Source organism: Venatoribacter cucullus, from assembly GCF_016132445.1.
Taxonomy (GTDB): Bacteria; Pseudomonadota; Gammaproteobacteria; order Pseudomonadales; family Oceanobacteraceae; genus Venatoribacter; species Venatoribacter cucullus.
Window position 1 is genome coordinate 1081304 of the sequence record NZ_CP046056.1, and the last position, 891197, is coordinate 1972500.

General features: G+C 56.1%; 801 protein-coding genes, 30 tRNA genes, 2 rRNA genes, 1 other RNA gene, 4 pseudogenes and 3 riboswitches (1 of these 841 cut by a window edge). Of the genes and pseudogenes, 384 read left to right on the forward strand and 454 right to left on the reverse strand.

Annotated features, from left to right (window positions below; all coding sequences use genetic code 11):
• The first annotated feature begins 5 nt into the window (after window positions 1-5).
• The 5 genes from GJQ55_RS05195 (at window position 6) to GJQ55_RS05215 (ending at window position 7704) form a co-directional block, all read left to right on the forward strand.
• On the forward strand, window positions 6-1487 hold the full coding sequence (locus GJQ55_RS05195; RefSeq protein ID WP_228346448.1) for an MFS transporter: 1482 nt from the start codon (window positions 6-8) through the stop codon (window positions 1485-1487).
• A 26-nt stretch (window positions 1488-1513) separates the two neighbouring features.
• Entirely contained in the window at window positions 1514-2698 is a 1185-nt protein-coding gene (locus GJQ55_RS05200) for an NnrS family protein (RefSeq protein ID WP_228346449.1), read from the forward strand.
• Between the two features lie 205 nt (window positions 2699-2903).
• Window positions 2904-3347: an anaerobic ribonucleoside-triphosphate reductase activating protein gene (gene nrdG, locus GJQ55_RS05205; RefSeq protein WP_228346450.1), complete on the forward strand. Its 444-nt coding sequence runs from the start codon at window positions 2904-2906 to the stop codon at window positions 3345-3347.
• Between the two features lie 19 nt (window positions 3348-3366).
• Window positions 3367-5190, forward strand: coding sequence for an anaerobic ribonucleoside-triphosphate reductase (nrdD, locus tag GJQ55_RS05210; protein WP_228346451.1), 1824 nt, complete (start codon window positions 3367-3369; stop codon window positions 5188-5190).
• A 93-nt stretch (window positions 5191-5283) separates the two neighbouring features.
• Window positions 5284-7704 (forward strand): phosphoketolase family protein, encoded by a 2421-nt coding sequence (locus GJQ55_RS05215; protein ID WP_228346452.1) that lies wholly within the window; start codon window positions 5284-5286, stop codon window positions 7702-7704.
• Window positions 7705-7796: 92 nt separating this feature from the next.
• Here GJQ55_RS05215 and moaE read toward each other — a convergent pair whose 3' ends face one another.
• The 6 genes from moaE to moaA form a co-directional block, all read right to left on the reverse strand.
• Window positions 7797-8258, reverse strand: coding sequence for a molybdopterin synthase catalytic subunit MoaE (moaE, locus tag GJQ55_RS05220; RefSeq protein ID WP_228346453.1), 462 nt, complete (start codon window positions 8256-8258; stop codon window positions 7797-7799).
• Between the two features lies 1 nt (window position 8259).
• On the reverse strand, window positions 8260-8505 hold the full coding sequence (gene moaD, locus GJQ55_RS05225; RefSeq protein ID WP_228346454.1) for a molybdopterin converting factor subunit 1: 246 nt from the start codon (window positions 8503-8505) through the stop codon (window positions 8260-8262).
• Entirely contained in the window at window positions 8498-8989 is a 492-nt protein-coding gene (moaC, locus tag GJQ55_RS05230) for a cyclic pyranopterin monophosphate synthase MoaC (protein WP_228346455.1), read from the reverse strand. Before moaC ends, moaD begins: the two co-directional genes overlap by 8 nt.
• A gap of 10 nt (window positions 8990-8999) precedes the next feature.
• On the reverse strand, window positions 9000-9536 hold the full coding sequence (moaB, locus tag GJQ55_RS05235; RefSeq protein WP_228346456.1) for a molybdenum cofactor biosynthesis protein B: 537 nt from the start codon (window positions 9534-9536) through the stop codon (window positions 9000-9002).
• Window positions 9533-10090 carry a molybdenum cofactor guanylyltransferase gene (mobA, locus tag GJQ55_RS05240; RefSeq protein ID WP_228346457.1) on the reverse strand — a complete coding sequence of 186 codons (558 nt, stop codon included), beginning with the start codon at window positions 10088-10090 and terminating at the stop codon, window positions 9533-9535. Before mobA ends, moaB begins: the two co-directional genes overlap by 4 nt.
• Window positions 10091-10092: 2 nt before the next feature.
• A complete protein-coding gene (moaA, locus tag GJQ55_RS05245; protein ID WP_228346458.1) occupies window positions 10093-11064 on the reverse strand; it encodes a GTP 3',8-cyclase MoaA in 972 nt (323 codons plus the stop codon).
• Window positions 11053-11188: riboswitch (molybdenum cofactor riboswitch) on the reverse strand. (Overlaps the previous gene by 12 nt.)
• Before the next feature lie 194 nt (window positions 11189-11382).
• Between moaA and narL the strand changes: the two genes are divergently transcribed.
• From narL to GJQ55_RS05260, 3 genes are read left to right on the forward strand one after another with little or no spacing between them, the layout of a single operon-like run.
• Entirely contained in the window at window positions 11383-12039 is a 657-nt protein-coding gene (gene narL / locus GJQ55_RS05250; protein ID WP_228346459.1) for a two-component system response regulator NarL, read from the forward strand.
• Complete coding sequence (moeA, locus tag GJQ55_RS05255) at window positions 12036-13259, forward strand: molybdopterin molybdotransferase MoeA (RefSeq protein ID WP_228346460.1); 1224 nt, start codon at window positions 12036-12038, stop codon at window positions 13257-13259. The genes narL and moeA overlap by 4 nt, the downstream gene beginning before the upstream one ends.
• A gap of 9 nt (window positions 13260-13268) precedes the next feature.
• On the forward strand, window positions 13269-14018 hold the full coding sequence (locus GJQ55_RS05260; protein ID WP_228346461.1) for a HesA/MoeB/ThiF family protein: 750 nt from the start codon (window positions 13269-13271) through the stop codon (window positions 14016-14018).
• Window position 14019: 1 nt separating this feature from the next.
• Here the strand turns inward: GJQ55_RS05260 and norR are convergent, their stop codons facing one another.
• Window positions 14020-15567: a nitric oxide reductase transcriptional regulator NorR gene (gene norR / locus GJQ55_RS05265; protein ID WP_228346462.1), complete on the reverse strand. Its 1548-nt coding sequence runs from the start codon at window positions 15565-15567 to the stop codon at window positions 14020-14022.
• A 185-nt stretch (window positions 15568-15752) separates the two neighbouring features.
• Between norR and ytfE the strand changes: the two genes are divergently transcribed.
• Window positions 15753-16433, forward strand: a complete 681-nt coding sequence (gene ytfE, locus GJQ55_RS05270) for an iron-sulfur cluster repair protein YtfE (RefSeq protein WP_228346463.1) — start codon at window positions 15753-15755, stop codon at window positions 16431-16433.
• 193 nt (window positions 16434-16626) lie between these two features.
• On the opposite strand, the gene nhaB is transcribed toward ytfE, so the two are convergent.
• Window positions 16627-18138 carry a sodium/proton antiporter NhaB gene (nhaB, locus tag GJQ55_RS05275; protein WP_228346464.1) on the reverse strand — a complete coding sequence of 504 codons (1512 nt, stop codon included), beginning with the start codon at window positions 18136-18138 and terminating at the stop codon, window positions 16627-16629.
• Window positions 18139-18303: 165 nt separating this feature from the next.
• Here nhaB and mog point away from each other — a divergent pair, with 165 nt between their 5' ends.
• On the forward strand, window positions 18304-18837 hold the full coding sequence (mog, locus tag GJQ55_RS05280) for a molybdopterin adenylyltransferase (RefSeq protein WP_228346465.1): 534 nt from the start codon (window positions 18304-18306) through the stop codon (window positions 18835-18837).
• A 10-nt stretch (window positions 18838-18847) separates the two neighbouring features.
• A complete protein-coding gene (locus GJQ55_RS05285) occupies window positions 18848-19411 on the forward strand; it encodes a DJ-1 family glyoxalase III (protein WP_228346466.1) in 564 nt (187 codons plus the stop codon).
• On the opposite strand, the gene GJQ55_RS05290 is transcribed toward GJQ55_RS05285, so the two are convergent.
• Window positions 19378-20277, reverse strand: a complete 900-nt coding sequence (locus GJQ55_RS05290) for a sterol desaturase family protein (RefSeq protein ID WP_228346467.1) — start codon at window positions 20275-20277, stop codon at window positions 19378-19380. The two genes, GJQ55_RS05285 and GJQ55_RS05290, sit on opposite strands and share 34 nt — an antisense overlap.
• Window positions 20278-20382: 105 nt before the next feature.
• Between GJQ55_RS05290 and GJQ55_RS05295 the strand changes: the two genes are divergently transcribed.
• The 10 genes from GJQ55_RS05295 to GJQ55_RS05340 all read left to right on the forward strand — a co-directional run bounded on the left by GJQ55_RS05295 (window position 20383) and on the right by GJQ55_RS05340 (window position 29028).
• The gene (locus GJQ55_RS05295; RefSeq protein ID WP_228346468.1) at window positions 20383-21384 is read left to right on the forward strand and encodes an AraC family transcriptional regulator; all 1002 of its coding nucleotides are present in this window, start codon (window positions 20383-20385) and stop codon (window positions 21382-21384) included.
• A gap of 100 nt (window positions 21385-21484) precedes the next feature.
• Entirely contained in the window at window positions 21485-23416 is a 1932-nt protein-coding gene (gene thrS / locus GJQ55_RS05300; RefSeq protein ID WP_228346469.1) for a threonine--tRNA ligase, read from the forward strand.
• Window positions 23417-23466: 50 nt separating this feature from the next.
• Window positions 23467-23961, forward strand: a complete 495-nt coding sequence (gene infC / locus GJQ55_RS05305; RefSeq protein ID WP_228346755.1) for a translation initiation factor IF-3 — start codon at window positions 23467-23469, stop codon at window positions 23959-23961.
• 129 nt (window positions 23962-24090) lie between these two features.
• Complete coding sequence (gene rpmI, locus GJQ55_RS05310; RefSeq protein ID WP_228346470.1) at window positions 24091-24285, forward strand: 50S ribosomal protein L35; 195 nt, start codon at window positions 24091-24093, stop codon at window positions 24283-24285.
• Between the two features lie 22 nt (window positions 24286-24307).
• A complete protein-coding gene (gene rplT / locus GJQ55_RS05315) occupies window positions 24308-24661 on the forward strand; it encodes a 50S ribosomal protein L20 (RefSeq protein WP_228346471.1) in 354 nt (117 codons plus the stop codon).
• Window positions 24662-24818: 157 nt separating this feature from the next.
• The gene (gene pheS / locus GJQ55_RS05320; protein WP_228346472.1) at window positions 24819-25823 is read left to right on the forward strand and encodes a phenylalanine--tRNA ligase subunit alpha; all 1005 of its coding nucleotides are present in this window, start codon (window positions 24819-24821) and stop codon (window positions 25821-25823) included.
• Between the two features lie 27 nt (window positions 25824-25850).
• Entirely contained in the window at window positions 25851-28241 is a 2391-nt protein-coding gene (pheT, locus tag GJQ55_RS05325) for a phenylalanine--tRNA ligase subunit beta (protein WP_228346473.1), read from the forward strand.
• Window position 28242: 1 nt separating this feature from the next.
• A complete protein-coding gene (gene ihfA / locus GJQ55_RS05330) occupies window positions 28243-28548 on the forward strand; it encodes an integration host factor subunit alpha (protein ID WP_228346474.1) in 306 nt (101 codons plus the stop codon).
• Complete coding sequence (locus GJQ55_RS05335) at window positions 28526-28885, forward strand: MerR family transcriptional regulator (protein ID WP_228346475.1); 360 nt, start codon at window positions 28526-28528, stop codon at window positions 28883-28885. Before ihfA ends, GJQ55_RS05335 begins: the two co-directional genes overlap by 23 nt.
• Before the next feature lie 66 nt (window positions 28886-28951).
• Window positions 28952-29028: transfer RNA gene (locus tag GJQ55_RS05340), tRNA-Pro, on the forward strand.
• Between the two features lie 62 nt (window positions 29029-29090).
• On the opposite strand, the gene GJQ55_RS05350 is transcribed toward GJQ55_RS05340, so the two are convergent.
• The 8 genes from GJQ55_RS05350 to purE form a co-directional block, all read right to left on the reverse strand.
• Complete coding sequence (locus GJQ55_RS05350) at window positions 29091-30854, reverse strand: PAS domain-containing methyl-accepting chemotaxis protein (RefSeq protein ID WP_275944433.1); 1764 nt, start codon at window positions 30852-30854, stop codon at window positions 29091-29093.
• Window positions 30855-30950: 96 nt separating this feature from the next.
• A complete protein-coding gene (locus tag GJQ55_RS05355; protein ID WP_228346476.1) occupies window positions 30951-32147 on the reverse strand; it encodes an ABC transporter permease in 1197 nt (398 codons plus the stop codon).
• Between the two features lie 9 nt (window positions 32148-32156).
• On the reverse strand, window positions 32157-33374 hold the full coding sequence (locus GJQ55_RS05360; RefSeq protein ID WP_228346477.1) for an ABC transporter permease: 1218 nt from the start codon (window positions 33372-33374) through the stop codon (window positions 32157-32159).
• A complete protein-coding gene (locus tag GJQ55_RS05365; RefSeq protein ID WP_228346478.1) occupies window positions 33371-34108 on the reverse strand; it encodes an ABC transporter ATP-binding protein in 738 nt (245 codons plus the stop codon). Before GJQ55_RS05365 ends, GJQ55_RS05360 begins: the two co-directional genes overlap by 4 nt.
• On the reverse strand, window positions 34105-35259 hold the full coding sequence (locus GJQ55_RS05370; protein ID WP_420907156.1) for an efflux RND transporter periplasmic adaptor subunit: 1155 nt from the start codon (window positions 35257-35259) through the stop codon (window positions 34105-34107). Before GJQ55_RS05370 ends, GJQ55_RS05365 begins: the two co-directional genes overlap by 4 nt.
• A 100-nt stretch (window positions 35260-35359) precedes the next feature.
• Entirely contained in the window at window positions 35360-35914 is a 555-nt protein-coding gene (locus GJQ55_RS05375; protein WP_228346480.1) for a DUF2058 domain-containing protein, read from the reverse strand.
• A gap of 7 nt (window positions 35915-35921) precedes the next feature.
• Window positions 35922-36998: a 5-(carboxyamino)imidazole ribonucleotide synthase gene (locus GJQ55_RS05380; RefSeq protein WP_228346481.1), complete on the reverse strand. Its 1077-nt coding sequence runs from the start codon at window positions 36996-36998 to the stop codon at window positions 35922-35924.
• Window positions 36999-37025: 27 nt separating this feature from the next.
• Complete coding sequence (gene purE, locus GJQ55_RS05385; protein WP_228346482.1) at window positions 37026-37520, reverse strand: 5-(carboxyamino)imidazole ribonucleotide mutase; 495 nt, start codon at window positions 37518-37520, stop codon at window positions 37026-37028.
• A gap of 366 nt (window positions 37521-37886) precedes the next feature.
• On the opposite strand from purE, the gene GJQ55_RS05390 reads away from it, so the two are divergent.
• Window positions 37887-38198, forward strand: coding sequence for a hypothetical protein (locus tag GJQ55_RS05390; protein WP_228346483.1), 312 nt, complete (start codon window positions 37887-37889; stop codon window positions 38196-38198).
• 351 nt (window positions 38199-38549) lie between these two features.
• Here GJQ55_RS05390 and GJQ55_RS05395 read toward each other — a convergent pair whose 3' ends face one another.
• From GJQ55_RS05395 to GJQ55_RS05410, 4 genes are all read right to left on the reverse strand, one after another.
• Window positions 38550-40388 (reverse strand): long-chain-acyl-CoA synthetase, encoded by a 1839-nt coding sequence (locus tag GJQ55_RS05395; RefSeq protein ID WP_228346484.1) that lies wholly within the window; start codon window positions 40386-40388, stop codon window positions 38550-38552.
• A gap of 32 nt (window positions 40389-40420) precedes the next feature.
• Complete coding sequence (locus GJQ55_RS05400) at window positions 40421-41629, reverse strand: acyl-CoA dehydrogenase family protein (protein WP_228346485.1); 1209 nt, start codon at window positions 41627-41629, stop codon at window positions 40421-40423.
• An 11-nt stretch (window positions 41630-41640) separates the two neighbouring features.
• Window positions 41641-42948, reverse strand: a complete 1308-nt coding sequence (locus GJQ55_RS05405; RefSeq protein WP_228346486.1) for an acyl-CoA dehydrogenase family protein — start codon at window positions 42946-42948, stop codon at window positions 41641-41643.
• A 96-nt stretch (window positions 42949-43044) separates the two neighbouring features.
• A complete protein-coding gene (locus GJQ55_RS05410; protein ID WP_228346487.1) occupies window positions 43045-43743 on the reverse strand; it encodes an adenosylcobinamide amidohydrolase in 699 nt (232 codons plus the stop codon).
• Window positions 43744-43779: 36 nt separating this feature from the next.
• On the opposite strand from GJQ55_RS05410, the gene yaaA reads away from it, so the two are divergent.
• Window positions 43780-44568, forward strand: coding sequence for a peroxide stress protein YaaA (gene yaaA, locus GJQ55_RS05415; RefSeq protein WP_228346488.1), 789 nt, complete (start codon window positions 43780-43782; stop codon window positions 44566-44568).
• Window positions 44561-45139, forward strand: coding sequence for a YajG family lipoprotein (locus tag GJQ55_RS05420; protein ID WP_228346489.1), 579 nt, complete (start codon window positions 44561-44563; stop codon window positions 45137-45139). Before yaaA ends, GJQ55_RS05420 begins: the two co-directional genes overlap by 8 nt.
• An 821-nt stretch (window positions 45140-45960) precedes the next feature.
• Here the strand turns inward: GJQ55_RS05420 and GJQ55_RS05425 are convergent.
• Window positions 45961-48480, reverse strand: a complete 2520-nt coding sequence (locus GJQ55_RS05425) for a DUF349 domain-containing protein (protein ID WP_228346490.1) — start codon at window positions 48478-48480, stop codon at window positions 45961-45963.
• Between the two features lie 194 nt (window positions 48481-48674).
• On the opposite strand from GJQ55_RS05425, the gene GJQ55_RS05430 reads away from it, so the two are divergent.
• From GJQ55_RS05430 to GJQ55_RS05440, 3 genes are all read left to right on the forward strand, one after another.
• Window positions 48675-49640: an alpha/beta fold hydrolase gene (locus GJQ55_RS05430; RefSeq protein WP_228346491.1), complete on the forward strand. Its 966-nt coding sequence runs from the start codon at window positions 48675-48677 to the stop codon at window positions 49638-49640.
• 38 nt (window positions 49641-49678) lie between these two features.
• The gene (gene sbcB, locus GJQ55_RS05435) at window positions 49679-51121 is read left to right on the forward strand and encodes an exodeoxyribonuclease I (protein WP_228346492.1); all 1443 of its coding nucleotides are present in this window, start codon (window positions 49679-49681) and stop codon (window positions 51119-51121) included.
• Between the two features lie 136 nt (window positions 51122-51257).
• The gene (locus GJQ55_RS05440; RefSeq protein WP_228346493.1) at window positions 51258-52664 is read left to right on the forward strand and encodes a solute carrier family 23 protein; all 1407 of its coding nucleotides are present in this window, start codon (window positions 51258-51260) and stop codon (window positions 52662-52664) included.
• 56 nt (window positions 52665-52720) lie between these two features.
• Here the strand turns inward: GJQ55_RS05440 and GJQ55_RS05445 are convergent, their stop codons facing one another.
• Complete coding sequence (locus GJQ55_RS05445; RefSeq protein WP_228346494.1) at window positions 52721-54007, reverse strand: MgtC/SapB family protein; 1287 nt, start codon at window positions 54005-54007, stop codon at window positions 52721-52723.
• A 91-nt stretch (window positions 54008-54098) separates the two neighbouring features.
• Here GJQ55_RS05445 and GJQ55_RS05450 point away from each other — a divergent pair, with 91 nt between their 5' ends.
• Both GJQ55_RS05450 and GJQ55_RS05460 read left to right on the forward strand, forming a co-directional pair.
• A complete protein-coding gene (locus tag GJQ55_RS05450; protein WP_420907157.1) occupies window positions 54099-54383 on the forward strand; it encodes a lipocalin family protein in 285 nt (94 codons plus the stop codon).
• 53 nt (window positions 54384-54436) lie between these two features.
• Window positions 54437-54640, forward strand: coding sequence for a hypothetical protein (locus GJQ55_RS05460; protein WP_228346495.1), 204 nt, complete (start codon window positions 54437-54439; stop codon window positions 54638-54640).
• Here GJQ55_RS05460 and GJQ55_RS05465 read toward each other — a convergent pair.
• Window positions 54628-55212, reverse strand: a complete 585-nt coding sequence (locus GJQ55_RS05465) for a hypothetical protein (RefSeq protein ID WP_228346496.1) — start codon at window positions 55210-55212, stop codon at window positions 54628-54630. The genes GJQ55_RS05460 and GJQ55_RS05465 overlap by 13 nt on opposite strands.
• A 5-nt stretch (window positions 55213-55217) precedes the next feature.
• Complete coding sequence (locus GJQ55_RS05470; protein ID WP_228346497.1) at window positions 55218-56471, reverse strand: mechanosensitive ion channel family protein; 1254 nt, start codon at window positions 56469-56471, stop codon at window positions 55218-55220.
• Between the two features lie 122 nt (window positions 56472-56593).
• Here GJQ55_RS05470 and GJQ55_RS05475 point away from each other — a divergent pair, with 122 nt between their 5' ends.
• Entirely contained in the window at window positions 56594-57349 is a 756-nt protein-coding gene (locus GJQ55_RS05475) for a TSUP family transporter (RefSeq protein ID WP_228346498.1), read from the forward strand.
• An 810-nt stretch (window positions 57350-58159) separates the two neighbouring features.
• Here the strand turns inward: GJQ55_RS05475 and dbpA are convergent.
• Both dbpA and trmA read right to left on the reverse strand, forming a co-directional pair.
• Window positions 58160-59539, reverse strand: a complete 1380-nt coding sequence (gene dbpA / locus GJQ55_RS05480) for an ATP-dependent RNA helicase DbpA (RefSeq protein ID WP_228346499.1) — start codon at window positions 59537-59539, stop codon at window positions 58160-58162.
• A complete protein-coding gene (trmA, locus tag GJQ55_RS05485) occupies window positions 59536-60663 on the reverse strand; it encodes a tRNA (uridine(54)-C5)-methyltransferase TrmA (protein ID WP_228346500.1) in 1128 nt (375 codons plus the stop codon). Before trmA ends, dbpA begins: the two co-directional genes overlap by 4 nt.
• 203 nt (window positions 60664-60866) lie before the next feature.
• Between trmA and GJQ55_RS05490 the strand changes: the two genes are divergently transcribed.
• On the forward strand, window positions 60867-61748 hold the full coding sequence (locus GJQ55_RS05490; protein WP_228346501.1) for an acyl-CoA thioesterase: 882 nt from the start codon (window positions 60867-60869) through the stop codon (window positions 61746-61748).
• Window positions 61745-62323, forward strand: a complete 579-nt coding sequence (locus GJQ55_RS05495) for an acyl-CoA thioesterase (protein WP_228346502.1) — start codon at window positions 61745-61747, stop codon at window positions 62321-62323. Before GJQ55_RS05490 ends, GJQ55_RS05495 begins: the two co-directional genes overlap by 4 nt.
• Window positions 62324-62341: 18 nt before the next feature.
• On the opposite strand, the gene GJQ55_RS05500 is transcribed toward GJQ55_RS05495, so the two are convergent.
• Genes GJQ55_RS05500 through xseA form a run of 4 tightly spaced genes read right to left on the reverse strand, consistent with a single transcriptional unit; the run spans window position 62342 to window position 65434 of the window.
• Entirely contained in the window at window positions 62342-63049 is a 708-nt protein-coding gene (locus tag GJQ55_RS05500) for an HD-GYP domain-containing protein (protein WP_479266823.1), read from the reverse strand.
• Window positions 62965-63168, reverse strand: coding sequence for a hypothetical protein (locus GJQ55_RS05505; RefSeq protein ID WP_228346504.1), 204 nt, complete (start codon window positions 63166-63168; stop codon window positions 62965-62967). Before GJQ55_RS05505 ends, GJQ55_RS05500 begins: the two co-directional genes overlap by 85 nt.
• A 13-nt stretch (window positions 63169-63181) precedes the next feature.
• Window positions 63182-64024: a M23 family metallopeptidase gene (locus GJQ55_RS05510; RefSeq protein ID WP_228346505.1), complete on the reverse strand. Its 843-nt coding sequence runs from the start codon at window positions 64022-64024 to the stop codon at window positions 63182-63184.
• Between the two features lie 3 nt (window positions 64025-64027).
• Window positions 64028-65434: an exodeoxyribonuclease VII large subunit gene (xseA, locus tag GJQ55_RS05515; RefSeq protein WP_228346506.1), complete on the reverse strand. Its 1407-nt coding sequence runs from the start codon at window positions 65432-65434 to the stop codon at window positions 64028-64030.
• A gap of 214 nt (window positions 65435-65648) precedes the next feature.
• On the opposite strand from xseA, the gene GJQ55_RS05520 reads away from it, so the two are divergent.
• The 5 genes from GJQ55_RS05520 (at window position 65649) to guaA (ending at window position 72250) form a co-directional block, all read left to right on the forward strand.
• Window positions 65649-66119, forward strand: coding sequence for a DUF3015 family protein (locus tag GJQ55_RS05520; protein ID WP_228346507.1), 471 nt, complete (start codon window positions 65649-65651; stop codon window positions 66117-66119).
• Between the two features lie 110 nt (window positions 66120-66229).
• Window positions 66230-68110, forward strand: coding sequence for an Lnb N-terminal periplasmic domain-containing protein (locus tag GJQ55_RS05525; RefSeq protein WP_228346508.1), 1881 nt, complete (start codon window positions 66230-66232; stop codon window positions 68108-68110).
• Entirely contained in the window at window positions 68111-68962 is an 852-nt protein-coding gene (locus tag GJQ55_RS05530; RefSeq protein ID WP_228346509.1) for an alpha/beta hydrolase, read from the forward strand.
• A 69-nt stretch (window positions 68963-69031) separates the two neighbouring features.
• The gene (guaB, locus tag GJQ55_RS05535; RefSeq protein WP_228346510.1) at window positions 69032-70516 is read left to right on the forward strand and encodes an IMP dehydrogenase; all 1485 of its coding nucleotides are present in this window, start codon (window positions 69032-69034) and stop codon (window positions 70514-70516) included.
• A 153-nt stretch (window positions 70517-70669) separates the two neighbouring features.
• Complete coding sequence (guaA, locus tag GJQ55_RS05540) at window positions 70670-72250, forward strand: glutamine-hydrolyzing GMP synthase (RefSeq protein ID WP_228346511.1); 1581 nt, start codon at window positions 70670-70672, stop codon at window positions 72248-72250.
• 203 nt (window positions 72251-72453) lie between these two features.
• Here the strand turns inward: guaA and GJQ55_RS05545 are convergent, their stop codons facing one another.
• Window positions 72454-72738, reverse strand: a complete 285-nt coding sequence (locus GJQ55_RS05545; RefSeq protein ID WP_338147392.1) for a HigA family addiction module antitoxin — start codon at window positions 72736-72738, stop codon at window positions 72454-72456.
• A 12-nt stretch (window positions 72739-72750) separates the two neighbouring features.
• Entirely contained in the window at window positions 72751-73029 is a 279-nt protein-coding gene (locus GJQ55_RS05550) for a type II toxin-antitoxin system RelE/ParE family toxin (RefSeq protein WP_228346512.1), read from the reverse strand.
• Between the two features lie 164 nt (window positions 73030-73193).
• Here GJQ55_RS05550 and GJQ55_RS05555 point away from each other — a divergent pair, with 164 nt between their 5' ends.
• From GJQ55_RS05555 to GJQ55_RS05570, 4 genes are all read left to right on the forward strand, one after another.
• On the forward strand, window positions 73194-74054 hold the full coding sequence (locus GJQ55_RS05555; protein ID WP_228346513.1) for a DMT family transporter: 861 nt from the start codon (window positions 73194-73196) through the stop codon (window positions 74052-74054).
• 15 nt (window positions 74055-74069) lie between these two features.
• Window positions 74070-74876: a DODA-type extradiol aromatic ring-opening family dioxygenase gene (locus GJQ55_RS05560; RefSeq protein WP_228346514.1), complete on the forward strand. Its 807-nt coding sequence runs from the start codon at window positions 74070-74072 to the stop codon at window positions 74874-74876.
• Between the two features lie 88 nt (window positions 74877-74964).
• Entirely contained in the window at window positions 74965-76089 is a 1125-nt protein-coding gene (locus tag GJQ55_RS05565; RefSeq protein WP_228346515.1) for an NAD(P)/FAD-dependent oxidoreductase, read from the forward strand.
• Between the two features lie 238 nt (window positions 76090-76327).
• Window positions 76328-76537 (forward strand): cold-shock protein, encoded by a 210-nt coding sequence (locus GJQ55_RS05570; RefSeq protein WP_228346516.1) that lies wholly within the window; start codon window positions 76328-76330, stop codon window positions 76535-76537.
• A 140-nt stretch (window positions 76538-76677) separates the two neighbouring features.
• Here GJQ55_RS05570 and GJQ55_RS05575 read toward each other — a convergent pair whose 3' ends face one another.
• Entirely contained in the window at window positions 76678-77538 is an 861-nt protein-coding gene (locus GJQ55_RS05575; RefSeq protein WP_228346517.1) for a PA4780 family RIO1-like protein kinase, read from the reverse strand.
• 4 nt (window positions 77539-77542) lie between these two features.
• On the reverse strand, window positions 77543-78814 hold the full coding sequence (locus GJQ55_RS05580) for a saccharopine dehydrogenase family protein (RefSeq protein WP_228346520.1): 1272 nt from the start codon (window positions 78812-78814) through the stop codon (window positions 77543-77545).
• A gap of 157 nt (window positions 78815-78971) precedes the next feature.
• Here GJQ55_RS05580 and GJQ55_RS05585 point away from each other — a divergent pair, with 157 nt between their 5' ends.
• Both GJQ55_RS05585 and GJQ55_RS05590 read left to right on the forward strand, forming a co-directional pair.
• Window positions 78972-79715, forward strand: a complete 744-nt coding sequence (locus GJQ55_RS05585; protein ID WP_228346521.1) for a DUF599 domain-containing protein — start codon at window positions 78972-78974, stop codon at window positions 79713-79715.
• A gap of 9 nt (window positions 79716-79724) precedes the next feature.
• Window positions 79725-80201: a BamJ family beta-barrel-assembly machinery protein gene (locus tag GJQ55_RS05590; protein WP_228346522.1), complete on the forward strand. Its 477-nt coding sequence runs from the start codon at window positions 79725-79727 to the stop codon at window positions 80199-80201.
• 22 nt (window positions 80202-80223) lie between these two features.
• On the opposite strand, the gene GJQ55_RS05595 is transcribed toward GJQ55_RS05590, so the two are convergent.
• A complete protein-coding gene (locus GJQ55_RS05595) occupies window positions 80224-80769 on the reverse strand; it encodes a YaeQ family protein (protein WP_228346523.1) in 546 nt (181 codons plus the stop codon).
• A 10-nt stretch (window positions 80770-80779) separates the two neighbouring features.
• Window positions 80780-81781 carry an oxygen-dependent tRNA uridine(34) hydroxylase TrhO gene (gene trhO, locus GJQ55_RS05600; protein WP_228346524.1) on the reverse strand — a complete coding sequence of 334 codons (1002 nt, stop codon included), beginning with the start codon at window positions 81779-81781 and terminating at the stop codon, window positions 80780-80782.
• 203 nt (window positions 81782-81984) lie between these two features.
• Here trhO and GJQ55_RS05605 point away from each other — a divergent pair, with 203 nt between their 5' ends.
• A complete protein-coding gene (locus GJQ55_RS05605; RefSeq protein WP_228346525.1) occupies window positions 81985-82704 on the forward strand; it encodes a hypothetical protein in 720 nt (239 codons plus the stop codon).
• Between the two features lie 255 nt (window positions 82705-82959).
• Window positions 82960-83235 (forward strand): hypothetical protein, encoded by a 276-nt coding sequence (locus GJQ55_RS05610; RefSeq protein ID WP_228346526.1) that lies wholly within the window; start codon window positions 82960-82962, stop codon window positions 83233-83235.
• A 320-nt stretch (window positions 83236-83555) separates the two neighbouring features.
• Here the strand turns inward: GJQ55_RS05610 and GJQ55_RS05615 are convergent, their stop codons facing one another.
• From GJQ55_RS05615 to rsxA, 6 genes are read right to left on the reverse strand one after another with little or no spacing between them, the layout of a single operon-like run.
• Entirely contained in the window at window positions 83556-84269 is a 714-nt protein-coding gene (locus tag GJQ55_RS05615; RefSeq protein ID WP_228346527.1) for an electron transport complex subunit E, read from the reverse strand.
• A gap of 2 nt (window positions 84270-84271) precedes the next feature.
• The gene (gene rsxG, locus GJQ55_RS05620) at window positions 84272-84940 is read right to left on the reverse strand and encodes an electron transport complex subunit RsxG (protein ID WP_228346529.1); all 669 of its coding nucleotides are present in this window, start codon (window positions 84938-84940) and stop codon (window positions 84272-84274) included.
• A 9-nt stretch (window positions 84941-84949) separates the two neighbouring features.
• A complete protein-coding gene (gene rsxD, locus GJQ55_RS05625; protein WP_228346531.1) occupies window positions 84950-85999 on the reverse strand; it encodes an electron transport complex subunit RsxD in 1050 nt (349 codons plus the stop codon).
• A 2-nt stretch (window positions 86000-86001) separates the two neighbouring features.
• Window positions 86002-88254, reverse strand: coding sequence for an electron transport complex subunit RsxC (rsxC, locus tag GJQ55_RS05630; protein ID WP_228346532.1), 2253 nt, complete (start codon window positions 88252-88254; stop codon window positions 86002-86004).
• Window positions 88251-88859, reverse strand: coding sequence for an electron transport complex subunit RsxB (gene rsxB / locus GJQ55_RS05635; protein ID WP_228346533.1), 609 nt, complete (start codon window positions 88857-88859; stop codon window positions 88251-88253). The genes rsxC and rsxB overlap by 4 nt, the downstream gene beginning before the upstream one ends.
• Before the next feature lie 8 nt (window positions 88860-88867).
• A complete protein-coding gene (gene rsxA / locus GJQ55_RS05640; protein ID WP_228346534.1) occupies window positions 88868-89449 on the reverse strand; it encodes an electron transport complex subunit RsxA in 582 nt (193 codons plus the stop codon).
• Between the two features lie 360 nt (window positions 89450-89809).
• Between rsxA and GJQ55_RS05645 the strand changes: the two genes are divergently transcribed.
• The 8 genes from GJQ55_RS05645 (at window position 89810) to GJQ55_RS05680 (ending at window position 101322) form a co-directional block, all read left to right on the forward strand.
• Entirely contained in the window at window positions 89810-92020 is a 2211-nt protein-coding gene (locus GJQ55_RS05645; RefSeq protein ID WP_228346535.1) for an ABC transporter substrate-binding protein, read from the forward strand.
• A gap of 9 nt (window positions 92021-92029) precedes the next feature.
• Window positions 92030-93007 carry an ABC transporter permease gene (locus tag GJQ55_RS05650; protein WP_228346536.1) on the forward strand — a complete coding sequence of 326 codons (978 nt, stop codon included), beginning with the start codon at window positions 92030-92032 and terminating at the stop codon, window positions 93005-93007.
• Window positions 93004-94386, forward strand: coding sequence for an ABC transporter permease (locus tag GJQ55_RS05655; RefSeq protein ID WP_228346537.1), 1383 nt, complete (start codon window positions 93004-93006; stop codon window positions 94384-94386). Before GJQ55_RS05650 ends, GJQ55_RS05655 begins: the two co-directional genes overlap by 4 nt.
• Before the next feature lie 8 nt (window positions 94387-94394).
• Window positions 94395-96026 (forward strand): ABC transporter ATP-binding protein, encoded by a 1632-nt coding sequence (locus tag GJQ55_RS05660; protein WP_228346538.1) that lies wholly within the window; start codon window positions 94395-94397, stop codon window positions 96024-96026.
• Between the two features lie 58 nt (window positions 96027-96084).
• A complete protein-coding gene (locus GJQ55_RS05665; RefSeq protein WP_228346541.1) occupies window positions 96085-97284 on the forward strand; it encodes a substrate-binding periplasmic protein in 1200 nt (399 codons plus the stop codon).
• Between the two features lie 102 nt (window positions 97285-97386).
• Window positions 97387-98481, forward strand: a complete 1095-nt coding sequence (apbC, locus tag GJQ55_RS05670; RefSeq protein ID WP_228346542.1) for an iron-sulfur cluster carrier protein ApbC — start codon at window positions 97387-97389, stop codon at window positions 98479-98481.
• Window positions 98482-98652: 171 nt separating this feature from the next.
• Complete coding sequence (locus tag GJQ55_RS05675) at window positions 98653-100695, forward strand: NADPH-dependent 2,4-dienoyl-CoA reductase (RefSeq protein WP_228346543.1); 2043 nt, start codon at window positions 98653-98655, stop codon at window positions 100693-100695.
• 357 nt (window positions 100696-101052) lie between these two features.
• Window positions 101053-101322 carry a hypothetical protein gene (locus GJQ55_RS05680; RefSeq protein WP_228346544.1) on the forward strand — a complete coding sequence of 90 codons (270 nt, stop codon included), beginning with the start codon at window positions 101053-101055 and terminating at the stop codon, window positions 101320-101322.
• Between the two features lie 29 nt (window positions 101323-101351).
• Here the strand turns inward: GJQ55_RS05680 and GJQ55_RS05685 are convergent, their stop codons facing one another.
• A complete protein-coding gene (locus GJQ55_RS05685; protein WP_228346545.1) occupies window positions 101352-103823 on the reverse strand; it encodes a 7TM diverse intracellular signaling domain-containing protein in 2472 nt (823 codons plus the stop codon).
• A gap of 47 nt (window positions 103824-103870) precedes the next feature.
• Window positions 103871-104479: a hypothetical protein gene (locus GJQ55_RS05690; protein ID WP_228346546.1), complete on the reverse strand. Its 609-nt coding sequence runs from the start codon at window positions 104477-104479 to the stop codon at window positions 103871-103873.
• A 59-nt stretch (window positions 104480-104538) separates the two neighbouring features.
• Between GJQ55_RS05690 and GJQ55_RS05695 the strand changes: the two genes are divergently transcribed.
• The 12 genes from GJQ55_RS05695 (at window position 104539) to GJQ55_RS05750 (ending at window position 122365) form a co-directional block, all read left to right on the forward strand.
• Entirely contained in the window at window positions 104539-106008 is a 1470-nt protein-coding gene (locus GJQ55_RS05695) for a Wadjet anti-phage system protein JetA family protein (RefSeq protein ID WP_228346547.1), read from the forward strand.
• A 2-nt stretch (window positions 106009-106010) separates the two neighbouring features.
• Window positions 106011-106874: a DUF4194 domain-containing protein gene (locus tag GJQ55_RS05700; protein ID WP_228346548.1), complete on the forward strand. Its 864-nt coding sequence runs from the start codon at window positions 106011-106013 to the stop codon at window positions 106872-106874.
• Window positions 106875-106880: 6 nt separating this feature from the next.
• Entirely contained in the window at window positions 106881-110522 is a 3642-nt protein-coding gene (locus tag GJQ55_RS05705) for an ATP-binding protein (RefSeq protein ID WP_228346549.1), read from the forward strand.
• Window positions 110519-110926, forward strand: a complete 408-nt coding sequence (locus GJQ55_RS05710; RefSeq protein WP_228346550.1) for a group II truncated hemoglobin — start codon at window positions 110519-110521, stop codon at window positions 110924-110926. Before GJQ55_RS05705 ends, GJQ55_RS05710 begins: the two co-directional genes overlap by 4 nt.
• The gene (locus tag GJQ55_RS05715; protein WP_228346551.1) at window positions 110919-111854 is read left to right on the forward strand and encodes a DUF4124 domain-containing protein; all 936 of its coding nucleotides are present in this window, start codon (window positions 110919-110921) and stop codon (window positions 111852-111854) included. The genes GJQ55_RS05710 and GJQ55_RS05715 overlap by 8 nt, the downstream gene beginning before the upstream one ends.
• Window positions 111855-111857: 3 nt before the next feature.
• Window positions 111858-113057 (forward strand): chromate efflux transporter, encoded by a 1200-nt coding sequence (chrA, locus tag GJQ55_RS05720; RefSeq protein WP_228346552.1) that lies wholly within the window; start codon window positions 111858-111860, stop codon window positions 113055-113057.
• A gap of 40 nt (window positions 113058-113097) precedes the next feature.
• Entirely contained in the window at window positions 113098-114453 is a 1356-nt protein-coding gene (locus GJQ55_RS05725) for a serine hydrolase domain-containing protein (RefSeq protein WP_228346553.1), read from the forward strand.
• Window positions 114454-114663: 210 nt separating this feature from the next.
• Complete coding sequence (locus GJQ55_RS05730; RefSeq protein ID WP_228346554.1) at window positions 114664-116433, forward strand: class I SAM-dependent DNA methyltransferase; 1770 nt, start codon at window positions 114664-114666, stop codon at window positions 116431-116433.
• On the forward strand, window positions 116423-117970 hold the full coding sequence (locus GJQ55_RS05735) for a restriction endonuclease subunit S (RefSeq protein WP_228346555.1): 1548 nt from the start codon (window positions 116423-116425) through the stop codon (window positions 117968-117970). The genes GJQ55_RS05730 and GJQ55_RS05735 overlap by 11 nt, the downstream gene beginning before the upstream one ends.
• Window positions 117963-118100, forward strand: a complete 138-nt coding sequence (locus GJQ55_RS05740; RefSeq protein WP_228346556.1) for a hypothetical protein — start codon at window positions 117963-117965, stop codon at window positions 118098-118100. Before GJQ55_RS05735 ends, GJQ55_RS05740 begins: the two co-directional genes overlap by 8 nt.
• Window positions 118101-118142: 42 nt before the next feature.
• Window positions 118143-119138, forward strand: a complete 996-nt coding sequence (locus tag GJQ55_RS05745) for a Fic family protein (RefSeq protein WP_228346557.1) — start codon at window positions 118143-118145, stop codon at window positions 119136-119138.
• Window positions 119139-119170: 32 nt separating this feature from the next.
• On the forward strand, window positions 119171-122365 hold the full coding sequence (locus GJQ55_RS05750; protein ID WP_228346558.1) for a type I restriction endonuclease subunit R: 3195 nt from the start codon (window positions 119171-119173) through the stop codon (window positions 122363-122365).
• Window positions 122366-122585: 220 nt separating this feature from the next.
• On the opposite strand, the gene GJQ55_RS05755 is transcribed toward GJQ55_RS05750, so the two are convergent.
• Both GJQ55_RS05755 and GJQ55_RS05760 read right to left on the reverse strand, forming a co-directional pair.
• Window positions 122586-123233: a lytic transglycosylase domain-containing protein gene (locus GJQ55_RS05755; RefSeq protein ID WP_228346559.1), complete on the reverse strand. Its 648-nt coding sequence runs from the start codon at window positions 123231-123233 to the stop codon at window positions 122586-122588.
• Entirely contained in the window at window positions 123227-124963 is a 1737-nt protein-coding gene (locus tag GJQ55_RS05760; RefSeq protein WP_228346560.1) for a proline--tRNA ligase, read from the reverse strand. Before GJQ55_RS05760 ends, GJQ55_RS05755 begins: the two co-directional genes overlap by 7 nt.
• Before the next feature lie 210 nt (window positions 124964-125173).
• Here GJQ55_RS05760 and GJQ55_RS05765 point away from each other — a divergent pair, with 210 nt between their 5' ends.
• Genes GJQ55_RS05765 through GJQ55_RS05780 form a run of 4 tightly spaced genes read left to right on the forward strand, consistent with a single transcriptional unit; the run spans window position 125174 to window position 127485 of the window.
• Window positions 125174-125827, forward strand: coding sequence for a DUF938 domain-containing protein (locus GJQ55_RS05765; protein WP_228346561.1), 654 nt, complete (start codon window positions 125174-125176; stop codon window positions 125825-125827).
• Window positions 125827-126399: a DNA-3-methyladenine glycosylase I gene (locus tag GJQ55_RS05770; RefSeq protein ID WP_228346562.1), complete on the forward strand. Its 573-nt coding sequence runs from the start codon at window positions 125827-125829 to the stop codon at window positions 126397-126399. Before GJQ55_RS05765 ends, GJQ55_RS05770 begins: the two co-directional genes overlap by 1 nt.
• Before the next feature lie 38 nt (window positions 126400-126437).
• Window positions 126438-127145: an SIMPL domain-containing protein gene (locus GJQ55_RS05775; RefSeq protein WP_228346563.1), complete on the forward strand. Its 708-nt coding sequence runs from the start codon at window positions 126438-126440 to the stop codon at window positions 127143-127145.
• 37 nt (window positions 127146-127182) lie between these two features.
• Entirely contained in the window at window positions 127183-127485 is a 303-nt protein-coding gene (locus GJQ55_RS05780; protein WP_228346564.1) for a phage terminase large subunit family protein, read from the forward strand.
• A 28-nt stretch (window positions 127486-127513) separates the two neighbouring features.
• Here GJQ55_RS05780 and GJQ55_RS05785 read toward each other — a convergent pair whose 3' ends face one another.
• The 4 genes from GJQ55_RS05785 to GJQ55_RS05800 form a co-directional block, all read right to left on the reverse strand.
• A complete protein-coding gene (locus GJQ55_RS05785) occupies window positions 127514-127795 on the reverse strand; it encodes a type II toxin-antitoxin system RelE/ParE family toxin (protein WP_228346565.1) in 282 nt (93 codons plus the stop codon).
• Entirely contained in the window at window positions 127792-128076 is a 285-nt protein-coding gene (locus tag GJQ55_RS05790; RefSeq protein ID WP_228346566.1) for a type II toxin-antitoxin system RelB/DinJ family antitoxin, read from the reverse strand. Before GJQ55_RS05790 ends, GJQ55_RS05785 begins: the two co-directional genes overlap by 4 nt.
• A 104-nt stretch (window positions 128077-128180) precedes the next feature.
• Window positions 128181-129008: a uroporphyrinogen-III C-methyltransferase gene (gene cobA, locus GJQ55_RS05795; protein ID WP_228346567.1), complete on the reverse strand. Its 828-nt coding sequence runs from the start codon at window positions 129006-129008 to the stop codon at window positions 128181-128183.
• Entirely contained in the window at window positions 129005-131707 is a 2703-nt protein-coding gene (locus GJQ55_RS05800; RefSeq protein ID WP_338149184.1) for a nitrate reductase, read from the reverse strand. The genes cobA and GJQ55_RS05800 overlap by 4 nt, the downstream gene beginning before the upstream one ends.
• Before the next feature lie 477 nt (window positions 131708-132184).
• On the opposite strand from GJQ55_RS05800, the gene nirB reads away from it, so the two are divergent.
• Both nirB and nirD read left to right on the forward strand, forming a co-directional pair.
• Complete coding sequence (gene nirB / locus GJQ55_RS05805; RefSeq protein ID WP_228346568.1) at window positions 132185-134767, forward strand: nitrite reductase large subunit NirB; 2583 nt, start codon at window positions 132185-132187, stop codon at window positions 134765-134767.
• A 2-nt stretch (window positions 134768-134769) separates the two neighbouring features.
• Entirely contained in the window at window positions 134770-135126 is a 357-nt protein-coding gene (gene nirD, locus GJQ55_RS05810; RefSeq protein WP_228346569.1) for a nitrite reductase small subunit NirD, read from the forward strand.
• An 87-nt stretch (window positions 135127-135213) separates the two neighbouring features.
• Here the strand turns inward: nirD and GJQ55_RS05815 are convergent, their stop codons facing one another.
• Window positions 135214-136458 carry an NAD(P)/FAD-dependent oxidoreductase gene (locus tag GJQ55_RS05815; protein WP_228346570.1) on the reverse strand — a complete coding sequence of 415 codons (1245 nt, stop codon included), beginning with the start codon at window positions 136456-136458 and terminating at the stop codon, window positions 135214-135216.
• Window positions 136459-136522: 64 nt separating this feature from the next.
• A complete protein-coding gene (locus tag GJQ55_RS05820; RefSeq protein ID WP_228346571.1) occupies window positions 136523-137683 on the reverse strand; it encodes an alginate export family protein in 1161 nt (386 codons plus the stop codon).
• Between GJQ55_RS05820 and GJQ55_RS05825 the strand changes: the two genes are divergently transcribed.
• Complete coding sequence (locus GJQ55_RS05825; RefSeq protein ID WP_228346572.1) at window positions 137682-137897, forward strand: hypothetical protein; 216 nt, start codon at window positions 137682-137684, stop codon at window positions 137895-137897. The two genes, GJQ55_RS05820 and GJQ55_RS05825, sit on opposite strands and share 2 nt — an antisense overlap.
• Before the next feature lie 158 nt (window positions 137898-138055).
• Here the strand turns inward: GJQ55_RS05825 and GJQ55_RS05830 are convergent, their stop codons facing one another.
• From GJQ55_RS05830 to GJQ55_RS05845, 4 genes are all read right to left on the reverse strand, one after another.
• The gene (locus GJQ55_RS05830) at window positions 138056-139342 is read right to left on the reverse strand and encodes a nitrate regulatory protein (protein ID WP_228346573.1); all 1287 of its coding nucleotides are present in this window, start codon (window positions 139340-139342) and stop codon (window positions 138056-138058) included.
• 142 nt (window positions 139343-139484) lie between these two features.
• Entirely contained in the window at window positions 139485-140333 is an 849-nt protein-coding gene (locus tag GJQ55_RS05835; protein ID WP_228346574.1) for an ABC transporter ATP-binding protein, read from the reverse strand.
• A 25-nt stretch (window positions 140334-140358) separates the two neighbouring features.
• Window positions 140359-141207, reverse strand: coding sequence for a nitrate ABC transporter permease (gene ntrB / locus GJQ55_RS05840; RefSeq protein ID WP_228346575.1), 849 nt, complete (start codon window positions 141205-141207; stop codon window positions 140359-140361).
• 20 nt (window positions 141208-141227) lie between these two features.
• Window positions 141228-142517: a CmpA/NrtA family ABC transporter substrate-binding protein gene (locus GJQ55_RS05845; RefSeq protein WP_228346576.1), complete on the reverse strand. Its 1290-nt coding sequence runs from the start codon at window positions 142515-142517 to the stop codon at window positions 141228-141230.
• Between the two features lie 447 nt (window positions 142518-142964).
• On the opposite strand from GJQ55_RS05845, the gene GJQ55_RS05850 reads away from it, so the two are divergent.
• Window positions 142965-145148, forward strand: a complete 2184-nt coding sequence (locus tag GJQ55_RS05850; RefSeq protein WP_228346577.1) for a YgiQ family radical SAM protein — start codon at window positions 142965-142967, stop codon at window positions 145146-145148.
• 188 nt (window positions 145149-145336) lie between these two features.
• On the opposite strand, the gene GJQ55_RS05855 is transcribed toward GJQ55_RS05850, so the two are convergent.
• A complete protein-coding gene (locus GJQ55_RS05855) occupies window positions 145337-145561 on the reverse strand; it encodes an addiction module protein (protein WP_228346578.1) in 225 nt (74 codons plus the stop codon).
• A 289-nt stretch (window positions 145562-145850) separates the two neighbouring features.
• Between GJQ55_RS05855 and GJQ55_RS05860 the strand changes: the two genes are divergently transcribed.
• Together GJQ55_RS05860 and GJQ55_RS05865 are read left to right on the forward strand one after the other, a co-directional pair.
• Window positions 145851-146123, forward strand: coding sequence for a type II toxin-antitoxin system TacA family antitoxin (locus tag GJQ55_RS05860; protein ID WP_228346579.1), 273 nt, complete (start codon window positions 145851-145853; stop codon window positions 146121-146123).
• A 121-nt stretch (window positions 146124-146244) separates the two neighbouring features.
• Window positions 146245-146619 (forward strand): annotated as a pseudogene (locus GJQ55_RS05865) (GNAT family N-acetyltransferase); the annotation flags it as partial.
• Window positions 146620-146780: 161 nt separating this feature from the next.
• Here the strand turns inward: GJQ55_RS05865 and GJQ55_RS05870 are convergent.
• The 3 genes from GJQ55_RS05870 to GJQ55_RS05880 form a co-directional block, all read right to left on the reverse strand.
• The gene (locus GJQ55_RS05870) at window positions 146781-147662 is read right to left on the reverse strand and encodes a S1 family peptidase (RefSeq protein ID WP_228346580.1); all 882 of its coding nucleotides are present in this window, start codon (window positions 147660-147662) and stop codon (window positions 146781-146783) included.
• Window positions 147663-147744: 82 nt separating this feature from the next.
• Window positions 147745-148899 carry a DUF3800 domain-containing protein gene (locus tag GJQ55_RS05875; protein WP_228346581.1) on the reverse strand — a complete coding sequence of 385 codons (1155 nt, stop codon included), beginning with the start codon at window positions 148897-148899 and terminating at the stop codon, window positions 147745-147747.
• Between the two features lie 228 nt (window positions 148900-149127).
• Window positions 149128-149406, reverse strand: coding sequence for a hypothetical protein (locus GJQ55_RS05880; protein WP_228346582.1), 279 nt, complete (start codon window positions 149404-149406; stop codon window positions 149128-149130).
• A 418-nt stretch (window positions 149407-149824) separates the two neighbouring features.
• On the opposite strand from GJQ55_RS05880, the gene ald reads away from it, so the two are divergent.
• From ald to GJQ55_RS05920, 8 genes are all read left to right on the forward strand, one after another.
• Window positions 149825-150943 carry an alanine dehydrogenase gene (gene ald, locus GJQ55_RS05885; protein WP_228346583.1) on the forward strand — a complete coding sequence of 373 codons (1119 nt, stop codon included), beginning with the start codon at window positions 149825-149827 and terminating at the stop codon, window positions 150941-150943.
• Window positions 150944-151086: 143 nt separating this feature from the next.
• Window positions 151087-154569: an exodeoxyribonuclease V subunit gamma gene (gene recC / locus GJQ55_RS05890; RefSeq protein WP_228346584.1), complete on the forward strand. Its 3483-nt coding sequence runs from the start codon at window positions 151087-151089 to the stop codon at window positions 154567-154569.
• Window positions 154566-158234, forward strand: a complete 3669-nt coding sequence (gene recB / locus GJQ55_RS05895) for an exodeoxyribonuclease V subunit beta (RefSeq protein WP_228346585.1) — start codon at window positions 154566-154568, stop codon at window positions 158232-158234. The genes recC and recB overlap by 4 nt, the downstream gene beginning before the upstream one ends.
• Window positions 158231-160150, forward strand: coding sequence for an exodeoxyribonuclease V subunit alpha (gene recD, locus GJQ55_RS05900; RefSeq protein WP_228346586.1), 1920 nt, complete (start codon window positions 158231-158233; stop codon window positions 160148-160150). The genes recB and recD overlap by 4 nt, the downstream gene beginning before the upstream one ends.
• Complete coding sequence (locus GJQ55_RS05905; RefSeq protein WP_228346587.1) at window positions 160147-162783, forward strand: DUF748 domain-containing protein; 2637 nt, start codon at window positions 160147-160149, stop codon at window positions 162781-162783. The genes recD and GJQ55_RS05905 overlap by 4 nt, the downstream gene beginning before the upstream one ends.
• Before the next feature lie 95 nt (window positions 162784-162878).
• Window positions 162879-163499, forward strand: a complete 621-nt coding sequence (locus GJQ55_RS05910; protein ID WP_228346588.1) for a hypothetical protein — start codon at window positions 162879-162881, stop codon at window positions 163497-163499.
• Between the two features lie 167 nt (window positions 163500-163666).
• Window positions 163667-164998, forward strand: coding sequence for a ferredoxin reductase family protein (locus tag GJQ55_RS05915; RefSeq protein ID WP_228346589.1), 1332 nt, complete (start codon window positions 163667-163669; stop codon window positions 164996-164998).
• 54 nt (window positions 164999-165052) lie between these two features.
• Window positions 165053-167257: an OsmC domain/YcaO domain-containing protein gene (locus GJQ55_RS05920; RefSeq protein ID WP_228346590.1), complete on the forward strand. Its 2205-nt coding sequence runs from the start codon at window positions 165053-165055 to the stop codon at window positions 167255-167257.
• Window positions 167258-167351: 94 nt separating this feature from the next.
• On the opposite strand, the gene GJQ55_RS05925 is transcribed toward GJQ55_RS05920, so the two are convergent.
• Window positions 167352-172259 (reverse strand): ATP-binding protein, encoded by a 4908-nt coding sequence (locus tag GJQ55_RS05925; RefSeq protein ID WP_228346591.1) that lies wholly within the window; start codon window positions 172257-172259, stop codon window positions 167352-167354.
• Window positions 172260-172430: 171 nt separating this feature from the next.
• On the reverse strand, window positions 172431-173642 hold the full coding sequence (fabB, locus tag GJQ55_RS05930) for a beta-ketoacyl-ACP synthase I (RefSeq protein WP_228346592.1): 1212 nt from the start codon (window positions 173640-173642) through the stop codon (window positions 172431-172433).
• A gap of 169 nt (window positions 173643-173811) precedes the next feature.
• Between fabB and GJQ55_RS05935 the strand changes: the two genes are divergently transcribed.
• The gene (locus GJQ55_RS05935; RefSeq protein ID WP_228346593.1) at window positions 173812-174063 is read left to right on the forward strand and encodes a hypothetical protein; all 252 of its coding nucleotides are present in this window, start codon (window positions 173812-173814) and stop codon (window positions 174061-174063) included.
• A gap of 41 nt (window positions 174064-174104) precedes the next feature.
• The gene (locus GJQ55_RS05940) at window positions 174105-175718 is read left to right on the forward strand and encodes a glycerol-3-phosphate dehydrogenase/oxidase (RefSeq protein WP_228346594.1); all 1614 of its coding nucleotides are present in this window, start codon (window positions 174105-174107) and stop codon (window positions 175716-175718) included.
• Here GJQ55_RS05940 and GJQ55_RS05945 read toward each other — a convergent pair.
• On the reverse strand, window positions 175715-176947 hold the full coding sequence (locus GJQ55_RS05945; protein ID WP_228346595.1) for an EAL and HDOD domain-containing protein: 1233 nt from the start codon (window positions 176945-176947) through the stop codon (window positions 175715-175717). The two genes, GJQ55_RS05940 and GJQ55_RS05945, sit on opposite strands and share 4 nt — an antisense overlap.
• Window positions 176948-177046: 99 nt before the next feature.
• Between GJQ55_RS05945 and GJQ55_RS05950 the strand changes: the two genes are divergently transcribed.
• Together GJQ55_RS05950 and GJQ55_RS05955 are read left to right on the forward strand one after the other, a co-directional pair.
• Window positions 177047-177997, forward strand: a complete 951-nt coding sequence (locus GJQ55_RS05950) for a chemotaxis protein CheV (protein WP_228346596.1) — start codon at window positions 177047-177049, stop codon at window positions 177995-177997.
• Window positions 177998-178095: 98 nt separating this feature from the next.
• Window positions 178096-178902: an MOSC domain-containing protein gene (locus GJQ55_RS05955; RefSeq protein WP_228346597.1), complete on the forward strand. Its 807-nt coding sequence runs from the start codon at window positions 178096-178098 to the stop codon at window positions 178900-178902.
• Window positions 178903-178907: 5 nt separating this feature from the next.
• Here GJQ55_RS05955 and GJQ55_RS05960 read toward each other — a convergent pair whose 3' ends face one another.
• On the reverse strand, window positions 178908-179777 hold the full coding sequence (locus GJQ55_RS05960; RefSeq protein WP_228346598.1) for an NAD(P)-dependent oxidoreductase: 870 nt from the start codon (window positions 179775-179777) through the stop codon (window positions 178908-178910).
• A gap of 78 nt (window positions 179778-179855) precedes the next feature.
• A complete protein-coding gene (gene gltA / locus GJQ55_RS05965; RefSeq protein ID WP_228346599.1) occupies window positions 179856-181136 on the reverse strand; it encodes a citrate synthase in 1281 nt (426 codons plus the stop codon).
• Window positions 181137-181486: 350 nt separating this feature from the next.
• Here gltA and sdhC point away from each other — a divergent pair, with 350 nt between their 5' ends.
• From sdhC to GJQ55_RS06015, 10 genes are all read left to right on the forward strand, one after another.
• Window positions 181487-181861 (forward strand): succinate dehydrogenase, cytochrome b556 subunit, encoded by a 375-nt coding sequence (sdhC, locus tag GJQ55_RS05970; protein ID WP_228346600.1) that lies wholly within the window; start codon window positions 181487-181489, stop codon window positions 181859-181861.
• Window positions 181855-182202, forward strand: a complete 348-nt coding sequence (gene sdhD / locus GJQ55_RS05975) for a succinate dehydrogenase, hydrophobic membrane anchor protein (RefSeq protein WP_228346601.1) — start codon at window positions 181855-181857, stop codon at window positions 182200-182202. The genes sdhC and sdhD overlap by 7 nt, the downstream gene beginning before the upstream one ends.
• A gap of 3 nt (window positions 182203-182205) precedes the next feature.
• Window positions 182206-183978 carry a succinate dehydrogenase flavoprotein subunit gene (gene sdhA, locus GJQ55_RS05980; protein WP_228346602.1) on the forward strand — a complete coding sequence of 591 codons (1773 nt, stop codon included), beginning with the start codon at window positions 182206-182208 and terminating at the stop codon, window positions 183976-183978.
• A 15-nt stretch (window positions 183979-183993) separates the two neighbouring features.
• On the forward strand, window positions 183994-184704 hold the full coding sequence (locus tag GJQ55_RS05985; RefSeq protein ID WP_228346603.1) for a succinate dehydrogenase iron-sulfur subunit: 711 nt from the start codon (window positions 183994-183996) through the stop codon (window positions 184702-184704).
• A 267-nt stretch (window positions 184705-184971) separates the two neighbouring features.
• A complete protein-coding gene (locus GJQ55_RS05990; protein WP_228346604.1) occupies window positions 184972-187827 on the forward strand; it encodes a 2-oxoglutarate dehydrogenase E1 component in 2856 nt (951 codons plus the stop codon).
• A 13-nt stretch (window positions 187828-187840) separates the two neighbouring features.
• A complete protein-coding gene (gene odhB, locus GJQ55_RS05995; RefSeq protein WP_228346605.1) occupies window positions 187841-189037 on the forward strand; it encodes a 2-oxoglutarate dehydrogenase complex dihydrolipoyllysine-residue succinyltransferase in 1197 nt (398 codons plus the stop codon).
• Between the two features lie 32 nt (window positions 189038-189069).
• Entirely contained in the window at window positions 189070-190512 is a 1443-nt protein-coding gene (gene lpdA, locus GJQ55_RS06000; RefSeq protein ID WP_228346606.1) for a dihydrolipoyl dehydrogenase, read from the forward strand.
• Window positions 190513-190650: 138 nt separating this feature from the next.
• Window positions 190651-191817, forward strand: coding sequence for an ADP-forming succinate--CoA ligase subunit beta (gene sucC, locus GJQ55_RS06005; protein ID WP_228346607.1), 1167 nt, complete (start codon window positions 190651-190653; stop codon window positions 191815-191817).
• 9 nt (window positions 191818-191826) lie between these two features.
• Window positions 191827-192699 carry a succinate--CoA ligase subunit alpha gene (sucD, locus tag GJQ55_RS06010; RefSeq protein WP_228346608.1) on the forward strand — a complete coding sequence of 291 codons (873 nt, stop codon included), beginning with the start codon at window positions 191827-191829 and terminating at the stop codon, window positions 192697-192699.
• A 199-nt stretch (window positions 192700-192898) separates the two neighbouring features.
• The gene (locus GJQ55_RS06015) at window positions 192899-194785 is read left to right on the forward strand and encodes a propionyl-CoA synthetase (protein WP_228346609.1); all 1887 of its coding nucleotides are present in this window, start codon (window positions 192899-192901) and stop codon (window positions 194783-194785) included.
• A gap of 51 nt (window positions 194786-194836) precedes the next feature.
• Here the strand turns inward: GJQ55_RS06015 and GJQ55_RS06020 are convergent, their stop codons facing one another.
• The gene (locus GJQ55_RS06020) at window positions 194837-195238 is read right to left on the reverse strand and encodes a PA2817 family protein (RefSeq protein WP_228346610.1); all 402 of its coding nucleotides are present in this window, start codon (window positions 195236-195238) and stop codon (window positions 194837-194839) included.
• Between the two features lie 22 nt (window positions 195239-195260).
• Between GJQ55_RS06020 and GJQ55_RS06025 the strand changes: the two genes are divergently transcribed.
• Genes GJQ55_RS06025 through queF form a run of 3 tightly spaced genes read left to right on the forward strand, consistent with a single transcriptional unit; the run spans window position 195261 to window position 197786 of the window.
• Window positions 195261-196184: an ABC transporter ATP-binding protein gene (locus tag GJQ55_RS06025; RefSeq protein WP_228346611.1), complete on the forward strand. Its 924-nt coding sequence runs from the start codon at window positions 195261-195263 to the stop codon at window positions 196182-196184.
• Window positions 196181-196957: an ABC transporter permease gene (locus GJQ55_RS06030; RefSeq protein ID WP_228346612.1), complete on the forward strand. Its 777-nt coding sequence runs from the start codon at window positions 196181-196183 to the stop codon at window positions 196955-196957. The genes GJQ55_RS06025 and GJQ55_RS06030 overlap by 4 nt, the downstream gene beginning before the upstream one ends.
• A gap of 7 nt (window positions 196958-196964) precedes the next feature.
• Window positions 196965-197786: an NADPH-dependent 7-cyano-7-deazaguanine reductase QueF gene (gene queF, locus GJQ55_RS06035; protein WP_228346613.1), complete on the forward strand. Its 822-nt coding sequence runs from the start codon at window positions 196965-196967 to the stop codon at window positions 197784-197786.
• 49 nt (window positions 197787-197835) lie between these two features.
• Here the strand turns inward: queF and GJQ55_RS06040 are convergent, their stop codons facing one another.
• On the reverse strand, window positions 197836-199230 hold the full coding sequence (locus GJQ55_RS06040) for an adenylate/guanylate cyclase domain-containing protein (protein WP_228346614.1): 1395 nt from the start codon (window positions 199228-199230) through the stop codon (window positions 197836-197838).
• 175 nt (window positions 199231-199405) lie between these two features.
• Between GJQ55_RS06040 and GJQ55_RS06045 the strand changes: the two genes are divergently transcribed.
• The 8 genes from GJQ55_RS06045 to kdsB all read left to right on the forward strand — a co-directional run bounded on the left by GJQ55_RS06045 (window position 199406) and on the right by kdsB (window position 204009).
• Window positions 199406-199972, forward strand: a complete 567-nt coding sequence (locus tag GJQ55_RS06045) for a nitroreductase family protein (protein ID WP_228346615.1) — start codon at window positions 199406-199408, stop codon at window positions 199970-199972.
• A gap of 81 nt (window positions 199973-200053) precedes the next feature.
• Window positions 200054-200143: transfer RNA gene (locus GJQ55_RS06050), tRNA-Ser, on the forward strand.
• A gap of 432 nt (window positions 200144-200575) precedes the next feature.
• Window positions 200576-202108: a glutamate--tRNA ligase gene (gene gltX / locus GJQ55_RS06055; RefSeq protein WP_228346616.1), complete on the forward strand. Its 1533-nt coding sequence runs from the start codon at window positions 200576-200578 to the stop codon at window positions 202106-202108.
• Window positions 202109-202240: 132 nt separating this feature from the next.
• Window positions 202241-202316 (forward strand) — tRNA-Ala (locus GJQ55_RS06060).
• A 21-nt stretch (window positions 202317-202337) separates the two neighbouring features.
• Window positions 202338-202413 (forward strand) — tRNA-Glu (locus tag GJQ55_RS06065).
• A 31-nt stretch (window positions 202414-202444) separates the two neighbouring features.
• Window positions 202445-202520, forward strand: a tRNA-Ala gene (locus tag GJQ55_RS06070).
• A gap of 135 nt (window positions 202521-202655) precedes the next feature.
• Window positions 202656-203216, forward strand: a complete 561-nt coding sequence (locus GJQ55_RS06075; RefSeq protein ID WP_228346617.1) for a KdsC family phosphatase — start codon at window positions 202656-202658, stop codon at window positions 203214-203216.
• Between the two features lie 22 nt (window positions 203217-203238).
• Entirely contained in the window at window positions 203239-204009 is a 771-nt protein-coding gene (gene kdsB, locus GJQ55_RS06080) for a 3-deoxy-manno-octulosonate cytidylyltransferase (RefSeq protein WP_228346618.1), read from the forward strand.
• A gap of 11 nt (window positions 204010-204020) precedes the next feature.
• Here the strand turns inward: kdsB and GJQ55_RS06085 are convergent, their stop codons facing one another.
• The 3 genes from GJQ55_RS06085 to purB form a co-directional block, all read right to left on the reverse strand.
• Entirely contained in the window at window positions 204021-204932 is a 912-nt protein-coding gene (locus GJQ55_RS06085) for a GNAT family N-acetyltransferase (RefSeq protein WP_228346619.1), read from the reverse strand.
• Window positions 204922-206097, reverse strand: a complete 1176-nt coding sequence (locus GJQ55_RS06090) for a cupin domain-containing protein (RefSeq protein WP_228346620.1) — start codon at window positions 206095-206097, stop codon at window positions 204922-204924. Before GJQ55_RS06090 ends, GJQ55_RS06085 begins: the two co-directional genes overlap by 11 nt.
• 195 nt (window positions 206098-206292) lie before the next feature.
• Entirely contained in the window at window positions 206293-207657 is a 1365-nt protein-coding gene (gene purB / locus GJQ55_RS06095) for an adenylosuccinate lyase (RefSeq protein WP_228346759.1), read from the reverse strand.
• A 153-nt stretch (window positions 207658-207810) separates the two neighbouring features.
• Here purB and GJQ55_RS06100 point away from each other — a divergent pair, with 153 nt between their 5' ends.
• On the forward strand, window positions 207811-208374 hold the full coding sequence (locus tag GJQ55_RS06100) for a DedA family protein (RefSeq protein WP_228346621.1): 564 nt from the start codon (window positions 207811-207813) through the stop codon (window positions 208372-208374).
• Window positions 208375-208398: 24 nt separating this feature from the next.
• Here the strand turns inward: GJQ55_RS06100 and GJQ55_RS06105 are convergent, their stop codons facing one another.
• A complete protein-coding gene (locus tag GJQ55_RS06105) occupies window positions 208399-209235 on the reverse strand; it encodes a 6-carboxytetrahydropterin synthase (RefSeq protein ID WP_228346622.1) in 837 nt (278 codons plus the stop codon).
• Between the two features lie 261 nt (window positions 209236-209496).
• On the opposite strand from GJQ55_RS06105, the gene GJQ55_RS06110 reads away from it, so the two are divergent.
• The 6 genes from GJQ55_RS06110 (at window position 209497) to dinG (ending at window position 220225) form a co-directional block, all read left to right on the forward strand.
• Window positions 209497-211674, forward strand: coding sequence for a malate synthase G (locus GJQ55_RS06110; RefSeq protein ID WP_228346623.1), 2178 nt, complete (start codon window positions 209497-209499; stop codon window positions 211672-211674).
• Window positions 211675-211823: 149 nt separating this feature from the next.
• Window positions 211824-214820, forward strand: a complete 2997-nt coding sequence (locus GJQ55_RS06115; RefSeq protein ID WP_228346624.1) for a hypothetical protein — start codon at window positions 211824-211826, stop codon at window positions 214818-214820.
• A gap of 36 nt (window positions 214821-214856) precedes the next feature.
• Window positions 214857-215870, forward strand: a complete 1014-nt coding sequence (locus GJQ55_RS06120; protein WP_228346625.1) for a hypothetical protein — start codon at window positions 214857-214859, stop codon at window positions 215868-215870.
• A gap of 57 nt (window positions 215871-215927) precedes the next feature.
• Window positions 215928-217427, forward strand: a complete 1500-nt coding sequence (locus tag GJQ55_RS06125) for an ExeA family protein (RefSeq protein WP_228346626.1) — start codon at window positions 215928-215930, stop codon at window positions 217425-217427.
• A 2-nt stretch (window positions 217428-217429) separates the two neighbouring features.
• A complete protein-coding gene (locus tag GJQ55_RS06130; protein WP_228346627.1) occupies window positions 217430-218119 on the forward strand; it encodes a general secretion pathway protein GspB in 690 nt (229 codons plus the stop codon).
• 12 nt (window positions 218120-218131) lie between these two features.
• Window positions 218132-220225: an ATP-dependent DNA helicase DinG gene (gene dinG / locus GJQ55_RS06135; RefSeq protein ID WP_228346628.1), complete on the forward strand. Its 2094-nt coding sequence runs from the start codon at window positions 218132-218134 to the stop codon at window positions 220223-220225.
• A 48-nt stretch (window positions 220226-220273) separates the two neighbouring features.
• Here the strand turns inward: dinG and GJQ55_RS06140 are convergent, their stop codons facing one another.
• Together GJQ55_RS06140 and GJQ55_RS06145 are read right to left on the reverse strand one after the other, a co-directional pair.
• Window positions 220274-221551 (reverse strand): alpha/beta fold hydrolase, encoded by a 1278-nt coding sequence (locus GJQ55_RS06140; RefSeq protein WP_228346629.1) that lies wholly within the window; start codon window positions 221549-221551, stop codon window positions 220274-220276.
• Window positions 221552-221725: 174 nt separating this feature from the next.
• Window positions 221726-222358: a hypothetical protein gene (locus GJQ55_RS06145; protein WP_228346630.1), complete on the reverse strand. Its 633-nt coding sequence runs from the start codon at window positions 222356-222358 to the stop codon at window positions 221726-221728.
• A gap of 182 nt (window positions 222359-222540) precedes the next feature.
• On the opposite strand from GJQ55_RS06145, the gene GJQ55_RS06150 reads away from it, so the two are divergent.
• Both GJQ55_RS06150 and GJQ55_RS06155 read left to right on the forward strand, forming a co-directional pair.
• Window positions 222541-223791 carry a lipoprotein-releasing ABC transporter permease subunit gene (locus GJQ55_RS06150; protein ID WP_228346631.1) on the forward strand — a complete coding sequence of 417 codons (1251 nt, stop codon included), beginning with the start codon at window positions 222541-222543 and terminating at the stop codon, window positions 223789-223791.
• Window positions 223784-224467: an ABC transporter ATP-binding protein gene (locus GJQ55_RS06155; RefSeq protein ID WP_228346632.1), complete on the forward strand. Its 684-nt coding sequence runs from the start codon at window positions 223784-223786 to the stop codon at window positions 224465-224467. The genes GJQ55_RS06150 and GJQ55_RS06155 overlap by 8 nt, the downstream gene beginning before the upstream one ends.
• A 21-nt stretch (window positions 224468-224488) precedes the next feature.
• On the opposite strand, the gene GJQ55_RS06160 is transcribed toward GJQ55_RS06155, so the two are convergent.
• Window positions 224489-225031: a DUF2062 domain-containing protein gene (locus tag GJQ55_RS06160; protein WP_228346633.1), complete on the reverse strand. Its 543-nt coding sequence runs from the start codon at window positions 225029-225031 to the stop codon at window positions 224489-224491.
• Between the two features lie 57 nt (window positions 225032-225088).
• Between GJQ55_RS06160 and GJQ55_RS06165 the strand changes: the two genes are divergently transcribed.
• From GJQ55_RS06165 to murB, 8 genes are all read left to right on the forward strand, one after another.
• Entirely contained in the window at window positions 225089-227362 is a 2274-nt protein-coding gene (locus GJQ55_RS06165; RefSeq protein WP_228346634.1) for a DNA internalization-related competence protein ComEC/Rec2, read from the forward strand.
• A gap of 103 nt (window positions 227363-227465) precedes the next feature.
• Window positions 227466-228098, forward strand: a complete 633-nt coding sequence (locus GJQ55_RS06170; protein WP_228346635.1) for a MotA/TolQ/ExbB proton channel family protein — start codon at window positions 227466-227468, stop codon at window positions 228096-228098.
• A complete protein-coding gene (locus GJQ55_RS06175) occupies window positions 228099-228521 on the forward strand; it encodes an ExbD/TolR family protein (RefSeq protein ID WP_228346636.1) in 423 nt (140 codons plus the stop codon).
• Window positions 228518-230266 (forward strand): lipid A export permease/ATP-binding protein MsbA, encoded by a 1749-nt coding sequence (gene msbA, locus GJQ55_RS06180; protein ID WP_228346637.1) that lies wholly within the window; start codon window positions 228518-228520, stop codon window positions 230264-230266. Before GJQ55_RS06175 ends, msbA begins: the two co-directional genes overlap by 4 nt.
• Window position 230267: 1 nt before the next feature.
• Complete coding sequence (lpxK, locus tag GJQ55_RS06185; RefSeq protein ID WP_228346760.1) at window positions 230268-231275, forward strand: tetraacyldisaccharide 4'-kinase; 1008 nt, start codon at window positions 230268-230270, stop codon at window positions 231273-231275.
• Window positions 231268-231477 (forward strand): Trm112 family protein, encoded by a 210-nt coding sequence (locus GJQ55_RS06190; protein WP_228346638.1) that lies wholly within the window; start codon window positions 231268-231270, stop codon window positions 231475-231477. Before lpxK ends, GJQ55_RS06190 begins: the two co-directional genes overlap by 8 nt.
• Window positions 231478-231480: 3 nt before the next feature.
• On the forward strand, window positions 231481-231960 hold the full coding sequence (locus GJQ55_RS06195) for a low molecular weight protein-tyrosine-phosphatase (protein ID WP_228346639.1): 480 nt from the start codon (window positions 231481-231483) through the stop codon (window positions 231958-231960).
• Entirely contained in the window at window positions 231957-232949 is a 993-nt protein-coding gene (gene murB / locus GJQ55_RS06200; protein WP_228346640.1) for a UDP-N-acetylmuramate dehydrogenase, read from the forward strand. Before GJQ55_RS06195 ends, murB begins: the two co-directional genes overlap by 4 nt.
• A gap of 150 nt (window positions 232950-233099) precedes the next feature.
• Here the strand turns inward: murB and GJQ55_RS06205 are convergent, their stop codons facing one another.
• Both GJQ55_RS06205 and GJQ55_RS06210 read right to left on the reverse strand, forming a co-directional pair.
• Window positions 233100-233825 carry a UDP-2,3-diacylglucosamine diphosphatase gene (locus GJQ55_RS06205; RefSeq protein ID WP_228346641.1) on the reverse strand — a complete coding sequence of 242 codons (726 nt, stop codon included), beginning with the start codon at window positions 233823-233825 and terminating at the stop codon, window positions 233100-233102.
• Window positions 233825-234319 carry a peptidylprolyl isomerase gene (locus tag GJQ55_RS06210; protein ID WP_228346642.1) on the reverse strand — a complete coding sequence of 165 codons (495 nt, stop codon included), beginning with the start codon at window positions 234317-234319 and terminating at the stop codon, window positions 233825-233827. Before GJQ55_RS06210 ends, GJQ55_RS06205 begins: the two co-directional genes overlap by 1 nt.
• A 138-nt stretch (window positions 234320-234457) precedes the next feature.
• Between GJQ55_RS06210 and GJQ55_RS06215 the strand changes: the two genes are divergently transcribed.
• Both GJQ55_RS06215 and cysS read left to right on the forward strand, forming a co-directional pair.
• Window positions 234458-236128 (forward strand): glutamine--tRNA ligase/YqeY domain fusion protein, encoded by a 1671-nt coding sequence (locus GJQ55_RS06215; RefSeq protein WP_228346643.1) that lies wholly within the window; start codon window positions 234458-234460, stop codon window positions 236126-236128.
• An 8-nt stretch (window positions 236129-236136) separates the two neighbouring features.
• Window positions 236137-237507, forward strand: a complete 1371-nt coding sequence (cysS, locus tag GJQ55_RS06220) for a cysteine--tRNA ligase (RefSeq protein ID WP_228346644.1) — start codon at window positions 236137-236139, stop codon at window positions 237505-237507.
• Window positions 237508-237611: 104 nt separating this feature from the next.
• Here the strand turns inward: cysS and folD are convergent, their stop codons facing one another.
• Window positions 237612-238466, reverse strand: coding sequence for a bifunctional methylenetetrahydrofolate dehydrogenase/methenyltetrahydrofolate cyclohydrolase FolD (gene folD / locus GJQ55_RS06225; RefSeq protein ID WP_228346645.1), 855 nt, complete (start codon window positions 238464-238466; stop codon window positions 237612-237614).
• 300 nt (window positions 238467-238766) lie between these two features.
• Here folD and GJQ55_RS06230 point away from each other — a divergent pair.
• The 7 genes and pseudogenes from GJQ55_RS06230 to clpX all read left to right on the forward strand — a co-directional run bounded on the left by GJQ55_RS06230 (window position 238767) and on the right by clpX (window position 243561).
• Window positions 238767-238843 (forward strand) — tRNA-Pro (locus GJQ55_RS06230).
• 25 nt (window positions 238844-238868) lie between these two features.
• Window positions 238869-238945, forward strand: a tRNA-Arg gene (locus GJQ55_RS06235).
• Between the two features lie 28 nt (window positions 238946-238973).
• Window positions 238974-239049 (forward strand) — tRNA-His (locus tag GJQ55_RS06240).
• 812 nt (window positions 239050-239861) lie between these two features.
• Window positions 239862-239987: pseudogene (locus GJQ55_RS06245) on the forward strand (transposase); the annotation flags it as partial.
• A gap of 156 nt (window positions 239988-240143) precedes the next feature.
• On the forward strand, window positions 240144-241454 hold the full coding sequence (tig, locus tag GJQ55_RS06250) for a trigger factor (protein ID WP_228346646.1): 1311 nt from the start codon (window positions 240144-240146) through the stop codon (window positions 241452-241454).
• Window positions 241455-241578: 124 nt separating this feature from the next.
• A complete protein-coding gene (gene clpP, locus GJQ55_RS06255) occupies window positions 241579-242193 on the forward strand; it encodes an ATP-dependent Clp endopeptidase proteolytic subunit ClpP (RefSeq protein WP_479266822.1) in 615 nt (204 codons plus the stop codon).
• A gap of 78 nt (window positions 242194-242271) precedes the next feature.
• Entirely contained in the window at window positions 242272-243561 is a 1290-nt protein-coding gene (clpX, locus tag GJQ55_RS06260; protein WP_228346648.1) for an ATP-dependent Clp protease ATP-binding subunit ClpX, read from the forward strand.
• Between the two features lie 123 nt (window positions 243562-243684).
• Here clpX and GJQ55_RS13380 read toward each other — a convergent pair whose 3' ends face one another.
• Window positions 243685-243813 (reverse strand): hypothetical protein, encoded by a 129-nt coding sequence (locus tag GJQ55_RS13380; RefSeq protein ID WP_267874250.1) that lies wholly within the window; start codon window positions 243811-243813, stop codon window positions 243685-243687.
• On the opposite strand from GJQ55_RS13380, the gene lon (GJQ55_RS06265) reads away from it, so the two are divergent.
• From lon (GJQ55_RS06265) to GJQ55_RS06275, 3 genes are all read left to right on the forward strand, one after another.
• A complete protein-coding gene (lon, locus tag GJQ55_RS06265) occupies window positions 243812-246202 on the forward strand; it encodes an endopeptidase La (RefSeq protein ID WP_228346649.1) in 2391 nt (796 codons plus the stop codon). The two genes, GJQ55_RS13380 and lon (GJQ55_RS06265), sit on opposite strands and share 2 nt — an antisense overlap.
• A 117-nt stretch (window positions 246203-246319) precedes the next feature.
• Complete coding sequence (locus tag GJQ55_RS06270; protein ID WP_228346650.1) at window positions 246320-246592, forward strand: HU family DNA-binding protein; 273 nt, start codon at window positions 246320-246322, stop codon at window positions 246590-246592.
• A gap of 165 nt (window positions 246593-246757) precedes the next feature.
• Window positions 246758-248581, forward strand: a complete 1824-nt coding sequence (locus tag GJQ55_RS06275; RefSeq protein ID WP_228346651.1) for a SurA N-terminal domain-containing protein — start codon at window positions 246758-246760, stop codon at window positions 248579-248581.
• Window positions 248582-248653: 72 nt separating this feature from the next.
• Here GJQ55_RS06275 and GJQ55_RS06280 read toward each other — a convergent pair whose 3' ends face one another.
• From GJQ55_RS06280 to GJQ55_RS06290, 3 genes are all read right to left on the reverse strand, one after another.
• The gene (locus tag GJQ55_RS06280) at window positions 248654-249460 is read right to left on the reverse strand and encodes an enoyl-ACP reductase FabI (protein WP_228346652.1); all 807 of its coding nucleotides are present in this window, start codon (window positions 249458-249460) and stop codon (window positions 248654-248656) included.
• A gap of 2 nt (window positions 249461-249462) precedes the next feature.
• Complete coding sequence (locus GJQ55_RS06285; RefSeq protein ID WP_228346653.1) at window positions 249463-250989, reverse strand: ABC transporter substrate-binding protein; 1527 nt, start codon at window positions 250987-250989, stop codon at window positions 249463-249465.
• Between the two features lie 80 nt (window positions 250990-251069).
• Window positions 251070-252635: a lytic transglycosylase gene (locus GJQ55_RS06290; protein WP_228346654.1), complete on the reverse strand. Its 1566-nt coding sequence runs from the start codon at window positions 252633-252635 to the stop codon at window positions 251070-251072.
• Window positions 252636-252707: 72 nt separating this feature from the next.
• On the opposite strand from GJQ55_RS06290, the gene GJQ55_RS06295 reads away from it, so the two are divergent.
• The 6 genes from GJQ55_RS06295 (at window position 252708) to GJQ55_RS06320 (ending at window position 257982) form a co-directional block, all read left to right on the forward strand.
• Window positions 252708-253481 (forward strand): class I SAM-dependent methyltransferase, encoded by a 774-nt coding sequence (locus GJQ55_RS06295; RefSeq protein ID WP_228346655.1) that lies wholly within the window; start codon window positions 252708-252710, stop codon window positions 253479-253481.
• Window positions 253478-253912 (forward strand): ribonuclease HI, encoded by a 435-nt coding sequence (gene rnhA / locus GJQ55_RS06300; protein ID WP_228346656.1) that lies wholly within the window; start codon window positions 253478-253480, stop codon window positions 253910-253912. The genes GJQ55_RS06295 and rnhA overlap by 4 nt, the downstream gene beginning before the upstream one ends.
• Window positions 253909-254604, forward strand: coding sequence for a DNA polymerase III subunit epsilon (dnaQ, locus tag GJQ55_RS06305; protein ID WP_228346657.1), 696 nt, complete (start codon window positions 253909-253911; stop codon window positions 254602-254604). The genes rnhA and dnaQ overlap by 4 nt, the downstream gene beginning before the upstream one ends.
• Window positions 254605-254722: 118 nt before the next feature.
• A complete protein-coding gene (locus tag GJQ55_RS06310; RefSeq protein ID WP_228346658.1) occupies window positions 254723-256366 on the forward strand; it encodes a FimL-related protein in 1644 nt (547 codons plus the stop codon).
• 1 nt (window position 256367) lies between these two features.
• Window positions 256368-257009 (forward strand): multidrug transporter, encoded by a 642-nt coding sequence (locus GJQ55_RS06315; protein ID WP_228346659.1) that lies wholly within the window; start codon window positions 256368-256370, stop codon window positions 257007-257009.
• A 43-nt stretch (window positions 257010-257052) separates the two neighbouring features.
• A complete protein-coding gene (locus GJQ55_RS06320; protein WP_228346660.1) occupies window positions 257053-257982 on the forward strand; it encodes a DUF4062 domain-containing protein in 930 nt (309 codons plus the stop codon).
• Between the two features lie 29 nt (window positions 257983-258011).
• On the opposite strand, the gene GJQ55_RS06325 is transcribed toward GJQ55_RS06320, so the two are convergent.
• Window positions 258012-258341, reverse strand: a complete 330-nt coding sequence (locus GJQ55_RS06325) for an ArsR/SmtB family transcription factor (RefSeq protein WP_228346661.1) — start codon at window positions 258339-258341, stop codon at window positions 258012-258014.
• A gap of 215 nt (window positions 258342-258556) precedes the next feature.
• Here GJQ55_RS06325 and GJQ55_RS06330 point away from each other — a divergent pair, with 215 nt between their 5' ends.
• The 3 genes from GJQ55_RS06330 to sthA all read left to right on the forward strand — a co-directional run bounded on the left by GJQ55_RS06330 (window position 258557) and on the right by sthA (window position 261307).
• Window positions 258557-259597, forward strand: a complete 1041-nt coding sequence (locus GJQ55_RS06330) for an FAD:protein FMN transferase (RefSeq protein ID WP_228346662.1) — start codon at window positions 258557-258559, stop codon at window positions 259595-259597.
• A complete protein-coding gene (gene nqrM, locus GJQ55_RS06335) occupies window positions 259597-259830 on the forward strand; it encodes a (Na+)-NQR maturation NqrM (protein ID WP_228346663.1) in 234 nt (77 codons plus the stop codon). Before GJQ55_RS06330 ends, nqrM begins: the two co-directional genes overlap by 1 nt.
• 85 nt (window positions 259831-259915) lie before the next feature.
• Entirely contained in the window at window positions 259916-261307 is a 1392-nt protein-coding gene (gene sthA / locus GJQ55_RS06340; protein ID WP_228346664.1) for a Si-specific NAD(P)(+) transhydrogenase, read from the forward strand.
• Window positions 261308-261388: 81 nt separating this feature from the next.
• Here the strand turns inward: sthA and GJQ55_RS06345 are convergent, their stop codons facing one another.
• The 8 genes from GJQ55_RS06345 to GJQ55_RS06380 all read right to left on the reverse strand — a co-directional run bounded on the left by GJQ55_RS06345 (window position 261389) and on the right by GJQ55_RS06380 (window position 267682).
• The gene (locus tag GJQ55_RS06345) at window positions 261389-262240 is read right to left on the reverse strand and encodes a DNA replication terminus site-binding protein (RefSeq protein ID WP_228346665.1); all 852 of its coding nucleotides are present in this window, start codon (window positions 262238-262240) and stop codon (window positions 261389-261391) included.
• Window positions 262237-262683: a tellurite resistance TerB family protein gene (locus GJQ55_RS06350; protein ID WP_228346666.1), complete on the reverse strand. Its 447-nt coding sequence runs from the start codon at window positions 262681-262683 to the stop codon at window positions 262237-262239. Before GJQ55_RS06350 ends, GJQ55_RS06345 begins: the two co-directional genes overlap by 4 nt.
• Window positions 262680-263627: a transaldolase gene (gene tal, locus GJQ55_RS06355; RefSeq protein ID WP_228346667.1), complete on the reverse strand. Its 948-nt coding sequence runs from the start codon at window positions 263625-263627 to the stop codon at window positions 262680-262682. Before tal ends, GJQ55_RS06350 begins: the two co-directional genes overlap by 4 nt.
• 171 nt (window positions 263628-263798) lie before the next feature.
• Complete coding sequence (gene dusA / locus GJQ55_RS06360) at window positions 263799-264776, reverse strand: tRNA dihydrouridine(20/20a) synthase DusA (RefSeq protein ID WP_228346668.1); 978 nt, start codon at window positions 264774-264776, stop codon at window positions 263799-263801.
• A 1-nt stretch (window position 264777) separates the two neighbouring features.
• Window positions 264778-265410 carry a high frequency lysogenization protein HflD gene (hflD, locus tag GJQ55_RS06365; RefSeq protein ID WP_228346669.1) on the reverse strand — a complete coding sequence of 211 codons (633 nt, stop codon included), beginning with the start codon at window positions 265408-265410 and terminating at the stop codon, window positions 264778-264780.
• Entirely contained in the window at window positions 265407-266525 is a 1119-nt protein-coding gene (gene mnmA, locus GJQ55_RS06370; RefSeq protein WP_420907160.1) for a tRNA 2-thiouridine(34) synthase MnmA, read from the reverse strand. Before mnmA ends, hflD begins: the two co-directional genes overlap by 4 nt.
• The gene (locus tag GJQ55_RS06375) at window positions 266525-266977 is read right to left on the reverse strand and encodes an NUDIX hydrolase (RefSeq protein ID WP_228346671.1); all 453 of its coding nucleotides are present in this window, start codon (window positions 266975-266977) and stop codon (window positions 266525-266527) included. Before GJQ55_RS06375 ends, mnmA begins: the two co-directional genes overlap by 1 nt.
• Window positions 266978-267037: 60 nt before the next feature.
• Window positions 267038-267682: a pseudouridine synthase gene (locus GJQ55_RS06380; RefSeq protein WP_228346672.1), complete on the reverse strand. Its 645-nt coding sequence runs from the start codon at window positions 267680-267682 to the stop codon at window positions 267038-267040.
• 271 nt (window positions 267683-267953) lie between these two features.
• Between GJQ55_RS06380 and GJQ55_RS06385 the strand changes: the two genes are divergently transcribed.
• Window positions 267954-270188 carry an NADP-dependent isocitrate dehydrogenase gene (locus GJQ55_RS06385; protein ID WP_228346673.1) on the forward strand — a complete coding sequence of 745 codons (2235 nt, stop codon included), beginning with the start codon at window positions 267954-267956 and terminating at the stop codon, window positions 270186-270188.
• A 97-nt stretch (window positions 270189-270285) separates the two neighbouring features.
• Here the strand turns inward: GJQ55_RS06385 and cspD are convergent, their stop codons facing one another.
• On the reverse strand, window positions 270286-270507 hold the full coding sequence (gene cspD / locus GJQ55_RS06390; protein ID WP_228346674.1) for a cold shock domain-containing protein CspD: 222 nt from the start codon (window positions 270505-270507) through the stop codon (window positions 270286-270288).
• A gap of 232 nt (window positions 270508-270739) precedes the next feature.
• Between cspD and clpS the strand changes: the two genes are divergently transcribed.
• Both clpS and clpA read left to right on the forward strand, forming a co-directional pair.
• Window positions 270740-271099, forward strand: coding sequence for an ATP-dependent Clp protease adapter ClpS (clpS, locus tag GJQ55_RS06395; RefSeq protein WP_228346675.1), 360 nt, complete (start codon window positions 270740-270742; stop codon window positions 271097-271099).
• Window positions 271100-271114: 15 nt separating this feature from the next.
• Window positions 271115-273373, forward strand: coding sequence for an ATP-dependent Clp protease ATP-binding subunit ClpA (gene clpA / locus GJQ55_RS06400; RefSeq protein WP_228346676.1), 2259 nt, complete (start codon window positions 271115-271117; stop codon window positions 273371-273373).
• A 28-nt stretch (window positions 273374-273401) separates the two neighbouring features.
• On the opposite strand, the gene infA is transcribed toward clpA, so the two are convergent.
• The 3 genes from infA to aat all read right to left on the reverse strand — a co-directional run bounded on the left by infA (window position 273402) and on the right by aat (window position 275100).
• The gene (gene infA, locus GJQ55_RS06405; protein WP_028292799.1) at window positions 273402-273620 is read right to left on the reverse strand and encodes a translation initiation factor IF-1; all 219 of its coding nucleotides are present in this window, start codon (window positions 273618-273620) and stop codon (window positions 273402-273404) included.
• 77 nt (window positions 273621-273697) lie between these two features.
• On the reverse strand, window positions 273698-274411 hold the full coding sequence (locus GJQ55_RS06410) for an arginyltransferase (protein WP_228346677.1): 714 nt from the start codon (window positions 274409-274411) through the stop codon (window positions 273698-273700).
• On the reverse strand, window positions 274411-275100 hold the full coding sequence (aat, locus tag GJQ55_RS06415) for a leucyl/phenylalanyl-tRNA--protein transferase (protein ID WP_228346678.1): 690 nt from the start codon (window positions 275098-275100) through the stop codon (window positions 274411-274413). The genes GJQ55_RS06410 and aat overlap by 1 nt, the downstream gene beginning before the upstream one ends.
• A 51-nt stretch (window positions 275101-275151) precedes the next feature.
• On the opposite strand from aat, the gene GJQ55_RS13415 reads away from it, so the two are divergent.
• Genes GJQ55_RS13415 through GJQ55_RS06455 form a run of 7 tightly spaced genes read left to right on the forward strand, consistent with a single transcriptional unit; the run spans window position 275152 to window position 284345 of the window.
• A complete protein-coding gene (locus tag GJQ55_RS13415; protein ID WP_338149185.1) occupies window positions 275152-277662 on the forward strand; it encodes a DNA translocase FtsK in 2511 nt (836 codons plus the stop codon).
• A gap of 15 nt (window positions 277663-277677) precedes the next feature.
• Window positions 277678-278319 carry an outer membrane lipoprotein periplasmic chaperone LolA gene (gene lolA / locus GJQ55_RS06430; protein ID WP_228346679.1) on the forward strand — a complete coding sequence of 214 codons (642 nt, stop codon included), beginning with the start codon at window positions 277678-277680 and terminating at the stop codon, window positions 278317-278319.
• Window positions 278309-279634 (forward strand): replication-associated recombination protein A, encoded by a 1326-nt coding sequence (locus GJQ55_RS06435; protein WP_228346680.1) that lies wholly within the window; start codon window positions 278309-278311, stop codon window positions 279632-279634. Before lolA ends, GJQ55_RS06435 begins: the two co-directional genes overlap by 11 nt.
• Window positions 279631-280005, forward strand: coding sequence for a fluoride efflux transporter CrcB (crcB, locus tag GJQ55_RS06440; protein WP_228346681.1), 375 nt, complete (start codon window positions 279631-279633; stop codon window positions 280003-280005). The genes GJQ55_RS06435 and crcB overlap by 4 nt, the downstream gene beginning before the upstream one ends.
• A gap of 18 nt (window positions 280006-280023) precedes the next feature.
• Window positions 280024-281307, forward strand: coding sequence for a serine--tRNA ligase (gene serS / locus GJQ55_RS06445; protein WP_228346682.1), 1284 nt, complete (start codon window positions 280024-280026; stop codon window positions 281305-281307).
• Window positions 281304-282668: a siroheme synthase CysG gene (gene cysG, locus GJQ55_RS06450; RefSeq protein ID WP_228346683.1), complete on the forward strand. Its 1365-nt coding sequence runs from the start codon at window positions 281304-281306 to the stop codon at window positions 282666-282668. The genes serS and cysG overlap by 4 nt, the downstream gene beginning before the upstream one ends.
• A gap of 57 nt (window positions 282669-282725) precedes the next feature.
• Window positions 282726-284345 carry a methyl-accepting chemotaxis protein gene (locus GJQ55_RS06455; RefSeq protein ID WP_228346684.1) on the forward strand — a complete coding sequence of 540 codons (1620 nt, stop codon included), beginning with the start codon at window positions 282726-282728 and terminating at the stop codon, window positions 284343-284345.
• 7 nt (window positions 284346-284352) lie between these two features.
• Here the strand turns inward: GJQ55_RS06455 and GJQ55_RS06460 are convergent, their stop codons facing one another.
• Genes GJQ55_RS06460 through tusD form a run of 5 tightly spaced genes read right to left on the reverse strand, consistent with a single transcriptional unit; the run spans window position 284353 to window position 286623 of the window.
• Entirely contained in the window at window positions 284353-285315 is a 963-nt protein-coding gene (locus GJQ55_RS06460) for a glycosyl transferase family protein (RefSeq protein WP_228346685.1), read from the reverse strand.
• Window positions 285312-285626, reverse strand: a complete 315-nt coding sequence (locus tag GJQ55_RS06465; RefSeq protein ID WP_228346686.1) for a TusE/DsrC/DsvC family sulfur relay protein — start codon at window positions 285624-285626, stop codon at window positions 285312-285314. The genes GJQ55_RS06460 and GJQ55_RS06465 overlap by 4 nt, the downstream gene beginning before the upstream one ends.
• A complete protein-coding gene (locus GJQ55_RS06470; RefSeq protein WP_228346687.1) occupies window positions 285626-285883 on the reverse strand; it encodes a DsrH/TusB family sulfur metabolism protein in 258 nt (85 codons plus the stop codon). Before GJQ55_RS06470 ends, GJQ55_RS06465 begins: the two co-directional genes overlap by 1 nt.
• Window positions 285884-285890: 7 nt before the next feature.
• Window positions 285891-286250 (reverse strand): DsrE family protein, encoded by a 360-nt coding sequence (locus GJQ55_RS06475; RefSeq protein ID WP_228346688.1) that lies wholly within the window; start codon window positions 286248-286250, stop codon window positions 285891-285893.
• A complete protein-coding gene (gene tusD / locus GJQ55_RS06480; protein WP_228346689.1) occupies window positions 286234-286623 on the reverse strand; it encodes a sulfurtransferase complex subunit TusD in 390 nt (129 codons plus the stop codon). The genes GJQ55_RS06475 and tusD overlap by 17 nt, the downstream gene beginning before the upstream one ends.
• A 143-nt stretch (window positions 286624-286766) precedes the next feature.
• On the opposite strand from tusD, the gene GJQ55_RS06485 reads away from it, so the two are divergent.
• Window positions 286767-286856: transfer RNA gene (locus GJQ55_RS06485), tRNA-Ser, on the forward strand.
• A gap of 321 nt (window positions 286857-287177) precedes the next feature.
• Here the strand turns inward: GJQ55_RS06485 and GJQ55_RS06490 are convergent.
• Window positions 287178-288104 (reverse strand): histone deacetylase family protein, encoded by a 927-nt coding sequence (locus GJQ55_RS06490; RefSeq protein WP_228346690.1) that lies wholly within the window; start codon window positions 288102-288104, stop codon window positions 287178-287180.
• Window positions 288105-288188: 84 nt separating this feature from the next.
• Between GJQ55_RS06490 and GJQ55_RS06495 the strand changes: the two genes are divergently transcribed.
• From GJQ55_RS06495 to GJQ55_RS06535, 9 genes are all read left to right on the forward strand, one after another.
• A complete protein-coding gene (locus GJQ55_RS06495; RefSeq protein WP_228346691.1) occupies window positions 288189-290903 on the forward strand; it encodes a bifunctional acetate--CoA ligase family protein/GNAT family N-acetyltransferase in 2715 nt (904 codons plus the stop codon).
• Window positions 290904-290966: 63 nt separating this feature from the next.
• Window positions 290967-291614 (forward strand): UvrY/SirA/GacA family response regulator transcription factor, encoded by a 648-nt coding sequence (gene uvrY, locus GJQ55_RS06500; RefSeq protein WP_228346692.1) that lies wholly within the window; start codon window positions 290967-290969, stop codon window positions 291612-291614.
• Complete coding sequence (gene uvrC / locus GJQ55_RS06505) at window positions 291614-293431, forward strand: excinuclease ABC subunit UvrC (RefSeq protein ID WP_228346693.1); 1818 nt, start codon at window positions 291614-291616, stop codon at window positions 293429-293431. Before uvrY ends, uvrC begins: the two co-directional genes overlap by 1 nt.
• A gap of 45 nt (window positions 293432-293476) precedes the next feature.
• A complete protein-coding gene (gene pgsA / locus GJQ55_RS06510) occupies window positions 293477-294034 on the forward strand; it encodes a CDP-diacylglycerol--glycerol-3-phosphate 3-phosphatidyltransferase (protein ID WP_228346694.1) in 558 nt (185 codons plus the stop codon).
• A 77-nt stretch (window positions 294035-294111) separates the two neighbouring features.
• Window positions 294112-294187: transfer RNA gene (locus GJQ55_RS06515), tRNA-Gly, on the forward strand.
• Window positions 294188-294213: 26 nt separating this feature from the next.
• Window positions 294214-294287, forward strand: a tRNA-Cys gene (locus GJQ55_RS06520).
• A gap of 43 nt (window positions 294288-294330) precedes the next feature.
• Window positions 294331-294417: transfer RNA gene (locus GJQ55_RS06525), tRNA-Leu, on the forward strand.
• Window positions 294418-294515: 98 nt separating this feature from the next.
• On the forward strand, window positions 294516-295403 hold the full coding sequence (locus tag GJQ55_RS06530) for a radical SAM protein (RefSeq protein ID WP_228346695.1): 888 nt from the start codon (window positions 294516-294518) through the stop codon (window positions 295401-295403).
• Window positions 295404-295431: 28 nt separating this feature from the next.
• Entirely contained in the window at window positions 295432-295950 is a 519-nt protein-coding gene (locus GJQ55_RS06535; RefSeq protein WP_228346696.1) for a DUF1285 domain-containing protein, read from the forward strand.
• Between the two features lie 21 nt (window positions 295951-295971).
• Here the strand turns inward: GJQ55_RS06535 and GJQ55_RS06540 are convergent, their stop codons facing one another.
• A complete protein-coding gene (locus tag GJQ55_RS06540; protein WP_228346697.1) occupies window positions 295972-296697 on the reverse strand; it encodes a phosphoadenylyl-sulfate reductase in 726 nt (241 codons plus the stop codon).
• A 202-nt stretch (window positions 296698-296899) separates the two neighbouring features.
• On the opposite strand from GJQ55_RS06540, the gene thrH reads away from it, so the two are divergent.
• Complete coding sequence (thrH, locus tag GJQ55_RS06545) at window positions 296900-297517, forward strand: bifunctional phosphoserine phosphatase/homoserine phosphotransferase ThrH (RefSeq protein ID WP_228346698.1); 618 nt, start codon at window positions 296900-296902, stop codon at window positions 297515-297517.
• A gap of 69 nt (window positions 297518-297586) precedes the next feature.
• On the opposite strand, the gene pabB is transcribed toward thrH, so the two are convergent.
• Entirely contained in the window at window positions 297587-298909 is a 1323-nt protein-coding gene (pabB, locus tag GJQ55_RS06550; RefSeq protein ID WP_228346699.1) for an aminodeoxychorismate synthase component I, read from the reverse strand.
• Window positions 298910-299246: 337 nt separating this feature from the next.
• Here pabB and GJQ55_RS06555 point away from each other — a divergent pair, with 337 nt between their 5' ends.
• The 6 genes from GJQ55_RS06555 (at window position 299247) to GJQ55_RS06580 (ending at window position 305677) form a co-directional block, all read left to right on the forward strand.
• Entirely contained in the window at window positions 299247-300059 is an 813-nt protein-coding gene (locus GJQ55_RS06555; protein ID WP_228346700.1) for a DUF6160 family protein, read from the forward strand.
• A 248-nt stretch (window positions 300060-300307) separates the two neighbouring features.
• Window positions 300308-301240: a C39 family peptidase gene (locus tag GJQ55_RS06560; protein ID WP_228346701.1), complete on the forward strand. Its 933-nt coding sequence runs from the start codon at window positions 300308-300310 to the stop codon at window positions 301238-301240.
• 27 nt (window positions 301241-301267) lie between these two features.
• Entirely contained in the window at window positions 301268-302326 is a 1059-nt protein-coding gene (locus GJQ55_RS06565; protein WP_228346702.1) for a transporter, read from the forward strand.
• 52 nt (window positions 302327-302378) lie between these two features.
• Window positions 302379-304016, forward strand: coding sequence for an OmpP1/FadL family transporter (locus GJQ55_RS06570; protein WP_228346703.1), 1638 nt, complete (start codon window positions 302379-302381; stop codon window positions 304014-304016).
• A gap of 2 nt (window positions 304017-304018) precedes the next feature.
• Entirely contained in the window at window positions 304019-304819 is an 801-nt protein-coding gene (locus GJQ55_RS06575) for a hypothetical protein (RefSeq protein WP_228346704.1), read from the forward strand.
• 18 nt (window positions 304820-304837) lie between these two features.
• The gene (locus GJQ55_RS06580) at window positions 304838-305677 is read left to right on the forward strand and encodes an alpha/beta fold hydrolase (RefSeq protein WP_228346705.1); all 840 of its coding nucleotides are present in this window, start codon (window positions 304838-304840) and stop codon (window positions 305675-305677) included.
• 9 nt (window positions 305678-305686) lie between these two features.
• Here GJQ55_RS06580 and ppsR read toward each other — a convergent pair whose 3' ends face one another.
• Window positions 305687-306508 (reverse strand): posphoenolpyruvate synthetase regulatory kinase/phosphorylase PpsR, encoded by an 822-nt coding sequence (ppsR, locus tag GJQ55_RS06585; protein ID WP_228346706.1) that lies wholly within the window; start codon window positions 306506-306508, stop codon window positions 305687-305689.
• 126 nt (window positions 306509-306634) lie between these two features.
• Between ppsR and ppsA the strand changes: the two genes are divergently transcribed.
• The 9 genes from ppsA to prpF all read left to right on the forward strand — a co-directional run bounded on the left by ppsA (window position 306635) and on the right by prpF (window position 317642).
• The gene (gene ppsA, locus GJQ55_RS06590; RefSeq protein WP_228346707.1) at window positions 306635-308998 is read left to right on the forward strand and encodes a phosphoenolpyruvate synthase; all 2364 of its coding nucleotides are present in this window, start codon (window positions 306635-306637) and stop codon (window positions 308996-308998) included.
• A gap of 4 nt (window positions 308999-309002) precedes the next feature.
• Window positions 309003-309962, forward strand: a complete 960-nt coding sequence (locus GJQ55_RS06595; protein WP_228346708.1) for an alpha/beta hydrolase — start codon at window positions 309003-309005, stop codon at window positions 309960-309962.
• 73 nt (window positions 309963-310035) lie between these two features.
• Window positions 310036-310527 (forward strand): ribonuclease E activity regulator RraA, encoded by a 492-nt coding sequence (gene rraA / locus GJQ55_RS06600; protein ID WP_228346709.1) that lies wholly within the window; start codon window positions 310036-310038, stop codon window positions 310525-310527.
• 204 nt (window positions 310528-310731) lie between these two features.
• Window positions 310732-311400, forward strand: a complete 669-nt coding sequence (locus tag GJQ55_RS06605) for a GntR family transcriptional regulator (RefSeq protein WP_228346710.1) — start codon at window positions 310732-310734, stop codon at window positions 311398-311400.
• Window positions 311397-312275, forward strand: coding sequence for a methylisocitrate lyase (prpB, locus tag GJQ55_RS06610; RefSeq protein WP_228346711.1), 879 nt, complete (start codon window positions 311397-311399; stop codon window positions 312273-312275). The genes GJQ55_RS06605 and prpB overlap by 4 nt, the downstream gene beginning before the upstream one ends.
• 106 nt (window positions 312276-312381) lie before the next feature.
• On the forward strand, window positions 312382-313509 hold the full coding sequence (prpC, locus tag GJQ55_RS06615; protein WP_228346712.1) for a bifunctional 2-methylcitrate synthase/citrate synthase: 1128 nt from the start codon (window positions 312382-312384) through the stop codon (window positions 313507-313509).
• A 46-nt stretch (window positions 313510-313555) separates the two neighbouring features.
• Window positions 313556-316153: a Fe/S-dependent 2-methylisocitrate dehydratase AcnD gene (gene acnD / locus GJQ55_RS06620; RefSeq protein ID WP_228346713.1), complete on the forward strand. Its 2598-nt coding sequence runs from the start codon at window positions 313556-313558 to the stop codon at window positions 316151-316153.
• A gap of 146 nt (window positions 316154-316299) precedes the next feature.
• On the forward strand, window positions 316300-316470 hold the full coding sequence (locus GJQ55_RS06625) for a hypothetical protein (protein WP_228346714.1): 171 nt from the start codon (window positions 316300-316302) through the stop codon (window positions 316468-316470).
• Window positions 316467-317642: a 2-methylaconitate cis-trans isomerase PrpF gene (gene prpF / locus GJQ55_RS06630; RefSeq protein ID WP_228346715.1), complete on the forward strand. Its 1176-nt coding sequence runs from the start codon at window positions 316467-316469 to the stop codon at window positions 317640-317642. Before GJQ55_RS06625 ends, prpF begins: the two co-directional genes overlap by 4 nt.
• A gap of 201 nt (window positions 317643-317843) precedes the next feature.
• Here prpF and GJQ55_RS06635 read toward each other — a convergent pair whose 3' ends face one another.
• The 3 genes from GJQ55_RS06635 to GJQ55_RS06645 all read right to left on the reverse strand — a co-directional run bounded on the left by GJQ55_RS06635 (window position 317844) and on the right by GJQ55_RS06645 (window position 323282).
• Window positions 317844-319673, reverse strand: coding sequence for a hypothetical protein (locus tag GJQ55_RS06635; RefSeq protein WP_228346716.1), 1830 nt, complete (start codon window positions 319671-319673; stop codon window positions 317844-317846).
• Window positions 319674-319777: 104 nt separating this feature from the next.
• Complete coding sequence (gene rne, locus GJQ55_RS06640; RefSeq protein ID WP_228346717.1) at window positions 319778-322942, reverse strand: ribonuclease E; 3165 nt, start codon at window positions 322940-322942, stop codon at window positions 319778-319780.
• Window positions 322923-323282, reverse strand: coding sequence for a hypothetical protein (locus GJQ55_RS06645; protein ID WP_228346718.1), 360 nt, complete (start codon window positions 323280-323282; stop codon window positions 322923-322925). Before GJQ55_RS06645 ends, rne begins: the two co-directional genes overlap by 20 nt.
• A gap of 117 nt (window positions 323283-323399) precedes the next feature.
• On the opposite strand from GJQ55_RS06645, the gene GJQ55_RS06650 reads away from it, so the two are divergent.
• The 15 genes from GJQ55_RS06650 (at window position 323400) to GJQ55_RS06720 (ending at window position 335057) form a co-directional block, all read left to right on the forward strand.
• Window positions 323400-324368, forward strand: coding sequence for an RluA family pseudouridine synthase (locus GJQ55_RS06650; RefSeq protein WP_228346719.1), 969 nt, complete (start codon window positions 323400-323402; stop codon window positions 324366-324368).
• Window positions 324355-325011 (forward strand): HAD-IA family hydrolase, encoded by a 657-nt coding sequence (locus tag GJQ55_RS06655; RefSeq protein WP_228346720.1) that lies wholly within the window; start codon window positions 324355-324357, stop codon window positions 325009-325011. Before GJQ55_RS06650 ends, GJQ55_RS06655 begins: the two co-directional genes overlap by 14 nt.
• A 16-nt stretch (window positions 325012-325027) precedes the next feature.
• Complete coding sequence (locus tag GJQ55_RS06660; RefSeq protein ID WP_228346721.1) at window positions 325028-325978, forward strand: S49 family peptidase; 951 nt, start codon at window positions 325028-325030, stop codon at window positions 325976-325978.
• A 33-nt stretch (window positions 325979-326011) separates the two neighbouring features.
• Window positions 326012-326545 (forward strand): YceD family protein, encoded by a 534-nt coding sequence (locus GJQ55_RS06665; RefSeq protein WP_228346722.1) that lies wholly within the window; start codon window positions 326012-326014, stop codon window positions 326543-326545.
• 21 nt (window positions 326546-326566) lie between these two features.
• On the forward strand, window positions 326567-326752 hold the full coding sequence (gene rpmF, locus GJQ55_RS06670) for a 50S ribosomal protein L32 (RefSeq protein ID WP_228346723.1): 186 nt from the start codon (window positions 326567-326569) through the stop codon (window positions 326750-326752).
• 1 nt (window position 326753) lies between these two features.
• Window positions 326754-327773: a phosphate acyltransferase PlsX gene (gene plsX / locus GJQ55_RS06675; protein WP_228346724.1), complete on the forward strand. Its 1020-nt coding sequence runs from the start codon at window positions 326754-326756 to the stop codon at window positions 327771-327773.
• Window positions 327774-327898: 125 nt separating this feature from the next.
• On the forward strand, window positions 327899-328837 hold the full coding sequence (gene fabD / locus GJQ55_RS06680; protein ID WP_228346725.1) for an ACP S-malonyltransferase: 939 nt from the start codon (window positions 327899-327901) through the stop codon (window positions 328835-328837).
• 1 nt (window position 328838) lies between these two features.
• Window positions 328839-329579 (forward strand): 3-oxoacyl-ACP reductase FabG, encoded by a 741-nt coding sequence (gene fabG / locus GJQ55_RS06685; RefSeq protein WP_228346726.1) that lies wholly within the window; start codon window positions 328839-328841, stop codon window positions 329577-329579.
• A gap of 45 nt (window positions 329580-329624) precedes the next feature.
• Window positions 329625-329858, forward strand: a complete 234-nt coding sequence (gene acpP / locus GJQ55_RS06690; protein ID WP_228346727.1) for an acyl carrier protein — start codon at window positions 329625-329627, stop codon at window positions 329856-329858.
• Between the two features lie 85 nt (window positions 329859-329943).
• A complete protein-coding gene (gene fabF / locus GJQ55_RS06695; protein WP_228346728.1) occupies window positions 329944-331185 on the forward strand; it encodes a beta-ketoacyl-ACP synthase II in 1242 nt (413 codons plus the stop codon).
• Complete coding sequence (gene pabC / locus GJQ55_RS06700; RefSeq protein ID WP_228346729.1) at window positions 331178-331999, forward strand: aminodeoxychorismate lyase; 822 nt, start codon at window positions 331178-331180, stop codon at window positions 331997-331999. The genes fabF and pabC overlap by 8 nt, the downstream gene beginning before the upstream one ends.
• Window positions 331993-333033, forward strand: a complete 1041-nt coding sequence (gene mltG / locus GJQ55_RS06705; RefSeq protein ID WP_228346730.1) for an endolytic transglycosylase MltG — start codon at window positions 331993-331995, stop codon at window positions 333031-333033. The genes pabC and mltG overlap by 7 nt, the downstream gene beginning before the upstream one ends.
• A gap of 6 nt (window positions 333034-333039) precedes the next feature.
• The gene (gene tmk, locus GJQ55_RS06710) at window positions 333040-333684 is read left to right on the forward strand and encodes a dTMP kinase (RefSeq protein ID WP_228344209.1); all 645 of its coding nucleotides are present in this window, start codon (window positions 333040-333042) and stop codon (window positions 333682-333684) included.
• Window positions 333681-334685 (forward strand): DNA polymerase III subunit delta', encoded by a 1005-nt coding sequence (locus GJQ55_RS06715; RefSeq protein ID WP_228344210.1) that lies wholly within the window; start codon window positions 333681-333683, stop codon window positions 334683-334685. Before tmk ends, GJQ55_RS06715 begins: the two co-directional genes overlap by 4 nt.
• 21 nt (window positions 334686-334706) lie before the next feature.
• Window positions 334707-335057: a PilZ domain-containing protein gene (locus tag GJQ55_RS06720; protein WP_420907161.1), complete on the forward strand. Its 351-nt coding sequence runs from the start codon at window positions 334707-334709 to the stop codon at window positions 335055-335057.
• A 76-nt stretch (window positions 335058-335133) separates the two neighbouring features.
• On the opposite strand, the gene GJQ55_RS06725 is transcribed toward GJQ55_RS06720, so the two are convergent.
• Window positions 335134-336279, reverse strand: coding sequence for an aminotransferase class V-fold PLP-dependent enzyme (locus tag GJQ55_RS06725; RefSeq protein ID WP_228344212.1), 1146 nt, complete (start codon window positions 336277-336279; stop codon window positions 335134-335136).
• Window positions 336280-336352: 73 nt separating this feature from the next.
• Here GJQ55_RS06725 and GJQ55_RS06730 point away from each other — a divergent pair, with 73 nt between their 5' ends.
• From GJQ55_RS06730 to GJQ55_RS06760, 7 genes are read left to right on the forward strand one after another with little or no spacing between them, the layout of a single operon-like run.
• Window positions 336353-339250: an insulinase family protein gene (locus tag GJQ55_RS06730; protein WP_228344213.1), complete on the forward strand. Its 2898-nt coding sequence runs from the start codon at window positions 336353-336355 to the stop codon at window positions 339248-339250.
• A gap of 60 nt (window positions 339251-339310) precedes the next feature.
• The gene (locus GJQ55_RS06735) at window positions 339311-340063 is read left to right on the forward strand and encodes a DUF3450 domain-containing protein (RefSeq protein ID WP_228344214.1); all 753 of its coding nucleotides are present in this window, start codon (window positions 339311-339313) and stop codon (window positions 340061-340063) included.
• Window positions 340063-341463, forward strand: coding sequence for a MotA/TolQ/ExbB proton channel family protein (locus GJQ55_RS06740; RefSeq protein WP_228344215.1), 1401 nt, complete (start codon window positions 340063-340065; stop codon window positions 341461-341463). The genes GJQ55_RS06735 and GJQ55_RS06740 overlap by 1 nt, the downstream gene beginning before the upstream one ends.
• A gap of 3 nt (window positions 341464-341466) precedes the next feature.
• The gene (locus GJQ55_RS06745; RefSeq protein WP_228344216.1) at window positions 341467-341970 is read left to right on the forward strand and encodes a MotA/TolQ/ExbB proton channel family protein; all 504 of its coding nucleotides are present in this window, start codon (window positions 341467-341469) and stop codon (window positions 341968-341970) included.
• 5 nt (window positions 341971-341975) lie between these two features.
• Window positions 341976-342383: an ExbD/TolR family protein gene (locus GJQ55_RS06750; RefSeq protein ID WP_228344217.1), complete on the forward strand. Its 408-nt coding sequence runs from the start codon at window positions 341976-341978 to the stop codon at window positions 342381-342383.
• A complete protein-coding gene (locus GJQ55_RS06755; protein WP_228344218.1) occupies window positions 342383-343003 on the forward strand; it encodes an energy transducer TonB in 621 nt (206 codons plus the stop codon). Before GJQ55_RS06750 ends, GJQ55_RS06755 begins: the two co-directional genes overlap by 1 nt.
• The gene (locus tag GJQ55_RS06760; RefSeq protein ID WP_228344219.1) at window positions 343003-344271 is read left to right on the forward strand and encodes a tetratricopeptide repeat protein; all 1269 of its coding nucleotides are present in this window, start codon (window positions 343003-343005) and stop codon (window positions 344269-344271) included. Before GJQ55_RS06755 ends, GJQ55_RS06760 begins: the two co-directional genes overlap by 1 nt.
• 89 nt (window positions 344272-344360) lie before the next feature.
• On the opposite strand, the gene xthA is transcribed toward GJQ55_RS06760, so the two are convergent.
• The gene (gene xthA / locus GJQ55_RS06765) at window positions 344361-345176 is read right to left on the reverse strand and encodes an exodeoxyribonuclease III (protein ID WP_228344220.1); all 816 of its coding nucleotides are present in this window, start codon (window positions 345174-345176) and stop codon (window positions 344361-344363) included.
• A 177-nt stretch (window positions 345177-345353) separates the two neighbouring features.
• Between xthA and GJQ55_RS06770 the strand changes: the two genes are divergently transcribed.
• On the forward strand, window positions 345354-347177 hold the full coding sequence (locus GJQ55_RS06770; RefSeq protein ID WP_228344221.1) for a TonB-dependent receptor plug domain-containing protein: 1824 nt from the start codon (window positions 345354-345356) through the stop codon (window positions 347175-347177).
• Between the two features lie 69 nt (window positions 347178-347246).
• Here the strand turns inward: GJQ55_RS06770 and thiI are convergent, their stop codons facing one another.
• From thiI to GJQ55_RS06785, 3 genes are all read right to left on the reverse strand, one after another.
• A complete protein-coding gene (gene thiI / locus GJQ55_RS06775; protein WP_228344222.1) occupies window positions 347247-348713 on the reverse strand; it encodes a tRNA uracil 4-sulfurtransferase ThiI in 1467 nt (488 codons plus the stop codon).
• 318 nt (window positions 348714-349031) lie between these two features.
• Window positions 349032-350279, reverse strand: a complete 1248-nt coding sequence (locus GJQ55_RS06780; protein ID WP_228344223.1) for a tyrosine-type recombinase/integrase — start codon at window positions 350277-350279, stop codon at window positions 349032-349034.
• Window positions 350280-351313: 1034 nt separating this feature from the next.
• Complete coding sequence (locus GJQ55_RS06785; RefSeq protein WP_228344224.1) at window positions 351314-352201, reverse strand: alpha/beta hydrolase; 888 nt, start codon at window positions 352199-352201, stop codon at window positions 351314-351316.
• 88 nt (window positions 352202-352289) lie between these two features.
• Between GJQ55_RS06785 and GJQ55_RS06790 the strand changes: the two genes are divergently transcribed.
• A complete protein-coding gene (locus GJQ55_RS06790) occupies window positions 352290-352838 on the forward strand; it encodes a TetR/AcrR family transcriptional regulator (RefSeq protein ID WP_228344225.1) in 549 nt (182 codons plus the stop codon).
• Between the two features lie 407 nt (window positions 352839-353245).
• On the opposite strand, the gene GJQ55_RS06795 is transcribed toward GJQ55_RS06790, so the two are convergent.
• The gene (locus GJQ55_RS06795; RefSeq protein ID WP_228344226.1) at window positions 353246-353587 is read right to left on the reverse strand and encodes a hypothetical protein; all 342 of its coding nucleotides are present in this window, start codon (window positions 353585-353587) and stop codon (window positions 353246-353248) included.
• 57 nt (window positions 353588-353644) lie between these two features.
• A complete protein-coding gene (locus GJQ55_RS06800) occupies window positions 353645-353920 on the reverse strand; it encodes a metal/formaldehyde-sensitive transcriptional repressor (protein WP_228344227.1) in 276 nt (91 codons plus the stop codon).
• Between the two features lie 71 nt (window positions 353921-353991).
• Between GJQ55_RS06800 and GJQ55_RS06805 the strand changes: the two genes are divergently transcribed.
• Window positions 353992-355011, forward strand: coding sequence for a cation diffusion facilitator family transporter (locus GJQ55_RS06805; protein ID WP_228344228.1), 1020 nt, complete (start codon window positions 353992-353994; stop codon window positions 355009-355011).
• On the opposite strand, the gene GJQ55_RS06810 is transcribed toward GJQ55_RS06805, so the two are convergent.
• A complete protein-coding gene (locus tag GJQ55_RS06810) occupies window positions 355005-356291 on the reverse strand; it encodes a YdgA family protein (RefSeq protein WP_228344229.1) in 1287 nt (428 codons plus the stop codon). The two genes, GJQ55_RS06805 and GJQ55_RS06810, sit on opposite strands and share 7 nt — an antisense overlap.
• A 205-nt stretch (window positions 356292-356496) precedes the next feature.
• Between GJQ55_RS06810 and rapA the strand changes: the two genes are divergently transcribed.
• The gene (rapA, locus tag GJQ55_RS06815) at window positions 356497-359259 is read left to right on the forward strand and encodes an RNA polymerase-associated protein RapA (RefSeq protein WP_228344230.1); all 2763 of its coding nucleotides are present in this window, start codon (window positions 356497-356499) and stop codon (window positions 359257-359259) included.
• An 86-nt stretch (window positions 359260-359345) separates the two neighbouring features.
• Here the strand turns inward: rapA and gorA are convergent, their stop codons facing one another.
• From gorA to GJQ55_RS06875, 12 genes are all read right to left on the reverse strand, one after another.
• Window positions 359346-360704 carry a glutathione-disulfide reductase gene (gorA, locus tag GJQ55_RS06820; protein WP_228344231.1) on the reverse strand — a complete coding sequence of 453 codons (1359 nt, stop codon included), beginning with the start codon at window positions 360702-360704 and terminating at the stop codon, window positions 359346-359348.
• Window positions 360705-360720: 16 nt separating this feature from the next.
• Window positions 360721-361245, reverse strand: a complete 525-nt coding sequence (gene gspM, locus GJQ55_RS06825; protein WP_228344232.1) for a type II secretion system protein GspM — start codon at window positions 361243-361245, stop codon at window positions 360721-360723.
• Window positions 361242-362432, reverse strand: a complete 1191-nt coding sequence (gene gspL / locus GJQ55_RS06830) for a type II secretion system protein GspL (RefSeq protein WP_228344233.1) — start codon at window positions 362430-362432, stop codon at window positions 361242-361244. The genes gspM and gspL overlap by 4 nt, the downstream gene beginning before the upstream one ends.
• A gap of 18 nt (window positions 362433-362450) precedes the next feature.
• The gene (gene gspK, locus GJQ55_RS06835; protein WP_228344234.1) at window positions 362451-363488 is read right to left on the reverse strand and encodes a type II secretion system minor pseudopilin GspK; all 1038 of its coding nucleotides are present in this window, start codon (window positions 363486-363488) and stop codon (window positions 362451-362453) included.
• Window positions 363485-364195 carry a type II secretion system minor pseudopilin GspJ gene (gene gspJ / locus GJQ55_RS06840; protein WP_228344235.1) on the reverse strand — a complete coding sequence of 237 codons (711 nt, stop codon included), beginning with the start codon at window positions 364193-364195 and terminating at the stop codon, window positions 363485-363487. Before gspJ ends, gspK begins: the two co-directional genes overlap by 4 nt.
• Window positions 364195-364566 carry a type II secretion system minor pseudopilin GspI gene (gspI, locus tag GJQ55_RS06845; protein ID WP_228344236.1) on the reverse strand — a complete coding sequence of 124 codons (372 nt, stop codon included), beginning with the start codon at window positions 364564-364566 and terminating at the stop codon, window positions 364195-364197. Before gspI ends, gspJ begins: the two co-directional genes overlap by 1 nt.
• A complete protein-coding gene (gspH, locus tag GJQ55_RS06850) occupies window positions 364556-365131 on the reverse strand; it encodes a type II secretion system minor pseudopilin GspH (RefSeq protein ID WP_228344237.1) in 576 nt (191 codons plus the stop codon). Before gspH ends, gspI begins: the two co-directional genes overlap by 11 nt.
• 5 nt (window positions 365132-365136) lie before the next feature.
• Window positions 365137-365577 carry a type II secretion system major pseudopilin GspG gene (gene gspG, locus GJQ55_RS06855; protein ID WP_228344238.1) on the reverse strand — a complete coding sequence of 147 codons (441 nt, stop codon included), beginning with the start codon at window positions 365575-365577 and terminating at the stop codon, window positions 365137-365139.
• Window positions 365578-365585: 8 nt separating this feature from the next.
• Complete coding sequence (gspF, locus tag GJQ55_RS06860; RefSeq protein ID WP_228344239.1) at window positions 365586-366797, reverse strand: type II secretion system inner membrane protein GspF; 1212 nt, start codon at window positions 366795-366797, stop codon at window positions 365586-365588.
• A 1-nt stretch (window position 366798) separates the two neighbouring features.
• Window positions 366799-368325, reverse strand: a complete 1527-nt coding sequence (gene gspE, locus GJQ55_RS06865; RefSeq protein WP_228344240.1) for a type II secretion system ATPase GspE — start codon at window positions 368323-368325, stop codon at window positions 366799-366801.
• A gap of 161 nt (window positions 368326-368486) precedes the next feature.
• Window positions 368487-369413, reverse strand: coding sequence for an FAD-binding protein (locus GJQ55_RS06870; RefSeq protein WP_228344241.1), 927 nt, complete (start codon window positions 369411-369413; stop codon window positions 368487-368489).
• A gap of 12 nt (window positions 369414-369425) precedes the next feature.
• Window positions 369426-370175 carry an electron transfer flavoprotein subunit beta/FixA family protein gene (locus GJQ55_RS06875; protein WP_228344242.1) on the reverse strand — a complete coding sequence of 250 codons (750 nt, stop codon included), beginning with the start codon at window positions 370173-370175 and terminating at the stop codon, window positions 369426-369428.
• A 347-nt stretch (window positions 370176-370522) separates the two neighbouring features.
• Here GJQ55_RS06875 and GJQ55_RS06880 point away from each other — a divergent pair, with 347 nt between their 5' ends.
• Window positions 370523-372166 carry an electron transfer flavoprotein-ubiquinone oxidoreductase gene (locus tag GJQ55_RS06880; RefSeq protein WP_228344243.1) on the forward strand — a complete coding sequence of 548 codons (1644 nt, stop codon included), beginning with the start codon at window positions 370523-370525 and terminating at the stop codon, window positions 372164-372166.
• A 143-nt stretch (window positions 372167-372309) separates the two neighbouring features.
• On the opposite strand, the gene nfuA is transcribed toward GJQ55_RS06880, so the two are convergent.
• Window positions 372310-372900 (reverse strand): Fe-S biogenesis protein NfuA, encoded by a 591-nt coding sequence (gene nfuA, locus GJQ55_RS06885; RefSeq protein ID WP_228344244.1) that lies wholly within the window; start codon window positions 372898-372900, stop codon window positions 372310-372312.
• Window positions 372901-373042: 142 nt separating this feature from the next.
• On the opposite strand from nfuA, the gene metH reads away from it, so the two are divergent.
• The 5 genes from metH to GJQ55_RS06910 all read left to right on the forward strand — a co-directional run bounded on the left by metH (window position 373043) and on the right by GJQ55_RS06910 (window position 381194).
• Window positions 373043-376753, forward strand: a complete 3711-nt coding sequence (gene metH, locus GJQ55_RS06890) for a methionine synthase (RefSeq protein WP_228344245.1) — start codon at window positions 373043-373045, stop codon at window positions 376751-376753.
• Window positions 376754-376756: 3 nt separating this feature from the next.
• Window positions 376757-378103, forward strand: coding sequence for an MATE family efflux transporter (locus tag GJQ55_RS06895; RefSeq protein WP_228344246.1), 1347 nt, complete (start codon window positions 376757-376759; stop codon window positions 378101-378103).
• Window positions 378104-378131: 28 nt separating this feature from the next.
• Window positions 378132-378923 carry a glycerophosphodiester phosphodiesterase family protein gene (locus GJQ55_RS06900; RefSeq protein WP_228344247.1) on the forward strand — a complete coding sequence of 264 codons (792 nt, stop codon included), beginning with the start codon at window positions 378132-378134 and terminating at the stop codon, window positions 378921-378923.
• 134 nt (window positions 378924-379057) lie between these two features.
• Entirely contained in the window at window positions 379058-380719 is a 1662-nt protein-coding gene (locus GJQ55_RS06905) for a nitrite/sulfite reductase (protein WP_228344248.1), read from the forward strand.
• Entirely contained in the window at window positions 380703-381194 is a 492-nt protein-coding gene (locus GJQ55_RS06910) for a DUF934 domain-containing protein (protein ID WP_228344249.1), read from the forward strand. The genes GJQ55_RS06905 and GJQ55_RS06910 overlap by 17 nt, the downstream gene beginning before the upstream one ends.
• A 71-nt stretch (window positions 381195-381265) precedes the next feature.
• Here GJQ55_RS06910 and sohB read toward each other — a convergent pair whose 3' ends face one another.
• Window positions 381266-382330: a protease SohB gene (gene sohB / locus GJQ55_RS06915; protein ID WP_228344250.1), complete on the reverse strand. Its 1065-nt coding sequence runs from the start codon at window positions 382328-382330 to the stop codon at window positions 381266-381268.
• 240 nt (window positions 382331-382570) lie between these two features.
• Between sohB and GJQ55_RS06920 the strand changes: the two genes are divergently transcribed.
• Window positions 382571-382885 carry an SCP2 sterol-binding domain-containing protein gene (locus GJQ55_RS06920; RefSeq protein ID WP_228344251.1) on the forward strand — a complete coding sequence of 105 codons (315 nt, stop codon included), beginning with the start codon at window positions 382571-382573 and terminating at the stop codon, window positions 382883-382885.
• Between the two features lie 77 nt (window positions 382886-382962).
• Here the strand turns inward: GJQ55_RS06920 and GJQ55_RS06925 are convergent, their stop codons facing one another.
• The 3 genes from GJQ55_RS06925 to GJQ55_RS06935 form a co-directional block, all read right to left on the reverse strand.
• Window positions 382963-383715 (reverse strand): MlaA family lipoprotein, encoded by a 753-nt coding sequence (locus GJQ55_RS06925; protein WP_228344252.1) that lies wholly within the window; start codon window positions 383713-383715, stop codon window positions 382963-382965.
• A 110-nt stretch (window positions 383716-383825) separates the two neighbouring features.
• Window positions 383826-387752: an ATP-dependent RNA helicase HrpA gene (gene hrpA, locus GJQ55_RS06930; RefSeq protein ID WP_420907136.1), complete on the reverse strand. Its 3927-nt coding sequence runs from the start codon at window positions 387750-387752 to the stop codon at window positions 383826-383828.
• An 80-nt stretch (window positions 387753-387832) separates the two neighbouring features.
• Window positions 387833-389512, reverse strand: coding sequence for an AMP-binding protein (locus GJQ55_RS06935; RefSeq protein ID WP_228344254.1), 1680 nt, complete (start codon window positions 389510-389512; stop codon window positions 387833-387835).
• Window positions 389513-389728: 216 nt separating this feature from the next.
• Between GJQ55_RS06935 and GJQ55_RS06940 the strand changes: the two genes are divergently transcribed.
• Window positions 389729-390628, forward strand: a complete 900-nt coding sequence (locus GJQ55_RS06940) for an alpha/beta fold hydrolase (protein ID WP_228344255.1) — start codon at window positions 389729-389731, stop codon at window positions 390626-390628.
• Between the two features lie 20 nt (window positions 390629-390648).
• Window positions 390649-391122 (forward strand): MaoC/PaaZ C-terminal domain-containing protein, encoded by a 474-nt coding sequence (locus GJQ55_RS06945; RefSeq protein ID WP_228344256.1) that lies wholly within the window; start codon window positions 390649-390651, stop codon window positions 391120-391122.
• A 32-nt stretch (window positions 391123-391154) separates the two neighbouring features.
• On the opposite strand, the gene GJQ55_RS06950 is transcribed toward GJQ55_RS06945, so the two are convergent.
• The 23 genes from GJQ55_RS06950 to ybfE form a co-directional block, all read right to left on the reverse strand.
• Entirely contained in the window at window positions 391155-392096 is a 942-nt protein-coding gene (locus tag GJQ55_RS06950) for an AgmX/PglI C-terminal domain-containing protein (RefSeq protein ID WP_228344257.1), read from the reverse strand.
• The gene (locus GJQ55_RS06955) at window positions 392093-392596 is read right to left on the reverse strand and encodes an ExbD/TolR family protein (RefSeq protein WP_228344258.1); all 504 of its coding nucleotides are present in this window, start codon (window positions 392594-392596) and stop codon (window positions 392093-392095) included. Before GJQ55_RS06955 ends, GJQ55_RS06950 begins: the two co-directional genes overlap by 4 nt.
• Window positions 392593-393105, reverse strand: a complete 513-nt coding sequence (locus GJQ55_RS06960) for an ExbD/TolR family protein (protein ID WP_338149175.1) — start codon at window positions 393103-393105, stop codon at window positions 392593-392595. The genes GJQ55_RS06955 and GJQ55_RS06960 overlap by 4 nt, the downstream gene beginning before the upstream one ends.
• 7 nt (window positions 393106-393112) lie before the next feature.
• The gene (locus GJQ55_RS06965) at window positions 393113-393760 is read right to left on the reverse strand and encodes a MotA/TolQ/ExbB proton channel family protein (protein ID WP_228344260.1); all 648 of its coding nucleotides are present in this window, start codon (window positions 393758-393760) and stop codon (window positions 393113-393115) included.
• A gap of 101 nt (window positions 393761-393861) precedes the next feature.
• Window positions 393862-394140: a hypothetical protein gene (locus GJQ55_RS06970; protein WP_228344261.1), complete on the reverse strand. Its 279-nt coding sequence runs from the start codon at window positions 394138-394140 to the stop codon at window positions 393862-393864.
• 2 nt (window positions 394141-394142) lie between these two features.
• On the reverse strand, window positions 394143-394748 hold the full coding sequence (locus GJQ55_RS06975) for a tetratricopeptide repeat protein (protein ID WP_228344262.1): 606 nt from the start codon (window positions 394746-394748) through the stop codon (window positions 394143-394145).
• Entirely contained in the window at window positions 394729-397572 is a 2844-nt protein-coding gene (locus GJQ55_RS06980; RefSeq protein ID WP_228344263.1) for a tetratricopeptide repeat protein, read from the reverse strand. Before GJQ55_RS06980 ends, GJQ55_RS06975 begins: the two co-directional genes overlap by 20 nt.
• Window positions 397569-399470 (reverse strand): hypothetical protein, encoded by a 1902-nt coding sequence (locus tag GJQ55_RS06985; protein WP_228344264.1) that lies wholly within the window; start codon window positions 399468-399470, stop codon window positions 397569-397571. The genes GJQ55_RS06980 and GJQ55_RS06985 overlap by 4 nt, the downstream gene beginning before the upstream one ends.
• 17 nt (window positions 399471-399487) lie before the next feature.
• Window positions 399488-399994, reverse strand: a complete 507-nt coding sequence (locus GJQ55_RS06990; RefSeq protein ID WP_228344265.1) for a hypothetical protein — start codon at window positions 399992-399994, stop codon at window positions 399488-399490.
• A gap of 8 nt (window positions 399995-400002) precedes the next feature.
• Complete coding sequence (locus GJQ55_RS06995) at window positions 400003-400521, reverse strand: peroxiredoxin family protein (RefSeq protein WP_228344266.1); 519 nt, start codon at window positions 400519-400521, stop codon at window positions 400003-400005.
• Window positions 400522-400629: 108 nt separating this feature from the next.
• Window positions 400630-401811, reverse strand: coding sequence for a vWA domain-containing protein (locus GJQ55_RS07000; RefSeq protein ID WP_228344267.1), 1182 nt, complete (start codon window positions 401809-401811; stop codon window positions 400630-400632).
• Window positions 401812-401815: 4 nt separating this feature from the next.
• Window positions 401816-402658, reverse strand: a complete 843-nt coding sequence (locus tag GJQ55_RS07005) for an AAA family ATPase (protein WP_228344268.1) — start codon at window positions 402656-402658, stop codon at window positions 401816-401818.
• Window positions 402659-402812: 154 nt separating this feature from the next.
• The gene (locus GJQ55_RS07010) at window positions 402813-405101 is read right to left on the reverse strand and encodes a VWA domain-containing protein (protein WP_228344269.1); all 2289 of its coding nucleotides are present in this window, start codon (window positions 405099-405101) and stop codon (window positions 402813-402815) included.
• A 24-nt stretch (window positions 405102-405125) separates the two neighbouring features.
• Complete coding sequence (locus GJQ55_RS07015) at window positions 405126-405797, reverse strand: YEATS-associated helix-containing protein (RefSeq protein ID WP_228344270.1); 672 nt, start codon at window positions 405795-405797, stop codon at window positions 405126-405128.
• A 234-nt stretch (window positions 405798-406031) separates the two neighbouring features.
• Window positions 406032-406403, reverse strand: coding sequence for a hypothetical protein (locus GJQ55_RS07020; RefSeq protein WP_228344271.1), 372 nt, complete (start codon window positions 406401-406403; stop codon window positions 406032-406034).
• Window positions 406391-406831, reverse strand: a complete 441-nt coding sequence (locus GJQ55_RS07025) for a YcgN family cysteine cluster protein (RefSeq protein WP_228344272.1) — start codon at window positions 406829-406831, stop codon at window positions 406391-406393. Before GJQ55_RS07025 ends, GJQ55_RS07020 begins: the two co-directional genes overlap by 13 nt.
• A complete protein-coding gene (locus GJQ55_RS07030; RefSeq protein WP_228344273.1) occupies window positions 406828-407112 on the reverse strand; it encodes a YcgL domain-containing protein in 285 nt (94 codons plus the stop codon). Before GJQ55_RS07030 ends, GJQ55_RS07025 begins: the two co-directional genes overlap by 4 nt.
• Window positions 407105-408274, reverse strand: coding sequence for a ribonuclease D (gene rnd, locus GJQ55_RS07035; RefSeq protein ID WP_228344274.1), 1170 nt, complete (start codon window positions 408272-408274; stop codon window positions 407105-407107). Before rnd ends, GJQ55_RS07030 begins: the two co-directional genes overlap by 8 nt.
• Window positions 408271-408813, reverse strand: a complete 543-nt coding sequence (locus GJQ55_RS07040; RefSeq protein ID WP_228344275.1) for a toprim domain-containing protein — start codon at window positions 408811-408813, stop codon at window positions 408271-408273. Before GJQ55_RS07040 ends, rnd begins: the two co-directional genes overlap by 4 nt.
• 1 nt (window position 408814) lies before the next feature.
• Window positions 408815-409141 carry a YbaB/EbfC family nucleoid-associated protein gene (locus tag GJQ55_RS07045; RefSeq protein ID WP_228344276.1) on the reverse strand — a complete coding sequence of 109 codons (327 nt, stop codon included), beginning with the start codon at window positions 409139-409141 and terminating at the stop codon, window positions 408815-408817.
• Window positions 409142-409164: 23 nt separating this feature from the next.
• Window positions 409165-411000, reverse strand: a complete 1836-nt coding sequence (gene dnaX / locus GJQ55_RS07050; RefSeq protein ID WP_228344277.1) for a DNA polymerase III subunit gamma/tau — start codon at window positions 410998-411000, stop codon at window positions 409165-409167.
• 82 nt (window positions 411001-411082) lie between these two features.
• An RNA gene (gene ffs, locus GJQ55_RS07055) (signal recognition particle sRNA small type) lies at window positions 411083-411179 on the reverse strand.
• Between the two features lie 90 nt (window positions 411180-411269).
• A complete protein-coding gene (gene ybfE, locus GJQ55_RS07060; RefSeq protein ID WP_228344278.1) occupies window positions 411270-411539 on the reverse strand; it encodes a LexA regulated protein in 270 nt (89 codons plus the stop codon).
• A gap of 132 nt (window positions 411540-411671) precedes the next feature.
• Between ybfE and GJQ55_RS07065 the strand changes: the two genes are divergently transcribed.
• Window positions 411672-414059 carry a Lon protease family protein gene (locus GJQ55_RS07065; RefSeq protein WP_228344279.1) on the forward strand — a complete coding sequence of 796 codons (2388 nt, stop codon included), beginning with the start codon at window positions 411672-411674 and terminating at the stop codon, window positions 414057-414059.
• Between the two features lie 8 nt (window positions 414060-414067).
• On the opposite strand, the gene GJQ55_RS07070 is transcribed toward GJQ55_RS07065, so the two are convergent.
• The 4 genes from GJQ55_RS07070 to GJQ55_RS07085 form a co-directional block, all read right to left on the reverse strand.
• Complete coding sequence (locus GJQ55_RS07070; protein WP_228344280.1) at window positions 414068-415729, reverse strand: response regulator; 1662 nt, start codon at window positions 415727-415729, stop codon at window positions 414068-414070.
• A 79-nt stretch (window positions 415730-415808) separates the two neighbouring features.
• Window positions 415809-416369, reverse strand: coding sequence for a chalcone isomerase family protein (locus GJQ55_RS07075; RefSeq protein ID WP_228344281.1), 561 nt, complete (start codon window positions 416367-416369; stop codon window positions 415809-415811).
• 158 nt (window positions 416370-416527) lie between these two features.
• Window positions 416528-416992, reverse strand: a complete 465-nt coding sequence (locus GJQ55_RS07080) for a DMP19 family protein (protein WP_228344282.1) — start codon at window positions 416990-416992, stop codon at window positions 416528-416530.
• Between the two features lie 67 nt (window positions 416993-417059).
• A complete protein-coding gene (locus GJQ55_RS07085; RefSeq protein WP_228344283.1) occupies window positions 417060-417944 on the reverse strand; it encodes an alpha/beta fold hydrolase in 885 nt (294 codons plus the stop codon).
• A gap of 222 nt (window positions 417945-418166) precedes the next feature.
• Here GJQ55_RS07085 and GJQ55_RS07090 point away from each other — a divergent pair, with 222 nt between their 5' ends.
• On the forward strand, window positions 418167-418343 hold the full coding sequence (locus tag GJQ55_RS07090) for a hypothetical protein (protein WP_228344284.1): 177 nt from the start codon (window positions 418167-418169) through the stop codon (window positions 418341-418343).
• Between the two features lie 39 nt (window positions 418344-418382).
• Here GJQ55_RS07090 and GJQ55_RS07095 read toward each other — a convergent pair whose 3' ends face one another.
• From GJQ55_RS07095 to GJQ55_RS07110, 4 genes are all read right to left on the reverse strand, one after another.
• On the reverse strand, window positions 418383-419000 hold the full coding sequence (locus GJQ55_RS07095) for a MiaE family protein (protein ID WP_228344285.1): 618 nt from the start codon (window positions 418998-419000) through the stop codon (window positions 418383-418385).
• On the reverse strand, window positions 418997-419413 hold the full coding sequence (locus tag GJQ55_RS07100; RefSeq protein ID WP_228344286.1) for an acyl-CoA thioesterase: 417 nt from the start codon (window positions 419411-419413) through the stop codon (window positions 418997-418999). The genes GJQ55_RS07095 and GJQ55_RS07100 overlap by 4 nt, the downstream gene beginning before the upstream one ends.
• Before the next feature lie 66 nt (window positions 419414-419479).
• Window positions 419480-420244 carry a flap endonuclease Xni gene (gene xni / locus GJQ55_RS07105; protein WP_228344287.1) on the reverse strand — a complete coding sequence of 255 codons (765 nt, stop codon included), beginning with the start codon at window positions 420242-420244 and terminating at the stop codon, window positions 419480-419482.
• Window positions 420241-422076 carry an ABCB family ABC transporter ATP-binding protein/permease gene (locus GJQ55_RS07110; protein ID WP_228344288.1) on the reverse strand — a complete coding sequence of 612 codons (1836 nt, stop codon included), beginning with the start codon at window positions 422074-422076 and terminating at the stop codon, window positions 420241-420243. Before GJQ55_RS07110 ends, xni begins: the two co-directional genes overlap by 4 nt.
• A 167-nt stretch (window positions 422077-422243) precedes the next feature.
• Here GJQ55_RS07110 and GJQ55_RS07115 point away from each other — a divergent pair, with 167 nt between their 5' ends.
• Window positions 422244-422954: a TorF family putative porin gene (locus tag GJQ55_RS07115; protein ID WP_228344289.1), complete on the forward strand. Its 711-nt coding sequence runs from the start codon at window positions 422244-422246 to the stop codon at window positions 422952-422954.
• On the opposite strand, the gene GJQ55_RS07120 is transcribed toward GJQ55_RS07115, so the two are convergent.
• A complete protein-coding gene (locus tag GJQ55_RS07120) occupies window positions 422941-423468 on the reverse strand; it encodes a hypothetical protein (RefSeq protein WP_228344290.1) in 528 nt (175 codons plus the stop codon). The two genes, GJQ55_RS07115 and GJQ55_RS07120, sit on opposite strands and share 14 nt — an antisense overlap.
• A 32-nt stretch (window positions 423469-423500) precedes the next feature.
• Window positions 423501-424880: an ATP-dependent RNA helicase RhlB gene (rhlB, locus tag GJQ55_RS07125; RefSeq protein WP_228344291.1), complete on the reverse strand. Its 1380-nt coding sequence runs from the start codon at window positions 424878-424880 to the stop codon at window positions 423501-423503.
• Window positions 424881-425170: 290 nt separating this feature from the next.
• Between rhlB and GJQ55_RS07130 the strand changes: the two genes are divergently transcribed.
• Together GJQ55_RS07130 and GJQ55_RS07135 are read left to right on the forward strand one after the other, a co-directional pair.
• Window positions 425171-426544: an MATE family efflux transporter gene (locus GJQ55_RS07130; RefSeq protein ID WP_228344292.1), complete on the forward strand. Its 1374-nt coding sequence runs from the start codon at window positions 425171-425173 to the stop codon at window positions 426542-426544.
• Window positions 426541-427827: a BaiN/RdsA family NAD(P)/FAD-dependent oxidoreductase gene (locus GJQ55_RS07135; RefSeq protein WP_228344293.1), complete on the forward strand. Its 1287-nt coding sequence runs from the start codon at window positions 426541-426543 to the stop codon at window positions 427825-427827. The genes GJQ55_RS07130 and GJQ55_RS07135 overlap by 4 nt, the downstream gene beginning before the upstream one ends.
• Here GJQ55_RS07135 and GJQ55_RS07140 read toward each other — a convergent pair.
• Both GJQ55_RS07140 and GJQ55_RS07145 read right to left on the reverse strand, forming a co-directional pair.
• A complete protein-coding gene (locus GJQ55_RS07140; RefSeq protein ID WP_228344294.1) occupies window positions 427806-428852 on the reverse strand; it encodes an NADP(H)-dependent aldo-keto reductase in 1047 nt (348 codons plus the stop codon). The two genes, GJQ55_RS07135 and GJQ55_RS07140, sit on opposite strands and share 22 nt — an antisense overlap.
• Window positions 428853-429061: 209 nt before the next feature.
• Entirely contained in the window at window positions 429062-429847 is a 786-nt protein-coding gene (locus GJQ55_RS07145; protein WP_228344295.1) for a thioredoxin family protein, read from the reverse strand.
• Window positions 429848-429923: 76 nt separating this feature from the next.
• Between GJQ55_RS07145 and GJQ55_RS07150 the strand changes: the two genes are divergently transcribed.
• Entirely contained in the window at window positions 429924-430574 is a 651-nt protein-coding gene (locus GJQ55_RS07150) for a DUF6436 domain-containing protein (RefSeq protein WP_228344296.1), read from the forward strand.
• Here GJQ55_RS07150 and GJQ55_RS07155 read toward each other — a convergent pair.
• The 17 genes from GJQ55_RS07155 to leuC form a co-directional block, all read right to left on the reverse strand.
• Window positions 430514-432619 carry a transglutaminase TgpA family protein gene (locus GJQ55_RS07155; RefSeq protein ID WP_228344297.1) on the reverse strand — a complete coding sequence of 702 codons (2106 nt, stop codon included), beginning with the start codon at window positions 432617-432619 and terminating at the stop codon, window positions 430514-430516. The genes GJQ55_RS07150 and GJQ55_RS07155 overlap by 61 nt on opposite strands.
• Window positions 432616-433590 (reverse strand): DUF58 domain-containing protein, encoded by a 975-nt coding sequence (locus GJQ55_RS07160; protein ID WP_228344298.1) that lies wholly within the window; start codon window positions 433588-433590, stop codon window positions 432616-432618. Before GJQ55_RS07160 ends, GJQ55_RS07155 begins: the two co-directional genes overlap by 4 nt.
• Window positions 433587-434513, reverse strand: a complete 927-nt coding sequence (locus GJQ55_RS07165; RefSeq protein ID WP_228344299.1) for an AAA family ATPase — start codon at window positions 434511-434513, stop codon at window positions 433587-433589. Before GJQ55_RS07165 ends, GJQ55_RS07160 begins: the two co-directional genes overlap by 4 nt.
• Before the next feature lie 243 nt (window positions 434514-434756).
• Entirely contained in the window at window positions 434757-435977 is a 1221-nt protein-coding gene (locus GJQ55_RS07170) for an O-succinylhomoserine sulfhydrylase (protein WP_228344300.1), read from the reverse strand.
• A 14-nt stretch (window positions 435978-435991) separates the two neighbouring features.
• Window positions 435992-437512: an amidophosphoribosyltransferase gene (gene purF, locus GJQ55_RS07175; RefSeq protein ID WP_228344301.1), complete on the reverse strand. Its 1521-nt coding sequence runs from the start codon at window positions 437510-437512 to the stop codon at window positions 435992-435994.
• A gap of 19 nt (window positions 437513-437531) precedes the next feature.
• On the reverse strand, window positions 437532-438026 hold the full coding sequence (locus tag GJQ55_RS07180; protein WP_228344302.1) for a CvpA family protein: 495 nt from the start codon (window positions 438024-438026) through the stop codon (window positions 437532-437534).
• Window positions 438027-438107: 81 nt separating this feature from the next.
• Window positions 438108-438662 (reverse strand): SPOR domain-containing protein, encoded by a 555-nt coding sequence (locus GJQ55_RS07185; protein ID WP_228344303.1) that lies wholly within the window; start codon window positions 438660-438662, stop codon window positions 438108-438110.
• The gene (gene folC / locus GJQ55_RS07190) at window positions 438647-439915 is read right to left on the reverse strand and encodes a bifunctional tetrahydrofolate synthase/dihydrofolate synthase (RefSeq protein ID WP_228344304.1); all 1269 of its coding nucleotides are present in this window, start codon (window positions 439913-439915) and stop codon (window positions 438647-438649) included. The genes GJQ55_RS07185 and folC overlap by 16 nt, the downstream gene beginning before the upstream one ends.
• A 6-nt stretch (window positions 439916-439921) precedes the next feature.
• Window positions 439922-440725 (reverse strand): tryptophan synthase subunit alpha, encoded by an 804-nt coding sequence (gene trpA, locus GJQ55_RS07195; protein WP_228344305.1) that lies wholly within the window; start codon window positions 440723-440725, stop codon window positions 439922-439924.
• Between the two features lie 276 nt (window positions 440726-441001).
• On the reverse strand, window positions 441002-442216 hold the full coding sequence (trpB, locus tag GJQ55_RS07200) for a tryptophan synthase subunit beta (RefSeq protein ID WP_267874224.1): 1215 nt from the start codon (window positions 442214-442216) through the stop codon (window positions 441002-441004).
• Window positions 442194-442841 (reverse strand): phosphoribosylanthranilate isomerase, encoded by a 648-nt coding sequence (locus GJQ55_RS07205; protein WP_228344306.1) that lies wholly within the window; start codon window positions 442839-442841, stop codon window positions 442194-442196. The genes trpB and GJQ55_RS07205 overlap by 23 nt, the downstream gene beginning before the upstream one ends.
• Window positions 442842-442895: 54 nt before the next feature.
• Window positions 442896-443714, reverse strand: coding sequence for a tRNA pseudouridine(38-40) synthase TruA (gene truA, locus GJQ55_RS07210; protein ID WP_228344307.1), 819 nt, complete (start codon window positions 443712-443714; stop codon window positions 442896-442898).
• 5 nt (window positions 443715-443719) lie between these two features.
• Entirely contained in the window at window positions 443720-446899 is a 3180-nt protein-coding gene (locus GJQ55_RS07215; protein WP_228344308.1) for a FimV/HubP family polar landmark protein, read from the reverse strand.
• 260 nt (window positions 446900-447159) lie between these two features.
• Entirely contained in the window at window positions 447160-448281 is a 1122-nt protein-coding gene (gene asd / locus GJQ55_RS07220; RefSeq protein WP_228344309.1) for an aspartate-semialdehyde dehydrogenase, read from the reverse strand.
• Between the two features lie 2 nt (window positions 448282-448283).
• Window positions 448284-449369: a 3-isopropylmalate dehydrogenase gene (leuB, locus tag GJQ55_RS07225; RefSeq protein WP_228344310.1), complete on the reverse strand. Its 1086-nt coding sequence runs from the start codon at window positions 449367-449369 to the stop codon at window positions 448284-448286.
• Between the two features lie 206 nt (window positions 449370-449575).
• Window positions 449576-450214 (reverse strand): 3-isopropylmalate dehydratase small subunit, encoded by a 639-nt coding sequence (gene leuD, locus GJQ55_RS07230; RefSeq protein ID WP_228344311.1) that lies wholly within the window; start codon window positions 450212-450214, stop codon window positions 449576-449578.
• An 11-nt stretch (window positions 450215-450225) separates the two neighbouring features.
• Window positions 450226-451644 carry a 3-isopropylmalate dehydratase large subunit gene (gene leuC / locus GJQ55_RS07235; RefSeq protein WP_228344312.1) on the reverse strand — a complete coding sequence of 473 codons (1419 nt, stop codon included), beginning with the start codon at window positions 451642-451644 and terminating at the stop codon, window positions 450226-450228.
• Between the two features lie 127 nt (window positions 451645-451771).
• On the opposite strand from leuC, the gene GJQ55_RS07240 reads away from it, so the two are divergent.
• The 6 genes from GJQ55_RS07240 to GJQ55_RS07265 all read left to right on the forward strand — a co-directional run bounded on the left by GJQ55_RS07240 (window position 451772) and on the right by GJQ55_RS07265 (window position 456597).
• A complete protein-coding gene (locus GJQ55_RS07240) occupies window positions 451772-452662 on the forward strand; it encodes a LysR family transcriptional regulator (RefSeq protein WP_228344313.1) in 891 nt (296 codons plus the stop codon).
• Window positions 452663-452733: 71 nt separating this feature from the next.
• Window positions 452734-453654, forward strand: coding sequence for a universal stress protein UspE (gene uspE, locus GJQ55_RS07245; protein WP_228344314.1), 921 nt, complete (start codon window positions 452734-452736; stop codon window positions 453652-453654).
• Between the two features lie 14 nt (window positions 453655-453668).
• Window positions 453669-454622, forward strand: a complete 954-nt coding sequence (locus GJQ55_RS07250; protein WP_228344315.1) for a bifunctional enoyl-CoA hydratase/phosphate acetyltransferase — start codon at window positions 453669-453671, stop codon at window positions 454620-454622.
• Entirely contained in the window at window positions 454619-455083 is a 465-nt protein-coding gene (locus GJQ55_RS07255) for a flavodoxin family protein (RefSeq protein WP_228344316.1), read from the forward strand. The genes GJQ55_RS07250 and GJQ55_RS07255 overlap by 4 nt, the downstream gene beginning before the upstream one ends.
• A gap of 69 nt (window positions 455084-455152) precedes the next feature.
• Entirely contained in the window at window positions 455153-455530 is a 378-nt protein-coding gene (locus tag GJQ55_RS07260; RefSeq protein ID WP_228344317.1) for a hypothetical protein, read from the forward strand.
• Window positions 455530-456597, forward strand: a complete 1068-nt coding sequence (locus tag GJQ55_RS07265) for a class I SAM-dependent methyltransferase (RefSeq protein WP_228344318.1) — start codon at window positions 455530-455532, stop codon at window positions 456595-456597. Before GJQ55_RS07260 ends, GJQ55_RS07265 begins: the two co-directional genes overlap by 1 nt.
• Window positions 456598-456599: 2 nt before the next feature.
• On the opposite strand, the gene GJQ55_RS07270 is transcribed toward GJQ55_RS07265, so the two are convergent.
• Complete coding sequence (locus GJQ55_RS07270) at window positions 456600-456956, reverse strand: hypothetical protein (RefSeq protein WP_228344319.1); 357 nt, start codon at window positions 456954-456956, stop codon at window positions 456600-456602.
• Between the two features lie 393 nt (window positions 456957-457349).
• On the opposite strand from GJQ55_RS07270, the gene GJQ55_RS07275 reads away from it, so the two are divergent.
• Genes GJQ55_RS07275 through GJQ55_RS07285 form a run of 3 tightly spaced genes read left to right on the forward strand, consistent with a single transcriptional unit; the run spans window position 457350 to window position 459878 of the window.
• The gene (locus GJQ55_RS07275) at window positions 457350-457865 is read left to right on the forward strand and encodes a hypothetical protein (RefSeq protein WP_228344320.1); all 516 of its coding nucleotides are present in this window, start codon (window positions 457350-457352) and stop codon (window positions 457863-457865) included.
• A 55-nt stretch (window positions 457866-457920) separates the two neighbouring features.
• Window positions 457921-459261, forward strand: a complete 1341-nt coding sequence (trhP, locus tag GJQ55_RS07280) for a prephenate-dependent tRNA uridine(34) hydroxylase TrhP (RefSeq protein WP_228344321.1) — start codon at window positions 457921-457923, stop codon at window positions 459259-459261.
• Window positions 459258-459878, forward strand: a complete 621-nt coding sequence (locus tag GJQ55_RS07285) for an RluA family pseudouridine synthase (protein ID WP_228344322.1) — start codon at window positions 459258-459260, stop codon at window positions 459876-459878. Before trhP ends, GJQ55_RS07285 begins: the two co-directional genes overlap by 4 nt.
• Window position 459879: 1 nt before the next feature.
• Here the strand turns inward: GJQ55_RS07285 and GJQ55_RS07290 are convergent, their stop codons facing one another.
• The 7 genes from GJQ55_RS07290 to GJQ55_RS07320 all read right to left on the reverse strand — a co-directional run bounded on the left by GJQ55_RS07290 (window position 459880) and on the right by GJQ55_RS07320 (window position 465014).
• A complete protein-coding gene (locus GJQ55_RS07290) occupies window positions 459880-460614 on the reverse strand; it encodes a lipoprotein intramolecular transacylase Lit (RefSeq protein ID WP_228344323.1) in 735 nt (244 codons plus the stop codon).
• Window positions 460607-461458: an alpha/beta fold hydrolase gene (locus GJQ55_RS07295; protein ID WP_228344324.1), complete on the reverse strand. Its 852-nt coding sequence runs from the start codon at window positions 461456-461458 to the stop codon at window positions 460607-460609. Before GJQ55_RS07295 ends, GJQ55_RS07290 begins: the two co-directional genes overlap by 8 nt.
• Before the next feature lie 67 nt (window positions 461459-461525).
• A complete protein-coding gene (sixA, locus tag GJQ55_RS07300; RefSeq protein WP_228344325.1) occupies window positions 461526-461990 on the reverse strand; it encodes a phosphohistidine phosphatase SixA in 465 nt (154 codons plus the stop codon).
• Entirely contained in the window at window positions 461987-462286 is a 300-nt protein-coding gene (locus GJQ55_RS07305; RefSeq protein ID WP_228344326.1) for a DUF4389 domain-containing protein, read from the reverse strand. The genes sixA and GJQ55_RS07305 overlap by 4 nt, the downstream gene beginning before the upstream one ends.
• 23 nt (window positions 462287-462309) lie before the next feature.
• Entirely contained in the window at window positions 462310-463335 is a 1026-nt protein-coding gene (locus tag GJQ55_RS07310; protein WP_228344327.1) for an NAD(P)H-dependent glycerol-3-phosphate dehydrogenase, read from the reverse strand.
• A gap of 24 nt (window positions 463336-463359) precedes the next feature.
• Complete coding sequence (locus tag GJQ55_RS07315; protein ID WP_228344328.1) at window positions 463360-463851, reverse strand: STAS domain-containing protein; 492 nt, start codon at window positions 463849-463851, stop codon at window positions 463360-463362.
• Entirely contained in the window at window positions 463848-465014 is a 1167-nt protein-coding gene (locus GJQ55_RS07320) for a SpoIIE family protein phosphatase (protein WP_228344329.1), read from the reverse strand. Before GJQ55_RS07320 ends, GJQ55_RS07315 begins: the two co-directional genes overlap by 4 nt.
• 282 nt (window positions 465015-465296) lie before the next feature.
• On the opposite strand from GJQ55_RS07320, the gene GJQ55_RS07325 reads away from it, so the two are divergent.
• Window positions 465297-465599: a PilZ domain-containing protein gene (locus GJQ55_RS07325; protein ID WP_228344330.1), complete on the forward strand. Its 303-nt coding sequence runs from the start codon at window positions 465297-465299 to the stop codon at window positions 465597-465599.
• A gap of 64 nt (window positions 465600-465663) precedes the next feature.
• On the opposite strand, the gene cysB is transcribed toward GJQ55_RS07325, so the two are convergent.
• On the reverse strand, window positions 465664-466638 hold the full coding sequence (cysB, locus tag GJQ55_RS07330; protein WP_228344331.1) for an HTH-type transcriptional regulator CysB: 975 nt from the start codon (window positions 466636-466638) through the stop codon (window positions 465664-465666).
• 308 nt (window positions 466639-466946) lie between these two features.
• Here cysB and GJQ55_RS07335 point away from each other — a divergent pair, with 308 nt between their 5' ends.
• The 3 genes from GJQ55_RS07335 to GJQ55_RS07345 all read left to right on the forward strand — a co-directional run bounded on the left by GJQ55_RS07335 (window position 466947) and on the right by GJQ55_RS07345 (window position 470910).
• Window positions 466947-468020, forward strand: coding sequence for a 3-deoxy-7-phosphoheptulonate synthase (locus tag GJQ55_RS07335; protein ID WP_228344332.1), 1074 nt, complete (start codon window positions 466947-466949; stop codon window positions 468018-468020).
• A gap of 130 nt (window positions 468021-468150) precedes the next feature.
• Window positions 468151-469878, forward strand: coding sequence for a potassium/proton antiporter (locus GJQ55_RS07340; protein ID WP_228344333.1), 1728 nt, complete (start codon window positions 468151-468153; stop codon window positions 469876-469878).
• Window positions 469879-469989: 111 nt separating this feature from the next.
• Complete coding sequence (locus GJQ55_RS07345; RefSeq protein ID WP_228344334.1) at window positions 469990-470910, forward strand: sensor domain-containing diguanylate cyclase; 921 nt, start codon at window positions 469990-469992, stop codon at window positions 470908-470910.
• Window positions 470911-471129: 219 nt separating this feature from the next.
• On the opposite strand, the gene GJQ55_RS07350 is transcribed toward GJQ55_RS07345, so the two are convergent.
• From GJQ55_RS07350 to GJQ55_RS07365, 4 genes are all read right to left on the reverse strand, one after another.
• Window positions 471130-471205: transfer RNA gene (locus GJQ55_RS07350), tRNA-Gly, on the reverse strand.
• Window positions 471206-471237: 32 nt separating this feature from the next.
• Window positions 471238-471313, reverse strand: a tRNA-Glu gene (locus GJQ55_RS07355).
• 88 nt (window positions 471314-471401) lie between these two features.
• Window positions 471402-471477, reverse strand: a tRNA-Gly gene (locus tag GJQ55_RS07360).
• A 38-nt stretch (window positions 471478-471515) separates the two neighbouring features.
• Window positions 471516-471591 (reverse strand) — tRNA-Glu (locus GJQ55_RS07365).
• A 186-nt stretch (window positions 471592-471777) separates the two neighbouring features.
• Here GJQ55_RS07365 and GJQ55_RS07370 point away from each other — a divergent pair.
• Window positions 471778-472524: a hypothetical protein gene (locus GJQ55_RS07370; RefSeq protein WP_228344335.1), complete on the forward strand. Its 747-nt coding sequence runs from the start codon at window positions 471778-471780 to the stop codon at window positions 472522-472524.
• A gap of 72 nt (window positions 472525-472596) precedes the next feature.
• On the forward strand, window positions 472597-474687 hold the full coding sequence (locus GJQ55_RS07375; protein WP_228344336.1) for a response regulator: 2091 nt from the start codon (window positions 472597-472599) through the stop codon (window positions 474685-474687).
• On the opposite strand, the gene GJQ55_RS07380 is transcribed toward GJQ55_RS07375, so the two are convergent.
• From GJQ55_RS07380 to msrB, 3 genes are all read right to left on the reverse strand, one after another.
• The gene (locus GJQ55_RS07380; RefSeq protein WP_228344337.1) at window positions 474617-475123 is read right to left on the reverse strand and encodes a MarR family winged helix-turn-helix transcriptional regulator; all 507 of its coding nucleotides are present in this window, start codon (window positions 475121-475123) and stop codon (window positions 474617-474619) included. The genes GJQ55_RS07375 and GJQ55_RS07380 overlap by 71 nt on opposite strands.
• Before the next feature lie 27 nt (window positions 475124-475150).
• Window positions 475151-475630, reverse strand: a complete 480-nt coding sequence (locus GJQ55_RS07385; RefSeq protein WP_228344338.1) for a glutathione peroxidase — start codon at window positions 475628-475630, stop codon at window positions 475151-475153.
• A 119-nt stretch (window positions 475631-475749) separates the two neighbouring features.
• Window positions 475750-476148 (reverse strand): peptide-methionine (R)-S-oxide reductase MsrB, encoded by a 399-nt coding sequence (gene msrB, locus GJQ55_RS07390; RefSeq protein ID WP_228344339.1) that lies wholly within the window; start codon window positions 476146-476148, stop codon window positions 475750-475752.
• 94 nt (window positions 476149-476242) lie between these two features.
• On the opposite strand from msrB, the gene GJQ55_RS07395 reads away from it, so the two are divergent.
• The 5 genes from GJQ55_RS07395 (at window position 476243) to GJQ55_RS07415 (ending at window position 481661) form a co-directional block, all read left to right on the forward strand.
• On the forward strand, window positions 476243-477460 hold the full coding sequence (locus GJQ55_RS07395; RefSeq protein WP_228344340.1) for a pyridoxal phosphate-dependent aminotransferase: 1218 nt from the start codon (window positions 476243-476245) through the stop codon (window positions 477458-477460).
• A gap of 5 nt (window positions 477461-477465) precedes the next feature.
• Window positions 477466-477894, forward strand: coding sequence for a hypothetical protein (locus GJQ55_RS07400; RefSeq protein WP_228344341.1), 429 nt, complete (start codon window positions 477466-477468; stop codon window positions 477892-477894).
• 107 nt (window positions 477895-478001) lie between these two features.
• Window positions 478002-479012: an extracellular solute-binding protein gene (locus GJQ55_RS07405; RefSeq protein WP_228344342.1), complete on the forward strand. Its 1011-nt coding sequence runs from the start codon at window positions 478002-478004 to the stop codon at window positions 479010-479012.
• Window positions 479002-480642 (forward strand): ABC transporter permease, encoded by a 1641-nt coding sequence (locus GJQ55_RS07410; RefSeq protein WP_228344343.1) that lies wholly within the window; start codon window positions 479002-479004, stop codon window positions 480640-480642. The genes GJQ55_RS07405 and GJQ55_RS07410 overlap by 11 nt, the downstream gene beginning before the upstream one ends.
• A 2-nt stretch (window positions 480643-480644) precedes the next feature.
• Window positions 480645-481661, forward strand: a complete 1017-nt coding sequence (locus GJQ55_RS07415) for an ABC transporter ATP-binding protein (RefSeq protein WP_228344344.1) — start codon at window positions 480645-480647, stop codon at window positions 481659-481661.
• Between the two features lie 18 nt (window positions 481662-481679).
• Here the strand turns inward: GJQ55_RS07415 and pdxB are convergent, their stop codons facing one another.
• On the reverse strand, window positions 481680-482888 hold the full coding sequence (gene pdxB / locus GJQ55_RS07420) for a 4-phosphoerythronate dehydrogenase PdxB (protein ID WP_228344345.1): 1209 nt from the start codon (window positions 482886-482888) through the stop codon (window positions 481680-481682).
• 11 nt (window positions 482889-482899) lie between these two features.
• Window positions 482900-485032 (reverse strand): molybdopterin oxidoreductase family protein, encoded by a 2133-nt coding sequence (locus GJQ55_RS07425; RefSeq protein ID WP_228344346.1) that lies wholly within the window; start codon window positions 485030-485032, stop codon window positions 482900-482902.
• A 476-nt stretch (window positions 485033-485508) separates the two neighbouring features.
• On the opposite strand from GJQ55_RS07425, the gene GJQ55_RS07430 reads away from it, so the two are divergent.
• The gene (locus tag GJQ55_RS07430) at window positions 485509-488301 is read left to right on the forward strand and encodes a bifunctional aconitate hydratase 2/2-methylisocitrate dehydratase (protein ID WP_228344347.1); all 2793 of its coding nucleotides are present in this window, start codon (window positions 485509-485511) and stop codon (window positions 488299-488301) included.
• Window positions 488302-488672: 371 nt separating this feature from the next.
• On the opposite strand, the gene GJQ55_RS07435 is transcribed toward GJQ55_RS07430, so the two are convergent.
• The 3 genes from GJQ55_RS07435 to GJQ55_RS07445 form a co-directional block, all read right to left on the reverse strand.
• Window positions 488673-489320 carry a hypothetical protein gene (locus GJQ55_RS07435; protein WP_228344348.1) on the reverse strand — a complete coding sequence of 216 codons (648 nt, stop codon included), beginning with the start codon at window positions 489318-489320 and terminating at the stop codon, window positions 488673-488675.
• Between the two features lie 600 nt (window positions 489321-489920).
• Window positions 489921-490475 (reverse strand): hypothetical protein, encoded by a 555-nt coding sequence (locus GJQ55_RS07440; protein WP_228344349.1) that lies wholly within the window; start codon window positions 490473-490475, stop codon window positions 489921-489923.
• A gap of 138 nt (window positions 490476-490613) precedes the next feature.
• Window positions 490614-491345, reverse strand: coding sequence for a DnaA ATPase domain-containing protein (locus tag GJQ55_RS07445; RefSeq protein WP_228344350.1), 732 nt, complete (start codon window positions 491343-491345; stop codon window positions 490614-490616).
• 285 nt (window positions 491346-491630) lie between these two features.
• Here GJQ55_RS07445 and acnA point away from each other — a divergent pair, with 285 nt between their 5' ends.
• From acnA to GJQ55_RS07460, 3 genes are all read left to right on the forward strand, one after another.
• Window positions 491631-494348, forward strand: a complete 2718-nt coding sequence (acnA, locus tag GJQ55_RS07450; protein WP_228344351.1) for an aconitate hydratase AcnA — start codon at window positions 491631-491633, stop codon at window positions 494346-494348.
• Window positions 494349-494570: 222 nt separating this feature from the next.
• Window positions 494571-497174, forward strand: a complete 2604-nt coding sequence (gene acnB, locus GJQ55_RS07455) for a bifunctional aconitate hydratase 2/2-methylisocitrate dehydratase (RefSeq protein ID WP_228344352.1) — start codon at window positions 494571-494573, stop codon at window positions 497172-497174.
• Between the two features lie 185 nt (window positions 497175-497359).
• Complete coding sequence (locus GJQ55_RS07460) at window positions 497360-498265, forward strand: acyltransferase (RefSeq protein WP_228344353.1); 906 nt, start codon at window positions 497360-497362, stop codon at window positions 498263-498265.
• Window positions 498266-498326: 61 nt separating this feature from the next.
• Here GJQ55_RS07460 and aspS read toward each other — a convergent pair whose 3' ends face one another.
• Window positions 498327-500108 carry an aspartate--tRNA ligase gene (gene aspS, locus GJQ55_RS07465; protein WP_228344354.1) on the reverse strand — a complete coding sequence of 594 codons (1782 nt, stop codon included), beginning with the start codon at window positions 500106-500108 and terminating at the stop codon, window positions 498327-498329.
• A 351-nt stretch (window positions 500109-500459) separates the two neighbouring features.
• Here aspS and GJQ55_RS13475 point away from each other — a divergent pair, with 351 nt between their 5' ends.
• A complete protein-coding gene (locus GJQ55_RS13475; RefSeq protein ID WP_228344355.1) occupies window positions 500460-500939 on the forward strand; it encodes an HU family DNA-binding protein in 480 nt (159 codons plus the stop codon).
• A gap of 63 nt (window positions 500940-501002) precedes the next feature.
• Here GJQ55_RS13475 and GJQ55_RS07475 read toward each other — a convergent pair whose 3' ends face one another.
• Window positions 501003-501791 carry a hydroxyacylglutathione hydrolase gene (locus tag GJQ55_RS07475; RefSeq protein WP_228344356.1) on the reverse strand — a complete coding sequence of 263 codons (789 nt, stop codon included), beginning with the start codon at window positions 501789-501791 and terminating at the stop codon, window positions 501003-501005.
• Between the two features lie 15 nt (window positions 501792-501806).
• Window positions 501807-502265 carry an HIT domain-containing protein gene (locus tag GJQ55_RS07480; protein WP_228344357.1) on the reverse strand — a complete coding sequence of 153 codons (459 nt, stop codon included), beginning with the start codon at window positions 502263-502265 and terminating at the stop codon, window positions 501807-501809.
• A gap of 83 nt (window positions 502266-502348) precedes the next feature.
• Here GJQ55_RS07480 and GJQ55_RS07485 point away from each other — a divergent pair, with 83 nt between their 5' ends.
• Window positions 502349-503521, forward strand: coding sequence for a GNAT family N-acetyltransferase (locus GJQ55_RS07485; protein ID WP_228344358.1), 1173 nt, complete (start codon window positions 502349-502351; stop codon window positions 503519-503521).
• A gap of 52 nt (window positions 503522-503573) precedes the next feature.
• A complete protein-coding gene (locus GJQ55_RS07490) occupies window positions 503574-503792 on the forward strand; it encodes a hypothetical protein (RefSeq protein WP_228344359.1) in 219 nt (72 codons plus the stop codon).
• Here GJQ55_RS07490 and GJQ55_RS07495 read toward each other — a convergent pair.
• Window positions 503781-504851, reverse strand: coding sequence for a GNAT family N-acetyltransferase/peptidase C39 family protein (locus GJQ55_RS07495; RefSeq protein WP_420907163.1), 1071 nt, complete (start codon window positions 504849-504851; stop codon window positions 503781-503783). The genes GJQ55_RS07490 and GJQ55_RS07495 overlap by 12 nt on opposite strands.
• Here GJQ55_RS07495 and GJQ55_RS13460 point away from each other — a divergent pair.
• Both GJQ55_RS13460 and GJQ55_RS07500 read left to right on the forward strand, forming a co-directional pair.
• Window positions 504786-504920: pseudogene (locus GJQ55_RS13460) on the forward strand (RimK-like ATPgrasp N-terminal domain-containing protein); the annotation flags it as partial. The gene GJQ55_RS07495 and the pseudogene GJQ55_RS13460 overlap by 66 nt on opposite strands.
• Before the next feature lie 280 nt (window positions 504921-505200).
• A complete protein-coding gene (locus GJQ55_RS07500) occupies window positions 505201-505929 on the forward strand; it encodes an ATP-grasp domain-containing protein (RefSeq protein ID WP_228344361.1) in 729 nt (242 codons plus the stop codon).
• 14 nt (window positions 505930-505943) lie between these two features.
• Here the strand turns inward: GJQ55_RS07500 and GJQ55_RS07505 are convergent, their stop codons facing one another.
• Window positions 505944-506981 (reverse strand): tRNA-queuosine alpha-mannosyltransferase domain-containing protein, encoded by a 1038-nt coding sequence (locus GJQ55_RS07505; RefSeq protein WP_228344362.1) that lies wholly within the window; start codon window positions 506979-506981, stop codon window positions 505944-505946.
• Window positions 506982-507134: 153 nt separating this feature from the next.
• The gene (gene rimO, locus GJQ55_RS07510) at window positions 507135-508475 is read right to left on the reverse strand and encodes a 30S ribosomal protein S12 methylthiotransferase RimO (protein ID WP_228344363.1); all 1341 of its coding nucleotides are present in this window, start codon (window positions 508473-508475) and stop codon (window positions 507135-507137) included.
• 157 nt (window positions 508476-508632) lie between these two features.
• On the opposite strand from rimO, the gene GJQ55_RS07515 reads away from it, so the two are divergent.
• Window positions 508633-509340, forward strand: coding sequence for a pseudouridine synthase (locus GJQ55_RS07515; RefSeq protein ID WP_228344364.1), 708 nt, complete (start codon window positions 508633-508635; stop codon window positions 509338-509340).
• A 788-nt stretch (window positions 509341-510128) separates the two neighbouring features.
• On the opposite strand, the gene GJQ55_RS07520 is transcribed toward GJQ55_RS07515, so the two are convergent.
• Window positions 510129-511490, reverse strand: a complete 1362-nt coding sequence (locus GJQ55_RS07520) for a TrpB-like pyridoxal phosphate-dependent enzyme (protein WP_228344365.1) — start codon at window positions 511488-511490, stop codon at window positions 510129-510131.
• Window positions 511491-511669: 179 nt separating this feature from the next.
• Between GJQ55_RS07520 and lon (GJQ55_RS07525) the strand changes: the two genes are divergently transcribed.
• Window positions 511670-514051 carry an endopeptidase La gene (gene lon / locus GJQ55_RS07525; RefSeq protein WP_228344366.1) on the forward strand — a complete coding sequence of 794 codons (2382 nt, stop codon included), beginning with the start codon at window positions 511670-511672 and terminating at the stop codon, window positions 514049-514051.
• A 48-nt stretch (window positions 514052-514099) separates the two neighbouring features.
• Here lon (GJQ55_RS07525) and GJQ55_RS07530 read toward each other — a convergent pair whose 3' ends face one another.
• From GJQ55_RS07530 to GJQ55_RS07545, 4 genes are all read right to left on the reverse strand, one after another.
• Entirely contained in the window at window positions 514100-514636 is a 537-nt protein-coding gene (locus tag GJQ55_RS07530) for a hydrolase (protein WP_228344367.1), read from the reverse strand.
• 76 nt (window positions 514637-514712) lie between these two features.
• Complete coding sequence (locus GJQ55_RS07535; protein WP_228344368.1) at window positions 514713-515639, reverse strand: Dyp-type peroxidase; 927 nt, start codon at window positions 515637-515639, stop codon at window positions 514713-514715.
• 44 nt (window positions 515640-515683) lie between these two features.
• Window positions 515684-516985 carry a 23S rRNA (adenine(1618)-N(6))-methyltransferase RlmF gene (rlmF, locus tag GJQ55_RS07540; RefSeq protein ID WP_228344369.1) on the reverse strand — a complete coding sequence of 434 codons (1302 nt, stop codon included), beginning with the start codon at window positions 516983-516985 and terminating at the stop codon, window positions 515684-515686.
• On the reverse strand, window positions 516982-517995 hold the full coding sequence (locus GJQ55_RS07545; RefSeq protein WP_228344370.1) for a GlxA family transcriptional regulator: 1014 nt from the start codon (window positions 517993-517995) through the stop codon (window positions 516982-516984). Before GJQ55_RS07545 ends, rlmF begins: the two co-directional genes overlap by 4 nt.
• 56 nt (window positions 517996-518051) lie before the next feature.
• Between GJQ55_RS07545 and GJQ55_RS07550 the strand changes: the two genes are divergently transcribed.
• Together GJQ55_RS07550 and GJQ55_RS07555 are read left to right on the forward strand one after the other, a co-directional pair.
• Window positions 518052-518879 carry a M90 family metallopeptidase gene (locus tag GJQ55_RS07550; protein WP_228344371.1) on the forward strand — a complete coding sequence of 276 codons (828 nt, stop codon included), beginning with the start codon at window positions 518052-518054 and terminating at the stop codon, window positions 518877-518879.
• 131 nt (window positions 518880-519010) lie between these two features.
• The gene (locus tag GJQ55_RS07555; protein ID WP_228344372.1) at window positions 519011-520732 is read left to right on the forward strand and encodes a beta-ketoacyl synthase; all 1722 of its coding nucleotides are present in this window, start codon (window positions 519011-519013) and stop codon (window positions 520730-520732) included.
• 12 nt (window positions 520733-520744) lie between these two features.
• Here the strand turns inward: GJQ55_RS07555 and GJQ55_RS07560 are convergent, their stop codons facing one another.
• The 16 genes and pseudogenes from GJQ55_RS07560 to GJQ55_RS07635 all read right to left on the reverse strand — a co-directional run bounded on the left by GJQ55_RS07560 (window position 520745) and on the right by GJQ55_RS07635 (window position 538739).
• On the reverse strand, window positions 520745-520984 hold the full coding sequence (locus tag GJQ55_RS07560; protein WP_228344373.1) for an NAD-dependent epimerase/dehydratase family protein: 240 nt from the start codon (window positions 520982-520984) through the stop codon (window positions 520745-520747).
• Between the two features lie 54 nt (window positions 520985-521038).
• A complete protein-coding gene (locus tag GJQ55_RS07565; RefSeq protein WP_228344374.1) occupies window positions 521039-521419 on the reverse strand; it encodes a DUF3127 domain-containing protein in 381 nt (126 codons plus the stop codon).
• Window positions 521420-521516: 97 nt separating this feature from the next.
• Window positions 521517-521930 carry a type II toxin-antitoxin system HicB family antitoxin gene (locus GJQ55_RS07570; RefSeq protein WP_228344375.1) on the reverse strand — a complete coding sequence of 138 codons (414 nt, stop codon included), beginning with the start codon at window positions 521928-521930 and terminating at the stop codon, window positions 521517-521519.
• A 14-nt stretch (window positions 521931-521944) separates the two neighbouring features.
• Window positions 521945-522124 (reverse strand): annotated as a pseudogene (locus GJQ55_RS07575) (type II toxin-antitoxin system HicA family toxin).
• 242 nt (window positions 522125-522366) lie between these two features.
• The gene (locus tag GJQ55_RS07580; protein ID WP_228344376.1) at window positions 522367-523080 is read right to left on the reverse strand and encodes a M48 family metallopeptidase; all 714 of its coding nucleotides are present in this window, start codon (window positions 523078-523080) and stop codon (window positions 522367-522369) included.
• Complete coding sequence (locus GJQ55_RS07585) at window positions 523080-526193, reverse strand: type I restriction endonuclease subunit R (protein ID WP_228344377.1); 3114 nt, start codon at window positions 526191-526193, stop codon at window positions 523080-523082. The genes GJQ55_RS07580 and GJQ55_RS07585 overlap by 1 nt, the downstream gene beginning before the upstream one ends.
• 160 nt (window positions 526194-526353) lie before the next feature.
• On the reverse strand, window positions 526354-527424 hold the full coding sequence (gene darG, locus GJQ55_RS07590; protein WP_228344378.1) for a type II toxin-antitoxin system antitoxin DNA ADP-ribosyl glycohydrolase DarG: 1071 nt from the start codon (window positions 527422-527424) through the stop codon (window positions 526354-526356).
• Complete coding sequence (gene darT / locus GJQ55_RS07595) at window positions 527424-528068, reverse strand: type II toxin-antitoxin system toxin DNA ADP-ribosyl transferase DarT (protein ID WP_228344379.1); 645 nt, start codon at window positions 528066-528068, stop codon at window positions 527424-527426. Before darT ends, darG begins: the two co-directional genes overlap by 1 nt.
• Before the next feature lie 4 nt (window positions 528069-528072).
• Window positions 528073-528663: a DUF4433 domain-containing protein gene (locus tag GJQ55_RS07600; protein ID WP_228344380.1), complete on the reverse strand. Its 591-nt coding sequence runs from the start codon at window positions 528661-528663 to the stop codon at window positions 528073-528075.
• Between the two features lie 9 nt (window positions 528664-528672).
• Complete coding sequence (locus GJQ55_RS07605) at window positions 528673-530169, reverse strand: restriction endonuclease subunit S (RefSeq protein ID WP_228344381.1); 1497 nt, start codon at window positions 530167-530169, stop codon at window positions 528673-528675.
• Window positions 530166-532682 carry a type I restriction-modification system subunit M gene (locus tag GJQ55_RS07610; protein ID WP_228344382.1) on the reverse strand — a complete coding sequence of 839 codons (2517 nt, stop codon included), beginning with the start codon at window positions 532680-532682 and terminating at the stop codon, window positions 530166-530168. The genes GJQ55_RS07605 and GJQ55_RS07610 overlap by 4 nt, the downstream gene beginning before the upstream one ends.
• A gap of 291 nt (window positions 532683-532973) precedes the next feature.
• Window positions 532974-534335: a flavodoxin domain-containing protein gene (locus GJQ55_RS07615; RefSeq protein WP_228344383.1), complete on the reverse strand. Its 1362-nt coding sequence runs from the start codon at window positions 534333-534335 to the stop codon at window positions 532974-532976.
• Window positions 534336-534352: 17 nt separating this feature from the next.
• Window positions 534353-535195, reverse strand: coding sequence for a DUF4198 domain-containing protein (locus GJQ55_RS07620; protein ID WP_228344384.1), 843 nt, complete (start codon window positions 535193-535195; stop codon window positions 534353-534355).
• Window positions 535196-535209: 14 nt separating this feature from the next.
• Window positions 535210-535725, reverse strand: coding sequence for a DUF2271 domain-containing protein (locus tag GJQ55_RS07625; RefSeq protein ID WP_228344385.1), 516 nt, complete (start codon window positions 535723-535725; stop codon window positions 535210-535212).
• Window positions 535726-535734: 9 nt separating this feature from the next.
• Window positions 535735-536355: a PepSY-associated TM helix domain-containing protein gene (locus GJQ55_RS07630; RefSeq protein ID WP_228344386.1), complete on the reverse strand. Its 621-nt coding sequence runs from the start codon at window positions 536353-536355 to the stop codon at window positions 535735-535737.
• A gap of 215 nt (window positions 536356-536570) precedes the next feature.
• Window positions 536571-538739, reverse strand: a complete 2169-nt coding sequence (locus tag GJQ55_RS07635) for a TonB-dependent receptor domain-containing protein (RefSeq protein ID WP_228344387.1) — start codon at window positions 538737-538739, stop codon at window positions 536571-536573.
• A 312-nt stretch (window positions 538740-539051) separates the two neighbouring features.
• Between GJQ55_RS07635 and GJQ55_RS07640 the strand changes: the two genes are divergently transcribed.
• From GJQ55_RS07640 to ttcA, 12 genes are all read left to right on the forward strand, one after another.
• On the forward strand, window positions 539052-539333 hold the full coding sequence (locus GJQ55_RS07640; protein ID WP_228344388.1) for an antibiotic biosynthesis monooxygenase family protein: 282 nt from the start codon (window positions 539052-539054) through the stop codon (window positions 539331-539333).
• Between the two features lie 449 nt (window positions 539334-539782).
• Entirely contained in the window at window positions 539783-541216 is a 1434-nt protein-coding gene (gene ccoN, locus GJQ55_RS07645; RefSeq protein WP_228344389.1) for a cytochrome-c oxidase, cbb3-type subunit I, read from the forward strand.
• Window positions 541217-541229: 13 nt separating this feature from the next.
• Window positions 541230-541838 (forward strand): cytochrome-c oxidase, cbb3-type subunit II, encoded by a 609-nt coding sequence (ccoO, locus tag GJQ55_RS07650; protein WP_420907137.1) that lies wholly within the window; start codon window positions 541230-541232, stop codon window positions 541836-541838.
• A 5-nt stretch (window positions 541839-541843) separates the two neighbouring features.
• Window positions 541844-542020: a cbb3-type cytochrome oxidase subunit 3 gene (locus tag GJQ55_RS07655; protein ID WP_228344390.1), complete on the forward strand. Its 177-nt coding sequence runs from the start codon at window positions 541844-541846 to the stop codon at window positions 542018-542020.
• A 3-nt stretch (window positions 542021-542023) separates the two neighbouring features.
• On the forward strand, window positions 542024-542959 hold the full coding sequence (gene ccoP / locus GJQ55_RS07660; RefSeq protein ID WP_228344391.1) for a cytochrome-c oxidase, cbb3-type subunit III: 936 nt from the start codon (window positions 542024-542026) through the stop codon (window positions 542957-542959).
• Window positions 542960-543178: 219 nt separating this feature from the next.
• Window positions 543179-544585 (forward strand): cytochrome c oxidase accessory protein CcoG, encoded by a 1407-nt coding sequence (gene ccoG, locus GJQ55_RS07665; protein ID WP_228344392.1) that lies wholly within the window; start codon window positions 543179-543181, stop codon window positions 544583-544585.
• Window positions 544586-544690: 105 nt separating this feature from the next.
• Window positions 544691-545197 carry a FixH family protein gene (locus tag GJQ55_RS07670; RefSeq protein ID WP_228344393.1) on the forward strand — a complete coding sequence of 169 codons (507 nt, stop codon included), beginning with the start codon at window positions 544691-544693 and terminating at the stop codon, window positions 545195-545197.
• Window positions 545194-547620 (forward strand): heavy metal translocating P-type ATPase, encoded by a 2427-nt coding sequence (locus GJQ55_RS07675; protein ID WP_228344394.1) that lies wholly within the window; start codon window positions 545194-545196, stop codon window positions 547618-547620. The genes GJQ55_RS07670 and GJQ55_RS07675 overlap by 4 nt, the downstream gene beginning before the upstream one ends.
• 2 nt (window positions 547621-547622) lie before the next feature.
• Window positions 547623-547829: a cbb3-type cytochrome oxidase assembly protein CcoS gene (gene ccoS / locus GJQ55_RS07680; protein WP_228344395.1), complete on the forward strand. Its 207-nt coding sequence runs from the start codon at window positions 547623-547625 to the stop codon at window positions 547827-547829.
• A complete protein-coding gene (locus tag GJQ55_RS07685) occupies window positions 547822-548484 on the forward strand; it encodes a sulfite exporter TauE/SafE family protein (protein WP_228344396.1) in 663 nt (220 codons plus the stop codon). The genes ccoS and GJQ55_RS07685 overlap by 8 nt, the downstream gene beginning before the upstream one ends.
• Window positions 548485-548556: 72 nt before the next feature.
• Entirely contained in the window at window positions 548557-549324 is a 768-nt protein-coding gene (gene fnr, locus GJQ55_RS07690) for a fumarate/nitrate reduction transcriptional regulator Fnr (RefSeq protein WP_228344397.1), read from the forward strand.
• A gap of 81 nt (window positions 549325-549405) precedes the next feature.
• Window positions 549406-550257, forward strand: a complete 852-nt coding sequence (gene ttcA / locus GJQ55_RS07695) for a tRNA 2-thiocytidine(32) synthetase TtcA (RefSeq protein ID WP_228344398.1) — start codon at window positions 549406-549408, stop codon at window positions 550255-550257.
• 25 nt (window positions 550258-550282) lie between these two features.
• Here the strand turns inward: ttcA and GJQ55_RS07700 are convergent, their stop codons facing one another.
• A complete protein-coding gene (locus tag GJQ55_RS07700; RefSeq protein ID WP_228344399.1) occupies window positions 550283-550741 on the reverse strand; it encodes a hypothetical protein in 459 nt (152 codons plus the stop codon).
• Between the two features lie 119 nt (window positions 550742-550860).
• Here GJQ55_RS07700 and greB point away from each other — a divergent pair, with 119 nt between their 5' ends.
• The 3 genes from greB to GJQ55_RS07715 are packed head-to-tail and all read left to right on the forward strand — an operon-like array spanning window position 550861 to window position 552967.
• The gene (gene greB / locus GJQ55_RS07705; protein WP_228344400.1) at window positions 550861-551343 is read left to right on the forward strand and encodes a transcription elongation factor GreB; all 483 of its coding nucleotides are present in this window, start codon (window positions 550861-550863) and stop codon (window positions 551341-551343) included.
• Window positions 551340-551924 (forward strand): DNA-J related domain-containing protein, encoded by a 585-nt coding sequence (locus tag GJQ55_RS07710; RefSeq protein ID WP_228344401.1) that lies wholly within the window; start codon window positions 551340-551342, stop codon window positions 551922-551924. The genes greB and GJQ55_RS07710 overlap by 4 nt, the downstream gene beginning before the upstream one ends.
• A complete protein-coding gene (locus GJQ55_RS07715; RefSeq protein WP_228344402.1) occupies window positions 551921-552967 on the forward strand; it encodes a polysaccharide deacetylase family protein in 1047 nt (348 codons plus the stop codon). Before GJQ55_RS07710 ends, GJQ55_RS07715 begins: the two co-directional genes overlap by 4 nt.
• Before the next feature lie 9 nt (window positions 552968-552976).
• Here GJQ55_RS07715 and GJQ55_RS07720 read toward each other — a convergent pair whose 3' ends face one another.
• On the reverse strand, window positions 552977-553678 hold the full coding sequence (locus tag GJQ55_RS07720; RefSeq protein ID WP_228344403.1) for a M48 family metallopeptidase: 702 nt from the start codon (window positions 553676-553678) through the stop codon (window positions 552977-552979).
• A gap of 38 nt (window positions 553679-553716) precedes the next feature.
• Here GJQ55_RS07720 and GJQ55_RS07725 point away from each other — a divergent pair, with 38 nt between their 5' ends.
• Window positions 553717-554289 (forward strand): YecA/YgfB family protein, encoded by a 573-nt coding sequence (locus tag GJQ55_RS07725; RefSeq protein ID WP_228344404.1) that lies wholly within the window; start codon window positions 553717-553719, stop codon window positions 554287-554289.
• A gap of 108 nt (window positions 554290-554397) precedes the next feature.
• On the opposite strand, the gene GJQ55_RS07730 is transcribed toward GJQ55_RS07725, so the two are convergent.
• From GJQ55_RS07730 to GJQ55_RS07740, 3 genes are all read right to left on the reverse strand, one after another.
• Window positions 554398-555807 carry a substrate-binding domain-containing protein gene (locus tag GJQ55_RS07730; RefSeq protein WP_228344405.1) on the reverse strand — a complete coding sequence of 470 codons (1410 nt, stop codon included), beginning with the start codon at window positions 555805-555807 and terminating at the stop codon, window positions 554398-554400.
• Window positions 555808-555870: 63 nt separating this feature from the next.
• Window positions 555871-556554 (reverse strand): START domain-containing protein, encoded by a 684-nt coding sequence (locus tag GJQ55_RS07735; protein ID WP_228344406.1) that lies wholly within the window; start codon window positions 556552-556554, stop codon window positions 555871-555873.
• A gap of 116 nt (window positions 556555-556670) precedes the next feature.
• Window positions 556671-556967, reverse strand: coding sequence for a BolA family protein (locus GJQ55_RS07740; protein WP_228344407.1), 297 nt, complete (start codon window positions 556965-556967; stop codon window positions 556671-556673).
• A 130-nt stretch (window positions 556968-557097) separates the two neighbouring features.
• Between GJQ55_RS07740 and GJQ55_RS07745 the strand changes: the two genes are divergently transcribed.
• Window positions 557098-557718, forward strand: coding sequence for a hypothetical protein (locus GJQ55_RS07745; protein WP_228344408.1), 621 nt, complete (start codon window positions 557098-557100; stop codon window positions 557716-557718).
• A gap of 55 nt (window positions 557719-557773) precedes the next feature.
• Here GJQ55_RS07745 and GJQ55_RS07750 read toward each other — a convergent pair whose 3' ends face one another.
• Window positions 557774-557965, reverse strand: coding sequence for a hypothetical protein (locus GJQ55_RS07750; protein ID WP_228344409.1), 192 nt, complete (start codon window positions 557963-557965; stop codon window positions 557774-557776).
• 192 nt (window positions 557966-558157) lie between these two features.
• Here GJQ55_RS07750 and ylqF point away from each other — a divergent pair, with 192 nt between their 5' ends.
• Window positions 558158-559075 (forward strand): ribosome biogenesis GTPase YlqF, encoded by a 918-nt coding sequence (gene ylqF / locus GJQ55_RS07755; protein WP_228344410.1) that lies wholly within the window; start codon window positions 558158-558160, stop codon window positions 559073-559075.
• On the opposite strand, the gene GJQ55_RS07760 is transcribed toward ylqF, so the two are convergent.
• Window positions 559038-559475, reverse strand: a complete 438-nt coding sequence (locus tag GJQ55_RS07760; protein WP_228344411.1) for a DUF695 domain-containing protein — start codon at window positions 559473-559475, stop codon at window positions 559038-559040. The two genes, ylqF and GJQ55_RS07760, sit on opposite strands and share 38 nt — an antisense overlap.
• 92 nt (window positions 559476-559567) lie before the next feature.
• Window positions 559568-560434: an MBL fold metallo-hydrolase gene (locus tag GJQ55_RS07765; RefSeq protein WP_228344412.1), complete on the reverse strand. Its 867-nt coding sequence runs from the start codon at window positions 560432-560434 to the stop codon at window positions 559568-559570.
• A gap of 107 nt (window positions 560435-560541) precedes the next feature.
• Here GJQ55_RS07765 and GJQ55_RS07770 point away from each other — a divergent pair, with 107 nt between their 5' ends.
• The 5 genes from GJQ55_RS07770 (at window position 560542) to GJQ55_RS07790 (ending at window position 563959) form a co-directional block, all read left to right on the forward strand.
• Complete coding sequence (locus tag GJQ55_RS07770; RefSeq protein ID WP_228344413.1) at window positions 560542-560901, forward strand: ArsR/SmtB family transcription factor; 360 nt, start codon at window positions 560542-560544, stop codon at window positions 560899-560901.
• Entirely contained in the window at window positions 560888-562570 is a 1683-nt protein-coding gene (locus GJQ55_RS07775) for a SulP family inorganic anion transporter (protein WP_228344414.1), read from the forward strand. The genes GJQ55_RS07770 and GJQ55_RS07775 overlap by 14 nt, the downstream gene beginning before the upstream one ends.
• Window positions 562570-562791, forward strand: coding sequence for a hypothetical protein (locus tag GJQ55_RS07780; RefSeq protein ID WP_228344415.1), 222 nt, complete (start codon window positions 562570-562572; stop codon window positions 562789-562791). Before GJQ55_RS07775 ends, GJQ55_RS07780 begins: the two co-directional genes overlap by 1 nt.
• A gap of 81 nt (window positions 562792-562872) precedes the next feature.
• The gene (locus tag GJQ55_RS07785; RefSeq protein ID WP_228344416.1) at window positions 562873-563358 is read left to right on the forward strand and encodes a DUF2489 domain-containing protein; all 486 of its coding nucleotides are present in this window, start codon (window positions 562873-562875) and stop codon (window positions 563356-563358) included.
• 28 nt (window positions 563359-563386) lie between these two features.
• Complete coding sequence (locus GJQ55_RS07790) at window positions 563387-563959, forward strand: YceI family protein (RefSeq protein ID WP_228344417.1); 573 nt, start codon at window positions 563387-563389, stop codon at window positions 563957-563959.
• A gap of 31 nt (window positions 563960-563990) precedes the next feature.
• Here the strand turns inward: GJQ55_RS07790 and GJQ55_RS07795 are convergent, their stop codons facing one another.
• Genes GJQ55_RS07795 through GJQ55_RS07805 form a run of 3 tightly spaced genes read right to left on the reverse strand, consistent with a single transcriptional unit; the run spans window position 563991 to window position 566075 of the window.
• On the reverse strand, window positions 563991-564212 hold the full coding sequence (locus GJQ55_RS07795) for a phosphatase (protein ID WP_228344418.1): 222 nt from the start codon (window positions 564210-564212) through the stop codon (window positions 563991-563993).
• A 9-nt stretch (window positions 564213-564221) separates the two neighbouring features.
• Window positions 564222-565052, reverse strand: coding sequence for a polyphosphate kinase 2 (gene ppk2 / locus GJQ55_RS07800; RefSeq protein ID WP_228344419.1), 831 nt, complete (start codon window positions 565050-565052; stop codon window positions 564222-564224).
• Window positions 565053-565073: 21 nt separating this feature from the next.
• Window positions 565074-566075: a sensor domain-containing diguanylate cyclase gene (locus GJQ55_RS07805; protein ID WP_228344420.1), complete on the reverse strand. Its 1002-nt coding sequence runs from the start codon at window positions 566073-566075 to the stop codon at window positions 565074-565076.
• 130 nt (window positions 566076-566205) lie between these two features.
• On the opposite strand from GJQ55_RS07805, the gene murI reads away from it, so the two are divergent.
• The 3 genes from murI (at window position 566206) to cls (ending at window position 569078) form a co-directional block, all read left to right on the forward strand.
• Entirely contained in the window at window positions 566206-567021 is an 816-nt protein-coding gene (gene murI / locus GJQ55_RS07810; protein ID WP_228344421.1) for a glutamate racemase, read from the forward strand.
• 67 nt (window positions 567022-567088) lie between these two features.
• A complete protein-coding gene (gene folE, locus GJQ55_RS07815; RefSeq protein ID WP_228344422.1) occupies window positions 567089-567640 on the forward strand; it encodes a GTP cyclohydrolase I FolE in 552 nt (183 codons plus the stop codon).
• 40 nt (window positions 567641-567680) lie between these two features.
• Entirely contained in the window at window positions 567681-569078 is a 1398-nt protein-coding gene (gene cls / locus GJQ55_RS07820) for a cardiolipin synthase (RefSeq protein WP_228344423.1), read from the forward strand.
• Window positions 569079-569297: 219 nt separating this feature from the next.
• Here the strand turns inward: cls and GJQ55_RS07825 are convergent, their stop codons facing one another.
• On the reverse strand, window positions 569298-569906 hold the full coding sequence (locus tag GJQ55_RS07825) for an OmpW/AlkL family protein (RefSeq protein WP_228344424.1): 609 nt from the start codon (window positions 569904-569906) through the stop codon (window positions 569298-569300).
• Window positions 569907-570158: 252 nt separating this feature from the next.
• On the opposite strand from GJQ55_RS07825, the gene GJQ55_RS07830 reads away from it, so the two are divergent.
• Entirely contained in the window at window positions 570159-571940 is a 1782-nt protein-coding gene (locus GJQ55_RS07830) for a HAMP domain-containing protein (protein ID WP_228344425.1), read from the forward strand.
• A gap of 1 nt (window position 571941) precedes the next feature.
• Here the strand turns inward: GJQ55_RS07830 and GJQ55_RS07835 are convergent, their stop codons facing one another.
• The 3 genes from GJQ55_RS07835 to GJQ55_RS07845 all read right to left on the reverse strand — a co-directional run bounded on the left by GJQ55_RS07835 (window position 571942) and on the right by GJQ55_RS07845 (window position 576098).
• Window positions 571942-573747, reverse strand: a complete 1806-nt coding sequence (locus tag GJQ55_RS07835; RefSeq protein ID WP_228344426.1) for an acyl-CoA dehydrogenase C-terminal domain-containing protein — start codon at window positions 573745-573747, stop codon at window positions 571942-571944.
• A gap of 189 nt (window positions 573748-573936) precedes the next feature.
• Window positions 573937-574242, reverse strand: a complete 306-nt coding sequence (locus GJQ55_RS07840; protein WP_228344427.1) for a monooxygenase — start codon at window positions 574240-574242, stop codon at window positions 573937-573939.
• 131 nt (window positions 574243-574373) lie between these two features.
• Window positions 574374-576098, reverse strand: a complete 1725-nt coding sequence (locus GJQ55_RS07845) for an AMP-binding protein (RefSeq protein ID WP_228344428.1) — start codon at window positions 576096-576098, stop codon at window positions 574374-574376.
• A gap of 266 nt (window positions 576099-576364) precedes the next feature.
• Between GJQ55_RS07845 and GJQ55_RS07850 the strand changes: the two genes are divergently transcribed.
• Window positions 576365-577462, forward strand: coding sequence for a fatty acid desaturase family protein (locus tag GJQ55_RS07850; RefSeq protein ID WP_228344429.1), 1098 nt, complete (start codon window positions 576365-576367; stop codon window positions 577460-577462).
• Window positions 577463-577492: 30 nt separating this feature from the next.
• Entirely contained in the window at window positions 577493-577954 is a 462-nt protein-coding gene (locus tag GJQ55_RS07855; protein WP_228344430.1) for a hypothetical protein, read from the forward strand.
• 183 nt (window positions 577955-578137) lie between these two features.
• Here GJQ55_RS07855 and metE read toward each other — a convergent pair whose 3' ends face one another.
• Window positions 578138-580456 carry a 5-methyltetrahydropteroyltriglutamate--homocysteine S-methyltransferase gene (gene metE / locus GJQ55_RS07860; RefSeq protein ID WP_228344431.1) on the reverse strand — a complete coding sequence of 773 codons (2319 nt, stop codon included), beginning with the start codon at window positions 580454-580456 and terminating at the stop codon, window positions 578138-578140.
• A 109-nt stretch (window positions 580457-580565) separates the two neighbouring features.
• Window positions 580566-581153: a DUF3833 domain-containing protein gene (locus GJQ55_RS07865; RefSeq protein ID WP_228344432.1), complete on the reverse strand. Its 588-nt coding sequence runs from the start codon at window positions 581151-581153 to the stop codon at window positions 580566-580568.
• A gap of 122 nt (window positions 581154-581275) precedes the next feature.
• Here GJQ55_RS07865 and GJQ55_RS07870 point away from each other — a divergent pair, with 122 nt between their 5' ends.
• Complete coding sequence (locus tag GJQ55_RS07870) at window positions 581276-581923, forward strand: class I SAM-dependent methyltransferase (protein WP_228346763.1); 648 nt, start codon at window positions 581276-581278, stop codon at window positions 581921-581923.
• 8 nt (window positions 581924-581931) lie between these two features.
• Here GJQ55_RS07870 and GJQ55_RS07875 read toward each other — a convergent pair whose 3' ends face one another.
• The gene (locus tag GJQ55_RS07875; RefSeq protein ID WP_228344433.1) at window positions 581932-583314 is read right to left on the reverse strand and encodes a permease; all 1383 of its coding nucleotides are present in this window, start codon (window positions 583312-583314) and stop codon (window positions 581932-581934) included.
• Window positions 583307-583738, reverse strand: coding sequence for a MerR family transcriptional regulator (locus tag GJQ55_RS07880; RefSeq protein WP_228344434.1), 432 nt, complete (start codon window positions 583736-583738; stop codon window positions 583307-583309). Before GJQ55_RS07880 ends, GJQ55_RS07875 begins: the two co-directional genes overlap by 8 nt.
• Before the next feature lie 309 nt (window positions 583739-584047).
• Here GJQ55_RS07880 and GJQ55_RS07885 point away from each other — a divergent pair, with 309 nt between their 5' ends.
• Window positions 584048-585643, forward strand: coding sequence for a sensor domain-containing diguanylate cyclase (locus tag GJQ55_RS07885; protein WP_228344435.1), 1596 nt, complete (start codon window positions 584048-584050; stop codon window positions 585641-585643).
• On the opposite strand, the gene purT is transcribed toward GJQ55_RS07885, so the two are convergent.
• The 5 genes from purT to GJQ55_RS07910 are packed head-to-tail and all read right to left on the reverse strand — an operon-like array spanning window position 585615 to window position 588530.
• Complete coding sequence (gene purT, locus GJQ55_RS07890) at window positions 585615-586820, reverse strand: formate-dependent phosphoribosylglycinamide formyltransferase (protein WP_228344436.1); 1206 nt, start codon at window positions 586818-586820, stop codon at window positions 585615-585617. The genes GJQ55_RS07885 and purT overlap by 29 nt on opposite strands.
• Window positions 586821-586833: 13 nt before the next feature.
• Window positions 586834-587046, reverse strand: coding sequence for a DUF1289 domain-containing protein (locus GJQ55_RS07895; protein ID WP_228344437.1), 213 nt, complete (start codon window positions 587044-587046; stop codon window positions 586834-586836).
• Window positions 587043-587567 carry a gamma carbonic anhydrase family protein gene (locus GJQ55_RS07900; protein ID WP_228344438.1) on the reverse strand — a complete coding sequence of 175 codons (525 nt, stop codon included), beginning with the start codon at window positions 587565-587567 and terminating at the stop codon, window positions 587043-587045. Before GJQ55_RS07900 ends, GJQ55_RS07895 begins: the two co-directional genes overlap by 4 nt.
• Window positions 587568-587588: 21 nt before the next feature.
• Complete coding sequence (locus tag GJQ55_RS07905; protein ID WP_228344439.1) at window positions 587589-588161, reverse strand: CoA pyrophosphatase; 573 nt, start codon at window positions 588159-588161, stop codon at window positions 587589-587591.
• 57 nt (window positions 588162-588218) lie between these two features.
• Entirely contained in the window at window positions 588219-588530 is a 312-nt protein-coding gene (locus GJQ55_RS07910; RefSeq protein ID WP_228344440.1) for a YqfO family protein, read from the reverse strand.
• 88 nt (window positions 588531-588618) lie between these two features.
• Here GJQ55_RS07910 and GJQ55_RS07915 point away from each other — a divergent pair, with 88 nt between their 5' ends.
• The gene (locus GJQ55_RS07915; protein ID WP_228344441.1) at window positions 588619-590226 is read left to right on the forward strand and encodes a methyl-accepting chemotaxis protein; all 1608 of its coding nucleotides are present in this window, start codon (window positions 588619-588621) and stop codon (window positions 590224-590226) included.
• Window positions 590227-590292: 66 nt separating this feature from the next.
• Here GJQ55_RS07915 and GJQ55_RS07920 read toward each other — a convergent pair whose 3' ends face one another.
• Together GJQ55_RS07920 and GJQ55_RS07925 are read right to left on the reverse strand one after the other, a co-directional pair.
• Complete coding sequence (locus GJQ55_RS07920; protein WP_228344442.1) at window positions 590293-590586, reverse strand: YkgJ family cysteine cluster protein; 294 nt, start codon at window positions 590584-590586, stop codon at window positions 590293-590295.
• Window positions 590564-590932, reverse strand: a complete 369-nt coding sequence (locus GJQ55_RS07925) for a hypothetical protein (RefSeq protein ID WP_228344443.1) — start codon at window positions 590930-590932, stop codon at window positions 590564-590566. The genes GJQ55_RS07920 and GJQ55_RS07925 overlap by 23 nt, the downstream gene beginning before the upstream one ends.
• 151 nt (window positions 590933-591083) lie before the next feature.
• Here GJQ55_RS07925 and GJQ55_RS07930 point away from each other — a divergent pair, with 151 nt between their 5' ends.
• From GJQ55_RS07930 to GJQ55_RS07950, 5 genes are all read left to right on the forward strand, one after another.
• On the forward strand, window positions 591084-591620 hold the full coding sequence (locus tag GJQ55_RS07930) for a hypothetical protein (protein ID WP_228344444.1): 537 nt from the start codon (window positions 591084-591086) through the stop codon (window positions 591618-591620).
• 11 nt (window positions 591621-591631) lie between these two features.
• Window positions 591632-592321: a pseudouridine synthase gene (locus tag GJQ55_RS07935; protein ID WP_228344445.1), complete on the forward strand. Its 690-nt coding sequence runs from the start codon at window positions 591632-591634 to the stop codon at window positions 592319-592321.
• Window positions 592322-592465: 144 nt separating this feature from the next.
• Window positions 592466-593512 (forward strand): efflux RND transporter periplasmic adaptor subunit, encoded by a 1047-nt coding sequence (locus GJQ55_RS07940; RefSeq protein ID WP_228344446.1) that lies wholly within the window; start codon window positions 592466-592468, stop codon window positions 593510-593512.
• A gap of 2 nt (window positions 593513-593514) precedes the next feature.
• The gene (locus GJQ55_RS07945) at window positions 593515-596703 is read left to right on the forward strand and encodes an efflux RND transporter permease subunit (RefSeq protein WP_228344447.1); all 3189 of its coding nucleotides are present in this window, start codon (window positions 593515-593517) and stop codon (window positions 596701-596703) included.
• A gap of 155 nt (window positions 596704-596858) precedes the next feature.
• A complete protein-coding gene (locus GJQ55_RS07950) occupies window positions 596859-598409 on the forward strand; it encodes a sensor histidine kinase (RefSeq protein WP_228344448.1) in 1551 nt (516 codons plus the stop codon).
• On the opposite strand, the gene GJQ55_RS07955 is transcribed toward GJQ55_RS07950, so the two are convergent.
• From GJQ55_RS07955 to GJQ55_RS07970, 4 genes are all read right to left on the reverse strand, one after another.
• A complete protein-coding gene (locus GJQ55_RS07955; RefSeq protein WP_228344449.1) occupies window positions 598394-601516 on the reverse strand; it encodes an efflux RND transporter permease subunit in 3123 nt (1040 codons plus the stop codon). The two genes, GJQ55_RS07950 and GJQ55_RS07955, sit on opposite strands and share 16 nt — an antisense overlap.
• Window positions 601513-602673 (reverse strand): efflux RND transporter periplasmic adaptor subunit, encoded by a 1161-nt coding sequence (locus tag GJQ55_RS07960; RefSeq protein WP_228344450.1) that lies wholly within the window; start codon window positions 602671-602673, stop codon window positions 601513-601515. Before GJQ55_RS07960 ends, GJQ55_RS07955 begins: the two co-directional genes overlap by 4 nt.
• Entirely contained in the window at window positions 602670-604061 is a 1392-nt protein-coding gene (locus GJQ55_RS07965) for an efflux transporter outer membrane subunit (RefSeq protein WP_228344451.1), read from the reverse strand. The genes GJQ55_RS07960 and GJQ55_RS07965 overlap by 4 nt, the downstream gene beginning before the upstream one ends.
• A 205-nt stretch (window positions 604062-604266) precedes the next feature.
• Window positions 604267-604830 (reverse strand): hypoxanthine-guanine phosphoribosyltransferase, encoded by a 564-nt coding sequence (locus GJQ55_RS07970; RefSeq protein WP_228344452.1) that lies wholly within the window; start codon window positions 604828-604830, stop codon window positions 604267-604269.
• A gap of 140 nt (window positions 604831-604970) precedes the next feature.
• On the opposite strand from GJQ55_RS07970, the gene dapE reads away from it, so the two are divergent.
• The 5 genes from dapE to GJQ55_RS07995 all read left to right on the forward strand — a co-directional run bounded on the left by dapE (window position 604971) and on the right by GJQ55_RS07995 (window position 611118).
• Complete coding sequence (gene dapE, locus GJQ55_RS07975; protein ID WP_228344453.1) at window positions 604971-606098, forward strand: succinyl-diaminopimelate desuccinylase; 1128 nt, start codon at window positions 604971-604973, stop codon at window positions 606096-606098.
• The gene (locus GJQ55_RS07980; protein ID WP_228344454.1) at window positions 606098-606961 is read left to right on the forward strand and encodes a putative RNA methyltransferase; all 864 of its coding nucleotides are present in this window, start codon (window positions 606098-606100) and stop codon (window positions 606959-606961) included. The genes dapE and GJQ55_RS07980 overlap by 1 nt, the downstream gene beginning before the upstream one ends.
• On the forward strand, window positions 606958-607398 hold the full coding sequence (locus tag GJQ55_RS07985; protein ID WP_228344455.1) for a DNA polymerase III subunit chi: 441 nt from the start codon (window positions 606958-606960) through the stop codon (window positions 607396-607398). Before GJQ55_RS07980 ends, GJQ55_RS07985 begins: the two co-directional genes overlap by 4 nt.
• Window positions 607398-608069, forward strand: coding sequence for a hypothetical protein (locus GJQ55_RS07990; protein ID WP_228344456.1), 672 nt, complete (start codon window positions 607398-607400; stop codon window positions 608067-608069). Before GJQ55_RS07985 ends, GJQ55_RS07990 begins: the two co-directional genes overlap by 1 nt.
• A 106-nt stretch (window positions 608070-608175) precedes the next feature.
• Window positions 608176-611118 (forward strand): valine--tRNA ligase, encoded by a 2943-nt coding sequence (locus tag GJQ55_RS07995; RefSeq protein WP_228344457.1) that lies wholly within the window; start codon window positions 608176-608178, stop codon window positions 611116-611118.
• A gap of 103 nt (window positions 611119-611221) precedes the next feature.
• On the opposite strand, the gene GJQ55_RS08000 is transcribed toward GJQ55_RS07995, so the two are convergent.
• From GJQ55_RS08000 to GJQ55_RS08115, 23 genes are all read right to left on the reverse strand, one after another.
• Complete coding sequence (locus tag GJQ55_RS08000; protein WP_228344458.1) at window positions 611222-611470, reverse strand: DUF3297 family protein; 249 nt, start codon at window positions 611468-611470, stop codon at window positions 611222-611224.
• A gap of 225 nt (window positions 611471-611695) precedes the next feature.
• Complete coding sequence (locus GJQ55_RS08005; protein ID WP_228344459.1) at window positions 611696-611998, reverse strand: type II toxin-antitoxin system RelE/ParE family toxin; 303 nt, start codon at window positions 611996-611998, stop codon at window positions 611696-611698.
• Window positions 611995-612276 carry a type II toxin-antitoxin system Phd/YefM family antitoxin gene (locus tag GJQ55_RS08010; RefSeq protein ID WP_228344460.1) on the reverse strand — a complete coding sequence of 94 codons (282 nt, stop codon included), beginning with the start codon at window positions 612274-612276 and terminating at the stop codon, window positions 611995-611997. Before GJQ55_RS08010 ends, GJQ55_RS08005 begins: the two co-directional genes overlap by 4 nt.
• Window positions 612277-612438: 162 nt before the next feature.
• A complete protein-coding gene (locus GJQ55_RS08015; RefSeq protein WP_228344461.1) occupies window positions 612439-612699 on the reverse strand; it encodes a DUF4282 domain-containing protein in 261 nt (86 codons plus the stop codon).
• A gap of 86 nt (window positions 612700-612785) precedes the next feature.
• Window positions 612786-613586 (reverse strand): DODA-type extradiol aromatic ring-opening family dioxygenase, encoded by an 801-nt coding sequence (locus GJQ55_RS08020; protein ID WP_086994183.1) that lies wholly within the window; start codon window positions 613584-613586, stop codon window positions 612786-612788.
• 95 nt (window positions 613587-613681) lie between these two features.
• Window positions 613682-614143 carry a methyltransferase family protein gene (locus GJQ55_RS08025; protein ID WP_228344462.1) on the reverse strand — a complete coding sequence of 154 codons (462 nt, stop codon included), beginning with the start codon at window positions 614141-614143 and terminating at the stop codon, window positions 613682-613684.
• A gap of 96 nt (window positions 614144-614239) precedes the next feature.
• Window positions 614240-614545 carry a chorismate mutase gene (locus tag GJQ55_RS08030; RefSeq protein ID WP_125867756.1) on the reverse strand — a complete coding sequence of 102 codons (306 nt, stop codon included), beginning with the start codon at window positions 614543-614545 and terminating at the stop codon, window positions 614240-614242.
• A gap of 94 nt (window positions 614546-614639) precedes the next feature.
• Window positions 614640-615101 (reverse strand): methyltransferase family protein, encoded by a 462-nt coding sequence (locus GJQ55_RS08035; protein WP_228344462.1) that lies wholly within the window; start codon window positions 615099-615101, stop codon window positions 614640-614642.
• A gap of 123 nt (window positions 615102-615224) precedes the next feature.
• Window positions 615225-615545: a DUF6966 domain-containing protein gene (locus GJQ55_RS08040; protein ID WP_228344463.1), complete on the reverse strand. Its 321-nt coding sequence runs from the start codon at window positions 615543-615545 to the stop codon at window positions 615225-615227.
• A 74-nt stretch (window positions 615546-615619) separates the two neighbouring features.
• Window positions 615620-616360, reverse strand: coding sequence for a hypothetical protein (locus GJQ55_RS08045; protein ID WP_228344464.1), 741 nt, complete (start codon window positions 616358-616360; stop codon window positions 615620-615622).
• Window positions 616350-617174, reverse strand: a complete 825-nt coding sequence (locus GJQ55_RS08050) for a hypothetical protein (RefSeq protein ID WP_228344465.1) — start codon at window positions 617172-617174, stop codon at window positions 616350-616352. Before GJQ55_RS08050 ends, GJQ55_RS08045 begins: the two co-directional genes overlap by 11 nt.
• Window positions 617175-617297: 123 nt before the next feature.
• A complete protein-coding gene (locus GJQ55_RS08055) occupies window positions 617298-617843 on the reverse strand; it encodes a hypothetical protein (RefSeq protein ID WP_228344466.1) in 546 nt (181 codons plus the stop codon).
• Between the two features lie 94 nt (window positions 617844-617937).
• On the reverse strand, window positions 617938-618249 hold the full coding sequence (locus GJQ55_RS08060) for a hypothetical protein (RefSeq protein ID WP_228344467.1): 312 nt from the start codon (window positions 618247-618249) through the stop codon (window positions 617938-617940).
• A 124-nt stretch (window positions 618250-618373) separates the two neighbouring features.
• Window positions 618374-618874 (reverse strand): SMI1/KNR4 family protein, encoded by a 501-nt coding sequence (locus GJQ55_RS08065; protein WP_228344468.1) that lies wholly within the window; start codon window positions 618872-618874, stop codon window positions 618374-618376.
• Between the two features lie 95 nt (window positions 618875-618969).
• Window positions 618970-619650 (reverse strand): DUF975 family protein, encoded by a 681-nt coding sequence (locus tag GJQ55_RS08070; protein WP_228344469.1) that lies wholly within the window; start codon window positions 619648-619650, stop codon window positions 618970-618972.
• A gap of 34 nt (window positions 619651-619684) precedes the next feature.
• The gene (locus tag GJQ55_RS08075) at window positions 619685-620101 is read right to left on the reverse strand and encodes a hypothetical protein (RefSeq protein ID WP_228344470.1); all 417 of its coding nucleotides are present in this window, start codon (window positions 620099-620101) and stop codon (window positions 619685-619687) included.
• Window positions 620102-620190: 89 nt separating this feature from the next.
• A complete protein-coding gene (locus tag GJQ55_RS08080) occupies window positions 620191-620598 on the reverse strand; it encodes a hypothetical protein (RefSeq protein WP_228344471.1) in 408 nt (135 codons plus the stop codon).
• Between the two features lie 60 nt (window positions 620599-620658).
• A complete protein-coding gene (locus GJQ55_RS08085; RefSeq protein ID WP_228344472.1) occupies window positions 620659-621909 on the reverse strand; it encodes a macrolide family glycosyltransferase in 1251 nt (416 codons plus the stop codon).
• Window positions 621910-622538: 629 nt separating this feature from the next.
• Window positions 622539-623114 carry an SLATT domain-containing protein gene (locus GJQ55_RS08095; RefSeq protein WP_228344473.1) on the reverse strand — a complete coding sequence of 192 codons (576 nt, stop codon included), beginning with the start codon at window positions 623112-623114 and terminating at the stop codon, window positions 622539-622541.
• On the reverse strand, window positions 623092-623973 hold the full coding sequence (locus GJQ55_RS08100) for an SMODS domain-containing nucleotidyltransferase (RefSeq protein ID WP_228344474.1): 882 nt from the start codon (window positions 623971-623973) through the stop codon (window positions 623092-623094). Before GJQ55_RS08100 ends, GJQ55_RS08095 begins: the two co-directional genes overlap by 23 nt.
• 94 nt (window positions 623974-624067) lie before the next feature.
• The gene (locus GJQ55_RS08105) at window positions 624068-624514 is read right to left on the reverse strand and encodes an Hsp70 family protein (protein ID WP_228344475.1); all 447 of its coding nucleotides are present in this window, start codon (window positions 624512-624514) and stop codon (window positions 624068-624070) included.
• Between the two features lie 74 nt (window positions 624515-624588).
• Window positions 624589-625404 (reverse strand): DUF4145 domain-containing protein, encoded by an 816-nt coding sequence (locus tag GJQ55_RS08110; RefSeq protein WP_228344476.1) that lies wholly within the window; start codon window positions 625402-625404, stop codon window positions 624589-624591.
• Window positions 625405-625512: 108 nt separating this feature from the next.
• Complete coding sequence (locus GJQ55_RS08115; RefSeq protein WP_228344477.1) at window positions 625513-626061, reverse strand: hypothetical protein; 549 nt, start codon at window positions 626059-626061, stop codon at window positions 625513-625515.
• Between the two features lie 801 nt (window positions 626062-626862).
• On the opposite strand from GJQ55_RS08115, the gene GJQ55_RS08120 reads away from it, so the two are divergent.
• The gene (locus GJQ55_RS08120) at window positions 626863-627831 is read left to right on the forward strand and encodes an integron integrase (RefSeq protein WP_228344478.1); all 969 of its coding nucleotides are present in this window, start codon (window positions 626863-626865) and stop codon (window positions 627829-627831) included.
• Between the two features lie 510 nt (window positions 627832-628341).
• Window positions 628342-628560: a hypothetical protein gene (locus tag GJQ55_RS08125; protein ID WP_228344479.1), complete on the forward strand. Its 219-nt coding sequence runs from the start codon at window positions 628342-628344 to the stop codon at window positions 628558-628560.
• 58 nt (window positions 628561-628618) lie between these two features.
• Here GJQ55_RS08125 and GJQ55_RS08130 read toward each other — a convergent pair whose 3' ends face one another.
• Window positions 628619-629305, reverse strand: a complete 687-nt coding sequence (locus tag GJQ55_RS08130) for a tRNA/rRNA methyltransferase (protein ID WP_228344480.1) — start codon at window positions 629303-629305, stop codon at window positions 628619-628621.
• Window positions 629306-629323: 18 nt separating this feature from the next.
• On the reverse strand, window positions 629324-630151 hold the full coding sequence (locus GJQ55_RS08135; RefSeq protein WP_228344481.1) for an HDOD domain-containing protein: 828 nt from the start codon (window positions 630149-630151) through the stop codon (window positions 629324-629326).
• A 207-nt stretch (window positions 630152-630358) separates the two neighbouring features.
• Between GJQ55_RS08135 and katG the strand changes: the two genes are divergently transcribed.
• Window positions 630359-632563: a catalase/peroxidase HPI gene (gene katG / locus GJQ55_RS08140; protein ID WP_228344482.1), complete on the forward strand. Its 2205-nt coding sequence runs from the start codon at window positions 630359-630361 to the stop codon at window positions 632561-632563.
• A 95-nt stretch (window positions 632564-632658) separates the two neighbouring features.
• On the opposite strand, the gene sugE is transcribed toward katG, so the two are convergent.
• From sugE to queA, 12 genes are all read right to left on the reverse strand, one after another.
• A complete protein-coding gene (gene sugE / locus GJQ55_RS08145; protein WP_228344483.1) occupies window positions 632659-632973 on the reverse strand; it encodes a quaternary ammonium compound efflux SMR transporter SugE in 315 nt (104 codons plus the stop codon).
• A 138-nt stretch (window positions 632974-633111) separates the two neighbouring features.
• Window positions 633112-633654: a glutathione peroxidase gene (locus GJQ55_RS08150; protein WP_228344484.1), complete on the reverse strand. Its 543-nt coding sequence runs from the start codon at window positions 633652-633654 to the stop codon at window positions 633112-633114.
• Between the two features lie 23 nt (window positions 633655-633677).
• Window positions 633678-634004, reverse strand: a complete 327-nt coding sequence (locus tag GJQ55_RS08155) for a DUF6482 family protein (protein WP_228344485.1) — start codon at window positions 634002-634004, stop codon at window positions 633678-633680.
• A gap of 63 nt (window positions 634005-634067) precedes the next feature.
• Window positions 634068-634352 carry a hypothetical protein gene (locus tag GJQ55_RS08160; RefSeq protein ID WP_228344486.1) on the reverse strand — a complete coding sequence of 95 codons (285 nt, stop codon included), beginning with the start codon at window positions 634350-634352 and terminating at the stop codon, window positions 634068-634070.
• 49 nt (window positions 634353-634401) lie between these two features.
• A complete protein-coding gene (locus GJQ55_RS08165; RefSeq protein WP_228344487.1) occupies window positions 634402-635133 on the reverse strand; it encodes a Bax inhibitor-1/YccA family protein in 732 nt (243 codons plus the stop codon).
• A 167-nt stretch (window positions 635134-635300) separates the two neighbouring features.
• Complete coding sequence (locus GJQ55_RS08170) at window positions 635301-636419, reverse strand: putative solute-binding protein (protein ID WP_228344488.1); 1119 nt, start codon at window positions 636417-636419, stop codon at window positions 635301-635303.
• Between the two features lie 171 nt (window positions 636420-636590).
• On the reverse strand, window positions 636591-637430 hold the full coding sequence (locus GJQ55_RS08175; RefSeq protein WP_228344489.1) for a 23S rRNA (adenine(2030)-N(6))-methyltransferase RlmJ: 840 nt from the start codon (window positions 637428-637430) through the stop codon (window positions 636591-636593).
• Window positions 637431-637522: 92 nt separating this feature from the next.
• Window positions 637523-638434, reverse strand: a complete 912-nt coding sequence (gene secF / locus GJQ55_RS08180) for a protein translocase subunit SecF (protein WP_228344490.1) — start codon at window positions 638432-638434, stop codon at window positions 637523-637525.
• Window positions 638431-640290 carry a protein translocase subunit SecD gene (secD, locus tag GJQ55_RS08185; protein ID WP_228344491.1) on the reverse strand — a complete coding sequence of 620 codons (1860 nt, stop codon included), beginning with the start codon at window positions 640288-640290 and terminating at the stop codon, window positions 638431-638433. Before secD ends, secF begins: the two co-directional genes overlap by 4 nt.
• Window positions 640291-640363: 73 nt before the next feature.
• Window positions 640364-640726 (reverse strand): preprotein translocase subunit YajC, encoded by a 363-nt coding sequence (yajC, locus tag GJQ55_RS08190; protein ID WP_228344492.1) that lies wholly within the window; start codon window positions 640724-640726, stop codon window positions 640364-640366.
• A 39-nt stretch (window positions 640727-640765) separates the two neighbouring features.
• Window positions 640766-641929: a tRNA guanosine(34) transglycosylase Tgt gene (gene tgt, locus GJQ55_RS08195; RefSeq protein WP_479266824.1), complete on the reverse strand. Its 1164-nt coding sequence runs from the start codon at window positions 641927-641929 to the stop codon at window positions 640766-640768.
• Between the two features lie 32 nt (window positions 641930-641961).
• Window positions 641962-642996, reverse strand: coding sequence for a tRNA preQ1(34) S-adenosylmethionine ribosyltransferase-isomerase QueA (gene queA, locus GJQ55_RS08200; RefSeq protein WP_228344494.1), 1035 nt, complete (start codon window positions 642994-642996; stop codon window positions 641962-641964).
• 166 nt (window positions 642997-643162) lie between these two features.
• Between queA and GJQ55_RS08205 the strand changes: the two genes are divergently transcribed.
• The 5 genes from GJQ55_RS08205 to GJQ55_RS08225 all read left to right on the forward strand — a co-directional run bounded on the left by GJQ55_RS08205 (window position 643163) and on the right by GJQ55_RS08225 (window position 645453).
• A tRNA-Leu gene (locus GJQ55_RS08205) sits at window positions 643163-643249 on the forward strand.
• A gap of 51 nt (window positions 643250-643300) precedes the next feature.
• Window positions 643301-643387, forward strand: a tRNA-Leu gene (locus GJQ55_RS08210).
• Between the two features lie 50 nt (window positions 643388-643437).
• Window positions 643438-643524: transfer RNA gene (locus GJQ55_RS08215), tRNA-Leu, on the forward strand.
• Window positions 643525-643582: 58 nt separating this feature from the next.
• Window positions 643583-643669 (forward strand) — tRNA-Leu (locus tag GJQ55_RS08220).
• Window positions 643670-643800: 131 nt separating this feature from the next.
• The gene (locus GJQ55_RS08225; protein ID WP_228344495.1) at window positions 643801-645453 is read left to right on the forward strand and encodes a methyl-accepting chemotaxis protein; all 1653 of its coding nucleotides are present in this window, start codon (window positions 643801-643803) and stop codon (window positions 645451-645453) included.
• On the opposite strand, the gene GJQ55_RS08230 is transcribed toward GJQ55_RS08225, so the two are convergent.
• On the reverse strand, window positions 645454-647325 hold the full coding sequence (locus GJQ55_RS08230) for a sensor domain-containing diguanylate cyclase (RefSeq protein WP_228344496.1): 1872 nt from the start codon (window positions 647323-647325) through the stop codon (window positions 645454-645456).
• Window positions 647326-647468: 143 nt separating this feature from the next.
• On the opposite strand from GJQ55_RS08230, the gene GJQ55_RS08235 reads away from it, so the two are divergent.
• Window positions 647469-647966 (forward strand): TlpA family protein disulfide reductase, encoded by a 498-nt coding sequence (locus tag GJQ55_RS08235; RefSeq protein ID WP_228344497.1) that lies wholly within the window; start codon window positions 647469-647471, stop codon window positions 647964-647966.
• 93 nt (window positions 647967-648059) lie between these two features.
• Window positions 648060-648893 (forward strand): SDR family oxidoreductase, encoded by an 834-nt coding sequence (locus tag GJQ55_RS08240; RefSeq protein WP_228344498.1) that lies wholly within the window; start codon window positions 648060-648062, stop codon window positions 648891-648893.
• Window positions 648894-648920: 27 nt separating this feature from the next.
• Here the strand turns inward: GJQ55_RS08240 and GJQ55_RS08245 are convergent, their stop codons facing one another.
• The 3 genes from GJQ55_RS08245 to GJQ55_RS08255 all read right to left on the reverse strand — a co-directional run bounded on the left by GJQ55_RS08245 (window position 648921) and on the right by GJQ55_RS08255 (window position 651529).
• Complete coding sequence (locus GJQ55_RS08245) at window positions 648921-649682, reverse strand: MBL fold metallo-hydrolase (RefSeq protein ID WP_228344499.1); 762 nt, start codon at window positions 649680-649682, stop codon at window positions 648921-648923.
• Between the two features lie 2 nt (window positions 649683-649684).
• Complete coding sequence (zapE, locus tag GJQ55_RS08250; protein WP_228344500.1) at window positions 649685-650800, reverse strand: cell division protein ZapE; 1116 nt, start codon at window positions 650798-650800, stop codon at window positions 649685-649687.
• 84 nt (window positions 650801-650884) lie between these two features.
• On the reverse strand, window positions 650885-651529 hold the full coding sequence (locus GJQ55_RS08255; RefSeq protein ID WP_228344501.1) for an alpha/beta hydrolase: 645 nt from the start codon (window positions 651527-651529) through the stop codon (window positions 650885-650887).
• A 154-nt stretch (window positions 651530-651683) separates the two neighbouring features.
• Here GJQ55_RS08255 and cysD point away from each other — a divergent pair, with 154 nt between their 5' ends.
• The 4 genes from cysD to GJQ55_RS08275 all read left to right on the forward strand — a co-directional run bounded on the left by cysD (window position 651684) and on the right by GJQ55_RS08275 (window position 655631).
• Window positions 651684-652592 carry a sulfate adenylyltransferase subunit CysD gene (gene cysD / locus GJQ55_RS08260; protein WP_228344502.1) on the forward strand — a complete coding sequence of 303 codons (909 nt, stop codon included), beginning with the start codon at window positions 651684-651686 and terminating at the stop codon, window positions 652590-652592.
• A gap of 1 nt (window position 652593) precedes the next feature.
• A complete protein-coding gene (gene cysN, locus GJQ55_RS08265) occupies window positions 652594-654201 on the forward strand; it encodes a sulfate adenylyltransferase subunit CysN (protein WP_228344503.1) in 1608 nt (535 codons plus the stop codon).
• Window positions 654202-654398: 197 nt separating this feature from the next.
• Window positions 654399-654475, forward strand: a tRNA-Met gene (locus tag GJQ55_RS08270).
• Between the two features lie 208 nt (window positions 654476-654683).
• Window positions 654684-655631, forward strand: a complete 948-nt coding sequence (locus GJQ55_RS08275; protein WP_228344504.1) for a fructosamine kinase family protein — start codon at window positions 654684-654686, stop codon at window positions 655629-655631.
• Window positions 655632-655901: 270 nt separating this feature from the next.
• Here GJQ55_RS08275 and pdxH read toward each other — a convergent pair whose 3' ends face one another.
• Complete coding sequence (gene pdxH / locus GJQ55_RS08280) at window positions 655902-656543, reverse strand: pyridoxamine 5'-phosphate oxidase (RefSeq protein WP_228344505.1); 642 nt, start codon at window positions 656541-656543, stop codon at window positions 655902-655904.
• Window positions 656544-656683: 140 nt separating this feature from the next.
• On the opposite strand from pdxH, the gene GJQ55_RS08285 reads away from it, so the two are divergent.
• Window positions 656684-657133, forward strand: a complete 450-nt coding sequence (locus GJQ55_RS08285; protein ID WP_228344506.1) for an RDD family protein — start codon at window positions 656684-656686, stop codon at window positions 657131-657133.
• Window positions 657134-657148: 15 nt separating this feature from the next.
• On the opposite strand, the gene lptG is transcribed toward GJQ55_RS08285, so the two are convergent.
• Both lptG and lptF read right to left on the reverse strand, forming a co-directional pair.
• The gene (gene lptG, locus GJQ55_RS08290) at window positions 657149-658213 is read right to left on the reverse strand and encodes an LPS export ABC transporter permease LptG (RefSeq protein ID WP_228344507.1); all 1065 of its coding nucleotides are present in this window, start codon (window positions 658211-658213) and stop codon (window positions 657149-657151) included.
• Window positions 658210-659286, reverse strand: coding sequence for an LPS export ABC transporter permease LptF (lptF, locus tag GJQ55_RS08295; RefSeq protein WP_228344508.1), 1077 nt, complete (start codon window positions 659284-659286; stop codon window positions 658210-658212). The genes lptG and lptF overlap by 4 nt, the downstream gene beginning before the upstream one ends.
• A 132-nt stretch (window positions 659287-659418) precedes the next feature.
• Here lptF and GJQ55_RS08300 point away from each other — a divergent pair, with 132 nt between their 5' ends.
• Both GJQ55_RS08300 and GJQ55_RS08305 read left to right on the forward strand, forming a co-directional pair.
• Complete coding sequence (locus GJQ55_RS08300) at window positions 659419-660891, forward strand: leucyl aminopeptidase (RefSeq protein WP_228344509.1); 1473 nt, start codon at window positions 659419-659421, stop codon at window positions 660889-660891.
• 106 nt (window positions 660892-660997) lie between these two features.
• Window positions 660998-661660, forward strand: a complete 663-nt coding sequence (locus tag GJQ55_RS08305) for a nitroreductase (RefSeq protein WP_228344510.1) — start codon at window positions 660998-661000, stop codon at window positions 661658-661660.
• Window positions 661661-661706: 46 nt separating this feature from the next.
• On the opposite strand, the gene GJQ55_RS08310 is transcribed toward GJQ55_RS08305, so the two are convergent.
• The 11 genes from GJQ55_RS08310 to GJQ55_RS08360 form a co-directional block, all read right to left on the reverse strand.
• The gene (locus GJQ55_RS08310; RefSeq protein ID WP_228344511.1) at window positions 661707-662624 is read right to left on the reverse strand and encodes a GGDEF domain-containing protein; all 918 of its coding nucleotides are present in this window, start codon (window positions 662622-662624) and stop codon (window positions 661707-661709) included.
• Between the two features lie 150 nt (window positions 662625-662774).
• On the reverse strand, window positions 662775-663134 hold the full coding sequence (locus tag GJQ55_RS08315) for a hypothetical protein (RefSeq protein ID WP_228344512.1): 360 nt from the start codon (window positions 663132-663134) through the stop codon (window positions 662775-662777).
• Window positions 663135-663177: 43 nt separating this feature from the next.
• On the reverse strand, window positions 663178-663849 hold the full coding sequence (locus tag GJQ55_RS08320; protein WP_228344513.1) for an SDR family oxidoreductase: 672 nt from the start codon (window positions 663847-663849) through the stop codon (window positions 663178-663180).
• A 217-nt stretch (window positions 663850-664066) separates the two neighbouring features.
• Window positions 664067-665206: an acyl-CoA desaturase gene (locus GJQ55_RS08325; protein ID WP_228344514.1), complete on the reverse strand. Its 1140-nt coding sequence runs from the start codon at window positions 665204-665206 to the stop codon at window positions 664067-664069.
• A gap of 262 nt (window positions 665207-665468) precedes the next feature.
• Window positions 665469-666692: an NADH:ubiquinone reductase (Na(+)-transporting) subunit F gene (gene nqrF, locus GJQ55_RS08330; protein ID WP_228344515.1), complete on the reverse strand. Its 1224-nt coding sequence runs from the start codon at window positions 666690-666692 to the stop codon at window positions 665469-665471.
• 12 nt (window positions 666693-666704) lie between these two features.
• Window positions 666705-667319 carry an NADH:ubiquinone reductase (Na(+)-transporting) subunit E gene (gene nqrE / locus GJQ55_RS08335; RefSeq protein WP_228344516.1) on the reverse strand — a complete coding sequence of 205 codons (615 nt, stop codon included), beginning with the start codon at window positions 667317-667319 and terminating at the stop codon, window positions 666705-666707.
• Window positions 667319-667981, reverse strand: a complete 663-nt coding sequence (locus tag GJQ55_RS08340; RefSeq protein ID WP_228344517.1) for an NADH:ubiquinone reductase (Na(+)-transporting) subunit D — start codon at window positions 667979-667981, stop codon at window positions 667319-667321. Before GJQ55_RS08340 ends, nqrE begins: the two co-directional genes overlap by 1 nt.
• 1 nt (window position 667982) lies before the next feature.
• Window positions 667983-668783: a Na(+)-translocating NADH-quinone reductase subunit C gene (locus GJQ55_RS08345; RefSeq protein ID WP_228344518.1), complete on the reverse strand. Its 801-nt coding sequence runs from the start codon at window positions 668781-668783 to the stop codon at window positions 667983-667985.
• Complete coding sequence (locus GJQ55_RS08350; protein WP_228344520.1) at window positions 668770-669984, reverse strand: NADH:ubiquinone reductase (Na(+)-transporting) subunit B; 1215 nt, start codon at window positions 669982-669984, stop codon at window positions 668770-668772. Before GJQ55_RS08350 ends, GJQ55_RS08345 begins: the two co-directional genes overlap by 14 nt.
• A gap of 2 nt (window positions 669985-669986) precedes the next feature.
• Window positions 669987-671321: a Na(+)-translocating NADH-quinone reductase subunit A gene (locus GJQ55_RS08355; RefSeq protein ID WP_228344521.1), complete on the reverse strand. Its 1335-nt coding sequence runs from the start codon at window positions 671319-671321 to the stop codon at window positions 669987-669989.
• A gap of 337 nt (window positions 671322-671658) precedes the next feature.
• Window positions 671659-673107 carry a glyceraldehyde-3-phosphate dehydrogenase gene (locus GJQ55_RS08360; RefSeq protein ID WP_228344522.1) on the reverse strand — a complete coding sequence of 483 codons (1449 nt, stop codon included), beginning with the start codon at window positions 673105-673107 and terminating at the stop codon, window positions 671659-671661.
• 225 nt (window positions 673108-673332) lie between these two features.
• On the opposite strand from GJQ55_RS08360, the gene mfd reads away from it, so the two are divergent.
• Both mfd and GJQ55_RS08370 read left to right on the forward strand, forming a co-directional pair.
• On the forward strand, window positions 673333-676797 hold the full coding sequence (mfd, locus tag GJQ55_RS08365; protein WP_228344523.1) for a transcription-repair coupling factor: 3465 nt from the start codon (window positions 673333-673335) through the stop codon (window positions 676795-676797).
• Window positions 676797-677567, forward strand: a complete 771-nt coding sequence (locus GJQ55_RS08370) for a CsiV family protein (protein WP_228344524.1) — start codon at window positions 676797-676799, stop codon at window positions 677565-677567. Before mfd ends, GJQ55_RS08370 begins: the two co-directional genes overlap by 1 nt.
• Before the next feature lie 30 nt (window positions 677568-677597).
• Here the strand turns inward: GJQ55_RS08370 and GJQ55_RS08375 are convergent, their stop codons facing one another.
• Genes GJQ55_RS08375 through GJQ55_RS08390 form a run of 4 tightly spaced genes read right to left on the reverse strand, consistent with a single transcriptional unit; the run spans window position 677598 to window position 680610 of the window.
• Window positions 677598-678344 (reverse strand): S-methyl-5'-thioinosine phosphorylase, encoded by a 747-nt coding sequence (locus GJQ55_RS08375; protein ID WP_228344525.1) that lies wholly within the window; start codon window positions 678342-678344, stop codon window positions 677598-677600.
• A gap of 21 nt (window positions 678345-678365) precedes the next feature.
• Window positions 678366-679400: a beta-N-acetylhexosaminidase gene (gene nagZ / locus GJQ55_RS08380; RefSeq protein WP_228344526.1), complete on the reverse strand. Its 1035-nt coding sequence runs from the start codon at window positions 679398-679400 to the stop codon at window positions 678366-678368.
• Window positions 679385-679927 carry a L,D-transpeptidase gene (locus GJQ55_RS08385; protein WP_228344527.1) on the reverse strand — a complete coding sequence of 181 codons (543 nt, stop codon included), beginning with the start codon at window positions 679925-679927 and terminating at the stop codon, window positions 679385-679387. The genes nagZ and GJQ55_RS08385 overlap by 16 nt, the downstream gene beginning before the upstream one ends.
• A 38-nt stretch (window positions 679928-679965) precedes the next feature.
• Window positions 679966-680610 (reverse strand): TetR/AcrR family transcriptional regulator, encoded by a 645-nt coding sequence (locus tag GJQ55_RS08390; RefSeq protein ID WP_228344528.1) that lies wholly within the window; start codon window positions 680608-680610, stop codon window positions 679966-679968.
• Window positions 680611-680870: 260 nt separating this feature from the next.
• Here GJQ55_RS08390 and lexA point away from each other — a divergent pair, with 260 nt between their 5' ends.
• A complete protein-coding gene (gene lexA, locus GJQ55_RS08395; RefSeq protein ID WP_228344530.1) occupies window positions 680871-681470 on the forward strand; it encodes a transcriptional repressor LexA in 600 nt (199 codons plus the stop codon).
• A 29-nt stretch (window positions 681471-681499) separates the two neighbouring features.
• Complete coding sequence (locus GJQ55_RS08400; protein WP_228344531.1) at window positions 681500-681934, forward strand: cell division inhibitor SulA; 435 nt, start codon at window positions 681500-681502, stop codon at window positions 681932-681934.
• A gap of 87 nt (window positions 681935-682021) precedes the next feature.
• On the opposite strand, the gene GJQ55_RS08405 is transcribed toward GJQ55_RS08400, so the two are convergent.
• From GJQ55_RS08405 to GJQ55_RS08455, 11 genes are all read right to left on the reverse strand, one after another.
• Window positions 682022-682273 (reverse strand): hypothetical protein, encoded by a 252-nt coding sequence (locus GJQ55_RS08405; RefSeq protein WP_228344532.1) that lies wholly within the window; start codon window positions 682271-682273, stop codon window positions 682022-682024.
• A gap of 159 nt (window positions 682274-682432) precedes the next feature.
• Window positions 682433-682990 carry a DUF6586 family protein gene (locus GJQ55_RS13385; protein WP_267874257.1) on the reverse strand — a complete coding sequence of 186 codons (558 nt, stop codon included), beginning with the start codon at window positions 682988-682990 and terminating at the stop codon, window positions 682433-682435.
• 11 nt (window positions 682991-683001) lie between these two features.
• Window positions 683002-683574 (reverse strand): YfaZ family outer membrane protein, encoded by a 573-nt coding sequence (locus GJQ55_RS08415; protein ID WP_228344533.1) that lies wholly within the window; start codon window positions 683572-683574, stop codon window positions 683002-683004.
• A 129-nt stretch (window positions 683575-683703) separates the two neighbouring features.
• On the reverse strand, window positions 683704-685605 hold the full coding sequence (gene htpG / locus GJQ55_RS08420; RefSeq protein WP_228344534.1) for a molecular chaperone HtpG: 1902 nt from the start codon (window positions 685603-685605) through the stop codon (window positions 683704-683706).
• Window positions 685606-685686: 81 nt separating this feature from the next.
• Window positions 685687-687216, reverse strand: coding sequence for a bifunctional hydroxymethylpyrimidine kinase/phosphomethylpyrimidine kinase (locus GJQ55_RS08425; RefSeq protein WP_228344535.1), 1530 nt, complete (start codon window positions 687214-687216; stop codon window positions 685687-685689).
• Entirely contained in the window at window positions 687213-688034 is an 822-nt protein-coding gene (locus GJQ55_RS08430; protein WP_228344536.1) for a thiazole synthase, read from the reverse strand. Before GJQ55_RS08430 ends, GJQ55_RS08425 begins: the two co-directional genes overlap by 4 nt.
• Window position 688035: 1 nt before the next feature.
• Window positions 688036-688260 (reverse strand): sulfur carrier protein ThiS, encoded by a 225-nt coding sequence (gene thiS / locus GJQ55_RS08435; protein ID WP_228344538.1) that lies wholly within the window; start codon window positions 688258-688260, stop codon window positions 688036-688038.
• Window positions 688251-689375: an FAD-dependent oxidoreductase gene (locus GJQ55_RS08440; RefSeq protein WP_228344539.1), complete on the reverse strand. Its 1125-nt coding sequence runs from the start codon at window positions 689373-689375 to the stop codon at window positions 688251-688253. Before GJQ55_RS08440 ends, thiS begins: the two co-directional genes overlap by 10 nt.
• The gene (gene thiC / locus GJQ55_RS08445; protein ID WP_275944418.1) at window positions 689372-691255 is read right to left on the reverse strand and encodes a phosphomethylpyrimidine synthase ThiC; all 1884 of its coding nucleotides are present in this window, start codon (window positions 691253-691255) and stop codon (window positions 689372-689374) included. The genes GJQ55_RS08440 and thiC overlap by 4 nt, the downstream gene beginning before the upstream one ends.
• 114 nt (window positions 691256-691369) lie before the next feature.
• Window positions 691370-691500, reverse strand: a riboswitch (TPP riboswitch).
• Window positions 691501-691575: 75 nt separating this feature from the next.
• Entirely contained in the window at window positions 691576-692010 is a 435-nt protein-coding gene (locus GJQ55_RS08450; RefSeq protein ID WP_228344540.1) for a PaaI family thioesterase, read from the reverse strand.
• Complete coding sequence (locus tag GJQ55_RS08455; RefSeq protein ID WP_228344542.1) at window positions 692007-692495, reverse strand: PaaI family thioesterase; 489 nt, start codon at window positions 692493-692495, stop codon at window positions 692007-692009. The genes GJQ55_RS08450 and GJQ55_RS08455 overlap by 4 nt, the downstream gene beginning before the upstream one ends.
• Window positions 692496-692770: 275 nt before the next feature.
• Between GJQ55_RS08455 and GJQ55_RS08460 the strand changes: the two genes are divergently transcribed.
• The 5 genes from GJQ55_RS08460 (at window position 692771) to GJQ55_RS08480 (ending at window position 696217) form a co-directional block, all read left to right on the forward strand.
• Complete coding sequence (locus GJQ55_RS08460) at window positions 692771-693574, forward strand: acyl-CoA thioesterase (RefSeq protein ID WP_228344543.1); 804 nt, start codon at window positions 692771-692773, stop codon at window positions 693572-693574.
• A gap of 88 nt (window positions 693575-693662) precedes the next feature.
• Window positions 693663-694037, forward strand: a complete 375-nt coding sequence (locus GJQ55_RS08465; RefSeq protein ID WP_228344544.1) for a response regulator — start codon at window positions 693663-693665, stop codon at window positions 694035-694037.
• 1 nt (window position 694038) lies between these two features.
• Window positions 694039-694656 (forward strand): histidine kinase, encoded by a 618-nt coding sequence (locus GJQ55_RS08470; RefSeq protein WP_228344545.1) that lies wholly within the window; start codon window positions 694039-694041, stop codon window positions 694654-694656.
• A gap of 3 nt (window positions 694657-694659) precedes the next feature.
• Complete coding sequence (locus GJQ55_RS08475) at window positions 694660-695100, forward strand: PAS domain-containing protein (RefSeq protein ID WP_228344546.1); 441 nt, start codon at window positions 694660-694662, stop codon at window positions 695098-695100.
• Window positions 695101-695209: 109 nt separating this feature from the next.
• Entirely contained in the window at window positions 695210-696217 is a 1008-nt protein-coding gene (locus tag GJQ55_RS08480; RefSeq protein WP_228344547.1) for an AraC family transcriptional regulator, read from the forward strand.
• Between the two features lie 6 nt (window positions 696218-696223).
• Here the strand turns inward: GJQ55_RS08480 and GJQ55_RS08485 are convergent, their stop codons facing one another.
• Genes GJQ55_RS08485 through zwf form a run of 4 tightly spaced genes read right to left on the reverse strand, consistent with a single transcriptional unit; the run spans window position 696224 to window position 700878 of the window.
• On the reverse strand, window positions 696224-696859 hold the full coding sequence (locus GJQ55_RS08485; protein ID WP_228344548.1) for a bifunctional 4-hydroxy-2-oxoglutarate aldolase/2-dehydro-3-deoxy-phosphogluconate aldolase: 636 nt from the start codon (window positions 696857-696859) through the stop codon (window positions 696224-696226).
• Complete coding sequence (gene edd / locus GJQ55_RS08490) at window positions 696856-698697, reverse strand: phosphogluconate dehydratase (RefSeq protein ID WP_228344549.1); 1842 nt, start codon at window positions 698695-698697, stop codon at window positions 696856-696858. The genes GJQ55_RS08485 and edd overlap by 4 nt, the downstream gene beginning before the upstream one ends.
• A complete protein-coding gene (pgl, locus tag GJQ55_RS08495) occupies window positions 698697-699404 on the reverse strand; it encodes a 6-phosphogluconolactonase (RefSeq protein WP_228344550.1) in 708 nt (235 codons plus the stop codon). The genes edd and pgl overlap by 1 nt, the downstream gene beginning before the upstream one ends.
• A 16-nt stretch (window positions 699405-699420) precedes the next feature.
• A complete protein-coding gene (gene zwf, locus GJQ55_RS08500) occupies window positions 699421-700878 on the reverse strand; it encodes a glucose-6-phosphate dehydrogenase (RefSeq protein ID WP_228344551.1) in 1458 nt (485 codons plus the stop codon).
• A 175-nt stretch (window positions 700879-701053) separates the two neighbouring features.
• On the opposite strand from zwf, the gene GJQ55_RS08505 reads away from it, so the two are divergent.
• Window positions 701054-701129 (forward strand) — tRNA-Asn (locus tag GJQ55_RS08505).
• A gap of 167 nt (window positions 701130-701296) precedes the next feature.
• Here GJQ55_RS08505 and GJQ55_RS08510 read toward each other — a convergent pair.
• Complete coding sequence (locus GJQ55_RS08510; protein WP_228344552.1) at window positions 701297-701914, reverse strand: BamJ family beta-barrel-assembly machinery protein; 618 nt, start codon at window positions 701912-701914, stop codon at window positions 701297-701299.
• 158 nt (window positions 701915-702072) lie between these two features.
• Window positions 702073-702294, reverse strand: a complete 222-nt coding sequence (locus GJQ55_RS08515) for a hypothetical protein (protein ID WP_228344553.1) — start codon at window positions 702292-702294, stop codon at window positions 702073-702075.
• Between the two features lie 132 nt (window positions 702295-702426).
• Between GJQ55_RS08515 and GJQ55_RS08520 the strand changes: the two genes are divergently transcribed.
• The gene (locus tag GJQ55_RS08520) at window positions 702427-703236 is read left to right on the forward strand and encodes a hypothetical protein (protein ID WP_228344554.1); all 810 of its coding nucleotides are present in this window, start codon (window positions 702427-702429) and stop codon (window positions 703234-703236) included.
• A gap of 95 nt (window positions 703237-703331) precedes the next feature.
• On the opposite strand, the gene GJQ55_RS08525 is transcribed toward GJQ55_RS08520, so the two are convergent.
• The 7 genes from GJQ55_RS08525 to GJQ55_RS08555 all read right to left on the reverse strand — a co-directional run bounded on the left by GJQ55_RS08525 (window position 703332) and on the right by GJQ55_RS08555 (window position 708699).
• A complete protein-coding gene (locus GJQ55_RS08525) occupies window positions 703332-704093 on the reverse strand; it encodes a TIGR04219 family outer membrane beta-barrel protein (RefSeq protein WP_228344555.1) in 762 nt (253 codons plus the stop codon).
• Window positions 704094-704262: 169 nt separating this feature from the next.
• Window positions 704263-704973, reverse strand: a complete 711-nt coding sequence (gene purC, locus GJQ55_RS08530; protein ID WP_228344556.1) for a phosphoribosylaminoimidazolesuccinocarboxamide synthase — start codon at window positions 704971-704973, stop codon at window positions 704263-704265.
• A gap of 36 nt (window positions 704974-705009) precedes the next feature.
• Entirely contained in the window at window positions 705010-705774 is a 765-nt protein-coding gene (locus GJQ55_RS08535; protein WP_228344557.1) for an MBL fold metallo-hydrolase, read from the reverse strand.
• The gene (bamC, locus tag GJQ55_RS08540) at window positions 705771-706409 is read right to left on the reverse strand and encodes an outer membrane protein assembly factor BamC (RefSeq protein ID WP_228346765.1); all 639 of its coding nucleotides are present in this window, start codon (window positions 706407-706409) and stop codon (window positions 705771-705773) included. Before bamC ends, GJQ55_RS08535 begins: the two co-directional genes overlap by 4 nt.
• Before the next feature lie 11 nt (window positions 706410-706420).
• The gene (gene dapA, locus GJQ55_RS08545) at window positions 706421-707296 is read right to left on the reverse strand and encodes a 4-hydroxy-tetrahydrodipicolinate synthase (RefSeq protein ID WP_228344558.1); all 876 of its coding nucleotides are present in this window, start codon (window positions 707294-707296) and stop codon (window positions 706421-706423) included.
• Window positions 707297-707380: 84 nt separating this feature from the next.
• Window positions 707381-708454 (reverse strand): AI-2E family transporter, encoded by a 1074-nt coding sequence (locus tag GJQ55_RS08550; RefSeq protein WP_228344559.1) that lies wholly within the window; start codon window positions 708452-708454, stop codon window positions 707381-707383.
• 2 nt (window positions 708455-708456) lie between these two features.
• Window positions 708457-708699, reverse strand: coding sequence for a sulfurtransferase TusA family protein (locus GJQ55_RS08555; protein WP_228344560.1), 243 nt, complete (start codon window positions 708697-708699; stop codon window positions 708457-708459).
• Between the two features lie 152 nt (window positions 708700-708851).
• Here GJQ55_RS08555 and GJQ55_RS08560 point away from each other — a divergent pair, with 152 nt between their 5' ends.
• Window positions 708852-710294 carry a M48 family metalloprotease gene (locus tag GJQ55_RS08560; protein ID WP_228344561.1) on the forward strand — a complete coding sequence of 481 codons (1443 nt, stop codon included), beginning with the start codon at window positions 708852-708854 and terminating at the stop codon, window positions 710292-710294.
• 18 nt (window positions 710295-710312) lie between these two features.
• Here the strand turns inward: GJQ55_RS08560 and nadA are convergent, their stop codons facing one another.
• From nadA to clpB, 15 genes are all read right to left on the reverse strand, one after another.
• Window positions 710313-711344, reverse strand: a complete 1032-nt coding sequence (gene nadA, locus GJQ55_RS08565; RefSeq protein ID WP_228346766.1) for a quinolinate synthase NadA — start codon at window positions 711342-711344, stop codon at window positions 710313-710315.
• 117 nt (window positions 711345-711461) lie between these two features.
• Window positions 711462-711537, reverse strand: a tRNA-Lys gene (locus tag GJQ55_RS08570).
• 32 nt (window positions 711538-711569) lie between these two features.
• Window positions 711570-711645: transfer RNA gene (locus GJQ55_RS08575), tRNA-Lys, on the reverse strand.
• A 188-nt stretch (window positions 711646-711833) separates the two neighbouring features.
• Window positions 711834-712625, reverse strand: coding sequence for a tol-pal system protein YbgF (gene ybgF / locus GJQ55_RS08580; RefSeq protein ID WP_228344562.1), 792 nt, complete (start codon window positions 712623-712625; stop codon window positions 711834-711836).
• A complete protein-coding gene (gene pal / locus GJQ55_RS08585; protein ID WP_228344563.1) occupies window positions 712625-713167 on the reverse strand; it encodes a peptidoglycan-associated lipoprotein Pal in 543 nt (180 codons plus the stop codon). The genes ybgF and pal overlap by 1 nt, the downstream gene beginning before the upstream one ends.
• Window positions 713168-713196: 29 nt before the next feature.
• Window positions 713197-714480: a Tol-Pal system beta propeller repeat protein TolB gene (gene tolB, locus GJQ55_RS08590; protein WP_228344564.1), complete on the reverse strand. Its 1284-nt coding sequence runs from the start codon at window positions 714478-714480 to the stop codon at window positions 713197-713199.
• Window positions 714474-715283: a cell envelope integrity protein TolA gene (tolA, locus tag GJQ55_RS08595; RefSeq protein ID WP_228344565.1), complete on the reverse strand. Its 810-nt coding sequence runs from the start codon at window positions 715281-715283 to the stop codon at window positions 714474-714476. Before tolA ends, tolB begins: the two co-directional genes overlap by 7 nt.
• Before the next feature lies 1 nt (window position 715284).
• Window positions 715285-715734, reverse strand: a complete 450-nt coding sequence (gene tolR, locus GJQ55_RS08600; RefSeq protein ID WP_228344566.1) for a protein TolR — start codon at window positions 715732-715734, stop codon at window positions 715285-715287.
• A 5-nt stretch (window positions 715735-715739) separates the two neighbouring features.
• Window positions 715740-716456, reverse strand: coding sequence for a protein TolQ (tolQ, locus tag GJQ55_RS08605; RefSeq protein ID WP_228344567.1), 717 nt, complete (start codon window positions 716454-716456; stop codon window positions 715740-715742).
• A 23-nt stretch (window positions 716457-716479) separates the two neighbouring features.
• Window positions 716480-716893, reverse strand: a complete 414-nt coding sequence (ybgC, locus tag GJQ55_RS08610) for a tol-pal system-associated acyl-CoA thioesterase (protein WP_228344568.1) — start codon at window positions 716891-716893, stop codon at window positions 716480-716482.
• Window positions 716886-717914 carry a Holliday junction branch migration DNA helicase RuvB gene (ruvB, locus tag GJQ55_RS08615; RefSeq protein ID WP_228344569.1) on the reverse strand — a complete coding sequence of 343 codons (1029 nt, stop codon included), beginning with the start codon at window positions 717912-717914 and terminating at the stop codon, window positions 716886-716888. Before ruvB ends, ybgC begins: the two co-directional genes overlap by 8 nt.
• Before the next feature lie 18 nt (window positions 717915-717932).
• Complete coding sequence (ruvA, locus tag GJQ55_RS08620; protein WP_228344570.1) at window positions 717933-718541, reverse strand: Holliday junction branch migration protein RuvA; 609 nt, start codon at window positions 718539-718541, stop codon at window positions 717933-717935.
• Window positions 718542-718598: 57 nt separating this feature from the next.
• Window positions 718599-719114 carry a crossover junction endodeoxyribonuclease RuvC gene (gene ruvC, locus GJQ55_RS08625; RefSeq protein ID WP_228344571.1) on the reverse strand — a complete coding sequence of 172 codons (516 nt, stop codon included), beginning with the start codon at window positions 719112-719114 and terminating at the stop codon, window positions 718599-718601.
• Window positions 719111-719551: a protease complex subunit PrcB family protein gene (locus tag GJQ55_RS08630; RefSeq protein ID WP_228344572.1), complete on the reverse strand. Its 441-nt coding sequence runs from the start codon at window positions 719549-719551 to the stop codon at window positions 719111-719113. The genes ruvC and GJQ55_RS08630 overlap by 4 nt, the downstream gene beginning before the upstream one ends.
• Window positions 719552-719610: 59 nt before the next feature.
• Window positions 719611-722214 carry an ATP-dependent chaperone ClpB gene (gene clpB / locus GJQ55_RS08635; RefSeq protein WP_228344573.1) on the reverse strand — a complete coding sequence of 868 codons (2604 nt, stop codon included), beginning with the start codon at window positions 722212-722214 and terminating at the stop codon, window positions 719611-719613.
• A 204-nt stretch (window positions 722215-722418) separates the two neighbouring features.
• Between clpB and GJQ55_RS08640 the strand changes: the two genes are divergently transcribed.
• Complete coding sequence (locus GJQ55_RS08640) at window positions 722419-723300, forward strand: DMT family transporter (protein WP_228344574.1); 882 nt, start codon at window positions 722419-722421, stop codon at window positions 723298-723300.
• A 122-nt stretch (window positions 723301-723422) separates the two neighbouring features.
• Entirely contained in the window at window positions 723423-724325 is a 903-nt protein-coding gene (locus GJQ55_RS08645; RefSeq protein ID WP_228344575.1) for a LysR family transcriptional regulator, read from the forward strand.
• A gap of 29 nt (window positions 724326-724354) precedes the next feature.
• Here GJQ55_RS08645 and GJQ55_RS08650 read toward each other — a convergent pair whose 3' ends face one another.
• Complete coding sequence (locus tag GJQ55_RS08650) at window positions 724355-724807, reverse strand: acyl-CoA thioesterase (RefSeq protein WP_228344576.1); 453 nt, start codon at window positions 724805-724807, stop codon at window positions 724355-724357.
• Window positions 724808-724993: 186 nt separating this feature from the next.
• On the opposite strand from GJQ55_RS08650, the gene GJQ55_RS08655 reads away from it, so the two are divergent.
• Window positions 724994-727159 (forward strand): carboxy terminal-processing peptidase, encoded by a 2166-nt coding sequence (locus GJQ55_RS08655; RefSeq protein WP_228344577.1) that lies wholly within the window; start codon window positions 724994-724996, stop codon window positions 727157-727159.
• A 103-nt stretch (window positions 727160-727262) separates the two neighbouring features.
• Here the strand turns inward: GJQ55_RS08655 and tusA are convergent, their stop codons facing one another.
• Together tusA and GJQ55_RS08665 are read right to left on the reverse strand one after the other, a co-directional pair.
• Window positions 727263-727685, reverse strand: a complete 423-nt coding sequence (gene tusA / locus GJQ55_RS13420; protein ID WP_338149176.1) for a sulfurtransferase TusA — start codon at window positions 727683-727685, stop codon at window positions 727263-727265.
• A 123-nt stretch (window positions 727686-727808) separates the two neighbouring features.
• Window positions 727809-729116 carry an acetyl-CoA C-acetyltransferase gene (locus GJQ55_RS08665; RefSeq protein ID WP_228344578.1) on the reverse strand — a complete coding sequence of 436 codons (1308 nt, stop codon included), beginning with the start codon at window positions 729114-729116 and terminating at the stop codon, window positions 727809-727811.
• Between the two features lie 225 nt (window positions 729117-729341).
• On the opposite strand from GJQ55_RS08665, the gene GJQ55_RS08670 reads away from it, so the two are divergent.
• Together GJQ55_RS08670 and GJQ55_RS08675 are read left to right on the forward strand one after the other, a co-directional pair.
• A complete protein-coding gene (locus GJQ55_RS08670) occupies window positions 729342-730757 on the forward strand; it encodes a 3-oxoacyl-ACP reductase (protein WP_228344579.1) in 1416 nt (471 codons plus the stop codon).
• A gap of 140 nt (window positions 730758-730897) precedes the next feature.
• The gene (locus GJQ55_RS08675) at window positions 730898-733159 is read left to right on the forward strand and encodes a putative bifunctional diguanylate cyclase/phosphodiesterase (protein ID WP_228344580.1); all 2262 of its coding nucleotides are present in this window, start codon (window positions 730898-730900) and stop codon (window positions 733157-733159) included.
• Here the strand turns inward: GJQ55_RS08675 and GJQ55_RS08680 are convergent.
• The 3 genes from GJQ55_RS08680 to GJQ55_RS08690 all read right to left on the reverse strand — a co-directional run bounded on the left by GJQ55_RS08680 (window position 733148) and on the right by GJQ55_RS08690 (window position 734012).
• Window positions 733148-733531 (reverse strand): DUF429 domain-containing protein, encoded by a 384-nt coding sequence (locus tag GJQ55_RS08680; protein ID WP_338149177.1) that lies wholly within the window; start codon window positions 733529-733531, stop codon window positions 733148-733150. The two genes, GJQ55_RS08675 and GJQ55_RS08680, sit on opposite strands and share 12 nt — an antisense overlap.
• Window positions 733500-733751 carry a DUF3429 domain-containing protein gene (locus GJQ55_RS08685; protein WP_228344582.1) on the reverse strand — a complete coding sequence of 84 codons (252 nt, stop codon included), beginning with the start codon at window positions 733749-733751 and terminating at the stop codon, window positions 733500-733502. Before GJQ55_RS08685 ends, GJQ55_RS08680 begins: the two co-directional genes overlap by 32 nt.
• Window positions 733752-733820: 69 nt before the next feature.
• Window positions 733821-734012 (reverse strand): tRNA (uracil-5-)-methyltransferase, encoded by a 192-nt coding sequence (locus GJQ55_RS08690; RefSeq protein WP_228344583.1) that lies wholly within the window; start codon window positions 734010-734012, stop codon window positions 733821-733823.
• A 152-nt stretch (window positions 734013-734164) separates the two neighbouring features.
• On the opposite strand from GJQ55_RS08690, the gene hrpB reads away from it, so the two are divergent.
• Window positions 734165-736633 carry an ATP-dependent helicase HrpB gene (gene hrpB, locus GJQ55_RS08695; RefSeq protein WP_228344584.1) on the forward strand — a complete coding sequence of 823 codons (2469 nt, stop codon included), beginning with the start codon at window positions 734165-734167 and terminating at the stop codon, window positions 736631-736633.
• 2 nt (window positions 736634-736635) lie between these two features.
• Here the strand turns inward: hrpB and GJQ55_RS08700 are convergent, their stop codons facing one another.
• Complete coding sequence (locus GJQ55_RS08700; RefSeq protein WP_228344585.1) at window positions 736636-737391, reverse strand: sulfite exporter TauE/SafE family protein; 756 nt, start codon at window positions 737389-737391, stop codon at window positions 736636-736638.
• A gap of 35 nt (window positions 737392-737426) precedes the next feature.
• Here GJQ55_RS08700 and GJQ55_RS08705 point away from each other — a divergent pair, with 35 nt between their 5' ends.
• On the forward strand, window positions 737427-737669 hold the full coding sequence (locus GJQ55_RS08705; RefSeq protein ID WP_228344586.1) for a glutaredoxin family protein: 243 nt from the start codon (window positions 737427-737429) through the stop codon (window positions 737667-737669).
• A gap of 44 nt (window positions 737670-737713) precedes the next feature.
• Here GJQ55_RS08705 and GJQ55_RS08710 read toward each other — a convergent pair whose 3' ends face one another.
• Window positions 737714-738343 (reverse strand): riboflavin synthase subunit alpha, encoded by a 630-nt coding sequence (locus GJQ55_RS08710; protein WP_228344587.1) that lies wholly within the window; start codon window positions 738341-738343, stop codon window positions 737714-737716.
• 73 nt (window positions 738344-738416) lie between these two features.
• On the opposite strand from GJQ55_RS08710, the gene GJQ55_RS08715 reads away from it, so the two are divergent.
• From GJQ55_RS08715 to GJQ55_RS08735, 5 genes are all read left to right on the forward strand, one after another.
• Entirely contained in the window at window positions 738417-739613 is a 1197-nt protein-coding gene (locus GJQ55_RS08715; protein ID WP_228344588.1) for a patatin-like phospholipase family protein, read from the forward strand.
• A gap of 104 nt (window positions 739614-739717) precedes the next feature.
• Window positions 739718-739873, forward strand: a complete 156-nt coding sequence (locus tag GJQ55_RS08720; RefSeq protein ID WP_228344589.1) for a hypothetical protein — start codon at window positions 739718-739720, stop codon at window positions 739871-739873.
• On the forward strand, window positions 739854-740513 hold the full coding sequence (locus GJQ55_RS08725; RefSeq protein WP_229367413.1) for an efflux RND transporter periplasmic adaptor subunit: 660 nt from the start codon (window positions 739854-739856) through the stop codon (window positions 740511-740513). The genes GJQ55_RS08720 and GJQ55_RS08725 overlap by 20 nt, the downstream gene beginning before the upstream one ends.
• A gap of 2 nt (window positions 740514-740515) precedes the next feature.
• Window positions 740516-740704, forward strand: coding sequence for a hypothetical protein (locus tag GJQ55_RS08730; protein ID WP_228344590.1), 189 nt, complete (start codon window positions 740516-740518; stop codon window positions 740702-740704).
• Entirely contained in the window at window positions 740662-742182 is a 1521-nt protein-coding gene (locus GJQ55_RS08735) for an efflux RND transporter permease subunit (protein ID WP_229367414.1), read from the forward strand. The genes GJQ55_RS08730 and GJQ55_RS08735 overlap by 43 nt, the downstream gene beginning before the upstream one ends.
• Here GJQ55_RS08735 and rlmKL read toward each other — a convergent pair.
• On the reverse strand, window positions 742109-744262 hold the full coding sequence (rlmKL, locus tag GJQ55_RS08740) for a bifunctional 23S rRNA (guanine(2069)-N(7))-methyltransferase RlmK/23S rRNA (guanine(2445)-N(2))-methyltransferase RlmL (RefSeq protein ID WP_338149178.1): 2154 nt from the start codon (window positions 744260-744262) through the stop codon (window positions 742109-742111). The two genes, GJQ55_RS08735 and rlmKL, sit on opposite strands and share 74 nt — an antisense overlap.
• A gap of 161 nt (window positions 744263-744423) precedes the next feature.
• Between rlmKL and rmf the strand changes: the two genes are divergently transcribed.
• The gene (gene rmf / locus GJQ55_RS08745; RefSeq protein WP_228344591.1) at window positions 744424-744621 is read left to right on the forward strand and encodes a ribosome modulation factor; all 198 of its coding nucleotides are present in this window, start codon (window positions 744424-744426) and stop codon (window positions 744619-744621) included.
• Window positions 744622-744713: 92 nt separating this feature from the next.
• Here rmf and GJQ55_RS08750 read toward each other — a convergent pair whose 3' ends face one another.
• The 3 genes from GJQ55_RS08750 to GJQ55_RS08760 form a co-directional block, all read right to left on the reverse strand.
• Window positions 744714-745751 (reverse strand): quinone-dependent dihydroorotate dehydrogenase, encoded by a 1038-nt coding sequence (locus GJQ55_RS08750; RefSeq protein ID WP_228344592.1) that lies wholly within the window; start codon window positions 745749-745751, stop codon window positions 744714-744716.
• A gap of 57 nt (window positions 745752-745808) precedes the next feature.
• On the reverse strand, window positions 745809-746033 hold the full coding sequence (locus GJQ55_RS08755; RefSeq protein ID WP_228344593.1) for a DUF2835 domain-containing protein: 225 nt from the start codon (window positions 746031-746033) through the stop codon (window positions 745809-745811).
• A gap of 149 nt (window positions 746034-746182) precedes the next feature.
• The gene (locus GJQ55_RS08760) at window positions 746183-751027 is read right to left on the reverse strand and encodes an NAD-glutamate dehydrogenase (protein ID WP_228344594.1); all 4845 of its coding nucleotides are present in this window, start codon (window positions 751025-751027) and stop codon (window positions 746183-746185) included.
• 202 nt (window positions 751028-751229) lie between these two features.
• On the opposite strand from GJQ55_RS08760, the gene GJQ55_RS08765 reads away from it, so the two are divergent.
• The 7 genes from GJQ55_RS08765 to GJQ55_RS08795 all read left to right on the forward strand — a co-directional run bounded on the left by GJQ55_RS08765 (window position 751230) and on the right by GJQ55_RS08795 (window position 759427).
• The gene (locus tag GJQ55_RS08765; protein WP_228344595.1) at window positions 751230-752189 is read left to right on the forward strand and encodes an AAA family ATPase; all 960 of its coding nucleotides are present in this window, start codon (window positions 751230-751232) and stop codon (window positions 752187-752189) included.
• On the forward strand, window positions 752189-753142 hold the full coding sequence (locus tag GJQ55_RS08770) for a DUF58 domain-containing protein (protein ID WP_228344596.1): 954 nt from the start codon (window positions 752189-752191) through the stop codon (window positions 753140-753142). The genes GJQ55_RS08765 and GJQ55_RS08770 overlap by 1 nt, the downstream gene beginning before the upstream one ends.
• Window positions 753142-753612 carry a DUF4381 domain-containing protein gene (locus tag GJQ55_RS08775; protein WP_228344597.1) on the forward strand — a complete coding sequence of 157 codons (471 nt, stop codon included), beginning with the start codon at window positions 753142-753144 and terminating at the stop codon, window positions 753610-753612. Before GJQ55_RS08770 ends, GJQ55_RS08775 begins: the two co-directional genes overlap by 1 nt.
• The gene (locus tag GJQ55_RS08780; protein WP_228344598.1) at window positions 753603-754616 is read left to right on the forward strand and encodes a vWA domain-containing protein; all 1014 of its coding nucleotides are present in this window, start codon (window positions 753603-753605) and stop codon (window positions 754614-754616) included. The genes GJQ55_RS08775 and GJQ55_RS08780 overlap by 10 nt, the downstream gene beginning before the upstream one ends.
• Window positions 754613-756613 (forward strand): vWA domain-containing protein, encoded by a 2001-nt coding sequence (locus GJQ55_RS08785; protein WP_228344599.1) that lies wholly within the window; start codon window positions 754613-754615, stop codon window positions 756611-756613. Before GJQ55_RS08780 ends, GJQ55_RS08785 begins: the two co-directional genes overlap by 4 nt.
• Window positions 756607-758271: a BatD family protein gene (locus GJQ55_RS08790; RefSeq protein ID WP_228344600.1), complete on the forward strand. Its 1665-nt coding sequence runs from the start codon at window positions 756607-756609 to the stop codon at window positions 758269-758271. Before GJQ55_RS08785 ends, GJQ55_RS08790 begins: the two co-directional genes overlap by 7 nt.
• A 148-nt stretch (window positions 758272-758419) precedes the next feature.
• A complete protein-coding gene (locus tag GJQ55_RS08795) occupies window positions 758420-759427 on the forward strand; it encodes a cytochrome-c peroxidase (protein ID WP_228344601.1) in 1008 nt (335 codons plus the stop codon).
• Window positions 759428-759548: 121 nt separating this feature from the next.
• Here GJQ55_RS08795 and ligA read toward each other — a convergent pair whose 3' ends face one another.
• From ligA to GJQ55_RS08815, 4 genes are all read right to left on the reverse strand, one after another.
• Window positions 759549-761639, reverse strand: a complete 2091-nt coding sequence (gene ligA / locus GJQ55_RS08800) for an NAD-dependent DNA ligase LigA (protein WP_228344602.1) — start codon at window positions 761637-761639, stop codon at window positions 759549-759551.
• Between the two features lie 269 nt (window positions 761640-761908).
• Window positions 761909-763222: a cell division protein ZipA gene (locus GJQ55_RS08805; RefSeq protein ID WP_228346771.1), complete on the reverse strand. Its 1314-nt coding sequence runs from the start codon at window positions 763220-763222 to the stop codon at window positions 761909-761911.
• A 175-nt stretch (window positions 763223-763397) separates the two neighbouring features.
• Complete coding sequence (smc, locus tag GJQ55_RS08810; protein ID WP_228344603.1) at window positions 763398-766904, reverse strand: chromosome segregation protein SMC; 3507 nt, start codon at window positions 766902-766904, stop codon at window positions 763398-763400.
• On the reverse strand, window positions 766894-767565 hold the full coding sequence (locus tag GJQ55_RS08815) for a GntR family transcriptional regulator (protein WP_228344604.1): 672 nt from the start codon (window positions 767563-767565) through the stop codon (window positions 766894-766896). Before GJQ55_RS08815 ends, smc begins: the two co-directional genes overlap by 11 nt.
• Window positions 767566-767725: 160 nt before the next feature.
• Here GJQ55_RS08815 and GJQ55_RS08820 point away from each other — a divergent pair, with 160 nt between their 5' ends.
• The gene (locus GJQ55_RS08820) at window positions 767726-768847 is read left to right on the forward strand and encodes an alkane 1-monooxygenase (protein ID WP_228344605.1); all 1122 of its coding nucleotides are present in this window, start codon (window positions 767726-767728) and stop codon (window positions 768845-768847) included.
• 29 nt (window positions 768848-768876) lie between these two features.
• On the opposite strand, the gene GJQ55_RS08825 is transcribed toward GJQ55_RS08820, so the two are convergent.
• The 6 genes from GJQ55_RS08825 to fadB form a co-directional block, all read right to left on the reverse strand.
• Window positions 768877-769497, reverse strand: a complete 621-nt coding sequence (locus tag GJQ55_RS08825; protein ID WP_228344606.1) for a trimeric intracellular cation channel family protein — start codon at window positions 769495-769497, stop codon at window positions 768877-768879.
• 22 nt (window positions 769498-769519) lie between these two features.
• Window positions 769520-769624: riboswitch (glycine riboswitch) on the reverse strand.
• A gap of 119 nt (window positions 769625-769743) precedes the next feature.
• Window positions 769744-771351: a methyl-accepting chemotaxis protein gene (locus tag GJQ55_RS08830; RefSeq protein WP_228344607.1), complete on the reverse strand. Its 1608-nt coding sequence runs from the start codon at window positions 771349-771351 to the stop codon at window positions 769744-769746.
• Window positions 771352-771618: 267 nt separating this feature from the next.
• Entirely contained in the window at window positions 771619-772464 is an 846-nt protein-coding gene (gene fghA, locus GJQ55_RS08835; RefSeq protein ID WP_228344608.1) for an S-formylglutathione hydrolase, read from the reverse strand.
• Between the two features lie 69 nt (window positions 772465-772533).
• Window positions 772534-773655, reverse strand: coding sequence for an S-(hydroxymethyl)glutathione dehydrogenase/class III alcohol dehydrogenase (locus tag GJQ55_RS08840; protein ID WP_338149179.1), 1122 nt, complete (start codon window positions 773653-773655; stop codon window positions 772534-772536).
• A gap of 302 nt (window positions 773656-773957) precedes the next feature.
• Window positions 773958-775133, reverse strand: coding sequence for an acetyl-CoA C-acyltransferase FadA (fadA, locus tag GJQ55_RS08845; protein ID WP_228344609.1), 1176 nt, complete (start codon window positions 775131-775133; stop codon window positions 773958-773960).
• Between the two features lie 24 nt (window positions 775134-775157).
• Window positions 775158-777305: a fatty acid oxidation complex subunit alpha FadB gene (fadB, locus tag GJQ55_RS08850; RefSeq protein WP_228344610.1), complete on the reverse strand. Its 2148-nt coding sequence runs from the start codon at window positions 777303-777305 to the stop codon at window positions 775158-775160.
• A 433-nt stretch (window positions 777306-777738) separates the two neighbouring features.
• Between fadB and GJQ55_RS08855 the strand changes: the two genes are divergently transcribed.
• Window positions 777739-778527 carry a hypothetical protein gene (locus GJQ55_RS08855; protein WP_228344611.1) on the forward strand — a complete coding sequence of 263 codons (789 nt, stop codon included), beginning with the start codon at window positions 777739-777741 and terminating at the stop codon, window positions 778525-778527.
• A gap of 19 nt (window positions 778528-778546) precedes the next feature.
• Here GJQ55_RS08855 and GJQ55_RS08860 read toward each other — a convergent pair whose 3' ends face one another.
• Window positions 778547-779017 (reverse strand): hypothetical protein, encoded by a 471-nt coding sequence (locus tag GJQ55_RS08860; protein ID WP_228344612.1) that lies wholly within the window; start codon window positions 779015-779017, stop codon window positions 778547-778549.
• Complete coding sequence (locus GJQ55_RS08865) at window positions 779014-780927, reverse strand: ATP-binding cassette domain-containing protein (protein WP_228344613.1); 1914 nt, start codon at window positions 780925-780927, stop codon at window positions 779014-779016. Before GJQ55_RS08865 ends, GJQ55_RS08860 begins: the two co-directional genes overlap by 4 nt.
• 197 nt (window positions 780928-781124) lie before the next feature.
• Between GJQ55_RS08865 and GJQ55_RS08870 the strand changes: the two genes are divergently transcribed.
• From GJQ55_RS08870 to GJQ55_RS08905, 8 genes are all read left to right on the forward strand, one after another.
• Window positions 781125-782267, forward strand: coding sequence for an efflux RND transporter periplasmic adaptor subunit (locus tag GJQ55_RS08870; RefSeq protein ID WP_228344614.1), 1143 nt, complete (start codon window positions 781125-781127; stop codon window positions 782265-782267).
• Window positions 782268-782270: 3 nt separating this feature from the next.
• A complete protein-coding gene (locus GJQ55_RS08875; protein ID WP_228344615.1) occupies window positions 782271-785411 on the forward strand; it encodes an efflux RND transporter permease subunit in 3141 nt (1046 codons plus the stop codon).
• Window positions 785412-785569: 158 nt separating this feature from the next.
• Window positions 785570-785645, forward strand: a tRNA-Val gene (locus GJQ55_RS08880).
• A 23-nt stretch (window positions 785646-785668) separates the two neighbouring features.
• Window positions 785669-785745: transfer RNA gene (locus GJQ55_RS08885), tRNA-Asp, on the forward strand.
• A 4-nt stretch (window positions 785746-785749) separates the two neighbouring features.
• A tRNA-Val gene (locus GJQ55_RS08890) sits at window positions 785750-785825 on the forward strand.
• 29 nt (window positions 785826-785854) lie between these two features.
• A tRNA-Asp gene (locus GJQ55_RS08895) sits at window positions 785855-785931 on the forward strand.
• A 155-nt stretch (window positions 785932-786086) separates the two neighbouring features.
• Window positions 786087-786162, forward strand: a tRNA-Val gene (locus GJQ55_RS08900).
• 27 nt (window positions 786163-786189) lie between these two features.
• A tRNA-Asp gene (locus GJQ55_RS08905) sits at window positions 786190-786266 on the forward strand.
• A gap of 276 nt (window positions 786267-786542) precedes the next feature.
• Here GJQ55_RS08905 and GJQ55_RS08910 read toward each other — a convergent pair.
• The 13 genes from GJQ55_RS08910 to GJQ55_RS08970 form a co-directional block, all read right to left on the reverse strand.
• Entirely contained in the window at window positions 786543-787595 is a 1053-nt protein-coding gene (locus tag GJQ55_RS08910; protein ID WP_228344616.1) for an AraC family transcriptional regulator, read from the reverse strand.
• 2 nt (window positions 787596-787597) lie between these two features.
• On the reverse strand, window positions 787598-788395 hold the full coding sequence (locus tag GJQ55_RS08915) for a hypothetical protein (RefSeq protein ID WP_228344617.1): 798 nt from the start codon (window positions 788393-788395) through the stop codon (window positions 787598-787600).
• Between the two features lie 102 nt (window positions 788396-788497).
• Window positions 788498-790987, reverse strand: coding sequence for an efflux RND transporter permease subunit (locus GJQ55_RS08920; protein WP_228344618.1), 2490 nt, complete (start codon window positions 790985-790987; stop codon window positions 788498-788500).
• Window positions 790988-790989: 2 nt separating this feature from the next.
• Window positions 790990-792207, reverse strand: a complete 1218-nt coding sequence (locus GJQ55_RS08925; RefSeq protein ID WP_228344619.1) for a YCF48-related protein — start codon at window positions 792205-792207, stop codon at window positions 790990-790992.
• A 177-nt stretch (window positions 792208-792384) separates the two neighbouring features.
• Window positions 792385-793752: a DUF1329 domain-containing protein gene (locus GJQ55_RS08930; protein WP_228344620.1), complete on the reverse strand. Its 1368-nt coding sequence runs from the start codon at window positions 793750-793752 to the stop codon at window positions 792385-792387.
• A 72-nt stretch (window positions 793753-793824) separates the two neighbouring features.
• On the reverse strand, window positions 793825-796449 hold the full coding sequence (pepN, locus tag GJQ55_RS08935) for an aminopeptidase N (RefSeq protein ID WP_228344621.1): 2625 nt from the start codon (window positions 796447-796449) through the stop codon (window positions 793825-793827).
• 29 nt (window positions 796450-796478) lie between these two features.
• Window positions 796479-797315 carry a DUF2797 domain-containing protein gene (locus tag GJQ55_RS08940; protein ID WP_228344622.1) on the reverse strand — a complete coding sequence of 279 codons (837 nt, stop codon included), beginning with the start codon at window positions 797313-797315 and terminating at the stop codon, window positions 796479-796481.
• 3 nt (window positions 797316-797318) lie between these two features.
• Window positions 797319-797585, reverse strand: a complete 267-nt coding sequence (locus tag GJQ55_RS08945; protein WP_228344623.1) for a YeaC family protein — start codon at window positions 797583-797585, stop codon at window positions 797319-797321.
• Window positions 797575-798432: a rhomboid family intramembrane serine protease gene (locus tag GJQ55_RS08950; RefSeq protein WP_228344624.1), complete on the reverse strand. Its 858-nt coding sequence runs from the start codon at window positions 798430-798432 to the stop codon at window positions 797575-797577. Before GJQ55_RS08950 ends, GJQ55_RS08945 begins: the two co-directional genes overlap by 11 nt.
• A 1-nt stretch (window position 798433) precedes the next feature.
• On the reverse strand, window positions 798434-799390 hold the full coding sequence (locus GJQ55_RS08955) for a metallophosphoesterase (protein ID WP_228344625.1): 957 nt from the start codon (window positions 799388-799390) through the stop codon (window positions 798434-798436).
• A gap of 2 nt (window positions 799391-799392) precedes the next feature.
• Complete coding sequence (locus tag GJQ55_RS08960) at window positions 799393-800277, reverse strand: NAD(+) kinase (protein WP_228344626.1); 885 nt, start codon at window positions 800275-800277, stop codon at window positions 799393-799395.
• Window positions 800278-800366: 89 nt separating this feature from the next.
• Window positions 800367-801266 (reverse strand): 1-aminocyclopropane-1-carboxylate deaminase/D-cysteine desulfhydrase, encoded by a 900-nt coding sequence (locus GJQ55_RS08965; RefSeq protein WP_228344627.1) that lies wholly within the window; start codon window positions 801264-801266, stop codon window positions 800367-800369.
• Window positions 801266-802039, reverse strand: coding sequence for a hypothetical protein (locus tag GJQ55_RS08970; protein WP_228344628.1), 774 nt, complete (start codon window positions 802037-802039; stop codon window positions 801266-801268). Before GJQ55_RS08970 ends, GJQ55_RS08965 begins: the two co-directional genes overlap by 1 nt.
• A 224-nt stretch (window positions 802040-802263) precedes the next feature.
• On the opposite strand from GJQ55_RS08970, the gene topA reads away from it, so the two are divergent.
• Both topA and GJQ55_RS08980 read left to right on the forward strand, forming a co-directional pair.
• Window positions 802264-804903 carry a type I DNA topoisomerase gene (gene topA / locus GJQ55_RS08975; protein WP_228344629.1) on the forward strand — a complete coding sequence of 880 codons (2640 nt, stop codon included), beginning with the start codon at window positions 802264-802266 and terminating at the stop codon, window positions 804901-804903.
• 206 nt (window positions 804904-805109) lie between these two features.
• On the forward strand, window positions 805110-805382 hold the full coding sequence (locus GJQ55_RS08980) for a ComEA family DNA-binding protein (RefSeq protein WP_228344630.1): 273 nt from the start codon (window positions 805110-805112) through the stop codon (window positions 805380-805382).
• Between the two features lie 74 nt (window positions 805383-805456).
• On the opposite strand, the gene GJQ55_RS08985 is transcribed toward GJQ55_RS08980, so the two are convergent.
• From GJQ55_RS08985 to GJQ55_RS09000, 4 genes are all read right to left on the reverse strand, one after another.
• Window positions 805457-806164, reverse strand: a complete 708-nt coding sequence (locus GJQ55_RS08985) for a hypothetical protein (RefSeq protein ID WP_228344631.1) — start codon at window positions 806162-806164, stop codon at window positions 805457-805459.
• 15 nt (window positions 806165-806179) lie between these two features.
• Entirely contained in the window at window positions 806180-806455 is a 276-nt protein-coding gene (locus GJQ55_RS08990) for a glutaredoxin family protein (RefSeq protein WP_228344632.1), read from the reverse strand.
• Between the two features lie 69 nt (window positions 806456-806524).
• A complete protein-coding gene (locus GJQ55_RS08995; RefSeq protein WP_228344633.1) occupies window positions 806525-807586 on the reverse strand; it encodes a DUF5610 domain-containing protein in 1062 nt (353 codons plus the stop codon).
• A 58-nt stretch (window positions 807587-807644) separates the two neighbouring features.
• Entirely contained in the window at window positions 807645-808784 is a 1140-nt protein-coding gene (locus GJQ55_RS09000; RefSeq protein ID WP_228344634.1) for an AraC family transcriptional regulator, read from the reverse strand.
• Window positions 808785-808857: 73 nt separating this feature from the next.
• Here GJQ55_RS09000 and GJQ55_RS09005 point away from each other — a divergent pair, with 73 nt between their 5' ends.
• The 3 genes from GJQ55_RS09005 (at window position 808858) to GJQ55_RS09015 (ending at window position 811749) form a co-directional block, all read left to right on the forward strand.
• The gene (locus GJQ55_RS09005; protein WP_228344635.1) at window positions 808858-809775 is read left to right on the forward strand and encodes a MaoC/PaaZ C-terminal domain-containing protein; all 918 of its coding nucleotides are present in this window, start codon (window positions 808858-808860) and stop codon (window positions 809773-809775) included.
• Between the two features lie 15 nt (window positions 809776-809790).
• Entirely contained in the window at window positions 809791-810399 is a 609-nt protein-coding gene (locus tag GJQ55_RS09010) for a porin family protein (RefSeq protein ID WP_228344636.1), read from the forward strand.
• 300 nt (window positions 810400-810699) lie between these two features.
• Window positions 810700-811749: an AraC family transcriptional regulator gene (locus GJQ55_RS09015; RefSeq protein ID WP_228344637.1), complete on the forward strand. Its 1050-nt coding sequence runs from the start codon at window positions 810700-810702 to the stop codon at window positions 811747-811749.
• On the opposite strand, the gene GJQ55_RS09020 is transcribed toward GJQ55_RS09015, so the two are convergent.
• The 6 genes from GJQ55_RS09020 to GJQ55_RS09045 all read right to left on the reverse strand — a co-directional run bounded on the left by GJQ55_RS09020 (window position 811722) and on the right by GJQ55_RS09045 (window position 816701).
• Window positions 811722-812756 carry a YheT family hydrolase gene (locus GJQ55_RS09020; RefSeq protein ID WP_228344638.1) on the reverse strand — a complete coding sequence of 345 codons (1035 nt, stop codon included), beginning with the start codon at window positions 812754-812756 and terminating at the stop codon, window positions 811722-811724. The two genes, GJQ55_RS09015 and GJQ55_RS09020, sit on opposite strands and share 28 nt — an antisense overlap.
• Before the next feature lie 50 nt (window positions 812757-812806).
• Complete coding sequence (locus GJQ55_RS09025; RefSeq protein ID WP_228344639.1) at window positions 812807-813163, reverse strand: glutaredoxin family protein; 357 nt, start codon at window positions 813161-813163, stop codon at window positions 812807-812809.
• A gap of 228 nt (window positions 813164-813391) precedes the next feature.
• Window positions 813392-814222: a signal peptidase I gene (lepB, locus tag GJQ55_RS09030; protein ID WP_228344640.1), complete on the reverse strand. Its 831-nt coding sequence runs from the start codon at window positions 814220-814222 to the stop codon at window positions 813392-813394.
• 67 nt (window positions 814223-814289) lie between these two features.
• Window positions 814290-814646, reverse strand: a complete 357-nt coding sequence (locus tag GJQ55_RS09035) for a DMT family protein (RefSeq protein WP_420907139.1) — start codon at window positions 814644-814646, stop codon at window positions 814290-814292.
• 9 nt (window positions 814647-814655) lie between these two features.
• Entirely contained in the window at window positions 814656-816005 is a 1350-nt protein-coding gene (locus GJQ55_RS09040) for a deoxyguanosinetriphosphate triphosphohydrolase (protein WP_228344641.1), read from the reverse strand.
• 51 nt (window positions 816006-816056) lie between these two features.
• Window positions 816057-816701 (reverse strand): MarC family protein, encoded by a 645-nt coding sequence (locus GJQ55_RS09045; protein WP_228344642.1) that lies wholly within the window; start codon window positions 816699-816701, stop codon window positions 816057-816059.
• A gap of 220 nt (window positions 816702-816921) precedes the next feature.
• Here GJQ55_RS09045 and GJQ55_RS09050 point away from each other — a divergent pair, with 220 nt between their 5' ends.
• The 4 genes from GJQ55_RS09050 to GJQ55_RS09065 all read left to right on the forward strand — a co-directional run bounded on the left by GJQ55_RS09050 (window position 816922) and on the right by GJQ55_RS09065 (window position 822153).
• Window positions 816922-819264 carry a hypothetical protein gene (locus GJQ55_RS09050; RefSeq protein ID WP_228344643.1) on the forward strand — a complete coding sequence of 781 codons (2343 nt, stop codon included), beginning with the start codon at window positions 816922-816924 and terminating at the stop codon, window positions 819262-819264.
• 251 nt (window positions 819265-819515) lie between these two features.
• Window positions 819516-819776 carry a DUF4212 domain-containing protein gene (locus tag GJQ55_RS09055; RefSeq protein WP_228344644.1) on the forward strand — a complete coding sequence of 87 codons (261 nt, stop codon included), beginning with the start codon at window positions 819516-819518 and terminating at the stop codon, window positions 819774-819776.
• A gap of 4 nt (window positions 819777-819780) precedes the next feature.
• Window positions 819781-821547, forward strand: coding sequence for a sodium:solute symporter family protein (locus GJQ55_RS09060; protein ID WP_228344645.1), 1767 nt, complete (start codon window positions 819781-819783; stop codon window positions 821545-821547).
• Window positions 821548-821640: 93 nt separating this feature from the next.
• On the forward strand, window positions 821641-822153 hold the full coding sequence (locus tag GJQ55_RS09065) for a hypothetical protein (RefSeq protein WP_228344646.1): 513 nt from the start codon (window positions 821641-821643) through the stop codon (window positions 822151-822153).
• A gap of 29 nt (window positions 822154-822182) precedes the next feature.
• On the opposite strand, the gene GJQ55_RS09070 is transcribed toward GJQ55_RS09065, so the two are convergent.
• Together GJQ55_RS09070 and GJQ55_RS09075 are read right to left on the reverse strand one after the other, a co-directional pair.
• Window positions 822183-822794, reverse strand: a complete 612-nt coding sequence (locus GJQ55_RS09070) for a 3'-5' exonuclease (protein ID WP_228344647.1) — start codon at window positions 822792-822794, stop codon at window positions 822183-822185.
• Complete coding sequence (locus tag GJQ55_RS09075) at window positions 822791-824599, reverse strand: DUF294 nucleotidyltransferase-like domain-containing protein (protein ID WP_228344648.1); 1809 nt, start codon at window positions 824597-824599, stop codon at window positions 822791-822793. Before GJQ55_RS09075 ends, GJQ55_RS09070 begins: the two co-directional genes overlap by 4 nt.
• 326 nt (window positions 824600-824925) lie before the next feature.
• Between GJQ55_RS09075 and GJQ55_RS09080 the strand changes: the two genes are divergently transcribed.
• Window positions 824926-828360, forward strand: coding sequence for a PAS domain-containing hybrid sensor histidine kinase/response regulator (locus GJQ55_RS09080; RefSeq protein ID WP_228344649.1), 3435 nt, complete (start codon window positions 824926-824928; stop codon window positions 828358-828360).
• Window positions 828361-828459: 99 nt separating this feature from the next.
• Here GJQ55_RS09080 and GJQ55_RS09085 read toward each other — a convergent pair whose 3' ends face one another.
• Complete coding sequence (locus GJQ55_RS09085) at window positions 828460-829137, reverse strand: response regulator (RefSeq protein ID WP_228344650.1); 678 nt, start codon at window positions 829135-829137, stop codon at window positions 828460-828462.
• Between the two features lie 143 nt (window positions 829138-829280).
• A complete protein-coding gene (acs, locus tag GJQ55_RS09090) occupies window positions 829281-831233 on the reverse strand; it encodes an acetate--CoA ligase (RefSeq protein WP_228344651.1) in 1953 nt (650 codons plus the stop codon).
• Between the two features lie 369 nt (window positions 831234-831602).
• On the opposite strand from acs, the gene GJQ55_RS09095 reads away from it, so the two are divergent.
• A complete protein-coding gene (locus GJQ55_RS09095; RefSeq protein ID WP_228344652.1) occupies window positions 831603-832730 on the forward strand; it encodes a DcaP family trimeric outer membrane transporter in 1128 nt (375 codons plus the stop codon).
• Between the two features lie 107 nt (window positions 832731-832837).
• A complete protein-coding gene (locus GJQ55_RS09100) occupies window positions 832838-833860 on the forward strand; it encodes a DUF2804 domain-containing protein (protein WP_228344653.1) in 1023 nt (340 codons plus the stop codon).
• 203 nt (window positions 833861-834063) lie between these two features.
• On the opposite strand, the gene ccmI is transcribed toward GJQ55_RS09100, so the two are convergent.
• From ccmI to ccmA, 9 genes are read right to left on the reverse strand one after another with little or no spacing between them, the layout of a single operon-like run.
• Window positions 834064-835281: a c-type cytochrome biogenesis protein CcmI gene (gene ccmI, locus GJQ55_RS09105; protein WP_228344654.1), complete on the reverse strand. Its 1218-nt coding sequence runs from the start codon at window positions 835279-835281 to the stop codon at window positions 834064-834066.
• Complete coding sequence (locus GJQ55_RS09110) at window positions 835278-835736, reverse strand: cytochrome c-type biogenesis protein (RefSeq protein ID WP_228344655.1); 459 nt, start codon at window positions 835734-835736, stop codon at window positions 835278-835280. The genes ccmI and GJQ55_RS09110 overlap by 4 nt, the downstream gene beginning before the upstream one ends.
• On the reverse strand, window positions 835733-836248 hold the full coding sequence (locus GJQ55_RS09115; protein WP_228344656.1) for a DsbE family thiol:disulfide interchange protein: 516 nt from the start codon (window positions 836246-836248) through the stop codon (window positions 835733-835735). Before GJQ55_RS09115 ends, GJQ55_RS09110 begins: the two co-directional genes overlap by 4 nt.
• The gene (locus tag GJQ55_RS09120; RefSeq protein WP_228346774.1) at window positions 836245-838194 is read right to left on the reverse strand and encodes a heme lyase CcmF/NrfE family subunit; all 1950 of its coding nucleotides are present in this window, start codon (window positions 838192-838194) and stop codon (window positions 836245-836247) included. The genes GJQ55_RS09115 and GJQ55_RS09120 overlap by 4 nt, the downstream gene beginning before the upstream one ends.
• A 10-nt stretch (window positions 838195-838204) precedes the next feature.
• A complete protein-coding gene (gene ccmE, locus GJQ55_RS09125) occupies window positions 838205-838666 on the reverse strand; it encodes a cytochrome c maturation protein CcmE (RefSeq protein WP_228344657.1) in 462 nt (153 codons plus the stop codon).
• A complete protein-coding gene (ccmD, locus tag GJQ55_RS09130; protein ID WP_228344658.1) occupies window positions 838650-838838 on the reverse strand; it encodes a heme exporter protein CcmD in 189 nt (62 codons plus the stop codon). The genes ccmE and ccmD overlap by 17 nt, the downstream gene beginning before the upstream one ends.
• On the reverse strand, window positions 838838-839584 hold the full coding sequence (locus tag GJQ55_RS09135; RefSeq protein ID WP_228344659.1) for a heme ABC transporter permease: 747 nt from the start codon (window positions 839582-839584) through the stop codon (window positions 838838-838840). The genes ccmD and GJQ55_RS09135 overlap by 1 nt, the downstream gene beginning before the upstream one ends.
• A gap of 7 nt (window positions 839585-839591) precedes the next feature.
• Entirely contained in the window at window positions 839592-840260 is a 669-nt protein-coding gene (gene ccmB, locus GJQ55_RS09140) for a heme exporter protein CcmB (RefSeq protein ID WP_228344660.1), read from the reverse strand.
• A complete protein-coding gene (ccmA, locus tag GJQ55_RS09145; protein WP_228344661.1) occupies window positions 840257-840904 on the reverse strand; it encodes a cytochrome c biogenesis heme-transporting ATPase CcmA in 648 nt (215 codons plus the stop codon). Before ccmA ends, ccmB begins: the two co-directional genes overlap by 4 nt.
• A gap of 153 nt (window positions 840905-841057) precedes the next feature.
• Here ccmA and fliK point away from each other — a divergent pair, with 153 nt between their 5' ends.
• Window positions 841058-842722 (forward strand): flagellar hook-length control protein FliK, encoded by a 1665-nt coding sequence (fliK, locus tag GJQ55_RS09150; RefSeq protein WP_228344662.1) that lies wholly within the window; start codon window positions 841058-841060, stop codon window positions 842720-842722.
• An 11-nt stretch (window positions 842723-842733) separates the two neighbouring features.
• On the forward strand, window positions 842734-843021 hold the full coding sequence (locus GJQ55_RS09155) for an EscU/YscU/HrcU family type III secretion system export apparatus switch protein (RefSeq protein ID WP_228344663.1): 288 nt from the start codon (window positions 842734-842736) through the stop codon (window positions 843019-843021).
• A 202-nt stretch (window positions 843022-843223) separates the two neighbouring features.
• Here the strand turns inward: GJQ55_RS09155 and GJQ55_RS09160 are convergent, their stop codons facing one another.
• Both GJQ55_RS09160 and GJQ55_RS09165 read right to left on the reverse strand, forming a co-directional pair.
• Window positions 843224-843889 (reverse strand): TetR/AcrR family transcriptional regulator, encoded by a 666-nt coding sequence (locus tag GJQ55_RS09160; protein WP_228344664.1) that lies wholly within the window; start codon window positions 843887-843889, stop codon window positions 843224-843226.
• Between the two features lie 152 nt (window positions 843890-844041).
• Window positions 844042-844521: an MgtC/SapB family protein gene (locus tag GJQ55_RS09165; protein ID WP_228344665.1), complete on the reverse strand. Its 480-nt coding sequence runs from the start codon at window positions 844519-844521 to the stop codon at window positions 844042-844044.
• 149 nt (window positions 844522-844670) lie between these two features.
• Between GJQ55_RS09165 and GJQ55_RS09170 the strand changes: the two genes are divergently transcribed.
• The 5 genes from GJQ55_RS09170 to GJQ55_RS09190 all read left to right on the forward strand — a co-directional run bounded on the left by GJQ55_RS09170 (window position 844671) and on the right by GJQ55_RS09190 (window position 849427).
• Window positions 844671-845981, forward strand: coding sequence for a TRZ/ATZ family hydrolase (locus GJQ55_RS09170; protein WP_228344666.1), 1311 nt, complete (start codon window positions 844671-844673; stop codon window positions 845979-845981).
• 30 nt (window positions 845982-846011) lie between these two features.
• The gene (gene ubiG / locus GJQ55_RS09175) at window positions 846012-846722 is read left to right on the forward strand and encodes a bifunctional 2-polyprenyl-6-hydroxyphenol methylase/3-demethylubiquinol 3-O-methyltransferase UbiG (protein ID WP_228344667.1); all 711 of its coding nucleotides are present in this window, start codon (window positions 846012-846014) and stop codon (window positions 846720-846722) included.
• Window positions 846719-847399, forward strand: a complete 681-nt coding sequence (gph, locus tag GJQ55_RS09180) for a phosphoglycolate phosphatase (RefSeq protein ID WP_228344668.1) — start codon at window positions 846719-846721, stop codon at window positions 847397-847399. The genes ubiG and gph overlap by 4 nt, the downstream gene beginning before the upstream one ends.
• 68 nt (window positions 847400-847467) lie before the next feature.
• Window positions 847468-848223 (forward strand): YciK family oxidoreductase, encoded by a 756-nt coding sequence (locus GJQ55_RS09185; RefSeq protein ID WP_228346775.1) that lies wholly within the window; start codon window positions 847468-847470, stop codon window positions 848221-848223.
• Between the two features lie 268 nt (window positions 848224-848491).
• Window positions 848492-849427: a GGDEF domain-containing protein gene (locus GJQ55_RS09190; RefSeq protein ID WP_228344669.1), complete on the forward strand. Its 936-nt coding sequence runs from the start codon at window positions 848492-848494 to the stop codon at window positions 849425-849427.
• A gap of 131 nt (window positions 849428-849558) precedes the next feature.
• Here the strand turns inward: GJQ55_RS09190 and rluB are convergent, their stop codons facing one another.
• The 6 genes from rluB to GJQ55_RS09220 all read right to left on the reverse strand — a co-directional run bounded on the left by rluB (window position 849559) and on the right by GJQ55_RS09220 (window position 854980).
• The gene (rluB, locus tag GJQ55_RS09195) at window positions 849559-850428 is read right to left on the reverse strand and encodes a 23S rRNA pseudouridine(2605) synthase RluB (RefSeq protein WP_228344670.1); all 870 of its coding nucleotides are present in this window, start codon (window positions 850426-850428) and stop codon (window positions 849559-849561) included.
• A 6-nt stretch (window positions 850429-850434) separates the two neighbouring features.
• Window positions 850435-851304: an SMC-Scp complex subunit ScpB gene (gene scpB, locus GJQ55_RS09200; RefSeq protein ID WP_228344671.1), complete on the reverse strand. Its 870-nt coding sequence runs from the start codon at window positions 851302-851304 to the stop codon at window positions 850435-850437.
• The gene (locus tag GJQ55_RS09205) at window positions 851301-852242 is read right to left on the reverse strand and encodes a segregation and condensation protein A (RefSeq protein WP_420907140.1); all 942 of its coding nucleotides are present in this window, start codon (window positions 852240-852242) and stop codon (window positions 851301-851303) included. Before GJQ55_RS09205 ends, scpB begins: the two co-directional genes overlap by 4 nt.
• A 6-nt stretch (window positions 852243-852248) precedes the next feature.
• The gene (gene trpS, locus GJQ55_RS09210) at window positions 852249-853265 is read right to left on the reverse strand and encodes a tryptophan--tRNA ligase (protein ID WP_228344672.1); all 1017 of its coding nucleotides are present in this window, start codon (window positions 853263-853265) and stop codon (window positions 852249-852251) included.
• Window positions 853266-853495: 230 nt separating this feature from the next.
• A complete protein-coding gene (locus GJQ55_RS09215) occupies window positions 853496-854116 on the reverse strand; it encodes an L-threonylcarbamoyladenylate synthase (RefSeq protein ID WP_228344673.1) in 621 nt (206 codons plus the stop codon).
• Between the two features lie 9 nt (window positions 854117-854125).
• Window positions 854126-854980 (reverse strand): PHP domain-containing protein, encoded by an 855-nt coding sequence (locus GJQ55_RS09220; RefSeq protein ID WP_228344674.1) that lies wholly within the window; start codon window positions 854978-854980, stop codon window positions 854126-854128.
• 122 nt (window positions 854981-855102) lie between these two features.
• On the opposite strand from GJQ55_RS09220, the gene GJQ55_RS09225 reads away from it, so the two are divergent.
• From GJQ55_RS09225 to GJQ55_RS09235, 3 genes are all read left to right on the forward strand, one after another.
• Window positions 855103-855402 (forward strand): YciI family protein, encoded by a 300-nt coding sequence (locus GJQ55_RS09225; protein ID WP_228344675.1) that lies wholly within the window; start codon window positions 855103-855105, stop codon window positions 855400-855402.
• A 26-nt stretch (window positions 855403-855428) separates the two neighbouring features.
• Window positions 855429-856091 carry a TIGR04211 family SH3 domain-containing protein gene (locus GJQ55_RS09230; RefSeq protein WP_228344676.1) on the forward strand — a complete coding sequence of 221 codons (663 nt, stop codon included), beginning with the start codon at window positions 855429-855431 and terminating at the stop codon, window positions 856089-856091.
• A gap of 109 nt (window positions 856092-856200) precedes the next feature.
• Window positions 856201-856797: a peptidylprolyl isomerase gene (locus tag GJQ55_RS09235; RefSeq protein WP_228344677.1), complete on the forward strand. Its 597-nt coding sequence runs from the start codon at window positions 856201-856203 to the stop codon at window positions 856795-856797.
• Window positions 856798-856803: 6 nt separating this feature from the next.
• On the opposite strand, the gene GJQ55_RS09240 is transcribed toward GJQ55_RS09235, so the two are convergent.
• Complete coding sequence (locus tag GJQ55_RS09240; protein ID WP_228344678.1) at window positions 856804-857685, reverse strand: AEC family transporter; 882 nt, start codon at window positions 857683-857685, stop codon at window positions 856804-856806.
• A 92-nt stretch (window positions 857686-857777) separates the two neighbouring features.
• Between GJQ55_RS09240 and mnmC the strand changes: the two genes are divergently transcribed.
• Window positions 857778-859844 carry a bifunctional tRNA (5-methylaminomethyl-2-thiouridine)(34)-methyltransferase MnmC2/FAD-dependent 5-carboxymethylaminomethyl-2-thiouridine(34) oxidoreductase MnmC1 gene (mnmC, locus tag GJQ55_RS09245; protein ID WP_228344679.1) on the forward strand — a complete coding sequence of 689 codons (2067 nt, stop codon included), beginning with the start codon at window positions 857778-857780 and terminating at the stop codon, window positions 859842-859844.
• A 10-nt stretch (window positions 859845-859854) separates the two neighbouring features.
• Here mnmC and GJQ55_RS09250 read toward each other — a convergent pair whose 3' ends face one another.
• The 7 genes from GJQ55_RS09250 to GJQ55_RS09280 all read right to left on the reverse strand — a co-directional run bounded on the left by GJQ55_RS09250 (window position 859855) and on the right by GJQ55_RS09280 (window position 867346).
• Window positions 859855-860073, reverse strand: a complete 219-nt coding sequence (locus GJQ55_RS09250) for a hypothetical protein (RefSeq protein WP_228344680.1) — start codon at window positions 860071-860073, stop codon at window positions 859855-859857.
• Window positions 860066-860362: a YheU family protein gene (locus GJQ55_RS09255; RefSeq protein WP_228344681.1), complete on the reverse strand. Its 297-nt coding sequence runs from the start codon at window positions 860360-860362 to the stop codon at window positions 860066-860068. Before GJQ55_RS09255 ends, GJQ55_RS09250 begins: the two co-directional genes overlap by 8 nt.
• Window positions 860352-860795, reverse strand: coding sequence for a hypothetical protein (locus GJQ55_RS09260; protein WP_228344682.1), 444 nt, complete (start codon window positions 860793-860795; stop codon window positions 860352-860354). The genes GJQ55_RS09255 and GJQ55_RS09260 overlap by 11 nt, the downstream gene beginning before the upstream one ends.
• A 145-nt stretch (window positions 860796-860940) precedes the next feature.
• The gene (locus GJQ55_RS09265) at window positions 860941-862038 is read right to left on the reverse strand and encodes a fatty acid desaturase family protein (RefSeq protein ID WP_228344683.1); all 1098 of its coding nucleotides are present in this window, start codon (window positions 862036-862038) and stop codon (window positions 860941-860943) included.
• Between the two features lie 10 nt (window positions 862039-862048).
• The gene (locus GJQ55_RS09270) at window positions 862049-863173 is read right to left on the reverse strand and encodes a ferredoxin reductase (RefSeq protein WP_228344684.1); all 1125 of its coding nucleotides are present in this window, start codon (window positions 863171-863173) and stop codon (window positions 862049-862051) included.
• Window positions 863174-864324: 1151 nt separating this feature from the next.
• A complete protein-coding gene (locus GJQ55_RS09275) occupies window positions 864325-865923 on the reverse strand; it encodes an isocitrate lyase (protein WP_228344685.1) in 1599 nt (532 codons plus the stop codon).
• A 229-nt stretch (window positions 865924-866152) separates the two neighbouring features.
• Window positions 866153-867346 carry a BaiN/RdsA family NAD(P)/FAD-dependent oxidoreductase gene (locus GJQ55_RS09280; RefSeq protein ID WP_228344686.1) on the reverse strand — a complete coding sequence of 398 codons (1194 nt, stop codon included), beginning with the start codon at window positions 867344-867346 and terminating at the stop codon, window positions 866153-866155.
• A gap of 77 nt (window positions 867347-867423) precedes the next feature.
• Here GJQ55_RS09280 and GJQ55_RS09285 point away from each other — a divergent pair, with 77 nt between their 5' ends.
• A complete protein-coding gene (locus GJQ55_RS09285; protein WP_228344687.1) occupies window positions 867424-868221 on the forward strand; it encodes a lysophospholipid acyltransferase family protein in 798 nt (265 codons plus the stop codon).
• Window positions 868222-868480: 259 nt separating this feature from the next.
• On the opposite strand, the gene rnhB is transcribed toward GJQ55_RS09285, so the two are convergent.
• From rnhB to rpsB, 15 genes are all read right to left on the reverse strand, one after another.
• Window positions 868481-869092 (reverse strand): ribonuclease HII, encoded by a 612-nt coding sequence (rnhB, locus tag GJQ55_RS09290; protein WP_228344688.1) that lies wholly within the window; start codon window positions 869090-869092, stop codon window positions 868481-868483.
• Window positions 869089-870222, reverse strand: a complete 1134-nt coding sequence (gene lpxB / locus GJQ55_RS09295; RefSeq protein WP_228344689.1) for a lipid-A-disaccharide synthase — start codon at window positions 870220-870222, stop codon at window positions 869089-869091. Before lpxB ends, rnhB begins: the two co-directional genes overlap by 4 nt.
• Window positions 870223-870993, reverse strand: a complete 771-nt coding sequence (gene lpxA / locus GJQ55_RS09300; protein ID WP_228344690.1) for an acyl-ACP--UDP-N-acetylglucosamine O-acyltransferase — start codon at window positions 870991-870993, stop codon at window positions 870223-870225.
• Window positions 870990-871454, reverse strand: coding sequence for a 3-hydroxyacyl-ACP dehydratase FabZ (gene fabZ / locus GJQ55_RS09305; RefSeq protein WP_228344691.1), 465 nt, complete (start codon window positions 871452-871454; stop codon window positions 870990-870992). Before fabZ ends, lpxA begins: the two co-directional genes overlap by 4 nt.
• On the reverse strand, window positions 871454-872476 hold the full coding sequence (gene lpxD, locus GJQ55_RS09310; protein WP_228344692.1) for a UDP-3-O-(3-hydroxymyristoyl)glucosamine N-acyltransferase: 1023 nt from the start codon (window positions 872474-872476) through the stop codon (window positions 871454-871456). Before lpxD ends, fabZ begins: the two co-directional genes overlap by 1 nt.
• 11 nt (window positions 872477-872487) lie before the next feature.
• A complete protein-coding gene (locus GJQ55_RS09315; protein ID WP_228344693.1) occupies window positions 872488-872985 on the reverse strand; it encodes an OmpH/Skp family outer membrane protein in 498 nt (165 codons plus the stop codon).
• A 44-nt stretch (window positions 872986-873029) separates the two neighbouring features.
• Window positions 873030-875414, reverse strand: coding sequence for an outer membrane protein assembly factor BamA (bamA, locus tag GJQ55_RS09320; RefSeq protein WP_228344694.1), 2385 nt, complete (start codon window positions 875412-875414; stop codon window positions 873030-873032).
• Window positions 875415-875439: 25 nt separating this feature from the next.
• The gene (rseP, locus tag GJQ55_RS09325) at window positions 875440-876783 is read right to left on the reverse strand and encodes an RIP metalloprotease RseP (RefSeq protein ID WP_228344695.1); all 1344 of its coding nucleotides are present in this window, start codon (window positions 876781-876783) and stop codon (window positions 875440-875442) included.
• On the reverse strand, window positions 876777-877985 hold the full coding sequence (gene ispC / locus GJQ55_RS09330; protein ID WP_228344696.1) for a 1-deoxy-D-xylulose-5-phosphate reductoisomerase: 1209 nt from the start codon (window positions 877983-877985) through the stop codon (window positions 876777-876779). Before ispC ends, rseP begins: the two co-directional genes overlap by 7 nt.
• Window positions 877982-878824, reverse strand: a complete 843-nt coding sequence (locus GJQ55_RS09335; RefSeq protein WP_228344697.1) for a phosphatidate cytidylyltransferase — start codon at window positions 878822-878824, stop codon at window positions 877982-877984. The genes ispC and GJQ55_RS09335 overlap by 4 nt, the downstream gene beginning before the upstream one ends.
• A gap of 1 nt (window position 878825) precedes the next feature.
• A complete protein-coding gene (uppS, locus tag GJQ55_RS09340; RefSeq protein ID WP_228344698.1) occupies window positions 878826-879584 on the reverse strand; it encodes a polyprenyl diphosphate synthase in 759 nt (252 codons plus the stop codon).
• 6 nt (window positions 879585-879590) lie between these two features.
• The gene (frr, locus tag GJQ55_RS09345; protein WP_228344699.1) at window positions 879591-880148 is read right to left on the reverse strand and encodes a ribosome recycling factor; all 558 of its coding nucleotides are present in this window, start codon (window positions 880146-880148) and stop codon (window positions 879591-879593) included.
• Window positions 880149-880150: 2 nt separating this feature from the next.
• The gene (gene pyrH / locus GJQ55_RS09350) at window positions 880151-880885 is read right to left on the reverse strand and encodes a UMP kinase (RefSeq protein ID WP_228344700.1); all 735 of its coding nucleotides are present in this window, start codon (window positions 880883-880885) and stop codon (window positions 880151-880153) included.
• Between the two features lie 161 nt (window positions 880886-881046).
• On the reverse strand, window positions 881047-881901 hold the full coding sequence (tsf, locus tag GJQ55_RS09355; protein WP_228344701.1) for a translation elongation factor Ts: 855 nt from the start codon (window positions 881899-881901) through the stop codon (window positions 881047-881049).
• A gap of 84 nt (window positions 881902-881985) precedes the next feature.
• Window positions 881986-882735, reverse strand: a complete 750-nt coding sequence (rpsB, locus tag GJQ55_RS09360; RefSeq protein WP_228344702.1) for a 30S ribosomal protein S2 — start codon at window positions 882733-882735, stop codon at window positions 881986-881988.
• Between the two features lie 334 nt (window positions 882736-883069).
• Between rpsB and map the strand changes: the two genes are divergently transcribed.
• From map to GJQ55_RS09375, 3 genes are all read left to right on the forward strand, one after another.
• Complete coding sequence (map, locus tag GJQ55_RS09365) at window positions 883070-883849, forward strand: type I methionyl aminopeptidase (RefSeq protein ID WP_228344703.1); 780 nt, start codon at window positions 883070-883072, stop codon at window positions 883847-883849.
• Window positions 883850-883852: 3 nt separating this feature from the next.
• On the forward strand, window positions 883853-886555 hold the full coding sequence (gene glnD / locus GJQ55_RS09370; RefSeq protein ID WP_228344704.1) for a [protein-PII] uridylyltransferase: 2703 nt from the start codon (window positions 883853-883855) through the stop codon (window positions 886553-886555).
• 101 nt (window positions 886556-886656) lie between these two features.
• Window positions 886657-887496, forward strand: a complete 840-nt coding sequence (locus GJQ55_RS09375; RefSeq protein ID WP_228344705.1) for a pirin family protein — start codon at window positions 886657-886659, stop codon at window positions 887494-887496.
• Window positions 887497-887598: 102 nt separating this feature from the next.
• Here GJQ55_RS09375 and GJQ55_RS09380 read toward each other — a convergent pair whose 3' ends face one another.
• The 3 genes from GJQ55_RS09380 to GJQ55_RS09390 all read right to left on the reverse strand — a co-directional run.
• A complete protein-coding gene (locus tag GJQ55_RS09380) occupies window positions 887599-888951 on the reverse strand; it encodes a DEAD/DEAH box helicase (protein WP_228344706.1) in 1353 nt (450 codons plus the stop codon).
• A 469-nt stretch (window positions 888952-889420) separates the two neighbouring features.
• A 5S ribosomal RNA gene (gene rrf, locus GJQ55_RS09385) occupies window positions 889421-889536 on the reverse strand.
• A 165-nt stretch (window positions 889537-889701) separates the two neighbouring features.
• Window positions 889702-891197 (reverse strand): 23S ribosomal RNA (locus tag GJQ55_RS09390) (it continues 1392 nt past the right edge of the window).

Sequence of the window (891197 nt, forward strand, 5' to 3'; positions counted from 1 at the left end):
TTATTATGCAAGTCGCTGCTGTGTTTAAATTTAAAAACCCGGAAATCAAAGCGCTGCACCTGACCTGGATTGCGTTTTTTATTACTTTCTATGTCTGGTTCAATATGGCACCGCTGGCTTCCAGTATGCTGAAAAGCGTGGACTGGCTGACCCCGGAAGATCTGAAATTATTTGCTATCTGTAACGTTGCCTTAACCATTCCGGCCCGTATTCTGGTGGGCATGGCGCTGGATCGCTTTGGCCCGCGCCGGGTATTTTCAGTGTTGCTGGTCACCATGGCCCTGCCAGCGCTGGCGTTTGCCTTTGGTGAAACCCGTACCCAGTTACTGGTCAGCCGGCTGGTGCTCAGCTCCATCGGTGCCAGCTTTGTGGTGGGCATCCACATGACCGCCATGTGGTTCAAACCCAAAGACATTGGTTTTGCTGAAGGCTTTTACGCCGGCTGGGGCAACTTTGGTTCCGCCGCTGCCGCCATGACCTTACCCACCATTGCGATTCACATGTACGGTGGTGACGACGGCTGGCGCTGGGCCATTGCCCAGAGTGCCTTTGTGATGGCTGCTTACGGCGTGTACTACTGGTTTGCGATTACCGATGGCCCGGTGGGCACGGTGCATCGTAAGCCGCGCAAGGCTTCGGCGCTGGAAGTCAGTAGCTGGGGTGACATGGTAAAACTGATTTTATGGACGATTCCGCTCTTTGGCATTCTGGCGGTTCTGGTCTGGCGTATTCAGGTACTGGGTTATCTGAACAGCAACGGCGCTGCCATTGCTTATGCCGTTATTGTGGCGGTGGTGATTTATCAGATCGTGCAGATTCTTCGGGTTAACGTCCCGATTCTGAAAAAGGGTGTGCCGGAAGACGATAAATACCCATTTAACAGCGTGGCTGCATTAAACAGTACCTATTTTGCTAACTTCGGTGCCGAGCTGGCGGTGGTATCCATGCTGCCGATGTTTTTTGAAAGTACCTGGAACCTGTCTGCCACCGCGGCCGGTTTAATTGCAGCCTCCTTTGCTTTTGTAAACCTGATTGCCCGGCCGATGGGTGGGCTGGTATCCGACCGCATGGGTAACCGCCGCTTTGTGATGCTGAGCTATATGTTTGGTATTGCCATTGGTTTTGCCCTGATGGGCTTACTGAATTCTTCCTGGCCACTGATTATTGCGGTAGCCATTACCGTGTTTACCTCGTTTTTTGTACAGGGCGCGGAGGGTGCTACTTTCGGTATTATTCCATCGATTAAGCGGCGTTTAACCGGTCAGATTTCCGGTATGGCCGGGGCTTACGGTAACGTTGGCGCCGTGTTTTATCTGACCATTTATACCTTTGTCGATGCCAACCAGTTTTTCTTTATTATCGCCGCCGGTGGATTTATCAGCTGGCTGATTTGTCTGGTCTGGCTGAAAGAACCTGAATCGGCTTTTTCTGACGAGTATTTTGTTTCCTCCGTTGACCGGCAGATAGAACAGGAACAACATTCCTGAACAAGTGGATTACTACAGGTAACATTATGAAGTTTCTGAATCCGGCGGCCCCATTCTGGGGCCAGGCATTCCGGCCGATGTTTTTACTGGCGGCCGGTTTCAGCAGTCTGGCGCTGGCGCTGTGGGGGCTGGCCTTGCAGGGGCAGCAGCTGCGCATCATGGAATTGGGCACGTTCTGGCACAGTCACGAAATGCTGTTTGGGTTTGCGGCGGCGGTGATTGCCGGGTTTTTACTGACCGCCGTACAAAACTGGACCGGCCGGCGCGCCACCAACGGGCTGCCTTTATTAATACTGACGCTGGTATGGCTGGCCGGACGGGGGCTGATGTTGTTTGCCCCGCTGGTGCCCTGGTGGTTTACCGCACTTGTGGATCTGGCTTTTTTACCTTTGGTGGCCTGGTTTTTCTGGCAATTACTGTACGCCGTGCGCCAGCAGCGTAATTATTTCTTTGTACCGGTGCTGGTCTTAATGACGGCGGTCAACGCCGCTATGCACTGGGGTAATGCGCATAACGATATGGCGCTGGTGCTGTGGGGCAGCCATGCCGTCAGCCTGATGGTGGTGTTATTAATTACCATCGTCGGTGGCCGGGTGATGCCGATGTTTACGGCCAACGGCACCATGACGCCGAAGGTGGACAGTCTGCCCTGGCTGGAAAAAGCCGTGTTGGGTGGTATGTGGCTGGTGGTGGCGATTTTTCTGACCACGCTGGACCAGTATTTACCGGCACCGGTGCTGGCGGTTTTACTGATACTGGTTGCTCTGGCCCAGGCGCTGCGCGTTGCCCGCTGGCGCATTCAGGTTACCTGGAAAGTACCGCTGTTGTGGTCATTGCATCTGGCTTACTGGTGCGTGCCGCTGGGCCTGTTGTTGCTGGCGCTGCATTATCTGGGTTTACCCATAACCTTCAGTACGGCTCTGCATGCGCTGACGGCCGGTGCCATTGGCGGCATGATTCTGGCCATGATTGCCCGCGTGTCGCTGGGGCATTCCGGTCGCCGGCTGGAACCACATCCACTGATGGCGGCCGGGTTTGCCCTGCTGTTGGCCGCGGCACTGGTGCGTACTCTGGCGGTGATTCTGTGGCCGGCACAGACCGCTGTGTTTTACAGTGTGTCGGCGCTGCTCTGGGTGCTGGCATTCGCCATCTTTGTTGCCCTGTACGCCCGCATTCTTACCAGCCCCCGTCCGGATGGCCGGCCGGGTTAAGTATTTTTCCTATGTTGTGCAGTATAAGCCCGGCTCTGATGCCGGGTTTTTTTATGGCCGACAGTCAGCGCTTTGCTGACCTACCCCTGAAGCGGTAGTGGCAGCAAAAAATTGATCCAGATCAATTTCTGTTTGTGTCCCTCAATTAGTCTTACCACCATATATAGTGTTTGTTGGTTCACCGAACACCAGATATGGGGTTTTTATGCGTTTCAGCCGTGAAGAGATCGTCTGGCAGGAAGTACCGGGTGAAGTGTCGCTGGCCTTCACCATCAGCGGTTGCCCATTAGCCTGCCGCGGTTGTCACAGTGCCGACACCTGGGCGCCGGGGCAGGGCAGTTTGCTCAGCCCGGCTTACCTGCAGCAGCGTCTGCAGCAGTACCGGGGGCTGATTACCTGTGTGCTGTTTATGGGCGGTGAATGGCAGCCGGATTTGCTCAGCGCGCGGCTGCAGCAGGTGCGCGAAGCCGGGTTGCAGACCTGTCTGTACACCGGTCTGGAGGATGTATCGCCGGCACTGAAACCCCTGCTGACCTATCTGAAAACCGGCCCCTGGCAAGCGGAGCTGGGCGGGCTGGACTCGCCGAACACCAACCAGCGGTTTGTTGATTTACGCACCAACCAATGCCTTAACCACCACTTTCAATAACATCCATAAGGAGACGGCCATGCTGAAACTGAGCGCGGAACACATTAACGACAAACTGGATTTTATTCAGCACTATCTGGCGGCAGAGAATGCCGCCGATGGATCGAAAATGGATGCCAACGCCAACGTGACTGAAAAAAACATCGCCACGCTGGAAGCGGAGATGATGAAAGACTACTTCGTGCAGATTAACCGGGCACAGGTATCGACAAAAATCCGTGAACTTTTTGGTGATGAACTGGCGCAAGAATACGTGCGCCAGATCGAAGACCATGAAATTTATGTGCACGACGAAACCAGCCTGAAGCCTTATTGTGTTTCCGTCACTATGTACCCGTTTTTACTGGAAGGGTTAACCAAACTGGGTGGGGAGTCGCAGGCGCCGAAGCACATTGAATCGTTTTGTGGTTCTTTTGTTAATTTTGTCTTTGCTGTCAGCAGCCAGTTTGCCGGTGCTGTGGCAACAGTCGAATTTTTAACCTACTTCGATTACTTTGCCCGCAAAGATTATGGTGATGATTACCTGAATACCCATCGCCAACAGATTGCCAACCATCTGCAGCATGTGGTGTACGCCATTAATCAGCCGGCGGCGGCCCGTGGCTACCAGAGTGTGTTCTGGAATATTTCCCTGTACGACAAATATTATTTTGACAGCATGTTCGGCGAATTTGTGTTTCCGGATTACAGCAAGCCGAAGTGGGAAACCCTGGAGAAACTGCAGAATTTCTTCCTCGACTGGTTCAATGACGAGCGCACTAAAAGCATCCTGACCTTCCCGGTGGTCACCGTGGCCATGCTGACCGGCGAAGGCCAGTGCAAAGATCAGGAATTTGCCCGCACTATGGCAGGCCACCTGAGCCGCGGCAGTTCATTTTTTGTGTATCAATCTGACAGCGCTGACAGCCTGGCGTCCTGCTGCCGCTTACGCAGTGAAATCAGCGACAATACCTTTTCTTATTCATTAGGTGCCGGTGGTGTTGCTACCGGGTCGATTAACGTCATCACCATCAATATGAACCGTCTGGTGCAGGATGGCCGCGATCTGGCGACCGAAATCAGCAAGATTCACCGCTATCAGGTGGCGTACCGAAAACTGATGGAAGAGTATCTGGCGGCGGGTATGTTAACCGTCTACAACGCCGGCTTTATTACCCTGGATAAGCAGTTTCTGACCATTGGCATTAACGGCATGGTGGAAGCCGCGGAATCGCAGGGCCTGGTGGCCAGCAATAATCAGGCCTACAAAGATTTTGTGCGGGAACATCTGCAGGTTATTTTTGAAGCGAATAAAGCAGCGAAACAAGAATACGGTTATATGTTCAATACTGAATTTGTCCCGGCGGAAAACCTGGGCGTTAAAAACGCTAAGTGGGACCGTGCCGATGGCTATGCGGTACCACGCGACTGCTACAACTCGTATTTCTATGTGGTGGAAGATGGCGAAACCAATGCGCTGGATAAATTCCAGTTGCACGGCAAAGAGCTGTTGGATTACCTCGACGGTGGCTCAGCACTGCACCTGAATCTGGAAGAAAAACTCAGTGAAGATGGCTACCTGTCGCTGCTGAATATTGCTGCCACCACCGGCTGTAATTATTTCTGCGTGAATGTGAAAATCACCATCTGTAACGAGTGTGAGCAAATCGACAAGCGCACGCTGGACTATTGCCCGTCCTGTGGCTCGGACGACATCGACTACGGTACCCGGGTGATCGGCTATCTGAAGCGGGTGTCGGCGTTCAGTTCTGCCCGCCGTAAAGAGCATAATCTGCGTCATTATCATCGTCACGGACGTACCGCAATCAGCGCCAGTGCTGATGAATTAAGCGTCGCTTCCTGATCTGCAGCAAGACGCGGGCTGATCTATCTCCGATGGGGTATGGTTCAGCCCGCCTGCACAGGGTTTCATTCCGCCTTACGCTGCGGAATTGTTATGACCCTGAATCTTTATCACCAGACCAGTTTTTCTCTGTCACCGGATTATATTGCCGACGAAGCCCAACAGCTGCGGCAACAGTCGCCGGAGCTGGCCCGCTGGGCCATGGGCGGCGGTGTTATTGTGCATCAGCCGGCCACACAAATTCAGGCCCATTTAATGGCAGAATCTTTGCTGCAGAAAGGCCTGATCCCCGATACCCGTTATTTTTTTCAGCGTCTGCAGGATCTGGATTGTCTGACGCAGCAGGCCATGTGGCTGGTGGTGCACATGACCTACGCCAACCGGGTGTATCTGGATGGCCGCGATCTGCCACCGGACGCGTTTAAAAGCCAGCCGCGTGGCCATACTGGCGGCGCGCTGAATATGGTGCCGGCCTATGCCGGGCTGTTGGCGCTGAACCATTTTACCCGCACGTCGCGTGACTGGATTATGGGGCAGGGCCATTGTGTGGCAGCCATTGATGCGCTGCAGTTATTAACCGGTACGGCCAGCCCGGAACGGCGTCAGCAATACCCATTAACAGAAGACGGCATCAGCCGCTTTGTGGCTGCTGCCGGTAATCATCGCATTGATGTGGGGGGCGTACGCGCCGGTACGCTCAGCGCCCATGTGAATGTGCACACGGCCGGGGCGCGGCTGGAGGGCGGTTATCTGGGTTTTGCCGGTATGCAGTATGCGCACATGCCGTTGCCGGGCGAGCGGCTGGTGGCGTTTTTAAGTGACGGCGCCTTTGAAGAACAGCGCGGCACCGACTGGGCGGCGCGCTGGTGGCGTGGTGAAGACACCGGGTTGGTATCACCGGTCATGATTGCCAACGGCCGCCGTATTGACCAGCGCACCACCATTGCCCAGCAGGGCGGTTGCAGCTGGTTTGTCAGCCATTTACGCAATCAGGGCTTTGCGCCCTTTGTCATTGATGGCCGTGATCCGGCGGCGTTTTTGTGCGCACTCTATTACATGGAAATTCAGCTGCAGCAGGCCTATGACCGTATCCGCGCCGGCGATGCCCGCTATCCGGTCGCCTTGCCGTATTGTATTGCCGAAACCGTAAAAGGTTTTGGTTTTCCCGGTGCCGGCACCGATGCCTCTTACAGCTTGCCCTTAGGGGCACAGCCACAGCGTAACCCGGAAGCTCTGGCCTTTTTTCATCAGGGCGCGCGGGCGTTATTTCATCCGCAGCCGCAATGGCAGCAGGCGGCCGAACGCTTGCAGCAACCTAAGCGTAAATTAACGCCCTTATTGGCGGTGAACTGCCCGGAGCCGGACTGGACTGACCGGCGGGAATCACCGATGACGGCGCTGGACCGCTATTTTATTGAATTAACCGAAGTGAATCCGCGCTTACGGGTACGCATTGGTAACCCGGATGAATTACGCTCCAATGGCATGAGCCAGACCCTCGATCAATTCCGCCACCGGGTGACCAGCCCGGAAATATCCGCTGCCGAAGCGGTGGATGGCTGTGTGATTACGGCACTTAATGAGGAAGCGGTGATCAGTGCCTGCCTGGCCAATCAGGCCGGTATTAATCTGGTGGTGGCCTATGAAGCGTTTTCTATAAAAATGCTGTGCGCGCTGCGCCAGACCATTATTTTTTCCCGCCAGCAAAAAGAAACCGGTGACACTGCCGGGTGGCTGGGATTTCCGGTAATTACCACATCATTGATCTGGGAAAACGGTAATAACGATCAGAGCCATCAGGATTCCAGCCTCAGCGAAAGTCTGATGATTAAAATGGCCGATATGGCGCGCGTGGTGTTTCCGGCCGATGCTAATTCGGCCATGGCCTGTCTGCGCGCCTGTTACGGGGATCTGGGCGTGGTGTGGAACCCGGTGGTACCGCGCTCGGTATTACCGGCTGTTTTTACCGGCCAGCAGGCCACCCAGCTGGTGCAGGATGGTGCTATCTGTGTACGCGGCCATTGTGGCGCTGAAATTCAGCTGGTGGCCTGCGGGGCGGTGCAATTACAGCAGGTGTTAAAAGCCTCTGATCGCCTGAAACAGCAACGGGTTGCCCATTCGGTGGTGTACTTGCTGGAGCCGGCGCGTTTCCGCCAGCCGCGTGACCGCTGGGAAGCTGCTGTCATGGCCGATGAGTCGGTGATTCAGGCGTTATTTCCGCAGCGGGTACAGTACCGGGTAATACTGGCGCATTGCCGGGCGGAATTATTACTGGCCACCTGCCGGCGGCTGGATAAAGGCCCGGAACATTGCCGGGCGCTGGGCTACATTAACCGTGGTGGCAGCCTGGGGCCGGAGGAATTATTGTTTGTGAACCGCAGTACCTGGGCGCATGTACTGGCTGAGCTGGCACAGCTTTGTGGCCAACAGCCTACCCTGTGGTTAACGGCAGAAGAATGGGCGGCGGTGGATGGTCGCGGTGATCCTTACCACGTTATCCGGGCGCTGGATTAGTCCGCGCTTTTTGATTTTTAAAGTTTAATTTTTAATGCTCAATTTTTAATGCATTAATTTTTGCAGAATTTCATTAATGGTTTGCTGATTCTTTACCAGCGTTGTCCGGCTTCTGCATCACTGGCTTTGGCGTCAACCCAGTGGTCTCCCTGGGCGGTGGTTTCTTTTTTCCAGAACGGCGCGCGGGTTTTCAGAAAATCCATAATAAATTCACAGGCAGAAAACGCCGCGGCACGATGCGCACTGCTGACCAGCACCAGCACAATCTGTTCACTTACCTGCAAAGTGCCGACCCGGTGAATAATAGTGACCTTACCCAACGGCCAGCGACTGCGCGCCTGTTCCACAATTTGTTGCAGAGCGTTTTCGGTCATACCCGGATAATGCTCCAGCGTCATGCTCAGCAAGGGCGCGGTGGCTAATTCCCGCACGCTGCCGGTAAAACTGACGATGGCACCACAGTCGGGTTGCTGTTGCAGGCGGGCGTATTCCTGCCCCAGATCAAAATCATCGGTTTGTACCAGAATGCGGGTTAAATCGGCAGCGCTGTGCATATCAGCCCCCGGTAACCGGTGGGAAAAAGGCAATTTCATCGCCGCTGCTGATGGCGTCATGCGGGCTGCAAAACGCCTGATTGCGGGCGCAGAGTAAATCGGGCCGGGCCAGCGCACTGGTCCAGGGTTCGCCCTGCTGCTGCAGTTGTTGCAGCAATTCTGCCACCGTGGCGGCACTGGCCGGCCAGTTCAGTTCGGCAGTGTTTAACTGATCGCGCAGGGCGGCAAAAAATAAAACCTTAAGCATGGGGAGTGCCTCCCTGACGTTGCCAGTGGCCACTTTTACCGCCTTCTTTTTCTTCCAGGCGGATATTGCTGATGATCATGTCGCGATCAACGGCTTTGCACATATCGTAAATGGTTAACGCGGCCACCGAGGCCGCGGTTAAGGCTTCCATTTCTACGCCAGTCTGGCCCTGCAGGCGGCACAGGGTATGAATTTCAATTTCACCACTGTCGTGCAGCAAAAAATCCACCGTCACTTTACTCAGTGCCAGCGGATGACAGAGGGGAATTAATTCACTGGTTTTTTTCGCCGCCATAATGCCGGCAATGCGGGCGGTAGCCAGCACATCGCCTTTTTTCATTTCCGCCTTGCGGATGCGTTCGACCACATCGGCCCGGGTAAATACCCGGGCACTGGCACAGGCGGTGCGCAGGCTGGATACTTTAGCGGAAACATCCACCATGTGGGCGTGGCCGTGCTGATCAATATGGGTTAATTCAGACATAGGGTATTCCTTAACGGCAGGACGGCTGCGGGCTGTTTTTAATATGGGCCACAAAATTACAGGGGCCGGTACGGCTGTCCAGCTGCGGGGCAATCAGTTGTTCCCAGGCTTGCCGGCAAGCACCACCGGAACCGGGAATGGCAAATAATAAGGTGCCGTTGGCCATGCCGGCCAGCGCCCGCGATTGCAGGCTGCTGCTGCCGATATCGGCATAACTCAGCTGGCGGAATAATTCCCCGAAACCTTCCACTTCGGTGTCGAATAACGGCCGGATAGCCTCCGGTGTGCAATTCCCGGCGGCAAAGCCGGTGCCGCCGTTCAGCACCACCACCTGAACCCTTTCACTGGCAATCCACTGGCTGACCAGCGCCCGGATGGCATAGCGGTTGTGCGACAGCAGGGCGCGTTCACACACGCGATGACCAGCGCTTTCGGCCAGTTGCTGCAAGGCATCACCACTGCTGTCGGTTGCTGCGGTACGGCTGTCGGAGAGCGTCAGAATGGCAAGGTTGAGTGGAAAAAACTCAGCCGGCTGGCGTTTGCTCATGGCAGTTTCTCGGCATCAGTGGGTGGGTTTATCTGCTGCCAGTCGTCCGGAGTATTGGTATTGATCAGGGTTTCCGGCCACGGGCATTCCAGACTGCTGGCTTCGCAAAAGGCCAGCAGGGATTTTACGGAACGCTGACCGCGTGGGTGCATTTGCCGGTTCAGATAACGGATTAATTCCGGCGTATTATGCAAGACACAGGGCAGGGCATTATGCTGAAAATGTGCGGGTTGCAGTTCGGCTTGTTGCAGCAGATAGCCGAGCACCGCCGGGGTCAGTAACGGCATATCCACCGGTAATACCAGGATATGGGCGTGCTGGCATAACGGCACCAGCGCCTGCAGGCCGGACAGCGGGCCAAAATCAGGGTGCTGGTCGGCAATACCCAGGTGCGGATGGCTGAGCAGAATATCGTCACAGCCCAGCTGTTTCAGCAGTTGTTGCTGATATTGCCATAATGGCAGGCCATGCCAGCGTAACAGGGCTTTATCACGCCCCATGCGGCTGGATTGGCCGCCGGCCAGAATAATGGCACTGAACGGAGAGGCACTCATGCTCAGCCACCAATCATGGCCAGATGCCGGGTCTGGCCGCTGTGTTGCTGGTGCAGGTAATGGGTTTCTTCTTTGCCCAGAATGGCACGTTGTAAAAAGGCCACCACCGGTGCCGGATCATCGCTTTGCAGTAAATCACGCAGGCTCTGATGCTGGTCGGCAAACAGGCATAAAAATAATTCCCCACGGCTGGACACCCGCAGGCGGTTACAGCTGCTGCAGAAATCTTTGCTGTACGGCATGATCAGACCGACCCGGCCGGCGTAATCGGGGTGGGCGTATTCCAGTGCGGGGCCATCGGTTTCTCCCTTGGGTTGCAGGCTCCAGCCGCTGTCCAGCAAGTGCTGGCGGATTACTTCACCGCTGAGATGCTGAGCCTGATAAAAATCCGTATTGTCGTTGGTGCGCATTAATTCAATAAAGCGTAATGCCACCGGTCGTTCCTGAATAAAGCGCAGAAAAGCCGGCAGGTCGGTGGCGTTGTGCTGACGCAGCAGCACGGTATTGAGTTTTACCTGACGCAGGGGCGATGCCAGCGCCTGATCAATACCGTCCAGAATATACTGCAGCCGGTCGGCGCCGGTGATCCGCGCAAAGGACGAAGCCTCCAGACTGTCAACGCTGACGTTCAGTGCATCCAGCCCGGCATCCAGCCAGTGCGGTAATTCCCGCTGCAGATTAAACCCGTTGGTGGTCAGGGCCACTTTCTCAATGCCGGGAATCTGTTTGCACAGGCTGATGACGTCAGTCAGGTCTTTACGCAGCGCTGGTTCACCACCGGTCAGGCGTACTTTGCGGGTTCCCAGCCGGGCAAAGGCGGTCAGCAAACGGCGGATTTCCGGCAAGCTGAGGTCGGCTTCATCGCTGCTGCAGTCGTTACCATCGGGCAGACAATAATTGCAGCGGAAATTGCAGCGTTCTGTGAGTGACAAACGCAAATAGGTAAAGCGCCGTTGAAAACGGTCGGTCAGCATAAAACACCTTTCCAGTTCGGGAGGAATAACGGTTTCCCCTTATTCCCGGTGGCTGAATTGCCACGGCTGCAGCACCCTATTTCGGCAGAAACTTAGGTGGGGCAGCTCGGCGTGCAGAGAAGAATGTACACAGATCTGTCAGGGCTGGCCACCGTGCGTATGGGTTAAATTTGTGCTCCTTTGTGGGTAGCTGATGTTGGCTCTTTTTGTCCTTTGGCGGTAGTTTTGTGGCCATTATTCCGCAATGTTGCCATTCAATTGACATTGACCGGTCCAGCTTTAGTATGGAGCGCAGTTAACTATTGATACGGTGAAAAAATGGACAGTAAAAAATCGACAATTATGCTGGTCGATGATCATCCGCTGCTGCGCAAAGGATTAAAACAATTACTGGCATTTGAAGACGATCTGGACGTTATTGCCGAAGCCAGCAATGGCGCGGATGCGCTGCTTATTGCGGAAGAGCAGGACCCTGATCTGATTATTCTGGACCTGCATATGCAGGGTATGGATGGTCTGGAAACCTTAACCAAACTGCGCGATGCCGGGGTCACCTCCCGTATTGTGATGCTGACGGTATCGGACTCTGATGAAGACGTACTGGCCGCCATCAGCCAGGGCGCCGATGGTTATCTGTTAAAAGACACCGACCCGGATCAGTTACTGGAACAGATTAAACTGGCCCTGAGCGGCAAAATGGTGCTCAGCGAAGCCGTTACTCAGGTATTGGCGGCAGCCATCCGGCGCCCGGCGGTACGACCAGCGTCCGAGCTGGATTCTTTAACCGGCCGTGAAGTGGAAATTCTGCAGTGCATCGCCAAAGGCATGAGCAATAAAGTGATTGCCCGCGAGCTGGATATTTCCGATGGCACGGTCAAAGTGCATGTTAAACATCTGCTGAAAAAACTGGGTTTGCGCTCCCGCGTGGAAGCGGCAGTGTGGATGGTCAACCAGCAAAGTGAGGGCAAGGCGTGAGTGCATTGCAGTCGGTTGCCGATGCCATTGCCCGCATGCTGGATGACGTTGGCACTGCCACGCTGAATACCGAAACGCTGCCGTTGGCGCAACTCGATGGTCGTATTCTGGCTGTAGATATTGTGTCGCCGATGACCGTACCGGCGTTCGATAATTCCGCCATGGACGGTTATGCCCTGCGTGCCGCCGATGCGGAATTATTGACGGGCGCTGGTTTAACGGTAATGGGTACCGCGCAGGCCGGGCATCCTTTTGCCGGCACACTGGCGGCGGGGCAGGCGGTGCGCATTATGACCGGTGCGGAATTACCCGCCGGTGCCGATACGGTGCTGATGCAGGAAGTGATTGAACGCAACGGCGATACCATTCGCAGCTCTGAACCGGTCAATATTGGTGTCAATGTGCGTTACGCCGGCGAAGACATCCGCAGCGGTGAATTATTACTGGCCCGGGGGCAGCGCTTAACGCCGCTGCACATTGGGTTGCTCGCCAGCGTTGGCCTGGCTGAAATCAGCGTGTATCGCCGCTTAAAAGTGGCGTTATTTTCCAGCGGCGATGAATTATGCCAGCCGGGGCAGCCACGCCGCGCCGAACAGATTTACGACAGCAACCGCTTTGCCCTGCGCGCCATGCTGGAACGGTTGCCGGTGGAGATTATCCGCTTTGAGTGGCTGCCGGATGATCTGGCCGCTATCCGCACGGCCTTAGGTGAAGCCGCTGCCCAGGCCGATGTATTGATTACCAGTGCCGGGGTGTCGGTCGGCGATGCTGATTTCACCAAACAGGTGATTGACGAACTGGGGCAGGTGAATTTCTGGAAAGTGGCGATGAAACCGGGCAAGCCTTTTGCTTTTGGTCGTCTGCAGAATTGCTGGTTTTTTGGTTTGCCGGGTAATCCGGTATCCGCACTGGTCACGCTGGATCAGCTGGCCCAGCCGGTATTACGGCGTTTAACCGGTGAGCGTGCAGAAGCGCCGTTATCCTTACCGGCTGTGGCAGCCACTGGTTTTCGCAAGCAACCGGGCCGGCAGGACTTTCAGCGCAGTCGTTTAAGCGTACAAAACGGCCAGTTGCAGGCCGAACCCTCTGGTAATCAGGGCTCGGGTTTATTGCGTGGTTTTGCCGAAGCCGATGGCTATACCGTGCTGGAAGCTGAACGCGGCCGGGTCAGTGCCGGTGAAACCGTCAGCGTACAGCTGTTCGGTCCGTTATTAAGGTAATCCGTCGTTATGAACGATGAGCAGTTACTGCGCTACAGTCGCCATATTTTTCTGCCTGATCTGGACCTCGATGGTCAGCTGAACCTGTGCCACAGCCATGTGCTGATCATCGGCCTGGGCGGGCTGGGTGCGGCTGCGCTGCCGTATCTGGCCGCCAGCGGTGTTGGTACGCTGACGCTGGTGGACGACGATGTGGTGGAAAGTAGCAATCTGCCGCGGCAGATTATTCATACCCCGCAGCGGGTGGGCTTGCCCAAGGTGGAATCGGCGCGCTTGTTGGTCGCCAGTCTGAATGCCGATGTGCAGGTGATTGCGGAACAGCGCCGCGCCGATGAGGGCTGGTTGTTGCAGGCCTTGCCGGGGGTCGATCTGGTGCTGGATTGCAGCGATAACCCGGAGGTGCGCTATGCCCTGAATCGGGCGGCGTTGCAGCATAAAACCCCCTGGGTCAGCGGGGCGGCGGTGGCCATGGATGGCCAGGTTACGCTGTTTGATCCGCGCCGGCCAGACAGCCCCTGTTACCGTTGTTTATACCCGCAGGTGCAGGCCGGGCAGCTGAATTGCAGCGAAAGCGGCGTGCTGTCGCCCTTGGTGGGCGTAATCGGTACCTTGCAGGCGGTGGAAGCCCTGAAATTACTGGCCCCTGCGGGCAATAGTTTGTGCGGGCGCTTACTCACCTTTGATGCCCGCAGTACGCAATTCCGTGAATGGAAAATCAGCCGCCGCGCCGATTGCCCGGATTGCAGCGGCCAACGCTGAGTCAGTGTTTCAGGCCCAGCTTCTGCGCCAGTTTATGCAGATTGCTGGGGTCTAAGCCAAAAGCGCGGGCGGTGGCGCTCCAGCTGCCGTTCTGTTGCTGTACTTCACGCACAATCAGGGCGCGCTGAAAGGTTTTTACCGCCTCTTTCATCGGCATTCCCTGTACCGTCTGCAATAAGCCACGGTCCTGACGGTTTTCTTCGTTCAGGCCAGCCTCGCCGTTATCCGGCACATCCAGATCCAGTAACCGGCTGTCGAGGGTAATAATGTCGTGGCGCTGGGCGCCACGGCTCAGTGCCTTGATGGCGGCACGGCTGATAACGTGCTCCAGCTCGCGGATATTGCCCGGCCAGGGATACGCCAGCAGTGCGGCTTCAGCATCGGGTGACAGGCGCAGGCTGCGCAACCCCAGCCGGGCGCGGTTCAGTTCCAGAAAGTGGCCGGCCAGCAGGGGAATGTCTTTATCCCGCTCGCGCAGGGGCGGAATCGGAATCGGGTAGACCGACAAACGATGGTACAGATCGGCACGGAAGGCGCCTTCGGTAATCTGTTCTTTCAGATTGCGGTTGGTGGCGGCAATCACCCGCACATCCACCCGTTTCGGTTGGTCACTGCCCAGCCGTTGTACTTCACCGTTCTGCAGCACGCGCAACAGTTTGGCCTGCACAGGCAGCGGTAATTCACCCACTTCATCGAGAAAAATAGTGCCCTGATCGGCGCTTTCAAAGCGGCCGGGGCGGTCGCTGGTGGCGCCGGAAAAAGCGCCTTTCAGGTGCCCGAATAATTCACTTTCAGCCAGGTTTTCCGGCAGTGCGGCGCAGTTCACATAAATCATCGGCCGGCTGGCACGCGGCGACTGGCGGTGCAGATAGTTGGCGAACACTTCCTTACCAACACCGGTTTCACCCAGCAGCAGTACCGGTAAATCGGATGCTGCCACCACATCCAGTTCTTTGCGGATCTGCCGGATGGCGTCACTGTGGCCAATGATGTCGCTGTTGTTATCCGGCCCGGCGCTGATTTCCGGGCTGGCACTGAGGCGGCCACGGCGCAGGCTGCGGATTTCTTCCTCCAGCATGCTGATGCGGATGGCCGCTTCCAGCTGCGGACGGCAGCTTTCCAGTTGTTGCAGTTTTTCGCCATCGAAGGTGCCGGGAGTAAGGGAATCGAGCGTCAGCGCACCCCAGCGTTCGCCGTTCAGCCACAGGCTGATCCCCATGCAGTCATGCACCGGCAAGGGTGCGCCGGGCTGACTGGCCAGCAGGCCGTCGTAAGGGTCGGGCAGCGGGCTGTCGGCCGGAAAGCGCAGGGCTTGTACGCTGGTCATAATGGCCGACAGGCGCGGATGCTGAGCCAGCCCGAATTTACGTCCGTGGGCTTCAGCGACCAGGCCACGAATGGCGACCGGATGCAGGTGTTCACGTTGCAGTCGCAGCAGTACCACGGCGCCACATTCAAAACGCTCATGCAGGCCCGTAACAATACGCTCAAACCGCTCGGCCGCCGGCATGTCGGTAATAAGATCTTGCAGCAGCTCAGGTCCGGACATGGCGTTTCTCGCAGGTTGGGTCATAAAAACCAGGGTGGTGAATTCTACAATAAAAATCAGTGTTCTTTATACCCATCTGTGTCAGGAACCCACAGTGGGTAAGGGCTGCAAACTGGCCCGGCTTTTGCTGAACAAAGAGACGTCTTGTTGATTATTTCTGTTTACCATTCCTGTCAGGAGCCTTTATGGAATTACTGGACCGTTCTTTAAGTGACATTGCTACCACGATTCCGGGCGCATCGGCGCTGCTGCGAAACCTTAAACTCAACTTCTGTTGCGATGGCACCACCACTCTGGGCACTGCTCTGGCGGGTAAAGGTCTGCCCAGTCACGACGTTGTCGATCAGCTGCTCAGCATGGCCAGCGATGCCGAGCCGGTGGACTGGAGCAAAGAACCCACCACCCGGCTGATCAGCCATATTCTGGAGCGTTACCATGCCCGCCACCGCGAACAACTGCCGGAGCTGATTTTCCTGGCCGCCAAAGTGGAGCGGGTGCATGCCAATGCGCCTGGTTGCCCCCTGGGTCTGGCGGATCTGCTGCGCAATATCAGCCATGAACTGGCCAGCCACATGCTCAAAGAAGAGCAGATTCTGTTTCCGATGCTGGGCGGTGGTATTTACCCGAACGGCCCCATTAACGTGATGCAGGATGAGCATGAAGAACATCTGCAGGCGGTTGAGCAGCTGCGTCAGCTGACCAACGACATTACGCTGCCGGCGGGTGCCTGTAACAGCTGGAAAGCCTTGTATCTGGGGCTGCAGACCTTTGTGGATGATCTGATGCAGCATATTACGCTCGAAAATTACTTCTTATTTGTGCCACCCAAAGCCACGTCTTCAAACTGTTGCGGCAGCTGCCAGTAACCACTCTCCGTCTCACCTGTAACGGGTGAGTTTCGGGCGCGCAAGCGCCCTTTTTTATGCCCCTGTTTTTATGCCCTGACTCTGTCGGTTTAAAGCAGCTGAATTCTGTCTGCGGTCTGGAATCCGGGCTCAGGAATCTGCACACAGGGCCATGGCAGGGATGTGCCACGGCCCTGTGTGCTGAGACGTTTTATTACAATAAATAAATAACACTGAGCAGTCCGGTCATGCTCAATACCAGGGTGTAAGGCAGCGCCATGATCACCATGCGGCCATAAGACAACCGCACCAATGGGGCAATGGCCGAGGTAAGCAGAAACAGAAAGGCGGCCTGGCCATTGGGGGTGGCGACGCTGGGCAGGTTGGTGCCGGTATTAATGGCAATGGCCAGACGGTCAAAATGTTCGCGGCTGATGTCGCCGGCAGCCAGTGACTGCTGAATTTCAGAGATATACACCGTGGCCACAAAGACGTTGTCGCTGATCATCGATAACACCCCGTTGGCAATAAAAAACATGCCGGGTTGTTGTTCGGTCGGCAAGCTCAGCACCCAGTTGATAACCGGACTGAACAGATGTTGCTGATGAATTACCGCCACCACCGCAAAGAACACCACCAGTAAGGCGGTAAAGGGCAGGGCTTCAGTAAAGGCTTTGCCAATCTGGTGTTCGTCGGTAACACCGTTCATGGCGGCAATCAGAATAATCACCAGCAGGCCGATCAGGCCGACCTCGGCAATATGAAACGCCAGCCCGAAAATCAGAATAACGGCAGCCAGCATCTGAATAACCAAAGCCATCTGTTGTGGTTTGTTGCGGCGGGCTTTTTCAGCATCGGCAAATTCTTTCAGTACCGCCAGTACCGGCTTCGGCAGTTTGGCGCCATAACCAAACCAGCGCAGTTTTTCCAGCAGTACGCAGGTTAATAAACCGGCGGCCAGCACCGGCATGGATACCGGCTTCATCAGGTGGAAAAAGGTCGCAAAATCCCAGCCGGCCACTTTGGCAATCAGCAGGTTCTGGGGTTCGCCCACCATAGTGCAGACGCCCCCCAGTGCCGTTCCTACGGCGCCGTGCATTAATAAGCTGCGCAAAAACGCACGGAAGGTATCCAGGTCTTGGCGGTGCAGTTCAATCACTTCGTGGTCGCTGCCGTGGTTATGGTCGCTCTGTTGATAACCTTTGCCCGATGCCACTTTGTGGTACACGGAATAAAAGCCTACCGCGACGCTGATGATGACCGCGGTTACGGTTAAGGCATCGAGAAATGCCGATAAAAAAGCCGCCGTCATCGAAAAGGTAAGAGCCAGCAGATATTTGGAGCGGATGCGTACCAGAATATTGGTGAAGGTAACCAGCAGCAGGTTTTTCATAAAATAAATGCCGGCCACCATAAACATCAGCAGCAGAATCACCGGCAGGTTGTGTTCCACCTCGGCGTATAACGCATCCGGTGTGGTCAGTCCCAGCAGCAGCGCCTCAATGGCCAGTAAACCACCGGGTAACAGGGGGTAGCACTTCAGCGCCATCGCCAGGGTAAAAATAAATTCAGCAATTAACAGCCAGCCGGTCAGTACCGGTCCGGCCAGCCACAGACAAAGCGGGTTCAGCAGCAGAAAAAACACAATACTTTGTTTGTACCAGGCCGGGGATTGGCCAAGAAAATTCTGCGCCAGGGCGCTGGCAAACGATGGTGCGGGTGACATACAAGGGTATCCGGACAGAGGGGGCAAGCTCTGATTGTCCGTACCGGGTCTGTGCCCGGCAATGCCACTGAAGGGATAGGGGATGTACCCCGGCCGGTTGCAGCGGTGGGCGCTGCGGTATGGCTGAGGTAAGATGCCGGCAATTCATTTTGTTAAGGACTGTTTATGACTCAGCCAGCCCGTATTGGCATTCTGACTGTCAGCGACCGTGCCAGCGCCGGTATTTATGAAGATATTTCCGGCAAAGCCATTGAGAGCACGTTAAACGATTACCTGACGTCGCCCTGGCAGCCGGTGTACCGGCTGGTGGCCGATGAGCAGGATCTGATTGAAGATACCCTGTGCCAGCTGGTGGATGATGAAGGCTGCTGTCTGGTCATCACCACCGGCGGTACCGGCCCGGCGCGTCGCGATGTTACCCCGGAAGCCACCGAAGCGGTGTGCGACCGCATGATGCCGGGTTTTGGTGAATTAATGCGCATGGAGTCGCTGAAATACGTGCCGACCGCTATTCTGTCACGGCAGACGGCCGGGTTACGCGGCAGCGCGTTAATTCTGAATCTGCCCGGTAAGCCAAAAGCCATCCGCCAGTGTCTGGATGCGGTTTTCCCTGCTATTCCGTATTGCATTGATTTGATGGAAGGCCCGTATCTGGAATGCAATGCGGACATTATTAAAGCCTTCCGCCCTGCCAGCTAAAGGATAGTGTATGAGCATTAAGGTAATGCTGGCCGTGGCCGACGGCAGTGAAGACATTGAAACCGTTACCGTCAGTGATGTGCTGCGTCGTGCCGGTATCGAAGTGGTATTGGTGTCGGTGATGCCGCAACGGCAGATTACCTGTGCCCGTGGCATTCAGTTGCGCGCTGATGCTCTGATGGCCGATGTGATGGAACAGCACTGGGATGCCATTGTGCTGCCGGGCGGTTTGCCGGGGGCAGAACATCTGGCCGATTGTGCCGCGCTGATTGCGTTGTTGCGCGAACAGCAGGCCGCCGGCCGTCTTATTGGTGCCATTTGTGCGGCGCCGGCGCTGGTACTGGCCCGCCATGGCCTGCTCAGGGGTTACAAAGCGACGGCTTTTCCCGGTTGTGAAGAGGCGTTGCGGCAAGGCGGCGCGCTGCAGGTACTGGGCGATGTGGTGACGGATCGACGTATGGTGACCAGCCGTGGTCCGGCCACCGCCATGGCGTTTGCGTTGCAGCTGGTGCGGTTGCTGGCCGGTGAACAGCGGGCCGATCAGGTGGGCAAGGCGCTGTTGTTTTTCCCCTGAGCCGCTGGGGGTGGGGTGCCGTAGCGTTCGGTTACCCAGTCCGGGTGCTTGTACAGAATGCGCAGGTCTTTATAGCGCCGGACATCCCGGAACATGGCGACCCAGTCGTGTACCTGTAAATGCCAGGGGTTATGAGGATGGTCCGGCATACGGGTCACACCGTATTGAATCTCTCCGGCATCGGCTTCCGCCCGGAACGTGCCGAATAATTTATCCCAGAGAATAAAAATACCGCCGAAATTGGTATCAATCTGTTTCGGGTTACGCCCGTGGTGTACGCGATGGTGTGACGGTGTATTAAAAATCTTTTCCAGCCAGCCCAGTGTGCGCACCTGTTCGGTATGCAGAAAAAACTGATACACCAGGTTGGCTTCAATGGCGATAAGTACCCAGTTTTTATCAAAGCCGAGCAGGGCGGCCGGAATCCACCACAGCAACCAGCTGCCGGACAGGGCGAAGGTGAAATTCTGCCGCAGGGCGGTGGAAAAATTCATGTGTTCGGAGGAGTGGTGGGTAACGTGCACATTCCAGAACCAGCGCACTTTGTGCATCAGCACATGGTTAAGGTAAAAGCAGAAATCAATAAACACCACCAGGGCCAGCACGCTCCAGAAGGATAATTCCGGGTTCCACTGCAGGCCACGGTCGTACACCCATAAATAAAAGGCCTGAATAAACAGCGCAATGGCAATGCCATCCACCACTTTGTAGGAAAACCCGGTGGTGATATTGGCCAGGGTTTCCGGCCACCGGTACAGCCCCGGCCGGCCATGCCGGCGAGCGTAAACGTTTTCGGCCACCATCACGGCCAGAAAAATCACCCCGAACAGGGCAATAAATAACAGGGCATGAAGTACGTCTTGCATGAGGGTTACCTTTTTTTTGTTATGCCGTTACTGTACGCCTGCAGGTCTGGTAAGAATTGACATTTAATGCCATTGTTTTGACTTACTCTGCCAACAGGTACCCCTATGAGTATGCTCGGCCCCTTACAGCTCAGCGGCGATCTGGCCGGCCTGGTGCGCTGCTATTTACAGCGACAGCAGGACACTCACTGTGATTTATATCGTTATCTTCTGACGCTGGCGCCGGATACCCGCATCACCTTCAGTGACTGGTGGGCCTGGCTGGAGCGTTTGCAGCAGCGCTACCCACAACGACTGGTCGGACTGGAGCTGGGGCAGCTGGTGCAGCCGGAATTCGTCGGCGTGCTCGGCTATTTGTTACTGGCCTGTGACACACTGGCCGATGCCCTGCAGGGCTTTGAACGCTACCAGCGCCTGTTACACGATGGCGATCGCGCCAGTGCGCAGCTGCAGGATGGTTTGTTGTGCCTGCGCTGGAGCAACGAGTACGGCCCGTCTTCGCGGTTGTCGGATGAAGTGCTGGTGGTGGGTATGCTCAGTTTTATCCGCCGCATGACCGGCCAGCAGCAACTGGCACCGCAGCGGGTGCATTTTACCTTCGCTGCCCCCGTTACCGGTGCCGTTGAGCATGAGCAGGCCTGTGGTTGCCCGGTGCGTTTTTCCCAGCCGGCCACCGCTATTTATTTTCGCCCGCAGGATCTGGCTTTGCCGGTCAGTCAGCAGGATGCCGGCCTGCGTCAGTTGCTGGAACAGCAGGCGCAGGCCTTGCTGGCGGTATTGCCCCAGAGTGGCGAGTTTGTGCAGCGCTTGCGCGAGGCGTTGCTGGTGGCGCTGCAGACGGGCCAGCCTGCTTCGGCCTTTGTTGCCCGACGGCTGCACTTATCGGAACGTACCTTATTCCGCCGGCTGGCGGAGCAGGGCTTAACCTTCCGTCATGTGCTAACCCAGATCCGCATGCAGCTGGCCCAGCAATATCTGCGCGAAGGGCGGCTGACCCACAGTGAAATTGCCCTGTTACTGGGCTATTCCGAGCACAGTGCCTTTTGCCGGGCGTTCCGCTCGGCCTGTGGTGAAACGCCGGGGCGCTGGCTGGCCAGCCGGCGCTGAGTTCGGCGGTTTACAGCGTGGCCGCCACTCTGTACAGTACGGCCCCTGTTTTTTTACTCATGTGGCCTGTCGTAGGGGCCACCACTGACAAGGATCTGATATGCCTGTTATTACCCTCCCGGACGGCTCCAAACGCGAATTCGATCAACCCGTTACCTTAATGCAGGTGGCGGAAAGTATTGGTCCGGGTCTGGCCAAAGCGACCGTTTGTGGCCGCATTAATGGTCAGCTGGTGGACGCCTGTGAACTGATCACCCATGACGCCGATGTGGTGCTGATTACCGGCCGCGATGCAGAAGGTCTGGATGTTATCCGCCACTCCTTTGCTCACCTGGTTGGCCATGCGGTAAAACAGCTGTATCCAACCGCCAAAATGGCCATTGGTCCGGTGATTGAAAACGGCTTTTATTACGATATTGACTACGAGCGGCCGTTTACCCCGGAAGACGTGGATGCCATTGAAAAGCGCATCGGCGAGCTGATCAAAAAAGATTACGAAGTCGTTAAGCAGATGACTCCGATCAAAGACGCCCGCCGGGTGTTTGTTGATCGTGGCGAAGACTACAAAGTCGAACTGATTGACGACTTAATCAGCAAAGGTGAGCAGGCGGTCGGTCTGTATCATCACGAAGAATACGTCGATATGTGCCGGGGCCCGCACGTGCCCAGCACCCGCGTGATGCGTATTTTCAAGCTGATGCGGGTATCCGGTGCTTACTGGCGTGGTGATTCACAGAACAAGCAGCTGCAGCGTATTTACGGCACCGCCTGGAACGACAAAAAAGATTTGAAAGATTATCTGCAGCGGCTGGAAGAAGCGGAAAAACGCGACCACCGTAAACTGGGTAAACAACTGAATCTGTTCCACGTGCAGGAAGAAGCGCCGGGTATGGTGTTCTGGCACCCGAATGGCTGGACCATGTACCAGGTACTGGAACAGTACATGCGCAGGGTGCAGCAGGATGCCGGTTATCAGGAAATCCGCACCCCGCAGGTGGTTGACCGTGTGCTGTGGGAGAAATCCGGCCACTGGGAACACTACGCCGAAAATATGTTCGTCACCGAATCGGAAAAACGCACCTATGCGGTAAAACCGATGAACTGCCCCTGTCATATTCAGGTGTTCAATCAGGGGCTGAAGAGCTACCGCGAACTGCCGCTGCGTCTGGCCGAGTTCGGTTCCTGTCACCGCAACGAGCCGTCCGGTGCGCTGCACGGCATTATGCGGGTGCGGGGCTTTACCCAGGATGACGCGCATATTTTTGCTACCGAGAAACAAATCCGCCAGGAAGCCTCTGATTTCATTAAGCTGACGCTGGATGTGTACCGTGATTTCGGTTTTGACGCGGTGGAAATGAAACTGTCGACCCGTCCGGAAGGCCGTATTGGCGATGATTCCCAATGGGATCTGGCTGAATCGGCACTGGAAGATGCACTCAATGCTGCTGGTCTGGCGTGGGAGCTGCAACCGGGTGAAGGGGCTTTCTACGGTCCGAAGATTGAATTTTCCCTGCGCGACTGTATCGGTCGGGTATGGCAATGCGGTACTCTGCAGCTCGACTTTATGCTGCCCGGCCGTTTAGGTGCCCAGTATGTGGATGAAGATGGCGAGCGCAAAACGCCGGTGATGCTGCACCGGGCGATTCTGGGCTCGTTTGAACGCTTTATCGGCATTCTGATTGAGCATTACGCCGGTTCCATGCCGCCCTGGCTGGCGCCGCAACAGGTGTCGGTGCTGAATATTACCGATAACCAGGCAGAATATTGCGAAAAACTGGCCAAAACCCTCAAATCAAAAGGGTTCCGGGCTGCGGCGGACTTGAGAAACGAGAAGATCGGCTTTAAAATCCGCGAGCACACTTTGCACAAGGTACCCTACTTGTTGGTTGTAGGGGATAAAGAAGTTGAAGCAAACACCGTCGCTGTGCGTACCCGTAAAGGTGAAGATCTCGGCGTAATGAGCCTGGATGCCTTTATCGGTATCCTTGAAGGCAGCATTGCCCAGCGCGGGCGGTTTGGAATGGAGAACTGATCATCAGACGCGATAACAGAAAGGGCGGCCGCCCAGATAACAGAGCCGCCATTAACGATAATATCCGTGCCACAGAGGTACGTCTTATCGGCGCCGATGGAAGCCAGGTTGGTGTTGTAAGTATTGAAGAAGCTCTGCGCATCGCCGAGGAAGCTGCACTGGATCTGGTACAGATTTCAGACGGTGACCCGATTGTGTGCAAGGTGATGGACTTCGGCAAAAAGCTTTACGAAGAGAAAAAGCAGAAAGCTGAGGCCAAAAAGCGTCAGCATCAGGTGCAGATTAAGGAAATGAAATTCCGTCCGGGCACTGATGATGGCGACTATCAGATTAAATTACGTAATCTGAAGCGATTCCTTGAGGACGGTGACAAAGCGAAAGTGTCATTACGCTTCCGCGGCCGCGAGATGGCTCACCAGCAGCTGGGTATGGAAATGATGAAACGCATCGAAGAGGACCTGAAGGAACTCGGCGTTGTGGAGCAGCATCCCAAGCTGGAAGGCCGTCAGATGGTGATGGTCATCGCCCCGGGTAAGAAGAAGTAGTCCGGTTTTCAAACGAACTGCCCAGTCCCGGCCTTAGTGCCGGGTTTGTGCATTCTACCGGCTGCTTAATATGGCAGACGTTATACAGGGTTCTTAGTTCTGTATGCGTCATCACTGTTGGAGTAAACCATGCCTAAAATGAAAACTAAGAGCGGCGCTGCCAAGCGCTTCAAGAAGACTGCTAACGGCTTCAAACACCGTAACGCTTTCCGCAGCCACATCCTGACCAAAAAGAGCACCAAGCGTAAACGCCATCTGCGCGGTAACGTTCTGGTACACCCGGCTGACGTCAAGTCTGTCGCGCGTATGCTGCCTAACCTTTAAGTTATTGCTCAGGAGATAAACTATGGCTCGTGTAAAACGTGGTGTGATCGCTCGTCGTCGTCACAAAAAAATTCTGAAGCAGGCTAAAGGTTACTACGGTGCTCGCAGCCGTGTATTCCGTGTTGCCAAGCAGGCCGTTATCAAAGCCGGTCAGTACGCTTACCGCGACCGTCGTCAGCGTAAGCGTCAGTTCCGTCAGCTGTGGATCGCGCGTATCAACGCCGGCGCACGTCTGAACGGTCTGTCTTACAGCAAGTTCATCAACGGCCTGAAAAAAGCCGCGGTTGAAATTGACCGTAAAGTACTGGCTGACCTGGCCGTGAATGAAAAAGCAGCGTTTGCGGCTCTGGTTGAAAAAGCCAAGTCCAGCCTGTAATTTCACCGCATAGCCGGTTAGGGGGCGGGGCGTAAGCCCAGCCTGCGAAATAGGGGATGAGCTTAGGTTAGGCTAGGTGATTCCCCTATTTTTTTGCTCCGAGATCCAGTCTGGCGGACAATGCCAACGCCCATTCAATCATTGACGGAAAGCTACAATGGAAAACCTTGAAGCCCTGACACAACAGGCCCTGGCCGCGGTCGGTGCAGCGCAGGATGTTGCCGCGCTGGATCAGGTACGGGTGCAGTTTCTGGGTAAAAAAGGGGAAATCACTTCCCTGATGAAAAACCTGGGCAGCGTTGCACCGGAAGATCGTCCGAAGATGGGCGCGGTGATTAACGCAGCCAAAGATCAGGTGGAAGATGCAATTTCTGCCCGTAAGCAGTTATTGGAAATCGCCGCACTGGATGCTCGTTTAGCGGCCGAAACCATTGATATTACCCTGCCGGGCCGCAGCCTGCAGGAAGGCAGCCTGCACCCGGTAACCCGTACGCTGGAGCGTATTGAGGCCCATTTTGCCGGTGCTGGTTACGACGTGGCCGAAGGCCCGGAAGTGGAAGACGATTTCCACAACTTTGAAGCCCTGAATATTCCGTCGCATCACCCGGCCCGGGCGATGCACGACACCTTCTATTTTGACGCCACCACCTTGCTGCGTACCCATACGTCGCCGGTGCAAGTGCGTACTATGGAAGCTCAGCAGCCACCGATCCGCATTATTTGCCCGGGTCGTGTGTACCGCTGCGATTACGATCAGACCCACTCACCCATGTTCCATCAGGTGGAAGGTCTGCTGGTCGATAAAAACATCAGTTTTGCCGATTTAAAAGGCACCATTCAGGAATTCCTCAGCGTATTTTTCGAGCGCGACCTGACCATCCGCCTGCGGCCGTCGTATTTTCCGTTTACTGAACCGTCGGCGGAAATTGATATTGAGTGGATCATCGAAACCCCGGAAGGCACTAAGCGGCGCTGGCTGGAAGTGGGTGGTTGCGGCATGGTGCACCCGGAAGTCTTCCGCCATGTGGGCATCGACCCGGAACAGTACAGCGGTTTTGCCTTTGGCATGGGCGTCGAGCGTCTGGCCATGCTGCGCTACGGCGTGAACGACCTGCGTCTGTTCTTCGAAAACGATCTGCGCTTCCTGCAGCAATTCCGTTAATGGCTCACAAGGTACAGGATTAAACACATGAAATTCAGCGAACAGTGGTTACGCGAATGGGTGCAGCCTGCGGTGAGCACCGATGAACTGGCAGCCCAGATCACCATGGCCGGCCTTGAAGTAGACGGCGTGGAATCGGTTGCCGGTCAGTTTTCCGGCGTGGTGGTTGGTCAGGTGATCAGCCGTGAACAACATCCGGATGCCGATAAACTCAGCCTTTGTCAGGTCACCGATGGCAACGAAACCTTTCAGGTCGTTTGTGGTGCCGCCAACGTGCGTGCCGGTCTGAAAATTCCGTTTGCCAAAATTGGCGCCCAGTTGCCGGGCGATTTCAAAATTAAAAAAGCCAAACTGCGTGGTGTCGAGTCGTTCGGTATGTTGTGTGCCGAAGCCGAACTGGGTCTGGCGGAAACCTCCGATGGCTTAATGGAACTGGCCGACGATGCGCCGGTGGGTGCCGATATTCGCCACTACCTGAATCTGGATGACCAGATCATCGAAGTGGATTTAACCCCGAACCGGGGTGACTGTTTAAGCATTGCCGGACTGGCCCGCGAAGTCGGCGTACTGAATCAGGCGTCGGTGCAGGGCCCGGCTATTGAGCCGGTGGCGGTCAGCATCAGTGACGTGCCGGCCATTGACGTGCTGGCGCCGAAGGCCTGCCCGCGTTACCTCGGTCGTATCGTTAAAGGCGTAAACGTGAAAGCGCCGACGCCGCTGTGGATGGTGGAAAAACTGCGTCGCAGCGGTATCCGCTCCATTGATGCGGTGGTGGATATCACCAACTATGTGCTGCTGGAACTGGGGCAGCCGATGCACGCCTTCGACCTGAACAAGGTTGAGGGTGGTATCCGCGTGCGCATGGCCGAGCAGGGCGAACAACTGACGCTGCTGGATGGCCAGGACATCAGCCTGAACGCCGATACCTTGGTGATTGCCGACCATAACAAAGCGCTGGCCATGGCCGGCATTATGGGCGGCGAGCATTCCGGTGTCAGCGACAGTACTCAGGATTTATTGCTGGAAGCGGCGTTTTTTGCGCAGCTGGCCGTTGCCGGCCGCGCCCGTCATTACGGATTGCACACCGATTCTTCCCATCGTTTTGAACGTGGCGTGGATTACAACCTGGCCCGCACTGCCATGGAACGGGCCACTGGCCTGCTGCTGGATCTGTGCGGTGGTGCCGCCGGCCCCATCGTGGAAGTCGCCAGTGACGTCGACCTGCCGAAAGTCGCCAGCATTCACCTGCGCAAAGCCCGTATCAGCCAGATGCTGGGGCTGGAGCTGGATTCCGCCATGGTGGAAGACATGCTCACCCGTCTGGGCATGCAGTTAACCGATACCGCCGATGGCTGGCAGGTACAGGCACCCAGCTATCGCTTTGATATGGCCATTGAAGCCGATTTAATCGAAGAACTGGCGCGTATTTATGGCTACAACCGTTTGCCGGTGCGCACTCCCGCCGCTGCCACACCGTTGCGCAAAGTGCCGGAAAACCGCCTCAGCATGCAGGACGTGCGCCGTCAGCTGATTGCCCGTGGTTATCAGGAAGCCATTACCTACAGCTTCGTGGAACCGTCATTGCAGAAAGCACTGGACCCTGAAGTGGAGCCGCTGCCACTGCTGAACCCGATTTCCGCCGATATGTCGGTCATGCGTACCAACTTATGGGCGGGTCTGGTGCAGGCAGCGGACTACAACCTGAAGCGTCAGCAGCCGCGCGTGCGTCTGTTTGAAACCGGTCTGCGTTTTGTGCCATCGGCCAGTGGCCTGCAGCAGATTCCGACGCTGGCTTTTGTGGCCACGGGTTCGCGTTTGCCGCAAGCCTGGTCGGATGCCGATGCAGCCGTCGATTTCTTTGATGTCAAAGGCGATCTGGAAACCCTGCTGGCCCGTGGTGGCAACCACGACCGTTACCGCTTTGTGGCGGTGCGGCATCCGGCTCTGCACCCAGGACAAAGCGCGCAGATTGAAAAAGCTGGCGCAGACGGCCAGTGGCATGCCGTTGGTCTGATCGGTGCGCTGCACCCCAGTGTGCAGAAGCAGCTGGGCATTCGTCAGCCGCTGTATCTGGTGCAGGTGGACCTGAATGCTGTGCGTGAGATTCGCGTGCCGCGCTTCCATGAATTGTCGAAGTTCCCGGAAATGCGCCGCGATCTGGCCTTGGTCGTCGCTCAGGATGTAGCGGTTGAACAGGTGCTTGCGGGTATCCGCAGTACCGCCGGCGAATTCCTGACCAAGCTCAACCTGTTTGACGTGTATGTGGGCAAAGGCATTGATCCGGATAGAAAAAGTCTGGCGCTGGGGTTGACCTGGCAGCATCCTTCGCGCACATTGACTGACGAAGAAATAAACGATTCTGTATCGTCAGTACTGGCTCATCTGCAAGAGAGCCTGGGAGCAACGCTGAGGGGTTAGCATGACCGCTTTGACCAAAGCAGAACTGGCTGAAAAACTGTTCGAGGATCTTGGTCTCAACAAGCGCGAAGCGAAGGACATGGTGGATCTGTTCTTTGACGAGATCCGCGAAAGCCTGAGCCGCAATGAGCAGGTGAAGTTGTCGGGATTCGGCAACTTCGACCTGCGCGACAAACGCCAACGTCCGGGCCGTAACCCGAAAACCGGTGAGGAAATCCCCATTTCCGCCCGCCGCGTGGTTACGTTCAAGCCCGGCCAGAAACTTAAGGTAAGGGTCGAGGCCTATGCTGGAACCCAGCCACAATAACGAACTGCCGCCCATACCGGCCAAGCGCTACTTTACCATCGGTGAAGTCAGTGAGCTGTGCGAGGTAAAACCGCACGTGCTGCGCTATTGGGAGCAGGAGTTTCCCCAGCTCAGCCCGGTAAAACGTCGCGGTAACCGCCGTTATTATCAGCGTCAGGATGTGATTCTGGTGCGTGAAATCCGTGCGTTGCTGTATCAGGAAGGCTACACCATTGGCGGTGCGCGTCAGCGTCTGAGCGAAGAGGGCAATTCCAACGCGGTGGCGATGGATCAGGCCTTAATCAAAAATATGATCAGCGAACTGAAAGAGTTGGCTGATCTTCTGACTCCGATCTAAAAAAACCTTTAACTTTTCAGTGGCTTAAGTATAATTCGCGGCTTCTGAAGCTTTTCAGAATTGTGTCGGGGCGTAGCGCAGCCTGGTAGCGCACTTGCATGGGGTGCAAGGGGTCGAGTGTTCGAATCACTCCGTCCCGACCAACTTAGAATTCATAAAAAAGGCCAGCGGTAACACGCTGGCCTTTTTTATTTTCTGCTCTTCTTCAGCCGTTGTTGCGCAAATTACGCAACGAATCACTCAGGCGTTCAATACGCTCATTCGATTCTTTAATCAGGCTGTTAATCTGGGCGGCTGAACTGGCCGATTGTTGCGCCAGTTTACGCACTTCATCCGCTACCACGGCAAAACCGCGGCCCTGATCACCGGCGCGGGCCGCCTCAATAGCGGCGTTCAGCGCCAGCAGGTTGGTTTTTTCGGTAATGCTGTTAATGGTACCGATAATATCGGCCACTTTGCGGCTGGAATCCTGCACCAGACCCATTTCCCGTTCGGTTACCAGGGCTGCTTCGTGCTGAGCGTGTTCATCGGTGCCGTAGCTGACAATCTGGCTGATATTTCCTTCGGCATCGGTAATGGGGCAGAGCGTACCTTTGAACTGCATCCGGGTGCCAGCACTGTTGGGCACCACAAAATTACCAACGTATTGTTCACCGTCCAATAACTGACGGAACACTTTGTCGCCCATCAGTTGTTGCAGGTTGTAATTTTTTTGCAGCAGGTCGGCTTCCTGATTAAAGCCCAGGTGTTGCAGCATATAGGCGTTGGCCTGCACCAGGCGGCCATCGGTGTTCCATTCCGCCACACCATTACTCACGCCAATGGCATCAAAGCGGCGCTCAGCATTCAGCGAACGTTGCTTGGTACTGGTAATGTTTGTCTGGATCGAAATGTAGTGGCTCAGTTGACCACGCTCATCAAAGACCGGGTTAATCGCCAGCGAAATCCAGTAAGGTTCACCCTGTTTGTTGTAGTTAAGAATTTCACTGTAAAACGGTTTTTTATTACGCAGATGGTAGCGGATGGCTTCTATGGTTTCTGAGTCGGTCGCTTTACCCTGCAGAATGGGGCCGGGTTTTTTACCGCGCATTTCTTCCAGGCTGTAACCGGTTAACGTGGTAAAGCCGGTGTTAACATACTGCACTCGGCCCTGCGGGTCGCTGATAATAATCGAGTTGCTGGTTTCATCGGCCACCAGCGACAGCAGTTCAAACTCCTGTTTACGTTCCACTTCGGCGGTAATGTCGTTGGCGAATTTAATCACTTTTACCACATTACCCAATCCATCCAGAATGGGGTTATAGGTGCCATGAATCCAGACCACGCGGCCACTTTTAGCAATGCGTGGATACTCTGCGGTTTGAAATTTTCCACGTTGCAGACTGGCCCAGAATTCGGCATAAGCGCTGGGTTTGGCTTCTTCTTCACGCACAAAAATCCGGTGATGCTGGCCCTTAATTTCTTCCAGCCGGTAGCCCATTAATTTCAGGAAATTGCTGTTGGCAGAACAGATCTGACCATCCGGGGTGAACTCAATAACGGCCATGGCACGGTGGATGGCATTAATCTGCGATTCCAGGTCGGCGCGCCAGTTAACCTTGTCGGTGACGTCAGTGGCGAATTTAATAATACGTACCACCCGGCCAGCGCGCTTAATCGGGGTATAAGTCGCATGTATCCAGATCTGCCGGCCGTCTTTGCTCAGTCGCATGAACGAACCGCTTTGTGCTTTACCAGCACGCAGGTCATTCCAGAAATGCCGGTAGTCCTGTCCTTCTGCCTGGGCCGGATCCATAAAGACACAGTGGTGTTTACCGATGACTTCGGCTGCCTGATAGCCCATCAGATCCAGGAAAATCTGGTTGGCTCTCAGAACGGTGCCATCCAGATCGAACTCGATCACCCCCTGGGTTTTATCAATGGCATGAAACACATCACCGGCACGGCGTAAAGCAGAGAGGCTGAACATGAGATACCTCGATAGGGTCAGGGGGGAGACGATTCTCCCTGTATCGGCCATTCTTGTACAATATTTATTTTTGTATAAGTTTTTGACGATTAATCGTCATTCATTCCGCAAAGCTTCAATCGGGCTGAGCAGGGAAGCCTGCCAGGCTGGCCCGAGACCAGCTATTAAGCCGATGAAAGCGGATACCAGTAACGATAGCAGCAAATAGAAGGGGCTGGGTTGCAGAGGTAAACCGGGCAACAGTAATGCCAGCCCAAACAGAATGGCCAGCGCCGCCAGCATGCCGGTAATGGCCCCCAGCAGGGATAGAATAACCGCTTCGCCGAGAAACAAACTCAGCAGCTGGCGGCGCGAACTGCCAATGGCGCGCAGCAGGCCGATTTCGGCGGTGCGTTCGCGGATATTGGTGGTCATGACGGTAAAAATACCCACCCCGCCGACCAGCAGCGAAATGCCACCCAGCGCCGCGACCCCCAGCGTTAATACCGACAGAATGTTATCCAGACTGCTGAGCATTTCATCCTGAGTAATAATGGTGAAATCTTCCTGGCCGTGGCGTTCGGTCAGATGGGTGCGGATGCGTTGCGCCATATCGGTGGCGTTGGTACCCGGGCCGAACACCAGATTAATTTCCATTAAGCCTTCGCGGTTAAACAGGCTTAAGGCGCGGTCGGCGGCAATGTAGACCATATCGTCCAGATCAAACCCGAGCATGGACCCCTTCGACTGCATGACGCCCACCACCCGGAAACGCTGACCACTGACGCGGATAAACTGCCCCAGTGCCTGCTGGCCCTGAAACAATTCCTGCCAGACGGTATGGCCCAGCACCACAAAAGCCGGGGAGGGGCCACCGCCGCTGTCGGGCAGAAAGCGGCCCTGCGCCAGCGGGAAACTCCAGGCGCGCGTGAAGTCGGCCGAGGTGCCATGTATTTCGGTGCTGCGGCTGCGCTCGCCATAGCGGATGCTGCCGCTGCCCTGCAGGCTGGGAATCACGTATTCCGCATGGGGCAGGCGCGCCAGGCTGTTGCGGTCGGCCATGGTCAGCAGTTGTACTGAACTTAAAATGGTGCCCATGCCGGCGGTGTCGCTGCGCCCTGGCGTAACGGAAATAATGCGCGTACCAAATTGCGAAAAATTGTCCACGACATAACCGCGTACCCCTTCACCGAGGGCGGTTAACAGGGTGACAGCAGCAATACCAATGGCAATGCCCAGGGCCGTCAGCAGGCTTTTCAGCGGGTTAAAACGCACCGACGATAACACCAGCACCAGCCAATCCTGTACGCGCATACTGGCCTCCTATTTTCCGCGTTGCTGCAGTAAGGCCGCGACCGGCGGTAAGCGGGCGGCTTTACTGGCCGGCAGCCAGGCAAACAACAGCCCGCACAGCGCCGCCATGGCCACCGCCGCCAGTGTTGCCCACCAGGGTGCGAACAGCGGTACGGCCGGCAGTTGCTGACGGCCAAACCACAGCAGCAGGTTGGCCAGCAGCACCCCCAGCACGGCGCCGGCCAGCGACAACAGCATGGCTTCCAGTATGAATATCTGCCGCACTTCGCGGGCCGAGGCCCCCAGTGCTTTCAGTAAACTGATTTCGGCGGTGCGCTGGGTGACGCTGATTAAGGTCATGTTCATCACCAGCACCCCGGCCACAATCAGGCTGATGGCGGCGATACCGGCAATGGCCAGGGTAATGACGCCGAGAATATTATCCAGTGCCTGCAGCAGCGAATCCGGTGTCATCAGGGTCACGTCCAGATGGCCGTCATGGCGTTGCTGCATCAGCTGTTCTGCGGCGCGGATAATACGTGGCATTTCGGCCGGATGACGGACATCGATCATCACCCGGAACACGCCTTCGGTGTTGTACAGCTGCATGGCGCTGGCCACCGGCAACAACAGGCTTTCACTGAAATCCATGCCCATGCCCACACCGCGTTCAGCCAGAATGCCGATCACCCGGCAGCGGTAATGATCAACCCGCAGCCATTGCCCCAGCGCCGGTTGGTTGGCAAATAATTCCTGCCGCAGGGTATTGCCGATTACACAGACCGGGCTGGCCTGAGTACGGGGAATATCCGGCAGCCCCTGGCCCCGGCTGAGCTGTAACTGGCGGATCTGAAAAAACAGATGGTCGGCGCCCAGTACCGGTGCGCTGCGGTTACGGCTGCCATACACCACGCGGGAATTGCCGGCGACCACCGCCGATACCTGTTCGACGCCAGGAATGCGCAGCAGGCTGTCGACATCGTCAAGGGTAATGGGGCGGGCACCTTCGCCGGTCATCGGCGGCATGCCGCCGGTGGTTTCTTTGCGCCCCGGCAGCATGGCCAGAATGTCTTTGCCCATGATGGCAAATTCCTGGTTGATGTAACGGCGGCCGCCTTCACCAATGCCGGTGAGTACCACCACCGCCAGCACGCCAATGCTCATGGCCAGCAGCTGCATAACGGTGCGGAAACGCTGGCGCAGCAGGGCGCGCAGGCTAAAACGCAGCAGATCAGCCGGGCGGATCATGCCCCGCTCCGGTGGTTGTTATCCGGGGTGCTGCTGCAGTCATCACTGACAATACGGCCATCCACCATGCGGACACGCCGGTGGGCGCGTTTGCCCAGCGCCGCATCGTGAGTGACCACAATCAGGGTAATGCCATCGGCGTTCAGCTCTTCCAGTAAGGCCACCACCTCGGCGCCGGACTGGCTGTCGAGGTTGCCGGTGGGTTCATCGGCCAGCAATAAATGCGGCCGCATAATAATGGCGCGGCCAATGGCTACCCGCTGGCGCTGACCACCGGATAATTGATTAGGTAAATGCCCGGCACGATCGGTCAGACCCAGCCGTTCCAGCACCGGTTGCAGGCGACGCTGGCGTTCGGCCGGCGCGATGCCGGCCAGAATCAGCGGTAATTCAATGTTTTCGGCGGCAGATAAGCGTGGAATCAGATGGTAGGACTGAAACACAAACCCGATTTCGTTGCGGCGGTACACAGCGCGCTGCTCTTCGCTTAACGGCACGGTATCGGTGCCGCTTAACCAGTATTTGCCTTTATCCGGCACGTCGAGCAGGCCGAGCATATTCAGCAGGGTGGATTTACCGGAACCGGACGGCCCCATCACCGACAGGTATTCGCCGGCGTTAATGCTCAGCTGAATATCGTTCAGCGCGTGTACCGGTTCGTCGCCGAGCAAAAAGGTTTTATGCACACCGCTGACGCGGATCAGGGGGTTGGCATCGGGTTGCTGGCTGCTCATGGTTGCTGGCCTGGTTCCGGCACCAGTGTTACCCGCGCGCCGGCCACGGCGGCCGGGTTATCCAGCCGGGTCAGAATCTTCTGGCCTTCTGCTAAGCCGGCCAGAATTTCCGTCCAGGTCCAGTTGCTCAGGCCAATGGTAACTGCCTGTTGTTGCAGGGTGGTGCCATCGGCACTGAGGGTAAGCACCTGGTTGCCTTCTAATAAGGCTTCGGTGGGAATGCGTACGGTGTTATCCCGGTGGTCGGTAATCACTTCAATATCGGCGCTGTAGCCGACCAGCAGCTGGACATCATCGGGCAGCTGGTCAAAGCGCACATCGACATCGACGGTACGCGCCTGCCGCTCCAGATCCTGCACATAGGGAGCAATACGGCTGACCGTGCCGGTAAAGGCGCGGTCGCGGAAAGCATCCAGGGTGACACGGGCCGGCATGCCGGTACGGATATTGGCGGCGTCGACTTCATCAATGGGGGCGCGCACGTACAGACAGACATCGTCGATTAAATCAATGGCGGGCGGGGTGGCCACCCCTGGCGGTGACGGGGTGGCGTATTCACCCACTTCGCCGTTCACTTCGGCCACCACGCCGGCAAAGGGCGCCCGCAGCTGGGTCTGATCCAGCCGCGCCCGTTGTACTAAGGCACTGGCGCGGGCCTGCGCGACCTGAGCATCGGCCTGCAGGCAATTCAGGCGGCTCATTTCGGCACTGGTTTCGATACGGTCGAGTTGTTCGGCCGAGGACAGCTCTTTACGGAATAATTCACGCTGGCGCTGCAGCTCCCGCGTATCGGCTTCGGCTTTGCGACAGGCGGAATCGCGGGTAAGGCTGGCAATACGGATCTGTGCCTGTGATTGCTGCAGTGAGGCTTTTAAATCCTCGTTCCACAGCTCCAGCAGCAGCGCACCGGCGGCGACTTTATCGCCCTGATCGACGTGCAGCTTGCTGACCTGACCACCCATGGCCAGGGATAACCGTGAACGGTTGCAGGCGCGTACTGTTCCCGAGCGGGTATTGGCCACCAGTGCTTCCACATTGCCGGTGCTGACGCTGGCCATGCTAATGTCTACCGGAGCCGGCGGGCGTAATACCCACCAGGCACTTAGGGCAGCGAATCCGGTTACAGCGAGCAGGGCTTTTTTCACGGTCATGTCCTTTGCTATTGATCGCCTTACCTTAGAGCTTTTGCCGCCAACAAAAAAGCCCGCACAGCGGGCTTTCAGCGAAACAAGACAGCGGACAGGAAATTCCTTACCACATCAGATCGTCGGGAATCTGATAAGCGGCGTACGGATCATCCTCTGCCATGGCGGCGGCGGTGCTTTCGGCAATATAAATAAAGTGGTTGTCTTTGCGCTGGCGGATTTTTTCAGCAATCTGCAGCGGCACCACTTCGTATTTTTTCTCGCCGGGTAAATCGAGTGCAATTACCGCCAGCTGACCGCGGCTTAAGCGGTCCCAGATGGCCTGGTCCACATACAGCTGTTTGATCTTTTTGCCATCCACAAACTGGTATTTGATATCACCACGTTCACTTTTAATGGCGTTGGTCAGCACCAGCTGAGTGACCTGCGCGGCAATGGCTTTTTTCTGCGCTTCCTGTTCTTTCTGCAGGTTCAGCAGGCGGTCGCGCTCGGCTTTTTCTTTGCGCGTGGCGTCGGCTTTGGCCTTGGCGGCATCAATTTCGTTGGCCTGGCCGGTGCGCTGCAGGTGATCCTGCATCTTCAGTTCTTTGGCCGCTTTTTTGGCTTTCTTTTTATCCACCAGGCCGGCGGCCAGCAGCTGTTCCTGTAATGACTTTGCCATGTGCGCCTCAGTGTTTGGGTGGCCACACGCCGGCCGGAATAAGATCTGCCAGCTGGTCGATGGTGGCGTCGCGTTCTTCAGTGCTGTCGGCAACCACGGTGACGTGACCCAGTTTACGCGCCGGACGCGCTTCTTTGCCGTAAGAATGGCGGAACGCATTAGCAATGGTTGCGGCTTGTTCGGCTGGCGTTTCATCGCCAATCACGTTCAGCATCGCCACGGCCGGGTATTTCGGCTCGGCCGCACCCAGTGCCAGGCCGGCAATGGCCAGCATGTGGTTGCGGAACTGGCTGGTGGTCGCGCCTTCAATCGACCAGTGGCCGGAGTTGTGCACGCGTGGTGCTACTTCGTTAGCCACTAAGCCTTCAGCCGTTTCAAACAATTCCAGCGTAATAGTGCCGACGTAATCCAGGCTGTAAGCCAGCTGACGGATATAGCGTTCGGCCAGAGCCACTTTATCGGCGCTGAGGTTGGCGGCCGGGTACAGGGAATAACGCAGAATGCCTTCGTGGTGGACGTTCTCGGTCATCGGGAACACTACGATATTGCCGTTCACATCGCGGCTGGCAATCACGGAGGTTTCGCGCTCGAATTCCACAAAGGCTTCGGCGATTAATTCGCGGTTGCCAATGGCACGCCAGGCCGGGCCGGCGTCGTCGCTGGTGCGCAGCACATACTGACCTTTGCCGTCGTAACCTTCGGTGGTGGTTTTCAGCACAATCGGCAGACCCAGGGTGCTGATGGCGGTTTGCAGATCGTCGAGAGAATTCACCGCACAGAAACGGGTGGTGGCAATGCCGGCATCACGCAGGGCATTTTTTTCCAGCAAACGGTTCTGGAAGGTTTTCAGGGCTTTCAGGCTGGGGTACACCTTGTCGGCGACGTTTTCCAGCCGGGCGACGATATTGGCCGCAATGTTTTCGGTTTCGTAGGACACGCGGTCAACTGAGGCCAGAAAAGCATCCAGCGCTTCATCGCTGTGCGCGCGGGTGTCGTACAGGCTGATCTCCAGTTCCGGCAGGTCGCGGACACTGTCCATCAGCATCTGGCCCAGCTGGCCATTCCCTAAAATACCAATTTTCATGCGGTCAATACTCTTCAGAGGCCTGCCTTACAGGGCAGTGCGCGGATCGGGTTCGGCCAGTACAGATTCGGTCTGAGCGGCGCGGAAAGCGTCGATTTTGGCCAGTAATTCATTGTCGCTGGTGGCCAGAATCTGAGCCGCCAGCAGGCCGGCGTTTTTCGCCCCGGCATCACCAATGGCCAGCGTGCCGACGGCCACGCCACCGGGCATCTGCACGATGGACAGCAGGGAATCCAGACCGCTTAAGGCGCGGGATTTAACCGGTACACCCAGCACCGGCAGCGAGGTTTGCGAGGCACACATACCGGGCAGGTGGGCAGCACCGCCGGCACCGGCGATGATGACTTTAATACCACGGGCCTGCGCGGTTTTGGCGTAGTCAAACAGCAGATCCGGGGTACGGTGGGCAGACACCACTTTCACTTCATAAGCCACGCCCAGCTTGTCGAGCATATCGGCAGCGTGTTGCATGGTGGGCCAGTCGCTCTTCGAGCCCATGATGATTCCAACCGGTACGGTCATTCTGCGTCCTCGTGCGGATTTGGCTGGTGGCAATGCCGCCAGCGGGAAAGCGGCGGATTTTACCACAAGGGTGGGGGAGAGACAGCCCTGGCTGATTTTCAGCCCGCCGGGCTGATACGGCCGCCGCTGCCGTGCTGGTTTAGCCGTCACTGCGTGACGGCTTTTTGCGGCTTGCAGCCGCTGGACAGGCCGCCGTTGGCGGCCTGATGCGGGGCTCCGCCCCTGCGCCCCAATGTAAGGGGATGAATCCCCTTACCAACCCCTCTGGCCCGCGTCCCAGCTGATCCTTGCTGAAAAAATCCGCTAACGCCCACGGATCGTAAGGTACATCCTGTACCACGATCCTTGCCCGGCATCCCGCCGGGCATGGCTACCGTCTTTTTTCATCGTCGGGCTGGCCCGAATGGGCCGGAAAAAACCGCAGCAAATTTAATATTTTCTAGCGGCCTGCGGCCGGAAGAATTTTCTTCTTTTGGCTTTTGGCTTTTGGCTTTTGGCTTTTGGCTTTTGGCTTTTGGCTTTTGGCTTTTGGCTTTTGGCTTTTGGCTTTTGGCTTTTGGTTTTTGGTTTTTGGTTTTTGGTTTTGCGCGCATAGCGCGCTCAATTAAACCCAGCCGGCGTAGCCGCTACTATTTTACGGCCCATTCGTTCCAGCCCGAAGTTTGGCAAAGCCAATAGCATCGTTTGGATGACTCCAAACGAGTGGCCAGGGGCATGGACAATTTTGTTGGAACAAAATTGAACAGCCGAAGGCTGGCCCGCAGGGCGAAAGGCAGGATGCCTGAAGTCTCCCCCTTGGCCGCGTATGCTTAATTGGCTTTGGTAAACGAGGAACCAGCTGGAACGCGGGCCAGAGGGGTTCGCAAGGGGATACCTCCCCTTGCAATACCAGCGGCCGAAGGCCGCAAAAAGCCGTCACGCAGTGACGGCTAAACCAGCTGCCATGCAATGGCAGCCAACCAGCCCAACGGGCTGGCGTACACAATGCAAAGCCAGCGCGCAGCGCGGAAAAAGCAAGCCAGTCTGGCGCTACAGACTGATCTCCCCAGCATTGATGGCGGCTTCCACCTCCGCCGTCAGCGCTTCGTAAGCCGCCTGCTTACCCACCAAAACCAGCACCGGCTCGCTGACTTTATCCAGATGGTAAGCCTCGTTTTTCAGCTCCACCTTGCGGTATTTGAAGGTGCCGGTCACTTCTTCCTGTTCGCGCAGGCGCAAAAACAGCGGAATGGCGTAGGCGGGTAATTTTTCGCGTAAATGGCGGGCCAGGGCACCCCAGTCCGGGCTGGCGCCGGGCTTCAGGGTAATGGCGGCCATGCCGGCGCGGCCATCGGTGTGGGGTATTTCCACGCCGTACACCACCGCGTGTTCGATATCGTCGAACTCCATCAGAATGGATTCCACTTCGGTGGTGGCGACGTTTTCACCTTTCCAGCGGAAGGTGTCCCCGAGGCGGTCGGCAAAGGCGACGTGCTTGAAGCCCTGGTTTAATACCAGATCCCCGGTGTTGAACCAGCAGTCGCCTTTTTTGAACACATTGCGGAATAATTTTTTCTGGCTGGCGTCTTCGTCGGTATAACCATCGAAGGGCTGTTTGTCGTTCACTTCGGTAATCAGCAGGCCGGTGCCGCCTTTTTTAACCGGCACCATAAAGCCTTTTTTATTGCGCAGCGGTTCGTCGTTTTCAATATCGTAGGCGACGATGTTGTACGACAGCGGGCAGATACCGGCGGTTTTATCCAGATTTAAGGCGTTGGTAAATACCAGGTTGCATTCGCTGGCGCCGTAAAATTCGTTGATGTGTTTAATACCAAAACGCTGTTTGAATTCCATCCAGATATCTGGCCGTAAGCCGTTGCCGATCATTACGCGGATTTTATGCTGGCGGTCGTTGTCGCTGGCCGGGGTATTCAGTAAATAACGGCACAGTTCACCGATGTAGCAAAAAGCGGTGGCGCCGTGGTCACGGATTTCATCCCAGAATTTCGACACACTGAATTTACGCGAAATGGCAATGCAGGCGCCGGCGCCCAGCACCGCGGCCATGGAAACCGTTAAGGCGTTGTTATGGTACAGCGGCAGGCTGACGTACAGCACATCGTCTTTGCGCAGTTTCATGGACGCCAGGCCCATACCGGCCATGGATTTAAACCAGCGGTAATGGGTCATTACTGAGGCTTTTGGCATGCCGGTGGTGCCGGAGGTAAAAATATAATAACAGGGCTGGTGCATCTGCACGGCCGCGGTGGTGCCGGGGTTGCTGTCGGGTTGTGGCGCGCAGGCAGCGTGCAGATCCTGATAATGCGCCGGACAGTCGCGCTGGCCGGTGTCTTTCACATAATAGAGTTGCGCTTTTAATGCGCGCGGCAGAGCGTGTTCGACGGTGGCCAGGTTATTCAGCATTTCTTCACCGATCAGCAACGCTTTCGGCTGAATCAGGTTGATGCTGTGTTCCAGCACTTCACCGCGCTGCGAGGTATTGATCATACCGGCAATGGCGCCCAGTTTTACAATGGCCATTACGGAAATCAGGCTTTCCGGGCGGTTTTCCAGCATTACCCCAACACTATCTCCGGCACCGATGCCCTGGCTGATTAATAAATGGGCAATGCGGTTGGCGGCTTCGTTCAGCTGCTGATACGACCAGGTAATATTCTGGTAGCGGATGGCAATATGGTCGGGCTGACTGGCGGCGTGTTTTTCCAGTAATAAACCAATGGATTTTTTCTTTTCCGGTTTGGTGGTCACCAGTGCCGCCACGCCTTTTAAGGTTACGCCCAGTTCGGGCAGGCCCTGTACGACACTGCCGAGAATATTCACCAGGCTGACATGACGGGGTTGTAACGGTGCCGGAGAGGTGGTGGTCATAAGCAATTTACCTTAATTTTTTATTGTTGGTTTCAGCGTAATTCAGCCGAGCTTTTACCCAGTAAACGGCGGGCAATAATCAGCTGCTGAATTTGTTGGGTGCCTTCAAAGATATCCAGAATTTTTGAGTCGCGTGCCCATTTTTCCAGTAATTCGTCTTCACTGTAGCCCAGCGCCCCCAGCAGCTCGACACAGCCCAGGGTAATGGCGTTGGCCGTGCGGCCGGCTTTGGCTTTGGCCATGGAGGCTTCTTTGGAGTTGGGCATGCCGTTGTCGGCCATCCAGGCGGCTTTTAAGGTCAGCAGGCGGGCGGCTTCCCAGTCGGCCTCAAAGCGGTACAGCTGGGCTTCCAGATGGCTGGTATTTTTCAGGTCATGACGGTACTGCGGTTGCAGGCCGTATTCCTTCAGAATGGCCCAGCTGCGGTCGAGGGCGGCTTTGGCGACGCCCACCGCCATGGCAGCGACCACCGGGCGGGTGTTGTCGAAGGTTTGCATTACGCCGGCGAACCCCTGTTCGGGGTTAATGTCGGGGCTGCCGAGCAGGTTGGTGGCAGGGACGCGGCAATCGGTAAAGGTAATGGCAGCGGTGTCGGAGGCTTTGATACCGAGTTTCTTTTCCAGCCGCACCACGTCCATGCCGGGGGTGCCTTTTTCCACCACAAAGGATTTGATGGCGGCGCGGCCGATACTGCGGTCGAGGCTGGCCCAGACCACCACTGCCTCGGCGCGCTCACCGGAGGTGACGTAAATTTTTTCGCCGTTCAGAACGTAATGGTCGCCGTCTTTAACGGCGGTGGTGCGGATGGCGGCGGAATCGGAACCGCAGCCCGGTTCAGTAATGGCCATGGCCGCCCATTTTTTACCAAAACGGGCGAATTGTTCGGCATCGGCCACGGCGGCAATGGCGGCGTTGCCCAGACCCTGACGGGGCAGGGTAAGGGATAAACCGACATCGCCCCAGCACAGTTCCTGCAGCCCCAGCACGGTCGACATATTGGTGCTGTTGACGATGCCATCGGCGTGCTTTTTATCCTGTTTTAATTTACCGGCGCCGGCGCCTTCTCCCATGGTGCCGTCGTTCATGCCATCCATTATGGCGGCCAGTATATCCAGCTCGACCGGGTAGGCGTGTTCGTTACGGTCGTATTTACGCGAAATAGGGCGGAATACGTTGTTGGCCACCTGCCGCGCCTGCTGCACCAGCGGGCGGAATTTTTTCGGAACTTCCAGATTCAGCATGAGTGTTCTCCTTACAGGTGCAAACCACTGTTGATGCAACCCAGCACGCGCAAATCGCGGTACCAGCGTTCGGCCGGATGTTCTTTGGTGAAACCGTGGCCACCCAGTAACTGCACGGCGTTGGTGCCGATTTCCATGGCTTTGTCGGCGCACAGAATATGCGCCAGATACGCTTCGCGGTGGAACGCTTTGCCCTGTTCGGCCAGTGCCGCCGCGCGCCAGGTGAGCAGGCGCATGGATTCCAGTTCGATGGCCATATTGGCCAGCATAAAGGCCACTGACTGCCGGTGGCTGATGGGTTCGCCAAAGGCTTCGCGTTCATTGCAGTAGGGAATCAGGTAATCCAGCGCGGCCTGGCAGGTGCCGGTGGCCAGCGCACACCAGTGCAGCTGACCCAGATCGAGAAAATCACGGTAGTGAAAATCGCTGTGCTCGCCGCCGAGCAGGGCGTTGTGGTCAAGTTTGACGTTGTCCAGAGTCAGGGTGCCGGTTGCTGCTGCACGCAGGCCCATGGCCGGTTGCGCTGCAAAGCTCAGGCCGGCGGTGTCGGCCGGTACAATAAACAGCCGTGGCTTGCCGTGGTAATGCGCCGCCACCAGATACAGCTGCGCCTTGCCGCCCAGCGGCACCAGGGTTTTTTCACCGTTCAGGGTAAAGCCTTTGCGCTGACTGGTAGCACTGCAGCGGAGTTTGTCGGCACTGAACAGCGGGTGTTGTTCCTGCACCGCAATGGCGGCCTGCACCGGTTGTTCGCCCAGCCATAACGGCAGCCAGCGTTGCTGCTGTTGCTGGGTGCCCCAGCGTACCAGCGCATTGGCCACCGCCACCGGGGCGAGGGTGGCAAACGCCAGGGATAAATCGCCCCAGGCCAGTTCTTCGGCAATGATGGCGCTGGTGGTCGGACTGTAACCACTGGCGGCACCGCCCATGGATTCGGGCACGGCAAACAGATTCAGCCCCAGTGCCATGGCGTCCTGCAGATAAGTGTCGGGCAGGGCACAGGCTTCGTTGGCGTCGTGAGCCAGCCCGCGCACGATATCGCTGGCGTAGGCGCGCACGCTGTCTTTAATCATCTGCTGTTCGTCGGTAAGGCTTAAATCAAACAGCTGTTTTTCGCGGCTGTTGGGCAGCCGTTCGCCGGGGGTGGGATCGGGTTGCTGGCGCTTTTGCAGCAATTTACCGGCGAAGCGGAAACCGGCGCGGGTGGATAAATAGGCGATGCGCTCAACCGGTTTGCGCAGACCGTATTTTTCTGCCCAGCGGCTGCCGGCGAAGCGGCTGGCCAGCCGTAAGCCGACGCCCTGAATGTCCTGTGCCATCAATACTGCCTCAGTCATTATTCTTATGCGCCGAGGTTGTCGGATTCAGAACTCAATAGCATTGGCAGCAGTGGCCAAGGCCGGTGGGCGGTTCGGTCAGTCGGCTACGCGCAGGCATTGCTGCAGACTGTGCCGGCAAGCCTGTAACACCGCCCGGCCAATGTGTTCACCGGCGCGGGTATGTTTGCCGCAGAACGCCAGCGCCGGAGTGTCAGCGCTGGCCGGTGGGCAGATCACGGCGTGGCTGTCGGTGCCGGTGCCGCTGGCGGGCAGGCCGGATACCGGGCTGAGTAAATTCAGATCACGGATGGCGGTGACCTTGGCTTCGGTCAGCTGAATTAAGGCTTCGGTCATGGCCGCCGGGGTTAACGGCTGGTGCAGCAGCAGCCAGATATTAATAGTACCCGCCCGCGGCGGTGCATCGGCCCGGTCGCCGGGGCGGCGCAGATTGGCCAGCCCGGCGGTAACCCAACATTCGGCGGTAAAATGCGTATCACCGCTGCGGGCATAACCCAGTGATTGCATGGAGGCGGCGGTCATCATACCGCAGCAGGGTGCGCTTAAATGCAGTTGCTGTGCCTGTTGCTGCAGCGTTTGGGCGGCCGGTGGCCAGGGTGGCGGGGCATTGGCATCGACGCGCAGATTCAGCAAACTGCGCGCGCTACTGAAACCGCCATTGAGTACGGCCGAGCTGAGAATTGGCCAGCGTTCAGGCAGATGCAGGACGATGTAATCAGGCTGATGCAAAAACTCTATGGCGTGGCAGTTGGGCGCCGGACGGTCTGTCGTTATCATAGGGGCTGTTTACCACGTCCCGTTACAGGAAACACCATGCTGACGTTATTGTCGCCGGCGAAAACGCTGGATTTTGACACGCCACCGGTTATCACAACAGCCACCCAGCCCGGATTTACCGATGATTCGGCGGCGCTGGTGGATATTCTGAAAGGCTACTCCCCGGATCAGCTGGGTGCGTTAATGAAACTCAGCCCGGCGCTGGCGCAACTGAATGTGCAGCGTTTTCACGACTGGCGTCTGCCGTTTACGGCGGAGAATGCCAAACAGGCCATTCTGGCCTTCAAGGGCGATGTGTATACCGGTCTGGATGCTGATACCTTAACCGCGCAGCAACTGGCATTTGCTCAGCAGCATGTGCGCATTTTAAGCGGTTTGTATGGGGTGCTGCGGCCGCTGGATTTAATGCAACCGTACCGGCTGGAAATGGGCACCAAACTGGCGAACCCGCAGGGGAAAGATTTATACGCCTTCTGGGGCGATAAAATCACCGCGGCGCTGAATGCCGAACTGGCGCAGCAGCAGGCTGACGTGGTGGTGAACCTGGCGTCGAACGAGTATTTTGGTGCGGTCAAACCAAAACAGCTGCAGGCGCGGCTGATTACCCCGGTGTTTAAAGATGAAAAAAATGGCCAGTACAAAATCATCAGTTTTTACGCCAAAAAAGCCCGTGGCCTGATGACCCGCTGGATCATTGAACAGCAGCTGGATTCACCGGTCTTATTGGCCGATTTTAACGTTGCCGGTTATCGCTTCAGTGAAGAAGATTCCCGTGGCGACACCCTGGTATTTAAACGAGCAGAGAAGGATATCCCTCATGCGTAAACTGATGTTGGTTGTAGCGGGTCTGGTTACCTTGTTATTAAGTGGTTGTGTGCTGGCGCCGCAAACCATTTCCCTGGCCGAACAGGCTGATATTCAGGGCATGACCTCACCGGGCCGTGAGGCGCTGGTGCGGGTGGTGGACGAACGCCAGGTTGGTTTTGATGTGCTGGGCCACCGCGGCGGCCGCGCACCGGAAAACTCGCCGTTACTGGCCGATAAACCCCTGACCCAGGCGTTAACCGCGCGCTTACAAAACAGCCTGGCGGCGTTGGGTTTTGGTGCGGCCAATGACCCGCAACCGCTGCGCGTACAGCTGACCGTGGAAGAGTTTCTGTACCAGTGCAACGAAGGCATTATCGTGAATGAATGCAGTATCTCGATGCGCTTTCAGGTAACCGTTATAGACGGTGAGAAAACCTTTACCAAGCCCTATGGCATTAATGAAATGCGGTCGCTGGCGACCTCGCCGGTGAAGGAATACAGCCAGCAGTGGGTGAATGATGCGCTCGGACGGCTGTGGTCTTATATGTTCAATGACGCTGAGCTGAAGCGTTCTTTAGGGGTTATTTAACCGGCAGCCTGCCGGGCTGGGTTTTCAGCCTTGCCGGCTGTCAGCCCTGTCGGGCTGGTTTAGCCGTCACTGCGTGACGGCTTTTTGCGGGCTGCGCCCGCTGGACAGGCTGCCATTGCATGGCAGCTTATGCGGGGCTCCGCCCCTGCGCCCCAGTGCAAGGGGAGGTATCCCCTTGCCAACCCCTCTGGCCCGCGTCCCAGCTGATCCTCGTTTACCAAAGCCAATTGAGCATACGCGGCCAAGGGGCATCCATGCCCCTGGCCACTCGTTTGGAGTCATCCAAACGATGCTATTGGCTTTGCCAAACTTCGGGCTGGAACGAATGGGCCGAAAAAACAGTAGCGGCTACGCCGGCTGGGTTTAATTGAGCGCGCTACGCGCGCACAGCCCAAAAGAAAAAAGAAAAATTCTTCCGGCCGAAGGCCGCAGAAAACTATTCGGGTTGCTGCGGTTTTTCCCGGCCCAATCGGGCCAGCCCGCCGCTGAAAAAAGCCGGTAGCCATGCCCGGCGGGATGCCGGGCAAGGATCGTGGTACAGGATGTACCTTACGATCCGTGGGCGTTAGCGGATTTTTTCAGCAAGGATCAGCTGGAACGCGGGCCAGAGGGGTTGGTAAGGGGATTCCTCCCCTTACATTGGGGCGCGGGGGCGGAGCCCCGCAATAGGCCAGTCGCGGCAGCGGCGGCCGTATCAGCCCATCGGGCTGACAGCCTGCAAGGCTGAAAACAGCCAGCGCGCAGCGCTGGTGTCACGGGCATGGCCCGTTCCCACAGAAGCCAACCAGCCCGGCAGGGCTGGCATACCGCATAACCAGCGCTCAGGCGCTGAGTTTCTCCAGCGCTTGAATAAAGCGCTCCTGCTGCTGTAAGTCAGCATTGACCTGCAGCCACCGCTGCAGCAATTGCTGCATTTCCTGCCGGGCATCTAACCCCTTGCCGAGGCCGTCGGCCAGCCGCTGTACCTGCAGTTCCATGCGGCGCGCTTTGGCGCTGTCGGGGCTGGGCTGGTCGGCCAGAATTTCCATCAGAATGCACAGGTCAGCAGCGGAAGCGCTGTTGTCCGGCTGCTGCGCGCGGGCTTGTTCAAACCATTCAGCCGCAATGCCCTCCGGCAGCGGCAGGGCGCAGGCTTGCTGCCATTGGGCGTCGTCACCGCGCAGGTGTTGCAGGCGGGCAAACAGGCCGGCGCGGCGTTGTTGTTGTTCTTGTTGCTGCTGCGCCTGCTGTTGTTGCTGGCGTTGTTGCTCGCTGTCCTGCAGTTGGCGTAGTAAGCGCTGCTGGGCGGATTTCGGCAGGTTCAGTTCCTGCAGCTGGCGGCGGGCGTCGTTGATGGCGTGGCGGGCGGCGTTGGCATCGTCCGGCAGTTCGTTCAGTACCGCAGCGACCTGTTGTTCGGCCTGGGCCACCACTTCGTTCAGTTCGGCTTTACGCGCTTCGCGCTGTTCGTCCATGCGGGCGAACACGGCGTCGCACTGTTTGCGGAATTGCTGCCACAGTTTCTGGTCGGGCTGGCGCGGTGTAACGCCCACGGCTTTCCATTGCGCCTGCAGTTGTTTGACCTGATCGGCGGCGCCGCGCAGGTCATCGCTGCTGGCCAGCTGTTCTGCTTGTTGCAGCAATGCCTGTTTGGCGGCCAGATTGCGGTCGTATTCCTGTTTCAGATGGCCGTAAATGCGGTCGCAGACGGCGTTGAAATTATCCTGGGTCGATTTGTGCAGATGACGTTCCACCGGGCCGTAAGTGCGGAACGCATCGCGGGCGGTATCCAGGGTTTTCTGCACGGTTTTCCAGTCGGCACTGGCCCAGTCCAGGGCTTGTTCGTAATGGTCCAGCTCCTGAATTAACTGCTGACGCAGCTGCACAAAGCGCTGTCGTTGTTCGGCCTGTTCGGTAAACCAGGCCCGGCAGGGTTCAAAGGCCTGATCGCCGGCCTGCTGAAAGCGTTCCCACAGGTCGTGGTCGGCCGCCAGTCCGGACAGGGCTTTCCATTCTTCCTGCAGGGCATGAATTTTATCGGCCAGCAGGGCCGGTGCCAGGTCGGCGCCGATTAAGGCTTCCATGGCTGCCAGCAGGCTTTCTTTTTTCGGGCGGGTGGCAAAGCCGGCCCAGTCGCGCATTTCCTGCAGGCGGGTATTCAGTGCCCGTAAACGACGCTGCAGCGGCGCAGCGCTTTGGTTATCTAGCTGTTTCAGCTGTCGCTGAATCTGTTGATTCAGTTTGCCGGCGTCTTTCACCTGGCCATTGTTCAGCGCCTGTTCCAGAGCCGTTAACTGCTCGGTGACCTGCTGCTGACGGGATTTCTGTTGCGCCTGCTGCTGATGCTCCTGCCCGCGTAATTCGTGCATACGCTGCAGCAGTTGCTGATACCAGCCGGGCTGAGCCACGCCGGCCGGCCAGCTCATGTTTTGTAACCACTGGCTGCCTTGTTGCAGTTGTTGCGCCAGACTGGCGGCATCGCTGTGGCTTTGGCTTAACCAGGAGCTTAAGTCCGCCGCCACGCTCTGATATTGCTGCAGGCTGTTAACAATGCTGCGCAGTTGCTGCAGTTGTTGTTCTACCTGCCGCCCGGTTTGCAGCTCTGGCTTGTGCTGACGCAGGCTGTTGTCCCACTGTTCCTGCAACGACGGCAGTTGGGTTTTTAAGGTTTCAGTATCGGTCTGAGCGGCATCCTGCAGCAGCTGGCTGAGTTGCTGCTGAATCTGCTGTTGTTGCTGAGCGGCGGCTTCGCGGGCGGCGGCTTCGGCCTGCCGGCGGGCTTCTTCGTCGGCGTGCTGTTGCAACAGCGCACTGGCGCTGGCCAGTTCGGCCTGCATCGCGCTGACGGTGGCGGCATCGGCGTCGGCCTGCAGCTCGGGCCATTCTTTCTGCAGCAGTTGCAGCTTGCCGTTAAATTCCGGGTGGTAGCCAATTTTGTTCAGGTAACGGGCCTGAGCCAGTAACTGTTCGATTCGTTGCTGGCGCGCTTGCTGTTCCTGCTCGCCGGCGCGCAGGGCGGCCAGGCGTTCTTTGCATAAGCGGAACACGGCTTTGTCTTTGCTTTTGGCATGCTGCTGCAGTTGTTGCAGTAAGTCGCGGTCGTGAATGCCTTCGGCTGCCGCCAGCCGCACCTGCGCCACACTGTGCTGCATGGCCAGGGGCAGGCGCTGTTGTGCAGTGCTCAGACGGGCCAGCCCCTGCAGGGCAACGCTGGCATCGGTAACGGTAAGAAGCCAGTCGGGCAGCTGGGCGGCCGGAATGCTGTCGGGGTTTGCCGGTACGGCGGCCGGAGCCGGGGTTTTGTCCTGGCGCGGTTCGTTTTTAGGTTGTTTTGCCCGGAAAATCTTACTGAAAAATGCCATGGTATCCGTCCAGCGATGGGAGAAAAAACGCGCCCCATTGTACCCACCAGCCCCGAATAAGGAAGGGGCAGGCCAATGATGGCGCAGGGCAGACGAATCCGCCGGGCTTATGGTAAAGTCTGGCGCAATTCTGTCGCGCAACGGTGGGCGGCGGGACACAACAATAAAAAATACTCACCATCGCGGGGATCCGTATGAACATTTTCCGACTCGGGCTGTTGTTCAGCTTTATCTGGCTTACTGGTTGTGCCTCCATGGGCATCGGTTCACGGTCTATGGACGAACTGACGCAGCATTACACCAATCAGCAGTCACGTTTTGTGAATATTGATGGCCTCAATATCCATTACCGGGATGAAGGGCAGGGCCCGGTGCTGGTGTTGCTGCATGGTGTGGCGTCGTCGCTGCACACCTGGGATGGCTGGGTAGAACAGCTGCAGCCGCACTACCGTATTATCCGTCTCGATTTACCCGGCCATGGGTTAACCGGGCCGGATCTGGCGCGTAAGCGTTACGACATTGGTTATATGGTGAAGACGCTGGATACCTTTTTAAGCCGGCTGAATATTGAAAAAGCCCATCTGGCCGGTAATTCGCTGGGCGGCTATATCAGCTGGAAGTATGCGGTGCAGCATCCGCAACGGGTTGACAAGCTGATTCTGGTCGATGCCGCCGGTTATCCGCAGGATATGCCCTTTATTATGAATCTGGCGTCCTTACCGGTAATTGGTGAAATGAGCCAGCTGATGATGCCGCGCTTTATGGTCGGTAATAATATTAAAGCGGCCTATGGCGACAGCGATAAAGTGAGCAGCCAGCTGGTGCGCCGTTACCACGATCTGACCTTGCGCCAAGGCAACCGTAAGGCACTGGTGCAGGTATTCCGCACCATGAAAGAACAAAGCCGCAACCCGCAGCTGGGGGATGAGGTAAAACAGGTGAAAGCCCCGACCCTGCTGATGTGGGGCGAAGAAGACAACTGGGTACCGCTGGATGTACTGGCACAGTTCCGCCGCGATTTACCGGTGGCCAGTGTGGTGACGTACGAAGGGGTTGGTCATTTGCCGATGGAAGAGCTGCCGGTACAGAGCGCCCGCGATGCGCATATTTTTCTGCAGACCGGGCAGTTTTTTTCCATGCCGGTGAGTATGGGTAATTAATAAAGCCTCTGCATGGGCGGGGGCCTGAGGAACAGCGTTTGAACAGTATTGTCTGGTACGACTACGAAACCTTTGGTGCTCAACCCGCCTGGGATCGCCCGGCGCAGTTTGCGGCGATCCGCACCGATGAACAGCTGAACGAAATTGCAGAACCGGTCGAAATTTTCTGCCGTCAGGCGGACGATTATTTGCCGCATCCGCAGGCGGTGCTGATTACCGGCATCGTGCCGCAGGATTGCCAGAGCAAGGGCGTGAACGAACACGAATTTATGCGTCGCATTAATGAGGTGTTCAGCGTGCCTGGTACCTGCAGCGCCGGCTATAACAGCATCCGCTTCGATGATGAATTTACCCGCTACGGCCTGTACCGCAATTTCTTTGACCCTTATGCGCGCGAGTGGCAGGGCGGTAATTCGCGCTGGGATCTGCTCGACGTGGCCCGCTGCGCCTATGCGCTGCGCCCGGACGGTATTGAATGGCCGCGCAATGAGCAGGGCCGTATCAGCTTTAAGCTGGAATTATTAACCGCCGCCAATGGCCTTGACCACGGCAAGGCCCACGACGCGGTGTCCGACGTGCGGGCCACCATTGCCCTGGCGCGGCTGCTGCGCGACCGCCAACCCAAACTGTTTCAGTATTTATATGGCCTGCGCCGTAAAGAGGCCGTAGCGGACCTGATTGATGTGAATAACCACAAACCGCTGGTGCATATTTCCGGTATGTACCCGGTGGAGCAGGGCTGCATGACCGTAGTGGTGCCGCTGTGCTGGCACCCCAGTAATAAAAATTCGGTGATTGTGTGGGATTTGCAGCACGACCCGGCTCAGCTGGTGGGGTTAAGCGCCGAGCAGATTCAGCAACGGTTGTTTGTGAAAAATGCCGATCTGGCCGAAGGCCAGAGCCGCTTACCGTTGAAAGAAATTCATATTAATAAATCACCGGTACTGGCACCGGCCAAAACCTTAACGCCGGAGCAGGCTGAACGCTGGGCCATCAGCGGTGATGTGTTACGCCAGCATTTAGCCAGCCTGAAAAACGGCCCGGATTTAACCGCTGTGTTGCAGCAGGTATTTTCCGGCCGGGAGTTTGCCCCGGCCACCGATGTCGACGTGCAGCTGTACGATGGGTTTTTCCCGCCCGCCGATAAACAGGCCATGCAGTCCGTGCATCAGCTGTCGCCCTGGGATCTGGCCGACTGGCCGGCGCCGTTTAAGGATAAGCGGGGAGAGGAAATGCTGTTCCGTTTCCGCGCCCGCAATTACCCCGATACCCTCAACGAAACCGAGCGTGAACGTTGGGAGCAACACCGGGTTGCCCGGCTACTGCATAATAACCCCGACTCGCCGCTGCTGAACTTTGAACGCTTTGCTCAGGAGTTGCAGCTGGCCGCCCAACAGGTAATGGATGACCCGGTTAAACTGCAGTGGGTGCAGGATTTACAGCTGTACGCAGAATCTATTTATCCCTTTGAGGCCTTTTAAGGCCTCGTCTAAGACATCTTTCCTACGACCTTAGTGGTGTTTTAAGACTAAGGTGTAGGGCGCTTTGCTCGCTTCATTCCTTGCTCTTCTTTACTGTGCGCAGCTTCTGAAATAACCCACAACAGGAAGCATATTCATGGCTATTGAACGTGAATACGGTGCCGAACAGCCTTACTGGCCGGCTGGTCCCTTCAAGATCCGTTTGCCCTTTATCCACTACCGCTGGGAATGGCCGGAAGCCATGCAGGCGATGGTTATGTTCGTGGTCAGCCTGGCCATGATTCCGCTGCTGGAAAAATATCTGGGTATGCCTTACGAAGCCGCACTGGCCTTTACCTTTATTGCCGGTATCGGTTACCTGTTGCCGGCGTTGCTGGGTGTACCGCTGGTGCCGGGCTGGATTACGCCAGCAATTCCGGTCGTGATACTGTTCCTCAGTGCCTTTGAACCGGGTCCTGAAGCCATTAAAGCCATGTTTGCTCTGCAAATTCTGGTTACCCTGATCTTCCTGATTCTCGGCCTGACTGGCTGGGGTGCCAAGCTGGTTAAGGTAATTCCGAACTCACTGAAGGCCGGTATTATTATCGGTGCCGGTATCGCTGCCATGATGGGCGAGCTGAAAGCCGGTGGTCGTGTGGATAACACCCCGATCTCATTGATCGTCGGCTCCGTATTATCTGCCTACATTCTGTTCTCCATGTCGTTTAAAAACATTCTGGAGCAGTCTGCTATCGCCCGTAAAATCGCCAACTTCGGTATGGTTCCGGGCATGATTCTGGCCATGATCGTGGGTTGGAGCGTGGGTGAATACCCGCTGCCGGATATCCAGTGGGGCATTACTCAGCCGGATTTCGGCCTGATGGCTCAATACCTGGTATTTAACCTGGGTTTCCCGGGCTGGGATGTATTCCTGCTGGCGATTCCGACCGCCCTGATCGCTTATGTTATAGCCTTTGGTGACATCATTGTGGGCTTCACCCTGTGTGAGCGTGTTGACCAGGTGCGTAAAGACGAAGTGATTGAAACCAACGTTAACCGCGTACACACAGTGACTGCGATCCGTAACGCCATCCATGCTTTCTTTGCGCCGTGGCCGGGTCTGGCGGGTCCGCTGTGGACAGCGGCACACGCGACGGTGGCTGAGCGTTATGCCATGGGCCGTAAAGCCATGGATTCCATCTACAGCGGCGGCGGTACTTTCTGGATTATGGGTATGATTGCGGTCTTTATTCTGCCGCTGGTCAGCATCTTCAAACCGGTACTGCCGATTGCCCTGTCACTGACTCTGATCCTGACGGCTTACATCTGTATTATGGTGGGCATGGAGCAGCTGAAAAACCCGGCTGAGCGTGGAGTAGCTGGTATTGTGGCAGTAACCCTGGCGATGCCGGATCCGAAATCCACTGTTTATGCCGTTATTATCGGTGTGGCACTGTACTTCCTGATCGAACGTCCGCGCCTGATGGGCAAACACAAAACCGAAGATGAGTTTATGTTTGCTGATCCGCAGGAATCGGAAGAAGAAAAAGCGGCTTCTAAATAAGTCGTGATGATAAAAAAACCGGGCAATGCCCGGTTTTTTTATGGCCGTTAAGGCGGTTATGACCAGAACAACAGGCCACCGCCCAGCAACAGTGCCAATAGCATGGCCCCGCCAACCTTAATACCCAGCGCCGCTTTACCAATGCTGAACGCCAGCAGGGTTTTGAACAGATTATTCATATTGGCGGCAATAAAAATGCCCACCACAATGGCTTCGGTATTGAAGGCATCGGTCAGTGACAGACGCGCCAGCGACAGGGTAATGGCATCAATATCGGTCACGCCCGATACCGCCGCCAATAAATACATACCCTGATCGCCCATGCCTTCGCGCAGCCATTCGGCCAGCAGCAGAATCATCACCACCAGTGCGCCTAAAATCATGGCCGAACGTAATTCCAGCGGGTTGCTGGCCAGCGCCGGATGCTCTACCGCCACGCCGCGGTAACGGTACAGCATTAAGGCGGCGGGCAGATACAAGGCCAGCATCATCACCAGCATCGGCCAGAGTAATAACGACAGCAGCGCCGGATTAATTAAATAGCCATACAGCAAGACCCGCGGAAACATGGTGCCACAGGCCAGTAAAATACCGGCGGCCAGCAGAGAAGAACTTTGCGGAACGCTGCGCGCCAGGCGGGAAAAGTGCAGGGTGGTGGCGGTGGATGAACTTAAACCGCCAAAAAAACCGGTAAATAACAGCCCTTTTTCCGGCCCGGCAATGCGCACCGAAAAATAGCCAATAAAGGACACCGAGGCGATTAACACCACCATCCACCAGATTTCATACAGGTTAATCACTTCCCCCGGGCCAATGCCCTGACGGGGCAGCAGCGGCAGCATTACTACTGAAATCAGCAGTAACTTCAGTGCCGCGTCCAGTTCGTGTTCCTGCAGTTTGCGCAGGGCGTTATGAATTTCCTGCTTGTTATCCAGAATCATGGTGGTCACCACCGCCGCCATTGCTGCGGTAACGGTTTCACCGGCCATCGCCAGCGCACCAAAGCAAAAGGTGAGCAGCAGGCCGACCATGCCGGTAATGCTGAAATTCTGCGTGCTGACCGCCTGCGCCCGGTAACCGGCAATGGCCATAGCCGCCACAATCAACAGAAATACCGGCAACAGCCAGATGGTTAACTGCATGGCCAGCAGGGTGGCAATACCACCGGTTAAGCCGGTTAACGCGTGGGTGCGGATGCCGGCCACCCGCGTTCCCGGCAGCTGTTCACGCACCACCCAGCCGCGCTGCAGCCCTACCAGCGCACCCAGTAACAAGGCCACCAGTAACTGCATCGCGGTTTCGGTATGGCCGCTCATTAAAACAGTCAGTTCGGTTTCGGGCATGGGCCTTCCTTATTGGTAATTCCGGGTAACCAACCCATAATCCGGCAAGCATTGGCAAAATGCCAGACTCTTGGTTTAGCGGGGAAATGTTATGAATAAAGTCATGATGGTGGTGCTGGCCATGCTGCTGGGCGGTTGCCTGGGCATGCCCAAAACCGAGCAGCCGGTGAACAACTTTGAACTCGGCAGGTACCTGGGCACCTGGTACGAAATAGCCCGCCTCGACCATTCCTTTGAACGTGGCTTAACCCGTATTCAGGCGGAATACAGCCTGCGCGACGATGGCGGCGTGCGCGTACTCCGCAAGTTGCTCCGGAAGTGCTGGACGCCTTTAAACAAGCCGCCCGCGAGCGCGGGTTTGATACCGAACAGCTGATTTACGTGGCGCATGAGTGATGTTCAACAGGAACCAGAAGGCGTAATAGAGCGATGAACGCCACATTCCCGCTGTTGTTATTAGCCGCGTCGCTGCTGCTGGGGTTTATGGCCGTGGTGCTTGGCTCGTCAGGCTTACTGATACTGGCTGCGTTGTTGTTCGGTGCTACCTGGCTGGCGTTGCTGCTGGGGTTCTGGAATGGGTTTTCTGGTTTGGTGCAAGCGGTTCGCCGCTGGGAAGACGATCAACAACCCTGATAACCCGGTCCCAGCCGCAGCAGGGGATTTTCACCATTAAAATCGGTCAGCAGCCAGATTTGTTCAAAATGATGCGGTGGTAAGACCAGGTGCCGTACGATGGGCAGAAAATCGTCATGTTGCCACAGCGGGCTGGCGTTGCGGATAACCAGCCATACCCGGTTGCTGTGGTAACGTTTGCGTGCCTTGCTGGTTAATATTCTCTGCAACGCGGTATGCAGTTTTCGACCGCTTTCCATACTGGCCAGGTCAGCCAAATAAGCCCAAAAATGCTCTTCGCCCTGATACTGGTCGGCCGCCGCAGGGGGCGGGTTGTCGCCGGCGGCAATGCGGGCTTCCTGCTCGCTGGCGTATAAATGAGCAATTTCCAGATCCAGTTCTTCACCGTTCAGAAAGCAGGAAATATCCGGCTTGGCCGGTTGGTTGTGCCAGATATGGCGCATGGGCTGATGAAATTGTTTTTCATAAGCGCGCATAAAAAACTTGGCGGCTTCGCGTTCCAGCCGCCGTTTTTCGCTCTCAGAATGACTGAGCGGTTTGCCCTGTTCATCGTGATGAATATCCGAGGTCATTGTGTTCAGCCCTGCAGCGACCGCAGGCCGTGCTGGATTTCCCGCACGTCCTGACCGCTGGGGTGCTGATACACGCGCAAGCCAAACTCCGGAATAATCGACAGTAAATGGTCGAAAATATCGGCCTGAATGCCTTCATAGGCTACCCAGGCCGTGGTGTTGGTAAAGCAGTATATTTCCAGAGGCAAACCATCGGCGGTTGGGGCCAGCTGACGTACCATCAAGGTCATGTTCTGATGGATACCGGCGTGGTTACGCAGGTAATGGTTCACATAGGCGCGGAAGGTGCCCAGGTTGGTAATGCGGCGGGTGTTCACCGGCTCTTTGCCCTGTTCCTGCAGCTGGGCATTCCACTCGTCTATTTCCTGCTGTTTTTCCTGCAGGTAGTCTTTTAATAAACGGAAGCGGCGCAAATGCTGTTTTTCGTCAGCGCTCAGAAAATGCACACTTTGCTGATCAATCATCAGGCTGCGCTTAATCCGCCGGCCGCCGGACTCCTGCATACCGCGCCAGTTTTTGAACGAATCGGTAATAAAGCGCTTGGTCGGAATGCTGGTAATGGTGTTATCCCAGTTGCGTACTTTGACCGTGTGCAGGGCAATATCGATAACATCGCCGTCGGCATTCAGTTGCGGCACTTCGATCCAGTCGCCCACCCGTACAATATCGTTGGAGGAAATTTGCACACTGGCAACCAGCGACAGCAGTGTGTCCTGAAAAATTAACATCAGCACCGCCGCCATGGCACCCAAACCAGACAACAGAATCAGCGGCGAACGGTCGATTAACAACGCAATCATCATGATGGTGGCGATGGCAAACACCACGATTTTCACCACCTGCAGATAGCCTTTAATGGGCTTATGCTGGGCATCGGGCCGGCGCTCGTACAGGGTATTCAGCAGGGTTAAAACATGGCTGATGGCCAGCGCCACGGTTAATACGGTAAAGGCCCGGGCGACGTTACTGACCACGGTGGTCAGAGCTTCCGGCAAGCCGGGGACAAACAGAATGCCTTCCGAAATAATCAGCGCCGGCACCACATTGGCGAGGCGGGCGATAAACTTCAGATTGCCGTCCTGTTCCAGCTGCCGCACCGGCGTCGAACGCAGAGCACGGAAAATAGCGCGCAGCAGAATGCGATTAACAATCCAGTTACCCAGCCAGGCCAGTACCAATAACCCACTCAGGGCTGCCAGGCTGTATAAAAACGGGTTGGCTGATAGTTGTTCGATAAAATCATTAAGTCCGGCAGGCATAAAAACTCCGTTACAGCGGGGGAATACGGCAACGCTAAGCCACCGCCGGCGCTGCGTCAAATGCGGCAGCGGCTTTATGGCCGATTTTCGTTAGAATGCACTTTTTCAGCGGGAGCAGCAGCGTGGCAGAACTGGCAGTGGAGTGGTTGGTGGTGTTGGCGTTGGTGGCCATGCTGGCCGGATTTATTGATGCCATTGCCGGCGGTGGCGGGCTGCTGACCATTCCGGCTTTGCTGCTGGCGGGGCTTAATCCGGTGCAGGCACTGGCCACCAATAAACTGCAGGCCAGTTTTGGCAGCTTTACCGCCACCCGCTTTTTTGTCCGCGCCGGGTTGGTTAAACCCTGGGCCGAGCGCTGGGCGGTGCTGGCCACCGGCATTGGCGCGGCCCTGGGGGCGCTGACGATTCAGTGGTTTGATACCGCTTTATTAATGCAGGCCATGCCTTTTGCGTTAATGGCCATTGCTCTGTACCTGTTGCTGGCCCGCAACGTGGGCCGCAGCATCAGCGAACCCCGGTTGAATAACGCCGCGTTTAACAGCAGCGCCGTACCGGCGGTGGGGTTTTACGATGGGTTTTTCGGCCCCGGTACCGGTACGTTTTTTACCCTAAGTTATTGCCAGCTGCGTGGCCTGAACATGGTGCAGGCCACAGCGCACGCCAAACTGCTGAATTTCACCACCAATATCGTGTCGCTGACGGTGTTTATTCTGTCGGGGCAGATCGTCTGGCTGGTGGGGCTGAGCATGGCCGTGGGGCAGGCCATTGGTGCCCGCCTGGGCGCGGCGACAGCGCTGAAACAGGGGGTGGGGTTTATCCGGTTGATGACCGTGGCTGTTTGTGTGGCCATTAGCATCAGCCTGTTGTTGAAAGGCTGACGCCTTTTATGATGTACGCCAGCCCTGCTGGGCTGGCTGATTCCAGCCTTGCAGGCTGTCAGCCCTATCGGGCTGATTGGCTGCCACTGCGTGGCAGCTTGTGCGGGGCTCCGCCCCCGCGCCCCGATTGCGAGGAACTTATCCTCGCGCTCCAGCTTTGCGCTGTATAGCACGTATTTCCTCATTCACCGTCATTGCCTGCGGCCACGGATCGTAAGGCGCGTCGTGCGCCACGATCCTCGCCCGGTCCATCCGGGCGGGCCTGTCAATGACGGTTCATTTCGGCGTGCTATAGGCGCGATTCAAACCCCAGCGGCTACGCCGGCAAAATTTAAGTGGGCGCGCTACGCGCGCAAAAAACGAAACCCAAAAATATCCGGCCGCAGGCCGCCAAAATTCTTTCACATTGCTGCGGTTATTCCCGGCCCATTCGTTCCAGCCCGCTGATGAAAAAAGCCGGTAGCCATGCCCGGCGGGATGCCGGGCAAGGATCGTGGTACAGGATGTACCTTACGATCCGTGGGCGTCAGCGGATTTTTTCAGCAAGGCAACGACCAGCGGGAGTAACAGCCGCAGGCTGGCCCGAAGGGCGAGCGAAGCGAGTAACAGCTGGGACGCGGGCCAGAGGGGTTCGCAAGGGGATACCTCCCCTTGCAATACCAGCGGCCGAAGGCCGCATAAGCTGCCGCGTAGCGGCAGCTTAAACAGCGGCTGTAAGCCGCAAAAGCCGTCACGCAGTGACGGCTAAACCAGCCCAACGGGCTGGCGTACAGCGTGGTCAGCCGGGCAGGCAGTAAAGGGCCAGGCGGGTTACACCCGCCGTACCCGTACCGCGCGGTTTTTAATCCGCGTCTGCTGCAAATGCGCCAACGCCACGTTGGCCACCGACCGCTCGATGGCCACATAGGCCACGTAATCGAGCACGTCGATTTTACCCACCGCTTTGCCATCGATGCCGCCTTTGCCGGTTAAGGCGCCGAGAATATCGCCGGGGCGCAGTTTGTCTTTGCGGCCGGCCGCCAGGCACAGGGTGACCATCGGCGGTTTGCAGATGTCGCTGCGGCCGGTTAATTCGTCAGCCGCCAGCAGCGGAATGTGCTGGCCCATCTGGTCGGCGATGGCGGCGCGTTTGTAGTCTTCTTTGTCGGTGGCCAGGCTCAGCGCCAAACCCTGTTTGCCGGCGCGGCCGGTGCGGCCGATACGGTGCACATACACTTCCGGATCGCGCGGTAATTCGTAGTTAATCACCGCCTGTAAATCATCCACGTCGAGGCCACGGGCGGCGACGTCGGTGGCGACCAGAAAGTGCGCGCTGTTTTGTTTGAAGCGGGCGTACACTTCGTCGCGGTCGCGTTGTTCTAAATCGCCGTGCAGCGCCAGGGCTAAATAGCCGAGGTTGCGCAGGCTGTGGGTGGTGTCTTCCACCGCTTGTTTGGTGTTGCAGAACACTACGGCCTGCTGAATATCAAAGTGCTGCAGGGCGCGCGCCATTACGGCGTCTTTGTTGCCACGCTCGCACAGAATCACGTGCTGTTCGATGCTGCTGGCCTGATGCACGCTTTCCACCGTAACGGCCACCGGGTTGCGCTGCAGGTTGCTGCTCAGTTGCTCGATATTGTCCGGGTAGGTGGCGGAAAACAGCAGGGTCTGGCGGCTTTTCGGGGTGAGCGCGGCAATATCCTGAATGGCGTCGGCAAAGCCCATGTCCAGCATTCGGTCGGCTTCGTCCAGCACCAGGGTTTCGACCTGATCAATGCGCAAGGTGTTTTTGCGCAGGTGGTCCTGAATGCGGCCGGGCGTGCCCACCACCACGTGCGCACCGTGTTCCAGTGAGGCGATTTGCGGGCCAATGGACACCCCGCCGCACAGCACCACCACTTTTAAATTGGCCTGAAAGCGCGCCAGTTTGCGCAGCTCTTCCGCCACCTGGGTGCTGAGTTCGCGGGTCGGGCACAGCACCAGCGCCTGCACACCAAAAAAGCGCGGGTTCAGTTTTTGTAATAACGGAATACCGAACGCGGCGGTTTTTCCGCTGCCGGTTTTGGCCTGCGCGCGGATATCGTTACCCGCCAGCGCCGCCGGTAAGGCTTGCTGCTGAATGGCGGTCATGCTGGTGTAACCCATGCGCTGCAGGTTTTCCAGCTGGGCGCTGTTCAGCGTGGCTAAGCTGGCAAAAGAAGTATCGGTCATGCGGATGTTTTCCGGGTTAATACCACACCGGTTTCGGCATGATCGGTGTAGGGGAACTGATCGAACAGCGTAAAAGCGGTTATTTCGTGGGTTTGGGTCAGTACCTGCAGGTTATTGAACAGGGTGTCCGGGTTGCAGGAAATATAAATAATGTTTTCGTACGCCTGTACCTGGCGCACCGACTCATCGTCGAGACCAGCGCGTGGCGGGTCAACCAGAATGGTGCGGAAATCGTACTGGTTTAAATCGACGTCGCGCAGGCGTTCAAACTCGCGTTCACCGCGCAGCGCCTGCACAAATTCTTCGCTGGATAAGCGCGCAATAATCAGATTATCCAACCCATTGTCGGCAATGTTGATTTGTGCCGATTGTACTGAGGGTTTGGCAATTTCGGTGGCCAGCACCTTGCGGAAGCAATCGGCCAGCGCCACGGAAAAATTACCGTTGCCGCAATAGAGTTCAACCAGATCATGCTCGCCTGCTTTGGCAATAATGGCTTTGGCTTGCTTGCGCGCCCAGCTGAGCATCTGCTGGTTTATGCCACCGTTGGGCTGAGTAAAGGCGCCTTCCATTTGCCGGTAGTGCAGGGCTTTGCCATCGACGTGCAGGGTTTCGTTTACCCAGTCACGCTGCAGCATAATTTTCTGTTTGCGTGAGCGGCCGATAATGGGAAAACCCAATTGCTGTTGCAGGGCTTCGGCGGCGGCAATCCAGTCGTCGTCCAGCGGCTTGTGATAAATAAGCGTAATTAAGGCATCGCCGCTGAGGGTGGTTAAAAACTCCACCTGAAATAATTTCTGCCGCAGCAGCTCATGCGGCTGAATGGCGTTCAGCAATTCTTTCATCAGCCGGTTGATCAGCTGGCTGGCGATGGGGAAATCCAGGACTTCGTAGGCTTTGCTTTTGTTGCCCGGCTCAAACATGGCGTAAAAGCAGCGCTCGCCTTCGTGCCACAGACGGAATTCGGCGCGCAGGCGGAAATGGCTGGGTTCACTGGCGTGTATCTGCAGAGCTGGCGGGTTGAACTCCGCAAACCGCTGGCGCAACCAGCCTGCTTTTTCGTCCAGCAGGCTCTGGTATTCGGCGGTGTTGACGTTATGTTGGTAAATCTCAAGCTGCTGCATGAACGGGCCGACCCGGAACTGAAAAATGGGCCGGTATTATACGGATTGCGGCAGTTTCTGCACCCGGTTGTGCATCTTTTAACCGGTCAGGCCGGGCGGTTAGGTAAGTTGTGGCAGCGGTTAACGTCATTTCGGCCAATGTTCCACGGCGTATTATCCGTATCGTGCGCGCTCTGCGCGTGTCTGTTTCAAACGAGGTAACCATGAGCGACGTATTACAGGAATTACTGTCTCTGCTGAAACTGGAGGCCATTGGCGTTAACCGCTTTCGCGGCCATAGCCAGGATCTGGGGTTCCGCAATCTGTTTGGTGGCCAGGTGCTGGGGCAGAGTTTGTCGGCCGCCATGGAAACCCTGCCGGATGAACAGTGGGTGCCACACTCGCTGCACGCTTATTTTCTGCGCCCGGGTACGGTGCAGGACAGCGTTGAATTTGAAGTGGAAATAGTCCGCGATGGCCGTACCTTCTGCACCCGCCAGGTAACCGCCAGCCAGAACGGTAAAGCCATTCTGACCATGCTGTGTTCGTTTCAGCAGCCGGAAGAGGGCTTTGAGCATATGGCGCCGATGCCGCAGGTTAAAGGCCCGGACGGAATACCCTCGCAGCTGGAACTGGCGCGGATGTTCCGGGATTATTTTCCTGAGCGCGTGCGCGATATTTATACCGCCGATAAACCCATTGAAATGCGCGTACTGGACCCGGTGAATATTTTTGCACCAACCAAAAAAGAGCCGCTGAAATATGTGTGGATGAAAGCCGATGCGCCGATGGGTGATAACCGCACCGAACACCAGACCATGCTGGCCTATGCCACCGATTTCAATTTAATTCCGACCGCGCTGCACCCGCATGCGGTATCGGTAACGCAAAAAGATATGCAGGTGGCCAGCCTCGATCACAGCATCTGGTTTCACCGGCCGTTCCGTATGGATGAATGGCTGCTGTACGCCATCGACAGCCCGGCGGCAGCCGGCGGCCGGGGTTTGTGCCGGGGGCAGATTTTTAATCAGGCCGGTGAACTGGTGGCTTCGGTGGCACAGGAAGGCTTAATCCGTAAAGTGCCGGCAGCCGGAAAGCCGGCATGATGCGGTCGTTATTGTTGTTGCTGGCGCGGCCGTGGCGCCGGCCGATGTCGGCGCTTAGTGTCACCCGTCATCGCTTCCGGGTAATGCCCTGGGATTGTGATCTGAATGTTCACTTAACCAATGGCCGCTATCCGCAATGGCTGGATCTGGCGCGCACAGAATTTTTTCTGCGCATTGGTGCCGGGCCTTTATTTGTGCGCTTTGGCTGGCGTTCGGTGCTGGCCAGCCAGACCCTCACCTTTGTGCGAGAAATCAAGCCGCTGGCGGCAGTGGATGTGGAAAGCCGGGTGCTGCACTGGGATAAAAAATACTTTTATATGGAGCACCGTTTTCTGGTGGACGGGCGTTTACACGCCAAGGCGCTGGCCCGTATTGCCATGCTGAAAGGCGGTAAAGTGCGGTCGTTCGGGGCGTTACAACAGGCCATTGCCCGCTATCAGCAGCTGCCCGGGATGGAACAACCGGAAACCCCGGTTGCACCTCTGGAAGTGCTGGCGAAAATTGAACTGCTGGGGGCCAAACGGCTGGCGGAAGAAGAGCGGGAAGCCCGGCATGCTGCCCGGCCGCAGGGGTAAGGGCTTATACGGCTGAAATCAGCCTAAAAAGTCATTCAGGCGGATATTCCATTTATCCGCATCCACCGCGCGCTCAATTTCGTCCTGCACGCTGGGTTTGCTCAGATCGATAATTTCCACCGGCAGGTAACGCTTACTGGTGGCGTGGTAAATCACTTTAACCACCGGCGAACGTTGATCGCTGTCAGAGTTTTCCAGCACCACCGCCAGCTTGCCGCTTTTCAGCTTAACCAGCGTGCCGACCGGATAAATACCCATTGAGCGGATAAACCGGTGCACCAGTTTTTCATCCAGATGGGTGCCGCTCCATTCCAGCAGTTTTTTCAGCGCCATGGTCGGCGGTAAACCCTTGTGATAGACGCGGTCGGCGGTAATGGCATCGTACACATCGGCAATGGCGCACATTTTCCCTTCGCGGCAGATATCGCAGTCGTGCAGGCCATCGGGGTAGCCCGAGCCATCAATGCGTTCATGGTGCTGGGCCGCCACTTTAATGGTGAGTTCACCCACGCCGGGGGTTTGTTTTAACAATTCGCGGCTTAACACCACGTGCTGACGCATAACGGCAAATTCATCGTCAGACAGTTTGTGCGCTTTGCGCAATTCTTCCTGCACGCTGGTGCGGGCCTGCTGGTCGGGCTTCAGTTGGGCGGCTTTTTCCAGCCGTTGCTGGCTGGTGATGGCTGGGGTTTTTCTGCAACAGATTCTTCCTGCGCTGGCAACAATGTGGCGGCGGCGGAAAAATCAAAACCGGTATCGGCGCCCAGCTCATCAAGGTCGGGGCGGATGCCGCAACCCGTGCCTTTTACCGGCATGCTGCCAGCGGTACCGGGGTGTTTTTTCATGGTTATGCTCCCGTTAAGGTTGGGCAACGGCCGGGCTGTGGGGCTGGTCGGTGGCCAGTAATAAACGCGGGTCAATGCGGGCGTTATTGAGGCTGACGGTCCAGTGCAGGTGCGGGCCGGTGGCGCGGCCGGTGGCACCGACGGTGCCAATAACATCGCCGGCCTGAAGTTCGCTTCCTTCTTTTACGTCAATGCTGTGCAGGTGGCAAAGCATGCTGATTAAGCCCTGGCCATGATCAATAAAAACGCTGTTGCCATTAAAAAAGAACTCGTCGGTTAATACCACGGTGCCGGCCGCCGGCGCCACAATGGGGGTGCCGGTAGGGGCGGCAATGTCCAGACCGCTGTGTGGGTTGCGTTCTTCGCCATTAAAAAACCGGCGCAAGCCAAAGGCGCTGCTTTCACGCCCATGTAGGGGCCAGATCATGGCCTGAAAATCCGGCGCCGGGCTGAAACTTTTATACACCTGCAGCATGCGCTGCATTTCCTCGCGGATACGGGCCAGCTGCTGCGGGTCGGGGTTAACGTGCTTCTTTTGTACGGTTAACCGCTGTTCCGGATAGGCGTGCGGCTGAATGTTGAGCGTATGGGGCTGGTCGCCCAGCTGCACCGTGGCCGGGCCGGGTTTCTGGCTGAGCGGAATGCCGGCCAGCGCCAGCGCCGGTTGTTGCGGACCGGGGCGGATGATCATCAGCGGCTGGTTATTGAAGCGTGCTTCGCCGCTGAAATTAGCCGGTAATTCCAGCACGGCCAAGCCACCGGGAATTAGCTGTTGCTGGGGCAGTGCCGAGGCCTGTACCAGAAAGGTCTGGCACAGCAGTGTTGTCAGGGCAATACGCAGAATGGTTAGGGTCATTATTTATTCCTCCGGGCTGGCCTGGCTGCGGGTAACCTCGGCGTCCAGCCAGCCATGTTGCAGGCGGGTGCGGATACGGTCGCCGGGTTGCACGTCGGCGGCATTATTGACCACCCGGCCATCACTGAACTGCGTAATAGAATAGCCGCGCGCCAGTACGTTCAGCGGGCTTAAGCTGTGCAGCAGTTTGGCTTGCGCTGCCAACTGTTGCTGCCACTGTTGTTGCTGCTGCTCCATGCTGTGCTGCAATCGTGCCGGTAACGGCTGCAGCTGTTGCTGGGCATGGCGCAGCTGTTGGCGCTGGGCTCGTAACAATTGCTGTTGCAGTTGCTGCAGGCGCAGCTGTTGTTGTTGCAGCTGCCGTTGCGGGTGTTGTTGTTTCAGCGCTTGCTGTACGGCCTTTACCCGGCTTTGCTGTTGTTGCAGCCGTTGGTGCAGGGCGCGCTGCAGGCGCAGTTCCAGCTGATCCAGCTGCTGGGTGCGTTGCTGCAGCAGCTGCCCCGGTGCCCGCAGCCGTTGTTGCCAGTAGTGCAGTTGTTGCTGCCAGCGGGGCAGCAGGCGTTGCAGGCTGTGGTTCAGCCGCTGCTGCAGCTGCTGCAGTTGTTGCAGGCGTTCGTTGCGGTCGGTGCTGACCAGTTCGGCGGCGGCCGACGGGGTGGGGGCGCGGGCATCGGCGACAAAATCGGCGATGGTAACGTCCACTTCATGGCCGACGGCGCTGATCATCGGCAGTTGTGACTGAAAAATGGCCCGGGCCACCGCTTCTTCGTTAAAGCACCACAGGTCTTCCAGCGAACCGCCGCCACGGCCGACAATTAAGGCATCGACACGCTGGTCACGGTTGGCCCGTTCAATGGCCGCCACAATCTGGGCCGTCGCTTCTTTGCCTTGCACGGCGGTGGGGTAAATATCCACTTCCAGTGACGGGTCGCGGCGGGCCAGAACGGTCAGAATGTCGTGAATGGCGGCGCCAGTCGGCGAGGTGATCACACCGATGCGGCGCACTGGCGGCAGGGGTTTTTTACAGGCCGGATCAAACAGACCTTCCAGCGCCAGCCGCTCTTTTAATTGCTGAAACGCCAGTAACAGCGCCCCTTCACCAGCCGGCTGCATGCTGTCGACAATTAACTGATAGTCGCCACGGTTTTCATAGAGGCTGACTTTGCCACGCAGCTCTATTTTATCGCCTTCTTTTGGCTGAAATCTGAGCAGCGCCGTGCGCGACCGGAACATGGCACAGCGGATCTGGGCGGCGCTGTCTTTGAGGGTGAAATACCAGTGCCCGGAGGAAGGACGGGACAGATTGGAAATTTCACCTTCCACCCGCACGCTGGCAAATGAAATCTCCAGCAACTGACGGGCGCGCTGATTCAGCTGACTGACGGTAAAAACGGCAGGAAGGGTGCTCACAACATTAATAATCCGGCGAAAACTGGGGTAAAGGGTGCCACGAAGCCGCTGTGGATGCCAGTTGCCGGGCAGAATCTGCATTGTGTCACAAAGAGTTTGATCAATAGTCTTACTGGCAGTATGGGGACGTAGACAGCCATAAAAAAAGATATTAGGGTGGCTCCATGTCAGCAGGTGCTGGCAGTTTAAAAAAGGCTTTTAAAGGATACAGCCCATGAAAAAAATTATTGCAGGTGTAGTTTTAGCTTCCGCTTCCACCATGGCTTTCGCTAACGGTCCGGCTGGTTGTGGTCTGGGTACTGCTGTTGTGTTCCCGGATGCCAACGAATGGTACGAGCACGTACTGGCAGCCACCACTAACGCTACTTCTGGCAACCAGACTTTCGGTATGACTTCCGGCACTCTGGGTTGTGAAGGTGCCAATGGCCCGCTGAAACTGGCTCAGGCCTTCATGGAAGACAACATGGACCAGCTGGCTGCTGACGTAGCTCGTGGCGAAGGCGAAACTCTGGCTGCTCTGGCTGAAGTGATCGGCGTAGAAGCTCAGGATACTGCTGCGTTCAATCGCACTCTGCAGTCTAACTTTGATAACCTGTTCAGCACCGAAGCCACTTCTGGCTCTGCTTATGAAGCCATGAAAGCCGCTATGGCGTCTGACGTTGCTCTGCAGAAATACCTGGGTTAATTTTTACCCGGTAGTAAAAAAGCGCGCTGCGGCGCGCTTTTTTATTGTCTTTATTTTGTCGTTTTATGCGCACATGATGATCGCCAGCTTGTAAACAGGGAGTCTTCCGCATGCGCGGTGCCGTGGTTCTGTTCTTATCTGTATTGTTACCCGCAGTTTCTTCGGTGGTGTCGGCCGCCATGCCAGATACCCAGCGTTTGCAGCAACTGGCCGACAGCCAGCAATGGCAGCATTTGCTGCATTATCGTTTGCACCCTTTTACCGACCGTACCATGAGCCAGAATGACAGCCCGGAATTTTTTCTGGCGGCCGATGGCAAGCGCAATCTGCTCAGCGAATTAACCACCGATTTACAGGCTTTTTTGCACACCGGACTGGCGGATAACGAATCGGCTCAGTGCCGCTTTCCGGCCCGCTATTTCTGGCTGAAACAACAGTTGCCGGAGGTGGCTTTTGTGGATCAGCCTTGTCCGGAATTTACCGCCTGGCGTGATGAGCTGGACGCGCATTATTTAACCCTTATTTTTCCTGCGTCGCATATTAATTCGCCATCTTCCATGTACGGTCACACGCTGGTGCGGCTGGACCGCGAAGATGAAAGCCGCAGCAAGTTGCTGGCCTACAGCGTGAACTTCGCCGCCAATGCCGATACCACCGATAATGAACTGGTGTTTACCTGGAAAGGCCTTACCGGTGGCTACCCGGGGGTGGTATCCGTAATGCCGTATTACGTGAAAACCAACGAATACCAGCACATGGAATACCGCGATGTGTGGGAGTACCGGCTGAATTTCAGCAAGGCGGAAGTCGATCAGTTTGTCCGCCATATCTGGGAAACGGATGACACCTTTTTTGATTATTTTTTCTTTGATGAAAACTGCTCGTACCGTTTGCTGGCGTTACTTGACGCCAGCTCTGAACGCGCGGATATGACCGATGATTTTGTGCTGACGGCGGTGCCGGTGGAAACCATCCGTGCGCTGCAGAAAAATAACCTGGTGGCTTACAGCGAATACCGTGCGTCAGCGGCCAGCGATATGGAACATAAAAGCAGCGAAGCCCCGGTAGCGGTGCTGAACACGGCCCGCGAACTGGTGGAATCCGGCCTTGCTATTGAAACCTTGCTGCAACCGCTGCCGCAACAGCAGCAGGTACAGGCGCTGGAGCTGGCACACGCCTATGCGCGCTACCTGGCGATTAAAAAGAAACAGGCGAATCCGGTATTGCGCGCCCGTACCATTGCCTTGTTGTCGGCCCGCGCCAAACGGCCGGTAACGGCTGGTTTCAGTGAGATACCGGTGCCGGCTTACCGCGATGATGAAGGCCATTTAAGCCGCCGGGCCGGTATCCGGGCCGGGGCTTTATCCGGTGATGATCAGGCTGAATTTGTCGACCTCCGCTTCCGGGCGGCCTACCACGACGTACTGGATCTGCCGCAGGGTTTTGTACCTGGTTCGCAGATTCAGATGGGTAAGCTGGATGTGCGGGTGTGGGATGACGGCGATGTGCAGGTACAGCATTTCACCGTGGTGGATGTGTTATCGCTGAGTCACCGGACGTTTTTTCAGCGGCCGGTCGCCTGGGGTGTCAGCGGTGGTCTGGATCGTTTTAATGGTCGGGAGGCTGAACTGCACGGCTTTATACATGTGGCTTTGGGTCGCGCCTGGCTGAACAGTGCCGGCCGTTTTTATGGGCTGGCCGAAACCCAGCTGCGCGCTGATAACCAGTTTGATAAGGGCTACCAGTGGAGCATTGGCCCGCGGCTGGGCTGGCTGTGGCAGGGCCGCCGTCTGCAGGCGCAGCTGGAAGCCAACTGGCAGCCGCTGAGCCTGGGTGACGATACCGACCGCACGCAGCTGAGCGCTCAGCTGGGCTGGCGTCTGGGCAATAATGTTCAGCTGCGCGCCGAAGCCAGCCGCCAGTGGTTTGAGCAGGACAGTGCAGAAACCGCGGTGAACGAAGTGTCGGCTGCTGTGCAGTGGTATTTTTAAATGCCTTGGCAGCAGGCTTTGTTGGTGCTGTTGCTGACGGCCTTGCTGAGCGCCTGCACGGCCACCACCGGGCTGTTTTTTTATCCGCAGACGGTCTGGATTGCCACCCCGGCCGACGCGGACTTGCACTATGAGGATGTGTGGCTGACCGCTGCTGACGGTACGCAGCTGCACAGTTGGTGGCTGCCGGCGCAATGGGATGAACCCGATACCGGTATGATGGTGCTGTACCTGCACGGCAACGCGGAAAACATCAGCAGCCACAGCCGCAGCATATATTGGTTGCCGGCCTCCGGGGTGAGTGTGCTGGCACTGGATTACCGTGGCTTTGGCGCCTCCGAAGGGCAGGCGCTGTTACCGGCCGTTCTGCAGGATGTGGAAGCCGCCGCCGCCTGGCTGCGCAGCCGCTTTCCGCACAAAAAACTCATCGTGTTGGGACAGAGCATGGGTACCGCGCTGGCAATTAATTTTGTGGCCGCGGCCGGCCCGCAGTATCAGGTGCAGGGGCTTATTCTGGATGCCTCGTTTACCGGCTTCGGGACGGTGGCCCGCGATGCCATGAGCAGCAGCTGGCTGGGTTGGCTGGTGTGGCCGTTCACCGTGCTGGTGCCCGCTGACTGGGATCCGCAGGATAAAACCCTGCCGGCGGATGTGCCGGTACTGATGCTGCACAGCCCCGACGATGCGGTGGTTCGTTATCAGCAGGGACGGCGGCTGTTTGAACACTGGCAGCAACAGCAACGCCGTGCGCCGCTGTGCTGGCTGGACAGCCAGGGGCCGCATATCGCCTCGTTCGCGTATCCGGAACTGCGCGCGGCGACGCTGGCGTTTATGCACAGTGGTGGTTGTTGAGCTTTCCGTTGCCTTAGCCTTTCGTTATAATGCGACGCCTTTCCCACCCCACGTTCTGGAAGGCACTTTATGTTGCGAATCGCTCAGGATGCACTCACCTTCGATGATGTGCTGTTGATTCCCGGTTATTCCGAAGTACTGCCCAATCAGGTCAGCCTGAAAACCCGCCTGACCAAGGGAATCGAGCTGAATATTCCGCTGATTTCTGCCGCCATGGATACCGTTACCGAAGCCCGTCTGGCCATTGCGCTGGCGCAGGAAGGCGGTTTGGGTATTGTGCATAAAAACCTCACCATCGAAGAACAGGCCACTGAAGTCCGCAAGGTCAAAAAGTTTGAAAGTGGCATGGTGAAAGATCCTATTACTGTGTCCAGCACCACCACCATCCGTGAAGTGCTGGAACTGACCCGCACCTACAATATTTCCGGTATGCCGGTCGTCGATGGCGACGAACTGGTGGGCATTGTGACCAGCCGTGACGTGCGTTTTGAGAAAAACCTCGGCGCCACCGTCGCCAGCGTGATGACCCCGAAACAGAAACTGGTCACCGTACCTGAAGGCACCAGCGCTGAAAAAGTGCAGGAGCTGCTGCACATCAACCGCATTGAAAAAATTCTGGTGCTGAACGCGCAGGGCAAACTGGTTGGCCTGATGACCGTTAAAGACATCGACAAAGCCCGCGCTTTCCCGAATGCCGCCAAAGACGATCAGGGTCGCCTGCGCGTCGGTGCTGCCGTCGGCACCGGTGCCGGTACCGAAGAGCGTGTTGAAGCACTGGTAAAAGCCGGTGTTGACGTGATTGTGGTGGACACCGCTCACGGCCATACCTCCAACCCATCCGGTACCGGTGTGATTGACCGTGTGCGCTGGGTGAAACAAAACTTCCCGCAGGTGCAGGTGATTGGCGGCAACATTGCCACCGCTGAAGCCGCCATCGCGCTGGCCGAAGCCGGTGCTGACGGTGTGAAAGTGGGTATTGGCCCGGGCTCTATCTGTACCACCCGTATCGTTGCCGGTGTCGGTGTGCCGCAGATTTCTGCGGTCGCCAACGTTGCCGCCGCGATGGAAAAATACGGTATTCCGGTGGTGGCTGACGGCGGCATCCGTTTCTCCGGCGACATCGCCAAAGCCATTGCTGCCGGTGCCAGTGTGGTGATGGTCGGCTCGATGCTGGCCGGTACTGATGAAGCGCCGGGCGAAGTGGAACTGTTCCAGGGCCGTGCTTATAAGTCTTACCGTGGTATGGGTTCACTGGGCGCCATGGGCCAGAGCCAGGGTTCTTCTGACCGCTACTTCCAGGACAAAAAAGCCGGCGTTGATAAGCTGGTGCCGGAAGGCATTGAAGGCCGTATCGCCGTTAAAGGCCCGCTGACCAACATTGTGCACCAGCTGATGGGTGGCGTGCGTGCCTCCATGGGTTACACCGGTTGCGGCACCATCGCAGACATGCGCACCAAACCGCAGTTTGTGCGTATTACCGCCGCCGGTATGAAAGAGTCTCACGTGCATGACGTGCAGATCACCAAAGAAGCGCCGAATTACCGTCTGGGTTAAGCGTTTCCGGTTTCCGTGTTAAGCGTTCTGAGTGTGCTGGTAGGGCTTACCTTACACCCGGAATGCTGAACGCCGAACCATTACAACAGGCAGTTTTTATCGGGGTGGCCAGGAGTCGCCCTTATTACTATTAAGTGCAGGAATTTTCCGCTTATGTCTCAAGACATTCACGCTCAACGTATCCTGATTCTGGATTTCGGTTCGCAATATACCCAGCTGATTGCCCGCCGCGTGCGCGAAATTGGCGTATTTTCTGAAATTCGTGCCTGGGATATGGACGAAGCGGAAATCCGTGACTACAACCCGACCGGTATTATTCTGGCCGGTGGCCCGGAATCGGTAACCGAAGCCGGTTCACCGCGCGCCCCGCAATGTGTGTTTGAACTGGGCCTGCCGGTACTGGGTATTTGTTATGGCATGCAGACCATGGCCGAACAGATGGGCGGCAAGGTAGAAAGCTCTACCATTCGTGAATTTGGCTACGCCCAGATTCAGGTGGAAGGCAACAGCCGTTTACTGCACGACATTAAAGACCATGTGGACGCGACCACCGGCAAAGCACTGCTGGATGTGTGGATGAGCCACGGCGACAAAGTGGTGCGCATGCCGGAAGGCTTCGAGCTGATGGCCTCGACGCCCAGCTGTCCGATTGCCGGTATGTACCATGCAGAGAAAAATTTCTTTGGTGTGCAGTTCCACCCGGAAGTAACCCATACCCTGCAGGGCCAGCGCCTGCTGGAGCATTTTGTGCTGGAAATCTGCGGCTGCGAAGCGCTGTGGACGCCGGCCAAAATTATTGAAGACCAGATTGAAAAAGTCCGCGCTCAGGTCGGTAAGCAGAAAGTATTGCTGGGCTTGTCGGGTGGGGTGGATTCCTCGGTAGTGGCGGCCCTGCTGCACAAAGCCATTGGTGATCAGCTGACCTGTGTGTTCGTGGACAACGGCCTGTTGCGCAAAAATGAAGGCGACATGGTGATGGACATGTTTGCCAAAAACATGGGCGTCAAAGTGATTCGCGCCGATGCCGAAGAACTGTTCCTGGGCGCGCTGGCCGGTGTAGCCGAGCCGGAAGCCAAGCGTAAAATTATTGGCGGTAAATTCATCGAAGTCTTCGATGCCGAAGCCACCAAACTGACCGACGTAAACTTCCTGGCGCAAGGCACCATTTACCCGGATGTGATCGAGTCGGCCGCTGCCAAAACCGGCAAAGCCCATGTGATTAAATCGCACCATAACGTCGGCGGTTTGCCGGACGATATGAAAATGGCGCTGGTCGAACCGCTGCGCGAACTGTTCAAAGACGAAGTGCGGAAAATCGGTCTGGAACTCGGTCTGCCCTACGACATGGTGTACCGCCATCCGTTCCCGGGCCCGGGCCTGGGCGTGCGCATTCTGGGCGAAGTGAAAAAAGAATACGCCGATATTCTGCGTGAAGCCGATGCCATCTTTATTGAAGAACTGCACAACGCTGGCTGGTACCACAAAACCTCGCAGGCCTTTGCGGTCTTTATTCCGCAGAAATCCGTCGGTGTGGTGGGTGATGCCCGTCGTTACGAATGGGTAATCGCGCTGCGTGCCGTGGAAACCATCGACTTTATGACGGCGCGCTGGGCGCACCTGCCGTACGAACTGCTGGAAAAAGTGTCGAACCGTATCATTAACGAGATTGAACACGTTTCCCGCGTTACGTACGACGTCTCCAGTAAGCCGCCAGCAACGATAGAGTGGGAATAAACCGCTAGGTTTATTCTCACTCGGTGACAAAACGTCAGGACAGACGTTCCGGCTCGCTCCCACGCTTCCGCCTCGCTCCCACGCTCTGCGTGGTAGCGCCTGCCTCTTTATCTCGATGGCTCGCTCCCACGCTCCGCGTGGTAATGCCTGCCTCTTTATCTCGATTAAACGTTCGCCCAGCAAAATCATGCCGGATTAAGGTATCAACCAGCTGGTTGTAGCGCCTTGACCGGTGGTTGTGGGTGCTGCCTGGCTTGGGCCAGATCATAGTTCACCTGCATGGCGAGCCATGCTCGGGCCGTGCTCACTCCTGCCATTTCAAGACGAAGAGCAAGATCAGGGCTGATCGCCGCCCGGCCATTCAATACACGGGACAGAGCGACACGGGACATACCCAGTCGCTCAGCCGTTTCCTTAACGGACAGGCCCAGTTCAGCAATAACGTCTTCGCGCAGCAATTCGCCAGGGTGCGGAGGGTTCATCATCATGGTTTATTCTCCTTAGTGGTAATCGACGTAATTGACCAATTCGACATCCACTCCAATGAATCGAAAGGTCACACGCCAGTTGCCGTTTACCCGAATTGACCAGTGCCCGTTCAGCTCACCTTTCAACTGATGCAGTCTGAACGAAGGAATGTTGAGGTCGTCCGGGCTGGCGGCAACGTCCAGTAACGCCAGGATACGACTTAGTTTGGCCGCATGTGCCGCCTGAATGCCTCGGGTCGTCCCAGTCTTGTAGAAGGCTTCAAGCCCTTTATGTTGGAATCCTGTGATCATGGCTGGAGTGTATCCCGTAGCGATACGCTTTACAAATATCCCGAGCCTGCGAGCATCATCAACCGATGGGGGCCCAGCTTAAAACCACCTTCGGGTGGTTTTTTTATTGGTTCGGCCATTGCCTGCTGTATTAATCTGTCTGCGCTACGCCAAGGAACACGTCCATGTCTGCTGCCCGTATTATTGTTTTAACAACCCTGGCCATGCTGGCCTTTGCCGGTAATTCGCTGCTGTGCCGGTTGGCGCTGCAGGATACCGCCATAGATGCCGCCAGCTTCACCAGCATTCGCTTAGTATCCGGAGCCATGGTGTTGTGTCTGATTGTTGCCGTGCGCCGCAATCTGCCGGCGGGCAAGGGCAACTGGCCGTCGGCGCTGGCGTTGTTTGCTTATGCGGTGGGCTTTTCCTTTGCCTACATCAGTTTGCCGGCCGCCACCGGGGCATTGCTGTTGTTCGGTGCTGTGCAGGCCACCATGATTGGTTTTGGTCTGTACGCGGGTGAGCGGTTGCAGAGTGCGCAGTGGCTGGGGTTGGTGCTGGCACTGGCCGGATTGGTGGGATTGTTGTTACCGGGCTTATCGGCACCGCCGCTGGCCGGCTCGCTGCTGATGCTGGGGGCTGGGGTAGCCTGGGGTATTTATTCGTTGCGCGGCAAAGGAGCGGGGGATCCGACCCGGGTCACCAGCGGCAATTTCCTGCGCAGCGTACCGCTGGCGTTGGTAATGAGCTTGCTGTTGCCCGATCAGGCCGTGTTTGATAGTGCGGGTTTCTGGTATGCCGTGGCCTCGGGGGCGCTGGCTTCTGGCATGGGGTATGCCATCTGGTACCGCGTATTGCCGGCGTTAAAAGCCACCAATGCCGCCACCCTGCAGCTGAGCGTGCCGGTGATCGCCGCCGTGGGCGGTGTGTTGCTGTTGGGCGAACCCATTACACCCAGGTTATTGCTGGCGTCGGTTGCCATTTTAGGTGGCATCGCACTGGTGATTCTGGGCAAAGAGCGTAGGCTTTCTGCTCTACGTGAATAATCTGAGGTTACGGCTATGAATACCCAGCGACAACCGGTGCTGTACATTCCCCACGGCGGCGGGCCGTGTTTTTTTATGGACTGGACACCGGCCGATACCTGGACGGGCATGGCTGCCTTCCTCAGCAACCTTGCTGCCACGCTGCCCGAACCACCGCAAGCCATTGTGATGGTGTCGGCGCACTGGCTGACGCCCCGGTTCAGTGTTACCGGCCACGCGCAGCCCGAACTGATTTACGATTATTACGGTTTTCCGGCTCACACTTACGACATTACCTACCCGGCCCCTGGTCAGCCGCCGCTGGCCGGGCGGGTTGCCGCCTTGCTGAGCGCTCAGGGCGAATCAGCAACCGTGGATGCCAGCCGTGGCTTTGACCACGGTATGTTTATTCCGCTGAAGCTGATGTTTCCGCACGCCAATATTCCGGTTGTTCAGCTGTCGTTACGGCAGGATCTTGACCCGCAGGCGCATATTCAGGCCGGTAAGGCACTGGCGCCGCTGCGCGATGAAGGGGTGCTGATTATTGGCAGCGGCATGAGTTTTCATAATATGCGCGCTTATGGCGACCGGCGTTTCTCACCCTTGTCCGATGAATTTGACCACTGGTTAACCGCCGCCGTGGCCAGCCCTGCTGCTGAACGTGAGCTCATGCTGCAACAGTGGGCGCAGGCTCCCCATGCTTACCAGTGCCACCCGCCGCAGCACGAAGAACATCTTATTCCCTTAATGGTGGCGGCCGGTGCCGGGCATGATGAGGTGGGCGAAAAGATTTATTCGCAGCGGGTGATGGAAACCACCATTTCCGCGTTCCGTTTCGGCTGATCTTTTCACCGCCACGACGGCTTCTATATTCTTGTTTGGTTATATTGGCTATAGTGCTGAACAACGAAACGGAACAATGGAGCAGCGTATGAACATCACCATTCTTGGCTCGGGCTTTGCCGCCCTGACCGCCGTTAAAGAGGTGCGTAAACAAGCCCCGCAGGCCGAGATTACGGTGGTATCGCCGCAAGCGGAGTTGATTTATCTGCCCAGTCTTATCTGGTTACCGTCCGGATTGCGTAAGGGCAGTGATCTGCGCATTCCATTACCGAATTTCTTCCGCCGTCAGCGCGTACAGCACCATGCCGCCACCGTACAGAGCATCAGCGCCGATGGCCGCACGGTACATACCGACGCCGGGGATATTGCCAACGATGGTCTGATTATCGCCAGTGGTGGCCGCTTTCTGAAAAAGCTGCCGGGCATTGAGCATGTGATTACCCCCTGTGAAGGCATTAAGGCCGGCGAGGCCATCCGTGACCGGCTGGCGGCCATGCCGGGCGGCACCATTGCCATTGGTTTTGCCGGTAATCCCAATGAGCCGGCGGCGATGCGCGGTGGCCCGATGTTCGAGTTTTTGTTTGGCATCGATACCTTGCTGCGCCGGCAAGGCCGCCGGCAGCGCTTTGAACTGGTGTTTTTTAATCCGGCTTTGCGCCCGGCGCAGCGCCTGGGGGATACGGTGCCGGAAGCGGTACTGAAGATGATGGCAGAGAAAGATATCCGCACGCATCTGGGTCATAAAATGCTGGGTTTTGCCGCGGATAAGGTGCTTACCGAAGGTGGTGAGATCAGCGCTGACCTGATTTTATTTATGCCGGGTATGACCGGCCCGGCCTGGGCGGCTGAGTCTGCCTTGCCAAAATCGCCGGGTGGTCTGATTCAAGCCGATGCCCATTGTCAGGTGGAAGGTTTGCCGGCGGTGTATGTGGCGGGTGACAGCGGCAGCTATCCCGGCCCCGACTGGCAGGCTAAACAGGCACACATGGCTGATCTGCAGGCGGTGGCGGCAGCGCGTAATCTGGTGGCTGAATTGCAGGGCCAGCCGGCCCGGGAAACCTTTAAACACGAATTGCTGTGCATTGTGGATACGCTGTCGCACGGCATGCTGATAAAACGCACGGAAGAAAAAAGCCTGATGCTGCCACCGTTACGGCTGCTGCATTTTGCCAAGCGCTTTTTTGAATACTGGTATTTACGCCAGTACCGCTGAACATGGGGTAGAAATAAAAACGCTGTTTAAAAAATAAACGTTGACAGGCTGGGGAATGGGTATAGACTGCCCCCAGCTTGTTAGTTCGACCTTTTATTTATGTTCATCTCCAGATGTCCTGCCAGTGGCTTAAGCCGTAAGCGTTTCATCCTGTTTTGTTTTCCATAAGTATTCAGACCGTCTTCCAGCATACCGGCCGTATGGCCACTACTTTTGAAAAAATACAGGAATACTGATTATGTCTAATCAAATCACCGGCACCGTAAAATGGTTCAACGAAGCAAAAGGTTTTGGTTTTATTGAGCGTGAAGGCGGCCCGGATGTGTTTGCACATTTCAAAGCCATCACCGGTACTGGTTTCAAAACTCTGACTGAAGGTCAGCGTGTAACCTTTACTGTTACTCAAGGCCAGAAAGGCCCGCAAGCTGAGAACATCGTTCCGGCTTAATCTTTCTGCCGCTGCACCTTGGTGCAGCTTCAGAACGAAGAAAAAGCGAACCGACGGGTTCGCTTTTTTTATGCCTGTCGTTCCGCCGGGGCAGCCATTCAGAAAGCCCGAAAGTAATACCATGACAGTACCGGGGCGGATTAATCGTCCGCCTCTTCCTGTTCCAGCAGCCGTTGCCGGCGCGCTTCTTCTTCAGCCAGTACGGCGCGTATTTCCTCCATCACACTGCCGACGTCGGCTTCGTGTTCGTCGGCCTCATGCTCACCGGTTAAGACGCTGTCGGCGGTTAATTCGCCGGCTTCATAGAGTGCCCACATTTCACCGGCATAGTCGGTCTGCAATAAATCCGGTGCGAACAGACCGTAGTATTCGGTCATATTACGCACGTCACGTTGCAGCATGCTTTTGGCGTGCATATTGGCAGCGGCATCCACCGCCTGCGGCAGGTCGATAATGACCGGGCCGTAATCGTCTACCAGCACGTTAAATTCGGATAAATCGCCGTGTACCAACCCTTCAACCAGCATCAGTTTGACGTATTCCATCACCTCGGCGTGGTCTTCCCGGGCTTGTTCAGCGGTCATGCTGACATCGTTCAGGCGCGGCGCAGCACGGCCCTGGTCATCGGTTATTAATTCCATCAGCAGTACGCCATCAAAGCAGCCGTAAGGCTGTGGCACCCGCACACCAGCGGCGGCCAGCCGGTACAGGGCTTCCACCTCGGCGTTATGCCAGGCGTCTTCCTGTTGTTTGCGGCCGAATTTTGAGCCTTTTTCCATCGCCCGCTGGCGCCGGCTGTTGCGGACTTTACGCCCCTCCTGATATTGCACGGCCTGTTTAAAACTGCGTTTATCGGCTTCTTTATAAATTTTGGCGGCGCGGATCTCATTACCGCAGCGCACCACAAATACCGCGGCTTCTTTGCCGCTCATCAGCGGGTGCAGCACTTCATCGATCAGACCATCGTCCACCAACGGCTGCAGACGTTTCGGAATTTTCATGCGTTCAGCTCAGTACCTCAAAAGTCAGGCCGGCATTGGCTTGCAGGCGGGTCAGGTAGCCTTCGCCCAGCGCTGAGGCCGGAGTCCAGAAACCACCTTCGCGGCCGGTTTTGTTGCCTTGCGGATCGTGCAGATCACAGGCCAGCGAAACAATGGCTTCGCCCAGCATTTTGGCGGTTGAGCCATAGCCCGGGTCTTTATCACCCTTTACCCGGGTAATCAGGGTTTCACGTTTGCTGGTGCGGCCAACAAAGCGCAGATCAAAAAAGCCCTGTTCCTGCGCCTGCGGGCTGGGGCCTTCGCCGGGTTTCGGCAGCAGGAATTTTTCCAGCAGCCAGCGGGTGGGCGGCAGTGCCGCGGCCAGCAGAAACAGGCTGATACCGCCGGTCATTACGGCTGCCCCCAGCCAGCCTTTAAAACCACGCCCGGTTAGTACCGCTTCATTGTAGGAAAAATCTTTGCCCCAGCTGCTGCCCAGTAAGGCGTTGGAGCGGTGCACAATGCGGGTGTTAATGGCAGCCATGATAAAGGGCGCGGTGTAGCTGAGCAGATCGGTGTCTTTACCAATGCCGCTCATTGGATTCTGGCGCCGGCTAAAGCCATGCTGGGGCGGGCACAGAGAGTAGGGATTGGCCAGTTCTTTGCGCAGCGCGGGGTTGGCCATCACTTCTTTGGTCAGTTGCAGCATGCTGGCGTAGGTGCCGCCCGACAAGCCGCCTTTACCGGCTTTAAAGCGCATCTGTACCTGGCTGGCCGGAGCGCCGAAACGCTGGCTGCATTGCTGTTGCAGAAACAGCACGCCAAGGTCAGAGGGCACGGAATCAAAGCCGCAGCAATGCACAATACGCGCGCCTGAGGTTTTTGCCGCGGCTTCGTAGCGGTTCAGCATCAGCCGTATCCACTGTGGCTCGCCGGTTAAATCGCAGTAATCGGTACCGCTTTCCGCACACACTTTAACCAGGGTTTCGCCGTACAGCGCGTAAGGGCCAACGGTGGAGACTACGGCGCGGGTTTGCGCGCACAGCGCCTGCAGTTGTTCTTCGTTGCCGGCATCGGCCAGCAGCACGGGCAGTGCAGCAGTTTTATCACCCAGCACGGGTTGCAGCGCGTCTTTTACCTGCTGCAGTTTGGCCTGTGAACGACCGGCAATGGCCCAGCGTAAATCACCATCAACACCATAGGTGGTGGCCAGATAACGGACCAGAATCTGACCAACAAAACTGGTGGCGCCGAACACAATCAGGTGGTAGCCGGAAGGGGAGCTGGGGTGGTTCATGAATCGACCTGTTTACTTATGCTTATGATGCGCTGACGTTACCCGTTATTGCCCCTGAATGTAAGGGTCTGATCGCTTGCGGACGTAGCGAATGGGGCAGCCGGCGTGTATTGTAAGTCTTTTTCGGGTTTATTTTCTGTGGCTGCGAGGTGATGGGTTGGACACACAGATCGGGTGGCTGAATTGGTTCAGTCTGGGCTGGTTTTTATTCTGCTGGGTCAGTTATTCATTATTTGCCCGGCGCATGGCGAAAAAGAGTGCTTGTCTGGCGTCGGTGATGCACGTACACCGTATTAACTGGATGCGCCGGTTATTACAGCGGGAAATGCGGGTAGGCGATGCGGCATTGCTGGCCAATATTGAACGTAATGTGAATTTTTTTGCCTCCTCCTGTGTGCTGATTCTGGCGGCTTTGGTCACGGCATTAACGGCGGTGGCTCAGCTTGAGGGGGTGCTCAGCAGCATTTCCTTTGCGATCAGCTCCAGTGTGCTGGAGCTGGAACTGAAGGTGATGACCCTGATCGTTATTTTTATTTATGCGTTTTTCACCTTTACCTGGTCGATGCGCCAGTTCGGCTTTGCCTCGGTGCTGGTGGGTGCTGCGCCCATTCCTGGCGATACCACGGTGACGGCAGCAGAACGGCGCAGCTTTGCGATTTATGCAGCCAAAGTGATTGATCAGGCCAGCCACAGTTATAACTTTGGCTTGCGCGCCTATTACTTTTCGCTGGCGGTGCTCAGTTGGTTTTTGCACCCGTTGTTGTTTATTGTTACATCGGCGCTGGTGGTGCTGGTACTGTACCGGCGCGAATTTCACTCTACGGTACTGGATGCTATGAAAAAAGTGGAAAATGTTGGCACTAAATTATTCGTAACCGATAAAGAATTATCCCGTTTTTAAGGAAGCACCATGACCAATCTTATTTTCTGGCTATTAGTCGCTGCGCTGGTTATTTATGCACTGTACCGGGCTGGTGTCGGCAGCAATAAAATCGCCGCCAGGCAGCGCAGCAAAGCGGCTGAATTTCTGGCCACTAACGGCCAGCGCGAGGGCGTAGTTACCACCGCATCGGGCTTGCAGTACGAAGTGCTGCAACCGGGCCAGGGGGAGGTGCATCCGAAGGCTACCGATACGGTGCTGGTGCATTACCACGGCACGTTAATGAGTGGCGAGGTATTCGACAGCTCGGTTGAGCGTAAAGAGCCTATCCGCTTTGCTCTGAACCAGGTGATTCCGGGCTGGACCGAAGGCCTGCAAACCATGGTGGAAGGGCAGAAAACCCGGCTGTTTATTCCGCCGGAGCTGGCTTACGGCAATCAGCGTGCCGGCAGTATTCCGCCCGGCTCGCTGCTGATTTTTGACGTGGAATTATTGCAGATCGACTGATCGGTAATCGCCGTGGCCCCGTTTATTCGGGGCGCTGCCGCACCTGCAGGTTCAGTTCCACACTGCTGTCGCTGTTACCCAGCCACAGGCTGCCATCCTGAATGCTGGCCTGCAGGCGCATGGTGCGGTCGCACAAAGCATTCAGCTGACTGATGGCGGTGGCATCAAATTCCAGCACGCTCAGGTTGCGGAAACGCCGGCAGGTGCTTTCCATTTGCTCCCACCAGATTTGCGCCGAGCGGCCGTGGTACAGGTAAATAATCACCTGTTTCGAGCGGTTGCAGGCTTTGCGGATGCGTTTTTCATCCGGCTGCCCCAGTTCAATCCACAGCTCAATTTCATCACTTAACGAATGCGTCCATAAATCCGGCTCATCGTCGGTGCTGATGCCCCGGGTAAATTCCAGTTGCTCGCTGGCATTGAAGGCAAAAGCCGCCAGCCGCACCATCATCCGTTCGGTGGTTTCCGACGGATGCTGGGCGATGGTGAGCGGGTAAGTGTGGTAATGGTGACGGTCCATATCGGAAACCGTCAGCTCTGCTTTGTAAACCGTGGCTTTCAGTGCCATTGCCGATTCCTTATGCGTCTTTTTGCTGGCGCTGCTTATTTTTAAACGCCAGTTTTTCCTGCCGGCGTTGCTCAATAATGCTGCTCAGGTCGTTGCCCAAATGCTGCTCGCCGCGTTCTCGCGCCAGTTGCATCTGGCGTTCGCGCTGACGGAAACGCTCGCGCTGTTCTTCGTCGTATTCATCAAAGCAATGGTGGCAGCTGACGCCCGGCACATAATGTTCGTGCGCTTTGTCGGCTTCGGTAATGGGCCGGCGGCAGGCGTGACACTGGTCATAATCGCCTTTCTGCAGCTGGTGATTCACCGTCACGCGGTTATCGAACACAAAGCATTCGCCTTCCCACAGGGATTCCTGCTGCGGAACCTCTTCCAGATACTTCAGAATGCCGCCTTCCAGGTGGTAAACCTCGTCAAAGCCCTGTTCTTTTAAATAAGCGGTGGATTTTTCACAGCGGATACCACCGGTGCAGAACATCGCTACTTTTTTATGTTTGGCCGGGTCGAGGTTTTCTTTTACATACTGCGGAAATTCGCGGAAGGTTTTGGTGCGCGGATCGAGCGCGCCCTTAAAGGTACCGATGTCCACTTCGTAATCGTTGCGGGTATCCACCAGCACCACCTCGGGGTCGGAAATCAGCGCGTTCCAGTCCTGCGGTTTGACGTAAGTACCCACCACCCGTTTGGGGTCGATGCCTTCTACGCCCATGGTGACGATTTCTTTTTTCAGCTTCACCTTGGTGCGGTAAAACGGCATCTCATCGTCGTAGGATTCTTTCCAGCTGATATCGGCCAGACGCTCATCCTGACGCAGCCAGTTCAGCAGCGCATCAATGCCTTCACGGCTGCCGGCAACGGTGCCGTTAATGCCTTCCACAGCCAGCAGCAATGTGCCTTTAACATCGAGTTTCAGCATTTCGTCCAGCAGCGGCTGGCGCAGTTGTTCAAAGTTGTCGAGGGTGGCGAATTTATACAGCGCGCACACCACGACCGGAGTCGGTTGGGTATTGCTCATACAGTCCTCAGCTGGCCGGAACGTAAATCCGGTGCGTTATGGCGTTAAATCAGGCCGCCGGTCGCGGCGGGCGCGGATTATAGCGAATTAATCCGACCGTCGCAGTCGGAATAGGGCAGCTGTCTGAATTGCCCGGTCTGCAGGTTGGACAAACCGGGTGAGGCTTTTAGCGTAGCGCTTCAGTGTTTTTACCGGGAGGCGTTATGCGCTGTTGGCTGGCCGTGGTGTTGGGGTGCTGGATATTGCATGGATGGTCGAACACCGTCAGCCTGACCTATTCCGGCGCCAGTCTGGTGGATGTGTGGCTGCAGCTGCCTGACGGCCGGATTTTACGCGCCACCCAACCCTATGCCGAAGACCTGCCGCTGTGGCTGGAATACCAGCCCGGCAGCACCCGTTTGCATATTGATGGGCCGTTACCAGCGGGTAACTACCGGCTGGGCGTGTCGCGCTGGTTTGCCGTGCAGCCACTGGACTACCGGCTGCAGCTGCCTGCCGGGGCCATTGTGGATGGGTTGCTGGATAACGATGCACAGGTAGTCGACTGGCTGGCCGAACTGTCCGCTGACGAATTATGGCCAGCAGCGCAGCCCGCACCGGATTATCAGCAGCGTGCGCAGTTGCGTGGCGATTGGGAGGTGATGACCGCTGCCGGTACCCTGCGGCTACAGCTGGATGCAGAGCAGTTACGGCTGTGGTGGCAGCCGGTGCATGAGCAGGACTGCATGGCGTATGAATTTAAACCCGGGCCGGGGTTGCCGGGTGGGCTGCGCTGGCGGGATGGTTTGCGGTTGCATCGGGGGTTGTTATTGGAAGTGGCGGAGGCGGAGGTTATTGCCAGCCTGCCGGAGTGGCTGCTGTTGCAGCCGGTTTCTAACGGCCTGCAGGCGCTTGGCTGTTGTGGGAACGGGCCATGCCCGTGACACCAGCGCTGCGCGCTGGCTGTTTCCAGCCTTGCAGGCTGTACGCCAGCCCGTTGGGCTGGTTTAGCCGTCACTGCGTGACGGCTTATGCGGCCTGCGGCCGCTGGACAGGCCGCCGTTGGCGGCCTGATGCGGGGCTCCGCCCCTGCGCCCCAGTGCAAGGGGAGGTATCCCCTTGCGAACCCCTCTGGCCCGCGTTCCAGCTTTATCCTCGTTTACCAAACCCAATTGAGCATACGCGGCCAAGGGGCATCCATGCCCCTGGCCACTCGTTTGGAGTCATCCAAACGATGCTATTGGCTTTGCCAAACTTCGGGCTGGAACGAATGGGCCGGAACAACCCTGGCGGCTACGCCGGCGTGGTCTTATTGGGCGCCCTGCGCGCGCAAAATTGAAAGCAAAAAGCAAAAAGCAAAAAGCAAAAATAAAAAAATAAAAAATTCTTCCGGCCTCAGGCCGCCAAAAGCGATTCAGGTTGCTGCGGTTTTCCCGGCCCATTCGGGCCAGCCCGCAGGTAAAAAAAGCCGGTAGCCATGCCCGGATGACTCCGGGTAAGGATCGTGGCACAGGACGTGCCTTACGATCCGTGGGCGTAAGCGGATTTTTTTAGCCAGGATCAGCTGGAACGCGGGCCAAGGGGTTCGCAAGGGGATTTTCCCCTTGCATCCGGGGCGCGGGGGCGGAGCCCCGCATAAGCTGCCATGCAATGGCAGCCAATCAGCCCTATAGGGCTGACAGCCTGCAAGGCCAGCGCGCAGCGCTGGTGTCACGGGCATGGCCCGTTCCCACAACAGCCAACCAGCCCGGCAGGGCTGGCGTGCAGCATTTAAGGCTTGAAAAGCCGGGAAAAATCAGCTGATTTTTCCGGTCACCCGCACACGCTTACTGCCCGCAGTCACCGGCTGCTGGCGCGCCAGCGCCCGCTGCTTCAGCTGATCATCGATGATATTTTTCAGCGCAATAATCAGCCCCATTGCCATAAAGGCCCCCGGCGGCAGAATAGCGAATAAGAAGTCGGGGTAGTCTTTCACCAGTTCGATTTTCCAGCTGGCGGCGGCCGGGCCGAACAGGAGTTGCATGTCGGAAAAAATCACGCCCTGACCGAGAATTTCGCGCATAGCACCCAGTAACACCAGTACCAGACCAAAGCCGAGTGCCATCATAAAACCATCGACCACCGACGGCAGAATCGGGTTTTTGCAGGCGAAGGCATCAGCACGACCAAGGATGATGCAGTTGGTAACGATCAGCGGAATAAAAATCCCCAGCACTTCGTACAGTTCGTAGGTGAAGGCCTGCATCACCAGTTCGGCGACGGTGACGAACGACGCAATAATCATCACAAACGCCGGCAGACGCACGGCATCGGGGACGTGGTTGCGGATTAACGACACCGAGAAGTTAGACCCTACCAGGACCAGCATGGTGGCCAGCCCCAGGCCCAGCGCATTCACCACCGAGCCGGTGACCGCCAGCAACGGACACAGGCCGAGCAGCTGCACCAGCGCGGGGTTGTTTTTCCACAGTCCATCGACGGTGATGTCGGTTAAGGATTTGCTCGACATGATTATTCTCCGGTGGCCGTGGCCGGTTGTTTGGCCACCTGCCGGTTAAGCAGAATATTCTGGTGCTGGCGGAAAAACAGCTGCGCGTGTTTAACCGCTTTCACCACCGCGCGTGGGGTGATGGTGGCGCCGGTAAACTGGTCGAAATCACCGCCGTCTTTTTTCACCGCCCAGCGTTCTTCGGCCGGATTGCTCAGGCTTTTGCCATTAAATTCCAGCACCCAGGGGGATTTTTTCAGGTCGATTTTATCGCCCAGTCCCGGGGTTTCCCGGTGTTCGGTAATGCGCACGCCGGCGATGCTGCCATCGGCATGAATGCCAACCAACAGGCGGATTTCCATGGTATAACCATCGGGTGCTACCACCGGCAGAATCACGGTGCTCACTTCGCCATCGCGGCGCGCCAGGTGGATTTTATCGCTGGCTTTTAACGGCCCTAATAATTGCTGATTAAAGCGCTGGTCGATGGCCAGAGTGTCGTTCAGCAGGTCGTTGTTGTAGCTGCCAACGGCGACAATTTCATTCAGCGCGCGGGCCTGGGCCATTTCAATGTTGCGCTCAATACGCTCTGAAGTGGCCACCTTGGCCACGGCAATGGCGCCGGCGGTCACCAGGGCAAATAAGCCCAGACCAATGGCATTGCGACGGATGGATTGCAGTAAGTCGTTCATACGGAATCCTCAGCGCGTCTTCGGCGGTAAACCGCGTTTGGCTTTGGCATGACCATAGCTGCGCGGTTGGGTGTAAGCGTCGATAAAGGGCGCGGCAAAGTTCATCAGCAGCACGGCGAAAGCCACGGCATCCGGGTAGGCGCCCCAGGTGCGGATCACATACAGCAGAATGCCGATGCCGGTGCCGTAAATCAGTTTGCCGCGTGGTGTGGTCGAGGCTGACACCGGGTCGGTGGCAATGAAAAACGCGCCCAGCATGGTGGCACCGCTCAGCAGATGCAGCGACAGCGGGGTGTACATGTCTTCGTCCCAGCCGAACAGCAGCGAACACAGGCTCAGCGCCAGCAGCATGGAGACCGGAATGTGCCAGCTGATGATGCGCCGCCACAGCAGGAACAGACCGCCGGCCAGAAACGCCAGATTCACCCATTCCCAGCCACCATTCAGCCAGCCATTAAAGGTGGCGGTAGCGCGTACGCTGTCGGCGGTACCGGTACCGATCAGATGTTTGTAAGCATCCAGCGGCGTGGCACCGCTGTAGCCATCGGCTACCGGTATGCCGGCAAAAATCACCTGCAATGTATCGGCGAAGCTCAGCAGCGGCTGGCCGCTCATTTGTACCGATAAGGCCCAGGTGGTGGTCATTTGCACCGGAAACGACACCAGCACCAGCGCATAGCCGACCATGGCCGGGTTAAACGGATTATTGCCGATGCCGCCGTACAGCTGCTTGGCAAAGACGATGGCAAAACTCACCGCCACAATAGTGACCCAGAAGGGGGTAAAGGGCGGCAGCGCCAGGCCCAGTAACACGCCGGTGAGCAGAGCGGTGTTGTCGCGCAGGAAAAAGCCCAGCGGGCGCTTACGCAGTTTTAAAATCAGCGCCTCGCTGGCGATGGCGGTGAGCGCTGCCAGCACTACGTTAATGAGTGTGCCCCAGCCGAACAGGCCGGTGAGTACCAGCAGGCCGGGCAGGGTAGCCAGCGTAACGGTCAGCATCAGCCGTGGGGTGCTGTTGCTGCCGTGGGTGTGGGGGGAAGACAGTGTCAGCAATGCCATGATCAGGCCTCATTCGCCGGTGTGGAACGGCCCGGTAAGGCGGCCAGTTCCTGTTGCAGTTGATGCAGTTTGTCCTGTTGCTTCTGCACGCCCAGCGCCAGTGCCTCGACCGTATCCAGCCCTTCGGCTTTGGCCATGTCGTGACGTTCCTGCATTTTGGTGACGCGATCCTGCTGCGCCAGAATTTTCTTCTGCAGAGCGTCGATGGCGTCCGCACTGGCCTGAGCCTGAGCGGCCGCATCCGGCGCGGCAGTAGCGGCTGGAGCCTCGCCATTCAGGGCGGCTTGCCAGGCGGCGTGCGCTTCGTTAACGCGCTCCTGCTGTTTGTCGATGCCCGCCTGCAGCGCGGCGATGGTATCCAGTCCTTGTGCCTGGGCTTCCGCCAGTCGTTGCAGGGCGGTATCCAGCCGGGCTTTGGCGGTTTCCCATTTGCGCTGCAAACGCTCGGGACTGTTCGGGTCGCCTTTATCGGTGGCGGTCAGGGCCGCATCCGCTGCAGGAGCCGCTGCCTCTGCGGCCTTGGCGGCTTTTTTCGCCGCGGCGATGTCTTTGGCCAGCGCTTTCAGTTTGTCCTGAGTTTTGGCCAGCGCTGCTTCCAGTACCGGTACTTTATCGGCCTGAGTCTCATCGGCGCGGGCGGCTTCCAGTTTTTCTTTGGTTTTGGCAATGGCGCTCTGGGTGGCGTCCAGTTGCTTCTGCAGCTTGTCCAGATCCGCACTGCTGCTGACGGCGGCGGCTGATGCAGCAGCGGTGTCGGCGACGGCGGGTTTTTCTGCCTGCGCTTTGGCTGCGGCTTCCGCGCGGGCTTTACGTTTGGCTTCTTTTTCGGCGGCTTCGCGTTCCTGCCGCGCCAGACGTTCTTCAAAACGCAGACGGGCGCGCTCGGCTTTGGCTTTGGCGGCACGGTCTTCGCGGATGGCACCTTTGGCGTAGCGGTAATACTGCACCAGCGGAATATGGCTTGGGCACACGTATGAACAGGCACCGCATTCAATGCAGTCGAAAATATTGTGCTGTTCGGCCTTCTCAAATTCCTGCGCCTTGCTGAACCAGTACAGCTGCTGCGGCAGCAGGTCGGCCGGGCAGGCATCAACGCACAGGCCGCAGCGGATACAGGCCATGGCGATGTCGTTAGGCGGCAGTTCCTGCTCGGTCGGCGCCAGCAGGCAGTTGCTGGTTTTGGTAATCGGCAGCTGCAGTTGTGGCAGGGCAAACCCCATCATCGGGCCGCCCATAATCACCCGCTCGCGCTTTTGGGCGCGGTAACCAGCCAGTTGCAGCAGGTGCGCCACCGGCGTGCCGATTAAGGCCTCAAAGTTGCCCGGTTGCTGCACCGCGTCACCGGTGACGGTGGTGATGCGGGAAATTAACGGCTCGCCGAATTGCACCGCGCGATACACAGCGGCGGCGGTGCCGACGTTCTGGCACACCAGCCCGAGGTTGGCGGGAATGCCACCGGCCGGAACTTCTTCGCCGGTTAAAATTTTAATCAGCTGCTTTTCGCCGCCGGACGGGTATTTGGTGGGAATGCTCACCACGTCGATATGATGCTGCTGGTCCAGCTGTACCAGCGCCTGTTCCAGCGCGGCCACGGCTTCGGGTTTGTTGTCTTCCACGCCGATTAAGCAGCGCTTGCTGCCGACAATGTGCTGCAGAATCAGCGCGCCCTGAATAATTTCGGCGGCGCGTTCGCGCATCAGCATGTCATCGGCGGTGATGTACGGCTCACATTCCGCGCCGTTCAGAATCAGGGTATGAATGGGGTTCTGACCGACGTTCAGTTTCACCGCGGTGGGGAAACCGGCGCCGCCCATGCCGGCGATACCGCTGTTGCGGATGTGCTCAACCAGCTGGCGCGGGCTGATGTCGGCCAGATGCTCAACGCCCAGCTGCGCATACAGGCTCTGGTGCTCCAGCCACTGGTCGCGGCCATCGGGACGGATCACGATGCACAATTCTTCCAGACCGGAGGCGTGCGGTACCGCGCGATCTTCCACGGCTACCACGGTGCCGGAGGTTGGCGCGTGCAGCGGCACCGAGACAAAGCCTTCCGCTTCGGCAATCCGCTGACCTTTCAATACGGTATCACCGGCCTGCACCAACGGGCGGGCTGCGGCACCAATGTGCTGATGCACCGGCAGAATCAGTTCGTCCGGCAGGCTGGCGACCCGGATCGGCGTTTGGGTGGACTGAGCTTTGTTCTCGGCCGGATGAATACCGCCATCAAAGCTGTGCAGACGGATCAGGTTGGTCATGCTGCGTCTCCGGCCTGGTGATGGTGACGGTCGGTGGCGATCAGTTCCACACCGCTGGTGGGCGCCTGCCAGTACCAGGTGGTGGTGTCCACGCCGACGGGAATCATGTCGATGCAATCCACCGGGCAGGGTTCTACGCACAGGTCGCAGCCAGTGCATTCCTCAGCAATTACGGTGTGCATTTGTTTGGCCGCGCCCAGAATGGCGTCGACCGGGCAGGCCTGAATGCACTTGGTGCAGCCAATGCACTCGTCTTCGCGGATAAAGGCGACGGTGGGCACGGCTTTTTCGGCGCCGTGTTCGGCGTCCAGTGGTTCCGGCTCAACGCCGAGCAGATCGGCCAGTGCTTCAATGGTGCTTTCGCCGCCGGGTGGGCATTTGTTGATTTTCTCGCCGTTGGCAATGGCTTCGGCGTAAGGCTTACAGCCCGGAAAGCCACACTGACCGCACTGGGTTTGCGGCAGCAGGTTGTTGATCTGGTCAACAATGGGGTTGCCTTCCACTTTGAAACGCACAGCGGCAAAGCCCAGCACGGCGCCAAAGATAATGGCCAGAATGGCCAGCACGCTGACCGCAATCACAATGGTCCAGAGAGCAGGTGTCATGGAATCTCCTAGATACTGACCAGACCGGTGAAACCGAGAAACGCCAGCGCCATCAGACCGGCAGTGAGCATGGCAATAGAAGAACCCTGGAAGGGTTTGGGCACATCGGCCACCGCCACCCGTTCACGCAGGGCGGCAAACAGCACCATCACCAGCGAGAAACCCACGGCGGCGCCAAAACCGTAGAGGATGGATTCGACAAAACTGTTATCGCGTTTGATGTTAAGCAAGGCTACGCCCAGTACCGCACAGTTGGTGGTAATCAGCGGCAGGAAAATCCCCAGTACCCGGTACAGCAGCGGGCTGGTTTTGCGGATGGCCAGTTCGGTAAAACCCACCACCACAGCAATCACCATAATAAAGCTGATGGTTTTCAGGTAGGCGAGGTCGAACGGCAGCAGAATGTAGGTGTACACCAGGTAGCTGCACAGCGACGCCAGCGTCAGCACGAAGGTAGTGGCGGCGCCCATGCCGATGGCGGTTTCCAGTTTGTTGGACACGCCCATAAAGGGGCACAGGCCAAGAAACTGCACCAGCACGAAATTGTTCACCAGAATGGTGCTTACCAGAATCAGCAGGTATTCGCTCATCAGGGGTTCCGCCAGTGTCCAGTCAGAATCGGGTGAATAAATGGGCGCGCATTATCCCAAAACTGTGTTATTTCATACAAGGAGGTTTTCTGCATTGCTTAATACTATTTGGAATAAGCTTAGCCGTTGTTACACCGGCAACCCCCGTTATGCCGCTCGCTGGCGCAGCATAGCGCGATTGGCCGGCGTTATGCTGATGCAGATCATCAATATAAATAGCCAGGCATATTGTATGGCCGCCGGAAAGGCTTGCAGGGACCGGAAATCTTGGCACACTCTGCGGTCATAACGACGCACTGGTCAGCGCTGCGGCGCCGGCCCAATAACAACAAGGATTCCCGTCGGGAACATCGGTACGTCATGACATTACGAGGCACATTGGGGCGCAGGGGCTGGCTGGCCATACTGGCGGCTGCTGCTTGGTTGCCGTTATCCGGTTGCAGTGAGCAGGCCTGGAATAACCCGCATCCACAGGCGGAAAGCGGCCAGAATATTCTCTATTCCAACTTTGCCGAGCGGCCCAAGCATCTGGACCCGGCACGTTCTTACAGTTCGGATGAATCGCGCTTTATCGATCAGATTTACGAGCCGCCGCTGGATTATCACTACCTGAAGCGGCCCTACGAGCTGATTCCCAATACCCTGACGGCGATGCCGGATATCCGCTACAGCGATGCCAATGGCAACGAGGTGGCGGCGGATTCGCCGGCGGTGGCCTTCAGCACCTATCACTTTGCCATTAAGCCCGGCATTGTGTACCAGCCGCATCCGGCCTTTGCCCGTAATGAAAAGGGCGAGCCGGTATACCGGTTTAACAGCGCCGCTGAAGCGCAGGCATTTTCCACCATCGCTGATTTTACCCACACCGGTACGCAGGAATTGCGCGCCGAGGATTACCTGTACCAGATCCGCCGCCTGGCTGACCCCAAATTACTGGCGCCATTGCGCGGTTTGCTGAGCGAATACATCGTTGGCATGAAAGAATTTTCCGGGCAGGTAACGACCGCGCGGGAGCAGCTGGAAGCGGAACAGGGCAAAGGCGCCTGGCTGGATTTACGCACCATTCCGTTTGCCGGGCTGGAACAGCAGGGGCCGTACGAATTCAGCATCCGCTTACGCGGCAAATACCCACAATTCAAATACTGGCTGGCGTTCCATTTCTTTGCCCCCATTCCGGTGGAAGTGGATATTTTTTATCACCAACCAGGGCTGGCGCAGCGCAATATTTCCCTCGACTGGTATCCGGTGGGTACCGGCCCGTTCATGATGACGCGCAACAACCCTAACGAAGTGATTATTCTGGAACGCAATCCGAATTTCCGCGCCGATTTTTATCCGTCCGGGGGCGCAGAAGGCGATGCAGAAGCGGGTTTATTGGCCGATGCCGGTAAACCCCTGCCACTGATCGACAAAGCGGTGTACCGGCTGGAAAAAGAAGCCATTCCGCTGTGGACCAAATTTATGCAGGGCTACTACGACCGTTCCGGTATCGGCAGCGACAGCTTCGATCAGGCGGTGCGTATCAGTGCCGATGGCATTGGCCTGAGCGACGATATGACCAGCCGCGGCGTAACGCTGGAAAAAGAAGTGGTGCTGGGCACCTATTATCTGGGCTTTAACATGCTCGATCCGGTGGTGGGCGATACCGGCACGACGGCTGAACGCGCGCGCAAACGCAAGCTGCGGCAGGCCATTGCCATTGCTTACGACCAGTACGAAATGATCTCGATTTTTGCCAATGGCCGTGGCGAAGTGGCACAGGGCCCGATTCCGCCGGGAATTTTCGGTTACCAGGAAGGTGAAGCCGGTATTAACCCGTACGTATTTGATTGGGTAAACGGCAAGCCGCAGCGGAAATCACTCGATGCTGCCAAACAACTGCTGGCCGAAGCCGGCTATCCGGGTGGCCGTCACGCCCGCACCGGTGAGCCGTTGGTGCTGAATCTGGACACCACCACCGGCGGCAGCACCGCCATCCAGAATTGGATGATCCGCCAGTTCCGTAAGCTGGGTATTCAGCTGAATATCCGGGGCACTGATTACAACCGCTTTAAAGAAAAAATGTCGGCGGGTAATGCGCAGCTGTTTCAGTGGGGCTGGCTGGCGGATTATCCGGATGCCGAGAATTTCCTGTTTTTATTACACGGCCCTAACAGCCAGGTAAAAACCGGCGGCAGCGGGGTGAACTCGGCCAACTACGATAACCCGGAATACAACCGTCTGTTCGATAAAATGCAGCTGATGGAAGACTCGCCGGAGCGTCTGCAGATTATCCGTCGCATGCTGGATATTGTGCAGCGCGATACACCCTGGGCGTCCAGCTGGCATCCGCATTCTTATGTGCTGAACAACCAATGGGTGCGCAATACCAAGCCCCATGGCATCAGCAAAAGTGTGCTGAAGTATTACGCCGTTGATCCGGATTTACGCCAGCAGAAACAGCAGCAATGGAACCAGCCGGTACTGTGGCCGCTGGGTCTGGTGCTGGTGGTGATATTGATTATTGTAGTGCCCGGTGTACTGGCCTGGCGTCGCCGTCAGCAACAACGTATTGCGGCCGCGCGCCACTGAGGATTTGTGATGCTTGCTTATATTATCCGCCGCCTGCTGTATGCCGTGCCGATTCTGATCGGGGTGAACCTGTTAACCTTCGCGTTGTTTTTTATGGTGAATACCCCCGACCAGATGGCGCGGGTGCAACTGGGTGACAAGCACGTTACCGAAGAAGCCATTCAGCAATGGAAAGCGCAGCGCGGTTACGACAAACCGCTGTTTCTGAATACCACCGAGGGCAGTCAGGGCGTTCTCACCGACACCATCTTTTTTGAAAAATCCGTGCGTTTGTTTGTGTTCGATTTTGGCCGCTCGGATGAAGGGCGCATGATCGGAGCGGATATTGCCCAGCGCATGTGGCCGAGCCTGGCACTGGCCATTCCGACCTTTATCATCGGCATTGCCGTGAACATTGTGTTTGCGCTGTTTGTGGTGATGTTCCGTGCCACCGCCATTGATACCGCCGCCATGGTGCTGTGCGTGGCGTTGCTGTCGATCTCCGGCATTTTCTACATTCTGGGTGGGCAATATTTCTTTGCCAAACTCTGGCATCTGGTGCCGATTTCCGGCTATCTGGCCGGGGCCGATGCCTGGCGTTTCCTGATTCTGCCGGTGCTGATCGGCGTGATTGCCGGTATCGGTGGCGGCACCCGCTTATACCGCACGTTATTTCTGGAAGAAGCCAGTAAAGATTATGTGCGTACTGCCCGTGCCAAAGGCATTTCCGAAACGGCGGTGTTGTTCCGCCATATTCTGCCCAACGGCCTGATTCCGATTTTAACCAGCGTGGTGGTGGTGATTCCGTCGCTGTTTATGGGCAGCCTGCTGATGGAGTCTTTCTTCGGTATTCCGGGGCTGGGCAGCTATACGCTGGACGCTATTCAATCGCAGGATTTTGCCATTGTGCGCAGCATGGTGTTCCTGGGTTCGGTGCTGTACATCCTGGGTCTGATTCTGACCGACATTTCCTACACATTGGCTGATCCACGGGTGCGACTGTCATGATCGAAAACTGGCTCTCCGTTAAACCCGTTCTGCTGTGGAGCGATGTGCTGATTGCGGTACTGGTGCTGAGCATCGGCTTGTTTTTCCGCCATTTGCGCAAAAATCCGTTAGCCCGGGCGCGCTGGCGCGCGGTGTTTGAATCCCGCGCCGGTATGGCCTCCTTTGTGGTGATTTTGTTTTATGTGCTGATTGCCTTGCTGGATTCCATTCATTACCGCGAACCCTTGCCGGCGGTGGATGAACAGGAAGGCGTGCATTACAGCCAGGATGTGCGCAGCGTACTGGATTGGGTGCTGCAGGATTTACGCCGCCACGATGAAAAAACCTACTCCGAACCGCTGTCGTTGTATTCCTTCGCCAAGGAAAACATGCAAACCGACGACGGTACGGTCTACCGCGATTTTCCGCGCCTGCGTCACGGCGGCCAGCATTTAAGTGACGATGCCGATAAGGCTGCCGATATTCTGTGGCGCAGCCTGCAGTCCATTGTGCTGGGTTTGCTGGGCAGTGCGGTGCTGATTGGCCTGCATATATTCTGGCGTCGGCGTTATCCGGACAGTGGCCGCACCTTACCCTGGTGGAGTGCCTATTTAACCATCACCTTACTGCTGGTGTGCAGCAGCTGGGTGCTGGGATTGGGTGGCTATTATCATCTGGCCGGTACCGATATTGTCGGCCACGATGTGCTGTATCAGAGCATCAAAGCCATCCGTACCGGCGTGTTGATCGGTACCTTAGCCACGCTGCTGACGCTGCCGCTGGCCATTGTGCTGGGAATTTCAGCCGGCTATTTCCGTGGCTGGGTGGATGATGTGGTGCAGTATATTTACACCACCTTAAGTTCCATTCCGGGCATCCTGTTAATTGCCGCCTCGGTGCTGTTAATCGATGTGTATATCGAAACCCACCCCGAGGAATTTAATTTAACGGCGGTGCGCGCCGATTTTAAATTCCTGGCCCTGTGTTTCATTCTGGGCTTAACCAGCTGGACCGGCTTGTGCCGGTTATTACGTGCCGAAACCTTAAAGGTCAGCCAGCTTGATTACGTGCAGGCGGCGCGGGCCTTTGGTGTCAGCCAACCGCGGATTATTTTCCGCCATATTCTGCCCAATACCATGCACATTGTGCTGATTGCGCTGGTGCTGGATTTCAGTGTGTTTGTTCTGGCGGAAGCGGTGCTGTCGTACATCGGCGTGGGCGTCGACCCGTCGATGGCCAGCTGGGGCAATATGATTAACGAAGCCCGGGCCGAATTGTCGCGTGAGCCGGTGGTGTGGTGGCCGGTGTTGTCGGCCTTTGTATTTATGTTTGTGCTGGTGCTGGCGGCGAATCTGTTTTCCGATCGCGTCCGCGATGCCTTCGACCCCCGTTCGCGCTGAGGTAAATCATGACGGAATCCAACGCATTACTGCAGGTTCAGGGGTTAAGTATTGAGGTGCTGCCGGGCAAGCATTCGGCACAGGCACAGCCTCTGGTACAGAATATTTCCTTCAGTCTGAAAGCCGGTGAAATTCTGGCTCTGGTGGGCGAGAGTGGGTCGGGTAAATCCATTACCTCACTGGCACTCATGCGCCTGTTACCGGATGTCTTAGCCATTCGTGCCGGTTCGGTCACCCTGGGCGATACCGATGTCTTTGCTCTCACCGAACGGCAGATGAACGATGTGCGCGGCCGCCAGGTAGCGATGGTGTTTCAGGAGCCGCAAAGCTCGCTGAACCCGGTGCAGACCATCGGCAAACAAATCGGCGAAGTGCTGCAGTGGCATCAGGGGTTAAGCGGTACTGAACTGCGCCAGCGCGTGACCGCGCTGTTGCAGGAAGTGGGAATTCCCGATCCGGCGCAGCGCATCGACTGGTATCCGCACCAGTTATCCGGCGGCCAGAAACAGCGGGTGATGATTGCCATGGCGCTGGCCTGTGAACCGCAGTTACTGATTGCCGATGAGCCGACCACCGCGCTGGATGTGACCATTCAGAAACAGATCCTGAGCCTGCTGAACGATATCCGCCGCCGGCGCCAGCTGGCCATTCTGCTGATTACCCACGACATGGGCGTGGTCGCAGAAATGGCCGACCATGTGGCGGTGATGCGTCATGGCCAGATTATTGAACAGGAACGTGCCACCGATTTTTTCCGCGCCCCGCAGCAGGAATACAGCCGTCAGTTATTGGCCGCGTTGCCGGATACCTCGCGGTTTTTAACCGCCGCTGACGATGAGCCGTTGCTGCGTTTGCAGAATGTCAAAGTCTGGTTTGCCCAGCGTGCCGGCATTCTGCAGCGGGTAAAAGATTACACCCGCGCCGTGGATGGCATCAGTCTGGATATCCGCCGCGGTGAAACGCTGGCGCTGGTGGGTGAGAGCGGTTCGGGAAAATCCACCGCCGGTCGGGCGATTCTGGCGCTGGAACCATTGGCGGGGGGTGACATTCATTTTGCCGGCCAGCGCATTGATACCCTGAGCAGCAAAGAATTTTTGCCACTACGCAAAAAAATTCAGGTGATTTTTCAGGACCCGTTTTCGTCCATGAATCCGCGCTTCAGTGTGCGCGATATTCTTACCGAAGGTATGCAGGCGCTGGGTGTTGGTAACGATGACGCCGACCGTGAACAGCGCGCCCGCACGCTGCTGGAAAAAGTAGGGTTATTACCCGAGCATTTAGACCGTTATCCGCATGAGTTTTCCGGCGGCCAGCGCCAGCGTCTGGCCATTGCCCGGGCGTTGGCGGTGGAGCCGGAGCTGATTATCTGCGATGAGCCGACCAGCGCGCTGGATGTGTCCATTCGCGGGCAGGTACTGGCGTTGCTGCAACAACTGCAGCAGGAACTGGGGCTGGCGTATCTGTTTATCACCCACGATCTGTCCATCATTCCGCAGATCGCTCATCGCGTGGCGGTGATGAAAGACGGCCGTATTGTCGAGCAGGGGCCGGCAGCAACTATTATGACCGCTGCTGAAAATACCTACACCCGTGAGCTGCTGGCCTCGGTACCCAGGCTGCTGGATCCTGCTAATGGCTGAGCAACAGGCCTGTTTCTGCCTGCTACCCTGAGGCAAGCGAAAACAGCCGGAGGCAGGTATGCGTTACGGATTACTCTTATTGCTGACAGTTTGCACGGTTAACGTGCAGGCCACAGAAACCATGCAACTGCGTACCACCCAATCCCCGCCTTATCAGTTTCTGGTCAATGGTGAATTGTCGGGCGTATCGGTGGATATTCTGCGTTGTGTGATGGGGCGGCTGGACTGGCCTTATGATATTCACCTGCTGCCCTGGGCCAGAGCGGTGGAAGACCTGCGCCAGCAAGCCTCGGACGGTATTTTTACCGCCACTCCCGAGCCGGCACTCGACCGGCTGGCCACCATGTCTGCGCCTTTTGCGCTGGAAAAATGGCACTGGTACCACCGCAGTGAGGGCATTTTTCAGCCACAGGGCAAAACCCTGGGGGTGATACGTTCCAGCAATGCGGCCAGCTGGTTAAAACGCCAGGGCCTGAATGCCGCGGTGGAAGTAAACTCCATGCAACAGCTTATTTATTTGCTGCAGCGTGGCCGTATTGATGCCTTTCTGGGCGATGAGCTGGTGGTGCAGGAACAACTGCACAGCATGAAACTGCCCGCCACTGAATTCCGCGCCGAATTTTCCCATTACATGCCCTTGGGTATTTATTTTTCCCATGATTTTCTTGGTCGCCATCCGCAATTCCTGGCCCAGTTTAATCACCAGCTAAAACGTTGCGCCCCGGCGGCACTGCAGCTCAGTGACACAGAGCAACAGCGCATTCGTCAGCAGCTGCAGGACACATTGCAGCCGCAGCTGCCGTCCAGCCGGCTGTTGCCGGCCCTGCAAGCGGAGAACAAACGCCTGGGAGTTCTGACCGTGGCAGCCAAAATGGCGCTGGATAAACAGTGGGTCGGTGAGACACAGCTCGGCAGCGGGCCTTTGCTGGAGCGGGTAGAGCAACAGCCGATATCGGCCTGGTTGCGGGAGTTGCAGCAGCAGTCTGAAGGGCTGATCCGGGAAATTTATATTACCGGTGCTCAGGGCATCAACCTGGCCCAGAGCCTGCCAACCAGTGATATTGACCAGTCGGATGAAGAGGCCTACCAGCAGCTGGTGGTGCAGCAGCAGCCGCTGTGGATTGGCCCGATTGAATACGATGAATCGGCCCGTTCGTTTCAGATCAAAGTTGCCTGGCCGGTGCCGGAACAAGGGCCGCGGCAAGGGATGGTGGTGCTGGGGCTGGATGCAGAGCACGCGCTGCGCCGCAGCCAATAGCCCTGCCATTGCTGGGGCTTTGTGGCGGTGGTAATTCCGCCGCTGCAGCGTACAATTCCGTCGTTTATGTTGTTGGCGGATGTATGCCGAGGAGTTTCTGTCGTGTCTGATCTTTCCCGTTCTCAGGTTGAAGCCGCACTGGCGGCTTACACCGATCCTTATCTGAATACCGATCTGGTCAGCGCTGGTTGCGTGCGCGATATCCGCATTACCGGCGCGCAGGTGGCGGTGGATATTCATCTGGATTATCCGTCTGAATTTCTCAAAGGCGGCGTGGCACAACTGCTGCAGACGGCGCTGGAAAATCTGGATGGTTGCCACACGGCGACCGTTAACATCCGCTGGGCCGTGCAGCCCAATAAGCGCCAGAACAGCGTGGAAGCCATTGCCAATGTGAAAAATATTGTTGCGGTGGCATCCGGTAAAGGCGGTGTGGGTAAATCCACCACCGCCGTGAACCTGGCCATTGCACTGGCCAAAGACGGTGCCAAAGTAGGCCTGCTGGATGCCGATATTTATGGCCCCAGCCAGGGCATTATGCTGGGCGTGGCCGATGGTACCCGCCCGCAAACCATCGACAATAAATGGTTTGTGCCGATTGAAGCGCACGGCGTAAAAAGCATGTCGATGGCCTACCTGATTACCGAAAGTACGCCGATGGTGTGGCGTGGCCCGATGGTGTCCGGTGCCTTAATGCAGATTCTCACCCAGACCCAGTGGGGCGAACTGGATTACCTGATTATTGATATGCCGCCGGGCACTGGTGATATTCAGCTGACGTTAAGCCAGAAATTCCCGGTGTCTGGCGCCGTTATTGTTACCACCCCGCAGGATATTGCCCTGGCCGATGCCAAAAAAGGCGTGGAAATGTTCCGCAAGGTGCATATTCCGGTGCTGGGCATGATCGAAAATATGAGCATGCACATTTGTTCCAACTGCGGGCATGCCGAGCATATTTTCGGCGAAGACGGCGCCGAGCGTTTGGCTGAAACCTACCACACCGAAGTACTGGGCTCGCTGCCGTTATCCAAATACATCCGTGTGCAGGCCGATGCCGGTACCCCGGTGGTGGCGGCTGATGACTGCTCGGAAGTGTCGATGATGTACCGCCACGCCGCCCGCCGGCTGGCCGTGGCACTGGCCCGGCAGGCAGCGCAAAGCGACGCCATACCCACCATTGAAGTCAGTGACGAGTAACGGAGAATCTGGTGCCCGTGTCACTGGCTTGTGTCACTAATAGTCATTACATTGCTAAGTACGATCATTTACCGGCCGGTCAGGCCGGGTAAACTGCAGGTCATTCGTAAAGGGCTGCGCTAACAGACAGCCCGCTATAACAACAGATAACCGACTGGTGAGAGCAACCTGATGAGCAAGTATCCCCACATTCTGCAGCCGCTGGATTTAGGCTTCACGACCTTAAAAAACCGCGTGATGATGGGTTCTATGCACACCGGCCTGGAAGACCGTCCGTGGCATTTTGACGAGCTGGCTGAATACTTTGCCGAACGCGCCCGCGGTGGTGTGGGCCTGCTGGTAACCGGCGGTTTCTCACCCAACCGTCGTGGCGATTTACTGCCATTCGGCTCGAAAATGATCAGCCGCTGGCAGGTGCCGTTTCACCGTAAAGTGACCAATGCCGTACACGAAAACGGCTCCAAAATTCTGCTGCAGATTCTGCACGCCGGCCGTTACGGCTACACCCCGTTCAACGTGGCGCCGTCAGCCATTCAGGCTCCGATCAACCCGTTTAAGCCGAAAGAGCTGAGCTCGCGCGATATTTATAAAACCATCGACCAGTACGTGCGCGCTGGTAAGCTGGCCCAGAAAGCCGGTTACGATGGCGTGGAAATTATGGGTTCAGAAGGCTATTTCATTACCCAGATGATTAACAAACGCACCAACCAGCGGTCTGACGAATGGGGTGGTTCGTACGAAAACCGCATCCGTTTCCCGCTGGAAATTGTGCGTAAAATGCGCGCTGAAGTGGGCGAAAAATTCATCATCATGTTCCGTCTGTCTATGCTGGATCTGGTGGAAGAAGCCTCCGATATGGAAGAAGTGCTGATTCTGGCCAAAGAGCTGGAAAAAGCCGGCGTTACCTTAATTAATACCGGTATCGGCTGGCACGAAGCCCGTGTGCCGACCATCGTTACCTCCGTACCGCGCGCCGCTTTTGCTGATGTTACTGCCAAAGTCAAAGCGGCTGTTAACGTGCCGGTAGTGGCCTCAAACCGCATTAATATGCCGGATACCGCTGAAGAGATTCTGTCTGCCGGCAAAGCCGACATGGTCTCCATGGCGCGGCCGCTGCTGGCTGACCCGTACTGGGTGAAAAAAGTGGCAGAAGGTCGTGAAAACGAAATCAATACCTGCATCGCCTGTAACCAGGCTTGTCTGGATCACACCTTTGAAAACAAACGTGCGTCCTGTCTGGTTAACCCGCGTGCCTGTCACGAAACCACACTGGTGTACAAGCCGGTAACCCAGGCGAAAAAAGTGGCGGTGGTGGGTGCTGGCCCGGCGGGCTTAGCCTGTGCCGTGGTAGCGGCTGAGCGTGGCCATAACGTGACTATTTTTGAAGGTCGTGGCGAGATTGGCGGCCAGTTCAACTACGCCTCGAAAATTCCGGGCAAAGAAGAATTCAAAGAAACCATCCGTTATTTCAACGCCATGATTGCCAAGCACGGCATCGACCTGAAGCTGAACCATCGCGTATCCGCCGATGAGCTGAAAGCCGGTGGTTTTGATGAAGTGGTTATTGCCACCGGTGTCGCCCCGCGTATGCCGAATATTCCGGGTATCGACAGCCCGAAAGTGCTGTCGTATCAGGAAGTGCTGGATAAAGAACTGCAGCTGGGCAAAACCGTCGCGGTAATGGGCGCCGGTGGTATCGGTTTTGATATCAGTGAATACCTGACCCACGAAGGTGAATCCACCACGCTGAATCTGGATGCCTGGATGAAAGAGTGGGGCGTGGATATTACCAACTCCACCCGCGGCGGTTTGATGAAGCCGGAAGTGGAAGCGTCACCGCGCAAAGTCATTATGATGCAGCGTAAAGCGTCATCACTGGGCAAAGGCCTGAATAAAACCACCGGCTGGGTACACCGTGCGGTGATGAAAATGAAAGGCGTGGAACAGATCGGCGGTGTGTCGTACGACAAAATCGACGAGCAGGGCCTGCACATCACCATTACCAAAGGTGAAGACAGCAGCCAGCGCGTACTGGATGTCGATAACATCGTGATTTGTGCCGGCCAGGTATCGGTTAACGAACTGCATGAAACCCTGAAAGCTGATGAGAGCAAAACCTTTGGTCTGCATCTGGTTGGTGGGGCAGAATTTGCCGGAGAACTGGATGCCAAGCGCGCCATTAAACTGGCCAGCGAATTAGCGGCCAGCTTGTAAAAAAAGCCGGACATTCTGCAAATAATTAAGGCCGTTTCCGGACAGAAACGGCCTTTTTTATGCTCCGGCAGAAACGGCACAGAAAAACGAAAATCAATAGGCCGGCGCAAAAAAATTTTCCCGCCAGAGCCCCTGTTTTTTCCTTCAGGGCAGGCATAGTATGGCTTCGCTGTCGGGCCCCCGGCAGCTCTTTCACCCGGTAATAGTCTGTATTCTGTGAACAAACAGGAGAATTTGCTACGCCTGTCACAGGGATAGCGGTTGCTGTCTGCGGCGGGCATGGTTACAGTCTGTTACAGGGTGCAGACCCCTGTGCCTGAATACTTTTTTCTTAATTATTTTCTTGTGGAGAAAACCATGCGTATTTTTGCTATTGCTGCCCTGACCCTGTCTTCCTTATTCCTGGTTGCCTGTGGCAACAACGAACAAGCCGCTCAGGTTTCTGAGAAAGCGGAAGCCGTTGTTACTGAAACCGCTGCTGTGGTTGAAGAAGCGGCTGCTGATGCTGCTGAAGCGGTGAGCGAAGTGGCTGCTGAAGCCTCTGAAACCGCCGAAGCGGCGGTTGAATCTGCTGAAGAAGCGATTGAAGCCGCGGCTGAAGAAACTGCGGTAACCACTGCAGAATAATTGCCGTTAAATAACCAACGGGCACCGCGTTATTCGCCGTGCCCGTTGTCGTTTTTGTCTTTATCGTTGGTAATCTGCTGAACCAGATCGGTAACCGGTTGTGGCTCCGCCGGGGTATTGCGTTCTGGCAGTGGCAGATTAAAACGCACCATCAGGGCAAACCCACCTTCTTCGGTATCCAGCCATTCCACATGGCCGTGTAATAACTCGGTCAGCAGATTATAGGTCTGGTACAGCCCCAGCCCCTTGTGGCGGGCAACGGTACGGCGAGTGGTATAGAAGGGCATAAAGATGGCATCACGCTGGTCTTTATCCACGCCCTTACCGTTATCGCGATAATGCAGTTCCAGGTAATCACCGCGCTCGCGGAATTCTACAGTCACTTTCAGCTTACCGGCTTCGTGCAGCTCCTGGTTGTGAATGCAGGAGTTTTCCAACAGCTGGTCGAGCACAATCTGTAAGGCTTCCGGGTAGGTTGGCCAGTCAACCAGATAGCTGTGAACGGCGGTACGCAACTGCAGTTTTTCATCCTGTTTCTGATGTTCCTGTTGCCAGTTCTGCAACCATGGGCGCAACAGCAACAGTTCGCCGGCGTACTGATTTTCCTGCACCACGGCACTTTTCATCAGCTGGTTCAGTTCATTCAGACGCTCGGTGCCGTTATGAATAAATTCCAGCCCCTGGCGCAGATGCTGCTGTTGTTCATCCAGTGTCCAGTGCTGGTTATTATCGTTCAGGAAGGTTTCCGCCATGCGGATATTGCCCAGCGGGGTGTTCATTTCATGGGCAATGCCCATCACCAGCTGGCGCAATGACTGGGTTTTTTCTTTCTGCAGCTGAATAAGCGCCTGTTCTTTCAGATAATCCTCGGTCACATCCTGGCCCGAGCCAAACAAGGCGGCATTTTCGGCATTGCTGCCTTTGCGCATGGTCAGCGACACCATAATGCGCTCTTCGGTTACCGGTTGGGTCATGCTGACGACATAGGCCTGTACCCGGCCATTTTCTTTCAGTTTTTTCCAGAAGGCTTTGCGCTCTGCCGCATCGGTAAACAGGCTGTTAAAGCGCGGATTATCGGCATTGAAGTAACGCTGCTCGGTATAGCCCAGCATGGTGCGCCAGGCCGGATTGGTTTTACTGAAATAACCCTCGCCGTCGAGCTGGAATTTGCCGGTTAAAGAATTCTGGTACAGATCTTCATAGTCACGCAGATACTGAATGGCATCTTCCTGGCTTTGCATTAACTCCTGACGTGCTTTCAGCTGATCTTTCTGCAGCTGCATAATGCGTTCGCCCAGCGCCAGTGACAGCAGAATCACCTCCATAAAGGAACCGATCTGGTAGGCATAGAGGGTGAAAACATTGGTTGGAATCAGCCCCAGGCTGCGACTGTTGGCCAGAATCAGGCCGGTAATCAGTACCGCCCAGGCAATGGTGAAATAGCGTGCCGCAGCATGGCCGCGGGCCCAGAAGCGGATGCCCACCACCAGCGCCGAAGCCGTGAGGGTAATGCTGAGCAGATTATGAATCTGCACCATAGCCTGGTAATGCAGCAGCGGCAGCATTAACACGCTGACCAGTATCAGCGCGCTGTAGACCCGGAATAAACGGAAGGCACCGGCGCTGTGCTGTTTAAGGGCCAGAAAATTCGGCACAAACAGGCTCATAATCAGCATGTTCAGGGCAAAAAATATCGGCAGGGCAAATTCGTTAATACGCGGGACATCGGGCCAGAAGAACTGGAACGCCGAGCCTTCGTACACCATGTGAAAGAGCAGGAACGACAACACAAAACCCGAGTAATACAGATAGCTGCGTTCACGGGTAGAAAAGAAAATAAACAGGTTATACAGCCCCATCACAATCATGGTGGCGTAATAGCCGCCACGCAGCAGGTTGCTGGTAAGGAGTTTGTCCTGCAGGGTATCGGCATCCATAAGATTGGCCGGAATCTGAAAGGTGCCCTGAGTTTTTATCCGTAACAGCAGTACATAAGATTGCTGGGGTTGCAGCAGCAACGGCAGGATGGTGTTGGGATGGTCAATGGCACGGTTGCTGCTGAACGGCTGCAGATCGCCGCTTTGCTGATAGTGGCACTGGCTTATGCCAGTAACCGGCTGCGGACACAGCCAGGCTTCGGTTAAATCCAGCAGCGAGTAATGAATCCACAGTGCCCAGTCGGGCTGGCTGGTCAGGTTCTGCAGCGGCAGTTGCAGCCAGAATACCGAATTGCTGAAACCAAAGTTCAGGCTGTCGCGGTCGCTGAGCTGCCAGCCGCTGGCGGCCATGGCCGTGCTGGCATCCAGTTCTGCTGCCGGATCTTCCAGCCACAGGCTGTGCAGGCCGGTGCTGTAGTCACCGGGGTTGTTCAGGGTTAGCAGGGGTGGTGCGGCGGGCACCGCTTCCTGTTCAGCGTCTGGTTCAGCAGTAAGGCCGGACGCCAGCAGCATGGGGCTGAGCAGCAATGTCAGCAGCAGAATAAAGCAGCGGTGCAAAGTCATAAGAAAGCGTGCCGGTCAGGAAAGGTTCAGGAAAGGTTCACGAGAGGTTAATGATAGGCCATAACCACAATCAGCAGGGTCAGCCAGCCTATCAAACCGGCGACAATGGCCGCCCAGTTCAGGCCCGACAGTTGCAGATTCAGGTTAAAAAAACGGATATGGCGGTCGTGAATGGCGTTAATGCTCATATTCACCAGCGCGTTAGGCAGCAGGGTGAGCAGGGATAACAGCCAGCCCCAGGGGTTTTCGTTCACCAGCATCCAGGCCGGAATAAGACTGAAGGCCATAAACAGCACATACAGACGCACTGGCGTCCAGCGCGGTACTTCGTTTTCCAGAATGGCGCGCTGATGCACACGGCGGTACAGATCGTACTGATACAGGGGCGATAACAGCGTGCGCAGCAGCGGATTTACGGCCTCACCGCGATGCTGCAGCACTTCCCAGTTACGGTAGGTCCAGTACAGGCTGTACAGGCCGAAGGTGCAGAGCGTCAGCTCAATAAATTTTTCCGTGCCGACCTGAAAAAAGGCCGCTTTCTCCTGCAATTCCACCTGTTCCTGCATGGCTGCATCCCCGCTTAAGTGTGCCGCAGTATACTCCGGAGTGCAGGGGTGTGAAACACGCCACAACGGCCAGGGATCAAGTCTGGTCATCGGCGCAGCCTTTCAGTAATCTAGCCCGTCACTCAGACCGGCCTAAGAATAATCAATGTATGTTTTTTGAACAGGAACGAGGGCACTTCTTTCGCCCGCTGACCGGTAAATACCGTGCTCAGGTCATGGAATGCCTGCGCGAGCTGTACCAGCGTCTGTACAGCTCCAGCAGTGCCGATTATGGCCAGGCGCTGGCCCGCGACACCATGCTGGAAATCTTTCAGGAAGCGCTGGTGCGCGCCCCGGCGCTGGCCGATGGCAGCGACGAAGACGACAGCGACGACCTTACCGAAGGCCGCTTCCGTACCAGCCGTGAACACTCGGTGTGGGTGCTGAACCAGCTGCAGGAACATGGCTGGATCGAAAAGCAGGTCGACCAGGCTACCCTGCAGAGCACCTTCGCGTTTACCCGCTATGGGCGGCTGTTTACCGAGCCCTTTGTGGCCGAAAGCCGCAGCATGGCGCGTACCCGTCACCGCAATACCCGCAATACCCGCAATGCGCTGGAGTCTTTTCTGGAGCGTGGCGATATTTACGACCTGCTCGATGCCTACGAATATTCCGAGCGCATTATCAGCGATTTCACCGACGTGATTGCCGAGCTGGAAGAACGTAAGCGCGATCTGGTGCGGGAAATGGAAGATCAGCTGCTGGTGCAGCGCGCCAGTGAAGCCTTCTTTGATTTTATGGAAAACCGTTTCCAGCCGGATTTGTCCGTGCGCTTATCGGCCGACAACGTGGAAAAGCACCGCGACCAGATCAGCCAGTTAATTGCCGGCATCCGCAAACGCGATAAAACCTTTAAAGCCAATGCCGAACGGCGGCTGCGCGAACTGCTGCCGGAACTGGCGCAGGAAGGTCAGTCGGTGCTGTGGAATATTCTCGATGGTATCGACCAGCGCCTGCGCAACGCCTCCGACATTATGTTGCCGGCGCTGCGCAAAGCGCTGCAAAGCTTTACCAAACGCGCCGACATTATTATCCGCCAGATGAGCTACCTGGCCTCGCAGCAGCACAACGACGTGCTGGCGGTGTGCAAGCATCTGGCCGGCTTGCCGGAAGCGCAACAGAATGCGCTGCTGGAGCAGGCCGGTGAACGCATGGCAGTGCCGGAAATTGCGCTGGTCGACCCGGCTCAGGTACGGCTGGCACCGCCACGGCAACGTTTTATTGCCAGTGCCGCGGTGGATGAAGGCAAGGGCGATGTTGATATGGACGCCCGCCGCGATATTTATATTCAGCAGGTGCTGGACCAGGCGTTTTTAATTAACCAGCAAGCGCTGAAACAGTATTTACGCCGCCATCTGGGTGCCGGTAATAAAGTCTCCAGCCGCGATCTGCCCATTGAAAATGCGCAGGATTTCCTCGCCGTGGCCCACGCCATTGGCCTGGGGGCTGCCGATGGCTTATCCAGCGAATTTACCATCCGCATCAGTTACGACCCGGGTGAACATAACAGCGGCGCGGCGGCCGAATATTTCACCCGTAAAGACCATTTTATTTTTGAGCTGGTAGAGAAAGAGTCCTGATTATGCTGACCACCATTGACAAAGAATTAGACCAGGAAGGCCTCAGCCAACGGGATTTTTCCGAACTGCTGGTACGGTTGCTGGATTACGGCGTGATCTGCCGTGATGAAAGCCAGATTGAACAACAGCTGTATGACCGCTATTTACGTCTGGAAGAACTGGTGGGCGATTATTTATCGCTGCTGGGCATCCGCATTCAGCACGACCGCCGCTTTCAGTTTGTGCGCCTGTATCCGCCGGGTGCGCAGGTGCCGGGCATGGTGGACGACGAAACCGCTCAGGCCACACCGGCCTTCCGCAGCCGCTTAAACCAGAACGAAGTGGCATTAATTCTGGTGCTGCGCGCCCAGTACGACAAAGCCCTGCGCGAAGGGCTGGTGGACGAGCAGGGCTGCGTGATGGTGTCACTGGAAGCGCTGAGCATTGCCATGAAAAACCTGCTCAAACGTACGCTGCCGGATAACCTGACCGAACGTAAAACCCTGTTCCGCCGCCTCAAACAACTGCGGCTGGTGCAGATCAGCAACGACGACGATTTAACCAACAGCGATATGTGGCTGCGGGTACGGCCGATGATTATGAGCTATGTCTCGGATCAGGTACTGGCCGAACTGCTGGAAGAAAAAAACCCGGCGGCAGACGAGCCAGTGGTGGCTGCTGAAGAGAATACGGCCGCTGCGGAAACAGATGCGGAATCTGCGCAAGAAGAATCTGCTGAAGAACCTACGGCAGAACAACCTGCAGCCGGAATAAGCGCAGAACAACCAGCAGAACAAGAACAACCAGAAGAACAACCAGAAGATAATAACGGGGCCGCCGCAGCGGATGCCGAGCCACACAAACCGGCCAGCCTGTTCGGGGAATAACACAGCATGTTTCTGAAAAAATTTATCTACGTTAACTGGGGCAATATTCCCGCCACCGAATTTGAATTCGGCCCCATTAATTTATTGTCCGGCGGTAACGGCTCGGGCAAAACCACCGCCGCCGACGCCATTCAGACCATTATGACGGCCGCCCACGACACGCTGTTTCATTACAACCCTGGTCAGGACGAAGCCACCCAGCGCGGCCGTGGCAAAAACGTACGTACGCTGGCCTCTTATGTGCTGGGCTGTGACGACGGCAGCTACGCCCGCCCCGGTGGCGCGGTGGGTTATTTAGCCGCGGTATTTCACCCCACCCAGGGCGAAAGCGGTGAACCCTTTACCGCCATTATCGGCGTCAGCGCCAGTATCGACCGCGCCGGCAGCACGCCGGTGGCGCGCCAGAACGACCTGCAGTTTTATATCGTTACCGAACAACTGACGCTGTCAGATTTTCTTAAGGACGATAAGCAGGGCCAGCGTAATGTGCTGGAACTGGGCAAGCTGGCTGGCCATTTAAAAGGCCGTATGGATGCTGCCGCCATTGAAAAATACGACACCAAAAAACAATACCTGCGCCGTTTATACGGTGCGCTGCGTGGCCGTCACGATGCGGTGAGCGAACGCGAAGCCATGAACGCCGCGCGCACCTTCTCGCGCTTTATGGCCTACAAACCGGTGAAAAGCATCAACGGCTTTGTGGCGCAGGAAATTCTGGAACAAAAAGATCTGGGCGATGCCATCCGCAGCGTTTCCGATCTGATGAAAACCATTTATGCGATGGAATCCGACGCCAATACCCTGGCGGAAACCATCAGCATTCTCAGTAATACCAAAGCCGCTTCGCAGCGTTATATCGACCAATGGATTGATTACAACGTACTGGAATACACCGCTGCCAAAAGCCGCTTTGTGCAGGATCAGCGCGCTTATTTAAGTGCCAAAGAAAAGCAGCAGGGCGTGCGTGAACGGCTGCACAAAGCGGAAAAAGAACGCGAAGTGGCGCAGGAGCGCCGTAAACAACTGCGCGAGCAGTTAATTGGTATGGAAGCCCGCCGCCGCGGTATCGACGCGCTGCAGGATAAAGACGCCGCCGAACAAGCCATTGCCGACGGCAAAAAGAAACTGCAACAACTGGCCATTCCGCTGCTGGAACAGGACCAGCTGCTGCAGGCCTCGCTGCGCGCTACCGAACTGGTACACGGCGCGCTGCAGAAAACCTCCATCGGGCTGGAAATTCCCACCCTGGGGCAGAAAAAAATCATCGATCAGGCCAAAGCGGTACTGGCCATTAAAGATCAGGGCGCGGTGGATTTCCGCAAACTGCTGGGCAAAGACTGGATCGATTTATCACCGCTGGAAGAGCATCTGGACGACGCCCGTCAGCAGCAATTACTGGTGAACCAATGGCGTGACCGCTTCCATTCCACCGAACTGGAAAGCAGCGGTATTTCGCTGCGCGACCAGGTCGCCAAACAGGTCGACCGGCGCGAACAGAAACTGCAGCAAATTCAGCAACGCATTGCGCAGAAACAGGCCGATATCGACAGCTTGGAAGCGCGCCAGCTGAATTACCCCGGCTTTGTGCGTCAGGCGCTGGAAGCCATTCGCCGCGAATGCCCGCAGGCCGATCCGCGCGTACTGGCCGACTATGTGGAAATTACCGACCCGCAGTGGCAAAGCGCCATTGAAGGCTACATTGGCGGTGCCCGTTTCAGCATTATTGTGGAACCGGCCTTTGAAGCCGAAGCCGCACACATTTTGCGCGCCATTCCCGGCGGCAGCCGGGCACGGGTAATTCAGGGCGAAAAAGCGAAAAAAGACTGTGAACGCATGAGCCTGAACGACAACTCGATTATGCATCTGATGTCGTTTGAACACGCCACCGCGCGCGCTTATTTGCAGGCCAGCTACGGCTCGGTTGAGCAGGTGGCCGACGCACAAACCCTGCGCATGACCCGCCGTGGTTTAACCAAAGAGGGCCTGGGTTCGGGCTCTTATTCGGTGTACCGCTGCGACCTTGACGACAGCGAACTGGTGTTTGGTTTAGGTGCCCGTGAACGCGCACTCGCGGCCAAACGTGCCGAACTGGATACCTTAACCGAACAAGCCAACGAGGCCGGCTTCCAACTGCGTCAGGTGCAACAATTACTGGACGCCATTAATCTGTTGCGTCATGTGTCGTTTGCTGACCAGATGCAGGCCATGCTGGACGTGCAATACCAGCTGAAACAGGCTGAAAATGCGCTGGGCAATGTCGATTTATCCGACTTCAGTGCCATCGAACACGAATTCGAGGCATTGAAAGAAAAAGCCGACGATCTGGATGCGCAAATCAAAGAACTGGACGGTGAGCTGGGCCGTTTACAGCAACAGCTGAACGACAGCGAAAAACAGTGCAAACAGCTCAGCGACCAACAGGAAGCCACTGCGCAAGTTGCCGACGACAAAGAAGAAGCCCTGCGCCATATCGTATCGGTATGGCCGGAGTTTGATACCGAAGCGCGCTTACAGGCCGCTGATGCCGAAGCCGCCGACAGCCCGGCCGAGGTGATTGAAAACCAGCGCAAGAGCATCAGCCAGGAACTCAATTCCACCGCTTATGAAATTGAGCGCAACATTGCCGAACACAATTTGCGCTGTCAGACCCTGGACGCCATTGTCTACACGCCGGATTACCGCCAGGAACACTCGGTCGGTTTTTTCAAAACCGTGTGCGGGCTGGAGCGTGAAGCCGAGCGCGTTTATAACCGCCTGAAAAATAATATTCTGGTGGAAAAACAAGACAAGCTGCACCAGCTGCGCGAAAGCTTTAACAACGCCTTCGTTACCAACCTGTGCCATTCCATTTATCAGGCCATTAACGATGGCAAACGCATTCTGGAAGAGCTGAACAAAGAACTGGCCCATCACCAGTTTGGTGCCGACCGCGAAACCTACTGGTTTGATTGGGAATGGGTGCCGGAATTTAAGGAATACTGGCAGTTCTTTGAAGAAATCATCAAAAACCCGTCGCTGGGCGATGGCGCCACGCTGTTCGATGCTGATCTGTCGAAAAACGCCAAGCGCGTACGCGACCAGTTAATGAGCATGCTGCTGGACGACGACGAGCAAAAAGCCATGCGCGAACTGGAGCGTATTTCGGATTACCGCAACTACCGCGCTTATGAAATTTACAAGCAGCCGGCCAACAAAGACCCGATTGCGCTCAGCCAGTACGGCACCGGCTCCGGCGGCCAGCTGGAAACACCGGCCTATATTATCCGTTCGGCGGCCATTACCTCGGCGTTCCGTTTCAACGAAGGCGATACCCACCTGCGCATGGTGCTGGTGGACGAAGCCTTCTCAAAAATGGACGAAACCCGCTCTAAAGAAGTGATCAATTACTTAACCGAAAGCCTTGGCCTGCAACTGCTGTTTATTATGCCGACCAGTAAATCCGGCCCCTTTATGGACCTGATTTCCAACCAGTTTGTGTTCTCCAAAGTACCGCTCACCGGCGGCCAGAAAAAAGGCGAACTGCAAACCCGTGTACTGGTAGACCGGCAGCAGTGCAACCAGGACAAGGTAAAAGAGCTGTGGGCCAACCACCGCCGTACCATCCGCCATCAGGCCGGGCTGGATTTTATGGAGGAGTTTTCCGCATGATCGAGGCGAAACGGCCGTACGGGCAGGGCGATAATTCTTACCAGTCGGCCGGCGGTTACGACGGCATTAAACAGCTGGTGGATGACTTTTACGCGGCTATGGATACCTTGCCGGAAGCGGCGCACATCCGCGCCATGCATCCGGACGATTTATCCACTGCCGCCGATAAACTCACGCGCTTTTTGTGCGGCTGGCTGGGCGGCCCGCGGCTGTTTTCGGAAAAATACGGCCCCATTGCCATTCCGGCGTTTCACCGCGCTTTTCCCATTGGCCCCAACGAGCGTGATGCCTGGCTGCTGTGCATGAAAACCGCCGCCGCTAAACAGCCCTTTGCTGACGACTTTAAACAGTATTTGCTGGAACAGCTGTATGTGCCGGCCGAACGCAGCCGCAGCCTTGATTAAGGCATTGCTGCTGTTGTTGGTAATACCGCTGGCCAGTGCCAGCGGTATTTACCGTTGGGTGGACGCTGACGGCCGGGTACATTTTTCCGACCGGCCTCTGCAGCAAAATGCCGAGACAATAACGCTTAAACATCAGGCCAGTGGCTGGCAACCCATGGCCATTCAGGTGACCACCGCCGGTAGTTTACAAAACCGCCCGGCACCGCTGGATATGGCGCGTATTCAGAGCGAAGTAAACGGCATTTACCGCTTTTACCAGCAAACCCTGTATTTCGATTTTTTACGCTCTGTGCCAGTGAATATTCAGCTGCTGGAAAACCGGGCCGAATACATTCGCCATGTCTGGGATACCGCGCAATGGGACGCCAGTAAAACCCTGGGCGTTTATATGCCCAAAACCCACAGCATTGTGCTGTATCTGCACGAGGAAAAAACCGGCGGCCTGGAAAGTACCTACGCCACTATTCGCCACGAAGTCAGTCACGCCATATTGCATTCGTTAACCGGGCGCCTGCCGGACTGGCTGAACGAAGGCATGGCCGAACAAATGGAAACCCTTGGTTTCAGCGGTAACGCCTTTACGATTACTGCCCATCCGCGCAATAAACGCGGCTTGCTTGCCCGCCGCCAACAGGCCATGCCGGTGCTGCAATTTGTCGAGCTGCGCAGCGACCACTGGCGTAAATCCAACCATCAGCACGGTATTAATCAGGAAATGGCCGGGCAGCTGGTGTACATGCTGCTGAGTACGGATTACGGCCGCAGCTTAATTACCCGCTTACTTCAGGATTACAAACGTGGCGTGAATATGCGCTCGTATTATTTGCTCGACCAGCACTATATCGGTGGCGCCAAAGCGCTGGAAATACACTGGAATAACTGGCTGGCCAGTAATATGGCAGCACCGGCGCAGATTGAAATGAGGTAACCCATGCTTGCCATCCGCCACACCCTGGAAGTTTTTTTCACCTTTTTATGGCTGGGTTGCATCAGCTTCGGTGGCCCGGCCGCGCATATTGGTATTTTTCAGCGCGAATTTGTGCAACGTCGGCAGTGGTTGGGCAATGATGACTTTTCCCGCCTGCTGGCACTGGTGCAGTTTCTGCCCGGGCCGGCCTCCAGCCAGCTGGGTTTTGCCATCGGCCGGGTACAGGCCGGGCTGCCCGGCGCTGTCGCTGCCTTTATTGGTTTTACCCTGCCTTCCGCCGCGCTGATGCTGGCCTTTGCACTGGGTATGCTGGCCGGACTTGGTGACCAATACAGCTGGCTGGCGGGTATTATGCTGGGGCTTAAATGGCTGGCCGTGGTGGTGGTGGCCGACGCCGTGCTGACCATGAACCGCAATTTCTGTACCGATGGTTTTACCCGCATTATCGCTGCGGCCATGGCCGCCTTAACCCTGGCCACCGGCTTTATGGCGCTGGGTGGTTTACTGCTGGCAGCGCTGGCCGGCGGCCTGTGGTGGAAACCCGCGCAACCTTCAACAGCCACACCAGCAACCCTGCCAAAACCCAACGGCCGCAGCCTGCTGTGGTTATTGCCTTTTGCCGCCTTACCGCTGTTGGCCGTTATAAGTTCCCCAGTCGTTGACCTTATTAACGGCTTTTTCTACAGCGGTACGCTGGTATTCGGCGGTGGCCATGTGGTGCTGCCCTTATTGCAGCAACAGTTTGAACAGCAATTAACGGCCGATGCCTTATTGGCCGGTTACGCACTGGCGCAAGCCATGCCGGGGCCATTATTTACTCTGGCAACCTATTTAGGTGCCATGCTCTTACCCACAGCACCGGTATCAGGGGCGCTGCTGGCCACGCTGGCGGTATTTTTACCCGGTTTTTTATTACTGCTGGCGGTGCAACCCTATTGGCATCTGCTTACCCGGTACCCGCGCATTCGTGCCGCCGTTGCGGCGGTAAATGCTGCCGTGGTGGGGCTGTTATTCGCCACCTTTATTAACCCGGTATTAACCAGTGCCGGTTTATGGCACTACAGCAGCTGGCAGATTGTAATGCCGGGCCTGGCCATGCTGGGCGGTGTAATGGCATTGCGCTGGCTGAAATTACCCGTCTGGGCATTGGTATTACTGATGATCGCCACCGGCCTTGTTTTTCAGGTCATCACCCATTCATAAAACCCCGTCAGACTGTGGTTTTTAAACAGGAGAATTGCGAGTGAAACGTCCGCTGCGCTGGTTATTTTCAATCATAATTGCCTTGCCGCTGTTACTGGTTACCGCCGCCTGGGCGGTGCTGGGCTATTCGCCGGTGTATTTATACAACGCGCCTTCGGTGGCGACCGGCATTGGCGCCAAGCTCGCCTGTTCCATGCGCTATGTAATGGCGCAAAACCCGCAGCAGGCCGCCGCTGATATTAAAATTTATTCGCCCATTCTGGCGCTGCTGGATTACCACTACGACGATGAACAGCGCCGTGTTCGCGCCTCGTTAGCCGGTTACGAACGCACGGCCAGCTGGCAGGAAGGTATTGGCTGTTATCTGGATTATGCCGGCTTTACCGAACGCCAGCGCCTGCATTGGCCACAGGCCGAAGCCGTTGTTGCCGACTGGCCGCAGGGCTATCAGGTGAATACGATTAAACCGGAGTTACAGTCAAAACTGGCGGCCATGCTGGCGGAAGACAATGCCCTGGGCCACGACACCCGCGCTTTATTAGTGGTGCATAAAGGCCAGGTTGTGGCCGAAGCCTACGCACCGGGTTATACCGAACGCAGCCTGTTTTTAGGCTGGTCGATGGCGAAAAGTATTACCGGTTTAATGATTGGTCAGCTGCAAATGCAGGGCAAACTGGAGGTAACCGAAACCGGTTTATTTCCACAATGGCAGGACGGGCGTAGCAGCATCAGCATTGAACAACTGCTGCACATGACCGACGGCTTAGCCTACGACGAAATTTACGACCCCGGCGCCACCGCACCGGCCATGTTATTTCAGCACCCCAGCGCAGCAGCCTACATGCTGAGCCTGCCGTTGCGTGACGAACCCGGCCGCCATTACCGTTATTCCTCCGGCAGCACCGTATTGCTGAACCAGCTGGTGCAACAACGCACCGCCGCCAACAATGCCGCAGCAGTAGAACATTTAGCCGAACATTTTTTCCGCCCGCTGGGCATGCAACGTATGGTGTACGAAACCGACGCCGCCGGTTTATTAATGGGCAGCTCGTATTTATACGCCACCGCCCGCGACTGGGCCAAAGTAGGGCAGTTAATGCTGAACGGCGGCGAAATTAACGGTACGCGCATCGTGACCGAAGGCTGGATACAACGCGCATTACAGCCTAACGGCTCGGACAATAAACGCGACTTCGGCTACCAGTGGTGGCTGAACAAAGCCACCGACAAACCACGCTGGCCCGACCTGCCAGGCAATGTGTTTGCCGCGCAGGGCAACCGCGAACAGCGCGTGTTGGTAATGCCCGACCAGAATATCGTCATCGTGCGGCTGGGCTGGTCACCGGATAAATACCGCGATAACAAAAATTTTGTGGAAATTGCCAGCTGGTTCTGAGCGCGCAGGGCAATGGCTCTATCCTTGTCACGATCTGGTAGTAGGAGCGGGCCATGCCCGCGAACCATCCAGCACCATCAGTAAGGCTATGCCTCAGCAGGAACGGGCCTGTGATCGGCGTTCCTGAAACTCGCCAAAACAAGGGCAGACACCAACAAAAAGCTCAGTATAATCGGGCACATTACCGATTCAGGAACAGGCCCAACGGACATGACCCACGCCGAAGAACAAAAATTCCTCAACGAGCTGGAAAAAAAGCTCTGGACCGCCGCCGACAAACTGCGCTCCACCCTCGATGCCGCCCAATACAAACACGCCGTACTCGGCATCATCTTTCTTAAATACGTATCCGACGCCTTCGACACCCGGCGCAACGAACTCAAAGCCGCCTTTTTAAACCCCAGCCACGAATACTTCCTCAACCCGGATGATTTCGGCGGCGCCGAAAGCCCCGAATACGCCGACGAAGTGGCCATCGAACTGGAACAGCGCGACTACTACCAGGAAACCAACGTCTTCTGGGTGCCGCAGGAAGCGCGCTGGCAATTCCTGCAAGCCAACAACAAAACCGTTATCGGCGGCGAGCTGGACGTAGATGGAAAACGCATCCGCAGCGTCGGCATGCTCATCGACAACGCGCTGGAAGCCATCGAACGCGATAACCCCAAACTCAAAGGCGTACTCAACAAACGCTACACCCAATTACAGATCGACCAGGCCAAACTGGCCGAACTTATCGACTTAGTTGCCACCATCCCATTCACAGGGGCAGGCTTAAACAGCAAAGATATTCTTGGCCATATCTACGAATACTTTTTAGGCCAGTTCGCCTTAGCCGAAGGCAAAAAAGGCGGCCAGTTCTACACGCCCAAATCTATTGTGAGTTTAATTGTTGAAATGCTCGAACCCTTTAAAGGCCGCGTGTACGACCCGGCCATGGGTTCCGGCGGATTTTTTGTACAATCCGAAAAATTCATCCGCGAACACGCCGGCAAAGTAGGCGATATCTCCATTTACGGGCAGGAATACAACCACACCACCTGGCAGCTGGCCGCCATGAACATGGCCATCCGTGGGCTGGATTTTAACTTCGGCAAAGAACCCGCCAGCACCTACACCAACGACCAGCATCCCGATTTACGCGCCGATTTCGTAATGGCCAACCCGCCATTCAATATGAAAGAGTGGGACGCAGGCGTAAGCGACCACGACCCGCGCTGGCAATACGGCCGCCCGCCCAGCGGCAACGCCAACTTCGCCTGGCTGCAACACATGCTCTGGCACTTGGCCCCTAACGGCAGCCTTGGCCTGTTACTCGCCAACGGCTCCATGAGCTCCAACACCAACAACGAAGGCGCGATACGCAAACGCTTAATTGAAGAAGACTTAGTGGAATGCATGGTGGCGCTGCCCGGCCAGTTATTCACCAACACCCAAATACCCGCCTGCATCTGGTTTTTAACCAAAAACAAACAGGCACGCGTATCCGCCTCTGGCCGCCCGTTACGCAAACGCGAAAACGAAGTGCTGTTTATTGATGCACGCAATTTAGGCTACATGAAAGACCGCGTACTGCGCGATTTTACGGCGGCGGATATTGCCAAAATTACCGACACCTTCCATGCGTGGCAGACCGTTGGCTTGCAAGACGCGGGACGGGAGACGGGAGACGCCATTAAGCCGGAAGCCGGAAGCTTGACGCCAGACGCACAAGCCTCAAGCGTCCAGCCTCAGGCGTCCAGCGTTTACCAGGATATTCCCGGCTTCTGCAAAGCGGTCAAACTCGATGAAATTCACAAGAACGGCTATGTGCTCACCCCTGGCCGTTACGTCGGTGCCGAAGAACAGGAAGACGACGGCGAACCCTTTGCCGATAAAATGGCGCGCTTAACTGAACAGCTCGGACAGCAGTTTGCTGAAAGCGCCCGCCTGGAAGCTGAGATTAAAAAGAATCTGGCGGGGTTGGGTTATGAGTGTTGATTCTAAAGTTGTTTGCTTTGAATACTTACTATCTGAAAAGCCACGTAATGGTCTTTACAAAAATAAAGATTTTCAGGGGCGTGGAAGCCGGTGGATAAAAATGAGTGATGTCTATGGAAAGGAATTCCTAGATAGTCAAGAAACTGAGCTTATAGAGGTTGATGAAGGTGAGATTGATAAATTTGGTTGTAAGGAAGGGGATCTTCTTTTTGGTAGGACCTCTTTAAACCTTGAGGGTATAGGTGATTGCATATTGGTAATGTATGTGGAGGATGTTCCTATATTTGAATCTAACCTTTTTAGAGTTAGATTTGATAGGAATAAAGCGTATCCATTGTTTTATTATTACTATTTCAAATCCAATTTTGGTCGGCAGGCCATTCAAGGAATAGCGAAGCAAACCGCTGCGACCAGTATTACTTCAAGTGATTTTGTGAAGTTGCAAGTTCCGTATGTTTCATTAGATTATCAAATAAAAGTCGCAGATATACTTTATCGATTTGATGAAAAAATCCAACTCAACCGCCAGATTAACCAAACCCTCGAACAGATGGCGCAGGCCATTTTCCAGTCGTGGTTTGTCGATTTCGAGCCGGTAAAAGCCAAGATCGCCACTAGACAAGACTGGCTGGCCCGGCAGGCAGCGCAAAGCGACGCGCACGACGATGCGCCGCAGTTTTCCTCACCGGTCTGTTACGCCCATGAGTTTGCCGACGCAGCCGCGCCAGCACCGGCCACGCAGGCCGACCTTGAAACCTTTATGAACCGCGCAGCTATGTGCGCCATCAGCGGCAAAACCGACGCCGACCTCGATGCCATGCCCGCCGCCGACTACCAGCGCCTGTACCACACCGCCAGCCTGTTCCCCGACGAACTGGTCGAATCCGAACTCGGTGAAATCCCGAAGGGGTGGGAGGTTGGTTCTTTAAAGAGCCTTTGTGTCCGAATTGAAAGTGGCGGAACGCCAAAGCGAACGGAACCAAATTATTGGGGCGGGGACGTAAAGTGGCTGACTTCTGGCGAGGTTAGAGAATCTCTTGTTTTTGATACAAAAGAGAAGATATCTCTGGATGGTTTGAGCAATAGCAGCGCTAAGTTATGGCCAAAATATACCACTGTTATTGCCATGTACGGTGCTACTGCTGGGCAGATATGTCTTTTACTTGAGGAAATGTCCGCTAATCAGGCTTGTTGTGGCTTAATTCCATATGAGTATTCTGAAAGTTTTTTATATCTAAATTCTCTTTCTGCTTCTTCAGATTTGGCATCTAAGGCATCTGGTTCAGCACAGCAAAACCTAAACAAGGGGTTAATTGAGAATCACAAGGTATTAAACCCGGACATTGCAGTGCTTTCCGTCTTTCAGGAAACAGTAGGTGTCTTTTTCTCTGAATCAGAAAGCATGGTGCGCAATATTCAGGTTCTATCAGATATCCGCGATTCACTCCTCCCCAAACTCCTCTCCGGCGAACTGGATATTTCTGCCTTAACCGATCTGTCGGATAACGCCGCCGAACCCGGTGCCGCCCATGACTAAAATCGACCGCAGCCAGAACCGTATTCAGCCTTTGCAGTCGCGTAAGTTCAGCGCGCTGAACCTTACCGAGCGTCTTCGCTTGCAGGAATGGCTGGCGCAGGCGTGGCAGCGCGTGCGTGCGGGTGGTTAAACTGTACCGGTATTTACAAATGCGCCAAGCAGAGAATGATCTATGGCTTATGAACCGCCTTTTACCCTGACCAGCGAGATTCTGTCCCGCGTGGCGGATATTGCCGAACAGGTCGGGCGTTTAACCGCGCAGCCGGAGCAGGGTATGGATTTGCGACTGCGCCGAGTAAACCGCATCCGTACCATTACCGGCTCGTTGGCCATTGAAGGTAATACCCTCAGCGAAGAGCAGATTACCGCCATTCTGAACGGTAAGCCGGTGCTGGCACCGCCGCGTGATGTGCAGGAGGCCCGTAATGCCTTGCTGGTATACGAGCAACTGCCCAACTGGCAGGCCAGCCACGAGGCGGATTTACTGGCCGCGCACAAATTGCTGATGACCGGCTTGCTGGATAACCCCGGCCAATACCGCAGCGGCGGTGTGGGGGTGATGCAGGGCGACAAGGTGCTGCACATGGCACCTCCGGCCAGCCGGGTGCGCGAGCTTATGCAGCAGTTATTCGCCTGGGTAAAACAGAGCAACGCGCATCCGCTGATTGTCAGCTCGGTGTTTCATTACGAGTTTGAGTTTATTCACCCCTTTGCCGACGGTAATGGCCGTATGGGTCGTTTATGGCAAACCTTGCTGTTGTCGCAGTGGCATCCGGCGCTGGCCTGGTTGCCGGTAGAAAGCATGGTGCATGAACATCAGGCGGCCTATTACGACGCCATTAATAACAGCAATAAGGCCAGCGATGCCGCGCCCTTTGTGCTGTTTATGCTGGGGTGTATTCAACAGGCGTTGGTGGCCGTGCTGGAGCAAAACGCCCCTGTAAACGCCTCTGTAAACGCCCCTGTAAATCTGAAAACGCCACAGGCCATTTTGCAGTTACTGGCCGACAATCCGGCCCTGACCCGGCAGCAACTGGCCGACAGGCTGGGCAAAGACCTGCGCACGATTGGCAGAGCTATCAAAAAGTTGCAGGATGTTGGGGCGTTGCAACGCCGGGGTTCCGATAAAGATGGCCACTGGCAGGTTATGAACGGGCAGGCAGAGTAAGCCTGTCAGTCACACACCAAAAGGATTGATCTGTGATTACCGAAGACCAACTGGAACAGCTGTGCCTCGACTGGTTTAAAGAAACCGGCTACGAGTACGCCTACGGGCTTAACATTGCCCCGGATGGCGACACGCCGGAACGGCGCGATTACCGCGGTGTGGTGCTGGAAGGGCGGTTATTGCAGCAGTTGCAGCGCATTAACCCGCACCTTCCGCTGGCCACGCTGGAGCAGGTAGTGGCGCAGGTCGCCAAACCCGACAGCCCGGTGCTGATTAACGCCAATAAAACCTTCCACCAGTATTTGCTGGAAGGCGTTAAGGTGGAATACCGCGACAACGGCGAAGAAAAGCACGATTACGCCCGTCTGATTGATTTTGGTTCGGTCACCAATAACCAGTTTCTGGTGGTGAACCAGTTTTCCATTATCGGCAGCAAGGGCCACCGTCGCCCGGATGTGGTGGTGTTTATCAACGGCCTGCCGCTGGCGGTAATTGAGCTTAAGAACCCGGCCGATAACCACGCCGATATTTTAAAAGCCTTCGATCAGCTGCAAACCTACAAAGACGAAATTCCCGATCTGTTTGCCTTTAACGAAGCGCTGGTGATTTCCGATGGCTGGGACGCCCGCATCGGCACCCTTACCGCCAGCCGCGAACGCTTTATGATCTGGCGTACGGTAAAAGACGAAAGCGATAAGCCCGCGTGGGAATACCAGCTGGAAACGCTGGTGAAGGGCTTTTTTAACCCGGAACTGCTGCTGGATTACCTGCGTTTTTTCCAGCTGTTTGAACAATCCGGCGACGTTACCATTAAAAAAATGGCCGGCTACCATCAGTTTCATGCGGTGCGGGCGGCGGTTCAGGCCACTTTAATTGCCGCCAATAAACGCGCTGCCGCCGCCGAAGAGCGCGCTGATTACCATAAACGGGTGGAGCCGGGCTCGGGTAAAGCCGGGGTGGTGTGGCATACCCAGGGCAGCGGTAAATCCATTTCTATGGTGTGCTACGCCGCCAAGCTGCTGGCGCAGCCGGAAATGAACAACCCTACGCTGGTGGTGGTCACCGACCGCAACGATCTGGACGGCCAGTTATTCAATACCTTCAGCATGGCCGCCGATACGCTGAAACAAACCCCGGTGCAGGCCGACAGCCGCGATGCGTTGCGTGAAATTCTGGCCAGCCGTCAGGCCGGTGGCATTGTGTTTACCACCATTCAGAAATTCGCTTTGCTGGGCGATGAAAATACCCACCCGGTGCTCAGCAGCCGCCACAACATTGTGGTGATCAGCGACGAAGCGCACCGCAGCCAGTATGGCGATAAGGCCAAATTCAACGAGAAATCCGGCCAGTTTACCTACGGCTATTCCAAGCACCTGCGCGATGCGTTGCCGCTGGCGTCGTTTATTGGTTTTACCGGCACGCCCATCGACAGCGCCGATAAAGATACCCGCGCGGTGTTCGGCGATTATGTGTCGGTGTACGACATTCAGGATGCGGTGGAAGACGGCGCGACGGTGCCGATTTATTACGAATCGCGCCTGGCCAAGCTGGATATTAACCAGCAGGACATTGAGCAGCTGAATGCCGAAGTGGACGAAGTGCTGGAAGACGCCGGCGACGATGACGAAGGCACCGCCGTGCGCGAAAAAACCAAATCGCAATGGGCTGCGCTGGAAAAACTGGTGGGCAGTAAGCCACGGGTAGAGCAAATAGCCGCTGATCTGGTGCAGCACTTTGAGGCGCGCACGGCCAGTATGCCGGGCAAAGGCATGATTGTGGCGATGAGCCGGGAAATCTGCGTCGATTTATACGATGCCATTGTGGCGTTAAGGCCCGATTGGCACGGCGCTCCATTAGGTGAAGCGGCAGATCCGCACAAAGGCGCGATCAAAATTGTAATGACGGGTTCCGCCGCCGATAAAGCCAAGCTGCAACCGCACATTTACAGCAAAGACATTAAAAAGCTGTTTGAAAAACGCTTTAAAGACGTGAACGACCCGCTGCAACTGGTGATTGTGCGCGATATGTGGCTGACCGGCTTCGACGCCCCAAATTGCCACACCATGTACATCGATAAGCCGATGAAAGGCCACAACCTGATGCAGGCCATTGCGCGGGTTAACCGCGTATTCAAAGACAAGCCGGGCGGTTTGGTGGTGGATTACATCGGCATCGCCAATGAATTAAAACAGGCGCTGAAAACCTACACCGATTCCAAAGGCCGGGGTAAACCGACGCTGGATACCGCCGAAGCGTTCGCGGTGTTTATGGAAGAGCTGGATAAACTGCACGGCCTGATGCACGGCTTCGACTATGCCCGCTTCAGCGAGGGCGGTACGGTGGCGGTGCGTTTATTGCCGGGGGTTATTAACCATTTGGCCGGGCTGACGGGGCCGGATAAAGACCGCGACGGCAAGCGTCGTTTTTTTGATGTGATGGCGCGCCTGGCCAAAGCCTTTGCCTTGTGCAGCACATTGGATGAAGCCTTGCCCCATAAAGCCGAAGTGGCGTTTTTTGCGGCGGTGAAAAAAGCCTGGATGAAGAACGCCAGCGTAGACCGCCGCATCAGCGACGATGAAAAGAACTCGGCCCTGCGCCAGATTATCGACAACGCCATTATTGCCGAAGGGGTGGACGATATTTTCGCCCTGGTGGGGCTGGATAAGCCGAACATCGGCTTGCTGTCGCCGGAGTTTCTGGAAGACGTGGCGCAGCTGGAGCAGAAAAACCTGGCGGTGGAACTGCTGGAGAAACTGCTGAAAGACGAAGTAAAAGCCCGCATGCGTACCGACAAGGTATCGGAAAAGAAATACTCCGACCGCATTATGGAAACCCTGCGCAAATACCATAACCGCGCTATTGAAACCGCTCAGGTACTGGAAGAGCTGATTCAGATGGCGCACGACATGGCCGCCGATGCTGAGCTGGCGGAAAAGTCGGGCCTGAATGCCGAAGAGATCGCCTTTTACCGGGCGTTAATTCAGAATCAGGCGGCGGTGCGGGAAATGGGCGACAACAACCTGCGTGAGCTGGCTAAGTTTGTAACCGCCGAGCTGCGTAAATCGGTAACGGTCGACTGGTACGAACGCGAAAGCGTGCGCGCACGGCTGCGCAACCTGGTACGCCGCGCCCTGCGCCGCTGGAAATACCCGCCGGATAAATCCGACGAAGCGGTAGACCTGTGCATACAACAGGCCGAAGCGCTGGCGGAAGAATGGGCGGTGTAGTTTTTTGCGGGCCGTTGGCTCGTTGCTAGGTGTTACCCTGAATAGGTGGATCAAACAGACCTGATAATTTTAAAAAGGCACCTACTGAAGCTGCTTGAGTTACGTGCTTCACCAGCAGGAAGCATGGTAACGGAGCGTCTGGCCGAACTACTGGCGGCGCTCAGTAGTTTGAGCTGACCATCAGTGATGAATCGCCGCTTATGCGGCGCTTTCTTAGCGCTTAATACTGCACAAACCAATGCCGCTCCCACGCCAGCAGCACTTTTTCCGGGTATTTGGTGCGGCCTAAGCTGCCGTTGTAGCGGGCGAGGCCACGAATAAAGTCGCCTTTTTCGCGGTCGAGGTAGTGTTTCAGAATGGTGCAGCCGTAACGCAGGTTGGTTTCGGCGTTCATCAGGTTGTCGTCGGGGCGTCCGATCTCATTTTTCCAGAACGGCATTACCTGCATATAGCCCTGGGCGCCAACGCGGGATATGGCAAAGCGGTCGAACGCGCTTTCTATTTGTATAACGGCCAGTACCAGCTCTGGTTGTAACCCGGCGCGGCTGGCTTCGCGGTGTACCAGGGTTAAAAAACGCAGGCGTTCCTGTTCGTTTTTTATGTAGCGCGTTAAGCGCGATGACATATCCAGCAACCATACCTGGGCGTCGTATTCATCAGCAAAGGATTCGCTGCTGTTTACGGCTTCGCGCAGGGCATTTCGCAGCTGGTTGTCGGCGCTCGGGCTGGCTGTGCTGTTAACTGAGGGGCTGGCTTGCTGGTTCGCCAGTGCCGGTGCCAGGCCGCCCAGAAGGCATAAAAAAACCAGAGCACGCGCTGGGCGTACTCCGGTTTTCAGCAGGCGTTTAACTGCAGCGCCGTTCAGCATTGCACCTGGCTTTGCAGGTGGGCAACGATGTCGGCCAGGGCAATTTCGTGCTTCACACCATCACGACGGGCCGCGTATTCCAGCTTGCCGGCTTCCAGGCCGCGGTCCGATACCACCACGCGGTGCGGAATACCAATCAGCTCCATGTCGGCGAATTTCACGCCGGGGCTGGTTTTCTTGTCGCGGTCGTCCAGGTACACCTCAAAACCGGCGGCGGTTAACTGCTCGTACAGTTCGTCGGTGGCTTTGGTAACGGCTTCCGATTTCTGGTAGCCCATCGGCACAATGCCGACCTGGAAGGGTGCAATGGCATCCGGCCAGATAATGCCGTTGTCGTCGTGGTTCTGTTCAATGGCGGCTGCCACCACACGGCTGACGCCGATGCCGTAGCAACCCATGATCATGGTGCGGGTTTTGCCGTTTTCATCCAGCACGGTGGCATTCATAGATTCTGAATACTTGGTGCCCAGCTGGAAAATATGGCCCACTTCAATGCCGCGTTTAATTTCCAGGGTGCCTTTACCGCAGGGGCTTGGGTCACCGGCTACGACATTGCGCAAATCACGAACTTCCGGCAGCGCGGCATCGCGTTCCCAGTTAAAGCCGCTGAAATGCGCGTCGGTATCGTTGGCACCACAGATAAAGTCGGCCATGTGCGCCGCGCTGCGGTCCACGTAGCATTTGGCTTGCAGGCCTTGCGGGCCGACAAAACCGGTTACGCCGCCAATGGCTTCGATTTCGGCATCGGAGGCAAACTGCAGCGGTGCCGCAACGCCCGGGATTTTTTCGGCTTTGATTTCGTTCAGTTCGTGGTCACCACGCAGGAACAGCACCACCGGTGCCGGTTCGCCTTCGGCTTTTTCATCGGTATGCGCGCCGCGCACCACAATGGCCTTGAGAACCTGGCTGGCATCCACTTTAAAGAAAGCGGCCACGTCGTCGATGCTGGTCGCGGCCGGGGTCGATACTTTGGTTAATACCGCAGTCGCTGCCGGGCGCTCGCCCGCCGGGGCGACGGCTTCGGCCAGTTCGACGTTGGCGGCGTAATCACTGTCGGTGGAGAAGGCGATGTCGTCTTCACCGGAAGAGGCCAGTACGTGGAATTCGTGCGATTTGGCACCACCAATAGAGCCGGTGTCGGCCAGTACCGGGCGGAAATCCAGACCTAAACGATTGAAGATGGCGGTGTAGGCCGCGTGCATCTTGTCGTAGGTTTGTTGCAGGCTTTCTTCGCTGGTGTGGAAGGAGTAGGCGTCTTTCATAATGAATTCACGCGCGCGCATCACACCGAAACGCGGACGGGTTTCATCACGGAATTTGGTCTGAATCTGGTACAGGTTCAGCGGCAGCTGACGGTAGCTGCTGATGTTGTTGCGGGCCAGGTCGGTAATTACTTCTTCGTGGGTCGGGCCAATGCAGAAATCGCGGTTGTGGCGGTCTTTTACGCGCAGCAGTTCGCCACCGTACTGGAACCAGCGACCGGTTTCTTCCCATAGTTCCGCCGGTTGCACGGCGGGCATCAGCACTTCCTGGGCGCCGGCTTTGTTCATTTCTTCGCGCACAATGGCTTCTACTTTGCGCAGGGTGCGCAGGCCAACCGGCATCCAGGTGTACAGGCCAGCGGCCAGTTTACGGATCATGCCGGAACGCATCATCAGCTGGTGGCTTACCACCACAGCATCGGCGGGGGTTTCTTTTTCGGTGGTTAACAGAAATTCGGTAGCGCGCATGGCTTGAGGCATCCCACGGGTGGATTGATTAAATTGGCAAAACAATGGCAGGGATTTTATAGGTTAGCGGCCGCTGCGGCAATTTGACTCTGTTCGCCAACTGCAACGCCAAGGCCGCCACTGCAACATAAATTTAACCTTGGTCGGCTTGTGCGCCGGTTTGGCTGTGCCATACTCGCCAACCTGCCTGCCAATGCGATGGTGACAGTGATGGCTACCAACGAACATTACGATCCGTCTTTATACCCCCATACCAGCCCGATTGAGGCCGATTTACCGGTATCGGAAGCTTGTGTGCGTAACCAGCAGCCCATTGCTGAGGTGCTGGCGCAAGAACTGCCCGCCGCCGGTGTGGTACTGGAACTGGGTAGCGGCACCGGCCAGCACGGTGCGTTTTTCAGCCGGCGCTTTCCGCGCCTGCAATGGCAGCCTTCTGAACTGGCCGACCGCATTGCCGGCATTAACGCCTGGCGTGCCAAAGCCCGCTGCCATAACTTTCTGCCGCCGCTGATTCTGGATGTGACACAGGATTTATGGCCAATAAAACAGGTGGATGCGGTGTTCAGCGCCAATCTGGTGCATTTTATTGGCTGGAATAAAGTGCGCAGTATGTTGGGTGGTGTGCGCAGGGTGCTGAAGAAGTCGGGGTTGGCGGTGTTTTACGGGCCGTTTAACTATGGCGGTAAGTTCACCAGCGACGGCAATCGCCGGCTGGACCAGTGGCTGAAACAGCGCGACCCGGAGTCCGGCATTAAACACGCCGAGCAATTTATTCTGGCCGCCCGCCGCGAAAAGCTGCGCCTGCTGAAAGACATTGCCATGCCGGCCAATAACCGTTTACTGATTCTGCAGAAATACCAGTAATGCCGTTATCACAGCAACAGCCTTGTCCCTGGGCCAAAGGGGACGATTACCTGCACTACCACGACACCGAATGGGGCGTACCCAGCCACGACCGTATCCGTCTGTTTGAAAAACTCTGTCTGGAAGGCCAGCAGGCCGGCTTAAGCTGGATTACCGTGCTGCGTAAACGCGAGCATTACCGCGCCTGTTTCCATCAGTTTGTGCCGGAAAAAATTGCCCGCATGACCGATGCCGAAATTGAACAGCTGCTGACCGACGCGGGCTTAATCCGCAACCGCCTGAAGTTATACGGTATCCGCAAAAATGCGCTGGCGTTACTGGCGCTGGAGCAGCAGGGCGTGGATTTTGCGGAATTTCTCTGGGGTTTTGTCGGCGGCAAAACCATGGTTAACCGGCTGGCCAGTATGGATGATGCGGTGGCGGAAACCGCCGAGGCCCGCGCCATGAGCAAAGCCCTGAAAAAAGCGGGTTTTACCTTTGTTGGCCCCACTATTTGTTACGCCTTTATGCAAAGCATGGGGCTAGTGAACGACCATCTGATCAGCTGTCCTCAGCATCCGGATAACCGCTGAATACGGATTCAGTCAAAACACACCTCAGGGAGAACCTTATGAATACCAAATCTGCATTCATTCTTGGCTTACTGATCTGCATTGGCCTGACCACTGCCGGCTGGCTGCTGGGAACCAGCGCCGTACGCATTAAAGAATATGAGCGCGTGGTATCGGTAAAAGGCCTGGCCGAGCGCGAAGTACCGGCCGATATCGCGGTGTGGCCCATCCGTTTTGCTGCCGGCGACAACAACCTGACCGCACTGTACGGCACTCTTGAGCGCAATACCGCCGAGATTCAGCGCTTTCTGACCGATGCCGGCTTCAGTGCCGATGAAATTACCACCGCTGCTGCCATTGTCACCGACAAACTGGCCGAGCGTTATGCCGACCAGAACGCCAGCCTGCGCTACACCGCCCAGCAAACCATTACCGTGTATTCCGGTAAGGTCGATCTGGTGCGGAAAAGTCAGGAAGGTTTAGCCGAACTGGGTAAAAAAGGCATCGCCTTTGGCGGCGACGAATACAGCCAGCGTATTACTTATCTGTTTACCCAACTGAACGACCTGAAACCCGCCATGGTTGAAGAAGCCACCCGCAATGCCCGTGCCGTGGCCGAGCAATTCGCGGCGGATTCCAACAGCCAACTGGGCAAATTAAAATCGGCGCGGCAGGGCCAGTTCAGCATTGAAGATCGCGACAACAATACGCCGTACCTGAAAAAAGTGCGGGTGGTTTCTACCGTGGATTACTACCTGGCGGATTAACGCGAAACTTCTTTTTCTATTCCGGAGAACAACAGGGATGTTGCTGAAAACCTGCCCCTACTGCACCAAGGTGCTGCCATTTTTTAACCTGATCTGGCAGCGCCTGAGCGCGTCCGAAAAAGACGGGCTGCATTGCCCGCACTGCCGCTCGGTCATCTCTATGCAAGGAAGTGCCAGTCTGGGCTTACCGCTAGGGCTGGGTGGTGCCAGCGGCTGGCTGATGGGAACGTGGCTGGGCTACAGTGATCTGAGTGTTAGCACCATTGCGATAAGTACCGGCGTATTTCTGCTGGTGTTTATCCTGGCGTCGTACTTCACGGCGCCGGTGCGGGATAGCTGAAAAACTGAATGGCAGGGGAGTTTTGTTGTCAGTTTGAGTGGGGATATTGCTGTTTCTGATGCAGAACACGAAGAATACGAATCGTGCTGCCATCAAAAAAATAAACAACCATCAGAGATACATCAGGAATAATTAACAATCGGCCACGAATTCCAACCCGTTCAACCCCCATAAGCGGTTGTGCAATCAGGGTTTCAACCTTTGCGACAATTAAGTCATCCGTTTTTTCCGCCGCGATAGGATTGAATTGGTATAAGTATTCGAAGATTTTTTCGCGGTCATTCAGCGATTCTTCTTCCCATGCAATCATTGGTTCAGGCGCTTACGAATTATTGCTTTACGCTCTTCCATTGCTGCTTGAGCGGCATTGTGTTCAACAAAAACAGCCTGACCGGAATCCAGTTTGGCAAAGGCCTGGGTCACTTGTTCGGTAAGCCAGGCATCATGTGATAACACCTTACGCTGTTGTTCGGCCATCTGTTCAGCCAGCTCACGGCAGGCATCGCTAAGAGTACGCCCCTGGCTTTCTGCCAGTTGCTGGGCCAGGCGTTTGGTGTCTTCGGCTATCCGGAACTGAATGCGGGTTTCCATCGTTGACTCCCGTTGGTTGTGTGCACAAATGTTAGCACTGACGTCTGCGGTGCAGCAAGTAACGGCAGGGGCTGGTTTTATATCCCGGACTTCCTCTATCGCACTCAGGCCACCGCACTGCTCGCGGCATTGGCAATCAATCCTTCCAGACTATCAATATCGCCATTCATACCGGCATTCACCTGTGCCATGGCGGCGACTTCTCCCACAATAATTAACCCCGGGCCTTTGCTGTCGTGCAGGCAGCGTTGGGCTAAATGCGGTAAATCCATCAGTACGCCTTTTAGCACGCGCTGGTCGGGCAATGTGCCGTTGACGATTAATGCGACCGGTGTGTCTTCGGCAATGCCGTCGTTCAGTAAGTGCCCGGTGATCTGGCCGGCCTGACGCAGGCCCATGTAAAACACGCGGGTGGGGCTGTGGCTGGCTGCAAAATCGCCGTACTGGCTGTGGCCGCTGTGCAGCATTAAGGCGTTGCCGTACTGGCGGTGCGTCAGCGGAATGTGTGCAGCAGCGGCGCAGCCGAGGGCGGCGGTTATGCCGGGAATAATCTGCACCGGAATATGACGCTGCTGCAGGTATTCCAGTTCTTCACCACCGCGGCCGAATAAAAACGGGTCGCCGCCTTTCAGGCGTACCACGCAGCGGTATTTTTGCGCGGAGGTGTGCAGGGCTTTATTGATATCGGGCTGGCCCATGCTGTGCGCGCCACAGCGTTTGCCGGTGTGCAGGCGTACGCAACGCTTGGGCAGCATGGCGAGTATGTCGTCGCTGATCAGGCTGTCGTACAGCACGATGTCGGCCTGGCTGATAATACGCAGCGCTTTCAGGGTTAATAATTCCGGGTCGCCGGGGCCGGCGCCAATCAGCCAGACGGTGCCGGGCTGGGTTTCTGAATGTGAAGGTTGTGGGTGGCGGGATGGAGTTTTCATAAGGCGACCTCGCAGCGTGCCTGTTGCAGCAATGCTTTTATTTCAGGAATGCAGGAACCGCAGTTGGTTCCGCAGCGTAACTGTTGGCCCAGCGCGGCGACGGTGCTGTGGCCAGCGTGCAGGGCGTGTTCTATTTGTTTACTGCCGACCTGGAAGCATGAGCACACCATATTGCCGGTGTCGACGTGCACAGCCGGGCGGCCGGCTAATAAGCTCATGCGGTCGGCGGCGCTGATTTCTGCATCGGCAAAACGCTCCTGCAGCCATTGGCGGTCTAAAAAACGTTCTTTGCGGTGCAGCATCATCACGCATTCCAGTTTGCCGGCCAGAAGTAAAACGCGGCGTTCGTGCTGTTGCGCAGGATCCGACAGCGTTTGCCATTGCCCGGCGGGTAATTGCGGTTGTATGTCTTTAACAAAATCGGCGGCGTCGTTATCGCCGGCGATTAAATAAAACCAGCCCTGTTCGGTGACACCGGCGGCCCAGTAGGTGCAGGGCAGTGGGTGCAGCGGCTGGCGGCTTAACAGCATGCCTTGCCAGCGGGTTGTGCAGGGGCTGGCCTGTACCGCGGTTATTTTGAATTCCGGCTGGCCAGAATGCGGGTCGCGGTCGTTATTAATTAAGGTGCCCATGCGCGCGTTACTGGCAAACAGGCTGGTCCAGTGCATGGGTACAAACATCTCACCACGACGCTGTTCGTTACTGAGGCTGGCACGCAGCAGTAATGTGCCGCGTTCATTGCGGATATGCACCAGTTGCCCAGCGTGGATACGGCGTGCCGCAGCATCGGCTGGGTGGAATACCGCATAGGGTTCGCTGCGGTGCTGAGCCAGCCGGGGGGCTTTGCCGGTTCGGGTCATGGTGTGCCAGTGGTCACGCACACGCCCGGTGTTCATCAGTAAATCGCCACCGCTGCGTGGGCGCGGCAGCTGTGCATTAACAGGAATAAATTGAGCGCGCTGGTTGTCGGTATAAAAACGGCCATCGTCGAAAAAGCGTGCGCGGCCGTGCGGATATTGGTCGCTTACCGGCCATTGCACGGGTTTCAGCGCATCGTATTGGTAACGGCTTAAGCCGATTAAACCGCTTAAATCAAAATCGCGCTGGCCATTATTTTCAAAGGCGGAAAGGCGGGCGTGTTCATCGAATATGTCTGCCGGATGCTGGTAAGCAAAATCCGGCGCAAAGCCTAAACGTTTAGCCACTTCGCAAATGGCCCACCAATCGGGCCTGGCTTCACCGGGCGGTGGTAAAAAGCCGCGCTGGCGGGAAATACGCCGTTCGGAATTGGTGACGGTGCCGTTTTTTTCGCCCCAGCTGGCCGCGGGTAATAACACCTGGGCGACGCGGGTGGTGTCGGTGTCGGCCATGCAGTCGGATACCACCACCAGTTCACACTGGGCCATAGCAGCTTTTACCGCATCGGCTTCGGGCATACTCACCACTGGATTGGTGGACATAATCCATAAAAATTTAATCTCGCCGCGGGCGCAGGCCTGAAATAAATCCACCGCTTTTAAGCCGGGGCGCTCGGCCAGTTTGGGCGCGTTCCAGAAGCGCCGTACACGGTCGCGTTCGGAGCCGGAAAAATCCATGTGCGCGGCCAGCTGATTAGCTAAGCCACCCACTTCGCGGCCACCCATGGCGTTGGGCTGGCCGGTAATGGAAAACGGGGTGGCGCCGGGTTTGCCAATGCGGCCGGTGGCCAGGTGCACATTAATAATGGCATTGCCTTTGTCGCTGCCGCTGGCACTTTGATTAATGCCCTGAGAAAACAGGGTGACGGTGCGCGGGGTGCGGGCAAACCAATCAAAAAATTGCAGCAACAACGCCGCGTCGGTATCCATTAAATCAGCACTGTGCTGCAGGCTCTGGCAGTCGTTACGGGCTTGTTCTAACGCCACATCGAAACCATTGGTGTGACGGGCAATAAAGTCTTCGTCCAGTTGTCCGCTGTCGGCTAAATACACCAGCAGCGCATTGAACAATACCGCGTCGGTACCTGGGCGGATGGCTAAATGCAGGTCGGCAATATCGCAGGTGGCGGTGCGGCGTGGGTCGATTACCACAATTTTCATATCCGGCCGCTGCTGTTTGGCGGCGGCAATGCGCTGATACAGCACCGGGTGCGCCCAGGCAGCGTTTGAGCCGGTAAAAATCAATAAATCGGCCAGTTCCAGGTCTTCGTAGCAACCGGGTACGGTATCGCTGCCAAAGGCGCGTTTGTGCGCCACCACGGCCGAGGCCATGCACAGGCGCGAATTGGTGTCGATGTTGGCGCTGCCAATAAAACCCTTCATGAGTTTATTGGCCACATAATAATCTTCGGTCAGCATCTGGCCAGCGCCGTAAAACGCAACGGCTTGCGGGCCGTGGGTGTGGATCACCTGCTGGATTTTGTCGGCAATAATATTCAGCGCATCGTCCCAGCTGGCGTGTTTACCGTTTAATTGCGGAAACACTAAACGCCCGTCGTGGCTCAGGGTTTCGTGCAGGGCCGACCCTTTTACGCACAGGCGGCCACTGTTGGCCGGGTGGGAAAGGCTGCCGCTAACCGGTAAAACCTGCTGGCCAGCATGTTGCACTGTTACGCCACAACCAACGCCGCAATAAGGGCAGGTGGTGTGCGTCTGGCTGGCAGTGGTGGGCTTGGAAGCCGGTGCGTTCATGGCGGTATTTCCCATAAAAAAAGCGCCCACAGGCAGAACCTGTGAGCGCCAATGCTCGGTGTTGCACAAACAACAATAAGGCATCTGCATTGATGCCAACGACACAACGGGAGGTTTTACCGGTTGGGGTAACGCAGTGTCTGCAGTGTTCTATTCAAAAGCGGTGCCAACTTTTTTGTTTTTATCTGCAGTCTGTTTATTACTGGTTTCTGGGCGGTATTTCCGGCGGCAACACATCAATGCAGCCATAAATATGCGCCATTCTGGTGCCGGCCTGCTGGGTTGTGTGCCGTTATTGCGCAATGCACAGCCGGTGTATTAACCGGTTTAAGCCGGTATTTCGCTTAAAACCCCGGCGGAACCGGGGTTCAGCCGGATTTATTGCGGGTTGGCATTGTGGTTGCAATACCTTGTTTGATATTCCACCGCGGTAACGGAGCCGCCGTGGAACAGCGCAACGAAGCATCGACAGGAGAATCGTGATGATGACCAAATAGAGAGCTTCCCATGAGCAAAAAACGCATTCTTGTCGTTGGCAACGGTATGGTAGGACACCAGTTTTTAACCACCTTCGCCAGCAGTGATATGGCCGGTCAGTGCGAGCTGATCACCTTCAGTGAAGAACCCCGTCTGGCTTACGACCGGGTACAACTCAGCAAATATTTCAGCGGCGCCAGCGCTGACGATCTGGCGTTGACCACCGCCGCTGACTATCAGCAGCAACAGATTCACTTCCATTTAAATGACCGCGTAACCGGCATTAATCCGCGCCAGAAAACCATTACCACCGCCAGTGGCCGCACCGAAGGCTATGACAAATTAATTCTGGCCACGGGTTCCTATCCCTTTGTGCCGCCGGTGCCGGGTAAAGACCAGCCGCATTGTCTGGTGTACCGCACCATTGAAGATCTGGAAGCCATTGCTGCCGCTGCCGCCGTGAGTAAAACCGGCGTGGTTATCGGTGGTGGTCTGCTGGGTCTGGAAGCCGCCAATGCGTTGAAACAAGCCGGGCTGGAAACCCATGTGGTGGAATTCGCCCCGCGTTTAATGGCGGTGCAGTTAGATGAAGGCGGCGGTCGCTTATTGCGCGAAAAAATTGAAGCGCTGGGCGTGCAGGTGCACACCGGCAAAAATACCCAGGAAATTGTCGCCGGTGAAGAATGTCGCTACCGCCTGAATTTTGCCGACGGTTCCTTTCTGGAAACCGATATGGTGCTGTTCTCGGCCGGTATTCGCCCGCAGGATGCACTAGCGCGTGACACCGGTTTAACCCTGGGTGAGCGCGGCGGTATCGTAATTAACGATTATTGCCAAACCTCCGACGACGATATTTACGCCATTGGCGAATGCGCGCTGTGGGATAACAAAATTTACGGTCTGGTGGCACCGGGTTATCAGATGGCGCGGGTGGCGGCCGGGCATATTGTCAGTCAGTTATTTACCCATGCTGAGCCGGCGCTGGTTTTTAACGGTGCCGATATGAGCACCAAGCTGAAATTACTGGGCGTGGAAGTCGGTTCGCTGGGCGATGCGCACGGCCATACCGCCGGGGCGCGCAGCTTTGTGTTCCATGACGAGCTGGAAGGCGTGTACAAACGCCTGAACGTATCGGCCGATGGGAAAAAACTGCTGGGTGCGGTGCTGGTGGGCGACACCTCGGCCTATGGCACTTTGCTGCAGTTAATGCTGAATAATATGGATATTCCCGGCAGCCCGGCCAGCCTGATTGTGCCGGCCTCCAATGGTGACGATGCCGGAATCGGTCTGGGGGTGGCGGCGTTGCCGGCCACCGCACAAATCTGTTCCTGCTACGACGTCAGCAAAGGCGCCATTGGCGAGGCGGTACGCAGTGGTTGCTGCAAAGTGGTGGATATTAAAGACGCCACCAAAGCCGCCACCGGCTGCGGCGGTTGTGCGGCGCTGGTGAAGCAGGTGATGGATGCCGAATTAACCGCGCTGGGCGTGGTAGTAACCAACCATATCTGTGAGCACTTTGCGTTCAGCCGTGCTGAGCTGGCCGATATTATTCGGGTGAAAGGTTATAAAACCTTCAGTGCGGTGCTGGAAGACCATGGCAGTGGCCATGGTTGTGAAATCTGCAAACCCACCATCGGCTCTATTCTGGCGTCGTATCACAATGATTATATTCTGCAGGATGACCACATCGGCCTGCAGGACACCAACGATATTTTCCTCGGCAATATGCAGAAAGACGGTACTTACTCCATTGTGCCGCGCGTAGCCGGCGGGGAAATTACCCCGGAAAAACTCATTGTGCTGGGTGAAATTGCCCGCGATTACGACCTGTACACCAAAATCACCGGCGGTCAGCGCATCGATTTATTCGGCGCGCAGTTGCATGAATTACCGGAAATCTGGCAGCGCCTGATTGATGCCGGTTTTGAAACCGGCCATGCCTACGGCAAATCCCTGCGTACGGTGAAATCCTGTGTCGGCAGCACCTGGTGCCGTTACGGCGTGCTCGACAGTGTGTCGATGGCGATTGCGCTGGAGAACCGCTACAAGGGCTTGCGTGCGCCGCACAAAATTAAATTCGGCGTATCGGGTTGTACGCGCGAATGTGCCGAAGCACAGAGCAAAGACATCGGCGTTATTGCCACCGAACAGGGCTGGAACCTGTATGTGTGCGGCAACGGCGGTATGCGTCCGCGCCACGCCGATTTATTCGCCACCGGCCTTAATAACGAGCAGCTGATTCAGGCCATCGACCGGGTGCTGATGTTTTATGTGCGCACCGCCGACCGCTTACAGCGTACTTCGGTATGGCTGGAAAATCTGGAAGGCGGCCTGCCGTATCTGCAAGACGTGGTGCTGAACGACCGCCTCGGCATTGCCAGCGAACTGGATAACGCCATGACGCATCTGGTGGCTACTTATCAGTGCGAATGGAAAACCACGCTGGCCACGCCGGAAAAATTACTGCGTTTCCGTCACTTTATTAACAGCGATGCTACCGACAGTCAGTTGCTGTATGTGCGTGAGCGTGGCCAGCGCCGGCCGGCTACCGAAGATGAACGTATTGAATTATTAAACCTGGATAACCAACCTGAAACTCAGGCAGGAGCATAACCATGAACTCAGCTGCATTACATCTCGTTGCGGTAACCACACCCTGGCAAGTGGTGTGTCGTTTAACTGATATCGCCCCGGACACCGGGGTGTGCGCCTGGCATAAAGGCGAACAGGTAGCGTTGTTCCGCCTGGGCCACAGCGAGCAGGTATTTGCTATCAGCAATTACGACCCGGTTGGCGGCGCCAATGTGCTGTCGCGCGGCATTGTCGGTTCCATTGGCGAGCGCCTGGTGGTGGCCTCACCGCTGTATAAACAGCATTACGATCTGCAGACCGGCGAATGTCTGGAAGATGATTCCGTAACGCTTAAGGTGTGGCCGGTGCGGGTAGAGCAGGGGGATATTTTGCTGGGGTAATAAGCGCCGCAAAAAAATAAACCGGGCTATGCCCGGTTTTTTTATAAAGACAATAAGCAAACAGCCATGTACTTCATTAAGCCGCTTTTAAGCCGCTTCAGGCCGCTGCTGTGGGCCAAATAACAGCGTCAGCCGTTGATCAGAAATATCCTCAGCCTGCATCAGTAAATCAAAATACCACTGGCTGTGACGCACATCGCCAACGCACAGCGCACCGATAATACGGTTATGGCGCAGCACCAGTTTTTTATACATGCCTGCTTCTTCGTCCAGCAAGGTCATCAGCTCGCAGCCATCGTCCGGGCCGGCGTGAATATCACCGATGCTGTGCATATCCAGCCCGGATACTTTTAATTTAGTAATCTGCGGTTGCTCGTAATAGGGCGACGCCGGTTGTTTTAATAACATCTGGCTGAGCACCTGCACCTGATGCCAGATAGGCGCGACCAGCCCATAGGTGGTGCCGGAAAACTCACAGCATTCTCCCAGGGCATAAATACCCGGCACCGAGGTTTGCAGGTACTCATTGACCTGTATGCCCTTATTGCAGGCAATGCCGGCCTGCGCTGCCAGTTCGGTATTAGGAATAATGCCGGTGGCGAAAATCACCAGATCGGTGGCTAAGGTCTGGCGGGTATCGCGGCCGCTTCTGTGCAACAGCAAGCGGTTTATTTCCTGGCCGTTATCACTGAGTAATTGTTCCGGCCCACAACCGGTGCGCACCTGAATACCGCGCTGGCGCAGGGCATTGTGTAATAACTGTGCGGCGGTGCTGTCCAGCTGGCGGTTCATTAATACCGGGTTGCGGTGCATTAAGGTGACCTGCAGCCCCTGAGCCTGCAAACCAACCGCGGCTTCCACGCCCAATAAACCGGCACCCACCACGGTGGCGTGGCGGCTATGTGGCAAGCGGGCCTGCATGTTTTGTACATCCTGCAGGGTGCGGAAACCTAGCACATTCCTGCAACCAGCGCCCGGAATCGACGGAATAAAACTGCGTGAGCCGGTGGCAAAAATCAGCTGCGTCCAGCTCAGGGTTAAGCCGCTGGCGCAGGTAATATTCCGTTGTTGGGTGTTTACGGCTACTGCGCTCTCACCATAAAAAATCTGTATGCGTCGTTTGCTGTACCAGTCGTCATCGTGCGGAGTAATAGCGGCCAGATCGGTTTCACCAGCCAGTAAAGGCGACAGCATAATGCGGTTGTAATGCCGGGCCGGCTCGTCACTGAGTACCAGAATGCGGGCAAAATGATGGTGGGTATCCAGCGTTTCCAACAGCCGGTTAGTGGCCATGCCATTGCCGATAATCAGCAAGACGGAATCGGTATTCATACGCTACTCCGTTCGGTATAAAAAAGCGGCAGCCACCGAAGTGACTGCCGCAACCTGTGAAATATCAGAATTTAGCTTCCAGCCACAGCCAGGCTTTGTCGGTATCGGCACCGGCATCGCCTTTGCTGTAGGCCGCGTATTTCAGCCCTGCGGTGTAATATTTACCAAAGCCTTTGGTCGCCTGAAAATTCACCTCGCTGCCTTTATCGGCACTGCCCTGGTCTGAACCGTAGTCGTGGTAAAACGCCAGCAGGTTTACGCCGGCTACGGCGGTGGTCACTTTTACGTAGGTGTCGGTTAAGCCGTCAGCAGGGGTTACCAGAAATTTATCGGCCCAGCCATTAAACGCGTGTTTGGTGGCCAGCGGGGTCTGGAAACCATAAGCGCCGCCGTCACTACCTAAGCTTTCAAAACCGGCGGCCAGCGTAATTCCCTGAACAACTACGCCGGCTTCCAGCGCCAGATAGCTGGCATCAAAATCATCGGTTTTCTGCAGTGCGTATTCGGCGGTGTACAGAAGTGATAAATCATTAACTGCCTGTTTGCCGGAAAAACGCGCACCGAAGGTATTGTTTTTGGCATCGGTGGCGTCGTCTTTCAGTAAGTAGGCATAGCCGGTCAGGCTGCCCGGTTTAAATCCGCTGTATTGAATATTCAGTAAATGATGGCTGACATCGGCCTCGGTAAAAGTGATGTCGTTGACCTGATCAATAAAGGCGTATTGCGCGTGATAATCCGCGGTTTTATAGCCCAGTTTGACGGCATCGTAGGTTTGTTCATTCTGACGCCAGCCCACGTTGCCGACAAAGCGGGTGTTATCCAGCAGGATACGCTGGCGGCCCAGAATGGCGGCAAATCCGGCGTTACTGTAGCTGATTTGGGCGCGGTTTATTTCGTTGTCCACCGGGTCGGCCACCACATCGTAAGCCGGGTCTTCAACACGGTATTCATCGACCAGAGCACGAATGTCTTCTACTTCGACCAGCACTTTAAAGCCATTTATGGCGCCGCTTTCGGCACCAAGGCGTGAGCGCAGAGTGAGAGCGGTGGCTTTCTCGGTAGCATCATCGGTGTCGTTACTTTCGTAGCGCAGGCGCAGGTCGGCCAGTAGTTTTCCGTCGCTGATGACCGTGGGCAAGGCCTGGGCGGTACCTGCCAGTGGTGCGGATAATGCGGTTATGGCTAAGGGCAGAATCAGACGGTTGGCGCTAACAAAATGCTTCATGGGCAGTTTCCTCTGGGCGAGCTGGTTTGGCTTGCTGGCGGGCAAAAAAAAAGCCGCAATTCCTGGGCAGGAATGCGGCGTCGTTGCCGGTACAGCAGAATTAACGGTTACCACCACACCGGCGTTGGTGTGGTTGGGCAGATTCAGTGCAGCGAGTTTTATGCCAGCTAAGAGAGTAACGGCGTTTATGCCGGGCAATGCGGACATTGGCTGAATTGGCTGCGGTTATTCCGGATTTTGCTGACGGTTTAACCCATATTTTTCTGTTTTATGACGGCGGTTACCCGGACATGGCATTAACCGCAGAACTGAAAACGTGCATGGCTTTGTTGCCATGCACTTTTAAAGAGCAGCAGATAAAGGGCAGCTGGTTCAGAGCAATTCGGTCATGTTCAGCACATTATTAGCCACATCCACCAAACGGCGGTTCTGGTTCATCGCCATGCGGCGTAAAAAGGCATAGGCCTCTTGTTCGGTCATTTGCCGGCGCTGCATTAATTCCCGTTTGGCGCGGTCGATCAGTTTGCGTTCGTGTAATTCGGTGCGCGCGGCATCCAGTTCGCCGTGCAGGCTTTTCAGTCGTTTACCCTGGGCTTCAATCAGCTCCACCACCGGTTTGCTGAGGTTGTGGGCCATATCATCATCGGGGCCGCTGAACGGATCATCGGTTTCTGAATGGCTGACGTAGAGAGCAAAGGTGGGCACATCATCAAAGGCCGCGCGTTGCAGGTCGTGGTTAAATTCCGGTTCAGCCGCACTGAGTTCACGGATTTGCAGCAATGCCTGCTGGGCCATTTGCAGCAGCCGGGTTTCCAGAATTTCTTCCACCTGTTTTAGGGCATCCAATCTTGCTGAGCAGCAGTGAAACCAGCGGATATCGTATTCTTCCACGGCCATGGACGCCGGGCTGGCGGTTAACACCAGCCGCCGCAGACGTTCAAATTCCAGCTGAAAATCACCCTGTAATACGCGCGCCCAGGCTTGTAAGGCTTCGTCGTTGGCGTAGTCGCAGAAAATATGAAAACAACGGTCCTGCCGGTCGATCAGCTGGGTTATGCGCTCGCGCAACGCCGGATCAAACTGGCGGGCGGCAAAACCGGCGGCACCGCAGGCACGTTCCTGACCGGCCAGTTCTTTGCCCTGCATCAGGTTGAACATGGCCACCAGAATGCGGGCCATTGCTTCGTTGCTGGTTTGGCTGGCGGTTTCAAAAATAACCGCCAGCAGGCTTTGCACCAGTTCGGAATAGGCTTTAATGGCAGCACTGGTGTGCAGCCGTTGCTGCTGAATATCGGCGCGTAATTGCGGCAGCCGTTCCAGGCTGTGCAGGGCATAGCCCAGCCGCCGTAACCAGCGCGCCGGTAAATGCTGTAAACCCTGTTCTGGCAGCAGGTTATTCAGGGCCTGTTGCAGTTGTTTTAGCTGGGTATCGCTGTTGCTCCATTGGTTTTGCAGTTCTTCCGTGCCGCGTACGCCCTGGCTGCCCAGAAACAGGTTGGATAAACCGCGTTCGTATTGCAGCTGATGCAGCAGGTTGCTGATGGCTATTACCAGCATACTGGTGCGTGAAAATTGCTCCAGCTCGCTCAGTTCCTGTTGGCGGCCGAGGGTTAAAAAATACGCAACGGCGTTACTGCGGTCAGACGGGGTGTTTAACATGGTTATCCTGCTCATTATGGCGCTGCTGAAAATTCAGCAGAATTTTAATCAATATCGCTTTTTGGTTAGCAAGATAAGTACCAGTTTTTATTCGACATAAAAAAACCGCCGGTTAAGGCGGTTCATACTGGGTTTAAGCAACTCAGCCGGCGGCAACGGCCGCTTTGGATTCGGCCGTTTTTACACTGGCAATGGGTTTTACTTTTTGCTGTTTTTCGTACAGGAAACGCAATACTTCGCCACGGTAGTGGTTGTACTGCGGATCATTGGCCAGCTCAATGCGGCTGCGCGGGCGCGGCAGGTCGATCTCAAGAATTTCACCAATGGTGGCTTTCGGACCGTTGGTCATCATCACGATTTTGTCCGACAGCAGTACCGCCTCGTCCACATCGTGGGTGATCATTAACACGGTGTTATTCAGTTCGGCCTGAATCCGCATCACTTCATCCTGCAGGTGGGCGCGGGTGAGGGCATCAAGGGCACCGAAGGGCTCGTCCAGCAGCAATAATTTCGGCTCCATGGCCAGGGCGCGGGCAATGCCCACCCGCTGTTTCATACCACCAGAAATTTCACCGGGGCGGCGCTCAATGGCGTGCGACATACCAACGAGGTTGAGGTTGTGCAGAATCCATTCGTGACGCTCTTTTTTGTTTTTGTGTTTGCACACTTTATTCACCGCCAGGGCGACGTTTTCGTACACCGTAAGCCAGGGCAGCAGCGAGTGGTTCTGAAATACCAGGCTGCGGTCGGGGCCGGGCTCGTTCACCTCTTTACCGTCCAGAATTACGTAGCCATCGGTGGCGGTGCTTAAACCGGCAACAATATTGAGCAGGGTAGATTTACCACAACCGGAGTGGCCGATAATGGAAATGTATTCGCCGCGTTTTACCGTAAGATTCACGTCGGCCAGCACCTGATTGCTGACGTTGTCGCGGGTAAATACTTTATTAACGTGCTGAACCTGCAGGTAACGTTCGTTGGCTGTTGTCATGGTTTTTTCCTCGTTCCGTGGGTCTTCAGGCACTGGTGCCGCGGGTAATTAAATTGCCGATGGCACCGACCATGCGGTCAAGGGCGAAGCCCACCAACCCCACAATCACCAGTGCCAGTACGATGTCGCTGAGACGGGAGGCGTTCCAGGCATCCCAGATAAAGAAGCCGATACCGACACCACCAATCAGCATTTCAGCCGCCACAATGGCCAGCCACGATAAGCCAACCCCAATACGCAACCCCGAGAAAATGTAGGGAGCAGCGGCGGGCAGGGTAATGCGCACGAAAAACTCCAGCGGGTTCAGGCGTAATACCTGCGCCACGTTGCGGTAATCCTGCGGAATATTGCGGATACCCACCGAGGTATTAATGATGATGGGCCAGATGGCGGTGATAAAAATCACGAAAATCGCCGAGGGTGCACTGGCCTGAAAAGCAGCCAGGGAAATCGGCAGCCAGGCCAGTGGCGGTACGGTACGCAGCACCTGAAAAATCGGGTCGAGGCCGCGCATGGCCCATTCGGAACTGCCCACCAGTACGCCTAAACCGATGCCGGCAATGACCGCCAGCGCGTAGCCATAGGCCACCCGTTCCAGGCTGGCGAGAATCTGCCAGCCCATGCCTTTGTCGTTACCGCCGTTGTCGTAAAAGGGTTCAATAATCAGCTCCCAGGTATCGGCAACCACCTGCGACGGAGCCGGCAGGCTGACACCGGGGCGGGAACACAGCAGTTCCCAGAAGCCGACCAGTACCACCAGTGTGAGCAGCGGTGGCAGGGCATGGTTAAGCAGCCAGTGGCCGCTGCGGCGCAGTTGTGCCGCCAGTTTGCCGTTGCCGTTCAGGCCCGGCAGAGCGAGGGTTCTTGAAGTCATCGTCAGTCTCCTCAGCAGCGTTATACGCGGCGGATCTTCAGTTGTTGCAGGTAGGCCTGCGGGTTGGCGGGGTCAAATTCCACGCCATCGAAAAAGCGTTCTTTGCCACGGGTTACGCCGGCGGGAATATCCGCTTTATCAATGCCCAGCGTGGCGGCGGCATCACGCCAGATATCTTCGCGGTTCACCTTGGCAATTAAGGCGTGCAGGTCGTAATCCAGCGGAATGGTGCCCCAGCGCTGGTTTTCCACCAGGAACCACAGGTCGTGGCTCTGGAAGGGGTAAGACGCCTGATGGCTCCAGTAACGCATCTGCTGCGGGTGGTTGTTAATGACTTTGCCGGTGCCGTAATCAAAGTTGCCTTTCATACGATCCACGATGTCGTTCACCGGGGCGTTGATCCAGCGGCGCTTGGCGCAGATGGCGGCGATTTCTTCTTTGTTTTCCGGCTGCTCGCAGAAAATCTGCGCTTCCATAATGGCCATCAGCAGGGCTTTGGCAGCATTCGGGTTGGCGGCCACATAGTCGGAACGCAGGGCAAAGGCTTTTTCCGGGTGGTCATTCCACAGCTCGCCGGTGGTGTTGGCGGTGTAGCCAATGCCCTGGTTAATGAGCTGGTGGTTCCAGGGTTCACACACACAGAACGTATCCATGCTGCCTACTTTCATATTGGCCACCATCTGCGCCGGTGGTACCACGATGGTGGAGATATTGCGGTCGGGGTCGATGCCGCCAGCGGCCAGCCAGTAGCGTATCCATAAGTCGTGGGTGCCGCCCGGGAAGGTCATGGCGGCGCGGATTTCTTTACCGGAGGCGCGTTTGGCCGCCAGTGCTTTGGCAAATTCGCTGGTGTCCACGCCCACGTTCAGGTCTTTGTATTCGTTGCCCACCGAAATGCACTGACCGTTCAGGTTCAGCCGCGCCAGAATGCTCATGGCCACCGGCTCGCTGTTAATGCCGGCGGTCATCAGGTAGGGCATGGGGGTAAGAATATGGCCGCCATCAATACCGCCACGGGCAGAGCCCAGCACCAGGTTGTCGCGGGTGGTGCCCCAGGACGATTGCTTCAGCACTTCCACTTCGGGCATGCCGTGCTTAGCGAACAAGCCCTTTTCCAGCGCCACAAACAACGGCGCGGCATCGGTTAAGGCAATAAAGCCCAGCTTGGCTTTGGTGGTTTCTGGTTTGCCGTTGCCGGCGTGGACACGGCTGGCGCTCAGCATTGCCGGCAGCATGCTGGTACCGGCAGCGGCGGCCATGCCTTTTAACAGCGTACGGCGACTGAGGTTGGCGTGGTTGTCTTGGCTCATGGTGGCTCTCCTGGCGTTACTGAATAGGTTCCGGCACCGGGGCATAAAAAAACCCACAGTCAGCTCCGGTGAAGGAACTGACGTGGGCTTCATTGCCGTGTCAGCAACCGGCATTGGTTGCTGACTGAAAGGTGCCTGAGTGGAATCTCCGGTCTTGTCACTGGGGTATTGCCAAAGTTGTGCCAGTTTTTGCCAGCAGGCGAAAAAGCCCCGTTATTACGGCGAGCAGCCGCTGTTGGCCGGAAAAAGACGGGCAGGTGCGGCGGTAAACGTGCCTTATTTGCGGCCATGACTGTCATTCGTTGCACCAGTGTGGTGCCACCGCGATGCCATTGTGGGTAACCCTTTTGCCTTACCCCGGTTTCTGGGACAATGCCCGACTAATTTGGTCAGCCGGGTTTTGCCTCCGTCTGGCCCCCTTGCACGACCAGCGATGAAGACAGCCTTATGAACCAGCCCGCCCAACGCCAAGCCGATGCTCCGCATCTGTTTTCTTATTACCCTTATTGGGCCGAGTGTTTCGGCACGGCGCCGTTTCTGCCCATGTCGCGGGCGGAAATGGAACAGCTGGGCTGGGACAGCTGCGATGTGATTCTTGTTACCGGCGACGCCTATGTAGACCACCCCAGCTTCGGCATGGCGGTGCTGGGGCGCTTGCTGGAAAAGCAGGGCTTCCGTGTGGGCATTATTGCGCAGCCAGACTGGAACAACCCTGAAGAGTTTAAAAAGCTGGGCAAGCCGAACCTGTATTTCGGCGTGACCGCTGGCAACATGGACTCGCTGATCAACAAATACACCGCCGACCTGAAAGTGCGCAGCGACGACGCCTACACGCCGAACGGCGAGCCGGGCAAGCGCCCCGACCGCGCCGTAATTGTGTATTCGCAAAAATGCCGCGAAGTGTACAAAGACGTGCCCATTGTCATTGGTGGTATTGAAGCCAGCCTGCGCCGTATTGCCCAGTACGATTACTGGAGCAACCAGCTGCGCCGCTCGGTGATTATTGATTCCGGCGCCGATGTTCTGTTGTACGGCAACGCCGAGCGGGCCTTGGTAGAACTGACCCACGCGCTGGCCGCTGGTAAAACCCTGGACGAGTTAAAAGACCTGCGCGGCACCACCATTGTGCGTGACGCCACCCCGGAAGGCTGGACGGAAATTGACTCCACCCGCATCGACTGGCCGGGGCGGCTGGATGAAATTCCCAACCCCTATGAGATGAAAGATACCGCCAGCATGAGCTGCAGCACCAATAACGATGCTGGCGAAGCCGATGACGTGATGCCGGTAAAAATTATTCCGCTGCCGCTGCAACGCAAAATCGACCACGACGAAAGCAAAACCGTTATCCGCCTGCCGTCGTTTGAAAAAGTGCGCAACGACAGCGCCCTGTATGCTCATGCCTCGCGCATTCTGCACCAGGAATCCAACCCCTATAACGCGCGGCCGTTAATTCAGAAACACGGCACCAAAGAAGTGTGGGTAAACCCGCCACCGATTCCGCTGGAAACCGACGAAATGGATTCGGTATTTGGCCTGTTTTATCAGCGCGTACCGCACCCAAGCTACGGCGATGCCAAAATTCCCGCCTACGATATGATCCGTTTTTCGGTGAATATTATGCGCGGCTGTTTCGGCGGCTGTACCTTCTGTTCCATTACCGAGCACGAAGGCCGGATTATTCAGAACCGTTCGCAGGAATCCATCCTCAACGAAATTGAAGACATCCGCGATAAAGTACCGGGCTTTACCGGCACAATTTCCGATTTGGGCGGCCCGACCGCCAATATGTATTTCCTGCGCTGTAAGAGTGACACCATTCTGCGCAGCTGCCGGCGGTTGTCGTGCGTGTTTCCGGGCATCTGTAAAAACCTGGAAACCAGCCACAAGCACACCACCGAACTGTACCGTGCGGCGCGCAAAATTCCGGGTATTAAGCGCATTGCCATTGCTTCCGGCCTGCGTTACGACCTGGCCGTACAAGACCCGGAATACGTACGCGAACTGGTTACCCACCATGTCGGCGGCCTGCTGAAAATTGCCCCCGAGCACACTGAAGAAAACGTGCTCAGCAAAATGATGAAACCGGGCATGGGTACTTACGATAACTTCAAGCGCATGTTTGATAAGTTCTCGAAAGAAGCGGGTAAAGAACAATACCTGGTGCCGTATTTTATTGCCGCCCACCCGGGTTCAGAAAACAAAGACATGATGAACCTGGCGCTGTGGCTGAAACGCCAGAAAATGCGCGTCGACCAGGTGCAGACGTTCTACCCGTCGCCGATGTCGCTGGCCACCGCCATGTACCATTCCGAGCGCGATCCGCTGCACCGCATGAGCTATAAATCCGACAAGATTTATATTCCGCGTGACCTGAACCAGCGCCGCGTACAAAAAGCCTTTTTGCGTTATCACGACGCCAAAAACTGGCCGTTACTGCGCGAAGAACTGAAAGCCATGGGCCGCACCGATTTGATCGGCAGCGGCCCTAACGCCCTGGTGCCGGCGGAAGAGACCGCCATGCTGAAAAACAGCAAACGGTCGGGCTTTAAGCCGGCTGGTAAGCCGGGTAGTAAACCCGTAGCGGCGCGCAAGCCGCAGCCACAAGGGTCAAAGCGCCCGAAGCGCTGAATGTGTGACAGGATGACGGGCATTGGTGCAGGCTATCCATGCTCGTTGTTCGATATGCAGGCTGGGATTCGTCAGCGCAGGGGCAGGCTCTCTTATTAAAGCCGACCCAGCCAATCCTGGAACTGCTGATTCGTAATAACCAACAGACTCCAGAAACTCGGCTTCCGCTGCCGGGTGAAAAGAGTAGTTCATTTGACCAGTGTCCTGGCTTTCCTCATGACATCTTCACCAGACACAGCCTGAACGGTGCCATTGTCGAGCTCTGCGGCTCTGCGTTTTGCTTCAAGCAACCAATCGGACTTGAGCTCCTCCTCTGACGGAGATTCCAGACTCAGGACCAGTCGCTGGATCAGGTGCGCTCTCTCTTCTTTGGGCAGATGAAGCACTTGATCTTCAATTTTCTGGAGATTCATAGACAAAACCTCTTGTTCATGTTTCGACCAATCCTGACACGGATGGGTATCAGGTACCACGTTTTGGATTATCTGCTTTAACGGTTTGTTGGCAGGCCTACCGATTCATAGAGCTGTGCTGCTTAAGCTTGAGGTCTAACCCGCCGTTGTCTGTTTAACCTAAGGGCCATATCAAACTTGGAGAGATTACACTGTATTGCTTGCGTGCAAACTGACATGGGAGGTGTTTGCTGAAACCTTTGAGGCCATAATGCCGGTGTGTTGGCTTAGCGTATTAGGAGATAACCGTATGGCAGCCACTTTGACCAGTATCACCATTAACGTTGATGCAGAAACTCAGGATCTGCTCACCAAGGCAGCCGCGTTGGCCGGTATGCCCAGCCTCAACTCATTTGTTCTGAATGCGGCCATCGAAAAGGCCAGGCAGGTCATTGAGCGTGAGCAGGTTCTGACACTCAGCCGGGCGGATGCGGTATTGCTGATGGACGCGCTCGATAATTCAACGACTGTGAATGCAAAACTCAAATCAGCGGCTGAGCGTTACGAGAACAAAACGCAATGATGCAAACGGTACTCCTCGACAAGGATAAGCACGACAGGAACCGTTTCAGTTGTGGCATCGAAGCGCTTAACAATTACTAAAGGTCATGGCGAGTCAGTAAGCCAAAAAAGACAACACACGAACGTTCGTTTTGAAAGATGATAACAACAACGCTCATATCATCGGCTTTTATACGCTGACGATGACCCCCATTGATTTAAAAGCCTTGCCTGAAAAACTACAGAAGAAACACCAATCTTCAACGTCAGGCGGGCTTATTGCCCGCTTAGCAATCGATGAACGATACAAAGGAAAAGGTTTTGGCGAATGGCTGTTGATTGATGCGCTTCGGAAACTGTTAGCCGCCAGCGACAGCGTAGCCTTTCCTGTTGTTATCGTTGATGCCAAGGACGGTGCAAAACACTTCTATGAACGATACGGATTCACAGCGTTCCAGGATTCTGACAACAAATTGTTCATTACCATCGCTGATATCAGAGCCAGCTTAGGCTTGTGATCCCCGGATAATTACCGTATCGGCCATCGGCGGTGTGGTGGCATAGCTGAGAGCGAAGTGGGGAGGGAGGCCGGCATTGAATCGCTTTATTATCGAATTTGGTGACCGCCTGAACGGTCACCTGTAATAGGGTGGGCAGTTACACAGATTTATTTACAGGCTCACTGCGTCGGCTGGATTGCCTTGTTAGCGTTCCTTTCGTTCTCGAGAATTCCTTCAAAAAAAGTTTCGAAAGCTTCTAGCTTGGATGCCTTGATCACCATTCCCAAGTTGTTAGGTATTGTGGATACCGCGATCGGCACGTTCTGGGTAGGTATCGTTATAACTCTAACTTCGCCACTAACTGTATGTTGTGGTCCAGCATATAAAACCCCCAGCAATTTAATTCTGCCTGGACCTATAGTCATTCCACCAGATTTTGTGGCGTACCCAACTTGATTGTACAAAAAAACTGGCGATCCGCTTGATCCAGGAAAGCAGGCTGCATCTATCAAAAACTCTGGTTTACCGTTGTAATCAAGGTTGGGGTGTGTGGCAGTGATTCCTCTACGGAAAATCGGCATGTTATTCACTTGATCCCATATTCCATTTGGATACCCAACCATTGTGATCTCTTCCATTAAGACCATGTCTTCTAACTCGGCGACACTAGGAGTTAAAGACTTGTCCAGTGACACATAAAATAGCTTTTTTGATTCCTTGTTTGCTGCTTCCAGAAGCGGTGCTATTGGCATCGCACAAAGGTCAACACTGCCTTCTGGATGGGGAATCCACATGTGCTCAAAATTATCAAAAATAAATGCGTGATGACTTTGCTGGATTGGATTTCCATCCCTATCAGATAAAGTCATTATAAAACGACCTTTTTTAGCGCCAGCTACTACGTGTTTGTTTGTGACAATAGCTGGGACATGTACACCTCCACTCTCTGCGAAGCGAAAGAAAAAACCAGTTCCCGTTCCAGATTGTCCATTCTGAAGCTCGCACTCAATTCTTACTGTGCTGTATGCGAGTTGTTCAGAAGGAGATAGCTTTGCTGCCATGGTTAATCCTTATTGACGCTAACGCCGCGCTCTGCGGCAAATTTGGAGCGCAGCGGAAAATTTGTCCGACAGCAGCGCCTTGTTATGTCTGTAGTTCAAGCGGAGTTTCTCTTAGCGCTATAGTGATAAATTGAATATATTCAGCAATATCTTCGGTTAGACTGATGCCATTTTTACTACGGTCTGCCAATTCTTGCAGCAAAACCGCATTTCTTTGAACCTCTAGCTTATTCAAATCCAGATGATCATAGTCAGGAAAAACACTACCGAAAATTACATGCTCTTCAATCATGGCGCGCCATTTTTCGGCGTACTCGTCTTGATTTTCCCTGTCGCAAGCATAGGCGAATGCACCTGCTATTGCGTCAGCAAGCTGAACTCCATGAATGATCTTAGAGTCAACTAAATTAAGCGGCTCTTTTAAGTTGAACGTTATAGGTGAATCAATCCCTGCAACATGCGTGAATTTTTTATCCTCTCGATTAATCATGACATTGAAGATTTCTTGATCTTCGCTCAATGGCTTAGATTGGTCACAGTAAGCAGTTAATTGATCATATTCCTGCCCCCATTCAGCCAAGAGGCTGAATAAAGCAGTGTTAGTCAAATCTAGAACCCATTTCCCTGCACCTTCACCAGCATAACCATCTAGCTCTTGCATCACGGAATCTTTATTGTGTATGGCAAAGTCACAAATTTGCTCTAAAACTGGAGATATTCCTTCATCTTTCGAAGTTGAAAAAAGCGCCTTTAACCCCTCAAAATCTCCCGTCCTCATCAGTTTTTCGAAATCTTCAAATATTTCTTCAGCCATTGCTCCTCTGACAGATAGTTCAACATGAAGCATGTTGCTAATGAAGCGATGAAAGTTAATGTTATAAAATATTGAATTGACGTTCGCGATTGCAGGCTCAAATATATACTCAAAAAACTTACCCGCTAACGCGTACTTTTTATCGGAAACTGAAACTTTGAATCGGCCTTTAAAATTTTGAATTATTTCATCAACAGCTCGCTTTCCGCGAGCCCCTTTTAATAATTTGCCGCCCTTGATTTCGCCGTTTTGAATTTTGTACTTACGAATGATGTGCTCAACGAAATCTTTTGCTTCATCATGAGGGCATTCTAAAGATGCATAACAAAATATTTTCTGTTGCTTGTGTAATAGATTATTACCGGTAAAGCCAGACTCATCGAAATGTAAAATTGCATGAGTTTTCAAGCTATTTTTATCCACACCTTTATTCCCTTCGCATCTTCCTCGTATCCGTCGACGCGCTTTTTCAGCGACAGCCCGATACGTGACTATGTCTGGATACCGTCTTCGGAGAGATCGATAGTTGATCAATTACCCAGTCCTCGGATGACATAACGCTGAGCTAAGCGGCCGGTTTGGAGTGCAACGGAAAACCGGTCCGGTGGAGGGCCGACGGCCCGGAGCGTACTTAAGCGACTGGTTATGTGGCTAGGCATAGAAAGCTATCCCCACTGCCGCAAAAACCACGATCTTAATGATTAACTCTCCGATCGAGCGATGCCATGTTGCCTTCGAACCCTCTGGGTTTGACCACTCACCTGGAGCGTCATCGTCCAAGGTAACCAAATGACCCAACGCAGCCCAACCAGAAAAAACTAGTGCAGGCGCAGCGATATACTTGGCTGGAGATTGATACCCCATAAACATCGCGACGGCAGCTGCCAAAAGCGAGGCGACAAAAATCCCTATAACAACTCGTTGCAGCATCCTCAATTACTCGCTGGTTCTGCCCACATAACAGTTTATTCGTAGGCATGCTCACTTGCACACCTGTGTCCTTGTTTAAGTCCCGAGTCTAACCCACTGTCACCGCAGCGAAAAGCGCCACTAATAACATTGCTATCAGGCTATAAACGCGCACGCACGCTATCACACCGTCATCGTCTTTACACTTTGCGCGTTTTCACTCCGAGTAATCTCGTAACCCATTGATTTTACAGGGTGCTTTCTTCGGCCTTGGCGGCAATTTGCGCATCGTCATTCTGACACTGGCGTGTAAACGCGCACGATTTCAGCCGTTTATCGTAATAATCTGCTGGTATATCCAGTGGTTGGTGCGGTATTCATTGCTGCGCCCAGCACATCCCCCCCAGCTACACTATCTCCATCCACTGCGGAGGTGCTTATGCGTATCGGTGTCCCCAAAGAAGTTAAGAATCACGAATACCGCGTCGGGCTGTCGCCCGCCAGTGTCGCAGTGCTGGTGCAGCAGGGTCATGATGTGTGGGTGCAGCAGCACGCCGGCACGGCCATTGGTTTCATCGATGACGATTATCGCGCCGCCGGTGCGCAGCTGGCGACCGATGCGGCGGCGGTGTTTCATGCCGCCGAACTCATTGTGAAGGTGAAAGAACCGCAGCCGCAGGAGCTGGCGTTTATTCAGCCGCAGCACACATTATTTACCTATCTGCATCTGGCACCCGACCCGCATTTAACCCAGGCATTATTGCGCAGCGGTTGCACGGCCATTGCCTACGAAACCGTGACCGATGCGCAGGGGCGTTTGCCGTTGCTGGCGCCCATGTCGGAAATTGCCGGGCGCATTGCGGTGCAGGCCGGTGCGCATTGTCTGGAAATGGCATCCGGTGGGCGCGGGGTGTTGCTGGCCGGTGCGCCGGGTGTGCCGGCGGCCGATGTATTGGTGCTGGGCGGCGGTGTGGTGGGGCGTAATGCGGCGGCCATTGCCGTGGGCATGGGCGCGCGCGTCACGGTGCTGGATACCAGCCTGAGCGCATTGCGTGAGCTGGATGCGCACTACGGCAATCGTATTCACACGCGGGTATCCACGCCGGCGGTGCTGGATGAACTGCTGCCGCAGTGCGATCTGCTGATTGGTGCGGTGCTGGTGCCGGGAGCGGCCGCGCCGAAACTGGTGCAGCGTGCGCATTTAGCGCGTATGCGCCGGGGCGCGGTGATTGTGGATGTGGCCATCGATCAGGGCGGCTGCGTGGAAAGTGCGCGGCCCACCTCGCACAGCGAGCCCACCTATGTGGAAGACGGTGTGGTGCATTATTGCGTCACCAATATGCCGGGCGCGGTGGCGCGCACCAGCACACTGGCGCTGAACAATGCCACCTTGCCGTTTGTGGAGCGTCTGGCCGGGCAGGGGATTGTGCCGGCGTTGCGCGAGCACGCGGGGTTACGCGCCGGGCTGAATATTGCACGCGGGCAGCTCACCAATGCGCAGGTTGCCAGCAGTCAGGGATTGCAGGCGGTGGATGGTCTGGCGTTGCTGAATCGCTGAGCGGCGTATTCATTTTCTGTTGTTCGCTGCCGCAGTCTGTCGGAATTTCCGACAGGTTTTTTTGTGCCCGGCGCGCATCACTGTTCAAGCCGCGTTTTGGCCGTTAACCTGTCGGCTTTCTCTGCTCCGTTACAAGGAAAGTCATGTTCCGGCTGTACCACTCCAACGATCTCGATGTGCTGAAAGGCATTCTGCTGAAACTGATGCAGGACAGCCCCGCCAGTCCCTTTGAGCAGGAAGCCATTCTGGTGCAGAGTCAGGGCATGGCGCACTGGCTGAAACTGCAGCTGGCCGATGGCCTGGGCGTAGCGGCGCAGGTGGATTTTCCGCTGCCGTCGAGTTTTGTCTGGCAGGTGTTTAACCACCTGCAACCGGAATTACCTAAGCGTTCGCATTTCGATAAACAGATTGTGGCGTGGAAATTACTGCGTTTATTGCCCGATCTTGTCAAACAACCAGAATGTGCGCCGGTGGCCGAGTATCTGCACAACGATGCCGATGGCTTAAAGGCGCATCAGCTGGCGCAAACCATTGCCGACGTGTTTGACCAGTATCTGGTGTACCGCCCCGACTGGCTGCTGAGCTGGGAGCAGGGCGTGGATGAGGTGGCCGATACCGATGTCAGCCTGCAGCCGTGGCAGCCGCATATATGGCGGGCCTTAGTGGCCGACAGTCACGAACTGGGGCATTCACTGGCGCACCGCGCCCGTTTGCTGGAGCAATTACCCGCATTGGTGGCGCAATATCCGCAGCGTTTGCAGGCACTGCCAAAACGCCTGTTTGTGTTTGGTATTGCGGCGCTGCCGGGCAGTTACTGGCAGGTGTTAAACGCCATCAGTGCGCACATTGATGTGCATTTCTTTTTGCTGAACCCGTGCCGTAATTTCTGGGGCGATATCAGCAGCGATAAGCAACGGCTGCGTATTCTGCAGCAACAGCCCAAGGCGGCGCATTTATTCGACCGTGGCAATCCGTTGCTGGCGTCCTGGGGGCGGTTAGGGCGCGATTTTTTATCGCTGGTGCATGAGGCTGAAGCCGAAGGCACGGTGCAGGATATTCAGGCCTGGGTCGAGCCACAGCCGCAGTCGCTGCTGCAGTATGTACAGCAGGATATTCTGGAACTGAACGACCGCCAGCAGGGTGCGTTTACCGCGCAAGCGCTGGAAAACAGCGAATTTAAACAGATAGTCAGCCCTGATGATGGCAGTGTGCGGGTGATCAGCGCGCACAGCCCGCTGCGCGAAGTGCAGCGCCTGTACGATCAGATTCTGTACTGGCTGGATAACGACCCGACCTTAAAACCGCGCGATATTGTGGTGATGGTGCCGGATATTGATGCCTACGCGCCCTATATCGACGCGGTATTTTCCAGCCATAAAGCCCATACTCACGACGGCGACAAACAGCACGGCGAATATCACATTCCCTGGGCCATTGCCGACCAGTCGATGGCGCAGGAAGATCCGCTGATCGACAGTTTTTTGCGCCTGCTGAATTTACCCGACTCGCGGTTACTCATTACCGATGTGCAGGACTGGCTGGACGTGCCGGCCATCCGTGCACGCTTTGATTTAAGCGAAGACGATTTACCCGTATTGCGCGATTGGTTAGGCCGCGCGCGTATTCGTTGGGGGCTGGATGCTCAGCACCGTGAACAGCTGGGCTTGCCGGCGTTTGAACAAAACAGCTGGCGCAAAGGGCTGCGGCAATTATTGCTGGGCCTGATGCTGCCCGATGGCGACAACGATTTTTGCGGCGATTTTCCGGTGCTGGCCGCCGAAGGCAACGAAGCCGAGCGGCTGGGCAAACTCATGGCCTTTATCGATACGCTGGAGCATTGGCAGCAACGCCTGAGTACGCCGCAGTTGAGCAGCCAGCACTGGCAGCAGATGCTGATTCAGATGCTCAGCGATCTGTATCTGGCCGATGGTGCCGAACAGCAATCGCTGCAGCACATCCGCGATACTCTGCAGCACTGGGCGGAAGAATTGCAGCTGGCGGCTTATACCGGCGCCTTGTCGGCCACCGTGGTGCGCAGCTGGTTTACCGAGCGGCTGGGGCAGCAGGGCGGCTGGCAGCGTTTCCTCGCCGGGCCGGTGAATTTCTGTACCTTAATGCCGATGCGTTCGGTGCCCTTTAAAGCCGTGTGTCTGCTCGGCATGAACGACGAGGATTATCCGCGCCGCGTTACGCCGGTGGGCTTCGATTTAATGGTGAGCGGAAAATCGCGCCGGGGCGATCGTTCGCGCCGCGAGGACGACCGTTATTTATTTCTGGAGGCGGTGTGCTCGGCGCAGCAGTACCTGTACCTCAGTTACCGTGGCCGCGATGTGCGCGAAAATGCCGAATTACAGCCGTCGGTGCTGGTGGCGGAATTACTGGATTATCTGCACGATGGTTTTTGCCTGCAGGGCGATGAAGCCTTGCCGCATCAGCACAGCCGCGCCCATTTCAGCGAATGGTTAGTGGAAGAATTACCGCTGCAACCCTATAACGCCGCGCAATTTCCGCAACAGAGTCATGGCCGCCAGGTGCCCGGTTATCAGCAGTTATGGGCCTCGGTGGCCGCCGCTGCGCTGGCTGGAACAGAGGAAGAATCCGGCTGGCAGGGCGTGCAATTACCCGAGCCGGCCGAGCTGAATAAAGAACAGGTGTTATGGCCGGATGTGATTCAGGCCTTAACCGATCCGCTGAAATTTTTTGTGCGCCGGCGCTTAAAAGCCAGCCTCGACAGCGACTGGGAACAACACGACACCAGCGAACCCTTTGCGCCTGCCGGGCTGGACGGGTATCAGCTGAAACACAGCTGGCTGCAACGCATGCTGGCCGAGCCGGAACGGCTGGATAATGCCGCCGCCGAAATTCAGCAATTTACCCGCCGCCAGCAGGCGCTGGGACAATTACCCGTGCATGCCATCGGCAAAGTCTGGAGCGATGATATTACCGCCGGTTTAATGCCGCTGGCGCAGAGCCTGCAGGTATTAACCCGGCAACCTATGGCGGCGCGTACGTTAACGGTGCAGTTAGATAACACCCGCATCGACGGCGAATTGCAGCAGGCCTTTGTGGACGATGCCAGCGACGACAGCGGTTATCTGGTATTCAGCCGTGCCGGCAGTATTCGTGGCCGCGATGTGTTGCAGGCCTGGCTGCAGCTGGTGCTGGCCAGCGCCGCCGAGCCGGGGTTAATTCACAGTGCGCAACTGTTGGGGACGGATAAAAAAGAACCGCTGCAGCGCATGATTCTGCGCGCGCCCACGCCCGCGGTGGCACAAGAACAATTAGATATGGCGCTGCGCTGGTACTGGCAATGCTGGCGCAAGCCGGTGTTGCATCTGCCCGATACCCTGTGGCAATTGCAGCAGGAATTGGAAAAAATTACCGCCAAAACCGAGCTGGAAGACGAGCAGAATGAGCTGCTGGATAAATGGTTACAGGAGCGGCTGGACAGTGAGTTTGGCGAACTGAATTCCGCCTATCTGCAGCGCTGCGCGCCGGAGTTTTTACAGCATTTAAATGCGAATGCTGCGCGTAAATGGCTGGCGGATTTCGGGGCATTGGTTCAGGCCGCCGCCGAACATCAGCACGTGGAAAACGGTGCCTCGGCAGGTGAGGGAACAGCATGAAAACACTCAACATTGCCGATTTTCCACTGCACGGTCAGCGCTTAATTGAAGCCAGCGCCGGCACCGGCAAAACCTTTACCATTGCCGGCTTGTATAACCGCTTATTGCTCGGTCATGGCCGGCGCAGTGACGCGCAACAACCGGCGCGGCTGGCCTGCGATCAGATTCTGGTGGTGACCTTTACGGTGGCTGCCACCGCGGAATTACGCGGCCGTATCCGTGCGCGACTGCGCAATACCTTTGAAGATTGTTTGCGGCTGGAAAATAACCAGCCCATGCAGGATCAGCAAACCTACCAATACCTGCTGGAGCTTGCGCAGCAACGTGGCCAGACGGAAGCGGAGCTTCACAGCAGTGTACAGGCCGAATTAAAACCCTGGCTGCAGGCCAACCTGGCGTTAATGGATGAAGCCTCCATTTACACCATTCACGGTTTTTGCCAGCGCATGCTGAAGCAGTTTGCCTTCGACAGCGGCGTGATGTTCAGCGCCGAAATGGTGCTGGATAGCGAGCGCTATTTGCTGCAGGCCTGCGAAGATATCTGGCGTCAGCACGCTTATCGCCTGAACGAACCGCAAAGCCGCTTTTTGCTCAGCCAGTACGCCGGCCCGCAAGCCTTAATGCAGACGGTGCGCTCGCGTCTGGCGCGCCCGGATATGACGATAATACCGGGCCTGCCAACGGCGGATTTTGAAAGTCTGTGGGCGCAAACGGAGGCGGCATTTCTGGCCTTACAGGCGCAGTGCCGCGATACCAGCGTGGCGGATTTAGCGCAGTTAATTGCCGATTCCGGGCTGGATAAACGCAGCTACAACAGCAAGCACACGCCGAACTGGCTGGGCCAACTTATGGCCTATGGGCTGGGGGATTTTTATCCACAGCCACCGGAGTGCAGCGAACGCTTTACTCAGGCGTTTATGAACGAAAAACTGAAAAGCGGCGAGCTGCCACAGCATCCGGTTTTCAGCGCGCTGGAAGCCTTGCTGCCGTCGGTGAATCAGCTTAACCGTCTGCTCGATCTGGCCTGGCAGGAACGCATTGCTGCGCGCTATTTCGAGTTACTGGAACAGGCCGGTGCGTTAACGCCGGACGATTTATTGCGCCTGCTGCAGGCGGCGTTGGCTGGCCCGCAGGGCGAACGCTTGGCCGCGCATATCCGCCGCTTATACCCGGTAGCGATGATCGACGAATTTCAGGATACCGACGCGCGCCAGTTTGATATTTTCAACCGCATTTATCCACCGGCAGAAGCCGGAGAAAACCCGGATGATCAGCACCACAGCCTGATTATGATCGGCGACCCCAAACAGGCCATTTACGCCTTCCGCGGTGCCGATATTTTTACCTACATTAAAGCGCGGCGGAATTTAACCGACGAGCAGCGCTTTACCCTGGACACCAACTGGCGCAGCCACAGCCAGTTAATTAAGGGCGTAAATCAATTATTTGCCGGCAATGCCTCGCCTTTTATTTTCGATCAGGACATCGAATTTATTCAGGTGAAGGCCGGTGGGCGCCACGACAACAACGGCTTTGCCGCCAACGGTCAGGCGCAGATTCCGCTGCAGCTGTGGCACGACGGCAAAGAATATTCCCGTCACGGTGCGCAACATGCCACTGCCAGCCAATGCGCCGAAAAAATTGCCGCGTTATTAAACGGCGCGGGCACACTGGCCGGGCAACCGGTACAGGCGCGCGATATCGCGGTGCTGGTGCGCAGCCGCAAACAGGCGGGCTGGATTCGGGATGCGCTGGCGCAGCAGAATATTGGCAGTGTGTTCTTAACCCGCGATTCGGTATTTGAGAGCCAGGAAGCGCTGGATGTCTTCCGCTGGCTGGAAGCCATTGCCCACCCCGGTGATGAGCGCATTGTGCGCTCGGCGCTGGCGACCGAAACTCAGGGCTACAGTGCCGAACGATTGCACCAATTACTGAACGATGAGAGCGAATGGGAAACGGTGCTGCAAACCCATCAGGATTATCACCAGTTGTGGAACCGGCGCGGCATTATGGCGGCGTTGCTGAAATGGCTGGAAAGTGACGGGCGCGCCCAGCGTTTGCGCTGTTTGCCGCAGGGCGAACGCCGCCTCACCAACCTGCTGCATCTGGGTGAATTATTGCAAAGCGCCAGCCGCCGGCTGCGTGGCCATGAGGCGTTATTGCGCTGGCTGGGCGAGCACGTTTTCAGCGAAGAAAGCAGCGGTGACGAAGCGCAGTTACGGCTGGAAAGCGACGCCAATCTGGTCAACATCGTCACCATTCATAAATCCAAAGGCCTGCAATACCCACTGGTATTTTTACCCTATTGCTGGGACGACAATTACCTGCCCAACGGCAAAGCCGACACCTGTTATTTCGACGATAAGCTCGGCATGGTGCTGAATCTGGACCCGGATGCCGATGCCAAAGACATGGCCATCCGCGATGCCTTAGCAGAAAGCCTGCGCCTGTTGTACGTGGCCTTAACCCGTGCCGAGCAGGGTTGTTTTGTGTGGCTGATGGATGCCGTGGATGGACGCAGTAAAAAAGAGAAAAAATCCACCATCGCCCATTCGGCGCTGGGGTACTTGCTGAATCTGCAACAGAACCCGGACTGGGCCGAACTGCATCAGCGGGCCAACGCGGATGTGTACATCGGTGATTTACCCAAATGGCCGGCGGCAGTTGCTTCACAATCAGACAGCGTCGCCGCAAACATTGCCGCCCGCACCATTCAGCCGCGCCGTTACGACAGCTGGCGCGTTACCAGTTACAGCCAGTTGGCCGATGGACATGCGCCGACCGAGGCAGCGGCCCTGCCACTGGCCGAAGCCACGCTGCGTGATGACGAATTTTCCACGGCCAATGAAAATGCACCAGAACAGGCAACCGTAACACCAGCAGAGCCGGGCAAGCCGCATCCGGTGTTTACCTTCGCCAAAGGCGCGAATGCCGGTACCTGCTTACACGCCATACTGGAAAAATGGGATTTTCACGACACGCAGGCGCTGAACACTCTGGTGATGCAACAACTGGCCCGTTACGGTTTGCTGGTGGCCGACGAGCAGGAGCAGGCTGAACAATGCCGTCAGGTGGCCGACTGGCTGCAGGCCATTGTGCAAAGCCCGCAGCAGGATCAGCAGGGCACTGTATTTTGTCTGGCCGATATTCAGCCGGGGCAGCGGCTGGATGAAATGGAATTTTATCTGCCCGTGGCGGGCTTAAAGCCTTATCAGGTGGATCAGCTGCTGCACAGTCAGAACCCCAGATTTCAGTTCCATGAGATCAGCGGTTATCTGAAAGGCTTTATCGACCTGATTTTCGCCCATAACGGCCGTTATTACGTGGCCGACTATAAATCCAACCATCTGGGTAACCGCCCGCAGGATTACCACCCGGAAGCGCTGCAGCAGGCCATGCAGGAACATCGTTACGATCTGCAGGCGTGGATTTACACACTGGCGCTCGATCAGCTGTTGCGTCAGCGACTGCCGGATTACGACCCGCAGCAGCATCTGGGCGGCGTGTTTTATTACTTCCTGCGCGGTATGCCGTTTGCGGCGGATGCTGCGGATGCCGCCGGTTTGGAAACGGCGCAACCCAGCGCCGGTATTTATTATTTGCCGCCGGATTGGCCGCAGCTGCAACGCTGGCAGCGGGTAGTGTGTCAGGGAGAGCCGGTATGAATCTGACCGTACAGAAGCCGTTGTTCAATCTGACCGCCTTGCCGGTGCGCGATCTCGACCGCCAGCTGGCGCGCCAGCTGCTGCATTACGAAACCCGCCTGCATGCCAGCTCTAATTCCAGTGCCAGTGCCGAACAATTGCAGGCGCTGCAACTGGCCGGGTTGATGGTGAGTGTGGCGCTGGGCAAAGGGCAGGTGTGCCTGCCGTTGTCGCAATGCTGGGTATCGGATCTGCAAGAGCCGTGGCATGGCATCGGCCCACAGCGGCTGCACTCGCTGCTGGCGGGCTGCGCCACCGTGTATGTGGCCGGCCGCGACAGCGCCTATGCCCAGCAGCCGCTGGTGCTGGCGGGCCAGCGTCTGTATCTGGCCCGGTATTATTTCTACGAGCAGGACGTACTGGCGCAGCTTGAGCAGCGTCTGGCGTCCCCTCTGCAGGTAGACGACTCAGCGTTGGCCGAGGTTCTGAATGCCCTGTTTCCAACCTTGCCAGCCGGGCAAACCGACTGGCAGAAAGTGGCCGCCGCCACGGCCTGTTTACAGCGCTTTACCGTGATTACCGGCGGCCCCGGCACCGGTAAAACCACCACGGTGACGCGCTTGCTCAGCGCCTTGCTGAGTACCCAGCCAGAGCTTTCCATTGCCCTGGCCGCGCCCACGGGTAAGGCGGCGGCGCGCATGACCGAATCCATCCGTAACGCCAAACTGAAGGGCGCGTTGCCCTATGCGGAACAGATTCCCGACGACAGCTTTACCCTGCATCGCTTGCTGGGCTGGACTCCCAACGGCTTCCGCTACGGCGCGCAGCGGCATTTACCCTTTGATTGCGTGGTGGTGGACGAAGCCTCGATGGTGGACTTGCCCATGATGCACCATCTGCTGATGGCGCTGGCGCCGCACACGCGGCTGATTCTGCTCGGCGACCGCGACCAGCTGGCATCGGTGGAAGCCGGCAGCGTACTGGCGGATTTATGCGATGCCGGCGTTGAACACGGCCCGGATACAGCTTTTGCCACCCGCCTGAGTGCGTTAACCGGCTATCCGTTGCAGCAGGTGGCCGAAGTGGCCTGCAGCCCCATGCAGAATGCACTGGCGCAGCTGCGGGTATCGCATCGTTTTGATGCCAGCAGCGGCATTGGCCAGCTGGCGGCGGCGGTGAATAACAGCGATATCAGGGCAGCGCAGCAGGCATTCCGTACCTTTGTTGAGCAGATACGTACTTATGAACTGGGGCAGCAGGATGCGCCGCCGTACTGGAACAACAACGACTGGCAGCAAAACGTACGCGCAGGGCTGCAGGGTTTTTGCCATGCCGTGACCGCACAACGCCCGGCCACCGAGGTGTTTGACGCCTTTGGCCAATACCGGCTGCTGGTGGCGCTGCGCAACGGCCAGAGTGGGGTAGAGGAGGTGAACCGGCAGGTGGAACAACTGCTGGTAAAACAGGGCTTATTACCGGGCCGCCCGGAAAAAGGTTTGTGGTATGCGGGGCGGCCGGTAATGATCAGCCGCAACGATTACGATCTGGGCCTGTTTAATGGCGATGTCGGCATTACCCTGTGGCATACCGACGGCAGCAAACCGCAACTGAAAGTGGCTTTCCCGGACAGCGACGGCGGTATCCGCTGGTTATTACCCAGCCGTTTGCCGGCGCATGAAACCGCCTTCGCCATGACCGTACACAAAAGCCAGGGTTCGGAATTTACCCGCGTGTGCCTGTTATTGCCGGAACAATGGCAGAACGTGATTACCCGCGAGCTGATCTACACCGCCATTACCCGCGCCCGCGAGCAGTTTGATGTGTTCAGCAGCAGCGACAGCTGGGAGCGTGGCGTACGCGCCCGGGTGCAGCGTGCCAGTGGTTTGCGCGAAGCATTATGGCCACAAGCGGCCAATGAGGTTGAGGAATTGTTATGAATAAACGTCGCACCCGGTTGGGTAAAAAACTCTGGATGTGGCTGGCACTGGTGCTGGCCATGTTGCTTGCTCTGTTGCTGGTGGTGTTGCACAGCCTGCCCGGGCTGGGCCTGCTGGCAGCATCACGCTGGTACGCTCAGCAAGGCGAAGGCTATGCCTTAAGCGCCCAGAACTGGCAGTTTGCGCCGTTTAAAACCCGGCTGGAGCTGCACGGAGTCGAGTTACAGCACCCCGGTGTTGGTGCGGACAGCACGCAGTTAAAGCGGCTGGTACTGCAATTCCGGCTGCGCGAACTGTTTAATCGGCGGCTGCTGGTGGAACAGGTGCAGGTGGATGGCCTGCACGGTCAGCTGGCCGTAAAGGAACAGGCTGACGGCCAGCATCTGCAGCTGGCGGGGCTGAGCTTTCCACTGGTGGCAGCACCCATGAGCGACCGTGAACCCCTGAGTGAGCAAGCGGCTGATGAGCCGGCGGTGGGCAATGCTGACGACGCTGCTCCGGGTACTGAGCCTGTGCAGGACAGCGGGCCGGAATCCGGCACCGAACCCTGGCGCTTTGCCCTTAATCAATTGCAGCTGAACGACGTGCAGTGGCAGTGGGATATTGCCCTGGCCGGGCTGCGTACTCAGGGCCAGCTGAATCTGCAGACCTTTCAGCTCAGCCAGTTTGACAGCCTTGGTGAGCAGCCGGTGAGGGCAGAGCTGACGCTGCAACTGGCGCGGCTGGCGGTACAGCAGCCGGCAATAACGGCCGGCGATACCGGTGATTTCAGCGACACGCTGGTGTTGCAGCAACCATTACAGCTGCAGCTGAATGGCCGCATCCACGACCTGCAGACCCAGCCGCGCTGGGAAGGTGAGGCTGGTCTGTACGATCTGCAGCTGGATATGCCGGGGCTGGTCCGGCTTAGCCTGGCTGAACTGTTGCTGGCAGGCATAAATGCCGATGCGGTGCAGCAACAACTGCACAGTCTGCAGCTTAATGGGGTGCTGATTGAGGACAATTCCGGTCGCAACCCGGCCGTACAGCTGGAACAGCTGCACCTGCAGGAGCTAAGTAATGATGGCCGGCTGCAGGCGGTACAACAGCTGCAGCTGCAGGGCTTACGGGTCGGTGATGCGGAACAGCCGCTGCTGTTGCTGCAGCATTACCAGCTGCAGGATATTCAATGGCAAAGCCTGGCCGGCGCTGAAGCGGCACAGAAAGGCCAGCGTCTGAGTGTTGGTGCACAGCAATATTACGGGCTGGAACTGGCGCTCCGCCGGGCCGCCGATGGCCAGATTCTGGGGCTGGCGGCAGCTGCTCCGAACGCGGTTACTGCAGAACAGACGGCTGATGCCGTTGCTGTCGAACCCGCGCCCGCCGCGGAGGAAGCGCCAGGCACAGCAGCCACAGCGTCACCGGCGCAGGCAGTATTAACACTACTGCTGGCCGGCCTGAGCCAGGCCGTGCCGGACCATGATGATGCCAGTGCCGCTGACAGTGCAGAAAACAGTGCAGAAAACAGTGCAGAAAACAGTGCAGAAAACAGTGCAGAAAACAGTGCAGAAAACAGTGCAGAAAACAGTGCAGAAAACAGTGCAGAAAACAGTGCAGAAAACAGTGCAGAAAGCAGTGCCGCTGACCGTGCTGAAAGTGCGGTGACCAGCGGCAGCACACTGATTATTGAAGACCGCAGCGTGAATCCACCGCTGCAAACCACCCTGGCCCTGCATGAGTTGCAGGTCGGCGCCGTAAACAGCCAGCTGGATGCACAGGGGTTTAACCTGCACAGCAGCGTACCGCTGCATCTGCTGCTGGGGCTGGACCGTTTTAACCGCATTACACTGGATGCCGAACTGGGCTTATTTCAGCGCGATAACCAGCTGTACCCGCAGGGGCCGCTGCAGGTAACGGTGCGGCAGCTGGATCTGGTGCCTTTCAACGGTTATCTGGCGGAGGCCCTGGGTTACCACGTCGACCGCGGCACGCTGGATGTGGACGCCAATATCCGCATCGACAAGGCGCAACTGCAGGGCGAAATCAAACTGCTGCTGCGCAATTCCCGCTTTGTCCCGGTGGATGAGGCGACCATTGACCGGGTCAGTAAACAGATTGCCATGCCGGTGGAAACCGCACTGGATTTATTGCGCGATGATAACGGCAACATCCGTTTAACCATTCCGGTCAGTGGTGATCTGGCCGATCCCGATGTGGGGCTGGGGGATATTACCCGCCAGCTCAGCCGGCTGGCGTTACAGCAAGGGGCGCTGTTTTATCTGCGCCAAAGCCTGCAGCCTTACAGCACCATGCTCAGCATTGCCTCGTACGCCGGCGACTACCTGTTTGCTATCCGGCTCGATTCACTCAGCTTTGCCGACCACAGCAGTGCTATTACCGATGAGCACCAGCAACACCTGCAGAAACTGATTGGGGTTATGCGGGATAAAAAGAACCTGGAAGTGCAGGCTTGTCCTTTTGTGAATGCCGCAGAAGCGGCGGCGCTGGGGGAAAACTGGCCGCAGCTGGCCCGGGCCCGGGGCGATAACCTGAAAGCGGCGGTGGCCGCCCTGGATGCACCACTGGCTGACCGTATTTCCGTGTGCCGGCCACAGCAGGGGAAACGGGCCGAAGTGATGCTGGGTGTGAACTGACTGTTGCAAACCTGACCGGGCCGGTGGGGTGCTGGACACCCGCCAGCCCCTTGCTGATAATGCCCGACTTACTTTAAACCTTGGTGTAACGTTCTATGGAAAAGCCGCAATCCATTATTCTGAAATCCCTCGCTGAATTTTTTCTGTTTGCTGTAATGGCCATTCTGCCGGCCTTGTTGTTGCGGTCCGATCTGGGTGCCGACTCAACCTGGGCCGGTGAATTTGCCGTAACCGAAATTCTGCAGGAAGTTTTATTGTTACTGAGCGCCGGTTTGTTCTGGTTGCTGGCGGTCAAAAAACCGGAAATCCGCGGGTTTGTGGTGTTGGTGGCCGGCTTTTTTACGGTCATGCTGATCCGTGAAATGGATGCTTTCCTGGATGATATCCGCCATGGTTTCTGGGTATATCCGGCCCTGTTGGTAGCCGTTGCCAGTATTGCCTGGGCCACCGTATTTAACCGTGCCACCATCGCTCAGCCGATGGCCGTGTTTTTTAATACCAAAGCGTATTTTCTGATGGCGATTGGCCTGGTAACCCTGCTGTTTTTCAGCCGTACTATTGGCAGCGGTAAAATGCTGTGGAGTGGTATGTTGGGTGATGCCTATTCCAATGATTTCAAAAATGCGCTGCAGGAAGGTATCGAACTGTACGGCTATATTCTTATCGGTTACAGCGCGGTGCTGTACAGCAAATTACAGCTGAGCCGCAGCCGCTGAGTAATGGCCGGTGCCGGTGGGTGGCAGAAATGTTCACCATCCACCGGGGCCGGTGCGGTATTTTTTCCCTTCTCTTGATCCGGGTCAGATCCCGGTAATCAGCGCCTTTTCTGATTGCCTGTTCAGGCATAGAGTACAGCCCTGCTGTTTTATCCGGAGGGCGGTGTATGGCCCATATCAAACGCGTTTTTCTGTTCCTTTCTGTGTTCTTCACGGTGCTGTGGTTACTGGCGGATACCTTATGGCCGCAACCGCTGACCTATTTTTCTTTCCGTAGCGTGTTTGTGCAGTTCAGCGGCTGGCTCGCCATGGCGGCCATGAGCCTGGCCATGCTGCTGGCGCTGCGGCCGCGCTGGCTGGAAGCGCCGCTGCACGGGCTGGATAAAATGTACCGGCTGCATAAGTGGCTGGGCATCAGCGCGCTGGTGCTGGGGTTGCTGCACTGGTGGTGGGCCAAAGGCACCAAGTGGATGGTGGGCTGGGGCTGGCTGGTTAAACCGCCACGGTCGGGGGCGGCGCCGGAATATACCGGGCTGGAAGCCTGGCTGCGTACTCAGCGTGGGCTGGCCGAAACCCTGGGCGAGTGGACCTTTTACATAGCGCTGGTGCTGCTGGTGCTGGCATTAGTCAAAGCCTTTCCTTATCGCTTATTCCGTAAAACCCATAAATTGCTGGCGCTGGTGTATCTGGTGCTGGTGTATCACAGCCTGGTGCTGTTTAAAGCAGAATACTGGGCGCAGCCGTTGGGCTGGGCGATGGCGGCGCTGTTGCTGGTGGGCACCGTGGCCGCCGTACTGGTGCTGACCGGCCAGGTGGGGCACAGCCGTAAGGTCGCCGGCACCATCTGCAGCCTGCATGCCTACCCGGGTGTGCAGGTGGTGGAGGGCTGCATTCAGTTACAGCCGGGCTGGCCGGGACATAAGCCGGGGCAATTTGTCTTTGTCACTTCCAGCCGCTCGGAAGGCGCGCACCCTTATACCATCGCTTCGGCCTGGGACCCGCAGCAGCAACAATTAACCTTTGTGATCAAGGCGCTGGGGGACTGGACCGGGCAGCTGCAGGATTATCTGCACGAAGGCTTGCCGGTGCAGGTGGAAGGGCCCTATGGCTGCTTTGATTTTAACGACCAGCAACCCCGCCAGATCTGGATTGGTGCTGGTATTGGCATTACGCCTTTTATTGCCAAGATGAAACACCGGCTCAGCCACCCGTCTACCCAGGTGATTGATCTGTTTCATGTGACGGCGGAACGGGATGATGAGGCGCTGCAACGGTTGCGTGCCGATGCCGCTGCCGCCGGGGTGAACCTGCATATCCGTCTCAGCCGCGAAGAGGGCCGGCTGACGGCTGAACAGATCCGCGCGGCGGTACCCGAGTGGCAACAGGCCAGCGTCTGGTTCTGCGGGCCGGCGGCGTTTGGCCAGACCTTGCAGCAGGATTTCCACCGCCATGGGCTGGCCGGTGGCCGTTTTCATCAGGAGTTGTTTAATATGCGCTGAAAAACCGGATAATAGCCGGCCATTCTTTTCGCCCGCTTATTCTGGTATTCCCGCATGGAAATTAAGGTTAATTTTCTCGACAACCTCCGGCTTGAAGCGAAGTTTGACGACTTCACCGTGATTGCCGACCAGCCCATCCGCTACAAAGGGGATGGGTCGGCGCCCGGTCCGTTTGATTACTTCCTCGCTTCATCGGCGCTCTGTGCGGCTTACTTTGTGAAGCTGTATTGCCAGACTCGCGATATTCCCACTGAGAATATCCGTCTGTCGCAAAACAACATCGTTGACCCGGAAAACCGCTACAACCAGATTTTTAAAATTCAGGTTGAGTTACCCGCGGATATTTCAGAAAAAGACCGCATTGGTATTCTGCGCTCCATTGACCGCTGCACCGTTAAAAAAGTAGTGCAGACCGGGCCCGAATTTGTCATTGAAGTGGTCGATAACCTTGATGCCGATGCCCAGGCGTTATTGCTGGCACCGCAGGCGCAGGGCGAAGGCACCCGCATCGAAGGCAAAGACCTGCCGCTGGAACAAACCATTGCCAATATGTCGGCCATTCTGGCCGGGCTGGGCATGAAAATTGAGATCGCTTCATGGCGCAATATTGTGCCCAATGTGTGGTCGCTGCATATCCGCGATGCCCATTCGCAGATGTGTTTTACCAACGGCAAAGGCTCCAGCAAAGAAAGCGCGCTGGCCTCGGCGCTGGGCGAATTTATTGAACGTCTGAACTGCAATTTCTTTTATAACGACCAGTTCTGGGGCGAAGAGATCGCCAATGCCGATTATGTGCATTACCCGGAAGAACGCTGGTTTCAGCCCGGCCCTAACGATGAACTGCCGGCGGACATTCTGGATGACTATTGTCTGGACATTTATAACCCGGACGGTGAGCTGCGCGGTTCGCATCTGTACGACACCAACTCGGGTAATACCAAGCGCGGTATTTGCTCGCTGCCGTTTGTGCGCCAGTCCGACGGCGAGGTGGTGTATTTCCCGTCCAACCTGATCGAAAACCTGTATTTAAGCAACGGCATGGCCGCCGGCAATACATTGGCGGAAGCGCAGGTGCAGTGTTTGTCGGAAATTTTTGAGCGCGCGGTAAAGCGCGAAATTCTTGAAAATGAACTGACGCTGCCGGATGTGCCGGAGCACGTACTGGCCAAATACCCTGGTATTGTCGCTGGTATTAAAGGCCTGGAAGAGCAGGGCTTTCCGGTGCTGGTAAAAGACGCTTCGCTGGGCGGCCAGTTCCCGGTGATGTGCGTCACCTTAATGAACCCGCGTACCGGTGGTGTGTTTGCCTCGTTCGGCGCCCATCCCAGTTTTCATGTGGCGCTGGAGCGCAGCCTCACCGAACTGCTGCAGGGCCGCAGTTTTGAAGGCCTGAACGACCTGCCACGGCCGACCTTTGAAAGCCATGCGGTGACCGAGCCGAACAATTTTGTCGAACACTTTATTGATTCCAGCGGCGTGGTGTCCTGGCGTTTCTTCAGTGCCCGTTCCGACTATGACTTTGTCGAATGGGATTTCACCTATCAGGGTGCCGACGCCAATACCCAGGAAGCCGCCACGCTGTTCGGCATTCTGGAAGACCTGGGCAAGGAAGTGTATATGGCGGTGTACCCGCATCTGGGCGCCAATGCCTGCCGTATTCTGGTACCGGATTATTCCGAGATTTATCCGCTCGATGACATCATCTGGGATAACACCAATAAAGCGCTGCTATTCCGCGAAGATATTCTTAACCTGCACCGCTTAACCGATAAGCAGCTGAAGGCGTTACTGAAACGTCTGGATGACAGCGAGCTGGATCATTACACCGATATCACCACCCTGATCGGCATTGAATTTGACGACAATACCGTCTGGGGTCAGCTGACCATTCTGGAACTGAAACTGCTGATCAGTCTGGCCCTGCAACGGCTGGAAGATGCTCAGGATCTGGTCGGAGAATTTCTGCAATTTAACGACAACACCGTTGAACGCGGGCTGTTTTATCAGGCCATGAATGCCGTGCTGGAAGTAACACTGGACGACGAGCTGGAACTGGCTGACTTTGAGCCCAATTTCCGCCGCATGTTCGGTAATGAACGTATGGATGCTGTGATTGGCTCAGTCGATGGTTCAGTGCGCTTCTATGGCTTAACGCCCACCAGTATGAAGCTGGAAGGGCTGGATAAGCACCTGCGCCTGATCGACAGCTATAAAAAGCTGCACGCCGCGCGGGGCAGGGCGGTTAATAATATTGGTTAAATTCTGGCAGTAACAATAAATGAACCTGGAATAAGCCAAAGAAAAAAAAGAGCCTCAATTGAGGCTCTTTTTTTAGTCCGGAACCGCGCTGAAATTATTCAGCCGCGACCGGTTTTACCACAAACAACAGATCGCCCTGGTTCACCTGCTGGCCATCGCTGTTCATGATGCGCGTCACCTTATACTTCTGCGACGCCGGGTACAGGTCAGTACCGGCACGGTTGAAGTGTTTCAGGCTCAGCGGCGTGAACATTTTCATCGCTTCCATCAGACACAGGGTCTGATCGATATTGATGATATCGCCTTCTTTCACGAACGGCGGTTCACTCGGTGAAGACGAGCCGTAGAAAATGCTGGTCGAGGGTGACAGCACTTTCAGTTCGTCGGAGCCTTCAATCTTCAGTGCAGCGGCGTCAACCGCGTTGGCACTCAGCTCGGCGGCGTCTTCAATATCCTGAATCAGGGCATCGGCATCAATGCGATCGAGGAATTGCGGCAGGTAAGTGGTGTCGTACACACCTTCCTGGAACACCTTATCGTCCAGCACGCGCTTCAGCAGCGGAATGTTGGTGCACACGCCGGTAATACGTACGCGCTCCAGGTATTCACGCAGCTTGGCGATGGTGTCGTTACGGTCTTTGCCGTAGCAAATAATCTGCACCACCATGCTGTCGTAGAAGGGCGATACTTTCTTGCCAGGCGCCGCCATGGCGATCAGCTCGATGTAATCTTCTTCCGGCAGCACACAGTCGCGGATCTGACCCGGGGTCGGCACAAACTCGATGTTGTCGTTTTTGCGCACGGCTTTTTCAGCGTTCACCCGCACTTCAATGGCGTAGCCTTTAGATACCGGTTTCAGGTCGGCAATGGATTCGCCTTCGGCAATTTTGAACTGCGTGCTGACGATATCAATGCCCGACACCAGTTCAGTAACCGGGTGCTCTACCTGCAAACGGGTATTCATTTCCATGAAATAAATGGTGTTGGCGGCCAGGTCGAAAATAAATTCAACCGTACCGGCACCCACGTATTTCACCGCATCGGCCAGCTTGGCGGCGTAGTCGTAAGCGGCTTGTTCCAGTTCACGCGGCAGCATGGTGGAACCGGACTCTTCAAAAATCTTCTGGTTATTACGTTGTACAGAACAGTCGCGCAGACCGAGGATTTTGGTGTTGCCATGGCTGTCACGCAGTACCTGCACTTCAATATGACGCAGTGAGGTCACGTATTTTTCCAGGTACACGTCGCCGTTACCGAAGGCGGCTTTGGCTTCCATGGAAATCTGCTGGAACAGGGCATGGATTTTATCGGCGGAATGCACCACCTGAATGCCCTTACCACCGCCACCGTGTACCGCTTTCAGCAGCACCGGGTAGCCGATTTCGTCAGCCACCGCGGCGGCATTGGCCGAGCTGGTTAAAATACCGTGCGAACCCGGTACCACCGGTACCTGTACGCGCATGGCGGTATTAATGGCGTTGGATTTGTTACCCATGGTTTCCATGGCGGAAACCGGCGGCCCAACAAAGTTAATGTCGTGGTTACCACACAGAGCGGCAAACTGGCTGCTTTCCGACAGGAAGCCGATACCCGGGTGCAGGGCGTCCACTTCTTCGTGGTGGGCGATACGCAGCACCGATTTGGCGTTCAGGTAACTTTCATCCGGGGTGTTACCACCGATACAGATCACGCGGTCCTGCGGGCCGAGCATATCGACCGGTACCGAATCCATATCCGGGTCGGACTGAATCAGCACCACCTGAATATTGTTTTCCTGCGCTTTGCGGATCAGCTTCACCGCGGTACAGCCACGGGCGTGAATCAGAACCTTGTCGATCTTGCCGAATTTTTTCAGCTTGCTGGCGTTTTCACCGGTATCCGGTGCCAGACGTTCCGCGGTCACGAAGCCCTGCAATACACGATCCAGTACGTCATCGACGCTGTAACGGGCCACCGGCATATCCGGGTCAATGGCGCGCAGACGTTCGTCCAGATCGTCAAAGAACGGGTGGCGTACCAGGCCGTCCATGGACTGCGGTGATACCGACAGATAGTTAGACAGCGTGCAGGTGCTGGGCAGGTAGCTGGGTACCACAATCTGGCCGGCGAACGGCATGTTGGTGCCGGAGAAATAATAGTTTTGCGCCAGCGGGTGCGTTACGAAGGATGCCTGCGCACCACCGGTACAGTCACCAAAGCCGAAAATCACAATCGGCAGGTCGTTATCACGCACAAAGCGGGTGATACGGTCGTTGACCACGGCCATAGAGAACAGAGCCGCAGCCCCTTCTTTGGTTTGCATGCCACCGGACGATACAAAGCACACAATCGGCAGGTTCAGGCGTGCACATTCCACCATCAGTTTGCAGAATTTCTCGGCGGCGGCCATATCGAAGGCGCCGGCCTGGAAGTCCAGGTTGGAGACCAGCGCGCCCACCTGCTGCTGACGGTCACCGATCTTGATGGTACCGATACCGGTAATCACACCGCAGGGTTTGATGTCTTTTTTCAGCGCTTCTTCGATGGAGCTGCGGAAGCCCGGGAAGGCCACCGGGTCGGCGGACATCAGGCTGGCGTTGGTTTCGGTGAAGTCACTGAAGAAACGCGCAACAATGGCCTTGGCCGAGGTTTTCTTCTGCCGCTTGGTGTCATCCAGAACCTGCTGAATCAGCAGGTCGTGGTAAGCCATGGTCAGGCGGTTCCAGAAGTCTTTACGGCGACCAATGGATACCGGGCTGATGCGGCCGTTGTAGGCTTTGCCATCCTGCTCAGCGGCATGATATTCCGGCAGCAGTTTTTCAAAGATAAAGGTGATTACCACAAACAATGTGTCGGACAGGCGCGGGAAGGCCAGTTTTTTCCACTCTTCCACTGACTTCAGGAAGTCACCACGCTGGCTGCTCTTAATGAAGTAGCTCAGCCAGTGGTTGAAGGATTCACGTTCCTGCGCGGTGTAGCTGTCGCCGGCGGTGGCTTCGGCCAGGGATTTTTCCAGCAGCACTTTCAGCGAGTCACGCGACAGCGCGCGGTGCTCGTTGGCTTCTTTGGCCACGTTCACCAGGTTGCCGATAAAGTTGTCGTACAGCTGACCGAATACCAGCATGTTCTGACACACATGGCTGAATTCATCGCGCAGTTCGTCGTGCAGAATGGCGTCCAGAATGGTGATATCCGGATGCGCCGGGTTCTGGATATTGTCCTGACGGAACTGAATATAGGGCGCCAGCGCTTCTTCCAGAATACGGCGGTTGGCTTCCACTTTGCTGCTGGCCAGACTGTTGGCCAGGGCTTCAGTACGGGTAGACAGTTTCAGCTGGGCGCGGATTTCATCGGGAATCAGATCATCCTGCAGAATGCTGTTCAGCGCCGTGGCCAGCGCTTGCTTCAGGGCGCCCCGGGATTTTTCTTTGGTTAAGCCCTGGGTCAGTTCCTGACGGGTTTCGTGCGGTAACTGTTCACGGATCCAGGTGGCCAGTGCGTGCGGATTTTTCTCAATAAATTCAGCAACTGCGGTGGCATCCAGAATATCGCCGGCACGCAGCATAAACTGGCTTTGTTTGTAGTCTTCCAGGTAATTCATCAGGCCGTCAAAGTTGACCGGCGCATCAGACTTCCAGCGGTTAAACAAATACAGGCCGAGGTTAAAGCACAGTTCCTGCTTGGCTTTCAGGTAATTGTTTTTCGGCTCACCCAGAAACAGCCGGGCAATGGTGCTGCGGCTTTCGTCACGGTCTTCGTATTTAGACCAGAAATTTTTCCAGCTTTTGTGCAGCAGGTCGTCGTAAACGATTTTTTCCGGTGCCTGCAGCCAGTTCTGGAATTTGCGCTTGGATTCACGCTGCAAACGCTGTTGCAGCTGACCTTCCGGTACCTCTTTATCCGCCAGGCGACCATAATTTTCCACGCTGGTGGAATGAATTCGGCGGCGCATGGTGAGGTAACGGGTATAGCGGTAGCTTAAGCCGAACAGGTTGATGTGCTCGGTCGGGTTCTGGGCGAGGAAGAAATTCGCGCCTTTTTCCAGTTTAACCAGCTTATCGGACGGCGACAGGAAACGGTCAATACTGCGCTTGTAGTGGTCCATCAGATACGGATTGGTGCGGGCAAATTCGGCCGCACTTTCTTCGATGGACTGAATGCCGGTGGTGATGGCCTGCAGCAGGTTGTAACGTTTTTCGTCGGCGTCGGACGGAGCGTAATCAATAATGCCGTCGATAATACCGGCGGCCCGCAGTTCGTAAGAAGATACGCCAACATACTTGGCGCATTCCTGCCACGACAGGTTGTATTTACGCGCAATACTGGCCAGACCCTGCGGCTGGATGGTGTTGAAAATACCATCACGTACGCTCAGCAGAATGTTGGTGGCGGCCAGCGGAATGGCACCACCGGAATAGCCAGCGCCCCAGATAATACCGACGGTCGGCACATCGTTGTTGGCCATTTCGGTGATCAGGTGGGAAATACTGTGAGCCTGGTTGGCGGCGTTAGCGGCCTCACCGGCATCGGCACCGGGGGTGTCGATAAAGGTCACAATCGGCATGGAACGACGGGCAAAAGCACGGGCAACCTGAGCAGCACGATTATGGTGTTGCGGGCCCCAGGCGCCATGGGCGTGTTCGCGGTTCTGACAGATAAAACCGACCCGGCGCTGATGGTCACCAAATTCGACATCGGCTTCGGCGCAATACAGCGGGCCGTCTTCGGTTTCGGTAATAATGCGGATAACCAGGTGCTTGATGATGTCTTTGGCACCCATGCGGTTACTGTTTTCGCTGGGCGCGACAGCCTGCTCAATGTAGCTGTCGATGTCCAGCTCGCGCAGGCGCTCCACTTCGGCGTTGCACCTGGCCGGCGAGATCAGGCCTTTAACGCGGTGGTCAACGGCGTTGTCTTCGTATTCCGGAAACAGGGAAAAGTCTGCCGACAGCTGCTCGGCTTCCTGGAACAGTTGGTCGACGCTGCGGTCGGTGGTGTCAAGCGGGTTGATTTTTTGTTTCATCGGTAATGTCCATGACGGTTCGGGAGTTACCAGACTGGCCTGTATCGGATGGCGCAAAACCAATCTGAGCACCCGGTGGCGAAATCGCCACCCTGAGTGCCTTAGTAAACCCCAAAAAGTGTTGCTTTAAAATCACTGATCGGCCTTAAAGACCGGGCATTATGTCACTAATTACAGAGACTGAAAAACCAGCGCCGCGTTGGTGCCACCAAAGCCAAAACTGTTCGACATAACGGTTTTCAGCTGGGCCGGGCGGTTTTCAGTCACAATCGGGAAGCTGGCCGCGCCTTCGTCCCGTTCGCTGATGTTGGCACTGCCGGTAATAAAACCGTGTTTCAGCATCAGCAGGCTGTAAATGGCTTCCTGCACACCGGCGGCACCCAATGAGTGACCGGTAAGGGATTTGGTGGAACTGATCGGCGGAATGGTATTGCCAAAGGCCTCTGCCACCGCTTTCAGCTCGGTGATGTCACCGGCTGGGGTGCTGGTGCCGTGAGTATTCAGATAATCAATGGTCGGGTTGCCGGCCATGGCCAGGGCATCACGCATACAGCGGATCGCGCCTTCACCGGACGGGGCGACCATATCGGCACCGTCGGAGGTGGCGGAGTAACCAATCAGTTCGGCATAAATAGTGGCACCACGTTTTACCGCGTGTTCGTATTCTTCCAGTACCAGCATGCCGCCGCCGCCGGCGATGACGAAGCCGTCACGGTTGGCATCGTAAGGGCGGGAAGCGCTTTCCGGGCTGTCGTTGTATTTGCTCGACAGGGCGCCCATGGCGTCAAACTGGGTGGTCAGGGACCAGTGTTCTTCTTCACCGCCACCGGCGAAGACGATGTCTTGCTTGCCCCACTGAATCAGCTCCATACCGTGGCCAATACAATGCGCACTGGTGGCGCAGGCGGAGGTCATGGAGTAGTTCACACCTTTAATAGAGAAAGGCGTGGCCAGGTTGGCAGAGACGGTGCTGCCCATGGTGCGGGTAACGCGGTAGGGGCCAACTTTGCGGACGCCTTTTTCGCGCAGAATATCGACGGATTCGACAATGTCGCTGGCGGAAGCGCCACCGGAACCGGCCACTAAGCCGGTACGCGGGTTACTGATCATCTCTTCGGTGAGGCCGGCATCGGCAATGGCTTCACGCATGGACAGATAGGCGTAAGCGGCCGAGTCACCCATAAAGCGTTTCAGTTTGCGGTCGATGACTTCGTCGAGGTCAATCTGCGGTTTGCCGGCCACATGGCTGCGCAAGCCCAGTTCGGCGTATTCCGGCATAAAGCGGATACCTGAACGCTGTGCCTGCAATGACGCCAGCACTTCCTCTTTGTTGTTACCAATGCAACCAACGATACCAATACCTGTAACCACAACTCGACGCATAACCACTCGACCTTTTCAGCAAAATACCATCTGCACAGTGTGTCAGATGAAGTTTGAGGTAGTATGACAACCTCTTTGGCGGGCTTCACTATATAGCAGTGAGGAAAAAGTCATAAAGAAAAATATTGTTAACTAATAGTTGGTAATTCTCTGCTTGAGGGGTTTATTAATGAAGACAGGGCAGGATATCCGTTGGCAGCGGGCGCAGGAGTTATTGCAGGAAAACGCGTTGGATATTGCCACGATGGCGGCTTGTCTGGGGCAGGATGAAACAAAACTTCAGGCGATGCTGAGCGCGCAGCCCAGCCGTAAAATACCGGATGCGCTGGCGGAACAGATGGAGCAGACCTTCTGCAAACCGCGCGGATGGCTCAGTCAGTCCGATGATGGCGGCATTTCCTTTGATCTGTTTGGTGCCTGACGCTCGCTGAATGCTTACTTTCTCTCCCACCGGAAGCACAGATGATAACCATGGATAATAAAAACTTAGCCAGCCGTAATGACCGGGCCAGCCAATGGCAGCAGCTGCAGCAGATGACAGAACCCTGGGATGTGCTGGTTGCTGGTGGCGGTATTACCGGTGCCGGTGTGGCCCGCGAAGCAGCCCGCCGGGGCTTGCGGGTACTGCTGGTGGAGCGGCAGGATTTTGCCTGGGGTACCTCCAGCCGCTCTTCCAAAATGGTACATGGTGGCCTGCGCTATATGGCCGCCGGTGATTTCCGCACCACCCGCCATTCGGTACAGGAGCGTGAACGGCTGCTGCGCGAGGCGCCGGGGCTGGTGGAATTAATGCCCTATGTGATGCCGCATTATCGTGGCCATTTTCCTGGTCCCTTCTTATTTAATGCGTTGTTGTGGCTGTACGACGCGTTTGCCGGTAAACGCTACCGGCGTTTTCACAAGGCGGCCTCGTTCCACGCTCAGGTACCGTTTTTGTATGACGATGGACTGACCGGGGCCACTGAGTTTGCCGATGCCGTGACTGATGATGCGCGGTTGGTGCTGCGGGTATTGCGGGAAGCCCAACAGGATGGCGCGCAGACCCTGAACTATGTCGGTGTGGAACAGCTGCTGCAGCAGAATGGGCGGGTGTGTGGGGCCGTATTAAAAGATGCGCTCAGCGGCCAGCAATGCGACGTACGGGCGCAGGTGGTGATCAACGCCACGGGTGCCTGGGTGGATGAATTGCGTGGCCAGTTGCAGCAGGCGCCGAAAATCCGGCCCGCCCGCGGCAGCCATATTGTGGTGGCCGCCGAGCGTTTGCCGGTGACCATGGCGTTTACCATTCTGCATCCGGATGATCAGCGCCCCATTTTTGTGTATCCCTGGGAAGGCCGTACCGTGATTGGCACCACCGATCTGGATCATCCGGGACTGGGTAATGAAGAAGTAGGCATCAGTCGGTCCGAGCTGGAGTATCTGCTGAAGCTGGCAGCGCATCGTTTTCCTGCTGCAGCAGTAACGGAACAGGATGTGATTGCCAGCTGGGCCGGCGTCCGGCCGCTGGTTTCATCCGGGGCCCTGAATCCGTCTAAAGAGAAGCGGGACCACAGTGTCTGGGATGATCAGGGATTGGTCAGCGTCAGCGGCGGTAAGCTGACCACCTTCCGGTTGATTGCTCTGGATGCGTTAAACGCGGCCCGCCGCTATCTGACTCATTGGCCGGCCGGGGATTTTCCGACGCAAATTTTCCGCCCGTACAAGCCGCAGCATCCTTCCTGGTCGGCCTTGCCAGCTGCCATCCAACAGCGTTTGCTGGGCTATTACGGTCAGGATACCGATGCACTATTGCAGCGGGCACAGTCCGGCGAGCTGACGGTGATTCCGGGTACCCATACGCTGTGGGCGGAGTTGCGCTTTGCCGCCGCTTGCGAAGCCGTGCAGCATTTGGATGATCTGTTATTGCGGCGTACCCGTATCGGTTTATTGCTGGAACAGGGCGGGATGTTGTGGGCAGAGAAGATACGCGCAGTCTGCCAGCCGGAGCTGGGCTGGAGTGATGAACATTGGGCGGCTGAGCAGCAGCGTTATGAGCAGATCTGGCAGCGCTATTACAGCCTGCCGGTGTCGGCTTAACCGCCGAGCTGACCGAACAGCTCGCGGGTGGTGTGGAGGGCATTCAGGTAATGCCGCTCCATATCGGCTGGTTCAAGACCCAGCCCTTGTAACAGCGGCCAGTCGATTTCTTCCCAGCGCCCCTTTTCCATGGCGACGGTGGTGGCCAGGATCAGGCCGTAATCGCCCTGATGCTGCAATAATGCCTGGGTCAGCGATTCCGGCAGGTGCAGCTGTTGGCAGATTTCAGTAAGCGGGTGATCAAAAAACGCATCCAGCAGTGAAAACAGTCCAAGCGTAAAGGCGGTGTCTTCATCCAGCCCGGGCCAGGCAAAAACCATGGCTTTGCATAAATGTGCCCGTACCACCGCTTGTTCCCGCAGGACATCAGGCTTGTGCTGCAGTTTGCCCAAGGCGATCAGGTTTGACCAGGAACGCAGCCGGTCAAGGCCAACCAGCATAATGGCGTGGGGGATAGAGGAAACCACGCTGACAAAGCCCATGGCGGCTGAGTTCACCAGTTTCAGCAGCTTATAGCTGAGCTGCGGATCGGTCTGCAGTACGCTGGCAACATCGTTAATACGCGCATCGGGCATATTCAGCACTTTCAGAATTTGCAGTACCGCCAGCTGGCTGTCGGGCAGGCGTTTGCCGTACACATTGGCCGGGTGGCTGAAAAAATAGCCCTGAAACAGATCGCAGCCGGCAGCCAGACAAAACTCAAATTCTTCCTGGGTTTCTACTTTTTCTGCCAGCCATTTCAGACCATGAGCTTTATGTTCTTCAATCAGCTGCGGCAGCATGGCCAGATCGGGCAGGCGGCGGATATCAACTTTGATAATATCGACCAGAGGAAACAGCGCCACTGGCGCTGCATCACCCTGATAGTCGTCCAGGGCAATGCGGTAGCCGAATTTGCGCAGGCTTTGCAGCGCCTGCAGATTCTCGGCATCCGGTTCAATGTATTCCAGCAGTTCGGCCACCAGACGATTGGACGGCAGCATCGGCGGGTTGTGCAGCCAGTGGCGGGTAAAATTAATAAAAGCTGGTAAGCCACCGGTGACCTGGTCAATGCCGATATCATTGAAGGCACTGATCAGAACTTCGCTGGTGGCATGGTCACCGAAAACATCCTGCCACTGGCGGGTGTCCTGGGGCACCGGGCGACACAGCAGTTCATAACCGACCACTTTCTGGCGGCGGTTAAGAATAGGCTGACGGGCAAGCAAGGGCAGTGACGTGTTATCCATATCGTTTCCTTGATAGTTGTGTCCATTGTAGCGGTAAAAATGCAGCGCATTCTGGTGAATTGTCTACACTTTACGAAATTAAAGTGATTGGAGTGTGGTATGAGCGGTGTGCTGAGTAGTGTTGATGCCCGCACAAAGCTGGTCGGGCAGAACCGGCTTGAGTTATTGCTGTTCAATTTAGGCGGTACCCAGCAGTTCGCCATTAACGTATTCAAGGTCCAGGAGGTGATGCGCCTGCCTCGCCTGACCCGTATTCCTGATCGTCATCCGGTGGTGCGTGGGGTAACGCACTTGCGTGGGCAAACGGTACCGGTGGTGGATTTACGCCATGCTATCCAGATGGGTCCGCTGAAGGTGAATGAAAGTGAAGCCACTATTATCGTTACCGAGTACAACCGCACGGTGCAGGCCTTTCTGGTTGGTGGCGTTGACCGCATCGTTAATATGAACTGGAATGAAATTCTGCCGCCACCCGGAGGCTCGGGCCGCCAGCATTACCTGACCGCCATCACCCGTATTGATGATCGCATTGTCGAGATTATTGACGTTGAAAAAGTGCTGGCTGAAATCGCACCGTATCAGCTTAATTTGTCGGAAGAAGCGTACGACAAAGAACTGATGGCCCGTATTAAGGGCAAGGATATTCTGATTGTTGACGATTCCCATGTGGCCATTCACCAGATGCGGCAGGTGCTGGAGCCGATGGGGATGAACATCATCGAAGCGCATAACGGTCTTGAAGCCTATCAGTTGCTGATGCACTGGAAGGAAGAGGGGCGTGATATTACCGACCGTTTGCTGATGATTATTACTGACGCAGAAATGCCGGAAATGGACGGTTATATGCTGACCACCGAAATCCGTCGTGATCCGGAATTGCAGTCATTAATGGTCATTCTGCATACTTCACTGTCGGGTAATTTTAATAAGGCGATGGTGGAAAAAGTCGGTTGTGATGGCTTTTTGTCGAAGTTTGCCCCGGAAGCGCTGGCCAAAGATGTGCAGCGTCTGTTGCGGCAAAAACTGAATATGCCGCCGCGCGAAGAATAACCTTATTGGTTTTTACCCCTCACTGAGTACGGCCAGCATTTTGCTGGCCGTTCTGTTTGGCCGCAGTACAATACCGGCAGCTGATCCGAGGTGCGCCGATGCTGCAGATTTCCCGCTTGTTTATGTATCCCATTAAGTCCTGTGCCGGTATGGAAGTATCCGAGCTGACGCTGGATGCCTGGGGCGCTGTGGGCGACCGGCGCTTTGTGCTGGCGGATGCGCAGGGGCAGTTTCTGACCCAGCGGCAATTACCTCAGATGCAGCGTATTCAGCCGCGCTGGCAGGGTGACGATTTGCAGGTTGTCTGTGCCGGCCATGCTGATTTGCTGGTACCCGCCGCGGCCGGAGCCGGGGAGTGTTTGGTGCAGGTGTGGAAAGATTCGGTTGCTGCTCAGGATTGTGGCGAGGCGGCGGCAGACTGGTTTAGCACTGTTTTGGGCGTTTCCTGCCGGTTGCTGCGGTTGCCGCAGCAGCGTTTTCCGGCCACGCAGCAACGCCGGGTAAATCCGAAATATACCGAACAGGATCACTGGCTGAGTTTTGCTGATGGTTTTCCGTTGCTGTTGGTGAATCAGTCCAGCCTGGATGCATTAGGGCAGACATTAGGGCGGCCACTGGATGTTATCCGCTTCCGGCCGAATGTGGTGCTGAGCGGTGCACAGGCCTGGCAGGAATTGCGCTGGAGCGAGTTACACAATGATGACGGCGGCACGCTGATGTGCTGCAAACCCTGCGAGCGTTGCGTAATTCCCACCCGTCATCCGCAGACACTGGCACGAGAGGCGGATGTGCTGGAAGCACTCAAAGCACAGTGTCGTATCGATGGGAAAATTATTTTCGGCCAGAACGCGCTCTTCCATGAGCTGACGGTGCTGCGCAGAGGCGATACGTTCCGCGCTGGCTGAAATTCTCAGCGGCTGCTCTTTGGCAGCCGCAGCAGCAGGGCTGAAGTATCCAGTTTTCCTGCCCCTTGCTGCTGCAATTCGCCATAAAACTGATCCACCAGTGCCGTTACCGGCAAACTGCTGCCATTGTGAAGGGCCTCCTGCAGGCAGATCTGCAGGTCTTTACGCATCCAGTCCACCGCAAAACCGTGGTCAAACTCGCCGTTCAGCATGGTTTGATGGCGGTTCTGTAATTGCCAGCTGCTGGCTGCGCCCTGACCGATCACCTTCATTACCTGCTCAGCGTCCAGACCGGCGTTACGGGCAAACTGCAGGCCTTCGGCCAGCGCCTGAATCAGGCCGGCCACGCAGATCTGATTCACCATTTTTGCTTTCTGACCACAGCCCGGGTTACCCAAGCGTTCAATCAGGCGGGTGTAGGGCGCGGTGATACGCACAATGTCGTCATAATCGGCGGCTGCGCAACCGGCCATCAGGCTCAGCTGGCCGTTGATGGCACCTTGCTGACCACCGGAAACCGGTACATCAGCAAAGCGTAAGCCCTGTTCGGCACAACGGGCGGCCAGTTCTTCCGCCAGCCGGGCCGAGGTGGTGGTGTGATCGATAAGCAGCGTCCCTGGTTGCAGCTGAGCCAGCAGCTGGTCATTTAACAGCTCGCGGACATCGGCATCACGGCCGACGCACAGAATAACGGCATCGGCATTGTGTGTTGTGGTTGCCGGTGTTGTGCAGGCGGTACCGGGAAATTCCTCCGCCCAGCGTTGCGCTTTGTTGTGAGTACGGTTGAAAACCCGCAGCTGGTGGCCGCTGTTGGCCAGATGCCCGGCCATGGGGTAACCCATATTACCGAGGCCTAAAAATGCGATGGTTGCCATGCTACTTCCTCTGTCGGGTAATGAATCAGCGCCCATAAAAAAGCCGCTCATGTGAGCGGCTTTGGTCAGCAAATTGAATTATTTGCTGGGGTAGTCACGCTTGGCGTGACCAGTGTACAGCTGACGCGGACGACCAATACGGTAGTCAGAGCTGATCATTTCGTTCCAGTGGGCAATCCAGCCCGGGGTACGGCCAGTGGCGAAGATGACGGTGAACATTTCAGTCGGAATGCCAATGGCTTTCAGGATGATGCCGGAGTAGAAGTCGACGTTCGGGTACAGACCGCGCTTCACGAAGTACTCGTCTTCGGTGGCGATTTTCTCCAGTTTCATGGCGATCTTCAGCAGCGGGTCATCCTGCATGCCCAGTTCAGACAGAACTTCATCGCAGGTTTGCTTCATCACTTTGGCGCGCGGGTCAAAGTTCTTATACACACGGTGGCCGAAGCCCATCAGACGGAACGGATCGTCTTTGTCTTTGGCTTTGGCAATAAAGGTATCGATGTTGGATTCGTCACCGATTTCGCTCAGCATGTTCAGAACCGCTTCGTTAGCACCACCGTGAGCAGGGCCCCACAGGGCTGCAATACCAGAAGCGATACAGGCGAACGGGTTGGCACCGGTAGAGCCGGCCAGACGCACAGTAGAAGTAGAAGCGTTCTGTTCGTGGTCAGCGTGCAGCAGGAAAATACGATCCATAGCACGGGCGATGACCGGGCTGATTTTCTTCTCTTCACAGGGGGTGTTGAACATCATGTGCAGGAAGTTTTCAGCGTAAGACAGCTCATTACGCGGGTATACGAACGGCTGACCGATGGAATATTTGTAAACCATGGCCGCCAATGTTGGCATTTTGGCGATCAGACGGTGAGCAGAAACCAGACGGTGATGGTCGTCATGGATATCCAGCGAGTCATGATAAAAAGCCGACAGGGCGCCGACAACGCCACACATAACGGCCATCGGGTGTGCATCACGACGGAAGCCATTAAAGAAGTGGCTTAACTGCTCATGCACCATGGTGTGGTTTTTGATGGTGTTAACGAAAGTTTCTTTTTCCTGAGCGTTCGGCAGCTCTCCGTGCAGCAGCAGGTAGCAGGTTTCGAGGTAATCAGATTTCTCGGCCAGTTGCTCAATCGGGTAGCCGCGGTGCAGCAGAACACCGGCAGCACCATCAATATAGGTGATCTTGGATTCGGTGGCGGCAGTGGACATAAAGCCGGGATCGTAGGTGAACAGACCCTTGCCAGAGAGGCTGCGAACGTCGACAACATCGGGCCCTATTGTGCCTTCATAGACCGGCAGTTCTAAGGTTTCTTCAATGCCATCAACTTTCAGTGTTGCTTTTTTGTCAGCCATGGATAGGCCTCCTGCTGTTCGGAATTAAGCCTTAAAAAAAGGCGTGATCTCAAAAGAAAGGGCACAACTATAGGTTCAGATGTTCGTTTGTCAATTACCCAGCAGTAGGGCAGAACAAGTTGCGCGGATGCATTATAGTCGCAGCCCGACGAAGCACTGCATGGTTTTTTTACTGACCGGTATCTCTTTAAGTACGGAATCCGCGTTTGTAAAAGCCGGGTGTGGTGACTATAATTTGTCGCAACCTGAAACTTGTGCAAGACTTGTACAAGCGTAGGGTGTCTTCCTGAGCCTGCGCTTAACCCCTGCCTCAGACAGGGTGGCTAAGCCCATAAGAGAGTGTAAGAGCCGTGAATAGCAAAAGACCTACCAATTTAGATCTGACTACCATTCAGCTCCCACTTCCCGCCAAGGCATCCATCATTCACCGTATTTCCGGTCTGATTCTGTTTTTCGCTGTGGCTTTTATGCTGTGCGCGTTGGCGGCATCGCTGGAGTCTGAACAGTCTTTTGCTGATCTGAAAGCGGGGTTTGATAACGGCCTGGTTAAGTTCATCACCTGGGGCATTTTATCTGCACTGGGTTACCACTTTGTGGCAGGTATCAAACACCTGTTGATGGACATGGGAATTGGTGAAAGCAAAGAAGGCGGTCGTACCGGTGCCATTATTACCTTAATTGGTGGCGCGATCGTAATCGTTCTGGCAGGAGTTTGGGTATGGTAAACAGTGTCACCAACTATGGCCGGAATGGCGTGCATGACTGGATTATTCAGCGTGCGAGCGCTGTGATTCTGGCTCTTTACACCCTGTTTCTGCTGGGCTTCGTCATCGCGACGCCGGATATGCAGTACGGACAATGGCAGGGTTTGTTCGCCCAGACCTGGATGAAAGTGTTCAGTCTGGCTGCCCTGGTCGCCATCTGTGCCCATGCCTGGGTCGGTATGTGGACAATTTCAACTGATTACCTCAAAGCAGCGGCTGTCCGTTTCGCTTTCCAGATGATGTGTGCAGGTTTCCTGTTCGTTTATCTGGTATGGGGTATCGCCATTCTGTGGAGTGTGTAAGTCATGGCAAAAATCAGAACCATGTCCTATGACGCCATCGTAATCGGTGGTGGTGGTGCTGGCATGCGTGCCGCGCTGCAGCTGACTGAAGCCGGCATCAAGACTGCGTGTATTACCAAAGTATTCCCGACCCGTTCGCATACGGTATCGGCGCAGGGTGGTATTACTTGTGCGATTGCTTCTGCCGACCCGAACGATGATTGGCGCTGGCACATGTACGATACCGTTAAAGGTTCCGACTATATCGGTGACCAGGACGCTATCGAATACATGTGTTCCGTAGGCCCGCAGGCGGTATTCGAGCTGGAGCATATGGGTCTGCCATTCTCCCGTACCGAAGAAGGCCGTATTTATCAGCGTCCTTTCGGTGGTCAGTCCAAGGGTCCGGATAACCCGACTCAGGCTGCCCGTACCTGTGCCGCCGCTGACCGTACCGGTCACGCGCTGCTGCACGCCCTGTATCAGGGTAACCTGAAAGGCGGTACCACCTTCCTGAACGAATGGTATGCCGTTGATCTGGTGAAAAACGCGAAAGGTCAGGTGGCGGGTGTTATCGCTATCTGTATCGAAAACGGTGAAACCGTTTACATCAAAGCCAAAGCCACTGTACTGGCGACCGGCGGTGCCGGCCGTATTTACCAGTCCACCACCAACGCCCTGATCAATACCGGTGACGGTGTTGGTATGGCTGTACGTGCTGGTGTGCCGCTGCAGGATATGGAAATGTGGCAGTTCCACCCGACCGGTATTGCCGGTGCCGGCGTTCTGGTAACAGAAGGCTGTCGTGGTGAAGGTGGTTACCTGATCAACTCGGAAGGTGAGCGCTTTATGGAGCGTTACGCTCCGAACGCCAAAGACCTGGCCGGCCGTGACGTTGTGGCCCGTTCCATGGTGCTGGAAATTCTGGAAGGCCGCGGCTGTGGTCCGAACAAAGATCATGTACTGCTGAAGCTGGATCACCTGGGTGAAGAAACCCTGAACCTGCGTCTGCCGGGTATCTGTGAGCTGTCCAAAACCTTCGCTGCTGTTGACCCGGTGAAAGAACCGGTACCGGTGGTTCCGACCTGTCACTATATGATGGGCGGTATTCCGACCAATATCGGTGGTCAGGCACTGGCGCAGGACGAAAACGGCAACGACGTAGTGGTTGAAGGCCTGTACGCCGCTGGCGAAATCGCTTGTGTATCTGTACACGGCGCTAACCGTCTGGGTGGCAACTCACTGCTGGATCTGGTGGTGTTTGGTCGCTCTGTGGGTCTGCAGGTTGAGAAAAACTTCCGCGAAGGTTTCGACTTTGTTGATCCGACCGATGCTGATATCGAACGTGCGATGGCCCGTCTGGATCGTCTGAATAACTCTACCTCTGGTGAGTCTGTAGCCGCCGTACGTGCGGATCTGCAGAAAACCATGCAGCTGTACTTCGGTGTATTCCGTGACGGCGAAGCCATGGCCAAAGGTCTGCAGTTGCTGAATGAAATCGGCGAGCGCATCAAAAATACCGTGCTGGAAGACAAGAGCGGCCCGTTCAACACCGCCCGTATTGAAGCACTGGAGCTGGATAACCTGTTTGAAACCGCTTATGCCACGGCTGTTGCGGCTATCGAGCGTAAAGAATCCCGCGGTGCGCATGCGCGTAACGACTTTACCGAACGTGATGACGAGAACTGGCTGTGCCACTCTCTGTACATTCCGCAAACCAAGACAATCGGCAAACGTGCAGTGAACTTCGCTCCGAAGACAGTTCCTGCCTTTGAACCGAAAGTCCGTACCTATTAATCCGGGAGTATCAGTATGTTAGTGAGTATCTATCGCTACAATCCGGAGAAGGACGCCGCTCCGTATATGCAGGACTACGAAATCACCATTCCGGGCGACCGCGATGTGATGATTCTGGACGTTCTGGCATTGGTGAAAGAACAGGATTCAACCCTGGCTTACCGTCGTTCCTGTCGTGAGGGTGTGTGTGGCTCTGACGGTATGAACATTAACGGTAAGAACGGTCTGGCCTGTATTACGCCGATTTCCGAAGCCACCAAAGGCAAGATGGACAAGCTGGTGCTGCGTCCGCTGCCGGGTCTGCCGGTTATCCGTGACCTGGTCATCGATATGACCCTGTTCTATAAGCAGTACGAAAAGATCAAACCGTTCCTGATGAATGACACTCCGGCTCCGGCCATTGAGCGTCTGCAGTCTCCGGAAGAGCGTGAGAAGCTGGATGGCCTGTACGAGTGTATTCTCTGTGCCTGCTGTTCAACGGCCTGTCCGTCGTTCTGGTGGAACCCCGACAAGTTCGTGGGCCCGTCTGGTCTGTTGCAGGCTTACCGCTTCCTGGCGGACAGCCGTGACACCCACACTGAAGAACGATTGGCCGCTTTGAGCGATCCGTTCAGTGTGTTCCGTTGCCGTGGCATCATGAACTGCGTTAACGTCTGCCCGAAAGGATTGAACCCGACCCGTGCGATCGGTCATATCCGTAATATGCTGCTGTCTCAACAGGTGTAATCGCTGAATACACTGTTTTAATGGTGGTATTAGACGTAAGTGGGCTGGACACACAGCCCTCTTACGTTAACAATTTCTCAAAAATAACGCTCACAAAGCGTTATTTTTAACTAAGCTTAAATTAGTTGAGGGAGCGGGGAATTCCCGGTTCACCTCAGAGGCCTAGCGACCTATCCGGTCGGCCCTCTATCTCGCAAGCGCTAGAGTCGGTGCACACACTCTGTGGGTGATTTCCCTCGTTTTGGACCTAAAACAGGGTGGTCGTACATGCACGAGCAGACAATGGAGCAACTCTGGAAAACCTCTCAGCTTGCTGGAGGCAACGTTGCTTATATCGAGGAGCTCTTTGAAACCTACCTAAGAGATCCCAACGAAGTGTCAGAAGAATGGCGTAACTACTTCGATCAGTTACCCCGTGTCGATGAAAATACTTCAACAGATACCCCGCATAAGCCCATCCGGGAGCAGTTTCTCCTCCTCTCTAAAAATCAGCGTCGTTCCCGTCCGGTAGCCCAGTCTGCGGTCTCCACGGATCACGAACGCAAGCAGGTTAAAGTACTGCAGCTGATCAATGCCTACCGTGGTCGTGGTCATCAGCATGCCAAGCTGGATCCGCTGAACCTGATGGAACGGCAGAAAGTACCTGATCTGGATCTCGCATTTCATGGGTTGTCCCGTGCCGATCTGGACGTTGTATTTCAAACCGGTTCGCTCTTCATCGGTCAGGAAGAAGCACCGCTGAAAGATATCATCAGTGCCCTCGAAACCACTTACTGTGGCACTGTGGGTGCTGAATACATGCACATTGTAAACACCGCCGAACAGCGCTGGTTCCAGCAGCGTCTGGAAAGTGTGCGTGCCCATCCGAAATACGGCAGTGAAGTAAAACTGCATCTGCTTGAGCGCCTGACTGCGGCTGAGGGGCTGGAAAAATACCTGGGTTCCCGTTACCCCGGTGTAAAACGCTTTGGTCTGGAAGGCGGCGAAAGCTTAATTCCGATGATGGACGAGCTGATCCAGCGCAGCGGTACCTATGGTGCCAAAGAAATCGTGATCGGTATGGCGCACCGCGGTCGTCTGAATACCCTGATCAACACATTGGGTAAAAAGACGTCCGATCTGTTCGATGAGTTTGACGGTAAAGTCCATTACGAATCTCACGGTGACGTGAAATACCACCAGGGCTTCTCGTCCAACGTGATGACCTCTGGCGGTGAAGTGCATCTGGCGCTGGCGTTTAACCCGTCGCATCTGGAAATTGTATCGCCGGTAGTGGAAGGTTCCGTACGTGCCCGCCAGGACCGCCGTAACGATAAAACCGGTGAGAAAGTGGTGCCGGTCAGCATTCATGGCGACTCTGCCTTTGCTGGTCAGGGCGTGGTGATGGAAACCTTCCAGATGTCACAGACCCGGGCTTACAAAACCGGTGGTACCGTTCACATCGTTATCAACAACCAGGTTGGCTTTACTACCAACAAACGCGAAGACGTGCGTTCAACCGAATACTGTACCGACGTTGCGAAAATGATCGAAGCGCCGATCCTGCACGTTAACGGTGATGACCCGGAAGCGGTTCTGTTTGTTACCCAGCTGGCGGTGGATTACCGTAATGAGTTCCACAAAGACGTGGTGCTGGATCTGGTTTGCTACCGTCGTCGTGGCCACAACGAAGCCGATGAGCCGTCTGGTACTCAGCCTCTGATGTACAGCAAAATCAAAGCACAGAAGAGCACCCGTGAACTGTACTCTGACAAGCTGATCACAGAAGGCGTGATTACCGCCGAAGCGTCAAAAGAACTGGAAGAAGAATACCGCAAGGCGCTGGATGAAGGTCGCCACGTGGTGAAGAGTCTGGTTAAAGAGCCGAACAAAGAACTCTTTGTTGACTGGACTCCGCACATTGGTCACGAGTGGACCACCAAAGCGGATACCACCTTCGATCTGAAACGTCTGCAGGAACTGTCCAACAAGTTGCTGGAAGTACCGGAAGGCTTCTCCGTGCAGCGTCAGGTTGGCAAAATTCTGGAAGACCGCGCCAAAATGGCCGCCGGTGCTATGCCAATCAACTGGGGCTTCGCCGAAACCATGGCTTACGCCACCTTGTTGGATCAGGGCTATCAGATTCGTATCACAGGTCAGGACGTTGGCCGTGGTACCTTCTCACATCGCCATGCGGTGCTGCACAACCAGAAAGATGGCTCGGCCTATGTTCCGCTGGCGAACCTCAGCCCGGCGCAGCCACCGATTGCTATTTACGACTCTTTGCTGTCTGAAGAAGCGGTACTGGCGTTCGAATACGGCTATTCCACCACCACGCCAAACGCGCTGGTGATATGGGAAGCGCAGTTCGGTGACTTTGCCAACGGTGCACAGGTTGTGTTTGACCAGTTTATTTCGTCCGGTGAGCACAAGTGGGGCCGTCTGTGTGGTTTAACCATGCTGCTGCCGCATGGCTATGAAGGGCAGGGGCCGGAACACTCATCCGCCCGTCTGGAGCGTTACCTGCAGCTGTGTGCCGAGCACAACGTACAGATTTGTGTACCGTCCACACCAGCACAGGTTTACCACATGCTGCGTCGTCAGGTGATCCGTCCGCTGCGTAAGCCGCTGGTGGTGATGTCACCGAAGAGTCTGCTGCGTCATAAATTGGCGACCAGCACGCTGGAAGAACTGTCCGGTGGTCGTTTCCGTACCGTTATTGATGAAATCGATCAGCTCGATGCGGCCAAAGTACGTCGTATTCTGCTGTGCTCCGGTAAGGTGTATTACGATCTGCTGGAACGTCGTCGTGCGGAAAATATCGATGATATTGCCATCGTGCGTATCGAACAGCTGTATCCGTTCCCGGCCAAGCAACTGGCTAAGATTTTGTCTAAATACGTTAACGTTCAGGAAGTATTCTGGACTCAGGAAGAGCCTATGAATATGGGCGCCTGGTACAGCAGTCAGCATCATATGCGTCGTGCTCTGCAGCAGCTGAACCCGGCTCTGCATCTGGAATACGCCGGTCGTAAAGCCTCGGCCTCTCCGGCGGCCGGCTATATGAAGCTGCACCTTGAACAGCAAGAACAATTAATCCGTGACGCTCTGGGTTTACAGAGCCAGGTAACTGCAGGAAACTAATAAGGAATAACTGATGAGCATCGAAATTAAGGCACCCACATTTCCTGAATCTGTCGCTGATGGCACGGTAGCTACCTGGCACAAAAAGCCGGGTGAGCCGGTACAGCGTGACGAACTGCTGGTCGACATTGAAACCGATAAAGTGGTTCTGGAAGTTGTCGCTCCTGCAGATGGCACCCTGAAAACCGTGTTCAAAAATGAAGGCGATGTGGTGTTAAGCGACGAAGTGCTGGCAGTATTTGTCGAAGGCGCTGTTGAAGCCGCCGCTCCGGCCGCTGCTGCTGCCGCTCCGGCTGCAGCGTCTGCCGACGTTATTCTGAGCCCGGCAGCGCGCAAAATTGCCGAAGAAAATAACGTTAATCCGGCCACCGTTGCGGCATCCGGAAAAGACGGTCGTGTTACCAAAGAAGATGTGGTTAACCACCTGAAATCCGCTCCGAAAGCGGCTCCGGCTGCTGCAGCACCGAAAGCGGCGGCAACGGCTCCGGTGGTTGGTCTGCCGGTCGGTGAGCGCATTGAGAAACGCGTTCCAATGACCCGTCTGCGTGCCACCATTGCCAAGCGTCTGGTGGAAGCTCAGCAGAGCGCGGCCATGCTCACAACGTACAACGAAGTGAACATGAAGCCGGTAATGGATCTGCGTGCCAAGTACAAAGATCAGTTTGAGAAAGTACACGGTGTGAAGATGGGCTTTATGTCGTTCTTCGTGAAAGCCGCTACTGAAGCACTGAAGCGTTTCCCGGCGGTTAACGCCTCAATCGATGGTAACGACATGGTGTACCACGGTTATCAGGATGTCGGCGTGGCCGTATCCACCGAACGCGGTCTGGTCGTGCCGGTACTGCGTGACACCGACAGCATGAGCCTGGCCGAAATTGAAAGCACCATTGGTGATTTCGCCAAGCGTGGCCGTGATGGCAAGCTGGGTATCGATGATATGCAGGGCGGTACCTTTACCATCACCAACGGTGGTATTTTCGGTTCTCTGATGTCTACTCCGATTCTGAACCCGCCACAAACCGCCATTCTGGGGATGCACAAAATTCAGGATCGTCCGATGGCCGTTAACGGTCAGGTCGTGATTCTGCCGATGATGTACCTGGCTCTGTCTTACGATCACCGCATGATCGATGGCAAAGAAGCTGTACAGTTCCTGGTGGCCATTAAAGACCTGCTGGAAGATCCGGCCCGTCTGCTGCTGGACATTTAATCCGCCCGAATCATCCGAGTAAGGAACCAAGAATGAGCAAGAAATTTGATGTGGTTGTTATCGGTGGTGGCCCGGCAGGTTATGTCGCCGCCATCCGTTGCGCCCAGCTGGGCCTGAACACTGCCTGTATCGACAAATGGCTGAACAAAGAAGGTAAAGCCGTGTTTGGCGGTACCTGTCTGAACGTCGGTTGTATTCCGTCCAAGGCGCTGCTGGATACTTCGCACAAGTACGAAGAAGCCAAAGACAAACTGGGCCTGCACGGTATCAGTGTGGGTGAAGTGAATATCGATGTGGCCGCTATGCTGAAACGCAAAGACCAGATCGTTAAAAACCTCACCATGGGTGTGGCGACGCTGTTTAAAGCCAACGGTGTTACCCCGCTGGAAGGCACCGGCAAGCTGCTGGCTGGTAAGAAAGTCGAATTTACCGGCCATGGCGGAACTGCTGAAATTATTGAAGCAGACAACGTGATTATTGCCACCGGTTCGGTACCGGTGAACATTCCGCCGGCGCCGCTGACGGAAGGTGTGATTGTGGATTCCACCGGCGCGCTGGAGTTTCCGGAAGTGCCGAAGCGTCTGGGTGTAATCGGTGCCGGTGTTATCGGCCTGGAACTGGGCAGCGTGTGGGGCCGTCTGGGTGCGGAAGTAGTGGTACTGGAAGCTCAGGATAAGTTCCTGCATCTGGTTGACCAGACCGTCGCCAAAGAAGCGCAGAAGCTGTTCACTAAGCAGGGTATGAGCATCCGTCTGGGTGCCCGCGTTACCGGCACCGAAGTGAAAGGTAAGCAGGTAACGGTTACCTTCCAGGACGCGGAAGGCGAGAAGCAGGAAGTCTTCGACAAACTGATCGTGGCCGTGGGCCGCCGTCCGTTTACCGAAAACCTGCTGTCTGGTGACTGTGGTGTGAATATGGACGAGCGTGGTTTTATCCATGTTGATGAAACCTGTCGTACCGATGCTCCGGGAATCTGGGCCATTGGTGACGTGGTACGCGGCCCGATGCTGGCCCATAAAGCGTCAGAAGAGGGCGTGATGGTTGCCGAGCGTATCGCCGGTCACAAAGCCCAGCTGAATTACGATGTGATTCCTTCTGTTATTTATACCCACCCGGAAATTGCCTGGGTGGGTAAAACAGAAGAGCAGGTGAAAGCAGAAGGTGAACCTTACAACGTGGGTATGTTCCCGTTTGCTGCCAATGGCCGGGCCATGGCATCCAACGATACCGACGGTTTCGTGAAGATCATCGCTCATGCTGAAACCGACCGCATTCTGGGTGCCAGCGTTATCGGCCCGAATGCCGGTGATCTGTGTCAGCAGATCGTGGTGGCAATGGAGTTCAGCTCCAGCGCGGAAGATGTGGGCATGATGGTGTTTGCACACCCGACTGTTTCTGAAGCCGTGCATGAAGCTGCTTTGGCGGTGAATAACCACGCGATTCACAAAGCGAATCGTAAAACCAAAGCGAAGTAACACGTTGGCCCGGATTTCCGGGCCTTCGCTTTATGGCCGGACGAAGGTTGTATTAACAACCGCCGACACAATCGGCTGTCCGGTTAACAACAGACTGTTGGGTACCCCCAACGCAAGAAGAGAGACAGGACAAAAGCGATGAACCTTCACGAATATCAGGGTAAACAGCTTTTTGCTCAGTACGGCCTGCCGGTTTCCAAAGGCGTGGCTGCGCAAACCGCGGAAGAAGCTGCCGCTGCAGCCGACACCATTGGCGGTAGCCGCTGGGTTGTTAAAGCACAGGTACATGCCGGTGGCCGTGGTAAGGCCGGTGGTGTGAAACTGGTATCTTCTAAAGAAGAAATCAAAGAATTCGCCAATAAGTGGCTGGGTAAAAACCTGGTGACTTATCAGACTGATGAGAAAGGTCAGCCGGTCAGCCGCATTCTGGTAGAAAGCTGCACCGACATCGCCAAGGAACTGTATCTGGGCGCGGTCGTTGACCGTTCCTCGCGTCGTATCGTCTTCATGGCCTCAACTGAGGGCGGCGTGGAAATTGAAAAAGTAGCGGAAGAAACGCCGGAAAAAATTCTCAAAGCCACTGTTGATCCGCTGGTTGGCGCTATGCCGTATCAGGGTCGCGAGCTGGCATTCCAGCTGGGCCTGGAAGGTGATCAGATCAAACAGTTCACCAACATTTTCCTGGGTCTGGCCAAGCTGTTCCAGGACAAAGACCTGGCGCTGCTGGAAATCAACCCGCTGGTGATCACCAACGAAGGCAACCTGCACTGTCTGGATGCCAAAATTGTGATCGACAGCAACGCTCTGTACCGTCACAAAGACCTGCAGGCCATGCGTGATCCGTCGCAGGAAGATCCGCGCGAAGCTCATGCTGCCGAGTGGGAACTGAACTACGTAGCACTGGATGGCAACATCGGCTGCATGGTAAACGGTGCCGGTCTGGCCATGGGTACCATGGACATCGTGAAGCTGCACGGCGGTAAGCCGGCTAACTTCCTCGATGTGGGCGGTGGTGCGACCAAAGAGCGTGTAGTTGAAGCGTTCAAGATCATCCTGTCTGACACCAACGTAAAAGCCGTATTTATCAATATCTTTGGTGGTATCGTGCGTTGCGACATGATTGCGGAAGGTGTAATCGGTGCTGTGAAAGAAGTTGGCGTTAAAGTACCTGTTGTGGTTCGTCTGCAGGGTAACAACGCTGAACTGGGCGCCAAAGTGCTGTCTGAAAGCGGCCTGAACATCATTGCAGATACCGACCTGACTGGCGCCGCCAAGCAAGTCGTGGCAGCAGCAGCTGGCAACTAAGGGGTAATCATGAGCATTTTAATCAACAAAGACACCAAAGTGATCTGCCAGGGCTTTACCGGCGCACAGGGTACTTTTCACTCTGAACAAGCCATTGCCTACGGCACCAAAATGGTTGGCGGTGTAACTCCGGGCAAGGGTGGTTCTACTCACCTGGGTCTGCCGGTGTTCAATACTGTTAAAGAAGCGGTAGAAGCCACCGGTGCAGAAGCCTCTGTTATCTACGTACCAGCCGCCTTCTGTAAAGATTCCATTCTGGAAGCAGCCAACGGCGGCATCAAGCTGATCGTCTGCATCACCGAAGGCATTCCGACGCTGGATATGCTGGATGCCAAAGTGAAGTGTGACGAGCTGGGCGTGCGCCTGATCGGCCCGAACTGCCCGGGCGTGATCACCCCCGGTGAATGCAAAATCGGCATTATGCCGGGCCACATTCACCTGCCGGGTAAAGTGGGTATCGTTTCCCGTTCCGGTACGCTGACCTATGAAGCCGTTAAACAGACCACTGATTACGGTTTTGGTCAGTCTACCTGTGTAGGTATTGGTGGTGACCCGATCCCGGGTTCCAACTTTATCGACATCCTGAAACTGTTCCAGGAAGACCCGAAAACCGAAGCCATCGTAATGATCGGTGAGATCGGTGGCAGCGCCGAAGAAGAAGCGGCGGCTTTCATCAAAGCCAACGTCACCAAGCCGGTGGTGTCTTACATTGCGGGTGTGACTGCACCGGCCGGTAAGCGCATGGGCCACGCTGGCGCCATCATTTCCGGTGGTAAAGGCACCGCAGCAGAGAAGTTTGCTGCCCTGGAAGACGCCGGTGTGAAAACCGTTAACAGCCTGGCCGATATCGGTGCAGCGCTGAAAGAACTGACTGGCTGGTAAGTTACCCGCTGTACGGTTCATAAAAACCCGCTCCGGCGGGTTTTTTTATGGCCGTTATTTGCCGCTGCGTCGCTGTTCTGGTCGCTTATTATCGCTGTCCTGATCAGTCTCTATACCTTGGTGTTATGACCCTTGGTCGAATGGCTGGCGCAGCCTCTGATCCCCTATGGTAGCTCTATTGTTATGCAGGGGAATCAGCATGAGTTATCAGCAGGAATATCGTTTATCCATCGAACAACCGGAACAGTTCTGGGCGAAGCAGGCCAAGAATATCCAGTGGTTTAAAGCGCCGCGGCGTATTCTGAGCAAAGACGAAAATGGCATTGACCGTTGGTTTGCCGACGGTGAGTTGAATACCGCCTTTCTGGCACTCGATTACCATGTGTTGCACGGTCGTGGTGAGCAGCTGGCGCTGATTTACGATTCGCCGGTTACCGGCCAGCGCAGCACCTATACCTACAACCAGCTGACCGAAGCGGTAGCGCGTTGTGCCGGGGCATTGCAGCAGCTGGGCGTGGGCAAGGGCGATCGCGTGGTGATCTATATGCCGATGATTCCCCAGGCCGCTATTGCCATGCTGGCCTGCGCGCGTCTGGGCGCGGTGCATTCAGTGGTCTTTGGCGGTTTTGCGCCGCACGAATTGGCCATTCGTATTGATGATGCCGAGCCCAAAGTGGTGATATCGGCTTCCTGCGGTATCGAAGTGGATCGCGTTATTGAATATAAGCCCATTCTGGACTCCGCCATCGCTATGGCCACGCACAAGCCGGAGTGGTGCCTGATTTATCAGCGTGAGCAGAAACCCTGCAACCTGATTGCCGGCCGCGATCTCGACTGGTCACAAACGGTTGCCCGGGCGCAACCGGCCGATTGCACTCCGGTACGGGGTGATGACCCGCTCTATGTACTCTACACCTCCGGCACCACCGGCAAGCCCAAAGGCGTTGTGCGTGATAACGGTGGCCATGCCGTGGCCATGCGTTACAGCATGAAAGTTATGTACGATATGCAGCCCGGTGACGTGTTCTGGGCCGCCTCGGATGTGGGCTGGGTGGTTGGCCACTCCTACATTGTTTATGCGCCGCTGATCGCCGGCTGCACCACCATTCTTTACGAAGGTAAACCGGTACGCACTCCGGATGCCGGTGCGTTCTGGCGCGTGTGTGCTGAGTATGGTGTGAAAGGACTGTTTGCCGCCCCGACTGCGTTCCGGGCTATCCGCAAAGAAGATCCGGAGTGCACTCAGGCAGGCAAATATGACCTGAGCAAGCTGAAAACCATTTTTATGGCCGGCGAACGGTTGGATCCGCCCACCTATGACTGGGTGGTTAAGCATCTGCAGCGCCCGGTGATTGATCACTGGTGGCAGACCGAAACCGGTTGGGCCATTGCCGGCAACCATGTTGGTCTGGATCCGGTGGCGGTGAAAGCCGGTTCAGTAACCCGGCCATCACCGGGCTATAACGTGCAGATTCTGGATGCCAAAGGCAAGCCGGTAGCCGCCGGCGAGCAGGGCATTATTGCCATTAAGCTGCCATTGCCACCGGGTTGTCTGCCGACCATCTGGGCGAATCATGAGCGCTTTGAGGCCGGGTATCTGAATGCCTTCAAAGGCTATTACATCACCGGTGACGGTGGTTATGTGGATGCCGACAACTACCTGTATGTGCTGGGCCGTACCGATGACATTATCAACGTCGCCGGTCACCGGTTATCCACCGGTGAAATGGAAGAGGTGGTGGCCGGACATGAAGCCGTAGCGGAATGTGCCGTGATTGGCCGCCACAGCGAGCTGAAAGGCGAAGAGCCATTAGGCCTGGTGCTGCTGAAAGACGGTGTGCAGATTGATGAAGAGCAGCTGCGTGCCGAGCTGGTGCAGCGCGTACGGGATCAGATTGGTGCGGTCGCCAGCTTCCGCGATGCCATTGTGGTGCAGCGCCTGCCAAAAACCCGGTCCGGTAAAATTCTGCGCAAAGTGCTGCGTAATATCGCCAACCACGAAGAGTATCAGGCGCCATCCACCATCGATGATCCGGCCTGTCTGGCCGAGATTGAGCAGATCCTGAAAAGCAAAGGCTTAAGCTGAGCCACAGGCTCCGGCTACTGGCCGGAGCCTTTCATCACGGCTGTTTTGCCTTCAGGCATTAAACCCGGAGCCGCCGGCCTGCAGTAGTTGTTTGGCTACCTGCCGGTCAAACACTGCGCCACGCTGGCGGTTTTCTTCTTCCAGTTCATCCAGTTGCTGGAACAGGCTGATTTCCTCATCGGTCAGGAAATGCAGGCATTCACCACCAAAAAACCACAGCAAATCCCGGTCAATGGCGGGGGTCAGCTGCGGTACATGGGTGAAAATATGCACCAGCCAATCGCCGCCACGGGCATAGGCTGAATCAGAATGTTCCTGCAGCAGGTCAATAACCTGCGCCAGCTGGTGTAGAATCTCGTCACTGATCAGTCCGCCGGCTTGTGGTTGGGCGTTGGTCAACCGTTCCTGAACGCGGTACAGCAGCTGGATGTGGTCATTCAGTCGTTCACTCATGTTTCACTCTTAAGGTTATTCAATGTCAGTTCCCGCGCTGGTGGTGCGAGACCTCACCAAAGTTTACAGCAATGGATTTCAGGCCCTGAAAGGCATCAGCCTGAGTGTGGAGCAGGGCGATTTCTTTGCGCTGCTCGGCCCCAATGGCGCCGGCAAGTCTACCACGCTTGGCATTCTGGCGGGGCTGGTGCAGAAAACCAGCGGCAGCGCTGAAGTGATGGGGTTCGACGTTAACCAGCAGGCTTTTTCGGCCCGTCGCTATCTGGGGGTGGTGCCACAGGAGTTCAACTTCAATCAGTTTGAAAAGGTGTATGACATCGTTATCACCCAGGCCGGGTATTTCGGTCTGACCGCCGAACAGGCGGCCCCGAACGCTGAAAAACTGCTGAAAGCCCTGGATTTATGGGATAAGCGCGACCAGCAGTCACGGATGCTCTCCGGTGGCATGAAGCGCCGCTTAATGATTGCCCGGGCGCTGGTGCACGAGCCCAAAGTGCTGATTCTGGATGAGCCAACCGCGGGGGTGGATATCGAGCTGCGGCGCTCTATGTGGGAATTTATGCAAACGCTTAACCGGCAGGGCATGACCATTATTTTAACCACCCATTATCTGGAAGAAGCGGAGCAGCTGTGCCGCAATATCGCCATCATCGATAAGGGTGAGATTATTCAGGCCACCAGTATCCGCAAATTGCTCAGTCAGCTCAGTACCGAAACCTTTATTGTTGACCTGAACTGCAGCATTGCCGATGACTTTGCTTTGCCAGGTTACGTCTGCCGGAAAATTGCTGACGATGGTTTTGAAATTACGGTGGAAAAAGGCCAGAGCATTAACCGGATTTTTGCTTTGCTGACCGAGCGCGGTATTGAGGTACGCAGCATGCGCACCAAGTCCAACCGTCTGGAAGAATTATTTGTGGGTCTGGTACGGGGAGGTAAAGCATGAGCGTATGGCGTATTCAGTGGGTTGCCTTCAACACCATTCTGGTAAGAGAAATCCGGCGTTTTATGCGCATCTGGCAGCAAACCCTGTTGCCCCCGGCCATTACCATGACGCTGTATTTTGTTATTTTCGGCCAGTTAATCGGCAGTAAAATCGGCCCGATGGATGGCGTCGATTACATGTCGTTTATTGTGCCGGGTCTGATCATGATGAGCGTAATCACCAATGCCTATGGCAACGTGTCGTCGTCTTTCTTCAGCAATAAGTTTCAGCGCAGCCTGGAAGAGCTGATGGTGGCACCGGTGCATCCGCTGACCTTGTTGCTGGGCTATGTAGCCGGGGGAGTGGCACGAGGGGTCGCCGTTGGTTTTATCGTAACGCTGTTGTCGCTGTATTTTACCGATCTGCAGATTCATAATCTGGCCGTCGTGGTCGGTGTTGTGCTGTTGTCTGCGGTGGTGTTCTCGCTGGGTGGTTTTATTAACGCGGTGTTTGCCACTAAATTTGATGATATTGCCATTATTCCGACCTTTATTATTACCCCCTTAACCTATCTGGGCGGGGTGTTTTATTCCATCAGTCTGTTGCCGGGGTTCTGGCAGCAAGTGTCTTTATTTAACCCAATTCTGTATATGGTAAACACCTTCCGCTACGGCATTCTCGGCATCAGCGATATTGATGTGCTGACCGCCATGCTGATGCTGGTAGTGTTTATTCTGTTGCTGGGTGGCTGGAGTATCTGGTTACTGCGGCGCGGTGTGGGGATGCGTCAGTGAGGTCGGTATGACATCGGTAACAAGTGAATTTAATCCACTGGGTAAAGTATCGGCCTATAAAGATCAGTACGATCCGTCGTTATTATTTCCTATTGAACGCAACGAAAGCTGGCAGGCGCAGGGGCTGGATCGCAGCGCGGTGGCTTTTTATGGCGAAGATATCTGGAATGGCTATGAAATTTCCTGGCTGAATGAGCGCGGTAAGCCGCTGGTGTGCATGGCGGAATTCCGCATCCCGGCCAGCAGCCGTTTTCTGATCGAATCCAAATCGTTCAAGCTGTACCTGAATTCGTTTAATCAGAGCCGTTTTGCTGATGCCGAAACCGTGCGCCGGTTAATGGTGCAGGATTTATCCGCGGCGGCGGGTGCGCCGGTAACTGTCGTGTTGCATGCGCTGGATGTGCAATTTCCACAGCCACCCGCAGCCCGTTGCATCGATGAGCTGGATATCGAGGTGCAGGCTTATCAACCGGATGCCGGTTTATTAAAACTGGCTGAGGGGCAGTTTGACGGCTGGCTGTGCAGCCATCTGCTGAAATCCAACTGCCCGGTTACCGGACAGCCGGATTGGGGTTCGCTGTATATTTATTACCGCGGACAGGCGTTGGATGAAGCAACCTTGCTGGCTTATGTTATTTCGCTGCGCCAGCATCAGGATTTTCATGAGCAGTGCGCTGAACGCACCTTTCACGATATCTGGCAGCGTTGTCAGCCAGAGGCGCTTACGGTATATGCGCGCTATGTGCGCCGGGGTGGGTTGGATATTAATCCGTTCCGCAGCTCAGACCAGCAGGCACAGGCCGAAAACTTCCGTACCAGTCGTCAGTAATCTGTGCTGATAACCCGTGGTGCCTCGTTAAACCGCTGAGCAGACAGGCTCAGCGGCTGACGTCGGCCACTTTGCCGCGCAGTTTATTAGCGGCTTTTTCCAGGGCATCAGCAACCCGTTCTTTTTCCTCTTCGCGGATTTTCTCCGACTCCAGATAGAGCGAGAAGCCTTCCGTTTCATGGTTAACGAAGCTGGGGTTCGAGCCCAGATCGCGGCGGTAATCCACCACCTGATACAGTGGCACCGGATCGCGGAAACCTTTCACCATGGCCGTACCACGCTGGCGACAGATAATTTTATCTTTTACCAGGGCAAAGGTTTCGTGGGAAATCAGAATCTCACCGGCATCGGCTTCGCTTTCCAGGCGGCTGGCAAGGTTCACTTCCTTACCGATGATGGTGTAATCCATACGGCTGTCAGTACCGAAGTTGCCCACCGTACAGTAACCGGTGTTAATACCCATGCGGATCTGCAGTGGGGCGGTCATACCGTGTTCGGCCCATTGTTTGCGCAGTTTCAGCATGTGGCGGCGCATCTCAATGGCCATGGATACGCAGGCCAGCGCATCACGTTTGGTGCCCTTACTGACCGGATCGCCGAAGAAAATCATAATGCCGTCACCGATGAACTTATCGATGGTGCCGCCGTATTTCAGCGCGATGCGGGACATATCAGTGAGGTATTGATTTAGTAAATCGGTGAAGGCCTCGGCCTCGATCTGCTCGGACAAGGATGAAAACCCAACGATGTCAGAGAAAAATACCACCAGTTTTTTGCGCTGGGTTTCCAGCCGTGCCTGACGGCGACCGGAAAAAATGGATTCCCACACCTGCGGCGCTACGTATTTGGACACCTGCTGCGATAAAGCCTGAAAACGCTCGACCTGGCCCTGAAACTTCTGCTTCAGGCGGATCAGGTCACGGGCCTGGCGGTTACTGTTAAAGGCAGTGACGGCCAGATGCATCCCCACGCCGAAAGCCGCCGTCATAAACAGAGCTGGCGGTGCCGCTGGGGCCGTATGAAAACCAAAAATCAGGATACCGGTAGATACGCCAGCCGCCAGAGATGTGACGCAAAATACCCAGGCGGTAATGCTGCCGACCACAATAAAGCTGGTGTTGATCATAATCAGAAACAAGCCGGCGATTTCCATCGGCAGGTGCAGAAAACCCAGAAAAATACCGAACAGAAAGGCGTCGATATTAATCAGAAACTTGCGGGTGGCACGCTTCTTTTTTTCAAACGGACGGCTGAGGATAAAAACCAGATGCGGGTACAGTAAGCTGACCAGAGCGACCGCAAATACACGCTGGTCGAAGTACTCCAGCAGGTAACCCACCATAACGGTAACCGCAGCCACCCCGTAGCCCAGCCCCCGGGCCATGTAATCCTGCCGTGGCAGGGTGGTTTCGGTAAAATGGGACGGATCATGCGGTCTGGACATGAGGCAGACTCAGCAGTTTTTTTCTTATAATAAAGGCCACGATGCTACCGGCTTTAATGATAGAGTTCATCTGTATACTCAGAATATGTCATGACAGCAAGTGCAGCCGTTTTGATTCAGTTGTGCTGCACTTTAAGGCAATACGGTTACTTTTTTATTGATATGGACAGCACCTATGCATGCCCTTGATGTTCTCACCCAGCGTGTTTCCATTGCTCAGCTCAGTGGACCGGATATTACCACTGACCAGCAGGAAATGCTGATCCGTGCTGCACTGCGCGCCGCCGACCATGCCTGGCTGCGTCCGAGCCGCTATCTGACCGTTCAGGGCGCCGCCCGTTCCCGTCTGGGGGAAATATTTTTACAGGCCACCCCCGATTGGCAGCAACTGCCGGCCGACAAGCAACAAAAACTGCTGAATGCTCCCTTACGTGCGCCACTGGTCATTGTTGCCATCTGCCGGGTGCAGGAGCATCCCAAAGTGCCGGCGCTGGAGCAGCTGCTGTCGACCGGGGCCGGCGTACAGAACATGCTCAATGCTGCCTGGGCGTTGGGGCTTGGTGCCATCTGGCGCAGTGGTGATGTTGCTCATAACCCGGCCGTCGCCGCAGCGCTGGGGTTGGCGGCCAATGAACAGATCGTGGGCTTTATCTATGTGGGCCATCCCAACACCACGCCTAAGGCCGTACCGGAACTGGAGGTTCGTGATTTTGTAACCGCCTGGGAAGCAAAAACGCTCTGAAAACAACGAATTGCATCACCGGGTGTTGACTGGCAGCAGGGCTGTGCGTATAGTTCGCGGCCTCTGAGCTAGCTCAGATCCGGTGAGGTGTCCGAGTGGTTGAAGGAGCACGCCTGGAAAGCGTGTATAGGTTTATCCCTATCGAGGGTTCGAATCCCTCCCTCACCGCCACGAATCAACATTAAAAAAGCCCCTGTCGCAAGACCGGGGCTTTTTTAATGTCTGAAATTCACGGTGATGGGCGGGTACGGAGAACCCTCGTGGGTTCGACCCGAGCGAGGTACGAGCGACAAACGTCAGCTTTGCTGACGGTCATCCCGACCTTGTAAAGCCCCTGTCGCAAGACCGGGGCTTTTTTAATGTCTGAAATTCACGGTGATGGGCGGGCACAGAGAACCCTCGTGGGTTCGTACCGAGCGAGGTACGAGCGACAAACGTCAGCTTTGCTGACGGTCATCCCGACCTTATGCAGCCCCTGTCGCAAGACCGGGGCTTTTTTAATGTCTGAAATCCGCGCACCACTCATTCCGCGGATCAGATGCAGCCAGCGCCTGAATTCTCTATAATCGCCGGCCTTGAATTACTTATTACCGGAAATCCGTTATGACCAAGGTCCGCACCCGTGTTGCGCCGTCGCCCACCGGCGATCCGCACGTAGGCACCGCCTACATTGCTTTGTTCAACCTGGCCTTTGCCCGTCAGCACGGCGGTGAATTTATCCTGCGTATTGAAGACACCGATCAGGTGCGCAGTACGCCGGAGTCGGAACAGGCGATTCTCGACAGTCTGCGCTGGCTGGGTATCGAATGGTCAGAAGGCCCGGATGTGGGTGGTCCGCACGGTCCATATCGTCAGAGCGAGCGTGGCTCGGTGTATGCCGAGCATGTGGAAAAACTGCTGGCTTCCGGTCATGCCTTTAAATGCTACCGTACTCCGGAAGAGCTGGATGCGATGCGCGCTGCCCGTCAGGCGTCTGACAGCAGCATGGCGTTGAAGCCGTCTGATTTATTGTTACCAGCTGATGAAGCTGCCCGCCGCGAAGCCGCTGGTGCCCCTTATGTGGTGCGTATGATGGTGCCGGAAGAGGGTGTGTGCGTGGTGAATGACCTGCTGCGCGGCCCGATTGAGCTGGACTGGTCGCAGGTGGATGCGCAGGTGCTGATGAAGTCGGATGGTATGCCGACCTACCATCTGGCGAACGTGGTGGACGATCATCTGATGGAAATCACCCACGTGATCCGTGGTGAAGAGTGGATCAGCTCGGCACCCAAGCACAAGCTGCTGTATGAATACTTTGGCTGGGATATGCCGCAGTTGTGCCATATGCCGCTGCTGCGTAACCCGGATAAGAGCAAACTGAGCAAGCGTAAAAACCCCACCTCCATTATGTTCTACGAGCGCATGGGCTTTATGCCGGAAGCGCTGTTGAACTACCTCGGCCGTATGGGCTGGTCGATGCCGGATGAGCGGGAGAAATTCACCCGTGAAGATATGTTCAGCCACTTCGATATCCACCGCGTATCCCTCGGTGGGCCGGTGTTTGATCTGGAAAAACTGCGCTGGCTGAACAGCCTGTGGCTGCGTGAGCTGGATGTTGAAACCTTTGCTCAGCGTTTTGCGCAATGGGGCCTGAAAGCCGAACGTGTCCTGCCGATTATTCCCCACGTGCAGCCGCGGGTTGAAACCTTCTCCGATGTGGTGCCGCTGGCCGGGCATTTCCTCGGTGGTTTAACGCAGCTGACACCGGCGCAGTTTGAACACAGAGCCTACGATGACGAGAAATTACTGACGCTGCTGCAATTTGGTTTATGGCAGCTGGAAAGCATTCGCCACTGGTCAAAGGAATCCATTGAACAGAGCCTGTTCCCGCTGGCGAAACAGCTGGATCTGAAAATCCGTGATTTCCTGTTCCCGTTCTTTATTGCCATTGCCGGCACCCCGGCCACCATTTCCGTACTCGACAGCATGGCATTGCTGGGGCCGGATATGAGCCGTGCGCGTCTGCGTCATGCGCTGAGTGTGGTGGTTGGTCCGGTGGAATTGGGTAAAAAACGCCTGAAGAAACTGGAAAAAGACTATCAGCAGATTCTGGCTGCCATCGCCGCTGAGGCCGCTGCGGTAACCACGGCTGAATAAGTGGTTAGTTTGTCGGGGCGGAGTAGCTTCTGCCCCGGCAAAACGCTCTAAGTTATTGTTTATGAAAATTTTTTGAATCTTATTGTTGACACCTTTGGGGGCCATCAGTAAGATTCGCCCACGTTTTGAGACGGGGCCTTAGCTCAGCTGGGAGAGCGCAACACTGGCAGTGTTGAGGTCAGCGGTTCGATCCCGCTAGGCTCCACCAAACTCTCAAAACAGTCCTTGTGTCCCCATCGTCTAGAGGCCTAGGACACCGCCCTTTCACGGCGGTAACAGGGGTTCGAATCCCCTTGGGGATGCCACTATTTACTGTCCCGCAGTAAATATTTTTTTGGGGCCTTAGCTCAGCTGGGAGAGCGCAACACTGGCAGTGTTGAGGTCAGCGGTTCGATCCCGCTAGGCTCCACCAAATTTCCTTTTTTGTTTATTTCTTTTTTACAATCGGCACCGGCTCCCGGTCTGGCTGATTTTCTCTGTATTCCGCCCATAACATCCGCGCGCTGAAACCGTTACAATGCCTGCCTCTCAGGCAGGATTAACGACCATGGTTCATTTACCCAATGTGATCAAAGAAAAAGCCCGCGCAGTGCGCCTGGTGGTATTCGATGTCGATGGCGTGTTAACCGACGGCACGCTGGTGTATGCCGCTGATGGTGAGCAGGTAAAACACTTTAACGTAAAAGACGGTGTCGGCATTAAACTGCTGAATACTTACGACATTCTCACTGCCGTTATTTCAGCAAAAGAATCAGCAGCACTGAGCCGGCGGGTAAAAGACCTGGGTATTCAGCATTTTTTTCCCGCCACCAAAGATAAGTGGGCGGTGTTATCCGCACTGATGGATGAATTGCTGATTGGCACCGAAGAAGTGTGCTTTGTCGGCGATGACGTTATAGACCTGAAAGTAATGAAAAAAATTGGCCTGAGCATTGCACCGAAAGATGCCTTCTGGATGGTAAAAGACCACGCCGATTTAATTACCGACAGCGAAGGTGGGCGTGGGGTGGCACGCGAGGTGGCTGATATTATTCTCGGCAGCCGGATGCCGTTAGAAGAAGCTTACATTAAGGCCATGCTGCCGGAATTTGAAAACGTTAAACAGTGATGCCTCAAGCGGATTAAAAGAGATGGCCGACTATAAAATTGTGATACCTGCCCGTTATGCCTCCAGTCGTTTACCGGGTAAACCGCTGCTGATGCTGGCCGGTAAGCCGATGATTCAGCATGTGTATGAGCGTGCTGTGGCCACCGGTGCGACCGATATTATTATTGCCACCGATGATGAGCGTATCCGCGACGTGGCTGCCGGGTTTGGCGCCGAGGTGGTAATGACGTCGCCGGATCATGAAAACGGCACCGAGCGTATCGCCGAAGTGGCCCGCATTAAACAGTGGCCGGCCGAGGCGGTGGTGGTGAACCTGCAGGGCGATGAGCCGTTAATTCCGCAAAGTCTGATTGCCTTAACGGCGCAGGGTTTAATTCAGCATCCGCAGGCGGGTATGAGTTCGGTCTGTACCGCGCTGAAACACGATGCCGATGCCTTTAACCCGAACGTCGTGAAAGTGGTGTTGGATCAGCAGCAATTTGCGTTGTATTTCAGTCGTGCATCGATTCCCTGGGATCGGGATGCGTACAAAAATGGCACGGGTATGATGACCACGAAAATACCTGTCTACCGTCATATTGGTATGTACGGTTATCGGGTGTCCTTTTTGCAGCAATACACCGCGATGCAACCCTGTGCGCTGGAAGGTACCGAAGCGCTGGAGCAATTACGCGCACTTTGGTACGGCGTAAAAATTCACATGGCCATTATTGATGAAGCGCCGGGGCATGGTGTGGATACGCCGGACGATGTCGCCCGGGTTGAAGCGATGTTGCAGGCGTTGAATACCTGATAAAACGGCGGCTACAACCGTAGCCGCCGTCCTTCTCTCAGCATCTGGCTGCTGCGCAAGAGTTCCTTAAACAGCTCCAGCTCTTTCGCTGCACGGGCACGGTCAGTGAAGCACGCAATGGTTTGGTCGCGCTGAATGTCGATATAGCCGTGCGGTTTCAGCACGATCAGATTCTGATTAACCGATGAATGCACTTGTATCTGCACGCGGCTGCTCAGCCGTTGTTGCCATTGCAGCAGCGGGTGGTCAGCGATGCCGGCGTATTCGGATGGAATAAGAATCTGCATTGTGCGCCGGCGTGAAGCGCGCAGCCAGGCGGTGAGGCGGGTGTAGGTGTCGCGGTCACGCCAGACCGGTAATTGCAGATCAGCGCAATGAACAGCAAGGCCAGCCACACTGAATTGGGTGGCAATCTGCAGCAGGCCGTTGGCGGCGCAGGGGCTGTTCAGAACATAGCGCTGGCTGTCTTTACCCGGAATAAATTGCTCGCTGGGGCTGAGGGTGCGCCCCAGCACTTTGCTCATACGGATATGGGTAATACCGGCATCCACATTAAAATCCGGCTCCGGTGAATAACCGTTTTGCCAGTAAAAATAATAGGCCTGGGTTTGTACGTTGGCACGCAGACTGCGGCCGCGCATCTCATTCAGATAATGCTGTTCAGCGCTGCGCAGCAGCTGGCTGCCAATGTGCTGACCACGGTATTCCGGCATCACCGCCATGCGGCCCAGCGTGCCATTGCTCAGCAGGCGCAGGCAGCCGGCCGGCCGTTTGCCGTCACGAGCCAGAAAATGCACGGCGCTGGCATCGTCACTGTCCCATTCCAGTGCTTCCGGTACGCCTTGTTCGTCAATAAAGACGCGCCGGCGCACCGCACGCAGCGCATCCTTATGGACGGTCCAGTTGGCCAGCTCAATCTGCAAATTCAATCTCCGGGCTGTACAGCAAGTGGCGTTGCCACAGTTGTACCAATAAGTTGCGCAACGGTTCACTGCCAGCCAAGGCCTGCAGCTGTTCTGATTGATAGTGGCTGTGGTTGGCCAGATACGCAACGCCGGCGCTGTCGCTGGCAGGCAATGCCCAGCTCATGCCCAGGGCAAAAAAGCGGCAGTTATCGCCGTGCTGGCTGTAGGCAAAACGCGCAAATTCGGAACGGCGCCATGGTTGGTATTCCTGCAGCTCTTCGTCCAGTTCTTCCCAGCTGGCGTCATCGCGCGGTTCGGGTAACTGTTCCGGGTATTTGGGTTCGCTCATCAGCTTACCCAGAATGGTTTGCAGACGTTCTTCGTCATCAAACGCGCTGATCAGCAGTTGTTTCAGGCGGGCGGTGGCATCGGCCCCGATGCGGCCCGGCTCAGCCTGAGGCTGTAAGTCGGCATCCGTGTAACGGCAGTCTTCACTGCTGCTGGCCAAAATATCGTCCAGCGCCGCTTGCGCCAGTTCCGCCTGGGACGGGGCGCGGAAGCCGATGCTGTAGGTCATGCACTCGCCTTGGGCGATGCCGTAATGCGCCAGTTGCGGCGGCAGGTAGAGCATGTCGCCGGGGTTCAGTACCCAGCGCTCGGTTTCGTCAAACTGTTCCAGTACACGGATTTTCGGGCCTTGCAGAATGGGCGATTGTTCGCTGCATATCTGACCGATACGCCATTCGCGCTGGCCTTCGGCTTGCAGCAGAAACACATCGTATTGGTCGTAATGCGGGCCTACCGAGCCGCCATCGACGGCGTAACTGATCATCAGGTCGTCGATGCGCCAGGACGGAATAAAACGGAAATGTTCCAGCAGGTCGGCGGCTTCGGGAATCCAGTGATCCACGGCCTGCACCAGCAGCGTCCATTTGTTTTCCGGCAGGCTGCGGTAGTCGTCTTCGGTGAAGGGGCCCTTGCGGATTGACCAGGGGCCGTCCTTGCCTTGCTCTTCGACGATGCGGGATTCGATTTCTTCTTCCAGACTGAGGCCGGCCAATTCCTGTGAGCTGAGCAGGGGAGTAAAGCCCGGCCAGGCATTACGGATGACTACCGGTTTTTTTTGCCAGTAGTCGCGCAGGAATTCTTCAACGCTTAAATGACCGAGGACGTGCATAGACATTACTCAACTCTGAAAATGAATGAACGGAAAATCAATAAAAAAGCCTCCCGCAGGAGGCTTATATCAGGTGCAGTTTCAGGTGCTGCTTGAGCAACCGTGTGCGCCACGGATGGCGCACTCGAGCCCCCAGGGATGGGTTTACGGCGAGTTGCACAAGCAGTGCCTGAAGCTAGCACTAGCTGAGATAAGCAGCGCTTAAACCGCTTTTGCCTGATCCGCGGCATTACCAATATAGGTCGCCGGGGTCAGAGCGTTCAGTTCATCTTTTACTGCCTGCGGCAGCTCCAGTGAAGCAATGAATTCCACCATAGCGTCCTGAGTAATGGCTTTACCGCGGGTGAATTCTTTCAGTTTCTCGTACGGCTGTTCAATGCCGTAACGGCGCATCACGGTCTGTATCGGCTCGGCCAGTACTTCCCAGGCGTTGTTCAGGTCGTCGGCTAAGCGCGCTTCGTTCACCTGCAGCTTACTGATGCCTTTCAGGGTGGCCTGGTAGGCGATCAGGCTGTAGCCCATGCCCACGCCCATGTTGCGCAGCACGGTAGAGTCGGTCAGGTCACGCTGCCAGCGGGAAATCGGCAGTTTTTGTGCCATGTGGGTCAGCACGGCGTTGGCTAAGCCGAGGTTGCCTTCGGAGTTTTCGAAGTCAATCGGGTTCACCTTGTGCGGCATGGTGGACGAGCCCACTTCACCGGCAATGGTGCGCTGCTTAAAGTAGCCGTTGGAAATGTAAGCCCAGATATCGCGATCGAAATCGATCAGGATGGTGTTGTAACGGGCGAAGGCATCGAACAGTTCGGCGATGTAATCGTGCGGTTCAATCTGGGTGGTGTAGGGGTTGAAGGTCAGACCCAGAGAGGTGACGAATTCCTGCGCGTTGGCGGCCCAGTCGATGGCCGGGTAAGCCGAGAGGTGGGCGTTGTAGTTGCCCACGGCGCCGTTGATTTTGCCCAGAATTTCCACCGCGTTGATCTGTTTGATCTGACGCTCAAGACGTGCCACCACGTTGGCCATTTCTTTGCCCAGCGTGGTCGGAGAGGCGGTCTGACCGTGGGTGCGTGACAGCATCGGCAGCGCCGCGTAATCGTGTGCCAGCTTGCGGATATCGTCGGCGATTTTCTGCATCACCGGCACCATCACGTCACGGCCGGCTTTCAGCATCAGCCCGTGGGACAGGTTGTTGATGTCTTCAGAGGTGCAGGCGAAGTGCACGAACTCGTTCACCGCCATCAGTTCGGCGTTGCCGGCGAACTTTTCTTTAATGAAGTATTCCACCGCTTTTACGTCGTGGTTGGTGGTGGCTTCAATCTTCTTAATGCGCAGGGCGTCTTCTTCGCTGAAGTTATCGACGATGGCGTTCAGGGCAGCATCGGCGGCGGTCGAGAAGGGCGGTACTTCATGAATAGCCGGGTGGGCGGCCAGACGCTGCAGCCAGCGGATTTCCACTTCCACCCGGGCGCGGATTAAACCGAACTCGGAAAAGACAGGGCGCAGATCGACGGTTTTGCTGCCATAGCGGCCATCAAGGGGTGAGATGGCGGTCAGGGCAGACAGCTCCATGGGTTTCTGAGTGGACATAGCGGCTCTCAACTGGCAAAGAATGTAAGAAAAGATAAGGCGCGCGATTCTAACGGATTTTTTCCCATAACTCAGCCCTTGGGTTGTTGTTGAGGTACAATGCCGGCCGGTTTTTTTGGCGGTACCGATGTTCCTATGCTGGATTCTTTACTGAGCTATTCCGACAGCCCCTATTGGCTGGTGCTGATTGTGATTATTTCCACCTTTATGCTGGAAGATCTGGCCATTATCGGCGCAGCTCTGCTGGCCGCCAGTGGCAAGATGATGCCCGAACTGGCCTTTGCGGCCACCTGTGTGGGCATGCTGATTGGCGATACGGCGCTGTATCTGCTGGGGCGGTTGGCGCATCGCTGGCCCTGGCTGGCGCATCATTGCCGCCATCCGTTAATCGACCGGCAGGTGCGGCCATTGCAGCAGGCGCCCTGGCATCAGCTGGCGTTAATCCGCTGTATGCCGGGCTTGCGGACCTTCGGTTATATCGCCTGTGGGGTGGCACGGGTGCCGGGCTGGACCTTTACCGTCGCGAATGTGATTTCCATTCTGCTGTGGGCTGCGGGTTTGTTTGGGGTGGCGTTCTGGCTGGGGCAGGCCTATGCCGAGCAGTTACAGGCCTGGTTATGGTGGTTGCTGCCGGTGGCGGTGGTGCTGTTTTTTCTGGGGCAGAAACGCCTGCGTGCGCGCCTCGAGGCTGAAGCCTGAGCAAGGTCTGTTATCTGCTCTGCCTCAGCGCAGAGCGATAGCGCCTTTATTAACCCCTTCAAAGGCCTTTACCTTCACATTGGCTTGTGGGTGTCCGGCTTTAATAACCGCCGCCAGATGGCTGGCAATGAATTCCACCGTGGTGTCGGTGTTCATCAGGTAGCAGCGTGACGCTGGCATGCTCAGGCGGAACTCGCCCTGGCGGGCGGTGTAGGCAAATTCATACTGGCCATCGTTCAGGGCGATGGTGTCTTCTTCGGTGGCCAGATAAATATCGGCCCAGCGTTCGGCCCATTCTTGTTCCAGTTCGGCGCTGCGCCGATCGTTCAGCCAGATCTGAATGCGCGAACGGTGTCCGTGGGCGATGCGCTGGCAGTTGCCGTTGTGTTTTTTCAGGCCGTGGCTGTAATGGTAAAACGCACCGTCGATGGCTTCCGGCTCAAAACTCAGACGCAGTTGTTCCACGTTCACAGGAAACTGTCCGCGCAGTTGTTCGCGACACCACTGGGCTACGGATTGGGCGGTGATGCTGGCGGCATCGACCAGTGCCACTGCCTCACGCGGGGCGTCCATCTTAATATGCTCACCGTTATCCAGTTGCCACTCTAACTGCACACGCTCGCCGTTGTTCTGCAAACGCAGCGCCGGTGATTGCACCGGTACCAGCAGGCGGTGGTCAACCTCAAGATCCAGCCAGTTGCGCAGGGTTTTCTTTACAATGCCGAAATCGCAGATCATGCCTTCGTCATCGAGCGCGCCATCCAGCAGGGCGGAGGCCCACCAGGTTTCCCCGACAATGCCGCGGTGGGCATCGAGGTAGCTGAAATCGACGTTGGTGAGTTGATCGACAAAAAGTTGCATGAGCATTCCGCAGCCGCTGGCTGAAACAGGGTGGTTAAACGCCGGCATTTTAGCCTAAAGGCGGGCGGGCGTCACAGGCTGGCTTTCTATGATTTATATACCGTTATCTTTCCAGGTGGCTGCGGGTGGTTAGCAGTCATCGGGCAGTTCCTGTATACTTCGGCGTCCTGATTTGCTCATTGCCACCTGTTCCGGGTCGGTAATGACAACTTTCCACATCCGGCATCAGCCGGTTGAGACTGCTACTTTTGAGGCTTAACAATGACTGGATACGTTCAGAAAGGTGGTATTCAGGTCGCACAGGCTCTGTACGACTTTGTGAATGAAAAAGCGATTCCGGGTACCGGTATCGATGCAGAAGCATTCTGGGCTGGTTTTGATGCCCTGGTGAATGATCTGGCGCCGAAAAACAAGGCATTGCTGGCCAAACGTGATGACCTGCAAGCCAAGATCGATGCTTACCACACTGAGCGCAAAGGTCAGCCGCACAACGCGGCCGAATACAAAGCGTTCCTGCAGGAAATCGGTTACCTGCTGCCGGAAGGCGAAGCCTTCGAAGCCACAACCGCCAACGTTGAGCCGGAAATCGCCACCATGGCAGGCCCGCAGCTGGTTGTACCGGTGATGAATGCCCGTTTCGCCCTGAATGCGGCCAACGCCCGTTGGGGGTCTCTGTACGATGCCTTGTACGGCACCGACGTCATTTCTGAAGAAGGCGGCGCGGAAAAAGGCACCGGTTACAACAAAGTCCGTGGCGACAAAGTGATTGCCTGGGCCCGTGCCTTCTTGGACACCGCTGCACCGCTGATGTCCGGCTCTCACGCTGACAGCACCAACTATGCCATTGAAGCTGGCAAGCTGGTTGTGACCCTGAAAGACGGTTCAACTACCAGTCTGAAAGTAAGCTCACAGCTGGTGGGTTATGTGGGTGAGTTCAAAGCCCCGACCGCCATCCTGCTGAAAAACAACGGCCTGCATTTTGAAATCCAGATCGATGCCACCTCTCCGGTCGGTTCGACCGATGCCGCTGGCGTTAAAGACATCCTGATGGAAGCGGCACTGACCACCATTATGGATTGTGAAGACTCGGTTGCTGCTGTAGATGCCGCTGACAAGGTTGTTACTTACAGCAACTGGCTGGGTCTGATGAAAGGTGACCTGGCTGAATCGGTAAGCAAAAACGGCAAAACCTTTACCCGTACCATGAACGGCGACCGCGAATACGTGGGTCTGAACGGCGAAACCATCCGCCTGAAAGGCCGCTCCATGCTGTTCATTCGTAACGTTGGCCATCTGATGACCAACCCGGCGATGCTGGATAAAAACGGCAACGAAGTACCGGAAGGCATTATGGATGCCATGGTAACTACTCTGGTTGCCATCCATGACCTGAAAGGCAACGCGCCGTTCCGCAACTCCACCACCGGTTCTGTGAACATCGTTAAGCCGAAAATGCACGGTCCGGAAGAAGTGGCGTTCGCCAACGAACTGTTTGGCCGCGTTGAAGACGCACTGGGTCTGCCACGTTTCACCATGAAAATGGGCATCATGGACGAAGAGCGTCGCACCACCGTCAACCTGAAAGAATGTATCCGTGCTGCCAAAGACCGCGTGGTGTTCATCAACACCGGCTTCCTGGACCGTACCGGTGACGAAATCCATACCTCTATGCTGGCCGGTGCTTTTGTACCCAAGTCACAGATGAAACAGCAGGTGTGGATCAACGCTTACGAAAACTGGAACGTCGACACCGGTCTGGAAACGGGCCTGCAGGGTCGCTCCCAGATTGGTAAGGGTATGTGGGCAATGCCGGACGAAATGGCTGGCATGATGGAACAGAAAATCGGTCACCCGAAAGCCGGTGCCAACACCGCCTGGGTTCCCTCCCCGACGGCGGCCACGCTGCACGCCACTCACTACCATCAGGTGAACGTGTTTGAAGTTCAGAACGAACTGAAAAACCGTGCCCATGCGTCTGTTGACGACATCCTGACCATCCCGCTGATGACTGCTGAGCAGGCCAAAGCACTGACCACTGAACAGATTCAGAAAGAACTGGACAACAACTGTCAGGGTATTCTGGGTTATGTGGTGCGCTGGATTGACCAGGGCGTTGGTTGCTCGAAAGTACCGGACATCAACAACATTGGCCTGATGGAAGACCGCGCGACTCTGCGTATTTCTTCTCAGCACGTTGCCAACTGGCTGGAGCACGGTATTTGTACCCGCGAACAGGTTGAAGACAGCCTGAAGCGCATGGCCGCTATCGTTGACCAGCAAAACGCCGGTGACCCGCTGTACATCAACATGGCTCCGGCCTTTGATGGCATTGCGTTCCAGGCCGCGTCTGACCTGATCTTCAAAGGTAAAGAGCAACCCAGTGGTTACACTGAGCCGCTGCTGCACGCTTACCGTCTGAAGTTCAAAGCCTCCCGCTAAGGCAGGTTGCTTAAAAAGAGCCCGGAACCTTCCGGGCTTTTTATTGCCTGTTGTTCATGTAAACAGGCAGTAAAACCGGCCGTGGGGCTGTTTAGGCCAGACGCCGGCAGGTACAATCCGTTGGCTTTCTTACAAACAGAATAATAATTATGAAACAGACCTCCCGACGTTCCGCCGTCTTTATGGCTGCAGTGTTTATGGCCGTTACGCTGGCTGGTTGCAGTGGTAACAGTTCATCTTCATCAGGCCGGCAACCCGTCACCCCGAATTATGTTAATGGCTACCTGGGTACGGCCAATATCCGCAATGCCACGGTGTATGCCGTGCCGGTTAACGTGCAGGGCCAGCCCGGTACTGAGCTGGATAAACTGAACCAACAGGTTTATCTGGGCGAAGTCACCAGCTCGGACGTGCAGGGTTATTACCGGGTGCGGGTTGCCCAGCAGGATATTGGCAAAGCCATGGTGCTGATTGTGCAGGGTAAAGACGCCGGCACCACCACGGCGGTATGTGAACTGACCCTGGGCTGTGCCGATGGCTGGGCCTACAAACAAGCCAAAGACGTCGCCAGCGATTTCAGCCTGACCGCGGCGGTCGGCAATGTGCAGAACAACACCCGCATTAACATCAACTGGCTGACGCATCTGGCCGCTGACCATGCCTACACCAGTTACATTGATGATGATGATGATGATGATAATGATAATGGTAATGGGCAAGCAACCACGCCCACTGAAGGCATGTTTACCCCGTTCACTATTGAGCGCGGCAATATCTGGTTAAGCCGTCAGTTTGGTCTGAGCGATGTGGTATCGGTACGTCCGATTGCACCATCGGAGATGCACAATGATCCAGGCCTTAGTGCTGTTATCCGCCAGGAAGGTATTCTGTACGGCTTACTTCTGGCTGCTGGTCAGCAATTGGCACTTGATGCTGACCAGAATGAGGTTGAGTGGTTGCGCGATGTGGTTGCTCAGCAGCGCCAGTTGGGCGGTCAATTATATCTGAACAATTCCAGCGGGTTTTCAATGGCAGCCCTTTATCAGGCTGCGCTGGGTATCGCCGAACAGCATCAGCAACGGTTGCAATCGTCTTCTCTGGCTGTACCGCCGCAGCTGCCTGCGGTGATTGAAATTCTGCGTAATCAAGCCAATCAGTTATCGGCTCTCGCTGAGGGTACTCGTTCTGACATCCGTGTTGATGCTGCAGAGATTAATAACTGGGTTGATCGTTTTAAGCAGGCCGAAGAGTTTTTGACCGATCTGAACCAGCGCTTGCTGAATTTCAGCGGCGATGACCCGAAAACCTGTGGCCTTTATACGGGTGATGATTGCGTTAACAGCTTTGTTGACCCGGCCTATGTGGAAAAAACCGTTGATTATTACGATGGCCTGGAAGCCCTGTACCGTAAGGTCGGGCCGGGGCTGGATATCGCTGTGGAAAGGCTGCGCGATCATGCGTTGGATTTTATCCGCTGCCTGAATGGCGCAACCTGTATCAGCGCGAATTTCAACGCCACCGCCAAAACCTACAGCGTCGATAGACTTACCCTGACGGTGAAAGGGGTGCTGGTGGGCCTGGATGGCGAAGTGGCCGGTAAATTTAACGCCTTTGATGTCGAGATTACCGGCACTCAGACGGTGAGCTATGTGAACGGGAATGGTGAGCGCCAAACCCTGTACGTGGCCTATCAACCCGTTAAAAATGCCGGCACCAATACAGAAAGCAAAGCCCGTTTGCGGCTGGTGTATAACAACGCTTTCACGCAGCCGCCGCTCACCGCAGTGGATGATGGCAGTGGCATCTTGCCATCCGGTTATACCGAAGCGCTGGGTTTTGATCTTGAGTGGCCGCTGGTGGAAATTACCTTTAATGGCGAACAGGAAACGCTGGATTTTTATCTGGCGGCCAAATTAATCGGCGTTAAAGACGCTCTCGAACCGACCAGCCTGTATCACTACAACCTCACCGAGCTGTCGCTGCGTACCCGGGTACAGGGCGAGCCGCTGGGTAGCTTTAATGAGCAGGGCGTCTCCGGTGATTTACGCAATCAGGCCGAGCTGACCTTCAGTCTGAAGCCTAATAACGCCGCCAACTATTATTCCCCCACGCCCTGGCCGCGCAGTGCCGATTATTTTCAGGCCCGCGAAGGGTTCGTGGCGGATGACACCACCCCGGTGCGGGAAACCGGTTTGTTCAGATATCGACTATTGGATAATCAGAGCATTGTGCTGAGCGCCACCGAAGCCGGCGTCGAAACCCGGGTAACAGCGAATTACCTGGAAATTGAAACCCCGGGGCTGGGTATTAACCGCTTTGAATTATTCACCACCGATGATCAGAAGATGCTGCGAAAATGTTCCATTGAACGCGATGAAGATGGCCGGTCACGGGAGCTGAAAAAAATCTGTACCTCGCCCAACAGCGTTGTGGACGATTTTGATCTGATCAAGGATCTGATTAACGGCGAAGAAGATTATCTGGGCCTGTTTGCTATTCCCGGTCGCGGGGCCTATAAGCCGGATTTTCCAGCAAGCATTGACTGGAGTGATGATGATGATGTCGTTATCGACGGTATTCTGCGCGCTTCCTTTGTGCAGGGGCTGGACCAGCTGAACTTGCGCGTGGCGCATGAGCTGGTGGATATGGTGAACAATGTAGCCACCCGCGCACCGCGCGCCATCGTCAATGTGCGGGTCAACCGGCCCACGGTCGATAACTGGGAAGTGGCCATTGCTGCTGGTTACGATTATGACTATCTGGTCGATGTGCTGCCCACCGGCACCCGGGCGCAAAGCTTGTATTTATCTTATCTGGTACGTGATCTGGGCGGGCAGGGCGATAAGCGTTTCTTTACCGAACTGGGCAGCCTGATCGTGTTCCGTGGCGGAGTTAAGCTGTTCACCAATGACGAAAAGGGCGAAAGCATTGGCGTCACGCTGGCTTCAAGGGTCGACTACGAACTGGGTGATGAAAGCACCCCCTGCGGTTATGCCAACCGTGATCAGTTGGTGGCGGTGGCCGGCAGCTGTGACGCCGTTGGCTATATTACTTTCCGCAATGCGCTGGTGGCGGTCATCCGCGAAGAACGGGGCGTGTACGTGGCCCGCTTCAGCGACGGCCGTTTTATTGTGCTGGGAGTCTGATCCGCTTTGTGGCATTACCGGTCACCTCTGGCCGTATTGACTGGCCTGTTAGTCACCGGCTGGCCGTCGGTGTCAGTGCAGGCCGCGGAGGTGTTTGCCAGCATCGGTCTGCACAGTTCTTCAGAGCCGGTGCCGGTGTACGACATGGTGCATGGCTGGGGTGATGACGTTCGCCGTGGCCGTTACGCCTGGGCGGATGGGCGGGTTCAGTCCGGTTTCCTGGCGCAGGGCTGGATGGTCGCCTGGGAGCGGCGCTGGCATTACGATTTCCGCTTTGGTGCAGAAACCGCCGAATTTTATGGCCGCCTTGAACAGGGGGATAACCGCCCGGGGGATTACCGGCTGCAACTGCAGGCTACGGCATTACAGATGCGTGGTGTGCGGGCCGGTTATGAGTTTGAATGGCAGCGTTTTCGTGTGCAGCCGGTGGTCAGCCTTTACCGGGTTGATCAATATCAGGCCGGCCATTTACAGGGCTTTGCTGATTCTGCTGCGCTGGAGTCCGCCTCGGTGCTGCTGGATTACCACTTTGATGACGACAAATTACTGGGTTGGCCAACCGCGCCGGAAGACGGGCACGGGGTCAGCGCCGATCTGAACCTGGCCTATAACGGCCTGCGCTGGCAGTTGGAACTGCAACTGCAGGATCTGTGGAGCCGTATGGAGTTGCCGGCTGCGGCCTTTACCCGCGGCTGTATCAATCTGGGCGGTGCGGAAAACCCGGTGTGCAGCAGCGGCAATGCGGTGGCTGGTAACTCCGGCTATGCCGATTACCGCACCGAACTGCACTACAGCGGCCAGTTGCGGGCTGCGGATACCGACCTCGGGTTGCAGTTTACGGCGTTCTGGCATGACCGTTACCAGCGCATCAGTGCACAGAAAAACTGGCGCACCAGAATTGGTGAGCTGGGGCTGTCGGCGCATTCCACGGCGCAGCTGGGGCTGCACTGGAGCAGTAACTGGCATCAGCTGGCGCTGGTTACTGACCAGGCCGACTGGCAACAAGCCCGGCATCTGCAGCTGCAGCTGGCGTTGCGGTATCCGTGGTAGAGGCCCGGCGCGCTGAAATCCGGTATCATCGGGCCTCTTTGATCAGCTGAATCCACCATGTACCTTGAGCACTTCGGCCTGCAGCGCCTGCCTTTTACCATTGCCCCGGACCCCGACCTGCTGTATCTGTCGCGCGGGCATCAGGAGGCGTTGGCGCATCTGCATTATGCCCTGACCGGGCATGGCGGGCTGGTGTGCTTAACCGGCGAGGTCGGTACCGGTAAAACCACGCTGTGCCGGGCGTTTCTGCATCAGTTACCGGCGCACGTGCGCAGTGCCTACCTGTTTAATCCGCAACTATCAGCCACCGAACTGCTGCACAGTCTGTGCGACGAGCTGGGCATTGTGGTGGCTGAACAGGCCAGCCCGCGCGAGCTGTTTAACCGCCTGAACCATGAGTTACTGCAGGGCTACGCCGCTGGTCAGCGCTTTATCTGCATTATTGATGAAGCCCAGAGCATGCCGGTGCCTTTGCTGGAGCAGGTGCGGTTATTAACCAATCTGGAAACCGATAAAGAAAAGCTGCTGACGGTTATTCTGGTGGGCCAGCCGGAGCTGCGTCAGCAGCTGGCGCGTTACGATTTACGCCAGCTTAGCCAGCGCATTACGGCCCGTTATCATCTGCAGCATCTGGGCTTCAGCGAAACCCGGGCGTATCTGCAGCATCGTTGCCGGCTGGCCGGCGCAGAACGTCCGCTGTTCAGTGTCGCTGCGCAATGGCAGTTATGGCGCGCCAGCGGGGGTATTCCACGGCTGTTAAACAGCCTGGCCGACCGTGCTTTGCTGGGGGCTTACGCCAATGGCAAGACGCTGGTAACGCCGCAATGGGTGCGCGGCGCGCAGCGGGAAATTTTGCCGGCGCGTGCTTACTTTTCCCCGCACGGCAAGTCCGGCTGGCGCCTTTCGCCGGGGTCGCTGGTGTTGTTATTGCTGATTCTGTTACCGGCGCTGTGGTGGTGGTTGCCCTCGCTGCCACGCACACTGGAAGCGGTAGTCTTATCCTCCGGGAGTAGCGGCCAGCATCTTGCGGCCACTGACCATGCCGCCGGCCCCGCGCTTAACCCGGTGCATTTGCTTGGCCGGGAACTGGGCTTGCCGGCCGTGCAGGATTGTTCGGCGCTACCGGCACAGGGGTGGCGTTGTCTGTGGCTGGAATGGCCACTGGAGTATTTGCAGCGTTTAGCGGTACCGGTGGCAGTACCGCAGGCCGGTACCAGCGGCACGGTCTGGCAGCTGGCTCAACATCTTGCCGCCGGGGCCCGGTTAAGTGGGCGTAGTCTGGTGTTGTGGCAACCGCCGGCCAGTTTTGACCGCAAACTAATCCGTCCGGGTAACCAGCACGATACGGTGCGCTGGGTGCGCCAGCGGTTAGGCGTTGCGGCACCCTCCGGCTGGCAGGTCATTGGTCCGCAAGGGCAGAGCAGTCAGCCGGATGATGGTTTTTACGATCCGTTACTGGCGCAGGCGGTGCTGGAATTTCAGCAGCAGCATGGGCTGAAAGCAGACCGTATTCTGGGGCCACAAACCCTGTTTATGCTGTGGCTGCAGGAGGGCTGAGCGTGTCGTACATTCTGGATGCCCTGAAAAAATCGGAACAACAGCGCGCCAGCGCCCAGCCGGTGCCGGCGGCGGTCAGCTTACCCGTTGCGACCGCACCAGCCCGGTCAGCCTTGCGCGGAGCCCTGGTGGTGCTGGCTTTGCTGCTGAGTCTGCTGTTGATCTGGTGGTGGCCGGAGTCAGCAACCGAACTTGCGCCGCAAACCGTAACGGCGACCCCGCCGGCGCCGGTAGCAGAGCCTCAGACGGTGCTTAACAGCGCTGAAGTGGCTGACATGCCGGAAACCCGCCTGCCGGAGGCGCCGCCGCCGGTTTGGGTAACGGCCGACCCGTCAGTAACAAACGAGCCAGCCGCTGTGCCTGAGTTGCAACCGGCATTACCCGCAGATTCCCGGCTTGCAGAATCACGGCCAGAAGAATCACGGCCAGTGGAAGCGCGCGTTGAAACCCGGCGCTTACCGCCGCTGCAGTCTTTGCGGCGTATTCCGGCGCTGATGATTAACAGCCATATTTACAGCCCGCTGCCGGAGAAACGCAGCGTTACCATTAATAACCGCGCCTGGCGCGAAGGCGAACCGCTGGCCGAGGGTATTTTCCTGCAGGAAATTACCCCGCAAGGCATTGTGCTGGATGTCGATGGCTGGCCGTTACCGGTCAGTCGTCAGCAAGGCTGGCAGCCTGTCCCTCAATAATGGAAGCGACTTATGCTCAGTAGTGAAACCAAAGAGCGCATTCAGTCGCTGTACCGCGAATGCATTAAAGCGCTGGATCTGAAACCGCGGCTGGGCCAGCGGGTGATGATTGCCGAAATCGCCAAAAGTCTGGCCGCCGTACACGAAGACGACAAAGGCCAGCGCGACAACGATGCCGGCATTGCCGTGGTGGAAGCCGGCACCGGTACCGGTAAAACGCTGGCGTATTTACTGGCGGCCTTGCCCATTGCCATTGAAAAAGAAAAAAAACTGCTGGTGTCTACCGCCACGGTGGCCCTGCAGGAGCAGATTCTGGATAAAGATTTACCCAATCTGCAGAACACCATTTCCATGCCCTTTAAATTTGCCCTGGCCAAAGGGCGCGGGCGTTACCTGTGCCTGCTGAAACTGGATAAATCACTGCAGCAATTATCCGGTTTATTGTCGACCGTGGATTTATTTGAACAAACTCCGGAAGAACAGGACCGCGAACTGTACGAAAAATTATTGCAGCAATACGGCAGTGGCCAGTGGGATGGCGACCGTGACCGTTTGCACGAAGAAATGGCCGATAAACAGTGGTCGCATTTAACCGCCACCCACCGCGAGTGCTCTAACCGCCGTTGTCCGCATTTTAACAATTGCGCGTTTTACAAGGCGCGCTCGGCTATGGAAGATGCCGATGTGATTGTTGCCAACCATGACCTGGTGCTGGCGGATATTTCTCTTGGTGGCGGGGCGGTATTACCGGCGCCGGAAAAAACCATTTATGTGTTCGACGAAGGCCACCATCTGGCGGATAAAGCGCTGAATCATTTCCGCCTGGAAGTGGGTGTGCGCGGACAGCGCCAGTGGTTGCAACAGCTGGAAAAGGGCATTGAGCAATTTGTCGCCGATGCCGGTATTCCGGTCAGCATGATGCATGCGTTAACCGAAGCACCGCAAAATATCCGCGAAATTCTGCAAAGTCTCGCCCTGGTGTGGCCGCTGCTGCAGGATATGCTGGGCGAACAGGAGCGGTTGCGTTTTGAGCAGGGCTTAATGCCGGAAAATCTGCGGCAGCTGTTAATTAATATTAAAGAACCCCTGCAGCCGTTATTGCTGTGCCTGGAAAAACTCAACGATTTATTGCAGAAATCCCTCGACCCGAAAGAAGACGGAGAATTCCGCCGTGACGTGGCGGAAAACTGGCAAACGCCGATGGGCGTGATGCTGGCCCGGGCCGAACAGCTGTCGGAAACCATCGGATTGCTCTGTGCGCAGGAAGCCGAAGGCGATTTACCCGTGGCGCGCTGGCTGGCCAAAATCCCCTTCGGTGACGGCTGGGATATCCGCTTAAGTGCTTCTCCCATTGCGGTCGCCGGTCAGTTACGCCGCGATTTATGGTGGCGTTGTTATGGTGCGGTGGTCACCTCGGCGACCCTGACGGCGTTAAACAGTTTTAATAAACTCAGCTGGGAAAGTGGCCTGCCGGACTGGGCCAATTATCAGCGCGTAACCAGCCCGTTTAATTACCCCGAGCTGGGTGAAATTCAGCCGGTGGCGCTGGGTTCTGATCCGAAAAGCCCGCAGTTTCAGGTGGATGTGGAAGACTGGCTGCGGGAGCAGGTCGACCTGAGCCGTGGCACGCTGGTGCTGTTCAGTTCGCGGGCGCAGCTGGAAGCCACGCGCGATACCTTTTTGCAGAATTGGTATGACCAGCTGTTATGTCAGGGTTTTTTACCCAAAGCCGAAATTGTTCGTCGCCACAAAGAACGTATTGATAACGGTGACGGCAGTATTATTTTCGGTCTGGCCAGTTTTGCTGAAGGCATCGACTTGCCGGGTGAGTACGTCACCCATGTGGTGATTGTGAAAATTCCTTTTGCCGTACCCGATGATCCGATTCAGGCGGCCATTTCAGAGTGGCTGGAAAGCCGTGGGCGTAACCCCTTTATGGAACTGACGTTGCCCGCAGCCTCCATTCGTCTGGTGCAGGCTTGTGGACGGTTAATCCGCACGGAAAGTGACCGGGGCCGTATCAGTATTCTGGATAAACGCCTGTTGTCGCAGCGTTATGGAAAATTACTGCTGGATTCCCTGCCACCGTTCCGGCGTATTTCCTGAGGTAAAAAAATGCCCGGAATATCCGGGCATTTTTTTACCTGCCGGGGTTCAGGCCGGCTGAACCTGCAGGCTGTCATCCGGCGTGTCGTGTACCATCAGCAGATGGGTCTGCAGATAATTCAGCAGGGCATCGGCCGCTTTTAAGTTGTGCTGAATAATTAAACAACGCAGGGTTTTACGCTGCCGTTCCAGAATGTGCACCGTATATTGATGCCCGGTTTCCGGTAATTCCAGCCGCAGGCCACTGGTGTTTTCTGTCAGGCTGAGATCCGCCTGGGTTAATTCCAGCTCGCAGCCGGCAAAATTAATATTCTGAATACGGACGATATGCTCTTTACCGGTATGGCAGTCGAGCAAACGGTAAGGTTGTTCCAGCGGCCGCTGGCGTCCCTGTAAGCGTTGTTCAACTCGAATATAACTGTGCGGATCAAATACCTGAGCACCGGCAACATGGTGCAGCGACTGGCCGCACATAAAGCGGTGAAACAGGCTGGTGGTGGTTTCTTTGCGCTCAAACTGCGACAGGTGGTCTGCATTGTTGATCACAGCAAAGGTGGCGTTGGCGCACTGGCTGGCCACGGCGGCGTTTTCAGTGGGCAGGGTAAAGTTGTCGTATTCGCCGGTGGCGATCAGGGTCGGGCATTGCGGGTAGGCGGTAAAGCCGGGGAAATCCAGCAAACGCTGGGTATTCTGCGCATAGCGCTGCCGCTCGTTGTCGCTCAGACGGGCAATCTGCCGGTACAGCAGACGGCGGTAAGTGGTGCTGACTTCGGTTTCCTGCAGGCGGCTGTGGTTGATCAGGTTGCACACCGCGGTGGTGGCGAAGGCGTTCATATCACCGGCTGCCAGCTGGGCTAACGAATCTTCCAGCAGGGTAATCAGGCTGTCGCGGCGGAAACAGGTAATGCCGGATAACAACAGACGCTCAACGTAGTCCGGATACGCCGCCGCAAACAAGGTGGCCATGGCTGAACCGTAGCTGATACCCAGCATCATCACTTTGGGCAGCTGTTGCGCGGTACAGAACAACTGAATCAGGCTGGCGTAATCGGGCAGGCTGAGCTCAGGTGCCAGCTGGTCGTTATTACCCTGCGAGGGGAAGTCGGCCAGGATAACCGGATGGGTACTCAGTACCTGTTCCACTTCGCTTTTGAATGAAACAAAGCTCTGAAACGCACCACCGAGAAACACCACCGGGGTTTTACCGAGGTTGGCAGGTTCGCAGAACGCCTGATATTCAACTTTGTAGGTCTGACCACGGAAATTCAGCAACTGAATATGCGGGGCATCCCGTAACGCATTGGCGGAGAAGGTAGAGAACTGCATGGCACTTGCTCTTTTTGTTCTTATAGTGCGCTGACTCTAACCCAGTTATAGACAGATTGCCATAGGTGTATGTTTTCTTTACGAAACCTTGATTGGGTTATAACGTGTTGATTTTTATGGTAAAAATAAAGCCCGCTGGAAAGGTGCGGGCTTTGGCAGGACAAATTGGCCCAATCAGCGCTGTGGCAGATTGATGGTAAAAATAATGTCTAAGGGCGTAACGTCCACTTTCATTTCCCCGCCCGGCGTCTGTTGAGTTAACGCCGGATGATCGTTGGTGTTGGGGATACGGATGCTGAACTGATCTGCTTTCAGTTCATAGCCGGTCAGGCCGGTAGGAACGGGGGGCAGCGTCGACGGCATGGGAAATTTCAGATTGTTGTAATCAATGGGTTGACCGGCTTTCAGCCCCAGCAGATCACGCAGGTAGGCTTCACGGGCAGCAATGTTGGCATCGGTGGGTTGTGGCTGGGTAATGCCCGGTTGCTGTTGTTGCTGCAGCTGCCGGTCGCGCTGTTCTGACAAATACTGTTCAGCGGCCGGGGTCAGGTCTGGCCGGGCGCTGCGGTCATCACCCGGGGTGGCCTGGTTGCTGCCGGGCAGATCTTCCAGCGGTGCCACTTTAACGGTGGCGGCGGTGGCGGAGGAATTCTGGTTTTGCTGCGGTACGACCACCGTGGTGTCACGGATATAGGCTTCGGTCATTTCTTCCGGCGGAATTTCCTGAATATCGGCAACCGCGGAAGCCGCCAGCAGGCAGGTGCTGCTGAATAAGGTTAACAAAAAGGTACGGTGAGTGGTGTTCATGCGGATCTTTCCCGTTAATTTTGTTGCCTATGCTAGAACGGGCGCCTGAAACAACAAGGACTGCAGGGGCCACTTTACAAGAGTTTTGCGCAGTTGCTGTGCTGCCTGCACCGAGGCCCCGGGCTTGTCGGGGTGCTCCGGCTGCGGCACTATGGCGCCTGATTTTTCCGGATGACCTTTGCATGTCTTTATTTATTCGTCAGCTGCCATTGTGGATTGGCTTGCGTTATCTGGCCGCCAAGCGGCGCAATCATTTTATTTCGTTTATTTCAGCGTCTTCGATGGTGGGGATGACCCTGGGCGTGGCGGTGCTGATTCTGGTGCTGTCGGTGATGAACGGATTTGACCGGGAATTGCGTGAGCGCATTCTTGGTATGGTGCCGCACGGCGTGTTGTATGAGCGTGGTGGTATTCAGGACTGGCAGGGGCTGGCCAGTCTGGCCGAACAGTTTCCCGGTGTGGCCGCTGCCGCACCCTTAACCAAACTGCAGGGAATGCTCGGTCAGGGTGGCCGGGTGCAGGGCGTAATGGTGACGGGTATTGATCCGCAGGCGGAAGCACGGGTTTCCATTTTGCCCAATCATATTAAAGACGGTCGGCTGGAAGACCTGCAGGCGGGTGAGTTCAACGTATTGCTGGGTGATTTATTGGCCCGTCAGCTGAATGTGATGGTGGGCGACAAAATTACCCTGATGCTGCCCGAAGCGACGTTGTCGCCGGCCGGTGTCTTGCCACGGGTAAAACGCCTGACCGTGGCGGGTATTTTTTCGGTGGGTGCCGAGCTGGATGCCAATCTGGCGGTCATTCATTTACAGGATGCTGCCAAACTGGCGCGGCTGAATGGCGAAGCGCAGGCGTTGCGTATCCGCTTCCATGATTTATTTCAGGCACCGCAGGGCATCTGGCGCATGGTGAACCAGCTGGAGGGGCAATATTCCGGCAGTGACTGGACCCGCACCCATGGCAATTTATTCCAGGCCATCCGGATGGAAAAAACCATGATCGGCTTGTTATTGCTGATTATTGTCGCAGTGGCGGCCTTTAATATTATTTCCACGCTGGTGATGGCGGTAACGGATAAGCAGGCCGATATCGCCATTCTTCGCACCATGGGCGCCAAACCACGCACCATTATGGGTATTTTTATGGTGCAGGGGCTGGCTATTGGTCTGGTGGGGGTGGTGCTGGGTACCGTGCTGGGTATTCTGGCGGCGCTGAGCATTTCTGATCTGGTGGCCTGGCTGGAACAATTATTCGGTTTCCAGATTCTGAACGCCGATGTGTATTTTATTTCTTATCTGCCCTCGCAGCTGTTATGGAGCGATGTGGCAGTGGTTACCGGAGCCTCGCTGATGCTGAGCTTTTTGGCCACACTGTACCCGTCGTGGCGGGCTTCCCGGGTTCAGCCGGCGGAGGCACTGCGTTATGAGTAATTGGGTATTGCAGGCGCAGGGGCTGCGCAAAACCTATGTCAGCGGTCCGCAACAGGTAACGGTCTGGCAGGATATTGATTTGCAGGTGGCTGCTGGCGAAACCCTGGCCATCGTTGGTGCTTCCGGCTCGGGTAAAACCACCTTGCTGAATGCGTTGGGCGGGCTCGATTCCGTCGATGCCGGACAGGTACTGATTAATGGGCAGGATATTCACCGCTTGCCGGAAAACGCCCGCACCCGGTTGCGTAACCAGCAAATCGGTTTCGTCTATCAGTTTCATCATCTGTTGCCGGAATTCAGCGCGCTGGAAAACGTCATGCTGCCGCAGTTGCTGGCCGGTGTGGCGCCTAAAGCCGCTGCGCAGCGGGCAACCGAATGCCTGCAGCAGCTGGGCCTGGGGCACCGTCTGGAGCATAAGCCGGCGGAATTATCGGGTGGTGAGCGTCAGCGTACCGCCATTGCCCGCGCGTTGGTGAACCGGCCGCGGCTGGTTCTGCTGGATGAGCCGACCGGTAACCTGGATGAGCAAACCGCGCATCAGGTGGAAGAAGCCATGCTGGAGTTAACCCGACAGGGTGAAACGGCTTTTATTATGGTGACTCATGATCGTGAGCTGGCGGGGCGGATGAACCGCTGTCTGCAACTGCGGGATCAGTCGCTGCGACCCTTGCTGTAAGGGAAGAGCAGAAGAGGGCGGTCAGAAACCTTCGTTTTCAGCCGCCCGCTTGATACGGTTCAGCCGGCGTTTTTTCAGATTGCGCAGAATGTGCGTTCGCCAGATGATGTGAATGCTGAAATAACCCACACAGGCAAAGAATACCGCAGCGACCAGGGACCCCAGAAATAATGGCTGCCAGATGGCATTCAGTTCATACAACAACCATTCAACCGACAACTCCACCTGAAAGGTGCGGGTGGGGGTGTCCAGTATCCAGGCCCCCAGACGATAAGTAGCGTAAAAGATTGGGGGCATGGTCAGTGGATTGGTAATCCAAACCAGCCCTACGGAAATGGGTAGGTTGGCATTGAGACTGAACGCCAGCAGGGCGGCAAAAAACATCTGAAAGGGGATAGGCAGAAACGCAAAGAACAGTCCGGCGACAAAGGCTCTGGCGACCGAATGACGATTGATGTGCCAAAGATTCGGGCGGGCAAACAGAGGATGCAGAAAGCGCAGGCCGGGGTTGGACCGTACCTGTTCCGGACTAGGAAAGTATTTCTGCAATAACTTTTTAGGCATGCACAACGCCGCTGAAAAAATGCGCGGCGATTATGCCGCTTACGCCAGGGAGTGGCAATGTATCTTTATCTGCTGTTGGTTACCATTGGATTACTGTCCGGAACCTTACTGACCTGGCCATTATGGCCGCTCTGGGTTGGCCTTGCTGTTAGCCTTTTGGCGCTGTGGCGCTGCCCCTTTTGGCGTACCCGGTCTCAGCCTTTATTGTGGTTGTTGTGCTGGCTGGCCGGTGCCAGCTGGTCGTCCTTATGGCTGGAAGAACGGCTGGCGCAACGCCTGCCGGCGGCACAGGACCGCAGCCTGGCCAGTCTGCAACTGGAACTCCTCAGTGCCGAACAGCGTGGCCAGGTCTGGCGCTTACAGGCCCGGGTGCTGACGCCTGCGGCAACACTGCAACAGCAAGGATTACCACCACTGCAGCAGCTGCAGCTGAACTGGTACCGCACCCCTCATACCCTGCAAGCCGGACAGCGCTGGCAAGCCGACGTGCTGCTGCGCAGTCCGCGCAATTTTCTGAATAACCTACCGTTTGATTACGAAGCCTTTCTGCTAAGCCGGGGCGTGGATGCCAGCGGTTACATCCGTGCTGCACAGTTACTGGATCAGGATGCCCGTCCACCAGGGATGCGTCAGCGCTGGTTAAGCTGGCAGCAACAGCATGTGGATGCCGACGCCTGGCCCTGGGTGGCCGGGCTGGTATTCGGTGAGCAGGCGGCTTTCAGTGCCGGGCAGTGGCAACTGGCGCAGCGTACCGGCACCCTGCATCTGCTGGTGGTCAGTGGCCTGCATGTCGGCCTGATGGTATTGCTGGCGCTGGGGGTGTGGTGGCTGCTGGCGCGCCTGCCTTTATTAAAGAATGGGCAGGGTATTTACGCGGTAACCCTGCCGGGGCTGCTGGTGGTGGTGGGAATAAGCGCCGCCTATGTGTGGCTGGCCGGGGCGGGTATTGCGCTGCAGCGGGCCTGGGTAATGCTGTTGGTGCTGGTTTGCCTGCAATACAGCCGCTGGCGCCTGCGCTGGCCACTGGCCTTGTTACTGGCGGTGGTGGTGGTGCTGATGGTGAATCCGCTGATCTGGACCCGGCCGGGGTTCGGCTTGTCCTTTGCCGCCGTGCTGGCCCTGCTGGCTTTTTTTCAGGGGCGGCGCAGTAACCGCCTGGAAGCACTGTGGCTGCCGCAGCTGGTGGTGTTTGTGGCGCTCTTGCCCTTGTTGTTGTGGTGGGGGCAGCCGGTCAGTTTGCTGCAGTGTCTGGCCAATTTAGTGGCCATTCCTCTGCTCAGTCTGTTGCTGTTGCCGCTGGCCCTGGCAACAGCATTGTTGCCCTTTGCCGGGTTGGATGCCTTGCTGGCCGTGGTGGGTGGCTGGTTTTGGGAGCTGCTGCATTGGCTTAGTAATATACCGTTACCTTATTTGCCCTGGATGCCATTGCCGCTGCTGCTGCTGTGGGTGGTTTGGCTGCTGCTGGTGCGCCGGGGCGTGTCTGCCATGGCGTTGTGGCCGGCGCTGGCCTTGCTGTTGTTGTGGTTTGTACGGGCACCGGTGCCGCAGCCTGGTGTCATGCTGATGGATGTCGGGCAGGGGCAGAGTATGGCCTTTATCAGCCCGCAGGCGACCTTGCTGTACGATTCCGGGCCGCGCTTCTCCGAACATTTTGATACCGGTGTAGCCATTGTGGTGCCGGTACTGCAGCGGCATGGGGTGCGGACAGTGACGGATATGATTGTCAGCCATGCCGACCTGGACCACGCCGGTGGAACCGCCGCCATACTGCAGGAATTGGGGGCGCAACGGCTGTGGGTAGGGGAGCCGTTGAGCGATTTGCCGGCCAGTGCGCCGCCGCCGCAGGATTGCCATCAGTCCGGAGACGAGTGGAAGGTTTTGTCTGAGGTGCTTTTATACCGTTTTCTTATATTGCCACCGGATGCCCGCGCCCAGGTGCGCGACAGCGGTAACAACCGTTCCTGTGTGGTGCAGGTGCAGTGGTATGACCAGCGCTTTTTGCTAACCGGCGATATCAGTGTGGACGTCGAACAGCAGTTGGTCCGCCGTTATGGCGATGAGCTTAAATCCGAGGTGTTGGTATTGGGCCATCACGGTAGCCAGACCAGTTCGGCGCTGGTATTTCTGCAAACCGTAGCACCCGCCGAAGTGTGGATCTCCGCCGGCTTTAATAACCGCTTCGGGCATCCGGCGCCGGTGGTGCTGGAGCGGCTGGCGCAGTTGCAGATTCCCTGGCGCAACACCGCTGCCGCCGGGGCGTTGACCCGGACAACGACAGGCAACAGCAGTGGTTTACGCGAGAGCTGGCAGCCGCCCTGGCGCCAGCCTTAGGAATCAACGGCTTATGTCTTTTACAGAGTGCGAAGCAGGTCTTATCCGTAACCGCGCCCTGTGCTAGAGTACGGCCGCAAATAACAGGCAGGAGTAGCTGACAATGCTGGAGATCATCCAGAGCGGTGGTTGGATGATGGTACCCATCATCATTTGTTCCATTCTGGCGGTGGCGATCACCTTTGAACGGTTCTGGACGTTGCGTGCGGCAAAAATTGCGCCGCCGGAATTGCTGGCCCGGGTCTGGGGTTGGATGAAAAACAACCAGTTGGACTCCACCCGTATCAAAGAGCTGCGCAGCACCAGCCCGCTGGGTCGTGTATTGGCGGCCGGCCTTATTAATTCCCGTCATGGTCGTCAGATCATGAAAGAAAGCATCGAAGAAGTGGCTTCCCACGAAATTCACCTGATGGAGCGTTATCTGAACGCCCTGGGTACCGTGGCCGCCGTGGCCCCTCTGATGGGTCTGCTGGGTACCGTATTCGGCATGATTCAGGTGTTCTCTGAAATCATGGCGCAGGGCACCGGGCAGGCCAACCTGCTGGCGGGCGGTATTTCCGAAGCTCTGGTCACCACCGCTGCCGGTCTGGTGGTGGGTATTCCGGCGTTAATTGCGCACCGTATGCTGCAGCGCCGGGTGGATGAAATTGTGGTCTTTATGGAGCAGGAAGCCATTAAGCTGGTGGACGTTCTGCACGGTGACCGCGAAGTGGCCGATTCCGCAGAGGCACGCTGAGTGAACTTCAAACGACAGAACCGGGAAGAGGTGGCGGTTAATTTAACCCCGCTGATTGATATCGTCTTTCTGTTGCTGATTTTCTTTATGGTGTCGACCACCTTCACCAAGGAAAATCACCTCAGTATTGATTTACCCGAAGCCAGTTCGGAACAGCGAACCGCGGCACCGCAGGCCATTGAAATTCTGATTTCGGCCAGTGGTGAATACAGCATTAATGATCAGGCGCTGATCAATCATCAGCTGGATACCCTGAAACGCGGTTTGCAAAAGGCGCTGGGCGACAACCGCACCGCGCCGGTGATTATTACCGCCGATGCCAGAACCCCGCATGAAGCGGTAGTACGGGCCATGGATGCCGCCGGCCAGCTGGGGCTGGTCAATCTGAGCATTACCACCCGTCAACCCGGCAAAAGCGAATGACCGATATGAGTTCTGAAGTATCCACCAGGCGTCTTTACGGACGCCTGTTAACCTATGTCTGGCCGCACAAATTTGCTTTTTTACTGGCCATCACCGGGTTTCTTATTTACGCCGCTTCCAACCCTTTGCTGGCGCACATGATGGGCCGGCTGGAAAAAACCCTTACCAATCCGGTGCAGTCGGAAATTTACTTACTGGTCGGCACACTGTTCGGTATTTTTTTATTCCGCGGTGTCGGTACTTTTTTAGGTAAGTTTTTTATTGCGGTGGTCGGGCGTAACGTGGTGCACGCCCTGCGTACTCAGCTGTTCAATAAAATGACCGTATTGCCCAGCGAGTATTACGATACCGAATCCAGCGGCCGCATGATTTCCCGCGTTACCTACGATGTAGAGCAGGTAACCGAAGCCTCAACCCGTTCATTAACCACCCTGATTCAGGAGGGGATGACGGTTATTCTGTTAATGGGCTATCTGGCTTATCTGGATCTGACATTAACCCTGGTGTTTCTCGCCATTACCCCGGTTATTGGTGTGGTGGTAGGTTCTGCCAGCCGTTTCTTCCGTCGTTATAGTCGGCGTATTCAGCAAGCGGTGGGTAACGTGACTCAGGTAACCAATGAAACCATTAATGGTTACCGCGAAGTGCGCACCTACGGAGCCGTGGGACTGGAACAAAAACGCTTTGAAAAGGCCAGCGATTACAACCGCCGTCAGGCGCTGAAATTCGGCCTGACCGATGCCATTAACGTACCGCTGAGCCAGCAGATTGTGGCGTTTGGTCTGGGCGTGATGATTTATATTATGTTCCAGCGGGTATCTGCCGGCACCATGGACAGTGCTCAGTTTCTGCAATTTATTACCGCCGCCGCGTTAATTGCCAAACCGCTGCGCAGCGTTACCGATGTGAACGGCATGATTCAGAAGGGCGTAGCGGCGGCCGGTTCAGTGTTCGGTGTTCTGGATATGCCGGCCGAGCAGGACACCGGCAGCCATGAACTGGAACAGGTAAAAGGGCGGGTTAGCTTTGACAATGTCCGTTTGCGTTACAGCAGCGCCGGACAAGACGCTTTGCGCGGTATCAGCCTGACCGTTGAACCCGGCACCTCGGTGGCACTGGTAGGCCGTTCCGGCAGCGGTAAAACCACCCTGGTCAGTTTATTGCCGCGTTTTTATGAGGTAACCAGTGGCCGCATTCTGCTGGACAATACGGATATCCGCGAGCTGACGCTGGAAAATCTGCGCGAGCAAATTGCCATTGTCAGTCAGCAGGTCACGTTGTTTAACGGCAGCATCCGCGACAATATTGCCTACGGTGCGCTGGCGACTAAAACCGATGCCGAAATTGAGCAGGCGGCCCGCGCTGCCCACGCCGATGAATTTATCCGTAAATTACCGGAAGGCTATAACACCCAGGTCGGCGAAGACGGTGTGATGCTGTCCGGTGGCCAGCGCCAGCGTATTGCTATTGCCCGCGCCATTCTGAAAAACGCGCCCATCCTTATTCTGGATGAAGCCACCTCGGCACTGGATACCGAATCGGAACGCCATATTCAGGCGGCCATGGAAGAAGTGATGAAAGGCCGTACCACCTTTATTATTGCTCACCGCCTCAGCACCATTGAAAGTGCCGACCGCATCGTGGTGATTGATGCTGGTGAAATCAAAGAAGATGGCACCCACGCTGAACTGATTGCCCGCCAGGGTATTTACGCTCAGCTGCATCAGATTCAGTTCAGTGTCTGATATGTCGGTGCTGCAACGGCTGGCAACACGCATAGAACATAACTGGTATCAGCCGGCATGGAAAAACGCCTGGCTGTTACCGTTATGGCTACTGGTAGCGCCGCTGGTGTGGTTTAAACGCCGCTGGTTTTTGCGCCAGCCGCCAGCGGCCAATACGGTGCCCGTGGTGGTGGTCGGCAATCTGACCGTTGGTGGCACTGGCAAAACACCCTTAATTACTTTATTGGTCGAACGCGCCCGCGCTCTGGGTTTAACACCGGCCATTATCAGCCGCGGCTACGGTGGCAAAGCGGCACAATATCCGCTGTTACTGACGGCAGAAACGCCGGTAAGCGCCAGCGGCGACGAGCCGGCGTTGTTATTCCGCCGCCTGCAGTGCCCGGTGGTGGTGGATCCGCAACGGGCCAGAGCCGCACAGGTTGCTGCCCGGCAGGCCGATATTATTTTCAGCGACGATGGGCTGCAGCATTACGCCCTGGCGCGGGATGCTGAGCTGGTGGTGGTGGATGGTCAGCGCAATTTTGGCAACGGCTGGTTATTACCGGTGGGGCCGCTGCGCGAATCGTTAAGCCGCTTACGCACGGTGGATCAGGTACTGGTTAACGGTGCGGATTTTAGCGTTGAGCCGGTGGCATTAATGAATGCCTGTACCGGTCAGTCGCTGCCATTAACCGCGTTGCAGGGACAAGTGGTGGATGCGGTGGCCGGTATTGGTAATCCGCAGCGTTTTTACCGCACCTTGCAGGGGCTGGGTGCGCAGGTAACTGAGCACAGTTTTGCCGATCATTATGCTTTTACGGCGCAGGATTTTGCCTTTGCACAGCCGCAGCGGATGCTGGTGATGACCGAGAAAGACTGGGTAAAATGCCGGGACTTTGCCGCTGATTACTGGTGGTACCTGCAGGTGGGGGCGATGGCAACACCGGCGGTACAACAGCAGTTGGACCAATTATTACTGCGTCTGGCATCGGGCCGGGCGCAACGCTCTTCGGGAGAACATCATGGATAAACAATTACTCAGCCTGCTGGTATGTCCGCTGTGCAAAGGCAAACTGAAATACGATGCCGAGGCCGCCGAATTACTCTGCACCTTTGATGGTCTGGCGTTCCCCGTGCGTGATGGTGTGCCGGTGATGCTGGAAGGTGAAGCCCGCCGCATGAGCGAAGAAGAAAAACTGGAAAAAGCCCAGAAAAAAACCACTGCCGAATAAACCATGATCCGGGTGTTATTTGTGTGTCTGGGCAATATCTGCCGTTCGCCCACCGCGCACGGCGTCTTGCAGCAGAAAATTACCCAGCGTGGCTGGCAGTATCAGGTGGAAGTGGATTCCGCCGGCACCGCGGCCTGGCATACCGGCAAAGCTCCCGACAGCCGTTCCACCGCGGCGGCTGCCCGCCGGGGTTATGATTTAAGCCCACTGCGCGCGCGCCAGGTAACGGCCGCTGATCTGGATTACTTTGATTACGTACTGGCCATGGACGACAGCAATTTATTTAACCTGCAGCAGCTGGGTGCAGCCCGGACTTCGCCGCAATTATTTTTGCAGCAGTTTGGTCAGCGTTTTACCGTGCGCGAAGTGCCGGACCCATACTACGGCGGTGATGCCGGTTTTGAGCAGGTGCTGGATTTAATCGAAGACGCCTGCGACGGGCTGCTGGCCGATATTGAACAACGCATGCAGGGCCAGCCATGATCATTAACGATCAGGATTTACGCACACTGAATACCTTGCAATTACCGGCGCAAGCCGAAGCCTTTGCGCGTTTTTCTTCGGTGTCTGAATTACTTTCCTTGCTGGACCGCGCCGCCGCCAATGGCTTGCCGCTGCGGGTATTGGGCGGCGGCAGCAATATTCTGCTGGCCAATAATGTGCCCGGGCTGGTGCTGCAGTCGGCCATGACCGGGGTGCAGGTATTAAGCCGTACCGCAGAGTATTGCCGTGTGGCGGTGGATGCTGGCATGAACTGGCATGAGTGGGTAGAGCAGAGCATTGCATACGGCCATGGGCTGGAAAATCTGGCGTTAATTCCCGGCACCGTGGGTGCTGCGCCGGTGCAGAATATCGGTGCTTACGGTGTCGAGGTGGCTGACTGTCTGGAAGCCGTTTATGGCCTTCAGCTCAGTACCCGCCAATGGCGCTGGTTCAGTGCTGCCGAGTGTCGTTTTGCTTACCGTGACTCGGTGTTTAAGCACGAATTAGCCGGCGATTTTATTATTACCAAAGTTGTATTTCGCTTAGCCCGGCGGTTTCGGCCGCAGTTGAATTATGGCCCGCTGGCGCAGTTGCAGCCGGCAACGCCACAAGGGTTAATTGATGCGGTCTGTGCTATCCGCCGCAGCAAATTACCTGACCCGGCGCTTATTCCCAATGCCGGCTCGTTCTTCAAAAATCCGCTGGTCAGTGCCGAACTGGCGCAGCAATTAACCGCGCAATATCCGGCGTTGCCGCGTTACCCGCAGGCCGATGGCCGCAGCAAACTGGCGGCGGGTTGGTTAATTGAACAGGCGGGTTGGAAAGGGCGTTGGCTGGGGCCAGTACGGATGCATGACCAGCAGGCGCTGGTGTTAACCACCAACGGCAACGCCAGCTATGCGGATGTAGCGGCACTGCGCGATGCGGTGGTGGCCAGCGTACAGCAGCAATTTGGCGTACTGCTGGAGCCGGAACCGCAGGTGTTCTGAGGTTGGGGGTTAAGCGTTGGGTGTTGGGAGTGCTTTGCGTTTTAATCCTGAATCGAATGACCATCAGGCACCGTTCAGAATATTCGCAAGCGTAGTCTTTTTCGCCGTGCACCCATAACCCTGAACGCTTAACCCTCAACAGCCAAAGACTCAGAACCCAAACTGCTCCAGCTTAAACCCGCGGTCGTTGCTCCAGCGAATCATCCAGCCGTTGTGGTCGTCCCAGTCGCCCAGCACCATGCGCCGGCGGGCCTGGCCATTATGCTGCCACTGGTGGTCAAACGGCCGGTGGGTATGGCCATGAATCAGCAGGGCAGTGCCGTGCTTATCCATTTCTGCGTCCACCTCGGCAGGTGTTACGTCCATAATCTCCGCGCTTTTCATCTGCTGGCCGCTCTGGCTTTCGCCGCGTACTTTGCGGGCAAAGGCGATGCGTTCTTCAATGCTCTGGCTCAGAATCTGCTGCTGCCAGGCGGCATTGCGGAACAGCGGGCGGATTTTCATATATTCGGTGTCTTGTGTGCACAGGCTGTCGCCGTGCATCAGTAATACCGGCTCGCCGCCCAGTTCGATAAGGGTTGGGTCGGTCAGCAATGTGGCGCCGGTTTGCGCGCAAAAAACCTCACCCAACAAAAAATCGCGGTTGCCGTGCATCAGAAACAGCTTAACGCCACGGTCGCTCAGTGCCCGCAACGCCTGTTTTACCTGGCTGACAAAGGGGTTGTCGAAATCGTCACCGATCCAGACTTCAAAAAAATCGCCCAGAATGTACAGCGCCTCGGCATCCTGCAGCTGGTTCAGGAAGCCGGCGAAGCCCTGCGCCAGAGCCGGACGTGCCGGCTCCAGATGCAGGTCGGAAATAAAATACACCGCCATTATGCGACGATTTCCGCTTTCAGAATAATCACGTCGTCTACCGGTACATCCTGGTGGCCCATACGGCTGGTAGTCGGTACGCCTTTGATGCGGTTCACCACATCCATGCCGTCAACCACTTTACCGAATACGGCATAGCCCCAGCCCTGGGTATTTTTACCGCTGTGGTTCAGGAAGCTGTTGTCGGACACGTTAATAAAGAACTGCGCGCTGGCAGAGTGCGGGTCCATGGTGCGGGCCATGGCCAGGGTGCCGACGTCGTTGGTTAAGCCGTTATCGGCTTCGTTTTCAATGGTGGCACGGGTTTCTTTCTGCTTCATGCCCGGCTCCATACCGCCGCCCTGAATCATAAAACCGTCGATCACGCGGTGAAAAATCACGCCGTCGTAGAAGCCTTCTTTAACGTACTGTTCAAAGTTGGCAGCGGTTTTCGGGGCTTTTTCGTGGTTCAGTTCCACTTTAATGTCACCGAAATTGGTTTTCAGCAGGATCATAGTAAACCTCTGTGTGTGCGTATCAGGAATGTTAAAGACTGCGTATAATAGCGCGTTTTGTGCCGCTCAGCAGCAGGGCGGCCGCATTGCCGGCTGGCGCATCCGCGCACACCAGCCTTTTAACAAGAACGGACGGCTATGACAGACACTATCTCCATCACTCATAATTTTATTGCCAAAATCATTCAGGACGATCTGGCCGCCGGCCGTGTATCCAGCGTGGTTACCCGTTTCCCGCCGGAGCCGAACGGCTACCTGCACGTTGGCCATGCCAAATCCATCTGTCTTAACTTCGGTGTGGCCGAGCAGTTTGGCGGTGTCTGCCATCTGCGTTTCGACGACACCAACCCGGAAAAAGAAAACCAGGAATTCATCGACGCCATTAAAGACGACGTGCAATGGCTGGGGTTCCGCTGGCATGGGGACGTGCGTTACGCCTCTGACTACTTTGACCAGCTGCACGCCTGGGCGGTCTACCTGATTGAACAGGGCAAAGCCTATGTGTGCGATTTAAGCCCTGATCAGGCCCGTGAATACCGTGGCACCTTAACCGAGCCGGGCAAAAACAGTCCGTTCCGTGACCGCAGTGTGGCCGAAAACCTCGACCTGTTTGCCCGTATGCGCGCCGGCGAGTTCGACGAAGGTGCCCGCGTACTGCGCGCCAAAATCGATATGGCGTCACCCAACATGAACCTGCGTGACCCCATTCTGTACCGCATCCGTAAAGCGCATCACCATCAGACCGGTGATAAGTGGTGTATTTACCCCACCTACGACTTTACCCACGGCCAGTCGGACGCCATCGAAGGCATTACGCACTCCGTATGTACGCTGGAATTTGAAGACCACAAGCCCTTGTACGACTGGTTTATCGACAACCTGCCGGTACCGGCGCGTCCGCGTCAGTACGAATTTGGTCGTCTGAATCTGGATTACACCGTTACCTCCAAGCGTAAGCTGAAGTTTCTGGTGGATGAAAAGGTCGTCGCTGGCTGGAACGATCCGCGTATGCCGACCATTTCCGGTATGCGTCGCCGTGGTTTTACCCCGCGTTCGGTGCGCAACTTCTGCGACATGATCGGCGTATCGCGCAGTGACGGCATGGTGGACGTGGCCATGCTGGAACACGCACTGCGTGACGACCTGAACAAAAACGCCCCGCGCGCTATGGCCGTGCTGCGGCCGCTGAAAGTGGTGATCGAAAACCTGCCGGAAGGCCATGTGGAAATGCTGCGCGCCGATTATCACCCGGAGCTGGATCTGGGCGCGCGCGATATGCCGTTTACCCGTGAACTCTTTATTGATCAGGACGATTTCAAAGAAGAGTACAGCAAGAAATTCAAGAAGAAATTTACCCCGGGTAACCGTATCCGCCTGCGTCATTCCTATGTGATTGAAGCCACCGGCTACGAAAAAGACGCCGATGGCAACGTGGTGCTGGTGACCGCCAAATTAATTGAAGGCACCCTGGGTACGGATCCGGCCGATGACATTAAACCGAAAGGCGTGGTGCATTGGGTGTCGGCGACCGAATGCAAAGAAGCCGAACTGCGTCTGTACGAGCGCCTGTTCACACACCAGACTCCGGACAAAACCGACGGTGATTTTATGGAATACGTTAACCGTGATTCCCTGAAAATTATTACCGCCTTTATCGAACCGGCTCTGGCCGAAGTGGCAGCGGAAAGTAATTTCCAGTTTGAACGCGAAGGCTATTACGTGGCTGATCGTTACGACCATGCGCCCGCCAAGCCGGTGTTTAACCTGACCATTGGTTTGCGTGAAGACAAATCCCTGGCACAGGAATAAGGAAGCTTATGAGCCTGCAGATTTTTAACAGCCTGACCCGGCAAAAAGAAACTTTCCAGCCGCTGGTGCCCGGTAAAGTCGGCATGTACGTGTGCGGCATGACGGTGTACGACTTCTGCCACCTGGGCCATGCCCGGGTGATGGTCGCCTTTGATGTGATTGCGCGTTATCTGCGTCATCGCGGTTACGAGGTGAATTACATCCGTAATATCACCGACATCGACGACAAAATTATTAAGCGTGCCAACGAAAACGGCGAAGCCTTTGATGCCTTAACCGAGCGTTTTATCGCCGAAATGCACAAAGACTCCGACCTGTTGGGCATTGAACGCCCAAGTGCAGAGCCCAAAGCGACAGCGCACATCGATGACATTATTGCTCTGAATGAAACCCTGATTAACAAGGGTTTTGCCTACGCAGCGGATAATGGTGATGTGTATTACGCGGTGCGTAAATTCGACGGTTACGGCAAATTATCCGGCAAAGTTATCGACGAGCTGGAAGCCGGCGCGCGGGTAGAAGTGGACGAGCACAAACGCGACCCGCTCGACTTTGTGTTGTGGAAAGCCGCTAAGCCGGAAGAGCCGCACTGGCAATCGCCCTGGGGCATTGGTCGCCCGGGTTGGCATATTGAATGTTCCGCCATGTCCAAATGCTGCCTGGGGGATACCTTTGATATTCACGGCGGTGGCCCGGACTTAAAATTTCCGCACCACGAAAACGAAATTGCCCAGTCGGAAGCGGCGAACGGCAAAAAATTTGTGAACACCTGGATGCACGCCGGTGCAGTGCGAGTGGATGGCGAAAAAATGTCCAAGTCTCTGGGCAACTTTTTTACCATCCGTGAAATTCTGGAAAAATACCCGGCCGAAGTGGTGCGCTTTTTCCTGCTGTCCAGCCAGTACCGCAGCGCCATTAATTATTCCGAAGACAGCCTGAAAGAAGCACAAACCAAGCTGGAGCGTTTTTATAACGCGCTATTGGGTGTGCAGGTGGGCGACGTAGCGGATATTGATAACGACTATTCGCAGCGTTTCCATGCGGCCATGGACGATGATTTTAATACACCGGAAGCCATTGCTGCTCTGTTTGATCTGGTGCGCGCAGTAAACAAAACCAGTGGGGCAGAGCAGGCAGCGTTAGCCGGCCAGCTGCGTTTCCTGGGTGGTGTGCTGGGTTGTCTGCAATCCGATCCGCAGGCATTTCTGCAATCTGGTGCCGGCGATGAAGCCGAATGGATTGAAAGCATGATTGTAAAACGTGCAGACGCCAAAAAAGCCAAAGACTTTGCCACCGCCGATGCGGTGCGCGATGAACTGCTGGCTAAAGGTATTGTGCTGCGCGATGGGCCGGAAGGCACCAGCTGGAGCAAGCAATAAACCGGGTTTTAAAAACCGGTAAGCAATAAAAAAGCGGGCCATGCCCGCTTTTTTATTGCCTGATTGGGAAACAAGGCGTCTCCCATTGTGCGTACCGCGTTTGCTCAGCTATGCAAGGTCTCACAGGCAAACAAGGTATTTTCCAGCAGCTTGGCGCGGGTCATTGGGCCAACACCACCCGGCACCGGGGTAATAAAGGAAGCGCGCGCAGCGGCTGCTTCAAAATCGACGTCACCAATCAGCTTGCCATCGGCCATACGGTTTATGCCCACATCAATGACGATGGCGCCTTCTTTAATCCATTCACCTTTCACAATACCCGGCTTACCCACGGCCACCACCACAATATCGGCCTGACGCACATGGCTGGCGGTATCGGCCGTGAAACGGTGGCAGGTGGTCACGGTGCAGCCTTTCAGCAGCAGTTCCAGCCCCATCGGGCGGCCGACAATGTTGGAAGCGCCCACGACCACAGCATGCTTGCCACGGATGTCTACGCCGGTACGTTCCAGCAAGTCAACAATGCCAAACGGCGTGCAGGGGCGCAGCATCGGCATACGCTGAGCCAGGCGACCGATGTTGAACGGGTGGAAACCGTCAACGTCTTTGGTGGGGTCAATGCGCTCCAGAATCTCGTCAGCTTTTAAGCCGGCGGGCAGGGGCAGCTGCACCAGAATGCCGTCTACCGCGCTGTCTTTATTCAGGGAATCAATCAGGTCCAGCAGTTCCTGCTGACCAGTGGTGGCGGGCAGGTCGTAGGCCTTGCTGATAATGCCGACCTGCTCGCAGTCTTTCCGCTTATGCGCCACATACACTTCCGAAGCCGGATCGTTGCCGACCAGAATCACCGCCAGACCCGGTGCGCGCAGCCCCTGATCCAGACGGGCCTGAACGCGGCCTTTAATAGTTTCACGAATCGCTTCGGCAGTGGCTTTGCCATCGATCAGTTGGGCGGTCATGGGCGCAATAAACCTGTAGCAGTTATCAAGGCGCGCGATTTTCGCACGCAACGCCGGTAAACACAAAGGCCGGCAAGCCCCGTTTGCCTTTCCTGTGTCCTTTCCTGAACAGGCTTATACAGAGAAAGAGCAGGGCAGCAGGTACCGCTATGGGAAGGGCAGGCTGCAGCACTGCCAGCAGCCCCAAAACCGGCAGAACCGATTGTTTTTATTAATTTTTTTAAAAAGGCATTGACGCTTTCGCGGTGCCTCTATATTATGCGCGGCACTTACAGGGAACACCCCTTGTAAGTGATCGTTCGGGGTATAGCGCAGTCCGGTAGCGCGCCTGGTTTGGGACCAGGATGTCGGGAGTTCGAATCTCTCTACCCCGACCATTTAATCCTTGCATTAAATGGACATGCGCCCGTAGCTCAATTGGATAGAGCATCGGCCTTCTAAGCCGAGGGTTGCAGGTTCAATCCCTGCCGGGTGCGCCACTCAAGTGGCAGCTCAGCAGATTATGTGGTGGCCGTAGCTCAGTTGGTAGAGTCCAGGATTGTGATTCCTGTTGTCGCGGGTTCGAGCCCCGTCGGCCACCCCACTTCCCACGCTGTTTCTCCGATATAAAACCTACTAAAAAATCCCTGTTTCGGAATGTATTTCCGGAATATATGGTCTGTAAATTTAACCAGCATTGCCTGTCAGCGCTGATCTTCTCTTGTTCCGTTGTCTCTCTCTTCTTTAATTTCAGATCACACAGCGCCATCACTCTGCACGTCTTATGGCCAAGGCCTGTACCGTCCGTCCCAATTTTTTCTTAACGTTATGGGTGCGAATGTAGGTGCTGCCAGTGGCGGCCCGCATTTCTCATGCACCAGCCGGCGCGACTCAGAATCCGGGGGCCTTTCGGTTGAGCAGCTTGAGCGGCTTTACCAGCACCTAGCGCAACAACTGAAGAATGCCCCGCCGCTTTCCGTAGTGCGGCTCCCAGTCGAACTTCCGTTCGAGGCCCCAGTCGATGCCAGATTTGTTTATTACCGGAGCCGGGGATGCCTTGTCGCTGCCAATATTACCCCGGCGCAAGATGCACGGAATGTTGTAGCTCATAAGGTGATAGGGCACCTCGTCCTGGCTGGGTGCTTCGGACGTGATTTGGACGCTGTTCGTGGTGTCATTCACGGTGCTAAGCCTCGCGTGCGGATTGTTAGCGTTGAAGTAGCGGCGCGGTAATGCTGATCTTGTGTTGCAAGTCTGTGTTTCATTCTCGGGTTATGGAACCGCTCTGTGTAGTCAAAAATATCTGATTTGCGGTTTGACCTTGCTGTTCTGGCGCTTTTTCGCATTTGGTAATCTCCCCCAGAAAACAACGGTGATCAACAGTAGAATTTTCCGTAAGCTACACGCAGGGAGATTCTGCAATGCAACGCAGTAACGCGCAGCGGTCAAAAATCACGTTTTCCCGACAACCAGGTCCTGTCAGTCCTCAAACAAGCTGAAAGTGGCATTCCGGTGCCAGAGCTGTGCCGTGAGCACGGGGTAGAGCCCAACCATCCGGCAAAACCTGCCACAGGTTTTCAGCCTCTGCCGGGTGGTTTATTCAGTCCCTTGCTTACGTTATACTCCGCGACTTTCTGAATTTGACGGCGTGCAGAATTGCTCTGTGCGTCACCTTTGAATCTGTATTGAGAGGCATCTATGCAAGTGTCCATTGAGACGACTTCCGGTCTTCAGCGCGTTATGACTATTGGTGTACCGGCTGCCGAGGTCGAGCAGAAGGTAACAACTGAACTGAAGAAGCTGGTGAAGGGTCGCCGTATCGATGGTTTCCGCCCGGGTAAGATTCCTCCGGCGACTGCCAAGAAGATGTTCGGTAAGCAAGCCCGTTACGAAGCTATCTACCAGCAGATGCAACAGTCTTTCTTCCAGGCCGTTCAGCAAGAGAATGTGAAGCTGGCTGGTATGCCGACGTTCGAGCCGACTGTCGATGAAGACGGTCAGGATCTGCAGTTCAAAGCCACTTTTGAAGTGTATCCGGAAATCACCTTAGCCGGTTTTGACAGCATCAGCGTTGAACAGAAAACCGCTGCTGTTACGGACGCCGATCTGGACAAAATGCTGGACACCCTGCGTAAGCAGAACGCTCAGTGGGAAGAGTCTGCCGAAGCCGCTGCTGATGGCGACCAGGTTGTGATTGATTTTGAAGGCTTTATTGATGGTGTTGCCTTTGAAGGCGGCGCTGCCAAAGGTTACAGCCTGACCCTGGGTTCCAACTCTATGATTCCGGGCTTCGAAGAAGGCCTGGCTGGCGCCAAAGCCGGTGAAGAGAAAACCCTGGATCTGGCGTTCCCGGCGGATTACCACAAAGATGATCTGAAAGGTAAAACCGCTCAGTTCAAAGTGACTGTGAACGCGGTTAAGAAAGCTCAGCTGCCGGAACTGAACGAAGAGTTCTTCAAGTCTTTCGGTGTTGAAGCGGCTGATCTGGACGCTTTCAAAGTAGAAATCCGTAAGAACATGGAACGCGAACTGGCCCGCGCTCTGCGTAATACCACCAAGCAACAGGTGGTTGATGGCCTGATCGCTGCCAACAGCATTGATGTTCCGTCGGCTCTGGTAGACCAGGAAATTGATCGTCTGCGTCGTCAGGCGGTTGAGCAATTCGGTGGCGCCCAATACATGGACCCGAACCGTCTGCCGGCTGAACTGTTCAAAGATCAGGCGCAGAAGCGTGTACTGATTGGTCTGCTGATGAACGCCATCATTGAAGCGAACGATCTGAAGCCGGCAGAAGACAAAGTGAACGCCCTGATCGAAGAAGTGGCCGAAACTTACCAGGACCCGCAGGAAGTGCGTGATTTCTACGCCAGCAACCCGCAGCAGAAGTCTCAGGTTGAAGCGCTGGCTCTGGAAGAACAAGTGGTAGAGAAAGTGCTGGCCGCGGCTAAGGTCAGCCAGGTTGAGTCTACCTATGAAGAAGTCATCCGTGCCGCTAATCAGCCGGCCTGATTTGTCATAAGTAACTGACACCAAGCCAATCTGTGGCTAAACTCGGAAACAGCCGCCTTTAGTGCGGCTGTTTTTGTAAACAAGCTCATAATGTCAGGGAGTACAGGGTCGAATGTTTGACTCCATGAAACAACAGTCCGAAATTATCCAGGCCAGCGGTCTTGTACCAATGGTGGTGGAGCAGTCAGCCCGTGGCGAACGTGCTTACGACATTTACTCGCGCCTGCTGAAAGAGCGTGTCATTTTTCTGGTTGGCCCGGTGGAAGACCACATGGCGAACCTGGTGGTAGCCCAGTTGCTGTTCCTGGAATCCGAAAATCCGGATAAAGACATCCACCTGTACATCAACTCACCTGGTGGTTCGGTGTCTGCCGGTTTGTCGATTTACGACACCATGCAGTTTATTAAACCGGACGTCAGCACCATGGTGATTGGTCAGGCCTGCAGCATGGGTGCTTTCCTGCTGGCGGCAGGTGCCAAGGGCAAGCGTTACAGTGTGCCGAACTCGCGTATTATGATTCACCAGCCCAGCGGCGGTGCGCAGGGTCAGGCAACGGATATTCAGATTCATGCCCGTAATATCCAGGACACCAAAGAGCGTCTTAACCGAATTTTGTCGCACCATACCGGTCAGAGCATTGAGCAGGTTACCGCCGATACCGAGCGCGATAACTTTATGGACCCGGAAGCTGCATTGGCTTACGGCCTGATCGACAAGGTTCTGGTTAACCGCGGTTGATGTACCCGGCCTGCGCTGCAGGCCTGAATTTTTACGACGGCAGGCCCGCGGGCCTGTCACTGATAATGAGGCAGTCGAATGTCCGACGATACAAAAGGCAAGAGCGACGATAACGGCAAACTGCTGTACTGCTCGTTCTGCGGTAAAAGTCAGCACGAAGTACGCAAGCTGATTGCCGGGCCATCGGTGTTCATCTGTGATGAATGTGTCGATCTGTGTAACGACATTATTCGCGAAGAAGTACAGGAAGCCGACAACAAAGGCTCGGGCGATAAGCTGCCGACGCCGCAGGAAATTAAAACCACCCTCGACGAGTACGTTATTGGCCAGGATAAAGCCAAGGTTGTGCTGGCGGTGGCGGTGTACAACCACTACAAGCGTCTGCAGAGCAGTGGCGGTAAGAAGGACGATGTCGAGCTGGCGAAAAGTAACATTCTGCTGATCGGCCCGACCGGTAGTGGCAAAACTTTGCTGGCCGAAACTCTGGCGCGCCTGTTGAATGTGCCTTTTACCATTGCCGATGCCACCACCCTGACCGAAGCCGGTTATGTGGGTGAAGACGTTGAAAATATCATTCAGAAACTGCTGCAGAAGTGCGATTACGATGTGGAAAAAGCCCAGCGTGGCATTGTTTACATCGACGAAATTGACAAGATTTCACGCAAGTCTGATAACCCGTCCATTACCCGCGACGTATCGGGTGAAGGCGTGCAGCAGGCGTTGCTGAAACTGATTGAAGGCACCGTCGCTTCGGTACCGCCGCAAGGTGGCCGTAAGCATCCGCAGCAGGAGTTTTTGCAGGTTGATACCAGCAATATTCTGTTTATCTGTGGTGGTGCCTTTGCCGGGCTGGACAACATTATCCGTGACCGTTCCGAGAAGAGCAGCATTGGTTTTGCCGCGACCGTAAAAGGTAAACAAGAGCAGAAAGCCATTGGTGATCTGCTGCGCGAAGTGGAACCGGCGGATCTGGTGAAATTCGGTCTGATTCCGGAGTTTATTGGTCGTCTGCCGATGATCGCTACCCTGGAAGAGCTGGATAAGCCGGCGCTGGTGCGTATTCTGACCGAGCCGCGCAACTCGCTGGTGCGTCAGTACCAGAAGCTGTTTGAAATGGAGCAGGTGGAACTGGAATTCCGCGAAGCAGCGTTGGACGCAGTGGCCACGCTGGCCATGGAGCGTAAAACCGGTGCCCGTGGTTTGCGTTCCATTCTGGAAGGTGCGCTGCTGGATACCATGTACCGCATTCCGTCCGAACAGCATGTTGCCAAAGTGGTGATTGAAGAAGGGGTTATTACCGGTGATACCGAACCTCTGATCATTTACGAAAATGCCGATCTGGATAAGGTTTCTCCGGATAATGCCTGAGCATTAATGGCGGAGTAAGCCGGTAAGTGTCGGTAAAAAGGGGCCTGTGGCCCCTTTTTCTTGCGCGTTTTCTGAGTTTTTTTGAATTATTAATTGGTTTTCTTCTGCTTTTTTGACGTTTTTTCAGCGTTTTTTCAATACGATGGGGCGGCTGACAGGTAAATCTTTTTCACTGCCTTGTAATTCTTGCTTCGCGCCCTTACTTCCTGACATATTGGCGTCAGACACGCAGTGACCAGGTATTTTATTCATGACACACGAAATTCTTCCCTTATTACCCCTGCGCGATGTAGTGGTTTTTCCGGCCATGGTCATCCCGCTGTTTGTGGGTCGGGAAAAGTCTATTCAGGCACTCGAAGAGGCCATGGCGCAGGACAAGCGCATTATGTTGGTGGCCCAGAAAGACGCCGCCGATGACGAGCCAGGCATGGACGGCATGCACAGCATCGGCACCGTTGCCAATGTATTGCAGTTGCTGAAGTTGCCCGATGGCACCGTGAAGGTGCTGGTCGAAGGTGACCAACGCGCCCGGCTGGATGAGCTGCTGGACGAAAATGAGCTGTTCCGCGGGGCTATCAGCCCGGTCGAGGTTGAGGAACCAACCGAGCGTGAAAACGAAGTGCTGGTGCGTTCGTTAACCGGCCATTTTGAACAATACGTACAGCTGTCGAAAAAAGTACCGACTGAGGTGCTGTCGACCATTTCCGGCATTGAAGATGCCTCTCGTCTGGCGGACACCATTGCCGCGCATATTTCCCTGAAGCTGGATGAAAAACAGCAGGTGCTGGAAATGATTGACCCGCGTGACCGGGTTGAGCACCTGATGGAGCTGATGGAATCCGAGATTGATCTGCTGAAAGTGGAAAAACGCATCCGTGGCCGGGTGAAAAAGCAGATGGAAAAAAGCCAGCGCGAGTACTACCTGAACGAACAGATGAAAGCCATTCAGAAAGAACTGGGCGATCTGGAAGACGGTAGTAACGAGTTTGATGAGCTGAACCACAAGATTGAACAGTCGGGCATGACCAAAGACGCCCGCGAAAAAGCCAATGCCGAGCTGAAAAAACTGCGCATGATGTCGCCGATGTCGGCAGAAGCCTCCGTGGTGCGCGGTTATCTGGATTGGCTGGTGAATCTGCCGTGGAAAAAACGCAGCCGCGTGAATCACGATCTGGTCAACGCCAAAGAGATTCTGGATGCCGACCACTTTGGTCTGGACGAAGTGAAAGAACGTATTCTGGAATACCTGGCGGTGCAGAACCGGGTTAAGAAAGTGAAAGGCGCCGTGCTGTGCCTGGTTGGTCCGCCGGGCGTGGGTAAAACCTCGCTGGGGCAGTCTGTTGCCCGGGCCACCAACCGTAAGTTTGTGCGTATGGCCTTGGGTGGTGTGCGTGATGAGGCGGAAATTCGTGGTCATCGCCGCACCTATATTGGTTCTATGCCGGGCAAACTGGTGCAGAAAATGTCGAAAGTGGGGGTTAAGAACCCGCTGTTCCTGCTCGATGAAATCGACAAAATGGGCATGGATCACCGTGGCGACCCCGCTTCTGCCTTGCTGGAAGTGCTGGACCCGGAGCAGAACTCCACCTTTGCCGACCATTATCTGGAGGTCGACTACGACCTGTCGGATGTGATGTTCGTCTGTACCGCCAACAGCATGGATATTCCCGGCCCGCTGCTGGACCGGATGGAAGTTATCCGTATTCCGGGTTACACCGAAGACGAAAAAGTCAGCATTGCCCGTCGTTATCTGCTGCCCAAACAGGTTAAGCAGAATGGCCTGCATGAGCGCGAGCTGGAAATCAGTGATGAGCACCTGCGCACCATTATCCGCCTGTACACCCGCGAAGCCGGTGTGCGGGGGCTGGAACGGCAGATGGCCAAGCTGTGTCGCCGGGTGGTGAAAGCCAATATGCTGGAAAGTAACCAGAAAACCCGGGTTATTGATGCCGGACTGATTGAAGAATACCTGGGCGTACCGAAGTTCCGATACGGCCTGGCCGGCGCAGAAAACCAGATTGGCCAGGTGACCGGTCTGGCCTGGACCTCGGTGGGTGGTGAATTGCTCACCCTGGAAGCCGCTGCAACACCCGGTAAGGGCCGCATTATAAAAACCGGCTCGCTGGGTGATGTGATGCAGGAATCCATTCAGGCAGCCTTTACCGTGGTGCGCAGCCGCGCCGTCGGTATGGGCGTGGCAGATGATTATTTCGAGAAGCACGATCTGCACGTGCACGTGCCGGAAGGGGCGACGCCGAAAGATGGCCCCAGCGCCGGTATCGGCATGGTAACGGCTCTGGCCTCGGTGTTAACCGGCATTCCGGTGCGCGCGGAGGTGGCGATGACCGGTGAAATTACCCTGCGCGGTAAGGTACTGGCCATTGGTGGTCTGAAAGAGAAGCTGCTGGCCGCCCATCGCGGTGGCATCAAAACCGTAATTATTCCGAAAGAGAACGAGAAAGACCTGCGTGAGATCCCGGCCAACATCATCGCTGACCTGAATGTGGTGGCCGTTGACTGGATCGACGAGGTACTGGACCTGGCGCTGGAAAGCCAGCCGCAACCGATTGTTGGTGAAATAATCAGCAAAGATGAGAACGGATCGAAAAAAGAAGAGGCTGGAAGGCCGAGTACGCATTAAGGCGGCTTGACGCTGCAGGGGGCGCTTGGTATAAATCGACGCTCAAATTTTTCCTGTAGCGATCACCCAGTCGCATAACAAGAATTCACAATTGCGCACAGAATAAAGGGGATTAGTGTGAACAAAACTGAATTGATTGATGCCATTGCCGCTCAGGCGGACATTCCTAAAGCGGCTGCTGGTCGTGCACTGGACGCCATGATCGACAGCATTGGCACTGCACTGAAAAGCGGTGATCAGGTTGCTCTGGTTGGTTTCGGTACTTTCCTGGTGAAAGAACGTGCTGCCCGTACCGGCCGTAACCCGCAGACTGGCGCTCCGATCGAAATCAAAGCCGCCAAGGTTCCTGGTTTCAAAGCTGGCAAAGCGCTGAAAGACGCTGTCAACTAAGTGATTAATGACCGGCAAGCAACCTTTAGTTCCGGGTTGCACTGTCGGGACGCAGGGCCTGGTCCCGGCCGGTCAGCCAGATAAAAAAGCGCATCCCGGATGCGCTTTTTTTATATTGGCGCTATCAATAATAATGAGTGGCGTGCAGTCACAGTTGGAGGAAGCATGTTACAGACGATGCGTGATAATGCGCAGGGGATGATTGCCAAGATCATTGTTGGTTTCATTATTGTCGTCTTTGCCTTATGGGGTGTGGAAAGTATCGTCAGCATTGGCTCTGGTACTTCTGCGACAGCCTCTGTAAACGGTGAAGATATTACCGAAGAAGATATTGTTCGTACGGTTGAGCAGCAGAAAGCGAATCTGCGCCGCCAGTTTGGTGATCAGTACGATGAAAATCTGTTTAACGAACAGTTCCTGCGCCAGTCGGCACTGGAGCAACTGATCGAGCAGAAAATTGCCCTGGTTCAGGCACAGGAACTGGGCCTGCGCGCATCACCGCGTTCCGTGGATGAAACCATCGTTACCATTCCGGCATTTCAGCTGGACGGCCGCTTTAACCGCGAGCAGTTCCAGAATGTGCTGCGTATTAACGGCATGACCCCGCTGATGTTCCGCGCCAGCCTGGCCGAAGACATCATCACCAATCAGGCGCGTGCGGCCTTTATTCTGAGCAGCCTGGAAACACCGTTTTCAGCCCGTTTAAGCGAAGCCCTGAACCAGGAAGAGCGTACTTTCCGCTTTACTGAAATCAATGCCCGGGCGCTGGAAGCGGAAGTGAATCTGAGCGAAGAAGAGATTCAGGCTGCCTATGAAGCCGACCGCGACCGTTATATGGCACCGGAACAGGCCAGCATCCGCTATGTGCAGCTGCGTCGTGACCGCCTGGTAGCCAGCCAGACTGTGTCTGAAGACGAGTTGCAGCAGGCCTACGATGAATATCTGTCCCGTGAAGCCGTTCGTGAGCAGCGTCAGGCCAGCCATATTCTGCTGGAAACCGCTGACCGCAGCCGTGATGAAGCGCTGGAACTGGCGGTTGATCTGCGCGCCCGTCTGGCCGCCGGTGAATCCTTTGCGGATCTGGCCAAAGAATACTCAGATGACTTTGCTACCCGCGATCAGGGTGGTGACTTGGGTCTGAGTGCCCGTGGTGCCTACGCGGATGCCTTTGATGCGGCGCTGTTTGAACTGGCCGAGGGTGAGATTTCAGCCCCGGTGGAAACTGAGTACGGTGTGCATCTGATTCAGGCGGTTAAGGTGGTGAAAGCGCCGGCCAAGTCACTGGCTGAGATGCGCAGCACCCTGGAAGATGAAATCCGTCAGGTAAAAGCTGAGCCGCTGTTCGCGGAACAGCTGCAGGAGCTGTCTAATCTGGCGTTTTCCGCCGAGTCGCTGGCCGATGTTGCCAATGCTCTGGGGCTGACCGTTGAGCAAAGTGCGGTATTTACCCGGGAACAGGGTGATGGCATTACCAGTAATACCGATGTGCGCCAGATGGCCTTCAGTGACAGCGTGTTGCTGGATAAAGAAATCAGTGCCGTGGTAGAGCTGAATGACAGCGCTCTGGTGATGGCGATTGCCTCTCATCAGGAAGCCGTGGTACGGCCGCTGGATGAAGTACGCGGCCAGGTGGTTGGTGCATTGCGTCGTGAGCGGGCACTGGAAATGGCGCGCAGCCGTGCCGAAGCCATTGTTGCCGGTACTGAAACCAGCAGTGACTGGAAAACCATTACCACCACCTTCGCTCAGCCTTCTGCTGCGCCACGTCAGGCTCAGCAGCGTGCTTTTGGCTTGCAGCCGGGTAAAACCGATATGGTCAGCTCAGCCGGTGGTTTTGCCGTGGTAACGCTGGACAGCATCAACAGCAAAAACTGGCAGGATGTGGCCGTTACTGAAGAGCTGACCGAAGCCGGTCGGGCGCAGAACAGCCGCGCGGATATGCTCAGTTATCAAACCTGGGCCCGTTCGGTCAGTGATATTGAAAACTGAGGTGCTGGCACCAGGGTTTTCAACCCATTAAAAAAGGGCCTGCGGGCCCTTTTTTAATGCTCTGTATCCTGCTTACTTGTCGTTCGGATCTTCCATCTCATCCACGCTCATGGCGCAGGAGTTAAAGCCGGCGTCGACGTAGATGTTCTGTGCAGTAATACCGGAGGCCATATCCGAGCACAGGAAAGCGGCTGTGTTACCCACTTCGTCAATGGTGATATTGCGGCCCAGCGGGGCGCGTTCGGCGTTTTTCTTCAGCATCCGGCGGAAGCTTTTGATACCGGCGGCGGCCAGGGTTTTGATCGGGCCGGCGGAAATGGCGTTCACGCGGATATTGTCTTTACCCAGGCTGCCGGCCATATAGCGTACGGCGGCTTCCAGAGCGGCTTTGGCCAGCCCCATCACGTTATAGTTGGGCAGGGTCTGGGTAGAGCCGTGGTAGGTGAGGGTGAGCATGGCGCCATTACGGCCCTGCATCAGCGGGCGTGCACCTTTGGCCAGTGCCACGAAGCTGTAGGCGCTGATGTCATGCGCAATGCGGAAGCCTTCCCGGGTGGTGACGCTCAGGTAGTCACCATCCAGTTCATGGCCCGGGGCAAAACCGACGGAGTGAATCAGGATATCCAGATGGCCCCAGCGTTTTTCCAGTTCGGTAAACACGGCGGCAATCTCTTCATCCGAGGCAACATCGCAGGGCAGACAGATATCAGAGCCCCATTCCGCGGCCATTTTTTCTACCCGCTCTTTCAGTTTGTCGCCCTGATAGGTAAAGGCCAGTTCCGCCCCTTCGCGGTGGAACGCATCGGCAATACCGTAGGCAATGGAGTGTTTGCTGGCCACGCCAACAATAAGTGCTTTTTTACCGGTTAACATTCCCATGATTAATCCTTGCTTGGCTGAATGGGTAAGGATAGCCCGGAAACCGTGGTTTCCGGTGCCAGTATGTGTCGGGTTGGTGTTTCACGGGTACTGCGCTGCGGGTTGGCCAGCACCTCCGTGCGTTGTTTGCGGTCAATGCTGAACAGGCCGCCGCTGACGGCATCGAAGGGATCAAATAAATCCCCCAGCCAGGGCAGCAGCGGGTTTTCCGGCAGATGCAGCCAGGGCCAGTGCAGGGTGTAGCGAACCGCGGGCGTCTGGCTGATGTGCAGCAGGCCTTGTTGCTGCAGGGCCGGCAGGTGGATGTCGCCGGGCCACTCTTGCAGCCAGTCGGCCAGCTGGGCCTCCAGCTGAGCCGGACTTAAGGGCCGCAAAAAGCGCAATTCAGCCAGGCTGAAGCGACCACTGCGGATGCGCTGCAGCAACACCTCAGCGTTAAGCTGCTGCGTGTGGATAGCGGCCGGCAGCCCGGCCGGCTGTCCGGGGGTATGAGTCAGCAGGGGTGGATATTCCGTTGCCGGAGCGGCGCCATTAAGCAGGCGCAGGCGTTGCTGTTTATCGGCGCTGAACGCCGGGTTCAGCAGCAGGATACGGCTGATAGCGTTGTGCTGCTGGTGCTGTTCTGTCAGCACCAGCCGTTGTTGCTGGTGCAGGCTCTGCAAGCCCGGTTGTTGCAGCAGGTCGTGACTGACCGGGAGCAGATCCAGTTCAGCCCGCTGCAGGTGCTCCAGCAGCTTTGCGGTGTCAGGAACGCTGAGCAGGGTGACGCGGGTAACATTAAAACGTCCCTGAAAATAACGCTCACTGGTGCCCCACCAGTTTTTCAGGCGCTCAAAGACCAGGCTGTGTGCATGTTTGATACGGCTTAACCGGTAGGGGCCGGTTACCGGTTCTGGCTGCCAGTTAACGTCCTGTGGCCATTGTTGCTGCGCATAAAAATGCGCGGCCAGTGGGCGCAGGGCGGCTATTTCTTCCACGGCCTGCTGAAAGGGTGGGTGCAGATGCAGGGCGACCTGATGGTCGTTAAAAAATTCAGCCCGCTGGATTCGCTGCTGTAAACGCTGGCGCTGCCAGTCAGCACCGTGTGCGGGATCGGTCAGAAAGCTGAGAGTAAAGGCAATATCACGGTTGGTAACCGGTTGACCATCCGACCAGCGGGCTGCCGGGTTGATTTGCAGGTACAGAATGCGGTGCCTTTCATCGGCAGCCCAGTGGCTGGCCAACATGGGCAGCCAGCTCTGGTCACGCGGATGGCGTGCCAGTAACGGCAGGTGCAGAGATTCCAGTATCGGGCTGCTGGTATGTGGAGTGTCCGGGCCGAAACGGCGTAAATGAGGCGGGAATTCCGGCAGGTACAGGTTCAGGTAGCCGCCCGGGTCTGCGGCGGCCGCCCAGGTCGGGCTGTTGCTGTTGGTTTGCCAGCGCACATCGGGCTGAATACCCACGCTGTGCCAGAGGGTGGGAATGGCCAGAGCGGGCTGAATGGACAGTGTCAGCAGCAACAGAAGCGGATGCAGAAGGTTCTTCATACCGGCATCTTAATCTGAGCGTTTGAGTGTGCCAATTCCTCATTCAGCCACATATTGTGTCTTAAATTTCACAACCGGCCTTAGCGCGTTACATCAACGTACAGGGTCAGCAGTTGGCCCGGTTGCAGGTATTTGTTTTTTACCTGGGCCTGATTCCAGCGTTTAACGTCGGAAACACGCACGTTGTAACGCTGGGAAATCCGCGCCAGTGAATCGCCTGAGCGTACCCGGTACTGAATTTTACGGATGACTTCACGCTGGGCCGGACTGGCGCTGTTTTTCTGGCTCCAGATCACCAGCTGCTGACCGGGGCGCAGCGGATCACGCGGGGCCATGCCATTCCAGCGGGCCAGGGCGGCAACCTGGACATCGTGGGCGCGGGCGATATCCCACAGGGTGTCACCGGAACGAACCTGATAACTGATGCGGCTGGTATTGGCCGGCTGGCGCTGGCTGACCAGGCGATTCAGACGTTGCTGCTGACTGTGGGAGTAGGTTTCCGGTGAGCGGAACGCCACCGGAATCAGCAGCTGTTCACCGGCACGGATAATATTGCCGCGGATATTGTTGGTGTCTTTCAGCGCATCCGGTGTGGTGTTGAACTGACGGGCGATGGTAATCAGGCTGTCGCCGGATTTCACGGCATAGCGCTGCCATTTGATGCGGGCGGAATCGGGCAGGGCGGCCAGCCGTTCGCTGAAGACATCCAGCTGAGCCACCGGAATCAGAATTTCATGCGGGCCGGCTGGTCGTGTAGCCCAGCGGTTATAGCTGGGATTCAGCCGGTAAATTTCTTCCAGTGAGGTATCGGCCAGTTCAGCGACCTGGGCCAGATCAATCTGGCCGCCGGTATTGGCGACGGCGAAGTACGGCTCGTCCGGTACCGGCAGCAATGTGACATTGTAGCGCTCCGGGTCCCGGATCAGTTTGGCCAGGGCAATCAGTTTAGGGACGTAATCGCGGGTTTCGCGGGGCAGATCAAGCGACCAGAAATCGGTCGGCAGGCCCCGCTCGCGGTTGCGGCGCATGGCCCGGCGTACGGTGCCGGCGCCGGAATTGTACGACGCCAGAGCCAGCATCCAGTCACCGTTAAATTCCCGTTGCAGGGCATCCAGATAAGTCAGGGCTGCTTCGGTGGAAGCGCGGATATCGCGCCGGCCGTCATGCCACCAGTCCTGTTGCAGACCAAAATCACGGCCGGTGGCCGGAATAAACTGCCACACCCCGGAGGCGCGGCCATGGGAATAGGCAAAAGGCTCGAAGGCGCTTTCCACAATGGGCAGTAAGGCCAGTTCACCGGGTACGCCGCGGGCTTCAATTTGTTCAGCAATAAAATGCAGATACCGCACACCGCGCTCGGCGACACGGTCAAGGTAATTCTGATGGGACTTATACCAGTTCAGTTGCGAGTCGATGCGTGGGTTGCTGCTGTTCAGATCCAGCTTGTAAGAAGCGATAATGCGCTGCCAGATATCCTCGTAAGCGGCCTGCGGCTGAGCTTCAGGTTGCCAGTCGTCAAGCAGAGTCAGGCTGTTTTCGGTACGGCGCTGTTCCTCGGCATGAGTATCGGGGCCGGGAATGCTGCTGCAGGCGCTCAGAAAAGCCAGCGGTGCTGCCGACAGGAGGAATAAAGTGATAACCTTCATAAAAATACTGCGTCGTCTGAATGTACAGGCAGTCTAATTAGGCTGGCCATCGCGGGCAAGTTAAGAGGTGTTATGTCGGTCACGGTCAGCCGCATCAAACCGGAAGAATTTCAGCGTTGGTTACAGCAACCGGCCACGCAGCGCTTATTGGCGTTGCAGGCCGGCTGGCTGCGTGACCGGGTGGCTGGGCTGCACGGCTGCCATTTGCTGTACTGCGGAATCGATCCGCAGCCGCGGTTTTTGCAGCGCGCCCGCATCCGTCACAGCTTCCGCCTGGGCTTACCCTGGTCGGCCGGCTGTGCCGAGGTTGATGCGCGTATTCAGGATGATGCCTGGCCTTTGCCTGATGAAAGTGTGGATGTGGTCATTCTGCAACACAGCCTGGACCTGAGCCGGCGGCCGCATCAGCTGATCCGCGAAGCGGTGCGCTGTCTGGTACCGGAAGGCTATTTGCTGATTACGGGGTTTAACCCCTACAGCCCCTGGGGGGCCTGGCGCTGGCTGCGTAATTTTTCCACCCGCCTGCCCTGGGTCAGTCGTCCGGTGGCGCCGGCCCGGTTGCAGGATTGGCTGACCTTGCTGGATTTGCGGCTGGAAGAGCAGTTTCCCTGTGCGCACTGGTGGCCGCTGAGCGCAGGCTCTGAGCAATTAAGCCGCCGTGTTGACCGGGTGCTGGCCGGCAGTCAGCTGTTGCCGGCGGCCTGTTATCTGATGGTGGCGCGTAAGACCGTGGCCGGGGTAACCCCCATTCGTCCGCGGCGCTGGTATTTTTCTGAACATCCTTTTGCTATGCCGGTGCCTGCTGCCTCCCGTTCAGCCACCGGCACGACCCGGGACATAACATGACGGTGCATTTGTTTACAGACGGAGCCTGCAAAGGCAACCCCGGCCCGGGCGGCTGGGGGGTATTAATGCGTTACGGCGCCCATGAAAAAGAATTGTGGGGCGGCGAAGGCCATACCACCAATAACCGCATGGAGCTAATGGCCGCCATTGAAGGCCTGAAGGCATTAACCCGCCCTTGCGAAGTGGTATTGACCACCGATTCCCAGTACGTGAAACAGGGTATTAACAGCTGGCTGGCCGGTTGGAAACGTAATGGTTGGCGCACGGCGGATAAAAAGCCGGTTAAAAATCAGGATTTATGGCAACAGCTGGATGAACAATGCCAGCGTCATCAGGTCGAATGGCACTGGGTAAAAGGGCATGCTGGCCACGCTGAAAATGAACGGGCTGATATTCTGGCCAACCGCGGTGCAGCAGAGGTAAGTGCATGAGACAGGTGGTATTGGATACTGAGACAACCGGTATCGGCGAAGGACACCGCATTATTGAAATTGGTTGCGTTGAGGTTATTGAACGTAAGCTGACCGGCCGCCAATACCATGTGTATATCGATCCGCAGCGCGATATTGATCCGGAAGCGGCCAATGTACACGGCATTACCAATGAGTGGCTGCAGGAACGCAACGCGCCGGTATTCGCCCGCGTTGCCGATGAGTTCCGCGAGTTTATTCAGGGTGCCGAACTGGTTATTCACAATGCGCCGTTCGATATCGGCATGATGGATGCGGAATTCCGCCGTCTGAATCTGAGCCTTACCCGTGAATTCTGCGGGGTGCTGGATACGCTGCTGCTGGCGCGGGAGATGCACCCCGGCGCCCGTAACAGTCTGGATGCGTTATGTAAGCGTTACGATGTTGACAATAGTCAGCGTGAGCTGCACGGTGCATTACTGGATGCGCAGATTCTGGCCGAAGTGTATCTGATGATGACCGGTGGCCAGACTGCGCTGGCGTTGCCGGATGAAGAGCAGGCTGAAGAAATTGTTGAAGTGGATCTTGGTGATCTGGATCTCAGTACGCTGGAATTGCGTGTGGTAAAAGCCAGTGCCGATGAGCTGGCCGCCCATGAAAAAATGCTCGACCTGCTGGATAAAAAAAGCGGTCAGGCGGTGTGGCGGCGCTGAAATGTCTTAAAAAGGGGAATGACTGACCGGGTCTGCCGGGCGGGCAATTAAAACGCTTCGCCCTTTGCCTTGTTAGTCGTTAGAATGAATTTCATCATAACAATGAATATTGCTGGACATGGCTGAATTATCTACAGGAAGTGAAACCTCTCAGTTTGCAGTGTCACTGCGACTGGTGAAAAACGAACTCGCCAATGCTCTGGACCAGGCTGCTACCCAGCTTGATGCCTACGCAGAACAGGGGAATGCCGAGCATTTGCGCGCCTTTCTGGAAGAGGTTCAGCAAATTCGTGGCACCTTTAAAATGCTGGATTTCCGGGCCGGTGAACGTCTGTGTGAAGAACTGGCGGAAACCGGGCGGGTGGTGCGCAATCAGGAAGTGACCGAATCGTCCCTGGGGGCGTTTACCCAGGCCATCGTATTCCTGAAGCGCTACGTCGATTTTGCCGTTAACGGCGAAGCCGTGGCCCCCAGTCTGCTGATTCCGACCATTAATCTGGTGCGGCGTGAACGCCGCGAAAAACCGCTGCCGGAAGCCTACTTCTTTCTGGTAAATCTGCGTCCGAAACTGGCGGCGCCACATGCTACCGGCAGCCTGCAGAATTTTCCATTCCGGCGCGCCCGCCAGCTGTACCAGCTGGGGCTGATTGGTCTTATCCGTGGTAATGGCCGGCGTGGTCCGGTGCAGGTTATGTTGCGGGCGGTGCGTCGCTTTGAACAGGCCAGCCGTGGCGGTGCCTCCTGGTCGTTCTGGAACGTGGTGGCCGGAGCGCTGGAAGCCTTGTCGCAGGATAACTTCGATATGACCCCGCAGCGCTTGTCGCTGCTGGGCGCACTCGACCGGCAGGTGCGTCGTATTCAGGACACCGAAGGTCGCTCTTTCAGTGAAAAAATCCCCGACTGGCTGCTGAAAGAATTTCTCTATCTGGTGGCACTGGCCGAACCGGAAACTCCCCATCTGCAAGCGTTGCACAGCCTTTATCATATTGGTCAGGAAGTGCGTGAAAAGCAGCTGGCCCTCACCCGTGGCCGCCTCAGCGGGCCGGATCAATCGGCGCTGAATTCACTGGCTGAAGCCCTGCAAGAAGAGCTGCAATCCGTAAAAGATCTGATCGATTTGTTTGAGCGTACGGACATCAGTGAACAGAATTTTGATGAACTGCTGGTATCGCTGAACCGTATTGCCGACACTCTGCAGATCGCCAACCTGGCGGATGCCGCTGCACGCACCCGCAGTCTGGAACAGCGCCTGCAACAAAGCGGGGCGCAGGGATTGCAGCGTGAACTGACTTATACCGCTGACGAAATTATCCACATTGAACAAGCCATGCGGGCGCTGACCCAGCACGGCCTCGACAGCGCGGCGCTGGTTGACCCGGTCAGCCTGAATGAAGCACGCATCGCGGTATTGTCAGAGTCTATGACGGCTTTGACCATGATTAAGCGGGCAATGGGATCCTATCTGGATTCCAATAACGATAAGCTGCATATCCGCAACGTTGGCAAGAGCCTGATTGATGTGGCCGGTGCCATGATGTTTCTGGAAAAAGAACCCGTGTATCAGATGCTGCTGCAGCTGGAGCAATTTATCCGTAAACAGGTGCTGGATACGGATATTCAGCCGCCGGCGGGGCGTATGGAAGCCTTTGCTGATGCCATTTCGGCCATTGAATACTACCTCGATTCCCTGAATGGCCAGTCGGCCGGCGCGGAAGAGGCCGTTCAGCTGGCTGCTGACAGCATTCGCCAATTGCGGGGTTGATATGCTGCAGATGAGTCTTTCAGCCACGCTGGTGCTGCTGCTGATCGTGGCAGTGGTGGTGATTGTGCTGCTGTGGTGGCGTCGTGGCTGGTTTATCCAATGGCTGAAAGGCACTGCGGGTATGCTGATGCTGGTGCTGGCCATTGTGCTGGCATTTTCACTGGCGGATTTGTGGAGTTACCGGCAGTTGCTGGAAGAAAAGCCGCTGGCCACCGTCAGTGTTTATGAACTGGGTCCACAGGAATACGACATTACGCTGGCGACCGGTGAAGGCAGCGAAGAGCGTTACAAAATACTGGGCGATCAGTGGCAGCTGGATGTGCGGCTAATGGTGTGGAAAGGCCCGTTCCTGAGTGCAGGTACCATGCCGCTGTACCGTCTTGATCGCCTGTCGGGGCGTTACTTGTCACTGGAACAGGAGCGCAACGCCGGCCGTACGGTGTACGCTTTGCAGGAGTCGCGCTGGTTTGATGTCTGGGATTGGCTGCATGGCCGTTCCTGGTGGCTGGAGGCGCAGTCAGGCAGCGCCGTGTATATGCCTCTGGCAAACGGGGCGGTGTTCAGTGTGCATCTGACGCCCAAAGGATTACTGGCCCGCCCGCTGAATGATGTGGCTGAACAGGTGCTGGAACGCCCCTGGTAAGTAATGTTGAATTTGACTCACTGGCTCTGAAGGATTATTTGCGTTGAGTAACCCACCTGCTGATAAGCGTTATCTGGTTTACCTGGCCTCCAATGCCAGTGGTCTGGATGTTGAACGCTATGAAGTGCAGCGGCTGATGGCCCGGCATGGCATGGTCAATGTTGGCTTGGCCTGCCGCGAGGATGCCGGCCCCTATGACTGGAATCTGGTGCGCAGCCAGATCGAAAGCGCTGATTTATTTATTTTGCTGCTGGGTGATGACTACGGCCCGATGGCGCCGACTGGTATCAGCTTTCTGCATCGTGAGTTTGTGCACGCCAAATCACTGAATAAGCCTACGCTGGCCTTTATCAAAAACAGTCTGCCTGAAAAAAATCATACCGAAGCGCAACGACGCCTGCTCGGGCTGCATCGTATTGTGGCGCAGCAATCCCCTTATAAACTCTGGCATCTGCGCGAAGAGCTGTTGTCACAGGTCCGGGCGGCATTATCCAGCAATCTACTGACCATTGGTCCGGGCTGGATTCCGGCTCAGTGCAGTGTTGCGCCGCCACCGGCAGTGGCAGTTCCTGCAGCCACAGAAGAACCCATGACTCCACGTCAGCGTCAGTCCCGCAGTCGTCAGATGCTCAATCTGCAGGTGACGGCCAAGGTGTACCAGGGCGGTAATTTGTCGCTGGAAGAAGTGCTGCTGCCGGCGCGGCTGGATAAATTGTTGAATCCGTTGCAGGGCTTGTTGCAGAAAGGTGCCAGTGAAGATCGTTTGCGCAGTCAGCTGGAAGGGCTGATTTCGCCCACGGTGCGTACGCAGCTGCTGGAGCGTAAGCCGAATGCTCATGCGGTGGATGATATCCGCATCAGTCGTACGCAGTTTCAGCAGATGTTACAAAACTGGAAAGTGCTGGGGTTAATCCGCAGCAATGGCGAAGCAGGCCGGGCAGTATGGCAGGCAACCGGTAACGTGATCGAATAACCGCATTCACAAAAGAAGTGGCAACCGGCTCAGACCGGCGTGCCAAAGCGCTCCAGCAAATGATGGCGCTGCTGCCATTCGTCCTTCATGCTGTCGCAGACGGTGTTGCAAACATCAAAAATAAACGTGGCACCGATGCTGAAATAAGCCATGTTGCCATCCTGACGCCGCTTCACCAGACCATGTGAACGCAGGGTAGACAGGTGTTTGGAGACATTGGGCTGAGAGGCGCCAGTCGCTGTTACCAGTTCGGTAACCGATTTCTCGCCATCCTGCAGCTGATGCAGAATTTTCAACCGCATAGGGTCCGACAACAGCCGGAAACGCTGGGCAATCAATTCAAGCATTTCTTCAGACATATTTTCCCGCATCGCTTACCTCCGCAAACTGGGTATTTTAAATCAAGCGGGCGCGCCGGAATATAACTATGTGCTTATTCAGATGAATAATTCGCTATATGCTTATAACTAAAAATAAGCATAAAGTCGTAGAGGCTGCTACTGACTCCGGGGCAGGGTTCATGCAATGGCGGCTGACAAAGAGTATACTCAGGCGGTTTTTAACCGGAGGTATCATGCGTCTGCCGCTTCTGTTGGGACTGATTCTGTCGTTACTGGCCTGTACACCGGCGCCGCAACCTGTGGTGCGTATCAGTGGCCCGACCATGGGCACCAGTTACCATATTGCCTGGGCTGGCAGTGAGCATGACCGCGAGACACTGCAGCAGCAGGTCGATGCCCGCCTGGTCGCCATCAACCGCAGTATGTCGACCTATGATCCGGAGTCCGAATTATCCCGCCTGAATCGTGGTCTGTTACCCACCGGAGCCGATGGCTGGGTCCGTCTTTCGGCCGATCTGACGGAGGTTCTGGCGCTGGCGCTGCAGGTGTGGCGTGACAGTGGCGGTGCTTTCGATGTCACCATCGGTCCGCTGGTCAATGCCTGGGGTTTTGGTCCGCAAGCCCGTCCAGAGCATATCCCGGATGCCGGTTTTATCCGCACAACCCTGGCGGCCATCGGCAGTGACGCCATTCGCCTGGATGCCAGGCAACAACGTCTGCAGCTGCAAAAACCCCTGTATATCGATTTGTCGGCCATTGCCAAAGGCTGGGCGGTCGATGAAATTGCGGCCATCCTGGAACAGCATGGCATCAGTGGTTATATGGTCGAAATTGGTGGTGAAATCCGTACGGCAGGCAGTAAGCCGGACGGACAGCCCTGGCGCATTGCCATTGAGCGTCCGCCGTTGCAGGACGACGGCCGGGAAGTTGCGTTGGTGATTACCCCTGCCAATACCGGTCTGGCAACCTCGGGTAATTACCGCAATTATTTTGAAGAAGAGGGTGTGCGTTACTCGCATACCATTGATCCGGCCAGCGGTTATCCGGTACAGCACAACCTGGCTTCGGTGTCGGTGCTGCATGAGTCAACGGCGCTGGCGGATGCCTGGGCCACGGCTTTCAGTGTGCTGGGGGCCGAGCGTTCCCTGCAGCTGGCTGAGCAGCACCGTCTGGCTGTCTTTCTGTTAACCAAAGAACCGGCAGGCTTTGTGCAGCGCACATCCAGCCGGTTTAACGCACTCTTTCCGCCCGTTGCGGAAGTACAGGAGAACTGATGAATACTCTGATTATCGTATTTGTGTTTATGTTGCTGGTGGTGGCTGCCATGGGCATCGGTATTCTGATGGGCCGTAAGCCGATCAGTGGTTCCTGCGGCGGCATGAGCGCTATTGGCATGGATGGCGCCTGTGATGTCTGCGGCGGCGACCGTAATAAATGCAAAGAAGAAAATGAAAAAGCGGCGGCAGGTTCTGCCGGTGCCGATTTTTATGATGCTACTAAGCGCTAATCGGCACTCTGATTTAACGGCCTACAATACAGTTGTCTGTTTTTATATACACGAATAATACCGATGGAATGATGGAGTAACACGCATGGCTGACTATCACTACGATGTCGTTGTAATTGGCGCCGGCCCGGCCGGTGAAGGGGCTGCGATGAACGCAGCCAAAAAAGGCAAGAAAGTAGCGGTAGTGGAAGACAAACCACTGCTGGGTGGCAACTGCACCCACTGGGGTACCATTCCGTCCAAGGCGTTGCGCCATGCGGTTAAGCAGATTATTCAGTTCAATACCAACCCGATGTTCCGGGATATCGGGGAGCCGCGCTGGTTTTCATTTCCCCGTGTGCTGCAGAACGCCGAGCGTGTCATTGCCAAGCAGGTAAAACTGCGCACTGAGTTTTACGGCCGTAACCGTATTAACGTGTACCAGGGTACGGCGAAGTTTGCTGATAACCACACCATCGATATTTTCAACGGTAATTCCAGCAATATCCGTCTGCACGCCCGGGAAATTGTGGTAGCGACCGGCTCCAGCCCGTGGCGTCCGGACAACATCGACTTTACTCATCCGCGTATTTACGACTCGGATACCATTCTGAAACTCAGCCACACGCCACGTACCATTATTATTTATGGTGCCGGTGTTATTGGTTGTGAGTACGCCTCTATTTTTTCCGGTCTGGGCGTTAAAGTTGACCTGATTCACCCCGGTGACCGTTTGCTGAATTTCCTCGATGACGAAATTTCAGATGCCCTCAGTTATCACCTGCGTGATAAAGGCGCATTAATCCGCCATAACGAGCAGTTTGATTCCGTGGAAGGTAACGACCGCTACGTCACCATGGTGATGGCATCGGGCAAAAAAGTGAAAGCGGATGCCTTTTTATGGGCGGCAGGACGCAGCGGCAATACCGCGCATCTGGCGCTGGAAAATATTGGCCTGAAACCGAACAGCCGTGGTCAGATTGAAGTGGATCACGAGTACCGTACCGCGGTAGAAAATGTGTATGCGGTTGGTGATGTTATCGGCTGGCCGTCGCTGGCGTCCGCTGCTTATGATCAGGGCCGGGCGGCCGCCGCCATTATTGCGGCACCGGAAGATTTCCGTCATGTGGATTCTGTGCCGACCGGTATTTATACCATTCCGGAAATTTCGTCCGTGGGTAAAACCGAACGTCAGTTAACGGAAGAAAAAATACCCTATGAAGTGGGGCAGGCATTTTTCAAAAATATTGCCCGCGCACAGATTACCGCTGAAGGGGTGGGCATGCTGAAAATCCTGTTCCACCGTCAGACGCTGGAGATTCTGGGTATTCACTGTTTTGGTGACCAGGCTGCCGAAATTGTGCACATTGGTCAGGCGATTATGGAGCAGAAAGGCGAAGGTAATTCACTGCGTTATTTTGTGAATACCACCTTTAACTACCCGACCATGGCCGAAGCCTACCGGGTGGCGGCACTGAATGGTCTGAACCGCTTGTAATTACGGCCTGTTGCAGTGCATAAAAAACCCGGCTTGCCGGGTTTTTTATTGTCTTTGCGCGCATTATTTTACGGTAATGATTTACCGGTACAGATGAATACGCAGACTGGGCAGAAACACCTCGCTGGCGATTTTCTGGTCGCTGCGCTCACGGCGGGTACGGCCCGGTGGCGGCAGTAAATCAATTTCATTAAAGGCTGGCAGACCGGCGCCGGTGTCGACAATAAACAGTGGCAGTGGCACGTTCATGGCTTTGCGTGGTTGCGGTGCGTCGTCAGCAAATACCATATTGGCGCGCACCACCGGTGCCAGCGTCTGAATCTGTGCCAGAGGGGTATGAGCCGCCAACTGGTGCAGTTTCTGTAATTGCACCTGAATATGGGGTTTGTCTTCGCCCAGCGCCAGCAGCGCCTGTTCGGCCTGCGCCACACTGAGCTTGCGGATGCTGCGGCCGTTCACATACCAACTGAAGCCGACTTTTACCGGCCGGTGTTCCAGTAGCGGCAAATGACGGTAGCACTGGCGCAGATGCACCCGGCTTAAACCGGCAAAATGCAGTGATTCGCGCAGGCCATCGGGCTGACCGAGGCGGCCGTATTCTTCCCGCCATTCCACCTCGCTGAGTTCCGCACGGGCTTTCAGTACCGCCTGTTTAAAGGCATCTTTGCACTGGTTGATGCGCCGGACATGTTCGGCAATGTCGGCAGTAATCATCACCAGTCCATGACGGCTGCGGGTTTCGCGGCCGTCCTGGCCATCTTCATACCAGAGGTCGGTAATTAACCCGGTAAGCACGGTCAGGCTGTCGCTGATCAGCTGTTCCTGCGCACTCAGCGGCAGCCAATGCGCTGGCCGCTGACGCAGCAGCTCCAGTTGCAGCTGCGAAAGTTCATCGGCAAGGCGGGCAAACGCCTCGTGCAGTTCGCGGATCATGGCTGCTGGTCCGGATTTTTTACACTTAATTTGGCGCGGATAAATTCGCTGTGCGGAATATGCAGCAGGTCACTGATACGGCGGATCATGTGTTCTTCGTAATGGTCCAGATGGGCATCACTGTATGCCACCTGCCATAAGCCCTGTAGCAGGCGGAATTTCTCCTCAGCCTGCCAGTGGCGGTTGATGACGTCGGTAAACTGGAATAAATCACTGGCGCCATGACTGTGCTGCAGGGCTTCCTGCATCAGCTCGGCGGTTTCCTGTTCGTTCAGATGAAACAGGCTGCGTAATGTCTGCTGGAGGCTGGCTTGCTCCTGCGCGTTCAGCTGGTGGTCGGCACGCATAATTTCCGTCAGCAGGGCGGCGCAGGCGAGGTCCAGTGTATGGCGGTCCGGCCGGGCCGCCGGTTGCGCAAAGAGCTGCAGCAGACGGGCGATCACAGCAAGGCCTGCAGGCGCTGTTCCAGCAGGCGCTGGTCGGCGGCAAAGCGGCGGATGCCATCGGCCAGTTTTTCGGTGGCCATGGCATCTTCATTCATATCCCAGCGGAAGCGTTGTTCGTTCACACTGAAGCGCTCAATGGCGCTGCTGCTGTGTGGCTGCAGTCGGCGCGGCAGTTCACCGGCGGTGCTTTCCAGCTCAGCCAGTAATTCCGGGCTGATGGTCAGCTTATCGCAGCCGGCCAGTGCTTCAATTTCACCACGGTTACGGAAGCTGGCGCCCATCACCACGGTCTGATAATCATGGGTTTTGTAGTGCTGGTAAATCTGGCTGACCGACTGTACACCCGGATCATTGTCGCCGCTGAAGTCTGCTGAGGGTTGCTGGGCTTTATGCCAGTCAAGAATACGGCCAACAAAGGGCGAAATCAGGGTGGCACCGGCTTCGGCGCAGGCCACTGCCTGGGTGAAGTTGAACAGCAGGGTCAGGTTGCAATGAATGCCTTCCTGCTCCAGCTGACGGGCAGCCTGAATGCCTTCCCAGGTGGAGGCGATTTTAATCAGAATGCGGTCACGCTGGATGCCTTCGGCCTCGTACAGGGCGATCAGTTTGCGCGCTTTGGCCAGGGTTGCTTCGGTGTTGTAAGACAGGCGGGCATCCACTTCGGTGGAAATCAGGCCTGGAATCACCTGCAGAATTTCGCAGCCGATGCTTACCGCCAGTTTATCGGCCGCGTTATCCACCAGGCTGTCGCTGTTACCGGCCTGTTGCGCCCAGTGCACGGCCTGCTGCAACAGCGGCTGATAAGCGGGCAGCTGAGCGGCTTTCAGAATTAATGAGGGGTTGGTGGTGGCATCCTGCGGGCGCAGGCGGCGGATGGCTTCCAGGTCGCCGGTATCGGCAACCACCACCGTCATGGAGCGTAAGGCATCCAGTTTGTTCATATCAGATCCGTTTGTATAAACCGCAGGGGCGGAGAGATTGTAATTGGCCACCTTGGCGGCCGGATGCTGCCTAGAGTGTCGCAAGCGGTGGCTCAGGTCAATCCGCGCAAAGGTTGAAAACTGAGGCAAGACAACGGCTTAAGCGCACAAGATAAGACGCGGCCTGAACGGTCAGGCCGGTACAGTAAGGCGGCTCAGTGCTTGTTCCAGCACGTCAGTACAGGCACCCTTGCGGGTGGCATGTTCGCTCAGATGGCGGCGGAACTGGCGGGCACCGGGCAGGCCGTTGAATAAGCCCAGGGTGTGGCGGGTAATATGGTGCAGGGTCGCGCCCTGGCTGAGCTGTTGCTCAATGTAGGGAAGCAGCGCGCGGAGGGCGTCTATCCGGTCGGTTACCGGGTTGGCCGCGGCGTTGAAGTAGCGCTGGTCGGCCTCGGCCAGAATCCAGGGGTTGTGGTAAGTCTCACGGCCCAGCATCACACCATCGAGATGCTGCAGATGTTCTGCGCATTGCTCATGGGTGGTGATGCCGCCGTTCAGGATGATTTCCAGCTGCGGAAAATCCCGTTTCAGCTGATACACCAGCTCGTATTTCAGTGGCGGAATCTCACGATTTTCCTTCGGCGATAAGCCCTGCAGAATGGCTTTGCGGGCATGCACAATAAAGGTGGTGCAGCCGCTTTGGGCCACGGTGCCGACAAAATCACACAGCTGGGCGTAGCTGTCCTGATCATCAATACCAATACGATGCTTCACCGTCACATCAATGCTGCAGGCATCGCGCATGGCTTTCAGACAGTCGGCCACCAGCTGCGGATGGGCCATTAAACAGGCGCCAATCATGTTGTTCTGCACCCGGTCGCTGGGGCAGCCGACGTTCAGATTCACTTCGTCGTAGTGCCATTGCTCAGCAAAGCGCGCGCACTCCGCCAGGGCTTTGGGATCGCTGCCGCCCAGTTGCAGGGCGATGGGGTGTTCTTCGTTGCTGTACTGCAGAAAACGCTCGCGCTGACCATGCAGCAGCGCGCCGGTGGTAACCATTTCACTGTACAGCAGCGTGTTCCTGGTTAACTGGCGCCAGAACATCCGGCAGTGGCGGTCAGACCAATCCATCATCGGCGCGGTCGAGAACGTACGGTTAACCGGCATCTCAGGCTTCCCGCTGCTGTTGCAGTAATTCACTGGCTTTCAGGCAGCTGCTGCGTTTGAACAGCAGATGCCAGCGCCGGCCACCGGCCTGACGCCATAAAATAGCGGCGCGGATCCCGGCCAGCAGCAGGGCACGGACACGATTAGCGGTATGGGGATTTTGCAGAAAAGACGGATTGCCGGTGACGTGAATACGGAAACTCAGGTTACTGAGAGTCTGTTTGTACAGATCCGCCAGTGCGGCGATGGTGTTTTCGTGGCTGACACCAAAGTGTTCAGACTGGCGGGCGGCGGTCTGAATGCCGCGTCCCAGCTCGGCCAGCATATCCGGGTTCTGGCGCAGTTTGCGTTCCAGATGCAGCAGGCTTAAGGCGTAGCGGGTAACGTCCGGGCTGATGCCGCGCCCCGGTTGCCCGAAAATGGTCTGCAGGTTGTTTAATCCACCGGCCAGCCGGGTGGATGCATCGCCATAAACATCTTCAAAACGATCGGGCGACTGTATAAACAACGCCTGCAGCAACGGTTCTGCTTCCGCCGCCGGAATATCACCGCTGCGGGCCAGCTGCTCAACCAGGGTGGCCGCCTGAATAACCGCCGCCAGTGCGGTTACCTGTTGCAGGGTTGCGGTATTCACTGCGTTTCTCCCGGTTGGTCGTCATTGCCGGTGTGTTCGATAACACCGCCTCCCAGGCATATATCATCCAGATAAAACACCACGGACTGACCGGGGGTAATGGCGCGTTGCGGCTGGTCAAAGGTAACCCGATAGCCGCCTTCAGGTAGGGCTTCGACCAGACAGGGCTGGTCATCCTGACGGTAACGGACTTTGGCGGTGCAGCGCAGCGGCAACGCCGGCTCGTCGTTGACCCAGAAAATCTGGCTGGCGGTCAGCCACTCTTTAAACAGCAGCGGGTGATTTTTGCCCTGTACGGCAATAAGAATATTGCGCTCCAGATCTTTGCCGGCGACAAACCAGGGGTTATCGGAATAACCGGATAAACCACCAATGCCCAGGCCTTGCCGTTGCCCCAGCGTGTGGTACATCAGGCCCTGATGCTCACCGATAACGTCACCGCTGTCGGTTTCAATTACACCGGGCTGGGCGGGCAGGTATTGCTTGAGGAAGTCACGGAAACGGCGCTCGCCGATAAAGCAAATACCGGTGGAGTCCTTTTTGGTGGCGGTGACCAGCCCTTGCTGTTCGGCGATGCGGCGCACTTCGGGCTTTTCAAGCTCACCGACCGGGAACAGGGTTTGGGCGATTTCGTTGCCACCCACGGCGTGCAGGAAGTAGCTTTGATCTTTGTTCGGATCCAGACCTTTCAGCAGCAGCGTCTGGCCATCGTTATCGCGGCGACGGACATAATGACCGGTGGCGATCAGGTCGGCCCCAAGCACTTTGGCGTATTCGAGGAAGGCTTTGAATTTGATTTCGCGGTTACACAGAATATCCGGGTTGGGCGTACGTCCGGCTTTGTATTCGGCCAGAAAGTATTCAAAGACGTTATCCCAGTATTCGGCCGCAAAGTTAGCCTGATGCAGTTTGATACCGAGCTTGTCGCACACCTGCTGAGCATCGGCCAGATCTTCCTTGGCGGTACAGTATTCCGTGCCGTCGTCTTCGTCCCAGTTCTTCATAAACAGGCCTTCGACCTGATAGCCCTGTTGCATTAACAGATAGGCCGATACGGAAGAATCGACGCCGCCGGACATGCCGACGATGACTTTGGTTTCAGCAGGGGTTTTCATCATGGGTGCTCAACAATAATGTCCAGCGGAAAGCGTTTGCCGGCCATGTAATCTTTAACACAGGTCAGCACCATCGGGCTGCGCAACTGTGTGCTTTGTTCCAGTTCGGTCAGGGTCATCCAGCGCGGGCCAATAATGCCATCATCCAGCGTGGCGTTGGCTATCTGGCGGATGGCACGGGCCTGCAGGCAATAACGGTGGTAGGTAACACCATTGGCCGGGGCGGTGTAGGTGTACAGGCCAACCAGTGCGACCGGTTCGACTTCCCAGCCGGTTTCTTCCAGCGTTTCACGGCGGGCGGCGTCAACAATGCTTTCGTTGGCTTCGATATGCCCGGCCGGCTGATTGAGCACCGGTGTGCTGCCATGAGCGAGTTCTTCGACCATCAGAAAACGGCCGTTGTGTTCAACCACGGTGGCGACGGTAGCATGGGGTGTCCAGCGTTCAGACATGACAGTTCCGGTGTAAGACGAAGGGCGTGAGTTTACCTGAAAGCAGGGCGTTGGCTCAAATTAACGCGACCGGCGGGAATGGCTGTGCCGGCCTTTGGTGTTGGTTTTGGCCGCCGTTTGGCGCGGGCGGCCGGGCAAGGCCTTCGGGCTTGCCGCCGGTATGTGAATTTCCAGCTGGCGATATTCACCCGGTTGCAGATTATCCAGCGTCCAGGGGCCTATCTGTGCCCGCACCAGCCGAAGGGTTGGATGGCCGATATGAGCGGTCATCCGGCGTACCTGCCGGTTACGGCCTTCTTTAATACGGATTTCCAGCCAGCTGGTGATGTCATTGTTGCGTTGACGGATCGGTGGGTTGCGTGGCCACAGACTGGGCTCCGGTTCCAGTCGGCGCACCTGGGCCGGTCGGGTCGGGCCATCATTTAAGGTAATACCGTCGCGCAGTGCCTGCAGAGCCGGCTCGTCCGGAATGCCTTCTACCTGAACCCAGTAGGTTTTTTCCATTTTATGCCGCGGGTCGGCGATCTGGGCTTGTAACCGGCCGTCATCGGTCAGCAGCAGCAATCCTTCTGAGTCATAGTCCAGCCGACCGGCCGGATAGACGCCAGGCAGGTCAATACAGGCCTTTAATGTGCAGCGTCCGGATGAGTCACTAAACTGTGACAAAACGTTAAAAGGTTTATTCAGCAGAATCAGCTTGGCCATGGATTTGGGCTGGATACTCCGGAGGAAAAAAACGGTTTTGTAAGAAAACTACTAATTCTTTTGTCTAGCTTGCTTTTTTTGTAGAAAAACTACAAATTACCGCCGCCAGCTCCAACAAGGGCGGCACCAGAATTGGCGGAGGCAACCTCCGCGCTGTACCGCAAAGCAGGTGCAGCACCCGACAGGCCGGTGAGTTTAGCGTAATCGGATGGCCACAAGCGATCCCTCTCACGGCCTTGCGCCACAGCAACCGAACGAATCAGGAGTCAGAATGTCCGACCTTACCCCCAAAATCATCTACACAGAGACTGACGAAGCGCCAGCACTGGCCACTTACTCTCTGTTGCCGATCATTCAGGCATTCGCTCAATCGGCAGGTATTGCTGTTGAAACCCGCGATATCTCTTTATCCGGCCGTATCCTGGCAGCGTTCCCGGAATACCTGAAAGATGATCAGCGCGTTGCCGATGCACTGGCCGAGCTGGGTGAGCTGGCTAATCAGCCGGAAGCCAACATTATAAAACTGCCGAATATCAGCGCGTCTGTACCGCAGATGAAAGCCGCTATTAAAGAATTGCAGGATAAAGGCTTTAACATTCCGCGTTACCTGGAAGAGCCGAAAACCGAAGAAGACCGTGAAGCCCGTCGCCGTTACGACAAAATCAAAGGCAGTGCGGTAAACCCGGTGCTGCGTGAAGGTAACTCTGACCGCCGCGCACCGGCCTCGGTTAAGCAATACGCCCGCAATAACCCGCACTCCATGGGTGAGTGGAGCAAAGATTCCAAATCCCACGTTGCGCACATGACCGAAGGTGACTTCTACGGCAGCGAAAAATCCGTCACTGTGCCGGCCGCTACTGCAGTCAGCATTGAGCTGTTTGATGCCGCCGGTCAGCGCACTGTACTGAAAGAAAAAACCAACCTGCTGGCGGGGGAAATCATCGATGCTTCGGTCATGAGCCGTAACGCGCTGCGCAAGTTCTTTGCCCAGGCGATGGATGATGCCAAAGCACAGGATGTACTGCTGTCGGTGCACCTGAAAGCCACCATGATGAAAGTGTCTGATCCGATTATTTTCGGTCATGCCGTATCGGTGTTCTTTGAGGATGTGTTTGCCAAGCACGCCGACAAAATCAAAATTATGAACTTCAAGCCTAATAACGGCATGGCGGATTTTTACACCCGCCTGGAACGGTTGTCGGCAGAAGATCGTCAGGCTCTGGAAGCTGATGTGGCTGCCTGCTTAGCCAAGCGTCCGGCGCTGGGCATGGTGAACTCTGATAAGGGTATTACCAACCTGCATTTCCCCAACGACGTAATTGTCGATGCGTCAATGCCGGCGGTGATTCGTGCGTCCGGTAAGTTCTGGGGCGCCGACGGTGGCCTGTACGACACCAAAGCCGTGATTCCGGATCGTTGCTACGCCGGCGTGTATCAGGAAACCATTCAGTTCTGTAAAGAACACGGTGCTTTCGATCCGCGCACCATGGGCAGCGTACCAAACGTAGGTCTGATGGCGCAGAAGGCCGAAGAATACGGTTCGCACGACAAAACCTTTGAGATTCCGGCTGCCGGTACCGTTAAGGTAATCGACGCCGGCGGCGCTGTGCTGCTTGAGCATGCCGTGGAAGAGGGTGATATCTGGCGTATGTGCCAGACCAAGGATGCCCCGGTACAGGATTGGGTGAAGCTGGCCGTAAACCGTGCCCGTCTGAGCAACACTCCGGCCGTATTCTGGCTGGATAAAAACCGCGCGCACGATGCCCAGGTGATCGCCAAGGTAGAAAAATATCTGCAGGATCATGACACCAGTGGTCTGGATATCCAGATTATGAGTCCGGAAGCGGCAACCCGCTTTACTCTGGAGCGTCTTAAAGATGGTAAAGACACCATCTCGGTAACCGGTAACGTACTGCGTGATTACCTGACCGACCTGTTCCCGATTCTGGAACTGGGCACCAGTGCCAAGATGCTGTCGATCGTACCGCTGATGGCCGGTGGTGGTCTGTTTGAAACCGGTGCGGGTGGTTCGGCGCCCAAGCACGTTCAGCAATTGCTGGAAGAAGATTTCCTGCGCTGGGATTCACTGGGTGAATACATGGCGTTGTCCGCTTCGCTGGAGCATTTGTCTCAGGTAACCAATAACACCCGTGCGCAGATTCTGGCCGAGACCCTGGATATTGCGACCGGTAAAGTGTTGGATAACAACAAATCACCTGGCCGTAAGCTGGGTGATCTGGATAACCGTGCTGGTCATTTCTATCTGGCGTTGTACTGGGCTGAAGCATTGGCAGCTCAGAACAAAGACGCTGGCTTGCAGGCTTGTTTTGCGCCGTTGGCCGCTGCGTTGCAACAGAATGAGCAGACAATTATTCAGGAGCTGATGGCCGCGCAGGGTCATGCGGTAGAGATCGGCGGCTATTACCGTCCGGATCCTGTCAAAGCGGCTGCTGTCATGCGTCCGAGCAATACACTGAATGGCCTGATTGATCAGCATCACTGCTGATTAACAGCGCGGAAAAAGCCCGGCAGGTGAATACTTGCCGGGCTTTTTTTGTTTTTTGCTTACTGCCTGCGTGAGCCTGGTCGGGTGACCTGCCTGCTCAGAGCTGCGGTGTGCTGTCCAGGGCGCGGATATTGACGGCATGAATACCTTTCTCGCCGGGCTTGGTTTCAAACTGTACGGTCTGGCCAGCCTTCAGGGTGCGGTAGCCATCCATCTGAATGGTGGAGTAGTGCGCGAATAAATCTTCATTACTGTCATCGGCCAGGATAAAACCGTAACCTTTGGCGTTGTTAAACCACTTTACTTTCCCTGTTTTCATACGGATAACCTCCATTAACTGCGTATCTGCATATCAGAGCGAACAGTTCGTCTCTGTGAACGGGTTAATCCGTAACCTACGCCCAGAAAAAGACAGCGTCAAGCACCCGGTTTTAATAATGGCGGATTCTGTCAATGGGTTTTTTGTAACGGTTTTGTCATCCGGGTTCAGGGTGGAGCCCCTGCGTGCTGGCGGGTATCATGCACACATCTTTTTATTCTGTTGGTTCCTTATGCCTCAGCACTCCAAAACTCAACTAGACTTACAAAACAGCGCCGAAGACAACGGACAGGATGGCGGGCTGGCACTGGATACCGCTAAGCCGGAATTAAAGCGTCCGTCCATGTACGCTGTGGTTATGCTGAATGATGACTATACGCCGATGGAGTTTGTGGTAGAGGTGTTACAGGGTTATTTCGCCAAGACTCCAGAGCAGGCCACCCGCATTATGCTGGCGGTGCATCACGAAGGCAGTGCCGTTTGTGCGGTATACACCCGCGATATTGCTGAAACTAAAGCAGCGCTGGTGAATCAATACGCGAGAGACTGTCAGCATCCGCTGACCTGTGAAATTGTTCCGTCCGAAGACTGAGGGTTAGGAGGCATTATGCTGAACCGCGAGTTAGAGCAGACCCTGAATGAAGCATTCCGTGATGCCCGCAGTAAGCGTCATGAGTTTATGACGGTTGAACATCTGCTGCTGGCCTTACTGGACAACCCTGCGGCAACTTCGGTATTGCATGCCTGTGGGGCGGATATCGAGCGCCTGCGCAAAGATCTGAAAGAATTTGTCGACTCCACCACACCGCTGATCCCGGAACATGACGGCGAGCGCGAAACCCAGCCGACGCTGGGCTTTCAGCGTGTGCTGCAGCGGGCAGTATTCCATGTGCAGTCGTCCGGCAAAGCGGAAGTAACCGGTGCCAACGTGCTGGTGGCGATTTTCTCTGAACAGGAAAGCCAGGCGGTTTACTTCCTGAAACAGCAGAACGTGGCCCGAATTGATGTTGTGAATTACATCTCACACGGTATTTCCAAGGTATCCGGCCCGGAAGAGTCCGCAGACTCCATGTCGGAACATTCTGACGATGAGGGCGGCAGCACTTCCCGCAGCGCCCTGGAAGGCTATGCCACCAACCTTAACCGGCTGGCGCGGGAAGGTAAGATTGACCCGCTGATTGGCCGTGATTATGAAGTCAGTCGCCTGGTGCAGACACTGGCGCGCCGGCGTAAAAATAACCCACTGCTGGTGGGCGATTCCGGTGTTGGCAAAACCGCCATTGTTGAAGGTCTGGCCAAGCGTATTGTGGACCACGACGTGCCGGAGGTTATTGCCGATGCGGTGGTGTACAGCCTGGATATGGGCGCACTGCTGGCCGGTACCAAATACCGGGGTGATTTTGAAAAACGCTTAAAAGCACTGCTGGCTGAGCTGAAAAAACAGCCGCACGGCATTCTGTTTATCGATGAGATTCACACCATTATCGGTGCCGGTGCCGCCTCCGGTGGGGTGATGGATGCCAGCAATCTGCTGAAGCCACTGCTCAGTTCCGGCGAAATCCGCTGCGTGGGTTCCACCACCTTTACTGAATATCGCGGTATTTTTGAAAAAGACAGCGCCTTAACCCGTCGTTTCCAGAAAATCGATGTGGCCCAGCCATCGGTGGAAGACACCTACAAAATCCTGAAAGGCCTGAAGTCACGCTTCGAAGAGCATCATGGTATCCGCTACACCGACAAAGCCCTGAAAGCGGCCGCCGAGTTATCTGAACGCTACATTACTGACCGTAACCTGCCCGATAAAGCCATTGATGTCATCGATGAAGTCGGTGCCATGCAGCATCTGTTGCCGGTTAACAAGCGTAAGAAAGTGATTAATGTGGCCGAAATTGAGCAGGTGGTGGCATCCATTGCCCGCATTCCGCCAAAAACCGTATCGGCTTCGGACAAAGAGTTGTTGTTTAAGCTGGAAGACAAATTATCCATGGTGGTGTTTGGTCAGGATGAAGCCATTCAGACGCTGTCCACCGCCATTAAAATGGCCCGTGCCGGGTTAACCTCACCGCAGAAACCCGTGGGTTCCTTCCTGTTTGCCGGCCCGACCGGGGTGGGTAAAACCGAAGTTTCCCGCCAGCTGGCGGCCGTGATGGGTATGGAACTGATCCGCTTTGATATGTCGGAATACATGGAGCGGCATACGGTATCGCGCTTAATCGGTGCGCCACCGGGCTATGTCGGTTTTGATCAGGGTGGTCTGCTGACCGAAGCGGTCAACAAAAATCCGCATTGCGTGTTGCTGTTGGATGAAATCGAAAAAGCGCATCCGGAAGTATTTAATATTCTGTTGCAGGTGATGGATCACGGTACGTTAACGGATAACAACGGCCGCAAAACCGACTTCCGTAATGTGATTCTGATTATGACCACCAACGCCGGTGCCGAGCAGATGAGTCGTGCCAGTATTGGCTTTACGCATCAGGATCACAGCAGCGATGGAGCAGAAGCGCTGAAGAAAATCTTTACGCCGGAGTTCCGCAACCGTATCGACAGCATTGTGCAGTTTGCGCCCTTGTCACGGGATACCATTCTGCACGTGGTGGATAAGTTCCTGGCCGAACTGCAGGGGCAGCTGGACGAAAAACGGGTGCTGCTGAACGTCAGTGAGGATGCACGCCGCTGGCTGGCCGAGCACGGCTATGACGAAAAAATGGGCGCTCGTCCCATGGCTCGTCTGGTACAGGATAAAATCAAAAAACCGCTGGCCGAAAAGATTCTGTTCGGCGAGCTCAGTCAGGGCGGGGAAGTGGATATTCTTGCGGAAGAGGGCGAGCTGGTGCTGGCGGTGCCCGAAGAAGTACCGGCCTGAGGTCGGTACCCATCCGGGCAGGCTGGCATCAGCGTGCCCGGTAAGTAATCCGGCCTTTGCTCAGGTCGTAGGGGGTTAATTCCACCTTAACCTTGTCGCCGGTCAGAATGCGGATGTAGTTCTTACGCATCTTGCCGGAAATATGAGCCGTTACTACGTGCCCATTTTCCAGTTTTACCCGGAACATCGTATTAGGAAGGGTATCAATTACCTCACCTTCCATTTCAATGTGATCATCTTTTGCCATTCGTCACCTGTGTAGACCTTGCACAATGCGCGCGCATTCTGCACTAATTCGACACAATAAGCAAAGCAGTGGGCTGTTCATTCCGTCAGTGGCTGCCAATAATGGCCGTTCCAGGCTTCCAGTGGGCTGAAATTCGCTTTGTAATCCATTTTGCGGCTGCCTTCTACGTAGTAACCCAGGTAGTTGTATGGCAACAACAAACCCTGGGCCAGCTGATTCAGGCAGAGAATCATAAAGGTGCCCAGTGAGCGTTTTTCCTCTTCCGGGGCATAAAAACAATAGACCGACGACACCCCGTCCAGTAGCAGATCAAACACCATGCAGGCCACCAGCTCGCCGTCACGATGCGCCAGCAGGAAGCGGCTGGTGCCAAAATCGCTGAGCAGGAAATCGGCAAACTGTTCACGGCTGGCCGGGTACATATCACCGTCGGCATGGCGGGTATTAATGTAGCGTTCAAATAAGGCGTAGCAGCCGGCTTCGGCTTGCATCGGTTTGGCCACGCTCAGGCGCAGATCCTGATTACGGCGCAGAATCCGGCGCTGGTTGCGGCTGGCTTTGAAATCACTCAGGCGCAGCCGTACCGACTGGCAGGCGCTGCAGCCGGGGCAATCGGGCCGGTACAGCAGGCGGCCGCTGCGGCGGAACCCATTCAGGCTGAGCAGGGTCAGAGACTGCTGATCCAGCTCTTCACCCGGATCCACATAAGTACTGCGGGCGTCACGATCATTCAGATAGCTGCAGGAATGGGTGTCGGTGGGCTGAAACAGCCGGAAGGTGCGGGAGTGCATTAACAGAATCCGGGCAGTGGGGGCAAAGTGGGTGTGTTGGTATGGTCCGTAAGATGCTGCTCAAAGGCGTCGCGGCCGAGTTCGATAATGCCAAAGCGGGCCAGGTGGTCGGTTTTCATCTGGCAATCAATCAGTTCGATACCCTGACCAAACAGCAACGGTGCAAGCCTTGCAAAGGCAAACTGTGAAGCCCCGGAACGATGTGAAAACATCGACTCGCCAAAGAAAACCGAACCAATCTGCAGGCCATAAAAACCGCCGCACAACTCGCCGTTTTCATCCCAGACTTCGGCACTTAATGCGCGGCCGGCATGATGCAGGCGGGTGTAGGCGCTGATCATCTGCGGGTTAATCCAGACCCCGTTGGTGGCGGAACGGGGGGCTGAACAGGCCCGCATCACCCGCTCAAAAGCCATATTGGTGGTCAGCTGCCAGGGATTTTTCAATAATTTGCGTACGGAGCGCGGAATACGGAAGCTGGCGGGGGTGATGACTGCTCTTGGTGCCGGCGACCACCACAGCCGCACATCGTCGGGATCGTGCCAGGGGAAAATACCCGCCCTATAAGCGGTGTCGAGCCAGAGCGGCGACATGCCGCCGCCGGCTGCCAGTAAACCATTGGGGTCGGACAGCGCTTTGCGCGGTGACGGGAACTCAGGAACGCCGTTTTCGTCAAGCCAATCAATCATGTAAAACCCGTGGTAGACTGCGCTATCCGGTCATATTTGCAGGAATAAGAGTTGTCAAAGGATACGTCTGAAGTGGATTTTCAGCCAGCAGGTCATGCCAGTGTTGCGTCCGGCAACAGCTGGAGCCGCCGCCATGATGCGGTATTTTTAGCGCTATTACTGGCCAGCTTATTGTTGTTGCTGGCCCTGTTCACCTATTCGCCGCTGGATCAGGCCTGGTCCGTCAGCGGCGATACGCCGGCCCGCAACGCTGCCGGCAAAGTCGGCGCTTTGCTGGCCGATGTTCTGTTTCATGCCTTTGGTTATCTGGCCTTTGCTATCCCGCTGCTGGTTATGACCAAGCTGGTGTTGTTGTTCCGCAAAACCGCGCCCACAGACGGCTGGTTCTGGCTGACCCGAAGCTTTGGTTTGCTGTTATCGCTGTCGATGCTCTGTGCGTTGGCTGAAATGAGTATCTGGCACGGTGAGCAACTGCCGGCCGGTGCCGGTGGCATTCTCGGACAGTCACTGGCGGCAGTGCTGTTGCCGCTGTTCAGCTTTGCCGGCACGGCGGTGGTGGTGGCGGCCTCCCTGGCGCTGGGGCTGATGCTGTATCTCGAATTTTCCTGGCTGCAACTGTTCGATCGTCTGGGCGGCTGGTTGCTGCAGCGCTTGCAGAAACAACCGCAGGCGGCAGCCGATAAACCGGCTGCAGCACCGGTAACCGGGGCTGAATATGATGAACCGGCGCAGCTGAGTGCTCTGGTGGTGGAAAAACCCGCCCGTACAGGCTTGTTCAGTCGTCGCACCAGTAGCCGTGCCGAACCTTCGTTGGGGGATGGCACTGCGGAGGAAGGGGGTAGCGAACCGCCGCTGCTGCTGGATACGCTGTCGGTGGATGATGATGATCGCAACGACAATGACGAACTGCTGCCCTGGGATGATGAACCGGTTGTCACACAGACCAGCAGAAAACCACGCGCAGCGGTTGCTGCCGAGCCGCTGGCGGTACCGATTCAGCCGCTGGAAAAACGCGAAAGTAAACCCAGCGAGCGGGCACAGCGGGATTTGCAGGGCAGTTTGTTTAAAGGTGATCAGCCGTTGCCTTCCATTGCGTTGCTGGATCCGCCACGTGCTGATCAGAAGGCCGGTTTTTCCGCTGAGCGCCTGCAGGAATTATCGCGTCTGCTGGTACAGAAACTGGCCGATTTCGGGGTCAAAATTGAAGTCACCGCCGTTGCCCCAGGCCCGGTAATCACCCGCTTTGAAATTCAGCCGGCGCCGGGGGTGAAAGCCAGCAAAATTTCCAATCTGGCCCGCGATCTGGCCCGTTCCATGGCCATGCTCAGCGTGCGCGTGGTGGAGGTTATTCCGGGTAAATCGGTGATGGGTATCGAAGTGCCGAACGAAGACCGTGCTGTTGTCTCGCTGTCGGAAGTGCTGGCCTCGGAAGAATATGATCGCTCCAAATCGCCGCTGACGCTGGCACTGGGGCACGATATCGGCGGCAATCCGGTGATTACCGATCTGGCCAAAATGCCGCACCTGCTGGTAGCCGGTACCACTGGCTCCGGTAAATCCGTGGGTGTAAACGCCATGCTGCTGAGCCTGTTGTTTAAATCCACACCGGATGAGCTGCGCCTGATTCTGGTCGACCCGAAAATGCTCGAACTTTCCGTTTATGAAGGCATTCCGCATCTGCTGACGCCGGTGGTTACCGACATGAAAGAAGCCAGCAATGCGCTGCGCTGGTCGGTAGCGGAAATGGAACGGCGCTATATGCTGATGGCGGCACTGGGCGTGCGCAACATTGCCGGCTACAACAAAAAAGTGCGCGATGCCATTGAGGCCGGTCAGCCCATTGTTGACCCGTTGTGGAAAATTGAGCAGTCCTTTGAAACCCAGCCGCCATTGCTGCAGCCGTTGCCTTATATCGTCATCGTTATCGATGAGTTTGCCGACATGATGATGATGGTGGGCAAAAAGGTAGAAGAGCTGATTGCCCGTATTGCCCAGAAGGCGCGGGCTTCCGGTATTCACATGATTCTGGCTACTCAGCGCCCCTCGGTGGATGTGATTACCGGTCTGATTAAAGCCAATATTCCGACCCGTATTTCGTTTCAGGTGTCGTCCAAAATTGACTCCCGCACCATTCTGGATCAGGGCGGTGCCGAGCAGCTGCTGGGCCACGGCGATATGCTCTATATGCCCCCTGGCCATGCCGTGCCTGAACGTGTACACGGTGCTTTTGTGGACGATGATGAAGTGCACCGCCTGGTAGCGGAATGGAAGCAGCGCGGGGCGCCGGACTACATTGAAGAAATTACCCGGCACGACGATGAAGGTGGCGGCGGTGCCGGCGGTGATCTGGGCGATGGTGAGCAGGATGAACTCTACGATCTGGCCGTGGCCTTTGTCACCGAAAGCGGTAAATGCTCCATTTCTTCCGTACAGCGCAAATTACGCATCGGCTATAATCGCGCCGCGCGACTGGTCGAAACCATGGAAGCCGCCGGTGTGGTTTCCTCCCCGGCGCACAATGGTTCCCGCGAAGTGCTGGCCGGCTCACCACCCGAATACTAAACAGAGGTTGTTATTGTGAAAATCCGCAGTCTGATGGTCCGTTTTGCCTTATTAACCGGACTGTTGAGTCTGGCCTTGTCAGCACAGGCTGATGCGCTGGCTAATTTTCTGGCCCGGCTGCAGCAATTGCAGTCACTGGAGGCTGACTTTACTCAGGTTACCCGTGACAACGCTGGCCGTACCCTGCAGCAGCTGAATGGCACCTTAACCGTGGCTAAGCCTGGCAAAATGCGCTGGCAAACGGCGGCTCCATATGAGCAGCTGGTGGTGTCGGACGGTGAACTGGTGTGGATTTACGATATGGATCTGGAGCAGGTCACCATCCGTAATATGGATCTGCGGGTACAGGAAACACCGGCGCTGCTGCTCAGTGGCGACAGTGCGCAGGTGGGGCAGAATTTTACCGTGGCCGAAAGCCTGCAGGGTGATTTCAGCCGTTATCAGTTAACCCCGAAAGACCGCAGCCAGTTGTTTGAAAAACTGGAATTTCAGTACCAGCAGCAACAGCTGGAAAGTATGCGTATTTACGATGCAGCCGGTCAGATTACGGAAATTGTGTTTGCCCGGATAAAAACCAATAAGCCCACCGATCATCAGGCCTTTATTTTTGATGTGCCGGAAGGCGTGGACGTGATCGACGGACGTCATGAACTCTGATTTGTTCGCCGCCGATTCCGCCTACGAACCACTGGCGGCGCGGCTGCGCCCACAAACACTGGATGATTATATCGGCCAGGAGCAGGTGATTGGCCCGGGCACGCCCTTGCGCCGGTCACTGGAAGCCGGGCATCTGCACTCGCTGATTTTCTGGGGGCCGCCGGGGGTTGGAAAAACCACCCTGGCGCGGCTGTTGGCCAATTATGTGGATGCCGCTTTTATTACCCTCAGTGCCGTGCTGGCTGGCGTTAAAGAAATCCGTGAAGCGGTGGTAAAAGCACAGCAATATCGTGCGCATGGTCGTAAGACAGTGTTGTTTATTGATGAAGTGCACCGCTTTAATAAATCCCAGCAGGATGCTTTTTTACCTTACGTGGAAGACGGCACTTTTATTTTTGTTGGCGCGACCACGGAAAATCCGTCGTTTGAACTGAATAACGCGCTGCTGTCGCGGGCGCAGGTGCTGGTATTAAAACGGCTGGAAGCTGAACAATTGTTGCAGCTGTTGCAGCGTGCGCTGCAGCGTTTGGAGCCGGTACCGGAGGTAACGCCCGAGGCGCTGCAATTGTTGGCAGTCGCCGCCGATGGCGATGGCCGGCGGGTACTGAACATGCTCGAAATCGGTTTGCAGTTGGCCAATCATGCGCCGCTGACCGAACCCATTGTGAAAGAATTACTGGGCAACCATGCGCGCCGCTTTGATAAAGGCGGCGATGTGTTTTACGACCAAATTTCCGCCCTGCACAAATCCGTGCGCGGCTCCGACCCGGACGCTGCCTTGTATTGGCTGGTGCGTATGCTGGATGGTGGCTGTGATCCGCTCTATGTAGCGCGCCGGGTGGTGCGCATGGCCAGTGAAGATATCGGTAATGCGGACCCGCGTGCGCTCAGCATCTGTACCGCGGCCTGGGATGTGCAGGAGCGGTTAGGCTCCCCCGAAGGCGAGCTGGCGCTGGCGCAGGCGGTGGTGTATCTGGCCTGTGCGCCGAAAAGCAACGCCGTCTACAGCGCTTATAAACAGATGCGCGCGCTGGTGGCGTCGGGACCTTCGTATGAAGTGCCGGTGCATTTGCGTAATGCACCGACCAAACTGATGAAATCACTGGATTACGGCGCCGAATATCGCTACGCCCACGACGAGCCGGATGCTTACGCGGCGGGTGAAAATTATTTCCCGCCGGAGCTGAAAGATACCCGATTGTATCAGCCGGTGCCGCGAGGGCTGGAAAGCAAAATTGCGGAGAAGTTAGCCTGGTTACGTCAGCTGGATCAGCAATCGCCACAGCAGCGTTATCCGGCAGGAGATGGCTCATGATCTGGTTGTGGATTGCACTGGGTGGCGCGTTGGGGGCAATGGCCCGTTACTGGCTGGCAGGCTGGGTATTCCGCCTGGCTGGCCAGCCGTTCCCCTATGGCACGCTGACAGTGAACCTGCTAGGCTCCTTCGCCATTGGTGTGGCCTGGGTCTGGCTGGTGCAGCAACAGTGGGGCAGTGAGCAGCACAAGCAGGTGCTGATGATCGGTTTTCTCGGTGCCTTCACAACGTTTTCGACCTTTTCTCTGGAAAGTATTGCCTTGCTGCAACAGGAGCGCTGGCTGGCCTTTGGTGGTTATGTCGGCCTCAGTGTAGTGGGGTGTTTGCTGGCCACGGCGGCCGGTATCTGGGTTTCAAAATCTTTGGTTTAAGCGCTGGTATTAATAGCAATGCTCGATATTAAATTTATTCGCGACAACATCGATCAGGTCAAATCGGCTCTGGGTAAAAAAGGCTTTCAGTTTAATGAGGCTGAATTTCAGGCATTGGACGAAGCGCGTAAAAGCGCCTTAACCCGCGCCCAGACGTTGCAGGCAGAAAAGAAAAAAGCCTCCAAACAAATCGGTGCCCTGATCGGTCAGGGCATGTCACCGGAAGATGCCAAAGCACAGGTGATGGGCAGCATTGATTCCGACATTACCGAAGCCGAACAGCAGGCCAAGCAGGCCGAGCAAAGCCTGCGTGATTTGCTGATGAGCATCCCCAACGTGCCGCAGGCAGCAGTGCCGTTCGGTGCCGATGAAAACGATAACCTTGAAGTGCTGGTATGGGGCGAACCCACAGCGTTCAGTTTTACCGCGAAAGACCATGTTGACCTGGGCGAGCCATTGGGCCTGAGTTTCGATCAGGGCGCGCTGGTAGCAGGTTCCCGCTTTGCCGCCATGAGCGGTGCCATGGCCAAACTGCACCGCGCACTGGCGCAATTTATGCTGGACGTACACAGTGAAGAACACGGTTACGAAGAAACCTATGTGCCGTATCTGGTGAACCGTCAGGCGCTGGAAGGCACCGGCCAGTTGCCTAAGTTTGAAGAAGACCTGTTCCGCATCCCGCAGGCACAGGGTGATAAAGATTTTTATCTGATCCCGACCGCTGAAGTGCCGGTAACCAACCTGATGCGTGATGCCGTTTATGACGGTCCGCTGCCGGTTAAAAAAGTGGCGCATACGCCGTGTTTCCGCAGCGAAGCCGGCAGCTATGGCCGTGATACCCGCGGCATGATCCGCCAGCATCAGTTCGACAAAGTGGAACTGGTGCAATTTGTCCGTGCCGAGCAGTCCGATGCCGCGCTGGAAGAATTAACCGGGCATGCCGAAACCATTCTGCAGAAACTGAAATTACCGTATCGCAAAGTGCTGCTGTGCGGTGGCGATCTCGGCTTCTCTGCAGCCCGCACTTACGATCTGGAAGTGTGGCTGCCCGGCCAACAGAAATACCGCGAAATTTCTTCCTGCAGCACCTTTGGTGATTATCAGGCTCGCCGTATGCAGGCCCGCTGGCGTAATCCGGAAACCGGTAAACCAGAGTTGCTGCACACCTTGAACGGCTCTGGTCTGGCGGTTGGCCGTACACTGGTCGCCGTACTGGAAAACTATCAGCAGGAAGACGGCAGCATCGTGGTGCCCGAAGTTCTGCGTCCTTATATGCGGGGGCTTGAGGTTATCCGTCCATGATGACCTTACCCCTCGTGCTGCGGGGGGATGCCCGTCCCTTTATCGTGGTTGGTGGCGGCGCCGTTGCCGCCCGTAAAGTCCGTACGCTGGTGCAGGCCGGGGCGGCGGTGCGCGTTATTGCCCCGCATTTGCACCGCGATATTCAGGCGCTGGCTACTCAGATTACGCTTGAACAACGTCCGGCTACGGCCGCAGAAGTCTTTGCTTCCGGCAGCCTGCTGGTACTGGCCACGGATAATCCACAGCTCAATGCAGCGCTGGCTGAGTCTGGTCGCCGTCAGGGCTGCCTGGTGTGTCGGGTGGATGATACCCGCGACAATGATTTTATTTTCCCCGCCGTTATCGACCGATCGCCCTTGCTGGTGAGTGTGTCGACTCAGGGCGCTTCACCGGCGTTAACCCGGCATGTTAAACAGCGCCTCGAAGCGTTTTTACCACAGGATTACCGCCAGCTCGGCAGCTATGTCGAGCAGCTGCGCGAGCGGATTAAAGCCTTGCTGAAACCGTCTGAACGGGCGGCGTTCTGGCGGAGCTGGATGAACAGCATGGCGCCCGAGCTGATTCTGGGGCGTCAGGCCGGCCGTGCGGCGGCAGTAACCGATGAACTACTGTCTGGCGATGATGCCGGCAAGGGTGAAGTCTGGCTGGTCGGTGCCGGTCCGGGAGATCCGGACCTGCTCACTTTCCGTGCGCTGCGTCTGATCCAGAGTGCCGAGGTGGTGTTCTACGACCGGCTGGTGAATCCGCTGATTCTCGATTTATTGCATCCGCAGGCTGAACGCTTTTATGTAGGCAAAGCCCGCAGTCAGCATGCCGTACCTCAGGACGGTATTAATCAGCTGCTGGTGGATGCCGCGCTGGCCGGCAAAAAAGTGCTGCGTCTTAAGGGCGGCGACCCCTTTATTTTTGGCCGTGGCGGTGAAGAGATTGAACAACTGGCGCAAGCCGGTATTCCCTTCCAGGTGGTGCCCGGTATAACCGCTGCCAGCGGTTGTGCAGCCTATGCCGGTATTCCGCTGACTCATCGTGACCATGCCCAGAGCGTGCGCTTTGTCACCGGACACCTCAAAGACGGTACCTGTGATCTGCCCTGGACCGAGCTGGTGCATCCGCAGCAGACCCTGGTGATTTATATGGGGCTGACCGGGTTGCCGCATATTTGCGCGCAATTAATGAAAAACGGTATGCCGGCCGATACCCCTATAGCCCTGATTGAAAAAGGCACATTGCCAGAGCAACAGGTGCATATCAGCACGCTGCAGGAAATGCCTGATTACGTTCGGGATCGGGACATCAGCGCTCCTACGCTGACCATTGTCGGGTCGGTGGTCAGCCTGCATAAAAAACTGCAGTGGCGCTGAGTATCGTTGTTGTTATGCGCTATTTTTAACTTATTGCAGTAACCCTCAGGCGGAAATATGAGTCTCTTCAGCTCTGTCAGTATCAAAGTGAAAATCCTCTCGCTGGCCGCCGTTGCCATTGTGGGGTTTGTAATCAGTCTGGTGATCAATTTCAATATAAATCAGGCCAACACTGGGCGCCTGCAGCAGATTCAGCAGGTGTTTTTCCCGGTGGTGGAAGAATCCAAAGCGAATCTGGTGCGGCTGGCCCGCATTGAAGAATTGTTTTCGACGGCGGTCAGCACCGGCGAAATGGACTTTATTACCACCGCCGATAAGTTGCGTGATGAGGTCAACCAGGGCATGCGTCAGTTGCAGCAATTATGGCCGCAGAAAAGCAGCGATGTGGCAGTGATGCAGCAGGATTTTGATGCCTACTTCAGCGTTGCCCGTGAGTTATCCGCCGGTATGGTGGACGGCAGTATCGATTTCTCCGGTATGGGCGCCATGATCGAGCGTATGAATACGGCGCTGGAGCGTGCCCGTGCCGATATGCAAGCCTACAGTGACAGCAGCCTGGCGGCATTTGATGACACCGTCTCACAATCCAATCAGGCCGGCCAGGAAGCTCAGTCACTGGGGCTGGTGGTGGCATTGGTTATTCTGGCGCTGATGATTATTGCCGCCTGGAGCACCAGCCGTTCCATTGATACCGCGCTGAAAAGTCTGTTGTCTTCCTTGCAGGATATTGCCTCTGGTGACGGTGATCTGACCCGCCGTATTGAAAAATCATCAGACGATGAAATCGGTGACGTGGTGCATTGGTTTAACCAGTTTATCGATAAGCTGCACCGCAGCATTGGCGAGCTGGTGAAAACCTCACAACCACTGACCGGCGTTGCCGATGATCTGCATCAGCTGACCAGCCGTACCACCCAGACCACCGAACAGCAGAACCGTGCCACCGAAGAGGTTTCGCTGGTGGTGGATGATATGGTCAGCAGCATGCAGGAAGTTTCCAGTCATGCCAGCTCAGCGGCCCAGGCCGCCCGCGAAGCGGATCAGGCGGCCAAGCAAGGTCGCGGTATTGTTAATGAAACCGTCAGTAGCATTAATTTACTGGCGACCGAAGTGGAGCGGGCCGGGGAGGTAATCCGCAAACTGGAAGCCGACACGGCCAATGTCGGTACCATTCTGGATGTTATCCGCGCTATTGCAGAGCAAACCAATTTACTGGCGCTGAATGCCGCCATTGAAGCTGCCCGGGCCGGTGAGCAGGGGCGGGGCTTTGCGGTGGTTGCCGATGAAGTCCGCACGCTGGCCAGCCGCACTCAGGATTCCACCAAAGAAATCCAGGCGGTGATCGAGCAGCTGCAAAGCGCCGCACAGTCGGCGGTAGGGGTGATGAACGAAAGCAAAGAGCGCGCCCGTACCAGTGTCAGCCATGCGGCAAAAACCGATGAAAGCCTGCAGGCCATTACCCAGCGGGTAGAGTCCATTGCCGCTATGAACAGCCAGATTGCCGGTGCTACCGACCGTCAGGAGCAGGCTGCACAGAGCATTAAACACAACGTGATGGGGATTAAATCAACCTCAGCAGAAGCCATGGCCGGTATGCAGGATGTGGAACAGGCCAGCCGTTCGCTGAAAGACATTGCCCGCACGCTGGGCAAGGTAACCGGCCAGTTCCGGGTTTAATTTACTGTCAGAAGCAGCGGGTATCCCGCTGCGCCCAGGCTTGCCGGCAATCGGCCAGCGCCAGCGATAAGTCGGCATTACCGCGGATGGCACAGAGCGCCAATGCGGCGGTGCCGATAATGGCTTCGGTGGCGTAAGCATGCTGTTCCTCGTTGCGCCATACCCTCTGCAGGGCGGCTAAGCCGGCCAGACCACCTTTGTCTTCATAATGAGATTGCTGATGCAGCAATTCCAGCTGCGCCGGCCCTTGCGGCAGCTGACAATAAGCCTCACAGCGCCGCTCCGGGTTCACTTCAAACTCACCGCCTTCGCCCTTGATAATCACTACCGTCTGGCCATTGATGGCAGCGGCCTGCTGATGCGCGGCAGCATAGTTGGGATGAAACACGCCCTGTACGCTGGCGATGCCGGGCGGAGCGATGGTTTTCAGTACGGTGTTAATGGGGGAGCGCACACCCAGAATACTTTTCAGCAGCAACCAGCGCTGCAGTTCCGGATGCAGTACGCGGCAGGGCAGGTAACGTAACGGCGCTGACTGTTGCAGCTCGTTCAGGTCGCGCACAACGGGCCATTGTAGTTCGCTGAACAGCTCATGCAGATACAGCCGGCCTTCGGTGTGGGCTTCGCTGCCATGAAACAGAATGCGGTACCCCATCTGACTGAGCAGCAGCGCCGATAACAGGCACCAGAAGGGCTGGCGGCGTTTGCCGGCATAGCTGGCCCAGATCAGATCGGCCTGTACGTCTGCGGGCCAGTATTCATTAATGGCGGCGGCAAAGCCGGCCACTTCTTCCGGGCTTTCTTCTTTTACCCGCAGCAACATCAGAATGGCGCCCAGCTGTTCGGGCAGATAGTCGCCGCGCAACATGCTCTGCATGGTAAAACGCGCTTCATCAAAGCTCATGCTGCGACTGGCATTTTTGCCCCGCGCCAGGATGCGTACATAATCAGCAAGCGGATGGTGGCTCACAGGCAATTCTCCGGCCGGGGCAGGCCGGCAATACGGGCGGCAACCTTGGCAGGGCTGCCGGGAAAGAGGGTTAGCAGGTAAATGCTGCTGGATTTTTCTGCGCCCAGTTTTTCCTTCAGATAACGGGTAAGGGGGCGCATAGCCGGTGACAGGTCAAACTCGGCGTAAAAATCGCGTAAGGCGTTCAAAATTTCCCAATGCGCAGGCGTCAGTGTGATGCTCTCCTGTGCGGCCAGCTGCTCCGCAACGGTCGGGTTCCAGTCATGCAGATTGGCCAGAAAACCGTCTTTATCCAGTGCAGGTAACGTCATCAGCTCCAGCTCACAACCGGTTGGTGGGTTAAGGTCAGGGCGACCCATTCTTCATCGCTGATGGTCTGGCCCGTGCTGGCCTGGATGCCGCGTTGCTGCAGATCCTGCTGACGCAGATACAGTTGGGCCCGACTTCTGAAGTGTGCTTGCAGATAGACGCCATCACCCAGCAGCAGTACAGCGTCGCCGTCGGCCAGAAGCGGTAGAATCTGTGGCGGCAGCTGTACTGAACCGGACAGCAGAATATGCATTGTCATACATGCCTCAAAAGGTGAAAACCTGGGTTGAATGCTGAAGTTGCCGGCCAATTTCCGCTGCTGACAACGGTGCGCTGTACTCAGGCAGTGTCGCTGTTTCCAGTCCCAGGGCCGATTGATCATCGCGACAATAAAACAGGGTTTCGACCCCGTATAGCGGAAAGGCGCTGAGCACCTTTAACGGCGCTTTGCCATTGGGTTTGCGCGCTTCCTGCGGCAGCAACCAGAACAAACCATTACCGGTAAAAAATACCTGCACGGGCAAATCAAAGGCGGCCAGTGCCAGAATCAGTTCGGCCGGTTCCAGATCGGCGCTGGGCGCGGTATGTATGACCACACTGATGCGGGGTTCAGAAGCGGATAACACGGTCACTCTCCTGGCAGGCGCTGGCCATTTCACCCAGCCCGGCTAATTCAAACCCACTCGCCAGCGTCTCTGCCGGCAGGTTGTAGCGTTGCTGTTCTGTGGTATCCACCACGCCGCGGCGCAGGGCATTGGCAATGCACAGCTGCAGCGGCACCTGATGGGTGGCAGCCAGTTCCTGCCACGCCTGCAGTAAGGGTTGCTGCCCCTGAATGGGGGTTTGGCCGTTCAGGCCCACATAAACGGCATCCTGATAAAAAAAGACCCGTTGCAATGAGTGTCCGGCGGCAAGCAGGGCCCGGGCAAAATCCAGCGCCAGATAATGCGAGCTGCCACTTAACGGGGATTGAGTCATTAACAGAGTGAAGGTTGCCATGGCCCTTGCCAGCTGAAAGATGTCGCTTATGGTAATGCCGGCACCGGCGGATGCAACTCTGTTGCCGGATAAACCCTGTAGTGTGTTGATTTATAAAAAAATTGTTGACGTAAAAAACGGCTTCGGTATCATACGCGGCCATTGGAGGGATGGCTGAGTGGTTGAAAGCACCGGTCTTGAAAACCGGCGACGGTTTACCCCGTTCTAGAGTTCGAATCTCTATCCCTCCGCCAAATTAATACAAAAAAGCCCGCAGCGATGCGGGCTTTTTTGTTATTGGCGTGCCGCTGAAAAATTATTCCAACATAAAAGCCAACAAAAATAACATCAAACTGCCAGCGCTCAGAACGCCTACTGCCAGCCATTCCAGCCGGTACACCCAGACGGGCCACGTGGTGGTCAGCATCATTTCACTGGGGGTTGGCTGCCCGGGTAAAGATTGTTTTCTGAACATAACCCATCTCCTGTTGGCTGATCACCAGCATGGCTCAGGAGACGGGTGGTGTGTGTTGGTATTCTGTGCGGATTATGTGTCTTTGAGTTACCGGCAGGGATTAATCCCTGCGCAGCATGGTGGCAATAAATTCGCTGACCGAGCGGCCCAGTGCATTCAGGTCATAGCCGCCTTCCAGAATGGCCAGCACCGGCAGATGGCGGGGGGCTGCGTAAGCACGGATCCAGTCACCCATCCAGCGGTAGTCATCATCCAGCAGGCACAGCTCGGCCATCGGGTCATCCCGGTGTGCATCAAAACCGGCGGAGACCAGAATCAGTTCCGGCGCAAACCCACGCAGAGCCGGCCCCCATAAATCATCAATTTTGCTGCGGAACTCCACGCTGCCCGAGCCGGCATCCAGGTGCACGTTAATCAGGTTGCTGTATTTGTTGTCCTGATAGTGGGTGTAGGGGAAGAACGGATGCTGAAAACTGGACAGCATCAGAAAACGCGGATCATTTTTCAGAATGTCGATGGTGCCATTGCCCTGATGGGCATCAAAATCAAGAATGGCGATGCGCTGCAGGTGATGCACTTCGGCCGCACGCAGGGCGGTGATGGCAATATTATTGAAAAAACAAAAGCCCATACTTTTACGGTGTTCAGCATGGTGGCCCGGTGGCCGTACGGCGACAAAGGCATTGTTGAATTCATTTTTCATCAGCTGATCGAGCGCCAGGGTGCAGGTGCCAACGGAATAACGAGCTGCGTCAAGGCTGCCGGCCGACATCGGTGTATCCTCGTCGACATAAATATGCCCCTGCTGCGGCTGGATCAGTTGCAGTTGCTCCACATACCCAGGGCTGTGAGCGCGCAGAATATCGGGCTCGTTGGCGGTCTGACCGTCACGGATATCGAGCTGCTCCCACAGGCCGCGCTTTTTCAGCTCTTGCTCGATGGCCAGAATGCGCATGGCGTGTTCCGGATGGTCGTCACCGGTATCGTGGGTAAAATGTTGCTGGAAGGAAAAGTAGGCCGTGGTCATAATCCGGTCATTACCGTTGCAGGTTGAATGTTCAGTGTATCCGGCGGTCAGGGTACCGCCAACTAAACTTAAGGATCAGTAGCCATGGGAACGCGCTCGCTCGAGTTGTTTTTTCAGCCGAAATCCATTGCCGTGATCGGTGCGTCGGAACGGCCCGGCAGTCTGGGTGGGGCCATTATGCGCAACCTGCAGGCGGGGGAGTTTCCGGGGCAGATTATCCCCATCAATACCCGTGGCTATGAAAATATTTACGGGCTGCCGGCGTTAAGCCGCATCAGTCAGCTGGAACATCCGGTCGATCTGGCCATTATCTGCACCCCGGCAGAGACCGTCCCCAAAATTATCAAACAGTTGCATGCCAAAGGGGTGGGGGCCGCGATGCTGCTGACCGGTGGTATTGCCCGTACCCGCTCCTGGCAGTTCCGGCCGTCTTCTGAACGCCTGAATCAGGTGGTGCAGCAAACCCGCATGCGGATTCTGGGGCCGGATTGTCTGGGGATGGTGATTCCCGGCCGGCGTCTGAACGCCAGCTTTTTGCACGTGCCGGTGCGCAGTGGTCATGTGGCTTATGTGGGGCAGTCAGGTACGCTGGCGTCCGGCGTGATGGATTGGGCTTACAGCCGCAATATTGGCTTTTCCCATGTGCTGACGCTGGGTAAAAGCCAGGACGTTACTTTGCCGGATCTGCTCGATTTTATTACCCAGGAACCGCAGGTACGCACGCTGCTGATTCAGCTGGATGAAATCGGTTCCGGTAAGGCGTTAATTCGCGCTTTGCGTGCAGCATCACGACACAAGCTGGTGCTGGCGGTGAAGAGTAACCGCTTTGCCGAAAGCCCGCTCAGCCGTATTCCGACCCCCAAAGGGTTACGCAGCCGCGATACGCTGGTCGATGAAGTGCTGGCCCGGGCCGGTGTGTTGCGGGTGTCGGCTACTGACGAATTGTTTGACTGCGTGGATGCCTTAAACAGCCGCCGGGAGCATTTCGGCCCGCGGCTGGCGATTATTTCCAATGGCCGCGGGCCGGCCATTCTGGCACTGGACCGGCTGCTGCATGATCGTGGCCAGCTGGCGGTGTTGTCGGAAGAAACCCGTACCCAGCTGCGCTCGTTGCTGCCGGAGTATGTAAAAACCGACAACCCGGTGCTGCTGAATCCGGAATTAAAACCGCAGCAGTTAACCGTGGTGGCCAATACACTGCTGCGCGATAAGCAAGTGGATGCGTTGCTGGTTATCTATATTCCCAGCCTCGGCTCTGACCCGCTGGAAAATGCCGAAGCGTTGGTGAAGGTCGCGGCGGCCAGCAATAAAACCGTGCTGACCAGCTGGGTGGGGGAATACTCGGTTGAGGCGGCGCGTGAATGCTTTGATAACAACAAGCTGCCGGCCTTTGAAACGCCGGATAACGCCATTAAATCCTATATGTACATGGTGCAGCACCAGCGCACCCAGGATCTGCTGCGGGAAACACCGGAAAGTCTCGAAATTCCGATCTCCTCGGCCTATCAGGAGGTGGATAAAGCCATTCTGGCGACTCATCGCCCCGGTGATTACCTGCTCCCTAATCATCTGTGGGACCTGCTGCATGCCTATGGTTTCTCCTGTGCCGACAACCGTTACCGCACCTCGTTATCCGAGCTGCTGAATGTGGCGGAAGAGGTTAAGGCGCCCTGGGTGTTGCGCGTGCATCACCGCGATTATCTGTACCCCTTTGCTTACGGTGACAACCCGCGTGAGCGTCTGCGCAGCGTGGTGCGCAACCTGAAAACCACCGAAGATCTGACCCGCGCCGCCGAAGAGCTGGAAGTGGCCATTGCTGAAGCCTTCCCGCGCAGCCCGGTATTGGGTTACACCGTACAAACCATGCACAGGGCATTGGATAACCTGCAGTTTTCCTTCGGTATTGGCCGCGATGAAGAAGTCGGCCCTTATCTGTTTTTTGGTGGTGGTGGTTCCACCGCCGATATTCTGGTCGACCGGCAGGTGGCCTTGCCGCCGCTGAACGCCACGCTGGCGGAAAAGCTGATTAAAAGCAGCCATTTTTATCAGGTATTGTCAGAGCGTTCCGACAATATTGAGCGCGAACTGGTGACGCTGGAGCGTTGGCTGGTGGCTCTGTCGCATCTGGCGCTGAACCATCCCTGGATTGCCGGGCTGGAGCTGAATGCTATCCGTCGCAAGGTGGGGCATTACATGGTGATTGGTGTGGCCGGTGAAGTCGGGCAGCCGGTCAAATCCGCCATTATGCCGTACCCCAACGAGCTAGAAACCCATTACGAAAGCCGCAACAGTCATCTGTATGATATCCGGCCGATTCGTGGTGAAGACGAGCCTTTGCTGGAAGATTTTTACCACCGTCTCAGTCCGGAATCGCTGCGGCTGCGCTTCTTCTCAGCGCGCCGGCAATTCGACCACCGCGAGCTGGCCCGTTTTACTCAGATTGATTATGACCGCGAAATGGCCTTTGTCGCCCTGCGTGAAGGCGTGCTGTACGGTGTGGTAAGGGTCTGGATTGATGCCGATGATGTGGGCGCCGAGTTCTCGGTGATTATTGATGATAACTGTCGTGGCGAGGGGTTAGGGCTGCGCCTGATGCAGGGCATTATTGATTATCTGACCAAGCGCGGCGTGCTGCAGATTTTTGGTACCGTACTGCCGCACAATACCGGCATGCTGAAACTCTCGGAGCGGCTGGGTTTTCACATGCGCCACAACATGGATGAAGGGGTGGTTGAAGTGGGTAAAAACCTGAACCCGATGAAGTACGCCTGGCAGAAAAAACGCATGTACCCGTTTTAACCTTTTGTTATATTTCGGAAATTCCGGCCGCAGGCCGGTTGTTCAGGCGAGTGGGGTGTTTTTTTGATCAGAGTGCTGGTGGTTGACGATCACGATCTGGTGCGTTCCGGGATTACCCGTCTGCTGTCTGATGCCAAAGGCATCAGCGTTATCGGTGAGGCCTGCAGTGGTGAGGAAGCCGTGGCCTTTGTGCGCGAGCATGAACCCGACATCGTTCTGATGGACATCCGCATGCCGGGCATCGGTGGGCTGGAAGCCACCAGCCGTATCAAACGCTATGCACCGGATATCCGTGTCATTGCGGTAACCGCCTGCGATGATAACCCCTTTGCCAACCGCCTGTTGCAGGCCGGTGCCTGTGGCTATCTCACCAAAGGTGCGGCGGCGGATGAAATGGTGCTGGCCATTCAGCGAGTATTCAGTGGCCAGAAATACATCAGTCCGGACATTGCCCAACGCATGGCGCTGCGCCCCTTTCAGCAGGATCAGGCTTCACCCTTTGAAAAACTCTCCGACCGGGAATTGCAGATTGCGATGATGATTGTCGGCTGCCAGAAGGTGAATGACATTGGTGAAAAACTTTTCCTCAGCCCGAAAACCGTGAACAGCTACCGTTACCGGATTTTTGAAAAACTGGGCATCGACAGCGATGTGGCGCTCACCCATATGGCGCTGCAATACGGGCTGGCAGACCCGGTGGTTGCCGGCTGATGGCCGGTTTCGATATCAAAGCATTCCTGCACACCCTGACCCAGCGTGCCGGGGTGTATCGTATGTTCGCCGCCGATAACGAGCTGCTGTACGTCGGCAAAGCCAAAAATCTTAAAAACCGCGTTTCCAGTTATTTCCGTGCCCGCGGTCTGAACAGCAAAACCGTGGCGCTGGTCAGCCGCATTGATCATATCGAGGTAACGGTTACCGCCAGCGAGGCCGAAGCGCTGCTGCTGGAGCAGACGCTGATTAAAGAGCACCGGCCGCCGTACAATATTCTGCTGAAAGACGATAAGTCTTACCCTTACCTGCACCTCAGCGAGCATGAGTTTCCCTTACTGGCTTACCGGCGTGGCAAAAAGAAACGCGACGGACGTTATTTTGGTCCGTATCCGAATAGTTACGCCGTGCGTGAAGCACTGAATCATCTGCAGAAACTGTTTCAGCTGCGCTCCTGCGAAGACAGTTACTTTGCCCACCGCAGCCGGCCCTGTTTACAGCACGAAATCCGCCGTTGCTCGGCACCGTGCGTAAATAAAATTTCTACGTCTGATTACGCGGTGAGTGTGCATCAGGCCCAGCTCTTTCTGCTGGGAAAAAATACCGAACTGCTGCAGGAATTGCAGCAGCAAATGCTGCAGGCCTCTGAACAGCTGGCGTTTGAACAGGCGGCCGAACTGCGTGACCGCATAGAACTGCTGCGGCAGACGCAGGAAAAACAACACGTCTACGGTATTGATAACAACAGTGATGCCTGGGCGCTGGCCGACTGGCAGGGCATTCTCTGTATTCACCGCCTGAGTTTCCGTCAGGGCCGGCTGTTGGGCAGTAAGCACTATTACCCCGACAATCTGGCTGGTGAAGATTACGAACAGCTGCTGGTGGATTTTGTCAGCCAGTTTTATCTCAGCGGACATGCGGCGGAAGGCTTGCCCGATGAGTTGGTATTGGATGTGCCGGCCGAGGCTGCGGAAGCTTTGCTGGAGGCGCTGAAGTTACAGCAGGGCAAGCGTTTGACACACAGTCGTGGTCAGCGTGGCCGGCCGGCGCAGTGGCTGCATATGGCGCAGGAAAATGCCCGCAGCGGTGCGCAGGCACGGTTGTCCGGTCATCAGGCGGCACGACAAAAGCTGGAAGCGGCGGCGGCGTTACTGAACCTGGCTGCGGCACCTAATCGCATCGAATGTTTTGATATCAGTCATGCCAAAGGCGAAGCGACCTACGCCTCCTGCGTGGTTTACGATCACGAAGGTCTGAACAAAAGCCGTTATCGCCGTTTCAGTATCCGAGATGTAACCGCCGGTGATGATTACGCCGCCCTTGAGCAAGCCGTGCGCCGGCATCTGACGCGCTGTGCCGAACAACAGGACTTGCCCGGTTTATTGCTGATCGATGGCGGCCAGGGACAGGTGGCGCGGGTACAGTCGGTGGTGGCGGAGCAGGGCGTGGCGGTTCGGGTGTTTGGTATATCGAAAGGCGAAACCCGTAAAAGTGGCTGGGAATTCCTGTGGGAAGCGGGCGAGAGCAAGCCTATAATCCCCGACGCGCACAACGAAGGCTTCCGGGTGTTGCAGCTGGTGCGCGATGAAGCACACCGGTTTGCCATTACCGGGCACCGTAAAGCCCGCGCCAAAAGCCGCAGTAGTTCAGGTATTGAAGGGCTGGCGGGCGTAGGGCCAAAGCGCCGCCGCGACTTGTTGCTGCACTTTGGCAGCCTCAGCAATATGCGCAGTGCGCCGCAGGAAGAATTGGAAAAAGTACCGGGAATCAGCCGCAAACTGGCGGCGGATATTTTCCGGCAATTACATGGTGAATAACCCGTTACGGCGTTACACCGGAGCAAACACTGGAGAGCAGTACCGATGAATGTGCCGAATATTCTCACCCTCAGCCGGATTATTATGATTCCCCTGATGGTGATCAGTTTTTACTGGTTCGGCCCGTTGGGAAAAGTCATTGCTGCGTTATTGTTTGGCCTGGCAGCGGTGACTGACTGGTTTGATGGCTACCTGGCGCGTAAATGGAATCAGGCGACCCCGCTGGGGGCGTTTCTGGACCCGGTCGCCGATAAGCTGATTGTGGCCGTGGCATTGGTGTTGCTGGTGGAGCAGTTTGCCAGCGTCTGGCTGACCATTCCGGCCAGCATTATTATTGGGCGTGAAATTGTTATTTCAGCGCTGCGCGAATGGATGGCCGAGTTAGGTAAACGGGCCAATATTGCCGTCAGCAACATTGGTAAGGTTAAAACCACCTTTCAGATGATCGCCATTGGCGTGCTGCTGGGTTCCGGTGTGCATCCCTGGTTGCTGTGGCTGGGCTATGCGGCGTTGTATGTTGCGGCGGTGCTGACCATCTGGTCGATGCTGGTGTATCTGAAAGCCGCCTGGCCGGAATTGCGCCCGGCGCCCGCAAACCGCTGAACGGCTATAAGTGCTTCAAAAGTAAGAAAAAACGCTTGACTCTGTAACCGCTGCGTTTAGAATGCGCAGCACTTAAAGCGGGAATAGCTCAGTTGGTAGAGCACGACCTTGCCAAGGTCGGGGTCGCGAGTTCGAGTCTCGTTTCCCGCTCCAGTTTTTCATTGTTCTTCAATGATTTCGGCGCGATAGCAAAGCGGTTATGCACTGGATTGCAAATCCACGTAGGCCGGTTCGACTCCGGCTCGCGCCTCCAAGATTTCGGTGATCCCACTCTGCGCCGAACTGCGTGGCAAGAAGCCCCGGTGGTGAAATTGGTAGACACAAGGGATTTAAAATCCCTCGGCCTTACGGCCGTGCCGGTTCGATTCCGGCCCGGGGCACCATTTAAAACTTCTGCTACACCTCTGCATGACATTCTCTCTCCCTGCGTTTAACCTTCAGAAACTATCTGATTGTTGTTGTTTTATTGTCAGGAAAAATCATGTTCCCGAACTATATCGAGCCGGTTTTCCGTCCGCCCAGTGAGGCGCGTTCCTTAATTCTTCAGGTCACCAACGGCTGTTCCTGGAATCAGTGCACTTTCTGCGATATGTACACCCAGCCGCAGAAAAAATTCCGTGCCCGCGACGAAGCCGAAGTGCTGGAAGAAATTCGTCAGGCGGCTGCTATTGGTCCGCGTTTTGAAAAAGTCTTTCTGGCCGATGGCGATGCCATGGTGCTGCCGACGCGCCGGCTGCTGAATATTCTGCAGGCCATCCGCACGCATTTACCCTGGGTAAAGCGGGTGGGTTCTTATTGTTTACCGCGCAATATCCGCAAAAAAACCGTGGCTGAACTGACCGAAATGCGTGAGTTGGGGCTGGGTATTTTGTATGTCGGTGCTGAAAGCGGCGACGATGAAGTTCTGGGCTTTATCAAAAAAGGTGAAACCTGGCAGAGCACGCTGGATGCCTTGTTAAAAATCAAACAGGCCGGCATTGCCTCGTCGGTGATGATTCTGAATGGCATGGGTGGGGTGGCGTACAGCGAGCAGCATGCACGTAATTCGGCGCTGTTGATGAACGAGGCGCAGCCAGAGTTTTTATCCACCTTAATCGTCAGTTACCCGCTGGGCGATCAGCGCGTGGTGGACGGTTTTAATGGCAACTATCAGCTGCCGTCGCAGCATGATTTGTTTGTCGAATTACGCTTGTTAATTGCAACGCTGGAGCTTACCAATACCGTGTTTCGCAGCGATCATGCGTCGAATTATCTGCCCTTAAAAGGCACGCTGGGGCAGGATAAAGCCGCCTTGCTGGCGCAACTGGATGCCGCCATTCATACCCCTGACCGCATTCATCTGCGGCAGGAGTGGCAGCGCGGTTTGTAACATTGCCTGGCTTAATCGGGAGACACTGATGGATCTGAATCTGCTGTTGCAGCAATTAGGCGATGACCGCCCCGGGCGTTTGCCGCCAGTGGAGAAATGGCAGCCGGAACTGTCGGGCGATATGGATATGGAAATCCGTAAAGACGGCAGCTGGTGGCATGAAGGTGCGCCGATTAAACGCGAAAAACTGGTGCGTTTATTTGCCAGTATTCTGCGCAAAGAGGGCGAGGAGTATTTTCTGCTCACGCCAGTGGAAAAGTGGCGTATCCGGGTAGAAGACCGGCCGTTATTAATCACCATGCTGGAGCGCCGGGGTGACATCATTAGCATGGTCACAGCGACGGGTGATTTGCTGGAGCTGGGGCCGCAGCATCCATTAGTAATGTCGGTACTGGATGGCACGCTGCTGGCGGAAGTTCATGTGCGACAAGAGTTATGGGCGCGTTTGTCGCGAAACGCCTGGTACGATTTGCTGGAGCTGGCGGAAGAAACCGCCGATGGAAAAGTGGTTGTGCGCAGTGCCGGTGCCAGCTTCGTTTTAAGCTGACACCGGGCTGTCTGAAGGCGATCAGCCTTTCTTAATGATATTGCCGGCGTGCAGGCCACACTCTTTATGGCCTGCGCCTTCCCACCACCAGCGGCCTTCGCGCTCGTGCTGATTCGGCAGCGTCGGGCGGGTGCATGGCTGACAGCCAATGCTGACAAAGCCGCGTTCATGCAGGCTGTTGTAAGGCACATCGAATACCTTGATGTATTCCCACACCTGGGCGGAGGTCCACAACGCCAGCGGGTTGTACTTGGTCAGCTCACCATTACGGCCTTTAAACGCCGTGTCGGCTTCAATCAGCTGCACGTCAGAGCGTGTGCCTGGGCTCTGGTCGCGGCGCTGGCCGGTAATCCAGGCATCCAGTGTGCTCAGCTTCTGACGCAGCGGGGCAATTTTACGCACGCCACAGCATTCCTGGTGGCCATCCTCATAAAAGCTGAATAAGCCTTTTTCATTCACAAAAGTCTGCAGTGCGGTTTGGTCCGGTGTGCGGATATCAATACGGATGCCGTAATGCTGGCGAACCTTCTCAATAAACTCATAGGTTTCCGCATGCAGGCGGCCGGTATCCAGGGTGAATACGTCCACATCCGGGCGGAGTTTAACGGCCATATCAATCAGCACCACGTCTTCGGCACCACTGAAAGAAAGGCCGATGGCATCGTGTTGTTCCAGTGCGTATTTCAGTAAATCTTTGGGGCGCTGGCTGGCAAATTGCTCATTCAGAGCAGACAGGGTCTGAGTCATGGTTCGCCTGATCGTTGGTTGCAAAACGGAAGTGTCGTTATAAAGAGGGCAGATTAGCACGGCTCTCTTAGTTCAAATAATAATAAAAAGTCATATTGTTATGGCTCTGGCGTTAATGCGACTGCTGTACAGTTGTCAAACCCCGCGCTTCTGCTAGAGTACGCGCCCATCTGCAACGTTCAATTCCAACTGTGGAGTATTCATGGAAATCGCGTGTCTTGACCTCGAAGGTGTACTGGTTCCGGAAATCTGGATTGAGTTCGCCAAAAAAACCGGTATCGAAGAGCTGAAAGCCACCACCCGCGATATTCCCGATTACGATGTATTAATGAAGCAGCGTCTGCGCATTCTCGACCAGCACGGCCTGAAGCTGAAAGACATTCAGGAAGTGATTGCCACCCTGAAGCCGCTGGACGGGGCCGTGGAATTTGTTGACTGGCTGCGTGAGCGCTTTCAGGTCATTATCCTGTCCGATACCTTCTATGAATTCTCGCAGCCACTGATGCGCCAGCTGGGCTTTCCGACCCTGTTCTGCCATCGTTTAATTACTGATGAAAACGACCGGGTAGTGGATTACAAACTGCGCCAGGCTGATCCTAAGCGGCAGTCAATTCGTGCGCTGCAAACCATTTATTACCGCACCATTGCAGCTGGTGATTCTTATAACGACACCACCATGCTGGCGGAAGCCGATGCCGGTATTCTGTTCCATGCGCCGCAAAACGTGATTGATGAGTTCCCGCAATTCCCGGCGGTGCATACTTATGAAGACCTGAAGAAAGAATTTATTAAGGCCAGTAATCGTAATCTGACCTTGTAAATTATCTTTCTGATTAAAAAATACCCGGTAAATCCGGGTATTTTTTTGCCTGTCAGGCAGACTCAAGTGTTACAGCGGCGTATCAAGAATACGCTGCACCTTGGTGTGAATTTCCTGCCATTCATCTTCCCAGGTGGAGTCCATTACCACACCGCCGCCACCCCAGCATTCTGCGCCCTGCGGCCGGGCCACAATGGTACGGATTAAAATATTAAAATCACTGTGGCCGGCATCATCAAAATACCCCAGCGAGCCGCAATAAGGCCCGCGTGGCTGCACTTCCAGTTCAGCGATTATTTCCATCGCCCGTAACTTGGGCGCACCGGTAATCGAGCCGCCGGGCAGGGCATCGATAATAATGTCTGCCGCACTGACGTCTGCCCGCTTAACGGCACTGATGGTACTGACCATGTGGTGCACATTGGCATGGGTTTCAATATGGAATAATTGATCGACCGTTACCGAAAAGGGCTCGGCATGGCGGCTTAAATCGTTGCGCAATAAATCCACAATCATCAGATTTTCAGCGCGGTTTTTCTCACTGGCAGCCAGCCATTGGCGGTGCTGTTCATCTTCGGCAGCATCGCGGCCCCGTTTAATGGTGCCTTTAATGGGGCGTGTTTCCAGCCGGTTGCCCTGAATACGGATAAAGCGCTCCGGGCTGACGCTGAATAACGTGGTTGTCCTGCTGTGGAAATAGGCACCGAACAAGGGCTGGAAGCGTTCAAACAACGGTACCGGGCTGGCGTTGGTTAAATCCGCATTGCAGGTAAATGGCATGGCCAGATTCACCTGGTAGCAATCCCCGGCCCGCAGATAGTGCCGGGTACGCTCAAACGCCTGCTGGTATTGCCCGGCATTCCAGGCGGGCTGCCAGTGCCGTGGCTGCGGAATATTATCCGGGCTGGCGATCTTATTCGTGCGTTGCTGCAGAGCCTGCTGCAGCTGTTGCAGCCAGTTCTCCAGTTCAGATCCGGGTAAATACTGCGGGTTGTGCAGGGTGCAGCGGTCGCTTTGCAGGCACAGTTCGACGGTAACCGGATAGTAAAAAAACTCAGCCAGCGGGGTTTGGTGGCTGCGGTTGCTGGTATGCAGGCTGGCCTCGTAGCTGAAATAACCCGCCCAGCCGCTGCGGAAACGGGGGGAGGGTGCGGCCGTGTCAGATATTGCAGTGGATTTCCTGGCAACTGATGGTGTGGCCTGAATACGTTCGGCCAGCTGCCGGATATCGCTACGGTTGTGGCAGGTCTGCTGCTGCCGGGGTGAAAAGGCCAGAATGGCGTAGCTGGACTCATGCGCCTGCGAGCCGCTGTACAGAACCACCGGATTGTCTAGAAGATGCACAATTTGCAGGATTTCTGTTGCCCGGAAAGGCAATAATTGATGTGTCATTCTGTGCCAGTTTCAGGGGTGGTTGATGATGGCTAACTTATTGATGAATAAAGAAAAATTCAACTACTTATGGCACCTTTCGCCGGCTGGTGTGAACAAACTGTGGTGTTCATGTAACGAAACGTAAAAAAAGGGCTGGACAACCCGGGGTACGGATAATAGATTGTTCAGCAATTCAGCAGGCTTGTGCCATAAGCTCAACTGCAGGAATAAGAATAAATAAAAGCAGAACGTTAACCAACACAAGATTCACGACCTCTGTGCAGAATCTGTCTGACACGGAAGTGTGATAGGACCGGCAGGTCCGAACCTAAGAAAAATAATCAGGAGTGTGCACATGAAATTCCTTAAGAAAGCTTCTCTCGCCGCGGCTATCGCAGCAGCTTCCATCTCTGCTCAGGCTGGCATGGTTGCTCTGGATGATGAAACTATGGCTGCAACCACTGGTCAGGCCGGTGTGACCATTGAATTGAATCTTCAGGCTGGTACTGGCGCCAATGCGGCCGTTAAAGTTGGCGGCATCGATTATACCGATGAAGGTCAGGTCCAGATTAATGATGTGTGGGTTGGTTCTGCTACTAGCATTACCATCAAGCAGGACATCGACGTTGAGGCGGATGGTCGTCTGAAGATTGTCGTTGATCCGGTGACTGGTCTGCAGGTGGGCGTTGGTTCTGTGCATCTGGCTAACGATGCTGGTGTTGCCCAGGGTGAGGCACTGGTCAGCAATGTAAGTCTGGGTGTTGATCTGGGTGAATCAACCACTCTGATTGGTTCACGTGACTCTTTTGCCGCTGCAGGTACTGATGTCAGTATGGTTGCTGCCGCTGCTGGTGATGCTGGTGTGGATGGCAATACCATGGTTATCGACTCTTCATCATCACTGAAAATCACCTCCGGCAGCCTGGATGCTCTGGGTGGTGGTGTTAAAATTGGTAGTCTGACTTTTGACGATAACGGCGGCAATGCTGTGATCAAACAGAAGATTTTTGCCAGCGACAAAGGTCTGAACATTGTCATGGAATCCATTCAGGGTGATCTACGTATTGGTGACATTACTCTGGGTAAAGCCAGCAATGCTTCCATTGGCAGTGTGACGGTGAGCGACATCGTTCTGGCGGGTGTAACCCAGACCATTTACGGTCACTGATCACTTAGCGCACGGCGCATAAAAAAAACCCGCTTCGGCGGGTTTTTTTATGCCGCTTTTCAGTGGGGTTTATTGAGCCTCTTTTGAACTGGTGTTTATACCCCTTTTATACCGTGAAAAAACCCGGTAAACGGCTTAAAAAAGCCTATTTTTCTGTTGGTCGTTTATGTGTTTTTATGTAACATGGCTTCAGACAGAAAATAACAATAACAACGAATACGCAACGGAGGGGCCTCAGGCCATCATCTGTGTTTATCATTCTCCTCGGCTCTATTATTGCCTTTGCCATGGTCAACGAAGTGGCCATTGTGCCAGACCGCAAACCGGGCGATACCGTTGTGCGGGTGGCGGTGCAAGAGCATTACCAGTACGACACAGTGGTGAATGTCGAGCCACTGGTGGTGCAGAAGTTCCGTAACGTAGTGCGCCAGCAATACGACTACTCCTGCGGTTCGGCGGCGTTAACAACCTTGCTCGATTTTTACCTGGGCCGTAACTTTCAGGAGCGGCAGGTAATGGAAGGCTTGCTGCGCTTTGGTGAAACCGAACGTATTGTGCAGCGCCGGGGTTTTTCCCTGCTGGATATGAAGCGTCTGGTTACGGCTCTGGGTCACCCGTCTGGTGGCTTTAAAGCCGAAGCCAAAGATCTGGTGGCGCTCGACCACCCGGCCATTGCGCCGATTGAATACGCCGGCTTCAAGCATTTTGTGGTTATCCGTTCCGTCCATGAAGGCCGGGTATATGTGGCGGATCCGGCGCTGGGTAACCTGAGCTTTACCCTCAATCGCTTTCTGGAAATCTGGGATAACAACGTACTCTTTATTGTGTTCCCGAACGGCCACAAACCGGCTAATGGTCTTGAATTACGCGAAGAAGATATGCGCTTCGTTGCGGACTATTTAATTGCCGAAAACAGTTTTCGTGAATTTCCGTTACTGGCGATGAGCTACGAAGATAAAATCGCTAATGCGGTAGCTGAATTGAATAATAATGCCCGTTCCAGTTACTCACCTCGCCTTGATGCCAGTGGTAATTATGTGAAAAACACCGATGGCCAGGTGGTGTATGACATCGAATTCGGCAAAGCTGAAGACGGTGTCAAACCGGAAGACTTTAATGTCCGGGCTGCTACAGATCCTACTGAACGCCTCGAGAAAGAGCTGCGCTTCAGAAGAAAATAATAACGATACAGGATTAAGGGAATTCTCATGTTTATTCGAACCACGCTTTTGTCTCTGCCAATTTTACTGGCTGTGATACCGGCTGCGTACGCCGATGAGCAGGATCTTTCCAAGGCTCGTGATGCGCTGCAAAAACAGGATAACGACGCCGATACCGAAAAAGCCCTCGAGCAGGTGTTTGAAGCGGCAGAAAAAAACTACTCGTTATTACGCAAGGGTGGTAAGTCACTTAATTATAATTTCGACTACAGCTATTACGGTGACCAGCGTATCGATCTGATTATTCAGCCCACCCTGGATTCTGAGGGCGTGCCATCAGGATCATCCACCATTCTGAACGCTGATGTGGCCCCGGTGGCCAGTCATACCTTTACCAACGCGTTTACTTTTGACTACGGTATTCTGAACAACCTGACCATCAGTGGCCGGTTACCCTTCGTTGCCAAGTACGATACCGAAGAAGATTTAACGGCCTACGGCTTAGGCGATATCAGTGGCTCACTGCGTTGGCAGCCGTTTGAATATGTGCCGGGCAAGGTCAGTCAGACTTACTTTGGCTCGCTTAAATTAAAGACCGGCGACAGTCCATACGAAATTGATATTGACCGCAACCTGTCCACCGGTTCCGGTTATTACAGCCTCAGCGGCGGTATCAGTGCCTCTAAGGTAATGGATCCGGTAGTGCTGTTCGGTTCCGTCAGTTATTCCTACAATTTTTCAGAAGAAAATCTGAATCAGCGTCGTGGTGGCACCATTCTGGATGAAGTGCATCCCGGACATGCGCTGTCATTCTCGATGGGTTTTGCCTATTCCTTGTCTTACGATGTTTCGCTCAGTGCCTCTTTCCAGGGTTCTTATAATGATGAAACCCGGTTTGTGGTTTTATCTGGTGGAGAAACAAATGAGTCGATTGCCGGCAGCCAGATGAGCGGCATTATGAATTTTGCGTTGGGTGTGCGGGTGTCGCCGAAAACCATCGCCAACGTTAACGTCGGCTTTGGTCTTACCGAGCTGTCGCCGGATATTATTCTTGGATTATCGTTACCCATTGATATCGAGGGTGTGAAACCTGCTTCAGGCAACTGATTAAGCTTTGGCTTGCTCAACGATAACAATAACAGGGTAGCGGCAAACGATTATGCGCATTCTCATTTTTTTGTTTCTGATGATACCGGGGCTGGCAACGGCTCAGCTGATTCAGAACATGTTCATCGATACCAAAGCGATGTCGCTGGGGAACGCGGTTACCGCAGATCCGACCGGCATTATGGATATTCACTTTAACCCGGCGGGCTTAACCAAGCTGGAAGGGCGGCAGATCCAGATCCAGCTGATGAATATTATGTTGTCAGCCGAGGCCAACTTCAGCTTGCCGGAAGACTACGACCCGGATGAAGCTGGCCTGGTGCCGATTCATGAAGATCCGATTCTCAACGATCCGAAAAGCAAGGCCATTGCGGCGGCGTATTTACCAGGCGTGGGCATTTTACCCATGCACTTGCCGGTGTTGACCTTACCAACCGGTGGCGTGTCCATCCAGCCGGCGGGTTCTAAATTCACCTTTGCCAATGCGGCTTATGCACCGATGGCCGCCGGTTTCGCCAAAGAAAGCGATGATGCTGGCCGTTATCAGGCCCGTGAAGTTGCCTTACAACGCTTTACCTATTTCTCGCCGTCCTTCGGGTACAAGGTCAACGACCAGTTGGCGTTGGGTGCCAGCTTCTTGTTTTCCCATCAGGCGGTTGCTGTTAATCAGGATGTGCGGGCGCCGAATATGCTGATTGGGGTACTGGAAGAACTGCAGGGTGCCTTTGGTTGTTTTGATGAAAACGGCAATTCCACTGGTAATGATCCGCTGGCGCCGATTATTACACTCTGTGGTGGCAGCGTCGGTCCGTTCAAGGATATCGGTGAGCTGCAGATTTTAACCGAAGAAACCCTGTCGCCATCCTACAACCTGGGCTTGTTGTGGGAACCGACCGATTGGTTTGCCCTGGGTCTGGGTTATCAGAGTGAAGCGAAAGCGCACCTGAAGGGCTCTTTTGAGCTGGAATATACCGACGAATTTGCCGATTTCTTCCGCACCTTTCGTTCTTCTATTGTGGGTGCCATTGGCGGTGCTATTTTCTCGCTGCCCACCGGGGTTAAGCGTGAGGCGGGGAATGTGTCGGTTCGTTTGACCTATCCGCAGCATTTTCAGGCCGGTATTAAATTACGCTTTCTGGAAAAATATCAGTTGAACGTGGATGCTGGCTGGACCGACTTTGACAAGTGGGATGCGCTGCGTTTTGAATTCGACCGTAACGTCAGCTTCCTGAGCATGGCCAAACTGCTGGCGCCGGACATTGTGACGGATAACAGCCTGACCATGCCGATGGGCTACGAAAGTGTCTGGAGCTTTGGTTTTGGCCTGCAGTATGACCTGAACTCGCGGATTAAACTGCGCATGGGTTATGAACCGCGTAAGTCTTCCATTCCGGATGATCGCCGCAGTGTGCAGGCGCCATTGGGTGATGCCAACCTGTACAGCGTCGGTATGGGTTATCAGTGGGATAAAGATACCGTGGTGGATTTATCCCTGAGTTTCATGCAGTCTGAAGAGGTTATTCTGGCTGACCCGCAAGGTGCGGATGCGACCGGTGAATATCCGAATTCCAGTGACTCCATTAACCGAAACTGTCTGACATGTACCGTGACCAACCCGTATCCAGGCCTGAACGTCGAAACCAAACTGACCATTGGCGCTGCAGGTATCAGTTTCCGCACCAAGTTCTGATTATGTTGTTCCTGTTTTGTCTGAGCGCTGGCAGTGCTCAGGCGGAACCGGAATATTTCACCTGGATCGACGCTGAAGGGCGTATCCATAACACGCTTAAATCGGACGCTGACCGTAAAAAAAATGACCGGTCAAAAGCCGGTGAAAACGAGCGGCCATCCTCATCATCGTCTGATGATAACTACCTGACTGAAGACGAATTCGCAGCCGAGCAGGAACGTCTGCAGCGCGAGCAGCCACCGTTTTACACCTGGATTGATGCCGAAGGGCGGCTGCGCTATGAAACCATTCCGCAACCCTCAGAAGAAGCCCAGGCCGCCGCAGCAGACGATGTACTGGTATCTGACCACACGCTGTTACCGGGCTGGCGGGTCAGCGATGCGGTACGGAATTCCGGGTGCTGCGGATTGTATCAGGCGTATTTTCAGGAAGAGTTAAAGCCTTTTAAACCGGTATTATTTTCCCGGGTGGATTTGTCGGCGCCTTTACGCACCCAGACCGGTGAGCGGCCGGCCTGGTATTTTCGGTTGCCTGAACTATCGCCTGATGCAGAGGACCCGGTACTGCGGCTGCGCCTGCGTGATACCGACGCGCCACTGGCGCTGATTGCGTTGGATGCACAACTGCAACCACTGCATTTTATCCCGCAGGTGGAGCGACAATTGACCGACGCGACCTGGAAGGCGGTGGCTTTTTACGAAAGCCTGATCAGTATTGCCGACAAGGATGTGCAGGCGTTTATTCTGTATTTCCCCGCCGGTGCGCCGGCACGCGCCAATCTTGAGGTAGAATACCGCCCTTAATCGTGCCGGAATTCTCCCATGGAAAAACACCCGCTTAATTTCCGCAGTGACCACTGCGATCAGCATGCTGTTGTCTTAACCAACCCTGCCGCTACCACAGAGCGGCGGCTGGTGTTGCTGCACGGTGCCGGCGTGGCTGGGGAATTAAGCTGGACCTATGTGGCTAATTATTTAACCGGCTGGCGCGAAATTCTGATTCCCGATCTGGCTGGTATGGGAAGGTCGCGTTTTTTATCGGCGCCGGCCGCGGGTGTTGCCCCTTATGCCCAACAGCTGGACGAGCTGACGGGTGCGCTAGACTGGCAGGAGTTCGATGTGGCCGGGTATTCCTTCGGCGGCATTGTGGCGGAGCACTGGCTGCGTTCACGGCCATTTAACGGCCTGTGTTTTTTACTTGAGCCGGCCATGCTCTATGCCGCAGATGCCTACGTACTGCTGAACAAAGCGCAGCTGTATCAGCAGGTGGCTGAGCAGATTGTGGTCAACCCGGCTGATTCTGTTCCCTATGTCCGTTTTCTGGATTCGGTGTCGCCGGCGCGCAATCGTCAGGATAAAACCGAACAGTTAACCATTGCCCGCCTGCAGGCTAATGCCCTGGGGTTTGCGCAGGCATTGGCGGCGGTCAGTACTGCGCTGCAGCAACAACCGGATTATTACCTGAACTGGGTATCGCCCTGGGCCGGGGCTGGTTTTGTCGGCAGCCTGAGCGAGCCGGCCATGCATGAACGGCACCGGCAACTGGCAGCGGCCAGCCGTAACTGGCAGTTTGAAGTGGTGGATGGGGCAGACCACAGCCTGGTGTTTACCCGGCCAAGAGCCATCGCTGCGGTGATGAACCGCTGCCTGGCAGAGCGCTGATCGAAAAAATCAGCTTTGCAGGCGCCGCTGCAAACCGGTTTCGGCCATGATGCGGGTCGAGATTTCTTCAATGGATTTGTTGGTGGTGCTCAGAAACGGGATGTTTTCCCGCTGATACATTTCTTCCACTTCATCCACTTCGTGATAGCACTGTTTTAATGAAGCGTAGCGGCTGTTGGCCCGGCGTTCGGTGCGGATAGCCGCCAGCCGCTCGGGATCAATGGTTAATCCAAACAGCTTGTGCCGGTATGGTTGCAGCGCCGCAGGCAGTTTCAGTTCTGCCATGTCTTCTTCGGTAATCGGATAGTTCGCCGTTTTAATACCGAACTGCATGGCCATGTACAAAGACGTCGGGGTTTTACCGCAACGGGACACGCCGATCAGAATAATATCGGCGTCGTTATAGTGGCGGGTGCGGGCACCATCATCGTTATCCAGTGCGAAGTTAACCGCATCAATGCGGGCCAGGTAATTCGGGCTGGTGGTCGGCGAATGGGACTTACCCACGGTGTAAGACGATTCCACCTGCAATTCGCTTTCCAGCGGCGCCAGAAACGCGGCAAAAATATCGATGTTCAGCGCGTTCGAGGCGTCGATTACTTTGCGGATGTTTTTATCGACGATGGTGTCGAAAATAATTGCAGCCTGGCCGGTTTCAGCCGCGATACGGTTAATTTTTTCAACCGCTTTCTCAGCTTTTTCCACGGAATCGACATAGGGCAGGGTAATCCGTTCAAATTCGATGCTTTCGAATTGTGCCAGCAGGCTGTTGCCCAGCGTTTCTGCGGTGATGCCGGTACCATCAGAGATAAAGAACGCGGTTCGCTTCATGTGGAAATTTGTTGCCTCTGCACTTAGTATTACGCAGCCCATCGCCGCAGCAGGCGATTTTAGGCGATTATCCCCGATGAGGCGAGCGCCCGCGGCGAACGTGGAAAAATACAGGAGAGCAGTGCGTTGACTGAATATGTACTCTGGTTTGATCAGGTATCCATGGGCGATGTTGAGCGGGTCGGTGGTAAAAACGCCTCGCTGGGGGAGATGATCAGTAATCTGGCGGGGGCTGGTGTATCCGTCCCCGGTGGCTTTGCTACTACTGCCGATGCTTATCGTGAGTTTCTGAGCTTTGAAGGGCTCGACACCCGTATCCAGCAGGCGCTGGATGCCCTGAATGTGGAAGATATCCGCGCGTTAACCGAAACCGGCGCCCGTATCCGCGGCTGGATTTACGAAGCGCCGCTGCCGCCGGCGCTGGAGCAGGCAGTACGCAAAGCGTTCGGTAAACTGCAGGCTGGTAATGAACGTATGGCCGTGGCCGTGCGCTCTTCCGCCACCGCCGAAGACCTGCCCGATGCTTCCTTTGCCGGCCAGCAGGAAACCCATCTGAATATTGTCGGCATCGACAACGTGCTGCACGCCATCCGCGATGTGTTCGCTTCTTTATTCAACGATCGCGCCATTGCGTACCGCAGCCATCAGGGCTTTGACCATCACAAGGTGGCCTTGTCGGCCGGTATTCAGCGCATGGTGCGTTCAGAAACCGCCTCCAGCGGTGTGATGTTTACTCTGGATACCGAGTCTGGTTTTGATCAGGTGGTGTTCGTTACTTCGTCGTATGGCCTGGGTGAAACCGTGGTGCAGGGTGCCGTAAACCCGGACGAATTTTACGTTCACAAAGGCAACCTTAAGGCCAACCGTCCCGCCATTCTGCGCCGCAACCTGGGCGCTAAAGCCATTAAGATGGTGTACAACAAAGACGCTGCCGTCGGCCGCTCGGTGGAAACCCAGCGCGTTGACCGCGAACTGCGTCAGGTATTTTCCCTGACCGATGCCGAAGTGGAGGCACTGGCGCGGCAGGCATTAATTATTGAACAGCACTACGGTCGTCCGATGGACATTGAATGGGCCAAAGATGGCGACGACCAGCAGCTGTACATCGTGCAGGCGCGGCCGGAAACGGTAAAAAGCCGCACCAATAAAAACGTGATGGAGCGTTACCTGCTGAAAGAAACCGGCACCGTGCTGGTAGAAGGCCGTTCTATTGGTCACCGTATTGGCAAAGGCCGGGTGCGGGTGGTTCACAGCGCCGAAGATATGGATCAGGTGCAGGAAGGCGATGTGCTGGTGGCGGATATGACCGACCCGGATTGGGAACCGGTGATGAAACGCTCGGCGGCCATTGTTACCAACCGCGGTGGCCGTACCTGTCACGCCGCCATTATTGCCCGCGAGCTGGGTATTCCGGCGGTGGTGGGCTGTGAAGACGCTACCGATAAACTGCGCGATGGTCAGGAAGTAACGGTTTCCTGTGCCGAAGGTGATACCGGTTTCGTCTATGAAGGCGCACTGGATTTCGATATCCGCACCAACAGCGTCGATCAGATGCCCGATCTGCCGTTCAAAATTATGATGAACGTCGGCAACCCCGACCGCGCCTTCGACTTCCAGGCGCTGCCGAACGAAGGCGTGGGGCTGGCGCGGCTGGAGTTTATTATTAACCGCATGATCGGTGTGCATCCGAAAGCGTTGCTGAACTTCAACAGCCTTCCGGAAGAAGTGAAACCGACCGTGCAGCGTCGCATTGCCGGCTACTCCGGTCCGGTTGATTTTTACGTCGATAAACTGGTGGAAGGTATTTCTACGCTGGCGGCCGCCTTCTGGCCCAAGCGCGTGATTGTGCGTCTGTCCGACTTCAAATCAAACGAGTACGCCAACCTGATTGGCGGACGCTTATACGAGCCGGAAGAAGAAAACCCGATGCTGGGCTTCCGCGGTGCGTCCCGTTATATCTCCAAAAACTTCCGCGATTGCTTCGAGCTGGAATGCCGGGCGATGAAAAAAGTCCGTAACGAAATGGGCTTTACCAACGTCGAGATTATGGTGCCGTTCGTGCGCACGGTCGGCGAAGCCGAGCAGGTGGTGAGCCTGCTGGCGGAAAATGGCCTGAAGCGCGGTGAAAACGATCTGAAGCTGATTATGATGTGCGAACTGCCGGCCAACGCCATTCTGGCCGAGCAATTCCTTGAGCACTTTGACGGCTTCTCAGTCGGTTCCAATGACCTCACACAGCTGACGCTGGGGCTGGATCGTGACTCCGGCATCATTGCCCACCTGTTTGATGAGCGTAATGAAGCCATTCTGGCGCTGCTGGAAAACGCCATTAACGCCTGTAAAAAAGCCGGTAAATACATTGGTATTTGCGGTCAGGGCCCATCCGATCACCCGGATTTCGCCCGCTGGCTGATGGATCATGGCATTGACAGTGTGTCGCTTAACCCCGACTCCGTGATGGATACCTGGTTCTTCCTGGCGGATAAATAACGCCATGAAAAGCAGCAGTGAGTTGTTTCCGGTCAGCTTGTTCAGGGCCGAAATCCTGGGTGAGCTGAGCGAAGATGTGTATCTGGTTAAGCACAATCGCGATCCGGACCGCAGCGTTCAGATCGCGGTGTCGCATCTGGGGTTAACCGGGCGCAAGCCCACCCGTGGTGCGGTGGTGTTACTGCACGGCAGCTTTACCAACCGGGGGTTCTGGTTATCCGGCAAAGGTGAGGGCATGGCCCGTTATCTGCTGGAACAGGGTTTTGATGTCTGGCTGATGGAACAGCGTGGCCATGGTTTATCGCCACGCAATCAGGATTACTGGCGCAACACCGCCGAGCGCTACGTGTTGCATGATATTCCCGCCATCAACGCCTTTGTGCAGGAGAAATCCGGCCATAAGCCGGTCTGGCTCGGGCACTCTCTGGGCGGAGTGCTGATCGCCAGTGCGGTGGCGGCCGGTGAACTGAACAAAGACAACTGCGCCGGCATGGCTTTGCTGGGCACCCAGGTGCTGCGCCGGCCCTGGTATCTGTGGATTCCGCTGGTTGGCATGGTGTTGCGGATGCTGGTGCACCGCCAGCGCGAACTCGATGGCCGGGCGCTGAAAATCGGCCCGGAAAATGAACCGGCGGGTCTGATCAATGAATACATTGCCAGTCATGGCTGGTTTGGCCGCTGGCGGCTGAAAACAGTGGGTAAGAAACTGCTGCCAGTCTGGAAGGCTTTTAATACGTTGCCGCTGCTGGCCGTGGCGGCGGCTGCCGACGAATCCGATCCGGCTAAATATTGCCTGCGCTTTGCCAGGCTCTACGGTGGTGGCAGCAAGGATGTGATCAAACTGGGCACTGCGGATGGTTTCAGTCGTGACTATGGCCATATCGACATGGTGGTCAGCAAAGACGCGGCCCGCGAAGTCTGGCCGCTGATCAGCACCTGGTTGTGCCAGCACGCCGGCTCATAAACAACACCTTATTCCTTGCTTAACCCATTGGTTTACAAGTTTTTTCAGACAAACAATCCAACAGGAGATTGCTATGACCCAGTATGTAACGCCAGATTTGTGTGATGCCTACCCGGAGCTGATTCAGGTCGTAGAGCCGATGTTCAGCAACTTTGGCGGCCGTGATTCTTTCGGTGGCGAAATCGTGACCGTGAAATGTTTTGAAGACAATTCCAAAGTGAAAGAACTGGTCGATACCGACGGTAAAGGCAAAGTCATGGTTGTCGACGGTGGTGGCTCTATGCGTCATGCGCTGCTGGGCGACATGCTGGCCGAGAAGGCCGCCAAAAATGGCTGGGAAGGCATCATTGTGTACGGCTGCATCCGCGATGTGGACGTCATTATGGAAACTGACCTGGGTGTGCAGGCGCTGGGTACCAACCCGCTGAAAACCGACAAGCGCAACATCGGTGATGTGAACGTGCAGGTTAAATTCGGCGGCGTGGTGTTTGTACCGGGCCAGTTTGTCTACGCCGACAATAACGGTGTGATTGTGTCGCCGCAGGCGCTGAGCATGCCGGAGTAAGGCAGTCCGACAACCGGAAAAGCCGCCTGTGGGCGGCTTTTTTGTATACCGCTTTGTATACCGATCCGGCCCTGATGGCCGGAAACTCCCTTCTAAAACGATCCTGACAGCTGGATTGTATACAATCTTAGTCGTAAAGCCCTTGAAATAGCCGGTTAAATCCGTATTCTTGCAGCACATTCAATGTGATTGTAGACAAGTTGCATGAGCGAACCCCAAACCCTGGCTGACAAAGTATTCTCGGAACTCACTACGGCGATTGTCCGTGGTGAGTTGCGTCCGGGTAGTAAATTGTCAGAACAGACACTGGTGGAGCGTTATGGCGGCAGCCGCGCGCCGATGCGCGAAGCCATTCAGAAGCTGGAAGCCCGTAACCTGGTTGTGCGTGTTCCCCATGCTGGGGCCCGGGTGGTGTCGCTGAGTTTGTCTGAGCTGCGCGATATCTATGAGGTGCGCCTCGAGCTGGAAAGCATGGCCTGTCGTCTGGCCGCCCAGCGCATGAGCGATGCCGAAATCGCCGAACTCTACGGCCTGCTGGCCGAGCATGAAGCCTCTATCGCCGCCGAACAGGGCCAGAGCTACTACCAGAAAGCCGGCGATCTCGATTTTCATTACCGCATTATCAAAGGCAGCCAGAACAGCCGCCTGCATCAGATGCTGTGCGGTGAGCTGTATCACCTGGTGCGCATGTACCGCTACCAGACCAGTACCAGCGCCAAGCGCCCGTTGCAGGCATTGCTGGAACACCAACGAATTGTGGAAGCCATTGCCGCACGCGATGCGGAACTGGCCGAACTGCTGATGCGCCGTCATATTCAGGCGTCGCTGACCAATCTGGAAACCCGATTAGCTGAAGAGGAGGGTCGTTTATGACTCCGGGTCAGAAATTCCGTAAAGCACTGGCGGACAACAAACCGCTGCAGATCGTCGGCACCATCAACGCCTACGCCGCCATGATGGCGGAGCGCATTGGTCATCAGGCCATTTACCTGTCCGGCGGTGGTGTAGCCAACGCATCCTATGGTCTGCCGGATCTGGGCATGACCTCATTGAATGACGTGCTGGAAGATGTACGCCGTATCACGTCAGCCTCCAGCCTGCCGTTGCTGGTCGACATTGATACCGGCTGGGGTGGCGCGTTCAACATTACCCGTACCATCCAGCAGATGGAAAAAGCCGGCGCGGCTGCTGTGCACATCGAAGACCAGGTAATGCAGAAGCGCTGCGGCCACCGTCCGAACAAAGAGATCGTCTCCAAAGGCGAAATGGTTGACCGTATCAAAGCCTGTGTGGATGCCCGTAACGACGAGAGCTTCTTCATCATGGCCCGTACTGATGCTTTCGCCCAGGAAGGTCTGGAAGCCGCCATTGAGCGCGCCCAGGCCTGTGTGGCAGCCGGTGCTGACGGCATCTTCGCCGAAGCGATCAAAACCGAAGAACATTACCGCGCCTTTGCCGACGCACTGGACGTACCGATTCTGGCCAACATCACCGAATTCGGTCAGACCGAACTGTGGAACCGTGAACAATTGGGCGAGTGGGGTGCGGCGATGGTCCTGTACCCACTGAGCGCCTTCCGTGCTATGAACAAAGCCGCGGAAACTGTGTACAAGAGCCTGCTGGAAGAAGGCGACCAGCGTAAAGTGGTCGATATCATGCAGACCCGGATGGAGCTGTACGATTACCTGAACTACCACAGCTTCGAGCAGAAGCTCGACTCGCTGTTTGCCGAAGGTAAAAACAAGTAATTCGTCCGGCGTTGGGCGTTCCGGGTTCAGCGGGCATTGTCGATATTACCGCCCGCGCAGAACGCTCAACATTGAACGCTTAACCGATAACAACGAGGAAATAACAATGGCAGCAGGAAAACAACTGAGCGGTGCGGGTCTGCGTGGTCAGGTCGCCGGTAAAACAGCTCTGTCGACCGTGGGTAAATCCGGTTCCGGTCTGACCTATCGTGGTTACGACGTCAAAGATCTGGCCGCTAATTGCCAGTTTGAAGAAGTGGCTTACCTGATTCTGAAAGGCGAACTGCCGAATCAGGCCGAGCTGGATGCCTACAAAGCCAAGCTCAAATCCATGCGGGCTCTGCCGCAGGCGTTAAAAGAAGTGCTGGAGCGTATTCCGGCCTCTGCGCATCCGATGGACGTGATGCGTACCGGCTGCTCCATGCTGGGCAACCTGGAAACCGAAGAAAGCTTCGGGCAGCAACAAGACGCCACCGACCGTATGCTGGCGCTGTTCCCGGGCCTGATCAACTACTGGTACAACTTTAGCCACAACGGTAAGCGCATTGAAGTGGAAACCGGTGCCGACTCCATTGCTGAACAGTTCCTGTGGACGCTGCACGGTGAAAAACCGTCCGAGCTGCACACCCAGGTAATGCAGGCTTCGCTGATTCTGTACGCCGAACACGAATTCAACGCCTCTACCTTCACCGCTCGTGTCTGCGCTTCCACTCTGAGCGATATGCACTCCTGCATCACCGGCGCCATCGGTTCTCTGCGTGGCCCGCTGCACGGCGGTGCTAACGAAGCAGCGATGGAACTGATTGAAGGCATGAACAATCCGGAACACGCCGAAGAAACCTTGCTGGGTATGCTGGCGCGCAAAGAGAAAATCATGGGCTTCGGTCATGCCATTTACTCTGAATCTGATCCGCGTAACGCCGTGATCAAAGAGTGGAGCGAAAAACTGGCCAAGGCCAACGGCGACACCAACCTGTACGACATTTCCGTACGTTGCGAAGCGGTGATGTGGCGCGAGAAGAAACTGTTCTGTAACGCCGACTTCTTCCACGCGTCGGCCTACAACTACATGGGCATTCCGACCAAACTGTTCACCCCGATTTTCGTCTGCTCCCGCCTGACTGGCTGGGCTGCGCATGTAATGGAACAACGCGCCGACAACCGCATTATCCGTCCGAGCGCGGATTACATCGGTGAAGCGCCGCGTGTTGTGGTAGCGATTGCTGATCGTTGATTTGTTCAGACCCCGTGCACGGGGTCTTTTTTGTTTGAGAGAGCCTATGAACACCCAATTCCGCAAAGCCCTGCCGGGCAGCAGCCTGAATTACTACGATACCCAGGCCGCGGTAGATGCCATCAAACCGGGCAGCTACGCCACTTTACCGTACACCTCACGCATTCTGGCCGAGCAGCTGGTACGCCGCAGCGAGCCGGAACTGCTGAACGATGCCTTAACCCAGCTGATCGAACGCAAGCGCGACCTGGATTTCCCCTGGTATCCGGCCCGTGTGGTGTGCCACGACATTCTGGGGCAGACCGCACTGGTCGATCTGGCCGGTCTGCGTGACGCCATCGCTGCCAAAGGCGGTGACCCGTCCAAGGTTAACCCGGTGGTACAAACCCAGCTGATCGTCGACCACTCGCTGGCCGTTGAATGCGGCGGTTTTGATCCGGATGCGTTCCAGAAAAACCGCGACATCGAAGAGCGTCGTAACGAAGACCGTTTTCACTTTATTAACTGGACCAAAACCGCATTCGACAACGTTGACGTGATCCCGGCCGGTAACGGCATCATGCACCAGATCAACCTGGAGAAAATGTCTCCGGTGGTGCAGGTAAAAGACGGTGTGGCCTATCCGGATACCTGCGTTGGTACCGATTCGCACACCCCGCACGTCGATGCCCTGGGCGTAATTTCAGTCGGCGTCGGCGGTCTGGAAGCGGAAACCGTGATGCTGGGCCATCCGTCCATGATGCGTCTGCCCGACATCGTTGGTGTCGAGCTGACCGGCAAGCGCCAGCCTGGCATTACCGCCACCGACATCGTACTGGCGCTGACCGAATTCCTGCGTAAAGAGCGGGTCGTGGGTGCCTATGTGGAGTTCTTCGGTGAAGGCGCGCGCAGCCTGTCCATCGGCGACCGTGCCACCATCTCCAACATGACACCCGAATATGGCGCCACCGCCGCCATGTTCTACATCGATGAACAAACCATCGACTACCTGAAACTGACTGGCCGTGAGCCGCAGCAGGTGGAACTGGTAGAGCAGTACGCTAAGCAAACCGGCCTGTGGGCCGATGCCCTGCAAACCGCGGAATACGAGCGCGTACTGAGCTTCGATCTGTCCAGCGTTGGCCGCAACATGGCTGGCCCGTCCAACCCGCACGCCCGCGTGGCCACCAAGGATCTGGCCGCCAAAGGCATCGCCGGTAATCTGGACGCCGCCAAAGCACAAGAAGCGGAAGGCCTGATGCCGGACGGCGCGGTGATCATCGCGGCGATTACCTCCTGCACCAACACCTCCAACCCGCGCAACGTGGTGGCGGCTGGTTTGCTGGCGAAAAAAGCCAACGAACTGGGCCTGATCCGCAAGCCCTGGGTGAAGTCTTCTTTCGCACCAGGCTCCAAAGTGGCCGAGCTGTACCTGAAAGAAGCCGGTCTGCTGCCGGAACTGGAAAAACTGGGCTTTGGTATTGTGGCCTTCGCCTGTACCACCTGTAATGGTATGTCCGGTGCGCTGGATCCGAAAATCCAGCAGGAAATCATCGACCGCGACCTGTACGCCACGGCGGTACTGTCCGGTAACCGTAACTTCGACGGCCGTATTCACCCCTACGCCAAACAGGCGTTCCTGGCGTCACCGCCGCTGGTGGTGGCCTACGCCATTGCCGGCACCATCCGTTTTGATATCGAAAACGATGTGCTGGGCGTGGTGAACGGCAAAGAAATCCGCCTGAAAGACATCTGGCCGTCGGATGAAGAAATCGACGCCATCGTGGCGGCTTCCGTTAAGCCGGAACAATTCCGTCAGATCTACATCCCGATGTTCGATCTGGGCGCCAAGGAAAAAGCCGCCAGCCCGCTGTACGACTGGCGTCCAATGAGTACCTACATCCGTCGTCCGCCGTACTGGGAAGGCGCACTGGCCGGTGAGCGTACGTTAAAAGGTATGCGTCCGCTGGCGCTGCTGCCGGACAACATCACCACCGACCACCTGTCACCGTCCAACGCCATCATGATGGACAGTGCCGCCGGTGAATACCTGCACAAAATGGGCCTGCCGGAAGAGGACTTCAACTCTTACGCGACCCACCGCGGTGACCACCTGACCGCACAGCGGGCAACCTTTGCCAACCCGAAACTGCTGAACGAAATGGTGCTGGATGACAACGGTAAGGTGAAACAGGGCTCTCTGGCCCGCGTTGAACCGGACGGCAAAGTGATGCGTATGTGGGAAGCCATTGAAACCTACATGAACCGCAAGCAGCCGCTGATCATTGTGGCCGGTGCCGACTACGGTCAGGGTTCTTCCCGTGACTGGGCCGCCAAAGGCGTGCGTCTGGCTGGTGTGGAAGCCATTGCCGCCGAAGGATTTGAGCGCATTCACCGTACCAACCTGATTGGTATGGGCGTACTGCCGCTGGAATTCAAAGCCGGCACCAACCGCAAGACCCTGGGTCTGGACGGTACTGAAATCTACGACGTGCAGGGCGACCTGAGCCCGCGTGGTGATGTGACTCTGGTCATTACTCGCGCCAATGGTGAGGTGGTGAAGGTGCCGATGACCTGTCGCCTGGACACCGCTGCGGAAGTGGAAGTGTATAAAGCGGGTGGGGTGCTGCAAAAATTCGCCCAGGACTTCCTGCAAGGCGAATAACGAAGCTGGCTGCGTTGCTGCAATAGCGTTGCGTCCTCGCTCGCCCCGTCGTCTACCGGTCGGTATGTCTCGGGGTCTCACTGCGGGGCGCCTTATTGCAGCGGCCTCGCCGACGCTTCTGAACCGTTGAATTATGGGCCGCTAATTTGAAAGACTTAGCGGCTTATTTGTTAGAGCGTTACGAGCGCATGAAGGGCAAGGCAAAAATTTCCGAGGAAGCGGAGTTTACTGGTGTAAATGAGCATTCTGAGGAAATTTTTAACGCCGCCATTCAAAGCGCAGTAGCTCTTGCTGAGTTTCTATGGAGAACTCTATGAATCAGGTGAAAATTCCGGCCACTTATATGCGTGGCGGTACCTCTAAAGGTGTATTTTTTTCTCTGACCGATTTGCCAGAGGCAGCACAGGTGCCGGGGGCAGCGCGTGACAGCATTCTGCTGCGCGTGATCGGCAGCCCGGATCCTTACGGTCAGCAGATCGACGGCATGGGTGGTGCGACTTCCAGCACCTCCAAAACCGTGATTCTGGCCAAAAGCGAACAGCCGGATCACGATGTCGACTACCTGTTCGGTCAGGTGGCCATCAACAAAGCCTTCGTCGATTGGTCGGGCAACTGCGGTAACTTAACCGCGGCAGTAGGCGCCTTTGCCATCAGCAAAGGGCTGGTGGACGCGGATCGTATCCCCCAGAACGGCATCTGCACCGTGCGTATCTGGCAGAAAAATATTCAGAAAACCATCATCGCCCATGTGCCCATCACAAATGGTGAAGTGCAGGAAACCGGCGATTTCGAGCTGGACGGCGTGACCTTTCCGGCTGCTGAAGTGGTGATTGAGTTTATGGACCCGGCCGACGGCGAAGGTTCCATGTTCCCAACCGGCAACGTGGTGGATGACCTGCACGTACCGGGCATCGGTGATTTCAAAGTCAGCATGATCAACTCCGGTATTCCGACCATTTTCTTCAATGCTGCTGATATCGGTTATACCGGTACCGAGCTGCAGAAAGACATTAACGGCGATGCCGACGCGCTGGCGCGCTTTGAAACCCTGCGCGCTTACGGCGCCGTCAAAATGGGCCTGATTAAAGACATCAGTGAAGCTGCTGAGCGTCAGCACACGCCGAAAATTGCCTTCGTGGCGCCACCGTCTGCCTACACCACCTCCAGTGGCAAGCAGGTAGCAGCCGGCGACATCGACCTGCACGTGCGCGCGTTGTCGATGGGCAAACTGCATCACGCCATGATGGGCACCGCGTCGGTCGCTATTGCTACCGCCGCTGCGGTGCCGGGTACACTGGTGAATCTGGCCGCCGGTGGCGGTGAGCGCGATGCCGTTACCTTTGGGCATGCCTCCGGCACTTTGCGGGTCGGCGCTTCTGCGGCACTGGAAAACGGTGAATGGACGGCCACCAAAGCTGTGATGAGCCGCAGTGCCCGGGTGCTGATGGAAGGCTGGGTGCGCATCCCGGCCGACAGTATCAGCGCCTGATAGCTTGCTGGATAGCATGAAAACAAAACGGGGCCGAATGGCCCCGTTTTTATTTTAATTTTACAAGGGTGATAGCTTTTATATGGTGTTCGGAGCGCAACGAGCAGACCGTATGCCGCAGGGATGCGGCATGCGAGCTCCCAAGGATGGGTTTACAGCGAGTCTGCGAAAGGTGCTCCGAAAAACCACCATAAACTGCTTCTACAGCGCCTTCTGATGCACCGCCAGCGCATCTTCCAGCGCAAATTGCATGTGCTGATCGGCAGGCTTAACGCTTTTCAGAAAACGCGCCAGCCGGTCATCAGCAGGCATGCCGGCAAAGGTTTTCAGCATGCGCCGTTGCACCAGCGTCGGCTGCTGTCCGAACAGCGTCGCCATCGGTACCACAGCGGTTTTGTGCAGCGCAATCAGTGCCGCAGCAGCATGATCCGGGATTTCATGGTCAAAATCGTTCAGAAAGCCTACCAGTAACGGAATGGCGCGGGCATCGGCAGGTTGCAGCTGCGGTAACAGCTGAATCAGATTGCGCTTAATCTGCGTACGCGCTGTACTGCTCTGGTCGATGCTGATGCGTTCCAGCTTGCGCAGAATATTATCGGCGGCCGGGCTGGCGCGCTCGCCGTAGGCCAGCAGATACTGGCTGGCCTGCTGAGCCGGCTGCGGATCGTCACTGAACAGCTGCTGCGCGCAATCAACCGGGCGGCAGGCCGGGGAGTCGGGCAGGTTATAGCGGATAAACCACAGATTTTTCTCCACCTCATTGACTGGCTGGGCCGCGATGATGGCCGCAAACAGTGTCGGGAAATCTGTTAGCAGTCTGTCCAGTGTCTGTTGCGCAATATCGCCCTCGGTACGCTGCAATCTGACCAGCAGATAATACAGTTCACGGCGGCTGTTATCGCTCAGCGGCTCGGTTGTCTGGCTCCGTTGCTGCAACTGTTGTAACAGGGTGCGGAAGGCCTGACCGGTCGCAGAATCCAGCGAATAGGGCTCCTGCTGACCACGCCAGATGCTCAGCAGTGGTTTCACCAGGCTGTCGACTTCCTCGAGATTTTCCGCTTCCCGGAGGAACAGGGCGGCGGCCAGCTCCGGCTGCCGGTACTGACCGGTGGTGATTAACTGTGCCGCCACCTGCGCGCGGCTCAGGGCCGGAGTGGCGATGTTTCCAGCGGTTGCCTGGGTAAGCAGCTGCTGCCACTGCTGCTCCAGCGTGCCTATTGGCTGGCGGAATACCTGCTCATTGCGGGCCGGCGCAATCGTGGCATCGCTTAACACCCGCAACACCGGCTGCACCCGGTCTGGTTCCATGCGCTGCAGACTGGACAGACTTTGCTGCCATTCTTCTTTGCTCAGTTCAGATTCCCGTAAGGCCAGTGCCATGGCAGCTGGCAGCAGGCGTGCGAGTTCATGAGGTTTGCCATCCTGCAGCTGCTGGAATACCCAGGCGCGGTAGCCGGGGGCCGGGTATCGGCTGCGGCTCAGGTTACTCAGCACGCTGTATTGCCAGTCATGGCAGTCACTGTCGATCGGAGCGCTGGCTGCCAGCTCAATCAGGGCGGTGTTTTTATCCGGGCTGGGGGTAAGGTTCAGCAGTTTTTGTGCCTGTTCGCGGCCCGCCAGACAAGGATCCGTAGCGGGCGGTTGCTGCAGACTGATCATTTGCTGGCTGATGCCATCCGGGTCAACTTCCACTTCTGCCTTAATGTAAAAATGTTCGCCATCCCAGCGTTCTTCAATAATTCGGGTGCGGGTTAAGGCCTGAGCGAAGGTTTGGTAATTGGCCTGCACCGTGCGGCTGAAGGCTTCTTTATCCAGGGTTTCGGTATTGCTGAAGGTGGATTGCACCTGAATGCCGACTTCTTCAATCAGCAGCACCTGCAGCTGTTGCAGAGCGGCTTTGCGGGCCGAGACTTTGGAGTCGGTTTCGCTGGCGTTGTAGGTGTACTCGCGGATCAGGGTTTGTACTTCCGCAGTGGCGGTCATGCCGGTTACCAGCAGTGCCAGCAGCAGGAGAGTGCGCAGGGGGAACATAGGCGTCCTTGTCAGATGGGTTGCAATTCAGGTCGGCATGATAAATCACAGGCATAAAAAAACCGCGAAAAAATCGCGGTTTTTTTATCGAGCTTCAGCCCGGATCAGGCATCGCTTTCACCACCGGAGGAATCAGCGGCTTCTGTCTGACGCTGATTGCGCGGGTCGTTCGGCGCCCGGTAACCCGGTTGACGACGACGGCTGCGGCGGGCATTGCGGTCGTTGCCGCGGGTCGCCGTTGCCACCGCTTCCTGCGACTCCTGAACCTGAGCGGTTGCAGCGTTGTCGTCGCGGTCTGTCGGTTCAGTTGTTGCCGGCTCAGTTGCTTCGGGCTCAGTTACTTCGGGCTCAGTTGCTGCCACAGAAGGCTCAGTGGTTGCTGTTGTTGCAGCCATAACCGGAGCGGTCTCTTCGGCGCTGCGCTCTTCGCTGGCAACATCCGACGCCTCAGCAGTGGCAGCGGATTCCGGCGCGGTGTCAGCTGCCGCGGACGCTACTTCTGCCGGTGTTTCGGCCACAGTGGCCGCTGCGTCAGTAGTGTCTGTTTCAGCATTAACAGCGGCTGGTGCCGTCACTGCCTGATCCTTACCGGCATCCTGTCTGGCTGTTTCTGCTTCAGCGGCATGTTCAGCGGCGGCGGCAAAGAACTCCGTCGTAGCTTCATTTACCGTGGTTTCAGCAGCAGCATCTGCGACCAGAGTCCCGGCGTCCACTGCTGCAGTGGTTTCAGCCACAGCGCTGTCCTGGCTGTCAGTATTGTCGCTGGCGGTCGTTTCTTCTGCCGGTGAGCGGCGCTCATCACGGCTGTTGCGGTTGCGGCGACGGCTGTTGCGGGTGCGGCGACCAGAACGCTCGTTGCCATCCGCTTCACTGTCTGCTGAGGCATCAATGATGGCGTCGGTTACGGCTTCATCATGGGCTGCCTGAGCTTCGTTCTGTTCAGCCACATCAGTATTAACGTCGGCATCAGCCACATCAGCCACATTAGCCACATCAGCCACCGTTGCAGCCTGAGCTTCATCATTATTGACTGCTGCGGTACCGGTGTTACGGCTGCGTTCGCTGCGCTCACCACGATTGCGACGGCCACGACGACCATCACGGGCCGGTTTGTCGCTGCTGTCGCTGCCGCTGGTTTCTGCTTCGGCTCCCGCTTCGGCAGCAGTCAGTGCGCTGTTTTTTTCCGCTTCCAGGTCAATGTTCAGCTCATTACGAACCGGACGATTGCTGCTGCGTTCACGACGCGGCGCGCGCGGTGCATCACTGGCGTTGTCGGTGATGTCGTTACGCTCCTGACGCTCGGCGCGGGCCGGACGTTCGCTGCGGTCGCTGCGGCGATCATTACGTTCACCGCCACGTTCAGTGCCGGATTCAGCACCGCGCTCGGTGTTGCGTTCGCTGCGTTCACCACGGTCACGGCCGTTACGGTCGCGGCCATTGCGATCACGGCTGTTGCGGTTGCGGTCACGACCATTACGGTTGCGTTCGCCATCGGCACTGCCGCTGCGCGAGCGTTCGGTACGGGCAGGGCGCTTGTCTTTGGTTTCAGCCGGCTTTTCTTCAATGGCAGGTTTGCTGTCAAAGAGTGAGCTGATTACTTTGGTCAGACGGCCAAACAATCCAGCCGTGGCCGGTGCAGCGGCAGTCGCCGCCGCCGGTGCTTCAACCGCCGTCGGACGCGGTACTGATTTAACCGCTGCCTGTTGTGCTTTAGGCACTTCACGGGTAACCGCTTCCATGCCGTAATCAACTTCGTCTTCTTCCAGCTTGTGCTCGTAGCTGACTTCGCCGACCAGGCTGTCATCCAGGCGCAGACGCATCACTTCGTAGTGCGGGGTTTCCATATTGGGGTTAGGAATAACCACCACTTTGGAGGTGTGGCGCGCTTCGATAGCGGCAATCAGATTGCGCTTTTCGTTCAGCAGGAAGGTGGCCACGGATACCGGCACCACAGCACGGATTTCACCGGTGTTTTCTTTCGCGGCTTCTTCTTCAATCAGGCGCAGAATGGACAGACCGGTGGACTGAATGTCACGTACCACGCCGGTGCCGTTACAGCGCGGGCAAACATGGCCGCTGGTTTCTTCCAGTGACGGACGCAGACGCTGACGCGACATTTCCATCAGGCCGAAACGGGAAATACGGCCCACCTGGATGCGGGCTCGGTCCATTTCCAGGGCTTTTTTCAGGCGGTTTTCCACTTCACGCTGGTTCTTCGGTGACAGCATGTCGATAAAGTCGATAACGACCAGGCCACCCATGTCGCGCAGACGCAGCTGACGGGCGATTTCATCGGAGGCTTCGAGGTTGGTGTTCAGCGCGGTTTCTTCAATATCGGCACCTTTGGTGGCGCGCGAGGAGTTGATGTCGATGGACACCAGTGCCTCAGTCGGATCAATCACAATAGAACCACCGGACGGCAGTTTTACTTCACGCTGGAAGGCGGATTCGATCTGACTTTCGATCTGATAGCGGTTGAACAGCGGAATGCTGTCGTTATAACGCTTGAATTTGTTCTGGAAGCTCGGCATCACCTGCTGCACAAAGGACAGCGCTTCTTCATAGGCTTCGTCGGTGTCGATCAGCACTTCGCCAATGTCGTGACGCAGGTAGTCGCGCACGGCACGGATAATGACGTTGGATTCCTGCAGCAGCAGGCAAGGGGCAGAGCGTTCTTCTGAGGCGCGCTGAATGGCATCCCACAGGCGTACCAGATAATCCAGGTCAGCCTGCAGTTCTTCGGCGCTGCGGCCAATACCGGCGGTGCGCACAATAACGCCCATTTTGTCCGGTACTTCCACGCCTTTCATGGCTTCGCGCAGTTCGGTACGTTCGTCACCTTCGATGCGGCGGGAAATGCCGCCGGCACGCGGGTTGTTGGGCATCAGCACCAGATAACGGCCAGCCAGAGACACCTGAGTGGTGAGGGCGGCGCCTTTGTTGCCACGTTCTTCTTTGTCGACCTGGATAATAACTTCCTGGCCTTCTTTCAGAACGTCTTTGATGTTGATGCGACCCGGACCCGGATCTTTAACAAAGTATTCGCGGTTGATTTCTTTCAGCGGCAGGAAGCCGTGACGATCCGCGCCAAAATCGACAAACGCCGCTTCCAGGCTGGGTTCGATACGGGTGATCTTGCCTTTGTAGATGTTGGATTTCTTTTGTTCGCGGGAACCCGATTCAATATCCAGGTCGTAAAGTTTCTGGCCATCGACCAGAGCTACACGCAACTCTTCAGGCTGAGTGGCGTTAATAAGCATTCTTTTCATGCTGTACGTTGTTCTCAAAAGGGGCAACGTACCGGCTGGCAATGCCGGAATTCCGGCCACTAGCAAAATATTTATGGGTGCTTTGCAGCAGTTGCCGGCGCTCTCTGGCGCCCGGCCTGTCTCGCAGTGGTGCCTCTGGTTTGTCGGGCACCGACACTGTCCATAATTTGTTAATGCGAGATTGCCCGCAGGTCGCTGCGTGGTTGATCTCACAAGTGCTTCCGGCAATTGGCCGGAATACACCGTATTTATTCATCAGGAAGAGTTTTAACGGTTCATCTTCTTCCTTATACTCTGCCGCCTCAGCGGCCTGACCCTGCCTTGCGGCGCGTTGTCGCACGGGCGGCGGGTGTCTCTTGCAGGCGCCAGCCCGGGGTCGGGGGCGAATATAGCAACATTGTTTATGCCCCGCAAATGCCGTACCACAAATAAATCCGCTATCGGGCTATCCGCTTCTATGTCTAATCACGAAATCGATACGGGTAAGGTGTCGTTGTTAACCGTTACCGAGGCCAATGCCGGGCAGCGGGTGGACAACTTCCTGCTGTCGGTACTCAAAGGGGTACCCAAGACACTGGTGTACCGCATTATCCGCAAGGGTGAAGTACGCGTTAATAAAGGACGGGTTAAAGCGGATTCGCGTCTGTGTGACGGGGATGTGGTGCGCGTGCCGCCACTGCGCTTGCCGGAAAAAGATGAAGAGCCGCCGGTATCGGCAGCGCTGTCGAACCGACTTGATGACGCCATTATCTATGAAGATGCCGGTCTGATTGCGGTGAATAAGCCTCATGGCCTGGCGGTGCATGGCGGCAGTGGTGTCAGTCTGGGGTTAATTGAAGCTCTGCGACAGATGCGTCCGGGGCACAGTTTTCTGGAGTTGGTGCATCGCCTCGACCGCGATACCTCCGGCCTTATTCTGGTGGCCAAGAAGCGCTCGGTACTGACCGCTCTGCAAAAAATGCTGGCCAATAAAGCGGGCATCAGCAAACGCTATCTGGCGCTGCTGCACGGTGCCTGGCCGGTATCGGTGACGGATGTGAAAGAACCCTTGCTGCGGGTCGAGCGCCAATCCGGTGAGCGGATGGTGATTGTCAGTGAAGAGGGCAAGGCGTCGCACACGCGCATGAAATTATTGGCCACCGGACCTGAGCATTCGTTAATTCAGGCGGAGCCCGTTACCGGCCGTACGCACCAGATTCGTGTGCACTGTCAGTATCAGGGGCACCCGATTGTCGCGGATGAAAAGTATTGCGATAAGTTGCAGCAGGATATTGACCGGCGGGCTGGTTACCGGCGCCTGTGTCTGCATGCTTATCAGCTGAGCTTTCGCCATCCGGCCACCGGCGAAGTACTGAACCTTACCGCACGGCCGGACAGTGAATTTATAGCCATGCTGGCTAAGGCAGGTTGCAGTGTTGAATTATAAGCTGGTGATTTTTGACTGGGACGGCACGCTGGTCGATTCCACCGGACGTATTGTCGACAGCATGCAGCGGGCCGCGCGGGAAGTGCAGCTGCCGGTTATTCCGGACGCTGCGGTGCAGAATATTATTGGCCTGGGCTTACCGGAGGCGCTGGAAACCCTGTGGCCCGGTATTGCTGGTGAGCAAATGGCCGTTATGACCAAAGCCTATGCCCGTTTCTTTGTTACCGACAGTCAGGTGGGTATGGGGTTTTTCCCGGGTGCTGTCGACTTCCTTGAAGGGCTGTTAAGGCAGGAGCGCCTGCTGGCGGTAGCGACCGGCAAAAGCCGGAAAGGGCTGGACCGGATGCTGCGCGATCTGCAGGTGGGGCATTTATTTGCCACCACCCGCTGCGCCGACGAAACCCGCTCCAAACCGCATCCGCTGATGCTGGAGCAGATTCTGGCTGAACTCAGTGTTGCGCCGCATGAGGCTTTGATGATTGGCGACACCACTTATGATCTGGATATGGCCAATGCCGCCGGCGTCGCTTCGGTTGCCATGGGGCATGGTGCGCATAACGAGGCGCAATTGCTGGCTTGCCGGCCGCTGGCGGTCTGTCATAGCATGCGCGAACTGAATGAATGGGTGCAGCAGAATGGATAACGAACAAGGGGACAATATGAATCGCCCGCACGATCAGAGCAAAGAATGGAAGCTGATCGAAAAAGTGGTTATGGAAATGCAGGGCGAACAAAAGCGTTCGCGCCGCTGGGGCATCTTCTTTAAATTGCTGACCTTTACCTATCTGATCGGCATCCTCATGCTGTTGCGGGTTCCCGGTGATGGTGTGCAGGTTAAGCCGGCGGGTGGTTACGCGGCAGTGGTTGAAGTGAATGGCGTGATCGCTGCCGATCAGGACGCCAGCGCCGACTTGCTTATTACCGCCATTCGGGATGCTTTTGCTGATGCTGATGCACTGGGTTTGATTCTGCGCATCAACAGTCCGGGTGGTAGTCCGGTGCAGTCTGGCTATGTATTTGATGAAATCCGCCGCTTAAAAGAAACCCGCGAAGGCTTCCCGGTGTATGCGGTCATTACCGACCTGGGTGCCTCCGGCGCCTATTATATTGCCGCCGCGGCGGATGAGATTTATGCCGACAAAGCCAGTCTGGTCGGCTCGATTGGTGTGGTGGGTTCAGGCTTTGGTTTTACCGGAGTTATGGAGAAGCTGGGCGTAGAGCGCCGTCAGTACACGGCGGGTGAGAACAAAGCCTTTCTGGACCCGTTTCAGCCGGAAAACCCCAAGCATAAAGCGTTTTGGGAAGAGGTTTTGAAGGTTACCCATCGTCAGTTTATTGAGCAGGTTAAGCTGGGGCGGGGCGACCGCCTGGCGGATCATCCTGAGCTGTTCAGCGGGTTGGTGTGGTCGGGCGAACAAGCGCTGGAGCTGGGCCTGATTGATGGCCTGGGTTCCAGCAGTCAGGTAGCCCGCGAGCAGCTGGGAACGGAAGAGCTGGTGAACTTCACCTATCAGCCATCCCCTTGGGATGAGCTGGTACGTAAGCTGGGTGCCAGCGTCGGGCAGGGGCTGGCAGCATCGCTGTTGCAGCAATCGCTGACGCTGCGTTAAATAATTTTGACACGGGGGCACTGCGTACCTATTATGTCGCGCACTATGGCAGAGGCTCAGCTACCTAAGCGTGTTGATGCGGTTAAATTAGTTGATAACAATCAACAACTTAACGCGGATATCGACAGCAAAAACTTAACCCGGTTGCTTGATGCAGTGGTTCACTGCAACGAACCTGTTCATTGCGAGATTCAGTTCGAGCGCGATCAGGATAAAAACCGACTGTTAACCGGTAGCTGCAATACCAATGTGGTCATGATCTGTCAGCGTTGTCTGGGCGAAGTTTCCTTACCCGTGACAAGCCGCTTTCAGCTCGGACTCGTATTCGATGACGATCAGGCCCGGCAGTTGCCGAAACGCCTGGAGCCGGTCGAACTTGATGAAAATGGTCAGCTGGACCTGTGGGTGGTGATGGAAGACGAGGTGCTGTTGGCACTGCCGGCCTTTCCGATGCATACCAACGGTGAATGCCAGCTGGAACAGACAGAGCCTGAGCCTGATTACACAGATTCAGACGAAAAGCGGCCCAATCCGTTTGACGTTTTAGCTAAGCTCAAACAGAAATAGCGACTAGTTAGGAGCCTTGAAATGGCAGTTCAACAAAACAAAGTTTCCCGTTCCAAGCGTGATATGCGTCGTTCGCACGATGCGCTGGATACTTCGGCAATCGCCCTGGCTACCGATCCGACCAGTGGTGAAACTCACCGTCGTCACCATGTGACTGCGGATGGTTTCTACCGTGGTAAGAAGGTCGTGGAAACCAGCAACGACTGATATGTTTACCCTTGCGGTAGATGTAATGGGCGGGGACTTAGGTCCCCGCGTTGCGTTACGGGCCTGTCGGAATTTATTGCGTCAGCGTTCGGATATTCGTTTGATTGTCGCTGTGACTGCGGTTGTTGCTGCAGAAGCAGGGCGCCTTCTGGGTCGCTCGGCCCGGGTTCAGTTATTGATCTGCAGCGATCAGGTCGACATGAATGATAAACCTTCGCGGGTTCTGCGCGGCGGTTTGAACTCCACCATGGCGGCAGCCATTAACGAAGTTCGTGAGCAACGTGCTCAGGCCGTGCTGTCGGTTGGCAATACCGGTGCGCTGATGGCGTTATCGCGACACCTGCTGGGCACCTTGCCCGGCATTGACCGGCCAGCCCTGGCCACTCTGCTGCCCACTCGCGGCAAGCCTTTATTAATGCTCGACCTGGGCGCCAATCTCAGTGTGTCCTCCGGACAACTGGTGCAGTTTGCGGCCCTGGGCTGGAGCTGGAGTCGCCTGCAGCGCGGCGGCAACCCGTCGGTGGGCTTGCTGAATGTTGGCCGTGAAGCCACCAAGGGCACTGATTGCGTGAGAAATGCCGACCAGCAGCTGCGAGCCTTGCTGGGTGATGATTATCATGGTTTTTGTGAAGGCGATGATCTTTACCGGGGCGAGCTGGATGTGCTGGTTACGGATGGTTTTGCCGGCAATATCGTCCTGAAAGCCAGTGAAGGCTTATCCGAATGGTTGCTGGAGTTGCTGCAGCAGGAATTCCGTCATCACTGGCTGCGGCGCTGGCTGGCGCCTTTGTGGCTATTGGCTATCCGGCGCATTGAGCAGCGCATCTCACCGGCCCGCCATGGTGGGGCGTTACTGCTGGGTGTGAATGGTGTGGTGATCAAAACCCACGGCAAGTCCGATGCGCGGGCATTCCGCCATGCTCTGCGTTATGTGCTGCAGCAGCTGGAGCAGCACAATGCTGCGGCATTAAGTGACTCCCTGCAGATGCTGCAATCGCGCCTGAATAGCGTCAATGAGTGAATCTGATTCAATAATCTTGTGCATTGTTGCCCATTTATTGTAACAATCTGACCCCATACTATGTGTCCTGTTTCCGGCACTGGTACAGCAACGGATAACAATGAATTTGACTACAGGATTCCTGAATGACGGATGTAATTGCTTTCTTCCCCGGCCAGGGTGCTCAGCAAGTGGGCATGTTGGCGGATATCGCTGCGGAATTCCCCCTGATTACCGAAACCTTTGCCGAAGCCAGTGATGCCATAGGTTTCGATCTCTGGGCCATGGTACAGAACGGCCCCGCGGATACCCTGAATCTTACCTTTAATACCCAGCCCGCGTTGCTGACCGCCAGTGTGGCGTTGTGGCGTACGGTTACAGCCCATTGCCCGGCACTGAATGTGGTCGCTGCCGCCGGTCACTCATTGGGTGAATATTCAGCGCTGGTTGCCGCTAATGCAGTCGATTTTGCCGATGCCGTACGGCTGGTGAAAAAACGTGGCGAGCTGATGGAAGCCGCCGTGCCGGCCGGGCAGGGTGGTATGGCCGCTGTGCTGGGTCTGGAAGAAGAGCAGATTCGCGCCGTTTGCGCCGAAGCGTCACAGGTGGCTGTGGTTGAACCAGCCAACTTTAACGCTCCGGGGCAGATCGTCATCGCCGGTGCCATGGCGGGTGTGGAAAAGGCTATTGAACTGGCTAAAGCAGCCGGTGCCAAGCGCGCTCTGCCGCTGGCCGTGAGTGGGCCGTTTCACTCCAGCCTGATGCAGGCCGCCGCGGAAGAGTTTGGTAAGGCGCTGGCCGCTGTTGCTTTCCGGGCGCCGGAGTTTGCGGTTTATCACAACGCCACCAACGCACCAGCCACGCTGGAAGAATTACCGCAGCGCTTGCTGGAACAGCTGTACAGCCCGGTTAACTGGACCGGTGCCGTACAGGCTACCCGTGCTGCCGCCGATCTGGCCGTTGAGTTTGGCCCCGGCAAGGTGCTGAATGGTCTGAATAAACGTATCGACAAGTCCCTGGAAACCCTGAATAGCGGTGATCTGGCGGCATTGCAGGCCTGCATGGCCCGCTTACAAGGAAACTGATATGAGCGAACAAAAACTGGCTCTGGTGACGGGTGCTTCCCGCGGCATCGGTCGTGCCATTGCCGAACGTCTGGTGCAGGAAGGCTTTCGTGTAGTAGGCACGGCCACCAGCGACAGCGGTGCTGCAGCCGTTCGTATGGCACTGCAGGCGCTGGGTGCTGAGCACGATGCACTGGTGCTGAATATCGCCGATCCGGTGCAAACCGAAGCCGCTCTGAAAGATTTTCTGACCCGCTTTGGTACCCCTTATGTGGTGGTTAACAATGCCGGGATCACCCGCGACAATCTGTTCCTGCGCATGAATGACGCTGAATGGGATGACGTAATCAATACCAACTTAAGTGGGGTTTTCCGCGTCTGCAAGGCAATGGTAAAACCCATGCTGAAGCAGAAGGATGGCGCCATTATTAACATCAGCTCCATCATTGGCACCACAGGTAATGCCGGTCAGGCCAACTATGCAGCAGCCAAGGCAGGCCTTGAGGGCTTTACCCGCTCACTGGCACAGGAAATCGCCAGCCGTAACATTACGGTCAATTGTGTAGCGCCAGGATTTATTCAGACAGATATGACGGATATCTTGCCTGAAACGCAAAAAGAAGCGATCCTAGCGACCATTCCGGGCAAGCGCTTTGGCCAGCCAGAAGAAATTGCAGGTGCGGTTGCCTTTTTAGCCGGCAACAACGCCAGATACATAACAGGCCAGACCATTCATGTGAATGGCGGCATGAATATGGGCTGAGGTCTTCCGAGGCCACAGGAAACTCTGAAACGGTAGGAAAAAACCATGAGCAATATCGAAGAACGCGTAAAAAAAATCGTCTGTGAACAACTGGGCGTAAAAGAAGAAGACGTTAAAGCTTCATCTTCTTTCGTAGACGATCTGGGCGCTGATTCCCTGGATACTGTAGAGCTGGTAATGGCTCTGGAAGAAGAATTCGAAACCGAAATTCCGGACGAAGCGGCAGAAAAACTGACCACCGTTCAGGAAGCTATCGATTACATCATCGCAAATCTCTGATTGGCGTGATGTACAGAAGGCCGCCTCTGTCACCGGATGCGGCTTTTTTTATGCCTGTAATTTTTACTGACAGAAGCGGACAGTTATGACAAAGCGACGGGTCGTAGTTACCGGAATGGGGACAGTTAACCCACTGGGGTTGAACCTGGCAGATACCTGGCAGGCCTTATTGCAGGGGCGCAGCGGTATCGGGCCGATCAGCAGTTTTGATGCCAGCGCCTACAGCACCCGCATTGGTGGTGCGGTTAAGAATTTTGATGTCACCAGCGTAATGAGTGAAAAGGACGCCCGCAAAATCGACCTTTTTATGCAGTACGCCATGGTTGCCGCAGAGCAGGCCGTTGCCGATGCCGCATTGCCGGAACAGCTGGATAAAGACCGTGTCGGCGTGGCCATCGGCTCCGGTATCGGTGGCATTGGCACCATTGAAGCCAACCACCAGCAGCTGCTGAACAGCGGTCCGCGGCGGGTATCACCCTTTCTGGTGCCCGGTTCCGTGATCAATATGGCATCCGGCAACATTGCCATCCGCTATGGTTTTCGCGGTCCCAACTTTGCCATTACCACCGCCTGTACCACTGGCACCCATAATATCGGCTATGCCGCACGCACCATCGCCTATGGCGATGCCGATGTCATGCTAGCCGGCGGTGCGGAAATGGCCGGCACGCCGCTGGGCATGGCGGGTTTTACCGCTGCCCGCGCCATGAGTACCCGTAATGACGAACCCGAAAAAGCCAGCCGCCCGTGGGATAAAGACCGGGATGGTTTTGTGCTGGGCGATGGTGCCGCGGTGCTGGTGCTGGAAGCACTGGAGCACGCCCAGGCACGTGGGGCGACCATTTATGCCGAATTGTCCGGGCTCGGCCTCAGTGATGATGCTCACCACATTACCAGTCCGCCGGAAGACGGCGCCGGTGCCCGTCTGGCCATGGCGGCCGCACTGAACGATGCCGGCCTGCAGCCGCAGGATATCGACTATATCAACGCTCACGGCACATCAACACTGGCGGGTGATATTGCCGAAACCAACGCCATTAAAGACCTGTTTGGCGAGCATGCTTACCGGCTGGCGGTCTCCTCGACCAAATCCATGACCGGGCATCTGCTCGGTGCCGCTGGCGCATTGGAAGCGCTGATTACGGTGCTGGCCATCCGCGATGGCGTGGCGCCGCCGACCATCAATCTGGATAACCCGGATGACGGCTGCGATCTGGATTATGTGCCGCATCAGGCGCGCAAAATGCCAATCCGGGCGGCCATTTCCAACTCCTTTGGCTTTGGTGGCACCAACGGCAGCCTGTTGTTCCGCCAGTATCATGACTGATCTGATCTGGGTTGAGGGCAGCTGGCAAGCGGCCAGCTGGGCTTGTGATGATCGCGCCCTGCATTATGGCGATGGCCTGTTTGAGACCATTCGCCTCAATGCACAGGGGGAGGCGCCCTTGTGGGCTTTTCACCGCCAGCGCCTGCAACAGGGCCTGACGGCGCTGCACTTTCCCGCCGGCAGTCTGGATACCATTGAACAGGCCTGGCAGGCGCTGCCGCTGGCAGCACGCCAGCCGGGTGCAGGAAAGTTACTGGTCAGTCGTGGTTCTGGCCCTCGAGGATACGCTATGCCGTCGGCGCCGGAGTTGCGGCTGTTATGGCAGTCGTTCACGCCACCGTCGTGGGCGTATCAGCGCTTTCCGCAGGGATTTGTCGCTGACCTTGGCCAGGTTGCGCTCAGCCGGCAGCCCTTGCTGGCGGGTTTTAAACACCTGAACCGGCTGGAGCAGGTACTGGCGCGTCAGTCTATGCCAGACCATTGCCAGGAGTTGGTGTTGTGCGATACCTCGGGGCAGGTCGTCGAGGGTTGTATGAGCAATCTGGTGGTGTGCTGGCAAGGCCACTGGCTGACGCCGCCGCTGACGCAAGCCGGAGTGAACGGCGTGGTACGGCGCTGGTTACTGCAGGAGCAGCTGGTTTCTGTGGCCGACATCACACCAGAAATGCTACTGACGGCGGAATCTGTGTTTTTCTGCAACACGCTCAACGGTATCATTGCCGTTCATCGTCTGGCGGACCGGGTTTTTCATCATAAAGACGGTCAGCACCATATTGATTATTTGCAGCAACGCCTGGAGGCACTATTTTGCTGAAACGGATTCTGACCGGCATGTCGCTGTTGCTGGTTCTGCTGTGTGGTTTGCTGCTGGCCAACTGGCTGGCGCCACTCAACAATACCGACACCGTTCGCGTTGATATCCGGCCCGGACAAACCCTGAGTGCCTTGTCACGGCAATGGCAAGCGGATGGCTGGTTGCCTTCGGCGCTGGTGTTGCGTATTCAGGCCCGCTTGCTGGGTTATGAGCGTTCATTGCGTACCGGCGAATACGACATTCCGCCCGGTTTAAATGGCACCGAACTGTTGGCGTTACTCGCCACTGCCACGCCGGTGTCGTACCGCATTGCCCTGATTGAAGGTCAGCCGTTGCGCGAAGCATTGCGCTTGCTGGCGGCAGAGACGCGCCTGCAACAAGATGTTGAACCTTTCAATGAAGAGCAGGTCGCCCGCTTGCTCGGCATTAACGGCAGTGCTGAAGGCTGGATTTACCCCGACACCTATGTATTCCAGCGCGGTGAAAAAGTATCGGTGTTGCTGCAGCAGGGCTATCAGCGGATGCAGCAGCAGTTGCAGCAGGCCTGGGAACAGCGCCAACCGGGGCTGCCCTATAAAACGCCCTATGATGCTTTAATCATGGCCTCGCTGGTGGAGAAGGAAACCGGCGTGGAGTATGAACGGGCGCAGATTGCCGGCGTGTTTGTACGCCGCTTGCAGAAAAAAATGCGCCTCGAGACTGACCCAACAGTGATTTACGGCTTAGGAGAAGCCTTCAGCGGCAATCTGCGCCGCAGCCATCTGCGCGATGCCGCCAATGTCTGGAATACCTACCGTCATCGCGGCTTGCCGCCCACACCCATTGCCCTGGCTGGTCGCAAAGCGCTGGAAGCGGCTCTGCATCCTGCAGAGGGCACAGAATTGTTTTTTGTCGCCCGTGGCGATGGTACCCATGTATTTTCCGATACGCTGGAGGCGCATAATCGCGCCGTCCGCGAATACCAGATCCGCAACCGCCGGACGGATTACCGTTCAGCACCGCCGCCGGCCAGCCCGGCATCCGCAGAGGAATAAGACTGCATGATACAGCCCGGACGTTTTATCACCTTTGAAGGCGGTGAGGGAGTCGGCAAAAGCACCAATATTCAGTTCTGTGCTGAGTGGCTGCGCAGCCACGGCGTTGAAGTACTTGTTACCCGTGAACCCGGTGGAACACCGGTGGCAGAAACCATCCGCAATCAACTATTGAAAGCCCATCACAGCGAACCGGTAGACCCCATGGCGGAGTTGCTGCTGGTGTTTGCTGCCCGCGCCCAGCACATCAACACCTTAATCAAGCCGGCCCTGATCGCCGGCAAGTGGGTGGTCTGTGATCGTTTCACCGACTCCACGGTGGCCTATCAGGGCTTTGGCCGCGGCCTGCCACAGGCCTGGATTGAAGAGCTTAAATTACTGGTGCAGCGTGGCCTGGAGCCGGATTGCACCTTTCTGCTGGATGCGCCGCTGGGTATCGGCATGGCCCGCGCCAGAGGCCGGGCCATCAGCAATGGTGACGTGATTGACCGGTTTGAGCAGGAACAGCAGGAATTCTTTGAGCGGGTGCAGCAGGGCTTTCACTGGCTGGCGCAACATAACCGGCGGATGCGGCGGATCGACGCCAGCCAGCCGCTGGACAATGTGCAGGCACAGATCGCCGCCGTGCTGCAGGAGTTAACCGGTTTATGAGTCTGCTTCCCTGGCAGGAGCCGGTGTGGCAGGAACTGTTGCAACGTCAGCGTGGCAACGGCCTGCCGCACGCAATGTTACTGACCGGCAATAAAGGCATTGGCAAACACGGGCTGGCGTTGCATACGGCCCAATGGTTGCTGTGTCAGAACCGCAGCGGGCAAGCCTGCGGCGAATGCCACAGCTGCAAACTCTGGGCGGCCGGATCGCATCCGGATTTTCTGCTCTGTGTGCCGGAAGAAGGCAGCCGCCAGATCCGTATTGATGCCATCCGCAAAGTGAATGAGTTTCTCGCCCAGACACCGCAAATCAGCCAGAGCCAGGTGGTTATTCTCAGCCCGGTCGAGGTAATGAACGCCAACGCTGCCAACGCCTTGCTGAAAACGCTGGAAGAACCCGCCGGTGAAAGTTATCTGCTGCTGGAGACTGAGCGCTTTGGTTCGGTGTTGCCGACCATCCGCAGCCGTTGTCAGCGTTTAACCTTAGCCACGCCGTCCGCTGCGCAGGCGTTAAGCTGGCTGCAGCAGCAGGGCATTGACAGCGAGCAGGCCAGTCTGGCTTTACGGCTGAACATGGGGGCGCCGCTGGCGGCACTGGCCTGGCTACAGCAGGAGCGTGGTCGTCAGCAGCAGCAATGGCAGCAGCAGCTGGGGCAGTGGAGTCGGGGAGAGCTGGCCTTACAGCCTCTGGCTGAAAGCTGGAGTAAAATCGAGATGTCTGATGTAACCTCTTGGTTTTACTTGGTTTTATCGGATTGTCTAAAGGCCCGCATGGGGGTGCCGGCAGCCCAACAGACGCTGGCGGGCGACGTGCAGGCGCTGTGTGACTGCGCTACCCTGGACCCGGCAAAGCTGCTAACCTTGCAGGCCAAAGTACAGGCTGTGCTGGGTCAGTTACTGTCTGGCCTGGGCAATTACAATAAACAATTACTGTGCGAATCCTTGCTGCTGCACTGGCAGGCCCTGATACAAAACGGCCAATCGCCCAGCGGTACTATCTGAGTTGTGGGAGACTTTATGAGCATGAATCCGGCTGCTGCCGCCCGCAGTGGTATTCTGTCGCTGACCATCAAAGACAAATCCGTGCTGTACGCGGCGTACATGCCTTTTATTAAAGAAGGTGGTTTGTTTATTCCTACCAGTAAGCAATATCAGATGGGCGATGAAGTTTTTATGTTGCTGAAACTGATGGATGAGCCGGAAAAAGTACCGGTGGCAGGGCGGGTTATCTGGATTACCCCGAAGGGCGCGCAGGGCAACAAAGTGGCGGGCATCGGCGTGCAGTTTACCGGTGATGAAAGCATGGCCCGCGACAAAATCGAAACCCTGCTGGCCGGCGCCCTGAAGTCTGACCGTGTGACCCATACGCTGTAAATCCGGCGTACTGCCATTCAATGGATAGCAAAACGGGAGACACTGCCTCCCGTTTTTTATGCCCGCTCAGCCATTCTTAAAGCGCTTCCAACAGGCATTCCAGTGCGTCCGCAGCGTCGTCGAGTACCTCGCGGGTGGTATGGAAGTGCGGCGACAGACGAATACCGCCGCCACGCTGGGTGCAGATGACGCCGGCTTCCATCAGCAATTTGTGCAACTGCGCGTTGTCTTTGCCCATAAAATTCACCGTCAGAATGCCGGACGGACGCTGATCCAGCAGCGGATTCAGACACACCGCGCCCATATCCTGCAGTAATTCCCGCAGATACAGCACATTGGTGACGGCCTGAGTCGCCACCCGTTCCATGCCCACCTCCAGCAATAATCCGGTGCTGGCATTCAGCGCCGCGGCCGCCAGCATATTGGGGCTACCACATTCGTAACGGCGCGCGTCCGGTGCCAGCGACCAGTCGCGGCGGTCGTAGTTGCCCACATCCGCCACCATGTGCCAGCCGAATTCCACCGGTTGCAGCTGTTCCATCATGTCTGGCCGTACATAAAAGAAGCCCAATCCTTCGGGCCCCAACAACCATTTATGACCATCGGCCATGGCAAAATCGGCCTGAATGGCGCGCACCGAGAAGGGCAGTACGCCCACCGCCTGAATGGCATCCACGCAGAACAGCACACCATTGGCACGGCAGGCCGCGCCGATACGCAGTAAATCCAGGGTCAGGCCGCTGGCGTACTGAACCGCCGAAACAGAGACCAGGCGCGGCTTTTGCGCAATGGCAGACAGCAAGGCCGCTTCCGGGTCATGCCAGGGCAGCGGTACTTCCACCACCTGCACACCCTTACTGCGCAGGGATTCCCACACAATGCGGTTGGACGGAAATTCCTGATCGCTGATCACCACCACATCGCCGGCTTGCCAGCTGAGGCCCGCGGCGACAAAGGACAGCGCTTCTGAGGTGTTTTTTACCAGCGCCACGCTGCCTTGCTCGGCATCCAGCAGGGTTTCCAGATTGCGCCGCAGGCTGTTTTCCGTGGTCAGCCAGTGCGGATAACGGCTGGCGCCCAGGGCGGTATTCTCGGCGGCAAAATCGGCTACCGCGATCCGTGCCCGCTCCGGCCAGGGGGCCACCGCGGCGTGGTTCAGGTACAGGCATTCATCGTTCACAGGGAACTCTGTGGTGTAGTCGGAAAGGCTTGGCGAGGTCATATCGTTCCTGTTGAGGGCGCAGCGAAGCTGCTACCATACCCAACTTTCATTATCAGGATAAGCAGAGAGCTGTATGTCACCATCCCCTGCGTTTCGCCATGTCGGCAGCACCCGCGTTGAATCACTGAATATTGAAATTCAGCATTACGAACACCTGGCCACCGGAGCCGTGCATTACCACCTGGCCACCGACCACGATGAGAACGTCTTTCTGGTCGCACTGCGGACCATGCCGCACGATTCCACCGGCGTGGCACACATTCTGGAACACACCGCCCTGTGCGGCAGTGAAAAATACCCGGTGCGTGACCCGTTTTTTATGATGACGCGCCGCTCGCTGAATACCTTTATGAACGCCATGACCAGCAGCGACTGGACGGCCTATCCCTTTGCCTCGCAGAACGACAAAGACTTTAACAACCTGCTCGATGTGTACCTGGATGCCGTGTTCTTTTCCCGTCTGCACGAGCTGGACTTTGCCCAGGAAGGCCATCGCGTTGAATTCAGTGAGCCGGGCAATCCCGAATCGCCGCTGGAATACAAAGGCGTGGTGTTCAATGAAATGAAAGGCGCCATGTCGTCGGCGGTCAGCCAGCTGTGGCAGGGCATCAGCAGCTATCTGTTTCCGACCACCACTTACCACTACAACAGCGGCGGTGAACCGGCGGCCATTACCGATTTAACCTACGAGCAGCTGCTGGATTTCTACCGCAGTCATTATCACCCCTCCAACGCCATCTTTATGACCTTCGGTAACCTGGATGTGACGGAGCTGCATCAGAAACTGGAAGCCCAGGCGCTGAGTCGCTTTGAGCGGCAGCACAAGCAATGGCGGGTGCCGGCGGAAAAACGCTATCCGGCGCCGGTGGCGGTGGAGCAGCGTTACGCCCTCGACAGTGACGATATGAACGCCGCCACCCATCATGTGGTGGGCTGGTTGCTGGGCAACTCCACCGATCTGGCCGATCAGCTGGAAGCGCATCTGGTCAGCCAGGTATTGCTCGATAACAGTGCCTCGCCGCTGCGCCGGGCGCTGGAAGAAACCGAACTGGGTGGTGCGCCGTCACCACTGTGTGGGCTGGAGGATTCCAACCGCGAAATGAGCTTTATGTGTGGCATTGAAGGCAGCGAGCCGGAGCATGCCGAAGCGGTCGAACAACTGATTCTCGCCACGCTGCAGCAGGTGGCCGACGAAGGCGTGCCGCAGGACATGATTGATGCCGCCCTGCATCAGCTGGAATTACACCAGCGTGAAATCGGTGGTGACCATTATCCCTACGGTCTGCAGCTGATGTTCAATGCCTTGCCGGCGGCAACCCATTACGGGGATCCGGCGGCGCTGCTGAATCTGGACCCGGCGCTGGAACAATTGCGCGCCAAAGCCAGCCAGCCGGGCTTTATGCAGGAAGCCGTGCAGCGACTGCTGCTGAATAACCGTCACCGCGTGCGCTTCACCCTGCGCCCCGATGCGGAGCTGTCAGAGGAAAGCAAACGGCTGGAGCAGGAGCAACTGGAAGCCATCCGCAGCTGCCTGACCGACGCCGATAAACAAGCCATTCTGGAACGTACTCAGGCACTGGAAGCGCGTCAGGCGCAGGAAGACGATGCCGGCATTCTGCCGCAGGTAACGCTGGCCGATGTGCGTCCGCAGGTCAGCTATATCGCCCCGGCCGCGCAACACCATCAGGGCCTGCCAGCCACCGAATATGTGGTTGGCACCAATGGCCTGCTGTATCAGCAGCTGCTTGCCGATCTGCCGGCGCTGAACCGCGAGCAGCTGACCTGGCTGCCGTTTTTTACCCAGGCCTGGACCGAAGTGGGTGCCGGTGGCAACGATTACCTGTTCCAGCAGCAGAAACAAACCGCCACCGTGGGCAGTCTGACTTCATACGCCAGCATCAAAGGCGCGGTGGATAACTGCAACGCATTGCAGGGTTATCTGGTGATGACCGGCAAGGCCTTAACGGCAAAAGCGGATGACTTCAGCACCCTGATGCAGGAAACCTGGAGCAGCGCCGATTTCAGTGAATCCGACCGGCTGGTGGATTTGTTAACCCAGGCGCGTTCCCGCCGCGAGCAGGGCATTACCGGTAATGGTCATGGTCTGGCCATGTCGCTGGCGGCGGCACCGCTGAATGCGGCGGCTGATATCGCTGACGAACTGGGCGGCATGCCGCAAATTAAGCGCCTGAAAGAACGGGTGCTGCTGGCGCAACAACAGGGCGGGGCGTTTTTAACGACGGCGCTGCAGGACCTGGCGGCGCAATTCAGTCTGCCACAGGAAGTTTTGCTGGTGCATGATGAGCAGGGCGCTCATGCTCACCGGCAGTCTGTGCAGCAATGCTGGCCGGCGGCGGGGGTTGCCCCGGCGCAGCCGGTCAGCTGGCAAAGCGGGCAGAATCCCAACTGGTGGATGGTGGACAGTCAGGTGAATTTCTGCGCCTGGGCGCTGCCGACCGTCACTATGGAGCACGCAGATGCGCCGGTACTGGCGGTGCTGGCCGGCGTCTTGCGCAATGCCTTCCTGCACACCGCTATCCGTGAAAAAGGAGGTGCCTATGGCGCCGGCGCCACCCAGGATTCAGCACTGGGCTGCTTTAAGTTCTATTCCTACCGCGATCCGCGGGTGGAAGGCACCTTTGCTGACTTTGCCGCTTCCATTGACTGGGTACTGCAGCGTCCGGCCGGCGAGGATCTGGTGGAACAATCCGTACTGGGCCTGATCGGCAGCATGGACCGTCCGGGTTCACCGGCCGGTGAAGCCAAGCAGTTCTTCCATCTGGATCGCAGCGGCCGCAGCCGCTTGCTGCGCCAGCAGTTCCGCGAAGGCTTGCTGCGCACCCGTTGGGCGGATGTGCAGCGGGTAGCGGCACAGTACCTGCGTGAGCAAACCGGTCAGCGTGCGGTATTGGCGCCGCGGGGCAGCGAAGCGCTGGCGGAAAAACTGGGATTTGTTGCGAACGATTATTGATTAACACCAAACAGGCCGGCATAATGCCGGCCTGCTTTCTGATACCGACAGGGAATCACTGTGACCATCAAGCATTTTGCTGTGGCCGGGCTGCTGTTCAGCCTTGGCGTACAGGCTGATCCACTCAATTCTGCCCAGCAACAGATCACCAACACCGACCAGAGCGGCCGGCAGTCCCAGCAAAAAGTCGAGCAACTGGACGATCAGGCCCAGCAACTGCTGAACGAATACCGGCAGCTGCGCGCGGAAGCGGATCAGCTGGCGCTGTACAACCGCCAGATGACATCCATCGTCAACAGCCAGGAAGAAGAGCTGGTATCGCTGGCCAAACAAATTCTCGAAATTGAACGCACCGAGCGGGGCATTCTGCCGCTGATGAGCCGTATGCTCGATTCCCTCGAGCAGTTTGTCGGGCTGGACACGCCGTTCCTGGCCCAGGAGCGCAGCGCCCGCCTGGCCTTGTTGCAGGACTTGCTGCTGCGTGCCGACGTGACAGTGTCGGAGAAATTCCGCCGCGTGCTCGAGGCCTACCAGATCGAAGTGGATTATGGCCGCAATATCGAAGCCTACCGCGCTCAGCTGGACGGCATCTCATACGATTTTCTGCGCATCGGCCGGCTGGCTCTGTACCGTATGAGCAACGACGGCACCCAGGCCTGGGTCTGGCACCCGCAACAACAATGGCTGGCGCTGGACAGCGGCTATCTGCGTGATCTGCGCAAAGCCCTGAAGGTTGCCCAGCAAACTGCCGCACCGGAAATGCTGGTGGTGCCGCTGCCGACGCCGGCGTCACTGCGCGGGGAGGCTTCCTGATGAACCTGTTTAAACACGCCCGCACCTTATTACTGAGCGTTGCGCTGGCCAGCCCGCTGGCACTGGCAGAAGACAATGCTCCGGCCGCCAAACCCGATCCGCTGGCCAATCTGCTGCAACAAATTGGCAGCTATCAGCGTGCTGAAAACAGCCAGAATAAAGCCCGTGAAGCGGCGTTCCTGGCCGATGTTGCCGAGCAGAATCGCCTGCTGAGTGAAGCTCGCGCGGCACTGAAACGCGAACAGCAACTGGCCGACAGCCTGAAAAAACGCTTCGACAACAACGAACAGGCCCTGACTGAGCGCGAAGAAGAGCTGCGCCTGCGGGTGGGCAACCTCGGTGAAATGTTTGGCGTGGTACGTCAGGTTGCCGGCGATCTGAACACCGTGCTGGCCGATAGCCTCACCCGCGTGGAGCTGCCGCAGCGCAAAGCGGATCTGGATAAATTGGCCGGCGCCAAAGAGCTGCCGACCATCGCCGAACTGGAAGACCTGTGGTTTACCCTGCAGCAGGAAATGAGCATCAACGGCGCCATCCGCCGCTTTGACGCACCCGTCATCAATACCGATGGCAGCAGCGCGCCGCGCAGCGTGGTCAGACTGGGCGTATTTAATGCGCTGGATGACGCCGGCTACCTGAGCTTTGATGCGGAACTGCAACAGCTGCGGGCGCTGGGGCGGCAACCGGCACAGGCGGGCCTGGCGCAGGATTATCTGACCAGCACCGACACCGTTGCCGCGGTTGCCATTGACCCCAGCCGGGGCGCGTTATTAACCCTGTCGCTGGAAAGCCCGGATCTGATTGAACGCATTCAGCAGGGCGCGCTGGTGGGTTACATCATTATCGCGCTGGGCCTTATCGGCCTGCTGATTGCGGCGGTACGGCTGATTACCCTGGAAGGCATTGCCGCCAAGGTCCGCCGGCAGCAGCAGGATATTACTCAGCCCACTGCTGATAATCCGCTGGGCCGCGTACTGCAGGTTTATCAGAATCTGCCGCGCCCGGTGGATATGGATACGCTGGAAGCGAAAATGGACGAGGCCGTACTGCACGAACTGCCGGCACTGGAACGCGGACAGGCCATTATCAAGCTGTTTGCTGGCATTGCGCCGCTGCTGGGGCTGCTGGGCACCGTCACCGGCATGATCGCCACCTTCCAGGCCATTACCAACTTTGGCACCGGCGATCCGAAACTGATGGCGGCGGGTATTTCTCAGGCGCTGGTCACCACCGTACTGGGCCTGCTGGCGGCCATTCCGCTGCTGCTGGCGCATAACTGGGTGGCCTCGCGCAGCAAGAATCTGGTGCAGCTGCTGGATGAACAGTCGGCCGGCCTGATGGCCACCGCTCTGGAGCAACAGCAGCAACAACAGCAGCAACAGCCGCAGGCAGGGCAGTAAGCCATGCAGTGGCTGCTGGACTTTATCGCCCAGGGCGGTCCGGTGCTGTACGGCATCTTATTGCTGTGCCTGCTGCTGTGGAGCCTGATTCTGGAGCGGTTATGGTTTTTTTACCGCGAGCTGCCGGCTCTGCGTGCGCAATTAACCGCGCACTGGCAACAGCGCCCGGAACACCGCAGCTGGATGGCGCGCAAAATCCGGCTCGGCCTGCTCAGTCAGCATAAACAGGCGACCCAGCAATACCTGTCAGCGGTCGGCATCCTGATTGCCATTTGTCCCTTAATGGGGCTGCTGGGTACGGTCACCGGCATGGTCAGCGTGTTTGATGTGCTGGCAGTGACCGGTACCGGCAATGCCCGCGCCATGGCCAACGGTATTTCGCAGGCCACCATTCCGACCATGGCCGGGCTGGTGGTGGCATTAACCGGGTTGTACTTCCGCACTCGTTTTAAACGTTTATCCGAGCGTGCCGTCCGCCGGCTCGCTGATTCCTTACCTACGGACTGAATCCTATGGCACGACGTCATACCGACAGCGACGCCGATGGCAACGATATCGACATCACGCCGATGCTCGATATCGTGTTTATCATGCTGATCTTTTTTATCGTCACCACGTCATTCGTTAAAGAAAGCGGGGTGACGGTCAATCGCCCCAGTGCCCAGACGGCGGAAGAAAAGAAAGGCAGCAATATTCTGGTGGCCATCCGCGCCAACGGTGAAATCTGGATCGACCGCCGTGCCATCGATGTGCGGGCGGTGCGCCCCAATATCGAGCGCATGAAGGCCGAAAACCCGGAAGGGGCCGTCATTATTCAGGCCGATGAGTTTTCGCCCACCGGCTTACTGGTGAAAGTAATGGACCAGATCCGGCTGGCCGGTATCACCAATATTTCCATTTCTGCTGAGGCCGCCAACTGATGAAGCGCATTGCTCTGGCGTTGCTGGCCTCGGCACTGTTTACGCTGGGGCTATTCTGGGTGATGCATCGCATGGTCTCCGGCCCGGCGGAATTGCAGCGCCCGGATCAGGATCGCGCCGTCGTCGACTTTATCCGCCTCAAGCAGGACAGTCAGACCGAGCTGAAAGAACGGCGCAAACCGGAACCACCGAAGCCGCAAAAGCCCAAACTGCCGCAGGAAAGCGTCAGCCAGCAGGATGTGCCGATGCAGCAGATTCCGTTCAAGGTGCCGCAGGTAACGCCGGATCTGTCGTTATCGCAGCAGTCATTATTGGGTGATGCGGTGGTCGGGCTGGGCTTTGGTGACAGCGATGTCATTCCGCTGGTGCGCATGAATGCGGTGTATCCTCAGCGGGCGCTGCGGCAAAAGATTGAAGGCTTTGTGACCGCCCGGTTACAGATCACGCCGGAAGGCACGGTCGAATCGGTGAATATTATTGAGGCGCAGCCACGCGGCGTCTTTGAACGCGAAGCCATTCGCGCCCTCTATAAATACAAGTTCAAACCCAAGATGGAAAACGGCCGCCCGGTGGCACAAACCGCGACCCAAACCATTGAGTTTAAGCTGGGGGACTCCTGATGCGCTTGATCCCGCTGTTGTTGTGCTGGTTGAGCCTGAGCCTGAATGTGGTGGCGCAGGACATGACCTTGTCGCCAGCCACCTACAACGCCCTGAATAAAATTCAGGAGCAACTGGGTGCCCAACAGCTGACTGAAGCAGAAGCCGGCCTGCACAAACTGGAAGAGCAGCTGGCACCGGGCTTTGGTCTGGCGCTGGTGCATCAGCTGCATGGCCAGCTGCACTTAATAAAAGAAGAGTCAGAACAGGCGCTGGAGCATTTCCGCCGGGCGCTGGCGCTGAATGTACTGTCGCCGGCGCAGGAATCGGCCATTGCCACCACCACCGCGCAGATTCTGCTGCAGCTGGAGCGCCCGGACGATGCTCTGGCCGAACTGGAGCCACGGCTGGAGCGCTTGCTGCAGCGCGAACAGGAAGACCGGAAAAAACGCCGTAAAGGCGAGGGCGATGTGCGTTATGTGCAGCCCATGAGCCTGATTACCGTCGGCACGGCCTACCAGATGCGGAAGAAATATCAGCCCTCTATCCGCTGGCTGAAAAAGGGCATTAAGCGCAGCGATTCGCCGCGCGAAAGCTGGCTGCTGATGCTGATGGTGGCGCTGTATCAGGAAAAACTGTACGCCGAAACCGCGCTGGTACTGGACGATCTGATCCGTCTGAACCCGGGTAAGGAAGATTACTGGCAGCAGCAGGCGTCGGTGTACCAGATTATGGAACAGCAGGCGCTGGCGTTGCGCACCCTGGAATTGGGGTATGCCGCCGGCCACATCAAAAAACCAGACAGTATTCTGCAGCTGGTGCAGCTGCTGATCAGCGAAAACCTGCCCGAGCGCGCCGGCCGCATTCTGCAACAGCACCTGAATAACAAAACCCTGGAATTAACCGAACGTAACTGGCGCTTGTTAGCGGCCGCCTGGCAGCAGGGGCGCGAGCGCAGCAAGGCGGTTGCCGCCATGCGCACCGCCAGCACCTTTATGCAGGATGGCAGTCTGTTGTATCGCGCAGCCCAGCTGCAGCTGCAGGATGCCGAATACCGGGGGGCGTTAACCGATGCGGAAGCGGCGTTAAAACAAGGCCTGCCGGAGCGTGACAAGGCCCGCACGCTGATGCTGGCGGCCAGCAGTGCCTACGAACTGCAGGATTTCAACACCGCCCGGCGCTACTTTCAGCAGGCCTTAACCTATGCCGATACCGCCGCCAATGCGCGCTCCTGGCTGGATTATCTGGCCATGCTGGAGCAATACCAGGAGGTTGCCGTCAGTTACTGACGCGCTCGCCTGAGAACATCGGCCAAAAAAAAACCGGGAGCGATCCCGGTTTTTTTATTTTCGCGGCTGACCTGCTGAAGCCGCTGGTATCAGGAAAAGGTCGCCCACACCGGCGCATGGTCAGACGGTTTTTCCATACCGCGCACCTCATAACCAATGCCCACCGCCGTGCATTCCGCTGCCACCGGCGCGGTAGCCAGAATATGGTCAATGCGCAGGCCGCGCTTGGGTTCGTCATCAAAGCCTTTGGAGCGGTAATCAAACCAGCTGAAGCGTTCCATGCTGTCGGGATGGTGCTTACGGTAGGTATCCTGCAGACCAAAGCCGAGCAGGCGCTGATACCACTCGCGCTCTTCCGGCAAAAAGCTGCACTTGCCGGTTTTCAGCCAGCGTACCCGGTTGGGCTCGCCAATGCCGATGTCGGTATCTTCCGGGGAGATATTCATATCGCCCATCACAATCACCCGATCGTCCGGGCTGAAGGTTTCCTGCAGATAACGGCTTAAATCGGCATAGAATTTTTCTTTGGCCGGGAACTTGGTTTCGTGTTTACGGCTTTCGCCCTGCGGGAAGTAGCCATTCAGCACGTTCCAGACCTTGCCGTTAATCACATAGCGGGCGTGGATCATACGCTTCTGAGCGTCTTCGTTGTCCCAGGGCCAGCCTTTCTGTACAAACTCTGGCGCCACCTTGCTTAACAGCGCTACGCCGTAATGGCCTTTCTGGCCAAAAAACTCCACATGAAAGCCCAGCGCCTGCACATCGGCTAACGGAAATTCGCTGTCCTGCACCTTGGTTTCTTGCAGGCCCAGAATGTCCGGGTCGTACTGCTCGCGAATCGCCTGCAGCTGATGAGGACGGGCGCGGATGCCATTGATATTGAAGCTGATAACGGTGGTGGTCATGGGCGTTCCTGTTCGGTTTTTCAAAGCCCGCCATCATACCAGCCGCCGGCCGCAGGGTCAGGATTTACCGCTGTATGCAAAATAACCGGCAGATTACCGGCATGTAACGCCATGGTTTACCAGCGCTGTGCTGCTCACCAGAATGCGCGCCATTGCCGATTTACCCAGGGAATTACCATGAAAGTATCCGCACCATCTTTGCTGACAGCCGCCATTCTGGCTGCGCCTTTTGCCATGGCGCAGACATCCCCCTTGCAGCTGGATACCCAGCAGGTCAGCGGCCAGCTGTTCAGCCACAACATTGCTGAACAAGCCTTTGCGGTTGAGGTGCTGGAGCGCAGCGATATTGCACGCCTGCCGGTCATGAACATTGCGGATGCGCTGGAGTGGGTCGGTGGGCTGGACGTGCGCCAGCGCGGCAGCGGCGGCACGCAGGTCGACCTGGGTATTCGCGGCGCCGGTTATGAGCAGACGCTGATTCTGCTGGATGGCGTGCGCATGAATGACCCGCAGACCGGCCATCACAATTTTGATTTGCCGGTGGTGCTGGAAGATATCGAACGCATTGAAATTGTCCGTGGCCCGGGTGCCGGGCAATACGGCCCCAACGGCAACGCCGGGGTGATTAATCTGGTGACGCGCAAGCGGGTGGATAGCGACAATGGCCGGGCAGCCGGCATTAAGGCGGAAGCGGGCCGTGATGATTTTCGTCGTGGTGTTATCAGTCTGGGCAAAACCAGCGGCAACTGGAGCCACTTTGTCGCCGGCCAGCAACAGCAGGCCGACAGCTATATCGCCGGCGCCGATCTGGGCTATAAAACCCGCCAGGGTAATTACCGCCTCAGCTACCAGGGGCAGCAGCACAGTACGGTTTTGGGGTTAGGCTATGTCGACAAAGCCTTTGGCGCGCAGGGGTTTTATGGCCCGGCCAGTGCCCGCGCCAATGAGCACACCATTCAGCGCCATGCCTACCTGACCCACGATATGCGCCTGAATGGCGGGCAGGGTGTGGACGTGGCACTGAACTACCGCCAGCACGACGACCGTTTCTACTACCTGAGTTATGCCCCCTCAGCGCATCAGACCAATGCCTTGCAGGCACGCCTGCGTTACCGTCTGAACAATCAGCTGGCGCTGGGTTATGAGCACAACCGGGAAGAGATCGACAGCACCTCGGTTACCGGCAATCAGCATCAGCGCAACTACGACAGCGCCTTTGTCTATGGCCACTACGACGCCGGCCCGGTCCAGCTGGCCGGCAGTTTGTCGTACCTGACCTATGACGATGGTGATTCGTACAGTTTGCCGGTGCTGGGGCTGACCCTGCCGTTAGGCGCCCATCAGTTGTACCTGAATGGCGGTAAAAGCGTGCGGGTGCCGACCCTGAATGACCTGTATCTGAATCAGGCTGCCAATAAGGGCAACCCGCTGGTTAAACCGGAACAGACCACCAGCGCCGAGCTGGGGGCGCGGCTGAATCTGGCCGGGGTGCAAACGCGGCTGGCGGTATTCACCCGCGATACGGAAAACGCCATTGACTACACCCGCTCGCAGCAGGATATCGACAGCAATATCAGCTACTACACCGCACGGAATGTCCGCGCCATTGATACCCGTGGCGCCGATATTGAACTGGACGCCAGTGCCTTGCTGGCGCAGCAGGGCTGGCAAAAAGTGTCGCTGAGCTACACCTGGCTGGATCAGGATTTCACCAATCAGTACCGCGAAGCCCGTTACACGCAGTCGCAGCTGCGCCACCAGGCCATTCTGGCGCTGGCTTACGAAGTGTTGCCGCAGCTGACCCTGACTTCGCTGTACAAGTACGAAGAACGCTACGATCAGGCCGGTTACCAGCTGTGGGATCTGGGTTTAAAGAAACACTATGACGGCTGGCACTGGGCGGTCGCCCTGAGCAATGCGCTGGATGAAGACTATATCGACAGCGGTTTTATCGCCGCGCCGGGGCGCAGCTTGCGCGTTGAACTCGCGGCCGGTTTCTGAGGCCCGGTTACAGAAAGATGGGAATAAAAAAGGGCCTTGCCGGCCCTTTTTTATGTTCAGGTTTTACGCTCAGGCTTCCATAAACACCGCAAAATCGCCGCGTTTTTCTTCGTTCAGGTGGTGCGCGTGGATTTTGCTCATGGTGCCTTTCTGGCAATAGAGCAGGATACGGCGGCCCGGGTGGTCGTTAACCAGGCCTTTAACACGCTGTTCCAGCTCATAGAAGGGCACCGTAATGACCGGATTATTGGTCAGCACCAGCGGTGCGTCGGCGGCTTCGGCCGGATGGCGGATGTCCACGATCACATCGGTTACCGACGGTGTGCTGATAATCTGCACATTCTCCAGGCCACTTTCCGTACCACTCAGTACGTCATCAATACGCTCAATGCGGGCCGCGGCAATCGCCGCTTCCAGTACCTCCATATTGAATTTGGCTTCGGCGTCTTCCACCTTGCGGCGGTCGCCGACGGTGGTGGGGTTAACCGAGATCACGCCGCAGTATTCCGGCATGCTGGCGGCGAAGCTTTCGGTGCCAATACGGCGGGCGATATCAATAATGTCCTGCTTATCCATGGCTGCCAGCGGGCGCAGCACCATGCGGTCGGCAATCTGATCAATCACGGCCAGGTTGGTAATGGTCTGGCTGGCCACCTGCGCCACCGCTTCGCCAGTGACCAACGCCGGAATATGCATGCTGTCAGCCACCCGACAGGCGGCGCGCAGCATCATCCGTTTCAGCACCACGCCCATCTGGCTGGTGTCGACGTGCTGCAGAATCTCGGCCACTACGGCCTCAAAGGGTACCGTGACGAATTTCACCCTATGGCTTTCGCTGTATTGGCTCCACAGGTAGTGCGACACCTGCTTAACGCCGATTTCATGGGCGCTGCCACCCAGGTTAAAAAAGCAGAAATGGGTTTTCAGGCCACGCCGGTTCATCAGGTAACTGGCCACAGTCGAGTCAAAACCACCGGAAATCAATGACAGCACTTCGCCCTGACTGCCCAGCGGGTAGCCGCCCAGCCCTTTGATGGTCTGCTTTACCACCTGCACCTTATCGTCGCGCAATTCGGCCAGTACGGTGACTTGCGGGTTGTGCAGATCCACTTTCAGCGCGCCGGTTTCTTTCAGAAAGCCGCCACCCATGTACTGCTCAGCCTGATGCGAAGTGAAATCATGGTTGCCGTTACGCTTGATGCGCACGCAAAAGGTTTTGCCTTCCACCTGTTCGCGGTAGGCATCCCGCACGCGCTGGTAGGCCTCATCCAGGGTGCTGAAATTGTATTCGCTGATCTCCAGCGCCCCGGCAATACCCGGCGTGTGTGACAGAATCTGAATGGCGCGGCGGCGGCTGGCGTCATCGGTGCGGTTCACAATCACAATCAGGCTGTCCCAGCGGTTCTGCACATCGGCCGAAATCTCATAGCGGCGGAACAGCGTACGCAGGTTCTGCTGCAGGATTTTGGTCATGTGCTTGCGCACACTCATGGATTTGATGGTGATTTCCGGGAACAGCTTGATAACGAACTTCATAAGGCAGGATGGCCAGCGGTAAAAAAAGGGCGCGAATTATAAAACAGATCGGCCGGCTGATCATCTTTAAGCCAATGGTGACTGCGGAAAAGCCGCAATGGCAGCTGGCTGACAGGGCAAAACGAGGCATTGGTAACCGGCAGTCCGGTGGTATTGGTACCGGAATCTGCCGGCAGTGCCATCAGCATGATCATGGATGTGCCGGTGGAGATCCGTAAAAACCATTCCGGTCGGACGCTTCGGTGAGCCGAGCTTTATCACCGGCGCTAACATCTCCGCCAATGGCGGGCAGTACATGCACTGAAACAAAAGCCGGCGTTACAGCTCTGGTTTCAGTTTCTTAAAGCGGGCACTGGCGTGGCGCTCGCGCATTTCGGTATCAATGTAGCGGTCGGTGGTGGCCATGCTGGCGTGGCCGGCATCTTCCTTAACGTGCTCTTTGGGGCGGAATTTCACGTCTTCAGAAATGCCGGTATGGCGCAGCCAGTGCACGGTCGCTACTTTCAGCTCCTGCGCTTCATCTTCCAGCCCGTTCGCCCGCATCCGTTCATAGGAAGCATCAAAGCAGCTCTGCACCAGATAGCGGATCTGGCGGGTGCTGGTCACCGGGCCGCGACCTTTGATTTTCGGCACCAGCGGGGTTTGTTCGCCGACGTAGGGCAGGTTGGACAGCCCCAGGTGGCGGCGATAGCGCCGCAGGGCATTCAGCATATCGTCCGATACCGTCACCAGCCGGGCTTTGTTGCCCTTGCCGACCACGCGCAGCCACCAGTGGCCGTCGGCATCGGTATGAAAATCGCCCATTACCGGCGTGGAGCGCTCATCGGCGACCAGCTCGGAAATACGCAGATACAGGCCAAACAGCAGCCGCATGACGAACAGCGAGCGTTCATGTTCGCCGGGATTCTCGCTGGCCATGGCTGCCACGGTTTCCAGCACGAAATCCCATTGCAGGTTGGAAATGCGCCGCACGGGCTCCTGATAGGCATGACGCTGCAGGAATTTGCTCTTCTGGCGGATCAGTGCCACCGGGTTGATGCGCAGGTAGTCTTCCTGCAGCAGGTAATTGAAGTAGGTCGACAACACCGCAAACAGTGCCTGCAGGCTCTTTTGTGACAGCACAAACCCGGCGCGGCTGTCGGGGTTATTCTTACTGGCCTGATTCACGAACGGCCGCCAGTCCGGATTGCGCACGCGCTCGCCTTGCTGGTTGCGGAAGCGGGCGACCTGTTTTTTACCGATCCAGGCGGCCGGCGGCGACTGGCAGAACTGCACATAGCTTTCCAGGTCCTGCCGGCGCAGCTGCTCCAGCGAACAGCCACGCACCAGCCAGCACCACTGCAGCAGGCGCTCCACTTCGCGCCGGTAGCTGTTAAAGGTGGCGGTGCTGCCGTTGTAGCTGACCAGAAAGCTCAGGCTGTGCACCAGATCTTCAAACACACCGGGCATGCCTTGCAGATCGGGCAGGCGGGTTAACACCTGGCGAGCGGTGGTGAGCGGATTGCCCAGGTGATCGATCTGGTCGATCAGCGGGGCTGGCGGGTTGTTCAGGCTGGCAAGGCTCATCATAATTCCGGATGTGTAAAATTATCGGAAATATGCCATTGGCTGAGTAAAAAAGCCAGTCAGCGCGGTGAAGAGCAGGGCGTACTTTATGAGCTGTCTACAGTGGTTGTTGAACAGGTTGTCTGCCTGCCCGTTTAACCGGATCTGGCTCAGGTGATGGTATGGCCTGGCAGAACAAACAGCCTGTACGCACTTGCGGCGCGGGGTTTTCAGTAGCAGGCCGGGCTGGTGCTTTCCCGATACCGCATCCATACTTATCCACAGCCGGAGCTTACCGGTTTATGCGTAATAAGCGACGTACTCAGGGGTGTCAAAAGTGCCACGGGCAGCATAAGCTCTTGTTTTGCAGCCAGTGTTGCTCCGTAAAAGAAACAATCTAATTGTGGATAAGTGGCGCTGCAGACTGCCTGTTATCGGCAATAGAATCTTCAGGCTGGGTTCCTATTGGCTTTAACAATTGATCATAACTAAATGATCTATAAGAATATTTAGCATCATTATGCGGATTTGTGGCTATCTCTGTGAATAACAAGGCAACTGAGCAATAAGGCATCAATCAGACCGCTGAAGCTGGATGTACTATTTTAAGGCAAGCCGACAGGCGTTTGCGTTGCGCTAACTGTGTGTGAACAATGGTACTGAGTTATGCACAGCAGATTTTGGGCGGATTTGAACGTCCGGAACCAGGTTTCAGCGTCAGAATAATTTCACCAACCAACCACCTGGTTCATATCCGGACAGAATCCGCCGGGGGTATCTTAAGGTGACCGGACATCATCGTGGGGGCCTGACCGAGGCTCAGGCACTGTGAAACGTAAAACCCGTTCGGTATCTGGTTGTGCCGGCTGGTAAGGCTGGTTTAAGGATTCAGTCTGTGGATTTCGGGTATTTCTGCAACTTCCGATAATATTAATTATCGGAAGTATTAGATGGTAATAGCTCAATCTTGCGCCGCCTAGCCAGTCATACCTGCTCAGTCAGCCGCGTGGCGTCTTTAATTAATACTGACACTGACGCCACATAATTCTTCCCCCTTAGCCAAGCACGCGTTTCAGAAACGCCAGTTGATTCGATACGTTCTCCTCAAACCACGGTTGCAGATATGGATCAAAGTGATTCCCCTCGATGGTAATAATTGTGAAGTTCTCTCCTGCCTTGCGGCGCACCTTCACCTCATCAAATGGAGCAACCGTATCGTGCAGCGCACCGACAATTAGCCCTGGGATTGTGATGCGCGACAGATTTCTGCCTGGCTGATAAGGCCCCATGGTCAATAATGACACAGCGGTAACACGGTTATCGTATTTGCCATTCAGCTCCTCATCGACCCAATCCCGAAGCCGTCCGGCGCCATCCCGATCCATGGTTGAATAACCTCCCTCGTCAGACACGATGGGAATGTAGCGTCGCTTGAACGGATTAATAAGATCCAGAGCGATATCCAGAGAGAATCTGAGCATTCGCATAAACGGAACCGCTGCTACTGCAGCCAATCCGTTCAACATAGGTACATGAGCCACAACCCCAGCCACTTCAGGATGCTCCGCCGCCAGATCAATCGCATGACCACCACCAAAGGACGTCCCCCAGATAACGATTCTGTCTTCGTCGATCCTGTCCATGGATTTCAGATGAGCCAGAGCGGCATCGGCGACTCTGACCCGCTCCCATGGATTGATTCTGTTTCTGGGAATTCCCGGACTGGCACCCCAGCCAGGGTAGTCAAAAGTCATGACGGCATATCCGGCATCATTGAATCGCCGGATAAAATCCTTAAAAAGAACGAGCTGCGTACCACCCCACCCATGGATCATGAGAATTGCCGGTGCTTGCCTGCCCTTATCATCAGCACCAAAGAGTGTTGCTGCGCACTCCATTCCCTCTGCTGTAAATGTCGACTTAACGCCATTGTTGAATGTCATTTTTCCTCCTCAATCAGTTAGCTCTTGAATTGGATTCAAGAAAACACGATGTTATCTTATCTGTCAATCAAGATAGGAATGATTCATCGTGCCCCGCAACAAACGCCATTTAAATCAGGAAGAAAAAAAGCGTGAGATTCTGAATGCCGCTTCAGCTTTGTTTGCAGAGAATGGATTTGATGGCACCTCCATGACCGCGATTGCCAGATCAGCAGGCATTACTCCCAATACGATTTACTGGTATTTCCCCGGCAAGGATGATGTGCTGATCGGTGTGCTTAACAATCTGACGGCAGGTGTGCTTACTGAAATGGCCACCATGACCGCCCTCCCCATCAGGGAGCGATTGCTCAACGCCATCACGATCTTTGAACGTCCGGAATCGCTGATGAATACAGTCCACTCGCGCATTACACAGTCAGAAGTAATTGCAGCCTGGCACTCACGTTTCCATATGTTGATCGAGCAGATTTTGGTTTACGAAATAATCAAAGCGGGGATTGCCAAAGAGCGGGCCGGAACCTTAGCCCGGCTTCTGGTGTATGTTATTGAAGGGCTCCTGTCACACCCTCTGCAGCAGAATGACAGGGAAAATATGGTAGATGCCATGCTGGAACTCGCCAATCTGCCGGCCTGAACCCCCTGTCCGGTCACCAGGGCTCACAAATACCCGGGTAACAACCCCCGAAAAACGTGCGCCGATGCGGGCAATTTGCTCTGGCGGTGTAATCAGTTTGCCGTGCAGCAGCAGGTCCGGCTCGATTGGGCGGCAGCCTGAAGCCGCCACTGCGCCGCGCGCAGCTGCGGGTGTTGCTGCAGGCTGAGCTGAATAGCCTGTGGTAAGGACAGTACCTCATTGGCCTGAACCGGCAATGCGACCAGCGGGCCAATCACCACTGAATAAAAGAACATGCGCCGGCAGGCCAGTGGCAGAAACCATAGCCATAGCGGCTGCGCAGGCCGCATAGCCTGCGCGCAAAACCAATCCTTCATGAACAGTAATCCTGTAACCGTTAACGGAATGTGTGAAACAAACGGGCAGGATCAGAGAATGGGCGGACGTTGGTCGGGCAATACCAGCGCCGACTGCGCAAATGGCTCGCGACTGTGCGGGATAACAGAAGAGAACGGCATCGCTGGTTTAGTACCGTCAATGCTGATAAAAATGTGCGTATGGCCATGGCAGTGGTCGCAACCGCTGTGGTCGCCGCTGGCACATTCGGGTGGCTGCGGTCCATCCGGCCAGGCATCGGCTGCAACCTGAGTATGCGACTCCGGCAGATGGATCATACCGGCAATTTCCAGTGCATCTGCAACCTGATGCAGCAGGGAAAACACCAGCAGAATCAATGCCACAAGGCGGTGCAGGGTCAGGGATTCAGGCAAAAGAGTCACGGTCCGGTTCGATGTTTACTCAGATTAATCGGCCATCAGGTTGAGAGCTTATTTCAGATAAGAACGAATAATGCCGGCCAGCTGCTCAACATCTTTGGCGCGCTGTGCGGCATCGGTAGCCTCCGGCCCCAGGTGCTCACGAATATGCCCATCCAGCACTTCCGCCATCAAGCCATTTACTGCGCCCCGGATGGCAGCAATTTGCTGCAGCGCATTGTTGCAATCTCCACCCTGGGTCAAGAGTTTTTCCAACCCCTCGGCCTGACCTTTGATTTTACGCACCCGGGTAACCAGCTTGGCCCGATTCTCAATGGTGTGACTCATGGCTTTTTCCTGATCAATTCAATTAATATACTGGGGTATAGTATATAAACAGACTACAGGATCAAGTTCAGATGCATAGCAATCCCGGGCAAGCTCACGACTTTTACGATGGTAACCCCTTGGCTGAGCGCAATACCCGCTGGGCGTTATTACTGACCGTGGTGATGATGGTGGCTGAAATCAGCGCTGGCTGGGTCTTCAACTCCATGGCATTGCTGGCCGATGGCTGGCATATGAGTTCTCATGCCCTGGCGCTGGGGTTGGCGCTGGCCGCCTACGCCGCTGCCCGCCGTTATGCCGGCCATCCGCGTTTTGCCTTCGGCACCTGGAAAATCGAAGTGTTGGGTGGTTACACCAGCGCCCTCTTCCTGCTCGCCATCGCCGGCCTGATGATGGTGGAGTCGGTTGAGCGTCTGCTGTCCCCGGCCGCCATTCAATACGATCAGGCCATTGGGGTGGCTGTATTGGGGCTGCTGGTCAATCTGGCCTGCGCCTGGCTGCTGAAAGATGACCATCACCATCATCATGGGCACAACGACCATGACCACGACCATGACCACGACCATGACCACGACCACGACCATGACCACGACCATGCTCATGCTCATGATCATGATCATGATCATGAGCATGAGCATGAGCATGAGCACCGCGACCTGAATCTGCGCGCCGCCTACATTCATGTGCTGACCGATGCCCTCACTTCGGTGCTGGCCATTATCGCCCTCACCGCTGGCAAACTTTGGGGTGTCGACTGGCTGGATCCGGTTATGGGTATTGTCGGTTCTGTACTGGTAACCGTCTGGGCGATTGGCTTATTGCGGGAAACCGGCCGCGTGTTGCTGGATGCCGAAATGGACAAACCCCTGAGCACGACTGTGCAGCAACGGCTGCAACAGCGCTTTCCGGAATTGCCGATCAGCGATTTTCATTTATGGCGGGTTGGCCGTAACCACTATGCCTGCATTGTGGCCGTGTCTGGCGGCACCACTCATACGCCAGCAGAGCTGAAAGACGTGCTGCTGGATATTGAAGGCATCAGCCACCTCACCATTGAAATCAACCCGGGCGTGCGCTCAGAAAATCAATGATCTTCTTCGTAAACCGGTGGGTTAAACAGTTGGGTAACCGCCCGGCCGTTGGCCAGTAACTGTCCCTGCTGCAAGGTAAGACGGGCCTGCAGCCGGTCATCCTGCGGGGCCAGCCAACCCTGATTCAGAAACTCCAGCATCAGCTCGGCCTGCGGTCCCAGCATCAGACTGCGGCTGACATTCAGCGTTAATTCTCCGCTCAGGCGTTGCGGCCATTGCTGCCAGACCTGGTCGGCCTTACCGGCGGCCATGGTCAGCTTGCCGCTGGCGCGCAGATCACCGGCACTGCCCAGCATGGCGGGCTCGCGGCTCTGATACACAAAACTGCTGTGCAGATCTTCCAGGGTCAGACTCATGCCTTTGGCCGCCACCGACTGCAACAGCACATCCGGGGTAATATCACCCTGCAGAAATAACCGGTACAGCGGCCAGCTGAAACCATCCAGATACAACTGCAAACCGCTGGGGTCAACGCGCAGGTCGTGCTCACCGGCGGACCAGCGCAAGGTATCGACCGCCACGCCACTGAGGCTGGCCAGTACATCGCCATCGACCAGGTTGGCCTGTTCTATCTGTAGATCGCGGAAGCCCAGCTGCAGCTGCCGGCTATGGAAGCTGAAACTGTCCAGCCGGTACCGCAGCCGTTCGGTAAAGCTCACCTGTTCACGCAGCAAACTGTTCAGGGTAATGTTCAGCCCGCGCAACTCCAGATCGCCCTGGCTGGCATCGGTCAGCAGCAGTGACGGCAGCTGTACGATCAGCTCGCTGCGGTAAGGCGCCTGAATGGCCAGTTGTCCCTGTACCTCTAATGGCTGCAGCTGTAAGCGGGTGCCGGGCATCAGCTTATGGTCCACGCTGCCACTGCGGTAACGGAAAGTGGCCTGCTGATCGCCGGCACGAATCCGCCAGCTACCCTGCTGGTCAGCCAGTAATTGCGGCACGGTCATAAAGACAATGGCGGCCGCGCCGCTGTCCGGCTGCACACCAAAACGGCCGCTAACCTGCCACGGCAGCGCCGTTACCTGATGCCAGCTGCCGGCCAGTGTTTGCCCGGCGCTGTCGGTTAGGGCGCACTGTTCAATTCGCTGCAGCAAAGGCATGGAATACTCGTAGCCGCACTGCACCTGCCAGCCACTGGCCTGCAGACTTTGATTCAGCCAGGCCAGCCCGGTCTGGTGCTGCTGCTGATATTGCTGCATGTTATGCCAGCTGAGCGCAGCCGCTCCTGTAGCCAAAGCAGCCACCGGCAATCCCAGCCCTAACAACCACGCTTTCCCCATGCTGTGTTTCTTCCTGTGCAGACAACAAGCCGCCGGAGCGGTCAAAAACGGCCATCTTACCCCATGACTTTGCTGGCGGCGACCGCTGCCGGCCAATGCAGCGGTGGGATTTAAGCCGCGCTTGCGCTAGACTCCGCGCCTGTTTTTTGGCCTGCCAACCCGATGGCGGCGCCCTCTTCCTTCCGTTATTCAGCAGGTTTGTTCTATGTATACAGTGGGTCAGCGTTGGATCAGTGAGGCCGAAACCGACCTCGGTCTGGGCCTTGTCCAGAGTGTCGATTTCCGTGTTGTCACGATTTATTTTCCGTCCATCGATGAAGAGCGCAGCTACTCACGCCAGAACGCCCCACTGACCCGCGTTATTTTCAAAGAAGACGATGTACTGCCTTTAATGGACGGCTCAGTACTCAAGGTCACCGATGTTGAAGAGATGGACGGTATCGTCTTTTACAGCGATGGCGAACGGCAGATTTCTGAAATTCACCTCAGTGGTCATATTCAGCTGAATCAGCCCACCGACCGGCTGTTTTCGGGCCAAATTGACAACAACAACCTGTTTGAACTGCGTCAGCTGGCGTTAAAACAACTGAGCAAGCTGCGCCAGCGGCCGTTTTACGGCCTGCTCGGTGCCCGCACCAGTCTGTTACCACACCAGCTCTACATTGCCGAGCAAGTGACTCAGGACGCTATTCCGCGCGTCTTGCTGGCTGATGAAGTGGGCTTGGGTAAAACCATTGAAGCCGGTCTGATTCTGCACCGTCTGTTGCTGCAGCAGCGCATTCAACGGGTGCTGGTGGTGGTGCCGGACCAGCTGCTGCATCAGTGGCTGGTAGAAATGGTGCGCCGCTTTAACCTGCGTTTCAGTCTGGTGGACCGCGACATGGTCGAAGACGGCGACGATATTTTTGCCTCCGGCCAGCTGTTCCTGTGCCCGCTGTCATTGGCGGTGCATGAGGATGTTGGCCAGCAAATCCGTGCATCTGATTGGGACATGCTGGTGGTTGACGAAGCGCACCATCTGCACTGGAGCGAAGACGGCGAACAGGATGCCGCCTATGAACTGGTGGAAGAACTGTCCCTGCGCACGGCCGGTCTGCTGCTGTTAACCGCTACGCCGGAACAGCTGGGTATTCAGGGCCACTTTGCCCGTCTGCGCCTGCTCGACCCGGAACGCTACCCGTCGCTGCCACAGTTTATGGCCGAACAGAAGGCCTATGCGCCGGTTGCGGATCTGGCTGGTGCGCTGGCGTCGGAGCAGCCGCTGAGCAACGAACAACTGGCAACCCTGCTGCAATTACTGCCGGAAGAGGCCGACGCCAGTACCCTGAACGACAGCAGCGTGCGCGGCAAATTGCTGGAAACGCTGATTGACCGTCACGGCCCCGGCCGGGCGCTGTACCGCAACACCCGCCACGGCGTGGCGGGTTTCCCCAAGCGCCTGCCGCAGATTACCGAACTGCCAGCGCCGGACTCCGATGACCTGAACACTGGCCTGGAAGCGCTGCATCCGGAACTCGGCTTGCACAACTGGTGCGACAACGACCCGCGTTGTGAATGGCTGCTGCAGGTGCTGGCCACGACCGGCAAAGACAAAATTGTCCTGATCTGCCACGCCGCCCAGACCGTACTGGACCTGGAACAGTGGCTGTGGGAAACCGCCGGTGTGCAGGTGGCCGTGTTCCATGAGCACATGGATCTGGTCGAGCGTGACCGCGCCGCCGCCTACTTTGCCGACCACGAACAGGGCGCGCGTATTCTGCTGTGCTCGGAAATCGGTTCCGAAGGCCGCAACTTCCAGTTTGCTCACGAACTGGTGCTGTTCGACCTGCCGTTTAACTGCGATTTAATCGAGCAGCGCATCGGCCGTCTGGATCGTATTGGCCAGAAACAGGACATCCGCATTCATATTCCCGCCTTTGCCGATCATGCCGCCGGGCGCTGGGCGCATATTCTGCACGACGGGCTGGATATTTTTACCCGCCCAAATCCGGCTGCCCAGCCGCTGCTGGAGCAGCACCGCGATGCCATTGAGCAGGCGCTGCTGAGTGGTGATGGTCTGGCGGAACTGATCGGCCTGCTGGCAACCGAACGCGAAACCCTGCTGGCACAACTGGAAGCCGGTCGCGACCGCCTGCTGGAATTGCATTCCTGCCATCCGCAGCGGGCGCGCAAGCTGGCCAAAGAGATGACCATTACCCATATCGAAGACGAAGCCGAGCTGAACGATTTCCTCGAACTGTTCGCCGACGCCTTTGGTCTGGAGCTGATTGATCTGGGCGGTGACTGCATCACCATCGCCCCCGGCGACCACATGCTGGTGCCCGACCTGCCGCATCTGCCGGAAGATGGCTTTATGGCCACTACCCGCCGTGATGTGGCGCTGGCCCGGGACGATGTGCAGTTTCTGAGCTGGGAACATCCCTTCGTCGATCAGGCGCTGGAGTTAATTACCAGCGGTCCGGCCGGCAACGCCGCCGCCGGCTACATTGATATGCACGATTTCCGCACTGGCGATTGCTACGTTGAGCTGCAGTTTGTGGCCCGCTGCCCGGCACCGAAAGCGCTGGCGGTCGAGCGCTACCTGCCGCCGAATGCCATGCATCTGATGATGACCCCGGCCGGTGATCTGAAAGTGAATGACGGCGAACTGCCGGCCTTTGTGTTGCCACTCAAGAAAGGCACCGCCCGTGGTCTGGTGGAACAGAAAGCCGCCACCACGCAGCCGCTGATCCATAAGCTGGAAAAACTGGGCAGCGCTCAGTTGGGCAAAATGGTCGAGCGTGCTTCGCATAAGGCCGAAGAAGCCTATGCCGAACGCCTGGCGCGCCTGCACGCCCTGAGCCAGCACAACCCGAAACTGTCACCCCTGCTGGTGGCTGAGGTGAAAGCTGAGCGCGACGCGGTGCTGGCGGCGATCAAAGAATCGCAACTGGTGCTGGACAGTGTGCGGCTGGTGTTCTGCGGCTAGTTGCCGCGCGGACAGCTTAACGGGAGACGGGAGACGCAAAACCAGCGTCCAGCGTCTCCCGTCCAGCGCAGCGAGCGTTTTTCAGCTCACCCCCTCGGCGTCCGCATGGTAACAAACTCTTCGGCGGCGGTTGGGTGAATACCAATGGTGCTGTCAAACACGGCTTTGGTGGCGCCGGCCTTAATGGCCACCGCCAGCCCCTGCACAATCTCCCCCGCTGCTTCGCCGACCATGTGTACGCCGAGCACTTTGTCGGTGCTGATCTGTACCACCAGTTTCATCAGCGTCCGTTCCGGCTGGCCGGTCATGGTGTGTTTCATTGGCCGGAAATCGCTGACGAACACCTGCAGATCATCGGCGCCAAAACGTTCCTGCGCCTGCGCTTCGGTTAAGCCCACCGTGGCGATATTGGGCTGGCAGAAAACCGCGGTGGGAATATTGTCGTAACTGAGCGGTTGCTGGTCACCATCAAACCAGTACGCCACCAGTTTCATCGCCTGCGCCAGCGCCACCGGGGTTAAAGCCGGCGTGCCGATCACATCGCCCAATGCGTAGATGCCAGGTGCCGTGGTGCGGAACAGATGATCGGTAACAATGGTGCCGTTGTCGCGTACCTGCACGCCGGCTGCGGCCAAACCCAGCCCATCGGTTAACGGCCGGCGGCCGGTGGCAAACATCACCGCATCGCAATGCAGCGCCTCTCCACTGGTTAAGGAGCAGGTCAGGCTGCCGTCGATGTGCCGTTCAATACTGCGGATATCGGTATGGGTGTGCAGCCGTACGCCCTTATGCACGATCTGGGCGGCGGCAAAATTGCGCACATCCTCATCAAAGCCGCGCAGCACCTGATCACCGCGATACAGCAAATGGGTTTCTGCACCCAGGCCATTGAAAATGCCGGCGAATTCGACGGCGATATAACCACCGCCAACCACCACTACCCGTTGCGGAAACTGCTCCAGATAAAAGGCTTCGTTGGAGGTAATGGCATGTTCTGCCCCGGGAATATCCGGTTTGAACGGCCAGCCACCGGTGGCCAGCACAATGCGCTCGGCCGTGATGGTCTGCTCACCGATGCGCACCTGATGCGGGCCGGCCAGAGCGGCCGTGCCGTGCAGAATGGTGACGCCGGAGTTCTCAAGTAAATTATTATAAATCGAGTTTAATCGTTTGATTTCATTGGTTTTATTGTCGCGAAGTGTGGGCCAATCAAAACCCTCGAAGTGTCCCTGTACGCCAAAGCCACGGGCATCGGCAAACGCCGCCGGATACTCCGAGGCATAGACAAACAGCTTCTTCGGCACGCAGCCCACATTCACACAGGTACCACCCAGATCGCGGTTTTCCACCACCGCCACTTTCCAGCCCCGGGCCGCCGCCATGCGGCTGCAACGCACACCGCCGGAACCGGCGCCGATCACCAGCAAATCGTAATCAAAACTCATAGTCTGCCCCTTATGGTTAGCGGGTCAGCGTGGCGCGGATATCCACCCGGCCACTGCTGTCGGTTTTATCCACGCTGATCTGGCTGGCGCGTACGCCTTGCTGCGCCTGCAGGCTTTCCAGCCAGCTGATGGCGTCATCAAACGGTGCCTTTTCCAGCCAGATACGCAAGGCCTGGCCATCCTGTTCATAACGGCTGAGGTTGACCCCGGCGCTGCGTGCCTGCTGCGTCACCACGGTCAGTAAGGGTGCCGTGCCGGTGGCTGCAACGGCATTGCCAAAGCGACCGGCGTTATCCGCCAGCTGCTGGTAGGTGGCGCGGTTACGTTCCAGTTGCGATTCGGCCATGGCTTTAGCGCGTACCAATGGCAGCAGAATCATACTGGCCAGCAAGGCCAGCACCAGTACGGCAGACACCAGCTTAACGATCAGCCGGTCGCGCTCAGGCAGCTGCTCGTACCATTTCCTGGCCATCTGTACGCTGCGTTGCTGCTGCACATTGGCCAGCCCCTGCTGCCAGCGCAGCATCAGTTGTTCTTTCATACCCGGCCTCCGATGCGGATGCGGCCTTTAACACCGTTATTGTCGTTGGTGGCAGAGGCGATTTCCGCACTTAAGCCCGCCTGCTCCAGTGCCTGACGCAGCACCTGCAGGTCATTCAGCCCCTTGGCCTGCACCTCCACCATCAGCTCCTGCAGCCGGTCATTAAAACGTAACGACGTCAGCTGCACCTGCTGTTGCAAGCCCTGCTGCTGATACACCTGCGCCAGCGTATGGGTGGCGCTGAGGAAGCCGGCATCACTGCCGCCGCTGTCACCACTGAGTTTTTCGCGGATCTGTCGCTCCAGCGCCCGCACCCGCTCACCGGGAAACAACTGCTGATACAGACTGATGGTTTGCTGGCGCACCTCGCCGGACTGCTGCTGCAGACGCTGAACATCCAGATACAGGGTCAGCGTCCAGAACAAGACCCAGGCGGCAGCCATACCCGCCAGTGCCTGCCACCAGGGGGCATGGCGGCGCTCGCGCTGCGGCCGCACCTGATACTGCCCGGTCAGCAGATTCACCGGCCGTGCCGGCAAGGTTGCGGCCGCGCCGCTATCAGGTTCGCTGTGGATGCTGCCGATCTGCCCGGCAAAACTGCTTTCCAGCGTGGTTTGCAGCAATTGCGCGGTGGCCAGCTGCGGCGCGCGCAGCGTGAGGCTGGCCAGTTGCGCCTCATCGGCAAATAAGGATTCCAGCACCGGGGTTAAGGCCGCATCGCCGACATAGCCTTCAAAGCGGCCCGGCAGAGACGCCAGCCAGCCGCCCTCAGTGCGCTGCAGCAACGGCTCATCACCCAGCAGCGAGGTTTCCGGAATCAGCTCCAGCACCCGCACATGGTGCATCTCACAGGCTTCCAGCAGGCGTTCAATCAGGTCATTGGCCACCACATAAGCCCGCACCTGTTTTTGCGCCGACCCGGCCGGCACAATCAGGTAATCCGCTATATCACCGATCAGGGATTCTTCCAGCGCAAAGGGCAACGCCCGTGGCAAATGCCGGCTGCTGACACCCGGCAGACTGAGCCAGTAACAGGCGTAGTTCTGCGCCGCCAGCACCAGCCGGACCTGGGTTAAATCCGGCAGTGCCTCCGCCCACTGAGTCAGGCGTTGCGGTGTGCTGTCTCGGCTTGCACTGATCAGCCACTCGCCCGTATGGGCCTGCCACTGAACCTTTACCGTTTCCATGTTGCTGTTTCCTGTCTGTTAACCGGCCGGAATGGCGCTGGCCGGCACATTGTTCGTCGTTCCGCCGGCGGGATCCGGGCGGGCTTCGCGGCGGGAATAATCCCGGTACAGCGTGGTCATTTTGCCACTGCCCTGATCGCGGCGGATCAGCACTTCGCTCGTAGCGATGCGCTGGTACAGATCCACCCGGATAAAGGCTTCAAAATACTCGGATTTTACACTGAAGTCGGTCTGCTCCCAGCGCGGTTTACGCTCAGCCGCCGGTACGCTGGCGTCTTCTTCCCGGGTAAAAGGCGTTACCTGGCTCAGCCCCCAGAATTCATCCAGCGAGGCAAAGCCTTTGTCGCCGCGCGCTGCCACGATGCTGTCGCCATCAGCCAGCGTCAGGCTGGCATCCAGCGCGGCCAGCACCGCCGCACTGGCGGTATTCACATTCAGTGCGGCCGTTAACGGCAGGCAGGCGATATAGGGCTCGAGGCGCCGGTAGCTTTCCAGTGTCATGCCTTCCAGCAGCAATATCTCTGAAGTGTGCCGGCAACTCTGATACGCCGCCCGATACGGCGGCTGCTGGCTTTGGTAGCGGGTGTCTTCCTGGCTGGTATCGTCCAGCCAGCCCAGCAACCGCTCAGCCAGTGCCGGATCCAGCGCCAGCAGATTGAGCAGATTAATAAAACGCTGATACTGCCGGTCACGGTTGGCCGCACCTTTGCTGAGTGTATTCAGATTAAAACGCCCCTGGGCATCGCGGATACGGATAAACACCGTGCCCGGTGATAATGGAAAACGCCGGTCAGTGGCCCATTCTTCCAGCGCATGATCACGCTCTTTGTCGTTATTCCAGTCCAGATACAGGCCGGTTTTTACCGCCTGCTCGGCGCCGATCACAAAGGCATTGGCCTGCTGCACCGCCAGCAGCGTGCCACTGCGCTGAATATCCGCTGCCTGGCGCTCGACCATGCTGATGCCCAGCACCGAGACGATGGCGAAGATCATCAGCACCGTAATCAGTGCCAGCCCGTGCTGGCGGGGTACAGAACAGCGCCGGCCATTATTCATACGTCTTCCGCCCAGGCCAGCAGCCACAGGCGTTCAATATCACCCAGCTGCGGTAGTGTGATGCGCCAGCGCAGCGCCAGCGGTGCCATCTGCGTGGTATCGGTCTGCAGTGGTGGCCAGCTGCTGTATTTGTCACGGGCCGGCGTGGATAAGCCATCACCGGCTCCGGCGGTGCCGGCCAGCACGTCGACTTCAAAACGGTCAACCTGCTCCAGAATCACCTGCGCCAGCGGCTCACTGGTGCTGGCGCGATCCAGCACCGGCCAGAAATAGCGCACCAGGCATTCGCCCTGCGCGTCCAGTACACCCCAGCTTTCCAGTCGCGCCCGGGCGCCAGCACAGACGTCACTGTCGAGACTTTCGGTCCGGTAGGCCACCCGTTGTAATTCCGAACGTGGTCGTTCCGCAAAGGGGGAATTGCGCCAGCCGCTGCGGGTAAACTCCAGCAGATAATCACCGTTGTTCAGCAGCAATGCTGGCTGCAGATCGCCATATTGATCACGGATACCACGGTTAATGATCTGTTCGATATCACGACTGACCACCATATTGAAGCGCTGCAGGCTGGCCAGTTGTTCGGCCCGGATGTCGGTAATGCGGCGGGAATCAATAATATTGGCCAGCAACTGCGCTGAGCCTACGCCAATCATGGCGGTAATGCCGACCGCAACCAGCACCTCCAGCAAGGTAAAACCGCGGGTGCGCATCAGTGCTTCCCCATAATGCTGGCCAGGGTGGCGACAATGGCGTCCTTGTTACTGGCATCAGCCACCTCGATGGTAACGCGATGGGTATCAGGGAATTCGGTTTTCTCGACCTTGCTGGTGATCAGCCAGTCGCGTCCGGCCATGCTGGTCTGATCGCTGCGCTCCCCTTGAGGCGGCAGGCCGTTCAGGCGCAGTTCGGCCATGCGGTTTTCGGCCACCATGGCGGCCAGGGTTTTGTCCTGCAGATGAATTAATGAGGACGCACTCTGGCTGGCGGTATCACTGATAACAATCGCTATCGCCGCAAAAATGGTCAGTGCAATCATCACCTCCAGTAAGGTGAAGCCCCGCAGACGTTGCTCAGCCTTCAAAGTGCTCAACCTCCAGCAACGGCAAACCAAACCCATCGCCGCGCAGGTGCACCGCAAAGCGCTCGTCGGCTTCGTGGGTAAAGGTCAGGTGGAACGGCGTGTACTCATCGGAGGATAAAAACAGCAATACCGGCTGCGGACCGAGATCCTCATCGGCCGGGGCATTAAGGTCGGCTTCGCGCCCTTCGATGCTCAGCCCGACGATAATTTCCGGCGCCAGCTCCAGCTCGGCAGATAAACTGCCCTCATAGGTTTGCCAGGGATTTTTGTTCAGCCGGTCCAGTTCTTCAGCGGTTTTGTTGGCACTGAATTCCTGGCTGCGCACATCCTGCAGGCTCAGCAGCAACAGGCTGCCGGACTGCATGGCCACGCCTAGGTCAATGTTCTGAAACACCGCTTCCTGCCGGTAAGCCATCAACCGGGCGCTGATCTGCTGGGCGGCGCGCCGGGTCTGGTCTTCGGCCTGCCGGTCACCGCCCGACAGCGATACCAAACCCAGTAAGCCACCGATAATGGCCAGTACGACCATCACCTCCAGCAGGGTAAAACCACGCCCGGCGTGCATCGGAATTACTTATCCAGACTGCTGATGTCAGCGGCTTCGCCCTCGCCGCCTTCCTGGGCATCGGCACCCAGTGAGACGATTTCGTAACGACCGCGATCCATAAAGTACAGGAATTCACTGCCCCAGGCGTCGGTCGGTACCGAGGTGCCTTTCAGGTAGCCATCGGCGCGCCAGTTACGCGGCTCCGGCGCGCTGGTCGGCTTTTGCACCAGCGCTTCCAGCCCCTGTTCGGTGGTCGGATAAGTGAAGTTATCCAGCTTGTACATATCCAGGGCATTTTCGATCAGCTTGATCTGGCTCTGGGTGGTTTTGACCCGTGCATCGCCGGCGGAACCGATAATATTGGTGGCGACCAGGGCCATAATGCCGCCGATAATGGCCAGCACCACCATTACTTCCAGCAGGGTAAAACCACGTTGCGCCTGTTTCAGGTTACTGCGTTGCATACTTGCTCCTATTGCACCATTTTCTGAAGTTCAAGAATCGGCATCATAATGGCCGCCACAATGGTGGCGACAATGCCGCCCATGACCAGCAGCATCATGGGCTCAAACACTTTGACCAGCGCCGACACGGTATTCTCCAGCGTGGCTTCCTGCTGGGCCGCCGTGCGCGCCAGCATGGAGTCCAGCTCGCCGCTGTTTTCGCCACTGGCAATCATGTGCAGCATAATGGGTGGGAAAAACCGGGCTTCGGCCAGCGATTTATGCAGGCTGCCACCTTCACTGACCTTCACCGTGGCCTGCGCCAGCCCCTGCTGAATGGGAATGTTGGTAATCACCTGACTGGCAATGCGCATGGCGTCCACCAGCGGCACACCACTGCTGGTCAGAATGGCCAGTGTGCTGCCAAAGCGGGCGGTATTGGCGTCTTTAACAAACCCGCCCAGTCCCGGCGTACGCAGCAACAGGGAATGCCAGCGGCGGCGAAAAGCAGCACCGCGCAAGGCCAGCCGGAACAGGGTCAGGCCCATCACCAGCAACACCAGCGTCAGCAAGCCCCAGTCGCGGATAAAATAACTCAGGTTCAGCATAAAGGCGGTTAAACCGGGCAATTCCTGACCATTCTTCAGAAACACCTCAACGATATCGGGCACCACATAGGTCAGCAGACCCACCACAATACCAATGGCCACGACCGACAGAATAATGGGGTACATGGCGGCTAATTTAATTTTCTGGTCGGACGCCTGACGGGCTTCGGTGTAGTCCGCCAGCCGGTTCAGCACACCATCCAGATGGCCGGCATGCTCACCGGCCGCCACGGTGGAACGGTACAGATGCGGAAAGGCGCGCGGGTATTCCGCCAGTGCTTTGGCCAGTGTATAGCCTTCCAGCACCTTGGCCCGAATAGCCAGAATCATGGCCTTAATGCGTTGTTTGCCGGTTTGCTCCGACAACGCGCGCAGGGATTCATCAATGGGCAGGCCAGCCTGAATCAACGTGGCCAGCTGACGGGTTATTAACGCCAGCTCGGGTACGGACAAGCCGGGTGAGCGACTGAGCAAGCCAGGGGTTTGTTCTTTACGGGTGGTCTGCTCCACGGACAGCGGCAGCCAGCCTTTGTCGCGCAGCTGCTGGCGCACCTGGCGGGCACTGTCGGCTTCCAGCACCCCTTTTTTGGCTTTGCCGCGCTCGTCCAGCGCCTGATAGACAAAGGCACCCATATCAGCCCTTCACCACCCGTAATAATTCTTCAATGGTGGTGCTGCCGGCCAGTACTTTGCGGATACCGTCCTGCTGAATGCCTGGCCCCAGCGTGCGCGCGTGACGCTCCAGCGCCTGTTCGCCAGCACGGTCATGGATCAGGGTTTTCATAGTTTCATCGACTTCAATGATTTCGTAGATACCCTGGCGACCGCGATAGCCCAGCTGGTTGCACTTATCACAACCGCGGGCGTGGAAAATCTGCGGTGGCTGCGCCGGATCAATGCCGAGAATGGTGCATTCGGCGGCATCGGCGGTGGCTTCTTCTTTGCATTCATTGCACAACACCCGCACCAGCCGCTGGGCGATTACACCGATAATACTGGACGACAGCAGAAAGGGCTCGACGCCCATATCTTGCAGTCGGGTTACCGCACCAATGGCGGTATTGGTGTGCAGCGTCGACAGCACCAGGTGACCGGTTAATGAGGCCTGAATGGCAATTTCAACGGTTTCAAGGTCGCGGATCTCACCGATCATCACCACATCCGGGTCCTGGCGCAGAATGGCGCGCAGGCCTTTGGCGAAGGTCATTTCAACTTTGGTGTTTACCTGGGTCTGGCCAATGCCGGGCAGGCTGTATTCGATCGGGTCTTCCACGGTCAGAATATTGCGGCTGGTATCGTTCAGGTCACTCAGCGCCCCATACAGCGTGGTGGTTTTACCCGAGCCGGTCGGACCGGTTACCAGAATAATGCCGTGGGGCTTGCTGATAATATTGCGCATGGTGGCCAGATCACGCGGCGCCATGCCCAGCTGCGACAGGCTCAGGCGGCCGGCTTGCTTATCCAGCAGACGCATTACCACCCGCTCGCCAAAACTGGACGGCATGGTCGACACCCGCACATCCACTTCACGACCACCGATGCGTAAGGCAATACGACCGTCCTGCGGCACGCGTTTTTCGGCAATATCCAGCCGCGCCATGACCTTAATACGGGAAATTAACAGCGCCGCCAGGGCGCGCTTGGGCTGCACCACTTCGCGCAGCACGCCATCGACGCGAAAGCGTACGACCAGGCGTTTTTCGTAGGTTTCGACGTGAATATCCGAGGCATTTTCTTTAACAGCTTCGGTCAGTAAGGCGTTGATCAGGCGGATAATGGGCGCATCGCCCTCCTGCTCGAGCAGGTCTTCGGTTTCCGGCACAGAATCAGCCAGGCTGGCGAGGTCCATTTCATCGCCCAGCCCTTCCACCATTTCCATGGTTTCGGAGGAATCACTCTGGTAGGCCAGCCCCATACGGCGTTCAAATTCATCGTTGCTGATGGCCTGCAACCGGAAAGGCGCACTCAGAAAGCGCTGCACTTCCATAATGACGCCAGCCTGCACCCCTTCACGGTGCAGCAGCAATAACTGGTCGGCCTTGCCTTCAATCAGCACGCCAAAGCGTTTGGCATAGCCAAAGGGTAACCGGGTATTAAGATTGGTCGATTGCACCTGACGGGAGAGGTCTTCTGCCGGTACGGCCAGATTGTCTGCGGTCATTCGATGCCCTGCTCGTTGGCAAAAATCGTCATCTGCATCATCCGCTGCAAAGGAAATCCCTCTTTGTTGTTATGCTCGGTACGTTACCTTATTACGGAAAAATGACAACTGCATGACATAAAAAAACCCGGCCTTGGCCGGGTTTTTCTAAGCATCTGATATTACAGAGCTTTTTCCAGTTCTGGTACGGCGTCAAACAGGTCTGCAACCAGACCGTAATCGGCTACCTGGAAGATCGGAGCTTCTTCGTCTTTGTTGATCGCAACAATGACTTTGGAGTCCTTCATACCAGCCAGATGCTGAATGGCACCAGAGATACCCACAGCAACGTACAGTTCCGGAGCAACGATCTTACCGGTCTGACCAACCTGCATGTCGTTCGGTACGAAACCGGCGTCAACCGCCGCACGGGATGCACCAACAGCGGCACCCAGTTTGTCGGCCACTTTGTACAGCATCTCGAAGTTGTCGCCGTTCTGCATACCACGACCACCAGAGATAACGATCTTGGCACCGGTCAGTTCCGGACGGTCAGACTTGGCCAGCTCTTCGCCAGCGAAAGCAGACAGACCAGCATCTTTAACCAGGTCGATGGCGGTTACGGCAGCAGCGCCGCCTTCAGCGGCCGCATCGAAACCGGTCGGGCGCACAGTCATCACTTTGATGCTGTCAGCTGATTTAACCGTCGCAATGGCGTTACCGGCGTAGATCGGACGAGTGAAGGTGTCGGCATCAACCACGCCAATCACTTCAGACAGCATGTTAACGTCCAGCAGCGCCGCAGCGCGTGGCAGGAAGTCTTTACCGGTAGTGGTGGCAGCGGCCAGGATGTGGCTGTAGCCCTTACCCAGTTCAGCAACCAGCTCGCCCATGTTCTCAGCCAGCTGATACTCGTAAGCCGCGTTATCGGCAACCAGTACTTTGGCTACGCCAGCGATTTTGGCAGCGGCTTCAGCAGCAGCGCCACAGTTGCTGCCGGCAACCAGCACGTCGACGTCGCCACCGATTTTGGCAGCAGCAGCCACAACGTTCAGAGTGGCTGCTTTCAGGGTCGCGTTATCGTGTTCAGCGATTACTAAAATAGACATGTAACAGACCTCTTACAGCACTTTGGCTTCGTTCTTCAGTTTGTCGACCAGCTGTTCAATGCTGGCAACCTTGATACCGGCCTTGCGCTGTGCCGGCGGAGTTACCTGAACCAGTGACAGGGTGGACTTAACTTCCACACCCAGGTCAGCCGGAGTGGTGACATCCAGAGGCTTACGTTTGGCTTTCATAATGTTCGGCAGAGACGCATAACGCGGCTCGTTCAGACGCAGGTCAGTGGTAACGATCGCCGGCAGTTTCAGAGCAACGGTACGCAGACCGCCGTCGATTTCACGGGTTACGTTCACTTTTTCGCCATCGATGGCCACTTCAGAAGCGAAGGTGCCTTGCGCCATACCCGTCAGTGCACCCAGCATCTGGCCAGTCTGATTGTTGTCGCTGTCGATGGTCTGCTTACCCAGCAGAACCAGTTGCGGCTGTTCTTTATCAACAACGGCTTTCAGCAGTTTGGCAACGCTCAGGGATTCCAGCTTCTCGTCGGTTTCGACCAGAATGCCACGGTCTGCACCCAGAGCCAGAGCGGTACGGATCTGTTCCTGAGCCACTTTAGGACCAATAGAAACCACCACCACTTCGCTGGCGATGCCCTTCTCTTTCAGGCGCACAGCTTCTTCCACGGCGATTTCGCAGAAGGGGTTCATAGCCATTTTAACGTTGGTCAGATCAACGTCTGAATTATCCGGCTTTACGCGTACCTTTACGTTGTAATCGATAACACGTTTAACAGCGACAAGAACCTTCATAGATTCCTCGTATTTATCTAGTGGATGAATAAAGGGCAAATACCACGCCGACAGGATGACACAGTCAATTTGAGACGCCCTTTCCAGCGCGCCACATTATTGGGATGTTTCTACCCAGCGTCAATAGTAAGGCCAGACCGTCGCGCCAAGCCTATGTTTTGCCGGCGTTTTTCAGTGGAAAGCAGTTGCCTGCGGATGCGCCCAACGTATAATGGCCGCCATTTTGCCTTTCAGGCAGGCGTTTTTGTGGCCGTTTGTGTGCAAAATAATGTTCCGTGTGCCTGACTATAAGGCTGTGAGAGAGTTCCGAAAGCCAACAGCTCCCAGCTCATACCGAGGAGAACAATATGCAACGTGATGTAATGGAATATGACGTAGTCATCGTCGGCGGCGGCCCTGCCGGCCTGTCGACTGCCTGTCGTCTCAAACAACTGGCTGAACAGGCCGGTCAGGAAATTTCTGTCTGCCTGGTTGAAAAAGGCTCCGAAGTCGGCGCCCATATTCTGTCCGGTGCCGTTATCGAAGACCGTGCCCTGGCTGAGTTGTTCCCGAACTGGAAAGAGCTGGGTGCCCCGCTCAATGTGCCGGTTAAAGGTGATGAAGTTTATTTCCTGACCAGCGCCGAAAAGTCGGTAAAAACTCCGAACTGGATGATCCCCAAGCCCATGCACAACGAGGGCAACTACATTGTTTCCCTGGGTAACGTCAGCCGCTGGCTGGGCGAGCAGGCCGAAGCACTGGGCGTAGAAATCTACCCGGGCTTCACCGCCGCTGAATACATCGTTGAAGACGGCGCTATTAAAGGCATCGTGACCGGCGACATGGGCGTGGACGCCAATGGCGAACCCAAAGCCGAATACACCCCGGGCATGGAATTGCGTGCCAAGTACACCGTCTTTGCCGAAGGCTGTCGCGGCCATCTGGGCAAGCGCCTGATCAGCGAGTTCAAGCTGGATGAAGGCAAAGATCCGCAACACTACGGCATTGGTATCAAAGAGCTGTGGGATATTGACCCGGCCAACCATAAAGAAGGCCTGGTACTGCACGGTGCCGGCTGGCCGCTGAGCGAATCCGGTTCTTCCGGTGGTTTCTTCCTTTACCACGCCGAAAACAACCAGGTAGTGGTTGGTCTGATCACTGACCTTTCGTACAGCAACCCGCACGTCAGCCCCTTTGATGAATTCCAGCGCATGAAACACCATCCGGTGGTGAAACAGTACCTGGAAGGCGGTAAGCGCGTATCTTACGGCGCCCGCGCCATCACCAAAGGCGGTCTGAACTGCCTGCCGAAGATGACTTTCCTGGGCGGTCTGGTGGTTGGCTGTGATGCCGGCACCCTGAACTTCGCCAAGATCAAAGGCACGCATACCGCCATGAAGAGCGGCCTGGTCGCTGCTGAAGAGCTGTTTAAAGCCATTCAGGCTGGCCGCGCCAATGACGAAGTGACTGAATTCACTACCGTCTTTGAAGCCTCATGGGCCTGGCAGGAACTGCACCGCAGCCGCAACTTCGGCCCGGCGATGCACAAGTTCGGTACTTTCCTGGGTGGTGCGTTTAACTACATCGACCAGAACATTGTGCCGATGCCGTTCACCCTGCACGACACCACTCCAGACTACGCGACCCTGAAGCCGGCCGCTGAGTGCGCGAAGATTAACTATCCGAAACCAGATGGCAAAATCTCCTTCGCCAAACTGGACTCTGTGTTTATCGGTAACGTAAACCACGCCGAAGACCAGCCTTGCCACCTGAAGCTGAAAGACGCTTCCATTCCGCTAAGCGTTAACCTGCCGAAGTGGGATGAACCGGCGCAGCGCTACTGCCCGGCTGGGGTGTACGAAATTGTTGAAACTGCAGAAGGCGAAAAGCGCTTCCAGATCAACTCGCAGAACTGCGTACACTGCAAGACCTGTGATATCAAAGACCCGTCACAGAACATCACCTGGGTTACTCCAGAGGGTGCCGGTGGTCCGAACTATCCGAATATGTAACATCAACAAGATGTTACAACCCATTGATTTTAATGGGGTTTAAAAACGGCCTTCGGGCCGTTTTTTATGCGCACCAATCGCACCAAAGACAAACAGCGGACACAAAAAAGCCGCCCGCAGGCGGCTGAAGTCTTACGAGAGTGTTACTTGAAATAGGCGTTCTCAGCCTGAGTGTGGTCGGTTACGTCCCGCACCCCTCTTACTTCTGGTACGCGCGAGGTCAGGGTCGCCTCCACACCATCTTTTAACGTCATATCCACCGCGCTGCAGCCCTGGCAGCCGCCGCCGAACTTCAGCACCGCAATGCCGTCTTCGGTCAGCTCTACCAGGCTCACTTCGCCGCCATGCGACGCCAGACCCGGGTTGATTTCGGTGTACAGCAGATAATTAATGCGCTCTTCCACCGGGCTGTCGGCGGTTACCTTGGGCATTTTGGCATTCGGCGCCTTAATGGTCAGCTGGCCGCCCATACGGTCTTTGGCGAAATCAATAAGGGATTCTTCCAGATACGGAACGCTCATCGCCTCGATATAGACGCGCAGCTTGTCCATCGGCTGAATCAGATCGGAGGCATTCACCTCTTCCGGGCGGCAGTACGCCAGGCAGGTTTCCGCATACTTGGTGCCGGGTTGGGTGATAAACACGCGCACCGCCATCCCTTCGATGTTCTGTTTCTCCAGCAGGCTTGCCAGATACTCTTCCGCATCAGGAGTGATGGTTACATAGGTTGTCATAGCCAGTACCTCAGTTAACTGGCGCCATTGTAACGAATGGCGGCCGGCGGCGAAATACCCAACTAAAACAGTTGGATAAGACAAGCGGTTCCCGCTCTGCTACAATCCGCGGCTATTTTTGGGTAGCAGCCTTAGTAATATTATGAGTCAGAACACCTCCCCCCTGTCCGATCTCCGCCAGCAACGTATCGCCCGTCTGAAAGCCAATCTGCAGCAGCGCATCCATATTCTGGATGGCGGCATGGGCACGCTGATTCAGTCCCATCAGCTGGATGAAAAAGACTACCGGGGCAGCCGTTTTGCTGACATCGCTCAGGATGTTAAAGGCAACAACGACCTGCTGGTACTGACCCAGCCTGAGATTATTGCCGGCATTCACCGCCAGTATTATCTGGCCGGCGCTGATATCGTTGAAACCAACACCTTCAACAGCACCCGGGTGTCGCAGGCCGATTACCAGATGGAAGACCTGGTACCGGAACTGAACCGCGAAGCGGCTGCCCTTGCCCGCCGCGTGGCCGATGAGGTGGAAGCCGAAACCGGTATTCCGCGCTACGTGGCCGGTGTACTGGGCCCGACCAGCAAAACCAGCTCCATCTCCCCGGATGTGAACGACCCCGGTTACCGCGCCATTACCTTCGACAAGCTGGTGGCGGAATACATTGAGGCCACCGAAGGCCTGATGGACGGCGGCGCCGACCTGATTCTGATTGAAACCATTTTCGACACTCTGAATGCCAAAGCAGCGATTTTTGCCGCTCAGGAAGTGTTTGAGCGCCGCGGTGAAGAGCTGCCGATTATGATTTCCGGCACCATCACCGACGCCTCTGGCCGTACCTTAACCGGCCAGACCGCCGAAGCCTTCTGGAACTCCGTCGCCCACGCCCGCCCGCTGTCGGTCGGCCTGAACTGCGCGCTGGGTGCTGAAGAGCTGCGTCCGCACATTGAAGAGCTGTCGAATAAGGTCAATACCTATATTTCCGCGCACCCGAACGCCGGTCTTCCGAATGAATTCGGTGAGTACGATCAGTCGGCCGCTGACATGGCGGTGATTGTGGAAGAATTTGCCGCCTCCGGTTTCCTGAACATTGTTGGCGGCTGCTGTGGCACCACTCCAGCGCACATCAAAGCCATTGCCGAAGCGGTACAGAAACATAAGCCGCGGGTTATTCCGGCTATTCGTCCGGCCTGTCGGCTGGCCGGTCTGGAGCCGTTTAACTTCGATGAAGACAGCCTGTTTGTTAACGTCGGTGAGCGTACCAACGTCACCGGCTCGGCCAAATTCAAGCGGCTGATTATTGAAGAAAACTACGATGAAGCGCTGAGTGTGGCGCGCCAGCAGGTCGAAAGCGGCGCCCAGATTATCGACATCAACATGGACGAAGGCATGCTGGATTCGCAGGCCGCCATGGTGCGCTTCCTGAATCTGATTGCCGCCGAGCCGGATATTGCCCGGGTGCCGATCATGGTCGACTCGTCCAAGTGGGACATCATCGAAGCCGGCCTGAAGTGCATTCAGGGCAAGGCCATTGTGAACTCCATTTCCCTGAAAGAAGGCGAAGAAGAGTTTATCGCCAAAGCCAAACGCTGCCTGCGTTATGGCGCGGCAGTGGTGGTGATGGCGTTCGACGAGCAAGGTCAGGCCGATACCGAAGCGCGCAAAAATGAAATCTGTGGGCGCTCCTACCGCGTGCTGGTCGATAAAGTCGGTTTCCCGCCGCAGGACATTATTTTCGACCCGAACATCTTTGCCGTGGCGACCGGTATTGAAGAACACAACAACTACGCGGTGGATTTCATCAACAGTTGTAAGTTCATTACCGACAACCTGCCCCACGCCAAGATTTCTGGTGGTGTGTCCAACGTATCGTTCTCCTTCCGCGGTAACGAGCCGGTGCGTGAAGCCATTCACTCGGTGTTCCTGTATCACGCCATTCAGAACGGCCTGAGCATGGGTATCGTCAACGCCGGCCAGCTGGCGGTGTATGACGACCTGCCGGCGGAGCTGAAAGAGCGCGTTGAAGATGTGATTCTGAACCGCCGCCCGGATGCCACCGACCGCATGCTGGAAATTGCCGAGAAATACCGTGGCGATGGCAGTGTGCAGGAAAAAGAAAACGAAGAATGGCGCAGCCTGCCGGTGCGTGAGCGTCTGACCCACGCGCTGGTCAAAGGCATTAACGCCTTCGTTGAAGAAGATACCGAAGAAGCGCGCCAGGGCTTTGCCCGCCCGATTGAAGTGATTGAAGGCCCGCTGATGGACGGCATGAACGTGGTCGGTGACCTGTTCGGTTCCGGCAAAATGTTCCTGCCGCAGGTGGTGAAAAGCGCCCGCGTAATGAAACAGGCGGTGGCTTATCTGCTGCCCTTTATCGAAGCCGAAAAAGACGGCAAATCGGAAACCCAGGGCAAGATCCTGATGGCGACCGTAAAAGGTGACGTCCACGACATCGGCAAAAACATCGTTGGCGTGGTGCTGCAGTGCAACAACTTCGAGGTGATTGACCTCGGTGTGATGGTGCCGGCGGAGAGAATCCTTAAAGTCGCCAAGGAAGAAAACGTCGATATCATCGGCCTGTCCGGCCTGATTACGCCGTCACTGGATGAAATGGTGCACGTGGCCCGTGAAATGCAGCGGCTGAATTACCATCTTCCGCTGATGATCGGCGGTGCCACCACCTCCAAAGCCCACACCGCGGTAAAAATTGAGCCGCAGTACAAGAATGACATTACCGTCTATGTCGCCGATGCTTCCCGTGCCGTGGGCGTGGCCCAGAAGCTGGTGACGCCGGAGGCTAAAGCCGCCTTTGTGGCCGAGCGCCGCGATGAATATCAGGCCGTGCGTGAACGCAACGCCAACCGCAAGGCCAAGGCATTGCTCAGCTATGACGCCGCTTGCGCCAATGCCTTCCGGCCGGATTTCAGCAACTACAAACCCGTAAAGCCCAACAAGCTGGGCGTTACGGTGTACGAAGCCTTCGACCTGGCTGAGCTGGCAGAATACATCGACTGGACCCCTTTCTTTATGTCGTGGGAGCTGGCCGGTAAATACCCGCGCATTCTGGAAGATGAAGTGGTCGGTGAAGCCGCCACTGCCCTGTTCAAAGATGCCCAGGCCATGCTGGCGCGCATCATCGATGAAAAACTCTTTACCGCCCGTGGTGTGGTCGGCCTGTGGCCGGCGCAACGCCGTGGTGAAGACGACATTGTGGTGTTCAGTGAAGACCGCAGTGCCGAACTGGCCGTGCTGCACCAGCTGCGCCAGCAAACCGATAAGCCCAACGATCAGCCCAACTATTCACTGGCCGACTTTGTCGCACCGGAAGGTTCGGTCGATGACTACGTCGGGGCTTTTGTGGTCACCGCCGGTATCGAAGCCGAGAAGCTGGCCCATTCTTATGATGCCAAACACGACGACTACAGCAGCATTCTGATCAAAGCATTGGCCGACCGCTTTGCCGAAGCCTTTGCCGAACGTCTGCATGAAATCGTGCGCAAGGAACTCTGGGGCTACGCCGCCGATGAGCAGCTCAGCAACGAAGAGCTGATCAAAGAAAACTACAAAGGCACCCGTCCGGCACCGGGTTATCCGGCCTGCCCGGATCACACCGAGAAAGCCACCCTGTTCCGCATTCTGAATGCCGAACAGGCGACCGGCGTTTCGCTGACCGAGAACTTCGCCATGACCCCGGCCGCCTCGGTCAGTGGCTGGTATTTCTCACATCCGGAGGCCAAATACTTCGGACTGGGCAAAATCGACCGTGACCAGGTCGAAGACATTGCCCGCCGCAAAGGCATGACCATGGACGAAATGGAGCGCTGGCTGGCGCCTAACCTGAGCTACGACCGCTAAGATATGAACGGGCTGCTGCTGGTCAGCCGCCTGCTTGGCATTGAGCCGCAGCGGCTGACCCGGATTCTCAGCATCGGCATCCCCATTATTGGCGGCATGCTGTCGCAGAGCCTGATTAACCTGGTCGATGCCGCCATGGTCGGCCGGCTGGGGGAAACCGCTCTGGCCGGGGTGGGCGTGGGCGGTTATACCACCTTTATTACCGTGTCCATGGTGATGGGTTTATCGGCCGGCGTGCAGGCACTGGTGGCCCGCCGTCACGGTGCCGGTGACACCTCCCTGCACGACCCGCTGACCGCCGGCCTGCTATTGGCCGTGGTGGTTGGCATTCCGCTCTCGCTGCTGTTTATCCTGATGGCTCCCTGGCTAATCTCTTTATTCAATTCTGATCCGCAAGTTCTTGATATTGCAGTACCTTATTTCGAATGGCGCACAGCAGCTACCGTTGCGGTAGCCATGAACTTTGTGTTCCGGGGGTACTGGAGCGGCATTGGTCAGGCGCGCATTTATCTGCATTCCCTGCTGCTGATGCACCTCGTTAATGTGGTGGTCAGCTATGTACTTATTTTTGGCATCGGCAGCTGGCAAGGTTATGGTGCCGTGGGTTCCGGCATGGGTACCAGCATTGCGCTGTTCTTTGGCGCCGGACTGTACAGCTGGCTTACTTTCCGCCGGCGCAGCGGCCGTTTCCGCTGGCCGCAACGTCACACCCTGCTGCAGGTGCTGCGACTGACGGTACCGAATTCCACCCAGCAAACCCTGTTTGCGCTGGGAGTCAGCGTGCTGTTCTGGATTATTGGCCAGGTCGGCACCCAGGAGCAGGCCATTGGCCATATTCTTATCAGCCTGGCACTGCTGCTGATTTTACCGGCGGTCGGGTTGGGCATTGCCTCCACCAGTCTGGTCGGCCATGCCCTGGGCCGTAACGATACCGCCGACGCCTACCGCTGGGGCTGGGAAGTGGTGCGGGTAGCCATACTGATGATGGCCCTGCTCGGTCTGCCGCTGTGGCTGTTTCCGCAGCATATTCTTGGTATTTTCACTCCCGATCAGCATCTGATTGAACTGGGCAGCTGGCCGTTGCGTATTACCGGCCTGAATATTGTGTTTGAAGTGACCGCCATGGTACTCACCCAGGCGCTGCTGGGCGCCGGCGCCAGCCATCAGGTGATGCGCATCAGCCTGAGCATGCAATGGGGGGTGCTGTTGCCGCTGGCCTATCTGGCCGGTCCGGTGGCCGGTTTCGGGCTGCTGGGAATCTGGTTGCTTCAGGGTCTGCAACGTATTACGTTGTCGCTGATTTACGCCCTGATCTGGCGCTCACGGCACTGGGCACGGATCACTCTCTGACTGTCTGATGTCCCCTTGCGGAGTTTTTATGCCCAGCCACAGCATGCCTTTTGCCAGCCCCGATGCGTATGAATACCTGCCGCCGGTTATTGCCCACCGCGGCGCCAGTGGTTCGGCCCCGGAAAATACCCGGGCCGCGATTGCGCTGGCCGCCCATCAGGGCGCGCGCTGGATTGAAGTGGACGTAACAATCTCCGCCGATGGCATTGCCGTAATCCACCATGATGCCGATCTGGCGCGTTGTTCCGACGGCAGCGGACTGGTGATTCAGAAGCGCCTGGCCGAGCTGAAGCAGTTAGACGCCGGCAGCTGGTATGCCGCTGAGTTCGCGCAGGAACGGATGCTGACCCTTACCGAGTTACTGGTGCTGGCCAACCAGCTGGAACTGGGGCTGAACCTGGAAATAAAACCCACCATTGGCCGCGAGCCGGAAACCGTCTGGGCCATGCACAAAGCCTTACAACAAGTGCCGTTTGAGCAGGCGCTGCTGTTCAGCAGTTTCAGCATTCATGCCCTGCAGGCCGCCCGCCGCCATTTGCCGCACGTAACCCGTGGTCTGAACGTTGAGGCGATTCCGGCCGACTGGCAGCACCGGCTGGAAGAAGCCGACTGCGCCGGCCTGCACTTTGCGCGCGAGTTTTTCGATGCCCAGGCGGTTAAAGCCATCCGGGCTGCCGGTTATCACTGCATGGTGTTTACCGTGAACGACCCGGATGACGCCCGCCAGTTATTACAGGCGGGTGTGGATGCGGTATTTACCGACTTCCCGCAACGTTTGCTGCAGCATTTGCAGGGGCGCGCACCACTGGGCAAACACTGAAAAACACGGCTTTCTTTAGAGCCTTCAGTTATTTTCATATAGATAAATAGTCATTTTAAGAATATAAGGCGTCTGCTATTGTTCGCCGCCATAACCATTCCTCTAACTAACGACAGGTTAGCAACCGGGTTACTATGTACGTTTACGATGAGTACGATCAGCAACTGCTGAATGAGCGCGTCGCCCAGTTCCGTGGGCAGATGGAGCGTTTTCTGGCCGGTAAAATTGCACCGGACGAGTTCCTGCCGCTGCGCTTGCAGAACGGCATTTATATTCAGCGCTACGCCCCGATGCTGCGTATCGCCATTCCTTACGGTGCCATCAGCTCGGTGCAGATGCGTAAGCTGGCCCATGTGGCGCGCACCTATGACAAAGGCTATGCCCACTTCACCACCCGTCAGAACCTGCAGCTGAACTGGCCGAAGCTGGAAGAATGCCCGCAGATTCTGGCCGAGCTGGCCGAAGTACAGATGCACGCCGTGCAGACCAGCGGCAACTGTATCCGCAACACCACCACCGACGAATACGCCGGGGTGATTGCCGAAGAAATTACCGACCCGCGCCCCTACTGCGAAATTATCCGCCAGTGGTCAACCTTCCACCCGGAATTCGCCTTCCTGCCGCGCAAGTTCAAAATTGCCGTCAACGCCGTCCCGGGTGCTGACCGCGCCGCCATTCAGATTCACGACATTGGTGTGAACCTGGTGCGCAATGACGCCGGTGCAATCGGTTACCGCATTCTGGTCGGCGGCGGTTTAGGCCGTACCCCGGTTATCGGTGAAGAGATCCGCAGCTTCCTGCCGGAAGAAGACCTGCTGACCTATCTGGATGCCATTATCCGCGTCTATAACCAGTTCGGTCGCCGCGATAACAAATACAAAGCCCGGATCAAGATTCTGACCAAAGCACTGGGTATTGAACGCATGCGCGAACTGGTGGAAGCCGAATGGGAACGTACCCGCCACAGTGACGGCAAACTGACCCAGGCTGAGCTGGATCGGGTGAAGAAACACTTTACCGACCCGGCCTATCGGGAGCTGGCCGACGAGCCGGCAGAACTGACCACTGCGCGCACAGAAAACGCTGCCTTCGCCCGCTGGCTGGGCCGCAACGTGCGCCAGCATAAAAAAGCCGGCTACGCCGTGGTTACCCTGACCCTGAAACAGAAAGGCACCCCGCCGGGTGACATTACGTCTGAACAGCTGGATCAGATTGCCGCCCTGGCCGATCAGTACAGTTTTGGTGAAATCCGCTCCACCCATCAGCAGAACCTGGTACTGGCCGATGTGGAACAGCGTGAACTGTTTAACCTGTGGCAACAGGCCAAAGCCCTGGGGCTGGCGACGCCGACTCTGGGCCTGCTGACCGATATGATCTGCTGCCCGGGCGGCGACTTCTGCGCCCTGGCCAACGCCAAATCCATTCCGGTGGCGGAAGCCATTCAGGTGCGCTTTGACGATCTGGATTATCTGTACGATCTGGGCGAAATCGACCTGAACATTTCCGGCTGCATGAACGCCTGTGGTCACCACCACGTCGGCAACATCGGCATTCTGGGCGTGGACAAAAAAGGCGAAGAATTCTTCCAGATTTCCCTGGGCGGCAACGCCGGTGAAGAATCGACCCTGGGTAAAATCCTCGGTCCCTCTTTTGCCCGCGACCAGATCCCGGACATCATCGCCAAAATTCTGGATTTCTACGTCGTCAAGCGTCAGGACGGCGAATCGTTCCTGGAAACCTACCGCCGTATTGGCCACGACCCGTTTAAGGAGGCGATCTATGGCCCAGCTCATTAAGAAAGGCCAGCTCGTCACCAGCGACGAGTGGCAGCGTCTGGACGATGAGGCCGTAATGGCCGATTACAGCCTGATCAGCCTGCAACGCTGGCAGGATAATGCCGAATCACTGGCGCCGCTGGCGCAGGCCGGTAAAATCGGCCTGTGGCTGAACAGCGAAGACACCGCCGACCGGCTCGGCGACGACTGCCGCCAGTTCAGCATCATTGCCATTGAGTTCCCGAAATTCAGCGACGGCCGTGGCTACAGCACTGCCCGCCTGCTGCGTGAACGTCATGGCTACCGGGGCGAACTGCGCTCGGTGGGCGATGTCCTGATCGACCAGCTGTTCTTTATGCAGCGCGTGGGCTTCGATGCCTTCGCCCTGCGCGATGATCAGGATCTGAACGACGCCCTGGCGGCCTTCGCCACCTTCAGCGTCTGCTATCAGAACGACGTGCACGACCCCCGCCCACTGTTCCGCCGTCGCGGCTGAACAGGAACGCCGGATACAAAAAAGCCGTCAGAGATGACGGCTTTTTTGTTGGCTCGCGGTTAACCCGGGGCTCAGCCCTTGGTTTGTTGCTGCCGCTGCAGCAGCGTAAACAGCCGCATCATCGCCCCTTCGGTACCTTTCTGTACCGCCAGCCCCAGCTTTTCCTGCAGTGACTTGCGGAACTCGTAGCGCACGCTGAACACATCGGCGTTGGCACAGGCATTCACCAGATAATCATCGCTGGTGCCAATACTGTCGATCAGCCCCTGCTCCAGCGCCTGCTGGCCGTACCAGATATCGCCATTGGCCACGGTTTCCACGGCCAGCTGCGGACGGAAGTGTTTAACGTGGTGCTTGAACAGTTCGTGGGTATCTTCCAGGTCAGACTGAAACTTCTCTTTGGCTTTGGCCGAGTTGTAGCCAAACATGGTCACAGTGCGCTTGTATTCGCCGGCGGTGAACAGCTCGAAGTCGATGTCGTGCTTTTTCAGCAGGCGGTTAAAGTTCGGCAGCTGCGCCACCACCCCGATGGAACCGATAATGGCAAAGGGTGCCGCCACAATACGGTTGGCGATGGCTGCCATCATATAACCACCACTGGCGGCCACCTGATCCACACAGACAGTCAGCGGTATACCGTGATCACGCACACGCTGCAGCTGTGAGGCGGCGTAGCCATAGCTGTGCACCATGCCGCCCGGGCTTTCCAGGCGGATAACCACTTCGTCCTGCTCCGGCACTGCCATGGTCAGTACGGCGGTAATTTCATGGCGCAGCAGCTCTGCTTCGCTGGCCTGAATGTCGCCGTTGAAATCCATCACGAACACGCGCTTGCGGGCGGTATCGTCCGGCTGGCCGTCTTTTACCCGTTTTTTATCGGCTTTTTCTTTTTCTTTGTCTTCTTTCTTACGGTCTTTATCGAGTTGCTTCAGTTCGGCTTCGCTGTACAGGGCAATTTCCAGATCCTGTTTGAAGTCTTCCAGCTCGTCGTTGATCTTTTTAACCACCAGTTCGCCTTCATTGCGACGTTTGTGGCGGCTGCCCAGCGACACCAGCGCGCCGGCAATCACAATAATGGCCACCACAATGGTGACCGCTTTCAGTAAAAATGAGCCATAGTCGGCAAGGAATTCCACAGACCAGTCCTTATTGGTTTAAACAGCCGGCAAGCATAACCGAATGGCGCGCCGGTACAAGCCACTGCAGGCTCCGGAAGGGGACTGGTTTCAAACAGACGTATGAATTTTCGTTGACACCTATCAGGCCAGCCCATAGAGTGATTGCCGTCTGAAAGACAAGCACAGACAGGTTGCTGATCACCGTAACATCCGATCCGCTGCGCCCCTGTCATTGGTAGCAATAATAAGGAACCTTTTATGGCAACTGTTGCACAAATCATCGAAACCATGAACAGCAAGTTCAACGCCGCTGCTGCTGCCGGCCTGGACCTGATTTTCCAATTCAATATCGAAGACGGTGAGACTTATCACCTGATCATCAAAGACGGCACCTGTGCCGTTGCTGAAGGCGCCAATGACGACGCCAACGTAACCCTGATCATGAATTCTGAAACTCTGGCGGGCATCGTTTCCGGTGACACCGACGGTATGATGGCATTCATGTCTGGTCAGCTGCGTGTTGAAGGCGACATGATGCTGGCAACCAAACTGGGCGAACTGTTCCCGGCGTAATCCGGCAACACTGGCTCAATAAAAAAGCGGCTCCGGCCGCTTTTTTATTGTCTGGTGTTTATGAGTGGCCGGCAGAATTACTCGTCTGAACCCTCGTTTTCCTGGCTTTCATCGTCCCAATTCTCTTCGTCTTCCCAACTGTCCCAGTCATCATCACCGAAGTCATCTTCCATCACGCCGTCATTAATCAGAAACTCCCGGCGCTGAAAATAAAAGCTGCGGATAAAGGTATAGCGGTCACCACTGATCAGGCTTTCAGATGCCAGCAGATCAGCACGCACGTCAGCCAGGTACAGGGCCGAGGCTCCCCAGCCCTGAGCGGTGGTACCCAGCTGCACATACGACAGATTGGCCGTGTATTCCACGCCCCGGCCGGTCAGGTCACGGACGTTGCTTGGCCCCAGTACCGGCAACACCAGATACGGGCCGCTGCCTACACCCCAATAGCCCAGCGTCTGGCCGAAATCTTCATTATGTTTAGGCAGGCCAATATGGCTGGCGACATCGAAAATACCGAAGAAGCCAACGGTACTGTTCACCAGCACCCGGGCGGTATCGGATAATGCCTGGCCAAATTTCAGCTGCGCCAGGTCGTTAACAATAACCACCACATCATTTAAATTGGCAAAGAAATGGGTTACCGAACGATCAACCGGTTCTGGTGTAACGGCCTGATACCCCTGCGCCAGCGGCTTGGCCACATAACGGTCAAGGCTTTCATTAAAGGCGAACATTTTCCGGTTAAAACCTTCCCAGGGATCCGGGTTGGTTTCTTCACTCTGTGCCGCTACCGGCAATATAACCAGCAGCAACAGGGTTAATACACGCATGGGTTCTCCCCGGCCGGCGCCGGAATTATTAAGCGGCCTATTAAATCAGCCCGGGTACCGGCACAACAACCCACCGTTGTTGCACAGTAACAACAATGCATACCAACGGCTTAGCGGGCGTCGGTGTTCACAATGTCCTGCCAGCGCTTTTCCAGTCGTTTTAATGACACCGGCTCGCGGGTACCCAGCGGCTGGGCAAATAAAGCCACCCGCCATTCTTCCAGTAACCAGCCGAATTCCTGCAGCAACGGCCCCGGGTAAGTGGTTTTTTTCCGGGCGGCCTGATACAGCTGCCACAACGAATCAAATTCAATCATCGACTGGCGGTCACGGGGCAAGTTGCCCTGCAGTTTATCCAGCCGGTATTCAATGGCTTTTAAATAACGGCTGTAACACTGCAGTTGCGCCCAGGGCTGGCTGAGCATAAAACCCCGTGCCATTAAGCGCTCCAGATGGGCCTTGGCATCGCTGCAGGCCAGCGCCCGGTCGAGGCTGACCGAACCGCTCATGGTTTTCAGAATTTTATGCCGCAGCTCCAGCCAGCCGGCGTATTCCTGCAGCAGTTTTTCCGCCTGTGGCATAAAGTCAGCGCGCCGCTGCAGGCGCTGGCGGAAGTCGGCTGCAGTTAATGGCAGGGCTTCATCCAGTGGCACAAACACCAGCTGAAAAGCGGCGTCAGTTAAATCGTTGGTAATGTCGGTCTGGTTGCTCAGGCCCTTGGCCAACAGCCAGCGATTACCCAGTACTTTCTGGATGCTTTGTTTAAATAACCGCTCCAGTTCCGGCAGGCTGGTGCGGATAAGGTGCAACACGCCCTGGCGGTGTGCCTGCTGGGCCGCCGCCTGACTGGCTTCCACCGTTAATTCCAGCTCGTTACCCTGACGGCGCAGGCAGGGAAATGCCCGCACGGGCAAGCCACCGGCATCGGTCTGGATGGATTCCGGTAAATCACCAAAATCCCATTGCTGAATACCGCTGCGCTGATACGCCTGATGAGTAAGCGTTTGTACCTGCTGCTGGCCGGCGGCGGCCCACTGTTGTTTCAATGCGGCCAGATCCCGCCCCTGCGCCAGCAATTTACCGTCCTGTAGTACGCGGATATTCATCTGTAGATGGGCGGGCAATTCAATCTCCAGCAAGGCGGATAATTCCAGTGACGGCCGTACCGTGCGGTTAATAAATTGCAGCAGCTGGGCGTACAGACTGCCCTGCTGCGGGCTGGCCTGACGCAAAAAGGCTTCCGCACTGTTCGGTACGGGTACAAAGAGTTTGCGCGTTGCTTTCGGCAAGCCCCGCAATACGGCGGCGACTTTTTCGCCAATAAAGCCGGGCACCAGCCATTCCACCTGCGCCTCCGGCACCTGCGCCAGCATCGCCGCCGGGACGCTCAGGCTGACGCCGTCATCAATACTGCCGGGGGCAAAGCTGTAACTGAGTGGAAAGGCCATGCCCTGCCATTCCAGCTCCGTGGGAAAATCATTGGCACCAATACCGGCCGCTGCCGGGCTGAGTAACGCTTCCCGGGTAAATTCCAGTGCTTTTTTCTCGGCGGCACTGGCTTTTTCATACCAGCGCTCCAGATGCTTCTGGGAAATAAATTCTGCCGGCAAGTGCCGGGCATAAAAATCGGCTTGCCATTGCTCGTCGATCACCAGATCGCGGCGGCGGCTTTTTTCTTCGTACTCGGTTACGTCTTTCAGCAGCTGAATATTGCGCCGGTAAAACGGCAGTTTGCTGTTAAATTGCTGCGCCACCAACGCTTCCTGAATAAACAGGCTGCGGGCAGTTTCCGGTTCAATGCTGGCAAAGTTTACCCGCTTACGCGGATTCACAATCAGGCCATACAGGGTGCTTTGCTCAAAGGCCACCACCTGCCCGCGCTGTTGTTCCCAGTGTGGTTCAAAGTACTGGTATTTCAGCAAGGGCTTAGCGATTTCTTCCAGCCATTGCGGTTCAATGCGGGCCACGGTGCGGGCAAATAACTTGCTGGTTTCCACCAATTCCGCCGCCATGATCCATTTGGGTTTCTTTTTGTACTGGCCGGAGGCCGGGAAAATAAACAGTTTGCGGTTGCGCGCGCCCAGATACTCCTGCCCTTCGGCTTTAAAACCAATCTGACTGAGCATGCCGGCCAGCAACGATTTATGCACGGCGTCATATCCGGCGGCTTCGTCCTGTTCCTGCAGGCCCAGTTCCTTGGCCATCAGGTGCAGCTGGCGGTGGGTGTCGCGCCATTCGCGCAGCCGCATAAAGGACAAAAAGTTTTTGCTGCACCATTTGCGCAGCTGCGCCTGGGTTAACGCCTGGCGCTGCTCTTCGTAGCCGGCCCAAAGATTGACCAGGGTTAAGAAATCCGACTCTTCGTGTTGCCACTGACGGTGTTTTTCATCGGCCGCCTGTTGTTTTTCCGGTGGCCGTTCGCGCACATCCTGGGCGCTGAGTGCGGCGGCAATAATCAGCACTTCGCGCAGCGCCTGACGCTGCTGCGCTTCCAGCAACATCCGGCCAATCCGCGGGTCGACCGGCAGGCGCGCCATTTTGCGGCCGAGTTCGGTCATGTCGCCGCGTTCGGTTACGGCTTCCAGCTCCTGCAGCAGGGTAAAACCGTCTTTAATAAAACGCTCGTCCGGCGCATCGATAAAGGGAAAATCCTGCAACCGCCCGAGTTTCAGCTGCAGCATCTGTAAAATAACGGCGGCTAAGTTGGTGCGCTGAATTTCCGGCTCGGTAAATGCCGGCCGGTTAAGGAAATCGCTTTCATCGTACAGGCGAATACAAATGCCCGGCGCGGTGCGGCCACAGCGACCGGCACGCTGGTTGGCGCTGGCCTGCGAGATAGCTTCCACCGGCAAGCGCTGCACTTTGCTGCGGTAACTGTAACGGGAAATGCGTGCCACGCCGGTATCCACCACATAACGGATACCCGGCACAGTTAAGGATGTTTCGGCGACGTTGGTGGCCAGCACCACCCGGCGGCCACCGTGCGGACGGAAAATCTTTTGCTGATCGCCGGCGCTTAAACGGGCATACAGCGGCAGAATTTCAGTGGCCGGCAATTGCGCACGACGTAAAAACTCGGCGCATTCACGGATTTCCCGTTCGACGGGTAAAAACACCAGCACATCACCATGCTGACCTTGTTTACGGTCTTCGTCGCGTAATTCCGCCAGCGCTTCGGCAATGCCGTCATAGAGACTGAGATCTTCTTCGTTGTCTTCGCTGCGCAATAACGAGCGGTAACGCATTTCCACCGGAAAAGTACGGCCGGACACTTCGATCACCGGCGCCGGGTTGCCGGCGGCATCGGCAAAATGACGGGCAAAGCGCTCTACATCAATGGTGGCCGAGGTGATCACAATTTTGAGGTCCGGGCGTTTCGGCAGCAGCTGTTTTAAATAGCCGAGCAGAAAATCGATGTTCAGGCTGCGCTCGTGCGCTTCGTCGATAATGATGCAGTCGTATTCGTTCAGAAAGCGGTCATGCTGGGTTTGTGCCAGCAGAATACCGTCGGTCATTAATTTAATGCGGGTATGGTCATCGCTGTGGTCGGTAAAGCGCACCTGATACCCCACCGCCTGCCCCAGCGGCGTTTGCAGCTCATCGGCGATGCGCTGAGCCACAGCGCGGGCCGCCAGCCGGCGCGGCTGGGTGTGGCCAATACGGCCCTGAATGCCCAGCCCGGCTTCGAGGCAGACTTTCGGTAACTGGGTGGTTTTACCCGAGCCGGTTTCACCGGCAACCACCACCACCTGATGCTGACGGATGGCGGCCAGAATTTCTTCACGCCGGCCGGCCACCGGTAATTCGTCCGGATAGCGGATGGTTAAAGGCGTCTGCCGTGCGGCCACAATCTGCTGGCTGCGGGTAATACGCTGAATTATTTTTTCCAGCAACGGCAAGGCATCCTGCTGCTGTTGCAGGCCCTGCAGCTGCTTCAGACTGCGACGTAACGGGTGCTGATCTTTCAGCAGGCACTGAGCAATGGCGCGCTGCAAGGCAGCCCGGTCGGCAGTAAAGCCTTCAGTGGTCACGCGCATCTCCTTGGTTTCTTTTATTGGTACCAATAAAAACGCCCCGTATTCTGCAATACAGGGCGCTTTATTAAACCAGCAACAACTTACTTGTGCTTGGCCAGTTCGGCATCACGCAGTTCGCGACGCAGAATTTTACCGACGTTGGTTTTCGGCAATTCATCGCGGAACTCAATCTGGCGCGGGATCTTGTACGCGGTCAGGCGTTCACGACACCAGGCGGTGATTTCAGCAGCGGTCAGATTTTCGTTTTTGGAAACGATAAATACTTTAACGGCTTCAGAGGTCTTCGGATCCGGAATACCAATGGCGGCCGCTTCCATTACATCCGGGTGGGATACGATGACGTCTTCCACTTCGTTCGGATAAACGTTGAAGCCGGAGACGATGATCATGTCTTTCTTACGATCAACAATCTTCATGTAACCGTCGTCGGTAATCACTGCCATATCGCCGGTTTTCAGCCAGCCATCGGCATCGATGGTTTCTGCTGTGGCTTCCGGACGCTGCCAGTAGCCTTTCATCACCTGCGGACCTTTAACACACAACTCGCCCGGCTCGCCCAGGGGCAGTTCGTTACCGGCATCGTCGATCACCTTACAGGCGGTGCCCGCCACCGGCATACCGATGGTGCCCAGCTTGATGTAACCCGGCGGGTTGAAAGAAACCACCGGAGAGGTTTCGGTCATGCCGAAACCTTCGGCAATTTCACAACCGGTAACCGCTTTCCACTGGTCTGCAGCGTCTTTGGTCAACGCCATGCCGCCGGAAATGGTCAGTTTCAGTTTGCTGAAGTTGATATTACGGAAGGCTTCCTGGTTGCACAGCGCCACAAACAAGGTGTTCAGGCCGACAAAGCCGCTGAACGGTGTGGACTGCAGCACTTTGATAAAGCCCGGAATATCACGCGGGTTCGGAATCAGGATGGAGTGGTTACCGGTTTCCAGCATCACCATGCAATGCACGGTAAAGGCGTAGATATGGTACAGCGGCAGCGGCGCCACCACGGATTCTTTGCCTTCCTGCAGCACCATATTGAACAGACCATGACACTGCATCATGTTCGCCATCAGGTTGCGGTGGGTCAGCATCGCGCCTTTGGCCACGCCAGTGGTGCCGCCGGTGTATTGCAGTACCGCCACGTCGTTACGGTCAACGTTGACCGGGCTGAACGACTTGCCAGCGCCTTGTTTCAGCGCGTCACGCAGGTTCACCGCACCAGCAATATTAAACGCCGGAACTTCTTTTTTAACGTGCTTGAGAACGGCATTGATCAGGGTGCGTTTTACCGCCCCGTGCATATCACCCACCTGAGTGACGATCACGTGCTTGATGCCGGTATTGGGCAGCACTTTCTCGGCCTTGGCGGCCATGTTGGCCAGCACCACCAGTGCTTTAGCGCCGGAATCGTTAAACTGGTGTTCCATTTCCCGTTCGGTGTACAGCGGGTTGGTATTCACCACCACCATACCGGCGCGCATGGCACCGAATACCACAATCGGATACTGCAGAACGTTCGGCAACTGTACGGCAATACGGTCACCGGCCTGCAGGCTGGTTTCATTTTGCAGATAGGCGGCAAAGGCTGCGGTTTGCTTATCCAGCTCAGCGTAAGTCAGGGTCTGACCCAGGCAGGTAAACGCCGGGTTGTTGGCAAAACGCTTGACGAAACCATCAAAAATTTCGACCAGCGAATTGTGTTTATCGGGATCAATCGTACGCGGATACCCTTCCGGATAACGCTCCTGAAAAAATTCTTCGTTCATACCGCCTCCTGAATCACCCTGGTTATCGTTATTGGCAGGGTTGTGTGAATTTCAATATGGCACCGACCGGCTCCCCACTGGTTTACCCGGGCCAAAAAGCAGCGCGAGTTTACCTGTTTTCTGCAGGTGCGGCAAAATACCCGCCGGCCGGGTTTACAAAATGACACAGCCCGCGGTATACCCTGCGGTTACCCCAATAATAAAAATGACTAATTTATGAACAAGATTGAAGTGCAGGCCGCCGATCAGCAGATTTTCTGCGTACGTCACTGGCCCCATCCGGCGCCCCGCGCCCGTCTGCAGATTCTGCACGGCATGGCCGAACACTGTGAGCGCTACCAGCCGCTGGCGGAGTTTCTGCACCAGCATGGCGTTGAAGTGATTGCGCATAATCACCGCGGCCATGGTGAACGCGGCCCGGCCGGGCATTTTGCAGATCAGGATGGCTGGAACAAGGTACTGGCCGATGTCAGCACAGCGCAGCAGGTCGGTAATCCGCAGGTACCGTTATTTTTACTCGGCCATTCCATGGGCTCTTTTATTGCCCGCAGCTGGGCAGCACGCCACGGTGAACGCTTACAGGGATTACTGTTATCGGGTTCCAATCAGCAGCCACCGGGGTTGTTTTATCTGGGCCGCTCGGTGGCCTGGTTACTGCAACGCCTGCAGGGTGGGCAGCATTTGTCCGGGGTCATGAACTGGCTGTCGTTTGCCGCCTTCAACAAGCCCTTTCAACCGGCCCGCACTGGCTTTGACTGGCTCAGCCGCAATCCGCGCGCTGTGGATCAGTATATGGGTGACCCTCAGTGCGGGCATTTATGCAGCCTGCAGCTGTGGCAGGATGTATTCGGTGGACTGATTGAAATAAGCCGCCCGGCCAGTGCCCGGCAAATTCCGGCAACGCTGCCGCTGTATCTGTTCGGTGGGGATATGGACCCGGTTGGCCGGCTGGGCCAGGGCTTGCCGGCGCTGGCACAACTGTTTGCACACACAGGTCATGACAAGGTCACACTGCGGCTGTACCCTGAAGGCCGGCATGAAATGCTGAACGAACAAAACGCTTCTGATGTTTTTAATGATTTGCTGCAATGGCTTAACCAGCAATTGCCAGCCTGACACCGACGAGAGCCCGCCGTATGGAAACTGTAACCAATCGTCCTTTTAATGAAATCAACACCGGCGATCGCTGCCAGCGCAGCCATACCGTAACCGAACAGGATCTGCAGTTATTTGCCGCCGTTTCCGGCGACCGCAATCCAGTGCATCTGGATGCCGACTACGCGGCTACCACGCCGTTCAAAGGCCAGATTGCCCACGGTATGTTTACCGGTGCCCTGATTTCCGCCGCGCTGGCCATGGACCTGCCCGGTCCCGGCACGGTGTATCTGGGCCAGAACCTGTCATTCCGCAAGCCGGTGATGATTGGCGATGAGCTGACCGTGATTCTGGAAGTGACCGCCAAACATGAAAGCAAACCCATTGTGACCCTGGGCTGCACCGTTACCAATCAGGACGGTAAAATTGTCGCCACCGGCGAAGCCACCGTGATGGCGCCGACTGAAAAAATGACCGTGCCGGTGCCGGCGCTGCCACCCATTCAGATCGGTTAAATAATAAAAAAGCGGGCCGATGCCCGCTTTTTTTATGGCACAAAACGGATCGGAAATTCCGTTACCGCCACCTCAACCGGCTTACTGCCGAAATCCATGCGCCGGCACTGCATCAGCAGTCGTTTATGCAGATCGTCATCCTTCAGCTCACTGCTGCTGACGGAACAGGACGATACTTTGCCATCCGGCTGAATTTCCGCTTTCAGAGTTACCGAACCGGCCAGCGCCGGGTTGCGCCGCAGGGCCATACGGAACTGGCGGTCGAAATGAATGCGGTGTTCTTCAATTACCGTACGCAATTCTTCCTGTGTCCGTACCCGGCTTTCCGCTACCGCCTGCTGTTGCTCGGCCGTCAGTTCCACTGCGGTCAGCTGACGATCCTGCAGCTGCTCCCCGACAGTCGCTTGCGTCAGTTGCGAGGTGTCCACCCCACCCGATGTCCGGGCAACCGCATTACGGTCCACCACCGAACCGACATCGGTCGCCTGCTGACCCGCGTTGGACAGGTTACGGCTGGCCGTATTCAGTTCCTGCACCGGTACCTTGCTGCGAAGACTTTGCAGAGCACTTAAGGCTTCGCCACCAAAACGCTCACGGGCTTTTTCCCGGGCCTGTTCGCGTTGTTCCTGCGTCGCCTGCACTTTGGGTTCCGCCTTTGGTTTGGGCTGCGGTTTCGGCGGCTCAGGTTTTACCTCCGGCACGGGTTTGGGCTCGGGTTCCGGCGCCGGTTTTTTCTCTTCCGGCGGCGGCGTCACGGGCTTGGGTGGTTCGGCTTTTTTACGCTCCAGCACCCGCGCCAGTTGCGGCGGTAATTTTTCCAGTTCCGCCCGATCCGGTTGCGGCAGACTGATGCGCGGGATAATCAAACCGGGTACCAGTACCAGAGCCAGCAGTAAAACCAGAATAACCCCGAAGCGGCGTTTATCGGCACTGTCACTCCAGGGCAGTTCCGGAGTGCGGTAATAGAGCGTCATCCGCCACCTCCGCCACCCGGTAAGGTTTGATTAACCGCCAGTGAAATATGATTGAATTGCGCTTTGGCGCAGGTATTCATCACTTTTTTCAGCAGCGTATAGGCGATGTCTTTGTCGCCCATAATGGTGACTGGCCGGCCTTGCTCACCGTCGGCCAGCGGTGAACGGGCAGCCAGATATTCCAGTTCTTTTTTCAGCTCGGGAATCTCTTCACCACTTGCCGCAGCGGCGGCACTGGACGACGTAATAACCCGGCCCTGCACCAGAATATCCTGCTGGCTGATCATAATGGTGACCTGCTCAGCCGGTTTGTTATCCGCTAATGACGCCGGTAACTGAATGGCATCATTATTCTGCACCTCGACTTCGGCCTGATTCACCATCAGGAAAAACACCAGAATGGTAAAAATATCCATCAGGGCAGTCAGGTTTAGGCCGGATTTATTGGCGTTGCGTTTATGATTGCGCTGCATCCGCAGCGCCCGGCGTGACATTTTCATGGCGTCACCTCCGGCGCATCACCGAGGGAAATATCCGGAAATAAGGTGGCGTCGACCAGCGAGGCAGCCACTACGGCCGGGTATACCCGCACCGTGTCCATTACCGTGACCAGGGTCTGGTAATCAATGTCCGGCGAGGACAACAGACTGATGTCTTTTTTGGCCGAAAACCCCGGGTTTTTCTTAATATCCTGCAGCGCTTGTGACAGCGCATTAAAATCAAACTGCGCACCGTTTTTCGGCAGCGTCAGTAACGATTCTGTCTGCTGCTGATACGTACGGGTTATTTCAAACCCCTGTGAGCGGATCACAACATTCAGCGTCACGTCTTCCGGATTAACCACCGACTCGGGCTGATCTCCCGAAGGCAGCCTGAGATCAAGCACCGCCAGTTGTGAGAACACCATGTTCATCAACAATACCGGCACCAGTACGATCATCAGGTTCATGAAAGATGTAACGTTGAGCTCCGCCTCTTCTTTAATTCGCTTGTGGCGTCTCATGGGCATTTACATCTCAGTTGCTGCTGGTGGTCTGGCCTGCTTTACGCTCAGTAATAATATTGAGGAATTTCACCCCGGCCATTTCAATGCTGTCGACAATTTCGCTGGTTTTGGACTGCAGATAGCTGTGCAGCAGAATCAGCGGAATAGCGGCCATCAGACCGAAGGCGGTGGTGTTCATGGCGACGGAAATACTCTGGGATAACAGCGCCGCTTTTTCCGCCGGCGCGGCGTTAGCCACTGCCGTAAAGGCGGCGATCAGGCCCATAATGGTGCCCAGCAGCCCCATCAGGGTGGCGATATTGGCGAGGGTGGCGACGTACTGGGTACGTTTTTCCAGTTGCGGAATGGCTTCCATCAGGCCTTCTTCCAGCGCGTATTCAATTTCTTCACGGCGCTGACTACCGGGAATACGGGCAATCGCGGCGGAGAAAATACGGCTGATTTTGCTGTCGGAATTATTGGCGTAGTTCAGAGCGGCGCGCATATCGCGTTTCTGCAGCATCGGCAGCATCTCATCAAAGGCGCGGCGGTTACTGGATTTTTCTTTCAGCAAAAATAACAAGCGTTCCAGCGCAATGGCCAGACCGATGGCCATCACAATGGCAATCGGATACATAAAGGCACCGCCTTCCTGAAAAAAGCGAATAATGGCGTCCATAATTTCCCCCGCAGTGGTGTAAGAATGTTTTATCGTTATTGGTGTTATTAATTTTTTTATAGCGTTATTTATGCCGGTTTTATTGCCTGCTGGCAAGGCTGTTAATCCGGCGTTGCCGGTTTCAGTGCCTGGCCGGCCTGCTGCATTTCCTGCTGCAGCCGTTCGGCACTGAGCGGCTGCAACCAATGCTGCTGATAGCGTTTAACCGGCGCCTGTAGACGGCCGGTGCCCGGTGCTTCGCGCCAGGGCGTAATGGTCATTACCCCCGGCTGTTCCTGATTGCCCTGAATGGAAATACCTTCCAGCCGGATAACCTGTTCCGGGCGCGCCCACAGCAACGCCGGCAGCAATAACAGTAACCCGGTTATTATGCTGCGCATCCTCAACCTCCCTCACCCGCTACCCGGCTGCTTTGGCGGCGCTGTAAATCGGTAATCCACATAGCCAGCGTGCTGTCATCCTCGCCAGCGAGCTGTTGGGCGCGCTGGTATTGTTGCAGGGCGTTGTCCAGATCCTGCAGATACAGGTCATAGAGAATACCCAGATTAAACGGAATATCGGCATCCTCCGGCGCGCAGTCTGCCGCCGTTAAATAGCTGCGTTCGGCGGCGCTGAAATCGCCATTATGGCGCTGCAGTAACGCCAGGGTTTTCCAGGCCGGGCAGTAATGCTCATCGAGCTGACGGGATTTTTCCGCCGCGGCCAGACCGGCGGCGTAATCCTGCTGTTGCAACTGCGCCAGCGCCAGATTGGTATAAATGCCGGCAAATTCAGCGCCCTGCTCCAGCATGGTCTGCCAGTGTGCAGTGGCGTCCGCCCAGGCATTCTGCTGCATCAGTGCCAGGCCCTGCTGATAACGCTGTTCAATCTCGGCGGTCAGCGGATCGATGACCTCCGGCACGGGTGCCGGCGCCGGTTGCAGCAGGCTGCAGCCACTCAGCCACAGCAGCAGCAATAACGCCGGTGCTTTAACGGATAGCGTCCACATACGCGGCTACCTTTTCCTGTTTGTTGTATTGCCCGGGCATCAGCCCGGACAAGGCGCTGAAACTTTCGCGCACCCAGTTATCGTACAGGCCATCGCGGGTACGGCCGGCGTTGGCCTGGTGAATTTCAATGGCCGCCTCATCCAGCGGAAAGGCCTGCTCTTCCAGCAGGTATTGGTATTCCTCCTGCTCCAGCTCGTCAAGGCCGGCCGGACGCTCGGAACTCATCAGCGCTTTGCTCATGCCGGCATACAGCTGCCCCAGCCGGAAGGTGGCGGCGGTGGTAAATTCCTGCACTTCCAGTTTGGCGGCCTGGGTATAGCGTTTCTGGGCAGCTTGCAGCGCTGCATTTTTACGCTGAATGCTGGCCGCCAGCGGCTGGCTCAGGCGGATTTTCTCGTACCGCAAACGCTCGGCTTCGCCCAGCTGAAAGGCGGCACTGGCGGCCAGATAGCGGGAACGATCCGTTTGTTCAGCACCGGCTTTGTTGTGCAGCACGATGATTTTATTCAGCCAGAATTGGCGCTTGTTCTCTTCACCAGCCGCAGCATAGAGCTGATCGAGCTGGTAATGCGCTTCCAGCGCTGCGTCCAGTGGTTGCGGAAACTGGTGTGCGTAATGGCGATACGCCAGCAGGGCCTTCGCATCATCGCCACCGCGCTGGTAATACTGCGCGGTCTGGTAACAGGCAATGCGTTGCTGCTGCGGATTGCTGTGGTGACGGCACAAATATTCCAGTTCAGCCGCGGCCGCCGCCCAGTCCTGCTGTTCTTCGTAGGCCACAATCAGCTTGCTGGGAATATCAGCCGTTAACGGGTGTTGCGGGTATTGCTGACGGAACTGCTGTAACACCTGCACCGCTTGCGGGTAATCGGGTATTGCCATCAGCAGGGTGGCGGCATCGTACTCGGCGGCGATACGGCTGCGGCTTTCCGGAATTACGCCGGCCAGCCGTAACCAGTGCTGCACCGCGGCCAGAGCATCGCCCTGCTCGCGGCTGTGCAGACCTTGCTGGTAAATACTGGCGGCAATTTTTTCGCGCAGCTCTTGCACCTGAGCCGGTTTAGCCTGTTGCTGCTGCAGGGCCAGCTGCAGCGCCTGTTCGGCTTCGGCAAACTGCCCCAGCGCGAAGCTGGCATGGCCGCGCACCAGCGCCGCGCCGTAACGGTAGCGGGGGGACAGATTTTGCTCAACCGTATCGGCCATGCGTGCCGTAGCCAGCGCCTGTTCGTATTGTTCGTCCTGCAGCAGCATTTCGGCGGTATTCACCAGCACCGTGCCACTGCGCGGGTCCTGCGCGAACTGCTGCACAAAACGCATGGCACTGGCGATGGTGGCCTGACGCCAGGCGGCCGCCTGGGGCGGCTCCGGACGGTGACGGTTATAGGCCAGAATGGCGGCATAACCGGCTTCGGCGGCCTGCTCATCGGCGGGATACTGATAGGCCACCGTTTCGTAATGATCGCGGGCGGCGACAAAATCCTGCAGCTCAAAGGCTACTTCGGCCAGCAGGAAATGGTCCCGGGCAATATCCTCAGCCTGAGGGAAGCTGCGCACGATTTCTTCATACCAGCGCCGTGCCGTCTGCAGTTCGCGGGTGCGTGTCCCGGCCTGCCTGCTCTGCTGCGCCAGGCCATGATGGAAACCGGCCAGATCATGCAGATAAGTGCTGAGGCTGCTGGTTAAGGCAGTGCGCATGGCCGCATCCGCGTGCTGCTGCCAGAACGCCGACCCTACGCCGAACAAGTCGTTGTAATAGGCTTTGTGACGACGGTTCAGGCTGGCATAACCGGCCTTGCGGTAACCTTCAATCAGGCGTTCGTAATACCCCGGAGCCCGCCGGTCGAGCGGATAGCGCAACACGTAGGCACGCAGGGTGGAGGCGGCACTGCGGTGAAAGCCGCGCTGGTAGTACAGGCTGGCCAGCCGGTCGTAGAGCCGATATTCGTAATGACGAACGCCGTGCTGATTATAAAAGCGGGCAATCATTTCCCAGTCACCCGCCTCCGTAACGATCAACGCCATGGCCCGCAGAATATCGTCACGCAGGGCCAGATCCCCGCCGCTGGCCGCTTCCAGCCGCGCGGCATCCGGAAATTCCTCATCCAGCACCCGGGTAAAGGCCAGCAGGCTGTCATCGTAATGCTGGTGACGGAATAAGGCCCAGCCGCGCAAATACCCGGCGCTGACGTAATAAGGGTTGCCGGCCCGTCCCGCCGCAACCACCTGCTGATAGGCCGCGGCCGCCAGCTCGTAATCGCCGCTGTTGTAATACAGCTGACCAAGCCGGAAATGGCTTTCGGTAACATAGGCGGATTGCGGATGCAGACGGATCAGGTCTTCCAGCGCCGCCATGGCTTTCTGCGGCTGGCCATTAAGCAGGCTGGCCCGCGCCAGCTGGTAACGCACGCTGTCGTTGTCGGCGCGTTCAGGAAACTGTTGCAGCAGGGCTTCGTAATCACGGATAGCCGCGGCCGGTTCCGGCTCCGCACGGGTTGTGGCGGATGGTGGCAGCAGGCCATCCTGCTGCAATTCCTGTTGTTGCAGCTTCAGGGCTGCCATCCGCTGATGCACCCGTACCCGTACTTCGGCATCGTCACTGATGCTTAAAAACCGCTCATAGGCCTGCAACACCTGCGCATGGCTGACGGCCATGGCTTCGTCCGGCCGGATACGAATGGCCGGCGCGGAATTTGACGCTGCATAGCCGGACTGGCCGTTGCTGAATGCGGCAGCCGGCCGGGATGACGACGGTTGTTTTTCCGCCGCACTGCAGCCCAGCAGCCACAGCGGCAGCAACAGAAGCAGCAGCGACTTATTCATCATGGCTGCGCCTCCGGGCTGGTCAGCGGCCGTTCTGCCGTGGCGGTAATGTGCTTCTGCAGCGCGTTGTCATACAGGCGGGCAATGGCCAGCCGGGCCTGGGCCTGATAATCCTGCAACTGAGCCTGTAATTGCTGCAGATGCCCTTGCAGCTGGGTGGTCAGCCGCGCTTGCTGTTGTTGCTGCAGTTGTTGCAACCGCTGCTGTGCCCCGGCGTAATGCTGCTGCAGCGTGGCAATGCGCGGGTCCAGCCCCTGCCCCCGGTTTTTTGACCACTGCAAGGCCAGCCGGCTGTTCTGCAGTTGCTCCTGCAACCGGGTGGCCTGTTGTTGCAATTGCCACCAGTGCTGGCGTACCTGATAACGACGTTGCGGCTGTTGTTCATACAGATTCCACAGCAGCACCCCGCGGCTGCGGCGCCAGCGTTGCTGGTAAGGGCGCAGATCACGGGTGGGCGTATTGATTCGCTGCAGTCCGCGGATGTGCGCCACCACCCGCTCCAGTGCCTGTACCTGGGCCGCTTCGTGGCCGCTGGCGTAGGCAAACAACTGCTGTTCTTCCGCGTCTAACCGCTGCTGCAGGCGTTCCATCTGCTGCTCGGCTTGCTGTAACTGCTGTTCGGCTTGCTGCAGACGTTTGGCACCATTGGCGCGAACAAACGCCGCGCGCCGGTATTGCAGTGCATCCTGCCACCACCGCAACCGTTGCTGGTGCTGGCGGATATCCTGCTGCAGGGTTTGCACTTCGCGCCATTGCTGCAGCTGATGACGGAACCCGGGCGTTGCCAGCAGACCACTTAAATGATGGTCCAGCGGTGTCAGCTCCGGCGCAGCCGTCAGCTGCCCTTGCAACCATTGCTGCAGCCGGGCCGGCTGCTGCCAGTGCTGCAGTTCATCGAGCATGCCCTGCAGATGCTGATCAACCCATTCATAGCCTTTCAGTGCCTGCGTATTGGCCTGCATCTGCTCCAGGGTGTAAGGCACGCCCAGTACCGATTCAATCACCGCCGGATGCCAGGGCTGAAACCTTTGCTGCAGTATCCGCCAAGGCTGCAGCGCCTGCTGGTACTGTTGTTGTTCCAGCCGTGCCCAGCCAAATTGCAGTAAGGCCGGGGCGCTGTAGACCGATTTCAGAGACACCGCCCGCAGCCAGGTTTCTGCCTCCGGATAACGGCCGCTTTCGAGGGCATGAATCCCGCCCAGTAACAGCATTTTGTCTTTTAACGCCTGGCCTTCAGCACTGGCCGGCAACAAAGGCAAACTGCTGGTGAGCAGCTGGCGGACTTCTGCCAGTGGCGCCTCATTGAGGATATAACTGAGCAGCAGATTATGCCGGGCCAGCCCGGCCCACAGATCATTGCCCTGCATCAGGGCCAATGTCCGTTGCGCGGAGATCTGCAGGCCTGCTTCCAGCTGACTGGAAACTTCCATAAACAGCGCTTCCTGGCGGTACGGTTCAGCCAGCGCCGGGCGGGACATTAACGCCTGGGTAACGGCTTCCGAGGCTTGCGGGTAAAATCCGGCGGCAAACCAGCTGCGGGCCAGATAAAACCAGCTTTGCGCCGGAGCGCTAAGGCCCTGTTGTTGCCAGCTCATATACAGCCGTTCAGCAGCTTCGTTCAGCCCCATCCCCAGCAGTAGACTGGTTTCCAGTAAGTCTGCATGGCCCTGCTGTTCGGCACTGAGCTGGGCGCGCAGCGGCGGCAGCACATTCAGCGCCGCCGCATAATCCTGATTCAGATAATGGTAAGTAAAGCTGCCCCACAATAAGCGCTGCTGCGGGGTTTGTGGTTGGATTTGCCACTGCCGCGCGGCCTCCGGCAATAACGGCCAGGCGTCATCCGCCTGCGCTACCGCCGCTCCACTCAGTAAGATCACCAACAGCCACAGGCTACGCATCATCTTGCTCCGCCCACCGCTTACCAGCGCTGCAGTTGCAGTTGAGCCCGGCGCTGTTGCGGGTTATCGGTCACCTGCAATTCCAGCAGCAGCGGGCCGGTGGTCTTTTCGACCACCGGATTCAGCTGCAGGGTTTGTGGCTGACCGCTGTTATCCAGCCCTTTCAGGGTAATCTGCAGGGCGTGCTGGCCAGGACCGGCATCCAGGCTAGCCAGTGGCTGTACGGCACCCATTTTCAGCGCCTGAATCTGGCGTTCGGTATAAATATGCAGCACCGGCGGCAGCGCCTCACTGCGGATTTCCAGCGCCAGCGGTTCAAAGTACTCGCCGCCCTGCAACGATAGATACAGCGCCAGGCGGGTAGTCGCGGGACTGAGCAGATCCTGCTCCAGCTGGTACAGCTCACGGTTCAGTTCCAGCACGCTTTGTTTAACCTGGCTGACGTCAGCCGCCAGCGCAGCCTCGCCGGCATGACCGGGCAATACGGACAGCAACAGAGAAACAGCAAGCAGAATCGGTGCTTTCATAATTAACCTCAGGCATCCGGGCCGGCGGTTGTTAAACCGTCGAGCCATTGGGTCAGAACAGGTTGAGTCAGGTCGGCCAGCTCACGCAGACGACCGGAAATATGGTGGGCCAGCGCGCCATCCGGGTTAATCAGCAATACCGCCGGGGTGCGGATGCTGGCCAGAGGATGGGGCCAGTCTGACGCTGGCCGCTGCAGAACCGGAATATGCAGTTGCGGTGGCCGATCGTTGTTGGCCGGCGTCCAGATAACCCAGCTGGTCAGGTGCTGTAAGGCAAAACCAGCCTGCAGGCGTTGCAGAGGCTGCAAGGCGGCAGCGCAGTCATTGCAGCGGCCGGGGAAAATCAACAGCAACGGCCGGCCGCGCTGCTCGCTCAGGCGCTGGCCGTAATCCGCCAGCGCCGATGGCAGGGTAAAATCGGGCAGCCGTTGCCTCACAACCAGAGATTGCGCATAAGCGCCGGAATTGAAACCAAGAATCAGGGCAGCGGCCAGCCAGAAGCTGGGAATGCCGGACAGAAACTGCATGAATGTCGTGCCTGTATGGTGATCTTTATTATTGTTATCCGGCTTCCGTGCCGGTTTACATTCTGCAACAAAAGGCGCCCCAGAAGCAATCGGGGCGCCGGGGTGTTGTTACTTACTGAGGTATTTCATGGCATCTTCCAGACCCTGCAGGGTCAGAGGATACATTTTGTCCTGCATAATCTCGCGGATCATTCCCAGTGAACCACCCTGCCCCCAGTAAGATTCCGGCGCCGGGTTCAGCCACACCACCTTGCTGAAATGGTCGGTCAGACGCTGCAGCCAGACCGCGCCGGCTTCATCGTTCCAGTGCTCGACACTGCCGCCGACATGGGACACTTCGTAAGGGGCCATCATGGCATCTCCAACAAAGATGACTTTGTAGTCCGGCCCGTATTTGCGCAGGATATCCCAGGTTTCAGTGCGCTGGTTCATGCGCCGGATATTGCTCTTCCACACCGACTCGTACAGGCAATTATGGAAATAAAAGGTTTCCATGTGCTTGAACTCCGTCTTGGTGGCCGAAAACAGCTCTTCACACACCCGCACGTGCGGGTCCATGGAGCCGCCGATATCAAAAAACAGCAGCACTTTTACCGCGTTGTGACGCTCGGGCACCATTTTGATATCCAGGAAACCGGCGTTACGGGCGGTCGAGGCGATGGTGTCGCCCAGATCCAGCTCGTCGGCGGCGCCCTGACGGGCAAACTTACGCAACCGCCGCAACGCCACTTTGATATTGCGGATACCCAACTGAATGTTGTCATCCAGGTCTTTGTAGTTGCGCTGCTCCCACACTTTTACCGCTTTTTTGTGCCGGGATTTACCCTGCTCAATGCGGATGCCTTCGGGGTTATAACCGTTGGCACCAAAGGCGGAGGTACCGCCGGTACCGATCATTTTATTACCGCCCTGATGGCGTTTGTGCTGTTCTTCCAGACGCTTTTTAAACTCGTCCAGCACCTTATCGAGGCCGCCCAGTGCTTCAATTTTGGCCATATCTTCCGGCGACATCAGGCGCTCAAATTCTTTGCGCATCCAGTCGGCCGGAATATCCGCCTCGGCCATGCCATCCGGCAGGGTTTCGAGACCGCGGAAGTAGCTGGCAAAGGCCTTGTCGAACTTGTCGTAATGACGCTCGTCTTTAACCAGGCACAGCCGAGCCAGGGCGTAAAACTCGTCCAGATCGGCAAAGGCCACATGGGCTTTCACCGCCTCGACCAGATCCAGATATTCCCGCACCGAGCACGGCACTTTGGCCTGGCGCACCGCCTGAAAGAAATCAATCAGCATGGCATCAGCCCTTGCGGCGACTCATAAAGGCCAGTTTTTCCAGCAGATGTACGTCCTGCTCGTTTTTCAGCAAGGCACCGTACAGCGGCGGAATGGCTTTGGTGGTGTCAGCGTTACGCAATACATCCGGGCCGATATCGTCGGCCATCAACAGTTTCAGCCAGTCGATCAGCTCTGACGTGGACGGTTTTTTCTTCAGCCCCGGTACTTTACGCACGTCAAAGAACACATCCATGGCTTCGCGTACCAGCTCGGCTTTGATATTGGGGTAATGCACATCGACGATGGCTTTCATGGTGTCGCGGTCGGGGAAGTCGATGTAATGGAAGAAGCAGCGGCGCAGGAATGCATCCGGCAGTTCTTTTTCGTTGTTACTGGTGATCAGGATAATGGGCCGGTGTTTGGCCACAATGCGCTCCTGGGTCTCGTAAACAAAAAACTCCATTTTGTCGATTTCCAGCAACAGGTCGTTGGGGAATTCGATATCGGCTTTGTCGATTTCATCGATCAGCAGCACCACCGGCTTGTCGGCGGTAAAGGCCTGCCACAGCTTGCCCTTCACAATGTAGTTGCTGATATCGTGGACGCGGTCAACGCCCAGCTGCGAGTCACGCAGACGGGAAACGGCATCGTATTCGTAAAGGCCCTGATGCGCCTTGGTGGTACTTTTGATGTGCCACTGAATCAGTTCAGTGCCGAGGGATTCCGCCAGCTGTTCCGCCAGCATGGTTTTACCGGTGCCCGGCTCCCCTTTCAGCAGCAGCGGACGCTGTAAGGCAATGGCGGCATTCACTGCCATCTGCAGTTCCGGTGTGGCGACGTATTGCTGGGTACCCTGAAACTTCATACTGACCTCTTATGCCAATCACTGAGACAAAACAGGCCGGGAGTATAAGGAGGGGCAAGGCCGCCAGCAAGCTGAGCTGCCAGCAAACGCTGCCAGCAAAAAAAGCAACGGCGGCTTACTAAGCCGCCGCTGGTTAACAAAAACCGCTGTCGGTTTAATCGGGTTTGCGGGGGGCTTCACCGGTGTCGGAGCCAGCGACTTTGTCGTCCCCGATATCGGTGTCAAATTCACCCCAGTCATCCACTTCATCGAGCGGATCAGGATCAATAGCGAAGTCATCAGCAAAGTCGGCCGCAATATCGGTATCGGCACCCATATCGGCAAGATTGGCCCGTGACGCCGGCGCTCCGGCTGCTGCTTTGGTTTCCGCCTCCAGCAGGGGGATTTCTTCCTCGGCTTCACCATCGAAGGCATCAAAATCGCCGTCAAAACCCTCATCACTGAGCTCTTCACGGATCAGATCATCCGGTACCGATTTCGCCGGCGCCTTGTCTTCGGTAACGGTTTGGCCGCGTTTGCGTAACCACCAGGCCGCAGCACCTCCGAATAAGGCCAGATTGCCGGCTCCCAGTAAGGCATACAGCCACCAGGCCAGCCCCTCCTCTGCGTCTTCAGCAACCGTTGCGGCAGCTTCCTGTTCGGCAAAACGGGACTGTAAATCGACCATGGGCGGTGCGGCTGCCGGCTCTTCTGCAGCGGATTGTGCGGCTGGGGATTGTTCGGCAGCCGGTTCAGCTTCTGCTGCGGGTTCCGGCAGGGGTTGTTCTGCTGCGCCCGGCTCTGCATTGTCAGCCGCAGCCACCGTTTCGGCAGCGGCCGGGGCACTGGCATCAGCAGCCAGAGGAGCCGCTTTTAATGGATGCTCAGGTTGTACCACCTGCGGCGAGGTAAGCGGGAACGTGACCCGGATATCATCGGGACGGGTGCGGAAATCAACACCACCGGCGGTAATGCCGCGTACATTCAGGGCAACCTCATACTGCCCGGCGCCTTTGTCACCATTCAGGCGCAGCTGCCACTCACCGGCTTCGGTGTTGTATTCCATGGAATTAATGACCGAACTGGTATCCGGTGCCACCACCCGGGCAATAATGCGTGACAGCGAAGTATCCGCATTATTCTGCGGAATCACCCGGATCAGCAGAGTTCCCTGCTCTTCTTCCCGTACGGTTTCAACCCGCAATGGCTCCTGCAACACGGCAGTCAGCTGCTGGCGGCGCTGGAACGTCCGCCCCACCGCCACCACTTCAAACTGATATTCGCCCTCAGCCGACAGGCGGCTGAGGGATTCATGAAACACGCCATCGGCTGGCAGGTTTTCAGGGTCTGACAACAACTTACTGCCGGAACGGCCATCCGGTGCCGTTACTTTCAGCGTAATATCGGTCAGTCGTAATAATGCCGGTTCGGTGATGGTCTGGCCTTTTTCCGTCAGGTCAATCGCCAGATCCAGCGGCACGCCGGAGAACAGGGCATCGGGCAGCCCCGCTACCCGCAAATTCAGATCTGACAGGATCTGCACGCGGTTATCCGGATCAAGATCGGCATCGGCCTGCCACTCTCCCACCGCCGGTGCGCTGACGGTAATCAGATCGAAGTTAACGTCCTGATGCCAACGCACCTGCTGCTCAGTCGCTGTGGCCGCGTCCAGAACAGTGCCATCGGGGGCAATCAGACGGGTTGGGCGGGCGCCGGCCTGGCGGAAAATCAGGGCGGTAAACTCCCGCACACTGGCATCAATGCTGAATTTATTATCCAGCAGCGGTACCTGCTCAGCCGGTACCGCCCGGTCAAAGGCTTTCAGGAAGGCTTTCAGTAATTGATCGGCGTTATCGGCGCGCAGATACAGACCACCGGTTTCCAGAGCAATTTGCTGCAGTAATTTCTGATCGGCGCCATCGGATAAGGCCAGGGTATGAATACGGGCACCGGCTTCCACATAGGCCGGAATCACCTCATTCAGCAAGCGTTGGCGTTGCTGTTCATCGGTATCGGCAGGGGCACCCGGCTCGCGCATATCAATACGGCCATCGGTCAGCAGAATCAGGCTGTGGCGATAACCGCTGTCGGCAGCCACTTTCCAGCGCGCCCGCTCCAGAGCTTCGGTCAGATTGGTATACAAGCCCACAGAATTGATCTGCCGGGCTTTGTCTTTGGCACTGGCGCGCCAGTCATCATCCACCGCTGCCAGCGGCACCAGCATGTTGACGTAACGGCCAAACGTCCAGATGCCGGCCTGCGACCCCTGCGGCAATAACTCAACCAGCAAATTAACGGCGGGAATGCGCAGATTGGCCGGGTCGGTTTCCTTCATGCTGCCGGAAATATCCACCAGAATGCGGACATCAGCAGGCAGTTCAGCCGGTTCCTGAGCCTGGGTAATGGAAAAACATGACAGGAGTGATAGCAGGATCACCCCCGACAGCCAACGATGCTTTAACATGATTGCTCCCGGGGGAAAGGCAGATTACAGATTGGATTCGAGTACTCGGCGACCTTTTTCGGTAATGTGCCAGCGCACACCATTCTTGCCGCTTACTTTGCCCGCCAGACTGCGGGTTACCAGTACGTGCAGGGTTTTAAGAATGGTGGATTCTTCTTCGTTGGCTTCGCGGCAGACGCCACCGAGCGAACGGAAAATAAAGCGACCACTGGACAGGATCTTCAGCACTTTGGCTGAGGTAACATCCAGGTCATCATTCAGATGGGTCAGCTCACCGCCTTCATCCTGCTCGCCGTCCTGTTCAGTTTCAGTATCGATCAGCGGCAGTAATTCGCTCTGCATAATACGCAGATTCTGCTGCACTTCTTCCGAACGGGCCTTGGCCACCTGAGCTTCGTTCAGGATACGGTCGGACAGGTTGTCGATAAAGAAGCGGCTGACCAGCGCTGAGATCAGACAGAAGCCGGTAAAAATCAGCAGACGTGACGGATCACCCTGGCTTTCCAGTACCAGTTCACTGTTGACCATGTCGAGAATAACCGGCACCAGAAACGATGCGCCCACACCCACCACCAGAAAACGCGGCAGACTTGCTGCATCCGGGTCTTTGTCACCGTACAGGTAATAATTCACCAGACCACCGAAAATGCCTGCCAGCAGCATTACCGTTGCCAGAATAAAGATATGATTTGCCATCTTGCCGAACCTCTTATCCATCAGATAGTCAGAAACTTCTGATCTGATTACTCCACGAAGGAATACCCCAATGTACCCCAGTTTCCCGGACGTTCTGCCGATTGCAGCAGACCCGGGCACTTCTGCATTAAAATTAGCAAACTTTTATGGGTTAGCCAGAAAAGTAATAAAAAAAGATAAATTTGTTCATTAATAGAAAAACGACTGTTCATTAAGTGGCCGTTTTCTGTTGTTTTACACCTCCTGTGCTGGCGTATCAGTGCCGGATTCCGGCTGCCGCCAGCGACGTATCGCCTGCCGGATCGCCTGCACCAACAAACCCAGACAAAAAGCCGCGAGCAGCCACAATAAAGCCGGCTCGGTAAGCACCGGTTGCCCTTCCAGTAAATTCAGCAACAACACAAATATGGCGGGCGCAATATGTGCAGAACCGGCGGCGGCCGGTGCCGGGGTAAATAAAATAACCGCCCCGGGAACACGTAAAAAACGCCGCCAGTTACTGTGCGCCGGCAACCAGAAAAACAGCTGATTCCAGCACCAGTAACCCACCAGTGCAAACGCCAGATACAACGCCCAGAACGGCGCGAAGGTGGTCAGGCTTTCCATATAATATGTTCCTCCCACTCCTCTTCCGGTACCTGATCGTCGGCAATGCCTTTGCCGCGCAGCGAGATATCGGCCGCATGCACCGATTCCGGATCACCGGATATCAGCGGGTGCCAGTCAAATAACGGCTTACCTTCCGCCAGCAAACGATAGGCACAGGTTTCCGGTAACCAGCGGAATTGTTCCGCCTGATCCGGTGTTAACCACACACAACTGGGCACTTTAATATGGCGGGTTTCGTAGACCGTACAACGGCAGCTGTCCTGATCCATATAACGGCAATGTACATCGGTGTAATACACATCACCGGTGTCTTCGTCTTCCAGTTTTTGCAGACAGCAGCGGGCACAGCCATCGCACAGGGATTCCCATTCAGCCGGGGTCATCTCACGCAGTGTTTTAACCTGCCAGAAAGGTTGGGCGCTCATTCTTTATCCATTTTGCAAAATAAATCCGGCAGGTTATTTTCCCGCGGCGGCGGTACCTGCAGGTAAAAGCCCTGTTCATCCATTTGCTGCAATACTTTGGCAGCGTCAGCACGGGCCAGCTTTTTATCGGCGCTGAGCATCAGCGTCATGGCCAGCTCAGGCTTACCGAAGGTTGTCAGCAAGGCTTCGGGAACCCGGCTCAGGGCATCTTTACGGCTGACATACAAATAGGCTTCATCCATTTTGCGGCTTTTATACACATCACACAGAACTTTAGTCATCAGCAGAATTTCTCAACACGGGCTGCTGCTGCAACTCCTGCAGGAGCTGCAGCAAATAATTTCCAATTTCGACCTGACGCCAGCCCCGCAACAGATCGGGCAGACGATAAGGGCCTTTCGGGTAGCCGGAGCGCAACAGGGCTTCCAGGGCTTTTTTATTGGCCAGTAACTCGGGCGGAATCTGTAAGGCCTCAGCTTTACTGGCTACGGCATCGCGCAAGACTTTAAACCACTGCCCCGCGTGCGGGCTCAATGGCCGGTCGAGCATTTTTGGCCAGAGCTTTTTATCCAGTGCCAGCACCTGATTCACAACGGCAATAATCTCTTTACCATCGTTACGGATGGCGCTGCCGTGCAGGGCGGCCCGGGCCAGCTGGTCATTATTTGCGGCTTTAAAGCGGGCAATATTCCACAGGGTATTATCGTCCACCACCTTACCGCGCGGCACATTGCGCTCACGCGCCTGCCGTTCGCGCCACAAAGACAGCTGCTGCAACAGCAGCAGTTCCTGCGGCCGCAGTTTCCAGGCCAGCTTAATGCGGCGGTAATAGGCGTTGTGCTGATCAGCCTGTTCAGACAACACCAGCAGACGCTCACACTCTTCACTTAACCAGTGCTGCCGACCCTGCTGTTTCAGCAGCGACATTAATTTCGGGTACAGCCGGTACAGATAATGCACGTCGGCCACCGCATAGCTTATCTGCTCATCCCGCAACGGCCGTTGCAACCAGTCGGAACGGGTTTCTTCTTTGGGCAGATTAATTTCCAGCACCTCGTTGACAACCCGCTGAAACCCCATCGAGCCACCCAGCCCAGCCAGCGCCGCGGCCAGCTGAGTATCGGCCAGCGGAGCCGGCATCACGCCGGTCAGACAACGGCACACTTCCAGGTCTTCGGCGCAGGCATGAAAGACTTTAACCACCAGGGGATGCGTCAGCAATTCCGCCAGCGGGCTCCAGTCGGTGATCAGCAACGGATCGATCAGAAAACAACCTTCCCGTCCGGCCACCTGCACCAACCCGGCCTGCGGGTAAAAAGTGCTGGTGCGCATAAATTCGGTATCCAGCGCCAGATAAGGCTCCTGCGACCATTGCTGGCACGCCGCGCGCAAGTCTGAGTCGGTGGTAATCCATACCGGTTCAGGGATTTTCAGTCGGATCATGCCTGCTCCTGCAGCGTCAGCCATTCAGTCCAGTCCTGCAGCACCAGTTCAACACCGGCCGCCGCCAGCATACTGGCGATAAAGGCAGCGGTGGCACAGCCTTCGGCGGTACTTTCCAGTGCCAGGGTAATCTGCAGCGGACGGGCCGCTGTCGCCACCCGTTGCTGTAACTGGTCGAGCCCCAGTTGATTCGGGCCCCGCCCGGACATCGGCGCCAACAGACCATGCAAAACAAAATACAGTCCCCGCCAACCGACCTGCTCAGCCTGTTGCAGTTCATCCACACCCGCCACCACCAGCCAGCGTGTGCGGTCGCGCTGCTCATTGCCGCATAGCCCGCATAAGTCGGCATTGCTGTAACAACGGCAGTGCCGGCACTGGGTTACTTCAGCACCGGCCCGTTGCAGGGCCTGCAGTAATGCGGCACCCGCATCGCTGTTCAGCAGATGCTGAGCCAGCCGGGCGGCGGCACGGGGGCCAACCGCAGGCAGCTGATCCAGGGCCTGCACCAGTTGCTGATATGCCGCCGGCAGCAGCATATCAGAACGGCATTTTCACGCCGGGTGGTAAACCCATACCGGCCGTGAGTTTGCCCATTTCTTCCTGATTGCGCTGCTCGATTTTGCGCACCGCATCGTTAACGGCTGCGGCCAGCAAATCTTCCAGCATTTCTTTGTCTTCGCTCATGATGGAATCGTCCAGCTCGACGCGCTTAACATCGTGACGACCATTCATGGTGACTTTAACCAGCCCGGCGCCGGACTCGCCGGTCACTTCCGCTTCAGCCAGCTGAGCCTGGGCGCGCTGCAGTTGCTCCTGCATCTTCTGCGCCTGTTTCATCAGATTACCCATGCCACCTTTCAGCATCGTTTTATCCTCTTGGTTTGGTATTAACTGACCGGACGAATACTGTCATCCGGTACGAAAGCATCAAATTCCTGCACGATACGCTGCACCAGCGCATCGCCGGTTATGGCTTGTTTGGCTCCAGCATGCGCCTCAGCCTGCTGCCGCTGGCGGCGTTGTTCCGGCGTTTCGCCACGGGGCAGCTGCAACTGCATCTGTACCTGCGCTGCCGGAATCAATGTGCGTAAGGCATCCTGAATTTTCTGCTGCTGCGCAGCATTGAACAAGGCACCCTGCACCGGATCAACATCAAACTCATAACGCTCATCCTGCACCTGTACCAGCGCACTGTTGCGGGCAATGGCCATGGTCAGGCCGGCCAGCGGCAAGCGCTCAACCCATTGCCACCAGGTGTGGGGTTGTAAGGTCTGTGCGGTCAGTTCAGGTGCGGGCGTGACAGAGACCGGCTCGGATACTGCGGCGGGCACTGGTTCTGCGGCCTGCTCTGGTTCTTCGGCAAGCGAAGGGGCTGCATCAGGCACGGGGTCGTCAGCAGGCCGTTCGGGCTCTGCCGCTGCATCTGGCTCTGCGTCCTCAGCGGTAGCGGCCGGCGCTGCAGACCGAGCTGCCGCTCCCGGGCTGGCAGCTTCCTGCGGCGAATCCGCCGCCATAACAGGGGCCGGAATCGGCGCAGGAGCAGGCACCGGAACGGCAGCAGCATCAGGCTCAGCGGCCTGACTCAGGGGCTTTTTTTTTTGCAGTGCGGTTTGCAGATCCAGTTCCACCGGCGCAGCCGGTGCCGGCCGGAAGGCCAGCATGCGCAGCAGCAACATTTCAAAGCCCTGGCGCGGATCAGGTGCTAAGGCCAGATCACGGCGGCCACTGACGCCAATCTGGTAATACAACTGCAGATCTTCTGGTTGCATGGCCATGGACAGTTGCAGAATGGCCTCGCGGTCGCCCTCGGCGTTATCAATAGCATCCGGTACCACCTGCCCGAGCGAGGCGCGGTGCCAGATGGTCAGCAATCCCTGCAGCACTTCGTCGTAATCGGGCGCATGTTCTGCGCTGGCGGCGACTTCCGCCATTACTTCACTGGCATCGGCACGAGCCAGCACTTCAGCCAGTTTAAACAGGCGACCACGATCCATGGTGCCGAGCATGGCATTGACCTGCTCTTCCCCAACCAGGCCTTCGCCGTAGGCAATGGCCTGATCGGTCAGACTGAGCGCATCGCGCATACTTCCCTGCGCGGCACGGCCTAACTGCCACAGCGCCGGTTCTTCGTACTGTACCTGTTCGGCTTCCAGCACTTTGCCCAGATACCCCACAATGCGTTCTGCCGTCATATTCTTCAGGCTGAATTGCAGACAACGGGACAGTACCGTAACCGGCAGTTTTTGCGGATCGGTGGTGGCCAGCAGAAATTTAACGTGGGCCGGCGGCTCTTCCAGGGTTTTCAGCAGAGCGTTAAAACTGTGTGCCGACAGCATGTGTACTTCGTCGATCAGGTAGACCTTAAAACGGCCCCGGGTCGGCGCGTACTGCACGTTATCGAGTAATTCGCGGGTGTCTTCTACTTTGGTGCGGGAAGCGGCATCGACTTCGATTAAATCAACAAAGCGGCCTTCGGCAATTTCCCGGCAGGCACTGCATTCACCACAGGGACGGGCGCTGATGCCCTGCTCGCAGTTCAGGCACTTGGCCAGAATCCGGGCGATGGTGGTTTTGCCGACACCGCGGGTGCCGGTAAACAGATAAGCGTGGTGTAAGCGCTGCTCATTAAGGGCATTAATCAGTGCCCGCAGGACATGCTCCTGCCCCACCATTTCATCAAAGAAACGGGGTCGCCATTTGCGCGCAAGTACTTGATAACTCATCTAATTTCCGACACCGGGGGTAAACAGTGACGGGCATAATAGCGCGTTGATGCGGGAAAGTCAGGAGGAAACTGGAGATGACCTCTGCCAGCCACACCCCGGCACACGAGTCGACTGCTACCGTTGCTCCCTTCCGGGCCTGGCGGGGTTCGCAGTGTATCGTTGCGAGGGGACCAACAGAGGCCACCATAACGTCCTAACGAGCGTCAGGAGGCGGCACATTAACCAAAAGCCCGTGTTATTTCAAGCAGTTATAGTACCGATACCCATTACAGGTGCAGCCAGTGGCGCAACGCCTGCTCAATCACATCGGCGCGGCTGAGGTTAAGCTGGTCAGCTACGTCATCCAGGCGCTCAATCATGGCGCTGTCCAGCTTCACTTCCAGCCGGTGCAGCCCCCGGGCTTTATCACGCAGCCGCTGTACCCGCTTGTTCATCCGCGTCTGCACCGGCCGGTCATAAGGGTTGCTGCGCGGCCGGCCCGGCCGGTTGGGCGCAAACATATCGATAGTGGTTCGGTCTTCAGGCTGGACAGACATGGGGATTCCGGGAAATTCAGGCGGCGCCATTATGCGCAGCTGGCACTAAAAGGCAACGCCGGCGCTTGCCAACGCAGCGGCCGCACCATTACTGTACAGCCCCTTATTTCTGACACACGATGACTCTGCTGCATGGCTAAAAAAACAACCGCAGTACCCGCTGCTGCGCTGACTCAGACAATCCCGGCCAAACTGCTTAATTTCCGCGACACCAGCGAGCTGGAAAGCTTCCATGGCGTCCTCGGCCAGGACCGTGCCGTGAACGCTATTCAGTTCGGTGTCGCCATGCAGCGCCCCGGTTACAACATCTTTGTGATGGGCGATACCGGTACCGGCCGCTCATCGTACGTGCGCGATTATCTGAAAAGCGAAGCCAAGCGCCAGAGCACCCCCAGTGTCTGGTGTTATGTGAATAATTTCCGCAACCCGCGCGAACCCCAGGCACTGGAATTACTACCACAGGATGCCAGCCGCTTCCGCCAGTTATTAAGCGACCTGATCGACCAGTTGCTGGCCACCTTTCCCGCCACCTTTGAACACCCGGCTTATCAGCAGAAAAAATCGGCCATCGATTATGTGTTCAACCGCCGCTACGACAAGGCCATTGAACTGGTGGAACGCGAAGCACTGAAACGCGGCGTGGCGGTGTACCGGGATGCCAGTGCCATCAGTTTTACCCCGATGCGCGATGGCAAGGCGCTGGATGAAACCGAATTTGCCCAGCTCAGCGAAGCCGAGCGGGAAACCTTTCACAGCGACATCGCCGAGCTGGAACAGCAACTCAGCGACCAGCTGTCAGAGCTGCCGCAATGGAAGCGCGAAAGCAGTAATGCCCTGCGCCAGCTGAACCACGACACCATCCGCGATGCCATTAACCCGCTGCTGCAACCGCTGCAGGAACAGTACGGCAGCCATGCGGACATTCTCAGCTATCTGGACGAGCTGCAGGAATTTCTGCCGCGGCTGGTGATGGAAGAACTGGTGGAAGAACGCCTGCTGGAACTGCGCGATGAATACGCCAAGCGCAGCATTCTGGAAGACACCCTGCTGCCCAATATCGTGACCCATCACGCCGAAGACAGCGGCGCGCCAGTTATTTACGAACCGCACCCGAGCTTTTCCAACCTGTTCGGCCGCATTGAATACACAAGCGACCAGGGCGCGCTGGTCACCAACTACCAGCGCATCTGTCCGGGGGCGCTGCACAAGGCCAATGGCGGCCACCTGATTCTGGATGCCGAGAAAGTGCTGGGTGAACCCATGGTCTGGGAAGCCCTGAAACGGGCGCTGCAGTCGCATCAGTTGAAAATGGAATCGCCCTATTCCGACCTTGGCTTAATCAATACCACCACGTTGCTGCCGGAAGTGATCCCGCTGCAATTCAAGCTGGTGTTAATCGGTTCACGGCAGGTGTACTACCTGCTGCAGGAATACGACGAAGACTTTAAACGCCTGTTCCGCGCTGTGGTCGATTTTGACAGCGACCTGCCGTTAACCGACGACCATGTGCTGGGCTATGCGCGACTGCTGAAAAACCGCGCTGACGAACAGGGCTACGCCCATTTAAGCCGTGCCGCCGTTGAGCGCATGGTGCGCTTCAGCGCCCGTCTGGCGGAGCAGCAGAATGTACTCAGTGCGCGTATTGGTGAACAGTTTGACCTGTTGGCCGAAGCGGATTTTATCCGCCGCCTGGCGGGTGACGAATTACTGGAAGCCGATCACATCGACCGCGCCCTGAGCGCCAAAACGGAACGCACCGGCCGGGTTTACGACAAGCTGTTTGAACAGATGCTGGAAGGCACCGTGCTGCTGGAAACCAGCGGCAGCGCCATCGGTAAAATCAACGGCTTAACCGTAATGTCGCTGGGCGATACCAGCTTTGGCTCTCCGGCCCGTATTACCGTGACCGCCTACCCGGGCAGCAAAGGTGTGGTGGATATTGAGCGCGAAGTCAGCCTCGGTCAGGCCATTCATTCTAAGGGCGTGATGATTATCAGTGGCTATCTGGGCAACCGCTACGCCCAGCAATTTCCGCTGGCCATTTCCGCCCACATCGCTATGGAACAATCCTACGGTTATATCGACGGCGACAGCGCCTCGCTGGCCGAGCTGGTGTGCCTGATTTCCGCCTTAATTAAAGCACCGGTGGCGCAAAGCTTTGCCGTTACCGGCTCGATGAACCAATACGGTGAAGTGCAGGCCATTGGCGGCGTGAATGAAAAAATTGAAGGCTTTTTCCGTCTCTGTCAGGCGCGCGGCTTAACCGGCCAGCAAGGGGTGATTATTCCGGAATCCAATCGCCGCAATCTGATTCTGAATGCCGATGTGGTCGCCGCGGTCGCCGCCGGCGAGTTTCATATCCATGCCGTCAGCCATGTCGATCAGGCCATGGAAATACTGCTGCAGCGCCGGGCCGGCAGCCAGAAGAAAGATGGCAGTTTTCCGGCTGGCAGCCTGAACGATGACATTATTAAACGGCTGCAGGCCATCGCCAGCATGGAGAAAGAGCAGCACAACTAACCCGCGGTTCAGGATGCCGGGGTATTCCGGCATTCCTGCAGCCAGTCAATCAGCAGCGACCACTCAACCGGCTTACTCATCACCCGATCCATACCGGCCGCCAGACAGTGCTGCCGCTCGTCTTCAGTCGCGGCCGCCGTAAGCGCCAGTAATGGGCCGCGAAAACCGGACTGGCGCAAGGCAGCGGCCGTGGTCAGTCCGTCCAGTACCGGCATATGGTAATCGAGAATAATGGCGTCACAGCTGGCAAAAGCGTCATCATCCAATAGTTGCTGACCGTTTTCATACAGCAAAACCCTGGCACCCTGACGTTCCAGCATGCGTTGCATCACCTTACGGCTGGTGGCGTCGTCTTCACACAACGCCAGCCGCATCCCCTGCAGGCGCGGCCCGGATTCAGCAGCCAGAACGGTCAGCGCGGGTTCCGGCGCACTGGCCAGCGGTAACGGCAGCTGTAACCAGAAACAACTGCCCTTGCCGGGTTCACTCTGCACGCCCACCTCGCCCTGCATCAGTTCCGCCAGACTGCGACACAGATTCAGCCCCAGCCCGGTACCGCCAAACTGCAGACTGGTGGCGGCACTTTCCTGCTCAAAAGCATTAAAGATATCCGGTAATCGCTGTGCACTGATACCCGGACCGGTATCGTCGACCTCGGCCCGCAAAACGCAGACCGGCCCTTCCGGCCGGCAACTGACCCGCAAGGTTACCCGCCCACCGGCCGGGGTAAACTTCAGTGCATTGCTCAGGTAATTGATCAGAATTTGTTGCAGCCGCTGACGGTCACCGTGCAGCCACAGGTCCGCGGTATCGGGCCAGTGCTGCTGAAAATCGATCTGCTTCAGCCGCATGGATGCGGAAAATACAGCCGCTACGGCACGCAGCAGATCGGCCAGAGAAAAGTCCTGCTGGTGCAGCTCCAGCTTACCGGCTTCAATTTTGGCCACGTCCAGCACATCGTTCACGACCCCCAGCATGGCTTCACTGGCGGCGCGTAAATCCATTACCAGCGAAGCCTGCTCAGAATCGAGAGCGGTCTGACTGAGCAATTCCACAATACCGGCAATGCCGTTCAGCGGCGTGCGGATTTCATGGCTCATGTGGGCCAGAAAGCGGGTTTTTGCCAGAGATGCCTGCTGCGCCTGCTGCTGTTGGCGCTGGGCATCACCCACCTGCCCGGCCAGCCATTCGGCGCGCAGAATATCGCTGTAACCGCGAATGGCCGTGGTCAGCGACAACCACAGCCGCGACTGCGTCACTTCCGATTTCAGCAGGTAGTCATTAATGTCGTAATCCTGCACCACCTGGCGTTCGGGTGCGTAACCCGCCTGGCCGGTGCGCAGCAGAATGCGCATACGGTGGTTGCCAAGCTGATGGCGGATATAGTCAACCAGCTGCAGGCCGGCATCATCGCTTTCCATCACCACATCCAGCAGCAACACGGCAATATCGGGGTATTCCTGCAAATAACGGCGGACTTCAGCCGCACTGCGGGCCTGCAGAATATCGAGCCGGCGGCCCTGATAACGGAAACGGGAGAGAATAAGCTGGGTAACCTGCAACACCGACTCATCATCGTCGGCTACCAGCAGGCGGATTACCGGAGGCAAAAACTGTGCGGGCTCAGGATGGGCGGTAACGGCTTCTGAAGCGGGAAATTCTGCTGTCATCATTACCTCCTCATACCCCGGCCCGGGATGAAGAATAAGGGCGGCGCTGCGCTACCCTGAGCATGCAGCACCGGGGCTTTCAGGAATTCACCAGCGCCTTGCGCAGGGAGCTCTGAATAGCATCCTCAGACAGCCAGATGCCAAATAAAGCCTGTTTGAAATGCAGGCCCTGCACCTGGGTTTTGGCTTCGCCATTGCGGTATACCGTCACACCGGCCGCTGGCTGATACACCATATCGAACACATCACCTTCTTTAACTTCTTCGGCAAAGGCGCTGATCAGAGTTTCGATTTCTTTTTCAATCGGCGCCGTGTTGCCACCGGTCGAACGGACAAAGCCATCCCGGGTGGATTCACTCATGCGCTTGGCGTTGATCATGCCGGACGTGATATGCAGACGAATGGCCATCGGCTCATCGGCGGCGACAATGCGATTGGCGTCCTGGTCGGCAGCCGGCAGATACAGCGCCGCGACGTAGGCATTAACAAAGAATTTACTGCGCACACCGGCGCCATTCAGCACCAGTTCCTGGTTGTTCAGCGTCAGGGTGTCAGCCACTTCGGTATCTTTCACTTTGAGTGCCTGAGCGGGCAATGCCACCACAACGGAAATCAGTACAGCAGAAAGCAGACGAATCATGAGAATGGTCCTTATTTAATTGTTATAGGTTGGGTGTACTTTTGTAACGGCAGCATCGGGGGAATGCAAGTGAAATCACCCGCCAGACAGCACAACAGGCCCACTGGGCCTGTTGCTGGTAAGGTGACCATTGTTTGCGGCAGACAGCAACAGCCGCGTCAGCGGAAATCTTTCAGATTTTTCTGCACGAAGCTCAGGGTCAGGGCAACCAGATTTTCACCGACGTCGTAGAAACGATCATCCAGCTCGGCAATCTCATCGGCGTGTTCGCTCTGAATATGATCGAAGACTTCAATCCGCTCATCTTCATCGGCCGGCACCTGACGCTCAGCGAATAAATCCAGCATACGGTCCATCAGCTCATAAGTGCCTTTGGCTTTGATGCGTTCGAGGGATTCCAGCGTATCTGCAGCCAGTGCGCCGACATCATGGTGGAAGAACTGTACAAAACCGCCGTTTTCCATTTCGCGTAATAAGCCATCAATGCAAAATACGGTTTTTTCGGATTCGGTCAGGGCATCGTAGCCCGCTTCTGATTCTTTGACGTAAATCACATCAGTGATTTGCAGAAATGAATCGGTTTCATCGGCAACGTCCAGCGCTGCCTGAATCTCCATGTTCATAAATCCTACTCGTTATTCTCTTGGGGAAGCCAATGGAAAAGTCACAATAGCCTACCGGTTATTGTTTTTAAAGCACCTTTTTCTGCAGTAATTCCTGCACCAGAGTCGCACAGAGTTGTGGTTGCTCCATTGGAAAGCAATGGCTGCCAGACACGCTCTGCCAGCGGATGTTCGGGTTAGCCGCAGCCGCCCGTTTCGCCGCCCGGGCAATAAAGGGATAGGAATCAGACGCCACCAAAATATCCACCGGCACCTGAATGCTGTGCACGGCATGCCAGAGACCACGGGGATAAGAACCAAAAATGGAGGCTTCCCAGGCCGGATCACAATTCAGCGCCAGTCCGCTGGCAGTGGTATGGGTACCACCGGCAATAAAAGCCTGCAGCGCTTCCGGCTGCCACTGGCGGTAAAGTTTTTTACGCTGCAGGTCGGCCATCATGCTGTCGGCATCCGGCCATTCACGGCGCCGGGCGGCCACATTTTTTACCAGCGCGGTGCGTTTCCATAACCCGCTTTTGCGCGCCAGTTGCTGAAATAACAGAATTTCCGGTGAAAACAATACCGGGTCCAGCAACACAATACGGCTGAATAACTGCGGCCGGGCGGCCGCCAATAACAGGGTTAATACGCCCCCCATCGAATGCCCAACGCCCAGTACCGGTTTTGGCCAGCGCCGCTCCAGGGCGTCACCAATGCGAGCCGCCATGGCCTGCCAGTCGGGCATTTTGTGGTCGGGCTGGGCAGAACCGCCGTGCCCCGGCACATCGGTCAAGAACAGATTCCAGTCCGCGGGTAATAATTGCGCCGCCGGCCACAGCGTACTGGCGCAGAAACCATTGCCGTGCAGAACATGCACGGCCGGCGCGGATTCTGCGCCGGGCCGCGTCCAGCCGGCCAGACCGGCATCCGACCAGGGCGTCAGCTGCGCAGACAAATCGTAAGGGGAATTCATAAAATGGCTCAGTTTGTCGGTTATTTTTCCTGGGGAGCCTCTGAGTAATTCGGTGCCCGCTCTGGATTGCAGAGTTATTCAGAGGCTTCCAGGTGAACCGTTATAGATAACTTTGAGCTACAGATAAAGCAGGCAACAGAACTTTTCCACCACCACTGCTTCAAACCACGCACAAGCCGCGGCACACTGTCGGACGGGATATTAACCACACAAGGAGTTTGTATGACTGCCCTTCACACCCTACGCGCACTGGACTCCAACCGGCGCTTTACCGAACGCAAAGAAGCCGAAGGCCGTATGGCGCAAGCGCGCCGGGATCTGGATGCTGGTGTTATTGATGCGGAAGAATACGCGTATATCTTCGAGCTGTGCCGCAAAATTATCCGTGCCGGCGGGTAACGCCGGCCACGCTATGCCGGCTATCTGTACAACAGCCGCTCAGGCGGCTACTGGTATGCCACTGTGAAAACGGAATTCGGGGTCGGGAGATTCAATCAATGAACGCTCCAGCGCACGGAATTCCGCGATCCGTTCAGTAATCGGTGTGCGCGAATATTGCGCCGCCAGACTTAAATAGTCCTGATAATGCCGGCCTTCGGAACGCAGCAGCGAACGATAGAATTTCGCCAGCTTGTCATCCAGAAACGGCGCCAGTCTGGCAAACCGTTCGCACGAACGTGCTTCAATAAACGCACCGATAATCAGCACATCAATCAGTTCTTCCGCCACCCCCTTCCGCACTTCATCACGCAGCGCCGCCGCATAACGTGATGACGATACGTGCCGGTACGTGATGCCGCGTTCTTTCATAATGGCGACCACCTGCTCGAAGTGCAGCAGTTCTTCCCGTGCCAGCTGGCTCATTTTTTTCAGCAGATCGTCGCGGTCAATGTGTTTGTAGAGCAGATTCATGGCGGTGGTGGCCGCTTTCTTTTCACAATTCGCGTGATCAATCAGCAGAGTTTCCTGATTATTCAGCGCTTCCTGTATCCAGGCATCCGGGGTCGGACAACCGAGAAATTCGTTAATTTCCTGCAGTACGGCATCCAGACTCATAAGCCCTCACTCAGCATACCTTCAAGAACCTGACGCACTTCACCTTCAATAGGTACCGATTTCTGCGTGGCCGAATCCATTAAACAGAAGGTAACGATGGCATCGGCAATTAACTGAGTGGTTGCACCCTGCTCCAGCAGCCAGACTTCCTGTTTCATCTGCGCGCTTTTATTGCCGATTTTTTCCATGCGTGTCACCACCCGGATAATTTCACCGGCATAGGCCGGACGGCGGTAACTGATGTTGATATTGGCGACTACAAAGGCCAGATTGCGCGATTCAAACAGCTCAATAAACCGGTGCTGGTCGAAGTAATCCCAACGACCTTCTTCCAGAAATTCCAGATAGCGGCCATTGTTTACATGGTGGTAAATATCGAGGTGATAACCCCGGACTTTGATATCAACAGACACAGCACACCCCATTCAGCAAAGGCGGCGATTTTAATCGAAAGCGCCCCGGGCAACCAGCCACACAGGTCAATGCGGCTGCCAGCGCAGTTCGTGCAGGTTAAAACCCAGCGGCACATCGGTGCGTAAACGAGCCAGTACCCGGGTCAGCAAGGCGTTTTGCCAGTGCTGCTGCAGCGCGTTCTGAACCCGGGTTTCGCATTGTTGATAGTGCACCAGCAGTACATCCAGCGAGCCATGGGTATCCAGTAAATGGCCGGCGGTTTTCGGGCCGATACCCGGCACGCCGGGCAGATGGTTGGTGGTATCCCCGGTTAAGGCCCAGAAATCACACAGCTGTGCGGGTTTCAGCCCAAACTTCTGCTCCACCATGGCTTCATCCCAGCTGAAACGGTCGAAATGATTGCGTACCGTCAGGCGCGGATTCACCAGCTGGCAGAAGCCTTTATCGGTGGACAGAATCGTGACCTGCAGGCCGGCAAAAGCGGCTTTAACGGCCAGACTAGCGACCACGTCATCCCCTTCCCAACCGCTCAATTCCAGGCAATACAGCCCGCACTGGCGGAAGTAGCGCTGCAGAGCTTCCAGATCATCCTGCAGCGGCTGCGGCATTGGTGGCCGCCCCAGCTTGTAATCCGGCCACAACTGATGGCGCCAGGTGATGCACTTCTGCTCAAACACCATGGCTACATGGGTGGCCTGACTCTGCTCGGCATTACGGGCAATGGCCGCCAGACAACGGCTGCGCGTGGCTTCCAGCGGCAGTTCAGCGTCTTCAGCGGCGGCGTAAATGCGCCGGATCAGGTTCATGGCATCGACAATCAGCAGTTTCATGCGTCTTTTGGCTCCCCGGTCACCGGCACCTGACGCTCAGACTGCTGCGCCTGCCACAGCTGCGCATAGCGGCCATGCGCGGCCAGTAATTCAGCGTGTGTACCCCGCTCAGTCACCTGCCCCTGTTCCATCACGGCGATGCAGTCGGCATCGACAATGGTGGAAAGCCGGTGAGCAATAATCAGCGCCGTGCGGCCGGCGGATACTTCACGAATGGCGGCCATAATGCCGCGTTCGGTGGTGGAATCGAGCGATGAGGTTGCTTCATCAAAGACCATAATGGCCGGTCGTTTCAGCAACATACGGGCAATGGCAATACGTTGTTTTTCGCCGCCGGATAATTTCAGCCCACGCTCACCCACCACGGTTTCCAGCCCGGCCGGATTTTGCTGCACCAGGGTTTCCAGATGCGCCATCCGCACCACCTGCTGCAATTCATCTTCGGTCGCATCCGGGCGGGCATAGAGCAGATTATTGCGCAAGGTGTCGTTAAACAGCACCGTGTCCTGCGGCACAATGCCCAGCGCCGCCCGCAACTGCTGTTGCGGTATGCTGCGGATATCCTGGCCATCAATATAAATTCCACCCTGTTGCGGATCGTAAAAACGAAACAGCAGCTTGGTCAGAGTCGATTTGCCAGCGCCACTGCTGCCGACAACCGCCAGGGTTTGGCCCGCCGGCAAGGTTAAATTCAGGTTATTCAACACCGTCCTTCCATTGGCATAAGCAAAACCGACCTCACGGAATTCCACCTCAGCCTGCTGAATATTCAGCGTATTATTTCCGTCATCCGGTACCGCTGGCTGCTCATCCAACAACTCAAACATGCGCTCAATATTGGCCATGGAGGCTTTGATTTCCCGATAAATAAAACCGAGAAAATTCAGCGGTAAAAACAGCTGAAACATAAAGGCATTCACCAGCGTGAAGTCACCCAGTGTCATGTCACCGCTCAGCACATAATAAGCCGCGAACAACAGCATAGCGGCCATAGCCAGGCTGATAATCAGGGCCTGACCACTATTCAGACTGAACAGGGAAAAACGGTTCATCCGCCGGGCGCTTTCCCACTGCGCCAGCGACTCATCATAAGCACCGGCCTCACGTTGTTCAGCGGTAAAATATTTTACCGTTTCATAATTCAGCAGACTGTCGAGGGCGCGGGCATGGGTGGTGGAATCGAGCCGGTTGGCTTCGCGTACATAACGGGTGCGCCACTCGGTTACCACCACGGAATAGGCTATGTAGGCCACCACGGCAACGGTGGTAATAATGGCAAAGACCGGCGGATAATTGGCCAGCAATAAACCAATGACGAGAAATAATTCGAGGAAGGTCGGGATAATATTAAAAATCATAAACCGCAGCAGGAAACCAATGCCGTTGGTGCCGCGTTCTATGTCGCGCTGCAACGCACCGGTCTGGCGGTTTAAATGAAATTCGAGGCTCAGCCGGTGCAGATGTTCAAACACCTGCAACGCCATGCGGCGCATGGCACGTTCCGTCACCCGACCGAACAGCAGGTCACGCACCTCACCGAGAAAAACGCTTAAAAACCGCACGCTGCCATAGGCCAGTAACAACCCCAGCGGAAACCACAACCACCAGTCGGCGGCCACCGCACCGGCCAGCCCGGCAGCACTGAGATGATCGACCTGATATTTGAGTAAAAACGGCATGCCGACGCTGGCCAGCTTGGCGGCCACCAAACACAACAATGCCGCCAGCACCCGGCCACGGTATTCCATTAAATAAGGCCACAGGGTTTTTACCCAGTGCCAGCCACGAAATTGCACCGGAATATTGTCCGGCAACGCAGAAGAATGTCGCATACAGAGCCTCAGAGTTTGGCCCGCAGCATAAAGACCCGCGCCGGCTGATTCAATGCCGGGGCTGAACCTGCCGGGTAAAAGCGGGTCTGTAATATCCGCGCATCACAAGCTGACCGAAACAGCGTATGATACGCGCCGGATTCATTGTTAACGGAACCTCATTACCCATGTCTGCCAAGCGTCTGCCTGTGGCCTCTGTCCCTGCCCTGTTTTGTTCAGCCCTGCTGTGCTCTGCCAGTTTGCCCGCCGTTGCCGGCATCAATGCCAACCTGGGGCTGACCAGCGAATACATCCGTGAAGGGATCAGTCAGACCGATGGCAACCCGACCTGGCAAACCGGCCTGACCTGGGAACACAACAGTGGTTTTTATCTGGGTGGCTGGGCCTCTGGTCTGGATCGCCGCTACGACAAAGCCAGTGCGGAAGCCGATATTTTTGCCGGCTTTTATCAGCCGCTGAGCGACTACACCGCCCTGTCCCTGACGGCTACACACTTTACTTTTTACGGCGACAACAGCGACGAGCAGAATTACACCGAACTGGGCGCCCGGTTACTGGTGGATGACAGCTGGGTATTCGGCTGGCGTCAGAGCGAAGAATATCTGGGGACCAACAGCGACCGCCGTGCTCTGGAAGCCAGCTATACCTTACAGACCGGTACCTTTGGTATTGAATTTTATGGTGCCCATTACCGCAATCTGGGTGATAAAGCCGATATGGGGTACAGCGATTATCTGCATTTCCGCATTGGTCTGGAACGCACCTGGAATCAGTGGGATTACCGCTTAACCGTAGAACGTACCAACCTCAGCAGCAGCCGGTTTGATGCTGGTACGCTGTTCCAGTTAGGCATCCACCGGTATTTTAATCTGTGGTAACCGCCTGCTCAGGCAAGTCAGCCGGGGCAACGACAGGGGCACTGGCTGGCCGGGCCGGTTGCCACGGAACACACTGCATCCGTTCTCCCAGCCCCTGACACAGAGGCTCGAATGTGTTCGGATCAGCGCTGATATTCCAGGCTCCGTTGCTGAACTCACCATGCGCCGCCACCCCTAGTGGAAAAACCACTTCACCATCGCCCTGAAGGGCGGAGGGAAAGGTCATTACCTGGGGAAAATACCCCAGTAATTGCCGCTGCTCGAACACCAACAGGGTATAAAACTGTTCATAGTTTTCACCCCGCACCCGTTCCATCCCCAACAGCGTACGCGCACCGATGCGGCCGAAATAATACATCGACAGCACATGGTCATTCTCGCTGTCTGCCAGCAGGTAGGAATGCTGTTGTTGCAGGTACTGCTCGGCCCACACCGGGGTCACCCCCAGCGGGTCGGCGACGGTATCCGCAGCCTGTGCCGTAACACTCAATAACCACAGCAGCATAATCCGCATGGGTGTCACCATTTGCTTAAAACCAGGCAGACTCAGGGCTGGGTTAATTCCAGCTTGGTGCCCAGGTATTTTTCCAGTGCCGGTAATTCAAACGCATCATCTTCTGACACAAAGCTGATGGACACCCCTTTGGCACCGGCACGGCCGGTACGGCCAATACGGTGTACGTAATCCTGCGGGTCTTCCGGCAAGGTGTAGTTGATAACGTGGCTGACACCATCAACGTGAATACCACGACCGGCCACATCGGTAGCCACCATAATATTCACCTGCCCGGCGCGGAAACGCTCCAGCGTTTTAATGCGTTTTTCCTGGCTGACCTCGCCCGATAACAGCACCGCTTTGTGGCCATGCTTCATCAGTTTGTCGCACAGATTGCGGGTTAAATCGCGGCGGTTGGCGAAAATAATACAAAGCTCGGGTTTTTCTTCCCGCAACACCCGCTCCAGCAAGCGGAATTTTTCCGTTGCCGCCACCAGATAAGCCCGTTGCTCAACCCGGTCGGTAGCGACCGATTCCGGTTCAATCACCACCGACAGCGGATCTTTGGTCCACTGATCAATCAGAATACGCACGTCGTAGTTAAAGGTGGCTGAGAACAGCAGCGTCTGGCGCTGATCTTTAGGCGGACAACCGCGCACAATGCGGCGCACATCGGGGATAAAGCCCATATCCAGCATGCGGTCGGCTTCGTCCAGCACCAGCACTTCCACCTGGTCGAGGAACACATCCTGGCTGCGCATAAAGTCAATCAGGCGGCCCGGTGTAGCAACCAGCACATCGACCACATGGTTACGCAGCTGGGCGCGCTGTTTTTCGTAATCCATACCACCGACGATGGTAACGATATTGAGGCCGGTGTATTTGGCCAGGCCTTCGGCGTCTTTGCCGATCTGCATCACCAGTTCCCGGGTCGGGGCAATCACCAGCGCGCGCGGCTCACTGGCGAAACGCTCGGCCGGCTGGTTGGTTAACAGACGGTTCAGAATGGTCAGCAAAAAGGCGGCTGATTTACCGGTACCGGTCTGCGCCTGACCAATGGCATCACGGCCACGCAGGGTAGCCGGCAGGGTTTCCGCCTGAATCGGCGTGGCGTAGCTGAAGCCCAGCTTATGAATACCGCGCATCACCGAATCGGGCAGGCCCAGATCGTGGAAACGGGTTTTACCGGCTTCCGGTTCCACTGCAAAATCACTGAGCGACCAGGGCGTTTCCGCTTCCGCCGCTCTGGATTTCTGGCTGTTGTTTTGTTCTTTATGCTGACGAACCGGTTTTTTGCCTTCCGGATTATGCGCAACATGCGCGGCTTTATGGGTATCCCGGGCGGGCTGATGGTCTTTTTTAGAGGTATTTTTCGTAGTTACCGGACTGTCTTTTTTACCGGTTACGGCCTGAATCAATTTTTTAAACAAGGGTTTCTCCACTCACCTGCAAATTCCGGCACATCGGTTTGCCGGCTGTAATATCCGGCACGTCAGGGTGCCGGTTATTGGTCCGGCGTTTCAGTATGCCGGTTGTAATCGCGCCCGATAATAAAGCAAGCGCCTGCTTTTTAATACGTTTGCCGTCGCTGCTAACCGGTTAAGCCCGTTTTCAGTTCCTTTTGGGCACCAACGAACAGTCTGTTACGGCGCAGGGCTGGCCCTGCCGGCGCCTTCGCGGCACAATACGCGCCCTCTCCCGTCCGGCATCCAGCCGGCGAATGAACAGCATTTTTAGCGGAACCACCGGCATGAACTTCAGCGCTCAGGAAATCCGGGCCTTAACCAAATTAACCCTGCCCATTCTGGCCACCCAGCTGGCGCAAATTGGCATGGGCACGGTCGATACCCTGATGTCCGGGCATGTCAGCACCCGTGATCTGGCCGCCGTCGCCATCGGCACCAGTTTGTGGCTGCCGGTGTGGTTGTTTCTGGCCGGCGTACTGGTCGCACTGTCGCCACTGGCGGCGGCGTTTAACTCCGGCCGCCGGCAACAGGAACTGCCGCAATTACTCAGTGCCGCGCTCTGGTGCGGCATCGCGCTGGGGTTGGTTTCAACCCTGTTATTAGTGGCCGGAGCGCTGTTGTTGCCGGTCTGGATTGATGACCCGGAAACCGGCCGTATTGCCAGCCAGTACACCTTAGCCATCGCCGCCGGCATGCCCGCGGCGGGTATTTTTCTGGCCTACCGGTTTTATGCCGAAGCCCTGAACCAGCCCGGCCACGTTACCCGCATTATGTTGTCCGGCCTGATCATGAATGTGCCGGTCAATATGATCTTTATCGATGGTCTGTTTGGGCTGCCGGCGCTGGGTGGTGTGGGCTGCGGCATTGGCAGCAGCATTGTCTTTACCGGCATGGCCATCGCCCTGGCCCGCAACACCCGCAAGCACCGTATTCCCGCCGGTTACAATATCTGGGCTGAGGTGCTGAAACCGCGTTTCCAGGCCATTAAAGACATTCTGCGTATTGGCATTCCCATCGGTATCGCCATTTTCTTTGAAGTCAGTCTGTTTACCGTGATCGCCCTGTTTCTGACCAGTCTGGGGCCGGTAATTGTGGCGGGACACCAGGTGGCCCTGAATCTGTCCTCCCTCACCTTTATGATTCCGCTCAGTCTCGGCATGGCCATGACGGTACGGGTCAGTCACCATCTGGGCAGCGGCAACGCCCTGTTGGCGCAACGCACGGCCTGGCTGGGGGTAAAGCTGAATCTGGGCGTGGCCCTGTTCAATGCCACCGCGATGGTGCTGCTGGCCGGCATCATTGCCCGCTTCTATTCCCCCGACCCGCAAGTGGTCGCGGTGGCGGCGGCGCTGCTGATGTATGCGGCCGTGTTTCAGTTATCCGATGCGGTCCAGATCGCCGCCGCCGGCGCCCTGCGCGCTTATCACGACACCTTTATGGTGATGGTGATTACCTTTATCGCCTACTGGCTGGTCGGCCTGGGCGTGGGCTACTGGCTGGCCTTTAAAGCGCCCACCCCTTATGGCGCCGAAGGATTCTGGACGGGCCTGATCCTGGGCTTAACCACCGCCGCCATTCTGCTGACCATTCGCCTGCGCCGGGTCGGCCGCACAGCGGTGGCGGCATGAGTGCGGTGATTGCGGTGATTGGTGCCGGCCCGGCCGGCCTGATGGCGGCCGAACGCATGGCCGCCGCCGGATACCGCGTTGAGGTATTCGATGCCATGCCCAGCGTGGCGCGTAAATTTCTGCTCGCCGGTATTGGCGGCATGAACATCACCCACAGCGAAGATTACCCGCTGTTTGTGCAGCGCTACCGTGAAGCCAGTTCACATTTGCAGCCGATGCTGGATGCCTTTCCGCCGGCGGCGCTGCGCGAATGGATTCATCAATTAGGCATCGACACCTTTGTTGGCAGCTCTGGCCGGGTGTTTCCCACCGATATGAAAGCCGCCCCGCTGCTGCGCCGCTGGCTGCAACGACTGCGCCAGCAAGGGGTTGTGTTTCACCCGCGCCAACGCTGGATTGGCTGGCAGCAGGATGAACAAGGACTGTGCTGGCAATTCCAGGGACCGGACGGCGAACATGAACAGCGTTTCAGCGCCGTGGTACTGGCGCTGGGCGGTGCCAGCTGGCCGAAACTCGGCTCCGATGGCCGCTGGGTGGATGTACTGCAGCAGGCCGGCGTGGCCGTCACGCCCCTGCAGGCCAGTAACTGTGGGTTTGATCTGCCCTGGAGTGACTACCTGCGCGAGCGTTTTGCCGGTACTCCGGTCAAGCATATCCGCCTCAGCGTAACCACCGCCGACGGCCGTACTGAAAGCAAAACCGGTGAGTTTGTTATCACCGGTTACGGTATTGAAGGCAGCCTGGTGTATGCCCTGAGCGCGCCCTTGCGCCAGCGATGGCAGCAGCAACCCGAGCAGGCCCGGCTGATACTGGACTGGCTGCCACACAGCAGTGCCGAGCAGATCAGTGCCAAACTGCAGCAACCGCGCAAAGGCATGAGTTTTGCCAATGTGTTGCGCAAAAAACTGCACCTGCCGCCGTTGGCGGGGGCGTTATTAAAAGAATGCTGTCCGCACCTGGACCCAAACGACTCCCAAGCGGTTGCCGCCGCTCTGAAAGCCATGCCACTGCCGGCCGTTACCGGTACCCGCCCCATCGCTGAAGCCATCAGCTGCGCCGGTGGCGTTCAGTTTACGGCGTTAACAGCGGATCTGATGCTGAAAGACCTGCCCGGGGTATTTGCCGCCGGAGAAATGCTCGACTGGGAAGCGCCAACCGGTGGCTACCTGCTGACCGCCTGCTTTGCCACCGGCCGTTACGCCGGTGACGCGCTGCTGCGCTATGTGCAGCAGCAGGACGTTACCCCGGACGCAGAGCCGGCTCAGGGACAGGGGTTGGAATAAACCTTGTGAATGGCATCAATACGCTGCAGCTGTTCCGGCGTCAGTTCCAGCGCCGCCGTGGCAATGTTTTCCTGCAGCTGCGCCATGCTGGTCGCGCCGATAATATTGGCCGTCACAAAGGATTGCTGCGTGACAAAGGCCAGCGCCAGCTGTGCCGGTGTTAAGCCAAATTCCTGTGCCAGCGCCACATACTCAGTTACCGCGGCTTCCGCCTGCGCGCCCTGATAACGACTGAAACGCTGATGCAAAGTAATACGAGCGCCGGCCGGTTGCTGACCATACAGGTATTTACCGGTCAGCACCCCGAACGCCAGTGGTGAATAAGCCAGCAGGCCGACGTTTTCCTGATGTGAAATTTCCGCCAGACCCACCTCATAACTGCGGTTCAGCAGGTTATAAGGATTCTGTACCGTTAATGGCCGTGGCCAGCCTTCGCGGTCGGCAATCTGCAGCACTTTCATGGTGCCCCAGGCGGTTTCATTAGACAGGCCGTAATGGCGGATTTTGCCTTCCTGCATTAATTCCATCAGCGCCAGCAGACTTTCTTCCAGTGGTGTGTGTTCGCCGGGCTGATGCACATAGCCCAGCTTGCCGAAGAAATTGGTCGGCCGCGCCGGCCAGTGCAGCTGGTACAGATCGATGTAATCGGTTTGCAGGCGCCGCAGACTGCCTTCGACCGCCTCGCGGATATGCGCCCGGGTTAATTGCGGCCCCTGGCGGATATGGGTCATCCAGTCACCCGGGCCGGTGACCTTGGAGGCCAGCACAATGCGTTCACGCTGACCACGGCTGGCCAGCCAGGTGCCGATGTATTGTTCCGTGCGGCCCTGGGTTTCACCTTGCGGCGGCACCGGATACATCTCGGCGGTATCGATAAAATTGATGCCCTGCGCCAGCGCGTAATCCAGCTGCTGATGAGCCTCGGCTTCGCTGTTCTGTTCGCCCCAGGTCATGGTGCCGAGGCAGATTTTACTGGCCCGTAAATCGCTGTTACCCAACGGACGGCGGTTGTTCACTAAGCTCATGGATGCTCCCTGGCGTTGTATTCAGATGGCATGATCGGACGGCATTATGGGGTTTCCGGTACGCAGAAAACAGCCAGCCAATCGCAACAGTGTTTGCAGTTTGACTATTCAAGGCCCAAGAAGGTAACGGTATATCTTTCAATACGGCACTGGATTCTCCGCCTATTCGCAAGCTATTCAGCTGGCGGCAGAAAAGATAACGGTATAGATCAGGCTAATAATGCAAACAACCGGCGCCGGTAGCCATTAGCGGCCTGACGATCCGGCAAGACGTTCAGCAACTCCACCAGCAGTGCCTGCAAATCAGAGCGTTGCACCAGCTGCGGAACCTGCAACAAGGTTTCCACGGCGGCATTGAAATGCCCATCAGCAACCTGCCGATGAGCAGCCACCCGCCACTCACAGCCGGCAGGTACTGGCCGCTCCAGCCAATGCAGTAACGATTGCAACCGCGCCAGCTCCGGGTCACGCAGCAGCTCGTCCGGCAATTGCTGCAAGCGCTGCCGGGCCTCCGCCAGCAGCGCTGGCCGATGGGCCTGTTGCAGCAAAGATTGAATAAGCGCTGCCTGCGCCGCCGCCTGCAAAGGGGCGTCAGCCGCCGCCCGGCGTAAGCCAGCGATATCCGCGCTGGCCGGAACCGGCAATGAATGGGCGTCCGGCTGAGGCATGAACGCCTGGAGGAAAGCATCCACCTGTCGCCGGGTTTGCAGCCCCTGCAGGCGTCCCCACAGCCGGGGGCCCTGAAACAACAACACCTGCGGTACTGAGCGCACCTGATACTGCTGCGCCAGTGGGGATAACTGCCCGGCATCCACCTGCAATAACGCTAACCGCTGATCACTGCTCTGCACGGTTTGCTCCAGCACCGGCAACAAAGCCCGGCACGGCGCACAGCCAGCCGTGGTAAACAGCAGCAAAAACCAGGGTTGGCCGGCACCCTGCTGCCACTGGCGCAGTTGCTCTGCATCAGTAATAACGATGGTCGGTGACGGCATGGGTGTTTTTGCTCCTCGGCTAATGGGCGGCCTGCAGTATAATGCCGGGCTTCTGATCTGCCGAACGGATAACACTGTGACCACACCTGCCAACCAACACTCACCCGCTGCCAGCGGACACCCGCACAAAGCCTTCTGGCTGAGTTTGTTGATTATTATCTGGCTGGCGGCCACGCTGGCGGGGCTGTGGTGGTTTCAGCAACAGAATGTACGGCCCTTTATCGGTGCCGACGATGATGCCCGCTTCTGGCAGGCGAGCCAGGCCGAACAATTGCTGCAACCCATTCTGGCGCCCCTGCCGGCCCCGGCCGCCGGCCAGGTGACCTTACTGCAGTTCTGGAACCCGGGCTGCCTGTGCAACCAGCTCAGCCAGCGCCATTTCGATGCCCTGCTGCACCAGTTCAAAGCGGATTCCCTCAGGGTGGTGGCGATCGCCCCGGCCAGTGCCAGCGACGAAGATCTGCAGTCTTTTCTGCGCCTTAACGGCGAACGGATGGACATTGTGCGCGCACCCGCCGGCTTTACCCTGCCGGCCAGCCCGGCGCTGGCGTTATTCGGCCCGGATAACCGGCTGGGCTATTTCGGTGCCTGGGGCTTTGGCGCCCTGTGCACTGTCGCCAACGACGACTTTTTCCCGGCCATGGTGCGCGCCTTACAGAATGAAGGTTACGGCCCCTTTGCCAATGTTGCCGGCGATGGTTGTTTCTGCGCCTGGCCGGGCAACTGACGCCGCACCCGGTGGAGCGCCCGGATCAACTGACGCAAGCGCTGCCGTTGCCGCGCCGTATCCGCCGCCGGCTGATACAGAACGGAATTAATTTCCTGCCCCAGCCACAGCAACAGCGAGCGCTGGGCCGGACAAGCCTGCGCCAGCCGCTGGCAGTACTGAGCGGCGGTTTCGCCCGGGTCCATTACTACCCCCAGGCGCTGACCACGCTGCTGCAAGCGCTGCCAGGCCCGCATAAAGGGACTGGGCGGCCGTGGCCGCAGACGCCACCACAACCACAGTGACGCCAGCGCAAAAAATGCCACAAAACTGCCCGCCAGCCAGTACAGCGCCTGCTGGTATTCACGCAAGCCCAGTAAGTTCTGCAATAAACCGCGCTGGCTCTCGCGGTCGTAAGACAACACCCAGCGCTGCCAGTAGTAATTGAGGCTGTCCAGTTCCAGCCGCAGCCGGTTCAGCCAGCCGATGCCCTTCAGCCTATGAGCAGAAAACAGCTGTTCCTGCAGAAAACTGCCCTCTTCTGCCACCGCCTGTTCCAGACCGTATTGAATACGATCCGGAGCCACGGCGGCGGTCGGGTCGGTCTGCACCCAACCCTCACCCGGCAGCCACACTTCGGCCCAGGCGTGGGCATCAAACTGGCGTACGGTCAGATATTGCTCGCTCTCATTCCATTCGCCGCCCTGATAACCGGTCACTACTCTCGCCGGAATACCGGCTGCGCGGGCGACAAACACCAGCGCGCCGGCGTAATGAGCGCAGAAACCGCGGCGGGCATTGAAGAGGAAATCGTCCACTTCATCGGTGGCCATCGCTGGCGGCTGCAGGGTGTAATAAAACGGCTGATCGCGGAAGTGCTGTAGCAATGCCGCCAGCAGCTGGCGGTCATCGCTATATTGGCGGCGCAACTGGCGGGCAAACTCCCGCGCCTGCGGGTTAAAATCCCCCGGCAGCTGCAGACTGTTCTGTTGTTCCTGGGCACTTAAACCGGCCGGGCTGAACCTGGCCTGTAAATACGAACGGGCCATATAACGCTGACGCTGAAACACCGGCCGCCGTGCCACCAGCCGGTTGTCACTGGTGTGCCCCGTCCCCCGTTCAGCCGCCTGAACCCCGGTTAATGCAAACAACCAGTTTTTATCGGTGGCTTCCTGCACAATTTCATATTCCAGCTGATTACTGGCTGCCGGCATGGGCGGATTGGCCGGGTTAAACCAGCTGACCTGCGGTGCACCGGATTGCCGTAACCAGCGCCGGCCATCGTAGTAATCGAGCACCAGTGCACGCCAGTACAGCTGCTCGCGCGCCGGTAGCTGGCCATTACTGAACGACACCCGAAAGGCCAGCTCATCCGACTGACTCAGATCGACGATATCGCCGGCGGCCATTTCTTCGCTGAGGCCGCTTTTGGCCTTGCCCGACTGCAGGGTAAAACTCCACAGCGGCCCCATGCGCGGAAACAGCAGATACAGCACCAGCATCATCGGCAGCGACACCAGCAATATGCCACCGGCCAGCCGGCCAGCCTGCACACTGCTGCGGCGCAGACTGTGGGTCTGACCGCTTGCCGCACTGCCTTGCCCGTGCAGCGTGACCAGCGCGGTGGTTAAACACCAGACCGCCAGCACGCCGTACAGACCGCTGAGAATGCCCTGATCAAACAGAAAACCAGTACCGAGGACAAAGAAACTCAGATACCCCACCACATAGCCATCGCGGCGGACTTTCATTTCCAGCAACTTCAGACTGCTGGCGGCAATTAAGAAGGCGCTGGCACTTTCCAGCGTCAGACGCCGTTCAAAGGCCATAAACACCGCCACACTGGCGGCGATCACCGCCAGGGTTTTAATGCGGCGGTCGGGATAAGAAACCCGGCCCAGATGGGTCAGCCAGCGCCAGCCAAGAACAAAAGCCACCACCGCCCAGAGCCACACGGGCAAATGCGTAGCGTGCAGCCACAGCGACAACAACTGGCTGCCCAACAACCACAGCACCGCTGTACGCGGAATCGGAACATCCACCGGCGACCGGGTACGCATACTCATAGCCCCTCCGGTGCGCTAAAACCATACAGCGCCAGCGCCTGTAAGCAGCGGTCGCGGTGCCCTTCACTGTTGTCCGGGCTGAATTCAGTGCCCGGCAGCCGCAAACCATAACGCCAGCCCTGCTGATGCGCCTGCAATACCCAGCCACACAGACGCGACAACCGGGTTTCCACTGGCAAGCCGGGCAACGCCTCCCAATCGAGCCAGCAGGTTGCGCCTTCATCATGGTCAAAATCCTTACTCACCAGTCCCTTACCGCGGGCCAGTTGCTTCCAGGCAACACGACGCATGGAATCGCCCTGACGGTACGGTCTCAGCCCCTGAAAATCCTGCTCACCGGATTGGGTTGAAGGGGCACCACTGAGCTGTTCGCCGCCATCACCGGCCAGAAACACAAAGGGCACGGTTTCCGGGCGCGGATACACCAGCCCGCGAAACTCCAGCCGCACCCAGCTCCAGGCATTGAACAAACCCAGCGGATAACGACTGTCGAGGCGCAGCCGGCCGGTTTGCAGCGGGCCGCGCTGATGGGCCGGCAAACTCAGGTGCAATGCCTGCCGCTCACCGGCGGCCACACTGGCCTGTTGCGTGGGCTGATCGGGGAAGCCCAGCAGCAAGGCCTGATGGCCACGCCGGTCGGCCTGCAGCCACAGCGGCAGCCGCAACCGCTCACCGGCAAAACAGGGCGCCGCGTGGCCGGCGATTAACGTCAGCCCGGACAGATTACGGAAAGTAAACAACATGGCCGCCAGACCAACGCTGAACAGCCAGAAGGTGAGCGCATAAATCAGACTGTTCTGGTAGTTGATGGCCGTAATCAGCAACAACAGCAACAGCAGGCCAAAGGTCAGCGCACTGCGGGTGGGCAGAATAAAAATGGACCGATGACTGAGGGTGACCTGGGCCGCCGGCGGAATGCGCCGGTCGAGCCAGGCCTGCCAGCGTTGTTGCCAGCGCGCCGGTAACGTCATACCAGGACCGGCACCTGTTGCAGAATGTGCGCCGACGGCTGCAATGCAGCAACCGGTGCTGCTGCTGCCAGCCGGTGATCGACCACCGCCGGCAGTACCGCCTGAATATCCTCCGGCAGCAGATGCTGGCGCCCGCCATCCACCAGCGCCCAGGCTTTGGCACTGCGCAACAGCGCCAGTGCGCCACGCGGCGATAAGCCATATTGATAGCCGCCGTCGTAGCGGGTGAAGGCGATGATGCGTTGCAGATAATCCAGCACACTGGCGGCAGCCTGCACGGCATCGACCTGCTGCTGTAATTGCTGTAAATCGGCGGTTTTCAGCACCGCCTGCAGTCCGGCGGCCATGGCCCGGCGATCACGACCTTCCAGTAACTCACGCTCGGCACGGGCATCCGGATAGCCCAGCTGAATGCACATCAGAAAACGGTCGAGCTGCGATTCCGGCAACGGAAAGGTACCGGATTGCGATACCGGGTTCTGGGTGGCAATAACAAAGAACGGCTGCGGCAGCGGCCGGGTTTCCCCTTCAATCGTTACCTGCCCCTCCTCCATGGCCTCCAGCAACGCACTTTGCGCCTTAGGCGTAGCGCGGTTAATTTCATCGGCCAGCACCAGCTGGCTGAACACCGGCCCCGGATGAAAGCGGAAACGGCCCAGATCCGAACCCGGTTCGCGCTCAAAAATACTGACGCCGAGGATATCGGCCGGCAACAGGTCGGAGGTGAACTGAATGCGGTTGTACTGCAACCCCAGTGCCCCGGCCAGAGCATGCGACAGCGTGGTTTTGCCCATACCGGGTAAATCTTCAATCAGCAAATGGCCACGCGCCAACAGACAACTGAGTGCCAGCCGCAGCTGTTCTTCTTTACCAAGAATCACCTGGCCAAGCTGTTCGAGTACGCGGGTAATGGGGGTGGTCATGAAGCAGTCCTGAAATAAAACGGACGCTCAGGATAAAGGAGTTGCTGAGAGGATTAAAAGCGAGTGTGACAAGGAGTGTAAAGATGACACTGGAAGCTGGAAGCTGGAAGCTGGACGCTGGACGCTGGACGCTGGACGCTGGACGCTGGACGCTGGACGCTGGACAATTTTTGGCGTCTCCCGTCTCCCGTCAAGCGCAGCGAGCGTTTTTTTGCTTTTGCCTCAAGCCTCAAGCCTCAGACTTCAGACTTTCAGTGCATCCAACCCACGGGCCAGGTCGCGCTGTATATCGGCCACACTTTCCAGCCCCACGGCGACGCGCAGTAGGCCATCGGCAATACCGGCGCGGGCGCGGTCGGCTTCACTCAGGCGGCCATGAGTAGTGGTGGCCGGATGGGTAATGGTGGTTTTGGTGTCACCGAGGTTGGCGGTAATGGAAATCATGCGGGTAGCGTCTACCACCTGCCAGGCTTCCTCGCGGCCGCCCTTTACTTCAAAGGACAGCACACCACCAAACAGCTTTTGTTGCTGCTGGGCCAGTTCGTACTGCGGGTGCGATGGCAGGCCGCAATAGTTCACTTTCACCACCGCCGGATGCTGTTCCAACCATTGCGCCAGTGCCAGCGCGTTGGCGCTGTGGGCCTGCATACGAATGGACAGGGTTTCCAGACCTTTCAGAAATACCCAGGCATTGAAGGGGCTCATGGTCGGGCCGGCGGAGCGTAATACGCCCACCACCTGCTCGATCAGTTCCTGCGAACCCACCACGGCGCCACCCAGACAACGGCCCTGACCGTCGATGTATTTGGTGGCTGAGTGGATCACCAGATCGGCACCCAGCGCCAGCGGCTGCTGGCTGGCCGGAGTGCAGAAACAGTTATCCACCGCAAACAAAGCGCCGGCCTGTTTCGCCAGTGCGGCAATGGCACGGATATCGGCCACTTCGTTGAGCGGATTGGACGGCGACTCCAGAAACAGGAGTTTGGTATTGGGCTGCAGTTTGGCTTGCCAGTCATCCAGATTCAGCAATTCAACGTAGGTAATTTCAACGCCGAATTTACGCAGGTATTTTTCAAACAATACCGTGGTGGCACCGAACACACTGCGCGAACACAGCATGTGGTCACCGGCCTTTAAAAAGGCAATAGCCACCGCGTAAATAGCCGCCATACCGGATGCGGTAGCCGCACAGGCTTCGCCGCCTTCCAGAGCCGCCAGCCGCTGCTCAAAGGTGCGCACTGTGGGGTTGGTGTAGCGCGAATACACGTTACCGGCACTGCTGCCGGAAAAACGCGCCGCCGCTTCGGCGGCCGAGCTGAACACATAGCTGCTGGTCGGAAAAATGGCCTCGCCGTGTTCGCACTCGACAGTACGCACCTGCCCGGCCCGCACGGCCAGCGTTTCAAACGAGCAGCCGTCCAGATCCGACTGGTAACGATCATTCAGCTCAGAAAATTCGTTCATCATCGCTCCGCAACTCAGGATTCGTGATCGTTGTGCAGATCAATCGCCACGTTTTCGACCGCATTGCGTTTGCCTTTGCTGGCGTCGTTACGCAGCTGCGACAAGCGGGCAAAATAGGCATCGTTGATATCGCCGGTTACGTATTCACCGGTGAATACCGAGCAGTCAAACTCGCGCGCTTCGGTTTTGCTGCCTTCCAGACAAGCCTGAATCAGATCGTCCAGGTCCTGATACACCAGCCAGTCGGCACCGATTTCAGCAGCAATTTCTTCCGTGCTGCGACCGTGGGCAATGAATTCTTCCTTGGCCGGCATATCAATGCCGTACACATTGGGATAACGCACCGCTGGCGCAGCTGAGGCGAAATACACTTTTTTGGCACCGGCTTCGCGGGCCATTTCAATGATCTGTTCGCAAGTCGTACCGCGCACGATGGAATCGTCCACCAGCAGGACGTTTTTACCGCGGAATTCCAGATCCAGCGCGTTCAGCTTTTGTTTAACCGATTTTTTCCGCTGCTGCTGACCGGGCATGATAAAGGTGCGACCGATGTAGCGGTTTTTCATAAAACCTTCGCGGTATTTCACGCCCAGCCGGTTGGCCAGTTCCAGCGCCGATGAACGGCTGGTATCGGGAATCGGAATCACCACATCAATATCGTGGTCCGGACGCTCGCGCATGATTTTATCGGCCAGCTTTTCACCCATGCGCAAACGCGCTTTGTAGACCGCGATGCCATCAATAATGGAATCCGGACGGGCAAAATACACATGCTCAAAAATACAGGGCGCCAGACGGGTATTTTCAGCGCACTGACGGGTAAACAATTCACCCTGTTCGGTAATCACAATGGCCTCGCCCGGGGCAATATCACGCTCCAGTTTAAAACCCAGTGCGTCCAGCGCTACCGACTCGGAAGCCACCATATATTCCGGGCCCTGGGCGGTGTCGCGACGGCCAAAAATCGCCGGGCGAATGCCGTTAGGATCACGGAAAGCGACAATGCCGTAACCGCTGATCAGCGCCACCACCGCGTAACCACCGCGCACCCGGGCATGTACCCGCTGCACCGCTTTGAAAATGACCTCTGGGGTTGGCTGCAGTTGCTTTTGTTCCTGCAGTTCGTGCGCAAAGACGTTCAGCAGTACTTCCGAATCGGAGGTGGTATTAATGTGGCGCAGGTCTTCGCGGTAAATATCATCGGCCAGCTGTTCGGTATTGGTCAGGTTACCGTTGTGCGCCAGGGTAATACCGTAGGGTGAATTCACATAAAACGGCTGTGCTTCCGCCGAGCTGGAGCTGCCGGCGGTCGGGTAACGGACATGACCAATACCCATTTTTCCGATCAGCCGCTGCATGTGCCGGGTACGGAACACATCGCTGACCAGACCGTTATCCTTACGCAGATAAAGTTTGTTCTGATCACTGGTAACAATGCCGGCAGCATCCTGACCACGGTGTTGCAGGACCGTCAGGGCATCATAAATGGCCTGATTGACATGGGTTTTGGCAACGATACCCACTATTCCGCACATGTGCGTATAACCTCGGAGACTATTGTGTAAGAGACATCATCTGCGCTGTGGCACCGGGCAGGGTTTTGCGTGCCCAGTCGGCCAGCGTAGATAAATACGGGATAAAACGGGATTCCTGCCACCAGGCGTCCTGGGGCAGCATGGTGAACTGCAGTCCGTAGACCACCGCCACCAGAATAATAAGACCACGGACCAGGCCAAATACCATACCAAAAATACGGTCGGTGCCACTGAGCCCGGTCACCCGCACCATTTCACTGAGCAGGTGGTTAACCATGGCACCAATAACAATGGTGCCGACAAATAAGATGGCGAAGGCAATAATCCAGCGCAGGGATTGGGTATCAACCGTGCCTTCCAGCAGGGTGGCCAGATTGCCACTGAACAGACGGGCAACAATAAAGGCGATAACCCAGGTTGCCAGCGATAACGCCTCACGGACAAAACCGCGTTTCAGGCTGATTAATGTGGATACGGCCAGTACCGCCACAACCACCCAATCAATTACCGCCATCATTCGCCCCGCAGCTGTATCGCAGAAAACGCGCAGTATACCAAAGCGCGTCGGTTAAGAAACATCAGAATCGCCGCTGTTTCAGCGACCGGGCTGATAGCGTTTGATATGGATATCGTTCTGCCCCAGCTCCTGCTGTAATTTTTTCTGCAGCGTTTCGATGGCCGCCCGCTGCAGCTCGGGACCGACGTAAACCCGGGTCAGATTGCCGTCAGGAAAAGCTTCGGTATAGGCTTTATAACCTTTGGCACGTAACTGATCGCGCAAGGCATTGGCATTATTCACATCGGAAAAGGCCCCCAGCTGCAAGGTCCAGGCATAGGGCACGCCCTGCTCATCCGGCATGGTACGGTCGCTCTGGCTGCGCGGCGGTACAGCAGCATCCTGACTGACCACTTCGGGCACGGCTTGCTGTAATGCCTGCTCGGCGTCGCCACTGGCCAGCTGCTGCAGTTCAATGCGCACCCGGCGTTCATCTTCCACCACCGCCCAGTCCGGTAATTCCGGCATAGGGGGCACATCTTGCAGCAGCGACTCGTTGTGACGGGAACCATCCAGCACCACCGGCAACACCAGTGCTACTGCGGTAACGGTCAGCAACGCGCCGACAATGCGTTTTTTCAGATGCAGTTCCACTGCCCTGTCTCCTCTTCAATGACCGCCAGGGCCGCCTCGACGGTATAAAAAGAACCGCACACCAGCCAATGACCATGGTCGGGTAACTGCTGCATGGCCGCTGCCACGGTTTCGGCCTGCGTCAGTAGTACGGCAGAACCGATACGCTCTGCCAGCTGCGCCGCACTCAGCCCCCGCGGGCAATCCAGACCAACCACCAGCAACTGCTCCGTTTGTGGCAAGGCTGCCAGCACCGCCGCGGGGTCTTTATCCGCCAGCATGCCCAGAATAATGCCATCCACCTGTCCTAACTGCTGGCCGATATAAGCCGCGGCCTGTTCGTTATGGGCCACATCCAGGGTTAACTGCAAACGCTGACCGTCGCTCTCGCGCACAAACTGCTGCAAGCGCCCGGCCACCCGTAGTTGCTGTACCACCGCAGCCACAGTGGCCTGGTCCGGCAAACGTTCCAGCAGTGCCAGCGTCTGAATAGCGGTAGCCACATTAGGGTAAGGGATATGCGCGGCCGGCAACTGCCACTGCTGTGTTTGGTTATGCTGACGGAAACGCACCTGTAACTGATTACCATCCGGCTGCACAAAGAAATCGTCATCCCGTCCGCACCAGTGCGCACCCAGTGTTTTCGCCGTAGCCCGGACCGTGGCCGGCGGCTGCGGCTGACCGCACACCAGCCAGCGTCCGGCCCGGGCAATACCGGCTTTTTCGTAGCCAATTTGCTCCACCGTATCGCCCAGCCAGGCCTGATGATCCAGGCCAATGCTGGTCACCACGGAGATGTCAGCATCAACAATATTCACCGCATCCAGACGGCCACCCAGGCCGATTTCCAGCACACAGGCATCCAGTTGCTGCTGCTTGAACCAGTGCAGCGCCGCTAATGTGCCGAATTCAAAATAGGTCAGACTGGTCTCACCCCGCGCTACTTCGACCGCCCGGAAACCGGCACACAAATCAGCATCGGAAACTTCCCGGCCATTCACCTGCACCCGCTCGTTATAGCGATGGATATGCGGTGAGCAATACAAACCGACCGTCAAACCCTGCGCCTGCAACAAAGCCGACAACAAGGCTGACGTGGTACCTTTGCCATTGGTACCACCAACCAGAATCACCAGCGGTGCCGGGCGCAGACAATCCAGCCGCTCCGCCACCCGACTGATACGCGCCAGACCGAGCTCAATTTCGGACGGATGCAACGCTTCCAGCCGCTGCAACCATTGCGCCAGACTGGCTTGTTGGGTATCGAAACTCATGCTGCCTCAGGCATCCAGTGCCCGGCGCATACTGCCGACCAGACCCGCAACCGCATGACGGGCGGCATCCGGTTGGGCCGCATTGGCCGCAATCAGGTTAATAATGGCAGAACCGACAATGACGCCATCGCATACGTTGCCAACGGCAGCGGCCGTTTCACCATTGCTGATACCGAAGCCGACACCAACCGGAATAGACACGTGCTGACGGATACGTTGCAGATTGCGCGCCACATCCGCTACGTCCAGCGTTGCCGAACCGGTTACCCCTTTCAGCGACACATAGTAGACATAGCCGCTGCCGGCTTTGCCAATGGCTTCTATACGGGCATCGGTGGTGGTCGGCGCAATCAGATAGATCATATCCAGATCGCGGGCGCGGAAAAATTCTGCCACATCCACCGCTTCTTCCGGCGGCAGATCCACCAGCAACACACCATCCACACCCGCTTCAACGGCGGCCGCGGCAAAGGTTTCATGACCCATGCGCTCAACCGGGTTCAGATAGCCCATTAACACCACCGGCGTGGTGGTGTTGGTTTGCCGGAACTCCACCACCATACTCAACACATCGTGCAGTGAGGTGTTGTGCGCCAGCGCCCGTTCACAGGCCAGCTGAATGGTCGGGCCGTCGGCCATGGGGTCGGAAAACGGCACGCCCAGCTCGATAATATCGGCACCGGCTTCCACCAGCGCATGCATCATCGGCACGGTCGCGTCTTTCTGCGGATCACCGGCGGTGATGTAAGGAATCAGCGCTTTTTTGCCCTGATCTTTCAGAGTCGCAAATGCTTGTTTAATACGGGACATCACAGTCTCCTGAATTCTGTTAAAAACCGTAGCCCTCTGGCTGCGGATTAAAATCTTTTGTGGCCTTTAAAGGTCGTTATGAGCCGACATTTGCCTCCCTGGGCGTCGCGCACACACCTTTGCGTTACGGAGCGTCGCGAGCGCCGGAAAGACAAGGCAAAAATCACTGAGGGAGCGCAGTTTATACGTCATAAATGAGCATCCCGAAGTGATTTTTAACGCCGTATTTCCAAGCGCAGCAGCCCCGAACGGCCGCGCGCAGCAGCTCCGAACAACTTAGGCTGTTACGCCGTCGAGAGCGGCAATGGTATGGATATCTTTATCGCCACGTCCTGACAGATTCACCACAATATGCTGATCCGGACGCATGGTCGCCGCCAGCTTCATGGCAAAGGCCACACCATGCGCCGACTCCAGCGCCGGCATAATGCCTTCCAGCTGCGTCAGCTTGTGGAACGCATCCAGCGCTTCGTCGTCCGTCGCGGCCACATAATTGGCACGACCGACGTCTTTCAGCCAGCTGTGTTCTGGGCCAACACCGGGGTAATCCAAACCGGCAGAGATGGAGTGCGTACCCATGATCTGGCCGTTTTCATCTTCCATCAGATAAGTCCGGTTGCCATGCAACACGCCCGGACGACCTTTGTTCAGCGGCGCAGCATGGTCGTTACCATCGAGTCCCAGACCACCGGCTTCCACGCCGTACATGGCGACCTCAGTGTCTTTAATGTAGGGATGGAACAGACCAATGGCATTGGAACCACCCCCCACACAGGCAACCAGTGCATCCGGCTGACGACCAAAATGCTCGACACTCTGACGCTTCACTTCACGGCCGATCACACTCTGGAAATCACGCACCAGCATCGGATATGGGTGCGGGCCGGCGGCAGTGCCAATGATGTAGAAGGTATCGTCCACATGCGTCACCCAGTGACGCATGGCTTCGTTCATGGCGTCTTTCAGGGTTTTGGTACCGGAGGTAACCGACTCGACTTCGGCACCCAGCAGCTTCATGCGGTACACATTAAGCTTCTGGCGCTCTACGTCGGTCGAGCCCATAAACACCTTACACTCCAGGCCAAAACGTGCAGCCACGGTAGCAGACGCCACACCGTGCTGACCGGCACCGGTTTCGGCGATCACTTTCTTTTTGCCCATAAATTTGGCCAGCAGCGCCTGACCAATGGTGTTATTCACTTTATGCGCACCGGTATGGTTCAGGTCTTCCCGCTTCAGCCAGATCTGTGCACCACCGCAGGCAGCGGTTAAGCGCTCAGCCAGATACAGCGGCGATGGCCGGCCTACATAATGAGCCAGGTCATGATCAAACTGGCGCTGGAAATCCGGGTCATGACGCAGTTTCTCATAGGTTGCGGTCAGCTCTTCCAGTGCTGCGGTCAGGGTTTCTGACACAAAGCGGCCACCGAAAATACCGAAATGGCCACGCGCATCCGGCAGTTCAACATCAAACGGATTCTTGATCGACACGATACACCTCGTCAGCAAATGCTGTGATTTTGCCGGGGTCTTTAATGCCCTTGTCCGCTTCCACGCCGCCACTGACGTCGACGGCAAAAGGCCGCACCTGACGTATCGCAGAGGCAAGGTTAGCGATGGTCAGACCACCGGCAAGAATAATGGGTTTGGGTAGTTCATCCGGCACCAGCGACCAGTCAAAGGTCTCGCCGGTACCACCGGGCACGCCCGGTTTATAGCTGTCTAGGAGAACTGCCAATGCGCCTGGGAAGCGCAGGCACGACGCCACCACATCCGACGCTTGCCGGACACGGATGGCTTTGATGTAGGGACGGTTGAACTGACTGCAGAAGTCATCTTCTTCATCACCGTGGAATTGGATCAGGTCGATTCTAACGCTATCCAGAACCTTTTGCACCTCGTCTGCAGTGGGATCCACAAACAGCGCCGTAACGGTCACAAAAGCCGGGACAACCGCCACCACCGCCTGCGCCATGGCAATATCCACTGCGCGCGGGCTGGGTGCATAAAAGACCAGGCCAATAGCATCGGCCCCTGCCTGCACCACGGCCAGCGCATCCTGCGGGCGGGTAATGCCACAGATTTTCAGTCGGGTACGGCGTTGCTTAACAGACATAAAAAATACCAGCAGATGATCATGCCGGCAGTTTAACAGGGGATGCAGTAAGGTTCAGCGGTTAAGCACCGGCTCCAGCAGTACCGGGCCATAGGGCTGACAGGGAATGGCCTGATACTGCTCCGGGTAATGCACACCGACAAAGTACAACCCTTCACCCGGGGCGGTAATACCGGCCTGCTTGCGGTCGCGGGTTTGCAGTACCTCGGTCATCCATTCGACCGGCTTATGCCCTTCCCCGATCGGCAGCAAAACGCCAACGATATTGCGCACCATGTGGTACAGAAAGGCACTGGCTTCCAGTTCCAGCATGACAATATTGCCCCAGCGCTTAACCTGAATATGACGCATGGTTTTGATGGGGGATTTAGCCTGACAGTCTTTGGCGCGGAACGCCGAAAAATCGTGCTCACCCAGCAGCAGCTGAGCTGCATCGTGCATACGCTGCTCATCCAGCGGATAACGCCACCAGGTCAGTTGATCGTGCTGCAGCGCCTGCTTGGCCGGGGCATTATTAATCAGATACCGATAACGGCGGGCCTGGGCGCGAAAGCGCGCATGAAATTCATTATCCACCGCACCAACCCACTGCAACGCCACACCAGCCGGCAGATTGGTATTAACACCCATCAGCCAGCCGTAATCACTGCGGCGGGCGCTGGTATCGAAGTGGATTACCTGCCGGGTAGCGTGCACACCGGCGTCGGTGCGCCCAGCGCAGACAATATCTACCGGGTGATTGGCGACCTGTGAAATGGCCGCTTCAAGAGCGGCCTGTACAGAGGGTTCATCGTGGTGTTTCTGGCGCTGCCAGCCGTGGAAACAAGCACCGTTGTATTCCACGACGGCAGCGTAGCGCTGCAGTTCGGCCATTCAAATCAGGCCATATTACTGAGCAAAGAACGGGCGTCGGTTTTCTGCTGGTCGCTGCCTTCCTGCATGACTTCCTGCAGCAGTTCACGCGCACCATCAAAATCTTCCATATCGATGTAGGCACGGGCCAGATCCAGCTTGGTGGCGCATTCATCGGTACCGGCGAGGAAATCAAACTCATCATCGGCTGCAGCCAGCTGATCCAGATCGATTTCACCCGCAGCTGTTGAGTCTGCCGCCGCCGGTGCCGGTGTCACGGCAGGCCCGGCAACATCCTCTGCAGTTTCAGTCAGAGCCGGTACATCATCAAAGCTGAAATCATCAGCGGCGGTAACGGCCTCCGGCTCTTCAGTGAGGGCCGGTACATCATCCAGACTGAATTCATCATCCAGCGAGAAAGCATCTTCCGCTTCAGCGTCTGATCCGGTTTCCAGATCATCAGACAATGCCGCCAGATCTGAACTCAGATCATCATCGGCATTCAGCGCGGCATCCAGTTCACTGTCCAAAGCAGCGAGGCCATCGGTGTCACTGGTTTCGGCGAAGCCGGCCGGCTCGTCCAAATCAAAAGACAGCTCACCCAGATCGGCATCACCTTCGGTTTCACCATCCAGCAAGGACTCCAGTGAATCCATCGCATCATCAGCCGTTGATTCAGCAGGCTCGGCCGCTGCATCAGCAACCGGCAGCTCGAAATCCAGCAGGTCATCAGCATCGTCTTCAACAGGTACTGCGGTTTCATCTGCGGTTTCTGTTACAGAAGCAGCGGAGTCATCCAGCGAACTGAGGTCAAATTCAAGCAGATCATCACTTTCCGCAACCACCGCCGCAACATCTTCCGCAACGTATTCCGCTGCCTCTGAGGCTGTTTCAGTATTGGCATCATCATCCATACCGAAATCGGAAATATCAAAATCCAGACCGGTATCAGCGTTGGTGGCGACAGGCTGCGGCTCTTCTGCCGACAGCGGTGCTTCATCACCACCAATATCAAAATCAAAGTCGAGTGCGTCATCCGCAACATCGTCCAGCCCGGCATCCAGCACCGGGACATCCGCCTCCGGGGCCGGTGAATTCAGGCTGACAACGTCTGCTGACTCATCGGCCATATCCAGTGCATCACCGAAATCCATACCATCAGCAAACTCATCACCCAGATCGGCATCGAGATCCGGAATATCATCATCCAGAGACAGCGCAGCCGCGGCAGCGCCACCGGTTACCGCACCGGCAATACCGGCTGCAGCAGGTTCCAGCGGTGATGACAGACGCTGGCGCATGTTACGGGCTTCTTCAACCGCAGCACGATCACCCAATGAGGCCAGCTCAGCTTCAGCATTGGCAAAAGCACGGGCATCATCCATTTCCACGTAGACTTCCAGCAGTTTCAGACGCAGATCGGTGCGGCTGGGCTCCTGCTCAATAGCCGACTGCAGCAGATCGACAGCTTGCTCAAACTTGCCGTAAGCGATGTAAATATCAGACTCACTGATGGCATCTTCGGTTTGGGCAACGGTTTCAAAATGTTCTTCGTGAATTTCGTCATCTGCAACCGGCGACGCCACCGCGGCGCTGCGGTTATCACGCAGATCGTCATCATCAAAATCAAATTCATCCAGCGCATCGTCAGCCAGATCTGCGGCACTGAATTCCGCCAGTTCCTGCTCATCAAAGCTGTCGTCTTCCGCCGCAGCTGCTTCTTTGCGCTTTTTCAGCACACGCACCAGCAGCAGTACCAGCAACAGCAGCAAGGCTGCCGCTGCGGCCGGAATCAGCGGGTTGGCCATCAGCTCGTCCAGCAAGGTCGGCTGCGGACGCTGCTGTTGTTCCTGTTCGGCAATCATGGCCGCAATGCGGTCGCGACGGGCTTTGGCTTCTGCTGCTTCACGGGCAGCAATGGCTTCTGCGCTTTCTTCTGTGGTCGCTGCGGTGCCATCTTCAACAGCACCTTCAGCAACAGCACCTTCAGCACCGGCTTCTGCCGCAGGAGCTGTGTAATTGAAATCAACCGCGGCCGGCTCAGCAGCACCCGCTTCGGTTTCTGTACCAGCGGCTTCGGTTTCGTTAACAGGCGCAGCGGCCTCAGCAGCTGCCTCCTGCTGCGGTACCTGCATACCCGCCAGCTGGTCATCTTTCAGGCTGATCAGACGCTGCAGGGTATTAATCTGTTCTTCCAGCGCTTCCAGACGTTTGCGCAGCTCTTCGTTTTCACGACGACCCTTGTCAACATTTTCCAACGCAATGGCGAGATCATTTTCCAGTGCCTGCTGACGATCAGAGCCCAGTCCACCAGCAATTTCACCGCCGGCAGCGGCTGATTCAGCTTCTTCGGCACCAGCAGACAGCAAGCGGACTTCACCACCCTCTTTGCCTGCTTTGGCAACCGGTGCATCAGCACCCCGGCCGGTTGCATCGACCTGGGCTACGCCCGGCTGCAACGCACGGTTCTGACGGGCAACTTCCGCTACCGCCTGAGTAAAAGCAACGGCACGAACGGCTTCTGCATCGGGAATGCGCAACACCTGATGGCTTTTCAGGCGGTTGATATTGCCACCGATAAAGGCATCGGGATTCTGTTGTTGCAGGGCGATCATCATTTGCTGCGCAGTAATGGCAGCAGATGGACGGGTCTGCAGTGCGATATCCCACAGGGTATCGTCTTTTTTCACTTTGTAGGTACCGGCAGCGGCCGGTTCTGAGTCCCAGCGATTCACCGCTGCCGGGGCTGACTGCACCGGTACATCGACCGTTTCAGTAACAGCGGCCGGGGCTTTTACCGCAGGCTGATAGCTGGTTTCTTCAAATACCGGAGGATCGAGCAGCACCGTGTATTCACGCAGTACACGGCCGGATGGCCAGTTCAGCTCAATCAGGAAATTCAGAAAGGGTTCGTTCACCGGCTCACGCGATGACAGAACAATACGGTTGTTTTCTACTTTGAAGGCGATGCTGGTCAGGAAAAATTCACGCTCAACGCCGGCCCGTTCAAAATCGGCCTGGCTGGCCAGGGCGGGTTTGATTTCCCACTCGGTTAAGCCTTTGCTGTCGACCAGTTCAATTTCTGCACGCAACGGCTGATTCAATGCCGATTGCAGTGTTAATTCACCCAGACCCAGCGCCAATAACTGAGAAGAGGCTGTCAATCCACCGGCTGCCACGAGGATATTAGCAATTAGGCGCTTCATTGATGCTTCCTTGTTGTCACGGCGATTCTTCGCCCCGTATTGTTTTTGAACAATGTCGTCGAGATATTCCTAACCCAGCTTACTTATAGATTCCGTTCATAAGCCGGCTAAGTATCAAATATAAAACTGCTTTGCGCAATGTTTTGCCCGGGGCAACCTTTATAAATGCGATACGAAAGAAAGAGTTAGGTCACATTTTGGAGAAGTTGAATGAAAAACGGGGCACAGCGCCCCGTTTTTGGTTACTGCAAAACCTGTAATCAGGCTGCCAGCAGGATGCGCAGCATACGGCGCAGCGGTTCGGCCGCGCCCCATAACAGCTGATCACCCACAGTAAACGCCGAGATGTATTCCGGGCCCATATTCAGCTTACGGATACGCCCCACCGGAATACTCAGGGTGCCGGTTACCTTGGCTGGCGTCAGCTCTTTCATGCTGGCATCACGCTCGTTCGGGATTACTTTCACCCAATCGTTATGGCCGGCAATAATGGCTTCGATTTCGGCCAGCGGCAGATCTTTATTCAGCTTGATGGTCAGCGCCTGGCTGTGACAACGCATAGCCCCGACACGCACACACAGACCGTCAATCGGAATCTGCTGGTCGCTGCGGCCCATAATCTTATTGGCTTCTACCTGCGCCTTCCACTCTTCACGGCTCTGACCCGAGGCCAGCTGCGAATCAATGTAAGGAATCAGGCTGCCGGCCAGCGGCACACCAAACTGTTCGGTCGGCATGGCGTCGCTGCGGATAAACTCTGCCACCTGACGATCGATATCCAGAATTGCTGAGGCCGGATTCTCCAGCTTGTCCTGCACATTGCCGTGTACCGCACCCATCTGCGCAATCAGTTCACGCATGTTCTGCGCACCGGCACCGGAAGCGGCCTGATACGTCTGCGGTGCAACCCACTCCACCAGACCTTTCTCAAACAGACCACCAATGGCCAGCAGCATCAGGCTGACCGTGCAGTTGCCACCAACATAGGTTTTAACGCCGTTGCTGATACCGTCTTTAATCACGTTCAGGTTGACCGGATCCAGGATGATGATGGCGTCATCGGCCATGCGCAGTGAAGACGCCGCGTCGATCCAGTAACCATTCCAGCCGGCTTCACGCAGCTTGGGATACACTTCTTTAGTGTAATCACCACCCTGACAGGTGATGATGATATCCAGTGCTTTCAGCGCATCGAGATCAAAGGCATCTTCCAGCAGACCACAGTCTTTGCCGCCGAACTGCGGTGCCGCCTTACCTTTCTGGGAGGTGGTAAAAAACACCGGCTGAATCAGGTCGAAGTCACGCTCTTCTTCCATACGCTGCATCAGCACGGAACCTACCATGCCGCGCCAGCCTACCAGACCCACTTTTTGCACAGACATAATCAAACCTCTTGCAGGGCAGCCAAAACCGCTGCACCCATTTCTTGTGTATTCACCCGGGTCATACCTTCAGACCAGATATCACCGGTACGCAGACCTTGATCCAGCACGTTGCTGACCGCGGCTTCAATGGCATCCGCAGCCGCTGCTGCATTCAGAGAATACCGCAGCATCATAGCCGCTGACAAAATCGTGGCCAGCGGGTTAGCGATGCCCTTGCCGGCGATATCCGGTGCAGAACCGTGACACGGCTCGTACATACCCTTGTTGTTCTTGTCCAGCGACGCTGACGGCAACATACCGATAGAACCGGTCAGCATGGCAGCAGCATCCGACAGAATATCGCCGAACAGGTTGCCGGTGACCATCACATCGAACTGCTTCGGCGCACGCACCAGCTGCATAGCGGCGTTATCAACGTACATGTGAGAAACCTCAACGTCCGGATAATCTTTGGCCACTTCGTTCACAATCTCACGCCACAGCACCGTCACTTCCAGCACGTTGGCTTTGTCGACTGAGCACAGCTTTTTACCGCGTTTCTGCGCGGCTTCAAATGCCACTTTAGCGATACGACGGATTTCGCTTTCGCTGTAGACGTCGGTGTTGTAACCCTGACGTTCGCCATTTTCCAGCGTGCGGATACCACGCGGCTGACCGAAATAAATACCACCGGTCAGTTCGCGCACAATCAGAATATCCAGACCAGAAACCACTTCAGGCTTCAGGGTAGAAGCGGCCGCCAGTTGCGGATACAGAATGGCCGGACGCAGGTTGGCAAACAGCTCCAGACCACCGCGCAGACCAAGCAGACCTTTTTCCGGGCGCAATTCACGATCCGGCAGCGTGTCCCACTTCGGACCACCCACCGCACCAAGCAGAATGGCGTCGGCCGCGCGGGCTTGTTCCATGGTCACTTCCGGCAGTGGTTTGCCGTGCACATCATACGCAGCGCCACCCAGCAGGCCTTCTTCCATGGCCAGACCCAGGCCGAATCTGGCGTTCACAACATCGAGAACCTTAACGGCTTCGGCAACGATTTCCGGGCCAATACCATCGCCCGGCAGAACCAGTACTTTCTTAGACATACTCAATCTCTTTTAAATCAGAATTAGGTTTCAGTGCCGTAAGGGCTATTGCCCGGAAGTTACCGCGCTGACTCGCCGTAAACCCATCCCTGGGGGCTCGAGTGCGCCATCCATGGCGCACACGGTCAGCACGACAATCTTCCGGGCCGCCCTACGTCAGCCGAAGTATTCGATACAGCGCTGCTTATTCGGGCAGCTCAATAAACTCAGGCAAACAACCAGGGAGCAACTGTTTTACGCTTCTCTTCATAAGCCCGGATCGCGTCCGCATCCTGCAAAGTCAGGCCGATATCATCGAGGCCATTCAGCAGGCAGTGCTTACGGAACGCATCCACTTCAAAGCCATATTCTTTGCCATCCGGTGTACGCACGACCTGCGCTTCCAAGTCCACGGTCAGCTGGTAGCCTTCGTTGGCTTCTACCGCCTTGAACAGCTCATCAACGCTCTTCTCATCCAACACGATCGGCAACAAGCCGTTCTTGAAGCTGTTATTGAAGAAAATGTCGGCGTAGCTTGGCGCGATAATGGCACGGAAACCGAAGTCTTCCAGCGCCCAGGGCGCGTGTTCACGGCTGGAGCCGCACCCAAAGTTTTCGCGCGCCAGCAGCACCGAGGCGCCCTGATAACGCGGCTTATTCAGTACAAAATCGGGGTTCAGCGGACGACCGGTGTTATCCGCGTCCGGCTGACCTTCGTCCAGGTAACGCAGTTCATCGAACAGGTTCGGGCCGAAGCCGGAACGCTTGATCGACTTCAGGAACTGCTTCGGAATGATCATATCGGTATCGATATTCGGGCGATCCATCGGAGCCACGATACCGGTGTGTACGGTAAATGCTTTCATGCTCTGCCCTCTCAAAATTCACGCACGTCAACAAAGTGACCGGCAATGGCTGCAGCCGCTGCCATCGCCGGGCTGACCAGGTGCGTACGGCCACCGTAGCCCTGACGGCCTTCGAAGTTACGGTTGGAGGTGGACGCGCAATGCTCACCGTTGCCCAGTTTGTCGGCGTTCATCGCCAGACACATGGAGCAACCCGGCTCACGCCATTCGAAACCGGCTTCAAGGAAAATCTTGTCCAGACCTTCTTGTTCCGCCTGTTCTTTCACCAGACCAGAACCCGGAACCACCAGCGCCTGCTTAATGGTGCCCGCCACCTTACGGCCTTTGGCCACTGCCGCAGCGGCGCGCAGGTCTTCGATACGGGAGTTGGTGCAGGAACCGATGAACACACGGTCCAGCTGAATGCTGGTCATTGGCTGACCGGCTTGCAGCCCCATGTACTCGTAGGCACGCTTGAACGCCGAGCGCTCCACGTCGTCTTTGGCATCGTCCAGCGTCGGTACGGTAGCGTCGACGGTGGTCACCATCTCGGGTGAGGTACCCCAGGTGACTTGTGGCTTGATGTCTTCGGCACGGATTTCGACGATCTTGTCGAATTTGGCATCGTCGTCAGACACCAGATCCTTCCACGCTTCCAGTGCCATCTCCCAGTGCGCGCCTTTCGGAGCGTACGGGCGGCCTTTCACGTACTCAGCGGTTTTTTCATCAAACGCCACCAGGCCGACACGGGCACCGGCTTCAATGGCCATGTTGCACATGGTCATACGGGCTTCCATGCTCAGCGAACGAATGGCAGAGCCACCAAATTCCATCGCCGTGCCGTTACCGCCGGCAGTACCGATCACACCAATGATGTGCAGCACCACGTCTTTACCGGTAATGCCTTTACCCAGCTCACCCTCAACACGGATCAGCAGGTTTTTCATCTTGCGCTGAATCAGACACTGAGTGGCCAGCACGTGCTCCACTTCAGACGTGCCGATACCGTGCGCCAGTGCCGCAAATGCGCCATGAGTCGCGGTATGGGAATCGCCACACACCACGGTCATACCCGGCAGAGTGGCGCCCTGCTCAGGTCCGACCACGTGCACAATGCCCTGACGCTTGTCGGCCATTTTGAATTCGGTAATGCCGAAGTAATCGCAGTTTTCATCCAGGGTTCTTACCTGAATACGGGAAACCGGGTCTTTGATGCCGTCAATGCCCGCTTCACGTTCGCCTTTATCGGTCGACACGTTATGGTCGGGAGTGGCCAGGTTGGCATCCAGACGCCACGGCTTACGGCCGGCAATGCGCAGACCTTCAAAGGCCTGCGGCGAGGTGACTTCGTGCAGCAACTGGCGGTCGATGTAAATGAGCGCCGTACCATCATCACGCTGTTTAACAACGTGCTGATCCCAGAGTTTGTCGTACAGGGTTTTCCCAGCCATCGGGATGTCCTCTTGTTCATCAGACTAACGGTTTTTGATTGCCTCAGAATACGCCATCTGCTAAACAACTCAAATTCATAATTTTCCTGATATTCATTCCATTCGGGAATCCAAATGGCAGTACACTATGGATACACAATCCTTACGGGCCTTTCTGGCCGTGGCCGAACACCAGTCGTTCTCGCAGGCGGCAGAACACTTGCATTTAACCCAGTCAGCGGTCAGCAAACGCATTCAGCAACTGGAGCAGCAGCTGAACACGCCGCTGTTTGACCGCCACAACCGCACCATCAGTCTGACGGAAGCCGGACATGCACTGCTCCCGCGCGCCCGGCAAATTCTGGACCTGGTCGCCGACACCGAGCAGGAACTGCACAGCTTCGACAGCGAAGTTACAGGCACCCTGTCGCTGGCCACCAGCCACCATATTGGCTTACACCGGCTGCCGCCGGTGCTGCGCGAATTCACCGCCCGCTATCCGGCCGCTCAGCTCAACCTCAGTTTTATGGGGTCGGAACGTGCCTATCAGGCCATCGCCCTGCGCCAGGTCGAACTGGCCCTGACCACACTGGATGAACAGCTGAATCAATCCCTGTCTGACAGCATTGAGGCGCTGCCACTCTGGCAGGACGATATGCTGTGCGTGTGTGCACCGGATCATCCCTTAACCCGCCGGCACAAAGTGACGTTGCAGGATCTGGCCGCGACCCCGGCGATTTTGCCGGAAGCCGACACCATTACCTTCCAGCTGGTCGAGCGGTTATTCCGTAACGCCGGGCTGATGCTGCACGCGCCGATGCCGACCAATTATCTGGAAACCATCAAAATGATGGTGTCGGTGGGCATGGGCTGGAGCGTACTGCCCCGCACCATGCTCGACAACAGCCTGCAGCCACTGCTCTGGCCCGGGCCGCCGCTGCAGCGTTCACTGGGGCTGATTCATCTGCGCGCCCGCACGCTCAGCAATGCAGCGCGGGCCTTTATGGCGATTTTGCAGCAGCAATGTCCGGGTGCTTGACACAAAACAACGCGGGTTCATCATCGGGTCGTTAAGGTACTGATATAAACAGGCCAAACAGGAGCAGGCTTATGCTGGATATCAATCATATTCTGGTCGTACTCGATCAGGACCACCCGGAACAAATCGCCCTTGACCGGGCCTTATGGCTGGCCCGCTCGCTGGATGCCGACCTCACGCTGCTGACCCGCACCTGGGATGCCTATTGCGAAGACAGCTCCACTCTGGATGCCGAAACCCGCAACAAGGTGAAACACGCCCTGCTGCAGAAATCAGAGCATTGGCTCGACAGCTTTACTGCCGAAGCCACCGACCTGACCATCCGCACCGAAGTGCACTGGCAGAAACACATACACGAAGCGGTTCTGGAATCACTGCGCCAGCAGGATTTTGATCTGGTCATCAAAGGCACTGGCCCGCACAACCTGCTCGACCGCATTTTCACCCATACCGACTGGAATCTGCTGCGCCACTGCCCGGCCCCGGTGATGCTGGTGAAATCGGCTCAGCCCTGGCGCCACAACCGCGTGCTGGCCTGTATTGATGCCACCTCACCGGATAAAGGCCACCAGCTGATCAACGACAATATTCTGTCCTACGCCGAACACCTGTCGGACCACTTTGAAACCGACCTGCATCTGGTCAACGCCTACCCGCTGGTGTCGGTAGCCTTTGCGATGGTGCCGGAAGTCAGTGCACCGGATGATATTCAGCACTATATCCACGAACAGCACGAAGACGCCTGCGAACAATGGGCGCGTAAATACAACATCAATGCCGACCATATTCATATCGGCGAAGGTGATCCGGAAAACGTCGTGGCCCGGGTGGCGGAAGAAACCGAAGCGGATCTGGTGGTGGTCGGCAGTATTGGCCGCACCGGTCTGGCCGGCGTCCTCATCGGCAACACCGCCGAGCAGCTGGTGGATAAAGTGAACTGCGACGTCATCGTTATCAAACCCTCAGACGGTGTCAGCCCGGACGCTGAATAAAAACAGGAGTTTCTATGGACACCCAGGCACTGCATCAGGAAATCCTGCAGAGCACCGCTGACCACCCGCACATGCGCCGCCTCTATGAGCAGGCGCTGTTGCGCCCCGCCATGCCCACAGCCGTCGTCCACCCAGCCAGCCCGGATTCCCTGGAAGGGGCCGTCGCGGCGCACCGGCTGGGCATGATACAGGCCATTCTGGTCGGCCCGAAACATAAAATCCGTGACTGTGCCAGCGCTGCCGGTGTGGATATCAGCGGCATTGAAATCCGCATCACCGAACACAGCCACCAGGCGGCGGAAACCGCCGTCGCCATGGTCCGCAGCGGCGAAGTCACCGCCCTGATGAAAGGCAGCATTGCCACCGATGAACTGCTCGGTGCCGTACTGGATAAAACCCGTGGCATCCGCACCGAGCGCCGCATCAGCCATGTGTTTTTTCTGGATGTGCCGTCCTACCCGAAACCGCTGTACATCACCGATGCCGCTATCAATATTCACCCCGATCTGCGCACCAAAAAAGACATCATCATCAATGCCGTGCAGCTGGCCCAAAGCATGGGCCTGAGCCTGCCCAAGGTGGCCATTCTCAGTGCCGTGGAAAAGGTGAAACCCGAGATTCCCAGCACCATCGATGCCGCGGCTCTGTGCAAGATGGCCGATCGCGGCCAGATTACCGGCGCCCTGCTGGATGGCCCGCTGGCCATCGACAACGCCATTAACCTGGAAGCCGCCAACAGTAAGGGCATTGCCTCGCCGGTGGCCGGTGATGCCGATATTCTGCTGGCACCCGACCTCGAAGCCGGCAACATTCTGGCCAAACAGCTTATTTATTTAGGCAATGCTCAGGCCGCCGGTTTATTGGTGGGTGCCCGGGTACCCATCATGCTGACCAGTCGCGCTGAAAAAATGGCCGGCCGTCTGCTGTCCTGCGCCCTGGCTCAGGCACTGGCACCCGTACCGCTATGAGCAAAACCCTGCTGGTCGTGGCCCATGCCCCTTCCGCCAATCTGCAGCGCTTGCTGGAAGCTGGCCGGCAGGGTTTTGCAGCTGCCGAAACCCACCACACCAAACTTTTGATCCGGGCTGCACTGGAAGCCAATGCCGAGGATACACTGGTGGCCTCAGCCATTGTGCTGCTGACGCCGGAAAACCTCGGTTATATGAGCGGTGCCCTGAAGGACTATTTCGACCGGGTTTACTATCCCTGTCTGGAGCACACCCAGGGCAAACCCTGTGCCGCCATCATCCGCGCCGGTCACGATGGCACCGGCACCCGGCGGGCACTGGAAACCATCACCACCGGCCTGCGCTGGCGCTGGGTTCAGGAGCCATTGATTCTGCGTGGCGACTGGCAGGACGATTTCCTGCAACAAAGTCAGGAGCTGATTCAGGCCATGGCCAGTGCGGTTGATACCGGCATTATCTGAAGCGGTATCACCACCGCCGGGGCTCAGGTAGAATAGCCGGCCAGATAAACCCCGCGAAGAACATTCATCATGACCCGCGTTAAAAAAAACCGCTCTCTCAAGCGTATCCACAGCGTTAAAACCGGCAGCATTTCCAAATTAAAAAGAGCCGCTGGTGTTGATCGCCAGGTCGGCAAACGAGTAAAAGGCCGCCGCACCCTGTCGGCTTACGAAAAGTTCCTGCTGGAAAATCCGGACGCCAGCGAAGCCGCTAAAGCAGCACAAAAAGCCGCTGAAAAAGCCGCTCTTGCCAAAGCCGAAGCGGCAGCAGAGGCCGCAGCTAAAGCAGAATCAGCCAGAACGGCCAAAACAGAGAAAGAAACGAGCAGCCAGGACAAGCAACGGGCCGAGCGGCCAAAGTCATTGCTGGATCAACTCGACAACAAAGATATCGGCGACATTTACTGATGCCGCACTGGGAAGCCACCGGCCTGCAGCTCGAATGTTGGCCGCCACTGCCGGAGCATATCGCCCGTCCCTGGGACGCTGGTGATGAACTGCTGGCAGCCACTGGCGAATCACCGGACTTACTGATCAACGACCGCTACGGAGCGCTGCAATGCGCCTTTCCACAGGCGGCCGTCTGGGCTGACAGTGCCTCGGCGCAAGCCGCCGCGCAGCGCAATCTGCAAGCCAACCAATGCTTACAGAGCGGTGCCGTCGTCTGGCAGGAAGGGGATTTACCAGCTGCCGCCACCCTGGTATTCATCAAGGTTCCCAAACAATTTGAACTGCTGCAGTTCTGGCTGCAGCAATGCCAGCAGCGCTTTGCCCCGCAGACCCGTTATGTGCTTGCCGGCATGGCCAAACACTGGCCGGTCAGCTGGTTACAGTGGCTGGAACAGCACGCCGGCAGCTACCGGCAAAGTCAGGTGCAGAAAAAAGCCCGGCTGGTAGAAATCACCCTGCCGCAGCCCTTACCGGCCCAACCTCTTTGGCGGGGTTATCACAGCCCTGACCAGCTGCAGTTTGAGGCACTGCCCGGGGTATTTGCCCGCGAGCAACTGGATATCGGCAGCCGCGTGTTATTGGACCTGCCCGATCCGGGCTACGGCGGTGTGCTCTGTGATCTGGGCTGTGGCAATGGCTTGCTGGGCCTGACGCTGGCGCACCGCTACCGGATTGAGCAGCTGATGTTAACCGACGATTCTTTTCTGGCCGTGCGTTCGGCCCGGCATAACGCGGCCCAGTTGGGCATTAACGCGGAGGTACGGCATGGGGATGGCCTGAGTGCTGTCAGTGAAACTCTGGACTGGGTAGTCTGTAATCCGCCCTTTCATGACGGCCACCGCCAACTGACCAATATTGCCGTAAGAATGTTCGAAGAAAGTCGCCAGCGCCTGGCAAAGGATGGGAAACTACTGGTGATCGCCAACCGGCACCTGCCGTATTTGCCGGTGCTGAATAAAGAGTTCCGACAGGTGCAATCATTGGGGTCAGATCCGCGCTTCAGTCTGTATCTGAGCCGGAAATAAGATCAGGCGCGGCGCTTATGCCGTGCCTGCTCCAAAGAAACCACGTCAACCGGGCTGAGATGCTCGGCAATCAGGCGATAAGCGTCTTGTTGCAGGTCAGCAAAGCGAGCCGTCAGCAGGCCTGTGTTCTGAGCAACACGGCGAACAGAGTAGACACTGGCAGAACCACAAACCGTCACCGCGCCTTTATGAGCCTGCAATTGCAATTCCATACCCAATATGCGGAAACGACCTGCAGCATCACGCAGGCTTGGAATAGCATCCAGAGAAATCTCACAATCAAAGCCAAGGGGGGTGATATTAACAGCCTCACCCTGCAGTAAAATCTGATCTTCTTCTTTTAATTTCACATTGGCCATGATGTTACCTGTCCTGGCAGCTGTATACAAAACGCACAATAACCCACCTTGAAGGGACTGCCAAGCCCGGTCAAGACTGCTTTAAACAAACGTTTGTTGGCCCCGCACCCTTGTGACAACTGGATTCCCTTGTAAGGCACGGTATCACTGACCAGTATGCACCAAAATGGTTCAAATCAAGCCAATCTAAACACTTACTCCTCCATAACTAAATGCTTATTCTGTGACTCCCGTCACAGAGCCGGAGCAGCCACGAGGATTCGCTCCCCAGTGGTACATGAATGCCCAAACAGCCCGCACAAGCGAACAGCAAAGAACCATGGTTCCATCCAACCAACAAAGGTTACAATCCGCCCCCGGTTACACCACTCTCTGCTCAGGATTCTTCTCACCGTGACTCAGTTCCAACGCATCGCATTCTGCACCAGTCTTGCTGTTATCAACGCCCCGCACGTCAGCTTCTGGGCCGAAACCCAGCACAGCAGTGCCGAGCCGTACCAGAAACTGCAGACCAAATTACTGGCCTGGTTACGCGGTGAGCTGAAATCCGAAGCCAATCTGCTGCGCTTCCACGAAGCCTTCTGTGACTGGCGGGATGCCCAGCCGGAAGACGACAGTCTGGCCTGGCGGTTATTGCAATTCTGCTGCGCCGCCCTGCACAGCGCCTGTGAAACCCTGTTTGATCCCGAATGTGACGACACTGAATTACTGCTCGGCAGCCTGGAAGCCCTCTGGGCCGAAATGGATGAGCTGGGGGCAGAAACGACGGAACTGCGCCAGTACTGGCACAGCCTGCAACAGGAATTACCGGACCTGATCAAAGACAACACCCGCCTGCCATTTCCCAAAGCCTGGTTTGTCTGGCTGCAGGAAGCCGATGTCAGCCTGTTCGGCCTCAGCAACGACTGATACCGCCCCGTGAAGCTGATATAATGCCGCCATTTTTCAGTGGGTAATCAGCTTCATGACTCCAGAATTACTTTCTCCGGCGGGCACCATCCGCAATATGGAATACGCCTTCGCTTACGGCGCCGATGCCGTTTATGCTGGTCAGCCGCGCTACAGCCTGCGCGTCCGCAATAACGACTTCACCCTCGATAATCTGGCCAACGGCATCGGTCGCGCCCATGAACTGGGCAAGAAGTTTTACGTCGCCAGTAACATTGCCCCGCACAACAGCAAAGTCGACACCTACATGCGCGACATCGAACCGGTGATCGCCATGCAGCCCGATGCCCTGATTATGTCCGATCCCGGCCTGATCATGCTGGTGAAGGACCGCTGGCCCGATCAGGTGGTGCATCTGTCGGTGCAGGCCAACGTGGTCAATTACGCGTCGGTGGAATTCTGGCGCCGTCAGGGCGTCAGCCGCATTATTCTGTCGCGCGAGTTATCACTGGATGAAATCGCCGAGATCCGCCAGCGTTGCCCGGAAATGGAAATCGAAGTGTTCGTGCATGGCGCACTCTGTATTGCCTACTCCGGCCGCTGTCTGCTGTCGGGCTATATGAATCACCGCGACCCGAATCAGGGCACCTGCACCAACGCCTGCCGCTGGAAATACGATGCCCATGAAGCAGAAGAAACCCTGTCCGGTGACGTCGTGCCGACCGGGGTGAACGAGTTCGATCCAACGCTGGGCGTGGGTAAACCCACCGATAAAATCTTCCTGCTGCAGGAAGGCAACCGCCCCAATGAATACATGCCGGCCTTTGAAGACGAGCACGGCACCTACATTATGAATTCGCGCGATCTGCGCGCCATTCAGCACATCGAGCAGCTGGTAAAACTGGGCGTGCATTCGCTGAAAATCGAAGGCCGTACCAAGTCACATTACTACGTCGCACGCACCGCTCAGGCCTACCGCAAAGCCATTGATGACGCCGTTGCCGGCCGTGGTTTTGATAAAAACCTGATGGATACGCTGGAGAATATGTCCAACCGCGGTTACACCGAAGGCTTCTTCCGCCGCCATGTGCACGATGAGTATCAGAATTACGAACGCGGCGTATCCACCAGCACCCACCAGCAGTTTGTCGCCGAAGTCATCGCCGATCAGGGCGATGCCTTGCTGCTGGACGTGAAAAACCGCTTTCAGGTGGGCGATTCGCTGGAACTGATGACCCCCGCCGGCAACCTCACCTTCACTCTCGATGCCTTAACCGATCAGCACGGTAAGCCGCGCAACGATGCACCGGGTTCCGGTTTTGTGGTGCGTCTGCAGAAACCCGCCGGCTGCCCCGGCGGCGACCTCAGCAAAGCCCTGCTGATCCGCAATCTGCCGGATGCCGGTGGCGAGGCATGAATCAGGTTCCGGATATTCTGCACATCGATGACCAGATTATTGTCATCAACAAACCGGCCGGGCTGCTGAGTGTACCCGGCTTATACAACAAAGACTGCGCCTATGCCCGCCTGCAGGCGGTGCATGGCGAGCTGCATATTATTCATCGGCTGGATATGGATACCTCTGGTATTCTGGTGTACGCCCGCAATAAAGCGGCGTTAACCGCTGTGCAGCAACAGTTTGAAAAGCAAACCACCCGCAAAGTGTATGAAGCACTGCTGATCGGCAAACTGAAGGGTAACCGGGGCTGTGTGAACCTGCCCATCTGTGTCGACTGGCCGAACCGGCCGCTGCAGAAAATCTGCCACGTCGACGGCCGCTATGCCTTAACCCGCTGGCAGCGGCTGGAACAGACCGAAGACTTCACCCGGGTAGAGCTGTATCCGCAAACCGGTCGTTCACACCAGTTACGGTTACACATGCTGAGCATCGGCCACCCGATTATCGGCGACCCCTTCTACGCGCCGGACAGCGCTAAAGAAAACCCGCGCCTGATGCTGCACGCCCGCGAACTGGATTTTAACCACCCCTCCAGCGGCGAACGGCTGGCCTTTGTGCTGCCGGCACCCTTTTGATTTAAGCCGAATGTGGCTGCTGCCCGGATACGCGGCGCAACAGCCACAACGCCAGCCCGAATAAGAATAAACCGCCGGCCACAATGGCCGCACCGATGCCACCAAACAGGTACGGCGCTTTCATCAAGGTACTCATCAGCGAATCCTGATAATAAAAGAACCACTGATTCCCTTCCGGAAAAATCCACACATGCAGCTGGTAAAACACCGCCTTCGGGCCGATAGCAAACACCAGCGCCAGCGTGACCAGAACAAGCCCTCCCAACCACACCGCCTGCGCGCGCCAGAGTGGCCGGCAGCCCTGCCGTAACAGCCACCACAGCAAGGCCAGCGTCAGCCAGGCTATCACCCAGGACGCCGTGCGCAGCGCATCAATTAAGTTGGCCACATCCTGCAGATGCACCACTTCGGCGTTATGCAGCAGCGGCTGTGAACGGCCACGCCAGTCAAAGCGGATATCCGCCAGGCCGTCACCCTGTTCGTGTACCGCCTGACTGATCGCATTGAACAGCCGCACATGCCCGGGCTTCTCCAGTGTCTCCAGCCCCTGAATATGACGGTTTTGCGGGCCGAAACGGTCAATATGAGCACGGATGTCATACACCTCATACCACAGACCATAACCGTAATGGGCCTGTGCCTGCAGCAACCAGCTAGCGGCCAGACAGCTGAGTAACAGCCCCAGCAGGGCGCTAAACCACAGCCCCTGCAGGTACTTTTCCAACGGTTCAGACATGAGTAAGAAACTCCTTTAAGGCCGTCGCCACTGCGGCACAGGTGGATGCTTCCAGATGAAAATGATGATGCCCGGGCAGGCTGATTAACTGCCCCTGCGGCAACCACGACAGGCGTTGCTGAAAAACAGACAACGGTATAATTCCTTGCTCAGCACGGATTACCAGCGCCGGCACCGGCAGCTGCTGAAAAAACGCCTGCAGCTGCTCGTCGGTTAACCGTACCGAAGACGGCAGCCGCAGCCGCGGATCCGTCGTCCACTGCACGTCGCCGCTATCCAGCGTGCGTAAATTACGCGCCACTACCGCGCCAATGCAATCGGCACTTAACTCCGGGTTATTGCGCAGCCGCGCCTGCAGCGCCGCTGCTGCCGAACGATAGCGCCGGGATTCTGCAGCTGGCTGCGTCAGCACCGCCTGGGCGAGTTGTTGCGGCGCCTGCGCCGGTGCGGTGGTTAACGGCCCCAGTGCATCCAGCGCCATATAAGATAACAGCCGCTCCGGTACCACCGCCGCCAGCAGTAATCCCGCCGCCGACCCCATAGAGTGACCCAGCAAATGGAAGGAACGACCGTGAAACAGCGGATGGGTATGAATTAAATCGGTCAGTGCCGGCAACGACGACCAGATAAGGTACTCGCCGCCCTCACCCAGCCAGTCAGAATGCCCGTGGCCGGGTAAATCAACTGCCACCACACAGTAATCTGCCAGCAATGGCGCCAGCCGGCTGAAGCTGGCAGCGTTATCCAGCCAGCCATGCAGGGCCAGTAAGAGGGGTTGATCAGGGTTACCGTAAACAACGCCACGCAACGTGCCGTAACGGCAGGCGCAGGACAGCTCAGTCATAAAGAATTCCGGCCAGACAGGTCAGCGGGCATTCTGCCGCAACCACGCCCGGCGCGGAACCCATCTTTCAGATTCCGGCCAGCACCGGATACCAGACGGCTTCGACGCTCATACAGCCCGCCGCGGCGATGTCGCCATGCAGTAACCAGCATTCGGCCGGTGACCAGGGTTGATCATAGATGCGGCCATCCACCAACAAAGCCGCTAAATGGCCCACCAACGGCAGATGCGAAACCAGAATCAGGTCACGCTGTTGTTGTGACAGCTCGTCTAACAGATGACGAACATCGGCTTCCGGCACCAGTGCCGGCGTTATTGATTCCGTAATACCGCGGGCTGCGGCAATGGCTGCGGCCGTTTGCCGGGTACGGCGGTAAGGGCTGCACAGCAACAGTGGGTTGTTGAGGTTTTGCTCTGCCAGCCATTGGCCGGCGGCCTGGGCCTGACGCTGGCCTTTTTCGGTTAATTCGCGGGTCTGGTCCTGTACGGCGCCACTGACAGCCGATCCATGGCGGACGATACAGACTTTCATTCGCCGCCGTCCGGATTGGTTGGCGGCAAGGCCGGCCAATCCTGAAACGGATAGGGTTTTTCTTCCGTGCGGCCGGCCAGATAATGCACGATCTGCTGCACATAAACGCCCAGAGCGGTGGCAAAAACCGCCAACTCAGCCTGTGGCTGGCCGGTAAACAGACGGAAAAACCACTGCACCACGGTCAGCAACAGCACCAGCAGGTCAATGACCCGGTAAACCAGGAAAAACGCCACCATATAAAGCGTCCGTAACCAGAAGGCATCGGACGTGACGTTGCTTTTAAATTCGCTCATAGAAGTTCCGGTTAAACGGTGAATCAGATTTCGCAGCGTGGTAATGCAAACTCAACATCCGAGGTGTGATCACCGGTCATCAGACCTTCAGCCACCCGGCGCGGATCGGCGCCGTTAAACAGCACTTCGTACGCCCCCATTACCAGTGGCATATAAATACTTAATTCCTGCGCTTTCGCCCTGACATAGCGCAAGGTATTCACACCTTCTGCCACTTCACCCAGTTCGGTAATGGCTTCGTCCAGACTTTTGCCCTGACCAATGGCGTAACCAACACGGTAGTTACGGCTTAACGGTGACATACAAGTAACCACCAGATCACCGACCCCGGCCAGGCCCAGGAAGGTGAGCGGATTAGCACCCAGCGCCACGGCAAAACGGCTCATTTCGGCCAGTGAGCGGGTAATGATCATGCTTTTGGTGTTCTCACCCATGCCCAGCGCGGCGACAAAACCCGACACAATGGCATAGATGTTTTTCAGCGCGCCGCTCAGCTCCACACCGTAAAGATCATTGGAAGCATAAACGCGGAAATAGGTACAGCTGAGCGCTTGCTGAACATTACGGCGCAAGTCACTGTCTTCGCTGGCAATCACGGTGGCGGCCAGTTCCCGGCGGCCAATTTCTTTGGCCAGATTAGGGCCACTGAGTACACCAATAGGATTGTGCGGACAAATCTCACGGATCACCTGGCTCATCAATAAGAAGCCTTCCGGCTCGATGCCCTTGGTGGTGCTGATCAGGGCCTGATCAGCACGCAGGTGAGGCGCGATGGCAGCCACCACTTCCCGGACGGATTGGCTGGGTACCGATACAAAAATGGCCTCGGCATCCTGTACCGCCGCCAGCAGATCGGTGCTGGCCCGCAGTGCCGGATTAAGGCTGACCCCGGGCAGATACACCGGGTTCTCGTGCTGATTATTAATGCTGGCGGCAACCTCTTCGTTGCGCATCCACTGTACGGTGGCGATATTATTGTCGGCCAGAATATTGGCCACCACAGTGCCAAAACTGCCGCCGCCAATCACGGCTGCTGTATGAATACTCACAGATCCCCCTGCGTGTTTTGTGCGTCAGTGCGGCCGGGCGGATTCAAGGGAATCCACCAGCTCGCGGAATGCATCTTTATTTTTATCGTTCAGACTCATCAGTACCCGGTGCGCGGAAATAACCTGCTCCCGGGCTTTGTCTTCATCAACGGCATCGGCGGCCCATTCGCGGAACTCAGCCTCATCCGTAAAGGGTTCCTGAATAATATGAAAAACCTGATCAAACCCCATGCTCAGCAAAATGCGGGTAATACCGCTGTTGGGGCTGGCAATGGTGGGCATAAACCCGAAGCGGTCGCGGCACAAAATAGAGATTTTAGCGATCTGTCCCAGCGTGGTGCTGTCGATGCCTTCCGTTTGCGACAGATCGATCAATACCTGCTTAAAGTCGGGCGCTTTAAGAATATCGTCCAGATAATGTTCCAGCGCCGAACACAGATTCAGCCGCACATCGCCGATCAGCCGAATAACATGCACGCCCTTACAAAAAGCAACCTGCACTTTACCTGATGTCATACCTTACTCCGGCCAATGGCCATCATGGCAATATCATCCGGAACTTCCGGTAACGCATCCAGCTGCAGCAATGCCGCCAGATGTCCGAGATCGCCAGCACTGATACGGACCATGTCCAGCAGGCTGGCTTCTTTTTCCTGCAGCGACGGCTGCGGAATAATTTCCAGAATACCGTCGGAAAACAACAGCAGCTGAAAATCCTGCTGCAACTGGTATTCATGGGTTTCGTACTTTGCCTCACGGAACAGACCGACCGGCATACCACGACCTTCCAGATACCGGGCCTGCCCCTGCTGCAGCAATACCGGCATCGGAAAATGTCCGCCGACGCTGTATTGCAGCTTCATCGTGGCCGGATCGATCACACCGTAAAACATGGTCAAGTGCTTATCCAGCTCGGAGGCCATCAACTCGGAATTAATCCGTTCCAGCACCAGATCCGGGTACAGCAGATCATCACTGGAACCACGTTTCAGGTTACGCCGTAAACGATAGGTCAGATTTTTCAGCAGCACCGTGACGAACGCTGATGAAGCACCATGGCCGGACACATCGGCCAGGTAAAAGACCAGGCGCTTATCGGGCAGTAAGAAATAATCGAGAAAGTCACCGCTGAGCAGCAGTGATGGCACCAGCCGATGGCTGCATTCAATGCCCTGCAGCTGCAACGGCTCCGGCAACATCCGCAGCTGGGCCTGACGGCCGGCCAGCTGGTCATTGCGCAGTTCTTCCAGATTACGGCGCAGCTCAGTGTTGGTTTTTTCCAGATAGTCACGGTACGCGTGATTTTCAGCGACCAGACGGGCACGGTCGAGGGCTTTGCGCAGCGAATGCAGCAGCACTTCCGGATCGGCAAGGGGGGTAATCAGGTAATCGTCAGCACCCAGGCGCAGAGCACGCAAGGCGTCATCCATCACACTGCCGGCGGCCAGCACAATAACAGGCAGTTCGGGGTAACCGGCTTTAACCTGTTCCAGCAATTCAAATCCGCGCTTGCGGTTAAGCGACAGATCGCAGATCAGGGCATCGGCACAGCTTTCCTGCAACTCTGACACGGCACCGGCGGCATCCGTGGTCAACACCCTGTAATCGTTGTTCTGCAGTAAAGCGACCAGATTGTTGCGATTGGCTGAATCATCGATGACCAGCACTGTTGCGGGCATTCCCCACTCCCAGCGACGATAATTGGGCGAACACTACCCCCAACTTCTGTCCCTTGCAATCCCTGTGTCATATTTCAGCAGAATTGGCATTGACTCCGCACCGGATCGCAGCAAACCGCCGCACAGCACGGCAGCATCAAGCCACCGGCATCAGGCCACTCTTTTATTGCACCGGCGTTTACTGTATGACTGTTCACAAATCAAAAAGCAGCGCTGATTCAGACTGTACAGAATTTCAACAGCGGTGCTAGGATCGGAACAACCAACAACAAGGAGTATGCCATGTCGGGTCTGGCCAGAAGCTACCATGAAAAACGTGACTTCATCCGTATGCAGGTTTCCGCACCTGCCACACTGACACTCAGCAACGGCAACCATTATCGCCTGATCTGCATCGATCTGAGCAGCAGCGGTGCCCAGTTACTGCACAGTGAAGCGTTACCGGAAGAGACAACCGGACGGCTGGTTATTTCCAGTGGTGGCGGTACGACCGCCCCCTTAGAAGCGGAGGTGAGCATTTGCCGGGTACAGGAATCCGGCCCCGGTGAATTCCGCATCGGCGTGAATATAGTGCGGTTTATCTGACCCAAAGCATTCAGGCGCCTACAGGCGCCTGAATGCTTTTTAACCCATGCGATAAGCCGCGGCGTCAGTGCTCCGGCAAGCTCACGCCACTGAACAAATCATCAATGTCCTGCTTGTTATGACATTGCACCGCTTTATCAACCAGTTCCCGGGTCAGGTGCGGCGCAAAAGCCTGAATAAAATCGTACATATAACCACGCAAAAAGGTTCCTTTACGGAAACCAATTTTGGTAATACTCGGCTCGAACAGATGGCTGGCATCCAGCGCCACCAGATCGTCATCCAGCTGTGGATCCAGCGCCATGCTCGCCACAATCCCCACCCCGACACCCAGCCGCACATAGGTTTTGATCACGTCAGCATCGGCAGCGGTAAAGGCCACCCGTGGCGTTAAACCGCGACTGCGGAAGGCTTCATCCAGACGCGAGCGACCGGTAAAACCAAACACATAGGTCACCAGCGGATAGGCGGCGATTTGCTCCAGTGTTGGCCGGCCGGTCTGCGCCAGCGGGTGACTGCGCGGTACCAGAATGCTGCGGTTCCAGCGATAACAGGGCATCATGATCAGATCACCGAATAACTCCATGGCTTCGGTGGCAATCGCAAAATCCGTGGTACCGTTGGCGGCCATTTCGGCAATCTGCATCGGCGTGCCCTGATGCATGTGCAGGGAAACATCCGGATAGTGCTGCATAAACCCACGAATCACCTGTGGCAGCGCATAGCGGGCCTGGGTATGGGTCGTGGCAATGGACAAACTGCCGCGGGCCTCATCGCTGAACTCCTGCGCGACCTGCTTAATGCTTTCTACCTTACGCAGAATCTCGCCGGCAATCTGCAGAATAGACTCGCCGGCTGGTGTAATACGGGTTAAATGCTTGCCGCTGCGGGCAAAAATCTCGACACCCAGTTCATCTTCCAGCAAACGGATCTGCTTACTGATACCAGGTTGCGAGGTGTAGAGAACCTGAGCGGTCGCCGAGACATTCAGGTCGTGATGTGCGACTTCCCAGATATACCGCAGTTGCTGCAACTTCATAAATCCTCCATACCGGCAGCAGCCAAAAGAGCTGTTATAAAAACCGGTTTTTTTATTTCATAAGTCTATTAAAGCAAAAACTGGCTGTTTAAAAAGCCTCTGTGCCATTCAGACTCAAAAAGAAGATTAGACCAGGTTGAGAGGACATTGGGTTATATCAGCAACACTAACACCAGGATCAGAGAGCTTCTGCCAATAGACTGACGCTATCGGAGCTATTTTAATGGCAGCAATGTGCAAGTGCGGCGGACTTTGTCATAATCCGGGCAACTTTAAGGCCGTCACCCGCCGGATCAGGAAAAATACGCATGACAGACAACCGTGTAGAAGATCTTAATATTGAATCCATTGTTCCGCTTATTTCACCGGAACAGCTGAAACAGGAAATGCCCATCAGTGAAGCGGCCGTGGCCAGCGTTCAGAAAGGCCGTCAGGTTATCCGTGACATTCTGGATCGCAAAGATCACCGCATCTTCGTGGTCATCGGCCCCTGCTCTATTCACGATGTCGAAGCCGCCAAAGATTACGCTCACCGCCTGAAAGAGCTGGCCGACCAGGTCAGCGACACCCTGTACCTGGTGATGCGGGTGTACTTCGAAAAGCCACGCACCACGGTAGGCTGGAAAGGCCTGATCAACGATCCGTACATGAACGACACCTTCAAAATCCAGGACGGTCTGCACATTGCCCGCCGGCTGCTGCTGGACCTGGCTGAACTGGGTCTGCCATTGTCGACCGAAGCACTGGATCCGATTTCACCGCAATACATTCAGGATCTGATCGCCTGGTCCGCCATTGGCGCCCGCACCACCGAATCCCAGACGCACCGCGAAATGGCTTCCGGCCTGTCATCCGCCGTAGGCTTTAAAAACGGCACCGATGGAAGCCTCACAGTGGCCACCAACGCCCTGATGTCCGTAGCCAATCCGCACCGCTTCCTCGGCATCAATGCCGATGGTCAGGTATCCATCGTCTCAACCCGTGGCAACCCTTATGCCCACGTGGTGTTACGCGGCGGCGGCGGCAAACCGAATTATGACTCAGTGAATGTGGCGCTGGCCGAAGAAGCACTGGCTAAGTCGGATCTGGCTGCCAACATCATGATCGATTGCAGCCATGAAAACTCGAACAAAAACCCGGCCCTGCAACCTCTGGTACTGGAGAATGTCACCAACCAGATTCTGGACGGCAACAAGTCCATTATCGGTCTGATGGTAGAATCCAACCTGAAACACGGCCGCCAGAATATCCCTGCCAATCTGGATGATCTGGAATACGGTTTATCGGTTACCGATGGCTGCATCAGCTGGGATGAGACCGCCGATGCCATTCTGAAAATGCGCGACAAGCTGAAAGATATTCTGCCAGCCCGCAATAACTGATCAGAACCTACAACAAAGAGGACAGCTCAGGCTGTCCTCTTTGCATTTCTGTTCACAAAAATTTTTTCTCCACCCCCACCAAACAATCCCTCTCTGATATTATCCCGCCACTAACCGATGGGAAGATCTCTTGGACGCGACAACAATCAATCACTTGCTACTAATCGGCGCTGTTCTGGTCGCCGCCAGCATTTTACTCAGCTCGTTTGCTAACCGTATCGGTGTTCCTATTCTGGTTATCTTTCTGGCCGTCGGAATGTTTGCCGGCGTTGATGGCCCGGGCGGTATTGTGTTTGAAAATTACTCCCTGGCGTACCTGGTCAGTAACCTGGCACTGGCGGTTATTTTGCTGGATGGCGGTATGCGCACCAAGGTCACAACCTTCCGCGTGGCCTTACGTCCGGCATTAACCCTGGCCACCGCCGGCGTGGTCATTACCGCGGGCCTGACGGGTATTGCCGCGGCCTGGCTGTTCAACCTGACCCTGCTCGAGGGACTGCTGATCGGCGCCATTGTCGGCTCCACCGATGCGGCCGTGGTTTTTAACCTGCTGAACGGCAAAGGTCTGAACGAACGGGTCGGCTCGACGTTGGAAATTGAATCCGGCAGCAACGATCCGATGGCCATGTTCCTGACCATCACCCTGATCTCCATGCTGCTGGCAGGCCAGACCGGTTTTCACTGGAGCGTTCTCACCAGCCTGATTCAGCAATTCGGCCTGGGTATTCTGCTGGGTCTGATCGGTGGCTGGCTCTTATTGCAACTTATTAACCGCATCCATATTACTGATGGACTGTATCCTTTACTGGCCGTCACCGGCGGCATTCTGCTCTATGCCCTGTCCAGCGCCATCGGCGGCAGTGGCATTCTGGCCGTCTATGTGTGCGGCTTACTGCTGGGCAACCGCCCGATCCGTAATCGCCACGGCATTCTGCACATGTTTGACGGGCTGGCCTGGATGAGCCAGATCGGCATGTTCCTGGTGCTGGGCTTATTGGTTACGCCAAGCGAACTGCTGCCCATTGCCGTGCCGGCACTGCTGTTATCCGTCTGGATGATTTTCTTTGCCCGGCCATTGGCCGTTATTATTGGCCTGCTGCCATTCCGTGGCTTTGACTGGAAAGAACGGGCCTTTATTTCCTGGGTGGGCCTGCGCGGTGCGGTGCCGGTTATTCTGGCTGTGTTTCCGCTGATGGCCGGGCTGGAAAACGCCCAGCTGTTCTTTAATGTCGCCTTTTTTATTGTGCTGGTATCTCTGCTGGTACAAGGCACCACGCTCTCACTGGCTGCCCGCAAAGCCGATGTTATTGTACCGGCGGCCCCCACACCGATTTCCCGGCTGGGGCTGGAAGTGCATCTGGCCAGCCAGTGGGAATTATTTATATACCGCCTGAATGCCAACCGCTGGTGCATTGGTGCCGAACTGCGCGAACTGCGAATGCCGGACAATACCCGTATTGTCGCGCTGTTCCGCGACAAACAGCTCCTACACCCCAGCGGCAGTACCCGGCTGCAGGCCCGGGATATTTTGTGCATCATCGGCCATGATCATGACCTGCCGGTGCTGGGCCGCATGTTCAGCGAATCCCCGACCCGCAATCAGGACCTCAGCTTCTTTGGTGACTTCCTGATTGATGGCAGCGCCCGCCTCGCTGATCTGGCGATGTTCTACCCGATTCCGGCCAGCGTTGAAGGCTTTGACACCATTGGCGAATTACTGACCCAGCGCCTTGGCGGCAAGCCGGTTGTCGGTGACAGCTGTGAATGGAGCGGCATGCGCTGGAATATTGCAGAAACCGATGGCGCCAGTATTGCCCGCATCGGGGTGAAGCCGGTGGAGAAACCCGCCATCGGATAACGGTTAAAATGACGCATTTTGACCATTTTTATTGCCGTTCAGGCTTTTAATGTCTAGGCTCACGGCTGTTTACAACTTAATGAACAGGCTTAACCCTGACGAACACCCCTCATGCCAGAATCTCCTCAAGACACTCACCAGCACGCCATGACCACCATCCTCGACAGCCTCGATGCACTGGTTTACGTGGCCGATATGGACACCCACGAACTGCTGTTTCTGAACGAATACGGCCGCAGCAAATGGGGTATGCCGGCCGGACGCCGCTGCTGGGAAGTTCTGCAAAAAAATCAGCAAGGCCCCTGCGCCTTCTGTACCAACCATCATTTACGTGATGCCGGCGGCAACAGCAGCGGCGTGCATGTGTGGGAATTTCAGAACACCGTCACCGGCCGCTGGTTTCAGTGCCGGGACCAGGCTATCCGCTGGGTGGATGGCCGATTGGTACGGCTGGAAATCGCGACCGATATTACCGACCGCAAGCAGACTGAGCAGGCGCTGGAAGAAGCCCGGATCAAGGCGCAGCAACTGGCCGATACCGATGTGCTTACCCACATAAATAACCGCCGGGCCTTTTTTAAACTGGGTGAGCAACTCTTGCTGCAGGCGCATCGCTTTGGCCAGCCGGCCAGCCTGATTATGTTTGATCTGGATTTTTTCAAGCAGATTAACGACAACCATGGCCATGCGGCCGGTGACGCCGTACTGGTGCAGATTGCGCAGTTATGCACCAGCAATATCCGCGACGCCGACATCGCTGCCCGCCTGGGTGGGGAAGAATTTGCCATTCTGCTGCCGCAAACCGATTACCCGCATGCGCTTAATCTGGCGACCCGCCTGCATAACGCCATTGCCAATAACCCCACCGCTTTTAATGGCCAGCAGCTGCCCTGTACCGCCAGCTTCGGGGTGACCTGTACCGACCACTGGGTGCAGGCCGGTAATTCAATGCCAGTGCTGGATGAGTTATTAAATGCCGCTGACCAACGGTTATTCAGTGTTAAACGTAACGGCCGTAACGGTATCGCCTGAAATTGACGACCTATGGACGGGACTGACCAACCGTTGAACGTGCAAAGAAAAAAGCCCGGCATAAAGCCGGGCTTTTTAGAATATGGAGCGGGACAAAAATGTCAGGAACATCTTTGTGTGAGCGCAGCGAATCCACAGGATCAGTCCCATGGATGGGACTGACAAACCGTTGAACGCGCAAAGAAAAAAGCCCGGCATAAAATCGGGCTTTTTAGAATATGGAGCGGGAAACGAGACTCGAACTCGCGACCCCGACCTTGGCAAGGTCGTGCTCTACCAACTGAGCTATTCCCGCAAATTGTTGTGCGTGCCACTTAAAAAATAAGTTGGCATCCCCAAGGGGATTCGAACCCCTGTTACCGCCGTGAAAGGGCGGTGTCCTAGGCCTCTAGACGATGGGGACATCGCAGAAAACGTTGTGCATTCTACTGCACTGCTGTTGAATTTCAAGAGTTTTTTCTTTCAAATCAACAACTTATTGATCAAGAGTCTGGAGCGGGAAACGAGACTCGAACTCGCGACCCCGACCTTGGCAAGGTCGTGCTCTACCAACTGAGCTATTCCCGCATTCCATAAATGCCACCTTTATAAAGCCTTATAAAAAGTGGCATCCCCAAGGGGATTCGAACCCCTGTTACCGCCGTGAAAGGGCGGTGTCCTAGGCCTCTAGACGATGGGGACGTCTCAATCAACGAGCGCGCATTCTAGTGATGCCGTTTTTAACCGTCAAGCCCTGAAAATAAGTTTTTTGCAGCTACACTCATATCTGCTGTTAAAGCATTAAGCACAGCCTGCAAGGGTAAAACAACAGACAGAATTGCAGGTAAGATACGCGGTTAACCATTTGCATAAGGAATTTCCCCTGTTATGCCGACCATGATTCTGGTCTTGCTGGCTGTCGGTGTTGCCATTCTGGCACTGGGCGCACTCTCTTATATCCGCTGGCGCGAGCAACAACGGTTGGCCCGGGCACGAGAAGCGGTCAAACAAGCCGATTTTGCCACCTCACTCAGCAGCACCGGAGAACTGCTGCGCCCGTGGCTATCGCCTGGCCTGATGAGCTTCATGGCCACCGCCATCCAGTTCCATGCCAATGCCCTGCGCCAGTTAGGCGTACCAGCCAACAAGGGCATCGCACTGGCGCTGGAAAATGCCCTGCTGTGGCAACAGAATCCACCCGGCGGCAAACAGAAATTACCCGGCAGCAGCCGCGAAGCCCAGCAATTACAACATGCTATCCGCCATTTACTCGGCTATCTGCGCGACGCCTACAAGGCCAGCCGGTTACAGGCCAGCGAAGTCCGCCGTTATCTGCAGGAAGCACGGCTGCTGAATCTTAAAATTTCTCTGGCCGTATTTGAGGACAAAGCCGGCGCCGCCAGCAAAATCAATAACCATCATCAGGCCATACATTTTTTACGCAAGGCCGAAACCCTGCTGACCCAGCAATCCGAGTTACCGGCAGAACTGGCACCGGTACTGGATGATATCCGTACCCGTCTGCAACACCATGAAGAACAGCGTCAGCGCAGCAATCAGGGCACCCGTCTGGAAGCCGGCACCGCCGCACTGAGTGCAGAAGAAGATTCATGGAAAAAGAAAAAATTTGATTAAGTACGAAAAAAGCATGATTAATGAGCGACCTGCTCATTAATCAACCAGCAGCAACCGGTCAAAGGGAATGTTATGACCATACCACTACCACGCACGCTGACGCTGCGACTGGCGTTTTTCTGTATCGCCATTGCGCTTATAGCCACGCTGCTGATTGGCGCCGGCAGCTACCAGGTACGCCATCAGCAACTGCAACAACTTCAGGACGAAGCGCTGTCCCATCTGCTGGACTCTACCCTGCCGGTATTACGCCAGTTACTGCATAACCAGCAGCCAGAATTAACACAGGGCTTAATCGCCGGGCTTACCCAGCACCCGGCCATAGCCTCGGTGGTGCTGCTGGATGAAACCGGCACCCTTCTGCAGCAAGCGGATCGCCTGCAACGGCATCGCTGTAACGAAGGCTTTACCGCCACATTATGGTCTGCCGACCCCGGTCTGAGTATTTACCCGCTGCAGCAGGACAACCACACTCTGGGCAAGCTGATACTGCAGCCCGACCGCTGCTATTTGCTGAATGCGCTGCATAACACGGTAGCCCGCCAGCTGGGTTACGCCCTGCTCAGCACCCTGCTTATCTGCAGCAGCCTTGGATTGCTGATCTTTTTCTTTTTTATCCGGCCGCTGCACCGCCTGCTGCAGCGCGCTACAGCCAAAACGCCGCTGCCGGCCATGACGACTGACAGCGGCAACGAGCTGGAGTATCTGGAACAGTTGCTGACCCACCTGCAGCACGAATTACAGAATCAGCAACAGCAGCAAAGCCAGGCCGAAAGCACCATTCTGGATTACTCCCGTAAACTCGAAGCCCTGGTCAGCAAACGTACCGATGCCCTGACCCTGCTGAACCGGCGTTTACACGAAAGCCGCCTGCATACCAGCCAACCGGCGTTGCAATTACGCCTGAACCAGCTGATGCAACTCCTGCAGGCGCCTCTGCAACAACTGACAGAGTGCCTCGACCAGCATCAGCCGGAAGCGGCCAGAGCTTTAACCGCGCAAATACGCCAGCTGACCACCGACTTAAACACGCTGCAGGAAAGCGGCTGGGTGCAGACCTCTGAAAGCATTAATCTGTGTGAACTGAGCGAAAACCTGCTGCAGCAATGTGACGCCGGCAACAGCGCCATCAGCCTTATCTGCGACCTGCACGAAGACATTCTGCTATCCCGTCCCTGCCTGTCCTTACTGCTGCAGGGCTTATTCAGCAATGCGCTGCTGCACCGTGGCCACAGCAGCCTGGTGCTGCACCTGCAACCGCTGCAGCAACAGCTGCAGATCAGTCTGTCCGGCAAACAGCTGCATATTCCGGCCGCCGGGATGCAGCGGGAATTACTGCCGCTCGATCCTGCCAATGCCCAGCTGCCCTCACTGCTGGGGCTGGGTTTGCTGCAGGAGCTGGTTACTCTGCTGGATGGTGAGTTGCGCCTCGAACCCTATGAGCTGCAAGGGCAAAGCCTGGTATGCATTCTGCCGCTGCGCCGCCGCAGCCATTTGCAAAGCACCTTACGGGGATATTTTTCAAAGCACCCGGTCAGCCTGCGCCTGAGCGATGACCAGCAGCGTCAGCGCATTCAGCAATGGCTGCAGAACTGGCAGATTCCGTTCACCACCCAGCCCCCGGAAAGCCATCAGATTCTGCTGACCGACCTGCATCGCCAGGAACATCAGAGCGAACTGACCCTGTCACTGCATAGTGACGATGAATGGTCAGAAAGCCGGCTGATGCTGGCGCTGGAAACACTGATGCGGCAGCAACCCGGAGCGGGCAGCCACGATCTGAACATTCTGGTGGTGGACGACAACAGCATCAACCGGCTGCTGTGCGAGCGCTATCTGCGCAATCTGAATGTCCAGCCCGATCTGGCGGAAAACGGTCTGCAAGCCGTTGAACTCGGCCACCGGCAACGCTACGACCTGATTTTAATGGATTGCCGGATGCCGGTTATGGATGGCCTGGATGCCACCCGCCAGCTACGTACCACCTCGCAGAACCGCGATACGCCCATTATCGCCCTGACCGGCCTGAGCGGTGATGACGAACGCCAGAACTGTCTGGCTGCCGGCATGAACGACTTTATCAGCAAGCCGTTTAATCAGGAGCAGATTCAGGCGGTATTGATGCAATGGGTGCCGGAGTACGACGCCCCAGCCAGCGACTGAGCAAAGCGCCCAGCCGCTGCTTCAGACTTTGCGCTTCGGTAATATCAACCCCGGTCGCACAGAGTATCTGTTGCGGAATGTGCTCAGCCTGCTGGCGTAAATCCAGCCCGGCGGCGGTCAGCGACACTTCCACGACCCGCTCATCGGCTGCCGCCCGGCGCCGTTGCAGCAGACCGGCGGCTTCCATGCGTTTCAGCAGCGGCGTCACCGTTCCGGTATCCAGCAGCAGGCGCTGACAGAGAAAACTCACCGTAAGTGCCGGCTGGTTTTCTTCCGCCGCCTGCCACAGCACCAGCAGCACCAGATATTGCGGATAGGTCAGCCCCAGCGGTTTCAGCAGCGGCTGATAGGCCTGAGTAATCAGCCGCGACAGGCTGTAAATACTGAAGCACAGCTGGTTATCCAGGTGCAGAAAAGGCTGAGGTTTAAGCATCATATTCTGTCCAACAGCAAAGAGCCGGCATTATGCCAGCAGTTGCTCGATGGCACTGGCCAGCTTTTCCGGCTTGGTGGTCGGGGCAAAGCGCTTAACCACTTCACCGTTGCGGTTAATCAGGAACTTGGTGAAGTTCCACTTAATGCCTTTGCTGCCCAATAAACCCGGAGCCGCCTGCTTCAGTTCGTTGTACAGCGGTGCCGCCTGGGCGCCGTTTACCTCAATCTTGCTGAACATCGGAAAGGTAACGCCGTAGTTTTTCTGGCAGAACGCACCGATGGCGGCGCTATCACCCTTCTCTTGCTGACCGAACTGGTTGCAGGGAAAACCCAGCACCACCAGCCCACGGTCTTTGTATTGCTGATGCAGTTTTTCCAGCCCTTCGTACTGGTAGGTAAAGCCGCATTCACTGGCAGTGTTCACCACCAGCACCACCTTTCCGGCAAATTCCTGCAGATCCTGTGGCTGGCCGTTCAGTAATGGCAAGGTATGGTTGAGTACAGTCATAGCGGGGACCTTATATTTTGTAAAATTGTATTGCACACAATATAGATGGCAGAAAAAAAGGCAACCTTCAGGCTGCCTTATTCACGGATCAAACCGGTCATCCCACCGGTAATCCCTGTTCAGCCGGCATCCGGCTCCAGTGTTAAGGAACGGGAATTAATGCAGTAACGCAAACCGGTCGGGGCCGGGCCATCGGGAAAGACATGACCAAGGTGGGCCTCACAGCGTTCACAACGCACTTCGGTACGCACCATAAAATGGCTGGTATCCAGCCGCTCTTCAATCACCTCATCGTGCAGTGGCAGCGAAAAACTCGGCCAGCCACAGCCGGAATCAAATTTTGCCGCGGAAGAGAACAATGGCTCACCGCAACACACACAGCGATACGTGCCGCTGATTTTGCAATCATTGTATTCACCGCTGAAGGGCGCTTCGGTGCCGGCTTCACGGGTAATATGATAGGTTTCCGGGTCCAGCTCCTGCTGCCATTGCTGCGGGGATTTAAGGATTTTTTTCATCACGCACTACCACCTTTCTTAGTCTTTCGGCATCGCCGGCACAGGAGTATGATGCCTGTTTCATTTTTCCTTTCAACAAAGGCAGTACGACTCCATGCACGAGATCCTCAAGTCCGACAAATTGGCTAATGTGTTTTACGATTTGCGTGGACCCGTGCTGCAGGCCGCCAAGCGTATGGAAGAAGAAGGCCACCGCATTCTGAAACTGAATATCGGCAACCCCAAGCCCTTTGGCCTGGACGCACCGGAAGAAATTATTCAGGACGTTATTTACAACCTGCCCGATTCTGAAGGTTATTCTGATTCCAAGGGCCTGTTCTCGGCGCGTAAAGCCATTATGCAATACGCCCAGCAGAAGAATATTGCCAACGTCGGCATCGAAGACATCATCGTTGGCAACGGTGTCAGCGAACTGATCGTACTCAGCCTGCAGGGCTTACTGAACAACGGCGACGAAGTGCTGGTGCCAGCGCCTGACTACCCGCTGTGGACCGGTGCTGTGGCGCTGTCGGGTGGCCGTGCCGTGCATTATATCTGTGACGAAGGCGCCGGCTGGATGCCCGATCTGGATGATATGCGCGCCAAAATCACGCCCAAAACCCGCGCCATGGTGCTGATTAACCCGAACAACCCGACCGGTGCGGTATACCCGAAAGAAGTGTTGCTGCAGATGCTGGAAATTGCCCGTCAGCACAACCTGATTGTGTTCTCGGACGAAATCTACGACAAAATTCTGTTTGATGAAGTCGAACACGTTTCCACCGCGTCACTGGCGGAAGACCTGCTGATCATTACCTTCAACGGTCTGTCAAAAAATTACCGGTTAGCGGGCTTCCGTTCCGGCTGGATGATTATCAGCGGCGCCAAGCACAAAGCGCGTGATTATATTCAGGGCCTGGAATTGCTGGCCTCCATGCGTATGTGTGCCAACGTGCCGGCCATGTTCGCCATTCAGACCGCGCTGGGCGGCTATCAGAGCATTAACGACCTGGTTGCTCCCGGCGGTCGTCTGCGCCAGCAACGGGATATTGCCTACGAACTGCTGAACCAGATTCCCGGCGTCAGCTGCGTTAAACCACAGGGGGCGCTGTATTGCTTCCCGAAAATGGACGCCAAAAAATTCAATATCCATAACGACGAACGCATGGTGCTGGATCTGCTCGAACAGCAGAAAATTCTGGTCGTGCACGGCACTGCCTTTAACTGGGCCCAGCCGGATCACTTCCGCGTAGTGTTCCTGCCGCGCCCGGAAGACATGACCACCGCGCTGTCCAAAATGCGTACCTTCTTTGAACAGTACCAACAGCTGTAACCGGCATGCTGGATGTTCATATTGATGAGTTCTGGAACGACTGCGCGGCCATTCTGCTGACCGGCATACGCAGCTTTCCGCGGCCGCAGACCCTGTTTATTGAGGATATCTGCGGCCCGGACAGCGTTGATGAATTCGGCCTGCACAGTGCCCGCCATTTAGCCGCACTGGGGGCAGTACAATGGCTGCAGGACGAAGGCTTTATCCGTTTCAGCACCCTCAACCGGCAGGAATCGGTCGACGATTTTGTGTTAACCGGGAAATCCTTCCGCCGTTTACTGACCATCGCCAACCCAGACTCATTAAAACGTGGCGCAGACCAACTCCAGCAAGCCGACAGCACGCCAGTATTTCAGGTACTGGAATTCGCCCGCCTGCAGGGTAACAGTGGCTGGTGTGGCGAATTATTGCAGCACTATTTACTGCAACCCTGACCCCAGCGACGGCTTGACACTTCTGCATAAAACCAAAGCGACATAAGAAACAGATGCATTTACAATAGCGTCCAATTCACATCCGCTTTCATGTTAAGGAATATGCCATGAATCTGTTACGCGCCCCGCTGGTTGCCCTGCTGTTATTAATAACCGCCACCGCCCAAGCCGACACCCTGCATATTTATTCTTTCCGCCAGCCCTTTCTGATTGAGCCCATTCTGGCCGAATTCAGCAAACAAAGCGGTATTGAAACCCGGGTGGTCTTTGCTCAGGAAGGCCTGCTGCAACGCCTGCAGCGCGAAGGCCACCTGTCACCGGCCGACGTGGTATTAACCAGTGATTTTTTCAACCTGCTGGAACTGGCCGAACTGGGCCTGACCCAGCCCTTTAAAGCAACTCCGGCCTTAACCGGCGCGGTACCGGCGCATCTGCGTGACGAAGCCAATCAATGGCTGGCGCTGACCATCCGCGCCCGCAGTATTTATGTGGCCAAAGACCGTCAACCGGCCATCAGCACCATCCGCTATGAAGATCTGGCCAAGCCGGAATACCGTGGCCGCATCTGTACCCGCAGTGGCAAGCACCCCTACAACCTGTCACTGGTGGCCTCATTAATCGTTCACCACGGTGAAGCTTGGACCGAACAATGGCTGCGCGATGTCAAAGCCAACCTGGCGCGTAAGCCACAGGGTAACGACCGCAACCAGATTGCCGCCATTCATCAGGGTCTGTGCGATGTGGCACTGGGCAACAGCTATTACCTGGGCAAAATGCTGGATGATCCGGCCATGCGCGAAGCGGCCGAGTCGGTACGCATTCTGTTCCCCAACAGCGATGATCGCGGTACTCACGTTAATCTGAGCGGCGCTGCCATTACCCGCCACGCTCCGAATGTCGCGCAGGCGCAGCAGTTACTGGAATTCCTGACCTCCCCCACCGCCCAGTCGCTGTACGCTGAGCTGAATATGGAATACCCGGTTAACCCACAGGTTAAGCCGTCTGCACTGTTGCAAAGCTGGGGCAGTTTCAACGCCGACCCGCACCCACTGGGCAATATCGCCCGCCACCACCGTGACGCCCTGCGCTTAATGGACAAGGTACGCTTTGACCTCTGAAACCGCTTCCCGCTCATCACGCTGGCTGATGCTGGCCGCCACCCTGGCGGCTTTGCTGATGGTACTGCCGGTGGCGGCCCTGGTATTGGAATCCATACAGGGCTGGTGGCGGGGCGAGCACAGCTCGCAGGACAGTGCCCTGCTGCTGACATACGCCGGTAACACCCTGCTGCTGGTGCTGCTGACCGTGGTTATCAGCCTGTTATTGGCGGTGCCCCTGGCCTGGGGCTTTTCCCACTACGAGTTACCCGGCCGCCGCTGGCTGCAGTGGTTACCGGTGTTACCGCTGGCACTGCCAGCCTATATCAGTGCCTACATCTATACCGATCTGCTCGATTACGCCGGCCCGCTGCAAAGCCTGCTGCGCCAGCTGATCGGCTGGAACAGCCCGGCCGACTACTGGTTTCCGCACATCCGCAGCCTGGGGGGTGCCAGCTTATTACTGGCTCTGAGCCTGTATCCTTATTTGTATTTACTGCTGCGCCAGGCCTTTGATCAGCGCCCCGCCAACCTGATTCAGGCCGCCCGCTTACTGGGCGCCAACCGGCGGCGGATTTTTACCAGTCTGGAATTACCCCTGGCACGCCCGGCGCTGGCCACCGGCGCCATCCTCATTGCCATGGAAACCCTGGCCGATTACGGCACGGTAAAACTCTTTGCCGTCAGCACCCTCACCACCGCGGTCTACGACAGCTGGCTGGTGTATGGCAGCCTTGCCAGCGCCGCCCAGATTGCATCCCTGCTGTTATTAATGGTGCTGCTGTTAACCGGTGCCGAACGGCTGCAACGCCAGCGCCAGCGTTTTTACGACAGCCGCTCAGCTGCGCCGGCGCGGCGCCAGCCAGCCAGCCGGCGGGTAAAAATTCTGTTACCCGGGCTGACGTTATTGGTGTTTTTGCTGGGTTTCCTGTTACCCGTACTGATGCTGGGCAGCTGGAGCCTGAGTTACAGCAGCGACAACCTGCGCCCGCAACTCTGGCCCACCATTCATACCAGCTTTATGCTGGCGCTGGCCGCGGCCCTGTTAACCGCCTCCATGGCCATTGTGCTCAACGCCCGTCTGCGTTTTACCAACAGCGCCACAGCGCGCAGCCAGCTGGCACTGGCCTCGCTGGGCTACGCCATTCCCGGTACCGTTCTGGCGATTGGATTATTGATTCCGTTCACCCAGCTGGATTATCTGCTGAACGATCTGCTGCTGTGGCTGGGGCTTGGTCAGGTCGGCCTGCTGTTATCCGGTACCGTCGCCGCGCTGGTGGTGGCCTATGTGATCCGCTTTGCAGCACTGGCCAACGGCACCCTGCATGCCGCCTGGCAAGGCATTCCGGAATCGCTGGATCAGGCCGCCCGCACACTGGGCGATGCGCCGCCGGCTATTTTCCGCCGCGTCCACTGGCCACAGCTGCGCCCGGCCGTTCTCACCGCGCTGTTGCTGGTATTTATTGAAAGTGTGAAGGAGCTGCCGGCGTCATTGCTGTTGCGGCCCTTCGGCCTGGAAACCCTGGCCACCTATGTGTTTCAGTTTGCCTCGGATGAGCACCTGCAGCATGCCGCCATGGCCGCGCTGCTGATCTGCGCGGTAGGATTGCTGCCGTTGTTACTGCTTAACCGTCATCACCGTCTGGAGTAACCATGCCAACCCCACTGCTGCAGATACAGCAATTATCCCTCAGCTATGGCCCGATGACGGTGTTGCAGGATTTCAGTTTAACGCTGCAACGCGGCGAAATTCTGTGTCTGCTCGGCCCCAGTGGCTGCGGCAAAACCAGTGTGCTGAAAAGCATTGCCGGGCTGACGCCGGGCGCCCGGGGGGATATCCGCATCGGCACTGACACCGTGTTATCAGCGCAGTATTCCATGCCTGCCGAAGAGCGCCGGGTGGGGTTTATTTTTCAGGATTACGCCCTGTTTCCGCACCTGACCGTGGCCGAAAACGTACGTTACGGCCTGCAGGATTTAACCGCCGCCGAACAACAGCAGCGCTGCCTGGAAGTGCTGCAACTGACCGAGCTGGACACACTCGCCGGCCGTTATCCGCATGAATTATCCGGTGGTCAGCAACAACGGCTGGCCCTGGCCCGGGCACTGGCGCCCCGGCCACGGCTGCTGTTAATGGACGAGCCGTTTTCCAACATCGATGCACTGGTAAAACAACGCATGATGTCCGACCTGCGCCAGCTGCTGCGCCAGCAGGATATCAGCGTTATTTTTGTTACCCACGCCAAGGACGAAGCCTTTGCCTTTGCCGACCGTATGGCCGTCATGCTGGATGGCCGCATCGCTCAGACCGGCACAGTGTTTGATGTGCGCAACCAGCCCGCCTCGGTGGCCGTAGCGCAGATTATGGAGAGCGGCAATCTGCTGCAGGCCAGCCAGGCCGCGCGTTACCTGCACAGCCCCCAGCTGCACAGCGATCGTGACGATGCCGTGTGGTTATTGCAACCGCACTGGTTATGGGCCGAAGCCGATGATCAGGGGCCGGCAGAATTGTTAGGCACCCAACTGACCCAACATCATATCCGGCTGGAATTACGCATGCCTGAGGGAGAAATCTGGTATGTCGATCAGCATGAGCTGCCAGACTGGCAACCCGGTCAGAAACTGCGGCTGCACTACCAGCAGCCGCCCTACCTTATCCCGCTTCACTAAGCCGGGATAACGGCCGCGTTACTTAAGCCGCACATCAAAACCGGCGGAGGTCAGCAGGTTCTGCAACTCCTGGCATTTGGCCGGTACGCCCACCCGCAGGGTGGGAATATCCCGGCGTAATGGGTAATTACTGCGCAGACGGTCAAAGGTTTCCCGCAGGTTATCGCTGCGGCGGATGGCACTGCGCATCACGCCATCGTCCACCCGAATTTCATACGCGGCACGGATGGCGGTCCGCAACGCCTGGTGCAGCGGCGCCTGATCGGAAAAATTCACCCGTTTTACGCCCGGCTCCGGCAGAAACTGCGCCAGTTTGCGCCGTACCGGCAAGCCAAAAAACTCACACAGCCCCTGATACACAAACTCGGTGCCGCGCATTTTGCCATCCAGCGAATAGCCGGCAATGTGCGGCGTGGCCAGCAGACAACGCTGTAACAGATCTACGTTCAGTTCCGGTTCGTTTTCCCACACATCCAGAATGGCTTCAAAGTCACGGTGCTTCTGCATGTGCGCCAGCAAGGCGGTGTTATCCACCACGGCGCCGCGACAGCTGTTGATTAAACAGGCATCGGGCTTCATCTGCGCCAGCCGCTCGGCATTGATCAGATGATAAGTGGCATGCTCGCCCTCACGGGTTAAAGGCGTATGCAGACTGACCACATCCGCTTGCAATACTTCGTCCAGGCTCACCTGCGGGCCGGTTTCTTCTTCGCTGCGCAGCGGGTCAACGGCCAGCACCGGCACCTTCATGGCTTCCAGGCGCTGGCGCAACAGCAGACCGACATTCCCTACCCCAACAATGCCGACACTTAAATCGGTAAACTGCAGTCCACGCTCATCCACCAGCACACTCAGGGCGCTGAGAACATAATCCACCACCGCCTGGGCGTTGCAGCCCGGCGCACTTTTGAAACCGATACCGGCCTGCTGCAGATACTCCAGATCAATGTGATCGGTGCCAATGGTGGCGGTGCCGACAAACTTCACCGGCGTACCGGCCAGCAAGGCCTCATCAACCCGGGTCACCGAACGCACCAGCAGAATATCGGCGGTGGCCAGATCAGCGGCGGTCATAGTACGGCCGGGCACACGGGTGATGGTGCCGATATCGGCAAAGAATTCGTTCAGCAGGGGAATGTTTTCGTCAGCAACAATGTGCACTGGACTGCGCTCATGTAATTCGGGACGGCCATTGTGGCAATTGTCACCGGCGATGACAATTGCCACAGGCCTCCGCGTCAGACAATGGCTTCTACACGGACCGGCACGCCATTTAACGCCGCATTACCGGTCAAGCGGTCGATGTGCTGATCATCCGTCAGCGCGTTACAGTTCACACCGGCAACCCGCTGCGCTTCCTGCATGCGGATACCCTGTGCATCATGCCCCCAGCCATGCGGCAGACTCACAACCCCCGGCATCAGTTCGTCAGTAATTTCTGCCGTCACCCGGCGCCGCCCCACCCGCGACTGCACCTGCACTTCGCCCCCATCGGCAATGCCCAGCCGCTCCGCATCCACCGGATTCAGCATCAGCGTACAACGCTGCGGGCCTTTAACCAGCCGGCGACTGTTGTGCAGCCAGGAATTATTCGAGCGGATATGCCGGCGGCCAATCAGCAGCAATTCGCCGGTTGCCAGCGGTTGCTGCAATTCCTCTGTGGCCTGCTGCAATGCCTGCACAAACACATCCGGGGTCAGATTCAGGCGTTTATTGCGGGTGAACAACCGCTGCGGCATACAGGGTTGCAACTCCCCCAGATCCAGCCCCTGCGGGTTCTGCTGCAGCTGTTTCAGCGACAGCTTGTAGGGGCCGGATTTCAGTAATCGGTTCAGAATGCCCTGCGGTTTCAGCCAGCCCATCACGTTCTGAACCAAGCCATCGGTCAGACGTTGCCGTAAGCCACCGCGGCGCAGGCGTTTGGCCAACTGCAGGAAAATCTCCCAGTCGTGATAACTGCCGGACGGTTTGCGGAATAACGGCGGCGAGTATTTAGCGACGTTACGCACCGCCAGCGCATTGAAAATAATGTCGTAGTGATCGCGCTCCAGCGGGCTGGCCGGCGGCAGAATCAAATCCGCATGGCGGGTCGTCTCATTCAGATAACTGTCGATCGACACCATAAATTCCAGCGAACCGAATGCCCGCTCCAGCTGATCACTGTTGGGCGTCGACAACAGCGGATTGCCGGCCACAGTCAGCATGGCGCGGATCTGCCCGTTGCCTGGCGTCAGAATTTCTTCCGCCAGCGCCGCCACCGGCAGCTCACCGCCAAACTCGGGCAAGCCGCGCACACGGCTGCGGTAACGGTCGTAATGGCCGCGTCCGCCCTGGGCCGCCGTTACCGCCACAATATCCACCGCCGGACGGGTAAACATGGCACCGCCCGCACGATCAAAATTACCGGTGATGATGTTCAGCACCTGAATCAGCCACTGACACAGGCCACCGTACTGCTGCACCGACACGCCCATACGGCCGTAGCAAACCGCCGACTGAGCCGCCAGCCACTGCGCCGCCAGCTCCCGTACCTGCGCCGGCTGAATACCGGTGCGGGCCGCGGTACTTTCCGGAGCATAGGCCGCGCTCAGGGACGCCAGATCGGCGCTGTCGATGTAATCCGGTAACGACGGCAGCTGGGCAGACAGTTCATGGGTAAAGACATGCAGCAACGACAGCAACAACAGAACATCCTGCCCCGGGCGGATAAACCAATGCTCGCCCGCCACCGCCGCGGTTTCGCTGCGCCGGGGGTCAATCAGCAGAATCTTTCCGCCACGGGCGCTGATGGCTTTCAGGCGGTTTTTGATATCGGGCGCCGTCATCAGACTGCCGTTAGAGGCCAGCGGGTTGCCGCCCAGAATGATCAGAAAGTCGGTGCGATCGATATCCGGGATCGGAATCTGCAACTGATGCCCGAACAGGTAGTAGCTGGTCATGTGGTGCGGCAGCTGATCGACCGAGGTCGCGGAAAACTTATTGCGGGTACCCAACAAGCGCAGCAGCGGCGGCCCGAATAACAGATTGCCGTAGTTGTGTACGTTCGGGTTGCCCAGATACGTGCCGACGGCGTCACGGCCGTGAGTGTGCTGAACCCGGCGCAAACCTGCAGCTGCCTCGTTCAGAGCCTGCGTCCAGCTGATTTCCTGCCAGCCGTCGGCGGTTTTCTTCAGTGGCTTACGCAAGCGGTCGGGATCGTTGTGCAAATCCTGCAAGGCCGTCGCCTTCGGGCAGATATAGCCACGGCTGAACGGGTCCTGCTTATCACCCTTAATGGTCAGAATCTCTTCGGTCGCGGGATTCAGCTCAATCTCGATGCCACAGGTAGCCTCACACAGGCTGCAGGTACGTTTATGCGTCTGAATGGTCATGCGGTTGTCCTGGGCCGGATAAGACCGGGCTTATTGTTTTACCCGACTATACCCGTTGCTCAATGGCTCGGAACAGGCCTGTTGTGCCAAAGTTCAGGACAACAAAACTCAGAACAAACAGTATTGCCTCAAGGTTCAGCGCGCCGCATTAACCCCTCTGATGTACCTATGATGACGTCAGAAAGCCCCCTGAAAACCATGACTGCCGCCGTCCGCCTGCGCTGATAAACCGGAAAAATATCAGGCCTGATAATCATCACTCCTATGAATAACGCACATCAGGGGGACTAATGCGCCTGACGCCATAATTCCGGTATACTCCGCGTCATTATAGAGGGGTAGTTTCCTGCAGAGGCTGATCGTCTATTCAGGCAACTGCCCTTCTTTCTTAATGGTACTTAGCCACAACGAACACTATCCCTCGTTGCTGACTAACGTGCTCAAACATTGCTACTGAGGCTTTGAGAGGGTCGCTAATGAGTCTGTATTCAGAATACCTGAAAGAAATTGAGGTTCGTAAGAACGAGCTGGGGTTACACCCTAAGCCGATCGACAGCGCAGAACTGCTGTCTGAAATCATTGCCCAGATCAAAGATACCGGCAATGCAGAGCGCGAAGCCTCTCTGAACTTCTTCATCTACAACACCCTGCCAGGTACTACCCCGGCCGCTGGTGTTAAAGCCAAGTTCCTGAAAGACATCGTCACCGGTGCAGAAACCGTTGCTGAAATCTCTCCGGCCTTTGCCTTAGAACAACTGTCGCACATGAAAGGCGGCCCTTCTGTTGAAGCCCTGCTGGACATCGCGCTGTCTGACGACGCCAACAACGCCGCCGCTGGCGAAGTTCTGAAGTCTCAGGTATTCCTGTACGAAGCCGACACCAGCCGTCTGGCTGACGCTTACAAAGCAGGCAACGCCATTGCTAAAGGCATTCTGGAAAGCTACGCCAAAGCAGAGTTCTTCACCAAGCTGGCCGACATCCCAGAAAAAATTAAAGTTATCACCTACGTTGCTGCTGAAGGTGATATCTCTACCGACCTGCTGTCTCCGGGCAACCAGTCTCACTCCCGTGCTGACCGTGAACTGCACGGCCTGTGCATGATTTCTCCTGCCGCTCAGCAAGAAATCAAAAAAATGGGTGAAGACAACCCAGACGCCAAAGTGATGCTGATCGCTGAAAAAGGCACCATGGGCGTGGGTTCTTCCCGTATGTCCGGTGTGAACAACGTGGCACTGTGGGCCGGTGAAAAAACCTCCCCGTACATCCCGTTCGTTAACAACCGTCCGGTGGTTGCTGGTACCAACGGTATCGCCCCAATCTTCCTGACCACCGTAGGTGTAACCGGCGGTATCGGTCTGGACCTGAAAAACTGGGTACAGAAAAAAGACGAAAACGGCAACATCGTCCGTGACGCCAATGGCGACGCAGTACTGGAAGAAAAGTACTCTGTTAAGACCGGCACCGTTCTGACCATCGACACCAAAGCCAAGAAGCTGCTCGACAGCCAAGGCAACGTGCTGGTTGACGTAGCCTCTGCTTTCACTCCACAAAAAGTGGAATTCATGAAAGCCGGTGGTTCTTACGCCGTAACTTTCGGTAAGAAAATCCAGACCTTCGCCGCTGAAACTCTGGGCATCGAAGCTCCGGTTGTTTACGCCTCTTCTAAAGAAATCTCTCACGAAGGCCAGGGCCTGACTGCTGTTGAGAAGATCTTCAACCGTAACGCCGTAGGCGTTAAGTCCAAGACTCCTCTGCACGCCGGTTCTGACGTTCGCGTTAAAGTGAACATCGTAGGTTCTCAGGACACCACTGGTCCGATGACCTGTCAGGAACTGGAATCCATGGCCGCTGCGACCATCTCTCCAAGCGTGGATGGTGCGTTCCAGTCTGGCTGTCACACTGCCTCTGTATGGGACAACAAAGCCAAGGCCAACACGCCTAAGCTGATGGCCTTCATGAACGCATTCGGTGTAATCACTGCCCGTGACCCGAAAGGCGTTTACCACTCCATGACCGACGTAATCCACAAAGTACTGAACGACATTACTGTGGACGACCGCGCGATCATCATCGGTGGTGACTCTCACACCCGTATGTCCAAAGGTGTGGCGTTCGGTGCTGACTCCGGTACCGTTGCTATCGCCCTGGCCACTGGTGAAGCGGCTATGCCGATCCCTGAGTCTGTGAAGGTAACCTTCAAAGGCAAGATGAAGCCGCACATGGACTTCCGTGACATCGTACACGCCACTCAGGCGCAGATGCTGAAGCAGTTCAACGGCGAAAACGTATTCCAGGGCCGTGTCATCGAAGTACAGATCGGCACCCTGCTGGCTGACCAGGCCTTCACCTTCACCGACTGGACTGCAGAAATGAAAGCGAAAGCTTCTATCTGTATTTCTACCGATGACACCCTGATCAAGTCTCTGGAACTGGCCAAGTCCCGTATCCAGATCATGATCAACAAAGGCATGGACAACGAAGCCGGCATGCTGAAAGGCCTGATCGCCCTGGCTGACAAGCGTATTGCTGGTATCCAGTCTGGTGAAGAACCAGCCCTGGCTCCGGACGACAACGCCAAGTACTACGCCGAAGTTGTGGTAGACCTGGACGTCATCGACGAACCGATGATTGCCGACCCGGACGTAAACAACGAAGACGTATCCAAGCGTTACACCCACGACGTGATCCGTCCGGCTTCTTACTACAATGGCCGTAAAGTGGATCTGGGCTTCGTTGGTTCTTGTATGGTTCACAAAGGCGACATGCAGATCATCGCTGCCATGCTGCGTAACCTGGAAAAGAACGGTCCTATCACCTTCAAAGCGCCGCTGGTTGTTGCACCACCGACGTACAACATCGTTGACGAGCTGAAAGCCGAAGGCGATTGGGACGTTCTGGCGAAATACGCTGGCTTCATCTTCGATGACAACAATCCGAAAGAGAAAGCCCGCACCAAGTACGAAAACCAACTGTACCTGGAGCGTCCTGGCTGTAACTTGTGCATGGGTAACCAGGAAAAAGCCGAAGCCGGTGACACCGTTCTGGCCACCTCTACCCGTCTGTTCCAGGGCCGTGTAGTAGAAGACAGCGCCGAGAAGAAAGGTGAGTCTCTGCTGGGTTCTACCCCAATGGTTGTTCTGTCTACTATTCTGGGTCGTTTCCCGACTCTGGAAGAGTACAAAGCAGCCGTTGACGGTATCAACCTGACTTCTTTCGCTCCGCCGTCTGCAGACCTGGCTCGTCCGTCTATCCCTCTGAAAGCTATTTAATGACGTACAGGATGTACTAATGCCGCGAAGGACAAGGATGTCCAAGAGCGGCGGCTTTTGAGGCGATTAGCCCACTGCCCTGACCTTCGAGTTCAGGCAGCGGGCTGAGCTCAGAACGAATGATTGGGTTTTGAGGTTCTGCAAAGAACGTGTTCAGACGCACAAAAGATCAATGACGAAGAGCGGATTTAGGCAGGTTTTAAACCGGCTTATGCAGCTCACTGAACGGATCGGCTTCTACTGAAAACAAAACGCGATCGAATAAAAAAACCGGCACTCGCAAGAGGGCCGGTTTTTTTAGATCAGCTGTTAGAAGAGCCACTACCTGCTCATCCAGCAAAGAATCCTGAGCCGCAAACATGAATTATTTGTTATGCAATACTTTGAATATAGTTAAGAAAGCATTCTTCCCAAGATTTCATTCGTATTGTTTTTGGGTGCGGAGCACGAATAGTTACCGTTGGTAGTCGAGAGTGAATCAACCTTGCAAAGTGCTTTTCTGGTAAACCGTCTACATCCTCAAAAACTAGCCCCTCATACATTTTACTAAGCCGACTATCATACTTATGATTAGTAAAGAGAATACATACATCGGGATTTAGTATATCGATCTCATCTCTGAGAATATCATCAAACTCGGCAACTTGATTGAGAACTTCTCCAACAGGAGCACCAACATTTTGATCAAAACGATTTAGGTTTGACCAAGCAATTGAGTATGGCGTAACACCAAGCGCGACTTCCACTTTTCGAATGATGTTCCAGAATGGTGTACTTTTATACTCAGAACCGAAGTTAAAGTCTTCATAGGTATTAAACTGATCAGTGATAGATAACGACTGCTCCCATCCATAAGTTTCTTGCCCTACAACCATTAATTTAAGGGGCTCTTGGGTATAGCCACCAACTTTTACCAGTAATGGGCCGTGTAAATTCTCGCCGGAAAACTTTTCAACAAACTTTGTTAGCTTAGGAAGGTAAGAAGAGTATAGATCTTCTAACTTTTTGTTTATGCTCATAACATTCCTTTTTTGCATAACGCTCACGTAATAGGCGCGAGCTTGTGATGGTTATATTATCCCAACAAAACGGACACGTTCATTTTCATGCCATTGTCCACTTGTACCTATTATAGAACAGCATCCTCTCTCGAATTCAACCGTTTCCAGCTTCAGTAATCGTTGACACATCTCCCCAGAGCATACTTCAAATCTTCTGCAGAATGAAATATCGCATTGCGAATCAGGTTAACTTTTATTGAACGAAAGAATGATGCCACATGTGCATTGTCAGTACATACACCCACCCCAATGATACACTGATTTCAAAGCTCTTTCTGATGCTCACTTCCCCTATATCCGACACCGCGCCTGCATTCAACACAAGACCTTCGGTAGCGCCACACTTACGTATCGCATTCATCAATGTTCTGCGAGTTACTTCTCGTTCATTTGATATCAAGGCTCAACCCAATGAGGGTTAGCACTCCAAACACATTCTTTTGTTTGATAACCATCTATTTTTCAAGGGGATTTTCTATCATAACAATCCGACTTGCCCTCTAATTATTCTTTAAAAAATGAGAAGTCAACGTCACTAACAGCCGAACCAGGCTTCTCTTAAGAATGCAATGCCAAATGCAACTTTAGCCAAGTGTCGTGCTCTTGGTCATCAAAAAAGAAGCAAGTATTGGGAATTATATCCACCTCAAAACCTTGAACTATGGAAACGTAAAGATCTATTTCATCAAGAGGTATTTCTTTCCCCATTATCGTTAAGATTACGCCTTTCACATAAAGCCCATGGCTCTTATAAGTATTGATAGTATTTTGCAATACCCCCCATAAATTGAAAGCCAATTCTTTATGACCACCTTGTATCGTCACCACCCTAAACTGACTACCATTACTCAGCCATGACTTAATATCTTGATCATCAATACAGACATACGAAAAACCACAACCAATATGCATATACGCATCAATCACCGATCTAGTGCTTTCGCTATCTCTTTGTGGTGATATTTCAATAAACCAGCATCCATCTGATTCTGATTGATATGATGTGGTATGCTCGCAATAACCATGAGGCCATATCTGTACAGCATCTTCTATGAGTTGCGCCACTGCTGAATCAGGTGAATAAAACCTTTTAATCAATTTACCATCATTCATTAAAATACTTTCCTTAATAAGATTTCCAATTAATGACAAGCAACAAAACCAACCAATTCTTGCACACCTCTACTTGTCACTATTACCAATCAAGCCTCATCATTATCAGAATTCAATACTTGATCAATTACACTACTCCTAAAAACACCAACCCGGAAACAGTACTCTCAAATCTGAAATTGTAATATCCACGCCACTCCCAATAGAGTAGTGAAAATTAATAGTATTCAAAACACCCATCAGCTCAAAGTAATTGTCATTAGTATTGTAATATATACAATTCAATGTCAACTCGTTCAACATCAATGATTGTTCTTTTGCATAGCCAACAATAAATTTCTTTTTTATATCACCGACTGGACCCATCAAGTGAACAAGCACACCCGAACACAACCTCGAAATTAGATGCTCATTAATAGCAGCAGTATCACATTGCTCAAGTGGATTGCTGCTCGATGTCACAATAATACTTATATTTAACCTTTTAGCTCTCTTTACGAACTGAAGGAATTCTTCTTGAGAACGGCTTTTATAAAAATAATACTGAATATCTTCTATTATCACATACTTGGCAGCATCAAATTCCACTTTGAATTCGCTCATACGATTACGTTTAAGGGCTGCCACCATCCTCCTAATCCATTCTTCTGCATCGATATGCACGATTTCATTTTCTAACACTCCTGATTCGAGCAACGCAACTTTAGTTAGTTCTATTAGATGTGTTTTACCAACCCCACAGGGACCATAGATACAAAGAACATTATCTTCAGATAATGCATTGATTAACTTTTCAATAGCCTGAACTGCATGTGGATTACCGATTGCTACGGTTGATAGATTTCCTATCGGCAGCCTAATTTTTTTCATGGGATACCTTATTGCCAGAGAGAAACGCTTACTGGTTGCAACACCTCATACCAGCATTCATACACATGGGGGTTAAACTTCTGGATCAGGCGCAACTTTTTTATCGCGAGTATGGCCCTGTAACCCTCCCCTACGGCGGTGATGATCTGCCTACGCCCGAGAAGCGCAGGATTGTATACAATCCGACTAAAGCGGCAGTCATAAACCTTGATTTACCCCCTCCTGCCGTTAAAATTGCCGACAATTCATACGCTTCGGCACATCCTTTTTCACCAGGAATCCAGCATGACATCAGCCACCCATTTCGACCCATCCAGCTCAATCAAGACTCTGCCAGGCACGTCTCATCGTTTTCACAGCCTGCCAGACACCGCAAAGCGCTTAGGCATTAATCTGGATGAACTGCCGTTTTCCCTGCGCCCTATCCTTGAAGGCATCGCGCGTAATGTCGGCAAAAACGGCATCACGGTTGAGCAGCTGCAGGCGCTGGGTAACTGGCCTGAGCATCAGGGTAAAGAGCCGGTAGAGATTCCGTTCACTGCCGGTCGGGTGATCATGCACGATCTGAGTGGTACACCCGCCATCGTCGATTTTGCTGCGATGCGTTCAGCGGTACAGCGCATGGGCCTGAACCCGGCCATTATTGAGCCGCTGGTGCGTGCGGATCTGGTGATCGACCATACGGTCACCATGGACAACACCGGCAGCCCGGCGTCGCTACGCATTAACAGCGAGCTGGAAGCGGCACGCAACAAAGAGCGTTATGCCTTCCTGAAATGGGGTGCGCAGGCGTTTAACACCATCCGCATTATTCCGCCGCAAACCGGCATCGTGCATCAGGTGAACCTGGAATATCTGGCGCAAGGTTATTTAGAACAAGACGACCTTATGATTCCGGATACCCTGATCGGTATGGACAGCCACACGCCCATGGCCAACGCGCTGGGTATTGTTGGCTGGGGCGTGGGCGGTATTGAGGCTGGTGCGTCTATGCTGGGCCAGCCGATGGAAATGCTGGCACCTGAGGTAATTGGTGTGGAGCTGACCGGCGCCCTGCGCGAAGGCGTGACCGCCACCGATCTGGTATTAACCATCACCGAAATGCTGCGCAAATACCCGGGCGGTGTGGTCGGTAAATTCGTGGAATACGTCGGCGAAGGCAGCGCGAATCTGTCGCTGCCAGACCGTGCGACTATCGCCAATATGTCGCCGGAATACGGCGCGACCATGGGCTTCTTCCCGTTTGATGAAATTGCCGCCGATTATATGAAAGCCACCGGCCGCGATGGCGACCTGCCACTGGCGTATTACCAGGCGCAGAACATGGCGTGGAAAGCCGGCCAGAAACTACCGCGCTACACCGACCTGCTGCACCTCGATTTATCGACCGTTGAACCATCCGTTGCCGGGCCGAAACGACCACAAGACCGTCTGCCGCTGGGCGATATCGGCAAGGTATTCCAGAAGGCTGCTACCGCAGGCTCTCGCGTGCCTGAAGTAGCCACCGTCACGCCGGTTAAGGCCGACGAAGCCGGTATCTTCCAGTCACTGCCTGAGCGCACCTTAAAAGACGGCGACATCGTAATTGCTGCGATTACCGCCTGCACCAACACCTCGAATCCGGGCCTGTTAATTGCCGCTGGTTTGCTGGCGAAAAAAGCCAACCAACTGGGCATGAAAGTGCCGGACGGCGTTAAGACCTCAATGGCTCCCGGCTCACCGGTAGCGACCGACTTCTTAACCAAAGCCGGCTTGCAGCAGCATCTGGATGCGCTGGGCTTTAATACCGCAGGCTACGGCTGTACCACCTGCGTTGGTAACTCTGGCCCACTGGCGCCGAGCATTGAAGCGGCGTTGCGCGACCACGACATTATTGTGTCGTCCGTGCTGTCGGGTAACCGTAACTTCGAAGGCCGTGTTCACCCGGATGTTGATACCAACTTCCTGATGTCGCCGCCGCTGGTTGTTGCGATGGCCATTGCCGGCAACGTGAATATCGACGTCACCAAAGAGCCACTGGGCAAAAACGCTCAGGGCAATGATGTGTTCCTGAAAGACATCTGGCCAAGCAACGCGGAAATTACCCAAACCATGCACGAGTGCATGGACCCGAAAGCCTTCCGCGCAACCTACGAAAACTCACTCGCTGGCCCGGAAACCTGGCAGAAGCTGGAATCACCGACTGGCCCTGTGTATCAGTGGGACGAGGAATCCAGCTACATTCAGGAAATCTCGTTCTTTGACGGTTTCTCACTGGAAACACCAAAGGATTCCCTCAACAACATCAGCAACGCACGCATGCTGGTGATGTGCGATGACAACACCACCACCGACCACATTTCGCCGGTAAGCCGTATCCGTCCGGATTCCGCACCGGGCCAGTACCTGATGTCGATCGGTGTCGATGCCAACGACCTGACCTCGCTGGGTGCGCGTCGTGGTAACCACCATGTGATGCTGCGCAGTATTTTCGGCAACGTAAAAGCCCGCAACCTGATGCTGCCGGGCACCACTGGTGCGGTGACGAATTACTACAACGCCAATGGCGACGCGGAAAAAATGTCGATTTACGATGCGGCATCACGCTACCAGCAGGAAGGCACGCCAACCGTGGTATTCGGCGGCAAGTTGTATGGCACTGGCTCATCACGGGACTGGGCGGCAAAAGGACCGGCGCTGCTGGGTGTGAAAGCCATCATCGCTGAAAGCTTTGAGCGTATTCACAAGTCCAACCTGGTGGGCATGGGCGTATTGCCTCTGCAACTGCCGGAAGGCGTGACGCTGGGTTCTCTGAACTTAGATGGCTCTGAAACCTTTGACCTGGCGGGTATTGATCGCCTTGCGCCACGCGGCTCAGTGACGCTGACGATTAAGCGCAAAGACGGATCATCGGAACAGCACAAGCTGCTGTCGCGGGTGGATACGTCATCGGAGCTTGAGCAGATCCGCCACAAAGGCATTCTGCCAATGGTATTGCGCGATATTATCGCGGCCAACCGTTAAGAAAGGCGCACCTGATAAAAAGACAAGGGCGACTGGAAATTATGCAGAAGCGGCGTATGTTTACCCCTGTGATGCAGTATCGCCGCGATCCACAGATTGTCGACCTTTGTCTCTGAGTATTGCTCTCAGCACTGGTGTTAGAATTTTGGGGCGAAGCTATAATTCGGCCCGACAAATGAACGGACCGTGAAGAGTCTACTTGTTAACGATGAGGAAACCGCTGTGTTAGAAGCCTACCGTGCTCATGTTGCCGAACGTGCTGCTCTGGGTATTCCGCCCAAGCCGCTGAACGCAGAACAAACTGCCGCTCTGGTCGATCTGCTGAAAAACCCACCGGCTGGCGAAGAAGCCACTCTGGTTGACCTGCTGGAAAACCGTATTCCGCCGGGCGTGGACGAAGCCGCTTATGTTAAAGCCAGCTTCCTGACCGCCATCGTTAAAGGCGAAGCCTCCTCTCCCCTGGTCAGCAAGCAGAAAGCGGTACAACTGCTGGGCATGATGCAGGGTGGTTACAACATCACCACGCTGATTGAGCTGCTGGACAATGCCGACCTGGCCGCTCTGGCGGCTGAAGAGCTGAAGCACACACTGCTGATGTTCGACAACTTCAACGACGTAAAAGACAAAGCCGCTGCCGGCAACGCGCACGCCAAAGCGGTGATGGAATCCTGGGCCAACGCTGAGTGGTTCACCAAGCGCAACAAGGTTGCCGACTCCATCAAAATGACCGTGTTCAAGGTCACCGGCGAAACCAACACCGACGACCTGTCTCCGGCTCCGGATGCCTGGTCACGTCCGGACATCCCGCTGCACGCCCGCGCTGCATACAAAATGACCCGCGATGGTCTGACGCCCGAAGAGCACGGCGTGACCGGCCCGATGAAGCAGATTGAAGCGATCAAAGCCAAAGGCCTGCCGGTTGCCTTCGTGGGTGACGTCGTCGGCACCGGTTCTTCCCGTAAATCCGCTACCAACTCCGTGCTGTGGTTCTTCGGTGATGACATCCCGGGCGTACCGAACAAGCGCGGCGGTGGTGTGTGTATCGGTTCCAAAGTCGCCCCGATCTTCTTCAATACCATGGAAGACGCCGGCGCTCTGGTATTCGAAGCACCGGTCGACAAGATGAACATGGGCGACGTGATCGAAATCCGTCCTTATGAAGGCAAAATCCTCAACGAAGCCGGTGAGGTGATCTCCGAGTTCGCGTTCAAATCCGACGTGATTCTGGACGAAGTACAGGCCGGTGGCCGTATTCCGCTGATCATCGGTCGTGGTCTGACCAACAAAGCCCGTGAAGCGCTGGGTCTGGGTCACTCCACCGCGTTCCGTCTGCCACAAGATCCGGAAGCCGGCACCAAAGGCTTCACCCTGGCGCAGAAAATGGTGGGTAAGGCCTGTGGCCTGCCGGAAGGCAAAGGCGTTCGTCCGGGCACTTACTGCGAACCGAAAATGACCACCGTTGGTTCTCAGGACACCACCGGTCCGATGACCCGTGATGAGCTGAAAGACCTGGCCTGTCTGGGCTTCTCGGCCGATCTGGTGATGCAGTCGTTCTGTCACACCGCTGCGTATCCGAAGCCGGTTGACGTCGAAATGCAACACACCCTGCCCGACTTCATCCGTACCCGTGGTGGTGTTGCGCTGCGTCCGGGCGACGGCATCATCCACTCCTGGCTGAACCGTATGCTGCTGCCGGATACTGTGGGTACCGGTGGTGACTCGCACACCCGTTTCCCGCTGGGTATCTCTTTCCCGGCCGGTTCTGGTCTGGTGGCCTTCGCGGCCGCGACCGGTGTTATGCCGCTGGATATGCCGGAGTCTGTTCTGGTTCGTTTTAAAGGCAAAATGCAGCCGGGTATCACATTGCGCGATCTGGTTCACGCCATTCCGCTGTACGGTATCAAGCAAGGCATTCTGACCGTTGAGAAGAAAGGCAAGGTCAACGAATTCTCGGGTCGTATCCTGGAAATTGAAGGCCTGGAAAACCTGACCGTCGAACAGGCATTCGAACTGTCTGATGCCTCTGCCGAGCGTTCTGCCGCCGGTTGTACCATCAACCTGTCAGAAGAATCCGTTGCCGAGTACCTGCGCTCCAACATCGTCATGCTGCGCTGGATGATCGCAGAAGGCTACGGCGATGCCCGTACTCTGGAGCGTCGTGCCAAAGCGATGGAAGCCTGGCTGGCGAACCCGAAACTGATGCGTGCCGACAAAGACGCTGAATACGCTCATGTGATCGAAATCGACCTGGCTGACATCAAAGAGCCGATCGTGTGCTGCCCGAACGACCCGGACGATGCCAAGTTCCTGTCTGAAGTAGCAGGCGACAAGGTTGACGAAGTGTTCATCGGTTCCTGCATGACCAACATCGGTCACTTCCGCGCTGCGGGTAAACTGCTGGCCCAGAACAAAGGCGCCCTGAAGACCCGTTTCTGGATGTCGCCGCCGACCAAGATGGACGAAGCCCAGCTGATGGAAGAAGGCTACTTCAACATCTACGGCACTGCCGGTGTGCGCACCGAAATGCCGGGCTGTTCACTGTGCATGGGTAACCAGGCGCGTGTGGCTCCGAACACCACCGTACTGTCTACTTCTACCCGTAACTTCCCGAACCGTCTGGGCGATGGTGCCAACGTGTACCTGACCTCGGCGGAACTGGCAGCAGTGGGTGCGATTCTGGGTAAACTGCCGACCACGGCAGAATACATGGAATACGCCAACAAACTGGACAGCATGTCTGCCGATATCTACAAGTACCTGAACTTCGACAAGATGGATCAGTACACTAAGAAAGCCGCGACTGCGGTGATCGCGACAGACAAGTAATTAACCGGACGGTGAATTGCTGAAAAACCCGGCTCCGGCCGGGTTTTTTATGTCTGCAACCTCTCCCCGCCTTCGATCCGGTTACCAAAAAACACAGAAATACCGAAACCAAATCAGCCGATAAATTGCCCGATTCCGGGCTTTTTACTACCATATCGCCGGTTTAACGCTTGCAGGAATCCCTTATGCAAACCTCTGCGGTCCGGCAAGGCTCTGTGCTGCTGGGCATGGTCAGCGCCTTAGCACTGCTGCTGAATACCCTGTTTCTGGGGGTGTTTTTATTCTTCTTTATCTTTCTGCGGATTATTCTGCCGGCGCGTCTGGCCCAGATTCTGGCCAATCCGGTTATTACCGCCATCGCCAGCCTCTGGGTTGCCTGCATTCTGTGGTGGATGAACCATGTTTATAAAGTGCAGTGGGATATTCAGGGCTTACAGCGTACCGGTAAACAGGAGTGGTTTTTAATCAACGCCAACCACCAGAGTTGGGTGGATATTTTTGTGCTGTACCAGATTTATCTGGGCAAAGTGCCGCTGCTGAAATTCTTTATTAAAAAAGAACTGGGCTATATTCCCATTGTGGGTCAGGCCTGGTGGGCGCTCGATTTTCCCTTTATGCGTCGCCACTCTAAGGCCTACCTGGCCAAACACCCGGAGCAAGCGGGCAAAGACCTGGAAGAAACCCGTAAAGCCTGCGAAAAATTCTCGCAAACGCCCACCAGCGTGATGAATTTTCTGGAAGGCACCCGCTTTACCGAATACAAACACCGCGACCAGCAATCGCCGTTTAAATACCTGCTGAAACCCAAGGCCGGCGGTCTGGCCTTTGCCATTCAGGCGCTGGGCGATAAATTCAGCGCCTTAACCAACGTGACCATTTATTACCCGGACGGTATCCCCACGTTCTGGGGCATGATGTGCGGAGCCTTTAAGCGCTGTGTGGTGCGCATCGACGAACACCCCATTCCGCCCCATTTCAGCCAGGGCGATTACGAAACCGACGGCGAACTGCGGCTGGAAATCCAGCAATGGGTCACACGCCTGTGGCAGGAAAAAGACGAATTATTAACGCAATTAAACAGCGACCAATAATTGATTGTTTTAGGCATAAAAAACGGGAGCCGAAGCTCCCGTTTTTTATGCGCTGCTGTTATTACTCAGCAGCCGCCGGCTTGGCTTTTTCACGCAGCTTAATGTGCAATTCACGCAGCTGGGTATTGCTCACCTCACCCGGCGCCTGAGTCATCACACAGGCTGCGGACTGAGTTTTCGGGAAGGCAATCACTTCACGGATAGACTGAGCGCCGGTCATCAGCATAATCAGACGATCCAGACCGAAAGCCAGACCACCGTGCGGCGGTGCACCGAACTTCAGCGCGTCGAGCAGGAAGCCGAATTTTTCGCGTTGTTCTTCTTCCGAAATACCCAGCGCACGGAATACTTCCTGCTGCATATCCTGATCGTGGATACGAATAGAGCCACCGCCCAATTCAGTACCGTTCAGAACCATATCGTAAGCACGGGACAGCGCGTTCAGCGGATCTTTGGCCATGGTTTCCGGTGAACCGATCGGCGCAGTGAACGGATGGTGCAGTGAGGTGATGCTGCCATCGTCGTTCTCTTCGAACATCGGGAAATCCACCACCCACAACGCGGCCCACTCGCTGGTGTACATGTTCAGATCGGCGGCTACTTTGCAGCGCAGTGCGCCCAGGGCATCGCAGACGATCTTGGTTTTGTCGGCACCGAAGAACACGATATCGCCATTCTTCGCACCCAGTTTTTCCATGATCTTCATGGTGTTGTCATCGCCGATGAACTTAATAATCGGCGACTGCAGGCCTTCCACGCCTTTTTCCAGCTCGTTGACTTTGATCCAGGCCAGACCTTTGGCACCGTAAATGGAAACAAAGTGGGTGTATTCGTCGATCTGCTTACGGGACAGTTCAGCACCGCCCGGTACTTTTAATGCAGCCACGCGGCACTTCGGATCTTTGGCCGGGCCGGAGAATACTTTGAAGTCGATGTCCTGCAGGAATTCGGCAACGTCGATAATTTCCATCGGAATACGCATATCCGGCTTGTCTGAACCGTAACGGTTCATAGCTTCGGCATACGGCATACGCGGGAAATCGCCCAGATCGACGTTCAGTTCCTGCTGGAAAATTTCTTTAATCATGCCCTGGGCGATACCCATGATGTCGTCTTCATTAATAAAAGACGCTTCGATATCGATCTGGGTAAATTCCGGCTGACGGTCAGCGCGCAGGTCTTCGTCACGGAAGCATTTGGCGATCTGATAGTAACGGTCAAAGCCTGATACCATCAGCAGCTGCTTGAACAGCTGCGGTGACTGCGGCAGCGCGAAGAAAGAACCTTCGTGGGTACGGCTCGGTACCAGATAATCACGCGCACCTTCCGGGGTGGCGCGGGTCAGGATCGGGGTTTCAAAATCCCAGAAACCGTTGGCTTCCAGGTAACGACGCACATGGGACGTTACCTTGGAACGGAAGCGCAACTTTTCCTGCATTTCCGGACGACGCAGATCCATAAAGCGGTATTTCAGACGCACGTCTTCGCCCACATCGGTGTACCCATCCAGCGGGAACGGCGGTGTGGCGGCCTTGTTCAGAATGCCGATTTCTTTACCCAGCACTTCGATCATGCCGGTTTTCATATTGGCGTTAGTGGTGCCGGCCGGACGGCCACGCACACGACCGGTAATCTGTACCACGTATTCAGAACGCACGCTGTCGGCGGTGGCGAACGCTTCCGGGGTATCCGGATCGAACACTACCTGCACCATGCCCTCACGGTCACGCACATCCAGGAAGATCACACCACCGTGATCGCGGCGACGGTGCACCCAGCCAGAGAAAGTTACGGTTTGGTCGATCAAGGTTTCGTTGATATCACCACAGTAATGTGTGCGCATCGCTTGGTCCTGCATCTGAATCGTCAATGAATGGTGCATCGGGCCGGCTGGCGGCTGAGCATAAATAATGGCGGGAGAGTATACCGGATATCCTTTGCCCTGACAGCGCCTGCGGCAAAATCGTCGTAAAAACACCGGCACCTTACCAGTGCGCAGCAGACAAAACCGCCAGAGCTTGATACGGCTCACATTCTGACGCAGAAAAACCCTTAAAAACCCGGGTAAAACGCTTGCCGCTGGCTTTTATTTGCATAAGAATCAGGAACGTAACCAGCGTCACAGGCGTTATAATCAGGCTTGTCAGGCGCCGGAAAATCCGCCCGCGGAAACAACAATCATAAGGATTACATCATGGCTGCACCTAAGAAACCGGCTGCCAAAGCCACTGCCACCAAAGCCCCGGCTGCCCGCAAGGCTCCGGCTGCCAAGACCACTGCAGCCAAACCGGCAGCAGCCCGTAAAGCTCCCGCAGCGAAAGCCGCGGCGGTAAAAACCCCGGCCAGCAAAACCACCGCCATCGCCACCAAATACAGCAAAACTCAGATGGTTGCAGAAATTGCCGAAGTGACCGGCCTGACCCGTAAAGATGTGAATGCCGTCATGGATGAGCTGTCGTCCATTATTGAACGCCACATTAAGAAGCGCGGCGTCGGTGAGTTCACCCTGCCCGGTCTGCTGAAAATCAAAACCGTGAAAAAACCGGCGCAGAAAGCCCGCAAAGGCGTACCCAACCCCTTCCGTCCGGGTGAAACTATGGACGTAGCGGCCAAGCCGGCCAGCACCAAAGTGAAAGTGCTGCCGCTGAAAAAACTGAAAGACATGGCGATGTAATCGGCATCGCTGCCATAAAAAACGGCCTGCATTGCAGGCCGTTTTTGTCTCTGTACCGGAATCTTACCAGTGGTCGCGCAACTGTCGTAACGCCCGGAATACATCGCGGTCGCCCTGCCCCAGCTGCGGAAATTTCTGTAATAACTGTTCGCGGATACGGCGCTCATGCAGCCGTAAAAACGGGTTGTATTCACGTTCCTGCCCCAGCGTCATCACCGGCATAGCATCCGGCTCCAGCGCCTGCACCTGATCAGCCCAGTAAGAAGCCATGGCATTACCCGGCTCGCGGTCGAGCGCAAAGGCCAGATTGGTTTTCATATAATCATGGCCCGGATACAGCAAGGTAGCATCCGGCAATGGCAGCAGCTGCGACACAAAGCTGTCGTACATATCATCCACGTTGCCGCCATTTTTACAGTTACCGGCGCAGGCGTTAAACAGCGTATCGCCGGAAAATAATACCGGCACCTCCTGCTGTGCCGAGGCCGGCGCCAGCAAACACAGATGCACCGGAGTATGGCCGGGGGTATGCAGGGCACGCAGCTGAATGCTGCCCAGATTAATCTCATCACCGGCTTTAATGCCGTGTGACTGCCCCGGCACCCGGGCATTCTCATGCGCCCACACCGGGGCGTTGGTTAAGGCCTGCAGTGCCAGGTTACCTTGCACATGGTCGTGGTGCTCATGGGTATTAATAATCAACCGGATCACCCAGCCCTGTTCAACGGCCATAGCCTGCATAATGTCGGCATCGAACGGGTCCAGCGCAATGGCCTGGCCGGATTCTTCACAGCCGATCAGGTAATTAAAATTACGCAACGGGTTATGCATATAGCGGCGAATAATCTGCATAAAAGTCCCCTCCGCTTACCAGTAAACGTAATTTTCAGCGTCGTCTTCGGCGTTCATATCGGCGACAAAATGACTTTCAAACAGGCTTTTCAGTTCATGCACCCGCTGCTCCAGCTGTGCCGGAGTATAGGGAACCGCCGGGCTGTGACCCCACACCGGGCCGGGCCAGGCCGGGTCATCGGTAAAGCGGGCAATATGATGCACATGCAGCTGCGCCACCACATTACCCAGCGCCGCGACATTCATGGATTTGGCGGCATAATGATCGGCCATTTTTTCCAGCACCCAGCTGGATTCTTTCGCCAGCTGCAGCCGGTCAGCTTCCGACAGATGATACATTTCAAACACATCGTTGCGCGCCGGCACCAGAATGACCCAGGGATAACGGCTGTCGTTCATCAGTAGCACCTGGCTGAGCGGTAAACGGCCAATAAAGGTGGTGTCGGATTGCAGGCGGGGATCAAGCTGGAACATACTTCACTCCATCAGGTGCAGGGCACGCTGTTGTTACTTCATTTCGTATCATCATAGGCACAAACGACAGACAGGTCACGGCCATGACAGAACTCCGGCTGCTCAGCAGCCTGCACGATATTCCCCGCCCGCACTGGCAGGCGCTGTACCAACAGGTGGCAGCGCAAGGCTACCCGTTTCTGCGTTATGAATTTCTGGCCGCGCTGGAAGACAGTGGCTGCATTGGCAGCAACGCCGATCACGACAGCGGCTGGCAGGCGGGGTATCTGGTGGCGGCCGAACCGGGGAAAACACCGACGCTGATTATTCCCTGCTTCGCCAAACAGCACAGCTATGGGGAATATGTATTCGACTGGCGCTGGGCCGAAGCCTATGAACAATACGGGCTGGATTATTACCCCAAACGCCTGTGTGCCATTCCCTTTACCCCGGCCACAGGCCCGCGCCTGCTGTACCGCGAACCCCGCGCCGTAACAGAGGCGGTGCAGGCACTGAACAGCCTGTGCGCGCAGGAACAGAGTTCCGGCTGGCATCTGAATTTTCCGGACGCGCCGTTACGCGCCGTGCTGCAACAGCAACCGGAACTGGTGCAACGGCAGCACTGCCAGTTTCACTGGTTTAATCGTGGCTATGAGGATTTCGAACATTTCCTCAGCCATTTCAGCAGCCGCAAACGCAAAAACGTGCGTAAAGAACGGCAGCGCGTGCAGCAACAGGGCATCCGCCTGGAACGGAAAACCGGCGCCAGTATCAGCAACGAGGATATTGCGTTTTTCTTTCGCTGCTACCAGATGACCTATGCGCGCCGGCGTTCCTGGCCCTATCTGAACGAAGCCTTTTTCCGCCAGCTGGTGCAGACCATGCCCGAGCAAATTCTGCTGGTGCTGGCCTGGCAAGACCAGCAACCGGTGGCCGCGGCCTGGTATTTCTTCGATGCCGATACCTTATACGGACGCTATTGGGGCGCGCTGGATGATATCGACTCCCTGCATTTTGAAGCCTGTTATTACCAGGGCATTGAATTTTGCCTGCAGCAGGGCTTACAGCGCTTTGACCCCGGCACCCAGGGCGAACACAAAATTGCCCGCGGCTTTGAGCCGATCACCACCTACAGCTACCACCAGCTGCTGCATCCCGGATTTCAGCAGGCCATTGGTCAGTTTGCCGCTGCTGAAGCGCAGCAGGTGGACCATTACCGGCACCAGGCGGCGGAATTATTACCGTTCAGCCATACCACCCAGCTGCCCGCCTCATGACCCACAACAGGAATTCTGGTATAAACCGCGGCCATTATTAAAGGAAAAAACCATGCTGCTGCAGGCCTATAAAGTCGAACATTTACTGGTATTTGCCTTTCGCGGCACCGAAGCCAAAGTGCTGGCCGCGCCGCAATTACGCCCGATGGAAGAATGGCGCGAAGACGTCGCCGCCTGGGTAGCCCTGCGCGCTGACCGCAGCCCGGAACTGGACCATCTGGTCGATCCGGCCCGCACCGAACCCTATATTCACGGCCCGTCAGCGCAGTAATACGGCGGCGGTATAACGACGGCTGCCGTACTGAATCATGGCTGCCAGGTTATCCAGACTCACCGGCACATAAATATTGTCCAGTGCCACCTGATCCAGCGCTTCGTCCACGTCCGGGTCGTTGATGTAGGCATAATCCTCGTCCATGGCCACCAGCCACACCCAGTGTGGCGCCTTATTACGGTTCAGCCGCCAGGTGCTGATCAGCAATAAAATCCGCTCGCCCTGCTGTAACGCCGCGCGCAAATCGGCCACGATAAAACCGCCCAGCCGCTGAGGTATTCCGGCAGAATTACAGCGCTGCTGAAAATCCTCACCCACCAGCTGCATTAATTCACGCTTATGAGAACTGCGCACGCCATCCAGAAACGGCACATCGGCCTGTGACAACCACAACTGCGGCGTTAAACCGCGCTGCCACGCCGCCAGTGCCAACCCCTGCGGCGACGTGCCGCCATGGCCGGTGGTTAAATAAATGGTGGTGGCTTCGCGCCAGATATTCAGTTCTTCCAGCCGGCTAACAGGCGCCTGTGGCTGCAGACTGCGCCAGGCCATTAACAAGGCCGACGGACCACAGGTAAAAGGCGTGGTCTGGGCGTAAAAAGGCAAGTTCGCCGATGGTGCCACCGCCCGGCGCAAATGTTTTTCCAGCCGCCAGCCGTCAGCACCATCGTCATAATAATGCTGTAACCGGCGCAGCTTGTGATAACCGCTGCGCTCGTATAATTGCAGTGCGGTGGCGTTATCCTGACGCACTTCTAAGCGCATAAACAACACATGGCGGGCCACCGCCTGCTGCTCAACATGGTCGAGCAAATGTTGCCCCAGGCCACGACCGCGTGCCGTCGGTGCTACCGCCAATGAATACAACCGCGCCAGTGAAGTGCCACGATGAAACAACACCAGCGCATAGCCCAGTAGCTGCCACTGCGCTACGGCCGCCAGCTGGATACCCTGTATAAACGCACGGTCAGCAGTGGCGAAACCGTTACCCTGAGGTTTTATTTCGGTCAGGCCGAACAGCCGGAACTGGCTTCGGTAGCGCGCCGAATCTTTGATACCTTCGCCTTCCCGGTGGTCGATATTACCCTCACCCGCCACCAGGCCAGCGTCTGGACCATCACGGCGGTACGCAGCCTGTCGCTGGATGATCTGGACGACACTGCGCAGACCCGTTTTGCCGATGCGCTGGATGCGTTCAGTCATAAAATCTGGCGCACCCGCCGCGCCAATAAAGGCTACAAATACGACGTAGCGATTCTGCACAACCCGGAAGAAGCGCTGCCACCGTCCAACAAAGGCGCGCTGAAATCCTTTGAAAAAGCCGGCAAAGAACTGGGCCTGAATGTCGAATTTATTACCTGGAAAGACGCCTCGCGCATTGGTGAATACGACGCGCTGTTTATCCGTGATAACCACCAAAGTGGATCACCACACCTACCAGATTGCCCAGAACGCCGAAAATATGGGCCTGCTGGTGATCGACAGCCCCACCGATATTATGCGCTGCTCCAACAAAGTGTATCTGCACGAACGGCTGCAGCGTTTCCAGGTCGATACGCCGAAAACCCTGCTGATTATGGGCAACCAACCCTACGATGTGGACGGCTTAATTCACCAGCTGGGCCTGCCCATTATTGTTAAAGTTCCGGACGGCTCGTTTTCCATTGGTGTGGAAAAAGCCAAAGACCGCGACCAACTGCAGGAAATCATTGCCCGCCTCAGCGAACGCTCGGCCATTCTGCTGCTGCAGGAATATATGCCCACCGATTACGACTGGCGCATTGGCATTATGAATAATCAGGTGTTGTACGCCTGCCGTTATTACATGGCCAAAAGCCACTGGCAGATTTACAACCACAGCGCCCGCTCGCATAAATCCGGCAACGCTGATGCCATGGCGGTAGAAAAAGTACCGAAAAAAGTGGTGAAAACCGCCTTAAAAGCCGCCAAAGCCATGGGTAATGGTTTTTATGGCGTGGATTTAAAAGAAAGCGGCGAGCGCGTGGTGATTATTGAGGTGAACGATAACCCCAGCATTGATATGGGCGTGGAAGACCTGCACGCCGGCCAGATGCTGTACCAGCAGATTATGAGCAGTATGCTGCGTCAGTTAGACGAGCTGAATGGCCGCTGACAGCGGCTGTTCAATCAGGCCTGTTCCAGCCAGCTTTTCCAGTCAGCACCGGCCTGCATAAACGCTGCCGGTGTGGCGACCGGCTGATACTGCTGTAACGCCGCAATAATCTGTGCCGCTGCTTGCTCCACCTGCCCCGGCGCATACCGGTTAGCCGCGGCGTATTGTTCGCGGTAACACAGATCATCCGGCACCACCGGCACCGCGCCGGCGCTGACCGCTTCCAATACCGATAAGCCCTGAAATTCATGAATGGCGGTACTCACCACCACCGGCGCCGCGCCCAGCCAATGTTCATACTCCGCCCGGCTGACCATGCCATCGGCGACAATGGCGGCGGCAAATTCGCTGCGTATCTGTTGCAGCACTGGCGGTGTTTTTTCCGCCCTCGGCCCCAGCAATGCCAGCTTAAAATTGACGTGTTTGCTGCTTAAACCGCGCAGAATGGTGAGAAAATCCTCCGGTTTTTTGTCGTATTCCCAGCGATGATTCCACAAAATTAACCCTGGTATTTTTTCACCGACGGCCAGCGGATTAACCGGCACCGGCAACACCCGGCACTTGGGCTGCAAACGCGCGCGTAAGTCAGCCGGTTTGCAATCCGGCAGTTTCTTTAATAAGGCATCCACACCGGCGAGAAAGGTATCGCGATTAAACTGCGAATTAAACAAACACTCATCGGCCGACAAGGCACCGTACAGCTGCACCATTTGTGGATCAACCGAATGGTGCTGCCCTTCGCCCTGCGGATAGGCAAACTGGTTTTCGTGGAAATAATAGCTGACCGGCACTGCGGCCAATTGCGGGAATAAGCCTTTAAGAGTGGCGATATCCACCATCGAGGTGGCCAGAATACGCTCGGGTTGCCAATCATTCAGCAGCGCCGGTAATTCATCCAGCCAGCTGAGCGGATTGCCGCGGATACGCCAGCGGTAATAGCGCCCCGGTAATTCCAGCACCCGCCAGTCGGCAGACAAATTTTGGGTCAGCCACTTTACCCAGCTGGCATGACTGTCGGATTTATAGGCAGAAAGCAGCAGTATTTTTTTCATAAGTTAAGCCGCCAATGCGCCGGAAATTTTTACGATAGAAGGTTATAGCCAACAAGCCATAGAGTTACTAAAAAGGAACGTTAAAAACCAAAAGGCAAAATAAAGTCCCAATTAAGGGACTTTAAAATACACTCAAGCCTCAAGCCTCAAGCCTCAAGCACCAGTAACCGGCGACGCCCACAGGTCGTATTCGTCGGCGTGTTCAATTTCCACTTCAACAAAATCGCCCGGCTGGCAGTCGAAGAAATCGTTCAGGTACACCATACCGTCGATGTTCGGTGCATCGGCAGCTGAACGGGCGACCGAACCCTCTTCATCCACTTCATCAATCAGCACGGTCATACGGGTGCCGATTTTGCGCTGCAGTTTACGTGCGCTGATGGCTTGCTGCGCCTGCATAAAGCGGTCGAAGCGCTCCTGCTGAATCTCTTCCGGTACATGGTCCGGCAGATCATTGGCTTTGGCGCCTTCCACCGGGCTGTATTTGAAACAGCCAACGCGGTCGAGTTCGGCCTCTTCCAGCCAGTCCAGCAGCAGCTGGAAATCTTCTTCGGTTTCACCGGGGAAGCCGACCACAAAGGTGGAACGGATCACCAGTTCCGGCACCAGTTCGCGCCATTTTTTAATCCGCTCCAGGGTGTTCTCGGCATGCGCCGGGCGCTTCATCAGCTTCAGAATGCGCGGGCTGGCGTGCTGGAACGGAATATCCAGATACGGCAGGATTTTGCCCTCGGCCATCAGCGGCAGAATGTCATCCACGCTCGGGTACGGGTACACATAATGCAGACGCACCCACACGCCCATATCGCCCAGTTCTTTGCACAGATCGTACAGCTTGGTTTTCACCGGCTTACCGTCCCAGAACCCGGTGCGGTATTTCATATCCACGCCGTAGGCAGACGTATCCTGAGAGATCACCAGCAGCTCTTTGGTGCCGGCAGCGACCAGACGCTTGGCTTCGTCCAGTACATCGCCAATCGGGCGGCTGACGTGCTTGCCGCGCATATCGGGAATAATGCAGAAGGTGCAGCTGTGGTTACAGCCTTCGGAAATTTTCAGGTAGGAATAATGGCGCGGGGTCAGCTTCACGCCCTCGGGCGGCACCGGCACCAGATCGATAAAGGGATTGTGTTCTTTATCCACCGGCGGCACCCATTCATGCACCGCGGTCATCACTTCTTCGTAGGCCTGCGGGCCGGTAATGGCCAGAATGCCGGGGTTCAGTTCTTTGATGGTTTCGGCGTCTTTGCCCTTGCCCATGCAGCCGGTAACGATCACTTTGCCGTTCTCGGTCATGGCTTCTTTAATGGCATCCAGCGATTCCTGTTTGGCGGCATCGATAAAGCCACAGGTATTCACCACCACCACATCGGCGTTGTCGTAACTATTTACCACCTCATAACCGTCGAGGCGCAGCTGAGTCAGAATTTTTTCTGAATCAACCAACGCTTTCGGGCAGCCGAGGCTGACAAAACCGACTTTACCACTGGACATACAAGAGCCTCACCGAAGAAAACAGCTGCCGGGCAGAAGCCGGCCAGCCTGAACACAGAATTGGGCGCGAATTGTACAGAGGCCGCTGCCCATGCGCCAGACGCACCGTGCGGCAATGTGCTACCATGCGCGGCTTTCCCAGCCGCCAGAACCTGCCATGCGTCTTGATAAATTTCTTGCTGACACCACCGACCTCACCCGCTCACTGGCCACCAAAGCCGTTAAACAAGGCCGGGTGCTGGTGAACGGTGACAAGCCCAAAAGTGCCGCCGTTAAAATTGCCGACACCGATCTGGTGACCTTCGATGGTGAAACCCTGACGCTGGAAAGCGGCTTCCGCTACATCATCATGAACAAACCGACCGGTTATGTGTGCACCCACCGCGACAGCACTCACCCGCTGGTGTTCGACCTGCTGGAAGGCATTATCAACCCACGCGACCTGCACACCGTCGGCCGCCTGGACGTCGACACCACCGGCCTGCTGCTGATCACCGACGACGGCCAGTGGTCGCACATTCTCACCTCGCCCAAACGCCACAAACCCAAGGTATACCGTGCCTGGCTGGCTGAAGACCTGTGCGACGAAGCCGAATTGCGTTTTGAGCGCGGCATTCTGCTGGAAGATGACGACACCCCCACCTTACCGGCGCAGCTGCAGCGCATTACCCCGCGCGAAGTGCTGGTGACCATCCACGAGGGTCGTTACCACCAGGTTAAGCGCATGTTTGCCGCGCTGAGCAATCATGTGGAAAAACTGCACCGCGAGAGTATGGGAGGGCTGGAGCTGCCCGCTGACCTGGCCGTGGGTGAGTACCGGCCGTTGACGGAAGAAGAAATAGCCCGGGCTATAGCCGTTGGCTGACGGCTGCCAGCCTTTTTGCCAGCCCGCTGGTACGGCCGCAGCTGACCTTGCATGCTGTACGCCAGCCCTGCCGGGCTGGTTTAGCTGCCGCTGCGCGGCAGCTTATGCGGCCTGCAGCCGCTGGACAGGCCGCCGTTGGCGGCCTGATGCGGGGCTCCGCCCCCGCGCCCCGATTGCGAGGAACTTATCCTCGCGCTCCAGCTTTGCGCTGTATAGCACGTATTCCCTCATTCACCGTCATTGCCTGCGGCCACGGATCGTAAGGCGCGTCGTGCGCCACGATCCTCGCCCGGTCCATCCGGGCGGGCCTGTCAATGACGCTTCATTTCGGCGTGCTATAGGCGCGGATAAAACCGCAGCAAATTTAAAATCATATATCGGCCTGCGGCCGGAAGAATTTTCGGTTTTCGGATTTTGCGTGCGTAGCACGCCCCAAAAAGCCTTTCCGGCGTAGCCGCTGGGGTTTGTTCCGGCCCATTCGTTCCAGCCCGAAGTTTGGCAAAGCCAATAGCATCGTTTGGATGACTCCAAACGAGCGGCCAGGGGCATGGATGCCCCTTGACCGCGTATGCGTTATTGGCTTTGGTAAACGAGGATCAGCTGGGACGCGGGCCAGAGGGGATTGTAAGGGGATTCCTCCCCTTACATTGGGGCGCAGGGGCGGAGCCCCGCATCAGGCCAGCCGCGGCAGCGGCGGCCGTACCAGTCTGCAAGGCTGGCCTGCAGCACAAACCGCAGTGATGGCCAAAGACACCCAGCCCAACGGGCTGGCAAAAAACCCCGCGCTGTTAAGCGCCCTTCACCTTCGGTAAACGCTCCAGCGCTGCATCAATTTCCGCCTGCGGGTACTCGTAGTCTTCCAGCTGGTTATTCAGATACTTGTCGTACGACACCATATCGAAATGACCATGACCGGAAAGGTTGAAGAACAGCGTCTTGGCCTCGCCAGTCTCCTTGCAACGCAGTGCTTCATCGATACAGGCACGAATGGCGTGGTTGGATTCCGGTGCCGGGATAATGCCTTCAGTGCGGGCAAACTGCACACCGGCCTGGAAGGTCGCGACCTGCGGTACCGCCACCGCTTCGATCAGTTTTTCGTGGTACATCTGCGATACCAGCGTAGAAGCACCGTGGTAACGCAAACCACCGGCGTGAATGCCCGGCGGCATAAAGTCGTGGCCAAGGGTGTATTGCAGCATCAGCGGGGTCAGGCCTTCGGTATCACCGAAATCGTAGGCGTAGTGACCACGGGTTAAGCTCGGGCAGGAGGTCGGTTCAACCGCCACCAGACGCACTTTTTTGCCACCGGCCGCTTCGTCGGCGTAGAACGGGAACGCCGCGCCACCAAAGTTAGAACCGCCACCACAAGGGGCAAAAATCATATCCGGGTAGTCACCCACCAGCGCAAATTGCTTTTTCGCTTCCAGGCCAATCACGGTCTGGTGCAGCAGCACGTGGTTCAGCACCGAACCCAGGGCGTATTTGGTGTCGGCGCGACTGGCGGCTTCTTCCACCGCTTCGGAAATGGCAATGCCCAGTGAGCCCTGGTTATTGGGGTCGGCGGCCAGAATCTTACGGCCGGCTTCGGTAAGATTACTCGGGCTGGCAATCACTTCCCCACCCCAGGTCTGCATCATCGAACGGCGGAACGGCTTCTGCTCAAAACTCACCTTCACCATGTACACACGCACATCAATGCCGAACATCTGGCCCGCCAGCGACAGCGACGAACCCCATTGGCCGGCGCCGGTTTCGGTGGTTAAGCGCGTAATACCGGCTTGTTTGTTGTAATAGGCCTGCGCAATGGCCGAGGTCAGTTTGTGCGAACCGGCGGCGCTGATGCCTTCGTACTTGTAGTAAATTTTGCACGGCGTTCCCAGCGCTTCTTCCAGGCGGTGGGCGCGGAACATCGGCGTCGGGCGCCATTGCTGGTAAATCTCACGCACCGGCTCCGGAATATCAATCCAGCGCTGCATCGAGACTTCCTGCTCAATGATATTGTCGGCAAAAATGGCCGACATCGCAGAACCATCCAGCGGCTTACCATCCGGGCCCAGTGACGGCGCCGGCGGGTTTTTCAGATCGGCCGCCACGTTGTACCACTGTTTCGGGATATCGGTTTCGGGCAGCAGGATTTTGGTTTGTTTCATGAAGGCGTTCCGCTTATACAGGTCATCGTAAAGGCGGGCAGTTTAAAAGATTTTGCCACCCTGAACCATGATGCAAGCCATTCTCTGCCCCACTCTGTTCCACCGCTGCAACAGCAACGCCTTGAAAAGCCGGCGGCACCGCCCTCATATAGCCAGCAATCCCTAATGGAACGTGAATCATGTCGGATCAGGAACACGAATACATCGGCCGTGAAGAAACCCCCTCCGGGGTGGCACTGGCCAACGAAATATTGCCCGGGCAGCTGAACATTCTGCCGGTGAATGGCCGGCCTTTTTTTCCGGCTCAGGTGCAGCCGGTGATTGTCGATGAAAAGCTCTGGGGCGAAACCCTGCGCCGGGTGGCTAAAACCGACCATAAACTGCTGGGGCTGGCCTTTGTTGACGATAAATTAACCGACGAAATCCCCACCATTGACCGTATTCCGTTAATGGGTTGCGTGGTGCGCATTCATCATGTGCAGGCTGAAGATGGCCGCATCCAGTTTATTGCCCAGGGCGTACGCCGCTACAAAGTGCTGGAATGGCTGAGTGAAAAAGCACCGCTGCTCGGCCGGGTACATTACCCGCGCCACAGCGGTGACTTTACCGACGAAATCAAGGCCTATGCCATGGCGGTAATCAACGCCATTAAAGAACTGGTGAGCATTAATCCGCTGTACTCTGAGGAACTGAAGCATTATTTAAACCGCTTCAGCCCCAACGACCCGTCGCCGTTAACCGATTTTGCCGCGGCCATTACCACTGCCGAAGGCCCGGCGCTGCAGGAAATTCTGGAAACCATTCCGCTGCAGAAGCGCATGGAAAAAGTTTTGCTGCTGCTGAAAAAAGAAGTGGAAGTGGCGCGCCTGCAGGTGGAAATCAACAAAACCGTTAACGACAACATTAACAAGCATCAGCGTGAGTTTTTCCTGAAGCAGCAGTTAAAAACCATTCAGAAAGAATTGGGCATATCCAAAGACGATAAAACCGCCGAAATCGACGAATTTATGCAGCGCCTGCAGGGTAAAACCTTGCCCAAAGCGGCGCAAAAACGCATTGATGAAGAACTGCATAAACTGCAGATGCTGGAAACCGGCTCGGCCGAATATGCCGTTACCCGTAATTATTTAGACTGGGCCACCAGCATTCCCTGGGGCATCTACTCCACCGATGCCTTTAATTTAGCGCAGGCACGCGAGGTGCTTAACGAACACCACGCCGGGCTGGACGACGTAAAAGACCGCATTCTGGAGTTTCTGGCCGTAGGCACCTTTAAGCAGGAAGTCTCTGGTTCCATCATGTTGCTGGTTGGCCCGCCTGGGGTGGGTAAAACCTCCATTGGCCGTTCCATTGCCGATGCGCTGGGGCGCAAATTTTACCGTTTCAGCGTTGGCGGTATGCGCGATGAAGCCGAAATTAAAGGCCACCGCCGTACTTATATTGGCGCCCTTCCCGGCAAGCTGATTCAGGCCTTAAAAGACGTGGAAGTGGCCAACCCGGTGATTATGCTGGATGAAATTGACAAACTCGGCTCGTCCTATCAGGGCGACCCGGCCTCAGCCTTGCTGGAAGTGCTGGACCCGGAACAGAACCGCGAATTTCTCGACCATTATCTGGATTTGCGCGTGGATTTATCCAAAGTGCTGTTTATCTGCACCGCCAACCAGCTCGACAGCATTCCGGCGCCATTGCTCGACCGCATGGATACCATCCGCCTGTCGGGCTACATCACCGAAGAAAAACTGGCCATTGCCAAAAGCCATTTATGGCCACGGGTATTGCAACGCCACGGGCTGAAAAAATCGCAGGTAAAAATTGCCGACAGCACCTTAAAAGCCATGATAGAAGGCTACGCGCGCGAGTCGGGCGTACGCCATCTGGAAAAACTGCTGCAGCAGATAGCCCGCAAAGCGGTGGTGAAATTACTGGACAACCCGACGCTGAAAATTACCGTAAGCCAGAAAGACCTGCAGGCTTATCTAGGTGCGCCGGTGTTCCGCGCGGAACGTATTTTACGCGGCGTCGGCGTAGTAACCGGACTGGCCTGGACCGCCATGGGCGGCGCCACATTACCCATTGAAGCGGCGGTGGTACACCAGCAAAACCGGGGCTTTAAACTCACCGGCAAGCTGGGCGAGGTGATGAAAGAATCGGCCGAAATTGCCTACAGTTTTGCCGCCGGCCACGCCCGGCAATTTGGCGGCGATGCGGCCTTTTTCGACCAGCGTTTTATTCACCTGCACGTCCCCGAAGGGGCCACTCCAAAAGATGGCCCCAGCGCCGGCGTCACCATGACCACCGCGCTGGTATCGTTGATGCTGAACAAACGCATTAAACGCCCGCTGGCCATGACCGGCGAACTCACCCTGACCGGGCAAGTATTACCGGTGGGCGGTATCCGCGAAAAGGTGATTGCCGCACGGCGTTCAAAAATTATGGAAGTGATTTTGCCAGAGGCGAACCGGCGTGATTACGACGAACTCCCCGACCATATCCGCAAAGGGATGACTGCGCATTTCGCCGAAAATTATCAGGATGTGTTTGATGTGGTGTTCGGCTGAACACCACTCAAATTTTGCAAAAAAAGGCAGAAAAAACCGCCGGAAAACTTACTTAATAATCTGAATCAGCTGTTTGAATTCCGGCCCTTCGGCGACCCGCTGCAATTCAAACAGTGCCAGCTCCATGCTGGTTAAATGCGCGCCCAGCTTTTCCATTTTACGGATGGCCAGCTCTTTGTTGGTCAGCACGCGGGAACTGACACAGTCTGTAACCAGATGCACTTCGTACTGGCTGCGCAGTAAATCGCACACCGTCTGGTACACGCACACATGGCTTTCCAGCCCGGCCACCAGCCATTGCTTACGGCGGGTATGCTGCACGGCTTTGGCAATCTCGGTGTTCTGCATGCCACTGAAGCTGTGTTTTTCGTACGGCTGGCCTGGCAGCAGCGCAGCAATTTCCGGGCGGGTTTTGCCCAGTTTGGACGGAATTTGCTCCATCCAGATTACCGGCAGGCCCAGCACTTCGGCGCCTTTAATCAGTTTTTGTACCTGGGTAAACATGGCCGCGCTGTCGTGCATCAGGTCGGACAACTTACCCTGAATATCCACAATCATCAGGCCGGTGGTGTCTTTGTTCAGCATACTGCCTCCGCTGTTTTTATAAGAACCGCAGCCACCAGCTTAGCCCTGTTCAGGCGCTGGCGGCAATGCGTGAATATCAGCGGGTAAGAATGGCTTCCAGATCGGCCTCCGCCGGCATAAACCAGTAAGCGCCGGTTTCGGCGGTGGAATAGCGCATTAAATGGTCGCTGTAGCCATCGTCGGTATTGCCCAGCATACGGTCCAGCTGAATGCGGATACGCTTCAGGTTGCAGGCGAAGGCAATAAAATACAGACCGTGGTCTTCCGCATTGCCATAAGGCGTACTGCGGCGCCAGATTTTCTGCCCAACGCCATCCACTGTTACATCGGTACGGCTGACGTGCGAGGTGGGCGGCATATCATCGCCTTCCAGCTCGATATTGTCGTGTTTGGTGCGGCCAATCACCTGCTCCTGCTCGTATTCACTGAGTTTATTAAAGGTATGCAGATGGTGGCTCCATTTCTGCGTCAGCACATAAGAACCACCAGCACCGGCTTCGCCCAGCGGAATTTGAGCGGCGGCCACGCGCTGTAATTCTTTCGGGTTGGCGGTGCCATCCACAAAGCCGGTTAAATCGCGTTCTTCACGGTTTTTAAAGCCGTTTAAATCCAGCTGGGCAATTAATACATCGCGCACGGCGGCATGCACCTGCAACACCGCGTCCATAACATCACCCTGATCATTACCGTGAATCCAGAACCAGATATCCGACTGCGTCGACGGCATGGCATAGCCGTTTTTACCTTCCAGACGGGGAAAAGGCTGCAACTGGACCGGGGTAAAAGACGGCTGAAAACGCTGCCAGGCAGCGGCCCCAAAGGCGATACCGATATACACACCCTCTCGTGGCTGTAAGGCCTTGCGTAAGGCTTTTTGCAGCGTCACCCGGGACACGGCGTGCGGCCACAGCATTTCCAGATAATGCGCGCTGCGGAATGGATCGTCGTACAGGCCCGGCTGAGCCATGGCCAGTAACGCGGTCAGGTTTTCGGTGCTATCCATACATCTTCCTGTTGCGATCTTTTTTATAACAATGCCGGTGAAAATTAAAAATGCCAGGCAATAAAGCGGCTGTTTTTCTGCCCTTGTGCCATGGGCACCACGGTTACACCCTGCGCGTCTACTGTACGCAATGTACGTTTTAACAGCGGAATATGATCCTGCTGCGATACCAGCGCAGTAAACCAGCCGACCTGCGCACCATACTGCACGCTTTCTTCGATCATACGGTTTAAAAACGCCAGTTCACCACCTTCGCACCACAGCTCGTTACTCTGCCCGCCAAAGTTACGTTTTACCGAGGCTTCTTCGCCTTTTAAATTACGCCATTTGCGCCTTGACTGGGCTTCGGCTTCTTGCTGCGATTTGAAAAACGGCGGATTACACAGGGTTAATTCAAAGTAATCATCAGCACCAATAATACCGCTGAAAAACTGCTGCGGATTGCGCTGCAGCAACAGCTGTACCGATTGCAGCGCCGGGTTGGCAGCAATAATGCGGTGGCCGTTGGTCACTGCCACACCGTCGGTATCAGTGGCGGTAAATTGCCAGCCAAAAGTGCGGGTGCCCAGAATGGGGTAAATCAGGTTGGCGCCGGTGCCGATGTCCAGCACCCGCGGCACCGGGTTTTTGGTCGCCCGCTCACCGCTGGCCAACAAATCATTTAAATACTGCAGATAGTCGGCCCGGCCCGGAATCGGTGGGCACAAATAGCCGGCCGGGATCTGCCATTGGGTAATGCCATAGTGATGCGCCAGAATGGCCTGATTCAGACACAACACCGCCTTCGGGTTGCTGAAATCAATGGTTTGTTCACCGCGCGGATTGGGCGCTAAGTATTTATCCAGCGCCGGCAACGCCGCCACCAGCGCCTCCATATCGTAACGGCCCTGATGCGGGTTGGACGGATGCAGGCCTTCGGCCTTTTTTTCACCGTACAGGGGCGACACCGGTTCGGTCGGCGCGGCCTGTTCGCGGCGCTGACCGTAAGGCGAACCGGAACGCGGTTTATCCGAGCGGGGTTTATCCGCACGCGGTTTGCCGGCGTAGGGACTGTCAGAACGCGGCTTATCTGAGCGCGGTTTGTTCGAGCCGGGCTTGTCCGAACGCGGTTTGCCCGCATAAGGGCTATCCGAGCGGGGTTTATCTGAACGAGGCTTATCCGTACGCGGTTTGCCAGCATAAGGACTGTCAGAGCGCGGCTTGTCAGAGCGTGGCTTGTCATTGCGCGGTTTATCGGAACGCGGTTGTTCGCCGTCGGTTTTTTTACGGGCTCCCCAGGGGGAAAACGGGGTGCTGTTATCGTCGCTCATGCCGGCTTCATCATCAGAATCAAAGGCCGGCATCATACCATGCCCGCCGGGCCGGAGCTGCTGCCACGGAAGAGTTTGGCGCGCACTTTTTTGCGGTATTCCCCCGGTGTTTGCCCCGCCAGGCGGCGGAAAATGCGGGTAAAGTAGCCGCCATCGCTGTAGCCCACTGCCGCGGCAATGTCGGCAATGCTCAGGTTGGAGTTCTGCAGCAAATCACGCGCCGCATCACAGCGCTGTTGCTGCAAATACTGACCCGGGGTTTGTCCGGTAACCGCCTGAAAACGCCGGTCAAACTGGCGTTTGCTTAACCCGGCGGCCTGCGCCAGCGCCGCCAAATCCAGCGGCCGCTGCAGATTCTGCTGCAGCCAGGTTTGCGCCAGGGCAATTTCCTCGTCCGGGTGCTGCTGCGCCTGGCCGGCATAAAACACCTTTTTCTCAAACGGATTACGCACCTCGGGCGAAAACTGCTGCTCAACTTTTAAGGCCAGTTCGCGGCCGTACTGCAGGCCGAGAAAATGCACCATTAAATCGGCACCAGAGTTCACACTGGCGGCACAATAAATGCGCCCGGCCTGGGTTAACAAATGCTGGCGCTGCAACTGCACGCGCGGGTAATCCCGGGCGAAGGCATCCAGATAATGCCAGTGGGTAGTGGCCGGTTTGCCATCCAGAATGCCGCTTTCCGCCAGCAGGCACACCCCGGTGCCCACGGCAATAATGCTGGCGCCAGCGCGATACTGGCGCGCCAGCCAGTCCACCGTACCGGCCAGCGCTGGCAACTGCCGGCGTGGGTTACGCCACAGCGCCGGCACCACAATTAAATCGGTTTGCACAATATCGGGCAGGGTTTTGGACGGGCGGATCTGAAAGCCACCCAGCATGGTTAGCGGCTGCAGCTCGGCCGCCACCACATCCACCTTAAAACCGGCGCGGGCATCGCGCTTTACCCGCAGCTGTGCCCGGGCCGCTTCCAGCATTTCCAGCGGAATGGCGACGCTGGAACTCAGCATCTGATCAATCGCCAGTAAAGTAATGTGTTTAATCATCGCCAGCCCCCGTTATTCCGTTATGATGCTGCCCAATCTTACCGTCCGGTGCTGTTATGCAACCCGTTACCCTGTTTTTAGTGTTCGCTGCCGTGGTACTGGCCGCGCTTATTTTCTGGCTGTTTTTTTACCGCAGCTGGCGGCGTCAGCGCGAACTGGACAGCCCGTTTCCACCGCGCTGGCGCCAACTGCTGCGCGAACAACTGCCCCACTACGCCCATCTGAACAGCAACCAGCAATACCGGCTGGAACAATGCGTACAGCTGTTTATGGCGGAAAAAACCTTCTACGGCTGCGATGGCTTTACCATCAACGACCGTGTGCGCATCACCATTGCCGGCCACGCCTGCCTGTTACTGCTGGGGCGCAGCTTTTCGCACTTTGACGACATCCGCAGCATTCTGGTGTACCCGGATGTTTACAAAGTACCCAACCGCCGTCAGGACGGGCTGGTGGTGCATCAGGGTAACGACGTGCGTGCCGGTGAAGCCTGGAGCGCCGGCCGCGTGGTACTGGCCTGGACCAGCTGCGAAGAAGCCAGCAAAGACCGGCATTTTCCGCACAACGTGGTACTGCACGAATTTGCTCACCAGCTGGACTACCTCGACGGCATGGCCGATGGCGCGCCACCGCTGAACAGCGAACTGAGCGACGACTGGCCGCGCATTATGACCGCCGCCTTCAACGACCTGCAGCAGGCCATGTACTACCAGCAACGCCCCTGGCTGGACCCCTATGGTGCCACCGAACCGGCCGAATTTTTTGCCGTACTGACCGAAACCTTTTACCAGCAGCCGCAACACCTGCAGCAACAGCAACCGCAGGTATTTGACCTGCTGTGCCGTTATTACCGGACAGACCCGCGCCAGTTCAGCACCCGCTAAGACACCCTTGCCTTGGTCGCAACAATTGCGACCTTATTGTCCTGCTTTATGACCAATCTATCCTAATAACCCTGCCGGTGCGCCCCCTACAATGGCCGCATTCCAAACAGGTACAGGGTTATTTCCGGGTTATGCGCAAACTTGCTGTTATTACCGCCTTCGGTGGCATCAATGCCGCCGGCCGCAGTTCCGGCCATCAGGCTTTCCGTCGTCTGGTGCTGGACAAACTTTCTGCCACCCAGCAACTGGAAACGCTGAACGCCTTAGCGCAGCTGATGGGCCTGCCGCAGCAAAGCGACATAACCGCCGCCTGGCGCGAGCAGATTATTAACGGCAGCCTGATCCGTGGCTGGGACAATATCGACTGGGACGCCGCCGCCGTACCCTTCCACCAGCCTTTTACCGATGCCGAAGGCACTCCCTGCTGGCGCTTAAGCCACAAACGGCTGGCGGTACAAAGCGCCGGCCAGACCCCCAAAGGCTTTGATCCGGCGTCGCTGTACCCGTCGCGTCATCATCCGCGTGGCTTGCAGATGGCGGTGTATGGCGTTTCCGATGCGCTGGGCCAGCTGGGGCTGGATTGGGAAGTGATCCGCCAGCACCTGCGCCCCGACCAGATTGCCGTGTACGCCGGTTCGGCCATGGGCCAGCAGGATGCCAATGGCCACGGCGGTATGCTGCAGTCGTTCCTGCAGGGCAAACGCACCAGCTCCAAACAGTGCGCGCTGGGGTTAAGTGAAATGCCGGCCGACTTTATTAACGCCTATGTGCTGGGCAACGTCGGCGCCACCGGCAGCATGACCGGCGCCTGCGCGACCTTTTTATACAACTTAAAAGTGGCGCTGGACGATATTCACAGCGGCCGCCGCCGGCTGGTGATTGTGGGCAACAGCGAAGCGCCATTAACCCCGGAAATTGTTGAAGGCTTCAGCGCCATGACGGCGCTGGTCACCGAACAAAAACTGCGCGATCTGGACGGCCTGGGCCGCGATGACACCCCGGATTTCCGCCGTGCCAGCCGCCCGTTTGGTGAAAACGGCGGCTTTACCATTGCCGAATCAGCGCAGTTTATTGTGCTGACCGACGACGCCTTAGCGCTGGAACTGGGCCTGAGCATTTATGGCAGTGTGGGCGATGTGTTTATTAATGCCGACGGCTATAAAAAATCCATCTCCAACCCGGGCGTTGGCAACTACTTAACCATGGGCAAAGCCATGGCCGAAGCGCGCCGCTGGCTGGGTGAGCTGGCGCTAAAACATGGCTCGTTCGTACATGCCCACGGCAGCAGCACGCCGGCCAACCGCACCACCGAATCGCATATTTTCAGCGAACTGGCCAAAGCCTTCCGCATTCCGGCCTGGGACATTACCGCCGTAAAAGCCCACGTTGGCCACTCTATTTCGGCCGCCAGCGCCGACCAGTTAATGGCCACGCTGGGCAGCTGGGCGCACGGCATTATTCCCGGCATTACCACCACCAGCGCGGTAGCCGCAGATGTGTACCAGAGCAACCTGAACATTCTGCTGCAACACAAAGAAATGGATGCCGAAAAAACTCCGCTGGCCTTTGTAAACTCCAAAGGGTTTGGCGGCAACAACGCCTCGGCGTTTTTTGTCAGCCCACACAAAACCCTGGAAATTCTGCAGCGTAAATACAGCGGCCAGGAATGGCACGACTATCACAATAAAAATGTCGATGTGCAGCAACGCAGCCAGCAATGGGATAAAGACACCAGCGCCGGTCTAACCAAACCGATTTATCGTTTTGGCGAGGCGGTACTGGAACCAGAAGACCTGGAATTAAGCGACCTGCGCATTCATATAAAAGGCTGGGATAACCCAGTAGAACTTTAAAACAGAAGAACGTTAAGACGGAATAACCGAACCGTCCCAATGCAGCAGTGCGCCGTGCTGCTGCGCCTGCTGTAAAAACGGCTGCACCAGCGGGATTGAAGTGGCTGCCGATAAATCGGCCACGCAATGGAAATCCGACGGCGCGCCGGAACGGCTGAGGGTAAACACCGTATAACCCGCTGCGCGCAGCTGGCGGGCCAGTTCGGCACCAATACCGCCAGAAGAACCGGCTACTAAAACGCGCTGGACCATAGGCTTACCCTCAGATCAGATTATTCAGACGGTACTTTCTTAGAAAGACCTTCCTCAGAACGGCACGTCGTCATCATAGGCCGGGGCATCGTAGTTTGGCATGGTTTGCGAAAACTCATCCGCACCACCACTGCCCGCCCCTTCAATGCGCCACGCCTGCAGGCTGGTGAAGCATTTTTCCGGGTTACCCGGTTTGGCCCACAGACGGCCCGACAGGTTGAAGGTCACTTTAATTTCATCGCCAATGCGGTAGTTATCCATCAACGCACATTTGTCTTTCAGCAACTCCAGCGCCACGTAATTCGGATACTCCGGCTTCTCGCCTTCGCCGGTGAGCTTGATCACAAACTCGCGTTTGGTGAAACCGTTGGCACCGTAGGAACGGGTTTCGTCGATGGAATGAATGGTGCCCTGCACCTCGAAGTTCTTGGCCATGAGAGAGTCCTGAGTATTGCTGGTATAAAAAGAAGTGCCGATGGTATCACCAAACGGCACATTATTATGGGTTGAACTGAGTGGTGAAGACTGAAATTCAGGAATGCAGGCTATTCAGTTCATCCAATGCTGCCTGAGCAAGGAAACCAGAACGGCTGCCATAACGGGGATTCGCCGACACAATGGCATCAATCCGTTTGATCAGACGATCAGGCAAGGTGACATTGATTTTCTGTGATTTACCCAGGTAAGGGGTGATATCAAAATCCACCAACGCCCAGATACGGTCGGTATACGCCGGGTTTTTACGGTGTTCTTCAATCAGGCCAGCCTGGGGAACCGGGTCACCTTCTTCAAACAGAAACTCCATATACCCTTCCAGCGCTTCGTAAGCATTAGCGATGGCCTCATCCAGGGTATCGCCAGCCGATACACAGCCCGGGATATCCGGAAACTCGACCCCGTAAGCCTGGGTTTCGTTGCCAAGTTCAATCGCAATAGGAAATTTCATAGACAACCCCTTAATTAAAGCTGTGCCTGTGTTCGTATGGCACGAACAGTACCGGGCGGCAGGTCTTTTTTAGGATGTGGCACCGTTACTTTGCCGGGTTAGGTTGGGTGCTTGTAATAGTGATGCGAGCCTCTGACATTCACCAGATACCAGCCATCCTCCTCGAGGTCTTTGATCAATGCCCGACTGTTCACAGAGCCTCCGTGCCCATAAGCGCACTTCAGTCGGAGTTACTATAACCCCGCCATCTGATTTGGGTCAACGCATGCCACGGGCAAAGCGAGCGCCCTCGCCAGCCCACTGCCGCGGTCAGCCAGTTCGGGGTTTAAAGGAGCGTTTACAGGGGCGTTTACAGGGGCGTTTACAGGGGCGTTTTTCCAACGCTGTTACCAACGCCTGGCGGATACATCTGAGAAAAAATCACGCACTGTGCTTATCAATACGCCCACGAATCATGCGCCAGCGGCGAACTGTTCAGCAGATTCCGGCGCTCGCGCCAGTCAGGCAGGTATTTATCCATCAGCGTCATAAAGCGCTCGTTATGATGCCGTTCATGCAGGTGTACCAGTTCATGCACCAGAATAAACTCCAGGCACTCGGGTGCTTTGCGGGCAAGGTCAAGGTTCAGCCAGATGCGTGCCGCTTTAATATTGCAGCTGCCCCATTTGGTTTTCATGCGCTTAACGCCCCAGCTATCGGCCTGCACGCCTATTAACGGCTGCCAGTATTCCAGCAACTGCGCCGTCGCCGTTTTCATCTGCGCGCGATAGTACTCATTCAACAGCGCCATACGGTTATCGCGATGGGTGCCAGGCTGAACGAACAGCGTGATTTTGGTTTTCGTAACCTTAACCTCGTGTTTGCCCGCGCGCTCACGCACATCCAGCCGTAACCGTTTGCCCCACAGGTAGTGAGTTTCGCCATTCACCATTTCACGCTCGGTCTGGCGTGGCTGGCTGGTAAAGCTTTTCTGCTGCTTACGAATCCAGGGAATACGCGAGATGACGGCCATACGAATGGCGGTATCGGTCATCTGCAGCGGTGCCGATACCCGCACCTTACCGTCAGGCGGTAACACGTTGATGTGCAGGTTTTTAATGGCTTTACGCTGCAGGACCAGTGTCAGCTCTCCAAAGCGGAGTTCTGCCATTATTCGTAGTCCTTCTGCGCTTTGACCAATTCCATCACCTGCTGAATATCCACCTCATAGCCCTTGGACTCATCTCGGATCGCATTAGCGATTTCCTTCTCTTTAATGCGATCACCGTTCCAGTCGGCTTTTTTGGTGTAACGAATGGCGGTATCAATACGGTTAGCCAGCACTTCATCACGGCCTAAGTTATCGTACAACGCGCGTTTAGCGCCGGTGTCGATGGTCGGCGGATAAGTAACCGCTGCAGTGTCTTCCGGGCGTTTTACCATCCGAGCCAATTTGGCAATTTCTTCCAGATATTTTTTATACTCAATCGCCTTTTCACGGCGCAGAGTAATCAGTTCATCCAACAACGCCGACATTTTTTCGTAGTAACGCGGGTTAACCGGGTTTTCGTCAATGATGGTTTTTCGCACGTTGTTTTCAATGGCTTCGGCCATGGCTTCGTCATTTTTGCGCAAAGATTCCGGCAGCTGTTCAAGCCCGTCTACGCCTTTCTGCACCACCAGTTCAATCAGCCCCAGCTCTTCAAAATCCATCAATTTTTCGCTGTCATCGGCGCGAATATACATATCCAGCAGATGACGCATAGCCGGCTCAAAGCGCTTCATATCCAGCGCATCACCGCTGGCAAGTTTGATTTCTTCGCGCAGTTTTTCGTAATGCGCCACTTCGGCACGAATAGCGTCTATCTGCTCGCGCGTATAACCCGCCTCCTGCATTTCGTTGGCGATATTGGCATAAGCACGAATCAACTTAGCCACTGACTGATACAGGTTTAAGCGCAAGGCTTCGCGCTCAGTTAATTCATCAGCATTGTTGCCCGACTCACCGCAAAAATAATGCTGATACTCAAGCTGACCACGGGGTGCCTTCACGTCTTCGCACAGGGCACGCACCACTTCCAGTGCGTTATCCAGGTCTTCTTTAGCCTGCACTAACCGGTCTTTCAGCAGGCCGGCAACGTCTTCCTGATCGTAGCCATCAAAGGCTCCGGCGGTGTAATCCTTAATGGCTTTATCCAACGAGCGGAACAGGTCTTTATAGTCGATGATGTAGCCGTATTCTTTATCGTCGCCATCCAGTCGGTTAACCCGGCAAATAGCCTGAAACAAATTGTGGTCGGCCATCTGTTTGTCGATATACAGATAGGTTGCCGAAGGCGCATCAAAGCCGGTCAGCAGTTTGTCTACCACAATCAGCAGCCGCATTTGTCCCGGTTCTTTGATAAAGCGTTTTTTAACGTCTATCTCAAACTCATCCACGCGGCTGGCCGCCTGTTCTTCGGTGGTTTCAAAATAGTCCGCCAACATACGGCGATAAATATCGTATTTGAACAGTTTTTCCGTCAGGCCTTCGCCGGTTTCTTCGCCTTTAATGCTGGCCGCCGTAGGCTGAAAGCTGGTAACAATAGCAACCTTACCGGCCAGATCGGTCTGGTTAAACATCTCGTAGGCTTTACACGCCTGATACACGCTGGCACACACCAACATGGCGTTGCCACGGCCATCCATTAAGCGTGGGCGGGTTTCCATATCCAGAAGAATATCGTTCACAATCTGCTGCAGGCGCGACTTGCTCGACAGCACCTTCTGCATGGTGCCCCATTTCTGCTTTAGCTGGGTTTTGGCCAGCCCGGACAGTTCGCGGGTTTTGGCCTCAAACCATTCGTCGATCTTTTTCTGCGAAGTAATGTGCTGGTCGATATCACGGGCTTCGTAGCGCAAATCCAGCACCACGCCATCGGCCACCGCCTGATCGAACTTATAGGTATGAATGAAAGGGCCGAACACTTCGATGGATTTTTTCTTGTCCTTCTTCATCAGCGGCGTGCCGGTAAAACCAATAAACATCGCCTGCGGCAGAATGGTTTTCATGGCGTCGTGCAACTTGCCCGACTGGGTTCGGTGGCATTCGTCCACAAACACAAACAGATTGCCCTTGGCCTGAAAGTTAGCCGGTAACGACGCCTTCAGCTCGGCGATAAAATCGGCCGCGTGTTGTTCGTTGTCATCATCGTCATCACCAAAACGGCCAAACTTATGCACCAGCGAACACACCAGCCAGGGGGTGGGTTTATTCAGGCTATCAATCAGGTCGGCACCGCTTTTCGTGCGATAAATCTGCTCCTGCACGCCACTGAATACTTTCTCGATCTGCTCATCCAGCTCGCTGCGGTCGGTAATAATCAACACGCGGGCATTGGGCTGATTTTCACGAATCCACTTGGCCAGCCACACCATGGTTAAACTTTTACCCGAACCCTGGGTGTGCCAGATAATGCCACCCTCACGGCGGGCAATGTGCTTTTTAGCCGCCTGAATACCGAAATACTGGTTGTGCCGGCAGGTTTTTTTAACCCCGGCGTCAAACACCATAAAATCGTGAATCACTTCCAGAAAGCGCGCTTTGTTGCACAGTCGGGTCAGGTGGTAATCCAGCAAGTTGCCTTCTGGCAGGGTTTCATCGTCTTTCCATTCCAGATAATGCTTTTCCGGGGTTTCGATGGTGCCGTAGCGCAAGCCCTGGGTATCGTTACCGGCCATCACCAACTGCATGGTGGTGAAGAAATTGCGGATAAAGTCTTTCTTCTGGTTATCCAGATTCTGGTGAATACCCTCGGTCACACTCACCGACGAACGCTTGAGTTCAATCACGCCCAGCGCAATGCCGTTTACATACAACACCAAATCCGGGCGCTTGGTTTTGGCCGATTGCGATGTGCCTTTTACCGTCACCTCTTCGGCAATGGCAAAGTCGTTGGCTTCGGGGTTTTTCCAGTCGATCAGCCATACCGTCTGATTCAGCTCGCCTGCACCTTCTTTGTCTTTCACGCCGTAACGCAGCAGGCTGTACACCTCCTGATTGGCGTAATACAGGGTTTTGCCTTCTCCCAGCGCAGCAGCGGTATCCAACTGACGCATCACACGCTTGATCAGCGCCTCGCTGATGCCGCGCTTCTGCAGCCAGGGCACCAGCAGGTCGGGCATCACATTGCGGTTATCGGGCCGGTCGCTCCAGTCGCCCAGATAGCGATAGCCCAGCTCGCTGCGGAATAACTCCACCACCCGGTTCTGTGTTGCGCGTTCGCGCTGGCCTACTACCGACATACCTTCAATCCCTTAAAAGCCCATTCCAGTTAGATGCCCATCAAACAACGATCAAACAAATCTGAACGCTGCTAACCCGCATGGATACAGGCATACGCCCGTTAATGGCAAGATTATTAACTATCAGGAACTGTAACTCATCAAACAACGATCAAACAAATCAGGCAGCCTGAAACCGAGCCAGACGCTCAATCGCAATGTGCAGGCTGTTGTCGTCGAACAACCGATTCTTACGCTGCGCCCAACGCGCCCCCGCTGGCCAGTGCTGCAATGCCGCGCGCACATCGGCCACATTGGCATTAACCCCCTCACGGGTTAACAGCCAATCGACGGTTGCCAGCAGCTCCATGCCATAGGGGCTTTCAAAGCCTTCAATCATGGCCGAGGCCATTTCCAGTGCAGGCACATAGTCTTTGGCGGCCGAATTCAGGTAGGCCTGCACCTTGTCGCGGGTTTCGTCACGAAACCAGATCACGTCCAGTGGGTCGCTGTCGGGAATACGCTTCTCGGCCTTCAGATAACTGCCATCCAGTGCATTCAGCAGATGATCAAGGTTATTGGCGTAGGGGCCGTAATTATTGGCAACAAAATTCAGCTGCAGCTTATCGGGCAGCCCCTGCAACTGAATGGCGCGCTGAAGGAACCAGGCCAGCTTCTGAATTTCCAGCAGGCTGCAATCAATACCCAGCAACCAGTAACGGCGCACCAGTTCGGCCACTAAGGCCCGTGCTTCGGTAAGATTCTGCACGCCATTACGCTTGGCCACGTTCTGGTAGGCAGCAGTTGGTTCGTACACCAGCACCTGCACACCGGGTATATCCCCCAGCGCGGCCTCGATACGGGGTTTTACATCCGCCCAGCTCAGGCCACCGTTCCCTGCTCCCAACGGCGGAATGGCAATCGACTGTACCTGCTGCTCGACAATAAAGCGCCGTAAATCCTGCAGGCCAGACTCTACCCACTCCATGCGGGAGTTGCCGCGCCAGTGCTGTTTGGTGGGAAAATTCACAATCCAGCGCGGGCCCATCAGTTCACCGGTTTCGGTAATGAACATATGCCCGGTCTGCACCTGCTGTTGCTTACAGGCCTGAGCATAGGCCTGCATATTGGCCGGGAAGCGCTCTTTGAACATCAATGCAATGCCCTTGCCCATCACACCCACGGTGTTAACGGTGTTTACCAGCGCCTCAACCGGCGCTTCCAGCAAGTTGCCCTGTGTGTATTCAATCATCAGAAGTACCATCCCGGCCGGGCTTCAACCTGAAGCCCCAGCCCTTGTGCTGTTACCTGAGCCTGAACATCGGCCCGGTCTGTGTCGTTATGGGTGATGATACCGATCAGCGCCGTAACAGGACAATGCTGATACACCAACGCCTCGGCTTGATAGCGTTCGATCTTGGCCGGATCATCGACACTGCGCGCAAAATCGCGCCGCTGCAGCAAAGGCCAGTCGATCTTATCCAGATGTGCAGCACAGGTGTAGAAATTCGCCCATTGGTAATAGGCATGGCTGTCGGTAAACACATAGGGCAAGCCCGCCTGCTCCAGCCGGTGAATGCTGGACACCAGAATCACGATCTCGTCATTGCTACGGCGGGTAATGCCGCCCCAGCCGGTCTGAATATTGCGCAACATGGGCGAAAACGGCGTGAAATAAAACGGCACATAATCATTCAGCACACCAAATGGCCGCACCGGCACCCGGTGGCTGCCGCGCTTAGTGATCAGCTCCGGGTTGCCAATGGATACCCAATTATCCGAGTGCTGCGCATGATTTCCCGCATACAGACCATTGGCCAGAATCCACGGCAGGTTATCCCGGTGCACAATACGCCAGATCAGGGCTTTTTGAGGATTCAGGCTGGTATAAAGCATGGCATCACCTTGCAAACATCCACGGCGCCACATTGACATGAAGCGTCAAACCGGCGGCTTTCAGATACGCCTGAACAGTCGCCCTATCTGCGTCAGTTTTTACATAGATGGAATGAAATTTCGCAGCATCAACGGTTACCGGTGACAGGCATTCCGCCATGCAAGTCTGCTTGTAGTCCTGATCAGTGGCGTAACTGTGCTCTTCGCTGTGCATTAAATCCCAGTTAATGGCATTAAAGCCCGCGTCATAATCCATAATGTCCGGGGCTGCACCGCACAGCGGATGGCTGGGTACAATCTTCCAGTTATTGGCCTTTGCCAACTCACGATGAACCGCTAAAACAACAAAGGGCGTCGCTGGATGTTTGTGCATAACTGCATAGTCAAACGGGGTGCGTGAGAAAAAGTGAAACGGCACATGCTCTTCCAACCCTTTGCTCTTACGTGACTCCAGAATGCTGTGATCCGCCACATCAGCAAAACCCGCACCCGACAATGCGGCACGTGACTGCAGCCCATTTTTCAAAATCGACGGCAGATTCTCCATTGCCGTGAGGTGATAGAGCAGTTTCTGATTTTTATAATTTTTTGCCATGTTATGTCCTTATACTAAACGGGTTTTTCCGGTCAGCAGTTCCTGCATCATGCCCTGTTTAATCTGGCGGGTTTTGTTGAGGCGTTGCTCCAGTGCCTGAATCTCGTTGTCCATATCGGAAAGGATGGTGGCGATGGCGGTTTGTTCTTCAGCATTCGGATAGCACACACTAATTCTCCCAAGTGCACTACGAGAAATTCTCTTATGTGTTGTACCACCAACCTGTTCGAGAACAGATTTAAACCAATCAGATGAAGAAAAATATTGATTGTAGAACTCCCGATTAGCCACTTCAGACGATGATCTAAATATTGTGACATCAACAGAAGTAATTACTTTATCTTCACCAATATCAGGAAGAATGCATGATCGTCCAGCAGGTTCTGCCAAACGACAAATCAGTAAATCACCTTTCCTTAATTCCTTACACTTTAATTTTTCAAAAGACTCTTCAAAAATGTACTTCTTCGCGTCTTTTTCAATATAACGACCAACACCTATATTTCCTGTTTGTATTAGCCTGACACCTTTATCTGTAATGTGTTCTGCTTCAATCCAGTCACCATCATCAAAAAGACTTTTTTGACAACCAGCCAGCTCAAAGACAGTTTTTAAATCCCAATCCTCCGGTATTTCCCCCAACTCACTGGGCTTGGTGCCTTTTGGCGTACCATCGTCGCGCAACGCAAATTGCGGCAGGCGGGTGCGGCCGGTGAGGAGTTGTTGCATGGTGGCGGTTTTAATCGCCTGTTTTTTGGCGATCAGTTTTTCCAGCTCGCTGACCAGGGCATCGACATCGGATAAGGCATTAGCGATGGCGGTTTGTTCTCGCTTACTACTGGGCAAAGGAACAAAGAAATTTTCCATCTCGCCTTTCTGGGTATGTACTAGCGCAGACGCACCATGTGCGGAATCTTCAATCTGCTTGGTTAATTGTTTCAGAATGTGGAAAAAATATCCTGAATCAACACCCTCGCCCCTAACTACCAATTTCCAAGTATGGTAATTGAGGAGCGCATCACCACCAAACCAGATATGAGGCCCGAATGAGGTGCCCCGACTGCCGGACCATGCAAAAAGAAGCTGTCCATCCTGCACAAATATTTTAGGGTCGTAGTATCCCTGATAGTGGTTAAACTCATCAGAACCATTAAGGTTTTGAATTCTTATAATAGGCAGGCCTTCTGTGCTCCATTCATAAGGCTTAAAGCCTCGCCCATTAATCAGAGTACAGATTTCACCAAATTTCGGCGTATTCCAATCCGCCGGAATCACTCCCACTTCCGTTTGTTTATAGCCCGGCGGGCACACCATTCCCACCTGCGCAGGATTCAGACCTGCGCTGGCAGAACGTGAAACATATCCGGCACTGGCCTCTGCCGTATACTTTGGACTTACTTCCGCTACTCCGCTGGTACGCCGGCTATCCATGCCTCCGCCCTGCGGGCCGCCGCAAGCGGCGTTCGCTGTTTGTGAAGAAATAGGTTCTCCCGAAAAACTTGTCATACCGTCCACTCCAGCCCCATGGCTCTTAAGTGACCAGCGACTTTGTCGCTTAACGCATCGACCGATTGGGTAATGGCCGGCAGTGGTTCGGCGTAGCGCTCCTCCAGCTCCTTAACGCGGTTAGCCAGTTGCTGAGTCATGCGCTCAATTTCGGCCTGCAGGCCGGCTTGTAATGTGGCCAGCCACTTATCGTCCACCACCAGCGCTTTGATGTCGTCTTCATCCAGTTTGCTGTATTGCTGGAATATGGCCAGGTCGAGTTCGTCCTGGGCTTCTTTTAAAGCTTTTTTGGCTTTTGTTTCTGCGTCCATCAGCTTGCTGCATTGCTGCAGGGCGTACCATTCCTCGTAGGCTTCGGGATGTTCTGCCTCATAGTTATCGTTTAACAACTCAGCACCACCCAAAGTAATGGCCAATGCTTTAATACGAGCCTTAACCGTCGCAGCGGTGACTTTGTCTTTATCGTTCAGGGCGTCGTTGAGCAGGCCGTCTTCACCGCTGTTTTCCTCGATGAAGCTTTCCAGTTCCTGCGCGGCGCTGTCGAGGTTGGCTTGCAGTTGCTCGATATGGCGTAACTGGCTGCTGAAAAAGCGCTCGGCTATTAATGCCGGCGGAATCAGCTCGGCTTTGTATTTGCTTTTGCCAATCACCAGATCGGGCTGTTCTTTGATTTTTTCCTGTTTGCTTTTATCGGCCACCAGCTCGCGCAGCTGGGCGGCGGCTTGCCAGCCGTCCTGGGTAATCAGGTACAGGTCGTCCTGCAATGTGTCGGCCCAGTAGTCCATTAAAATCTGGTACACATCGTATTTGCTCAGCAGTGGCACACTGCTGTAGCGGTTGAGCAGGTCTTCGGCAATACGGTGAATAATGTCTTTGGGCTTTTCGCCCAGGGTAATTTCATCCAGCGCGGCGGCGCTGGCCCAGTCGTTAAAGGGCTGGGTGCTGGCTGTAGCAAAAGCAGTAAATTCCGGGTGAGCCAGAATACTGGCTTTTACCACGGAGGCCTTCACCAGCGCGGTGCTGTAGCCGGGGCGGCCCGGTACAAACAGGCTGGCGCGGATGCTGGGGAATACCTGCCAGTAACGCTCTAAGGCGTCGATATCGCGGTTGGGAATGCCGCCCTGCAGGTGGGCGCTTAAATCGTGCAGGTCTTCGGCTTCGCTGCTGTCGATATAGCGCGGAATGTTCAGGTTGTAATCGTTGGCGGCGATTTCACTTAACGGCACCATGCGGCTGTAGCGCGGCAGTTGCAGTTGTTTGGTGAAGACATCGACGATTTTGTGAATGTCCTGCGAGCGCAGGCGGTTTTTATTGCCGTCTTTGGCGAAGCCTTTGCTGGCATCGACCATAAAAATGCCCTGTTTATCACTGGCTGCGCCAGTTGCGCTGAAGGCTCTCTGCGGCGCCTGCTCTTTGTCGATCACAATAATGCAGGCAGGAATGCCGGTGCCGTAAAACAGGTTGGCCGGCAGGCCGATAATGCCTTTGATGTAACCCTGTTTGATCAGGTTTTCGCGGATACGGGCTTCGGCATTACCCCGGAACAATACGCCGTGGGGCAGAATCACCGCGCCTTTGCCGGTGCTGTTCAGGCTTTTGAGAATGTGCAGCAGAAAGGCGTAGTCGCCGTTTTTTTCTGGCGGAATGCCCCAGCTGAAGCGGCCAAATTCGTCTTCTTGCGGGTTGATGCCGCTGGTCCAGTTTTTATTGGAAAACGGCGGGTTGGCCACGGCAAAGTCGAAGGTTTTCAGTTGGCCGTTAGAGTCTTTCCACTGCGGTGATGCCAGGGTGTTGCCCTTCCAGATTTTGGCGGTGGCGTTGTTATGCAGAATCATGTTCATACGTGCCAATGCACTGGTGGCGTTGTCCATTTCCTGGCCGAAAATCGACAAGCCACGCGGTGCTTCATCGCTGGCTTTTAACAACAGCGAGCCGGAACCACAGGTTGGGTCGTATACCGTAGCGTCTTGCGATGTATCACTGGTAATGCCCACCACTTTGGCGAGGATGCGCGACACTTCCGCCGGGGTATAAAACTGGCCTTTGCTTTTACCCGATTCGGTCGCGAAGTGGCGCATTAAGTATTCGTAAGCGTCGCCCAAAAGGTCGTCGCCGTCGGCGCGGTTGCCGGACAGATCGATGCCTTCAAAGATACCAATCAGATTGGTGAGGCGATCGACCATTTCTTTGCCTTTGCCGAGCTTGTCTTCGTCGTTGAAGTCGGCAACGTCGATCACGCCTTTCAGGTCGTTGGCTTCGGCCAGTGCGCCGATGATTTTGTTGATTTTGTCGCCGATTTCTTTGTCGTTTTTGGCGGCGATCATATCGTCAAAGCTGGCACCGTCGGGCACGTCGATCATGCCGTAGGGGTCGTCTTTGTATTTGTCAGAGACGTACTTCATAAACAACAGGGTGAGTACGTAATCTTTGTATTGCGAGGCATCCATACCGCCGCGCAGTTCGTCGCAGCTGGACCAGAGGGATGAATAAAGCTGGGTTTTCTTAATGGCCATGGTGTTCCTGGGAAATTAGAGGCAGCACAGAGGATGGCTGATGCCGTTAGCGGGGAATCCGGTATTAAGAATGCGGTGCAGGCCGGCTGGGGCGGGCCATGCACGGTGAGGCATATGCTGGTCTGGCATTCCTTGTCCTTCCTGGGCTACTGCTTTCTGGTGAATTGCCCTGATTATACTGACCTTTTTCTAAGTGTCTGCCCTTGGGGCGAAATCGGTTTTCTGGGCCGGGTGATCGCGCCAGAAATGGCGCTCCTACATCGTGATGGGTGACGCGACAACGATGACGGTTCAGTACACGTCGCGGCGGAAGCGGCCTTGTTCAATAAGCTGTTGCAGGCGGGTTGGGCCGAGTATGTCGCTGAGGGCTTGTTCGACGTCGGTGGCCATGCCGGCACGGCTGCCGCACAGGTAGATGGCGGCGCCCTGTTCTACCCAGTGGTGCAGTTCGCGGGCCTGGGTTTGCAGCACTTTTTGTACATAGCCGTGGTGTAGTTGGCCGCTGAGCAGTGGCCAGGGTTGGTCGGCGCAGTGGCGCGAGAAAGCTAAATCCAGTTGTTGCAGGTGGCCGCTGTGGTGCCAGAGTTGCAGTTCCTGTTGCCAGTGGCCGTCATGCAGCGGGCTGCGTTCGCCGTAAATTAACCAGTTGTGGCTGCTCCCCTGTTGCTGGCGCTGCTGCAGGTGCGCGCGCAGGCCGGCCAGGCCGGTGCCGTTACCAATTAAGATGAGTGGGCGTTCGGCCTCCGGGGCGTGAAACGATGGGTTGCTGCGCAAGCTGATGTGAGAAGCCTGCCCCGCTTCCAGCCCATGACACAACCAGCCAGACCCCAGCCCGGTTTGGCCGCTGGGGTGATGATGTTCGCGCACCAGCAGGCGCAGGCAGCCTTCAGCGGGCAAGCTGGCGATGGTGTAGTCGCGGGTTTGGTTATTTATGTGCAGGCGGGCGATGTCGCCGGCTTGCCACTGCAGGGGTTGTTGCGGCTGCAGGTCGATCTGGTAGACCGGGGCGCCGGGGCTGCCGGGGTTAAGCCAGTGGCGTTGCAGCAAGCTGCAGTTTATTGGTTCGTTCTCTGGCGTTGCGGCGGCGCTGCTGCCGGGCTGGCTGATAATGCCCTGCTTATGCAGTTGTTGTTGCCAGTGTTGCAGCGCCTGTGGGTCTTGCTGGTGCACGGTGATGGCATCAAACAGCGGCTGCGCGCCGGCTTGCTGCAGTTGTTGGTGCAGTTGCATACCGAAGGCGCAGAACTGGCTGTACTGCCGATCGCCCAGTGCCAATACGGCGTAGCGCAGTTGGGTTAAAGGTTGGGTTTGACGTAAGCGCGGCAGAAATAAACGGCCGTTATCGGGCGCTTCACCGTCGCCGTAGGTGCTGGCCACAATAAAGAGTTGCCGGCACTGCTGCAGCTGTTGCGGCTGCAGTTGGTTCAGCGGCAGGCAGGCAGAAGATTTGCCCTGCTGCTGCAGTTGTTGTTGCAGCTGGTTGGCTAACGCCGCCGCCGTTCCGCTTTCGCTGGCGTAGGCCACCAGCGTGGTGCAGGTGGCCGCTGTGCCCTGCCACCAGCGCTTTATGGGCTGACGGTAGCACCAGAATGTGAAGGCCAGCCAGGCCAGCAGAATAATGCTGGCCTGCAGGTAAGGAACGGCGCTTAGCATGGTTTCGTCCGCTTGGCTTAGTCCGGCAATACTTCCAGTACGGCAACGTAGGTACCGCTGCGTTCAGTGGCCGGTTTTTTGGCCTTGTTGTCTTTGTATTCCGCTTCCAGGAAGTAGCGACCAGCGCCGTTCCAGTTCACCGACACCAGGCCGTTGTTGTCGCTGGTAAGAGTGATTTCCTGCTGGCTGTTGCGGTAACGGGTGCCTTCACGAATCAGGGTTACTTCCACGCCCTGCACCGGTTCGCCGTCCATAACAAAACGGAATTCAGCCGCTTCGCCAGCGTATAAATCATTCGGGTGAGTTACCGGCACCAGCTCCAGGCCCTGGCCAGTAGGCTGCAGGGTTTTGTCGCTGGGCGCGCCCAGGGTAACGAAGGTTTCCATGCGGCGGGATGCCTGTGATACCACTAATTTTTCCGCGTTTTCCGGTACGGCTTTTTTGAAACCTTCTGCGCTGTATTGCTCACCACGGCCGGGGTACATACGGCGCTTGCCATCTTCTTCCCACATGGCGCGCAGGCCGCTGCTGGCGGTAAAAATGCGGTAAGTGCCTTCCTGTTTTAATTCCACATCAAAATTGGTGCGGTATTTCCCGGTATGCAGATTTTGGATGCCGGCTTCGCTGCCGTCGGGCTGCTGCACTTTAACGTCACTGAAACGGCCGGGATTGTAGTTGGCCAAGAATACGTCGTTGGAAACCGCGGCGTCAAAGCTGACCCAGCGGCCTTCGCCCGACAGTACGGTTTCCTGCGGCAGAATCCAGGCGCGGTGCGCTTGTACGGCCACGCTGCCCAGCACCAGTGCGGCGACTAACAAGGGTTTAAAGGCGGTTTTATTCAACATGGTTTTATTCAACATATTGGTGCTCCTGCTCAGGGTTTAATGCTGACGGCCACGGCACCCAGTTCGGTGCTGCCGGTGGCGTTAAAGGTTGCGGCTTTGGCTGGTGGCCATTGGAACGGAATGTCGACCACTTCGCGGCCGCCCACTTCGCGCGCGGCTTCAACGCGCAGGGTGTAATCGCCGGATTCCAGGTTATTTAATGGCGCTTTACCCACGGTAAAATTCAGCTGATGCTGGCCCGGACCCTGGGTGGCGCCGGTAATGCCATCGACTGGCATGGTTAAGGTGCGGCCGGTTTTACGCCACCACTGGCGCATGTCTTTCAGCCATTTTTCACCTTCGTTGTTTTTCATTTTAGCGTCGTACCAAACAGCCAAATTGCTGACCACTTGTTTGTTACTGTCTTCAATCCACACCGCCACATAGGGCTTGTGGTATTCGGCTACGGTGAGCTTGGGCAGCTGTACCGCTACGTTTAATTCTGCCGCCTGCACCGGCAGTGTGGCGGCCAGCAGCAGGGCTGCGGGCAGTAATGCGTTTTTCATAATCACTCCTTAATGCACGCTCAAAATAATAATTAACAGCGGAATCACAACACCCAGGGCCACCATCGGCCAGGTGCCGGGGCGTTGTTGGGCGTAACGCACCAGCAGCCATAAACCACTGAGGGAAAACACCAGACACAGCACGGAAAAAATATCGATAAACCAGCTCCAGGCGGTGCCGGTATTACGGCCTTTGTGCAGGTCGTTCAAATAGGAAATAACGCCACGCTCGGTGTTTTCGTAAATTAAATAACCACTGTCCAGTTCGATGCTCAGCCAGGCATCACCACCGGGTTTAGGCATGCCCAAATACAGTTCGCTGCCATCCCATTCGGCGGCGGTCGCCGGAGTATTAATGCCGTGCTCCTGCAGCAGCCATTGGCGCACCGCCAGCGGTAACGGGCCTTCGCTGCGGCTGTGCAGGGTTTTCAGCAAGCCTTCGGTTAATTCCACTTCCAGCGTGGTGGTAACGGGTTGGGCTTCAATATCACCAGCGTGGTTTAAGGTGATGCCGGTAAAGGCGAACAACACCATGCCGACCAGACACACCGCCGAGCTGACCCAGTGCCACTGGCGCAGGGTGCCGAATGACAGGCGATTAAAAATACGGGCTGGCGAAGATGTGTTCATGGGATGTTAAAACTCACCGGTAAGGCCGGAAGGTTGTGGTGTTTATCTGGGGCGAAAGTGTACCAGACGCTATGCAAATAAGAAGTGTTTTTATTAGCATCTTGTATTTTTATATACTGCTTTGGCTGAGTCTGCGGGGTTTTGGTACCTCATTATTGCAAGGCAGAAACGACAAAGCCGCACCATGGGGTGCGGCTTATTGGGTGAGGGAAAAGTCAGAAGCTCAGATTAGCGGATAACCAGAAAGTACGACCGGGCAAAGTTGTCCCCGCCACACTGGAAGAACTCTGGAAGTATTTGCTGGCATATGCATCGTTGATGCCATCGTTATCCGAATCGTAGCTGGCGTATTCAGTAAAATCCTTGTCCAGCAGGTTGGATACCGAGGCATTCAACGACAGGGTTTCTGAAACCTTATAAGAGCCACCTAATTCAAACAGGGTGTATCCTTTCAGGTCACCGACCGCATCGTAAATTTTACGATTGGCAGCGCTCAATTCGCTGACAGCACCAGAAAAACGATTGCTGTCGCTGCGATATTGACCACGCAACCACAGATTGGCCTGCTCGTTCAAGGTCCAGCGTAAGGTAGCATTAGCCATGTGTTCGGGGGTGTTACTGAGCTGGCCATTCTTTTTACCACCTTCAGTCACTTCGCTGTCAGTCCAGGTGTAATTAACATGCAATGCCAATACGTCCTCAACCAATGGCAACCCTAAGCCCAGTTCAACACCCCAGGTTTCAGCTTCATCAATGTTAATGCTGTAAGTAGCCGTGGAGTTAGCAGAACAGCTGGAAATAAACTGCTCGGTACAGCTGCCTTCGCTGGCAATTTTGTCGTCAATTTTATTGTGGAAAGCTGTTGCTGAACCGCTTAAACCACGCATATTGTCGAACAGAACTCCCAGTTCCGTAGTAGTGCTGATTTCTGGTTCTAAATTCGGGTTGCCAATCGAAATATTGGTACCCTGCCCGCTGATGCCACTGACACCATCAATTAACTGATCAATACGCGGGGTTTTAAAACCCTGACTAATACCACCCTTCACAGTTACTTGTTCAGAGGTATTCCAGACCAAATAAACGCGTGGGCTGACATGGCCACCAAAGGCATCATGGTCGTCGTAACGGGCACCGATGGTTGCAGCAATATTATCCAGAACGTGCCACTCATCTTCGGCAAACAATGACCACATAGTCTGTTCATGGGTATCTTGTGGAAGCAAGCCGTCGACCAATTCGGCATCCCAGTATTGGCCACCGATTGTAATACGATTGGACTGGCCAACAGGAGCTACGTACTTGGTATCAATAACGGTATTGGTGGTTTCTAACTCACGAGCCTTACCAATCGAAGGATCTCCTGCCGGTCTGGCCGCCGAGGGAATGGTGCGACCTTCGGTTTCGTTTACAGTCTGCATAATGCTGGATTCCAGCGTACCGGCAGAAAACCGGCCATTATGACCCAGCGCAATCTGGCTACGCTTAAAGCCCAGCTCGTCCTCATAGCCTCTGATGTTGGAGGGAGTATCCAGGGTACCTAAGCGGGAATCTTCGTTATTGTAACGAGTATCAACATAATCAACATCAAACCAGATATCGTGATTCTCTGTAGGTGTGACGGTCAGACGCGCCCCCACATTGTATTGATCGGATTCAGCCGGGGCGGGGTTGCGGCCAGAAGGCACCAGCCCAGGCGCAGCAATAAGATCAGACGCTTCACGGTCATACATTCCCGCCCGCACTGCCAAGCCGGCCAAGCCTTCCACCAGCGGCCCGGTGGCATAAACATCCACCTTGCGGCTTTGGCCCCAGGCGCTGTCTTCCGGAACACCGGCTTCGACCCGGATGTTACCGCCCCACTCGGTGGCCACCTTACGGGTAATAATGTTAATCACACCACCTAAAGCATCGGCGCCGTACAGAGTAGACATCGGGCCACGAATCACCTCAATGCGCTCAATGGCAGATAGCGGCGGCATAATGCTGTTTTGCGTATCACCAAAGCCGTTCGGCGTAGAGTTACCAGCCAAATTCTGACGACGACCATCCCACAAAATCAGAGTGTATTCGCTGCTCATGCCGCGAATACGGATATCCAGACCACCGGCTTTACCGGTACTGCCGAGCACATCAATACCTTCAACACCCGACAAAGCTTCAGCAAGATCGCGGTAACGCTTAGTTTCCAGTTCTTCACGATCAATAACCGTAATGCTGGCAGGTGCATCCATAACGGACTGTTCAAAACCCGCCGCTGAGACCACCATTTTGGAAAGTTGTACGGCATCGACCTGCTCCTGCGCCTGAACATTCAGGCTGACGGCGGCAATGGCCAGTGGCAGCAGCGCTTTGCGCATGGCGGTATTGGTGTGTTTCTTCATGATTGATCCTCTGTCGATGGCTGCCCCCAGCCACCTGCTGTTGTATCCGGACGACTCGTCTTGTTGCGGTCCTCCCCCGAAAGCCAGGGCATACTAACAAAGCCAATCTAAATGAGAAACGCTTTTATTAACTTTTGATATTGTTTTTTATTATCATAAGGGAACTTTTAATTGAGAATGATTAACATCTTACTTCTGCAGCCGCACCGCCTGACGATTGCATTCATCCGGCAGCGCCTCTAACGTATAGGCCTGAACTGCACCTCAGTCTTAACTGTCTTTAATCTGTTATTTGCTAATAAGGAAACACGTATGTTGAAGGTGATCATCGAGCGGGTTATCGCCGAAGGTATGGAGTCCACCTATGAAGCCACTATTAAAAGCATGCTGCGTACCATGCTGGAGGCGCCGGGCTATGTATCCGGGGTGAACTACAAAGATCTGAAAAACGCCAATCACCGGGTGATTATCACCAACTGGCAAAGTGAAGAAGCCTGGTACCAGTGGTCGCACTCTGAAGACCGTAAAAAGCTGATTGATGCGATTAAGCCGATTCTGCAGCAGGAAGAAAAAATTACGCTGTTGCAGGCATAAGGCGGAAACGCTGTCTGCAGGTTGCTCCGGAGCCGGTTGTGCGGCTCCGGAACATCAAAACCCTTAAAAAAAGAAACAATCCTGCTGTTTTCCCTCAGATTATCCCGTCAAGCAAAGCAATACCTGCCAGCCCCGCTCACGCCCTGTGACAGCACGGTTACCACCACCGGAACTTCTTGCGCTATATCAATGTGGGTAGCGGCGACTTGAATATGATCTGCTCATCCGTATTCCGACAGACCCGGAATCTGTATTGGTGTGCGGCAGGGTCCTTCCGGACTGCCTGAGAATAATTCTCATAAGGTGGCTGGATAGTACCGGAATCAGCAGTTTAACTTGCTGTAAAATCAGGTGTTTTTCCTGTGTTTGATTGCATTGGCGGCGGTCAAACACCATAATTACGCCGATTTTTTTAACCCTCAACCCTCGCTGTTAAATGGAATCCAATCATGAGCACAGCATTTGACCATCCCGAGTACAACTACAAGGTGGTAAGACAATTTGCCATCATGACCGTAGTTTGGGGCATTGTTGGTATGACAGTCGGTGTTCTCATCGCTGCTCAGCTGGCCTGGCCCGCACTGAACTTTGATCTGCCATGGCTGTCATTCGGTCGCTTGCGTCCGTTGCACACCAACGCGGTAATTTTTGCATTCGGCGGTTCTGCCCTGTTTGCAACCTCCTACTACATTGTGCAGCGCACCTGTCGCACCCGTCTGTTCTCAGACACGCTGGCAAGCTTCACGTTCTGGGGCTGGCAGGTTGTGATTCTTCTGGCCGCTATTACTCTGCCGCTGGGTATGACCACTACTAAAGAATACGCAGAGCTGGAATGGCCGATTGATATTCTGGTAGCGCTGGTGTGGGTGGCTTATGTGGTGAACTTCCTGGGCACCCTGGCGATCCGTAAAGAAAGCCATATCTATGTTGCCAACTGGTTCTTCGCTGCGTTCATGATCATGATCGCGATCCTGTACATCGGTAACAACCTGGCCGTACCGGTTTCCCTGACCAAGTCGTACTCTGTTTACGCCGGTACCATCGACGCCATGGTCCAGTGGTGGTGGGGCCATAACGCAGTAGGTTTCTTCCTGACTGCAGGCTTCTTAGGGATTATGTACTACTTCGTGCCGAAGCAGGCTGGCCGTCCGGTTTACTCTTACCGTCTGTCCATCGTGCACTTCTGGGCGCTGATCTCCATCTACGTTTGGGCCGGTGGTCACCACCTGCACTACTCCGCACTGCCGGACTGGGCTCAGACTGCCGGTATGGTTATGTCTCTGATCCTGCTGGCACCAAGCTGGGGCGGTATGATCAACGGTATGATGACGCTGTCTGGTGCCTGGCACAAACTGCGTAACGACCCGATCCTGCGCTTCCTGGTGGTGTCTCTGTCTTTCTACGGTATGTCTACCTTCGAAGGCCCGATGATGTCTATCAAGACTGTCAACGCGCTGTCTCACAACACTGACTGGACCATTGGCCACGTTCACTCCGGTGCTCTGGGCTGGGTTGCGATGGTGTCTATCGGTGCTCTGTACCACCTGATCCCGATTATGTTTGGTCGCAAAGCCGGTGAGATGCACTCTATCCCGCTGATCAACACCCACTTCTGGCTGTCCACCATCGGTACTGTGCTGTACATCGCTTCTATGTGGGTGAACGGCATTATGCAGGGTCTGATGTGGCGTGCAGTAAACGCCGACGGCACCCTGACTTACAGCTTCGTTGAATCGGTTGAAGCGTCTCACGGTGGTTACGTGGTGCGTGTAATCGGTGGCGCCCTGTTCCTGCTGGGTATGCTGATTATGGCGTACAACGTGTATATGACTGTCCGCGCTGCCAACAAAGAAGCTGGCAATGCTGCAGCAGCTCAGGCTTAAGGAGTAGTGAGACATGATTAAGCACGACAATATTGAGAAAAGCCTGCCGTTAATGGTGGTGATGATCGTGATCGCCCTGAGCTGGGGTGGTCTGGTCGAAATCGTTCCGCTGTTCTTCCATGAAGACACCACCAAGCCGGCTGAAGGTCTGAAGCCGCTGACGGCGGTGCAGCTGGAAGGCCGCGATATTTATATCCGTGAAGGTTGCCACGTATGTCACACCCAGATGGTACGTCCGTTCCGCGCTGAAACTGAGCGTTACGGCCCGTTCTCCACCGCCGGTGAGCACGTATATGAGCATCCGTTCCTGTGGGGCTCCAAGCGTACCGGTCCTGACCTGGCTCGCCTGGGTGGCCGTTACTCTGATGAATGGCACCGCGCGCACATGTACAACCCGCGCGACGTGGTACCTGAGTCCATCATGCCGTCTTACCCCTGGCTGTTCGAATACAAAGTCGATGGCCGTATGACTCCGAAGAAGATGGAAGCTCTGCGTATGGTCGGCGTACCGTATACAGATGACGATATCGAAGGGGCCAAAGACGCTGTTGATGGCATGCCTGAAATCGAAGCTCTGGTTGCGTATCTGCAGCAACTGGGCACTGTAACTACTAAACGGTAATCCCCATGGATATTAACGACGTGCGCGGCTTGGGCAGTATTTTTGCCCTCATCGCCTTCAGTGCAATCCTCTGGTGGGCTTATGGCTCAAGCCGGAAGAAAAGATTTGATGACGATGCGCAAATCCCGTTTCACGACAATAACGAGATGCCCGCGCACGACGATAACGATCGGAGTAAATAAGCTATGTTAAGCACTTTCTGGCAAGTGTGGGTCACCGTCATCGTACTGGGATCCATCATTGGTTGCGGTTTACTGATCCAGTACACCAGCCGCGGCCAGCGTAAACAAGAAACGGACCAGACCACTGGTCATGATTACGACGGTATTCAGGAACTGGATAACCCGCTGCCGCGCTGGTGGGTATTGATGTTCTGGGGCACCATCGTATTCGCTGTTGCCTATCTGGGCGTATACGGTCTGGGTAACTTCAAAGGCATCCTGACCGTTGAAGTGGATGGCGAACAGGTAAGCTGGTCGTCTGAAAACCAGTGGAAAGCTGAGGTTCAGGCCTTCGATAAAGACATTGCTCCGCTGTACGCTGAATACTCAGCCGTACCGGTAGAGCAACTGATCGCTAACGAAGATGCCCTGCAGTCTGGTCAGCGCCTGTTCAAGAGCAACTGCTCTGTGTGCCACGGCACCAACGCCAAAGGCGCGCTGGGTTTCCCGAACCTGACCGACGAAGACTGGCTGTACGGCGGTTCTCCGGAAGCCATCAAGCACACTCTGACCTACGGTCGTAAGGGCATCATGCCAGCCTGGGCAGCCAGCCTGGGTGAGCAGGGTACTCTGGATATGGTTCAGTACGTGCGCAGCCTGTCTGGTTTAAGCCACGATGAAGCCGCCGCCAAAAATGCTGTTCCGCAGTACCAGGCGTTCTGTTTGGCTTGTCACGGCGCGGACGGTAAAGGCAACCAGATGCTGGGTGCTCCGAACCTGACCGACGATGTATGGCTGTACGGTGGTTCTTCCAAGCAGATCGAATTCACTCTGCGTCATGGCCGTAATGGCAACATGCCGGCTCACCTGGAAATTCTGGGTAACAACGCAGAAGCGAAAATTCACCTGCTGGCCACTTACGTTTACTCGCTGTCCAACGAAGCTCCGGCACAGCAGTAAGGGTAAAAAAGCCTGCCGGTTAACCCGGCAGGCGTATGTCCGGAGGCCTTTGAGCCAGGACAAGAAAACATGAAAAAGGCGGCATTCTGCCGCTTTTTTCACTTTAGACCTGCCAAAAAACTATATAATCGTTTCGTTATATAGAAAGCGCTGTGGATCCCCTGCCCGGCTTCGGTTTCATAAAGCGCCGCATTGCATACAACCGAGGTGGTTTGCCCTATGAGTAATATTCCGGTTAAAAACGTTACCCCTGAAACCAAGAGCATGTACGAAAAGCGTAAGAAGATTTACGTACGTGAAATTGAAGGGATTTTTCAGAAGCTGCGCACCTGGACTCTGTGGGCATTAATGCTGGCGTACTTCGGTACCGCCTGGCTGAACTGGGAAGGCCGTCAGGCCGTCTGGTTTGATTTACCGGCGCGTCAATTCCATATTTTTGGCATTACCTTCTGGCCGCAGGATTTTATGCTGCTGTCCTGGCTGCTGATTATTTCTGCCTTTGCTCTGTTTACCATTACCAACCTTGCCGGTCGTATCTGGTGTGGTTATACCTGTCCGCAGTCGGCCTGGTCTTTTATTTTTATGTGGATCGAAGAGCGTGTGGAAGGCACCCGTAATGCCCGGATCAAGCTCGATAAAGAACCCATGAGCGCCACCAAAGCGCGCAAAAAAGCCCTTAAACATACCCTGTGGTTGCTGGTTGCCTTCTGGACCGGGGTAACCTTTGTCGGTTATTTCACCCCCATCCGCGATCTGGTGCCTAATATGCTGGGCCTCGACATTAACGGCTGGGCGTTTTTCTGGATTGCCTTTTTTACCGTCGCCACCTACATCAACGCCGGCTGGATGCGTGAGCAGGTGTGTATTTATATGTGTCCGTACGCCCGCTTCCAGTCGGTAATGTACGACCGCGACACCTTAGCCGTTTCCTACGATTACAACCGTGGCGAACCGCGCGGCAAGCGCAGCAAAAAAGAAGCCGACCAGGAAGCGCAGAAACAGCTGGGCGACTGTGTCGATTGCTCGCTGTGCGTGCAGGTGTGCCCGGTGGGTATCGATATCCGTGATGGCCTGCAATATCAGTGTATTGCCTGTGCGCTCTGTATCGACGCCTGTGACTCCATTATGGAAAAACTGGAACTGCCGAAAGGTTTAATCCGCTACACCACCGAAAACGAACTGGAAGGTGGTAAAACCCATATTATGCGTCCGCGTCTGCTCGGCTATGCCGTGGTGATGCTGGCCATGCTGACTGCGTTTTCTTATGTGCTGCTGACCCGTACCCCGTTCAAACTGGAAGTGGAACGTGGCCGTGGTGCGCTGTACCAGCAAACGGTGAATGACACCATTACCAACGGCTACACCCTGAAGCTGATTAACATGTCGCAGGCGCCGAAATCGTACACCCTGAGTGTGGAAGGCCTGGACGGCGCGACCATGGATGCTGCGGAAACCTACGATCTGCGGGTGAACGAGGTGCGCGAAGTGCTGCTGACGCTGGAAATTGATCCGGCCAGCGCCAAACTCACCAGCAGCCGCAACGAGGTGTATTTTGTGGTGCGTGAAGCCGATACCGGCGAAGTGGTTAAACGGGTGAAAAACACCTTTATTGCCCCGCTTAATTAAGCCGTGACGGTGCGGTTTTTTCAGGGTAATTCCTGACAAAACCGCACTGGTCTCCAGCGTACCCCATCAGTACACTTGGGCCATTTTTAACAGTGCAGAAGTCCTATGAAAGCCGAGCGTGAACCCGTAACTCCGTTTTATAAAGAACCCATGGTCTTGCTGGTAGCCGGTATTCCGCTGCTGGCCGTTATCTGGGGTTTTGTGATGCTGAACCTGGCCCTGGGCAGCAAAGATTCGCTGGTCTCCGACAGCTATTACAAAGACGGTGTCAGCTTTACCGAAAACGTGGAAGTGGACGCCAAAGCCACTGCCCTGAACATTCAGGCCGAGCTGACCTTTAACAGCAGCGATGCAGTGCTGCAGTTAAGCGGTGATTTCAGCGGCGAAGCCGAGCCGGCCTCACTGCAGCTGAAGCTGATTCACCCCACCCTGCAGGAGCAGGATCTGGATGTGTTTCTGCAACGCATCGGCCCCGGCCAGTACGCCGGGGTAAACGAACTGGTGTTGCCGCAGCGCCGCCATATCTGGCTGCAAAGCCCGGAACAAGGCTGGCGCGTACGCACCACCGATTTTATCCAGGCGAATAAGGCGGTTATTTTAAGCGCCCAATGAACACCTCTGCCAAGCCGTCGCAACCCTCCTGCTTTCACTGCGGCGAAGCCGTTACCGAAGGCGAACGCTGGACGGCCATCATTGATGGCCAGCCCCAGCCTATGTGTTGCCCGGGTTGTAAAGCCATTGCCGAAACCATTGTCGCCAGTGGTCTGAAAGACTATTACCGGCATCGTACTGAATTGCCGGATGTATCCCCGGCGGTGTTCGATAACAACAACGTCGAAGCCCGCGAAACCCTGCTGTTTTACGACAGCGACGCCCTGCAGAAACAATTTGTTGGCCGGGACGGCGATGCGGCCGAGGCCACCTTTATTATTGAGGGCATCAGCTGCGCCGCCTGCAGCTGGCTGATTGAACACCGCATGGCGCAGTTGCCGGGGGTGGAACAAGCCCTGCTCAACCTGTCCAGCCACCGCTTATTTCTGCGCTGGCGTCCGGCCGATATTAAAGTATCCAGCCTGATCGAAGCCTTATTGCGGCTGGGCTACAAAGCCACGCCCTTTTCGGCCACCTCGCAGGAAGAAAGCCGCCTGAAAGAAAACAAAGTGGCCATCCGCCGTATGGCGCTGGCCGGCTTTGGCATGATGCAGATTATGATGATGGCCATTCCCACCTACGCCGATATGACGGTGGAGGGGGAAATGTTTTTACGGCTGGCACAGATGATTCTGGCCATTCCGGTCATCCTCTACAGCGGCGCCCCCTTCTTCCGCGCGGCAGTGCGTGATATTCAGGCGCGCCACTTAACCATGGATGTGCCGGTATCGCTGGCCATTATGCTGGCGTTTCTGGCCAGTATCTGGAGTACCTTTAACCAGGGCGTGGAGGTGTACTACAGCGAAATCTGTATGTTTATCTTCTTCCTGCTGGTTGGCCGTTATTTTGAAATGCGCGCCCGCCACCGCATGAGCCGGGCCGGCAACAACCTGTTAACCCTGCTGCCCAACCTGGCCCTGCGGGTAGAAAACGGTGACGACGTCCTGATTGCCTCTACCGATATTAACGTCGGCGATATTCTGCGGGTAAAACCCGGCCAGGCCATTGCCGCTGACGGCATTGTGCTGGAAGGCCGCAGCTCGGTCGATGAAGCGGCCTTAACCGGTGAATACATGCCGGTGGGCAAAAAAGTGGGCGATACCTTAATCGGCGGCACCATGAACGTGGAAAGCCCGTTACTGATGCAGGTAACGGCTACCGGCGCCGATGCGCAGCTGTCGACCATTATGCGGCTGCTCGACCGCGCCCAGCAGGCCAAGCCGCGCGCGGCGCTCATTGCCGACCGGGTGGCCAGTTATTTCGTACTGGCGGTGTTGCTGGTATCGCTGGCGGTGTTTTTATTCTGGCTGCCGGATGGCGTTGAAAAAGCCTTTTTTATTGCCTTATCGGTACTGGTGGTTACCTGTCCCTGCGCGCTGGCGCTGGCCACCCCCACCGCCCTGACCGCAGCCACCGCCGCCATGCGCGAACGGGGTTTGTTAATCAGCAAAAGCCATGTACTGGAAACCCTGCCACAGATTAACCGGGTGGTGTTTGATAAAACCGGCACCTTAACCCAGGGCCGCCTAACGCTGGAGCGGGTCGTTCCCTTAGCCGACCTTTCCGAAACCGAACTGCTGAGCCTGGCCGCCGGACTGGAGAAATACAGCACCCACCCTATCGCCAGGGCCTTCAGTGGTATTGACGCTGCACAGGTCAGCCAGCCGGAGCAGATTTCCGGCCAGGGCATTCAGGGCCAGTGGCAGGGCCTTACCGTACGGCTGGGCCGTGCCGATTTTGCCTGGTCGCAACCCATCACGGCCCCGGATACCGCCGGCCAATGGTTACTGCTGGCCAGCGACCAGCAACCGCTGGGCTGGATTCAGCTGAACGACAGCCTGCGCCGCAGCGCCTTCACCGTGGTGAAAGGATTGCAGCAGCGCGGCATCGCTGTTTCGCTGCTGACCGGTGACCCGGGTGAATCCGGCCCCCGCGTTGCCGCCGAACTGGGCATCAGCGATGTTCGCGCCGGCATGACCCCGTCCGACAAACTGGCGGCTGTTAACACCTGGCAACAAGCCGGTGAAAAAGTAATGATGGTCGGCGATGGTATTAACGATGTACCGGTACTGGCGGGCGCCGATTTATCGCTGGCGGTCAACGAAGCCAGCGACCTGGCCAAAACCAATGCCGATACCCTGCTGACCAACGGCCAGCTGGAAGTATTACTGCAAAGTCTGGATACGGGCCGTAAAACCCGGCGTATTATTACCCAGAACCATGCCTGGGCCATCGGCTACAACCTGCTGGCATTGCCGGCTGCCGCGTCCGGGCTGGTAGAACCCTGGCAAGCTGCCATCGGGATGTCGTTAAGTTCGGTATTGGTGGTTGCCAATGCCATGCGTCTGTTATGGCTGCAGGCCATTCCGACCAAGGAGCATTAAATATGGACTTACTCTGGGCCATGGTGCCGCTGTCTTTTGTACTGCTCAGTATCGCCATCTGGGTCTTTTTCTGGGCCGTACGCCACGGTCAGTTCGATGATATGGACTCGCCGGCGCACCGTATTCTGTTCGATGACGATGAACACGCCCCCCAAAAACCCGATGCCGCCGCAGACACCGCCAACGAGCCACCAAAATCCCATGATTGAGCCGCTGTCGTTAGTAACTGCCCTGTTGCTGGGATTATTCGGTTCCAGCCATTGCCTGGTGATGTGCGGCGGTATTGCGGCGGCCATTGGCAGCCGGGCCGGCGAACGCCAGCTGCAAACACTGTTGCTGTTTAACGGCGGCCGTTTGCTCAGCTACACCCTGCTCGGTTTGCTGGTGGGCAGCGCCGGCTTATGGCTGGGCAGCCTGCACGACAGCCTGATGCTGGTGCTGCGCAGCATCGCCGCCGTCATGCTGATTCTGATGGGCTTGTATGTGGCACGCTGGTGGATGGTGCTGACCCGTTTTGAACAGCTGGGCAAACCGGTGTGGAATGCCCTGCAACCCATCACCCGCCGTTTTATCAGTTCTGCCCGGCCGCTCGACCAGCTGCGGCTGGGCATGCTGTGGGGGTTACTGCCCTGCGGCCTGATTTACAGCACCCTGGCCTGGGTTGCTGCGAACGGCTCACCGGCCATGGGCGCGGCGGCCATGCTGGCCTTTGGTATTGGCACCTTGCCAGCCCTGTTTGCCAGCACCTTAGCCGGCAGTGTGCTGGCGCCCTGGCTGAACCGCCCGGCAGTACGCCAGCTAGCAGCGCTGTTACTGATAGTCTTTGGTCTATGGACCGGGGCTGCCGTCTGGTTTCATTCTTGACATAGTGCAAGATAGTGCCGAACATACCCGCAGCCTTTTTTCCGCACCGCCGGATACCGATTGGACGACGCTATGAAACCTACTTCTGCTGTTCAAAGTCCGCTGCGTGGTACCCAACCACACTGCCAAACCTGCTCCCTGAATGCTTTGTGCCTGCCGCTGTCACTGAATGACTCTGACATGGAACGGCTGGATGACATTATTCGTCGTGGCCGCCCGATTCAGAAAGGTCAGTTATTGTTCCAGCAGGGTGAAACCTTCCAGTCCGTCTTTGCAGTGCGCACCGGTGCGCTGAAAACCTACACCCTGGCCAGCAATGGCGAAGAACAGATTACCGGTTTTCACCTGGCCTCCGAGCTGGTTGGCCTGTCCGGTTACGACAATGGCAGCTACCCGTTAACCGCCAAAGCACTGGAAACCACCACCGTGTGTGAAATTCCGCTGCCGCAGCTGGATACCCTGGCCGATGACCTGCCCGATCTGCGCAAACAATTAATGCGTACTATGGGTACCGAAATCCGCCACGACCAGAACATGATGCTGCTGCTCAGCAAAAAGAACGCGGAAGAGCGCGTAGCCTCCTTCCTGCTGGATATTTCCCAGCGTTATGCTCGTCGCGGTTTTTCTGCCAACCACTTCCGTCTGCCGATGTCGCGCGTCGATATCAGCAACTATCTGGGCCTGGCGGTGGAAACCATCAGCCGGGTGTTCACCCGCTTCCAGAAAAATGGCCTGATCGAAACCCAGGGCAAGGAAGTGATTCTGCAGGATCTGGATATGCTGCGGGAAATGGCTGGCCTGAACCCGGAAGCCGAATGCAAAGCGCACAGCGCTGAATAAACGGCCCTGACTCTTCTGCGGCGAAGGTTCCTTCGCCGCTCTTGTTCTGCTATAAAGCGGGCGCAATTCAGGGGGCCCGCCATGATCGAATCCATCACCGAACGCAAACAACAGCTCGAATTCAACAAACTGCAGAAACGCCTGCGCCGCAACGTCGGTAAAGCCATCGACGATTACCGTATGATCGAAGACGGTGACAAGGTCATGGTGTGTCTGTCGGGCGGTAAAGACTCCTACACCATGCTGGATATTCTGCTCAGCCTGCAGAAAAGCGCGCCCATTCACTTCGATATTGTGGCGGTGAATATGGACCAGAAACAGCCGGGTTTTCCTGAGCATATTCTGCCGGAATACCTGAGCACCCTGGGCATCGAATACCATATTGTCGAAAAAGACACCTACAGTGTGGTGAAGGAAATTATTCCGGAAGGCAAAACCACCTGCGGCCTGTGCTCGCGCCTGCGCCGTGGCACCCTGTACGGTTTTGCCGAAACCATTGGCGCCAATAAAATCGCCCTCGGCCACCACCGCGACGACATTATTGAAACCCTGTTTCTGAATATGTTTTATGGCGGCAAACTGAAAGCCATGCCGCCTAAGCTGTTAAGCGATGACCAGAAGCATGTGTTGATCCGCCCGCTGGCTTACTGCAAAGAAAGCGATATCGAGCGTTTTTCCGAAGCCAAAGGCTTCCCGATTATTCCCTGCAACCTGTGTGGTTCGCAGGAAAACCTGCAGCGTCAGAACATTAAAAACATGCTGGCGCAGTGGGAGCGTGAGCAGCCCGGCCGCAGTGAAAACATTTTTGCTGCTGTGTGCAATGTGGCACCGTCGCAACTGGGCGACCGCGAACTGTTTGATTTTGTCACCCTGCAGGATAAACAGGACAAGGGCCATCTGTTTACCCGTCTGGATGTGGTACAGATCGATTAATTAAGCAATCGGTTTAAACGGGCGATTACAGATCGCCCGGTAATTTTTCAATCACCATCAGCCGATATTCCCCCGGCCCTTTCAGACGCAGCTGCAGCTGATAGCGCCGCTCACTGTCCACATCTTCGGCGACCATATTCAACTCGCAATGATCCGGGTGTAACTGCGCCTGTGGCGGCTGTAAGCGCACCCTGTACAGCTGATCCAGCTCGTCAATAACACGGGTGGAAACTGCCTCATCGGGCTGTTCATTCATACTCTTGCGGATCCACTGCACCAACAGCCGGTGACGATCATCATCAAGGGTGCGCACCAGCCGCAAATAGCCCGTCTCCGTAGCCGACTTCCATGGGCAGAGCGAATCGGCCCATTCAATATCCGCCGGCATTTTATACACGGCACTAAAGGCCGGATCGGCCAACAGCTTACCGCTGCTGAGCATCAGCAACAGGCCCAGAAAGCCCATAAGCAGCGCTGATTTCATAAGATTCTCCTGCGTTCCAGACCAGACAGCATAGCAAAGGGGCGGCGGGCATTCCCGTTTCCGCGCCGGCAATGTTACCCTTGCCGCATTCATTGTTCAGCGTCACAAAGGTTATCGGCATGGCGACCAAACTCATTACCCGCGAAGGCTTTAACCGGCTGCAGCAAGAGCTGGATGAGCTGTGGCGGGTGGAACGCCCGGAGGTAACCCGCAAAGTGGCCTGGGCCGCCAGTCTGGGCGATCGCAGTGAGAATGCAGACTACCAGTACAACAAGAAAAGACTGCGCGAAATTGACCGCCGTGTGCGCTACTTACGCAAAGCGCTGGAAGACCACAAGGTGGTGGATTACAGCCCGCAGCAGGATGGCCGGGTATTTTTCGGCGCCTGGGTGGAAGTGGAAAACGACGCCGGCGACAGCCTGCGTTTCCGCATCGTTGGCTACGACGAAATTTTCGGCCGCAACGATTATATTTCCATCGACTCCCCCATGGCCCGCGCGCTGCTGAAAGCACAGGTGGATGACGAAGTGGTGGTCAACACGCCGGCCGGCAAGGCCACCTGGTATGTGAACGCCATTGATTACGTGAAGGAGCCGGCGTGACCGCTGAGGATACGCTGCAACCCCTGCAGGCCTTACTCAGCCTGCGCCTGGCCGATGGCTGTCCCTGTTCCGAATACGATTTACTGCGCTGGCTGCAGCAGCCGCAACAAGGGCTGTTCAGCCCCACCGCACTGCAGGAACCCCAATCCATGTTTCAGGCGCATTTTCTGCTGATGCATTGTTTGTATAGCCTGCGACAACAGTGGGCGAACGAACGCAGCGCCCTGCTGGATATTTCCGCCCTGCAGATTCAGAAGCACCCCTGGCCGGCGCACAGCCAGCAACAGCAACCCGACCAGCACGATCCTCTGGCGGCGTATTATCTGGATTTGCAGCATCTGCAAACGTCTGATGACGACATCGAACAGTTACTGCGTAACTTCTGGCAACGCCTGTTGCAACCGGCGGATGAAGCCGCTGACCTGGCCACACTGGAATTACAGCCGCCCACGGATGCCGGGGAAATTCGTCTACAATACAGAAAACTGGCCATGCGCCATCACCCGGATCGCGGTGGACAGCCAGAACGCTTCCGCGATATTCAATCCGCTTATCAACGCTTACGGCAACGCTACTTATGAAAATAATCACGCACTGGCTGGCCTCGTTCAGCCTTTTTCTTGCCCTGCCCGCCAACGCCCAGCTGGTGATTCTGCAGTATCACCATATCGCTACCGACACGCCGCCGGTTACCAGCATCAGTCCCGCAGGTTTTGAAGAACATATGCAATTGCTGGAACAGGAAAATATGGTGGTGGTCGATTTAAAAGACGCGCTGGCGAAAATCCGCGCTGGTATTGCCCTGCCGGAAAAAGCCGTGGCGATTACCTTCGATGATGCCTACGTTTCTATTTACGACAACGCCTTTCCGCGTCTGCAAGCCCGCAACTGGCCCTTTACCGTCTTCGTTAACACCAGGGCCGTGGACGAACGCCACAATGTGGTGATGAGCTGGGATCAGCTGCGCGATATGCAAAACCACGGCGGCTTAATTGCCAACCACACGCAATCACACCCTTACCTGATTGAACCGCCACAAAATACCCAACTGGCGGACTGGCTGGAGATGGAAATTAACGGCGCCGAACAACGCCTGCAGAAAGAATTAGGCACCAGCCATAAAATACTGGCTTACCCCTATGGTGAATACAACGTTGCCGTGCGCGACTGGCTACAGCAGCAAGGCTACATTGCCCTGGGGCAACAGTCCGGCCCGGTCGGTACCAGCTCGCATTTTCAGGCGTTACCACGCTATCCGGCTGCCGGCATTTATGCCAATCCGAAAACACTGCGTACCAAGCTCTATACCAAGGCGTTTCCTATCCCGGCGGAACAATCGGTCGAGCCGGTGCTGAGTACCGACAACAACCCGCCAGCCTTAACCCTGACCTTCAGCAGCACGGACTTATATGCCCGCCAGATTCAATGCTACTCGGGTGCCGAAGGCGCTATTCCAACCAAAGTGCAGCAAACCGGGCAGGGTATTCAGATTGATACCGCTGCCCGTGGTCCGATTAAAGCAGGGCGTGACCGCTACAACTGCACCGCTCCCAGCAAAAACAGCCCCGGCTGGTATTACTGGTATTCCCAGGCCTGGATTAACCCGGCGGTTAAAAACCGCTGAGGTATCAGGTTAAAGCAACCGCGCGAGCTGGCTGAGTTGCTGCTCGCGCGTTCGCCAGTCGGGCAGGCACTGGCTCATTAAGGCACGGAATCCCGGCCCGTGGTCAAAGTGTTTCAGGTGGCAAAGTTCGTGCACCACCACCAGCTCCAGCAGGTGTTCGGGCAGCTGCATTAATGCCAGATTCAGATTGATGTAACCACGTTGCGACAAACTGCCCCAGCGGGTACGCATTTTCTTAATCCGCAATTGCGGCCGCTGGCTGGCAAAGGGCGAAAAAGCCGGCCACCAGCGTTCGATCATGCGGGTAAATTCCAGTTTGGCCTGGCTGCGCAACCAGGTATCCAGCGCCAGCTGGGTTTGTTCAACGCTCCAGCCGGACGGCACCCACACCGCTTGTTCCGACACCATAAACTCACTCAGCGCACTTTCGCGCACCGGCAGTTGCCGGCCCTGCACCAGCAAATGCTCACTGCGCGCCTGGCGCCGCTGGCGAAATTCGCTGCGCCGCTGCACTAACCAGTCGTGATGCTGCTTAACAAACGCCAGCACCTGATCTTTGGCAGTGCCCAGCGGAATACGCAGATCAATCTCACCGCTGCTGTTCAGTTGCAGCCGCATACTTTTGCGCCGCATAGCCGATACCAGCACCGGGACTTCTTCCTGTCCCAGCGTCAGCATAAATTGTTGCCGGTAAGATTTTCGCGCAGTCATAAGCCTGTTAGGATGAGCAGCTATTTCAGGAGTACCCCATGTCAGATCTCAATAGTATCCCATCCCTTTCTGAAGACGAACTGGAAACCCTCGGCGTCCTGCTGGAAGACGAAGCCGAGCGGCAGGACAGTTTTGATTTTTTCGCCGTCCACGGTCTGATGACCGCGTTAATCGCCGGCCCGGTCGAGTTTTCGGTACAACAGATCTGGGACTGCGCTTTTGACGAACAGCTGGGGTTCAGCAAAGCCGAACAAGAGCAGGTGAACAGCCTGTTGCTGAAACTGAGCAAAGAAATTCAGGCCTGGCTGGATTCCGGTCAGGATTTCCCGGTGCCCTGCGATTTAACCCTGCTGGATGACGAAGACGAGCCACCGGTAGAAAGCTGGGCCATGGGTTTTATGACCGGTGTGCTGCTGCAGGAAGAACAATGGTACGCGCGCAACGAAGAAACCGTTGCGCAGCATCTGTTCCCCATTATGTACGCCTCCGGTTTGTTTATGGATGAGCCGGAAATGGCCGACATTGACGAGGACGTCGATTTATCCAACCAGATGTGCGCCAATATTCCGGCTGCGGTGGTTGAGCTGTATCTGATGCTGCACGCCGAATAAAGGCGTTAAACAGCGTTATTCCGATATAAAAAAACGGGGCCAGGCCCCGTTTTTTTATACCTTGGCATTGTTAGCCGGCTAACCACCCGTTTTATGATGCCAGCGGATTTATTCGGCCCCGGCCAGATTATTCATTACCGGCTGCGTGGCTGGCGGAGCAATCTGCGCGCCCGGTGTCCGCACCCACACTTCGACGCGGCGGTTTTTCAGACGACCATCTTCGCCTTCCACCGAAGCCACCAGCAGATCATCCCCGAAACCTACCGATGCCTGCGGGTAAATACCTTCGCGCACCAGCTCCCGCCGTACCGACATAGCACGCAGTTTGGATAATAACTGCGAACGATTTTCGGTTTTTTTCGGGTCACCAAAACCCACCAGCACCAGTTCGGCCTGCGGCTGCGCCTCAAGGTAACGCACCAACCGCTGCAGATCTTTCAGGCCCTTGTTATCCAGCCGCGCACTGCCCTGCTCAAAGCGGAAGTTCAGGGTTAAACGCTGGGCGTCTTCGGTCAGCTGACGGAATTCCTGCGGTAATTCGTGGTAAAACTCCGGCAGAACGGCCATGACTTCCTGTGACACAAAGCCGGTATCCGCCACAATCTGCTGGCCGGCGTCGGCCAGCGCAAACTGAATAAATTCCTCTACGGCCGGTTTTACCTGCGCACGGGTATACAAAAATAAGCGCCGTGCCAGGGCATAATCTTCGGTGGCCACCGTCAGTTTGTTCGGCAGCATGGCCCGTGACGTACCGTCATACACGGCAATGGCTTTGGCTGAGCGCACCGACGATAAACCAACAAACCCAATCGCACCCGGCTGAGCCGCCACCGCATCGGACAATTCAGCGGTGGATTCATAACGCAGGGCATTGGCAGCCAGTGGCTGATCATCCAGTACCATGCTTTTAAAACTGTCCCAGGTACCGGATTTATCATCCCGGGCGTGCAGATGAATGGCGCCACGGAAGCCACCCAGTTCCGACCAATCCTGAACCGCACCGGAAAAAATCGCCGCAATCTGGTCAACACTCAGTTCGCTGATGGGGTTATCCGGATGCACAATCACCGCCAGACCATCAATAGCCACCACATGCTCGGTAGCAAACGAGCGCATATCCGCTACCGGTTTCAGCAAGTCATATTCTTTGTCTTTAATCGGGCGGGAAGAGGCAGCGATGTCGCCACTGCCATCCAGCAACGAACGGTAACCGGTACCGGAACCATGGGCCGCCACCAGTACCTCTACCCGGGTGCGCAGCTTCTCGTGGCGGCCACTGATCAGACGTTCGTTTTCCACACCGGTCGGCTCAATCCGAACCTGCGATAACCCGGCATCCCGGAACCACTTCTGCAGCAGATTGGGCGCCAGTTCTTCACCGATGGTATTAGAGCCATGAATGGCAAACAGCCGCACCTTGCTGTCGGAGGGCAGCGTATCCAGTACGGAAGCCTGGCTTACCAGGCTGAGACAGGAGAATAAAACCGTTAACAAGACTGCAGAAAGTTGCCGGAACATCAGGGGCCACCTAAGAAGAAAGTTGGATGGCCGCGATGCTAGAGAGGATTTATTACCGTTTTGTTACAGGGAGCTGTCAGGAACGTTACGTACGTGCGGCAGGCGGGCCTGCTGGTAACGCGGTTCCTGCACTTTTTTCTGCATATTGCGCAAGGTGTAGTACGGGGTATCCACCACCAGGCTGTTAATCAGCCAGCCCGGAATACCGCCCCCCGGATCGGCATGCACCTGATAGGTCACTTCCACCCAGCCGGCCGCTAATGGCCGGAATTGCCAGAAGCCCTGCATATCGGTAATTCGGATCATGTCTTCGTTGGGCGGAAAAACATCGTTACGCACCGCCATATCGATACGTACGGTGTGAGTATCCGGATCTTGCTGCAGCAGGCTGTGTACCACGCTGTCGCGGTCTTTTACCGGCCACGGCGCTCCCGTCACCATATAGAACATAATCTCTTCGGCGCCGGGACGTTCGATAATATCAATGGCGCGGCACTGATGAATCCATTCCGCCGCGTGGTGATGATCTTCAATCAGGGCCACCAGCGCCGTTAAGCTGCTTTGTACCTGCATCACACCACGGAACTCTTTTAACGGCGAATCCGGATTGATCCGGGTGTAAACCCGGATACGGTTGTCGTCATCCTGCTTTTCCAGCGACCAGTTCTGCGTCTGGGCACTGACTCCCGACATCAACAGCGACAGGATCAGGATTAATCCGCACTGCCAGGCAGTCATTCTTTGCATACATTCACCCGTAATCCTCAGCCCGGAGGATGCCTGTTTGGGCCGGCACTCAATAGGTGCAGTTATGCCAATCTGGCATTGGTTATGGCTCTTTATGCACCCTGCCTGTCAGTAACTCAATGGCCGCCCTGACACTGCGGCGATGGCGGTACGGTTGCCTGTTGCCATTCGTCAGGGCTGTACAGATGTAAGGCCAGCGCATGCACCGGCCCCTGCAGTTCTGCGGCCAGCAGCTTATAAATCTGCTGATGGCGCGCCACCACCCGCTGGCCGTTAAAGGCCGCGCTGACCAGAACCAGTTTGAAGTGTGAGTCGGTTGCCGGGCCGGCGTGCATATGGCTTTCGTTCAGTAATTCCAGATGTTCGGGGTTCAGAACCGCCAGTTTGGTGCGGATTTGATCAGCAATGGTCATGGGCCAGCTCCATCGGTTAAGGTCAGGCGCCACTATAAATCAGGTGCCTGCGGTTGCACACCAACGCCGGCCTTCGCTACAGTACCGCCTTTGCCCTAACGACACAGAAACTACTTAACGGAAGCTCATCATGCAGGATATCGATACCACCAGCACTCAGTCACTGATTGACCGTTACTATCAGGAAGAGAAGGCGCTGCGCGAAAAGGAAATGACATTGGCTGCACTGACGGTCCGCCTGGACGCCAACGATCTGGCCATGCTGAATGTGATTGCCCGCCGCTTCCGCAAAACCCGCGACGAGATCGCTCAGGAAGTATTATCCAATGCACTGGTTGATCTGTTTGCCCGCATTGACGCCGGTGAACGTAAGCTGCTGGCCCGCGATGCCGATGACGCTGCGCGCGCTATTGCCGATGAGATTGCCGAAGAAAACGGCGTGCGTAATGTTGAAATCAAGACCGGTGTCTGGGCCAACCATGACCGCCAGATTACCAAGCTGGAGCGCAAGAAAGCCCGTCTGTCAGCCTCAGATACCAGTACCGGAAATACCGCTGAGCAGGATGCTGAGCCGTCTGCTGACATCAGCAATGACATGGAAGCCGGGACTCAGGCAGATACGGTAACGGATAACGCAGACACGCAGGAAAACCTGGTGAGCACGGACAGCAGCCCGGCCATCAGTGCCGGTAATGAAGAAGAAAACACCACCTCAGCGCCGGCTCCGGCGCTGTCGATGTTTGCGGGCTGATGCCTGCGGCAACGGCGGAGCAATCTGCTTCGCCGTTGCTGAGCTTTAACAGCCGTTATTTACGCCAGATGCGCAATTCGCGGAACTCACCCGGCCCGGCCTGACGCCATAACACATCCATGGGGTCGGGAAAGACGAACTTATTACCGACCAAAAAACCTTCCAGACGTTGTCCTGATACCGTTGCTGAGGCATGCCGGCCTTGTTTACGGACACTGCGTACAAAGTCTTCCTGCAAAACATCCATAGTGGTTGTCTCCAATCCGATCAAAAGCATCTGAACCGTGACTCAGATGACGGTAACCTGAAATTGTGACAAGCCTGTGTCGGGCAAAGCCATCCGGCTGCGCAAGGCAATACAGGATGAGCGGTTGCTCTCCACCGGCCTTGCTTTACAATGTGCCGCCCTTTCAAACACTCGTCAACCGGAAAGCACGCTATGGCAATTCAATGGTTCCCAGGGCACATGAACAAAGCCCGCAAGAAAATCAGCGAGGCAATGCCGGATATTGATCTGGTGATTGAGGTGCTGGATGCCCGCCTGCCTTTTTCCAGTACCAACCCTCTGGTTGACGAGCTGCAGGGCGACAAAACCTGCATTAAAGTGCTGAACAAAGCCGATCTGGCCGACCCTGAGGTTACAGCCCGGTGGGTCGAATACTTTGAACGCCAGCACAATACCCGCGCCCTGCCCCTAGTCGCCGAAGACCGTAATCAGGTGAAAAAACTGATCGCTCTGGCCAAGCAGGTAGGCAGCGCCCGCAGCGAGAAAAAGCAGGCCATCCGGGTAATGATTATGGGCATTCCCAACGTCGGTAAATCCACCCTCATTAACGCCCTGGCGGGTCGCTATGTGGCTAAAACCGGTAACGAACCGGCGGTGACCAAAGCCAACCAGATGATTGACCTGAAAAACGGCATCATCCTGTCGGACACGCCCGGTATTCTGTGGCCCAAGTTTGAGAACGAACAAAGCGGTTACCGGCTGGCCGCCAGTGGCGCGGTAAAAGATACCGCCATGGAATACGAAGATGTGGCCATGCACGCTCTGGACTATCTGGTGCGCGAATACCCGCAACAGCTCAGCGAACGTTTCCGCTTTAAACAACAACCGGAAACCGCCAGTGCAGCCCTGCACGAAATCGCCGCTCGCCGCGGGTGTCTGAAACCCGGTGGTATTGTCGACCTGCATAAGGCGGCGGAATTGTGTCTGCATGAACTGCGGGCGGGAAAAATCGGCCGGATTTCACTGGAAAACCCGGTCGCGGTCGAAGCCGAACTGGCGGAACTGGAAGCCCGCCGGCTGGCGGAAGAAGCGGCTAGGGCTGCGGCTGAATCACCTGATAAACCTGGCTGAAGGTCTGCCACTGCGGATCTTCATCAGCCACCACTTCGATAGGATACAGGCCAGCGCTGGTCGGAATGCTGTCCAGCGCCTGCTTGAAACTCTCCAGATCGCGGGCATAGATAATCCATTGATTGACTCCGGCGTGGGTAATCACCATCAGAATCAGGGCATTCTCTTCCGCTTCCGCCTGCCGTTGCAGGTGTTCACTGAAGGTTAAAATCGCGCTCTGTTCACTCAGCGCCGGAAAGCCGGTGCTGTCGTCAGTGGTTGCGGCATTCCAGGCAATCTGTACGCAGATCGGGTAATCGCCGGCGTCTTTGGCCAGCGCCCAGTCTTCGCGGTATTGAATGCTGATGGGCTTATCGTGCAGCGTTCCCGATGCACGCACCCAGCGGTTGTTCGCCAGCATGGCTTATTCCTTTTGGTTACGATGATTCCAGACTAATAGAAATTATCGTAAATGCCAAAGCCATGCTGCAGCCAGATGACAGAACGGCTGATTTACAGCAGGTTCAGCGGTAATTTCAGGTATGCAACACCGTTGGCTTCCGGCTCCGGAAAAGCACCGGCGCGGATATTCACCTGTAACGACGGCAAAATAAGGCGCGGCATATCCAGGGTGGCGTCACGCCGGCTGCGCAGCTGAATAAACTCGTCCCGGCTGATGCCGGTTCGCACATGAATATTGGCGGCTTTCTGAACGGCCACCGTACAGCGCGAACTCATCGGCCGGTCTGTCGGCGGGTAATCGTGGCACAGATGCAGCACCACCTCATCACCCAGCGCCAGTAAGCGCTGAATGGAATCGTACAGGGTACCGGCATCGCCCCCGGGGAAATCGCAGCGGGCGGTGCCGACATCGGGCATAAACAGCGTATCACCGACAAAAACATCGGTACCGTTAACCGCATAGCTGATGCAGGCCGGGGTATGGCCGGGGGTATTCATCACCCGGATCAGGCTGTTGCCCAGCGCCAGTTCATCGCCTTCGCCCAGTAACAGATCAAACTGGTGACCATCGGCCTGAAAGCGCTCGTCTTCGTTAAAGATTTTGCGGAAGGTTTCCTGCACCTGCACGATAGGCTTGCCAATCACCACCCGGGCACCGCTCTGGCGGCGGATATAATCAGCACTGCTCAGATGGTCGGCATGGGCGTGGGTTTCCAATACATACTGCAGGATAAGGCCCTGATTGCGGATATGTTCCAGCACCCGGTCGGCAGCTACCGTGGCAGTACGGCCGGACTTCTGATCAAAATCCAGCACCGGATCAATAATGGCGGTACAGCCACTGGCGGTGTCGGTCAGCACATGAGTGTAGGTCGAGGTGTCTTCATGCAGAAAACTGGTGATGGTGACTGCGCTCATTACTGGTACTCCGTCGTCTGAATGCTGCCGATTATATTAGTACATTCTTATTTAGCAATATTCGATATACAATACCTGACCATATCTGTCCGCTGCGGAGCTGGCTTATGACAACCACCCCTTCCCTGCCGTCATCCGGCAGCGACCATGCCGCGCTGGCCGAACACCGGCAGCAGGCGGTGCGGCTGCTGAAAGCACTGGCCAACGAACACCGGCTGAATATTCTGTGCTGCCTGCGTGAAGGAGAAGTATCGGTCGGTGAACTGGCCCGCCGCCTGCCACTCAGCCAGTCGGCACTGTCACAGCATCTGGCCTGGTTACGCAGCGAACATCTGGTCGCCACCCGCCGCCATGCACAAACCATTTTTTACCAACTGTGCGATGACAAAGCCGAACGTATTATTACCGTGCTGAACAGTCTGTACTGCGGCATCAACCGTGACGGAGCCCCTCATGCGGCTGACTAACACCCTGCAGAATTACCGCCGCGACTGGCTGGGTGCCGACCTCACGGCCGGCCTGATTGTCGCCATCCTGATTACCCCGCAAGCCATTGCCTACGCCATGCTGGCCGGTATGCCGCCGCAAGCCGGTCTGTATGCGGCGTTGTTGCCGGTTATTGTATATGCCCTGCTCGGCACCAGCCCGGTGCTGGCAGTCGGCCCGGTGGCGATTATCTCGTTAATGACCTTTGAAGCCCTGCAGCCACTGGCCAGCCCCGGCAGCAGCGAATATATGGCGCTGGCAGCGGGCCTGGCGCTGCTCACCGGCTTATGGCTGCTGTTATTTTTTCTGATTGATCTGGGGCGCTGGACCAACTTTATCAGCCACTCGGTTATTTCTGCCTTTACCAGTGCCGCCGCCATCCTGATTGTGCTGAGCCAGATCCGCCATGTCACCGGCCTGCCGATTCCGTCCGATGGCCCGCTGTGGCAACCCATTCAAACCCTGCTGAGCGCCAGCGATCAGTTACGCCCGGATGTATTGTTGCTGTTTGCTCTGGCTTTACTGCTGTTGCTGAGCTGGCAAAAAGGCATGCCCCGTCTTACCCGCCGCCTGCCACAGTGGCTGGCCAGTTTGCTGAACAAAGCCGCACCGCTGGTGCTGGTAATCGCCGGTATTGCAGCGGTCAGCGGGCTGGCACTGCCGGTGAAGGTGGTGGGCGAATTACCGGCTGGTTTGCCGGCCCTGCAACTGCCCTGGCTGACCTGGCCGCAATGGCAGTCATTACTGCCTTCGGCCGCGGTTATTGCGTTAATCGGATATCTGGAAAGTCTGGCGGTGGCGCAATCACTGGCTGACCGGCGTGGGCCGAAACTGCACAGCAACCAGGAGCTGCTGGCCCTGGGCGGGGCCAATCTGGTGGCGGCGTTCAGCCAGGCGTTTCCGGTCGCCGGTGGGTTTGGCCGCAGCGTGGTTAACCATGCGGCCGGCGCCAAAACCCAACTGGCCAGTATTATTACGGCGGTATTGGTGGCGGTTATTTGTCTGTTCGCCGCCCGTTTATTTATGAACCTTCCCAATGCCGTTCTGGCGGTGATTATTGTGGTGGCCGTATGGCCGTTAATCCGTTTTGCCGAGGGCTGGCAGGCCTGGCGTTATCAGAAAAGTGATGGTCTGGTGTGGCTGATGACCTTTGCCGGCGTACTGCTGGGCGGTGCCGAAAGCGGCATTCTGCTGGGTATGCTGCTGTCGCTGGTACTGTTTCTGAAACGCACCAGCGAACCTCATATTGCCGAAATCGGCCGGGTCGGCAACAGCGACCATTTCCGTAATATCCGCCGTCATCAGGTGGGCACCAGCCCAACCGTACTGATGATCCGTATCGACGAAAACCTGTACTTTGCCAACAGCCATTTTCTGCAGGAAACCATTGCAAACAGCCTGCAGCAACGCCCCGCTGTGCAGCACGTGGTGCTGGTCGGCAGTGCCATTAACCATATTGATTACATCGGCCTCGAAACCCTGCAGCATCTGTTACAGGATCTGCGCGAACGTGGCGTACAACTGCATTTGGCCGAGTTCAAAGGTCTGGTGATGGACCGCCTGCAACGCACCGACCTGTTGCCGCAACTGGCACCGGGACGGATCTTCTTTACCGCCAGCGAAGCACTGCGCGAACTGGGGCAATGCTGATGACAGCACCCGAACATAAATCCGACCCTGTGCCACCAACGGCCGATCATCCTCAGACCCGCCCGGCTGAGAATACAGAAAATACGCCCACCAGCGGCCGTGACGGCCGCCGTTTTGTGATTATTCCGCAACAAGGCCCCCGTATACGGGTGCGCTATCGCGAAGGCAGCAGCGGCACCGGTGACTGTACGCTGTGCCAGATCAGCCCGGATAACCTCTGATACCCCTGCAAACTGCAGGTTAATTTTTGCCGCCCTGCTGGGTATGATGCGGTTCCGTCTTTTGCTGACCCGGTAACTGCCATGACTCTGACCTACACCTTGCTGATTCTTGCGGCGCTGGTAATTATCGCTGCACTGGCCTACTACGCCTGGCACCTGACCGCGAAAGTGAAAAACCTGCAGCAGACGCAACAGGACGAAGCCGCGCAGGCGGAGCTGCACCTGCGCAACCGCCAGCTGGAGTTGCTGCAGGATATCCGCTTTATTGCCCGCGCCGTGCTGGCAGAACAATGTGAAATTACCGAAGGCGTATTGCGCATTCAGTATTTAATGAGTGCGCTCGACCCCGATGCCTGGCAACTGGATGAACTGGCCACCCTGCGCCAACATCACGAAGCCACCGCCGGAATGCCCATTCTGGATGCTTACAAAGCGCTGCCGAAAAAAGAACAGTTCCGTCTCGACCGGGAACGCTGGACGCTGGAAGAGCGTCATAAACCAGCCGTGCAGCGCGAGTTGCAATGGCTGGTAAGCTACCGTTTTCCCGGCGTTACCCTGCTGCAATAAACCCGTTACTGATAATAAGGATTCTGCAATGCGCACTCTGATACTGGCTCCGTTATTTCTGTTCGCCGCCCTGGCTCAGGCCGGCTGGCAACTGGAACAACCGTCTGAACTGACCTTTATGTCGTTCAAAAATACCCATCTGGCTGAAGTTCATCGTTTTAACCGCCTGCAGGGCAATATTGCTGACAACGGTGAAGCCACATTGAGCATTGACCTGAGCAGCGTTGATACCGCCATTGCTATCCGCGATACCCGTATGCAGGAAATGCTGTTTGAAACCAGCCGCTTTGCCAGCGCCACCCTGACCGCCAAAGTGAATACCAAAGTGCTGCAACAGGCTGCCGCCGGTGCCATTCAGACCTATGACCTGGCTGGTAAACTGAGCCTGCATGGCCTGGAAGCCGATGTATCCGTACCGGTTTTAATTGTGCCGGCCGCCGATGGCCGTCTGGTGGTTACCAGCCTGAAGCCGGTGCTGGTGCAGGCCGACCAGTTTGAATTAACCGCTGGTATTCAGAAGCTGCGCGACATTGCCAAACTGGAACGCATCAGCGAAGTGGTGCCGGTTAATTTCACGCTTATTTTCAGCCCCAAACCTTAAGGGCCTCGGCATACCCGCGCCACACCCGCCCTCAGCGGTGGGTGTGGTTACGCAGTTTTTTCAGTAATTCTTCCACGTCTTGTTCCGCCAGCTGCATGGCATCCATCACGCTGGTATTAATAGCCGATTCAATCAGCACCTCTAACGTACTGAAATGATAGTCACCAATGCGGCTGCACAATTCTTCCCCTAACACCCGGCGAAAATTATTCACCACTTTTTGCGCATGCAGATAATGCGGTCGGTCGTGCATGTCAGTCTCCTAGGCTTCCCGCGCAGCGGTCGCCGGCTGCACAATCAGCGGATCGGGGGTTAAATTCAGGCTGGGTGATTTATGCCGGTAATCAAACTGATTCAGAACAAAACGCATGGCATTCAGACGGGCGCGTTTTTTATCGTCGGAACGGATTACCGTCCAGGGCGCATCGCTGTGGTGGGTGTAATGAAACATGGTTTCTTTGGCATCGGTGTAATCATCCCATTTATCCAGTGACGCCAGATCAATGGGGCTGAGTTTCCACTGTTTCAGCGGGTCAATCTGACGGCTCTGAAAACGCCGCAGCTGCTCTTCCCGGCTAACCGAAAACCAGAATTTGAATAAGCGGATGCCGGAACGCACCAGCATTCGTTCCAGTTCCGGCACGGTACGCATAAATTCCATATATTCTTCGGTACTGCAAAAGCCCATCACCCGCTCAACACCGGCTCGGTTGTACCAGCTGCGGTCAAAAAACACCATTTCACCGGCGGCCGGTAAATGATGGATATAACGCTGAAAATACCACTGGGTGCGTTCCCTTTCGCTGGGTTTTTCCAACGCCACCACGTGCGCACCACGCGGGTTCAGGTGTTCCATAAAGCGCTTAATGGTGCCGCCTTTACCGGCTGCATCACGGCCTTCAAACAAAATAACGATTTTTTCACCGCTTTCGCGTACCCAATTCTGTAATTTCAGCAGTTCAATCTGCAGGCTTTGCTTTTCCCGCTCGTACTGCGCCCGGCTCAGGCGTTCACCGTAAGGAAGATGCCGGCTTTTTTGTTCCGCAGGTTTGGCCGGCTGTGGAATAACCAGCGGATAATGCTGTTCGTTCATCAACAATCCTTTCTGCACGATTTAATTCGGTGGCCGGGCGGCCAGAAAACAATCCCGCCCCTGTGCCTTAGCCTGGTAAAGATACTTGTCCAGCAAACGAATCACCTGATCCAGCTCAATGCGGCTGTGCGCCCGGGGCGTGACAACCAGATAACTGCCCGAAGCGGTCATGGTAACCCGCTGACCGCTATCATTACGCACGTCCATTTGTCGGATAGCCTGCTGAATACGGGGCACCAGGCTATCGAGCTGTGACCACGAACAACCGGGCACCAGCAGGGCAAACTCCTCACCGCCAAGCCGGCCAATGGGGTCAGAAGGCCGGACAATCTGGCGCAGGGTGTTGCATAACGCCTGCAGCGCACGGTCACCGGTGGCATGACCATGCTGGTCATTCACCTGCTTGAAGAAATCCAGATCGAGCAGAATAACGGCAAATTCGTGAAACTGGCGCAGCCCTCTGGCCCACTCGCGGGTATACAGGCGTTCAAACCCGCGGCGGTTTTCCACCCCGGTCAGCGGGTCGGTCAGCGCCAGCCGAGTCTGTTGTTCGCTTTGCTCAACCATTACCAGGCAGGCAGCAATGACCGCCGCCAGATGCTGCAGAAAATCGGTCGCCATGTCATCGCCGAAACGGTCGCGGCGGGTGGAAAATAATGTCAGTTTGCCCAGACAGCGTTCATGCCGCAGCAACGGCAACACAAGGCCACTGTGCCAGGGCGGGTTTACCGCCACCGGCCCCGGCCGGCACTGCGGCAAGTGGGTAACAAATTCCAGAGCTTCCAGCCAGGGGGCCTGTTCCGGGGTCAAAGACTGCCCCATGGACTGATACAACTGACCATCGGCATCGACCAGACAAAGCCTGATGTCATCCAGGCCAAACTGCTCAGGCAGCCCCTGTAACAGTAACCGCAGCAGGTCACTCCAGCTCTGACAAGACAACAACTGTAATTCAAACGCCTGCAGCCGGTGCAACAACGCCTCATTGCGCCGGGCATTATCCAATAGTTGCTGTAAATCCACGCGTTCACTGCTCCCTTTCCAATGGGTTGATTATAGTGCGATCTGACAGGAACGCAGCCCAGGCAATAACTTAGCTGCCGCCTCTGCCACCTTTTGTTAAACTGCCGCGCTTTACCCACCCGGAAACGGCATGAGCGCAAACGTCCTGATCTTCGACTCCGGTGTCGGAGGCCTGAGCATTGTCAGTGAAATCCGCCAGTTATTGCCCGGCTTACCGCTGCAGTACCTGATGGATTCCGCCGCCTTTCCTTATGGCACCAAGGCCGATGATTTTCTGATTCAGCGTATTCTCAGTGTCTGCACCAGCGCCGTGCGCGAGCTGAATCCGGATATTCTGGTGGTCGCCTGCAACACCGCCAGCACCCTGGCCTTACCAGCACTGCGCCAGCAATTACAGCTGCCGGTGGTCGGTGTGGTGCCAGCCATCAAAGTGGCGGCCGGTTTAAGCAGCAGTGGCCAGATTGGCTTGCTGGCAACCCCGGCGACGGTGAACCGCCCCTACACTGATGACCTGATCCGGGAATTTGCCCCGCATTGCGAGGTGCGCCGCTTTGGCAGCGGCGAGCTGGTGCAATGGGCGGAAGATTTTATTGCCACCGGCAGCGTACCTGCCGGCCTGCAGGCCCACCTGCAGCACTGGCTGTATCAGCCCCGGCCACTCAGCCATGTGGTGCTGGGCTGCACGCATTTTCCGCTGCTGAAACCCCAACTGCAGCAGTTGTTTCCGGATATTGGCTGGGTCGATTCCGGTGCCGCCATTGCCCGCCGGGTCGCCACCCTGCTGGGCAATCAGGCCGAACGCCTGCAACACGCAGACAGCGCACCCATTGGCTGCTTCTGGACCGGCAGCCAGCCGCCGGCGCCGGGCGTACTGCATTACCTGCAGCAGCTGGGGCTGCCGGGTGACCATGGTCAGCTGCAGGTGACCGAATTTTCTTATACATAAAAGCTGTTTGTATAAGTTTTTTAATTGAGTAAACTACTCAGGTATTACAACCAATCACGGTATCGACATGAGCAATCTTGAAACCCTGTACCGTCAGGTACTGTCCGGACTGGGCGAAGACCCGCAACGCGAAGGCCTGCTGGACACCCCGAAACGGGCTGCCAAAGCCATGCAGTTTCTGACCAGTGGTTACACCACCGATATTAATGAAGTGGTTAATGGTGCTGTTTTCACCAGCGATAACGACGAAATGGTGGTGGTTCAGGGTATCGAGTTCTATTCCCTGTGCGAACACCATGTTCTGCCCTTTATTGGCCGCTGCCATATCGGCTACCTGCCGAATGGCCAGGTGCTGGGGTTATCCAAATTTGCCCGTATCGTCGATATGTTTGCGCGCCGGTTGCAGATTCAGGAAAACATGACCAAGCAGATCGCCGAAGCCGTACAGGAAGTGACCGGTTGCCGCGGCGTGGGGGTGATTATGGAAGCCCAGCACATGTGCATGATGATGCGCGGCGTGCAAAAGCAGAATTCTATGATGCGTACCTCGGTGATGCTGGGTGACTTCCGCAGCAACCCGGCCACCCGTGACGAGTTCATGCGCTTGATCGGGATGTAAATATCCCGTTTACTGCCGTCATCAATGACGGGAGAAGAACATGCAGGAACTGGCGTGGTGGATCTGGGCACTGTTGGTGTACAGCCTTGGTTTGCTGGCCGCCATTGATGCCTTGTGGCAGGGGCGTACTGCCCAGGGCACCATCGCCTGGGTGTTGGGGTTAATACTGATGCCCATGATCACCCTGCCCCTTTATGCGTTCTTTGGCAGTCGCCGCTTTCATGGTTATTTACGCGCGCGCAGCCACCATGATGAAGACCTGGATCTGATCGCCGATCAGGTTCAGGCCGAACTCGAACCACAAGCGCTGCCTCCCGGCGACTTCACCTACCCGCTGTACCCGCTGTTCCGTATGCCTCAGGTCGATGGCAACCACTGCCAGCTGCTGACCAGCGGCGCCGACACCTACACCCAGATTTTCCGTGCCATTGCTGCCGCCGAACATTCCGTCTGTGTGCAGTTTTATATTCTGCGTGACGACCGCACCGGCCAGCAGCTGGCCGACCTGCTGTGTAATAAAGCCCGCCAGGGCGTTGCCACCTACCTGCTGTATGACGAAATCGGCAGCCGTGGCCTGAGCCGGGCGTACCTGCAGCGGTTGCGTAAAGCCGGGGTACGGGTATCGCGCTTTAATCCCCTGCGCCTGCGTACCCGTATGCAGCTGAATTTCCGCAACCACCGCAAACTGGTGGTCTGTGATGGCCACACCGCCTTTACCGGTGGTTTTAATCTGGGCGATGAATATCTGGGCGACGGTACGGCACTGCCCTTCTGGCGTGATACCCATGTGGAAATTCATGGACCGGCGGCACTGAGTTTTCAGCTGGCATTCAGTGAAGACTGGCACTGGGCGACTCAGCATCTGCCGGCCTTACACTGGCAGGCGTCACAACCAGCCGGCAACAGCCGGGTAATGTGCATTGCCTCGGGGCCGGCGGATGAAACCGAAAGCGCCAGCCTGTATTTTTCGCACCTGATTCACAGCGCCAAACGCCGCTGCTGGCTGGTCAGCCCTTATTTTGTGCCAGATCAGAATCTGTTTAATGCCCTGCAGCTGGCCGGCCTGCGGGGGCTGGATATCCGTATTCTGGTACCGGAGAAAAGCGACAGCTGGCTGGTGCAGCAGGCCATGCGCAGCTACATCAGCAGCCTCAGCCAGTGCAACGTGCAGTTTTACACCTATAAAAAAGGGTTTCTGCACCAGAAAGTGCTGCTGATAGACGATGACTGGAGCAGCATTGGCAGCGCGAATCTGGATAACCGTTCTTTACGGATTAATTTTGAAATTAATGCCCTGATCGAAGACCCGGATTTTGCCCGCCAGACCGAACGGATGCTGTTGCAGGATTTTGTCGACGCGGAACCCACCGGGTTAAACAAACACTGGTGGCCGGTATTGCTGGCCAAATCGGCCAGGTTGCTGGGGCCTGTGTTGTGAGGGGCTTGAGGCTTGAGGCTTGAGGCTTGAGGCTGGACGGGAGACGGGAGACGCTTTTAGCGTTGAGTGTTCGGGGTTGGGCGGTTGGGCGTTCAGGGTTAAGCGTTCGGCGCGCGCGGGTGAATAAACAGAGCTGATGATTAACGCAGGAATTATTGAGCCGGCATAAAAAAGCCACGCACGGGGCGTGGCTTTTTAAGCTGTGAAGCAATCAGAACATCAGAACTTGTAACCGCCACCGATCATAACGACAACCGGGTCGATTTCAACATCAGCACCATCAGCAGCACCACCTTCAATTTCACTATCGATATCGACTTTCCACACTGCTGCGTTCAACAACCATTGTTCGTTCAGGTCGTAGTTAACGCCAGCAGATAATGCCCAGCCCCAGCTATCTTTCAGATCCTTGGTGCCTAAGCTTGCGGTGTCTTTCACATCATAAAAATTGGTGTAGTTCACACCCAAACCGACATAGGGCTGAACCTTGGAAGCACCATCCATGAAATAGTACTGAGCAGATACTGTCGGCGGCAGATGTTTGGTGCTGGCAATCTTAGCGCCACCCAAAGTCACGTCATGCTCAAACGGAGTTGCTGCTAACACTTCAACACCGATTTGTGGGCTTACCATATAGGTGAAAGTCAGACCCAATTGAGTATTGTCGTCAATCTGAGCCTTTCCGAGAGCACCCAGATCAATATTGTCTGATTTCGGGTTTACGTTAATAACACCCGCTTTCACCATCATATCGCCGGCTTCATAAGCCATAGCAGGTACAGACGCAGCAACAACAGCAGCAGCCAGCAGGGTTTTCATCATTTTCATATTAACTTCCTCATTACAGGTAAGAACCAGATGGCGCCAGACTACCCTGCTTCCGGCTGCCTATTTTGATTCAGGTCAATACTCAAAAATTGATAAACGCAAACCCCTGTTTTTCTTGTGGCAAATCAAGTTTCACTAAGGTCAGGCGCATTTCAGCGTTCACATTGGCACAAAAAATATTTCCTGAGTCAGCGCAGTTGCCAGCCGGGCAGCTATAGTTACTGCACTTTATTCTGTGGATGACCTGCCACCGTGGCTGATACTCCTGCTTCTGAAATCCCTGCTTCTGATGTCATTGCGCCCATTGGCCGACGGCTGCTGTACTCATTGCTGAGTACCAGCAGTCTGATCGCGCTGTTATCCAGCGCGGTGATGCTGTGGACGGATTACCGTCAGGGGGTTGCTGATTACGACAAAGCACTGCAGCAGATCCGCAGCAGCTATCAGGACAGCATCACCTACAGTCTGTGGAATTTTGACAAACGCCAGCTGGAAACCCTGCTGCAAGGGGTCAGTAATTTTCCCGGTGTGGTGTATGTTCAGCTGGATCATGATGGCACCGTTCTGCACAGCATTGGCGATCTGTACCGGAAATCGGACCAGCGGCTGGTCATTCCGCTGCAATATCAGAACGTGACCGGCACCACGGAACTGGGCACCCTGCGCGTCAGCCAAAGCTATGAGGTGCTGTACGATACCCTCACCGGCCGGGCGGCAGACATTCTTATCAGTCAGTTTCTGCTGATTTTTTCCGTGGCCGTTATGCTGCTGCTGATTGTGCACCGGCTGATTGCCCGTCGCCTGCAACGCATGGCCGACTGGGCCAGTACCTTCAGCCTGGAAAACCCGGATCTGGAATTGCAGGTAGACCGCCCCGGTGATCCGCGTGATGAACTCAGTTATGTGGCTGCGGCCATTAATGATATGCGCACTACCCTGCAGGAAGACCTGCGTTTACGCGAGCAGGAATACGACCAGCGCAAACAACTGCAGCACCAACTGGCCATGGCCGTGGATAACGCCGCACTGGGGTTTTGTCGTTATGATCTGAGCCAGGATGCCTTCCATTGCAATAACCATTTTGCCACCCAGATCGGCAGTAATGAGTCGGATATTGAGAATCTGCGCCAGCCCATGGAGTTTTTTCTCAGTTGCATCACGGGTCCGGAAGCGGAACGGCAGGTTGAGCGAATCCGGCAATTGTTACAGGGCCATCAGGTGCGTCTGCATGACAGCTTTCGCATGCTGGATAAACAGCAAAAGGAACGGTTTTTTGATATCAGTCTGCAGGTAATCCGCTATCAGGATAATCGCCCGGAGCAGGTGCTTATCTGCATGATCGACCGCAGCAAAGAATTAAAAGCCCGCGAACAACTGCAGCAAATGCGCCAGCAGCTGGAGCAGGAAGTGGTGCGTCAGACCCATGAACTGCATGAGTCAAATCAGGAACTCCAGCGCCAACTGAACGACCAGCAACGTGAAGTACAACGCTTGCGCTCGGGTCGCCAGCCGCATTATATGCAAACCATCTGTGCGCTGATTGCAGAAGATATTCAGCAATGGCAAAGCATTCATCAGCTTCCGGCCGTCCAGCAATGGCAGGAATTTTTTGCGCTGGATTTATACCAGAACCGCACCAGCCTCGACCTTTGTGCCTGGTTACGCCAGCAATTTGAACAATGGCAAAATGATTATGGGCTGCAGGCAGACCTGCATATTCCGTTTTCATTATTGGTGCAGGAAAACCCGGCCATTCCACAATTTATACTGCGTACCCTGCTGCTGAGTGCTGCCCAAAATAAAGAGCAGAACAGTGGCAACCCTGTGCCGCTGAGCCTGCATGTATGGGTTCGGGAAGATCATCTGGAAGCGCGCCTGACACTGCCGGATACGCATTGGACGGTTGCTCCCGACGCTCATGCTTTCCGGTTATGTCAGGCGCTTTGTGGCCTGCGCTACGATGCTGAATTAAGCCACCGGCAGCAGGAGCAACAACAGATTATTCATTTAATCCTGCCCCTGGCCAGCGCCTGATTCAGAACGAGAAATGCTCGTCCTTCATCTGCATCAGCGACTTCGGATCTTTCAGCATCATTTTTCCGTGCGCCTTAGCGCGCGGTAACAGACGATCATAATAAAATTGTGCCGTCTGAATTTTAGCCTTATAAAAATCCGTATCGCCATTACCGGCTTTAATGCCGCTGTACGCAGCATCCGCCATTCTGGCCCAGAAAAACGCCATAATGATGTAGCCGGAATACATCAGATAATCCACGGACGCAGCACCGACCATATCGCGGTTTTTCGCCGCTTTTAAAGCAATGCGGAAGGTGCCGATACGCCACTGGAACATAGCGCGTTTCAGCTGCCGGATCAGTGGTTTCATTTCGCGGGTATTTTTATGGGTTTTAATAAATTCCTTCATTTCAGCCCGGAATTCGTTGAAGGATTTCATTTTACCCAGCAGAATTTTCCGGCCCAGTAAATCCAGCGCCTGGACACCGGTGGTGCCTTCGTACAATTTGGAAATCTGGGCATCACGGATAATCTGCTCCATGCCCCACTCTTTAATAAAACCATGACCACCGTAAATCTGCACGCCGTGGTTGGCGGCTTCATAACCCAGCTCGGTCAGAAAGGCTTTCAGGATTGGGGTGAGGAAACCCAGTTTATCGTCGTAAGCCTCATAACCGGCGCTATCGCCTTTGCTGTGTGCAGCCATCATGTGGTCAGCCAGACGGGCTGCGTGATACAGCATGGCGCGGCCACCTTCGGCGATGGCTTTCTGGGTTAACAGCATACGGCGCACATCCGGGTGCACGATTAACGCATCGGCGACCTGATCGGGGCTTTTGGTGCCGCTGAGCGAGCGCATGGAGCGACGGTCACGGGCATAAGGCAAGGCGTTCTGGAACGACAATTCAGCGGTGCCGACCCCCTGAATGGAGGTACCGATACGGGCAGTATTCATAAAGGTGAACATGCACATCAGGCCTTTATGTTCCGGGCCAATCAGGAAACCTTTAGCACCGTCGAAATTCATCACGCAGGTCGAAGAACCGTGAATACCCATTTTTTCTTCAATGGAACCACAGCTCACGGCATTGCGCTCGCCCAGTGAACCGTCGGCGTTGACGTGGTATTTCGGCACGATAAACAGCGAAATCCCTTTGGTGCCTTTCGGCGCATCGGGCAGACGAGCCAGTACGATGTGCACGATCTGGTCGGTTAAATCGTGTTCACCGGAGGAAATAAAAATCTTGGTGCCGGTAAGGTTGTACGAACCGTCGCCGTTCGGTTCGGCTTTGGTTTTTACCTGACCCAGGTCGGTACCACACTGCGGCTCGGTTAAGCACATGGTGCCCATCCAGCGGCCTTCCGTCAGCGGCAGCAGAAAGGTTTGCTTCTGTTCTTCAGTGCCGTGCATGTAAATGGTGTTCATCGCCCCCATCGACAGGCCCGGGTACATGCCCCACACCCAGTTGGCGGTGCCGATCATTTCCGATTTAATAACGCCCAGCGACAGCGGCAACCCCTGGCCACCGTATTCCACCGGCGCCGACATACCCTGCCAGCCGCCTTCCATATATTGCTGGTAGGCTTCTTTAAAGCCTTTCGGTGTGGTCACCTCACCGTTATTCCACACACAGCCTTCATCACCACTCTGATACAGCGGTGCCAGCACTTCTTCGCTGAAGCGGGCGGCTTCGCCCAGAATGGCATCGACCATCTCCGGTGTGGCATCACTGCCACCCGGAATATGCTGATAGTGGTTCTGGAAATTAAAAACGTCGTTAATCAGGAAGTTAATATCTTTTAACGGAGCTTTGTACTGAATCATCGTCAACCCTCAGAGGCACACATAACCAACAATGGTGAATAAGTGGACGGATTGTGACGATCTGTAACACGTGCGCCATTGGCTGTAATGGCCAGCCAATAACGTCAGATAAGTGAATGAATAATACCGATAAGTAGGGCGACATCACCGCCAGCCGGACGGCCAGCGGTTGGTCAGAGGCTGGCGGTATCAGCCCAGCTGCGCGTTATTCAGAACCGATAAGGTATCGTTTACCTGGAAAATTTTGGCCTGAATACCGCTGACGCCAAAACCCTGTAAACGCTGGGTATGCTTGTGCAGGTACGCCTGGGCGTTGGCTTCATCGGTAAACAGATAAATACCACCGGCTTCCTGACGGCCGGCATGCTCGGTCCAGACTTTCCAGATAAAACCCGGCTCGTCGTTAATGGTAGCGGCCAGGTCACGGAAACCGGCGGTCATTTCGTCACCGAAGGGGCCGGCAAAGGGAAAATCGATTTGTAACAGTACGCTCATAACTCTGCCTTAATGCAATGGGTTGCGCCCAACTTAGCAGGTCAGCGGCGGAGTAACAGCGGGGGAAATGGGAAAATACTGTTCTGCCGGGTGTATTCAGGAGATCTGCTTACACCCGGCGGTCAGAACAATCAGGCAGTAGCGGCCTGTTTTTTCGCTTCTTCGTCTTTCAGTTCACGGCGCAGAATTTTGCCCACCGGGCTCATTGGTAATTCCTTGCGGAATTCAATGTGGCGCGGCAGTTTGTAACCGGTCAGGTTCTCTTTGCAGTGTTTTTTAATGTCTTCAATGGTCAGATTCTGATCCAGTGCCACCACAAACAATTTCACCGCTTCGCCGGTTTTGTCGTCCGGCACACCGATTACTGCAGCATTTTCAACGCCCGGGTGCATGGCAACCACGTCTTCAATTTCGTTCGGGTAAACGTTAAAACCAGAGACCAGAATCATATCTTTGATGCGGTCCACAATTTTCACAAACCCGTCTTCGTCGATCACCGCCACGTCACCGGTACGCAGCCATTCACCGTCGGCGGTAAAGCTGGCTTCGGTGGCATCCGGACGGTTCCAGTAGCCTTTCATCACCTGCGGGCCTTTTACGCACAGCTCACCGCGTTCGCCCACCGGCACTTCATTGCCGTCCGGGTCAATGCACTTCAGAGCGGTGCCCGCAATGGCCTGGCCCACGGTACCCATGCGCTCCAGACCATTGGTCGGATTCATGGTTACCGCCGGTGAACATTCGGTTAAGCCATAGGCTTCTGAAATGCCGCAGCCGGTTAATTCTTTCCAGCGCTTGGCGGTATTTTCCACCAGCGCGGTACCGCCGGATAAGGTCAGTTTCAGCTGGCTGAAATCACAGTTTTTAAAATCCGGATGGTTCAGCAAAGAGACAAACAGCGTGTTCAGGCCGATAAAACCGGTTAACTGATGCGGTTTGATCATGCGCACAAACATATTGGTGTCGCGCGGGTTGGCAATCAGGATGCTGTGATCGCCCAGCTCGAACAGCGCCATTAAATGCACGGTAAACGAATAAATGTGATACAGCGGCAGCGGTGCCACCACTTTTACGCCGGTATCGGGCTTAATGGGTTTACCGGTGGCGGGGTCGACCTGGCTCAGCTGTGCACGCGACTGCAGCATATTGGCCACCAGGTTGCGGTTGGTCAGCTCGGCGCCCTTGGCCACGCCGGTGGTACCGCCGGTGTATTGCAGAATAATGGTGTCATCCGGGTTGCGCATATAGTTGGCAACAAAACCGCCGAATTTAGCACCCTGCTGCAGCGCGGTGCGGAAACGCACGGCTTCCGGCAGGCTGTAAGCCGGTACCATTTTTTTAATGTATTTAGCCGCTGCGTTAATAATATTGCGCTTCGGGAACGGCAACATATCGGCCAGGCTGGTCACAATAATGTGCTTCAGGCCAGTCTGATCTTTGATGTTCTGCACCGAACGGGCGAATACGTCCATACACACCAGCGCTTTGGCGCCAGAATCATTGAACTGGTGCAGCATTTCGCGTTCGGTGTACAGCGGGTTGGTGTTCACCACAATCAGGCCGGCGCGCAGGGCACCGTACATGGCAATGGGAAATTGCAGAATATTCGGCATCTGAATGGCAATGCGGTCACCGGGCTGCAGGCTGGTGTGGTTCTGCAGATAGGCGGCAAAGGCGGCACTGTATTCGTCGATCTGCCGGTACGTCAGGGTGTAGTTGATGCTGGTAAAAGCCGGGCGATCGGCGTAACGCTGAAACGCGCTTTCGATCACTTCCACCACGGCATTGTATTTGGATAAATCAATTTGATCCGGCACGCCGGGAGCGCGCTTTCCATCCCAGAATGAAGCTTCCACAGAAGACCCCTTATTGCGTTATTTGTTGTTATTAGGTGGGCTGCAATCAACCCTCTTTGTGGCCGACTATGACCTAAAGCCACGACGAGATAAAGTGGAAAAGATGCCACACAAGGCGCTTTTAAGGGCCATTTCCGGTGCCATTCTGTCAGGTAAAGTAAAGGCTCCGCCTTAACAATCGCCTTCGTACTGGTGCGTTCGTACCGGTTTCGCATCCGCTCAAACTCGGGTAGGATGCCCCGGTGTCATAACAATCATAATAAATCATGACTTCACCTCAGTTTCCGCCCGGCCAACGGCCGGTGTATCAGCAGCTGTCGGCGCTGGTACAGCAACATTTCAGTACCCACCAGCAGCCCCGCAGCGGCGATGCCCGTCTGTTCCGTAAAGCCCTGGTGATTATCAGCCTGTATTGCGCCAGTTATGCCGCCTTGCTGCTGGTGCCCGAACCGCTGAACCTGCTCGGCTGGCTGGCCCATGGCATTGCCACCGCCCTGCTTGGTTTTAACGTGATGCACGATGGCGCGCACGAATCGTTCAGCCGCACTGGCCGCCTGAACCGGCTGGCCGCCCTCAGTTTCAACCTGATCGGCAGCAACCGCTTTTACTGGGCGCAGAAGCACAACCGCAACCACCACACCTTCACCAACGTCGATGATGTGGACGAAGACATAGACGCCCTCGGCCTGTTCCGCATGAGCCCGCACCAGCCGCGTTACTGGTTTCACCGCTTTCAGCACTGGTACGTGTGGTTGCTGTACCCGCTGACCAGCCTGTTCTGGTTTTTTGTGCTGGATTACAAAGCCTGGTTCAGCCGCACCATCGGCAAGCGCCCGTTCAGTAAAAATCCGACCCTGGCCGATCAGGCCGAATTCTGGTTCAGCAAAGTGCTGTACCTGCTGATTTACCTTATTGTGCCGCTGCAGTTTTTACGTGGCACTGAGGTTCTGACCGGGTTTTTATTAATGCACGCCGCTCTGGGCTTTCTGTTTGCGGTGGTGTTTCAGCTGGCCCACGTGGTGGACAAAGCCGAATTTCCGCAACCAACAGCCAATGGGGCAATGGCCGATGAATGGGCCGTGCACCAGCTGCGCACCACGGTGGATTTTGCCACCAACAGCCGCTTTTTAACCTGGGCGCTGGGCGGGCTGAACTTTCAGGCTGAACACCATTTATTTCCGCGCGTCAGCCATGTGCATTACCCGCAGCTGCACCAGCTGCTGCAGCAACCCTTACAACAGCTGGGCTACCCGCTGCGCTCTTACCCTACCCTGTGGGCGGCGCTGGCCGGCCACTACCGGCACCTGCGCGCGCTGGGCCGTCCTGACGACACAACGCTTGTCAAAGCCGGCCTGGCTGGGTAGATTCGCCGCTTTCCCGCAGCAGGAACGGCCATGAGTTACCCGCAGTTTATTGCCATCGACGGCAGCTCCTTCGAAGAACACGCCCATCCGGTCGCCATCGCCTGGTCGCTGCCGGATGGCCAGATCAAAACCACCTTAATTGCTCCGGAAGACGACTGGGACGACTGGGACATCAGTCTGCAGGACCTGCACGGTATCAATCCCGACACCCTGTACCAGCGTGGTGAAACCGGCTGGTCGGTGATCCGCGAACTGGAACAGGACCTCGAAAACCCCTACCTGTTTGCCGATACGCCAGAACGGGTAACGGTATTACTGGAAAAACTGTACGAGGCCTGCAACCGCGACCTGAGCATCGAAATCGGTGATTACCGCGAAGAAATAAGCGCTGCCGTGCTGGATGAATCGGCCCAGTACCACCTGCCCTGCGATGAGCGTGTGCACCGGCTATTGGTTGGCTGGGCGCGCCAGCATGGGCGGCTGAGCGAGTAACTTACTGTCGTTCCACCTTCTGTTACAGAGTGAACAGACCGGCTATCGGATAGCCAGATTGTGTTGCCAACACAATCTGGCCTTAATCCCTCCCTGAACCCCGATGCGGTAACCGGCCCGGCACGACGGGTTAACAAAGCAACGTCTGCAACCAGATCAAAATCGGATTAACAGATAACGGTATTACGCCCTTTCCAGCGCGTTGGCATTCGCCTGCCCGGCTCCCTTTTGGGCTGCCTCAATCCGTAAATCAGCCGCCGCCTGCACCATGGCCTCCAGTGCCGGAATCACTTCCGCCCAGCGCCGGGTTTTTAAGCCGCAGTCGGGGTTTACCCATAAGTTAGCCGCCGGTACGACATCCAGCGTGCCGCGCAAAATGCCCAGCATGTCGGCCTGGGCCGGGATATTCGGGCTGTGAATGTCGTACACGCCGGGGCCGATGCCGTTGTGGTACGGCGTCTGCGCCAGCGTGGTCAGCAGCTTATTGGCCGAACGCGCGGTTTCCAGCGTAATCACGTCGGCATCCATACCTTCGATGGCCGGCAGAATGTCGTCGAAGTCGGCGTAGCACATGTGGGTGTGAATCTGGGTGCTGTCGTCGACGGCGCTCACGGCATAGCGGAAGCTGTTCACCGCCCAATGCAGGTAGGCCGGGTGCGCCGCTTTGCGCAGTGGCAAGGCTTCGCGCAGAGCCGGTTCATCCACCTGAATCATGCCGATGCCGGCGGCCTGTAACTCCAGCACTTCATCGCGCAGCACCGCCGCCAACTGATAAGCGGTGGCCGACCAGGGCTGGTCGTCGCGCACAAAGGCCCATTTCAGAATAGTCACCGGGCCGGTGAGCATGCCTTTTACCGGCTTGCTGCTGTGCTGTTGGGCAAAACGGCTCCAGCGCACGGTCATGGCCTGCGGGCGTTCGATATCACCGAAAATCACCGGCGGTTTAACGCAGCGGGAACCGTAGCTTTGCACCCAGCCATTGCGGGTAACGGCAATGCCATCGAGCTGCTCACCAAAGTATTCCACCATGTCGGTGCGCTCGGCTTCGCCATGCACCAGGACATCCAGCCCGATCTGCTCCTGAATACGCAGGGATTCGAGCAGCGTCTGTTCCAGTCCCTGCTCATAGGCGGCGGTGTCCAGTTCACCGGCACGGAAACGGCGGCGCAGCTGGCGTACCTCGTCGGTTTGCGGGAACGAGCCGATGGTGGTGGTCGGAAACAAGGGCAGCTGCCAGCGTTGCTGCTGCGCCTGCGCCCGCTGGGCAAAAGGCGAGGTACGCTGCCAGCTCTGGGCGGCGGCTTGCGCAGCGCGCTGTTTCACCGGCGCTTTGTGCACCAGCAGCGAGGTGCGGCGTTCCTGCACCCGCGCCTGCTGTTCCTGCCAGGCGTGGCTGTGCAACACCTGTTCATCATCCAGCGCAGCACGCAGCAGCGCCAGTTCCTGCAGTTTCTGTTGGGCAAAGGACAACCAGCGGTTTACACCTTTCTGCGGCGCGGCTTCCAGTTCCACATCGTAGGGCACGTGCAGCAATGAACAGGATGACGCCAGCCACAGGCGTTCGCCCAGTTGCTGTTGTGCGTTCTGTACCAATTCCTGCGCAGCCTTCAGGTCGGCACGCCAGATATTGCGGCCATCAATCACTCCGGCCGACAGCACCTTATAAGGGCCGATGCGATCCAGAATGGGTTGCAGCTGTTGCGGCGCGCTGACCAGATCAACATGCAGGCCCTGCACCGGCAGGCTCAGCGCCAGATGCAGATTGTCGTCCAGGGCACCGAAGTAAGTGCCGAGCAGCAGGTTCAGGCCGTTATTGCGCAGGCTGTGGTAGGCCGGCTCGAACACCTGCTGCCAGGGGGCGGGTAAATCCAGCACCAGAATGGGTTCGTCGATCTGTAGCCAGTCCACGCCTTCGGCTTGCAGCAGGGCAAACAATTCGCTGTACAGCGGTAACAGGCGCGGCAGCAGATTCAGGCGCTCGCAGCCGTCTTTGCTGTTGGCCAGATACAGATAGCTGAGCGGGCCCAGCACCACGGCTTTCAGCGGTTTCCCCAGCGCTTTGGCTTCACGTACTTCCTGCAATAACAAATCCGGCTGCAGACGGAATTCATCCTGCACCGAGCATTCCGGCACCAGATAGTGGTAGTTGGTATCGAACCATTTGGTCATTTCGCTGGCGCTGGCACTGCAGCCACAGGGCGTGCGGCCACGGGCAGCCAGAAACAGCTGATCCACCGGGTTATGGGCATGACGGGCGCGTTCCGGCAGATGCCCAAGCAGGTAGCTGGTGTTCAGAACGTGGTCGTACAGGGCAAAGTCGCCGACGGTGAGATAATCCACGCCGGCGTCCAGTTGCCGCTGCCAGTTGGCCGCCCGCAATGCAGAGGCAGTGTTCAGCAGGTCGTTCTGGGTGCTGTTGCCGGCCCAGTAGGATTCCAGCGCCCACTTGAGTTCGCGCTGTGCGCCAACGCGCGGAAAGCCGAGAACATGAAACTTAGTCATGGTTTTATTCCTTAATTTGAAAGCGGCTCACATTGTGGCCACCTCAGACTATGAAATAAAACGATGATTTTTAATGAAGAATTGAAATTAACTAATACAAATAAGCCAATTACTCAGCCGCGGCGCCGGCTTCGCCATTGGGCAGGCAGACCGCATCGTCGGCCACTTTGCGCATCACCAGCAGCACCTGCCCCACATCCAGGCCCCATTTGCTCATGCGGGTTTCGTTAATCACCACGCCATCGGCCACCTTGTACATCCAGTCGTCCATGTGCAGGTCGATGGTGTCGCCGGGCTGGCCGTAACGCAGGGTGTAGGCCATGTGAATGCTGTTACCGGCGTGGGTCATGCGGGTTTCTTCCGGCACATCGCTGGCACTGGCGCGATAACCGCCGTCCGGGTGTGGGGTTAAGGTCCAGACGCGGTACTCACGGCCATCGTCAAAATCGAAAATTTCATCCAGCGTGCCTACGCCCTGCTCATCCCAGCTGGCCAGAATCTGCGCGTTGAACTGGCGGATTTGCTTGCCGCTCCAGTCGCGCACCACGCCATCGGCGCACACCTTGCCGTTAAAAAACTCGCGCGGATGCAGTTCCGGCGTACGACCGGCGTATTCGTCCACACTGATCGAGCTGCAGCCACTTAACACCACTACCGACAGTAACGCCGGCACAGCAACCAAAGGGAAACGAGCCATAACAACCTCCGCAAATTAATTCTTATACACCCATTCATTAACAGCGCAATGCCCATCCTCTTGCCGGAATGTAAAAAGCCGGTAGACTGCCGGCCATTATTGCTGCAGCCGAGCCCGTGGCCATGCCTCGCCTGGATATTTTTCCTGAAGATCAGATGCATTATGCCTATGGCATTTATCTGTTTAAGAGCCGCCATCCGCTGGTACGGCGATTAAAAAAAGTGGCACAGCCCAGTGTGCACGGGCACCGGCCCTGGGCGTCCAGTTTTTTATTAATGGATTGGTTACAGGAAAACCCGCTGCCCACCGGCAGCCGGGTATTGGAACTGGGCTGTGGCTGGGGGCCGGCTTCAGTCTATTGCGCCAGCCAGCAGCAGGCCAAAGTGACCGGGCTGGATATTGATGACAGCGTGTTTCCCTATCTGGATATGCTGGCGGCGGCCAACGACTGCAAGGTAAAACCCCTGCATGCCGCTTTTGCCGATCTGGGCGATAAGCAACTGGCTAAATTCGATACCTTAATCGGGGCCGATATCTGTTTCTGGGATGGCTTAACCGATGAGTTACTGGCGCTGTTCAAACGCGCCCGTAAAGCCGGGGTAAAGCAGATTTTACTGGCCGACCCTGGCCGCACCACCTTTGTAAAATTGCGCGACGAATGCGAACGACGCTGGCCGGACAGCGTCAGCCATGATTTCTGGTATGCCCTGCAACCCAAGCGTTTTGAAGGGCAGATTCTGCGGCTGCAGTTTAATACCGCAGAATCCTGAAGTGACGGCTAAATAACCGTCAGGTTCATCAGCCAGCCGATAAACAGCACCTGCGGTACTGTTACCAGCGGCAGGAACAGCGCTATTTTCCAGCTGCGGGTGGTGTCTTTCACCGCCATAATTTCGGTGTAATCGGTGGCGGCACCGGCCATTAAAAAGGTAAAGGCATTGCCCGGCGCGCCGGCACGGTTAAACAGATCAGCAGCAATGGGCGTGGAACCTTCCGAACACACTTCAATTAGGGTGGCGGCCAGCAAGGTCAGGAACAGACCAGAAACCGACGCCCCGAACCACACCCCAAAGGCTTCCTCCGGTACAAAAGCCCGGATTAACGCCACCAGCACCACACCGAACACAATCCAGCGCAGCACCATTTTTGAGTCTTTCAGGCCTTGCCAGAACATGCTCAGCACAGAGGGGGCCGACCAGTCGTGTTCACCCCAGCTGGCTTTCAGCAATGGCCACACCGGTGCTTCGCTGAATTCGGTCTGATGTGGGTTGGCCGGCAAGGTGCCACGCGCCACCAGCCTGTCGAATATCCAGCCGCTGATCAGTGCGATCAACAATGACGCAGCGATAATTAATAAGGTCCAGGGCAAACCGATCAGCCCCACCAGAATCAGCGTTAAGGTGAGCGAGTTCCACGGGCTGGCAATCAGAAAGGCCATCACCTGACCAATGCTGGCACCACGCTCGTACAGTTTCATCGCCACCATCAGAATGCCGTGGTTGCATAAATCCAGCAGCAGGCCTGCCAGCGTGGCACGGAACAGACCGCGCTTGGTGCCGCCCTGGCCGAGTACCGACATCACCACTTCACGCGGGATACGATTCAGTAAACCGACAAAGAAAGCGGCCAGTAAAATACCCCACCACATGGCGTTCACCATTTCGAATGAGGTATGCAGCATGGTGCCCAGCCAGGGCAGGCTTTGGTCGGCATCGTGGCCGATGAATAAAAAGCCCAGATAACCTAAAAAAACCGCCGGGCCACAAGTCCACAGAATCCAGTCAATACGTTTTTTGCCGCCGGTTGCCGGGGCACAACAGGACGATGCCGCGGCGGCGGGTTCGCTGCCACAGCAGGATGACGAGGCCGCAGGCTTGGCCTCACTGGCGCAACAGGATGAACTGGCTGCGGGCTTGGCCTCAGTGCCACAACAGGATGACGTGGCCGCAGGCTTGGCCTCAGTGCCACAACAGGATGACGAGGCCGCAGGCTTGGCCTCACTGGCGCAACATGATGACGTGGCCGCAGGCTTGGTTTCCGTGCCACAGCAGGATGAACTCTCTGTTGATTTAACGTCACTGGCGCAGCAGGAACCGGCTTGTTCTTTGGCCGGCTCCGCAACACCGCCGCCACAACAGGATGTTGATTTGGATTCACTCACAGCTTTTCTCCTCTGCCGCCACCGGGGCGTCGCAGCTTTCAATTAAATGACAAATATGGTCCCCGCTGGGAAAACAATCGGGCATCGCCTGCCAACCAGCCACGGCACTCTCCATGCGTTCGACCAGCGCCTGCATAGCCTGCAATCGGTTGCGCGCCTCCTGCAGGCGCGGTTCAATCAGCTGCCGCACCGTCGGGCAGGGTGAACTGCCGCGGCCGGCTTCATGCAGAATTTTCTGAATATCGTCGAGGGTAAAGCCCAGATCGCGGGCCTGGCGGATAAAACGCAGCCGCTTCTGATCACCGCCCGAGAAAATATGGTATCCATTGTCGGCTTTACCCGGCTGCAATAAGCCAATACGCACGTAATGACGGATGGTGTCGGCGCTGATCTGCTCCTGTCGCGCCAGTTCCTGCACTTTCATAAGACCTCCACCGCTGAACCAACCTGAACAGTAACAAGGGAGCCTCCGAATCACTCTGCACAGCTCTGCGCGGGTTATCCGTAGGCTTTCAAGGTTAAACCCGCGAGTAGCTCACAGGTCAAGTCTCTGTACAGCAGCTGACTGAACTTTATATGCTGACTATTTATCATCACTGCGAAAGACGCTGAGAAGGTCACAAAATAGCCATAACCTTGGCTACTTTTTTTGTGCCAAAATGTAAGTGTCAGATAACAGAAGATTTCTTATTGTTCATCTGAGTGGTCATATCCCTACAATTAATGAGGCTTCATGCTCACCATACGCCAGCTTTTTTATTATTTAACCAGTGCCTACATAATACTGCTGCTGGCAGGGTTACTGCTGGGTCGCTGGTTCTGGTTTTATCCGGTCGAGCTGGAAAACTATCTGCACCAACAGCAAAAAGAGCTGTTCAGTTTGTCGTCAGCCATCGACTTGCGCCAGCAACAGTTACTGGCCATGGCAACCGATTATGGCCACTGGAATGAAACCTGGAATTTTGTCCGCCAGCCGGATCAGCCCGGCGATTATCTGCAGCATAATTTTACCGCTGCCAGCATGGAAACCCTCAGTCTCGATGCCGTAGTCATTCTTAACCGTGAATATCAGCCGCTACTGGCTTACCAACTGGATGAACAGCAACAACTGCTGCTGCCGGCAGACAATAATTTTTTTAACTGGACACGCAGTGAATTTGCCCACGAAAGCCTGCTGATTGCGGAACCGGTTAATGATGTCCTTAACATTGGTGAGCATGCTTATCTGGTGGCGGTAAGCCCGGTGTTGCAAAGCGACCATCAGGGACCACAGGCTGGCTGGCTGCTGTTTTTTCAACGCGTTGATGAACAATTACTGACCAACATCAGCAATATTATCCGGGTGGGTCTGCGCGAAATACCGCTGAGCACGATGGATGCCAGCACCATTATGCCGCTGGAGCTGCCGATACATGAAGTGGCGGCCAGCCATCCGCGCTGTGTGTATAACAGTAATCAGCTGCCGGTGCTCTGTCTGGAACTGCAGCACGATATGACCAATATGCCGGAGTTTATGAACCGCGGTATTTTTATTGCGTTAATGTTTATGATCTTGCTGCCAGCCCTGTTATTTGCCGTTTTATTACACCAACTCACCTCACCAATCCGGCAAGCCACCAGCTTATTACAGCGGAATAATTCTGATGGTTTGTTGCGGCCGGTATTATTTTCTTCGCCATTGCGGGTCAAAGAACTGCGCCAGCTGCGCAATGCCTTTAACGAACTGGTGTACACCGCCCGTCAGCAACAAGCCAAGCTGGAACAACTTTCGAATACCGACCGGCTGACCAACATTGCCAATCGCCGGGCCTTTGATGAAACGCTGGATAACACCTGGCGCCGCCTGTGCCGGCATTCCCAGCAAGCGGCGCTGGTGTTGTGTGATATCGATTATTTCAAAGCCTACAACGACCACTATGGCCATCAGGCCGGTGACGATGTACTGCATAAGGTGGCGCAGGCGCTGAAAGGCTGCGCCCGCCGTACTGATGAAATCGCAGCCCGTTTTGGCGGTGAAGAATTTGTGCTGATTTTATACGTCGATAACGATGTGGACATGCACAGCATCCGCGAGCGCATTCAGGAATCCATCCGCAATCTGAAAATTCCGCATGGGTATTCCAATACCGGCCCCATCCTGACGCTCAGCTTCGGCGTGGCCTGGATTCGTGACAGTGGTGCCTGGCTGGAAAATTACACCGCTGCCGACTGGCTGCATGCCGCCGACAGTGCGTTGTATGCCGCCAAAGGCGCTGGACGAAACTGCAGCTTAGTGCAGATCATCAGCGCCGATCAGCCGTTTACAGATCAACCGAAATTGCTGCAATAACTGCATTGGCCTTATCTCGCGCGGCGGTAATATCCGCACCGCGCGCCAGAGCCACACCCAAACGGCGCTTGCCGGCCAGATCCGGTTTACCAAACAAACGCAGTTGCGTATCCACTGCCGCCAGCGCCTTATCTACCCCGTTGTAACGCATCTGTGCCGACTGCCCGGCCACCAGCAATACCGAGGATGCCGACGGCCCATGCTGCTGAATATTAGGAATCGGCAGGCCCAGAATGGCGCGCACGTGCAAAGCAAATTCGGATAAATCCTGCGAAATCAGCGTCACTAAGCCGGTGTCGTGCGGGCGCGGTGACACTTCACTGAAAATCACCTCATCGCCTTTAACAAACAACTCCACACCGAATAAACCCAGGCCACCCAGATCATCGGTAATGGTGCGGGCAATCTGCTGCGCTTTTTCCAGCGCCGCGGCGGTCATGGCCTGTGGCTGCCAGGATTCCTGATAATCACCATCCTGCTGACGGTGACCAATGGGATCACAGAAACTGGTCACCACCTCACCGGCAGCGTTTTTGTGGCGGATGGTCAGCAGTGTGATTTCAAAATCAAAATCGACAAAACCTTCGACAATCACTTTGCCTTTACCGGCGCGGCCACCTTCCTGGGCGTAGGTCCAGGCCTGTGCCAGCTCAGTCTGCTCACGGACAAAACTCTGGCCTTTGCCGGACGAGCTCATAATGGGTTTCACCAGACAAGGCAGACCGATTTCAGCCACCGCCTGCAGAAAATCGGCTTCGTTATCGGCAAAGCGGTAAGTGGAGGTCGGCACCTGCAGGGTTTCGGCGGCCAGGCGGCGAATACCTTCCCGGTTCATGGTCAGCTGCGCTGCGCGGGCCGACGGAATCACGGTAAAACCTTCCTGCTCTAATTCGGCCAGCGTGGCGGTGGCAATGGCTTCAATTTCCGGCACGATCAGGTGCGGTTGTTCGGCTTCAATTACCGCACGCAGGGCCGCACCATCGAGCATGCTGATCACGTGGGAACGGTCCGCCACCTGCATGGCCGGCGCATTGGCATAGCGGTCTACGGCAATCACTTCACAGCCCAGGCGCTGTAATTCAATCACCACTTCTTTGCCCAGCTCACCAGAGCCACAGAGTAAAACGCGGGTGGCCGTGGGGGAAAAAGGCGTACCAATCGAACCTTGGGTAGTCATAAAGAATCCTGTGTTATGGCTTTTTAACCGGTACTCCGGGCACCGGTATGAAATTCATGGCCGCGCGCTCGCGGGCAGCGACCCGTTGTAAAACCTGCCTGCGCTCGGCATCGGTCAGGCGTGTCCACTGGGCAATCTCGTCACCGGTGCGGTAGCAACCCACACAGATATCCTGCTCATCCAGAGCACAAATACTGACGCAGGGCGATTTAACGCGCTGGCTCACAATTCAACGACCTGCAGTTCGGTGCGGTAACGGCGGGCGTTGTGCACATAATGGGCGGCGGACGCTTCCAGCATTTTTTGTTGCTGTTCACTCAGCTGGCGCTTAATAACCGCCGGTGAACCGACCACCAGCGAACCATCGGGTATCTCCATGCCCTCGGGGATCAATGCATTGGCGCCAATAATACAGTGCTTGCCGATGCGGGCTTTGTTCAGCACCACCGCATTAATACCAATCAGGGAATAATCCCCCACCGTACAGCCGTGCAGCATGGCGTTATGGCCCACCGTCACACCGCGGCCCAGCGTCAGCGGAATGCCGCCATCGGTGTGCAGTACCGCGTTGTCCTGCACATTGGATTGCGGGCCGATGGTAATCAGGTCATTGTCGCCACGGATCACCACGCCAAACCAGATACTGCTGTCATCGGCCAGTTCAACACTGCCGATAATGCGGGCATTGTCGGCGACGAACACATTTTGGCCCCGCTGCGGACGCCGTTGGCCAAGCTGATAAAACATGCGTTGCTCCTTTAAACCCGGTTAAACGCGAAAGGAAATATCACAATCCCACAGATTGTTCATCATCTCGGCAATCATCATGGCGGTGAGGCCCCAGATGTGAAAACCCTGATAATCGTAACTGGGAATGCGGATGGTGCCGCGCTCAAAATACTGGCTGGGTGGCTGGCGGAAATGACTGAGCGGCACGGTAAACACCGCATCCAGCTCATCCGGATTGGCCTGTAACGGCAGCTGCGGCGGAATCACCCCCAGCACCGGCGTAACCAGATAGCCGAAGCGCGACACCACCTGATCCAGCTCGCCGATCACCTGCACCTGCTGCAGCGGCAGCGCCACTTCTTCTTCCGCTTCCCGCAGCGCCGTCATCACAATGCTGGTGTCGGTATCGTCACGCTTGCCACCGGGAAAGGCCACTTCGCCCTGATGGGTGGACAGGTGCAAAGCCCGCCGCGTCAGCAGCAGCTGCGGCTCAGTTTCATTGGTAATGGCCACCAGCACACCGGCCTCGGCCAGTTCCGGCTGACACACACGACGCGGCTGATGCTGCTGCAAACGTTGCTGCAGATAACAGGCAAGGGATAATTGGGTCATGCCGGCATTCTAATAGCTGCCCGCCACCGCCACCAGCGCCAGACGCCTGCCAGACGCTCAGAACGTTTCCAGCCGCCAGACGTCAAACGCCGGTTCTTCATAAGGATGGGCTTGCCGCAGGGCATTTACCGCGGCCTGAATATGCTCATCGGCACAGACCATTTCCACCCGGAACTCTTCAACCCTTGAGGTTTCATGCAAACGGCCGATAAAAGGTTCAGCGCCCGCTGTCGGGCGGAATTGTCCGGTACCGGCCACCTGCCAACAACAGGCTTCGTAATGACCGATCCGGCCAGCCCCGGCATCAAAGACAGCTTCTTTCACCGCATCCAGGTGCGTGGGCGGAACAAAAAATGCAAGTTTGTACATAATCAGACGGTTCTCAATAATGTGCGTTATGACGGGAATGGTCTAAAGTATTCACCTGAATCTTTTTTTGCCGTAAGGATTATTCACAATGGCCAATGCTGTGTCGATTCAGCGCAAAGTGTACTTCGCTCTGGGCAGTATTTTTCTGCTGGTACTGGTAGTTGTTATCAGTGTCGCAGTATCCGCTGAAAAGAAACTCAGTACCGAAATGGTACACAGTCAGCTGAAAGACAAAGCGTCCGGTTATCTGGACACCATGAATATGCTGATGATCTCCGGCGCCATTGCCAACCGCGAGATGGTCCGTACCAAATTGTTGTCTGATAACAACATTGTCGAAGCCCGTATGCTGCGTGCGCCGTCCATTGATGCCATGTACGGCAAAGGTCTGGAACACGAATACCCGCTGGACGAACTCGACCGCCGGGCTCTGGCCGGTGAAGAAATTATGTTGGAAGAAGATGGCGAAAATGGCCATACCATGACCTATCTGACTCCGGTATACGCGCACGAAGATTACCGCGGCACCAACTGCCTGCCCTGCCACCAGGCACAGGAAGGCGACATTCTGGGTGCCATCCGCATCAGCTATTCCCTCGATGAACTCGATGGCCATATTTTCAATAACATGATGACCATGGCGCTGATTCAGGCGGCCATGTTTGTCAGCGCCCTTATTTTGTTGTCCCTGCTGCTGCGCCGCTTTGTTATTTCACCAGTGCGCAGCATGCACCGCACGTTGGATACCATGGAACGTGACTCCGACCTGACGCAACAGGTGCGGGTGGATACTCAGGATGAAATCGGCCGTACCGCGATGGCACTGAACAAAATGATTGCCCGCTTCTCCGATTCCCTGCGTCAGGTGGTTGGCTCGTCCCACGAACTGGAAGAATCGGCCGGCCAGATTCAGCAGTCATCCCAGGCATCCCTGCAGGCCGCCAACGCCCAGAAAAGTGAAACCGAACATATCCAGCGTTCCATTGAAGAATTGCATCAGAGCATTCAGACCGTGATGACCAACGCGGAAGAAAGCAGCCGCGCCTCCGCCGAAGCCAAAGTTGTGGCCGGCCAGGGCGTCAGCAAAACCGATCTGGCCTCGGCCAGCATTGAAACCATGAACAACGCCATTCAGTCAGCGTCCGGGGTCATTGCCTCGCTGGACGAGCGCAGCAACAACGTCGGAAGTGTGCTGGAAGTGATTAAAGGCATTGCCGAACAAACCAACCTGCTGGCCCTGAACGCCGCCATTGAAGCCGCCCGCGCCGGCGACTCTGGCCGTGGTTTCGCCGTGGTTGCTGATGAAGTCCGCACGCTGTCGCAGCGCACTCACAAATCAACTCAGGAAATTGAGAGTATGATCGAGCAGCTGCAGGCCGAAGCCCGTCAGGCTGTGCATTCCATGGAAAATGCCCAGAGCACCGCCAGCGAAGGCATGGAACGGGTGCGGGAAGCCGCGCTGGCACTGCACAGCATGATTCAGCACGTTGAACGCATGAACCAGCTGAATGCCGAAACCCTGAAGAGTATGCAAGTACAGGTGGAAGTCAGCCGTAACGTCAGCGCAGGGGTAGAAAGCATCAGCGGGCATTCTTACCAGAGTGCCGACACCGCCGCTCAAACCGCCGAGATTTCACGCCAGCTGGTTACAATGGCTCATCATCTCAGCACCCTGGTTAACCGTTTCCGCTTATAACCAGCCTATGGGTGGCGGCCTGCAGGCCGCCGCCTTCCCTTTTTTACCACATTCCCACAGCCAGCCTCAGCCGGTGCAGTTTTCCAGTTCGGTCAGTAAGGCCAGGGCTTCGCTTTGCGAACTGCCGCAACAGTAAGCAACGACCTGAAAAGAAGCACAAACCGCCGGCCGCGCCGGATCGGTAAAAATATCGCAGTAAAAATCAGCGTTCAGATGAACACAGCGCACCCCGGCCGGTTTGCCCTGTGGCATACCGGGAATGGGTGAGCTGATGGACGGCGCAATACAGCAGGCACCGCAACCGGCGCGGCAAGCCATGCTTTCGTCCGGCAGCGGTTTAATAACGATAGCGTTTGGCATCCTGCACCTTCTGCTGCTGCAGTTCTTTCCACATCACCAGATTGTAACGGCGGGCATAGCTCTGCATGCGTCGCAGTTCCTGCGGTCTTTGTTCAATATTGGTGAACGTACGCCAGCGCTGATTCAGCACCTTAACGGCGTAATCTTGCTGTACCTGTCCGGCCTGCGCTTCAGTCAGCCCCGGAAATTCCAGCCCATCCGCCATCTCCAGCGCCACAAACTCATAATTGCGGCTGGCCACCGCGGCTTTGGCATCTTCAACCGGAAATTCCAGCCCGATCGTTTCATCGGCCAGCGCCGGCAGCCACCCAAGCAGGGCCACCAGTACGATACTCAGTTTTTTCATCAATCTTGCCCATCACAGAATCCCGCGCAGTATAGCCGAGCAGGCTCAGACTGTTGCAACCACCGCACAGGCTGTTGCCGGCCCAGCCCGCGCTTGCCATCACCCCTTACGCGGGATAGCCTTGGCCGGCTTTTTTACCGGACCGCTGTCTATGCTGCGACTTGTTTTTATTACGGCCCTGATCCTGCTGCCATCCATCGGCAGTGCCGAACCCACCAATTTCCGTGCCGGTATCGGTGCTTTTGCCCTGGATATCGGCCATGCGCCGGCCGGTCTGCCCGACGGCAGCCAGACCGGTGTCAGCCTGTTTGGTGAGTTTCCGCAAAGCAACCATACCGCCTCGCGCTTTATTCTGTACCGCATCGATGGCGGCGACGGGGTCAGACTGACCGGCGGTGAAACCCAGTTAATGTGGGGCATGGGCCTCGCCCAGCCGGGCTTCCGCTTATACACCGGACCGGCCTGGCACTATGACCGTATGCGGGTAACACGCAGCGGCGGCCACGACACCCGTACCTTTAATGGCTGGGGCTGGCAGATCGGTACCGGCTGGCAATACCGCGCCGTCACGCTGGACGTTGCTGCCACTTTCCGCGACCGCCACGACTACAACCGCGAAACCCGCCGCGCCGGTTTACCCAAAGGCGATGTCTGGACGCACAACCTGTTGCTCAGTTACCGCTTTTAAAAGGCCAGCTCATGACCCTGCCTGAAGGCACCCCGGATTTAACCTCCTGTCGGCTGGCCCGTGGTCACGACTGGCTGGCCATTAACAAACCCGCCGGCATTGGTATGCACAGCGAAGACGATGTGGCCGGACTGGTGGTACTGGCCAGCAACGCCTTTGGCCAGCCGCTGTGGCCGGTGCACCGGCTGGATAAGGTCACGTCAGGGGTGTTATTGCTGGCCACCAGCGCCAGCGGAGCCGCCCGCCTCAGCGCCCTGTTTGCCGAACATAAAATGCGCAAATATTACCGTGCCCAAAGCCACAGCCGGCCGCAAAAAAAACAAGGCTGGATCAAAGGTGATATGAGCAAAGGCCGTAACGGCAGCTGGCTGTTATTACGCAGCCAGAATAATCCGGCCATTACCCGCTTTGTCAGCGCCTATGATGAAGCCAGCCAGACCCGTACTTTCTTATTGCATCCCCTTACCGGCCGCACCCACCAGCTGCGCGTGGCCATGAAAAGCCTGGGTAGCCCGATTGACGGCGACCAGCGTTACCGTGGTGCCGCCGCCGACCGTACTTACCTGCACGCAGCGGCGCTGTGCTGGGATGATGAACAACCCGATGGCAGCGTACAGCGCATAGAACTGACCTGCTCTCCTGCCAGTGGCCAGTGGGTCAGCACCGCCGCGGACTGGGAAAAACCCTGGTTATTATTCTGAACCGTCATCATCTGCTCCTATACTGAAGCCGGCACCTGCGCGGGTGGGTTGCATTCCGAATATTAGTATATTCTAATACAGGCATATTTTAGCCGGCCGGGTACTGCTCCCGGGCTGATACTGAGCTTCAGAGAGGAACGTTGCATGCCCATTCCACTGCTCCGCACACTGCCGAAAACCCTGTTACTGGCCCTCGGTGCCAGTCTGCTGGCCAATCCCTCACAGGCGCTGGAACAACAGACCATTCAGCCGGTCAGCATCCCCCGCTACGTCGATCTGGAAGCCACGCTGGAAGCAGTGAACCAAAGTACCGTGTCGGCGCAGACCAGCGGGGCCATTAAAGCCGTGCATTTTGATGTGAATGATCAGGTCGAAGCCGGTGCCCTGCTGATTGAAATTGATGACACCCAACAACAGGCTCAGCTGCAACAAGCCCGCGCCAATCTGGCGCAGGCGCAGGCGCAGAATGAAGACGCTCAGGTCCTGCTGCAACGCAACACCCGCCTGTACGAACAGCGCACCCTGTCCAAGGGCGAATTCGACAGCTCCAATGCCCGCGCCAAAAGTGCCGCAGCGGCAGTAAAAGCGGCCGAAGCGGCACTGAAACAAGCACAGGAACAACTGGCCTACACCAAGGTAAAAGCCCCTTACGGTGGTATTGTGCGCGCCCGCCATGTGCAGCTCGGTGAACTGGTCAGCCCCGGCCAGCCGCTGATGACCGGGCTGGCGCTGGAACCGCTGCGCGCGGTGGCCGATCTGCCGCAACAGGTTGCCCGCCAGTATCAAGCCGCCGACCAGATCAGCATTCAGCTGCAGCACAGCCAGCTGCAACCCACCGACGTGGTGCTGTTTCCATTCGCCGATGAGCGTCATCACAGCGTGCGCCTGCGTGCCGAGTTACCGGCCGGCAGTCTGGATGGCGACCAGCGTCTGTTTCCTGGCCAATGGGCCAAAATCCGCGTCCGCACGGGTGAACGCAACGGCATACTGGTGCCCAGCGTCGCCATTCTGCAGCGCGCTGAACTGAACTCCGTGTACGTCATCCACAACGGCGAACCGCATCTGCGTCAGGTACGCACCGGTGAACGCTTCGATGGCCAGACCGAAATTCTGGCCGGCCTGCAGGCCGGTGATGTGATTGTGACCGACGCACTGGCGCAACTGGCCGCCATCAGCCGCAAGGAGCAATAATTATGGCGCTGGGCATTTCCGGAAAAACCGCACAGGCCTTCCAGAACTCGGCCATTACCCCGCTGCTGGCACTGGTCGGCTTACTGCTGGGTTTCTTTGCCATTATGGTGACGCCGAAGGAAGAAGAGCCGCAGATTGATGTGACCTTTGCCAACGTCTTTATCGGCTTTCCCGGCGCCAGTGCGCGCCAGGTTGAACAGCTGGTGTCCATCCCCGCCCAGCAGGTGCTGGCCGAAATCAAAGGCGTGGACGATATTTTCTCCATCAGCATGCCCGGCCAGTCGGTGCTGACCGTGGCCTTTGAAGTGGGCATTCCGCGCGAAGAAGCCATTCTGAACCTGTACAACCAGATTCACAGCCACAACGACTGGTTTCCGCAGAATTTAGGCGTGATGGCGCCGGTGGTGAAACCCATGGGCATCGACGATGTGCCCATCATGGCCATTACCCTGTCCTCACAACGCCCGGATATCAGCGCCGCCGACCTGACCCAGGTGGCCAACGCGCTGGAAACCGAACTCAAGCGCATTCCCGGCACCCGTGATATTTACACCATCGGTGCGCAACAAGCGGTGCTGGAAGTTCGCCTCGACCCGGCGCGCATGAACGGCCACGGTCTGGCCTTTGACGATGTCCGCAACGCATTGCTCAGCGCCAATGCCGGTGGTTACCTGCAGCCGCTGGTTCAGGACAACAGCGTGATCCAGATTCAGGCCGGCAATTTTCTTAAAACCCCCGCCGAAGCAGGCCAACTAGTGGTCGGCCGCCACAGCGACGGTATTGTTTACCTGACCGATGTCGCCGATATCCGCCTGCAGGCCGATACCCCGGAACAGTCCGTCTACACCCGTGCGCTGGGTCAGGATGCCTCGCTACCGGCCGTCACGCTGGCCATTGCCAAACAACCAGGCATGAACGCTATTGATATCACCAGCGCCATCAGTGAACGGCTGGAATTGCTGAAAAACCGCCTGCTGCCGGCGGATATTGATGCGGAAATTACCCGCGACTATGGCACCACCGCCAAACAGAAATCCGACCAGTTAATTGCCAAACTGCTGTTTGCCACCGCCGCCGTGGTGGTGCTGGTGCTGGCCACCATGAGCTGGCGCGAAGCCATTATTGTGGGTGCCGCCATTATTATTACGCTGGCCATTACCCTGTTTGCCAGCTGGGCCTGGGGCTTTACCCTCAACCGCGTATCGTTGTTCGCGCTGATTTTCTCCATCGGCATTCTGGTCGACGACGCCATTGTGGTGGTGGAAAACATCCATAGACACATGCACCTGGGTAAGAAAAAACTGCTGGAAATTATTCCGGTGGCGGTCGATGAAGTGGGCGGCCCAACGATTCTGGCCACCTTCACCGTCATTGCGGCCCTGATGCCCATGGCGTTCGTCACCGGCCTGATGGGCCCCTATATGAGCCCGATTCCGATCAACGCCTCCACCGGCATGCTGATTTCGCTGGTGGTCGCCTTCGTGGTAACGCCCTGGCTGTCGTACAAACTGCTGCACCGCCAGAACGACGCCATGGAACATGGCGATCATGGCGGTGAAGACAACCCGCAACAGGGCAAGCTGTACGATTTCTTTAACCGCCTGATGCGTCCATTTATTGAAGGCGCCCAGGCCGGTAAAAAGCGCGTGCTGCTGTTCGCCGGCGTCACCGGTTTGATCGTGCTGGCCGTGGCCTTGCCGGTGTTCAAGCTGGTGGTGCTGAAAATGCTGCCGTTCGACAACAAATCGGAATTCCAGATTATTGTTGATATGCCGGAAGGCACGCCGGTAGAGCAAACCCTGACGGTACTGGAAGCACTGTCCGACGAGTTAATGAACGTACCGGAAATCAAAGACGTCCAGCTGTACGCCGGCACAGCCGCACCCATCAACTTCAACGGTCTGGTGCGTCAGTATTACCTGCGCAACATGCCCCATCAGGGCGATATTCAGGTGAATCTGGTGGACAAAGCCGAGCGTAAGCGCCAGAGCCACGACATTGCTTTTTCCGTACGCGAGCCGCTGCAGGCCATTGGCCGCACCATGAATGCCAACGTCAAAGTGGTGGAAGTGCCGCCCGGCCCGCCGGTGATGGCCCCCATTGTGGCGGAAGTGTATGGCCCGGATTACGAGCGCCAGATTGCCGCCGCCAAACAACTGCGCGCGCTGTTTGAACGCACCCCGGACATTGTCGATGTCGATGATTACATCGAAGACAACCAGGAAAAATGGCTGATCGATATCGACCGTCAGCGTGCCTCTATGCTGGGCGTGGCCCAGGCCAGCATCGTGCAGGCTATTAATACCGCGCTGGGTGGTGAGGATGTCAGCTACCTGCACACCGGCAATAACAAATACCCGCTGCCCATTCGTCTCGAACTGCCGGAAGGCCAGAAAACCGGCTTACAGCAGGTGCTGGCCATGAAAGTACGGGCGGCCGATGGCCAGCTGATTGCGTTGGGTGATCTGGTGCAGGTACGCACCACCAGCACCGAGAAAAACATCTACCACAAAAATCTGCAGCCGGTGGTGTTTGTTACCGCCGATATGGCCGGGGATCTCGACAGCCCGCTGTATGGCTTGTTCAGCATTGCCTTTGGTATGGAAGATGCCGGCATGCCCTGGACCCAGATGATGATTCAGCAACCGCCGTTAACCGACGATATTGTGATGAAGTGGGATGGCGAATGGCAGATTACCTATGAAACCTTCCGCGACATGGGCATCGCCTATGGCGTCGGCATGATTCTGATTTATCTGCTGGTGGTCGGTCAGTTCCGCTCGTACCTGGTACCGCTGATTATTATGGCACCGATTCCGCTGACAATTATTGGCGTCATGCCCGGCCATGCCTTGTTCGGCGCGCAGTTTACCGCCACCTCCATGATCGGCATGATCGCGCTGGCCGGTATTATTGTGCGTAACTCCATTCTGCTGGTGGACTTTATCAACCAGAAATCCGCCGAAGGCATGCGCTTTGCCGATGCCGTGATTGTGGCGGCAGCGGTGCGCTCACGCCCCATTGTGCTGACCGCCGTGGCGGCCATGATCGGTGCGTTCTTTATTCTCGACGACCCGATTTTTAACGGCCTGGCCATTGCGCTGATCTTCGGTATTCTGGTTTCTACGCTGCTGACGCTGGTGATTATCCCACTGCTGTATTTTGCCGCGTTCCATAAACAACACGCCTGAGTCTGCACCAGACGCCCGCCCCGGTAACCCCGCGGCGGGCTTTTTTTTAGCCCGGCCGTGGTGCGGTTCGCCCGGCTGCCACTTTTAACGTGGCAGACACAGTGCTTCTGCTAGACTGCTGACATTCCCGGCAGCACGGTACGCAGATTTTTTCCATGAATTACAACCGGCATTCGATCCTGTGGCGGGTCATTCTGTATTTTTCGCTGGCTTCCATCGCCATGTCCGTACTGGGTTCCGGCGCTATCCTGGCCTGGAATTACCACAAACAGATTCAGAGCTACGAGCAAAAGCTCAGCCAGATCCGCAGCGGCTATGCCGACTCGCTCGGTTCCAGTCTGTGGTTCTATGACGAAGTACAGCTGCACAGCCAGATCAAAGGCATTCTGAACCTCAGCGGCGTGCGCTATGTGCGTGTCAGCGACAACCTGAACATGAACATCGAAAACGGCGAGCGTCCGCACAGCGGCGACATCAACCGTTTACCGCTGGCGTTTAATGGCAAAGACATTGGCGTGCTGGAAATCGCTTTCGACCACGAACTGCTGCTGCAGCAGGCAATGGATACTGCCGCCTCCAGCATGACCGCGCAGCTGCTCAGCCTGCTGTTTCTGACCCTGCTGCTGGGCTATATCGTGTACAACCTGCTGAACCGGCGCATCAGCCTGCTGGCCCGCGAAGTACAACAACGTCTGCACAGCCATACCTTCGCGCCGTTGTCGGTTACGGAAACCGGCCAGCAGGACGAAATCGACACGCTGGTACGGGCCTTTAATGCCCTCAGCGCCCAGATGAACGATGAGTTACAGCAGAAAACCCAGGCCCAGCAACAACTGAAAGTGATTAACCAGGAACTGGAACACCGTGTCGCTGACCGCACCCGCAACCTGCAGCAAACCGTGGATGAACTGAACCAGACCCTGCACCAGCTGCACACCACCCAAAGCAAACTGATTGAGGCGGAAAAGCTATCGTCACTGGGCGGTATGGTGGCGGGCATTGCCCACGAAATTAATACGCCGCTGGGACTGTGCATTACCATTCATTCTTATATCGATGACCACTTCCGCGAGCTGCAGCAACGCTTTAACAGCGGTGCAATGCGCAAACAGGATTTCACCGAATTTCTCGCCATGCTGGAAGAAAGCCTGGCCATTCTGGATAAAAACCAGCAACGCGCGGCGCAGCTGATTAAAAGTTTTAAACAGGTATCCGAAGACCAGACCGGCGAACAGCTGCGGCAGTTTCAGTTACGCGAATACCTGGAAGAAATTCTGGAAACCCTGTCGCCACGCTTCAAACAAACGCACCACCGGGTAGAAATAGACTGCGCCGCCGATCTGTGGCTGGAAACCTACCCCGGCGCCATCAGCCAGGTGATCACCAACCTCATCATGAACTCATTACTGCACGGGTTTGAGCATATTGATGAGGGGGTTATCCGTATTCAGGCCGCCCCCGACCGCGGCAAGCTGGTGATGCACTACCGCGATAACGGTTGTGGCCTCAGCGCGGAAGCACGACTCAAGATTTTTGATCCCTTCTACACCACCAAACGTGGCAAAGGCGGCACCGGGCTGGGCATGCACCTGGTCTATAACCTGGTGCATCAGCGCCTGCAGGGCAGTATTGAAATCATCGACAGCCCGCAAGGGGCGGCCTTCCGGCTGGAATTACCGCAGCAGCTGCATCAGCCCTTTAGCTGAGTGGCCGCATCCTGCGGTTGCCCCAGCTGCTGCACTTTATCGCGGGCGCGGTCCAGCAGCAGATAAGTGGCCGGCAACATCAGCAGACAGATAAAGGTGGTAAATAAAATCCCGAACCCCAATGACACCGCCATGGGGGTAATCATCTGCGCCTGGCGTGAGGTTTCAAACACCATCGGCGCCAGCCCGCCAAAGGTGGTCAGCGTGGTCAGCAGAATGGGCCGGAAACGGCGGATACCGGCTTCACTGATGGCTTCGCGCGCGGTTAAATCCGATTCCAGCCGGCGCCGGTTGGCGTAATCAATCAGAATCAGGCTGTCGTTCACCACCACCCCGGCCAGCGCCACAATGCCCATCACCGACATTACCGACATGCTGAACCCCAGCAGCATATGGCCGATCACCGCGCCCACCGCCCCAAAGGGAATCACCGCCATAATCAGCAGCGGCTGGCTGTAGCTGCGGAACGGAATGGCCAGCAGTACATAAATCAGCAGCATGGCAAAAAAGCCATACAGCTGCAGGTTGCTCATGCTGTCGGCGGTATCCGCCTGGCGGCCCCGGAATTCAATGTTCAGGCTGGGGTATTTGGCGCGCAAATCGGCAAAGGCTTCCTGCTGCAACACCGCCATCACCGCCGGAATCTGCTCGCGCGGTTCCACTTCGGCGGTCACGTTCACCACCTGGCGGCCATCCCGGCGGGAAATACTGGACGGGGCAATTTCCCGCTCCAGCACGGCAATTTCGCTGAGCGGAATATAGCCACCGGCCGGGGTACGGATCAGCAACCGTTCAATATCAGCACTGTATAAACGCTCGGCCGCCGGCAGCCGCACCAGCACCGTCACCTCGTTGCTTTCCCGTTGCTGACGGATCGCCCGCGCGCCGTACAACGCAGCACGGATCTGCTGCGCCACCATGCCATCGTCCAGCCCCAGACTGCGGCCGAATTCGGTTAATTGCACATCCCACTGCGGCTTACCGCTGGTAAAGCTGGAAGCCACGTCTTTTACACCGCCAATGCGCTGCATATAACCCGCCAGTTCTTCACTGGCCGCTTCCAGCAGGCGCGTATTGCTGCCGTTCATTTCCACCGTTAGTCCGGCCCCGCCGGACGGGCCACCGCCGCGTTCGGCGTCGAAGGTGAGGCTGCGGATGCCTGGAATTTCACCAATAGCGACGCGCCACTCTTTCACAATGTCGTTGGCCGACAGGCTGCGCTGTTCGGCCAGCCGGCCCTGCACCTCGACCTTGGTGCCGTCAATGTTGCCCTGCACGCTGGTCACCAGCGGTTGCCCTTGTTGTTCGTAAGGGTCGGTCACTAGCCGCAGCTTTTGCTCAACGAACTGGCGTACATCCCGGGCCTGGCTCAGCGGCGCATTCGATGGTAATTCCACCGTCGCCACCACAAATTCACCCTCCAAACGCGGGAATAAACTGAAGCCCATGCGGCCGCTCATCGGCCAGGCCATGACCAGCAGCCCCAGGGTAATGGCAACCGCCAGGGTTAAACCGGGATTATCCAGGGTACGTTCCAGCACCGGCCGGTAAATCTGCTGAATAAAATGCTGCAGGCCACGGTCTACCCGCTGCTGAATTTTTTCGGCAATGTTCAGCGGTGCTCCGGCCGCTTTTTTCTGCATCCGCCCCAGGTGCGTTGGCAGAATCAGCAGCACTTCCAGCCAGGACATCAGGAAACAACAAATCACCACAATGGGAATGGCGAGGAACATTTTGCCCATCATGCCGGGCAGCGCCAGCAGCGGTAAAAACGCCACCACGTTGGTCATAATGGCGAAGGCCAGCGGCACCGTTACTTCACGCGCGCCAAAAATGGCGGCGTCCATAAAGGGCATACCTTTCTGCATGTGTTCGTAAATGTTTTCGCCGGCAATAATGGCGTCATCGACCACAATGCCGAGGGCAATAATAAAGGCGAACATCGAGAACATATTGATCGACAGATCAAACTGCGGCAGCAGCAACATGGCGCCCATAAAGGCGGTGGGAATACCCATGGTGACCCAGAACGCCAGCCGGTATTCCAGAAACAGGCTGAGCAGAATCATCACCAGCAATAAGCCGATGACCGCATTTTTCATCAGCAGGCCAACGCGGTCTTTATAGGTCTGACCATCGTCATCGGTAATCACCACCTGCATGCCCGGCGGCAGCTGCGGAATGATTTCATCCAGTTTTTTATAGGCCGCTTCCACCACGGTAAGCGGCGTCTGATTTTCAGTACGGTAAATGCGGAAACTAATGGCTTCCTGGCCGTTAAAGGTGGTTTCGCGGTTGCTGTCGCTGAAGCCTTCGCGGATGCGGGCCACATCGCCCAGCGTGACCAGTACCCCGCTGGCGTCGGTGAGCAGCGGAATGGCCTGAAATTCCTGCGCCCAGTAGGCACGGTTATTCAGGGTTACCTGAATATCACCGCCTTCGGTTCGCACTGTGCCGGCGCTTTGCTCAATGGCACTGTCGGCAATTTTGGCGGCCACATCCTGCAGCTGCAGGCCATAACGCCAGAGCACCTGCTGGGAAATTTCGACGTGAATTTCTTCCGCCAGACTGCTGCGGTATTCCACTTTATTAATTTGCGGCAGGCTGAGTAAATCATCGCGGATTTCATCGGCCAGACGTTTTAACGCAAAGGCGTCCAGCGGGCCGAATAAGGCAAATTCCAGTACGTCGGGCTGGCGGCTGGCAATGCTGACCACCGGCCGTTCAATCTGCGCCGGGAAGGTGGAAATACGGTTAACCGATTGCTGAATATCCTGATAGGCCTGCTGTTTATCCCAGCCGTTTTCCAGCTCGGCCATAATCTGCGCACTGCCCTGCGTGGCGGTGGAGGTAATTTCGATAATGCCTTCAATGTTGCGGATTTCGTTTTCAATCGGCAGCACCACCCCCTGCTCCATTTCTTCCGGCGTGGCACCGGGATAAGCCACCGTCACCATGACGATATCGGCTTCGTAAGGGGGAATGTATTCTTTGCGGATGGTCAGCGACACCAGCAAACCACCGACCAGTAAAAACACCATCAGCAGGTTAGGGGCGACGCCATGCCGGGCCATCCACGCCAATGGGCCGGAATAATGCAGGCTCATGGGCGCGGCTCCTGCAGGCGCACGCTCATTCCCGCCACCGCCGCATCAACGCGGCTGCTTAATATGCGGTCTTCCGGACTGAATCCCTTACCCAGCCATACCTGCTCACGACCCCGGAACAACACCTCGGGCTGGCGGCGCTGCAGCTGATTCTGATGCACCACCCAAACCGTGCCATCGTCCTGCAAATAACGACTGTCGATCACCACCGCCTGCTCAAAGACACGGCCCGGTAGCTGCACGCTGACGTAATCGCCGGCCAATACCGGCAAATCTCCGCCTAAAGGATTATTAATCTGTAACAGCACCACCGCCTGCCGGTCGCTGTCACTGACACCGGGCAGTACGTGCAGAATGCTGGCTTCACGGCCATGCCCATGCGGATCGGCCCCCGCCGGCATTACCAGGGCACTGGCGGTGGTATCCAGCAGCGGCAGGAACGTGCGCGGTACTTTTACCTCAACCCAGAAATGATCGGTACGTACCACCTCAAACAACGGCGTGCTGCTGCCCACCTGGCTGCCGGTGCTGATATGCCGGGCCAGAATCTGGCCATCGAAAGGCATGCGTATTTCGGTACGGGCCAGATTCAGCCGCGCCTGCTGCACATTGGCGCGGGCGGTCGCCACCGCCGCCCGGGCGCTGGCTATTTGTGGTTCACGCAATACCAGCGCCCGTTCCTGCTCGCTTAATGGCTGCGCGGCAATGGCGTATTCTTCCTGCGCCAGCGCCGCCTGTCCCTGCTCAATCTGCAACTGGGCTTCGGCCTGGGCCAACGCGGCCTGTTGCTGCTGCAGGGCCAATTCAAAATCGGCTTTCTCCAGCTGCGCCAGCAAGGTGCCTTTGGCCAGCCGTGCCCCCGGCAGTGCCTGCCCGGATAACTGCACCACCCGCGCACTGACCTGCGCCGCCAGCGCCACCTGTTCAGCCGCCCGCACTTCCCCGCCGGACAACCAATAGGGCCGTGAGCTGGCCAGGGTGACGGGCACCGCCTCTACCAGCCGTGCCACCGGCTGCGGTTTTACCCGTTGTGGCTTGGGCGCGGAGGCGGTGATGTAGTTAAACCCCACCACCCCGATGGCCAGCACCACAACCACCAGCACAGTGCTTTTGCTGCGCTGCCACAGGCTAAGGGAAGATCCGTTGGCAGAACTCATACAGGCTCGTCCTTCTGGGCAAAGTCGCCGTGACTGACGGCGCGGAATAGCTGAATACGGTATTGCAGCTGTTGCCAGCGGGCGCTGAGCAGCTGCTGTTCCAGGCTGAGCACCTCACGCTGGGCGGTCAGCAGGCTGAGAAAATCGCCACTGCCTTTGCGGTAACGGTTGCTCTGATAGGCTTCGGTATCGCGTGCCAGTTGCAGCTGCCGTTCCAGGCTGGTCACCCGGCCGGCCATTTGCTGGTTGCCGGTTAAGGCATCCTGCACTTCCTGCGCGGCGCTGAGCAGCGTGTTCTGATAATCGGCCAGCCCTTCTTCCAGCGCCGCCCGCTGGCGGGCGACTTCGGCGCGGCGGTTGGCGCCATCAATTAAGGGCAACACCAAGCCAGCGGCCAGATTGCCGATCCAGTCATCAAAGACATTGCTGAGGTTGGCGTCTTCACCCCGGTACGAGGCGGTTAAGGTAAAGCGCGGAAAACGGTTGGCCACGGCCGCCGCCACCGCCGCATTAGACGCCTGTAATTCAAACCAGGCTTGCTGCACATCCGGGCGCTGCTGCAAGGCGGTTAACGCCACGCCCTGATCAGCAGCGGTCAGCACCGGTAAAGCGGCCGCGTCTGCGGAAATATTGCCTGCTTCGGGCTGCAGCCAGCCCGGATCACCCAGCCACAACGCCAGCTGGTGCCGGTAACGCTGATACTCAGCGGTGGCGGTAATGCGTTCGGCCTGATTGGCTTCCAGCAATTGTTGTTGCTGCCAGACATCGCTGATTAAAGCCTGCCCGCGCTGAAACCGCGCCTGGGTAACCTGCAACGCCTCCTGCAGCCGCTGCTGCTGCTGCGTCAGCAGCTGCAGATTCAGCTGCTGCATGCGCAGGCCATAGGCGTTTAAGGCAATGTTGGCGGCCACGGTATTGGCCTGCACCCGAGTGGCCTGCAGGCTGGCAAGCGCATTCAGGCGACCCTGTTCCTGCAGCGCGCTGACGCGGCCCCAGAAATCCAGTTCGTATTCGGTGGTTATGCCGGCTGACCATAAATCGGTGCTGACATCGTTGCGCCACTGGCGTGAGCGGCTGAGGGATACGGAAAGATCGGGATAACGCTCACTGCCGGCCTGGCGCGCCACCGCTTCGCTTTGCGCCAGCCGCGCCCAGGCAGCCTGCAGGCTGTAATTCTGCTGCAGCCCCTGCTCTATCCAGCGGTTCAGCTGCGGGTCATTAAAGGCTGTCCACCAGTGTGACGGCTGAGTTACTGCGGCAGCACCACCCAACACCTCTGGCCAGGGTTGCATATCGGGCTGCGGCGCCGGTTGTACACGGGCACAACCAGCCAGTCCCAGGGTTAAGGCAGCCAGCAGCAGAATGTTAAAACGGCGTTTTCCGCGCAACGAGCCACTCCTGGTTTCAGTAAAAAGTAAGGGGCAGAATCATAGTGGCCGGCCCAAATGAGAACAAATCATATTTACCCATCTTTACCGCCTGCCACTGCCGCAACCGACAAACGCAAGACAATAAAAAAGCGCCCGCAGGCGCTTTTTATATCATTGGGAGCCCCTGAATAACTCTGCACGAGTTATTCAGAGGCTCCCAAGGTTACATGCCTTTGACGGCGTAGATACCCGGCGCGTTGCGCCAGTAACCGCGGTAATCCATACCGCAGCCGAACACATAACGGTCTTCCACATCCATGCCGATGAAGTCGATTTGCAGATCGGTATTTTTGCGGTCGTGCAGCTTGTTCACCAGCACCGCGGTAAATACCTCTTTGGCGCCCTGGGCATGACAGGCTTTTACCACTTCGGCCAGGGTATTACCCTCGTCGAAAATATCATCCAGGATTAACACGGTGCGACCGTCCATCGGAATGGACGGCGGCGCCTGCCATTGCAGATCGGTATGACCGGTGGTTTCACCACGGTAGCGGGTGGCGTGCATATAGCCCTGCTCCAGCGGGAAATTCAGTTTGGTCAGCAGCTGGCCGGCCATCACCAGGCCACCGTTCATAATGCCGTACACCACCGGCAGGCTGGTGCTTAAACGGCCGGTAATCTCCACCGCCAGTTTATTCAGGGCGGCATCCACTTCGGCGGCGGATTTCAGCAGATCGGCCTCGGCCATCACGCGGTTCAGTTCTTCCAGAGTCAGGGACTGGCTCATGCACTATTACCTTTCAGGGCTTGGGTAAAAGCCGGCCATGTTACCAGCATGGCCGCGCCTCAGCCAGCAGCACTGCGGCGCGGACTTTGTTATGATGGCGCCCTTTTCCGCCCCACCTTTTGTTAAGCGCAGGAATTTTCATGACCCCGACTCTGCAACTGGCCTTCGATCTGATTGCCCGCCGCTCTGTAACGCCCGACGATGATGGCTGTCAGGCCCTGATGATGGAACGCCTGGCCGCGGCCGGTTTTACTAACGAACAACTGCGCTTCGACGACGTCGAAAACTTCTGGTCCCGCCGTGGCAGCGAAGGCCCGCTGCTGTGCTTTGCCGGCCATACCGACGTTGTTCCGACCGGCCCGGAAGCACGCTGGAGCAACCCGCCGTTTGAACCGAAAATCATCGACGGCAAACTGTACGGCCGTGGCGCGGCCGATATGAAAGGCTCGCTGGCAGCGATGGTGGTGGCAGTCGAAAACTTCGTGCAGAAGCACCCCAACCACAAAGGCTCCATTGCCTTTCTGATTACCTCGGACGAAGAAGGCCCGGCCAAAAACGGTACCGTGAAAGTGGTGGAAACCTTAGAAGCGCGCAACGAAAAAATTGATATGTGCATTGTTGGTGAGCCGTCCTCTACCAACGCCGTCGGCGATGTGGTGAAAAACGGCCGCCGGGGTTCGCTGGGTGCAGTAATGAAGGTTCAGGGCATTCAGGGCCACGTGGCTTACCCGCATCTGGCCAAAAACCCGGTGCATCTGGCGGCGCCGGCGCTGGCCGAACTGGCCGCCGAAGTGTGGGATAACGGCAACGAATTTTTCCCGGCCACCAGCTTCCAGATTTCCAACATCAATGCCGGTACCGGCGCCACCAACGTGATTCCGGGCGAGCTGGAAGTGGTGTTCAACTTCCGTTTCTCCACCGAGCTGACCGAAGACGACCTGAAGCGCCGCACCCACGCCATTCTGGACAAGCACGGCCTGGACTACAGCATCGACTGGAACCTCAGCGGCCTGCCATTCTTAACCGCCCGTGGCGCTCTGGTGGAAGCCAGCGTAAAGGCCATTAAAGACATCACCGGCCTGGACACCGAGCTGTCTACCGCTGGCGGCACCTCCGATGGCCGCTTTATTGCCCCCACCGGCGCGCAGGTGCTGGAACTGGGGCCGGTGAATGCCACCATTCATAAGCTGGACGAGCACATTGTGGCCGAGGATCTGAACACCCTCACCGCCATTTACGAACGCATTCTGGAAAACCTGCTGGCCTGATGATGACTTTGCCCCGCGTAATTGCCTGCCCGGTGTGCGGTCTGGTGCTGCAGGACGAGGCGCAGCGCTGGAGCTGCGCCAATGGCCACAGCTTTGACCGCGCCCGCCAGGGTTACCTTAACCTGCTGGTCGCGCAGCACAAAAAATCCAAAGCCCCCGGCGACAACATGGATATGGTCGACGCCCGCCAGCGCCTGCTCGACAGCCAGCTGTACCGGCCCATTTCCGATCTGCTGAACCAGTGGGTGCTGGAGCTGTCGCTGAACCAGACCGCGCCGCTGCATATCGCCGACGTGGGCTGCGGCGAAGGCTATTACACTCAGCGGCTGCAGGAAGTGCTGGAAGACCACCAGCTGGCACACCGTTTATACGGCGTGGATATTTCCAAAGACGCCCTGAAACGTGCGGCGCGGCGCAGCAACCGCATCGACTGGCTGGTCGCCTCCGGTGGCCAGTTACCGTTTCTGCCGCACAGCCTGGATATGATCACCTGCCTGTTCACCAACCTGATGCCGCAGGGTTTTGCCCGTGTACTTAAGCCCGGCGCGCCGGTGATTCTGCTGAATACCGGCAGTGATCATCTGCTGGAATTGCGCCAGCAGATTTACGGCGAAGTGAACCGCCAGGCCTTCGACCCGGTGCCGGCCATGCAACAGCACGGTTATCAGCTGAGCGGCGATCAGCCCTTAACCTATCAGACCCAGCTGACCAGCCAGCAGGCCATTATGGACCTGTTGCTGATGACCCCGCATCGTTGGAAAATACGCGACGAAGCGCTGCAGCGTTTGCAGCAACTGGACGAATTACCCATCACCATCGACGTGCGTTTACAGCAGTTCACCTACTCGGGAGCCACCGCATGACCCAGGTTGATTTCTATGTGCTGGCCGGCCAGACCCGGCGCGAACAATGGCTGTTTGCCTGTCGCCTGCTGGAAAAAGCGCTGGAAAAAAACAACCAGGTACTGCTGCTGACCGACAACGAAGAACACGCGCAGAAACTGGACGAGATGATCTGGACGTACCGCCCGGATGCCTTTATTCCGCACGCTTTATTAGGTGCAGCCGATGCGCCGGCCAACTGCGCGGTGAGCATTGGCTGGCAGCAGGACAATCCCGGCCACCATCACGACCTGATCATCAACCTGAGCCAGCACCTGCCGCCGTTTTTCAGCCGCTTCGAGCGTTATGTGAGCGTGGTGGTGCAGCACGACCATGTGCTGGACTACACTCGTAACCATTACAAATTTCTGAAAGACCGGGGCTACCCGGTAAACACTGTCGACATGAGATTGCGTTAATGAAACCGCACGACGATCACTCAGGCAAAGACAGCCCGGCCAATTTGCTGCGCGAACTGGAAACCCTGCAACGGGTTCTGGATGGCGCCGCCGACGACCAGATTGAACTGGAAAAACGCATTCCGGTACTCGACCCGCTGGACGATATTCCGCTGCTCGACGATCTGATTAAGCACCCGGATATGCCGGCGCTGAGAGCCGTGCGCAGCGAACCAGCGGCACGACCGCCAGCACCAGCAGCACAACCCACAGCCGCCGGCACAACGCCTATCAGTGCCGCCAACATCAGCCGTGTGCTGCAACAGGCGCAGCCGCTGTCACAGCAACCCGTACAGCAACCGCAACCGGTACCGCAACCGCCGGCACCCAAACCCCTGGCCGCAGCCACCGCCCCGCGCACGTCCGGCAACCCCTTTCTGCCGCAGTCGGTGCTCGACCGCTTAACCCAGGAACGCGAAGCCGCCCAGCACAGCGCTGAAGAAGCCCAGCGCACCATGCAGAAAGTGATGGAGCAAAAGCAGCAACGCGCCCACGCCGCCCTCAGCGGTATGGACAGCAGCCGCCTGAGCGCCGAACAAAAAGAAGCCTTAGTGGAACAGCTGGTGCAGGAAATGCTGCCGCAAATTACCCAACGCCTGCGCGATAAACTGCACCTGCTGCTGAATCGCTGACCCGCCCCGCACTTTCCGTTATAATCGCCGCCATTTTTCTGAATACCCACCCGCACCCGGCCAACAGCCGGGCTGCGTGGTCACGACGAGATGAGCAGCCGCGAATATGGATAAGACGTACAAACCCAGCGCCCTTGAACAAACCTGGTACCAACAGTGGGAAGCCAAAGGCTACTTCAAGCCGTATCAGGACGGCTTAACCGGCGAAGGTTATTCCATCATGATCCCGCCGCCGAACGTCACCGGTTCGCTGCACATGGGCCACGCCTTCCAGCACACCATTCAGGACGCCCTGATCCGTTATAACCGCATGCTGGGCAAAAAAGCCCTGTGGCAAGTGGGTACCGACCACGCCGGCATCGCCACCCAGATGGTGGTGGAGCGTAAACTGGCGGCCGAAGGCCAGCCCAACCGTCACACCCTGGGCCGGGAAAAATTCCTCGAAAAAGTCTGGGAATGGAAAGAACACTCCGGTGGCACCATCACCGGCCAGATGCGTCGTTTGGGTAACTCCGTTGACTGGGACACCGAACGCTTCACCATGGACGACGGCTTCTACAAAGCCGTGCAGGAAGTGTTTATCCGCCTGCACAAAGACGGCCTGATTTACCGTGGCAAACGCCTGGTGAACTGGGACCCGAAACTGCACACCGCCATTTCCGACCTGGAAGTGGAAAACAAAGAATCCAAAGGCTTCATGTGGCACCTGCGTTATCCGCTGGCCGATGGCCTGAAAACCGCGGAAGGCAAAGACTACATTGTGGTTGCCACCACCCGTCCGGAAACCATGCTGGGTGATACCGGCGTGGCCGTAAACCCGGAAGACCCGCGTTATAAAGATTTGATCGGCAAGCACGTTATTCTGCCGCTGGTGAATCGCCGTATTCCGATTGTGGGCGACGACCACGCCGATATGGAAAAAGGCACCGGCGCGGTAAAAGTGACCCCGGCGCACGACTTCAACGACTATGAAGTGGGCAAGCGTGCCGGCCTGCCGATGATCAATATTTTCACCTTTAATGCCGACGTGCGTGACGTGCCGCAGGTGTTCAACAGCGACGGCAGCGTTAATAACGACGTTGAAGCCAGCATTCCGGAAAAATACCGGGGCATGGAACGTTTTGCCGCGCGTAAAGCCATTGTGGCGGATTTCGAAGCCGCAGGCCTGCTCGACGGCATTAAAGACCACGATTTAACCGTACCCTACGGCGACCGTGGCGGCGTAGTGATCGAGCCCATGCTCACCGACCAATGGTATGTCGACGCCAAAACTCTGGCCAAGCCCGCCATTGCAGCGGTGGAAAACGGCGATATTCAGTTCGTACCGAAATCCTACGAAAACATGTACTTCAGCTGGATGCGCGACATTCAGGACTGGTGTATTTCCCGGCAATTATGGTGGGGCCACCGCATTCCGGCCTGGTACGACATCGAGGGCAACGTCTACGTTGGCCACGACGAAGCCGAAGTACGTGCGCAGAATAATCTGGCCGCCGACGTCGAACTGCGTCAGGACGAAGACGTACTCGACACCTGGTTCTCCTCTGCCCTGTGGACCTTCGGCACACTGGGCTGGCCGAACCTTGACGACCCGGAAGTGGCCAAGCGCATGGCGGATTTCCATCCGACCGACGTGCTGGTAACCGGCTTCGACATTATTTTCTTCTGGGTGGCGCGCATGATCATGATGACCATGCATTTCTGCAAAGATGAAAGCGGTAAGCCGCAAGTGCCGTTTAAAACCGTGTACGTTACCGGCTTAATCCGTGACGAAGTTGGCCAGAAAATGTCGAAATCCAAGGGCAACGTTCTCGACCCGCTGGATATGATCGACGGTATTTCGCTGGACGACCTGCTGGAAAAACGCACCGGCAATATGATGCAGCCGCAACTGGCGGAAAAAATTGCCAAGCGCACGCAAAAAGAATTCCCCGAAGGTATTACCCCGCACGGCACCGATGCCCTGCGCTTTACCCTGGCAGCCATGGCCAGCACCGGCCGTGACATTAACTGGGATATGAAGCGTTTAGAAGGCTACCGTAATTTCTGCAATAAATTATGGAACGCCTCACGCTATGTAATGCTGAGCGTGGCCGGCGAAGAAGCCGTAGAACAAGCCGCAGCCGCTGGCACCAACATTGCCATTACCGACGCCATGAAAGCCGCCTGTGGTGCCAATGGTGAGCCGGCTGTTCTGTCGCTGGCCGACCGCTGGATTATTTCGCGCCTGCAGAACGCCGAAAAAGAAGTACGCCGCCACATGGATCAGTATCGTTTCGATATGGCCGCTGCATCGCTGTACGAATTTATCTGGAACGAATACTGCGACTGGTATCTGGAATTGTCCAAGCCGGTACTGTGGGACGCCAACGCCCCGGTGGAAGTAAAACGCGGCACCCTGGGCACACTGGTGCGCGTACTGGAAGCCACCCTGCGCTTAGCGCACCCGATTATTCCGTTTATTACCGAATCCATCTGGCATCAGGTGAAAGATCTGGCTGGCAAAACCGGCGACACCATCATGCTGGCGCAATACCCGCAACCGCACGAAGCCTTTGTGGATGCACAGGCTGAAGCCGATATCGAATGGCTGAAAGGCGTGATTACCGCCGTGCGTAATATCCGTGCCGAAATGAACATCGCCCCGGGCAAAGAACTGGAATTACTGTTCAAAAACGGCAACGACGAAGACTTCCGCCGCGCCGAAGAAAACCAGACCTTCCTGATGAAACTGGCCAAGCTAAGCAAACTCACCTGGCTGAACGACGGCGACGAAGAACCCATGTCCGTTACTCAGTTAGTAGGGGATATGGAAGTGCTGATTCCGATGGCCGGCTTTATTGATAAAGACGCCGAAGTAGTCCGCTTAGGCAAATCCATCGAGAAGCTGGAAAAGGAACTGGAGCGCGTAGCCAATAAACTTTCCAACCCAGGCTTTACCGAAAAAGCCCCGGCCGTCGTGCTGGAGAAAGAAAAGGAAAAAGCCGCTGGTTTCGAGCGGGATATTGCCAAGCTGAAAGACCAGATTGAGAAAATTAAGGCGCTGTAAGCGCCTTCTGCTCGGCCAGTAACACCCGGCCAGAAACAAAAAGCCCGGCATGTTAGCCGGGCTTTTTATTGGTTGCTGGTAAGCAAGCCAGATTCAGCAACGCTTACTTATAGAACGCTTCTACCGTGCCTTTCAGCTTCACCAGCATCGGACGGCCAAAACGGTCTTTAGCCACCGGCGACGCAATTTTCACCCAGCCTTCGCTGATGCAGTATTCCTCAACGTCGTTACGCTCTTTGCTGTTCAGACGGATACCGATTTCGTGCTGAAAGTACTCTTCTGCGTAGAACTTGCTCTTGGGGTTAACCGACAGCTGGTTCGGCAGTTCGGGTTTGGTGTTGGAATCACTCATATTCAGGCCCTGAAACGGTAAAAAAGAGCGCCATTGTAGAGAATGCCGGCGGGCGGCTCAACCAGAGAGCGGAAGGCACTCTGTGTATGCAGTAACAACATGCTGAACATATCAGATTGAAGTTGGTGTCTGCTTTTCATTGGTAATTCGGATAAATAAGGCCCGGCTCACGCGCCGGTTTGGAGCCGCGGAGCAGTGGAAAACTGGTCGCCGTGCAGCCGTTGGTTATGTTTCGTCATCACCGAGCTCGGACATTCTCAGTAATTGGCTACTGCGACGCACAGTCAGGATATCTACCTGATCTTTGGCGCTGTAAATAACCCGATACGTTCCGAATATCAGCTCCCTGATGCGTGGCGAGCCCACCTCAGGAACCATTCGTCCACTTTCAGGGAAGTCGGCTAAGTGCTCTACCGTGGTGAATAAATCTTCCACCCACCGTACCGCGGCATCCGGGTTATCTTCTGCTATGTACAGAGCTGTATCCTCAACACGCTCCAGCGCAAGCGGGGACCAAACAACCTTCATCGGGCCAGACTGCTCAAAATCCGGGTTTTCGCGTCCTCATGCGCAACACCTTCCCCTGAGGCTATCTGTTCTTCCGCTTTATACACTTCTTCGAGGATCTCAAGACGCTCTTGCATCCTCTCGTACTCGTGAACATCCACCAATACGGCAACGCCCCGGCCTCTCTGCGTTAGTACCATAGGACGACGGGTTTCATGGATCTGCCTTACAAACGTGGCAACGGCTGCCCGGAATTCGGACAGAGGGCGGATATCTTCATCAACGCGAACTCTGGACATGGAAATCACCTCTGTACGCTTTAGTGTACATTAAAGAGTACGGCAACTAATGAAGACAGGCAAGGTGCCTGATGTGAGAAACATAACGCCGCAAATTACCGACGGCAAAAAGCAGAGCGAGGAACGAGCCGCGCTTTTTGCCGTCCGAGTGCATTTGCCTTGTTATACCTGTTTATCGGCAAGCTTTTTAATGTTCTCATGGATTTTGAAAAGTACAATCAACAACTCACACCAAATCCTTGCTCCCACTGCTCCGCCAACCATTATCCCAATTCCCAACAGGAACTTTCCGAAAGTTATTCCACCATATCCTCCAAACATTGAACCAAGCCCTGAAACAACAGCAAACAGCAAGAGCAACCAATAGACAAAAGTGATAATCTTCGGGGTTAGCATTGCATCGAAAAAGAAAACGTCTCTCATGTGATGACTTCCTTTGTGGTTAGGTATAACGCCCGGGTAATAGGCGAGAGCTTGCGAGCGTACTAATTGACGCGTTTGTTAGCATTTTATGACCAGATGTACATGCTCGATTTTTTATTTAGAATCTTTAGCTCAAACGACTTAGTGCAAACACTATTAGCTATTCCATAGCAAACGTGCAACGGCAATAAATGCTCTTCTCTTGGGTGACAGTAACGAGCACCGGGGGCTTTTTCCCATTGGATAAATCTTTGTTCTCTTTCTTCTTCGGTAATACTACTGTTAGTGCAAGTCTCTAGCAGCCACGCTTCAAAAGATTCATTTAAAGTTTTTGATTCACTGGTTTCAGATGAAAAAAATGCTTTCATATTATGAAAGGAGAAACCAGAACCAATTATAAGTAAATTTTCATACTCCAAGTCTTGGATTGCTCGCCCTATCCCGACATGAGCTGCTGGACTGAGATTATCGACAAGAGAGAGCTGAATGCACGGAATATCTGCCTCCGGGTACATGATTTTCAGAGGAATAAATAGACCGTGGTCAAAACCGCGCTGCTCATCAAGTTTTGCGGAAATACCTGAATGCTCCAGCCGCTTATAGGTCTGCTCCGCCAGTGATGGCTCTCCCTGACAAGGATAGGTAATACTATAAGACTTTTCTGGAAATCCATAGTAATCGTAAATAAGGGAAGGGTTGGCGCCCGAAGTAATGGTTGGGATTTTTTCTTCCCAGTGCGCACTTACCACTAAAATGGCTGATGGCTTACGCAAAATAGATGAGATTTTTTGCAAGCAATCAATCATTTCTTTATGCCCAACATCACCTAGAAGTGGCATCGGCCCGCCGCCATGAGACAAAAATAATATTTGAGGTTTAGTGTTCATCACGATCCTCTTAATAGGAGAATGCTAACGCCGCGCTCTGCGGAAAATTTGAAGCGCAGCGGAAAATTTGTCCGGCAGCAGTGCTTTGTTAGGCATCAAATCCATCGGCGGACCGCTGCTGCGTATTGACGGTACTCATGTCCGAACTTTTCACGCATGTACCGCTCCTCTGGAGTGATTTGAAACCTGTTCATATACATCACGAACAACGGCAGTAGTAAAAAACTTGTGAAATTAGAGAGAAAAACACCCCAACCCACCAGTATGAGCAAGAAGCCAACGTACATTGGGTTTCGGCTGATTCGATAGACTCCCTTAGTGACAAGGCTTGACGATTGATCCGGTATTCTCGGATCCACGGTGGTTCCCTCAGAACGAAACGCCAAAACCCCAAGTATCGCGAAAACCACACCAATTGATGCCAAAACTAACGCAATGAGCGACGAAGCGAAAAACTCGATACTCAGTGCCGGTAACAGAGTTCCCAATATCCACATGAGACCTGCGGAGATCGCCATTTGAATAACAGGTGGGACTTTTAGCTCTAATCTATCCACGATGATTCCTTTGGTGCCTAACGCCCGCCACACGGGCGAGCAACTTGTTGCGAGTCCAGCGCCGCAGGCGCGATGTGCTGGCGCTTGTTATGGCTTTCAAGTATTGCTTGTAAGAGAAGCATGCTCGACAAGCTCAGCATTTATAAAAGCAGAAATCATTGCACGATAAACAGCCTCAACCACATCGGGATTAGCATCCAGTTCATGAGCAAGCGTTCGAACTTTAGAGATTACCTGCTCAACTCTCTGCGGCGCCTTAACGTCATCGGTGGATTTCTTGAAACGCGCTGCCTGCATGACGAAGCCACCGCGCTCAGCGATTAAAGCTACGATCTTGCGATCAATTACGTCGATGTTCGAGCGAACTTCCTCAAGAGAACTGCAAGTTACTGCTTTGTTCAATTTTTACTCCTTGCTTTTGAGCCATAACGCCGCGCTCTGCGGCAAATTTGAAGCGCAGCGGAAAATTTGTCCGGCAGCAGTGCTTTGTTAGGCATCAAATCCATCGGCGGACCGCTGCTGCGTATTGACGGTACTCATGTCCGAACTTTTCACGCATGTACCGCTCCTCTGGAGTGATTTGAAACCTGTTCATATACATCACGAACAACGGCAGTAGTAAAAAACTTGTGAAATTAGAGAGAAAAACACCCCAACCCACCAGTATGAGCAAGAAGCCAACGTACATTGGGTTTCGGCTGATTCGATAGACTCCCTTAGTGACAAGGCTTGACGATTGATCCGGTATTCTCGGATCCACGGTGGTTCCCTCAGAACGAAACGCCAAAACCCCAAGTATCGCGAAAACCACACCAATTGATGCCAAAACTAACGCAATGAGCGACGAAGCGAAAAACTCGATACTCAGTGCCGGTAACAGAGTTCCCAATATCCACATGAGACCTGCGGAGATCGCCATTTGAATAACAGGTGGGACTTTTAGCTCTAATCTATCCACGATGATTCCTTTGGTGCCTAACGCCTGGCTAATAGGTTGGTAATACTTGGCGGCTTTTGTGCGTGTTTTTGCACAAAAGGTGACAAGTGTTGCCAATCCTGATTGAGCCACTTGTTAGGTGTTTTATTCGTTAAATACTGCATGTTTTGTTACTTCCTCGGCTAGCTGATCGATAGTAGAGAAATATACTTTTAACTTCTCGTTGGCCGAGTTTATCTCTGTTTCTTTAATTGTATGGCCGTTGATTGGATGTAACACCAAGTCATTAATGCTACCCATACCACCAAAAGCCCCTTTGTAATGGTCGATACCTGATATTTGGCCTGACCTTAATAAAGATGCACTTTTCTCAAGCCAATAAGCCCATTTAACTTCAGAGCATTCTCGAAGAAACGATGCACAACCTTCAAGCTCGTTTACAAGTTCTGTAGTTTTCGGTCCCATTTATACACCTAACGTCTCAAACACCGGCGCAGCATTGCTGCGTCCGAGTGCTTTGATTTGTTATGCGCTGACCGTCAATACAACTCATAGTTCAGACCTACTTCTTCAATAACGCTTTTAAATTCAGAAGATGATCGAATGTATTTACATGATTCATAGTCTGAAAACTGGATACAAATCATGATCAATCTAAGCTGGGCAAAATCTGTAAAATTTATTAATGCCATGAAGTGATCACGCCTGTCATCAAAGGAAAAGCCATTTGCATCGCTTAGCTTTTCTGTAACCATCAGAACCATAATATAAAAAGATCTAGACAGCCCAAATATCTGATCGTTTTCATCTAGTTCTTCGAGATATGCGGCCACCTCCTCATCATTTTTCCCTTTGCTTCGCATATCTTCAATCTCATCTTCTATTCTAACTACTGCTTGTACTCCGCCAACTTTCACACTATCTTCACCAGTCTCAAATTTTATTGAAAACGATTCAAAAAGGTTTTTCTGAGAATTAATTAAATTAAAGAAAAGAGATTCAAATGACCTGATCTTCTCTGTCTTTTCAGAGTTTTTAATTTCGTTTCTTAAGGTTATATTGGCTTCATTTTGCAGAGTTAATGATTTGATTAGAAGAACAATAGAAACAAAGCTCAACAAAGGGTTAAGAATGCCACCAGAATAATCTCCAAGCTGACCCCATATAGCAGAATCATTAGAAATTCCATAACCCAAAGACACGTAAAAATGCAAAAAATAAGATAAAAAAACGGCAATTATCAGAATTGCAGCCGCTAGTATATATCCATTAATCTTCATAGAAACCTTTGACTATATACTTAACTATTTTTCCATCACGAAGCTTGATAGGGGAGACAGATATTTTCAGGTATTTCCATTTTTCTCTAGAAATACCATTGTTATAATCGAGATTCTCTGAAAACAGCTTCTTTGCCTTAATATTTACTTCTCTATACCCTATCCCAAATCCAAAAGCGACCGTTTCATCAGCCCCTTCAATTTGCAGCCTTCCATTTCCTGTATGAATATTTAGTCTTGTCACAATAATTTTAAGGTCGTAATTTTCATCACTCTGCTTGGCCTGAAGCACCTTAGCTGTATTACGATCAAATTTGGCTATGACCGTTTGTGAATCTCGACTATTTCTATATCTAACTTTTATATCGTGATTAAACTTAGTGGAAATTTCATGAATATTTTCTAATGAGGATACCCTGAGCTGCTTTACCAGTTCTTCAGCTTTATCGCCGAGATTATCTACAACCTTTTGCGCCTTAGATGACAACGGATTTGATTCCTTATAGAGCGATTCACTAATGAAGTATGCAATTAATTCAATAAATGCAGGGCGCCCTATTCGGCTTAGTTTCTTAAGGATGTCGGAGTCATATATATCGATGCTAAAGATATGCCCATATGACCCCTTAAAGCTTTTTTTTAGTGACGTTCTTACCTTGCTCTTATGTGTTTGTCTTTTCGGGATATTCTCAGTAAGAATCGTTTCTGCCACACACCTGACCGCATCAGATACACCCTGCATCGAATCTAGACCTGCTTTCATATCCACAGAGTCTTCTTCCGTCTCTATAACTAAATCAAGATTTATCGTCATATTCTTCTGGTTATTCCCTGTATTGGTATCGCATAACGCCCCGCTAAACGGCGAGTGTTAGCGAGTCCGGTGGAGGCCACGCTTTTTGTGGCCGGAACGAATTTAAGCGGTTTGTTAGCAGCGTTACTCAAAGGTAGCAAGCAAGTCATTGATGAGCCTCCCCGATGCCGAAACTCCAGATTTTTCAAAATGTTCAAAAGATAATCTATTTAATCTTGGCTCATACATTCTAAGCTTCTTGATAGCTTCCCGATCAATTTCCAGAAGCTCATGAACTAAAAGCATTGCTCGATAATATTTACTGCTGTGTTGTTTCAGATTGTCGATTAAGAACTCTTGCGAGCAATAACGGCCTGTAGCCCAAAGCGAAAAATAGGTAGAAACCCCCTCATTAAGGACTGTTATCGGTTCCTTTTCACCACTCAAGCTCATTGTTGGATATAAAAGATGGCAAACTTCATGGGCTAATTGAAAATGAAGCTGAATCTCGTCATCTTGAGTTTTTTCACTAAGTGAAATAGCCACGTGTCCATCTTCCGGGTAATAACGAAGGTGTGGTCCCATATCATTGATTTCTACCCCCACATATTCCCAGTCGGAACACATCGGACCAAAATTTTCTTGGGCGATATTTATATATTCATCAGCGATGACTTGAATATCTGTCATTCTTCACCTTACTGCTAACGCCCCGCGCATGCGCGCGAACTTGTGAGCGTCGCAGGGGCCGCAGGCCCCGAATGACGCGGCTTGTTAAATTGCATTACTTCCCAACCCTTTTGTACAGATTGTCGAAATGCTCATTTGCTTCTTTGGCATTTAAAATTTGACGCTCTTCGGTTTTTTGAGTGTTGTATTCCAATAACTTTTGAATAAAAACATCAAAGAAACCAAGCGGCAAAACTAGGGAAATTACGACAGAAATAACTATTAACTCCCCCAACCAGTCAGGAAAAAAGAAATACGATAGTACAACCAATAAAGCCAAGACGATTTTAAGAAATTTTACCCAACCACAGAGCTTCAAAGCTGATTGAATATCACTTTCAAGCTGCATATATTTCAAATCAGGCACTTGTCACTCCGTTGCAATTTAACGCCCGCATAAGGCGCCCATTACACGCTTGCTAGTATTTTGAGGCCTTGTGCCGACCCAGCAAGCGTGTAATGGGTCGGATTTAATGCGATTGTTAGGTGATTCACCCTGTGTAGATAAGGTTGCCATTTATGTCGTAAACACTTTCATATGGTATTAGAGAATCTACAAAGTCATCGAAATTGTTTGCAACCACTTTGTATTGGTTAAATTCTGATTCAATGAGTATTACTCTTGGCTCTACTTCCGAATTTCGATAATCAAGAGCAAGCCATTCATGACCATCACCCTCGATAAGAACTAGGCGCTCAGGCAAGCCCCACTCACGTACAAGCCAGCTGCTATCAAAGATTGATCGGTTTTCGTTATGGTCCAAGCCAAGATAGCTTCCAATCTCATAGAATCCATCACCAAAATACTCGTCTTTAGTGCAGGGCGTGTTCTTCGGTAGCTTAATCACGTGATCACTATGAGTCCCAGCATAATCTATATATTTCGCTGGAATTTTGAAGCCATGCTCTTTTTCAAAAGCATTAAGACTCTCTTCAGGAGTGTAAACTCGGTAGCTTTTGACTTCACGAAACTCGCCGCATTCCGGGCACACAAAGTATGCTGTTCCGTCAATAATGTCCGGTTTGGGTAGCTCTTTCCTACAGCATTTCATCGATGAATCTCGTTGGCTAATTTACACCTAACGCCTCAATCAGCCGTCGCCGCAGGCGTCGGCTGCATTGATTTGTTATGCTCATGCTCCAAAAATTCTCTGAGGTTTACCATTACCGGCAAAGTGACCATGCTTATAACAATTGACGCAAATGTAACAAAAATCTCTCTCAGCACAAATGGCAGCGGAATATACCAAAATATAAAGCTAATAATGTAATCCGAGATTAATATGGCGGCCCAAATGCAGCAAAGAAGAAGGGTTACGTGAAGAACCCGCCCTTGCAGTAATGTAGCGCTGGAGGCGACTGATTCTATGGGGCCTTGTCCGTCTTTTAATATGTATACAGGCACGAAGAAGCAAGCTGCCATAATAACGATACCGGGAACCACCAGAAGAATAAACCCCATAGAGGCAGCGATGCCGATGTATATCATAGCGAACAGATACGTTAGAACTTTCTTCTGAGATATTGCGATATCAACCTCCCTACGCTTATACAGCACGCGAAGCGCAGAAAATGCTATCAACCCTTGGACTACAAGACCTACTATGGTCATAAGAAGATAACCAATAGCTCCAGTTAAGCTTTCAGAGAATACGTAGGATAAGATGGCAAGCAGGATAGCTGCACCAATCCAAGGGATCGCTGCCACTACCATCCCCGGTAAGCTATTTTTAAATTCGGATAGACTTTCTTTTACGACAGGAATCATTCGAATATCCCTTTCCTAGGTGAGAGCATAACGCTCAAAGCAGCTGCGCGGTACGCGTCGGCTGGCTTTGCTTGTTATATTTTTTTGAAATTACAGCTGCAAGTGAATAAAACACACCTGACAACGCCAGCCAAAATAGCACTTGCATGGTTAGTGAATCTAAAAGCTCAATCGAAAGCACAAACCAATGTGCTGCTCCGAGTAGCAGTGTTACCAGCACAGCTAGCGCGTTGAGCATGTTTACTTTGGATACCAACTGAACCGTGATTAATGCAACTAGAGATATAAAGCCGTAGGCTGAGCAAATTAACAAGCTAAGTTCGAAGGTGCCCCAACAGCCAAACTTTGGATCGCAGCTACCAATAAGCAATATTTTGTATGCCTGATAAGCGGTTATCGGCAACATAAATAAAAGTAGTGACGTTATTACAGTTCTAATTATTGTGCTCATGACTACTCAAAAAAATATAACGCCCACATAAAAGGCGGAGCGTCAGCGACGTCCAGCGCAACGAAGTGGAGCGATTTTTAATGTGTTTGTTAAGCGTCTTTACCATGATGCTCGTACGTTTCTTTTAGCTGAAATACTTTAGCCAGAATTGGCTGAACTTGTTTTAGCCATTGCAATGACTTTTGTGAATACCTTGATGAAGCAATAACAGCCAAACACTCACCGTTCTTTGACTTGATATCTAAACCTACGTACCCACTACCTTTAGCAGGTTCCATTTCATAAAGCTCAACGGCCTCAGCGGAATCAAACTCAGCAGAGATACTTCTGTTATTTTTGATACAACCGATAAGATTAGTATCATTTGATACCCAAGCAATAAACTTGTTTTTGCTTGATCTATCATATTCGTCACGCACCTCTTTTGGAGCCTGATCTATTAATGGAATATCAGCTTCGACATCCAGCGGCCTGTCAATTTCAATCCATTCTTTCATAGTGCTTACGCTTAACGATTCGGTTCAGGGGCGGCGTAAGCCGTCCATTGCAACCGATTGTTATGTGACACCATTTTGATCAATGGGGTCAGGGTCTTTGAGAAGGTGTTCGATCTGATCGGCAGCCTCCATAGCTCCACCGCCGTCCCGCAGAGTGGCTGTGAGAGTGCGGGCCGACGCCGTATATGACGAGTCCTCCAGCAGTGCTTTGACGGTTGCCTGTAGTTCCGCTGCGCCGATCTTCTGCCCACTGAGGTGATGGCGCAGCACAAGACCCGCGCCACGATCTGCGACCGCCTGGCCAATAAGAAACTGTTCGACCTGCTGGGGAATCACGACCATCGGCACCCCGAAGTGGAGCCCCTCCATCACACTGTTCATTCCGCCGTGCGTCACGAACACCGCCGCCTGCCGCAGTGCCGCGAGCAGGGGTACGACTGCCCGAACTACGATATTCGACGACGGCGACTGAAAATCGGCGGGGTCAGTGGCACGGCCGACGACCAGCAGCACGTTCGCTGGCAGCGCCGCGAAGGCGTCGATGCAAGATCGGAAGAAGTCATCGCCGCCACTATGCAGTGTCCCTAGGGACACCACCACCAAGGGAGTATCGTCCATGAGGAGGCGTTCGAGTTGCCCGTCGATCTCCTCGGTGCGTAGTGCGGTATCAATAGAAGGGCCGACGAAGCGGCTACTCGCATCGCACCGGTCATCGGGAGATTGGATCCATGCAGGAATAGGGAAGATGGTTAAATCACCTCGGGTTGGGAACACCGGACTCGATGGCAGGAGGTCACGACCGACGCTTTGCAGTAGCCGGCGTCGAGCGCCGAGGGTTCCCGGAAGAGAGGTCGCGGTCTCCCACACTACGGCGAGACGCTCGCGTGCAGTCAAACTGCGGAACACCGATGCATTGACGAGGATCGTGGTCATTAGAGAGATCGCCGGACGGCGCAGGCTGGTCGCGAGCATTCGGCCCCAAAGGGCGTTCGAGTCGAACATGATAGCGTCCGGCGGGTCTTTCCGCAGTTCGGACTCCAGTAGCGGCAACAGCTTCCGTGTTGCCTCAAGCAGTCGCTGCACGACCTTAGCCGATCCGCCTTGAGCGTTTGCATCGGCAATTACGTTGGAGGAGATCGTGCCGTCCGGATAGGCGCGGAAGGTGGCCCCTATCTGCTCAGCAACTGTACGGAACTCCTCAGTGACGTAGAAGGTAACGTCGTTGCCGCGTCGGACCAGTTCACGGACCAACGGCACGCTGGGGTTGACGTGGCCGGCTGCTGGCATAGCGATCATAACGATGCGGCTCATCGATATCTCCAGGCTAGGTGTTTTCTGTTTGAGAGTGAGTCAAAGGCTTTCGGTGGCATAACAGCTTATTCATAGGCATGCTCATTTTGTCTTTCAGCATCCCTACCCTTTTATTTATTTAAGTGCATGATTCTGCCGCACTTTTTCCTTAACAGCAATAATAATTAACCGTGTAAACGTGCATGCTAATTTTGTCTTTGGTTGTTGCTCATTAATTATTTACCAACCTATTTAACTTATTGTTTTAACTATCTATTTTTATTTTAACGCTGAATATCTAAGCATTCTTAAATTACAAAACGTGCAATTTTATAAATACGGTCTAAATTAACTGTATAGATAGCCAGTATTGGTGTGCACTATGACTAAGAGTCCTTTTCTATTAAGTATTAGCCAAGATATGCGGCAAAAGGGTTACTCCTTACGCACTGAGAAAACATACATTTTTTGGATTAAGAAAGCCAAATAGAAAAGGATGACAGAGTCTCAAAAAGAAAATCCACAATACGTGGGAGATCATACTCTTATTGCTGACAGAGGACAGTTTACTTTGAGCTAAATATACATAACGCCGCGCTCTGCGGCAAATTTGGAGCGCAGCGGAAAATTTGTCCGACAGCAGCGCCTTGTTATAAGCCATTAGTCTCCGCCTTCCGTAGTGCTTTTGGTAAAATAGCATCTATTTCTGCATCACTAAATGTTAGTTCTTCAAGCCTTTTTAGCGCTTTCGTAGCCTCTTTATAGGCTTTGGCAATAGTTCTAGGGGAGCCTCTATATATTTCCAGTAAGCTCTCCTGAAGATTGTCTCTGTGCTTTCTAATTTCGTCACTTTCTACGCAACCAGATCTTATATCTGTTAAAAGAGAGAGGTAAGATTCTCTCATATTCCATAAATCCACCGCTGCGTCTGCATGCTTCTGGGCTAAACCACCAAGATCATATTGCTTTACATAAGTGTTCAAAACTGTCAGAAAAAACGAAAGCACTGCCGAAAGAATACCTAATTCCTTAGATTCTCCAAATACGGCAGCAATAATTCCTGTTGTTGTGATTGCCGATAGGATTATCTGCCAGAGCTTTATACGATTTAGTCTTGTATTCAGTATGTCGGAGCATTTTTCGTGCGTTTTATGTGACCACGCAACACGACCAAAACATTCTCTTAGCTGCTCTTCTAATACATTAGGAGGGGAATTTTGTTCCATATATCTCTCGCCACTTCTGATTTGCTGAGTACGGCATTTCGTCTGCTTCGTACTGAAGCGCTTCTTTAGCAATATTGTAGCAACGGAGCGCCTTGTACTCGAATGCGCCTTTTCGCCACACATATTGAGAGCTACCAGGCGCAAGCCAATAATTTTTGTCTGGATCTTGATTCTTCAGGTATTCGAAGAAGTCCCGCGTCATCCAGTCGTAATAAACAAAGGATTTATCTTTGTACTCCCACTGTTTCAAGAAATTGTATGCAAGAGTATCGATAAGAAGGCCACCCATAGGAACATCCCACTTATCTTTCCATGCCCGCGCCATGCGGCACAGACGCTTGAGATTTTTGTTCCACAAATTATTCGCGCTTGTTATCTCTGAAATTTCCTCACGTGGCTTAGTTACTTTCCATGAGCCTCCGTTATTACTATCTGGATAGGTATAACTTGAGCCATCCTTATTGATGAAACCCGGAACGATTTCATAGCATATTCCATCTTGAAAATTTAGCTTTACAACTTGCCCATCACCACTTACATGGGTGGTTGAGTAAGTTTTGGCTATCGAGTTTTTCACTGCTTGAATAAGTGCTGACTGACCATTTCCATTGTAATTGTTATATTTTTCATACTCAGAGTATGGCAGCTCGACAATCATATCTATGTCACTAACATGAATATCAGTCCCTCTTCCATAAGAACCGACAAATAGACTGTACCTTGTATCAGAATCGAGACCGCGAAAATCAGAATTAACTCTTTTTGTAATCTGCTTTGCCCTATAGCGAACATTCGAGACAGTTGGATCGCTCATCCGTAGCGCTGTACAAAAATTTGAGAACTTGTCACTGATGCTCAAATAGAACTCCTTGCTTATAACGTCCGGCTCACGCGCCGGTTTGGAGCCGCGGAGCGGCGGAAAATCGGTCGCTGTGCAGCCGATTGTTATACGGCTAATGGACACTCTGCCCTTCAGTATTCTTGATTACCGACAGAGCGAGCTCGCCATTGTCCTTTTCGTTTGTTGCCCAGATTGCAATCTGCTGGTTCGCGATTTCGTAATAGAGTCTCACCAGCGGCTCTCGCGCACCTTCTAATTTGTAGCCCCGAATTCTTACTTGCCCGATAAAACTTTCAGGAGAAGCCATGGACTCGGAACTTCGGTGAAACTCCAAAGTAATTTGATCTTGAAAATCTTCGTCGGTGCTGAACGAGTATGAACCCATCGCGGGGTAGCTATCGCCGGCCCGGGCGAAGGGCGCAATCGAACCGTCGTAAATACGAATGCCGAAGGCTTCAGTCAGTACTCCATTCACTCCAATTGGTGCATTAGCATCAATTACAATTCGGTTCTCTGAAGAGCCCTTTTTCTTTAGCCCTGATAGTAGCTTCTTAAGCATGGTTCACCGTATAACGCCAGTGGTAACGGGCACCAACAGAGCGCAGCGCAGTTGGCGTCCCGTTGACCATTTGGTTAGGCATTTCGACCGGAATCAAAAACCTCAACCCCAACCACATACTGAGCATACTCGTGGTAGCCCTCGAGGAGCTCGTCCATTCCCTTTTTATCTAGAATATAAGTGCTCAGGTACGGTTCATCCTGGTAAGGGGTTATGGTAGTCACTTTGTACTTTGCTCCCGAGTAAAACTGCTCTTCCTGTTTGCTAATAGGCCTTTTCTCTGCAGCTTTACCGGGCAAGCCTCTAAATATCCTCCGCAGTTCAGCAATAACTTTTACGCCGAGTTGAGCCAAGCTCTCCGCATCACTGGCCTTGATCGATTCGCCATGAATGGCTCTATTGGCGAGGGAGAGTACATCACGGATACTGGAAACCAATGCAATTGGGATAACGCGTTTTTCAGCCAAATCGTTCATTAACCTAGAAAGTGGTACCCGATCAATATCGAAATCAGGCCTTTCAACTTTGAAATAAATGACCTTTATGATTTTCTCTAACTCGATTCGAAGCTTTGCCATACCGAGCTGAGGATCTGATTCGACGAGCTTCGGAATGTCTGATTGAATCTGGGCCGAAATGCTGGGCTTACCCGCCGCCGAGAAGTCCAAGCTTTCACTTACTTTCTTGATTTCTCTTGATCCTATCTCAGCTTCAAAATCTCCAAATTTTATCTTTCTTATTAGGTCACTTAGTGGAGCTAGAACAATTAAAACCAGCAGGAAAATGCTAGTTGAGTCCACTCGAAGAGCACCCCAACCGAAGGTATGGATTACCAATAGGAGAAGCGCCAGGGCGCTCACCAAAATGGGGAACATCTTACTAGTCTGCATCTAGCATCCTTGTGCCTAACGTTTGGTTAAGGGGCGGGCTTTAGCCCGTCCCGAGTGAGCGAAGCGAACGACTTGAACCATTTGTTAGGCTCGGGCTGCACCGACGAATTAACGTTTGGTGACTTTGCTAGTTAAACCTTCCTCTTGCATTTCAGGGAGATTTTGGATTGCTTCTGTTAGTAGATCTACAATTGCATATGCTTTTTTGTGGAATTCGGCTAGTTCGGTAACTGTGAAAGAAACAAAGCTTTTTCTATGCTTGCTCCCTTCGGGAATGCCGCCACAGAAATTTGTGCCAAAAATCTCTTCGTCATTGCTCCGTGACCAGCAGAAATGAGCGAATTTATTTCTGGTGGATCTAAGATGTGTTATCTGGTTATTTATTATTTGGATTTGTTTTATCTGCTCTTCGCTTACCAGCTTATACCCATACCGATATCTATGTATTTCGCAAGCTTCTCTGATGGCTTCTTGGCGCTTTGCTCCGGACATATGGTCAGTGTAGGTGCGCGCTAAAAAAGCTGGTGTAACCAATAGACGAGAAAGTAACTCTCCAAGTAGAAATTCAATATTCGACCACTCAACTGTGAGCTTTCCGATAGCTTGGAAATGCTCGTCGGTGAGCTCTGCATACTGAGATGAGTGGTTTAACGGCATTCTATCTCCTGGGCCTAACGTTTGGTTAAGGGGCGGGCTTTAGCCCGTCCCAGTGAGCGAAGCGAACGGTTTGAACCAGTTGTTAGGCATGACGCGGGTATATGTGATGAATGTACACATAGGAGATACCCCAAACAATTGGGCTGATGATGGGCGCACCTCCCGAAGAAAATACGAAATGGTATATACCCCAAAGAAAAACAAGCGGCATTAGTATTAATTGAGAGAATGCTGTGGAAAAAGCGATATCTTGCCACTTCGTTGGCCCGTCGTCCCAGTCATCACCACCAAGTCCACAAATAATCCTCTCGGGCAGAATTAACAAGGTTATAGCTATTAAAACTAGAGTTCTGAATGGGAACACCCATCCACGATTTTTGAGCTCTTGAACTGCAAAATCGTCGTCTATTTCTCTTGAATATAAGCGCCTTGTTATGAGGTCTAGCGCGGTGTATTCCATTACGGTGCCTAACAGTTTATTCGTAGGCGTGCTCGTTTACACACCTTCATTTAATTTTAAGTTCCGAGCCTAACCGACTGTCACTGTTACGAAAAGCGCCGATAATAAGACTCTTATCAGGATAAAAACGCGCAAGCACGCTTTCGCACCACGATCATCTTTACACTTTGCGCACGATCACTTCCGACAATTTCGTAACTCATTGATTATATAACCCATATTTTTGGCTTTGGTGTCAATTCGAGCATGTACGTCTTTACACTCGCGCCTAAACGCGCATTGAATTTACGAGAACAACAAATATACTGTTTTTATATACAGCATTTTAAGTAGGTATTGTTATGGGTAAAAGCCCTTTCCTTAATGATGTTCGTACGTTCATGCGCCTGCACGGTATGAGCCTCCGTACCGAGCATACTTACATTTACTGGATCAAGGACTTCATCCGCTTTCATCGTCTCAAACATCCCGCCACGCTGGGCGGCGATGATGTCATGGCCTATTTGGGTTACCTTGCTGCAAAGCGTAACGTCGCGATTAATACGCAGAAAATCGCACTGAATGCTCTGGCATTTTTATACAACCAGTTTTTGCAACAGCCATTAGGAGACCTGGATTTTACCTTTGCAACCAAGCCGAGACGCTTACCCGAAGTGCTCAGCACGTCAGAGGTTGCCGCTATTCTGCGCGAGCTTTCAGGGCGCGATAAGCTGATTTTTTCTCTTTTGTTTGGTTCTGGTCTTCGTATTACTGAATGCCTGCGCTTACGCGTGAAAGACTTTAATTTTTCCCATGGAACGTTGACGGTTCATGATGGCAAAGGTGCTAAAGACCGTGTCACCATTCTGAGCCCATTATTACGCCCAGCCATTGAAGCAGAGATTCATAACGTACTTCGATTACAGGAATCTGATAACCAACAGGGCATCGGCCCTTCTATTCCGGGGGTACTGGCCAAAAAGTATCCTTCTGCTTATCGGCAAGCTGCCTGGATGTTTTTGTTTCCATCGTCCGGTTTTTGTAATCACCCGATCACTGGCACTCTTTGCCGACACCATTTGCATGATTCTGTACCGCGAAAAGCACTTCGTCAGGCGGTTATTAAATCCGGACTTACCAACAAGCGTATAACCTGTCACACCTTCCGGCACAGTTTCGCTACTGAACTGCTCCGCTCTGGTCGTGACATTCGCACCGTGCAGGAGTTGCTGGGGCATTTTGATGTGAAAACAACCCAGATTTATACCCATGTTATTGGTCAACACTTTGCTGGCACATCCAGCCCGCTGGATGCCATTACATCACCCTGAATCCAGACACGCTGCCGCCCTTCCTTGTTCACGCCATGCAGGACTGGCCGGGTATTGCTCAGGTTAAGTGTTCTCAGGGAGTCTCTGCGTCCATTCCGGTGCTCAGACGAGCGGATAGGTTCAGCTTTCCCTGCTTTATTTGGAGCCTAACCCACTTTTGATTGAGGCTCAACTGACATAATACTGATCAATTTATGCCACACGGGCCACCCTTCCTCTGTTGCTTATGGGTAGCGGGTAACGTCCAGCGCAGCCTGGTCGTTACTCATCATCAGCCACTTCTCGCCGGTCATTTGGGGGAGTTTCTGGCCATGTTTACTCCACACAGGAATTCACTGGAATTACCGTACCGGACATTGTCGGTCAGCTCAACGGCTACAGCAGGTAGCGGCGTCAGACGGGTAATCCCCTCAATCTGGTCTATAGTGTAAGCAGTTTTTCACTCATCCCAGCCCGTTTGCAGCGCACAGCCTGCGTACCCGCCGGCTCGATGTACAAGGAGGTAGGCTCATGTCTGTTACCGATCATGCTCAACACATTACTCATCTGCAGGCTGAGCTGGCGCGGCTGGACGATGAAATCAACCGCATTGCCAATAAGCTGAATAATGCCGGGTTTATTAACCGGGTGCCGGCGGCGTTAATCGAAAAGGAACAGAAGAAAATGGCCGGGTTTCAGAAACTGCAGGCGCAGATTCAGCAAAAAATCTCACAGGCCAATTCTGACTAACCACGGCCTGATGCATTACGGGTTATTCCTCCCTTCCCTTTACCGTTATTCTGGCGGCTCAGTCTTCCGGCTTATCCAGCTGGTGCAGGGTTTTATCCACCAGCTGATGCACAAAGCCAAGGCTGCGGGTATCCAGCAGCGGCAGGTGCTCGTGCAGCCAGCCCTGCAGTTTGCTGTGCTCGTCGTAACCCAGCTGCTGTGCCAGCCGCGCAGTTTTGTCACGCAGGGCTTTGTACTGGTTGGTATCAACGCTGGCTGCCGTTACCGGCGCCGCCAGGCCACTGAGTTCGTAGGCGTACAGCATGACAGCCTGGGACAGGTTCAGGGACGGATAACTGACGGCCATTGGCACGGCAGTGAGTAAGTCGCACAGGGCAATTTCATGGCCATGCAGGCCGGAATCTTCGCGCCCGAACGCCAGCGCGATATCGGCGCCCTGCTGCAGCTTGTCCTGCAGGTTGCGGTGCAATTGCGCCGGGCTTAACAGCACTTCGCGCTGATGCCGGGGTTTTGCGCTGGTGCCCACCAGAATATCCACTGCGGCTTTTACGTCGGCCAGGGAATTGAAGGTGCGGATATTGTCGAGAATATCGCCGGAACCGTGGGCCAGAATGCGCGCCTGTTTGTGCCGATGCGCGTCGGAATTCACCACCCACAACTGGTCAAAGCCCATGGTTTTTACGGCGCGACAGGCCGCACCCACGTTTTCCGGCACCGCCGGTTCGGTCAGTACAAAATACAGCATTGAATTTCCTGCTTTGGTTCAGGCGCTTATCAGTGCCAGCGCCAGTTCCATACGTTCAGCGGTGGAATGCTCATCCAGACTCAGCGCCCCACCGGTACATTTTTCCAAGGCCGGAATGGTGATGCCGGCATAACGGGCATAACGGCCACTGCCGGTGCCGTAATGCAGTAAGTTGGCGGCAATCACCACATCCACATAATCGGCTTTGGGGTTACCGCTATCGCGCTGAATGCGCTCATGGAAGCGGGCCATCTGCACCAGTTCGCCGGTCATCTGCCAGCGTTGCAACATAATGGCGCCCACATAGGGGTGCAAAATTTGTTCAAATTGCAGACGCTCGGCCGGCTCAACATCCGCTTGCCGCAGCAGAAAATCGCGCAGCGGCAGCTTGCCAATGTCGTGCAGTAATCCCCCCAACGCCGCCAGTTCGGCATCCAGATGCGGCTGGCGCGAGGCCAGGGTATGGCACAGCGCACTGATCTGCAGCCCACTGGCGACAAAACCCCGCAGGCGTTCTTTATCCGCCCCGCTCTGCATGGTTTGCAGAATGGCCAGCTGCGTCACCATCGAGCGCACCAGATCAAAACCTAAGTGCATTACCGCCTGTTTCAGCGACGTAACCGGCACCCCACGCAGCAATGCGGCACTGTTGGCGACTTTCAGCAGGCGCGCGGCAATGGCGGCATCTTTGGCAATTTCATGCTCCAGCTTCTGCGCGGTGCAGCCATCGCTGATGGTCAGTTCGCGCACCCGCAGCGCTACTTCCGGCAACGACGGCAGAATCAGACGGTTGCCGTTGATGTCACGCTCCAACAAACGCAGTAATTGCAGTGCACGTTCCTGCATGAATCCATTCCTCTGTTAACCGGCGCATTGTAAACGAGTGCCGCGCACATTGCCTGATGCTCAATATGCAGAAACGATCAGTACTATCAATTTTTACAATGGGATAAGGAAAAATAATAGGCGTACATTATTTTCCGTTGGCACTGCAGTTCCCTCGCTGCGCCTGAGTGCCTTAACCTCAGAATGTTAATCAGGACGGGAATGACCATGAAAAAATCCCCTAAAGCCCTCGCCGTTGCCATTTTGGCCGCCTCGCTGCTGGCACCGGCGGTGCAGGCCGAACAAACCCAGAACCGTGACTGGTGGCCGGAACAGCTGAACTTACAGCCGTTGCGCCAGCACAGTGCGGAATCCAACCCTTACGGCGAAAACTTTGATTACGCCGCCGCCTTTAACCAGCTGGATATGGCGGCTCTGAAAGCCGACATTAAGAACGTTTTAACCACCTCACAGCCCTGGTGGCCGGCTGACTATGGCCACTATGGCCCCTTCTTTATCCGTATGGCCTGGCACAGCGCCGGGGTGTACCGCATTTTTGATGGCCGTGGCGGTGCTGCCGGTGGCCAGCAACGCTTTGAGCCGCTGAACAGCTGGCCGGATAACGTCAGCCTGGATAAAGCCCGCCGCTTACTCTGGCCAATTAAACAGAAGTACGGCAGCAGCATTTCCTGGGGTGACCTGATGGCGCTGGCCGGTAACGTGGCACTGGAAGACATGGGCTTTAAAACCTACGGTTTTGCTGGTGGTCGTGAAGACGACTGGGAAGCCGAAATGGTGAACTGGGGCTCGGAAAAACAGTGGCTGGACAGCAAGCGTTACAACAAAACCGGCGAACTGGCCAAGCCGATGGCGGCGACCCAGATGGGCCTGATTTATGTAAACCCGGAAGGCCCGAACGGCAAGCCCGACCCGCTGGCTTCCGCGCAGGAAATCCGTGACACCTTCGGCCGCATGGCGATGAACGATGAAGAAACCGTAGCGCTGATTGCCGGTGGTCACACCTTCGGTAAAGCCCACGGTGCCCACGATCCGAAAAAATGCGTGGCTGCTGACCCGGCCAGCGCCCCCATTGAACAGCAAGGGTTAGGCTGGAAAAACAGCTGCGGTAAAGGCCACTCGGAAGACACCGTTACCAGCGGTCTGGAAGGCGCCTGGTCGTCGAACCCGACCAAGTGGACCATGGAATACTTAACCTGGCTGTACGCCTTTGACTGGGTACAAACCAAGAGCCCGGCAGGTGCTATTCAGTGGATTCCGGCCAATGGTGAAGCCGCTAGTCTGGTGCCCGATGCGCACGTTAAGGGCAAACGTCATGCACCGATTATGTTCACCAGCGATATCGCCCTGAAAGAAGACCCGGTGTACCGCGAAATCACCACCCGCTTCCTGAACAATCCGGCGGAATTTGAACAGGCTTTCGCCAAAGCCTGGTTCAAACTGACCCACCGCGATATGGGCCCGAAAGCCCGTTACATTGGCAACGATGTACCGGCGGACGATCTGATCTGGCAAGACCCGATTCCGGCGCTCGACCACCCGGTTATTAACGATCAGGAGATCGCCAAACTGAAGGCTGAGATTCTGAAAACCGGCCTGAAAGTACCGGAACTGGTACGCACTGCCTGGGCTTCGGCCTCTACGTTCCGCGCTACCGATATGCGTGGTGGTGCCAACGGTGCCCGTATCCGTCTGGAGCCGCAAATCAGCTGGGAAGCCAACAACCCGAAAGAGCTGAAAAAGGTACTGGCGCGCCTGGAAAAAGTGCAGCAAGACTTCAACAAGTCACTGAAAGGTGGCAAAAAAGTCTCGCTGGCGGATGTGATTGTACTGGCCGGTGGCGCTGCCATCGAAAAAGCGGCTAAAGACACTGGCGTTGAGGTAACCGTGCCCTTTACTCCGGGTCGTATGGATGCTGCGGCCGCGCAAACCGATGCCGCATCCTTCGCGGTACTGGAGCCGAAAGCCGATGGTTTCCGTAACTACTTCAGCAACGACAGTATGTTCGCCCCGGCCGAAGCGCTGGTGGAAAAAGCCCGTTTGCTGGATCTGAGCGTACCGGAAATGACCGTCTTGGTCGGTGGTCTGCGCGTACTGGATGCCAACAGCAATGGCGTGAAACACGGTGTGTTTACCAGCAAGCCCGGTACCTTAAGCAACGACTTCTTCGTTAACCTGCTGGATATGTCGACCGCCTGGTCGAAAGCCAAAACAGAAGGTTTGTACGAAGGCCGTGACCGCGCCAGCAACACGCTGAAGTGGACCGCTACCCCAGCTGACCTGATGTTCGGTTCACACTCTGAACTGCGTGCAGTGGCTGAGGTGTACGCCGCCAACGATGGCCGTGACAAATTCGTGAACGATTTTGTTAAGGCCTGGAACAAGGTGATGACGGCTGACCGTTTCGATATCTGATCGGTAACGGTGCATTATCTGCAATGAAAAACGCCGGGATTTTCCCGGCGTTTTTTATTGTTTAATTGTTGGCAGACGTTGGTAAAAAGCCTGCTTCAGCTGCTGAGTTTCAGCCCGATAATACCCGCAATAATGAAGCCCAGGCTTAACAGCCGCGCCGTGCTGGCCGGCTCCTGAAATAAATACATTCCCAGAATGGCGGTACCCACCGCACCGATGCCCACCCACACGGCGTAAGCGGTGCCCACCGGCAATGTTTTCATCGCCAGACCCAGTAATACCACGCTCAGCACCATGGCCGTCACCGTGGCCACGCTCGGCCAGAAACGGGTAAAACCTTCGGTGTATTTCAGGCCAATGGCCCAGCTTATTTCAAACACACTGGCTAACAGCAGAATGCCCCAGTTCATTGTCGTGCTCCTGTCCGGGTCGTCCCGCTGTATAAAAAAATCCCGGGTCGTCCCGGGATTTCTGGTCACCTGGTGGCCAGGCTGGCCATTATAGAAAAAACAGCCTGGCCGTACAGGGTTCTTACGCCAGCGCGTTGGTCAGGCCAGCGCTTTGCTAAGAGCCGCCTGGAACAGTTCGCTGGTCACGCTCACATCCGGAGCAAACCGGGCAATAACCTCGCCGTTTTTACCCACCAGGAATTTTTCAAAATTCCACATAATGTCGCTGTCATTGGCCGGCAATAAATCTTTGGCGCCCAGCTTTTCTTTCAGCTGGCCGCCCGGGTTGGCCGTGGCGAGCGGCTGAGCAGCAATCAGCTGCTGATACAGCGGGTGACGACCGGCACCGTTCACTTCCAGTTTGCTGAACAGAGGGAAGGTAACGTCGTACGTCAGGCTGCAGAACTGCTGAATTTCGTCTTCGCTGCCGGGCTCCTGGCCCAGAAACTGGTTGCAGGGAAAGCCCAGAATTTCCAGACCGTTAGCGGCCTGCGCTTTGTACAGTGCTTCCAGTTCGGCGTATTGCGGGGTTAAACCGCATTTGGATGCCACGTTCACAATCAGCAGCACCTTGCCCTGATAAGCGCCCAGCGTGGTGGTATCCCCTTTAATGGTTTTGATCTGCGTGTTGTACAGGCTCATGGTGCCTCCGGTGTTCAGATGAATTACTGAATGGTTTGTTTGACCGTGCCCAGGCGGTTACGGCCCAGTGGTACTTCCAGCATATTACTGCCTTGGCGCAGCGGCTGGTTGATCATTTCGTCGTAGGCACTCTGGTGGCGTAACAGCAGTTTGCCGACCGGCAAATATTCAAATAACGTCTGCATTTCCAGCGTGCTGTGGGCGCGCAGCATTTTGCCTTTGCTGTCAGTCACCATGTGCTCTGTACCGTCCAGCTCAATGCTGACCTGGTACAGCATCAGATCCAATGAGTGCACAATCACTTTGGGAATGTGCGCCAGTTTGCGTACTTCAGCCATGCTAATGCTCATCACAACACCCTCTTGTACAAGATTTGTATCGATTCTTGCACAACCCAGGCAAAAGGCCAAACGTCAGTCGCCCTGACGGGTACGCTTAATAAACCGGGCGCGGCAGTTTTCATCCACCAGAGTAAAAATGCTGTAGCGTTTGTCGCCGGTCTGCACATAGGCAGCGACTTCTTTATGACGGCTGGGATGATGCACTTTCAGCACCCGGCCGGGGTGAAAGACCTCGGCTTTCTGGAAATAACTGCGGGCTTTTTCCTCACCGGCAGCAATGGCGTCGCGGTCACGGCACTCGGCTGTAGCCGGCAGTGACAACACGAGCAACAAGACAGGAAAGAGATAACGACACATGGTGGGTAACAACCCACCGGCAACCGCCGGTGAGTTGTAACAGCATGGCTTATTCGTCTGAACCCAGCACGCCGAAAATCTGCAGCAGGCTGAGGAACAGGTTGTAGATAGAGACGAACAGCGTCACGGTGGCGGAAATGTAGTTGGTTTCACCGCCGTGAATAATGGCGCTGGTCTGATAAGCAATCAGGCCGGTCATCAGCATAATGAACATGGCTGATACTGCCAGCGACAGGGCCGGGATCTGGAAGAACAGGTTACCGATCGACAGTACAAAGGCAATCAGGATACCGGCGGTCAGGGTTTTACCCATACCACTCAGTTCTTTACCGGTGGTTAATACCCAGGCGGACATGGCAACAAAGATCAGACCGGTAGTGCCCATGGCCATAGCGATCATCTGGTCACCACCCGGCAGCTTGGCGTACATGCTGACGATCGGGCCCAGGGTTAAGCCCATAAAGCCGGTCAGCGCGAACACCGACACCAGGCCCATGGCGCTGTGTTTGGTTTTTTCCACCAGGAACAACAGGCCAAAGTAACCCACCAGCGTGATGATAATGCCAGGATGCGGCCAGTTAAAGGCCATCGACATGGCCGCCACCGCACCGCTGAACAGCAGGGTCAGGGACAGCAGCATATAGGTATTGCGCAGCACTTTGCTGGCATCGGCGCTGACGCCGGTGCTTTGATAGCCAGCCGGCTGATAAGCATCAGCACGCTCAGCCGGTACCGGCTGGCGGGATTCAGCGTTTGAATTCAGATAGTCGGGACGGTTCATGGGATTCCTCCGGGTTGATTTCCTGTTATCCGACAGGGTGTTACAGCTTCAGACGCCACCATACGGTAAAAAAATCCCAGTGCCAATCAGGCCTGCCAGCACGATAGCGGTTAGCGGTGCGGTTTTTACAGATTCTGACAAAATCCCACGTTAACCGGCTGCATCGGCTATTCGCGCTCGTCACTGCATTCGTTGGCAGACGGGTTGATACGGCAGCGAACACGCTTCATCAGACGCAGCATACGGGCATCGTAAACGCCCTGCTCGCGCAGCTGAATCCGCAGTTCGCGCAGCTGGCTGTCCAGGGCCTGTTGCTGGGCCGCACTCACCGGAAACCAGGTTCCGGCCTGAATATTGGCACGCTCGGTTTCTACCCGTTTGACATAGCTGTCAAATTTGAACAGAAAATCTTCCCTCAGCATCTGCGCCAGGCCGATGGGAAAGCGCCCGGTACGGCCAATCAGTTGAATGGTCGATTGCGATAACCGCGCATTCACAATACCGGAACCGGCCTTTACCTTACCGGTACCGGCCACATGAAAACCGATTAACGGTGCCAGCATGGCATCGGTGCGGCCACTGACAAAATCATCCACCACTGCCAGCAATTCGCCCCGTTGCACCGCCGCACCGGTTTGCGCGGCCAGCGCCAGTAAGGACTGGTCGTAACGGGGCACTCCCAGGGTTTTGCCGGCCAGCTGGTTCACACTCAGCAGCTGGTCGCTGTGGCTGTACAGATAGCTTTCCCCCAGCGCCGCTGCCCCTAGTACCACATAGTCGTCATCAGCCAGGTGTTCGGCGCTGCGCGGGCTGGCCAGTACCTGCACCAACAGTTGCAGATGGGTGCTGTCGGGGATGGCGCCCAGCGCTTCCAGCGTACCGCTGAAACGGTTGAATTCCAGCGCCCGGATGCCGCTGATCAGGCCGGCATCACAACGGCCGGCGCGCAGATCATCAATTAAGGCCTGCTCGTCCTGATAAGCTTTTAAGGTGAGTTCCAGGCCGTAATGCAGCGAGCGGAAGCGCTGGTCATCTACCGTGGTGTATACCGGCCCGCTGCGGCCGAGCATATCCCACACGCAGAACAGACGATGAATTTTGCCGTCCGCATCAATAATATCGGCATGCAGCGAACGTAACGCTTCAATGCGCTTTTGTAATGGTAAGGTCTGGCTCATCACCGTGGCTTCAAGCCTGGCCAGGCGGCGGTCTTCGGCGGGAGCAGCATGGACGGCAGACGTCAGCAGCACGGTCGCCAGCATGGCAACCCATAGGCATTGGTTCATGAGGGTATCCTGTCGCGATGTGGCGTTATTCTTTTTATTGTTTTAAACGGGCCATACAGTTGCCAGCCCGCGCCGCATTATCGCAAAAGGGGTATAGCCGAACAGGTTATTTCTGGCCGGCTTATACCACTAAATGGGTCAGTTGCAGTGTGGTACTACCAGCCAGCCTGATCAGGCTTCGCCGGCCAGTTCCACACTGCGCCACACCCCCTGCCCTTGCCCCAGCTGCTTTGCCAACGCCGGCAGCAGTTCATCCAGGGTGGTTTTTAAGGTCCAGGGCGGGTTAATCACGATCATACCGGCCGAGGTCATGCCACGGCCGTCAGTATCTGCCATTAAGCCCAATTCAAATAGCTGAATCCGCGGAATGCCGCTGTTGCGCAGCGCCTGTTCCAGTTTGTCGATACGGGTGCGTTCCACCACCGGATACCAGAGCGCGTAAATACCGGTGGCAAAGCGTTTGTGCGCTTTCACCAGCGTGCTGACCACGGTGTCGTAATCGGACTTTATTTCATACGGCGGATCAATTAGTACCAGTCCGCGCCGTTCGGCCGGTGGCAGGCTGGCAATCAGGCCCTGGAAACCATCACTTTGTTGCACACGGATACGGCGGTCACGCTGCATCAGTTCGCTTAACAGGGCATAGTCGGATGGGTGCAATTCGTACAGCTGAGCACGGTCCTGCGGGCGCAATAAGGCCTGCGCAATGGCCGGTGAACCGGGGTACAGATTGCTCTGCCCGTCACGCTCACTCAGCTGCGCCACTACGTTCAGATAGGGCTGCAAGGCCGGCCAGTCACAACCCTGTAAACGACCGATGCCATCACGGTATTCGGCGGTTTTTTCCGCGGCGGCGGAATCCAGCGCATACAAACCGGCACCGGCGTGGGTGTCGATGTACACCAGGGGTTTATCTTTCTGCTGCAGATAACGCAGAATTTCTACCTGCACCAGATGCTTCAGAACATCGGCGTAATTACCGGCATGAAACGCGTGGCGATAACTGAGCATCGGTCACTCCCAATAACAGCTGCAATAAAAAACGCACCGCCGAAGCGATGCGTTCCGTTTTACCGTTTAATCGTACGGTTTAACCGGCTGAATCAGGGACGGTCGTCCACTTCTTCCACTTCCGGCGGCATCAGATCTTCGCGGCTGATCTTCATCCAGATCAGGATATTGGTGGCAACAAACACGGAAGAATAGGTACCAACCACCACACCAATCATCAACGCCACGGCGAAGTAATAGATCAGGTCGCCGCCCACCACCAGCAACGCCAGCAACACCAGTGCGGTGGTAATAGACGTCATCAAGGTACGACCAAGGGTCTGGTTCAGTGACTCGTTTATCACGTCAATTTCGCTGCCCCGACGCACAATACGGAAATTTTCCCGGATGCGGTCGGCCACCACAATGGTGTCGTTCAGTGAGTAACCAATAACCGCCAGCAATGCCGCCAGTACGGTGAGGTTAAAGTCCCACTGGAACAGCGCAAACATACCCAGAATGATGATAACGTCGTGAAACAACGCCAGCACCGCGGCTACCGAGAACTTGTACTGGAAACGGGCGGCGACGTAGATCATCACCACCGCCATCGCCAGCAACAAGGCCAGGCCGCCCTGGTCGCGCAGTTCTTCACCGACGCTGGAACCAACAAACTCACTGCGTTTCAGCACAATGGGATTATCCGCCGACTGCTGCTGCAACAGCGCCAGAATTTCGGCGCCCAGATCATCGCGGAAGGCTTCCGACATACGCACCAGCACATCGGTTTCCGAACCGAAGTTCTGTACCGCCACATCGCGGTAACCGGCGTCGACCAGAACGGCTTCAATGGTTTTAACCGGTACCGGCTGCTGGTATTCCACTTCCAGCAAGGTGCCGCCGGTAAAATCGAGGCCATAATCCAGGCCCCGCATGGCCAGTGCAATGATGGAGACCAGAATCAGGGTTACCGACAACACTGTGGCGGCATGGCGCAGCTTCAGGAAATCAATCTGCTTGTTCATACACGACCTCCGATCGATAACGACTCTACACGACGGTTGCCGTAAATCAGGTTAATCATAGCGCGGGTCAGAGTAATGGCCGTAAACATGGAGGCGATGATGCCGAACGACAGAGTCACGGCGAAGCCTTTCACCGGGCCGGTACCGACGCCAAACAGAATCAGCGCCACAATTAAGGTGGTGATGTTGGCATCCAGAATGGTCACAAACGCCCGGTCGTAGCCTTCATGAATGGCCTGCTGCGGTGAGCGGCCGGCGCGTAATTCTTCGCGGATGCGCGAGAAAATCAGCACGTTGGCGTCCACCGCCATACCTACGGTTAATACGATACCGGCAATACCCGGCAGGGTCAGCGTGGCACCGATCATCGACATCATGGCAATCAGAAATACGATGTTGGCCAGCAGGGCGACGTTAGCCACCAGACCAAAGGTACGGTAGTACACCGCCATCAGCACCAGCACCAGCGCCAGCCCCAGCACCACGGAATTCACGCCCATTTCGATGTTTTCTTTACCCAGGCTCGGGCCAATGGTGCGTTCTTCCACAAAGTACATGGGTGCCGCCAGCGCACCGGCGCGCAGCAGCAGCGCCAGTTCCGAGGCTTCACCGGATTGCAGGCCGGTAATACGGAAGCTGTTACCCAGCGTGGTCTGAATGGTGGCCAGAGAGATAATGGATTTATCCACCACCTGAATGGTTTTCGGTACTTCCACACCGTCGACCACTTCATAGGTGGTTTGCGGGCGGCGTTCGACGAACAGCACCGCCATACGACGCTGCACGGCTTTGCGGGTGACCTGAGTCATCATGGCGCCGCCACGGGCATCGAGGGAAATATTCACCTGCGGAAAACCGTTTTCATCAAAGCCGGGCTGGGCGTTGGTAACGCTGTCGCCGGTGGTGATAAGGGTTTTTTCCAGACGCGCAGAACGGAAAGGTTCATTGCGGAAATTGTACTCGTCGGTGGCCAGACGGCTGGCACCGGCTTCGGCTTCCAGACGGAATTCCAGGTTAGCGGCCTTGCCCAGAATCTTCTTGGCTTCGGCGGTGTCCTGCACGCCCGGTAATTCCACCACAATGCGGTTGCGGCCCTGACGCTGTACCAGCGGTTCGGCCACGCCCAGTTCGTTCACCCGGTTGCGGATGGTGGTGAGGTTCTGCTTAACCGCGTAATCCTCAAATTCACGGACCTTGGCTTCGGTAATGCTTAACAGCAGATCACTGCTGTCATTGCCATCGACCTCAGTCTGGGTAAATTCCGGGTAATTACGGCTGAAGAAAGCGCGTGCAGTGGTGCGGGTATCAGCATCGACAAAGCTGACGCGCACGGTGCTGCCATCAATCTGAATACGGCGGTAGCGCAGTTGCTCTTCGCGCAGGCGGTTACGCAATTCTTCGCGGTAATTGGTTACCCGGCTTTTCAGGTAATCGTCCATATCCACTTCCATCAGGAAGTGCACACCACCGCTGAGATCCAGACCCATGGTCATGGGGCCGGCACCCAGGTTAAGCAGCCAGTCGGGGGTGGTCGGTGCCAGGTTCAGCGCCACCACATAGCTGTCGCCCAGTATTCGTTGCAGGGCATCTTTGGCCGGCAGTTGCTGGTCGTTGCTGGTCAGACGCATCAGCACGGTGCTGCCGCGCACTTCTTCACCGAAGTATTCAATGCCGCGTTGTTCGAGGGTCTGACGCACTTTAACCAGTACGTCTTCGCTCATGTCAGTGCCGGCACGGGACGGCATAATCTGAATGGCGGGATCCGGCGGATACAGGTTGGGTGCGGCATAAATACAGCCCAGCACCAGCACCAGTACCACCAGCAGGTTTTTCCACAGGGGGTATTTGTTGAGCATAAAACTGCCCTTATTCCTTATTCTGAAAACAACGACGGTCTCCGCAGAGACCGTCAGGGTTGCCCGCTTATGCTCAGGCTTTTACATCTTTAATAGTGCCTTTCGGCAGGGCCGCGGTAACGGCGATTTTCTGCACCGGCAGTTGCACACCATCGGCCACTTCGATCACGATGAAATCGTCAGTCACTTTGGTGATCTTGCCCAGCATGCCACCCGCAGTCACCACTTCATCACCCTTGGCCAGACCAGAGATCAGATTTTTGTGTTCTTTCTGACGCTTGCTCTGCGGACGCCACAGCAGGAAGTAGAAAATCAGCAGGAAGCCGCCCAGAAACACCAGCTGACCGGTTACGCCCATCGGTTCCGGGGCTGCGCCACCTTCAGCAAAGGCAACACCCGATGCGGTTAAAGCCAGTGCGGCCAGAATTGCTTTCATTCAGTATCTCCTGATTTTTTTAAAATATTTAACGTTTTATCACGCCTGTGGTTCGCTGTGGGCACCGCTTGCAACGGCGTCCAGCGGCGGTGTCTGCATGCCCCGTTTGGCATAGAACTCATCCACGAAGGCAGCAAATGTACCTTCTTCCAGAGAGCGGCGCAAACCGGCCATCAGGGTCTGGTAATAATGCAGGTTATGGATACTGTTTAAAGTACCACCGAGCATTTCTTTACATTTATCTAAGTGATGCAGATAGGCACGGCTGAAGTTGCGACAGGTGTAACAGCCGCATTCCGGGTCAATCGGACCGGTGTGCGAACGGTTCGCTGCGTTGCGTAATTTCAACACCCCGGTCGAGGTAAATAAATGGCCATTGCGGGCATTACGGGTGGGCATGACGCAATCGAACATATCAATGCCACGACGCACACCTTCGACCAGATCTTCCGGCTTGCCCACGCCCATCAGATAACGGGGTTTGTCTTTCGGCATTTTCGGTGCCACGTAACGCAGCACGCGCATCATGTCGTCTTTCGGCTCGCCCACGCTTAAACCACCAATGGCGTAACCATCAAAACCGATGTCGGTCAGGCCGGCCAGCGACTCATCGCGCAGGTCTTCGTACATACCGCCCTGAATAATACCGAACAGCGCCGACGGATTATCACCGTGAGCGTCTTTGGAGCGTTTGGCCCAGCGCAATGACAGGCGCATGGAATCAGCGGCTTCTTTTTCGGTGGCCGGATACGGTGTGCATTCGTCAAAAATCATCACGATGTCAGAGCCCAGATCACGCTGCACCTGCATGGAGCTTTCCGGTGTCATAAAGACTTTTTCACCGTTTACCGGCGAGCGGAAGGCTACGCCCTCTTCGGTAATTTTGCGCATGGCGCCCAGGCTGAACACCTGAAAGCCGCCGGAATCGGTAAGGATGGGTTTATCCCAGCCGATAAAATCGTGCAGGTCACCGTGCAGTTTCACCACCTCGGTGCCCGGGCGCAGCATTAAATGGAAGGTATTGCCGAGAATAATTTCCGCACCCAGTTCTTTAATATGTTCCGGGCTCAGACCTTTCACCGAACCATAAGTACCAACCGGCATAAAGGCCGGAGTCTGAATGGTTCCGCGCGGAAAGGTAATGCTGCCGCGGCGGGCATGGCTGCTGCCATCGGTAATTTCACTGTGCAGATCAAACTGCATAAAACATTCGCGTGTCATCAAAGTATTCCGGCTTATTCAACCCGCTGCGGGCGGGATAAAAACATGGCATCGCCATAACTGTAAAAACGGTAACGCTGCGCCACGGCTTCGGCATAGGCGCCCAGCGTATGTTCACGACCGGCAAAGGCCGACACCAGCATAATCAGGGTCGATTCCGGCAGGTGGAAGTTGGTCACCATGGCATCGACGCTGCGGAAACGGTAACCGGGGTAAATAAAGATCCGGCTTTCACCATAAAACGGCGCAATGTCACCACTGGCACTGGCACTTTCCAGGCTGCGCACAGAGGTGGTACCCACCGCCACCACGCGCTTGCCGGCGGCCCGGGTGGCTTTCACCGCATCCACCACCTCCGGCCCCACTTCAATATATTCCGCGTGCATTTCATGCTCGTGGATATTGTCGACCTTCACCGGCTGAAAGGTACCGGCGCCAACGTGCAGGGTAACAAAGGCAAAATTTACCCCTTTCGCCTGCAGGGCATCCAGCAGCGGCTGATCAAAGTGCAAACCGGCCGTCGGTGCCGCCACCGCACCGGGTTTTTCCGCATACACGGTCTGGTAACGCTCGCGGTCTTCGGCGGCGTCTTCCCGTTCCATATAAGGCGGTAACGGCATGTGGCCGGCCTGCTCCAGAATGTCCAGCAGTGGTCGTTCATCCAGAAACTGCAGGCGGAATAACGCGCCTTCACGGCCCAGCACCTCCACCTCGGCACCGCCCAGCACAATGCGGCTGCCGGGTTTGGGGGAACGGGACGAACGCAGATGCGCCAGCGCCTCATGCTCACCGGTGATGCGTTCAATTAAGGCTTCCAGTTTGCCGCCACTGGCTTTTTCACCAAATAAGCGCGCCGGAATTACCCGGGTATTGTTAAACACCAGCAGGTCACCCGGTTCCAGCATGCCAAGCAGATCTTTAAAGCCTCGATGCTCCAGCGCACCGGTCTCGCCGTCCAGCGTCAGCAGGCGCGAAGCGCTGCGCTCCGGCATCGGATAGCGGGCGATCAATTCATCGGGTAATACAAAGCTGAAATCGCTGGTTTTCATATCGGTTCGCTGGCACAACGGCAGGCTTGCTCAAAGGCCGGCAAGATTACCGGATAGCGGCGGGTAAGTTAAGGAAATCATTAGAAAAACCCATTGACAGGCTAAAAAGACAGAGTATTATGCGCGCCATCTGACGGCTACAACGCCAACCCCTTGGCGGTTATGCGCCAGTGTGGCGAAATTGGTAGACGCAGGGGATTCAAAATCCCCCGCCTTTGCGGGCGTGCCGGTTCGAGTCCGGCCACTGGTACCAGCAAATCAGTAGAGTCAGATAATGAGTAGTGGTAGTATGCCGCGCCTCAATGCCCAGGTGGTGAAATTGGTAGACACGCTGTGTTCAGGTCGCAGTGAGCTTACGCTCGTGAGAGTTCGAGTCTCTCCCTGGGCACCACTCCCAGGCTTTTAATAAGCCGGAGCGGTGCAAGAAAAAAGCAAGACCACGCCGTGGTGGTGAAATTGGTAGACACGCTGTGTTCAGGTCGCAGTGGGCTTACGCCCGTGAGAGTTCGAGTCTCTCCCTCGGCACCACTTTAAAACTGCTGTTTTAAAGTGATTACAATCTGCAAGGTTAACAGCCTTACCCCCTGCCCAGGTGGTGAAATTGGTAGACACGCTGTGTTCAGGTCGCAGTGAGCTTACGCTCGTGAGAGTTCGAGTCTCTCCCTGGGCACCATTCCAACGCTCTGTTGTAATGGTTTTTATCCCCTATAGTTTTATCAGTACGCTGTCGCTACGACTAATTCAGCATCGTAAGCTGGTTTATTTGGCCTATTCTGTCTGCAGACTGCACGACGGAAACCGGTTATGTCACATCATGGAAAACGTATTCTGCTGGCCGCGGCCGGCAGTTCTGCTACAACACTGGCATTGCTACTGCTGCTGCCTGCCACGCTGCCTGGCTATCCGGTCCTTATCGCCGGCGCCGGCGTAAGCCTGACCCTGCTGCTGAGCTATCGGCTGGTGATCCGCCCGCTGATCCTGTTCAGCCACCAGATTACCCATGCCCTTACTCACAGCGAGCATGACAACAACCGTTATCCCCTGCCCGATTATCTGCAGCAGGAAATGCACCAGCTGCAGCAACAACTGACCGGCTACGCCCAACTGAAAGCCAAATTGTCGGTACACAGCAGCCGCATCGCCATTGCGGCGGCAGAAATGTCGTTTACCGCCGACCAGATGAAACGGAAAATTCACGAAGAAGTGAATGACAGCCACAGCCTGATTGAATCGGCCGGCCATATTCAGGCCAGTGTTGACCAGATGGTGCAGCAAACCCAGGCGGCGGAAACGGCTGCCAACGATGCCATGCACATCAATACATTGGGCAAACAGGCCATTGATGAAACCTTGCCGAAAATGGAAGGGACGCGCAGTGAAGTGGAAAACAACGCCACTCTGATTGCCGAGCTGGAAGCCAAGTCAGAACAGATCAAAGCCATTACCGGGGTGATCAGCGCCATCGCCGAACAAACCAATCTGCTAGCCCTGAACGCGGCGATTGAAGCCGCCCGGGCGGGCGAGCAGGGCCGTGGTTTTGCGGTGGTCGCCGATGAAGTGCGGGCGCTGGCGGCCAAGACGTCGGATGCCACGCAGCAAATCGGCCAGACCGTGGCCGAAATTAACGAACAGATTAAACAGGCGGTGAATAACAGCCGTCAGTTGCGGCATACCATTACCGAAGGTGTACAGATGACGCAGAGCATCAGTGAACACCTGCACGGCATTTACCGGCATTCGCAGGCTATAGAACACAGCATCAGCGATATCGCCACCAGCGTCAGCGACAACAGCGACAACATCCGCACCATTTCCGCCATTGTTGAGCAAACCGGCAGCCGGCTGGAACATACCGAACAGGAAATCAGCGCCATGTCGGAACGCTCGCTGGCACTGTCAGAAACGGCTGAAGAAATTTATCAGGCCTTTGGCGACACCGATCTGGGTGGCATGCACGAACAAGCCCGACAGGAAGCGCTGCAAGCAGCGACTGCCATTGCTACCTTGCTGGAGCAGGCCATTCGCACCGGCACCCTGACGGAAGCCCAGGTGTTCGATACCGCCTACCAACCCATTGCCGGAACCAACCCGCAGAAATACCACACGGCCTACGACCGCCTGGCCGATGACAACTTCCCGGCGGTGCAGGAAGCCATTTTGCAGCGCCACCCGAGCATCGCCTACGCCGGTGCCGTGGACGTAAACGGCTATTTCCCTACCCACAATAAAAAATTCAGCGAACCCTTAACCGGTGATTACGAATACGATCTGCTGCATAACCGCAGCAAACGTATTTTTAATGACCGCACCGGCTCCCGCTGTGGCAACCATACGCAGCCATTCTTGCTGCAAACCTACAAACGCGACACCGGTGAAGTCATGCACGATTTATCGGTGCCGATTTATGTGAATGGTAAGCACTGGGGCGGTTTCCGTATTGGTTACCGCAGTGAGTAATCAGCTGTCTTTATAGCGCACAACCTGATTGCGGCCGTTCGCCTTGGCGTAGTACAGCGCTTCATCGGCATAACGCACCCAGTTTTCGTGACTCTCCTGGTAACCGGGCACCGCACCGTGAATACCAATACTGACTGAAACCCGCAGGCCGGCCGATATACGGTCAAAATTCAGCCGGCTGATGGTGTTGCGGATGCATTCCGCCACATGCTCAGCGCCATCGGCACTGGTACCCGGCAACACCATAATAAATTCTTCACCACCATAACGGGCCAGCAAATCGGTACTGCGGTGTACGGTCTGACGAACAGCCTGCGCCACCACCCGCAGAATTTCATCACCAGCCTGATGGCCATGCACATCGTTCACCTTTTTGAAGTGATCAACGTCGATCATCAGGACACAGATCGACTCGCGGGTGCGGATGGCGCGGGCCATTTCGCGCTGCATAATCTGGTCAAAAAAGCGCCGGTTACGCAGATTGGTGAGCGGATCGGTAATGCTCATCAGCTCCAGCTTACGATTGGCATTTTCAAGTTCCAGCGTGCGCTCTTTAACCCGCTGCTCCAGCGTTTCAGTGGCCTGCTTCTGGATCGCCAGCGCCAACTCCTGAGCCTCACGCGCCTCTCGTTCATGCTGCAGGGCTTTTTCCTGGGCCAGACGCGCATTACGCTCCTGCTGCAGCGCCGCTTCCTGAGATTTGCGCGCCACTTTTTCATGTTCAAGAGCAATCAACTGAGCCGTATAGCGTTTGCGCTTTTCATTATTCAGACGATCGGCCAGCGCAAAAGACAGCAAGATAACTTCGACCACCGAACCCACCTGCACAATGTTTTCGGTAAAAAAGTTGCGGGGCAAAAGATCGAACTTATTCATTGCCAGAATGACACCGCCCAACAGCAATACCGACCAGGCAATGGTGTAATAACGCGCTGACGAATACCCCTGACCCCAACGGATAATACCGCTGATAATGGCCAGACTGATGCCCAGCACCGCCGCACCAATCAATAATCGGATCATGCTGCTGTAAGGAAATAAATTACTGAATAAAATAATAAAAAAGGCCAGTAAAGCCAGACCATTAAACAGCCGGTTAAGCAGCGGAATTTCTTTCAGCTGCAGAAAATTGCGGGTAAAGACCAGCACAAACAACACCACCCCACCCAGAAAAATCAGAATGCTGTGGTCATTCCACCAGGTCGCTTCGGGCCACAAAAACTGGAAATTCAGCCCCTGCAGGCTGGCCAGGAAACCACCCATACAGCCCACATACAAAACGTAGTACAGGTAGTTAGCCTCGCGCACCGACAGGTACACGAACAGGTTGTACAACACCATAATAATCATGATGCCGTAATAAAGGCCCATACCCAGAATCTGTTTCTGATCGTTCACAAAAAAATCGCGTTCTTCCCAGATACTCAGGGGAAACTGCATGGAACTGGAGGTTTCCACCCGGAACAATAATTCAGTTTGTTCCCCCGGGTTCATGGTTAATGGAATCACAAAAAAGCGGTGATCGACCGGACGTTCAGCAAAGGGATGCTTATCCCCAAGTTCCAACACCTCCCAGTCACCGCCATGACGGCGGCTGTGCAAGCGGACATGATCCAGCACCGGATACGATAAACTGAGCAGGCGTGTTACTGCTTCGGTACCGCTGTGCTGCAGATTCAGCCGGAACCAGTACACCGAGGCGGTGTAGCCAAAAGACATGCTGTTTTTATCACCCCAATGCCACTCCAGAGTATCTACTGCAGCGACGGGAACGGCGGCACTGGGATCTTCGGCGTACTGCAGCACGGAATCCAGTTCGCTACCGGAAGACAGTGAGGTGATTTCAACCGCGGCGGCCGATGTGGTTGCCATACAGGAAACAGAGAACAATAATCCCAGTACCATGAGCAGGGAGCGTATGGACATTTTTGCCTCATTATTATTTTTGGCTGATATTCTAGCAGAGGAATATGGTTGTGCCGCTGCTTATTTTTTCAATCTGACCGGAGTTTCCCGTGCGTTCATCGGTATCTGCCCTTCTGCTGCTGTTCCTGTCGTTGCCAATCACCGCTGCCGCGGCAGAGTTGGCACCGGATTTTCGCCTGCCATTACTGGATAACAGCGCCACACTGAGCCTGCAGGAACAGCGCGGCAAAGTGATTTATCTCGATTTCTGGGCATCCTGGTGCGGCCCCTGCCGTACCTCCCTGCCCCTGCTGAACACCCTGCGCACTGAGCTGCGCCAGCAAGGGGTTACCGATTTTGAAATTCTCGCCATCAATCTGGATGATGAAGCGGCCGACGGGCTGGCCTTTCTGCAGGAATTTCCGGTGGCCTATCCGACCCTGCACGATGCCAGTGGCAATATCGCCCAGGCCTATGATTTACGCGGTATGCCCACGTCCTACCTGATTGACCGCCAGGGCCGTTTGCGCGGCACGCATCAGGGCTTTAAACCCGCCGATATGGATGGTATCCGCAGCGCCATTGAACAACTGCTGCAGGAGCAATAAGCCCCCCGGATACAGACTGTCACAGTGCAACAGTTGCCAGCGCCAGCGGCGCCTGCTATTGCTTTCGGTACTTTTGCATTAGCTGAGCTGATTATGACCGTAAAAACTGTGCTGATTACCGGCTGCTCCTCGGGCATTGGCCGGGCTCTGACCGAAGCCTTTCTGCTGCGCGGCTACCGCGTCTATGCCGCCGTCCGCACGGCCGGCAGCCTGCAGGATCTGCAACATGCGCAACTGCGGGAGCTGGTGCTGGATGTGAATAATCCGGACGCCATTACCAGTGCCATCGCGCATATTGAGGCCGACAGCGGTTATCTGAATACGCTGGTTAACAACGCCGGTTTTGCCGCCATGGGGCCGGTGCTAGAACTGGACGAGCAACGCCTGCAACAACAGTTTGCCACTAATGTGTTTGCGCCGGTGGCACTCACCCGCGCTTGTTTATCCTTGTTGCGCCAGGCCGCCAGTGCCGGCCAGCCGGCGCAGGTGGTGAACATCGGCTCTATTTCCGGCATTACCACCACGCCCTTTTCCGGCGCCTACTGCGCCAGTAAAGCAGCGCTGCACAGCCTCAGTGATGCCCTGCGTATGGAACTGGCACCCTTTAATATTCAGGTGATTACCGTGCAGCCCGGGGCCATTGAATCAAAATTCGGGGACAACTCGCTGGCCAGCCTCAGCAATCTGATTGCCGACGATTCCCTATACGCACCACTGCGGCCTTTTATTCAGGCACGCGCCATGGCGTCACAACAAAATCCGACACCGGCGCAGGCGTTTGCCGAAATACTGGTGCAACGTCTGGATACTAACCCGGCCGCGGTGCTGCGCATCGGTAATGGCAGCCGCGTGCTGCCTTTGCTGAAATGGCTGCTGCCGACCCGGCTGCTGGACCGGATTCTGCGCAAACGCTTTGGCTTGTTGTGAATCCCCGAACGGGGCGGTAGTAAGGGCTTAATGCGCGCTGTCACGCCGCCCCAGATAATGCAGAATGCGGTTACGGGCCGAATGCCAGTGGTTTTTCGGTTTGGCCGGGGCCTGCGCTAACAGACTGGCAAAGTCGATCGCGGCTGCCGGCTGTGGCGGCACATGGGCACAGAACACTTGCTGTACCTGCAGCTCAGCCACCCGCTGCAGCGACTGCCGGTACTGATTGGGATGACACACCGGATACGGCGGCACCAGCCGGCCGCGCACCTGTACGATCAGATCCGCCACATACAACTGGCCATCCGGCCGGTGCAGCAACGAAATATCGTGGTTGGTGTGGCCAGGGGTACAGATCACCTGCCAGTCAGGAAAGCCAGGCAAACTTTGCTCGTCCTGCAGCAGAATATCGGCGCTTAAAATGGGGTTGTACCAGATATGCCGGCGCGGCTTACCCAATCGCTTGGCAACCCACCAGGTTAAGCCGACATCAATGGCATGAGCGGTGCGGCCGGCCAGACCACTGTACCAGTGACGCGCGGCCGGATGCGCCGCCAGCGGCGCACCGGTAATGTTTCGCAACAACGCCGCACCACCGGCATGATCAGGGTGCATGTGCGTTACCACCACCAGCTTCAGGTCGGCTAACGGCCGGCCTAACGTATTGGTGATGTAATCACACACCATACGCACATCGGCACGGCTGCAGCCATCCAGCAATAACAAGCCTTCGGTCTGCTCGGCCAGATAGATGTTCTGAATGTAACCCTGCAGCCGGTGAATCTGCATGCTCAGTCGGCGCGGTGCTCGCGGGCCAGATAGTCACGCGACTGCATTTCCAGCATGCGCGAGGTGGTGCGCTGGAATTCAAACTCCAGCTTACCCTGTCCGTAAATCGCCGGAATGGCAGCTTCGGCCGACATAATGACCTTCACGCCGCGATCGTAAAATTCGTCGATCAGGTTAATAAAACGGCGCGCCACGTCGTCGTTTTTAATGCCCATGGTCGGCACATTGGAAATCAGGATGGCGTGAAATTGTTTACCCAGCTCGATGTAGTCGTTCTGTGAGCGCGGGCCATCGCACAGGGCGTAAAAATCAAACCAGGCGATGTCGTCACAAAAGGCCTTCACCGGAATTTTGCGGCCCAGAATTTTCACATTACAGTCGGTTTTTACATGGCGAGGGTCAGCAATCAGGCTGTCGAAACTTTTCTGCAGACTGGCCTCGGCTGTGCTGTCGAGCGGGTAATGATACAGCTCGGCCTGCTCCAGGGTGCGCAGACGGTAATCAATGCCGGAATCCACGTTCACCACGTCGGTAAACTGATTCAGTAATTTAATCGCCGGCAGAAAACGCGCACGCTGCAGGCCATCTTTATACAGGCCATCCGGCACAATATTGGAGGTCGCCACCAGCGTTACGCCACGGGCAAACAATTCCTGCATCAGACTGCCCAGAATCATAGCGTCGCCGATATCGGACACAAAAAATTCATCGAAACAGATCACCACCGCTTCGTCGGCAATGCGGTCAGCGACGATCTTCAGCGGGTTCTTGGCGCCGGCCAGATCGGTCAGGTCACGGTGCACGCGCTGCATAAAGCGGTGAAAGTGGGTGCGCATTTTGCGCTTGAACGGCAGCGCATCGTAGAAGGTATCCACCAGATAGGTTTTACCCCGGCCCACCCCACCCCAGAAATACAGACCTTTTTCCGGCACCGGTGCTTTTTTGCTGAGTTTACCCAGCAATTTGCTGACCGCTCCCTGCTGCTGGCGGCGCTGTTCGGCGGCAACCAGATCTTCGTATAACCGCTGCAGATGCTTAACCGCCATTTCCTGAGCGGCATCATAAGAAAAGTCGTCGCGCTGAAGATCAGCCTGATAGAGTTCCCAGGGTGTGGACACTGCAGTCTCCCGAAAGATGTGGGTAAACCAGAAAGCGGCGCAATGTAACCAAGCAGCCGCTAAAGTGCAAATAGGCAGTCTTTATCAGGGCTGCAGCGGATTCAGCAACGGCGCCAGATCGTCCAGTAAGCTGGCTTTCAGATCGGTCAGACGACCATGAAAAAAATGGCTGCCGGTACGGAAAACACTGAAATGAGGGGTTGGCACGACCCGCCCGGCCCAATCCTGTACTTCCTCAAAGGGCACCACCTCATCGGCATCCCCCATATAGACGAAGGTCTCGAACTCATAGGGCAATTGGTTGGGTGCATCAAAGTGATGCACCGCCGGTGCCAACAGCACCAGTGCCGCCAGATGTTCTGGCGCCCGGCAGGCACTTAAACAGGCCATGCCGGCGCCGAAAGAAAAACCCGCCAGAATAATCCGCTCCCAGCCCAGTTCGGTGCGGGCGTAATTGAGTACGGCCAGTACGTCATCCTGCTCGCCCCGGCCATGATCGTGTACGCCCTCACTGGTGCCGACGCCACGGAAATTAAAGCGTAAGGTCGGTAGCCCGCGGCCAGCCAGCGTGCGGGTAACGGTGGTCACCACTTTGTTGTCCATGGTGCCGTGAAACAACGGGTGTGGGTGACACATCAGCACCCCCAGCCGGGTTTGATTAGCCGCTTGCCAGCGGGCTTCCAGCTGACCGGCCGGGCCGTTAATCAGCAGATTCTGTTCTTGTGCCATGAGGGCTGATTTTTTCCTGTTTAACCGATGTTTGCTTCTCTATATTCATATAACTAAATGTTATCGAATACACCTTCTTATATATCAGGCATCTTGGTATATTTCGCGCCATCTATCTTGCCCCCCACCTCTCTTTGGGAGCCATCCGAGCGACATGACAGACTACAACCTGACTCACTTAAAACAGCTGGAAGCGGAGAGTATTCATATCATCCGTGAAGTCGCTGCTGAATTCGACAATCCGGTAATGCTGTATTCCATTGGTAAAGATTCGGCAGTCATGCTGCATCTGGCCCGTAAAGCGTTTTACCCGGGCAAGCCACCCTTCCCGCTGCTGCACGTGGACACTACCTGGAAATTCCGGGAAATGATCGCCTTCCGTGACCAAATGGCCAAAGAAGTCGGTATGGATCTGATTGTACATATCAATCAGGAAGGTGTGGATCAGGGCATCGGCCCCTTCACCCACGGTTCATCCAAGCATACCGATATTATGAAAACCGCCGCCCTGAAGCAGGCGTTGGACAAGTACGGTTTTGATGCGGCCTTTGGTGGCGCCCGCCGCGATGAAGAAAAATCCCGGGCTAAAGAGCGCGTGTATTCCTTCCGCGACAGCAAGCACCGCTGGGACCCGAAAAACCAGCGGCCGGAACTGTGGAATATCTACAACGGCAAGGTCAATAAAGGCGAAAGTATCCGCGTATTCCCGCTGTCCAACTGGACCGAGCTGGATATCTGGCAATACATCTATCTGGAAAGTATCCCGATTGTACCGCTCTACTATGCCGCCCCGCGCCCGGTGGTTGAGCGTGATGGCATGCTGATTATGGTCGATGACGACCGCATGCCGTTAAACGATGGTGAAGAGCCGCAAATGAAATCGGTACGTTTCCGCACCCTGGGTTGTTACCCGCTGACCGGTGCCGTGGAATCGGCCGCCGCCACACTGCCGGAAATTATTCAGGAAATGCTGCTGACGACCACCTCGGAACGTCAGGGCCGCGCCATCGACCACGATTCTTCCGGTTCGATGGAGAAGAAGAAGCAAGAGGGTTACTTCTGATATGTCACACCAATCCGAACTGATTTCTCAGGATATTCTTGAGTATCTGAAACAGCACGAAAACAAGGAACTGCTGCGCTTCCTCACCTGCGGCAACGTGGATGATGGCAAATCAACCCTGATCGGCCGCCTGCTGTACGATTCAAAAATGATCTATGAAGATCAGCTGGCCGCCGTTACCAAAGACAGCACCAAAGTGGGCACCACCGGTGACCGCCCCGACCTGGCGCTGCTGGTTGACGGCCTGCAGGCGGAACGTGAACAAGGCATTACCATTGACGTGGCGTACCGCTATTTCAGCACCGCCAAGCGCAAATTTATTATTGCCGACACCCCGGGCCACGAGCAGTACACCCGCAACATGGCGACCGGTGCGTCCACCTGTGATCTGGCCATTATTCTGATTGACGCCCGTTACGGCGTGCAGACCCAGACCCGTCGTCACAGCTTTATTGCCTCGTTACTGGGCATTAAGCACATTGTGGTGGCGGTGAACAAAATGGACCTGCTGGATTTCAGCGAAGAGCGCTTCAACGAAATTGAAGCCGACTACCTGTCCTTTGCCAAAAAGCTGAACCTGACCGATGTCCGTTTTGTGCCGATGTCTGCCCTGGATGGCGACAACGTGGTGGAACGCTCGCCGCGCGCCCCCTGGTACAAGGGCAAAACGCTGATGGAAATTCTGGAATCGGTGGAAATTGCCAAAGATAAAAACCTGGAAAATTTCCGCCTGCCGGTTCAGTACGTCAACCGTCCGAATCTGGATTTCCGTGGTTTCTGCGGCACCATTGCAGCCGGCACTATTCAACCCGGTGACACCATCATGGCGCTGCCGTCGCAGAAAACCAGCAAGGTAGAACGTCTGGTTACCTGGGATGGTGATCTGCCGGAAGCCTTCGCCGGCCAGGCCATCACCCTGACCCTGGAAGACGAAATTGATATCAGCCGCGGCGACGTGATCGTCAAAGTTGGTGATCAGCCCATTATCGGTAAAAAACTGAATGCCGACATTGTCTGGATGAACGAAGCGGCCATGATTCCGGGTAAACCCTATAACCTGAAATTTGCCTCCAGCTCCACCTCCGGCACCATCAGTAACATTCATCATCTGGTGGATGTGAACACGCTGGAACAGAGCCATGCCGATCAGGTGAAACTGAACGAAATCGCCCTGGTGGAAGTATCACTGGATAAAGCCATTCCGTTTGATACCTACAGCCGCATTCCGGGCACCGGGGCTTTTATTATTATTGATCGCCTCACCAACGCGACGCTGGGTGCCGGTATGATCGTTGGCGCCGCCAATGATTCGTTCGATAACCGCCCGGTTACCGCCGAGGAAAAAGCCCGTCGTTTCAACCAGAAGCCGGCCATTATTGCTGTTAATGCAGTGAATGCCGACGAAGTGGTTCAGGGCCTTGACCGCCGTCTGTTTGAAATGGGCCGCGTTGCTGCAGTGGCCAGTAATGAACACGCGCCGGTGCTGAAAGACGCCGGCCTGGTGGTACTGGTGGCCGGTGGTGCCGATGGCGCTGATATCAGCCTTGCCGCCGACCAGGAAAGCCTCGACAGCCTGATCGCCGACCTGCAGGAAGCCGGCATCATCTGACGGGGTTGCTCCGGTCAGAGAAAAACCCTGTCACCTGTGGCAGGGTTTTTTTATCTCTGCACCAACCTGCCGGAGCGCCCAGCCGGCAGAACTAAGCCTTTGAAAATCATCATAAAAAAATATTTGACAGGCACAAGGATGCTGGCATAATACGCGCCACTTAAGCAGCGCATCCAAGCGTAAGCTGAGTAATATGTGGCTATGTAGCTCAGTTGGTTAGAGCACAGCATTCATAATGCTGGGGTCGATGGTTCAAGTCCGTCCATAGCTACCACGAATTCCGAAAGCCAGCAGGTTAGCGCCTGCTGGCTTTTTTGTTGCCATTCAGCTCCGCTGATGCTGCATTCCGCACTGTTTTTGTCACCTGTTTGTAACCTGTATACGACCGAACCGGTCAACGCTGATGAAGTGTTAACTGATTGGCAGCACGGCCCTGCCCCTCTGTTTCAGAATACGCTCATGTTAACCAGCAGGTTCCAACCATGAACTCAGCAAGCTTACGGCCACAGCGGCCGGCCAGCGAACAACAACAAACCGAACAACTGATTCAGGATATTCTTACCGATGCCGTGGATCGCCGGCAGCTGTTTCCACCGGCGGCGGTGGTACGTGGTTACAGCCATCACCAGCATAAAACCCAGCAGCAATTCACCGTACAAACCCAGGGCGGTGCATTTTTTATCAAGATTCATGAATTGCATGCCCTGCCACGCTTTGCCGCCGAACAGGAAAGCCTGCTGAGTATTCTGGCCAGCCAGACCATTGCCGTTGCAGCGCCACTGACCGCGGGCACGCTGCAACGGGCGCAGGAACCGGCCATGGCTTATCTGATTCTGCAGCATATTCCGCTGGCGGTGCACGGCGACTGGTTCAGTGCCGGTCAGCAACTGGCACAGATGCACAGCCACCACAGCACGCAGGGGTATGGTTTCGGACGCACCACCTGGTGTGGCGAACACGCTCAGGACAACCGCTGGAACCAGCATTGGGGAGATTTTTTTGTACAGCAGCGGCTGCTGCCGATGCTGCAGAGCTTACAGCAACAGGGGATTGATCTGCCCCATCAGACACCGGCGCTGGACTACGCCCGCCGCTTACTGGAAGACCACCAGCCACCGGCATCCCTGCTGCATGGTGATCTGTGGTCAGGCAACATCGGCTTCAATCCGGACCGGCAGCTGTCGTACCCGGTATTATTTGATCCCGCCAGCTATTACGGCGATGCCGAGGCCGATATGGCGATGACCGAATTGTTCGGCCGTTTCCCGCAGCGCTTCTATGAGGGTTACCACAGCGTGGCAGCCCTGCGTCCCGGTTATGAGCAACGCCGGCCGCTGTATCAGCTGTACCATCTGTTAAACCACGCCGGCCAGTTTGGCGGCAGCTTCCTGCTGCAGGCCGAGCACTTACTGGCACAGATGCACGATTGATCCGTTAAGGAGCCTCTGAATAACTCTGCACAGCTCTGCGCGAGTCTTTCCGGGCTGTAGAGCAAGGCGACGAACGCAGAGAATGGCGAGCCCTTTTCAAGTTCGCCAACGCCGCTATACGGCCCGGAAAGCCGCGCCCTGCGGGGATGGCAGGAAAGCCCTGACTCGGTGTCGCCGGGTTTTGACAGAACCCGCTATGCCTGCAACCCGGCTTCGTGATTCAGAACTTTCCTGCAATCCAGAGCGGGCACTGAGCTATGCAGAGGCTCCTTAAGGATTCAGACGCTGCTTCAGCCACTCGCCCTGTCCTTGCCGCCGGTATTCCAGCCGGTCGTGCAGGCGGTGCTCGCCCCCCTGCCAGAATTCCATACGCGCCGGCCGCAGGCGGTAACCACCCCAGTATTCCGGCAACGGCACATCCTGTCCGTCATAACGCGCACTGACTTCAGCAAAACGAGCCTCCAGTTCAGCACGGTCAGCCAGCGGCCGGCTTTGGGCTGAAGCCCAGGCACCCAGCTGACTTTCCCGTGGGCGGGAATGAAAATAGGCTTCGGCTTCCGCACGGCTGAGCTTTTCAACCACACCCTGTACCTGCACCTGACGTTCCAGATTGATCCAGAAAAAATGCAGGCTGGCATGCGGATTAGCGGCCAGCTGATAGCCTTTGTGGCTTTCATAGTTGGTGTAAAAAATAAAGCCTTCGCCATCATAGGCTTTCAGTAACACCACCCGCTGCCAGGGCTGACCGGATTCATCCACGCTGGCCAGCGTCATAATGGTGGGCTCCAGCGGGCTGGTGCTGCGGTATTGTTCAAACCAGGCGTGGAACTGCGTCATCGGGTCGGAAGCCGCCGTATGCTCATCCAGCCGGCCCTGAGTGTATTGTTTGCGGATCGCGCCGAGATCAATCATGTGCAGCTCCTGATCGGGTAAGAAAATACAGAGCGCATTATGGCGGATGTGTCAGGTACTGTCTTGATCTGCTGCGCGGTTGGGCATGGCTGGCGGGCTTTTGTTATGATGCCGGCACTTTTATTCACGACGGTCTGACCATGAAGTATCAGAACTTACCCACCGCCTCCCTGACCCGCCGACTGGCTGCTTTGCTGTACGATGGACTGGTGATTCTGGCGCTGTATATTTTGCTCGGCGGCTTACTGGTAACCGCTATTTCCGAACTGCAGGGCAGCGAGCAGCTGGTACGCCTGAGCCCGGCTATGGCCATGACGTTGCTATTCAGTTTTTGTTTTTTGTATTACAACCATTCCTGGCGCCGTGGCGGCCAGACCATTGGCATGAAAGCCTGGCGTATCCGTCTGGTCAGTGCCGATGGCCAGCCGCTGCGGTTAAGCCACAGCATGCTGCGGGTGGGGACCGGTTTTTTTTCGCTGGTTATCGGCGGCTTAGGATTCTGGTGGGCGCTGTTCGATAAACAGCAGCGCAGCTGGCACGATATGGCTTCGCTGACCAAAGTGGTGTACGTCCCGAAAGACATGCAATAAACCTGCTGCGCCGGTTCAGCCGGCGCGACGCAACAACAAACCGCCAATCACGGCGCAGACAAACATCGGCACAAGTGTTGCCATTAACGGGGCAAACCCCAGCAGAATACTGATGGGGGCCAACAGCTCTTCCGCGTATTTATAAACCAGGCCCACCATAATGCCGGAGAAAATCCGGAACCCCGGCGTTACCGCGCGCAGCGGTCCGAAAATAAACGAAATACCCAGCAATACCAGGGCAAAGGTACCCAGCGGCTGATTCACCTTGGCCCAGAATGAAGCCAGATAACGGTCAGCATTCAGCCCTTCATTTTTCAGGTAGGCGGAATAGCTGTACAGATCTGAAATGGACATATCCCGCGGTTCATAAACCACCATATTCAGGCTGCGCGGCGTTAATGAGGTTGGCCACGCCTGGGTTTTATAGCTGCTGGTCAGCGTTTGTTCGGGGGTGATCTGCAGTTCCCGCACATTCTGTAATTGCCAGGCACCATCAATATACTGAGCTTTGGCCGCATATTGCACCGAACGCAACTCACGTTCAGCGCCAAAGTTATAGAGACTGACATTAAACAGCACACCGTTGGGGTCCACGGCGCCAAAGCGGGCAAACTGCTGCCCTTCCCGGTGCCAGTAACCCTTGCCACGGTTGTAATCAACCTCGCTGCGACCCTGAGCAATCAGCTTCATGGATTCAGCACTGCGTTCCAGATAAGGCACGGCGTATTCCGCATTCAGCATGCTCAGCGCCATTAACAGCGCGGTGGGCTTGAATACGGCCAGCATAATGCGCCACACCGAAACACCCGCCGCCCGCATAACCGTCAGTTCATTACTGGCCGCCATACTACCCAGGCCGGCCAGACAGCCGATCAGGCAGGCCATCTGCATATATTCATACGCCCGGCGGGGCAACCGCATCAGCATGTATTGCAAGGCTTGCGGAAACTGGTAGCCACCGCGCAGTTCATCCATTTCATCCACCAGCGCGAAAATGGCATCCAGCCCGACAATCACCATCACCACCGCCAGGGTCGCCAACACCACATTGCGGGCAATATAGGCATCTAAAAGTCTCATGCCGAAATTCTCCGCACATAGCGCCAGCGTTTATAAGATGGCCACAGGAAAATCGTCAGCGCGATCAGCAGAAATAACAGATGCACCAACCACAACGACAGGTACGGGCTGACGCGGCCTTTTTCGACCAGACCAACCAAACCTGCCAGCATCGAGACATACACCATAAACAGCATCAGGGCCGGGAACATACGGGCAAAACGGCCTTGCCGTGGATTTACCCGGGATAACGGAAAGGCCATCAGGGTGCCGATCGGCACCAATAAAATCAGCGAGATACGCCAGTGCAGCTGCGCCACATAAAGCGGGTTATCGGAACCGATAAGATCAAGGGTCGCCAGTGCTTCTTTGCGTAACTGACGCCGCTCGGCCTGCTCCTGAGACATACGCACGCCATAACGTTCAAAATCCAGCACCTGTAATTCGGCGCTGCCCGGCGTCAGATCGTAACGGCGCCCTTCGTGCAGTTCGAGAAAGCGGGAACCGGTTTCCGGGCTGACGTACTGAGTGCCGCGTTCAGCCACAATCAGAGAATCGCCATCGGCGATAAACACATGATTCATCTGTTGCTTATCACTGCTGAGCGATTCGGTATAGGTAACGCGGCTGCCCTTAAGCGCAGACTGGAAACGCCCTGGCGCTAATAATTCAAACTCGGTGCGTTTGGCTTCTTCCACGTACAGATCTTCGGTTTTCTGTGCCCCCAGCGGGCTGAGATACATGCTGGACAACGCCACCATCAGCATCATAAACAATGCCGGGATCATGCTGTAAGCCAGCAGTTTACGGTCAGAAAAACCGGTGGCGGTCAGCACCGTCATTTCACTTTCGGCATACAACCGGCCATAGCCGATAAGGATCGACATATACAAAGCCAGCGGAATAATAATGTCGAGGAAATAGGGTAACCGGTACAACAAGGCCAGCAGAATAAATTCAACCGACACCTCACCGGCAGCGGCAGCGGCCATGGTTTTAATCAACCGGCCGCTGAGAATAATCATCAGCAGCACAGTCGTTACCGCAAAGAAGGTACCGCTCAGTTCCCGGACCAGATAACGAAGAATAATCAAAATACCAACCTTAATACCCACAAACGGCTGTGTTCTGCCGGCGATTTTCGTACACTGCGTACTGTTCAGCACAGGTCGTACGGTTATGGCGACCGGTGTTTATCCGCCCGTTGTTACCCGCCAGGAGTCATCATGAATTACCAGATTTCGACCGATTCTGCTGCCGAAGTTCAGGCGAGCTGTATTGTGGTCACTATCGACCAGTCAGGCAAGCTGTCTGACAGTGCTGCGGCCATCGACAGCGCCAGTCAGGGTTACCTGCAGGCCCGTTTTGCCGCCGGCGATATTCAGGGCAAAACGGCTCAGACCCTGCTGTTACCTGCCGTCGCCGGTATTAAAGCCGGGCGCGTGTTGCTGGTTGGCACCGGTAAAGAAACCCTGACCGCCACGGCCGCCGTAAAAATTCTCAACGCCATCGCCACAGCCACCGCCGGCATCAAAGGCAGCATCGCCCTGGCACTGGAAACGCTGAGTTCCAACGCCCTGCCCGGCGCCTGGTGGGCCGAACAAACCGCACTGGCCTTCGGCAATGCACTGTACCGTTACACCGCCACCAAAAGTAAACAAGACGACAACGGCGAACCCGCTCAGCCCGACAGCCTGATCTGGCTGGGCAGCGATCAGTCTGCGGCGCTGGCCAAAGGTGAAGTCATTGCCCAGGGCGTCAGCTACGCCAAACACCTGGGTAATCTGCCACCGAATATCTGCACCCCCTCATATCTGGCCAGTGAAGCCCAGAAGCTGGCCGCCAACGGTGCGCTGGACGTAACCATTCTGGATGAAGAAGAACTGGAAAAAATGGGCGCCGGTGCCTTTGTTTCCGTTGCCAAAGGCTCGTCTCAGCCGGGCAAAATGATTGTGATGAAATACAACGGTGCTGCTGATAACAACACCGCTGCACACATGATTCTGGGCAAAGGTATTACCTTCGATACCGGCGGTATCAGCCTGAAACCGGGTCTGAACATGGACGAAATGAAATACGACATGTGCGGCGCCGCTTCCGTACTGGGCACCATGAAAGCCCTGCTCGCATTAAAACCGGCCATTAACGTGATCGGCATGATTACCAGCGCCGAAAATATGCCAGCCGGCCACGCCAGCAAACCGGGCGATGTGGTCACCACCCTGTCGGGCAAAACCGTGGAAATTCTTAACACCGACGCCGAAGGCCGTCTGGTGCTGTGTGACGCCATGACCTACGGCATCAATACCTTCAACCCAGCCAGTCTGGTCGATATCGCCACCCTCACCGGCGCCTGTATGGCCGCTCTGGGTCGCGTCAATTCCGGTCTGTTCACCACCGATGAAACCCTGGCCGGCGAACTGCAGCAAGCAGCATCGTACAGCGGCGACAAAGTCTGGCGTCTGCCCCTGGAAGACGATTATCAGGAATTGCTGGATTCCAACTTTGCCGACATCGCCAACATCGGCGGCCCGCTGGCCGGTGCCACCACGGCCGCCTGTTTCCTGTCGCGCTTTACCGAAGGCACCCCCTGGGCGCACCTGGATATTGCCGGCACCGCCTGGAACAGCGGTGGTAAAACCAAAGGCGCCACCGGCCGTCCGGTACCGCTGCTGGTGAATTATCTGCTGGCCAAGTAATGCCGTTTGCCTACAGCATTTCTGGCACAAACAGCCTGCCCCTTAAGGGGTAGTGCTGTTACCATCGGGTCATAGTGTTACCAATGGTTTATAACGAGAACAATCCATGACCCTGACCGATATCCTGCACAACCGTTATTCTGTCCGTGCTTTCAAACCCGATCCGGTGCCCGAAGCAACCCTGAAAGAAGTCTTTCAACTGGCCCAGCGCGCACCATCCAACTGCAATGTGCAGCCCTGGCAAACCTGTGTAGTATCGGGTGCCAAAAAGGACGAGCTAAAAAAAATCCTTGTCGGCACAGTGATGAAGCAGCAGACTCCACAGCCTGATTTTAACTGGAAAGTAGCGTACGAAGGCGTACACCGCGAGCGTCAGTTCGGTTCTGCCAATGCGTTGTACAGCGCCATGGGTATTGCCCGCGAAGACAAAATGCAACGCAATATGGCGATGCTGCGCAACTGGGCTTTTTTTGATGCGCCCCATGTCGCCTTTTTCACCATGGATACTTACCTGGACATTATGGGTGCGGTGGATGTCGGCATTTATGCGCAAACGCTCACGATGCTGCTGAAAGAGCGCGGCATCGACAGCTGCATGCAGGGTGCGCTGGGGCAATTCCCGCAACCCGTGCGCGAATTTCTGGGCCTGCCGGAAGGCCGCGGGGTGTTATTTGGTATGTCATTCGGTTATGCCGACGAAGCCGCTGCCGCCAATCAGTGCCGAACTGAGCGGGCGGAACTGACGGATGCCGTTCAGTTTATTGGCTGATTAATGGGTTGGCTGGTTTGCCATGGTACGGAATAACCGGGCCATATTATCGACCGCCGGTTAAGGCTTCGATAACCTGATTTTTGCCCAGCTTTTTCGCCTGATACAAAGCCCGGTCAGCGCGTTGCAATGTGCCGGAGAAAGAACCGTCTTCCGGCACCATGCTGGCTACCCCGATACTGACCGAGGCAACCGAACCGGCAGCAACAAACCGGCTTAACGCCGTCTGTAACAGCTGATGCAGACGGCAAGCAAACTGCAAAGCCTGCTCCGGGCCGGTATTTGGCAGCACAATGACAAACTCATCGCCGCCAAAGCGGCAGGCAATATCGTTTTGCCGCAACTCTGAACGACACACAGCCGCAACCACCTGAATCAGCTCATCGCCAACCTGATGGCCCAGGTTATCGTTAATAATTTTCAGGTTATCCAGATCAAACATCAGAATGGAATTCAGCACCGCGTAACGGGCTGATAATTCATAATGGCTGGCCAGTTCATACTCCAGCTTGCGGCGGTTAAACAGCCCGGTCAGCTGGTCGGTGTCACTCAGCGCTTTCAGCTGCAATTCCAGCTCATGACGGGCGGAAATATTACTGGCCACCCACAGCACCACATCTTCGCCACTAACCTGAAAATCCAGTGCCTGTACCCGGCCTTCAAACCAGATCGGTTGTTGCGGCCCATCATCGGGCAGATCTTTTACGTCCCGGTTGCTCAGTTCGTATTCTGCGATCAGCAATTGGCCGGAATCCAGTGCCAACGCAATCTGGTCCAGAAACCAACGGGCTTTATCGGGTTTGATCAGGTCGGCAATGTAACAACCGACCAAGCCGCTGCCATCATGGTAATAACGGGCATCACGCCCACCGAACAGGGCCAGATACTTGCCACTGCGGGACAGAATAAATGCCGGATCCGGCAACGCCTTAAGAATTAAAGCCATCTGCTCGAGGTTGATCATGCTGTTCCGCGTCCCTGTGAGTTTTAAGCCCGTACACTAATGATTTAACATAGCAGCAAAAAAACGGCGGACTGTACTTTATTGTTACCACCACCAAAAAGACCACCCGAAGGTGGCCTATTGACGGGTCTCACTGTAAAGCCTGAAGGCTCAGCAGCAATGCTCATGGCCGTCGGTAAAATCAATGGCCATGTAAATAGATGTTTGCGGGAACTGGGTCGGATACGCCATGTAGTAATGGGTATTCTCTTCCACCGGCCACCAGCAGGAAGCCGCCCGCGGGACATCGGCCAGGGTCACACGCTCAACACTGTATTCCAGGTCCATTCCATTGGTTTCGGGGAAAAATGCCTGGAAGTCTTCCGGGAAACCGGCTTCGGCGGTGTTCAGTTTGTCTTCAATTTTCAGTTCGCGCAGTTTCTTTTCCCATTCCGGGTCCTGGCTGCATTCAATAAAGAAATCGGCCAGGTAACGGCTGTGCAGTTTTTTAACAATACGGGCGTTTGACATGTTTCAGTTCCTGTCGGCAATAAGCTGCCATTAATAAAAAAAGTTACCAGGGTAAAGGCTGGCCATTGGAGTGCCAGAAACCACCGGTATTATCCAGATTCAGTTCATCGATACGGGCAGCCAGTCCGGCAGCCGCCTGAGCCGGCGTAATATCGCCGTTAAAACCCACCATACGGGTCTGCACAAAGCCCGGATGCAATTGCGCCACGGCAATACCGCGCGGTTTCAGATCCAGTGCCAGCGATTTACCCAATGCATTGAGGGCCGCCTTGGAAGCACGGTAGCCATAGTAGGCACCCGAGCCATTGTCAGCAATGGACCCCATGCGGCTGGTGATATTGGCAATTTTGCTGCCCTCAGCCATCAGCGGTAACAGCGCGACGGTTAATTCCAGCGGCACCAGTGCGTTAATTTCCAGCTGAGTACGGATACGGTCAAAATCCATAGCGTCGAGGGTTTCATTGGTGAAGACCCCGGCGTTATTGATCAGGATATCCAGCGGCCCTTCCAGCAGCTGTTCAGTAATGGTTACCACAGCGTCCATGGCACCCGGCTCGGTCAGATCGATACCGCTGATCACCTGATCGGCAATATCTTCCAGCTCGTCACTGGTTTCCCGGCACACGCCGGTAACGGCATCACCACGGGCGGCATACAGCTTTGCCAGTTCCAGACCAATGCCACGGTTGGCACCGGTTATCAGCACATTCGCCATGTTGTTCTCCTGCAGGCACGGACAATCAGTATCCGCGCTTCAAAGGCCGCCATACTACCCTGTTTTGGTTAACAACTTAACCGCAGAACCGCCTGAAGCCACCGCCGTGCCGCAATATTCCAGCGGAATTGCAGAGGGATTGTAAGATAACGATATAAACCACCCTGAAGGAATAAAAAACCCTGCCGCAGCAGGGTTCTTTCCGTAACCGTCCGTATCAGGCAGAGGCCAGCTGGGCGGTCAGCAGTTTCAGACGCTTGTGCTGCATCTTCAGCGAGTATTCCAGCTCTTTGTAACGGGTATGCAGTGCCGCATTTTCCCATTTCTCCAGCAGATTGCGCCGCGCTTCCTGATACTTACCGGCCTGCAGTTCCGTCCACTGAGCCAGGTTGTCACGGAACTGCTCATATTCGTGTTCCAGCACCTGCGACCACTTGTCTTTCTGCGCCGACAACGCCAGTTTTTCCTGTGCCCGCTTGAACTGCATCTGAATCCGGGCGCGCTGGATTTTAAAATCCGGCACGGTTTTCAGGTTATTGGCCAGACCCAGCATGGCACAGCTTTTAATCAGCCACTTAGTCGGGTCCCACTGCCACCATTTGATGCCATTACGGTAATCACTCTGAAAGATATGGTGATAGTTGTGGTAACCCTCACCAAAGGTCAGGAACGCGAAAAAGTGATTATCACGGGCGGTATTGTCATCGGTGTAAGGCTGTGAGCCCCACTTGTGCGCAATGGAATTAATAAAGAACGTGAAATGGTGCGTGGTCACTACACGCAGAATACCGGCCAGCAGAATCATGCCCCACAGGTCGTTGAACAACAGGCCCAGAGCAATGGGCACAGCGAAGTTCATACCAATGGCAATGGGCAGGTAATACTTGTACTGCCACATCACAATCGGGTCTTTCATCAGGTTTTTTACATTGTCGAAGTTTACTTCGCCACTTTTGTAATTACGCAGCATCCAGCCCATGTGGGAAAACCACAGACCGCGCTTGGCTGAATAGGGGTCCAGTTCGACATCATCAACATGGCGGTGATGTACACGGTGGCCAGAACACCAGTGCAGAATGGTGTTCTGCAACGCCATGGCCCCGAAGAGTGCAAACACCAGTCGCAGCGACCAGTGCGCGTTATAGGCATTGTGAGACCACAGACGGTGATAACCGGCGGTAATGGCCAGTTCGGTCAGCGAGGTCAGGACCACATAGGCGACCACTGCGGCCAGTGTGTAGCCATAACTGAAGCCGTACCAGGGCACGACCGTCAGCGCCAGCAGTCCGGTGACGCTGAACAGGATGGCAGGTACCCAGTTAATGGGGGCATGTTCTTTGATTGTGCTGGTGCTCATAAGGCTCTCTGTGCAGTAATCCGGTCGTCAGGCAGCTATTCTGCTTAACGGCTGTGCGGAATAATAGCGCATTAACCAGGCTTCGCCCATGCAGCCGCCAGTGGAAGTTTGCCGCAGATCAGGGCTGAGTATGACTTTTTTGTCAGTAAGTACTGACACAAGAATTGGTAACCGCTCCGGCAACCGCCTTCATCACCGCCAGAACGGCTCTGCCGGAATAAAAATACCGCGCCGGAGCGCGGTTCTTATTTAACCCGGCCGATTAACCGCCGAAGTCATCCAGCATAATGTTTTCCGGTTCAACACCCAGATTCAGCAGCATGTTGATAACCGATTGGTTCATGATCGGCGGGCCACACATATAGAACTCACAGTCTTCCGGCGCCGGATGGTCACGCAGATACTGTTCATACAATACGTTATGGATAAAGCCGGTCAGGCCATTCCAGTTATCTTCCGGCTGCGGATCCGACATGGCCACATGCCAGGTGAAGTTCTCATTCTCTGCTGCCAGCTGATCGTATTCTTCCTGATAGAACAGCTCACGCAATGAACGGGCACCATACCAAAAGCTGATCTTGCGCTTGGATTTCAGACGCTTGAGCTGGTCGAAGATGTGTGAACGCATCGGCGCCATACCTGCACCACCACCGATAAATACCATTTCGGCATCGGTATCACGGGCAAAGAATTCACCGAACGGACCGTATACAGTCACCTTGTCACCCGGCTTCAGATTGAAGACGTAAGACGACATGATGCCCGGGTTAATGCCGGTGCTGCCCGGGGGCGGCGTGGCGATACGGATATTGAACTTCACCAGACCGCGCTCTTCCGGGTAGTTCGCCATGGAATACGCACGGATGGTGTTTTCTTTGTTAACCGCTTTCAGGTTGAAGAAGCCGAAACGTTCCCAGTCACCGCGGTATTCCGGCTGAATATCGAAATCCGAGAAGTTGATTTCGTACGGCGGGCATTCCAGCTGTACGTAACCACCGGCACGGAAGTCAACGTTTTCGCCTTCCGGCAGTTTCAGGGTCAGTTCTTTAATGAAAGTAGCGACGTTCGGGTTGGACACCACCGTGGTTTCCCACTTCTTAACGCCGAACACCTCTTCCGGAACTTCGATGACCATGTCCTGCTTCACCGGCACCTGACAGGACAGACGCCAGCCTTCACGGGCATCGCCTTTGGTGAAGTGAGATTCTTCGGTCGGCAGCATCGAGCCACCGCCTTCAAATACCTGACACTTACACTGCGCACAGGTACCGCCACCACCACAGGCAGAGGACAGGAAGATATTGTTGGCTGCCAGGGTTTGCAGCAGCTTGCCGCCGGCTTCGGTTTCGATGGTTTTTTCGTGATTGATCACGATTTTCACCTTACCGGAGCTGACCAGCTTGGCACGGGCGCCCAGAATGATAAACACCAGTGACAATACAATCACAGTGAACATCACCACGCCGAGGATAATTTCAATATTCAAAATACCGACTCCTTACAGCGACACGCCAGAGAATGACATAAAGCCCAGTGACATCAGACCAACGGTCATGAAGGTAATGCCCAGGCCTTGCAGGCCGGCAGGCACATCACTGTACTTCAGTTTTTCGCGGATACCGGCCAGGGCCGTAATGGCCAGCGCCCAGCCGACACCGGCACCGACGCCGTAGACCGCGCTTTCACCAAAGGTGTAGTCACGCTCTACCATGAACAGTACCGCACCCATGATGGCGCAGTTTACGGTGATCAGCGGCAGGAACACGCCCAGCGCGTTGTACAGCGCCGGTACATACTTATCCAGTACCATTTCCAGAATCTGCACCATCGCCGCGATTACGCCGATATAGGTCAGCAGACCCAGGAAGCTCAGATCCACGCTGGCGTATTCTTCACCCATCCAGGCCCAGGCACCTTCTTTCAGCACGTAGGTATAGATCAGGTTATTCACCGGTACGGTAATGGCCAGAACCACCACCACCGCAATGCCCAGACCGATAGCGGTCTGAATTTTTTTGGAGATCGCCAGGAAAGTACACATACCGAGGAAGAAGGCCAGCGCCATGTTCTCGATAAATACCGCCTTAACGAACAGACTGATGTAATGTTCCATTAGTGGCCTCCGGAATGCTCAGTATTCGGCAGAATCTTAAAGTCAGCCTTTTCCACCTGATCTTTCTTCCAGCTACGCAGTACCCAGATAAACAGACCGATAATGAAGAACGCAGACGGCGGCAACAGCAGCAGGCCATTGGAAACATACCAGCCACCATCGGTAACCAGCGGCAGAACTTCGAAACCCAGCAGTTTGCCGGCACCGAACAGTTCACGGATGGTACCCACAGTGATCAGCACCACGGAATAACCCAGGCCATTACCGATACCGTCGAAGAAGCTCAGCACCGGGCCATTTTTCATGGCAAAGGCTTCAGCGCGACCCATTACGATACAGTTGGTAATGATCAGACCCACGAATACCGACAGCTGTTTACTGATGTCGTAGGCGTAGGCCTTCAGGATCTGATCCACCACAATCACCAGCGAGGCGATAATAATCATCTGCACAATAATACGGATGTTATTGGGAATATGATTACGGATCAGCGCAATACCAAAGTTGGAAAATGCGGTTACCGCGGTCAGCGCGATACACATTACCAAGGTCACCTGCAGACTGGTGGTTACCGCCAGCGCAGAACAGACACCCAGAATCTGAACCGCAATCGGGTTCTTACTGAATAAGGGTTCTGTCAGGACATTTTTCAGTTCAGACATATTAAGCCCCCTGTCCTTTCAGCTGGGTCAGCAGCTTGCCGAAGCCCTGCTCGCCGATCCAGAATTTCACCAGATTATCAACACCACGGCTGGTCAGTGTCGCACCGGACAAACCATCCACCTGGTGCGCACTGCCTTCGGCAGCGCTGCCTTTGATGACCGCGATGGCCAATTCACCGTTCTCATTGAACAGTTTCTTGCCAATCCACAGGCCTTTCCATTTCGGATTATCCACTTCACCGCCCAGACCGGGTGTTTCCGCGTGAGCGTAGAAACCCAGGCCGGCGATGGTGTTCATATCACCCTGCACCGCCATAAAGCCGTACAGTGTGGACCACAGGCCGTAGCCATGCACCGGCAGCACGATGGTTTCAATGGCACCATTGTTTTCCACCAGATACACCGCCGCGTATTTTTCCCGGCGCTTGATGCTGGCAATGTCTTCGCTGCCGCTCAGGCGCTCAGACAGCTCCGGCATCTTGGAGGATTTGCGCTGGTCAAAGTTGGCTACGTTCAGACCGGCTGCAGTGATTTCAGCCAGTTCTGCTTCAGTGGCAAAACGGCCTTCGTCCAGGTTCACGATACGGGTAGTGATACGGGCCGCAAACTGCTCGGCCACACTTTTACCCGGTTCGTACAAGCCTGCGGCCTGTAAAACGGCAATACGCTTGTCGTTGGCTTTGTTTTCATTCTGCTTGTCACGCAAGCCTACCGCTGCACCGGCAACGATAATGGCGCACACCAGACACAGCAGAACGGCAACCAGCAGCGTTTTCTGAATGCTGTCGTTATTGGCTGACACGGGCAGTCCTCCGCTTGATATTGGCCTGAACTACAAAGTGGTCGATCAGCGGCGCAAACAGGTTAGCGAACAGAATCGCCAGCATCATGCCTTCCGGGAATGCCGGGTTCACAACGCGGATCATCACCACCATAAAGCCGATCAGAGCACCAAAGAACCACTTACCTTTGTTGGTCATGGACGCCGATACCGGATCGGTGGCCATAAAGATCATACCGAAGGCAAAACCACCCAGAACGAGATGCCAGTACCAGGGCATGGCAAACAGCGGATTGGTGTCAGAACCAATGCCGTTGAACAGCAATGAGGTGGCCACCATGCCGATCATCACACCGGCCACAATACGCCAGGAGGCAATACCCATGACCATCAGCACCACACCGCCGAGCAGAATGGCCAGCGTACTGGTTTCACCCATGGAACCCTGAATAGTACCGATAAAGGCATCCATCCAGCTGGTACCACTGGCAACCACGTTTTCAACACCGCCTTCGTAGGCTTTGCTCAGCGCGGTTGCACCCGAGAAACCGTCGGCTGCCGTCCACACGCCGTCACCGGAAATATTGGCCGGATACGCGAAGAACAGGAACGCACGACCGGTCAGGGCCGGGTTGAGGAAGTTTTTACCGGTACCACCGAAAATTTCCTTACCGATCACCACACCGAAGGTGATACCCAGAGCCACCTGCCACAGCGGAATGGTAGCCGGCAGAATCAGGGCAAAGAGTACGGAAGTCACGAAGAAACCTTCATTCACTTCGTGCTTACGGATGGTGGCAAACAGCACTTCCCAGAAACCACCCACAATAAAGGTCACGGCGTACACCGGCAGGAAGTAAGCGGCACCAAAGACAATGTTGTCCCAGATGCTGGCGGCACTGTGACCACCACCGCCCAGCAAGGCGATCAGCACTTCACGCCAGCCTTCCAGCACCGCGCCGTTGCCAGCGTCGATGGCCAGGTTGGCCTGCAGACCGATGTTGTACATACCGAAAAACATCGCCGGGAAAGTACACAACCATACGGTGATCATAATGCGCTTGAGGTCGATACCATCACGCACATGCGCCGTGTTATTGGTCACGTTCGGCGGGGAATAAAGACCGGTATCCACCGCTTCATAGAGCGGATACATTTTTTCAAACTTGCCACCCTTTTCAAAACTGGGTGCCAGGCTGTCGAGCATACTACGCAAGCCCATAATTAACCCTCCGCCTGAATTCGGGTGAGATTTTTACGCAGAATCGGACCGTATTCGTATTTGCCCGGGCAGACAAAGCTGCACAGGGCCAGGTCTTCTTCATCCAGTTCCAGAGCGCCCAGATTAATAGCGGTGTCCATATCTTCCACAATCAGTGCACGCAGCAGCTGAGTGGGCAGAATATCCAGCGGCATAATCTTTTCATAAGCGCCTACCGGTACCATGGCCCGCTCGGAACCGTTGGTGCTGGTGGTAAAGGCAAAGGATTTCGGCAGCAGTTTGGACAGGTAAACCGGCATCACCGAGAAACGGTTTACCCCGGCACGCAGATAATGCAGGAACGGACGGTCACGACCTTCCAGCAGTACCGATACCTGATTATGGAAACGGCCCAGGAACAATTCATGGCCAGCCGCAGTACGGCCACCAAACACAGAACCGGAAATAATGCGGTTTTCACCAGCGGCTAATTCACCAGCCGTCAGCTGGGTCAGATCGGCACCGACACAGGTGCGTACCAGACGTGGCTTATTCACCTGCGGACCGGCGAGAGCCACTACACGGTCGGTATACAGTTTACCGGTGGTAAACAGATGACCGATGGCGATCACATCCTGGTAACCCACCGTCCAGACAGTGCGGTTAGCGCCCACAGCGTGCAGGAAATGAATATGAGTACCGCTCAGACCCGCCGGATGCGGACCGGCAAATTCTTCGGTGGTTTCGACACCGGCGGCCGGAATGCTGGCAGCCGGAGCTTTACACACGAACAACTTACCTTCGGTCAGGTTCTTCAGCACGGTCAGGCCGTGTTTAAAGGCATCGGCCTGTTCATTAATTACCAGCGCCGGATCAGCAGCGAGCGGATTGGTATCCATGGCATTAACGAAAATGGCGGACGGACGGCTGCCCGGTGCCGGAACTCGTGAGTACGGACGGGTGCGCAGGGCAGTCCATAAACCGGAAGCGATCAGATTGTTCTGGATATCGTCGGCTGACAGCGATGCCAGCTGTGCCGGAGCATAGCTCTGGAAGGTTTCTTCCTCACTGCCATCGACTTCGATAACCAGTGACAGGAATACACGGCGCTCACCGCGGTTAATGGCTTTTACCACACCGGCGGCCGGAGCAGTGTATTGCACGCCTTCTGTTTTTTTATCGGTGAAAATCACCTGGCCTTTCTTGACTCGATCACCTTCCTGAACCGTCATCGTTGGCTTCATGCCAACATAATCTGCGCCCAGCAAAGCTACCTGAGTAACCTGCCGACCTGCAGAAATGACTTGTTCAGGGCTGCCGGTGATTGGTAAGTCGAGACCCTTTCTGATGTTGATCATACGCCTCGCCTAATCACGTTACCGTCCGGACTGATTCCCATGCAAAAACGCACACAACCACCCCTCTCTCCGGATTGCTGTGCGCACGAGCGTTTTCACACTGAAAACAAGCAGTTGGACTCATTTCCCAAGTTAAAAATCGCGCTAAGTATAATGACCGGCCGGCGAATAATCCACCGGTGATCCGGCCTCTGCCCTCCCCCTTTAGGCGTATCTGTGCGATTACGGAAAAACTGCACATCGTTTAACCAGAGCGCTGACACTACCTGACAAAGGCGCACTTCAGACGCCGGCGGCGGGGCAAAAAAAAGCCGCTGCACAAGCAGCGGCCAGGGTATTAAACCTGCTTCGGCAGGGTCGGGTATTCAACCCCGCAGACCTGCTGGGCAATACGCACCACCTGACGGCTGTAGCCGTACTCGTTGTCGTACCACACATACAGGTTAACCTGGTTGCCATTCACGATGGTCGCTTTGGCATCCACAATACCGGCGTGGCTGTTACCGACGAAATCGGTAGATACCACTTCAGCAGAGTTCACCCAGTCGATCTGCTTCTGCAGCGCAGAATGCAGCGACTGTTCACGCAGGAAGTTATTCACTTCTTCCACGCTGGTTTCTTTCTTCAGGTTCAGCGCCAGAATGGCCATGGAGACGTTCGGAGTCGGAACGCGGATGGCATTACCGGTCAGCAGACCTTTCAGTTCCGGCAGCGCTTTGGCCACAGCCTTGGCAGCACCGGTCTCAGTAATCACCATGTTCAGCGGTGCGGAACGGCCACGACGATCACCTTTGTGGTAGTTGTCGATCAGGTTCTGGTCGTTGGTGTAGGAGTGTACGGTTTCCACGTGGCCACTGTTAATGCCGTAGGCATCGTTCATCACCTTCAGAATCGGGGTAATGGCGTTGGTGGTGCAGGACGCGGCGGACAGAATCTTGTCAGAGGCATCGATATCACCGTTATTGATACCGTATACGATGTTTTTCAGATCGCCCTTGCCCGGTGCGGTCAGCAGCACACGCGCCGCGCCGTTGCAGTTAAGGTGCTGGGACAGGCCCGCTTCGTCACGCCATACACCGGTATTGTCGATGATCAGGGCGTTTTTGATGCCGTGCTGGGTATAATCAATTTCCGACGGATCGTTGGCGTAAATAATCTTGATGTAGTTGCCGTTGGCGATCAGTGCTTCGTTTTCGGCATCGATGGTCAGGGTGCCGCGGAACGGACCGTGAACAGAATCACGACGCAACAGGGAAGCGCGCTTCACCAGATCTTCGCCTTTACCACGACGTACCACGATGGCACGCAGACGCAGGCCCTTACCGCCGCCGGATTTTTCAATCAAGATACGCGCCAGCAGACGACCGATACGACCAAAACCGTACAGAACCACGTCGCGGTTTTCGCCGTCGGCCTGGGTTTTGCCAACCACTTCGGCCAGTTCAGCCTGCAGGAAAGCCACCAGATCCTGGCCATTGCCTTCGTTGCGGTATTTTACCGCCAGCTTGCCCAGATCAATGTGCGCACGGCCGACTTCCATATTGCTCAGCGCCGTCAGGATCGGATAGGTATCGTGAACAGACAGCTCTTGCTTCTGCATATGACGCACAAAACGGTGTGCCTTCAGAATATCGATGACGGAACGGTTTACCACCGGACGGCCATACACCGAAGTAACAACGTTTTTCTTGCGGTACAGGGTACCAATCAGAGGAATCATGGATTCTGCGATGGCTTCACGGTCCATCCAGTCCTGCAAACAGGCTTCGCGCATGTCTTGGCTCACGGGGTCACCTTCCGTTAAAGAGTCTGTGGGCTAAAAAATTCGGTGCCGCATTATGCCCTTAAGTGTGCGGCGATGCCAGACGCTGACGGGGTGAGGGTTAAGCGTTCAGGGTTTTGCGCGCTCTGCAGAAACGCCCAACGCCCAACGCCAACACCACGCTTAACCCGCCACGGCGTTTTCCGTTACACTGCCGGCCTCTTTCCGTACCCCGCTTAAGGAGCCGGCATGCACAGCCCACTTCATCCGCCTATTCCCGCCCGTGCTGCCGAGCGCTTTTTCTGGGGTGGTTTGCGCGGTGCCGGTCAGGCGCTGGCCATTGCCGCCGCCGCCGAGCAGCAACCGGGGCTGACGCTGGTGATTACCGCCGATCCGGCCAGTGCCTTACGACTGGAAGAAGAAATCCGCTTTTTTGCCAGCGAACTGCCGGTGCTGCATTTTCCCGACTGGGAAATTCTGCCCTACGACCTGTTTTCCCCGCACCAGGACATCGTCTCCCAGCGTATTGCTACCTTAAGCCGGCTGCACGATTTAAAGCAGGGCGTGCTGATTCTGCCGGTCACCACCCTGCTGCATAAATTACCGCCGGCCAGCTTTTATCAGGGCCAGAGTTTTGCCCTGGATGTGGGACAGTCCTTTAATACCGACACCACCCGCCTGCAACTGGAAGCGGCCGGCTACCATTGCGTGGATACGGTGTACGAACACGGTGAATTTGCCGTGCGCGGTGCCATTGTCGATATTTTCCCGATGGGTCAGGACACACCGTTCCGCATCGAGTTATTCGACGACGACATCGAAACCCTGCGCACTTTCGACCCGGAAACCCAGCGCACCCTGGAAAAAGTGGATTCCATCCGCATTCTGCCGGCACGGGAATTTCCGCTCAACGCCAGCGCCATCCGCACCTTCAAAGCGCGCTGGTTTGATTTTTTTGAGCAGGACCCGAAAGCCTGCCCGGTCTACACCGACGTCAGTCAGGGCATCGCTCCGGCTGGTATTGAATATTACCTGCCATTGTTTTTCAGCGAAGAGACCGGGCAGTTTTTTGACCATCTGCCGCGCCAGACCCTGATCATCCACGACGAGCAGCTGGAAGCGGCCACCCGTCAGTTCCGCCAAGATGTGGAACAGCGCTACGAAAGCCGCCGCCACGACCGTTTGCGGCCAGTGCTGGCGCCGGCCCAGCTGTTTTTATCGGTGGAGCAATTATTCAGCCAGCTGAACCAGTACCCACGGGTGCAATGGAGCAGCAACCCGGCCCCACAACGGGCGGGGGCCACTGAACTGCACAGCGTACCGCTGCCGGACCTGAGCGTGGATGTACGACTTGAACAACCCCTGCAACGGCTGCACACATGGCTGCAGGAACAGCAACAGCAGCGGGTACTCTTCTGTGCTGAATCCGCCGGCCGTCGTGAAGCCTTAAAAGAGCTGCTCGGCCGTATTCAGCTGCGTCCGCAGGAATTTGACGGCTGGCAGGATTTCCTGCGCAGCGACGCACCGGTTGGTTTAACGGTAGCACCGCTGGATGACAGCAGCAGTGTCAGCCTGGCGGATGGCCTGCTGCATCTGGTTACCGAAAACCAGCTGTTCGGCCAGCGTATCCGTCAGACCCGCCGCCGACAGAAGCAGAAAACCGATGCCGAGCTGGTGATCCGCGACCTGTCCGAACTGAAACCCGGCGCCCCGGTGGTGCACCTTGACCACGGTATTGGCCGCTATATGGGGCTGGAAACCCTGGACGCCGGTGGCCAGGTGAATGAATTTCTGGTGCTGGAATACGCCGGCAACGCCAAGCTGTATGTGCCGGTGTCGTCGCTGCACCTGATTTCGCGCTACGGCGGCGCCGAAGAAGGCGGCGCGCCGTTAAGCAAACTCGGCACCGATAAATGGGCCCAGGCCAAGCGTAAAGCGGCCGAGAAAATCCGCGATACCGCCGCCGAACTGCTGGATATTTACGCCCGCCGCGAAGCCCGCAAAGGCTATGCGTTCAGCGGCCCGGATGAAGAATACGAGCGCTTTGCCGCCGGCTTCCCGTTTGAGGAAACCCCCGACCAGCAATCGGCCATTGATGCCGTCATTAAGGATATGTGCTCACCACGGCCCATGGACCGGCTGGTGTGCGGTGACGTCGGCTTCGGTAAAACCGAAGTGGCCATGCGGGCGGCCTTTCTGGCCGTTCAGAGTGGTAAACAGGTGGCGGTGCTGGTGCCCACCACCTTGCTGGCGCAGCAGCATTATCAGAATTTTGCCGACCGCTTTGCCGAATGGCCGGTAAAAGTAGACGTGCTGTCACGCTTTAAATCGGAAAAAGAAACCCAGCAGGCGCTGGAACGGATGCTGGACGGCAAAACCGACATTGTGGTCGGTACCCATAAACTGCTGCAGAACAATGTTAAGTTCGAGCATCTGGGCCTGCTGATCATCGACGAAGAACACCGCTTTGGTGTGCAGCAGAAAGAGCGCATCAAATCGCTGCGGGCCGAGGTGGATATCCTCACCCTTACCGCCACGCCGATTCCGCGGACCCTGAACATGGCCATGGCCAGCATCCGCGATCTGTCCATTATTGCCACCCCGCCGGCCAAGCGCTTAAGCGTGAAAACCTTTGTCCGCCAGCACGACGAACCCACCATCAAAGAAGCGGTACTGCGGGAAATTCTGCGCGGCGGGCAGGTGTATTACCTGCACAATGAAGTGAAAACCATCGAAAAAACCGCCCGCGATCTGGCCGAGGCCATTCCCGAAGCACGGGTGGTGGTGGCCCATGGGCAGATGTCAGAACGTCAGCTGGAAAGCGTGATGGCCGACTTCTACCACAAACGTTTTAACGTACTGGTCTGTACCACCATTATCGAAACCGGTATCGACGTACCCTCGGCCAACACCATCATTATCGACCGTGCCGACAAGTTCGGTTTAGCCCAGCTGCACCAGCTGCGCGGCCGGGTTGGGCGCTCACACCATCAGGCCTATGCCTATCTGCTGACCCCGCCGCCGAAAACTATGACTCAGGATGCCGAAAAACGCCTGGACGCCATTTCCGCCGCCCAGGACTTAGGCGCCGGCTTTATGCTGGCCACCCACGATCTGGAAATCCGCGGTGCCGGTGAGCTGCTGGGTGAAGAACAAAGTGGCCAGATCGAAACCATCGGCTTTACCCTGTACATGGAGATGCTGGAGCAGGCCGTGAAAGCCATGAAGGCCGGCAAAATGCCCGCTGCTGATCTGGCCATTAACCACGGTACCGAGGTAAACCTGCACATTCCGGCGCTGATTCCGGCCGATTATCTGCCCGATGTTAATGGCCGCCTGACGCTGTACAAACGCATTGCCAGTGCCGCCGACGAACTGCAGTTGCGTGAATTGCAGGTAGAAATGATCGACCGTTTCGGCCTGTTACCGGAACCGGTCAAAAATCTGTTCCGGCAGGCGGCGCTGAAACTGCAACTCACCCCGTTAGGCATTGCCAAACTGGACGCCGGCGAGCAGAGTGGCCGTATTGAATTTGCCGCCCAGACCAGCATCAACCCCTTCACGCTGGTGCGACTGGTACAAAGCAAATCCAAAACGTTTAAGCTCGAAGGTGGCAATACCCTGAAATTCAGCCTGAATATGGCGGGTATTGAACAACGCTTTCATCAGATCGAACAGATCATTACCGAATTGCAAAAGGACCCGAATCCGTGATGCCGCGCTTTTCTGTTGTCTTCGCCAGTACCCTGTTGTTCTGCAGCCTGAATCTGCAGGCCGCCCCCTGGTACCGCGTAGAGGTTGTTTTGGTGGCGTACCAGAATCCGCAGCTGATCGGTGATGAACAATGGCCCGATGCACTGCCGCTGCCGCAGGCCGAAGCCCGCGCCCCCGATCTGCGCTGGTGGCATACCCCACCCGTTAGCGGCTATAACGCCCTGCTGGCCGGGTTTGGTTTTAGCCGGCCGCCGGTTGCCGGCTGGGACCTGCCACTGCAACCCTTACCCAACCGGCATCTGCAAGCCGAGGCAGAACGCCTGCAAAAACATCCGGATATGCAGGTGATCTGGCATCAGGCCTGGGTAGAGCCCATTCAGGAGCAGGAACAGGCCATTGTGCATCCGCTGGATATCCGCCTTACGGACCAGCTGGATATTCACCTGAGCGGCAGCATTAGTCTGCATCGCAGCCGGTTTCTGCATGTAAGTACTGACATCGTGGTGCAGCATTTTGAACCGTCACTGGTGCCGGCACTGGCCGATCTGCAGCCGTTAAACAGCCCGATCCGCAGCGATTACCGCACCGATCTGCTGACACAGGCCGCCATTGCCAGCTCCGCCAGCGAAGAAACAGCACCCGTGCCAGTGCGGGCTGCGCACATTCAGCAAAGCCGGCGCATGCGCAGTGGCGAACTGCACTACATTGACCACCCATTGCTGGGCATTGTGGTGAAAGTGGTGCCGGTGACCGACGCCAGCAGCCTCTGAGCCCCGGCGCCGCCAGCGGCTAAAGCGCGGTTACAACCGCGCCAGCGTCGCCGCCAGTAAATCACGCACCTGCTGCATGCCACTGGCAATCACGTTATTGATGTAGTCCATGGTGATCTCCCCGTCACTCTTACCCGCGGCCGGGTTCACCACCAGACAGATACAGGCGTAGGGAATCCCCAGCTCACGCGCCAGCACCGCTTCCGGCATACCGGTCATACCAACCAGATCACAGCCGTCTTTTTCCATGCGGCTGATTTCAGCGATGGTTTCCAGCCGCGGCCCCTGGGTGGCGCCATATACGCCGCCATCCAGCGCAGCAATACCGGCATTTTTCGCCGCCTGCACGATGGCACGGCGCAATGTTTCGTCGTAGGGATGGGTAAAATCAATGTGCTGTAACGGCCGGAATTCACCGTCAAAAAAGGTACTGTCACGGCCCCAGGTGTAATCAATCAGCTGCTGCGGCACCGCAATCACACCCGACTGCATGGCCGGAGTAATACCACCGACGGCGTTCACCGCAATAATGGCATCCACGCCCTGCTGCTGCAGTGCCAGCAGGTTGGCGCGGTAATTCACCTTATGCGGCGGCACCGCGTGTGGGTGACCGTGGCGGGCCAGAAACACCACCTCTTTGCCGGCCCACTGGCCGCTGTGCAAAGGCGACGAGGGTTGGCCGAGCGGGGTTTCCACAACCAGCGCCGGATTCAGCTGCGGGCCTTGCAGCTGGGTTAAACCAGTGCCACCAATAATGGCAATATTCTGGAACGACATAACAATCGGCTTCCTGTTCGTTTATTCCTGCCAGAGGGCCGCCAGACGCTGGCGGATCTGTTGTTGACGAGCCGCATCCACCACGGTGGTGGCCGGCCCCTGCAAATACGCTAATGACAGCGCGGTAAACTCACCCGCCGCGCGTAAGCCACGGGCGGCATCAATTACCTGCTGCGCCGCGACCCGGTCGTTACACACCAGCAAGGCATTGGCGCCGGCGGCGGCGGCGGCCTGCGCCCGGCCGGCATAGTCGCCGGCGCTGGCGGCACCGGCCATGGATAAATCATCGCTGAAAATCACGCCCTCAAACTGCAACTGGCGGCGCAGAATTTCCTGCAGCCAGAGCGCAGAAAAACCCGCCGTATACTGCGCATCAACAGCCGGATAGACCACGTGAGCCGGCATAATACCGGCCAGCAAACCAGACTGAATTAAGGCAGCAAAAGGAGCAATATCGGTTTGCAATTGGGGCCACGGCCGCTCATCCACCGGCAAGGCCAGATGTGAGTCCGCCGCCACCGCCCCATGACCGGGAAAATGCTTGCCCACGGCCGCCATACCGGCCTGCTGCATACCGGCAATAAAAGCCCCGGCCAGGCGGGTAACGGTGGCAGCATCATGGCCGAACGCCCGATCACCGATCACCTGGGACACATCGCGTTCAATATCCAGTACCGGGGCAAAACTCAGATGCACACCACAGGCGCGCACTTCCGCCGCCATCAGCCAACCCAGTTCCTGTGCCAGCTCAAGTGCTTCCGGAGGATTGCGGTGGTAAATCTGCTCCAGCGTCAGCATCGGCGGTAACCGGGTAAAGCCCGTACGAAAACGCTGCACCCGGCCGCCTTCCTGATCGGCACAGAGCAGCAAATCCGGACGCAACTCACGAATGGCCGCCGTCAGCTCCTGCAGTTGCTGCGGTGACTGGTAATTACGGGCAAAGAAAATGAGACCGCTGAGTTCCGGCTGGCGCAAAAACTCATGATCCTCCGGACTCAACTGCAGACCGGCAAGATCGGCGATCACGCCGACGGCGTGGGTCAGAGATTGCGGCATGGAATCCTCGCAAAACTGTGCTCCTGAATCCATACCGGCGTCCCCGGTGGCGCCAGAGCAAACAGCAGTAATAAATCGGCATTGTGCATACGGATACAACCGTGCGAAGCCGGTACGCCCATGGGTTCGGAATCGGGCGTGCCGTGGATATAAATAAAGCGGCGCATGCTATCGACATTACCCAATCGGTTACGGCCGGTTTCCTGGCCTTGCAGCCATAAAATGCGGGTCAGAATCCAATCCCGGTCAGGTTGCTGCTGCGCCAGTTGCGGCGAATATATTTCACCGGTGACACGACGACCACGGAAGACGGCATTCAGCGGCGCACCCGCACCAATCGCGGCACGGATACGGTGCCAGCCACGCGGGGTCTGCTCTGACCCCTGCTGCTCACCCGGGCCGTTCTTCGCCGTGGATACCGGAAAAACATGGCAGACACCAGCACTGGCAATACGCAGCTGCTGATCTGCCAGGGAAATTTCTATCAGGGGAGTGACGCTGGCGCCATCACGGATCATAAAATCCATCTCAATACCGGAAAACGCTCAGTGTATTCCGGTGCGCGTTACTGAGCCTGATGGGGCGCGTTCAAACCGGACGCGAGGAAAGGTATCAATTTATCAATCACTTGCGCAACATCGGCGGCCTTGCCCAGATCATGTTCCGCCATCGCCGTAAGGGAATCGGCACCGGATAAGGTAAAGACCGTGGCGCCCAGCATAAAGTGGATACGCCAGAAACGTTCTTCATCGGATAAATCCGGCGTCGCAGCGGTAATCAGCTGCATAAACACCGTAAATACCGGCGCGTATTCTTTTTGCAGAAAGCGGCGCAGGTGGCCTTGCCCCTGGGTATAGGCCAGACCCAGCAGGCGCATAAAAATACCCAGCCGGCGCGGACTGTCGTGGCCGGCGTGCAGGGCCGTGCGCGACAGCAGCAATAATAACTCTCGCAGTTGTGGCTGCTGCTGGGGCAGCTGCTGGTGAATGGTCAGCAGCTCCTGCTCCAGCTGTTCACAGAAAGGCGCCAGGAAGCGGGCGAACACCGCCTGAATCAGCGATTTTTTTGAACCGAAGTGATAGTTCACTGCCGCCAGATTCACCCCCGCACGGGTGGTGATATTGCGCAATGATGTCTCCGCAAAGCCGCGCTCGGAAAACAGCTCTTCGGCGGCGTTAAGGATGCTTTTTACCGTATCTTTCTGTGCCATGGGGTTCCGGCTCCCGATAACTGCCGGAACCCCGGCAGCGTATAAAAACAAGTGTTTCAAACATACGTTTAAAACATAACAAAGGCAAGCACAGAGCATGCCGGACAAGACCACCGTCACATTACTCAGCAGAAATACGCCGGCTGACCGAGCACAAAGCGCAGACACTTCAGCCTTATGACACAGAAAAGGGTTTACAACCGGCAAAACACTGTATAAATTCACACCTACTGTATAGATCAACAGACTGGATAAGCATCATGATCAAGCTCACCGCCCGTCAGCAGCAGGTTCTGGATTTTATCCGCAAGGCCATTGAAGACACCGGCTTTCCGCCGACCCGCGCCGAAATCGCCACCGAACTGGGGTTCCGTTCCCCCAATGCCGCGGAAGAACACCTGAAAGCCCTGGCCCGTAAAGGCGCTATTGAAATGATGCCGGGCGCTTCCCGCGGCTTACGCATTGTTGAAGCCCAGAATCCCGGCCTGCCGATTGTTGGCCGGGTAGCCGCCGGTGAGCCCATTCTGGCGCAGGAACATATTGAAGATTACTGCACCATTCCGCCGGAGTTTTTCCATCCGCAAGCCGATTACCTGCTGGAAGTGCACGGCGACAGCATGAAAAACATTGGCATTATGAACGGTGATTACATTGCGGTGCATAAAGCCAGCACCGCCCGTAATGGTGAAATTGTGGTCGCCCGGGTGGGTGAAGAAGTAACGGTTAAACGCTACGAAAAACAGCGTACTCAGGTGGTTCTGCATCCTGAAAACGAAGATTACCAACCCATTCAGGTTGATCTGCGCGAACAGGAGTTCGCCATTGAAGGCCTGTATGTCGGCGTTGTCCGTCGCCACTGAAACTGTCAGAAATTTGCCGAGGTATGGTTATGCGTCAGTTATCTTTTACCATGTCTGAACCGGGCCTGGCCCTCAGTTCGGCTCTGCCGGTCACTGCCGACCACGCGGTCAGCGGCAGCCTGACCGAAATGATCGTCGGTGAAAGCAGTGCCATTCAGCCGATGCAATTATTGCCGCTGCTGGCCCAGTGCAATGCCCAGCAACGCTGGCTGATGTGGCTGAGCCCGCAACGCACGCTGAACAAGCAATGGCTGGAAAGTCTGGGGCTGGGTAAGTCGCCGGTGATTCATCTGGATTTATGCGCCGATACTCAGCTGGCGCTGTGCACCAAGGTACTGGCCGCCGCCAACAGCCACCTGATCATTGAATGGCAGGGCGAGCTGACGCGTGAAGAACGCCTGCAGCTGCGCCAGCAAGCCCAGCGCAGTGGCAGCCACGTGGTGCTGATTCAACGCCTGCCCTGAAGGTTCGGTCATAACGCGGCAGCATAAAAAAAGCCCTGTGCGTTTCCACGCCAGGGCTTTTTTATTACAGACACCGTCAGTGACTGTTTAATGCAAACGCTGCTGATACTCCGGCGTATCAAAATCATCACGCTCAACTTCCATACCGGACAACTCGCCCACTTTACGCACACCGGCTTCCAGCATTACCCGGGCAACGTCCAGATGATGCATCTGCAGACTGGCACGGGCGTCGTCGGAAAAATGAATGGATACCAGTGCATCACCGTCCTGATCGTCGGCGCGACGCAGGGCCACATCACCATTGGAAAGTTCTACGATTTCAAAAAAGCGTGCCATAACCGCCTCTCTAAACAGGGCGCGCGACTATATCACAGCAGTGCCCCAATAGCTTGAGGACGCCACAGAACAGTTAGTAATAAAAAGTAATTGAATAGAACAGAAACACGGCAGCCAACCGGCTGCCGTGTTGCAGTGCATCAGTTTTCGTGGCGACATTCAGCTTTCGTGACGATTAGCGCGCTGGGCATCGATCAGCCGTTCCAGCTGCCGGGACCAGCCGGCAACGTCGGTGGCGGGTTCGGCGGCGGTCAGCGGAATCAGATCAATACGCTGCGCCGGTGGCGCGGCAGCATCATCCTCGTCATGGCCGTTATCATGCTCATGGTCGTGATCATGGTGATGATGATGGTCGTCATGACGATGCCGGTGATGGCCTGCTGCGGCCGACGCCGGTGGCAGCATCTGGCGCTCCACCGCCAGCAGTAACTGCGCCAGCCAGCTGAACGGATCGGCCGCCAGCTGCTGCAGCTCGCGCACTTCTCCGGTGACCAATGGCATCTGTTGCAGCAACTGCTCCAGACTGCTGAATGGCTGGCGGTATGACGCCGCCTCGGCCAGTTCGTGCAGGTAACACAACCAGGCATCACGCAGCTGGTACAGCGCACTTTCCTGTAACGCCTGCTGTAATACCAGCTCGCCACACTGCTGTTGCTGCTCCTGCAGCAAACGGCACTGATAGAGTTTCTGATTGGTCTGGCGCAGCCAGTGCGACATGATCGTTAACCTCAGAAATCGATGCTTAAGCCGGCGTGCAGGCCATCACCGAGTTCATAACGGCTGCCGCCGCCATCGAGGCGGATACCGACATAGCGGTAACCCACAAACAAGCGGGCGGTCGGAATCATGCTGTATTGCAGACGCAGATCGGCGTTGATGATGTTATCGGCATCCGAAAACGACAGTACCGAAGGTGCGTAATAACCATAACCGGCCACACTCACATCGCGGTTCGCCGGAAAGGCATAGCGGAAAAAACCACCCACGCCAACACCGCCGGCATCAAACCAGTCGGTATTAATGGCGTGCAGTTTGGCGCCGATACCGATGTACAGATTGCGCTTACCCGGACGCACATCCACCACGTGCACACCGGCTTCCAGCATGTCGCCATCGTCTTCATGATGCAGCCAGGCTAAATTAACATGCATACCGGAATTCGCCTGCGTGGCATCCCAGGCAAAACGGAAATCATCATTCGATAAGCTCAGATCCAGTGAACCACCTGCCTGTACGGCCGGAGCCGCCAACGCCACACCCAAGCCCAGAACTGCCAGTGTTTTTTTGATAACTGCCGTCATGCCTATCCCCAATGGTTGTTTCAGTCACGGGCTTCATGCCCGGTTAAAAATTGCTGTGCATAATAACAGCGCGGCGGCCGGGGTAAAACCAGGGCCGCCGCCAACAGTGCATTACGTCACAGGGTGTCGTTACTGCAGCAAATCCAGCAGCAGTTTATTCAGACGCGCAACATACTGCGCAGGTTCCTTCAGCTGACTGCCTTCCGCCAGCTGCGCCTGCGCGTAAATCAGCGCCGCCAGCTCAGCAAAGCGGTTTTCGTCCTGCTCTTTATCCAGCCGTTCAATCAACGGATGCGCCGGATTAATTTCCAGGGTGGATTCCGGTTCCGGTACCTGCTGGCCAGCCGCTTCCAACAGGCGCCGCATATGGCCACCCATATCGTACTGCCCTACCACCAGACAGGCCGGAGAGTCGGTCAGACGCGACGTCACGCGTACGGTTTTTACTTCGCTTTCCAGCGCTTTTTGCACGCGCTCCACCAGGTCTTTATGGGTTTCGGCCAGCGCCTGTTGCTGTTCTTTTTCAGCGCTGTCGGCCAGATCATCCAGATCCAGTTCACCTTTGGTCACGTCCTGGAACAGCTTGCCATTAAACTCGGTCAGGTGGCCGACCATCCATTCATCCACGCGGTCGGTCAGCAACAATACTTCCACTCCTTTGCTGCGGAAATATTCCAGATGCGGGCTGCTGGCCACGGCGGCGTAATTTTCGCCGGTAATGTAGTAAATCTTTTTCTGCCCTTCACGCATGCGGGCGACATAGTCTTCCAGCCCCACGCTTTGCGCTTCGCCCTCACTTTTAGTCGTGGCAAAACGGAATAACGCAGCGATTTTTTCGCGGTTACTGAAATCTTCAGCCGGGCCTTCTTTCAGCACATCACCAAATTCATTCCAGAAGGTCTGGTATTTTTCCGGTTCGTTCTTCGCCAGTTTTTCCAGGCTATCCAGCACCCGTTTAACCAGTGCACTGCGCAGGCTTTCTACCTGTTTATCCTGCTGCAGAATTTCACGCGATACGTTCAGCGATAAATCGTTGGAATCCAGTACGCCTTTCACGAAACGCAGATACAACGGCAGGAACTGCTCGGCGTCGTCCATGATAAAGACGCGCTGCACGTACAGTTTCAGGCCACGTGTCGCTTCGCGGTTCCAGATATCAAAGGGCGCTTTGGCCGGAATATACAGCAGGCTGGTGTAGTCCAGCTTGCCTTCTACTTTGTTGTGCATCCACAGCAGCGGCTCGTTCCAGTCGTGGGAAACGTGCTTGTAGAATTCTTTGTAATCTTCATCGCTGATATCGGACTTGCTGCGGGTCCACAAGGCTTTGGCCTGGTTCACCGCTTCCGGAATTTTCTTCGCCTCACCGTCCGCATCATCAGTGCTGGTTTCCTGCGGCAGGAAAACCGGCACGGCAATATGGTCAGAATATTTTTTAATTAACGAACGCAGTCGGAAGCTGTCAGCAAATTCCACATCATCTTTCTTCAGATGCAGGGTGATGCGAGTACCGCGCTTGGCTTTCTCAATGCTTTCCAGAGTGAAATCACCTTCACCAGCGGATTCCCAGCGCACCGCAGCGTCCGCCGCTTCACCGGCACGACGGGTTTCTACGGTGACTTTATCGGCGACAATAAAGGCCGAATAAAAACCCACCCCAAACTGGCCGATGAGTTGCGAATCTTTTTTCTGATCGCCGCTTAATTTGCTTAAAAATTCGGCGGTGCCGGACTTGGCAATGGTGCCCAGGTGATTAACCACATCGTCACGGTTCATACCGATACCATTGTCTTCAATGGTCAGGGTGCCGGCGTCTTTATCGAAATCGATGTGCACCGCCAGTTCGCTGTCGCCTTCGTACAGGCCATCATTCTGCAGTGCTTCAAAGCGCAGTTTGTCGCAGGCATCCGAGGCGTTGGAAATCAATTCCCGCAGAAAAATCTCTTTGTTGGAGTACAAAGAGTGAATCATCAGATGCAGCAGTTGTTTGACTTCGGTTTTAAAACCCAGGGTTTCTTTGCTGGCGGCAGTCATGCCCTACTCCTTTACCATCCGGTTGATTAAGCACGCAACGACAGTCAGCGTCGTTGCTATGCCGGAGTAAATGGGGCCGTCTTACACCATTTCAAGAGCTTCCTTCCGAATGGCCGGTAACCGGCGGCGGAACTGCATCAGCCGCTGCGCCAGCGCATCATCGGCACGTAAATCCGTGACCACCGCCACCGAACTTATGCCGGTTGCCAGAACCTGGGCCACATTCTGATGGGTAATGCCGCCAATGCAGGTCAGTGGATGATTCTGAAAACAGCTCACCCAACGGCTCAGTTGCACTATGCCCAGAGGCGGATAACGCAGCTGTTTGGATAACGGCGGGAACACCGGCCCAAACGCGATGTACGAGGGTTGCACGCCACGGGCACGGGCAATTTCCCAGTCGCTGTGAGTGCTGATTCCAAGCCGGATGCCGGCGCGTTGCAGCGCAGGCAAATCCGCTGTCAGCACGTCTTCCTGCCCCAGATGTACGCCATAGGCCCCCAATTCCAGTGCCAGTTGCCAGTCATCGTTCAGATACAGCGGCACCCCGGCCGCACGGCACAACTCGATGGCGCGGGCAGTGTCGGCCTGATACTCCGGTCCGGGGTCTTTGACCCGCCACTGCAGGCTGTCGATGCCTAATTCCAACAACTGTTGCAGATGGAGCAGATTATCCACCAGCCCATACAGCCCAAGCGGTGCGGCCGGCAGAAACGCGTTATCCGGCCACTCTTCATCAGCCGGCAACACCAGCGGCCAATCCTCAGCCGTGGCCTGCTCCAACGGCACCGCACGGGCATTGTCATAGCCACTGCTCCGGTGGCTGGCGCAGCGAACGGCCAGACGAGCCATGGTCACGGCCTGAATGAGGGCGTCGTAGAGGCTATGCCCCTGCGCCAGCGCACAGGCCAGCGCCGCCGCCAGATGACAGCCGGTGCCATGAACCTGCCGGGCGATGTGCCGATGACGGAAGCGGAACACGGGCAACAGTTGCGGTCCGGGTAACTCATCGTTGTGGTCATGCGCGGCACTGAAACACCAGTCTTCCAGAACATCGTCATCCAGCGGACTGTCGCCGCCGGTAATCAATACGGTCTGTGCTCCCAGCGCCTGCAGCGCAGCAGCACAATCGGCCAGGTTGCTGGCAACGGGTAAGCCGGTCAGCAAACAGGCTTCGGTGCGGTTGGGGGTGATCACCCGGCATCGCTGCAGCAACGCCATCAGGTATTGCCGCAACGCCGGTGTTTGCCAGCACGACTGCAGCACACCGCCCTGACTGGCGGATAACACCGGGTCCCACACCACCTGCCCCGGAAATGCCTGCAGCTTTGGTAACAGCCAGCGCAGACATTCCACACTGGCCGGCAGCCAGCCAAGCCGGATCACCGCCGGCCAGCCGTCCTGCCGCAGGCTTTGCCACTGCGCTTCCAACATTGGCGTATCGACCAGTGTCAGCGCCTGCACGCCCGCACTGTTCTGAGCGGTAATGGCAAGGGTGATCACCGCACAATCCACTCCCATGGCCTGGGCTACGCGCAGATCGGCGGCACTGCCGGCACCCCCGCTGCTGTCGCTGGCGGTCAGACTCCAGATCAACGGTGGTTGGGTCATAACGCCCCCTCCTGATGCCAGAACGGCAACCCCAGTACCGGCGTCGACGGGCTGGCCTGTTGTTGTTCGCACATCAGTCCGGCCCGATAGGCCTGCCGGCCTCCATCCACCGCCTGACGGAACGCCGCCGCCATGGCCACCGGTTGCTGCGACCGTGCCACGGCGGTGTTCAGCAACACGGCATCAAAGCCCATTTCCAGAGCCGCCATGGCTTGCGAGGGTTTGCCGAGTCCGGCATCAATCACCAGCACCGCATCCGGCAGCCGCTCGCGCAGGGTCTGCAGTTGCCAGGGATTCAGCAGGCCTTTGCCGGTACCGATCGGCGCGGCCCAGGGCATCACCGCCGGACAGCCCAGCTCCAGCAAGGTGCGGCATAACACCAGATCATCGGTGCAATAGGGCAGCACCTTAAAGCCCTGTGCAATCAGCTCGCGCGCCGCTTCCACCAGTTGCAGCGGATGCGGCTGCAGGCTGTAGTCATCACCGATGACTTCCAGCTTGATCCAGTCGGTGGCGAATAATTCCCGCGCCATTTGGGCCAGCAAAATCGCTTCGCGCGCCGTATAACAACCGGCGGTATTCGGCAATAAGCGCGCCCCACTGTCACGCACGTAGCTCTGCAGCAAACTCCAGTGGCTGTCCGGCTGCTGTTGTTGCTGTACCTGCGCGGCACTCTGACGGCGCAACGACAAGGTCACAAACCCCGGTTGTGCGGCCTGCAATGCCTCACTCATCACCTGCGGCGAAGGGTACAGCGACGAGCCCAGCCACAAGCGGCTGCCAATGGTTTCACCGGCAATCACCAATGCATTGCTCATATCAGCCTCCGGTAATCACGCTGAGCACATCAATGCAGTCGTCTTCCTGCAGCGCCGTACTGGCATAGCGGCTGGAACTGATAATGTGTTGATTGAGGGCCACCACAAAGCGCATGGAAAACGCCGTGGCATCATCCGACAAAAAACCCAGCTGCTGCAGCAGTGCCAGCAGCGAGCCCGGGTAAACCCGGCATTCATAAGGCTCACCATTAATAATTAAACGCATGGGGAGGCCTCCGTACGGCACCGTGGCGCCGCTTCTGACACGGGTACTTGCAGGGGTAAATCAAACTCCGTCTGCAGTTGCTGCAGCACGGCCGGCGCCAGCAAATAGCCATGACGGAACAGGCCGTTAATGCGTAGCCCCTGCCCGGCCAGCGGCACAATGCAGGGTTGGTGGTCGGGCAGCGCCGGGCGGCAATTGACCTCGAAGCTGAGAATACGGGCCTCGGCCAGCGCCGGGCACAGACTGTAGGCGGCACTCAGTAGCTCCAGCGCCGAACGCACACTCACCGGCGAGCGGTCATCGCTGTCAATTTCCGTTGCGCCCAGCACGTAGCGGTAACGGCCATCGACCTGTCCCTTCGGCACCAGATACAGGTGATAGCGCGGGTGCAACAACCGCACCGGGCGGCTGAGGTTTACCTCGGCGCTGTCCAGCCACAGCACCTCGCCGCGCACCGCGCGCAGCGCCGGCATATCCGACCGTGCGCCCGTACCGCGACAGTCGAGCCAGATATCCTGCGGCCGGGCCTGTCCGACCGGCAACGTGGCCACCGGATGATTGAAATGAAACACAGCGCCCGCCTGTTGTGCGGCCTGTTGCAGCACCACCAATAAGGCGCGGTTATCGATGTGCGCCTCCTGCGGCAGCCAGAAGCCGGCCAGCAGTTGCGGATTCAGGGCCGGTTCCAAAGCCTGCAGTTCACCCACCTGTAACGGCTGCACACTGTCAGTACGGCCACCAGGCCAACCGCCGTGCTGACGCAAAGAACGGCCAAACTGCAGCAACTCGCCCTTGTCCGCCGGATGCGCCACCAGCACACTGCCGCTCTGGCCATAAGCCACCCGGATGCCGGTATCCTGCGCCAGCTCTTCCAGCAATGCCGGCCATAACGCCAGCGACTGTAAGCCCTGCTGAAACACCTGCGAATGGCACAGCGGTGCTTCCGACCAGGGCGCAACCATACCGGCAGCCGTCCAGGCTGCGGCTTGCGGAGACTCAGCGGATGCCTGTTCGTAGACACTGACGGGCATGCCCTGCCGGGCCAGACGCCACGCCAACAAGCTGCCCAATAAACCGGCACCGGCAATATGCCAGTGGATTGGGTGTGGCGTCATACTTCAGCCTCCCGGTACAACTGGCTGCCCTGGGCGCGGAATTCGGCGGCTTTTTCCTGCAGCGCCTGCCGGGTTTCCTGAGCGGCCTGCGCAGCGGCAACATCGCGCACTTCCTGCGAAATTTTCATGGAGCAGAATTTCGGCCCGCACATCGAACAGAAATGCGCCAGTTTATGGCCTTCTTTCGGCAGGGTTTCGTCGTGGTAAGCGCGGGCGGTATCCGGGTCGAGGGCCAGATTAAACTGATCCTGCCAACGGAATTCGAACCGCGCTTTCGACATGGCATTGTCGTGCAGCTGCGCCGCCGGATGGCCTTTGGCTAAATCGGCGGCATGGGCAGCAATTTTGTAGGCCATTAATCCCTGTTTTACGTCGTCTTTATTGGGCAGCCCCAGATGCTCTTTGGGGGTGACATAGCAGAGCATGGCGCAGCCGTACCAGCCTATTAATGCCGCGCCGATACCTGAGGTAATGTGATCGTAACCCGGTGCAATATCCGTGGTTAAAGGCCCCAGCGTATAAAACGGCGCTTCGGCACAATGCTCCAGCTGCCGTTCCATATTCTCCTTGATCAAATGCATCGGCACATGGCCCGGCCCTTCAATAAAGGTCTGCACATCGTGCTGCCAGGCAATTCTGGTTAACTCGCCGAGGGTTTTTAATTCGGCAAACTGAGCGGCATCGTTGGCATCGGCAATGGACCCCGGACGCAACCCATCGCCGAGCGAAAAGCACACATCGTAGGCTTGCATAATTTTGCAGATGTCGTCGAAATGGGTGTAAAGAAAATTTTCTTTATGATGCGCCAGACACCATTTCGCCATGATCGAACCACCCCGGCTGACAATACCCGTCACCCGGTTGGCGGTCAGCGGAATATAGGCCAGACGAACACCGGCGTGAATGGTGAAATAATCCACACCCTGCTCAGCCTGTTCGATTAAGGTGTCGCGATAAATTTCCCAGGTCAGGTCTTCGGCCACGCCATTGCATTTTTCCAGCGCCTGATACAGCGGCACAGTGCCGATCGGTACCGGTGAGTTGCGGATAATCCATTCACGCGTTTCGTGAATATTGTCGCCAGTGGAGAGATCCATCACAGTATCGGCCCCCCAACGAGTGGCCCACACCATTTTCTCAACTTCTTCCTCGATGGAAGACGTCACGGCCGAGTTACCGATATTGGCGTTCACCTTGGTACGGAAATTACGCCCGATAATCATTGGCTCGGTTTCCGGATGATTAATATTACAAGGGATAACCGCCCGCCCCCGGGCAATTTCACTGCGTACAAATTCCGGGGTAATTTCCGCTGGAATCGACGCGCCAAAGCTAAGCCCGGGATGCTGATGTTTCTGTGCTTCGTCCAGTTGCGCCCTGCTCAATGCCAGATTTTCGCGGATCGCCACGTACTCCATTTCCGGCGTAATAATCCCCTGACGGGCATACCACAGCTGGCTGACGTTTTTACCGGGTAGCGCCCGGCGCGGCTTGCGCTTTAAATCGAACCGCAGGGGTTCCAGCGTCAGATTCATTTCCCGAAGCCGGGCGTAAGCGGAACTGAACGCCGGCAATGCTTCGCTGTCACCCCGTTCGGCAATCCAGTTTTGACGCAACGCCGGTAAGCCCTTACGCACATCAATCTGCACGGCCGGATCGGTATAGGGGCCAGAAGTATCGTAGACCCGCAGTGGCGGATTAATTTCTTCGCCGCCACTGGCCAGCCGGGTCGGCGTCAGATGAATTTCACGCAGTGCCACCTGCAAATCAGGCCGGCTGCCCGGAATGTGTATTTTTTCCGACCCCGGAAAGGGTTGTCGGGATAATTCAGTGACAGAAAGCGAATTACGCAAGGCGTGGCTGTTTTGTTGTTTGCCCATGCTCAGTACCTTTTTGCAGTCCTGTCGGTGCAATCGACAGGGAGAAAAAAACACGGCAGGCAGCGGAGAAAAAACGAGGAGGCAGAACCAGCACAGCCGGACAGCTGACGCAGAGAATCCCGCCTTTCTGTTCCCTACGCTGGCACTAACCAGATCAGGTTCAACGGGATCCGCATAATCAATGCGATCTCAGCGACTTGGTGTTATGCAGAACATAATCACCTGACGCACCCCGACAGAAACGGCACTCAGTCTAAGACGGAAAAAAGCCGGGAACAAGCCCGGCCACAGAAGATTTGAATAAAGCATTAACCGAAAAATTAACGGGCCAGCAGAAAATGCGCCCGGGCGGTGGCAATAGGACTGGTGCGATCGGTTTGCCAGGCGGTAATGGCGACGTTGGCCACCCGCGAACCCTGGCGCCACACCTGACATTCAGCAAAGGTGTCCTGATGGCGGCCGGCGCGCAGATAATCCAGCGAAAAGTCGATCATTTTCGGCAGTGCGCCGGTGTCCATGGTCATCATCAGATGCAGGGAAGCCGACAGTTCCATAAAGCCACCGATCACGCCGCCATGAATGGCCGGCAAAATCGGGTTACCGATATTGTCGGGGTTTTTCGGCAGCGTGAATAACACATCATGGCCAAAGCGCTGAAACTCCAGGCCAATTAATTGTGCATAGGGAATGCTGGCCACCAGGGGTTTAAAATCACCACTCTGCTGCGCCTGCTGAATAATCTGTTCAAAACTCACAGCGCTGCTCCTTTAAAAACGTCACCCTGTTCAATGGCGGCACGGAATTCCGGCGGCGTCATTTCCGGGCCAATGCGCATAAACGCTGCGGCACATTTGGCAATCAGATCACCATCGCTTTCCTGCGTCACCCGGCATTCGGTAAACACCACATTCGGGGTAATGCGCACCACCCGCGCTTCGGCCAACAGGTTCTTCCCCGGTTCGGCCGCGGTCATATAATCCATACGCAGATCCAGCGTCGGGCACAGTTCAAAACCGGGCAGGCTGGAAAATACCGCGGTACCGCAGGCGGTATCCATTAAGGTGGTCAGACTGCCACCATGTACGGTACCGGTTAAGGGGTTACCAACAATTTTGTCGCTGTAAGGCAGACGCATTACCAGCAAATTTTCTTCGGCTTTTTCTACCGTCAGCCCCAGCAGCTGGCAATGACGCAAGGTCGCCAGAAAGCGCTCAGCCCGGGTTTTTACGGATAACGTCATGAGTTTCTCACCTGTTATTGCTCGCCTGTTATTGCTTACCAGTCGGTTTACTTCTGTGGCTGCCACAGCAACCGGGCCGCCGTTATACCTGAAGCAAACCCGGGCGCAATGGCCACATCGCCGCCCATAATTGACATTAATGCTCAGCAATGCCCATAAGACCGGAATTTTATGCCAGCAACACCGGCCCTTGGCAAAACCGGCCTGCCGCTGGTTATGCGCATCATGATAACGTAGCGGCTGACCAGCAGGATAATGAAAAACCGGACCACATTATGAATTTTGATGATTACCTGCAGCAGGCGCTGCATAACCAGGAACTGAGCATCGATCCGAGCTGGGGCCAGGGTCGCACCACCTTTGGCGGTTTGTCAGCAGCGTTATTACTGGCGCAGGTTGAACAACAGGCCTCAGCGGAGCAGATTCTGCGCTCACTCAGCATCAGCTTCTGCGGGCCACTGCAGACCGGCGTGCCCTTTACCCTGCAATCCCAGCCCCGCCGGGTGGGTAAATCGGTGGCCCTTTATCAGGCGGAAGCCATCCAGAACGATGAGCCGGTCACCCTGCTGAACGCTTGCTATGGCCGCGAGCGGGTATCGGCTGTTGAAGTGGCTTACCCATTACAGCCGCTGGGTAAGCCGGGCAGCGGCACCGCCCTGCCGTACATTAAAGGCGTTACGCCGGAGTTTACCCGCCATATCGATTTCACTTACGTCGCCGGCGGCCTGCCGTTCAGTGGCAGTGCGGATAACCACCTGCACGGCTGGATGCGTTTCAGTGATGGTTCCGCGCCCTTAACCAATGCCCACCTGGTGGCCTTAATTGATGCCTGGCCGCCGGTATTACTGCAGAAGTTACGTCAGCCGGCACCTTGCGCCAGCATCACCTGGAGTGTTGAACTGGTCAGCCCGCTGCACTTATTAGCCCAGCCACTGGCCGCCGATGCCTGGCTCTGGTACGAGGCGGAAATTCGTCAGGCGCATCATGGCTATGGCCACACCGAAGCGCGGATCTTCAGTGCCGACGGCACCTTGCTGGCCCTCAGCCGGCAATTAGTGGCGGTGTACGACAAGCGCTGAACCCAGAAGCCCAAACTGCTGTTAATTTGCTCAACAGGCTGCCGGCAGCTACAACTTAACCCTAACCCAAACATTCTGATGGCTGACCATGACCACCCGAGTTCTGATTTGTGACGATTCCGGTTTTGCCCGCAAACAAATGGCCAGAGCCTTACCGGAAGAGTGGGACAAACAAATTCTGCACGCCGCCGACGGCCACGAAGCGCTGGAAATTATCCGCGCCGGTTATGGCGATGTAGTATTCCTTGACCTCACCATGCCCGGTATCGATGGCTACGGGGTGCTGGAAACCATTCGCCGGGAAGACCTGCCCGCCATGGTGATTGTGGTATCCGGTGATATTCAGCCGGACGCTCAGGACCGGGTAAAAAAACTGGGCGCCATGGCCTTTATCAAAAAACCCATCGATGCGGACAAAGCCCGCGCCGTACTCCTCGAGTTCGGCCTGCTGGCGGGAGTCTGATATGACACCAACTGCTACTGTTACCCTGAACGAAGCCCAGTGCGACTGTTATCAGGAAATTGCCAACGTCGCCATGGGACAAGCCGCCGACCGGCTGGCGCGGCTGCTGGATGTGTACGTGGAATTACCCATCCCCCGGGTCAATTTAATTGAAGCCAGCGACTTGCACATGGCGCTGCAGGAAGCGCGCAACGATGAAGGCTTATCGGCTGTTTGTCAGGGTTTTATCGGCTCCGGTATTGCCGGTGAAGCCCTGCTTATTTTCAACGACACCAGCGTGCAGGACCTGGCCGCCTTACTGAATTACCAGGGCCAGCGCAGCCCCTGGACCACCGAAGAACTGTTGCTGGATGTCAGTTCGCTGCTGACCGGTGCCTGCATCAATGGCATCGGTGACCAGCTGGGTATCCATTTTAATCAGGGCCTGCCGGAAATTATCGGGCGCAGCCGCAACGCTGCAGAATTACTGCAATCCGGCCCCTATCCCTGGCATAAAACCCTGGCCATCGAAATTCATTACAGCGTTGAGCATATGAATATTGACTGCACGTTACTGCTGTTATTTACCGAAGATTCAGTGCCCAAACTGAATAAAAAAATTGATTTTTTGCTGGATTAAATCATGACCAATGAACAGATCCACCTGGATGATATTCACTGGCTGATGGAGATTCTGCAGAATATTGATGTGGGTCTGGTGGTGCTGGACCAGCAATACAATATTCAGTTGTGGAATGCTTTTATGGAAAGCCACAGCGGTATCAGCCCGCAAAAAGCCCGTGGGCAGAATGTATTTCAGCTGTTTCCGGATATTCCGCAGGACTGGCTGCAGCGCAAAACCGAACCGGTGTTTCAATTACGCACCCGCGCGTTCAGTCTGTGGGAACAACGGCCGTATTTATTTCATTTCAAAAATTACCGCCCCATTACCGGCCGTGCGCCCTTTATGTACCAGAACATCAGCATGATTCCGCTGGAATCCGTTGATCGCCAGGTCGAACATATCTGCCTGATTATTTACGACGTCACTGACGTCGCCTTAAGCCGCAACAGCCAGCCGTAACAACCTGCCCGGAGAAACAGCCGTAAGCGCTGGCCTTTCTGCTCAGTAATATTGCAGAGACTGAACGGAAAGGTCAGAATCTGCGGCTTTCTGCAGCAGAGTGAACGGCATGACCCGCCATCAGATTCCCCGCCCCTTTATTGATGCGCCCTTACGTGGCGCCCAACGCCGGGGCCTCAGCACCCTGGAGTTGCTCAGTGCGGCCGGTATCGACGTGCAGGCACTGGATAATCCGGACGCCTGCCTCGGCAATAACGACTATGCGCGTTTGCTCGGGCAATTATGGAAACTGGGCAACGACGAATACATGGGCTGCGCGCCGGTTGCCAGCCCCTACGGTACCTTTGCCATGATGTGTAAGGCCATTATCAGCTGCTCATCACTGGAGCATGCGTTGCAGCGGGCGCGGCGTTTTTATGCCTTATTTGAACAGGCACCGGCCATTCACCTGCAGCAACAGCAGGAGCTGACCCGGCTGGAAATTCGCCACGATATCCGTTACGACCCCGATCATTTTCTCAGCGAATCACTGCTGGCGATCTGGCACCGGCTCAGCAGCTGGCTGGTCGGACAAGGCATTCCCCTGCTGTCGGTCGGCTGCAATTATTCACCGCCAGCCCACGCAGCGTTATACCAGGATTTGTTCGCTACTCCGGTGCGTTTTAATGAGCCGGTTACCTATCTTTTAATTCCGACCCGGGTGCTGAGCCTGCCGATCAGCCAGACCCCGGCCACCCTGCGGGCGTTTCTGCAGCATTCGCCGGCGGATTTTCTCGCCCGTCCAAACCCACATGAGAGTATGACGGGTAAATTGCGGCAGTTATTCCGCCGTTACCCACTGCAGCAACTACCGGATCTGAACCAAAGCGCCGGGTTATTACAGGTATCGGCGGCCACCTTGAGGCGGCGGCTGGCTGCTGAAAATACCTCGTTTCAGAAATTAAAAGACGAATGCCGGCTGGAAGAAGCCTGTCTGTTACTGGCGCAGCAGGACACCAGTATCCGTGACATTGCCGACTATCTGGGCTTTACCGAAACCAGCACCTTTCACCGCGCGTTCCGTAAATGGCAGGGGCTGACACCGGGCGCTTATCGCACCCGGCAACGACAGACCTAAAATACATCAGCCGGCGATGGCCAGCGTGGTAATGGCCGGCCAGTTTTTGGCCGCCACCAGCTCCGCCGGTGTCAGCCAGCTGCCGCCCACGGCAAAGACATTATCCAGTGTTAAATAATCCTGGTAATTATCCTGGCCAATACCGCCGGTCGGGCAGAATTTCACATCGTAAAACGGCCCCTGCAACGCTTTCAGCATGGCCTCCCCACCGGCCACCGCCGCCGGGAAAAATTTCTGATGTCGGAAACCGGCCGTCCGTGCCTGCATCACTTCCGACGCCGTGGCCACACCCGGTAAATAAGGCCCGCCCCAACTGGCGGCGGCCTGTAACAGTTCGGCAGAAATGCCCGGGCTGACAATAAACTCGGCCCCCTGTTCAACCGCGGCCTGCAGCTGTGCCGCACTGGTGACAGTGCCGGCACCGACAATGGCATCGGGCACGGTCTGGCGGATCAGACGAATGGCATCCAGCGCACAGGAGGTCCGTAATGTGACTTCCAGCAGCCGCACCCCGCCAGCCACCAGTGCCTGCGCCATGGGAATAGCATCGGTAATATCATCAATCACCATCACCGGAATCAGTGGTTTGGCCCGTTCCAGCCACAGATTCCAGACGTCATTGCCGTGGTGTTTGCCTGTCATGATGTACTCTCCTGTTCGTTGTCATCGTCGTCCCAGCCAATGCTGATGGCGCCTTCGTCAGCGCGGCTGCAGCGGGCGCGGAAACCGGCGAATAGTTCCCGTCCCACGCCCTGCTGGCGGACCACCGCCAAGGCCGGTACCGGTCGGGCCATAAAGCCATCGGTCAGTACCGTTAAGGTGCCGCTGTGGCCATCCAGGCGGATCATATCCCCATCCCGCACCGCGCCAAGCATGCCCCCCTGCTGTGCTTCCGGGCACAGATGAATGGCTGCCGGAAATTTACCCGACGCGCCGGACATGCGGCCATCAGTGACCAGCGCGACACGGTAGCCGGCGTCCTGCAGATTGGTTAAGGCCGGAGTCAGCTGGTGCAGTTCCGGCATGCCATTGGCGGCCGGCCCCTGGCCCCGTAATACCACCACCACATCGCGGTTCAGCGCCCCGGCACGATAGGCGTCCAGTACTGCCTGCTGGCTGCTGAATACCCGCGCCGGTGCCTGTACCGTCCAGCGATCATCGGGCACCGCCGATACCTTCATAATGGCGCGCCCTAAATTGCCCTGCAGCAGTTTGATGCCGCCTTCGCGCAAAAACGGCGCATGGGCCGGAGCCAGTACGGTTAAATCGCTGCTTTCCGCCGCCACCGGCTGCCATTGCAGTGTGCCATCAGTCTGTAACTGCGGCACCCGGGTAAACGCGCGTAAACCCTTACCCAGAATGGTATTTACCTCTTCATGCAATAAACCGGCATCAAGCAGTTCGCGGATAACAAAAGGCATACCACCGGCCTGCTGCAGATGGTTCACATCGGCCTTGCCATTGGGATACACCCGCGCCAGCAAGGGCACCACATCGGATAAGTCGGCCAGATCCTGCCAATCCAGGGTAATGCCGGCCATGCGGGCAATGGCGGGTAAATGAATACTGTGATTGGTCGAGCCTCCGGTGGCCAGCAACCCCACCATGGCATTCACCAGCGTACGCTCATCGACCAGCTGCCCGATGGGCATAAAGCCCGGGCTCAGAGCGGTAATTTCGCCAATACGGGCGGCGGCGGCCCCGGTCAGCAATGGCCGTAACGGATGGTTGGGATTGATAAATGACGAGCCAGGCAGCTGTAAGCCCATGATTTCCAGCAGCATCTGATTGGAATTGGCGGTGCCATAAAACGTACAGGTGCCTTCGCTGTGGTAGGACGCCATTTCGCTGGCCAGTAATTCATCACGGCCGATATCACCGGCGGCATAAGCCTGCCGTACTTTGGCCTTGTCGCTGTTGCTGATGCCCGACGGCATCGGCCCGGAGGGCACAAAGACCGCCGGCAAATGGCCAAAACGCAGGGCCGCCATTAACAAACCCGGCACAATTTTGTCGCAGATGCCCAGCAGCAAACTGCCATCAAAGACCTGATGCGACAGCGCAACGGCGGTACTCAACGCGATAACATCACGGCTGAACAACGACAGCTCCATGCCCGCCTGGCCCTGGGTAACCCCATCGCACATAGCCGGGACGCCGCCGGCCATCTGCCCCACCTGCCCGGCTTTGGCCAATGCCGCTTTCAGTTGCTGCGGGTAACTCTGATAGGGCGCATGGGCCGACAGAATATCGTTATAGGCGCTGATAATGGCGATATTAGCGGCCCGGTGATTTTGTTGCAGGATCAGTTTTTCCGCCACCGGGGCGGCCGCATAGGTATGGGCCAGATTGGTACACCCGAGCTGGCCGCGCAGCGGCCCCTGCTGCACAGCGTTCTGCAACTGCTGTAAGTAACGCTGCCGGCGCGGCCGGCTGCGGGCGATAATGCGTTCGGTAACGGCTTGTACTTGCGGGTGCATCAGGCCACTCCGGTACGGTAAATACTTAAGGGCACATCGCCCTGACTGAGCAGCGTGCGTACCGGCATAGCGGCGTTATCGTGCAGCTGTGCCGGGTCGTTGGCGGCAGCAAAAACGGCGTCTTTATCCGGGCCTTCAAAATGCAGGAATAAATGCCGGCAACCGGAGAGTAAGTTCCAGGTCAGGGTCATGCGTTGCAAATGCTGGGGGGCATCGGTCACCGGACAACACCAGGCGGCATTGCTGCTGCTCATGGCATTGGCCAGGGCCGCAGAGTGCGGAAACCAGCTGGCGGTATGGCCGTCATGGCCTAAGCCCAGCACCGCGTAGTCGAGGCGGATAATCTGTTCATGCAGACGGTTTTCACACTCCATAAACCCCGCGACCGGGTCGGCGGCACTGTTTTTCAGGGGTAAAAAATACGCCTGCGCCGCCTGCTGCTGCAATAAATGTTCGCGCACCAGGCGGGCATTGCTGGCCGGGTCGGTTTCCGGCACCCAGCGTTCATCCACCAGGGTAATCAGCACTTTATCCCAGGGCAGTTGCTGTTGTGCCAGCGCCTGAAAAAATGCCACCGGGGTCTGGCCGCCACTGACCGCAATGCACACCCGGCCGCGCGCCTCAATGCTTTTGCGCATGCGGTTGGCTAAGTCACCGGCCAGCTGCCGGGCCAGGGTTAATGAATCGGGGTAACGTAAATCCTGCATGGTGTCAGCTCCTTATTCAGCTGTTTTCTTCCCATAAGCGACCATCCCGGGCCAGCAACAAGGTGGCTGCTGCCGGACCCCAACTGCCGGACGTATAGGGTTCAGGCCGCCGCTCAGATGCCTGCCAATACTGCAGCACCGGATCAATCCAGCGCCAGGCTTCCAGTAATTCATCGTCCCGCAGAAACAGAGTGGCATTGCTGCTGAGCACATCGTGCAGCAACCGTTCGTAGGCTTCCGGCACCCGGACTTTGCGCATATCCTGCGGATTCAGGCTTAAATTCATTAGCCGCACACTCATGCCCGGCCCGACCCGCTTTTCACATAACTGCAGACGAATACCTTCGTCCGGCTGCAGGCGGAAAATCAGTTTATTGGCCATAGTATTTTTATGCTGCAGCGGAAAAATGGAGTGCGGAATGGCTTTGAACTGCACCACAATTTCGCAGGTACGATCCGGCAGGCGTTTACCGGTGCGCAAATAAAAGGGCACGCCGGACCAGCGCCAGTTTTCAATTTCCACCTTGGCCGCCACAAAGGTTTCAGTGAGGCTTTTGGGCTGCACACCGGGTTCATCCCGGTAACGCGGCACCGGCTTACCGTCGGAGACGCCGGCATCGTACTGGCCACAGACTACGTTATCGCTGATGGCCGTGCCGGTAATGGGTTTCAGGGCTTTTAATACTTTTACTTTCTCATCGCGGATGGCGTCCGGGTCAAGCCGGGCCGGTGGCTCCATGGCCGTCATACACAATAGTTGCAGCAGGTGGTTCTGAAACATATCGCGCATGGCACCAACCTGATCATAAAAACCAGCGCGCTGTTCTACGCCCAATGATTCCGAAATGGTGATCTGAATATGGTCGATGTATTTCTGATTCCACTGCTGTTCAAACAAGGAATTGGCGAAGCGCAACACCAGCAGGTTCTGTACCGTTTCCTTGCCCAGATAATGATCAATACGGTAAATCTGTGATTCGGTGAAATATTCAGCCACAGCGGCATTAATGGCCTGAGCTGAGGCGAAATCATGGCCGATGGGTTTTTCCAGCACGATTTTACTGCGCGGTAAAATCAGGCCGCTGCTGTGCAGCCCCGCGCAGATACGGGTGTAAAGTTCCGAGCCGGTGGCCAGATAATAAACCCGGTTAATATCGGTGCTGCTTAAGGCCTGCTGCAGTTGCCGGTATTGCTCCGGCTGTTGCAGATCGAGGGTTACGCAACGCAGGCGCGCCGAGAACGCCTGCCAGTGTTGCGGCTCCAGACAATCGGCTGGCACATACTGTTGTAACGCCTGCTCAATACGGGCCAGAAATTCATCCGTATCCAGTTGCTGACGGGTTACCGCACAAATAATACCCTCACCCAGCCGTCCATCGCGGTGCAACAGATAGAGTGCCGGTAATAATTTACGCCGGGCCAGATCCCCCAGACCACCAAACAGAATCAATTCAAAGGGATCGGTAATCTGCATAGCCATCTCCTGTGCTGTCTGCCGCTTTACTTTAGCTGATCGTACGTCTTCATGCCGTACGGAACGAGCGTTTTCCGGGGTAACGCCAGCCCCTTGTTGCGGTTGCACTTTTTTTACAAAAAGTGGTTGACGACCGCAACCGGCCTCCGTAATATTCGCCCCGCTGTTGCGATGTTCCCCGATAGCTCAGTCGGTAGAGCAGCGGACTGTTAATCCGTTGGTCGCTGGTTCAAGTCCAGCTCGGGGAGCCAAACAGCAATATCTCAGCGCCTTCTGCGCATTTTAATACCCACCCTGAAACATCAACATCTGCAGTGACACTGACAGGTGATTTTTTGCTGTCTGGTGGCCAGAATTCTCGGCCGTACAGCCATAAAAAAAGCGGCCATACAGCCGCTTTTTCAGTTTCGTGCCGGAATTATTTAACGATTTCCAGCAGCTCTACTTCAAATACCAGCACCGAGTTGGCCGGAATGCGCGGGCTCGGGCTGCGGGCACCGTAGGCCAGCTCAGCCGGAATTGTCAGCTTCCACTTGTCGCCAACACGCATCATCTGCAGGGCTTCTACCCAGCCACGGATAACGCCGGTAACCGGGAACTGCGCCGGCTCGCCACGTTCAACCGAGCTGTCAAATACCGTACCGTCGGTCAGGGTGCCGTGGTAATGCACACGCACAGTGTCTTCAGCGGTTGGCATGGCGCTGTCTGCCGCAGCGGCGGTGATCACTTCATACTGCAGACCACTTTCAGTCACCTGCACGCCTTCACGCTTGGCATTTTCCGCCAGGAATTCAGCACCGGCTTTGGCCGCGGCGTCATTCAGGGCGTCCATTTTACGCACTTGTTCTTCACGTACTTTATCGAAAGCGGCCGCGATGGTTTCATCGTCGATGCGCTGTTCGGCATCGCTCAGTGCATCACGGATACCGGCCGCAATGGCATCAGCATTCATGTCCACATCTTCCTGCGCCAGCTGACGGCCAATATTCAGACCTACGCCGTAGCTTGCCTGATCGATATGATTTTCTAACTTCACAGAGTCCCCCTGACCGCAACCGGCCAACAATAAAGTGCCCAGCATAACTGCCGGAACGGTTTTCAACAGCTTCATAAATTTCCTGCCGTGTTATAGGTTTCAGAGCCCGTACACTACTACAAGAAAGGCCGCCTGCCTATGTCAGCCAACGACCGATTTCAGCACACATAATCGCCTTTACGGGCGCGCCGCTGACACTCACGCAAGACGTTCTGACAAATCTGAATTTCAGCCACCGACAGCGACGTGGCATGCTGGCACTGATAATGACGCTGGCGTAATTCGCGGTCTTCAATGGATTCGTAAGCACCGGAACAGGCCGCCAGAATAACCGGCAGACACAGCATCAGCATTGCATTTTTTACTATTTTTTCTGTCATCCCGTACACCATTTGCCCCTGCCGAACAGCCGCCAGATTGTCATAGCCGGCGTATTTTGTCCATTTTACAGCCTGGCGCCGGCACCCCAGCCCTTTATAATGACGGCACGATAAAAATAATAAGGAATTACCATGAAATTACTGGCATTCAGCCTCGCCGTGCTAACCCTGCTGTCATTGCTCAGCGCCTGCAGCGGCCCCTCTAAAGAAGAATTATTGCGTCTGCAATTACTGCAGGCCCAGCAGGCTGAAGCCGCTGCAGAAGCCGAACGCCAGGCCGCGGCCGCGCGCGAACAGCGGGTTGAACAGCGCTTGCAGCAGGCGCTGCAGGTGGCTAAGCAACAGCGCACATTAACCCCGGCAGAAGTACCGCAATTATTAAAACCCGGACAGATTCCGGCGACCGGCGCCACGCAATTTTTCAGCCTGGAATTACAACCGGCCAAATATAATTACGGCGCCAATAAACAGAGTTTTTCGGTAGTCGGCATGCGTCAGAGCCGCAATGAAACGGTCCTGGCAGGCTTAGGGCAGCAACTGGCCGCCGATGCTTTGCTGGAATGGCTGCTGTGGCAGGAAACCGAACTGAATACACTGAGCCAGACCGTAGCCCGGGAAGGTGGTCAGCGCCTGACGGCAGTAACCGGCGATGTACGCCGCGATGCATCGCTGCGTTCTTTCAGTCAGCAATGGCAATGGGAAGACAGTCTGTTTGAAGACATCAGCTGGCATACCAGCCCGGAACAAGCCTGGGCCTTAACCTCAGGCCGGGATGTGCGCCTGCAGCTGGGGGTGCGCCTGTGCCCGCTGGCCGATTGCCGCCACCAATATTCCTACCGCAACCAGCCCACCACGGCCGTGCGGGCAGATATTCTGAGCGTGCTGATTGTGGATGGGCGCAATAACGAAGTGCTGGCTGAATTTATCCGCGCAGCCGAGTAAACAGCCAGGCCATAAAAACCGGAAATAAAAAAGCGGAAATAAATAACAGCTATAAAAAAAGCGGCCACGGCCGCTTTTTTTTATAATGCCGGGAATCAGAATCCCAGTGACAGCGACGCACCAAAGAAGGCGCCTTTAATATCCATATCGGCATCGATATCCACATCACTGCTGTCGGTTTGCAGCGACAGCGAACGATAACCACCTTCCAGTGCAATATCCACCACCGGGATCGGCAGATCGTAGCCAAGGGTGGCACTCATATCGGTGATTTTGTTGTCACCAAAACCGATGTAGTTTACATCGGCGGCGGCATAAATACCGAAGGGTGTGCCGACTTTGACTTCGCCATAGGCCATCGGCAGGGTCAGGTCCAGATCGACGCTTTTTGAAACCGCAAAACCGTTGTCAGTGCCTGTAATAGTCGCACTGCCATCAAACTGACGGGCGGTTAAACCAAAGTTGATATCAATGTACGGCAGCGGCAGTGGCAGGCCCCAGTACAGGGTCAAATCAGTATGCGCCAAGTCCACAGCTGTATTGACAGCACCATCAAATGACTGACCATCAAAATCTGCAATAGTAAATGCGCCATCACCTTCCACTTCCAGCGCAGTCTGCTTCAGTTTCACATTCGGAATAAAGGGCAGCGGGTGCTCAAAAAAGACCGTGATCTGATTGCCGTTATCGGAATCCAGATTCAGGCCGTCTTTTTCTACCGACAAACCATCATCCAGCTGACCGGTGGCTTCGGCATTCCAGACGCTGGCTTTGGCGCCAACGGTAAACAGCAGATCGGCCTGAGCAGCGACCGGAGCCATGGCCAGAATAGCGGCCGCGAGTGCAGTTTTTTTCATAATAATTCCTGTTGATCAGTAATGTCCGTTCTGCCGGGAGCAGAGAGTGGTCTTAGTGTGCCGGCAAACCTGCAACTTGCCAATGCCTGACAACGGATGTTGCGCGCCAGAATGCAGGCGATACGCGAAAAAAAACCGGCGCTGGGCCGGTTTTTCCACGATCAGAGCATCAGAACTCAATGCCGATACGGCGGCCCACTTCTTCGTAGGCTTCCACCACACCACCCAGCCCCTGACGGAAACGGTCTTTATCGAGTTTTTCGCGGGTGTTCACATCCCACAGACGGCAGCCGTCCGGAGAGAACTCATCGCCCAGCACCACTTCGCCGTTGAACAGACCGAACTCCAGCTTGGAATCCACCAGCAACAGACCGCCATCCAGGAACAGCTGCTTCAGCACATCGTTCACTTTGAAGGTCAGTTCTTTCATGCGGTTCAGGTGTTTTTCTTCCACCCAGCCAAAGGAACGGGCGTGGTATTCGTTCACCATCGGATCGCCCAGCGCGTCGTTTTTCAGAAACAGTTCAAAGGTCGGCGGCACCAGATCAATGCCTTCTTCCACACCCAGACGACGGCACAGGCTGCCGGCGGCAATGTTGCGCACCACACATTCCAGCGGAATCATCTGCAGGCGTTTCACCAGCGATTCGTTGTCCGACAACAGACGCTCAAAGTGGGTCGGAATACCGGCCGCCGCCAGTTTGCTCATAATGAAGGCGTTGAACTTATTGTTCACCATGCCTTTACGGTCGAGCTGTTCAATACGCTTACCATCGAAAGCCGAGGTATCGTTACGGAACTCCAGCACCATGTAATCCGGGTTATCGGTGCTGAACACCGATTTGGCTTTACCTGAGTAGAGTAATTCACGCTTTTCCATGGGGGATCTCCGCAGATCTCAAATAACTGAATAGTGTCAGGCCAGTTCCAGCCAGCCGGATATCTGGTCTTGTTCCAGCAGGCGTACCTGCTGTGGCGGGCAGTCCAGCACCGGGCTTAATTCGGCACGGACCAGCTCGCGGGCATTGTTCTTTTCACTGATATGACCGGCACTCACCTGCTGCAGACCATGCCAGTGCACACGGCGGATCAGCTCCGCACATTGCTGATTACTGAGGTGACCAAAATTTCCGGCCACCCGGGCGCGCAGGGACGGCGGATAGGGGCCGTTCTGCAACATCTGTGGATCGTGATTGGCTTCCAGCTGCAGTGCATGGCAGTCGCTGTAGCAACTGATGATATGCGGGGTCAGCGAACCCAGATCCGATAACACACCCAGCCGTTTTCCGGCTGAATTTTCCACCACAAACTGCAGGGGTTCGGCCGCATCGTGCGGGACCACCACCGGCAATAACGCCAGCTTGCCAACACTGACCAGCTGGTCGCTGTGAATACAGCGCCACAGCGGGTGCTCGGTCCACTGCATCTGCCGCGCCGTACCAAAGGAGGTATAAAACGGAATATTCAGCGCTTCACACACCAGCACCACCCCCCTGGCATGATCACCATGCTCATGGGTCACAAACACCGCCTCCAGCTGGCGCGGGTCTGTGGCAGCCTGTTCCAACCGCTGCAGCAGGGTTTTGCGGTTAAAACCACAGTCAATCAGCACCGCGCGCTGCTGTTCCATAATCAGCGTGGCGTTACCACGACTGCCACTGCCAAGAGAAATGTACTTCACTTATCCAGCTGGGCTTTGATCTCGTTTAATACAGCAGCCGTCAGTTCTTCACTGGCCAGGGTATCGGCATCAGTCTGCAGCGACAGATACACCCCCAGACGGGCGCGGCTCATTTTCAGTAAATAAATGCGGGTTGCGGTTTTGTTGCTGCCCCACAGACGTGACCACCAGCCACGATCTTCATCGGCAACGGCCTCTTCCATCTGCAGATACCAGGTACCGGTGCTGCGGTTAAGGTCTGACAATTTCAGCGAGGAAGCCGCGACAGCATCGGTTACTTTGGCCCAGGCCGCGGCAAAACCACCATCCAGACGCAGAATTAAGGTACCGGCGCCGTCTTTTTCCAGCCGCGGGTTCAGTGCCTCATTACGGTAATCGCTGAGCGAAGCCACCGTATCTTCCTGCACGACAACATTCAGCGGCTGCGGCGTCGGTACGCTGAAGCTATCAGGCCGCGCCGGGGTAACGGCCAACTCAGGAATCGGGTAGCGATCAGAGGTAGCCAGTGTCATACCATCCACGCTGCGCGTTGCCGGCTGTTCTTCCGCCTGCAGATAATCCATGGCCCGGTCGCGGACGCCGAACAGGCTGCAACCTGACACCAGAACCAGCGGCAGCAACAACAGAATTCGCATCAGCACGGCGCTCAGATCAGTTCAAGAGCGGCCAGAGCCAGCTCTACTTTGGGTTTGAAACGGTCATCCAGCTCCACCAGCGGCAGGCGGATACCACGTTCCATCAGGCCCATTTTGTGCAATGCCCACTTCACCGGAATCGGGTTGGCTTCACAAAACATGGCTTTATGCAGAGTCATCAGACGTTCATTCAGTGCTTTGGCTTCTTCGGCGTGGCCATCCAGCGCCAGCATACAGAGCTGGTGCATCAGTGCCGGGGCGACGTTCGCGGTAACCGAAATATTGCCTTTGCCACCCAGCAGCATCAGCTGGTAAGCGGTTTCGTCGTCACCGGAATAGACCGCCATACGATCACCGACCTGTTCGATCAGTTTGCGCGCCCGCTCCAGATCACCGGTGGCTTCTTTCACGCCGATGATCTGTTCAATATCCGCCAGCGCAGCCACGGTTTCCGGCAACATATCGCAGGCGGTACGGCCCGGTACGTTGTACAGAATTTGTGGAATATCCACGGCCGCGGCAATGGCTTCGTGGTGTTTGATCAGGCCACGCTGCGGCGGCTTGTTGTAATAAGGAGTGACCAACAGACAGGCATCGGCACCCAGATTTTTGGCTTCCTGGGTCAGCTCAATGGCTTCTGAGGTGGAGTTGGCACCGGTACCGGCAATCACCGGACGGCGACCCGCCGTGGTTTTAACAATGCGCTCAATCACCGCGCAATGTTCAGCGGTGTCCAGGGTGGCAGACTCACCAGTGGTACCTACGGCTACCAGCGCATCAGTCCCTTCCTTGATGTGAAATTCCACCAGGCGGTCGAGCGCCGGCCAGTCAACCTGGCCATCGGCGTGCATAGGGGTTACCAACGCTACAATACTGCCGGTAATCATCGAGTATTACTCCTGGAAAGGTGCCCTGAGCCGGCACAAAAAATCGAATGCGCAAGTCTACTGATGCAGACCTGTGGTGACAAGTCAGTCGCTGCCACCGGCCGCCAATGCTTCCTGATCCGGCCAGGCCTGAATTACCGCTTTCAGCAGAGTCGCCAGCGGAATAGCAAAAAACACACCCCAGACGCCCCACAGCCCACCAAACACCAGTACCGCCACAATAATGGCCACCGGGTGCAGGTTGACGACCTCAGAAAACAGCAACGGCACCAGCACATTACCATCCAGCGCCTGAATAATGCCGTAAGCCACCATCAGCCAGATAAAGGTATCGCCGAACCCCCATTGCACATAGCCAATCAGCGCAATCGGAATGGTCACCACGGCCGCGCCGATATAAGGCACCAGCACGGATAAACCGACCGACACCGCCAACAAGGCGGCATAATTCAGCCCGAGCAGCAAAAATACGCTGTAGCTGACGGCACCAACAATCAGAATCTCCAGTGCTTTACCGCGGATGTAGTTGGCAATCTGAACGTCCATCTCCTGCCAGATGCGGGTAAGCAGCTGGCGCCGGCGCGGCAGAAAACCGGTAAACCAGCTCACCATCTGCTCGCTGTCTTTAAGCAGAAAAAACACCAGAATCGGCACCAGCACGCAATAAATCAGTACGGCCATCAACACGGTAATTCCGGACAGCGAATAACCAACCGCCGCCTGCCCGGCTGAGGCCACTTCATCAATAATCTGCCGCGACCAGGCCCGCGCCTGCTCTTCCGAAATAAATTCCGGATACTGCTGTGGCAGCAATAACAGCAGCTCCTGCCCACGGGCCGCCAGACGCGGCAGTTCATAAATAAACTGCATCAGCTGCTGCCAGGTGGCCGGCAAGATAATAAATAACAGCAACAACATCACGCCGGAGAACAACAAAAAAACCACCAGCGTGGCGGTCAGATGGCGCAGGCCCTGCTGCTTCAGCCACCCCATACTGCCCTGCAGCAGATAGGCCACCACCAGGGCGGTAAAAAAGGGCGCCAGAACCTGACCAAGACTGATAATAACCAGCAATAAAGCGGTGATCAGAACCAGTAATAAAATCGCTTCTTCGTCAGAAAAATAACGGTCAATCCAGCGCTGAAAAACCTTAATCATCCTCAGACTCCCTTGCGGATCAGAAATTGATACCGTCCATTGACCTCATCCGCCGCCAGCAGTTCATGGCCACTCATATCCGCGTATTTCCGGATATCCCGCCACGAACCGCTGTCGGTCGCCGTTACCAGCAACACCTGCCCGACGGATAATTCCCGCAGCGCCAGTTTGGTTTTCAGCAACGGCATCGGACAAGCCAGCCCGCTGGCATCCAGATGTTGTTGATACTCGCTGAAATTAGACACTCTGCTTCCCTTTTGCCACACTGTTGACACCTTGCCGCAGTATACCGGAGAGCGCTTCCGGCGGCTGTATTCTTTGCGCAATGTTATTACCAGGGAACCCGCCGCCTGCGGTGGGTCTAAGCGGCATGATCTTATCACTGCAGGAATCCGGCTTGATCACACGCAGCCTCCGACCTTATCTGCTGAGCGCCCTGCTGAGCCTGCCCGTCGGTACCTTGCAGGCCAATGAATTACCGGCCTTAGGCAACAGTGCTTCCGGCTATGTTTCACTGCAACAGGAACACGAACTGGGCCGGTTATGGTTACGCCAGTTACGCGCCCAGGCAACGGTTATTGATGACCCACTGGCCACCCAGTTTCTGGAAGACCTGATGTACCGGCTGATTCCACACAGCGAAGTACAGATCAGCGATTTTGAATTTGTGATTGTCGACCGCCGTGAACTCAACGCCTTTGCCGTACCCGGCGGCATTATCGGCATTCACTTCGGTATTTTTCTGCACACCCGCGATGAAGACGAACTGTCCGGGGTGCTGGCGCATGAGCTGGCCCACCTGAGCCAGCGCCATTTTGCCCGGCAGCTGGAACAGGCCGACCGCCAGGGACCGCTCGCCATTGCTTCATTACTGGCCAGTATTCTGCTGATGGCCGCCGGCAGCCCGGATGCCGGTTTTGCCGGTCTGATCGGCACCCAGGCCGCCAGTATTCAGAGCCAGCTGGCTTACAGCCGCGACTGGGAACGCGAAGCCGACCGACTGGGCATGAAAACCCTGGCCGCCGCCGGACTGGACCCTTACGCCATGCCGTCCATGTTTCAGCGTATGCTGCAGGCCAGCCGTTTTAATGAACGGCCGCCGGAATTTCTACTCACCCACCCGGTAACCGAATCACGCATTGCGGACGCCGCCGACCGCGCCCAGCAGTACCCGCAACAGCCGCGCTTAAGCGGCTATGAATTCCGCATTCTGCAAAACCTGTCACAGGTACGCTATCAGCTGCGCGGTGACCAGCAACAGACTCACTTCAGCGAAACACTGAAGCGCCATCCGCGCAGCAGCACCGAACACGCCGCGGCCCTCTACACCCTGGCGCGTCTGCAGCTGGAGCAACAACCAGCCCGGGCGCTGGAAACCCTGCAGCAAATACCCAGCCCCTGGCGCGACCACAGCGCCACCGTGGCACTGCGGGCGCAGGCATTGCAGGCAACTGGCCAGGCCGATGCCGCGTTAAAAGCCATTAATGAGGCGCTGCCGTTTTCCCCCACGGATTACAATCTGCTGATGACCCGGGCCAGACTGCTGGACAGCCAGAATAAAGCGGCCGAGGCCGTGCTGGCCTGGCGACGTTTAACGGAATTACGACCGGGCGAGCCGGCCATCTGGCAGGCGCTGGGCAGCGCAGCGGCGGCCAATCAGCAAAGCGCACTGGCCTACCGGGCCAACGCCGAAGCACTGTTTTACCGGGGCCAGCACGCGCAGGCGTTACAGCAAATGGGACAAGCGGTACGTCAGGCCGCTGACAGCGGTGACTTTCAACAGGAAGCCGCGCTGAAACAGCGCCAACAGGTGATGGCCAATACCCCGTCACGCTTCTGACGGGGTACGGCATAAGATTCAGGGCTTGCGGAAATCCAGCATCCGCTGCAGGCTGCGCACCGCCTGCTGACGGACGGCTTCATCAATCAGAATTTCCTGATCCCCCTTCTGCAACACATCGCGGATGCTGTACAGGCCGTTCATGGCCATCCACGGGCAATGCGCGCAGCTGCGGCAGGTTGCACCATTACCGGCGGTCGGCGCTTCAATTAACAACTTATCCGGCGCCGCCTGCTGCATTTTGTAAAAAATGGCTTTGTCGGTGGCCACAATCAGCACCGGATTTGGCAACGATTGCGCGGCGGCAATTAACTGACTGGTAGAACCAACGGCATCGGCCATTTTCACCACCGATTCTGGCGATTCCGGATGCACCAGCACCGCCGCTTCGGGATACACCGCTTGCAGATCTTCCAGCGCTTTCGCCTTGAATTCGTCATGCACAATGCAGGCGCTGTCCCACAGAATCATGTCAGCACCGGTCTCACGCTGCACATAGTTGCCCAGGTGCTTATCCGGCGCCCAGATCAGCTTCTCACCACGGTCCTTCAGATAGCGCACCACATCCAGCGCAATGCTGGAAGTGACCACCCAATCGGCACGGGCTTTCACCGCGGCCGAGGTATTGGCGTAGACCACCACAGTACGGTCGGAATGCTGATCACAGAAAGCCGCAAACTCTTCGGCCGGACAACCAATATCCAATGAACAGGTCGCTTCCAGGGTGGGCATCAGCACGCGTTTTTCCGGGCTCAGAATTTTGGCGGTTTCGCCCATAAAGCGCACACCGGCCACAATTAACGTACTGGCTTTGTGGTCCCGGCCAAAGCGGGCCATTTCCAGCGAGTCTGACACACAGCCACCGGTGGCTTCTGCCAGCGCCTGAATGGCCGGGTCGGTGTAGTAATGCGCGACCAGCACCGCGTCTTCCTGCTGCAGCAAAGCACGGATTTCTTCGGTAACGGCGGCGGCTTCCGCTTCGTTCAGGGGTGCCGGCGGCGCCGACCAGAACTCACGCACAATTTCAGAACTGGCAAGGGTATCGCTCATAACTTCTCGACTCACAAAGACACCGCGGGCGGCGATGTTAGCAGTTTCACCCGATATGGGGATGCACAGGCGAAAAAAAAGAGGAGAAAGCGTTAACTTTCTCCTCTTTTCTGAATCTGGTGGGTCGTGCAGGATTCGAACCTGCGACCAATTGGTTAAAAGCCAACTGCTCTACCAGCTGAGCTAACGACCCGTTAGCGGTTAAGCATTACTTCCGGTTTAAAGTGGTGGGTCGTGCAGGATTCGAACCTGCGACCAATTGGTTAAAAGCCAACTGCTCTACCAGCTGAGCTAACGACCCTGGAAGTGGCGCGTATAATACTGGAATTCTGACCACTGACAACCCTTTTTTTAAAAAAAGTTTCACTATCATGGACTTAGGCCCGGCACAGAGCGCCGTAAAAACCCGGTTACGACAGCGTTCAGGCATAAAAAAACCGCCTTTAGCGGCGGTTTTTCAGCGGTTTTGGCGCCCGGCCGGGTTAACGGTCAGAGCTTGTCCAGATACGAGCGCGCCAACCGCACTGTACCATCAGCCTTGCCGGTAAACTGGTCAATTACCCGCTGTAACCAGACTTTGGCTTCGGCGGCATTGCCCTGCCGGTGCAGGGTGACACCAATCTTGTAGCTGGCATCGGCTTCTTTATCATGGCCGGCGTGGTCATTCACCACACGGCGGAATTGTTGCAGCGCTTTATCCAGATCACCCAGCACCAGCCAGACTTCCCCGGACCAATACAACGCATTGCCGGTTAACGGATCTTGTGGATAGGTTTTGATAAACCCATCGAAGGCCGTACTGGCTTCGGTAAACTTTTTCTCACGCACCAGGGTCATGGCCTGCTGATACGCTTCCGCAGCATTAGCCGCAGGGGCTGCCACAGCAGCAGGTTCAGAAATGCTTGTCGCTGGTGAGGCCGGTGTCGCCGCAGCGGGCGTACTTAATAAGGCCGAAAGACGACGATCGAGGTCCAGATAACGCTGCTGTTGTTCGTCACGCATGCGTTTAATCTGATGATCCTGCTCTTCCACACGGCCACGTAGTACAGCAATTTCCTGCTGCATCTGTTCCATCTGCAGAGCGAGTTCACTGACCAGGTCATTGCCGGCAGAGGTGGCGGGGAGATTGACCGGAGCGGCCATACCCGCGCGGGAGGAGGAATCGGTAAGGGCAGAAGAACTGGCCGGAGCCACCGCACGGGCGGCTCCGACCGATACCCATTCATCCGCATGAGCCCCGGCAACAGCACCCAGGGCCAGAGTGAGGATGACAGCCTTCATTAACGGCTCTGGTATTTCACTTCAACGCGACGGTTCTGAGAGTAAGACTCTTCAGTGCTGCCCATAACAGCCGGACGCTCTTCACCGAAGCTCACAACCTGCAGCTGTTCAGCGCTGGCACCGTTGGCCATCAGGAAACGACGCACAGTCATAGCACGACGCTCGCCCAGAGCCAGGTTGTATTCCACAGTACCACGCTCATCGGCATGACCTTCCAGCACAACACGGGCAGTGCTGCTGGCAGCCAGGTAAGCGGCGTGAGCCTGCAGAGCGGCTTTGCCTTCTTCTTTCAGAGTGCTCTGATCGAAGTCAAAGTAGAATACGGTTTGTTCACGCAGGGCAGCCTGGGCTTCATTGGCTTCAGCTTCCAGAGCTTCACCGGCAACGGCAGTGCCATTTACAGCAGCAGTTTCTGCTTCTGAAGCAACCGCTGCAGATTCAGAACCAGCGCCTTCGTTAACATCACCTTTGCTGGCACAGGCAGTCAGCAGCATTGCGCCAAAGGCCAGACCCAGAGTTTTGTACAGTGCAGTAGTTTGCATAACAGTTTCCGTCCGATTGTTAGATTGGATTATTTGAATATCGGCGACCACGCAGGCTCCCTGACGTCACCGTATTTCGAGGGCAAGCGGAATTTCACATCACCGTCGACCGACACGGCGGCGAGAATGCTCCGGTTAGCTTCACTCGCGGCATAAATTACCATACTTCCATTGGGTGCAACACTGGGAGATTCGTCCAACTCTGTTTCACTGGTAAGAATGTGAACCAGACCCGTCCGCATGTCCTGCGAGGCAATATGAAAGCGTCCGTTAGACTGGTGTACATACACCAGTTTACGGCCATCAGCGGTCATTCGTGCGCGGGCGTTGTAGTGCCCTTCAAAGGTAACCCGTTGTACGGCCAGAGTGCTGGTGTTCAGCTTATAAATTTGCGGACCACCGGCACGACTGGAGGTGAAATACAGATGTTTGCCATCAATATCCCACTGGGGTTCTGTGTCGATGGCATAGTGGTCAGTCATGCGCCGCACCTGCCGGGTCGCCAGATCCATCACGTAAATATCCGGGTTACCCAGCTTCGACAAAACAAAGGCCAGCTGAGTTCCGTCCGGCGAGAAAGCCGGCGCACTGTTGGAGCCATTAAAAGCGACAATCTTTTCACGCTTGCCGGTGGCCAGCTGCTGGAAAAAGATTTCACTGCGGTCATTTTCAAACGACACATAAGCAATGGTTTTTCCATCCGGTGACCAGGCCGGGGAAATAATCGGGTGTTTGGAGCTGTAAATCAGCTGCTCACGGGCGCCATCGGCGTCGGCATAATTCAGATTAAAGCGGGTACGGCCACGATTGGTGGTCACGTACACCAGTTTGGTAGAAAACACGCCGGGCAAACCGGTGAGTTTTTCAAAAATATAATCACTGATGTAATGCGCCACATCGCGCAGCTGCGTGGCACTGCCACGCACCCGATGCCGCAGAACCTCGGTACGCTGATGCACGTCCAGCACATGGAACTGAATGGCGTAACCACCGCCCGGCTGCAATTCCACCGCGCCAATCACGACAAAGTCCTGGCGCAAACGCGACCAGTCGGCGTAATTAACCTGGCTGAGCTGCACCGGTTTGCTGAGCATATTGGTTTCGGCCATGGTGCGGAAATAACCACTGTGCGACAGATTATTGCGCACAATGTCACTGATATTTTCCGGCAACGCTGTACTGCCCTGCCAATCAAAAGGCACCACAGCAACAGGAATGGCGCTTTGTTTTCCCTGTGTCACCTCAATGACCAGTTCTGCCTGAGCCACTGCGGCACATAACCACAGCAACAGTGTTACACCAGCTTTTACCACGTTGCGTTCTCCGGTCGGAATTTTAAAGTTAAATTGCGGAAGCGCTGTTCAAACAAGCGGATATCATCCGGTACCGGCAGAGGGGATGCGCGCATCACTGCCTGCTCAACCGAACGGTCCAGCGCGGCATTACCACTGCTGCTTACCACCTGCACCTGAATCACCTCGCCGGTCGGCACCAGCTGAATGCGGACACTCACTTCCTGATCCGGGCGCACTGACGGCGGATACCGCCATACGGAAGAAACCTTAGCGCGGATCTGTTCAATAAAATCGGCTTCCAGTACCGCGGCCCGTTCCGCCTGACGCCTGGCTTCCTGTTGTTCTTTCTGCTGTTGCGCCGCCTGTTCACGCGCCAGCTGTTCGGCCAGCGCCTGTTCCTGCTGACGTTGTTGTTCAGCCCGCTGGCGGTCTGCTTTTTCCTGCGCAGCTTTTTCCTTGGCGCGCTGTTCAGCGGCGGCTTTTTCTTTTAACGCCAGCGCCTGTTCACGTTTTTTCTGTTCGGCTAATTTACGTGCTGCTTCCTGCTCACGTTTTTTTTGCTCGGCTGCTTTTTTCTTTTGCTCGGCGGCACGCCGGGCCGCCAGTTCCTGCTGACGCTTGCGTTTTTCCGCCTCCAGCTTGCGCTGTTTTTCCGCCGCATTTTCTTCCTGAATCACTTGCGCAATCACATGCTGCGGCACCGGCTCAGGAATGCGTTGCGGTTCCGGCCAGTGCCAGAGCAGGGCTACAACCACCAGCCCGTGCAGCAGCACCGACACCAGCACCGGCAGCGAATAATGCTGTGGATTCAGCCAGTTCATATCAGCGGCGGGCCTGCGGATCAGGGGCTTCGGTAATCAGGCCAACATTATTAATACCCTGTGCCTGTAACCCACCCATCAGTTCAACCACTTTGCCGTAAGGCACCGCTTCATCGCCACGGATCATCAGGCGGGTTTGCGGTACTTCGGCCACCACTTTACCGGCGTAATCCAGCACATCGCGCAGCATCATGGCGGTGGGATCAGCCTCGTCACGCTCAATAAAATACAGCCCGCGTTCATTCACGGTAATAATAATAGTACTGTCATCAGGGTCGATTTCCGTCGGTTTGGAATCCACATCGGGTAAATTAACCGGTACGGTCTGCACCAGCATGGGGGCCGTCACCATAAAAATAATCAGCAGTACCAGCATCACGTCGATATAAGGCACGACGTTAATTTCAGCCACCGGGCGACGCTTGGCTACCGGCGAGGACATTGGTTCCATACAATTTACTCCGCCACTTTACGGACAGCGTCGGTTTTGCTGTTGTGCTGCAGTTTTAATGACTGGCGATACAACAGCGAGGCAAATTCATCGGCAAAGGTGTACATACCACTGACCTGGCGCTCGACCCGGCTGGCATAACGATTATAAAAAATAACCGCCGGAATCGCGGCAAACAGACCCATGGCGGTAGCAATCAGCGCTTCAGAAATACCCGGTGCCACAGTGGCAATGGTGGCTTGTTTCACCATCGCCAGCCCCTGGAACGAATGCATAATCCCCCACACGGTACCGAATAAGCCGATATACGGGCTGGTCGAACCGACGGTAGCCAGAAACGGCAGATGGGTATCCAGTGCTTCCGCCTCGCGGGTAATGGCAATGCGCATCGCCCGTTGTACTCCGGCCATTAAGGCATCCGGATCGGTGCTGTTTTGCTGGCGCATTTTGCTGAATTCTTTCAGCCCGGCCATAAAGACATTTTCAACCCCGCTGGGGTCGGGTTTTTGCTGGCACTCGCGGTATAGCTCATTCAGGTCAATACCGGACCAGAAGCGCTCTTCAAAATCCAGCAGCTGGGCACGGCTGGCATTCAGCAACCGCCCCCGCTGTACAATAACGACCCAGCTCACCACCGAGGCCGCCAGCAGCGTCAGCATCACCAGCTGCACGACAAAACTGGCATTGATAATAAGGGCAAAGACCGACATTTGTTCGTTCACAACAGCTCCTGATTTCAAACAAGTTAAAAGGCCGGCAAATTGCCCAGTGCCTGAATAAGTTCCGCCGGTAAGGCGCGGGGCCGGCCAGCCGTGTTGATGCAGGCCAGTTCAATATGACCATCCAGCAACAATGTGCGGTTACACGTTTCTTCACAACGCCACACCTGCTGTTGCAACGTCAGCCCGGTGCGCCGATGTTTTTCGATAACCACGGTGGCGATAAGTTCATCGTCCAGTTTTGCCGGAGCACGATAGCGCAGCTGCACATCGCGTACCACGATCAGAATATCGTCCTGACGAAATTTTTCCTGCGCCAGCCCCAGAGTGCGCAACCATTCGGTGCGGGCGCGCTCCAGATAGCGCAGATAATTGGCGTAATACACAATGCCGCCGGCGTCGGTGTCTTCAATGTATACGCGCAGCGGCCATTCAAACATCGTTGTTCTGTCCGAAGCGCGCCGGCAGATCGATACCGAAATGCAGATACGCCAGTTTGGTCGCCATGCGGCCGCGCGGCGTGCGGGTAATGTAGCCCTGCTGCATCAGGTAGGGTTCGAGCACGTCTTCAATGGTGTCACGTTCTTCACCAATGGAGGCGGCCAGACTGTCGACCCCGGCCGGACCGCCGTCGTATTTTTCCAGCAGCGTCAGTAATAAACGCCGGTCCATATGGTCAAACCCCTGCGCATCGACGCTGAGCATATTCAGGGCGGCATCGGCACAGGCATGGTTAACCGTGCCATCGCCTTTTACCTGGGCGTAATCACGCACCCGGCGTAATAAACGGTTGGCAATCCGCGGCGTACCCCGGGCGCGGCGGGCAATTTCGCGGGCACCTTTTTCATCCACGCTTAATTCCATTAAGCGGCCGGAACGGGCCACGATATGGGCCAGATCATCAATGTTGTAAAACTCCAGTCGCTGCACAATGCCGAAGCGGTCGCGCAGCGGTGAGGTCAGCAGGCCGGCGCGGGTGGTAGCCCCCACCAGCGTAAAGGGGGGTAAATCAATTTTAATCGAGCGCGCCGCCGGGCCTTCGCCGACCATAATATCCAGCTGATAATCTTCCATGGCCGGATACAGCACTTCTTCCACCGCCGGATTCAGGCGGTGAATTTCGTCGATAAACAGCACATCGCCTTCTTCCAGATTGGTGAGCAGCGCCGCCAGGTCACCGGCTTTTTCCAGCACCGGACCGGAAGTGGATTTTATTTTCACCCCCATTTCTTCGGCAATAATATTGGCCAGGGTGGTTTTCCCCAGCCCCGGTGGGCCGAATACCAGCGTATGGTCAAGCGCTTCACCGCGGCCACGGGCCGCGCCGATAAAAATTTCCATCTGCTCGCGTACTTTGGGCTGGCCAATGTAATCGCTGAGCGAACGCGGCCGGATGGCGCGGTCAAACTGTTCTTCACCCGGCACCGGCTGCGGACTGATAAAGCGATCGGTTTCAATCATAGAATTTCCTTAGCGCCATTACTGGCTGAGGGTGCTGCGCAGGGCCAGCCGGATCATATCCTCCGGGCTGCTGGCCTGAGCCGCCACTTTATTCAGCATTTTGGCGGCGTCCTGCGGCTTATACCCCAGTGCCACCAGTGCGCCTTCGGCTTCGCGCAGCATGGCATCGGTACTGGCCTGCTCGCTGCTGTCCGCCGCCACCCACAACGGGGCCGGCGCATCCCATTCGGTTAAGCGATCGCGCATTTCCACGATCAGGCGCTCGGCGGTTTTCTTTCCCACACCCGGTAATTTGGTTAAGGCGGCAATGTCTTCGTTGTGAACGCAGATGGCAAAGGCTTTGGCGTCCATACCCGACAAAATGGCCAGCGCCATTTTCGGGCCAACCCCACTCACCTTAATTAAGGTGCGGAATAGCGTGCGCTGATTTTTATCGCTGAAACCGTACAGCTGGTGCGCGTCTTCACGGATGGATAAATGGGTATATAGGGTGGCCGGCGAACCAATGGCACCCAGCATGGCAAAGGTGGAAATGGGGGCCAGAATTTCGTAGCCGACACCGTTAACATCGAGCAGTAATTCCGGTGCCTGCTTCTCTACAATAACGCCCTGCAAACGTCCGATCATGATGATTCTGCGGCTGGTTGATAAAGCCGCCTAGCCTACCAGTATGGCGGCAACGGCTCAACGCATGCGGCCGCGCGATACGCCAGTAATGCCCGCCTGCGCCGCCAGGCCGGCACTGGTATGAGCATGGCAGATGGCGATGGCCAGCGCATCGGCGGCATCCGCCTGCGGCTTACCCGGCAGTTGCAACAGATACTGCACCATGTGCTGCACCTGTTCTTTCAGTGCTCCGCCCTTGCCCACCACCGCCTGTTTGATGGAACGAGGGGCATATTCGGCCACACTGAGGCCATTATTGACCGCCGCCACAATGGCCACCCCCCGGGCCTGCCCCAGTTTCAGTGCCGAGTCGGCATTCTTGCCCATAAACACCTGTTCAATGGCGAACTGATCGGGCTGGTAGGTCTGAATGAGTTCGGTCACACCGTCGAAGATTTTTTTCAGCCGTTCCGGCAGTTCACCATCGCCGGTGCGGATACAACCGCTGACCACATACTCAATTTTCTGACCATTGCGTTTAATAATGCCGAACCCGGTAATGCGGGAGCCGGGATCAATGCCAAGAATAATCATGGGCGCTGCTTATTATTGGGCGGATTCAGGGGCTGGCTCAGGCCAGAGTCATCAGCCGGCGTCAGTTGCCACTGCTGGCCACTGTCTTTGTTGGTTACCTGCACGCTGCGCCAGTGCTGCGGCAGCACCACCTGCAGACAGGGGGATACCAGCATCTGTGCGTAATTCATACCCGGTTGCGGCAGGGTTTCGCGGAACATCAGTTGATAGTGGCCATCCTGCTGTTGCTGCCCTACCAGCTCAATGCCATAGCCGGTATGCGGGCGCTCACCGATGGCAATGGTCAGGGTGTGGTAACGCACCGACACGCCGGCCGGACCGGCACAACGGTTGCTGCTGCTCATCGGCAGCTGGGTATCACTGAGAACCACAGTGGTACAGCCGGCCAGGGAAACCCCCAGCAGGCTGAGCAACAAAACATAGAACAACGATTTCATAGATAAAAGTAACCCGGCGCCAGGAAAGCGCCGAGTATACCGCAGAGGATCGACCGGTGTTATTTAACCGGCTTTAAGGAGCCTCTGAATACCAGCTGCTCGCCCTCAACGTCGGCGTGGATGGTGGTGCCCGGTAAAAATTTACCGGCCAGAATATCCTGCGCCAGCGGGTTTTCAATCCAGCGCTGAATAGCCCGTTTCAGCGGCCGCGCCCCGAATACCGGGTCGTAACCCACATCCACCAGCTTGCTGATGGCGGCCTCGGACAGCTCCAGCGACAGGTCGCGGTCGCGCAGACGGCCACGCAGCAGCTCCAGCTGAATATCGGCAATGCCACGAATCTGATCTTTCTGCAGCGGGTGGAACACCACCGCTTCATCAATGCGGTTAATAAATTCCGGCCGGAAATGGCTGCCAACAATATCCATAACCGCATCGCGCAGCGGTTCATACTCAGCGCCGGCGTTTGTCATGGTCTGAATGACATCGGAACCCAGGTTCGAGGTCATCACCAGCACGGTGTTTTTAAAGTCAACCCGGCGGCCCTGACCGTCAGTGAGCTGACCATCGTCCAGCACCTGCAGCAGGATATTGAACACATCCGGGTGCGCTTTTTCCACCTCATCCAGCAGAATCACCGAGTAGGGCTTACGACGTACCGCTTCGGTCAGCAGACCACCTTCTTCATAGCCAACGTAACCCGGTGGCGCACCGATTAAACGGGCCACCGAATGCTTTTCCATGTACTCCGACATATCAATCCGCACCATGGCGTCTTTGCTGTCGAACAGGAACATCGCCAGCGCCTTGCACAGCTCGGTTTTACCGACCCCGGTCGGGCCTAAAAACAGAAACGAGCCGTTCGGACGATTCGGGTCAGACAAGCCGGCGCGGGAACGGCGCACAGCGTTGGCCACGGCTTTAATGGCCTGATCCTGCCCCACCACATACTGATGCAGCACGTCTTCCATTTTCAGCAGTTTGTCGCGCTCGCCTTCCAGCATTTTGGTGACTGGCACGCCGGTCCATTTGGACACCACTTCGGCAATTTCATCTTCCGTCACTTTGTTGCGCAGCAGGGTAAATTCCTGCTTGCCACTGGTTTCGGCTTCAGCTGCGGCGGCCAGTTGCTTTTCCAGCTCCGGAATACGGCCGTACTGCAGTTCGGACATTTTCTGCAGGTCGCCGGCACGGCGCGCGGTTTCCATTTCCAGCTTGGCCTGCTCCAGTAATTCTTTCGATTTACTGGCGCCTTCCAGCAGGGCTTTTTCTTTCTTCCACACCTCTTCCAGCTCTACGTAAGCATGGCCGGCTTTGTTGATCTCTTCGTTCAGATCGCTGAGGCGTTTTTTCGCCGCTTCGTCTTTTTCTTTACGCAGGGCCTCACGCTCGATTTTCAGCTGAATCAGCCGGCGTTCGAGTTTGTCCATTTCCTGCGGTTTGGAATCAATTTCCATGCGGATTACCGACGCCGCTTCATCCACCAGATCAATGGCTTTGTCCGGCAGGCGACGATCGCTGATATATCGCTGCGACAGTTTAGCGGCAGCAATAATGGCGCTGTCGGTAATCTGTACCCCGTGGTGTACTTCGTAGCGTTCTTTCAGGCCACGCAGAATGGCAATGGTATCTTCCACACTCGGTTCATCGACCTGTACTTTCTGGAAGCGACGCTCCAGGGCGGCGTCTTTTTCAATAAATTCGCGGTATTCGTCCAGCGTCGTGGCACCGACACAGTGCAATTCACCACGCGCCAGCGCCGGTTTCAGCATATTGCCGGCATCCATCGCGCCATCGCTTTTGCCGGCACCGACCATGGTGTGCAGCTCGTCGATAAACAGAATAATGTTGCCCTCGGCTTTGGACACATCTTTCAGCACGGATTTAAGGCGTTCTTCAAACTCGCCACGGTACTTGGCGCCCGCCAGCAGTGCGCCCATATCCAGTGACAATACGCGTTTGTGTTTCAGATTTTCCGGTACTTCGCCATTAATAATGCGCTGCGCCAGCCCTTCCACCACGGCCGTTTTACCCACCCCGGGCTGACCAATCAGCACCGGGTTATTTTTGGTACGGCGCTGCAATACCTGAATGGTGCGGCGGATTTCATCATCACGACCAATCACCGGATCCAGTTTGCCGGCTTCGGCGCGCTCGGTTAAATCGATGCAGTATTTATCCAGCGACTGACGGTTGTCTTCCGCATTGGCATCTTTCACAGCTTCGCCCCCGCGCAGGTCTTTAATGGCTTGTTCCAGCTTGTCTTTGTTCAGGCCAGCGGCCGCCAGCACCTTACCGGTGGCGCCTTTGTCATCCAGCGCCACCAGCAGAAAGAGTTCGCTGGAGACATACTGATCGCCACGCTTCTGGGCCTCTTTGTCGGCCAGATTCAGCAGCCGCCCCAGTTCCTGCGCTATCTGAATATTGCCATCGGGATTACTCACCCGCGGCTGATCGCCCATGGCTTTGCGCAGCGCTTTTTCCAGTTCGGCGACATTGGCACCACAACGGCGCACCACGTCTTTGACCGTGCTGCTGGTCTGCTCGAATAACGCCAGCAACACATGCACGGTATCTATCTGATTATGATCCTGCCCCAGAGCCAGACTCTGACTCTCGGCCAGAGCGTTCTGCAGACTGGTGGTCAGTCGGTCCATTCGCATAGGACATTCCTCTTATGTTGAATTTAACTAATCCACAATGTGCGATCAGATTAATTTTTTTCAAGCACCCGTTATGAATAATTTACCGCGCCACCACCTCAACAACCCTGATACAGAACAACCACAGAGCTTTCCGTGCAGCAGGCTGACACCCGCGTATAATGCGCGCTTTTCAATATAGTGGCAGTACAGGCGGTTTAAAGAGTGACACAGCAAATACGTCAGGGCGCGCTGTTCTTACTGCTGGGCGAGGCCCTGCTGGCCATTATGGCCGCCATGGTGCGGCATCTGTCGGATGACCTCAGCACCGGCCAGATCGTGTTTTTCCGTAATATTGCCGGCCTGATTGCGTTGTTCCCGCTGCTGCTGCATACCGGGCTGGCGCAGCTGAAAACCCAACACTTCACCGGCCATCTTACCCGCAGCCTGGTCGGCGTCAGTGCTATGTACTGCTATTTCTGGGCCCTGGCTCATATGCCATTAACCGAAGCTTTTCTGGTCAAACTCTCAGCCCCTTTATTTATGCCGCTGCTGGCGCTGTGGTGGCTGAAAGAGCCAGCCGGGCGTTACAGCTGGCTGGCGCTGCTGATCGGCTTTGGCGGCGTGGCGGTGATTCTGTTGCCGCAAGGCAGCAGCGAAGGCGCCGGCTGGCCCCTGCATGCGGTATTAATCGGCCTGCTTGGCGCGGTACTGGCCGCTGCCGCCAAAGTGACCATCCGCAGTATGTCATCGACCGAATCCAGCCAGCGCATTGTGTTTTACTTTGGGGTTATTTCCGCCACTGTGTCGCTGCCCGCCGCACTCCTTGACTGGCGCCCGGTACCAGTAGAAATCTGGGGCTGGCTGGCGCTGTTGGGCATGATCGCCAGCGCCGGTCAGCTGGCCTTAACCAAGGCGTACCGGATGGCACCGACCGGCAAAATCGGCGTGTATGTATACAGTGCGGTGATTTACGGCGCCCTGATGGGCTGGTGGTTCTGGGATGAGATTCCGCTCTGGACCACCTGGGCCGGCGCGGCACTGATTGTAGCGGCCGGGCTGGTGAATCTGCGGGGCGGCAAGAGTAAGCGGAAAGTGGTCAGCTGAGCCGCGCGGTCATCAGAGTCTTGTTAGATTTAAGTCTAATAGTGGGCAATTAGCGGATTATTCTTGCCAAAAAATTAAATATACTGGCAAACATCATGGATTACCGCGTATGAATCACTAATATGTCCCGCATCGATTCCCTGCAAACCTTTGTCTCGGTTGTGCGCTCGCGCAACTTCACCTCCGCCGCCGACGCCCTGGGGGTAACCCCTTCTGCCGTCAGCAAGCAGATATCCGGTCTGGAAGAACGTCTGGGCGTGCGCCTGCTGAACCGCACCACCCGCTCAGTCAGCCCCACCGAAGCCGGGCAGATGTTCTACCAGCACTGTGAAAACATTCTGGAATCCATCACCGAAGCGGAAAAACTGGTCACCGATTTTGACATTACCCCGCGTGGCCGGCTGCGGATTACCGCCATGTCGAACTTCGGCCGCCGCGAGCTGGCGCGGATATTTACCGACTTTGCGCAGAAATATCCGGACATCAGCTTCGACCTGCATATTTCCGACCGGCCGCTGGATATTGTGAAAGAAGGCTATGACTTCGCCCTGCGCCTCGGCACTCAGGAAGATTCCCGCCTGATCGCCAAATCGGTAGCTGAGCAAAAAATCGTGATCTGCGCCTCGCGTGATTACCTAAAAGAATGGGGTATGCCGGAAAAACTGGAAGACCTGCAGAACCACCGCATTCTGATTGTTGCCAACGCCGAATACGCCCGCTCCAACTGGCTGCGCCAGTTTGAAAAAGACCACAATTTCACCCTCTCCAGCATTGAGCGCAAGCTGGCGGTAAACGATATTGATCTGGTGTATGAGGCTTGTCTGGCCGGCATGGGCATTACTGCGCTGCCGACTTACATTGCCGAACGGCATTTACAGAGCGGTGAACTGGTACAGCTGTTCCCGCAGGTCGAGATTCCGGTACGCACCATCAAAGTGGTGTTTCCACAAAACCGCTATCTGGCCAACAAAAGCCGCGCCTTCCTCGACTTTATTACCGCCTATTTCGAAGAAGAACAGGCCTGATTACTCAGGCCTGATTATTCAGACGTTACTCAGGCCTCGCTTTGCTCCAGCAAATGCGGGGCACAGCGTTCATAGAAAATCTTCGGCACCCGGGCAATTTTGCGCTCGTCGTAGTCGAAGAACACAATGCCGGTTTTGGCCTGCACCACCAGCTTGTTATCCTGGGCTTCGTTTTCCACCCGGTAAATAAAGTCACAGCCGTACTTGTTAAAGTCGGTGACGCCGACGTGGAAGGTGAGCATATCGCCGACAAAGGATTCGGCGGTGAAACACACTACCAGATCCGATACCATCAGGCCGATACCACCAATATTGAACTCACCGAAACCGTGCTCGCGCAGAAACCGCAGCCGCGCTTCATGCAGCAGCGACACCATGCGGTCGTTGCCAACATGGTTGCCATAGTTAATTTCGGTTACCCGCACATCTAGACGGGTACTGAAGGTAAATTCATCGGGCAATTCGAGGGTTACACGGGCCACAACAGGTACCTCCTGACCGGGTAAAACGGGCGACAACGGGGCAAAATCCCCGGCTGGGCGGGAATTTATCTGGCCACCGGCGCTCCAATGCGGTGTATTATCGGACATTACCTGGGTAATGACGGGGCGGCATCATACCGGCCCGGGTCATTCAGCACAAATACCGGACAGGAACTGACGAACACTATGTTACTGCGATCAATCCGATGGGCTCAGCGTTTGCTGGCCACCTCCACCCTGCTGCTGGCCCTGCCGGCACTGGCCATCATTGCTGACGTTGCCCCGGGCAGCCGCTTTGAACCGCTGGAGCCCAGCCGTGAACACGCCATGACCACTCAGCAGATCGTTAATAACCTGCTGCGCGGCCACTATGAGAGCCAGCGTCTCGATGACACCCTGTCCTCCCGGGTGCTGGATATTCTGCTGAAAGACATCGACAGCACCCGCAGTTACCTGCTGGCCGCCGACGTCGCCGAATTTGAACAATACCGCCAGAGTCTGGATGAAGCGCTGAACCGCGGCGATATGCGCCCGGCCTTCTTTATGTTCAACCGTTTCCAGCAACGCGTCAGCGAACGGCTGTCGTTTCTGTTAAACGAGATTGATAAAAACGCGGAAAAATACCGTTTTGACAAGGACGAGCGGCTGGATCTCGACCGCGAAAAAGCCCCCTGGGCCAAAACCAGTGCCGAGCTGGATGATCTGTGGCGCAAGCGGCTGAAAAACTCCATCCTCAATCTGCGCAGTGCCGGCAAAGACGACAAGGCCATTCTGGAACTGCTGCGCAAGCGCTACCAGAACCAGCTCAACCGTGTGCACCAGTCCAAACCGGAAGATGCTTACCAGACCTTTATGAATGCGGCGACCCGTGCCTTCGACCCGCACACGCAGTATTTTTCCCCGCGTAACACCGAAAACTTCAACATCAATATGAGCCTGTCATTACAGGGCATTGGTGCGGTACTGCAAACCGAAGAAGAACACACCAAGGTAGTGCGTCTGGTGCCCGGTGGCCCGGCGGCCAAAGCCGGCAACCTGCAACCGGCGGATAAAATCATTGGTGTGGGTCAGGAAGGTGCCGACATTGTTGATGTGATCGGCTGGCGTCTGGATGAAGTGGTGGAACTGATCCGCGGCCCCAAAGGCAGCACCGTACGGCTTGAAATTCTGCCGGCCAGCAGCAGTGGCGGCGAATCACGCACGGTGGCGATTGTGCGTGAAGAAGTAAAACTGGAAGAACAATCAGCCCAGAAAGACATTCTGGAAATCCAGGACGGTGAGCAGACCCGCCGTATCGGCGTCATTGATATTCCGACCTTCTATATTGATTTTCAGGGCCGGATGGAAAACAAACCCGATTACACCAGCACCACCCGTGACGTGGCGCGCTTAATCAGCGAACTGAAAGAAGAAGGCATTGATGGCCTGATCATCGACCTGCGCAATAACGGTGGCGGCTCCCTGGAAGAAGCCATCAGCCTGACCGGCCTGTTTATTCACGCCGGCCCGGTGGTGCAGGTACGCGGTATGCAAAACCGTGTGGAAGTGCTGGCCGATCAGGACCCTGCCGTCCTCTATGACGGCCCACTGACGGTGATGGTGAACCGTCTCAGCGCCTCAGCGTCGGAAATTTTTGCCGGCGCCATTCAGGATTACGGCCGTGGTCTGGTGGTTGGCAGCCAGACGTTTGGTAAAGGCACCGTACAATCGCTGCGGCCGCTGCGCTCCGGCCAGCTGAAAATTACCCAGGCCAAGTTTTACCGCATTTCCGGTGACAGCACCCAACATCAGGGCGTGATCCCCGATATCCTGTTCCCGTCGTTGTTTGATAACGAAAAAATCGGTGAAAGCGCCCTGGAAGATGCCCTGCCCTGGGATGCCATCCGCCCGGCCAATTACCGTGCCACCGCTGAGGTTAAAAAAGCCTTGCCCGCGTTACGCCAGCAGCATCAGCAGCGGGCGGCCGACAACCCGGATTTCCTGTTTATGCGCGAACAGAAAAACCTGATTGCTGAGTTACGCGAACAAACCCGCGTGTCTCTGCATGAAAAAATCCGCGAGCAGGAACGTAAGGCGAATGACCAAAAACGCCTGCAGCTGGAAAATAACCGCCGCAAAGCCAAGGGCATGAAGCTGTTAAGCAGCGTTGAGGAACTGGATGCCGAAGCAGAAGCTGACATGGCCGCTGCCGATGCGCATGCCGCTGACACAGCAGAGGATGAAGCAGAAACCGCCGCCGGCGATGGTAAAAAAGCCAAAGACGATGATGCCATGCTGACCGAAGCCGGCCATATTCTGGTGGATTATCTGAAGCTGAACAGCCGCTCACTGACGGCGCAACGCCAGCCCTGAGCCACCAGGCTGTGCAAAAACCAATAAAACGAATAACGGCGCCAGTGGCGCCGTTATTTTTTTAATCCGGCCATTTTTCTGCAACCCTCACAGACCTTGCGGATTAACCGGCCTCACTGGCCTTGCGGATTAAAAAGCGCAGCACGCCATCCTGCTCATCACTGGAAAGTAATTCCTGGTCCAGAAAATTACAGAATTTCAGAAAGTCCCGCTTGGTCGAGGGGTCGGTGGCCAGCACTTCCACCACCTCACCAATCTGCATATCGCGGATCTGGTTATGCAGCATCATCACCGGCTCGGGGCAGAATAAGCCGCGTGCATCCAGAGTAACATTCACAATATCCGTCATTGTTTCCTTCCTGTCCGGGGGAGTATCCGCATTGCCATCCGGCCCAGGAGCTGCGGCCAGCTTGTCAGCCTGTTCATGCAATTGGCGAATATTCTGCGCCTGTTGCAGGGCACAGGCACGCAGCTGGGCCAGCCGCATCTGGCGGACTTCTTCCAGTGGATCGGTGGGGTTGCTCATATGCGCTCCGTCAATTAAGCCGGAATTGTGCCGCTAAGTGCGGAAAAAAAAAACCCCGCACGAGGCGGGGGCAATACCTACAGGTATTCAAGAGTGGTGAGAGTAAAACACTACCGCAATATGTCAGCGTTCCAGAATGGCAACCACGCCCTGACCGCCAGCCGCACAGATGGAAATAAGACCGCGGCCCGAACCTTTTTCTTCCAGCATTTTTGCCAGACTGGCGACGATGCGGCCCCCGGTCGCAGCGAACGGATGACCGGTGGCAATGGAGGAACCGTTCACGTTCAGTTTGCTGCGATCAATGCTGCCCAGGGCTTTATCCAGACCGAGTTTTTCCTTACAGAATTGCTCGTCTTCCCAGGCTTTCAGGGTTGAAGCAACGACACCGGCAAAGGCTTCGTGAATTTCGTAAAAATCAAAATCCTGCAGGGTTAAACCGGCGCGTTGCAGCATGCGTGGTACGGCATAGGCCGGAGCCAGCAGCAGTCCTTCTTTATGGGTTTTGCCATCTTTGCCGAAGAAATCCACCGAGGCAGTTTCATGGAAGCTCAGATAGGCTTTCACCGGCAGATTATGCGCTTGCGCCCACTCTTCCGAGGCCAGCAGCACCACCGATGCACCATCGGTGAGCGCGGAGGAGTTACCAGCCGTTAACGTGCCCTGGCCGGATTTCTTATCAAAAGCAGGCTTCAGGCTGGCCAGTTTTTCCAGGTTTGGCGTACGCGCCAGGTTATCTTTATCCAGCCCCAGAAACGGTGTAACGAGGTCATCGAAGAAACCACGCTCGTACGCGGCCAGCAAATTGGTGTGGCTGTTAAAGGCAATTTCATCCTGCTCTTCGCGGCCGATGCCCCACTCTTTGACCGTCAGTTCGGTGTGTTCACCCATCGACATATTGGTACGCGGCTCACCATTACGCGGGATCAGCGGGGCCAGATGCTTAGGACGGATTTTTGCCAGCAACTTCAGCTTTTCACCGGTGCTTTTGGCACGGTTAATATCCAGCAGAATTTTGCGCAAGCCCTCGTTCACCCCAATCGGCGCATCCGAGGTGGTATCGGAGCCACCGGCAATAGCGCTGTCGATCTGGCCCAGGGCAATTTTATTGGCGGCCATAATGATGGCCTGCAAACCCGTTCCACAGGCCTGCTGAATATCCACCGCCGGCGTATGCGGATCAAGGGCGGTACTGAGTACGGTTTCGCGCGCCAGGTTAAAATCACGGCTGTGCTTGATGACCGCACCAGCGATAACTTCACCAATACGCTGGCCCTGCAGGTGATAACGGTTAATCAGGCCATTCATCGCTGCGGTCAGCATGTCCTGATTGCTGGCATAGGAATACACCGTATTGGAACGGGCAAAGGGAATACGATTGCCGCCGATAATCGCCACGCGGCGGATGGCGGGAGAATTTGGTTTGGACATAAGCTGATTCCTGTCTGAAAAATCCGCAAACAATAACAATACAAACGGCAGTAACAACCACGGCCGGTGGGTAGCGAAGTTTAGACGCTGGCGCCGGGGCCGCATTGGCCTAACTGACACCCTGAACCGCAGACACGGTCAATTCAGAGGTTTCTGATTGTTGCTTTAATCTGCTACCGTTCGGCGCTTATCTGCCATTTCCATGTTTTTCAGGACCCTTTTTTCATGAGTAATTTTATTGAATCCATTCTCGACAGTGGTGTGGGCCGCAGTCTGATGAAATCGGTGCTGCCTAAAGCCATCGAACTGAAACGCTATAACCCCGGCCAGGCCACTTATTTTGAAGGCCGTGTATTAATTGGTGCCGGTACCCGGGCAGCCCTGCTGCCGGCTCTGCTGCGCAACCTGAAAGACGCCAACGCGCAGGTGTTTTATCCGGCCGCTGCTGCCACCGCCGGCCTGATCGTCAAAGCGGCTGAAGCCGCGGGCGTTAAAGCCACTGGTCTGGAAATTCACCCGGACATGGCCGATAAATTCGATGCCCTGGTGTTTGATGCTTCGGGTTTTGCTGAAGCCACCGACCTGAATCAGCTGTATACCTTCTTTAACCCGGTGCTGCGCAAACTGACCGGCAACGGCCGGGTGCTGGTACTGGGCCGTCCGCACCTGAAAGCCGCCAGTGGCGAGCAGGCCGCAGCCATGCGCGCCCTGGAAGGCTTCAGCCGTTCCGTGGCCAAAGAAATCGGTAAAAAAAGCGCCACCGCGCAGGCCATTTACGTTGAAGAAGGTGCCGAAGCCAATCTGGATGCCGCCTTCCGTTTCGTTATTTCCGCCAAATCCTGTTATGTGGATGGTCAGGTCATCATCGTGCGTAAAGCCGACACGGTAGCCTACCCCGACTGGCACCAGCCGCTGGCCGGTAAGGTGGCGCTGGTGACCGGTGCGTCGCGCGGCATCGGCGAAGCCATTGCCCGCACCCTGGCCCGGGATGGCGCCAAAGTACTGGGGCTGGATATTCCGCCGGCCGAAGCGGATCTGAAGCGCGTAATGGCGGAGATCGGCGGCGAGGTGCTGCTGGGGGATATTTCCGCGGCCGACGCACCGCAACAGATTTCCGACCAGCTGAAAGCCATGGGTGGCGGTGACATCATCGTCCACAACGCCGGTATCACCCGCGACAAAACCCTGGCCAATATGCCGGAACACTGGTGGCAGATGACCATCGACATCAACCTGGCGGCGGAAGAACGCATCAACCATGCGTTGTTTGAACAAGGCACCCTGAACAAAGGCGGCCGTATTATCTGCGTATCCTCTATGAACGGCATTGCCGGCCAGACCGGCCAGACCAACTACGCAGCCTCCAAAGCCGGTGTGATTGGTTATGTGCAGTACATGGCCGACGAACTGCTGGCCAAAGGCATTACCATCAACGCCGTGGCACCGGGCTTTATTGAAACCGCCATGACCGATGCCATTCCGGTGGTTACCCGTGAAATCGGCCGTCGTCTGAATTCGCTGTCACAGGGCGGCAAGCCGGTGGATGTTGCGGAAACCATCGCCTTCTTTGCCAACCCGGCGGCCACCGGGGTAACCGGCAACATTGTCCGTGTGTGTGGACAATCCCTGGTCGGCGCCTGATCCGGAGGCCCACAACCGGTCAGGCAGCCCGCTGTCTGACCGGACATTCCAGTCTTTAGCATTGGACAATTCAGGTCAGGGTGTTTCAAATTCATTCACAATAGCTACACTTGCGGTTCTGACTTTCTGAACCCAGTGGTATGCCCGAGAATTTCGCCGACAACAGCATTCCGGCTAACTTACCGATAGTGCGCTACAACCAGTTTCTGGAAATGCTGCTCAGTGGCCGCCCGCTGGAATCACTGCTGCACGAACTGGTGCTGCTGATTCAGGAAAAACAGCCCGAATGCACGGCGTCCATTATGCTGATCAGCGATGATGGCAAACACCTGCACATTGGTGCCTCTACCGATCTCCCCGACTACTTCCTGAGTGCTATCGATGGCATTGACGTGCGTGATGGCGTCGGCTCCTGCGGCACGGCCGCCGCCCGGGCGCAGCTGGTGATTGTGGAAGATATTCAGCACGACCCGCGCTGGAGTCCCTATCGCGGGCTGGCTCAGCAAGCCGGCTTACGGGCCTGCTGGTCACAACCCATTATGAATGCCAATGGCAAAGTGCTGGGCACCTTCGGTCTGTATTACCGCGAAGTACGCTTTCCCAGTGGCCGCGATTTACTGCTTATTCACGAGGCAGCCCGTCTGGCCCAGGCCAGTATTGAATTCCGCCGCGCCGAAAACCACCGGGTGCTGTCAGAAACCATTACCCAGCACCTGCCGCTGGGCCTGATGATTACCGATGCCGACTTCAATATGCTGGACGTAAATCCGGCGTTCTGTGCCATTACCGGCTTTAAAGCCGAAGAACTGCTGGGTAAAAAACCCAATATTCTGGTGCAGGATCTGAAATTACTGCGCCAGTTCGGCACCATTCTGCAACGCTTACCGGCACAGAAAAGCTGGACCACCGAAATTCCGGTACAACGCCGCAACGGTGAGCGTTTCAACGCCGAATTGTGTTTCTCGGCGGTACGCAATGAACACAATCAGGTTGAGCGTTGCATCGGCCTGATCAGCGATATTACCGATCGTAAACGCTCAGAAGAAACCATCCAGTACCAGGCCAATTACGACCTGCTGACCAGCCTGCCCAACCGCAATTTGTTTTACAGCCGCCTGAACTGGATGCTGGAACAATGCCGGCGTAAAGACTGCCATTTCAGCGTGATGCTGATGGATCTGGATTATTTCAAAGAAATTAACGACACCATGGGCCACGATGCCGGCGATGAACTGCTGGCCAAAATTGGCGCCCGGTTGCAAAACGCCATCGGCAGTAAAGATACCGTCGCCCGGCTGGGAGGGGATGAATTCGGCTTCCTCATTGCCGGCACCCACGACCGCGAGGCACTGGAAAACATTGCAATCCGCCTGCACGGCACCGTGGGTGAAAGCCTCTGCATCCGCCAGATGCGTGATTTAAAAATGTCATCCAGTCTGGGCATCAGTCGTTTTCCGGAAGATGGCAATACGCTGGAAGGGCTGCTGAAAGCAGCTGAACAGGCACTGTATTCCGCCAAAAATGCCGGCCGCGATGGCTTTGCATTCTTTACCCCGGCCATGCACGAAGAAGCTGAAACCCAGGCCATGCTGCATCAGGAAATGCGTTTTGCCGTCAGCGACAATCAGCTGGAATTGCATTACCAGCCGATCAAACATCTGGACAGCGGCAACATTACTCACGTCGAAGCATTGATCCGCTGGCATAACCCGCAACGCGGTTTGGTGCGGCCGGATTTGTTTATTCCGCTGGCAGAAAAAACCGGGTTAATCCGTGAAATTGGCCACTGGGTCCGCGAAGAAGCGCTGGCCATGATCAACCGTATGCAGCAATACGGTATTCAGCTGTCGGTCGCGGTTAATATTTCCACTGCCGAGTTTTATGACCGCGAACTGGCCCAAAAAATTGTCCAGCAAGTACAGGACGCCGGTGTACCCCGTGGCAGCCTGATGGTGGAAATTACCGAAAGCCTGCTGATCCGTAACCAACAGGAAACCCTGAATTTCCTGCAAACCCTGCAAGCCGCTGGTATCCGTGTGGCACTGGATGATTTTGGCACCGGTTTTTCGTCGCTGTCTTATCTGGCGGCCTTCCCGGCTGACAAATTAAAAATCGACCGCTCCTTTGTGCATCAGATGAGCAGTGATAGCCGTAAACAGGCCCTGGTCGACACCATTATTACCCTTGGTCACAGTCTGAACATGACCATTATTGCCGAAGGTGTGGAAGAAGAAGCGGATGAAATTCTGTTGCGGGCCCGCGCCTGTGACAGCATTCAGGGCTATTTTCTGGCCCGGCCGATGACCGAAACCATGTTGCTGAATTTCCTGCTGGATTATCCGGACGATATCCGCGAACCGGCCCGACACAACCCTTTGCCGGTTACCCCGTCAGCAACATAATCCGGTCGGCACCCAGATATAACCCTGTTCAGTATCCCCGTATAACCGCCCGCTACTGCCCAGCGCATACAAAGCCGCAATATACAGACACACCAGGGCATCCAGCGCGTCCTCATTGCTTTTCAGCGCCTTACCCCGTAACCCCTGAATGCGTTCAGCATCCAGCAATTCAGCCCATTCGGGACCGATAACAAAGGGTAAGCGTGGTGAGTGTTCGAGCTGACGCAATAAATTGGCGAGCTGAATCTGACCGGATTTTTTCGCTGCCACATCGCCTTTTTTATACAGCAAGCGTTCCGGCAAACCAAAACACTCAATCAGGGACGGATGCGGATAACATTCAAATTGCCACGTCGGATGGCAAAACACCACTGCGGCGGTCAGCTGCCAGCGCCAGCAATAACGAACGCTCGGCGCAGTACAATACCGGCCATAACACCCCGGCCATAAAACCCAGAATAATAACGCTGTACGTTAAAAACAGGGGCACCGGTGGCTGCGATAAATACGGGGCAATCCAACCGGGAAATAATGCCAGCACAATAAAGGGAATAAGACCGGCATAACCTAACAAACGCATAGCTGAATTCATTAAACTACTCCTCGATGAGATTGACAGAAATCACTGGCCCCAAAAATCCAACAGCGCATCCTGGCAAGGTCAGCGTTTTTTCTTCGCCCGCTTTTTGTTCAGATAATCATTTACCGGCCGAGCTTTATCCGGCAACGCAGCGGCAAAGCGCTGGCGCATAGCCTCGGCTTTGGCGTCTTTTTCATCATTCAGGCGCTGATGCCGGTGCTTACCGGCGGCGCGGGTGAAGTCCACCACGGTGGTATCGGTTTTCTCTGGCATAAACGCGTTGTCCGTCAACGGTATTTGCCCATCATGCTACCATAGCGGCCTGTTGTTTTTGTCGGTTGTGTTGCTGCCTGTTATGCCGGTGCCCTTTGTATGAACCCCTGTCTGAATCAGAGTCTGAACCTGTGATTGTCTCTTCATTGCCTGTGGATCAGGTTATCCCGGATCTGCGCAGCGCCCTGCAGCAATCCAACACGGTGCTGCTGAGTGCGGCGCCGGGGGCCGGTAAAACCACCCGCGTGCCGCTGGCGTTACTGAATGAGCCCTGGCTGGCCGGACAGCGCATTATTATGCTGGAGCCACGCCGGTTAGCCGCCCGCAATGCCGCCCGTTTTATGGCCCGGCAACTGGGTGAAGCCGCAGGACAAACCGTGGGTTACCGCATCCGCCTGGAAACCTGTGTGGGTCCGGCTACCCGGATAGAAGTCGTTACCGAAGGCATCCTCACCCGCATGCTGCAGTCCGACCCGGAACTGACCGGCGTGGGGCTGGTGATTTTTGATGAATTTCACGAACGCAATCTGAACTCCGATCTGGCGCTGGCCCTGGCGCATCAGTGCCAACAGCTGTTACGCGATGATTTACGCCTGTTAATTATGTCGGCCACGCTCGATGAACAGGCGCTTACCGACGCCCTGCAGGCGCCGTTATTGGTGAGTGAAGGCCGCAGTTTTCCTGTGGATGTGCAGTACCGGCCGCTGCCCAACCGCAATACGAAGATTACCGACCATTGCGCCCGCACCGTGCGTGAGGCCTTAAAGCACGACGGTGATGTGCTGGTCTTTTTACCCGGTGTGCGGGAAATCACTTTGGTCGCGGCATTATTAAGCGACCTGCCCGCCAGCATTCAGGTATTGCCCTTACACGGGCAGCTCAACGATGCCGAACAAAAAGCCGCACTGACGTCTGCGCCAGCAGATCAGCGCAAAGTGATTCTGGCCACCAATATTGCCGAAAGCTCGCTCACCATTGATGGCGTGCGGGTGGTGGTCGACAGCGGGCTGGAACGGCGCAATGTGTTTCATGTCGGAAGCGGCCTGAACGAATTAAAAACCCGCCCTATTTCCCGCGCCTCGGCCACTCAGAGGGCCGGCCGCGCCGGCCGTCAGGGCCCCGGCGTCTGCTACCGGCTGTGGCCGGAAAGTACGCACGAACGGCTGGATGCGCATATCCGCGCGGAAATTCTGGATGCCGATTTAGCGCCCTTAGTGCTGGAATTAAAACAATGGGGCGCCGAACCCGGCGAATTATTCTGGCTCACCCCACCGCCGGCGGCCGCCCTGCAACAGGCGCAGGATCTGTTGCTGCAGTTAGGTTTATTACAGCCGGATACGCTGGCACTGAATGAGCATGGCCGCGCCTGTGCCGCCTTGGGTATTGAGCCGCGCTGGGCCCATGCACTGCTGTGTCTGCACGCCTTACAGCACGGGAAACCGGCCTGTGACTGGGTAGCACTGGTGCAGGAATGGCCAGCCAGCCGCCGTGACACCGACGATATAATACGTCTGTTCCGCCGCGCGCAGCAGAACCGCGGTGTGTGGCAACAACGGGTAGCCCCGCTGGCGCAGCGCTTATGGCAAACCCTGCAAACCACCACGCCCGCCGTGCCGGCCACCCGCCTTCAGCCCGACGATATTCCGGCGTTATTGCTGGCGCTGGCCTTCCCCGACCGCATTGCCAAACGGCGCGATAACAGCGAGCGCTTTTTGCTCAGCAATGGCCGCGGTGCGGAATTATTGCCGCAGTCGGATTTACTGAATGCTAACTGGTTGGCCTGCGCCGACTTTTCCATCGGCCACAGCACCCGCATCCGGCTTGCGGCCGAATTAAGCGACCACGCCCTCACGGCGTTGCAAAGCCTGGCACCGCAATTATTCCACCAGCGTACGGAAATCGGTTTTCAGGATAACGGCCAGTTTGTGGCCCGCCGTCATCGGCAATTGGGCCGCATCAGCCTCAGCAGCGCAGCACTGCCGCAATTAAGCGCCGATGACTGGCAACAGGCCTGGGCCGACTATGTGCAGCAACAGGGGCTGGGCTGCCTGCCCTGGCCGGAGGACGCCCGGCAACTGCGCGCGCGACTGGCGCTGGCGCATCAATACGAAGGCCAGGATTGGCCGGATGTCAGTGATGACGCCTTGCTCAAGCGGCTGTCCGACTGGTTATTGCCGTTTTTAATCAGCGCCCGCCATCGCCGCGATCTGGATAAAACCGACACCCAGGCCGCCTTGCTCAGCCTCCTCAACTGGGAACAACAGCAGCAATTAAATGCCCTGCTGCCCACCACCTTCACCGTACCCAGTGGTTCGGCGGTGGCACTGGATTATGACCAGCAACCGCCTGTGCTGGCGGTAAAACTGCAGGAAATGTTCGGCTATGAAGGCCAGCCGACGGTGTTGCGCGGCAAACTGCCGCTGCTGATTCATCTGCTGTCACCGGCGCGCCGGCCGTTGCAGGTAACCGCTGATTTACCGCACTTCTGGCGTCATACTTACGCCGAGGTACGCAAAGATATGCGCGGCCGTTACCCCAAACACCCGTGGCCGGAAGACCCGCTCAGTGCCGAAGCCACGCGTTTAACCAAGAATGCGCTGGCACGGCAAAAAGCAGAATAATGTCAGCCCCACAGCAATTTCAGGCCGACCACCAGGGTCACCAGCTCGAACAGCCGCTTAATGGCGTTGTTACCGGCCAGAATGGAACTGTGGGCGCCTAAATAGCCGCCCAGCAACGAACCCAGCACCAGCGCCGGAATCCAGCTCCACTGCACCGGAGCGGCCAGACTCATGGCCACGGCGCCACTGCCGTTCCAGCCTAAGCCCACCGCCACCAGGGTTTGCGCCACGGCGGTTTTGTAATCAAAGCCAAACCAGTACACCAGCCATAAGGTAACAAACAAGCCACTGCCGGCGGACAGCGCGCCATTGGTAAAGCCAATCAGCAACAGCACCAGCGCGCCCAGAGCATAGCCACGCCAATGTCGGTGTTGCGGTAACGCCACCAGCCCCAGCTGCGGCTTCACGGCGGAATACAGCGCCAGTGCCAGCGTCAGTAAACCCAGCGCAATTTCTGCCTGCCGTTCCGGCACATCGAGAATAAAATGCACACCGGCAATCACCCCAGGCACACCGGCACCGACAATCAGCAACAACACCGCCAGATCCAGATGTTTTTCCCGCAGGTGTCTTAACGTGGCGCCCACGCCCAGCGCCACCGTGGCCACTTTATGGGTGGCCAGCGCCAGCGGAAACGGCAGGCCAAGAAAAATCAGAATCGGTAGCTGAATCAGCCCGGCCCCACCGCCGGCCAGCGCCGAAAACCAGTTGGCGATCACGGCAATCAGAAAAAGTACAATTTGTTGGGTATAATCCATCCGGCATTCAACCGTTATATATCAAGGGGAAAGGCATGAAATACGCTCTGCATTACTACGACACCTGCCCATTCTGTCAGCGCGTGCTGGCCGTTTTACCCGACCTGAAGGTGCCGGTAGAAAAACGCAATGTGATGCAGAACCGTGACTGGGCCAAACAACAGGCGCAGGCCACCGGCCGTACCACCGTGCCCTGCCTGCTGATTACCGACGACAACGGCAAAGAAACCTGGCTGTATGAATCGGCCGATATTATCCGTTATCTGAAAAGCCGGTAAGCAGGGTGGCCGGCGTTAACCGCGGCCACTCCCTGTGTATTGCTTTAACCGCGCAACTGCGCCAGCAGTTGCGGGTCAGCCAGTAACCGCCGCACGGTCTCCACCACCGCCTGTGTCTGCGCGTCCACTTCCAGATTAATACGATCGCCGGGCTGTACCTCACCAAAGGTGGTCACGTCCCGGGTTTCCGGTATCAGATACACCGCAAAGCGGTCATCCTGTACCTCGGCAATGGTCAGGCTGCAGCCGTTTAAAGCCACATAGCCTTTATCCAGCAAAAACGCCGCCAGATGCGCCGGTCGCTGCATCCAGACCACCCGGTTATGGGCGCTGTCCTGCACGTCCAGCACGGTCACCTGATCCATAATATGGCCCGACAACACATGGCCGCCGATCTCATCGCCGAAACGCGCCGCCCGTTCAATATTCACCACTGTACCAGCCTGCAGGTTGCCCAGATTGGTGACCTTCAGGGTTTGCGCAATGGCATCAAAGCTGACTTCAGCAGCATTAATCGTGCGCACCGTTAAGCAGGTACCGTTAATCGCCACCGACGCACCGATCTGTAAACCTTCCAGCAACGCCGGCGGAAAGGTCAGAATTAAAGTAGCAAAATCGGTCTGTCGTTCGACCCGGGTTACGGGCAGTTTGGTTTGCACAATACCGGTAAACATGCATCGCTCCAGTAGTCTCAGAAAGGCGCATTATGCACTATACTCGGCGCATAATCCGGCTGAGATATGGAACATGACGATAAAAAAAACCGGGCTGATTCTGTCCGGCGGCGGGGCCCGGGCGGCCTATCAGGTAGGCGTTCTCAAAGCCATTAATAAAATTCTGCCCAAGGGGCATTACAACCCCTTCGATATTATTTCCGGCACTTCCGCCGGCGCTATTAATGGCGTGGCACTGGCCAGCTATGCCGACAATTACCGCATTGGTATCAAGCACCTGGAACGCATCTGGATGAATTTCAGCTGCGACCATGTCTACCGCACCGATTTCTGGGGCGTATCCCGTTCACTGGCCAAACTGACCCGCAGCCTGATTATTGGCCGGGGTTACAAGAACGATCCGGTCTCGCTGCTGGATAACAGCCCGCTGCGCGGACTGCTGAACGACGTCATTAAATTTGATGGTATCCAGAACGCCATTGACGCCGGCGCCCTGCATGCCGTAGCGGTAAACTGCTCCGGGCTGGAAAGCGGCGAATCGGTCAGTTTTTTTCAGGGTCATTACAGCATCAATAACTGGGACCGCCGCCGCCGCGTCGGTTTGCGCAGCCGCATTACCCTGGACCACCTGCTCGCCTCCTCGGCCATTCCGATGATTTTCCCAGCGGTCAAAATTCACCGCGAATACTTTGCCGATGGCGCCGTACGCCAGCTGGCCCCCTTAAGCCCGGCGCTGCATCTGGGCGCCGAAAAAATTCTGGTGATCGGCGTCAGTGGTCTGGCACACAAACGCAAAGAACGCCCCACCAGCCCCGGCTATCCGTCACCCGCCAAAGTGATGGGCCATATGCTGAATGCCGCCTTCCTCGACAGCATGGAAACCGATGTGGAGCGCCTCAGCCGTATTAACCGCACGGTTGAAAAAATTCCCGAATCGGTGCGTAAAAAAGAAGGGATGGAACTGAAACAGATCGAGTTGCTGGAAATTAACCCCAGCGTTTCCATTGATGAACTGGCCGGCCAGCACGCCGACGAAATTCCCTGGGCACTGAAACTGGCTCTGGGCGGCAGTGGTAACGCCAGCCGCAACGGCAGCGGTATTTTAAGTTATCTGTTGTTTTCTCAAGGTTTCTGCCGCGCCCTGATTGATCTGGGTTACAACGATGCCATGAGCCGCTGCGATGAAATCAGCGCCTTTTTCTCTGACCATATTCCGGCCGGCAACCCGCCTTGCCAGGCCAGCCAGGATGATGAGATGCAAACCGCCTGAGTGGTTGGCTACATTTTATTACGCGGCTGACGTAATAAATGCCTGCCATAGGCCGTCATCTCATTTTAGAATTATCGGCCCTAGTGTTTTTCCCCGGAGGCAACATGTTATCTGCACGCCATCTGTTCGTGTTCGCCATTCCCCTGCTGGCCTTGTTGCCAGGCTGCAGCGACAACGCTGAACCCGCTGCTCCGGTAGCTGCCTATCCGGCCAAGCTCCATCAGATCAGCCCGGTTAGCCATGGCCACCGCCCGTACTGAATTGTCTTATACCGAACTGCGCGCGCCCTTTGCCGGCGTCGTTGCCGAAGTCTATGCCGATAACCATCAGCCGGTGGCCGCGGGTAAAACCCTGGTCATGCTGCAGGCCGCCGATCAGCTGGAAGTGCGGGTACAGGTGCCGGAAAACTTAATGGCCCACCTGCTCAGCAGTGCCAGTAACCAATACCAGCCAGAAGTCGAATTTGAAGCCCTGCCCGGCCAGCGTTTTCACGCCGCCTACAAAGAGCACACCGCCCAGGCCGACCCACAAACCGGCAGTTTCACCGTTACCCTGGCCATGGCCCGCCCGGCCGGCTTAAACGTATTACCAGGCATGAACGCCAGTGTGCACGTTGACCTGCAGCAGGTATTAAGCCAGCAAACGCCACCGTTATTGATTCCACCGCAGGCAGTACTGCAAAGCGGCGACCAACTCAGTGGCAGCAGCACTGGCATGGTATGGCTGGTGAATGCCGATATGACGCTCAGCCCGCGTGAAGTCACGCTCGGCCAGCTCACGTCCGAAGGCCTGGAGATCCGTGCGGGTCTGCAACCGGGGGAAACCATTCTGGCCGCTGGCGTGCATCAGGCCTGGGCCGGTATGAAGATCCGCCCCTGGGTTAAAGAGCGGGGGCTGTAACCATGCAGCAACCACAAAACGCCGCTACCTATTTTATTAAACACAGCACCACCAGCTGGATGCTGGTGCTGATTTTGCTGGTCGGCGGTATCAGCAGTTATCTGGGCTGGGGCGGCTGGAAGACCCGCAGTTCACCATTAAAGAAGCCATGGTCATTACCCACTACCCCGGTGCCAGCGCACTTCAGGTAGAAGAAGAAGTGACCGCACCTCTGGAAAATGCCATTCAGGCGCTGCCCTATCTGAAGCATGTGGATTCTATTTCCAAAGCCGGCTTTTCGCAGATTCATCTGGTGATTAAACCCACCTACCAATCCCATGAATTACCGCAAATATGGGACGAACTGCGCCGCAAAGTGCTGGATAAAACCTCATCACTGCCGCCGGGAGCAACCACACCGCTGGTAATGGATGATTTCGGGGATGTGTACGGTGTGCTGCTGGCCATTACCGGGCCGGATTATTCTTACCAGGAATTAAGCGATTATGCCGATTACCTGAAGCGCGAATTATCCACCTTAAACGGTGTGGCCAAGGTAGAAATTACCGGCACCCAGAAAGAACAGGTATTTATTGATATTTCCCGCGAGCGCATGACCAACCTCGGCATTCCGCTCAGCCGGCTGGTACAACTGCTGCAAACCCAGAATACGGTACAGAATGCCGGCCATATCCGCATTGGCGACGACTATATCCGCATTCACCCGACCGGCGAATTCCGCAGCGTACAGGAGCTGGGCGATCTGCGCGTTAGCCCCAGCGGTTCCGATAAACTTATCTATCTGCGGGATCTGGCCCACATCAGCGAAGGCATTGCCGAAGTCCCTTCCCACCTTACCCACTTCCGCGGCACCCCCTCTTTACGGCTGGGCATTGCCTTTAATAAAGGCGTCAATGTGGTGGCCGTGGGTGAACAGGTGCGCGCCCAGCTGGTGCTGCTGGATGCCAACCGGCCGCTGGGCATTGAACTGCACACATTGTACGACCAGCCGGCCGAAGTGGATGCTTCCTCCACCGGCTTTGTGCTGAACCTGCTGGCGTCGGTAATTATTGTTATTGCGGTATTGCTGGTCTTTATGGGCCTGCGCGCCGGCGTCATTATTGGCATTATTCTGCTGCTGACGGTGTTCGGTACCTTTATTGCCATGCGCATGCTGGGCATTGAATTGCAGCGCATTTCCCTGGGCGCCCTGATCATTGCGCTGGGGATGCTGGTGGATAACGCTCTGGTGATTACCGAAGGCATTATGGTGGGCTTGCAGCGGGGTTTATCCCGCACGCGCGCCGCCTACGAAATTGTGAAACAAACCCAGTGGCCATTATTGGGCGCGACAGTTATTGCCATTACGGCGTTTGCCCCGATTGGGCTGTCACCGGATTCCACCGGTGAATTTGTCGGCTCATTATTCTGGGCATGCTGCCGCTGCTGTTTGATCCGTTCTTCAGCGCCATGGCGGTGGTCATCAGCGCCGGCCTGGGCTTTGCCACCATCCTCACTCTGGGAGTGGTGCCAGTGCTTTACGCCATCAGTCACGGCATTAAAACCCCTCCGGTTTCCTTATCCACGCCCGGCTGAAGCCGGGCCTAACCACTGCCTCAGCCGCCGTGACGAATATGAAAGCAATGGTGAATATTGCTGCGCCGCTCGTAATCAAACGGCACTGACTTAGCACTGACATCGCGGATATCCAACCCAGCCAGTGCATCCCGGTCGAGTTCAAATTTGCGCAGATTGTTGGAAAAAATCAGCAGCCCGCCCGGGTTCAGACAGCGCATCGCCTGTTCAACCAGCTGCACATGGTCACGCTGAATATCCAGTACCCCTTCCATGCGTTTGGAGTTGGAGAAGGTCGGCGGGTCCATAAAAATCAGGTCGTAGCGGTCACGACAATCGCGCAGCCACTGCAGACAATCGGCCTGAATAAACTCGTGTTCATCCGGGTTCAGCGTATTCAGGCTGAAATTATCCCGGCCCCAATTCAGGTAAGTGCGCGACATATCGACGCTGGTGCAATGGGCACCGGCGACCGCCGCATGCACACTGGCGCTGGCGGTGTAACAGAATAAATTCAGGAAGCGTTTGCCCTTGGCCAGGCTGGCGATTTCCAGCCGCGTCGGGCGATGATCCAGAAACAGGCCGGTATCCAGATAATCCTTCAGGTTCACCAACAGCTGTACCTGGCCTTCACGCACCGGCATAAAGACTTTCTCGGTGCTCTGCTTTTCATACTGACGCTTACCGGTCTGGCGCTCACGGCGTTTCAGTACAATTTTCTGAGCCGGAATACCGGTGACTTCCGGCAAGACCGCCAGCACATCCAGCAACCGGCGTTCGGCCTTGGCTTCATCGATGGATTTGGGTGGCACATATTCCTGCACGTGCAGCCAGTCTTCGTACTGGTCAATGGCGACCGCATATTCCGGCAGGTCGGCATCGTACAGGCGGTAGCAATGCACGTTTTCCCGCGCCGCCCATTTGCGCAGTTGCTTCAGGTTTTTACCCAGCCGGTTGGCAAAGGCTTCCACCGGCCCGCGGATCAGCGATGCCTGCGGCTGCGCCGAACGCTCATCGGCGGCACCGAATACCAGCAGTTTGGTGGCGATGGGGCCATTCATAAAGTTGTATTGTTTGAACATCGGCCGGCGGATGCTGCGCGCCAGATCGACGTTGCCGGTAAACACCGCCAGCGACCAGTCGGGCAGTTTCATGGTGGCATCATGAAAATGCTGGTACAGCGGCGCCAGTTGCGGCAGTTCGCTTAAACGCTCGCCGTACGGCGGGTTACAGACCACTAAGCCACCCTGCTCGGCCACTTCACTGCTGACCCGCAGCTGGGCAATATCCCGGCGTTCAAAATGAATGCGTCCGGCCAGCGCCGAGCGGGCCAGGTTGTTGGTGGCGGCATTCAGCTGCTCGGGATCAATATCAAAACCGTACAGACGGCTGCGCAGATTGTTCAGGCCAGCGGCGCGACGCTCGCGGGCGGCATCCACCTCGGCCAGCCAGCGTGGACGCTGATGCCCCAGCCAGCTGTCAAAGCCCCACTGCTGACGGTTCAGGCCCGGCGCGATATCGGCTGCCATCATGCCGGCTTCCATTAATAAGGTGCCGGAACCGCACATCGGGTCGATCAGATGCTTACCTTCTGCCGCCAGCGCCGGCCAGCCGGCACGGATCAGAATGGCCGCGGCCAGGTTTTCTTTCAGCGGCGCTTTACCCGGCTGCAGGCGGTAACCCCGGCGGTGCAGACTGTCACCGCTGAAGTTGTAATACAGGTGCAGTTTGCCTTTGCGCAGCTGAGCTTCAATGCGCACATCGCCGTTTTTATCCACCGATGGGCGACCGCCGGTTTCCTCGCGGAACACATCGACAATGGCGTCTTTGACCTTCTGCGCGCCAAACTGAGTGTTGTTCAGATAATCGGTACGACCATGAAAATCGATGCGGAAGGTTGATTTCAGTGCAAACACCGCCGGCCAATCGACCGAACGGGCCGCCTCATACAGGGCGTCGATATTGTCTACCTGACTTTCATGCAGCGGCAGCAGCAACCGGCTGGCCAACCGGCTCCACAAACAAAAGCGGTAAGCCAGGGTTAAGTCGCCGCGCCAGATCACCCCGAGATGAGTTTCGCGTTCAACTTCGCCACCTAAGTGTCTGATTTCATCAGCCAGCAGGGGCTCGATGCCTTTCGGGCAGGCGGCCAGCCAGGTGAATTGTGCGGCGGCAGAGTGATTTTGCATGGTCATAGAACCTGTTTCGTCAAATAGCGGTTGGCAGTAAAAAAACTGTCACTTAGAAGTAATTAATCGTTAACACAGGGCGCACCCCTTTGATACAACACCAGTGCGGCCGGAAATTCTGACTCTGATCTGGCCGGCAAGCTAATTACCAAGCGAGGAAGCTTTCTATGAAAAAACAGAAACGCGACATGCAGGAAAGAGCTTTTGCACGAGGGTACCGCGCGGGCGTTGAGCGCCGTTCAAAAGATCTTGCCCCCCCCGTTGGACCGGTTCGCGACGCCTGGTTAGCCGGCTGGCGTGAAGGACGTGCCGACCACTGGGATGGATACACCGGCGTTTCTGGCGTTCACAAAATCGCTGTCTGATGCAGGCTGACGCCTGTTAACCCCTGCTTCCCGCCCCGGGAAGCCCAGGCCCTGCAACTGCAGGGCCTTTTTTTTGCCTGGCGCTCTGGCGTTCAGTGATTTACCGACGCTTCCAGCGCAGCAATGGCATCCACGGCTTCGGCGATCAGTTCCGGACCCCGGTAAATAAAACCGGAATAAATCTGTACCAGCTGGGCGCCGGCGCGGATTTTATCGGCCGCACCTTCACCATCAATAATGCCACCGACGCCAATCACCGGCAGTTTACCGTCCAGTGCTTTGCACAGTGCGCTGATGGTTTCGGTAGCCAGGTCTTCCAGCGGCGCGCCGCTTAAGCCACCGGTTTCGTTACCGAAACGCAAGCCTTCAACGCCCTCACGAGACAGGGTGGTGTTGGTGGCAATCACGCCATCAATGCCGCTGTTGATCAGGGTTTCAGCCACCAGACCGACTTCTTCTTCGGTCATATCCGGGGCGATTTTCACAAACACCGGCTTGTAGCCAAACTGCTCGGCCAGCTCCAGCTGGCGGGCTTTGATCGGCGCCAGCAGCTGCTGCAGCGACTCACCGAATTGCAGGGTGCGCAGACCGGGGGTGTTGGGCGAAGAAATATTCACCGTAATGTAGGTGGCGTGTTCATACACCTTGTTCAGGCAGATCAGATAATCGCTGGTGGCATCTTCCACCGCGGTATCAAAATTTTTGCCGATATTAATGCCCAGCACACCCCGGTAACGGGCGGCTTTAACGCGCTCGACCAGATGGTCCACACCTTTGTTATTGAAACCCATGCGGTTGATAATGGCCTGACGCTCGGGAATGCGGAACAGGCGCGGCTTGGGGTTACCCGGCTGCGGCCGCGGGGTGACCGTGCCAATTTCAATAAAACCAAAACCCAGGCGGGCAAAGGCGTCGATGAAATCGCCGTTTTTATCCAGCCCCGCTGCCAGCCCGACCGGATTGGGAAAGGTAATACCCGCCACAGTTACCGGCAGCGCCGGTACCGGCGCCACCAGATGTTTCAGCAAGCCCAGCCGTTCGCTGGCACCCAGCATATCCAGCCCCAGTTCATGGGACGTTTCACCGTTCAGACGGAATAACAGGGCGCGGCTCAGGCTGTACCAATCCATATCGGACCTCAGTGGAAAAATAAACGCCGGCATTATATGTCAGCCGGGCCGTAAACACTAAGGCAGCCGGACAATGCGCTGAAAGCGGCCCTGATCGTCAAACTCAATGGCAAAGCGGCCGTAAACACCATCGTGGCCGACCACTTTCTGCAGAATATTGGCCGGAAAGCGTACCGTGCGGCCATCCGCCGTGTGCGCCACCACCTGCCGGATACGACCGCTGTAATAGTACTGGTAATCAAGGGCGGAAATGGCCAGATCCACCACAATACGCTGACTCACTGAACGCTCTCCGCACAGGTTTAAAAGCGGCATCATACTTCGCTTTACGGCGCAGGGAAGCCAGGGAGCCTCTGAATAACCCGGTGCCCGCTCTGGATTACAGGAAAGTTCTGAATCACGAAGCCGGGTTGCAGGCATAGCGGGTTCTGTCAAAACCCGCCCGGCCGGCTGGCCTGGGCCAGATCCAGCAGTTCGCGCAGTGCCACCGAAGCCATGGTGAACTCCAGCGTCCCCGCCGTGCCCAGCTCGGTCAGCATGGCTTTCCAGCGCTGCACCAGTTCCTGTTGCTGTTCTTCCCATACCGTCAGCGCCTCATCCAGCGTCGCTCCGGCTGGCTGATTATGCAGAATGCCAACCGTCAGCGCCCGTTGCTGCCAGTCCAGATCATCACGCAAACTCTCGCGCGCCAGCGCGTCCCAGCGACTGGCTGAGGGCAGCGCGTTAATCTGCTGCAGGAACCAGGTCAGTGACAGATGTTCGCCCAGCTGATAGTAGGCTGCGGCCACCTCGCAGACCTCGCGGCCGGTTTGCGCAGCCGCTTCAATAATGCCAGGGGCCGCAAACAGGTTGGCGGCGGCGGCGGTAAAGTGGGCCAGATCATCCGGTACACCGGCGGCCAGACGGGTTTCGTACAGGCTCTGCCAGTGTTCATGGGCACTGCCCTGCAGCAACTCGCCCATGCGCCGGATCAGGGCATCCACCGCAGGCCGGAAGCATTCCACCTCGGCCGCAATATTCAGGTTCTGGCGACGGTTACGCAAAAACCAGCGGCTGGCGCGGCGTACCAGCCGCATCAGGTCAGCCTGCATATCCGCCTGCACCTCCGCCGGTACCCGATAATCCAGAGCACTGATCTGCTGGCGGTAATATGGCATGGCAAAAATATCGCGGGCGGCCAGATAAGCCCGGGCAATGGCAGCAATACCGGCGCCGGTGGCATCGCGCAGACGGCTGACGTAGGTAATGCCCATGGCATTAACCATATCGTTGGCCAGCTGAGTGGCGATGATTTCATTGCGCAGGCGGTGTTGCTCCAGCGTCTGAGGAAATTGCTCGTTCAGTGCCTGCGGAAAGGCATGCTGCATCATCGCTGCCACATAGGGGTCACTGACCAGCTCGGCCTGATTCAGCTGCTCTTTCAGATCGGCCTTGGTGTAGGCAATTAACACCGCCAGTTCCGGCCGGGTTAAACCACGGCCGCTGCTGCGCCGTTCCGCCAGCTGTTCATCGGCGGGCAGAAATTCCAGCGCCCGGTTCAGCTTGCCCTGTTGTTCAAAGTCACGGATCAGACGGATGTATTCATCCAGCCGCAACTGACTGTCAGCCACCGCCAGCGCGATGGCCTGGGTTTGCTGGTAATTATCCTGCAATACCAACTCGCCCACGGCAGCAGTCTGGGCCATAAAAATTTCATTCCGCTGCTTTACGGTCAGGTCGCCGGCGGCCACCACCTCGTTCAGCATGATTTTGATATTCACTTCATGGTCGGAGCAGTTCACGCCGCCGGCGTTATCAATAAAGTCGGTAAAACAGGCACCGCCATTAAGGGAATATTCGATCCGCCCCAGCTGCGTCATGCCCAGATTACCGCCCTCACCAATCACCGTGGCGCGTACCTCATTGCCGTCTACGCGCAGGCCATCATTGGCTTTATCCCCTACCTGCGAATGCCGTTCAGCAGAAGCCTTAATATAAGTGCCGATACCGCCGTTCCAGAGTAAATCCACCGGGGCACGTAGCATGGCTTTGATCAGCTCATTGGGGGTTAACCGTTCATCGGTAATAGCAAAGCGCTGCTGCATTTCCGGGCTGATCGCAATGCTTTTGGCGCTGCGTAAAAATACCCCGCCACCGGCAGAGATTAAGTCTTTGTTGTAATCCGCCCAGCTGGAGCGGGGCAACTGAAACAGGCGCTGACGCTCGGCGAAACTGCGCGCCGCCTCCGGCTGCGGATCAATAAAAATATGCTGATGATTAAATGCCCCGACCAGGCGAATATGTTCCGACATCAGCATGCCGTTACCAAAGACATCGCCGGCCATATCCCCGATGCCGACGGCGGTAATATCGGTTTCCTGCACATTAATAGCGCGCTCACGGAAATGCCGCTGCACCGAAATCCAGGCACCGCGGGCGGTAATGCCCATTTTTTTATGGTCGTAGCCGACCGAGCCGCCAGAGGCAAAGGCATCGCCCATCCAGAAGCCGCGCGCCACCGCAATGGCATTGGCAATATCGGAAAAACTGGCCGTGCCTTTATCGGCGGCCACCACCAGATAAGGATCATCGCCGTCGTAACGCACCAGCTGCGCCGGCGGTACCAGCTCACCCTCAACCAGGTTATCGGTAACATCCAGTAAGGCTCCGATGAAGGCCTGATAACAGGCGATGCCTTCGGCCTGAATCTCATCGCGGCTGCCTTCCGCCGGCAGGCATTTGGCGACAAAGCCGCCCTTGGCACCCACCGGAACAATGACCGCATTTTTCACCTGTTGCGCTTTTACCAGCCCCAATACTTCGGTACGGAAATCATCGGCCCGGTCGGACCAGCGCAAGCCGCCACGGGCCACCCGGCCACCGCGCAGATGCACCCCTTCGACCCGGGGCGAATACACAAAGATTTCCGCCACCGGGCGTGGCAGCGGTATATCACTGATGGCAGCCGGATTCAGTTTCAACGCCAGCGTGGGTTTGTTATTGCTCTGCTCATCCAGCTGATAAAAGTTGGTGCGCAGGGTGGCGTTAATTAATTCAATGTAGCGGCGGATGGTGCGTTCTTCGTTCAGCTGAGCAACGTTTTCCAGCGCTCCGATCAACTGTTGCTGCTGTTTTTCCAGCGCACTCTGACGCTGGTCCGGGGTTTTGTTACGCAAATCAAAACGGCTATGGAAAAACTGCACCAGCCGCGCGCTGATATCGATATACCGGCTTAAGGTATCAGCGATGGTTTGCTCGCTGATGCCAAAGCGGATTTGCTTCATATAACGCGCATAAGCCCGCAGCACGGCAATATCGCGCCAACTGAGTTCCGCGCCCAGCACCAGCCGGTTAAAGCCATCATTTTCGGCCTGCCCTTGCCAGACGGCACGGAAAGCGTCCTGAAACAGGGATTTAACCGCGGTAATATTAATGCTGTCTGACAAGCGGTAACGCAGCTGAAAGTTGTGCATCCAAAAGCGCTGACCATCGCTGCGCAGTATTTCATAAGGGTGTTCACCCAATACCCGCAGGCCCAGATTTTCCAGCACCGGAATCACATCGGATAACGGCAGAATCTGATCACGGCTGAATAATTTAAAGCGTAATTCATTGGCCGCTTCTTCCGGTTCGCGGTAGAAGCTCATGCCCAGTTCACCGGCATCCTGCGTGCACAGGTTTTCCATATACTGTACGTCTGCTACGGCGGTACGGACATTAAAGGCTTCGCGATAACCGGCCGGGAAAGCCGAATTGTATAAATGAAACTGGTGATTACCCAGCTCCTCGCCAACCTGTTCAATCAGGGTGGCCTGCAATTCATCCTGCCAGCTGCGTGCCACCTGCAGCACTTTCTTAATAAGTGCCGCTTCGTCGTACTCCAGCGGCTGCTGCGGGTCCAGCCGCAGCATAAAATGCGTGCGCGCTAAAATGGATTCGGAAAAATAAGTATTAAATTCTATATCCAGCGTCGGTACTTCCTGCATCAGTACCTGTTCAATTTTGCACCGCAATTCAGTGTTATAAATATCGCGCGGTACATACAGCAGGCAGGAAAGAAATTTACTGTAAGCATCTTTACGCAAAAATACCCGGGTTTGTCGCCGTTCCTGAATATGCAGAATACTCAGTGCGGTTTTCAGCAGCTGTTCGGCCGTGGACTGAAACAGTTCATCGCGGGGATACACTTCCAGAATACGATCCAACTCTTTGGCACTGTGACTACCGGCACTGAACGCGGCCATATCGCGCACGGCCTGCAACTTTTCTTTAACCAGGGGCACGGAATTCGGCGTCTCGATATACACCATCGAGGTATAGAGGCCCAGAAAACGCACGCCGCCGGTCACCGCGCCTTTGGCATCAAAAAATTTAATCACCACATAATCGGGGTAAGCCGGCCGGTGTACCCGGCTGCGGCTGCCGGATTTTACAAAGCTGATTAATTGCGGGCTGGTAATAAAAGCCTGCACTTCGCTGTCCAGCTCCGCCAGCGGAATCACCTGCCGGCTGGCCGGATAATGCCGCGACAAGCCCAGATCGGCACCGGCTACCCGTTCAATCACCGGCTCTTTGCCACCGGTATCCAGTTTAAATTCATCACAGGCGAGAAAGGTAAAATGGTTATTGCTCAGCCAGTGAAGAAAATCGGCGGCCTGCTGATAATCGCTGGCCCGTTCTTTATTGTGGGGCTTGTCCAGTTGCTGCTGCACCTGCTGCAGCCGCGCCAGCATGGCTGGAAAGTCAGCGACACAGGTCTGCACTTCCGCCAATACCGCCTGAATTTCCTGATTTAACTGCTGCAAAAAACCGGTATCGGAATGGTGATCAAATTCCACATAAATAATGGCTTCCGGCGCCGGTTGAGCAGCGGTCTGTTGCGGCCGCGGCTGATCCCAGGCGGTACCGGTATCCAGCTGACCTTTGCCATCACGCTGCGCCTGTAACACACAATAGTGAATGGCGTGCAGGGATAATTGCCGGGCATTCAGCAGCATGCGCACGGAATCAACCAGAAACGGCGCATCATCACAGAGAATTTCCACCACGCTGTGTAATGACTGCCAGCCATGATTTTCATAATCCGGGTTAAATACCCGTACCTTAATGGCCTGGCCGGCCCGCTGCTGCACAAACTGCCAGCAGGATAAGGTGGCACCGTATAAATCCGCCACATCCCGCTGTTGCAGCTCGTCCTGCGGGGCTCCGGAAAAATACAGGTCGGCAAATCGTTGCAAGACATCGGTTTGTTCCGGGCTATTACGTTCGGCAATCAGGCTGTGCAGGTGACTGAGCATATCCGTTAAATCCATGACGACGGTTAATGGTAATAAGCCTAGCCCATTCAGCCGGCTTAATGACACCCGCCAAAGCACAGCTCGGCGCTGAACTAACGGCGGCGCATTCAGTCTATTGCCAACAACTGACCGCCACGGCCATTGACCCGCCCGGCTCAGTCTCTAAAATCATTGGCAAATCAACGCTCTGGATAACAGGAAGATGACTGGAAAAGAGGAATTTATACGTCTTAAAGACGCCATGCAGACGCAGATTATCGGCCAGCCACATCTGGTTGACCGCTTATTGATCTGCCTGCTCAGCGACGGCCACTTATTGGTGGAAGGGGCGCCGGGTCTGGCCAAAACCAAAGCCATTAATGCCCTGGCCCAACGGCTGGAAGGCGATTTCAAACGCATTCAGTTCACTCCCGACCTGTTACCCGGGGATATTACCGGTACCGAAATTTACCGCCCGCAGCAGCAGAGCTTTGATTTTCAGGCCGGGCCGATTTTCCACAATCTGATTCTGGCCGACGAAATCAACCGCGCCCCGGCCAAGGTGCAGAGTGCCCTGCTGGAGGCCATGGCCGAACGTCAGGTGACGGTCGGTGGCGTTACCCGCAAGCTGCCCGAGCTGTTTATGGTGATGGCCACCCAGAACCCGATTGAACAGGAAGGCACCTACCCACTGCCGGAAGCGCAGCTGGACCGCTTTTTAATGCACGTGGTCATTGGCTACCCCGATGCCGGTGCCGAGCAGCAGATTCTGCGTCTGGCCCGCGGTGAAGCCCTGCAACAACCGGTTGCCGATTTCCCGCGCCTGACCCAGGCCGATATTTTCAGCGCCCGTCAGCAGGTGCTCAGCCTGCACATGAGCGACGCGGTCGAGCAGTATCTGGTACAGCTGGTGATGGCCACCCGCCAGCCGGAGCATTACGGCAAAGATCTGGCCGGCTGGATTGAATACGGCGCCAGTCCGCGTGGCACCATCGCCCTCGACCGCTGTGCCCGCGCCCACGCCTGGTTACATGGCCGCGATTACGTCAGCCCCGATGATGTGCAGGCCGTCGCCCACGATGTGCTGCGCCACCGTTTACTGCTCAGCTTTGAAGCCGAAGCCTCGGGCATGACGGTGAACCGGGTCATTAACGAACTGCTGCAGCGGGTACCGGTGGTCTGATGAACCAGCCGTTGCGACAAAGCTTTTCCAGCGGTGCTGACATTGTCGCCGCCAATCTGGTGCGGCTGCGCAGCTTAGCGCCGATGTTGCCGCTGAACCGCCAGAAAAAGGTGCTGCGCGATATGAGCGGCAGCCACAGTTCGGCCTTGCGCGGGCGCGGCATGGACTTTGCCGAAGTGCGGCAATATCAGGCCGGCGATGATCTGCGCAGCATGGACTGGCGGGTAACCGCCCGCACCGGCCAGGCCCACATCAAAGTCTTTAATGAAGAAAAAGAACGGCCGGTGTTGCTGGTGTGCGATCTGCGCGCCGGCATGCAGTTCGGCAGCCGCCGCGCCCTGAAAAAAGTGCTGGCGGCCGACCTTACCGCCCTGCTGGCCTGGGCCGCCCTGCACAATGGCGACCGTATCGGCGCGCTGCTGTTCAATGATGCGCAGGAACTGGATCTGCGCCCCAAACCCGGTCGCAAGAGCGTCCTGCACCTGCTGAATGAACTGACCCGGCTGCCGGCCACCAGCGCAACGCCGCAGCCCGACCGGCTGGCGCAGATGCTCCGCCATTTGCGCCGAGTGGCCCGACCCGGCAGCCGCATTTACATTACCAGCGACTGGGCCGGTTACGACCACGAATGCCAGCAGCACCTGTTCAGCATCAGCCGCCATTGCGATGTGATAGCCCTGCATATCAGCGACCCGCTGGAACAACAATTACCGCCCCCGGGCCTGTACCCGCTGACCGATGGCCAGCGCCGGCTGCTGCTGGATACTGCCTCAGCAAACGCCCGGCAAACCTACCAGCAGGCCTTTCAGCAGCAGTTGCAGCAACTGCGTGAACAACTGCTGCAACTGCAGATTCCGTTGCTGGCGCTCTCCACCGCCGATCCTGACCCCTTACCGGCGCTGCGTACCGGCCTGGGGCTGGGCGCCGCCGTCAGCCTGCCGGAGGTGGTCTGATGCAACTGCCACTGGAGGATATTATGCTGCCGCCGCCCGTCAGTGCCTTTCCGCCCGCTCCCGGCTGGTGGTTATTGGCGGCGCTGATTCTGGGCCTGTCGCTGACGGCAGCCATCTGGGCTTACCGGCGCTGGCAGCGCCGCCGGCGTCTGCAGCAGGCGCTGGCCCGGCTGCAACAAATGACCACAGGCAAACAGGGCAGCGCACTGTGCGCCGCCGTTAATGAATGGCTGAAACTGTGCCTGCGGCCCTATTACCCACACGCACTGAGCCTGTACGGAGACGACTGGCTGGCCTTTCTGCAGCAACGCAGCGGCGGCCCGGTATTTCAGCCCGCCGAAGCCCAGGCGCTGGCCCAGGGCCCGTACCGGCCCGATATAGCCGCCGATGCCAGCCGGCTGTGCCAACAGGCGCAACACTGGCTGCTGGCCAGCGATATTCCTGCCCGCGGAGGCCCGCAATGGAACTGAACTGGCACTGGCCCTGGGTGTTTATTCTGCTGCCGCTGCCGTGGCTGGTGCGGGCGTTATTACCCCCCTTGCCGCCGCAACAGGCCGCCCTGCGGGTGCCAGCGCTGCAGCGCTGGCAACTGGCGGCCTCCGGCAACAGCGGAGTAACCGGCGCCGTCAGCGGTGCTATTCCCTGGCTGGAGCTGGGCGTCTGGCTGGCGTTATTAACCGCGCTGGCACGGCCGTATCAGCTGGGCGATGTGGTGGAAATGCCGGTAACCGGCCGCGACCTGATGCTGGCCGTAGACCTGTCCGGCAGTATGGAAATTGAAGACATGCAATGGGAAAACCGGCCGGTTAACCGGCTGGTGGTGGTCAAACAGGTGATTGGTGATTTTGTTGAACGCCGTCAGGGCGACCGGCTGGGGCTTATTCTGTTCGGCAGCGAAGCCTATCTGCAGACCCCGCTCACCTTCGACCGCGCCACGGTTAAAGAATTATTACTGGAAGCCCAGATTGGTCTGGCCGGGCAGAAAACCGCCATTGGTGACGCCATCGGCCTGGGCATCAAACGCCTGCAGGAGCAACCACAGGACAGCCGCGTTATTGTGCTGATTACCGATGGCGCCAACAACGCCGGCGCGCTGGAACCGCAAAAAGCCGCCACTCTGGCTGCGCAACACCATATCCGTATTTACACCATTGGCCTTGGTGCCGAGGCCATGGAAGTACCCAGCTTCTTTGGCAGCCGCACCGTTAACCCATCCCGGGATATGGATGAGGAAGCCCTGCGCGATATTGCCCGCCTGACCGGCGGCAGCTACTTCCGCGCCCGCAACAGCAACGAACTGCAGAGTATTTACGCCCTGCTGGATGAACTGGAACCCACTGAACGTGATGCGCAGATATTCCGCCCGCAACAAAACCTGTACCACTGGCCGTTGCTGCTGGCCTTTGTGCTCAGTCTGCTGCTGGCCCTGCAACAAAGCGGCGGCTTGCCGGCCCTGCGGAGGTCTGCCCCATGAATGAAGCCAGCATTATGTTCAGCAGCCTGCTGCAGCACCCGGAACAGTTGCATCTGCTGCGGCCCTGGTGGCTGCTGGCGCTGCTGCCGGCGTTATGGCCGGGCTGGCGTCTGTGGCAGCGCCGGGCCGGTGCCGGCCAGTGGCGTCAGGTGATTGATCCGCAACTGCTGCCGGCCATGCTGGCACAAGAGCCACAGCGGCAAGCCTCACGCCAGCACTATTTATGGCTGCTGGGCTGGTGTCTGGCGGTACTCGCGCTGGCCGGACCGGCCTGGCAGAAACTGCCGCAACCGGTGGTTAAAAACGACCATGCACTGGTAATCATGCTGGATTTATCGGCCTCCATGTACGCTCAGGATGTACGCCCGTCGCGGCTGGTGAAGGCGCTGCTGAAAGTGACCGATATTGTCCGCGCTCGCCGCGATGGTCTTACCGCGCTGGTGGTGTATGCCGCCGATGCCTACAAAGTGGTGCCGTTGACCGACGACACCCGCACCATCGAAAGCCTGCTGCCGTCGTTATCACCAGGGATGATGCCGGCGCCGGGCAGCCGGCCGGAAAAGGCCATTCGCCTGGCCCAGGAAATGACTCATTCTGCCGGTTTGCGCCAGGCCGATTTACTGCTGCTGACCGACGGCCTGCAGGAGCAGGACGTTGCCCGCATCAAATCCGCCCTGCAGCCGGGTTTCCGGCTGCGCCTGCTGACATTGGGAACCACCGATGGCGCCCCCATTCCCCTGCCCGGCGGTGGTTTTCTGCACGACAATAACGGCCAGATTGTGATGCCGGCGTTTAACCCTGAACCGGTGCTGCAGCTCAGCCGGGAGCTGAACATTCCCTGGCAAAGCATGACCCTGGATGACAGCGACTGGCAGCAGCTGCTGCCCGCCCGGCAACAGGTCAGCAGCGGCAGCAACAGCCTGCAGCGCGAATACGATCAGTGGAAAGACGGTGGTTTCTGGCTGCTTCTGCTGCTGTTAGTACCTGCTCTGCTGCTGTTCCGCCGTGGCGTATTGCTGTGTCTGCCCTTGCTGGTGCTGTTAACGCCCAGCGAACCGGTCTGGGCCGCGGGCTGGCAAGACCTGTGGCAAACCCGCGACCAGCAGGGGGCTGCCCTGTTTGAGCAAGACCCGGCCGCCGCCGCGCAACGCTTTAACGACCCGGCCTGGCGCGGCAGTGCCGCCTACCGGGCCGGCGATTTTCAGGGCGCGGCCAGCGCGTTTGCGCAAGCCCCGGCCAGTGCAGAAAACCTCTACAACCTGGGTAATGCGCTGGCCCAAAACGGCCAGTTACAGGAAGCCCTGCAGGCCTACGATCAGGCCTTACAGCAGCAACCCGACCTGAGCGCCGCCCAGCGTAACCGCGCCAAAGTGGAAGAGTTACTGCAGCAACAGGAACAGCAGCAACAACAATCCGGTGACAATCAATCCGGTGAGAATCAGTCGGGCGACAATCAGTCGGGCGACAATCAATCCGGCGACAATCAATCCGGCGACAATCAATCCGGCGACAATCAATCCGGCGACAATCAGTCCGGTGACAATCAAGCCGGTGACAATCAATCCGGCGACAATCAGTCCGGCGACAATCAGTCCGGCGACAATCAGTCCGGTGACAACCAGTCCGGCCAGTCGCAGGCCGATGATGAATTTGTCCGGCAACAAGCCGATAAACTGGCCCGTCAGCAGCAAGAACAAGAGCAACAAGACGCAACGGCAAAGCAGCCGCAAGAGGCCGCTGCGGACGGCGAAGGGAAGGATAAGCCAAGCGGCCAGCAACCGGCTCCCGGCGACCAGGATCCGCAGTCTCCGGCTGAGGCAACCGACCTCAGCGCCGCCGCGGAACAGGGTTTAAGCCGGGAAGAACAGGCCGCCATGGATCAGTGGCTGCAGAGCGTGCCTGACCAGCCCGGCAATCTGCTGCAGCGCAAATTCCTCTACCAATACCGCCAACAGCCGCGTTTACGTGAATCTGTCCAGGGAGAAGTCGAATGGTAATCCGCCTGTTTACACTGGTGCTGCTGAGCTGGCTGACCGCCCATCCGGCGTTGGCAGCCAGCTTCAGTGCCAGCGTTGACCGAACCCGCATCAGCGAGCAGGAAACCCTGACCCTGAGCCTGCGTTACGAAGCGCAGGTGCTGTTTCAGAAACCCGATTTCCAGCCGCTGGAGCGGGATTTCCGCATTCTGAACGAACAACGTGCGCAACGCTGGGTCGTCAGCAATGGCCAGCGCGAATCCTACACCGAATGGCTGCTTACCCTGCTGCCGCTGCGCACCGGCGAGCTGACCATTCCGGCGCTGAGCTTTGATGGCCAGACCACCGCCGCCATCCAGGTACAGGTCAGCCCCACTCCGGCGTCGGTAAAGCAGCAGCTGCAGGAAGATTTCTTCTTCGTCACCAGCGTCACGCCGCCCGACAGCCTGTATGTGCAAAGCCAGCTACTGTACACCGAAAAACTCTATTACCGCTTTGAACACGACAACGCCGCATTGTCGGAACTGAAGGTGACCGATGCCCGGGTACAACCGCTGGGCGATGTCCGTCAGTACACCACGGTGATTGATGGCAAACGCCTGGGTGTGTATGAACGCCGGTTTCTGATCTTTCCCGCGGTCAGCGGGGAACTGGTCATCCCGGGGCAGCGCTTTACCGCCCGCATGCTCAACGCTTATGACCGCTGGAGCCGTGGCCAGCAGGTGAGCGTGGTCAGCAAGCCCCTGCGGCTGAACGTTAAGCCTATTCCGGCAGAGTATCCGGCCGCGCCCTGGCTACCCGTCCGCAACCTGCAGGCGGAAGATTTTTACAGCACCGACCCGGCCAGCTGGGTCGCTGGTGAAGCCGTGGTGCACAGTCTGACCCTGCAGGCCGATGGACTGCCCGGCGCCCAACTGCCGGCCATTGCCTTGCCAGAAATTCCGGGGCTGCGCTACTACCCGGACAAAAACAGCAGCGATGACCAGATGACCGAACAAGGGGTGGTTGGCCAGGCCAGCCAGACCGTCGCCATGGTCGCCATGCAGGGCGGCGAACTGGTTATGCCGGAAATACGCATTCCCTGGTGGAACACCGAACTCGACCGGCTGGAATACGCGGTGCTGCCAGCGCGCACCCTGCAGATAAAAGGCAGCAGCGCGGCGCCAGCCGCTGCGGCCAGACCAGCCAGCCCCGCCCCGACCGCCTCAATGCCGGCCACCGCCACCGAAATACCGGCCGCCGCAGCCTGGTTACTGGGGCTGGGGGTGGCACTGCTGCTGTCACTGGGGCTGAATCTGTGGCAATGGCGACGCGCCCGGGGGCTGCCGCTACCGGGCACACCGAAAACCCTTGCTCCGTCACGGAATGCCCAGTGGAATGCGCTGAATCAAGCCTGCAACAGCAATCAGCCGGCGGCTATCCGCACGGCTTTGCTTGCCTGGGTGAATGCCGGCGGCATGGGGCCGGTTGCGACGCCGATCCACAGCCTCGGCGAATTATGCCGCCGGCTGAACGACCCGCGCCTGCAGAACGAACTGGCGGCGCTGGACGCTCATTTATTCAGCAGTCAGCCCAATTCGGCGTTTAACGGCCAGAATTTAAAAACCCTGCTGAAATCAGGGCAATTCCGGCTACAATCGGTTAGCGAAAGATCGGTGGGGCTGTACCCCTCAGGCTGAGCCCCTGTTGGGTTTATCAGCTGATTGGCTAGTAGTAGCCACTGACTATTATGTTTATAGTCAGACACTATTTCTTATATAACCCAAGGGTTATTAAGATACGCCGAACCGAAAACCAATAACCAACCGCAACCGATTGGATGGAACTATGTCTTTAAACCGTCATTTGCTGAGCCTGACCGGTGCCGCCGCACTGCTGGCTACTCAGGCAGTTTCTGCCGCTGCTCTGGACCCGAACGCCATGCGTGCCCAGGCCAATAACTTCTTTAAACCGCTGCCGGCGGCCATGCCCGGCAGTGAAAAAGACACTCCGGCCAAAATCGCGCTGGGTGAAAAACTCTACTTTGAAACCGCGTTGTCCATTAACGGCACCCAGTCCTGCAACACCTGCCACCGTATCGATGGCAAGCTGGGCGGTGATGATGGCAACCCGGTTTCTCCCGGTGCCATCGAAGGTAAATTCGGTGACCGCAACTCTCCGACTTCCTGGAACGCCGGTTTCCATCTGGCGCAGTTCTGGGACGGCCGTGCGGCAGACCTGAAAGAACAGGCCAAAGGCCCGATCCTGAATCCGGTGGAAATGGCTATTCCGGATGAAGCCACTGCCGTCAGCAACCTGAAAAAAGCGGGCTACGAAGCTGACTTCAAAGCTGTATTCGGTTCTGCGGATGCCTTAACTTACGACAACGTCGCCGAAGCCATCGCGGCCTTTGAGCGCACCCTGATCACCAAAGATCGTTTCGACGATTTCCTCAAAGGTGACAACAAAGCACTGACTCAGGCTGAACTGCAGGGTATGCAGGATTTTATCAGCACCGGTTGTATTGCTTGCCACACCGGCCCGCTGCTGGGTGGCCATATGTATCAGAAAATGGGGCTGGTTAAGCCGTACCCGAACACGGCCGACAAAGGTCGTTTTGCAGTAACCAACAACCCGGCGGATATGTACGTCTTTAAAGTACCGGCCCTGCGTGACATCGGCTCCACCGCCCCTTACTTCCACGACGGCAAAGCCGCCACGCTGGACGTAGCGGTAAAAGAAATGGCCATGTACCAGCTGGGTCGTGAGCTGGATGAAAAAACCACCAAATCCATTGTTGCGTTCCTGCGCGCCATGGATAACCAGCGTGAACTGAAACTGACCGCGAATAAATAAGCAGCTGGTTTTAATAAAAAAACGCCGCAATTGCGGCGTTTTTTTTGCGTCTCTGTTTATATTGTCACGCGTCGCACTTTTTCCGTTAGGCCTCTCATTTCTGGGCAACTACCTCCGCCACTCAACCTGGCTGCAGTCCATGTTCCGCCAATAAAGCTAAAAAAGCCGCTTCATCCAGCACCTCGACCCCAAGGCTCTGGGCTTTGGTTAATTTAGAACCCGCCTTTTCCCCAGCCACCAGAAAATCCGTTTTCGCCGAGACACTGCCGGCTACTTTGCAGCCCAGTTGTTCCAGCAAGGCTTTAGCGTCATCGCGGCTCATGCCACTGGCCACCAGCGTGCCGGTAATGACCGCGGTTTTGCCACTTAACGGCAAATCATCCGCCAGCACCGGTTCCTGCTCTGGCCAGCTCACCCCCGCGCGTTGCAGCTGCTCAATAATGCGGCGGTTATGGGGTTCGGCAAAAAAATTATGCACATGCGCTGCCACCACCGTACCGACATCCGGCACTTCCAGCAGCTGTTCGGTGCTGGCGGCCATAATGCGGTCGAGAAAGCCGAAATGCGCCGCCAACTGGTTAGCGGTTACGGTACCGACTTCACGGATGCCGAGGGCATAAATAAAACGGCCCAGCGTGGTCTTTTTGGCAGCGGCCAACGCATCAAGAATATTCTGCGCCGATTTTTCCGCCATGCGCTCCAGCCCGGCCAGTTGTTCCAGGGTTAAATGAAATAAATCATCGACGCTGTCGATTAAGCCTTCATCCACCAGCTGTTCAATTAATTTATCGCCCAGGCCTTCAATATCCAGCGCCTTGCGTGAGGAAAAATGTTTAATGGCTTCTTTACGCTGGGCGGCACAGAACAGACCGCCGGTACAGCGGGCCACGGCCTCGCCTTCGACCTTTTCCACCAGCGACGCACAGACCGGGCAAGAGGACGGCAGCACAATGTCAGCGGCATTGGCCGGACGTTTTTCCGGCACCACCGACACCACCTGCGGAATCACATCCCCGGCGCGGCGGATAATCACGGTATCACCGATTTTTACCCCCAGCCGCTGCACTTCATCCATGTTGTGCAGAGTGGCATTGGAAACGGTTACACCGGCCACGTGCACCGGCTTTAGCCTCGCCACCGGCGTTAGCGCACCGGTGCGGCCAACCTGAAAATCCACGCCTAATAATTCAGTCATTTCTTCGGTGGCGGGGAATTTCCAGGCCACCGCCCAGCGCGGTGCGCGGGCAACAAAACCCAGCTGCTGCTGCAGTTTCAGGTCGTTGACTTTAAACACCGTGCCGTCAATTTCATAAGCCAGAGCGTCGCGTTTTGCACCGAGGCCGGCAAAAAATTCCTGCGCGGCGGCCAGCCCCTGTACAACCCGCATTTCTTCATTAATGCGGATGCCGAAACCCTTTACCTGTTGCAGAATGCCGCTGTGGGTATCGGCCAGCGGTTTATCGTCGCTGACCACACCGATGCTGTAAGCGCAGAACTCCAGCGGACGTTTGGCGGTAATGGCCGGGTCTAACTGGCGTAATGATCCGGCCGCGGCGTTGCGCGGATTGGCAAAGACTTTTTCGCCGTTCGCCCGGGCCTTATCGTTGTATGCCTCAAAGCCAGCGCGCGGCATATAGACCTCGCCGCGTATTTCAATACGGGCGGGAAAATCGCCCTGCAACACCAGCGGAATATTTTTAATGGTGCGCACATTCTGGGTAATGTCTTCGCCGGTCTGGCCATCGCCACGGGTGGCAGCGCGCACTAATTTACCCTGCTCGTACAGCAGACTGACGGCCAGCCCATCGAGCTTGGGTTCACAGGCCAGTTCAATATCCCCAGTGCTTTTTAAGCGATCCTGCACACGCTGATAAAAGGCCACAAATTCTTCGGCATTCATAGCGTTATCCAGCGACAGCATCGGCAGTTCATGCACCACTTCAGCGAACTGTTTCAGCGGACTGGCACCGACCCGCTGAGTCGGGGAATCGGCGCTGATCAATTGCGGATGCTGCTGTTCCAGGCTTTGCAATTCACGCATTAAACGGTCGTATTCGGCATCCGGAATGGACGGTTCGTCGTTAACGTAATAGCGGATATTGTGCTGATTAATCTCGTTGCGCAGCGCCTGTATGCGGGCGGCGGCAGCGATAGCGGAAACGCCAGAGGAGCCCTGCGGCTCCTCTGCAAATAAATCGTTTTGTGTGGTCATAGGGAGCCTCTGAATAACTCGGTGCCTGCTCTGGGTTGCAGGAAAGCTCTGAATCACGAAGCCGGGTTGCAGGCATAGCGGGCTCTGGCAAAAGCCGGCGACACCGGGTCAGGGCTTTCCTGCAATCCCCGCAGGGCGCAACTTGTCGGCCTGCATAATGGTACTGACGAACCTGAAAAGAACTCGCCATTCTCTGCACCCGTCGCTTTACTCTGCTGTCCGGAAAGACTTGCGCAGAGCTGCGCAAAGTTATTCAGAGGCTCCCTACGTCAGGATCGGGCTTGTTTTTTCGCCAGCAAACGCTGCCGGCGATCAAAATCAATAATCTGCTGGCGGTCGTGTTCAATGGTCTGGTGCGTTAACGCACTGCGGGCACCATCGAATAAATCGGCCTGTAATTGCCGCGCCACGACTAAGGCCATGCCGGACATGGCCTCATAGGCTTCCAGCGGTTTGTGCGCACCGGGCAGACTCATAAAAAAGCTTAAACCACGGAAATGCTGCTGGGCCATGGCCGCCGGCACAAAAATACCGGGGTTAAAACTTTGCGCCACCGAAAACTGAATACAGCCTTTACCGTCCGGTTGTTCATAGCGGTGAAAAATGTCTTTTTCGCCGAAGCGTAAATCGCAGCTGTTAAACAGGAATAAAATATCTTTACCGGAAAAACCGGCCGGATCCCGGGCAATACAATGAATTTCCAGCACCACTTCCGGGGCGGCGCGATCGCTGAGTTTTTCCGCTTCCGGGCTGGCAAAATTCACCGGCTGCACCGCCAGTTGCTCGGGTATTTCATCCACTTCGTCAGCCATGGCGGGCGTTTCCTGCAGGGCTTCCTGGCGGGCAGCATCGTCTGCAGATTTATCGGCAGCGGCTGCATTCTGTTCTGCGTTTTCTGCATCCCGCTCTGCGTTTTCGGCCTCTGGCTCAACGGCTTCTGCACCCTGATCGGCGGTTTGTGCATCTTGTTCTGCATCCTGAACCGGGTCATCCATGGCCGCTGCCGGCTGCTCTGCGGACGCTGCGGCGCTGGTAATAACGGGAGTGCTGTTTTCTTCCGCCCCCAGCTCTTCCACATCCAGCAATACCGGTACCTGCTCATCAAGGTTGACCGGCCGGGCTTTTGGTATCAGGGCGGATGGGGGAATATCCAGATCCTGCGCCACAGCATGGGGCAGAGGTTGTTCCGCCAGGCTGACTTCGGTTTTGGGGATAACCCGCACCGGGCCCAGATCATCTTCCCACGGGATAACCGGCTCATCCGTTTCGCTGTTATCCAGTGCGCTGAACGCTGGCTCGGCGCGCGGTTTACTGGCGACCGGAGCGACCGGTTCCTGGACCGGTTTCTGAACGGTTTGCTGCGGAGGTTCTGCAGCCGCGGCAGACGTTCCGAGTACCCGGAAACCACCGGGTAATTCCGGATTATGCTGATCGTGGCTGAACGCCTTGCTGAGGCCGGGATCGACATCCAGACGCAGCGCTTCGGCACGGGCCTTGCGCATCCGGCGCAAGCCGTCAAAGACAATGCCCGCGACCAGCAGCAATGCCAACAGGATCAGGACAGTACGCCAGCTCCATTCCATGTTCTTCAAAACCTCATCATTATTTGCACAGCAACACCACTAACCGCTTGTATGACACCGGTATTGCCAAAAATTCGTCAAAGTGCCGCCCATTGTAGCGGGGGAAAAGCGTTACGGGCAGTGTCTGCGACGAAATCGGCAGCAACTTTACCGCCTGGCCCGCTCTGACCAGCGTTTACTGGTCAATCAGTTCGGCCGCCTCTTCCACATCCACCGACACCAGCCGCGATACCCCGGGCTCGTGCATGGTCACGCCCATCAGCTGCGAGGCCATTTCCATGGCGATCTTGTTGTGGGTGATGTAGATAAACTGCACTTTTTCCGACATCGCTTTCACCAGCCGCGCATAACGGCCGACGTTGGCATCGTCGAGCGGTGCGTCCACTTCATCCAGCATGCAAAATGGCGCCGGATTGAGCTGGAAGATGGAGAACACCAGGGCGATAGCGGTCAGCGCTTTTTCACCCCCGGAGAGCAGATGAATGGTGCTGTTTTTCTTGCCCGGCGGACGCGCCATAATGGCCACGCCGGTGCTCAGCATGTCTTCGTCAGTCAGTTCCAGCCAGGCATGGCCACCGCCAAAGACTTTCGGGAACAGTTCGGCCAGACCGGCGTTCATTTTGTCGAAGGTTTCTTTGAAACGGGTGCGGGTTTCACGGTCAATCTTGGCAATCGCCCCTTCCAGGGTGGTCAGGGCTTTCTGCAGATCGTCGTTCTGGGCATCCAGATACACCTTGCGTTCGGACTGCACCTGGTATTCTTCAATGGCCGCCAGGTTGATGGCACCCAGCCGCTGAATCCGCTCGCCGATACGCTCCAGCTCCTGCTGCCAGTCAGCGGCGTTGGCCTCTTCCGGCATATTCTCCAGCACGTCTTTCAGGGTCAGTTTTTCTTCCTGCAGCTGTTCGATTAAGGCCTGACGACGGATATCCAGCGCCTGGCATTCCATGCGCACTTTTTCCAGTTCGTTGCGCACCGCCAGCGCGTTGTTTTCGGCTTCGGCACGGGCCTGTTCCAGCTGCCGTAACTGGCTGTCGACCGCTTCCAGCGCATGACGGGCCGCCTGCATCCGCTGTTCGGCATCCATCCGCCGTTCAAGCATTTCTTCCAGTTGTAATTTCAGTTCGTCCAGATCAGCGCTGTGGTCACGGTTCTGGTTGGCCAGAATCTGGGCTTTACGCTCCTGCAGCCGCTGCATCTGCTCCGCCAGCCGGCTGATGGCCTGCTGCAGGCCCTGCTCACGGCTTTTCAGGGTTTGTACTTTCAACTGCAGCTGATGGGTACGGTCCTGCTGCGCGCGGCCTTCCTGGCGCGCCTGTTCCAGTTGTTGCTGTACCTGCTGGCGGCGGGTTTGTAACCGCTCACGCTCATCGGTGTCGGTGTCGATAGCGCTCATGGCCTCCTGCCATTGCAGGCGCAGCACTTCCAGCTGCTCGCGCTCCAGCGCTTGCAGTTCCTGCAGCTCGGCCACCTCGGTGCGCAGCTTATCGCCACGCAGGGCAAACTGTTCCGCCCGCGCCTGTTTGCCCGACAGCTGCGACTTCAGAGTAATGAGTTTCTGCGCTACCTGTTGCTGTTCGCGCTGGGCCGTATCGCGCTGCTGTTCCAGCGAGCGCTGACGCAGCTGGGCGGCGTCCAGATCGGCATCCCATTCTTCCACCTGAATGTCGAGTTCTTCAATCTGGTCGTCCAGCACCTCCAGTTCCTGCTGGCGTGCCAGCACCCCGCCTTCGCCATCGGCAGCGCGGGCCACGCGCAACCAACTGCGGCCCAGCCAGATACCATCCGGGGTAATCACCGATTCCTGCGCACTGATTGCGCTGCGCATGGCCAGCGCCTGGGCCAGATCGGGAGCGGTTTTCACCCCGGCCAGCAGGCCGCTGATATCTTGTTTGCTCTGCACTTTCGCCAGCAGCGAGCCGGGCGCCGCGGTGTTCCCACTGGTTGGCTGGTTCTGCCACAGGGTCAGCTGGCCTTCTTTAAAACTGCCCAGCCAATGCTGCGCCGGATCGAGCTGGTCAATCATCACCGCCTGCAAATAATTGCCCAGCACGGTTTCCACTGCCCGTTCCCAGCCGGCTTCCACCTGTAACTGTTCGGCCAGCCGCGGTTTGCGTGCCAGCTGATGGCTTTCCAACCAGTGGCTGACGGCTTCGCTGCCCTGCCCCAGCGCGGCTTTTTGCAGGGCATCCAGGGTGGCTTTGCGGTTGAGCATCTGGCTCAGACGGGCTTTGCCGTCGTCACGCTGGGTACGCAGGGCTTCCAGCTGTTCACGGGCGCTTTGCGTCTGTTCCTGCAGGGTGTCCAGCCGCTCCTGCTGACTGTCGGCCTGCAGTTCCTGCTCGCTGACTTCTTCGGCCAGCAACTGGATTTCTTCCCGCTCGGGGTTGTCCTGCAGCTGCTGTAATTCTTCCTGCAGGCGGCGGATCTGCTGATCAAGGCGCGCCAGTTGCTGCTCGGTGGCCTGCATGCGGGTTTGCGCCACTTCCGCCTGACGGGTGGGTTCGCTGGCGCGCTGGGTGAAGGCATCCCAGTCGTCCTGCCAGCGGGCCTGGGCTTCTTCGGCTTCCAGCAGATGCAGCGCCGATTCTTCCTGCTCGGCCAGCAGCATCTCCAGCTCCGGCTCCAGCATCATCAGTTCTTCGCTCAGGGTTTCCCGTTGCAGCTGGTCTTCTTCCAGCGCCCGCTGGCTGTCAAAAATGGCTTTTTCGGCATCGGCCAGATCGCGGTCGAGCTGCAGGCTCAGCTGCGCCTGATGCTCCAGTTTCTGTTCCTGGCGGGCGATCTGGGCGCCGACTTCGTAATACTTGCTTTGCGCCTGATTGAACTCGTCGCTGCGCTGCTGATGGTCCAGCCGCAGTCCTTCAATGGCGGCATCGGCAGCCCGCTGGGCCGCCATCTGCTCTTCAAAACGGGTTTCGTGGCGGGCAATCTGCAGTTCGCGTTCGCGGTAGTCGGCATCCAGTGCCTGCCATTTCAGCGCCTGCAGCTGGGCTTTTTTCTGCCGTTCCTGCGCTTTCAGTTCTTTGTATTTTTCCGCCGCCTGGGCCTGGCGTTGCAGGTGCGATAACTGGCGCTCCAGCTCTTCGCGGATATCCTGCAGACGCTCAAGGTTTTCGTGAGTACGGCGCATGCGGTTTTCGGTTTCGCGGCGGCGCTCTTTGTATTTGGAAATGCCGGCGGCTTCTTCCACGTACACCCGCAATTCTTCCGGCTTGGCTTCAATCAGGCGCGAGATCATGCCCTGTTCGATAATGGCGTAGGAGCGCGGCCCCAGGCCGGTACCGAGGAAAATATCGGTGATGTCTTTACGCCGGCACTTAGTGCCATTGAGGAAATACAGCGACTGGCCATCGCGCGACACCTGCCGGCGCAGGCTGATTTCGTTGTAGGCCGCGTACTCGCCTTTGAGGGTTTTGTCGCTGTTATCGAACACCAGCTCGACACTGGCTTTGCCGACCGGCTTACGTTCTGACGAGCCGTTGAAAATAACGTCGGTCATGGCATCGCCACGCAGGTATTTGGCCGAGCTCTCGCCCATTACCCAGCGTACCGCGTCGATGGTGTTGGATTTGCCGCAACCGTTGGGGCCGACAATACCGGTCATATTGGTATTGAACGGGACGGTGGTGGGGTCCACGAAAGATTTAAAGCCGGCGAGTTTGATGGCCTTAAGACGCATGCGTCTGCTCCTGTGCCAGTGCGGCCAGTACCAGCGCGCGCTGATGCTGACCATAGGTTTCCACAACCGCCGGAATATTCTGCGGTTCACGTTTCAGTACGGCGTCCATCAGGCCGGCAAAAAAGCGGCTGGCGTATTCGGTTTCGCCGGGCGAATGCCGCACCGCCAGTGCGTAGGTGCGGTGAATGGCCGGCTGCAGGTCATTCAGTATCTGCGCCAGATAGGGGTTGTCTGCCAAAACCAGCGCCTGCTGCATCAGGCCAAAGCCCGCCTCAATAAAACCGGCTTTATCCTGGCCGGTACGCAGGCTCTGAATACGCTGCACCTGTTCGATCAGCGGCTGAATGCTCTGCTCATTCCAGTGCTGTGCCACTTTTTGCGCCAGCATAATCAGTAAGGTGACGTACAGATCATACAAGCTATGAATATGCTGCCCGGTAAGCTGCGCCACCACCGCACCCCGGCGCGGCAGGATATTAATAAGATGACGTTTTTCCAGAAGCAGTAACGCCTCGCGCACCGAACCGCGGCTGACGTTCAGTTCGTTCACCACCCGGCCTTCCTGAATACGCTCACCCGGCGCTAATTCGCCCTGAATAATGCGATTGGCCAGATGCCGGGCGATTTGCCCGGACAGGCTTTCAGTAGCCATTAAGCTCATGCTGTGGTGATTCCGTAGCGAAAAAAACGACAGCGATCTTAGCACACTATAGCGAAGCGCCGGGTAGGTCCGATTGGCTGGAATCAACCCTTGCCTGAGTTCTGCCGACCTCTTAAATTGTCAGACAATCCTACAAAATAACAAGTAAGAGGACTTCGCTATGCCATCTGCCGGCCACAGCCACTGGATGATTACCGTTAAAAAATACGCTTATCTGCTGGTGGTGATTCCACCCGCTTTACTGTTGCTGTCGCAATGGCTGTGGCAGCACTTCGGTTACCCCGATCTGTTTGCCTTTCTGGTACTGGGGTTTGTCTTCGGTCTGATCCCGCTGCTGGATCATCTGGTCGGCCAGGATCCGGTGAATCCGGACGAACAGCAGGAAGTACCGCGTTTAAGCGAGGAGAAATTCTACCGGGTGCTGACGCTGCTGTGCCTGCCGATGCAACTGGCGACCATTGTCTGGGCCGGTCATGTGTTTATGACCACAGAGATGAGCTGGGTGGGGCAACTGGGCTGGCTGCTGTCGGTCGGTACCGTCGGCGGCATTGTCGCCATTAATGTTGGCCACGAACTGATCCATAAGGATCCACGCCTGGAGCAGTGGGCCGGTGGCGCCCTGCTGGCTTCGGTGTGCTATGCCGGCTTTAAAGTAGAGCACGTGCGCGGCCATCATGTGCATGTATCCACACCGGAAGATGCTTCGTCTTCCCGCTACGGCCAGAGCCTGTATGCGTTTCTGCCCCAGGCTTATCTGCATAATTTCCTCAATGCCTGGAAACTGGAAGCCAAGCGTCTGCAGCACAAAGGTTTCTCTGCCGTCAGCTGGCGCAATGAACTGCTCTGGTGGTACGGCCTGAGCCTGCTGATGACCGCCGGTTGTGGGCTGCTGTGGGGCTGGATGGGGGTGTTGTACTTCGTGGCGCAGAGCTTCTTCGCCTTCTCACTGCTGGAAGTGATCAACTATGTGGAGCATTACGGCCTGCACCGCCGCAAACTGGAGAGTGGCCGCTACGAGCGACCGGATATCCAGCACTCCTGGAACAGCAACTTCCTGCTCACCAATCTGTTTCTGTTCCAGCTGCAGCGCCATTCGGACCACCATGCCTACCCGAAACGCCGCTATCAGGTGCTGCGCCACCATGATGAAAGCCCGCAGTTACCCAGCGGTTACGCCGCCATGGTGGTGCTGGCACTGATTCCGCCGCTGTGGTTCAAAGTGATGAACCCGCGCGTGGAAGGCTATTACCAGGGTGAAGAACACCAGCTGGCCAGCGCCTGAATACGCCAGGCTGACGCGGTAATGCGGCGTCAGCTTTTCCAGCGTTCGGGCGAGTAGGAAAACACCGGCAGCGACCATTTCCAGCGAATGGCCGCCATGCGTAACAGCAGACCGGCGGAGAAAGACGCCAGCAGGTTAATATCGGGATCGGCGTGATGTTCCTGCAGGGTTAAATACAGAATGGCGACCAGCAACGACACGCTGGCGTAGAGTTCTTCGCGCAACACCTGCGGGGTGGAACCACAGAGCACATCGCGCAGAATGCCACCAAAAATACCGGTAATCATGCCCGACATAATCACCACCGGGGTATCGTAATCCAGCCCCAGCGCGACGTTACAACCAATGATGGTAAAGGCGATCAGGCCCATGCTGTCGAGCACCAGAAACAACTGATGCAGGCGGTGCATAAAACGCGCAATCACCATAGTGGCCAGACCTGCGGAAATGACCAGATATATGTACATGGAGTGCTGCGTCCAGGTAACGGGATAATTACCCAGCAGAATGTCGCGTACGGTGCCGCCACCCAGGGCGGTAAGGAAAGCAATAAAGGCAACGCCGAACATATCCATATTGCGGCGACCGGCGGTTAAGGCGCCGGACATGGCTTCAGCGGTAATGGCGATCAGATAGATAATGGTCAGCATACAGAACCCTGTATATAAAGCTGCCACTCCCCCTGTCCTGCTTACCTGAGAGTTTGACCGTACCACCCATGCGGTACAGCTTGCTCCTTCGGTGGGTGCTTGCGCACCTCTCTCCAGATGGCGATGTTGATATCCACAGTCCTGCAGCCTGAGCGTTTATGGGAGTTTGCGCCTTCGGCGGAGGCCGGGCGGCCTCTCTCTCCTGCGGAGGCCGCCATTCTAGCCATTTGCACGGGTTGCTGGCAATCAGCTGGCCAGGCTTTCCTCAGTAACCGCCCGTAATCGCTGAATTAACGAGCGCACCTGGCGGATCTGCCCGGTCAGATCAGTCACCGCAGACCCCACGCCGCTGGTCAGACTGCAGGCCTGCTGCGCCAGCCGGCTGATGTCCACGACTTTATCGGCGATATCGGCCGAAGCCACCCGCTGCTGTTCGACGGCGGTGGCAGTCTGGCCGCAGGCGTCGGCGATCTGATCAAAGTAACTGGCGGCTTCCGCCAGGGTGTGGTCAGAATCGGTGGCGTTATGCGCCGCATTGGCAGCGTGCTGATCACAGCGGGCCATGGCCGCCGTGGCTTCACTAACCGTAGCGGTAAAGCTTTCCAGGGTGCTGCGGATCTGTTCGGTCGATGAGCGGGTGCGCAGCGCCAGTGCCCGCACTTCATCGGCCACTACGGCAAAACCGCGACCGGCCTCACCGGCGCGGGCGGCTTCGATGGAGGCGTTCAACGCCAGCAAATTGGTTTGTTCGGTGATTTCGCCAATCACACTGAGGGCATCGGTTACCTCATGGCTGACCTGCACCAGATGCTCAATAGACCGGGTGGTCTGTTGTAATTCATGGGTCAGTTTATCCATGCCGCTGCAGGTGTCGCGCGCCAGCTCCTGACTGCGGGCGACACGCTGATGGGCAGCGCGGATACGTTCCAGCATGCTGCCGGCCTGTTCCGCCACTTCATTGTCGACCACCGTCATCTGTTCACAGGCGGCGGCAATGGAATCGGTAGAGGACGACTGCTGATGCACGCTGGATTGCGCCTGCTCGCTGTTGCTGCTGACGGTATCCACGCCCTGCTCCAGCCGGCTGACCAGATCACAGAAGCGTTTCAGTACGGCGGCCATTTCGTCCTGCTGTTCCGTCAGGGACAGTTCAATACTGCCGATATCATCGCAGCGACCAGTAAACACCTGCTCGGCCAGCGGATCATCAATAAGACTGCGGGCCCGACGTACTGTGCGCCGGAAGGGCGCCATCAGCCACCAGCTGGCACCGGCCGCGGCCGCCCCCATCAGGGTCCAGAGCAATAACACCTGCCACAGCGGCCCAGTGAGTAATTGCAGAGCACCGGTGACCGGAACAAAGAGCGCCAGCAACGCCAGCCGCAGCGATAAGGGTAACGCCCGGCGCAGCGCCAGTGGCGGTAACGGCCCATGGCCAGGCTGATTCTTACTGATGCCCGCATACAGACGCTCGGCGCGCTGACGCGCCGGTGTTTCCAGCCAGGCTCGGATGGATTGCAGTTCCAGAATATTACCGGCGTTATCGAGAATCGGAATCACATAGGCCCGCACCCAGTAATAATCGCCGTTTTTACAGCGGTTTTTGACCGCACCCAGCCAGCTTTTTCCCTGCTGCAGGCGCTGCCACATCTGCAGATAAGCCGCCCGTGGCATATCCGGATGGCGCACAATATTGTGCGCCTGGCCCAATAACTCCTCACGGGAAAAGCCGCTGATGGCGACGAATTCCTCATTGATATGAGTGATGTGTCCGCTGGCGTCGGTGGTCGACAGAATGTTTGCTCCGGCAGAGACTTCAATTTCCTGCCCGGTTACCGGTGTGTTAACCCGCATGCGCCACTCCTTAGTCTGCACGCTGCCGCGCGCCGGCCGTGCTCTGTATATTGTTGTTATTGCTTTCAATGCCGGGCACATCGCCCCGGCGATACCCATACAATTTGTACCGGTTTTTATTAAAGATGAAAGACCTTATAAAAGCAAAGGACAAAAAAGAAGGCGAATCCACAAAGTGAACACTGTGGTTTTATTGTTCAGAAATAAGCAAAAAAAGCTAAAAAAAAGGCCCGTCGATGACGGGCCGGCAAAGATAATCAGCAGGACTCAGGCCTGCTGCAGATAGCGGGCATGAAAGCGCAGATGCTCTTCAATAAACGAGGCAATAAAGTAATAGCTGTGGTCATAGCCCGGCTGCCGGCGCAGGGTCAGCGGAAAACCCGAACGCTGCGCGGCCTGCTCCAGCGCCTCTGGTTGTAACTGTTCCGGCAGGAACTGATCGGCCTCGCCCTGATCCACCAGCGCCGGCAAGGTTGCCTTGCTGGCGGCCATCAGCACGCTGGCATCGTAGGCCTGCCACGCGCTCTGATCCTCACCCAGATAAGCCGTAAAGGCTTGCTGACCCCAGGGGCAGTTAACCGGGTTGCTGATCGGGCTGAACGCCGACACCGAGCAATAGCGTTGCGCATTCCGCAGGGCAATCACCAGCGCACCGTGGCCGCCCATGGAATGACCGGCAATGGCGCGGCGCTGGCTGACCGGAAATTCCGATTCAATTAAGGCCGGCAATTCATCGACGATGTAGTCGTACATACGGTAATGCGCGGTCCAGGGCTGCTGAGTGGCATTCACATAGAAACCCGCGCCCTGACCCAGGTCATACTGCCCCGGTGCATCGGCCACGCCCTCACCGCGCGGGCTGGTATCGGGGGCGACAATGGCGATGCCCAGCTCAGCAGCCAGGCGCTGGGCGCCGGCTTTCTGCATAAAGTTTTCGTCGGTACAGGTTAAACCCGACAACCAGTACAGCACCGGCACCGGGTTATCGGCACTGGCCTGCGGCGGCAGATAGATGGCAAAACGCATGGGGCAATTCAGCACCGCAGAGTCGTGCTGGTATTGGCGGTGCCAGCCACCGAAGCTTTTGTTTTCACTGACAGGTTGTAATGACATACAGCCTCCATCGGTTATAAAAACGGCAACGACCGCCGCAGCGGTCGTTGTTCTGGCCGCCGGGCGTTATCAGTAATGAATAACGCTGCGGATGCTCTTGCCTTCGTGCATCAGATCAAAGGCTTCGTTAATGCGCTCCAGCGGCATGGTATGGGTAATAAAATCGTTCAGCGCGAACTTACCGGCCAGATAATCTTCCACGATGCCCGGTAATTCGGAACGGCCTTTCACCCCACCAAAGGCACTGCCGCGCCATACCCGGCCAGTCACCAGCTGGAACGGGCGGGTGGAGATTTCCTGACCGGCGCCGGCCACGCCGATAATCACCGACTCGCCCCAACCCTTATGGCAGCATTCCAGCGCCGAACGCATCACATTCACATTACCGATGCACTCGAAGGAGTAATCCACGCCGCCGTCGGTCAGCTCAACGATCACGTCCTGAATCGGCTTGTCGAAGTTCTTCGGATTAATGCAGTCGGTGGCGCCGAGTTTTTTCGCCAGCTCAAATTTGCTTTCGTTGATATCAATACCAATGATGCGACCGGCTTTGGCCATGGTGGCGCCGATAATGGCCGATAAACCAATGCCGCCGAGACCGAAAATCGCCACGGTGGCGCCCTCTTCTACCTTGGCGGTATTCAGCACTGCGCCCATGCCGGTGGTGACACCGCAACCGAGCAGACAGACTTCTTCCAGCGGCGCCACCGGGTTCACCTTGGCCAGGGAAATTTCCGGCAACACGGTGTATTCCGAGAACGTCGAGCAGCCCATGTAGTGAAAAATGGGTTCGCCGTTAATGGAAAAACGACTGGTACCATCGGGCATTAAGCCTTTGCCCTGGGTGGCGCGCACGGCCTGACAGAGGTTGGTTTTACCGGAGGTACAGAACTTACACTGGCCACATTCGGCGGTGTACAGCGGAATAACGTGGTCGCCGACCTGCACACTGGTGACGCCTTCGCCGACTGACTCCACAATACCGCCGCCTTCGTGGCCGAGAATGGCCGGGAAAATACCTTCCGGATCTTCACCGCTTAGGGTGAAGGCATCGGTGTGGCACACGCCGGTGGCAACAATACGTACCCGCACTTCGCCCGCTTTCGGTGGTGCTACCTGCACGGTTTCAATTTTCAGTGGTTCGCCCGGGCCCCAGGCCACGGCAGCACGACAGGTAATGGTATCGGTCATGGGGAAATCTCCTGTAAGTCAGCCGACTATTGTAGACGGCATGGGTCAGGATAAAACCCTGTTAATACGAAATATGAATTACACCCACGCAATAATCCCCGGCCTGCACTTTACCTGCTACTCAAAAGCCAAACGACAGACACAAAAAAACCGGCCGGAGCCGGTTTTTTACATACGAGTTCTGGGCGTCGTGAGCGATGGTCAGCCGCGGCGAAGATCATCGAGCAGGCGCAGTGTAGTTAACTACATGAGCACTGCGAGATGGTCTTCAACAAAGGCTGACCGAGCGCAACAGCCCAGAATTACATACGTTCCCAGACGGTAGCGATACCTTGCCCCAGACCAATACACATGGTCGAAACACCGTACTTACCGCCCTGCTGTTCCAGCACGTTGATCAGCGTGGTGGAAATACGGGCACCGGAGCAACCCAGCGGGTGACCCAGTGCAATCGCACCACCGTGGATGTTTACACGGCTGTCAGCGATTTCGGTCAGTTTCAGGTCTTTCATGCAAGGCAGAGACTGAGCCGCGAAGGCTTCGTTCAGTTCCCAGTAGTCGATGTCAGTAACATCCAGACCCGCACGCTTCAGAGCTTTCTTGGTGGCCGGAACCGGGCCGTAACCCATGATCGCAGCATCCACACCGGCAACGGCCATGGATACGATACGGGCGCGTGGCTTCAGACCCAGTTCCATGGCTTTTTCGTAGCTCATCAGCAGCATGGCGGCAGCGCCGTCAGTGATCTGCGAAGACGTACCAGCCGTTACGGTACCGCTCTTCGGATCGAAGGCCGGACGCAGGGCACCCAGGCTTTCTGCGGTGGTTTCCGGACGGATGGTTTCGTCTTCGGTTACCAGGATTTCTTTACCATCGGCATCGTGGCCATACATCGGCACGATTTCATTCTTGAACTTACCTTCCAGCGTGGCTTTGTGCGCCAGACGGTGAGAACGGGCACCGAACTCATCCTGCTGCTGACGGGTAATACCGTGCATTTTGCCCAGCATTTCTGCGGTCAGACCCATCATGTTGGAGGCCTTGGCAGAATACTTGGAGGATTCCGGGTTATGGTCGAAGCCGTGCTGCATGTTGACGTGACCCATGTGCTCCACACCACCGACCACAAACACATCACCGTTACCGGTCATGATGGCCTGAGCGGCAGTATGAATAGCGGACATGGCAGAACCACACAGACGGTTAACGGTCAGGGCGCCGGCTTCTTTCGGCACCACAGTCATCAGACCGATCTGGCGGGCTACGTTGAAGCCTTGTTCCAGAGTCTGGTTTACACAGCCCCAGATAATGTCTTCAACCAGCGCCGGGTTCACGCCAGGGTTGCGCTCAAACAGCGCGTTGATCAGGTTGGCAGAAATGGTTTCTGCGCGTACGTTGCGGAACACGCCACCGCGGGAACGACCCATCGGTGAGCGCACTGCGTCAACAACAACAACGTCTTTAGGATTGTAAGACATGCTTTAATTCTCCTCGTGCGCCAATTAACCGAAGTAGCTTTCGCCGTTCGCAGCCATTTCACGCATACGATCGGTTGGTTTGTACAGGTTGCCAAGGCTCGCGAACTTGTCACACAGAGCAACGAAGTTAGCCATACCCACGGTGTCCATGTAACGGCAAGCACCGCCACGGAACGGAGGGAAACCAATACCAAAGATCAGACCCATGTCGGCTTCGTTCGGAGTATCAACGATGCCTTCTTCCAGACAGCGGGCGATCTCGATGCACATCGGAATCATGCAGCGGGCAATAATTTCTTCGGCGTCGTACTCTTTACGCTCGGCCACAACCGGAGCGATCAGGTCGTAAGCAGCCTGGTCAACCACTTTCTTCGGCTTGCCTTTCTTGTCGGTTTCGTACTTGTAGAAACCAACGCCGTTCTTCTGACCGTAGCGTTTGTTTTCGTACATCACTTCCATAGCAGACTTGAAGTCAGCCTTCATACGGTCCGGGAAGCCTTCCGCCATTACTTCGTTGGCGTGTACACCGGTGTCGATACCCACTACGTCCAGCAGGTAAGCCGGGCCCATCGGGAAGCCGAATTTTTCCATCACTTTGTCAACGGCCTGGAAGTCAGCACCGTCACGCAGCAGGCCAGCAAAACCAGCGAAGTATGGGAACAGTACGCGGTTTACCAGGAAGCCCGGGCAATCGTTTACCACGATCGGGGTTTTGCCCATAGCAGTGGCGTAAGCAACCACAGTGGCAACGGCTTCTTCAGAGGTTTTCTTGCCCCGGATAATTTCAACCAGCGGCATCATGTGTACCGGGTTGAAGAAGTGCATACCGAGGAAGTTTTCCGGACGCTTCAGGTCAGCCGCCAGCAGGTCGATGCTGATGGTTGAGGTGTTGGACGTGATGATGGTCTCTTCGCGAACTTTGTCTTCCAGTTCGGCCAGTACCATTTTCTTCACTTTCGGGTTTTCAACAACGGCTTCCACGACAGTGTCGACGTCATTGAATTCCGCGTAAGACAGGGTCGGACGGATGCGGTTCAGCACGTCACCCATTTCCAGCGGCTTCATGCGTTTTTTCTCAACGCGCTTGGCCAGCAGTTTGTTCGCTTCAGACAGGCCCAGCTCGATACCGGCTTCGGCGATGTCTTTCATCATGATCGGAGTGCCTTTCAGGGCAGACTGATAGGCGATACCGCCACCCATGATGCCAGCGCCCAGTACGGCCGCTTTTTTGGTCGGCTTAGCGGTTTTACCGTAAACCTTGGCTTTTTTCTTCAGCAGCTGATCGTTCATGAACAGACCGATCAGAGCCTGGGATTCAGTGGTCTTAGCCAGTTTGGCGAAACCTTTGGCTTCTGCTTCCAGCGCCTTATCACGGCCCTGACCAGCGGCTTTCTGCATGGTTTTGATCGCTTCGATCGGTGCCGGGTACTGACCTTTGGTCTGACCAGCCACGAAACCTTTAGCGGTTTCAAAAACCATCATGCTTTCCATGGCGTTGAGTTTCAGCTTGGCTTTCTTCTCTTCGCGACGGGCTTGCCAGTTCAGTTCACCGGCAATAGCAGACTGCAGCATGGCAACAGCGGCTTCACGCAGCTTGTCAGCAGCAACCACGGCATCCACAGCACCATCTTTCAGGGCTTTGTCGGCACGGTTTTCAGCGCCCATGCAGATCCATTCGATAGCGTTATCAGCACCGATAACACGCGGCAGACGCACAGTACCACCGAAGCCTGGCATCAGGCCCAGCTTCACTTCCGGCAGACCGACTTTGGCTTTGTCAGACATAACGCGCAGGTCAGAGGCCAGACACATTTCAAAACCGCCACCCAGAGCGATACCGTTGATGGCAGTCAGGGTCGGAACCGGCAGATCTTCAAAGGCGTTGAAGATAACGTTGGCCTGAGCAACCCAGGCAGCAATTTCTTCTTCGCTTTTCTTGAATGCGTCGCCGAATTCGGTGATGTCGGCGCCAACGATAAATACGTCTTTACCGGAAGTTACCAGTACGCCTTTAACATCGCTGTTGCCCTGCACTGCAGCCACGGCGGCTTGCAGGTCTTCGAGGGTTACGCGGTTAAATTTGTTGACTGAGTCGCCTTGCAGATCGAATTTCAGTTCGGCGATGCCGCCTTCGATCATATTTACCGTGATGGCTTTACCTTCGTAAATCATCAACTGATCTCCACATGGTGGTTAGCTTTGGAGCTGAACAGCAAGCCGTTCAGCATTCTGCCGGTTGGTGAAACAATGCCCAGACTGTTTAAAAAACAAACAATTCATACGAGCGTTTGAATCTGAGTGGCACACATTCTTAGAAAGCCGCCTTAAAGTCAAGAGAAGGGCGGTAATTGCTGCCGCTGCTGACGCGTCTGACCGGCGTTTGTGTCACATCGGGCCTGCATCATACCAGCCCCGGCACAGCGCCGGATGTTTTTCTGTGTGCGCTGGCGGCGGTACAGACGACCGGCACAGACGACACCCAGTCTTTTTTTGTTACAGTTTGTAATGTGCTATAGGGTTCGTTTACCCTATCTCATACACTCAGCTCAGATGGCTGTCTGTATGCGGTCAGCTGCACCATAAAAACAATAAAGAAGAAGCAACTATGCGAGCGTTAATCCAGTTTCTCCCGGCTTTGGCTTTATCCTTTTTCTGTTCTGTTGCCCTGGCGACGCCGCAGCAACTGCTGGCCGATTTTCAGCACATGCGCCTGTCAGCCACCAACGCGGTAACCAACTTTTATATGTTTTCCGGTCTCGATGCCGACAGTAAATACGAGCGCCGTATTGATATCAGCATGAAGAAATTCGCCGACGCCATGACCAGCGCCGAACAACTGGGCAGCGCCAGTGGTATGGGCGATGAGGTCACCGCCATCGGTACCGACTGGAAAAAGCTCAGCGAGCTGATGACCCTGAACCGGGCCGATATGCTCAAGCAGGGCTTTCCGAACGTCCGTCTGGTGGATGAAATGGGCCGTCTCAGCACTGAGATTGTGAACAAAGCCTCCGCCGCCTATGACCTGCTGCAGGAACGCAGTGGGATCAAACCCGGCCCGGTGGTGCAGAAAACCCGTCACCTGGCATTGCTGATGGAAGAAATCACCTCACAGTACGCCGCCCGTGGTACCAGCAACCTGGGCCAGGTATTTATGGGTAATTACGATCGCACCCTGACGGAAATGGCGGAAGAGTTTCAGAAGATTCTGAATGACCTGAGCACGCAGGTGGAGTCGGCCCAGACCGATGTGCTGATGAACAGCATTCACAGCAAATGGCGTTTTATGGAAGAGCGCATCCGTAACTACAACGAAAGCACCGTGCCCTTTCTGGTGGTCAGCTATAACGACCGCATCATTGAGCATCTGGAAGAACTGGAAGCCATGTTCCGTTAAGGAACATGGCGGACAACCCTCAGAGAAAACCCTGCATAAATTCACGGTAGGCCGCCGCACTGGCGCCCTCCCGTTCTTTCGCCATCAGCAAGATCTTGTGCTCCCGCACTTCCAGCAACAGCAGATCATCCTGTAACGCCGGTAATAATGCTGCCAGCCGCGCAGCATCTTCCGCACTGCCCTGTTTATGCCAGCTGAAACCTGCCGGCAAGCCGTCGGTATCCCAGCCCTTACTGGCCACCAGACTGTATTTCAACTCGCCCGGCTGGGGCTGACCGGAGCGCATCAGGCTGTAACTGGTGGCCTGCAGCGGCTCCTGAATACCGGTTTTTCGGGCATCGGGCTGCCACACAAACTGACGTACCTGCAGGCCTTGTTTAATCGCATCCAGCCGCAAGGCGGCCAGCCGGGTGTCACGGGCGCTGGGTTTCAGCATCATGACCGAGCCGATAATCAGCAGCACGCCGGCACCGACAATCATCCAGATCATGAGCTCATTTCCTCCAGTTCCAGCCAGCGTTCTTCCAGAGCCTCAAGGGCGGCTTCAGCAGCCGCCAGATCCGCCAGCACCTGCTGCACGTCAGCCTGATCGCGGCTGTAAAAATCCGCGGCGGCCGTGATAGCGGCCAGTTCATCGCGTTTGGCTTCTGCGGCGGCGATCTGGTCCGGCAACTGCTCCAGCTCGCGCTGCAATTTGTACGACAGTTTCCTGGCCGGCGCTGGCGCCGGGGCGGCCGTCACCGCTGGTTTGGCCGGCGCCGGGGCCCTGGCCGCTTTGGCGGCCGTGCGCTCGTCATCCTGCTGCTGTTTTTGCTGCGCTTTCACGCGTTCCTGCCAGTCGCTGTAGCCACCCACATGCTCTTCAATATGGCCGTTCTCGCTGAACACCCATAAGTGTGTGACCACGTTATCAATAAAGGCCCGGTCGTGACTGACCAGCAACAGGGTGCCCTTGTAATCCATCAGCCGCTCTTCCAGCAGCTCCAGGGTTTCCACATCGAGGTCGTTGGTGGGTTCGTCCATCACCAGCAGGTTGCAGGGTTTGAGGAATAATTTGGCCAGCAGCACCCGGTTACGCTCACCACCGGATAAGGCTTTCACCGGCGTACGGGCGCGCGCCGGAGCAAACAGGAAATCTTGCAGATAACCCAGAATGTGCCGGCTCTGACCGTTCACCTCGACCTGATCTTTGCCATCGCCGACGTTATCGGCAATGGACTTTTCTTCATCCAGAATATGGCGGGCCTGATCAAAGTAGGACACCTCCAGCTTGGTGCCGGTGTGCAGCGTGCCGGATTGCGGCGCAATGGTACCCAGCAATAACTTTAACAAGGTACTTTTGCCCACGCCGTTGGGGCCGACCAGACCAATACGGTCGCCGCGCATTACCAGCGTGGAAAAGTCATTCACCTGCAGCTTGTCTTTCCAGGCGTAGCTGACGTTCTTCAGCTCAAACACCTGTTTACCGGAGTTTTCGGCCTGACTCATGTTGATCTTCGCCGCGCCCTGCACATCCCGGCGGACGCTGCGTTCTTTACGCATTTCTTTCAGTCGTAACACCCGGCCTTCGTTACGGGTACGGCGTGCTTCAACGCCTTTGCGGATCCACTTTTCTTCTTCGGCCAGACGCTTGTCGAACAGGGCATTCTGGGTGGCTTCGTCTTCCAGACGCTTTTCGCGGTATTCAATAAAACTCTGGTAATCGCCCACCCAGTTGTACAGGTTGCCACGATCCAGCTCCACAATCCGGGTGGCCAGATTCTGCACAAAGGCCCGGTCGTGACTGATAAATACCAGCGACCCCTGAAATTGTTTTAACTGCTCTTCCAGCCACTCGATGGTGGCCACATCCATATGGTTGGTCGGCTCATCCAGAATTAATAAATCCGGCTCCACGACTAAGGCCCGGGCCAGCATTACGCGCCGCTGCCAGCCACCAGACAGTTCCGAAAACAAGGCTTCGGCAGGTAAATTCAGGCGCTGAATAATGGCATCGACTTTTTGCTGCCAGCTCCAGCCATCACCGGCTTCAATCTGCGCCTGCAGCTGTTCCAGACGCTTCAGGTCAACCTGTTCGCCTTTGGCAATTTCATCATGATATTCAGCAATGGCATGGCCGATAGCCCCCAGACCTTCGGCCACCACATCGTAAACCGGGGTATGAGTGGTGGGCGGCAACTCTTGCTGCAAAGCCGCTACCCGCAGCATATCGAGGTACTCGACCCGGCCATCATCGGGGGTAACCTGGCGGTTCAGCATTTTCAGCAGGGTCGACTTACCCTCACCGTTACGCCCTACCACACACAGGCGTTCGCCGCTGTGTATTTCCAGATCCACCTTGTCGAGCAGTACATGATCGCCAAAGGCCAACTCTGCCTGCTTCAGACTTACCAACACCATGCTTGCACTACCTGTTACGGAAAAGAGGGGGAGTATACAGGCAGCACCGGCTTACTGCTGCCCCTGTGCAAGCCGGTCGCTTTGTAACTGTCTGTTATTGACAAATGCCGTTCTGATACACTGTCGCCCGCTCCGATGCGGGTGACCGGCAGCATCGCGCAGCGTTCTCTTTTTTACCCCGGCAGCGGATCACAATAATGACAATACATCTGAATCAGGGGCATATCGCCGCCCTCTGTCTGGCACTGGGCTTGGCTATCTGGATGCTGGCCGGCAGCCTGAGCCCGGAACAGCCCTTTCACAACACCCGCCCACTGGTACTGGATGATGGCCTGGCGCGGGTGCAGGTTGAACGGATGCAGGGCAGCCTGACCCGCTACGACGTCAGTTTTTCCGGCCACACCGCCGCCAACCGGCGGGTGGAATTACGCTCAGAAATGCGCGGCCGCATTATTGCCGTCCACCAGCCCAAAGGCGCCCGGGTACAAGCCGGTGATCTGCTGCTGGAACTGGATGCCCGCGACTGGCCGGCGCGGGTTAAGCAGGCCGAAGCCAATCTGCGCCAGCGCGAACTGGAAGCCCGCAGCGCCAAAGAACTGGCCCAGCGAGGGCTGGCCAATGAAGCGCAGCTGGCCCAGGCCGAAACCCAGCGCGCCAATGCCGAAGCCGAATTAACCAACGCCCGCATCCAGCTGGCCGCCACCAAAGTGCGCGCGCCCTTTGCCGGTATTGTCGATCAGCGCCATGTGGAAGCCGGTGATTTTATTCAGGAATACGCGCCATTAATGGTGTTGCTGGATTTTGACCCCTGGCTGATCAAAGGCCAGGTATCCGAGCGCGACGCCCCGCGGGTACGGATCGGCGACCCGGCCTGGGCCGAACTGGCCGATGGCAAGCGGGTGGAAGGCCGTATCCGCTTTGTGTCCAGCGAGGCCGACCCGGCCACCCGCATGCTGACGGTCGAAATGGAAGCTGACCGCGGCAGCCTGGCACAGGACAGCGCGATCAGCAGCGGCCTGACCGCCCGTATTCATGTGCCGCAGCAGGAAACCTGGGCCTACTATATTTCCCCGGCGCTGCTGATGCTGAACGATAACGGCCAGCTGGGGCTGAAAGGCATTGATGAACAGAACCGCGTCATCTTCCGGCCGGTGGATCTGCTGAAGGCCGATAACCGTGGTATCTGGGTGCACGGGCTGGGCGCTGAGGCGCAGATTATCACCGTTGGCCAGGGCTATGTGGATTACGGCCAGACCGTGACGCCGGTGTATAAAACCGCTGACCCGCAGACGGCCACCGACGCAGCGTCGGCCAACACCCCCGTACTCAGTGCGGAGTAAGCCATGAACACCATTATTGATGCCGCCCTGCACCGTTCACGTACGGTGCTGATGCTGTTCTGTCTGGTCATGCTGATCGGACTGTTTACCCTGAACAGCATTCCCAAAGAAAGCAGCCCGGATATTACCGTGCCCTTTGTCTATGTATCAGTGGTCCACGACGGTATCTCACCGCAGGATGCCGATACCCTGATTTTCAAACCGCTGGAAAAAGAGCTGCGCAGTATTGATGGCCTGAAAGAAATGGTCTCCACCGCCAGCAGCGGTCATTTGTCGATTACGCTGGAGTTTTACACCGATGTGAACGTCGATCAGGCGCTGCTCGACGTGCGTCAGAAGGTCGATGACGCCAAGGGAGAGCTCCCCACCGACAGCAAAGAGCCCAGAGTGCGGGAAATCAACGTAGCGTTGTTTCCGGTATTGGTGGTGACCCTGTCCGGTGATGTGGAAGAGTCGGTACTGTACGCCGTGGCCGATGACCTGCAGGATCGTATTGAAGCCCTGCCCGGCGTGCTGGAGGCCAGCATTCAGGGTAAACGTGAAGAAATTGCCGAAATTATTGTCGATCCGGCCCGCATGGATAACTACGGCTTATCCTTCGCCGATCTGGCCCGGTTAGTGGGCAATAACAACCAGCTGGTCGCCAGTGAAGACCTCGATACCGGCGCCGGCCGTTTTGCCGTTAAAGTCCCCGGCCTGATTGAAAGCATTCCCGATATTCTGCAGCTGCCGGTGAAGGTTAACGGCGACCAGGTGGTGCTGTTTCAGGATATCGCCGTGGGACGGCTGGCCTACAAAGACCGCCAGAACAGCGCCCGGGTAAATGGCAAACCGGCGGTGACGCTGGAAATCAAAAAACGCATCGGCTCCAACATTATTCAGACCCTGGACGACGTTAAAGCGGTGGTGGCACAGGTGCAGCCCTACTGGCCGGCCGGCATTCAGGCCGGCACCCTGCAGGATGAGTCACGCCAGATTCAGGAAATGCTCAACGACCTGTTCAATAACGTGCTGGTCGCCACGCTGCTGGTGATGATGCTGGTGCTGGGTAGTCTCGGACTGCGTACTTCGGTACTGGTTGGGCTGATTATTCCCGGTGCTTTTCTGATGTCGCTGATTGTGCTGCACGCCAGCGGCTACACCATGAACATGGTGGTGCTGTTTGCCCTGATTCTGTCGGTCGGCATGCTGGTCGACGGCGGCATTGTGGTGACCGAATACGCCGACCGCCGGCTGGCGGAAGGCGCCAGCCGGCGTCAGGCCTACCGCGAAGCGGCGCAGCGCATGGCCTGGCCGGTCATTGCTTCCACCGCCACCACCCTGGCGGTGTTTTTACCGCTGTTGTTCTGGCCTGGCACCACCGGCGAATTTATGAAATTCCTGCCGCTGACGCTGCTGTATACCCTCAGCGCCTCGCTGATTATGGCGCTGATCGTCATTCCGACCATCGGTGCGGTGTGGGGCGGCAAGGGTTATCACGATCCGGCCATTCTCAGCACCCTACAGGCGGCGGAAGAAGGCCATTTCAGCGACATTAAAGGCGCGACCGGATTATATCTGCGTATTTTGCATGCTGCCCTGCAGCGGCCGTTGCAGGTGCTGGGGCTGGCCATCGCGGCACTGGTGGCCAGTTTTATGCTATATGGCGCGCTCGGGCATGGGGTGGAGTTTTTCCCCGACGTCGATGCCGATGTCGGTATGGTGGATATCCGTGCCCGCGGCAACCTGTCGTTGCAGGAACGCGAACAGCTGGTACTGGCGGCCGAGCGGCGCATCTTTGATATGGCCGAAATCCAGTCCATCTACACCACCACCTTTATCAAAGGCCCTAACGATGCCGCTGCAGATCTGATTGGCCGTATTCAGATTGAACTGGTGAACTGGCAACAGCGCCGGCCCATGGAAGACATTCTTGCCGATGTCGAACAACGCACCGCCAGCCTGGCCGGCATTATTATCGAAACCCAGAAGAAACAGGGTGGTCCTGCCAGTGGCGCCGATATCCAGCTGCAGTTTACCGGGGCCAGCCCGGAGGCCATCCGGCCGCTGCTGGAACAAACCCGCGCCCTGTTTGCCGCCGACCCGCAATTAAAGGACGTGCGCGATGACCTGCCGCTGGACGGGGTGGAATGGCAGCTGACCATCAACCGCGAACAGGCCAGCCGCTTCGGTACCGATATTGCCAGTACCGGTGCCTTAATCCGCATGATTACCGGAGGCCAGAAAGTGGGCGAGTTCCAGCCCGATTTCAGTGACGACGAAATCGAAATTCTGCTGCGTTATCCGCAGGGCCAGCGCCATATTAACCAGTTCACCGATATCAATATCCAGACCCCTTACGGACTGGTGCCGGTGGGCAACTTTATGCAGCAGCAGGCGATGCCGAAAAGCGGCGATGTGGTGCGTATTGATGGCAAATACCGCTACCGCATTACCGCCAACGTCACCGAAGGCGTTAACGCTAATGCGAAAACCCTGGAACTGGGGGAGGCTCTGAAGACGCTGGACTGGCGCAGCGCCGGGGTGGAACCGAAATTCCGCGGCAACTTTGAACAGATGGCCGAAACCGGCAGCTTCCTTGGCGCCGCCTTCGGTATTGCCCTGTTTCTGATGGCCACCATTCTGGTCACCCAGTTCAACAGCTTTTATCAGGCCGGCCTGATTATGAGCGCCATTATTCTGTCGGTGATCGGCGTTCTACTGGGCCTGCTGATCCGTGGCGAACCCTTTGGCATTGTTATGAGCGGCGTCGGGGTAATTGCCCTGGCCGGTATCGTGGTGAATAACAACATTATTCTGATCGACACCTACAACCAGATGATTGAACGCGGCCTCGACCCCGTTGAAGCCGCCATGCGCACCGGCGCCCAGCGTCTGCGGCCGGTCATGCTGACCGCCATTACGACCGTGGTGGGCCTGATGCCGATGGTGCTGCAGTGGAATATCGACATTCTGCACCAGTCGTTCAGTATCGGCGCACCGTCATCGCAATGGTGGACCCAGCTGTCCACCGCCATTGCCGGCGGCCTGACCTTTGCCACGGTTCTTACGCTGATACTGACCCCCTGCCTGCTGGTGCTGGGGGAACGCCGGCACCTGGTCGCCGGCCGCCGTATCCTGCCCTCACCGGAGCAGATTACCTGAACCCTGCCAGCGGCCGGACAGAACCACCGGGCCGGGTTCTGTCCGCCCCTCTGCAATAACGGCAAGCGGCTGCAAGTGACTGAAAAAAATCAAAAAAATAAAAATAGGGTTTGACATCCAAAGCGGCGTAAGTAGAATGCCCACCTGTTTTGAGCAAGGGGTGTTTAGCTCAGCTGGGAGAGCATCTGCCTTACAAGCAGAGGGTCGGCGGTTCGATCCCGTCAACACCCACCAAACTCAAAACAAGTGACGTATGCGGACTGGTAGTTCAGTTGGTTAGAATACCGGCCTGTCACGCCGGGGGTCGCGGGTTCGAGCCCCGTCCAGTCCGCCATTTTGGGTGTTTAGCTCAGCTGGGAGAGCATCTGCCTTACAAGCAGAGGGTCGGCGGTTCGATCCCGTCAACACCCACCAACACACTCTGTGTGTTAGTGACTTTATGCGGACTGGTAGTTCAGTTGGTTAGAATACCGGCCTGTCACGCCGGGGGTCGCGGGTTCGAGCCCCGTCCAGTCCGCCATTTACATCATCGTTAACGCTGTGTTGCGGTGGTTGATAGTTTGGTGCAGTACAAGGCGTACCGCAGCGAGGACTCAAGGCATACCTGATGGTAGCCGCAGAGCCGAGCGAGGAACAACGCGGTAATGCGACAAACTATAAAGCACGAAAGAATATGGGTGTTTAGCTCAGCTGGGAGAGCATCTGCCTTACAAGCAGAGGGTCGGCGGTTCGATCCCGTCAACACCCACCAAATTCAACGTGTTATGTGACTTTATGCGGACTGGTAGTTCAGTTGGTTAGAATACCGGCCTGTCACGCCGGGGGTCGCGGGTTCGAGCCCCGTCCAGTCCGCCATTTACGCCTGCTTCATCCCCTCCGGAACGACTTCCCCGATTCAGTTTTTACTGCACCTTTGTCATCTTCCGTTCATCTGTCCGGGTTACTCTGCCCCGGCCTGGCGATAACCTGTTGTTATCAGGCGCGGAACTTTAAGATCGTATGTTGCACTAAAACCAGAATCCTGATTTCTGGCACATGGATTGCTGATGTTTACAGGATGCTTTTTTCCACAGACAAGGAGAACACTATGTCTGATTATATCGATGAGCTGCTGAACAGCGGTTTTGAAGATTACGAAGACGACGTCGACGACGCCGTAGAAATGTAATTCTTCCCCCTGTGCTCGCGGAAGCGGCCCGGCGCCTCGCCGGTCCAGCGCTTAAAGGCGCGCTGGAATGCCGCTGCCGAGCCAAACCCCAGTAAATACGCTACTTCCCCCAACGTCAGTGCCGTATCGCGCACATAGCTCACCGCCAGATCACGGCGGGTTTCATTCAGCACCTGCTGAAAACTGAATCCTTCATCCTGTAAGCGCCTGCGCACCGTCCAGGGCGCACTGTTCAACCGCTGGGCCACCTGCTCCAGGGTGGGGGTCTGACCATTCAGCAACGGGCCAATGGCACGCTCGGTCAGCTCACGATAGCTTAATCCCAGCCGTACCCGTTCCAGTTCCCGCGCCGCCAGCGTCTGCAAGGCAGCATACGTGGATGCACAACGACCGAGCACCGGCAGTACCAGTGCACCAGCTTTCAGCACCAACGCATTGCGCGTCGCGCCAAACTGCACCTCGCAGGGAAAATAATCGGCATAGCGGTCACGGTAAGCCGGCGGAGCAAACTCCACCTCCACCCGCAGCAGAATATCGCGGCGCCCGCTCAGCTGCTGTAAGAACTGCGCCCAGCCGGCCAGCACCGAATCCACCACAAAGAGGTTGTAGCCGTTATAAGGACTGATGGAATAAAACTGCAGAACGCCCTGCCCCTGGATCGTCTGAAACGAAGAACGGCCACGGGCATTAAAACTGCTCAGCAGTTCGTAGTCGGTGAGTGCCCGGCAGGCACTGCGGATATCCGGCGCACTTTGCGCCAGCAGGCCCGCCAGCCCCATGACCGGGGCCGACGTAAGGCGCCCCATGGCCAACCCCAGCCAGGGCATTGCCGCGGCCTGAATCAGGTCATGCCCCAGCCGCATAAAGCGTGGAATACTGATACGGGCCTGCGGCGACGCCAGCCGCACCGCATCCAGCTGATACTGGGCCAGCAAAGCCTCCGGCTGCCCCCCTTGTTCGCGCACCGCCCGCGCCATCAGTTCGGCGTAGGCGACGGAAATATCTCCCAGCCGCATAATCAGGCGTCGAAATGGTGGTCGGGGCTAACGCCGGGCGCTTCCTCCCCGGCTGGCGCCACTGCAGCGGCCGGTTCATAAAACTCCAGCAAAAAGCGGTACGCCAGCGACAGCATCACCAGCGAGATCAGGGTGCTGGCATACACGCCCAGCGCGGCCAGATAATTCAGCAGCAGATGGTCAAACCAGTACAGCAACAGAAAGGGCGCGGTCAGCAATAGCGGCAGCACAATCACCACCAGCACCAGCCGGCTGCCGTTACCGCGACTCATGGCCCAGGCGCGCTTCAGCGAGGTACGGCGACCAATCGCCAGCTCAGGCAGGGTCACCGACAAACGTCCCCACAGATACACGGCCGGCAGCAGCGCCAGCATGGCCGCCGCAATGGCGCTGTCGCCCTGCCCGCCCAACACCAGCATAAGGCCGAACATTGCCACTCCGAACACCACCCCGGCGATCAGACCTATCTGCATGGCACGGATAAAGTAACGGAACTCCAGCCGGCCCCAGCCATGCAGCACCCGGGCCTGTTGCTGTTCTGCGGGCAGCAGCGTAAAGCCATGGCAGGCAGTGGCAAACAACACACTGAGGCCGACCGAGGCCAGCAATAAAATACCCTGCAACAACGGTCGCTGGTTATCCAGATACAACCCACCCAACCAATCGATCAGGGCCAGCAACGCAATAACCGGCATAAACATACGCACAACCTGCGTGCGCTTGTACCACAGCAGCTGTACCGCTTCCCGGGCCAGATCGGTTACCGGCAATTCGGCTGGTAAGCCCAACGGACTTTTCATGCACACTCCCTTATTCGGTAAATACGCCCGGCAGTATGCCGTGACTTATTCACAAAAAAAACGGTGGCCTGGCCACCGTTTTTTTACTGCATTCGTTCAGATTCAGCCAGCCGGCGGGATATCGCCATAGCGGGCTTTGTGACGGGCAATAATGCGTTCCGGACGTAACAGATAATGCGCCAGTGCCGGCAACAGAATCAGCGCCCCCAGCATGTTCAGCAAGAACATAAAGGTCAGCAGAATACCCATGTCGGCCTGGAATTTGATCGGTGAGAAAATCCAGGTCGCCACACCAATAGCCAGGGTAATACCGGTGAAACTCACCGCTTTACCTGTAGATTTCAGCGTCGCCAGGAAGGCGTCCTGCATCGATTTACCCTGAATCAACAGCACTTCCAGACGGCTGTAAATATAGATGCCGTAGTCCACACCAATACCCACCCCCAGTGCAATTACCGGCAGCGTGGCCACTTTCACCCCGATGCCCAGCATGGTCATTAACGCCTCGCTGAGAATGGACGTCAGCACCAGCGGCAGAATAATACAGGCCACGGCGGTGAAGGAACGGAAGGTGATAAAGCACAGCGTAAACACCACCACGTAGACGAAAATCAGCATGGTGCCCTGAGCACTTTCGATTACCTGATTGGTCGCGGCTTCGATACCGGCATTACCGGAGGCCAGCTGGAAACGAACCGGTACGGAGCTGATTTCGCCTGCGGCAATAGCCGCTTCAGTTTCGGCCAGGTTATAGCTGAAATATTTTTCATCGACCTGATCATCAAACTGTTTTTTGAAGGCTTCTACTGCATTCACAGCCGTGGTCAGAGTCTGCGCTTTGTGATCATTCAGATAAATAATAACCGGTGCCATCGAGCAATCCGGGTTCAGCAATGAACCGGGAGCACGCTGAATGGAGGTGTTCAGAATGGTCTGGTTACGCGACAGCGCCGACCATTTGATATTGCCTTCGTTCATGGCTTTGGTGACCAGCTTGGAAACCGTTACCAGTGATACCGCAGACTGCACGCCATCGACGTTCTGCATGTACCACATAAAGCGATCAACCACGTCCATCACTTTAAAGCTGTTGCACTGCTCTTTAGCGGTTTCCACCATCACCACCAGTACATCCGAACTGGTGGAATAGTTGGACACCATAAAATCGTTATCCAGGTTATAGCGGGAATCGGCACGCAGTTCCGGCGCACCTTTATCCAGGTCGCCAATCTGCAGATCACGGCTCATGTAATAACCGGCAACGGCCATGGCCACGGCAACAATAATCGGCAGCGGTGCCACTTTCGGGTTAGCAAAATAAGACAGTGCTTTCCACAGTTTCGGATCAGAGGCTTCCGCTTTCTGGGCGTGGGCCACACCGGATTGGCTGATGCCCACATAAGACATAACAACGGGCAGCAGAATCAGGTTGGTCACAATAATAACGGCCACACCGATACTGGCGGCGATGGCCAGTTCCTGAATAACGCCAATATCAATAAACAGCAGGGTCAGGAACCCCATGCCGTCGCTCAGCAGCGCCAGCATACCCGGCACATAGAGACCACGGAATGCATGACGGGCAGCCTGTACATTGTTGGCACCTTTACCCGCTTCAATGGCAATGCCGTTAATAATCTGTACGCCATGGGAAATACCGATAGCAAACACCAGAAACGGCACCAGTACCGAATACAGGTCAATGGTGTAACCCAGTAACCCCAGCAAACCCAGCTGCCAAACCACCGCAATCAATGACGCAATAATAGGAATTAACGTACCACGCGGACAACGGGAATACAGATACAGCAGGAAAGCGGTCATCAGAATGGCGGCAATGAAGAAATAAGCAATTGAGACCGCCCCATCCAGCAGGTCACCAAGCTTTTTCGGCGTACCGGTGATGTAAATCTGATACGGACTGCCTTCGCCGCCAAACTCAGCCCGGATCTTATTTTCCAGATCGGCAGAGAATTTCTGATAGCTCAGACGCTCACCGGTTTCCGGATCAAATTCGGTCAGCGGTACGTCAATAATGGAAGAACGGAAATCGTTGGCGACCAGACGGCCGACCTCACCAGACTTCAGAATATTCTGCCGTACCTGCTCCAGGCTTTCGGCGCTGCCATCGTAGGTGCTTGGCACCACCGGCCCACCCTGGAAACCTTCTTCGGTCACTTCGGTCCAGCGGGTATTCGGCGTCCACAAGGATTGCATGGCCGAGCGGTCAACCCCTTTAACGAAGAACACCTCATCGTTAATTTTGCTCAGGGTTTCCATGTATTCGCGGGTAAAAATATCACCCTGTTTGGCTTCAACGGCAATTTTGACGTTGGCCACACCGCTTTTCATATCATCGGCATGCACCAGATAATTCTGGATATATTCATGCTGCAGCGGAATGTATTTTTCGATACTGGAATCCAGTTTGGTTTTGGTTAAACCAAACGCAAACAGTGCCGTCAGCACCGCCAGAATCAGCAAAACCAGCAGGCGGTTGTTAAACAGCACACGCTCCAGGAACGGCTCGGTCTCCATCGACAGAATGTAGTGTTCCGGAACGGTAGAATAATGATGTTTTTGTTCAGACATGTTCAGAAATCCCCGGCGGCCATACTGATGGCCTGATCAATCAATTCACCTGCAGCATTCAGACGCATAACGCCGGCCTCACCCACCAGTACGAAGTTGCCATCAGAGGCTTCGGCAACGGCAGCGTAGGCTTTACGGCCTTCGATAATAAGCGCCCGGGGCTGTTGCATCTGGGCGTCAAACATCACCACTGAACCGGCGTTACCCACCAGCAGAGTGCGGCGGCTGCTGATGGCGCCGGACAGCAGGGTTTGTTCACTGCCGGTGTTCATTTCCATCCAGCTGATGCCACCATCGGTAGAACGGAATACGTGACCACGCAGACCAAACAACAGCTGCTGATCACGGTCAGCGACCAGACCGAACAATGAACCATCGTAAGGGGAATCCAGCACCGCCCAGCTTTCGCCCAGGTCCTCGGAGCGCATAATCAGGCCCATTTCACCAACGATCATCAGTGAGCGGCCACCCACGGAGGTAATAGCATTCAGGTGCAGACGATCGGGGTTGGGTAAACGGGACGAAGCATCTACCCAGTTTTCACCGCCATCACGGGTTTCAAACAGCATGCCGTAAGCACCAACGGCAAAACCGCGGCGGGCATCGTAGAACCACACATCCAGAAACGGCTTGGTGGAACCACTGTTCATATCGTAACTGGCATCGCTGACCGCGAATTCGGCGTTTTCGAGTGCCGCAGTGGCTTCTTCAACGGCTACGTCATCACCACGGGCTTCAGCATCGGCCAGTGCCTGTTCGGCGGCCTGCTGCATTTTTTCTGCAGCCGCCACAATAGCCTTATTGGCAATGAAACCATCAAACTGCTTGGTCCAGCTCTGACCACCATCATCGGTACGCAGAATGACGCCATCATGGCCGGCGGCCCAGCCGATCTGACCGGAAGGGAAATGCAAAGACGTCAGGGTTACCGATACCGGCACCCGGGCTTGTTTCCAGGTGTGACCATCGTCATCCGACAGCACAATATGGCCGTGCGAACCAGCGGCAATCAGACGGCGATCGGCCCGTACCACATCCAGCATCAGCGTCTGATGGGCACGCTGGGTTTCAAAAGCCGGGGTATTCAGGGGGTCCTGCCAGTTGGCCTGGGCGGAGGTGGACAGCGCCAGTAAGGCAAACAGTCCGCCAATTCGGGTAAAGCCTGCAGTCGCCAGCCGCTTACAGGCACAGGCGAGAGACTGAACCAAATCAGAAAACATATTGAGCTCCGTTGTTATAGTAATTGCGGAAGCGGGCAGTCTAGCCGAGCGGTTAACCATTGACTAACGTCCTATTGTTACGATGTGTAATAGAGATTAGCACAGCCGGGCTGCTGTCTGCTGCGTGGCAGCCCACAAAAAAACGGACCAGCAGTGCTGATCCGTTCCTGACTTCACTCAGCGCTTACCGCGCCGGCGCAATTCGGCCGGAGTAAAGTAACGCTCGCCCGGTGGCTCCTGGCTGTAATCAATAGTGCTGCCTTCCTCGTTATCCATGCCCTGCACGTAATAACGTTTGGATTGCAGATCGTGGTAGGCCTCCATGGTGCTCCAGGTGACCGGCAGTTCGTAGTAGGTTTTGATGTAGGCCATGCTGACCCGCCATAATTCGCCGGTCTGGTCGTACAGGTCGGCTACGGCAATGCCCCAGGTATCTTCATCCAGATAAAACACCCGTTTACCGTAAGCATGGCGTACACCGTCTTTTAATGTCGCTTCCACCACCCACACCCGGTGTTTCTCATAGCGGGTATATTCCGGATTCAAATGGCCGGGCTTGATCAGGTCTTTGTATTTAACCTTGTCAGAACTGAGCTGGTAGTTGTTGTAAGGAATAAATACTTCCTTTTTACCCACCAGTTTCCAGTTATAACGGTCCGGGGCACCGTTAAAAATGTCGGTATCGTCGGCGTAACGCAGGCCGTCAGCCGCAGCAATGGGCGTATCGTAAGCCAGGTTCGGCGCCAGCCGGACACGGCGCTGACCAGCGTTATAACCCCAGGCCTGGCGTGGCTGCTGCACCTGATTCAGGGGTTCATGCAATAACACCGCACCACCGGCCAGACGTGCCGGCGCGCGGGTGTATGAGAGGTAATAGAACAGAATATTGTTCAGATCCTCGATGCTTTTATCCTGCCGATAGTAGTTGAACTCAATTTCCTGCTGCACCAGTACCGGTGAGAAACTGCCGTCGGTCTGTACCGCAATCTCGGCCGCGCGGCGTACCAGATACACGCCACGCCAGCGGGCAATGTGGTTCCAGATGGCTTCCAGGCCGTTTTTGGCAATCGGGAACGGAATGCCGCCATAGGCATACTGCAGGCCGTTACCATCTTTGGTTAACTCGGCCCGGATGGCGTTTTTGTACGTGTTTTCATACACCCAGTCCGGTGCCGCGGCCGTGCGCCGGGTCGGATAAATGGGCATGGCAAAGGTATTCGGATAGGTACGGAATAAGCCTTTCTGCCCTTCGGTAAGATATTGCGAATACTGCGCCATATTGGCCGCAGTAATAACGAAAAGAGGTTTGTCTTTACTGAACGGATCAACATGCGGCTGACCCGCTTTGCTGTAACCCACCGGCGGCAGGCTCAGACCGCCACGCCAAGGCGGAATATCACTGCCATTACCCGCCCGCTCACCACCCAGTGGTGTCAGGGTGGTTTTCAGTTTGTCTGCTTCCTGTACCGATACTGCCGCCAATGCTGACGGCACAACAAATGCTAACGCTAATGCACCAGCCGCGATCCAATTATTTTTTTTCATTATGCGACCTCTGTTTTACCGCAGTGTGCGGCAATCTTCCCGCAGCAAGAATAAAGAAACTTGCCGCGATGCTCAAATCAAACTCTTGCTGACCACTTCGTACACATCTTTCGACAGACTGCCGTGCTCCTTAATACGCTGTAAACGGGCTTTCATAACCTGCCCCGCGGCCGGCACCAGGCGCTGCCAGCGGGTCAGAGGGGTCAGTAACCGCGCCGCAATCTGCGGATTACTATCATTCAGTTTCAGCACCGCATCGGTCAGCAGGTCGTAGCCGGCGCCATCGGCACGGTGAAAGTTCACCAGCGACTGATTGGCAAATGCCCCCAGCACTGAACGTACTTTGTTCGGGTTACGCCAGTCAAAAGCCTCATGCTGCAACAGGGCCTGCACCTGCTCCACCGTACCGAATTCAGCCGAGCCGGCCTGCACCGCCAGCCATTGATTCACCACCAGCGGGTCGTGCTGCCAGCGCTGCCAGAAATCGGCCAGCAAGGCTTCCGCCTGCACCCGTTCACCGGAATTCACCAGCGCCACCAGTGCCGCCATCTGGTCGGTCATATTATCCGCCTGCTGGTACTGGCGCCGGGCCTGCTCCATACCTTCAGCACTGCTTTTTACCCAGTAGCTGAGGGCCAGATTCTTCAGACTGCGGGCCGCCATGGCAGCCGGCTGCGGCTGATAGGGGGCGGTGCTGTGCAGGCGCTGATAACAGGCGGCGAAATCGCTGGCCAGGGCCACGGCCAGCGCCTGCTGTACCTGCCGGCGGGCGCTATGAATGGCAAGCGGATCAATGACTGCAGAAAACTCGGCAATGTAGGCCTCAGACGGAAGATTCAGCAGATAAGCGACCATGGCCGGGTCCAGCTGCGTATCGGCCAGCAGCGCACTCAACGCCTGCTGCTCGGCCGCTGCCAGACGGAAGCGGCCCGCGCGGGCGCGGTCAATCCAGCGCAGCATCAGACGCTGACCAGCATCCCAGCGGTTAAAGCCATCGCTGTCGTGCTGCAGTAAAAACAGCAGGTCTTCATCGCTTTGCTCAAAGTCCACTTTCACCGGTGCCGAAAAATCACGCAACAGCGACAACCGTGGTTCTTCCGCCAGGCCGCTGAAGACAAAGGTTTGTTCAGATTCGGTCAGATGCAGTACCTGGCTGGCCTCCGTCCAGGCATTGGCGGGGCTTACCTGCACCGGTAAATCATCCCCGTTGCTGCCAATCAGGCCCAGTTGTACCGGAATCCACATCGGTAATTTATTGCTTTGTCCCGGCGTATCCGGGCAGTGCTGGCGCAGGGTTAAGTGCAGCTGCTGGGCGGTGGCATCGTAATGGCTTTCAACCTGTACCACCGGCGTACCGGCTTGCTTGTACCAGCGTTTGAACAGGGTTAAATCAACCTTATTGGCATCCTGCAGCGCCTGTACAAAATCATGAATGGTCACGGCCTGACCATCATGGCGTTCAAAGTACAGATCCGTGCCTTTGCGGAAGCCCTCTTTACCGAGAATTTTATGCAGCATGCCAACCACTTCGGCACCTTTTTCATAAATGGTAACGGTATAGAAGTTGGAAATTTCAATAAAGGAATCCGGCTGTACCGGGTGCGCCATCGGGCCGCTGTCTTCGGCAAACTGTACGGTGCGCATAATATTGGCGTCTTCAATGCGTTTAACCGTGGCGGAATGCATATCAGCCGAAAAACAGGCATCGCGGAATACGGTAAAGCCTTCTTTCAGGCTGAGCTGGAACCAGTCACGACAGGTCACACGGTTGCCCGACCAGTTGTGGAAATATTCGTGCGCCACAATGGCTTCAATGCGCTGATACGCCGTGTCGGTCGCCGTGGCCGGATTAGCCAGCACACAGGATGAATTAAAAATATTCAGGCCTTTATTTTCCATCGCGCCCATATTGAAATCGTCCACCGCCACGATCATAAAAATATCCAGATCGTATTCGCGCCCATACACTTCTTCGTCCCAGCGCATGGAACGCTTCAGCGCATCGAGTGCGTACTCGGTTTTGTCGATATTGCGCGGCTCAACAAAAATCTGCAGCGTCACGTTACGGCCACTCATGGTGGTGAACTGATCTTCTTTCACCAATAAATCGCCAGCCACTAATGCAAATAAATAGGCCGGTTTTTTATGCGGATCGTGCCAGGTAACGCGACGGCGGCCGCCTTCGGTGGTATCGGCCACTTTATTACCATTGGAAAGCAGTACCGGATATTGTTCGGCGTCGGCATTAATATGAGTGGTGAATACCGACATCACATCCGGACGATCCGGGTAATAGGTAATGCGGCGGAAACCTTCGGCTTCACACTGAGTGCAGTACATTCCGCCGGAGCGATACAGCCCCTCCAGTGCGGTATTGGCGGCCGGATCAATGCGCACTGAAACTTCCAGCACAAACTCAGCCGGCACTGTGGTAATGGTCAGGCTTTCCTCATCCAGCTGATAATCCTGTGCGTCCAGCAATGTGCCGTTCAGATGAATACTCAGCAGCTCCAGCCCCTGCCCGTTCAGCAGCAGCGGTGCGTCAGCTGCTGCTGCGCTGTTGCGACGAAAGGTCAGCCGGCTGTCAACCCGGGTATGATCCTCATGCAGATCAAACTCCAGCTCGGTGGCATCGAGCCAGTAATCCGGGGCGCGGTAATCCTGCAGATGAATGGCTTGGGGCTGTGCATCACGCATAACAATGTCCTGCTGTATTCGGCGGTGGATCAGGCGCTGAAGGCGACCTGATAAGAGGTGTATTTACGCAAATTGATCACACCACTGTCGAGCAGCAGATACTGCCCTTTCAGGCCCAGTAAGCGGCCGCGGACCTGTGGTGTTTTGTCCAGATTAAGGCTGACAATTTTGGCCGGATATTGCAGCACCGGGTAATGAAAATGCTGCCCGGTGCTGGCCTCCAGTAACTGAATGGCTGCCGGCCCATGTTCACGCTGCAGTGCCAGTAATTCGCCGCTGAAATGCCCGAATAAGCGGTCGCGTTCGGCGGCCAGATTCAATAACGGGGCATCACCTTTTAATAACGCCCGCCAGTTGGTTTTATCGGCCACCTCGCGGCGGAACAAATCTTCCAGCAAACCGGATAACCGCCGCGTCGCCACGCGGGCGATGGGCAAGGCCTGCACCGCACCCTGATCCAGCCAGCGGGTCGGCATCTGGGTGGCACGGGTAATACCGACCTTAAGCCCGGACGAGTTGGCCAGATACACAATATGTTCGTTAAAACACACCTGTTCGGCCCAGTCCGGTTCGCGACAGGTACCCAGATGAAAATGGCATTTTTCCGGGCTCATCATGCAGCTGTCGCATTGTGCCAGCGAGGTAAAGCAAGGGTAACAATAGCCCTGCGCAAAACTGGTTTTGGTGCGCCGGCCACAGGCACTGCAGTGAATGGCGCCCTGGTAATCCAGCTGTACCGTCTGCCCCAGCAAAGCATTCAGACCGGTGCGGGTTTTACCCAGCACCAGTTCATAGTGCGCCGCGCCATCGGTAGTCGCGCTGATCGCCATTTTTTCCAGCTGGCCCTGTAGCTGCACTGAACGCATGGATTAATGCAGCGTCAGAATCTGAACGTCGTCCTGATCATCGTCATGATCGTGTTTACCTTCCGACTTGCAGGCATCTTCCATGTAGCCGACGCGCATATTGGCCGGTAAATCATGCAGCTGTTCGTAATAAATAACGGCTTCCATACAAAGTTCACGCTGCTCCGCCTCCAGTTTGCGGCCATCCGGCCAGCGCCCCAGCTCAATGGCGGTACGCAGGTTCTGATAAATTTCCGGGGTCAGGGCTTTAATCAGTTGTTCAAGTGTCATGAGAACCTCGAGCAGAAGGTTTGAATTGTGTCGCCACCGGCCATATCAGGCCCAGCAGCATACCAGTAATCAGGCCGCCAAAATGTGCGCCATGAGCCGTGCCGCTAAGGCCCGGCATCAGAGTGTCGGCGCCCAGTGTGAGCAGTAACCAACCGACCATCACCGGCAATAACATCGTGGGTAAAGCATAAGGCACACGGCGCAGACGGATGCCCACCCAGCCCAGCAGCCCCATAGTAACGCCGGACAAACCGCCAAAGGCGGGGCCGGCATACCACCACTGAATGGCATTGCCGAGCCAGCCGCACAGTAACAGCAACGCCAGCAGGGCCAGCCAGCCGTCCAGCTGTTCTACCCGGCGGGCCAGAATCCACCACCACAGGCCGTTAAACAGCAGGTGCACCAAGGAAAAATGCAACAACACCGGCCGCCATAACTCCCACAGTCCAAGGGTTGCATAAGGCTGCCAGCTGAAGCGCTGTTGCGGCCAGAATTCAGCGCCGGCCTGCAACCAGCTGTGCCAGTCCGTACTGACCTGCATCCAGCCAAAAAACACCACCAGGCCCAGTAAAATGACACTGCTGACCGGCGTGGCAAACACCGTCAGCCACAGCGGCAAACTGCCCGGCTGCACCGGTTGCGCCTGCCGCTGCTGAATATCGCCCTGCTGCCAGTGCTGCAGCCATTCCTGTACCCGCGGCACATCGGCGGCATCCGCCAGCAACAGACACTGGCGGCCAGCCTCATTCATAACCACACGATGCGGAATGCGCTCAGCCCAGAGTTTTTGCGTTAACGGCGCTAAGTCCAGCCCAGCATCGGCTTCCAGAATCAGAATGGGCGGCATCTCAGCGTTCCGTTTTTTCCACCCGCACCCAGGTAAATTTACCCATTTGCAGTGAGGTTTCCTGATCCATCCGGTACGCCGCCAGCCGCCCGTATTTTACCGCGCTGTAATCGAGACAGGCGATGTTCGGGGTAATAGGCGCCGGAATGCCCTGCATCCAGTAATGGCCGATAAACAGCGGTTTTTCCTGCGGTCCGTAAAACAACAGCTGGTCTTTTTCTTCCGGCGACAACATGCCATGTTCAATGTCGTCCGGCAGCGGATCAGGCTGAAACACCACATCGTTATAATGCTTAGGATTTTCAGCCCAGAATTTGGTGCGGAAGAATTGCCGTACCATGCCGTCTTTAGCGACCATCGAGCGGTTGCCGGGTAATTTCAGTGACGTACCACGCAGCATGCGGTCCATAAACTGATACAAAAACGAATTGGTATTCACCGACTCAGCCAATAACGATGTATGCAGTGTATTACCGCCATAACGGCGTTGGTATTCGTCGATCATGGCCTGATCCCAGCAGGCATGAACTACCCGGAAATGCTCATAATCGAGGAATAATGGCAGGGTAATAAACCAGTCGAGAAATTCGCGGAATTCCTGCTGATAATTGGCAAACTGCTGCAGAGTTTGCTCAACAATAAAATTATTGCGCTTGGTGTGCTGGCGCAGATAAGGCTGATTGAACCCCGGTGGCGCCTCGGTTAAATAGGTAACCACATTGTATTCGTGATTACCCATCACAATATCAGCATGGCCGGCGTCCACCATGTCGCGCACGATATGACAGGCAAGACGGATATTCGGTCCGCGATCGATAATATCACCGAGAAACACCACCTTGCGTTTAGGGTGCTGGTAAATACCGTTCTTTTTGCTGTAGCCCATCTGTTCCAGCAGGCGGATCAGGGTGTTACCACAACCATGAATATCACCGATCAGATCGTATCCCTGGTGCATACTTAATCCCCCAGGTTGCTGCTCCAGCCCAGTTTGGTGCGGCAAATTTCATAAAAATTGTGCCCCTTGGGATGAATCAGTTTCAGTTTATGGGCTTTCTTGCGGATGGTAATGGTATCGCCCGGTGCACAGGTAATATCAGTCTGGCCATCGCAGCTGATGGTCGGATAAATCTGTTGTTGCGGATCAATGACGATTTTAATTTCACTCTTACCATCTACCACAATCGGACGGCTCGACAGGGTGTGCGGAAACATCGGTACCAGCACCAGCGCATCCAGCTTGGGGTGCATAATCGGGCCACCGCCGGATAACGCATACGCGGTAGAACCGGTTGGGGTCGATACAATCAGGCCATCGGAGCGCTGGTTGTACACATACTGGCCTTCAATCCACAGATCGAAACCGATCATGCGGGTGGCCTTACCCGGGTGCAGCACCACATCGTTCAGCGCCGAAGCCGTGGCAATGGGGTTGCCGTCACGTTTTACTTCAGCATCCAGCAAAAAACGCAGCTCGCTGATGTATTCACCGTTCAGCACCGCCTGCACCGCATCGCACATATCGTCATCCGGGCTGATATCGGTGAGGAAGCCCAGCCGGCCGCGGTTAATGCCCAGCACCGGCGTGTTGTAACGGGCCAGCGCCCGCGCTGCGCCCAGCAGGCTGCCATCACCACCCACCACAATCACCAGATCGCTGATTTCACCGAGCAGATTCACATTGCTCACCTGCATGGCATGGCCGGGCATCACCTCAGCAATACGGTCATCCAGAATGACATGGTAGCCTTCATCGATCAGATAACGGGACAGGCGCTTGATGGTCTCAATCACCTTGTTGCTGTTAAGACGGCCGATAATGCCGATATTGCGGAATTCTTCCATTGCTGTGACCTGATACCTTGCTGGTACAACGACTGTGGGGAGGCCCCGGAAAGCTGTCGTTTATACCACAGCGGGGACAAAAACGCTTGTCAGGCGGAGGTGGCCCGGCCCAGTCCCGGATACCCGCGCCGCCCCTGCAAACCGCCGCTGTGCACCAGCAGCAGGCGCTGCCCCGCCAGCAAGGCGCTGCGCTGTTCCAGTGCCTGTACCAGCTTGGCGGTATACACCGGCTCCAAGGGTAAACCGAGGGCATCATAACGCTGAATCAGCGCCAGCAGTTGCACACTGCAGCGGGCGAAACCTCCGCCGTGAGCATCGTCTATTAATTGCCACGACACTGCCGCCGGCATCTGCTGTTGCCACTGACGCCGCCGCTCGCCCTGATCGGCGACCGCATTCACGCCCACCAGCAGCGTTCTGCTGTCCAATGCCGCCAACCCTTGCGCCAGCCCCAGCGCTGTGGTGCCAGAGCCCACCGCCAGCCACACCTGATCGTAACCGGCAGCAAGCTCTGCCAGAGCCCGGCAGCCCTGCAAACCCGGCTCGCCGGCACCGCCTTCGGGAATCACCAGCGCCTGATGCTGGGCCGCCAGCATCTGTTGCCAGCTCAAATCGTAGCGCCGCGCCCACTGGCTACGATCAAGAAATTCCAGCTGCGCTCCCAGTGCCAGACAATCCTGCAAGGTAGGGGTTAGAGGAGCACTGGCATAACCGCGTACCAGCAAGCGGGCCGGCACTTGCGCACGGGCTGCCAGATGGGCCAGTGCATGCAGATGATTGGAATGAGCGCCGCCAAAGCTCAGCAAAGATTGATAATGACCGTCCTGAAACTGCTGCCACCAGCCCTGCAGTTTCAGCCATTTATTGCCGGACAAGCCCGGATCGACCCGATCCAGCCTGAGTACATCGACGTATAAAGAAGGGGAAGCAGCCGCTGCCGGCAGAGGCTGCAAAAACGCCTGCCAGACAGGCGGTGCCGGTAACGGCATCAGAATTTACGTTTTTCCAGCGGATTGGCCGGGATGCCGAACGGCGAATGTTCAGCATCAAACTCTTTGGATAACTGCGCCGCCAGGTTTTCCGAGGTATTGATACGCTCACCGTTATACAACGCCGCCGTGCGCTGGGATAACTCGCGGATACGTTCGTTTTTTTCCGGGTATTGCAGATCAAATTCAATCAGCAGCTTTTTGGCCGCCTTGTAATAATTGGTGGCGGTAATCACATCGCCGCGGCCGGCGGCCACATCGCCCTGCGCGGTGTAAGTATCCACTTCCCGTTCCAGCAGGGTCAGGCGCAGATAACGACGGTATTCCAGCAGCGCCGCTTCCGACAATTCACGCCGCTTTTGCATCAGCGTCAGGGTTTTCAGAATCCTGCCGATATAACGCCGGGCCAGACGCAGTTCACGGTCACTTTTGAAAATCCGGCGATTGCCCTTGCCTTCTTCGATGCGTTGTTTGTAGGGCTCGGGGTCAAATAACCCTTCGCTCTGTTTGCTGCCGGCTTTGGGCAGAGCCTGCGCGTACAGCGCATACAGCTGGCCGACCCGTTCCAGCACCAGCAACTGCACTTCACGGAAATTGTCCATCTGGATAACAAACTCCAGCGCCTCCAGTAAATCTTCGGCACTTTGTTTGATCCCGCGCGCCTGCAGCCGCTGCGACTGCTGATTCTGCTGACGCCGGCCCAGCCACACCAATCCGGCCAGAATCAGGCTGATGGGTAACGCAATGGCAATAACCAACCCTAATTCAGACATTCCAACCCGTCTCCACACTGCAGACCGTCAACATGACAACGGTCTGTCAATCGCTGCCAAAGATTCATAATGAGCGCGAGTTTAGCAACAAAACCGGCCGCTGGCGCCCCCGCCAAACCTTACAACCAGCCCACTCGGGCTTGACCGCCCCCCCAGGTCTCCCTATAAAGTGTCGGTTTTCCGTGCACCCGCGCCGCAAACTACAGAAGGTAAAGCAAAGGATTATGGGCAAATCGCTGGTTATTGTGGAGTCGCCGGCCAAGGCGAAGACCATCAACAAGTATCTGGGTAACGACTTTATCGTTAAATCCAGCGTCGGCCATGTCCGTGATCTGCCGGTATCGGGTTCTGCCCAGCCCAGCGATCCGAAAGAACGCGCCCGTCAGGCGGCCTTAACGCGGAAACTGTCGCCGGAAGAAAAAGCCATTTATAAAAAGAACAAAGCCCGCGAACAGCTGGTTGGCCGTATGGGCATTGACCCGGACAAACACTGGGAAGCCCATTACCAGATTCTGCCCGGCAAAGAAAAAGTGGTGGAAGAATTGCAACGGTTGGCCAAAGACGCCGACCATATTTATCTGGCAACGGATTTGGACCGCGAAGGAGAAGCCATTGCCTGGCACCTGCGCGAGATTATTGGCAACAGCAAAAAAGAATACCGCCGGGTGGTGTTCAACGAAATTACCAAAAAAGCCATCCAGCAGGCCTTTGAACGCCCGTCCGAACTGAATATGAACCGGGTGAACGCCCAGCAGGCGCGCCGTTTCCTTGACCGCGTGGTCGGCTTTATGGTGTCACCGCTGCTGTGGGCCAAAGTCGCCCGTGGCTTATCCGCCGGCCGGGTGCAGTCGGTTGCGGTACGTCTGATTGTCGAGCGCGAGCGCGAAATCCGCGCCTTTATACCGGAAGAATACTGGGAAGCTTTTGCCGCTACGGCCACGCCGGCTGGTGAAGCCCTGCGCTTACAGGTCAGCCGCCACAACGGGGCCGAATTCCGCCCCACCAACGAAGCCGATACCAGCAGTGCGCTGGCCTTGTTACGTCAGCAAACCCTGCAGGTAAGCAAGCGCGAAGACAAACCCACCAGCTCCAAGCCGGCCGCCCCCTTTATTACCTCCACCCTGCAGCAGGCCGCCAGTACCCGGCTGGGCTTCAGCGTGAAAAAAACCATGACCCTGGCCCAGCGTCTGTACGAAGCCGGTTACATCACCTACATGCGTACCGACTCCACCAACCTGAGCCAGGACGCGCTGGAATCGGTGCGCCAGTACATTGATAAACACCTGGGTGAAGCTTACCTGCCGGCGCAACCGCGCCTGTACAGCAGCAAAGAAGGCGCCCAGGAAGCGCACGAAGCCATCCGCCCGTCGGATGTGCGTCTGAAAGCCAGTGACCTGGCCAGCATGGAACCGGATGCCCAGCGCCTGTACGACCTGATCTGGCGCCGCTTTGTCGCCTGTCAGATCAACGATGCAGAATTCACCAGCACCAGCATCAGCGTCAGCGCCGGCACCTTTGAGCTGCGTACCCGCGGCCGCGTGATGCGTTTTGACGGCCACCTGAAAGTGCTGGCCGCCATGGGCAAAGGCGAAGAAGACGTCCTGCTGCCGGATGTGCACGAAGGCGACACGCTGAACCTGACCGACCTGGAACCCAAGCAACACTTTACCAAGCCGTCACCGCGCTTCTCGGAAGCGGCACTGGTAAAAGAACTGGAAAAACGCGGTATCGGCCGCCCGTCCACCTACGCCTCGATTATTTCCACCATTCAGGAACGTGGTTATGTCAGCCTGAAAGGCCGGCGTTTTTATGCCGAAAAAATGGGCGATATCGTTACCAGCCGGCTGGTCGAAAACTTCAGCGAACTGATGGATTTTGGCTTCACCGCCAGCATGGAAGAACAGCTTGACCATATTGCCGAAGGCGATGCCAACTGGACCGACGTACTGGACAATTTTTACCAGGATTTCCAGCACAAACTGGAAGTCGCCGAAGGTGAACAGGGCATGCGCCCGAATGACCCGGTCAACACCGACATCCCCTGCCCGGCCTGTGGCCGGCCGATGCAGATCCGCACCGGCACCACCGGGGTATTCCTCGGCTGCTCCGGCTACAGCCTGCCGCCGAAAGAGCGCTGCACCCAAACCCTGAACCTGATTGCCGGTGATGAAGCCATTGCCGCCGATGAAGACGAAGAAGCCGAAAGCCGGCGTCTGATGCACAAACACCGCTGCAAACTCTGTGATGCCGCCATGGACAGCTACCTGCTGGACGAACAGCGCAAGCTGCACATTTGCGGTAACAACCCAGACTGCAGCGGCTTTGAAGTGGAAACCGGCCAGTTCAAACTGAAAGGCTACGACGGCCCGACGCTGGAATGTGATAAATGCGGCAGCGAAATGCAGCTGAAATCCGGCCGTTTCGGCAAGTATTTCGGCTGTACCAACAGCAGCTGCAAAAATACCCGTAAATTGCTGAAAAGCGGCGAAGCAGCACCACCGAAAATGGATGCGGTGCCGATGCCGGAACTGAAATGCCAGAAAGTGGATGACCACTATGTTCTGCGTGATGGCGCCACCGGTTTATTCCTGGCCGCCAGTCAGTTCCCGAAAAAACGTGAAACCCGCGCACCATTAGTTGCAGAACTGCTGCCCTATCAGGCGCTGTTACCGGAAAAATATCACTATCTGCTCGATGCCCCACGCCAGGATAACGACGGCAACCCCGCCATTATCCGGTACAGCCGCAAGACCAAAGAGCAGTACGTTATGACCGAACAGGACGGTAAAGCCACCGGCTGGTCAGCTTGGTACAACGCCGGAAAATGGCAGGTGGACGAGAAAAAGAAAGCCGCCAAAAAATAACGGCTACCCAACCTGAAAAACCCGGCTTGCCGGGTTTTTTTACGCCCGGGTACAGGCATCCCCTGTGCGTTATCTCATGCCTGAGTAGCAATTCACTGAGCCATCCGGCTGTAAGACGCCGGCCCGAAAATGCGAATATCTGCGGATTTTTATCATGTGGGGGCATTGCTAATTTACGGATTCCCCCACTACTCAGGAGAGTTACCATGCAATGGATCAAGCATCTGTTCGCTGCCGCATTATTATCCGTAAGCCTGCTGGCCGGCGCCGCCGAACCCACTGACGCCAAAATCAATCTTAATACCGCGACCGCGGCTGAACTGACCCAGCTGAACGGCATTGGCAAAGCGAAAGCCGAAGCGATTGTGCTGTTCCGCAAACAGCAGGGTGGTTTTAAATCCGTGGATGAGCTGACGCAGATTAAAGGCATCGGTGCGGCCATTGTGGATAAAAACCGCGCCCGTCTGACGCTGGAATAAAGCGTCCGGCATAAAAAAACCGGCCACTGCAAACGCACTGGCCGGTTTTTTTATGGTTTTTTTAACGGTGTTTTTTAATCGGTAAAACGACAGTTGCCCCACTCACAACGCACCAGCAGATAACTGCCATCCGGGCACCGGGCCTCATACACTTCATTGGGCCAGGAATTCTTCAGCAGATGAATTTCACCACCGGCACAGCCCTGGCGCTGGCTCATACGCTCAACCACATAAAATGAACGTCCATACACCTTGCCACTGCTCTGGGCCACCGCGGCACGTTTCAGTTTCAGGTCAGTGCCTTCCTGCTGCAGGCGGCGCTGCAGCCCCACCAGCTCTTCGTACATACGTTTGTTGCCACGTAAATCCTGATCACCGTTGTTATAGGCGTTCAGTACGTTGCGGCACTCGGCATCGGCTTTGGCGGCATCCTGCAGACGTTCAGCAATATCGGCTTCGGCACTGGCCACAATATTCCAGGTGACCGCCATCGCCAGCCGGGCACCGGTTTCCACCCGTTCATCACTGATCTGCACCACGTCGTAAGCCAGACCAAAATCAGCCCCTTCAACAAAGGTGCCGTTACGCTGCCACCAGTTCTGACGGGCCAGTAATGCGGTCTGACGCATATCCGGGCTGATACCCTGACAGGCGTCGGCCCACAGCCGCAGATGAGTATCTTTTTCCAGCGCGTAATACACCGCTTCGCCGGTGGGAGATAAGGGGTTAGAGCTGCAACCCTGCAGCAACACCAACAATGCAAGCAGTCCGGTCAGACGCATAGGAATATTCCTTGTTCAGAGGGATTCAGAAGAGAGAGAGGGGGCCAGACAGCCCTGCTGCTGCAACCAGCGCCGCAACGCGGCGGCATCAAAGGGCCAGTCAAGCTCGGCCCCGGAGGCTTCGTGCAACAACACCGGAATACGCACCCCGTAACGATTGAGCAGGTCATCACTGTCGGCAATATCGTCCAGATACAGATCTTCGCTCAGCTGCCCCTGTAAAGGCAGCAATAAAGCCTGCGCCTGTTCACACAGATGGCAGGCTTCGGTGCTCATTAAAACTAACGCCACGGGTCGCTCCGGCAACAGCATCAGCAGGCAGTATAGCCGCTGCTGCCGGTTGGCTGAATAGCGCCAACCTTATTCCTTAGCCGCAGTTTCAGCAGCGGGCACCCCGCTCAGCAGTTGGTTAATGCCATGATGGAAGGCCTGCCACACCGGCAGCCGGCTTTCTTCCGGCAGCATTTGCTGCACCAGGTCCTTTAATGTTTGCGCGGCATTGGCCAGCGGGCTGGCTTTATCCAGTGCGCGCAGATAGCTGTCGACATAAGAGGCCAGCGGCGCTTTCAGGCTTTCCAGCTCCGGGGTCGGTAATTGTGGCTGGAACTGCGAATAAGCACGGGTACTGACCACACTGGTCTGCTGCACCAGATTCAGGCTCATAGAGGCCAGCTGCGCGCCATCAAAGCCCAGCTCCATGGCATCCCCCAGGGCACGGCCGATATCACCGGCAAAGAAGCGCTCACTCAGGCTTTGTACGTCATCAAACAAACCGGTTAAGGCGGTGCGTTCGGCCTCGCTGAGGCTGCCGGCTACTTCCATATTCCAGCTGCGCTGGCTGCTGATGGCCATGGATTCACCCGCCGCCGAACGGCTTTGGCTGAGACTCTGGCTTTGTTCAAAACTGACGGTAACGCGGTCGCCCTCACGGGTCAGCACCTCCAGTGAAAAAGCATTGGCCACGTTCAGGCTGTCACTGCGGGCGGTTAATACCGGTGCCGGCTGCGGATTACGGATATTACCGGCCAGTTCATCCAGTCCCTGATTCACCAGCTCCCGACCGGCGGCAATGTCACCCTTCAGGTTATCGTCCAGCATCCCCAGGCCTTTCAGCATATCGGTGGCTTCGGCGTAACCTTTTTCAATGCCCTCACGGGCGGCCTGCAGGCGCTGCTCCAGCCGACCGGCATCCGCGCCCTGCACACGCAGCTGATTCAGACCATTCTGTACATGCTGCAGAATATTACGCGCGGTTTCCTGCGGGCTTTGTTTTTCGCCCACACTCACCACACCGGGCATGGTTTTGGCCAGTGATTCGGTCAGGGCTTTATCCGGCTCGGCGCTTTTATCGGTGCGGGTTGGGGTCGGGGTGGTTTTGCTGTCGGGCAGACGGAATTGCCCGGGATTCAGATTAATGGCCATGACGTTATCCCTGTTGAAAGCGGTATTGGTTCAGTTATCGGCCGTTCAGCGTTTAACTTTAATCCGCCGCTGCAGCCTGCCGGCGCTGATTACGGTATTCCACCGGCGTCTGACCGGTCCAGCGTTTGAACGCCCGGTAAAAAGTGCTGGGCTCGGAAAAACCGGTCAGGTAGACGATTTCATCAATGGTTTCATCGGTACCCGCCAGCAGGCGTTTGGCCAGGTTGCAGCGGTAGTCGGCCAGTAACTGATTGAAGTTGGTACCGGCCTCGGCTAACCGGGTCCGCAGCGTACGGGCCTTCAGCTGTAAGTGGGTGGCCACATCGTCGAGACTGACATCGCCGGTTTCGAGAATTTCCCCGAATACCCGGTACACCCGGGCAACAATATCCTGCCGCTCCAGCTTGGCCACATGCTCAATGGCCAGTTTTTCATGCAGCTGCAGCAATTCCGGCTCGGCATGGAAGGACGGCTGCTCCAGCAGCGTCTGCGGGAAATAAATGCGGTTATCCGCCTGTCCGAAGGTAACCGGGCAGCCGAAGATACATTCATGGCCACGACTGTCGGCGGGTGCGGCATGGCTGAAATGCAAGGCGGAAGGCTGAAACGCGCCGTCAGTCACGTAACGGAAGAAGCGGATCAGCCCCAGCGCCATACATTCGCTCAGGTGACGCAAACCGGCGACTTTGCCACTGGCACTATCGACCAGAATAAACGCCTGATCACCTTCCAGGCCGGTACTGGCCTGTGACGCATCACTGAGCAGACGCTGATAATTCAGCGCCCGCTTCAGTCCGTCACCAAAGGTAGGGGACGATAAAAACAGGTATTGCAAAACCTGCCCTTTATAAACCGGCATGTGTTCGCCCAGATGCAGGCCGATATCAGCATCGCCGGTTTCCTGCTCCAGCACCTGCCAGAACAACACCTGCGCCTGATGCGGGGTACGGATATTACGATCACGCAGCAATTCCGGGGTAACCCCCAGCCGGGCAAAAACCCGGTCTACATCCAGCCCCATGCTCAGCATGGCCTGATGGGCCAGCTGGATCATAACGCCGGAGTCGCGCAATTCTGTCATTCCGCCGGACATAAGTGATTGAATTTCCTGTTGGTAAGGCTGCGATTCTGCCAGATACCGGCGCTGCTGCAAGCCCTGTTGACCAATCTGACGCGCGGCGGCTGCAGGCGGCGCCAATGACGGCTCCTCTGCAACCAGTAGTCTGTCCGGTGCATGACTGATCACCACGAATAAAAAAAGCGGATAGCCCATGACCGACGCCACCCGATTGCATTTTCAGGACACCCCCGGCTTATTAAGCCAGTACGGCCGTGCCCTGCTCGCCCGCCCCGGTAAAACCTCCTCACCGCACCTGCCCGGTATTGAAGCCTGGCAAACCAGCGTCCGCGCCGATGCAGACAAAGTGGCAGCCTACGCCCGGGTCTGTGGTTTTAACCCCGACGCCCCCGGCCTGCCCATTACTTACCCGCATATTCTGGCCTTTCCGCTGCATATGGAGCTGATGCTGCACAAAGATTTTCCGTTAGCGCTGATGGGGCTGGTGCATATCCGCAACCACATTACCCAGCACCGGACCATACAACTCAGCGACAAACTGGATATCTGCTGCCGCTTTAACCCGTTGCAGGAAACCGACAAAGGGCTGGAGTTTGATATCTGTACCGAAATCAGCTGTGGCGGCGAGATCGTCTGGGAATCGGTCAGCACCAACCTGGCCCGCCACCCGCGCAGCAGCCAACGCCGTACTGCCCGGGTGCGCCCGGCGCCGGCCAGCTTCAGCGAGCATGAAGACTGGGAACTGGCCAGCAATCTGGGCCGGCGGTATGCGCGGGTTTCCGGTGACTCCAACCCCATTCACCTGTTTACGCTCAGCGCCCGCCTGTTTGGTTTCCCCCGCCATATTGCCCACGGCATGTGGAGCAAAGCCCGCGCCGCCGCCACCCTGATGCCCCTCCTGAACAGCGAACGCTGCAGCCTCAGCTGCGATTTCCGCCTGCCGCTGTTTCTGCCCGCCAGCGCCGTACTGCACTGGAACCCACCGCAGCAGCACACACCCGCCAGCACCCATTTTGAACTGCGCAGCAGTGACGGCCATAAAACCCATCTGCAGGGCCGGGTTTTCATTCCCGATACGGCTGCTATGATGCCGCTCACCACACAACAATAATAACCGGGCTCACCTATGAATAACCTGCGGAATAACCTGCGGAATAACCTGCGGACTTACCGGCACAATCTGCTGACCACCGGCCTGCTGGCGCTCGCCTTAACCACTCCGGCCGTGCAGGCAGACGGCAGCTTTATTGCCCTGCTGGGCGGCACCACCGAATCAGCAGATATGGATTCCAGCGGCACCAGCTGGCGTCTGCTGTTTGGCCCACGGGCCACCGACAACCTCAGCTTTGAAATGGGCCTGATGGATCTCGGCGAAGCCCGCAATACCATCAGCGGTGCCAACAACAGCGGCATCAGCCGTTTTCATCCGCAGGGCGGCTTGTTCAGCCTGAGCTACCGCTTCGGCGTGCTGGAACAGCTGGATCTGTTTGTAAAAGGCGGCTTTAACCTCTGGTATGCCGACTTTGACCGCGTCAGCATTGATGCCAGCAATGTCCGCACGGAAGAACAGGACAGTGTTTCCGGCGTCAGCATGATTACCGGCGCCGGGCTGATGTGGTGGGTTCTGCCCGATCTGGCGGTACGGGCCGAACTGGAAACCACCGAACTGGAAAGCCGGGAATTTCCCAACACCCGTTTTCAGTTGCTCACGCTGGGTGTACAGTACGATTTCTGAACAGCAGCGACCGATAACGCCAACCTTGTCACAAAACGATCATCTATGCCCCGGTTGCGCCATGTCCGGGGTGGTGGCGGGCGAAGATTGAGACTTTTGTCATATCAAAACCTTTCACATTTGCATACAGTGGCCCGTCGCGTCGCGTCATAAAGTAGCGTTTTACTGCTACTTCCGGTAACACCCTGGGCTTTGTCTGGCCCAGACGGTCGCCGGAACGCCCGTTCTGTATACGCACGACAGCCATGGCACAGGCTTTGCTGTCGATTAAGGTTAACCTCATCTGCGACCGTACCGCCTATGAACATGGAACAAAGTTACGTCTCTGCTGCCCTGGTCCGTCCTCTTGTGGATGCTGCCGGCCCGACTTTCTTTGATCAGCTGCCTGCTGATGAATCCGGCCATATCCAGCGGATTCTCAAGCAGCTGCGCGATCCTGATACCCGCCTGAATACCGACGATGCCGATGAGCTGATCAGCCTGCTGATTAACCGCACCGGCAACGAAGCCCTGTGTGTTCAGGCCGCGCACAAATTCAATGTGCACAGCAGCTGCCAGTTACAGCACCTGTTTTTGTGCTGTAACACATTGCGCGAAGCGCTGTATTACCTGGAAAAATTCTCCACGCTGCTCAGTGATGAGCTGGAAATTCAGGTTACCCGCACCCGCGATAACATCATCAAAGTGAAATTGCCGGTGGCCGATAACTTTATTCTGGCCGCCCAGCGTCACCGCACTGAAATGGCGATCAGCACCCTGCTGAACTGGCTGCGCCAGCTCTGTGGTGCCGAGCTGCAAATCAGCAATATCAGTGTACCGTTCCCGGCCACTCAGTACGCCCCGCAATACAGCCAGCAATGGCGCAGCGAGATTGAATTCAACGCCGGTGAGTGTGCCATTCAGTTTCACAGCAAATGGCTGGATGAAGGGCTGCACAACACCAATCCGCATATTCTGAATATGATGAAGCGCGAGGTGGAAGAACAGTACCGCAAGCTGGCGCGTTCCGGCGCCTTGTCAGAACGCATCCGCAAAGCCTTTACGCAGAATAAAATCCGCCTCAATGCCAACCAGCAGGAAGTGGCCGATTACTTTCACATCAGCGCCCGCACCCTGAACCGGCACCTGCACCGCGAAGATACGTCGCTGAAGCAGATTGTCACCAGCGTGCGTCTGGAAACCACTCGTCACCTGCTGACCAGCACCGATGACAGTATTGAGCAAATCGCGCTCACCGTCGGCTTATCCGGCCGCCGCACGCTGGACCGGATTTTTATCAAAGAAATGAATATGAGCCCGGCACAATACCGCCAGCATCAGCGTCAGGAAGCACTGGTCGTTAACGGCTGAGTGTGCGCATCCGGCAGGGACGCCGGTACTCTTTTCTCCTGCGCGGCAATAAATTCCAGCGCCCGCAGTTCCATCCAGTAAGTCTGATCCTTACTGCGGCGAATAAAGCCGACATGGCCACCGCTGGCCGGTATTTCCAGATGTAAAAACTCGTGTTGTTGTGCCAGTTGCTGCGGAAAGCAGGCCGCTGACAAAAACGGATCATTACGGGCATTTACCAGCAGGGTTGGCACCTTCAGCTCAGCCAGATAATTCAGGCTGCTGGATTGCTGCCAGTAATCCAGCGCATCGCGGAAGCCGTGCAATGGCGCGGTGTAGCGGTCATCAAACTGCTGGAAATTACGGATATTCTGATAGCCGTCGACGCTGATCAGCTGCGGAAAGCGCTGCGCTTTAATACGCATTTTTTCGCCCAGATCGCGCAGAAAGCGCCACATAAAAATCCGGTTACGGCGTTTGGCCAGCTGCAGAGCGCTGCCGTGTAAATCACAGGGCACAGAAAAGGCCACCACCGAGCGCACCGCCGCCGGCATCTGCGCCGCCTCCCGGCCGGCATACACCAGGCTTAAATTACCGCCCATGGAAAAACCCACCAGATGAATACGCTGGTAGCCACAGGCCACGGCATGCTGCACCACCGCGTGCAGGTCTTCGGTGGCGCCACTGTGGTACATCCGCGGTAAGCGGTTGGGTTCGCCACTGCAGGCTCGGAAGTTCCAGGCCAGGGCATCAAAACCCTGGCGGTTGGCCTGACGGGCCACCCCCAGCACATAGGGCCGGCGTGAATGGCCTTCCAGGCCGTGCGAAATAATCACCAATGGCCGTGGCTGGGTACTGGCGGCACAACGGCTCCAGTCCAGATCAAGAAAGTCACCATCACCCAGTTCCAGCCGTTCACGCTGTAAGTGTTCACTGGGCAAGCGCCGCACCAGCGTCGGCAGAATACTTTGCACATAGCCATTGGCCAGCGCCGGTGGCGGAGTATAGGAAGAGGTGATCAGGGGCATGGGGATTCCGGTCGGTTAAGCTGGCCGCATTGTAACGGCCGTTACCGGTTTCAGAAACGCTTATTCAGATAATTACGGATGGCTTCCGGGCTGTACAGCCAGCGCGGGCCCTGGTCATCATCGACCCGCAGGCAGGGCACCCGCGGTTCACCACCACCGTTAAGCAGCTCATTACGATAAGCGTTCACACGCACCACGTCTTTTTCCACCACCCGCAAACCCAGCTTTTCGCAGTGGCGTTTAATGGCAATGGAGGAGGCACAACTGCGGCAGTAGTACAGATGCATACGGCGCGATTCGCGCTCCAGCAGGTCGCGCTGTTGCGCGCTGCAGGGTTGTGGCCGCACCGGCACCAGCCGGTCAACCAGATCCAGTGCCTTGCCTTTCAGATGTCTCGTCAGCTTCATCAGCGTACGCCGTCAATCAGAATGGGGCGGCATTGTAGGCATCTGCAGAAAAATAGCTACCCATAAAGCTCAGCAGGGAGCATTACCGGCCTCAGACTTTGGTCTTTGTCAGGCCGGCAGATTCAGATACAGCACGGTGGCCATGGCCACCAGCACCGTAATACTCAGCAACCAGCGGCTGCGCTGGCAAAAGCGGCAAGGCGGGCGCGGGCTGTTCATGCGGCCGCCTTATTCAATCCAGCCATTGCGGCTGAAGGATGGAATATCGCCCCAGCTGTCCCAGTGCATCCACACCGCCACCGCTTTACCCACGATGTTGCGGTCCGGCACCATGCCCCAGGCGCGGCTGTCAGCACTGTTGCCACGGTTGTCACCCATGGTAAAGAAATGCCCGTCCGGTACGGTCCATTCCCCCTCCGGCCCCGCCCAGACCACCGGCCCGCCGGTTACCGGCGAACGGCCGATCATCCACTGCACCGCGGCGCCAGTGTCACCGAACTGCTCCTGCGCCATGATTTTTTGCGGCCGCCAGGACGGTTCACCGCCCAGCTCTTGCGTGGGTACGGCTTCACCATTGATGGTGAGCTGACGGTTGCGGTAGACAATATGATCACCGGGCAGACCAATGACCCGCTTAATGAAATAACGCGGATCATCGGGCGGAAAAAACACCATCACATCGCCGCGGGCCGGCTCACCGGTCGGAATTAAGGTATTGCCGAACACCGGCATGCGCAGGCCGTAATGAAACTTGCTGACCAGAATAAAGTCACCCTGAATCAGCCCCGGCTCCATGGAACCGGACGGAATCTGAAACGGTTCGGCAATAAAAGAACGCAACACGAACACAATGGCCAGCACCGGAAAAAACGACTTGGCCTGCTCCACCACAAAAGACTCGGTTTCGGCCTTGTGAATGTCCTCAGGGTGCGCCTTATCGGCAATCAGCTGCTGCGCCCGGGACTGGCGCTGCGGTGCCAGCCAGACTTTATCCAATAACGCCACGACACCGGTAGCGGCGGTCAGTACCAGTAAAATCAGGGGAAAATCGATATCCATACCATCACTTATTGTTCAGATGAGGCCGGCATTCTAACCGGCACGGTAAAGGCATGCGAGCCTGCGCTCAGCCCATTTCACTGCGGAAGACAAAATAGACCGCGCCGATCAGGCACAGTGCCGCCCAGACGTAATCCAGCTTCAGCGGTTCTTTTAAATAAAACAGAGCAAAGGGCACAAACACGCTGAGGGTAATCACCTCCTGTATCACCTTCAGCTGCCCCACCGACAGCACGGTATAACCAATGCGGTTGGCCGGCACCTGCAGCAAGTATTCAAACAGGGCAATGCCCCAGCTGACCAGCGCCGCAATCACCCAAGGCTTGTGGTTCATGGTTTTCAGGTGGGCGTACCAGGCAAAGGTCATAAAGACGTTACTGCAGATCAGCAAACCAACAGAAATCGCGACCGGAGAAATGCTCATGGTACGGACTCAGAAATGCGCCGGGCCGGGCTGATAACCGGAAAACTGCCGGGCAATCTGCGCCGCGTAGTTATCGGTCATGCCGGAAATAAAATCGATGGCGCGCATATAGGCTTCATACAGCGTCCAGTCGCTCTGCGGCGCTGAACGCCCCATTAATTCCAGTACCCGCTGATTACGGAAGGTGGCCTGGCCATCCAGCACCCGCTCGCGCACCGCCAGTAAAAAGGCTTCCAGCAAGGTGCCTAACGTGGAATAGGAACCGATTTCCACCGCCAGTTTGCGGTTATCGCGGAAAATCCGTTCCCGCGCCATTTGCTTGGCGGCCGCCACCACCTGACGCACCGGCGCCGGGCAGTAATCAATCAGATCCCCCTGCAACTGGCCGGCCAGCAACTGCTGTTCATGGCGCACGAAAGCGGTACTGGCCGCGGTTACCAGCACTTCCATAGCCAGCCCACGCAGACTTTGCAGGCGCCGGCGCAGGGTATCGGCCTGTTCCAGCTCGGCCTGCACCGCCGGCCAATGATCGTCCAGCAACGGGCGCAGCAGGTCTTCCACTTCCTGATACTGCAGCAGGCCCATTTCGATGCCGTCTTCCAGATCAATCAGGCCGTAACAGATGTCATCGGCGGCTTCCAGCAGATACACCAGCGGATGCCGTGCCCAGCAATCCGGTTTTAATTCCAGCAACCCCAACTGGTTGGCGACCTGGCGCAAAATCGGTAATTCGGTCTGATAACAGCCGAATTTTTTCGCTTCACCACGCTGCACGTAATCCACCGTCCAGGGGTATTTCAGAAAGGCCCCCAGGGTGCCGTAGGTAAGACGTAAGCCACCGCTGAACCGGTGCGATTCCACCTGCGTGACAATGCGAAAGCCCTGCGCATTGCCTTCAAAGGTTTGCAGGTCAGCACGCTCAATGTCACTCAACCCTTGCAGAAAATGCGCATTGCCCGCTTCGCGGAACCAGTGCCGGATAGCGTCTTCACCGGTGTGGCCATAAGGTGGGTTGCCGATATCGTGGGCCAGACAAGCCGCCTGCACCAGCGCGCCCACATCATTGGCGTTTAAACCCAGTGGCAGTTTATCGAGCAGCGCCCGCCCTACCCGGGTACCCAGTGAGCGGCCCACACAGCCCACTTCCAGGCTGTGGGTCAGGCGGCTGTGCACATGGTCGTTCTCGGCCAGCGGATGCACCTGGGTTTTACGATCCAGGCGACGAAACGCGGAAGAAAAAATAATGCGATCGTAGTCTTTATCGAAGGGAGTGCGGCCGGGTTCCAGATCCAGCGTACCCTGAGGCTCGCCAAAGCGGGTGGCAGACAACAGTTTGTGCCAGTGCATCGTTGCAGACATGATCGGTTCCTGATCGGAAAAATAACAATGCGGCGCAGTATATCGGCCGCGTCAGCGTGGCTCCAGCACCGGCAACAGGCCGCTTTCGGCAATGCCATCAAACACAAACTGCACCGCCAGTGCGCACAGCAATACCCCCATCACCCGGGTAATCACCTGCATACCGGTCACGCCCAGCAAACGGTTAAGCTGCGTGGCCGCCAGCAGGCTGACCAGGGTCAGCAGCATCACCACGCCCAGCATGGCAAACACGGTAAACTGCTCCAGCAAATGCCCTTTGGTTTGCGCCATTAACAAAATCAGCGCGCCCATGGTGCCGGGACCGGCAATCAACGGCAGCGCCAGCGGAAACACCGAGACATCGCGTTTGCCCATGGCCTCTTCTTCCTCTTCCGCGGTCGGGCTGTTGGCCGATGAGCTGCGGGCAAACACCATATCAATGCCCATTAACAGCAACATAATGCCGCCGGCGGTGCGTAACGCCGCCAGCGAAATACCCAGCGCGTGCAGCAACCAGTCACCAATAATGGCAAACAGCCCCAGCACAATGGTGGCAATGGCAACGCCGCGGATGGCCATACGCCGGCGCGCCGGCTGGCTGGCATTCACAGTAATGGCGGCAAAAATGGCCGACACATCAATCGGGCTGACGGTGGCAAATAACGTGGCCAGCGCCACGGCGGCGGTATCGCCCATGCAAACTCCTTAAAACGCTCCGGGTTAAGACCGGCTACGCCAAATAATAAAACCGTCCAGCTACCCCTAAGGTGTTACAGGCCAACCGACCTGATGCGCTGTTTTCGTCCCGGTCGGTCATAGCCGGCTCCCGGCTGGCCCCCTAGCGTGATCCGGCTGCGCTCAACCTGCCTTCTGACGCTGCCATTCTTACCACAATAACAAAACGGGATAACCCATCATGAAAACCCTGCTTTCACAGACCACCGCGGTGGTCGCCGGCCGTGGCGGCTGGCGCTGCAAAACGCCGCTGCTCAGCTTACCACTGCTGCTCAGTGCCTGTATTACCGAGTTACCGGGCGAATTTCCGCACCAGGAAGAACTCTGCCGTACCGACACAGCCCGCGAACAACAACGGGCCGCCTCAGCCGCGAATTTTCCGGCCCCCCAGATTACGGCATTAAGCGTAAACGGCAACACAGCCTGGACGGCCGGCGCCGGTGGCGTTCCCCTGCTGACCCCGGGCGATGAAGTTACCCTGACCGGCAGCGGTTTTGGTGCCGGCACCGACATCGATTTTTCCAAAATCATGATCGGCAACACCCGCATTCTGGAAACCGACCTGAAAATGTTCCAACAATTATTGGCCATTAACGATCAGGTCAATTTTGAAACCGACGAACAAATCGACAGCTGGCCGAAAAATATTCTCAGCTGGAACGACAGTGAAATCCGCTTCCGCGTTCCCGATCATGTCAGTGGCGGTGCATTAATTGTGCAGATTCAGAAACGCACCGGCGCCAATGAATCGCTGTTAAATCCGGGCCAGCCGCATAATGTGATTGATGCACAAACCTCGCGCATTATTTCCGACACCTTCCAGCACGAGTGTGATGTGGTATCGCAATTAAGCGATGTTAAAGCCACCAGCCCCATTGCCGTACAGGTGAATAACCCGGGCTTTGAGCAACTGGTGGAAAAAGGCCGCCAGGCCTTCTGGTCGTACGATTACAACATCGGCGTGGCGCACAGTGTGCGCAAACTCGACTGGGATGCCATTTTCTCCTACAAAGCCAACGACCCCATTGCCGGTGGCAAAGCCGACCCGGTAAAACTCTTCGGTGCCATTAAAAACGTGCGCGGGCAGGTACCGGACGAAGCCATCGACGACGTGTATTTTGCGCCCTACCCGATGGCCACGCCGATTCCGGGCTTCCTCACCACGGAGCCCGCCAAACTGCAAGGCAATACCAAAGACACCGGCTGGGCCGGTTACCGTTACGCCGAAGCCAGCGAACCTTACAAAGGCAATGGCTCGTGGATTGGTTTTAACTGCGCCTCCTGTCACGGCTATCAGATCCGTTATGAACAAGCACCTGGGCAGACCGTCACCAAAGTCATCCCAGGCCTGCCCAACCCGGGCTGGAGCATGAAATGGACGGTACTGCAGACCCTGACCAACACCTTTGAAGGCATTTACGCCAAAGAAGAAGGCCCCAGCTGGGCCAGCGGCAACAAGGATATTGCCAAAGACATGCTGATTTACCACATGCCGGCCGGCACTGGTGAACACAACATGGTGCGCATGGTCGGCGAAGGCAGCCACACCGATAACGACTACCAGTTCTCACCCATTGCCATTCCTAACGTCACCAACTACATGGCCATCCGCCGCTCGTTATCGCACACCGAGTCGTACGTTGGCTTTGAAGGTTCTTATATCCACTCCGAAGAACCCGATGGTGCCCAGGGTAATATGAGCAAAGAGTGGCTGGAAGCGCTGACTGCGTATATGACCACGCTGGATGCAAACGATGACGACCTGCGCAATGTGGGCCTGTACCGCTGGCTGAAATACCGCAATAAATTGCAGCCGCAAACCGGTGCCGCCGTCAGTGAGGGCGAATTTGTTCAGCAAGGCTGGCAGCAATACGCTGGCGTCAGCGCGGCGGTTAACCGTGGTAAAGCCACTTATGAACGCGACTGCAGCAGCTGCCACGCCGATGCCTTAGGCGCTCATACCAATGAAAAAATGCTGCGCCTGGATGAAGTCGGCCGCTTCTTTACCCCGACCATTTACCAGAAAGAAAACCAGTCTATCCGCGTCAGTTTCCTGCGTGATCTGTACTGGACCCAGCATCGTGGTCTGCTGTCCGACGGCCACGTGCGCAATCTGGAAGATCTGGTCAGCCCGGATCGTTGCTCACCGGGTACGGCGCTGTACAACAACTACTACACCTTGCACGCCCCGGTCCGCCCGGCCGCCGGTGGCCCGGATCACGTGCTGCCCTACCCCGACCTGAACCGCAAAGGCGATGTATTCCGCGTACCCAAATCGAAATACATCACCAAACTTGACCGTGGCTACAAGCGCAACTTATTTATTGAACGGCATAAATACTTTGTCGAAGTGCCCTGGGATAAAAACCATTACTACTGGGATTACCAGAAAATGCGCAGCGAATACGGCCCGGCGGAAATGGGTACCGGCAAACCGATTGGCATGCCGGACGCACCGCACCCCTGGTGTGCCGGTAACAACGCCGAAGTGGACGATCTGGTGCAGTATCTGCTAACGCTGTAATTCCTTTCGCAAATTCCAGGCCCGCTCCGGCGGGCTTTTTTATAATCTGAAACACCCCCCTACCAACGCCTTGTTAGACCATGGTCGCGGCTGTTTTCAAGCATTGAAAAATTACCCAACCTATTGTTTTTAAACAAAAAAACAACCAAAAAAACCCCTTAACCCCACGGTAAGACCAATGTCTAGCTGTCGTGCCTTAACAACATACTGCTAGGTTGAAACGGCATTCAAATAATAAATCCGGAGGGGTTATGGATACTGATAAAAACAACGCAGCCGCATATTGGAAGGCCAATGTCCGTCTGATTCTTGGCAGCCTGTTTGTGTGGGCGCTGGTGTCATACGGTTTTGCCATCATTCTGCGTCCGATGTTAGCGGGCATTAATGTTGGCGGAGCAGACCTTGGGTTCTGGTTTGCTCAGCAAGGTGCAATCATCACCTTTATCGCAATCATTTTTCACTACGCGTGGCGAATGAACAAACTCGATAAAGAATTCGGCGTCGAGGAGTGAGAATATGAGTCAATTTGCGATTAACCTGCTGTTTGTTGGCGCATCCTTTGTACTGTACTTCGGTATCGCCATCTGGGCCCGCGCCGGGTCTACCAAAGAATATTATGTCGCGGGTGGTGGCGTACACCCGGTTGCCAACGGTATGGCAACTGCCGCTGACTGGATGTCAGCTGCATCGTTTATCTCCATGGCCGGTCTGCTGTCGGTAGGTTACGTTAACTCGTCCTTCCTGATGGGCTGGACCGGTGGTTACGTGCTGCTGGCCATGCTGCTGGCTCCGTACCTGCGTAAGTTCGGTAAGTTCACCGTGCCCGACTTTATCGGTGACCGTTTCTACAGCCGCGGTGCGCGCCTGGTCGCCGTAATCTGTCTGATCGTGGCGTCTGTTACCTACGTAATCGGTCAGATGACCGGTGCCGGTGTAGCCTTCTCCCGCTTCCTGGAAGTAAGCAGCACCGCCGGTATCTGGATTGCCGCCGGTGTGGTACTGGTTTACGCCGTACTGGGTGGTATGAAAGGTATTACCTACACCCAGGTGGCTCAGTACGTGGTACTGATCATTGCTTACACCATTCCTGCCGTGTTCATCTCTCTGCAGTTAACCGGTAACGCCATTCCGTCACTGGGTATGTTCGGTACTCACACCGAGTCTGGTCTGCCGCTGCTGGAAAAACTGAACCAGGTGGTTAATGACCTGGGCTTCCAGGACTACACCGCTGACGTCGACAACAAACTGAACATGCTGTTGTTCACCCTGTCGCTGATGATCGGTACCGCTGGTCTGCCGCACGTAATCATCCGTTTCTTCACCGTACCGAAAGTAGCCGACGCCCGTTGGTCTGCTGGCTGGGCACTGGTGTTCATTGCCATGCTGTACCTGACTGCTCCGGCCGTAGGTTCCATGGCTCGTCTGAACCTGATGAACACCGTGTATCCGGAAGGCACCAGTGCTCCGGCGCTGGAATACGCTGAACGTCCTGAGTGGATCAAGACCTGGGAAGAAACTGGTCTGGTGAAATTTGAAGACAAAAACAGCGATGGCCGTATCCAGGTGTACAACGACAAAAACGCTAACTTTGCCGACACCGCTGCCGAGCGTGGTTGGAACGGTAACGAGCTGACCGTTAACAACGACATCATGGTACTGGCTAACCCGGAAATTGCCGGTCTGCCGGGCTGGGTAATCGGTCTGATTGCTGCCGGTGGTATTGCGGCTGCACTGTCTACCGCTGCCGGTCTGCTGCTCGCCATTTCCTCTGCGGTATCCCACGACCTGATCAAGAATATGATCAAGCCGGATATCAGTGAGAAAGGTGAACTGATGGCTGCCCGTATCTCCATGACCGTTGCCATTCTGCTGGCCACCTGGCTGGGTCTGAACCCACCCGGTTTCGCCGCACAAACGGTAGCTCTGGCGTTCGGTATTGCCGCAGCGTCGATCTTCCCGGCACTGATGATGGGTATCTTCTCCAAGCGGGTGAACAACCGTGGCGCGGTTGCCGGTATGCTGGCAGGTCTGCTGAGCACACTGGTGTATATCTTCACCTTCCTGGGTTGGTTCTTCATTCCGGGTACCAACACCCTGGCCAACACTCCGGATAATTGGCTGCTGGGTATCTCCCCGCTGTCGTTCGGTGCGGTGGGTGCGATGATCAACTTTGCTGTGGCTTATGTGGTGTCGTTCGCCACCGAAGAACCGCCGCAGGAAATTCAGGATCTGGTAGAAAGCGTACGTACTCCAAAAGGTGCTGGCGCTGCTGTTGATCACTGATCATAATAAAAACCTGAGGCGGCACCGCCGGCCTCAGGGCTTTTTTAAACGGGCCTTTTACAGGCCCGTTTTTATTCAGGAAATATAATAATTATGTTGTGGACCATTATTGCTGTTGCAGTGTCAGGCCTGGGGGCTGCGGGTATCGCACTGCTGTTACGGAAACTCAGTGGCAACCGTTTGCCGAAATGGCTTATTCCGGTATTTGCCGGAGCCGGTATGCTGGCCTATCAGATCAGCTGGGAATACAGCTGGTTCGAGCATCAGTCAGCCCGTCAGCCGGAAGGTGCGTTGGTGGTGGCAACCGAACAGAACCCGGAAATCTGGCGTCCCTGGACATTCCATATTCCCATGACCAACGCCTACACCGTACTGGATACCAACCGTATCGATAAGCGGGTAGCCGGTAACGATACCGTCGCCAGCTTTATTCTGTACCGCTTTGAAAAACAACACGTAGACCGCGTAGTGCCGCAGGCTTATCTGCTTAATTGCACCACCGCCGAACTGGTGCCATTAAAAAGCCCCAGCGAACCGGATGCACAGAAAATCAAACGCCTGTCGCAAGACGACAAACTGTACAGCGCGGTATGTGGTAAACAATAAAACGGGGGGTTGTATTTCTGCGCTGAGCTTCAGCGCTTGAAATGCACCAGTTTGATGTACATTAATGCCGTTGAAATAACATCACCCATGGCGGTGTGACGCTCAATCACCGGCACTTTTAAGTCTTCCGCAATATCCTCAAATTTAAGCCCCACCGGCATCTGCGGATGCACCCGGCGCTTGCGCAAAGTGTACAGATCGGCCACATCAATAAAACGGTTGGGTAGCTCAAAGTTATACAGCTGGCGGATATAACGGTTAAGAATGGCGCGGTCGTAATCAATGTAATAACCGACAATGGGCCGGTTACCGACAAAATCCAACAGGTTCTCAATGGCTTCTGACACCGCCACACCTTTATGCCGGTCTTCACGGCGCAGATAATGCACCCGCACCGCATCCGGGTCGGTAATGGCGTTGGAGTTCACCACCAGATCCAGAGCCTGCGATAAGCGGATTTCCCCGCCTTTTACGCACACGGCAGCAATGCTCAGCAACTCGCCTTTCTTTTTATCAAAAATACTGGTTTCACAATCCAGCACCACCACTTCATCGCCTTTATAAGGCTCAGCCAGATGCTGCCAGCGGCCTTTCGGCAGCTGATAACCAGGAATAAGCTGGCGCAACCAGAACGGCATCATCCGAAGCTCTCCAGATGATAATGATTAATTAATAACTGCTTGAACTTCTTCACCCGGTGCAGCGCATGGCGCAACAGACTGCGGTCAACACTGCGCATGGCTGATAAGCTCAGCTGCTGACTGAGGCCCGGATTATCCACCCCGCTTTCCAGTTGCTGGCGCAGACGGATACGCAAAAAGAACAGCAACGCATCTTTTAAACCCTGCACCACTTCCGGGGCCAGTACCTGTAATTCCTGTAAGCGGTCCAGCCTTACCAGGGTGTTGGTGTCACTGACGCCAAATTCAAAGGACAGCGCCCGCACCCCATGCACCAGCGGAAAAATACCGCCTTTTTTAATATCAATATGGCCATGGTCTTCGCGGATATTACCGAGGAAATTCAGCGGCGTTTCAAACTTCAGTGCCGGGCGGGCAAACCAGGCCGACGCCACACTGGAGCGCAACTCCGGCTTCTGCCAGCTGCGTTTTACCTGCCGGAATAATTCCATATCCCCGCAAATGGCTTCGCCATCCATAAAAATAGCCATATTCATCATGGCTTCCGGGCTGGCGGAATTCAGCCAGCGGCCCACTTTGCCCTGCCAGCCGTCCACGGTATTAATCCAGCTGTCGTTAATAAACATCACCCCACCCGGGCACGGCGGATAGCCGAAATCCAGCAAGGCCTGATGAAAACTCTGCAACAACGGCAACACGGCTTCGCGGTCGTGCTCGTTTTTCAGAATAATGGCGTTGTCCTGGTCGGTTTTCAGAATCTGCTCGCCGCGCCCTTCACTGCCCAGCACCAGAATGCACACACTCTGCTGCAGACGCTTGGGGAAAATCAGCTCAAAAGCCCGCTGCATCAGACGCCGGTTAAGCGTGGTAATTAACTCCATAATGGCGACAATTTTCACACCCTGCTGATTCAGGCTGTCGATCAATACTTCCAGGCGTTTGGCGGCGATGACCAGCTCTTTCAGGGTTTTCGACTGCTCAATCCGCATGGCAATAACATGAGAGTGGGTTGAAAACACACTCAGCATATCCATTAATTCCAGCATGCCGACAATATCGCCATCGCGGGTAACCACCACCCGCTCAATATGATGCTGGGTCATTTTCAGCAACGCATTAAACAGGAAGTCGCCGTATTTCACTTCAATCAGATTAAACTGAGCAATGTCCGCCACTTTGGTTTGCTTGGTTTTATCCCCCAGCAACGTAGCCCGCAGCAGATCGGTGCCGGTAACAATGCCGATTTCTTTGGCTGTGCGCACCAGCACCGCATCGTATTTCTGCTCTTCCATAATGGCCGCCACGCGGCTGAGGCTGGTCTGGCCGGTAACGTACACCGGCGGGCGGATGCTTTCTTCATCAATGCGGGACAGAATAAATTCTGACACCCCGGCCCCGCTGTCACGCTGCTCAACCAGATTCTGCCGGGTTCCTAAATCCGTTTTAAAATAAACCGAGAAATCTTTGGATTTATCCAGCAGGTGAATGAAGTTTTTGGTTTTCAGTAAATAGCACAGCGTTTCTTCCGTGGCCGTGTACTTATGCTTGCAGCCGGATTCCAGAATGGCACGCACATCAAAAATATCTTCATTGCCGTAACGCGCATACAGCTTATTGCCGCTCTGATCCGTTTCCGAAACCACCCCTTTATACACAATAAACAAACCGGGTGAGGCATCCCCTTCGTTCAGAATAACGCTGCCGGCCGGATAAAAAACCAGATCCAGATGCCCGGTAAGCCACTGCAACTGTTCCGGCTCCAGAAAGCTGAACGGTGGCTGATTAAGATTGATCTGAATGGTCATCGAAGCATCCTGTGGCAGATTCCGTCTGCAATAAGCATAGAGGTAAAACGCAGAGATAAAAAAGGCACCGTCAAACGACGGTGCCAAGGGGAGCCCCAGCTCAGAGGCAAGGATCGCACTGCCGCCAGACAGCCACAGTGCAGATTCAGAAAACGATAACTCTCCGACATAGACAGCCATGCACTACAGAGTAATGGCGCTATTCTAATGGCGGAAGCGCGCCGGCTCAGCCCGACCATAGTAGCAGGCTGAACAGGACGGCCTGTGCCGGCCGCACGGGCGTGATAAACTGCCCCGCAAACGATAAAAAGACTTCAAGGACTCCTATGATCCCGGTATGGCAGCTGGTTTCGATTTCCGTTCTGTACATTGCAACCCTGTTCTGGATTGCCTGGTACGGCGACCGCCGCGCCCAGCAAGGCAAACCCATTCATAACAGCGGCACCGTCTACAGCCTGTCGCTGGCGGTGTACTGCACCTCCTGGACCTTCTATGGCGCCGTTGGTCAGGCCGCGACCAGTGGCTGGATGTTCCTGAGTATTTATGTCGGCCCGATTCTGTTTCTGCTGCTGTTCTGGCGCATGCTCAGCAAAATTATCCGCATCGCCAAAGAAAAACGTCTGACCTCCATCGCCGACTTTATCGGCACCCGTTATGGCCGCGACCACACATTGGCCATTCTTATTACCATTGTGGCGCTGCTGGGGGTTATTCCCTATGTGGCGCTGCAGTTAAAAGCCATTGCCACCACCTTTGAGCTGGCGACCCAGCCGCTGGGCGTCAGCGTGGCCGGCAGCCTGCCCTTCTGGGAAGACACGGCCTTTCATATCAGCTGGGCCATGGCCCTGTTTGTGATTATTTTCGGTACCCGCGATATCGACGCCAGCGAGCAGCACCCGGGGATGATTCTGGCGGTGGCCTTTGAATCCATCGTAAAGCTGGCCGCCATTCTGATTGTCGGCTTCTGGGTGGTAACCACCCTGTACGACACCCCGCTGGGATTTCTGACCTTATCGGCCAGCGTTATTCCCGACCACCCGATCTTTAACAGCAATATTATTTCGGTAGCCTTTTTGCTGCAGAGCCTGCTGGCCGGCTTCGCCATTCTGTGTCTGCCACGCCAGTTTCAGGTCGCGGTTATTGAAAACGAATCGCCCCGCCATGTGCACACCGCGCGCTGGTTATTCCCGCTCTATTTGTTGCTGATGGTCGCCTTTGTGGTGCCCATCGCCCTGACCGGCCAGATGTTTATGCACGACCTGGGCTTTACCCCGGATACCTACGTTATCAGCCTGCCGGTCGCGCTGGGCCAGAAATTAATGGCCATTATCGGTTTTATCGGCGGTGGCAGCGCCGCCACCGGCATGATTATTGTGGCCACCATTGCCATCAGCACCATGGTGTCGAACGAGCTGGTGCTGCCGGTATTTTTCCGCAACTCCAGCCACAATGGTGAGCCGCAGCAATCGTCCAACATCCGCACGCTGGTGCTGACGGTACGCCGGCTGGTCATCGTTATGGTCATGCTGTTGTCGTACGGCTTTTACCGCTGGGTCGGCGAGTTTGAATCCCTGGCCGCCATCGGCCTGTTGTCCTTTGCGGCCGTGGCGCAGTTTGCCCCGGCCTTAATCGGTGGCCTGCTGTGGCAGGGAGCCAACCGTCAGGGCGCCATTGCCGGCGTGCTGGGCGGCACCTTTGTGTGGTTCTTTACCCTGTTGTGGCCGGTGATCATGCAGGAACTGACCGCCACCGGCATTACCCCCGACAAATTCTTCGGCATGGAGCTGGACCGCTTCAGCTTCGGCGTGATCCTCAGCCTGTGGGTGAATATTTCGCTGTTTGTATTCTTCTCGGTGGTCACCAACGCCTCGGTGCGGGAACGCATGCTGGCCAGCGATTTCACCAGCACCAAAGCCCTGCAACCGGCCAATAAACTGTCGCCCGGTTTAAGCTGCAAAGTCGACGACGTGCGCGTGGTACTGGAACGTATTCTGGGCTACAAAAAAACCGAAGCATTTTTTGCTGAATACCAGTCCCACCACGGCATCCAGTACGACCATGCGCCGGCCTCGGCCGAATTACTGCGCGATACCGAAAAACTGCTGGCCTCGGTGGTGGGTTCGTCGTCGGCACGGGTCATTTTTTCCACCCTGCTCGGTGGTGAACAGATTCAGATCCGCGACCTCGCCTTCCTCGCCAGTGAAGCCAGCCAGGCCTTTGCCATGAGCCGCGAACAACTGCAGGCAGCGCTGGAAAACCTGCAGCAGGGTGTGAGCGTGGTTGACCGCAATCTCAACCTGGTGGCCTGGAACAGCCGTTATCTGGAAATATTCAATTATCCGCCGGGGCTGATTCAGGTGGGCAAACCCATTGCCGAAATCATTGCCTTTAACGCTGGCCGTGGCTTCTGCGGCAGCGGCACCATCGAACAACAGGTAGCGCGGCGGATGAATTTTCTGCGCGCCGGCTCGTCGCATAACTTTGAACGCCAGTTGCCCAATGGCGTGGTCATTCTGATGCAAGGTCACCCGATGCCGGATGGTGGTTTCGTAACCAGTTTTACCGACATCACCATTCACCGCAAAGCCGAACAGGCGCTGAAAGAAGCCAATATCAGCCTGGAACAACGGGTGGAAGAAAGCAGCGAAGAACTGGCCGACCTGACCGCCCAGCTGATTGAAGCCAACACCAGCAAAACCCGCTTCCTGGCCGCCGCCGGCCACGACCTGATGCAACCACTGAACGCCGCCAAGCTGTTTGCCTCAACCCTGGCCCAGCACAACCTCAGCGACGATCAGCGGCATTTATTAAACCACCTGGAAGGCTCGCTGCAGTCGGCCGAAGACGTGCTGTCGGTACTGGTGGAAATATCCAAACTGGATGCCGGTGCCATTGAGCCGGTGGTACGACCGGTACAGCTGAATACCGTGCTGAAACCACTGCGTGATGAATTTACCGCGCTGGCGGCCGAAAAAGGCCTGCGCCTGCGTTTCCACAGCGGCGACCACTGGGTACTCAGCGACCCGCACTGGCTGCGGCGCATTATTCAGAACCTGGTTTCCAACGCCGTGCGCTACACCAACAAAGGCGGCGTATTACTGGGTTGCCGCAAACGCGGCCAGGAACTGGTGATTGAAGTGTGGGACAGCGGCCCCGGCATTCCGAAATCCAAACTGGGAGAAATTTTCCGCGAATTCAAACGCCTGCACACCAGCAAAGACAGCAAAGGGCTGGGGCTGGGGCTGGCCATTGTCGACCGCATGGCCAAACGCATGGGCCACCGCATTGAAGTGGATTCCTGGGTGGATTACGGCAGCCGCTTCCGCCTGATAGTGCCCATTACCGAAGCGGCACTGGTAAAACAGGACAACCGCGACCAGCAGGCACGGGTATCCGGCAGCTTTGAAGGCATGAAAACCTTTGTTATCGACAATGACCCGGAAGTGCTGGCCGGCATGAACGCCCTACTGAACAGCTGGCAATGCGAGGTATACAGCTGCAGCGATATGGAAGACGCCTTAAAAGTACCCTTTACGCCACAGATTATGCTGTCGGACTACCAGCTGGATAACGACGAAACCGGTCTGGAAGTAATGAAAGCCCTGCGGCAGAAATTCGGTGACGAACTTCCCGGGGTACTGATCACCGCCGACCCACGCCCGGCGGTAGAAGAAGAAGCCCGCGAACTGGGCTTCTATTTCCTGCGCAAACCCCTGCGGCCAGCGGCGTTACGGGCGTTACTGCGGAGGATGATTCGGTAGAAGCTGTGGGGTTGAGGGTTAATCGTTCAGGGTTCTGCGTGCCCGGTAGTTAAGCCAGCGCACGCCCAACGCTTAACGCCGAACGCCGAACGCCCAACATCACTCCATCTGCCCCGCCATAGTGGTATCCGGCTTTTCAAAATCCAGACTTTGCACAGCAATAACCGCCTGGGTGCGGGTACGCACGCCCAGCTTGCGGAAAATCGCGGTAACGTGGGCTTTAATGGTGGCTTCGCTGACGTCCAGATCGTAGGCGATCTGTTTGTTCAGCATACCTTCCGACATCATGCTTAATACACGGAACTGCTGCGGCGTAAGGCTGGCCAGACGGTTGGCCAGATCCAGCGCATTCTGGTCTGGGTGATGCTGATGGCGGCGCGCCGCTTCCGGCAGATAAATATCACCTTCCAGCACCCGGCCAATGGCGCTGGCAATATCATCCAGCGAGGCCGACTTGGGAATATAACCCGAAGCTTCATGGTCAATGGCCTGACACATAATGGCCGGGTCTTCACAGGCCGACACCACCATCACCGGAATTTCCGGGTAGTGCGAACGCAAAAACACCAGCCCGGAATAGCCATGCGCACCCGGCATCTGTAAATCCAGCAGAATAAGGTCGGCATCTTTGTGCTGTTCCACCACCTGCTGCAGTTCCGGCAAAGACTCTGCCTGGGCAATGGTCACATCCGGCACCAGCTGCTTTACCGCCTGCTGCATGGCTGTGCGGAACAGCGGATGGTCATCAGCGATAATAATTTTCTGTGCGAGCTGCATAGATTCCCTCATATCTGAGCCGGTCATATTCAGCCGGCAGCGGTTATTTTTTTATTGTGCACCCATGATGCTAGCAGGGGTTCAGAAAAGCAAAAAACTGCCCAGGGAGATTATCCCGGGGCAGTTTCCTTACACGCCGACCCTCACTTACGGTTCAGACGCTGATCCACCAGGGTTTCCACCACCGACGGATCGGCCAGAGTAGAAATATCACCCAGAGCATCGTGCTCGTTGGCGGCAATTTTACGCAGAATACGGCGCATAATCTTACCCGAGCGGGTTTTTGGCAGCCCGGAAGTGATCTGAATCAAATCCGGTGTCGCAATCGGGCCAATCTCAGCACGTACCCAGTTACGCAGCTCTTTCACCAGTTCTTCACTGGCCTGTTCGCCGCTGTTCAGAGTGACGTATACATAGATACCCTGACCTTTAATATCGTGCGGATAACCCACCACCGCAGCCTCGGCCACTTTCGGGTGCGATACCAGCGCGCTTTCTACTTCAGCGGTACCCATACGGTGGCCGGATACGTTAATAACGTCGTCCACACGGCCGGTAATCCAGTAGTAACCGTCTTCATCACGACGGGCACCATCACCGGTGAAATACATACCGCGGAAGGTGGAGAAATAAGTCTGCACATACCGCTCATGGTCACCGTACACGGTACGGGCCTGGCCCGGCCAGCTGTCGACAATCACCAGGTTACCTTCGGTTGCACCTTCCAGGATCATGCCAGTGTTGTCCACCAGCGCCGGCTGCACACCAAAGAACGGACGGGTAGCCGAACCGGGTTTGGTATCGGTTGCACCCGGCAGCGGGGTAATCATGATGCCGCCGGTTTCAGTCTGCCACCAGGTATCCACAATCGGGCAGCGCTCTTCACCGATAACACGGTAATACCATTCCCAGGCTTCCGGGTTAATCGGCTCGCCCACAGAACCCAGCAGACGCAGGGATTCACGATGGGTATTTTCCACCGCCCGTGAACCTTCAGCCATCAGCGAGCGGATAGCGGTCGGCGCGGTGTACAGAATGTTCACCTGGTGCTTATCCACGATTTGCGAGAAACGGTTGATATCCGGATAGTTCGGTACGCCTTCGCACATCAGGGTAATGGCACCGTTCAGCAGCGGTCCGTACAGAATATAGGTGTGGCCGGTAATCCAGCCCACGTCGGCGGTACACCAGTACACATCGCCTTCGTGGTAATCAAAAATGTACTGATGGGTAATAGAGGCATACACCAGATAACCACCAGTGGTATGCACCACGCCTTTCGGCTTACCAGTTGAACCGGAGGTGTACAGGATAAACAGCGGGTCTTCGGCGTTCATTTCTTCCGCCGGGCAATGCGGAGAAGCCACTTTAACCAGGTCGTGGTACCACACATCACGGGCCGCGTGCCAGGCCACGTTACCGCCGGTACGCTTCACCACAATCACTTTTTCCAGTGAACGGATGGCCGGGTTGGTTAACGCTTCATCGACGTTGGCTTTCAGCGCCACGTTCTTACCACCGCGCACACCTTCGTCGGCGGTGATTACAATTTTGGCATTACTGTCTTCAATACGGCCGGCCAGTGCATCCGGCGAGAAACCACCAAACACCACGGAATGCACTGCACCAATACGGGTACAGGCCAGCATCGCCACGGCGGCTTCCGGGATCATCGGCATGTAAATACACACCACATCACCCTTGCGCACGCCCTGGCCACGCAGCGCGTTGGCAAAACGGGATACTTCTTCGTGCAGCTCGCGGTAGGTAATATGACGGTCTTCAGACGGGTCATCGCCTTCCCAGATAATAGCCGTCTGGTCACCGCGGGTTTCCAGGTGACGATCCAGACAGTTCACAGAAGTATTCAGCGTGCCGTCTTCAAACCACTTGATATCCACATTGTGGTCATCGAATGAAACGTTGCGCACACGGGTAAAAGGCTTCATCCAGTCGATACGCTGCATGGCCTGCTCGCGCCAGAACCCTTCCGGGTTAATGATGGACTGCTGATACATCTGCAGATACTTTTCGTTATTGATCCAGGCGGAATCCGAAAATTCCTGCTTTACCGGATACAATTTCTGGTCGCTCATAGCGTTCTCCTGCGAGTTATTATCATTGTTGGCTCGGCGCGGTGTCCGCACAGTAACTGACGTAACCAATGCGCTTAATGCCTTTGCATTCATAGTGGTCATTGGCTGCCAAATGCTGAATTAGACAATGGTCTATCCACAATCCGGGCTGATTATGTCTTTTTTTTCAGCAGTGAGACGCCCAAACCCCATTCTGCCAAGCCGTGCGCCGGTTTCGTCCTTTATTACCGCATCCATGCCGGCCAATGCCCCCGACCAAAGCCGTACAAACACCGTACCGCGGTGGCACCTGCTACTTATGGCTAATTTCTCACCAATTCAGAACTGCACCATAGTGGTTCGGCACAACGACAATAACAGGAGAGTAACATGCGCAAGACTTCCGCGATTCTGCTGGCCGCTGCCCTGCCAATGGCTGTGCAGGCTGCTAATACCGAATTCACCTATGGTGGTTTTATTAAGTTCGACGCTATGTACAGCCAGTATTCAGATGGTGCTGCTACCAATGCCGGCGCACTTGAAGTTGGACGTGATTTTTATGTCCCGGCTGCTATCCCCACTGCTGGCGATAGTACAAGCAGTACTGATTTCACTGCCCGTTCTTCCCGTTTTAACTTTAAAACCGTAACCACGCTGGATAACGGTGAAAAGGTTACCGGCTTTGTTGAGCTGGATTTCCTGACCACCACTGAAGGGGATGAACGAGCCTCTAACTCATTTGCACCGCGTCTGCGTCATGCTTACTTCAGCTACAACAATGTACTGGTAGGTCAGACCTGGACTACCTTTATGAACGTTGGCGCCCTGCCGGAAATGGTCGACTTCTTCGGTGTTTCTGAAGGTACCGTATTTGGTCGTCAGTCCCAGATTCGCTACACCATGGGTAATCTGCAATTAGCCTTGGAAAACCCGGAAAGCACTATTGGTGGTGCTCGTGGTGGTGATGAAGTCGATCAATCCAAAATGCCCGACCTGATTGCCCGCTACAACATTGCAGCCGGAGACCACTCTTTCAGTGTTGCCGGTATTGTTCGCCAGCTTTCAGATGACGATGGTGCTGGTAACGATGACAGCGCAATGGGATACGGCGTAAACGTTGCAGGCGTTGTAAAACTGGGTGCTGATGACCTGAAATTCAGCGTTACTCACGGCCAGGTAGCCCGCTATGTAGGCTTGGGCGCAACAGCCGCCGACGCTGTGATAGTTGGAGCTGATATTGAGCCAACTGACGTAACAGCGGCATTTGTTGCCTACCGTCATTTCTGGAACCCGAAACTGCGCAGCACCGTTGCTTACTCAATGCTGGATGCTGATTATGAAGGAGCAGGTGCAGCGGCTTTGATTGAAAAATCCCAGAGCGCTCGTATTAACCTGATGTACTCACCGGTTAAAGAAGTGACTTACGGTGTGGAATACAGTAATTCTAAGATTGAGAAAGATGACAACACTGACGGCACCATGGACCGTCTGCAGTTCACTGCCAAATACAGCTTCTGATCTTAAGTTGCTGTAACCAAACCCGGCTTCGGCCGGGTTTTTTATTGCCTGTTATTCCCTCGCCCCGCACAATACCGACTGTCGAAAAACAACAATAAGGAACCTGCATGGCCCGCCGCGATAAGCTGATTCAACCCAATGGACAACCCGCCTTCGGGCTGTTCAGCGACGGTGTCGAACAGATTAATTACCTTGATTATGACCTGCGCACCGCCATGGACCGTAAGCGCAGCGGGCTGGCCAAACGCTTCGGCTTTAATCAGTTTCAGTTTGTCAGCCTGCTCAGTGACGAGCTGATTATCGGTATCGCCATTGTCGACCTGAAACTGGTCAGCAACGCCTTTGTGTACCTGTACCAACCCGCCACAAAACGCTTTGAAGAATTCAGTTTTTTACAGCCGCTGGCGCGCCACACCCACATTGACCCGCGCCCCAACAGCGGTGTGGCGGAATTCCGCCAGGGCAATAACCTGTTGCGCATTCAGGCCAGCCATACGCCCGGTGTACGCAAACTGGAAGTAAACCTGCCCGGCAAACTGAGCATTGACGCCACCATCGACGAAAGCACCTCCTACAACCCGCTGGCCATCTGCACCCGCGCCGGCTACACCGGCTGGGTGTTTACCCAGAAAAGCGCCGCTCAGGTGTGCCATGGCCGTGTGCAATGGCACGATCAGGCATTCGATTTACAACAACTGCGGGCACTGGCCGCCGTAGACTGGACCGGCGGCTACATGCGCCGCGAAACCTTCTGGAACTGGGGCAGCCTGTCGTGCCACCTGCGCGACGGCCGCCGGCTGGGCTTTAACCTGGCCGCCGGCGTTAACGAAACCGGCTTCACCGAAAACGCCCTGTGGCTGGACGGCCGCTTAATAAAAGTGGATATGGTGGATTTCCGTTTCGACCGCTACCAACCCAACCACAGCTGGGCCATGCGTTCCGCCGACGGCATTATTGACCTGCACTTTACCCCGCACGGACGCCGGCAGGATAAAACCAATGCGCTGGTTATTGCCTCAAATTTCAGCCAGTACTTCGGCCAGTACCACGGCGAAATACGCCTGCCGGGGGAAGTGATTCATCTGGAAGGGGAATGGGGATTGGCGGAGGATCACTTCGCTAAGTGGTAGGTTGACTTCCGCTGCGCGGCAGCTGATGCGGCCTTGGCCGTCACTGCGTGCCGGCTTTTTGCGGGCTGCGCCCGCAATAGGCCAGCCGGCAAGGCTGGCATAAAAAAGCCGTCACGCAGTGACGGCTAAACCAGCGGCTGTAAGCCGCACCAGCCCAACGGGCTGGCATACGCAGCACCAGCCTGCAAGGCTGGCCCAGAGCCTCAGGGCAGCTGCTCGCTGATGCGCAGCGTCAGCACACCTTCATGCTTGTTGCTGACGCCAGTCAGCTCCGCCTGCCAGTCGCCACTCTGGGCGATGGGCTCTCCCGATAAAGAAATCCGTGCAGTAACGGTTACTTTGGCCGCACTGCTCAGGTTCATATCCGCCACCATGGCCTGGCTGTCATTCAGGGTCACCAGCTGCGGTAAATCGGCCAGCGTCAGACGCTGCGCCGCCAGTGGCATGGGCGGGCCTTCCGGGTCGCGGGCCAGTACAAACACGGTAGTTTGTGGGTCCAGCTGCGCACGCACGGCATCCGACACTTCCACTAATATTTTCAGCTCGGCCCGTTGCAGGAAGCTTAAATCCACTGTTTCGCCCTGCTCACGCAGGCGTTCGGCGGCGCGTTCAATGCCCTGCACCAGCACCCGGGTTTCCGGAGTATCGGGCAGGCTTTGCCACAGCCGTTGCCAGTGCTGAATGGCATCGCGGTATTGCCCCAGTTCAAAGGCCATCATGCCGGCCAAGCCACGGGTTTGCGGCTGGTTAGGCTGCAGGGCCAGGGAGTCCTGCATTAATTTATAAATACCGGCATCAACTTGCTGGCCGCCGCCAAAGAACCGGGCCTGCGCCAGCAAGCTGAGCAAACTGGCGCGGTCAGCGACCGCTTCTTCGGGCAAGGTCAGCAGCAAGGCGCTGAAGACTTCATCAGCGCGCTCGTAATCACCATTATTCAGGCTCATACGGCCGAGCAGATACGACCATTCGGCGTTATCCGGGTAGCGTTGCGCGGAAACCTCTAATAAAGCCAGCAATTCCGTTTGTTCATTCTTGCTCAGTTCCGCTTCGGCGGCTTTCTGCAGCAGTTCGGTAGCACGCAGCTGGTCGCCCGCGCCCCATTGCTGATACAGCGCCAGGGTGGCCAGCAAACTGACCACCAGCAACGCCAGCGCCAGTGGCCAGCGTTTGCGCACATCCACACTGCTCAGCCCCTGTTCGGCGGTGGCCGCCGCAGCCAGAAATTCACGGTCCAGTTCCAGCTGTAAGGCCTGCTTGCGGGCGTCATCCAGATCACTGGCGGCCACTTCACGGCTGCGTTCTTCGTACAGGCGCAGGTTTTCTTCGCTCTGGTCATTCACGTCCTGCGGGCGGCGGTACCACACCGGCACCAGCAGAAACATCAGCAGCACAATGGCCAGTAACAACGATGCCCAGATCATGAGGATTTCGCCTTATTTTTCAGTGCCTGCAGACGCGCCTGCTCTGCTTCAGTTAACGGGGCCGGGGCGCGGCTCTGGTTGCGGCGCATACCAATCAGCAGCAGTACCCCCAGCAACAGCAGCAGCAGCGGGCCGAACCACAGAATGATGGTTTCGGCTTTAAACGGCGGGTTGTAACGGACGAAATCGCCGTAACGGTCGACCATGTAGGCGACAATTTCGGTATCGCTGGCACCGCCCTGCATCATTTCATAAATTTTGTCGCGCATATCCGCCGCCACCGGGGCATCGGAATCGGCCAGATTCTGGTTCTGGCACTTGGGGCAGCGCAGGTCTTCCGCCAGCGAGGCAAAGCGCTTGTTGCGCAGTTCATCGTCAAACTGGTATTTGTGGCCATCCACCACTGCCAGCGCTGGCAGGCTGAACAGGCCGATTAACAACAGAATCAGTTTCATTGCATGGCCTCAAACTGTGGTGCCAGTTTTTCCCAGACGCGGGTGTTCAGGTCGCCCACGTGCTTGGCGCGGATAATACCTTTGCTGTCGACCAGGAAGGTTTCCGGCGCGCCGTAAACCCCCAGCTCCAGCCCCAGCATGCCGTCCGGGTCGCTGATATTGAACAGGTAAGGGTTGCCGTACAGCTGTAACCACTGCCGGGCTTTGAAGTCATCGTCTTTGTAGTTGATGCCAACAATATGGATGCCCTGCGCGGCCAACGTATTCAGAAATTCATGCTCGGCCTTGCAGGTCGGGCACCAGGTGGCCCACACATTCACCAGCACCGGCTCGGCCGGCAAGGTGCGGGTTTCTTCACCCGATTCCACGGTGTTCAGAATAAACTGCGGGAACGGCTTGCCGACCAAGGGCGATGGCAGCGAGGTTTTATCCTCCACGCCCAGACCAATCCAGAACAGTACGCCCAGCGCGACAAAAATACCCAGCGGTACAAATAATAAGGTACGGTTCATGCGGCAGCCTCCGCCAGCCGGCGACGGGCCGGCCGGTAGCGTTTATCCAGAATCGCCAGCAGGCCACCCACCGACATAAAGATGGCGCCCAGCCATACCCAGCGCATAAAGGCTTTTACCTGCAGGCGCATACCCCAGGCACCATCGGCCAGCGGTTCGCCCATAGAGACATAGACATCGCGCCACAGGGTTACGTCCAGCGCGGCCTCGGTCATGATTGAGCCACTGGCGTTGTAGCGGCGTTTTTCCGGGGTCATCACCGTAATCAGTTTATCGTCACGGTACACTTCAATACGGGCAGCATCCGACACGTAGTTCGGCCCTTCAATATGGCCGGTTTCGGTCATCTCAAAGCGGTAATTGCCCAGTTCCGCGCTGTCGCCCGGCGCCATGCGCACGGCTTTTTCGATGCTGTAATTGGATACCATGGTGACGCCAATAATGCTGATGGCCACGCCCAGGTGTGCCAGCACCATGCCCTGATAACTGAGGCCCAGTTTCGGCACCCGGCGCAGCTGACCACGGGCTTTCTGCCACACATCCAGCAAAGTAGCACCGATCAGCCAGAAGCTGACACCCATACCCAGCATTACCTGCCCGTTCAGTTCACCGTTGACGATGAACGGCGTGGCAATGCCCAGCAGCACTGCGGCCACCATGGCACCCAGCGTGGCGCGGCCGAGGCGTTTCAGTTCATCGGCTTTCCAGCGCGACATGGCGCCGTAGGCAATCACCAGCGCCAGCACCAGCGCCAGTGGCACAAACATGGTGTTGAACCAGGCCGCGCCAACGGAAATTTTGCCCAGCCCGGCAAAGTCGATCACCAGCGGGTACAGCGTGCCCAGCATTACCGCCAGCGCCGCCACCACCAGCAACAGGTTATTCACCAGCAGGAAGCTCTCGCGCGATACCCACTCGTAACGGCCCACTGAAGCAACGGTCGGCGCTTTCAGGGCGTACAGCAGTAAGGAACCGCCCACACACAAGCCCAACAGCGCCAGAATAAAGACGCCGCGCTCGGGGTCGGAGGCAAAGGCATGCACCGAGGTGAGTACACCGGAACGCACCAGGAAGGTACCGAGCAAACTCAGCGAGAAGGCAAAAATGGCCAGCAGCACGGTCCAGCTTTTGAACAGGCCACGTTTTTCAGTCACGGCCAGAGAGTGCATTAAGGCAGTCGCCACCAGCCAGGGCATTAAGGAAGCGTTTTCCACCGGGTCCCAGAACCACCAGCCACCCCAACCCAGTTCGTAATAGGCCCACCAGCTGCCCAGGGCGATACCAATGGTCAGAAACACCCAGGCGGTGGTGGTCCAGGGCCGCGACCAGCGTGCCCAGGCGGCATCCAGCCGGCCGCCCAGCAAGGCGGCCAGGGCAAAGGCAAACACCACCGATAAGCCCACATAACCCATATAGAGCGTCGGCGGGTGCACGATTAAGCCGAAATCCTGCAGCAGCGGGTTCAGGTCAGCGCCTTCCACCGGTGCGGAGGGCAGATGCCGTTCAAAGGGGTTGGAAGTTTCCAGGGTAAACAGGATAAAACCGATCGACACCAGCGCCATAACGGCCAGTACCCGGGCCACCATATCCAGCGGCAGGCTGCGGCTGAACAGCGCCACGGCAGCACTCCAGCCGCCCAGCATGGTTACCCATAACAAGAGCGAGCCTTCGTGCGCGCCCCACACGGCGCTGATTTTATAGGGCGTGGGCAGCGCGGTATTGCTGTTGCTGGCCACATAGGCCACGGAAAAATCATCCACCACAAAGGCGTAGGTCAGCGCCAGCAGGCTGAGCAGTAAAAATACCGCCTGCGCGTTGGCCAGCGGCCGGGCATACGCCATCAGCCAATCCTGGCGCAGGCGCAAACCGGTAACCGGCACCAGAAACTGCAGCACCGCTGCCACCAGCGCCAGAATCAGCGCCAGCTGGCCAAATTCAGGAATCAGCGGTTGCATCTTAATACCTCGCCGATTTCAGAGCTTCTTTACCATCCTGGTGCGCTTTATCCAGTGCATCCTGCACCTCTGGCGGCATGTAGTTTTCATCATGCTTGGCCAGCACTTCTGAGGCTTCGAATACACCATCGGCGTTTAACTGGCCCAGCGCCACAATGCCCTGCCCTTCACGGAACAGGTCCGGCAGGATGCCTTCGTAACGAATGGTCACTTCGGCCATGCCATCGGTTACTTTGAAGGTAGCGCCCAGGCCCTGATCGGAGCGCACCACACTGCCAGCCACCACCAGGCCGCCGGCGCGCACGGTTTTACCCACCGGCACTTCGCCATCGGCAAATTGCGTCGGGGTCATAAACAGGTTGATGTTCTGGCTGAGGGAATAGGTCATCAGGCCCACCGCGGTGCCGACGCCGGCCACCAGAAACAAAATAAGCAGCAGACGTTTTTTACGCTGTGGGTGCATGTTTTTTCTCCCGACGCAGACGCTGAGCCTGCTGTTTCAGTAAACGACGACGTTGCAGACCAGGCAGCAACAGGTTCCAGATCACAATCAGGGCGGTCAGGCCGTAAGATAACCACACATAGAGCCCGTGATTACCCATGGCCAGAAAGGCGGTAAAACTGTCGAAATGCATCAGCGCTCCAGAATCTCTTTAACCCAGCTGCGTTTGCGTTCATGCCATAAAATTTCATTACGGGTGCGCAGAATCACCAGTAAGGCAAAAAACAGGTAAGTGGTCACAATCATTATCAGCAGCGGAATCAGCATATCCGGGTGCATGCTGGGCTTTTCGGTCAGCTTCAGCGTCGCCGGTTGATGCAGGGTGTTCCACCACTCCACCGAATATTTAATGATGGGAATGTTCACTAAGCCCACCAGCGCCAGAATGGCGGCGGCTTTAAAGCCGCTTTCTTCTGAATCCATGGCTTTCTGCAGGGCGATAACGCCAAAGTACAGAAACAGCAGCAACAGCATGGAAGTTAAACGCGCATCCCACACCCACCAGGTGCCCCAGGTCGGCTTGCCCCAGATAGCGCCGGTCAGCAGCGCAATTAAGCAGAAACTGGCGCCCACCGGCGCAATCACTTTGGCCACCCAGGCGGCCATTTTCATTTTCCAGATCAGGTAAACCGCCCCGGCCACCGCCATCATCATATAGGCGCTCTGGGCCAGCAGGGCCGCCGGCACATGGATATAAATAATGCGGAAGCTGTTGCCTTGCAGGTAATCGGCCGGCGCATAGGCCAGGCCCCAGATTAAACCCACGACGGTGCCGACCGCCGACAGTCCGGCCAGCCAGGGAATCCAGCGCCCGGTAATGTCATAAAACCACTTCGGGGAACCCAGACGGTGATACAGCTGTTTCAGCCACTGCCACATAAACACACTACCGCGATAAGTTAAGTTTGAGCGCCGCACTGGCCGCAAAGGGGGTCAGACACAACGCCAACGCCAGCAGTGCCCCGAGGAACCCGAGCTGGCCGTTATAATCCATACCAATGCCGGCGTGGTAAACCGCACTGGCTGCAAAGATAAGTACCGGAATGTAAAGGGGCAGAATCAGCAGGCTCAGTAACAAGCCACCACTGCGTACCCCGGCGGTTAACGCTGCCCCCACCGCGCCCAGCAAACTGAGCACCGGCGTGCCGATTAATAAGCTCAGCAGCAAGGCGGCATAGGCTTCGTCCGGCATATTCAGCATTAACCCCAGCACCGGGGCCATCAGGGTAAGGGGTAAACCGCTGATACACCAATGCACCAGCGCTTTGCCCAGCGCCATGGCGTACAGAGATTCCCCCGACGCCAGCCATTGCTCCAGCGAGCCGTCTTCAACATCGGCTTTATACAGTGCATCCAATGACAACAGCGTGGCCAGCAAGGCCGCCACCCAAATTACCCCACCGGCGATTTTGCTTAAAAATTTCGGGTCCGGGTCCACTGCCAGCGGAAATAACGCCGCCACCATTAAAAAGAACATCAGCGGGTTCAGCCATTCACCGGCATTGCGGGCGGCCAGCAGTAAATCGCGTTTAATGGTGGCTGTCACCAGGCTCATACTTTGTGACTCCCCAGCTCCAGCCGCTGCAGGTTACCGATATTTTCCAGCGCATGGTGGCTGGTAATCACCACCGCCCCGCCGGCCTCCACCTGCTGCTGCAGTTTGCCTTCCAGCCACTGCACCCCGGCTTTATCCAATGCGGTGAAGGGTTCGTCCAGTATCCATAAGGGAGCAGGCGCAATACACAAACGGGCTAAGGCCACGCGGCGCTGCTGACCGGCGGATAATTGCTGACAGGGGGTTTCTTCGTAGCCGCCCAGCTCCACTTCATCCAGCGCCGTCCATAAGGCATCGTCTGGCACAGACCAGCTGCTGACCAGCCAGCGCAGGTTTTCCAGCGGGGTTAAGGCTTTTTTAATGGCGGCCAGATGGCCCTGATACAAACGTTGCGCGGCATAGGCGGGAAAATCGGCGTATAAGTCCTGGCCGTGCCAGAGCAAATCACCGCTGTAATCGCGGTTCAGACCGGCCAGCAGACGTAACAAGGTGGTTTTACCGGCGCCGTTGGGGCCGGCCAGCTGCAGCAGGTCACCGTTGTGAACCTGCACGTCCAGCCCATCGAACAGCACCCGGTCGTCGCGTTCGCAACGCAGTTGCCGGGCTTGTAATGCAACGGATGAATGGCCGTAACGGGCAGTCATGATGAGCCTTAATGACAAAATTCCGCCGCATTATATACAAAAACCCACTGTCGCGATGAACGGCCTGAAACTAACATGGGTAAAGATGGGTAAACCTTGGCCGACATCAACATTATGACCCCTGATTCCGTTCCGCTTATCTCCGCCGCGACCGTGAAAACTGCGCTGGCGCGACCTGCCACTGCCCCGGCCAGCAGTGCGGTGTCTGATGGCCGTGGCCAGCCCACCGCCACGGTGGAAATGCAGGTCAGCAGCAGCCAGCGCCAGCCCGAGGGTTTCCGCCTGACCCTGACGTCTGCCCAGGGCCAGCAACTGCAGGTGCTCAGCGAACAGGATTTACCGGCCGGCAGCCGGTTGGTTCTGCAACTGCCCGACGCCAACACCTCTTCTGGTAAACCACTGCAGGTGCTCAGCATCAGCCTGCCGGCCGCCCCCGGCACCACGCCGGCACCACCTTCTGCCCCGGGTACTGCAACCGCCGCCGAGGCGCTGACGCAGGTGCTGAACCGTTTTATTGCCGCCCGTTTAGGCTTGGGTGTTCAGCCGCAGCCGGCGCGCCCGGCTGCCGCCGCGGCCGATCTGTATGCCCGCCCTTCCGCCAGCACCATAGCCGGCACAGCCGCCGGTAACAGCAGCCCTTCAATTAACGCCGCCAGCGCCCGGACCGAACTGCTGAATTTGCTGCAGCAACTGGCCAGCCCGGGCTCAGTGAACACAGCGCCCCGTCCGCTCAGCAGCCAGACCAGTGCCACCAGCAACCTGATAACCAATACCACCGTGCCCGGCCAGCCTATGCCGGTGGCGGTGCAACGGGTCTTGCAAAACTGGCTGCAAACCCTGCCCGCCCCGGCGCAGCTGAGCCAGCCGGCCGGCTTACAGCAAGCCATTCAGAACAGCGGCCTGAGTTATGAACAGCGGTTATTCAGCGCCCTGAGTAACCCACCGGCCAGCAGTGGCCAGAGCAACACCGCCGAGGCCGGTAACCTGTTCCGGCAGCTGTGGCAACGGGCCGCCGCGCTGGCGCAACCCAATCCAGCCACGGGCGCTGCGGCCAATACAGCCGCCGGGGCAGCGCCCGGCCCTGCAGCAACCAACCCTGCCAGCAGCAACGTGGCGGCGCTGCTGCAGGCGGTGCAGCAAACGCTGGAACAACCGGGTCAGTCCGGGTCTGCGACTACCGCTGGTAATATTGCGGCCACCAGCCCGGCCGCTCCCGGCTTGCTGGCCAGCCTGTTCAGCAGTGACCACAAAGCCGTATTGGGCAAAGCGCTGTTAATCTGGGCGCAACAGCTGCACCAGCACAGTGGCAACGACAGCCCGCCGCCGCGCACCCTGCCGATGCTGCCGCCGGCGGATGTGCCGGAAACTTTCCGCCTGCTGCAGGCGGCGCTGGCGCAAACTGAAACCGAGCAGGTGCAGCGCCTGCAGCAGGGCGACAGCTGGCAACTGCAGATTCCGCTGTTTTACCGCGATGGTGAAATGCCGCGTGAAGTGCAGCTGCACCTGCATAAAGACAGCGAGCAGAACGATGCCGATGGCAAACGCAAAGCGGTGCGCTGGCGGCTGCGGCTGCATTTTGACCTGCAACAGCTGGGGCCGCTGGATATTGATATTGAGCTGCAGTACCCGGCCCTCAGCGCCACCTTCTGGTCGCAACAGGCGCCAACCCTGACGCAACTGAACCGCGAGTTGCAGCCATTACGCCAGCGTCTGCAACAACTGGGCGTTGAGGTACAGGAACTGCAGGTGCGCCACGGCCAGCTGCCGGCACCGGAACGTAACCGTATCAGCCAGCGGCTGGTCGATATTCACAGTTAAGGATTAAGGCGATGAGCATTCCGGAATCGTTATTGCAGGCCAGTGAAGCCGTCGCCCTCAGCTACGACGGCGTCAGCGTGCCGAAAATCAGCGCCCGTGGTGAAGACGAACTGGCGCAGGCCATTATTCAGCTGGCCATAGCCCATGAAGTACCGGTGTATGAAAATGCCAGCCTGATGAAGTGGCTGGCGCAGCTGGATGTGGGCGATGAGATTCCCGAATCGCTGTACCGGGTTATCGCCGAAATTCTGGCCTTTGTTTATGCGCTGGAAGGACGGACGCCTGGTACAGATACATAACGAAGCAGAGAAAATTCTTAACCTGGCCTGGGGATATTTCAGAAAGTTGCTGAGGCAACCGTGTGCGCCATGGCCTGATTTTGTTCCCTACAAAATCAGGCATTCACCCCGTCCTGGGGATCGATGGCGCACTCGAGCCCCCACGGAAGGGTTCACGGCGAGTTGCAGCAGTAACTTTCTGAAAGAGTACACAAAAGCTTTTTTAACTTACCCCAGTCTTTTCCGCCTGCTGCGCCAGCGCTGCCAGCAACCAGACCAGGTGATTCTGCACCAGCGCATCCGGTATCAGCTCCACGCCGTCCAGCAACAAGGGCAACGACTGATAGCGATAGGCATCAATCAGACCATGCAATGAGGTGATAAAAAACAGCGCCAGCTGCATCCGCTGCGGCTCCGGCTGCTGCTGCATTGCCGGCACCGCGTCCTGCAGCAACGCCAGCCAATGGCGCTGCCATTCTTCCGCCAGCCGGCCAACCTGCAGGCGGATTTCCTGACTGGCCTGATCGGCCTCCTGCAAACTCAGCAGCGGCGGCTGCAACATCAGCTGGTAATAACCGGGCCAGCGCTGCGCAAAAGCAATTAACTGGCCGGCACTGGCACACAACGCATGCCGGGCTGAATCGGCCATTTGTTGCCGGCTGAGGGCGGCAAAGGCCAGCTCAAAACCGCGCCGGCGGCTGTGCAGAAACAGCGTTTCTTTATCGGGGAAGTAGTTGTAGATGTTGCTGGCGGTCATGCCCAGCTCGGTGGCCAGCTTGCGCATCGACAGGTGGTGAAAGCCCACTTCGGCCATAACCTGCGCGGCACTGTCCATAATGCGCTCGCGCTGAGCGTTGATTTCTTCCGTGGTAAAAGGCTTCTTCGGCATGCCGGACTCCTGCGTTTTTTTGACACTTGTTTAACGAACGCAGGTTTACCAGCAAAAACAGGGCCATATCCGCCACTACGGACAGAAAATCGTTAACCTTCAGAACCTTCAGAACCTTCAGAACCTTCAGAACCTTCAGAACCTTCAGAACCTCAGCGCCGTTGCCGCCAGGCGCTGTAGCGCGAATGCACACCCCGGGTCAGGGCACTGGAATAATTTTCCATAATGTCCACGCCGACCAGAATCACCACAATTAATACCGAAATTTTAATCCCCAGCGCCGGCGTCGCCACGGCAATGGCCACCCCCACCGCCGCCAGCGCCCAGATGGTCGCCGCCGAGGTGACACCCAGCACAATACCGTCTTTCGACAGCATCACCCCGGCGCCCAGAAAGCCCACCCCGGTGACCACCTGGCCGATAATCCGCGAGGCATCGGTGGCTTCGCTGTTCACCGTCTGCGACAAGGCAATAAAGACATAGGTCCCCAGCACAATCAGGCTGGAGGTGCGGATGCCCACCGGCTTGCCGCGCAACTGCCGCTCCAGGCCAACAATGGTGCCGCACAGCAAGCAGGCCAGCAGCGCCTGCCAGTCCAGGGGCGCAATGTTCATTAACGAATCCAGATTCATGCCCGCTCCAGCAGGAAAAAAACAAGCGCCCAGATTACTCAGCCACCCGTCACTTGACCAGTACCGCCGCAGCGGTCAGCGGCATGACGGCAGCCGTCCGGGCTGGTTATAATGCCGCGCACTTAAAGGTCATACAGAAGTAGCTTTTCATGCCTGCTGATTTGCGTATTAACGCCCGTTGGGTAATCCCCATGACGTCCGCCAGTAGCAACGTACTGGAACACCAGGCGGTGTTTGTGCACAACGGCCGTATTCTGGCGGTAGAAGACGCCGCCACCAGCACCCGCGAGGCCGCCCAGACCATTGACCTGCCCAACCATGTGCTGCTGCCGGGTTATATCAACGCCCACGGTCACGCCGCCATGTCGCTGTTCCGTGGTATGGCCGACGACAAAGCCCTGATGACCTGGCTGCAGGAGCATATCTGGCCAGCCGAAGGGCGCTGGGTCGACCATGAGTTTGTCCGCGACGGCACCCAGCTTGCCATCGCCGAAATGCTGCAGACCGGCACCACCACCTTTGCCGATATGTACTTTTACCCGGCCGCGGCGGTGGAAAGTGTGCTGGCCACCGGCATCCGTCACGTCAGCTTTACGCCGGTGCTGGATTTCCCCACCAACTTCGCCCAGAACGCCGACGACTACATTCAGAAAACCCTGGCGGTGCGCGACCAATACAAGCATCTGCCGCTGCTCACCTTCGGCTTCGGCCCGCACGCGCCCTACACCGTTTCCGACGGCCCGCTGCGTGAGATTATGACGCTGGCCGATCAGCTCGATACGCCGGTGCAGATCCACCTGCAGGAAACCGCCTTTGAAGTAGCGCAAAGCCTGGAACAATTTGGCTGCCGGCCGACTCAGCGCCTGGCCGAGCTGGGGTTTATGACCGAGCGGGTCAGCTGCGTGCACATGACCCAGATCAGCGCTGAAGATATTGCCATTCTGCAACGCAGCGGCGCCTCGGTGGTGCATTGCCCGCAATCCAACCTGAAACTGGCCAGCGGCTTCTGCCCCAGCGCGCAACTGCTGCAGGCCGGTATTAATGTCGCCATCGGTACCGACGGCGCCGCCAGCAATAACGATCTGAACCTGCAGAGTGAACTGCAAACCGCCGCTTTACTGGCCAAAGCCGTCGCCGGCGATGCCGCTGCCGTTCCTGCGGCACAGGCGCTGTATATGGCGACCATGGGCGGTGCCAAAGCACTGGGCATTGAAGAACACACCGGCTCACTGGAAAGCGGCAAATGGGCCGACCTGCAGGCGGTGGACTTATCCGGGTTGGCGCAGCAACCGCTGTACGACCCCGTATCACAGCTGGTGTACACCGGCAGCAGCCAGGCCGTTACCCATGTATGGGTAGCCGGTAAGCTGTTGCTGGAACAGGGGCAATTCACCCACCTCGACGCCGACAAAATACGGCATAATGCCGCCCATTGGGGCCAGCGCATCCGCAGCGCTTAACTGTAACGGCCGTTTTAACAGGAACCGCACATGCAACCGACACAGAACGTAGACCGCGCCGAAATTGCCAAGTTTGAAGCCCTGGCATCCCGCTGGTGGGATATGGAAAGCGAGTTCAAACCGCTGCACGACATCAACCCGTTGCGCACCAACTACATCGACAGCTTTGCCCAGCTGGCCGGCAAAACCGTGCTGGATGTGGGCTGCGGCGGCGGCATTTTAAGTGAAGGCATGGCCCAGCGTGGCGCCACCGTTACCGGCATCGATATGGGTGAAGCGCCGCTGAATGTGGCGCGCCTGCATGCGCTGGAAAGTGGTGTCAGCATTGATTACCGCCAACTGCCGGTGGAACAGCTGGCCGCCGAGCAACCGGCCAGCTTCGATGTGGTGACCTGTATGGAAATGCTGGAGCACGTGCCGGACCCGGCGTCGGTCATTAAGGCCTGTTTCGATCTGGTGAAACCGGGCGGCATGGTGTTTTTCTCTACCATTAACCGCAACCCGAAAGCCTACGCCTTTGCCATTATCGGTGCTGAATACCTGCTGCGCCTGCTGCCGGCCGGCACCCACGATTACAGCAAGTTTATCAAGCCCAGCGAACTGACCCGCTGGTGCCGCGCCGCCGGCCTGGACGTTACCCACATGACCGGCATGGTGTACAACCCGCTGACCAAAATCTACAAGCTGAAAGACAACGATGTGAGCGTGAACTACCTGATGGCGACCCGGAAACCGGTATGACCTCAGCCAACCTATCACGCCACCCGCGCCCGCAGGCGGTGCTGTTCGACCTCGACGGCACTCTGGTGGATTCAGCGCCGGATTTTTACACCGTGGTAAACAGCCTGCGCGCCGAAGACGGCCTGCCGGCGCTGCCGCATCCAGCCATCCGCGAGCAGGTCAGCAACGGCGGTATGGCGCTGGCGCGCCTGACCTGGAATTTAACCGCTGAGCATCCGCAACTGGCCGACTACCGCCTGCGCCTGCTGGCCCGTTACAGCGAGCATATCGGCAGCGCCAGCGGGCTGTTTCCGGGCTTTGCACAAACGCTGCACGGGCTGCAACAGGCCGGTATTCAATGGGGCATTGTCACCAACAAACCGCGCCCCTATACCGAACCGCTGCTGCAGCGGCTGGGTATTGAGGCCGCCGTGGTGGTGTGCCCGGATGATGTCAGCCAGCCCAAGCCGCACCCGGAACCCTTGTTCAAAGCCGCCGCCGACCTGAACCTGGAGGCTTCGCAGTGCTGGTACGTGGGCGATCATATCCGCGATATCGACGCCGCCCGTGCCGCCGGTATGCCCAGCGTGGCGGCGTTATTCGGTTATGTCGAAGCCGGCGATGATCCGCAGCAATGGCAGGCCGACTACAGCATTAACCAGCCACAGGATTTACTGCACCTGCTGGCCCTGAACTGAGCGGCAAAGCGGACAAACCTTGCCGCTGCTTGCCGCCTGAATGGATTTTTTGATTGGAAACCGACCCCATGCACATTGCCCCCAACGCTCTGCAAGGCCGCATTATTCTGGTTACCGGCGCCGGTTATGGCATCGGCCGTACCGTCGCCCTCACCTACGCCCGCGCCGGCGCCACTGTGCTGCTGCTGGGCCGCACCCAGCAAGCCCTGAACGACACCTACGACCTGATTGAAGCCGAAGGCCTTCCGCAGGCGGCGGTTATTCCCTTTGATCTGGAAGAAAAAGACGAAGAACGCTACCGCCAGCTGGCCGGCATTATTGAAGAAAACTTCGGGCATCTGGATGGCGTGCTGCTAAATGCCGGTGTATTGGGCCAGCGCACCATGCTGGATAACTATCACTGGGATACCTGGCAGAAGGTGATGCAGATTAACGTCAACAGCCAGTTCATCCTGATGAAACACCTGCTGCCGCTGCTGCAGAAAGCACCCGCCGATGCCTCGGTAATATTCACCACCAGCAGTGTCGGCCGCCAGGCGCGCGCTTACTGGGGCGCCTATGCGGTTTCCAAATTCGCCACCGAAGGCTTAATGCAGCTGCTGGCCGAAGAACTGGAAAACACCAGCCGCATCCGCGTGAACTGCATTAACCCGGGCGGTACCCGTACCGGTATGCGCAACGCCGCCTACCCGGCCGAGAACCCGGCCAGCGTGCCCACCGCCGACACCATTATGCCGCTATATCTGCACCTGATGAGCCCGGACTCCATCGGCACCCACGCCCAAAGCCTGGACGCCCGCGACTGGGTAGCGGCGAACACCTGAACCCGTACGCTGCCGGGGCGTGTCATCGCGGCCCGGCGCTCCTTGCGTCATATTTCCGACAAACAATGCTAGAAAAACCTGCCGAAAAACCGGCGTTTATTCCACCAGCCTCCCCTCCCAAATGCCGTCAAATTGACGACGCCCTTCCGATTGCCGCCCAAGAAATTGCACTAACCTACTGAAATATAAGAAAAATATAGAAACAACAAAAACTGGCACGGAAATCGCTTATTCACTGCAGGAATCATTTACCTGCATGAGGCGACCTATGGTCAGTCCGTTACACAGCAACGGCCACGCTGAACTTCAGCGCGAAAATGTGGTGTCTGCATTTGGCGATCTGGCTTCGCGGCCAGACCTGCGCCCGGAACTGCTGCTGAAACTTACCGGCAAACTGCAGACCACACTGGACCTGAACCAGCTGCTGGAAATTTTCTTTACCGAAATGCAGCAGGCGGTATTGGTGGATGGCATGGTGTATCAGCATGCGGAATTAAAGCTGCGTTACAGCATCGGTCGCCAGCCACCGCACAGCGCCAGCTACCAGCTGCAAACCCAGAAAGATTATATGGGCGAGCTGGTGTTCTACCGCTCAACCCGTTTCCGCGAACACGAACTGGCCAATATTGAAGGCTTACTGAGTACCCTGGTGTTTCCGCTGCGCAACGCCCTGCGTTATCAGGAAGCGCTGCTGGCCGCCTACCGCGACCCGCTCACCGGCGCCGGTAACCGGGTGGCACTGGATCAGACCCTGAACCGCGAAATTGAACTGACCAAACGCCACCAGCAGGATTTAAGCATCCTGATGCTGGACCTGGATCACTTTAAACTGATTAACGACCTGTACGGCCATGCCACCGGTGACGAGGTACTGAAGGCCGTGGTGGATTGCATTGGTCGCTGTATCCGCCAGACCGATATGTGCTTCCGCTACGGCGGCGAAGAATTTCTGATTATGCTCAGCAACGCCGATGGCGCCGGCGCATTGCGCATTGCCGAACGCATCCGCATGAGCATCAGTGACCTGCGTTTTGATACCGACAAAGGCCCGCTGCAGGTAACCACCAGCATCGGCTGTGCCGGAATGACCTTTGAAGATGATAAAGAATCGCTGCTGCACCGCGCCGACAAAGCCCTGTACCGGGCCAAGCACGCCGGCCGCAACCGGGTGATTTGTGATGTGGATGAAGTGACGGTGGTGTAACAGGCGCCGGCACCTTGCTGGTGCCGTTCGCGGTTAAGTGTTACGGCGTTAAGCGTTCCGAGGGCGTTGTCGTCAGATGCACAGCACGCCTAACCCTCAACTCAGAACGCCCAACGCCTCAGGCGCTGATCTCACCCCCCAATTTTCTTCTGCCGCGCCTTCGCCGGCCCGGTTTTCTTCGGTGCGGCAATCTGGCGGATTTTCTGGCGTTTGGCCACCCGCTCAAAGTTTTCCTTCTCTTTGCCGACCATGCGCTTGACGTTTTTACGTTCCAGCCCGACCAGGTCGTACAGGTCATTCACGTCTTTCTGTGCCAGCTCGACCCAGGTGCCCACCGGCACGTTGGACGGCATAAAGATGCAACCATAACGCACGCGCTTCAGGCGGCTGACGGTAACGCCCTGGCTTTCCCACAGGCGGCGCACTTCGCGGTTTTTACCTTCCATTAACACCACGTGGTACCACTTGTTCTGGCCGTCACCGTCAAAATACTGAATGTCGGTAAAACGGGCCATGCCGTCTTCCAGCAGTACGCCTTCTTTCAGGCGTGCGATCATGGCATCGTCCACGTCACCGCGTACCCGCACGGCGTATTCACGGTCAATGCCGGAGGACGGGTGCATGAGTTTGTTGGCCAGTTCACCGTCGGTGGTAAACAGCAGCAAACCACTGGTGTTGATGTCCAGACGGCCAATATTGACCCAGCGCTCACCCTTGGTGCGCGGCAGGTGTTCAAACACGGTCGGACGGCCTTCCGGGTCGGTACGGGTACAGACTTCGCCCACCGGTTTGTTGTAGGCCAGAATGCGGACGCTGCGACCGACGTCTTTCAGATCAATAGAACGGCCATCGACGCGCACGTCATCGTGGCGGCCACCGCGATCACCGAGACGGGCCATCACGCCATTCACCGTTACCCGGCCTTCGGCAATCCAGCCTTCAATTTCGCGGCGTGAACCGACACCGGCCAGCGCCAGTAATTTCTGAATACGTTCGTTCATAAGACTCTATTGGTCATCCTCGCGGGGGGCGGCATCAACGCCGGGCCCCGTTTCTGTAGTGGTAAATCGGTTGAGCACATCGCTCAGTTGACGCGGCTGCGCGCTGGCAGCCGCGGGGTCTTGCGGTTCTTTCTCAGGTAATTCAGCCTCGCCCTCGTCGGGACGATGAAACAGGCTGCTTTCAACCCGCGCCACAATATCGGCGGCGCGGGCCAGATCGTCTTCGGTTTCCGCCAGCACATCGGCGCCACGGGCGGCGACTTCGTCATCGCTGCGGAACTCGTAATCTTTGGCTGGTTCTTTACGCGCCTCGGCGTCATCGCCCAGTTCCAGCCGCCGGTTGGCGTCGTCCAGCTCGCGGATTTCCATCAGGCTGGGCAGGTCTTCCAGGCTTTTCAGGCCAAAGTAATCGAGAAATTCTTTGGTGGTGGCGTACATCGCCGGCCGGCCCGGTACATCGCGGTAACCGACTACCCGCACCCATTCCCGTTCGAGCAGGGTTTTCATAATGCCGGAGCTGACCACCACGCCACGCACGTCTTCAATATCGCCACGGGTAATGGGCTGACGATAGGCAATCAGGGACAGGGTTTCCAGCAAGGCGCGCGAATAACGCTGCGGACGCTCATCCCATAACCGTGCCACCCAAGGGGCTACTTCAGTGCGTACCTGCAGGCGATAGCCCGAGGCGACTTCGGCCAGCTCGATACCGCGCCCCAGCAGGTCTTGCTTCAGCTCGGTCAAGGCCGTCCGCAGTTCACTGAACGACGGCGGATTTTCTTCGCCGAACAGGCTTTGCATGCGCTCCAGCGACAGCGGCGCACCGGCGGCCATTAAGGCGGCTTCGAGGATGTTTTTCAGCGGCGGCTGGCTCATGCCGGTTCTCCGTCGGGACTGCTGAATTCGTTATACGACGGACCTTCCGCCGGTCGTTCACTGCGCGCCCGCACGTGGATGGGGCCGAACAGTTCCTGCTGCACAATGTCGATTAAGGCTTCTTTTACCAGTTCCAGCACCGCCAGAAAGGTAACCACGACGCCCAGTTTACCTTCCTGCCCATCAAACAGGGAACGGAAGGTCACAAAATGGCCACCCTGCAGCTGCGCCAGCACCTGGCTCATGCGTTCACGGGTCGACAGTTGTTCGCGCTGAATTTCGTGGTGTTCAAAGCGTTCGGCCCGGCGCAGGACGGCGGCAAAGGCCAGCATCAGTTCTTTCATGTCCACTTCCGGATGCACCCGTTCCTGAATACGGTCGGGGGCGTCGATATCGGCGACAAAAATATCGCGTTCCAGCCGTGGCAACTCATCCAGATTTTCGGCGGCGTTTTTAAAGCGTTCGTATTCCTGCAGGCGGCGCAGCAGTTCGGCGCGCGGATCTTCTTCGTCGCCGTCGGCACCGTCTTCACGGTTGCGCGGCAGCAGCATACGGCTTTTGATTTCCGCCAGCATGGCGGCCATCACCAGATATTCACCGGCCAGTTCCAGCTGCAGCGACTGCATCAGGTCGATGTATTCCATGTACTGATCGACAATGTCTGAGACGTTTACATCGAGAATATCGAGGTTTTGTTTGCGGATCAGGTACAGCAGTAAATCGAGCGGGCCTTCAAACTGCTCCAGAATCACTTCCAAGGCATCGGGCGGAATGTATAAATCCAGCGGCAGCTGGGTATAGGGCTGCCCCTGCACCAGCGCAAAGGGCATTTCCTGCTGGCCACTGCCACCCCGGCTGCTCGGCGCGGCCGGCAGCACCACTCCCGCTGCGGGAGCAGTGGCTGGCTGCACGACGTTATCCGGGGTGACGGGTTGCATAAGAACTCAGCGGAAGCCGTAAATGCCGACCGCGCGGCGCACTTGTTCCAGCAGCGGCTGGCTGATGGCACGGGCTTTGGTGGCACCCTGCTGCAGCATGTCTTCGATGTCGTCCGGGCGTGCCAGCAGGTCGTTATAACGCTCGCGGGCCTCGCCCACTTCGGCATTAATTAACGCGAACAGGCGTTTTTTGGCATCGCCCCAGCCAATGCCGTCGGCGTAGGCCTGACGCATTTCGGCGGTTTGTTCGGCGTTGGCAAAAGCCTGATAAATCTGGAACACGGTGGAGGTATCCGGGTCTTTCGGTTCGCCCGGTTCCTGCAGGTTGGTAACGATTTTGTTGATCTGTTTCTGCAGTTGTTTTTCCGGCAAAAACAGCGGAATGGTGTTGCCGTAGCTTTTGCTCATTTTGCGGCCGTCCAGGCCCTGCAGTACAGCGACGTTTTCGTCGACTTGATAGTCCGGCAGCGTTAACAGCGGTTCTTTTTTGCAGAACAGGTGGTTAAAGCGCTGGGCAATATCACGCGCCATTTCCACGTGCTGAATCTGGTCTTTACCCACTGGTACTTTGTTGGCACCAAACATAAGGATGTCGGCGGCCATTAATACCGGGTAGCTGAACAGGCCCATGGTGATGGCTTTGTCGGCGTCTTCGCCGTCGGCGATATTGGCGTCTACCGAGGCTTTGTAGGCGTGGGCACGGTTCATCAGGCCTTTGGCGCAGACGCAGTTCAGAATCCAGGTGAGTTCCGGAATTTCGCGGATATCGGACTGGCGGTAAAAAGTGGCGTTATTAATATCCAGCCCCAGCGCCAGCCAGGTAGCAGCGATTTCCATGCCGGACTGGTGCACAGCGGCCGGGTCCTGACACTTAATTAAGGCGTGGTAGTCGGCCAGAAAATAGAAAGTTTCATTGGTGGCTTCACGGCTGGCAGCAATAGCCGGGCGAATGGCCCCCACATAGTTGCCCAGATGGGGGGTGCCGGTGGTGGTGATGCCGGTTAAAACGCGCTGTTTACTCATACAACCAATTCTCGGTGCTGTTTGGCAAAGGGCGCATAATACCGGTTTTGCTGGGACGTTTCAGTCCTTATGCGATATGGATTAAGCAAATCCTTTTCGGTGTACATATTCAGAAATTGCCCTGGTAACACGCCGTAAACCCTTCCCTGGGGGCTCGAGCGCGCCATCCGTGGCGCACACGGTTACCCGGACAATTTCTGAAAGTACCTCAATACGTCCCGGCTTTATTACTAAAGGAAAGCGCTGGCGTCGCCTACGCCCTGACGGGTTACCACAGCCTGTTCTTCGGTCATATCCACCACGGTGGTGGCTTCAAAACCACAGTGGCCGCCGTCAATCACCAGGTCGAGGTCGTGTTCCAGCCGCTCGCGGATTTCGTAAGGGTCGGCCAGTGGCAGGTCTTCACCCGGCAGAATCAGTGAGCTGCTCATCAGCGGTTCGCCCATTTCTTCCAGTAAGGCTATGGCAATAGCATTGGCGGGTACGCGGATGCCGATGGTGCGTTTTTTCGGGTTCATCAGCAGCCGCGGAACTTCGCGGGTGCCTTCCAGAATAAAGGTGAAGGCGCCGGGTGTGTGGGCTTTCAGCTGGCGGTACTGGCTGTTATCCACTTTGGCGAAGTTGGACAGTTCGGATAAATCGCGGCACAGCAAAGTGAAGTTGTGTTTTGGCCCCAGCTGGCGCAGGCGCTGTACCCGCTCGGTGGCTTTTTTATCGCCCAGCCGGCAGGCCAGTGCATAGGCGCAATCGGTCGGGATAACGACCAGACCACCATTACGCAGAATTTCCGCCGCCTGTTTGATCAAACGCTGTTGCGGGTTGTCGGGGTGGATCTGAAAGAACTGACTCACGGTAACTCCTTATCCGGCCGTCGCGGGCGACGCCCAGTTATGCCACACCGGTGTAATCCCCGCCGGGAAGGTGGGCATAATGCCCAGTTCCAGGCCAAAACGGTTTGGCCCATGGTAATCACTGCCGCAGGAACCCAGCAGATTAAATTCACGGGCCAGCGCGCTGATCTGGCCTTGCTGATTGCTATCCATTAACCCGTAGGCCACTTCCACTGCGCTGCCGCCGGCGGCGATAAAATCCTGCAGGCAGGCCCGCAGTTTGGTGCGGGTCATGTTGTAATGGTGTGCATGGGCCAGTACGGCGGTGCCGCCGGCCGCGATAATCCACTGTACTGCCTCGGCCAGTTCTGGCCAGCCGGCTTTAACATCACCCACTTTGCCAGCGCCCAGATATTTACTGAAGGCTACTGCCATAGAGGGTACCAAGCCCTTATCGACCAGATATTGCGCAAAGTGCGGCCGGCCAATCTGATCACCGCCGGCGTAGGCTTCGACCTGCGCCAGATCAATACTGTGGTGCAGTTTTTTACCGACTTTTTCGGCAATTAAGGCCGCGCGGTTGCGCCGGGCTTCGCTCTGCCGGGCTTCCGCCGCCAGCATGGCCGGGCTGTCGGGGTCAAAATTCAGGCCCACCACATGGATGGTAATACCGCCCCACACGCATGACAGCTCGATACCGGGAATCAGCCGGATGCCTGCTGTTGCTGCTGCCGGCCGGGCGTCACGGAACCCTGCCACGGTATCGTGGTCGGTAATGGCCAGGGTGGTAATGCCCCGTTCATGTGCACGCGCCACCAATTCCGCCGGCGTTAATTTGCCGTCAGAGGCGGTGGTGTGACAATGCAGATCAGTTTCGGAAGGCACGTTGGACGCTTACCCCTGGTTACGCCATAATCGGCCCTCATTGTAATAACACTGCGGCCACATAGCGAATACCGATATGCACTGGCCCGCTACGGCCGACCATTTTTTCAGGAGCATTGCCCATGTGGTACGCCATTATTTCCCAGGATGTGCCCGACAGCCTGCAAAAGCGTTTGTCGGTACGGCCTGCGCATTTACAGCGCCTGCAGGATTTAACCGACGCCGGCCGTTTATTGCTGGCGGGGCCGCATCCGGCTATCGACAGCGAAGATCCGGGCAGTGCCGGCTTTACCGGCAGCCTGGTGGTGGCTGAATTTTCTTCCCTGGCGGAAGCCCAGAGCTGGGCCGATGCTGACCCTTATGTTGCGGCCGGGGTATACCAGCAGGTGCTGGTGAAACCTTTCCGTAAAGTTCTTCCCTGAGCAGACAATAACAAAGGAAATACGCTGTGAAAAAATTCCTGCTGGCACTCACATTAATGGCTACCGCGGCGGGTGCTGCGGCGGTTGAAAAACGCTACGTAACCGACACATTATGGCTGCAGTTACGCAGCGGCCCGAGCACCGAGTACCGGATTCTGCAGGCGCTGCCCAGTGGCGAGCATCTTATTTTTATCGAAGAAGACGCGGAAACCGGCTACACCAAAGTTAAAACCGATAAAGGCCAGGAAGGTTTTGTGCTGAGCCGCTTCCTGGAAATGGAACCCATCGCCAAAGAAAAACTGGTACTGGCCAACCGCGAACTGGAACGGGTTAAAGCCGAACTGGATACCACCCGCACTCAGCGTAATGAACTGCGCACCGAAGTGGAAAAGCTGAAAAGCGAACGCTCGGGTTTAGGCCGCAGCAAAAGTGAGCTGGAAGAAGAGCTGAACCGGGTTAAAGAAATTTCCGCTAACGCGCTGGAGCTGGATGAAAAAGCCCGTACCCTGACCGAGCGTAATCAGGAACTGGAATTACAGCTGGAATCCATCAGCGCCGAAAATGCCCAGCTGCACGACAACCGCCAGCAAACTTACCTGCTGTACGGTGGTGGCTTAGTGGTGCTGGGGATTTTCGCCGGCCTGATTCTGCCGTCGTTACGCGGCAAGCGCAGCAGTGGGTGGTCCTGACAGGCGACCCGGTTCAACGTTAAGCGTTCAAGGTTCGGCGTGCGCGGCAGACATTCCCGGCGCACGCCCAACGCTGAACCCCCAACGCCCAACCCTTGCGGAATTATGTATGTTATTCAAAAAACTTCTCCCCACCCTCGCCGTCATCACCGCCCCACTGCTGGCGTTTCCAGCCTTTGCTGAAACCGTACAGGTGTTAATGAAAACCAGCCAGGGCGATATTACGCTGGAGCTGGATCGTGAACGCGCGCCGGTTTCGGTCGAAAACTTTCTCACCTACGCTGACAGCGGCCATTACAACGGCACGGTTTTTCACCGCGTGATTAAAGATTTTATGATTCAGGGCGGTGGTTTTGATCAGAACATGCGTCAGAAAGCCACGCTGCCACCGATTAAAAACGAAGCGCAGAATGGCCTGAAAAACCGGCGCGGCAGCATTGCCATGGCGCGTACCAGTGTGGTCGACAGCGCCACCAGCCAGTTTTTTATTAACGTGAAAGACAATACTTTTCTGGACCACGGCAGCCGTGATTTTGGCTACGCGGTATTCGGTAAAGTCACTGCGGGTATGGATGTGGTTGATGCTATTGCCACCAGCGCGACCGGGCGCCGCGATATTCCGGTAGAGCCGATTATTATCGAGTCGGTAACCGTGGTTACTGCACCAGAAGCCGCAACAGAAACTGCCACACCTGCAGCTCAGTAACGGCCGTTACAACAGCCACAGCAACAAGGCCGGAATGGTAAAGAACGACAGGGTGGTCGACACCACCACCATGCCGGCCACTGCTTCCGGCTGACGGTTAAATCGCTCGGCAAATAAATAGTTAAATACCGCCACCGGCATGGCCGACTGAATCAGCACCACCCCGCGAGCAACGCCGTCGAGCGCCAGCAATTCCACCACCAGCAAGCCCACCAGCAACCCGCCGCCAATACGCAGTACGCTGTACAGTAACGCCGTGCGCCATTGGGTTACCTGCAGGCGCTGTAAGGAAACCCCCAGCGTCAGCAGCATCAGCGGAATGGTCATGCCACCGATTAATTTCACCGAATTCTGTACCGCCGCGGGCAGCGTCCAGTTTTGCCACAGCAGCAATAAGGCCAGCACAATGGCGTACAGCACCGGCATTTTCAGCAACGCCGTCAGACCACCCGCCTGCTTACCACCGGCCAGTACAATACCGGCCGGAAAATGCGCCACCGACAGCACCATAAAAAACGCCAACGCCAGCGCCAGGCCTTCCTGACCGAATGCCAGCAGGCACACCGGCAACCCCATATTACCAACATTGGGAAACACAAAGGAGGGTAAATAGGCGCGCACATCATGGCCCAGCAGGCGCGGAATAACGGCCCCGAATCCGGCCATTAACAGCGCCACCAGCACACAGGCCAGCGCCGTTTGTTTAAAGGTATGTAAGTCGATACTCACCGAGCTGAGCACCGACAGCATCAGGCAGGGCGCACCAATATTCAGCACCAGCCGGGAAATAAAATCGGTATCAAAACGCTGGCCGCTGCGGGCCCAGCCATAGCCAATGGCAGCACAAGCCAGCACCGGCGCCATAACGGCAAAAATTTCGGTTATCATGGCGCGCATCATACGCCAGCGCCACGGCCTTTTCAGCCGCACGCTGAGGTTATTCCCTGGTCTTTTTGAGCTTGCTGATACGGAGATACCCAGTGCCGGAGCCATCTTCCCCTGCCGTTTTATCGCCACCTGACTTAAGCTGGCGCGCGGACGGTCAGCCGGTGTCGGAACAGTTTAACGACCCGTATTTTTCCGTCGATAACGGCCTGGAAGAAAGCCGCCATGTGTTTTTACAGCACAATGGTTTACCGCACCGCTGGCAGCACTGGCCTTGGGCGCAGCAGCCGGTGTTCTGCATTGTTGAGACCGGCTTCGGCACCGGGCTGAATTTTCTGCTCACCTGGGACAGCTGGCTTAAGCGTGGCCATAACGACGGCTGGCTGCATTTTACCAGTGTGGAAAAATACCCCTTAACCCGCGACCAGCTGCAACGAATACAGGCCCTGTGGCCCGGCCTGCAAGCGCTGAGTGAACGCTTACAACAGCAATGGCCACTGCCGTTGCGCGGTGCGCATCATCTGCACTGGCCGGAAGAGCGTATATCCCTCACCCTCTGGTTTGACGATGTTGCCAACGCCTTGCCGCAGCAAAGCGGCCCGGTGCACGCCTGGTATCTGGACGGTTTTGCGCCGATGCGTAACCCGGATATGTGGACTGATGACTTATTTACCGCCATGCGCCGTTTAAGCCAACGCCAGCCGCAGCAATACCATGGCCTCTGCAATGCCACCGTCGCCACTTTTACCGCCGCCGGGCTGGTGCGCCGTGGTCTGCTAGGTGCCGGCTTCGATGTTAAACGGGTGCCGGGCTTTGGCCGTAAACGGGAAATGCTGGCCGGCGTGTTCAACCGCCGTTGCGGCCCCGAGCAGCCACCACACTACTTACACAAACCCTGGCTGTTACCCACCAGCAGCCCGGCTGGCCTGCCCAAAGTGGCCGTTATCGGTGCCGGTTTAGCCGGAGCCTGCACCGCCAGGGCGCTGGCCGAACGGGGTTGCCAGGTCAGCGTGCTCGACCCGGCCGGCATTGCCAACGGTGCGTCGGGGAATCCGCAGGGCGGCCTGTACATCAAGCTGGCCGCCGGTGATGACGCTATGCACACCGCCTTTTATCTGGCCGCTTACCAATATGCCCTGCCCTTTATGCAACACTTTCTGGGCCCAGGCACGGCCGATAATCCCTACTGGCAACAATGCGGTGTCTTACAGCTGGCCTACGATGACAAAGAAGCCAGCCGCCAGCAGAAATTTACCGCCAGCCAGACCTTACCGGCAGAGCTGGTACAGCCGGTCGATGCCGCACAGGCCAGTGCTCTGGCCGGCAGCCCACAGCCGCAGGGCGGGTTATTTTTCCCGGCCGCCGGCTGGGTCAGCCCGGCCGATTTATGCCGCCAGCTGCTGCAACATCCTGCAATTGCGGTTATTGAACAAGCGGTTACTCATCTGCTGCCTGTCGCCGGCGCAGAGGAACCGGGCTGGCAGGTGCACACCAGCGCCGGGATACTAACCGCCGATCAGGTGGTGGTGGCCACGGCTTATGAGGCCACGTCCTTATTGCCGCAGGCTTATCTGCCGCTGAAACGTATCCGCGGTCAGCTCAGTTATCTGGATGCCACCCAAACACCAGCGCTGCATACCGTGCTGTGCGGGCGCAGTTATCTGCCGCCACCGCGCGATGGTCGCCAATGCTTAGGGGCAACCTACAATCTGCGCGATGACGAGCCGGCACTGCGTGAGCAGGATCACCTTACCAACGTGCAGCATCTGGCCGATTTCGGCCCGTCCTGGGCCGCTCTGGCAGGGGAAACGGGCATGAACCGGGTAACCGGCGGCCGCGTGGGGTTCCGCTGTACCGCACCGGATTATCTGCCATTGGTGGGGGCGGTGCCGGACACACGAGCCTTTGCCGCCACCTTTGCGCCACTGGTGCGTAACGCCAAAAAAATTCCACCACTTACGGCACCACAATTACCGGGCTTATGGCTGAATGTCGGCCATGGTTCGCGCGGGCTGGCGTCGGCACCGCTGTGCGGGGAAATGCTGGCGGCGATGATCTGCGGTGATGCGCTGCCGGTCGGCAATGATATGGCTGAGGCCTTATGGCCGGGGCGGTTTTTACTGCGGGATATGGTGCGGCGGAAACTGCCAGAGAACCTCTGACGGAGCGGGTTTATACCACCCGCTTCAGTTGTTGTTTGCGCTGCTCGCGCTGACGCCGTTGTTCGGCCTCGGTTTTGGCCTGTTCCGCGTCGGTGCGGATCTGGCGCATAGCAGCCGCCAGTTCGGCACAACAGCTGCGGATAACCGCCAGCTGGGCTTTCATCTGGTCGATGTCGCTCAGCGACTGACGGATTTTACGCTTAACCTGCTGTTGTCTGAGTTCATTCATCTTGTTCACCCGACCAGCCCTGACGGCGCAACGTGCGTGTCATCTCAATGTGGCAGGTCAGGCTGTTGGGGTCAAACAACAAGGTGGCATCACCGCGTTGCAACTGCGCCAGTACATGGGCTTTTTTATCGGCCAGGCTGTAGTCGTAATCGCCGTAATCTGTGCCTTCGCGGGTAACAAAGTCTTCCAGAATACCGTCGAGAGCGTCGGCGCTGAGCTGTTGGTAAGGAATGGCCAGAACGCCATCCTGAGGTGTTTCGTCCAGATAGTCGGGAATATCAGATGGCAAAACCAGCCTCCCGCTCCCATTCGCAATTCATACGCAAATCGGCATCCGACGGGCAATGGCCCTGCTCGGCATTCCAGTTAAAGGTGTGTTTACCGGACAGCTCGGTTTCCAGATGCACGGTGGCCGACACCCAGTACATGCTTTTCAGCAGGGTTTCAAACTGGCGCAGCCAGTGTTCCCACTCGTATTCCACCGCTTTGTAGGACGCGGCAAAGTGAATTAACTGGGTCTGGTAGGTGCCGCTGAAGACATCGTCACCGGGCATGCTGAACATTTCCCGGCACAGCAACGACCATTCATCATCCACCCCCAGCGGTAACGACTGGATAGCCGACCAATTGGCGCGCCGGTGCACCCGGGCGGTAAAAGGATCGGCCGCCGGAATATGGCGGATTACCCCGTAAACGATGGATTCCTGATCGAAGTTTGACACAGCGGGTCCTTTCAACAGACAACTGAGCGGATCATAACGGAATTCCGGCGAAACCCAAACGACACTTTTGGCCAGCCCCAACAAGCGCGGCCGGGCAACTGTACAGTGGCCGGCCGCGGTTGCTTAACAGGCTGAACGCTGAGGCTCAGGCTGCTTGTTGTTTGCCTTCTGAAGAAGGGAAAGAGTATTTCCATACCCGCTGCAGCACGGTGAAATACTGGGCAAAAAACGGCCCGGTATTGTAAGGAATGCCGTGTTTTTTGCAGACTTCAGCTACCTCGGCAGCCATGGCCGGGTAATGGCGCGCCGGCACATCGGGGAACAGGTGGTGTTCCACCTGACAGCTGAGATGGCCGGTTAAAATATGGAACCAGCGCGGGCCTTCCAGATTGGAGGAACCCAGAATCTGACGGTAATACCACTGCCCACGGGTTTCGTTTTTACACTCTTCTTCGCTGAAGGTGTGGGCTTCTTCGGTAAAGTGGCCGCAGAAAATAATGGTGGAGGTCCATAAATTGCGGATCAGGTTAGCGCAGATATTTCCCAGCAAGACCTGAAAAAACACCGGGAAGCACAGCAGCGGCCAGAAAATATAATCTTTAAACATCTGATAAGAGATTTTATTAAAGAAATCTTTTTTCAGCTGCTCACGGCTGATCGGCAGGCTGCTGTGTTTGCGTTTTTTACCGAAGAAAATCCGCTCGGCCGCCACTTCGTGATACGCCACCCCCCACTCGAATAAAATGCTCAGCAGCCAGTAATAGACCATTTGCAGCACATTTTTCGGCCGCCAGGGTAAATCGTTACTCAGGCGCAGCAGGCCGTAACCATAATCCCGGTCTTTACCGATTATATTGGTGTAGGTGTGGTGTTCATGGTTGTGGTAACGCTTCCAGGAACCGCTGTCGCCGGCGTTATCCCATTCAAATTTGCGCGAATTAATATGCGGATCGTTCATCCAGTCGTACTGACCGTGCAGCACGTTGTGGCCGATTTCCATATTGTCGAGAATTTTGGCAATGCCCAGGGCAAAGACGCCACCGACCCACCACAGCGGGTGTAAAAAACCCAGCACCATGCACAGGCGGCCAGACAGATCCAGCAGGCGCTGGAAACGGATCATATTGCGGATGTAATCGGCATCCGCCTGGCCGACGTTGGTCAGGGTATTATCACGGATGCGGTTAATGTCCTGTTCAAAGGACTGCAGGGTTTCTGCCGAAGGAATATGAGCGGAAGGCATGGTGTTTTCCTTATAAGTCCAGAACCAGATCGCTGGCAGCGACCGAGATGCATAACTGAATTTCACCGGCGCCGGTATCGGAATACTGGCCGGTACGGGTGTTGTACACCACCCCGCTCTGCTTCTGGCAGATGCACTGGTGGCAGACGCCGACCCGGCAACCACTGACCGGTTTCAGGCCGGCGTTTTCCGCGACTTCCAGCAGGCTGCGGGCGCTTTCACCGGCGGCAATATCGACATTGATACCCGACTGACGGAAGGCCACCAGCGCGGCGTCGCTGCTGCTGCGTGGCTGGTCAATCGGCGCGGCACCAAAGTATTCAAAGCCGATATTCTGCTGTGGCACCTGCATGTCGGTAAGAATATTGCGGCTGAGCGCAATCATCGGCGCCGGACCACAAATAAGAATCTGGCGGCGGGCAAAATCCGGGCAGTATTGCTGCAATAATTCGGCACTGATCAGACCATGCTGCTCGTTATCCAGCAGGGTGATGTTCAGCTGCGGGTTATCCAGCTGCAGACGGTTGAATTCATCCCGGAATAAAAAGTGCTGATTGTCACGGGCAAAATACAGCAACTGCACGTCGCGGTTGTCGTTCTGCGCCCGTAATTGATTCAGCATTGAACGAAACGGCGTAATACCACTGCCACCGGCCAGCAATAACACCGGACCATTGCCTTGCGGCAGCACAAAATCGCCCTGCGCTGCCGAAATACGCAGCCAGCCGCCATTGGCAAACTGCTGACGTAACCAGGGCGTAATCCGGCCCTTATCCTGCACGCGAATGGTCAGCTCGATTAAGCCGGTGCGGGCGTAATGATCGGGGGATGACGAAATACTGAAGTGACGGCTGCACAGTACACCGTTTTGCTCGGCCACAATCTGCACAAACTGGCCGGCGCGGAAACCACCCCAGCCACGGCCGGGTTTCAGTACCAGGCTGTACACATCGGGTAATTCGGTACGGACTTCCAGTACTTTGGTGCGGTAACCGCTGGTGCTCCACATCGGCAGCGCCAGCTGAATAAGAGGTTCAAAATAAGCACCGAAGGAATCGTGCTGGGTGAGACTGCGGGCCAGACGTTGCCACAGAGTGCGTGACGGTGCCGGGCGATCGGTTGTTGTTGTGGTCATAATAAGCGGGCTTTACCGGTATTTCAGGAAACAATCGCGGCTGTTTTAACGGCTCCTGCCACCAAAGTCCAATACCCCCATGACAGGCTGCGGCCTGCGACCGCGTTGGCGCGTTGAGATACATTCCGGCGGGATTTCTGGTGTTAGTGGTCACCTACGCTGCAGAGCCTGTTATTGCTGATGTGGTTAGACGGACTATTGCCCTTTATGGGGAGTTTCAGGGATTGATGCTGAATACTATTGAATACCAGGCACAAATATTTGTCGCCAAGGTGCAAACCAGGACCGGCTAGCCTACGGCCTAAGCATCGCTGTAGGCCAGCCCATTGGGCTGGTTGGCCGTCACGGCGTGACGGCTTTTTGCGGCTTACCGCCGCTGTTTAAGCTGCCGCTGCGCGGCAGCTGATGCGGGGCTCCGCCCCCGCGCCCCGATGTAAGGAGAAGGATCTCCTTACCAACCTCTCTGGCCCGCGTCCCAGCTAATCCTTGCTGAAAAAACCCGCTTACGCCCACGGATCGTAAGGTACATCCTGTACCACGATCCTTGCCCGGCATCCCGCCGGGCATGGCTACCGTCTTTTTTCAGCGGCGGGCTGGCCCGATTGGGCCGGGAAAAACCGAAGCAACCTGAATGGATTTTTGCGGCCTGCGGCCGGATGTTTTCTTTTGGTTTGTGGTTTTGCGCGAAGGACATTAAAAACTTTGCCGGCGTAGCCGCTGCGGTTTGAATCGCGCCTATAGCACGCCGAAATGAACCGTCGTTGACAGGCCCGCCCGGATGGACCGGGCGAGGATCGTGGCGCACGACGCGCCTTACGATCCGTGGCCGCAGGCAATGACGATGAATGAGGATATACGTGCTATACAGCGCAAAGCTGGAGCGCGAGGATAAGTTCCTCGCAATCGGGGCGCGGGGGCGGAGCCCCGCATCAGCTGCCACGCAGTGGCAGCCAATCAGCCCGGCAGGGCTGGCATACGACATACCCAGCCACGCAGGTGCGGCCACATCAACGCTGCACAGGCGGGCCTGCCAGCCCGCATCGTGACAAAAATGTCACTCCTACGCGGCCAGCGTAAACAGCAGCCACAAAAAAGGCGACCCGAAGGTCGCCTCTTTCCGAACACTAACGTCTCAACGTTATCTAAAAAACTTAGATGTTGTTGAACTGGTTAGAAGTGTTCTTCGCACCGCCCGCTTTCAGGGCGTAATCACCAGAGAAGTACTCTTTGTGATCGTCACCGATGTCAGAACCAGACATGTTCTGGTGCTTAACACAAGCGATACCCTGACGGATTTCTTTACGTTGTACGCCAGCCACGTAACCCAGCATACCAGCAGCGCCAAAGTATTCTTTGGCCAGGTTGTCTACAGACAACGCAGTGGTGTGGTAGGTCGGCAGAGTGATCAGGTGGTGGAAGATGTTCGCTTCACGTGAAGACTCAGCCTGGAAGTTCTGGATACGACGATCCGCTTCTGCAGCCAGTTCAGACTCATCGTAGTCAGCAGACATCAGCTTGGTACGGTCGTAAGCAGAAACGTCTTTACCTTCAGCAACCCACGCATCGTAAGTTTGCTGACGGAAGCTCAGAGTCCAGTTGAAGGACGGAGAGTTGTTGTAAACCAGTTTCGCATCCGGGTGTACTTTGCGTACGTCGTTCATCATGTCACGGATTTCGTGAACAGTCGGAACAGCGGTTTCGATCCACAGCAGGTCAGCACCAGCGTTGATGGCTTCGATACAGTCGAATACGCAACGCTCGTGGCCAGTGCCTTCACGGAACTGGAACAGACCAGACGGCAGACGCTTCGGACGAACCAGTTTGCCGTTACGGCTGATCAGTACGTCGCCTTCTTTGGTGTCAGCGGCAGACACTTCTTCAACGTCCAGGTAGGAGTTGTATACGTCGCCCTGGTCGCCTACTTCGTTAACCACAGCGATTTGCTTGGTCAGGCCAGCACCTTCAGAGTCAGTACGGGCAACGATGATACCGTCGTCCACACCCATTTCCAGGAAGGCGTAACGCAGAGCGCGGATTTTAGAGTGGAAGTCAGCGTGCGGAACGGTCACTTTACCGTCCTGGTGACCACACTGCTTCTCGTCAGCAACCTGGTTTTCGATCTGCAGGGCACAAGCACCGGCTTCGATCATTTTCTTAGCCAGCAGGTAAGTGGCTTCTTCGTTACCGAAACCAGCGTCGATGTCAGCGATGATCGGTACGATGTGAGTTTCGTAGTTGTCGATCTTGGCTTCGATGTCTTTGGCTTTAGCTGCGTCGCCAGCGGCTTTGGCAGCGTCCAGTTCACGGAACAGCATACCCAGTTCACGGGCGTCAGCCTGACGCAGGAACTTGTACAGTTCTTCGATCAGGTCAGCAACCACAGTTTTTTCGTGCATAGACTGGTCCGGCAGCGGGCCGAAGTCAGAACGCAGTGCAGCAACCATCCAGCCAGACAGGTACAGGTATTTACGTTCGGTAGTACCGAAGTGCTTCTTGATGGAGATCAGTTTCTGCTGACCAACAAAACCGTGCCAGCAACCCAGAGACTGAGTGTATTTGGTTTTGTCTTTGTCGAACTCAGCCATGTCACGACGCATGATGGCAGCGGTGTACTTAGCGATGTCCAGACCGGTTTTGAATTTGTTCTGCAGACGCATACGGGCTACAGACTCTGCTTTGATAGCAGACCACTGGGAGCCGTTCTTCTCGATCAGCGCCTGAGCGGTTTTGATTTCAGCTTGGTATGACATGAATCAGTCCTTCAAGTTGGGTGGGTGACGTTCGTCCTGACAGCCACAATGACTGCGGGCATTACGTTAGTGCAGGGGCATAGTAGTGAATTCACCCACATAATTAAAATCAATAGAATCTATATCTGCTATTTTTTGGGTGAATGCACAACCAGGGAATAATAATGCCGCAGAGACGGCGCCGGTGCAGCCGGTAAAACCCGCTTTAGCACCAGTCATTCCTGTCTTTTTAAACGTATTCTGCCGCCGCCACCGCGCTCGACCAGGCCCACTGAAAATTAAAGCCGCCCAGATGGCCGGTAACGTCGACCACTTCACCGATAAAGAACAGGCCCGGGTGCTGTTTGGCTTCCAGGGTTTTGGATGACAGCTCGTCAGTGTCTACCCCGCCCAGTGCCACTTCGGCGGTGCGGTAACCTTCGGTGCCGGCGGGTTTTACCTGCCAGCCATGCAGGCCGGCCGCCAGCTCGTCCATAGCCGCGCCGCTTAACTGCGCCAGCGTAGCACCGCTGAAGCGGCTGTCGGCCAGCCAGTGTTCGGCAAATTTGGCCGTAGTCAGCTCGGCCAGCCAGTTGCGCAGCAGCACTTTCGGACGCTGATGCTGGGCCTGGCGTAATGCCTGGGCCAGATCGGTGTCGGGCATCAGGTTAATGGTCAGGCTGTCACCGGGTTGCCAATACGAGGAAATCTGCAGCATCGCCGGGCCGCTTAAGCCGCGGTGAGTAAACAGCATATCGTCACGGAAACTCTGTGCCCCGCACTGTACTTCTACTGATAACGCCGAACCGGATAAGGCCGTGCACAGGGCTTTGTGCTGGTCGGTAATGGTAAAGGGCACCAGGCCGGCGCGCTGCGGATACACCCGCAGGCCAAACTGGCTGGCCAGTTCGTAGCCGAAGCCGGTGGCGCCCAGGGTGGGAATAGAAGGCCCGCCGGTGGCCACCACCAGCGATTCACAGCCCAGCCACTGGCCGCCCGCCTGCAGGCGATAACGACAGCCGGCTTCTGTGGTTTTTTCTACCTGCCCCACCGGCGTATTCAGACGAACTTGTGCGCCATAGGTGGCGCACTCGTCCAGCAGCATATTGAGGATGTCGGAGGCTTTGTTATCACAGAACAACTGGCCGTCTTTCTTTTCGTGGTAGGCAATACCGTGGGCTTCCACCAGCGCAATAAAATCCCACTGGGTATAGCGCTTCAGCGCCGACTTACAGAAATGCGGGTTGTGACTTAAGTATTTATCCGGGGCGACAAAGTAGTTGGTGAAGTTGCAGCGGCCACCGCCTGACATCAGGATTTTCTTCCCGGCCTTGTTAGCATGATCGAGCACCAGCACCTGCCGGCCCCGCGCTGCTGCCTGTGCGGCACACATTAAACCGGCGGCGCCGGCCCCGATGACGATGACTTCAAATTTCTGTAGCATCTGCGCCCTACTCTGGTTGCTGCTGCCCTGTGGCAGCGCGTTATTATGCCACCTTCGGCTACTGGATATTCTGCTGTATGGAACTTTTTGATCGTCAGGGCCTGAAAACTGCCACCGGTCTGTCCGACCGTAAACTCAACCTGTTGCTGCGCCTGCTGAAAGGCCCGCAGCTGGAAGGTATTTATAACGGCCTGGATGAAAAAGAAGGCCTGGGCGTTATTGATAATGCCTTCCGCAATATGCGCATTGAGCTGGATTACGATCACGAGGCATTGCGTCGTGCATTACCCGCTGAAGGGCCGTTTATTACCGTATCGAACCACCCGTTCGGGTTTCTTGACGGTATTATTCTGCTGTTAATCGTCGGCCGTGAGCGGCCACAATTCCGCGCCGTGGCGAATTTTCTGCTCAGCTATTTTGCGCCGATCTCCGATTTATTTATTACCGTGAATCCGTTTGAAAATGCCGGCCCCAAGGGTATGAACGGCATGAAAAAATCCCTGACACAGCTGGAACAAGGCTTAGGCTTAGGCTTGTTTCCGGCCGGTGAAGTGGCTACCCGCTACCCGGGCAGCCGGGAAATTACCGACCGGCCCTGGTCGTTAAGCAGCATGAAGTTAATTCAGAAAGCCCAGGTGCCGGTGATTCCGATTTATTTTCATGGCCATAACAGCCGCAGTTTTCACTGGCTGGGGAAAATTCATCCGGCACTGCGCACCTTGCGGATTCCGGCGGAGTTTTTAAAGCGGCGTCATTCCACTATTAAAATCAGCGTCGGTGAGCGCATTGAGTGGGATGAGATGACGGCGTATGACACGCCGGAGGCGCTGCGGGATTATTTACACGGTAAGACTTTCGCTCTGAGAGAGTCTTAAAGCGTTCGAAAACGCTCTTCAACGTTACTTCCCGAAGGTGGCACACATTCGGGGACTGCTCACAGACTCGCTGTAAATCCATCGATCCTCAGGACGAGGTGAATGCCGCAGTTCGTCGGGAACGAAATGCGGCCCTGGAAGCTCGAATGCCGCGTCGATCCCCAGGATGGGGGGAATGCCTGATTATGTCGGGAACATAATCAGGCCATGGCGCACACGGTTGCCTAAATAACAACCGAAAGATGCACAAGCTATAAATTCAATCAGATAACAAAGCCTTTACCGGCGCATAACTACGCCGGTGAATGGGGCAAGGGCCGAGCTGTTGCAGCGCTTCAAGGTGTGCGGCGGTGCCATAGCCTTTGTGTTTGGCAAAGCCGTAGCCGGGATATTGGGCATCGAGTACCAGCATTTCGCGGTCGCGCTGTACCTTGGCCAGAATGGAGGCCGCGGAAATGGCGGCCACCAGGCTGTCGCCTTTAATAATGGCGGTGCATTCCAGCAGGGTTTCGGGGGTTTTATTACCGTCGATCAGGGCATGCTGACAGGGCAAGGTTAAACCGTCGATGGCACGGCTCATGGCCAGCATGCGGGCATTCAGGATATTCAGCCGGTCAATTTCTTCGACTGTGGCGCGGGCAATGCAGAAATCCAGCGCCTTGGCACAGATTTCTTCAAATAACTGCTCGCGCTTTTTTTCGCTGAGTTTTTTGGAATCGGTTAACCCGGCAATGGGGTTAGCCGGGTCCAGAATAACGGCAGCGGCAACCACATCACCGCACAGCGGGCCGGCACCCGCTTCATCGACGCCGCAATAAGGCACCGCGTTAAGCAAAAGTTGCTGTTCTATTGCGGTAGCAACGTCTGTCATTGCTGCAATAAACCGGCAATGGCGGCGGCGGCTTCGTCATCGGCGCTGCGTTTCAGCTGACGGTGAATAAACAGAAAGGTTTCATGCAGCTGTTGCATGGCGACGCTGTTTTCCAGCTGCGCCAGTAAGGCGGCTGCCAGTTTTTCCGGCGTGGCATCCTGCTGTAACAGTTCCGGTACCAGCTCGCGGTCGGCTAATAAATTGGGTAACGAAATCCACTTGCGGCTGACCATGTGCTTCAGAATCCAGAACGTCAGCGGCGCCAGTTTATAACTGACCACCATCGGCCGTTTCATCAGCATGGCTTCCAGCGTGGCGGTACCCGAGGCCAGTAAAATAGCATCGGCAGCGGCCATGCAGGTATGCGACTGGCCCAATACCACGGTCACTGGCAAGCGTCCCGGGTAGGCATCCAGCATGGTCTGAATCTGGTCGCGGCGTTCGGTGCTGGCAGCGGGAATAATAAACTGCAGGTCTGGCCGTTCATGCAGCATGCGCCGGGCGGTCTGTAAAAACAGTTCGCCCAGTTTGGCCACTTCTCCGGAGCGGCTGCCTGGCATCAGACACACCACGCGGGCTTCCGGGTTAATTCCAAGCGCGGCACGGGCCGGGCCGGCCGGGGTTTCCAGCGGGATTTTATCGGCCAGATGATGCCCAACGAATTTTACCGGCACCTGGTACTGCTCGTAGAATTTCGCCTCAAAGGGAAACAGCGTCAGCATCAGGTCAACGGCTTTGGCAATTTTGAACACGCGCTTTTGCCGCCACATCCACACCGACGGGCTGACGTAATGCACGGTTTTAATACCGGCCGCGCGCAGTTTCTGTTCCAGCGTCAGGTTAAAATCCGGCGCATCGATGCCAATAAACACATCGGGCGGGTTGGCCAGCCAATGCTTAACCAGATCGCGGCGGACTTTCAGCAGCTCAAACAAGCGGCCGAGCACTTCCACCAGCCCCATCACGGCCAGACGTTCCATCGGCACAAAGGTGTTAAACCCCTGCGCCTGCATTAACGGCCCGCCGATGCCTTCAAAGGTGGCATCGGGAAAGCGTTGCTGCAGGGATTTGATCAGGCCGGCCCCGAGCATATCGCCCGAGGTTTCACCGGCAACAATGGCAATGCGCATTTATCGGATAATACCGCGGGTAGAAGCATTAAGGCTGTCGACCAACACCTGCACCGCCGGGTCCTGTGCCGCTTCGGCCTGCAGTATCGGCATGGCCTCGGCCAGGGTCAGCCCCTGACGGTACAGGGTTTTGTAGGCTTTACGCAGACGGCTGATGCTGTCGGCACTGAAACCGCGACGCTTCAGGCCTTCGGTGTTCAGGCCGTGCGGCTGCGCCGGATAACCCAGTGACATAACATAGGCAGGAATATCTTTCAGTACCACGGTAGCAGCACCGCACATAGAGTGCGCACCAATAACGCAGAACTGATGCACCTGAGTGGCACCACCCAGAATCGCCCAGTCGCCGATATGCACATGGCCGGCCACGTTGGTGTCGTTGGCCAGAATGCAGTTATCACCCACCACCACGTCGTGGGCGATGTGCACGTTCACCATAAACAGGTTATTGGAACCAACCTGAGTAATGCCGTTGTCCTGTACCGTACCGCGGTGGAAGGTACAGGCTTCACGGATAACGTTATTGTCGCCAATAATCAGTCTGGTGGGCTCACCGTTGTATTTTTTGTCCTGGCATTCTTCACCAATACTGGCGAACTGAAAAATACGGTTGTTCTTACCAATAGTGGTCGGTCCGCGCACAATTACGTGCGGGCCAATAACCGTACCGGCACCGATGGTGACATCGGCGCCGATAATGGAATAAGGACCAATTTCAACACCTTCGGCAATCGTTGCTGAAGGGTCCACAATGGCACTCGGGTGGATCATGCTTGCTCCAGATCGCGCTCTGCGCAGGTAATTTCTGCTGAACACACCACTTTATCATCCACCAGTGCACAGCAATCGAACTTCCAGATTCCGCTGCGGCCGTGCATAAAACGCGCCTGCAGATGCAGCTGATCACCCGGCACAATCGGCCGTTTAAAACGCACGTTATCGGCACCGGCGAAGTAATACAAAGTAGTGGGTTTGCGTTTTTCACCCAGCATGGTCAGCCCTAACAAACCGGCGGCCTGAGCCATGGCTTCCAGGGTTAACACGCCGGGCATAATGGGATGCCCCGGGAAATGACCATTAAAAAAATCTTCGTTAATGGTAACGTTTTTCAGGGCGGTAATCCGGGCGCCACCGTCGGCGTCCAGGTCAATTTCTTTAATCCGGTCAACCAACAGGAACGGGTAACGGTGTGGCAGAAATTCCTGTATGTGTTGAATATTGCTGTGTGGCATCAAACTTTACCTTCTTGGCTTTTCTCTAACTTTTGCAACCGTTTCGCCATATCGTCCAGCTGGCGGAAACGTACCGCATTTCGCCGCCATTCCTGCATCGGCATCTGCGGCGTGGCAGAGGAATAAGCCCCTGCTTCGGTAATCGATTTGCTGATCAGGGCCTTGCCGGCAATGTGTACGCCATCGGCGATGTCCAGATGGCCGGCTACCCCGGCGTTACCGCCCAGGGTGCAATGCTTACCAATGCTGGTGCTGCCGGCGATACCAGTACAGGCGGCCATGGCCGTTCCATCACCCACTTTTACGTTATGGGCAATCTGAATCAGGTTATCCAGAATGACGTTGTCACCGATCTCGGTATTACCCAGTGCACCACGGTCGATGCAGGTATTGGCACCAATTTCGACATCGTTACCGATGCGTACGCCACCCAGCTGGGCAATTTTATGCCAGCGGCCTTTATCGGGTGCGAAACCAAAACCATCGGCACCAATAACGGTACCGGAATGAATCTGTACCCGTTCGCCCAGCACCACATCGTGGTAGAGGGTGACGTTGGCGCGCAGAATACAACCGGCACCCAGCACACAATGGTCGCTGATTACGGTATTGGCGCCGATCTCGCAGCCGTCGCCCAGTTCGCAATGCTCACCGATCACCACATTGGGGCCGATGCTGACGTTGTTGCCCAGACGGGCACTGGCGGCGATAACCGCGCTGGCATGAATGCCGGCACGGGGTTGCGGACGGTTATCAAAAAGCTGTGTCACCAGCGCAAAACTGAGATAGGGATTCTTAACCACCAGCGTGGCGCAGGGCGCTTCGTCTGCCACATCAGCGGCCACAATCACTGCGCTGGCGGCGCTACCGGCTAATTGGCTGCGGTAACTCGGGTTGGCCAGAAAACTCACCATACCGGCACCGGCGTCCTGCAGGGTCGCTACCCCACGGATCATAATGCCGGCATCACCACGCAGCTCGGCGCCCAGATGTTGGGCCAGTTCACCTAAACTCAGTTGCATCGGATGTTCCGTTATTTCTTGCTGTTAAGACGATCCAGCAGCTGCTTAGTCAGATCGGCAGTCGGAGCGGTGTAAATAACAGCGCCGGCCTGAAGAACGACATCATAACCGCCTTCATCAATGATTGCTTTCAGATGACGCTCAAGATCCGGCAATTGTGTCTGGAAAAAATCTCTCTTCCAGGTTTGCTCCAGTTGCTGCAGCTTGCGCGCGTAAAACTTGAACTCGGTCGATTTTTCTTCGTAGCTGTTGGCCAGCTTGCGACGGTCGTCATTGCTCATGACGTCGCCTTCTTTTTCGATCTGTTCTTTCATTTTGACCAGTTCGGCTTCAATGCCCTTCAGCTTATCCAGCTCGCCCTGGTTGTCTTTTTCAAACTGGCGGATGGAGGTTTTGGCGGCTTCCGACAGGAACAGCGCGCGCTCCATATCCACTACCCCAACTTTGCCGGCCTCGGCCACGGCCGCCTGCATAAACAGGGCTGCCAGCATTGCAATCATAAATCGCATGGTCGTACTCCTTATTGTCGTTATTAAAATGGTCGTTATTTAGCTTAAAACACCTGGCCCAGTGAAAATTCAAACCCTTCGGTGCGGTCATCTTTCTCGTCATTGAGCGGGAATGAGTAGGTAAAGGTCAAGGGACCAATGGCCGTAATCCAGGTGACGCCAACACCGGTACTGAGGCGCAGTTCGTTCAGGTCCACGCCGCTGTTGCAGAACGGATGCTCGGTTAATTGCGGCAACTCCGGATCATTCGGTGTAAAACACTCGCTGCTGAAAGCATTACCGGCATCAAAGAACACCACACTACGCACTGAGCTGCGATCTTCAAGGAATGGCAGTGGGAAAATCAGTTCCAGACTGGTTTCAATCAGGATATTACCACCCAGCGCCCGGTCGGTGTCGTAGTAATAGGGTTGTTTTACGCCATCAATGTCGTCAATCAGATACGACAAACCCCGTGGCCCCAGGCTATTGGAGCGATAGCCACGCACCGAGCCGATACCACCGGAACGGAAGTTTTTGAAGAACGGCAGTTTTTCCACATCACCATAACCGTCGCCATAACCCAGATCAGTACGCAGACGTACGGACCATTCGCGGGCCAGCGGCAGGTAGTAGTTGGCGGTGTAGTTCATTTTGTACCAGGACAAGTCACTGCCCGGCACGGCGATATCGGCAGAGATTTTGTGTTCCGTACCGGCGGTGGGGAACAGGCCACGGTTCAGGCCGTTATAGCGCCAGTTAATGCCGAGGGTAAATTCGTCAAAATCACGGCCTTCCCGCTCGATAAAATCGGTAATTTCTTTCGGCACCAGCGAACCTTCCACCATCTCGGTATTGGACAGCCCCAGCGAAAATGACAGGCGCTGACGGTATGAAATGGGGTAACCAAAGGTGATATTACCGCCGGCAATATTGGTCTGATAATCGCTGACGGTATTCAGCTCGGCAAAGTCGGTTTTACGGTAAAACAGGTTAAAGCCGCGGCTGACGCCATCGATGGTGTAATAAGGGTCGAGGAAAGAGAAATTATACGACTGGGTGTAATCGTTTTTCTGCACCCCCAGCGACATACGGTTACCGGTACCAAAAAGGTTATTCTGACTGATGCTGGTACCCAGAATCATGCCACTGCCGGCGGCGTAACCAATGTTGAAATTCAGGCTGCCGCTCAGCTGTTCTTCCACGTGGTAATTCACATCAATCAGGTCATCGGTACCGGGTACGGCCGGCGTATCGACGTTGACGGTTTTGAAGAAACCGAGCTGATCCAGCCGGCTTTTGCCGGCATCGATTTTATCCGTCGAGGCCCAGCCGCCTTCCATCTGCAGCATTTCCCGGCGCAGCACTTCATCCATGGTGCTTTCGTTGCCGGTAAAATTAATGCTGCGCACATAGGTACGTTTACCGGGTTCGACAAAGAACGTCAGCTCAACCGTGCGGTCTTCATCGTTGATTTTCGGCACCCCGTCCACTTTGGCAAAGGTATAACCTTCGTTACCCAGACGCTTGGTCATCAGTTCACTGCTGTAGGTAACCATCTGACGGGAAAAGGTATCGTCTTCTTTAACCAGCACCAGCGGCCGCAGAGCGCTTTCTTCCAGCACCAGGTTACCGGCCAGACGAATATCTTTAACGCTGTAAATATCGCCTTCGGTCACGTTAATGGTGATATAGACACCCTCTTTATCGGGCGACAGTGATACCTGGGTGGATTCAATATTGAAACGGATATAACCGCGGTCGAGATACCAGGAACGCAGGGTTTCCAGATCGGCAGCCAGTTTTTCGCGGCTGTATTTGTTGTCGCTGGCGTACCAGGACCAGAAATTACTGGTCTGCAGCTGGAACTGTTTCAGCAGCTCGTCGTTGCTGAACGCTTCATTACCCAGAATATTGATGTGTTCAATACTGGCGACGCTGCCTTCTTCCACCTGAATATCCAGTGCTACCCGGTTGCGCGGCAGACGTTCCACGTCGGTGGTAATGCGGGCATCGTAGCGGCCCTGTGACACATACTGACGTTCCAGCTCCAGCGCAATCCGCTCCAGCGTGGAGCGTTTGAATACCAGCCCTTCCGCCAGCCCGGATTGCTTTAAGCCATCCAGCAGCATGTCGGTCTGAATGGCTTTGTTGCCGGAAATTTCAATGCCGGTAATGGTGGGCAATTCCACCACCTGCACCACCAGCACGTCGCCATCGCGCAGCAGGCGTACATCATCAAACAAACCCGAGCGGAACAGCCGACGCGAGGCGTCGACCAGACGTTGCGAATCGACCCGCTCACCAGTACTGACCGGAAAGGCCTCAAACACAGTACCCGCTGAAACGCGCTGTAACCCTTCCAGACGGATATCCGCCACCACAAAAGACTCAGCCTGAGCAATCGCAGACAAACCACTCAGGACCAGCGCCAACAGCCAGAAACGCATCAGATTCAGTATCCAGTCATCCGGCTTACAGCCGGCCTATATCATTATAAAAAGCCACCAGCATCAGGCTCAGCAGCAGGAACATACCCACCTGCACAGCAACCGCCTGTACACGCTCGGGCAAAGGTTTACCACGGAGAATTTCCGCCGCATAAAACAGAATATGGCCACCGTCCAGTACCGGTACCGGCAACAGATTCAGCACCGCCAGCGACACACTGAGCAGCGCCAGAAAGCCAACAAAGGCTTCCAGCCCGCCGGCGGCCGAAGCGCCGGCTACTTTAGCAATGGTGATAGGGCCACTCAAGTTCTTTACCGATACATCACCCAGCAGCATTTTCCACAGCGAATCAAGGGTAAAGACCGTCAGATCCACCGTTTTCTGCCAGCCACGCTGTAAGCCTTCCAGCACCCCGCTGTAGCTGGTGCGTACCCAGCCGGCCGGGTATTCGGGTACTGCCACCTGTGCGCCGATAAAACCACTGTGGTTGCCCTGCTCATCGGTACGGCGGCCGGGCGTCAGCACCAGCGTGACCGTTTTACCGGCACGCTCCAGTTCAACCGCTAACGCTTCACCGGCCGTCGGACGAATGCGTTCGACCCAATCGTACCAATCGATAACGGGGTCATTATTCACAGCCACAATGCGGTCACCGGCCTGCAAACCGGCCCGCTCGGCCGCTTCACCCGGCATCACCTCACCGATGATGGCCGGAATAGGTAACTGGCGCGGTTCAAGCCCCAGCGCCGCAAAAGGATCCGGCACTTCCGGGCCGGCCAGCCAGCGGTTTACACTCAGCCACACCTGGCGCTGCAGGCCATCGGCATCTGTTACCGTCAGCTGAATGTCGGCGTCTTCGCCAATAAAATTCAGTAACTGCCAGTTCACCGCTTCCCAGGTTGGCGTGGGGTGCTGCTGCACCGCCACAATTTCATCGCCGCTGCGGATACCCGCCAGCTGCGCCACCGAATCGGGCTTAACCTGCCCGACCACCGGCACCAGGCCGCTGGTACCCGCGACGAATAAAGCCCAGTAAGCCAGAATGGCAAATATAAAATTGGCCAGCGGCCCGGCACTGGCAATGGCGATGCGCGCCCACGGACTTTTGCGATTGAATGCCTGCTGCTGCAGATGTTCGGGCACTGGCGCTTCGCGCTCGTCGAGCATGCTGACAAAGCCGCCCAATGGAATAGGAGCAATGGCAAATTCAGTGCCGTGACGGTCACGGAACGACCACAGTGGCTTGCCAAAGCCAACGGAAAAACGCAACACGCGCACGCCACAGCGGCGCGCCACCCAGAAATGACCGTATTCGTGAATCACCACCAGCAGGCTGATGGCCAGAATAAAATACAACAGTGTCAGCATGCGTTTCCTGATTCCGGTAACGTCGTTCCCGCTTGCAGCAACCAGCGGCCAGCGCACTCACGCGCCCATTGGTCAGCCTCCAGCACCGGAGCCAGCTCAGTAACGGCTTGAACGGTATGCTGTTGCATAACAGCGGCGATGAGCAGTGGGATATCGGTAAAGCCAATTTGTTCCCGCAGGAAGGCTGCTACCGCCACCTCGTTGGCAGCGTTCAGTACCGCTGGCATGGTGCCGCCGGCGGCAAAGGCATCGCGCGCCAATTGCAGGCAGGGAAAATTAACCTCATCAGCCGGTTCAAAATCCAGCCGCGCAATGCTGAATAAATCCAACGCCTGCACGCCGGCCTCGATGCGCTGGGGCCAGGCCATGCCGTAAGCAATGGGGGTGCGCATATCCGGCTGGCCCAGCTGCGCCAGTACCGAACCATCGCAATACTGCACCATGGAGTGAATGACGCTTTGCGGATGCACCACCACCTGCACCTGGGCGGGCTGGCAGTTAAACAAAAAGCAGGCCTCGATCAGCTCCAGCCCTTTGTTCATTAACGTGGCGGAATCGACGGAAATCTTTTGCCCCATCGACCAGTTGGGATGTGCCACCGCCTGCGCCGGGGTAACCTGCTGAAGCTCGGCATGGGTACGGCCACGGAATGGTCCACCGGAGGCGGTGAGCAGAATTTTACTGATACCGTGCAGAGTAAAATCACCGCGGTAATCGGCCGGTAATGCCTGAAAAATGGCGTTGTGTTCACTGTCGATGGGCAGCAATACCGCCCCGCCGTCACGCACCGCCTGCATAAACAATGGGCCAGCCATTACCAGGCTTTCTTTATTGGCCAGCAATACCCGCTTACCGGCACGGGCCGCTGCCAGCGTGGGTAATAAACCGGCGGCACCGACAATGGCTGCCATCACCATTTCGGTGTCGGCATGCGCCGCCACATCCGCCATGGCGGCGCTGCCGCTGAGTACGGTGGTGGCACAACCGGCTGGTAACAACGCCTGCAGCGCGATGGCCGCGTCGTTATCGGCCATAACCGCAAAACGGGGGGTAAATTCAGTAATCTGTTGCGCCATTAAGGCGGCGTTACGGCCAGCCGCCAGGGCAAATACCTGATAACGACCTTGATGGCGGCGCACCACATCCAGCGTGTTACAGCCAATAGAGCCGGTCGACCCCAGTACCGTAATGCGTTGGATCATGTCAGATTCCAGTCGAGAATCAGCATCATAAAGGCGAACACCGGCACCGCCGCCGCCATGCTGTCGATGCGATCCAGCACACCGCCATGGCCGGGCAGCAGCGACGAGCTGTCTTTAATGCCACGGTGGCGCTTCATCATGCTTTCCACCAGATCGCCCAGTACCGAAATGACCATGGTGACCAGGGTAATCAGCAATAACTGTAAACCAAACAGGGTATCGACCGGACGCAGCCAGCCGTCGATGTAAAAGGCAAAGCAGGCCGCCACCAGCAGTGTCGTGGCCAGGCCACCCCAGAAACCGGCCCAGGATTTCCCCGGACTGACGTGCGGCGCCAGCTTGCTGCGCCCCCAGCGTTTACCCGAGAAGTAGGCGCCGGTATCCGCGCCCCACACCACCAGCATCACATACACAATTAACAACGAGCTGTGTTCGGAGACTTTCAGGTGCATAAAGCCAACCCACATAGGGATCAGCACACACAGCCCCAGCAACGCCCGGATCGGACGCGCCGCCCACACTTCAGTGCCGCCCGGATAGCGTTTCACCAAGGCAAATGCCAGCACCCACCACAGCGCGCCGGCCGCCAGATAATAGACTTTGTATTCTTCATGAATGCGCAGAAAACGCGCACTGGCGTATAAACACAGAAACACCACCAACGCATACAGAATGCGGCTCCAGTTTTTCTGGTAACCGGCAATATTGGCCCATTCCCAAGCACCTACCGTGGCAATCACGGCAATAAAAATGGCAAATTCCTGCAGCGGCAGAAAGAAAATACCGCCGATCATCAGCGGCGCCAGCACCAGCGCAGTGAGTACGCGTTCCTTAAACACCTTATTTTTTTCCTTCTAACTGGTCGTCGGTACGGCCAAAGCGACGGGTACGCTCGGCAAAAGCCGTCAACGCTTGCTGATATTCTTGTTGTTTGAAATCCGGCCAAAATACCGGCGAAAAATACAGCTCGGAATAGGCGGTTTGCCACAGCATAAAGTTGCTGATGCGCTGCTCGCCACCGGTGCGGATCAGTAAATCCGGCGGCGGTAAATCGGCCAGCCAGGTGTAACGGTGAAACAACTGTTCATTAATATCCTGCGGCTGCAGGGTGCCGGCCTGTACTTCCTCAGCAATACGCCGGGCCGCCCGGGCAATATCCCACTGGCCACCATAGTTGGCGGCGACCACCAGGGTCATGGCGGTATTGCCGGCGGTTAAGGCCTCGGATTCACGGATCAGCTGTTGCAGGCGCGGAGTAAAACCCGATACATCGCCCATAATCTGCAGGCGGATATTGTGCCGGTGCAGTTTGCGCACTTCGCGCTCCAGCGCCAGCACAAACAGGCTCATCAGGGCGCTGACTTCATCCGCCGGTCGCCGCCAGTTTTCACTGCTGAAGGCAAACAGCGTGAGCACTTCAACACCCTGTTTGGCAGAATGTTCCACCACCGCCCGCACCGCATCCACACCGGCTTTATGCCCGGCAACACCGGGCATAAAACGACGCTTGGCCCAACGGTTATTGCCATCCATGATGATGGCAACGTGGCGGGGAATATCGCCCTGCACAGCCAGGGTGTCGTCAATACTGGTCGACATAGGGCATCAGACCTGCATCAGGTCTTTTTCTTTGGCGGCCAGCAGGTTGTCGATTTCAGCAATGAATTTATCGGTTAATTTCTGGATCTGATCTTCACCACCGCGCTGTTCGTCGGACGAGATCAGTTTTTCTTTCTCCAGATCTTTAATCTGCGCATTGGCATCACGACGGATATTGCGCACCGAAACCCGGCCTTTCTCTGCTTCGGCCTTGGCCTGCTTGATAAAGTTTTTACGGGTTTCTTCGGTGAGTGCCGGCATCGGCAAACGGATGGTGTCACCGTTGGTTGATGGGTTAAGCCCCAGATCAGACTTCATAATGGCCTTTTCAATGGCCGGTACCAGGCTTTTTTCCCACGGGTTGATCGCCAGCGAGCGGGCATCTTCCACAATAATGTTGGCAACCTGGGAGAGCTGGGTAGGCGTACCGTAGTAGTCCACCATCACACCATCCAGAATGGCGGGATTCGCGCGGCCGGTGCGCACTTTTTTAAAGGCTTCCACCAGCGCTTGCACGCTTTTGCTCATGCGGTCTTCCGCATCCTTTTTAATGTCGTTAACCATGCTTACTTTTCCTCACTTACGATCAGGGTGCCGTCATTGCCGCCAGTCATCAGACGGGCCAGCACACCCGGTTCATTCATATCATAAACCCGCAGGGGCATATTATGGTCCCGCGCCAGGCAGATGGCCGTAAGATCCATCACACCCAGTTGTTTTTCCAGGACTTCCTGATAGGTCAGGATGTCGTATTTTTCCGCAGTCGGGTCTTTCTTAGGATCGGCAGTATACACGCCATCGACATTGGTGGCTTTCAGAACCACGTCGGCGTTGATCTCAATACCCCGCAGACAAGCGGCGGAGTCGGTAGTAAAAAACGGGTTACCGGTGCCGGCAGCGAAGATCACCACATCCCCGATTTCCAGGGCCCGGATCGCACTGCGGCGGTCGTAATGATCCACCACACCACTCATCGGAATAGCAGACATGACACGGGTCGGCATATTGGCCCGCTCCAGCGCGTCGCGCATGGCCAGTGCATTCATGACCGTGGCCAGCATACCCATATGGTCACCGGCGACCCGGTCCAGGCCGGCTTCGCTCAGTGCCTTGCCACGGAACAGGTTGCCACCACCAATCACCAGACCAACCTGCACACCAATACCGCGCAACTGCCCTACTTCCAGAGCCATACGGTCGAGTACTTTCGGGTCAATACCAAAATCCATATCGCCCATCAGGGCTTCGCCGCTCAGTTTCAGCAGGATACGTTTGTATTTGGCACTTTTTTGCTCAGCCATGGTGATCTCCGGAATATGTGATGTCGGGGTTTTCTTTGGACCATGCGGTATTACCGACCGCTATCCTGCACCGGTGCCGGCGCAGATACAAATATGCCGGGCGAGCCCGGCATATAGATGGGTATTCAACCAGATTGCGGCTGTGCTACCCGGTGGCAGTATCAGCCTTTCAGCTGTGCTGCTACTTCGGCGGCGAAGTCTACTTTTTCAACTTCGATGCCTTCACCCACTTCCAGACGCAGGAAGGAGATCACTTCAGCACCGCCTTCTTTGGCCAGCTGGCCAACAGTCTGGTCAGGGTTCTTAACGAACGGCTGATCCAGCAGGCTGTTTTCTTTCAGGAACTTGTTGATACGGCCGCCCATCATTTTTTCAACGATTTCGGCAGGCTTACCAGCCATATCCGGCTGCGCACGGATAATTTCCTTTTCTTTTTCCAGCACTTCGGCCGGCATGTCGTCACCGCGAACCACGCGCGGGTTAGCCGCAGTTACGTGCATAGCAATGTCTTTGGCCAGTTCTTCGTTGCCGCCTTTCAGGGCTACGATACAGGCGATTTTGCCGTTAGAGTGCACGTAAGCACCCACAGTTTCAGCTTCCACAACGGCCGGACGACGCACGGTGATGTTCTCACCGATTTTCTGTACCAGTGCTTCACGCGCCTGTTCCAGTTCGCCTTCCATCAGTTTGGCCACATCGGCTTCTTTGGTAGCAGCCAGTTTAGCCACAACCTGATCGGCAAAGTTGTTGAAGTTGGCATCGCCAGCGGCGAAGTCAGTTTCAGAGTTCACTTCAACAGCCACGGCCACACCAGCGCTAACCACCACGCGGATTTTACCTTCAGCGGCAGTACGGTCGGCTTTCTTGGCGGCTTTCAGGCCAGAATTTTTGCGCAGGTTTTCAATCGCCAGATCGATATCACCATTGGCTTCAACCAGTGCTTTTTTGCACTCCATCATGCCCAGGCCAGTACGCTCGCGCAGTTCTTTTACCTGAGTGGCAGAAACGTTAGACATCTGTGTAATCCTCTATTTTTAACTTGTCTGAAATCTTGCACCTAAAAAAAGGGGGCAAGCCCCCTTTTTAGTGAAAAACTGCGCTTACTCTGCAGCTTCCTGCGCCGGAGCGTCTTCTGCCACTTCGACAAATTCGCTGGCTGCAACGCCGTTCTGCTGCTTGCCTTCCAGCACAGCATCAGCCACTGCAGTAGCGTAGATCTGGATAGCACGGATGGCGTCGTCGTTACCCGGGATAACGTAGTCGATACCGTCCGGGTTGGAGTTGGTATCCACGATACCAATAACCGGAATACCCAGCTTGTTGGCTTCCTGAATGGCAATGCGCTCGTGATCAACGTCGATTACGAACAGCACGTCCGGCAGGCCGCCCATGTCTTTGATACCACCGATAGAACGCTCCAGCTTCTCCATTTCACGGGTACGCATCAGAGCTTCTTTTTTGGTCAGCTGCTCAAAAGTACCGTCGGTGCGCTGGCCTTCCAGATCACGCAGACGTTTGATGGACTGACGGATGGTTTTGTAGTTGGTCAGCATACCGCCTAACCAGCGGTGCGCTACGAAAGGCATGCCAGCACGCTCGGCCTGCTCTTTCATGATTTTACCAGCGGCGCGTTTGGTACCAACAAACAGAACTTTGTTGTTACGGGCAGCCATGGATTCAACCAGTTTCAGCGCATCATTCATGGCCGGAACAGTGTGCTCCAGGTTGATGATGTGAATCTTGTTGCGGGCGCCGAAAATGTACTTGCCCATTTTCGGGTTCCAGTAACGGGTCTGGTGACCGAAGTGAACGCCTGCTTTCAGCAGGTCACGCATGCTTACTTGTGCCATGTTTCTATACCTTAAAATATTGGGTTAGGCCTCCGCACCCCCACCGTTACCGACCGTATCTGCGATACGGCACCCCGGTACAGCGTTGTGAGGTACGTGTGTCATTGGGCTGCCACGAGTGGCTGGCCTGCGATTTTTCGCGGGCGCTTTATACCACCTTTCAGCTGCAAAGACCAGCACCGGGTTGCCCGGAACCTGTCATAACCGGCACCAGCAGGGGCTACTTATGGCTTAATTGTTACTAAGCGGCCAAAGGCTGGCCGGCGTTGGTTCAATACCGCGGCCACAACCAGTACAATGGCCACACTTACGAGTCACAGGTAACCAATTCCCCATGAGTGTCAGCATCAAGTCCGCTGAGGACATCGCCAAAATGCGTATCGCCGGCCGCCTCGCCGCCGAAGTTCTGGAAATGATCGAGCCTTATGTAAAGCCCGGCGTTTCTACCGGTGAGCTCGACCGCATCTGTCACGACTATATTGTGAATGTGCAAAAGGCTGTGCCGGCACCGCTGAATTACCACGGGTTTCCCAAGTCAATCTGTACCTCTATTAACCATGTGATCTGCCATGGCATTCCCAGCGATGACAAGATCCTGAAAAAGGGCGATATCGTTAATATCGACATTACCGTGATCAAAGACGGTTACCACGGCGATACCAGTAAGATGTTTTTTATCGGTGAACCGACGCCGGCCAATGAGCGCCTGGTACGCGTTACCCAGGAATGTCTGTACATCGGTATTGATCTGGTTAAGCCCGGTGCCCGCCTTGGTGATATCGGCCATGCCATTCAGCAGCACGCTGAATCCAACCACTACTCGGTGGTACGGGAATACTGCGGCCATGGTATTGGCCAGGTTTTCCATGAAGATCCGCAGGTATTGCACTACGGCCGTCCCGGTACCGGGCTGGAATTACAGGCCGGCATGATCTTCACCATCGAACCGATGATCAACCTGGGTACCCGCTTCAACAAGCTGATGAAAGATGGCTGGACCGTGGTTACCAAAGACCGCAAACCTTCAGCCCAGTGGGAACACACTATTCTGGTAACCGATACCGGCGTAGAAATTCTGACCTTACGCAGCGAAGAAACCCGCTACCAGAGCTGAGCCATGTCGCCGGATAATGAACTGCCGGCTCTGCCGGTTATTAACAGCGTCCAGCTGCTGCAGGATTTACAGGCTGCACGGTCGCCGTTACCCGTTATCCGGCCACTACTGAAACAGATTCAGGAGCAATCGCACCACTACTTCCGCGCCACTCTTGATGCGGCAACCCTGGTGCGCCACCGCGCCACTCTGATTGACCAGATTCTGAGCTGTCTGTGGCAAAGCTCCGGCCTGCCCCAGCACGAGCTGGCACTGATTGCGGTGGGGGGGTATGGCCGCGGCGAGCTGCATCCGCATTCTGATATTGATTTATTACTGCTGTGCCGGGATGAACAGGCCATTACCACCTACAGTGAGCCGTTGCAGCGCTTTATTACCCTGCTGTGGGATCTGAAGCTGGACGTCGGCCACAGTGTCCGCACCCTCGCTGAATGCGTAACCGAAGCCGGCAAAGACCTGACCATTATTACCAATATGATGGAAAGCCGCTTGCTGACCGGTGACCATCCATTGCACGAACAGTTAAAGCAGGCCACCGCCCCCGATCGGCTTTGGCCGGCGCAAGAATTTTTTCAGGCCAAATGGCAGGAGCTGCGCGACCGCCACCGCAAGCACAACGATTCTGAATACAATCTTGAGCCCAATGTTAAAAAATCACCCGGCACTCTGCGCGATATCCAGACCATCTGCTGGGCTACCATGCGTTACTTTGGTGAGGGCACCTTACAATCGTTACAGCAGCAGGGGTTTCTGACGCCGTTCGAATTTGAGCGCCTGCAACGCAGCCTGCACTTTTTATGGCAGGTACGCTACGCGCTGCACATGCTGACGGGGCGCGAGGAAGACCGCCTGTTGTTTGACCTGCAGCGTGAAGTTGCTGCCCTGCTGGGTTTCCGGGACGATAAATCACGCCTTGGTGTGGAATACTTTATGGGGCGGTTTTATCGTAACCAGCTGGCCACTATGGAGCTGTGCGATTTATTACTGCTGCACTTCAACGAAGATTTTATGAAGCGCGATAAGGTGCATGAAATCGTTACCCTGAGCGAGCACTTTGTCCTGAATAATGGTTACCTGCAGCTGCAGGATGCCGGCCTGTTTGCCCGCGAACCAGGCTGGCTGCTGCAGGTATTTGTCTTAATGGCCGACACTCCACACGCCAAAGGAATACATTCAGACACCATCCGCGCCCTGCGCGACCACCGTCATTTAATTGATGATCAGTACCGCCAGAACCCGGAATACAATGCTATTTTCATGGAATTAATGCGCCACCGCTCACGGGTAGTGCGGGAATTATCCCGCATGATGCGCTACGGCATTCTGGGACGTTATATTCCGGCGTTTGGTCATATTATCGGCATGATGGAACACGACCTGTTTCATGTGTATACCGTGGATGAACACAGCTTGCGTATGATGCGGTTTTTACGCCAGCTGCGCTTTGATGACAGCATACGCGAGCGCTTCCCCCTTGCCTCCGGAGTTATTCACCGGGTGCAGAAAAAAGAACTGCTGTATTTAACGGCGCTGCTGCACGACACCGGTAAAAGTATGGATGGCGACCACACCGCTAACAGCGGTGAAATAGCAGCTGCATTTTGCCGCCAGCACAATCTGCGCCCGACCGACAGCCATCTGGTGGAATGGTTGTGTACCAATCATTTATTAATGTCGCAGGCCTCGCAGCGGCTGGAAATTAATAACCCGGAAGATATTCATCCATTTGCCCGTGAAGTGGGTGACCAATACCACCTGGATTTACTTTATCTTATTTCCGTGGCGGATATTTACAGCACCAACCCCAAGCTTTGGACCAGCTGGCGCGCTGAGCAAATGAGTGATCTTTACCACAGCACTCAGGCCGCTTTGCGCCGCGGCCTGAACACGCCGCCCAACAAAGATGCCTGGATCAGTGAAGTACAACAGGAAGCACTGGCCCAGCTGCAGCAAAAAGGCCTCAGCGAAGCAAGGGTCAGGCAAATATGGGGGGACCCGGACGACGATTATTTTCTGCGAGAAGGCATTGATAACGTCGTCTGGCATGCACTGGAAATCGATGCCCACGGCAACAGCAATGCACCGCTGGTATCCATCCGCCAGACCTCCGCGGGAAAATCAGAAGGTGCTACCCAGATCTTTATTTATATGAAAGATCAGGTGAACTTATTCGCGGCTACCACCGCCACCCTCGACCAGCTGAACCTGAATATTCAGGACGCCCGCATTATGACGTCGGAAAAAGAACATAATGTGGTCGACACCTATGTGGTACTGGATGAAAACAACCAGCCAATCAGCGACCCTGCCCGCATTGAGCATATCCGTCAGACGCTGGTTCAGGCGCTGTCAGATCCGGACAACTACACCACCATTATTCAGCGCCGCACTCCGCGTGCGCTGAAGCAGTTCAAAGTGGAAACCCAGGTGACCATCAGTACCGACCCGCTGATGCAGCGCACTGTACTGGAAGTTATTGCTGCCGACCGGCCGGGCCTGCTGGCGCGCATGGGCGCAATTTTATCAGCCGCCGGTATTCAGCTGCAGGGAGCAAAGATTCTGACCGAAGGCGAACGGGTATCGGATATTTTTTATATCCTCGATCAGCATGGCCATCCGTTTGCCGATGCGGAGCAATGCCTGGCGCTTAAAGATGCCATTATTCAGGGCCTGGCCGAACAGGTAGAAGCCCAATCCGCGGTGTAACTGCGGCACAGAAATTCGAACGATGAGCGCGAAAAAATCGGCTCTTTTTTTCTCATGCCAACCGCTACAGTGGGTTATTCTTTTTCCGGCAGGAGCACCTTATGAGCCAGCGTACCCTTCAGCATATAATTCCCAGCCACCCAAGTTCCGATGGTGACGGTGTAAAGATCCGCCGTGTCGCCATGTTTGACCTGCCCGCTACTGACCCATTTCTGATGCTGGATGAGCTGTCATCGGATAATCCGGATGACTATATCGGCGGCTTTCCGCCGCATCCGCACCGGGGTATGGAAACCTTAACCTATTTACGCCACGGCTCACTGGAACACCGCGATCATCTGGGTAATCGCGGACTGATTACCAGTGGCGGCGCCCAATGGATGTCAGCGGGGCGCGGTATTATTCACAGCGAAATGCCCGCTCTGGATATGCAACTCCTGCACGGCTTTCAGCTGTGGATCAACCTGCCAGCCAAAGACAAAATGAGCGCTCCGAAATACCGCGACGTTCCGGCAGCAGAAATTCCACAGTTAGAATTTCCCCAGGCCCAGGTGCAGGTGATTGCCGGCGCGTGGAATATTAATGGCCAATCCAGTGAAGGCCCACTGATGGATCTGGCTGCCGATGCCGGCTATCTGGACATTCATCTGCAGGCGGGTGCCAGCCTGACCCTTACCACGCCGGCAGAGCAGCGGGTGATTGCTCTGGTGTATAAAGGCCAGCTGAATACCAGCCCGCAAGCTCCGGAAAAATCGCTATTGGTATTCGGCCAGGGGGACGAGTTAAAACTGCAGGCTGTCAATGACGCCGGCCTGATCTTATTACGCGGCACACCAATCAGGGAAAAAGTGGTGCACTACGGCCCCTTTGTAATGAACAGCACTGAAGAAATTCAACAAGCCATTGCCGACTACAACAGCGGCCGTTTCGGTCGTGACTGATGCTTGAGGCCTGAAGGTTGAAGCCAGGTATAAAAAAACCGGCGCCGAAAACGGAACGCCGGTTTTTTTATTAACCGCAGTCTATCAGGTTAAGAACGTGCGTTAAGACGCATCAGGCTTGCGGCGTTTAACCGGTGCAAACCCTTCACTGTCCATTAACGTACCAGCCCGGGGCTGTGGACGGCTCGGACGCGGACCAGACTTCTTCTTATCCGATTTTTTCGCCAGCGGTTTGCCCGTGCTTTTAGCTGTTTTAGTATTACTTTTCGGCTTTTTCTTCCCGGCGGCCTTACCCGATGCTTTAACCTTTTTCGGGCCACGATAATTGCCTTTCAGCTCAGCGATGGTGCGCTCTTCCATCTGCTGCTGCAGATAACGCTCAATGGCTGCTTTCAGATTCCATTCATGCGGTGCAATCAGACTGATCGCCAGACCGGAATTGCCCGCCCGACCGGTACGGCCGATGCGATGTACATATTCATCACCTTTGCGGGCCAGGTCATAGTTAATCACCAGATCCATGCCATCCACATCCAGACCACGGGCCGCCACATCGGTAGCAACCAGGATATTACGCTTACCCTCACGCAAAGATTGCATCACATAATTGCGTTCATCCTGCGTCATATCACCATGCAGCATAGCGATACCATTACGATGACGCCGCAGGAAAGTGTTGAGACGATCCACCTCGGTGCGTTTATTCACAAAAATAATGGCTTTATCGTAGGTTTCATTCGCCAGTAACCACACCAGCAAACGATCTTTATGCGCATTATCGTCCGCCAGAATACGCTGCTGACGGATAAATTCATGCTGGTCCTGCACCGTTCTGGTGGTAAGACTTTCCGGATTATTCAGCATTGACCGGGCAATGCGGCCAATACCCTCATGACGCAAGGTAGCGGATAACATAAAGGTCTGACGCTCTTTCTTGCTGCGTCCGACAATCATCTCCATATCTTCGGCAAAACCCATATCCAGCATCCGGTCGGCTTCGTCCAGCACCAGAAACTCCAGATCCTTCAGTTCAGCAGAACCACGTTTCAAATGGTCCACCAGACGCCCTGGCGTCGACACCACAATTTCCGGATTTTTACGCAATACTGCCGCCTGATATTTGAACTCATCACCGCCGGTTAACAAACCAACATTCAGCGAATTAAGATCACAAAATAACTGCGCGGTTTTAAAAACCTGCCGCGCCAGCTCGCGGGTAGGCACCAATACCAGGGCACGGGTAGCGGAAGCCGGTGCCGCGTTAGCCAGCAGCTTTTCCATAATAGGCAACAGATACGCCAGGGTTTTACCACTACCAGTTTCAGCACACACCTGCACATCACGACCAGCCAGTGCCAGCGGCAGCATCAGTGCCTGCACTTCCGTAGGCTGAGTGATTTCCAGCTGCTCCAGTCCGGCCAGCAAGCGGGGATGAAATTCAATATCGGCAAACACGGCATTATCTCGTAGGTTAACTGGCATCGATTATAACAGAAGCACCGGAAAGCGCTGCCGGTGTTCGCCAGGACAGCCGATCAACACAGCTCTCTGCCCGCAGGGTTGTGCGCAGTGAGGTGTACAATGAAAACCCCCGATAGCGTGAGCCACCGGGGGTTTTGAATAAGAGCTTGACGATGACCTACAGTGACTCGTGCCATCCGGGCACTCGCCCTGCGGGCAGCCTATGGCTGTCCTGATCCGTTCCGGAAAGTGTTGCTTATCTCACATGGGGACCAGCGGCAGGAGCCGCTGGCACAGCTTGCTGCCCGCAGGGCGAGCACCAGGGATGGTGCGAGTGATACCCCACGGCCGACAGAGCACGTTCGTGCTCACGGCCCTGTGGGCCCCATGCGAGAGTGAGTTTATCGTCAGCGCAAAAAGAAAAACCCCCGATAGCGCGAGCTACCGGGGGTTTTGAATAAGAGCTTGACGATGACCTACTCTCACATGGGGAGACCCCACACTACCATCGGCGATACTGCGTTTCACTTCTGAGTTCGGAATGGATTCAGGTGGTTCCACAGCTCTATGGTCGTCAAGCAAACCTTTATGAAGCATTGTCGTCTTACGTAGTCTGCGACGTTTCTTCAAATTAGGGCGGATACATGAGTTTAAATTGGATTCTCTCGCGAACCGGCGGTTGCCTGGTCTGTTTCTTAACTCAGTTTTCTGAGTGTTACCACTCACACCAAGTTTGGGTGTTATATGGTCAAGCCTCACGGGCAATTAGTATCAGTTAGCTCAACGCCTCACAACGCTTACACACCTGACCTATCAACCTGGTAGTCTTCCAGGGCCCTACAGGGAACTCGAAGTTCCAGTGAGATCTCATCTTGAAGGAGGTTTCCCGCTTAGATGCTTTCAGCGGTTATCCTGTCCGAACTTAGCTACCCGGCAATGCCACGGGCGTGACAACCGGAACACCAGAGGTTCGTCCACTCCGGTCCTCTCGTACTAGGAGCAGCGCTTCTCAAATCTCAAACGCCCACGGCAGATAGGGACCGAACTGTCTCACGACGTTCTAAACCCAGCTCGCGTACCACTTTAAATGGCGAACAGCCATACCCTTGGGACCGGCTTCAGCCCCAGGATGTGATGAGCCGACATCGAGGTGCCAAACACCGCCGTCGATGTGAACTCTTGGGCGGTATCAGCCTGTTATCCCCGGAGTACCTTTTATCCGTTGAGCGATGGCCCTTCCATACAGAACCACCGGATCACTATGACCTACTTTCGTACCTGCTCGACGTGTTGGTCTCGCAGTTAAGCCGGCTTGTGCCATTACACTAACCTCCTGATGTCCGACCAGGATTAGCCGACCTTCGTGCTCCTCCGTTACTCTTTGGGAGGAGACCGCCCCAGTCAAACTGCCCACCATACACTGTCCCCAGCCCGGATAACGGGCCTAGGTTAGAACCTCAAACATACCAGGGTGGTATTTCAAGGACGGCTCCACTAAGACTGGCGTCTCAGCTTCAAAGCCTCCCACCTATCCTACACAGATAGGTTCAAAGTTCAGTGCAAAGCTACAGTAAAGGTTCACGGGGTCTTTCCGTCTAGCCGCGGGTACACTGCATCTTAACAGCGATTTCAATTTCACTGAGTCTCGGGTGGAGACAGCTCCGCCATCATTACGCCATTCGTGCAGGTCGGAACTTACCCGACAAGGAATTTCGCTACCTTAGGACCGTTATAGTTACGGCCGCCGTTTACCGGGGCTTCGATCAAGAGCTTCGCTTGCGCTAACCCCATCAATTAACCTTCCGGCACCGGGCAGGCGTCACACCCTATACGTCCACTTTCGTGTTTGCAGAGTGCTGTGTTTTTAATAAACAGTTGCAGCGGACTGGTATCTTCGACTGGTCTCAGCTTACGGGGCAAGCCCTTCACCAAGTCCAGCGCACCTTCTCCCGAAGTTACGGTGCCATTTTGCCTAGTTCCTTCACCCGAGTTCTCTCAAGCGCCTTGGTATTCTCTACCTACCCACCTGTGTCGGTTTCGGGTACGGTCTCTTTGTAACTGAAGCTTAGAGGCTTTTCCTGGAAGCATGGCATCAACCACTTCGGACTCCGTAGAGTCACCGTCATCACACCTCAGCATTGAAATCCCGGATTTGCCTAAGATTTCTGCCTACATGCTTAAACACGGACAACCAACGCCGTGCTGGCCTAGCCTTCTCCGTCCCCCCATCGCATTACAAA

Coding starts and splice junctions, on each gene's coding strand:
- ccmA (WP_228344661.1), bottom strand. CDS start 840,904: ATGACTGCCCGTTACGGCCATTCATCCGTTGCATTACAAGCCCGGCAA.
- sdhD (WP_228346601.1), top strand. CDS start 181,855: ATGGTAAACAGTGTCACCAACTATGGCCGGAATGGCGTGCATGACTGG.
- GJQ55_RS07950 (WP_228344448.1), top strand. CDS start 596,859: ATGAATTACAACCGGCATTCGATCCTGTGGCGGGTCATTCTGTATTTT.
- acnA (WP_228344351.1), top strand. CDS start 491,631: ATGACATCAGCCACCCATTTCGACCCATCCAGCTCAATCAAGACTCTG.
- GJQ55_RS08285 (WP_228344506.1), top strand. CDS start 656,684: ATGAAGTATCAGAACTTACCCACCGCCTCCCTGACCCGCCGACTGGCT.
- GJQ55_RS05830 (WP_228346573.1), bottom strand. CDS start 139,342: ATGTTAAACACCCCGTCTGACCGCAGTAACGCCGTTGCGTATTTTTTA.
- GJQ55_RS09025 (WP_228344639.1), bottom strand. CDS start 813,163: ATGAAGCTGACGAGACATCTGAAAGGCAAGGCACTGGATCTGGTTGAC.
- narL (WP_228346459.1), top strand. CDS start 11,383: ATGGACAGTAAAAAATCGACAATTATGCTGGTCGATGATCATCCGCTG.
- GJQ55_RS07770 (WP_228344413.1), top strand. CDS start 560,542: ATGACAACCACCCCTTCCCTGCCGTCATCCGGCAGCGACCATGCCGCG.
- trpS (WP_228344672.1), bottom strand. CDS start 853,265: ATGAGTAAACAGCGCGTTTTAACCGGCATCACCACCACCGGCACCCCC.
- GJQ55_RS09085 (WP_228344650.1), bottom strand. CDS start 829,137: ATGCAGCTCGCACAGAAAATTATTATCGCTGATGACCATCCGCTGTTC.
- folE (WP_228344422.1), top strand. CDS start 567,089: ATGAGCAATCTTGAAACCCTGTACCGTCAGGTACTGTCCGGACTGGGC.
- GJQ55_RS05845 (WP_228346576.1), bottom strand. CDS start 142,517: ATGAGCCAAGACAACCACGCCAACCTCAGTCGCCGTACGCTGTTAAAA.
- GJQ55_RS08475 (WP_228344546.1), top strand. CDS start 694,660: ATGACCAATGAACAGATCCACCTGGATGATATTCACTGGCTGATGGAG.
- GJQ55_RS07015 (WP_228344270.1), bottom strand. CDS start 405,797: ATGGCAAATCATATCTTTATTCTGGCAACGGTAATGCTGCTGGCAGGC.
- GJQ55_RS05960 (WP_228346598.1), bottom strand. CDS start 179,777: ATGGCAACCATCGCATTTTTAGGCCTCGGTAATATGGGTTACCCCATG.
- darT (WP_228344379.1), bottom strand. CDS start 528,068: ATGCTTTATACCAGCCTGAATCCTCAAAAAGCCCTGATCTGGCGTATT.
- prpF (WP_228346715.1), top strand. CDS start 316,467: ATGAATCAGGTGAAAATTCCGGCCACTTATATGCGTGGCGGTACCTCT.
- GJQ55_RS05695 (WP_228346547.1), top strand. CDS start 104,539: ATGTTTTTTGAACAGGAACGAGGGCACTTCTTTCGCCCGCTGACCGGT.
- GJQ55_RS06530 (WP_228346695.1), top strand. CDS start 294,516: ATGTTCCCGAACTATATCGAGCCGGTTTTCCGTCCGCCCAGTGAGGCG.
- GJQ55_RS06720 (WP_420907161.1), top strand. CDS start 334,707: ATGAATCCGGCTGCTGCCGCCCGCAGTGGTATTCTGTCGCTGACCATC.
- pabB (WP_228346699.1), bottom strand. CDS start 298,909: ATGACACATCAATTATTGCCTTTCCGGGCAACAGAAATCCTGCAAATT.
- GJQ55_RS05910 (WP_228346588.1), top strand. CDS start 162,879: ATGGAAAAGCCGCAATCCATTATTCTGAAATCCCTCGCTGAATTTTTT.
- greB (WP_228344400.1), top strand. CDS start 550,861: ATGGCGACCAAACTCATTACCCGCGAAGGCTTTAACCGGCTGCAGCAA.
- pheS (WP_228346472.1), top strand. CDS start 24,819: ATGGAAAACCTTGAAGCCCTGACACAACAGGCCCTGGCCGCGGTCGGT.
- GJQ55_RS05645 (WP_228346535.1), top strand. CDS start 89,810: ATGACATTACGAGGCACATTGGGGCGCAGGGGCTGGCTGGCCATACTG.
- GJQ55_RS08085 (WP_228344472.1), bottom strand. CDS start 621,909: ATGAGCCGCATCGTTATGATCGCTATGCCAGCAGCCGGCCACGTCAAC.
- GJQ55_RS05290 (WP_228346467.1), bottom strand. CDS start 20,277: ATGCAAGACGTACTTCATGCCCTGTTATTTATTGCCCTGTTCGGGGTG.
- GJQ55_RS06945 (WP_228344256.1), top strand. CDS start 390,649: ATGGAAACTGTAACCAATCGTCCTTTTAATGAAATCAACACCGGCGAT.
- murB (WP_228346640.1), top strand. CDS start 231,957: ATGATCATTAACGATCAGGATTTACGCACACTGAATACCTTGCAATTA.
- GJQ55_RS13475 (WP_228344355.1), top strand. CDS start 500,460: ATGGCTGCACCTAAGAAACCGGCTGCCAAAGCCACTGCCACCAAAGCC.
- GJQ55_RS06215 (WP_228346643.1), top strand. CDS start 234,458: ATGACAGACACTATCTCCATCACTCATAATTTTATTGCCAAAATCATT.
- GJQ55_RS06635 (WP_228346716.1), bottom strand. CDS start 319,673: ATGTTCCCCCTGCGCACTCTCCTGCTGCTGGCACTGCTGGTAACCGGC.
- uspE (WP_228344314.1), top strand. CDS start 452,734: ATGCTGGATATCAATCATATTCTGGTCGTACTCGATCAGGACCACCCG.
- GJQ55_RS09280 (WP_228344686.1), bottom strand. CDS start 867,346: ATGCTACAGAAATTTGAAGTCATCGTCATCGGGGCCGGCGCCGCCGGT.
- trpA (WP_228344305.1), bottom strand. CDS start 440,725: ATGTCCCGTATTAAACAAGCATTTGCGACTCTGAAAGATCAGGGCAAA.
- purC (WP_228344556.1), bottom strand. CDS start 704,973: ATGGAAAAGCGTGAATTACTCTACTCAGGTAAAGCCAAATCGGTGTTC.
- GJQ55_RS06125 (WP_228346626.1), top strand. CDS start 215,928: ATGTACCTTGAGCACTTCGGCCTGCAGCGCCTGCCTTTTACCATTGCC.
- GJQ55_RS09165 (WP_228344665.1), bottom strand. CDS start 844,521: ATGAATCTGGATTCGTTAATGAACATTGCGCCCCTGGACTGGCAGGCG.
- GJQ55_RS07345 (WP_228344334.1), top strand. CDS start 469,990: ATGCCAGAATCTCCTCAAGACACTCACCAGCACGCCATGACCACCATC.
- GJQ55_RS07430 (WP_228344347.1), top strand. CDS start 485,509: ATGAGTCTGTATTCAGAATACCTGAAAGAAATTGAGGTTCGTAAGAAC.
- GJQ55_RS05400 (WP_228346485.1), bottom strand. CDS start 41,629: ATGCTGAATCTGGAAGTTCCGAAAAAATTCCGCCCGCTGGTGCAGCAG.
- rseP (WP_228344695.1), bottom strand. CDS start 876,783: ATGCTGACACTGTTGTATTTTATTCTGGCCATCAGCCTGCTGGTGGTG.
- GJQ55_RS06725 (WP_228344212.1), bottom strand. CDS start 336,279: ATGACCTCGCCAAGCCTTTCCGACTACACCACAGAGTTCCCTGTGAAC.
- GJQ55_RS07955 (WP_228344449.1), bottom strand. CDS start 601,516: ATGAGCCTGCATTATTCCGGCCCATTGGCGTGGATGGCCCGGCATGGC.
- GJQ55_RS07745 (WP_228344408.1), top strand. CDS start 557,098: ATGCAGGATATCGATACCACCAGCACTCAGTCACTGATTGACCGTTAC.
- ybgC (WP_228344568.1), bottom strand. CDS start 716,893: ATGTTTGAATGGCCGCTGCGCGTATACATTGAAGACACCGACGCCGGC.
- GJQ55_RS08690 (WP_228344583.1), bottom strand. CDS start 734,012: ATGCCAGAGAAAACCGATACCACCGTGGTGGACTTCACCCGCGCCGCC.
- crcB (WP_228346681.1), top strand. CDS start 279,631: ATGATCTGGTTGTGGATTGCACTGGGTGGCGCGTTGGGGGCAATGGCC.
- rsxA (WP_228346534.1), bottom strand. CDS start 89,449: ATGAGCGAATACCTGCTGATTCTGGTAAGCACCATTCTGGTGAACAAT.
- nrdD (WP_228346451.1), top strand. CDS start 3,367: ATGCTGAAACTGAGCGCGGAACACATTAACGACAAACTGGATTTTATT.
- GJQ55_RS08720 (WP_228344589.1), top strand. CDS start 739,718: ATGTTATCTGCACGCCATCTGTTCGTGTTCGCCATTCCCCTGCTGGCC.
- GJQ55_RS08995 (WP_228344633.1), bottom strand. CDS start 807,586: ATGGCCATTAATCTGAATCCCGGGCAATTCCGTCTGCCCGACAGCAAA.
- recD (WP_228346586.1), top strand. CDS start 158,231: ATGAATCTGACCGTACAGAAGCCGTTGTTCAATCTGACCGCCTTGCCG.
- GJQ55_RS06605 (WP_228346710.1), top strand. CDS start 310,732: ATGAGCGAACCCCAAACCCTGGCTGACAAAGTATTCTCGGAACTCACT.
- GJQ55_RS05520 (WP_228346507.1), top strand. CDS start 65,649: ATGAAAAAAATTATTGCAGGTGTAGTTTTAGCTTCCGCTTCCACCATG.
- GJQ55_RS08765 (WP_228344595.1), top strand. CDS start 751,230: ATGACTGGAAAAGAGGAATTTATACGTCTTAAAGACGCCATGCAGACG.
- clpX (WP_228346648.1), top strand. CDS start 242,272: ATGTCCGACGATACAAAAGGCAAGAGCGACGATAACGGCAAACTGCTG.
- GJQ55_RS07460 (WP_228344353.1), top strand. CDS start 497,360: ATGCAAACCTCTGCGGTCCGGCAAGGCTCTGTGCTGCTGGGCATGGTC.
- nqrM (WP_228346663.1), top strand. CDS start 259,597: ATGAATACTCTGATTATCGTATTTGTGTTTATGTTGCTGGTGGTGGCT.
- GJQ55_RS08370 (WP_228344524.1), top strand. CDS start 676,797: ATGCCGCGCTTTTCTGTTGTCTTCGCCAGTACCCTGTTGTTCTGCAGC.
- hrpA (WP_420907136.1), bottom strand. CDS start 387,752: ATGCGCGTGACCACTGAAGGCTTTACTGCCGACCGGGCTGCCTTGCAG.
- GJQ55_RS05850 (WP_228346577.1), top strand. CDS start 142,965: ATGAACCAGCCCGCCCAACGCCAAGCCGATGCTCCGCATCTGTTTTCT.
- GJQ55_RS08425 (WP_228344535.1), bottom strand. CDS start 687,216: ATGACCCAACCACCGTTGATCTGGAGTCTGACCGCCAGCGACAGCAGC.
- GJQ55_RS06995 (WP_228344266.1), bottom strand. CDS start 400,521: ATGCAGTTTCTGTCCGGCATTCCCAGCTTCTGGCTGGCCGCTGCCCTG.
- GJQ55_RS08305 (WP_228344510.1), top strand. CDS start 660,998: ATGACCCTGACCGATATCCTGCACAACCGTTATTCTGTCCGTGCTTTC.
- acnD (WP_228346713.1), top strand. CDS start 313,556: ATGAACACCCAATTCCGCAAAGCCCTGCCGGGCAGCAGCCTGAATTAC.
- GJQ55_RS08165 (WP_228344487.1), bottom strand. CDS start 635,133: ATGAACCGTCCCGACTATCTGAATTCAAACGCTGAATCCCGCCAGCCG.
- tolA (WP_228344565.1), bottom strand. CDS start 715,283: ATGAACTGGCTGAATCCACAGCATTATTCGCTGCCGGTGCTGGTGTCG.
- ppk2 (WP_228344419.1), bottom strand. CDS start 565,052: ATGAACGAACAGCATTATCCGCTGGTTATTCCACAGCCGGCCAAACCT.
- ttcA (WP_228344398.1), top strand. CDS start 549,406: ATGATCGAATCCATCACCGAACGCAAACAACAGCTCGAATTCAACAAA.
- GJQ55_RS05705 (WP_228346549.1), top strand. CDS start 106,881: ATGTTTCTGAAAAAATTTATCTACGTTAACTGGGGCAATATTCCCGCC.
- acs (WP_228344651.1), bottom strand. CDS start 831,233: ATGAGCGACCAGAAATTGTATCCGGTAAAGCAGGAATTTTCGGATTCC.
- rpsB (WP_228344702.1), bottom strand. CDS start 882,735: ATGGCACAAGTAAGCATGCGTGACCTGCTGAAAGCAGGCGTTCACTTC.
- GJQ55_RS05880 (WP_228346582.1), bottom strand. CDS start 149,406: ATGCTGCAACGAGTTGTTATAGGGATTTTTGTCGCCTCGCTTTTGGCA.
- GJQ55_RS05730 (WP_228346554.1), top strand. CDS start 114,664: ATGACCCACGCCGAAGAACAAAAATTCCTCAACGAGCTGGAAAAAAAG.
- GJQ55_RS07885 (WP_228344435.1), top strand. CDS start 584,048: ATGCTCACCATACGCCAGCTTTTTTATTATTTAACCAGTGCCTACATA.
- bamA (WP_228344694.1), bottom strand. CDS start 875,414: ATGCGTTTCTGGCTGTTGGCGCTGGTCCTGAGTGGTTTGTCTGCGATT.
- GJQ55_RS09045 (WP_228344642.1), bottom strand. CDS start 816,701: ATGGGCGATACCGCCGCCGTGGCGCTGGCCACGTTATTTGCCACCGTC.
- GJQ55_RS07785 (WP_228344416.1), top strand. CDS start 562,873: ATGACTCTGACCTACACCTTGCTGATTCTTGCGGCGCTGGTAATTATC.
- GJQ55_RS05945 (WP_228346595.1), bottom strand. CDS start 176,947: ATGGATAACACGTCACTGCCCTTGCTTGCCCGTCAGCCTATTCTTAAC.
- rraA (WP_228346709.1), top strand. CDS start 310,036: ATGACCCAGTATGTAACGCCAGATTTGTGTGATGCCTACCCGGAGCTG.
- GJQ55_RS07750 (WP_228344409.1), bottom strand. CDS start 557,965: ATGGATGTTTTGCAGGAAGACTTTGTACGCAGTGTCCGTAAACAAGGC.
- GJQ55_RS06040 (WP_228346614.1), bottom strand. CDS start 199,230: ATGTCCAGACCGCATGATCCGTCCCATTTTACCGAAACCACCCTGCCA.
- GJQ55_RS07515 (WP_228344364.1), top strand. CDS start 508,633: ATGCGTCTTGATAAATTTCTTGCTGACACCACCGACCTCACCCGCTCA.
- GJQ55_RS08160 (WP_228344486.1), bottom strand. CDS start 634,352: ATGTGTCGTTATCTCTTTCCTGTCTTGTTGCTCGTGTTGTCACTGCCG.
- GJQ55_RS07305 (WP_228344326.1), bottom strand. CDS start 462,286: ATGAGCGAATTTAAAAGCAACGTCACGTCCGATGCCTTCTGGTTACGG.
- tolR (WP_228344566.1), bottom strand. CDS start 715,734: ATGGAACCAATGTCCTCGCCGGTAGCCAAGCGTCGCCCGGTGGCTGAA.
- cysG (WP_228346683.1), top strand. CDS start 281,304: ATGATGACCTTACCCCTCGTGCTGCGGGGGGATGCCCGTCCCTTTATC.
- GJQ55_RS07985 (WP_228344455.1), top strand. CDS start 606,958: ATGACCCAGGTTGATTTCTATGTGCTGGCCGGCCAGACCCGGCGCGAA.
- ppsR (WP_228346706.1), bottom strand. CDS start 306,508: ATGAAGCGAACCGCGTTCTTTATCTCTGATGGTACCGGCATCACCGCA.
- GJQ55_RS08050 (WP_228344465.1), bottom strand. CDS start 617,174: ATGACGATAAATCTTGATTTAGTTATAGAGACGGAAGAAGACTCTGTG.
- GJQ55_RS06935 (WP_228344254.1), bottom strand. CDS start 389,512: ATGAACGAAGAATTTTTTCAGGAGCGTTATCCGGAAGGGTATCCGCGT.
- ylqF (WP_228344410.1), top strand. CDS start 558,158: ATGGCAATTCAATGGTTCCCAGGGCACATGAACAAAGCCCGCAAGAAA.
- nadA (WP_228346766.1), bottom strand. CDS start 711,344: ATGAGCGATACCCTTGCCAGTTCTGAAATTGTGCGTGAGTTCTGGTCG.
- pyrH (WP_228344700.1), bottom strand. CDS start 880,885: ATGGCTGAGCAAAAAAGTGCCAAATACAAACGTATCCTGCTGAAACTG.
- GJQ55_RS07370 (WP_228344335.1), top strand. CDS start 471,778: ATGCCGACCATGATTCTGGTCTTGCTGGCTGTCGGTGTTGCCATTCTG.
- GJQ55_RS08480 (WP_228344547.1), top strand. CDS start 695,210: ATGACCCGCCATCAGATTCCCCGCCCCTTTATTGATGCGCCCTTACGT.
- GJQ55_RS08915 (WP_228344617.1), bottom strand. CDS start 788,395: ATGAAAAGTCCGTTGGGCTTACCAGCCGAATTGCCGGTAACCGATCTG.
- GJQ55_RS05490 (WP_228346501.1), top strand. CDS start 60,867: ATGAGCGACGTATTACAGGAATTACTGTCTCTGCTGAAACTGGAGGCC.
- GJQ55_RS08515 (WP_228344553.1), bottom strand. CDS start 702,294: ATGACAGAAAAAATAGTAAAAAATGCAATGCTGATGCTGTGTCTGCCG.
- dbpA (WP_228346499.1), bottom strand. CDS start 59,539: ATGACCGATACTTCTTTTGCCAGCTTAGCCACGCTGAACAGCGCCCAG.
- rnhA (WP_228346656.1), top strand. CDS start 253,478: ATGACGGTGCATTTGTTTACAGACGGAGCCTGCAAAGGCAACCCCGGC.
- GJQ55_RS08790 (WP_228344600.1), top strand. CDS start 756,607: ATGGTAATCCGCCTGTTTACACTGGTGCTGCTGAGCTGGCTGACCGCC.
- GJQ55_RS05580 (WP_228346520.1), bottom strand. CDS start 78,814: ATGAACCACCCCAGCTCCCCTTCCGGCTACCACCTGATTGTGTTCGGC.
- trhP (WP_228344321.1), top strand. CDS start 457,921: ATGACTCCAGAATTACTTTCTCCGGCGGGCACCATCCGCAATATGGAA.
- GJQ55_RS06210 (WP_228346642.1), bottom strand. CDS start 234,319: ATGATCCTGCTGAAAACCAATTTCGGTGACATTAAAGTGGAACTGAAC.
- topA (WP_228344629.1), top strand. CDS start 802,264: ATGGGCAAATCGCTGGTTATTGTGGAGTCGCCGGCCAAGGCGAAGACC.
- prpB (WP_228346711.1), top strand. CDS start 311,397: ATGACTCCGGGTCAGAAATTCCGTAAAGCACTGGCGGACAACAAACCG.
- GJQ55_RS08015 (WP_228344461.1), bottom strand. CDS start 612,699: ATGAGAGACGTTTTCTTTTTCGATGCAATGCTAACCCCGAAGATTATC.
- ubiG (WP_228344667.1), top strand. CDS start 846,012: ATGCAACCGACACAGAACGTAGACCGCGCCGAAATTGCCAAGTTTGAA.
- GJQ55_RS05770 (WP_228346562.1), top strand. CDS start 125,827: ATGCCGTTATCACAGCAACAGCCTTGTCCCTGGGCCAAAGGGGACGAT.
- GJQ55_RS07775 (WP_228344414.1), top strand. CDS start 560,888: ATGCGGCTGACTAACACCCTGCAGAATTACCGCCGCGACTGGCTGGGT.
- GJQ55_RS07205 (WP_228344306.1), bottom strand. CDS start 442,841: ATGTCTGTTAAGCAACGCCGTACCCGACTGAAAATCTGTGGCATTACC.
- nrdG (WP_228346450.1), top strand. CDS start 2,904: ATGCGTTTCAGCCGTGAAGAGATCGTCTGGCAGGAAGTACCGGGTGAA.
- lpxK (WP_228346760.1), top strand. CDS start 230,268: ATGTCGGTGCTGCAACGGCTGGCAACACGCATAGAACATAACTGGTAT.
- gspJ (WP_228344235.1), bottom strand. CDS start 364,195: ATGCGCACCCGCGGTTTTACCTTGCTGGAGGTGCTGGTTGCGGTCGGC.
- purE (WP_228346482.1), bottom strand. CDS start 37,520: ATGACCGTACCGGTTGGAATCATCATGGGCTCGAAGAGCGACTGGCCC.
- GJQ55_RS08460 (WP_228344543.1), top strand. CDS start 692,771: ATGAATTTTGATGATTACCTGCAGCAGGCGCTGCATAACCAGGAACTG.
- cspD (WP_228346674.1), bottom strand. CDS start 270,507: ATGAAAACAGGGAAAGTAAAGTGGTTTAACAACGCCAAAGGTTACGGT.
- GJQ55_RS07990 (WP_228344456.1), top strand. CDS start 607,398: ATGAAACCGCACGACGATCACTCAGGCAAAGACAGCCCGGCCAATTTG.
- GJQ55_RS09060 (WP_228344645.1), top strand. CDS start 819,781: ATGAGTCAATTTGCGATTAACCTGCTGTTTGTTGGCGCATCCTTTGTA.
- lon (WP_228344366.1), top strand. CDS start 511,670: ATGTCGGATCAGGAACACGAATACATCGGCCGTGAAGAAACCCCCTCC.
- GJQ55_RS13380 (WP_267874250.1), bottom strand. CDS start 243,813: ATGAATAAAATACCTGGTCACTGCGTGTCTGACGCCAATATGTCAGGA.
- GJQ55_RS08730 (WP_228344590.1), top strand. CDS start 740,516: ATGCAGCAACCACAAAACGCCGCTACCTATTTTATTAAACACAGCACC.
- GJQ55_RS07970 (WP_228344452.1), bottom strand. CDS start 604,830: ATGAGCCAGTCCCTGACTCTGGAAGAACTGAACCGCGTGATGGCCGAG.
- folD (WP_228346645.1), bottom strand. CDS start 238,466: ATGACCGCCCAACTGATCGATGGCAAAGCCACTGCCGAAGCGATTCGT.
- GJQ55_RS07090 (WP_228344284.1), top strand. CDS start 418,167: ATGACTGCCCTTCACACCCTACGCGCACTGGACTCCAACCGGCGCTTT.
- GJQ55_RS08985 (WP_228344631.1), bottom strand. CDS start 806,164: ATGCGTCTGACCGGACTGCTTGCATTGTTGGTGTTGCTGCAGGGTTGC.
- GJQ55_RS06410 (WP_228346677.1), bottom strand. CDS start 274,411: ATGCACTCCCGCACCTTCCGGCTGTTTCAGCCCACCGACACCCATTCC.
- GJQ55_RS08355 (WP_228344521.1), bottom strand. CDS start 671,321: ATGATCAACATCAGAAAGGGTCTCGACTTACCAATCACCGGCAGCCCT.
- GJQ55_RS06920 (WP_228344251.1), top strand. CDS start 382,571: ATGGCAACTGTTGCACAAATCATCGAAACCATGAACAGCAAGTTCAAC.
- gph (WP_228344668.1), top strand. CDS start 846,719: ATGACCTCAGCCAACCTATCACGCCACCCGCGCCCGCAGGCGGTGCTG.
- GJQ55_RS07535 (WP_228344368.1), bottom strand. CDS start 515,639: ATGGATAGCACCGAAAACCTGACCGCGTTACTGGCCATGGCTCAGCCG.
- GJQ55_RS09055 (WP_228344644.1), top strand. CDS start 819,516: ATGGATACTGATAAAAACAACGCAGCCGCATATTGGAAGGCCAATGTC.
- GJQ55_RS07685 (WP_228344396.1), top strand. CDS start 547,822: ATGATTGAGCCGCTGTCGTTAGTAACTGCCCTGTTGCTGGGATTATTC.
- GJQ55_RS06380 (WP_228346672.1), bottom strand. CDS start 267,682: ATGGCCAAGCTGATTCTGCTGAATAAACCTTTTAACGTTTTGTCACAG.
- GJQ55_RS05605 (WP_228346525.1), top strand. CDS start 81,985: ATGCGCTGTTGGCTGGCCGTGGTGTTGGGGTGCTGGATATTGCATGGA.
- GJQ55_RS05430 (WP_228346491.1), top strand. CDS start 48,675: ATGAACATTTTCCGACTCGGGCTGTTGTTCAGCTTTATCTGGCTTACT.
- rne (WP_228346717.1), bottom strand. CDS start 322,942: ATGAAAAGAATGCTTATTAACGCCACTCAGCCTGAAGAGTTGCGTGTA.
- GJQ55_RS05950 (WP_228346596.1), top strand. CDS start 177,047: ATGAGCGGTGTGCTGAGTAGTGTTGATGCCCGCACAAAGCTGGTCGGG.
- GJQ55_RS05825 (WP_228346572.1), top strand. CDS start 137,682: ATGGGCAGTTTCCTCTGGGCGAGCTGGTTTGGCTTGCTGGCGGGCAAA.
- GJQ55_RS05470 (WP_228346497.1), bottom strand. CDS start 56,471: ATGCCTGCCGGACTTAATGATTTTATCGAACAACTATCAGCCAACCCG.
- GJQ55_RS06875 (WP_228344242.1), bottom strand. CDS start 370,175: ATGAAGGTTCTTGTCGCTGTTAAACGTGTTATCGATTACAACGTAAAG.
- GJQ55_RS08095 (WP_228344473.1), bottom strand. CDS start 623,114: ATGGAACAAAATTCCCCTCCTAATGTATTAGAAGAGCAGCTAAGAGAA.
- lepB (WP_228344640.1), bottom strand. CDS start 814,222: ATGGATATCGATTTTCCCCTGATTTTACTGGTACTGACCGCCGCTACC.
- GJQ55_RS06810 (WP_228344229.1), bottom strand. CDS start 356,291: ATGGGGAAAGCGTGGTTGTTAGGGCTGGGATTGCCGGTGGCTGCTTTG.
- rsxD (WP_228346531.1), bottom strand. CDS start 85,999: ATGGCATTGCTGACACTGTCTTCCCCCCACACCCACGGCAGCAACAGC.
- moaD (WP_228346454.1), bottom strand. CDS start 8,505: ATGCTTAAGGTTTTATTTTTTGCCGCCCTGCGCGATCAGTTAAACACT.
- GJQ55_RS07395 (WP_228344340.1), top strand. CDS start 476,243: ATGCACGAGATCCTCAAGTCCGACAAATTGGCTAATGTGTTTTACGAT.
- sthA (WP_228346664.1), top strand. CDS start 259,916: ATGGCTGACTATCACTACGATGTCGTTGTAATTGGCGCCGGCCCGGCC.
- rnhB (WP_228344688.1), bottom strand. CDS start 869,092: ATGACAGACGTTGCTACCGCAATAGAACAGCAACTTTTGCTTAACGCG.
- GJQ55_RS08225 (WP_228344495.1), top strand. CDS start 643,801: ATGTCACATCATGGAAAACGTATTCTGCTGGCCGCGGCCGGCAGTTCT.
- glnD (WP_228344704.1), top strand. CDS start 883,853: ATGTCGCCGGATAATGAACTGCCGGCTCTGCCGGTTATTAACAGCGTC.
- GJQ55_RS05680 (WP_228346544.1), top strand. CDS start 101,053: ATGCGTATTTTTGCTATTGCTGCCCTGACCCTGTCTTCCTTATTCCTG.
- GJQ55_RS05590 (WP_228346522.1), top strand. CDS start 79,725: ATGACCAATCTTATTTTCTGGCTATTAGTCGCTGCGCTGGTTATTTAT.
- GJQ55_RS06275 (WP_228346651.1), top strand. CDS start 246,758: ATGTTACAGACGATGCGTGATAATGCGCAGGGGATGATTGCCAAGATC.
- GJQ55_RS05575 (WP_228346517.1), bottom strand. CDS start 77,538: ATGAAAATTCCGAAACGTCTGCAGCCGTTGGTGGACGATGGTCTGATC.
- xthA (WP_228344220.1), bottom strand. CDS start 345,176: ATGACCACCACCGTTATCAGCTTCAATATCAATGGCATCCGCGCCCGT.
- GJQ55_RS08115 (WP_228344477.1), bottom strand. CDS start 626,061: ATGCCGTTAAACCACTCATCTCAGTATGCAGAGCTCACCGACGAGCAT.
- GJQ55_RS07730 (WP_228344405.1), bottom strand. CDS start 555,807: ATGTTCCGGCAACTTTCTGCAGTCTTGTTAACGGTTTTATTCTCCTGT.
- GJQ55_RS06155 (WP_228346632.1), top strand. CDS start 223,784: ATGAGTAATTGGGTATTGCAGGCGCAGGGGCTGCGCAAAACCTATGTC.
- prpC (WP_228346712.1), top strand. CDS start 312,382: ATGGCAGCAGGAAAACAACTGAGCGGTGCGGGTCTGCGTGGTCAGGTC.
- acpP (WP_228346727.1), top strand. CDS start 329,625: ATGAGCAATATCGAAGAACGCGTAAAAAAAATCGTCTGTGAACAACTG.
- GJQ55_RS08375 (WP_228344525.1), bottom strand. CDS start 678,344: ATGTCGTTCCAGAATATTGCCATTATTGGTGGCACTGGTTTAACCCAG.
- gspH (WP_228344237.1), bottom strand. CDS start 365,131: ATGCACGCCGGGCGTGGTTTTACCCTGCTGGAGGTGATGGTCGTACTG.
- infA (WP_028292799.1), bottom strand. CDS start 273,620: ATGGCAAAAGATGATCACATTGAAATGGAAGGTGAGGTAATTGATACC.
- uvrC (WP_228346693.1), top strand. CDS start 291,614: ATGGCCGGTTTCGATATCAAAGCATTCCTGCACACCCTGACCCAGCGT.
- nqrE (WP_228344516.1), bottom strand. CDS start 667,319: ATGGAACATTACATCAGTCTGTTCGTTAAGGCGGTATTTATCGAGAAC.
- GJQ55_RS07840 (WP_228344427.1), bottom strand. CDS start 574,242: ATGAGCGTACTGTTACAAATCGATTTTCCCTTTGCCGGCCCCTTCGGT.
- GJQ55_RS07445 (WP_228344350.1), bottom strand. CDS start 491,345: ATGAAAAAAATTAGGCTGCCGATAGGAAATCTATCAACCGTAGCAATC.
- GJQ55_RS07215 (WP_228344308.1), bottom strand. CDS start 446,899: ATGAAGCGCCTAATTGCTAATATCCTCGTGGCAGCCGGTGGATTGACA.
- GJQ55_RS07160 (WP_228344298.1), bottom strand. CDS start 433,590: ATGACGTTACCGGCGCGCTGGCAACAACGCTGGCAGGCCTGGCTCGAC.
- GJQ55_RS08715 (WP_228344588.1), top strand. CDS start 738,417: ATGACGATAAAAAAAACCGGGCTGATTCTGTCCGGCGGCGGGGCCCGG.
- clpS (WP_228346675.1), top strand. CDS start 270,740: ATGCCTCAGCACTCCAAAACTCAACTAGACTTACAAAACAGCGCCGAA.
- GJQ55_RS06325 (WP_228346661.1), bottom strand. CDS start 258,341: ATGTCTGAAGAAATGCTTGAATTGATTGCCCAGCGTTTCCGGCTGTTG.
- GJQ55_RS09225 (WP_228344675.1), top strand. CDS start 855,103: ATGTGGTACGCCATTATTTCCCAGGATGTGCCCGACAGCCTGCAAAAG.
- GJQ55_RS05870 (WP_228346580.1), bottom strand. CDS start 147,662: ATGGCAGCAAAGCTATCTCCTTCTGAACAACTCGCATACAGCACAGTA.
- GJQ55_RS05700 (WP_228346548.1), top strand. CDS start 106,011: ATGCTGACCACCATTGACAAAGAATTAGACCAGGAAGGCCTCAGCCAA.
- fabG (WP_228346726.1), top strand. CDS start 328,839: ATGAGCGAACAAAAACTGGCTCTGGTGACGGGTGCTTCCCGCGGCATC.
- GJQ55_RS06650 (WP_228346719.1), top strand. CDS start 323,400: ATGTCTAATCACGAAATCGATACGGGTAAGGTGTCGTTGTTAACCGTT.
- tusA (WP_338149176.1), bottom strand. CDS start 727,685: ATGAGCAACCCCACCGATCCACTGGAAGAAGTCCGCCAGATGCGGCTG.
- GJQ55_RS06870 (WP_228344241.1), bottom strand. CDS start 369,413: ATGTCTATTTTAGTAATCGCTGAACACGATAACGCGACCCTGAAAGCA.
- GJQ55_RS08120 (WP_228344478.1), top strand. CDS start 626,863: ATGGGTAAAAGCCCTTTCCTTAATGATGTTCGTACGTTCATGCGCCTG.
- GJQ55_RS07870 (WP_228346763.1), top strand. CDS start 581,276: ATGCCTCGCCTGGATATTTTTCCTGAAGATCAGATGCATTATGCCTAT.
- fabD (WP_228346725.1), top strand. CDS start 327,899: ATGACGGATGTAATTGCTTTCTTCCCCGGCCAGGGTGCTCAGCAAGTG.
- aspS (WP_228344354.1), bottom strand. CDS start 500,108: ATGCGCACACATTACTGTGGTGATATCAACGAAACCTTGATCGACCAA.
- serS (WP_228346682.1), top strand. CDS start 280,024: ATGCTCGATATTAAATTTATTCGCGACAACATCGATCAGGTCAAATCG.
- GJQ55_RS07995 (WP_228344457.1), top strand. CDS start 608,176: ATGGATAAGACGTACAAACCCAGCGCCCTTGAACAAACCTGGTACCAA.
- GJQ55_RS07135 (WP_228344293.1), top strand. CDS start 426,541: ATGAGTGCGGTGATTGCGGTGATTGGTGCCGGCCCGGCCGGCCTGATG.
- fabF (WP_228346728.1), top strand. CDS start 329,944: ATGACAAAGCGACGGGTCGTAGTTACCGGAATGGGGACAGTTAACCCA.
- tal (WP_228346667.1), bottom strand. CDS start 263,627: ATGAACAAACTGGATGCCTTACGCTCCATGACGGTGGTGGTTGCCGAT.
- ybfE (WP_228344278.1), bottom strand. CDS start 411,539: ATGTCTGTCCAGCCTGAAGACCGAACCACTATCGATATGTTTGCGCCC.
- GJQ55_RS05505 (WP_228346504.1), bottom strand. CDS start 63,168: ATGAAAAAACACCCCGGTACCGCTGGCAGCATGCCGGTAAAAGGCACG.
- GJQ55_RS06595 (WP_228346708.1), top strand. CDS start 309,003: ATGAAAAGCAGCAGTGAGTTGTTTCCGGTCAGCTTGTTCAGGGCCGAA.
- GJQ55_RS06730 (WP_228344213.1), top strand. CDS start 336,353: ATGTCACCATCCCCTGCGTTTCGCCATGTCGGCAGCACCCGCGTTGAA.
- GJQ55_RS08385 (WP_228344527.1), bottom strand. CDS start 679,927: ATGGATTTTATGATCCGTGATGGCGCCAGCGTCACTCCCCTGATAGAA.
- trhO (WP_228346524.1), bottom strand. CDS start 81,781: ATGAGCAATACCCAACCGACTCCGGTCGTGGTGTGCGCGCTGTATAAA.
- GJQ55_RS06805 (WP_228344228.1), top strand. CDS start 353,992: ATGCATAGCAATCCCGGGCAAGCTCACGACTTTTACGATGGTAACCCC.
- GJQ55_RS06535 (WP_228346696.1), top strand. CDS start 295,432: ATGGATCTGAATCTGCTGTTGCAGCAATTAGGCGATGACCGCCCCGGG.
- GJQ55_RS05365 (WP_228346478.1), bottom strand. CDS start 34,108: ATGAGCAGCCAGCAACCCGATGCCAACCCCCTGATCCGCGTCAGCGGT.
- GJQ55_RS07255 (WP_228344316.1), top strand. CDS start 454,619: ATGAGCAAAACCCTGCTGGTCGTGGCCCATGCCCCTTCCGCCAATCTG.
- fnr (WP_228344397.1), top strand. CDS start 548,557: ATGAAACCTACTTCTGCTGTTCAAAGTCCGCTGCGTGGTACCCAACCA.
- ccoG (WP_228344392.1), top strand. CDS start 543,179: ATGAGTAATATTCCGGTTAAAAACGTTACCCCTGAAACCAAGAGCATG.
- GJQ55_RS06490 (WP_228346690.1), bottom strand. CDS start 288,104: ATGACCACGGCCTACTTTTCCTTCCAGCAACATTTTACCCACGATACC.
- GJQ55_RS05595 (WP_228346523.1), bottom strand. CDS start 80,769: ATGGCACTGAAAGCCACGGTTTACAAAGCAGAGCTGACGGTTTCCGAT.
- GJQ55_RS09050 (WP_228344643.1), top strand. CDS start 816,922: ATGAAAACCCTGCTTTCACAGACCACCGCGGTGGTCGCCGGCCGTGGC.
- GJQ55_RS07735 (WP_228344406.1), bottom strand. CDS start 556,554: ATGCAAAGAATGACTGCCTGGCAGTGCGGATTAATCCTGATCCTGTCG.
- fadA (WP_228344609.1), bottom strand. CDS start 775,133: ATGTCTTACAATCCTAAAGACGTTGTTGTTGTTGACGCAGTGCGCTCA.
- smc (WP_228344603.1), bottom strand. CDS start 766,904: ATGCGTCTTAAGGCCATCAAACTCGCCGGCTTTAAATCTTTCGTGGAC.
- GJQ55_RS06980 (WP_228344263.1), bottom strand. CDS start 397,572: ATGATGAATAAGTCGCTGCTGCTTCTGTTGCTGCCGCTGTGGCTGCTG.
- GJQ55_RS07020 (WP_228344271.1), bottom strand. CDS start 406,403: ATGGAAAGCCTGACCACCTTCGCGCCGTTCTGGGCGTTGTATCTGGCG.
- GJQ55_RS08000 (WP_228344458.1), bottom strand. CDS start 611,470: ATGAGTGATTCCAACACCAAACCCGAACTGCCGAACCAGCTGTCGGTT.
- gorA (WP_228344231.1), bottom strand. CDS start 360,704: ATGAGTTTTGATTACGATTTGCTGGTGATCGGCGCCGGTTCCGGCGGT.
- nagZ (WP_228344526.1), bottom strand. CDS start 679,400: ATGCCGCAATCTCTGACCCACGCCGTCGGCGTGATCGCCGATCTTGCC.
- GJQ55_RS06295 (WP_228346655.1), top strand. CDS start 252,708: ATGTCGGTCACGGTCAGCCGCATCAAACCGGAAGAATTTCAGCGTTGG.
- GJQ55_RS08760 (WP_228344594.1), bottom strand. CDS start 751,027: ATGCTCAGTCACCTGCACAGCCTGATTGCCGAACGTAATAGCCCGGAA.
- pgsA (WP_228346694.1), top strand. CDS start 293,477: ATGAATGTGCCGAATATTCTCACCCTCAGCCGGATTATTATGATTCCC.
- gspE (WP_228344240.1), bottom strand. CDS start 368,325: ATGACCGCAGACAATCTGGCCGTACCGGCAGAAGACCTCTCCCGTCAG.
- thiI (WP_228344222.1), bottom strand. CDS start 348,713: ATGAAGTTCGTTATCAAGCTGTTCCCGGAAATCACCATCAAATCCATG.
- GJQ55_RS05355 (WP_228346476.1), bottom strand. CDS start 32,147: ATGCGCGTACAGGATTGGCTGGTGCTGGTGTTATCGTCGGTGCGTTTT.
- GJQ55_RS07930 (WP_228344444.1), top strand. CDS start 591,084: ATGCTGCGACTTGTTTTTATTACGGCCCTGATCCTGCTGCCATCCATC.
- rsxC (WP_228346532.1), bottom strand. CDS start 88,254: ATGACCAACCTGATCCGTCTGCACAGCTTTGATGGCGGTATTCATCCG.
- GJQ55_RS08240 (WP_228344498.1), top strand. CDS start 648,060: ATGACCGTAAAAACTGTGCTGATTACCGGCTGCTCCTCGGGCATTGGC.
- GJQ55_RS08525 (WP_228344555.1), bottom strand. CDS start 704,093: ATGAAAAAAACTGCACTCGCGGCCGCTATTCTGGCCATGGCTCCGGTC.
- GJQ55_RS08040 (WP_228344463.1), bottom strand. CDS start 615,545: ATGGGACCGAAAACTACAGAACTTGTAAACGAGCTTGAAGGTTGTGCA.
- kdsB (WP_228346618.1), top strand. CDS start 203,239: ATGGCCGACTATAAAATTGTGATACCTGCCCGTTATGCCTCCAGTCGT.
- htpG (WP_228344534.1), bottom strand. CDS start 685,605: ATGACTGCCGCCAGCAAAGAAACCCTGGGTTTTAAAACCGAAGTCAAA.
- GJQ55_RS06800 (WP_228344227.1), bottom strand. CDS start 353,920: ATGAGTCACACCATTGAGAATCGGGCCAAGCTGGTTACCCGGGTGCGT.
- GJQ55_RS08770 (WP_228344596.1), top strand. CDS start 752,189: ATGAACCAGCCGTTGCGACAAAGCTTTTCCAGCGGTGCTGACATTGTC.
- thrH (WP_228346698.1), top strand. CDS start 296,900: ATGGAAATCGCGTGTCTTGACCTCGAAGGTGTACTGGTTCCGGAAATC.
- GJQ55_RS06100 (WP_228346621.1), top strand. CDS start 207,811: ATGCTGGATTCTTTACTGAGCTATTCCGACAGCCCCTATTGGCTGGTG.
- GJQ55_RS06030 (WP_228346612.1), top strand. CDS start 196,181: ATGAGCGTATGGCGTATTCAGTGGGTTGCCTTCAACACCATTCTGGTA.
- moaB (WP_228346456.1), bottom strand. CDS start 9,536: ATGAGCAAACGCCAGCCGGCTGAGTTTTTTCCACTCAACCTTGCCATT.
- GJQ55_RS07490 (WP_228344359.1), top strand. CDS start 503,574: ATGCTGCTGCAGGCCTATAAAGTCGAACATTTACTGGTATTTGCCTTT.
- GJQ55_RS06955 (WP_228344258.1), bottom strand. CDS start 392,596: ATGAAAATGTCACGCCGGGCGCTGCGGATGCAGCGCAATCATAAACGC.
- GJQ55_RS07030 (WP_228344273.1), bottom strand. CDS start 407,112: ATGACTAAAGTTCTGTGTGATGTGTATAAAAGCCGCAAAATGGATGAA.
- GJQ55_RS07240 (WP_228344313.1), top strand. CDS start 451,772: ATGGATACACAATCCTTACGGGCCTTTCTGGCCGTGGCCGAACACCAG.
- GJQ55_RS07010 (WP_228344269.1), bottom strand. CDS start 405,101: ATGTTAAAGCATCGTTGGCTGTCGGGGGTGATCCTGCTATCACTCCTG.
- purB (WP_228346759.1), bottom strand. CDS start 207,657: ATGGAGCTGTCTGCCCTGACCGCCATCTCACCCCTTGATGGCCGCTAT.
- GJQ55_RS06555 (WP_228346700.1), top strand. CDS start 299,247: ATGAAATTCCTTAAGAAAGCTTCTCTCGCCGCGGCTATCGCAGCAGCT.
- GJQ55_RS05665 (WP_228346541.1), top strand. CDS start 96,085: ATGCGTTACGGATTACTCTTATTGCTGACAGTTTGCACGGTTAACGTG.
- GJQ55_RS05615 (WP_228346527.1), bottom strand. CDS start 84,269: ATGTCGAGCAAATCCTTAACCGACATCACCGTCGATGGACTGTGGAAA.
- rimO (WP_228344363.1), bottom strand. CDS start 508,475: ATGTCCAGTGGTAAAGTCGGTTTTGTCAGCCTCGGCTGCCCGAAAGCG.
- GJQ55_RS09115 (WP_228344656.1), bottom strand. CDS start 836,248: ATGAACCGTACCTTATTATTTGTACCGCTGGGTATTTTTGTCGCGCTG.
- GJQ55_RS05335 (WP_228346475.1), top strand. CDS start 28,526: ATGCTGGAACCCAGCCACAATAACGAACTGCCGCCCATACCGGCCAAG.
- GJQ55_RS07765 (WP_228344412.1), bottom strand. CDS start 560,434: ATGAGCGCAGTCACCATCACCAGTTTTCTGCATGAAGACACCTCGACC.
- GJQ55_RS07545 (WP_228344370.1), bottom strand. CDS start 517,995: ATGATTAAACACATTACTTTACTGGCGATTGATCAGATGCTGAGTTCC.
- GJQ55_RS08945 (WP_228344623.1), bottom strand. CDS start 797,585: ATGACACTTGAACAACTGATTAAAGCCCTGACCCCGGAAATTTATCAG.
- GJQ55_RS07580 (WP_228344376.1), bottom strand. CDS start 523,080: ATGGCAGAACTCCGCTTTGGAGAGCTGACACTGGTCCTGCAGCGTAAA.
- GJQ55_RS08780 (WP_228344598.1), top strand. CDS start 753,603: ATGGAACTGAACTGGCACTGGCCCTGGGTGTTTATTCTGCTGCCGCTG.
- chrA (WP_228346552.1), top strand. CDS start 111,858: ATGCTTGCCATCCGCCACACCCTGGAAGTTTTTTTCACCTTTTTATGG.
- GJQ55_RS08830 (WP_228344607.1), bottom strand. CDS start 771,351: ATGCGGGTTAACACACCGGTAACCGGGCAGGAAATTGAAGTCTCTGCC.
- GJQ55_RS09190 (WP_228344669.1), top strand. CDS start 848,492: ATGGTCAGTCCGTTACACAGCAACGGCCACGCTGAACTTCAGCGCGAA.
- GJQ55_RS07850 (WP_228344429.1), top strand. CDS start 576,365: ATGACTTCACCTCAGTTTCCGCCCGGCCAACGGCCGGTGTATCAGCAG.
- GJQ55_RS09315 (WP_228344693.1), bottom strand. CDS start 872,985: ATGCGATTTATGATTGCAATGCTGGCAGCCCTGTTTATGCAGGCGGCC.
- GJQ55_RS08350 (WP_228344520.1), bottom strand. CDS start 669,984: ATGGGCTTGCGTAGTATGCTCGACAGCCTGGCACCCAGTTTTGAAAAG.
- GJQ55_RS08320 (WP_228344513.1), bottom strand. CDS start 663,849: ATGGCGAATGTGCTGATAACCGGTGCCAACCGTGGCATTGGTCTGGAA.
- GJQ55_RS08825 (WP_228344606.1), bottom strand. CDS start 769,497: ATGCTGACCATTATCTATCTGATCGCCATTACCGCTGAAGCCATGTCC.
- GJQ55_RS08785 (WP_228344599.1), top strand. CDS start 754,613: ATGAATGAAGCCAGCATTATGTTCAGCAGCCTGCTGCAGCACCCGGAA.
- GJQ55_RS07180 (WP_228344302.1), bottom strand. CDS start 438,026: ATGGCGGTAATTGATTGGGTGGTTGTGGCGGTACTGGCCGTATCCACA.
- GJQ55_RS07935 (WP_228344445.1), top strand. CDS start 591,632: ATGACCCTGCCTGAAGGCACCCCGGATTTAACCTCCTGTCGGCTGGCC.
- tusD (WP_228346689.1), bottom strand. CDS start 286,623: ATGGCAACCTTCACTCTGTTAATGACTCAATCCCCGTTAAGTGGCAGC.
- GJQ55_RS05760 (WP_228346560.1), bottom strand. CDS start 124,963: ATGCGCGCTACCGAATTTCTGTTAACCACCGAAAAAGAAACCCCCGCC.
- GJQ55_RS06290 (WP_228346654.1), bottom strand. CDS start 252,635: ATGAAGGTTATCACTTTATTCCTCCTGTCGGCAGCACCGCTGGCTTTT.
- nirB (WP_228346568.1), top strand. CDS start 132,185: ATGAGCAAAAAACGCATTCTTGTCGTTGGCAACGGTATGGTAGGACAC.
- GJQ55_RS07605 (WP_228344381.1), bottom strand. CDS start 530,169: ATGACAAGTTTTTCGGGAGAACCTATTTCTTCACAAACAGCGAACGCC.
- GJQ55_RS08175 (WP_228344489.1), bottom strand. CDS start 637,430: ATGCTCAGTTATCGCCACGCGTTTCATGCCGGTAATTACGCCGATGTT.
- purF (WP_228344301.1), bottom strand. CDS start 437,512: ATGTGCGGAATAGTGGGTATCGTTGCCAAAACCCATGTCAATCAGGCC.
- rpmF (WP_228346723.1), top strand. CDS start 326,567: ATGGCAGTTCAACAAAACAAAGTTTCCCGTTCCAAGCGTGATATGCGT.
- GJQ55_RS08070 (WP_228344469.1), bottom strand. CDS start 619,650: ATGATTCCTGTCGTAAAAGAAAGTCTATCCGAATTTAAAAATAGCTTA.
- moaA (WP_228346458.1), bottom strand. CDS start 11,064: ATGCTGACCGACCGTTTTCAACGGCGCTTTACCTATTTGCGTTTGTCA.
- GJQ55_RS06900 (WP_228344247.1), top strand. CDS start 378,132: ATGCCCAGCCACAGCATGCCTTTTGCCAGCCCCGATGCGTATGAATAC.
- GJQ55_RS05465 (WP_228346496.1), bottom strand. CDS start 55,212: ATGACCTCGGATATTCATCACGATGAACAGGGCAAACCGCTCAGTCAT.
- GJQ55_RS05560 (WP_228346514.1), top strand. CDS start 74,070: ATGAATACCCAGCGACAACCGGTGCTGTACATTCCCCACGGCGGCGGG.
- GJQ55_RS09005 (WP_228344635.1), top strand. CDS start 808,858: ATGACCGACGCCACCCGATTGCATTTTCAGGACACCCCCGGCTTATTA.
- GJQ55_RS09075 (WP_228344648.1), bottom strand. CDS start 824,599: ATGACCATTCAGATCAATCTTAATCAGCCACCGTTCAGCTTTCTGGAG.
- gspM (WP_228344232.1), bottom strand. CDS start 361,245: ATGAAAGAACAACTGATGCTGCGCTGGCAGCAGGGGCTGGCCAATGTG.
- cysN (WP_228344503.1), top strand. CDS start 652,594: ATGTCACACCAATCCGAACTGATTTCTCAGGATATTCTTGAGTATCTG.
- GJQ55_RS06570 (WP_228346703.1), top strand. CDS start 302,379: ATGCGCATTCTCATTTTTTTGTTTCTGATGATACCGGGGCTGGCAACG.
- GJQ55_RS05570 (WP_228346516.1), top strand. CDS start 76,328: ATGTCTAATCAAATCACCGGCACCGTAAAATGGTTCAACGAAGCAAAA.
- clpA (WP_228346676.1), top strand. CDS start 271,115: ATGCTGAACCGCGAGTTAGAGCAGACCCTGAATGAAGCATTCCGTGAT.
- GJQ55_RS05710 (WP_228346550.1), top strand. CDS start 110,519: ATGATCGAGGCGAAACGGCCGTACGGGCAGGGCGATAATTCTTACCAG.
- ccoP (WP_228344391.1), top strand. CDS start 542,024: ATGTTAAGCACTTTCTGGCAAGTGTGGGTCACCGTCATCGTACTGGGA.
- GJQ55_RS08520 (WP_228344554.1), top strand. CDS start 702,427: ATGAAATTACTGGCATTCAGCCTCGCCGTGCTAACCCTGCTGTCATTG.
- GJQ55_RS05685 (WP_228346545.1), bottom strand. CDS start 103,823: ATGACTTTGCACCGCTGCTTTATTCTGCTGCTGACATTGCTGCTCAGC.
- GJQ55_RS08820 (WP_228344605.1), top strand. CDS start 767,726: ATGCCATCTGCCGGCCACAGCCACTGGATGATTACCGTTAAAAAATAC.
- GJQ55_RS05565 (WP_228346515.1), top strand. CDS start 74,965: ATGAACATCACCATTCTTGGCTCGGGCTTTGCCGCCCTGACCGCCGTT.
- GJQ55_RS07945 (WP_228344447.1), top strand. CDS start 593,515: ATGGCGCTGGGCATTTCCGGAAAAACCGCACAGGCCTTCCAGAACTCG.
- GJQ55_RS06780 (WP_228344223.1), bottom strand. CDS start 350,279: ATGAGCCTTGCCAGCCTGAACAACCCGCCAGCCCCGCTGATCGACCAG.
- GJQ55_RS07115 (WP_228344289.1), top strand. CDS start 422,244: ATGTCTGCCAAGCGTCTGCCTGTGGCCTCTGTCCCTGCCCTGTTTTGT.
- GJQ55_RS08665 (WP_228344578.1), bottom strand. CDS start 729,116: ATGTCCAAACCAAATTCTCCCGCCATCCGCCGCGTGGCGATTATCGGC.
- GJQ55_RS08920 (WP_228344618.1), bottom strand. CDS start 790,987: ATGTCTGAACAAAAACATCATTATTCTACCGTTCCGGAACACTACATT.
- GJQ55_RS08300 (WP_228344509.1), top strand. CDS start 659,419: ATGAATTACCAGATTTCGACCGATTCTGCTGCCGAAGTTCAGGCGAGC.
- GJQ55_RS06205 (WP_228346641.1), bottom strand. CDS start 233,825: ATGGCGGTGTATTTTATTTCCGACCTGCATCTGGAGCCGGCACGTCCG.
- dapA (WP_228344558.1), bottom strand. CDS start 707,296: ATGATTACCGGCAGTATTGTAGCGTTGGTAACCCCTATGCACGCCGAT.
- GJQ55_RS05920 (WP_228346590.1), top strand. CDS start 165,053: ATGGAAATTAAGGTTAATTTTCTCGACAACCTCCGGCTTGAAGCGAAG.
- gspK (WP_228344234.1), bottom strand. CDS start 363,488: ATGAATAATGGCCGGCGCTGTTCTGTACCCCGCCAGCACGGGCTGGCA.
- recC (WP_228346584.1), top strand. CDS start 151,087: ATGTTCCGGCTGTACCACTCCAACGATCTCGATGTGCTGAAAGGCATT.
- GJQ55_RS05955 (WP_228346597.1), top strand. CDS start 178,096: ATGCTGCAGATTTCCCGCTTGTTTATGTATCCCATTAAGTCCTGTGCC.
- GJQ55_RS07075 (WP_228344281.1), bottom strand. CDS start 416,369: ATGATTCGTCTGCTTTCTGCTGTACTGATTTCCGTTGTGGTGGCATTG.
- GJQ55_RS09100 (WP_228344653.1), top strand. CDS start 832,838: ATGGCCCGCCGCGATAAGCTGATTCAACCCAATGGACAACCCGCCTTC.
- GJQ55_RS06715 (WP_228344210.1), top strand. CDS start 333,681: ATGAGTCTGCTTCCCTGGCAGGAGCCGGTGTGGCAGGAACTGTTGCAA.
- asd (WP_228344309.1), bottom strand. CDS start 448,281: ATGTCTGTGCAAAAAGTGGGTCTGGTAGGCTGGCGCGGCATGGTAGGT.
- GJQ55_RS08470 (WP_228344545.1), top strand. CDS start 694,039: ATGACACCAACTGCTACTGTTACCCTGAACGAAGCCCAGTGCGACTGT.
- GJQ55_RS07720 (WP_228344403.1), bottom strand. CDS start 553,678: ATGACTGCGCGAAAATCTTACCGGCAACAATTTATGCTGACGCTGGGA.
- GJQ55_RS07475 (WP_228344356.1), bottom strand. CDS start 501,791: ATGCAGATTATTCGCCGCTATATGCATAACCCGTTGCGTAATTTTAAT.
- yajC (WP_228344492.1), bottom strand. CDS start 640,726: ATGAAAGCAATTCTGGCCGCACTGGCTTTAACCGCATCGGGTGTTGCC.
- GJQ55_RS08155 (WP_228344485.1), bottom strand. CDS start 634,004: ATGAGCATTAGCATGGCTGAAGTACGCAAACTGGCGCACATTCCCAAA.
- sdhA (WP_228346602.1), top strand. CDS start 182,206: ATGGCAAAAATCAGAACCATGTCCTATGACGCCATCGTAATCGGTGGT.
- rsxB (WP_228346533.1), bottom strand. CDS start 88,859: ATGACACCTGCTCTCTGGACCATTGTGATTGCGGTCAGCGTGCTGGCC.
- GJQ55_RS07165 (WP_228344299.1), bottom strand. CDS start 434,513: ATGACCACCCCCATTACCCGCGTACTCGAACAGCTTGGCCAGGTGATT.
- GJQ55_RS07375 (WP_228344336.1), top strand. CDS start 472,597: ATGACCATACCACTACCACGCACGCTGACGCTGCGACTGGCGTTTTTC.
- GJQ55_RS08415 (WP_228344533.1), bottom strand. CDS start 683,574: ATGACGGCAGTTATCAAAAAAACACTGGCAGTTCTGGGCTTGGGTGTG.
- GJQ55_RS07980 (WP_228344454.1), top strand. CDS start 606,098: ATGATGACTTTGCCCCGCGTAATTGCCTGCCCGGTGTGCGGTCTGGTG.
- GJQ55_RS08855 (WP_228344611.1), top strand. CDS start 777,739: ATGCGAGCGTTAATCCAGTTTCTCCCGGCTTTGGCTTTATCCTTTTTC.
- GJQ55_RS08315 (WP_228344512.1), bottom strand. CDS start 663,134: ATGTCAAACGCCCGTATTGTTAAAAAACTGCACAGCCGTTACCTGGCC.
- GJQ55_RS06190 (WP_228346638.1), top strand. CDS start 231,268: ATGGATAAACAATTACTCAGCCTGCTGGTATGTCCGCTGTGCAAAGGC.
- GJQ55_RS06895 (WP_228344246.1), top strand. CDS start 376,757: ATGAACGGGCTGCTGCTGGTCAGCCGCCTGCTTGGCATTGAGCCGCAG.
- GJQ55_RS07550 (WP_228344371.1), top strand. CDS start 518,052: ATGCAACCCGTTACCCTGTTTTTAGTGTTCGCTGCCGTGGTACTGGCC.
- ccmD (WP_228344658.1), bottom strand. CDS start 838,838: ATGCATTTCGACAGTTTTACCGCCTTTCTGGCCATGGGTAATCACGGG.
- GJQ55_RS06150 (WP_228346631.1), top strand. CDS start 222,541: ATGTCTTTATTTATTCGTCAGCTGCCATTGTGGATTGGCTTGCGTTAT.
- GJQ55_RS07265 (WP_228344318.1), top strand. CDS start 455,530: ATGCCGCACTGGGAAGCCACCGGCCTGCAGCTCGAATGTTGGCCGCCA.
- GJQ55_RS06770 (WP_228344221.1), top strand. CDS start 345,354: ATGAAAGTATCCGCACCATCTTTGCTGACAGCCGCCATTCTGGCTGCG.
- GJQ55_RS07795 (WP_228344418.1), bottom strand. CDS start 564,212: ATGCACGACCGACCGCATTATCTGCATGCGCAAAAAGTGGTGAATAAT.
- GJQ55_RS06435 (WP_228346680.1), top strand. CDS start 278,309: ATGAACTCTGATTTGTTCGCCGCCGATTCCGCCTACGAACCACTGGCG.
- clpP (WP_479266822.1), top strand. CDS start 241,579: ATGAAACAACAGTCCGAAATTATCCAGGCCAGCGGTCTTGTACCAATG.
- GJQ55_RS05855 (WP_228346578.1), bottom strand. CDS start 145,561: ATGAATCTCCAGAAAATTGAAGATCAAGTGCTTCATCTGCCCAAAGAA.
- GJQ55_RS08775 (WP_228344597.1), top strand. CDS start 753,142: ATGCAACTGCCACTGGAGGATATTATGCTGCCGCCGCCCGTCAGTGCC.
- GJQ55_RS07520 (WP_228344365.1), bottom strand. CDS start 511,490: ATGAAACAAACCAAAATCCTGCTGCCCGAAACCGATATCCCGAAACAG.
- GJQ55_RS05405 (WP_228346486.1), bottom strand. CDS start 42,948: ATGGCACAGGACATTCAGGGCGTCGGCTTACGGCTGGCCAGCCGCTTC.
- tgt (WP_479266824.1), bottom strand. CDS start 641,929: ATGCAGTTTGATCTGCACAGTGAAATTACCGATGGCAGCAGCCATGCC.
- GJQ55_RS05790 (WP_228346566.1), bottom strand. CDS start 128,076: ATGGAAACCCGCATTCAGTTCCGGATAGCCGAAGACACCAAACGCCTG.
- metE (WP_228344431.1), bottom strand. CDS start 580,456: ATGACTAAGTTTCATGTTCTCGGCTTTCCGCGCGTTGGCGCACAGCGC.
- pgl (WP_228344550.1), bottom strand. CDS start 699,404: ATGCAGGATTTACGTTACCCCGATTCATTAACCCTGGCCCGGCAGCTG.
- GJQ55_RS08940 (WP_228344622.1), bottom strand. CDS start 797,315: ATGCGTTCAGTGCAGCTACAGGGCCAGCTGGAAAAAATGGCGATCAGC.
- GJQ55_RS07070 (WP_228344280.1), bottom strand. CDS start 415,729: ATGACAGCAGAATTTCCCGCTTCAGAAGCCGTTACCGCCCATCCTGAG.
- GJQ55_RS06330 (WP_228346662.1), top strand. CDS start 258,557: ATGCGTCTGCCGCTTCTGTTGGGACTGATTCTGTCGTTACTGGCCTGT.
- GJQ55_RS06540 (WP_228346697.1), bottom strand. CDS start 296,697: ATGACTCAGACCCTGTCTGCTCTGAATGAGCAATTTGCCAGCCAGCGC.
- GJQ55_RS08980 (WP_228344630.1), top strand. CDS start 805,110: ATGCAATGGATCAAGCATCTGTTCGCTGCCGCATTATTATCCGTAAGC.
- GJQ55_RS06145 (WP_228346630.1), bottom strand. CDS start 222,358: ATGAACACCACTCACCGTACCTTTTTGTTAACCTTATTCAGCAGCACC.
- GJQ55_RS06665 (WP_228346722.1), top strand. CDS start 326,012: ATGTCGCGCACTATGGCAGAGGCTCAGCTACCTAAGCGTGTTGATGCG.
- GJQ55_RS07095 (WP_228344285.1), bottom strand. CDS start 419,000: ATGAGTCTGGATGCCGTACTGCAGGAAATTAACGAATTTCTCGGTTGT.
- GJQ55_RS05745 (WP_228346557.1), top strand. CDS start 118,143: ATGGCTTATGAACCGCCTTTTACCCTGACCAGCGAGATTCTGTCCCGC.
- tmk (WP_228344209.1), top strand. CDS start 333,040: ATGATACAGCCCGGACGTTTTATCACCTTTGAAGGCGGTGAGGGAGTC.
- GJQ55_RS05460 (WP_228346495.1), top strand. CDS start 54,437: ATGAACGCCACATTCCCGCTGTTGTTATTAGCCGCGTCGCTGCTGCTG.
- thrS (WP_228346469.1), top strand. CDS start 21,485: ATGCCTGTTATTACCCTCCCGGACGGCTCCAAACGCGAATTCGATCAA.
- purT (WP_228344436.1), bottom strand. CDS start 586,820: ATGACTACCCAAGGTTCGATTGGTACGCCTTTTTCCCCCACGGCCACC.
- GJQ55_RS07405 (WP_228344342.1), top strand. CDS start 478,002: ATGAATCTGTTACGCGCCCCGCTGGTTGCCCTGCTGTTATTAATAACC.
- lon (WP_228346649.1), top strand. CDS start 243,812: ATGACACACGAAATTCTTCCCTTATTACCCCTGCGCGATGTAGTGGTT.
- nirD (WP_228346569.1), top strand. CDS start 134,770: ATGAACTCAGCTGCATTACATCTCGTTGCGGTAACCACACCCTGGCAA.
- GJQ55_RS05860 (WP_228346579.1), top strand. CDS start 145,851: ATGGCAGCCACTTTGACCAGTATCACCATTAACGTTGATGCAGAAACT.
- ntrB (WP_228346575.1), bottom strand. CDS start 141,207: ATGACTTCAAGAACCCTCGCTCTGCCGGGCCTGAACGGCAACGGCAAA.
- ald (WP_228346583.1), top strand. CDS start 149,825: ATGCGTATCGGTGTCCCCAAAGAAGTTAAGAATCACGAATACCGCGTC.
- GJQ55_RS08230 (WP_228344496.1), bottom strand. CDS start 647,325: ATGGCAACCACATCGGCCGCCGCGGTTGAAATCACCTCACTGTCTTCC.
- GJQ55_RS05395 (WP_228346484.1), bottom strand. CDS start 40,388: ATGACCACCACCTCTCCGGCACCGTTACAACCCCGTCATGTCAGCCTG.
- GJQ55_RS05375 (WP_228346480.1), bottom strand. CDS start 35,914: ATGGCAAAGTCATTACAGGAACAGCTGCTGGCCGCCGGCCTGGTGGAT.
- GJQ55_RS07485 (WP_228344358.1), top strand. CDS start 502,349: ATGACAGAACTCCGGCTGCTCAGCAGCCTGCACGATATTCCCCGCCCG.
- GJQ55_RS08965 (WP_228344627.1), bottom strand. CDS start 801,266: ATGCCGTTACCGGCACCGCCTGTCTGGCAGGCGTTTTTGCAGCCTCTG.
- fadB (WP_228344610.1), bottom strand. CDS start 777,305: ATGATTTACGAAGGTAAAGCCATCACGGTAAATATGATCGAAGGCGGC.
- lpxD (WP_228344692.1), bottom strand. CDS start 872,476: ATGCAACTGAGTTTAGGTGAACTGGCCCAACATCTGGGCGCCGAGCTG.
- GJQ55_RS08930 (WP_228344620.1), bottom strand. CDS start 793,752: ATGAAAAAAAATAATTGGATCGCGGCTGGTGCATTAGCGTTAGCATTT.
- GJQ55_RS08750 (WP_228344592.1), bottom strand. CDS start 745,751: ATGGATTGGTACAGCCTGAGCCGCGCCCTGTTATTCCGTCTGAACGGT.
- nfuA (WP_228344244.1), bottom strand. CDS start 372,900: ATGACAACCTATGTAACCATCACTCCTGATGCGGAAGAGTATCTGGCA.
- GJQ55_RS08255 (WP_228344501.1), bottom strand. CDS start 651,529: ATGGCACAAGAACAGAATCTGCTGATTAACGGCCCGGCCGGTCAGCTG.
- GJQ55_RS07960 (WP_228344450.1), bottom strand. CDS start 602,673: ATGAGTTCTGCCAACGGATCTTCCCTTAGCCTGTGGCAGCGCAGCAAA.
- rnd (WP_228344274.1), bottom strand. CDS start 408,274: ATGATCCGACTGAAAATCCCTGAACCGGTATGGATTACCACCGACTCA.
- GJQ55_RS06045 (WP_228346615.1), top strand. CDS start 199,406: ATGCATGCCCTTGATGTTCTCACCCAGCGTGTTTCCATTGCTCAGCTC.
- thiS (WP_228344538.1), bottom strand. CDS start 688,260: ATGCGTTTAATTATTAATGGTGAGCCTTATGAATGCCGGGTTTACCCG.
- GJQ55_RS09375 (WP_228344705.1), top strand. CDS start 886,657: ATGAGCCAGCGTACCCTTCAGCATATAATTCCCAGCCACCCAAGTTCC.
- GJQ55_RS06315 (WP_228346659.1), top strand. CDS start 256,368: ATGCTGCAGATGAGTCTTTCAGCCACGCTGGTGCTGCTGCTGATCGTG.
- GJQ55_RS06105 (WP_228346622.1), bottom strand. CDS start 209,235: ATGCAACTTTTTGTCGATCAACTCACCAACGTCGATTTCAGCTACCTC.
- GJQ55_RS07880 (WP_228344434.1), bottom strand. CDS start 583,738: ATGAAAGTGCAGGAACTGGCGCGACAGGAGCAGATCAGCGCCGACACC.
- GJQ55_RS06940 (WP_228344255.1), top strand. CDS start 389,729: ATGAACAAGATTGAAGTGCAGGCCGCCGATCAGCAGATTTTCTGCGTA.
- folC (WP_228344304.1), bottom strand. CDS start 439,915: ATGAGTTTCGATACCCAACAAGCCAGTCTGGCGCAATGGTTGCAGCGG.
- GJQ55_RS07625 (WP_228344385.1), bottom strand. CDS start 535,725: ATGAAAAACGCATTACTGCCCGCAGCCCTGCTGCTGGCCGCCACACTG.
- GJQ55_RS06280 (WP_228346652.1), bottom strand. CDS start 249,460: ATGGGAATGTTAACCGGTAAAAAAGCACTTATTGTTGGCGTGGCCAGC.
- GJQ55_RS07630 (WP_228344386.1), bottom strand. CDS start 536,355: ATGAACACATCTTCGCCAGCCCGTATTTTTAATCGCCTGTCATTCGGC.
- GJQ55_RS05925 (WP_228346591.1), bottom strand. CDS start 172,259: ATGAAACAAAAAATCAACCCGCTTGACACCACCGACCGCAGCGTCGAC.
- GJQ55_RS05785 (WP_228346565.1), bottom strand. CDS start 127,795: ATGATTGCATGGGAAGAAGAATCGCTGAATGACCGCGAAAAAATCTTC.
- GJQ55_RS07825 (WP_228344424.1), bottom strand. CDS start 569,906: ATGAAAATGATGAAAACCCTGCTGGCTGCTGCTGTTGTTGCTGCGTCT.
- GJQ55_RS07675 (WP_228344394.1), top strand. CDS start 545,194: ATGAACACCTCTGCCAAGCCGTCGCAACCCTCCTGCTTTCACTGCGGC.
- ligA (WP_228344602.1), bottom strand. CDS start 761,639: ATGACCACACAAAACGATTTATTTGCAGAGGAGCCGCAGGGCTCCTCT.
- pdxH (WP_228344505.1), bottom strand. CDS start 656,543: ATGATTGATCTCGGCGCGATCCGCAAACAATACACTCAGGGCCGGCTG.
- GJQ55_RS13385 (WP_267874257.1), bottom strand. CDS start 682,990: ATGTCGCACTGGCTGCGCCAGACCAATCAGAAACTCTATCAGTGCCGT.
- sixA (WP_228344325.1), bottom strand. CDS start 461,990: ATGAAAGTCTGTATCGTCCGCCATGGATCGGCTGTCAGTGGCGCCGTA.
- GJQ55_RS05835 (WP_228346574.1), bottom strand. CDS start 140,333: ATGACAACAGCCAACGAACGTTACCTGCAGGTTCAGCACGTTAATAAA.
- GJQ55_RS08840 (WP_338149179.1), bottom strand. CDS start 773,655: ATGACCGATACCATTACCTGTCGTGCTGCCGTGGCCTGGGGCCCGGGC.
- GJQ55_RS07315 (WP_228344328.1), bottom strand. CDS start 463,851: ATGACATCAGGTAAAGTGCAGGTTGCTTTTTGTAAGGGCGTGCATGTT.
- GJQ55_RS07440 (WP_228344349.1), bottom strand. CDS start 490,475: ATGAATGATGGTAAATTGATTAAAAGGTTTTATTCACCTGATTCAGCA.
- GJQ55_RS09155 (WP_228344663.1), top strand. CDS start 842,734: ATGAGCATTCCGGAATCGTTATTGCAGGCCAGTGAAGCCGTCGCCCTC.
- GJQ55_RS08705 (WP_228344586.1), top strand. CDS start 737,427: ATGAAATACGCTCTGCATTACTACGACACCTGCCCATTCTGTCAGCGC.
- fabZ (WP_228344691.1), bottom strand. CDS start 871,454: ATGCCACACAGCAATATTCAACACATACAGGAATTTCTGCCACACCGT.
- GJQ55_RS05660 (WP_228346538.1), top strand. CDS start 94,395: ATGACGGAATCCAACGCATTACTGCAGGTTCAGGGGTTAAGTATTGAG.
- GJQ55_RS08135 (WP_228344481.1), bottom strand. CDS start 630,151: ATGCAGGAACGTGCACTGCAATTACTGCGTTTGTTGGAGCGTGACATC.
- cls (WP_228344423.1), top strand. CDS start 567,681: ATGCAGGAACTGGCGTGGTGGATCTGGGCACTGTTGGTGTACAGCCTT.
- cobA (WP_228346567.1), bottom strand. CDS start 129,008: ATGAAAACTCCATCCCGCCACCCACAACCTTCACATTCAGAAACCCAG.
- ihfA (WP_228346474.1), top strand. CDS start 28,243: ATGACCGCTTTGACCAAAGCAGAACTGGCTGAAAAACTGTTCGAGGAT.
- GJQ55_RS07585 (WP_228344377.1), bottom strand. CDS start 526,193: ATGTCGGTAGTAGGCCAGCGCGAACGCGCAACACAGAACCGGGTGGTG.
- gspL (WP_228344233.1), bottom strand. CDS start 362,432: ATGGAAACGGTAAAGGTTCAGTGGCAGGCCCATACGGGCGAGTGGCTG.
- GJQ55_RS07740 (WP_228344407.1), bottom strand. CDS start 556,967: ATGACCATTGCTGATCAAATCCGCACCAAACTGGCGGTTCTGAACCCC.
- GJQ55_RS06660 (WP_228346721.1), top strand. CDS start 325,028: ATGAATCGCCCGCACGATCAGAGCAAAGAATGGAAGCTGATCGAAAAA.
- GJQ55_RS07130 (WP_228344292.1), top strand. CDS start 425,171: ATGAACAGCATTTTTAGCGGAACCACCGGCATGAACTTCAGCGCTCAG.
- lpxB (WP_228344689.1), bottom strand. CDS start 870,222: ATGCGCATTGCCATTGTTGCCGGTGAAACCTCGGGCGATATGCTCGGG.
- GJQ55_RS06455 (WP_228346684.1), top strand. CDS start 282,726: ATGAGTCTCTTCAGCTCTGTCAGTATCAAAGTGAAAATCCTCTCGCTG.
- dnaQ (WP_228346657.1), top strand. CDS start 253,909: ATGAGACAGGTGGTATTGGATACTGAGACAACCGGTATCGGCGAAGGA.
- GJQ55_RS07940 (WP_228344446.1), top strand. CDS start 592,466: ATGCCCATTCCACTGCTCCGCACACTGCCGAAAACCCTGTTACTGGCC.
- GJQ55_RS07085 (WP_228344283.1), bottom strand. CDS start 417,944: ATGAATTCCCCTTACGATTTGTCTGCGCAGCTGACGCCCTGGTCGGAT.
- GJQ55_RS07865 (WP_228344432.1), bottom strand. CDS start 581,153: ATGGCTCGTTTCCCTTTGGTTGCTGTGCCGGCGTTACTGTCGGTAGTG.
- ccmB (WP_228344660.1), bottom strand. CDS start 840,260: ATGAGCCTGGTGACAGCCACCATTAAACGCGATTTACTGCTGGCCGCC.
- ccoS (WP_228344395.1), top strand. CDS start 547,623: ATGGACTTACTCTGGGCCATGGTGCCGCTGTCTTTTGTACTGCTCAGT.
- GJQ55_RS09070 (WP_228344647.1), bottom strand. CDS start 822,794: ATGATGCCGTTCTGGTTGCGCCAGCTTATTCCTGGTTATCAGCTGCCG.
- GJQ55_RS07065 (WP_228344279.1), top strand. CDS start 411,672: ATGGCTAAAAAAACAACCGCAGTACCCGCTGCTGCGCTGACTCAGACA.
- gltX (WP_228346616.1), top strand. CDS start 200,576: ATGACCAAGGTCCGCACCCGTGTTGCGCCGTCGCCCACCGGCGATCCG.
- leuD (WP_228344311.1), bottom strand. CDS start 450,214: ATGAAAGCATTTACCGTACACACCGGTATCGTGGCTCCGATGGATCGC.
- GJQ55_RS05215 (WP_228346452.1), top strand. CDS start 5,284: ATGACCCTGAATCTTTATCACCAGACCAGTTTTTCTCTGTCACCGGAT.
- GJQ55_RS06160 (WP_228346633.1), bottom strand. CDS start 225,031: ATGCCTAAAAAGTTATTGCAGAAATACTTTCCTAGTCCGGAACAGGTA.
- GJQ55_RS08860 (WP_228344612.1), bottom strand. CDS start 779,017: ATGATCTGGATGATTGTCGGTGCCGGCGTGCTGCTGATTATCGGCTCG.
- GJQ55_RS09270 (WP_228344684.1), bottom strand. CDS start 863,173: ATGACCACAACAACAACCGATCGCCCGGCACCGTCACGCACTCTGTGG.
- GJQ55_RS05295 (WP_228346468.1), top strand. CDS start 20,383: ATGAGTATGCTCGGCCCCTTACAGCTCAGCGGCGATCTGGCCGGCCTG.
- thiC (WP_275944418.1), bottom strand. CDS start 691,255: ATGGGCAAACAACAAAACAGCCACGCCTTGCGTAATTCGCTTTCTGTC.
- GJQ55_RS08105 (WP_228344475.1), bottom strand. CDS start 624,514: ATGCTTAAGAAGCTACTATCAGGGCTAAAGAAAAAGGGCTCTTCAGAG.
- GJQ55_RS07415 (WP_228344344.1), top strand. CDS start 480,645: ATGCCAACCCCACTGCTGCAGATACAGCAATTATCCCTCAGCTATGGC.
- GJQ55_RS06140 (WP_228346629.1), bottom strand. CDS start 221,551: ATGCAGTTCTCTACCTTCTCCGCCAATGCGTTACGGGATGCCCCGCAT.
- GJQ55_RS09250 (WP_228344680.1), bottom strand. CDS start 860,073: ATGAATGAACTCAGACAACAGCAGGTTAAGCGTAAAATCCGTCAGTCG.
- GJQ55_RS07320 (WP_228344329.1), bottom strand. CDS start 465,014: ATGCCCGCAACAGTGCTGGTCATCGATGATTCAGCCAATCGCAACAAT.
- ruvC (WP_228344571.1), bottom strand. CDS start 719,114: ATGATTATTCTTGGCATTGATCCCGGCTCCCGCATTACCGGGTTCGGC.
- GJQ55_RS07025 (WP_228344272.1), bottom strand. CDS start 406,831: ATGAGCGCCCAACCTTTCTGGCAGGTTAAAACACTGCGTGAGATGACC.
- bamC (WP_228346765.1), bottom strand. CDS start 706,409: ATGCGAATTCTGTTGTTGCTGCCGCTGGTTCTGGTGTCAGGTTGCAGC.
- GJQ55_RS07045 (WP_228344276.1), bottom strand. CDS start 409,141: ATGCTGAAAGGTGGCATGGGTAATCTGATGAAACAGGCGCAGAAGATG.
- GJQ55_RS05420 (WP_228346489.1), top strand. CDS start 44,561: ATGCGTAAACTGATGTTGGTTGTAGCGGGTCTGGTTACCTTGTTATTA.
- rlmKL (WP_338149178.1), bottom strand. CDS start 744,262: ATGACCATGCAAAATCACTCTGCCGCCGCACAATTCACCTGGCTGGCC.
- GJQ55_RS08550 (WP_228344559.1), bottom strand. CDS start 708,454: ATGATTAAGGTTTTTCAGCGCTGGATTGACCGTTATTTTTCTGACGAA.
- GJQ55_RS05390 (WP_228346483.1), top strand. CDS start 37,887: ATGGCTACCGTCTTTTTTCATCGTCGGGCTGGCCCGAATGGGCCGGAA.
- GJQ55_RS07290 (WP_228344323.1), bottom strand. CDS start 460,614: ATGTCTGAACCGTTGGAAAAGTACCTGCAGGGGCTGTGGTTTAGCGCC.
- GJQ55_RS09205 (WP_420907140.1), bottom strand. CDS start 852,242: ATGCAACCCGTCACCCCGGATAACGTCGTGCAGCCAGCCACTGCTCCC.
- GJQ55_RS06025 (WP_228346611.1), top strand. CDS start 195,261: ATGTCAGTTCCCGCGCTGGTGGTGCGAGACCTCACCAAAGTTTACAGC.
- moaC (WP_228346455.1), bottom strand. CDS start 8,989: ATGTCTGAATTAACCCATATTGATCAGCACGGCCACGCCCACATGGTG.
- GJQ55_RS07040 (WP_228344275.1), bottom strand. CDS start 408,813: ATGCTGCTGCCGGCGGCATATCAGCAACTGGTGCAGGCCCTGGATCAG.
- GJQ55_RS07435 (WP_228344348.1), bottom strand. CDS start 489,320: ATGAGCATAAACAAAAAGTTAGAAGATCTATACTCTTCTTACCTTCCT.
- GJQ55_RS06750 (WP_228344217.1), top strand. CDS start 341,976: ATGGCACGACGTCATACCGACAGCGACGCCGATGGCAACGATATCGAC.
- ruvB (WP_228344569.1), bottom strand. CDS start 717,914: ATGATTGAAACCGATCGCTTTATCAGTCCGCAGCCGGTGCCGGGTGAA.
- GJQ55_RS06905 (WP_228344248.1), top strand. CDS start 379,058: ATGTACGTTTACGATGAGTACGATCAGCAACTGCTGAATGAGCGCGTC.
- moaE (WP_228346453.1), bottom strand. CDS start 8,258: ATGCACAGCGCTGCCGATTTAACCCGCATTCTGGTACAAACCGATGAT.
- GJQ55_RS06470 (WP_228346687.1), bottom strand. CDS start 285,883: ATGACAATGCATATTCTGCTGTCCGGTTCAGTACAGCTGCCGCCACAG.
- GJQ55_RS09035 (WP_420907139.1), bottom strand. CDS start 814,646: ATGAGCATTTCTCCGGTCGCGATTTCTGTTGGTTTGCTGATCTGCAGT.
- GJQ55_RS07560 (WP_228344373.1), bottom strand. CDS start 520,984: ATGGTCCAGCGCGTTTTAGTAGCCGGTTCTTCTGGCGGTATTGGTGCC.
- GJQ55_RS07000 (WP_228344267.1), bottom strand. CDS start 401,811: ATGCTGATTGATTTCTTTCAGGCGGTGCGCCAGGCCAAAGTGCCGTGC.
- GJQ55_RS07610 (WP_228344382.1), bottom strand. CDS start 532,682: ATGGCCATTAAGAAAACCCAGCTTTATTCATCCCTCTGGTCCAGCTGC.
- GJQ55_RS08045 (WP_228344464.1), bottom strand. CDS start 616,360: ATGAAGATTAATGGATATATACTAGCGGCTGCAATTCTGATAATTGCC.
- sugE (WP_228344483.1), bottom strand. CDS start 632,973: ATGAACTGGGGCATTCTGCTGTTAGCCAGTGTGTTTGAAATAAGCTGG.
- lptG (WP_228344507.1), bottom strand. CDS start 658,213: ATGAGACTTTTAGATGCCTATATTGCCCGCAATGTGGTGTTGGCGACC.
- GJQ55_RS07400 (WP_228344341.1), top strand. CDS start 477,466: ATGCTGGATGTTCATATTGATGAGTTCTGGAACGACTGCGCGGCCATT.
- GJQ55_RS05740 (WP_228346556.1), top strand. CDS start 117,963: ATGACTAAAATCGACCGCAGCCAGAACCGTATTCAGCCTTTGCAGTCG.
- GJQ55_RS05940 (WP_228346594.1), top strand. CDS start 174,105: ATGATAACCATGGATAATAAAAACTTAGCCAGCCGTAATGACCGGGCC.
- GJQ55_RS05200 (WP_228346449.1), top strand. CDS start 1,514: ATGAAGTTTCTGAATCCGGCGGCCCCATTCTGGGGCCAGGCATTCCGG.
- ispC (WP_228344696.1), bottom strand. CDS start 877,985: ATGATCCAACGCATTACGGTACTGGGGTCGACCGGCTCTATTGGCTGT.
- GJQ55_RS05935 (WP_228346593.1), top strand. CDS start 173,812: ATGAAGACAGGGCAGGATATCCGTTGGCAGCGGGCGCAGGAGTTATTG.
- yaaA (WP_228346488.1), top strand. CDS start 43,780: ATGCTGACGTTATTGTCGCCGGCGAAAACGCTGGATTTTGACACGCCA.
- GJQ55_RS08020 (WP_086994183.1), bottom strand. CDS start 613,586: ATGAACACTAAACCTCAAATATTATTTTTGTCTCATGGCGGCGGGCCG.
- murI (WP_228344421.1), top strand. CDS start 566,206: ATGAGCGCAAACGTCCTGATCTTCGACTCCGGTGTCGGAGGCCTGAGC.
- guaB (WP_228346510.1), top strand. CDS start 69,032: ATGTTGCGAATCGCTCAGGATGCACTCACCTTCGATGATGTGCTGTTG.
- leuB (WP_228344310.1), bottom strand. CDS start 449,369: ATGTCTAAGAAAGTACTGGTTCTGCCGGGCGATGGTATTGGCCCGGAA.
- edd (WP_228344549.1), bottom strand. CDS start 698,697: ATGCACCCGCAAGTACAAGCCGTTACCGAACGCATTATCGCCCGCAGC.
- odhB (WP_228346605.1), top strand. CDS start 187,841: ATGAGCATCGAAATTAAGGCACCCACATTTCCTGAATCTGTCGCTGAT.
- GJQ55_RS06165 (WP_228346634.1), top strand. CDS start 225,089: ATGTATCTTTATCTGCTGTTGGTTACCATTGGATTACTGTCCGGAACC.
- pepN (WP_228344621.1), bottom strand. CDS start 796,449: ATGCGTGATGCACAGCCCCAAGCCATTCATCTGCAGGATTACCGCGCC.
- GJQ55_RS08795 (WP_228344601.1), top strand. CDS start 758,420: ATGTCTTTAAACCGTCATTTGCTGAGCCTGACCGGTGCCGCCGCACTG.
- msrB (WP_228344339.1), bottom strand. CDS start 476,148: ATGAAAAAAATCCTTAAATCCCCGCAGCAATGGCAGCAGGAGCTGGAC.
- pheT (WP_228346473.1), top strand. CDS start 25,851: ATGAAATTCAGCGAACAGTGGTTACGCGAATGGGTGCAGCCTGCGGTG.
- GJQ55_RS05350 (WP_275944433.1), bottom strand. CDS start 30,854: ATGTTCAGCCTCTCTGCTTTACGCCGTGCCGGTGATGTGTTTCATGCC.
- sucD (WP_228346608.1), top strand. CDS start 191,827: ATGAGCATTTTAATCAACAAAGACACCAAAGTGATCTGCCAGGGCTTT.
- queA (WP_228344494.1), bottom strand. CDS start 642,996: ATGAAAACCAGCGATTTCAGCTTTGTATTACCCGATGAATTGATCGCC.
- GJQ55_RS08340 (WP_228344517.1), bottom strand. CDS start 667,981: ATGTCTGAACTGAAAAATGTCCTGACAGAACCCTTATTCAGTAAGAAC.
- tig (WP_228346646.1), top strand. CDS start 240,144: ATGCAAGTGTCCATTGAGACGACTTCCGGTCTTCAGCGCGTTATGACT.
- GJQ55_RS07505 (WP_228344362.1), bottom strand. CDS start 506,981: ATGAAAAAAATACTGCTGCTTTCTGCCTATAAATCCGACAGTCATGCC.
- pal (WP_228344563.1), bottom strand. CDS start 713,167: ATGCAAACTACTGCACTGTACAAAACTCTGGGTCTGGCCTTTGGCGCA.
- GJQ55_RS08125 (WP_228344479.1), top strand. CDS start 628,342: ATGTCTGTTACCGATCATGCTCAACACATTACTCATCTGCAGGCTGAG.
- GJQ55_RS06985 (WP_228344264.1), bottom strand. CDS start 399,470: ATGATGCGTAGCCTGTGGCTGTTGGTGATCTTACTGAGTGGAGCGGCG.
- GJQ55_RS07620 (WP_228344384.1), bottom strand. CDS start 535,195: ATGTTGAATAAAACCATGTTGAATAAAACCGCCTTTAAACCCTTGTTA.
- xni (WP_228344287.1), bottom strand. CDS start 420,244: ATGAAACTGCTGATTGTCGATGCCATGAACCTGATCCGGCGCATTTAC.
- GJQ55_RS05445 (WP_228346494.1), bottom strand. CDS start 54,007: ATGCCCGAAACCGAACTGACTGTTTTAATGAGCGGCCATACCGAAACC.
- GJQ55_RS08865 (WP_228344613.1), bottom strand. CDS start 780,927: ATGGTGTTGGTAAGTCTGAAGCAGGCAGAGTTGGCCTTTGGCGATCAT.
- plsX (WP_228346724.1), top strand. CDS start 326,754: ATGTTTACCCTTGCGGTAGATGTAATGGGCGGGGACTTAGGTCCCCGC.
- GJQ55_RS07335 (WP_228344332.1), top strand. CDS start 466,947: ATGACAGACAACCGTGTAGAAGATCTTAATATTGAATCCATTGTTCCG.
- GJQ55_RS08310 (WP_228344511.1), bottom strand. CDS start 662,624: ATGATCAACCTCGAGCAGATGGCTTTAATTCTTAAGGCGTTGCCGGAT.
- GJQ55_RS09285 (WP_228344687.1), top strand. CDS start 867,424: ATGGAACTTTTTGATCGTCAGGGCCTGAAAACTGCCACCGGTCTGTCC.
- GJQ55_RS05650 (WP_228346536.1), top strand. CDS start 92,030: ATGCTTGCTTATATTATCCGCCGCCTGCTGTATGCCGTGCCGATTCTG.
- GJQ55_RS05775 (WP_228346563.1), top strand. CDS start 126,438: ATGAATACCAAATCTGCATTCATTCTTGGCTTACTGATCTGCATTGGC.
- GJQ55_RS06075 (WP_228346617.1), top strand. CDS start 202,656: ATGGTTCATTTACCCAATGTGATCAAAGAAAAAGCCCGCGCAGTGCGC.
- GJQ55_RS05495 (WP_228346502.1), top strand. CDS start 61,745: ATGATGCGGTCGTTATTGTTGTTGCTGGCGCGGCCGTGGCGCCGGCCG.
- GJQ55_RS09065 (WP_228344646.1), top strand. CDS start 821,641: ATGTTGTGGACCATTATTGCTGTTGCAGTGTCAGGCCTGGGGGCTGCG.
- GJQ55_RS09080 (WP_228344649.1), top strand. CDS start 824,926: ATGATCCCGGTATGGCAGCTGGTTTCGATTTCCGTTCTGTACATTGCA.
- GJQ55_RS05690 (WP_228346546.1), bottom strand. CDS start 104,479: ATGACCAGACTTGATCCCTGGCCGTTGTGGCGTGTTTCACACCCCTGC.
- GJQ55_RS07295 (WP_228344324.1), bottom strand. CDS start 461,458: ATGACTGAGCTGTCCTGCGCCTGCCGTTACGGCACGTTGCGTGGCGTT.
- queF (WP_228346613.1), top strand. CDS start 196,965: ATGACATCGGTAACAAGTGAATTTAATCCACTGGGTAAAGTATCGGCC.
- pabC (WP_228346729.1), top strand. CDS start 331,178: ATGACTGATCTGATCTGGGTTGAGGGCAGCTGGCAAGCGGCCAGCTGG.
- GJQ55_RS06170 (WP_228346635.1), top strand. CDS start 227,466: ATGCTGGAGATCATCCAGAGCGGTGGTTGGATGATGGTACCCATCATC.
- GJQ55_RS05675 (WP_228346543.1), top strand. CDS start 98,653: ATGAGCAAGTATCCCCACATTCTGCAGCCGCTGGATTTAGGCTTCACG.
- GJQ55_RS08805 (WP_228346771.1), bottom strand. CDS start 763,222: ATGGAATGGAGCTGGCGTACTGTCCTGATCCTGTTGGCATTGCTGCTG.
- GJQ55_RS07285 (WP_228344322.1), top strand. CDS start 459,258: ATGAATCAGGTTCCGGATATTCTGCACATCGATGACCAGATTATTGTC.
- GJQ55_RS08685 (WP_228344582.1), bottom strand. CDS start 733,751: ATGAATTCAGCTATGCGTTTGTTAGGTTATGCCGGTCTTATTCCCTTT.
- GJQ55_RS05525 (WP_228346508.1), top strand. CDS start 66,230: ATGCGCGGTGCCGTGGTTCTGTTCTTATCTGTATTGTTACCCGCAGTT.
- GJQ55_RS07170 (WP_228344300.1), bottom strand. CDS start 435,977: ATGAACGAATTTTCTGAGCTGAATGATCGTTACCAGTCGGATCTGGAC.
- dinG (WP_228346628.1), top strand. CDS start 218,132: ATGCTCAGTAGTGAAACCAAAGAGCGCATTCAGTCGCTGTACCGCGAA.
- GJQ55_RS05380 (WP_228346481.1), bottom strand. CDS start 36,998: ATGAAAATTGGTATTTTAGGGAATGGCCAGCTGGGCCAGATGCTGATG.
- GJQ55_RS07385 (WP_228344338.1), bottom strand. CDS start 475,630: ATGACTGTACTCAACCATACCTTGCCATTACTGAACGGCCAGCCACAG.
- GJQ55_RS05360 (WP_228346477.1), bottom strand. CDS start 33,374: ATGATCCGCCCGGCTGATCTGCTGCGTTTTAGCCTGCGCGCCCTGCTG.
- GJQ55_RS06115 (WP_228346624.1), top strand. CDS start 211,824: ATGAAACAGACCTCCCGACGTTCCGCCGTCTTTATGGCTGCAGTGTTT.
- GJQ55_RS09020 (WP_228344638.1), bottom strand. CDS start 812,756: ATGCCCCTGATCACCTCTTCCTATACTCCGCCACCGGCGCTGGCCAAT.
- secD (WP_228344491.1), bottom strand. CDS start 640,290: ATGCTCAACAAATACCCCCTGTGGAAAAACCTGCTGGTGGTACTGGTG.
- GJQ55_RS05370 (WP_420907156.1), bottom strand. CDS start 35,259: ATGACCGTGAAAAAAGCCCTGCTCGCTGTAACCGGATTCGCTGCCCTA.
- GJQ55_RS06755 (WP_228344218.1), top strand. CDS start 342,383: ATGAAGCGCATTGCTCTGGCGTTGCTGGCCTCGGCACTGTTTACGCTG.
- GJQ55_RS08005 (WP_228344459.1), bottom strand. CDS start 611,998: ATGAAGGTTGTTTGGTCCCCGCTTGCGCTGGAGCGTGTTGAGGATACA.
- GJQ55_RS07835 (WP_228344426.1), bottom strand. CDS start 573,747: ATGATTCAGTACAAAGCTCCGTTAAAAGATATTAACTTCCTGATTAAC.
- GJQ55_RS06565 (WP_228346702.1), top strand. CDS start 301,268: ATGTTTATTCGAACCACGCTTTTGTCTCTGCCAATTTTACTGGCTGTG.
- mnmA (WP_420907160.1), bottom strand. CDS start 266,525: ATGAAAACCCCTGCTGAAACCAAAGTCATCGTCGGCATGTCCGGCGGC.
- katG (WP_228344482.1), top strand. CDS start 630,359: ATGAAAAAATCCCCTAAAGCCCTCGCCGTTGCCATTTTGGCCGCCTCG.
- GJQ55_RS07760 (WP_228344411.1), bottom strand. CDS start 559,475: ATGCTGGCGAACAACCGCTGGGTGCGTGCATCGGGAACGCTGCACGAT.
- GJQ55_RS05195 (WP_228346448.1), top strand. CDS start 6: ATGCAAGTCGCTGCTGTGTTTAAATTTAAAAACCCGGAAATCAAAGCG.
- GJQ55_RS08430 (WP_228344536.1), bottom strand. CDS start 688,034: ATGAGCAATGCATTGGTGATTGCCGGTGAAACCATTGGCAGCCGCTTG.
- rmf (WP_228344591.1), top strand. CDS start 744,424: ATGAAAAAACAGAAACGCGACATGCAGGAAAGAGCTTTTGCACGAGGG.
- gspF (WP_228344239.1), bottom strand. CDS start 366,797: ATGGGTGCCTTTGTCTATCAGGCGCTGGACGAGCGCGGCAAAGCCAAA.
- GJQ55_RS06910 (WP_228344249.1), top strand. CDS start 380,703: ATGGCCCAGCTCATTAAGAAAGGCCAGCTCGTCACCAGCGACGAGTGG.
- ccmI (WP_228344654.1), bottom strand. CDS start 835,281: ATGATCTGGGCATCGTTGTTACTGGCCATTGTGCTGCTGATGTTTCTG.
- mfd (WP_228344523.1), top strand. CDS start 673,333: ATGCACAGCCCACTTCATCCGCCTATTCCCGCCCGTGCTGCCGAGCGC.
- clpB (WP_228344573.1), bottom strand. CDS start 722,214: ATGCGAATGGACCGACTGACCACCAGTCTGCAGAACGCTCTGGCCGAG.
- GJQ55_RS08325 (WP_228344514.1), bottom strand. CDS start 665,206: ATGAGCACCAGCACAATCAAAGAACATGCCCCCATTAACTGGGTACCT.
- GJQ55_RS07155 (WP_228344297.1), bottom strand. CDS start 432,619: ATGAGTATGCGTACCCGGTCGCCGGTGGATGTTCCGATTCCGCGTACA.
- cysD (WP_228344502.1), top strand. CDS start 651,684: ATGACAGACTACAACCTGACTCACTTAAAACAGCTGGAAGCGGAGAGT.
- map (WP_228344703.1), top strand. CDS start 883,070: ATGAGTGTCAGCATCAAGTCCGCTGAGGACATCGCCAAAATGCGTATC.
- GJQ55_RS05550 (WP_228346512.1), bottom strand. CDS start 73,029: ATGATCACAGGATTCCAACATAAAGGGCTTGAAGCCTTCTACAAGACT.
- rlmF (WP_228344369.1), bottom strand. CDS start 516,985: ATGATGCCGGCCTTTGATTCTGATGATGAAGCCGGCATGAGCGACGAT.
- GJQ55_RS05655 (WP_228346537.1), top strand. CDS start 93,004: ATGATCGAAAACTGGCTCTCCGTTAAACCCGTTCTGCTGTGGAGCGAT.
- GJQ55_RS08815 (WP_228344604.1), bottom strand. CDS start 767,565: ATGAGCTTAATGGCTACTGAAAGCCTGTCCGGGCAAATCGCCCGGCAT.
- GJQ55_RS07480 (WP_228344357.1), bottom strand. CDS start 502,265: ATGTTCCAGCTTGATCCCCGCCTGCAATCCGACACCACCTTTATTGGC.
- GJQ55_RS07555 (WP_228344372.1), top strand. CDS start 519,011: ATGCGCAAACTTGCTGTTATTACCGCCTTCGGTGGCATCAATGCCGCC.
- GJQ55_RS06925 (WP_228344252.1), bottom strand. CDS start 383,715: ATGCGTGTATTAACCCTGTTGCTGCTGGTTATATTGCCGGTAGCGGCA.
- GJQ55_RS08170 (WP_228344488.1), bottom strand. CDS start 636,419: ATGAACCAATGCCTATGGGTTGCCATGCTGGCGACCGTGCTGCTGACG.
- dnaX (WP_228344277.1), bottom strand. CDS start 411,000: ATGAGTTATCAAGTACTTGCGCGCAAATGGCGACCCCGTTTCTTTGAT.
- GJQ55_RS07915 (WP_228344441.1), top strand. CDS start 588,619: ATGGCCAATGCTGTGTCGATTCAGCGCAAAGTGTACTTCGCTCTGGGC.
- GJQ55_RS05260 (WP_228346461.1), top strand. CDS start 13,269: ATGAACGATGAGCAGTTACTGCGCTACAGTCGCCATATTTTTCTGCCT.
- GJQ55_RS08150 (WP_228344484.1), bottom strand. CDS start 633,654: ATGAGCCTGTACAACACGCAGATCAAAACCATTAAAGGGGATACCACC.
- GJQ55_RS08465 (WP_228344544.1), top strand. CDS start 693,663: ATGACCACCCGAGTTCTGATTTGTGACGATTCCGGTTTTGCCCGCAAA.
- GJQ55_RS08735 (WP_229367414.1), top strand. CDS start 740,662: ATGGTCATTACCCACTACCCCGGTGCCAGCGCACTTCAGGTAGAAGAA.
- GJQ55_RS07380 (WP_228344337.1), bottom strand. CDS start 475,123: ATGATGCTTAAACCTCAGCCTTTTCTGCACCTGGATAACCAGCTGTGC.
- recB (WP_228346585.1), top strand. CDS start 154,566: ATGAAAACACTCAACATTGCCGATTTTCCACTGCACGGTCAGCGCTTA.
- GJQ55_RS08870 (WP_228344614.1), top strand. CDS start 781,125: ATGACAATACATCTGAATCAGGGGCATATCGCCGCCCTCTGTCTGGCA.
- zwf (WP_228344551.1), bottom strand. CDS start 700,878: ATGCAGATTACCGATCCCTTTGAATTGATTCTGTTTGGTGGTCTGGGG.
- GJQ55_RS09160 (WP_228344664.1), bottom strand. CDS start 843,889: ATGCCGAAGAAGCCTTTTACCACGGAAGAAATCAACGCTCAGCGCGAG.
- GJQ55_RS05530 (WP_228346509.1), top strand. CDS start 68,111: ATGCCTTGGCAGCAGGCTTTGTTGGTGCTGTTGCTGACGGCCTTGCTG.
- ccoO (WP_420907137.1), top strand. CDS start 541,230: ATGATTAAGCACGACAATATTGAGAAAAGCCTGCCGTTAATGGTGGTG.
- ybgF (WP_228344562.1), bottom strand. CDS start 712,625: ATGAAGGCTGTCATCCTCACTCTGGCCCTGGGTGCTGTTGCCGGGGCT.
- GJQ55_RS07715 (WP_228344402.1), top strand. CDS start 551,921: ATGAAAATAATCACGCACTGGCTGGCCTCGTTCAGCCTTTTTCTTGCC.
- GJQ55_RS06745 (WP_228344216.1), top strand. CDS start 341,467: ATGCAGTGGCTGCTGGACTTTATCGCCCAGGGCGGTCCGGTGCTGTAC.
- GJQ55_RS06575 (WP_228346704.1), top strand. CDS start 304,019: ATGTTGTTCCTGTTTTGTCTGAGCGCTGGCAGTGCTCAGGCGGAACCG.
- GJQ55_RS07780 (WP_228344415.1), top strand. CDS start 562,570: ATGACAGCACCCGAACATAAATCCGACCCTGTGCCACCAACGGCCGAT.
- GJQ55_RS09185 (WP_228346775.1), top strand. CDS start 847,468: ATGCACATTGCCCCCAACGCTCTGCAAGGCCGCATTATTCTGGTTACC.
- GJQ55_RS08645 (WP_228344575.1), top strand. CDS start 723,423: ATGTCCCGCATCGATTCCCTGCAAACCTTTGTCTCGGTTGTGCGCTCG.
- GJQ55_RS09010 (WP_228344636.1), top strand. CDS start 809,791: ATGAATAACCTGCGGAATAACCTGCGGAATAACCTGCGGACTTACCGG.
- GJQ55_RS09240 (WP_228344678.1), bottom strand. CDS start 857,685: ATGATAACCGAAATTTTTGCCGTTATGGCGCCGGTGCTGGCTTGTGCT.
- lpxA (WP_228344690.1), bottom strand. CDS start 870,993: ATGATCCACCCGAGTGCCATTGTGGACCCTTCAGCAACGATTGCCGAA.
- leuC (WP_228344312.1), bottom strand. CDS start 451,644: ATGGCTGGGAAAACCCTGTACGACAAACTCTGGGATCAGCACGTTGTT.
- GJQ55_RS06015 (WP_228346609.1), top strand. CDS start 192,899: ATGAGTTATCAGCAGGAATATCGTTTATCCATCGAACAACCGGAACAG.
- scpB (WP_228344671.1), bottom strand. CDS start 851,304: ATGAGCCAGCCGCCGCTGAAAAACATCCTCGAAGCCGCCTTAATGGCC.
- GJQ55_RS05510 (WP_228346505.1), bottom strand. CDS start 64,024: ATGACCCTAACCATTCTGCGTATTGCCCTGACAACACTGCTGTGCCAG.
- GJQ55_RS06495 (WP_228346691.1), top strand. CDS start 288,189: ATGGGAACGCGCTCGCTCGAGTTGTTTTTTCAGCCGAAATCCATTGCC.
- GJQ55_RS05735 (WP_228346555.1), top strand. CDS start 116,423: ATGAGTGTTGATTCTAAAGTTGTTTGCTTTGAATACTTACTATCTGAA.
- GJQ55_RS07855 (WP_228344430.1), top strand. CDS start 577,493: ATGAGTTACCCGCAGTTTATTGCCATCGACGGCAGCTCCTTCGAAGAA.
- GJQ55_RS05410 (WP_228346487.1), bottom strand. CDS start 43,743: ATGATAACGACAGACCGTCCGGCGCCCAACTGCCACGCCATAGAGTTT.
- GJQ55_RS08675 (WP_228344580.1), top strand. CDS start 730,898: ATGCCCGAGAATTTCGCCGACAACAGCATTCCGGCTAACTTACCGATA.
- GJQ55_RS07670 (WP_228344393.1), top strand. CDS start 544,691: ATGAAAGCCGAGCGTGAACCCGTAACTCCGTTTTATAAAGAACCCATG.
- GJQ55_RS07080 (WP_228344282.1), bottom strand. CDS start 416,992: ATGAACATGGAGATTCAGGCAGCGCTGGACGTTGCCGATGAAACCGAT.
- frr (WP_228344699.1), bottom strand. CDS start 880,148: ATGGTTAACGACATTAAAAAGGATGCGGAAGACCGCATGAGCAAAAGC.
- GJQ55_RS06090 (WP_228346620.1), bottom strand. CDS start 206,097: ATGTCTATGCACGTCCTCGGTCATTTAAGCGTTGAAGAATTCCTGCGC.
- GJQ55_RS06965 (WP_228344260.1), bottom strand. CDS start 393,760: ATGGACGCCATTATTCGCTTTTTTCAGGAAGGCGGTGCCTTTATGTAT.
- GJQ55_RS08700 (WP_228344585.1), bottom strand. CDS start 737,391: ATGGATTATACCCAACAAATTGTACTTTTTCTGATTGCCGTGATCGCC.
- GJQ55_RS08950 (WP_228344624.1), bottom strand. CDS start 798,432: ATGCCGCCCATTCTGATTCTGGAAGCCGATGCTGGGCTGGACTTAGCG.
- GJQ55_RS08400 (WP_228344531.1), top strand. CDS start 681,500: ATGCGTCAGTTATCTTTTACCATGTCTGAACCGGGCCTGGCCCTCAGT.
- darG (WP_228344378.1), bottom strand. CDS start 527,424: ATGATTGAATACACACAGGGCAACTTGCTGGAAGCGCCGGTTGAGGCG.
- GJQ55_RS08875 (WP_228344615.1), top strand. CDS start 782,271: ATGAACACCATTATTGATGCCGCCCTGCACCGTTCACGTACGGTGCTG.
- lexA (WP_228344530.1), top strand. CDS start 680,871: ATGATCAAGCTCACCGCCCGTCAGCAGCAGGTTCTGGATTTTATCCGC.
- mobA (WP_228346457.1), bottom strand. CDS start 10,090: ATGAGTGCCTCTCCGTTCAGTGCCATTATTCTGGCCGGCGGCCAATCC.
- GJQ55_RS05815 (WP_228346570.1), bottom strand. CDS start 136,458: ATGAATACCGATTCCGTCTTGCTGATTATCGGCAATGGCATGGCCACT.
- GJQ55_RS08055 (WP_228344466.1), bottom strand. CDS start 617,843: ATGACAGATATTCAAGTCATCGCTGATGAATATATAAATATCGCCCAA.
- GJQ55_RS08455 (WP_228344542.1), bottom strand. CDS start 692,495: ATGACGTTATCCGTAAAAACCCGGGCTGAGCGCTTTCTGGCGACCTTG.
- GJQ55_RS07725 (WP_228344404.1), top strand. CDS start 553,717: ATGTCAGATCTCAATAGTATCCCATCCCTTTCTGAAGACGAACTGGAA.
- GJQ55_RS09235 (WP_228344677.1), top strand. CDS start 856,201: ATGTTATTCAAAAAACTTCTCCCCACCCTCGCCGTCATCACCGCCCCA.
- GJQ55_RS05545 (WP_338147392.1), bottom strand. CDS start 72,738: ATGATGATGAACCCTCCGCACCCTGGCGAATTGCTGCGCGAAGACGTT.
- aat (WP_228346678.1), bottom strand. CDS start 275,100: ATGATTGATTGGCTTGACGAAAACGGCGTTCCTGAGTTCCCGTCACCG.
- GJQ55_RS06345 (WP_228346665.1), bottom strand. CDS start 262,240: ATGATCCGCGAACTGCACGAGGCGTTTGCCCGCCTTGCCGATGAACTT.
- GJQ55_RS08630 (WP_228344572.1), bottom strand. CDS start 719,551: ATGAAATCGTTGTTCTATGTTTTGTTGCTCAGCCTGCTGGGGGTTTCC.
- gspG (WP_228344238.1), bottom strand. CDS start 365,577: ATGCAACGCAGTAACCTGAAACAGGCGCAACGTGGTTTTACCCTGCTG.
- ccmE (WP_228344657.1), bottom strand. CDS start 838,666: ATGCACCCACAGCGTAAAAAACGTCTGCTGCTTATTTTGTTTCTGGTG.
- GJQ55_RS07425 (WP_228344346.1), bottom strand. CDS start 485,032: ATGACCATTCAGACGCATAAACGTACCTGCAGCCTGTGTGAGGCTACC.
- GJQ55_RS05285 (WP_228346466.1), top strand. CDS start 18,848: ATGAGCATTAAGGTAATGCTGGCCGTGGCCGACGGCAGTGAAGACATT.
- GJQ55_RS06960 (WP_338149175.1), bottom strand. CDS start 393,105: ATGCCCATGAGACGCCACAAGCGAATTAAAGAAGAGGCGGAGCTCAAC.
- GJQ55_RS06310 (WP_228346658.1), top strand. CDS start 254,723: ATGGCTGAATTATCTACAGGAAGTGAAACCTCTCAGTTTGCAGTGTCA.
- trmA (WP_228346500.1), bottom strand. CDS start 60,663: ATGCAGCAGCTTGAGATTTACCAACATAACGTCAACACCGCCGAATAC.
- lpdA (WP_228346606.1), top strand. CDS start 189,070: ATGAGCAAGAAATTTGATGTGGTTGTTATCGGTGGTGGCCCGGCAGGT.
- GJQ55_RS05985 (WP_228346603.1), top strand. CDS start 183,994: ATGTTAGTGAGTATCTATCGCTACAATCCGGAGAAGGACGCCGCTCCG.
- GJQ55_RS07120 (WP_228344290.1), bottom strand. CDS start 423,468: ATGCGGATTATGCTGCTGTGGTTATTGAGTGTTACGGCACAGGCTGCG.
- GJQ55_RS06385 (WP_228346673.1), top strand. CDS start 267,954: ATGTCCGACCTTACCCCCAAAATCATCTACACAGAGACTGACGAAGCG.
- GJQ55_RS08670 (WP_228344579.1), top strand. CDS start 729,342: ATGAGTAATTTTATTGAATCCATTCTCGACAGTGGTGTGGGCCGCAGT.
- truA (WP_228344307.1), bottom strand. CDS start 443,714: ATGGCCGAACTGCAGCGCTACGCTGCCGTCGTGGAATACAACGGTGCT.
- GJQ55_RS07910 (WP_228344440.1), bottom strand. CDS start 588,530: ATGTACAAACTTGCATTTTTTGTTCCGCCCACGCACCTGGATGCGGTG.
- GJQ55_RS08390 (WP_228344528.1), bottom strand. CDS start 680,610: ATGGCACAGAAAGATACGGTAAAAAGCATCCTTAACGCCGCCGAAGAG.
- GJQ55_RS08405 (WP_228344532.1), bottom strand. CDS start 682,273: ATGGCACGCTTTTTTGAAATCGTAGAACTTTCCAATGGTGATGTGGCC.
- GJQ55_RS06465 (WP_228346686.1), bottom strand. CDS start 285,626: ATGACGTTACCTGCACTGGATAAAGACGGTTTTCTGGCCAATCTGCAT.
- GJQ55_RS07260 (WP_228344317.1), top strand. CDS start 455,153: ATGACCCGCGTTAAAAAAAACCGCTCTCTCAAGCGTATCCACAGCGTT.
- fghA (WP_228344608.1), bottom strand. CDS start 772,464: ATGTCATTACAACCTGTCAGTGAAAACAAAAGCTTCGGTGGCTGGCAC.
- metH (WP_228344245.1), top strand. CDS start 373,043: ATGAGTCAGAACACCTCCCCCCTGTCCGATCTCCGCCAGCAACGTATC.
- GJQ55_RS06970 (WP_228344261.1), bottom strand. CDS start 394,140: ATGCGCAGCATAATAACCGGGTTACTGTTATTGCTGCCGGCGTTGCTG.
- GJQ55_RS07110 (WP_228344288.1), bottom strand. CDS start 422,076: ATGCGACATTCTTCTGCGTTGCCGGACAATATTCCGGTGCAATTTCGT.
- GJQ55_RS05610 (WP_228346526.1), top strand. CDS start 82,960: ATGCCCCTGGCCACTCGTTTGGAGTCATCCAAACGATGCTATTGGCTT.
- GJQ55_RS09275 (WP_228344685.1), bottom strand. CDS start 865,923: ATGTCATACCAAGCTGAAATCAAAACCGCTCAGGCGCTGATCGAGAAG.
- GJQ55_RS09265 (WP_228344683.1), bottom strand. CDS start 862,038: ATGCCTTCCGCTCATATTCCTTCGGCAGAAACCCTGCAGTCCTTTGAA.
- GJQ55_RS07900 (WP_228344438.1), bottom strand. CDS start 587,567: ATGTTTTATCAGCTTGGCCAACGGCGTCCGCAGCGGGGCCAAAATGTG.
- GJQ55_RS08110 (WP_228344476.1), bottom strand. CDS start 625,404: ATGCAGACTAGTAAGATGTTCCCCATTTTGGTGAGCGCCCTGGCGCTT.
- GJQ55_RS09135 (WP_228344659.1), bottom strand. CDS start 839,584: ATGTGGCAGTGGCTGAAACAGCTGTATCACCGTCTGGGTTCCCCGAAG.
- rplT (WP_228346471.1), top strand. CDS start 24,308: ATGGCTCGTGTAAAACGTGGTGTGATCGCTCGTCGTCGTCACAAAAAA.
- rpmI (WP_228346470.1), top strand. CDS start 24,091: ATGCCTAAAATGAAAACTAAGAGCGGCGCTGCCAAGCGCTTCAAGAAG.
- cysB (WP_228344331.1), bottom strand. CDS start 466,638: ATGAAGTTGCAGCAACTGCGGTATATCTGGGAAGTCGCACATCACGAC.
- GJQ55_RS05820 (WP_228346571.1), bottom strand. CDS start 137,683: ATGAAGCATTTTGTTAGCGCCAACCGTCTGATTCTGCCCTTAGCCATA.
- rsxG (WP_228346529.1), bottom strand. CDS start 84,940: ATGAACGACTTACTGCAATCCATCCGTCGCAATGCCATTGGTCTGGGC.
- fabB (WP_228346592.1), bottom strand. CDS start 173,642: ATGCGTCGAGTTGTGGTTACAGGTATTGGTATCGTTGGTTGCATTGGT.
- GJQ55_RS06975 (WP_228344262.1), bottom strand. CDS start 394,748: ATGTGGACGCTATCCGTTAAAGCACCGGCGTTATTGCTGCTGCTGTGG.
- GJQ55_RS06580 (WP_228346705.1), top strand. CDS start 304,838: ATGGAAAAACACCCGCTTAATTTCCGCAGTGACCACTGCGATCAGCAT.
- GJQ55_RS08960 (WP_228344626.1), bottom strand. CDS start 800,277: ATGGAAGAATTCCGCAATATCGGCATTATCGGCCGTCTTAACAGCAAC.
- GJQ55_RS05990 (WP_228346604.1), top strand. CDS start 184,972: ATGCACGAGCAGACAATGGAGCAACTCTGGAAAACCTCTCAGCTTGCT.
- GJQ55_RS07920 (WP_228344442.1), bottom strand. CDS start 590,586: ATGCCAAACGCTATCGTTATTAAACCGCTGCCGGACGAAAGCATGGCT.
- GJQ55_RS08075 (WP_228344470.1), bottom strand. CDS start 620,101: ATGAGCACAATAATTAGAACTGTAATAACGTCACTACTTTTATTTATG.
- GJQ55_RS07655 (WP_228344390.1), top strand. CDS start 541,844: ATGGATATTAACGACGTGCGCGGCTTGGGCAGTATTTTTGCCCTCATC.
- GJQ55_RS07140 (WP_228344294.1), bottom strand. CDS start 428,852: ATGAGCTTAGTGAACAACCGCCGTCCGTTGGGTAACAGCGATTTACGG.
- GJQ55_RS05915 (WP_228346589.1), top strand. CDS start 163,667: ATGGCCCATATCAAACGCGTTTTTCTGTTCCTTTCTGTGTTCTTCACG.
- GJQ55_RS07250 (WP_228344315.1), top strand. CDS start 453,669: ATGGACACCCAGGCACTGCATCAGGAAATCCTGCAGAGCACCGCTGAC.
- GJQ55_RS05450 (WP_420907157.1), top strand. CDS start 54,099: ATGAATAAAGTCATGATGGTGGTGCTGGCCATGCTGCTGGGCGGTTGC.
- mog (WP_228346465.1), top strand. CDS start 18,304: ATGACTCAGCCAGCCCGTATTGGCATTCTGACTGTCAGCGACCGTGCC.
- GJQ55_RS07790 (WP_228344417.1), top strand. CDS start 563,387: ATGCGCACTCTGATACTGGCTCCGTTATTTCTGTTCGCCGCCCTGGCT.
- GJQ55_RS06760 (WP_228344219.1), top strand. CDS start 343,003: ATGCGCTTGATCCCGCTGTTGTTGTGCTGGTTGAGCCTGAGCCTGAAT.
- GJQ55_RS09040 (WP_228344641.1), bottom strand. CDS start 816,005: ATGTCTGCAACGATGCACTGGCACAAACTGTTGTCTGCCACCCGCTTT.
- dapE (WP_228344453.1), top strand. CDS start 604,971: ATGACCCCGACTCTGCAACTGGCCTTCGATCTGATTGCCCGCCGCTCT.
- GJQ55_RS07600 (WP_228344380.1), bottom strand. CDS start 528,663: ATGGCAAAAAATTATAAAAATCAGAAACTGCTCTATCACCTCACGGCA.
- GJQ55_RS06990 (WP_228344265.1), bottom strand. CDS start 399,994: ATGAAAGCACCGATTCTGCTTGCTGTTTCTCTGTTGCTGTCCGTATTG.
- GJQ55_RS07700 (WP_228344399.1), bottom strand. CDS start 550,741: ATGAAATCAGCGCTGCTTATGGGCTTTCTGGGCCTGTTGCTGATGCTC.
- GJQ55_RS07635 (WP_228344387.1), bottom strand. CDS start 538,739: ATGAAGAAACACACCAATACCGCCATGCGCAAAGCGCTGCTGCCACTG.
- GJQ55_RS06285 (WP_228346653.1), bottom strand. CDS start 250,989: ATGAAGAACCTTCTGCATCCGCTTCTGTTGCTGCTGACACTGTCCATT.
- guaA (WP_228346511.1), top strand. CDS start 70,670: ATGTCTCAAGACATTCACGCTCAACGTATCCTGATTCTGGATTTCGGT.
- GJQ55_RS07565 (WP_228344374.1), bottom strand. CDS start 521,419: ATGGCCAAGAACTTCGAGGTGCAGGGCACCATTCATTCCATCGACGAA.
- GJQ55_RS05440 (WP_228346493.1), top strand. CDS start 51,258: ATGGCTATTGAACGTGAATACGGTGCCGAACAGCCTTACTGGCCGGCT.
- GJQ55_RS08925 (WP_228344619.1), bottom strand. CDS start 792,207: ATGTTTTCTGATTTGGTTCAGTCTCTCGCCTGTGCCTGTAAGCGGCTG.
- ruvA (WP_228344570.1), bottom strand. CDS start 718,541: ATGATCGGACGTTTGCAGGGCGTTATTGTAGAGAAGCAGGCACCGGAA.
- gltA (WP_228346599.1), bottom strand. CDS start 181,136: ATGGCTGACAAAAAAGCAACACTGAAAGTTGATGGCATTGAAGAAACC.
- GJQ55_RS06110 (WP_228346623.1), top strand. CDS start 209,497: ATGACTGGATACGTTCAGAAAGGTGGTATTCAGGTCGCACAGGCTCTG.
- GJQ55_RS07325 (WP_228344330.1), top strand. CDS start 465,297: ATGTCGGGTCTGGCCAGAAGCTACCATGAAAAACGTGACTTCATCCGT.
- GJQ55_RS06880 (WP_228344243.1), top strand. CDS start 370,523: ATGCAACGTGATGTAATGGAATATGACGTAGTCATCGTCGGCGGCGGC.
- rluB (WP_228344670.1), bottom strand. CDS start 850,428: ATGAACGAACGTATTCAGAAATTACTGGCGCTGGCCGGTGTCGGTTCA.
- GJQ55_RS06020 (WP_228346610.1), bottom strand. CDS start 195,238: ATGAGTGAACGACTGAATGACCACATCCAGCTGCTGTACCGCGTTCAG.
- GJQ55_RS08910 (WP_228344616.1), bottom strand. CDS start 787,595: ATGCGGCTGGGAGATATTTCCGTCGCCTACGCCGAACTGATGGCGCGG.
- tsf (WP_228344701.1), bottom strand. CDS start 881,901: ATGTCTAACGTTTCTGCCACTCAGGTAAAAGAACTGCGCGAGCGTACT.
- cysS (WP_228346644.1), top strand. CDS start 236,137: ATGAGCCTGCAGATTTTTAACAGCCTGACCCGGCAAAAAGAAACTTTC.
- uppS (WP_228344698.1), bottom strand. CDS start 879,584: ATGTCGACCAGTATTGACGACACCCTGGCTGTGCAGGGCGATATTCCC.
- GJQ55_RS07005 (WP_228344268.1), bottom strand. CDS start 402,658: ATGAAGTTTCAGGGTACCCAGCAATACGTCGCCACACCGGAACTGCAG.
- GJQ55_RS09095 (WP_228344652.1), top strand. CDS start 831,603: ATGCGCAAGACTTCCGCGATTCTGCTGGCCGCTGCCCTGCCAATGGCT.
- GJQ55_RS05905 (WP_228346587.1), top strand. CDS start 160,147: ATGAATAAACGTCGCACCCGGTTGGGTAAAAAACTCTGGATGTGGCTG.
- GJQ55_RS08080 (WP_228344471.1), bottom strand. CDS start 620,598: ATGAAAGAATGGATTGAAATTGACAGGCCGCTGGATGTCGAAGCTGAT.
- GJQ55_RS06740 (WP_228344215.1), top strand. CDS start 340,063: ATGAACCTGTTTAAACACGCCCGCACCTTATTACTGAGCGTTGCGCTG.
- norR (WP_228346462.1), bottom strand. CDS start 15,567: ATGTCCGGACCTGAGCTGCTGCAAGATCTTATTACCGACATGCCGGCG.
- GJQ55_RS05780 (WP_228346564.1), top strand. CDS start 127,183: ATGTTGCTGAAAACCTGCCCCTACTGCACCAAGGTGCTGCCATTTTTT.
- GJQ55_RS06950 (WP_228344257.1), bottom strand. CDS start 392,096: ATGACGCTCTATTACCGCACTCCGGAACTGCCCTGGAGTGACAGTGCC.
- GJQ55_RS05765 (WP_228346561.1), top strand. CDS start 125,174: ATGGCTACCAACGAACATTACGATCCGTCTTTATACCCCCATACCAGC.
- nhaB (WP_228346464.1), bottom strand. CDS start 18,138: ATGTCACCCGCACCATCGTTTGCCAGCGCCCTGGCGCAGAATTTTCTT.
- GJQ55_RS08010 (WP_228344460.1), bottom strand. CDS start 612,276: ATGTCCAGAGTTCGCGTTGATGAAGATATCCGCCCTCTGTCCGAATTC.
- GJQ55_RS09170 (WP_228344666.1), top strand. CDS start 844,671: ATGCCTGCTGATTTGCGTATTAACGCCCGTTGGGTAATCCCCATGACG.
- GJQ55_RS08485 (WP_228344548.1), bottom strand. CDS start 696,859: ATGACAGGCAAACACCACGGCAATGACGTCTGGAATCTGTGGCTGGAA.
- GJQ55_RS07615 (WP_228344383.1), bottom strand. CDS start 534,335: ATGCTAAGCGCCGTTCCTTACCTGCAGGCCAGCATTATTCTGCTGGCC.
- GJQ55_RS06785 (WP_228344224.1), bottom strand. CDS start 352,201: ATGACATTCAACAATGGCGTTAAGTCGACATTTACAGCAGAGGGAATG.
- GJQ55_RS07145 (WP_228344295.1), bottom strand. CDS start 429,847: ATGCCGTCACCGACCATCGTTATTACTGATGCAGAGCAACTGCGCCAG.
- msbA (WP_228346637.1), top strand. CDS start 228,518: ATGACCGATATGAGTTCTGAAGTATCCACCAGGCGTCTTTACGGACGC.
- GJQ55_RS08955 (WP_228344625.1), bottom strand. CDS start 799,390: ATGCACCAGGGATACGATCTGATCGGTGATATTCATGGTTGTGGTAAC.
- GJQ55_RS07570 (WP_228344375.1), bottom strand. CDS start 521,930: ATGAAATTTCCTATTGCGATTGAACTTGGCAACGAAACCCAGGCTTAC.
- GJQ55_RS08655 (WP_228344577.1), top strand. CDS start 724,994: ATGTTACTGCGATCAATCCGATGGGCTCAGCGTTTGCTGGCCACCTCC.
- GJQ55_RS08440 (WP_228344539.1), bottom strand. CDS start 689,375: ATGACGCCACACCCAATCCACTGGCATATTGCCGGTGCCGGTTTATTG.
- sucC (WP_228346607.1), top strand. CDS start 190,651: ATGAACCTTCACGAATATCAGGGTAAACAGCTTTTTGCTCAGTACGGC.
- GJQ55_RS07270 (WP_228344319.1), bottom strand. CDS start 456,956: ATGGCCAATGTGAAATTAAAAGAAGAAGATCAGATTTTACTGCAGGGT.
- GJQ55_RS06195 (WP_228346639.1), top strand. CDS start 231,481: ATGATCCGGGTGTTATTTGTGTGTCTGGGCAATATCTGCCGTTCGCCC.
- ytfE (WP_228346463.1), top strand. CDS start 15,753: ATGGAATTACTGGACCGTTCTTTAAGTGACATTGCTACCACGATTCCG.
- GJQ55_RS08245 (WP_228344499.1), bottom strand. CDS start 649,682: ATGCAGATTCACCGGCTGCAGGGTTACATTCAGAACATCTATCTGGCC.
- GJQ55_RS05425 (WP_228346490.1), bottom strand. CDS start 48,480: ATGGCATTTTTCAGTAAGATTTTCCGGGCAAAACAACCTAAAAACGAA.
- dusA (WP_228346668.1), bottom strand. CDS start 264,776: ATGCCGGTTAACCGTACGTTCTCGACCGCGCCGATGATGGATTGGTCT.
- GJQ55_RS08130 (WP_228344480.1), bottom strand. CDS start 629,305: ATGCTGTATTTTGTACTGACCGAACCGGCGGTGCCGGAAAACGTGGGT.
- GJQ55_RS07925 (WP_228344443.1), bottom strand. CDS start 590,932: ATGAAAAAACTGAGTATCGTACTGGTGGCCCTGCTTGGGTGGCTGCCG.
- GJQ55_RS09110 (WP_228344655.1), bottom strand. CDS start 835,736: ATGAAACTGATTCTGTTGTTAATCGGCCTGTTCAGCCTGCCAGCGCTG.
- GJQ55_RS08970 (WP_228344628.1), bottom strand. CDS start 802,039: ATGTCTGAATTAGGGTTGGTTATTGCCATTGCGTTACCCATCAGCCTG.
- GJQ55_RS08725 (WP_229367413.1), top strand. CDS start 739,854: ATGGCCACCGCCCGTACTGAATTGTCTTATACCGAACTGCGCGCGCCC.
- rapA (WP_228344230.1), top strand. CDS start 356,497: ATGTATACAGTGGGTCAGCGTTGGATCAGTGAGGCCGAAACCGACCTC.
- GJQ55_RS07905 (WP_228344439.1), bottom strand. CDS start 588,161: ATGACCCAATTATCCCTTGCCTGTTATCTGCAGCAACGTTTGCAGCAG.
- GJQ55_RS08710 (WP_228344587.1), bottom strand. CDS start 738,343: ATGTTTACCGGTATTGTGCAAACCAAACTGCCCGTAACCCGGGTCGAA.
- GJQ55_RS09015 (WP_228344637.1), top strand. CDS start 810,700: ATGAACATGGAACAAAGTTACGTCTCTGCTGCCCTGGTCCGTCCTCTT.
- GJQ55_RS07530 (WP_228344367.1), bottom strand. CDS start 514,636: ATGCTGAACAAAGACACCACCGGCCTGATGATTGTGGATATTCAGGGT.
- GJQ55_RS05755 (WP_228346559.1), bottom strand. CDS start 123,233: ATGCTGAACGGCGCTGCAGTTAAACGCCTGCTGAAAACCGGAGTACGC.
- GJQ55_RS07640 (WP_228344388.1), top strand. CDS start 539,052: ATGTTGAAGGTGATCATCGAGCGGGTTATCGCCGAAGGTATGGAGTCC.
- GJQ55_RS08275 (WP_228344504.1), top strand. CDS start 654,684: ATGAACTCAGCAAGCTTACGGCCACAGCGGCCGGCCAGCGAACAACAA.
- GJQ55_RS05555 (WP_228346513.1), top strand. CDS start 73,194: ATGTCTGCTGCCCGTATTATTGTTTTAACAACCCTGGCCATGCTGGCC.
- GJQ55_RS06375 (WP_228346671.1), bottom strand. CDS start 266,977: ATGTCTGAACGCTGGACACCCCATGCTACCGTCGCCACCGTGGTTGAA.
- secF (WP_228344490.1), bottom strand. CDS start 638,434: ATGAACAAGCAGATTGATTTCCTGAAGCTGCGCCATGCCGCCACAGTG.
- ccoN (WP_228344389.1), top strand. CDS start 539,783: ATGAGCACAGCATTTGACCATCCCGAGTACAACTACAAGGTGGTAAGA.